The 922,746-nt window shown below is 61.3% G+C and carries 693 protein-coding genes, 19 tRNA genes and 3 rRNA genes (2 of these 715 running past the window's edge); 393 read left to right on the top strand and 322 right to left on the bottom strand.

The genetic code is table 11. From position 1 onward, the window contains the following. A protein-coding gene (gene pheS / locus ACZ5WW_RS09810; RefSeq protein ID WP_377164688.1) for a phenylalanine--tRNA ligase subunit alpha crosses the window boundary here: on the top strand, positions 1-739 show its 3' portion. 287 nt of this gene lie to the left of the window's left edge; only the last 739 of its 1,026 coding nucleotides appear in the window; its start codon lies off the left edge, out of view; its stop codon occupies positions 737-739. A 54-nt stretch (positions 740-793) separates the two neighbouring features. Beyond that, complete coding sequence (gene pheT / locus ACZ5WW_RS09805) at positions 794-3,187, top strand: phenylalanine--tRNA ligase subunit beta (protein ID WP_377164690.1); 2,394 nt, start codon at positions 794-796, stop codon at positions 3,185-3,187. A gap of 74 nt (positions 3,188-3,261) precedes the next feature. Here the strand turns inward: pheT and ACZ5WW_RS09800 are convergent, their stop codons facing one another. From ACZ5WW_RS09800 to ACZ5WW_RS09780, 5 genes are all read right to left on the bottom strand, one after another. Further along, positions 3,262-3,585, bottom strand: coding sequence for a type II toxin-antitoxin system RelE/ParE family toxin (locus tag ACZ5WW_RS09800; RefSeq protein ID WP_377164692.1), 324 nt, complete (start codon positions 3,583-3,585; stop codon positions 3,262-3,264). After that, positions 3,582-3,854, bottom strand: a complete 273-nt coding sequence (locus ACZ5WW_RS09795; protein WP_377164694.1) for a type II toxin-antitoxin system Phd/YefM family antitoxin — start codon at positions 3,852-3,854, stop codon at positions 3,582-3,584. Before ACZ5WW_RS09795 ends, ACZ5WW_RS09800 begins: the two co-directional genes overlap by 4 nt. Positions 3,855-3,910: 56 nt before the next feature. Beyond that, a complete protein-coding gene (locus ACZ5WW_RS09790) occupies positions 3,911-5,080 on the bottom strand; it encodes an aminotransferase class V-fold PLP-dependent enzyme (protein ID WP_377164696.1) in 1,170 nt (389 codons plus the stop codon). 78 nt (positions 5,081-5,158) lie between these two features. Further along, positions 5,159-5,530 (bottom strand): type II toxin-antitoxin system RelE family toxin, encoded by a 372-nt coding sequence (locus ACZ5WW_RS09785; RefSeq protein WP_377164698.1) that lies wholly within the window; start codon positions 5,528-5,530, stop codon positions 5,159-5,161. Further along, positions 5,527-6,537 carry a peptidylprolyl isomerase gene (locus ACZ5WW_RS09780; protein ID WP_377164700.1) on the bottom strand — a complete coding sequence of 337 codons (1,011 nt, stop codon included), beginning with the start codon at positions 6,535-6,537 and terminating at the stop codon, positions 5,527-5,529. The genes ACZ5WW_RS09785 and ACZ5WW_RS09780 overlap by 4 nt, the downstream gene beginning before the upstream one ends. Positions 6,538-6,682: 145 nt before the next feature. On the opposite strand from ACZ5WW_RS09780, the gene acs reads away from it, so the two are divergent. The 8 genes from acs (at position 6,683) to ACZ5WW_RS09740 (ending at position 17,190) form a co-directional block, all read left to right on the top strand. Beyond that, entirely contained in the window at positions 6,683-8,695 is a 2,013-nt protein-coding gene (gene acs, locus ACZ5WW_RS09775) for an acetate--CoA ligase (RefSeq protein ID WP_377164702.1), read from the top strand. A 113-nt stretch (positions 8,696-8,808) separates the two neighbouring features. Then, on the top strand, positions 8,809-10,677 hold the full coding sequence (locus tag ACZ5WW_RS09770; protein WP_377164704.1) for a HEAT repeat domain-containing protein: 1,869 nt from the start codon (positions 8,809-8,811) through the stop codon (positions 10,675-10,677). A gap of 38 nt (positions 10,678-10,715) precedes the next feature. After that, complete coding sequence (locus tag ACZ5WW_RS09765) at positions 10,716-11,957, top strand: PQQ-binding-like beta-propeller repeat protein (protein WP_377164706.1); 1,242 nt, start codon at positions 10,716-10,718, stop codon at positions 11,955-11,957. A 92-nt stretch (positions 11,958-12,049) separates the two neighbouring features. Further along, on the top strand, positions 12,050-13,369 hold the full coding sequence (locus ACZ5WW_RS09760; protein WP_377164708.1) for a bifunctional UDP-3-O-[3-hydroxymyristoyl] N-acetylglucosamine deacetylase/3-hydroxyacyl-ACP dehydratase: 1,320 nt from the start codon (positions 12,050-12,052) through the stop codon (positions 13,367-13,369). 16 nt (positions 13,370-13,385) lie between these two features. Continuing rightward, positions 13,386-14,189: an acyl-ACP--UDP-N-acetylglucosamine O-acyltransferase gene (gene lpxA, locus ACZ5WW_RS09755; protein ID WP_377164710.1), complete on the top strand. Its 804-nt coding sequence runs from the start codon at positions 13,386-13,388 to the stop codon at positions 14,187-14,189. A 74-nt stretch (positions 14,190-14,263) separates the two neighbouring features. After that, the gene (locus tag ACZ5WW_RS09750; RefSeq protein ID WP_377164712.1) at positions 14,264-15,406 is read left to right on the top strand and encodes a glycosyltransferase; all 1,143 of its coding nucleotides are present in this window, start codon (positions 14,264-14,266) and stop codon (positions 15,404-15,406) included. Between the two features lie 39 nt (positions 15,407-15,445). Next, a complete protein-coding gene (locus ACZ5WW_RS09745) occupies positions 15,446-16,156 on the top strand; it encodes a GDSL-type esterase/lipase family protein (protein ID WP_377164714.1) in 711 nt (236 codons plus the stop codon). Then, positions 16,153-17,190: an acyltransferase family protein gene (locus ACZ5WW_RS09740; protein ID WP_377164716.1), complete on the top strand. Its 1,038-nt coding sequence runs from the start codon at positions 16,153-16,155 to the stop codon at positions 17,188-17,190. The genes ACZ5WW_RS09745 and ACZ5WW_RS09740 overlap by 4 nt, the downstream gene beginning before the upstream one ends. 122 nt (positions 17,191-17,312) lie before the next feature. On the opposite strand, the gene asnB is transcribed toward ACZ5WW_RS09740, so the two are convergent. The 5 genes from asnB to glgX form a co-directional block, all read right to left on the bottom strand. After that, a complete protein-coding gene (gene asnB, locus ACZ5WW_RS09735; protein ID WP_377164717.1) occupies positions 17,313-19,265 on the bottom strand; it encodes an asparagine synthase (glutamine-hydrolyzing) in 1,953 nt (650 codons plus the stop codon). A gap of 3 nt (positions 19,266-19,268) precedes the next feature. Then, positions 19,269-21,407, bottom strand: a complete 2,139-nt coding sequence (locus ACZ5WW_RS09730; RefSeq protein ID WP_377164718.1) for a glycosyltransferase — start codon at positions 21,405-21,407, stop codon at positions 19,269-19,271. Then, on the bottom strand, positions 21,404-22,684 hold the full coding sequence (locus ACZ5WW_RS09725) for an O-antigen ligase family protein (protein ID WP_377164720.1): 1,281 nt from the start codon (positions 22,682-22,684) through the stop codon (positions 21,404-21,406). Before ACZ5WW_RS09725 ends, ACZ5WW_RS09730 begins: the two co-directional genes overlap by 4 nt. Next, positions 22,681-24,060: a murein biosynthesis integral membrane protein MurJ gene (murJ, locus tag ACZ5WW_RS09720; RefSeq protein WP_377164722.1), complete on the bottom strand. Its 1,380-nt coding sequence runs from the start codon at positions 24,058-24,060 to the stop codon at positions 22,681-22,683. The genes ACZ5WW_RS09725 and murJ overlap by 4 nt, the downstream gene beginning before the upstream one ends. 295 nt (positions 24,061-24,355) lie before the next feature. Beyond that, positions 24,356-26,578 (bottom strand): glycogen debranching protein GlgX, encoded by a 2,223-nt coding sequence (gene glgX / locus ACZ5WW_RS09715; protein ID WP_377164724.1) that lies wholly within the window; start codon positions 26,576-26,578, stop codon positions 24,356-24,358. A gap of 34 nt (positions 26,579-26,612) precedes the next feature. Here glgX and ACZ5WW_RS09710 point away from each other — a divergent pair, with 34 nt between their 5' ends. Then, positions 26,613-27,836: a GDSL-type esterase/lipase family protein gene (locus ACZ5WW_RS09710; protein WP_377164726.1), complete on the top strand. Its 1,224-nt coding sequence runs from the start codon at positions 26,613-26,615 to the stop codon at positions 27,834-27,836. An 80-nt stretch (positions 27,837-27,916) separates the two neighbouring features. Here ACZ5WW_RS09710 and ACZ5WW_RS09705 read toward each other — a convergent pair whose 3' ends face one another. The 3 genes from ACZ5WW_RS09705 to ACZ5WW_RS09695 are packed head-to-tail and all read right to left on the bottom strand — an operon-like array spanning position 27,917 to position 31,555. After that, positions 27,917-28,561, bottom strand: coding sequence for a response regulator (locus tag ACZ5WW_RS09705; RefSeq protein WP_377164728.1), 645 nt, complete (start codon positions 28,559-28,561; stop codon positions 27,917-27,919). 5 nt (positions 28,562-28,566) lie between these two features. Next, positions 28,567-29,556, bottom strand: a complete 990-nt coding sequence (locus ACZ5WW_RS09700) for a DNA topoisomerase IV subunit B family protein (protein WP_377164730.1) — start codon at positions 29,554-29,556, stop codon at positions 28,567-28,569. 28 nt (positions 29,557-29,584) lie between these two features. Continuing rightward, on the bottom strand, positions 29,585-31,555 hold the full coding sequence (locus ACZ5WW_RS09695) for an ATP-binding protein (protein WP_377164732.1): 1,971 nt from the start codon (positions 31,553-31,555) through the stop codon (positions 29,585-29,587). Positions 31,556-31,675: 120 nt separating this feature from the next. Between ACZ5WW_RS09695 and ACZ5WW_RS09690 the strand changes: the two genes are divergently transcribed. Genes ACZ5WW_RS09690 through ACZ5WW_RS09675 form a run of 4 tightly spaced genes read left to right on the top strand, consistent with a single transcriptional unit; the run spans position 31,676 to position 37,994 of the window. Then, the gene (locus ACZ5WW_RS09690) at positions 31,676-34,072 is read left to right on the top strand and encodes a DUF1592 domain-containing protein (protein WP_377164734.1); all 2,397 of its coding nucleotides are present in this window, start codon (positions 31,676-31,678) and stop codon (positions 34,070-34,072) included. A gap of 12 nt (positions 34,073-34,084) precedes the next feature. Next, positions 34,085-35,482, top strand: a complete 1,398-nt coding sequence (locus tag ACZ5WW_RS09685; RefSeq protein ID WP_377164736.1) for a DUF1552 domain-containing protein — start codon at positions 34,085-34,087, stop codon at positions 35,480-35,482. A gap of 40 nt (positions 35,483-35,522) precedes the next feature. Continuing rightward, positions 35,523-36,524, top strand: a complete 1,002-nt coding sequence (locus ACZ5WW_RS09680; protein ID WP_377164738.1) for a leucine-rich repeat domain-containing protein — start codon at positions 35,523-35,525, stop codon at positions 36,522-36,524. 21 nt (positions 36,525-36,545) lie between these two features. Then, positions 36,546-37,994 carry a hypothetical protein gene (locus ACZ5WW_RS09675; protein ID WP_377164740.1) on the top strand — a complete coding sequence of 483 codons (1,449 nt, stop codon included), beginning with the start codon at positions 36,546-36,548 and terminating at the stop codon, positions 37,992-37,994. A gap of 149 nt (positions 37,995-38,143) precedes the next feature. Here the strand turns inward: ACZ5WW_RS09675 and ACZ5WW_RS09670 are convergent, their stop codons facing one another. From ACZ5WW_RS09670 to rnhC, 5 genes are all read right to left on the bottom strand, one after another. Continuing rightward, positions 38,144-38,908 carry a 3-keto-disaccharide hydrolase gene (locus ACZ5WW_RS09670; protein ID WP_377164742.1) on the bottom strand — a complete coding sequence of 255 codons (765 nt, stop codon included), beginning with the start codon at positions 38,906-38,908 and terminating at the stop codon, positions 38,144-38,146. Positions 38,909-38,916: 8 nt separating this feature from the next. Continuing rightward, positions 38,917-40,857, bottom strand: a complete 1,941-nt coding sequence (locus ACZ5WW_RS09665) for a DUF4261 domain-containing protein (RefSeq protein WP_377164744.1) — start codon at positions 40,855-40,857, stop codon at positions 38,917-38,919. 100 nt (positions 40,858-40,957) lie between these two features. Beyond that, positions 40,958-44,068 carry a c-type cytochrome gene (locus tag ACZ5WW_RS09660; protein WP_377164746.1) on the bottom strand — a complete coding sequence of 1,037 codons (3,111 nt, stop codon included), beginning with the start codon at positions 44,066-44,068 and terminating at the stop codon, positions 40,958-40,960. A 96-nt stretch (positions 44,069-44,164) separates the two neighbouring features. After that, positions 44,165-44,539: an HU family DNA-binding protein gene (locus tag ACZ5WW_RS09655; RefSeq protein WP_377164748.1), complete on the bottom strand. Its 375-nt coding sequence runs from the start codon at positions 44,537-44,539 to the stop codon at positions 44,165-44,167. A 50-nt stretch (positions 44,540-44,589) separates the two neighbouring features. Beyond that, positions 44,590-45,528 (bottom strand): ribonuclease HIII, encoded by a 939-nt coding sequence (gene rnhC, locus ACZ5WW_RS09650; RefSeq protein ID WP_377164750.1) that lies wholly within the window; start codon positions 45,526-45,528, stop codon positions 44,590-44,592. Positions 45,529-45,602: 74 nt separating this feature from the next. On the opposite strand from rnhC, the gene ACZ5WW_RS09645 reads away from it, so the two are divergent. From ACZ5WW_RS09645 to ACZ5WW_RS09625, 5 genes are all read left to right on the top strand, one after another. Then, positions 45,603-46,640 carry an A/G-specific adenine glycosylase gene (locus tag ACZ5WW_RS09645; RefSeq protein WP_377164752.1) on the top strand — a complete coding sequence of 346 codons (1,038 nt, stop codon included), beginning with the start codon at positions 45,603-45,605 and terminating at the stop codon, positions 46,638-46,640. A 52-nt stretch (positions 46,641-46,692) separates the two neighbouring features. Further along, entirely contained in the window at positions 46,693-47,622 is a 930-nt protein-coding gene (locus ACZ5WW_RS09640; RefSeq protein ID WP_377164754.1) for a metal ABC transporter substrate-binding protein, read from the top strand. Between the two features lie 919 nt (positions 47,623-48,541). Further along, positions 48,542-48,616 (top strand) — tRNA-Trp (locus ACZ5WW_RS09635). 390 nt (positions 48,617-49,006) lie between these two features. After that, a tRNA-Asp gene (locus ACZ5WW_RS09630) sits at positions 49,007-49,084 on the top strand. Between the two features lie 10 nt (positions 49,085-49,094). Continuing rightward, positions 49,095-49,169 (top strand) — tRNA-Ala (locus ACZ5WW_RS09625). Between the two features lie 274 nt (positions 49,170-49,443). Here ACZ5WW_RS09625 and ACZ5WW_RS09620 read toward each other — a convergent pair. After that, positions 49,444-50,628, bottom strand: a complete 1,185-nt coding sequence (locus tag ACZ5WW_RS09620; RefSeq protein ID WP_377164756.1) for an MFS transporter — start codon at positions 50,626-50,628, stop codon at positions 49,444-49,446. A 332-nt stretch (positions 50,629-50,960) separates the two neighbouring features. Between ACZ5WW_RS09620 and ACZ5WW_RS09615 the strand changes: the two genes are divergently transcribed. The 12 genes from ACZ5WW_RS09615 to ACZ5WW_RS09560 all read left to right on the top strand — a co-directional run bounded on the left by ACZ5WW_RS09615 (position 50,961) and on the right by ACZ5WW_RS09560 (position 57,905). After that, positions 50,961-51,034 (top strand) — tRNA-Gly (locus ACZ5WW_RS09615). Positions 51,035-51,044: 10 nt separating this feature from the next. Then, positions 51,045-51,120 (top strand) — tRNA-Thr (locus ACZ5WW_RS09610). A gap of 355 nt (positions 51,121-51,475) precedes the next feature. Further along, positions 51,476-51,550 (top strand) — tRNA-Ile (locus tag ACZ5WW_RS09605). A 158-nt stretch (positions 51,551-51,708) separates the two neighbouring features. Then, positions 51,709-51,783 (top strand) — tRNA-Leu (locus ACZ5WW_RS09600). 11 nt (positions 51,784-51,794) lie between these two features. Then, positions 51,795-51,861, top strand: a tRNA-Arg gene (locus ACZ5WW_RS09595). Between the two features lie 73 nt (positions 51,862-51,934). Then, positions 51,935-52,010 (top strand) — tRNA-Arg (locus ACZ5WW_RS09590). Between the two features lie 7 nt (positions 52,011-52,017). After that, positions 52,018-52,090, top strand: a tRNA-Leu gene (locus ACZ5WW_RS09585). Positions 52,091-53,192: 1,102 nt separating this feature from the next. Next, positions 53,193-53,268 (top strand) — tRNA-Leu (locus ACZ5WW_RS09580). Positions 53,269-54,135: 867 nt separating this feature from the next. Next, positions 54,136-55,563, top strand: coding sequence for a TROVE domain-containing protein (locus ACZ5WW_RS09575; protein ID WP_377164758.1), 1,428 nt, complete (start codon positions 54,136-54,138; stop codon positions 55,561-55,563). 83 nt (positions 55,564-55,646) lie between these two features. Then, a complete protein-coding gene (locus ACZ5WW_RS09570; protein WP_377164760.1) occupies positions 55,647-56,423 on the top strand; it encodes a nucleotidyltransferase domain-containing protein in 777 nt (258 codons plus the stop codon). Positions 56,424-56,541: 118 nt separating this feature from the next. Beyond that, a complete protein-coding gene (locus tag ACZ5WW_RS09565; protein ID WP_377164762.1) occupies positions 56,542-57,126 on the top strand; it encodes an HNH endonuclease in 585 nt (194 codons plus the stop codon). Positions 57,127-57,299: 173 nt separating this feature from the next. Beyond that, a complete protein-coding gene (locus tag ACZ5WW_RS09560; RefSeq protein WP_377164764.1) occupies positions 57,300-57,905 on the top strand; it encodes an HNH endonuclease in 606 nt (201 codons plus the stop codon). Positions 57,906-57,911: 6 nt separating this feature from the next. Here the strand turns inward: ACZ5WW_RS09560 and ACZ5WW_RS09555 are convergent, their stop codons facing one another. Together ACZ5WW_RS09555 and ACZ5WW_RS09550 are read right to left on the bottom strand one after the other, a co-directional pair. Then, positions 57,912-58,829, bottom strand: a complete 918-nt coding sequence (locus ACZ5WW_RS09555) for a sugar phosphate isomerase/epimerase family protein (protein WP_377164766.1) — start codon at positions 58,827-58,829, stop codon at positions 57,912-57,914. A gap of 117 nt (positions 58,830-58,946) precedes the next feature. After that, complete coding sequence (locus tag ACZ5WW_RS09550; protein WP_377164768.1) at positions 58,947-59,771, bottom strand: amidohydrolase family protein; 825 nt, start codon at positions 59,769-59,771, stop codon at positions 58,947-58,949. Between the two features lie 91 nt (positions 59,772-59,862). Between ACZ5WW_RS09550 and ACZ5WW_RS09545 the strand changes: the two genes are divergently transcribed. Continuing rightward, the gene (locus ACZ5WW_RS09545) at positions 59,863-60,216 is read left to right on the top strand and encodes a DUF4339 domain-containing protein (RefSeq protein WP_377164771.1); all 354 of its coding nucleotides are present in this window, start codon (positions 59,863-59,865) and stop codon (positions 60,214-60,216) included. A 2-nt stretch (positions 60,217-60,218) separates the two neighbouring features. Here the strand turns inward: ACZ5WW_RS09545 and ACZ5WW_RS09540 are convergent, their stop codons facing one another. Continuing rightward, complete coding sequence (locus ACZ5WW_RS09540) at positions 60,219-61,004, bottom strand: amidohydrolase family protein (RefSeq protein ID WP_377164773.1); 786 nt, start codon at positions 61,002-61,004, stop codon at positions 60,219-60,221. A gap of 160 nt (positions 61,005-61,164) precedes the next feature. Here ACZ5WW_RS09540 and ACZ5WW_RS09535 point away from each other — a divergent pair, with 160 nt between their 5' ends. After that, the gene (locus ACZ5WW_RS09535; protein ID WP_377164775.1) at positions 61,165-62,547 is read left to right on the top strand and encodes an enolase C-terminal domain-like protein; all 1,383 of its coding nucleotides are present in this window, start codon (positions 61,165-61,167) and stop codon (positions 62,545-62,547) included. Between the two features lie 30 nt (positions 62,548-62,577). On the opposite strand, the gene ACZ5WW_RS09530 is transcribed toward ACZ5WW_RS09535, so the two are convergent. From ACZ5WW_RS09530 to metX, 6 genes are all read right to left on the bottom strand, one after another. Beyond that, positions 62,578-63,357, bottom strand: a complete 780-nt coding sequence (locus tag ACZ5WW_RS09530; protein WP_377164778.1) for a cyclic nucleotide-binding domain-containing protein — start codon at positions 63,355-63,357, stop codon at positions 62,578-62,580. A 56-nt stretch (positions 63,358-63,413) separates the two neighbouring features. After that, positions 63,414-63,857 carry a 3-keto-alpha-glucoside-1,2-lyase-like domain-containing protein gene (locus tag ACZ5WW_RS09525; protein WP_377164780.1) on the bottom strand — a complete coding sequence of 148 codons (444 nt, stop codon included), beginning with the start codon at positions 63,855-63,857 and terminating at the stop codon, positions 63,414-63,416. A 203-nt stretch (positions 63,858-64,060) separates the two neighbouring features. Beyond that, positions 64,061-65,476 carry an outer membrane protein assembly factor BamB family protein gene (locus tag ACZ5WW_RS09520; protein ID WP_377164782.1) on the bottom strand — a complete coding sequence of 472 codons (1,416 nt, stop codon included), beginning with the start codon at positions 65,474-65,476 and terminating at the stop codon, positions 64,061-64,063. A gap of 100 nt (positions 65,477-65,576) precedes the next feature. Further along, positions 65,577-67,148, bottom strand: a complete 1,572-nt coding sequence (locus ACZ5WW_RS09515) for a TIGR03790 family protein (protein WP_377164784.1) — start codon at positions 67,146-67,148, stop codon at positions 65,577-65,579. A gap of 80 nt (positions 67,149-67,228) precedes the next feature. Continuing rightward, the gene (locus ACZ5WW_RS09510) at positions 67,229-68,005 is read right to left on the bottom strand and encodes an MBL fold metallo-hydrolase (protein WP_377164786.1); all 777 of its coding nucleotides are present in this window, start codon (positions 68,003-68,005) and stop codon (positions 67,229-67,231) included. An 11-nt stretch (positions 68,006-68,016) separates the two neighbouring features. After that, on the bottom strand, positions 68,017-69,222 hold the full coding sequence (gene metX, locus ACZ5WW_RS09505) for a homoserine O-acetyltransferase MetX (RefSeq protein WP_377164788.1): 1,206 nt from the start codon (positions 69,220-69,222) through the stop codon (positions 68,017-68,019). 160 nt (positions 69,223-69,382) lie between these two features. Here metX and ACZ5WW_RS09500 point away from each other — a divergent pair, with 160 nt between their 5' ends. Both ACZ5WW_RS09500 and ACZ5WW_RS09495 read left to right on the top strand, forming a co-directional pair. After that, positions 69,383-70,321 carry a polymer-forming cytoskeletal protein gene (locus ACZ5WW_RS09500; RefSeq protein WP_377164790.1) on the top strand — a complete coding sequence of 313 codons (939 nt, stop codon included), beginning with the start codon at positions 69,383-69,385 and terminating at the stop codon, positions 70,319-70,321. Positions 70,322-70,377: 56 nt separating this feature from the next. Next, positions 70,378-72,153 carry a hypothetical protein gene (locus ACZ5WW_RS09495; RefSeq protein ID WP_377164792.1) on the top strand — a complete coding sequence of 592 codons (1,776 nt, stop codon included), beginning with the start codon at positions 70,378-70,380 and terminating at the stop codon, positions 72,151-72,153. 3 nt (positions 72,154-72,156) lie between these two features. On the opposite strand, the gene ACZ5WW_RS09490 is transcribed toward ACZ5WW_RS09495, so the two are convergent. The 6 genes from ACZ5WW_RS09490 to ACZ5WW_RS09465 all read right to left on the bottom strand — a co-directional run bounded on the left by ACZ5WW_RS09490 (position 72,157) and on the right by ACZ5WW_RS09465 (position 82,419). Next, entirely contained in the window at positions 72,157-72,942 is a 786-nt protein-coding gene (locus ACZ5WW_RS09490) for an alpha/beta hydrolase (RefSeq protein ID WP_377164794.1), read from the bottom strand. 1 nt (position 72,943) lies between these two features. Beyond that, on the bottom strand, positions 72,944-74,350 hold the full coding sequence (locus tag ACZ5WW_RS09485; RefSeq protein ID WP_377164796.1) for a DUF1501 domain-containing protein: 1,407 nt from the start codon (positions 74,348-74,350) through the stop codon (positions 72,944-72,946). Positions 74,351-74,352: 2 nt separating this feature from the next. Further along, a complete protein-coding gene (locus ACZ5WW_RS09480; RefSeq protein WP_377164798.1) occupies positions 74,353-76,899 on the bottom strand; it encodes a PVC-type heme-binding CxxCH protein in 2,547 nt (848 codons plus the stop codon). Between the two features lie 112 nt (positions 76,900-77,011). Then, the gene (locus tag ACZ5WW_RS09475; protein ID WP_377164800.1) at positions 77,012-77,950 is read right to left on the bottom strand and encodes a DUF6807 family protein; all 939 of its coding nucleotides are present in this window, start codon (positions 77,948-77,950) and stop codon (positions 77,012-77,014) included. Then, positions 77,947-79,365 (bottom strand): DUF1501 domain-containing protein, encoded by a 1,419-nt coding sequence (locus ACZ5WW_RS09470; RefSeq protein ID WP_377164802.1) that lies wholly within the window; start codon positions 79,363-79,365, stop codon positions 77,947-77,949. Before ACZ5WW_RS09470 ends, ACZ5WW_RS09475 begins: the two co-directional genes overlap by 4 nt. Before the next feature lie 3 nt (positions 79,366-79,368). Then, complete coding sequence (locus ACZ5WW_RS09465) at positions 79,369-82,419, bottom strand: PSD1 and planctomycete cytochrome C domain-containing protein (RefSeq protein ID WP_377164804.1); 3,051 nt, start codon at positions 82,417-82,419, stop codon at positions 79,369-79,371. Between the two features lie 117 nt (positions 82,420-82,536). Between ACZ5WW_RS09465 and ACZ5WW_RS09460 the strand changes: the two genes are divergently transcribed. Together ACZ5WW_RS09460 and ACZ5WW_RS09455 are read left to right on the top strand one after the other, a co-directional pair. Beyond that, positions 82,537-83,100 (top strand): sigma-70 family RNA polymerase sigma factor, encoded by a 564-nt coding sequence (locus tag ACZ5WW_RS09460; RefSeq protein ID WP_377164807.1) that lies wholly within the window; start codon positions 82,537-82,539, stop codon positions 83,098-83,100. Then, a complete protein-coding gene (locus tag ACZ5WW_RS09455) occupies positions 83,093-84,682 on the top strand; it encodes a LamG-like jellyroll fold domain-containing protein (RefSeq protein WP_377164809.1) in 1,590 nt (529 codons plus the stop codon). Before ACZ5WW_RS09460 ends, ACZ5WW_RS09455 begins: the two co-directional genes overlap by 8 nt. A gap of 4 nt (positions 84,683-84,686) precedes the next feature. Here ACZ5WW_RS09455 and ACZ5WW_RS09450 read toward each other — a convergent pair whose 3' ends face one another. From ACZ5WW_RS09450 to ACZ5WW_RS09410, 9 genes are all read right to left on the bottom strand, one after another. After that, a complete protein-coding gene (locus ACZ5WW_RS09450; RefSeq protein WP_377164811.1) occupies positions 84,687-85,778 on the bottom strand; it encodes a serine hydrolase domain-containing protein in 1,092 nt (363 codons plus the stop codon). Positions 85,779-85,802: 24 nt separating this feature from the next. Continuing rightward, positions 85,803-86,597 carry a 3-keto-disaccharide hydrolase gene (locus ACZ5WW_RS09445; protein WP_377164813.1) on the bottom strand — a complete coding sequence of 265 codons (795 nt, stop codon included), beginning with the start codon at positions 86,595-86,597 and terminating at the stop codon, positions 85,803-85,805. 130 nt (positions 86,598-86,727) lie between these two features. Beyond that, entirely contained in the window at positions 86,728-87,438 is a 711-nt protein-coding gene (locus ACZ5WW_RS09440) for an SDR family oxidoreductase (protein WP_377164815.1), read from the bottom strand. Further along, positions 87,435-88,145 carry a TrkA C-terminal domain-containing protein gene (locus ACZ5WW_RS09435; protein ID WP_377164817.1) on the bottom strand — a complete coding sequence of 237 codons (711 nt, stop codon included), beginning with the start codon at positions 88,143-88,145 and terminating at the stop codon, positions 87,435-87,437. Before ACZ5WW_RS09435 ends, ACZ5WW_RS09440 begins: the two co-directional genes overlap by 4 nt. A 38-nt stretch (positions 88,146-88,183) precedes the next feature. Then, positions 88,184-88,567, bottom strand: a complete 384-nt coding sequence (locus ACZ5WW_RS09430) for a toxin-antitoxin system YwqK family antitoxin (RefSeq protein WP_377164819.1) — start codon at positions 88,565-88,567, stop codon at positions 88,184-88,186. A 48-nt stretch (positions 88,568-88,615) separates the two neighbouring features. Next, positions 88,616-89,968 (bottom strand): hypothetical protein, encoded by a 1,353-nt coding sequence (locus ACZ5WW_RS09425; RefSeq protein WP_377164821.1) that lies wholly within the window; start codon positions 89,966-89,968, stop codon positions 88,616-88,618. Between the two features lie 19 nt (positions 89,969-89,987). Continuing rightward, positions 89,988-90,428, bottom strand: coding sequence for an Rrf2 family transcriptional regulator (locus ACZ5WW_RS09420; RefSeq protein ID WP_377164823.1), 441 nt, complete (start codon positions 90,426-90,428; stop codon positions 89,988-89,990). 160 nt (positions 90,429-90,588) lie between these two features. Then, complete coding sequence (locus ACZ5WW_RS09415; protein ID WP_377164825.1) at positions 90,589-90,765, bottom strand: hypothetical protein; 177 nt, start codon at positions 90,763-90,765, stop codon at positions 90,589-90,591. Between the two features lie 202 nt (positions 90,766-90,967). After that, positions 90,968-91,222, bottom strand: a complete 255-nt coding sequence (locus ACZ5WW_RS09410; protein WP_377164827.1) for a hypothetical protein — start codon at positions 91,220-91,222, stop codon at positions 90,968-90,970. 152 nt (positions 91,223-91,374) lie between these two features. Between ACZ5WW_RS09410 and ACZ5WW_RS09405 the strand changes: the two genes are divergently transcribed. The 9 genes from ACZ5WW_RS09405 to ACZ5WW_RS09365 all read left to right on the top strand — a co-directional run bounded on the left by ACZ5WW_RS09405 (position 91,375) and on the right by ACZ5WW_RS09365 (position 107,851). After that, positions 91,375-92,115 (top strand): hypothetical protein, encoded by a 741-nt coding sequence (locus ACZ5WW_RS09405; RefSeq protein WP_377164829.1) that lies wholly within the window; start codon positions 91,375-91,377, stop codon positions 92,113-92,115. 43 nt (positions 92,116-92,158) lie between these two features. Next, positions 92,159-93,088 (top strand): nucleotidyltransferase family protein, encoded by a 930-nt coding sequence (locus ACZ5WW_RS09400; RefSeq protein WP_377164831.1) that lies wholly within the window; start codon positions 92,159-92,161, stop codon positions 93,086-93,088. A 61-nt stretch (positions 93,089-93,149) separates the two neighbouring features. Further along, complete coding sequence (locus ACZ5WW_RS09395; protein ID WP_377164833.1) at positions 93,150-94,139, top strand: aminoglycoside phosphotransferase family protein; 990 nt, start codon at positions 93,150-93,152, stop codon at positions 94,137-94,139. 194 nt (positions 94,140-94,333) lie between these two features. Further along, positions 94,334-95,242, top strand: coding sequence for a phosphatidate cytidylyltransferase (locus tag ACZ5WW_RS09390; protein WP_377164835.1), 909 nt, complete (start codon positions 94,334-94,336; stop codon positions 95,240-95,242). Between the two features lie 19 nt (positions 95,243-95,261). Next, complete coding sequence (locus ACZ5WW_RS09385; RefSeq protein ID WP_377164837.1) at positions 95,262-96,404, top strand: 1-deoxy-D-xylulose-5-phosphate reductoisomerase; 1,143 nt, start codon at positions 95,262-95,264, stop codon at positions 96,402-96,404. Between the two features lie 92 nt (positions 96,405-96,496). Then, entirely contained in the window at positions 96,497-102,463 is a 5,967-nt protein-coding gene (locus ACZ5WW_RS09380) for an alpha-2-macroglobulin family protein (RefSeq protein ID WP_377164839.1), read from the top strand. Between the two features lie 114 nt (positions 102,464-102,577). Then, on the top strand, positions 102,578-103,786 hold the full coding sequence (locus ACZ5WW_RS09375) for a hypothetical protein (protein ID WP_464694240.1): 1,209 nt from the start codon (positions 102,578-102,580) through the stop codon (positions 103,784-103,786). Positions 103,787-103,808: 22 nt separating this feature from the next. Next, the gene (locus ACZ5WW_RS09370) at positions 103,809-104,675 is read left to right on the top strand and encodes an alpha/beta hydrolase (protein ID WP_377164843.1); all 867 of its coding nucleotides are present in this window, start codon (positions 103,809-103,811) and stop codon (positions 104,673-104,675) included. A 59-nt stretch (positions 104,676-104,734) separates the two neighbouring features. Beyond that, a complete protein-coding gene (locus tag ACZ5WW_RS09365) occupies positions 104,735-107,851 on the top strand; it encodes a PAS domain S-box protein (RefSeq protein ID WP_377164845.1) in 3,117 nt (1,038 codons plus the stop codon). A gap of 74 nt (positions 107,852-107,925) precedes the next feature. Here the strand turns inward: ACZ5WW_RS09365 and ACZ5WW_RS09360 are convergent, their stop codons facing one another. Continuing rightward, positions 107,926-108,729: an alpha/beta fold hydrolase gene (locus ACZ5WW_RS09360; protein ID WP_377164847.1), complete on the bottom strand. Its 804-nt coding sequence runs from the start codon at positions 108,727-108,729 to the stop codon at positions 107,926-107,928. 138 nt (positions 108,730-108,867) lie between these two features. On the opposite strand from ACZ5WW_RS09360, the gene ACZ5WW_RS09355 reads away from it, so the two are divergent. After that, a complete protein-coding gene (locus ACZ5WW_RS09355) occupies positions 108,868-110,142 on the top strand; it encodes an efflux RND transporter periplasmic adaptor subunit (RefSeq protein ID WP_377164849.1) in 1,275 nt (424 codons plus the stop codon). A 48-nt stretch (positions 110,143-110,190) separates the two neighbouring features. Here ACZ5WW_RS09355 and ACZ5WW_RS09350 read toward each other — a convergent pair whose 3' ends face one another. Beyond that, on the bottom strand, positions 110,191-111,540 hold the full coding sequence (locus tag ACZ5WW_RS09350) for a Gfo/Idh/MocA family oxidoreductase (RefSeq protein ID WP_377164851.1): 1,350 nt from the start codon (positions 111,538-111,540) through the stop codon (positions 110,191-110,193). A 90-nt stretch (positions 111,541-111,630) separates the two neighbouring features. On the opposite strand from ACZ5WW_RS09350, the gene gmk reads away from it, so the two are divergent. Further along, positions 111,631-112,233, top strand: coding sequence for a guanylate kinase (gene gmk / locus ACZ5WW_RS09345; protein WP_377164853.1), 603 nt, complete (start codon positions 111,631-111,633; stop codon positions 112,231-112,233). Here gmk and ACZ5WW_RS09340 read toward each other — a convergent pair whose 3' ends face one another. The 3 genes from ACZ5WW_RS09340 to ACZ5WW_RS09330 all read right to left on the bottom strand — a co-directional run bounded on the left by ACZ5WW_RS09340 (position 112,234) and on the right by ACZ5WW_RS09330 (position 114,595). Further along, on the bottom strand, positions 112,234-113,004 hold the full coding sequence (locus ACZ5WW_RS09340; protein WP_377164855.1) for a carbon-nitrogen family hydrolase: 771 nt from the start codon (positions 113,002-113,004) through the stop codon (positions 112,234-112,236). After that, positions 113,001-114,245, bottom strand: a complete 1,245-nt coding sequence (locus ACZ5WW_RS09335) for a hypothetical protein (protein WP_377164857.1) — start codon at positions 114,243-114,245, stop codon at positions 113,001-113,003. Before ACZ5WW_RS09335 ends, ACZ5WW_RS09340 begins: the two co-directional genes overlap by 4 nt. A gap of 104 nt (positions 114,246-114,349) precedes the next feature. Further along, on the bottom strand, positions 114,350-114,595 hold the full coding sequence (locus tag ACZ5WW_RS09330) for a hypothetical protein (RefSeq protein WP_377164859.1): 246 nt from the start codon (positions 114,593-114,595) through the stop codon (positions 114,350-114,352). A gap of 425 nt (positions 114,596-115,020) precedes the next feature. Between ACZ5WW_RS09330 and ACZ5WW_RS09325 the strand changes: the two genes are divergently transcribed. The 11 genes from ACZ5WW_RS09325 (at position 115,021) to ACZ5WW_RS09275 (ending at position 126,238) form a co-directional block, all read left to right on the top strand. Then, positions 115,021-115,803, top strand: coding sequence for a hypothetical protein (locus tag ACZ5WW_RS09325; protein ID WP_377164861.1), 783 nt, complete (start codon positions 115,021-115,023; stop codon positions 115,801-115,803). Between the two features lie 47 nt (positions 115,804-115,850). Further along, entirely contained in the window at positions 115,851-116,420 is a 570-nt protein-coding gene (locus tag ACZ5WW_RS09320) for a hypothetical protein (RefSeq protein WP_377164863.1), read from the top strand. An 11-nt stretch (positions 116,421-116,431) separates the two neighbouring features. Then, on the top strand, positions 116,432-117,166 hold the full coding sequence (locus ACZ5WW_RS09315; protein ID WP_377164865.1) for a TlyA family RNA methyltransferase: 735 nt from the start codon (positions 116,432-116,434) through the stop codon (positions 117,164-117,166). 261 nt (positions 117,167-117,427) lie between these two features. Further along, positions 117,428-117,739, top strand: a complete 312-nt coding sequence (locus tag ACZ5WW_RS09310; RefSeq protein WP_464694239.1) for a hypothetical protein — start codon at positions 117,428-117,430, stop codon at positions 117,737-117,739. Between the two features lie 122 nt (positions 117,740-117,861). Further along, a complete protein-coding gene (locus tag ACZ5WW_RS09305) occupies positions 117,862-118,269 on the top strand; it encodes a hypothetical protein (protein ID WP_377164869.1) in 408 nt (135 codons plus the stop codon). 39 nt (positions 118,270-118,308) lie between these two features. Continuing rightward, entirely contained in the window at positions 118,309-118,791 is a 483-nt protein-coding gene (locus tag ACZ5WW_RS09300; RefSeq protein ID WP_377164871.1) for a LysM peptidoglycan-binding domain-containing protein, read from the top strand. 5 nt (positions 118,792-118,796) lie between these two features. Continuing rightward, positions 118,797-119,402, top strand: a complete 606-nt coding sequence (locus tag ACZ5WW_RS09295; protein WP_464694238.1) for an N-acetylmuramoyl-L-alanine amidase family protein — start codon at positions 118,797-118,799, stop codon at positions 119,400-119,402. Positions 119,403-119,509: 107 nt separating this feature from the next. Next, on the top strand, positions 119,510-120,520 hold the full coding sequence (locus tag ACZ5WW_RS09290; protein ID WP_377164875.1) for a polyprenyl synthetase family protein: 1,011 nt from the start codon (positions 119,510-119,512) through the stop codon (positions 120,518-120,520). Positions 120,521-120,556: 36 nt separating this feature from the next. Next, positions 120,557-121,252, top strand: coding sequence for a RadC family protein (radC, locus tag ACZ5WW_RS09285; protein ID WP_377164877.1), 696 nt, complete (start codon positions 120,557-120,559; stop codon positions 121,250-121,252). A 131-nt stretch (positions 121,253-121,383) separates the two neighbouring features. Continuing rightward, positions 121,384-122,100, top strand: a complete 717-nt coding sequence (locus ACZ5WW_RS09280; protein ID WP_377164879.1) for an RNA polymerase sigma factor — start codon at positions 121,384-121,386, stop codon at positions 122,098-122,100. A 40-nt stretch (positions 122,101-122,140) separates the two neighbouring features. Further along, a complete protein-coding gene (locus ACZ5WW_RS09275) occupies positions 122,141-126,238 on the top strand; it encodes a protein kinase domain-containing protein (protein ID WP_377164881.1) in 4,098 nt (1,365 codons plus the stop codon). A gap of 9 nt (positions 126,239-126,247) precedes the next feature. On the opposite strand, the gene ACZ5WW_RS09270 is transcribed toward ACZ5WW_RS09275, so the two are convergent. Next, positions 126,248-127,210: a phosphoglycerate dehydrogenase gene (locus tag ACZ5WW_RS09270; RefSeq protein WP_377164883.1), complete on the bottom strand. Its 963-nt coding sequence runs from the start codon at positions 127,208-127,210 to the stop codon at positions 126,248-126,250. 49 nt (positions 127,211-127,259) lie between these two features. On the opposite strand from ACZ5WW_RS09270, the gene ACZ5WW_RS09265 reads away from it, so the two are divergent. The 5 genes from ACZ5WW_RS09265 to ACZ5WW_RS09245 all read left to right on the top strand — a co-directional run bounded on the left by ACZ5WW_RS09265 (position 127,260) and on the right by ACZ5WW_RS09245 (position 130,584). Continuing rightward, complete coding sequence (locus tag ACZ5WW_RS09265) at positions 127,260-127,520, top strand: hypothetical protein (protein WP_377164885.1); 261 nt, start codon at positions 127,260-127,262, stop codon at positions 127,518-127,520. Between the two features lie 87 nt (positions 127,521-127,607). Continuing rightward, a complete protein-coding gene (locus tag ACZ5WW_RS09260; protein WP_377164887.1) occupies positions 127,608-128,024 on the top strand; it encodes a cupin domain-containing protein in 417 nt (138 codons plus the stop codon). Positions 128,025-128,105: 81 nt separating this feature from the next. Next, positions 128,106-128,816, top strand: coding sequence for an SMC-Scp complex subunit ScpB (gene scpB / locus ACZ5WW_RS09255; protein ID WP_377164889.1), 711 nt, complete (start codon positions 128,106-128,108; stop codon positions 128,814-128,816). A gap of 21 nt (positions 128,817-128,837) precedes the next feature. After that, positions 128,838-129,923 carry a chorismate mutase gene (gene pheA, locus ACZ5WW_RS09250; protein WP_377164891.1) on the top strand — a complete coding sequence of 362 codons (1,086 nt, stop codon included), beginning with the start codon at positions 128,838-128,840 and terminating at the stop codon, positions 129,921-129,923. Between the two features lie 58 nt (positions 129,924-129,981). Then, entirely contained in the window at positions 129,982-130,584 is a 603-nt protein-coding gene (locus tag ACZ5WW_RS09245; RefSeq protein ID WP_377164893.1) for a CAP domain-containing protein, read from the top strand. A gap of 13 nt (positions 130,585-130,597) precedes the next feature. Here the strand turns inward: ACZ5WW_RS09245 and ACZ5WW_RS09240 are convergent, their stop codons facing one another. The 3 genes from ACZ5WW_RS09240 to xseB form a co-directional block, all read right to left on the bottom strand. Continuing rightward, entirely contained in the window at positions 130,598-131,395 is a 798-nt protein-coding gene (locus ACZ5WW_RS09240; RefSeq protein ID WP_464694250.1) for a formylglycine-generating enzyme family protein, read from the bottom strand. Positions 131,396-132,169: 774 nt separating this feature from the next. Further along, positions 132,170-134,062, bottom strand: coding sequence for a 1-deoxy-D-xylulose-5-phosphate synthase (gene dxs, locus ACZ5WW_RS09235; protein ID WP_377164897.1), 1,893 nt, complete (start codon positions 134,060-134,062; stop codon positions 132,170-132,172). A 4-nt stretch (positions 134,063-134,066) separates the two neighbouring features. Then, positions 134,067-134,414, bottom strand: coding sequence for an exodeoxyribonuclease VII small subunit (gene xseB, locus ACZ5WW_RS09230; protein ID WP_377164899.1), 348 nt, complete (start codon positions 134,412-134,414; stop codon positions 134,067-134,069). A 271-nt stretch (positions 134,415-134,685) separates the two neighbouring features. Here xseB and ACZ5WW_RS09225 point away from each other — a divergent pair, with 271 nt between their 5' ends. Next, a complete protein-coding gene (locus ACZ5WW_RS09225) occupies positions 134,686-135,807 on the top strand; it encodes a hypothetical protein (protein ID WP_377164901.1) in 1,122 nt (373 codons plus the stop codon). 67 nt (positions 135,808-135,874) lie between these two features. On the opposite strand, the gene ACZ5WW_RS09220 is transcribed toward ACZ5WW_RS09225, so the two are convergent. The 4 genes from ACZ5WW_RS09220 to folD all read right to left on the bottom strand — a co-directional run bounded on the left by ACZ5WW_RS09220 (position 135,875) and on the right by folD (position 142,194). Beyond that, positions 135,875-137,170, bottom strand: coding sequence for a DUF1501 domain-containing protein (locus tag ACZ5WW_RS09220; RefSeq protein WP_377164903.1), 1,296 nt, complete (start codon positions 137,168-137,170; stop codon positions 135,875-135,877). Between the two features lie 45 nt (positions 137,171-137,215). After that, positions 137,216-139,429, bottom strand: a complete 2,214-nt coding sequence (locus ACZ5WW_RS09215; RefSeq protein ID WP_377164905.1) for a DUF1549 domain-containing protein — start codon at positions 139,427-139,429, stop codon at positions 137,216-137,218. Between the two features lie 280 nt (positions 139,430-139,709). Next, the gene (locus ACZ5WW_RS09210) at positions 139,710-141,266 is read right to left on the bottom strand and encodes a S10 family peptidase (protein ID WP_377164907.1); all 1,557 of its coding nucleotides are present in this window, start codon (positions 141,264-141,266) and stop codon (positions 139,710-139,712) included. 49 nt (positions 141,267-141,315) lie between these two features. Next, the gene (gene folD, locus ACZ5WW_RS09205) at positions 141,316-142,194 is read right to left on the bottom strand and encodes a bifunctional methylenetetrahydrofolate dehydrogenase/methenyltetrahydrofolate cyclohydrolase FolD (RefSeq protein WP_377164909.1); all 879 of its coding nucleotides are present in this window, start codon (positions 142,192-142,194) and stop codon (positions 141,316-141,318) included. A 223-nt stretch (positions 142,195-142,417) separates the two neighbouring features. Between folD and ACZ5WW_RS09200 the strand changes: the two genes are divergently transcribed. From ACZ5WW_RS09200 to ACZ5WW_RS09190, 3 genes are read left to right on the top strand one after another with little or no spacing between them, the layout of a single operon-like run. Then, positions 142,418-143,005 (top strand): RNA polymerase sigma factor, encoded by a 588-nt coding sequence (locus ACZ5WW_RS09200; protein WP_377164911.1) that lies wholly within the window; start codon positions 142,418-142,420, stop codon positions 143,003-143,005. Beyond that, a complete protein-coding gene (locus tag ACZ5WW_RS09195) occupies positions 142,986-143,291 on the top strand; it encodes a hypothetical protein (protein ID WP_377164913.1) in 306 nt (101 codons plus the stop codon). The genes ACZ5WW_RS09200 and ACZ5WW_RS09195 overlap by 20 nt, the downstream gene beginning before the upstream one ends. Before the next feature lie 7 nt (positions 143,292-143,298). Further along, positions 143,299-143,730, top strand: a complete 432-nt coding sequence (locus tag ACZ5WW_RS09190) for a hypothetical protein (RefSeq protein ID WP_377164915.1) — start codon at positions 143,299-143,301, stop codon at positions 143,728-143,730. Between the two features lie 51 nt (positions 143,731-143,781). On the opposite strand, the gene ACZ5WW_RS09185 is transcribed toward ACZ5WW_RS09190, so the two are convergent. Next, complete coding sequence (locus ACZ5WW_RS09185) at positions 143,782-143,991, bottom strand: hypothetical protein (RefSeq protein WP_377164917.1); 210 nt, start codon at positions 143,989-143,991, stop codon at positions 143,782-143,784. Positions 143,992-144,081: 90 nt separating this feature from the next. Here ACZ5WW_RS09185 and ACZ5WW_RS09180 point away from each other — a divergent pair, with 90 nt between their 5' ends. Both ACZ5WW_RS09180 and ACZ5WW_RS09175 read left to right on the top strand, forming a co-directional pair. Continuing rightward, positions 144,082-144,246, top strand: a complete 165-nt coding sequence (locus tag ACZ5WW_RS09180; protein ID WP_377164919.1) for a hypothetical protein — start codon at positions 144,082-144,084, stop codon at positions 144,244-144,246. A 175-nt stretch (positions 144,247-144,421) separates the two neighbouring features. Beyond that, a complete protein-coding gene (locus tag ACZ5WW_RS09175) occupies positions 144,422-145,117 on the top strand; it encodes a 3-keto-disaccharide hydrolase (RefSeq protein WP_377164921.1) in 696 nt (231 codons plus the stop codon). Here the strand turns inward: ACZ5WW_RS09175 and ACZ5WW_RS09170 are convergent. Further along, entirely contained in the window at positions 145,072-145,692 is a 621-nt protein-coding gene (locus tag ACZ5WW_RS09170; RefSeq protein ID WP_377164923.1) for a hypothetical protein, read from the bottom strand. The two genes, ACZ5WW_RS09175 and ACZ5WW_RS09170, sit on opposite strands and share 46 nt — an antisense overlap. 11 nt (positions 145,693-145,703) lie before the next feature. Continuing rightward, a complete protein-coding gene (locus ACZ5WW_RS09165; RefSeq protein WP_377164925.1) occupies positions 145,704-146,816 on the bottom strand; it encodes an NHL repeat-containing protein in 1,113 nt (370 codons plus the stop codon). A gap of 119 nt (positions 146,817-146,935) precedes the next feature. Between ACZ5WW_RS09165 and ACZ5WW_RS09160 the strand changes: the two genes are divergently transcribed. Beyond that, the gene (locus ACZ5WW_RS09160) at positions 146,936-149,182 is read left to right on the top strand and encodes a redoxin family protein (protein WP_377164927.1); all 2,247 of its coding nucleotides are present in this window, start codon (positions 146,936-146,938) and stop codon (positions 149,180-149,182) included. 4 nt (positions 149,183-149,186) lie between these two features. Here ACZ5WW_RS09160 and ACZ5WW_RS09155 read toward each other — a convergent pair whose 3' ends face one another. From ACZ5WW_RS09155 to ACZ5WW_RS09130, 6 genes are all read right to left on the bottom strand, one after another. Continuing rightward, complete coding sequence (locus ACZ5WW_RS09155) at positions 149,187-150,122, bottom strand: hypothetical protein (protein ID WP_377164929.1); 936 nt, start codon at positions 150,120-150,122, stop codon at positions 149,187-149,189. 17 nt (positions 150,123-150,139) lie between these two features. Continuing rightward, positions 150,140-150,478 (bottom strand): hypothetical protein, encoded by a 339-nt coding sequence (locus ACZ5WW_RS09150; RefSeq protein WP_377164931.1) that lies wholly within the window; start codon positions 150,476-150,478, stop codon positions 150,140-150,142. Positions 150,479-150,787: 309 nt separating this feature from the next. After that, positions 150,788-152,491 carry a trypsin-like peptidase domain-containing protein gene (locus ACZ5WW_RS09145; protein WP_377164933.1) on the bottom strand — a complete coding sequence of 568 codons (1,704 nt, stop codon included), beginning with the start codon at positions 152,489-152,491 and terminating at the stop codon, positions 150,788-150,790. Between the two features lie 16 nt (positions 152,492-152,507). Beyond that, positions 152,508-152,816, bottom strand: a complete 309-nt coding sequence (locus tag ACZ5WW_RS09140) for a hypothetical protein (RefSeq protein WP_377164935.1) — start codon at positions 152,814-152,816, stop codon at positions 152,508-152,510. A 137-nt stretch (positions 152,817-152,953) separates the two neighbouring features. Next, positions 152,954-153,532 (bottom strand): hypothetical protein, encoded by a 579-nt coding sequence (locus ACZ5WW_RS09135; RefSeq protein WP_377164937.1) that lies wholly within the window; start codon positions 153,530-153,532, stop codon positions 152,954-152,956. A gap of 14 nt (positions 153,533-153,546) precedes the next feature. Then, a complete protein-coding gene (locus ACZ5WW_RS09130) occupies positions 153,547-153,879 on the bottom strand; it encodes a hypothetical protein (RefSeq protein ID WP_377164939.1) in 333 nt (110 codons plus the stop codon). 112 nt (positions 153,880-153,991) lie between these two features. On the opposite strand from ACZ5WW_RS09130, the gene ACZ5WW_RS09125 reads away from it, so the two are divergent. Continuing rightward, the gene (locus tag ACZ5WW_RS09125; RefSeq protein ID WP_377164941.1) at positions 153,992-154,801 is read left to right on the top strand and encodes a ParA family protein; all 810 of its coding nucleotides are present in this window, start codon (positions 153,992-153,994) and stop codon (positions 154,799-154,801) included. Continuing rightward, positions 154,776-155,699 carry a hypothetical protein gene (locus ACZ5WW_RS09120; RefSeq protein WP_464694237.1) on the top strand — a complete coding sequence of 308 codons (924 nt, stop codon included), beginning with the start codon at positions 154,776-154,778 and terminating at the stop codon, positions 155,697-155,699. Before ACZ5WW_RS09125 ends, ACZ5WW_RS09120 begins: the two co-directional genes overlap by 26 nt. A gap of 25 nt (positions 155,700-155,724) precedes the next feature. Here ACZ5WW_RS09120 and ACZ5WW_RS09115 read toward each other — a convergent pair whose 3' ends face one another. Beyond that, complete coding sequence (locus ACZ5WW_RS09115; RefSeq protein WP_377164945.1) at positions 155,725-158,334, bottom strand: protein kinase domain-containing protein; 2,610 nt, start codon at positions 158,332-158,334, stop codon at positions 155,725-155,727. A gap of 191 nt (positions 158,335-158,525) precedes the next feature. Between ACZ5WW_RS09115 and ACZ5WW_RS09110 the strand changes: the two genes are divergently transcribed. The 3 genes from ACZ5WW_RS09110 to ACZ5WW_RS09100 are packed head-to-tail and all read left to right on the top strand — an operon-like array spanning position 158,526 to position 161,187. Next, positions 158,526-159,002 (top strand): low molecular weight protein arginine phosphatase, encoded by a 477-nt coding sequence (locus ACZ5WW_RS09110; RefSeq protein ID WP_377164947.1) that lies wholly within the window; start codon positions 158,526-158,528, stop codon positions 159,000-159,002. A 54-nt stretch (positions 159,003-159,056) separates the two neighbouring features. Continuing rightward, complete coding sequence (gene rpiB, locus ACZ5WW_RS09105) at positions 159,057-160,760, top strand: ribose 5-phosphate isomerase B (RefSeq protein ID WP_377164949.1); 1,704 nt, start codon at positions 159,057-159,059, stop codon at positions 160,758-160,760. Positions 160,761-160,773: 13 nt separating this feature from the next. Then, entirely contained in the window at positions 160,774-161,187 is a 414-nt protein-coding gene (locus ACZ5WW_RS09100; protein ID WP_377164951.1) for a hypothetical protein, read from the top strand. On the opposite strand, the gene ACZ5WW_RS09095 is transcribed toward ACZ5WW_RS09100, so the two are convergent. The 5 genes from ACZ5WW_RS09095 to ACZ5WW_RS09075 all read right to left on the bottom strand — a co-directional run bounded on the left by ACZ5WW_RS09095 (position 161,188) and on the right by ACZ5WW_RS09075 (position 168,052). After that, the gene (locus ACZ5WW_RS09095; protein ID WP_377164953.1) at positions 161,188-162,069 is read right to left on the bottom strand and encodes a CvfB family protein; all 882 of its coding nucleotides are present in this window, start codon (positions 162,067-162,069) and stop codon (positions 161,188-161,190) included. 39 nt (positions 162,070-162,108) lie between these two features. Next, complete coding sequence (locus ACZ5WW_RS09090) at positions 162,109-163,332, bottom strand: PQQ-binding-like beta-propeller repeat protein (RefSeq protein WP_377164955.1); 1,224 nt, start codon at positions 163,330-163,332, stop codon at positions 162,109-162,111. Positions 163,333-163,348: 16 nt separating this feature from the next. Beyond that, positions 163,349-164,359 carry a tRNA (adenosine(37)-N6)-threonylcarbamoyltransferase complex transferase subunit TsaD gene (tsaD, locus tag ACZ5WW_RS09085; RefSeq protein ID WP_377164957.1) on the bottom strand — a complete coding sequence of 337 codons (1,011 nt, stop codon included), beginning with the start codon at positions 164,357-164,359 and terminating at the stop codon, positions 163,349-163,351. A gap of 578 nt (positions 164,360-164,937) precedes the next feature. After that, positions 164,938-165,135 (bottom strand): CPXCG motif-containing cysteine-rich protein, encoded by a 198-nt coding sequence (locus ACZ5WW_RS09080; protein ID WP_377164959.1) that lies wholly within the window; start codon positions 165,133-165,135, stop codon positions 164,938-164,940. A gap of 79 nt (positions 165,136-165,214) precedes the next feature. Continuing rightward, positions 165,215-168,052, bottom strand: a complete 2,838-nt coding sequence (locus tag ACZ5WW_RS09075) for a PQQ-dependent sugar dehydrogenase (RefSeq protein WP_377164961.1) — start codon at positions 168,050-168,052, stop codon at positions 165,215-165,217. A 98-nt stretch (positions 168,053-168,150) separates the two neighbouring features. Between ACZ5WW_RS09075 and ACZ5WW_RS09070 the strand changes: the two genes are divergently transcribed. From ACZ5WW_RS09070 to ACZ5WW_RS09060, 3 genes are all read left to right on the top strand, one after another. Next, a complete protein-coding gene (locus ACZ5WW_RS09070) occupies positions 168,151-169,020 on the top strand; it encodes a hypothetical protein (protein ID WP_377164963.1) in 870 nt (289 codons plus the stop codon). An 85-nt stretch (positions 169,021-169,105) separates the two neighbouring features. Then, entirely contained in the window at positions 169,106-170,107 is a 1,002-nt protein-coding gene (locus ACZ5WW_RS09065) for a sugar phosphate isomerase/epimerase family protein (RefSeq protein ID WP_377164965.1), read from the top strand. A gap of 226 nt (positions 170,108-170,333) precedes the next feature. Continuing rightward, positions 170,334-170,765: a hypothetical protein gene (locus ACZ5WW_RS09060; protein ID WP_377164967.1), complete on the top strand. Its 432-nt coding sequence runs from the start codon at positions 170,334-170,336 to the stop codon at positions 170,763-170,765. Position 170,766: 1 nt separating this feature from the next. On the opposite strand, the gene ACZ5WW_RS09055 is transcribed toward ACZ5WW_RS09060, so the two are convergent. Continuing rightward, a complete protein-coding gene (locus ACZ5WW_RS09055; protein ID WP_377164969.1) occupies positions 170,767-172,119 on the bottom strand; it encodes a neutral/alkaline non-lysosomal ceramidase N-terminal domain-containing protein in 1,353 nt (450 codons plus the stop codon). A 5-nt stretch (positions 172,120-172,124) separates the two neighbouring features. Continuing rightward, complete coding sequence (locus ACZ5WW_RS09050; RefSeq protein ID WP_377164971.1) at positions 172,125-173,348, bottom strand: PQQ-binding-like beta-propeller repeat protein; 1,224 nt, start codon at positions 173,346-173,348, stop codon at positions 172,125-172,127. A gap of 191 nt (positions 173,349-173,539) precedes the next feature. Here ACZ5WW_RS09050 and ACZ5WW_RS09045 point away from each other — a divergent pair, with 191 nt between their 5' ends. From ACZ5WW_RS09045 to ACZ5WW_RS09035, 3 genes are read left to right on the top strand one after another with little or no spacing between them, the layout of a single operon-like run. Beyond that, the gene (locus tag ACZ5WW_RS09045; protein ID WP_377164973.1) at positions 173,540-175,945 is read left to right on the top strand and encodes a Tex family protein; all 2,406 of its coding nucleotides are present in this window, start codon (positions 173,540-173,542) and stop codon (positions 175,943-175,945) included. Positions 175,946-175,992: 47 nt separating this feature from the next. Further along, complete coding sequence (locus tag ACZ5WW_RS09040) at positions 175,993-176,445, top strand: hypothetical protein (RefSeq protein WP_377164975.1); 453 nt, start codon at positions 175,993-175,995, stop codon at positions 176,443-176,445. A 53-nt stretch (positions 176,446-176,498) separates the two neighbouring features. Continuing rightward, positions 176,499-177,086, top strand: coding sequence for a hypothetical protein (locus ACZ5WW_RS09035; RefSeq protein ID WP_377164977.1), 588 nt, complete (start codon positions 176,499-176,501; stop codon positions 177,084-177,086). A gap of 85 nt (positions 177,087-177,171) precedes the next feature. Here ACZ5WW_RS09035 and ACZ5WW_RS09030 read toward each other — a convergent pair whose 3' ends face one another. The 5 genes from ACZ5WW_RS09030 to ACZ5WW_RS09010 form a co-directional block, all read right to left on the bottom strand. After that, a complete protein-coding gene (locus ACZ5WW_RS09030; RefSeq protein WP_377164979.1) occupies positions 177,172-177,423 on the bottom strand; it encodes a hypothetical protein in 252 nt (83 codons plus the stop codon). Positions 177,424-177,568: 145 nt separating this feature from the next. Further along, positions 177,569-178,291 (bottom strand): hypothetical protein, encoded by a 723-nt coding sequence (locus ACZ5WW_RS09025; RefSeq protein WP_377164981.1) that lies wholly within the window; start codon positions 178,289-178,291, stop codon positions 177,569-177,571. 164 nt (positions 178,292-178,455) lie between these two features. Beyond that, the gene (locus ACZ5WW_RS09020) at positions 178,456-179,634 is read right to left on the bottom strand and encodes a radical SAM protein (protein ID WP_377164983.1); all 1,179 of its coding nucleotides are present in this window, start codon (positions 179,632-179,634) and stop codon (positions 178,456-178,458) included. 180 nt (positions 179,635-179,814) lie between these two features. Further along, complete coding sequence (locus ACZ5WW_RS09015) at positions 179,815-180,894, bottom strand: pyridoxal-phosphate-dependent aminotransferase family protein (protein ID WP_377164985.1); 1,080 nt, start codon at positions 180,892-180,894, stop codon at positions 179,815-179,817. Between the two features lie 469 nt (positions 180,895-181,363). Next, on the bottom strand, positions 181,364-182,260 hold the full coding sequence (locus ACZ5WW_RS09010; protein WP_377164987.1) for a sugar phosphate isomerase/epimerase family protein: 897 nt from the start codon (positions 182,258-182,260) through the stop codon (positions 181,364-181,366). A 47-nt stretch (positions 182,261-182,307) separates the two neighbouring features. Between ACZ5WW_RS09010 and ACZ5WW_RS09005 the strand changes: the two genes are divergently transcribed. From ACZ5WW_RS09005 to ACZ5WW_RS08995, 3 genes are read left to right on the top strand one after another with little or no spacing between them, the layout of a single operon-like run. Then, positions 182,308-183,108 (top strand): SDR family NAD(P)-dependent oxidoreductase, encoded by an 801-nt coding sequence (locus ACZ5WW_RS09005; protein ID WP_377164989.1) that lies wholly within the window; start codon positions 182,308-182,310, stop codon positions 183,106-183,108. Between the two features lie 36 nt (positions 183,109-183,144). Continuing rightward, entirely contained in the window at positions 183,145-184,059 is a 915-nt protein-coding gene (locus ACZ5WW_RS09000) for an ROK family protein (RefSeq protein ID WP_377164991.1), read from the top strand. Beyond that, the gene (locus tag ACZ5WW_RS08995; protein ID WP_377164993.1) at positions 184,056-184,835 is read left to right on the top strand and encodes a sugar isomerase domain-containing protein; all 780 of its coding nucleotides are present in this window, start codon (positions 184,056-184,058) and stop codon (positions 184,833-184,835) included. The genes ACZ5WW_RS09000 and ACZ5WW_RS08995 overlap by 4 nt, the downstream gene beginning before the upstream one ends. Here ACZ5WW_RS08995 and ACZ5WW_RS08990 read toward each other — a convergent pair. Next, positions 184,832-185,665 carry a PEP-CTERM sorting domain-containing protein gene (locus ACZ5WW_RS08990; RefSeq protein WP_377164995.1) on the bottom strand — a complete coding sequence of 278 codons (834 nt, stop codon included), beginning with the start codon at positions 185,663-185,665 and terminating at the stop codon, positions 184,832-184,834. The two genes, ACZ5WW_RS08995 and ACZ5WW_RS08990, sit on opposite strands and share 4 nt — an antisense overlap. Before the next feature lie 168 nt (positions 185,666-185,833). Here ACZ5WW_RS08990 and ACZ5WW_RS08985 point away from each other — a divergent pair, with 168 nt between their 5' ends. Both ACZ5WW_RS08985 and ACZ5WW_RS08980 read left to right on the top strand, forming a co-directional pair. After that, on the top strand, positions 185,834-186,871 hold the full coding sequence (locus tag ACZ5WW_RS08985) for a methionine synthase (RefSeq protein ID WP_377164997.1): 1,038 nt from the start codon (positions 185,834-185,836) through the stop codon (positions 186,869-186,871). Between the two features lie 36 nt (positions 186,872-186,907). Then, complete coding sequence (locus tag ACZ5WW_RS08980) at positions 186,908-187,183, top strand: hypothetical protein (RefSeq protein WP_377164999.1); 276 nt, start codon at positions 186,908-186,910, stop codon at positions 187,181-187,183. A 229-nt stretch (positions 187,184-187,412) separates the two neighbouring features. On the opposite strand, the gene ACZ5WW_RS08975 is transcribed toward ACZ5WW_RS08980, so the two are convergent. After that, on the bottom strand, positions 187,413-188,246 hold the full coding sequence (locus ACZ5WW_RS08975; protein ID WP_377165002.1) for a PP2C family protein-serine/threonine phosphatase: 834 nt from the start codon (positions 188,244-188,246) through the stop codon (positions 187,413-187,415). Then, a complete protein-coding gene (locus ACZ5WW_RS08970) occupies positions 188,243-189,346 on the bottom strand; it encodes an aldose epimerase family protein (RefSeq protein ID WP_377165004.1) in 1,104 nt (367 codons plus the stop codon). Before ACZ5WW_RS08970 ends, ACZ5WW_RS08975 begins: the two co-directional genes overlap by 4 nt. A 150-nt stretch (positions 189,347-189,496) precedes the next feature. On the opposite strand from ACZ5WW_RS08970, the gene ACZ5WW_RS08965 reads away from it, so the two are divergent. Both ACZ5WW_RS08965 and ACZ5WW_RS08960 read left to right on the top strand, forming a co-directional pair. Next, a complete protein-coding gene (locus ACZ5WW_RS08965; protein WP_377165006.1) occupies positions 189,497-192,667 on the top strand; it encodes a serine/threonine-protein kinase in 3,171 nt (1,056 codons plus the stop codon). Beyond that, entirely contained in the window at positions 192,664-193,380 is a 717-nt protein-coding gene (locus ACZ5WW_RS08960) for an RNA polymerase sigma factor (RefSeq protein ID WP_377165008.1), read from the top strand. The genes ACZ5WW_RS08965 and ACZ5WW_RS08960 overlap by 4 nt, the downstream gene beginning before the upstream one ends. 56 nt (positions 193,381-193,436) lie before the next feature. On the opposite strand, the gene aspS is transcribed toward ACZ5WW_RS08960, so the two are convergent. Next, positions 193,437-195,275, bottom strand: a complete 1,839-nt coding sequence (gene aspS, locus ACZ5WW_RS08955) for an aspartate--tRNA ligase (RefSeq protein ID WP_377165010.1) — start codon at positions 195,273-195,275, stop codon at positions 193,437-193,439. A 108-nt stretch (positions 195,276-195,383) separates the two neighbouring features. On the opposite strand from aspS, the gene ACZ5WW_RS08950 reads away from it, so the two are divergent. After that, positions 195,384-196,871, top strand: a complete 1,488-nt coding sequence (locus ACZ5WW_RS08950; protein WP_377165012.1) for a sulfatase — start codon at positions 195,384-195,386, stop codon at positions 196,869-196,871. A 309-nt stretch (positions 196,872-197,180) separates the two neighbouring features. Continuing rightward, positions 197,181-197,777: an RNA polymerase sigma factor gene (locus ACZ5WW_RS08945; protein ID WP_377165014.1), complete on the top strand. Its 597-nt coding sequence runs from the start codon at positions 197,181-197,183 to the stop codon at positions 197,775-197,777. Between the two features lie 772 nt (positions 197,778-198,549). Here ACZ5WW_RS08945 and dtd read toward each other — a convergent pair. The 6 genes from dtd to ACZ5WW_RS08915 form a co-directional block, all read right to left on the bottom strand. Continuing rightward, positions 198,550-199,002 (bottom strand): D-aminoacyl-tRNA deacylase, encoded by a 453-nt coding sequence (gene dtd, locus ACZ5WW_RS08940; RefSeq protein ID WP_377165016.1) that lies wholly within the window; start codon positions 199,000-199,002, stop codon positions 198,550-198,552. A gap of 49 nt (positions 199,003-199,051) precedes the next feature. Then, positions 199,052-199,636: a YdcF family protein gene (locus ACZ5WW_RS08935; RefSeq protein WP_377165018.1), complete on the bottom strand. Its 585-nt coding sequence runs from the start codon at positions 199,634-199,636 to the stop codon at positions 199,052-199,054. A gap of 7 nt (positions 199,637-199,643) precedes the next feature. Continuing rightward, positions 199,644-200,567 (bottom strand): amidohydrolase family protein, encoded by a 924-nt coding sequence (locus tag ACZ5WW_RS08930; RefSeq protein ID WP_377165020.1) that lies wholly within the window; start codon positions 200,565-200,567, stop codon positions 199,644-199,646. Positions 200,568-200,645: 78 nt separating this feature from the next. Continuing rightward, positions 200,646-200,993 carry a type II toxin-antitoxin system RelE/ParE family toxin gene (locus ACZ5WW_RS08925; RefSeq protein WP_377165022.1) on the bottom strand — a complete coding sequence of 116 codons (348 nt, stop codon included), beginning with the start codon at positions 200,991-200,993 and terminating at the stop codon, positions 200,646-200,648. After that, positions 200,963-201,169, bottom strand: a complete 207-nt coding sequence (locus tag ACZ5WW_RS08920) for a hypothetical protein (protein WP_377165024.1) — start codon at positions 201,167-201,169, stop codon at positions 200,963-200,965. The genes ACZ5WW_RS08925 and ACZ5WW_RS08920 overlap by 31 nt, the downstream gene beginning before the upstream one ends. 79 nt (positions 201,170-201,248) lie before the next feature. Beyond that, on the bottom strand, positions 201,249-202,481 hold the full coding sequence (locus tag ACZ5WW_RS08915; protein WP_377165026.1) for a thymidine phosphorylase: 1,233 nt from the start codon (positions 202,479-202,481) through the stop codon (positions 201,249-201,251). 75 nt (positions 202,482-202,556) lie between these two features. On the opposite strand from ACZ5WW_RS08915, the gene ACZ5WW_RS08910 reads away from it, so the two are divergent. Continuing rightward, entirely contained in the window at positions 202,557-204,995 is a 2,439-nt protein-coding gene (locus tag ACZ5WW_RS08910) for a PSD1 and planctomycete cytochrome C domain-containing protein (RefSeq protein WP_377165028.1), read from the top strand. Between the two features lie 92 nt (positions 204,996-205,087). On the opposite strand, the gene ACZ5WW_RS08905 is transcribed toward ACZ5WW_RS08910, so the two are convergent. From ACZ5WW_RS08905 to ACZ5WW_RS08870, 8 genes are all read right to left on the bottom strand, one after another. Continuing rightward, positions 205,088-205,663, bottom strand: coding sequence for a hypothetical protein (locus ACZ5WW_RS08905; protein ID WP_377165030.1), 576 nt, complete (start codon positions 205,661-205,663; stop codon positions 205,088-205,090). Positions 205,664-205,893: 230 nt separating this feature from the next. Further along, the gene (locus ACZ5WW_RS08900; RefSeq protein WP_464694236.1) at positions 205,894-206,682 is read right to left on the bottom strand and encodes a hypothetical protein; all 789 of its coding nucleotides are present in this window, start codon (positions 206,680-206,682) and stop codon (positions 205,894-205,896) included. Between the two features lie 49 nt (positions 206,683-206,731). After that, positions 206,732-208,141, bottom strand: coding sequence for a pyruvate kinase (pyk, locus tag ACZ5WW_RS08895; protein ID WP_377165034.1), 1,410 nt, complete (start codon positions 208,139-208,141; stop codon positions 206,732-206,734). A gap of 795 nt (positions 208,142-208,936) precedes the next feature. Then, positions 208,937-209,737, bottom strand: a complete 801-nt coding sequence (locus tag ACZ5WW_RS08890; protein ID WP_377165036.1) for a TatD family hydrolase — start codon at positions 209,735-209,737, stop codon at positions 208,937-208,939. A gap of 114 nt (positions 209,738-209,851) precedes the next feature. After that, a complete protein-coding gene (locus ACZ5WW_RS08885; RefSeq protein WP_377165038.1) occupies positions 209,852-210,199 on the bottom strand; it encodes a hypothetical protein in 348 nt (115 codons plus the stop codon). A gap of 136 nt (positions 210,200-210,335) precedes the next feature. After that, on the bottom strand, positions 210,336-212,060 hold the full coding sequence (locus ACZ5WW_RS08880; RefSeq protein WP_377165040.1) for a Do family serine endopeptidase: 1,725 nt from the start codon (positions 212,058-212,060) through the stop codon (positions 210,336-210,338). A gap of 933 nt (positions 212,061-212,993) precedes the next feature. After that, on the bottom strand, positions 212,994-214,022 hold the full coding sequence (locus ACZ5WW_RS08875; RefSeq protein WP_377165042.1) for a Gfo/Idh/MocA family protein: 1,029 nt from the start codon (positions 214,020-214,022) through the stop codon (positions 212,994-212,996). 108 nt (positions 214,023-214,130) lie between these two features. Continuing rightward, positions 214,131-214,556: an outer membrane protein assembly factor BamB family protein gene (locus ACZ5WW_RS08870; protein WP_377165044.1), complete on the bottom strand. Its 426-nt coding sequence runs from the start codon at positions 214,554-214,556 to the stop codon at positions 214,131-214,133. Positions 214,557-214,711: 155 nt separating this feature from the next. Here ACZ5WW_RS08870 and ACZ5WW_RS08865 point away from each other — a divergent pair, with 155 nt between their 5' ends. The 3 genes from ACZ5WW_RS08865 (at position 214,712) to ACZ5WW_RS08855 (ending at position 217,577) form a co-directional block, all read left to right on the top strand. After that, a complete protein-coding gene (locus tag ACZ5WW_RS08865; protein ID WP_377165046.1) occupies positions 214,712-214,864 on the top strand; it encodes a hypothetical protein in 153 nt (50 codons plus the stop codon). 80 nt (positions 214,865-214,944) lie between these two features. Beyond that, positions 214,945-216,051, top strand: coding sequence for a CHC2 zinc finger domain-containing protein (locus ACZ5WW_RS08860; protein WP_377165048.1), 1,107 nt, complete (start codon positions 214,945-214,947; stop codon positions 216,049-216,051). Between the two features lie 227 nt (positions 216,052-216,278). Then, complete coding sequence (locus tag ACZ5WW_RS08855; protein WP_377165050.1) at positions 216,279-217,577, top strand: AAA family ATPase; 1,299 nt, start codon at positions 216,279-216,281, stop codon at positions 217,575-217,577. A gap of 249 nt (positions 217,578-217,826) precedes the next feature. On the opposite strand, the gene ACZ5WW_RS08850 is transcribed toward ACZ5WW_RS08855, so the two are convergent. After that, positions 217,827-218,486 carry a hypothetical protein gene (locus tag ACZ5WW_RS08850; RefSeq protein ID WP_377165052.1) on the bottom strand — a complete coding sequence of 220 codons (660 nt, stop codon included), beginning with the start codon at positions 218,484-218,486 and terminating at the stop codon, positions 217,827-217,829. A 38-nt stretch (positions 218,487-218,524) separates the two neighbouring features. Here ACZ5WW_RS08850 and ACZ5WW_RS08845 point away from each other — a divergent pair, with 38 nt between their 5' ends. Further along, positions 218,525-219,319, top strand: coding sequence for an HNH endonuclease (locus tag ACZ5WW_RS08845; protein WP_377165054.1), 795 nt, complete (start codon positions 218,525-218,527; stop codon positions 219,317-219,319). A 33-nt stretch (positions 219,320-219,352) separates the two neighbouring features. Continuing rightward, a complete protein-coding gene (locus ACZ5WW_RS08840; RefSeq protein WP_377165056.1) occupies positions 219,353-219,754 on the top strand; it encodes a hypothetical protein in 402 nt (133 codons plus the stop codon). Between the two features lie 1,511 nt (positions 219,755-221,265). Here ACZ5WW_RS08840 and ACZ5WW_RS08835 read toward each other — a convergent pair. Next, positions 221,266-221,811 carry a very short patch repair endonuclease gene (locus ACZ5WW_RS08835; RefSeq protein WP_377165058.1) on the bottom strand — a complete coding sequence of 182 codons (546 nt, stop codon included), beginning with the start codon at positions 221,809-221,811 and terminating at the stop codon, positions 221,266-221,268. A gap of 241 nt (positions 221,812-222,052) precedes the next feature. Here ACZ5WW_RS08835 and ACZ5WW_RS08830 point away from each other — a divergent pair, with 241 nt between their 5' ends. Beyond that, the gene (locus tag ACZ5WW_RS08830) at positions 222,053-222,949 is read left to right on the top strand and encodes a hypothetical protein (RefSeq protein ID WP_377165060.1); all 897 of its coding nucleotides are present in this window, start codon (positions 222,053-222,055) and stop codon (positions 222,947-222,949) included. 104 nt (positions 222,950-223,053) lie between these two features. On the opposite strand, the gene ACZ5WW_RS08825 is transcribed toward ACZ5WW_RS08830, so the two are convergent. Next, the gene (locus tag ACZ5WW_RS08825; RefSeq protein WP_377165062.1) at positions 223,054-224,370 is read right to left on the bottom strand and encodes an outer membrane protein assembly factor BamB family protein; all 1,317 of its coding nucleotides are present in this window, start codon (positions 224,368-224,370) and stop codon (positions 223,054-223,056) included. A gap of 146 nt (positions 224,371-224,516) precedes the next feature. On the opposite strand from ACZ5WW_RS08825, the gene ACZ5WW_RS08820 reads away from it, so the two are divergent. Continuing rightward, the gene (locus ACZ5WW_RS08820; RefSeq protein ID WP_377165064.1) at positions 224,517-225,233 is read left to right on the top strand and encodes a putative polyvalent protein kinase domain-containing protein; all 717 of its coding nucleotides are present in this window, start codon (positions 224,517-224,519) and stop codon (positions 225,231-225,233) included. Between the two features lie 276 nt (positions 225,234-225,509). On the opposite strand, the gene ACZ5WW_RS08815 is transcribed toward ACZ5WW_RS08820, so the two are convergent. Beyond that, positions 225,510-227,012 (bottom strand): cellulose synthase family protein, encoded by a 1,503-nt coding sequence (locus ACZ5WW_RS08815; protein ID WP_377165066.1) that lies wholly within the window; start codon positions 227,010-227,012, stop codon positions 225,510-225,512. 336 nt (positions 227,013-227,348) lie between these two features. Here ACZ5WW_RS08815 and ACZ5WW_RS08810 point away from each other — a divergent pair, with 336 nt between their 5' ends. From ACZ5WW_RS08810 to ACZ5WW_RS08800, 3 genes are all read left to right on the top strand, one after another. Then, positions 227,349-228,149 (top strand): class I SAM-dependent methyltransferase, encoded by an 801-nt coding sequence (locus ACZ5WW_RS08810; RefSeq protein ID WP_377165068.1) that lies wholly within the window; start codon positions 227,349-227,351, stop codon positions 228,147-228,149. Between the two features lie 242 nt (positions 228,150-228,391). After that, complete coding sequence (locus tag ACZ5WW_RS08805; RefSeq protein WP_377165070.1) at positions 228,392-229,372, top strand: GDSL-type esterase/lipase family protein; 981 nt, start codon at positions 228,392-228,394, stop codon at positions 229,370-229,372. Positions 229,373-229,497: 125 nt separating this feature from the next. Next, a complete protein-coding gene (locus ACZ5WW_RS08800) occupies positions 229,498-230,055 on the top strand; it encodes a YaeQ family protein (protein WP_377165072.1) in 558 nt (185 codons plus the stop codon). A 132-nt stretch (positions 230,056-230,187) separates the two neighbouring features. On the opposite strand, the gene ACZ5WW_RS08795 is transcribed toward ACZ5WW_RS08800, so the two are convergent. Further along, a complete protein-coding gene (locus ACZ5WW_RS08795; protein WP_377165074.1) occupies positions 230,188-230,721 on the bottom strand; it encodes a hypothetical protein in 534 nt (177 codons plus the stop codon). A 265-nt stretch (positions 230,722-230,986) separates the two neighbouring features. Between ACZ5WW_RS08795 and ACZ5WW_RS08790 the strand changes: the two genes are divergently transcribed. Beyond that, positions 230,987-231,358 carry a hypothetical protein gene (locus tag ACZ5WW_RS08790; protein WP_377165076.1) on the top strand — a complete coding sequence of 124 codons (372 nt, stop codon included), beginning with the start codon at positions 230,987-230,989 and terminating at the stop codon, positions 231,356-231,358. A 316-nt stretch (positions 231,359-231,674) separates the two neighbouring features. Here ACZ5WW_RS08790 and ACZ5WW_RS08785 read toward each other — a convergent pair whose 3' ends face one another. Next, positions 231,675-232,064 (bottom strand): hypothetical protein, encoded by a 390-nt coding sequence (locus ACZ5WW_RS08785; protein WP_377165078.1) that lies wholly within the window; start codon positions 232,062-232,064, stop codon positions 231,675-231,677. 66 nt (positions 232,065-232,130) lie between these two features. Continuing rightward, positions 232,131-232,904, bottom strand: coding sequence for a hypothetical protein (locus ACZ5WW_RS08780; protein ID WP_377165080.1), 774 nt, complete (start codon positions 232,902-232,904; stop codon positions 232,131-232,133). 184 nt (positions 232,905-233,088) lie between these two features. Here ACZ5WW_RS08780 and ACZ5WW_RS08775 point away from each other — a divergent pair, with 184 nt between their 5' ends. From ACZ5WW_RS08775 to ACZ5WW_RS08730, 10 genes are all read left to right on the top strand, one after another. Further along, complete coding sequence (locus ACZ5WW_RS08775) at positions 233,089-236,505, top strand: PVC-type heme-binding CxxCH protein (RefSeq protein WP_377165082.1); 3,417 nt, start codon at positions 233,089-233,091, stop codon at positions 236,503-236,505. Positions 236,506-236,826: 321 nt separating this feature from the next. Then, on the top strand, positions 236,827-268,839 hold the full coding sequence (locus ACZ5WW_RS08770; protein WP_377165085.1) for a beta strand repeat-containing protein: 32,013 nt from the start codon (positions 236,827-236,829) through the stop codon (positions 268,837-268,839). A gap of 131 nt (positions 268,840-268,970) precedes the next feature. Continuing rightward, a complete protein-coding gene (vccA, locus tag ACZ5WW_RS08765) occupies positions 268,971-274,118 on the top strand; it encodes a Verru_Chthon cassette protein A (protein ID WP_377165087.1) in 5,148 nt (1,715 codons plus the stop codon). 39 nt (positions 274,119-274,157) lie between these two features. Next, complete coding sequence (vccB, locus tag ACZ5WW_RS08760; RefSeq protein ID WP_377165089.1) at positions 274,158-274,628, top strand: Verru_Chthon cassette protein B; 471 nt, start codon at positions 274,158-274,160, stop codon at positions 274,626-274,628. 12 nt (positions 274,629-274,640) lie between these two features. Then, on the top strand, positions 274,641-275,855 hold the full coding sequence (vccC, locus tag ACZ5WW_RS08755; protein WP_377165091.1) for a Verru_Chthon cassette protein C: 1,215 nt from the start codon (positions 274,641-274,643) through the stop codon (positions 275,853-275,855). 51 nt (positions 275,856-275,906) lie between these two features. Then, positions 275,907-276,638, top strand: coding sequence for a Verru_Chthon cassette protein D (vccD, locus tag ACZ5WW_RS08750; protein ID WP_377165093.1), 732 nt, complete (start codon positions 275,907-275,909; stop codon positions 276,636-276,638). Between the two features lie 82 nt (positions 276,639-276,720). Further along, positions 276,721-278,178, top strand: a complete 1,458-nt coding sequence (gene guaB, locus ACZ5WW_RS08745) for an IMP dehydrogenase (RefSeq protein ID WP_377165095.1) — start codon at positions 276,721-276,723, stop codon at positions 278,176-278,178. Positions 278,179-278,224: 46 nt separating this feature from the next. Next, complete coding sequence (gene guaA, locus ACZ5WW_RS08740; protein WP_377165097.1) at positions 278,225-279,745, top strand: glutamine-hydrolyzing GMP synthase; 1,521 nt, start codon at positions 278,225-278,227, stop codon at positions 279,743-279,745. A 4-nt stretch (positions 279,746-279,749) separates the two neighbouring features. Continuing rightward, positions 279,750-280,385 carry a dTMP kinase gene (gene tmk, locus ACZ5WW_RS08735; RefSeq protein WP_377165099.1) on the top strand — a complete coding sequence of 212 codons (636 nt, stop codon included), beginning with the start codon at positions 279,750-279,752 and terminating at the stop codon, positions 280,383-280,385. Next, the gene (locus ACZ5WW_RS08730) at positions 280,375-281,370 is read left to right on the top strand and encodes a hypothetical protein (protein ID WP_377165101.1); all 996 of its coding nucleotides are present in this window, start codon (positions 280,375-280,377) and stop codon (positions 281,368-281,370) included. The genes tmk and ACZ5WW_RS08730 overlap by 11 nt, the downstream gene beginning before the upstream one ends. Positions 281,371-281,379: 9 nt before the next feature. On the opposite strand, the gene ACZ5WW_RS08725 is transcribed toward ACZ5WW_RS08730, so the two are convergent. Beyond that, complete coding sequence (locus ACZ5WW_RS08725) at positions 281,380-282,447, bottom strand: substrate-binding domain-containing protein (RefSeq protein WP_377165103.1); 1,068 nt, start codon at positions 282,445-282,447, stop codon at positions 281,380-281,382. A 92-nt stretch (positions 282,448-282,539) separates the two neighbouring features. Here ACZ5WW_RS08725 and ACZ5WW_RS08720 point away from each other — a divergent pair, with 92 nt between their 5' ends. From ACZ5WW_RS08720 to ACZ5WW_RS08675, 10 genes are all read left to right on the top strand, one after another. After that, positions 282,540-283,283 carry an RraA family protein gene (locus tag ACZ5WW_RS08720; RefSeq protein WP_377165106.1) on the top strand — a complete coding sequence of 248 codons (744 nt, stop codon included), beginning with the start codon at positions 282,540-282,542 and terminating at the stop codon, positions 283,281-283,283. Between the two features lie 281 nt (positions 283,284-283,564). Then, positions 283,565-283,744, top strand: a complete 180-nt coding sequence (locus tag ACZ5WW_RS08715) for a hypothetical protein (protein WP_377165108.1) — start codon at positions 283,565-283,567, stop codon at positions 283,742-283,744. Positions 283,745-283,757: 13 nt separating this feature from the next. Next, the gene (locus tag ACZ5WW_RS08710) at positions 283,758-284,075 is read left to right on the top strand and encodes a hypothetical protein (RefSeq protein ID WP_377165110.1); all 318 of its coding nucleotides are present in this window, start codon (positions 283,758-283,760) and stop codon (positions 284,073-284,075) included. A gap of 38 nt (positions 284,076-284,113) precedes the next feature. Beyond that, the gene (locus ACZ5WW_RS08705) at positions 284,114-284,263 is read left to right on the top strand and encodes a lmo0937 family membrane protein (protein ID WP_377165112.1); all 150 of its coding nucleotides are present in this window, start codon (positions 284,114-284,116) and stop codon (positions 284,261-284,263) included. 41 nt (positions 284,264-284,304) lie between these two features. Further along, entirely contained in the window at positions 284,305-284,499 is a 195-nt protein-coding gene (locus ACZ5WW_RS08700) for an entericidin A/B family lipoprotein (RefSeq protein ID WP_377165114.1), read from the top strand. A gap of 25 nt (positions 284,500-284,524) precedes the next feature. Then, complete coding sequence (locus tag ACZ5WW_RS08695; RefSeq protein ID WP_377165116.1) at positions 284,525-284,656, top strand: DUF3096 domain-containing protein; 132 nt, start codon at positions 284,525-284,527, stop codon at positions 284,654-284,656. Positions 284,657-284,734: 78 nt separating this feature from the next. After that, on the top strand, positions 284,735-285,001 hold the full coding sequence (locus ACZ5WW_RS08690) for a hypothetical protein (RefSeq protein WP_377165118.1): 267 nt from the start codon (positions 284,735-284,737) through the stop codon (positions 284,999-285,001). Positions 285,002-285,150: 149 nt separating this feature from the next. Then, positions 285,151-287,256 (top strand): ATP-binding protein, encoded by a 2,106-nt coding sequence (locus ACZ5WW_RS08685; protein ID WP_377165120.1) that lies wholly within the window; start codon positions 285,151-285,153, stop codon positions 287,254-287,256. An 81-nt stretch (positions 287,257-287,337) separates the two neighbouring features. Next, positions 287,338-288,456, top strand: a complete 1,119-nt coding sequence (locus tag ACZ5WW_RS08680) for a hybrid sensor histidine kinase/response regulator (protein WP_377165122.1) — start codon at positions 287,338-287,340, stop codon at positions 288,454-288,456. Between the two features lie 15 nt (positions 288,457-288,471). Continuing rightward, positions 288,472-289,824, top strand: coding sequence for a sigma-54-dependent transcriptional regulator (locus tag ACZ5WW_RS08675; RefSeq protein ID WP_377165124.1), 1,353 nt, complete (start codon positions 288,472-288,474; stop codon positions 289,822-289,824). Between the two features lie 314 nt (positions 289,825-290,138). On the opposite strand, the gene ACZ5WW_RS08670 is transcribed toward ACZ5WW_RS08675, so the two are convergent. Next, positions 290,139-290,447, bottom strand: coding sequence for a hypothetical protein (locus tag ACZ5WW_RS08670; protein ID WP_377165126.1), 309 nt, complete (start codon positions 290,445-290,447; stop codon positions 290,139-290,141). Between the two features lie 301 nt (positions 290,448-290,748). Here ACZ5WW_RS08670 and ACZ5WW_RS08665 point away from each other — a divergent pair, with 301 nt between their 5' ends. Further along, positions 290,749-291,954: a sialidase family protein gene (locus ACZ5WW_RS08665; RefSeq protein WP_377165128.1), complete on the top strand. Its 1,206-nt coding sequence runs from the start codon at positions 290,749-290,751 to the stop codon at positions 291,952-291,954. 191 nt (positions 291,955-292,145) lie between these two features. On the opposite strand, the gene ACZ5WW_RS08660 is transcribed toward ACZ5WW_RS08665, so the two are convergent. Further along, complete coding sequence (locus ACZ5WW_RS08660; protein ID WP_377165130.1) at positions 292,146-292,427, bottom strand: ArsR/SmtB family transcription factor; 282 nt, start codon at positions 292,425-292,427, stop codon at positions 292,146-292,148. Between the two features lie 128 nt (positions 292,428-292,555). Here ACZ5WW_RS08660 and ACZ5WW_RS08655 point away from each other — a divergent pair, with 128 nt between their 5' ends. The 9 genes from ACZ5WW_RS08655 to ACZ5WW_RS08615 all read left to right on the top strand — a co-directional run bounded on the left by ACZ5WW_RS08655 (position 292,556) and on the right by ACZ5WW_RS08615 (position 304,730). Continuing rightward, complete coding sequence (locus ACZ5WW_RS08655; RefSeq protein WP_377165132.1) at positions 292,556-293,605, top strand: alkene reductase; 1,050 nt, start codon at positions 292,556-292,558, stop codon at positions 293,603-293,605. Continuing rightward, positions 293,602-294,621 carry an LLM class flavin-dependent oxidoreductase gene (locus tag ACZ5WW_RS08650; RefSeq protein WP_377165134.1) on the top strand — a complete coding sequence of 340 codons (1,020 nt, stop codon included), beginning with the start codon at positions 293,602-293,604 and terminating at the stop codon, positions 294,619-294,621. Before ACZ5WW_RS08655 ends, ACZ5WW_RS08650 begins: the two co-directional genes overlap by 4 nt. A 43-nt stretch (positions 294,622-294,664) precedes the next feature. Further along, positions 294,665-295,699: an aldo/keto reductase gene (locus ACZ5WW_RS08645; RefSeq protein ID WP_377165136.1), complete on the top strand. Its 1,035-nt coding sequence runs from the start codon at positions 294,665-294,667 to the stop codon at positions 295,697-295,699. 305 nt (positions 295,700-296,004) lie between these two features. Next, positions 296,005-297,516 carry a sulfatase family protein gene (locus tag ACZ5WW_RS08640; RefSeq protein ID WP_377165138.1) on the top strand — a complete coding sequence of 504 codons (1,512 nt, stop codon included), beginning with the start codon at positions 296,005-296,007 and terminating at the stop codon, positions 297,514-297,516. Continuing rightward, positions 297,513-298,979, top strand: coding sequence for a sulfatase (locus tag ACZ5WW_RS08635; RefSeq protein ID WP_377165140.1), 1,467 nt, complete (start codon positions 297,513-297,515; stop codon positions 298,977-298,979). Before ACZ5WW_RS08640 ends, ACZ5WW_RS08635 begins: the two co-directional genes overlap by 4 nt. Next, positions 298,976-300,601: a glycoside hydrolase family protein gene (locus ACZ5WW_RS08630; RefSeq protein WP_377165142.1), complete on the top strand. Its 1,626-nt coding sequence runs from the start codon at positions 298,976-298,978 to the stop codon at positions 300,599-300,601. The genes ACZ5WW_RS08635 and ACZ5WW_RS08630 overlap by 4 nt, the downstream gene beginning before the upstream one ends. Before the next feature lie 45 nt (positions 300,602-300,646). Next, a complete protein-coding gene (locus tag ACZ5WW_RS08625) occupies positions 300,647-302,347 on the top strand; it encodes an FAD-dependent oxidoreductase (RefSeq protein ID WP_377165144.1) in 1,701 nt (566 codons plus the stop codon). 53 nt (positions 302,348-302,400) lie between these two features. After that, positions 302,401-303,948: a pyridoxal-phosphate dependent enzyme gene (locus ACZ5WW_RS08620; RefSeq protein WP_377165146.1), complete on the top strand. Its 1,548-nt coding sequence runs from the start codon at positions 302,401-302,403 to the stop codon at positions 303,946-303,948. 50 nt (positions 303,949-303,998) lie between these two features. Then, positions 303,999-304,730: an SGNH/GDSL hydrolase family protein gene (locus ACZ5WW_RS08615; RefSeq protein ID WP_377165148.1), complete on the top strand. Its 732-nt coding sequence runs from the start codon at positions 303,999-304,001 to the stop codon at positions 304,728-304,730. Between the two features lie 91 nt (positions 304,731-304,821). Here the strand turns inward: ACZ5WW_RS08615 and ACZ5WW_RS08610 are convergent. Together ACZ5WW_RS08610 and ACZ5WW_RS08605 are read right to left on the bottom strand one after the other, a co-directional pair. After that, positions 304,822-304,895 (bottom strand) — tRNA-Gly (locus ACZ5WW_RS08610). A 62-nt stretch (positions 304,896-304,957) separates the two neighbouring features. Then, positions 304,958-305,413 (bottom strand): hypothetical protein, encoded by a 456-nt coding sequence (locus tag ACZ5WW_RS08605; protein WP_377165150.1) that lies wholly within the window; start codon positions 305,411-305,413, stop codon positions 304,958-304,960. A gap of 227 nt (positions 305,414-305,640) precedes the next feature. Between ACZ5WW_RS08605 and ACZ5WW_RS08600 the strand changes: the two genes are divergently transcribed. The 5 genes from ACZ5WW_RS08600 to ACZ5WW_RS08580 all read left to right on the top strand — a co-directional run bounded on the left by ACZ5WW_RS08600 (position 305,641) and on the right by ACZ5WW_RS08580 (position 312,620). Further along, positions 305,641-306,771 carry a tetratricopeptide repeat protein gene (locus ACZ5WW_RS08600; RefSeq protein ID WP_377165152.1) on the top strand — a complete coding sequence of 377 codons (1,131 nt, stop codon included), beginning with the start codon at positions 305,641-305,643 and terminating at the stop codon, positions 306,769-306,771. Positions 306,772-306,933: 162 nt separating this feature from the next. Then, positions 306,934-308,703 (top strand): polyprenyl synthetase family protein, encoded by a 1,770-nt coding sequence (locus tag ACZ5WW_RS08595; protein WP_377165154.1) that lies wholly within the window; start codon positions 306,934-306,936, stop codon positions 308,701-308,703. Between the two features lie 42 nt (positions 308,704-308,745). Further along, complete coding sequence (locus ACZ5WW_RS08590) at positions 308,746-310,218, top strand: sulfatase (protein WP_377165157.1); 1,473 nt, start codon at positions 308,746-308,748, stop codon at positions 310,216-310,218. Between the two features lie 3 nt (positions 310,219-310,221). Further along, positions 310,222-311,376 (top strand): sensor histidine kinase, encoded by a 1,155-nt coding sequence (locus ACZ5WW_RS08585; RefSeq protein WP_377165159.1) that lies wholly within the window; start codon positions 310,222-310,224, stop codon positions 311,374-311,376. Then, entirely contained in the window at positions 311,373-312,620 is a 1,248-nt protein-coding gene (locus ACZ5WW_RS08580; RefSeq protein WP_377165161.1) for a sigma-54-dependent transcriptional regulator, read from the top strand. The genes ACZ5WW_RS08585 and ACZ5WW_RS08580 overlap by 4 nt, the downstream gene beginning before the upstream one ends. On the opposite strand, the gene ggt is transcribed toward ACZ5WW_RS08580, so the two are convergent. Beyond that, a complete protein-coding gene (gene ggt / locus ACZ5WW_RS08575; protein ID WP_377165163.1) occupies positions 312,621-314,282 on the bottom strand; it encodes a gamma-glutamyltransferase in 1,662 nt (553 codons plus the stop codon). A gap of 75 nt (positions 314,283-314,357) precedes the next feature. Next, positions 314,358-314,873: a PEP-CTERM sorting domain-containing protein gene (locus ACZ5WW_RS08570; protein ID WP_377165165.1), complete on the bottom strand. Its 516-nt coding sequence runs from the start codon at positions 314,871-314,873 to the stop codon at positions 314,358-314,360. On the opposite strand from ACZ5WW_RS08570, the gene ACZ5WW_RS08565 reads away from it, so the two are divergent. After that, on the top strand, positions 314,866-316,119 hold the full coding sequence (locus ACZ5WW_RS08565; protein ID WP_464694235.1) for a homoserine dehydrogenase: 1,254 nt from the start codon (positions 314,866-314,868) through the stop codon (positions 316,117-316,119). The genes ACZ5WW_RS08570 and ACZ5WW_RS08565 overlap by 8 nt on opposite strands. A gap of 74 nt (positions 316,120-316,193) precedes the next feature. Beyond that, positions 316,194-317,231, top strand: a complete 1,038-nt coding sequence (gene lpxD, locus ACZ5WW_RS08560) for a UDP-3-O-(3-hydroxymyristoyl)glucosamine N-acyltransferase (RefSeq protein ID WP_377165170.1) — start codon at positions 316,194-316,196, stop codon at positions 317,229-317,231. On the opposite strand, the gene ACZ5WW_RS08555 is transcribed toward lpxD, so the two are convergent. The 9 genes from ACZ5WW_RS08555 to ACZ5WW_RS08515 all read right to left on the bottom strand — a co-directional run bounded on the left by ACZ5WW_RS08555 (position 317,232) and on the right by ACZ5WW_RS08515 (position 327,880). Next, entirely contained in the window at positions 317,232-317,939 is a 708-nt protein-coding gene (locus tag ACZ5WW_RS08555; protein WP_377165172.1) for a CAAX prenyl protease-related protein, read from the bottom strand. 51 nt (positions 317,940-317,990) lie between these two features. Further along, positions 317,991-319,280: an NAD(P)/FAD-dependent oxidoreductase gene (locus ACZ5WW_RS08550; RefSeq protein ID WP_377165174.1), complete on the bottom strand. Its 1,290-nt coding sequence runs from the start codon at positions 319,278-319,280 to the stop codon at positions 317,991-317,993. Between the two features lie 3 nt (positions 319,281-319,283). After that, on the bottom strand, positions 319,284-320,654 hold the full coding sequence (locus ACZ5WW_RS08545; protein WP_377165177.1) for a class I adenylate-forming enzyme family protein: 1,371 nt from the start codon (positions 320,652-320,654) through the stop codon (positions 319,284-319,286). Next, positions 320,651-321,928: an FAD-dependent oxidoreductase gene (locus tag ACZ5WW_RS08540; RefSeq protein WP_377165179.1), complete on the bottom strand. Its 1,278-nt coding sequence runs from the start codon at positions 321,926-321,928 to the stop codon at positions 320,651-320,653. The genes ACZ5WW_RS08545 and ACZ5WW_RS08540 overlap by 4 nt, the downstream gene beginning before the upstream one ends. 7 nt (positions 321,929-321,935) lie before the next feature. Next, positions 321,936-323,279, bottom strand: coding sequence for a hypothetical protein (locus ACZ5WW_RS08535; protein WP_377165182.1), 1,344 nt, complete (start codon positions 323,277-323,279; stop codon positions 321,936-321,938). Then, positions 323,276-323,536: an acyl carrier protein gene (locus ACZ5WW_RS08530; RefSeq protein ID WP_377165185.1), complete on the bottom strand. Its 261-nt coding sequence runs from the start codon at positions 323,534-323,536 to the stop codon at positions 323,276-323,278. The genes ACZ5WW_RS08535 and ACZ5WW_RS08530 overlap by 4 nt, the downstream gene beginning before the upstream one ends. Positions 323,537-323,578: 42 nt before the next feature. Continuing rightward, the gene (locus tag ACZ5WW_RS08525) at positions 323,579-325,717 is read right to left on the bottom strand and encodes a spermine/spermidine synthase domain-containing protein (protein WP_377165187.1); all 2,139 of its coding nucleotides are present in this window, start codon (positions 325,715-325,717) and stop codon (positions 323,579-323,581) included. 4 nt (positions 325,718-325,721) lie between these two features. Further along, positions 325,722-326,564 (bottom strand): sugar phosphate isomerase/epimerase family protein, encoded by an 843-nt coding sequence (locus ACZ5WW_RS08520; protein ID WP_377165189.1) that lies wholly within the window; start codon positions 326,562-326,564, stop codon positions 325,722-325,724. Positions 326,565-326,638: 74 nt separating this feature from the next. Continuing rightward, a complete protein-coding gene (locus tag ACZ5WW_RS08515; RefSeq protein WP_377165191.1) occupies positions 326,639-327,880 on the bottom strand; it encodes an RsmB/NOP family class I SAM-dependent RNA methyltransferase in 1,242 nt (413 codons plus the stop codon). A 138-nt stretch (positions 327,881-328,018) separates the two neighbouring features. On the opposite strand from ACZ5WW_RS08515, the gene ACZ5WW_RS08510 reads away from it, so the two are divergent. The 3 genes from ACZ5WW_RS08510 (at position 328,019) to ACZ5WW_RS08500 (ending at position 331,282) form a co-directional block, all read left to right on the top strand. Beyond that, on the top strand, positions 328,019-329,185 hold the full coding sequence (locus ACZ5WW_RS08510) for a pyridoxal phosphate-dependent aminotransferase (RefSeq protein WP_377165193.1): 1,167 nt from the start codon (positions 328,019-328,021) through the stop codon (positions 329,183-329,185). Positions 329,186-329,245: 60 nt separating this feature from the next. After that, complete coding sequence (gene cysK, locus ACZ5WW_RS08505) at positions 329,246-330,226, top strand: cysteine synthase A (RefSeq protein ID WP_377165195.1); 981 nt, start codon at positions 329,246-329,248, stop codon at positions 330,224-330,226. Between the two features lie 126 nt (positions 330,227-330,352). Next, positions 330,353-331,282 (top strand): tetratricopeptide repeat protein, encoded by a 930-nt coding sequence (locus tag ACZ5WW_RS08500; protein WP_377165197.1) that lies wholly within the window; start codon positions 330,353-330,355, stop codon positions 331,280-331,282. 96 nt (positions 331,283-331,378) lie between these two features. Here the strand turns inward: ACZ5WW_RS08500 and ACZ5WW_RS08495 are convergent, their stop codons facing one another. The 10 genes from ACZ5WW_RS08495 to ACZ5WW_RS08450 all read right to left on the bottom strand — a co-directional run bounded on the left by ACZ5WW_RS08495 (position 331,379) and on the right by ACZ5WW_RS08450 (position 340,926). Beyond that, positions 331,379-332,566, bottom strand: a complete 1,188-nt coding sequence (locus ACZ5WW_RS08495) for a DegT/DnrJ/EryC1/StrS family aminotransferase (RefSeq protein WP_377165199.1) — start codon at positions 332,564-332,566, stop codon at positions 331,379-331,381. Positions 332,567-332,609: 43 nt separating this feature from the next. Next, positions 332,610-333,848 (bottom strand): hypothetical protein, encoded by a 1,239-nt coding sequence (locus tag ACZ5WW_RS08490; protein WP_377165201.1) that lies wholly within the window; start codon positions 333,846-333,848, stop codon positions 332,610-332,612. A 61-nt stretch (positions 333,849-333,909) separates the two neighbouring features. Beyond that, positions 333,910-335,661 (bottom strand): arginine--tRNA ligase, encoded by a 1,752-nt coding sequence (argS, locus tag ACZ5WW_RS08485; protein WP_377165203.1) that lies wholly within the window; start codon positions 335,659-335,661, stop codon positions 333,910-333,912. Between the two features lie 44 nt (positions 335,662-335,705). Next, positions 335,706-336,476, bottom strand: coding sequence for a biotin--[acetyl-CoA-carboxylase] ligase (locus tag ACZ5WW_RS08480; protein ID WP_377165205.1), 771 nt, complete (start codon positions 336,474-336,476; stop codon positions 335,706-335,708). Then, complete coding sequence (locus tag ACZ5WW_RS08475) at positions 336,473-337,399, bottom strand: cation diffusion facilitator family transporter (RefSeq protein ID WP_377165207.1); 927 nt, start codon at positions 337,397-337,399, stop codon at positions 336,473-336,475. Before ACZ5WW_RS08475 ends, ACZ5WW_RS08480 begins: the two co-directional genes overlap by 4 nt. Positions 337,400-337,405: 6 nt before the next feature. Then, a complete protein-coding gene (locus ACZ5WW_RS08470; protein WP_377165209.1) occupies positions 337,406-338,098 on the bottom strand; it encodes an HAD family hydrolase in 693 nt (230 codons plus the stop codon). 1 nt (position 338,099) lies between these two features. Next, the gene (locus tag ACZ5WW_RS08465) at positions 338,100-338,699 is read right to left on the bottom strand and encodes a hypothetical protein (protein ID WP_464694234.1); all 600 of its coding nucleotides are present in this window, start codon (positions 338,697-338,699) and stop codon (positions 338,100-338,102) included. A 61-nt stretch (positions 338,700-338,760) separates the two neighbouring features. Further along, positions 338,761-339,219 (bottom strand): acyl-CoA thioesterase, encoded by a 459-nt coding sequence (locus ACZ5WW_RS08460; protein ID WP_377165213.1) that lies wholly within the window; start codon positions 339,217-339,219, stop codon positions 338,761-338,763. 55 nt (positions 339,220-339,274) lie between these two features. After that, positions 339,275-339,733, bottom strand: coding sequence for a hypothetical protein (locus ACZ5WW_RS08455; protein WP_377165216.1), 459 nt, complete (start codon positions 339,731-339,733; stop codon positions 339,275-339,277). A 17-nt stretch (positions 339,734-339,750) separates the two neighbouring features. Beyond that, the gene (locus tag ACZ5WW_RS08450; RefSeq protein ID WP_377165219.1) at positions 339,751-340,926 is read right to left on the bottom strand and encodes a cysteine desulfurase family protein; all 1,176 of its coding nucleotides are present in this window, start codon (positions 340,924-340,926) and stop codon (positions 339,751-339,753) included. Positions 340,927-341,013: 87 nt separating this feature from the next. Here ACZ5WW_RS08450 and serS point away from each other — a divergent pair, with 87 nt between their 5' ends. The 6 genes from serS (at position 341,014) to ACZ5WW_RS08420 (ending at position 347,688) form a co-directional block, all read left to right on the top strand. Next, complete coding sequence (serS, locus tag ACZ5WW_RS08445; RefSeq protein WP_377165221.1) at positions 341,014-342,285, top strand: serine--tRNA ligase; 1,272 nt, start codon at positions 341,014-341,016, stop codon at positions 342,283-342,285. 5 nt (positions 342,286-342,290) lie between these two features. After that, a complete protein-coding gene (locus ACZ5WW_RS08440) occupies positions 342,291-343,229 on the top strand; it encodes a S1 family peptidase (RefSeq protein ID WP_377165223.1) in 939 nt (312 codons plus the stop codon). Positions 343,230-343,286: 57 nt separating this feature from the next. Continuing rightward, positions 343,287-343,847 (top strand): MarR family winged helix-turn-helix transcriptional regulator, encoded by a 561-nt coding sequence (locus tag ACZ5WW_RS08435; RefSeq protein ID WP_377165225.1) that lies wholly within the window; start codon positions 343,287-343,289, stop codon positions 343,845-343,847. Next, the gene (locus ACZ5WW_RS08430; protein ID WP_377165227.1) at positions 343,844-345,004 is read left to right on the top strand and encodes an alpha/beta hydrolase fold domain-containing protein; all 1,161 of its coding nucleotides are present in this window, start codon (positions 343,844-343,846) and stop codon (positions 345,002-345,004) included. Before ACZ5WW_RS08435 ends, ACZ5WW_RS08430 begins: the two co-directional genes overlap by 4 nt. Positions 345,005-345,096: 92 nt before the next feature. After that, positions 345,097-346,032: a hypothetical protein gene (locus ACZ5WW_RS08425; RefSeq protein WP_377165229.1), complete on the top strand. Its 936-nt coding sequence runs from the start codon at positions 345,097-345,099 to the stop codon at positions 346,030-346,032. A gap of 54 nt (positions 346,033-346,086) precedes the next feature. Beyond that, a complete protein-coding gene (locus ACZ5WW_RS08420; RefSeq protein WP_377165231.1) occupies positions 346,087-347,688 on the top strand; it encodes an NAD(P)/FAD-dependent oxidoreductase in 1,602 nt (533 codons plus the stop codon). Here the strand turns inward: ACZ5WW_RS08420 and ACZ5WW_RS08415 are convergent. Further along, positions 347,674-348,156, bottom strand: a complete 483-nt coding sequence (locus ACZ5WW_RS08415) for a low molecular weight protein-tyrosine-phosphatase (protein WP_377165233.1) — start codon at positions 348,154-348,156, stop codon at positions 347,674-347,676. The genes ACZ5WW_RS08420 and ACZ5WW_RS08415 overlap by 15 nt on opposite strands. 175 nt (positions 348,157-348,331) lie before the next feature. Between ACZ5WW_RS08415 and ACZ5WW_RS08410 the strand changes: the two genes are divergently transcribed. The 7 genes from ACZ5WW_RS08410 to ACZ5WW_RS08380 all read left to right on the top strand — a co-directional run bounded on the left by ACZ5WW_RS08410 (position 348,332) and on the right by ACZ5WW_RS08380 (position 357,068). Then, positions 348,332-349,453: a citrate synthase gene (locus tag ACZ5WW_RS08410; RefSeq protein ID WP_377165235.1), complete on the top strand. Its 1,122-nt coding sequence runs from the start codon at positions 348,332-348,334 to the stop codon at positions 349,451-349,453. A gap of 89 nt (positions 349,454-349,542) precedes the next feature. After that, the gene (locus ACZ5WW_RS08405; protein WP_377165237.1) at positions 349,543-351,366 is read left to right on the top strand and encodes a hypothetical protein; all 1,824 of its coding nucleotides are present in this window, start codon (positions 349,543-349,545) and stop codon (positions 351,364-351,366) included. A gap of 57 nt (positions 351,367-351,423) precedes the next feature. Continuing rightward, on the top strand, positions 351,424-352,461 hold the full coding sequence (gene obgE / locus ACZ5WW_RS08400; protein ID WP_377165239.1) for a GTPase ObgE: 1,038 nt from the start codon (positions 351,424-351,426) through the stop codon (positions 352,459-352,461). Continuing rightward, entirely contained in the window at positions 352,422-353,351 is a 930-nt protein-coding gene (locus ACZ5WW_RS08395) for an ABC transporter permease (RefSeq protein ID WP_464694233.1), read from the top strand. The genes obgE and ACZ5WW_RS08395 overlap by 40 nt, the downstream gene beginning before the upstream one ends. After that, entirely contained in the window at positions 353,348-353,989 is a 642-nt protein-coding gene (locus ACZ5WW_RS08390) for an ATP-binding cassette domain-containing protein (RefSeq protein ID WP_377165243.1), read from the top strand. The genes ACZ5WW_RS08395 and ACZ5WW_RS08390 overlap by 4 nt, the downstream gene beginning before the upstream one ends. Positions 353,990-354,060: 71 nt before the next feature. After that, positions 354,061-355,524 (top strand): hypothetical protein, encoded by a 1,464-nt coding sequence (locus tag ACZ5WW_RS08385; RefSeq protein ID WP_377165245.1) that lies wholly within the window; start codon positions 354,061-354,063, stop codon positions 355,522-355,524. A gap of 5 nt (positions 355,525-355,529) precedes the next feature. Next, complete coding sequence (locus ACZ5WW_RS08380) at positions 355,530-357,068, top strand: GTPase domain-containing protein (RefSeq protein ID WP_377165247.1); 1,539 nt, start codon at positions 355,530-355,532, stop codon at positions 357,066-357,068. On the opposite strand, the gene ACZ5WW_RS08375 is transcribed toward ACZ5WW_RS08380, so the two are convergent. Genes ACZ5WW_RS08375 through ACZ5WW_RS08360 form a run of 4 tightly spaced genes read right to left on the bottom strand, consistent with a single transcriptional unit; the run spans position 356,990 to position 359,717 of the window. After that, on the bottom strand, positions 356,990-357,796 hold the full coding sequence (locus ACZ5WW_RS08375) for a hypothetical protein (protein ID WP_377165249.1): 807 nt from the start codon (positions 357,794-357,796) through the stop codon (positions 356,990-356,992). The two genes, ACZ5WW_RS08380 and ACZ5WW_RS08375, sit on opposite strands and share 79 nt — an antisense overlap. Before the next feature lie 20 nt (positions 357,797-357,816). Further along, entirely contained in the window at positions 357,817-358,713 is an 897-nt protein-coding gene (gene ispH, locus ACZ5WW_RS08370) for a 4-hydroxy-3-methylbut-2-enyl diphosphate reductase (RefSeq protein ID WP_377165251.1), read from the bottom strand. 48 nt (positions 358,714-358,761) lie between these two features. Further along, positions 358,762-359,064 carry a transcriptional regulator gene (locus ACZ5WW_RS08365; RefSeq protein WP_377165253.1) on the bottom strand — a complete coding sequence of 101 codons (303 nt, stop codon included), beginning with the start codon at positions 359,062-359,064 and terminating at the stop codon, positions 358,762-358,764. Further along, the gene (locus tag ACZ5WW_RS08360) at positions 359,061-359,717 is read right to left on the bottom strand and encodes a hypothetical protein (RefSeq protein WP_377165255.1); all 657 of its coding nucleotides are present in this window, start codon (positions 359,715-359,717) and stop codon (positions 359,061-359,063) included. The genes ACZ5WW_RS08365 and ACZ5WW_RS08360 overlap by 4 nt, the downstream gene beginning before the upstream one ends. A gap of 221 nt (positions 359,718-359,938) precedes the next feature. Here ACZ5WW_RS08360 and ACZ5WW_RS08355 point away from each other — a divergent pair, with 221 nt between their 5' ends. From ACZ5WW_RS08355 to ACZ5WW_RS08295, 13 genes are all read left to right on the top strand, one after another. Then, positions 359,939-360,991 carry a CAP domain-containing protein gene (locus ACZ5WW_RS08355; RefSeq protein WP_377165257.1) on the top strand — a complete coding sequence of 351 codons (1,053 nt, stop codon included), beginning with the start codon at positions 359,939-359,941 and terminating at the stop codon, positions 360,989-360,991. A 6-nt stretch (positions 360,992-360,997) separates the two neighbouring features. Beyond that, the gene (locus ACZ5WW_RS08350) at positions 360,998-362,053 is read left to right on the top strand and encodes a peroxiredoxin family protein (RefSeq protein ID WP_377165259.1); all 1,056 of its coding nucleotides are present in this window, start codon (positions 360,998-361,000) and stop codon (positions 362,051-362,053) included. A 165-nt stretch (positions 362,054-362,218) separates the two neighbouring features. Further along, a complete protein-coding gene (locus tag ACZ5WW_RS08345) occupies positions 362,219-363,988 on the top strand; it encodes a GspE/PulE family protein (protein ID WP_377165261.1) in 1,770 nt (589 codons plus the stop codon). A gap of 2 nt (positions 363,989-363,990) precedes the next feature. Beyond that, positions 363,991-365,244 carry a type II secretion system F family protein gene (locus ACZ5WW_RS08340; protein WP_377165263.1) on the top strand — a complete coding sequence of 418 codons (1,254 nt, stop codon included), beginning with the start codon at positions 363,991-363,993 and terminating at the stop codon, positions 365,242-365,244. A 27-nt stretch (positions 365,245-365,271) separates the two neighbouring features. Further along, positions 365,272-365,709, top strand: a complete 438-nt coding sequence (gene gspG, locus ACZ5WW_RS08335; RefSeq protein ID WP_377165265.1) for a type II secretion system major pseudopilin GspG — start codon at positions 365,272-365,274, stop codon at positions 365,707-365,709. 11 nt (positions 365,710-365,720) lie between these two features. Further along, a complete protein-coding gene (locus ACZ5WW_RS08330; protein WP_464694232.1) occupies positions 365,721-366,221 on the top strand; it encodes a hypothetical protein in 501 nt (166 codons plus the stop codon). Next, a complete protein-coding gene (locus tag ACZ5WW_RS08325) occupies positions 366,218-366,631 on the top strand; it encodes a type IV pilus modification PilV family protein (protein WP_377165269.1) in 414 nt (137 codons plus the stop codon). The genes ACZ5WW_RS08330 and ACZ5WW_RS08325 overlap by 4 nt, the downstream gene beginning before the upstream one ends. Next, entirely contained in the window at positions 366,603-367,271 is a 669-nt protein-coding gene (locus ACZ5WW_RS08320) for a type II secretion system protein (protein ID WP_377165271.1), read from the top strand. Before ACZ5WW_RS08325 ends, ACZ5WW_RS08320 begins: the two co-directional genes overlap by 29 nt. After that, positions 367,268-368,299 carry a type II secretion system minor pseudopilin gene (locus ACZ5WW_RS08315; protein ID WP_377165273.1) on the top strand — a complete coding sequence of 344 codons (1,032 nt, stop codon included), beginning with the start codon at positions 367,268-367,270 and terminating at the stop codon, positions 368,297-368,299. Before ACZ5WW_RS08320 ends, ACZ5WW_RS08315 begins: the two co-directional genes overlap by 4 nt. Beyond that, positions 368,283-369,500 (top strand): hypothetical protein, encoded by a 1,218-nt coding sequence (locus tag ACZ5WW_RS08310; RefSeq protein ID WP_377165275.1) that lies wholly within the window; start codon positions 368,283-368,285, stop codon positions 369,498-369,500. Before ACZ5WW_RS08315 ends, ACZ5WW_RS08310 begins: the two co-directional genes overlap by 17 nt. After that, positions 369,497-370,078: a hypothetical protein gene (locus tag ACZ5WW_RS08305; protein ID WP_377165277.1), complete on the top strand. Its 582-nt coding sequence runs from the start codon at positions 369,497-369,499 to the stop codon at positions 370,076-370,078. Before ACZ5WW_RS08310 ends, ACZ5WW_RS08305 begins: the two co-directional genes overlap by 4 nt. A gap of 2 nt (positions 370,079-370,080) precedes the next feature. Continuing rightward, positions 370,081-370,731: a hypothetical protein gene (locus ACZ5WW_RS08300; RefSeq protein ID WP_377165279.1), complete on the top strand. Its 651-nt coding sequence runs from the start codon at positions 370,081-370,083 to the stop codon at positions 370,729-370,731. 59 nt (positions 370,732-370,790) lie between these two features. After that, positions 370,791-371,252, top strand: coding sequence for a DUF5069 domain-containing protein (locus ACZ5WW_RS08295; RefSeq protein ID WP_377165281.1), 462 nt, complete (start codon positions 370,791-370,793; stop codon positions 371,250-371,252). 13 nt (positions 371,253-371,265) lie between these two features. Here ACZ5WW_RS08295 and ACZ5WW_RS08290 read toward each other — a convergent pair whose 3' ends face one another. The 5 genes from ACZ5WW_RS08290 to ACZ5WW_RS08270 all read right to left on the bottom strand — a co-directional run bounded on the left by ACZ5WW_RS08290 (position 371,266) and on the right by ACZ5WW_RS08270 (position 376,958). After that, a complete protein-coding gene (locus ACZ5WW_RS08290; RefSeq protein ID WP_377165283.1) occupies positions 371,266-373,617 on the bottom strand; it encodes a PSD1 and planctomycete cytochrome C domain-containing protein in 2,352 nt (783 codons plus the stop codon). Between the two features lie 138 nt (positions 373,618-373,755). Beyond that, positions 373,756-374,067: an EF-hand domain-containing protein gene (locus tag ACZ5WW_RS08285; protein ID WP_377165285.1), complete on the bottom strand. Its 312-nt coding sequence runs from the start codon at positions 374,065-374,067 to the stop codon at positions 373,756-373,758. Positions 374,068-374,284: 217 nt separating this feature from the next. Further along, positions 374,285-374,560 carry an EF-hand domain-containing protein gene (locus ACZ5WW_RS08280; protein WP_377165287.1) on the bottom strand — a complete coding sequence of 92 codons (276 nt, stop codon included), beginning with the start codon at positions 374,558-374,560 and terminating at the stop codon, positions 374,285-374,287. A 147-nt stretch (positions 374,561-374,707) separates the two neighbouring features. Beyond that, positions 374,708-376,177, bottom strand: coding sequence for a PhoH family protein (locus tag ACZ5WW_RS08275; protein WP_377165289.1), 1,470 nt, complete (start codon positions 376,175-376,177; stop codon positions 374,708-374,710). Positions 376,178-376,502: 325 nt separating this feature from the next. Continuing rightward, positions 376,503-376,958, bottom strand: a complete 456-nt coding sequence (locus ACZ5WW_RS08270; protein ID WP_377165291.1) for a pyridoxamine 5'-phosphate oxidase family protein — start codon at positions 376,956-376,958, stop codon at positions 376,503-376,505. 100 nt (positions 376,959-377,058) lie between these two features. Here ACZ5WW_RS08270 and ACZ5WW_RS08265 point away from each other — a divergent pair, with 100 nt between their 5' ends. Beyond that, on the top strand, positions 377,059-378,339 hold the full coding sequence (locus ACZ5WW_RS08265; RefSeq protein WP_377165293.1) for an AI-2E family transporter: 1,281 nt from the start codon (positions 377,059-377,061) through the stop codon (positions 378,337-378,339). A gap of 285 nt (positions 378,340-378,624) precedes the next feature. On the opposite strand, the gene ACZ5WW_RS08260 is transcribed toward ACZ5WW_RS08265, so the two are convergent. From ACZ5WW_RS08260 to ACZ5WW_RS08230, 7 genes are all read right to left on the bottom strand, one after another. After that, on the bottom strand, positions 378,625-378,933 hold the full coding sequence (locus ACZ5WW_RS08260; RefSeq protein ID WP_377165295.1) for a KH domain-containing protein: 309 nt from the start codon (positions 378,931-378,933) through the stop codon (positions 378,625-378,627). Between the two features lie 6 nt (positions 378,934-378,939). Further along, positions 378,940-379,185 carry a 30S ribosomal protein S16 gene (gene rpsP, locus ACZ5WW_RS08255; RefSeq protein WP_377165297.1) on the bottom strand — a complete coding sequence of 82 codons (246 nt, stop codon included), beginning with the start codon at positions 379,183-379,185 and terminating at the stop codon, positions 378,940-378,942. A 99-nt stretch (positions 379,186-379,284) separates the two neighbouring features. After that, positions 379,285-380,736 (bottom strand): DUF1501 domain-containing protein, encoded by a 1,452-nt coding sequence (locus ACZ5WW_RS08250; RefSeq protein WP_377165299.1) that lies wholly within the window; start codon positions 380,734-380,736, stop codon positions 379,285-379,287. An 11-nt stretch (positions 380,737-380,747) separates the two neighbouring features. Then, positions 380,748-384,101, bottom strand: coding sequence for a DUF1553 domain-containing protein (locus ACZ5WW_RS08245; protein WP_377165301.1), 3,354 nt, complete (start codon positions 384,099-384,101; stop codon positions 380,748-380,750). A 2-nt stretch (positions 384,102-384,103) separates the two neighbouring features. Next, positions 384,104-384,811 carry a FadR/GntR family transcriptional regulator gene (locus tag ACZ5WW_RS08240; RefSeq protein ID WP_377165303.1) on the bottom strand — a complete coding sequence of 236 codons (708 nt, stop codon included), beginning with the start codon at positions 384,809-384,811 and terminating at the stop codon, positions 384,104-384,106. A 121-nt stretch (positions 384,812-384,932) separates the two neighbouring features. Then, positions 384,933-385,394: a hypothetical protein gene (locus ACZ5WW_RS08235; RefSeq protein ID WP_464694231.1), complete on the bottom strand. Its 462-nt coding sequence runs from the start codon at positions 385,392-385,394 to the stop codon at positions 384,933-384,935. Between the two features lie 24 nt (positions 385,395-385,418). Further along, the gene (locus ACZ5WW_RS08230) at positions 385,419-386,195 is read right to left on the bottom strand and encodes an SDR family oxidoreductase (RefSeq protein ID WP_377165307.1); all 777 of its coding nucleotides are present in this window, start codon (positions 386,193-386,195) and stop codon (positions 385,419-385,421) included. A 122-nt stretch (positions 386,196-386,317) separates the two neighbouring features. On the opposite strand from ACZ5WW_RS08230, the gene ACZ5WW_RS08225 reads away from it, so the two are divergent. The 3 genes from ACZ5WW_RS08225 to ACZ5WW_RS08215 all read left to right on the top strand — a co-directional run bounded on the left by ACZ5WW_RS08225 (position 386,318) and on the right by ACZ5WW_RS08215 (position 387,704). Beyond that, the gene (locus tag ACZ5WW_RS08225; protein WP_377165309.1) at positions 386,318-387,025 is read left to right on the top strand and encodes a hypothetical protein; all 708 of its coding nucleotides are present in this window, start codon (positions 386,318-386,320) and stop codon (positions 387,023-387,025) included. A gap of 68 nt (positions 387,026-387,093) precedes the next feature. Next, a complete protein-coding gene (locus ACZ5WW_RS08220; protein WP_377165311.1) occupies positions 387,094-387,303 on the top strand; it encodes a hypothetical protein in 210 nt (69 codons plus the stop codon). Continuing rightward, complete coding sequence (locus ACZ5WW_RS08215; RefSeq protein ID WP_377165313.1) at positions 387,303-387,704, top strand: type II toxin-antitoxin system VapC family toxin; 402 nt, start codon at positions 387,303-387,305, stop codon at positions 387,702-387,704. The genes ACZ5WW_RS08220 and ACZ5WW_RS08215 overlap by 1 nt, the downstream gene beginning before the upstream one ends. 8 nt (positions 387,705-387,712) lie before the next feature. On the opposite strand, the gene ACZ5WW_RS08210 is transcribed toward ACZ5WW_RS08215, so the two are convergent. Continuing rightward, the gene (locus ACZ5WW_RS08210; protein WP_377165315.1) at positions 387,713-390,922 is read right to left on the bottom strand and encodes a PVC-type heme-binding CxxCH protein; all 3,210 of its coding nucleotides are present in this window, start codon (positions 390,920-390,922) and stop codon (positions 387,713-387,715) included. A 604-nt stretch (positions 390,923-391,526) separates the two neighbouring features. On the opposite strand from ACZ5WW_RS08210, the gene ACZ5WW_RS08205 reads away from it, so the two are divergent. From ACZ5WW_RS08205 to ACZ5WW_RS08195, 3 genes are all read left to right on the top strand, one after another. Then, positions 391,527-391,967, top strand: a complete 441-nt coding sequence (locus ACZ5WW_RS08205) for a DUF5069 domain-containing protein (protein ID WP_377165317.1) — start codon at positions 391,527-391,529, stop codon at positions 391,965-391,967. Positions 391,968-392,431: 464 nt separating this feature from the next. Continuing rightward, complete coding sequence (locus tag ACZ5WW_RS08200; protein WP_377165319.1) at positions 392,432-393,280, top strand: hypothetical protein; 849 nt, start codon at positions 392,432-392,434, stop codon at positions 393,278-393,280. Between the two features lie 550 nt (positions 393,281-393,830). Further along, positions 393,831-394,889: a fatty acid desaturase gene (locus tag ACZ5WW_RS08195; protein WP_464694230.1), complete on the top strand. Its 1,059-nt coding sequence runs from the start codon at positions 393,831-393,833 to the stop codon at positions 394,887-394,889. 165 nt (positions 394,890-395,054) lie between these two features. Here the strand turns inward: ACZ5WW_RS08195 and ACZ5WW_RS08190 are convergent, their stop codons facing one another. Continuing rightward, a complete protein-coding gene (locus ACZ5WW_RS08190) occupies positions 395,055-397,472 on the bottom strand; it encodes a serine/threonine-protein kinase (RefSeq protein ID WP_377165323.1) in 2,418 nt (805 codons plus the stop codon). Between the two features lie 87 nt (positions 397,473-397,559). Here ACZ5WW_RS08190 and ACZ5WW_RS08185 point away from each other — a divergent pair, with 87 nt between their 5' ends. After that, a complete protein-coding gene (locus ACZ5WW_RS08185; RefSeq protein WP_377165325.1) occupies positions 397,560-398,480 on the top strand; it encodes an RluA family pseudouridine synthase in 921 nt (306 codons plus the stop codon). Positions 398,481-398,774: 294 nt separating this feature from the next. Then, complete coding sequence (locus ACZ5WW_RS08180; protein WP_377165327.1) at positions 398,775-399,137, top strand: arsenate reductase family protein; 363 nt, start codon at positions 398,775-398,777, stop codon at positions 399,135-399,137. Positions 399,138-399,410: 273 nt separating this feature from the next. On the opposite strand, the gene ACZ5WW_RS08175 is transcribed toward ACZ5WW_RS08180, so the two are convergent. After that, positions 399,411-400,223: a CE1 family esterase gene (locus tag ACZ5WW_RS08175; protein ID WP_377165329.1), complete on the bottom strand. Its 813-nt coding sequence runs from the start codon at positions 400,221-400,223 to the stop codon at positions 399,411-399,413. A 143-nt stretch (positions 400,224-400,366) separates the two neighbouring features. On the opposite strand from ACZ5WW_RS08175, the gene ACZ5WW_RS08170 reads away from it, so the two are divergent. After that, on the top strand, positions 400,367-400,825 hold the full coding sequence (locus ACZ5WW_RS08170; RefSeq protein ID WP_377165331.1) for a cupin domain-containing protein: 459 nt from the start codon (positions 400,367-400,369) through the stop codon (positions 400,823-400,825). A gap of 9 nt (positions 400,826-400,834) precedes the next feature. On the opposite strand, the gene ACZ5WW_RS08165 is transcribed toward ACZ5WW_RS08170, so the two are convergent. Then, a complete protein-coding gene (locus ACZ5WW_RS08165; protein WP_377165333.1) occupies positions 400,835-401,158 on the bottom strand; it encodes a hypothetical protein in 324 nt (107 codons plus the stop codon). A 93-nt stretch (positions 401,159-401,251) separates the two neighbouring features. Between ACZ5WW_RS08165 and ACZ5WW_RS08160 the strand changes: the two genes are divergently transcribed. The 8 genes from ACZ5WW_RS08160 to ACZ5WW_RS08125 all read left to right on the top strand — a co-directional run bounded on the left by ACZ5WW_RS08160 (position 401,252) and on the right by ACZ5WW_RS08125 (position 413,770). Further along, positions 401,252-401,623: a hypothetical protein gene (locus ACZ5WW_RS08160; protein WP_377165335.1), complete on the top strand. Its 372-nt coding sequence runs from the start codon at positions 401,252-401,254 to the stop codon at positions 401,621-401,623. 236 nt (positions 401,624-401,859) lie between these two features. Beyond that, positions 401,860-402,876, top strand: a complete 1,017-nt coding sequence (locus ACZ5WW_RS08155; protein ID WP_377165337.1) for an AAA family ATPase — start codon at positions 401,860-401,862, stop codon at positions 402,874-402,876. A 64-nt stretch (positions 402,877-402,940) separates the two neighbouring features. Beyond that, complete coding sequence (locus tag ACZ5WW_RS08150; RefSeq protein WP_377165339.1) at positions 402,941-403,309, top strand: four helix bundle protein; 369 nt, start codon at positions 402,941-402,943, stop codon at positions 403,307-403,309. 67 nt (positions 403,310-403,376) lie between these two features. After that, positions 403,377-404,306, top strand: coding sequence for a DUF58 domain-containing protein (locus ACZ5WW_RS08145; protein ID WP_377165341.1), 930 nt, complete (start codon positions 403,377-403,379; stop codon positions 404,304-404,306). Between the two features lie 12 nt (positions 404,307-404,318). Next, a complete protein-coding gene (locus ACZ5WW_RS08140) occupies positions 404,319-406,388 on the top strand; it encodes a BatA domain-containing protein (protein ID WP_377165343.1) in 2,070 nt (689 codons plus the stop codon). Positions 406,389-406,414: 26 nt separating this feature from the next. Beyond that, complete coding sequence (locus ACZ5WW_RS08135) at positions 406,415-407,074, top strand: transposase (protein ID WP_377165345.1); 660 nt, start codon at positions 406,415-406,417, stop codon at positions 407,072-407,074. 168 nt (positions 407,075-407,242) lie between these two features. Next, the gene (locus tag ACZ5WW_RS08130) at positions 407,243-411,313 is read left to right on the top strand and encodes a hypothetical protein (RefSeq protein WP_377165347.1); all 4,071 of its coding nucleotides are present in this window, start codon (positions 407,243-407,245) and stop codon (positions 411,311-411,313) included. 66 nt (positions 411,314-411,379) lie between these two features. Then, on the top strand, positions 411,380-413,770 hold the full coding sequence (locus ACZ5WW_RS08125) for a tetratricopeptide repeat protein (RefSeq protein ID WP_377165349.1): 2,391 nt from the start codon (positions 411,380-411,382) through the stop codon (positions 413,768-413,770). A 258-nt stretch (positions 413,771-414,028) separates the two neighbouring features. Here the strand turns inward: ACZ5WW_RS08125 and ACZ5WW_RS08120 are convergent, their stop codons facing one another. The 5 genes from ACZ5WW_RS08120 to ACZ5WW_RS08100 form a co-directional block, all read right to left on the bottom strand. Then, a complete protein-coding gene (locus ACZ5WW_RS08120; protein ID WP_377165351.1) occupies positions 414,029-416,770 on the bottom strand; it encodes a hypothetical protein in 2,742 nt (913 codons plus the stop codon). 114 nt (positions 416,771-416,884) lie between these two features. Beyond that, entirely contained in the window at positions 416,885-419,977 is a 3,093-nt protein-coding gene (locus ACZ5WW_RS08115; protein ID WP_377165353.1) for a hypothetical protein, read from the bottom strand. 39 nt (positions 419,978-420,016) lie between these two features. Further along, the gene (locus tag ACZ5WW_RS08110) at positions 420,017-423,115 is read right to left on the bottom strand and encodes a hypothetical protein (RefSeq protein WP_377165355.1); all 3,099 of its coding nucleotides are present in this window, start codon (positions 423,113-423,115) and stop codon (positions 420,017-420,019) included. Positions 423,116-423,141: 26 nt separating this feature from the next. Next, positions 423,142-425,847, bottom strand: a complete 2,706-nt coding sequence (locus ACZ5WW_RS08105; RefSeq protein WP_377165357.1) for a hypothetical protein — start codon at positions 425,845-425,847, stop codon at positions 423,142-423,144. Between the two features lie 320 nt (positions 425,848-426,167). Next, a complete protein-coding gene (locus ACZ5WW_RS08100; RefSeq protein ID WP_377165359.1) occupies positions 426,168-427,331 on the bottom strand; it encodes a prenyltransferase/squalene oxidase repeat-containing protein in 1,164 nt (387 codons plus the stop codon). Positions 427,332-427,410: 79 nt separating this feature from the next. On the opposite strand from ACZ5WW_RS08100, the gene ACZ5WW_RS08095 reads away from it, so the two are divergent. Next, positions 427,411-427,569, top strand: a complete 159-nt coding sequence (locus ACZ5WW_RS08095) for a hypothetical protein (RefSeq protein WP_377165361.1) — start codon at positions 427,411-427,413, stop codon at positions 427,567-427,569. Between the two features lie 64 nt (positions 427,570-427,633). Here the strand turns inward: ACZ5WW_RS08095 and ACZ5WW_RS08090 are convergent, their stop codons facing one another. Together ACZ5WW_RS08090 and ACZ5WW_RS08085 are read right to left on the bottom strand one after the other, a co-directional pair. Further along, positions 427,634-428,398 (bottom strand): YdjY domain-containing protein, encoded by a 765-nt coding sequence (locus ACZ5WW_RS08090; RefSeq protein ID WP_377165363.1) that lies wholly within the window; start codon positions 428,396-428,398, stop codon positions 427,634-427,636. A 23-nt stretch (positions 428,399-428,421) separates the two neighbouring features. Then, a complete protein-coding gene (locus tag ACZ5WW_RS08085; protein WP_377165365.1) occupies positions 428,422-429,558 on the bottom strand; it encodes a substrate-binding domain-containing protein in 1,137 nt (378 codons plus the stop codon). Positions 429,559-429,863: 305 nt separating this feature from the next. Here ACZ5WW_RS08085 and ACZ5WW_RS08080 point away from each other — a divergent pair, with 305 nt between their 5' ends. From ACZ5WW_RS08080 to ACZ5WW_RS08045, 8 genes are all read left to right on the top strand, one after another. Beyond that, positions 429,864-430,496, top strand: a complete 633-nt coding sequence (locus tag ACZ5WW_RS08080; protein WP_377165367.1) for an Amuc_1102 family pilus-like protein — start codon at positions 429,864-429,866, stop codon at positions 430,494-430,496. A 54-nt stretch (positions 430,497-430,550) separates the two neighbouring features. After that, positions 430,551-432,320 (top strand): Amuc_1101 family PilM-like pilus complex protein, encoded by a 1,770-nt coding sequence (gene mul2B, locus ACZ5WW_RS08075; protein ID WP_377165369.1) that lies wholly within the window; start codon positions 430,551-430,553, stop codon positions 432,318-432,320. Positions 432,321-432,326: 6 nt separating this feature from the next. Continuing rightward, positions 432,327-433,307: an Amuc_1100 family pilus-like protein gene (locus ACZ5WW_RS08070; RefSeq protein ID WP_377165371.1), complete on the top strand. Its 981-nt coding sequence runs from the start codon at positions 432,327-432,329 to the stop codon at positions 433,305-433,307. A 38-nt stretch (positions 433,308-433,345) separates the two neighbouring features. After that, entirely contained in the window at positions 433,346-434,338 is a 993-nt protein-coding gene (locus ACZ5WW_RS08065; RefSeq protein ID WP_377165372.1) for an Amuc_1099 family pilus-like system protein, read from the top strand. Between the two features lie 102 nt (positions 434,339-434,440). Continuing rightward, entirely contained in the window at positions 434,441-437,101 is a 2,661-nt protein-coding gene (locus tag ACZ5WW_RS08060) for an Amuc_1098 family type IV pilus outer membrane protein (RefSeq protein ID WP_377165373.1), read from the top strand. Positions 437,102-437,218: 117 nt separating this feature from the next. After that, positions 437,219-437,821 carry a dephospho-CoA kinase gene (gene coaE / locus ACZ5WW_RS08055; RefSeq protein ID WP_377165375.1) on the top strand — a complete coding sequence of 201 codons (603 nt, stop codon included), beginning with the start codon at positions 437,219-437,221 and terminating at the stop codon, positions 437,819-437,821. Continuing rightward, complete coding sequence (gene rho, locus ACZ5WW_RS08050) at positions 437,818-439,272, top strand: transcription termination factor Rho (RefSeq protein ID WP_377165377.1); 1,455 nt, start codon at positions 437,818-437,820, stop codon at positions 439,270-439,272. The genes coaE and rho overlap by 4 nt, the downstream gene beginning before the upstream one ends. Further along, positions 439,269-440,408 (top strand): ribonuclease D, encoded by a 1,140-nt coding sequence (locus ACZ5WW_RS08045; RefSeq protein ID WP_377165379.1) that lies wholly within the window; start codon positions 439,269-439,271, stop codon positions 440,406-440,408. Before rho ends, ACZ5WW_RS08045 begins: the two co-directional genes overlap by 4 nt. 211 nt (positions 440,409-440,619) lie before the next feature. Here the strand turns inward: ACZ5WW_RS08045 and modA are convergent, their stop codons facing one another. Genes modA through ACZ5WW_RS08020 form a run of 5 tightly spaced genes read right to left on the bottom strand, consistent with a single transcriptional unit; the run spans position 440,620 to position 448,496 of the window. After that, positions 440,620-442,146 carry a molybdate ABC transporter substrate-binding protein gene (modA, locus tag ACZ5WW_RS08040; protein WP_377165381.1) on the bottom strand — a complete coding sequence of 509 codons (1,527 nt, stop codon included), beginning with the start codon at positions 442,144-442,146 and terminating at the stop codon, positions 440,620-440,622. A 28-nt stretch (positions 442,147-442,174) separates the two neighbouring features. Then, positions 442,175-443,599 carry a DUF1501 domain-containing protein gene (locus ACZ5WW_RS08035; RefSeq protein ID WP_377165382.1) on the bottom strand — a complete coding sequence of 475 codons (1,425 nt, stop codon included), beginning with the start codon at positions 443,597-443,599 and terminating at the stop codon, positions 442,175-442,177. A gap of 3 nt (positions 443,600-443,602) precedes the next feature. After that, complete coding sequence (locus ACZ5WW_RS08030; RefSeq protein WP_377165384.1) at positions 443,603-446,437, bottom strand: PSD1 and planctomycete cytochrome C domain-containing protein; 2,835 nt, start codon at positions 446,435-446,437, stop codon at positions 443,603-443,605. Beyond that, the gene (locus ACZ5WW_RS08025; RefSeq protein ID WP_377165386.1) at positions 446,434-447,969 is read right to left on the bottom strand and encodes a LamG-like jellyroll fold domain-containing protein; all 1,536 of its coding nucleotides are present in this window, start codon (positions 447,967-447,969) and stop codon (positions 446,434-446,436) included. Before ACZ5WW_RS08025 ends, ACZ5WW_RS08030 begins: the two co-directional genes overlap by 4 nt. Then, positions 447,966-448,496: a sigma-70 family RNA polymerase sigma factor gene (locus tag ACZ5WW_RS08020; protein ID WP_377165388.1), complete on the bottom strand. Its 531-nt coding sequence runs from the start codon at positions 448,494-448,496 to the stop codon at positions 447,966-447,968. The genes ACZ5WW_RS08025 and ACZ5WW_RS08020 overlap by 4 nt, the downstream gene beginning before the upstream one ends. A 185-nt stretch (positions 448,497-448,681) precedes the next feature. On the opposite strand from ACZ5WW_RS08020, the gene ACZ5WW_RS08015 reads away from it, so the two are divergent. From ACZ5WW_RS08015 to ACZ5WW_RS07990, 6 genes are read left to right on the top strand one after another with little or no spacing between them, the layout of a single operon-like run. Then, positions 448,682-449,701 (top strand): LacI family DNA-binding transcriptional regulator, encoded by a 1,020-nt coding sequence (locus ACZ5WW_RS08015; RefSeq protein WP_377165390.1) that lies wholly within the window; start codon positions 448,682-448,684, stop codon positions 449,699-449,701. A gap of 53 nt (positions 449,702-449,754) precedes the next feature. Beyond that, positions 449,755-450,690 carry a sugar ABC transporter substrate-binding protein gene (locus tag ACZ5WW_RS08010; protein WP_377165392.1) on the top strand — a complete coding sequence of 312 codons (936 nt, stop codon included), beginning with the start codon at positions 449,755-449,757 and terminating at the stop codon, positions 450,688-450,690. A gap of 16 nt (positions 450,691-450,706) precedes the next feature. After that, positions 450,707-451,630, top strand: coding sequence for an ABC transporter permease (locus ACZ5WW_RS08005; RefSeq protein WP_377165394.1), 924 nt, complete (start codon positions 450,707-450,709; stop codon positions 451,628-451,630). A 5-nt stretch (positions 451,631-451,635) separates the two neighbouring features. Continuing rightward, positions 451,636-452,640 (top strand): nucleoside hydrolase, encoded by a 1,005-nt coding sequence (locus tag ACZ5WW_RS08000; protein WP_377165396.1) that lies wholly within the window; start codon positions 451,636-451,638, stop codon positions 452,638-452,640. Then, complete coding sequence (locus ACZ5WW_RS07995) at positions 452,637-453,638, top strand: nucleoside hydrolase (protein ID WP_377165398.1); 1,002 nt, start codon at positions 452,637-452,639, stop codon at positions 453,636-453,638. Before ACZ5WW_RS08000 ends, ACZ5WW_RS07995 begins: the two co-directional genes overlap by 4 nt. Beyond that, positions 453,638-454,525: a ribokinase gene (locus ACZ5WW_RS07990; RefSeq protein WP_377165400.1), complete on the top strand. Its 888-nt coding sequence runs from the start codon at positions 453,638-453,640 to the stop codon at positions 454,523-454,525. Before ACZ5WW_RS07995 ends, ACZ5WW_RS07990 begins: the two co-directional genes overlap by 1 nt. A 22-nt stretch (positions 454,526-454,547) precedes the next feature. Here the strand turns inward: ACZ5WW_RS07990 and ACZ5WW_RS07985 are convergent, their stop codons facing one another. Next, the gene (locus ACZ5WW_RS07985) at positions 454,548-456,098 is read right to left on the bottom strand and encodes a phospholipase effector Tle1 domain-containing protein (protein ID WP_377165402.1); all 1,551 of its coding nucleotides are present in this window, start codon (positions 456,096-456,098) and stop codon (positions 454,548-454,550) included. 288 nt (positions 456,099-456,386) lie between these two features. On the opposite strand from ACZ5WW_RS07985, the gene ACZ5WW_RS07980 reads away from it, so the two are divergent. The 4 genes from ACZ5WW_RS07980 (at position 456,387) to ACZ5WW_RS07965 (ending at position 461,729) form a co-directional block, all read left to right on the top strand. After that, entirely contained in the window at positions 456,387-457,487 is a 1,101-nt protein-coding gene (locus ACZ5WW_RS07980; RefSeq protein ID WP_377165404.1) for an alpha/beta hydrolase, read from the top strand. Between the two features lie 81 nt (positions 457,488-457,568). Beyond that, on the top strand, positions 457,569-459,398 hold the full coding sequence (locus tag ACZ5WW_RS07975) for a di-heme-cytochrome C peroxidase (protein WP_377165406.1): 1,830 nt from the start codon (positions 457,569-457,571) through the stop codon (positions 459,396-459,398). 292 nt (positions 459,399-459,690) lie between these two features. Continuing rightward, a complete protein-coding gene (locus tag ACZ5WW_RS07970; protein ID WP_377165408.1) occupies positions 459,691-461,112 on the top strand; it encodes a cytochrome P450 in 1,422 nt (473 codons plus the stop codon). 173 nt (positions 461,113-461,285) lie between these two features. Next, entirely contained in the window at positions 461,286-461,729 is a 444-nt protein-coding gene (locus tag ACZ5WW_RS07965) for an ABA4-like family protein (protein WP_377165410.1), read from the top strand. 15 nt (positions 461,730-461,744) lie between these two features. Here ACZ5WW_RS07965 and ACZ5WW_RS07960 read toward each other — a convergent pair whose 3' ends face one another. The 5 genes from ACZ5WW_RS07960 to ACZ5WW_RS07940 are packed head-to-tail and all read right to left on the bottom strand — an operon-like array spanning position 461,745 to position 469,331. Next, positions 461,745-463,220, bottom strand: coding sequence for a DUF1501 domain-containing protein (locus tag ACZ5WW_RS07960; protein WP_377165412.1), 1,476 nt, complete (start codon positions 463,218-463,220; stop codon positions 461,745-461,747). Then, complete coding sequence (locus ACZ5WW_RS07955; protein ID WP_377165414.1) at positions 463,217-466,027, bottom strand: DUF1553 domain-containing protein; 2,811 nt, start codon at positions 466,025-466,027, stop codon at positions 463,217-463,219. The genes ACZ5WW_RS07960 and ACZ5WW_RS07955 overlap by 4 nt, the downstream gene beginning before the upstream one ends. Further along, positions 466,027-467,481 carry a LamG-like jellyroll fold domain-containing protein gene (locus ACZ5WW_RS07950; protein WP_377165416.1) on the bottom strand — a complete coding sequence of 485 codons (1,455 nt, stop codon included), beginning with the start codon at positions 467,479-467,481 and terminating at the stop codon, positions 466,027-466,029. Before ACZ5WW_RS07950 ends, ACZ5WW_RS07955 begins: the two co-directional genes overlap by 1 nt. Continuing rightward, on the bottom strand, positions 467,478-468,011 hold the full coding sequence (locus tag ACZ5WW_RS07945; protein WP_377165419.1) for a sigma-70 family RNA polymerase sigma factor: 534 nt from the start codon (positions 468,009-468,011) through the stop codon (positions 467,478-467,480). Before ACZ5WW_RS07945 ends, ACZ5WW_RS07950 begins: the two co-directional genes overlap by 4 nt. 39 nt (positions 468,012-468,050) lie before the next feature. After that, positions 468,051-469,331 (bottom strand): glycosyltransferase, encoded by a 1,281-nt coding sequence (locus ACZ5WW_RS07940; protein ID WP_377165421.1) that lies wholly within the window; start codon positions 469,329-469,331, stop codon positions 468,051-468,053. Between the two features lie 140 nt (positions 469,332-469,471). On the opposite strand from ACZ5WW_RS07940, the gene ACZ5WW_RS07935 reads away from it, so the two are divergent. Beyond that, on the top strand, positions 469,472-470,419 hold the full coding sequence (locus ACZ5WW_RS07935; RefSeq protein ID WP_377165424.1) for a class I SAM-dependent methyltransferase: 948 nt from the start codon (positions 469,472-469,474) through the stop codon (positions 470,417-470,419). Between the two features lie 72 nt (positions 470,420-470,491). Here ACZ5WW_RS07935 and ACZ5WW_RS07930 read toward each other — a convergent pair whose 3' ends face one another. Continuing rightward, positions 470,492-471,763 (bottom strand): putative Na+/H+ antiporter, encoded by a 1,272-nt coding sequence (locus tag ACZ5WW_RS07930; RefSeq protein WP_377165426.1) that lies wholly within the window; start codon positions 471,761-471,763, stop codon positions 470,492-470,494. Positions 471,764-471,936: 173 nt separating this feature from the next. On the opposite strand from ACZ5WW_RS07930, the gene ACZ5WW_RS07925 reads away from it, so the two are divergent. Beyond that, positions 471,937-473,604 carry a hypothetical protein gene (locus ACZ5WW_RS07925; protein ID WP_377165428.1) on the top strand — a complete coding sequence of 556 codons (1,668 nt, stop codon included), beginning with the start codon at positions 471,937-471,939 and terminating at the stop codon, positions 473,602-473,604. Between the two features lie 34 nt (positions 473,605-473,638). Here the strand turns inward: ACZ5WW_RS07925 and ACZ5WW_RS07920 are convergent, their stop codons facing one another. After that, positions 473,639-474,328, bottom strand: coding sequence for a GNAT family N-acetyltransferase (locus ACZ5WW_RS07920; RefSeq protein ID WP_377165430.1), 690 nt, complete (start codon positions 474,326-474,328; stop codon positions 473,639-473,641). Positions 474,329-474,410: 82 nt separating this feature from the next. Here ACZ5WW_RS07920 and ACZ5WW_RS07915 point away from each other — a divergent pair, with 82 nt between their 5' ends. The 3 genes from ACZ5WW_RS07915 to ACZ5WW_RS07905 all read left to right on the top strand — a co-directional run bounded on the left by ACZ5WW_RS07915 (position 474,411) and on the right by ACZ5WW_RS07905 (position 478,160). Next, positions 474,411-476,135 (top strand): DUF4407 domain-containing protein, encoded by a 1,725-nt coding sequence (locus ACZ5WW_RS07915; RefSeq protein ID WP_377165432.1) that lies wholly within the window; start codon positions 474,411-474,413, stop codon positions 476,133-476,135. 22 nt (positions 476,136-476,157) lie between these two features. Next, the gene (locus tag ACZ5WW_RS07910) at positions 476,158-476,601 is read left to right on the top strand and encodes a PH domain-containing protein (RefSeq protein ID WP_377165434.1); all 444 of its coding nucleotides are present in this window, start codon (positions 476,158-476,160) and stop codon (positions 476,599-476,601) included. A gap of 137 nt (positions 476,602-476,738) precedes the next feature. Then, positions 476,739-478,160: a DUF1501 domain-containing protein gene (locus ACZ5WW_RS07905; RefSeq protein ID WP_377165436.1), complete on the top strand. Its 1,422-nt coding sequence runs from the start codon at positions 476,739-476,741 to the stop codon at positions 478,158-478,160. A gap of 70 nt (positions 478,161-478,230) precedes the next feature. Here the strand turns inward: ACZ5WW_RS07905 and ACZ5WW_RS07900 are convergent, their stop codons facing one another. The 4 genes from ACZ5WW_RS07900 to ACZ5WW_RS07885 all read right to left on the bottom strand — a co-directional run bounded on the left by ACZ5WW_RS07900 (position 478,231) and on the right by ACZ5WW_RS07885 (position 487,812). Beyond that, a complete protein-coding gene (locus ACZ5WW_RS07900; RefSeq protein ID WP_464694229.1) occupies positions 478,231-479,805 on the bottom strand; it encodes a formylglycine-generating enzyme family protein in 1,575 nt (524 codons plus the stop codon). A 55-nt stretch (positions 479,806-479,860) separates the two neighbouring features. Beyond that, complete coding sequence (locus ACZ5WW_RS07895) at positions 479,861-484,465, bottom strand: bifunctional serine/threonine-protein kinase/formylglycine-generating enzyme family protein (protein WP_377165440.1); 4,605 nt, start codon at positions 484,463-484,465, stop codon at positions 479,861-479,863. A gap of 93 nt (positions 484,466-484,558) precedes the next feature. Then, positions 484,559-485,302: a sigma-70 family RNA polymerase sigma factor gene (locus ACZ5WW_RS07890; RefSeq protein ID WP_377165442.1), complete on the bottom strand. Its 744-nt coding sequence runs from the start codon at positions 485,300-485,302 to the stop codon at positions 484,559-484,561. Positions 485,303-485,526: 224 nt separating this feature from the next. Then, a complete protein-coding gene (locus ACZ5WW_RS07885; protein ID WP_377165444.1) occupies positions 485,527-487,812 on the bottom strand; it encodes a DUF1549 domain-containing protein in 2,286 nt (761 codons plus the stop codon). A gap of 145 nt (positions 487,813-487,957) precedes the next feature. On the opposite strand from ACZ5WW_RS07885, the gene ACZ5WW_RS07880 reads away from it, so the two are divergent. The 5 genes from ACZ5WW_RS07880 (at position 487,958) to ACZ5WW_RS07860 (ending at position 492,950) form a co-directional block, all read left to right on the top strand. Next, positions 487,958-488,623 carry a hypothetical protein gene (locus tag ACZ5WW_RS07880; RefSeq protein ID WP_377165446.1) on the top strand — a complete coding sequence of 222 codons (666 nt, stop codon included), beginning with the start codon at positions 487,958-487,960 and terminating at the stop codon, positions 488,621-488,623. Positions 488,624-488,682: 59 nt separating this feature from the next. Further along, positions 488,683-489,378, top strand: coding sequence for an HAD-IA family hydrolase (locus ACZ5WW_RS07875; RefSeq protein WP_377165448.1), 696 nt, complete (start codon positions 488,683-488,685; stop codon positions 489,376-489,378). Positions 489,379-489,417: 39 nt separating this feature from the next. Beyond that, positions 489,418-489,492: transfer RNA gene (locus ACZ5WW_RS07870), tRNA-Lys, on the top strand. A gap of 446 nt (positions 489,493-489,938) precedes the next feature. Beyond that, the gene (locus tag ACZ5WW_RS07865; protein WP_377165450.1) at positions 489,939-490,961 is read left to right on the top strand and encodes a DUF2147 domain-containing protein; all 1,023 of its coding nucleotides are present in this window, start codon (positions 489,939-489,941) and stop codon (positions 490,959-490,961) included. Positions 490,962-491,390: 429 nt separating this feature from the next. Then, complete coding sequence (locus ACZ5WW_RS07860) at positions 491,391-492,950, top strand: PQQ-binding-like beta-propeller repeat protein (protein WP_377165452.1); 1,560 nt, start codon at positions 491,391-491,393, stop codon at positions 492,948-492,950. Between the two features lie 26 nt (positions 492,951-492,976). On the opposite strand, the gene ACZ5WW_RS07855 is transcribed toward ACZ5WW_RS07860, so the two are convergent. From ACZ5WW_RS07855 to ACZ5WW_RS07820, 8 genes are all read right to left on the bottom strand, one after another. After that, positions 492,977-493,897, bottom strand: a complete 921-nt coding sequence (locus tag ACZ5WW_RS07855) for a hypothetical protein (RefSeq protein WP_377165454.1) — start codon at positions 493,895-493,897, stop codon at positions 492,977-492,979. A 6-nt stretch (positions 493,898-493,903) separates the two neighbouring features. Beyond that, positions 493,904-494,746, bottom strand: coding sequence for a hypothetical protein (locus tag ACZ5WW_RS07850; RefSeq protein ID WP_377165456.1), 843 nt, complete (start codon positions 494,744-494,746; stop codon positions 493,904-493,906). A gap of 11 nt (positions 494,747-494,757) precedes the next feature. After that, positions 494,758-495,663: a MotA/TolQ/ExbB proton channel family protein gene (locus ACZ5WW_RS07845; RefSeq protein ID WP_377165458.1), complete on the bottom strand. Its 906-nt coding sequence runs from the start codon at positions 495,661-495,663 to the stop codon at positions 494,758-494,760. 43 nt (positions 495,664-495,706) lie between these two features. Beyond that, positions 495,707-497,362: a hypothetical protein gene (locus ACZ5WW_RS07840; protein ID WP_377165460.1), complete on the bottom strand. Its 1,656-nt coding sequence runs from the start codon at positions 497,360-497,362 to the stop codon at positions 495,707-495,709. 1 nt (position 497,363) lies between these two features. After that, the gene (locus tag ACZ5WW_RS07835; protein WP_377165462.1) at positions 497,364-500,396 is read right to left on the bottom strand and encodes a hypothetical protein; all 3,033 of its coding nucleotides are present in this window, start codon (positions 500,394-500,396) and stop codon (positions 497,364-497,366) included. Beyond that, positions 500,393-503,149 (bottom strand): GAP1-N2 domain-containing protein, encoded by a 2,757-nt coding sequence (locus ACZ5WW_RS07830; protein ID WP_377165464.1) that lies wholly within the window; start codon positions 503,147-503,149, stop codon positions 500,393-500,395. Before ACZ5WW_RS07830 ends, ACZ5WW_RS07835 begins: the two co-directional genes overlap by 4 nt. A gap of 4 nt (positions 503,150-503,153) precedes the next feature. After that, entirely contained in the window at positions 503,154-504,767 is a 1,614-nt protein-coding gene (locus ACZ5WW_RS07825; protein WP_377165466.1) for a hypothetical protein, read from the bottom strand. 366 nt (positions 504,768-505,133) lie between these two features. Continuing rightward, positions 505,134-506,006, bottom strand: coding sequence for an alpha/beta hydrolase fold domain-containing protein (locus tag ACZ5WW_RS07820; RefSeq protein ID WP_377165468.1), 873 nt, complete (start codon positions 506,004-506,006; stop codon positions 505,134-505,136). A gap of 148 nt (positions 506,007-506,154) precedes the next feature. Between ACZ5WW_RS07820 and ACZ5WW_RS07815 the strand changes: the two genes are divergently transcribed. The 5 genes from ACZ5WW_RS07815 (at position 506,155) to ACZ5WW_RS07795 (ending at position 515,202) form a co-directional block, all read left to right on the top strand. After that, a complete protein-coding gene (locus tag ACZ5WW_RS07815; protein WP_377165470.1) occupies positions 506,155-508,677 on the top strand; it encodes a PSD1 and planctomycete cytochrome C domain-containing protein in 2,523 nt (840 codons plus the stop codon). A 25-nt stretch (positions 508,678-508,702) separates the two neighbouring features. Further along, positions 508,703-510,133, top strand: coding sequence for a DUF1501 domain-containing protein (locus ACZ5WW_RS07810; RefSeq protein ID WP_377165472.1), 1,431 nt, complete (start codon positions 508,703-508,705; stop codon positions 510,131-510,133). Positions 510,134-510,234: 101 nt separating this feature from the next. Further along, complete coding sequence (locus tag ACZ5WW_RS07805; RefSeq protein ID WP_377165474.1) at positions 510,235-511,755, top strand: hypothetical protein; 1,521 nt, start codon at positions 510,235-510,237, stop codon at positions 511,753-511,755. A 288-nt stretch (positions 511,756-512,043) separates the two neighbouring features. Continuing rightward, complete coding sequence (locus tag ACZ5WW_RS07800; RefSeq protein WP_377165476.1) at positions 512,044-514,968, top strand: protein kinase family protein; 2,925 nt, start codon at positions 512,044-512,046, stop codon at positions 514,966-514,968. Positions 514,969-514,995: 27 nt separating this feature from the next. After that, entirely contained in the window at positions 514,996-515,202 is a 207-nt protein-coding gene (locus ACZ5WW_RS07795) for a transposase (RefSeq protein WP_377165478.1), read from the top strand. A gap of 90 nt (positions 515,203-515,292) precedes the next feature. Here the strand turns inward: ACZ5WW_RS07795 and ACZ5WW_RS07790 are convergent, their stop codons facing one another. The 3 genes from ACZ5WW_RS07790 to thrH all read right to left on the bottom strand — a co-directional run bounded on the left by ACZ5WW_RS07790 (position 515,293) and on the right by thrH (position 518,980). After that, a complete protein-coding gene (locus tag ACZ5WW_RS07790) occupies positions 515,293-516,402 on the bottom strand; it encodes a glycoside hydrolase family 3 N-terminal domain-containing protein (RefSeq protein WP_377165480.1) in 1,110 nt (369 codons plus the stop codon). A gap of 387 nt (positions 516,403-516,789) precedes the next feature. Beyond that, a complete protein-coding gene (gene trpE, locus ACZ5WW_RS07785) occupies positions 516,790-518,298 on the bottom strand; it encodes an anthranilate synthase component I (RefSeq protein ID WP_377165482.1) in 1,509 nt (502 codons plus the stop codon). 58 nt (positions 518,299-518,356) lie between these two features. Continuing rightward, on the bottom strand, positions 518,357-518,980 hold the full coding sequence (thrH, locus tag ACZ5WW_RS07780) for a bifunctional phosphoserine phosphatase/homoserine phosphotransferase ThrH (protein ID WP_377165484.1): 624 nt from the start codon (positions 518,978-518,980) through the stop codon (positions 518,357-518,359). A gap of 100 nt (positions 518,981-519,080) precedes the next feature. Between thrH and ACZ5WW_RS07775 the strand changes: the two genes are divergently transcribed. Further along, entirely contained in the window at positions 519,081-519,545 is a 465-nt protein-coding gene (locus ACZ5WW_RS07775; RefSeq protein ID WP_377165486.1) for a pyridoxamine 5'-phosphate oxidase family protein, read from the top strand. Positions 519,546-519,550: 5 nt separating this feature from the next. Here ACZ5WW_RS07775 and ACZ5WW_RS07770 read toward each other — a convergent pair whose 3' ends face one another. After that, entirely contained in the window at positions 519,551-519,913 is a 363-nt protein-coding gene (locus tag ACZ5WW_RS07770; RefSeq protein WP_377165488.1) for a YkgJ family cysteine cluster protein, read from the bottom strand. A 90-nt stretch (positions 519,914-520,003) separates the two neighbouring features. On the opposite strand from ACZ5WW_RS07770, the gene ACZ5WW_RS07765 reads away from it, so the two are divergent. Beyond that, positions 520,004-520,666, top strand: a complete 663-nt coding sequence (locus ACZ5WW_RS07765; protein WP_377165490.1) for an urease accessory UreF family protein — start codon at positions 520,004-520,006, stop codon at positions 520,664-520,666. 14 nt (positions 520,667-520,680) lie between these two features. Here ACZ5WW_RS07765 and ACZ5WW_RS07760 read toward each other — a convergent pair whose 3' ends face one another. The 5 genes from ACZ5WW_RS07760 to ACZ5WW_RS07740 form a co-directional block, all read right to left on the bottom strand. Further along, the gene (locus ACZ5WW_RS07760) at positions 520,681-522,774 is read right to left on the bottom strand and encodes a TonB-dependent receptor plug domain-containing protein (RefSeq protein ID WP_377165492.1); all 2,094 of its coding nucleotides are present in this window, start codon (positions 522,772-522,774) and stop codon (positions 520,681-520,683) included. A gap of 235 nt (positions 522,775-523,009) precedes the next feature. Continuing rightward, positions 523,010-523,786, bottom strand: a complete 777-nt coding sequence (locus ACZ5WW_RS07755; RefSeq protein ID WP_377165494.1) for an AsmA family protein — start codon at positions 523,784-523,786, stop codon at positions 523,010-523,012. Between the two features lie 111 nt (positions 523,787-523,897). Next, positions 523,898-524,857: an acetyl-CoA carboxylase carboxyltransferase subunit alpha gene (locus tag ACZ5WW_RS07750; protein WP_377165496.1), complete on the bottom strand. Its 960-nt coding sequence runs from the start codon at positions 524,855-524,857 to the stop codon at positions 523,898-523,900. A 32-nt stretch (positions 524,858-524,889) separates the two neighbouring features. Then, entirely contained in the window at positions 524,890-525,828 is a 939-nt protein-coding gene (locus tag ACZ5WW_RS07745; protein WP_377165498.1) for a LysM peptidoglycan-binding domain-containing protein, read from the bottom strand. A gap of 23 nt (positions 525,829-525,851) precedes the next feature. Then, entirely contained in the window at positions 525,852-526,379 is a 528-nt protein-coding gene (locus ACZ5WW_RS07740; RefSeq protein ID WP_377165500.1) for a hypothetical protein, read from the bottom strand. Between the two features lie 291 nt (positions 526,380-526,670). Between ACZ5WW_RS07740 and ACZ5WW_RS07735 the strand changes: the two genes are divergently transcribed. Next, on the top strand, positions 526,671-531,875 hold the full coding sequence (locus ACZ5WW_RS07735; RefSeq protein ID WP_377165502.1) for a beta strand repeat-containing protein: 5,205 nt from the start codon (positions 526,671-526,673) through the stop codon (positions 531,873-531,875). A gap of 137 nt (positions 531,876-532,012) precedes the next feature. Continuing rightward, the gene (locus ACZ5WW_RS07730) at positions 532,013-533,293 is read left to right on the top strand and encodes an RsmB/NOP family class I SAM-dependent RNA methyltransferase (RefSeq protein ID WP_377165504.1); all 1,281 of its coding nucleotides are present in this window, start codon (positions 532,013-532,015) and stop codon (positions 533,291-533,293) included. 175 nt (positions 533,294-533,468) lie between these two features. Here the strand turns inward: ACZ5WW_RS07730 and ACZ5WW_RS07725 are convergent, their stop codons facing one another. The 4 genes from ACZ5WW_RS07725 to ACZ5WW_RS07710 all read right to left on the bottom strand — a co-directional run bounded on the left by ACZ5WW_RS07725 (position 533,469) and on the right by ACZ5WW_RS07710 (position 538,421). Then, complete coding sequence (locus tag ACZ5WW_RS07725) at positions 533,469-533,696, bottom strand: FmdB family zinc ribbon protein (RefSeq protein ID WP_377165506.1); 228 nt, start codon at positions 533,694-533,696, stop codon at positions 533,469-533,471. Positions 533,697-533,808: 112 nt separating this feature from the next. Further along, positions 533,809-535,398, bottom strand: coding sequence for an MFS transporter (locus ACZ5WW_RS07720; RefSeq protein ID WP_377165508.1), 1,590 nt, complete (start codon positions 535,396-535,398; stop codon positions 533,809-533,811). Positions 535,399-535,518: 120 nt separating this feature from the next. After that, on the bottom strand, positions 535,519-537,015 hold the full coding sequence (locus ACZ5WW_RS07715; RefSeq protein ID WP_377165510.1) for an MFS transporter: 1,497 nt from the start codon (positions 537,013-537,015) through the stop codon (positions 535,519-535,521). 365 nt (positions 537,016-537,380) lie between these two features. Beyond that, on the bottom strand, positions 537,381-538,421 hold the full coding sequence (locus tag ACZ5WW_RS07710) for an aldo/keto reductase (protein ID WP_377165512.1): 1,041 nt from the start codon (positions 538,419-538,421) through the stop codon (positions 537,381-537,383). 441 nt (positions 538,422-538,862) lie between these two features. Here ACZ5WW_RS07710 and ACZ5WW_RS07705 point away from each other — a divergent pair, with 441 nt between their 5' ends. Continuing rightward, positions 538,863-540,266, top strand: coding sequence for a HEAT repeat domain-containing protein (locus ACZ5WW_RS07705; RefSeq protein ID WP_377165514.1), 1,404 nt, complete (start codon positions 538,863-538,865; stop codon positions 540,264-540,266). A gap of 200 nt (positions 540,267-540,466) precedes the next feature. Here the strand turns inward: ACZ5WW_RS07705 and smpB are convergent, their stop codons facing one another. Both smpB and ACZ5WW_RS07695 read right to left on the bottom strand, forming a co-directional pair. Further along, positions 540,467-540,928: an SsrA-binding protein SmpB gene (gene smpB, locus ACZ5WW_RS07700; RefSeq protein WP_377165516.1), complete on the bottom strand. Its 462-nt coding sequence runs from the start codon at positions 540,926-540,928 to the stop codon at positions 540,467-540,469. 69 nt (positions 540,929-540,997) lie between these two features. Further along, on the bottom strand, positions 540,998-541,201 hold the full coding sequence (locus ACZ5WW_RS07695; protein ID WP_377165518.1) for a DNA-directed RNA polymerase subunit omega: 204 nt from the start codon (positions 541,199-541,201) through the stop codon (positions 540,998-541,000). A gap of 131 nt (positions 541,202-541,332) precedes the next feature. Between ACZ5WW_RS07695 and gmd the strand changes: the two genes are divergently transcribed. After that, positions 541,333-542,352, top strand: coding sequence for a GDP-mannose 4,6-dehydratase (gmd, locus tag ACZ5WW_RS07690; RefSeq protein WP_377165520.1), 1,020 nt, complete (start codon positions 541,333-541,335; stop codon positions 542,350-542,352). A 125-nt stretch (positions 542,353-542,477) separates the two neighbouring features. Here gmd and ACZ5WW_RS07685 read toward each other — a convergent pair whose 3' ends face one another. Next, positions 542,478-542,957: a deoxycytidylate deaminase gene (locus ACZ5WW_RS07685; RefSeq protein ID WP_377165522.1), complete on the bottom strand. Its 480-nt coding sequence runs from the start codon at positions 542,955-542,957 to the stop codon at positions 542,478-542,480. Positions 542,958-543,448: 491 nt separating this feature from the next. On the opposite strand from ACZ5WW_RS07685, the gene ACZ5WW_RS07680 reads away from it, so the two are divergent. The 3 genes from ACZ5WW_RS07680 (at position 543,449) to ACZ5WW_RS07670 (ending at position 548,353) form a co-directional block, all read left to right on the top strand. Beyond that, complete coding sequence (locus tag ACZ5WW_RS07680; protein ID WP_377165524.1) at positions 543,449-545,149, top strand: hypothetical protein; 1,701 nt, start codon at positions 543,449-543,451, stop codon at positions 545,147-545,149. A gap of 93 nt (positions 545,150-545,242) precedes the next feature. Further along, a complete protein-coding gene (locus ACZ5WW_RS07675; RefSeq protein WP_377165526.1) occupies positions 545,243-545,962 on the top strand; it encodes a polysaccharide biosynthesis/export family protein in 720 nt (239 codons plus the stop codon). A 189-nt stretch (positions 545,963-546,151) separates the two neighbouring features. Next, positions 546,152-548,353 (top strand): polysaccharide biosynthesis tyrosine autokinase, encoded by a 2,202-nt coding sequence (locus ACZ5WW_RS07670; RefSeq protein WP_377165528.1) that lies wholly within the window; start codon positions 546,152-546,154, stop codon positions 548,351-548,353. 82 nt (positions 548,354-548,435) lie between these two features. Here the strand turns inward: ACZ5WW_RS07670 and ACZ5WW_RS07665 are convergent, their stop codons facing one another. Beyond that, positions 548,436-549,335, bottom strand: coding sequence for a LysR family transcriptional regulator (locus ACZ5WW_RS07665; protein ID WP_377165530.1), 900 nt, complete (start codon positions 549,333-549,335; stop codon positions 548,436-548,438). A 236-nt stretch (positions 549,336-549,571) separates the two neighbouring features. Between ACZ5WW_RS07665 and ACZ5WW_RS07660 the strand changes: the two genes are divergently transcribed. The 7 genes from ACZ5WW_RS07660 (at position 549,572) to ACZ5WW_RS07630 (ending at position 555,154) form a co-directional block, all read left to right on the top strand. Continuing rightward, entirely contained in the window at positions 549,572-550,396 is an 825-nt protein-coding gene (locus ACZ5WW_RS07660; protein WP_377165532.1) for a sugar phosphate isomerase/epimerase family protein, read from the top strand. 57 nt (positions 550,397-550,453) lie between these two features. Then, complete coding sequence (locus ACZ5WW_RS07655) at positions 550,454-551,605, top strand: Gfo/Idh/MocA family protein (RefSeq protein WP_377165534.1); 1,152 nt, start codon at positions 550,454-550,456, stop codon at positions 551,603-551,605. 68 nt (positions 551,606-551,673) lie between these two features. Then, positions 551,674-552,465, top strand: coding sequence for an MlaE family ABC transporter permease (locus ACZ5WW_RS07650; protein WP_464694228.1), 792 nt, complete (start codon positions 551,674-551,676; stop codon positions 552,463-552,465). A 4-nt stretch (positions 552,466-552,469) separates the two neighbouring features. Next, positions 552,470-553,279, top strand: coding sequence for an ABC transporter ATP-binding protein (locus ACZ5WW_RS07645; protein WP_377165538.1), 810 nt, complete (start codon positions 552,470-552,472; stop codon positions 553,277-553,279). Then, positions 553,276-553,755, top strand: a complete 480-nt coding sequence (mlaD, locus tag ACZ5WW_RS07640) for an outer membrane lipid asymmetry maintenance protein MlaD (protein ID WP_377165540.1) — start codon at positions 553,276-553,278, stop codon at positions 553,753-553,755. The genes ACZ5WW_RS07645 and mlaD overlap by 4 nt, the downstream gene beginning before the upstream one ends. Then, on the top strand, positions 553,752-554,330 hold the full coding sequence (locus ACZ5WW_RS07635; protein ID WP_377165542.1) for a Tgt2/MlaC family protein: 579 nt from the start codon (positions 553,752-553,754) through the stop codon (positions 554,328-554,330). The genes mlaD and ACZ5WW_RS07635 overlap by 4 nt, the downstream gene beginning before the upstream one ends. Next, complete coding sequence (locus tag ACZ5WW_RS07630) at positions 554,327-555,154, top strand: MlaA family lipoprotein (protein WP_377165544.1); 828 nt, start codon at positions 554,327-554,329, stop codon at positions 555,152-555,154. Before ACZ5WW_RS07635 ends, ACZ5WW_RS07630 begins: the two co-directional genes overlap by 4 nt. A 202-nt stretch (positions 555,155-555,356) precedes the next feature. On the opposite strand, the gene ACZ5WW_RS07625 is transcribed toward ACZ5WW_RS07630, so the two are convergent. Next, a complete protein-coding gene (locus ACZ5WW_RS07625; RefSeq protein WP_377165546.1) occupies positions 555,357-557,675 on the bottom strand; it encodes a secretin N-terminal domain-containing protein in 2,319 nt (772 codons plus the stop codon). 138 nt (positions 557,676-557,813) lie between these two features. Between ACZ5WW_RS07625 and ACZ5WW_RS07620 the strand changes: the two genes are divergently transcribed. Genes ACZ5WW_RS07620 through ligA form a run of 3 tightly spaced genes read left to right on the top strand, consistent with a single transcriptional unit; the run spans position 557,814 to position 562,291 of the window. Next, positions 557,814-558,584, top strand: coding sequence for an ABC transporter ATP-binding protein (locus tag ACZ5WW_RS07620; protein ID WP_377165548.1), 771 nt, complete (start codon positions 557,814-557,816; stop codon positions 558,582-558,584). After that, positions 558,581-560,236, top strand: coding sequence for a hypothetical protein (locus tag ACZ5WW_RS07615; protein ID WP_377165550.1), 1,656 nt, complete (start codon positions 558,581-558,583; stop codon positions 560,234-560,236). Before ACZ5WW_RS07620 ends, ACZ5WW_RS07615 begins: the two co-directional genes overlap by 4 nt. A 51-nt stretch (positions 560,237-560,287) precedes the next feature. Further along, positions 560,288-562,291, top strand: a complete 2,004-nt coding sequence (gene ligA, locus ACZ5WW_RS07610) for an NAD-dependent DNA ligase LigA (RefSeq protein ID WP_377165552.1) — start codon at positions 560,288-560,290, stop codon at positions 562,289-562,291. Between the two features lie 19 nt (positions 562,292-562,310). Here the strand turns inward: ligA and ACZ5WW_RS07605 are convergent, their stop codons facing one another. Continuing rightward, complete coding sequence (locus tag ACZ5WW_RS07605; protein WP_377165554.1) at positions 562,311-563,753, bottom strand: MFS transporter; 1,443 nt, start codon at positions 563,751-563,753, stop codon at positions 562,311-562,313. Positions 563,754-563,888: 135 nt separating this feature from the next. Between ACZ5WW_RS07605 and ACZ5WW_RS07600 the strand changes: the two genes are divergently transcribed. After that, positions 563,889-564,803 (top strand): LysR family transcriptional regulator, encoded by a 915-nt coding sequence (locus ACZ5WW_RS07600; RefSeq protein WP_377165556.1) that lies wholly within the window; start codon positions 563,889-563,891, stop codon positions 564,801-564,803. Here the strand turns inward: ACZ5WW_RS07600 and rnhA are convergent. From rnhA to ACZ5WW_RS07585, 3 genes are all read right to left on the bottom strand, one after another. After that, complete coding sequence (gene rnhA, locus ACZ5WW_RS07595; protein WP_377165558.1) at positions 564,800-565,297, bottom strand: ribonuclease HI; 498 nt, start codon at positions 565,295-565,297, stop codon at positions 564,800-564,802. The two genes, ACZ5WW_RS07600 and rnhA, sit on opposite strands and share 4 nt — an antisense overlap. After that, entirely contained in the window at positions 565,294-565,608 is a 315-nt protein-coding gene (locus ACZ5WW_RS07590; RefSeq protein WP_377165560.1) for a DUF3817 domain-containing protein, read from the bottom strand. The genes rnhA and ACZ5WW_RS07590 overlap by 4 nt, the downstream gene beginning before the upstream one ends. Before the next feature lie 96 nt (positions 565,609-565,704). Continuing rightward, positions 565,705-566,673, bottom strand: coding sequence for a 3-hydroxy-5-phosphonooxypentane-2,4-dione thiolase (locus ACZ5WW_RS07585; protein ID WP_464694227.1), 969 nt, complete (start codon positions 566,671-566,673; stop codon positions 565,705-565,707). A 112-nt stretch (positions 566,674-566,785) separates the two neighbouring features. Between ACZ5WW_RS07585 and ilvE the strand changes: the two genes are divergently transcribed. Further along, on the top strand, positions 566,786-567,673 hold the full coding sequence (ilvE, locus tag ACZ5WW_RS07580) for a branched-chain-amino-acid transaminase (RefSeq protein WP_377172041.1): 888 nt from the start codon (positions 566,786-566,788) through the stop codon (positions 567,671-567,673). Positions 567,674-567,818: 145 nt separating this feature from the next. Then, complete coding sequence (locus tag ACZ5WW_RS07575; RefSeq protein ID WP_377172043.1) at positions 567,819-568,523, top strand: L,D-transpeptidase family protein; 705 nt, start codon at positions 567,819-567,821, stop codon at positions 568,521-568,523. Positions 568,524-568,568: 45 nt separating this feature from the next. On the opposite strand, the gene ACZ5WW_RS07570 is transcribed toward ACZ5WW_RS07575, so the two are convergent. From ACZ5WW_RS07570 to ACZ5WW_RS07560, 3 genes are all read right to left on the bottom strand, one after another. Next, complete coding sequence (locus ACZ5WW_RS07570) at positions 568,569-569,885, bottom strand: sodium:proton antiporter (protein WP_377172045.1); 1,317 nt, start codon at positions 569,883-569,885, stop codon at positions 568,569-568,571. Positions 569,886-569,968: 83 nt separating this feature from the next. Continuing rightward, positions 569,969-570,448, bottom strand: a complete 480-nt coding sequence (locus tag ACZ5WW_RS07565) for a YpsA SLOG family protein (RefSeq protein ID WP_377172047.1) — start codon at positions 570,446-570,448, stop codon at positions 569,969-569,971. Positions 570,449-570,499: 51 nt separating this feature from the next. Beyond that, positions 570,500-571,531: a hypothetical protein gene (locus ACZ5WW_RS07560; RefSeq protein WP_377172049.1), complete on the bottom strand. Its 1,032-nt coding sequence runs from the start codon at positions 571,529-571,531 to the stop codon at positions 570,500-570,502. Between the two features lie 122 nt (positions 571,532-571,653). On the opposite strand from ACZ5WW_RS07560, the gene ACZ5WW_RS07555 reads away from it, so the two are divergent. Further along, positions 571,654-572,841, top strand: coding sequence for a fatty acid desaturase family protein (locus ACZ5WW_RS07555; protein ID WP_377172051.1), 1,188 nt, complete (start codon positions 571,654-571,656; stop codon positions 572,839-572,841). A 10-nt stretch (positions 572,842-572,851) separates the two neighbouring features. On the opposite strand, the gene ACZ5WW_RS07550 is transcribed toward ACZ5WW_RS07555, so the two are convergent. Next, positions 572,852-581,662, bottom strand: a complete 8,811-nt coding sequence (locus ACZ5WW_RS07550; RefSeq protein ID WP_377172053.1) for a thioester reductase domain-containing protein — start codon at positions 581,660-581,662, stop codon at positions 572,852-572,854. A gap of 150 nt (positions 581,663-581,812) precedes the next feature. Between ACZ5WW_RS07550 and ACZ5WW_RS07545 the strand changes: the two genes are divergently transcribed. The 7 genes from ACZ5WW_RS07545 to ACZ5WW_RS07515 all read left to right on the top strand — a co-directional run bounded on the left by ACZ5WW_RS07545 (position 581,813) and on the right by ACZ5WW_RS07515 (position 593,804). Continuing rightward, the gene (locus tag ACZ5WW_RS07545) at positions 581,813-584,179 is read left to right on the top strand and encodes an ABC transporter permease (RefSeq protein WP_377172055.1); all 2,367 of its coding nucleotides are present in this window, start codon (positions 581,813-581,815) and stop codon (positions 584,177-584,179) included. Positions 584,180-584,196: 17 nt separating this feature from the next. After that, positions 584,197-586,563, top strand: coding sequence for an ABC transporter permease (locus ACZ5WW_RS07540; RefSeq protein WP_377172057.1), 2,367 nt, complete (start codon positions 584,197-584,199; stop codon positions 586,561-586,563). A 142-nt stretch (positions 586,564-586,705) separates the two neighbouring features. Then, on the top strand, positions 586,706-587,665 hold the full coding sequence (locus ACZ5WW_RS07535) for a type II secretion system minor pseudopilin (protein ID WP_377172059.1): 960 nt from the start codon (positions 586,706-586,708) through the stop codon (positions 587,663-587,665). 131 nt (positions 587,666-587,796) lie between these two features. Continuing rightward, on the top strand, positions 587,797-588,879 hold the full coding sequence (locus ACZ5WW_RS07530) for a hypothetical protein (protein ID WP_377172061.1): 1,083 nt from the start codon (positions 587,797-587,799) through the stop codon (positions 588,877-588,879). Then, positions 588,866-589,411: a hypothetical protein gene (locus ACZ5WW_RS07525; RefSeq protein WP_377172063.1), complete on the top strand. Its 546-nt coding sequence runs from the start codon at positions 588,866-588,868 to the stop codon at positions 589,409-589,411. Before ACZ5WW_RS07530 ends, ACZ5WW_RS07525 begins: the two co-directional genes overlap by 14 nt. Before the next feature lie 32 nt (positions 589,412-589,443). Beyond that, entirely contained in the window at positions 589,444-591,837 is a 2,394-nt protein-coding gene (locus tag ACZ5WW_RS07520; RefSeq protein ID WP_377172065.1) for a secretin N-terminal domain-containing protein, read from the top strand. Between the two features lie 104 nt (positions 591,838-591,941). Continuing rightward, on the top strand, positions 591,942-593,804 hold the full coding sequence (locus ACZ5WW_RS07515) for a hypothetical protein (protein ID WP_377172067.1): 1,863 nt from the start codon (positions 591,942-591,944) through the stop codon (positions 593,802-593,804). Positions 593,805-593,834: 30 nt separating this feature from the next. On the opposite strand, the gene ACZ5WW_RS07510 is transcribed toward ACZ5WW_RS07515, so the two are convergent. Continuing rightward, entirely contained in the window at positions 593,835-595,244 is a 1,410-nt protein-coding gene (locus ACZ5WW_RS07510) for a sulfatase family protein (RefSeq protein ID WP_377172069.1), read from the bottom strand. 143 nt (positions 595,245-595,387) lie between these two features. Between ACZ5WW_RS07510 and ACZ5WW_RS07505 the strand changes: the two genes are divergently transcribed. Beyond that, complete coding sequence (locus tag ACZ5WW_RS07505; RefSeq protein WP_377172071.1) at positions 595,388-597,670, top strand: hypothetical protein; 2,283 nt, start codon at positions 595,388-595,390, stop codon at positions 597,668-597,670. 53 nt (positions 597,671-597,723) lie between these two features. Here the strand turns inward: ACZ5WW_RS07505 and ACZ5WW_RS07500 are convergent, their stop codons facing one another. Next, positions 597,724-599,124 carry a hypothetical protein gene (locus ACZ5WW_RS07500; RefSeq protein ID WP_377172073.1) on the bottom strand — a complete coding sequence of 467 codons (1,401 nt, stop codon included), beginning with the start codon at positions 599,122-599,124 and terminating at the stop codon, positions 597,724-597,726. 21 nt (positions 599,125-599,145) lie between these two features. Here ACZ5WW_RS07500 and ACZ5WW_RS07495 point away from each other — a divergent pair, with 21 nt between their 5' ends. The 3 genes from ACZ5WW_RS07495 (at position 599,146) to ACZ5WW_RS07485 (ending at position 603,023) form a co-directional block, all read left to right on the top strand. Beyond that, on the top strand, positions 599,146-601,467 hold the full coding sequence (locus ACZ5WW_RS07495; protein WP_377172075.1) for a hypothetical protein: 2,322 nt from the start codon (positions 599,146-599,148) through the stop codon (positions 601,465-601,467). Then, complete coding sequence (locus ACZ5WW_RS07490) at positions 601,464-602,030, top strand: hypothetical protein (RefSeq protein ID WP_377172077.1); 567 nt, start codon at positions 601,464-601,466, stop codon at positions 602,028-602,030. The genes ACZ5WW_RS07495 and ACZ5WW_RS07490 overlap by 4 nt, the downstream gene beginning before the upstream one ends. A 135-nt stretch (positions 602,031-602,165) precedes the next feature. Beyond that, complete coding sequence (locus ACZ5WW_RS07485) at positions 602,166-603,023, top strand: sugar phosphate isomerase/epimerase family protein (protein ID WP_377172079.1); 858 nt, start codon at positions 602,166-602,168, stop codon at positions 603,021-603,023. Here the strand turns inward: ACZ5WW_RS07485 and ACZ5WW_RS07480 are convergent, their stop codons facing one another. Together ACZ5WW_RS07480 and ACZ5WW_RS07475 are read right to left on the bottom strand one after the other, a co-directional pair. Next, positions 603,024-604,127 carry a Gfo/Idh/MocA family protein gene (locus ACZ5WW_RS07480; protein ID WP_377172081.1) on the bottom strand — a complete coding sequence of 368 codons (1,104 nt, stop codon included), beginning with the start codon at positions 604,125-604,127 and terminating at the stop codon, positions 603,024-603,026. 44 nt (positions 604,128-604,171) lie between these two features. Beyond that, entirely contained in the window at positions 604,172-604,531 is a 360-nt protein-coding gene (locus tag ACZ5WW_RS07475; protein WP_377172083.1) for a DUF3147 family protein, read from the bottom strand. A gap of 99 nt (positions 604,532-604,630) precedes the next feature. Here ACZ5WW_RS07475 and ACZ5WW_RS07470 point away from each other — a divergent pair, with 99 nt between their 5' ends. Then, positions 604,631-605,875: a di-heme oxidoredictase family protein gene (locus ACZ5WW_RS07470; protein ID WP_377172085.1), complete on the top strand. Its 1,245-nt coding sequence runs from the start codon at positions 604,631-604,633 to the stop codon at positions 605,873-605,875. A gap of 86 nt (positions 605,876-605,961) precedes the next feature. Here ACZ5WW_RS07470 and ACZ5WW_RS07465 read toward each other — a convergent pair whose 3' ends face one another. Then, complete coding sequence (locus tag ACZ5WW_RS07465) at positions 605,962-607,209, bottom strand: serine/threonine protein kinase (RefSeq protein WP_377172087.1); 1,248 nt, start codon at positions 607,207-607,209, stop codon at positions 605,962-605,964. An 88-nt stretch (positions 607,210-607,297) separates the two neighbouring features. Here ACZ5WW_RS07465 and ACZ5WW_RS07460 point away from each other — a divergent pair, with 88 nt between their 5' ends. The 5 genes from ACZ5WW_RS07460 to polX all read left to right on the top strand — a co-directional run bounded on the left by ACZ5WW_RS07460 (position 607,298) and on the right by polX (position 612,622). Then, the gene (locus ACZ5WW_RS07460; protein WP_377172089.1) at positions 607,298-608,404 is read left to right on the top strand and encodes an ABC transporter ATP-binding protein; all 1,107 of its coding nucleotides are present in this window, start codon (positions 607,298-607,300) and stop codon (positions 608,402-608,404) included. A 170-nt stretch (positions 608,405-608,574) separates the two neighbouring features. Then, the gene (locus ACZ5WW_RS07455) at positions 608,575-609,261 is read left to right on the top strand and encodes an ABC transporter permease (protein ID WP_464694249.1); all 687 of its coding nucleotides are present in this window, start codon (positions 608,575-608,577) and stop codon (positions 609,259-609,261) included. Continuing rightward, positions 609,258-610,028, top strand: coding sequence for an ABC transporter permease (locus tag ACZ5WW_RS07450; RefSeq protein ID WP_464694226.1), 771 nt, complete (start codon positions 609,258-609,260; stop codon positions 610,026-610,028). The genes ACZ5WW_RS07455 and ACZ5WW_RS07450 overlap by 4 nt, the downstream gene beginning before the upstream one ends. Beyond that, complete coding sequence (locus tag ACZ5WW_RS07445; RefSeq protein WP_377172093.1) at positions 610,025-610,801, top strand: YdcF family protein; 777 nt, start codon at positions 610,025-610,027, stop codon at positions 610,799-610,801. Before ACZ5WW_RS07450 ends, ACZ5WW_RS07445 begins: the two co-directional genes overlap by 4 nt. A 75-nt stretch (positions 610,802-610,876) precedes the next feature. After that, entirely contained in the window at positions 610,877-612,622 is a 1,746-nt protein-coding gene (gene polX, locus ACZ5WW_RS07440; protein WP_377172095.1) for a DNA polymerase/3'-5' exonuclease PolX, read from the top strand. 126 nt (positions 612,623-612,748) lie between these two features. On the opposite strand, the gene ACZ5WW_RS07435 is transcribed toward polX, so the two are convergent. From ACZ5WW_RS07435 to ACZ5WW_RS07425, 3 genes are all read right to left on the bottom strand, one after another. After that, a complete protein-coding gene (locus tag ACZ5WW_RS07435) occupies positions 612,749-613,576 on the bottom strand; it encodes an NlpC/P60 family protein (protein WP_377172097.1) in 828 nt (275 codons plus the stop codon). 26 nt (positions 613,577-613,602) lie between these two features. After that, the gene (locus ACZ5WW_RS07430) at positions 613,603-614,904 is read right to left on the bottom strand and encodes a M20 metallopeptidase family protein (RefSeq protein ID WP_377172099.1); all 1,302 of its coding nucleotides are present in this window, start codon (positions 614,902-614,904) and stop codon (positions 613,603-613,605) included. A gap of 77 nt (positions 614,905-614,981) precedes the next feature. Beyond that, positions 614,982-615,860, bottom strand: a complete 879-nt coding sequence (locus ACZ5WW_RS07425; RefSeq protein WP_377172101.1) for a hypothetical protein — start codon at positions 615,858-615,860, stop codon at positions 614,982-614,984. A 169-nt stretch (positions 615,861-616,029) separates the two neighbouring features. Here ACZ5WW_RS07425 and ACZ5WW_RS07420 point away from each other — a divergent pair, with 169 nt between their 5' ends. Both ACZ5WW_RS07420 and ACZ5WW_RS07415 read left to right on the top strand, forming a co-directional pair. Continuing rightward, positions 616,030-616,776: a lysozyme inhibitor LprI family protein gene (locus tag ACZ5WW_RS07420; RefSeq protein WP_377172103.1), complete on the top strand. Its 747-nt coding sequence runs from the start codon at positions 616,030-616,032 to the stop codon at positions 616,774-616,776. A gap of 19 nt (positions 616,777-616,795) precedes the next feature. Continuing rightward, positions 616,796-617,074: a VF530 family protein gene (locus tag ACZ5WW_RS07415; RefSeq protein ID WP_377172105.1), complete on the top strand. Its 279-nt coding sequence runs from the start codon at positions 616,796-616,798 to the stop codon at positions 617,072-617,074. Between the two features lie 36 nt (positions 617,075-617,110). Here the strand turns inward: ACZ5WW_RS07415 and ACZ5WW_RS07410 are convergent, their stop codons facing one another. Further along, entirely contained in the window at positions 617,111-617,863 is a 753-nt protein-coding gene (locus ACZ5WW_RS07410; protein ID WP_377172107.1) for an ABC transporter ATP-binding protein, read from the bottom strand. A 154-nt stretch (positions 617,864-618,017) separates the two neighbouring features. Here ACZ5WW_RS07410 and ACZ5WW_RS07405 point away from each other — a divergent pair, with 154 nt between their 5' ends. Further along, positions 618,018-619,670, top strand: a complete 1,653-nt coding sequence (locus ACZ5WW_RS07405) for an alkaline phosphatase family protein (RefSeq protein ID WP_377172109.1) — start codon at positions 618,018-618,020, stop codon at positions 619,668-619,670. Between the two features lie 74 nt (positions 619,671-619,744). Here ACZ5WW_RS07405 and uvrA read toward each other — a convergent pair whose 3' ends face one another. Then, positions 619,745-622,636 carry an excinuclease ABC subunit UvrA gene (gene uvrA / locus ACZ5WW_RS07400; RefSeq protein WP_377172111.1) on the bottom strand — a complete coding sequence of 964 codons (2,892 nt, stop codon included), beginning with the start codon at positions 622,634-622,636 and terminating at the stop codon, positions 619,745-619,747. Between the two features lie 122 nt (positions 622,637-622,758). Here uvrA and ACZ5WW_RS07395 point away from each other — a divergent pair, with 122 nt between their 5' ends. From ACZ5WW_RS07395 to ACZ5WW_RS07385, 3 genes are all read left to right on the top strand, one after another. Further along, positions 622,759-623,718 carry a hypothetical protein gene (locus ACZ5WW_RS07395; protein ID WP_377172113.1) on the top strand — a complete coding sequence of 320 codons (960 nt, stop codon included), beginning with the start codon at positions 622,759-622,761 and terminating at the stop codon, positions 623,716-623,718. Between the two features lie 283 nt (positions 623,719-624,001). Beyond that, positions 624,002-625,288 carry a histidinol dehydrogenase gene (gene hisD, locus ACZ5WW_RS07390; protein WP_377172115.1) on the top strand — a complete coding sequence of 429 codons (1,287 nt, stop codon included), beginning with the start codon at positions 624,002-624,004 and terminating at the stop codon, positions 625,286-625,288. Next, positions 625,285-625,725: a hypothetical protein gene (locus ACZ5WW_RS07385; RefSeq protein ID WP_377172117.1), complete on the top strand. Its 441-nt coding sequence runs from the start codon at positions 625,285-625,287 to the stop codon at positions 625,723-625,725. Before hisD ends, ACZ5WW_RS07385 begins: the two co-directional genes overlap by 4 nt. Positions 625,726-625,732: 7 nt before the next feature. Here the strand turns inward: ACZ5WW_RS07385 and ACZ5WW_RS07380 are convergent, their stop codons facing one another. Next, positions 625,733-626,674: a type I phosphomannose isomerase catalytic subunit gene (locus tag ACZ5WW_RS07380; RefSeq protein ID WP_377172119.1), complete on the bottom strand. Its 942-nt coding sequence runs from the start codon at positions 626,672-626,674 to the stop codon at positions 625,733-625,735. 63 nt (positions 626,675-626,737) lie between these two features. Here ACZ5WW_RS07380 and ACZ5WW_RS07375 point away from each other — a divergent pair, with 63 nt between their 5' ends. From ACZ5WW_RS07375 to ACZ5WW_RS07365, 3 genes are read left to right on the top strand one after another with little or no spacing between them, the layout of a single operon-like run. Continuing rightward, positions 626,738-628,123 carry an FAD-binding oxidoreductase gene (locus ACZ5WW_RS07375; protein WP_377172121.1) on the top strand — a complete coding sequence of 462 codons (1,386 nt, stop codon included), beginning with the start codon at positions 626,738-626,740 and terminating at the stop codon, positions 628,121-628,123. Positions 628,124-628,133: 10 nt separating this feature from the next. Next, entirely contained in the window at positions 628,134-629,456 is a 1,323-nt protein-coding gene (locus ACZ5WW_RS07370; protein WP_377172123.1) for a (Fe-S)-binding protein, read from the top strand. 52 nt (positions 629,457-629,508) lie between these two features. Continuing rightward, positions 629,509-630,111: a flavin reductase family protein gene (locus tag ACZ5WW_RS07365; protein WP_377172125.1), complete on the top strand. Its 603-nt coding sequence runs from the start codon at positions 629,509-629,511 to the stop codon at positions 630,109-630,111. Between the two features lie 60 nt (positions 630,112-630,171). Here ACZ5WW_RS07365 and ACZ5WW_RS07360 read toward each other — a convergent pair whose 3' ends face one another. Then, complete coding sequence (locus tag ACZ5WW_RS07360) at positions 630,172-632,253, bottom strand: FAD-dependent oxidoreductase (RefSeq protein ID WP_377172127.1); 2,082 nt, start codon at positions 632,251-632,253, stop codon at positions 630,172-630,174. 133 nt (positions 632,254-632,386) lie between these two features. Here ACZ5WW_RS07360 and ACZ5WW_RS07355 point away from each other — a divergent pair, with 133 nt between their 5' ends. Both ACZ5WW_RS07355 and ACZ5WW_RS07350 read left to right on the top strand, forming a co-directional pair. Further along, on the top strand, positions 632,387-632,857 hold the full coding sequence (locus ACZ5WW_RS07355) for a YMGG-like glycine zipper-containing protein (RefSeq protein ID WP_377172129.1): 471 nt from the start codon (positions 632,387-632,389) through the stop codon (positions 632,855-632,857). A 65-nt stretch (positions 632,858-632,922) separates the two neighbouring features. Continuing rightward, the gene (locus tag ACZ5WW_RS07350; protein WP_377172131.1) at positions 632,923-634,230 is read left to right on the top strand and encodes a YeiH family protein; all 1,308 of its coding nucleotides are present in this window, start codon (positions 632,923-632,925) and stop codon (positions 634,228-634,230) included. Between the two features lie 49 nt (positions 634,231-634,279). Here ACZ5WW_RS07350 and ACZ5WW_RS07345 read toward each other — a convergent pair whose 3' ends face one another. After that, positions 634,280-634,687: an RrF2 family transcriptional regulator gene (locus ACZ5WW_RS07345; RefSeq protein ID WP_377172133.1), complete on the bottom strand. Its 408-nt coding sequence runs from the start codon at positions 634,685-634,687 to the stop codon at positions 634,280-634,282. Between the two features lie 92 nt (positions 634,688-634,779). Here ACZ5WW_RS07345 and ACZ5WW_RS07340 point away from each other — a divergent pair, with 92 nt between their 5' ends. The 3 genes from ACZ5WW_RS07340 (at position 634,780) to ACZ5WW_RS07330 (ending at position 638,333) form a co-directional block, all read left to right on the top strand. Beyond that, complete coding sequence (locus tag ACZ5WW_RS07340; RefSeq protein ID WP_377172135.1) at positions 634,780-636,138, top strand: replication-associated recombination protein A; 1,359 nt, start codon at positions 634,780-634,782, stop codon at positions 636,136-636,138. Positions 636,139-636,300: 162 nt separating this feature from the next. Then, positions 636,301-637,014 carry a 3D domain-containing protein gene (locus ACZ5WW_RS07335; RefSeq protein WP_377172137.1) on the top strand — a complete coding sequence of 238 codons (714 nt, stop codon included), beginning with the start codon at positions 636,301-636,303 and terminating at the stop codon, positions 637,012-637,014. A gap of 338 nt (positions 637,015-637,352) precedes the next feature. Then, a complete protein-coding gene (locus ACZ5WW_RS07330; protein ID WP_377172139.1) occupies positions 637,353-638,333 on the top strand; it encodes an alpha/beta hydrolase in 981 nt (326 codons plus the stop codon). 248 nt (positions 638,334-638,581) lie between these two features. On the opposite strand, the gene ACZ5WW_RS07325 is transcribed toward ACZ5WW_RS07330, so the two are convergent. Further along, complete coding sequence (locus ACZ5WW_RS07325) at positions 638,582-641,029, bottom strand: PVC-type heme-binding CxxCH protein (protein ID WP_377172141.1); 2,448 nt, start codon at positions 641,027-641,029, stop codon at positions 638,582-638,584. A 145-nt stretch (positions 641,030-641,174) separates the two neighbouring features. Here ACZ5WW_RS07325 and ACZ5WW_RS07320 point away from each other — a divergent pair, with 145 nt between their 5' ends. The 4 genes from ACZ5WW_RS07320 to ACZ5WW_RS07305 all read left to right on the top strand — a co-directional run bounded on the left by ACZ5WW_RS07320 (position 641,175) and on the right by ACZ5WW_RS07305 (position 644,820). After that, on the top strand, positions 641,175-641,348 hold the full coding sequence (locus tag ACZ5WW_RS07320; protein WP_377172143.1) for a hypothetical protein: 174 nt from the start codon (positions 641,175-641,177) through the stop codon (positions 641,346-641,348). Between the two features lie 139 nt (positions 641,349-641,487). Then, positions 641,488-642,186 (top strand): two-component system response regulator CreB, encoded by a 699-nt coding sequence (gene creB / locus ACZ5WW_RS07315; RefSeq protein WP_377172145.1) that lies wholly within the window; start codon positions 641,488-641,490, stop codon positions 642,184-642,186. Further along, a complete protein-coding gene (gene creC / locus ACZ5WW_RS07310) occupies positions 642,183-643,610 on the top strand; it encodes a two-component system sensor histidine kinase CreC (protein WP_377172147.1) in 1,428 nt (475 codons plus the stop codon). Before creB ends, creC begins: the two co-directional genes overlap by 4 nt. A 46-nt stretch (positions 643,611-643,656) precedes the next feature. Beyond that, positions 643,657-644,820, top strand: a complete 1,164-nt coding sequence (locus ACZ5WW_RS07305) for a diflavin oxidoreductase (protein WP_377172149.1) — start codon at positions 643,657-643,659, stop codon at positions 644,818-644,820. A gap of 33 nt (positions 644,821-644,853) precedes the next feature. On the opposite strand, the gene ACZ5WW_RS07300 is transcribed toward ACZ5WW_RS07305, so the two are convergent. Then, complete coding sequence (locus tag ACZ5WW_RS07300) at positions 644,854-647,256, bottom strand: ATP-binding protein (protein WP_377172151.1); 2,403 nt, start codon at positions 647,254-647,256, stop codon at positions 644,854-644,856. 89 nt (positions 647,257-647,345) lie between these two features. On the opposite strand from ACZ5WW_RS07300, the gene ACZ5WW_RS07295 reads away from it, so the two are divergent. Both ACZ5WW_RS07295 and ACZ5WW_RS07290 read left to right on the top strand, forming a co-directional pair. Next, positions 647,346-649,442 carry a prolyl oligopeptidase family serine peptidase gene (locus tag ACZ5WW_RS07295; protein ID WP_464694225.1) on the top strand — a complete coding sequence of 699 codons (2,097 nt, stop codon included), beginning with the start codon at positions 647,346-647,348 and terminating at the stop codon, positions 649,440-649,442. Between the two features lie 298 nt (positions 649,443-649,740). Continuing rightward, positions 649,741-650,676: an IS110 family RNA-guided transposase gene (locus tag ACZ5WW_RS07290; RefSeq protein ID WP_377172271.1), complete on the top strand. Its 936-nt coding sequence runs from the start codon at positions 649,741-649,743 to the stop codon at positions 650,674-650,676. Between the two features lie 181 nt (positions 650,677-650,857). Here the strand turns inward: ACZ5WW_RS07290 and ACZ5WW_RS07285 are convergent, their stop codons facing one another. The 11 genes from ACZ5WW_RS07285 to ACZ5WW_RS07235 all read right to left on the bottom strand — a co-directional run bounded on the left by ACZ5WW_RS07285 (position 650,858) and on the right by ACZ5WW_RS07235 (position 664,857). After that, a complete protein-coding gene (locus tag ACZ5WW_RS07285; RefSeq protein WP_377170533.1) occupies positions 650,858-652,042 on the bottom strand; it encodes a 3-keto-disaccharide hydrolase in 1,185 nt (394 codons plus the stop codon). A gap of 72 nt (positions 652,043-652,114) precedes the next feature. Then, entirely contained in the window at positions 652,115-653,380 is a 1,266-nt protein-coding gene (locus ACZ5WW_RS07280; protein WP_377170535.1) for a DUF1501 domain-containing protein, read from the bottom strand. A 97-nt stretch (positions 653,381-653,477) separates the two neighbouring features. Next, positions 653,478-657,086 carry a DUF1553 domain-containing protein gene (locus ACZ5WW_RS07275; protein WP_377170537.1) on the bottom strand — a complete coding sequence of 1,203 codons (3,609 nt, stop codon included), beginning with the start codon at positions 657,084-657,086 and terminating at the stop codon, positions 653,478-653,480. Between the two features lie 92 nt (positions 657,087-657,178). Next, entirely contained in the window at positions 657,179-657,793 is a 615-nt protein-coding gene (locus ACZ5WW_RS07270) for a response regulator (protein ID WP_377170539.1), read from the bottom strand. Positions 657,794-657,817: 24 nt separating this feature from the next. Further along, positions 657,818-659,890: a sensor histidine kinase gene (locus ACZ5WW_RS07265; protein WP_464694224.1), complete on the bottom strand. Its 2,073-nt coding sequence runs from the start codon at positions 659,888-659,890 to the stop codon at positions 657,818-657,820. A gap of 103 nt (positions 659,891-659,993) precedes the next feature. After that, a complete protein-coding gene (locus ACZ5WW_RS07260) occupies positions 659,994-660,797 on the bottom strand; it encodes a PH domain-containing protein (RefSeq protein WP_377170555.1) in 804 nt (267 codons plus the stop codon). A gap of 57 nt (positions 660,798-660,854) precedes the next feature. Next, entirely contained in the window at positions 660,855-661,349 is a 495-nt protein-coding gene (locus ACZ5WW_RS07255; protein ID WP_377170557.1) for a YbjN domain-containing protein, read from the bottom strand. A gap of 36 nt (positions 661,350-661,385) precedes the next feature. Further along, positions 661,386-661,462 (bottom strand) — tRNA-Pro (locus tag ACZ5WW_RS07250). Between the two features lie 178 nt (positions 661,463-661,640). Next, positions 661,641-663,191 (bottom strand): lipase maturation factor family protein, encoded by a 1,551-nt coding sequence (locus tag ACZ5WW_RS07245; RefSeq protein ID WP_377170560.1) that lies wholly within the window; start codon positions 663,189-663,191, stop codon positions 661,641-661,643. A 52-nt stretch (positions 663,192-663,243) separates the two neighbouring features. Next, positions 663,244-663,747, bottom strand: a complete 504-nt coding sequence (locus tag ACZ5WW_RS07240) for a hypothetical protein (protein WP_377170562.1) — start codon at positions 663,745-663,747, stop codon at positions 663,244-663,246. Between the two features lie 201 nt (positions 663,748-663,948). Continuing rightward, entirely contained in the window at positions 663,949-664,857 is a 909-nt protein-coding gene (locus tag ACZ5WW_RS07235; protein ID WP_377170564.1) for an N-acetylglucosamine-6-phosphate deacetylase, read from the bottom strand. A 299-nt stretch (positions 664,858-665,156) separates the two neighbouring features. Here ACZ5WW_RS07235 and ACZ5WW_RS07230 point away from each other — a divergent pair, with 299 nt between their 5' ends. The 6 genes from ACZ5WW_RS07230 (at position 665,157) to ACZ5WW_RS07205 (ending at position 671,313) form a co-directional block, all read left to right on the top strand. Next, complete coding sequence (locus tag ACZ5WW_RS07230; protein WP_377170566.1) at positions 665,157-665,846, top strand: MotA/TolQ/ExbB proton channel family protein; 690 nt, start codon at positions 665,157-665,159, stop codon at positions 665,844-665,846. A gap of 72 nt (positions 665,847-665,918) precedes the next feature. Next, positions 665,919-666,323, top strand: a complete 405-nt coding sequence (locus ACZ5WW_RS07225) for an ExbD/TolR family protein (protein ID WP_377170568.1) — start codon at positions 665,919-665,921, stop codon at positions 666,321-666,323. A 16-nt stretch (positions 666,324-666,339) separates the two neighbouring features. Further along, on the top strand, positions 666,340-667,083 hold the full coding sequence (locus ACZ5WW_RS07220; protein ID WP_377170570.1) for a hypothetical protein: 744 nt from the start codon (positions 666,340-666,342) through the stop codon (positions 667,081-667,083). After that, entirely contained in the window at positions 667,080-667,325 is a 246-nt protein-coding gene (locus ACZ5WW_RS07215; protein WP_377170572.1) for a hypothetical protein, read from the top strand. The genes ACZ5WW_RS07220 and ACZ5WW_RS07215 overlap by 4 nt, the downstream gene beginning before the upstream one ends. A 120-nt stretch (positions 667,326-667,445) precedes the next feature. Continuing rightward, a complete protein-coding gene (locus ACZ5WW_RS07210; RefSeq protein ID WP_377170881.1) occupies positions 667,446-668,375 on the top strand; it encodes an AAA family ATPase in 930 nt (309 codons plus the stop codon). A 4-nt stretch (positions 668,376-668,379) separates the two neighbouring features. Then, positions 668,380-671,313: a transglutaminaseTgpA domain-containing protein gene (locus ACZ5WW_RS07205; RefSeq protein ID WP_377170574.1), complete on the top strand. Its 2,934-nt coding sequence runs from the start codon at positions 668,380-668,382 to the stop codon at positions 671,311-671,313. A gap of 24 nt (positions 671,314-671,337) precedes the next feature. Here the strand turns inward: ACZ5WW_RS07205 and ACZ5WW_RS07200 are convergent, their stop codons facing one another. Next, the gene (locus tag ACZ5WW_RS07200; RefSeq protein WP_377170576.1) at positions 671,338-676,401 is read right to left on the bottom strand and encodes a beta strand repeat-containing protein; all 5,064 of its coding nucleotides are present in this window, start codon (positions 676,399-676,401) and stop codon (positions 671,338-671,340) included. Positions 676,402-676,930: 529 nt separating this feature from the next. Between ACZ5WW_RS07200 and ACZ5WW_RS07195 the strand changes: the two genes are divergently transcribed. Next, complete coding sequence (locus ACZ5WW_RS07195) at positions 676,931-677,272, top strand: hypothetical protein (RefSeq protein ID WP_377170578.1); 342 nt, start codon at positions 676,931-676,933, stop codon at positions 677,270-677,272. 85 nt (positions 677,273-677,357) lie between these two features. On the opposite strand, the gene ACZ5WW_RS07190 is transcribed toward ACZ5WW_RS07195, so the two are convergent. The 3 genes from ACZ5WW_RS07190 to ACZ5WW_RS07180 form a co-directional block, all read right to left on the bottom strand. Beyond that, a tRNA-Val gene (locus ACZ5WW_RS07190) sits at positions 677,358-677,432 on the bottom strand. A gap of 86 nt (positions 677,433-677,518) precedes the next feature. Next, a complete protein-coding gene (locus ACZ5WW_RS07185) occupies positions 677,519-678,295 on the bottom strand; it encodes an AraC family transcriptional regulator (protein ID WP_377170581.1) in 777 nt (258 codons plus the stop codon). Between the two features lie 22 nt (positions 678,296-678,317). Next, positions 678,318-680,216 (bottom strand): TonB-dependent receptor plug domain-containing protein, encoded by a 1,899-nt coding sequence (locus ACZ5WW_RS07180; protein ID WP_377170583.1) that lies wholly within the window; start codon positions 680,214-680,216, stop codon positions 678,318-678,320. Positions 680,217-680,627: 411 nt separating this feature from the next. On the opposite strand from ACZ5WW_RS07180, the gene thiE reads away from it, so the two are divergent. Then, positions 680,628-681,257 (top strand): thiamine phosphate synthase, encoded by a 630-nt coding sequence (gene thiE / locus ACZ5WW_RS07175; RefSeq protein ID WP_377170585.1) that lies wholly within the window; start codon positions 680,628-680,630, stop codon positions 681,255-681,257. A 249-nt stretch (positions 681,258-681,506) separates the two neighbouring features. Here thiE and ACZ5WW_RS07170 read toward each other — a convergent pair whose 3' ends face one another. Then, positions 681,507-684,317 (bottom strand): M16 family metallopeptidase, encoded by a 2,811-nt coding sequence (locus ACZ5WW_RS07170; protein WP_377170587.1) that lies wholly within the window; start codon positions 684,315-684,317, stop codon positions 681,507-681,509. A gap of 155 nt (positions 684,318-684,472) precedes the next feature. Continuing rightward, positions 684,473-685,345 carry an alpha/beta hydrolase gene (locus tag ACZ5WW_RS07165; RefSeq protein WP_377170589.1) on the bottom strand — a complete coding sequence of 291 codons (873 nt, stop codon included), beginning with the start codon at positions 685,343-685,345 and terminating at the stop codon, positions 684,473-684,475. 137 nt (positions 685,346-685,482) lie between these two features. Between ACZ5WW_RS07165 and ACZ5WW_RS07160 the strand changes: the two genes are divergently transcribed. From ACZ5WW_RS07160 to dhaL, 8 genes are all read left to right on the top strand, one after another. Next, a complete protein-coding gene (locus ACZ5WW_RS07160) occupies positions 685,483-686,394 on the top strand; it encodes a hypothetical protein (RefSeq protein ID WP_377170591.1) in 912 nt (303 codons plus the stop codon). A 27-nt stretch (positions 686,395-686,421) separates the two neighbouring features. Continuing rightward, positions 686,422-687,039 (top strand): ribonuclease HII, encoded by a 618-nt coding sequence (locus ACZ5WW_RS07155; RefSeq protein WP_377170594.1) that lies wholly within the window; start codon positions 686,422-686,424, stop codon positions 687,037-687,039. After that, positions 687,036-687,566 carry a YraN family protein gene (locus ACZ5WW_RS07150; RefSeq protein ID WP_377170596.1) on the top strand — a complete coding sequence of 177 codons (531 nt, stop codon included), beginning with the start codon at positions 687,036-687,038 and terminating at the stop codon, positions 687,564-687,566. The genes ACZ5WW_RS07155 and ACZ5WW_RS07150 overlap by 4 nt, the downstream gene beginning before the upstream one ends. A 70-nt stretch (positions 687,567-687,636) precedes the next feature. Continuing rightward, complete coding sequence (locus ACZ5WW_RS07145; RefSeq protein ID WP_377170598.1) at positions 687,637-688,650, top strand: dihydroxyacetone kinase subunit DhaK; 1,014 nt, start codon at positions 687,637-687,639, stop codon at positions 688,648-688,650. Positions 688,651-688,662: 12 nt separating this feature from the next. Further along, a complete protein-coding gene (locus tag ACZ5WW_RS07140) occupies positions 688,663-689,025 on the top strand; it encodes a Crp/Fnr family transcriptional regulator (RefSeq protein WP_377170600.1) in 363 nt (120 codons plus the stop codon). Between the two features lie 742 nt (positions 689,026-689,767). Next, a complete protein-coding gene (locus ACZ5WW_RS07135; protein ID WP_377170602.1) occupies positions 689,768-690,040 on the top strand; it encodes a hypothetical protein in 273 nt (90 codons plus the stop codon). Positions 690,041-690,043: 3 nt separating this feature from the next. Further along, entirely contained in the window at positions 690,044-690,448 is a 405-nt protein-coding gene (locus ACZ5WW_RS07130) for an HNH endonuclease (RefSeq protein WP_377170604.1), read from the top strand. A gap of 83 nt (positions 690,449-690,531) precedes the next feature. Then, the gene (gene dhaL, locus ACZ5WW_RS07125) at positions 690,532-691,167 is read left to right on the top strand and encodes a dihydroxyacetone kinase subunit DhaL (protein ID WP_377170606.1); all 636 of its coding nucleotides are present in this window, start codon (positions 690,532-690,534) and stop codon (positions 691,165-691,167) included. 135 nt (positions 691,168-691,302) lie between these two features. On the opposite strand, the gene ACZ5WW_RS07120 is transcribed toward dhaL, so the two are convergent. Both ACZ5WW_RS07120 and ACZ5WW_RS07115 read right to left on the bottom strand, forming a co-directional pair. Continuing rightward, positions 691,303-692,835, bottom strand: coding sequence for a thiamine pyrophosphate-binding protein (locus ACZ5WW_RS07120; protein ID WP_377170608.1), 1,533 nt, complete (start codon positions 692,833-692,835; stop codon positions 691,303-691,305). Then, positions 692,832-693,851: a chorismate-binding protein gene (locus tag ACZ5WW_RS07115; protein WP_377170610.1), complete on the bottom strand. Its 1,020-nt coding sequence runs from the start codon at positions 693,849-693,851 to the stop codon at positions 692,832-692,834. Before ACZ5WW_RS07115 ends, ACZ5WW_RS07120 begins: the two co-directional genes overlap by 4 nt. 100 nt (positions 693,852-693,951) lie before the next feature. Between ACZ5WW_RS07115 and ACZ5WW_RS07110 the strand changes: the two genes are divergently transcribed. Then, a complete protein-coding gene (locus ACZ5WW_RS07110) occupies positions 693,952-695,481 on the top strand; it encodes an SIS domain-containing protein (protein WP_377170613.1) in 1,530 nt (509 codons plus the stop codon). Positions 695,482-695,496: 15 nt separating this feature from the next. Here ACZ5WW_RS07110 and ACZ5WW_RS07105 read toward each other — a convergent pair whose 3' ends face one another. Further along, positions 695,497-696,081, bottom strand: coding sequence for a hypothetical protein (locus tag ACZ5WW_RS07105; RefSeq protein ID WP_377170616.1), 585 nt, complete (start codon positions 696,079-696,081; stop codon positions 695,497-695,499). Positions 696,082-696,300: 219 nt separating this feature from the next. Here ACZ5WW_RS07105 and ACZ5WW_RS07100 point away from each other — a divergent pair, with 219 nt between their 5' ends. Beyond that, positions 696,301-697,752: a DUF1501 domain-containing protein gene (locus tag ACZ5WW_RS07100; protein ID WP_377170618.1), complete on the top strand. Its 1,452-nt coding sequence runs from the start codon at positions 696,301-696,303 to the stop codon at positions 697,750-697,752. A 20-nt stretch (positions 697,753-697,772) separates the two neighbouring features. Here the strand turns inward: ACZ5WW_RS07100 and ACZ5WW_RS07095 are convergent, their stop codons facing one another. From ACZ5WW_RS07095 to ACZ5WW_RS07065, 7 genes are all read right to left on the bottom strand, one after another. Next, on the bottom strand, positions 697,773-699,278 hold the full coding sequence (locus tag ACZ5WW_RS07095; RefSeq protein WP_377170620.1) for an NAD(P)H-hydrate dehydratase: 1,506 nt from the start codon (positions 699,276-699,278) through the stop codon (positions 697,773-697,775). Then, positions 699,275-700,033, bottom strand: coding sequence for a hypothetical protein (locus ACZ5WW_RS07090; RefSeq protein WP_377170622.1), 759 nt, complete (start codon positions 700,031-700,033; stop codon positions 699,275-699,277). The genes ACZ5WW_RS07095 and ACZ5WW_RS07090 overlap by 4 nt, the downstream gene beginning before the upstream one ends. 119 nt (positions 700,034-700,152) lie before the next feature. After that, positions 700,153-700,617 carry a 2-amino-4-hydroxy-6-hydroxymethyldihydropteridine diphosphokinase gene (gene folK, locus ACZ5WW_RS07085; RefSeq protein WP_377170624.1) on the bottom strand — a complete coding sequence of 155 codons (465 nt, stop codon included), beginning with the start codon at positions 700,615-700,617 and terminating at the stop codon, positions 700,153-700,155. Positions 700,618-700,707: 90 nt separating this feature from the next. Beyond that, entirely contained in the window at positions 700,708-701,502 is a 795-nt protein-coding gene (locus tag ACZ5WW_RS07080) for a putative polyvalent protein kinase domain-containing protein (protein ID WP_377170626.1), read from the bottom strand. Positions 701,503-701,583: 81 nt separating this feature from the next. Then, positions 701,584-702,321 (bottom strand): 4-hydroxy-tetrahydrodipicolinate reductase, encoded by a 738-nt coding sequence (gene dapB, locus ACZ5WW_RS07075; RefSeq protein WP_377170628.1) that lies wholly within the window; start codon positions 702,319-702,321, stop codon positions 701,584-701,586. Positions 702,322-702,350: 29 nt separating this feature from the next. Next, positions 702,351-705,182: a PD-(D/E)XK nuclease family protein gene (locus ACZ5WW_RS07070; protein ID WP_377170630.1), complete on the bottom strand. Its 2,832-nt coding sequence runs from the start codon at positions 705,180-705,182 to the stop codon at positions 702,351-702,353. Next, on the bottom strand, positions 705,179-705,691 hold the full coding sequence (locus ACZ5WW_RS07065) for a gluconokinase (protein ID WP_377170632.1): 513 nt from the start codon (positions 705,689-705,691) through the stop codon (positions 705,179-705,181). The genes ACZ5WW_RS07070 and ACZ5WW_RS07065 overlap by 4 nt, the downstream gene beginning before the upstream one ends. A gap of 66 nt (positions 705,692-705,757) precedes the next feature. On the opposite strand from ACZ5WW_RS07065, the gene ACZ5WW_RS07060 reads away from it, so the two are divergent. The 5 genes from ACZ5WW_RS07060 to ptsP all read left to right on the top strand — a co-directional run bounded on the left by ACZ5WW_RS07060 (position 705,758) and on the right by ptsP (position 712,063). Further along, positions 705,758-706,423, top strand: coding sequence for a 3-keto-disaccharide hydrolase (locus ACZ5WW_RS07060; protein ID WP_377170634.1), 666 nt, complete (start codon positions 705,758-705,760; stop codon positions 706,421-706,423). Next, positions 706,423-708,084 (top strand): esterase/lipase family protein, encoded by a 1,662-nt coding sequence (locus ACZ5WW_RS07055; protein WP_377170636.1) that lies wholly within the window; start codon positions 706,423-706,425, stop codon positions 708,082-708,084. The genes ACZ5WW_RS07060 and ACZ5WW_RS07055 overlap by 1 nt, the downstream gene beginning before the upstream one ends. Before the next feature lie 113 nt (positions 708,085-708,197). Further along, entirely contained in the window at positions 708,198-709,280 is a 1,083-nt protein-coding gene (locus ACZ5WW_RS07050) for a sialidase (RefSeq protein ID WP_377170638.1), read from the top strand. Positions 709,281-709,401: 121 nt separating this feature from the next. Further along, complete coding sequence (locus ACZ5WW_RS07045; RefSeq protein WP_377170640.1) at positions 709,402-710,250, top strand: tetratricopeptide repeat protein; 849 nt, start codon at positions 709,402-709,404, stop codon at positions 710,248-710,250. Between the two features lie 52 nt (positions 710,251-710,302). Beyond that, a complete protein-coding gene (gene ptsP / locus ACZ5WW_RS07040) occupies positions 710,303-712,063 on the top strand; it encodes a phosphoenolpyruvate--protein phosphotransferase (protein WP_377170642.1) in 1,761 nt (586 codons plus the stop codon). Between the two features lie 22 nt (positions 712,064-712,085). Here ptsP and ACZ5WW_RS07035 read toward each other — a convergent pair whose 3' ends face one another. Continuing rightward, positions 712,086-712,829 carry a hypothetical protein gene (locus tag ACZ5WW_RS07035; protein ID WP_377170644.1) on the bottom strand — a complete coding sequence of 248 codons (744 nt, stop codon included), beginning with the start codon at positions 712,827-712,829 and terminating at the stop codon, positions 712,086-712,088. A gap of 337 nt (positions 712,830-713,166) precedes the next feature. Here ACZ5WW_RS07035 and ACZ5WW_RS07030 point away from each other — a divergent pair. Continuing rightward, a tRNA-Gln gene (locus ACZ5WW_RS07030) sits at positions 713,167-713,240 on the top strand. Positions 713,241-713,333: 93 nt separating this feature from the next. Here ACZ5WW_RS07030 and ACZ5WW_RS07025 read toward each other — a convergent pair. Beyond that, complete coding sequence (locus ACZ5WW_RS07025) at positions 713,334-715,088, bottom strand: MbnP family protein (protein ID WP_377170646.1); 1,755 nt, start codon at positions 715,086-715,088, stop codon at positions 713,334-713,336. A 259-nt stretch (positions 715,089-715,347) separates the two neighbouring features. Further along, positions 715,348-716,151 carry a hypothetical protein gene (locus tag ACZ5WW_RS07020; RefSeq protein WP_377170648.1) on the bottom strand — a complete coding sequence of 268 codons (804 nt, stop codon included), beginning with the start codon at positions 716,149-716,151 and terminating at the stop codon, positions 715,348-715,350. 225 nt (positions 716,152-716,376) lie between these two features. Here ACZ5WW_RS07020 and ACZ5WW_RS07015 point away from each other — a divergent pair, with 225 nt between their 5' ends. After that, positions 716,377-717,312, top strand: a complete 936-nt coding sequence (locus tag ACZ5WW_RS07015) for a peptidylprolyl isomerase (protein WP_464694223.1) — start codon at positions 716,377-716,379, stop codon at positions 717,310-717,312. On the opposite strand, the gene ACZ5WW_RS07010 is transcribed toward ACZ5WW_RS07015, so the two are convergent. Beyond that, positions 717,273-719,984, bottom strand: a complete 2,712-nt coding sequence (locus ACZ5WW_RS07010; RefSeq protein ID WP_377170652.1) for a cation-translocating P-type ATPase — start codon at positions 719,982-719,984, stop codon at positions 717,273-717,275. The genes ACZ5WW_RS07015 and ACZ5WW_RS07010 overlap by 40 nt on opposite strands. A 116-nt stretch (positions 719,985-720,100) precedes the next feature. Between ACZ5WW_RS07010 and ACZ5WW_RS07005 the strand changes: the two genes are divergently transcribed. The 3 genes from ACZ5WW_RS07005 to ACZ5WW_RS06995 all read left to right on the top strand — a co-directional run bounded on the left by ACZ5WW_RS07005 (position 720,101) and on the right by ACZ5WW_RS06995 (position 722,352). Further along, the gene (locus tag ACZ5WW_RS07005; RefSeq protein WP_377170654.1) at positions 720,101-720,928 is read left to right on the top strand and encodes an NAD(P)-dependent oxidoreductase; all 828 of its coding nucleotides are present in this window, start codon (positions 720,101-720,103) and stop codon (positions 720,926-720,928) included. An 86-nt stretch (positions 720,929-721,014) separates the two neighbouring features. Beyond that, entirely contained in the window at positions 721,015-721,950 is a 936-nt protein-coding gene (locus ACZ5WW_RS07000; RefSeq protein ID WP_377170656.1) for a sodium:calcium antiporter, read from the top strand. Positions 721,951-722,091: 141 nt separating this feature from the next. Continuing rightward, on the top strand, positions 722,092-722,352 hold the full coding sequence (locus tag ACZ5WW_RS06995) for a hypothetical protein (protein WP_377170658.1): 261 nt from the start codon (positions 722,092-722,094) through the stop codon (positions 722,350-722,352). 21 nt (positions 722,353-722,373) lie between these two features. On the opposite strand, the gene ACZ5WW_RS06990 is transcribed toward ACZ5WW_RS06995, so the two are convergent. The 3 genes from ACZ5WW_RS06990 to ACZ5WW_RS06980 form a co-directional block, all read right to left on the bottom strand. After that, entirely contained in the window at positions 722,374-722,640 is a 267-nt protein-coding gene (locus tag ACZ5WW_RS06990) for a hypothetical protein (protein WP_377170660.1), read from the bottom strand. 95 nt (positions 722,641-722,735) lie between these two features. Continuing rightward, positions 722,736-724,133 (bottom strand): N,N-dimethylformamidase beta subunit family domain-containing protein, encoded by a 1,398-nt coding sequence (locus ACZ5WW_RS06985; protein WP_377170662.1) that lies wholly within the window; start codon positions 724,131-724,133, stop codon positions 722,736-722,738. Between the two features lie 40 nt (positions 724,134-724,173). Beyond that, complete coding sequence (locus ACZ5WW_RS06980) at positions 724,174-724,848, bottom strand: sigma-70 family RNA polymerase sigma factor (protein WP_377170664.1); 675 nt, start codon at positions 724,846-724,848, stop codon at positions 724,174-724,176. Positions 724,849-724,992: 144 nt separating this feature from the next. Between ACZ5WW_RS06980 and ACZ5WW_RS06975 the strand changes: the two genes are divergently transcribed. From ACZ5WW_RS06975 to ACZ5WW_RS06960, 4 genes are all read left to right on the top strand, one after another. Beyond that, on the top strand, positions 724,993-726,678 hold the full coding sequence (locus ACZ5WW_RS06975) for a TolC family protein (protein ID WP_377170666.1): 1,686 nt from the start codon (positions 724,993-724,995) through the stop codon (positions 726,676-726,678). Continuing rightward, positions 726,675-728,483 carry an efflux RND transporter periplasmic adaptor subunit gene (locus ACZ5WW_RS06970; RefSeq protein ID WP_377170668.1) on the top strand — a complete coding sequence of 603 codons (1,809 nt, stop codon included), beginning with the start codon at positions 726,675-726,677 and terminating at the stop codon, positions 728,481-728,483. Before ACZ5WW_RS06975 ends, ACZ5WW_RS06970 begins: the two co-directional genes overlap by 4 nt. Beyond that, on the top strand, positions 728,483-729,232 hold the full coding sequence (locus ACZ5WW_RS06965; RefSeq protein ID WP_377170670.1) for an ABC transporter ATP-binding protein: 750 nt from the start codon (positions 728,483-728,485) through the stop codon (positions 729,230-729,232). Before ACZ5WW_RS06970 ends, ACZ5WW_RS06965 begins: the two co-directional genes overlap by 1 nt. Positions 729,233-729,670: 438 nt before the next feature. Further along, positions 729,671-730,321, top strand: coding sequence for a C40 family peptidase (locus ACZ5WW_RS06960; RefSeq protein WP_377170672.1), 651 nt, complete (start codon positions 729,671-729,673; stop codon positions 730,319-730,321). Positions 730,322-730,328: 7 nt separating this feature from the next. Here ACZ5WW_RS06960 and ACZ5WW_RS06955 read toward each other — a convergent pair whose 3' ends face one another. The 8 genes from ACZ5WW_RS06955 to ACZ5WW_RS06920 form a co-directional block, all read right to left on the bottom strand. Next, positions 730,329-730,736 (bottom strand): hypothetical protein, encoded by a 408-nt coding sequence (locus tag ACZ5WW_RS06955; RefSeq protein ID WP_377170674.1) that lies wholly within the window; start codon positions 730,734-730,736, stop codon positions 730,329-730,331. Between the two features lie 555 nt (positions 730,737-731,291). Further along, positions 731,292-732,434 (bottom strand): hypothetical protein, encoded by a 1,143-nt coding sequence (locus ACZ5WW_RS06950; protein ID WP_377170676.1) that lies wholly within the window; start codon positions 732,432-732,434, stop codon positions 731,292-731,294. A 77-nt stretch (positions 732,435-732,511) separates the two neighbouring features. Further along, positions 732,512-735,241, bottom strand: a complete 2,730-nt coding sequence (locus tag ACZ5WW_RS06945; RefSeq protein WP_377170678.1) for a PVC-type heme-binding CxxCH protein — start codon at positions 735,239-735,241, stop codon at positions 732,512-732,514. A gap of 95 nt (positions 735,242-735,336) precedes the next feature. Then, complete coding sequence (locus ACZ5WW_RS06940; protein ID WP_377170680.1) at positions 735,337-735,819, bottom strand: OmpA family protein; 483 nt, start codon at positions 735,817-735,819, stop codon at positions 735,337-735,339. 30 nt (positions 735,820-735,849) lie between these two features. Further along, positions 735,850-737,070, bottom strand: a complete 1,221-nt coding sequence (locus tag ACZ5WW_RS06935; protein ID WP_377170682.1) for a hypothetical protein — start codon at positions 737,068-737,070, stop codon at positions 735,850-735,852. A gap of 7 nt (positions 737,071-737,077) precedes the next feature. After that, positions 737,078-737,947: a TonB C-terminal domain-containing protein gene (locus ACZ5WW_RS06930; protein ID WP_377170685.1), complete on the bottom strand. Its 870-nt coding sequence runs from the start codon at positions 737,945-737,947 to the stop codon at positions 737,078-737,080. A gap of 6 nt (positions 737,948-737,953) precedes the next feature. Continuing rightward, positions 737,954-738,379 (bottom strand): ExbD/TolR family protein, encoded by a 426-nt coding sequence (locus ACZ5WW_RS06925; protein ID WP_377170687.1) that lies wholly within the window; start codon positions 738,377-738,379, stop codon positions 737,954-737,956. Then, on the bottom strand, positions 738,376-739,218 hold the full coding sequence (locus ACZ5WW_RS06920; protein ID WP_377170689.1) for a MotA/TolQ/ExbB proton channel family protein: 843 nt from the start codon (positions 739,216-739,218) through the stop codon (positions 738,376-738,378). The genes ACZ5WW_RS06925 and ACZ5WW_RS06920 overlap by 4 nt, the downstream gene beginning before the upstream one ends. Before the next feature lie 264 nt (positions 739,219-739,482). Between ACZ5WW_RS06920 and fbaA the strand changes: the two genes are divergently transcribed. Together fbaA and ACZ5WW_RS06910 are read left to right on the top strand one after the other, a co-directional pair. Beyond that, positions 739,483-740,514: a class II fructose-bisphosphate aldolase gene (gene fbaA / locus ACZ5WW_RS06915; RefSeq protein ID WP_377170691.1), complete on the top strand. Its 1,032-nt coding sequence runs from the start codon at positions 739,483-739,485 to the stop codon at positions 740,512-740,514. Between the two features lie 85 nt (positions 740,515-740,599). Then, a complete protein-coding gene (locus tag ACZ5WW_RS06910) occupies positions 740,600-741,250 on the top strand; it encodes a histidine phosphatase family protein (RefSeq protein WP_377170694.1) in 651 nt (216 codons plus the stop codon). Between the two features lie 48 nt (positions 741,251-741,298). Here ACZ5WW_RS06910 and ACZ5WW_RS06905 read toward each other — a convergent pair whose 3' ends face one another. Further along, positions 741,299-742,399 (bottom strand): aminopeptidase, encoded by a 1,101-nt coding sequence (locus tag ACZ5WW_RS06905; protein ID WP_377170696.1) that lies wholly within the window; start codon positions 742,397-742,399, stop codon positions 741,299-741,301. A gap of 78 nt (positions 742,400-742,477) precedes the next feature. Between ACZ5WW_RS06905 and ACZ5WW_RS06900 the strand changes: the two genes are divergently transcribed. Further along, the gene (locus ACZ5WW_RS06900; RefSeq protein ID WP_464694222.1) at positions 742,478-743,329 is read left to right on the top strand and encodes a DUF3108 domain-containing protein; all 852 of its coding nucleotides are present in this window, start codon (positions 742,478-742,480) and stop codon (positions 743,327-743,329) included. On the opposite strand, the gene ACZ5WW_RS06895 is transcribed toward ACZ5WW_RS06900, so the two are convergent. The 7 genes from ACZ5WW_RS06895 to ACZ5WW_RS06865 form a co-directional block, all read right to left on the bottom strand. Next, complete coding sequence (locus ACZ5WW_RS06895) at positions 743,326-743,973, bottom strand: hypothetical protein (protein WP_377170700.1); 648 nt, start codon at positions 743,971-743,973, stop codon at positions 743,326-743,328. The genes ACZ5WW_RS06900 and ACZ5WW_RS06895 overlap by 4 nt on opposite strands. 22 nt (positions 743,974-743,995) lie before the next feature. Beyond that, positions 743,996-744,790: a class I fructose-bisphosphate aldolase gene (locus ACZ5WW_RS06890; RefSeq protein WP_377170702.1), complete on the bottom strand. Its 795-nt coding sequence runs from the start codon at positions 744,788-744,790 to the stop codon at positions 743,996-743,998. Positions 744,791-744,882: 92 nt separating this feature from the next. Continuing rightward, positions 744,883-745,230: a hypothetical protein gene (locus tag ACZ5WW_RS06885; RefSeq protein ID WP_377170704.1), complete on the bottom strand. Its 348-nt coding sequence runs from the start codon at positions 745,228-745,230 to the stop codon at positions 744,883-744,885. Positions 745,231-745,295: 65 nt separating this feature from the next. Beyond that, positions 745,296-746,000, bottom strand: coding sequence for a type II secretion system protein (locus tag ACZ5WW_RS06880; protein ID WP_377170706.1), 705 nt, complete (start codon positions 745,998-746,000; stop codon positions 745,296-745,298). A 47-nt stretch (positions 746,001-746,047) separates the two neighbouring features. Further along, entirely contained in the window at positions 746,048-747,328 is a 1,281-nt protein-coding gene (locus tag ACZ5WW_RS06875) for a type II secretion system F family protein (RefSeq protein WP_377170709.1), read from the bottom strand. Between the two features lie 128 nt (positions 747,329-747,456). Further along, entirely contained in the window at positions 747,457-749,121 is a 1,665-nt protein-coding gene (locus tag ACZ5WW_RS06870; protein WP_377170711.1) for a GspE/PulE family protein, read from the bottom strand. 48 nt (positions 749,122-749,169) lie between these two features. Continuing rightward, positions 749,170-750,828, bottom strand: a complete 1,659-nt coding sequence (locus ACZ5WW_RS06865) for a GspE/PulE family protein (RefSeq protein ID WP_377170713.1) — start codon at positions 750,826-750,828, stop codon at positions 749,170-749,172. Between the two features lie 246 nt (positions 750,829-751,074). Here ACZ5WW_RS06865 and ACZ5WW_RS06860 point away from each other — a divergent pair, with 246 nt between their 5' ends. Next, the gene (locus ACZ5WW_RS06860) at positions 751,075-752,076 is read left to right on the top strand and encodes a DUF3500 domain-containing protein (protein ID WP_377170715.1); all 1,002 of its coding nucleotides are present in this window, start codon (positions 751,075-751,077) and stop codon (positions 752,074-752,076) included. Positions 752,077-752,423: 347 nt separating this feature from the next. After that, positions 752,424-753,857: a chromosomal replication initiator protein DnaA gene (dnaA, locus tag ACZ5WW_RS06855; RefSeq protein ID WP_377170717.1), complete on the top strand. Its 1,434-nt coding sequence runs from the start codon at positions 752,424-752,426 to the stop codon at positions 753,855-753,857. 28 nt (positions 753,858-753,885) lie between these two features. On the opposite strand, the gene ACZ5WW_RS06850 is transcribed toward dnaA, so the two are convergent. Continuing rightward, positions 753,886-754,716: an HNH endonuclease gene (locus ACZ5WW_RS06850; RefSeq protein WP_464694221.1), complete on the bottom strand. Its 831-nt coding sequence runs from the start codon at positions 754,714-754,716 to the stop codon at positions 753,886-753,888. A 28-nt stretch (positions 754,717-754,744) separates the two neighbouring features. Further along, positions 754,745-758,695 carry a PVC-type heme-binding CxxCH protein gene (locus ACZ5WW_RS06845; RefSeq protein WP_377170721.1) on the bottom strand — a complete coding sequence of 1,317 codons (3,951 nt, stop codon included), beginning with the start codon at positions 758,693-758,695 and terminating at the stop codon, positions 754,745-754,747. Positions 758,696-758,837: 142 nt separating this feature from the next. Here ACZ5WW_RS06845 and ACZ5WW_RS06840 point away from each other — a divergent pair, with 142 nt between their 5' ends. Genes ACZ5WW_RS06840 through mutM form a run of 5 tightly spaced genes read left to right on the top strand, consistent with a single transcriptional unit; the run spans position 758,838 to position 761,942 of the window. Beyond that, positions 758,838-759,074, top strand: a complete 237-nt coding sequence (locus tag ACZ5WW_RS06840; RefSeq protein ID WP_377170723.1) for a hypothetical protein — start codon at positions 758,838-758,840, stop codon at positions 759,072-759,074. A 50-nt stretch (positions 759,075-759,124) separates the two neighbouring features. Next, positions 759,125-759,415, top strand: a complete 291-nt coding sequence (locus ACZ5WW_RS06835; RefSeq protein ID WP_377170725.1) for a hypothetical protein — start codon at positions 759,125-759,127, stop codon at positions 759,413-759,415. Between the two features lie 17 nt (positions 759,416-759,432). Beyond that, positions 759,433-760,650: a cysteine desulfurase gene (locus ACZ5WW_RS06830; RefSeq protein WP_377170727.1), complete on the top strand. Its 1,218-nt coding sequence runs from the start codon at positions 759,433-759,435 to the stop codon at positions 760,648-760,650. Positions 760,651-760,684: 34 nt separating this feature from the next. Then, entirely contained in the window at positions 760,685-761,122 is a 438-nt protein-coding gene (gene sufU / locus ACZ5WW_RS06825; protein ID WP_377170729.1) for a Fe-S cluster assembly sulfur transfer protein SufU, read from the top strand. 7 nt (positions 761,123-761,129) lie between these two features. Then, positions 761,130-761,942, top strand: coding sequence for a bifunctional DNA-formamidopyrimidine glycosylase/DNA-(apurinic or apyrimidinic site) lyase (gene mutM, locus ACZ5WW_RS06820; protein ID WP_377170731.1), 813 nt, complete (start codon positions 761,130-761,132; stop codon positions 761,940-761,942). Positions 761,943-761,954: 12 nt separating this feature from the next. Here the strand turns inward: mutM and ACZ5WW_RS06815 are convergent, their stop codons facing one another. Both ACZ5WW_RS06815 and ACZ5WW_RS06810 read right to left on the bottom strand, forming a co-directional pair. Beyond that, positions 761,955-762,995 carry an SAM-dependent methyltransferase gene (locus ACZ5WW_RS06815; RefSeq protein ID WP_377170733.1) on the bottom strand — a complete coding sequence of 347 codons (1,041 nt, stop codon included), beginning with the start codon at positions 762,993-762,995 and terminating at the stop codon, positions 761,955-761,957. A gap of 66 nt (positions 762,996-763,061) precedes the next feature. Beyond that, on the bottom strand, positions 763,062-763,496 hold the full coding sequence (locus tag ACZ5WW_RS06810; RefSeq protein ID WP_377170735.1) for a c-type cytochrome domain-containing protein: 435 nt from the start codon (positions 763,494-763,496) through the stop codon (positions 763,062-763,064). 160 nt (positions 763,497-763,656) lie between these two features. On the opposite strand from ACZ5WW_RS06810, the gene ACZ5WW_RS06805 reads away from it, so the two are divergent. Continuing rightward, positions 763,657-766,302, top strand: a complete 2,646-nt coding sequence (locus tag ACZ5WW_RS06805; RefSeq protein WP_377170737.1) for a DNA translocase FtsK — start codon at positions 763,657-763,659, stop codon at positions 766,300-766,302. A 142-nt stretch (positions 766,303-766,444) separates the two neighbouring features. After that, positions 766,445-767,434, top strand: coding sequence for an AAA family ATPase (locus ACZ5WW_RS06800; RefSeq protein WP_377170739.1), 990 nt, complete (start codon positions 766,445-766,447; stop codon positions 767,432-767,434). Between the two features lie 158 nt (positions 767,435-767,592). Here ACZ5WW_RS06800 and ACZ5WW_RS06795 read toward each other — a convergent pair whose 3' ends face one another. Then, a complete protein-coding gene (locus tag ACZ5WW_RS06795) occupies positions 767,593-769,116 on the bottom strand; it encodes a hypothetical protein (protein ID WP_377170741.1) in 1,524 nt (507 codons plus the stop codon). Positions 769,117-769,971: 855 nt separating this feature from the next. On the opposite strand from ACZ5WW_RS06795, the gene ACZ5WW_RS06790 reads away from it, so the two are divergent. From ACZ5WW_RS06790 to ACZ5WW_RS06755, 8 genes are all read left to right on the top strand, one after another. After that, positions 769,972-770,883, top strand: coding sequence for a DUF58 domain-containing protein (locus ACZ5WW_RS06790; RefSeq protein ID WP_377170743.1), 912 nt, complete (start codon positions 769,972-769,974; stop codon positions 770,881-770,883). 76 nt (positions 770,884-770,959) lie between these two features. After that, entirely contained in the window at positions 770,960-771,304 is a 345-nt protein-coding gene (locus ACZ5WW_RS06785) for a DMT family protein (protein WP_377170745.1), read from the top strand. A gap of 247 nt (positions 771,305-771,551) precedes the next feature. Beyond that, on the top strand, positions 771,552-772,364 hold the full coding sequence (locus tag ACZ5WW_RS06780; RefSeq protein ID WP_377170747.1) for a hypothetical protein: 813 nt from the start codon (positions 771,552-771,554) through the stop codon (positions 772,362-772,364). Positions 772,365-772,627: 263 nt separating this feature from the next. Continuing rightward, a complete protein-coding gene (gene xseA, locus ACZ5WW_RS06775; protein WP_377170750.1) occupies positions 772,628-773,971 on the top strand; it encodes an exodeoxyribonuclease VII large subunit in 1,344 nt (447 codons plus the stop codon). A gap of 36 nt (positions 773,972-774,007) precedes the next feature. Further along, a complete protein-coding gene (locus ACZ5WW_RS06770) occupies positions 774,008-775,441 on the top strand; it encodes a DUF1501 domain-containing protein (protein ID WP_377170752.1) in 1,434 nt (477 codons plus the stop codon). A gap of 381 nt (positions 775,442-775,822) precedes the next feature. Continuing rightward, on the top strand, positions 775,823-777,340 hold the full coding sequence (locus ACZ5WW_RS06765; RefSeq protein ID WP_377170754.1) for a DegQ family serine endoprotease: 1,518 nt from the start codon (positions 775,823-775,825) through the stop codon (positions 777,338-777,340). 203 nt (positions 777,341-777,543) lie between these two features. Then, complete coding sequence (locus tag ACZ5WW_RS06760; protein WP_377170756.1) at positions 777,544-778,218, top strand: response regulator; 675 nt, start codon at positions 777,544-777,546, stop codon at positions 778,216-778,218. Next, positions 778,199-779,608 carry a sensor histidine kinase gene (locus ACZ5WW_RS06755; protein WP_377170757.1) on the top strand — a complete coding sequence of 470 codons (1,410 nt, stop codon included), beginning with the start codon at positions 778,199-778,201 and terminating at the stop codon, positions 779,606-779,608. Before ACZ5WW_RS06760 ends, ACZ5WW_RS06755 begins: the two co-directional genes overlap by 20 nt. Positions 779,609-779,850: 242 nt before the next feature. Here the strand turns inward: ACZ5WW_RS06755 and ACZ5WW_RS06750 are convergent. Both ACZ5WW_RS06750 and ACZ5WW_RS06745 read right to left on the bottom strand, forming a co-directional pair. Further along, positions 779,851-779,925 (bottom strand) — tRNA-Val (locus ACZ5WW_RS06750). Between the two features lie 64 nt (positions 779,926-779,989). Then, the gene (locus tag ACZ5WW_RS06745) at positions 779,990-780,709 is read right to left on the bottom strand and encodes a VC0807 family protein (RefSeq protein ID WP_377170759.1); all 720 of its coding nucleotides are present in this window, start codon (positions 780,707-780,709) and stop codon (positions 779,990-779,992) included. A 222-nt stretch (positions 780,710-780,931) separates the two neighbouring features. Here ACZ5WW_RS06745 and nadA point away from each other — a divergent pair, with 222 nt between their 5' ends. Genes nadA through ACZ5WW_RS06730 form a run of 3 tightly spaced genes read left to right on the top strand, consistent with a single transcriptional unit; the run spans position 780,932 to position 784,893 of the window. After that, positions 780,932-781,873, top strand: a complete 942-nt coding sequence (nadA, locus tag ACZ5WW_RS06740; protein ID WP_377170761.1) for a quinolinate synthase NadA — start codon at positions 780,932-780,934, stop codon at positions 781,871-781,873. 28 nt (positions 781,874-781,901) lie between these two features. Next, positions 781,902-783,584 carry an Hsp70 family protein gene (locus ACZ5WW_RS06735; protein WP_377170763.1) on the top strand — a complete coding sequence of 561 codons (1,683 nt, stop codon included), beginning with the start codon at positions 781,902-781,904 and terminating at the stop codon, positions 783,582-783,584. Then, the gene (locus ACZ5WW_RS06730; RefSeq protein ID WP_377170765.1) at positions 783,574-784,893 is read left to right on the top strand and encodes a J domain-containing protein; all 1,320 of its coding nucleotides are present in this window, start codon (positions 783,574-783,576) and stop codon (positions 784,891-784,893) included. The genes ACZ5WW_RS06735 and ACZ5WW_RS06730 overlap by 11 nt, the downstream gene beginning before the upstream one ends. A gap of 21 nt (positions 784,894-784,914) precedes the next feature. Here the strand turns inward: ACZ5WW_RS06730 and ACZ5WW_RS06725 are convergent, their stop codons facing one another. After that, complete coding sequence (locus tag ACZ5WW_RS06725) at positions 784,915-786,171, bottom strand: hypothetical protein (protein ID WP_377170767.1); 1,257 nt, start codon at positions 786,169-786,171, stop codon at positions 784,915-784,917. An 83-nt stretch (positions 786,172-786,254) separates the two neighbouring features. Between ACZ5WW_RS06725 and ACZ5WW_RS06720 the strand changes: the two genes are divergently transcribed. Continuing rightward, a complete protein-coding gene (locus ACZ5WW_RS06720) occupies positions 786,255-787,946 on the top strand; it encodes a 4-alpha-glucanotransferase (RefSeq protein ID WP_377170769.1) in 1,692 nt (563 codons plus the stop codon). A gap of 47 nt (positions 787,947-787,993) precedes the next feature. Here ACZ5WW_RS06720 and ACZ5WW_RS06715 read toward each other — a convergent pair whose 3' ends face one another. Continuing rightward, positions 787,994-788,770, bottom strand: coding sequence for a L,D-transpeptidase family protein (locus ACZ5WW_RS06715; RefSeq protein ID WP_464694220.1), 777 nt, complete (start codon positions 788,768-788,770; stop codon positions 787,994-787,996). 177 nt (positions 788,771-788,947) lie between these two features. On the opposite strand from ACZ5WW_RS06715, the gene ACZ5WW_RS06710 reads away from it, so the two are divergent. Continuing rightward, on the top strand, positions 788,948-789,580 hold the full coding sequence (locus ACZ5WW_RS06710; protein ID WP_377170773.1) for a hypothetical protein: 633 nt from the start codon (positions 788,948-788,950) through the stop codon (positions 789,578-789,580). A 228-nt stretch (positions 789,581-789,808) separates the two neighbouring features. On the opposite strand, the gene ACZ5WW_RS06705 is transcribed toward ACZ5WW_RS06710, so the two are convergent. The 4 genes from ACZ5WW_RS06705 to ACZ5WW_RS06690 all read right to left on the bottom strand — a co-directional run bounded on the left by ACZ5WW_RS06705 (position 789,809) and on the right by ACZ5WW_RS06690 (position 793,880). Next, the gene (locus tag ACZ5WW_RS06705) at positions 789,809-790,186 is read right to left on the bottom strand and encodes a zinc-ribbon domain containing protein (protein ID WP_377170775.1); all 378 of its coding nucleotides are present in this window, start codon (positions 790,184-790,186) and stop codon (positions 789,809-789,811) included. Positions 790,187-790,198: 12 nt separating this feature from the next. Continuing rightward, the gene (locus tag ACZ5WW_RS06700; protein ID WP_377170777.1) at positions 790,199-791,572 is read right to left on the bottom strand and encodes an alkaline phosphatase family protein; all 1,374 of its coding nucleotides are present in this window, start codon (positions 791,570-791,572) and stop codon (positions 790,199-790,201) included. A 300-nt stretch (positions 791,573-791,872) separates the two neighbouring features. Beyond that, complete coding sequence (locus ACZ5WW_RS06695) at positions 791,873-792,475, bottom strand: hypothetical protein (RefSeq protein WP_464694219.1); 603 nt, start codon at positions 792,473-792,475, stop codon at positions 791,873-791,875. A gap of 37 nt (positions 792,476-792,512) precedes the next feature. Then, the gene (locus ACZ5WW_RS06690; protein ID WP_377170781.1) at positions 792,513-793,880 is read right to left on the bottom strand and encodes an outer membrane protein assembly factor BamB family protein; all 1,368 of its coding nucleotides are present in this window, start codon (positions 793,878-793,880) and stop codon (positions 792,513-792,515) included. Positions 793,881-793,946: 66 nt separating this feature from the next. On the opposite strand from ACZ5WW_RS06690, the gene ACZ5WW_RS06685 reads away from it, so the two are divergent. Beyond that, on the top strand, positions 793,947-795,023 hold the full coding sequence (locus ACZ5WW_RS06685; protein ID WP_377170783.1) for a hypothetical protein: 1,077 nt from the start codon (positions 793,947-793,949) through the stop codon (positions 795,021-795,023). Further along, positions 795,020-795,868 (top strand): phytoene/squalene synthase family protein, encoded by an 849-nt coding sequence (locus ACZ5WW_RS06680; RefSeq protein WP_377170785.1) that lies wholly within the window; start codon positions 795,020-795,022, stop codon positions 795,866-795,868. Before ACZ5WW_RS06685 ends, ACZ5WW_RS06680 begins: the two co-directional genes overlap by 4 nt. A 36-nt stretch (positions 795,869-795,904) precedes the next feature. Here the strand turns inward: ACZ5WW_RS06680 and ACZ5WW_RS06675 are convergent, their stop codons facing one another. Next, positions 795,905-797,143, bottom strand: coding sequence for an aspartyl protease family protein (locus tag ACZ5WW_RS06675; protein WP_377170787.1), 1,239 nt, complete (start codon positions 797,141-797,143; stop codon positions 795,905-795,907). 242 nt (positions 797,144-797,385) lie between these two features. On the opposite strand from ACZ5WW_RS06675, the gene ACZ5WW_RS06670 reads away from it, so the two are divergent. Further along, entirely contained in the window at positions 797,386-802,074 is a 4,689-nt protein-coding gene (locus tag ACZ5WW_RS06670) for a DUF7133 domain-containing protein (protein ID WP_377170789.1), read from the top strand. 149 nt (positions 802,075-802,223) lie between these two features. Here ACZ5WW_RS06670 and ACZ5WW_RS06665 read toward each other — a convergent pair whose 3' ends face one another. The 6 genes from ACZ5WW_RS06665 to ACZ5WW_RS06640 form a co-directional block, all read right to left on the bottom strand. After that, positions 802,224-803,000, bottom strand: coding sequence for a transporter substrate-binding domain-containing protein (locus tag ACZ5WW_RS06665; RefSeq protein ID WP_377170791.1), 777 nt, complete (start codon positions 802,998-803,000; stop codon positions 802,224-802,226). A 7-nt stretch (positions 803,001-803,007) separates the two neighbouring features. Beyond that, positions 803,008-804,960 (bottom strand): NAD(+) synthase, encoded by a 1,953-nt coding sequence (locus tag ACZ5WW_RS06660; RefSeq protein ID WP_377170793.1) that lies wholly within the window; start codon positions 804,958-804,960, stop codon positions 803,008-803,010. A gap of 215 nt (positions 804,961-805,175) precedes the next feature. Then, positions 805,176-805,592, bottom strand: coding sequence for a thiol-disulfide oxidoreductase DCC family protein (locus tag ACZ5WW_RS06655; protein WP_377170795.1), 417 nt, complete (start codon positions 805,590-805,592; stop codon positions 805,176-805,178). A 2-nt stretch (positions 805,593-805,594) separates the two neighbouring features. Continuing rightward, positions 805,595-806,245 (bottom strand): DUF1361 domain-containing protein, encoded by a 651-nt coding sequence (locus ACZ5WW_RS06650; protein WP_377170797.1) that lies wholly within the window; start codon positions 806,243-806,245, stop codon positions 805,595-805,597. Between the two features lie 103 nt (positions 806,246-806,348). After that, positions 806,349-807,422 (bottom strand): dual-specificity RNA methyltransferase RlmN, encoded by a 1,074-nt coding sequence (gene rlmN / locus ACZ5WW_RS06645; RefSeq protein ID WP_377170799.1) that lies wholly within the window; start codon positions 807,420-807,422, stop codon positions 806,349-806,351. Further along, the gene (locus ACZ5WW_RS06640; RefSeq protein WP_377170801.1) at positions 807,422-808,039 is read right to left on the bottom strand and encodes an MBL fold metallo-hydrolase; all 618 of its coding nucleotides are present in this window, start codon (positions 808,037-808,039) and stop codon (positions 807,422-807,424) included. Before ACZ5WW_RS06640 ends, rlmN begins: the two co-directional genes overlap by 1 nt. A 106-nt stretch (positions 808,040-808,145) precedes the next feature. Here ACZ5WW_RS06640 and ACZ5WW_RS06635 point away from each other — a divergent pair, with 106 nt between their 5' ends. From ACZ5WW_RS06635 to ACZ5WW_RS06625, 3 genes are all read left to right on the top strand, one after another. Beyond that, a complete protein-coding gene (locus ACZ5WW_RS06635) occupies positions 808,146-810,521 on the top strand; it encodes a carboxy terminal-processing peptidase (protein WP_377170803.1) in 2,376 nt (791 codons plus the stop codon). Positions 810,522-810,541: 20 nt separating this feature from the next. Then, the gene (locus ACZ5WW_RS06630; protein ID WP_377170805.1) at positions 810,542-811,018 is read left to right on the top strand and encodes a MogA/MoaB family molybdenum cofactor biosynthesis protein; all 477 of its coding nucleotides are present in this window, start codon (positions 810,542-810,544) and stop codon (positions 811,016-811,018) included. A 565-nt stretch (positions 811,019-811,583) separates the two neighbouring features. Next, positions 811,584-812,963 carry a Gfo/Idh/MocA family protein gene (locus ACZ5WW_RS06625; RefSeq protein WP_377170807.1) on the top strand — a complete coding sequence of 460 codons (1,380 nt, stop codon included), beginning with the start codon at positions 811,584-811,586 and terminating at the stop codon, positions 812,961-812,963. Between the two features lie 423 nt (positions 812,964-813,386). Here the strand turns inward: ACZ5WW_RS06625 and ACZ5WW_RS06620 are convergent, their stop codons facing one another. Genes ACZ5WW_RS06620 through ACZ5WW_RS06600 form a run of 5 tightly spaced genes read right to left on the bottom strand, consistent with a single transcriptional unit; the run spans position 813,387 to position 821,177 of the window. Beyond that, a complete protein-coding gene (locus tag ACZ5WW_RS06620) occupies positions 813,387-814,793 on the bottom strand; it encodes a DUF1501 domain-containing protein (RefSeq protein WP_377170809.1) in 1,407 nt (468 codons plus the stop codon). Next, the gene (locus tag ACZ5WW_RS06615) at positions 814,793-816,211 is read right to left on the bottom strand and encodes a DUF1501 domain-containing protein (protein WP_377170811.1); all 1,419 of its coding nucleotides are present in this window, start codon (positions 816,209-816,211) and stop codon (positions 814,793-814,795) included. Before ACZ5WW_RS06615 ends, ACZ5WW_RS06620 begins: the two co-directional genes overlap by 1 nt. 36 nt (positions 816,212-816,247) lie before the next feature. Next, positions 816,248-816,634, bottom strand: coding sequence for a four helix bundle protein (locus ACZ5WW_RS06610; RefSeq protein WP_377170813.1), 387 nt, complete (start codon positions 816,632-816,634; stop codon positions 816,248-816,250). A gap of 53 nt (positions 816,635-816,687) precedes the next feature. Continuing rightward, complete coding sequence (locus ACZ5WW_RS06605; protein WP_377170815.1) at positions 816,688-820,395, bottom strand: DUF1553 domain-containing protein; 3,708 nt, start codon at positions 820,393-820,395, stop codon at positions 816,688-816,690. After that, positions 820,392-821,177 (bottom strand): IclR family transcriptional regulator, encoded by a 786-nt coding sequence (locus ACZ5WW_RS06600; protein WP_377170817.1) that lies wholly within the window; start codon positions 821,175-821,177, stop codon positions 820,392-820,394. The genes ACZ5WW_RS06605 and ACZ5WW_RS06600 overlap by 4 nt, the downstream gene beginning before the upstream one ends. Before the next feature lie 187 nt (positions 821,178-821,364). Between ACZ5WW_RS06600 and queF the strand changes: the two genes are divergently transcribed. Continuing rightward, positions 821,365-821,796 carry a preQ(1) synthase gene (gene queF, locus ACZ5WW_RS06595; protein ID WP_377170819.1) on the top strand — a complete coding sequence of 144 codons (432 nt, stop codon included), beginning with the start codon at positions 821,365-821,367 and terminating at the stop codon, positions 821,794-821,796. Next, entirely contained in the window at positions 821,793-822,455 is a 663-nt protein-coding gene (queC, locus tag ACZ5WW_RS06590) for a 7-cyano-7-deazaguanine synthase QueC (protein ID WP_377170821.1), read from the top strand. Before queF ends, queC begins: the two co-directional genes overlap by 4 nt. Here the strand turns inward: queC and ACZ5WW_RS06585 are convergent. From ACZ5WW_RS06585 to ACZ5WW_RS06575, 3 genes are all read right to left on the bottom strand, one after another. Beyond that, the gene (locus ACZ5WW_RS06585) at positions 822,437-823,912 is read right to left on the bottom strand and encodes a sigma-54-dependent transcriptional regulator (protein ID WP_377170823.1); all 1,476 of its coding nucleotides are present in this window, start codon (positions 823,910-823,912) and stop codon (positions 822,437-822,439) included. The genes queC and ACZ5WW_RS06585 overlap by 19 nt on opposite strands. Positions 823,913-824,002: 90 nt before the next feature. Beyond that, on the bottom strand, positions 824,003-824,389 hold the full coding sequence (locus ACZ5WW_RS06580; protein WP_377170825.1) for a type II toxin-antitoxin system death-on-curing family toxin: 387 nt from the start codon (positions 824,387-824,389) through the stop codon (positions 824,003-824,005). Then, positions 824,386-824,613, bottom strand: coding sequence for an AbrB/MazE/SpoVT family DNA-binding domain-containing protein (locus tag ACZ5WW_RS06575; protein ID WP_377170827.1), 228 nt, complete (start codon positions 824,611-824,613; stop codon positions 824,386-824,388). Before ACZ5WW_RS06575 ends, ACZ5WW_RS06580 begins: the two co-directional genes overlap by 4 nt. Positions 824,614-824,736: 123 nt before the next feature. Between ACZ5WW_RS06575 and ACZ5WW_RS06570 the strand changes: the two genes are divergently transcribed. The 10 genes from ACZ5WW_RS06570 to ACZ5WW_RS06525 all read left to right on the top strand — a co-directional run bounded on the left by ACZ5WW_RS06570 (position 824,737) and on the right by ACZ5WW_RS06525 (position 838,321). Next, on the top strand, positions 824,737-825,333 hold the full coding sequence (locus tag ACZ5WW_RS06570) for a TetR/AcrR family transcriptional regulator (RefSeq protein ID WP_377170829.1): 597 nt from the start codon (positions 824,737-824,739) through the stop codon (positions 825,331-825,333). Between the two features lie 70 nt (positions 825,334-825,403). Then, a complete protein-coding gene (locus ACZ5WW_RS06565; RefSeq protein ID WP_377170831.1) occupies positions 825,404-826,555 on the top strand; it encodes an efflux RND transporter periplasmic adaptor subunit in 1,152 nt (383 codons plus the stop codon). 30 nt (positions 826,556-826,585) lie between these two features. Further along, positions 826,586-829,768: an efflux RND transporter permease subunit gene (locus ACZ5WW_RS06560; RefSeq protein ID WP_377170833.1), complete on the top strand. Its 3,183-nt coding sequence runs from the start codon at positions 826,586-826,588 to the stop codon at positions 829,766-829,768. Positions 829,769-829,776: 8 nt separating this feature from the next. Next, positions 829,777-831,288: an efflux transporter outer membrane subunit gene (locus tag ACZ5WW_RS06555; RefSeq protein WP_377170835.1), complete on the top strand. Its 1,512-nt coding sequence runs from the start codon at positions 829,777-829,779 to the stop codon at positions 831,286-831,288. 50 nt (positions 831,289-831,338) lie between these two features. Beyond that, complete coding sequence (locus tag ACZ5WW_RS06550; RefSeq protein ID WP_377170837.1) at positions 831,339-831,512, top strand: hypothetical protein; 174 nt, start codon at positions 831,339-831,341, stop codon at positions 831,510-831,512. A gap of 150 nt (positions 831,513-831,662) precedes the next feature. Then, positions 831,663-833,006, top strand: a complete 1,344-nt coding sequence (locus ACZ5WW_RS06545; protein ID WP_377170839.1) for an ammonium transporter — start codon at positions 831,663-831,665, stop codon at positions 833,004-833,006. Between the two features lie 227 nt (positions 833,007-833,233). Then, a complete protein-coding gene (locus ACZ5WW_RS06540) occupies positions 833,234-834,199 on the top strand; it encodes an ABC transporter ATP-binding protein (protein ID WP_377170841.1) in 966 nt (321 codons plus the stop codon). Beyond that, positions 834,196-834,954, top strand: coding sequence for an ABC transporter permease (locus ACZ5WW_RS06535; protein ID WP_377170843.1), 759 nt, complete (start codon positions 834,196-834,198; stop codon positions 834,952-834,954). The genes ACZ5WW_RS06540 and ACZ5WW_RS06535 overlap by 4 nt, the downstream gene beginning before the upstream one ends. 18 nt (positions 834,955-834,972) lie before the next feature. Continuing rightward, complete coding sequence (locus tag ACZ5WW_RS06530) at positions 834,973-836,469, top strand: DUF7088 domain-containing protein (protein ID WP_377170845.1); 1,497 nt, start codon at positions 834,973-834,975, stop codon at positions 836,467-836,469. 16 nt (positions 836,470-836,485) lie between these two features. Then, on the top strand, positions 836,486-838,321 hold the full coding sequence (locus ACZ5WW_RS06525) for a DUF4340 domain-containing protein (protein WP_377170847.1): 1,836 nt from the start codon (positions 836,486-836,488) through the stop codon (positions 838,319-838,321). A 1,412-nt stretch (positions 838,322-839,733) separates the two neighbouring features. On the opposite strand, the gene ACZ5WW_RS06520 is transcribed toward ACZ5WW_RS06525, so the two are convergent. Next, positions 839,734-841,161: a sulfatase family protein gene (locus ACZ5WW_RS06520; protein WP_377170849.1), complete on the bottom strand. Its 1,428-nt coding sequence runs from the start codon at positions 841,159-841,161 to the stop codon at positions 839,734-839,736. Positions 841,162-841,373: 212 nt separating this feature from the next. On the opposite strand from ACZ5WW_RS06520, the gene nusA reads away from it, so the two are divergent. The 3 genes from nusA to rbfA all read left to right on the top strand — a co-directional run bounded on the left by nusA (position 841,374) and on the right by rbfA (position 845,465). After that, positions 841,374-842,627, top strand: coding sequence for a transcription termination factor NusA (gene nusA / locus ACZ5WW_RS06515; RefSeq protein WP_377170851.1), 1,254 nt, complete (start codon positions 841,374-841,376; stop codon positions 842,625-842,627). 92 nt (positions 842,628-842,719) lie between these two features. After that, on the top strand, positions 842,720-844,969 hold the full coding sequence (infB, locus tag ACZ5WW_RS06510; protein ID WP_377170853.1) for a translation initiation factor IF-2: 2,250 nt from the start codon (positions 842,720-842,722) through the stop codon (positions 844,967-844,969). Between the two features lie 88 nt (positions 844,970-845,057). Then, a complete protein-coding gene (gene rbfA / locus ACZ5WW_RS06505; protein ID WP_377170855.1) occupies positions 845,058-845,465 on the top strand; it encodes a 30S ribosome-binding factor RbfA in 408 nt (135 codons plus the stop codon). Positions 845,466-845,559: 94 nt separating this feature from the next. On the opposite strand, the gene ACZ5WW_RS06500 is transcribed toward rbfA, so the two are convergent. Then, positions 845,560-846,513 (bottom strand): hypothetical protein, encoded by a 954-nt coding sequence (locus tag ACZ5WW_RS06500; protein WP_377170857.1) that lies wholly within the window; start codon positions 846,511-846,513, stop codon positions 845,560-845,562. Between the two features lie 349 nt (positions 846,514-846,862). Here ACZ5WW_RS06500 and ACZ5WW_RS06495 point away from each other — a divergent pair, with 349 nt between their 5' ends. Further along, positions 846,863-847,915 carry a sialidase family protein gene (locus tag ACZ5WW_RS06495; RefSeq protein WP_377170859.1) on the top strand — a complete coding sequence of 351 codons (1,053 nt, stop codon included), beginning with the start codon at positions 846,863-846,865 and terminating at the stop codon, positions 847,913-847,915. Positions 847,916-848,050: 135 nt separating this feature from the next. Here the strand turns inward: ACZ5WW_RS06495 and ACZ5WW_RS06490 are convergent, their stop codons facing one another. Then, positions 848,051-848,227, bottom strand: coding sequence for a hypothetical protein (locus ACZ5WW_RS06490; protein WP_377170861.1), 177 nt, complete (start codon positions 848,225-848,227; stop codon positions 848,051-848,053). A gap of 180 nt (positions 848,228-848,407) precedes the next feature. Beyond that, positions 848,408-849,049 (bottom strand): hypothetical protein, encoded by a 642-nt coding sequence (locus tag ACZ5WW_RS06485; RefSeq protein ID WP_377170863.1) that lies wholly within the window; start codon positions 849,047-849,049, stop codon positions 848,408-848,410. Positions 849,050-849,290: 241 nt separating this feature from the next. On the opposite strand from ACZ5WW_RS06485, the gene ACZ5WW_RS06480 reads away from it, so the two are divergent. Further along, positions 849,291-850,133, top strand: coding sequence for a hypothetical protein (locus tag ACZ5WW_RS06480; RefSeq protein ID WP_377170865.1), 843 nt, complete (start codon positions 849,291-849,293; stop codon positions 850,131-850,133). Positions 850,134-850,835: 702 nt separating this feature from the next. On the opposite strand, the gene ACZ5WW_RS06475 is transcribed toward ACZ5WW_RS06480, so the two are convergent. From ACZ5WW_RS06475 to ACZ5WW_RS06465, 3 genes are all read right to left on the bottom strand, one after another. Continuing rightward, positions 850,836-852,722, bottom strand: a complete 1,887-nt coding sequence (locus ACZ5WW_RS06475; protein ID WP_377170867.1) for a DUF3987 domain-containing protein — start codon at positions 852,720-852,722, stop codon at positions 850,836-850,838. Positions 852,723-852,826: 104 nt separating this feature from the next. Next, positions 852,827-853,900, bottom strand: a complete 1,074-nt coding sequence (locus ACZ5WW_RS06470; RefSeq protein ID WP_377170869.1) for a hypothetical protein — start codon at positions 853,898-853,900, stop codon at positions 852,827-852,829. A gap of 30 nt (positions 853,901-853,930) precedes the next feature. Continuing rightward, complete coding sequence (locus tag ACZ5WW_RS06465; protein ID WP_377170871.1) at positions 853,931-854,209, bottom strand: helix-turn-helix domain-containing protein; 279 nt, start codon at positions 854,207-854,209, stop codon at positions 853,931-853,933. A gap of 577 nt (positions 854,210-854,786) precedes the next feature. Here ACZ5WW_RS06465 and ACZ5WW_RS06460 point away from each other — a divergent pair. Together ACZ5WW_RS06460 and truB are read left to right on the top strand one after the other, a co-directional pair. After that, complete coding sequence (locus ACZ5WW_RS06460) at positions 854,787-855,773, top strand: DHH family phosphoesterase (RefSeq protein WP_377170873.1); 987 nt, start codon at positions 854,787-854,789, stop codon at positions 855,771-855,773. After that, on the top strand, positions 855,751-856,482 hold the full coding sequence (gene truB, locus ACZ5WW_RS06455; RefSeq protein ID WP_377170875.1) for a tRNA pseudouridine(55) synthase TruB: 732 nt from the start codon (positions 855,751-855,753) through the stop codon (positions 856,480-856,482). Before ACZ5WW_RS06460 ends, truB begins: the two co-directional genes overlap by 23 nt. Before the next feature lie 1,407 nt (positions 856,483-857,889). On the opposite strand, the gene ACZ5WW_RS06450 is transcribed toward truB, so the two are convergent. Then, positions 857,890-858,171 (bottom strand): hypothetical protein, encoded by a 282-nt coding sequence (locus tag ACZ5WW_RS06450; protein ID WP_377170877.1) that lies wholly within the window; start codon positions 858,169-858,171, stop codon positions 857,890-857,892. Between the two features lie 83 nt (positions 858,172-858,254). Here ACZ5WW_RS06450 and ACZ5WW_RS06445 point away from each other — a divergent pair, with 83 nt between their 5' ends. The 9 genes from ACZ5WW_RS06445 (at position 858,255) to ACZ5WW_RS06405 (ending at position 868,423) form a co-directional block, all read left to right on the top strand. Beyond that, positions 858,255-859,280, top strand: coding sequence for a hypothetical protein (locus tag ACZ5WW_RS06445; RefSeq protein WP_377170879.1), 1,026 nt, complete (start codon positions 858,255-858,257; stop codon positions 859,278-859,280). 457 nt (positions 859,281-859,737) lie between these two features. Beyond that, positions 859,738-861,283: ribosomal RNA gene (locus ACZ5WW_RS06440) — 16S ribosomal RNA — on the top strand. Positions 861,284-861,443: 160 nt separating this feature from the next. Further along, positions 861,444-861,519, top strand: a tRNA-Ala gene (locus ACZ5WW_RS06435). 12 nt (positions 861,520-861,531) lie between these two features. Continuing rightward, a tRNA-Ile gene (locus ACZ5WW_RS06430) sits at positions 861,532-861,608 on the top strand. Positions 861,609-861,791: 183 nt separating this feature from the next. Next, positions 861,792-864,636 (top strand): 23S ribosomal RNA (locus ACZ5WW_RS06425). Positions 864,637-864,768: 132 nt separating this feature from the next. Next, positions 864,769-864,884 (top strand): 5S ribosomal RNA (gene rrf / locus ACZ5WW_RS06420). Together the 16S, 23S and 5S rRNA genes with 2 tRNA genes alongside form the textbook arrangement of a ribosomal RNA operon. Positions 864,885-865,425: 541 nt before the next feature. After that, a complete protein-coding gene (locus tag ACZ5WW_RS06415; protein WP_377166585.1) occupies positions 865,426-867,495 on the top strand; it encodes a penicillin-binding transpeptidase domain-containing protein in 2,070 nt (689 codons plus the stop codon). Positions 867,496-867,512: 17 nt separating this feature from the next. Next, on the top strand, positions 867,513-867,938 hold the full coding sequence (locus tag ACZ5WW_RS06410) for a DUF6941 family protein (RefSeq protein WP_377166587.1): 426 nt from the start codon (positions 867,513-867,515) through the stop codon (positions 867,936-867,938). 5 nt (positions 867,939-867,943) lie between these two features. Next, entirely contained in the window at positions 867,944-868,423 is a 480-nt protein-coding gene (locus tag ACZ5WW_RS06405) for a hypothetical protein (protein WP_377166589.1), read from the top strand. A gap of 13 nt (positions 868,424-868,436) precedes the next feature. On the opposite strand, the gene ACZ5WW_RS06400 is transcribed toward ACZ5WW_RS06405, so the two are convergent. Further along, on the bottom strand, positions 868,437-870,245 hold the full coding sequence (locus ACZ5WW_RS06400; RefSeq protein WP_377166591.1) for an exosortase/archaeosortase family protein: 1,809 nt from the start codon (positions 870,243-870,245) through the stop codon (positions 868,437-868,439). A gap of 84 nt (positions 870,246-870,329) precedes the next feature. On the opposite strand from ACZ5WW_RS06400, the gene ACZ5WW_RS06395 reads away from it, so the two are divergent. The 3 genes from ACZ5WW_RS06395 (at position 870,330) to ACZ5WW_RS06385 (ending at position 878,483) form a co-directional block, all read left to right on the top strand. Next, a complete protein-coding gene (locus ACZ5WW_RS06395) occupies positions 870,330-871,406 on the top strand; it encodes a hypothetical protein (protein ID WP_377166593.1) in 1,077 nt (358 codons plus the stop codon). A 56-nt stretch (positions 871,407-871,462) separates the two neighbouring features. Further along, positions 871,463-872,665: a glycogen synthase gene (gene glgA, locus ACZ5WW_RS06390; protein WP_377166595.1), complete on the top strand. Its 1,203-nt coding sequence runs from the start codon at positions 871,463-871,465 to the stop codon at positions 872,663-872,665. A 457-nt stretch (positions 872,666-873,122) separates the two neighbouring features. Next, the gene (locus ACZ5WW_RS06385) at positions 873,123-878,483 is read left to right on the top strand and encodes a PAS domain S-box protein (protein ID WP_377166597.1); all 5,361 of its coding nucleotides are present in this window, start codon (positions 873,123-873,125) and stop codon (positions 878,481-878,483) included. A 101-nt stretch (positions 878,484-878,584) separates the two neighbouring features. Here ACZ5WW_RS06385 and ACZ5WW_RS06380 read toward each other — a convergent pair whose 3' ends face one another. From ACZ5WW_RS06380 to ACZ5WW_RS06370, 3 genes are all read right to left on the bottom strand, one after another. Continuing rightward, a complete protein-coding gene (locus ACZ5WW_RS06380) occupies positions 878,585-880,849 on the bottom strand; it encodes a PVC-type heme-binding CxxCH protein (RefSeq protein ID WP_377166599.1) in 2,265 nt (754 codons plus the stop codon). Positions 880,850-882,023: 1,174 nt separating this feature from the next. Then, entirely contained in the window at positions 882,024-883,658 is a 1,635-nt protein-coding gene (locus tag ACZ5WW_RS06375) for an outer membrane protein assembly factor BamB family protein (protein ID WP_377166601.1), read from the bottom strand. 40 nt (positions 883,659-883,698) lie between these two features. Next, positions 883,699-885,981, bottom strand: coding sequence for an outer membrane protein assembly factor BamB family protein (locus tag ACZ5WW_RS06370; RefSeq protein WP_377166603.1), 2,283 nt, complete (start codon positions 885,979-885,981; stop codon positions 883,699-883,701). A 443-nt stretch (positions 885,982-886,424) separates the two neighbouring features. Between ACZ5WW_RS06370 and ACZ5WW_RS06365 the strand changes: the two genes are divergently transcribed. Genes ACZ5WW_RS06365 through ACZ5WW_RS06355 form a run of 3 tightly spaced genes read left to right on the top strand, consistent with a single transcriptional unit; the run spans position 886,425 to position 891,483 of the window. Further along, entirely contained in the window at positions 886,425-887,606 is a 1,182-nt protein-coding gene (locus tag ACZ5WW_RS06365; RefSeq protein WP_377166605.1) for an HlyD family secretion protein, read from the top strand. Beyond that, on the top strand, positions 887,603-890,356 hold the full coding sequence (gene rbbA / locus ACZ5WW_RS06360; RefSeq protein WP_377166607.1) for a ribosome-associated ATPase/putative transporter RbbA: 2,754 nt from the start codon (positions 887,603-887,605) through the stop codon (positions 890,354-890,356). Before ACZ5WW_RS06365 ends, rbbA begins: the two co-directional genes overlap by 4 nt. A 2-nt stretch (positions 890,357-890,358) precedes the next feature. After that, on the top strand, positions 890,359-891,483 hold the full coding sequence (locus ACZ5WW_RS06355; RefSeq protein WP_377166609.1) for an ABC-2 transporter permease: 1,125 nt from the start codon (positions 890,359-890,361) through the stop codon (positions 891,481-891,483). 24 nt (positions 891,484-891,507) lie between these two features. On the opposite strand, the gene ACZ5WW_RS06350 is transcribed toward ACZ5WW_RS06355, so the two are convergent. Then, positions 891,508-892,260: a glycosyltransferase family 2 protein gene (locus ACZ5WW_RS06350; RefSeq protein WP_377166611.1), complete on the bottom strand. Its 753-nt coding sequence runs from the start codon at positions 892,258-892,260 to the stop codon at positions 891,508-891,510. Between the two features lie 164 nt (positions 892,261-892,424). Here ACZ5WW_RS06350 and ACZ5WW_RS06345 point away from each other — a divergent pair, with 164 nt between their 5' ends. The 3 genes from ACZ5WW_RS06345 (at position 892,425) to ACZ5WW_RS06335 (ending at position 897,507) form a co-directional block, all read left to right on the top strand. Continuing rightward, complete coding sequence (locus ACZ5WW_RS06345) at positions 892,425-893,108, top strand: PIG-L deacetylase family protein (protein ID WP_377166613.1); 684 nt, start codon at positions 892,425-892,427, stop codon at positions 893,106-893,108. Beyond that, positions 893,108-894,775 carry an ArnT family glycosyltransferase gene (locus ACZ5WW_RS06340; RefSeq protein ID WP_377166615.1) on the top strand — a complete coding sequence of 556 codons (1,668 nt, stop codon included), beginning with the start codon at positions 893,108-893,110 and terminating at the stop codon, positions 894,773-894,775. Before ACZ5WW_RS06345 ends, ACZ5WW_RS06340 begins: the two co-directional genes overlap by 1 nt. A gap of 182 nt (positions 894,776-894,957) precedes the next feature. Then, positions 894,958-897,507 carry a protein kinase domain-containing protein gene (locus tag ACZ5WW_RS06335; RefSeq protein WP_377166617.1) on the top strand — a complete coding sequence of 850 codons (2,550 nt, stop codon included), beginning with the start codon at positions 894,958-894,960 and terminating at the stop codon, positions 897,505-897,507. 165 nt (positions 897,508-897,672) lie between these two features. Here the strand turns inward: ACZ5WW_RS06335 and ACZ5WW_RS06330 are convergent, their stop codons facing one another. Further along, a complete protein-coding gene (locus tag ACZ5WW_RS06330; protein ID WP_377166619.1) occupies positions 897,673-898,584 on the bottom strand; it encodes a hypothetical protein in 912 nt (303 codons plus the stop codon). 344 nt (positions 898,585-898,928) lie between these two features. On the opposite strand from ACZ5WW_RS06330, the gene ACZ5WW_RS06325 reads away from it, so the two are divergent. From ACZ5WW_RS06325 to ACZ5WW_RS06285, 9 genes are all read left to right on the top strand, one after another. Beyond that, positions 898,929-900,269 (top strand): coproporphyrinogen-III oxidase family protein, encoded by a 1,341-nt coding sequence (locus ACZ5WW_RS06325; RefSeq protein WP_377166621.1) that lies wholly within the window; start codon positions 898,929-898,931, stop codon positions 900,267-900,269. Continuing rightward, entirely contained in the window at positions 900,253-900,852 is a 600-nt protein-coding gene (locus tag ACZ5WW_RS06320) for a hypothetical protein (RefSeq protein ID WP_377166623.1), read from the top strand. The genes ACZ5WW_RS06325 and ACZ5WW_RS06320 overlap by 17 nt, the downstream gene beginning before the upstream one ends. A 155-nt stretch (positions 900,853-901,007) precedes the next feature. Further along, entirely contained in the window at positions 901,008-902,288 is a 1,281-nt protein-coding gene (locus ACZ5WW_RS06315) for a S1C family serine protease (RefSeq protein WP_377166625.1), read from the top strand. Positions 902,289-902,649: 361 nt separating this feature from the next. Then, a complete protein-coding gene (locus ACZ5WW_RS06310; protein WP_377166627.1) occupies positions 902,650-903,474 on the top strand; it encodes a hypothetical protein in 825 nt (274 codons plus the stop codon). 48 nt (positions 903,475-903,522) lie between these two features. Beyond that, entirely contained in the window at positions 903,523-903,966 is a 444-nt protein-coding gene (locus tag ACZ5WW_RS06305; protein WP_377166629.1) for a hypothetical protein, read from the top strand. Then, positions 903,966-905,003 carry a PhoH family protein gene (locus tag ACZ5WW_RS06300; protein WP_377166631.1) on the top strand — a complete coding sequence of 346 codons (1,038 nt, stop codon included), beginning with the start codon at positions 903,966-903,968 and terminating at the stop codon, positions 905,001-905,003. Before ACZ5WW_RS06305 ends, ACZ5WW_RS06300 begins: the two co-directional genes overlap by 1 nt. 24 nt (positions 905,004-905,027) lie before the next feature. Continuing rightward, a complete protein-coding gene (locus ACZ5WW_RS06295; RefSeq protein ID WP_377166633.1) occupies positions 905,028-906,752 on the top strand; it encodes an HD family phosphohydrolase in 1,725 nt (574 codons plus the stop codon). Further along, positions 906,752-907,192 (top strand): rRNA maturation RNase YbeY, encoded by a 441-nt coding sequence (gene ybeY / locus ACZ5WW_RS06290; protein WP_377166635.1) that lies wholly within the window; start codon positions 906,752-906,754, stop codon positions 907,190-907,192. The genes ACZ5WW_RS06295 and ybeY overlap by 1 nt, the downstream gene beginning before the upstream one ends. Before the next feature lie 115 nt (positions 907,193-907,307). Continuing rightward, positions 907,308-909,128 (top strand): hypothetical protein, encoded by a 1,821-nt coding sequence (locus ACZ5WW_RS06285; protein WP_377166637.1) that lies wholly within the window; start codon positions 907,308-907,310, stop codon positions 909,126-909,128. Between the two features lie 85 nt (positions 909,129-909,213). On the opposite strand, the gene hisH is transcribed toward ACZ5WW_RS06285, so the two are convergent. The 4 genes from hisH to ACZ5WW_RS06265 form a co-directional block, all read right to left on the bottom strand. Beyond that, on the bottom strand, positions 909,214-909,849 hold the full coding sequence (hisH, locus tag ACZ5WW_RS06280) for an imidazole glycerol phosphate synthase subunit HisH (RefSeq protein WP_377166639.1): 636 nt from the start codon (positions 909,847-909,849) through the stop codon (positions 909,214-909,216). Continuing rightward, positions 909,849-910,451: an imidazoleglycerol-phosphate dehydratase HisB gene (gene hisB / locus ACZ5WW_RS06275; RefSeq protein ID WP_377166641.1), complete on the bottom strand. Its 603-nt coding sequence runs from the start codon at positions 910,449-910,451 to the stop codon at positions 909,849-909,851. The genes hisH and hisB overlap by 1 nt, the downstream gene beginning before the upstream one ends. Before the next feature lie 329 nt (positions 910,452-910,780). Next, a complete protein-coding gene (locus ACZ5WW_RS06270) occupies positions 910,781-912,202 on the bottom strand; it encodes a DUF1501 domain-containing protein (protein ID WP_377166643.1) in 1,422 nt (473 codons plus the stop codon). A 13-nt stretch (positions 912,203-912,215) separates the two neighbouring features. Beyond that, positions 912,216-915,299 carry a DUF1553 domain-containing protein gene (locus ACZ5WW_RS06265; RefSeq protein ID WP_377166645.1) on the bottom strand — a complete coding sequence of 1,028 codons (3,084 nt, stop codon included), beginning with the start codon at positions 915,297-915,299 and terminating at the stop codon, positions 912,216-912,218. Positions 915,300-915,436: 137 nt separating this feature from the next. Here ACZ5WW_RS06265 and ACZ5WW_RS06260 point away from each other — a divergent pair, with 137 nt between their 5' ends. Beyond that, on the top strand, positions 915,437-916,282 hold the full coding sequence (locus tag ACZ5WW_RS06260) for an AraC family transcriptional regulator (protein WP_377166647.1): 846 nt from the start codon (positions 915,437-915,439) through the stop codon (positions 916,280-916,282). Between the two features lie 87 nt (positions 916,283-916,369). On the opposite strand, the gene ACZ5WW_RS06255 is transcribed toward ACZ5WW_RS06260, so the two are convergent. The 3 genes from ACZ5WW_RS06255 to ACZ5WW_RS06245 form a co-directional block, all read right to left on the bottom strand. Then, complete coding sequence (locus ACZ5WW_RS06255; protein ID WP_377166649.1) at positions 916,370-917,809, bottom strand: DUF1501 domain-containing protein; 1,440 nt, start codon at positions 917,807-917,809, stop codon at positions 916,370-916,372. A 1-nt stretch (position 917,810) separates the two neighbouring features. Then, positions 917,811-920,918, bottom strand: coding sequence for a PSD1 and planctomycete cytochrome C domain-containing protein (locus ACZ5WW_RS06250; RefSeq protein WP_377166651.1), 3,108 nt, complete (start codon positions 920,916-920,918; stop codon positions 917,811-917,813). Between the two features lie 77 nt (positions 920,919-920,995). Beyond that, entirely contained in the window at positions 920,996-922,411 is a 1,416-nt protein-coding gene (locus ACZ5WW_RS06245; protein ID WP_377166653.1) for a dihydrolipoyl dehydrogenase family protein, read from the bottom strand. Positions 922,412-922,529: 118 nt separating this feature from the next. Here ACZ5WW_RS06245 and ACZ5WW_RS06240 point away from each other — a divergent pair, with 118 nt between their 5' ends. Beyond that, positions 922,530-922,746, top strand: partial view of a Gfo/Idh/MocA family protein gene (locus ACZ5WW_RS06240; protein WP_377166655.1) — the start only. Its footprint extends 1,082 nt past the window's final position; the window shows 217 of its 1,299 coding nt (coding positions 1-217); the start codon lies at positions 922,530-922,532; the stop codon falls past the right edge of the window.

Raw genomic sequence — 922,746 nt, 5'->3', positions numbered from 1 at the left:
GGGGCGTCCGGGCGCTGGTTTGGGCGCATTGCATCCGCTGACACAGATCCGTGACCTGGCGATCCGCACGTTGCGCCGCATGGGCTTTGCGCTGGCAGAGGGGCCTGAGATCGAAACTGAGTGGCACTGCTTTGATGCGCTGAACACTCCTGCCGACCATCCGGCGCGCAATGAGAAGGACACCTTTTACCTGCCTGACGGACGCCTGCTGCGCACGCATACCTCGAGCGTGCAGATCCGCACGATGGAAGCGGCGAAGACGCTGCCTATTCGTATCATCGCGCCAGGCTCGGCCTATCGCCGTGATGAGATCGATGCGACGCACCTGAGCGTGTTCAACCAGCTTGAGGGTTTGTATGTCAGTCAGGACGTGAGCCTGGGGGATTTGAAAGGCACGCTGGAGTATTTCTTCCGCGAAATTTTTGGGGCAGGAACGGCGGTGCGTTTCCGCCCACACTTCTTCCCGTTCACGGAGCCGAGCTTTGAGATCGATGTGAAGCTGGAAGCGAAGGGCAAGGATGCGCGCTGGATTGAAATCGCGGGCTGTGGGATGGTTGACCCGGCGGTGTTTGCCGAGATCAACAAGGCGCGTGGCGACAATCTTTTTGACCCGGAAACGACCACGGGCTTTGCGTTTGGCCTGGGCCTGGACCGACTGGCCATGATCATGCATGGCATCACTGACATTCGTCATCTCATTGAGAATGACGTGCGCTTCCTGCAGCAGTTCGCCGCTTAATTTTGACGCGGTTTTCCTGATTCATTCAACGACCCTTTTGCCCTTACGTCTGTCATGCAAGTTTCCCTCTCCTGGCTCAGCAACCACATTGACCTGAGCTCCTACACTGTCCCTCAGCTTTCGGATCTTCTCACCTTCGCGGGTGTGGAGGTGGAAGGCATCGAAGAGCGTGGTGTGTCCACTGACAAAGTCGTGGTGGCGCAGATCCAGTCCTTTGTGCAGCACCCGAACGCGGACAAGCTGAGCGTGTGCCAGGTGGACGACGGCAGCGGCACGGCGCGGCAGATCGTGTGCGGTGCGAAGAATTTCAAGGAAGGTGACAAGGTGCCGCTGGCGCTGCCGGGTGCGGTGCTGCCAGGTGGATTTGCGATCAAGGAAGGCAAGCTGCGCGGTGTGGACTCCATGGGCATGATGTGCAGCGGCAAGGAGCTGGGCCTGGGTGAAGACCACAGCGGGCTGCTGATCATGAGCGCGGACGCGGTGGTGGGCACTCCCTTCAACAAGATCCATCCTGCGGATGTGCTCTTTGATCTGGAGATCACGCCGAACCGTCCGGACCTGCTGAGCCATCTGGGGCTGGCGCGTGAACTGGCGGCGCTGACCGGACTGCCTCTGAAGGGCGAGCGCCATCATGGGAATGCGAGCACGAAGACGAAGAAGGCGGCTGAGGGGCAGATCTTGATCAAGGCGGCTGAAGCGTGCCCGCTGTACACCGCGCGCCTGATCAAGGGCGTGAAGGTGGGGCCGAGCCCGGAGTGGCTGCGTGTGCGGCTGGAGAGCATCGGGCTGCGGCCGATCAACAGCATCGTGGACATCACGAACTATGTGATGATGGAGATGGGGCAGTCTCTGCACTGCTTTGATCTGGACAAGCTGAGCGGCGGCATCGTGGTGCGCCTGGCGGACGAGGGTGAGAAGATCCTGGCGCTGGACGGGCAGAGCTACACGCTGCAGGCGGATGATCTGGTGATCGCCGACAGCAAGCGGCCTGTGGCCGTGGCGGGTGTGATGGGTGGTGAAGAGACCGGAGTGACGGAAGCCACCGTGAACGTGCTGCTGGAAGCGGCGTATTTCGCGCCCAGCGGCATCCGCCGCACCTCGCGCCGTCTTGGCCTGAGCAGCGACAGCAGCTACCGCTTTGAGCGTGGCATGGACCCGCAGCAGGTGCTGGGTGGATCTGAGCTGGCGACGAAGCTGATTCTCTCCATCGCCGGAGGCACGGCTGAAGATGTGGTGCAGGTGGCTGGTGAAGCACCCGCGCTGGTGGGTGAGGTGACGCTGGATGAAGAGCGCGCCCGCAAGCTGCTGGGAACGCCGGACATGAGCGGCGATGAGATGCATGCGATTCTGGAAAAACTGGGGCTGACGAAGAAGGCTGCGAACAAGCATGAGAGCCGCTGGGGCATCCCGAGCTATCGCCTGGACCTGCTGCGTCCGGTGGATCTGGTGGAGGAGCTGGCACGCGTGATCGGGCTAGATCGTGTGCCTTCACGGCAGGTGGCAGTGGCGTCTCCGGTGGAGGCGGCGGACCGCACGTATGACTTTGCGATGGGGCTGCGCCAGACGCTGGCGAGCCGTGGCTTTTACGAGGCGCAGACGCTGCGTCTGGTCTCTGAAGCGCAGCTGGCTGACTCGCTGGGTGGTGGGCAGGGCGTGGCGGTGAAGAACCCGCTGAGCGAAGACCACACGACACTGCGCCCGAGCATTGTGCCGGGGCTGGTGGCGACTGCGGCGCTGAACATCCGGCAGGGGCTGCATCGCCTGCGGTTCTTTGAGATTGGTCGTGTCTTCCTGGCGCTGCCGAAGGGTGGCAGCCGTGAGGAGGAGCGTCTGGCGGTGCTGATCAGCGGTCCTGTGTCTCCGACGAGCTGGCATGGACGTGAGCCGCAGGCTGCGGATGTGCATGAGCTGGTGGGGCAGATCCAGAACCTGACGCGCACGCCGATCGAGGTGCGCCCTGCAAAGGAGAACAGCGCGAACTATCTGCTGACAAGCGAGCTGCGTGCGGGGAACCGCGTGCTGGGCTGGATCGCGCAACTGCATCCGGCACGTGCGCGTGCGATCGATGCGCGGCATCCGGTGTATGTGGCGGAGCTGCTCTTGAGCGCGCTGCGCCAGGGCAGCACGGGGCCGGCGAAGTTTGAGGAGCTGCCGCGCTTCCCCAGCATGACACGCGACGTGGCGATGGAAGTGCCCGCCGACCTGCCGAATGCGAAGGTGGCGGCGTTCTTTGCGAGCCAGAAGCATCCGCTCTTCGTGGGGGCGGAAGTCTTTGACGTGTTCATGGATCCGTCAGGGGCGAAGATTGCGAAGGACCGCAAGTCGATCGCGTGGACGCTGACGTACCGCTCTGCTGACAAGACGCTGGAGACGGCCGAGGTGGATGCGGCGCATGCGGCGATCCTTTCGGCGCTGGAGAAGACGCTGCCGGCGACTGTGAGGCGGTAGGATGGGAACTGTCGCTGCGGTTGATTGTGGAGCATCCAGCGTGACTTTCCGTCATAGCTGGATGAATCACTGGCTCAAACCGGCAGGTCTCCCTCTTCCAAAGGCTTTCGTGAGTGGTGGCGCACGGAGAGAATGACGACGTGATTCTCAGCGATGGTGAAAAGGATGCGGAACTGGCCGTGACGTTTGCGAAAAAGCAGCTGGCGAATTTCGACTGGAAATCTGCAGCTCTCGGGAGCAAGGCGATGCTGTGATGGGTTGGATGACAGCGACTCTACTTTGGCGATCAAATCATCCCGCCATCGGGCGGCAGTCAGAGGGGCCCGCGCTTTGATCCAAAGATATACATCCACCAGTTCGCCTTGTGCCTGCGGCGTGTACTCGATTTTAAAGCTCATAAGCTCCGCAGCCGCTCATGAACGGTTTTGGCGGATATGGTTTTCCCTGCTGCCATCTGACCGAGGCTTGTTTGAATGGATTTGATCGCAGCGAGTTCCTCCATCGCATCTTGCATCTGCTCGTAAGCTTTGCGGCCGAGCAGCACGGCCTCTGCACGGCCGTTGACCGTCAAAACCTCGGGGCGTCCGGTTTTGTTCACCCGGTTCAGGTGGCTCTTGGCATTGCGCTGAAAATCGCTGAGCGGATGGATGTCTTCTAGCTGGAACATGACAGCAATAAAGCATGAAATTTCATGCGAATCCAGCTTGCTTTTGAAGCGCGTTTTTACGCCGCGTCTGCGATCACCTGGGCGACGCGGTCCATTTCGGCTTCGGTGTTGTAGAAGTGGGGGCTGAAGCGGATGAGGGGCTGGCCGGCGCGGTTGTGGCGGAGGGAGGGGATGATGTTGTGCGCGGCGAGGTGCTTGGAGATGTCCTCCAAGGAGCGTGTGGGGTGCTGCACGGTGGTGATGCAGGAGGCGTTGACGCTGTTGTGCGGGTCTGGGCCGAGGAAGGTGAAGCCGAGGGGCTGCAATCCGTCATGCAGGCGGGCTTTGAGCTTGAGGAGCTGGGCGCTGATGGCGGGGATGCCGAATTCGAGAATGAGGTCGATGCCGGCTTTCATGCCGAGGATGCCGGAGATATTGAGGGCGCCGGGTTCGTAACGGCGGCCGCCGCGCTCGAAGGCGATTTCTTCCTGAGCGATGAAGTTGGGGCTGCGCACGTTCCAGGAGCCGAGGAGGCTGGGGCGCAGCATGTCCTGAAGCTCCTCGCGCACGTAGAAGATGCCGGCGCTCATGGGGCCGAGCATCCATTTGTGGGAGTCGGCGGAGAGGAAGTCGACGTGATCGACAAGGGTCTCAAAGGCGCCGACGGTCTGGATGGCATCGAGGCAGAAGAGGACGCCGCGCTGGCGCAGCATGCGGCCGATGCGGTCGATCTCGATGCGGTAGCCGCTCTGGAAGTGGCAGGAGGCGAGGGCGACGAGTTTGGTTTTGGGGGTGAGTGCGGCCTCGACGAGCTCGGGGGTGATCTCTCCGGGGGCGGAGGGTTTGAGGAGCTTGAGGACGACGCCGTGGCGCTCCAGGTCTGTCCAAGGATAGACGTTGGCGGGGTAGTCGTCGAGATAGCAGACGACTTCGTCTCCTGGCTGCCAGGGCAGGCCATTGGCGACGAGGCTGAGGCCGACGGAGGTGGGGCCGATGAGGGCGATCTCGCTGGCTTTGGCCCCGATGAGGCGGGCGGCGACGACGCGGGTCTCATTCACGGCGCGCCAGGCCTCTGGGTACTCCTGCATGCGCAGGCTGCACTGCTCCAGATAGTCCTGCATGGTGCGGGTGACGCGCCGTGGCAGGATGGTGACGCCGGCGTGGGCCAGGAAGAGGCTGTCTTTGATGACAGGAAACTCCTGCTGGCGCAGGGTTTCATCAGACAAGAGGGCGTCGAGCGTGAGCATGGCTGAAATAACGAACGGTCAGGGCGCGACGCGACGAAAAACCGTCTTCATCATTACGCATTCGTCACCCGGGCTGTCTCACGCGACTTTCAAGGTCTTGGCGCCTTCGTCGATGAGGTGCCAGAAGCTTTTGGACTGGCTGAGGGCCTCGTCTTCCCCGCCGCCGGGCAGATTGCTGCGGAAAAGGAAGTCTGTGAGGGTGTTCTTGTGAAGCACGCGGTGCACGCTGACGTTGCCATCGACGATGGCGAAATAGATGCGGTGGTCGCCCGCGCGGCAGCGGTAGAGCTTTTTGCTGCCGCGTTCGAGGACGCCGTAGCGCTTGGAGAGGATGGTCTCGTCGATGTCAGCGGGCTGAATGTTCAGGGCCTCCAGGAGATGAAACTGCACCTGGGTGGGCAGGTGGGAGAGCTCTGAGGCGCTGATGTCATTGAAAACGATCTGGATCATGGTGCTGAAGGAGTGGGGGGCAGCTGGGCGCGGGAGGTCTGGTAGCGCTTGATGACGTGCTTCTTGCGCACATTTTCCATCCACTTGTCGATGTTCGCCTTGGATTTTTCCTGGTTGATCATTTTTTCGATCTCCGGGCGCAGCTTTTCAATGTCCGGGGCGGCGCCGAGCTTCTTCGCGTCGCAGGAGACGATGATGAAGTTGGATTCGAGGTCGAGAACCGGGCTGACGCCGCCGGTTTTGAGCGACATGGCCGCGTCGGCGATGGCGGGCATCAGGTCGGTCTTGGACATCCAGTCCCAAGCACCGCCGTTTTCGGCATGGCTGTCTTGTGAATTTGCTTTGGCCACTTTGGCAAAGTCGGTGCCCTGAAGGATTCGGGTGCGCAGCTCCTGGGCGAATTTTTGCTGCTTTTCCGGGGTGGAGCCGGGCTCGCCGGTGAACTTGGGGATGGTGATGGTGGAGATCTTGATCTGATCGCCCTCGCGCCATTTATCCACGTTTTTGTCGTAGTAGTCCTGCACTTCGCGGGGGGTGGCGGGAGGGTGATCTCCGGCATTGCGTGCGCGCATGACGTTCATGATGACCATCTTTTCCCGCAGTTCGCGGAACTTTTTCACGGTCATGCCGCTGCGGGTCAGTTCATCCACAAAGGCATCGCGGTTCCCTTTGAAACTTTCTCTGATGATGCCGTTGATGTCGTCATCCACATACTGCGGCTTGATGACGCCGCCGATCTTGCGGAACTCGGCGAGCAGAATTTCACGGTCAATGAGCGTCTCGATGGCGCCCTGGCGCAGGATGGCGATTTCCTTTTTGATGCGATCAGGGTCGTTTCTGTAGGTGAACTGGATCACCTGCTCCTGTGCCTTGATGGTCTCCTCGACTTCAGAAGAGGCGATGGGAACGCCATCGACAACGGCGGCAATGCTGTTGGTGTAGCGCTGGGCGAAAACACTCGAGCAGGTAAAAATGAGGGCAAACAGGCTGATGCGCAGGGGAATCATGACAAATGTGGGATCTACCCTAGGGCTTGGGGCGGCTGTGGCAAGGCGAAGTTCACCTTCAGAATCGCGCGGATGCAGCTTCACCTTGCACGCGGGCGGCTCCGGTTTCTACTCTGCGTCTTCCAATCGCTGACACCAACCCGCCATGAGCAAGAAAGCCGCCGCCAAATCCTCCCCCAAAAAAGCTGCCAAACCCGCCGCCAAGGCCAGCAGCACCTCGAAACCCCTGCTGACTGAAAACCGGGTCTTCAAGCCCAGTGCCGAATTTTCCAAGAAGGCCCGCATCAGCTCGATGGCGCAGTACAAGAAGATGCATGAGGAGTCGATCAAGCAGCCTGAGAAGTTTTTTGGCCGTGAAGCCAAGGAACTGCTCTGGACCAAGCCTTTCACCAAGGTGCTCGACTGGAAGTGCCCGAATGCCAAGTGGTTCACCGGCGGCAAGCTGAACATCAGCGAAAACTGCCTGGACCGCCACCTCGAAGGGCCGCGCAAGACCAAAGCCGCACTGATCTGGGAAGGTGAGCCTGGAGAGAAGCGTGTGCTGACCTACCAGCAGCTGCACCGTGAAGTCTGCCGCTTTGCGAACGTGCTGAAGCGCCACAAGGTGAAGAAAGGCGACCGTGTCATCATTTACATGCCGATGATCCCCGAGGCTGCCGTGGCCATGCTGGCCTGCACACGCATCGGCGCGATGCACAGCGTGATCTTTGGCGGATTCAGCGCGGAGTCGATCAAGGACCGCGTGATGGACTGCGGGGCGAAGATCGTGATCACTGCTGACGGTGGCTACCGCCGCGGTGCGGTGGTGCCCCTGAAGAAGAACGTGGACGATGCGCTCAAGGCCAAAGACACGCCGGTGGAGACCGTGATCGTGTACAAGCGCACCGGCCAGGATATTCACATCGAAGAGGGCCGCGACGTGTGGTGGCACCGTGAGCTGGAATACGTGGACTCCCGCTGCGCCCCGGTGGCGATGGATTCGGAGTCGCCGATGTTCATCCTGTATACCAGCGGCAGCACTGGCAAGCCGAAGGGCATCCTGCACACGACGGGCGGCTACCTGCTGCATGCGCAGATGACCTGCAAATACGTCTTCGACCTGCGTGATGACGATGTGTACTGGTGCACGGCGGACATCGGCTGGGTGACGGGCCACACCTACATGGTGTATGGACCGCTGGCGCTGGGTGCGACCTCGCTGATGTTTGAAGGTGCGCCGAACTGGCCTGAGAACGACCGCTTCTGGAAGATCATCGAAGAGTATGCGGTGACTGTGTTTTACACGGCGCCGACGGCGATCCGCGCTTTCATGAAGTGGGGCGACGAGTGGCTGAAGAAGCATGACCTGAGCAGCCTGCGTCTGCTGGGTACGGTGGGTGAGCCGATCAATCCTGAAGCCTGGATGTGGTACCATACGAAGGTGGGCGGCGGCAAATGCCCGATCGTCGATACCTGGTGGCAGACTGAAACGGGGGGGCACATGATCACGCCGCTGCCTGGCGCGACACCGACGACGCCGGGAACGGCGACGCTGCCGTTCTTTGGCGTGGATGCGGCTATCGTGGATGACCTCGGCAAGGAAGTCGGAGTCAATGAGCAGGGCAAGCTGGTGATCCGCAAGCCGTGGCCGTCCATGCTGCGTGGCATCTGGGGCGACAAGAAGCGCTACCAGGATGCTTACTGGAGCGAGTTTAAGGGCTGGTACTTTGCCGGCGACGGAGCGCGCCGCGACAAGCAGGGCAACTTCTGGATCATCGGCCGTATCGACGACGTGCTCAACGTGGCGGGCCACCGCCTCGGCACCGCCGAAGTGGAGAGCGCGCTGGTTTCCCATGGAGCCGTGGCCGAGGCCGCGGTGGTGGGCCGTCCGGATGAGATGAAGGGCCAGGGCGTCGTGTGCTTTGTGACGGTGAAGGAAGGTGTGAAGTCCAGCCGCGAACTAGCTGAAGAGCTGAAGAAGCACGTGCGCAAGGTGATCGGCCCGGTGGCGACTCCGGACGAGGTACGCTTTGCTGCGGCGCTGCCGAAGACGCGCTCCGGCAAGATCATGCGCCGCCTTCTGAAGCAGATCGCCGCGGGCGAGCTGATCAAGGGCGACACGACGACGCTGGAGGACATCAACGTCATCGCGCAGCTGGCTGCGGGTGGGGAAGACTAATTCAAACTTACATCGGCTGGCTGCGGCATTTTCGGTTTTGAAAATGCCAGCAGCCGGACGTGTGCTGCGGCATTGACAGCCAGCCCGGCAGTCCGGCTATGATGAGGGTAATCATGAAAATGCCCCCCTTGCTGTCGTGGCTTTGTCTTGCCGTGCCTCTGTTTGCCGAGCAGGCACTGCCGCTGGAGGAGCACTGGCCGGCCAAAGAGCCGGTGCCGGCGGGGGTGAAGCTCACGCTGCGCATGCCGGAGACTGTGGTCATAGGACAGGAGATGCCGGCGGCACTGGTGGTGCGCAATGAGGGGGGGAAGCCTTTTGAGATCACCCCGGGCGGGGATTACCGCACCACCGGCTATCCGCAGCGGATGAAGGTGCGAGTGCATGATACCGAAGGGAAGATGCTGCCTGAACTGTCGAGGGAGGCGTATGGCTTTGGTGGCGGGGGCATCTCCGCACCACGCAGCATCGCTCCAGGAGCCAGTGATGAGGTGGAGTTTCCGCTGGACTGCTACGTCAGCTTTAAAATGCCGGGCATTTATACGGTGACGGCGGGGCATGATCTTGGCTGGAAGGTGGATCCGGTGGTGCCGCATCCGGAGGCGAAGAAGAGTGTGCAAGTGGTGCTGCCGAGCGAGAGGGAGGCGGAGGCATATGTGGAGGCTGTCTATGCGCGCCAGCCGCCGCCTGGGGATAACCCGGAGGCGCTACGCAGTCAGTGGGAGCTGGAGAAAACGCTCTCTGTGCTGCGGCACCCTGTGTACCTGCGTGTGCTAGTGAGGCATGCACGTGCGGGCTCCAAGGCGGCGGTGAAGGGCATCGGCCATATTGCGACGCCGGAGGCCACGGAGGCGCTGCTGGAACTGCTGGGGCATGCGTCTGCTGATGTGGTGGAAACGAGCTGTCAGCAGCTTTTGCGGCGGCTGCCGTCTCTTGAAGATGGCGGCAAACCTGTGGAGCGATTTTACTGGGGTTCGCCCTATCAGATCGAGCCGCTGCTGCCTGCTTCCTGGGAGGTGAGGTTTGAGCAGCCGCTGCTGAAGGCTGTGCTGAAGCTGCTGTGGCACAAGTCCGACGCTGTGGTGCAGTGCGCAGGGCTGCTCCTGCAGTCACGGGCGCAGCCTGAAAATGCCACGCAGGTGCTGGAGGTCTTGCAGCAGGTGCTGAGCGTCAGGCATGAACTGTGTGCGGGGCCGAAGGCGAACACGCTGGATCCTCCTATGCCGTTAGGTGTGTTGCTAGGAGTTCTGGATGGCATGCGCAAACGAGGATGGAGACTGGAAAATGGCAATGGACATATGGCGCATCAGGTGGCGTGGCTGAGGCAGCTTGCCGACAAGGAGGTGCCGAAACCAAAGGGTGAGGATTGGAAGGCTGGCATGCTGTCCTGGGTAGAGTACGGTTCGTCGCCTACGCTGAAAGTCTGCGCCTTGCAGGCCATTCCACAGCCGTTGAGCGATGACGCCGCCAAAGCTGTGTACCATGCGCTTGACGATCAGGACTGGAGAGTACAGCGGATTGCGTGCGAGGTCGCCGGTGCTTCAAAACGGGCAGAGTTTTGCCGGCCGCTGGCGCAGATCATCGAGCTTGAGCATGAAGACTTCCTGCAAAATGCGGCCCACAATGCGGCGCTGGCCTGTGGTGGCGGGTTGGAACTGTGGGAAGCCTGGGCCGGCGTGATCCCTGACCAGGACCGGATGTATGAAGCTGTTCGGGCCTTGATGATTGGCACCATCCAGATGGAAGTGGTGGGTAGTGGTGGCGGAAACAGCAATTTCACGCGTGAGCAGCGGTTTGCGATCCGTGATGCATGGCGGGCATTTTTGCGAAAGCATGAGAAGCAACTCGCCGAAGGCGGGAAGGTAGCGCCTCCTGGCGCTGCGACTGCTGCCGCGCTGACGGGCGGCAATTTTAATCCCAGTCAGCCTGTAACACGGTTTACCCTCAAAGATGGCAGCCAGTGGCCGCCGAGTGCCGGGAAATGACATGAAGGGCCCGCAGAACACGTATGAAGTCTCCAGCCATGAAACACACGCTACCGCTGATTTTTGCCCTAGGCTCTTTTGTCTCCCTGCATGCCGAGAACTGGCCGATGTGGCGAGGCGCCAATGGAGACGGCACCTGCGCGGAGGCGGGGCTGCCGGAAAAGTGGAGCCAGACGGAGAATGTGGTGTGGAAGGTGGAGCTGCCGGAGCGGGGGAATTCGACGCCGGTGGTGTGGGGGGACAAAGTTTTCGTGACGCAGGCCATCGAAAAGGAGGGGAAGAGGCTGCTGCTGTGCTTTGACAAAAAGACGGGCAGGCAGATGTGGGAGGCGGGAACGATCTACCGGGAGCCGGAGCTGACGCATGGGACCAATCCATACTGCTCGGCGTCTCCGGCGACGGACGGGGAAAGGGTAGTGGTGTTCTTTGCTTCGGCAGGGGTGTTTTGCTACGACATGAACGGCAAGGAGCTGTGGAAGCGAACAGACCTGGGCAAGCAGCACCACATCTGGGGCAACGGGACGTCCCCGGTGCTTGCGGGGGATCGTGTGTTTTTGAACTTTGGGCCCGGCGAAAACACGGTGCTGCACTGCTTTGACAAGAAAACCGGTAAGACCCTGTGGCAGCACAAGGAGCCGGGCGGGGCCTCGGGCGAAGGGGAGGCGAAGAAGTGGCTGGGCTCCTGGGGAGACCCGCTGCTGCGCAAGGTGGGCGGGCATGAAGAGCTCATGATGGGTTACCCCACGAGGGCGTGCGCCTTTGACCCGCAGTCGGGCAAGGAACTGTGGACCTGCGGCGGGCTGACGAATCTGGTCTATAACTCTCCTCTGTATGCGGATGGGGTGATGATAGCGATGAGCGGCTACAATGGCGCGGCGCTGGCGGTGAAGGCGGGCGGGAGCGGGGATGTGACGGAGAGCCACCGCGTGTGGCATCTGCCGAAGGTGAGCCAGCGGATCGGCAGCGGGGTGGTGCATGACGGCTACCACTACATCCTGAGCGACGGGGGGATCGCCGAATGCCGGGACCTGAAGACGGGGGCGATGGTGTTTCAGGAGAGGCTGAAGGGGAACAACTGGTCGTCCCTGGTGCTGAGCGCGGATGGCAAGTGCTATGCGGCCAATCAGATCGGGGACTGCTTTGTCTTCAAGGCGAGCCCGAAGTTTGAGCTGCTGGCGACGAACTCGCTGGGGGAGAAAATCATTGGCTCCATCGCGGTGAGCGACGGGCGGCTTTTCATCCGTGGATACAAGCACCTGTGGTGCATCGGGAGGAAATAGCGGCTGGACGGGGGGTAAAGGATGGGCGGGAGGGGGGATGCATTTCCCTTTGACCCTGCGGGGGCGCAACGCTAACGAGGGCGCTCCCGCCTATGGCCGCCTCTGACCGTCAGCATACACTCGCCAAGTCCGTCTCGATGACGGGCACCTCGCTGCATACCGGCGAACAAGTCACCCTCACCCTCCAGCCGGCACCTGAGAACTTCGGGTTCAAGTTCCGCCGCATCGACCTGGAGGACAAGCCCTTCATCCCGGCGCTGGTGGAGAAGGTGCAGAAAGTGGAGCGTGCCACGACCATCGCCGAGGGCGGGGTGAACGTGCACACGGTGGAGCATGTGATCTCGGCTCTGGCCGGCATGGGGGTGGACAATGCGATCATCGAGATGGACGCGAATGAGCCGCCGATCGCGGATGGCAGCGCCATGCCGTTTGTGGAGCTGATCAAGTCCGCCGGACTGCAGGAGCAGAATGAGGCGCGGAAGTATTTCGAAGTGCGCGAGCCCATCTACCAGGAGACGCGTGGCGGGACGATCCTGACCATCGTGCCGGACAAGAAGTTCCGCATCTCATGCACGAATGTGGGGCCGGAAGGGCGCTTCACGCAGTATTTCAGCACGGAGATCACCCCGGAGACCTACGAGAAGGAAATCGCGGCGGCACGCACCTTTGTGTACTATGAGGACATCGCGCCCCTGATGGAGAAGGGGCTGATCAAGGGCGGGACGCTGGAGGCAGCGGTGGTGATCCGAGGGGAGACGCTGCTGTCCAAGCAGCCGCTGCGGTTTGCGGATGAGTTTGTGAGGCACAAGATCCTGGACATCGTGGGAGACCTGATGCTGTCCGGGAAGCGCATCCTGGGGCATGTGATCGCCGTGCGTCCGGGGCATGGGCCGAACACGGAGCTGGCCCGTGCCATCGTGGCGCAATACAACCAGATGCGCAGCATGGTGCCTGCGACGGTGAACATCCCGACAGGCGAGGCGGTGCTGGACATCAACGAGGTGATGAACATCCTGCCGCACCGCTACCCCTTCCTGCTGGTGGACCGGATCATCGGCTTTGAGGGCGAATCCAAGTGCACGGGCATGAAGAATGTGACGATCAACGAGCCGTTCTTCCAGGGGCACTTCCCCGGCCACCCGATCATGCCGGGGGTGCTGCAGCTGGAGGCCATGGCGCAGGTGGCGAGCATCGTGCTGCTGCGCATGCCGGGCAACCAAGGCAAGATCGGCTACTTCATGAGCGCCCACAACGTGAAGTGGCGCAGGCCCGTGCTGCCTGGAGACACGCTGATCATTGAGACCGAAATCCTCAAAACGAAGCGCAGCATCGCCAGCGGCATCGGCCGCTGTAGTGTGAACGGCCAGGTGGTTTCCGAGGCCGAGCTGATGTTCAGCGTGGTGGACCGCTAACAGAGACAGACCGAGCATGCCATCCTCGATTCACCCGACCGCCATCATTGACCCGACCGCCACGATCGGTGCGGACGTGCACATCGGCCCCTATTGCATCATCGGAGCGGATGTGGAACTGGGAGACGGCTGCTGGCTGCAGCACCATGTGACGGTGATGGGGCCGTCGAAGATCGGGAAGAACAACAAATTTTACGCCTACGGCTCGATCGGGCAGCAGACGCAGGACCTGAAGTACCAGGCCGAGCCCACGTGGCTGGAGGTGGGGGATAACAACACCTTTCGCGAATTTTGCTCGGTGCACCGTGCGACCTCTGCCGGGGACAAGACGATCATCGGCAGCCACAATAATTTCCTCTCCTACGTGCACATCGCGCATGACTGTGTGGTGGGGAATCATGTGATCTTTTCCAACAACGGGACCCTGGCGGGCCATGTGGTGGTGGAGGATCATGTGATCATCGGCGGGCTGACGGCGGTGCATCAGTTTTGCCGGATCGGCACGCGTGCGATCATCGGCGGCTGTGCGAAGGTGGTGCAGGACATCCCACCCTACTGCACGGCAGACGGCAATCCGGCGCGTGCACGGGGCCTGAACATCGTGGGACTGCAGCGTGCCGGCTTTACCCGCGAGCAGATCCGCGCGCTGCGGAATGCCTTCCGCAAGGTGTACCGCAGCGGGCTGAACAACGCCCAGGCGGTGGAGGAACTGCGAGCCGGGGAGCTGACGCCGGAGGCGGCTATTTTCACGGACTTTGTGGCCTCGACCAAGCGAGGTATCATCTACGGCGGCAAGGCGGTGGAAGAGGATGCTGAGTAAGGTGGTAAAGTGATGGGACGGGTGCATCCGGCCTTTCGTTTCCTGGCGGTATTGTGGTAGGGTATGGTTTCCTGATGAGAATCCTTCTAGTCACCGAGCCCGGAGTGGATGGCGTGTTTCGGCACGTCGAGGCGCTGGCTTCGTATCTGCTGGAGCAGGGGCATGTGGTGCATCTGGCGTATTCGGATGTGCGGGGCTCTGACCGGCTGAACCGGCTGGTGGAGAGGGTGACTGAGGCTGGAGGAAAGACGACCAATCTGGCTGTGAGCAATGCGCCGGGGCCGGGTGATGTGGGCGCTCTTTTGCGGCTGCGGAAGCTGGTGAAGGATGCGAAACCGGAGGTGATCCATGCGCACAGCTCCAAGGCGGGGGCGCTGACGCGTGCGCTGGTGCTGCTGGGAGTGCGGAAGCCGATTTTTTACACGCCGCATGCCTACTACGGACTGTCTGGCAAGGGCGGTATGAAGGCGCGGTTTTTCAACGCCATCGAAACAGTGCTGGGACGTGTGGGCACCTCGATCAATCTTTCTGCGGGTGAGCTGGCCTTTGCGAGGGAGAGGCTGGGGATTCCACAGCGGAGACTGCGGGTGATTGCAAATCCGGTGGACTGCGCGCGCTTTCAACCTGCAACAGAGGCCCGGCGGAGGGAGATCCGTGACAGGCTGGGTGTGCCTGCGGGTGCGGTGCTGCTGGGCTCGGTGGGGAGGCTGGCGTTTCAGAAGGATCCGCTGACGCTGTATCGTGCCTTTGCGAAGGCTTGCCAGAGGCGGGCGGATCTGTGGCTTTATCATCTGGGGGATGGTGAACTGGCGGCGGAGTGTGCGGCGCTGGCGGATGAGCTGGGGATTCGCGGTCGCATTGTTCGGCAGAGTTATCTTTCGGAGCCGCTGTCGTTTTATCAGGCGCTGGATGGGATGATCCTGACCTCGCGGTATGAGGGGCTGTCGTTTGCGGTGCTGGAGGCGCTGGCGTGTGACCTGCCGGTGATCCTGAGCCAGGCACCGGGGAACAATGATTTTCTGGACATGGGGCTGTCGCATTGTTGGTCGGCGGGGAAGGAGGACGCGGATGGCTTTGCGCGGGTGATTGGGGAATGGGTGCAGGATTGTGGGAATAAGCGGCCGTCCAATCATCGGCAGGTGGCGGAGGAGAGGTTTAGCCAGAGGGCGTGCTTTGGGGCGGTGGTGAGGGAATATGAGCAGGCTGTTTCCGCGTGACTTGATCTCGCGAGAGCGGGCGCTTAGCTTTCTGTCTGCATGCTACTGCTCCGCCCCATTTGCGGCCTTTCTTGGCTGGCTGTTTTGATGCTTTCATGGGCTCAGGCGGCGGAGGTGCCGTGGGAGGCTGCGAAGCGGGATGAGACGGCGTACTGGGCCGGGGTGGTGAAGGAGCAAGCGGAGAGGATGAAGGAAGCGCAGGCTAAGATTGTTTTCATCGGGGACTCGCTGACGGAGAGCTGGGACAAGGGGCTGTGGGAGTCGCGAATGGCTCCGGCAAAGGCGGTGAATTTTGGTGTCGGCGGGGAAGGGCCGCAGCATGTGCTGTGGCGGCTGGAGCAGGGGATTCTGAACGGGCCTGCGCCGGAGACGGTGGTGCTCATGATCGGCATCAACAACTACTGGCGGCATTTCAGCGCGGCGGACACGGCGCGTGGCATCGAGACGATTGTGGGGCGGATTCATGCGCTGCAGCCGGGGGCGCGCATCGTGCTGCTGGGGCTGCTGCCGGTGTATGAGGCGGCATCGCCCATCCGAACCTGGATTGGGGAGATCAATGCGAGGATTCAAAAGCTGCACGGCAACCAGAAGGTGGAGTTTCATGATTTCTCGACGGCTTTTCTGGAGGCTGATGGGAACCAACGGCTGCAGCTCTACCAGAAGGATCATCTGCATCTGTCCAAGGCCGGGTATGTGGTGCTGACCCGTGAACTCACTCCTGTGCTGAAGCTGCCATCCGCCCTGCCATGAAGTCGATCAATCCCACTTTAAGAATTGCTGAACTGGACGCTCTGCGCGGCATTGCGGCGATGGCGGTGCTGCTGTTTCATTTTACCAGCGGGATCGCGAAGAACTGGAGCTTTCATCTGTATGATCCGCCGTTTGGATTTCCGTATGGTGGCATGGGGGTGGATCTGTTTTTCATGATCAGCGGTTTTGTGATCTTCATGACGCTGGATCGCGCCAAGTCTGCGGCGAGCTTTGTGGTGGGACGCTTTTCAAGGCTGTATCCCACGTTTTGGGCGTGTGCGCTGATCACGCTGGTGGTGACTTCACGATACGGTCTGCCGGGGATGGAGGTGAGCATGCGGGATGCGCTCTGGAACATTCCGCTGCTGCCGCGGTTTGTGCGGGCGCAGATGATCGATGGGGTGTACTGGTCGCTGGAGTTTGAGCTGCTTTTTTACGCGGCGATGCTCGTGCTGCATCAACTGGGGGCGTTCAAGAAGCTCACGGTGCCGGTGCTGCTGGTGTGGCTGGCTGCGGCTGCGGGGGCGCACTGGGTGCTGACGCATGGGCAGCCGGAGTCGCAGTTGTATCGGCTGACGGGAAAGATCAAGGCGGTGACGAGCCTGGACTGCATCCACCTCTTTGGGGTGGGGATGATTTTGTATGATGCGCACCGGCGGCGTGCGTGGAGCGCGGGACACACACTGGTGCTGCTGGTGTGCGGGGCGCTGGCATGGTGGAAGGCAGCCTTTGCGCTGCATTTCCCGCTGGTGGTGTGCTTTGCGCTGCTGCTGCATCTGGCCACGACGGGATGGCTGCCTTTTTTAAATGCGCGGCCGCTGGTGTTTCTGGGGGCGATCTCGTACCCGCTGTATTTGATTCATCAGAACATCGGGCTGGTGCTGCTGAATTCGCTGGGAGTGGTGACGCAGTCGGCGTGGCTGAGGCTGGGGATGACGACGGTGTCGATGGTGATGCTGGCGTGGGTGATTTCGGTGTGCATCGAGAGGCCGTCGATGAGGTGGGTGCGGGAGAGGTTGAGGAGGTTTACGTGAGGAATGCGCGAACGACGCTTGTCGAACTGCCCATGGGCTTTCACCTGCGCGGCACAGAGACCAGTGTGTTTGCAAGCTTCTAAGTGAGTTAACTTGCGCTGCGGCAAGCGACCTGCTGCGGACTAAAGTCCGCGCTCCTTTTGGGCCTGGAGCCAGGACTGGAACATGAGGATATCCCAGAGGTAGAAGTGCCAGTTGCGGGTGCCGCTGAGGTGTTCCTGCCATTTCTGGCGGATGGGGGCGGGGTGGAAGAAGCCTTCGCGTTGGAGGCGGGATTCGGAGAGGAGGTCTTCGGCCCATTCGCGCAGGGGGCCGCGGAGCCAGATTTCCAGCGGGATGCCGAAGCCCTGCTTGGGGCGGTCGATGAGGGCCTTGGGCACATGGCGGTAGAGGGTTTCGCGCATGAGCCATTTGCCTTTGCCGTCGCGGACTTTCATCGAATACGGAATGCGCCAGGCGAACTCGATGAGGTCGGTGTCGAGGAGGGGGATGCGACCTTCCAGACTGACGCCCATGGCGGCGCGGTCCACTTTGACGAGTATGTCTCCGGGGAGGTAGGTCTCCATGTCGAGGTACATCATGCGATGGGTGAAGTCGCTGACGCGAGGCCATGCCTTGGTGTTGCTGATGGCGGTAACGGGATCTTTGCCGTCGATGACGATGTCCGTGGGCTTTTTCCAGTAAGACATAATCGTGAGATAGAGCGACTCCATGCCTGGAGCTGCGACGACTTCTGCGAGCTTGTGCAGCTTGTCGCCGACGGGGATGTGGCGCTTGCTCTTGGGGAGAATTTTGGAGCCGAGGGTGTTGAGCGGACCGGGTGGGACTGCGGTGAGTGCGGCGGCGGTCAGCTTCTTCAGCGGAGTGGGCATCCAGGCGAATTTGTTCCAGAGGCTGCGGCCCATGGCGTAGCGTTCGTAGCCGCCGAAGAGTTCGTCTCCGGCATCGCCACTGAGGGCGACGGTGACATGCTGGCGGGCCATCTTGCAGACGAGGTGGGTGGGGATCTGCGAGTAGTCGGCGAAGGGTTCGTCGTAGAGCGCGGGGAGCTGGGGGATGACATTGAGCGCATCCTCGCCAGTGACGTACATTTCGGTGTGCTCGGTGCCGAGGTGCTGGGCAACGCTCTTGGCGATTTCGGCTTCGTTGTACTGCTTTTCGTGGAAGCCGATGGTGAAGGTGCGAACGGGGCGTGAGCTTTGCTTCTGCATCATTGCCACAATGAGCGAGGAGTCGATGCCTCCGCTGAGGAAGGCTCCAAGCGGTACATCGGAGACCATGCGCATGCCGACGGCTTTTTTGAGCATGGACTCGAAGGTGTCGATGGCCTCGGCTTCGGTACCTTTGAAGGGATTGTCGAGGCCGCGCTCTACGGCGTGAGGCAGGCTCCAGTAGTAGCCGGGCTGCGGATGCTCGGAGGGCGACTTGAGGATGAGCATCGAGGCAGGGGGGAGCTTTTTAAAGCCCTGGTAGATGCAGAGGGGATCGGGAATGTAATTGAAGCGCAGCAGCGAGGTGAGGGCTTCGCGATCTATGGCGGCATTGAAGCCGGGGAAGCGACGCAGGGCCTTGAGCTCGGAGGCGAAGACGAAGGTCGCGCCGATCCAGCCGTAGTAGAGCGGCTTTTCACCCATGCGGTCGCGGGCGAGGTGGAGGGTGCGCTCCTGCTTGTCCCAGACGGCGTAGGCAAACATGCCGTTGAAGCGCTGGGTGGCTGCGACGACGCCCCACTGGCGGAAGGCGGCGAGCATGATCTCGGTGTCTGAGTGGCCGCGCCAGGTGTGGCCGAGGGGTTCGAGTTCGGCGCGGAGGTCCTGGAAGTTGTAGATCTCGCCATTGAAGACGATGATGAAGCGGCCATCGGCGCTGGTCATGGGCTGATGGCCCAAAGGGGAGAGATCGAGAATGGAAAGGCGGCGATGGCCGAGTGCGATGCCGCTGGAGGAGTCCACCCAGGCGCCGGAGTCGTCGGGACCGCGCAGGATGATGGCATCCGTCATGGCGGTGACGATGGCGTTCATCTCGTGCGATGGGCACGAACCGGAAGGGGAGAAGAAGCCAGCGATGCCGCACATGGGTCAGGAATGGGGAAGGGGAGAGGCGAGAGTGGGCGTGAGACTCGGCTCGAGTGCAGGCAAGACCGCATGAGGTGAGTCGAGCAAGGCGGCGAATTTCTGCAGCACGCTCTCGATGGAGAAATGCTCGGCGATGCGCGCGCGGGAGTCGGGATCGTGAAGAATACCAGATTCAAGCACTTCGATGCAGGCCTGGGCGAGAGCTGCAGGATCGCCCGGCGGGACCATGCGTCCGGTATCGCCCATGACCCAGCGGGTGTCGCCGATGTCGGTGGCTACGACGGGGACGGAGCAGGCCATGGCCTCGCCGACGACATTGGGGAAGCCTTCGCCAAACGCGGAGGAGGAGACGGCGATGTTAAGAGAGGCGGTGAGTTCGGGGAGATCGTGGCGCTCGCCGAGGATCTGGATGCACGCAGGGACCTGAAGCTCCTCGGTGCCAGCGCCGACGATGATAAATTCGGTGCCGGTTTTTTTCTCGGCGACGATTTTAGCAGCGGCGATGAAGGTGGCGTAGTCCTTCATGGGTGCATTGCGTCCAAAGCGGCCGATGCGTCCGGGGGTGGGCGTGCCCGGCAGCCATTTGGCGAGATCGAAGCCATTAGGAATGAGCTGAGTCTTGGAGGCGCGGTAGCCCAGGGACTCGTGCTGGCGTGCGCCGGTCTGCGTGTTGTAAGTGATGCGCGCAGGCAGCCTGGAGAGCGAAGCAAGGGCGCGGATGACGAGTGCGGAGCCGCGCTTCTCGTGCTTGAGGTCGTAGAGACTTTGGCGAACGTTCCAGATGACGGGCACGCTTTTGAAACGCATGAAGCGCGCGAGCACGGCGGCAAAGCAGCCGTGGTACATCCAGCCCATGAGGACGTCGGCTTTGGTTTCGCGAACGATGCGGAAGAGGCGCCAGAGGGAGGCGAGTGTGGGTTTGCCTGCGGGCATGTCGAGGCTGTGGACCTCATAGCCGCCCTCGTGTAAAGCGGTGGCGTGCTTGCCGCCAGCGGTGAGGGAAATGACGCTGTGCTGAAAATGCGGCAGCCCACGGATGAGCTGGGCGAGCATCATCTCAGCACCGCCGCTGCCGAGGCCGGTGGTGAGCCAGAGAACTTTTTTGGCGAGCAGGCGGCTGGTGCGCTCGATGAGTTTGGCGACGCTGAATTCCTCCACGATGCGCGGGCGGGGATCGTGCGGCGTGAAGGAACGCATGCACTGCGCGAGGGCGGCGTGATCGCCCACGGGGAAGATGCGGGATTTGTCGCCGATGATCCAGGCGCTGTCGCCGACGTCGCTGGCGATGCAGGGGACGCCGCAGGCCATGGCCTCGCCGATGACATTAGAGAAGCCTTCACCAAAGGCGCTGGAGTTTACGAGGCAGTCAAACTTCGCATACACGGTAGGCATGTCCTTCTGTGCGGGCATCCAGGTAAGGCGGTCGTCCAGACCAAGGCTGGTGGCGAGGCTGCGCATCTGCTGCTCATAGGCGGCATCTCCAGAGCCGATGATGAGGAACTGCGCGTGAGGAACGAGGGCCGCCGCGCGCAGGAAGGTGGCGATGTCCTTCATCGGGTTCATGCGGCCTACGAGGCCGAAGGTGGAGACTGCTGATGGCGTGTGAGGCCGGGGCTGGAACTTCTCCGTATCGATGCCGTTGGGGACGACGTGCATCTTTTTCGGCGGGTAGCCGCGTGCGGCGTAGTAGTCGCGCCCGGCCTGGGAGTTGCAGATGATGACGTCAGCAAAGCGGGCGAGGAGGCAGTTGAGGCGGAAGCTGAGCCTGCCGAGCACGCCCCAGAGATGAGCGTCGGTCTGGGAGTCGCGCACGCCCCAGACGACGCGGGGAAAACCGCAGAGTGGCTTCAGAAACAGCGCCATCAGATTGGACTCGGCGAGATAGCCATGCAGCACAGCGGGGCGGATGCTGCGTGCTGCTTTTACGAGGCGGATGAAGAAGCCTGCGAGATCCCAGCGGCTGCGTTTGCCGATGCAGACGGTGCGTGCGCCTACGGATTCGAGTTCATCACGGAAAGGGCCGCCGTAGAAGTGAAGCACGCTGACCTCGTGACCCTGCTGCACCAGCCCACCCGCGAGCAGCACGAGCTGGCGCTGAGCGCCGCCGTGGCCGAGATCACGGATGATGAAGGCGATTTTCATGGCTGTGGCAGCGGGGCGTGCGGGGAGGCCTGAGGTTTGGCGGGGGGCTTGAGCACGAGGCGGAAGCGACCTGTGAAAACGAGATTGCTGCAGACGGCGGCGGCAAACCAGTAGTGGGGAGATTCGACGATGATCTGGCTGCAAGGAATGAAGAGCCACAGGGGCACCAGGCAGTAAAAGCCGCGCAGCCTGAGCGTGAAGCAGCGGAAGGTCAGCAGAAGGAGGCCGCTGAGGTAGAGCAGCACGCCGGGAATGCCAATGTCGATCCAGAGAGAGACGACCTGGTTGTGGGGCTTCCAGATGCTGGTGCCGGCGCCGGTGCCGTGGCCCCAGAGCGGCCTCTTGCCCACAGCCTCCCAGCCGTCCTGCAGGTCTTTGCCGCGTTCGGGAGATTTGATGCGCTCAAAGTCCAGCTCATAGATGGCCTGGAGGCGGTCCGTGGTGTCCTTGTTGGTCATGAGGCCGACCTTGGTGGAGGTCTGGGCCAGGATGGCGACGCCGCCGATGGCGAGGGGGATGCTGACAGCAGCGACGAGCAGCATGCCCATGAAGTGCTGGCGCAGGTTGCCCAGCACGTAGCAGAGCAGCAGACAGGAAAAGACCGCCATGCCGCTGCGGCTGAGGGTGAGGGCGATGGCGGGTCCTACAAACGCGATGAGTGCGACATTCCACCAGAAGCGCGGGTTCAGCGTGAAGATGACCGAGAGCATCAGCGTGATGATGATGGGAGGATCATTGGGATCATCCGGAAAGCCGGCCATGCGGCCGGGGATACGGGTAAAGGAGCGGAAGCCCAGCCACTCGTAATACACGCAGCCTGCGGAGAGTACGGCGGTGCAAACGGCGGCCCACATGGCGACGCGACGCCAGGGCTCCGTGGAAAGCAGCAGCACGGTGGTGAAGGTGACGAGGAAGTTCGAGAGCAGGGACATGACCACAACGCTGTGGTCGCCCAGGGCGGTGATGGTGAAGCGCTGAAGAAATGCGGCGTCGAGCACCCGCAGCAGAGGCACGATGAGCATCAAAAAAGCAGGCGGGCAGATGCTGGGCCTGTTGAGCAGCGACATCACTCCGGCGCCCGCCAGCGTGAGCAGGGTGTAGTCGCGCGGCTTGAAGGGGATGACCCCTGCACCGTCCGCCCAGTAGAGGGCCTTGGTCATGGCGGGCACGAGCAGGGCCAGAGCGGCGATGATGAGCAGCCGTGCCAAGCGCTCGCGGCGTCTGGCGGCGGCCAGCATGAAGGCTGGCGATAGAGCGGGCTGCGTGGCGGAGCTCATGCGGCCTCCTTTCGGCGGATGACGAGAAGGCAGGTGGCGCAGGTGGCAAAAGCGCACACGGCATGCACGATGGAGGTGGAAAGCGCGATGCCCGCAGCGCCCAGGCGGCTCATCAAAAGCCAGTTGAGCGAGGCATTGAGAAACAGTGCGCTGAAGGCGACGGTGAGCATGTAGCGCGAGGCCTGCAGCGATATGACGACGCGCGCCGCCACGGTGCCGAGAACGTAAAAGGGGATCTGAAAAGACGCATAGCGCAGCACCTCCGCCACGCGCTGGGTGTCCTGCGGGCCGAAGGCACCGCGCTGAAACAGCAGGCTGACGATCCAGGGGGCAAAGACGCACAGCACCACCGTCATGGGCAGCGCCGCGCTGACGATGATTCCAGCGCTGGTGAAAAGACGCCGGCGCAGCCCATTCCAGTCACGCCGGGCGACGAGTTCGGCGAAGTGCGGGAAGAGCACGTCCGAGGCGGGGCCGGCGGTGACGGCGAGCACAATGGCGCAGACTTTGTCCGAATAACCCAGCACGGCCACGGAGCCTGCGGTGAGCCAGGCGGCCATCGTTTGATCCACCACCACCGCACTGCCAAAGGCAACGCCGCCGATGAGGAAAGGCATGGCATTTTGCAGCACCACGCGCAGCCCCGGCTCCCGATGGCGCAGGGTGCAGCGCCACCAGCTCAGCCTGCGCGGCAGGCGGCGCATGACTGCCACCAGCAGCACCGCGAGATGCGCCACAGCGCCCCAGACCGTGCCGTGCACCAGCGTCCAGGCACTGACCTGTTTTCCAGCGATCAGCAGGGCGGTGACGATACCGAGGGGCACGAGCATGGGGGAGGAGGCTGCCAGCAAAAAGGTCTTCCCTGCACGCAGCCATGCGCCGAGGTGCTGGGCCAGGCCAAAGCAGAGCAGGAAGGGCAGCAGGCTGCGCAACAGGCTGACGGAGAGCGCCTGCTTGGCTGGATCAAAGCCTTTTGTCGCCCATGCAACCACCCACGGAGCGGCCAGAACCAGCAGGCCACCGCAGAGCAGCAATGCAGCGAAATGCGACGCGACGCTCTGAAGCCCGAGGCGGTAGGCGCGGCGCAGGCCACGGTGCTCGCGCAGCTCGGCGTAGGCGGGAACGAAGGATTCAGGGATGCCGCCACCCAGGACAGAGCCGACGAAGGTGTAAAAGCCAAAGACGAGCATGAAGGCGTCCAGTTCACTCGCCGTGCCCAGCTTGTTGGCAATGAGGGCGTCCTTGGCAAAGGCGACGATCTTGCCCACCATCGTGAGCACTGCCACCACCAGGAAGCCCGAGACCATGGCCGACCCGGCCCCGCGTGCGAACAAAGCACGAAGGGAGGCTGGCAGGGCGAGGCGGATTGCAGGCATTCCACTAAATTATAAACACCATAAAACGATTGAGCAAACTTGAGGTCGGGATATTTAGGGGGCGACCGGGGTGTTTCAGTGCCCCCTTGGAGGTTTGGGGTCAGTCTCAAAGACTCCGTTTTGAGCCTGATCCTTGTTCATCGCCGTAAGCTCCGGATCATAGCGCGTGACTGTGGGATGGGGACGGCAGCCCAGATGGAATGGGGCTCTTGGTCCCCGGTTGGCAGGAGTGGTGGGTGAACGCAGAGCGCTAAGGGATCAAGATGATCCCTCTCCTGCGGTGGCTTGGCTGGGCTCAGGGCTTTGGCTCCAGCGTTTCCCGGTCTCCGGCGGCCAACTTCAGGCACACGATTCCCTGGCCTAGCAGCGGGTAATTTTGGGCACCTGCCAGACCGGGGGGGGATTTGGCCGGGAAGGAGGGGCAGAGGGCGGTGTCGAACACGAGTGACCAGAGAGTGTTCCCGTCTCCGGGGAGAATGAAGGGCTGGGGCTCCGCGCTGTTGTTGAAGAGCAGCAGGAGCGTGCTGGATGAATCATTCACCGGGCCCATCAGTGCGCCAAAGCAGCGGCGGGTGTCCTGGTGCCATTCCTCATGGTGCAGCAGGGTGCCGTCGCTTTCGAGCCAGAGGACGTCGCGCAGGCCGGTGGCGGGATTGAGCTTGCCGTCGAAGTAGGTGCTGCGGCGGAAGACCTCGTGGCTGCGGCGGAAGGCGGCCATCTGCCGTGTGAAGGCGAGCATCTCCTCGTCGCACTCGTGCCAGTCGATCCAGCTGATGTCGTTGTCCTGACAGTAGGCGTTGTTGTTGCCCTTCTGGGTGCGGCCGCGTTCGTCGCCAGCGATGAGGAAGGGGACGCCGATGGAACACATCATGGTGGCGACGAGGCCACGGCGGAGGCGGGCGCGGGTCTGCAGCACGGCGGGGTCAGTGGTGGGGCCTTCCACGCCGCAGTTGCAGCTGTGGTTGTTGCTGTCTCCATCGCGGTTGTCCTCCTTGTTGGCTTCGTTGTGCTTGTCCGCATAGCTGACGAGGTCGAGCAGGGTGAATCCATCGTGCGAGGTGAGGAAATTGATGCTGGCGAGAGGGGTGCGCTGATTCCAGCCAAAGACGTCCTGGCTGCCACAGAGGCGCTTGGCGAATTCGGCTGTGGCACCGGCATCTCCCCGCCACCAGCTGCGCACGGTGTCGCGGTATTTGCCATTGAGCTCACGCCAGGGCTCGGGGAAATTCCCCACCTGGTAGCTGTCCATGCGTGAGATGTCCCAGGCCTCAGCGATGAGCTTGACCCGCGAGAGCACGGGGTCCTGTGCCACGGCGCTGAGGAAGGGGGACTGGCGGTTGAAGCCGTCTTTTTCATCGCGTGCCACAGTGACGGCGAGGTCAAAGCGGAAGCCGTCCACGTGCATTTCGGTGACCCAGTAGCGCAGGCTGTCGAGAATGAGGCGGAGGGCAGGCTGGCTGGCAGAGTCCACCGAATTGCCGCAGCCGGTGACGTTGACATAGTCTGCACCGTTTTCGCCGAAGTGATGGCGGTAGTAGCTGTGGTCATCCAGACCACGGAACATGAGGGACGGGCCGTACTCGTTGCCTTCGGCGGTGTGATTGTACACCACGTCCAGGATGACCTCGATGCCTGCGGCGTGCAGGGCTTTGACCATGGCCTTGAACTCGCGCACCTGCTCCTGCGGGTCCTTGGCTGCGGCGTAGGCATTGTGCGGGGCGAAGAAGCCGATGGTGTTGTAGCCCCAGTAATTGGTGAGGCCTCTGCCGAGGAGAAAGCCATCGTCCAGATGCTGGTGCACTGGGAGAAGCTGCACGCTGGTGATGCCGAGCTGGCGCAGGTAGGCGGTGACTGAGGGATGGGCGAGACCTGCGTAGGTGCCGCGCAGGGCAGCGGGGACGTCAGGGTGGGTCTGGGTGAAACCCTTCACATGCAGCTCGCAGATGACGGTGTCCTGCCAGGGGATGCGCGGTCTGGTATCGCCAGACCAGTCGAAGGATTCATCGACGACGACGCATTTCAGGGCGTGGGGGCCGTTGTCGATGCGGCCAAGGCTGTGTCGAGGGTCCGGCAGGGTGCGCATGTGCTCGGCCTCGTCCGGTGTGCCGTGGATGGCGCGGGCATAGGGGTCGAGCATGAGCTTTTTGGAATTGAAGCGCATGGCATTCTGAGGCAGCCAGGGACCATGGGCTCGGTAGCCGTAGAGGGTGCCGGCCCTGACGCCACGGACGGTGGCGTGCCAGAGATCGCACTCGGTGCGCTCCATGCGGATGCGGGCGGTCTCTCGGGTGGCGTCTTTGGGATCATAGAGGCATAGATCCATGGCGATGGCATGCCGGGAGTGGACGACGAAACGCGTGCTGTCTCCCAAAAGGGTGACACCAGGGGAAAGGGGCTCTCCATGGATCTCAAAGGAAACCGGCATGGAGGAGTCGCTCAGGGGCACGCGGCGGGTCTGAGCGGGGGCGGCTGGCTTGCGGGCAAATTTGCGTTTCAGGCTGGTCAGCAAAGGTTGCATGAGTCTCACAACGCACAACGTTTGCCATGCCGCCATGAATTATCGACATTTCGCCCTGCTTTTTCTGCTGCTGAGCTCCACCTGGGCTTTGGCCCTCAAACCGGCGGACCCGGCGCGCTTTGAAAAGGCCATCCAGGCTTTTGAGGCGGAGGACGCCACGAAAGCTCCGCCCAAGGATGTGACGGTGTTTGTGGGCGCATCTAACATCCGGCGCTGGCAGTCGCTGCCGGAGAGGTTCAAGAAAACGCCGCTGCTCAACCGGGGCTTTGGCGGGTCGCAGCTCAGCGACTTGGTGTTTTTTGCCGACCGCTGTGTCATCAAATACCGCCCGAAGCAGATCTACCTTAACGCCGGGGGTAACGACCTCCATGCCGGAAAGACGCCGGAGGAGGTGCTGGGGGCGTTTGATGCCTTTGTGACAAAGGTGCGCACGGCGCTGCCTCAGACAGCGATCTCTTTCATTTCCATTCCTCCCTCACCCGCACGCTGGAGCGAGGTGGAGCTGGTGAAGCAGGCGAATGAGCTCATCGCCGCGTCCTGCGCCAGGCAGGGGGTGGACTTCATCGACACCTTTACGCTGCTGCTCGGTGCTGACGGCATGCCCCGCCCCGAGCTTTATGTGGAGGACAAGCTTCACTTTAGCGAGGCCGGGTATGATGTCGTGACCTCCGCGATCCGCTGGCAGAAGGACATTCTGGCCTTTGCGAAGAAGGATGCGGAAAAGGCGCCGCCGGAGCATCCCATCGTCTTCACCGGCAGCTCCAGCATTGTGAAGTGGAAGACGCTGGCGGAGGATTTTCCCGGGCTGCCGGTGATGAACCGCGGCTTTGGCGGCTCGGAGGTGTTTGACTCCTTCAACTATGCGCACCTGACCGTGATCAAGTACAAGCCGAAGCTCGTCGTGATGTATGCGGGGGGCAATGACATCGCCGCAGGCAAGACACCGCAGCGGGTGTTTGCGGATTTCAAAGCCTTCGTGGCCAAGGTATGGGCGGCGCTGCCGGAGTGCCGCATCTGCTACATCTCCAACGCGCCGAATCCGAAGCGCTGGAGCATGATCGACAAGATGATCGAAGCAAGCCGCCTGGTGGAGGAGTACACGAAGACCGACAAGCGGCTGCAGTTCATCAATGTGTACCCGCACATGCTCGGGACCGATGGCAGGCCAAAGCCGGACATCTTTGTGGAGGACCAGCTGCACATGAATGCAAACGGGTATGTGATTTGGAAGGAAGTGGTGGGGCCGTATTTGAAGTGACGGAGGTGTGCTCAATCGTCAATGACGGGTGGCTTGGGCGTCCTTGAGCCGCAGGACTGACGATTGAAGAAGTTCCGGGCCTACACCAGCCCCTCCTTCACGGCTTTGGCGATGGCGCTGCCGCGGCTGCGGACCTGGAGCTTGACGTAAACGCTGCGGATGTACTCGTCTGCCGTGTAGTAGCCGATGCCGAGCTGGGCGGCGGCGTCCTTGATGGTGCTGCCGTCCACGAGCAGTTTGAGGATGTCCAGCTCACGTGGTGTGAGGCCGTAGTCCTTCTGCGGCACGTTGGCTTTTGAGAACATCTCAAGTACGCGGCGGGCGATGCGGGGATTGATGGGCGAGCCGCCGGAGGCTGCACTGCGGATGGCGGAGGCGATGTCCTCTGTGCCGGCGGTCTTGAGCAGATAGCCGGAGGCTCCGGCACAGATGGCGCGGAAGATTTTGTCGTCGTCCTCAAAGACGGTGAGGATGATGATGGAGGCCTGGGGTGCGAGCTCGCGGAGGCGTGCGATGCCCTCGATGCCACTGACGCCGGGCAGCTCCACATCAAGCAGGAAGACATCGGGCTTTTGCGCAACTGTGGTGAGTGCTGCGAATGCGTCCTCGCATGCGGTGAAGCGCTGGGTGCACTGCATGCCGTCGAGGCGGTTGAGGGCGCGCATGAGGCGCTCGCCGTAGGTTTTATGGTCTTCGATGAGCCAGATGTGGATGGGGGCGGGCATGGACGTCAGGCCGGTCTGTTCTTTGTCAATTGATCGCGTATGGCGTTGCGGACCACCTTTTGCACGTGCTTGGTGGCTAAAGATGATTTGGTGGGGGCGTTGAATGCGGGCTGCTTCATCAAGACGTGAATCATGGCTGCCGCAGGAGTCCAAGCGACAGAGCGGAGGGCATCTTTGAAGCCTGCGACATGAGTGCCATGTTGAGAGGTGGACAGGCCATTGCACCAGGAGAGCCATTGGCATGTTTTGGCGGTGCCATATGCGGCTGCATTGATGTGGATACCATCCATCTCAAAATCGACTTGTAGCGATGGCTGATCCGCTGTGGAGAGCAAGGTGTCGTCTTTGCACGAGAAAAATTTTACGAGATCGAGAAGGCCACCTTGTGCATGGAAAGTTTCCCGCTGGAGTCCCAAGATAACACCGGGGAAGAGATGAGCGGTTTCGAAGAACTTGCGTCGTATCAGGGGCCACGATGGCGTGTTTGCGGACAGCACAGTCTCATCCGGTGCAAAAGTGATGCTTGTCCCGCGATCAGAGGAAACGGTCTTTCGTGGACTGGATACAGCGCAGCCATTTTCGAAACGCTGCTGCCAACGAAATCCGGCACGATGTGAAACAACCTCGACCTTGCTGGATAAAGCAGTCATGACAATCAAGCCGACTCCGCCTGGATTGAGATGGACGTGCGGGCTATGCCCATCTGCTGTCGGTGTGTCATGTAGCTCGGTGAAGAAGGTTTCCGCCAGCGTTTTTTCCTCCGTGCCTGGGACATCGTAAGGCAGCCCTGCACCGTCATCAGAAACACAGATAGATGAACCTCGATGGGTGATGTCGATTCTGCTGGCCTGTCCTGCAAGGTATTGGTCCAGCCCATTGGCCACCAGTTCATTCACTAGATGAGCTATGCCGCGTGGGCCTGTGTCCCCAATGTACATGCCAGGTCGAAGGCGGATGGCAGCGATGGTTGGGGAGGGCTGGAGCGGCGGACTCATGAGGCAAGAGGGGGCAGGCTAATTTAGTTTATCCAATCAGCGGCAAAGTCAGGGTCAGAGTGGTGCCTTGGGGGGAGGAGTGGATTTCGGTGGAGCCGCCGTGTTTGGTGGCGCGGCGCTTCATGTTTGAGAGGCCCATGCCTGCGGTGACGGTGGCGGGGTCGAAGCCCTGGCCGTTGTCCTGGATGGCGAGGACGAGGTTGTTTTGAGTCTGAGTGAGTGAGATGTGAACCTCGGTGGCTCTGGCATGGCGGGTGATGTTGTGCAGGGCCTCCTTGAACATCAGCATGAGATCGCGCTGGCGGTCGATGGGGAGGCGGCGTGTCTCCGCTTGGGCGTCAATGCGGATGGTGTGCCTGTGGCTGCGCAGCATGCGGTCAGCGGTTTCGCGCATCAGAACGGTCAGGTCATCGGTGCCGTAGCGCTCGCTCTGCATGAGGCGGGTGATGTCGCGCATGGCGTCCACGGTTTCGTCGGCGATGTCTTTGATCTCGGCCAGATCTGAGCGTGCGTGGGGAGTGTCCGGGGAGGTGGTGAGAAGGTCCTGGGCGATGAGGGCGATACTACCGAGGCTGCTGCCGATCTCGTCGTGCAGATCCTGGGCGATGCGTATGCGCAGGCGCTCGATTTCCTGACGCCTGGCGAGCCGCTGATGACGAAGCCATAGCAGAAAAGTGATGCCACCGGCCACGATGAGCCCGATGAAGATCACCAGCGCGATGCGCTGCCAGTGCTGATGGATGGCCAGGCTTTTTTGCGCGATCAAGCCGAGCTGATGCTGCAGCTCGCGCCGCTGAGACAGGGCGGTCAGCCAGCCGGGCCAGTCAGCGATGTCTGCGCTGCTGGCATAGCCGTCCACGAGGGCTTTGCGGGACCAGCCGTCACGCTCGGTGGAGTCGGGGGAAGTGACATCGCAGCCAAGGGCAATGTTTTTTCCTGCGGACCAAACCTGCATCTCCGCCATGGCGAGGACGACGGAGCCATTGCTCACATGCGGAGCGAGCACCTGGAGGCGAACGAAGCGTGCGCGGTGGGCACCGACGATGGTGACGACGTTGTCTCCGGGCAGGGCATCGTAACTGCCGGACTGAGGTGCGGGAAGGATGCGAGGCTCGTCATTTTCGTCTTCGCGCAGCTCGATCTGGTAACGGACAGGAAAGCCGTAGCCGTGGCTGTGGGCGAACTGTGGCGGGTGTGCAGGGAAGAAGCAAATCTCGTCGATGGGCTGCACGGTGCCGAGATCCACCTCCACCCAGGGATTTGAGTATGGGCGGCCCTCGCTGGTTGGAATGCTGCGGAAGCCGAGCGTAGGGCTGGAGCGTGTGCCCACGGGCGGGCCGAGGACGGTGTGGCCGTCCACGAGATTGATGCGGCCCCAGTCCGGCCGTGTGCCCTGGCTGCTGCTGGCACGAACGGCGGCCGGGCCGATGGCCTCCAGCCTTGCGCCGAGATTCTGACCATCCTGCAGGAGCATGACCTCACCCAGAGCAAAGAAACAGCGGCTGCCTGTGGTGTAGAGCCGCGTGGCGGTGATGCGCACCTTTTGTGCCATGCGTCCGCCTGCGGGGATGACCACTGGAAGGAGGCCGGGATTGGGGAAATCGGCACCGGTGTGGTCCGCGATGATGGTGCGCTCATTGTCCTCTCCCTCTTCAAGTAGCTCGACGTAGAAGCGCCGAGGAAAGCCGTAGCCTTGGCCCACGGATGCGCCATTGGGCGGAGGGGCGATGAGAACGACGGAGTCGATTTTTTGCGCCTGGCCGAGATTGAGCTCCACCCACTCGGCGGTGTCCGGAGAGGATGAGTAGTCGCTGTGCCAGCCGAGACGCTGGGTGAGCTGGACCTCGGGGGCAGGAGGCATGGAAGCGAGCTTTTCCTGCAAGGTGTGCTGCTCTGTGGCCAGGGCGCGCATGCCGGGAATCCATGCCGGGACATCCGCGCAAGCCAGCCCGCTCCAGAGCAGGAGAAAAGCCAGGCATGGATGGAGATGAGGCCACATGGTGTGCAAGCCTAGCGGGGGCTGCGGGGTGCTGCCAGTTTGTTCTGCCAAAGCCGCGGCCCCCGAAGATTCGGGGAGGGCGCATAAAACGGAAGCGGCTAGCGTTTGAACAAAACATCAATGACCCGCTTTCTGCTCCCTGCACTGACTGCCTCCACCCTGATGGCCGCCCACGCCACCGTGGGTGCTGAATCGCGTGACCTCGCCGGTCTGGTGAGACCTTTTTTTGAGCAGCACTGCAACCGCTGCCATGATGCGAAAAAGCAGAAGGGCGACCTGCGGGTGGACAACCTGATCGTGGATCTACAGTCGCCGAAGATCATGGGGCACTGGGAGGAGATCATGAGCCGCATCAACTCTGGCGACATGCCGCCGGAGGATGAGGCGAGGCCGAAGCCGGAGCAGATTTCTGCTGTGTCCGACTGGATCCTGCAGCAGCTTCGTGAGGCGGAAACAGTGCGCCAGTCGTCGGCGGGTGAGCGTGTGGCCTTTCGCAAGCTGACGCGTGATGAGTATGCCAACACGATCCGCGATCTGCTGGGTGTGAACTTTGATGTGAAAGCGCCGAGTGGACTGCCGGAAGATCCGGACTGGAAGGGATTTGAGCGCATTGGCTCGGTGCTGACGCTCTCGCCGGCGCATGTGGAGAAATATCTGAGCGCAGCGGATGCCATCCTGGACGAGGCGCTCTCCATCCGGCCGGAGCCAAAGCGTGAGGTGATCCGCTGGGAGGCCTTTGACATGCGGTGGAAGGGCTTCAAAGAGGAGTACGAGGCGCGCGGAATTGCGGACAAAGTGCGCATCGAGATCGTGCCGCGTAACTACACGACGGACTCGTGGAATATCGAGATTAAGACCACGGGCGACTACATCCTGCGGCTGAAGCTGAGCGGTCTGCGGCCTGAGGGCGGGCGGGCGCCGCGCCTGAAGGTGTATCTGTCGAGCATCAACACCACACTGATCGAACAGGATGTGGATGCGCCGGAGGACAAGCCCATCACGGTGGAGGCACGAGTGCATCTGGTGGCGGGCAAGTATCCGGTGCGGATCATCAACTCGGTGCCGGGGCCGAATCCGGAGGGGCGGCGCTCGCGCCACAGCGGCACGCCGAATGCTTTTACCACGACGCGCAGCCGTGTGCCGTGGCAGCTCAAGCTGACGGACGATGATTTCAAACCGATCCAGCCGACGCTGATCATTGACAAGGTGGAGTGGGACGGGCCGATCGTGGATTCATGGCCGACAAAGGCGCACCAGAAGATTTTTGTGAGCAAGGATGCGCGCGAGATTTTGACGCAGTTTGCCACACGTGCGTGGAGGCGGCCGGTGCAGGCGAGGGAGATCGAGCGGCTGATGCAGCCGGTGCAGAAGTCGCTGGAGCTGGGAGATCCTTTTGAGGTGGCGGTGAAGAACGGCCTGATCGCCGTGCTGTGTGCGAAGAGCTTTCTGTATCTGGAAGAAGGAGATGCAGCGAAGGCAGCGCCCAAGCTGAGCGACTATGAGATGGCGTCCCGCCTTTCGTATTTTTTGTGGAGTTCAGCGCCGGACCAGCGCCTGCTGGATCTGGCGGCGAAAGGAAGCCTGCGCGATGCGAAGACGCTGCGTGCCGAAGCGAAGCGCATGCTGGCCGATGGCAAGGCGGAGGCGTTTGCGGAAAGCTTTCCACGGCAGTGGCTGCAGCTGCGCAAGGTGGGCATGTTTCCGCCGGACAAGGAGCTGTATCCTGACTACGATGAGAACCTGGAGCAGAGCATGGTGGCCGAGACGCTGGGCTTCTTTGGCGAGGTGCTGAAGCGCAACGGCAGCCTGCGTGATTTTCTGGACTCTGACTGGACGATGATGAACGAGCGCCTAGCCATGCACTACGGCATCGAGGGCGTGCGCGGGGATCAACTGCAGCGCATTGCGCTCAAGCCGGAGCATCACCGTGGCGGGCTTCTGACGCAGGCTTCAGTGCTGAGCCTGACCTCTGACGGTACGAGGCACCGGCCGGTGCATCGCGGAGTGTGGATGCTGGAGTCGATCATCGGCAGGCCGCCGCCACCGCCGCCTGCCAACGTGCCCGCGCTGAGCACGCCGGATGCAAAGGCCAAAAAAACGACCGTGCGCGAGAAGCTGGAGCTGCACCGCTCCGACCCGAACTGCACCGCCTGCCACAACAAGATCGACCCGCTGGGCATCGCCTTTGACAACTACGACGCGATTGGCCGCTGGCGGACGGTGGAGACAATCAAGGACGGAGTGGGGGACAATCCCGCGCTGGACCCGAGCGGGGTGCTGCCCGATGGGCGTACGTTTGCCGACTCGGTGGCCCTGAAACATCTGCTGCTGGATGATCTTGACAAATTTGCCGCCGCCGTGACCGAAAAACTGGCGACCTATGCGCTGCGCCGGGGCATGACCTTCTCAGACCGCGATGAACTGAAGCGCATCGTGGAGGAATTGAAAGCGGGCGATTACAAGCTCGCGTCCCTGATTGAAACACTTGTCTCCAGTCCGCTGTTTTTGAAACGCTAAACCGACACCGCCATGAGCAACATCCAATCCCAACGCTGGCTCCTTAACCGCCGTCATTTCCTGCGCGGCCTCGGCACCACCATGGCGCTGCCTTTGCTGGATGCGATGGTGCCTCTACGCGCCAGCGCAGCGGCGACCGCAAAGCCGCGGCGCAGTGTGTTTGTGTACATCCCGAACGGGGTGAACGGAATGACATGGCAGTGTACGAAGTCAGGGCGCGGCTATGAGCTTTCGCCTTCGCTGAAGCCGCTGGCGAAGCATCAGGAGGACTTCACGGTGTTCAGCGGGCTGCATCATCCGAACGGCCTAGGGCAGGCACATGTGTGTGCCGATACGTGGCTCACGGGGGCGAAGATCGATGCGCAGGGCGGGCGCAAATACGAGAATACGATCTCGTGCGACCAGATGATGGCGGAGGTGGTAGGACAGCAGACGCGATTCAACTCGCTGGAGCTTTCCATTTCCACGGGCACGGGCCAGCCGTTTAACTCGAACACGCTGGCGTTCTCGCGAGATGGCGTGCCGCTGCCGGCGGATGACAATCCGAAGATCATTTTCAACCGCCTGTTTGGCGAGGAGCCCGGAGGCGTCGGTGCGCAGCGCGCACGCCTGACCAAGCGGCGCAGCGTGCTGGATGCGGTGCTGGATGATGCGAAGTCGCTGCGGCTGGCGCTGGGCACGGATGACCGCACCAAGCTGGATGAATACATGCACGCTGTGCGCGATGTGGAGCAGCGCGCCGAGCGGCTGGATGCGTGGCTGGACATTCCAAAGCCGGTGGTGGAGAAGAATCTGGCGGCACCATTTCAGCGCGATGTGCCCAAGGCCCAGGCCGGGGAATACTGGCGGACGATGTTTGACATCATCGTGCTGGTGCTGCGAACGGACATGACTCGCGTGGTGACCTACATGAACGGCAGCGAAGGCAACGGGCTGGCGATTCCTGAAATCCAGATCACTCAGGCGCGGCACAATCTCTCCCATCACAACGGCGACCCAGTGGTGCTGGACCGGCTGGCAAAGAGCGATGCCTTCATCATGCAGCAGTTTGCGCATTTCCTGGATGAGCTGCGTGCTGTGAAGGACGGCGACGAGGCGCTGCTTGACCGCACGATGGTGCTTTTTGGCAGCGGCATGAGCTACGGCCACAGCCACTGCAACAGCAACCTGCCCATTCTGCTGGCAGGCGGCAAGGGACTCGGGCTCAAGCACGGCCAGCACATCGACTACAACCGGCCGCACCTCAAAGAAGACTACACTCTGAGCTACGACGAGTGGCGCAGCCTGTGCGGCAAGCCCAAGGACGGCAAGGCCCGCCTGAGCAACGTGATGCTGACCATGCTGCATAAGATGGAGGTCAACGCGGAGACCTTCGTGGACAGTCTCGGGCCCGTCAGTGAAATCGTGTGATTCTGTGCCGCTGCTTCATTCCTTTCGACCAATCTTTTTTATGAAACCAACCCTGTCATTGATCACTCTCCTCTCGTTTGCCATCGGCACGTCCGCCTTGGCAATGGACCCGCATGCCGAAGCCGTTGCCAAAATTGTGGAAGGGGCGAAAGGCAAGGTCGAAAAGACCGAAGACGGCCAGAGTCTGAAGCTGGTGGATCTGGCGGTGCCAAACACCGGGCCGCATGACCACCGCAAGGAGGACCCGTATGACGCGGCCTTCTTTGAGCATCTGGGGCATATCAGCACCCTGGAGTCGCTGAATATCATTGCCACGAAGTTCAATGATGAGTGGATGCCACACATTGCGAAGCTGACGAATCTCAAGGTGTTGCGCTTTACCAACAATGGCTCGCTGACAGATGCGGGGATGGTGCAGCTCGCGGGGTTGAAGAATCTTGAATCGTTTTCGTTTGTGGGCACCAAAATCACCGGGCGTGCCTATGCGAAGTTTGAGGGCTTTACCAAACTCGTTAAAGTGAGCCACCGTGGCAGCAGCATTGATGACGAGGGGCTGAAGGAGCTGTGCGATCATCTGCCGAATCTGGAAAGCATCAGCCTGGCGCATGCGAAGTTTACGGATGCAGGGGCTCCGAATCTGGCGAAGCTGACGAAGCTCAAGGGGCTTGAGCTGGGCGCGCATGCCACTCCTGCGGCGCTGAAGAACATCACGGCCCTGCCGCTTGATTACCTACAACTGGGCGAAGGGTTCGATAAATCGGAGTCGCTGCCGATCATCAAGGAGATCAAGACGCTGAAGCGGCTGACGCTGACGAATTGCAAGACCACCACTGATGATGATCTCAAGGTGCTGGCGACGATGACACAGCTCGAATCCCTTGAGCTTGGCAGTCCGGCCATGCCTGATGAGCGTCTGCCGCTGCTGCAGGGTTTTGCCTTTCTCAAGGAGCTCAAGATTATCGACCGTCAGAAGGGCTACCCGGAAGAGACGCAGGCCAAGATCAAGGCGCTGCTGCCGAAGGTGGATGTGAAATTTAAGTGACCCTGCTTTAACCGACACCTCATGCGAATCCTCTGCGCCTTTTTTCTTGCCTCCGCCCTGTCTATGGCTGCTGCTGATGTGGCGGGCTTCCCCTCACTCAAGGATGCCAGACGCATTCACGGCGAGCTTGTCAGCCTGGATTTCATCCGTCGCAGCGGGGAGTTTCGCGCCGATGATGGCAAGCTGATGAGCTTCAGCATGCCGCCATATGCGATCATGAAGTATCACGGTGCCGAGGCTGATCTGCGCGAGGTGCCGCTGGGGACTAAGCTGACCTTTGTGATGCTGCCGGATGCGGAAGGAAAGATGACGAGGCTGGTCACTACTGATGACGGCCAGGCTGCGGATGCGGCACAGCTGAAGAAATTTCGCGAGTTTACCGAGAAGCGTGGCGTGGCGGGTTGGATCGACAAGACAGAGGGGAACATCGTCACGGTGACTTTCTTCAGCGGTGATCCGGCTGCTTTTCAGGCCGCCTATGGCGAACTGCTGGCTGTGGGAAAAGGCGGCAAGCTCTGCGTGGCAAATGACGAGTTGCGCACTTGGAATCCGGGTGTGGACGGCGAAGGCTGCTCCATCACGGAAGTGAACAAGGTGCCCACCGAATACTTTGGCAGCAGCGGAGTGCAGGTCACGGTGAAGGTGAGCAACATGCTGGAGGGCTTTCGCCGCGGGCGTGTGGTACGCGTTTTCCTGACGGGATGGAAAGTGCAGGATCAGTTTTATGGCGAGAGCCTGATGGGTTACGGCTTTGGGCACATGCTGAACCAGGAGCTGGTCGAGAACGTGGCAAAGGAGTATCCAGAGCAGTTTCCCTTCCGGACAGAATTCAGCAATGCGCATCTGCCGTGGTATCAGCTCAAGGATGATGTGAAGCCGCCGCCTTTTTCCGAGCACGTGGTGTTTGGCGAACTGGTGCAGGCTGATGCAAAGACCGGCAGCGGTAAATTCATGGCTGAGCTGACGGGCGAGGCGGTGAACTTCACGCTCATCAAGAACCACACTCTCAAATACCTGGGGGCTGATCCACAGTTTGCCCAGCTGCCCACCGGGCAGCGCTACCGCTTCCACCTGTATCAGGATGCGACGGGGGCTTTTAACCGCGTGAGCTTCATCAGCGATGACTTCAGTCATGCCAGTGCGAACGCCATCACCGCGCGCGTCACCGCCATTCACGGCAACCGCATCCACGTCGCTTGGCAGCTTCCGCTGGTGAAGGACTACAACGGCGACATGCAGCGCCCGCAGGACATCGGAAGCCGCATCCTCATGGTGAATGACGCCACCCGCGTGTGGAAGGCGGACCAGCAGGTGAAGCTGGCCGATTTGAAAGAAGGAGACGTCCTGCTCTTCAACCGCACCGCTGAACTGCCTGGCAAGGCTTCAGTTTGCACCGACCTTTGGATCGGCGAGGAAACTCACAAGCTGGCAACGGAGAAGATGCGCAAGCCTGCGGTGGCGAAGAAGTAGGCGGGGGGCTGCAGAGAGTTGATCAGCGCGTCAGCGTTTTGGAGTGCTCCAACCCTCTGGAGCTTTTCGCAGGCTTTGAGACGCTCAAAAGCACCGGAGGACCGGCGCACTCCAGGACGCTGTCGCGCCGATTCATACTCCAGTCTTGGTTACTTCGCGTTCTCATCATAGCGGTGCAGGGGACGCACCCAGATGTTGCGGTAGCGGGTCGGATTGTGGTGATCCTGCAGGGCGAAGACGACCTCCTGCATCTTGGTTTCCAGCGGTGCGGCGTGCTGAACGATGATGCCGTTTTGCAGCACGGTGATGCGGGCGGGCTGGAGCACGGCACCTTTGTCATCGAGTTTTGCGCATTCGCAGATGATGTCATAGCTCTGCCATTCGCCGGGCTTGCGGCAGGCATTCACCAGCGGTGGATACTTATGGTAGATGGCCCCGGCCTGGCCGTCGGGGTAGGTGTCGTTTTCGTATGAGTCGAGCACCTGCACCTCTCCCCAGCCGTGGAGGAGCACGCCGCTATTGCCACGGCCCTGGCTCTTGCCCACGACTTCGGCGGGTGTGGCCCATTCGAGGTGGATCTGGCAGGAGCCGAATTTGTCGCGGATTTCGATGTCACCGCCCTTGGGTTTGATTTCCGCGTAGCCGTTTTCGATTTTCCAATTGGGGACATCGCTCTGATCCGGGTCGCCATTGCGTGGCTTGCGGATGAACTTGGAGAGGTCTGTGCCGTCAAAGAGCACCACGGCGTCGCTGGGTGCGGTGGTCGCTGCGGGCGGTGTGATCACGGTGGGGCGTGGGCGTTGCATGTCGCCTTCGCGGTAGATGCCGCCGGGGGTGAAGGGCTTTTCTTTGGCAGGCTCCGCAGCTGTGATCAGGAAGGGAAACAGGGAGAGAAGGGCGGGGATACGATGCATAGCAGGGCTCACTTGGGACTGGAGTATACGGCTGGCGGCGTCTTCTTTTGTGGTTCAGATGCTTTTTTAGAGCCGGAGAGCTTTTCAAAAATGTTCACTATCAAAGCGGAAAGGATGCTCAGCAGAAACACCGCGAGACAAATGTAATAGATGATCGTCCAGCACTTGCGCAGGAGCCCGCCACAGCCTTGGTTTTTCTTCCGCTCCTCTTCCAGCATTTGATCTGCCATCCGGTCAAATGCGGCAATCTCCGCAAAACGCCCCGGCTCCACCGAACCTGGAAGCGGTGGCGTTCCAGCGGCGATATGCCACGGGATCTGCACCACGGCCCCATGAGGCCCGGGTATCGCGAGGAGGGGAATGAAAGGTACGTCCTCTGGCGGCATCCACGATTTGCGCAAGAGCAGGCAGAGCAGGATGAATTGGCTGCCTTGGGTTTCACTCAGGGGAAAGGCTTCCCGGTAAAACAGGCGGTAGCTGTCGTCAGACATGATGCGCGCCGTACCTGGAAATTTTTTAGCATCACCCTCTCCCGTGTAGAGGTCGTAGGCCACCATGCCAAAGATCCCGGCCCGCAGGATGTCCGAGCTGGTTTGTTCGGTGGCCACAATGACGCCGCAGGGCAGCAGGGCATGACTTTCTGTCTTGAAGGCTGGGTTTGTCATGAGCGGCACGGCAAACCAGACTTGGCCGCGGGTGGCCAGCTGCTGATACTGCTCCCAGAGTTCCGGAGTCTGCTGCCCCAGGTATTGAAGCTTCTCCCATGTTTCCAGGGCCATCTTTCGGGACATCTCCTTTTCCAGCGCCACCTTCATCGCAAAGGGCACATGGGCATCATCATAGTACACGGTGCGAAAAGCCGGAGAAAGCAGCCAGTTCACGGCGCGTGCACGGATGCTTTCCTTCATCGGCTGCCATGCCTCTATCTTGGACAGCGCGGCATTGAACTCCGGCGTTATCTCATTTTCAGATGGGCGGTTGGATGTTTCAGCAGGTGCCTTCGTTGCAAGTACATCGGGCTCTGCTGCCGCTCCTTCCACGGTCCAGTGCAGCACCTTGCGGTCTGGTTCCATGCAGGAGTTTTCGCGTTCCTCCGCACGCCACAGCCTTTCATGCGGTCCGTCCGTGGTATGCCTGTTTTTGAACTCCACGGCATTGTCTGCCTGGTAGTGCAACAGGTCCACCAGGAAGTGGATCTGCTCAGTGCGGGTGTTTGCGGGGTCATCCCATGCAAACTCGTGGTCGCAGAGCCCAAGCTGTGCCATGCCGATGGAATCCACAAACGACCAACTTTCTTCGACCGGGCATCCCCGCAGGCGCACGATGGCCTCCACTGGGCAAGTCTTGTGCTCCAAGGCGTTGCTTACAAGCTCACTCAGCCCTTCCATTGGCAGAAGCAGTTCGCAGTTCGGGTTGAAGTAGGCCACCGCCTCCTGCAGTTCGGAGAGCGCAGCGGCGGCACGCACCAGAAACGCAAGCTCCTGCACGGGTTGAGCATTATCAGGCTGCGCTTGTCGGGGCTCTTCGGCATCAGCCCCTGCAGCGGTGTTGAAAAAGTGGCTCACCCGAAAGCGCACAAAAGCCCGATGCTCATGCGCCATCATGGCTCCGGCTCTGTAGCCGGGGGCCTGGAGCGCGCGTGCAAATGCGCCGGGCTGAACGAATGGGCCAAAGGCGCCCAAAGCGTGGGCAGAAGCCAGCAGTGTCGGCTTTTCACCGGCACCCATGTCATCTGGCCAGGTGAAGTTGCAGATGTCCACCGAAACGGACGCCTTGCTTTCAAGGCCGGCTTTTAGCGTGAAGCCGGCACCTTGCATCTCCGGCCATTCGGTGGCGTCTTCATCCGTCGCAATGCCGAAGCCCTGTAGCTCAAAAAGATGGCGCAGCGAGCCCAGTTCCGGAGCCTGTGAACATAGGACAGCAATGCTTTGCGTGAAAAAGATCTGCATATGCAGGTCCTCCTACCAGCGTTGTTTTGGCTTGAACAGAGGAAAAAAGAAGGCCGGCAAAGCGCCGGCCTTCCGTGGATCCAGTTGCGGCACAATTGGACTACTTCTGAAACGCCTTGTCCTTCGCATTCCCGCCGCTCATGAGGTAGGCGATGAGGTTGAGGAGTTCGTCCTGGTTGAGGGTGTTGATGAGGCCGGGGGGCATCATGCTGACTTTGCGGGTGCCTTTTTTGGCGATGTCGCTTTCATTGATGGCCATGTGGTCGTTGGGGGCGAAGGGGTTGGTCATAATGAAGACTTTGCCGTTTTCTTCGACGACGATGCGGCCGACGATGACGGTGCCGTCCTTCTTGGTGATCTCGTGGCTGTCGTACTGGTCGGAGATGACCTTGCTGGGGTCGACGATGTTTTCCATGAGGTCGCGCATGGTGTAGCGGTTGCCCGCGCCGGTGAGGTCGGGGCCGATGCTGCCGCCGTCTCCATTGAAGCGGTGGCAGGTCGCGCACATGATGCTGCGGTACATGGCCTCGCCGTTGGCGAAGTCGCGCCCTTTGAGGCCGCCTGCGGTGAGGGTGGCGACTTCATCGACGGTCCAGTTTTTGCCGGGGCCTTTGGGGGCCACGTAGTTGGGGATGGAGGTGCTGGCCTCGACCTTGCTGCTGAGGGCTTCGAGAGAGGCGACCTCCTCCTTGGGCACAAAGGTGGCCATGGCGTCCTTGCGGATGTTTTCGATGAAGCCCTTGAAGCTGTTGCCGCCCTTCCAGGTGCGGGCGTGTGGGAACCAGGAGAAGAAGGTCTGGCGGTGCTCGGGTGTCCAGCCTGCGGTGGCGTTGCGCAGCGCGACCATGTAGCTGATCTGCTGGGCATTGGGGCGGCTGCCAGCGGCGGCACGGGCGGCATTGGCGTAGCCGTCATTGCGGCTGAGGACGGCGTCTGTGGTGACCTCCTGGAAGTCGTCCTTGGTGGTGGCCATGATGGCGAGGGTCTTGGAGACGACGGTGGGGGAGTCGATGGCGACGAGGATCTGGCAGAGCTCGCGGTTGATGTAGGGATCCTCCGCCGGATAAAGGGCATCGAGCGCCAGGGCGATCTTGGAGCAGACGTCGGCGTCGGGTTTGCCAAGGCGGATGAGGATGAGCTCCAGGGCGCGCAATGCGGCGAGCTGCTGGTCGAGCGGGAGCTGGGCACCGGCGAGCTTGCCGAGAGAAAGGAGCATGAGGCCTTCGAGCTCGGCGTTTTCAGAGGAGACGTAGCCGATGGGCTCGGAGGAGGTGCCGGTAGGCTTGGCAGCGGGCCTGCCGCCTTCGTTGGAGGTCTTGGCTCCGGTGACACGTGCGAGGGCGATGAGGCCTTCGATCAAGGCGGTGGGGTTTGTTTCAGAGAGGACTTTCTGCTTCCAGAGCTCCACGGGCAGTTTTTCGATGGCGACGCGGGCGGCATAGCGAATGTGGCGGTCGCTGTGGCTGAGGTTTTTCCAGGCGTCCTGCAGCGCGGCTGCGGCATCCACCTTGCCGGTGTGGTAGGCCTCCAGAGAGGCACGAAGTGTGAACTCCGCCCCAAGAGGCTGAGCCTTGGCGGGAGCGGTGGACTCCTCGCCGACATAGGTCACGCGATAGACGCCGGACTGGGACTTGCGGCCGCCGACGGCGAAGTACATGGCTCCGTCCTGCGGGTGGATGACGACGTCTGTGAGAGGCAGGGGTTTGCCGAAGACGAACTCCTCCTTAGTGGCGGCGTAGCTGGCGCCTTTGGGCTGCAGGTGGATGGCCCACATGGTGCCGTAGGTCCAGTCATTGATGAAGATGGCGTGCTGGTACTTGGCGGGGAATTTGGCACCTGTGCCAGCCACGACACCGGTGGGGCTGCCGGGGCCGATGTCGAGCGTGGTGGGGAGGGAGTCGGGATAGTAGTTGGGCCATTTGCCGCTGCCGCTGCGCCAGCCGTAGTCAGCACCGCTGACGCAGTGGTTCACGCGGGTGGGGCGATACCAGGGGGAGCCGATGTCCCACTCCATGTCCGCATCGTAAGTGAAGAGCTGGCCCTGGTCATTGAAGCAGATGTCGAACTCATTGCGGAAGCCGTAGCAGAAGAGCTCGAGGCCGCTGCCGTCGGGATTCATGCTGCAGATGTAGCCGCCGGGGGCGTGGATGCCGCGGGCGTGGCCATTGGCGTCCCAGAAGCGGGGCAGGATGTGGTCTTCTCCCCAGATCTTGGCGGGGCGGCTGTCCTGAAGGCCTTCGGGCAGCTTGGTGTGGTTGCCGCAGTTGAAGAAGATGCGCTTGCCATCGGGGCTGACGGTCATGCTATGCAGGCCGTGCTCGCCGCCGCCAGCCATGGTGTGGAGCTTGGTGATCTTGTCGTACTGGTCGTCGCCGTCGGAGTCCTGCACGCGGTAGAGGCCGTTGTTTTTGCCGTCTTCGTTGACCATGACGTAGAGGCTGTCGAAGGCGGCGAGGAGGCCGTGGGCTTTGCCAAGCTGGACGGAGAGCTTTTCGGGCTTGAGGTTTTCAGTCTTGCCGATGGCGGGGACGCTCATGCGGTAGATGGAGCCATACTGGTCGCAGGCGATGAGGCGGCCTTTGGGGTCCACGGTGAGGGCCACCCAGGAGCCTTCCTGGTCCTTGGGCACATTGTAGAGCTTCTCCACCTTGAAGCCTTTTGGCACAGTGACTTCGGAGGCGGCAATGCTCTCGGCGGGGCCGCTGTTTCCACCTCTGGATTTGCCATCGAGCGCGAGTCCCCAAGGGCCTTTGCCGTAGTCGTTGATCACCAAGGCGGGCTGCCAGGCTTCTGTGCCGGTCTTGGCGGCCTCCCACTTGTCGTTCGTTTCGACGAGCACTTTCTCCTGGTTGTTGGGCAGCTTGATGGTGAGGCGTGCGATGAGGGCGGCGAGGCCACCTTTGTTGCGGGCATTGACGATGATTTCGTTCTGCTCGCCGCGCTTGATGTCCTTGCTGATGTCCGCTTTGGTGGGCTCCTGCCAGTCGGGATTGGTAAGAACTTTTTTACCATTGAGGATGGCGTCTGCGCCGTTGTCGCAGGTCAGCTCCAAGGTGGCGAAGTGCGCGTTGTGCGGCACCTCAAAGCGGTAACGGAAGGTGACCTGGGGATCTTTATCGCCATTCTTGGACAGCCAGATCCACTGAGGCGCGGCGCTGGCGGTGTTGAGCAAAAAGGCAAAGGCGAGCGTGGATAAAATGCGGGGCAACATGGTGGGCGGAAAGTACGCACCAAATTGCCTCACGTTGCACGGTAATCGCAAGCTTTGGCAAATGGACATCCTGCGGATGCCGCGGAAACGGCCAAGCTAGACGTGGTTGCCGTTCAAAGCCTGTGCACCATTGACTTTCTGGACCGACAGAGCTGCGACACGGGACTTGAGCTCCTTGCTGGGCTTGAAACGCACGACGCAGCGGTCGGGAATCATCACCTCAGAGTTTGGCTGTTTGGGATTGCGGCCGATTTTGCCACGTGCCACACGGAGGTCAAAGGTTCCGAAAGTGCGCAGTGTCACCTCGTTTCCTTCAGCCAGATTCTTCGAAACCAGCTCCATGAAGGCTTCCACCATGGCCAGTGTGTCGGCATGCTTGATTCCTGTTGCGTTGCTTAGTTCCGCAACCAAATCTTTTTTGGTGATCGTGGTCATAGTTAGGTGACTAGCGAGACGTTTAACGGGGCGCAACTAAATTCTGTGTCGAATTATCATCCCTACCTACGATTTAGTCAGTGTATTTATTTGGAATAATCTGAGGCTGTCCGCGAAAGAACCTCGTTGAAAGTCCGGAAGTGCGTTTTGCAAAGCGTCGGCAAAACCTCGCTGCCGTGCTGTCCTACGAGCGTGCCCGCAGCTTGTTTCACCCCTTCTGAAACCCCTTTTGGGATTTCCATCGCGTATTTCCGCGCCTGCGACTTCAGCCAGCCAACAAAAGCTTCGCGTGCGAGAATGGATGCAGCGGCTACCGCGGGGTCGCTTTCCGCCTTGGTGCGCTGAATGAGCTCGATCTCTCTGCCGCGGGTCTTCATGGCGCGCTGAAGCACGGCGGGATTGGCAAACTGGTCCGAGATGGCCCGCTGGCAGCCGGGAATGCGTTCTAGCAGATTTTCGATGACCCGTGCGTGCCCCCAGGCCAGCAGCCGGTTTAGATTCCCAAACTGGGCGTAGAGCTCGTTGTAGCGTGCGGGATGGATGGAGATGACCTCCCAGGCAAGGGTGGGTATGGTGCGAATATCCGCGGCAATTTTAAAGATGCGCTCGTCGCTGCTGATGCGCTTGCTGTCCACCGCGCCGATGTCCCGCAGGCGGCGTACCGCATCGCCATCGACATACACGCCTGCGACCACCAGCGGTCCAAAGAAGTCGCCCTTGCCGCTTTCATCCACACCGATGTGGGGCTGAAACATCTCCGGATGGTGAACTTCTTCGTAGCCCAGCTTTGCCTCGCCCAGCACTTCGGGCTCAAGAATATGAGTGATGAAATCCTCGGTCTCCTTTCCCTGCACAACGATCTTGGGGCCTTTTTCATAGACACACACATTCACTTTGGAGCTGGCGGCGGCGTAAAGGCAGTAGGGTTTGGTTTGAAAATCAAACCCGCGCTGATCCAGAAGAGTGCGCAGTTTCTCAGCTTGAGCGGTGGTGATGGCATGAGTGTAGCTGGTCAGTGGCGGCATGGGCGGCGATTTTAATCGCTGGAGTGACGAAAGACTCATGAAAAATACGCCGGATCGTTCATTATTAGGGCACGATGCCAACTCAAACAGCCAGGCCGAACCCCCAAGCCATCGCCGCAGAGCTTGTGAACTGGTTTGGGCAAAACGCACGTGACTATCCCTGGCGCCGCACGCGGGATCCTTACGCGATCCTGGTGGCTGAAGTCATGCTGCAGCAAACACAGATTTCCACGGTGCTGGACCGCGGCTTTTACGCGCGCTGGCTGGAGCGGTTTCCTGATTTCGAGACGCTGGCGTCTGCCCGAGAGGATGAGGTGCTCAAAACCTGGGAGGGCCTGGGCTACTACAGGCGGGCGCGCAATCTCCAGCGGCTGGCCAGGGAAGTGATGGAGCAGCATGGCGGGGTGTTTCCAAGCGATCACGCCTCCATACTTGGGCTGCCCGGTGTCGGTCCCTACACGGCCGGGGCTGTGGCGAGTTTCGCGTTTGGCCTCGCAGAGCCCATCGTGGACGGCAACATCTCCCGTGTGCTGTCGCGCATCTACAATGATGCCACGCCGGTGGATTCCACCGCAGGTGCAAAGCTGCTGTGGGAGCGCTCGGCACTCCTTGTGAAAGCAACGGATGACCCGAGGGCTCTGAACTCGGCGCTCATGGAACTCGGGCAGACACACTGCACCCCAACCAAGCCTGCCTGTGATCTCTGCCCGGTTCGCGCCCACTGCAGGGCGCTCGATCCGGAAACGCTGCCAGTGAAGCAGGCGCGACAGCAAATTTCCGCCGTTACCGAGCATGTCATTTTTCTGCGGACCAGCAGTGGGGTGCTGCTGGAGCTGGAAACCGGCAGGCGCCGAACAGGCCTGTGGAAACTGCCCGAACTGCCGCCTGAGCATGTAAGTGAGCCGCCTCCGGTGCTCCTGCGAATGCACTATGGCATCACGCGTTACAAGGTTACGCTATGGGTGCATGAGCCGCATGCAGAGGAGTATGCGTGGCCGGAAACACACCGACTGGTGCCATTTGCCGAACTTGAATCCACTCCCATGCCGGCGCCGTATCGCAAGGCGCTGCGCGAATTGCTTGGCCGGGGGGAGTTCCGGCTGAGTGCCTGAATTGTCAGTTTGCGATTGACTTCCCATGTCCTACCAGATGCCATCAACCACTATGAAAAAGCGCACTCTTCTACTCACCTGCATCACCATTGTCCTCGCAGGCTGCAAACCCTCGGCGGAAGCCCCGGCGGCAAAGTCGGCAGAGCCCGCCGCGAAGACCGGTAAGCCGCAGGTGCTGGTGGCCAACTACCCGCTGCAGTACTTTGCGCAGCGAATCGCCGGGGATGCCGTTGAGGTGAGGTTCCTGGCGCCCAAGGATGAAGATCCTGCCTTCTGGCAGCCGGACGAGGTTGCCATCGCAGCCTTTCAGAAGGCAGACCTCATACTCATGAACGGAGCGGGCTACTCAAAGTGGGCGGACAAAGTCACTCTGCCAGAGTCGAAGGTGGTCGATACCTCCGCGGCATTTGCCAGCAGCTTTATCGAAGTGCGTGATGCCACCATGCACAGCCATGGTCCCGCCGGCGCGCACAGCCACAGTGGCACGGCTTTCACCACCTGGATTGATTTCAAGCAGGCCGCCATGCAGGCGCAGGCGGTGGGGGATGCGCTGTCCGCACTGGTGCCGGCAGCCAAGGAGGCCATCAGCAAAAACACAGAAGCCCTGAAGGAAGAGCTGGAAGCTCTTGATGGCCGCATGAGCGCCATCAGCCGTCGTCTGGTGCAGTATCCGCTGGTGGCGTCGCATCCAGTGTACCATTACCTCGCACGCCGCTATGGTCTGGATTTGAAGTCGGTTCTTTGGGAGCCAGACACCAAGCTGGATGACGCTGCGCTCAATGACCTCAAGGCCATTCTTGCCGGACACCGTGCCCGCTGGATGATCTGGGAGGGGGAGCCAAGCAAGGACAGCGTGGAGAAACTTGCTGCGATCGGCCTTCAAAGTGTCGTTTTTGCCCCATGCGCCAACGTACCTGAGAGCGGCGACTTCATGACCGTGATGAAAGCAAATGTGGAAGCGATGGAGAAGGCCTTTCAGTGATGTGCAGGAGTTTTAGGGATGAAAACAGCCCTGAAACTTGAGTGCATAAGAAAAATATAGAATTGATGTTGACGGCCCAATAAGGCCGTGCCAATATCCGTTACCTTCAACACAAGCCATGAACACCACCCGGACACATCTTAACTCACCCGCGCTGATTGAGCGTCACGGAGAGTCCGTATGTGCCAGATTGGCCAAAGGCTTTATGCCGGCTTATGCAGCGCAAGATTGGAGTCTCCAGATAAAAGCACACAACGAGCAGGGCGCTTTGACGCCCCATTAGGCCCCGAAGGCCAAGTTTCCGAAGGAAGCCCTGCTCGCCCACTCCAAGGCGGCAGGGCTTTTTCTTTGCCCGCGAAGTGAACCCACCCTCTCTTTTTCATCATTCATTGATTCAACCTGCGGTCGCCTGACCGCTTCCCCCCATCGCATAAAAAAACCCCGGCATCCGCGCTAACGGATACCGGGGCAAGGCCAGCCAAGCTGACTCCGGGAGGAGTCGTTTAGACACGCAGAGCAAGACCTGAGAACAGGTTTGCACCCTCCTAACGAATGTCAACAAAAGCAGTCTTAAAATACGCAATATTCCTACGCCGAGGCGAGGAATGCGGGGATTTCTTGTCCCTTTTTGACATCACGAAACGGCTTCCCCGGGAGGTGTGCCATAAACACCGAAACATCCGCCGTGAAATACCTGCGGGTGCGACGCCAGCGATCGAGTGATCCACACTCCATCCCGTGCGTGGCAGCGGTGTTCGTTCTTTATAGATGGCAGATCACCTCAATACGAGGCTGATCTGCCATTCAAAGGCACGGAGCACGGTAGCAAGTGATGTAACCTTGGGAGAGTGTATACAGTGGCAAGGCCGCCTCCGTGTCTTTGAATGGCAGAACGGAAGATTTTCCAATTCGATACGATACGGCGGTGGCAGACAAGCAATGCACGGGCCTCCAAAACCCGCAGATGTGGGCGCGATACCCACCCGCCGTGCCATTTCATTTCAAATCAAGAACGCGGCGGTAGATCGTTAAAGAGGCGACCTGGACTGTAAATTCAGTGCTCATTGAGCCCTCCACGGAGCATTACCGTGACGCCGCACCACTCATTCATTTATGCTCACGAAACACGGGGCGCACGGCAGCAACTTCATACGCCGTTACAGGCCCACCGTGGCAGTCCCCGTGTTTTTCGTGGGTAGTTTCATTGCTTTTTACAAATGCAGGGAGAGCCAGAGCTCCGTTCGGTCTCATAAGCCGGGTTTGGCGGGTGCAACTCCCGTCCCTGCGTCCAATTTCATGGGCCTGTGGTGTAAAAGACCGCACGGCTGGGTGGCACCCAGCAGGAGACGGAGCGTTACCGTCCTCGTCCACCATCTTTAAAGAAGGTCCGTTAGCTTAGTCAGTTCAGAGCACCCGCCTGTCGAGCGGAAGGTCGCGGGAGCAAAGCCCGCACGGACCGCCAAAATTTCCATGGGACCGTAGTGTAGAAGACAGCACGGCTGGTTTGCACCCAGCAAGAGACGGAGCGTTACCGTCCGGCTCCACCATTTTTAGAATCCCCCGTGAGGTAAAGTAGCCTGTCGGCCTGTTACGCTGATCGTCGTGGTGCGAGTCCACGCCGGGGAGCCAATTATTCAAAGCCCGCAAGGTGTAAGAGACATTGCATACGCCGCTTCTAACGGCCGTGGTTCCAGGTGCAAATCCTGGTGTGGGCACCACTTTAATGGAGCACGTCCGGCACAGACGAGGAAACGGTCTTGAAAACCGCTGCGCCCTTATCAAGGCGTCCAGAGTGCGATTCTCTGGTGCTCCGCCATTTCGTTAACCTCTGCGATCAAACCGCAGCAAGGATTCGTGTATGACCAGAAGTCCGCTCGCCATGGCCACTGTGGCCAACGTTACTGCCTCAAGATCCCGTGATTGCGCCAGCCACCCGCAGAAGCTGGGCAGCAGTGCCGCTCCTACCATGGCTGCGCTGACTTGAAAGCCGATGGCGTGGGCGGCGCGTGCTTTGCCGAGCCGCTGCGGCGTTCGTGTCATTAAACACGGATAAATGGAAGCCAGTCCAAGACCGACGAGTGCCAGCGCTCCTGCTGAGAAAGGCGTGTTTGCGGCAAACAGCGCGGTGCCGAGGACTGCTCCCAGCATGCTCAGGCGCAGCAGCAGGTCGATCCCGAGCCGCTCAATGACAAAGCCAAATCCCACTCGACCGATGGCGATGCTGGCCCAGTAAATCGTCACCCACATGCCGGCAGTCTCTTTGCTCATGCTACGTGCTTCGTTCATCACTGTGAAACTCCACTGGCCCACAGTCACCTCGAGACCGGTGTAGATGAAAAAGAGCACCACATGCCCCCAGACACCGCCATGTTTCAAGGCATCGAGCATGCTCACCGAGGCCTCGGGTTCAGAAGTCGCGTTCGTCGTTTCGCCCGGAGTGTCCCAAAGTTTTCGGGTGTAAAAGAACAGTCCTGTTAGCAGGAGAAGCAGCGCGCCCACGGTCGCATAACCCGCCCGCCATTCTCCCAGTGAGACCAGCATGGAGGTCATGATCAGAGGCCCCAGGGTGGCGCCGATGCCATAGCAGGCATGCAGCCAGTTCATGTGACGTGGCGAGAAATGATTCGCCACATAATGATTCAGCCCTGCATCGATCGCCCCGGAGCCAAGCCCGTGCAGCAGCGCGCAGGTCGCAAACAAAGCCCATGCCGGCGCGACCGCATAGCCCAGGGCGCTCGCGGCCACCAGCAGGCTGCTCCCTGCCAGCAATGCCCCGATGCCCAATGACTTGAGCAGTTTTCCCGTGAGTAAACCTGAAACGAAGTAGCTCGCTCCCGCCCCAAAGAAGATCCATGCGATCTCGCTCTGCTGTCGGCCAAAAAAATCCCGCACTGAGGGCCAGGCCACACCGATGAGCGTGTCTGGCAGCCCCAGACTGATGAAGCCGAGATAGGCGGTCACCAGCAAGAGGCGGCGGGAAAAAGGTGGAGTGTCGTCGGATGGCATTTGTTAGCGGGGTAGTCTGATTGCAGAAGCTTCGTTTGTCGTTGCTGCCTTGAGTCCAGCTTTTGTTTCATACGTTTTTCATTCCTCTGTAGCTCAACAGCAGAGCAGCCGGTCGATAACTGGCAGAACGTGGAGCGTCACCACGCAGAGGGACCATTTTTCAAAGAACGCTGGATGGCTTAGACAGATGAGCGGCGGGTTGAAGTTCCGCACAGGTTGGCGCACTACCAACTCCAGCGACCATTTTCAATGCGGCATTGATGTAACAGCAACATGCGGGTCTTCCAAACCCATCACGTCGGGGCAGCACCGACATGCCGCACCAATTCATTGTGGTCATCGTCCAGCAGCAGGACGCAGCTATGCCAAGGCTGAGACGCCGGTGCGAGTCCGGCTGACCGCACCATTTGTCAAACTCCTCCGTGGCCGACGTAGAAAGGCACCCGTTTCGTAAACAGGACCATGTGGGCGCGAACCCCACCGGAGGATCCATTTCATGCAACACACCCTTCATAGTGTAACAGCAGCATTCCTTGTTGTGAACGAGGCGGTGCCGGGGCAGAACCGGCTGAGGGAACCATTTCTTTATATCGGATACGAGAGAGCCTGCAGCGCTCGCTTGCCTTGGAAGCAAGAGTAGCCCGGGGCAGCACCGGGGTATCCGACCACTTTCATTCGTGCGCAAGACAAAGAGCCGAGTCAGCGGTCCGCAAAACCGCATTACCCAGTGCGAGCCTGGGGTGCACGTCCATCCTTTTCATTCGGATACGAGAGAGCCAGCGAACTCGCTTGGTTTGGGACCAAGACAGGCCCGGGGCAGCACCGGGGTATCCGACCATTTCATTATTGGTCTGTAGCTTAAGAGTAGAGCGTCGGGCTCATAACCCGCAGGGTGCTGGTGCAAGTCCAGCCAGACCGACCATTTCAAGCATGGGGTAGTGAGCATGACAGGCGCGGATTCATTCCGTGCTGCTGTCTCCACGCCCATGCCAACCTAGCCTTGTAGCTCAATCAGCAGAGCATCCGCCTTTGAAGCGGAGAGTTGGTGGTGCGAATCCACCCGATGCCGCCATCCTTTATGCCCATGTAGTCCAATGCAGAGACAACCGCCTCAGAAGCGGTCCAGTGCGGGTGCGAGTCCTGCCATGGGCACCATTTTATGTCTCCGTAGCTCAGCAGACAGAGTGGCTGATTACGAATCAGCAGGCCGCAGGTGCGATTGGCTGCTGTGCAGCCTACGCAACCAGGCTTCGCATTTAATAGTGCGCTGCCGCGCATGGCGTTCCTGCCGGAGACACTTTTCGAGACTCCTGTAGCTCAATCGACAGAGCACCGCGCTTCGAACGCGGAGGTTGCGGGTGCAAGTCCTGCCAGGAGTGCCAGTCACAAGCCCATGTAGTCCAACAGCAGAGACAGCCGTTTCAAAAGCGGCCGAGTGCAGGTGCGAATCCTGCCATGGGCACTCATTCATCATGGAACGCCAACCGGACCAGCGTGCCGGGACTCGGTGCTAACGAGATCGTGCCGCCTTCGTGTGGTATGAGGAGCATGTCCTCGGCGTTCCGCATTTTTCAATGCCCACGAATGCAAAGTCGTCGCGCGACAGGTCCTTCAAATCTGTCTTAGCGGGTGCGAGTCCCGCTGTGGGTGCCAATTTACTTTTATCAACGGGGCGTCGGTGCCGGGAGGAAACTCAGAAACCGATGGGGGCATGGCCCCGACAGCCGGCGTGAGCCGGTCAGAGGCGAAGGTGCCTGAAAACCTTCGCGCCGTGAGGGATCACGGACAGTCCATGCAAGCCCAGGCTTCCCGCGAAAGCGGGCGATCATGGCCCCGAAGGCCGTGGTCGTTTTGGGAAAGCAGTGCGTCGTGGAACGAACGGCGGTTTAGATGCCCGGAAACGGGGAACATCAGCCGCCGGAGAGCAGCGGGTGGTGCCGGCCTCACGACCGACCAGACTGCGATCCATAAAGCCAAGGGTAGTGCCAGAAAACATCCGAGCCTTGTCGGCAAGGGTGATGGCGCAGAGCGAGAGGTGGCGGACGTGTGCAAGCACGGACGTTGTCTTGAGACTCCGTTGAGTAGCCGACAGGTGAAAGGCAGACGATGTGTGGCATTTCGCAGCCCAAAAGGCGGCGACAACCGCAGGACATCCGCATCGTCGCAGGTATGACTCGTAATCAGAAAAACGCAAAGAGGTGTCCGGCGTGACGAGTGAAATAGCTCAATCCTCCAGCCCCACGGGGCAATGGAGGCATCCGAGGGCCGCAAGCCCGGAGATGTCGGTGTGAATCCGCACATAAGGGGTAGCTCCCCTGCACGGCCGAAAGGTCGGTGGTAGGTGCAGCGCCGACAGTCGTCACGCGACAAGTGATAAGCCACACTTTAAAAAAGGCAGCTATGCTGTTCGACCCTGCAAGGCAGGGTGGATACGAGCCGAACCAGGGGCCGCAAACCCTTGGATAATGGCTCCAACGGAGCAGCACGCGAGGTGTAATCTCAGCCCTCGCTTTCTATTTTTTACACTCGCAGTCTGCATGACGGGACTGCACCAAGTTTCAAAAGCTCATGTAGCCCAACAGCAGAGGAACGACGTCGAGAGCGTCGCCAGTGCGGGTGCGAGTCCCGCTGTGAGCACCATTTTCGGTCCAAAGCTTAGACAGCGAAGCAGCCGGCTTTTAACCGGCATAGCAGGGTGCATGTCCCTGTGGACCGACCACCATTTCTACGCCTGCTGGCGAAACAGCATCACTTCTGGCGTACATCCAGAAATCGAGGGGGCAGCACCTTCACGGGCGACCATGCTTTTGCGGCAGTGAGAACGTAGTTCCTTCGTAGCAAGCAGTACAGCACTGGGTACGAGCCCAGACATGCGGGTGCGAATCCCGCCGAGATGCCGGTCCGCCGGTTTAACAACACTTCGTTCGTCTTCCTCCGCAATCATTTTTCCATTCAAGACTCTGAGGCAGTGAGGCCGGGGATACTCCGGAAATCGTGGGTTCAAATCCCATCATCCTCATGCAGGGTGAAGCCCTGGCCAATTTCCTCCTCAGATTCCGTTGATCCAATTTCGCGGCAGTGAAGACAGGATTTCTTCGCTCCAACACCAAACTGAAGTGCGATTGCCCATGAGTTGGGGTTCGGTGAAAGCCGGCCCCGGGTTCGATTCCCGGCCTTCTCAGTTAGAGCCTGTCTGCTTTTCTCCGCGATCCTTTTTTTGGGGCAGTGAGACTGGAGTTACTTCGACTCATAATCGGCTGGTTGCAGGTTCGAGCCTTGCCGGGTGCCCACAGGCATTTGTAGCTCAATGGTAGAGCAGCTGGGTGCCAACGCATCCGTTCTCCGGTCGCCTTTCTCCCCAAATCCTTTTCCGAAAATCAGGCAAATCATGCGGCAGTGATGCCAGGGGTACTTCGGGAGCCGGTCCGCTCGCAAGAGCGCCGGCGGCTTATCACGGGCCGTTTCCCTGGCAAACTTTCTCCGCATTCCACCCAGAAAATCAATATCATGAAATTCAACTTTCTCAAGAAACGCCCGCGTGCCGATACGCTCAACCTCGCGGGTGGCGAGGCATTTACCGAGACGCCCAAGCTGGAACTCGCGTCCCTCATGCTCACCTCCATGCTCAAGGATGAGTTCTACCGCAGCGGCGATGCCACCGCACAGCGCCTGCGAGAGCTCATCTCTGCCCAGAGCGACAAATGCTTCGTGGCCAAGGCTGCTCTGTATGCCCGCAAATCCGCCGGCATGCGCAGCGTGAGCCACCTCGCAGCGGCAGAGCTGGCCAGAAGTGTGAAGGGCCAGTCGTGGACGGCGCGGTTTTATGACCGTGTCGTGCATCGCCCGGATGACGCCATCGAGATCCTTGCCTGCTACCGCGGCTCGCATGGGAAGGTGATTCCAAATTCGCTCAAGAAAGGACTTGGCCGTGCCCTGGCGCGCTTTGACGAGTATCAGCTCGCGAAGTACCGCAAGGACAATGCCGACCTTTCGCTGGTCGATGTCGTGAATCTCGTTCACCCGCCTGCCACGGAGGCGCTGGGCAAGCTCGTCAAAGGTTCTCTGGCCGCAGCCGAAACCTGGGAAACCAAGCTCACGCAGGCCGGTGCTGCTGCGCAGAGTGACGACGATCTCGCCTCGCTGAAACGTGAGGCGTGGTCAGAGCTCATTCGCACGCGGAAACTGGGCTACTTTGCCCTGCTGCGAAACCTGCGCAATGTGCTCGAGTCGGCTCCTGAAGCTGTGAACGAGGCGCTGACGATGCTGCGCGATGAAAAACTCATCCGCAAATCTCTCGTTCTGCCGTTTCGCTTTCAGACTGCGCTCGACGCCGTGCAGGTCAGCCATCTGCCGCGTGCGGCTGATGCCCTGGCCGCTCTCAGCGACGCCGTGGACATCTCGCTCGCCAACGTGCCATCCTTTCCGGGGCGCACGCTTGTCGCACTGGATGGCTCCGGTTCCATGGCGGGCCGCCCGCTGCAGATCGGTTCGATCTTTGCAGCCACGCTGCTCAAGGCGAATGATGCCGACATCATTCTTTTCAGCGACGGCGCCAAATACGTCACGCTGAACAAGCGAGACAGCACGCTCTCGTTGGCCAAATGGCTGCAAGGCCAGGCGCAGTCGGCGGGTACCGACTTCCATTCCATCTTCCAGTGTGCGGACCGGGCGTATGACCGTGTCATCATCCTTTCTGACATGCAGGGATGGGCGGGGTACTACGCTCCCGTGGAGACATTTCGCCGCTGGAAGGAGCGCCACCGCTGCGATCCGAAAGTGTTCAGCTTTGACCTGAACGGTTACGGTTCGCTGCAGTTCCCAGAGCGCCAGGTTTGCTGCCTGGCAGGTTTCAGCGACAAAACGCTGGAGACTCTGAAGCTGCTGGACTCCGATCCAGGCGCACTGATCCGCATGATCGAAGCCGTGGAGCTTTGAGAAGCTGCCCGTCACTCAAGTGCGCCGCTCTTCATGGGCGGCGCACTTTTTTATTTCAATTCATTCCCCCCATCAAAAAAACCATGAAATCCAACAATGTCTCCGAACGCGTTCGAAGCGAGCTCTCCCGTCTCGAAACTGAGCAGGATGTCCGCGTGCTTTATGCCTGTGAAAGCGGCAGCCGTGCCTGGGGCTTTGCGTCCCATGACAGCGACTATGACGTGCGCTTTCTCTACGTGCACCGCCGCGAATGGTATCTCTCCATCGAGAGCCGGCGCGATGTGATCGAAGAGCCGCTCAGCGATGAGCTTGACGTGAGCGGCTGGGAGCTGCGCAAGGCGCTGCGCCTGCTGCGAAAAAGCAACCCGCCGCTTCTTGAGTGGATGAAGTCGCCGGTCGTGTATCATCACGATCCAGACTTTACCCGCGAGTTTGAAGAGCTGGCCGGGATGTTCTATTCGCCCCGGCGCTGTTTTGCGCACTATCTGCACATGGCCTCCGGAAACTGGAAAGCTTATCTGGAGGGCAGGGATCAGGTCAGTCTGAAAAAGTACCTCTACGTTTTCAGGCCGCTGCTGGCCTGCCGCTGGATCGAGCGCTCACTCGGCCAGGTGCCCATGCCCTTTCAGGAGCTGGTGGACGCCGTGCTCGATGAGCGCGAGGTCCGACTGGCGCTGGAGGCTCTCGTTGTCCGCAAACGTGCCGGCGATGAACTCAGCATGTCCGTGCCCGATGCCGTGCTTTCGCACTTTGTTGTCGCGGAACTGCAGAGACTCAAGGCGCTGAACGATCCCGAGGAATCCATGGGAGACCTGGATGAACTCGACCTCTTCTTCCGGCGTTACGCGCTGAGGAACTAGCAGGCGCTTCAAGCCCACCGGCAGCCTGGAAGGATTCCTTGTCTTTCCAGGCTGCCATTCATCCAAGAACGAACACCGCTGCCGGGAGGACCGTGCCCGCATTTTATCCATCCATGCCATGAAAGAACTCCTCACCAAATCCACCGTTCTGGTGCTCAACCGCAACTGGCAGGCCATAGCCGTGAAAACGCCGCAGGAGGCGTTCGGCATGATCGCGACCAGCGCGGCGACAGCGCTCGACATCGAAACGGACGGGAACATTCGCCCAGTGACATGGAAGGAGTGGCTGACACTGCCGGTGCGCGATGGGGACAACTCCATCGGCACCGTGAACGGTCCTGTGCGCGTGCCTTCCGTGCTGGTGCTGGCCCGCTATGACAGAGTGCCTAAAAAACGGCCCAAGTTTGGCGTGCGTGGCATCTGGGAGCGTGACGGCGGCGTGTGCCAGTACACGGGGCGCAAGCTGCGTCCTCACGAGGGGAACATCGACCACGTGGTGCCGCTCTCTCGTGGCGGACCCACCTCTTGGGACAACTGCGTCCTGGCAGACAAGCGAGTGAACAGCCGCAAGGGCAGCAAGCTGCCTGAGGAGGCCGGGCTAAAGCTGCTGCGACGCCCCGCCGTGCCCCGGGAACTGCCTGTGACTCAGCTGATCCGCAACACGCACCAGGTGCCGGATTGGGAGATGTTTCTGGCCAGGTGAAACGTGCTGCCGGGGGGAGGAGCCCTTTTCCGGCGGCATACGTCATTCCAGGAAGGAAACGATCTTGCCACTTGGCAAAAGGCAAACTCTCGCCAGCGTAACGGTCCAACATCAAGGAGCGGTCATACAAACGCCGCTTCTTCGTGCCGAAATTCCCAACTCAGGAGCTGTGCATGAATGAAACGTTGACCAAAACAACCGTACTGGTGCTGAATCGGCACTGGCAGGCCATCGACTCTAAAACGCCCGTGGAGTCCTTCAGCATGATGGCAGCGGGCAACGCAACCGCGCTGGACATCCACGCAGCCGGAGACATGAGACCCGTCACATGGGAGGAGTGGCTGAAACTTGAAGTCAGGGAGGGGGACAACAGCATCGGCACTGTGCACGGTCCCGTGCGTGTGCCCTCGGTGCTGGTGCTGGCCCGCTTTGACAAGGTGCCCAAGCGCCGCCCCAAATTCTGCGCCAAGGCGATCTGGGAACGTGACGGCGGCATGTGCCAGTACACGGGCCGCAAGCTGCGCCCGCATGAGGGCAACATCGATCACATCATCCCCGTCTCCCGCGGCGGCCTGAGCAACTGGGAGAACTGCGTGCTGGCGGACCGCCGCGTCAACAGCCGCAAGGGCAACAAGCTGCCCGAGGAGGCTGGTCTGAAACTGCTGCGCCGCCCGGCGGTGCCACGAGAGGTCCCCGTGACGCATCTTATCAAAAACCACCACCGCGTGCGCGACTGGGAGATGTTTCTCGCAGGCGGCACGGGAGTTTTTGAGGTGTAGTTTTGCTCAGCCCAGCTTGGCGCCCAGCTTTTTCAGCATGGCCTCAAGCATGCGGCCGTACTTGATGTAGCTGTCATACTGCTCCTTGGCCTTCTGCTCAGGGGAGAGCGTGTCTGCAGCACCTGCACCGTGGAAGACCACGGCGACGTGGGGCTCGATGCTGATGTAGCCGTTGTAGCCCGTTTCGACGAGGTCTTTCATGATGCGCTCGGTCTGGCCTTCGCCTTCGCCGGGGAAGGTGTAGACGGCGTCGTTCTTGGTCTTGTCCCAGATGCCATCTTTGACATGGACGTGGGCCATGAAGGGCTTCACGGCCTGGTACATCTCCCAGGAGTCTTGTTTGGAACCGGGCTTGTCGCGGTCGTCGATGAAGACCGGGTTGCCGGTGTCAAAAACCCACTTCATGCCAGGCACGGCCTCGGCCATGCGCTTCACGTAGGTGGGGCTCATGCCGCCCCAGTTCATGCAGTTTTCATGCACGACGGTGAGTCCGGCGTCTGCGAAGCGCTTGTTCACCTCGTTCATGCGCTTGATGCGCTCCGGGGCAAACTGCTCCTCCAAATCTTTGCCGGACTCGTCTTTGCAGACGGCGTAGCTCATCACGCGGATCAGCTTGGCACCGAGGCGCTGCATGCGAGGGATGGCGCGGCCGATTTCGGCCTCGGTGATGCTGAAGTCGTCGGTGATTTTCTTGGCCCAGTTGCCGATGAGGGAGCCGAAGCCGCTGACCTTCATGTTTTTCTCTGCCAGACGAGCGACGACCTTGTCGAAGACGGCATCTGGGATCTCGTGCAGATTTCCTTTCACGCCTTCGAACTCAACGACACGTGACTCAATGCTGTCCCAGCCGAGTTCCTGGTGGGCCTGGATTTGCACATCCAGGGATGCGCCTGCTTCATCTGCGATGCCGGTGAGTTTGATCATGGTCTGGGTGGGGTATTCGGGTGGGTAGGATTGATGGATGCAGAGAGCGGGAGCGCAAGGTCTGGCTTTGACAAAACGCGCTTCAGCCGGGCATCCCTGCGGTGCAGAGTGAAAATCTCAGGCCAGCAGACCGGCTGCGCTCTGCCAGTGCACCGCTGCGGCCTGCGCAGGGCTGAGCGCAGACTCCTGCATTTTGAGGCGTGCGGACTCCCAGTAAAACACAGGTGCGAAAGATCCAAAAACGAGGCGCTCCTGTGGCCAGGTTTTGAGCAGGTTTTCCACGCCGCCCACGCCCTCGATCATTGCGAAGTCGAGCCACACATTGGTGCAGTTTTGCAAATGACGCAGCAGCATGGCGGCATTTGCATTGAGGAGCATGATGCGCATGTCCTTCATCTCCTGCAGCATGGTGGAGAGCGGTGTGAGATCGACAGGGGACACGCGGACCCGCGGGTGCTGTGTGCGCTCATCTTCCATCTGCACCACCAGCTGAATCAGGAGCCGGTGCTTCAGAGCAAGGGGGAGCAGTTCTCGAAAGGCAGGGGCCTGCAAATCATAGCCGTGGTAGTTCGGATGCAGGCGAAGCACACGCATGCCGTGATCTTCCGCGCAGCGCTGCACATCATCCTGCCAGTCTGGCAGGGAGAGGTTTATAGTGCCGCAGGGACGCAGCATGGTACCCTGGCAGGCCTGGGCGAGATCACGGTTCACGACGGCCACGTCACGCCGGAGGAGTCCCTCAAAGGCACCGGCCCAAGCCTCCGTCACTCCGCGGGCGGCCAGGCTTTGAACAAACGAGGCTGTATTTTCGGCACCCAGCTGGCGAAACGGATTTTCCCCAAGGTAAACGTGGCAGTCGGTCAGTTTCAGATCTTCGGCTGAGTGCAGGGATGATGCGGCCAAGGCAGCGCTGGCGCGAAGCATGAAGTTCCGGCGGTTCATGCCGGTAGTTTGGGCTGTTCGGCGGCGGTGAAAAGCATTTCCTCCTGCCTTGCGCAGTTTTTGTGAGTGCGTAGTCTATCTGCATAATCCGATGAACTGGTACTATGACAACGCGGGTGCAGCCGAGGGGCCGATGGATGACCAGGCCATGACCGAACTGGCGCGTGCCAAAAAACTGGCCTCGGATTCACTTGTCTGGCATGCAGGACTGGAGGCCTGGCAGACGGTGGCTGCACTGGCGCCGACGTGGTGGGCTGCGTCGCTCCCGACTCCTGCCGGCATACCTGCTGCTAATGTGGCGGCCAGGAAGCTAGGCAATGATGCTTCAGACGCAGGCGCGCGCCGGCTGGCTGGGCCCAACGCGCCAAACACGACGGCCACCGAGCCCAAGGCGGCAGGAGGCTTCCTGCGGCGTCTCTTCGGCTTCGGCAAAAAGAAAGACTGAGATCAGGCCTGGATGCCTTTGGCCTGCAGGATAGGCCGCATGAGGCTGCGCAAGTTGTCGCAAAAGATCTTCTGTTTGTCGGCGTCGCTGATCTGTGCACCATGGACTTTCGCCAGCTGGCTGGCAAAGCTCCGCCCGCCGCAGTCGCTGCCATATATGACCCGCCCGGCGCCAAGCTCACGCACCGCCATTTCTGTAAAGCCTGCTGTGGGGTCTGAGCCGGCGAGGTCGGCATACAGGTTGGCCTGGGCCCGGATGGCTCGAATGCCCAGCTCCCAGGTGCCGCCCGTGTGGCCGCAGATGATGGGCACATCGGGGAAACGTTTTGCCAGCGCGACGAGGTCATCCGGTGTCGATTCACCGGGATAGTTGGCGGTGGTCTTGAACCAGGTGTGCTGGAAAATGACGGCTTTCAGCTCAGCGGCGCGGCGGATGATCGAGTCGATGGCGGCCACGTTGCATCTTTCTGCCACCCACAGTTTGACTCCCACCATCGGACCATTGGCCACGCAGCGCTCCAGTTCCGCCAGGCTTGCCTCGGGATGCTTGGCGCTGAGGTACACGAAGCCAAAAGCGCGGTCAGGATATTTGGCAATGGCGCGCAGCACTTCGCTGTTTTGCTGAACCAGATCGGCCGGCGTGGGGTCCTGCGACCACTTCAGGCCCATGTAAACGCACAGTCTTTCGATGCCCATGCGGTCGGCGTAGACGAGCAGCGCCTTGAGGCGTTCCTCGGGCGTGAGGCCGGGTACGCCGGACATGTGACAGTGCAGATCCCAGATGCGCATGCGGATGATGGTTGCGGCTCAACGGCGCAAGGCATGGTTTGTGCCGTGGCAGGGGAGGCCGTAAAATAAACGCCGATCTGCAGCCATGCATTGCAGAAGAAATGGGCGCCAGGGCACAGCTTTTCTTTGCGGGTGTGTGGCTGCGCTTCATTCTGCCCGCATGTCCACCACCAAGCCTACCGACGTCCGCGTCACAGCCGCCGAAGTTTATTTCCTGCCCATCACTATGCGTGTGCCGCTGAAGTTTGGCCCCGAAACCGTGACCAATGCGGTGTGCCTGCGGGTGCGTGTGACGGTGGCTGACCGCAGCGGCAAAACTGCGCAGGGCTGGGGCGAGACGCCGCTGAGCGTATCCTGGGTGTGGCCCAGCAGCCTGAGCGTGGCGGTGCGTGCGCAGCGCATGCAGGACTTTTCCACGCTGCTGGCCACAAGGCTGGTTGAGAGCGGATTTGCCGGCCATCCGATGGAGATTGGCGCGGACTTCATGCATGGTCCGCTGGCGGCCACCTTGAAAGAGGCCAATGCGGCGGCAGGCGGTGATGAGATGCCTTACCTGGGCTCTCTGGTGGCGTTCAGCGCTTTCGACATCGCCGTGCATGACGCCTATGGGGTGCTGCACAACCGTGACATCTATTCGACCTACAATGCGGAGTTCATGAGCCGTGATCTTTCCGCCTACATCACGCCGGAGGAGGACAGCGGGATCGATTTTAAAGGACGTTACCCGCAGGACTATCTGGTGATGGACGCGCCGAAACAGCTCCCGGTGTGGCATCTCGTGGGCGGTGTGGATGCGCTGGAGGCGGCAGATCTGACCGGTGCAGAGCCCAAGGACTTACACCCGCTGCTGCTGGCGGACTGGATCAAGCGCGATGGCTTGAAGTGCCTCAAGGTCAAGCTGCGGGGGACGGATGCGGCCTGGGATTATGAGCGCATGCAGCGCATTGGCCGCATCGGTTTTGCCGGCGGCGTGAAATGGCTGAGCGCCGACTTTAACTGCACGGTGAAGGAGCCGGGATATGTGAATGACATTCTCGACAAGCTGCTGCGTGACGAGCCGGAGATCTACGCCCGCACCTTGTATGTGGAGCAGCCGTTTCCGTACGATCTTGAAAAGCATCAGATCGATGTCCGCAGCGTGTCAGCGCGCAAGCCGCTGTTTCTGGACGAAAGCGCGCACGACTGGGAGTTTGTACGTCTGGGTCGCCGGCTAGGCTGGTCCGGTGTGGCGCTGAAGACCTGCAAGACGCAGACCGGCGCGCTGCTGAGCCTCTGCTGGGCCAAGGCGCATGGAATGCCGCTGATGGTGCAGGACCTGACGAATCCGATGCTGGCCATGATCCCGCACGTCCGCCTTGCCGCACATGCGGGCACGATCCAGGGGGTGGAGTGCAATGCCATGCAGTTCTACCCCGATGCCTCGCTGCCCGAGCAGGAGATTCACCCCGGCCTGTTCCAGCGGCGCAATGGCATCGTGGACTTGAGCACGCTCAGCGGCCCGGGATTTGGCTATCGAGCGGATGAAGTGAAGCGCAGCCTGTAAGCAGACTCTGCATCTCCGGTTTTATTCAGCTCACTCCAGCTGCTCGATGGTGATCGTGTAGCGGTGTGGGCTGTCGGCGTTGCCGAAGATGACTTTGTTTTCGCCGGTTCTCAGCAGGCAGGTGATGCAGCCGGCATCGACACTGACGTGTTCGCCGTTCACCCAGGAGCCAAGCTTGCTGCCGCGGTCCCGCAGAACGAAATGGCCGTGCTCGAAATCGACCTCGCAATGATTGCGCGAGAGCTGGTAAGGATGCGGTTCCTCAATGGAAAGATCGTTGCGGGCGAGTGACGATACTGCGGTGTCGAAGTAGGTGCGTCCGATACGGAAGGGCAGCTTGGTGATCGTTTTTTCCACAGCCGGATGATTGAAGCCTGTTTCTTCGTAGTGTGAACGGATCTTCACTCGGAAAACAGGCTCGGCGGCAGGCTTGGGTTTTGCCACCAGCGGCACGGTGGCATTGGTGGTGGTGGTCAGCAGCAGGTCAGTCCTGCGGATGCGCTCGAACAGAGTGGCCAGGTACACATGCAGGCGGTCGGGGCGCTGGATGATCTGCTGCTCAAACTCCGCCTCAGCGATGGTTTCCAAGGTGGTGTTTTCCAGCGCGGTGGCGGTGGCGGATCGCGGGCGGTCCATGATCATACCCATTTCTCCAAAGATTTCCCCCGGGCCGATCTTGGCGAGTGACTGGATGCCGTGGGCGGTGTTGATGGAGATCTCGACCAACCCGCTGACAATGAAGTAAGCCTCCTGGGACTTGTCGTTTTCACGGAAAATGACCTGACCTCGTTGAAAATGCTCGGTTGCCATGAGTTCGGAGGATATGGGGTGGTCCCGGGAGGTCAAGCCCTCACGTCGCGTACTTTTTAGAGGCGGCGTATCAAGACATGGCGGATGCGTGACTGCGTGGCATAACTGGCAAATCCGAAGGGTGCACACTTTTCGATGTCACCTGTGCGGAGGCCGAGCCTGCGGCCTTTGATGCTGGTATTGACGAACAGCTTGCCATTGATCCAGGCCAGCAGGTCCTCATCGCGCACTTCGATGCGGACCTTGTGCCAACGGTTGTTTTCAAAGTAGGCGTTTCCCCGGGTGGTGTTTTCGCTGGCGTCCAAGTCATCGATGCTGGAGATGCCCACAAGAGTGCCACCCCAACCGCCAACGATGAAAGAAGCGTGGGACTCAGCCACTGGAAAAGTCACGGTGCCAAAGAAGTCATTTCCCTCCACTCGCATGGCTTCGTATTCGATGGAGTAGCGGGTGGCCGGCAGTCCGGCGTTCTTCCATGAATGGAAGCATGCGCCAGTCATGGGCTGACCTGCAGATAGCGTGATCTCAGCCTCCCGGATGGTCACGGTGCCTTCCCCGGAAATTCCGGCGGCATTCCAGGCGTGTGAGAATTCGTCAGCGAGCAGCTTCCACTCTGCGCGTGGAGCAGGACCGCAGTGAGTGAGCACAAAAAAGAGGCAGAGCCAGACGGCCCTGCCTCCGAAAGAATGGATAGCCCAGCGCATCAGCCTTTCACGTCGTAGCAGGAGATGAACTCCTGATCTCGCAGGTAGAGCTTGCCGTTGCTGATCACGGGGTGGGTCCAGATTTTACCCTTGGGATTGCGCTGTGATGAGGTGGCCTGAAGCTTGAAACTGCTGACCTGCTGCCAGCCCTTCTTGGATGCCTCGACCAAGGCGACCGTGCCGTCATTTTCAGCGAGGCAGTAGAGCATGCCGTCTGCACTGGTCACTGCGCCTTTGCCGATGCCTTTGTCCTGCCAGACGACTTCGCCGGTTTTGAAATCCTGGCAGGTCCAGCCGCCTTTGTCGGAGTGGCCATAGAGCAGGCCGTCGATGAGGATCACGCCACCATGATGGTTGACCATGTTGGTGTTGGAGTACAATTCCGTGACAGTGCCACCGTCGATCTTCACCGACTTGCAGCCGACGCCATAGCCCGCAGCCACATACACCTGACCCTCGCTGAAAATGGGGGTTGGGATCACGGCGGTCTTGCCCGGGAATTCAGTTTTCCACAGCACTTTGCCCGCTTTGGAGACGCCCAGGATGCTGTTCATGAGAAGCTGCACATACTCGCGTTCGCCCCCTTGGGTGATGGGGATCACGGAAGAATACTGTGCATTTTCAGTCACGTCGCTAGTCTGCCATGCGACTTTGCCTGTCTTGGCTTCCAGCGCGGCGACGGCCCCCTGGGCGCCGCCCGGTGTCACAATGACAAGATCGCCATCCACCAGCGGGGATTCGGTGTATCCCCAGCCCTGAATCTTGCCGCCCAAGTCCTTGGTCAGGCTCTTTTTCCAGACTTCCTTGCCCGTTGCCGCATTCGCGCAGATGATCTCGCCTGTGCCGCTGGTGGCATAGACCATGCCGTTGGCTACAGTGGGGGTGGCGCGAGGGCCGTCTCCCCAGCCGTTTTTCAGGATGGGGCCCACAGGGGTTTCCCAAAGCTTTTTGCCGGTGGCGGTGTCGATGCAGATGAGCTTCTCCTCAGCATCATAGAGGCCCATGGTGTAGAGCTTGCCTCCCACAACGGCGAAGCCCGAATATCCAAGCCCGGCCTCCTCATTGACCCAAAGACGCTTCGGACCTTCTGAGGGCCACTTTTTGAGAAGTCCGGTTTCTTTGGAGATATCATCCCGGCCAGGGCCACGCCACTGCGGCCAGTCTCCAGGTGCGGCACTGCTGCCGCCGGCGGAAGCACCAGCACCAAGAAATGCCTGGTCTGCCTTGCTGAGAGCGGAGACATCCAGAGTGAGCAGTGCGCCATTGTCACGCTTCAGAGTGACTTTGCCTCCAGCCACCCTGACGAGCTCAGCTTTGATTTCATGGACGCCTGAAGCGTCCTTCCAAGTGCGGATTTCAGCGCTGGCCCCGAGGGTCAGGCAAAGAGACAACAAAACAGTGGTGGTGATCTTCATGGATGGGTGGGAATAAGCGGCTATGACCAAACGAGCGACAAGCCCTGGGTTTTAGCACGGACTGCCATTTTCGCCTCATTCTCTGCAAGGTCTGGAAGGTTCATCCTCCCATGTCCTGGAGCAGGGACTCGGCTGCAGTCGCAGCTCCTTGCTCCTTGAAGCGGGCATCTTTCAGTGTCTCGCGCAGCAGCTGGCGTGCAGCGTCTGCCTTTTCTGCCCGGCGGAGCATTTCAGCCCGGTAAAGCCTCAATCGCAGCAGTTCAGCGGCATCCTTGGTGGTGGATTCGGCATGCTCGAGCAAGTCGATGGCCTGCGGAAGCTTGGACTGAAGGGCAGAGAGCAATGCGGTGAGCTCAAGCAGCCGAGGCCTCTGGCGTTTCTCGGCGAACTCGGTGAGTGCGGTCTTGATGTGGCCGTCGGGTTCGCCAGCCAGGCGCAGCGCCATCCCCTGGTAGAGCGCATAGTCGCGGTCGGTGCCCTCGCCAAGTTTGCCCCCGATGCCCTTGCCGTAGGGGCGGTACAAGGGATCGCCCAGAACGACGTTCATCCATGAAAGCGCCGGAGTGGCATTCCATGCGGCCTCGCCGACGGTGAAACCTTCAAGGAGCCGCTTGTTGAAGATGTCAAAATGCAGCGTGAGCGCGAGGTAGGGCTCAAAGACATTGCCAAAGGTGACGGCGGCTCCGCGTGAGAGCAGCGGGCCAGCCCAGGCCTTGTCATGAGAACGGATGGTGCTGGCACTGAAAGAGTGCAGATGACAGGCGATGGCACCCCGCTTGAAGTGGAAGTCGGGGGAGGCCAGCGCTCCGACGATATGATCGGTGTACCAGCCAAAGTAGAGAATCGTGTCAGGCAGAGGCCAGCCAGCGCGCAGCAAGTCAGCGGAGCGGTCAACAAAGACGGGGATGCCGGCGTGGCGGTAAGATTCGGCGCTGTTTTTGAGCCAGTCTTCACCTTCCTGATAGGCCCCGGTTTTCTGCGCGAGATCAATGACGGCACGGCCGAGCAGCCCGGTCTGCTCGGCATAGATGGCATCGTCGATCATGCGTCTAACCGTGGTGTCGTCGGGGCCGTCCAGCCGGCCGACGATCAGAAGGCCAGATGTGTGCTGGGCGCGGGGAAAGCGTGTCTGCTGGTCAAAGTAGGGGTTGCGAAGGCCGCCTTTTACCGGCGGGTTGTTAAGGCCAAGCACCGCCAGTTCGGAATCGACGCTGGCCTCATCCTCTTCCGACTGCCGGGGTTTCTGCGCAGAACGGCGTATTTGGAAAGGCACACCGCGCATGAGAACCAGTACGCGCACCTTGCCGGAAGCTGCGGCGGGAGTGGGGGCGCCGTCTCCGGTGAGCGGTTTGCCAGGCTGTGGCGGCTCGGCATTCCACCAGTGCCCTTTCTCAAAAACCTGCAGCAGCGGGCCACGCAGCTGGGACTCAAACTCGCCACGTGAGATCGAGTCCTCCTGCGAGCAGCGCAGGCCGATGACGTGCTCTTTCGGGATGTGGCGCTTTTCGGCATAGAACATCGCGAGCTCCCTTGAGCCGGGAAAATCAAGGTTGAAAACCACGGCTGTTTCCGCTGCGGCATCCCAGTCGGCTACGAGTTGGGCGCGGGCTGGGAACGCAAGCAGCAGCAGGAGGAAACAATGGCGAATGGCATGAGTGAAGGGCCCGGCCATGCGGCAGGCTCCGCGCCAGCATGGCTGCGCAGGGGGAATGAACTGTGGGTTATTCGTCATTCCTGTGCGCAAGATGCATTTCAAGTCCACTCAAGCTTGAGTCCGTCATAGGCAATGTTTACGCCGGGAGGCAGCCTGGGATCTTCCACAGCATGCATGATCTCGCACTGGATGTGGGTAAACCAGGTCTGTCGGGGGCGGAGTTCGCGCTGCACAGCCAGGCTCTCCTCAAAACTCATGTGGGTGGGGTGCGGCGTGTGGCGCAGGGCATCGATGATGAGGGTGTCCACGCCATGCAGCAGCTCGATGGAGTGGGGCAGCAGCGTCTTGCAGTCCGGGATGTAAGCGCAGAGCTTCTTGCCAGCACGGGTGAAGAGGTAGCCGATGGTGTCCACTTTTCCATGCTGGACAGGCAGGGGGGTGATTGTCGTTTCACCCAGGTGAAACGGGCCGTGAATGGGTTTTGGGAAGGGCTTGAGATAGCCTCGATAGCGGTTTTCACCATTGAAGGCATAAATGAACATGCGTTCCAGCACGGCGAGGCATTCCGGAGTGCCATAGATCGGCAGAAAATGATCCGCCTCGGTGGTGAACCGGCGCAGGTCATCGAAGCCGGTGAGGTGGTCCATGTGCGGATGCGTGAAGATGGCGGCATCCAGGCTGCGGATGTTTTCACGTAGGCACTGCATGCGGAAATCCGGCCCGGTGTCCACCACCCATGCGGCCTCCGGCGTGCGGATGTAAACGGAACTGCGCAGCCGCTTGTCCCTAGGGTCAGGGCTGCGGCATACCGCGCAGTCACAGCCGATCACGGGAATGCCGACAGAGGTGCCGGTGCCGAGGAAGGTGAGCTGCATGGTCATGGAGGCTATTCAACTTCCTGCACCGGGCGGTCCACCGAGCCTTTGTTCCAGCGGCCATCAAGGGTAAATGAGAGATGCGGGGTGTAGAGCTGGGGTTCGAGGAGGAAGGAGTCGTGACCTTTGTCTGAGTGTACGGTGATGTGCATGCTGGAAACCTCGGCTTTTTCGAGGTGGCTCACCAGCTCTGCCTGCTCCTCAGGGTAGAAGCAGAAGTCGCTGTCGATGCTGAAGACGAGGTAGTGCTGGCCGGCGGCGGCGCTGCGGGCGAAGAGCTCGCCGTAGGTCTGCACTCCGGCGTCCCGCAGCGGATCGTAGCGCAGCCACATGTCGGCAATGCGCAGGTAGGTGTTTGCATCGAAGCGTTTCACAAACTTTTTGCCCTGATGCAGCATGTAGCTCTCCACATTGTGCTGCACGCGGTACCAGGAGAGGGTGTCTCCGCCATTTTTCACATCCTGCCGGGCACGGCGCTCGATGGCGTCGAGATGGACAAAGGTCTTGTGGCTGATCATGCGCGCCAGCGCCAGGCCGTATTCGGGAGCTGCACCGTCGTAGAAATTGCCGCCGCGGAAGTGTGGGTCGTTTTCGATGGCCAGGACCTGCTCAAAGAGTGTCAGGCGGGTGAGCACGGTGGTGCGGCAGCCGCTGGCGATGGGAACCACGAGCCTGACGCGCTCCGGGTAGAGGGTGGCGAGGTTGATGGCCAGCAGGCCGCCAACGGAGGCCCCGATGACGGCATGGAGCTGCTGGATGCCCAGCGAGTCCAGCAGCGCCAGCTGGGATCTGACGACGTCGCTGGTGCGCACTTCCGGGAAGGCGCTGCCATAAGGGCTGCCGGTGGCGGGGTTGACGGATGCCGGGCCGCTGCTGCCGTAGCAGCCGCCGAGGTAATTGGCGCAGATGATGAAGTAGCGCTTGGTGTCCAGCGCCTTGTCCGGCCCGATGAAAAGATCCCACCAGCCGTTGTGGCAGTCTTCGGTCCAGCGCTGATCGGTTCCCGGCACCTCGGTGGTGACGCCCGCCGCGTGCTGGCTGCCGGAAAGGGCATGAAAAAGCAGGATGGCGTTGGATTTGGCGGCGTTGAGCTTGCCGTAGGTTTCGTAGGCGACCGTGATTTCTGGCAGCTGGGCGCCGGAGGCAAAGGTGAATGGTGCACTGGCGCTACCGGTGTGGAAAAACTTGGTTTCTGCTGTTTTGACGGCCTTTGACATGAGGCGTGGAAGAAACAGGATTTTGGAGACGCGGCAAGGCTGATTGCTCTTCGCCTGTGGCTGAATGTCAGGATCAGAGGTTGGCCGGTGCCCGCCTTGAATGTGCATGAGTCCCGCTCTTTAGTGCCGGAACTCCGGCTGCCAGCTCCAAACATCATCCATGCTTGATCCGTTTGCCACTCTCGAAGAAGCAGGTTTTTCGCTGCGGAGCTGCGGCGGCGTGGACCGGCTGGCGGGCTGGTCGGCAGAGCTGATCTCATGCCTGGACTGGACGCGGGTTTCAGATCTGGCGCGTGCGATAGCTGCCGAAGCCGGCTGCGAGCTGGCGGGATCACGGATCATGCCGGATGCGGCAGTTCTGTTTGGCATGATTGAGGAGCCCCGCTCTGCCAAGGCACGACGCGCGATGGTGAAGACCGCGCCATGGAACGAATGGGGGGCCACACCCGAGACGGTGCATCGTTTCGCGCAGGAGGTGCGCACCGCGCGCGACACCCGTGGCATTTTGATCGCGCCGGCAGGCTTCAGCCCTGCGGCGCTCAGTGCGGCGCAAGAACTGCGCATCGAAGCAGTGGATGCCGTGGCACTGGATGCCGCAGTGCGGGCGCTGCCCGGTGAGAAAAGTGACTTTCTCTTCGTCGTCACCACGGCGGGAGACTTTGCCACGCCTTCCTGCCCGATCTGCATGAAAAAGCTCAAGCGTGTTGAGCAGGCCGTTCTGGAACTGCCATCCCGCACGATAGATACTGACGGGCTCTATGCTGACAGCATCGTTTGTGACCGACTCGAAGTGACGGCCGGTTGTGAGGTCACTTTTCTGCAGGAGGTGCGTGCCCGGTCGATCAGCGTCTCAGGATACGTTTCGGGTGATTTTGTTTGTGAGGGGCCGGTGATTTTGGAAAAGGGCGGGACTCTGTCGGGGAAGGTGGCTGCCCGCTCGCTGGAGGTGCGTGATGGCGGTGCGCTGCTGGGGCAGTTCCGCATTCTGGAGGGCAAGCTGGGATCTTTTGTAAAGCCCGCGGTGCGCTGGCACTGGCGCTGCACGGGTGCGGATGGCCAGCACCAGTGTGCAAGGGTGGTTTTCGAGCCGCACCAGTAACGCCGGGTGCGAGATCGTTCTTGGCACGCAGGGCACTGCTGTGGCATGTAACGGGCATGTCTTCCACCTCATCCGGCCCCGGCGCTCTGCTTCGACTGGTGTTCTACGCCGCCGCCATCGTCATGGCGCTGCTGCATGTGTTTGTGACCTTTCGCGGTCTGAGCAGCGCCGAAGGCATGAATCAGGCTCAGCTCGCACGGCAGATCGCCCGTACGGGATCGTATCAAACCCACGTGATCGAACCCTATGCCTGGTCGCAGATGGAGGCTGCGCAGAAGCCGCCCTCCCCGCTGGCGATGCCGGAAACCGTTCAACCACCGCTCCAGCCTTTGCTGTGGTCGGTGGCCTTTCGTTTCATGAAGCGCTGGGAAGTTTATGACCCTGCCACCGGCGGGGCGATTTTTCTGCTGGACCGTGTGATCGCGTGCTTTGGAGTGACGTGGTATTTGCTCACGATCTTTTTCACGCATGGCGCAGCTCGGAAGCTGTTTGACGAACAAGTCGCCTCCATCTCGGCGATTGCGCTGCTGGTATGCGAGCCGGCCTGGGAGCTGATGGTCAGTGGTGCGCCGAGGGCTTTGCTGGTGCTGCTGTTTGCACTGGCGTTCCGGCTTTATGCATCAGCAGCCGGGCGTGCGCTGGACAACCGGGGCATGTTTGTGCCGCTCACGCTGCTGGGGATCGTCTGTTCGCTGATGCTGCTCACGCACTGGATGGCCCTGTGGATTGTGGTGGGGATCGTTGTCGGTCTGGCGGTTTTTCTTCCGCGTGGCAGGGCTGGAGCGCTCGTGGTGGCCTTGCCGCCGGTGCTGACACTCGCCGCCTGGGGGTGGTGGAACCTGCAGCTCTGCGGTGATCCGTTGGGGGGTATCAAGGCCTTGTTTCAAGCGCAGTCCTCAGCTGTGGCGCATGATCTGCTGCTGCGAGACTTCTCCCCCAGTGTGCCTCTGCTGCAGGTGGATGACCTGCTGCGGCGCGTCGGTCTCGGCTGGCAGGATCAGCTGGGGCTGATCATGGCACATCTGGGCTATGCGGTGCCTGCACTGCTCTTTTTTCTTGCTCTCATGCACCGCTTTCGCAAGGCGGATGCGGTCTCCGCGCGCTGGACGCTGGCCGTTATTTTTGCCTGCGTAACCATCGGCATGGGACTCCTGGGCCTTGCTGAAAAGGAGAAGGACGACAATGCGCTCTACATTGTGCTCATGCCTGCGATGTGCACCTTTGGTGCGGCGATGCTTGTGGTGCTGTGGTCGCGCTTTCAAATGTCCGGTGACTTCATGTCACGCTGGGGGGCGCCGCTGGTGGCTTTGCTGATCACTGCGCTCCCCATGGCCGTGAATCTGCCCGTTCTGATGAAGTTTGGCCTTACCATGGGCGGCAAGATCCCGCCGCACTGGCCGCCATTTTTGCCGGAGCGCGTTTCCATTTTGCGCCAGATCATGGACAAGCATGAGTTCGCCATTTCTGATGCGCCTGCCTTTATCGCCTGGTACGGAGATGTGCCCTGTGTGGATCTTTGCACCCAGCGCGGGGACTACGAGACCATGAAATCAAAAGCTGAGGCGCAGGGTGCCAAGCTGGCCGGTTTTATCATGACGCCCGTCTCTGCCAAGGTCGAGCGTATCACTGACATCTACACCGGCCCGTATGCCGAATGGCGTGATCTGATTGTGCGTGGGCCCATGCTTGCCTTTGACCGTGATTTTTCCCCAAGCCCCGAGTTTCCTTTCAAAAATCTCATCCCCCTTGTCGGCCAGACAGTGGGTGACAAGGAGCACCTGAGCCTGCCGATGGTGTTCTATACAGACAAGTCGAGGTCTGTGAAGAAGTAGCGGCTAGAGGGAGAGGCAGGCTTTGAAAAAACGCAGTGTGTCTGCCAAATGCTCATGCCAGTAGTCCCAGGTGTGGCCGCCGAAAAACTCCTCGTAAACATGAGGAATGCCGGCCGCCTGCAGGTCGCGGTGCAGGGTGCGATTGTGCTCGATAAGTACGTCTTCTGAGCCGCAGTCGAAGCGCAGGTGCGGCAGACGCGCGGTGAGCTTGGCGCAGTCGATGACCGCCAGGGGATCAGTGCCAGTGAGATCAAATTCGGCCAGGGACTCCTCCACGAAGCCCTGCATCTGCGTGACGTGGGTGATGCTGCTGTGCGCGCTGATGGCGACGAACTTTTTGGGATGCAGCAGGCCCAGACGCAGCGCGCCGTAGCCGCCCATGGAGAGGCCGCTGATGAAGCGGGGTGCGTCCTTGCAGCGGGGATCAATTTCCGCCGCGGCTTCGGGCACCTCATTCACAATCCAGGCGGCGTAGTCGGCATCGCTGTGTGGGGCATAGCCGGAGCCGTCTCCCCAGAGGCCGTCGGAGGGCATGGCCAGCATCATGGGCGGCAGGTTTTCCTCTTGGATGAGCCGGTCCAGCACCTCATGCGCGCGGCCTTTGTACAACCAGGCCCAGTGACTGCCGTAGACGCCGTGCAGGAGGATGACGAGCGGGAGTTTCTCCGACGTGACACCTGATGGCACATAAAAGCTGATGTCTGCGCGGCGGTGAAGGGCGGCGGATTTGACCGTGGCATGATGAATGCCGCCGCCAATGTGGGCTGACTCAAAGGTGCGGAAACTCATTTCACGCGAGGATGTCTTTGATGACCTTGGCTCCCTCCACGCCGCTGAGGCGTGCGTCCAGCCCCTGGAACTTGAAGCTGAAGGCATCGTGCTGAATGCCGAGCTGATGCAGCATGGTGGCGTGGAGATCGTGAACGGTGGTGACTTTGTCGATGGCGGCGTAGCCGAGATCGTCTGTGGAGCCGTGAACGATGCCGCCCTGGATGCCTGCGCCTGCAAGCCAGACGGACATGGCTTTGTTGTGGTGGTCGCGGCCGCTGCCGCCCTGGGACATCGGAGTACGGCCAAACTCGCCGGCCCAGACGATGAGGGTCTCCTCCAGCATGCCGCGCTGCTTGAGATCGGTGATGAGCGCCATGCAGGCGCGGTCGATCTCCTGCGCCTTGAGGGCCACGCCTTCTTTGACACCGCCGTGGTGGTCCCAGTCTTTGTGATAGAGCTGGATGAAGCGGGTGCCGCGCTCTGCCAGACGGCGTGCGAGGAGGCAGTTGGAGGCAAAGGTGCCATCGCCGGGCTGGCAGCCGTAGAGCTCCAGCGTTTTTGCGCCTTCAGCACTGACATCCATGAGGTCAGGCACGCTGGCCTGCATCTGGAAGGCCATTTCGTACTGGGCGATGCGGGTGGCGATTTCGGGATCGTCCACCATGGAGCTGCGCTGCTTGTTGAGCGCATTGATGGCGGCGACATCGCGGCCCTGCTGATCGCGAGAGATGCCGCCGGGATTGGTGAGATACAAAACGGGGTCGCCCTGAGCGCGAAGCTGCACGCCCTGGTATTTGGAGGGAAGGAAGCCGCTACTCCACTGGCGGGCGGCAATGGGCTGATTCTGCCCGCCTTTGCCGAGCGAGGTGAGGACGACGAACCCTGGAAGATCTGAGGCTTCGGTGCCCAGGCCGTAGGTGATCCACGAGCCCATGCTGGGGCGTCCGGCAATCTGTGAGCCGGTATTCATGAACATGTGCGCCGGATCGTGATTGATGGCGTCCGTCGTCATGGAACGGATGAGGCAGATGTCGTCGATCACACTGCCGATCTGCGGGAAGAGAGAGCAGATCTCGATCTGGTTTTTGCCAAATTTGGCAAAGGGATGCTGCGGGCCGAAGCAGTTGAGGGGCTTGCCCTGGAGCTGCGCAAGCTGCTGGCCCTTGGTGAAGGACTCAGGCATGGGCTTGCCGTCCATTTCAGCCAGCTTGGGCTTGGGGTCAAAGGTCTCCAGATGCGAGGGGCCACCCGCCATCGTCAGCCAGATGACGCGCTTGGCCTTCTGTGGCAGGGGCAGGGCACGCAGGACACCCCGTGTGGGAGCGGCCTGGGTATGCTCCAGGAGTGAGGCAAGCGCCACCGCTCCAAGACCCTGGGAGGTTCTGCCGAGGAAGGCGCGACGGTGGAGCGGGGATGGCGTTTGCATGATTACTTTGAACTCGGTTTCTTGCCCAAATTTTTCAATTCTTGTTCCGTCCACATGGCCGTGCGGCCCTTGGTCTGAGTACGGATGGCGGTGACCGCCTTGGTGTCCACCGGAGAAGCGTTGTGCTCCCACTCGCGGCGGATGTAGGTGAGAACACCGGCGACGTCTTCATCAGTAAGCTGGGGCAGGGGAGGCATGGCGAGATTGAAGCTGCGGCCACCGACTTTCACAGGGCCGGCGAGTCCGTGCATGATGATGCGCGCGGGGAGCTCCGGCTTGCCGAGGACCCACTCGCTGTCCACCAGCGGCGGGGCCAGACCATCCAGACCAAAGCCGTGCGGTTGATGGCAGGCGGCGCAGAGGGTGGCGTAGATGGTTTTGCCTTTTTCATAGAGGGCGGTTTGAGCTTCGTTTAGAGGCACGATTTTCGGAGGTGGTGGCGCGCCTGGTTTGCCGGGCCATGCGAGGCGGGCCTCCACGCTGGTGAAGAGCTTTGCAGAGGTCTTGTCCGTCATGGCGGCTTTCAGTGTCTTGAGCGTCGCGGGTTCGGCATCGAGCCAGAGCAGTTTGGGCGGGGTTTTGGACTTTGGATCCGTGCCGCTGGTGGCGAGGCCCTTGATGGCGGCGATTTGAACTGCGCCGCCCTGTGGCTGGGCGGCGGCGAGCTCGAGCATGTCTTCGAAAGGACCGGCCTTGTTGGCGGATGCGAGGAGGGTGCCGAGGGCTTCGATCACGGGAGTAATGCTGGCGCTGTTGGATTTGGAAAGCTGGGCGGCCAGCAGCTTGGCAAAGGCGGCTTCTCTACCGCGCAGGCCGGTCAGGGCACCTTCGCGGACGAGGGTGTTTTTGCCGTGGCTGGCGAGCAGCTTGGCCACGGCGGTGTCGGCATCCGGGAGATTGAAGGAGGTGAGCTTGATGGCGAGATGCGCGAGCACGAGGGCGTCTTTTTCGGAGGTAAGCGCGATCAGGTCAGGGGCGAGATCGCGACCGGAAATGCGCACGGCGGCGGCGCGGACCTGGGCGTCTTTGTCTGTGAGCGCGGTGCGGAGCAGATCTGGTGTGGCGGCGGAGAGGCCGTCGAGCGTCCACAGGGCGTGCAGACGTGTGAGGGGAGAGCCGCTGGCGAGCAGCTCCTTCAGCGCGGGAATGGCGGAGGCATCGCTGGATTCCACGATGAGGCGCTGGGCAGTGTCGCGCACCCAGCCATTGGCGTGCGTGAGCATTTTGGCGTCCTTGTTTACCTTCACGGGCTGCGGGCGGTCCTGGGTGTCCGGCACGATGCGCCAGATGCGGCCCTGATTGAAGGGAGTCTCCAGCTTGCGGTCCTTGATGTTGGCGATGAGGTAGTGTGTGAGGAAGCTCTGGTGCTGGATGATGCCGCGATACATGTCCACGATGTAGAGTGCTCCATCGGGACCGTCGGCGGCGTTTACTGGACGGAAGCGCTCATCCGTGGAGGTGAGGAATTCGGTGGTCTTGGCGGTATTCGTTGCCGTGACGATGCCGTCCTTCTCGCTCATGGTGAAGCGTTTCACCAGATTGGCACAGGGCTCGGGTATGAAGGCATTGCCACGGTAGGCAGCAGGGAAGGCATCGCCACGATAGATCAGAGCGCCGCAGGTGCCGGTGGGCTTGCTCAGTGTGCCGTCTGCGCGGAGGGATTTGGGATCGTAGCCACGGTTTACTCCCGGAGTGGGATGGGAGGGGTAGAGAGTCTGATCCGCGGCCACCTTGGCATTGACGCTGGTGGCGTTGCGCAGGAGCGGATTGCGGGTGAAGGCCTCCGTGGGCAGGAGGTCTGCACGCAGCATGTCGGAGTTGTAGTTGAAGTAGAGCCTGCCGTAGTTGTCCTGGCAGAGGCCCCACTGGCCGCGGCCGAGCCCGCTGTCCTTCTGCCACACGCCGCCGCGCAGCTTGAAGCGGGTGGAGTAGCCGGCGCTCCAGATGGCGTTGTCCATGGCCCAGACCGGAGTGTTGGCCATGTGCTCAGGCTGGCCACCGAGGGTGCCGTAGTCACTGGTCACGACCTCCTTCACATCGGCCTTGCCATCGCCGTCGGTGTCTTTGCAGAAGAAGAGATTGGGCGGCTCGGCAACGAGGACGCCGCCGTTCACGGCCATGACTGCGCGGGGCATGACGAGCTTGTCGAGAAACGGAGTGACCTTGTCCATGCGGCCGTCGCCATCGGTGTCTTCCAGCAGGGAGATGCGGCCGGTGGGCTCGGTTTCGCCAGCGCCGGCGAGGTCGTGCATGTAGCCACGCATTTCCACCACGTAAAGGCGGCCCTGGTCGTCAAAGCTCATCGCTATGGGGGACTCGATCATCGGCTCGCTGGCCACGAGCTCGATGCGGAAGCCTTTTTCGATCTTGAAGGTCTTCATCTCCTCTTCCCAAGAAAGAGGAGCTGGAGGTGGCAGCTTGAACTTCAGCTCGACCTTTTCCGGGCCGGCGTTCTTTTCATTAATGGCCAGAGCCGGAGGTAGAACGGATGCCGCCAGCAGAAGCAGCGACGTGCGTGTGATGAGGGTGGTGAACCTGGGGGAAGGCATGGGGGTGCGTTTTTTTAATGCGAGCGGGGTAAGGGGGAACCAACCAGAATTCCGGTCGAATCCTAGTCGCTCAATAACCAATTTTGATATTTCTGGCGTCGCTGAGGCCGCCTCATTTTTCCTTCTTTGGCTTCGGCTGCTCCGAGACTTTGATCGTCAGCGAGGGGACAGGATCGTTCTTTCCTGCAAAAGCGTTCCAGGCTAGCTGAAATGCGGCAGCATCGCGCACTTCGCCCTCGGCCACGAGCCACTGATAGTGCAGCTTGAAGGGGGCTTCGGCTGTGGCTTTGCCTTTGGGGAACATGCCAAAGCGGCCGTAGTCGCGGTAGGCGGAGGTGGCGGTGTCTTTCGGATTGTCGGGATGATTGAGGATCACGACGGTGAAGGTCTTGCCTTCAACCGTGAAGATCTCGGCGGCCCAAGGCAGGTCTTTGACCTTGTGGGCATCGATGTTTTCGCCGGGGAAGATGTAGGTCGTGGTTTTGGTATCGACTTTTTCCGAAGGGCGGAACTGAGCGCCCGCGTGCTCGGGGTCTCCGCCCATCTCGGCCGCGCCACTGGCGGGCTTGATGGCGCTGGTCATGTCGATGCCGAGATAGAACGGCTTCGCCGGAGTGGAGAAGGTGAAGCGGCGTTCCTCTGTGAGGAAGGCGTCTTTGCTGTCTCCCTGCCAGTCGATGGAGGCGGTGAAGCTGGAAGCTTCGGGAGCGACTTTGGTGACGACCTGATCGCCGCCTTTCATGTGCCAGCGGTCGTAGGATTTGCCGCCGTAGGTGATCTTGCTGAAGCCGAGGAAGATGCCGCGGTGATGGGTGAAGTTGAAGCCGTGTCCCTTGGTCAGACGGATGGAACCGCTGGCGTCGAAGACATGAAGGTAGGGCTTGTAGGTTTCGTGGTGCTTCTCCGGCGTGCTCGGGTCATTCGCCATCATGAGGCGGGCCACGACCTTGCCGTTATCAGCGACATCGACATGGTCTTTGTCTGCGACGGTGATGTCGAAGGCGGAAGCGTTGAGAGCGAGGGCGAGGAAAAGGAATGGGGCGAATTTCATGCGAGGATCTTTTTGATGACCTTGGCACCTTCAACGCCGGAGAGCTTTGCGTCCAGCCCTTGGAATTTGAAGCTGAAGGCGTCGTGCTGGATGCCGAACTGGTGGAGCATGGTGGCGTGGAGGTCGTGCACGGTGGTGACGTTTTCCTGGGCGGCGTAGCCGAGGTCGTCGGTGCTGCCGAAGGTGATGCCGCGCTGGACGCCTGCACCGGCGAGCCACATGGACATGGCCTTGTTGTGGTGGTCGCGGCCAATGGGGCCTTTGTTTCCCTGCGCCATGGGGGTGCGGCCAAACTCGCCGCTGAAGACGATGAGGGTGTCGTCAAACATGCCGCGCTGCTTGAGGTCTTTGATGAGCGCCGCGCAGGCGCGGTCCACTTCTTTGGCGCGCAGAGGCAGTTCCTCGCGCAGCAGGCTGTGGTGGTCCCAGTCGCGGTGATAGAGCTGGATGAAGCGGGTGCCGCGTTCTGCGAGGCGGCGGGCGAGGAGGCAGTTCGAGGCGAAGGAGCCGTCGCCAGGCTGGCAGCCGTAGAGATCGAGTGTTTTGGCGCCTTCGCCTCTGATGTCCATTAGCTCAGGCACGCTGGCCTGCATCTGGAAGGCCATCTCGTACTGGGCGATGCGGGTGGCAATTTCGGGGTCGTCGCAAATGGCGGCGTGCTGTTTGTTGAGCGAGTTGATGGCGGCAAAGTCGCGGCCCTGACGCTCGCGCGTGACGCCATTCGGACTGGTGAGGTAGAGCACAGGATCGCCCAAAGAGCGGAGCTGGACGCCTTGAAATTTGGAGGGCAGGAAGCCGCTGCTCCACTGACGTGCAGCAATGGGCTGAGGATTGCGCCCCTTGCCGGTGGACATCATGACCACAAAGCCAGGGAGGTCGTCGGCCTCGCTGCCGAGACCGTAGGTCACCCATGAGCCCATGCTGGGGCGTCCGGCGATCTGAGAGCCAGTGTTCATGAACATGTGGGCGGGGTCGTGATTGATCGCGTCCGTCGTCATTGAGCGCACGAGGCAGATGTCATCCGCCACGTTGCCGATGTGCGGCAGCAACTCCGAAAGCTCCATCTGGCAGCGGCCATATTTCTGGAAGCTGAACATGGGGCCTTTGCACACGAGCTTCTGGCCCTGAAGCTGGGCAAGCTGCTGGCCCTTGGTGAAGGATTCCGGCATGGGCTTGCCATCCATCTCCGCGAGCTTTGGCTTGTAGTCGAAAAGCTCGAGCTGTGAAGGGCCGCCCGCCATGGTGAGCCAGATGACGCGTTTGGCTTTCTGAGGCAGCGGCAGACGACCCAGCACTCCCTGAGACGCTGCGCGCAAAAGCTGCGGCTGAAGAAGCGAAGCCAGGGCCACGCCGCCGAGGCCTTGGGCGGTGCGGCCGAGGATGGCGCGGCGTGTGAGTGGAGAAAAGGTGCTCATGGTTCAGCTCCGGGTGATCGTTTCGTGCAGATTGAGCAGCACACGAGTGACATGCGTCCAGGCTGCGAGCTCGCTCTTGTTAAGGCTGGCAGGGACTGCGGCTGCTCCGGTTTTCAGCAGGGCTTCGGCAGAGGCTGCATCTTTTTGATAATCGGCGAACTGCTTGTCGTAGAGCGATGACAGCGTCTTCAGTTCCTCGGCAGACGGTTTGCGCTGCAAGGCCTGCTCAAAGGCCCAGGTGATGCGCTGGGCGGTGTCGCCGGTGCACTCAGAGAGGACGCGGGCGGCAAAGGTGCGCGCGGCTTCGACATAGGTGGGGTCATTCAGCAGCACGAGAGCCTGCTGCGGGATGTTGGAGCGGTTGCGCTCGGCCACGCATTCCTCGCGACTTGGTGCGTCAAAGGCGAGCAGCGAAGGATGCGTGAAAGTGCGCTGCCACCAAGTGTAAAGACCGCGGCGATACAGTCCCTCGCCGCTGTCGTTCTGCCATTCGCGGGTGGGGAAGTTCAGGTTCTCCCAGTACTTGGCGGGCTGATAGGGCTTCACACTGGGGCCGCCGATTTTTGGAACGAGCAGGCCGGAGATGGTGAGTGTATTGTCACGTACGAGTTCTGCATCGAGGCGGAAGGGGCTCTGGCGGGCGCATTCGCGATTGTAGGGATCGGCTGCGGTGAGCTCCTTGGTGGAGGTGGAAACCTGCTGATAAGTAGCGCTATCGACAATGATGCGGATCATGTGCTGCATGTCCCAGCCGCTGTCCATGAACTCGCAGGCCAGCCAGTCGAGCAGTGCGGGGTTCACCGGTGGCTCGCCCTGGGCGCCGAGATCGTCGAGCACCTTGCTCAAGCCGATGCCGAAGAACTGCTTCCACAGGCGGTTCATGACGGTGCGTGCGGTGAGAGGATTGTCCTTGGAGACGAGCCACTGCGCCAAATCGAGACGGGTGAGGTCGCGGCCTTCGATCTTGGGCTTGGGCAGGTAGCCGGGCAGGGAGGCCTTCACCACCTCGCCGCTTTCATCCATCCAGTTGCCACGTGGCAGGATGCGCACGGTGCGCTTGTTGGTGTCGCTGACAGAGACGATGCACTTGGGCGCGCTGTTTTCGAAATCCGCCTTCTCTTTTTCCACGGTGGCGATCTTGGAACGGAGATCTCGCAGCTCGGGGGCGATCTGTTTGTAGGCGGAGGCGAGCTGGTTCTTTTGTGCAGCGGTGCGCTTGTCGGGCGCGGTCTTCAGGATGGCGGCAATCTCGGCGGACGGAAGAGCGGTGCCAGGAGCACGGATGGGCTTGGCCGCGCTGGTGGTGCTCAGGCGCAGGTTGGCGATCTCGTGATTGTCTCCCCAGCCAAAGGTGAGGGTGAAAGTGACTAAGGAGTCGGCTTCAGCGAGAGGCTCCGCCAGTTCAAGGTAGAGCGCCTGATCGGTTCCAGTGCCGCCCAGCACACCCCAGCCGTTGTTCTTTTGATCGGCAATGCCGTCGATGGCAGCTGATGCTGGAAAGGTCTTCTGCTCATAGGTGGCGCTGGCATGGGAGACGGCGATCTTGCCTGACTGCTTTTTGCCACCGCTGGTGAGGGCGATCTCGCTCAGCACAAAGTTGCCATTGGAGGCGAGGCCGATGCCGCGCAGCTTTTCCTTCAGAGCCTCGATGCGGATTCCGGTGGCGCCTGCGGGCAGCTTGGCGGTGATCGTGTAGGTGTCAGTGCCGTCGTTCTGCTTCCGTTCATTGCGCTTGGCATCGATGGTGCCGCGGACCACGCCTTCCTTGTCGGCTTTGAGGGCGACGTTCTTCTTGGCTGAGGCTGCAGTGACCTGCTTAAGCGGCTGCCAAAGGCTGCTGGAGTTGACGGCTTCCAGCGCCTGCTTCTCCCAGGCTGCCTGACCTGCGGCGAGCTCCGGGCGTGTTTTGGCAAATTCTGTCTGCAGCGCGGCCAGGCGCTGGGCGATGTCCGCCTGCTGCTTCTGCCCTTCTTCATCCAGCACCATCATGCCGGGTTCGCGGCGGCCAAGGATTGGCTCCTTGATGTCGGCAAAGAATGCGCCCAGGGAATAAAAATCGCGCTGGGTCCAGGGGTCGAACTTGTGATCATGGCACTGGCTGCAGCCCGTGGTCTGACCCAGCCAGGCATTTCCCACAGCACGCACGCGGTCGGTCAGCATGCGCTGCTCGTAGTCCTTGGCCTGGGCGCCGCCCTCCTCAGTCGTCAGCAGCAGGCGGTTGAAGGCGGAGGCCACGCGCGTCTCCTGGCTGGCGTCTGGCAGCAGATCGCCGGCGATTTGCTCGATGGTGAAGCGGTCGAAGCGCTTGTTGTTGTTGAAGGCGTGGATGACGTAGTCGCGGTAAGGCCAGACATTGTGCGGGTTGTCGCTGTGGTAGCCGATGGTGTCGGCAAAGCGCACCACATCCAGCCAGCCAATGGCCATGCGCTCGCCGAAGTGGGGATTTTTGAGCAGGCTGTCGACGGCCATTGCGTAAGCGGCAGGGGAGTGGTCGCGCTCAAAAGCGGCCACCTCCTCCGGCTTGGGCGGCAGCCCGATCAGGTCCAGGTAGAGCCTGCGGATGAGCGTGCGGGGATCGGCCTGCGGCGAGGGCTTGAGTCCGACCTCGGCCAGGCGCTTCTGCACCAGCACATCCACGCCATTTTTGCCTGCGGGAACCGGGGCTTTCACCGGCTTTTCATAAGCCCAGTGCTGCTGGTAGGCCGCGCCCTGGTCGATCCATTTTTTCAGGATCTCCTTCTGCTGCGGCGTGAGCTTTTTGTGGGAGTCCGGCGGCGGCATGAGGTCATCCTCATCGGTGGTGAGGATGCGCGAGACCAGCTCGCTCTCCGCACCCTTGCCGGGGATGAAGGCCTTGGCGCTCAGGGCCTCCTCGCGGATGTCCAGCCGCAGGTCGGCCTCGCGGTGCTTGGGGTCGTTGCCGTGGCAGTAGAAGCAATTGTCTGAGAGAATGGGCCGCACATCGCGATTGAACTCGATCTTTGCCGGCACGGGAGATTCGGCGGCGTGGAGGCCGAGGGCGGAAAGCAGAAGGAGGCTGGTGGGCTTGGTCATGGTGGAAATAACGTGCCAGAAGAACGTGATATTTGATGACTGATTTGCCGCCAGGGCGGGGATCTCACAAAAAATGTTTTTGTGTGAGGTCCGCGAGTCTGCGGCAAACTGTGGCTGATGACAGATCCCTCCCAGATGGATGCCGTGCTGGACGCCGTGGCACGCGGAGACTCCGCCGCCTTTATGCAGGTGGTGCAGGCGCACGGCCTGATGCTGCGCAGCTACATTGGTGCGCAGGTTTTCAACACCGGGGATGTGGATGATCTGGCACAGGAGACCTTCATCGCGGCGTATCGCTCGCTGCACAGCTTTAAGCGAGGCGATGACATGGGCGCGTGGTTGCGGGGCATCGCGCGTAACAAGGTGCTCATGCACTTTCGCAGCAGCCAGCGGAGGTCGAGCGCGCTGGACCGCTTTCGCGCCGAGGTGGCGGAGATCGTGGTGGACGAGCTGGATGTAGCGGCCGCGCATGAAAAGCCTGAACACATTGAGGCCCTGCTGCGCTGCATCACCAAGCTGCCGGACAAGCTGCGGCGTGTGGTGCATGCGGGGCTGGAGGGGATGAAGGTGCAGGCGCTGGCTGAAGCGCTGCAAACCTCTACGGGGGCGATCTATCAACTTCACTATCGTGCCAACCAGCTCCTGCGGGAGTGTGTCGTGAAGGAGGTGCAAAATGTCTGAGGAGCTGCATGAGATCATCGCTGCGTGGTTTGGCGAAGAGATGACAGAGGCTCGGCGTGCGGAGCTGCTGAAGCGGCTGCGTGAAGATGCTGTGCTGAGAAAAGAGCTGGTGACGGAGCTGCGCACCTTGGGAAACCTGCAGGCCGTGCAGGCGCCTGAGCCGCGCTGGCTGGAACTGCAGGATGAACTGGGGCTGGCGGCGGTGAGAGAAAGTTTTGCCGAAGATCAAATCTGGGCGGCGCTGCGCAGGCAGCCTCGCCCGTTTGTGGCCTCCTGGTGGCGGCCGGTAGCGGCGCTGGCCGCCTGTCTGGCGGGGGTGTTTGCAGTGCTGCTCATCCTGCAGTCGCCGCAGCAGGCAGACACGGCCTCCGCAGGTCGTGAAAATCTTGCGCTGGTGGTGCGGATGGATGAGGTGAAATGGTATGCTGATCAGAAGAATGCACCCAAGGCTGGAGGACTGGTGGGCGCGGGAAACCTGCGTTTTGACAGCGGGCGGCTCACGCTCGCTTTCCTGAGCGGGGTCAGTGTCCACATCGAAGGTCCGGCCGACATCACGCTGCAAGACTCTGAACGCATCACGTGCAGGCGTGGCAATGTGCGTGCGCATGTGAATCCAGGAGCGGAGGGCTTCACCATTGAGACGCCGGGTGGTGCGGTGGTGGATCTGGGGACGGAGTTTGGCGTGAACGTGGAAGGCGAGGGCAAGACCCAGGTGGTGGTCTATCAGGGGCAGGCGGAGCTGGCGATGCTCTCCAAGGATGGCAGCCCGCTGCGGACACGGCTGCTCAGTGCGCAGCAGTCTTCGGAGCTGGATCCGCAGGCCAAAACGCTGCGCGGCATTGATGCGCGGGAGATGCTCAGCGCACCTGATCTGCGCATTCCTCCGCTGGCACTGAGAGCGGATTATGCGCAGCGCATTCTCAAGTCCAAACCGCTGCACTACTGGCGTGGTCAGGCGGCTGGAGAGGGTAGCATTGCAGATGCGGGCTCTGGCGGCAAAGCCTTGCGGATTCAAGGCGGCATCGTGCCTCAGGCTGATGGCAGCCTGGCGTTTTCTGCTGAGAATGAACCGCAGTATCTGCGTGCTGATGGCGAGTGGACGCCGCCCGAAGAGTTTGCGGTGGAGCTTTGGTTTGCCAGCGATGCGTTTCATAGCAGCGTGCTGGCCGTGCTGCATCCGCTGGATGATGAGAATGACACTCTCTCCATGCTGCAACTGACGCGGCGTGATGCACGCAATGCCCTGCGGCCCGGCCGGGTGCGCTTTCTCTTCCGGTGGCCGCCCGGCAGCAGGGACGGCATGAATGTCTACAGCGCCCCGCTTTACATGCCCTACCGCTGGCAGCACCTCGTCTGCCAGCGCCGTGGCAGCACGCTGGAAATGTACCTGGACGGCAGGCTGGTGGGTGACACCGCGCTGCTGGGGACGGAAAAGACCACCGCCTGTGCGCTGCGCTTTGGCCGCCTGTTTGAGGCTGCGGGAAACAAGGATGCACGCCAGTTTGTCGGACGCATGGCTGAAATGGCCGTCTATGAACACGCGCTCAGCGAGCAGGAAATCCGCGAGCATGCGGCGCGTTGAAATTTCAGCGCGACCTGGCCACCACGTCTGACACGGGATGGAGTATCGTGTCTGCGGAGATGCGAGACGGCAGGGAGGTGAGGATGACGCAGGTGGTGTCTGTGGCCGGGTCCGCCCAGGCCAGAGTGCCGGTGGATCCCGAGTGGCCAAAGCTCCTGTCTGAGCAGCCTTTGCCAAAGCCCTCGGGACCCAGGGCAAAGCCGATGCCGCGCCGTGCACCGAGGCTCTCGCTGTGGTTTTGCAGCATCAGGCGCACAGTTTCCGGACGCAGCACTTTGCCGGAGAAATGCAGGAAGGAATCAAGGAAGCGAGCGACGTCGCCTGCTGAGCCGTGGGCACCGCCCCAGGGTGCGGCGAGATTGCGCCAGTAGGGGCTGTTCCAATCCCAAGAGGCGGCTTTGGGATCGCCAGCGCCGGATTCGGGGGCAGCGTGTTCGGTCTGGCAGCGGACGATGTCTGCGATTTTGAAGCGGCCCAGTCCGAGGGCGCTGTGCGTCATTTCCAGCGGAGTGAAGACCTCTCTGGCAAGAAAGTCTGGCAGCGGAGTTTTGGTGATGCGCTCCACGATTTCCGCCGCCAGCAGGATGCCCATGCTCTGGTAGTGGTACTTCGTGCCGGGGGCAAACAGCAGCGGTGTGAGGATGGCTCCCTGCACAAACTCTGCCAGCGGTGCATGGCGTGCGCGCAACGCGGCATTGTCTTCCAGCTGATCCGGAAGGCCGGAGGTGTGTGCGAGCAGGTGCTCGATGGTGACTGCCTTCCGCGCACCTTCATTGAACTCGGGAACGAACTTCATCGCGGGATCGGTGATCCGCAACTCGCCGCGTTCAGCGAGCACCATCACCGCCGTGGCGGTCATGGTCTTGGTGATCGAGGCGAGGAGGAAAATGGCATCCGCATTCGCAGCTTTGCCAAAGGCCTGCTGAAAAGTGTCCTGCTTCCGGCGCACATGCAGCACGGCGGATTCGAGGGTGCCGTCTTTGATCTGCTGCTGGATGATCTCAAATGCGTCGTTCATGGGAGAAGCGGTGAGGCCGTGACCGGTGGTGGCTGCAAGTCCGGCGAGAGTGTTCAGAAAGGTGCGGCGATTGGTCATGGACAGAGGGACTTGGCGAGCAGGCTAGTGATCCAGTTCTTTGATGAAGATGCGGCGGAACTCCACGCCATCCTTGTGGTTTTGGAGGGTGATGGGGCCTTCGGCGGGAATCTGTTTCACGCGTGCGTCCTGGATGATGTCCGCTCCGTTGAGCGTCACATCCACGCGGTCCCCGCGCAGGGTGATGCTGAAGCGGTTCCACTCACCGGGGCCTTTGTCGGCACGGACGCTGGGCATGGTCTTCATGCGCTCTTCTTTCGTTGCCTCGGTGTCCTTAAACTTTGTGCCCACTTCTCCGCTGCCGCAGGGCTGGCACCAGATATTGACCTGCGCGGCACGTGCACCACGCACATAGATGCCGCTGTCTCCCCAGGTCAGATTGTCTTTCATGATCACCTTGCCGGCGGCATCGGTGTGAAACTGGCCGTCGTCCATGAGCCACTGATGCGGTTTCACCACAGGTTTGCCAGTGAGACGCCAGTCGATGAGCAGCGCAAAGTCTTTGTCCTTCTTCGCGGTGGAGAGGTTGTAGTCCTTGCCTGCGATGCGCGGCGGCTCGTCGGTGCGCAGGCGAATGACGCCATCGGCGATTTCCCAGACGCCATCGAGATGGGCTTCGTGCTGCCAGTTGGCCCAGGTGTGGCCATCGAAGAGAGGGATGAATCCGGCTGGTGGGGGATCTATTCCCAGGCTGTCTGGGGCCGCAGCCGCCTGGCTGCACAGGAGGGTGTTTGATGAACCCGCCGCAGCCAAAGCACTCCAAGATGCTGCTTTGATAAAGTCACGCCGGGAAGCCTTCGAGAAAGTCAGTTTGCTCATGTTTGAGTGCCCAAGATTCAGAACCTGATGCTGCCTGGAGCCACAACGCCGACTGCGGTGTCAGAAGCTGGAAGGCAGCATTTGCAGTGCAGAATACGTGAATGAAGTGGGAATCGTGCGGCAGGGATGATTATGCAGGCTTCACGGTGAAGTCGCTATCATCCAGAGAGCGCAGCACCAGCTCGCGCGGGACGCAGAAGTCATCCATTTCCAGGCAGCGGACGATGCCGTCGGCGATGTGCTCGGGCTTGAGGAAAAGCTGTTTGGGGGCCTGGCGCTGGGAGGCGTCGTCCCAGAAGGCGGTATCCACGCCGCCGGGCAGGATGGCAGTGACGCGGATGCGATGCGGGGCTGCCTCCTCAGCCAGCCCCTGCGTGAAGCCGCGCACGCCCCACTTGGCGGCGCAGTACACGGTTTCGCTCGGGATGCCGCGCAGGCTGGCGGTGGAGATGACATTAATGATGTGGCCGCGTTGGTGCGGGATCATGGACTTCAAGGCCGCCTGGGAGCCGAGGATCGTGCCCTTGAGATTCACCGCCAGCATGAGGTCAATCTCCGCCTCCGTGTAGTCGGGGATCCAGCGATGGCGTGCGAGTCCGGCGTTGTTGACCCAGACGGAGATGGGGCCGAGTTGCTCGGTGATCTGATCCGCAGCGGACTGCACGGCGGCAGCATTGGAGACATCGCAACGGATGGACAGGGCGTTCGGATGATCGAGTGCCACGTTTTCGAGATCGAGCAATGCCACACGTGCGCCGCGTGCGAGCAGGGCCTGGGCGGTGGCTAGGCCGATGCCCTTGGCACCGCCGGTGATGACGCAGACTTGATGGGAGAGATTCATGATTTGGGCGAGCTGCGGGAAGGCTGGTCAGAGGGTTGTGTCATGGCGAGGAGATTGTTTTCCTTGCCATAGGCGGTGAGAATGTCGCCGGCCTTGATGAGGTCATCCCGGGCTGGAATGCCAGAGTGGGTGTGGCCGTCACGTGTGATGGCGAGAATGACGACCCCCTGGTCCCAGGGGCGCGATTCGCGCAGGGTGCGGCCTGCGAGAAAGGTGCCGGGCAGCACTTCGATCTCAGAAACCACATAGCCGTGCTGGATGCGCAGCAGCAATTCGTAGTCCAGCGCACGCACCATGCCGGTGCGCTCCAGCGTGCGCTGGATGACGTGGTCGAGCACCTTTTGAAACCACGTGAGGCGGGAGATGAGCAGCATCACTGCAAGGCCACCTGCCAGCCAGCCGAGCATCAGCATGGTGTCGCCGCCGGAGCTGCTCTGCAGCAGAGTGACGATGAGGGTGGCGAGCGCGGAGGTGAGACCCACATTTCCGGCCAGGATGAGATCGCGGATGATGCGGCGGCGCACGGGGTGGTTCACCACCAGCTCTGCCTCCTTGGTGGTGAAGCCCACGCCGAAAAATGCCGAGTAGGCCTGAAAGCTGGCGGTGTCCCAGCTGATGCCGGTCATCATCAGTGCCGTGGCACCCACTCGCACCACCAGCAATGAAACCAGTGCGATGATGAGCAGCGCGATGACGGGGGCGGCCACGAACTTGAGTTTAAAGTTTCAGGTTTAAAGTTCCAAGCTCAGAGGTGCTTTTCGCTGATGGACTTGTCGTGGTCGTAGATCTGCTCCTTGGTCTGGCGGCCTTTCATGTCCCAGTAGCGGTTCAGGCCATGACGCTGCCCGTTGTCAAAATTCGTTTCTGCGGATTGCTGGCCGTTTTCCCACCATTCCTTCATCACTCCGTGCATCTTTCCGCCGATGTAGGGGTACTCGCCGGCGGTCTTGCCATTGGAGTGCTTGTTACGCACGAGCCCGGTGTACGGCTGGCCTTTGTACCTGGCCTCCTTGCCTTCGTTGACCTGCTCGATGTCCTTGTCGGAAAAATCCACCACTGGAGGCTGTTTTTCGCCGCAGGAGGTGAGGCATAAAGTGCAGAGAAGGAGAAGGACGTGGAGCTGATTCATGGGCGCAAGGGTGGAGATAACGCGCACATTTTCAACTCGCAGCACGGCTCACTTTGCCGCCACCGCTTTCCTCCATGTCTCGGGGGCGCCGGGGAGCGTCTCGGCCAGAATGCGGCGAATATGGGTGCGTTCCTTTTCGGAAAGATAGGCAAAGTTGCCAGTGGTGTCCTTGCCGTCCAGGATCGTCCAGAGGCGGGTTAGCACGGTCTGCTTCAGCGGCGCGGTGAGGTGCTGAAAGGTGAGGGAATAGACCATGTAGCTGCAGCGGTATTTGAAAAGGCGGTGCAGGAGCTGGAAGTCCTTGAGGCTGCGGCCGTCGCTGCTCTGCGGGGCATTTTTGGTGAAGGCGGTCTGGAAGGCGGGATCTCCCTCGATGCCGCCTTCGGGCAGGGCGGCCTCATCTTTAAAGAGCAGCGCCTCCACCACGTCCTCGGCGCTGTGGTCGATGATGCGGCGTGCACTTCCAGTAGGCTCTGCGGTGACGGTCTCTCCCAGTTCCTTCTGCAGGCTGGTCTGCATGTACATGGCGCGCAGGGATGTGTGGTTGGCCTTGGTCAGGATATTCTGCACGCTGGTCTGATGCTCCAACACCATGAGGGCCACGATGTCGCTCTGCTTGCGCTTGTAGGGGCTTGTGTCGAAAAACTTGCCGAGGTTGGAGATGTTGGCGCCGGATTTGAAATTGATGTCGATGCTCTGGTCGTTCTTCTCGGTGGCGGTGACGTTGCCACGATGAAGAATACTGCCGTGCCTGCCGGTGACATACCAGCCACCCCAGCGGTCGCTGAAAGGGGTGGTGGTGTCCACCACGGTGCTGCCCTGGCTCATGATGGGGTGTCCTTCCGGGCCAGGATACACGGAGCGGACGATGACACCGGGCACACCGGGGGAGAAGGGGCCGCCGTGGCAGCTTAGGCAGCTGTTGTCGCGCTGAAACTGCAGGGGCTTGGCGGGTTCTTCTTCAGGGTCGAGCAGATAAAACACGGGGCCGAGCTTGGGGTCCACGGTGGCCACCTCGATGCTCCCGCCGAGGCAGTAGCCGACGTAGGCGTTGTCGCCGAAGTACACCACGCGCGGCGTCTGCGGGCTGATGCGGTCATTCTGCTTGCTGGTCTTGGAGAAGACCATGACCTGGGATTCCTGAGGGATGTCGAACTGCTTCATCACATCGCGCAGCACGGTCCAGGCGTCGGTGCGGTCGATCTTGACCTTGCCAGCGGCCATCAGGCGTTCGAGGCGCTGGGTCGCGTCATTGGGCTCGGTCTCGGAGTAGCGGATGGGGGCGTTTTCGTACTCGTCTTCGGCGTGGAGCTGCGGGAGGAAAGCGGAAAGCAAAATGGCCAGGCTCGTGCCCAGCAGGCTGGAGCGCTGAGTCGAAGCGGGGGATGGTGCGGTGCTCATGGCTGGGATATGGGGTGAGTCATTCCTGAGGCAGCAGCTGTTTTTTCATGCCAGTGCCGGCGGCACCGGCCACGAGGTCGCGCAGCGTATGGCGGTCGAGGCTTTCGTAGAAGGCATTGACCGCCTGGGCCAGCGCGCCTTTGAGGCGGCAGGAGCCATTGATTGGGCAGGTATTGTGCTGCGCGTCGAAGCACTCGACGATGATCGGCGAGTCCTCTGTGCGGCGCACCACCATGCCGATGTGGATTTCCTCAGGCGGCATGCCCAGGGAAATGCCACCGCCTCTTCCGCGCCGGGTTTCCAAGTAACCGAGCTTGGCCAGGTAGTTCACCACCTTCACGAGGTGATGGCGCGAGATGCTGTAGGCCTCTGCCACCTCGCTGAGAGAAAAGGTCTCCCCCTTCAGCGCCGCAAACATGAGCACGCGCAGGGAGTAGTCTGAGAAAAGGCTGAGTCGCATGACTCGATTTACGATAGCCGTTGGCTAAACTTGCACTTTGCGTGCATCTTTAACCAAGTGGGGCCAAAAGAGGCGTAATGGCGGGCAAGATCGGCATGGTCAGACACAAAAAAAGCCCGGAGGACACTCCTCCGGGCTTTGAGAGCTGGTTTGCCAGAGACTACTTCTTCTTGGCAGGGGTGGCGCAGCAGGCGTGGCCCGTGGTCTTCTTGGCGGCAGGGGCGCTGCAGCAGGAGGAGCAGTTTTCCTTCTTTTTGGCGAAAACGCAGTGGCCGTTCGAGCAGCTGCTCAGCAGCAGGCTGGTGGAGACAAAGGCGAGAGTGAGAAGTGATTTCATAGTGTGTGTGGTATTGATGGCTAGTGGCTGACAATGGCTTTATAGCCGTTGCACAGCATTAAGAGTCCGTATGGAACAATTTATTTCATGCAATCTCAAGAATAATTGCACATTCGTCGGCTGTCCGGTTTGCAGACAGGCATGAAAAAGCCCGGAAGGGTTGCTTCCGGGCTTGAGGGAGAATGAATCACCTCACTGCAAATCAGCCTTCCTTGAGGGTCTCGACCTTCTTGTGGGAGCTGGTGGCGGTAACCTTCTTGCCGACAAGCTTGTCAGCGTCTTTGACGGCAGCGGTCAGGGTAAGCTTAACTTCCTTGCCGTCAGCCTCGATGACGATGGACTTGGAGTCAGCGTCAACGGACTTGAGCTTGCCAGTGGTGGTGTCGATTTTGCCGCAGCCAGCGAAAGCGGACACGGAAAGGCCGAGGACGGCGAGGGTGGTAAGGATGGATTTCATGTTGAGTTTGAGTGTGGTTAGCTTTCCGTCAGGAAGTGACCGAGCGGATTTGCACCTATTCAAAACGAAAGCCGCCACCTCAGACAATCAAAAAATGTGGGGTTTTTGAAAAAAGCTCGTCACACGGCCTCAGCCTGTGCCACGCTGGTCCGATGAAGAATACAGTTTTCACCCTTGGCGTGGCCGTTTTTTGGGCTTTTGCAGCCACCTGTCCGGCGCATCCTTTGCCGGATGTGGCCGTGAGGGCTCATTTTGAACAGAATGGTGACTGGACGCTTCAGGTGGAAATTGACCCGCGCAGTTTCCAGCCAGACCCCAATGTGGCCCCTTACCTGACCAATGCTGACTTGGGCGTCACACCGGCGGAACAGCAGGAGAAACTCAAGACGCAAGCCAGGGAGTATGCACAAAAGGTGGTCGAAGTCGTTCTCGACCCTGCTGTCGAAGTGAAGCCTGAGCTGACCTGGGAGTTTACCGCTGCCGAAAATGCGCCTTTGAAGCTGCCGGAGGATCCGGTCATGCTCACCGGCACCTGGCGTACGAAGCTTCCTGCCGGCAGCAAGGGCTACTCCATCAAGGCCCTGCCAGCCGGAACCTTGAGTGTGCTGTACCATAACACTGCGCTGGGGAAGAAGGTGGAGCGCTACCAAATCCTCTTTCCTGGAGAAACCAGCTATGTGCTGGATTTGCAGACTTTCACGCCGCGCACCAAGGCTCCGCTCCCCATCACGGAGGAGTCCGTGAAGGACCCTGGTGCGGCCTCTGGCAGTCTTGAAGGCATGTGCGAAATGTGCGGAACCTGCTCCACGGGCGGGTACATGCTGCCGACGCTGATTGCTGTGGCGGGGCTGGTGATGGTCGTTGCATGGCTCCGCCGCAAGCCTAAGGCGTGAAGAGCGGGCAACTTCCGTTTGCACCGCTACCGTGCTCGCGTAAATGCCGCGCGTGAAACAGGCATTTGTATTGGGCGCAGGCATTGGCGAGAGACTGAGACCTCTGACGGAGCAGCTTCCTAAGCCGCTCGTGCCAGTGTTCCACCGTCCTCTCATCACCTATGCCTTTGATCACCTGATAGCGGCGGGGGTATCCCGCCTGGTGGTCAATACGCACCATATTCCCGAGGCCTATGCGCGGGCCTTTCCAGAGCAGAGCTACCGAGGTGTGCCGATCCAGTTCCGCAACGAGAGCCCCGTGCGGCTGGAAACCGCAGGCGGTATTGCCAATGTGCGCGATCTGCTCGGCGGCGAGCCCTTCCTGGTCTACAACGGAGACATCCTGACCGACCTGCCCCTGCAGCCCCTCATCCATGAACATCAAACCAAGGGCAATCTCGTCACCCTCGTCTTGCGCAGCCATGGGCCCTCCCTGCACATCGCCTATGACTCGCAGACGGGGCTGGTCACCGACATCCGCAACAAGCTTGGCACTGGCGACGAGGGGAAATACCTCTTCACCGGCATCTATGCCTGTGATCCGGCCATCCATGACTGGATCACTCCCGGCAAAGTAGAGTCCGTCATCCCCATCTTCCTCAACATGATCCGCGCCGGGGCAAAGCTCGGGGCTGTGGTGATCGACGAGGGCAGTTGGTGGGATTTGGGCAGTCGAACGGCCTACCTTTCTGCTCATTCGTCTCTGAACGGCATGTATGCTCCGGCAGTTGACCCGTTGGCGCAGATCGAGGCCGGGGCAGTGCTGCGGGGAATCAATGTCGTGGGGGCCGGGGCTGTGATAGAAGCCGGAGCACAGCTGGAGGACACCATCGTCTGGCCAGGCGGCCGGGTGCAGGGCGGCGCAGATTTGAGGCGCTGCATCGTCCGCAGTGGTGTCACGGCGGCGGGAAATGCGGAAGACGTTGATTTTTAAGCCACTCCCGGCTTTGGATTGGACATCCGGCGTTCCGCATTCGTCATTCTTCACATCTATCATGCTCCCCGAACACGAGGCCTTGCTCTTCTTCACCCGCCAACAGTTCCCTGAACTGAACAGCACGCCATGTGAGGTGGAGGTCATCCTCAAGGGGGCTTCCGACCGCCATTTCTATCGGCTCAACTGGCAGGCTGACCGTGCCCCAATGATTTTGATGGTTTACACCTTGGCGCGTCGCGACAACCCCAAATTCGTTCCCGCCACCTTGAGGCTGAGGAAAATCGGAGCGAACGTGCCGCAGGTTTACGCTTTTGATGAGCAGCGCCTCTGTGTCTGGCTTGAGGATCTGGGGCGCATCGATCTGCAGTCTTTCAATGAGCGCCCATGGGACCTGCGCATGCCGCTCTATCAAGCCACCTTGCGTGAAGCGGCGAAGTTCCATGAAGTGACTGAAAGCACCCTCACGCCAGCGGATATTGACGAACTCGAGCCCGGCTTTGACGAGGCGCTCTATGAATGGGAGCAGGGATACTTCCTCGAGCATTTTGTGGTTGGTTACCTGGGGCGAGAGCATGACACGCCCGAGTTTGAGGCCGCCCACGAGTCGCTCAGGCAGCTCCGCCGCCACCTTTCCCGTCTCCAGCGCTGCCTGGTTCATCGGGATTTCCAGAGTCAGAATGTTCTGATCCGCGCTGGGGAAGCCTGGCTGGTGGACTACCAAGGCCTGCGCCTCGGTCTGGCCGAATACGATCTCGCCTCGCTGCTCTACGATCCGTACGTGAATCTCACGAAGTCGGAGCGCGGCAGCCTTTTGCGCTACTATGCGGAGCATCGCGGCCTCTCGCTCAGTGATGTGAGCCACGTGTTTTATCTCTGCGCCGCCCAGAGGCTTATGCAGGCGCTGGGGGCCTACGCCAATCTCAGCCGCAATCTCGGCAAGCCACATTATGAGCAGCACATCCCCGCTGCCGTATCGAACCTGGCCGAAGTCTGCGCCGAAGGGCAGGGGCTGCAGGAACTGCGCATGTTTTTTGCCGGCGGACTCTGATCCACCGGCCCCACCCCCGATGATGCGTGGATTGTCCCCCGGGAGGGGCGCTCTAGCGTTGATCGGGAGGCGGTTGTTGGGGGCGGCTGGGCCTGATTCGCCGAATTAACGGCACATGAAGCAAGGCCAAATGCGAAATCGCATTGCTCTCGCCTTCGGGATAGGCTCTAAATGGCGCATCCCCACCCTGCCGCATGCCTGAAACCGCCGCCGCCACGCCGACCTCCGCGCCCAGCAAGAGTCGTGTCTTTGCGTCCCGTTTGTTCAGCACCCTGCTGCTTTGGTCTCTGCTCACCGTGGCATTCCTGCAATGGCAGAACACCTGGCTGATCATAGCCATCACGGGTTTTTTCGGTGTGTCGGGTGCTGTGGAGTATTTCCGGCTGCTGCGTAATGACCCGCATGCGCGCTCTTTCAATGCGCTCGGCTTTGTCATCTGCATCGTGTACTGGGGCGTGGTGCTGTGGTACACCACCTCCCGCCACAAGGCGCCGCCCATGGAGTTTGACCTGGCCGCGCTGACCGCCAGTGTGCACGGCTCTTTTATCCTATGCTACCGCCACCAGCTTGAAGGCACGCTGACACTGCAGCGCATCTTCAACACCGTCTTTGGCACCGTTTACACGGTCATCTTCTTTGGTTTCATGGTGCGTCTGATGTATTTCCACGCCGACGGCAAAGGCATCACCGACATCTTTCTGGTGCTTTTCCTCATCATGGTCACGAAATTCAGTGACATGGGGGCTTATGTGGTCGGCGTGTTGTTTGGGAAGCACAAAATGATTCCGCACATCAGCCCGGCAAAGTCCTGGGAGGGATTTGTCGGCGCCTTCATCGGTTCGTTTACCGCTGCTGCGGTGCTGCTGGCAACGATTCCCGAAAAAATCGCCCCCATCACCTGGATGCATGGCATGCTCCTTGCCCCGGTCCTTTGCGCTACTGCGGTCACAGGAGATCTTGCTGAGTCCGTGCTCAAGCGCTGTGTCGCCATCAAGGACAGCGGCCACACGCTGCCCGGCATCGGCGGCATCCTTGATCTCACGGACAGTCTGCTGTTCACCGCCCCGGTGTTTTATTTTTACTTGTCCGCCATCGCACGATAAGCCAAAGCAAGCATTCGTGATGCGCAAAGTTCTCCTCCTCGGCTCCACCGGCTCCATCGGCACCAGCGCCCTCAAAGTCGCATGTGACATCCCTGAGCGCATGCAGATCGTCGGCCTGGCCGCGAACAGCAGCGTCGAGTCGCTTGTGGCGCAGGTGCACGAGACCGGTGTCAGGCAGGTGGCCCTGACCGATGCCGCTGCTGCGGCAAAAGCCCGTGCGCTGCTGCCTGCGGATGTCGTACTGCACACAGGCGCGCAGGGACTGGTCGATCTCGTGAACGAATCCGACGCCGACATGGTGCTCGTCGCCATTGTGGGCACCGCCGGGTTAGCTCCGGCGCTAGCCGCCATCGAGCGCGGCATGCACCTGGCGGTGGCCAGCAAGGAAATCCTCGTCATGGCCGGCGAAGCCGTCACCGAGGCCGCCAAGCGCAAAGGCGTGAACATCCTGCCCGTGGACAGCGAGCACAACGCCATCTTTCAGTGCCTTGAAGGCCACCGGCACAGCAGTGTACAGCGCATTCTTCTCACTGCCAGCGGCGGCCCCTTTCGCACCCTGCCTGCGGATCAGCTTCCTGCTGTCACCGTCGCCCAGGCCCTGAAGCATCCCACCTGGACCATGGGCCGCAAGATCACCATCGACAGCGCCACCCTCTTCAACAAGGGGCTGGAAATGATCGAGGCCAAGTGGCTCTTTGACGTGCCCATGGACAAGATCGAGGTCGTCGTGCATCCCCAGAGCATCGTGCACAGCATGGTCGAATTTGCTGACAACAGCGTCATCGCGCAGCTCAGCCACAGCGACATGTGCTTTCCCATCCAGTATGCCGTGACCTGGCCTGACCGCGTGCCGAACAATCTGAAGCCGCTCGATTTCGCCAAAGTCGGCGCTTTGTCTTTCGAAGCCCCCCGCGTGGACGACTTTCCTGCCATCAATCTGGCCCGCCATGCCGGCACCGTTGGCGGCACCCTCCCGGCCGTCCTCAACGCCGCCAACGAGGTTGCTGTAGATGCCTTTATCAACGGTAAAATCTCATTTCCAGGCATCTGGCAGACAGTCGAGAGCGTCATGACAGCCCATCAGACGGTCGAGCATCCGAATCTTGATGCACTCATTGAGGCAGATGCCTGGGCTCGGAGCAAAGCTGCCGAACTGATCTGAGTCAGCGGGAGTCCCAGGCTTCCAAAAACTTCCCAAAAATATCCTCGCCCCAGCGGGGGGCGTGCTAATCTCCGGCGAACCCACTGTTCGCCATGAAAACTACTTTCAGCCTCGCGCTGCTGCCAGCCATGACGCTGGCATTTGTTTCTGCCATTCAGCTCTGCCATGCGGCTCCGCCAAAAGGCCGTGCAGATACGAAAACGCCGCCTTCTCAGGAACTGCACGCGAGCATCACCATCAATCCGGAGGAGCTGGCTCCTGACTCCACCATCGAAGTCGTGTTTCCCACGGCCATGGTGGCCAAAGACCAAATCGGCAAAAGCGCAGCCACTTCACCGCTGGTTCTGATTCCGGAACTGACCGGCACTTTCGAGTGGACGAGCACTCGCAGCGGGCATTTTCACCTCACGCAAGCTCCGAAATTTGCCGCCAGCTATGAGTTCAAGCTGCGCGCGGGTCTGACAGATCTTGCCGGCAAACCCCTTGCGGCTGAAAAGCTCGACTCTGTGGAAAGCGCACGCTTCCGCATCATCGATCAGCATCCTCGCTGGTTTGATGATGATGCTCAGAATCGCAGCCCGCGTTTTCTCTTCGAGTTCAACGACAGCGTTACGCCTGCAGAGGTGGTCAAGCACATCAAGTTCGTGTCTGAATCCTCACCACAGCCTGTGGGTGCCAAGGTTCGTCATGCCACCGGCAAGGACTTCACCCGTATGGGCGCCGAGCCCCAGGCAACGTGGGCGGAAGAAATATCCAAGGTGAAGCCCTCGGTAGGCGATGATGCGGCGCGCCTGAGCGCTATCATCGTCGAGCCGGAAACACAGCTTTCGGTAGGCAAGTGGAGCCTGGCGATTGCTGAAACGCTCAGCAACACCTCAGGAGTCAACCAAATCGCCACGGGTGACGACATCCAGCTCGGTGAGATCAAACCGTTTGAGGTGCGTGAGGTCGAGGCGCATACACCGTTCGACAGCGACTACTACATTGATGTCGATTTCAACAAGCGCCTCCTGCCGCCGACGAATGATGAAATGACGCCGGAGATGGTGGCGGCCTTTGCGCAAAAGCTCGCCCCCTTTGTCACCATCCGCCGCGCCTCTCTGGGGCAGAAGCTGGCGTCCGTGGTCAACAAGGACGAAGGGCCCGTCACGGGGCTTAAGGCTGAAATTTTGGGGCAAACGCTTCGCTTCACCGGCCCGTTTGAAGTGAACAAAAAGTACACCGTCACTGTGGACATGGCCATGACGTCCGGGGACAACCTTCCCCTGCAGGCCAATTATAAAAACGAGGTCACATTCATCCCCAATCCTCCCTATCTCGCCGCCCCCACTTTCATCAACGCCCAGCTTGCCAAGGGGGATGGAAACTATGAGTTCAGCGCTGCCAACGTGAAGCAGGTGCGCGTGCGAGCCAAGCGCCTCAACGGGCCGGAACTGCTCAAGGCGCTGGATCAATACCGTGCCTACCAGTCCGCCTACTACGGCAACGAAAAACAAAAGGCAGCCTACAGGATGCAGTCCATCGACGCCTACCCTGGCACTCAGGTGTTTGACCGCAGCTTCCCGGTGAACAAGCCGCTAGACCACAGCGAGATCCTAAAGCTGAACTGGCGTGAAGTGCTGGGAGACTTTCCTGCGGCGCCGCTTTTTATCGAGCTTGAGGGGACAGCCGCCGCAGGCATCGAACAAAAGGGTGTCATGACCCAGACCCTTGTGCAGTTTACCGATCTCGGGATCATGCAGAAGAGCAACGGCCGTGAGACGATGGTCTTTGTGACATCGCTGGAAACAGGCAAGCCAGTGTCCGGTGTGCGTCTGACGCTGGTGGACAACGATTTGAAGCTCATCGGCTACGGAGACACAGATGCCAGTGGCATTGCCACCGCGCCGGGGGCGTCTCCTGCGTTTGTGCTGGCGGAAAAAAATGGAGACTGTGCCGTCATTGAGTGCAGCGGCAGCAGCATTCGCATTCCCTACGACATCTCGCAGGCCTATGAGAATGTCTGGCAGCCTCAGCGGCGCACCTTTGTGTTCTCCGACCGCCCGCTCTACAAGCCCGGAGACACCGCACACTTCAAAGCTCATACCCGTCTGCTCATTGGCGATGATCTGAGCCTTGATCAAGCACCGGCCGAAGGGCGGCTGGTAATCCGCGATCCTCGTTACCGCGTCGTAGTTGACAAGCCGGTCACTTTCACCGCCAGCGGTGCCTGGGCAGATGATCTGGTGCTGCCAACGGGGCCTGCCGGATGGTATGACCTTTCAATCAACCTCAAGTCTCCCAATGCCAACAGCCAGAGCAACGACGGTGGCGGCATGAGCTTCCGCATCGACGACTACAAGCCTAACACCTTTGAGGTGAAGCTGGACACGAAGGCCGTCAAATTTCAGCCTGACCGCATTCACCTGCCTCTCACCGCGAACTACTACATGGGCAAGGCGCTCTCCGTCGCCAAGGTGCAATGGAGCGCGAACTCGCAGCGCGACTACGAGGCTCCGGCCGCCTACAGCCGCTATCATTTCGGAGAGGCGCCTTCATGGTCTCATTATGCCCAGGATCGTGACGCCGATGGCGACTACTCAGGGCATGGCGATGATGAGGAGGAAAACGAGTGGTTTGTGAACGGCAATCTCTTCCTGGCTGAAGACGGCACCGCCACACTCGAAATGCCGCAGCCGCCACCAGACCGTGCGGCGCTGCCGCAGCGGGTGCGGGTGAATGCCGAAGTCACCGACATCAACGAGCAGACCATCAGCTCCAGCACTGAGTTTGAAGTGCCTGGCGCGAATTTCCTGCTGGGGCTCAAAGGCCCGGAGTATTTCGGCACCGCAGGCAAACCGCTGCAGCTTGAAGTGGTGGCGATTGATTCCAGAGGAGCTCCCGCCGCAGGTGATGTGCGTGTCGAATTCAAAGTCGAGCGTCAGGAATACCACACGCTCAAGATCGCCACAGCCGGAGGTGGATCGACGACCAAGGACCAGGTCATCCTGCGTGAGGAAATGAAGCAGAGTGTCGATTTGAAAACCCCGACCGCCGGTTCGGCGCCCTCTGCCAGCATCCCATTCACGCCTGCAGTAGGCGGCGTCTATTTCGTCACCGCAGAGGCCGTGGACACCAAGGGCACCAAAGTGCTCTCCCGCATGCCGTTCTACGCCGTCGGTGGCAGCCAGTTTCCATGGGCGATGGAGGATGGAAACCGCATGAACCTCCAGCCGGAAAAAAACACTCTCAAGCCAGGAGAGGACGCTGTTATCGTGGTCAAGACTCCCATCGCTGGCACTGCGCTGGTGACCGTTGAGCGCAACAAGCTGCATCGTCAGTTTGTCACAGAGCTCACGCTCGAAAATCCGATCATCCGCGTGCCGCTGGGTGAGGATGATTTTCCAAATGCTTACGTGTCCGTCACTGTCATCCGTGGTTCTGCGGCCAGCACCAAACAGCACCAGATGCCCGAGTATCGAGTCGGCTACTGTGCGCTGACTGTGGAATCTGATGCAAAGGATCTGAAGCTCACAGTCAAGCCTGATCGGGATGAAGTGCGTCCTGCGGAGGAAGTGAAAATCACCGCAAAGGTCACGGATGCCAAAGGCGCTGCGGTTGCCGGTGCGGATGTGACGCTCTATGCCGTGGACGAAGGCGTGCTCAGCCTCATGAAGCATGAGACGCCTGATCCTTCCGCCTTTTTCCACGCCGAGTTTCCCCTGGCTGTGGACAGCTTCACGTCCTTCGACAGCCTGCTGTCTGAGGAAGCTGCCGCAAGAGACCGGGGCAACAAGGGCTTCGTCGTCGGCGGCGGGGATGGCGAAGGCGCCGGGCCGGATGCGAATATTCGAAAAAATTTCGTCGTTACCCCTCTATGGCTCGCTTCGGGCACCACGGATGCCCAGGGTGGTCTGACCGCCAGCGTCAAAGCGCCGGACAATCTCACTCGCTATCGCATCATGGCCGTGGCCGCTCATGGCGTGGATCGCTTTGGCAGCGCCGAATCAGCCTTCAAGATCAACAAGCCGCTGATGGTCGATCCTGCGGTGCCTCGGTTTGCCCGTCTGGGCGATGAATTTTTGGTGAAAGCCATCGTCCACAACACCACGCCAAATGCCGGTGCCGTGGAAGTGACCCTTGAGCTGGATTCCACTGCGGATTTCATTCAGGAAAAGCGGGATTTCGTTCCTGCTGCGCTGAAGTCCGTCAACGCCGCAAATGCGAAGCAGCAGAAGGTCATTCTGCAGATCAAAGCCGGCGAGACTGCTGCCACCGCCTTCCCGGTGCAGTTCGTGCAGCTTGGCACCGCGACATGGAAGTGGACTGCACGAGGCGTGGACTGGCCCGCTGCTGCGAGCGACAGCACTGTGTCGACATTTGAAGTGAACCATCCTGTGCCTGAGCTGCGCTATGTCAGCTACACACGTCTCAAAGCCGATGAACCCAATGAGAACCTCATCAAGGATGTAAACCCCGCCTTGCTCGAGGGTGACGGCGCACTTTCTCTCGGCATCAGCAACAGCCGGCTGTTTGAGGCACGCGATGCCATCGGCTACGTGCTGCATTATCCTTACGGCTGTGTGGAGCAGACCACTTCGGCCACGATGCCCTGGCTTGCGCTCGGCAAATATGAACCGCTCTTTCCCGATCTCCTAGGCGGTGGCAAGGCAAAACAGGCTGTGCAGGCGGGTGTGGACAAACTGCTGCAAATGACCACAGATGAGGGCGGGCTGGCCTATTGGCCGGGTGGCACCGAGCCAAGCCTCTGGGGCAGCGCTTACGGTGGCATGCTGCTGCTCCGGGCACGGGAGCAAGGTGCGGACGTTCCTGCGGACGCGATCAACAAGCTGGTCGAATTTCTTTCCAAAAAATTGCGCGGGCTGGATGAGGAAAAAGACCTCTACAACATCACAGACTCAGCGCTGGCGCTCTATACCCTTGCCAAGGCAGGCAAACCGGAGCCTGCGTATCAAAACCTGCTTTTTGGCCGGCGTGAGAGTCTGCCTGAAATCGCACGGCTTTACCTGGCTCTCTCCATGTGCCTGAGCAACGCGCCTGAACAGCAGATCAAGGATGCGCTCGGCTGGAAGCCTGCGGCACGTGCTGCTTCCCCTGCGAAGGCAGATGGCAAAAGCAAGGCGGCTAAATCCGAAGCGAAGGCTAAATCAGTGCCGCCAACTCGCCCGGTCACCTGGAGCCACTGGGCTGGCAACGGTGCCAACAAGGCACTGCGCTTGATCTGCTACACGCATCTGGGACTGACCGAAGAGGCGGAGGAGCTTGCGGTGGCGATCCTGCAGGCGCGCAACGGTCGTGGCGAATGGGGCAACACCTTCACCAATGCGTGGACACTCACTGCTCTGGCTGCCTACGAGCGCAGCCTTAAAAAGGCAGGTGAACCGCTTGCTGCAACGGGCCGCTGGGACACCCAGTCTGTGCCGCTGCAACTCAACGCCGGATTCTCCAGCACCCATGTGAACTTTGCTCTTAATCAGGCCCTGAGTGCCAAGCCGCTCAGCGTCGAACTTCCTACTGGACGTGAGATCTACGGACGCGTCGAAGCACACAGCTTCCCGCCTCAGCGCGCCTTCGCCGGTGAAAACAAGGGCTACGCCATCGAGCGCAGCTATGAAGAGCTGAACATGGACGGCTCCACCTCCGGCACCGAGGACCTTCGTGTCGGTGACATGGTCGTGGTCACCCTCAAGATCGAAATCGGCGGTGGAGACCGCTACCTCGCCATCGACGATGCGCTTCCTGCCGTTTTTGAAGCCATCAATCCTGAGTTCGGCACCCAGAGCGAACGTGAAGCTGATCAACTGCCCGACGGCATCCAGGCCTGGTTCTGCGACCATCGCGAAATCCGCACAGACCGCGCCCTGTTCTTCACCGATTTCGCTCCTGCCAAAGGAAAGTTCAGCCTCCAGTATCTCGCCCGCGTCATCGCCGAAGGGGATACTACGGCACCTCCCGCACGCATCGAAGCCATGTATCAGCCCGAAAAATATGGACTCAGTCCGACACAGCGCGTACGCACCCTCCCCTCTGCTGGCGCAAAGGTGGCGGAAGTGAAGTGAGACAGATGCATTTGTCCGTCGTAATCGTTCGCAATGCCTGAATCTGCGTTTGAATCCATCTCCCAAATCCGCGCCTCCTTTCCGAAGCAGGGGTTCTTTGCTGAAAAAGAATGGGTGCTTTCGCCAGAGGCATTCGCTTTAGATGCCAGGACGGTGGCTTTGATTCGCGGTTTGGGGCCTGCGCTGCGTGGTTTTCAGCGCGCATGCAATCGGCTGTATTTTGACGAGTCGTACCCGTGGGTCGCAAAGCTCCTGGATCAGGGCAAACCGCGGCGCGTGCTCGATCTGGGTCGCAATCCACGCTGGCATGAAGACCTGCCCCGCGTTCTGCGCCCAGATCTGGTGCTCACAGAAACCGGTGTGACCATCTCCGAACTGGACTCACTGCCCGGCGGCATCGGTTTGACCGCATGGCTGAATGAAACCTATGCCGCGCTGGGTCAAAACGTGATCGGCGGAGCCATGGGAATGGTCGAAGCGTTTGCTGCCGCGTTTCCGAGCGAGGACATCCTGATCTCGCGTGAGTCCGGCGACTACCTCCCGGAGATGAACTGGCTTGCAGAAAAGCTCGGCCGCCGTGTGCTGCGCCCCTGGGAGGTGCAGCCCTATGAGCTCAACGGCGCGTCCATATACCGCTTCTTTGAACTCTTTGACCTCGCCAATGTCGAGAACGTTGATGTCATGCTGCGCATGGCGGAGCGCGGCGAGCTGAGTTTTACGCCACCCATCAAAGCCTTTCTCGAAGAGAAACTCTGGCTCGCTCTGTTCTGGTCTCCCACGCTGGCGGACTACTGGCGGTCAGCACTCAGTGCTGAGCATCTGGCGCTGCTGCAGCAATGCATCCCGATGGGCTGGGTCGTCGATCCAGTGCCTCTGCCTCCCTTCGCCATCTGGCCAAAGCTCGACATCCAGAGCTGGCACGAAATGAAATCCTTCGGGGGTAAACTGCGGCAGTTGGTGTTGAAAATCAGTGGGTTCTCCGAGCGCGGCTGGGGTTCGCGCGGTGTGTTCATCGGCCACGATTTGTCACAGGAGCAGTGGGCTTCCGCCATTGATGAAGCACTGGCCAGTTTCCCCACCAATCCTTTTGTGCTGCAGGAATTCCACCGCGCCAGAGTGGTTGCCCATCCTGCATGGGACGAGCCAAGCCAATCCACGCGCGCGATGCAAAGCCGGGTGAGGCTGTGCCCCTACTATTTTGCCGTTTCGGAGGAGGATGACGATCCGGCACTCGGCGGGGTACTGGCCACGGTTTGCCCGGCCGACAAAAAAATCCTCCATGGCATGCGTGATGCGATGATGCTGCCTTGCGTTGCGCAGTGATTTCCGCTCCATTAGCGGCACCATGAAGCTTCTTCCAGCCCTTCTGTTTGTCTCGACGTCACTCTGCGCCGCTGACCCCATCGTTGTGAAACTCTGGCCAGGTGGTGCGCCGGAGCAGCCCGGCGTGAAGATTGAGGCTGAGAAAGAGATCCCGAAGAAGTCGGCAGATGATGTGCTGCGCATCACCAACGTGACGGACCCTATGATCACCGTCTTCAAACCGGAAAAACCAAACGGCACCGCCGTCATGGTGTGTCCCGGAGGTGGCTACGGCATTCTCGCCTATGAGCATGAAGGCTCCCAGGTCTGTGAGTTTCTCAATCAGCACGGTGTGACCGGCATCCTGCTCAAATATCGCGTACCAAAGCGCGACCCCAAAGATCCGGGGCGCGAGGCCCTGCAGGACGCGCAGCGTGCCATGGGCATCATTCGGCACCACGCAGCAGAGTGGGGCCTCAAGGCGGACCGCATCGGCGTTCTCGGTTTTTCCGCCGGGGGCCATCTGACGGTGATGACGGCGCTGCATGCAAATGCACGCACCTACACCACCGACCCTGCGCTGGATGTCGAGGACGCGACTCCAAACTTCGCCATTCCGGTTTACCCGGCCTACCTCGTCAGCAAGGAGGACATCTCGCACCTGTTGCCTGGTTTTGAAGTCACCGCCAAATCTCCGCCGATGTGCTTCGTTCACGCAAATGACGATCCTTGGCCGGCCAGCGCGAGCGCGCTGCTCTATCTTGAGTACAAGAAGCTCGGCATCCCTTGTGAACTGCACATTTACGCCAAAGGAGGACACGGTTTTGGCATGCGCAAGAGCGGCGGGCCGGTGAATGACTGGCCCAACCGCGTGGCGGAGTGGATGAAGTCGATGGGATACATTCCGTGACCCCCTCATCTGCGTGGTGGCTTGTGCCTTGAACCTGACTATGGTGAAGCTGCGCCTGCATGAAGACACGCAACGCCCGCACCCAAGCGCCTCCGGCTGCAGTCAATGAACTGCAGGCTCAAGATTCCTACCGCACGGTGGTGGAGGATCTGACGGAAATCATCTGCCGCTTTCTTCCGGATGGAACCATCACCTACGCGAACGAAGTTTACTGCCGTTTTTTTAACAGGAAACGTGAGGAGTTGCTCGGCCAGCGCTGGCAGCCTAACGCGGTGGTCGAGGACTTGCCGCTGATCGAGGAGCGCCTGAGGCTGCTTTCTCCCAAGACTCCGGTCGTCGTCATCGAGAATCGTGTTTATGACGGCAAAGGGCGCGTGCGTTGGATGGAGTTTGTGAACCGCGCTTTCTTCGATGAGCTCGGGCAGCTGAAAGAGATGCAGTCGGTGGGCAGAGACATCACTGTGCGCGTTCTGGCAGAGCAGCGCCTTCAGGAGGGGGAGCAGCGCTGGAAGTTTGCTTTGGAAAGCTCCGGATTTGGGGTCTGGGACTGGGATGTTTCGCGCAATACGATTTTCCGTTCGAGCCAGTTCAAGATCATGCTCGGCTACGGTCCTGACGAATGGATCGAAGGCTCGGAGCTTGGCTGGCAGCCGCTGGTACATCCCGAGGACCTGCCCGGCACGGAGCTGGCAGTGAATGAGCATATGGCAGGACATTCGGACGACTTTGTCCGGGAGTTCCGCATGCGGTGCAAAGACGGCTCTTGGAAGTGGGTCATGGGGCGCGGCAAGGTCATCCGCCGCGATGAGCGGCAGCGCGCCCTGCGCATGACGGGGACGCTGGAGGATATCTCCCTGCGCAAAGCCGCCGAGGAGCGCGCGGCACACAATCTGCAGCTCATCGTTGAGGGGGCTCCCTATGCCGCTGTGCTGGAGGCCGTCGTGCGCAGCGCGGAGGCAGGCCATCCAGGCATGCGCTGCAGTGTCATGCTGGCAGATGAAACGGGTTCCCGGCTGCATTTGCTTGCGGCTCCCAGCCTGCCTGAATATGTCAGAAAGGCGCTGGATGGGACTCCCATCTCTCCTGATGTCGGCATTTGCGGAGTGGCCACCTTCAGCGGCAAGCGCGTGATCTGCCCGGATGTGCTGGCTGACTCACGTCTGGAGTCTTTTCATAAGCTGGCGGAAAAAGCCAGATTGCTGGCATGCTGGTCTGAGCCAGTGGTGAGCGGTGCAGGGCAGGTGCTGGGCGCCTTTGCGTGCTACCGCCGTGAGGTGCATACGCCTGACCCGCAGGAAATTCAGGCCATAACGGCCGCCGCGCGTCTTGCCGCGCTCACCATTGAACGTGAGGAGCGAAAGCAGGCGCTGCTGGTGAGTGAGGAGCGCTATGCACGTGCCATGCGCGCCACCACGGACGGCTTGTGGGAGTGGAACATCGTGACCGGTGAAACCTATCTTTCCCCACGCTGGAAGCAGATGCTTGGATTTACAGAGGCCGATCACCTGGGCAAGGACCAGGAGTCGTTCATGTCCCGGCTGCACCCGGAGGATTGGCCCAGGGTCCAAGCCGCGAGAAAAGCACACTTCGAGCAGCGGGTGCCCTATCAGGTCGAGCTCCGCCTGTGCATGAAAAACGGTGAGTATCGATGGTTTCTCACCCGTGGTGAGGCCGACTGGAACGAGCAGGGGGAGGCCGTGCGCATGACGGGCACCATTTCAGACATCTCAGACCGCAAGCAGGCCGAGCAGGCGCTGCTGGACAGCGAGCAGCGGTTTCGGGCGGTGTTTGAGCAGGCTGCGGTAGGCGTGGCTGTGATGGACACAGTCACCGGACGCTTTCTCAGTGTGAATCAGCGCATTTGCGAGATTAACCGCAGGACGCGTGATGAGATGATGCAGCTGACTTTTCAGGATGTGACCTGCAAGGAAGACCTTGCCAAGTCGATCACCAGCATGAACGACCTGAAGGCCGGCCGCCTGCGCAGCTATAATCTGGAGAAGCGCAATGTTCTGCCTGATGGCTCCCTGTCTTGGGTGAATCTCACAGTTTCTCCTTTGTGGCAGCCCGGAGAGCCCCCCCTGCGGCATGTCACCGTGGTGGAAGACATCAATGAGCGCAAACAGGCGGAACTGAACTACCGCCGCGAGCTGGCGTATAACCAGGCCCTGGTCAGCCACACATCCGCTTTCATCGTCGTGCTCGACCTCGAGGGGCGCTTTGTTCATGCAAACAGCTCCTTTTTCACCACCATGGGCTACAAAGAAGAAATGGTGATGGGAAAGACCCCCTGGGAAATCGGGCTCATGGATGCCGAGGAGACGGCGCGGTCCAAAGAGCGTTTTGCCCGCCTGCTCTGCGGGGAGGACAATCTGCCGGTGGACTCCCGCCTCCGCACAAAGGATGGCGAATGGCGCACGGTCGAGCTGCGCAGCACCTCCACCCGCAAACCTGACGGCAGTCTGGACCGCATCGTGGTCACGGGCACAGACATGACCGAGCGCAACCGTCTTCAGCAGGAAGTGCTGCGTGTTGTGGAGCAGGAGCAGGCTCGTGTCGGCCACGACTTGCATGACGGCGTGGGCCAGACCATGACCGGCATTGTCTCATTGCTGGAGGCATTGGAGGCAGATCTACAGGGGGACGCCAGGCAGCAGGCGCAGCGTATCCATGAGCTGCTGCGTCAGTCCATTTCCGAAGTGCGCCGCATGTCTCACGGCCTCTCTCCCACCAGCGTGAAAAACCGGGGGCTCGTTGGTGCACTCCAGCTGCTGGCCGAGACTGTCCGCACCAATTTCCGCACTCCTTGTACCTGTGAGGTGGACGTCCAGATGGCCATTCGCAACAATGACAAGGAAACGCATCTCTTCCGCATCGCACAGGAGGCGGTGAACAACGCCCTTCGCCACGGCAAGCCCTCCAAGGTCAGCATCGTGCTCCAGCATGTGAGTCCCACCGAATGTGAGCTGCGGATCGAAGATGACGGTGCGGGGTTGAAAAAATCCAAGGCCAAGGAAAGCGGCGGCATCGGGGTCCGAGTGATGGACTACCGCGCTAATCTCATCGGTGCGCGTCTGACGATCAAACCCAAACCCCGGCGCGGAGTGGTCGTGACCTGCCGCTTTCAATGTGATCCGGGCAAAAAGGAAATGGGCAAGAAGGCTCGGAAGAGCTGAAGGAGTAAACAAAACAGGCACGCTGCCTGTTGGCTGCGTGCCTGCCATGTGATGTGCTCAGAGGCGCGGGAGGATCAGTGCTTCAGCAGCCACTCCGTCGTGCGCGGATTGAAATCACTGAGGCATTCCCAGTGGAAGGCATGTCCGGCGTTGTCATAGAGGTGCAGATCGGCGCCGGGGATGGCTGCGGCGACTTCCTTGCCCATCCATTGAGGGGTGAAGGTGTCGTCCTTGCCGCCGATGACGAGCGTGGGGCACTTGACGTTTTTGAGTTCGTTGAGGGTGTTGTGCGTCATGGCGGCGGCGCTTTGCGCCTCAGTGGCGTGCACCGGCTGTGGCGCAGGGTTGACGGCGGCATCCTTGAGCCCCTGCTGCATGTTGTTCCAGCAGTCGTCGTTGTCGAACCAGGGCTTGGTGAAGATGAGCATCTGGATCCACTGCATGAAGTCCTCCGGACGCATGCAGGCCTTGGCTTTGATGAGGTGCTGCCAGGTGTAAAGGCCAAAGCGGTCCTGCCTCGCCCAGGTGCACATGAGGATCATGCTTTTCACCTTCTCAGGATGGCGCAGGGCGAGCTGCTGGGCGATGACGGAGCCCAGGGAGCAGCCCACGACACGGGCCTGCTTGATGCCGAGCTTGTCCATGAGCCCGGCGTAGTCGTCGGCCATCATGGCTGAGGTGTATGGGCCGGCTGGCTTGTCAGTCTCTCCCACGCCACGGTTGTCTCCGAGGATGCAGCGGAAGTGCTTCTCCCAGGCCTGGGCATGCGCATCCCATACACCGCCCGGGGCGGTGACCCCCATGATGCAGACGAGCGGTTCACCGCTGCCGCGTTCTTGGTAAAACATCTTGATTCCGTTGGTTTCGACGTGGGGCATAAGAGAGGAGTTGTCGGTTGGATGGTTCGCTGTTCGCAGTTCAAGCGGCGAACGGCAAACTGTGAACAGAGATCGCTGAAAGCAACAAGCAAAAAACACCTGCCGCCGGGCGATCTTCGCGCATAATGCGCGCACGCCATGCCTGATGCCCCACTCGAAACTCCAAAAACGAACGTTCCACCCTGGGAAGCGAAAGCGCCGATCACGCGCCGCAGTTTGTCGCGCAAGCTGATATTCTGGTCCTTGGCAGGAGCTTTGGTGCTGGCGGTTTTGTATGCTTTGCAGCCGCGCGCGGTGGAAGTCGAGACCGGCACGGTGCACCAGGGAGCCCTGACCGTTTATGTGTCTGAAGAGGGGAAGACGCGCATCCGCAACCGCCACATCGTTGCCGCTCCGGTGGCGGGCAGCATGCAGCGCGTGACCTTGAAACCGGGAGATGCCGTCAAGGCTGGGGAGACTGTGCTCACCCGGATCGAGCCGGCGCTCTCACCGCTGCTGGATGCCCGGGCTCGCACCCAGGCCCAGGCACGTGTGGACGCAGCCATGGCCACCCGGAGCCGGGCAAATGAGGACATCGAAATGTCGCGGACCTCCTTGAAGTATGCGCAGGCAAACTGGGACCGGGTCAAGAACAACACGGACAAAGGGACCATCAGCGATACTGACCGTGACACCTTTGAGCGTGAGGCCGAGATGAAGATACGCGAGGTGCGTTCGGCAGAGTTTGCGCTCAAGGTGGCCGACTTTGAACTGGCTCAGGCGCGCGCCGCCCTGGAGCAGATTGACAAGCCTGGAGCCGGTGGCGCTTTCATCGAAGTCCAGGCTCCCGTCAGCGGTGTCGTTCTGCGGGTGCAGCAGGAAAGCGCCACCATTGTCACGCCTGGCATGCCCATTGTGGAGATTGGCGATCCCACGGATTTGGAGATTGAGGCGGAAATCCTCTCGCGCGATGCGGTGACGATCAAGCCCGGAGCTCTTGTGACAGTGGAGCAATGGGGGGGCGATGAGCCGGCAAAGGCTCGGGTCCGGCGTGTGGAGCCTGCGGCCTTCACCAAAGTCTCCGCCCTGGGGGTGGAGGAGCAGCGTGTGCTGGTGCTCAGCGATTTCACGGAGCAGACTCCTGCTTTGAAAGCACTCGGAGATCGTTACCGTGTGGAAGTGCGCGTGGCCGTATGGCACAGCGATGACACTCTGCTGGTGCCTGCCGGAGCGTTGTTCCGTGAAGGCAGCGAGTGGAAAACGTTTGTCTTTGATGCAGGCCATGCCAGGGCCGTGGTGGTCAAGGCAGGGCGTACGGACGGAAAGCTCACCCAGGTGCTGGGCGGACTCAAGAAGGGGGATGAAGTGCTCATGCACCCGCCAGACACCGTACGTGATGGCACGAGTGTGGTGAAGCGCGCAGAGGTAAAATAAAAAAGGCGGCCCCCTTTTGGAGGCCGCCTCGTGAGAGATCAGGCAGATTTAAACCTCCCAGCCAGCGCGGTACTCGCGGGTCAGCCATTTGGCGTCGCCTCCGCTGGTGTATTCGTGCTTCTCAGGATTCCACTTCATGGAGCCGCCGTGGTAATACGCCTGGCTCATCAGGTGGCAGGAGATCGCCGTGCTTGCGCCGATGGCGACATCGCAGATCGGCTTCTCACGTGTCTTGATGGAGTTGAGCCAGTCTTCGTGATGGTTTTTCGAAGTGTAGAGCTTCACCTTCGCATCTGCCAGGTATTCACGCTCGGTGAGGATCACTTCACGATCCAGGGAGGTTCCCTTGTCCGCTTCCTTGTCCCAGAATTTGTGAATGGTTTTGCCGCCGAGAACCAGCTCAAACTTGCCGCGGTTCACGTGCACCTCGCCGTTTGCACCATAGAAGGAGACTCCCCGGCCTTTGCCGTTGTGAAGCAGAGGGATGCCGCTGGCGTAGATCAGCTTGGCGCCGTCGTTGGCGTCGGCATAGTTTGCCGGAGCGATGATTTCGACCGGGCCATGTTCGTCCTCACCGAGCCCCCACTGGGCGATGTCGATGTGATGCGCGCCCCAGTCGGTGATCATGCCGCCGCCGAATTCGCGGGTCATGCGCCAGGCTGGGAAGTGGTTGTGAACACCGCGCGGGCTGAGAACGCTGCTGTAAGGCACCAGCGGCGCCGGGCCGCACCACATGTCCCAGTCGAGGCCGGGCTCCATGGGTTCTTCAGGATTGGCATTGGGCTTGGCAGGAGCACCAAAGGCGGTTTCAACATGGTCGATCTTGCCAATGATGCCGTTGCGGACCAGCTCGCAGGCCACGCGGAACTCCTTGCTGGAACGCTGCTGGGAGCCTGTCTGGAGAATGCGCTTGTTGCTGCGCACTGCATCGATCAGCGTGAGCGCTTCATGGATGTTGTGAGTGAGCGGCTTTTCGCAATAAACGTCCTTGCCGGCGTTCAGTGCGGCGATGGCGATGAAGGCATGCCAGTGGTCAGGAGTGGCGATGACAACGGCGTCGATGTCCTTGCGCTCCAGAAGCTTGCGGAAATCTGCATAGGCCTCGCAGCCTTTGAAGCCTGCGTCCTTGTCCTTGGCATAGCGCTCTTCGACGGTCTTCTTGGCGTTTTCACGACGGGTGGTGTCCACATCGCACACCGCCACGATCTGGACTTCCTTGCGGCCCAGAAAGCTGCCGAGGTGGCCGCTGTTCATCTTGCCCATGCCGATGAAGCCCAGCGTGAGACGCTCGCTGGGCGCGGTCTCAGCGCTCCAGACGTGTGAAGGGAGGATGAAGGGAGCTGCCACTGAGGCGGCGGCGACTTTGACGAACTGGCGGCGTGAAGATGCGGTTTGCATGGTTGATTTTTAAATGCGTTGCAAGGGTGTAACAAAACAGCCGGTTTGCCAAGTCTCTTGCACTCGGTGTTAGCGTGGGTATTCGGCAGGATGGATTTTTCAAAACAGCGTCTGGGCCAGTTGATCATCGTTTCCGGGCCTTCGGGCACCGGCAAGACGACACTGGCACGGAAGGTATGTGATCGTGGTGAGGCGGTCTTCTCCGTCTCCTGCACCACCCGGGCGCCACGGCCCGGAGAGGTGGACGGGAAAGACTATTTTTTCCTGACTGAGGAAGACTTTCTTGCCCGGGTGGAGCGCGGTGAGCTCTTTGAATATGCTCGCGTCCATGGCCGCCTTTACGGCACGTTGAAAAGCTACGTTTACGTGAATCTCAGACGCGGGGTGGACGTCATCATGGACATCGACGTGCAGGGGGCCATGCAGGTGCGCTCATGCGAGGACGAACTGGTAAAGCGCTGCCTGCTGGAAATTTTCGTGATGCCGCCCAGCCTGGAGGAACTGCGCCATCGGCTCTCTGGTCGTGCGACGGAGGATGCCGCCGCCTTTGAGCTGCGCATGCAAAACGCGGCTGCAGAGATGGAGCACTGGAGGAAGTATGGCTATGTGCTCGTCAGTGGTACGCGTGAGGATGATGCACGTCGTTTTGATGCCATTCTCGAAGCCGGACGGATGCGGACGAGCCTGTGGTAATCATCCCCGGATGCCCGCGTCGCGGAGGGCAGGGAAATGAGCACGCCACTCATGAAGGACTGCGGGGTCGATCCGGGTGTTCAGGGTGCGCTCCTGCTCTGCGGCGTCTGCGATGACGAGGCCATGCGGGTCCACCACGAGGCTGCGGCCAGGGTACGTGAACTCGGGGTCTGAACCACAGCGGTTGACCCCGATGACATAGGCGAGGTTCTCGATGGCCCGGGCCTGCAGCAGCGTGATCCAGTGCTGGACACGTTTGACAGGCCATGCAGCGATGAAGATGAGCACCTCTGCCCCTGCCCGGACGGCGCTGCGGGCGAGTTCTGGAAAGCGCAGGTCGTAGCAGATCAGCGGTGCGATTCGCAGCCCCTGCCATTCAAAATGGGAGACGCCAGTGCCTGCAACGTGCGCTTTGTCCTCGCCCCCCAGGCTGAAGGGGTAGTTTTTCGTGTAGCGTGCGAGCAGAGTCCCGTCTGGAGCGATGGCGAGCGCCTGGTTCATACCGCGGTCATCGCTGGCAGATGTCACCACTCCACCCAAGACGCAGCTTTGATATTCAGCCGCCAATTCGCGCATGAACTGCTCCGTGGGACCATGCTCAGGCTCTGCGGTGATGGCGAGATTCATGCTGAAGCCGGTGGCGAAAGTCTCTGGCAGGATGATGAGCGAGCCGGGCTGAGGGCTGGCGTCGGAGATCAGCTTGCGAGCTCTGGCGTGATTGGCTGCACGATCCTCCCAGACGGGACTGATTTGGACAAGATGTACATTCATAGGCGTTCTTTGCGGGCTCCCGGGCGGAGACGGTCTGTAGATTCAGAATTGCTGCGGGCACGGACCCCGATGAATCCGCTGGCGGAGAGGATGGTGACGCCGCAGACGATGGCGAAGGTGTCGAACGACATGACCTTGATCATGGCAAATGCCAGGGAAGGCGCCACCAGGCCGCGCACACCGGTCAGGAAGGTGTGCACGCTCATGTATTCCGCCACGGCATGTTTGTCTGCGAGTTTGGTGACCCAGAGCGCCCAGGTGACGTTGCCACCCGCATTGGCCATGCCCCACAAGGCCATGCCAAAAGTCCACCAGAAGAGGCTGTGGCCAAGGAAGAAACACAGGATTCCGGCGGCGAAAAAGACATTGAGCACCGCACGCACGGTGAACAGATGAAAGCGGTCATACACCAGCCCCCATGGGTAGGAGAACACCACACGCGCGAGCACGGGAACCACACCGGTGATCCAGGCTACGTTGAATTCGCTCAGGTTGATGCCGTGGCTGGGATTGGCCAGGTATTCGACAAAGAGACATGCCGCAGCCAGATTGCCGATGCCCATCATCATCCAAGAAATGAGCAGCGTGCGGAAATCACGATCTTCGCGCACCCAGCGCATGGAGTTCCAGAGGCTGGTGCTGGAATTTGCAGGTGCCTCCCACGCGATGACCGGCAGCCCGTAGGTCCAGAAGCCTGAGACGATGCCGCTAGCTGCAAAGGCCCACAGCAGCCAGACATAATTTCCGATGTTCCAGCCCAGCAGTTTGCCCCCGGCAAAGCCAAAGCACACGGCCGCCGCCGCCCGCGTAACACCTGTGATGGCATACAGTTTGCCACGCTTTTCAGCAGGGTAGTTGATGCGATAAATCTGCGTCATCAGCGGGATCTGCATGGTGAAGCAGAACAGCCCCAGGCTAAGCCCTCCAATGTAGAGAAGCGGACTGCTCGGAAATGCGGCTGACACCGCCATGCACAGCCCTCCCAGGAGCTGCACCTTTGCCGCAGTGCGTGCGACGGTGCTTTGGGCCCGTAGGAGCAGAGGAACGACGAACAGGCTGGCCACCATGCCGCCGCTGGTGGCGCTCAGAAAGACGGACTTCGCCACATCTCCCATGTGAAACACCCGCACAGCGATGAGCATGCCGAAGGTGGCGGTCAGCGTGTCGATGACGCCCGAAGGGATCGAGCGCCACAATTCGTTGCGCAAGGTCTTGGCGGTGGTGGCAGCTGCTTCGTTCACGCCTGCTAATTCGCATGAACGACGGTGCGCGTCCAGCGCGGAGGCTGGGCGCGCAGCACACTCAAAAGGCACTGAAAAAACGAGGCCGGGAGCCTCCTGCCTTTTCAGGCGGCCTTCTTGGATTTCTTGGGCGCCGCTGTCTTGGCGGCCGGAGCTTTCTTGACCAGCTTGGGCGCAGGCATGGGGACGACGGTCAGCCACTCCTGGTAGTGAACCCAGTTTTCACTGCCTTCGTCACGGAGGTAGTCAGTTTCAGAGAGCAGGCCGCGCTTTTGGAAATCGAGGATTTCCTTTTTGGCAAAAGGGCCAAATTCAACGAAGGCGCGACTGAGATAAACGAGGTCTTTCATGGGTTTTTTGTGGGTGTATGGGTTTCGGGGGATGAGGGCAGTATCATCACATGAGTTGTGGAACAAGCAGCAATCTTGCCACAGTTCCACAATAAGTGAGGCGGGTCAGCAGAGGGGTAATTTTTGCTTTATAAGAGCCATGTCCGCTTGCGGCGTACCTCCGAGGCCTCTAGTTTGTATGACAGTTAATGATTATTTGCCTCGAATCATCAATCCTCGGTGGGTACCTTTCCAATGAAGTGCCCGGCTTGGTTACAGGTGTGTTGCATCTCGCAGGTCAAAATCAGCCCGTACGAGTGGAGTTGGTGGGTAATTTTTTGCGCGACATCGCCGGTTGCAGGGTGGATTTCCATAATCCTCTGCCAAACGCCAACGAAGACCATGTGGAGGCCATCTCGGCCATGCAGCATGGCTACAGTGGGCTGATGACAGCTTCCTCCCGTGTGGTGAAACTTCCGCGCCGGAAATCGCAGTCAGGTGCGGTGTGCACTTTGCCAGAGCCTCCAGGACTGAAAAACCTGCTGTTTTTTGAATGGTTCAACCAGGATCACCAGCGCATCCTGATTCAGTCCTGGCATCTGCAATTGCGGGTTTCTTCCCCACGCTGGCAGCTGACAAATGAGGAAGAAGCTGCGCTGCTTCGGCAGAACCGTGCCCGCAGGAAGCATTTTCTGCTAGGAACCAGTCGCAACGCGAAATCGGCGGATGCCCTGCACAGTCCCGGTTTTGACGATCCTTTTCAGCCTGCCAAGCCGGGGGGGGATCCATTCGGCACCGTCAAACGTGATCCCGCTCCCGAGCCGCCACGCTCCGTGCCAGCCAAAGCACCGGGCAGCTCCGACCTGAACCCTGTGGCGCGCTCTGCGGCCCTGGCCAAGGAACTGCGGCGCTTTCAGAGCCTGTTGGTTTTCAATGAGGAGGTGCGCACCCGGCCCGCAGTACTCCGGCTGCTTTCCACCGTGGCGGATCTGGCGGCGCATCTGATCCATGTGCTGCGTCAGTTCGCCCAGGCAGAGAAGGATCAGTGGCAGTTTTTGGTGGTCGATCTCGAACAGAGCCTGCCCCTGTTTGCAGCGGCCTTGAATGCCACGGACAAGCTCGTGCAGCAGCACCCGCAGGGGGCCGACATGGAATGGCTGGCCGGCGTGCAGGCCAGCCTGCTCAATATCGAACTGCGTATGCGTGAGCTGCTGGGACTGCTGCGCTGAAGTTGAGACGGGGTTGATCCGCGCTGCGCTTGCGTCTAGCATGCGGCATGCGTCTTTCACACTATGCCCTAGCTCTAACGATCATTCTGCTCGCCATCACTGGTTACCTTGCATGGGAGGCACAGGAGGAGGCCAAAGGTGCCCGCAAAGAGCTCGAACTCGTGCGCAAGCAGCAGGCTGCCCATGAGATGGCCATGCCTGCAAAGCCTGAAGTGGTGGCCAATCTGCCGCCGCCGCCGGAGGTCCCCCGGGCCTCTTTGCCGCCTTTGGCTGGCAGTGACCTCATGCCGGGCACGCCTGCCGCCTATCCTTCGTCGGCTCCGGCTGCTGCTCCTTTGACTGACCTGCAAAAGCAACTTTTGGGGGCGGCGACGTACGCCAAGGTCATAGAAGTTCACAACGAGCAGGGCTTTGCTGTGATCAATGCTGGAAAGAACAAACAGCTGACCAGCGGGATGAAATTTGACGTGCGGCGCGGCAACGGCTTGGTCGGTCGTGTGATTGTAGGCGAAACCATTGAAGCGGCGGAAGCCGTGGTGGACATCGACGGCACGGTCACTCTTCCGGGGGTCCGCATCGAAGCCGGAGACGAACTGATACTTCCTATCAAGAAATAACGTTCGTTCTGATGCCTCGCGAACGTCTTGACCTCGCCTTGCTGAAGCTCGGCATCGTGCCTTCCCGTGAGCAGGCCAAACGGCTCATCATGGCGGGAGAGGTCAGTGTGCTCGGCAGGCGCATCACCCAGCCGGGCTGGCTTGTGAGCGATCTGCAGCAGATCGTCGTCCGTGAGCGGCCCAGATTTGTCAGCAGGGGCGGCCTCAAGCTCGAAGGTGCACTGGTCCATTTTGGCATAGATGTGACCGGAATGACCGCGCTGGACGTGGGGGCATCCACCGGTGGATTCACAGATTGCCTCCTGCAACGGGGGGCGGTGAAAATTTTCGCGTTTGATGTTGGTACCAATCAGCTCGCCTGGAAACTGCGCAGTGACCCAAGAGTGATTTCCCGTGAGCAGTTTAACCTCCGCCATATGCGCCAGGAGGATATAGGCCAGGAAGTGGACATTCTGGTGGCCGATCTCTCCTTCATTTCGCTGACACTCGTCCTGCCAGCTGTGCTCCAGGCCCTGCGCTCTGGTGGGCAGGCACTGGTTTTGATCAAGCCTCAGTTTGAGCTTTCACGTGAGGAGGTAGGCAAAGGGGGAATCGTGCGTGAACCGGAACTGCATGCCAAGGCTTGTGCCCGAATTGAAGACTTCGTGCGCTCGCGTCCAGAACTGGAATGGCGGGGGCTGACAGAGTCCTCCATTCAAGGCACGGATGGAAACCGTGAGTTTCTTGCCTGGTTCGGCAAGCGATGAACCGAGAGAAGAAACTGAAAGTGAGTGGTTTTGAACTCTTATTATCAATTTCGAGACTCCAATTTGACCATTTTGCATAAATTTGATAATTTATGGTTGCATCGATGCAATAATTATCACAATTTACCATTGTAAATGCAAACGGCCATGAAAAATCACGTGCATACAGCCACAAAACGCCGAGCCCTTTCTGCGTTCAGCCTTTTTGAGGTCTTGCTGTTTACCGCCATCTTAGGCGTGATGGTTGGGATGGTTATTCCTATGATCGGTCAGAATGATGCTGCCTACGCTGCCCGCGATCGCCGCAATGCGCAGGAGCTTTGCTCGACTTGCATGATGGCGCAGGCTGCCGAGCTGAATTTTGTGCAGGGAGACAGTGTGATCGAAACGGTGCGTGCCATTGTCCGTGGCGGCATGTCTGTGCGCGGAGCGATGCGCGGGCGGATCTTTGTGGTGCCAGGCCTGAGTGACGAAGACATCCAAGGGGCCGCCAAGTTTCTCAAGCTGCAGGACGGGCAGCTGCTGTACACGACCTCGGTCACCACATCCCCACCGGGAGATCAGCGTCTCTAGCAGGCTGCCGCAGCAGGCGCGCGCACCCCGGATTTCCCACGGCACGCTGGGCATGCCGCGACCTTGAATTGCTGTTTCTTTTACCTTGCCTGCGGCCATCCTTTCCACCAGCATGCATCTTCATGAATTCTGCGTTCATCAAAAAGAACTGGTACTTTTTCACACCTGCGGTCATCATCATTATTCCGGCTTTGATGGTGGTGTTTTGCACAGTTAACTACGGATACTCCATTCCTGACTCAATCAACGCTGTCTTCCACGTCGGCTCCACGGGCACCCGCTATTCCATAGGTTTTTCGGAACGGCAGTTTAGAATGGTTCGCCCCGGCATGGATGGCAGAGCGGTTTACAACACGATCAGAAACCCCATGGAAGGGGTTGATCTTGCGGCGGATGAGGCCAGATGGCGTTACAGCCTTCCCACCAGCGGGGCCGGCTATTATCACGAGCGCACCATCGTGATGGCGAAGGACAAAAATGGCGTCCAGCGGGTCAAGCAGCGCATCAGTCGTTTTCATGCGGCGAATTGATTCATGCCCCAACCCGGTGAAACTGAAGCATCTTCCCGAATGAATCATCAGACACCCTTGCTGAGAGCCTGCCTGGCCCTGCCGCTGCTTGTGCTGGCGGCGTGTGAAAATTCCTCCCACATCAAAGGGCTTCCCAAGGACCTGCCGGTCATCAATCTGCATGGCTCGCCAAGCACTCCGCCTCATGCCATGGGGCACGCAGATTATCCTTTTGCTGACAACGGGGATTACAAGACGGACTGGGCGGCGGAAGGCGGCCAGGGGGCAGGCATGGACTATTCCTCGTGGCGTTCCTCCCATGGAGGTTCCTCCTCCCGTAGCTCCTCAAAGAAAAAGACCTCTGCGAAGTCTAAATCAGGCAGCAAAAGCACCTCCCGCAAAGGTGGCTCATACACAATCAAAAGCGGTGACAACCTGGGCTCAATCGCCCGTAGAAACGGCACCACTGTGGCGAAACTCAAAGCGGCCAACGGGCTGTCGTCAGACATGATCCGTGCAGGAAGAACGCTCAAAATCCCCTAGAGTCCGTGCATCTGGTCTCCCCACGCATCCTGGCTTGCTGCCTGGCTCTGATCGTGGGCGGGGCGGGTGCTGTGGAAACAGTTCGCTTCTCCACGGTGGTCATAGACGCCGGGCATGGCGGCAAGGACGGCGGCTCCGCCTGGAATGGATTGGTCGAAAAAAAGCTCTGCCTTGATGTCGCGAAACGAGTCGAAGCAGCTCTGAAAGCCAAGGGGCTGAAAACCATCATGACACGCCGCTCCGACACTTTTGTGGAGCTTGATCAAAGGGCGCGCACTGCCAACTGTGTTCCCGCCTCAATTTTTGTCAGCATCCATTTCAATGGCAGCCGGAAAACCATCATCTCCGGGGGGGAGGTCTACTACCGCAGCTCGCACGGCAGATTGCTTGCATCGGCCATCAGTCGTTCGCTCAAAAGCCGGGTCCCCGGCGGCGCACGCGGCATTTTTCATGGTAATTACAAGGTGCTGCGTGCCACCAGGATGCCTGCAGTCCTCGTAGAATGCGGGTACATAAGCAACAAGCGCGAGGCTTTGCGGTGTGCAGATCCTGCCCACCGTCAGAAACTGGCAGACGCAATTGTCCGCGGACTTTTGGCCGTTAGGAAGTAGGAATGCTTCGCAGCTTTCATTTCTTTTGAAAATTCACATGTGCGAGCCACTTGCGCGGCATTTGACGAATCCCCTGCCGTGGTGGATTGGGTAGGGCAGATCATTCCATGTCAGCCCCAGCCCTCAGCGCCAGCAATCCTGTTTTCCCATTCCATCTCGTGCGGGCGGATTTGGAGCATGTGGAAACAGCCATTCTCGAGCAGGCACGTGCGTTTGATCCCGGGGTTGAAGGCTACGTGAGCTACGTCTGCAAAACATCAGGCAAGCGCATCCGGCCCGCTCTGGCAGTTCTCGCGGGCGGTGCCACCGGTGGCACGCATGCAGGGCATACACGCCTCTCCGTCATTCTCGAACTCGTCCACATCGCCTCACTGGTGCATGATGACATCATGGACGGTGCGGACATCCGCCGCGCCCAGCCAACGGCCGTCGCCAAATGGGGCAGCAGCCTCAGCGTCCTGCTCGGAGACAGCCTCTTTGCCTACGCATTGGAGCTCGCCACGGAGTTTGACGACACCCACGTCTGCCGCACCATCGCCCGTGCCTCCCGGGATGTCTGCACCGGAGAAATCCTTCAGACCCAGCGCCGCTTCGACTTTAATCTGTCCATCGCCGATTATCTCAAGATGATCGAGATGAAGACCGCTGCGCTCTTCGCCGCCGCCAGCGAGCTTGGCGCCCGCCTGAACCAGCAGCCCGACTCCGTCCAGGCAGCGCTGAAAGACTACGGTCTCAAGCTTGGCACCGCCTACCAGATCTATGATGACTGCCTTGACATTGTGGGTGACGAAAAGACCGTCGGCAAAACACTCCGCACTGATCTTGCGCGTGGCAAGCTGACCCTGCCGGTTCTCTATCTGCTCGAAGGCGCTACAGACGCGCAAAAGCAAAAGCTCAATCGCATGCTCCTCAAGGGCGAGCCCATGGACACGACCATCCTCGCGGGCATAGCCGACTACGAAGGCGCCGTCGAGAGAGCGGTCAAATTCGCGCAGAACATGCTCCTCGAAGCGCGTGCTGACCTCGTCTGCCTTGAGGCCTCACCGCACAAGCAGGCGCTCGAAGACATCGTTGGTTATCTGCACAGTTTGCTGGATCAGTGCCGGGCGATCCACTGAGATTTGTCTGCAGTCGTGTGAAGTGAGCACCGATTCATGAGCCGCATCCACGACATTCCGGAAAATGATCGGCCGCGTGAGCGCCTGCTCCGCCTGGGGCCGCAGGCGCTTTCAGACGCGGAGCTGCTCGCTCTTTTCATCAACACCGGAACGAAGGGGGAAAACGCCCTGCAGATCGGACAGCGCATTCTTCGAGATTACAAGTCCCTACGGGAGCTCTCCCGTCTCGAACCTGCCATATTGAGAAAGATCAAAGCCTTGGGGCCTGCGAAAACCGCCCTGCTGGCCGCTGCATTTGAGCTGGGGCGCCGCTCTGCGCAGGAGCCCTCACATGCCGAGGTCATCCTCGACCGGCCGCAGCGCATCTACGACTACATCGGCGCTGAGATGCAGGCCTTGGGCCATGAATCTGTCCGCATCATCCTGCTCAATACGAAATTCGTCCTCATGCGCAGCGAGGAAGTTTTCCGGGGCAGTCTGAACGAATGCATCGCCCATCCGCGGGACCTGTTGCGCAAGGTGCTGATCCACAACGCTCACGTCTTCATCCTTATCCACAATCATCCATCCGGAGACCCCACGCCGAGTGAGGCGGACCGCCGCCTTACGCGCCGCCTGCGTGAAGCTTCTGAGGCGACAGGCCTTCACCTGCAGGATCATGTGATCATCGGCGCCCCCGGGGATTCACGCCCGCTGCCCTATTTCAGTTTCAGGGAGCATGGCCTGCTCTGACCGGCGCTGGTCAGGATCTGTAGCAGCTGGGTAAAGGCGGTTCGCTTTTCATGGCATGTGAACAGGAGCTGTTTCTGATTCAGAGTTGTAACTTCATGTCCCGCATCTCCAAGGTACTCACTTAGCCCCCCATGCAAGACTCTCAACCTGCCGGCAGTTTCATGCCAACTCGCTGGACCTTGGTGCTGCGCGCGAATGCCGCTTCGCCCGAGGGCAGGGCGGCGCTGAGCGACTTGTGTGCGGCCTATTACCAGCCAGTCTTCGTTTTCCTGCGCCGCACAGGATTTGACCCGGACATGGCGCGTGACCACACGCATTCGTTTTTCGCGCATTTGCTGCAGCGCGGATTTGCCGGCCCTGATCCTGAGCGGGGGAGGTTTCGCAGCTATCTGCTCGGTGCGGTGAAATACTTTGTCATCGGGCTGCAGAATCACGCTTGCAGGGGAAAGCGCGGCGGCTGCATGACTCATGAACCACTGGATGCTGGCGGGGAAAGTTCGCCGCATCTTATGATCGGTGATCCCTCGGCTTTTCCGAGGTCGGAAATTTTTGACCGGGAGTGGGCTGTCGCTTTGATGAATCGTGCGGTGGCTGCTCTGGCGGCAGAGCACAGCTGTGGCAGATCAGCCCAGTTCGAAGCACTGCAAACGTGGTTGATGGGGGATGGTGCGGCATGCCATGCCGAGACGGCCAAAAAGCTCGGTATGAGTGAAGGGAGTGTCAAGGTGGCGGCTCATCGGCTGCGCAAACGATTCCGTGAACTCCTGCGGCAGGAAATCGCTCAGACGCTGCATGATGAGGCGGATGTCGAGGATGAACTGCGCTATCTTTGCTCCGTGCATGGTTGATTTGATGTAACGATGCACCGGCAGTCTTCAAGGAACATGCATGACCACGATCTCATCGAGCATCTGTCCGCATTGCGGCTCTCACATACCGGAGGATTCCATGAATGGACTGTGCCCGCGCTGTGTTTATGCCAGCGCCCTGGCTCCGACTGCCGATGGAGTTTGGATGGCCTATGCCCCGCCGAGCCTGGACGCCGTGCGTGCCGCCTTCCCAAACTTGGAAATCACCGCGCTCATTGGCAGTGGTGGCATGGGGGCGGTGTTTAAAGCCCGCCAGCCGCAGCTCGACCGTTTTGTGGCGCTGAAGATTCTGCCGGCCGAACTTGCGGACCTGCCCGGCTTCTCCGAGCGGTTTCAGCGTGAGGCGCAGGCTCTGGCAAGGCTCAGTCACCCGCACATCGTCACCGTGCATGACTTTGGGCGCGCAGGAGGCTTTTACTTCCTGCTGATGGAGTTCATCGATGGAGTGAACCTGCGGCAGCTCCTGCAGACAAAACGACTAACCCCCAGTGAGGCCCTCAGCATTGTGCCTCCAGTCTGTGAGGCGCTGCAGTGCGCGCATGATCACGGCATCGTTCACCGTGACATCAAGCCTGAGAACCTGCTCATTGACAAGGCTGGCACCGTGAAGATCGCCGATTTTGGCATCGCGAAAATCATCGATGGCAGTGACGCTGCTTCTTTTGGCGGGGAGGTTCGTGATTCGACCAACGGCAAGCACGAAGCCCCTAGCATGCCCCTCGGCACCCCAGACTATGCCGCTCCGGAACAGGCAAGCGGCTCCGCCGACCATCGCGCAGACATCTACTCTCTCGGCGTCGTTCTTTATGAGATGCTCACTGGGGAGCGCCCCACCGGCAAACTCGAAGCGCCGTCGAGACGTGTGCAGGTGGACATCCGCATCGACGAGATCGTGCTTCGTGCCCTGGAAAAATCTCCCGAATTACGCTTTGCCACCGCAGCGGAGTTCCGCACCTGCGTCGAGAATGTGCAGGCAACTTCCAGCCAGACGGTTGCTGCGGGCGGGTCCCAGATTGCCAGGGCATGGGTGCTGCCAGCAGCCGTCATCATGCTGCTTTGTGCAGGAGGTCTCATGATGGGACTGGGCGTGCATGCGGCGCAGCAATGGGGTTGGGGTGCTGAAAACGGACTGATGATTGCAGGTGTGCTGCTGCCGATCATTGCTGCCATCCTTTCTGTGTGGCGTCTTTTCCGCGAGCCAGCCCATGGCTCGCTTGGTCCTGTGGCGAGGGCTGTGTTTGCTGCAGTGTCCACCTTTGGACTGCTCGCGGTGCTTCGCATTCCCGGAACCTTGTGGCTGGTCTTCGCCCAGAAAATACTGAGCCCGTCTTCTCTGGTGACAGTGCTGGCGGTGCAGGGGGCCTTCTCACAGGTGGTGCTGGTGCTGCAGGTGGGCCTGGTTTTTGGTCTCTATGCGTGGACCCAACGGCGAATGCTTGGGGTGGGCACAAAGACGGCTGCCCATGTGGCGGCTGGCTGTTTTGTGCTGCTGATCATTCATTCCACGGCTCCCTGGGGAGTGCTGGCCTACGCAAAACTGACGGCGAATCAAAGTGCGCTTGCCTCTCGCGCCAGCAAGCCTGCCCTCTCCCCCGCGCCTCTTCAGTCCAGTGAGCCAGTCGCGGCAGCTGTCAAAAAACAAGACGCCAAAGAGCTTGGCGATGTCATCTTCAAAGGAGACCCCAAGCTGTGCTACGTCGCCTGGATGCCCAGAGAGAGCAACGGCTGGCAGTTGCGTGCACCGAGCGGTGAGGCCGTGGCTGCCCCGGGAGACATTCCCGTGAGTGACTGGGAATGGTGGAGAACGGGCTTGCTGGGAAATGGCACTGTTTCCAAAATCAGCGATACCGCGGGCTGGCTGATGTTTTTCTACTCACATCCGGCCATTGACCAACGCAGCGAAAGCAGGATAAGCCTTTTCACCCAAGAAGGAGTTGAAGTTAAGCAGACACAACGTGTGTCTGCCGCCCATGCACCCAAAGGCCCTCGGGCAGTTGGCTGGCTGGCCACCGGCTGCCGGGTTCCTTATGCAGCCGTCACCGGCCCCTTAAAGGTGCGTCTTGAGCTCACAGCCGGCTCCTGGCAAAGCAGTGCTCTCATTCAGGCGGGCAAGACAAACAACAGCGGGGGAGGTCAGTTCCTGACCAACTCAGGCGAAGACGCAAACCACCAGGCCTTCGTGACCGTGGTTACGGAGGATGAGGACCAATTTCCGCACGACCAATGGGAGGTGATTGGCCGACTGCATGACGGTTCGGATTTGCGCAGCCAGGGAAGCACTGTGGTGGATTTTCAGAGCCAATATGTACATACCATCTCCTTCGGGCAGCCGCTGTCATCCTTGGCCGGATTCATCATGCGCAACCGTGAGAGGCGAAACTTCATCAGCAATGGAGTGCATGTGCCGCCCTTGCTCTTTGTGCCTCCAGAGGTCGCTGCCAAGTCCACGTTCCAGATTTGCCGGGTTCTGGATTCTCCTTCTGCAGATACGGAGCCGATGAAAATCGCCGGGCAGGGGGAAGTGCTCAATGTCGAGAAAACCTCTCAGCTGGACCAGTCTGCCTTGCAGTCAGTCGAAGCCATTCACAGGCCGGTAGGGCCGCAGATTGCCTTGCAATTCAATCAAAGCGGCAAGCAGCGAATCGCACAGGTGACGCACGAAGCCAAAGGCAAAAAGCTCGCGATTCTGATAGATGGCCTGCTCTTTGCGGCGCCGGTTGTCCATTCAGAGATCCGTGGCGGACGCCTCGAAATCAGCGGACACCTGACCCATGAAGAGGCTGATGATCTCGCTGCCAGGCTGCAGCAAGTTCTTAACGGCACGTCAGCCACTGAGCCATCCACGACCCAACAGCCTGCCAATGAAAAAAAGAATCCTCCGTCGGCGCAGACTGAGAGCGAATGGATCTTTGGCTCCGCCAAACAGCACGTGCTTGCCTGCGCCGGGAATGGCATCGTGCCGCATTTCCAATTTGCCGGCGGGAAGACCTTCACCATCCGCGCTGCTTCTGCGCAAAGCCCTGGGGAAATCACGGACGAATGGCCAAAGGTCGATGCAGCGGGTGGGGCGGACTTCAGTCTGAGTCAGGAGGCTGGTGATGTTTTGATTCATCCGCATGGGTGTGCTTTTGGAAAGTGGCTTACGGGAAACCAACCGCTTTTCATGTCTGCCGCCAATGCAGCGGCTTCGGCCGGCGGACTGACTGGCAACGATGATGTCCTCAGGCTCGCCCAGGGGCAGTGGCCTGTTTCGTGTGTGTTTCGCACTTCTCGTGGCGCGGTCGGTTTGATGACCATCACCTCCGTGCAGCAGGCGGAAGGCAGCCCCACGAGCCTGTTCTTTGAATACAAGCTGGTGCAGAAGACCGAGCCTGCAGGCTCTCCACAAACGGTGGATGAAGCTTTGCAAAAAGCCCGCGTGTTATGGGATCAGGGAGATTTCGAAGGAGTGCTTCGCATTTACGATGATGCGATCCGGCATCATCCCGATGAATGGCGGCTTTGGCATAACAGGGCCAATGCCCATGCCGCCCTTTTGCAGCATACGAAGGCGCTGGCTGACTATGGCGAGGCTTTGCGGCTCAATCCTGGCAATGACAACATACGCAGAGCCCGGAGCGTGGCCTATTATCAGATGGGCGACTATGATCGAGCCATCGCCGACCTGGATGCTGCGATCAAACAGTCTCCAGAAGGTGTGAACTTTGACCTGCGCGGCCGCGCCTACCACGCCAAAGGTGATTTTCGGGCCGCGCTCGCAGACTACGAGAAAGGTGTGCAGAAGACGCCGGGCTACAGTCTCACGTTTCTGGATCTCGCCTGGCTGCTGGCCACCTGTCCGGACAGCTCGATCCGTGATGGGCAGAAGGCCGCTCAGTACGCGAGCCTGGCAGCTGGCATGTTATCGGCAAACCAGCCATACGTGTCTGCCGCCCAGGCGGCGGCCAGTGCTGAGCAGGGGGACTACGCAGCAGCCATCGGTCTGGAGCGGGAGTTTTTCAAAAAACTGCCGCCCGGCAGCAACGAGGCCGGAGTTTCAAGCGAGCGCTTGAAACTCTATCAGGCGCATCAGCCTGTGCGCAGTTCCATGCCGATCACGCGCAACATGTGGCGCTGAATCGGGGCATTACCACTTGTTTGCCTGAATCACGTCCTTCTCTCCCTTGAGATAATTCACGAGGTTCAGGGTGGCGCGCATAGCCTGCCGGGGGACGCTCTCGTAAGTGCGTGAGCCGATATGGGGCGTGATGAGGGCCTTGGGGTGCTTGAGCAGCGGGTGGTCAGCAGGCGGGGGCTCGATGTCGAGCACATCGGTGGCATAGCCGCCGACCTTGCCTGCGTCCAGCGCAGCGATCATGTCGGGCATGTGGACGAGCTCGGCACGGGAGGTGTTCACCACCAGCAGCTCTGGCTTCGCAAGCTTCAGACGCTCGGCATTGATGAGGTTGCGGGTGCTTTCGCTCAGGTTCGCGTGCAGGCTTAGCACGTCGATGTGTGGGAGCATCGTCTCAATTTCTTCGTGCTGGGTGATGCCGTGAACGTCCGCAAAGGCCTTGGGCCAGTATTGAGGCAGGTCCATGGCGTGAATGTTCATGCCAAAGGCGGTGGCCCGCTTGGCCACTTCCTGGCCGATGCGGCCCAGGCCTACGATGCCGATGGTTTTGTTCCAGATTTCGTGGCCGGTGACGCGCTTCCACTGGCCGTTGCGCACGGAGTTGGCGGAGTCGACGAGATTGCGTACGAGGGCGAGCAGCAGGCAGAAGGTGTGCTCGGCCACGGTGGTGTGATTCACGCCTGGAGTGAAGAGCACGGGCAGCTTTTTCTCCGTGCAGGCCGCCACATCGATCTTGTCCAAACCGATCCCGTACTTGGAGATCACCCGCAGGCGAGGCAGGGCTTTGTCCAAAACGGCGCGGGTGATTTCATCGTCGCCGCAGAGGAAGGCGTCAAATTCACCAGCGAGTTCCAGCATGCGGCTCTCCGGCAGGGGGCCGCGCTCACGGTGTACGTCGTAGCCTTGGGCGGCGAGCAGCGCGTGGTGTTCGCCGGGGGTGTCCTGATAGCTGGTGGTGGTGAGAAGGATGCGCATGGCTGGAATTCAGATTGCAGATGACGGTTTGCGGAATGAGAAGGTGATCATGGGACAAGACGAAATCGAGCGCAACATGGGCGTGCAGCCTTTGGACGGGATCATGACCGGGCATGAGCTGGGGAATCACGATCTTGTGGCCGCCAGCACGGAGCCCATGACCCACAAAGCCGTGCAGCGCGCCCGCAAAGGCCGCCGCCTGACCAGGCACATGAAGCAGCGCATGGCCGATGCGCTGACTGTGCTCATGCGGCAGAAGGGCATGGAGCTGGAAAAGCCCTGGACGGTGAAGGAATTGTTCACCTACTGAGAGCGTGGAGGACGTGGCAAAACGGATAGCCACAGGTGCATCGCCCGGCTTGCCGGGGGGATTTCACCACGCTAGCATCCGCCCATCATGTCAGACGCCATCGCCAACCGCCGTTTCGTTACTGCTGCCGAAAAAATCGACTATCTTTCTCCTTGGACGCTCGAAGAGTGGATCTGCCGCGGCGACATCGTGAACAACGAGCACCTCATGATGGTGCGGGCCAACATGGAGCCGGGGCGCAGTCATCCCTTTCACTCCCACCCGACCCGTGAGGAGCTGATTTACGTCATTTCCGGCAAGGCCGAGCAGTGGGTCGGTACGCAGAAAAAGATCCTCGGCCCCGGAGACACGGCCTTCATACCGATGGGGGAAGTCCACGGCACCTGGAACGTGGGTGAGGAAATGCTCGTCTTTCTGGCGATCCTCTCTCCCGCCAAGGCGGACGAGCCCGGCCTTGTCGATCATAGCGAAGAGGAGCCGTGGAAGTCCCTGCGCGCTCCCTAGGTGAGGGGGCGCCGGGGTGCGAAGTGCTGTTCCACAGCTTGACTCTCCCCGCTGGCTCGCTTGAGATTGCGTGTCCGCGCCATGGAACTGATCTCGATTGTCGAAGCCCTTCTTTTTGCCTCCCAGGAGCCCCTGGGGGTGCCGCAGATGTGTGCCGCCGTCAAAGACACGGCCAAGGATATTCTGGACGCCGCCAGCGAGTCTGCCGGCGCCGGTGAGGAAAGCCAGATTCAGATCCCGGAGTGGGTCGCCCCGCTGGCACAGACCACCGAGGAGCAGGTGCGTGGTATTTTGGATGAACTCATCGCCCGTTACGAGGCGGAGAAGCACGCTTTCACCCTCGTCGAGCGTGCGAATGGCTGGCGAATTGCCGCCCGTGGTGAATATGCCGAGTGGTGCCGTGCGCTTTATCCTGGCAAGAAGGTGCAGCGGCTAAGCCAGCCCGCGTTGGAGACGCTCGCCATCGTGGCCTACCGCCAGCCCATTACCAAGGCTGGCATCGAGGCGGTGCGTGGCGTTTCGGTGGACGCGATGGTGCAGCAGTTGATTGACCGTGGGCTGATGAAAATCGAAGGCCGCGCCGATCTTCCTGGCCGCCCGCTTCTCTACGGCACCACGGAGGCCTTCCTGGATCACTTTGGTGTGCGCAGTCTGGACGACATGCCCAACGCCTCCGAGCTGCGACGGGTGAAACTGCCCACCGCAGAGGAAGGGGCGCCTGCCGCCGAGCAGCCGCAGGAGCACCAGCTTTCCCTGGCCCCCGTCACATCTGCTGCGGCAGATGATTCCTAACCCCCTCTTTTGACGCGGCCCATGTCCCTTGAAGAAGTTCGCAACAAGATCGACAGCATCGATCAGCAGCTGCTGCGTCTGTTGAACGAGCGTGCCGAGCTGGTGCATGCTGTCGGTGAGATCAAACGCAAGGATGACCTCGACATCTACGTGCCTGGCCGCGAAGACAAGCTGCTGCGCAAGCTGGCGGAGATCAATCGTGCACAGAATGGACGTCTCACCGAGCGTGCGATTCGTGCGATCTACCGCGAGATCATGAGCGCTGCGCTCGCCTTGGAGGACAGCCTCAAAATAGCCTATCTTGGGCCCACGGGCTCCTGGACGCACCAAGCGGCGGTGAACAAGTTTGGCCATTGTGTCGAATACCTTGCTGAAGCCAGCACCGAAGGCGTGTTTGGCCGGGTGGCTGCGCAGATCGCCGACTACGGCGTGCTTCCCATCGAGCACTCGACTGAGGGAGCTGTGCATCACACGCTCGACCACCTGGCCGACAGCGCATTGCAGATCTACGCCGAAATTTTGTGGAAGGCCGATGCCGCCGTCATGGCACAGGGGCCGAACAGCAATATCAGCGAGATTCATGGCCGGGCGCAGATGCTCGCGCATTGCAGGCCCTGGCTCATGCAAAGTTTCCCGGGTGCACAGCTCATCGAGTCCCCCAGCTCCAGCGCGGCGGCCACCCTGGCTGCGCAAAATCCTGCTGTGGCGGCGCTGGGCACTCCCCTGAGCGCGGAACTGCACGATCTCCGTGTCATTGCCACTTCCCCGCGTGAATACGCCACCCAGACGCGGTTCATCATCCTCGGTCGCCGCTCGGGCCCGCCCTCTGGCAATGACAACACCATGCTCATGATCCATGCCAAGGACCGCGTGGGCGCCCTCATGGAGGTGCTGCAGGTGTTTGCCTCGCGGAATGTCAACGTCCGCCAGATCGAGAATCGCCCGACTTCCTGTGGCACCCAGGCACGTTTTTTCCTCGAAATCAGCGGCCATCATACCGATGCCACGCTTCGGCAGGCCATCAGCGCCCTCGAAGTCGAAGGCATCGCCGTTCAGGTGAAGGTGCTCGGCAGCTATCCCGCTCCGGGTTGGGTGGAGGAGCGGTGATTTTCAGGCGCAGAGTGCAATCAGTTGCCATCATCCGGAGCCTGCCTTCTTTCTCCTGATGAGGCTGATTTCGCTCCTGCTTGCTGTCGCGCTGCCTCTGTGGGCAGATGATAAGGCAAAACCGGTGGCTGATGTCCAGCCATGGACGATGGCCGACTATGCGCGGTTTACTCCGGAAACGTTCCGCCAGTACCCTCCTGTGCTGCGGGTGATGCAGCGCGAAAGCATGGATGGCGGGCTGCTGAGCGCAGCGATCTTCTTTGCCACCAATGCTGAGCGTGAGAAGCACAAGCTGCCGCTGTTTCAAACCGCGCGGGCGCTGGCGGCATGTGCCTATGAGCATTCCAGGGACATGGCGTTGGAGAATTTTTTCTCTCATGAGAACCCGCACAATCCTGCCAGACGCACGGCATGGCAGCGCATGGAGGCCTGGGGGCTGAAAAGCGGTGAGCGTGCCGAAAACATTGCCATGCGCACCACGAATGGCCTCACTTACCTCGCTTTCGCTGATGAGATGGTGAAGCTGTGGATGAAATCACCCGGACACAGGGCGAACATCCTCAACGGCAGAGTCCTCTTTCTGGGCTGCGGTGTGCATGCCTGCACGTGTCCGAAATTTCATCTCTATGCCACACAGAACTTTGCTTCGGTGGTGCCGTGAGTGTCTGCAGGATTCAGAGGCCGCGAACGACTCGAAAGCCCACATAGATCGCGCCCAGTTCCCCTGGCAGGCTGAAGCGGCTGGCACAGCGGGCATCGGCGGCTGTGTGCCGCCAGCTTCCTCCTCTGACAACGCAGTTTTTGCCCTTGTCAGGTCCATGGGGGTTCTCCAGCGCAGGCACTGCGTCTCCGTAGTCCGGATCATAAAAGTCCCAGCACCACTCGGCTACGTTGCCAGCCATGTCATGGAGGCCGTATCCATTGCTCTGGTAGCTGCCGGTAGCAGCGGTGTAGGGGGGGCTGCTCATCAGGTGGGCTGCAGTTCCATCATGCCGGCTTTTGTCATAGCTGATGAGGTGTGAGCCATGGTAGTTGGCCTGTTCATGCCTGATTTCGTCCCCCCAGGGAAAGCGGTTGTCTGCGAGGCCGCCTCTGGCGGCGAACTCCCACTCGGCCTCCGTAGGCAGGCGGTAGCCGTTGGCTGCCCAGTTGACATGCTGATTGCCGATGTCCACCATGCCTTTGCGGGCGACGTTTCGCCAGGTCGTTTCGGTGTAGTAACAAGGCGTGAGCCCCTCTTTTTCACTGAGTGCGTTGCACCACTTCACAGCATCCGTCCATGAGATGCCATGCACGGGGTGGTCATGCGCCTTGCCGCTGCCATCTGGAAGATCTGAGTAGCCGTGGCTCCGACCCCACAGCATGACTGTTTCCCAAAGCTCGAGATTGACCTCATGTTTTGCCATCAAAAGCGGTGCCACGCTGACCTGATGAGGCCTCGCATCCTTCAATCCGTCCAAGGAATCCCCCATCGAAAAAGTCCCGCCTTTGAGTGCCACCATCTGTATTTGGCTTCGTGGCACAGGCGCAGAGAGGGTGGCTGCTTTGGGTGAGTCAGTTTGTTTTTCTGAGGCGGCGGGAGCTGCTGGTTGCGGGCTGGACTGCTGAGCCGTGGCGGTAGGCACTGCTGGTTGCGGGCTCGACTGTTGAGCTGTGGCGGTTGGGACTGCTTGCTGCGGGCTGGATTGTTGAGCCGTGGCGGTGGGGATGCCATGACTAAGCCCGAGCAGATAGCCAGCAAAGGCGGCCACTAGAAAGCCCGCATCAGTGACCCACTTGGGCAAAGGCTGGGCACGCCGGTTTCGCCGGGACGGACGGCTGTAGAATGGCCGTTCATTTCCCCAGGCGACTTCATGGGTCTCCTGTTCAGGTTCGGGAGAAGATGGGTTGTCCTGGTGCTGTGTCTCGTGGTACCGCAGCCAGCCAGCCTGCCTTCCGGCATCAATTGCTTTTTGTGGGTAGTCGGAAACGGCGGCGTCGTTTCGATAGGGCATGGAGACTTGAGGGCGGCCTTTGAAAACTTCTGAACAGCTTTTTTCAGTGCATGCAAAACTCATGTCACTTCGTCTCTGAGACTTTTTCAGTACAGCTCAGATCAGGAATAGAATCAGGCAAAGAGCGGAGCATTGCCAGAAGGAAAGCTGCGGGTGATCGCAGTTGAATTAATATTTAGACAGTGCCGTTACAGGCGTCATGAGGTGAGCGGGACAGACTCAGAAAGTCTTTCCCACCCGAGTCCTTGTCTGTCAGGCCTGCCCCAGGGCATTGAGCACTTTTGCGACTGTGTTTTCCACACTCAGACCATGCTTTTTGCGAAGCACTGAAGGGGTGCCGTGCTCGATGAACTGATCAGGCCACCCGATCCGAACGACGGGGGTATGAATGCCCGCATCGCTGAGCTGTTCGATGACACCAGCACCAAAACCATTGCGGAGGACATGGTCCTCGAGGGTGCAGACAACCTTCACCTTCCGGGCAAACGAAGCGATGCAGTCCATATCCAGAGGTTTGATCCAGCGCGGATTGATCAGAGCGACGGAAAGGCCTTTGGCTTCGAGCTCTTTCTTGGCAGCTTCAGCCACGGGGAACATGTCGCCGAGGCCGATGAGGGCGACATCGCTGCCATCGGCAATGACTTCAGCCTTGCCGATCTCGAGCCTGACAGGCTTGTCTTTGGGCGTGACGCCAGGGCCGTTTCCACGCGGGTAGCGGATGGCGATGGGGCCGCTCTCGTAGCATGCCATGGTCCACAGCATGTCCACAAACTCATCTTCATTACGAGGCTGCATGTGGACGATGCCCGGGATGCCACGCAGATAGGCGATGTCGAAAAGGCCATGGTGAGTGGGGCCGTCATCACCGCTGAGGCCTCCACGGTCCATGCAGAGACGCACGGGCAGGTTTTGGATGGCCATGTCATGCACGATCATGTCAAAGGCACGCTGCATGAAGGTGGAGTAAATGGTCAGAAATGGCTTCAGGCCCCGTGTTGCCAGGCCGCAGGCAAAAAGCGCCGCATGCTCCTCGGCGATGCCGACATCGTAGTAGCGCTCTGGAATTTCTTTTTTGAAGACGCTCAAACCCGTGCCCCCGGGCATGGCGCCCGTGATGGCCACGATTTTTTCATCTGCCTTGGCAAAGTCGGTGACACTGCGGGCAAAGACTTGGGAGTAGGTGGGTTTGTCGCTGGTCGGGGTCTCGCCGGTCTCGACGGTGTATTTGCCCAGCCCATGGAACTTGCCTGGATCATTGAGGGCGGGGGTGTAGCCGCGCCCTTTCTCCGTGATGATGTGCAGGATCACCGGCTCATCCTGGGTCTTGAGAAATTCGAAGGTCTGGATGAGCAGCGGGATGTTGTGCCCGTCGATCGGGCCGTAGTAACGGATGCCGAATTCGTCAAAGAGTGAGCTGCGGTTGGAAGGGGTCTGGCTCTGCGGCAGAAGGATGTTCTTGGCGTGGTCTTCGACCTTTTTGGCGATGCGGCGTGCGTCCTCGCCCAGCACGAATTCGAGCAGTTTGCCGGCCTTTTGATGCAGGTTTGCGTAGGCCGGATGGGTGGCGATGGAATTGAAGTACTTGGCGATGGCGCCGACATTGCGGTCAATCGACCACTCATTGTCATTGAGCACGACGATGAGCCGCTTGGTATGTGCGGCGACATTGTTCATCGCTTCAAACACAGGGCCGCAGGTGAAGGCAGCGTCTCCAGCCACGCAGACGACGTGCTCGTCACCTCCGGCGAGATCACGCCCCGTGGCCATGCCAAGGGCGGCTGAGAGGGCAGTGCCGGCATGGCCTGCGCCATAGCAGTCGTGCTCGCTTTCGGTGCGGAGCAGGAAGCCGTTCAGGCCATCGTGCTGGCGGATGGTGTGTATGCGGTCCCAGCGGCCGGTGAGCATTTTGTGGACGTAGCCCTGGTGCGCCACATCGAACACAAAGCGGTCCTTTGGAGTGTCAAAAACCCGGTGCAGGGCGATGCTCAGTTCCACCACTCCGAGGTTTGGCCCCAGGTGGCCCCCGGTCTGACTCAGGGTGTTGATAAGTGTCTGGCGGATTTTTTCCGCGAGGTCAGGCAGTTTCTCCAGCGGCAGGGCTTTGAGATCGGCAGGGGAGTTGATGGCAGGCAGTTGGGTATCCACAGGTCTAAAAAAGTCTAATTTCGCCGCCTTCAGTCTCGGCGGTTTTGCGACGGCGGGCTGGGGAGCGGCTTTTTTCGGTGTCTTCGGCGCTCTCGTCGTTATCGGCGGCATCGTCAAATGATGTGAGCGACGCTTTGCCACCTTCCAAGTCGGCACTGATCAGCTCCACCCGGCGGCGGGCGCCGTCGATGCGCTGACGACACAGCTTGAGGAGACGTACTCCGTCTTCGTAACTTGAAATCATTTCCTCCAGAGAAAGCTGTCCGTCTTCCATGCCCGCGACGATCTCGTCCAGACGCTGCATGGCGTCTTCGAAGGAGGGTTCATCGGACTTGGGAACGGGTTTGCTCATAGGGTGTCTCACCAGCCTGGGCGGCACGGAAGGGCGCCCATTATCCGGGCTTCAAAGAAGCCCGCAAGCAGGAAAAGCCGTGCGTGGAAGGCAATTAACCACCAGATGCGCCTGGCTGAAAACTCAGAATGCCACGCGACTGGCAAATGAGGGGGGATGGCCGCGCCCTCAGCAGCCAATGGCGTGGCAAGAGTCGAGACGTGTCACTCAGAGATGAAAATCGCATTAATTATTAAATTTATATTTATTGCTTTTGAGTATATATTTAGAAGTGAGGATTCATGAAGTCAGACTTTGTCTCTATGCAGGCATCATCGGCGCGATGCTATGGCCGCAGGATGCGCATGCCTATCTGGGCAGTTTTGAAGAGCAAGATGGCTATCGTGTTCCGATGAACGGTCAAATTCTGTCGGGTTACCTGGCTGGAGATGCCCAGTATTATCTCAACAACAACATGGCCAATGGCTACACCGGGGTGGTGCCTGTGGGGGCCTATCCCAATACCTTGGGGGATGGAACGAACGGGCCTGACGTTTCGCGCTACAACGCTGGTCAATACGGCACGAACAGCTACGGCCCGGGAGGTGGGGCGGCGGACATTGCTGACAATTCAGGCCTCTGGAAGGCCCTCTCGGGAGGACGGCTTTATGAAGATGCCACCGCTCCCTACTACTATGGGAGTCAGTATGATAGAAACCAGATTGTCGCCTATCGGAATACCATGCCGCACACGGGCTCGCAAACCCTGAACCTGATGGCGTCTGATCAAAGCCTGAGCTATCTTTACATAATGGACTCCCGTGATTTTGGAGGGATTTCTCCCGCCAGCACCGAGGGATTGCTGGTCAGGATGTCATTCTGGGTCAAACCCTCGGACTGGGATGATCCGGATACAGGCAATATCCTGGGGGTGTCCCTGCTGGATGCAGCCAATCAATTCGTGTTTGAAGTCGGCTACACAGGAGACAATTTCCTGCAGTACCGCCTGAGTGGCGGTGCCTGGCAGACGACGGCCTATCAAATGGGCACCCTGGGCTGGTCTGAAATTACGGTGGCGCTGGATACGCTGAACAATACCGCCAGCCTGGGAATCAGCGCGTACAACGATGCGAATTCGCTGCTGGGCAGCAGTAGCAGTGTCATTAACAGCCTGAGCCTTGGGCTGAGCAGTGGTGCCATCACCGGTCTGCAGTGGGACTTGCGGGGAGGAACGCTGGACAACGGGGCCATCAGTTACATCCAGAGCTTTGATGACTTTAATTTTTCAGTCGCTTCCGTAACGCCCGTGCCGGAGCCCGGCGGGGTGGTGCTGGTGCTTCTTGCGGCGGCGTTGCTGAATGCTCCCCGCAGACGGGGAGGCATGAAAACTCAGGGCCTTGGCTGGGAGGAATAAAGGGGACAAAAAAACACCCGGTCTTGCGACCGGGTGCTTCTCACTGTGCAGATGCTGCTGCGCTTGATTATGCGAAGATATCGAGGACGGGCACCCCCTTGTCGCCGACCGTGAACGGACGGTTCGAAGGAGACATGACCACTTCGTCCACAGGCAGGCCCATGGCGTGGCCGATGGTGGCCTGGAAGTCCTGCGGTGTGCACTGCTTGTCAGCCACACGGCGTCCTTCCTTGTCGGTGGAGCCATAGACGAAGCCACCCTTGACGCCGCCGCCTGCGAAGACGGTGGAGTAGGCGAGCGGGTAGTGGTCACGGCCATCGTTTTCATTGATGTCCGGTGTGCGGCCGAACTCGGAACCCATGACGATCATCGTGGATTCGAACAGGCCGTTGGAGATCAGGTCTTCGATCAAGGCTGCGAAGACGTTGTCCATCGTGGCTGCGGTTGTGCCGAGAGCGGTGTCGATGGTGTTGTGCATGTCCCAGCCACCCGACTGAACTTCGACGAAGCGCACACCAGCCTGAACCAGACGACGGGCAAGGAGGGCTCCCTGGCCGAAGTTGTTTCTGCCGTATTTCTCACGCACTGCCTGAGGCTCCTGGCTGAGATCGAAGGCCTTGAGGTCTTCGCTCTTCATGAGTTTCACCGTTTCGTCATAAAACTCGGAGTAGGACTTCACCTCGTCCGACTGGAATTTTTTGCGGAAGGAGGCGTCGAATTCGTCGGTCAGAGACAGACGCTTCTTGAACTGATCTTCCGAGGTAGTCGGCTTGATGTTCTGCAGGCCGGTCTCTGGATTGGAGATCGGGATGGGGCTCATCGTGGTCGGGAAGAAGCCTGCGCCAGGGAACGCATTGCCGCTGTTGACGACCACGCTGTCCGGCAGGGTTGGCCCCTTGATGCGGCCCAGGAAATGAGAGGCCCAGGCGCCGATGCAAGGATGAACGATCGTGCCACGGGGTTCATAACCGGTCTTCATCACATAAGTGCCCTGATCATGCACCCCGGTTTTGGAGCTCATGGAGCGGATGATGGAGAACTTGTTGGCAATTTTGGCCATCTTTTCCATGGTCCCGCCGAGACGGTCCATATTGCCAGAGCCTGCATTCGCCTTGATGGGGTCGGTCGGGCCTTTGGTTGGTCCGTCCTTGGGATCCCAGGTGTCGATGTGGGTCATGCCGCCACCCATCCAGAGGAAGATGACGTTTTTGGCCTTGCCGAATCCGGGGGTGCCAGCACCTGTGGTGCCTGCCGCAGCCAGATTCAGAGAGGGCATGACGGTCACGCCGAGCGCGGCCTGGGCCGTGCGCATCATGAAGTCACGACGGGCGATGGGGTTAAGCTTGTTGAGTTCTGATTTCATAAAATAAGGATTAGCGCGTTACGTGTTGTGAATGGATCTGCAGATTTATTGGATGAAAATGAACTCACGGGTGTTGATGAGAGCCCAGATCATGTTGGCGTAGCCGTCATCTCCGCCGGAAAGAGCGCGCTTGGCGATGTCTTTCTCAGGAAGGGTCGGGCGGCGGTTGAGAACCGAGACAAACAGAGCCTCCACCTTTTCAGGCGGCGACTTCACTTTTTCCATCGTGCGGAAGACCAGTGAATCCGGGCTGGTCAGCATCTGCTGAGCCTTGCCGTTCATCATCATCAGCACCTGTGGGACCGAACCGGTCTTGACGCTGCCGTCGATCAGGGACCGCGGGGACTGGCCGAAGTCGATCAGGAAGTGACCTGCCGGGGCAGGCTGCTCCAGCGTGGATGCGCGGCGCAGAATCATGCCGTTGTAGGTGAGGGAGGCATTTTCCATCATGTCACCGGCAGGCTTTGCTGCAGCGGGTTTGCCTTTGGCTTTGCCGCCGCTTTCCATCATCATGTCGCCACCGCCCGCTTCGGCAAGACCACCACCCATGAGGGCGCGCTCTTTTTCGGCCATCTTGCGGAAGGCGTCATACTTCACCAGCACGGTCTGAGCATCCAGCTTGGGATTGCTGAGGTCCAGGTCGATGGAGCGGCTGTAGAGATCTTCCAGCGGCTTGGCATACTTGTCAGGGTCACCCAGAACCAGGGTCATGTAGGAATCCCATGCCTGCTCGGCACTCATGCGGCGGAGAAGCGGGCCCTGGAAGTAGTAGGGCTCACCCATGGCGATCTTTTCGGAGGTGGCTTCGGACTGGTAGGCGCGGGTGTTGTAGATGATGCGCATGAAATCCTTGATGTTGAACTTCACCCGTTTCATTTCTTCAGCCAGATGCAGGAGCAGTTCGGGGTTCACGGACTGCTTGGGATCATCGATGTTGGTCACCGGCTCCGAGATGCCCTGACCGAAAGCACGCTTCCACATGCGGTTGGCAATGGCCATTGCAAAGCGAGGGTTGGAAGGATCGGTCACCCATTTCGCGAAGGCTGGGCGAAGTTCTTCCGCAGACTTCATCTTCTGCTTGTACGCAGGAAGGTTTTTGTCATTTTTGCTCCAGGTGATGAACTTGGGCTCCACCGGATCATTCGGCTTGGCGTCCGGGTACTTGTAGTCATGGGGCAGCTTCATGCTGTTGGTGTCCATGTCGCCGACGATGAAACGGTTGGCTCCCATGTAGTTCTGGATGCCATTGCGGATGCGCTTGATGTCCATGCCGCTCTGGGTCACCATTTCTTCGATCTTGGGCATCAGGTCCCGCATGGCATTCGCTGCCATCATGCCAGAGGAGTCTTTGGCTTTGCGGTTGCTGGCCACGCGCATGTTGGTGGTGGTGGCTCCGAAGAAGGAGGCCATTTCATAGAACTGGTGCTGGGTCCAGTCGGAGAATGGGTGGTCATGGCACTGTGCACAGGCCACGTCTGTACCCAGAAACACGGCGAGGGTGTTTGCCAGGTTGTCCAGCGGCATGCCGGCGTCACGCAGAAGGTAGCCTGCGGCGCCATCCTGCCACATCTTGCCTTTGGCGGTCAGCATGTCGAACACCATCTTGTCCCAGGTGACGTTCTTCTCGATCTGGTGCTGCATCCAGTTGATGTAGGGGACGCCGCGCAGGTTGTCCTGCTCGAGGCGGTCTTTCACGCGCAGCATTTCAGCGAAGTAGTTGAACGTGTTGCTGTTGTAGCCAGGGCTGTCGAGCAGCATGTCAATCAGCTTGGCACGCTTGTTCGGGTTGCTGTCCTGGATGAACTGCATGGTTTCCGTGTAGTTCGGAATGCGGCCCACGATGTCGAGATAGACGCGGCGCACGAACTGCTCGTCGTTGGCCATGGGGTTGAATCCGGTGATCGGTTTCTTGCCTCCCTTGGCTCGTTCAGGATTGGCGCGCACAAGGCCATTGGCCACGAGGCGGTCAATCGCGGCAGATGCCTGGGCCACGGTCGCATTGGCCAGCATCACCGGCTGGTCAGAGGGCTTCATGCTTTTTGCCAAAGCCTGATCCTCCGCAGACAGCCTGGTCAGAGCAAACTTGTGAGTGACTCCATCAGCGGTTTTCAGGATGATGTCCTCACCATCGAGACCGATGAATGAGGCGGTGACTTGGCGGCCGGAGGTGTCCGTCCAAGTGCGAACTTCCGCCAAGGCGGAGGACACACAAAGTGCGGAAACAAGCAGGCTGCTGAGCAGTTTCTTGGTTTGTTTCATGGTGATGTGGAATGAGTGAAATTGGCTTCCATAGGTTCGAACGAGCCGGGGGGGCTTCCAATTAGGGGGAATTTGTCGTTTTTTTGAGTTTTTGGCCAGCCGGGAGACCTCAGCAGGCCCGATTGCCCAGTCGGAGCAGGGTTTTGTCCGGTTAGTCGCCTTTCAGCTGGCCGGATTGGGCTACAGCTGGTCCAAGATCGCCATTCGCCAGGATGAGGGGCTGAATTTCCGTGTCTTATTTATCTTTTATGAGAGCTTTCCGCGGCTTTTTGGGGTGAATTTACTTTAATGCCTTGATAATGAATGAAGTAATGTCGTTGTGCATTTTCTCCATGTCCGGACGATTGGTGTACATCATGTGGCCGGACTCGTACTCCGCGAATTCGATGTTGCCGCGCAGTTCATCGGGCAGCCGCATCTGGCGCACGCTCAGGAGCATGTTGTCTGGCGGTGTGACGAGATCCCGCCAGCCGGTAAGTGCCAGCACTCTGAGGTGGGGGTTCTGTTTGATCGCCTCGGCCAGCTGGCCGCTCACACTGGTGTAGCTGTTGCCCTTGCCGTGGTTCCAGTTTGGCTGTGGGGCCAGCACTTCATAGGGGAGATCCTTTTCATAATGCAGTTCCTCGCGCAGGTAGGCGTTCATGGAGGCTGCGGCTACGCTGCCCACGACACGCATGAAGGGCTCGATCTGTGGGTGGATGTCCGACTCATCGCCATCGCGCCCTGTCACACGGGCATCATAGGCACCCAGCACCAGCTTTTCTTTGCGCAGCAGCATTTCACGGAACACACCACTGTCGATCCGCAGTTCCTGCTGCTCGATCAGCTTGGGTTCCAGGCCCGTGAGTCTGGCCAGCTTTTTCACCACGCTCTCACGTTCTGCCTGGGGCAGGTCATTTCCCTTCAGCAGGGCGGAGGCGTATTCGCCGAAGGCAAAGGCGCGTGATTCGGCCACGGCTTTTTTGAAATCGGCCTGCAGGTCTGGGGGCAGCTTTTTGTGATAGTGCGCCGTGGCCGTCATGGCCGGCAGGCCCACGAGGTAGGGTGTTTCGTTCAGGGGGCCGGAGAGCAGCGTGGCGTAGTCCAGCAGGCCGGAGACGATCACAATGCCGTTCAGGTACATGCGGTGCCGCTGCTGCAGATGCTGCGCCAGCCCGCCGCCACGGATGCCGCCGTAGCTTTCGCCGGCGATGAACTTTGGCGAGCTCCAGCGCTCTTCGCGCGTGACCCACAGCCGCATGAACTCGCCCACACTGGCGATGTCCTCCTGCACGCCGAGAAACTCCGGCAGGTTTTTGGGATCCTCCGGACGGCTGAAGCCAGTGTTCACCGGGTCGATGAAAACGAGGTCCGTCACATCCAGCAGCGAGAACTCATTGTTCACCAGGCCACCCGGCGGGCGTGGGGGCGTGAGCCCGTCTGCAGGCAGGTCCACGCGCTTGGGGCCAAAGGCCCCGAGGTGCAGCCACACCGAGCTGCTGCCCGGGCCGCCGTTAAAGCAGAACGTCACCGGACGTGTGCTCTTGTCTTTCACCTCCTTCATCGTGTAGGCCGTGTAAAAGACCTGCGCCGAGGGTTTGCCATCCGGCTTCAGGATGGGCAAGGTGCCTGCCTTGGCCTGATACGCGATCTCCTTGCCGCCGATGGTCACCTTTCCCTCCGTCACGACGGGCTTGTCTGACTCGGACTTTTTGTCGTCCTTCTTCTCCGGCTGCTTGCCTTCCTTTTTTTCGGAGGCGGGGGCGGCGGGCTTGTCTGGTTTGGCTTCGTCGGCGTTGAGACAGACCGGCGTCGCAAGAGCCAGTAAGGTGGTCAGAAAGGTTGGGCGGATGCGCATATCCGCGCAGCATGGCATGCGCGCTCCGCCTTGAGAATCAAAATCCTCGTCAGGCCGCCGCCTGTTTGCAGGCCTTGATGGTGTTGGCCATCAGCATGGCGATGGTCATGGGGCCCACACCGCCCGGCACGGGGGTGATGGCGCGGCATTTGGGGGCGACTTCATCAAAGGCCACGTCGCCCACGAGCTTGTAGCCCTTGTCACTGGTGGCATCGTCCACACGGTTGATGCCTACATCGATGACCACGGCACCTTCCTTGACGTGCTCCGCCTTGATGAAATGCGGGCGGCCAATTGCCGCGATGATGATGTCCGCCGTGCGGGTGATGGCAGCCAGATCCTTGGTGCGGGAATGAGTCACGGTTACGGTGGCGTCTCCGCCCTTGCCCTTGGCCATGAGCAGCAGGGCCATGGGTTTGCCCACGATCATGCTGCGGCCCACCACCACGGCGTGCGCTCCGCTGGTTTCGATGCCGGCCTCAATCAGCAGGCGCTGGCAGCCCAGCGGGGTGCAGGGCACGAAGCCGGTGGGATCTTCCAGGGCTAGCTTGGCCACGTTCACCGGATGGAACCCGTCCACGTCCTTGGCGGGATCAATCGCGCGCACGATCGCAGCTTCGTCGATGTGTTTGGGCGGCGGGCTTTGCACCAGGATGCCGTGGATGGAAGGATCGTTGTTCAGGGCATCCACGTGTGCCAGCAGTTCCTCCTGGGTGGTGGAGGCTGGGAGCTCGAGCTTGACCGAGTGCAGGCCCAGATCGCGGCACTTTTTGTCTTTGGAGCGGACGTAGGCGCGTGAGGCAGGATCATCACCCACGAGCACGACTGCCAGGCCCGGCTTGCGGCCTTGTGCGGCCAGCGTGGCGATGTCACGGCGGCATTCTTCGAGGACTTTTTCAGCGACGGCGGTTCCAGAGATGAGCTGCATGTTTTCAGGTGGTGCAGGCGGGGCAGGGAGTCAACCGCCGAGGCCAAAAACCCCTGGCTTGATTTTTCTGTAACCAGTAGTCGCAGCCCGGCATTCAGGACTTTAGCCGCGGAAGTATGTGGCGGATGCCCTGAACAAGTCTGAAAGCCTCGTTTATGACGTTCGCTCAATGAGCCGCTGCGTTGCCATTTTTTCGTTTTGGAATTACCTCAGTTGCTCTGCCGTGACCGCTCCAGCCCACACCGATATCCAGAGGGACGATGACCTCGTTCTGGTGCAGTCGGCGCAGGCGGGCGACCTCGAGGCCTTTGACCAGATCATCAAACGCCATCAGCCCACCATGACCGCCATGCTTCATCGCTTCTCCAGCAGCCGTGCCGATCTTGAAGACATGGTTCAAGAGTGCTTTGTCCGTGCCTGGCGTGCGCTGCCGCAGTGGCGGCCAGACAAGCCCTTTCTTCACTGGCTCAGGCGCATCGCCGCAAATATCGGCCTCGAATTCTGCCGCAGGCATCAGCGCTCGCCATTCTCTCGCCTGGTGCAGCCCACGGCGGAGGGGCATCCGCTCGACCAAATCGCCTGCGCTGAAGATTCCTCGCCTGGGAATGACCTGGCCAGCGTTCAGTTCATCCTTTCCCATTTGCCGCCGGATGACCGGGCCCTGCTCACGCTGCTGCATCTGGAGCAGCTTCCTCTTCATGAAATCGCCGCGCATTTTGGCTGGAGCAAGGCGAAGGCCAAGGTGAAAGCCTTCCGCGCGCGGCAACGACTCAAAACCATCCTCACACGTCATGGATACACCCTCGACTAATCGGCGATCCTGGAATCGCCTCACCCAAAGCGCCCGCCTGGCCTCCATGCCGCAGGGGGTGGATGTGAGGCTCGCCGTCCGGGCAGAAATCAGCGCGCCGCAGTGCCGACGTCAGACCGCTTCTCTTTGGGATGATGTGCTCGATCTCTTTTGCTCCCGCTGGCTGCAGGCCGGTTTTGCAGCTCTCGCCCTTGCAGCGTTTCTTGCCTGCCATCACAGCCTGGATGTGTTGAATGAAATGGCCTGGATCTGGCAGCTTCAGGGGCCCGTGTTCGCTGGTATTTGATTCTCTTATGCACTCTTCACCCACCATCTCATCACGCTGGAAGGCCGCGCTCCTTCTTCTGCTGGTTTTCATCCTCGGTGCAGGCTGTGGCATCGGCGGCGGACTGCTTGTGCTGCGCCGTTTTGTTCAGCGCGCCATCGCCCATCCTGGTGAGTCCCAAGCGCCGGTGGACCGTCTCATTGACAAGGTCGAATCTGCCATGGTGGCGGAGTTGTCTCTCACAGAGGCCGAGCGCAGCGCCGTGCATGCGGAGTTGCTGCAGACGGCGGCTGAGTTCAAGCTGCTGCGTGCCGAGGTCTGGCAGAAGGCGGGCTCCGGTGTGGCCGGTTGCTTGGACCGCATCTGCAAACACCTGCCTTTGGAAAAGCAGGAAATCCTGCGAAAAAAAGCCGCCGAACGTCTCGGCCCCTGGGGGCTCCTCGGCAGCGAAAACCCATGACATCCACACATCGGGGACCACGTCTCCCGGAAGCGCCTGGGGCCTCAGCTATCAGGCTGCAGCCAGCAGCTTCTGCCTGCCGCCCTCGGCCAGCAGGGCGGCAAGTTCCGGCATGTAGCGGGTGATTTCGTGCGAAAGCATGGACAGCCGGGTTTCGGATTTCCAGCTGCCTTTTTTGCTGCGGTCAGTGTCAGTCAGTTCGACTTCAACAAGGGTGGAGAAGACAGTGGAGTCGGCCTGAGGATCGTGTTGAAGTGTCATGATGATAGGGAAGGTTGATCCGGCGTCAGAAGGACGAGCTGTCCGTCCTTGAGAGTCCATTTGCGTCTGTCCAAAGCTCCCGAGTTCAACATGGCATCTATCCCATTGCTCAACAGCATCCTCGCCGCCTCGGCGGGGCTGCTGCCAAACGTGCCCTTCAAAGTCATGTCTTCGAGGTACTGCTTGATCTGCGGTGTGATCGCGATCGTCAGTGACAATGAGTCGAAGGTGTTTGAAGGGCGGGCCATCCAATAATAACCGGGTAATAACCCCATTTTAATTCCATCCTGACCCTATGGTCAAGGTTGGCTTCGATTTATTTGGGGTTTTTACCCCATTAAAACCCTGGATTTATTTAAGTTTCCTTAAATAACTGGGGCTTATCGATGGAAAATCACTCTGAGCAGCGTTCCCAAACTCCCAATCACCTATGAAACGCTACTTCACCGTTACACTTCCCGCCGCCCTGCTGGGTTTTGCCCTCTTCAACCTGCATGCCGAAACCAAAAGCGAAGAGTGGCAAAACTGGTTTGCCGATGGCTCCCTCCAAGGCGGCCAGATCATCAGCGGCAAGGCTACTTACAAAGTGGAAAACGGCGTGCTGACCGGCACCACCACGGAGGGCAGCCCCAACACCTTTCTCGCCATCGGTCCCTTTAAAGACTTCGAACTCGAATTTGAAGTGAATGTGGACGATGCGCTGAATTCCGGGGTCCAGGTGCGCAGCCACATTGCCAAAGAGGGCGATCCGGTGCCCGAAGGGGCCAAAGGCAAGCTTCCCGCCGGCCGTCTCTACGGACCACAGTGCGAGATCGCGATCAACGGCACTGCCGGCGATTTCTATGATGAAGCCCGTCGTGGCACCTGGTGGAGCATTCTGACGAAAACCGAAGCCGTGCGCACCGACGCCGCCAAGGCAGCCTTTAAAAAAGGTGAGTGGAATCACTACCGCATCGTCGTAAAGGGCGATCACTACCAGAGCTTCGTCAATGGAGTGCCCGCTGCTGACTTTGCCCAGCCGAATGACCCCGAGGGCTACATCGGCTTCCAGGTGCATGGCATCAAGGCGGGCACCGGCCCCTACAGCGTGCGCTGGCGCAATGTGAAGTTCCGCGAGACGAAGTAAGCCCCGACTAGCAAAAAAAGGCCGCCTGCTCCTGCGGCCGCCATCCAGCCCCGCCACCACGGTGTCTGCTGGATGGGAATGGGGCGGGAGCGGTCTCCCGCCAGCAGGAGCATCCAGCGGGGAGGCGTTTCCGGATGCGACAGATCCTGGGTCCAGAGCAGCACATCGTGCAGTTTGCCCTTCTGCATTTCAAAGACGATCTCCGGCTCGCTGCTGCGCCACCTCCATGACGAAGTGATCAAGGCATGCTCCTCGCCTTCCGTGCCAGAGGGTAGATAGGCGGCGGGTGCGTAATCCGCCCAGTTGTGGTGCTCTGAAATGCGAGCTTTGCCCACAGAGTTGAGCGGCGTCAGCACGTCACCTTGCCGCAGGCGCACCGGATCTGCCAGTGCCTCCAGCGCTGCGGCTTCATCCATGATGAGGGGATTGCTGCCGTAGTCCGCGGTGATCTCCAGCAGCACTTCGGCCTCAGGCAGCAGCGTGAGCTTGGCACTGAGAAATTCCGCCCCGTGCCCCAAAGCACACAGGGGGGCCAGAACGGCTCCCCCTGTGGCGAGAATGAGGATGGATCGCACAAGGCGCATCATTACTTCTTCACGTTCCACTTCAGCACACGGCCCCACTTGTTCCACTCGGTCTCGAGGATGTTGCCGTCGTTGTCAAAGGTGATGCCGTGCGGGCTCGTGACGATGCCCTGCTTCCAGTCCTGCGGAGGAATGCCGGGGGTGTTGGTCAGCGCCGGGCTGGTGCCCAGATCGGCGACACGCTTGTTGGCCTTGTCCCACACGCTGACATTGCCGGCGATCTCGGCCACGCACATCAGGTCGCCGTGGAAGCTGGCGGAGCTGGGGTTGCGCATTTCGGTGGCAATCTCGCTGATGAAATTGCCTGCAAGGTCGGTGTGCAGCATCCGCTTGTGACCGCGGTCGCAGATCATCACGCGGGCGGGCTCAAAGCGGGTGTCGATGAAGATCTTGTGGGCGTTGGCCAGAGCAAGCGGCTTGTCAGGGCCGCCAAAGACGCTCTTGAATTTGCCATCTGCACTGAACACGAAGATGAAGCTGCGGCCGTAGCCGTCCACCACGTAGATGTCGCCATTGGGGGCCACATCGCAGTTGGTCAGCTTGAGGCCGCCGGCAGCGCCCACGCCTTTCTCTTTCGCGATTTTTTTCTCCGTGCCGTCAGCGAGTTTCAGGGTGATCTCCGTTTTGGAGTCAGCGATCTTCACGCCGGAGGCGATGGGGGTCTTCTTTTTCGGGTCGGCTTCGTCGCTCTTGGTGACACTGACGAAATCACGCTGCTCGGCCGGGAAGGCGCTGGTGGGGATCTCCATCACCACGGTGCCGTCCAGGTTGCACTTGATGACTTTCTGCTCACCCAGCACGGCGGCGTAGATGTGCTCGCCATCGCCCAGTTTTCGGATCACAAAGCCATGCAGGGAAGGGGGCAGAGGCAGGGTTTTGATGAACTTGCCGTCCTTGCCATAGACCTGCAGGCCAGCCAGGGCGGGGTCTTTGTCCTGCACGCTCACGTAGATCTTGCCGGTGGAGTCCACCGCGATCTCCCCGTGGCCGTCGCCAATGGTTTCCTTGCCGGGAGGCGGAGAGATGAAGTTGGGAACGAATTCATAGGACACCTCGGCGGCAGCGGTGCCGGCCAGGGCCATGACAGACAGGAGGGAGAGAATGCGGTTGCTCATCAGGCCGATTCAAACGAAGCCGGGCGGCAGGGTCAATCGTACAACAGCGATTTTGCTGGATGATCCTGTCATACGGCAGGAAACTTCAGGTCACATAGCTGGTTCCCATGCACTTTCCCATGAAAAAGGTTCTCTCCATCCTCCTTGGCGGCGCGACTCTGGCCGGTTCTGTCTTCGGTCTGCGTGTCCACGCCCAGCAGGCTGAATTCGATGAAAAGTTCAAGGCTTTCGACCTCAACGCAGACGGCATCATCAGTGGAGATGAAATGAATGGCGCCAGATACCTGCCCCAGCTGGACCTGAACAAGGACGGCAAGCTGACGCGCGAGGAGGCGCTGCTGGCCGTGCAAAAGATGCGCAAGCTCGCTGGCAATCCGCAGGCCAGCGGAGTCGGCAACGAATCCACGGCCATTCTGTTCAAGCGACTGGACAAAAACGGCGATGGCAAGCTGACCGCCGAAGAGCTGCCAAACCAGAAGTGGTTCAACGGGCTGGATGCCGATAAAGACGGCTACGTGACGCTGGACGAGGCCGAGAAAGGTGTGGCTGCTCTGCGCAGGCGTGGCGGTGCCGGCACCGCCAGCAGCCAGGTCTCGAGTACTCCGATCAAGCCCGCTTCAGAAGACCCGACCTTCAAGGAAGCTCCCGAGCGGCTCAAGGGGGGCGACCATGGTGTGGGCCGCATGGTTGCAGACACCACCCTCAAGACTCTGGCAGGAGCCGACCTTAAACTCAGCAGCGCCGCCGGCAAAAACGGCCTCGTCATCGCTCTCTTCAGCGCCACCTGCCCGATCAGCGGCAAGCTTGCCCCCGAGACGGCTCGGCTGGAAAAAGAGCTGAAGGAAAAAGGCGTGGGCATGCTGCTGGTGAACGTACCGCCTGGACAGAAGACCGAGGAGGCCGTCAAATTTCTCGCCGATCACAAGCTGGCCTCTCCTGCTGCCAGCGACGCGGAAGGCAAACTTGCTCAGCAGCTTGCTGCAGCCACCACGACCGAGGTCTTTCTTCTCGATGCCGCACGCACGCTGGTTTATCGCGGTGCGCTCAATGACCAGTATGGGCTCGGCTACTCCAAGGATGCTCCTCAACATCATTACCTGCGCGATGCCGTGGCTGCGATGCTGCGCGGCGAACCTGCGGACGTCGTGGCCACCAGCGCCCCCGGCTGCGCGCTGGACCTCCCCCAGGAGAAAGCCGTTGCGGGCACTGTGGCGACGTACCACCGTGACATTTCACGCATCATGCAGGCCAACTGCGTTGAGTGCCACCACAAAGGCGGCGTTGGGCCCTTTGCTCTGGAGACCTATGAAGATGTGATCGAGCACGCAGGGATGATCCGCAAGCAGGTGGAGCGTGGGGCCATGCCGCCGTGGTTTGCCGCGCCGCTGGAGGGCAGGGCACACTCTCCCTGGGCTAATGACCGCGCTCTCTCCGAGCGAGACCGCTCAGACCTTCTCGCCTGGCTGGCGTCTTCCGACCGGGCGAAGGGCGATGTGGCCGATGCACCCAGAGCGCGTGTGTTTCAAGGGGAGTGGACGATTGGAAAGCCGGATGCCATCATCGCCGGGGCACGTCCCGTGTCCGTCAAAGCCGAGGGCACCATGCCCTATCAGCATGTGACGGTAACCACCGACTTTCCCGAAGACCGCTGGGTGCGTGGCTATGAGATCCTGCCGACCGCCCGCGAAGTGGTGCACCATGTGATCGTCAGCGTTTTCGAAAAGGGCAGCCGGGTGAGCCAGGGCGGGGAAGAGGGGGCGCAAGGCTACTGGGCCGCGTATGTTCCTGGGAATTCCAAGCAGGTCTATCCCGAAGGCTTTGCGCGCAAGCTCCCCGCCGGGGCCACCGTGAGCTTCCAGATCCACTACACCCCCAATGGCAAGGCCGTGGAGGACACCATCCGCATGGGGCTGCTGTTTGCCAAAGAGCCGCCGAAGTACGTCATCCACACCACCGGCCTGCCCAATGCCCGTATCAGCATCCCGCCGGGAGAGGCCAATCATGTTGAAACGGCCTCACGCAAGCTGCCAACGGACATCAATGTGATGGCCTGGATGGCGCACATGCATGTGCGTGGGAAAGCCTTCAAATTTGAAGTCACCCTCCCGGACGGCAAGACCGAGACTCTGCTGGACATCCCCAAGTACGACTTTAACTGGCAGCTGCGCTACGATTATGCCACGCCGCACTTCCTGCCGCGTGGCAGCACGGTCAAGATTACCGCTGTGTATGACAACAGCGCATCCAATCCCGCCAACCCCGATCCCGGCAAAACCGTTCGCTGGGGGCAGCAAACATTTGACGAAATGATGATCGGCTACATGGAGCACTACACCCCGCTCAATCCGGAGCTGGCGAGCGAGTAAGCTCTTATTTGCCCATCACTGCAAAGTCGAGCTCGACCGCAAGCTTGGAGCGTTCTTCACGCATGCTGGCCATCTGGCTTTCCAGCGCTGCGGCTTGAGCCAGCACTTTGTTTGCATTTTCGGTGTGGCGGGTGGTCGGGGTGCCCCGATATTTGGCATTCTGCGCCAGCTCCTGATGGCTTGCCGCTGTTTTCCGATACTGCGAGACCAGATTTGTATAGCTGGTGATGGCTGCATCCAGCTCCGCCATCCTCAGCTTGATTCGTTTGATCTTGGCTTCGTCAATCTTGATCGAGGCTTTTGGTGCGGGGGAGCTCGAAACGAAGGGGGGCGGAGCGGCCGGCATGGATGGGCTTATGATGCTCTCTTCACCAGGATTTTGAAAAAGCGCCGCCTGGGCTTTCTCAATCATGGGCACCAGGGCATTAGGTCCCAGATCATATTGTTCCTTTAGGGTTTCAGGGGCTTGGTCTGCCGGAATGGAGCCGACACCGTCATCGTGAATGAACGAAATGCCGGAATCTTCCACTTTCCGTATTTTGACGCCGCGCAGAACCTTTCCACTGGCTAGTTTCACCTCTCCCAGATCGGTGCCGGGTGCATTCTTGCGCGTTCTGTCCACCCATTCTCTCATGGAGTCGAGAGTCTGCTTCAAGTCGCTGTCCGCTTTGTCAAAGCGTTGGTCCAGCGTGTCTCGTAACCCAAGAAGAGTGGCGTTTTTTTCAGTCTCGGCCTTGAGCTTCTGAACAAACTGCTCCTTTTCGGCCCAAAATTTCTTTCTCTTCGTCAGCTGGTCCTGAATGAGTGCCAGCCTCGATTTGCTGTCACTCAGCGCCACATTGGCCGTGTCCACAGAGCTCAGGTACTGGCCTGTGAAACAGAAGACGACGAGAAGGGTGAGCAGGGAAAGGGAGACCCAGATTTTTGATTCTTCGGACATGATAACCTCAGGGGAGTTTAATAAAGGTATTTGGCTTTGTAGGTGGCCATGCGCGGACGGATTTCACCCAGCGCAGCTTCGGCTTCGTCGCACTTTTGCCGGAGATACTCGACCTTCTCCTCCAGCTCCGCGTTTTTTTTCACGGTCTTTTCATGCTGTTGCTCCAAGCTCATGCCGTCCGGTGAAGCGGCGGTCTGAAGCGCTTCGAACTTGGCATCTACGGTGCGCATTTCCTCCTTGGCGCGTTCAAAGTCTGCGTCGACTTTGAGCCGTTGATCGTTCAGCAGGGCTGGTTTGTCGCAGGAGCTTCCCAAAACGACGAACGCAAGGCAGGTTAAAATGAAGATGCGACGCATTTCAGTAAATGTATTATGGTTTTTGCCCGGAGGCGAATTTTATTGATGGATGTACACCTATAGGCAGCCTTTTGCATGTGAAATATTCCATGATGATTCAGTGCCTGCCGGTAGGCAAAATGGCATGCCCGGCCGCACAGCGCTCATTGAACAGTCTGATGCGGGGATTCAGCGTCTGCACGTGACAGAATCGTAGGAATGGACGCCGTGCCCGTGATGCGAGTGGCGTCGAGATGATTTGCGGAGGCAGGCGGTGAGCCTCCGCTGCGGTCCTGAGCGTGCTACCAAGTGAGAGAAGCATGCCCCGCCTCAACGGTAGCGTGTGGCTCCCTCATTGAGAAACTGTGCATGAACCGCTTTTCTGATTTCCAGCAGTTCGGGAATGAACTGCTTCAGATATGGCGCTCTGTCAGCCAGTGAAAGCGAGCTTATCTGCGAGGATGAGGCTTGGGCGACGGAAGCAAAGAATTCGGCAAACACCGGCACCACGTTGGAAATGGATATCGTGGTTTTTGTGCCCCCGAGCTTTTGATTGACCCTGGTAATGCCACTGCTGATGACACCGCCCAGCGTGTACTTGCTCCCGTCCGCGATGACCTGGCGGATGATGTAGTCCCCGCGGGGCTGGCTGGGAACATCAAAGCCCCCGCGGTTGGGTTTGGGATTGAGATAGCAGGCAGCGGCCAAGGTCAGTGTATCTCGGTCAAAGGCTTTCAGTTCGGCCAATGAACTCATCAGGGAGGTGTATTGCATTTTTCTCCACTTGGTCACCTTGTCTGGCCTGACCGCAAATCTCCGCACCTTGTCAAAAACAGTCCCATTGGTCCAAATGTCGCGTTTGGCTGCATTCAGATAGGTCGAGATGCCAAGCACCTGCTTGGTGTCTGTGAGGACGACGGGGCCACCGCTGTTGCCGGGCACGATTTCACAGCTGATTTCGATGCGGTCAGTCCCCAGACCCACCACCATGCCGTTCAATGAAGTCACGGCATCGGCCCCCAGGCTGTTGCCATAAGCGGTTACCCTCTGATTCACGCTGACGGACAGATTGGTGTCTGCAAGCGTGTATGAGGGCTCCCCCTCTTTGAGGGACACCGGAAATCTTGCCACGTCTTCCAGCCCATGGGCTGCCTCGGGATCATAGTTGTTCGAAAGCTCAATCTCATACGGAACTGGAATGTTCTGTCCGGAGGCCGTTTTGATGCTGACAATCTTCGAGGTGAAGCCAGCGGGGGTGCCACAGATGACGTGTGCGTTGGTGTAAACATGGGTTTTGCCCCCCGCTTGTGCGATGAAGCCTGAGCCGCTGCCCCGGTCGGTTTTGATGATGACGAGACACCTGGCGTCAAAGGAGGCCCCCTCTGCCGGTGCCGGTGTGCTTTGTGGGGCGCTGGCGACGGGTGAGGTGGAGGCGTTGTTCGAGGGCTTGATCTCGGGGCTCTGATTTTTGGTGGTGACCACGTCACTGGGGGCTGTGCTTTGAAAGGCCGCCAGCGCCGTCATCATTTTGGGGACCAGGGCATTGGTTCCCAGATCATACTTCTGCTGCAAATTTTCAGGCATCAGCTCCACCGATGCCGTGCCGATGCCGTCTGCGTACGACAATGAGAGGCCTGTTTCGTCCACTTTGCGGATTTTGACGCCACGCAGCAGTCTGCCGTTGGTCATCGTTATGTCGCCCAGTTCCTTGCCGCTGGCGTCGTTGCGTGCTTTTTCCACAGCCGCTTTGAAGGATTTGGCGCTCTCTGCCAGCTCCTCGTTGATCTTTGCCAGCCGCTTGTCGAGAATGTCTCTGGCCTTCAGGAGTGCCTGGTTGTTTTCCATGTCCTCACGTTTCTGCTGAATGAGGGCTTTCTTTTGAGTGATGAGGTTGCGCAGCGAGGTCAGCTTGGCGCTGCTCTCCTGAAGCGAGCTCTCGGCAGATTTGAGCTTTTGGGTGTAATCGTTGTAGCCGCCGTAGCCGACAGCGCAGGCGATCAGAAGCAGCAGCCAGAACTTGGGGGAGGTAAGCATAAGCGGGCGTTTGAAACTATTGGGCGCTTAGGGCCTTGTAGGCTTCGAGCTTGCTCCGAACCTTTTTAAGCAGTTCGTCGCCCTGGGTGCAGGTTTTGCTGAGATCTGCCAGCTTCTGCTGAAGGGCTGTGTTCTTTTTCACCCATTCGGCATGTTGTTGCTCCGGTTGGATTTGGTCTGAAGCATGGGCATCCAAAGCTGCATACTGAGTGTCGAGCCCCTGCAGTTCGATGCTGTTCTGCAGGAACTCTGCCTCCAGCGCCTCCCTGTCTTTAGATAGGGATTCTATTTTATTGCAGGAACTTGCCAGCAGAATGACTGGCATTGCAGCGAAAATGCATAGGTAATTCATGTCGAACCCATTCATCAAACCACGGGGTATCGAAATCGACAAGAAAAATGCTGCATCAAGTTCGCGACGGCGATGGGCGATTGACGCAGCCTCTCAGCCCTATGTGGGCTTTATTTGGTCGCGCCCACTCTGAGCTCGCTGATGAGGCGATTTAAGCCGTTGTGAATGGATTTCGGGCCGAGATCATACTTCAGAACGTAATCCTGTGGCAGTTCATCCGATTTCACCTGCAGGTTGGCAACGCCGTCTTCATGCAGGAAGGAGATTGAATCATCGTTGATTTTGAATATTTTAGCGTTGTGCAGGGCTGGGCGTCCGATCAGCCGGAGTTCGGGGATCACAGTGCCGATGTCGGATGAGCGCACCTTTTCCACGGCCGCGGCCAAGGAATCCGCCATGTATTTGACCTCTCCGGTCAGTTTGCGCTCCCTGGCGTCCAGAAGATCGCGCTGCCGGTTGATCTCTGCCAGGCGTGCGTTCACTTGGGCCAGCTTGTCTTTGGCTGCTTTGAGCTCGGTCCATTCCTGCTTGCGCAGTTCCGCGATTTCCCGTGCCGTGTCGGCTTCGGCTTTGAGGTCGGCAAGGTCTGATTTGAGCTTGTCGAGCGTGTGGAGGTAGTCACAGCCGCCAAGGACGCAGGCAAAAAAGAGCAGGGCTTTGAGAAGGGTGCTGAAACGGAATTCGAACACAGGCGAGAGGGGGATTATTTAAGGTTTGCGGCTTTGTAGGCCTCTGCGGCTGGTTTCAGCATCGCGAACCCGCTTTCAATGGCCGAGAGTTTGCGCTCCCTGGGGGCGTTGACAAATTCCAGAGGGCGCACCTGATCCTCTGTCTCCTGAGCCTGCTGGGAGATGCGTGGCAGCGCCTCCTTGCCGCCGAGCGCGGCGATGTCCTGCTCGTACTGGAGCGTGTCCGCCTTGTCTTTTTTGATGCGGGCGTCCAGTGCGGCTATCTCACGCCTGAGCTCGGTATGACGTTCACAGGACAGGCTCGTCAGGCAGAACGCCATGCAGAATGACAAAAAGGGCCTGTTCATGTGAAGGAGCGAGGGGATGGTCCGCGCCAATGTGGCGCATGCAGCATTTAATCTTAAATGGTCTGCCACGCAACTTCCTTGCCATTCGGCAAACCCATCTTAGCATCGACGCGTGATAGCGATTGCAACAGCGAGTCAGAAAGGCGGCGTGGGTAAAACCACGTTGTGCATCAACCTCGCCTATTCACTGGCGCGGCGAGGCTGGCGTGTGCTCCTGATAGACACTGACCCGCAGGGCGGCGTGGGGCTGTCACTGGCAAAAAGCACCAAGGCACGGGAGGGCTTCCATGAGTTTCTCGTCCGTGGCGGAGACCTGGGAAAAATGGTGGTGGCGACCCGGCTGCCGGAGCTGGAAATCATGCCTGCCGGTCAGTATGACAACTGTGCCAGGCAGGGCTGGGCGGAGAGTGAGGTGCCGACGCGGCTGGCCGACCTGCTGCGCAGCGCCGAACTGCGCGGGGTGGACATTGTGCTGATGGACACGGCCGCCGGAATGAGCAGCACCACGGAGTCTGTGGTGAAGGCTTGTGACTTTGTGGTGCTGCCCCAGCAGGCTGAGCCTCTGGCGATTCGCAGTGTTCCGCATCTGCTGGAGACGCTGGCCCGGTTTCGTGCGGAAGGTGCCGGTGTACGCGTCGCGGGAATTTTGCTCACCATGGTGATGCGGGAAAACGAAATGAGCCTGAAGGTGGCGCGGGAGTTGCGGGACATGCTGCCTGCCAACCTGATGTTTCAGCAAAGCATTCCCCGGCTGGCCTCCTTTCTCGAAGCGAGCGCGCTCGGGGTGCCTGTGGCTTTGACACGGCGCAATCCGCCGCCGGAGGCTCTGATTTTTGACCAGATCGCCGCTGAGCTTGAGCAGCGCGCCGGGTTGAGCCACGAAAGAGAAAGGGAGCATGGCCATGCAAGTCTCATGGATTGATGCTGACCGGATCAAGGCGCTGGTGGCGCAGATAGCTCCCATGGAGACCTCTCCCGTGGAGTCATCTGCTGTCCTGGAGCTGGATACGACCCCCGAAAAACTGCCGGCGAGTGCTGCCGAGGCCTGGGGGTTTGCCATGGACAGACCTGAGCGGCCTGCAAGACCGGCGGCTGCCGCCTTGCTGCCTGAGGCTGTGCCAGATGAGCCCGAGCCTCTCCCAGAATTGAGGAGCGAAGTGCATGAGGAGGGGCCTGTGCTCCCCCCCTCCACTGCAGCTGTTGCGCTGCCCCTGAGCCGGATCCGTGACAAATTGCGCGCGATTCGTCAGCACGCGGCAGATGCCGGCATCCTGACGCGCGTGGGTGATGCAGTACCACAAGAGCCCATCTTGAACGGAAAAAAGACCGTGGTGGCTCCGGGATTGCAGGAAAAATGGGAGTCGAGCACGAGGGGGGATTTACCCGAAGAAGCCGTGACCGATGAGTCGCCGGAGCGCGCTGGCATGGCACTGCAGCGGCCCAGATTTGAAATTCCGCCAGGACCGCGTTCGACGCGGCTGGCTGCATTTGCCGGCTGGGCGCGGCAAGTGCTTCAGGAGGATGGCGGGCAGATGCTTGTCATGAGTGATGATGGTGAAGTCCTCTGGGGTGGGGAGGCGAAAGCCGGTCTGGTGCTTTCCACCATGATGGCCTGGGGGGCTGCGCTACGGGCGAATGCAACGTCCGCGTGTGCTCCTCCTCCGCTGATCCACCAGCCGCTGGCGTCTGGGAATGTGCTTACCGTCATACCGTGTGAAACAACGATCGGCATAGTGCACGCCGCGGTGGCCGCGCCCGCCGGGCTCAGTCATGAGCAGGCCGGAGCCATTCGGGGCGCGCTCTGCACGGCCATGAACTGAAGGGCTGCTTTTCCGTCAGGAGCAGCTACTTTTTGAAAAGCGCCAGTTCGTTGATTCCCCAGACGGTGCCGGACGGGGCGAGCTGAGTGATGCGCACAAACCGGCCTTTCAGAGGTGCTTTGAAAATGATCTCGGTCACAGCGCTCCCATCTCCCTGGGCGGCAGGAGTCCAGGCTGTGCCATCTGTTGATACCTCGACTTTGTATTTGCGAGGGTAGTCCTGAATGCTGGCCATGCTGTCGAGGGCGAGGCCGGCGATATTTTCTTCGTTGGGGAGTTCGACCGTGAACCATTCGCCGCCTTTGGTGGCCGCCCCCGTGGCCCAGCGGGAGCCGGTGTTGCTGTCCACTGCTTTGGAGCAGTCTTCCTTCTTGAGGCTGGCGCTTAGCTTCCAGGCGCTGCGCGGTTCGATCCAGGCCAGTTTGGTCCTGATTCTTGTGTTGAGCGGCGGCGGCGGGGTGAGGAAATAGTAATCACGCACGCGGCCGTCGATGAGCTGCGCCTGGTCGGGTTTCAAGATCACGGAATATACAAAGAGCTCGGCCAGATAGCCGCTGAACTGATCCTGCGGGCTGACGTTGTCTCCAGTGCTGTCTTTGCCCCGGCCGATCAGCAGCCAGTTCAGGGGCTTGGCAGGAGCGGTGGACTTGCCGTCCGAGGAGGCGAAGGCCTTGCCGTCTGCATCGCGTGCGCGGAGTTCCACGACGCCAGACCCGGCGTTCCAGGTGATGAAGGCCAGGGTGGCCAGGGTGCCATTCACATCTTTGGAGGTCAGCGTGGGGCTGCCGCCTGCGTTTTTCACTTCCGCGACGAGGTTTTTGTCTGCATCCACCAGCAGTGACACTGTGGTCCCATCGTCGTTGCCGAGGGTAAACACGCGCATGGGCAGCTTGGTGGCATCGGCCTGGAATGCGACGACGGCCGTCAGCCCTTTTTCGTTGGGTACACCGGTCTCCTTGGTGCCGAAGGGCATGCTTTGCGTTTCGCTGCCGGTGTCATCCAGTTCCAGGATGCAGGGTTTGCCATTACGAGAGTGGAAATCGAGCACGACTTTGCCCGGCTTGGGGCTGCCCCCTTTGGCGACTTCCGGCCAGTTCGCGCGCTTGGGGGCATAATCTGCGCTTTTTTGATAGCTTCGCAGGATGTTGTCGCCACCGCGTTCGGAAATGTCATGCCATTCCACCACCGGCTCGTTTGGGTTGGCCTGGGCGGGTTTGCCATCTTCGCCTTTGCGGTTGGTCAGGTTGCCGGTGTTGCCAACATAGAAGAGGGCGATTCCCCGGTCCACAGGGGGGAATGCACGGTCTTGCGGGAGCTGAAAGCTTGTCTTGGGCGGGTTGTTCGAAATGCCAATGGCCGAAAGCGCCGATTGGTTGGATGAGGACGGGGCGGATTTTTTGCCGAACAAAAAGCAGCCGCCGATGCCCAGCACAATCACGCCGCCGCCGATGATCGCGATCTGTTTGACCAGCTTCGCGTTTGTCTGAAGAAAGGAGGCCGAAGATGATGAGAGAGGTACGGATGGCTGGCGATGCTGCACCGTGGAGCGCCCGGTCACCGGCCGACGTGGTGCTGGGGCCAGCGGCGTCGTGATGGCGGCGAGTTCAACCACCGGCTGGGCTTCGGGTACGATCTCCACCGGTATGGCTTCGGCCACTGGCTCCGCATAGTAGGGCTGCGCCTGAACTTCAGGAGGGGCGTAGTAGCCGGTGAGAGGCACTGTGCCTGTGCCTGGGGGCATGCCTGGCGGCATGTAAACGGGCGGCGGTGCGTACATGCCCATCCAGGGGCCGTAGGGCACCATCGTGGGCATTTTTTCCCAGGCGCGGAATTCTTCGATGGCCTGCTGTGCATTGGCCGGGCGGTCATCAGGCTTCTGGGCCATGAGTCGGGCACACCAGGCTCCCAGCCATTGCGGCACATGCGGGGCGATCTCATGCAGCGGCACCAGGAGGTGATCGATGTGCTTGTCGATCACCTCCGCCATGGAACTGCCGTCGAAGGCCTTTCTGCCGGAAAGCGCTTCGTAGAACACGCAGCCGAGCGAATAGAGGTCGGTGCGCTCGTCCACGGGTTCGCGGGTGAGCTGTTCGGGCGCCATGTAATAGATGGACCCCATCACCGTTCCTTCCTGGTCCTCGGTCTGCTTGCGTGCGCGCAGGCCTGCACGTGCCAGGCCAAAGTCGATGATTTTTGCCTGCATGCGGCCGCCGGGCAGGCGCTCCACCTTGATGTTTTCGGGCTTGATGTCCCTGTGAAGGATGTGGTGCTGATGGGCCGCCAGAAGGCCTTCGAGAGTCTGCGAAGCCAGCTCTTTGAAATCGTCGTAAGGCAGCGGGCCGCGAGCGACGACATCCGCCAGGTCTTCACCCTGCAGCAGTTCCATCACCATGAACAGGCCCTCATCGTCGCTCGCCACATCAAAGATGGTCACGATGTTCGGGTTGCGCAGCGAGGCCAGCGCGTCTGCCTCGCGCCGGAGCTCGGAGGCGACGTTTTTGTCAACGTCGGCCTCATTGGCGGTCAGCAGCCGTTTGACGGCGACCCAGCGCTTCAACTGGCTGTCATAAGCGCGGAAAACGGCTCCAACGCCGCCCATGCCGAGCTTTTCATATATTTTATATCGTTCCGCCATCCGGGGTTAAGCGCTTGAAAAATAGGACGAACGGAAGGAAAGCCCATGACTCGCCCCTTTGGCAAGCGGGATATTCCACGAAAATGCTTATGAGCACTTTCTGCTCCGCCTTTGACAAAACGTGGCTGTGGCGGCACACTGCGTCCCCCTTGTCATTCATGGCTGGGGCGAATCAACCCCTGCTCAGCATCTTGAAAAACGTTCTTTTTGTCTGCACCGGCAACACCTGCCGCAGCCCGATGGCGGAGGCGCTTTTTCGTGACCTGGTCAGAGAGCGCGCCGACTACCAGGTGGCCAGTGCGGGAGTGGCGGCGGCTCCAGGAATGCCAGCCAGCAAGCACACGGCGGCATTGCTGAAAGAGCGCGGGATTGATCTTTCCAGCTTTCAGAGCCGCATGCTGGACCGGCAGACGCTGGCGCAGGCCACGCATGTCTTTGCCATGTCCTCTCACCACATGGCTGCGATTGTGGATGAGTTCCCTGAAGAGGCGGACAAAGTTTACCTTGTCTCCGAATTTGCCGCCGAGGACGCCCTGCGTGGCAGAGATGTTTCCGATCCTTTTGGACAGGGCCGTTCAGCGTATGAAGAGACGCTGCGCAGCCTGGAAAAAATGCTGCCCAGCCTGCTCGCCTACATCGACCAGACCTGGAAGAAAAATGATGGATGACAGCAGCCTTCAGCCCATCATCTTGAGTCCCCCCCTCACCCCCCAACGCAAACAATGACCAGCACCTCCAACGGCATCCTCCCTCATAAACTCGCCATTGCCTCTGACCACGGCGGTGTGGAACTGAAAAATGCCGTCGTTGCTCACCTGAAAACCGCCGGTTATGGCGTGGAGGATCTCGGGGTGCATTCGCACGATTCGGTGGACTATCCCGACTACGCTGAGCTCGTTTCCGAAAAGGTTCTTTCCGGAGCAGCTGACGCAGGCATCCTCGTCTGCACCACGGGCATCGGCATGTGCATCGCCGCCAACCGCCACGTCGGCATCCAGGCCTCTCTGGTGGGCGATGCCCAGACTGCCGCCATCACCCGTGAGCACAACAACTCCAACGTGCTCTGCCTCTCCGGTAAAAACACCCCTGAGGCCACGGCCATGGAGATCGTGGACGCCTGGCTCAAAACCCCCTTTGCCGGTGGCCGTCATGGCCGCCGGGTGGATAAAATGAACGCACAACCTCACCCCCTCGACATCCTGGAGGCCAGCGACTCCGCCGTGGCCGAAATCATCCGCGGCGAGCAGCATCGCCAGCAGGACCACATTGAACTTATCGCGAGTGAGAACTTCACGAGCAAGGCCGTCATGGCCGCCCAGGGCAGCTGCCTCACCAACAAGTATGCTGAAGGCTACCCCGCCAAGCGCTGGTACGGTGGTTGTGAGGAAGTGGACAAGGTGGAGCAGCTGGCCATCGACCGCGCCTGCCAGCTCTTTGGTGCCAAGTATGCCAACGTGCAGCCGCACTCCGGTTCCCAGGCCAATGCCGCTGTCTATTTCAGCGTGCTCCAGCCCGGAGACAAGGTGCTGGGCATGAACCTGGCCCACGGCGGTCACCTCACCCACGGCAATCCGGCCAACTTCTCCGGCCGCTTCTACCAGTTCTGCCAGTACGGCGTCAGCGCCACGGACGATCGCATCAACTACGATGAACTCGCCGAAGTGGCACTGCGTGAGAAGCCCAAGATGATCACGGCCGGTGCCAGCGCCTACCCGCGCATCATTGACTTCAAGAAGATGAGCGAGATCGCCAAGAGCGTGGGTGCCTATCTCTTTGTGGACATGGCCCACATTGCCGGTCTCGTGGCCGGTGGCGCGCATCCTTCCCCCATGGAGTATGCCGACTTCGTCACCACCACCACACACAAGAGCCTTCGTGGTCCGCGTGGCGGCATGATCCTCACCAACAACGAGGAGCTCTTCAAAAAGATCCAGAGCCAGGTCTTCCCAGGCGTGCAGGGCGGCCCCCTCATGCACGTCATCGCCGCCAAGGCCGTCTGCTTCGGTGAGTGCCTCAAGCCTGAGTTCAAGGACTACACCGCCCAGGTCGTCAAAAACGCCCAGGCGCTGGCCGCTGCTCTCATCGAGCTGGGCTACCGCATCACCAGCGGTGGCACGGACAATCACCTCATGCTCGTGGACCTCCGCCCGAAAGGCCTCAACGGCAAGATCGCCAGCGAGACCCTCGACAAGGCCGCCATCACCGTGAACAAGAATGGCATCCCCTTCGACACCGAGAAGATCACCCTCGGCGGCGGCATCCGCGTCGGCACCCCGGCCGTGACCACCCGTGGCATGAAGGAAGCTGACATGAAGCAGATCGCCGCCTGGATCGACCGTGCTCTTTCCAATCGTGAAAACGACGCCGTCCTGGCCGAGATCCGCAAGGAAGTCAGCGAGGCGAACAAGCGTTTCCCTCTGCCCTGATAGGCTGGAAAAGATGACATGGGCAGCAAGCACCGCGGTGCTTGCTGCCTTTTTCTTTTGGGCGAACGTGACCCGAATGAAAACTGAGCTGGTTTCGGACGAAGAGATCCATGCATTCACCGAAACATCTCACACCATCTCCGAAGATGAGTTTGACGTGTTTTACAATGCGGTCAGGGATTATCTCGAGACACAGGGGAGTTTCTGCGAGGGAGGGCTTGAAGAAGCAGATTTTTCTTCAAGCCGCTGGGTGGATCCTGTATCCACACTTACCGTGGTTTCGAGCGTTACGGTCACTCAATCAATGGCCGAAGGGCTCCTTCGAGAGCTGATGAAACTCAAGAAGCCTCATGTCGTTGTTTTTGACGGTGGCATCGAAACTTCATGTGTCACATCCGATGGCCGCTTTTTGAAGTCGCAGCATTGATCAAGGTTTCCCTGAAGGCTTCCAGTCACCTTCTTTCGCTTCGCGAACATCCAGGGTTTCGATGCCCGGGTTCGTGAAGCGGATGCGGCGCTGCTTGTAGAGCGCGCCAAGCGCCTGCTTGAAGGCTTTCTTGCTGGCCTCAAAGTGGCTGCGAATGACTTCCGGCGGGCTGTCATCGTCATAGGGGAGCTTGCCGCCGTTGTTCTTGAGAGCTTCGAGAATCCGGTCCGTCAGTGAAGCCACACGCTGGTAGCCTGAGGCATCCAGGCTGAGGTCGATCTTGCCTCCCGGATGGACGGCGCTGACGAAGCCGTTGATCTTCTGCCCGACCTGCAGCGGGGCACCGATGTTGGTGTGATAGAGCAGACCAAGGTGAGTGCCCGCCACGATCGCGTTGTAGCCCAGCGGTGTGCGGGCGGTGATCAGCAGGGGGACTGGCTGTGCTGGTTTGAATGGCGGGCGCTCGCGGCTCAGATGGCGGTTTAGCCGCGTGGTGGCGATGATGCGGTCTGTTTTTTCGTCGAGCATGATGTAGGCGACGACCTTGTCACCGACGTAAACCTGCTCCGCCTGCTCACGGAAAGGCAGCAGCAGATCCTTGAGCAGGCCCCACTTTAAAAACGCTCCGATGTTGCGGTTCACACTCACGACTTCCAGGGTGGCGAATTCACCCACCATGGCAAAAGGCTGCTCCGTGGTGGCCACGAGCCGGTCTTCGGAATCGCGGTAGATGAACACATCGAGCGAATCGCCAAGGCTGGTGCCCTTGGGGATGTAGCGGTTCGGCAGCAAAATTTCGCCATGCTCGCCCCCGTCCAGGTAAACGCCATGCGGCGTGCTGTGTAGTACGATGAGTGAGTTGCGTCTGCCAATCTGAGCCATGATGCCCAGACTAGACGCGGCTGCGGATCAATCCAGCGACTACTTCACCTTCAGCACAACCAGCTTTTCCGCATCCCGGGCAAACAGCAGGCCGTTGGAGAAAGCATCATGGCTGCGGTGCCCTGCCCGTGTGATCTGGCTGCGCTGCAGGAGGTTGAATTTTTTGGGGTCGGCGGTGAAGATCAGCAGCTCACCGGCTTCGCTGTGCAGCAGGATTTGGTCACCTACCAAGATTAGAGTGCCGCCCTGCAGGTGGTCAGGCGCTTCCCAGGCCACCTTGCCATCGGCCACGGAGATGCAGCGCAATGTCATGCCGGTCTCCTGGCGCCCGTGCAGACCATACACATGCCCGGCGTGGTAAATGGGGGTGGTGTAATGGCAGTCCAGCGCGTCGGCTTTTTTCCACACGCCGGTCAGGACGTGTTCAGACTTGTTCCACTGCCAGAGGCCGGCCCCCACGTCATAGGCGGCGCTGAAAAACAGCCTGCCATTCTCACAGGGCACCGGGGCGGAGGCGTTGACGGAGGCGTCGATGCGGGCGCGGAAAGGTTCATTGGCCAGCACCTTGCCGTCGTTGCTCTGCAGCAGGAGGATGCCGCTGCGGGTGAAAAAGGCGCATACCCCCGGATCTTCAGGGAGCAGCACGGGGGAAGAATAGCTCGCCTCATCTTCGCCGGCCTGCCAGAGCAGTTTGCCCGTCGCCAGATCCAGCGCGATGATGCCTGCACCGCCTTTGGAATTTCTGCCCCCCACATTGAGGAGCACCTTGCCGTTCGTCACAAGCGGGGAGCAGGCACGGCCAAAGTAGCCCTGCGGCGATTCGAGCTCGGCGACGGTGTCATAGCTCCAGAGCTCCCGGCCGGTTTCGAAATCGAGCGCCTGCACCATGCCCTCAGGGCCGTGAGTGATGACTTTGCCTGCGGAAATGCATGGCACAGCCCGTGGGCCGTTGTCGAAGCCAAAGCTGTCGCGGTAGCTGGTGGGGCAGGCATGCTTCCAGAGCGGTTTGCCATCTGCGGCTGCCAGAGCTTCGGTGATCACCTCGCCCCCTACACGATGAGTCACGATCACGCGGTTGTTGCTGACGACGGCTCCGGCATGGCCGCTGCCCAGCATGCGCTTCCAGATGATCTCTGGCTCTGTGCTGCCAGTGACCGGCGCCTCGTCAGTGGCGGTGCAGTTTCGCTGCGGACCCAGGAACTGCGGCCAGTCGCCCGCCTGCAGGGTGGTTAACGCGCAGAAAATGAGCAGGAGCGGGCGCATGGCAAAGAGGGGGGGATTAGCTGACGAGGGAGAGGTTGGGGTCCACATCCGCCTCCAGGGGAGAGGTGTGACCAGTGCTGAAACGCTGCGACGCGGCAAATGCGATCATGCCGGCATTATCTGTGCAAAGATCCGGCCTGGCCAGCAGCAGTTGCAGGCCTGCTTTGGCGCTGCGCGCTGCAAGTGCGGCTCGCAGTCCCCGGTTGCAGCTGACGCCGCCGCTGACCGCCAGGGTTTTCTCGCCGCATTGCTTTGCCGCCAGCAGCAGCTTTTCGACCAGCACCTCAATGATCGCCGCCTGCACGCTGGCGCAGAGATCTGCCAGCACCTGCTCGTTTTTCAGATCCAGGCGCGGCAGCTCATAAAGCACCGCAGTCTTCAGGCCGCTGAAGCTGAACTCCAGGCTGCGACCGTCCAGGAAGCTTCTTGGAAAGGCAAAGGCCTCTGGATTGCCGCGGGCGGCCAGCTTGTCGATCTCCGGGCCGCCGGGGTAGGGGAGGCCGATCATTTTGGCCACTTTGTCAAAGGCCTCGCCGGCGGCATCATCCCGGGTGCGGCCCAGCAGTTCGTAGCGACCAACACCGTGCACGCGCACCAGCATGGTGTGGCCTCCGCTGACGATGAGCGCCACGCAGGGGCGCACAGGACCGTTTTCGCCCATGAAAGGAGAGAGCAGATGGCCCTCCATATGGTTTACGGCAATGAAGGGCTTGTCTTCCGCAATGGCCAGCGCCTTGGCCATCGAGGTGCCGATGAGCAGTGAGCTGACCAGTCCCGGGCCGCTGGTGGCTGCAAAAGCGGCCATGTCACCGAGTGTTTTTCCGGCATCTGCCAGCACCTGCTGCACCAGCGGGCGGGCATGCAGAATGTGATTGCGAGAAGCCACCTCTGGCACGACCCCGCCATACTGGCGGTGGATTTCAATCTGCGAGGAGATGCGGCTCGCGATCAGTTCGCCCCTCAGCGTGCAGATGGCTGCAGCGGTCTCATCGCAGGAGGATTCTAGGGCGAGCAGGCAGTCTGGCATGGTGCTGCATCCATGAAGTGAAAAACGGGGGAAGGCATCAGGAATTCGGTGCCAGGGGAACAAAAAACCGCCGTCCTCCGGTTGGGTGGGGGACGGCGGCTTGGATGAGTGCTTGTGACCGTCTTTGCAGTCGGCCTTCGCTTTGGCGTTGCACTTCGCACATGCCTTCTTAGCTGGGACAGGATGCATGAAGCATCACGGACGCAGCGACAGAACAGTGGCAAGACGGATCATGAAATGATCAGACGCAAGTCGGACAATCAGCCGCTCTAAGCGGCGGAATGCTTACTTGCCGCTGTGCACTGGTGGCGGCGGAGGAGGAGGAGCAGGCTGCTGGCAGGCGGACAGGACGGCGGAAGCCGCGATGAGGGTGAGGATAGCGATTTTCATGTGTGTGGGTGTTAACCAGTTTGTTAAGCATCCCATCCACCAGACTCCTGGCAGCGGGATTTTTCGAAACTAACGACAACTTCTGTTTTTGCAAATATCCAAATGCATTCTCTGCGAAAACTCGCATAAAAGAGTAGTAACACGGAAACTTGGGACTACCAGAATGTCAGTCTTCATGATGGGGGACATTACCCGTAAGGTCCGCTCTCCCCCAGCCCGTAAGCCATGCCCATGACTTCGCCGTCATCTTCTGAAAACAAGATGCGCAGAGGACGGCAGCATATCTCGCAGTCGTAGTCCACATCACATGGCACTTCATCATAGGACGGCGCAGGAACTTCAAATTCCTGGAAGCAGCTCGGGCAGGTGACAGGCGTGGTATGCATCACATGCAGGGTAACGCGCCAGACGGTGCCTGTGTACGCAGCTTTGTCATCGGAGGAATGCGGGGCGCGGGCGGCCTCTTTATTTCAGTCCTGATAGATACGAAACCACATCCGCCGCCTCCTGTTCCGTCATGCTTTGCAGCAGCCCTTCCGGCATCAGCGAGGAGGGCTGTGACTGCTGGCTTTGGATTTGATCCTGGGCAATGGCCTGCGGCTGGCCGCCGGGAAGTTTCATGGTGGTGGAGCCACCGTTGGAGCGGGTGATGAAACCTGTCTGCACACGCCCGTCCTTCAAGGTGACGACCCAAGTCTCGTAGCCTTTGGCGATGACCTTCGATGGCTGCTTCAGGCTTTCGAGGATTTGCTCGCGCGTGAGCCGTGCCCCGACCTTGCTCAGGTCGGGGCCGAAATCATGGCCGCTGCCGTTGATGATGTGACATGCGAAGCACGCGGCCATTTTGCCGGTCATGCTCAGGAGCTCGCCGCCCCGTTTTGCGTTCCCTTGGACGGCGAGAAGTTTCTTCACGTCGAAGTTCATGCCCAAAGTTTTGACCCGCTGATCCGGTGGCAGAAAGCGCTCAAACAGGGAGGTGATGTTCGGGTCACCGCTTGCCATCGCTGCTTTGATGGCGGCTGCCCGCCGCGGCTGCGGGATTTGTTCATTGGACACCGCCATCATCAAATGAGTCGGAGAACTTCGGAACCAGTGCAGGGGATCCGCATGGATTCGATGTTCGTTTTCCGGATGTCTGCCAGAGAGCAGCTCGGCCTCATGCTCTGAGTCTCCTTTCTGCAGCATGTCCTCTTTGCTGACATAGCTTTCTGCGGGGCCTTTCTTGGGGGAAATGCCCGAGATCCATTCCCACAGCAGCTTCAGGCCAGCGGGGTCGGGATCACGTGCGCCGATCATCGGCATGTGGCCGCTGCCAGTCCGCGCCACACGCTGAAAAAGGATGCTGCGGTGAGGGGCCCATGGGTAGATCACGGCGGGATCGCTGATGCCAAAGTCTCCTCGGGTCGGCTTTTCATAGACCGTCATCGTTTCGGCCGTGGGCAGGTCAAAGTTCAGCATCAGCGGCACGCTGCCCCCACCATGGCGGCGGTGGCAGTGCGCGCAGTTGGCATGCAGCCAGGAGCGCGCGCGGGTTTCCAGAGGGGGCTTCGGATCATGGCTGGAGACGAGGTGAGCAGGCTGCCATTCAGTGAAGGGGCCGTCAAAGAGCTCAGATACATCGGCTGGCTCTTTGCCGGCGATGCGGACGAGCTGGTCGGGCTGAAAACCCAGGGTGAAGCCGCTCCAATTGGTGTGGCAGCGTGCGCACTCGCCACGGCTGTGGATACGCCAGGGCTGCTTTTGCACGGTGAATTCCTCGCCATCTGCTTTCACCAGTTCGGCATCCGTGCCTTTCTCATTCCAGCGGTAGGAGTAGCCGTTCCAGGTCTCGCCGTCGAAATGTAAAACCTGCGTCTCGATGCGCTGCTGCGTGGCCGGCCAGGTGATGGTGCGGGCGAGCACGGAGTCGGCGGGCCATTCGACTTTGTAGTTCGGTTTGGCGGGGGGGCCGCCACGGGTCGTCTTGATACGGCTGCTTTGTGGAAGCGCAATGAAGCGCGTGGCGGTGGCGCCGTCCTGCCACATGGGTTCGGCGATCTCAAAGGGCAGCACACCTGCTGCGGGTGTTTGAGAGGCGGTGTCCTTAAACAAGCCTGTCTCGCTGAGCTTGTGTGGGAACTGGCTCGGCTTGGCGACCGAGGGATTCGGTGCCAGACGGTAGATGCGCGTGTCCTTCTCCCAGTTCATCCAGTACAGCTCGCCGTCTTCACTCTGGCCAAAGGTCACAATCTTGTGCGGCGTATCGGCGATCTCCTCGCGTCGCGTCACCTGTTTGCCGTCATGCCAGAGCGCCCAGATTTTGCCCGTCTCGTAGTCGCCGTAGATGTAGGCATCCTTCAGCTCCGGAAAGCGGTTGCCATGGTACACATAGCCGCCGGTGATGCTCGCGGCCTCCGTGTGCGGATGTGCAGCCACAGGCGGGATGACGGGCTCAGGGCGCTGAGTCTCGGGCTTGATCGGCTGGCTCGCCTCGTAGGCGCTCCAGCCGTGGTTCCCGCCGCGCTGCACCAGGTGGATCATTTCCCACAGCTCCCAGCCGACATCGCCACACCAGAGGCGGCCCTTGCCGTCAAAGCTGATCTTCCAGGGATTGCGAAAACCGAAGGCCCATATCTCCGGCATGGCGTTGGGCGTTTTCAAAAACGGATTGTCCGGCGGGATGGCATAGGCTTGGCCGTTTTCTGTGCGGTCCACGTCAATGCGCAGGATGGAGGACAGCAGGTCGCTGATGTCCTGCCCGGTGTTCAGCGGATCGGGTGGCGAGGGCACCTCGGAGTCGCCGGTGGAGATGTAGAGCATGCCATCGGGGCCGAACTGCAAAGACGCTCCGTTGTGCCCGCCGCTGCGCCACGTCAGCAGCACGGTCTCGGATGTGGGATCGAGCACCGGGGGCTCCTGCTGGCTGAGCTTGAAGCGTGAGAGCTTGGTGCCATCCGGCACTTTGTCTCCATACGCATAGCAGAGGAAGACGTGGCCGTTCTCCCGCCACTTCGGGTGGAAGGCGATGCCGTAGGCGTATTGCAGCTGCGGGTGGCCGGGTTTGAGGTCGATGAGGAGATCCTGCTGCCGGGCATCCGGTGCGTCCTTGAAGCTCCATATTTTGCCTCCCTTTTCCACGGCGATGAAACGTCGCGCGCCGGGCATGGGCACCATCTCCAGCGCCTCATGGAGGACGATGCCGGGAAAGGCCTGCTCGGGGATGCAGGGCTTTGCGGCCTCGGGTGAGCCCTGAATGCGCGAGGTTGTCCATTGCGCATGAATCGTGGTGGAAAAGGCCAGGCAGAGCAGCAGCACGCGGGTCATGGCCGCATGATGCAGGGTGGCGGCCCTTTTAGCCAAGCAGGAAATGCGGGGCACTTGCAGCTTGTGCGGCCCTGCGTGGTTTGGATAGTCTCGCCGCCATGTCCTTTTTGCTCCGCCTTCTGCTGCTCTGCCTCGCAGCCGTGTCGCTCAATGCCGCAGACAGCGAATCTCCTGTGGAACTCAGCTCCACAGCCGGTCTCCGCAGCGGCACTCTGCTGAGGGAAAAGCGCGAGGTCCGCGTGCAGGAAGGAAAAGCACGCATGGAGCCGTCGAATCCTGACAGTGGCTTTTCCTGCCGGTTTATGCAGAAGGTCAACCTGGTCCGCCGCCTGCTGGGCAGCGACTCCGAGGAGGTGCAGGTGCGCGAGATGGTCTGCGAACTGGTGAACTACAGCGGTGTGCCGCCGCCCCCCAGCGAGCAGGCCGCCCCTCTGGTGGGTAAAACCCTGCGCATGCGCAAGACCGGCGGCTCGTGGAAGGCCACCTTGACCGAGGGCAAAGCCAGCGCCGAAGAGCAAAAATTCATGGCCGATCTGGCTTTCACCCGGCTGCTGCTGGAAATTCCCGAAGCCTGCCTGCTCAATCAGACACGCAAAGCCGGAGAGGCCTGGAAAGTCGGCATCAACGAATCTGCCGGCAAGGCCTACGGAGCCGTGGTGGCCAGGGACATCGAGTGCACGCTCGTCTCCATGAATGAGCAGCCTGGCGGCCCTCTGGCCACGGTTCACCTTGCGGGCAGTTTCAGCATGCAGCGGCCCATGGGCTACCTGAGCGAGATCGAGGTCACCTTTGACGCCACCCTCGTCCGCCGGCTCTCGGACATGCTGGATCTGGACACCAGGATCTCCGGCCAGCTGAAGCTCGTCGGCATCGTCAAAGACAAGGCGGGAAAACCGGTCCGGCTGATCCAGGAAATGCCCTACACCCTGACCCGCTCAATGGCCCCGGAGCGCAAACAGGCCCCGTAAACCCGGCAAAAAAACGTCATTCATATTCGACATTCGCCAATCTTTCTCCTTCTTCCCCGCCTCAACTCAACCACACCCTACGTTCATGCCACGCCCCGTCACCCTCTTCACCGGCCAGTGGGCCGATCTTTCCTGCGATACCATGATCCAGAAGGCCAAGGCCTTCGGCTATGACGGTGTCGAACTCGCCTGCTGGGGCGACCACTTCGAAGTGGACAAGGCAGACCAGGCCTACTGCGACGCCAAGCGTGCCAAGCTGAAGGCCGCCGGCATGCAGTGCCACGCCATCTCCACCCACCTCGTGGGCCAGGCCGTGTGCGACAACATCGACCCCCGCCACGCGCAGATCCTGCCTCAGCACATCTACGGCGACGGCAATCCTGAAGGTGTGCGCCAGCGCGCCGCTGAGGAGCTCATCAAGACCGCTCACGCCGCCAAGCGCTTTGGCGTCAGCGTGGTGAACGGCTTCACCGGCAGCAGCATCTGGCATCTCGTCTATTCCTTCCCGCCGAATCTCCCAGGGCAGATCGACGCAGGCTACAAGGACTTCGCCAAGCGCTTCACCCCCATCTTCGACGAATACCAGAAGCTCGGCATCCGCTACGCGCTGGAAGTGCACCCCACGGAAATCGCTTTCGACATCGCCAGCGCCGAGCGCGCCCTCCAGGCAGTCGATTACCACCCCGCCTTCGGCTTCAACTTCGACCCCAGCCACTTCGGCTACCAGGGTGTGGACTACATCAAGTTCATCTACAAGTTCAGCGACCGCATTTTCCACGTGCACATGAAGGACGTGGCCTGGGGCATCGGTGACGGCACAGCCGGCGTCTTCGGCGGCCATGTGGACTTCCACAAGCCCAGCCGCTACTGGGACTTCAAGTCCGTGGGCCGTGGCAACATCAACTTTGAGCGCATCATCCGCGCCCTCAACGACATCGACTACGGCGGCCCGCTGAGCGTCGAGTGGGAAGACGGCGCCATGGACCGCGAGTTCGGCGCCGCCGAATCCGCCGCCTTCGTGAAGAAGATCGACTTCCCGCCGAGCAAGATCATCTTCGACGCGCAGTTCGCCGAGAACAGCAAGTAATGCGACCGCGCACTCTGCGCGCACCTGCTGCAACCTTGAACGGCCCGGGAATTATCCCGGGCCGTTCTAGTTTTGTCGGCCCAGACGCTGCAATCGAGTGGCGTTCGCTCCTAAGATGCGATTTCCAGGACTCAAAAGGCTGTAACCTTCCAACACAGACCCCGTTGGTACATGGGCAAACTGTCGGCCAATCAGGCCGCAGTTGCAGATGAATCTGACCACGCCCATGAAGACCCAACTGATCACCGTCGTCGTCGCAGCGCTCTTTCCGTTCACACTCCTTGCCCAGGAGCCGTCCAAGGCTTCCGGGCCGGATGCGAAAATCATCGCGAAACTCACCGAGCTTGTTCAAATCCGGGAGCAGCAGGTCGAAATCGAGCAGGCTTTGTACAAATCGGGCCGGGCTTCTGCGGAGAATGGAGCCGGGGTGGAGGCGGCCCAGGTGGAGCTGGCGGAGGCACGGGTGGATCTTGCTCTCGAACAGGGAGTGAGGGAGGCTCTGATCACCGCGCTGCAGGGGCTGGTGGCGGCGAACGAACAGCGGGTGGAATGGGCCATACGCATGAAGGAGCTCGCACGTGCATCAGACGTCGGAGTCAAGCAGGCGCAGGCAGAGCTGCTGAAGGCGCAGGTGCGCCTGCTGCGGGCGCAGAAGTGATTCACTCCACCGCCTTCCGCAGCTCCATCACCGTGTTGATGATGTGCTCCTCCGTCTTGTCGCTCCAGCGCGTGGGGTGGCTGCCGTAGATCATGGCGCCGCCGCCTTCGTAGCCGCCCTCCTGCCAGATGCGCAGGCTGGGGATGTAGGCCATCACGTCATTGGTGTAGCCGCTGATCCAGACGATGGGATCCTTGAGGTCCTGCTTGAGGCGGAGCGAGTAGTCCACCACCACCTCACCGCCGAGCGTGACCCAGGTGAGGTCATTGCCCAGGCGCAGCACCTGCACTGGATAGGGGTAGGTCGTGGGTAGGGCACCTTCATCGGCCATGCGCTGCAGGATGCGTGTGCCATGCCCGACCAGGTATTTGTTCGTGGACTTCTGCTCTTCGAGCAGCTGCTCGCGTGTGGGCAGCTTGTCATAGGCCAGCGGGATCTCGCGATACGCGGCACGGATGGTGCCCTTGAGTCGCTGCATGTTCGTCTCCAGCGCAGCCTGCACGGAGGTGGCGAGAGATTTGCCGTGCGTTTGCGCCAGCTCCATCGTCTTGCGCGGGTAGGGGTTCTGGTCGCCGCTGCAGCCGTTGGCAAACATGGCGACGGCATCGGGGTGCGCCTTTTCGATCTCCTGCTGCGCATAGCCTGCGTAGTCGCCGCTGAACTTCTGGTGCCCGAGCACGGTGCAGTGGCAGGCGTAGCCAAAAATGATGGCGATGTCCTTGCCCTCTGCCGTGCTGGCTCGCAGCACAGGCACGGTTTGGTCCACCGGTCCTTTTGGATTCGGAAAGTTGTTCCACCCGCCTTTGCCATCCGGTGTGCGGCGGTTCATCGAGACCCCGCAGCGTGCCGTGCTGTAGTCCAGATGCGCGGGCACGGATTTCTCCATAGCCTCGCCGACGAGGCGCACCAGCGTGTCCTCCAGTTGTGCCGTGTATTCTGCGGCCTCTTTCTCGCGCAGCGCCAGATCATCCGCGCCATAGATTTTGCTCGTGCGCAGTTCGGGGCCGCTATGCGTGTGGGAGGCATTGATGGCCAGATTCGCGGGCTCGATGCCGTGCTGTTTCTTCACCCGCTCCGCCACAGCCAGGCGCAGATTTCTCGGCACGCCGATCAGGTCCATCGTGATGAGGGCAAACCGTCCACCCGTTTGATCCGTGAGCACAAAGGCCTTGGCAAACAGGTCCAGTTCCACGCCTTCAGACGGCTTGGTGCGTCCTGCATAGCCTGCCATCCACATGGGCTTCTCGGGTGTGATCTTGGCCGAGGCCGCGCCCGCCTTCCAAACGGGGGCCTCAGGTGCGGGCACAGCGGCGATGACGAAGACGGCGAGAAGGACGGGCAGCCAGAGTTTCATGCCAACTACCAAAGCCTCCAGGCGGACAATTCTTTATCGCTGCGCGCAAATATCCTGTTTCCCGCAAAGGCCGGGTGCGCCCAGGTTTTGCCAATGATCTGCCAGCGGGCCAGTTCCACGTGCTTGTCAGGCTGGAGTATGACATACACGAGTTCGCCGTCGGCATTCAGCAGTGCGGCGAGGCTGGCAGACTCCTGCATCCACACCAGGCTCATCTGCGGATTGCCGCCCTTGGGCGTCAGCGTGTTGCCATCGCTCCACAGAATCTTGCCGGTCTTGAGCTCGAAGGCCTGCAGGCCACGGCTCTTGTCGAGCATGTAAACCACACCGTCTTTAAACAAAGGAGCCGACATGAGGCCGCAGATCTCAGCCTGATTTTCCCACAACAGGTCGGCACTTTTCTCGCCGAGTTGCAGCGCCTTCGCTCCATGCCAGTAGCCCGAGACGAGCAGCATGCCGTCATGATAAAGCGGCTGCGCGATGCTGACTCCGTACGTGATCTTGTAGGGGAAGGTCCAGTTCAGCCGGCCGTTGTCCGGATCAAGGCTCTGCACGTTTTCCGGCCCCCACGCGATGAGCTGACGCGCGCCTGCATGGGTGATGATTTCCGGTGTGCAGTAGCCTGCCGGATCAGGCCCGCCGCGCCAGACTTCCTTGCCCGAGTTTTTATCCAGGGCGATCACCGATCCGGCATCCGCACCCACATGCAGCAGCACGCGGCTGCCATCGATCACCGGAGACGCCGCGAAGCCCCACTTGGGAAGCTTCGCCCCAAACGTTTGCACCGTGTCCACCTGCCAGATCACCCGGCCTGTCTCGGCCTCGAGGCAGGCAGCCACCCCCGTCGCACCCAGCGCATAAGCCTTGCCCTCGCTGATGCTGACCGAGGCACGCGGTCCGGTGCCGTACTCCATGCCGCCATAGCTCACCTCCCAGCTGTGCTGCCAGAGAGTGCTGCCGCTTTCTGCATCAAAGCACAGGACGCGCTCGATCTCTTTGGGCGTCTTGACCCGGTCCATCACATACACTTTTCCCCCGCTTGCAGTGACGCCGCCGAATCCGGCGCCGATCTCTTTTTTCCAAAGTCGTTCAGGTTCTTTTTTGGCAAAGTCAGCAGGGATGCCCTGCGGATTCCAGCGCCCATCGGCATTCGGCCCGCGCCAGCGGGGCCATTCATCAGCGGCGGACGCCACGGCCGAAATCCAAAAAAACGCCAAAATTTTCTTCATGGAGCTTCAATACGGCGCGGTCATGAAAATTTCGCAGCGCGATGTCAAGCCATGCCTCTGACAAAAGTTTTTCACAAGTGACGCTGATTGGTTGCTGCATGGAAACGTCTCGCTAATTCCACCCTCCCCAACGGCTTCATACACTGCAACGGAGTGCATGAGGTCCGCAACCATCCCAACAATTTCCAACCATGTCTGCTGCCAACGAACTCAATATCAATGTCGCCCACGTCGAGCGTGTCTCCAAAGAGCTGGGGCTGAAGGCCATCCAGGTGGGTGCCACGGCCAAGCTGCTGGCTGACGGAGCCACCGTCCCCTTCATTTCCCGCTATCGTAAAGAGGCCACCGGTTCCCTCGACGAAGTGCAGATCCAGAACATCCAGGAGCGCATGGGCCAGCTCGTGGCGCTGGATGACCGCCGCACCGCCATCGTGAAATCTCTCGAAGAGCGCAAGCTCATGACCGACGTGCTGCGTGGCAAAATCGAAAAGGCCGAGACGATGAATGCGCTGGAGGACATCTTCGCGCCGTTCCGTCCGAAGCGCCGCACCCGCGCCACCATCGCCAAGGAAAAGGGCCTCGAGCCGCTGGCCGATTTCATCGAGGCCAATCTCATGACCTCCGGCGTGGATCTCAACACCGAGGTGGCCAAGTATGTGAACCCGGATCACGAAAACGAGGAGCTGCGCGTCAAGGATGCCGCAGACGCCCTCAGCGGTGCGCGCGACATCATCGCCGAGCGCATCAGCGACCACGCCGAAGCACGCGCCGCGTTGCGCAAGCTTTTCGCCGAGCAGTCCACGGTCGTCTCCAAGGTCATGTTTGGAAAAGAGAAGGACGAGGAGGCGCAGAAGTTCCGCGACTACTTCGACTGGACCGAGCCGCTCAAGTCCATCCCCTCCCACCGCATGCTGGCCATCCGGCGTGGTGAAAAAGAAGGCTACCTGCTCATGCGCATCCAGCCGGCGGAAGACACCGCCATCAAGATCATCGAGAACCTTTTCGTCAAAGGCGGCAACGCCTGCACCGACCAGATGAAGCTGGCCTGTGCAGACAGCTACAAGCGCCTGCTCAGCTCCAGCATGGAGACCGAGGCACGCCTTGAGTCCAAGAAGAAGGCGGACACCGAGGCCGTGCGCGTGTTTGCCGACAACCTGCGCGAGCTCCTGCTGGCCGCTCCGCTGGGGCAGAAGCGCGTGCTCGGCATCGACCCCGGCTTCCGCACGGGGTGCAAGATCGTCGTTCTGGATGCCCAGGGCCAGCTGCTCTACAATGACGTGATCTACCTCCTCGGCGAAGGCAGTGGTCTGCTGCACGCGAAGAATTTGGTGCTCAATCTGGTGGACCGTTACAAGATCCAGGCCATCGCCATCGGCAACGGCACCGCCAGCCGTGAAACGGAAATGTTCGTGAAGAAGATCGGCGTGCCGGCCTCCATCCCCGTCATCATGGTGAATGAAAGCGGCGCCTCCATCTACAGCGCCAGCGAGGTCGCGCGTGAGGAGTTCCCGAATCACGATGTCACCGTGCGCGGCTCCGTCTCCATCGCCCGTCGTCTCATGGACCCGCTGGCAGAGCTGGTGAAGCTGGACCCCAAATCCATCGGCGTGGGCCAGTACCAGCACGACGTGGATCAGAACCAGCTCAAGACCAGCCTGGACAACGTCGTCATCAGCGCGGTGAACGGCGTGGGCGTGGAGCTGAACACCGCCAGCAAGCAGCTTCTCAGCTACGTCTCCGGTCTCAACAGCGCGCACGCCGCCAACATCGTGGCCTTCCGCAACGAGAACGGCCCCTTCAAGAGCCGCAAGGATCTCATGAAGGTGCCGAGACTTGGAGACAAGGCCTTCGAGCAGGCCGCAGGCTTCCTGCGCATTCGCGATGCCGCGCATCCGCTGGATGCCAGCGCGGTGCATCCCGAGCGCTACCCGCTGGTGGAAAAAATGGCGGCGGACATCGGCTGCACTGTTTCAGACCTCATGCAGCGCGCCGAGCTGCGCCAGAAGATCGACCTCAAGAAATACGTGAGCGCAGACGTGGGCCTGCCGACGCTGCAGGACATCATGAACGAACTCGCGAAGCCCGGACGCGATCCGCGCAAGCAGTTTGAAGTCTTCACCTTTGCCGAAGGTGTGAACGAGATGAAGGACCTTACCGTGGGAATGAAGCTTCCCGGCATCGTGACGAACGTGACGGCTTTCGGCGCCTTTGTGGACATCGGCGTGCATCAAGATGGCCTCGTACATGTGAGCCAGCTTAGCGACACCTTTGTGCGGGATCCCGCCGAAGTCGTGAAGGTGGCGCAAAAGGTCACGGTGACCGTCACGGAGGTGGACATTCAGCGCAAGCGCATCGCCCTCAGCATGAAGTCGAAGCCCGACTTTGAGAAGAAGCAGGGCAGCGCCGGCCCGCGCCCCGCAGGCGGCGGTGGCGGCCAGGGCGGCGGTCAGCGCAGCTTTTCCAGCAGCGGCGGTGGTCGCAGCTCCGGCGGCGGCATGGGCAACCCCTTTGGCGGCGGTGGCATGGGCAATCCTTTCGGAGGCGGCGGTGGCGGCGGCGACTGGTTCACCGCGGCAACGCAGAAAGGCAAGAAGTAGCAGCTGCGCCTTGTCTTCACGGCTCGTTGACTGTGTATTGACAGTCAATGAGCCAAGGCTCCTCAGCTTCTCCGAAATCCCGGCTCGTCTTTCATCTTCAGCACCTGCTGCCCCTGGCGTTGGTTGTGCTGGTATGCTGGGGGCTGTTTCGGGAGGATCAGTTCAGGCAGGAAGTTTTTCTGCACGGAGTCGATGCAAGGGCGGCTGTCGAGCGCTGCGAAACTTTCAGGCACGGCCCCCAGCTGCTTTTACGGTATTGGGTAGATGCTCGCGCCGTCACCAACTGGGTTAAGGTCAGTGGCAAGTTTGCGGAGAGATTTAAAGAGGGCGTCCCTCCCTCTGCCGAGATTTCAATCAAGCATCCGAAAGGCAGGGACCGGCCGGTTGTCATCCCAACGGACCCATCCTACGGCAATGGCGTGAATTACTTTATCCCGGTCATTTTGGGGCTGCTCATCGTCATCTCCTATGGGGGCAAGCTTGAGCAAAAACGTGAATGAAAACCATCGGTCTGCGGCCTTGCCACACGGCGGGGCGTCTCTTACGCTCTCCCATGAATCTCGCGCGCCTCGCTTCGCTGGCCCTTCCGCTGCTCCTCGCCCACTGTGTGGACCCCTATTACGGACCCAACGGCCCGGACCCCTATGCCAATCCCTACCGCCAGGACATGCGGGATCAGGGGGCGCAGATGAATGCCATGGCCTTTGAGCGCGGCCAGCAGGACGGCCAGTCGGACGCGCAGCAGGGGCTGCCGCCGGACTACACGCGCTACCCCTCGCGGTTTGACCGCAATACCACAATGGCCTACCGCGACGGCTACAACCAGCGCTACAATCAGATGCGTGGCAGCCAGGGGCAGCCCGGCGTGAATCCCGGCTACGGCAACAATCAGCCCGGAGCCCTGCCACCACCTCCTGGCACCGCACAGCAGCAGCGCGATCCCGTCTACAATCAAGGCTACGACTACGGTCTGCGTGACCGCACCAACGGGCGCGTGGCAGACCCCTCAGCTTTTGTGGGGCGCTATGACCCACGCTACCGCTCCAGCTTTGAGCGCGGTTATTACGATGCCTTCAACTCCAGCTCCAATGGCACTGCGCCCGCCTATCCCGGCAGTGGCGGCAATGGCTGGTTCCAGTAAGCACCTCGGTGGCCGGGCAAAAAAACACCGTCATGGCAGGCCATGACGGTGATCTTTAAAAAGGCAGTTTCAGCCGATGGGCCGACTACTCCTGAGCGGCAGCTTCAGGAGCGGCGGTTTCTGTCACTTCCACGGCGGCGGCGGTTTCAGCGGCCTTGGCCTTGGCAGGGGCCTTCTTCACGGCTGCTTTCTTGGCTGGAGCTTTCTTGGCGCCTTTGGCGTCTGCTTTGGCGGCACGTGCCTTGCGGGACACGCCGGCTTTGGCCAGAGCTTTCTTGCGGGCGATGTAAAGCTTACGGCGGCGGCGTTTGATGACTTTGTTCAGTTGTTGACCCATGATGGATGATCGGTTGTCGTTTTACGTTTTTTGAGGGCTGGAAGAGTTCCACTGTTCAAGGTCGAATCAAGACCAAATACAGGCCCCCACCCCGGTTTTCACCGGAGGCGGCTCTAGGGCTGGTTTTGGGCGGCCCGGCGCTTTATCAGGGTTTTTTCTCCTCAGGCTGGGGCTTGTCGCTCGTTTTGGGGGGCTCGACGCTGGGTTCCAGCCGCGGCTCCACGGTGTTTGTGGCCTGCTGAGTCGGCGGCACGCGGAACAATTTTCCGGTGTAGGGGCATTTCACCGTCTGGCCCGCGCTCATGCCGGAGACATCCACCAGCTGGGTTTTGCCGGCGAAGGGGCTGGTGACCATGTTCATGCGGCCGGGCACTGCGCTGCCGTAGGGCAGGGCGTCGGTGGACAGGGCGACTGGCTCATTGTCATCAGCTTTCGGTGTCGGGCTGACGGCCGGGGTCTTGCGCTCAGCGGGAGTGGTGCGGAGATGGGTGGGTTCTTCCACCGGGATCTTCACATCCGGTTTGCTTGCCAGCGAGGGCAGGCTGGACCTCGTGCGTGGCACATACCTGGTGCCGCCAGCGGGGGTGGAAAGTGTGCCCAGGTAGCTGTTTGGCACAAATCCGGAAAGGCCGGACGAGCCGTAGTGTGGGCGCCGGGGCAGGGTGGAGTACCTCTGGGCGTAGGAGCTGCCAGCCCGGAAGGGTGGGGAGGGCTGCCTGGCGGAACTCAGGTAGGGCAGCAGTCCCTGTGTCTGAATGCTGCGCCAGGCCTGCTGCGGAGGCATCGAGCACTGCACCAGAAGGACGCCTGTCGTCAGCACGGCGAGCATTCGTGCTGCAGTGGCAGCGGGGCGGTGCGAGGTACTCATGAGTTTCAGTGAGATGAAAATGTTGAAGCGGATGCAGCAATGCCACACCGCATGACTCCACGCATGCTTGCAGGGACAGAGCCAAAGGGCAAGAAATCAGGCGCGCAAAATCTGCCCGCCACAGCAGACTTCATGGAATTTCCATAGCGACTGAATTTTATGTCTCAAGCTGCCTGCGCGATGCCAATTTCCTGCTCATTGAGATAGCAGGAGGGGTCAGGAGCCCAGAGGTCACCCGTCATCTGCAGGGCACGCACGCGGAAGCCGCCTCCGCACACATCCAGAAAGCTGCACTCGGCGCACTTGCCGGTCAGGTGCTCTTTGCGATTCCGCAGGGCATTGAGCGTGGCGTTGTCGCGGTTGCTCCAGATGTCGCTGAACTTGCGGTCCTTCACATTGCCGAGGGTGAGCTCGTGCCAGAACTGGTCCGGGTGCACATTCCCCTGGGTGTCGATGTTGCTGATGCCGGTGCCGCTGCTGTTGGCGCCACCGCCGTTCCATTTCAGCAGCTCCATGGCACGTTCTGCCCGTTCCGGGTTTTCGCGCTTCAGGCGCATGTAGAGGTAGGGACCGTCCACGGGCTGGTCCACGGTGAGTACTTCGCGGGGCTTTCCGCTGGCGGCCCACTTGGCGGTGCGGTCCAGGATTTTGTCGATGGCGCCGCGCGTCTCCTCATGCGGCACCTCCATCAGCTCCGCGCCGCGGCCGCTGTAAACGAGGTGGTAGAAGCACACGCGCTCGATGTCTTCTTTTTCGATGAAGTCCAGGATGCCCTCGATGTCGGCGATGTTGTGGCGGGAGAGCGTGAGGCGCAGGCCCACCTTCTGACCCACGGCCTTGCAGTTGCGGAAGGCGGCCACCGCCTTGTCAAAGCAGCCCACCTTGCCGCGGAAGTGGTCGTGCGTGGCGCCCATGCCGTCCAGCGAGATGCCCACATACGAGAAGCCGATATTCTTGATGCGCTGCGCCCACTCCGGGGTGATCAGCGTGCCATTGGTGGAAAGCGTGAGGCGCAGGCCCTTGCTCGTGGCGTATTCGGCCAGCTCAAAGAAGTGCGGGTGGATGGTGGGCTCGCCACCGGAGAGCAGCAGCGCGGGTATCTTGTACTCCGCGAGATCATCGATGACGGCCTGGCACTGCTCCCACGTGAGTTCGCCGGGGTAGAACTTGGAATCGGAGTCCTGGTAGCAGTGCACGCACTTCAGATTGCAGCGGCGGGTGATGTTCCAGACGACGATGGGGCGGCGCTCGGCGGCGGAGGTGGGCGAGCCATGACCGCGCCCGTAGCGCAGGTGGTCCATGGGCTGGGCGACATCACAGTAAAGGCGGGTGAGGTTGATCATGACGCCCTTAAAAACGCACACCGCCTCCCGCGATGCCCCGCCGATCTTGCGCAATGCGTGGCAGCGATTGCCCCGGCCTGATTGCCTGCCTGTCTGCCGCCATACAAACAAAGAACGGCCCTGAATCCAGGGCCGTTCGAAGGTCCATCAGCGTTGTCGCTGAGGCGTGGGGCGCAGCGGCTAGAGCTTCGCGAGGCTGTCGTCCAGCGCGGCGATCACCGTGCTGATGCTGGCCTCGGACTCGTCGCCCATGTTGGACACGCGGAAGGTCTTGCCCTTCAGCTTGCCGTAGCCGCCGTCGATGATCATGCTGTGGTTCTTCTTCAGCAGGGCGATGAAGGCCGCCACGTCGATGTTCTTGTTGTTGGCCACGCAGGTCAGGGACTTGGAGCGGAAGCCTTCGGGGGCGAAGAACTCAAAGCCATTCCGGCGCACCCACTCGTGCACCATGCCGTTGAGCTTGGCGTGGCGGGCGTAGCGGTTTTCCACGCCTTCGGCGAAGATCTTCTGCAGCTGGTGGCGCAGGCCGTAGATGAGGCTGATGCACGGCGTGCTCGGCGTCATGCTCTTCTCGCCGTTCGCCTTGAACTCCAGGAAGTCAAAGTAGTAGCCGCGGTCATTGATGGTGGCGGCGCGGGCCATGGCGGCCTCGGACGCGGTGAAGAGCGCCAGGCCCGGAGGCAGCGCAAAGGCCTTCTGGCTGCCAGTCAGCAGCACGTCCAGGCCCAGCTCGTCAAAATTCACCGGTACGGTGGTGAAGCCGGACACGGAGTCCGTGATGAACATCACATCCGGGTACTTCTTCTTTAGCGCGGCGATCTCTGCGATGGGGCTGAGCACGCCCGTGGAGGTCTCATTGTGGATGAAGGTCACGGCGTCGAACTCGCCGGTGGCCAGGCGCTTGTCGATCTCGTCGGCACGCACGGGCTGGCCCCACTCCACCTGGTAGGCCTCGGCTTCCTTGCCGCAGCGCTTGGAAACGTCCAGCCACTTGTCGGAAAAGGCGCCGTTGCAGCAATTGAGAACTTTCTTTTTCACCAGATTGCGGATGGAGCCCTCCATCACCCCCCAGGCGGAGGAGGTGCTCAGAAACACCTGCTGCTTGGTGCCGAAGAGCGTCTGCAGCATCGGCTGGATTTCGGCGTACAGATCCTGGAACCCCTTGCCGCGATGCCCGATCATCGGCTGCGCCATGGCGGCATAGGTGTCAGGGCTGACTTCAACGGGTCCGGGGATGTAGAGTTTGACGTGGTTGCTCATTGCGTTGGGTGAAGGGGGGAGGCGGAGTGTAGGGCGCTCCGGCGGACGCGCAAGGGCTGTGTGCGTGGGCGGGTCAGAGACGGTCCTGGCGCCTTTCCAAAGTTTCCGAGTATTGCGGGCGGAAAGTCGCCAGTGGAAGCAACCGCCAAGATACCTACAACAACGGTTGGCTAGGCGGCATTGGTAGACTCCTGAGTGTAGTATGTCGGCTCTCCATCGTGCTTCCAAAACACAATGAGACGTGAACACTTTTCACAATGAAAGACCTCGCGGCTATGGACAAAAAGTTTGGAAAAGTCGTCCGAGGTTGGCGAATTTCCGAGGTCATCCCATTCATCATCCAGAATGAGGCGGAATACCTTCGATCCCGCGAACAGATTCGTTCCGATGCGGTTGCCGCATGTGCAAAGAATCGTAGATGACATAAGGAATGCGAGACGAGAACAGTGGGAACTCAAAGGTGGTTAACTCACGTCCACCCCAGCCACCCCTTGAGCGTCGCGAAATCGCGCACATGCGCTTCGCGGAAGCCCTTCAGCACCGCAGCGTCCTTGGGGTTCCCCTCCAGATACTCCAGATGCAGCGAGATGGGGCCGGTGTAGTCGGATTTCATGAGCATCTCCCCATATTTCGGATCCACCTGGCCTTCGCCGAGGGGGCAGGTGACGAGCTTGCGGCCGTTCCATTTGAAGTCCTTAAAGTAGGCGGCGCCGATGTGGTCTTTGACGAGGTTGAACTCCAGCGGCCATGACAGGCCGCCTTCGCAGGTGGAGTGCAGGATGTCGTAGGCGAAGCTGAAGTCCGCCGCCGGATACTCGCGCATGATGGAGTAGATGTCCCACACAGGCGCGCCGAAGTAGTCCTTGCCGCTGTGGTTTTGGAACATGGGCTGGATGCCGATCTCCTTGCACAGGGCCACGAGGTCCTTGATCTTGGGGCGCACGGCCTGGAGCTGGTCCCAGATGGGCTGCTTGAGGTCGTACTTGTAGTAGTTCATGCGGAAGCGCTTCACGCCCAGCTTGGCCGCCGTGCGCAGCACCTCCTCGGTGCGCTGCTCCTTGCTTACCTCATTGATGCCGGAGGTCATGATGGTCATCTCCAGCCCCTGCTTTTTCAGTGCCTCGATGTACTTCGGCAGCTCGTCCACCACCTTCTCAGGCTCGATGTGGCCCTTGGGCCGGATCGGCGACTCCACGCCATTGTAGCCGGCCTCCGCCCCCAGGCTGGCGATGTCGTCATAGCTCAGGCCGATCAGGTGCTTGGTGAAGAAGCACACGGTGTTCTTCGTTTTCGGCGTTTCCGCCATCAGCGGAGTTGTAAAAGCCAAAGCAGAGAGGTTGCGCAGGAAAGTACGGCGTGTGTTCATGAGTGAGCTTGAACAACGACATCGCACGTCCGACTCCTTCACTCAACATGCATTCCGTCTCCGGCCAGAACATCATCCTCATGGGCGGCACCACAGGCCTGGGCCTGTCTGCGGCCAAAAAGCTCGTGGCCGCCGGGGCGCGGGTGGTGGTGACGAGCCGCACGCAGGAGAATGTGGACGCCGCGCTGGCAGAGCTTGGCCCGCAGGCGCGTGGCTTTGCTGCCGATGCCGCCACGCCTGAGGCCGCCGAGCGCGCGGTGGAGCTGGCCGTCACCGAATTTGGCCGGCTGGACGCTCTCTACCATGTGGCCGGCGGCAGCGGCCGCAGCCGGGGAGATGGCCCGCTGCATGAGCTGACCGACGAGGGCCTGGAATACACGCTCGCTCTCAACCTCAACTCCGTCATCTACTCCAACCGCGCTGCGGTGAAGCAATTCCTCAAGCAGGGCGGTGGCGGGGTGATCCTCAACATGGCCAGCGTGCTGGGTTACTCGCCCTCCGCGCAGTTCTTTGCCTCGCACGCCTACGCGGCGGCCAAGGCGGGCATCATCGGCTTCAGCAAATCCATCGCCGCCTACTATGCGCCGCAAAACATCCGAGTGAACGTCATCGCCCCCGCGCTGGTCGAGACGCCGATGTCCAAACGCGCTGCGGGAAACAACGAGATCATGAACTTCATCAAAACCAAACAGCCCCTCGACGGCGGCCGCATCGGCCAGCCCGAAGACTGCGATGCCGCGGCGCTGATGCTGCTCTCTGCCGATTCCAAGTTCATCACCGGCCAGGTCCTCGCCGTGGACGGCGGGTGGACAGTGAGTGAGGGGCAGATTCCGGATGCTGGCTGCTAGATGCTTGATCCAAACGCCACGACCCTTGAAGGCCGCATGACTTCCTCCATCCAGCCACTAGCCGTCGGCATCGACCTCGGCGGCACGAACATCAAGGCCGCGCTTGTTGAAACGGCCAGCGCTCGCACCGTGGCCGCGCTTTCGAAGCCCACCCGCGATGGCGAATTCGACGGCGACACCCCGCGCTTTGCCCTGACGGTGCGCGAGATCGTTCAGGAGTTTGAGGCGCAGGCCGGGCAGAAGCTCCGCGTCGGCCTCTCCGCACCCGGTTTGGCAAATCCCGATGGCCATTGCATCGACTGGATGCCGGGCCGCATGCACGGGCTGGAGAAATTCCACTGGTCCGTCTTTCTGGAGCGCGACTGCCGGGTGCTCAATGACGCCCACTCCGCCCTCCTCGGCGAGGTGTGGGCAGGCGCGGCGAAGGACACGCAGGACGCCTTCATGCTCACGCTCGGCACGGGTGTCGGTGGCGCGATCTGGAGCGGCGGACGCCTGCTCAAAGGCAAGATCGGCCGGGCAGGGCATCTGGGTCACATCACCGTCGATGCCAATGCACCGTGCGATGATTTCAACACTCCCGGCAGCCTGGAGGACGCCATCGGCAATCAGACCATCTCCCAGCGCGGCGAGGGCCGCTACGCCACCACGCATGCGCTGATTGACGCCTACGGCGCAGGCGATGCCCACGCCGCCGCCGTGTGGCTCACATCGGTGAAGCATCTCGCTGCCGCCATTGCCTCCCTCATCAACGTGCTCGACCCCGAGGTCGTGATCGTCGGCGGCGGCATCGCCACCGGGGCGGGGGAGCGCTTGTTCGGCCCGCTGCAGCAGGCGCTGGACGGCTTCGAATGGCGTCCCGGCGGAAATGCGGCCCGCATCGTCCCTGCCACCCTCGGCGACAGCGCCGGATGCCTCGGCTCTGTTTTCAATCTTCTTCAACACTCATGACTCCCGCCCTCCAATACCTCGACGCCAGCCAAGGCCTTCTCAACCGCGTCCGCGATCAGCTTCCGCTCATCCAGAAGGCGGCGGACATGTTCGCGCAGACGATCCTCGCCGGGCAGATGGTGCACGTCTTTGGCTCCGGCCACAGCCGCATCCTGGTGGAGGAGATGTGGCCGCGCTACGGCTCCTTCCCCGGCTTCAATCCCATCGTCGAGCTCTCACTGACCTTCCACAATCTCGTCGTCGGCGCGAACGGCCAGCGTCAGGCCATGTTTCTGGAAAACGTCAGCGGCTTGGCCAATCGCATCCTGCGGAATTTTGATCTCAAGCCCGGCGACAGCGCGCTCGTCATCTCCAGCAGCGGCTGCAATGTGGTGCCGGTGGAAATGGCCGAGGAATTTCAGAAGCGAGGCGTCAAAGTCGTGGGCATCATCAGCACGGTGCACAGCCAGGCCAGCACCAGCCGCCATCGTGAGGGCAAGAAGCTCCAGGACTTCTCAGACATCGTCCTCGACACCGGCGCACCCGTTGGCGATGCCATGATCAAGATCGAAAACCTCGACACCCCCGTGGCTCCCGGCAGCACCGTGGGCGGCTGTCTGCTCGTCAATGCCATCAAAGCCGAAGTGGCCGATCGCCTCACCAAAGCTGGCCAGCCTCCAAAAGTACTCACCGCCGGAGCCGTCGTCGGCGCAGCGAAAGCGACCGAGCTGTTTGAGGCCGCCTATGACGAGCACGCACGGCGCATCGCGCCGTATTATGCGGGGCTGGGGGCTTAGCTCAGCCGCCTCCGTCTCAGCAGAGCCGCAACACCTACGGAGCCGATCAGCAAACTGCCTCCGGGCTCCGGTACAGGGGTGGCGCTGATGTTCAGGTTCGAGATGGTGGCAAAGTCTGTCCCCAGGCTCAGCGCGGTGGCTCCGACCTGCGCATCACCGATGAACCGCACGCCTATGGGACCGCTGGGCGCTGTGCCGCCCAGGAGGTAGTCCAGATTCACCGTGCCTGTCGTCACCCCTGAACCCAGCAGTCCTGCGATGTTGATCTGGGTAGTGTTGTTGCTGCTCGTCAGCGTGTTCCCCAGCCCGTCGATGAGCTCAAAGGTGAAACTCGGGTTCAAGCCCAGCACAGAACTGAGCAGGCCGTTGTTGCCATCCACATCAAAGCTGATGCTGTAATGGGTGTTGGGTGTGTAGTTGAGCACATCTCCAGGAGTGTCGAAATAGGCCACCGCCTGCCACGCGTAATGGATGCTGGCTCCAACACCCAGGAGGCCGAGCAGCGAATTGTTGTCGTTGGTGATCTGGAACTGCAGGGCCGAGCCGTTCAAAGCCACCTGCGCGGCGGATTCGGTCAGGCTCGCCAGGATCGTGGCATTGGCCCCGCCCTGAGCGGTGAGGTCCCACAGCCCCCGGGTTGCAGTGGTGGAGCCATTGGAGAGCGTGATCGAGGCCAGTCCTCCACCCGGGACATCGTAGGTGACGGGGGTGGATGAAGGGAAAATATCGTTATAACTGCTCCCGCTGCCTACAATTGAAGTTTGGGAGTAAAGGGATGAAATGGTACAGCAATTGACTAAAGCCAAAATGAAAACATGGTTGTATTTCATAAGGTTAGATGGTTGTATGAGTACTATCACTGACTAGTACTGTCATTGAAAACTAAACTAAGGTTTAGTTTTGGGGGTGGGTGAGCCGAATGAACCTTTCCGCCGCAACGGTTGTGTTTTGCGGCTTGGCTTTGACGCTGAGCATCTTGCGTCGATAAGCTGTTCCACATGCAGACCCAACCCCTCCGCACCTCTGTCATTGGCAGTTATCCCTTTCCCGGGTGGCTCGAGTTTTCCGCCCGGCACCTCGGGGAATTCGGCAGCGCGGATATCGCGGAATTGCAGGATGACGCCGCGCAGGTGGCCATTCAGGACCAGATCGTGGCCGGGCTGGACGTCATCACGGACGGCGAGCAGACGCGCTTTGACTTCAATTTATCCTTCTACGGCTTCATCGAGGGCATTGCGCTGGAGCCCGCCAGCCCGCGCCGCTTTGGGCCTCCGGCACATGATCAGCGCGGCAAGCATGAGATCGTGGGAGAGCTGCGTGCTCCGCGAGGATTGGGAGCCGTGGAGGAGTATGAGAGGCTCAAGCGTCTGGCCTCACATACCGGCAAGCGTCTCAAGGTCTCTGTCCCCGGCCCCTACACCCTCAGCGGGCGGCTGGCGCCCAATGCGCGGTATCAGGACCGCTACGCCATCACCGAGGCGCTGCTGCCCATCGTGAACAAGGAGATCGCCGATCTCGTGGCCGCCGGTGCGGAGGAGATCTGCGTGGATGAGCCGAGCATGAGCTGCTACGGCTACCGCGAGGATACCAAGCGCTTTGTGGACATCTTCAACCGCACCGTGAGCAGCGGCTATGGAAAGACGCGCATCTGCACGCACCTGTGCTTTGGCAATTTCAAAGGCCACCCCGTGGGCTGGCGGAAATACGCCCCGCTCTTTCCTGCCTTCCTCGATCTGCACTGCGACGAGGTGCACGTGGAGATGGCGAATCGTGAATACGCCGAGCTGGAGGTCATCCAACCGATGGCCGAACGCTACGACGTGGCCGTGGGCATCATCGATGTGAAAAGCTACCACATCGAAACACCGGAGCAGATCGCCGACGCCGTGCGCGCCTGCCTGAAACACGCCCCTGCGGACAAGCTGGTGTTTGCGCCAGACTGCGGCCTGTCTCAAACCGCACGCTGGGCTGCGAAGAAGAAGCTGGCCAGCATGGTGGCGGGGGTGGGCATCGTGAAAAGGGAGCTGGGATTGTAAGAGACAGCTTTTCTGCTTCGCGCAGATTCTGCTCTCATGGAGGTTCCCACCAAGGCAACACCGGCAGGCTGTGTCATCGGTCTGGTGGGCATCGCGCTTGTCGGATATGCCATCGCCTCCGGTTGGGTTTGCTACCTCACCATTCAATCCGCCGAAATCGTGAAGAAAGGGAGCCTGCTGCGCTTCTACGGCATCTCATGCGGAGTGTCGCTCGTTGGTGGTCTCTGGCTGCTGAGGCTTGGCTGGCGCTGGGCCTTGGAGGCGGACATGTCCGATCCGGATGATCCGGACAAGCCGGTCATGCGCTTCTGAATATCCGGCTTGTTGCCATTCTGGTCGTAGGTTGGGTGTGTTTGGCGTCGAGTGCGTAGTGATGCTCCATGGCATGCTCCGCCAAACCGCCCGACTGCGAGGACGTTCGCACGCCACAGTGTTTGCCGTACGCTCATGGACGGGCGGGCTTTCGCCACACCCATCCTACGTCCAAGCATGCTGAAGTCCCTGCTCGTTGAACCAGGCTGTTGCTGGGCACGCTTCGCCGCTACCCGATCTTCACCACACCCACCGTCGTGTTGTCCTGGCGGTCGTTGTTGATGCGGCGGATGGCGAAGATGATCGCGTCGGCGATCTTGTCCGCCGTGGTGTGCTTGCCAAAGCTGAGCAGCTCCTCCAGCGCCTTGTGGCTGAGGGTGAAGATGCCGTCGCTGGCAGCGATGATGATGTCGCCTTTCTTCAGGGGCCAGGGCTCGGCGGGAGTGTCGATCATGGCCAGCGGCATGCCCAGCAGCGCGGCCTGCAGCGTGTGGCGGTCGGGGTGGTTTTCGGCCTCCTCGCGGGTGATCTCTCCGCGCTCGGCGCGGGCGTCGATGAGCGGGGAAAGGCTGTGGTCGGCATTGAGGCGGTGCAGCACGCCATCCCGGAAGAGGAAGAGGGGGGAATCGCCCACGCTGATCCATTCCATGGTCTTGGGCGTGATCAGCACTCCCACCATGGTGGTGCCCATGGGCGGAGCCACGCTGGGCATGCGGCTGGTGATGATGCCGAGCGTTTCATTGGCCGTCTCGATGGCGTGCTTGAGCTTCCAGGAGTGCGGACCGTCCTGCTCGTGGTAGGCGCGCACAAAGGCGTTCACCCCGATGTAGCTGGCCACGCTGCCGCCGGCATGCGCACCGAGGCCGTCTCCCACCACGAGGAGCAGGCGCTCCAGGCTGCGCTCCTCGGGCTCTGCCGCATCGGCAAAGGCATAGTAGTCCTCCTGGTTGTCGCGGCGGCCCCGGTACTGCCTCGCGGCAAAATCCTGCTCCTGAATGAAGGCAGGGGGCTGGGTTTCAAACAGGGGGACTCGATCTGTCAGGACGGTGGTGGTGGCGCTCACTCGGCGGAAAACTGGTAAATCGTGGTGCTGTGAAAAGTTTCCCCGGGGCGCAGGATGGTGCCTGGGAAGCTGGGATGGTTCGGGCTGTCGGGATAATGCTGCGTTTCCAGGCAGAAGCCATGACGCTTTGCATAAATATGCCCTCCTTTGCCAGGCACGCCATTGAGGTGGTTGCCGGTGTAGAGCTGCACACCGGGCTCCGTCGTTCGCACGGTCATCACCCGGCCGCTGGCGGGGTCTTTGACGGTGGCAGCCAGCTTCAGGCCGCTGCCGGAGAGGACGTAGTTGTGGTCGTAGCCGATGCCCTGGATGAGCGGCTTGAAGTCCGCGCCGATGCGCTCGCCGATGGCGTGCGGTGCAGTGAAATCCAGCGGCGTGCCCTGGATGCTGGCGATCTCTCCGGTGGGGATGAGGTCGTCGTCCGTGGCGGTGATCTTGTCCGTGGGGATGGTGAGCTCGTGACCCAGGATGTCGCCGCTGCCTTCGCCGGAGAGGTTGAAGTAGGCGTGGTTGGTGAGGTTCAGCACGGTGGGTTTGTCCGTGGTGGCTGAGTAGTCGATCTTCAGGCCGTTGTCCGGCGTGAGCGTGTAGGTCACGGTGCACTTCAGGGTGCCCGGGTAGCCTTCCTCGCCGTCGGGGCTGGTGTAGCTGAGTTCCACCCCGTCTTGAACCGCTTTGGCGGCCCAGAGTTTCTTGTCAAAGCCCGCCTTGCCGCCGTGCAGCTGGTGTTTGCCGGAGTTGGCCGTCACGGGGTATTCCACGCCATCGAGCGTGAACTTTGCCCCGCCGATGCGGTTGGCGTAGCGGCCGGTGATGCAGCCAAAGAAAGGGTTCCTGCCCAGGTAGCCGTCCAGGCTGTCAAAGCCCAGCGTCACATCCGCGAGGGCGCCCTTTTTGTCTGGCACCTTCAGCGCAACGATGTACCCGCCCCAGGTGCAAATGTGAGCCTCCATGCCGCCGGTGTTTTTCAGCGTGAAGAGCTGCACCGCCTCTCCCGCCGGTGTCTGGCCCCAGGTGCGGGATTCCACGCTGGCGGCAGATGACGGACCGGTGATGGACATGAGTAGCAGAAAAAGGCTGGGCAGCGCGTAGCGGCGCATGGCGGGTTCAGGTGGCTGGTTGGTCCGTGAGTGTGACGGTTTCGCCAGCTTTGCGCAAGAAAGGATTCCACCCTCGGGGCCGAAGTTTCTGGCCAGTGGGGCAGGATCGTGTGTAACCTCTGCCGCCACTTTCCCCATGCAGCCGGTGTCATGGACTCCCCCACCCCTCCGAACGATCCCTTTCACGGTCTGAATCCGGCCGACCTGATGGCTGCAGCCGCCATGCCCACAGACGGGGGCGCGGACACGCTGCCGCTCTCCCGTGCGGAGCTGCCCTCCGTGGCGGAGATTGCGGCTGCGTTTCCTGATCTCGAAATCCTCGATCTCATCGGCCACGGTGGCATGAGCGCCGTCTTCAAGGCACGGCAGCCGCGGCTGGACCGCATCGTGGCGCTGAAGGTGCTGCCAAAGTCGCTGGCGGCCACGCCGGGCTTTGCGGAGAGGTTTACACGGGAGGGGCGCGTGCTGGCACGGCTGAGCCACACGGGCATCGTCACCGTGCATGACTTTGGCGAGAGCGGAGGCTTCTGCTACCTCATCATGGAGTATGTGGATGGTGTGAACCTGCGCCAGGCCATGCGCGCCGGGCGCTTCACGCCGGAGCAGGCGCTGGGCATCGTACCCGTGATGTGCGAGGCGCTGCAATACGCCCACAGCCAGGGCGTGCTGCACCGTGACATCAAGCCCGAGAACATCCTGCTGGATGCGCAGGGCCGCGTGAAGATCGTGGACTTTGGCATCGCCAAGATCCTCGATGAAAACGGTGGCGATGAGATGATGCTGACGCAAAGCGGCGCACGGCTGGGCACCGCGCCCTACATGGCGCCGGAGCAGATCGAGAAGCCCGCCACCGTGGACCACCGCGCGGACATCTACAGCCTGGGCGTGGTGTTTTACGAGATGCTCACCGGCGAGCTGCCGCTGGGCCGCTTTGCCGCCCCCTCTGAAAAGGCGGCGGTTAATGGCGGCATGGACGAGATCGTGTTCAGGGCACTGGCCAAGGAGCGCGAGCGCCGCCAGCAGAGCGCGGGAGAGTTTAAGACACAGATCGAGGGCGTGGCCGCCATGCCGCCGCAGATGCGGCGCTCGCTGGCATGGCAGTTTCAGAGCTTTGAGTACAAGACCAGGCGCACGCTCTTTGGCATGCCGCTGCTGCATGTGACCTCTGGCATTGATCCCACGACAGGGCGCAAGCGCACGGCGCGCGGCTTCTTTGCCTTTGGGGACAGGGCGGTGGGCGTGGTGGCCTTTGGGGGCAATGCGCGCGGGTTGTTTGCGTGTGGGGGGCTGGCTGTGGGCGTGGTGGCGGTAGGGGGCATGAGCCTTGGCCTTGTCTCGTGGGGCGGGCTGGCGCTGGCATGGCTGCTGGCCTATGGCGGCATAGGAGTGGGTTTTTTTGCCGCAGGCGGCATGGCGCTGGGCTGGGAGGGGGTGGGCGGGCTCGTGGCCTGCGTCCATGGCTATGGTGGCCAGGTGTACGCATTCGCCATGGGCATGGGGGCGCAGGTGCATGCGCCGTACGTGGCGGACAATCTGGCCCTCATGCCGGGTCCGCTGCAGTGGCTGGTGAAGATGACCCGCGTGACCGGACCTTTTGTGACCTGGATCTGGCTGCCGCTGATGCTGCCATCCGTCTTCATGCCGTGGTGGGCGCGCAGGCAGCTCGAATACGAGGCCTGCGGCGGTGCGCAGCGTGCCACATCATGGTATGAGCGCCCCTCCCGCGTGCTCTGGTTTCTGCCCGCATCTCTCCTGCTGCTGCTGGCGCTCGTATGCCTGACCCGTCAGTGGTTCCATGCGGGCGCTGCCGGCGTGACTGCGCAGATCATCATTGCTACCAGTGTTGAAACTGCGGGCCTCCTCGTCGCAGCGCTGAGTCTGCCGCTCTGGCTGCGCCTGGTCCCGATGAACTCCCTCTACGGTGTGCGGCTGCCCTCCACCTTTGCGTCCGATCAGCGCTGGTACGATGTGAACGCCGTGTGTGGCCGGCATCTCTTTTGCTGGTCGTTCACGATCATCGCCGCAGGCATCGCGGGCTTTTATCAGCTCCCGCGACACCAGGACGCCTATGCCTGGGCGGCCACTGCGCTGACACTGGTCGCGGTGGCTGCCCCCATCGTTTCCACGCTGGTGTGGATGCGCCGTCATCCCGTGGGCCTGCCCGCCATCAAGCCGCACCGGCTGGTGAGGAACATCGAGGTCGCCATCCCCATCATCGTGCTGATGTTTTTCATCCGCGCCTTCATCGGGGCTTCGTATTCGGTTCCGCCCGGGAAGGCGTTTGGCATCGCCAGCCGCAGTTCGTGGCTCGCTTCCAAGCTCAACACGGGCTTTGCTCCCGGAGAGCTTGTCGTTTACGAACACGAAAGCGGCCAGACCTGGCTCGCGCGTGTCGTCGCCGTGGAGCCCAAAGGCCTGCACCTGAAACGCGACGGCAGGCCGGAGGAATTCTCCATGCCGTGGGACAAGATCATCGGGAAGATGCTGTTTCCATACTGGCCCAGGGAGGCGTGGAAGGCGGGCGCGGATGTGTGGCCGGAAGCGCCTGACGCCGCACTTCCGCCTGTGGTGGAAGGCACCGCCCATGCTCTGGATCAAAAGCCCGTGCTGCGGTTTGTGCGGTTGCAGCGGAACCAGCAAAGCTGGGAATGGCCGTTGTATTCTCCGGAGGGAAAGCCGCTGGACGATGAAGAATCCCGGCGTCTCGTCACCGCATCATCGGGAGATTCCATGTGCTCTGCGGGTGCTGAAGACTGCTGGCTGCAGATGTGGTTTGAACATCCGGACTTTGATCCTTACAGCGCGGTCGGGGTGGAAATCAGTGATGCGAGCGGCCTGCCGATAAAAGATCGCGATGGCAGCCTCATGGGGCCGGGCAATGGTCTGGCGGGGCGAAATTATCCATTGATGGGGTATGTGCTCAGCCCCGGGCGCATTGGCAGGCTGCCTTCGGAAGTTCAGATCACTCTGCGGTATGCCATCGGTCCATGGCAGCTTGGCAATGTGATTCCATCCACATGGCAGGGGGCGGGGTGGCTCGGCAAGGACTGCATGCTTGCCGGGCCTGGAGACGACTCCCGGCATCTGGCCTTTGTCTCATGGTCCATGGGTTCCTACGACACTCTCTATGACGCCGTGGCGCGGCTGAAAAACGGCGGCAGCACCGGGTCGCTAGATTTGTCGTGGGCTGGAAACGGAGGAAACATCGTTCAGCGACGGAGCTTCCGGGTTTCGCTCAGCGAAGTGGAGTCTTTTCAGTTTCGCAGCCGCAAGATCCAAAGCGTGACTTTTACTCACGTGAAGATCCCGCCCCTCCCATGACCTCCTCTTTCCACGACACGCGTTGGACGCTGGTCTCCCGCTCGCGCGGTGATGATGCGCAGGCGCGGGCGGCGCTGAGCGAGCTGTGTGCGGCCTACTACGCGCCGGTGGTGGCCTTCCTGCGGCGGGACGGGCGTGCGGAGGATGTGGCGCGGGATCTGGCGCATGACTTCTTTGCCAAGCTGCTTGAGGGCGGGACGATTGACGGTGCTGATCCCCTGCGCGGGAAATTCCGCAGCTACCTGCTCACGGTCTTGAAACGCTTTGCCGCCAACCAGCGGGAGCGTGATCATGCAGCCAAGCGCGGCGGAGGCATCGCCCATGCGGTGCTCGACGGCGGCTCCGAGCAGACCGGCGCGGGACTGCAAATCGCGGACACTAGCATCGAAGCACCGGATGCGGCCTTTGATCGTGAATGGGCCCTGACGCTGCTGGCGCGTGCCCTTGCGCAGTTGGAGCGTGACATGCGCGACGATGGCAAATCCACGCACTTCGATGCGCTGAAACCGTGGCTGACCGCCGAAGGCGATGCCGTCCCGCAAAGCGAGGCCGCTGCGAGACTTGGCATGAGCATCGAGGCCGTGAAGGTGGCCGTGCACCGCCTGCGAAAACGTTTTCGCGAAGCCGTGAAGGCGGAGATCGTGCAGACGGTGGGGCAGGCCGGAGATGTGAAAGAGGAGATGGAAGCGCTGATGCGGGCGCTGAGAAAATAAAAATCCCCTGTCCTTGCGGAACAGGGGATCGTTTGCTGCACAGCAACAAAGCAACTTTACGCCACCGGCGCAGCAGCAACCGCTGCCTCGGGCTTCTTCTCCTTCCAGGTGCTCTGGATGTAGATTTCGCGCAGGGTCTTGAAGTCGATCTGGGTCGGGCTGTCCGTCATCAAATCGCTGCCCTTGTTGTTTTTCGGGAAGGCGATCACTTCGCGGATGCTGTCCTCGCCGCTCACCAGCATGGCGATGCGGTCCAGGCCCAGGGCGAGGCCGCCGTGAGGAGGTGCGCCAAAGCGGAAGGCGTCGAGGATGTGGCCAAACTTGTGCGCCTGCTCCTCTTCGTTCACGCCGAGCACGCTGAAGAGCTTGGCCTGCAGATCCTTCTCGTGGATTCGGATGGAGCCGCCGCCGAGTTCGTAGCCGTTGAGCACCACGTCGTAGGCTTCGGCGCGCACCTTGGCGTATTCGCCGGCTTCCATGAGCGGGATGTCCTCCGTCTTTGGACGGGTGAAGGGATGATGCACGGCCACCCAGCTCTGCGTTTCCGCATCCTGGGCTAGCAGCGGGAAGTCCACCACCCACAGGAAATTCAGCGCGGTGCTGTCCTTGGTGAGCTGCGTCATGTTGGCGATCTCCACGCGCACGCGGCCGAGGATGTCGCAGGCCTCCTGCCAGGTGCCGGCATAGAAGAAGACGATGTCGTTTTCCTCGACCCCGAGCTTGGCGATGAGGGCCTTCTGCTCGTCTTCGCTGAAGAACTTCCACAGCGGGCTCTTGTACTCGAGCACGCCGTTGGCATCGCGCTCCACCTTGATGAAGGCGAGCTGCTTGACCTTCATGCCGGCCTGCGTGGCGATCTCGTTGAGGCGGATCATCTGGCCGGTGGTGATGCCGGCAAAGCCCTTGGCATTGATGGCGCGCACGACGCCGCCGTTTTCAATGGTGGTGCGGAAGATCTTGAAGCCGCTGTTCGCGAATACGTCGGCCATGTCCACGATCTCGTTGCCGTAGCGCGTGTCCGGCTTGTCGGAGCCGTAGCGGTCCATGGCTTCCTGGTAGGTCATGCGCGGGAAGGGCGCGGGGATGTCGCGTCCGGTGCCGGCCTTGAACATGCTCACGAGCAGGCCTTCGACGAGGTTCACGATGTCGTCGCGCTGGATGAAGCTGGCCTCGATGTCGATCTGGGTGAACTCCGGCTGGCGGTCGGCGCGCAGGTCTTCATCGCGGAAGCAGCGGGCGATCTGGAAGTAGCGCTCCAGACCGGCCACCATCATGAGCTGCTTGTACTGCTGCGGGGCCTGCGGCAGCGCGTAGAATTTGCCGGGGTTCAAGCGGGCAGGCACCAGGAAGTCGCGTGCGCCTTCGGGCGTCGGATTGCTGAGGATCGGCGTTTCGACCTCGATGAAGCCAGCTCCGTCGAGGTAGTTGCGTGCTGCGTTGGTGATCTTGTGGCGCGTGCGGATGTTTTTGCTCATGCGCTCGCGGCGCAGGTCCAGGTAGCGGTACTTCATGCGCATGTCCTCGTTGGACAGCTCGCGGTCCAGCTGGAAGGGCAGCACATCGGCCTTGTTGAGGATCTTGCACTCGGTGGCGACGATTTCGACATCGCCGGTGCCCAGCTTGGCGTTTTCGGTGCCCTTGAGACGGGCGGCCACCTTGCCGGTGATCTGCAGCACGTCTTCGTCACGCAGAGTGTGGCTCTGGGCGGCGAGCTCGGCGTTTTCTTCCGGGCGGAAGACCACCTGGGTCAGGCCCTCGCGGTCGCGCAGGTCGATGAAGATGACGCCGCCATGATCTCGGGCCGAATTCACCCAGCCACACAGGGTGACGGTCTGGCCGATGTGCTCAGAGCGGACGGCGTTGCAGTGAAGGGAACGGTAGGCGTTGGGGATCATGGCGGAAAAAAGGGCGCGTAGAGTCGGCGGATTCGGCCCGCGTGCAAGGGGGAAAGGCGGGGGCAGAATGAGGGCAAGGTTCCCGATGGGGCGGCGTTTTTAGGGGTCATGTTTTGGAAATCCCTGCTTCTTCTGGGTGGCTTTGCCGCAGCACTCTCCGCCGCCGAGCGGCCCAATGTGGTCTTCTTTTTGGTGGATGACCTGGGCCAGCGAGACCTCGGCTGCTACGGCAGCACCTTTTACGAGACGCCCAACATCGACCGCCTGGCAAAGGAGGGCGCACGTTTTACCGATGCCTACGCGGCCTGCCCGGTGTGCTCGCCCACGCGTGCGGCCATCCAGACAGGGCGCTGGCCGCAGCGCACGGGCATCACGGACTACATCGGCGCGCCGCTGAAGCCGGAAGGCTGGAAGCGCAACACGCGCCTGCTGCCCGCTCCTTACTCCGACCGCCTGGCGCATGAGGAGGTGACGCTGGGAGAGCTCATGAAAAGCGCAGGCTACGCCACCTTCTTTGGTGGCAAGTGGCACCTGGGCCCCGAGGGCTTCTGGCCGGAGGATCAGGGCTACGATGTGAACATGGGCGGCGTTGACCGTGGCGGCCCCTACGGACGAGGGAAATACTTCGTGCCCTACGACAACCCGCGCCTGCCCGACGGCCCGCCCGGCGAGCACCTGCCAGACCGGCTGGCCACAGAGGCGGGCAAGTTCATCGAGGCGCACAAGGCGCAGCCCTTCTTTGTCTGCTTCTCCTTCTACTCCGTGCACACGCCGCTGCAGTCGCGCCCGGATTTGCAGGCCAAGTACGAGGCCAAGCGCCAGAAGCTGGGCCTGGAGCCCAAGTTTGGCCGCGAGGAGCCGCGCGATGTGCGGCTGGTGCAGGAGCACGCCGTCTATGCCGGCATGGTGGAGGCCATGGACGCCGCCGTGGGCAAGGTTTTGTCTAAGTTGGAACAACTGGGCCTGGACAAAAACACGCTCGTCTTTTTCACCTCTGACAACGGCGGCCTGAGCACGAGCGAGGGCTCCCCCACCTCCAATCTGCCGCTGCGTGGCGGCAAGGGCTGGCTGTATGAGGGCGGCATCCGCGAGCCCCTCATCGTGCGCTGGCCGGGTGTGGTGAAGCCGGGCACCCAGGTGGCCACGCCGGTGTGCAGTCCGGACTACTTTGCCACCCTGGCGGACGTGACCGGGAGCATGCCCGCCGCCAAGACCGACGGCGTGAGCCTGCGCCCTCTGCTGGAGGGCAAAGACCTGCCGGAGCGCCCGCTTTTCTGGCACTACCCCCACTACGGCAACCAGGGCGGAGCCCCCGGGGCGGCCATGCGCCAGGGAGACTGGAAGCTCATCCAGTGGTCCGAGAACGAGCAGCAGCCGGAGCTTTTCAATCTCAAGACCGACCTCGGCGAGACCAAAAACCTCGCCGCCCAGGAGCCCGAGCGGGTCAAGGCCATGCTGGCCGAGCTCCACGCCTGGCAGAAGGACGTGGGTGCCCTGATGCCCACGCCCAACCCGGCCTACGATCCCGCCAAGCCGGATGGCCGCGCCGCCAATGCACCCGCCAGGAAAGCGGGGAAGAAAAAAGGCCCCCAATAGCCAAGCTGCGGCGAGGGTCGCAGGCCTGCCAAACTTAGACAGCCCATGGGGGCAGGGGCCTGCGTGGCCTTGTGTCTGGGTGTCTACAGCACGCGGCGGGCTGCAAATCTTCGACAACAGCGTGCGAAATTCTGGACAAACGGGAATAAAACTCGGCCTGCTGTCTCACACCTGCGTCCATTTTATTTCGACTGCCTTGTGGCGGAAGTTAGACAAAGGTCACTTTTTATTAGACAAAAATAAAACAAATCTTTGACGAAACCCTGTTTTGTCGCAATTGTCGAACTCGTTAGTCAACCACCCCTCATCATGAACGCGACTGAAACGACCCCCGAGTTAGATCCCAGCGTCATCGAAGACATCCGGCTTCTGAAGCGCATCGCCGAACGCGATTCCGCCAGCTTCCAGATCTTCTACAAGAAGTACAGCGGCCTGATTTTCGCCTCGATCTCCAATGTGCTGAACGATCATCACGACACCGAGGACGTGATGCAGGAGGTGCTGGTGCAGGTCTGGAACAAGGCCCACCTCTATGAGCCCCGCAAAGGCAAGCCCCTGACCTGGCTGACCACCCTGGCCCGGAACCGCGCCATCGACCGCATCCGCTCCAAGCAGCGCCGCTCACGCCTCAACGACGACTTTGAGACAGAGAACAAGAAGGACCAGTACGAGTTTGAGCCCTCCGGCCACGAAAACCTGGAGACCAAGGAGCGCGACACCATCCTGCACAGCGCGGTGTCCCGCCTGACGGACGACCAGCGCGAGGCCATCGAGCTGACCTACTTCAGCGGCCTGACCCAGGCCGAGGTGGCCGAGCGTTTGCATGAGCCTCTTGGCACGATCAAAGCTCGCATCCGCCGTGGTGTGAACCGCCTGGAGACGCTGGTGAAGCCACGACTTGCCTGATCATTCCCCCCAAAACCCAAACCCAAAACAGAAGGGCGGACTCCGGTCCGCCCTTTTTCGTTGCAGCCTTGTTGCTGTGCAACAAGGAGACCGCCCGCGCTGGTCATGGCTATCGTGTTATACCACGATGCGATGAAAACGGGTCTGAAGGTGGAGGCACGATCCGACGGAGGGGGATCATCTTGATCCCCCCACCTGCAGCGTGTTCGTGGATCTGCGAGGGCGCAGGGCGATGCGGGAGCGTGTGGGATCGGGACGATCCCACTCCGCCAGAGGCTTCGCCGCAGCGACGGAGGGGGATCATCTTGATCCCCGCACCTGCAGCGTGTTCGTGGATCTGCGAGGGCGCAGGGCGATGCGGGAGCGTGTGGGATCGGGACGATCCCACTCCGCCGGAGGCTTCGCCGCAGCGACGGAGGGGGATCATCTTGATCCCCGCACCTGCAGCGTGTTCGTGGATGTTCGAGGGCGCAGGGCGATGCGGGAGCGTGTGGGATCGGGACGATCCCACTCCGCCGGAGGCTTCGCCGCAGCGACGGAGGGGGATCATCTTGATCCCCCCTCCTGCAGCGTGTTCGTGGATGTTCGAGGGCGCTGGATGATGAGGGAGCCTGTGGGATCGGGACGATCCCACTCCTCCAGAGCGCTGGCTGGCCGCATGGAATGCTGGCTTTCACCCATGAGACCCGTTTTCAGCTGTGCGTGGTATTAGGACAAGCGCATGATTGGCTGTCAGCGGAGTGTTTCCTTGTTCCGCAGGAACAGGGCAACTTTACTCCCGGGCCCGCGAGTCGATGCAGATGGTGACGGGGCCGTCGTTGACCAAAGCCACCTTCATGTCGGCCCCGAAGATGCCGCGTGCCACGGGGCGGCCCATCTCGGCCTCCAGAAGCGCCAGAAACTGCTCGTAGAGGGGGATGGCAGTCTCGGGGCGCGCTGCGCGGATGAAGCTGGGGCGGTTGCCTTTTTTGGTGCTGGCATGCAGCGTGAACTGGCTGACCACCAGCAGATCTCCGCCGATGTCCCTCACGCTGAGGTTCATCTTTCCCTCGGCGTCTGAAAAAACGCGCATCTGCGTGACCTTCTGCACCAGCCATGTGAGGTCTTCGGCTGTGTCCTCGTGCTCGATGCCTGCGAGGATCAGGAACCCGGTACCGATCTGGCCGGTGATGGTGTCTTCGACGGTGACAGAGGCGGAGGAGACGCGTTGCAGGACGAGGCGCATGGGGGGAGGCAGGAATGACGTATGCCGGAAGATGAAATGGAAGTCACAATCATTTCTTGTCGAAGCTCCGCAGCAGGTAGCTGAAATAGCCGAGCAGCTCGCGTGGCGCGGAGTAGAGATCGCGCAGCTCAAAGTAGCCTGGGGATGCGGAGCGTATTTCTTCAATGCCGCTGCGCTTGAGCGCCAGGCGTGAGCGGGGGATATGGAAATACTGGGAGATGACGAAGACGCTTTTGAGCCGTTTTTCCCGCAGGATTTGCAGGGTGTTCTGGGCGCTTTCGAAGGTGGTGTTTCCTTGGCTGTCCAAAAGGATGCGGTCTTGAGGCACGCCGTGAGCTGCGAGGTAGTCACGCATGACGACGGCCTCATCATATCCTTCCTTGCCCAGGCCTCCGCTGGCAATGACCCAGGGGAACCAGCCTGCCATGTACAGCTTCACGGTTTCGTCCAGCCGTGCCTGCAGGCGCGCTGAGGGCTTTCCGGAGGGCTCCACCTTGCTGCCGAGCACGAGGGCCACATCCGTTTTGCCGATGTCATCCCGCAGCCCCGCCAGAGCCAGAAGCAGGGTGGCGAGCACAAAGCTTCCGACGGCTGCGAAAAGGGTGAGCAAAAGACGCTTTTTGAAACGGGTCATCGGAGGTTCAGGTGCGTTCCACCCAGCGATAGGCCGCCTTCGAGTTCTTCCAGAAGTACTTCTCGCAGGCGTCGGCGCCCTTGGCGCGGAAGTACTCGTCCACGACCTTGAAGACGCCGGCATACGTGGCGCCTTTGTCGGAGACGGGCCAGTCGCTGCCGTAGATGAGGCGGTCGGGGCCAAAGCATTCCCACAGGTGGTCGAGCACGGGGAGGTAGTAGGCGGTGTCGGTCGGGGCTTTGCCGTAGTCGCACTTCAGCTGCTCCACCAGGGCGGAGACTTTCATGAAGACGTTGGGCTGTTTGGCCACGGTGCGGATGTTTTCCTTCCACTCGGGGCGCAGGGACTGGGGATCGCCGGAGGCGCCGAGGTGGTTGATGAGCACGCGCAGGTCGGGGACATCGGCGGCGAGTTTGGCGGCATGCGGCAGGTAGGCGGGGCTGCCGTTGAGGTCCAGCTCCAGGCCGTGGCTGGCCAGCGCTTTGGCGCCGGAGAGCACGGCGTCCTGCTTTGCTGCATCCTGCAGATGGGCGCCGCTCCAGCGCACGCCGCGGAAGATGGGATTGGCGGCGAAGCGCTGCAGGTGGCCTGCGAAGTCTGCACCGGGATCGAGATGGCCCACAAAGCCGACGATGCTCTTTTCCCTCTCGGCGAGGTCGAGGATCCACTGGTTGTCCTCCACCAGCGGGCTGGCTTCGACGACGACGGTTTCTTTGACGCCATGCGGTGCGGCCACGGCCAGCCAGTCGGCGGGCAGCACGGTGCGGTAGAGCGGAGAGCCTTTGCCGGGCCACGGCACGCCGCCGGGGCGTGCGGGGTCATAGAAATGCGTGTGCGTGTCGATGATGCGCGTGGCAGGCGGCGCGGCCTGCGAGGGTTCATGCAGCAGCGCGGCGGCGGCGGTGGTCTGGAGAAAGCGGCGGCGGTTCATGCGGAAGAGGTACGGGGGCATCAAGGTTTCTCAAGCATGGAGAATTGCGCTGGGGCCTGCTGCCGTCGAGGGCTCCGCCTAATGGGAGCCCCCGCTGCCTTCGCCCCAATCCGGCTCATGGCGATGGCTGTGCCAGAAGCGCAGGATGTGAACGACGCTCTCGGCCGGGTCAATCCGGTAGATGATCCTGTAGCTGCCCTTAAAGGCCAAAATCTCCCGTGTGCCTGGCAGGACCGACACACGCACCGGGCGGCCACTTTGCGCCCGCAGGGGCGAGGACAGCTCCGTCTCTGCTTTCTCGATGAGGTTGCGGACGTACTGCTCTCCGCGCTCTGGATCACCATGCAGGCACCAGTAGTCGTCGATCTCATGGAGATCGTTCAGTGCCGAATCGGTCAGGCGGACTTGGAGCGACGTTGAGCCCATTTGTGTTCCAGCAGCTTTTTAGCCTCCGCCATGGGGCGTTCACGTCCGTTTCGCACATCTGCCTCGGCCATCGCGATGTCACGCAGCAATCGGGCATCATCATGCAGCTCGCGCCAGGCGGGCGAATCCTCCGGCAGTTCGGCCAGCCAGGACAGGGTTTGCTCTTTGGTGCTCATTTTGGCAAAGCTAACATGGGGCTTTCTGTCCGCAACCGGTGACTAGTGCAGGGAAACGGCGCAGTTCTCGAGCGTCGCCTCACACGATCTCCACGCACTCTGCCAGGACATCGAGCGTGCGAAACAGCGCGCCTTTGGTTCGCGCATGCACGCGCAGCAGCACATCGCCGGCCTGCACGTGGGTGCCGGTTTTGGCGATCTGGTCGCAGCCCACGGCGTAGTCGATGGGGTCGGCGGCTTTGGAGCGGCCGGCACCGAGTTCGAGAACGGCGTGGCCGATGCCGCCTGCGTCCATGCGGGTGAGCATGCCGCTGGCGGGGGCCTTGAGTTCGCCGATGAAGGGCGCGCGATGCACGGTGGTCATCCGCTCCAGGGCGTCCACGTTGCCACCTTGCGCCGCCACCATCTTTTGGAACTTCCGCCAGGCGTCGCCGCGGTGCAGCATGGCGGCGAGGTCGGCGCGGGGGGAGATGGAAACGGCGGAGGCGAGATCGAGCACGATGTCCTCCAGGTCCTGCGGGCCGTGGCCTTGCAGGCAGCGCACGCACTCGGCCACCTCCAGCGCATTCCCGGCGGACTCGCCGGTGGGCTCGTTCATGGCGCTGAGGCGCACGCTGGAGCGCACGCCCATGGCATTGCCAACCGTGACAAGGCTGTCGGCCAGGCGGCGCGCCTCCTCCTGCGTTTTCATGAAGGCGCCGCTGCCCCACTTCACATCCAGCACCAGGCGGTTGAGGCCCTCGGCGAGCTTCTTGCTCATGATGCTGGCGGTGATGAGCGGCACGCTGGGCACGGTGCCGGTGACATCGCGCAGGGCGTAGAGCTTCTTGTCCGCCGGGCAGATGCCGGCGGTCTGGCCCACCATCACGCAGCCGATGCGGTCGATGATGTTGTGGATCTCCACCTCGTTGAGCTGCGTGCGGAAGCCGGGGATGCTCTCCAGCTTGTCCAGGGTGCCGCCCGTGATGCCGAGGCCGCGCCCGGAAATCATGGGCACCCACACGTTGTCGCAGGCCAGCAGAGGCGCGAGAATGAGCGAGGTTTTGTCGCCGATGCCGCCGGTGCTGTGCTTGTCCACGCGCATGGGGTCGTGGTCGTTCCACAGCAGCATGCTGCCGCTGTGCAGCATGGCCTCGGTGAGCGCGGCGGTTTCCTCCGGCGTCATGCCCCGGAAGTAGATGGCCATGGCGAGCGCGCTCATCTGGTACTCCGGCATGTCGCCGCGGGTGAAGGCGCTGATGACGAAGCGGATCTCCTCGGAGGTGAGCACGCCGCCGTCGCGTTTGTGCTCGATGAGGGTCGGGATGTGCATGGGGCATGCTAGGATCTGCCTTGCAGGTTTGGCAATAGTGAAGCTGCGGAGATCGTATGCTCCATCCGTCCCGCCATGCGTGCCTTTTGCGTTTTCCTCAGCCTCTGCTCCGCCCTGCCTGCGGCGTCGATTGATTTTTCGCGGGACATCCAGCCGATCCTTTCGGACAAATGCTACTTCTGCCACGGGCCGGATGCCAGGGAGCGCAAAGGGGACCTGCGGCTGGATGTGGAAAAGGAGGCCAAGGCGGTGAAGGAGGGGGTGGCGGCCATCGCGCCGGGGAAGAGCGCGCAGAGCACCCTGATCGAGCGCATCTTCAGCACGGACCCGGATGAGGTGATGCCCACGCCGAAGAGCAACCGCACGCTGACGGAGGCGCAGAAGAGGCTGCTGAAGCAGTGGATCGACGAAGGGGCAAAGTGGGGCACGCACTGGGCCTTTGAGCGCATTGAGCGGCCCAGGATTCCAGACGTGGGGGCGCAGCATCCCATCGATGCCCTGGTGCGGGCCAAACTGGCGGAGAAGGGGATGAAGCCTGCGCCACGGGCTGCTGCGGCGACGCTGCTGCGGCGTGTTTTTCTGGACCTGACCGGACTGCCGCCGACGCCGGATGAACTGGGGCTGCCGTATGACAAGGCGGTGGCGCGGCTGCTGGATTCGCCGCGCTTTGGCGAGCGCTGGGCCTGGGACTGGCTGGATGCGGCGCGCTATGCGGACACCAACGGCTACCAGGGCGACCCCGAGCGCACCATGTGGCCGTGGCGTGACTGGGTGGTGCAGGCCATCAATGCCAACATGCCCTATGACCAGTTCACCGTCTGGCAGCTCGCGGGCGATCTTCTGCCGGGGGCGACACAGGAGCAGAAGCTGGCCTCCGGCTTCAACCGCAACCACATGATCAACGGCGAGGGCGGCCGCATCGCCGAGGAGACGCGGGTGGAGAATGTGATGGACCGCGTGGAGACGACCAGCACCGTGTGGCTGGGGCTGACGATGGGCTGCTCGAAGTGCCATGACCACAAGTTTGATCCGCTGACGATGCGGGACTACTACGGGCTCTACGATGTCTTCAACCAGACGAGCGAGGATGGCAAAGGGCGCAGCGGGCAGGCGGCCCCGGCCATGGACATGTCCACGGCGGCGGAGCTCGCGCAGGTGAAGGCGGCTTCTGAAAAGGTGAACGCCGTCGCGGCGGAGGTGGAGGCCTTTGAGCTGACGAAATTTCCGCGCCCCGCAGGCAGGCCGCTCACGGAGTCCGAGGCCATGAGGCTGCCGGGAAATCTGCCGAGCTACATCGCCAAGACGGAGCCGAAGAACCGGGGCGTGGACCCGCTGCTGGAGGCGGTGAGCTATTTCAAGGACAAGGACGCCGCCTACACAAACCTGCTGCAGCGGCTGCTCGCCGCGGTGCGTGCGCGTGTCTCTGCCACCAGCGCCGTGACCAAGGTGATGATCATGGACACGCTGCCCGCGCCGCGCGAGACCTTTGTGCTGGAGAAGGGCGCGTATGACAAGCCGACCGCCACGAAGGTGAGCTTCAACGTGCCCGCCAGCCTGCCCGCCATGAAGCCGGATGCGCCGCGCAACCGCCTGGGACTGGCGCAATGGATGGTGAGCCGTGACAATCCGCTGACGGCGCGTGTGACGGTGAACCGCTTCTGGCAGGCGCTCTTTGGCGTGGGGCTGGTGAAGACGGCGGAGGACTTCGGCCTGCAGGGCGAGGTGCCGCCGCAGCGCGAGCTGCTGGACTGGCTGGCGGCGGAGTTCATGGAGAGCGGCTGGGATGTTAAGGCGCTGCTGCGGCTGATCGTGACGAGCGAGACCTACCGGCAGTCGTCCAAGATCACCGATGCGCAGGCCGACCCCGAGAACCGCTGGCTGGCACGCGGGCCGCGCTTTCGCATGCCGTCGTGGATGCTGCGGGACCAGGCCCTGGCTGTCTCCGGCCTGCTGCAGGGCAGGCTGGGCGGCCCTGCGGTGAAGCCCTACCAGCCCGAGGGCATCTGGGAGGAGGCGACGTTTGGCAAAAAGAGCTACGTGCAGGACCACGGCGAGGCGCTCTACCGCCGCACGCTGTATGTCTTCTGGCGGCGCATCGTGGGGCCCACCATGCTGTTTGACAATGCCGCGCGGCAGACCTGCGTGATCAAGGCCACGCGTACCAACACGCCGCTGCATGCCCTGGTGACGCTGAATGACGTGACGTATGTGGAGGCGGCGCGTGCGCTGGCGCAGCGTGTGCTGCTGGCAAATCGTGGCAATGAGGACGCGGCGCTGGCGCAGGCCTTCCGGCTGGTGCTGTGCCGTGAGCCCGCGCGTGCGGAGGCGGCGCTGCTGAAGGCGCAGCTGGGCAAACTGAGGCAGCAGCAGTCGGCAGACCGCGCGGCGGCGCTGAAGCTGCTGGCGGTGGGGGAGTCCAAACGGGATGAGTCGCTGGACGCCGGCGAGCACGCTGCGTGGACGGGCCTGTGCCTGCTGCTGCTAAACACGGATGAGGCGCTGACCAAGGAGTAGGGCGCCGCCTGCTGTGCGGTGAAACCAGGGGCGCTGAGGTGAGGGATTTGGCATCATCCCCTCACGCTCACGCTCCTGGCGCCGATGTGCGGCTAGCGGCGGTTGGAAGACCGGCGCCAGTCCTGCTGATGCTCGTTGTGATGACCGTTTTGGTGGCCGTTGGACGGATGGCTGCCGGAGGGGCGGTAGCTGCCGGAGGGGATGCTGCCGGAGGGGTGGCTGTTTGAGGGGAAGCTGCTGGTGGGGCGGTAGCCGCCGGAGGGGTGGCTGTTCGTCGGGTAGGTGTTTACCGGGCGGTAGGCAGAGGGTGGCGGCACGGTGGGGCGCGGCACGGAGGGGTAGCTCGGCTGCGGGCGGTAGCCGCTGGGGCGGTAGGGCTGTGTGTGGTGGTGATGCTGGCCGCCGTAGTAGTAGTGCCCGTTGTGGTAGTAGCGGCTGGTATAGCGCCGGCCCTGGTAGATGTAGCTGCCGGTCTGGTACTGGCCGCCGGAGTAGTAGCGCCCCTGGTAGTAGTAGGCGCTGCCGGTGAAGTTTGGCGGCAGGGTGCTGTAGGTGTTGTAGCCGCCGTAGCCGTAACCACCGCCGTAGCCGCCGCCGGCAAACATGGGGTCGACACAGGAGGCGAGCGCCAGGGCGGCGAGTGCTGGAAGGAAAAGAGTGAGTTTCATGGGGTGGGGGAGGTCAGGGGTTTGTGGGGGTGGGTGCGGCCACGGGGCCGCGAAAGGGATGGGGCACCGCCTCCGGCACGCATGCTGCGGCGTCCCTGCCGGGGGCAGATGCAGGGCGTGCTGGGATGGAGGCTGGGCGGGAAATAAGAAAGGAGCGGGAAGTGGCGCCTGCATGTACAGGCTGATGGCTTATGACAGCTAGGCGCGCGACTGTGTTCAATGCGGAGGCCTCAGAAGCTGATGTAGCCCAGCGGCAGCTCGGCCCGGGGATTGGGCCGGAACTCGCGGTCCACCATGCAGGGCACTTCGGTGATGGAGAGGATTTCCCGGATGTATCTGGCGCTGGTGTCCGGGTTGGCCTCCACATGCAGGAGGGCTCCGGCGGCGTCGCGGATGATGAGCACGTAGCCGTAGCTTTTCACGCCTGCGATGGGCGCATTCACCCCCACGTTGTAGGTCAGGCGCACGGGCTGGGTGATGTGGACCATTTTTGACTTTGCGGGGATGGAGATGTCGAACTCCTCCTTTTGCAGCACGATGAGGTCGCCGTTGGATTCAGCGGCGTTTTTTCCCAGAATGAGGGCCAGGCCCCGGGCTCCCCGCAGGTCGCGTGTCACCTCCTGATTGCTGAGGCTGAAGCTGTAGGTGCATTCGAAAACACGCTGGTCGGTGTCGCCGGAGCTGCGGTTGTTCCTGGCCGGCAGGATCTGGCAGAAGAGGCGGAATTTTTGCGCTGGCGCTGAGGTGCCCGCTGTGGCGGGTGCGGTGGCGGGGGGCTGCTCCGCGTGCTGCGCTGCCCAGCGGGCGATGTAGGCGCCATCCTCTTTGCAGAGGGTCCTGCGGCTGACGACGAGGGACTGCTGGTCGCTGGCGCGCTTCAGCGTCACGCTGTCTCCGGAGACGGCGGTGATCTCCGCCTCCAGCAGCGTACCCACGAGGCTGACGAAGACGCGGGTGTCTGCCAGCGCTGCGGCTGTGCAGAGCTGGGAAACGAGAAGCAGGAGGAGGAGGCGCATCATCAGGAAATACGGGCGGCTCCGGCTAGATTGGCGGAGCGGCCCGGCGCTTTCAAGCCTCGCGCAGCAGGATGGCGTCCACATTCACGCCGTCGTAGAGGGCGTCGCTGAGGATGACGAGGGGGTCTCCGTGCTTGATGAGCTTTTCCCGGCGCAGCAGGTCCAGCGCGCCGCGGATGCTGTCCTCCGGCTGGCCTTCGATGAAGGGCAGCACGAAGGGGTTCACACCACGGGCGGTGACGAGCGTGCGGCTGACGTGGAGATTGGGCGTGAAGGCAAAGATGGGGGCAAACTCCGGGCGCTGATGCGCGAGCAGGTGCGCCATGACGCCTTTGATGGTGAAGACGAGCAGCTTGCTGCCGGGGATGCTGTTGGCCAGCAGGATGGCGGCCTTCACGGTCTTGTGCTTGTTCGTCTTCAGCGGGGCGTCGCTGGCAAAGCGGCCGGAGGGATATTTCTGCTCGATGCGGCTGATCACGGTGTCCAGCACCTCCACGCATTTCTCGGGGTAGCGGCCCACGCTCGTTTCACCGCTGAGCATGACGCAGTCCACCTGCTCGATGACGGCATTGAAGATGTCGGTGACTTCCGCGCGGGTGGGCACGGGGTTTTCGATCATGCTCTCCAGCATCTGCGTGGCCACGATGACCTTGCGGCCGTGGTAGGAGCAGCGCTCCACGATCTGGCGCTGGATGAGCGGCAGGTCCTCGATGGGGCACTCGCTGCCGAGATCCCCACGGGCGATCATGATGCCGCCGGAGGCCTCCACGAGGGCGTCGATGTTGTCGATGGCCTGCTGGTTTTCGATCTTGGCGATGACGCGCGCCTTGCTCTGCTTTTGCTCCAGCAGGAGCTGCAGGTGCTGCAGGTGGCCGGGCTCGCGGGCAAAGCTGAGGGCAAAGAAATCCACGCCCAGCTCCACGCCGAGGTCGAGGTCTGCGTAGTCCTTTTGCGTGAGCGGTGGCAGGCGCACGGGCACGCCGGGGAGATTGATGTGGCGGCGGGATTTCATCTCGCCTTTGGTCATGACGGTGCCGATGACGCGGAGGGTGGAGACTTCGGTGGCCTTGATCTGGATCATGCCGCCATCGACCATGATGACGTCGTCGGCTTTGAGGTCCTTGCCCAGCTCCGGGTAGTTCACCGTCACGGAGTACGCGGTGGTGGAGGGCACGTCGGGCTTGCAGCGAAACTCCACGGTGTCTCCCACCTGGAGCTGCCAGGGCTGCTCCACGTCTCCGGTGCGGATGCTCGGGCCGGTGAGGTCCATGAGCACGGCGATCTCGCGCTTGGAGGCGGCGGCGGCCTCGCGCACGCGGCCATAGACGGTGCGCACCCAGTCGTGCGAGGCGTGGCTCATGTTCAGGCGGATGACGTCGGCGCCTTTGGCGATCAAATTGGCGAGGACTTCAGGACTCTCCGTGGCAGGTCCGAGAGTGCAGAGGATTTTGGTTTTGCGCATGGATGGCATGGATGAAAGCAGGGGACGGGCCAGCGTGGGCGCTGATGTGCCCGAAAGCAAGGCGCACCTCGCAACGGGGCTGGAACTTGCGGGCCGCGGGAAAGAAACTTCTGCAATCCACAATCGGTTGTTGATCAATCGTCAATCGCGCATGCCCACGGAGCTCAGCCGGTGGATTGACGATGGTCGAGCCATCGAGGCGTTGATTTTGAGGTGCCTGGATCGCGCCAGCAGAGGCTTCGTTGATGCGCCTATGTGTTGCGCCGCCGCCGAAAGAGATTGAGACGGTGAAGGGTGGGGATGCTCCTGAAGCGCAGGCGCTGTGGCCATGCGGCCTGAGGAGGCTCGGGAGACGGCGATGCGCCATGCGGCCTGAAGGGCCGCAGGCGTTTGGTGGGATGAGCACTCGAAGTGCCACTCGATCTCTTGCCACGAGTCCAGCGCCCCTTCTGGCCGGGGCACCAAACAGGGCGCGGTAATTCACGGCGATGACCGCACTCCAGGACGCTCCGCGTTCGCGAAGGCATCACGGCTCCCGCTGGCGCGTCAGCCTTTTGGAGTGCGGTCGCGCAGATGCGAGGCGCAAGCCTGCATCGGAGCCACCGCTTTCGGGTGTCTCGTGGCGCTCGTTGGCTCGATGAGCTGGCGCGCGCCTTGCGTGGTGCTGTGTTCGGCGGGGCTGAGGCTCGCGCCAATCGTCCTGCCTGCGAAAGCGGTAGCTGCGGTCGTGCCTCCCTCCGCGACCGCACTCCATATCAGAGCTGCGCGCGCGCTTCGCATTTCAGGGGCAGGGTTTCAACGGGCGGTGCCAAAGAGCGTGTTGTAATTCACGGCGATGACCGCCTCCAGCTCCGCCACATCCATGCCGCGCACCTGGGCGAGCAGCTCATAGCTCACGCGGAGGTTGGCGGGGTGGTTCAGAGATTTGCCATCGGCTGCATGCAGCGGGTGCGGATTGAGCTCATCCGGCGGCCACATGTCGGGGGCGTCGGTTTCGGCGAGGAGGCGGTGAATGGGCACCTCTTTGAAGACGGCGAGCTGCGCGGCTTTGCGCGGGTGGCCAAAGTAGGGGCTGAGGGAGAAGTAGGCACCGAGCTTCACAAAGCCGGGAATCATCTCGGCGGGGCCGCCGTAGGAGTGCAGGAGGAAGCCTCGGCGCGGGAGCGGGGTGCTGCGAAGGGTTTCCTCCAGCAGGCCAAAGGCGCGCAGGCAGTGCAGGGTGGCGGGGCGGTCCAGCTCCACGGCGAGGGCGAGCTGCGTGCGCAGGCAGCCGAGCTGCGCGTCGATGTCCGGGTTTTCGATCCAGCGGTCGAGGCCGATCTCGCCGACGACGGCGCGGGGGTGGGATACCAGAAAATGACGCAAGGTGGTGGCCCAGTCCGCCGTGCGCTCCTTCACATACCACGGGTGCAGGCCAAAGGCGGGGCGGACCCAGGAGTGCTGCCGCGCGAGGTCTGCCACGGCTTGCCAGTCCTCCTCGCAGGAGCCGGTGACGATCATCTCCGCTAGCCCGGTCTGCGGCGTGCTGGCGAGAATCTGCTCACGCCAGGGGTCAAGGCGCACGTCCTGGAGATGGTTGTGGGCGTCGTAGAGCATGGGGGGAAAGTAGCCTTGTTCCTGCGAGCGGGAAAGCTTGGTTGCATGGCAACGGATCGTAAGCGCTACGCGCTTCCGGGCCTGCCATAGACTGCATGCGGCAGTTTCTGCGTCTCAGCAATAATCCGCTGCCATGCGCATGGCGGAAAATGCAATGTAGGCGGCTGAAAATGGCGGCTTGTCCGCCAGCGGTCCCGCCAGCCAGGCGTCTATCGCGTCGTCGTTTTCACGAATGACAAGTTTGAGATTCGCCGTGATCTCGGGAGTGGCTGCTTCCACCAAGTTCTCCCGGTCCAAATCGTCTGAGAGCCCCCAAAAAGCTGCATAGGGAATCAGTGGCACAAGTTCATCCGGCACATCGGCAGGATCAAACTCCGCCTTTGGACTGAGTTCATGGAAGTTTCCGTAATGCTGCTGCAACTGTGCAGCTGTAAGAACTGTTCCGGCTTTCATATTCATCATGGAGCTGGCTGCAAAGGTGCCTGTTTCTCAGTGCTTGTCAGGAGATCTTTGTTCCGCAGGAACAAAGCAACTTTAGGCCACAAAAAAAGCCCGCGCATGCTTCGCAGCACACGCGGGCGGTTGAATCATTCGCGGCTCAGTTGTTGCCGATCATGAGCAGCATGGTGTCGCCTTTGCGCCAGACGCGCAGGAGCACGGTCTTGTCGTTGCCTTTGGCCAGGGTGGTGGCTTCGGCGGCGTTGGCCACGGGCTTGCGGTTCACGTGGGAGATGACGTCGTTTTCCTCCAGCCCCATGGCGGCGGCGCGGCTGTCTGCCTCCACTTTGGTGACGATGACGCCGCTGACGCTGGCGGGGATGTCGTGGCGCTCGCGCAGCGCGGGGGTGAGGGTCTGCACGGTGACGCCGGAGACGAGCTCGCTGATGTTTTCCTTGCCGGGGCCGCTGCCGCCGGGGCGGGGGATGCCGCGCTGGCCGCCGCCCATCTCAGAGAGGGCCTCCTCGGGCAGGGCCTCGAGCGTGGCGTTCAGCGTCAGGCGCTTGCCGCCGCGCATGACCTCGATGGGGATGACGCTGCCGGGCTTGGTGCCGCTGACGATGAGGCGCAGGCGGCTGCTGCTGTCCACCCGCTGGTTGTTGATGGAGATGATGACGTCTTCGAGCTGGATGCCGGCCTTTTCGGCGGGGGACTCCGAGCCGACCATCATGACGACGGCGCCGCCCTGCTCCTTGATGCCGAGGCGCTCGGCGAGGGAGGCGTCCAGGTCGGTGATCTGCACGCCGAGGAAGCCGCGCTGCACAGAGCCGTCATCCAGCAGGTCTTCCACGATGTGGAGCGCCATGTTGATGGGGATGGCAAAGCCGATGCCGGCATTCATGCCGGTGCGGGAAAGGATGGCGGTGCTGATGCCGACGACGCGGCCCATGCCGTCCACGAGCGGGCCGCCGGAGTTGCCGGGATTGATGGAGGCGTCTGTCTGGATGAAGTCCTCATACCCCTGCACGCGGCCGCCGCGGCCGTTGCCCCGGCCTACGATGCCTTCATTGCTGCGGCCCAGGGCGCTGACGATGCCCTGCGTGACGGAGCGGCTGAGCTCCATGGGCGCGCCGGCGGCGAGCACCACGTCTCCCACGCGGAGCTTGGAGCTGTCTCCCAGGATGGCGGGCTTGAGGCCGGTGGCTTCTATCTTGATGAGGGCCACGTCGGTGAGCGGGTCGGTGCCGATGATGGCGGCCCGGTAGGTCTTGGTGGAGCCGTTCACGTCCACGGCGACTTCGATCTTCTTGGCGTCTGCGACGACGTGGTTGTTGGTGATGATGTAGCCGTCCTGGGTGATGATCATGCCGGAGCCGACGCCGCGCTCCTGGTGGGCGTCATCGTCTTCCGGGGGCTTCGGCTGCGGGCGCTGGGGCTGGCCGCGGCGGCGCGGATTGGGCGCGGGCTCGTCGTCCTCATTCATGCCGCCTCCAAAGGGGTCGGCACCGCCGGGGGCGCCAAAGAAGCGGTAAAAGAAGGGGCGGAGCTGCGGGGGGATCTGGTCCACCTCAGGGGTCTTGATGGGGGTGGAGGAGTAGATGGTGACGACGCTGGGGAGGATCTTGTCCACCACGCTGGCGTAGCTCATCTGCAGCTGGCCGTTGTTGGGCAGGGGGCTGAGGTCCTTGACGATCCGGGAGTTGAACTCTGCCAGGGCGGGATTCACCGCCGCGGGTGCTGCCGCTGCCGCCGGCGGCTGCGGGGCCGCAGGGGTGTCCGCAGCGGGGGGCAGGGGGGCGGGCTGCTGGGCGCGCAGGCCGGGCAGTCCAGACGCCAGCATGCCGGCGCAGGTGAATGCGATGCAGAGACGAGGTTGGGTCTTCATGGAGTGTTTTTTAGGATGGGATTTTTCAGCGGTTCTTGGAGGAGCGCGTGATTCTCTGACGTAGTGCCGGGGGGAATGTTGAACATATTCGGGCGAAAGAAAGGGACTCTTTCACTTCGGCCCCCGCAGTCCAAAGACCCGTCCCGGGGGCGGTTGGAGCCCCCCAGGGTACTACGCGCCTCGCGCCTGGGAGAGCGGGTCTATTCCTGCGGCGGCCTCGCGGGGGCAGAGATTTCCATCGCAAATGGCAAGACCTCTCCGGCCGTAGGTTGGGTGTGTTTGGCGGATGTGACATCTCAACCACTTGCACCTCTCTCCGCCAAACCGCCCGACTGCGAGGGCGTTCGTACGCCATGGTGCCTGCCGTGCGCTGATGGACGGGCGGGCTGTCGCCACACCCATCCTACGACCCTGCAGCCGCCGTGCTCCGGCCGTAGGTTGGGTGTGTTTGGCGGATGTGACATCTCAACCACTTGCACCTCTCTCCGCCAAACCGCCCGACTGCGAGGACGTTCGTACGTCATGGTGCCTGCCGTACGCTGATGGACGGGCGGGCTGTCGCCACACCCATCCTACGACCCTGCAGCCGCCGTGCTCCGGCCGTAGGTTGGGTGTGTTTGGCGGATGTGACATCTCAACCACTTGCACCTCTCTACGCCAAACCGCCCGACTGCGAGGGCGTTCGTACGCCATGGTGCCTGCCGTGCGCTGATGGACGGGCGGGCTGTCGCCACACCCATCCTACGACCCTGCAGCCGCCGTGCTCCGGCCGTAGGTTGGGTGTGTTTGGCGGATGTGACATCTCAACCACTTGCACTTCTCTCCGCCAAACCGCCCGACTGCGAGGGCGTTCGTACGCCATGGTGCCTGCCGTGCGCTGATGGACGGGCGGGCTTTCGCCACACCCATCCTGCCATGAGGGCTACGGGGGGCTTACTTCCGCGCTTCCGCGAGGGCCTTGTCCATCACCTCCTTGAGGGTGACTTCGGCGCCGCCGCGGCGCTTGCTCTCGTCTGCGGCCTCCATGAAGGCGTAGATCTCCAGCGTCTCCTCGGGGCTCACGGGGGCTACGCCGGTGCGGAAGAAGTGCACCACGGAGTAGAGCAGGGGATCGTAGCCGTCGTAGGTGCCGATGTCGGCCTCGCCCTTTTCGCCCACGGCCTTGCCGCCGTAGCCTTTGGACTCGGTGAAGGTGCCGGTGCGGCCGCCGGCCCAGGTGCCGGTGACGGTGATGCGGCTGACCGTCTGCTTCGTCTCCTTCTTGGTGGCCTTGTCCACGGTGGTCACTTCCTCGGTCACGCTGCCGCGCTTCACGCTCTGGCAGCCGGTGCCCATGACGGTAAAGAGGGACTCCACGCCGTGGATGCCGTACCAGAAGAGGTCCGGGTGGTGGGGCTCCAGGCTGGCGGGGCTGGTGGTGAGGGCCTGCTTTACCTGGCCCACGCTGCCGCCGCGCACGGCCTGGGTGCCTTTGCCAAAGCGCAGCGAGGAGGAGGTAAAGAGCGGGATGCCCGCCTTCTTGGAGGCGTCAAAGATCTTGATCGCGTCCACCAGCGTGCCGGCGATGGGTTTGTCGATGAAGACGGGCTTGTGCGCCTCCAGGCAGGGCAGCACCTGCTCCAGGTGCACGCGGCCGTCGTTGGACTCGAGGAAGACCACGTCCACCTTGTCCAGCAGGTCATGGATGCTGGGGACGATCTCCACGCCCAGCTCCTTCACCTTGGCGGTGTACTCCGGCACGCGCTCCGTGCTGGAGGGGATGTCCTTCGACCCCTGCGGGTAGGCGGCCACCAGGTGCACGCCCATGACCTCCGGCTTTTGCGGGCTGGCGTTCAGCGTCTTGGTGAAGGCCAGCACGTGGGAGGTGTCCAGGCCGATGATGCCGGCGCGGATGTGCTGCGCGCTGGCGTGGGGGGAGAGCAGCGCGAGGGCGCCGAGGGAGAGAAGCAGGGAGCGGATCATGGCCAGAGACTACGCAGCCCGCAGCGCCGCCTTTCGCCGCTGCGGGCGTGGCAGGGGCATGCGGCACAAAAGCACGGAAACAGGTGCGAAAATGCGGGGGCTGGCGGCCTACCGCGCGTCTGACTCTGCGGCATAGGCCAGCACGCGGGCGCCGCCGGGGCTGCTGCCGCGCACGGAGGCCAGGCTGGCCACGCCGTAGCCAAAGCCCTTCATCTCATTGGCCCACAGCACGCGGCCCGTGGCGGCATCCAGCGCGTACATGTAGCCGTGCACGCAGACGATGAGGCGGTCCCCGTCCAGCAGCAGGCTGGCGTAGGTCTCGCCGGAGGGCGCCGTCCACTGCCAGACGAGCTCCCCGGTGTCGCGGTGCAGCGCGGCCACGCGTTTGTTGAAGGCGGTGAAGACGAGATCGCAGATGTCCATGCGGCGGAGCGTGGCCGGGGCGGGCCGGGCCGCCAGTGGAAGATGGGGCTCATTTTGGAACGGCGCCGGGGCGGCGGCCCTGCGTACGGCGGCGCGGGTGGTTGCAGGCATACCACGAAATACCACTTTTATAGCAGCGTGCAGCAGGTTGTATGAAAACATCATTCTGCATCGATCTGCGAAAAGGCGGTTGACTTTTAAAATTCGGACCCAAGGAGTTTTGCATGACCACGCAACGTCCTGCAGCCCCGCCGCAGGCCACGCCCATGCCCCCCCGAGCCCCGCACGCCCGCCCGGGCGGTGCCGCCGCCGCCGCGCGCCAGGCCCCTCCTTCCGCCCGCCCTGCGCCGCGTCCCGGCACCCGCGCCCCCGCCCATGCCTCCGAATACCATGAGATGCAACAAAATGCCATGAAGTGACCGGCTTCTCCCGGCCTGCCCAGCCGCCGCCGCCGCCGGGACCGCGCCTGCCCCGCCCTCCTTTCCACCCGCACACCGCCATGAAGACCCACACCGCACACGCCAGGGCCGCAGGCCCGCACCACCACGACATACCAGCGCTGAAGCAGCGACTGCGCATCCCGGAGGTGTGGCGGGCCCTGGGCCTGACGGGGCAGCCCGCGCACGTCTGCCGCTCCCCCTTTCGCCAGGACCGCAGCCCCTCCTTCTCCATCTACCAGGACGGGCGGCGGTGGAAGGACTTCGCCACCGGGGAGGAGGGAGACGTCATCGACTTCATCGCCGCAGCACGGCAGACGGGGAAGGGCGAGGCGCTGCAGCACTTCCTGGAGCTGGCCGGGGTGCCATGCCAGCCCTCCCGCCCCCTGCCGCCGCCTGCGCGGAAGTCACCGCCACCGCAGAAAGCGGAGCCGCAGAAAGAGCAGGCGCAGCCGGATGGCGTGAACGTGGCGCTGCAAAACGGCACGGAGGCAGACCGGCGGCTCGTGGCCGAGACCCGCCGCATCTCCCCGGAGGCCGTGTCGCTCGCGCTGGCGCTGCGCACCCTCACCTTTGCCATCGTGCGGGGCTTCCGCTGCTGGGTGCTCACAGACGCGCAGGGCCGCTGCGCCGAGGCACGGCGGCTGGACGGCCTGCCCTTTCCGGAGTGCGGCACGCTGGGCCGGCGCAAGGCGCACACCCTGCGCGGCTCCCGCAAGAGCTGGCCGCTGGGCGCGGCTGTGCTGCACCGGGTGCCGGGCTTCCGCACCCTCCTGCTGGTGGAGGGCGGGCCGGACTACCTGGCCGCGCTGCACTTTGCCACCGCGCTGGAACGATGGGACGTGCTGCCCGTGGCCATGCTGGGGCGCGGCACCGGCGCACGGATCGACCCCGCAGCGCTGGAGCTCATGCGCGGCCGCCGCGTGCGCATCTACCCGCACAACGACGCCGACGGCGGCGGTGTCAAAAGCGCCCGCCAGTGGGCCCGGCAGCTCCACGCGGCTGGCTGCACGGTGGACATCTACGAATTCAACGGCCTGCAGCGCACGGACGGCACACCCGTCAAGGACCTCAACGACTGCACCAGCGGCCTGGACGCGGCCTCCGCCGCCGAACTGCACCACAGCCTCCTCCCCCCGCCCGACCTGGAAGTGCACCCGCCGTATTGACCGAACCCACGCGGCAAAGCGCCGCCACTCATCCGCCGTTCAGCAATCAACCATCCCTGTTCATCAATCCTCAATCGCGCCCGCCCGCCGCCCACCCCAAGCCGGCAGCCACCAAGAACCGAGAACCGAGAACCGAGAACCGAGAACCGAGAACCGAGAACCGAGAACATCCCCCTTTCAGCCAGACATCACAACAAACCACAACCTAACACAAAAAAACACACACCATGCCCACCATCACCACCTTCGTCCCCACGCCAGAAGAGCTCGCCGAGAGCGCGCGCGAGCACGCCCGCAGCGTGTTTCCCGCAGGCAGCGCCACGCACACCCAGAGCACCGGCGCCACCACGCCCCTGCACGCGGCGCCGCCGCAGGCCCAGGCGCTCCCCGCCCAGCGGCCGCCACGCCCGCCGCTGGACGACTGCCTCATCAGCTCCGCAGAGCTGGCGCAGCTCCACATCCCGCCGCGCCCCGCGCTGCTGGACCGCTGGCTGTGCGAGGGGGACCTCGGCTTCATCTTTGCCCCGCGCGGCGTGGGCAAAACGTGGATGGCCATGGCCCTGCCCGGCGCCATCTCACGCGGCAGCGCGCTCGGCCTCTGGGCCGCCGGAGACGCCACCACCGGCCCGGCGCCCTCCGCTTCAGCCGAGCCCCCTGCCAGCACCGCCCCGGACAGCGGCGGCGACGCGGAGGCCCCGGACAGCGGCGGGTCCACGCCCCTGCCCGTCCTTTACGTCGATGGCGAGATGTCCCTGAAGCTCACCCAGTACCGCAACAACGGCCTGCACCTGGACACCTCCCACGTCACCTACCTGCACCACGAGCGCATGTTTGAGGTCCAGACCCACTGCGTCAACATCGGCGAGGCCGAGGACCGCGAGCGCCTCACCGACGTCATCGTCCGGCGCGGCTACCGCGTCCTCATTCTGGACAACCTCAGCTCCCTGGCCTCCGGCGTGGATGAAAACAAAGGCACGGACTACGAGCCCCTCTCCCACTGGCTGCTCGATCTGCGGCGGCGGAAGGTCACCGTCATCGTCGTGCACCACGCCGGGCGCAACGGCATGATGCGCGGCCACAGCAAGAGGGAGGACGCCTGCTCCTGGATCCTCGAGCTGCGCGACGCCCGGCAGGAGAGCGACTCCGGCGCGAAGTTCGTCAGCCACTTCGCCAAACCCTCCCGCAACACCGGCGACCCCCTCCCCGACCTCCTCTGGCACTTCACCACCGACCCCGCCACCGGCATCACGGACATCCGGTGCGAGCTGGCTGTGGAGAACGATTATGAACAATTCATCCAGCATGTGCTGGAGGGCGTCACCAGCCAGAAGGACATGGCGGAGCTGATGAACCGGCACAAAGGAACGGTGAGCAAATGGGCGCGCAAGGCGCTGGAAGACGGACGCATCAGCGGAAACTCGCACAAGCTCCTGCCGCCCCGGTCCAAAGACAACAAGCCCGTCAAAAGCCACTACCACCCAGACGAGGACAGCGGCGATGAAGACGAGGAGGACGACTCCTTCTAAGAGCCCGCGCCGCCCGCCCAACGCCGAGTTGCCGAGTTTCCACACCTAAGCACGGCAACTCGGCAACTCGCTCTCCCAAGGTCCGGGAGGGCGGTCAATCGGTGGCATGATACAGCATGATGTGGCATGCTTTGGAAATTGGATGCAGTTTTGCGAAGTCATGAAGCAAAACTCATGGCAACTCAGAGAGTGGTCCGAGTTGCCGTGTGGCAACCTGGCAATAGCAGCACCGACAGCCTCCGCTGGGCATCAGCTCCCTTGCGCTTTCACCACCGGCACCTCAGGAAATTCGACTTCCGGCGCAATTTTGCTCACAAAGGCCACGGCATCCGCATAGCGGTCGAAGTCTTTGATGTGCTCAACAAGCCCCTCGGCATTCACTCCATAGAGGGCGAGGATGGAAGGCTCGTATTCGGGATCGAATGGATCATCGCCAAAGATCATGGGCTCAAAGCTGTCGTCGCCGCTCAGGCAGCGAATGGTTTGAATGCGCCAGTGGGTGAAGTGAGATGCAGAGACAGGATTGATTGCCGTCACATCCAGCGGCAGTCGTGGCGCATCTTGATAATGCAAAGGCAGCAGGAGTTTCATGGCCACATCCGGGCAATCTTCTGCGTCGAAACCTCTTAGATCCTCCACACTCATGCGCTGCAGGCAGGCGGCTCCAAACTTGTCCTCCAGCAGGTAGGGCCAGACGTCCTCCGTCTCATCAAAGACCACATGCTGGCATGCCCATTCCTCAAACAAGCCGGCAATGCGCATCGCCTCGCGGTAGAACTGATCCACGCCGCTGAAGGCATCGCTTAGGCTGAGGTTTTGCAACTTGGCGGCCTGATCGCAGGCGTCACGCAAAGAGATGGCGCAGGCAAAGACGGCGGCAGGATCAAGGGAGTCGTTTTTAAAAATCATGACTTCCCAGCAACGCGCCGGGGTTTTAGTTTCCTGGCATGGCTGTGCGAAAAAACTGGACCCGTCCTGAGCTGCTCATTCTCCTGAATGTGTACCACAAGCTGCGGTTTGGGCAGATGCATGAGCGGCAGCCGACGGTGATCACGCTGGCGAAGAGGCTGGAGCGTACGGCGGGCAGTGTGGCGATGAAGCTGTGCAATCTGGCCTCTCTGGACCCCGCGCTGAAGCTGCGCGGCATCAAGGGGTTGGACGGTGCGAGCAGGCTGGATGCGGCGATGTGGCAGGAGTTTCACGACAACCTGGAGGCCAGCGTGCCTGCCAGCGAGGCGGCGCTGCGGGAGCTGATGAAGGCGGGGCCGGACGCTGCGGTGGAGGTGCTGCCAAAGAAGGGCATCCGCATCATCAAGCCGCCGCCTACGGGGCCGACGACGGCCACCAGCACGGTGCAGGTGCGGCTGGGTCAGGACTATTTTCGCAATGCGGTCTTAAACAACTTCGGCGGCCGGTGCGGCGTGACGCAGCTGGGCGTGCGCGAGCTGCTGATCGCCTCGCACATTCTGCCCTGGGGCACGCATGCCGGCCAGCGCCTCAATGTGCGCAACGGCCTCTGCCTCTCGCGCCTGCACGATGCGGCGTTTGACCGCCACCTGATCTCGTTTGACGACAACCTGCGTCTGCTGCTTTCCAAGCGCCTGCGCAGTGAGCTGCCGCAGCGTGCGGTGCAGGAAAACTTCGCCGCGTATGAGGGCCACGCTTTGGAAATGCCGGAGGACTCCGTGCTGCCGGATCTCGCCTTCATGGCGGAGCATCGGGAGGCGTTTTTGAAGATGTAGTGGAGTTCAATGAACGAGATCCAACCCCAACTCATGTCTATCCGTAAATCCCTTTTATGTGCCGTGATTTTCATCGCCGGTTTGGCGTTTGGCCAGTTCATCAGCAGGCCGATGTATGACCGCAATGGCGAGTCCCGTGAAAATCTGGTGAGGCTGAAATGCCTGCACGGTCTGGCGGAGGATTTTCGCCGTGCACATGAGCGCTGGCCGCAGAGCCTGCCGGAGTTGCAGTCCTGGTGCCAGGAGGATGAGCTACGACGAATCATGTTTGATCGGTCATCGAACGTTTCTGCGAAGGGTATGACGTTCGTCTCTTGGAAGCTGCTGAAGGACCCGCAGTCAGGGCTCTTCAGCGGCTTCACCTCCGGCAAACAGGAGACCTTGCGATGCGAGTACCAGATGGATGCCGAGGGGCGGGCAACGTTGATCAAGTGAATGGCTGATCCTCGGGACACGTTTTTGAAGATGTCGCGGAGCGAGCGCTGAGGAGATATTTTCGCACTTCACTCCGCTTGTGCCGGTGCGGGCACAGATGACTCATGCCGTTTCTTTGCTGAAGCGGTGCGCTTCAACTTAGAAATAAGTCTAGGTGCTTTCACGGAAACCGTTATAAACAAGTGCTGATTTTATCCTTGTTACAAATGCTGAATCCTTGCAACAATTCGTTCGTAAACACTTCCAAGAACAACCTGCAAAACACACAATATGGGCGCTAATCCTGACAGGGATCAAGAGGCCGAAATCGGCCATCAAATACGCAATCAGAAGGAATGGAATGACACACATAGGCCGTCCTCAAAAGGTGGTGGTGGATGCCTGGTGCTCCTCTTGGGCGTTCTGATCCTGGGGGCCACCACAGGCTGGGCCGTTTTGGCCTGAACTTCCAAAACACACTTTCTCCGATAATCCAAACCAAGTCAGCCATGCAACGCGCAGCTTTCACTCTTCCATTTGCCGTTATCGTCTCCTTGTTTTTTTCTTCATGCTATGGCCCGCTGCCACCGCAGCAGACCAACTATTTGAACGACTGGGGAGACGGCCCACCCCGCTACAATGGCTATGCACCACGGCCAGCTCCGCCACAGCCCCATTACTCGCATTCAGCACCGTATCAGCGAGTCAATTACAACTCGAGCGGGCAAGCCCTGCGCCCCCGCTCGTTCTGGGAGGACATGCTTCTGGGGGCCCGCAGGTTCGACATTGAGAATGCGAAGAAACGGGCCGCTCTTGGCAGCAAAGAAGATGCAGACTTTGTTCGACGTGAGGAACCGATTCAAAGAGGCTTCGAAAACTACTACGGGCCTCAGGGCACCAATTCCTCGCGATAGCAGGAACTGAAACCGCTGGATCAGGGCACGGTAGCGTTGACTCATGCCGACCACCTTGGACTATGAGTCAAGTCAGGCCATGGTTTGAGCTTTTCGCAGTCCCCCCACTTCAACGCTGCCACTTCCCCACCTCCCAGCGCGAGTTGCCGAGTTGCCGTGCTTAGGTGTGGAAACTCGGCAACTCGGCGAGAGAAGGGGCAAAGACACGGTGCAGCAAATGGCAAGGGGCCGCAGCGGTGTGCAGGCGGCGGCGGTGCGTGGCTGGTGGTGGAAGGGGCGAAGGGGTGCCTGAGTCGAAAACATGGCAACTGGAGGGGGTGTTTGAGTTGCCGGTTTTTTTTGTTCTTGGTTCTTGGTTCTTGGTTTGTGGGGCGGAGGGTTGGGGAGGATGGGTGCGTAGCGGCGTGAAAGTTGCCTTGTTGCTGTGCAACAAGGGAGGGCTGCGCATCGCCCATGCTGTATGGTGGTCCCACATGGCGGGTGTTTGCGGCGCGCTTCCCAGTTGCGGCGCAACTGGGCTACTTTCTAGCGCTTCACGGGTGTTTGCGGCGCGCTTCCCTGTTCCGCAGGAACAGGGCTACTTTGGCGCTGGCGCTTCCCAGTTGCGGCGCAACTGGGCTACTTTCCCAAAGCGCGCTTCACCCGCGCCAGCGTGTGTGCCTGACGCTGGCGGGTGAGGGCGCATTCCCAGAGGCGGAGGACGGTCCAGCCGAGCTGGCGCAGGCGGCGGGTGACGTGGCGGTCCCGGGCGCGGTTGCGGGCGATCTTTTCGTCCCAGAATTTCCGGTTCTGCCGGGGGCGGGTGCCGTGGCGGGGGCAGCCGTGCCAGAAGCAGCCGTCCACAAACACGGCGACGCGCTGCGCCCGGAAGACGAAGTCCGGCCGCACGCGGGGGCGGCGGGCGGACGCTGCGGTGCCGGTTTTCGCTTTGGCTGCTGCTTTGGCTGCTGCTTTGGCCGGGGGCGTGAGGGGCTGGGAGGTCTTCGCGGGCCGGGTGCTGCGTGGGGGGGAGGGCGGCAGGGTGAGGGAGAGGTGCCGCCGCCAGCCGGTGATCTTTTCCGCCCGCAGCAGGCTGGCGAGGCGCAGCTCCGTGGCGGCATTTCCGGTGGAGCGGATGCGGCTCATCACTTCGCTGCGCTTGGCCGGGGTGAAGACGTCTGTCATGACGCGGGGAACAAGAGGGGGGCTGCGCTGAACATTCAACATGGAACGTTGAACATTGAATGCCTGAACCAAGAACAAGGAACGGGAAACTCAAAACGCTGCAAAGGCAGCTGGGCGCGGGAGGGGCGGGCTGGAAAGGGCGCTGCAGGGTGTGGTGCGCGATAGGCTGAGAGCCTGCGGGTTTCAGTTGCGCTTCTTATGGTGTTTTTGCATGGTGGGGCTCTCACTCCCTTTTTGATCCATGAGTCTGTGCTCACCGCTTTATCGGAATGTCAGGTGCCTCCCCACGGCTGCGGCCTTGCTCTTTCTGCTCGTCGTCTCTGCGGGTGCTGCGGGTGAAAAGCGGAACTTCAAAGACCTGCAGGGCCGCGTGCTGCGCGCCAGCCTGGAGAGGATCTCCGGCGATGACATCGTGGTGAAAAAATCGGTGGATGGCTCGCTGGTGACGCTGAAGGCCGGGCAGCTGAGCGATGCGGACATCCTCTACCTGGTGCGGCAGGGCTTTGACCAGAGCTCGCTGCAAAACAGCCCGCGCAATGCCCCGGGCTCCGTGCCAGCCACTGCGGAGGGCCTGCGCGCCTCCCTGGAAAACACCCTGTGGGACTGGTTGAATGCGGATGACAAGGTGCAGGTGGGCGGCACCACGGTGCTGAAGCAGGGGGCGTGGCAGGCGGTGCGCTTCCGCCCGGGCGGCAGGATCAGCGCCTGGCACAAGGACCGGATCGTCTGGGAGGGCAGGTGGGAGATCATCGATGCCCGTACGGTGCGCCTGGCGGTGCGGGATGCCGTGGGCCTGGTGCTGACCTTTAACACAGATGCGAACCACTTCACCGTGGCCAATGAGCGCGACACCCATGGAGAGCGCCGGGGCCGCGCGCCGGTGCCCGAGCCCTTTGTGGGCACGTGGAGGTGGAAGGACGGCTTCGTCGCCAACATCCGCGAGGACGGCACCGCAAACTCTGACGGCACCTGGAAGCGCGTGGTGCGCCACCTCAATGACAGCACCTCCTACGACCTGCGCTGGGGCACCGGCGAGCGCGTGGACCACTTCACCGTGCACCGGGACGGCAAGCAAATGCATGGGCGGAACCACCTCGGCGCGGAGCTGAGCGCGGAGCGGGTGCTGGACGAGCCCTGAGACCTGCGGGGCGGAGATGACGACGGGGAAAGATTCAACGCTGAAACCAGGAACCAAGAACGAGAAACCCAGAACGCTGCACCTGGAACATCGCCCGGCCCGGCTCAGCGGGTGCCGATGCAGTAGAGGGCTTTGTTGCTGCGGAGGAGGAGGAGGTCGCCGCTGATGGCGGGGGTGGCGTTGAAGTGGGTGGTGTCGCTGGCGAATTCGTTGGTGCTCAGCAGCTGGTACTGCGGCCGCGCGGCGAGGATGTAGGTGCCGCTGCGGCGGGAGACGCACACGAGCCTCCCGCCCACGAGCACGGGGGAGGCGTAGATGGGCTTGCCGCCGCCGCGGGCACCCAGCGCCACGCGCTCGCGGTACACGGTCTGGCCCGTGCGGGCGTCGATGCAGAGGGCAAAGCCCTGGTCGTTGATGACGTAGAGGTGGCCGTCCTTGTACACGGGGGTGGGCACGTAGCTGCTGGCGCTGCTCTCCCACAGCACGGCGGCGGGGCCGAGGTCTCCTTTGGCTCCGGGCCTGAGGCTGAGGCCCACGCTGTGCGTGGTGGGAAAGCCGCCGGTGATGAAGACGGTGCCCGCTGCGCCGGGGACGAGGCTGGGGGAGACATTCCCGGCGAGGCCGTGCGTGGCGTACCAGCGGAGCTTGCCGGTCTCGGGGTTCATGCCCCAGAGCTCGCGCGGCAGGGCCAGCACGAGATCGTACCCGCCGTCGCGCCTGAGGAGGCTGGGGGTGCCGTAGGCCATGCCGTAGTCGCCTTCGGCCTTCCACACGATCTGGCCGGTGGCTTTGTCCAGGGCGTAGAGGGCCTGGCTTTCGTCGCTGGCATTGACGATGAGCAGATTTCCATGCAGCACGGGGCTGGCGGCGGAGCCCCAGCGGCGCTGCCCGGAGCCGGTGCCGCAGGAGGTCTGCCAGAGCTTTTTGCCCTGCAGGTCAAAGGCCAGCGCGCCGGATTTGCCAAAGAAGGCGTACACGCGCTCGCCATCGGTCACGGGGGTGTGGGTGGCGTAGCCGTGCTCGGTTATGTAGCCGGTGTACGGGTCCTCCGCCGCAGCGCTGGGCACGCGGGCGTCCCAGAGGATGTGGCCGTCTGCGCGGCTGAGGCAGAGGAGGTGGCGCACGAGCTTGCGCATGCTGTCCGCGCCGGGTTTGTCTCCGTAGCCGGTCCAGCAGGTGATGAAGACCCTGTCTCCGGAGACGATGGGGCTGGAGGAGCCGGGGCCGGGGAGGTCGGTCTTCCAGAGCAGGTTTTCGGTGTCGCTCCACCGCAGGGGGATCCTGGCGTCTGCCACCACGGCGGTGCCGGTGGGCCCGAGAAAGCGCGGCCAGTCATTGCCAGCGGCGCTCAGGTGCGCCGCAGCGCTGAGCGCGAGCATGGAGGCAAAGGCGAAAGCAGAGGCGCAGGAGGGCGGGTGCATGCGGCGCAGGATAACCCGGAACGGGCGGGAAAGTTACGCGGGGAATGCAGTCTGTGGAGCGCGGACTTCAGTCCGCAGCACTCCGCAGAGGCTCCAGCTTGCAATGTGTCCAAGATCATTGACATCTATGATGTCTTCGTCTTTCGATGCCCAATGAGTTCAGAGAATCCAGCGTCCTCTTCGCAGCCATCACGATCCTCCGTGGTGACTCACATGCTGGTGGTACGGCAGTTCAAGGCCAGCGCGAGGCAGCGCCGGAAGCTGGGGCAGGTGGTGCCTACGGAGCCCTACTTCGTTTCGCCGAAGGCCACGGCCTTGTTTCGTCAGAAGAATGGCTCTCACTGCTTTCTGCCCTAGAAGGTGGCAACGAGCATGAGGTGTTTCAGGATCCAAGTGATCCCGGGGTCCTGATCAAGGTGACCGAGCCAGAACTGCGTTTACGCAATGGACGTGACCGCATTCCCAAGGTGACGCCGCTGCATTATCTGGAGCGCTGGCACCTGGCCAATGTGGCGTTTGGTGATTGTGCAGAGCTGGTGGCGGTGATTCCCACAGCGGAGGGCGTTCGCATTGTCATGGAGCAGCGGTTTGTGCCTGCGGCAGATCCCGAGTCGCCCAACCCGGATCAGCGCGAGATCAACCGCTGGTTGCGGGCTGCCGGTTTCGAATACCAATCCGGCGCCTGGGTGCGCCAGGAAGATGGACTGGTCATGGTGGACACACACGAAGGTAATTTCATCCTTTCTCCTGAAGGCCTTCGTCCTGTGGATGTGGAGCTTTACCGTCTCAAAGAATCGACAGGGCCGGTCATTCCATGGGAAGTCACGTTGCAACGGCTTGCTGACAATAGCGCGTATCGCTGACATGTTCGTTCGACGCTGCGCCTGTTGCGCCGCTGCACCGCTCGAATCAGGAAGCGCGTAGCGCTGGCACAATGGTAGCCGTGGGCGCAAGCCCACGGATCAGCGCATCCCCGTCGTTTCCCGATCCGTGGAACCGCGTAGCGGTGGCACATCACGCTGCGTTCCGCTGGCGAGAGACGGGGATGGATCATCCAAGGTCGGGCGGTCCGCGTGCCGAAGACCTTGCACCCCCAGTTGCGGCGCAACTGGGCTGCTTTGCGCTGGCGCGCAGAATCGCTACACCTTCACCGGCACCGGCTGCGGGGCCTGAAACGCGGCCATGGAGAAGCGCTTCATCAGCGAGCCCGCCGCCACGTACCCAAAGCCGAAGAGGAACAGCAGCAGGAAGGGGATGCTGCCCCACTGGCCGCGCTGCGCGGCGAGGGCGATCATCCAGCCAAAGTAGCCGGTGAGCAGCACCTCGATCCACAGGGCGATGGATTTGCCGGCCTTGTACAGCGGGCGCTGCCTGGAGGCCTGTGCCTTGTTTTCGATGCCATACTTCGGCGTGCGGACGAATTCGGACGACTGATTGAGCAGCGCCTCCAGCACGGCCTTGCCGTTGTTGATGCTCATGCCGATGCCCAGCGCCAGCAGCATGGGCACGTACGGCAGCGCCTTGAGCCAGCCCCAGCGGCCCTGCGCGCCCTGCGCCGTCATGTAGAAAATCACGACGCTGAGGGAGGCAAAGAAGAACACCGGCACGTCCACAAACACGGCCTTGTGCCAGGAGCTGCCCATCACGAAATTGGCCGGGTACATGAGCACCAGCGTGCAGAGGGTGAGGAGGTAGGCAAAGTTCGACGTGAGGTGGGAGGTGGCCTCGATCTTGAGGCGCAGGGGGATGTCGCTGCGCCACACGTCGCCCAGGATTTTTTTGCACACCTGGATGGAGCCCTTGGTCCAGCGGTGCTGCTGGCTCTTGAAGCCGTCCATGTCCGGCGGGAGCTCGGCGGGGACGACGACGTCCTTGAGGTAGATGAATTTCCAGCCCTTGAGCTGCGCGCGGTAGGAGAGGTCCAGGTCCTCCGTCAGCGTGTCGTGCTGCCAGCCGCCGCCGTCTTCGATGGCCTTGCGCCGCCAGATGCCGGCGGTGCCGTTGAAGTTGAGGAATTCGCCATGGCGGCTGCGCGCGGTCTGCTCCAGCACGAGGTGGCCGTCCAGAAAGAGCGCCTGCAGCTTGGTGAGGAGGGAGAAATTTTTGTTCAGGTGCCCCCAGCGCGCCTGCACCATGCCCACCTTCTCGTTGGTGAAGTGGTGGATCACCTGCTTGAGGTAGTCGGGCGCAGGCTGGAAGTCGGCGTCGAAAATGCAGATGTACTCGCCCTTGGCGGAGGCCATGCCCTCGTCCAGCGCACCGGCTTTGAAGCCGTGGCGGTTGGTGCGGTGGCGGTACTCGATGTCGTAGCCCTGCGCCTTGAGGTCGGCGGAGAGCTTCTCGGCGTGCGGGGCCGTTTCGTCCGTGGAGTCGTCCAGCACCTGGATCTGCAGGCGGTCGCGCGGGTAGTCCAGGGCGCTGACGGTGCGCAGCAGGTTTTCCACCACATGGAGCTCGTTGAAGATGGGCAGCTGCACGGTGACGACGGGCAGCTCGGCAAACTCATGCGGCGGCACGGGCACATCCTCCCGGTGCTTCCAGAAGTGATATAACACCTTGATCCTGTGTGCGCCAAAGGCGGACAGGGCGGTGAAGACGAGGATGTAGCTGGTAAACCAGAAGAAATTATCCCACACAAACATATTGGAAGGGGCGGCAGGGCACGGGGGCGCAATCAATCTCCACCAGTTCGAAACAATCAAGCAGCATTTCGGGTGCCACCAGAGGAGGGATTTTTAAGCCTCCTGTGGAGGCTGCCGCTACTTTGGGGGATTTTCCCAGTCGCAGGCCGGGTAGGCAGCGGCCCGATTCGGCGGGGGCTTGGAACTTCTTCAATCAAAAATCGAATGCTCGACAATCGTCAATCCTCCGGCTCCAGCGGGTCCTGGGTGCGCGTGATTGACGATTGTCGAACCATCGATTGCTGATTTTTGAAGTGCCTGTCGCGCATCCCGCGCGGCTCGCCATCTTCCCGCCTCATGCCCACCGAACAGCGCGACTGGTACGACACGCCCCTCTACTACGACATCGTCTTTGACGACGGCACCGTACGCGAGGCCGACTTTCTGGAAGAGGCCTACGCCAGATACGCCACGCCCGGCAAGGGCCACCGCCTGCTGGAGCCCGCCTGCGGCAGCGGCCGCCTGGCGCTGGAGCTGGCCAGGCGCGGCTGGGAGGTGTCCGGCTTCGACGGCAACGCGCACATGATCGCCTTTGCGCAGCAGCGGCTGGAAAACGCGGGGCTGCAGGCGAAAGCCCGGCTGTGGGAGGACTGGATGCAGAGCTTCACCCTGCCCAAGGGCGTGAAGGGCGGCTTTGACCTGGCGCACTGCCTCGTCAGCACCTTCAAGTACCTGCTCAAGGAAAAGGACGCCGCCGAGTGCCTGCGCCGCGTGGCCGCCGCCCTGCGCCCCGGCGGTGTGTTCTTCCTGGGCCTGCACCTGACCGACTATGACCGCGCTGGCGACGAGCACGAGCGCTGGGTCGCATCCCGTGGAAAGATCCAGGTCGTGTGCAACACCCACACCTGGCCCGCCGACCGCCGCACCCGGCTGGAAAACCTGCGCACGCGCCTGAAGATCACCGACGCCGGCCGCACTCACCTGCAGGAGACGCGCTGGCAGTTCCGCACCTACAGCGCCGCGCAGCTCAGGGCCCTGCTGCGCAAAGTCCCCGAGCTGGAGTACCTCGAGTGCTACGACTTCACCTACGACCTCACCGCGCCGCGCCGGTTTGACGACAGCTACGCCGATGTGCTCCTGGTGCTGCGGAAGCGGTAGGGCAGGGGAGTTGGCAGTGGCTGGCGGTGGTTTTGCAGAAGAGCTGCGAGAGGCCCTGCGCCGGTCTGGCACCTCTTCAATCAACGCCTCGATGGTTCGACAATCGTCAATCCTCCGGCTCCTGTGCATCGTGGGCACGCGTGATTGACGATTGATGAGCAATCGATGGTTGATTGTCGAAGTTTCCTCCCCCCAACCTCCCGCTGGACAACTCCCACCGCATCCGCTCCAATAGCGCCCGCATGAATTTGAAATCCCTGGCCGGACTCAGTCTCCTCGCGCTCGCTTGCGCCACCCTCGCATCTGCCCAAGCCCCGGCGGAGCCGGACGCCCCTGCCGCGCCGCCGCAGCCCAAGACCTTTGAGTTCAAGGACGGCGACCGCCTCGTGCTCCTGGGCAACACCGTGCTGGAGCGCGAGCACGACTATGGCTCCTTTGAGCCCCGCCTCGCGCTCGCCCTCGGCGAGGCCAAGGTCACCGTGCGCAATCTCGCCTGGAGCGGCGACACCGTCTTTGGCCACGCGCGCTCCTACTTCGGCCCGCCGGAAGAGGGCCTGCAGCGCCTCTCCGTGCACCTGGAGATGCTCAAGCCCACCGTCGTGCTCCTCTGCTACGGCAGCGAGCTCGCCTTTGAGCGCCTCGGCGGCCTGCCGGAGTTCCTCACCGGCTACCGCAGCCTCATCGAGCTCATCCGCTCCAAGTCCCCCGGCGTGCGCATCATCATCGCCAGCCCGCCGCCGCTGGAGACCCTGCCGCCGCCCCTGCCGGACCTCAGCGCCGCCAACAAAAACCTCTCCAGCCTGCGCGATGCCCTGAGAAAATTTGCCCTCATGCAAAACGCCTTCTTTGTGGACTGGTTCGAGCTCATGGGCGGCATGCCCAAGCCCGGCGTCATCCGCAAGCCCCTCACCGAAAACGGCGTGCACTACACCCGCGCCGGGTATGAGGTGCTCAGCGCCCGGCTCATCGAAGGCCTCGGCCTCAAAACACCGGACGCCCCCACCCCCGCGCTCGAAGGCCTGCGCCGCGCCGTCATCGCCAAAGACACCCTCTTCTTCAACCGCTGGCGCCCGCACAACGAGACCTACCTCTTCGGCTTCCGCAAGCACGAGCAGGGGCAGAACGCCAAGGAGATCCCCATGTTTGACCCCCTCATCGCCCAGGGAGACGAAACCATCCAGAAGCTCAAGGAAGAGGCCCTGCAGCAGGCCCGTCGCCCCTGAGAGGCGCCCCCAGCTCCATGCCTCCCTGCCGTGCCGCAGCGCACCCGGCAGGGCGGAGGCCAATCTGACAGCCGCGTGGCACAGCCTTTCTTGCCACCGCCCGCATTTCCGCGTATGGCCAGCACATGGCCCTCAAAGCGATCATCTACAAAGCCAAGGTCTCCCTCTCCGACCTCGACCACAACGTTTACGCCGACCACGAGCTCACGATCGCGCGCCACCCCTCCGAGACGGAGGAGCGCATGATGGTCCGCCTGCTGGCCTTTGTGCTCAACGCGCCTGAAAACAACGACCACGGCCTGCTGGAGTTTGGCAAGGACATGTGGGAGGCCGACGAGCCCGCGCTCAGCCAGCACGACCTCACCGGCCTGCTCATGCACTGGATCGAGCTGGGCCAGCCCGATGAAAAGAAGCTGGTCCGCGTGTGCGGCCGGTCCAAGAAGGTGAGCGTGTACAGCTTTGCGAACACCGCCGCCACCTGGTGGGCCGGGCTCGCGGGAAAATTCACCCGCGTCAACAACTTGAACGTCTGGCAGATCCCCGCCGCCGAGAGCGAGGCCCTGGGCGGGCTCGCGCAGCGCTCCATGGACCTCACGCTCACCGTTCAAGAGGGCGTGCTCTTTGCAGAGGAGGGCGGCCGCACCGTGGAGATCAGAATGGTGAAGCTCTGTGGCGGGGAGTAGGCGAGGGCGCAGCGAGTTCGTCTTCGTCCCCGTCCTTGAACTGGAGCTCAAACGACGCGCGCCGTTTTCAAGCTTTACGTTTGAAATCACCAGCCGCTTCGCTGCAGCCGCGCTTCGGCTGCCTCGCCCGGCCTACTTCTCATCTTCATAGAACAAGTCACCCTCCGACCCTTTCGGCATACGCGTCTCGACGAAGTAAAGCACCTCGCCGCTGCGTGGCAGCGTGGTGGTGATGGAGGGCTGGGTCGAGCGTTCGCGAACATTGATAAACTCATCGATGCGTACACAGCGGTATTTTCCACGGACCAGGCGGGTGAGGCAGCGCGTGTAGAAACCACCACCGCCGCGCCCCCAGATCTCCAGTTGCGGATGGCCTTCAAACGGCGCCAGCCACCGCGTGCCGACGCTTTGCTTGTAGAAGACCTGCTTCCATCCGCTTTTCTCGTTCAGCACGGTGAAGGTCAGCATCGGCCCGCCGGAGCCGCGCATCTTGCGGATCTCCGGATCACCCGGCTCGCTGATGGAAATGCGAACACCGCCCTCCGTCAGCGTGCAGGGAGTTTCATCGGGGAAGTCACGCGCCGCCTCTGGCCACGGCTCCTTGGCAAGATCCGCACGTGCTGTGAGCACCACCGCCAGCAGGCCGAAAAAGAAAGTTCGTCTCAAAGTCCTCATGTGGCATGATCATTCACAAATCCATCCGGTTGTCAGCATCCATCGTGCGCGAGGCCATGGCATGCCAGGAGGCACGTGGCGCTACATGTCCCGCAGGTTTAGGCTCTCTGCCTACGCACGCTCCGTCCGCCTCCCGCTGCCTCCGGGGCTTTCATTTTGAATCGATGCCTCCGGGGCGGCGTCTCAATCCAGTGACGTTTCGATTTTTCGAACGCCGCAATAAATAAAAAGAGAAACCCTCAACCCCCCTCATCCCATGAAAACAGTCACCACTCTGGCCCTGGCCACCCTGCTGGGCACTGCGGCCCTTCCCAGCAATGCCAGCGCGCTCGATTTCTTCCACCCCTTCCGCCCGCGCACCGCTGAAGTGAACGGCAGGATGAACAACGAGCAGCGACGCATCAACAACGGCGTCGCCACCGGCCGTCTCAACCCCTGGCAGGCGAACCGCCTGGAGCGCGGCGAGCAGCGCATCATGCGCCAGGAAAACCGCGACCTCGTCCGCCACAACGGCCACCTCACCTGGCGCGACCGCATGCACCTGAACCACGCGGAAAACGTGCAGTCCCGTCGCATCAACCAGACTGAGCACCACAACATCTTTCACCGCTGGTTCGGACGCCGTTAAGCATCCACGGGCCGGAGTCACGCCCGTTTGATTCTGCGTGCGCTAGCCTTCCCAATCCCCAACGCGGCACCGCGCAGGTGCCGCGTTTTTTTTGGGCCGCTCCCCGGTGTCCATGGCGGTGAACTGGGCACGCCGCACCCACCCTCATTTTGGAGTGCGGCTGCCTAACGAGGAACGAGTGAAGCTGCCGCTTTCGAGCGTCTCGCTGCCTGCGCAGTCTCCCCGGCCTGCCTGCGGAAAGCGGTAGCTGCGCTCATGCTTCGCTGCGCGACCGCAGTCCAAAAAAGAGCCTGCTCGCACGTGGCGCACCGGTGCCTCAGGCGCTGGGTTCGATGGCCCGACCGCAGGCTTCGCAGCGTGTGTCGGAGTGCAGCATGGCGCCGCATTCGCTGCAGGTGTAGGTCACGGTCTCAAGGGCTTCGGAGATCTGGCCGTCGTAGGGCAGGCCCTGGGCCTTCTTTTGCAGGCGCAGGTGCTCGGCCAGGGCGCGAAGGATGACGCGGCAGAGCCATGAGAGCACAAGCAGCCCCAGCGCTGGAAAGATGGCGGCGGCCCTGGCCTTGATCACCAAGACTGCGGCCATCAGCACGCCCAGCGTCATGACGATGTATCCGGTGGTGTCCAGCGTGCTCTCCAGCCCGCCGTGGAAATGGGACTTGCCGCGGATCTTCCGTGTCGTCTTGCTTTCGTTGCTGGACTCGCTCATGGCAGTGAAGGGTGATGGGCGTGGTGGTTTATGGCAGGGAATGGTCGTGTGACAGCGATCCACCCGCTAAATGGAGCGGGGAGAGGTGCTGTGGATGCGGTTGTTGAGCGCTTTGAGGAAGCCCTCCATCTTGAGTAAAAGCGGAGCCCGTGACTCATTCTTTTCGCGCAGTTGCTGGAACCAGTGCAGGGCCGTTTCCATGGCTTCGAGAGACCGGGTGCCGGTGCCTGTCTTTGAAAGGGCTTCTGCTGCACTCAGGATCAGCCACATGTCGTCCAGCTTTTCCCCCAGGGTCAATATCCTGATGAGGAGGTCTTCATTTTCAGGGGTGGCGTGCAGGCTCAGAAGATAACGGATGCCCAGAAGAAGATCATACTCATGAGAGTCCAGCTTTTTGGGGGCTTTATCGAGCAGCATCTTCGCCAGCTGGATGTAGTGCTGGATCACTGACGGCTCGGTGTCCTGCCGCATGGCCATGGCTTCAAACACCCGAGGCAGGTCGCCTGTGCCTGCTTTTTGGATGAAGCTGGTTCCTGCCAGGGCGGTAAGGTAGGGGCCCAGGCCGGGTTCGGTCCTCAGGGCATGCAGACACCTGAGATCTTTCTCTTCCTGGGCTTTTTGCATGGCTCTGCCCTCGGCTGCATCTGCCGGAATGGAATCATCTAATGCAAGACTCACCAGCTCCCGCACATGCCGCATTTTGTAATAGTCCAGCTCCACAAAGGGATCTGAGTTAACCGTCTGTGAGCACAGCAGTGCCGGCAGTGTGAGGCTGGCGGACAGCAGGGCCCACCGTAAAAGCCGGAGGCTGCGCTGGAGGGATGTTGATGGAAGATTCACCGAGGCAGGAGTATGCGGACTCTCGAAGCCGCGGGCGAGGAAAAAAAGAGAACGAGGATCAATGATGCGGACGCTTTCCCTCAAGGTAAGGGCCCGGCGGCTTGCACCACCCCGCCCCCGCATTTCCTCCCAGAGAATGCTTGCCAAACTCCCGCCGCAGCGCCGTACTTCGCCTTCCCATTTTATGACCACCCGCCTTGCCCTGATTCTCCTTGGTTCGCTCGGATTCGCTGCGCATGCCTCGCAGCCCACGTCGCTGGCCGATCTGCCGGACGCGCACCCCGAGGCGGAGCTGAAGGCCTTTGTGGTCCCTGAGGGCTTTGAGGTGAATCTCTTTGCCGCCGAGCCCATGATCCAGAAGCCGGTGCAGATGAACTGGGACGCGCAGGGCCGCCTGTGGGTCGTCACCAGCACCACCTACCCGCACATCAAGCCCGGCGAAGAGGCCAAGGACCAGGTCGTCGTGCTGGAGGACACGGACAATGACGGCAAGGCGGACAAGTCCACCACCTTTGCCGAGGGGCTGCACATCCCCACCGCCCTCGCCCCGGGAGATGGCGGTCTCTATGTGGCAAACTCCACCGAGGTGCTCTTTTTGAAGGACAGCAACAACGATCTCAAGGAGGACGAGCGCAGCGTCATGCTGAGCGGCTTTGGCACCGAGGACACCCACCACCTCCTGCACACCTTCCGCTGGGGCCCGGAGGGCATGCTGTACTTCAACCAGTCCATCTACATCCACACCCACATGGAGACCCCCCACGGCGTGCGCCGTCTCATGGGCGGCGGCATCTGGGAGTTCCGCCCGGAGACACGCCGCGCGGAGATCATCAGCAAAGGGCTCATCAACCCCTGGGGCTTGGAGTTTGACCGCTTCGGCCAGAGCTTTGCCTGCGACGGCGCAGGCGGGGAAGGGGTGAACTTCATCTTCCCCGGCTCCGTCTTTGCCACCTCGCCGGGGGCCAAGCGCATCCTCCACGGCCTCAGCCCCGGCCAGCCCAAGCAGTGCGGACTTGAGATCATCGAAGACCCGCACTTCCCCGCCGAGTTCCAGGGGAACTTCATCCTCAATGACTTCCGCGGCAACCGCGTGAACCGCTTCCAGCTCACCCCCAGCGGCAGCAGCTACATCGCCAAGCAGCTCCCCGACCTCCTCGCCTCCACGCACCGCGCCTTCCGTCCCATCGACGTGAAAATGGGCCCCGACGGCGCTCTCTACATCGCCGACTGGTACAACCCCATCATCCAGCACGGTGAGGTCGATTTCCGCGACCCACGCCGCGACCACCAGCACGGCCGCATCTGGCGCATCACCGCCAAAGGCAGGCCCCTCAGCCCCAAAGTCCAGATCGCCGGTGCCGCCACCGCCGACCTGCTGGAAATGCTCAAGAGCGACCGCAATCACGTGCGCCGTTTTGCCAAGCGCGAGCTCCGCGACCAGGGCGCTGCCAAAGTCACCCTGGCCCTGGACGAGTGGGCCGCCAAGCTGGACCCCGCCAAGGAAGCCGATGCCCACGCCCTGCTGGAGGCCGCCTGGGCCCGTGAAGGCGTGAACTCCTTCTCCCCCTCCATCTGGCACCGCCTCTGGGAAAATGGTGACTACCGCATCCGCGCCGCCGCCCTGCGCATCCTCAGCCACCGCTGGAAGGTCTTCCCCGAAGCCATGAAGGTGCTGGAAAAGGCCGTGGCAGACGAAAACGCCCAGGTGCGCCTCTGGGCCCTGGCCGTGCTGGCAGACATGCGCAAGCCCGCCGCCATCGGACTCGCCCTCAAGGTGCTGGACCACCTCATGGACGACTCCCTCGACTTCCTGCTGGAGCAGACCTGCCGTGAGCAGGCAGACATCTGGATGCCCGCCGTCGTGGCCGGCAAGCTCAAGCTCGACGAGCGGCCCAAGCACCTCGTCTACGCCATGAAGAGCACCGGACGCAGCGATGCCCTGCCGCCGCTCTTTGCCGCCCTGAAAAGCGCCAAGCTCAGCACCGAAGACGCCGCCGCCGTGCTCGACATGGCCGGCAGCGCCGCCGACCCCGCCCAGGCCCGCACCATGGCAGACATGGTCAACGACGCCGCCATGGCCCCCTACTACATGGGCCTGCAGGACGCCCTCATCAAGGCCGCCACCGACCGCAAAGTCATCCCCGAAGGCGCCAAGGACACCGTCCTCGCCTGGTTTGCCCGTCCCGAGCCCCACGTGGTGCACCGCGCCGCCATCCTCGCCGGGCTCTGGAAGATCGAGCCCGCCCGTGAAACACTCGTGGCCCTGCTCACCGACGCCAAAACCATCCCCGCCATCCGCGACGGCGCCACGCGCGGCCTCACCGCCCTCGGCGGCGTGAAGTCCCGGGACCTCTTCGACAAGCTCTTCACCGAATCTCAGGACACCGCCCTCCGCGCCCTCATGATCGACGGCCTCACCAGCGTGGGCCCGCAGCTCGCCGCCAGGCGCGCCGTGGAGTACCTCGCCAAGGCAGATGTGGACGCCGCGAAGCCCATCCTGACCGTTTTCCTCAAAAACAAGCAGCTCCCCGGCGTGCTGGCCAAGGAGCTGGACGGCAAGACCATTCTTGACTCCGTGGCCGTCGAAGGCATCCGCATGGTCACCTCCCGCGGCATCCAGGGCCCGCTGGCAGACGCCCTCAAGAAAGCCGGCGGCGTCAAGCAGATGGACCGTCCCCTTTCCCCGGAAGAAATGAGCGCCCTCGTGGCCAAGGTGAAGACCCAGGGAGACCCCGCCCGCGGCGAGGCCGTGTACCGCCGCCAGCAGATGCTCTGCACCACCTGCCACGCCATCGGCGAGTCCGGCGGCGTCCTCGGGCCCAACCTCGTCAGCATCGGCGCCAGCGCCCCGGTGGACTACCTCATCGAAAGCCTGCTGGAGCCCAGCAAGAAAATCAAAGAGGGCTACCACATGGTCATCATCAGCAAAAAGGACGGCGGAGTCGTCTCCGGCGGCCTCATCAATGACGGTGCCGAGGAGTTGACGATTCGTGACCCTGCCAACCAGATCCTCAAGGTGGCCAAGTCCGCCATCGCCAGCCGCCAGATGAGCCCCGTGAGCATGATGCCCCCCGGGCTCACCGCCAGCCTGCGGGAGGACGAATTTGTCGATCTCGTCCGCTTCCTCTCCGAGCTCGGCCGGGAAGGGGCCTACAAGACCCAGCCCAACCGCTACGTCCGCACCTGGAAGGCCATGGGCAAGATGGAGCAGAAGGACGTGGACCACGTGCGCCACGTGGGCAGCTTTGCCCTGAACGACGACAAATACCCCTACCCGTGGCAGATGGCCCTCAGCCAGGTGAACGGAGACCTGCCGCTGGCAGACCTGCCCGCCGCGCAGAAGATGTACCCATGGTTCCCGAAAATCGTGCAATTTGGCCTGAAACTCGACGGCGCGGGCAAGGTCAAACTCGGCTTCAGCACCGTGAAGGGAATCGTTGTGGCGGTGGACGGGGCAGAGCTAAAGGAATTGCTGCCCCAGCAGGAGCTGGAACTCAGTGCCGGAATCCACCGCGTCAGCGTGCTGGTAACCCGTGACGCTGGGGAAGTGGCCGCATTACGCGTGGAAATCTTAGATGGCGCAGCGGTTGCGGTGCCTTGAGGCTTCTCATAGCCGAAAATTCGTAAAGTCGATGTATTTGCATTGACGTGACGGATTCAAATTAGCTATTCTGAACGCTAGGCTAATTGGGCATGTCATACCCCGGCATATCCATTGGCCTGAACCAATCCTTTGCATCCACATGAGAAACCGCCCCATCGACCTGCGCAAAAACGAAACGCTCGTTTGGTCGAACGACTGTGAGTTTTTAGGGTTTCCAGTGGGTGCCCATGGCAGTGACTGAACGCCATCCGCGCTCTTTTTTGTGCCCCTTTTTTAATTTTCCATTCTCCCGCTCCGCTTCCGCATCCTTTTGTTCTAATGAAAACTCTTCGACGTAATCGCATCCTTCTCGGCTGGTTTATGACCGTGCTGGTGTTCGTCATGCAAGTCGCCACGCCGCTGCAGTCCGCCACCATCTACTGGACCACGGATGGAAAGGTCTCCGGTGAAAATGGCAGCGGCAACTGGGACACCACCACCGCCAACTGGATGACCTCCGTGCCCACCAACGTCGCCGGCTCCCAGGTGACGTGGAACAACGCGGCCAACAACCTCGCCGTCTTCCTCGGCACCGCCGGCGTCACCCTCACCGCCCCCATCACCGTGGGCGGGCTGGAGTTTGACGTCTCGGGCACCACCATCAACTCCTCCTCCAGCACCAACACCCTGACCTTTGCCGGGGCCTCCCCCACCATCACGATCAAAGGCAGCTCCCAGTCGCTCGCAGGAGACACCGAAGCCCGCCTCACCGCGCCGCTCGCCGGTACCAACGGCCTGTCCATCCAGTTCGCTGACTCCTCCAGCGCCAACCCTGGCTCCCACTACGGCGTCCTCTACCTGGGCACGCAGAACAACAACTTTGCCACCTCGCTGACCGGCGGCATCACCGTGGGCAACAGGGCCCAGCTCCGCGTCCTCGCGAACTCCACCGACCTCAACACCGGGAAAAATCCCCTGGGCACCAACCAGGTGACCCTGCAGGCCGGTTCACGGCTGGACATCCGCGGCTTCAACTCCACCTCCAACGGGCTTTCCGGCCGCGTGTTTGCCACCAACGGCACCGGAGACAGCGGTCTGGTGGACTTCACCGCCCCCGCCGCCAGCCTCTCCACCGACTTCTTCGTCACCGGCACCAGTTTCAGCACCACCACGGCTCCCCAGGGCGTGCAGTGGGTCGGCAAGGTGGACATCGGCCAGGCCGGAGCCTACACCTTCTTTGCCAGCGTGGACGACGGCGCCAAGATCTACATCGACGGCAAGCTCGTCCTCAACAACGACGGCGGCAAAGGCGCCACGGACCTCTCCAGCACCGCCATCTTCCTCGCCTCCGGCTCGCATGACATCCGCATCGACTATGTGAACGGCTCCGGCGGCGGCAGCCTCAACCTCGGCTACGCCGGTCCGGACACCGACGACGGCAACGGGCAGATCCGCAAAGTCATCCCCAGCAGCGCCCTGCACCAGGCAGACGTGAACACCCTCAACGGGGCCAGCAGCGCCCTCCAGTTTGGCAATGACGTGCGCCTCACCGGCAACGCGGAGATCTCCCTCTCCAACACCACCGTCTCCTCCGTGCAGATGGGCCGCCTGCTGATCGACAACGGCGTCACCCTCAAGGCCACCGCCTACGACCTCCTCGGGGACACTCCCGTGGTGGGCAACGGCGACGGCTTCGGCAAGACCCTGCGCTTTGGCGGCACCACCTCGGCGCCCACCGTTTTCGGCACCCTGGGCTCGGGCACCGCCGGCACCGTCACGATCAACTCGGACATCAATGTGGCCTTTGACGGCGTCGTCTCCGACCAGGGCCGCGCCATGACCATCCAGAAGACCGGCTCCGGCTGGCTCTACTTCAATCAGAACCAGGTCGCCAACTCCCTGGGCTCCACCTCCAGCATCGAGATGATCGGCACCAAGGTGACCCAGAGCGCCACCTACCTCGCCTCCAGCTACGGCACAGACAGCACCCTCGGCGGCAAGGCCAGCACCCTGACCACCGGCAGCACGGCAGGCCTCTCCGTGGGCATGACCGTCAGCGGCGCCGGCGTCCCCAAGGGCACCGTGATCACCGCCATCATCGACGCCACGCACTTCAAGGTCTCCGGAGACGCCTCCTCGATCGTGAGCTCCACCTCGCTCACCTTCTCCAAGACCCCCACGCTGGTGCTCACCGGCAGCGCCTCCGCCGGAGCCTTTGACCCCATCGGCTCGGCCAAGATCGTGCTCTCGGGCGGCAATCTCGTGCTCGCCTCCACGGGCGGCGGCAACCTCAACGGCGGCGGCCCGGTGTTTAACAACGCCGTGCAGGTCAATACCAGCGGCAGCATCCAGTCCACCGCCAACGCCGCCTCCGTCACGCTCGGCGGTGCGGTCAACATCGCCAGCAACCAGACCCTCGTGCTCGACGCCATCGCCGGTGGTCGTCCTGCCACAGATCCGGGGGCGAACCTGATCATCTCCGGCGGCATCACCGGCGACGCCAGCACCTCCATCATCATCCGCTCCACGCAGATGAACTCCGTGACCACCGTCAGCGCCATCAACGCCCTGGCCACCGGGGTCGTGCAGCAGACCGGCTTTGCCTCTGCCAGCGGTACCGTGACCCTCACCGGAAACAACTCCGGCTTCCTCGGCCAGCTCGTCTTTGAAGCAGGCTCCAACCTGCGCGTCCTGGGCGTGAGCGCCCTCAATGGCAAGACCTTCACCATGGCGGGCGGTACCCTGCAGCTGCTGGACAACGGGGACGGCACCGGCCGCCTGGAAAACCTGGCCTTCAACGAAAACATCACCGTCACCGGTTCGGCCACCATCACCGTCGGCGCCATCTCTCCCGCCGTCACAGGAAACTTCACCCCCGCCGCCAACAAGCGCGCGCAGATTTCCAGCCTCACCATCAGCAACCAGAACCTGACCGTGGCCAACAACAACGCCTACGGCCTGCGGGTGAGCGGCGTCACCTCGCTGACCGGCTCCCCGACCTTCACGGTGAACAACGGCACCTCCTCCAACAACCTGGTCAGCGGCCTTGAGCTTGCCGGTCAGGTGACCGGCCTGGGCAACAGCATCGTCAAAGCCGGCGGCGGCACGATGCTCCTGAGCAACAGCAGCAACAACTTCGGCGGCACCGTCACCTTCAATGCCTTTGGCAACAGCGGCAGCACGGTCCTCACCGTGGAGAGCGCGGCCCAGCTCGCCGCCGGGCAGCTGCTCACCGCCACCGGCGTCAACACCGCCAACGGCGGCACCCGCATCAGCTCCATCTCCACGCAGACGTTTGCCACCAGCGTGGCCAGCGGCGGCAACGTCCTCACCCTGGCCAACAGCCTTACCGGCACCTTTGCGGTGAACATGCTCATCAGCGGGGACGGCATCGCCTCCGGCACCCGGATCACCCAGGTGAACGACAACGTCACCGACACGACCACCAACAGCTTCATCGGCAGCACCAACGTCACGGTGGCCAGCACCACCACCTTCCGTGCGGGCATGGCCGTGTCCGGCAGCGGCATCCCGGCCGGCACGTTTGTGGCGGAAGTCATCGACGGCACCACCCTGCGCCTCAGCCAGCCCATCACCGCCAACAACCCCACGCTCGTCAGGCGGCAGCTCGTGCTCTCCAGCAATGTGAGCACGACGGACACCACCCTCGTGCTGACGCAGCTGAACCTCAGCCAGGCGCTCACCGGATCTTTCACCGGCACCACGCCGGTCACCGGCACCTCCGTGATCAACGTCACCGGCGGCGTGCTGGCCTTCACGAGCAACGAGGCGCTCGGCAATTCGCTGAACCAGGTGTTGGTCAACACCAACTCCACCACCGCCGGGCTCCGTGCGGACGGCACCTTCCACTCTGCCGGCCGCACCTTCATCATGAACCAGGCCAGCAACGCCATCGACGTGACAGGTGGCAACACCTTCTCGATGGACAACACCTTCAGCTTTTCCAGCAACAGCAACAACCTGCAGAAGAATGACATCGGCACGCTGGTGCTCTCCAAGCCGATGACCCAGGGGCTCCCCGGCCTGACCTCGTCCTGGAACGGCATTCTCACCATCGGCCAGGGGGTGGTGCGCGTCACGAACGCAGCGGCCCTCGGCTCCACCGGCAGCTTCACCCTCGCCTCCAGCTCCGGCTCCGCCTACACGCTGGTGGCCAACGTCGCGGCCGCGCTGGAGATCACCGGCGGCATCAACGTTGCCGAGGCCCTGGTCTTCAATCCGGGCAACAACAACACCTCCAACGGCATCAACGGCGCCGGCGCGCTCCGCAGCACCTCCTTCTCCGGCACGGTGCAGGTCCTCAGCAGCTCCACCTCCAGCACCACGGTCACCATCGTGGGGGCGCCTCCGGCCATGCTCGTGGCCGGTGCCAGCTTCATGGGCTCCACCATCACGAATGTGAATGGCAGCACCATCACCCTGGCCTCCAACGCCAACGCCACCATCAACACCGCCACCAGCCAGTCCTACTCCCTCAGCGGCAACAACACCTACAGTGGCAACATCACCTTCTCCGGCCAGACCAACGGTGACGGCAACAACCGCTCCGCCACCATCGGCGTGGACCTGGGCTCCACCCTTCACATCACCGGCAGCATGATCGGCCGCGTGGGCACCGCCGGCTCCAACCGCAGCTCCTGGTTCGGCCTCGTCGGCGCTGGCAACGGCTTCATCGACACCGCCATGGGCGTTGACGGCAACCTTGCCAACGGCACCTACTCGCTCATCATGGCAGGCACCGGCACCTGGACGATCACCGCCGCCAACGCCTTCCCGGGGCAGACGCTCTACGCCAGCAACGGCACGCTGCTGCTCAACGGCTCAGGCACGCTGGGCACGCCCGGGTCCGGTGGCGGTTCCGGCACGGTCTTTGTGACACCGCAGGGCACACTCACGCTCGACAGCACCGGCACCAACGTCAACGACCGCCTCGGCGGCCGTGCGCTCTCCCTTTATGGCGGCGCCATCAACCTCAAGGGCAACGCCTCCGCCGCCACCTCTGAAACCATGGGCGCGCTCACGGTCAACGCGGGCCAGACCATCGTCACGCTCAGCGGCCAGCAGGCCAGCTTCGTCACCGGCTCCGTCACCCGTGCCACCAACAATGGCGGCATCACCGGCACCATGCTCGTCCGCGGGCTGAGCACCGGCTCCTTCCAGTCCTCCACCGGCGGTTTTACCTTCACCGGCCAGCAGGGCGGCGCGGGCACCACCAACAAGGGCATCATTCCATGGGTCATCGTGGACAACAGCTCCACCGGCTCAGGCACCTCTTTCGCCACGGCAGACAGCGTCACCGGCCTGCTGCGTCCGCTGAACACCTCCACGGAAATGGTCACCACGCTGACCAACAACCTCGCCGGAACCGCCACCCCGCTCAACGTGCTGCTTTCCACCAATCAGGGCATCGGCGGCGGCATCGTCACCACCACCTTGCTCAACAGCCTCACCATCAACTCGCTCACCCTCCAGACGGGCGGCGCGGTCACCCTCAATGCCGCCCAGACCCTCACCTTGGACAGCGGCGGCGTCCTCGTGCTGGCAGGCGCCACAGGAGCCAGCATCGGCGGCACCGGCGTCGGCCGCCTGAGCACCAGCAGCAACAACCAGTTCGTCTACTACACGCTCAGCGACCTCTCGGTCAACGCCGCCATGTTCGGCGTCTCGGCAGGTCTCGCAAAGGCCGGCGCATCCACGCTCACACTTTCCACCCAGCAGTTCTACACCGGCGGCACGGCCATCAATGAAGGCGTGATCAAGCTGGCCGGCGGCACCAACACCATCTTCTGGAACAGCGACTTCGTGCTCCAGGGCGGTTCGCTCGACCTCAACGGCAACGTGCAGGTGCTCAACCTCCTGCGCGTCAACACCACCTCGCCCCTGAACGCCAATCTCATTCCCGACATCGGCGGCACCATCATCAACACCTCCGCCAACCAGGCCACGCTGGGCCTCGTCAACTCCGGCGGCAGCTTCTCCGGCTCCATCACCGGCAACATCGCCCTGGTGCGCTCCACCAGCGCCAACTCCTACACGGACTGGAACATCTATTCCGCCAACACCTACACCGGCCCCACGCTCCTCAATGGCGGCCGTCTCCAGCTCCTGGGCACCGCCACCCTGAGCAACACCTCCTCCATCACCCTCAACCAGTCCACCCTGCTGCTGAGCAACAACAACGGCACCAGCATCCTCGACGCGCTGGTTGACAACCGCATCAACGACAATGCCGCCATCACCCTGCGCGGCGGCATGATCCAGTACCGCGCACGCTTCGGCAGCGAAGGCACCGAGGCCTTCGGCTCCCTGACCCTTTCCCAAGGTGCCAGCGTCATCGACGTGGCCGCTCCAGGCACGGGCATCAACAGCTCCACCGCCACCTTTGCCGACCTCTACCGCCCCGCCGCCGACCACGGCACCCTGCGCTTCTTCAACGTGACCGGCAACTACGGCAACGGCACCGCCCGCGTGTTCTTCAACAGCTGGGGCCAGACCCCCACGCCGACGCAGATCAGCAATGGCATCGTCACCTCCCTCACCAACGGCATCATCGGCGGCTGGGCCGTCGTGGAGCGTGACTTCGCCAGCTACAACACCGCCACCGGCGTGGGCGCCCTGAACTCCGCCGGCTACGCAGGCTATTCCAGCAACGACCTCAACTCGGGCTCCGCCACGGACAACATCCGCATGACCTACGCCGCGGTGAGCTCCACCGGCACCGTGGGCAGCAACGAGCTCACCATCGCCAGCACCGCCGGCCTGAAGGTCGGTGACGCCATCCTCGGCAGCGGCATCCCCGTCGGCGCCGTGGTGACCTCCATCATCGACGGCAACAAATTCACCATCGACCAGAACCTCGGCTCCGCCAATCCCACCCTGACCCTGCCGCAGACCTACACGATGGCCGGAGACCGCACCGTCAACAGCCTTGCCATGGTGGTATCCGGCAACAGCACGCTCGACCTCGGCGGCCACACGCTGAACCTCGCGAGCGGCGGCTTGATCGCCTCCCAGGGCTTTGACCTCATCAACACGCAGGTCAACGTGGTCACCAGCTCCACCACCAGCAACACCGTCCTGCTGGCCACCATGCCCAACACCCTCACCATCGGGTCCACGATCCTGGGCAGCACCGTCACCGCCATCAACGGCCTGACCGTCACGCTGGCGGACAACGCCAACGCCAACATCACCGCCCCCACGGCCACGTCCTTCGTCAGCTCCCTGAACATGCCCCTCATCATCAAGGGCGGCAATCTCACCGCCGGCAATGGCGCGGCCGATCTCTACATTCACGCCCTCGGGTACGTGAACGGCAACGGCAACGTCTATGGCCGCAACGTCTTTGTGGACGCCAACATCGTGGACAACAGCGGCGGCGCGGTCACCCTGGTCCTGGACGGCACCGAAGGCCGCGGCGTCACCGCCGGGGTCAGCGGCTACCGCACCAACCAGCTCGTGCTCTCCGGCAACAACACCTACACCGGCGGCACTTACGTCAATGCGGGCTTCGTCGTCGCCAGCTCCGCCACAGGCCGCGCCTTCGGCACCGGCAATGTCACCATCACCGGCGGCGGCAGCACCAACGGCAGCACCTTCCAGGAGCGCACCACCACGGTGATGCTCGGAGCCTCGGAGCAGATCAACAGCACCGCCACACTCTCCATGCTGGGCGGCAGCGTGTTTGAGCTCAACAACTTCAACCAGACGCTCGGCGGCCTGGTCTTCAACAACACCGGCGGCAACAGCCCCTCGGTCTTTCTCGGCAATGGCGTGCTGACCCTGAACGGCAACGTCACCGCGAGCTCTTCCAACCTCGGCTCCGTCGCCACCATCGCTGGCGCTGGCATCGTGGTCACCGGCACCATCGGTTCGAACGTTGTGACCCTCGTCTCCGGCAACATGTCCAACGTGACCGTCGGCACCCCGATGGTGGGCGGCAACTTCGCTGCGGGCACCGTCGTCACCGGCGTCTCCGGAACCAAGATCACGCTTTCTGCCAACGCCATCAACGGCAACGCCGGCGCAGGCTTCACCAACGTCGTCAGCTACGCCACCAACGGCACCGTCGCCCTCAGCACGGGCAGCCACACCTTTGACATCGCGCCGGTGATGGCCAACGGCACCAACCTCGCCCCGCTGCAGCCCACCCTGAACATTGCCAGCGTGATGACCGGCAACGCCAGCATCATCAAGACAGGCGCAGGGCTGCTGCAGCTCAGCGCGGCCAACACCTTCACCGGCGGCGTCAGCCTGCAAAACGGCAGCCTGCTCTTCAGCACCGGCAGCGTCTTCAACAGCGGCGTGACCGGCGGCGTCAGCGCAGGCCCCATCGGCACCGGCACCCTGACCATGTCCGGCAGCAACAACCTGACCCTCCTCAGCAGCACCAGCCTGACCATCGGCAACGCAGTGACCTTTAACTCCGCTTTCAACGGCGAGTTCCGGTTTGACAGCACCGTCTCCACCGGCACAAACCTCACCCTCAGCGGCCTCGTCACCCTGCCCAACGCGGTGACCATCAACGTCATCAACCCCGGCATGACCGCCGCCCTCGGCCAGATCACCCGCGTCACCACGCCGGGCAACATCGTCATCAACAAGACCGGCCTCGGCACGCTCTCCATCGGTGCCCTCGCCGCAGGAAACACCATCACGCTGAACATGAACGGCGGGAATCTCTCCCTGCTCAATGACGGGGACGGCACCGCCTCCCGCCAGGTCATCGACAGCGGCATCACCGTGGTCTCCAGCCAGGCCATGAACCTCACCGTCGGCCGCCTCGGCACCGTGTATGCGCCGCTCTTCACCTCGGCTGCCTACAAAACGATCCAGATCAAAGGCTCCACGGGCACCACCTTCACCAACGGCGTCCTGACCGTGGCCAACAACAACGGCTACGGTCTGGAAATCACCAGCAACGTCACCCTCGGCTCCGGCCAGGTCGTCAATGTGGCCAACGCCTCGGACTCCAGCCTCATCCAGGGCCTGCTCCTCTCCGGAGTCGTCTCCGGCGGCGGCATCACCAAGATCGGTGCCGGCACCCTGGTGCTCACCAACACCAACACCTTCACCGGCACGGTGGACATTCAGGCCGGTGTGGTCGCCGCGTCCTCGGACGCCGCGCTGGGCAACGTGGCCAATGGAGTGATCCTCAACGTGAACTCCGCCACCGCCGTGGGCCTGCGCGCGACCGGCACCTTCTCCACCAACCGCACCATCACCCTCAATCAGGCCAGCAACGCCATCGAAGTGACGACTGGCAACACGCTGACTCTGAACACGGCCTTTGGCCTCGGAGCCGTCTCCAACGCGCTGCGCAAAAATGACAACGGCACGCTGGTGCTCAACAACCTCAACAGCACCTGGAATGGCGTGCTCACCATCGGCGCAGGCGTGGTCAGGGTCACCAATGCAGGCGCCCTCGGCACCGTCACTGGAAACACCGTCGTCACCGGCACAGGCGCCGCCCTTCAGATCAACAGTGTGAACATTGGCACCGAGCAGCTCAGCCTCAATGGCTCGGGCATCAACAACGGCGGTGCTGTGCAGGCCGTCGGCGGCGGCACCAGCACGATCGGGGGCACCATCACCCTCGCCACGGCCTCCGCCATCGGGGCAGACGCCGGCAACACGCTCCTCATCACCGGTTCCATCACCGGCGCGCAGGCCCTCACCCTTGTCGGCGGCGGCAACATCAACATCACCACCAACGGCTTCGGCGCGCTGGGCTCCATCACCAAGATGGGGGCGGGCACCACCACGCTGAGCGTGAACAGCGCCTCCTTTGTCAACGGCCTGGTCATCAATGAAGGCACCTTCAAGATCACCGGCTCCGGCGTCACCCTCGGCGGCACAGGCGGCATCACCGTGCAGGGCCCCTCGGGACTGCTCTGGGTGGACGACACCGTCGGCGCAGCCACCGCCCACTTTGCGGGCGCGCGTGCAGTCACGCTCAATGGCGGCACCCTGCGCTTTGACGGCGGCTCCGGCACCTCCGCGCAGACCCTCGGCGCGCTGACCACCAACCGCGCCGCGACCAACACCATCATCATGAACCAGGGGTCGGGCACCAACACCCTCACCTTCTCCAACTGGAACAACAACGGTGACTCCAGCACAAACTTCGTCGGCACGAACCTCGGCACCGCCGGCAACAAAGTCCTCTTCACCACCGCACCGGGCACCTCCAACGGCCTCATCCTGCGCACGCTGGTCAACGGCGTGGACTTCGCCGGGTATGTGACGGGCACAGGCGTGGGCGCCTTTGGCACCGCAGGCTACACCGCCTACAATGCCAGCAACAACCTCGACACCGCCGCCGCTACGGACACCATGAACATCACGGGAGCGTTGACCTTCCTGGGCAGCACCTCCCGGACCGTCAACGCCATCAAGATCAGCGGCAACGGCCTCAATCTGACCAACTCCGTCGCCACCCAGGGCGCCACGCTGACGCTGAACTCAGGGTCCATCCTCAATGTGGGCGGCAACAACACGATCAGCATCCCCCGCCTCAACTTCCCGAACGTGAACAACGTCAACATGCAGGCCTACGTGGCCGTGGCTGACGGCACACAGCTCACCATCAACAGCCTGATGACGGGTGCCGGTGGCTTTGTGAAAGACTCGGGCGGCACGCTCATCATCAACGCGCCGAACAACATGGCCGGCGTCGCCAACATCAGCGGCCAGATCCTCACCGGCAACTTCGTCATCAACGGCGGCACCGTGAAGCTCAACGGCGGCAACAACACCCTCACGCCCAACCAGTTCCTCATCGTCGCCACAGGCGCGACGCTGGACCTGAACGGCAACTCCCAGTTTGCCCTCGGCACCCGTGGTGACAGCGCGGCCCTGCAGGGCAATGCCGGTACCTTCACCAACACCTCCACCAATGCAGCCGCCCTCATTTTCGGCCTGGACAGCGGCGGCTTCAACTTTGGCGGCATCATCAAGCAGGAAGCCGGCGCCGGAGCCATGAACTTCTTCAAGAGCAGCAACCAGACCTACAACTTCCTCAACGCCAACACCTACAGCGGTGCCACGATCTTTGCAGGCGGCACCAACGGGCTCGTGGACGGCGGCACGCTGGCCAACACCTCCTCCATCGCCATCAACTACGCCGTCCTGCGCCTTGACGACAACGTCAACTTTGCCCTCGCCAACCGTGTGAACCTCTCGGCGGACATCACCCTCAAAGGCGGGTCGCTGGTCTATCAGGGACGCACCCAGGCCAACACCTCGCAGTCCGTCGGCAACGTGATCCTCTCCGAAGGCCTCAACATGATCCAGGCGGCCAACGGCGGCACCGGCATCAACTCCGCCACGCTCAACATCCTCTCCCTCACCCGCAGTGCGGGCTCGACCGCGACCGTGCGCTTCCCGGACAACGGCCTTGGCGCCAACGGCAACGTCGGCCGCATCCTCATCAGCAGCCTGAACGGCGTGCCGACCAGCGGCAACACCGGAGGCTCCAACATCAACAGCGGCGGACTTACCAACGGCCTGATCGGACCTTGGGCCATCGTGGACCGTGAATTCGCCAGCTACATCCCCGACCTGGGCGTAGGCCGCCTCAGCCAGACGGGTTTTGCCGGCTATTCCCTCAACACCCTGACCGGCACACCGCTGGCCACGGACAACATCCGCGCCACCGCCAGCGTCGGCCCGCTGGTGACAGACACCACCGTCAACACCTTCTCCCTGATCAACCCCACCGTGGCCGCCACGACGGTGAACCTGGGCGGCAACACCCTCACGCTGCAGGGCGGGGGACTCCTGCTGGCTCTGGGTGCAGACAACATCAACATCGCCATCAACAACGGCTTCATCACCGGCGGCCTGGCCAACACCGCCAGCGACCTCTACATCCACGTCCTGCCCTATGGTGGCACCAACCGCACCTTCACCATGAATGCGGTCATCAAGGACAACGGCACCGGAGCCCTGCGCATGATCATGTCCGGCAGCGACGGCGCGGCCAACCTCACCCTCAACGCCCTCAACACCTACACGGGTGGCACGGTCATCAATGGTGGTGTCCTCCTCATCGGCAGCACCGGCTCCCTCGGCACAGGTGGCATCACCATCAACGGTGGCGCCACTCCCGGCAGCGCCATCCTCGTCCAGCAGGCAGGCGGCATCATTGATGCCAGCAACTCCGTCACCATCAACGGCAGCGGCATCCTGGTGCTCGGCGGCACCCAGACCCTGAATGGCCTGGTCTTCAACGGCTCCGGCGGCGGCAATCTGGCCCCCACCGTGAACTCGGGTGACGGCCTGCTCACCATCGGCTCCGGCGGCATTGTCTCCAATCCGCTCAATCCGGCCGCCTCGCCGCTGGTCGTCGGCCGCATCGACTTGGGAAGCTCTCTCAACAACATCACCGTCAACACCTTCGACTTTGCCGGGTTCAACAACTTTGCCCCGACCACCCCCGGCCTCGTTCTCGGCGGCGTGGTGGGCTCCCTCGGCGGCTTCAACAAGCTGGGCAACGGCGTGCTTCAGATCAACCAGTCCACCTTCGTCGGCGGCGTCAACGTCATGGGCGGCAACATCCAGTCCGGTGCGGTCAACGCCGGTTCCCGCTTCTCCACCCTCACGCTGAACTCGGGCACCTCCCTCAACCTCAACGGCCAGTCCACCGTCTGGGGTGCGTTGGCAGGCAGCGGCTCGGTCTTCAACAGCGTGGCCAACAACGCCCTGCTCACCGTGGGCTTCAACAACAGCAACACCACCTACTCCGGCCAGCTCAACCGCTTCAATGACGGCACGCCAAACGCCATCTCGCTGACCAAGATCGGCACCGGCAACATGACCATCACCGGTGTGCAAAACGCCACCAGCGGCTCCACCGGTGTGCTGACGGTGGGCCTGGGCACGGTCACCTACGCCGGCGCAGGCACGGCCATTCTGCCAAGCCAGACCATCCTCACAGGCGGTACCCTCACGCTGGACAACAGCGCCAGCAACCTCAACAACCGCCTTGCCACCCCGCTCACCGCCACCCCGGCCAGCCTTCTCACCATCAGCGGTGGTACCTTCAAAATCGTGGGCGGCAGCAGCGCGAACACCGTTGAAAATGTCGGCACCCTCACCATCAGCAGCGGCAGCGGCATCATCTCTCTGAACGCGGACCCTGCCACCCAGGTCACCTTCACGGCCAGCACGCTCACCGCACAGCAGGCCGGAGCCAGCCTCATCCTGCAGGGGAACTTCAGCGCCGCCGGAACCACGGGCAGCGCAGGCTTTGCCAACATGCTGGCCACGACATTCAACGTCATCGGTGGCCAGGGCAACGGGGCCAACGGCACCACCACCCGCACGATCCGCTCGGACATCCTCGCCCAGGACGTCGGCAAGGTCACGGTCAGCGCCAGCTCCGTCGAGTCGAACCAGGTCACCGTCACCAGCGTTCCTCTCAACCTGACGGTGGGAGACACCCTCCTCGGGCAGAAGGTGGTCGGCATCAGCGGCCTGACCATCACGCTCTCCGGAAATGCCAGCCAGGACATCAGCTCCAACACCGACGTCACCTATGAAGGCGTGCCATGGTTCACCACCAAGGACTCCGTCACCGGCTACCTGCGCCCTCTGACGGACGCTGAAATGAGCAAGGCCCTCTCCAACAGCCTCACCACCAACTTCCAGCTCAGCACCAACACCGTCATCACCTTCAGCCAGAACAGCAACAGCCTGACCCTGCTCAGCGGCGGCGGTGTCTCCAATGGCAGCGTGGCGGCCATGGGCATCTTCAACACCAGCGCCTCCCAGCTTTACGAACTGGTCAACACCGGCGGCGTGCTCGCCTTCAGCGGCAATGCCGGCATCAACACCCCGTTCTTTGCCTCCAACAACAACGCGGCGTTCTATTTCTACACCATCGGTGCGGACACCGTGCTGAATGTGAACAGCTTCCTCTTCAACACCGGCGGCGGTCTGGTCAAATCCGGGGAGGGCACCCTGAGCCTCAACCGTCGCGGCTATTACAGCGGCGTCACCACTGTCAACGCCGGCACCCTCATCCTCAATGGTGGCAACAACACCATCTGGGCTCCGCAGACCATCACTCCTCTGGGCGCTCCGACCACCACCATCGCCAGCTTCCAGGGCCTCGCCGTCAACGGCGGCACGCTCGAGCTCAACGGCTACAACGGGGCGTTCAGCTCCTTCGGCAGCAACAACAGCGTCGGCGCCGGCGGCATCGTGACCAACTCATCCGGCACGCTCGCCACCATGACGGTCACAGGCAGCACCACCAGCTTCAATGGCAGCCTCACGGGCAACCTGGCCCTCACTTCCAACGCAGCCCTCACGCTCACCAACGTCAACACCTACACCGGCGCCACCGTGCTGCGTGGCAACAGCCTCACGCTGCGCGATGCGGGCACCCTCTCCGGCACCTCCTCCATCGGCATCAACTTCGCCACCCTGAACTGGGACGACAGCGGCCTCACCACCCTGGACAACCTCAACCCCGTGCGCTTCAACGCCGCGACAACGGTCTCCCTCCAGGGCGGTGCGCTCACCATCACCGGCGGGGGCTCGCTCGACACCAATGTGGTGATCAACAACCTCGTCATTCAGCGCGGTGGCAGCACCATCACCGTCACTCCTGCCGCCAACGCCGGCAGCGCCGTCAGCCTGAGCATCGGCTCGCTCACCCGCACGGACAGCGACCGCAGCATGGTCAACTTCATCGCCGGCAACGGCGTGGGCATGGGCGGCACAGGAAACAACAACAACGCCTCCGTGCAGATCTCCCTGATCAACGGCGTCGGCGTCTCCGCCAGCACGCTCGTCAACAAGCTCATCGGCGGCTGGGCTGTCGTGAACGGCGACAGCTTCGCCACCTACAAGGACGGCGTCGGCATCGGCGCGCTCAGCACCACCGTGGGCGGCAACGTGTATGCCGGCGGCAATGCCTTCCCGACCTACGACGGCTTTGACATCACCTCCGCCAGCACCCTGTCCACCTGGAACGTCAGCGACGGCAACAGCCCCACGCTGCTGACATCCAAGACGGTCAACTCCCTGCGCTACACCGGCGGCCAGCTCACCCTCGGCAACGGCTCCACCGCCGTCACCCTCACCCTGAACGTCGGCCTGCTCACCAACTCCGGCGGTTCCACCATCGCCGCCGGCAACGTGGCCTCTGCCATCACCGCCACCGGCCCTGACTTCTTCGTGTACATCAATCAGGGCACGACCAACTTCAACATCAAGCTCACCGGAGCCTTCAGCCTGGTCAAAGGCGGCGGCGGCGCCCTCACGCTGAATCCCGGCACCGGAGTCTCCAACGACTACACCGGCGCCACCTACGTGGACGGCGGCACGCTCAACCTCAACGGCGCGGCCAGCACCATCGTCATTCCTGGCGACCTGATCGTCAACAATGCCACGGTCAACGTGAGCAATGCCAACAAGTTCAGCGGCACGGTGGGCCAGATCGCCGCTGGCGCAAACCTGACCCTCAACGGCGGTTCGGTGTTCAACATGTTCAGCTACACCAGCGCCACCACGACCACGCTGGCCAGCATCAACTTCAACAACACCGGCGGCACCACCCAGCCACGCTTTGTTTTCAACAATCCCACCGGCGGCGTGAGCACTCTCGTCCTGACCGCCACCAACGCCATCACCGCGGTCAACGACAACTTCGCCACCACCCCGATCATCCAGGCGGCGACCACAGCGGCAAACTCCGCCATCCAGCTGACCGGCAGCAACCCTATCATCAATGTGTCCGGACTTTCCCCGATCGGCCTGGTGATTTCCGCCCCCATCACGAGCTCCAACGGCGTCGTCTCCAAGATCGGCAACAGCTCCCTGGTGCTCAGCGGCAGCAGCACCTTCACCAACGGCTTCAACCTCAATGAAGGCACCCTGATCTTCGGCACCAACTCGGTGGGCAATCCCGGGGCGCTCACCAGCGGCGCAGTCGGCACCGGCACGCTGACCATCGCAGGCGGCACGACCATCCAGGCCGGCAACGTCACGGGCATCAGCACCACCACCACCGCCAGCTCTGCCACCGTCCAGCTCAACACCGCAGGCGCCGCCGCCTCCCTCGCAGTCGGTCAGGCCGTCTTTGGCGGCTCAGGCATCCAGGCCGGCACCTACATCACGGCTGTCGATGTTGCCAACAACCGCATCACCCTTTCCTCCTTCGTCACCACCGCCAGCTCTGCCAACACCCTCAACTTCTCCACCTACACAGGAAATGCTGTGACGGTGAATGGAGACTTCAGCTTTGGCGGCCAGACGACCAATCAGAACTTCACCCTCACCGGTGCGGTCAACCTGGGCTCCTCCACACGGGCCATCAATGTGGACAGCGCCTTCGTGATCGCCACCATCAGCGGTCAGATCAGCGGCACCGGCGGCATCACCAAGACAGGCAACGGCGTCCTGGTGCTGACCAACAACACCAACAGCTACACCGGCGCTACCACCATCAACGGAGGCATCCTCCGCCTCGGCTCCACCAGCGACAACACCTCGGGCACCGGAGCTGGCAACATCCTGCCCAGCGGCACGGCGCTCACCATCGCCACCGGCGCCGGCCTGGATCTCGGCGGCAGAAACCAGACGATCGCCTCGCTCGCCGGGGGCGGTTTCATCACCACTTCCACGGGCACCGGCACCTCGATCATCAGCACGCTGACCGTCGGAGACAGCACCAACACCACCTTCTCAGGCGTCCTGACCGGTGCCTCCACAGGAAATTTCAGGCTTGTCAAAGTCGGCACCGGCGAGCTGACCCTCACCGGCGTCAGCAACTTCAACGCCGCCAACGCCGTCGCCATCAGGGGCGGTACCATCAGCGTCAGCAATCTCGGCAACGGCGGGTCCGGCAGCGGCATCGGCGCAGCCTCAAACACTGCGTCCAATCTGGTCATAGAAGGCGGCACGCTGAAGTATATCGGCGCAATCAACGCCACCACAGACCGTGGCTTCACCATCGGCAGCACCGTTGCCGGCGCGACCGCCACCATCGATGCCTCCGGCACTGGTTCGCTGACCTTCAGCTCCAGCGGTGGCGCGCTGGCCTACGGCACCACCAACCAGACCCGCAACCTCGTCCTCACCGGCACCTCCATCGCCGCCATCACCAACGTCTTCGGCAAGGTCATCGCCAACAACGGCACAGGCCTGACCTCCCTGACCAAGAACGGCAGCAACACCTGGTCCCTCACCGCCGCCAACACCTACACGGGCGCCACCAACATCAACGCCGGGACGCTCGTGCTCGCCGCCGGCTCCCTGGCCAATGCCTCCGCCACCCCCAACGCCACCGTCACCGTGGCCAGCGGCGCCACCCTCTCGGTCGCCGCCACCACCGCTGGCTTCAACTACCAGATCGGCAACGTGGGTACCGTGGCCACCAATGGCGCTCAGGTGATCCTCTCCGCCGGCTCCTCCTTCAGCATGGCGAACAATGACTCGACCGGCACGCTCACCATCAACCGCAATGCCGGATGGGTCTCCGGCGCGGGTCTGACCATCGGCGGCGCCAGCGGCTCCACCGTGCGCATGACCTTTGACCTCGGCAACGGCGCCAACAAGGCTGACACCATTGTCGTCTCCGACGTGACCACCGCCCTGAACAACACCGTCAGCATCGGCGCCAGCGGCGGCACCGTCTTCATCCTGCCGGAAGCTGGAATCGGCGGCCTGACAGCCGGTCTGCACGACCTGATCACCTTCAAAGCCGGCGGCCTCAATCTCAATGGCAAAACCGCCATCAGCCAGTCGCTGACTCTGGGTACCCCGGGTATCCTCGTGGGCGGTCAGGGCTATGCGCTGACCATCGTCATGAGGAATGCCTCAAATGCCGTCGTCACTGATGCCACCCAAGCCGTGGCCATTGCCATCCAGGTGGCCGCTGCGGCCGCACCCAAAGACTACTACTGGGCAGGCAACCTCAACAACCTGTGGTCTGGCGCCAACTGGAACACAACCGCCAGCGGCGGTGTGGCCAGCGGCTCCATCCCCGGCATTTTTGACAACGTTTTCTTCTCCACCACCACCCCGACACCGGGCAATCTCAGCATCGACCTCAATGGCAACCAGGTCGTCGGCGCCCTCAACTTCAGCTCAGGAGGGGCGGTCACCCTCAACAACAACACCCTGATGCTGCTCAATCCTGCGGCCATCAATGTCAACACCGCCGGCAACATCATCAACAGCGGCCTGATCCTGGGCACCAGCCAGACATGGAACGTCGGCTCCGGATTCACCTTCACCGTCAACGGCGTGGTCGATGACAACCAGGTCGGCTACTCCCTCACCAAGTCCGGTGCCGGCACCCTGCTCATGGCCTCCAATGCTCTCAGCAGCAGCTACCTCGGCGGTACCACGATCACCGGGGGTGTGCTCTCGACAGCCAGCCTGGCCAACGGACGCGCGAACAGCGGCATCGGTGCCTCCACCGCAGACGCGGCCAACCTTGTGCTCAATGGCGGCACCCTCAGGTACACCGGCACGGGAGCCACGACCAACAGGCTCTTCTCCGTCGGCAGTTCCGGCGGTAAAATCGAGTCCTCCGGCACGGGCGCGCTGATCTTTAACAGCGCAGGCGCCATGGGCTTCAACAACCAGACCACGGCACGCCTCCTGACCTTGGGCGGCACCAACACCGGCAACAACACCATGTCCGTCGCCATTGGCAACGGCACCGGCTCCACCTCGCTGACCAAGACCGATGCCGGCACCTGGCTGCTCCAGCCGAACAACGGCGTCACCAACGTCACCGGCACGATCAACGGCACCACCACCATTGTTGGGGACGCCACCGGTCTGGTGACCAACCAGCTCATCAGCGGCGAGGGCATCCAGGCCGGTTCACGAGTCGTCTCCATCGCCAGCGACGGCCTGAGCTTCACCATCGACAAAGCCAGTGACGCCATGGCCCCGGCAGAAACGATCAGCCTCGCCCTGCCAGGCAGCACCCTTGCGGTGAATGACAAGGTCGATGCCGACGGCACGATCAATCCAGACGGCTTGTACACCGTCACGGCCAACAACGGAACGACGGTCACCATCTTCAAGCCTGCCGAAACGAGCCGCAGCATCGCCTTCAGCGCTGCCGCAGGCAACGGTTACACCGGCGTCACCACCATCAACGGCGGCACGCTCAGAATCCTTGACGTCCAGAATGGCGGCATCGCCAGCGCCATCGGGGCATCCAGCAATGCTGCGGCAAACCTGGTCATCGACGGCGGCACCCTGCGCTACGAGGGCGCAGGCTCCAGCACGGACCGCCTGTTCACCATCGGCACCACCAACGGGGCCACCCTGGACGCCTCGGGCACCGGAGCACTCACCTTCATCAACCCGGGCTCGCTGGCCTTCAGCGGTTCTGGCAGCGGCCTTCGCTCGCTCACCCTTACAGGCACCAGCGACGCCGCCATCATCAACAGCCTCATCTCTGTCATTGGCAACGGCAGCGGCACCACCGCCCTGATCAAGACCGGAACCAACACCTGGCGTCTTGGCGGCTCCAACACCTACACCGGCAGCACCACCATCAGCGGCGGTGTGCTTCAGGTCAGCGTCATGACCAACGGCTCGGTCGCCAGCAGCATCGGGTCTGCCACCAACGTGGCCTCCAACCTGGTGATCAACGGCGGCACCCTGCGCTACACAGGCAACGCGGCTTCCTCCAACCGTCTGTTCACCATCGGCACCGGCGGTGCGGTGATCGAGGCCTCGGGTGTTGGGGCTCTGACCCTGAGCAATGCGGGCCTCCTCGGCCTCTCCGGCACGGGAGCGCGCGTCCTCACCCTCACCGGTACGAACACCGGCGCCAACACCCTCGCATCCTCCATCAATGACAACGGCGGCTCGACCAGCGTCGTCAAGAACGGCACCGGCAACTGGGTGCTCTCCTCCACCATCAGCGGCTACACCGGCACGACGACGGTGAACAGCGGCACGCTGCAGGTCGGCGTCTCCTCCGCCGGACGCACCGGCTTGGGCGCCACCACCGTCAACAGCGGTGCCACCCTCGCAGGCTCAGGCACCATCAACGGCACCGTGGGAACTCTGGGCAACAACTTCCTGGATGGCACCAGCCATATGATCAACAGCGGCGCGACCCTCTCCCCAGGCGATCTCCTGGGCGCAAGCGTCGGCTCCATGACCTTCAACGGCAACCTGACGCTCCAGACCGGCTCCACGGCCAACTTCCAGATTGCCGGTGCGACCCTGAACGGCGGCTCCGGACTGCTCAGCTCGCTGCTCACCGGCACTTACGACACCCTCGGCGGCTACCGTGATCTGAACCGCGCCACCTGGGACGCGACCGCCATCCCTGCCGGCCGGACCGACTTCATCACCGTCAACGGCATGCTGACCCTGAACCACACCACCCTGGTGGTGCAGGACCTCAACAACTACCTCACGCTGGCCACCAGCGCGGGCAAAGCCCAGAGCGGTGACATCTTCAATCTCGGCAACTGGACCGGCCTGGACTCGCTTTCGAGCTTCAACGTCGGCGAAAACTACCGCACGGGCGGCTCCGGCGGCGGCGACCTCATCCTCCCCACCCTCGGCGGCGGTCTGGTCTATGACGTGAGCCTGTTCAATGCCTACGGCCTCATCCTCGTCATCACCAAGCCCGGCACCATTCCGGTGCTGATGAACAACTTCAATCTCGACCGCTCCACCTCATGGAATGCGGTGGCAAGCTGGCTGCCAACCACCGTGCCAAACTCCATCGGTTCCATCGTGAACTTCACGACCAACATCGGCACGGCGGTCAACCTCAACGCCCAGATCAACCTGGACGGCAACAAGACCGTGGGCGTGATGGTGCTGGGGGATCAGAACAACACCAACCACTTCGAGATCGCCCAGGGCAGCGGCGGCAGCCTGATCTTCAACAACGGCGGCTACGGCAAGGCGCTGCTGAGCAAGGTGCAGTCCAACAGCACCACCGTCGGTGCAGACGTGATCTCCGCACCGGTCCAGCTCGCAAGCAACCTGCGCGTCAATTCCAACGCGGGCGGCGCCACAGCCCGTCTCGACATCAGCGGCTCCATCTCCCAGGTTTCGGGCTCGACTTTCGGCCTCGACATCATGGGCCCGGGCCGTGTCACTCTCACCGGCCAGACCGCCAACTCCTACACCGGCCTGACCACCGTCTTCAGCCGTGGCAACAGCGACGCCGGCAATCCGGAACTGGTGCTGGCCAAGACCACCACCGTCATGAGCACCACGACGAGCAACAGCGTCCAGGTCTCCTCCGCCACCACCTCGAGCGGCAGCAATGTGGTCAACCTCGTTGGCGGCGCCAACACCAACAACTTCTACGTCGGCATGGTGATTTCCGGCAATCCGAACATCCCTGCCGGCGCCACCGTCATTCAGATCAACTCAGCCACCCAGTTTGTGATCTCGACGAACGCCAGTGTGACAAACACGGTCGGAGTCGCCACCACGTTTGACGTGCGCCAGCTGGTCAACGTGACCAACACCGCCGGCTTCTATGCCGGCATGGTGGTCAACGGCAATCCTGGCATCCCCAACGGCACCGTGGTGCTGGCGGTCAAGAACGGCACTCAGCTGGTTCTCTCCAACGCAGCCACGGCTTCCGCCACCACCAACACCACCTACGGCACCTATGTGGCCAACGGTACCATTGTCGGAGACCTCAAGATCGGCAATGTGAGCATGGGCGGCTCTGGAACGGGCGTCGTCCAGCTTGGCGCGAGCGAGCAGATCGCCAACACCTCGCTCATCAAGTTTGACGCAGGCTTCGGCGGAGACTCGACCGGCAACAACGGCAACAACTCCTACTGGAAGCTGATGGGCTTTGACGAAACCGTGCGTGGCATCTCCGATTTCACCGCCAGCGGCGTCATTGAAAACCTCGAAGGTGAAAACCAGTCGGCCAACAGCACCCTGACTCTGAACACCAGCGGCGTGAGCTACTACAACGGCTTCCTCCGTGACCGCGCCAACAACACGGGCACCGGCGTGCTGAACCTCGTCATCGGCGGCAATGGCACCCAGGTCCTGGCCCTGGGCAACATCACTTATTCCGGCTCCACCACCATCAACTCGGGCGCCACTCTCGTGCTCGAAAGCGCGACCAACTTTGGCAACGGCATCAGTGGCGGCACCATCGGCACCCAGACGATCACCAACAACGGCACTCTGGGCTTCCGCATCAACAACAACGCCACCTGGAACTTCTCCCGCGCTGTCTCCGGAACAGGCGCGATGGTGCGCGACGGCGGCAACGGCACTCTGAACTTCAGCTCTTCGGTCGCCACCTTTGGTGCCGGCATCAAAGTGCTTGAAGGCGGCACAACCAACTTCAACAACACCACCACCGTCACAGGCGGCGGCTTCTACGTTTCCGGCATCCAGAACCTCACGCTCGTGAACTGGAACAGCGCGGTCAACGTGCAGTCCGGCGGCCTGAGCGTGGTCGGCAACGGCAACAACGTCACCTCCGGCGGCGTGCTCTCCGTGCTTGCTTCCAGCACGATGAACGGCGCGATCAGCCTGATCGGCGGCGACCTGCGCATTGAAGGCTCAGGCGCCCTTTCCGGCGTGACCAGCATCCTCATCTCCGGCAGCGGAACCCTTGCCGATGGCAACACCTTCCAGGGGCTGAGAATCAGGAACACCAGCGCGACCGCCGTCAACCGCATCAACGACTCGGCCACCATCACCATGAACGCTGGGCAGCTCACCCTCCAGGGCGTGGGCACCGCAGGCACGGAAAACTTCTCTGAAACGCTGGGCACCTTGTCCTTTGCCGGTGGCTCGAACCGCATTGTTTCGGAAAAAGCCACCTCGGCCACCAACCTTCTGACCTTGGCCGGCCTCGGGACCCGTGCAGCGGGATCCACCGCCATCTTCAATTCGATCCGCGGCAGCTCGGACACCGGCGGAGTCATCGCATTTACCACCACGCCCACGGCAGTTCTCGCCAACAGCAACGGCATTCTCGGCGGCTGGGCGGTTCGTGCGACCATCACCGGCGGCCAGGCAGCCTATGAATGGGCCACGGTGTCCTCCCAGACCGTCAACGGCAGCTCCGTCAACGCCATCACGGCCCTGACCTCCTACACTGCGGCCAACAGTGCCACATCCATCCATTCGTGGACTTCGACGCAGAACATCAAGGTCACCGCCTCGCAGACTCCGACCTCCTTTGGCAGCCGCACCATCAACTCGCTCAACATTCAGAGCGGCTCCGGCCTCACGATCAACATCAACCCGATCTCCTCGACCACGCAGAGCACGCTGATCATCAACAGCGGGGGCATTCTGGCCACCCAGGCCACGCACACCATCACGGGCGGCAGGCTCACGGCTGGCACCTACACCGGCTCTCTCAACCCTTATGAGCTGATCTTCCAGCAGCCAACCAACCAGCTCAATGTCTTCAGCGCCATCGTGGACAACGGCGCCAACATCGTCTCCGTGGTCAAGTCCGGTGCAGGCACTCTGGTGCTGAACCCGACCGTCACCGCAAGCGTCGTGAACATGAATCCCAACAGCGCCACGATCACGCTGAACACGAACAACTTTAACACCGACATCGTGGTTGGTTCCACCGTGTCCGGTTCTGGCATCGCTCCGGGGACCACCGTCATCGGCCTGGTGGGCAACAACCAGGTCATCCTCTCCCAGAAGCCCACCGCTGCCATCACCACCACGCTGACCTTCGGAGTGCTCAACACCTACACCGGCAAGACCTACATCAACGACGGCGTGCTGCAGATCACCCGTGAAAGCGACCTCGGATCGAATCCCGGCAGCTACCAGGCCGACCAGCTGACGATCAACGGCGGTGTGCTGCGCGCCAGCACCAACCTGGTGTTCAACGACTCCAACCGTGGCATCACCATCGGGATCGCAGACGGCTACTTCCGCGTCGCCACCAACAGCACCCTGAGCATTGGTGCTGCCAACAGCATCATCGGAAACACCGGCAGCCTGATCTTCTCCCCTGACAGCGCCAGCCTTGGGGTCTTGCTGATCGCGGGCAACAACAACCTCTCGGGCGGCCTGGAAACTGTCGGCGCGCAGGTGATCGACACCGGCACTCTGGCCTCGACCTTCGTCACCGGTGGAAACACCGTGACTGTGGCGACGACCGCCGGTCTCGAAGTGGGAGGCACCGTCACTGGCGACGGCATTCCTGATGGCACCGTCATCACACGCATCGTTGATGGCACCACCATCGAGATCTCGCAGCTGGCAGTGGCAGACGGCACCAATCAAAACCTGGTGTACAACGGCTTCAATGCCGTGAAGCTCACGGGCAACAACACCATCGGCTTCATCCGCATGATCGGCTCCACGATCGCGCTGCTTGGAAACAACACCCTGACGAGCGACATTCAGGTGAATTCCGGCCTGCTGCGCCTGGGCGGCAGCAACCAGTTCAACGGCACGATGACCGTCAACGGCGGCGAAGTCCGCCTTGAGAGCAGCAACGGTCTGGTCAGCAGCAACGGGGGCTACACCGTCTACACGGACGGCACCTTCAACCTCAACGGCTTCAACACCACGGTGGCCAAGATCACCGGTACTGGCACGGTCACCAACAACGGCACCGCCGCCTCCACCCTCGTGGTCAATGCCACCGACAACTTCACCTTCAACGGGGTGATCACCGACGGCCCTATCTCCTACGGCGTCCTGGGACTGACCAAGAACGGAGATGGAGTCATGACTCTGGGCAACGGCAACGCCTACTCCGGCCCCACCGTGATCAACGGCGGCGTGCTCCGTGTGTCGCAGCTCGCCTTTGGCGGCTTCAACAGCAGCATCGGCAATGCCACCAACGACGCGGCCAACCTGGTCTTGAACGGAGGCGCGCTGAGGTACTTCAACAACGCCTCCACCATCACCGACCGCTCCTTCACACTCGGCGTCGGAGACAGCGCGGGTGCCATCATCGCAGACGGCACGCTCGTCGGGGCCACCGTGACCTTCGGTTTCAACGGACTGTCCCCTGCGGTGGCATTCACGGGCTCGGGCTCCCGCACCCTGACCCTGGGCGGTGCCAACCGTGGCGACAACCTCTTCAATCTGGCGCTGGGAGACGGCGCCGGCGGAGCCACCTCGCTGACCAAGATTGGCAACGGCACCTGGGTGCTCGGCACGCAGAGCTCCTACACGGGTGAAACCACGATCCTCGCCGGTGTCCTGGCAGCGACTGTGGACGGCGCCTTGGGGGCTGCGGGTGGTGCAGGCATCATCCTTGCTGGCGGCACCAATGGCAGCAACCTGATCGGCAACCAGAACGCCACGCTGGATCTGCGCGGCGTGACCTACAACACGGTGCAGAACATCTACCTGGCAGGCGGCACCCTGGCCACCACCACCGGAAACAGCTCCTGGGCTGGCTCGGTCTTTGTCAACGCCACCTCCACCATCCTGGTGCAGCAGGGCTCGGTCCTCAATCTCAAGGGCACCCTGGGCGGAAACAGCTCCATCAACCAGATCGGTGGCGGCACGCTGATCCTCAGCGGCCAGGCAGATCCGACCACCCGCAACAGTGTCTCCACGATCAATGTCATCAACCACACCGTTCAGGCCGGCACCCTCCGCCTGGACTACACCACCAACAATTTCAGCAAGCTCGCAGACAATGGCGCCCTGGTGCTCGGTGGCAGCCGTTTTGGCGGCACGCTCGAACTGCTGGGCGGATCTCACGTGGAAATCGTCGCTGGCGTGACCATCAACACCGGTGACAACCGCATCTCGCGCCTCGGCGGCAGCTCGATCCTGCGCATGAACGGCATCAGCCGCGGTGTGGGCGGCAAGGTCAACTTCAGCGGCAACGACATCGCCAGCACCGACACCAACAACACGGTGGGCATCCTGGGTTCCTGGGCCACGGTCGGTGATTCCGACTGGGCAACGAAGAGCTCCTTCAACGAATCGCTGGTCGATACCAAGACCACGACAGCCGGCGATCTCATGATCCGTGCCTACACCGGCTACACCGCCAGCTCGGTGAACAACGACTGGGTCATCTCCTCGACCATCGGCAACATGGACTTCGTCGCGAACACAACGCAGACGAACGACACTGCCAATACGCTGCGCTTCCACAACCCGGTGGGCGGGGGAGGGGTGAGCACCGTCACACTCAACGGATCAAACACGCTGCAGGGCGGAGCCATCCTCGTCACCTCCAACATGGGTGGCAGCACGGCTCTGATCGACGGCACAGGCACGCTTTCCACCGGCCGGGTGGGCACCACCGTCAATGACCTGCTGATCCTTCAGAACAACGTCAATGCCCCGCTGGACATCTCCGCGGTGATCGTCGACAACTCCGCGAGCCGTGCGGACCGCGCCGGCACGATGGTGAGCGGCAACACGCTGGTGAGCAACATCAACGCCGCCGACCTCGCCGTGGGCATGCTCGTCACGGGTTCCGGCATCGCTGCGGGCACCACCATCACCTCGCTCTCCTCGGTGGCCACGGTGACGATCAACCAGACCATCGGCAACAGCGTCATTGTCTCCAGCGTGCCTACCAACCTCTTTGTGGGAGCCACACTGCTGGGCCGCACCGTGACCGGCATCAGCGGCACGACCCTCACGCTTGACGGAGCCCCCAACGAAACGATCTCCAGCGCCTCCACGCGCGAGTTCCAGACCAACACCATCACCCTCAGCGCGGCTCCGACATCCTCGGTCACGCAGACGCTGCAGTTCAACCAGAACCGCACCGGCACGACCAATGCTGGCAGCAATTTGATCAGCGCGATCAGCACCACCAACGGAACCGGCCTCAACGGCACCAATGGGACTACGGGCCTCTATGTGGGGATGAGAGTCTCCGGACTCGGCATCGTGGATGGAACCACCATCACTTCGCTTTCAACTACCGCCACGGTTAACATAACCGCAACTTCCGGCAACACTGTGACGGTTTCCAGTGTGCCTTCCACCCTTTTCGTAGGAGCGACCGTGCTCGGACGCACAGTGATTGCCATCAATGGCACAACCCTCACGCTTGATGGCGCTCCTAATGAAACTATCACCAGCAGCACCGACCGGAGTTTCCAGACCAATACCATCACCCTCAGCAATGCCGCCGTGGCAGGGGCGGGCACCGGCTCGCTCACGTTCTCCCAGGTGACCGGCCTGGACAAGACCGGCCTGGGCAACCTGATCCTCTCCGGCATGAACCTCTACACAGGGGTCACCACCTTGAATGCGGGTGTCACCACGATCTCCTCCCTTGGCGTCGAAGGCTACACCTCCGGCACACAGATGATCACCAACCTCACGTCGCTGGGCCGCACCGCCTCAGTCGAAAATGCCGCCGGCCTGACGATCGGAACCATCGTCACCGGCTCTCAGCTCCCATCGGGTGTCACCATCACGGCCATCAACAGCCCCACCACGGTCACCCTGTCCAACGGCGCGCTGCTCACCACCACCGGTGCCAACCTCAACTACGACAACAGCGGCATCACGGCCAAGAGCGGCACGATTTCTGCCACCACCACGGCCAACAGCGCCACCGTCACCGTCGCCAGCGGCACGGCAGGGCTCACCGTGGGGCAGACCGTTTCCGGCTCCGGGATCATCCCCACCAACGGCGGCACCGTCGTCATCCTCTCCATTGTGAACAGCACCCAGATCACCATCGGCGTGCTGAATCCTAGCGGCAACGCGACGACACTGGCGCTGGTGTCCGGCACCAACAATCTCACCTTTGGCAGCTCCACGCTCTACAACGGCACGCTTGCCACTGACACCCAGAGCGGCACACGCATCACCGTTGGCAGCACCCTGGGCATGACCGTGGGCCAGACCATCTCCGGCAACGGCATCCCGGCCAACTCCACCATCCTGCGAATTCTGGATCAGAACACGATCGAGATTTCCAACCCCGTGACCACCACCGGCCAGAACAATCTCACGTTCGGAGCCAGCACCAGCATCGGAGCCACGCTGATTTCCTCCACCACGAACGGAGACACCAAGGTCACCGTCGCCTCCACGGCGAATCTCAGTGTCGGCCAGCTGGTCTCCGGCCCTGGCATTCCTCTCGGAGCCACCATCACCAAGATCGTTGACGGAACCACGATCTACATCTCCGTGGCGGCGATCACCACCGGCTCCAACACCTTGGTGTTTGCAGGCCCGGCCTCCAGCCTTGGCGCCTCACGCAACACCCTGGCCAACCTGGTCTTCAATGGCGGCACCCTGCAGTTCAACGGCACCAGCGCCAGCTCGGACCGTGGCTTCACCATCAATCAGACCGCTGTCTGGGATGTGGGCAACGCCTACACCGTGCTGACCATGGGCGGCAACTACACCACCCCCGGAAATCAGGATGACTACGGCATCGTCAAGATCGGCGCAGGCACCCTCTACATGCTCGGAACCTCCTTCGGCGGCTACGGCATCAGCTCCTTGGTGGTGGGAGACGGCACCCTGAAGCTCGCGCCTGCATTCAACGACCAGTACATCCGCAACGACATCGGCGCCCTGACCATGGCAGGTGGCACGCTCGACATTCAGAGCATCTCAGGCCGCAACACCACCCAGAACATCATCGGCACCCTGAACATCGCCGAAGGTTCTTCCGTGATTCGTGTGACGGGTGCGAATGGTGCAGCCACCTTCCTCAACCTGCAGGACATCAACAACCCTTCAGGCGTCAACTTCCAGAAGGGCGGCACCGTGCTGTTTGAAGTGAACGGTGGTGCTCTGGTGTCTCAGATCACCCTCGCCGGACGCGCCTTGATCGACGTCGGTGTCATCATGCCACGTGCCCTGTTCACGCTGAACAGCACCAACAATCCGGGCGTGAACAACTTCGCCTTCGTGGACTCTTCCACCAACATCATCACCGGATCGGACATCAAGGGCTCGCACACCTTCCGTTCCAATGTCGCCAACTGGATTGTCACCGACAACATCAGCGACGGCGCCCTGATGGAAGAATCCTTCACCGGCAGCACGGTTTCCGGCGCTTCGGTGAACACCATCCTGCTGACCAACAGCGGCACCTCCTTCGCGGGTGACCTTGGCCAGGACTCCAACCCGCTGCTGGTGAAGCGTGTGCCGGGCGTCGACCGCCTCCAGGTCGGCCAGCTGGTCCGTGGCAACGGCATTGCAGACGGAACCTTCATCACCGCCATTGATGTGGCCAACAACACCATCACCCTGAGCCAGGCGCCGGTCCTCAACGGACCTTCCGTGACCCTGTATGCCTTCAACTCGCCTACTTTCAGCGGCACTCTCAGCGCGGACGGCTACACCATCACCAACATCTTTGATTCCCGTCTCAAGGTGGGCATGGCGATCTCCGGACCTGGCATCCCTGCCAACTCAACGATCTACTCCATCGATGCCGTGAACCACATCGTGCTGATCACCAACCCAAGCGGTCAGCTTTTCACGCAGGTCGGCACCGTGTCTCTCTATTCTGAAAGCCTCACGACGCAGCCTATCGAGCTCAATTCCAGCATCATCACCATCACGGACACGCTGACCATTGCCAGCGGTGCCATCCTGCAGACCACGCACTCCGGCACCCACCAGAATTCCATTGTCGGTGGCGTCCTGACCAGCGGTCTGGCCAACACAGACGGAACCACGGCAGATCTTATCATCTACAACTGGAATCCGCTCACGGCGCTGAGCATCAGCGCCTCCATCGCCAACAACAACTCCGCCGGTCGGCTCGTCAATCTGGTGCTGAGCGGCGACGGCACCACGGCTCTCTCCGGCACCAACACCTACACTGGCACCACCTACCTGCAGGGCGGTGTCATGCGCCTGGACTCCGCCGGTGCTCTGCCAGACGCCAGCCATCTGCGGATCGATGGCGGTGTGGTCGGCCTCAATGCCGGAGACTTCACCCGCAACCTCGGCACAGGCAGCAATCAGGTGGACTGGACCAGCAGCGGTGGCTTTGCCGCTTACACCACCAATCGCACCGTCAACATTGGCGGCAGCGCAGCCACACTGACATGGGGCCTGAACGGCTTCGTTCCGGACAATGATTCCCTCATCCTCGGCGCCCAGGATGCCGACAGCACCGTGATCTTTGCCAACGGCATCGACCTTGGCCGCAAGGCACGCATGGTCGAAGTCGTCAGCGGTCGTGGCCCTGTGTATGATGCTCCGTCTTCCTCCACCCTCGTCCCTGACGCCGTCATCTCCGGGGTGCTTTCCGGCAGCAACGGAACGCTGATCAAAGGTGGCAATGGCGTGCTCAGCCTGGCCGCAAACAACACCTATGCCGGCGGCACCTCGCTGGCTGAGGGGACCCTGATCGCCCAGCAAAACGGCTCTCTGGGCAGCGGAGCCGTCGAAGTCGGCACCACCACAGACACGCGCACCGCTGACAAAGCGCTCACGCTCGTCTTCAATGGAAACACGCTTTCCAATGCGGTGACTTTTGGCAACGTGAACAGCGAAGGCATTTCGGTGCTGCAGACCACCGCTTCCAGCACCACGGTCACCGGAGCCGTGACAGTGAACCGCACGGCCGGAGGCAATGTCTTCCTGTCCAACAACGCGGGCTCCACAGTGACCTACCAGGGCGTCATTTCCGGCCAGGGTGGCATCACGGTGATGGGCGGCGGCACCGTCGTGCTGGCTGGTGCCAACACCTACGGCTCACAGACGGGCGGCTCCGGCGCAGACATGGCAGGAGGCACGGTGCTGCGCTCCGGCACCCTGGTTCTGGCCAATGCATCCGCGCTCGGTCAGACCTCCACCCTCGAGCTGGGTGGCAATGCATTCACTCCGGACTCCTACGGGTTCTCGCTGACGGCTGACTACGCCACCAACGGGGCTTCGCTTCTCGGAGTGGAGCGCAACACTTCCTTCTACGCCAAAGACGTCAGCGGCTACGGCGGTGCTTTCCTGGCCACCGGCGGCGGCCACATCGTGGCCAATGACTCCGATGCAGGCTCCGGTGCCTTCTACTATGTCAGCCGCACCATTGACGGCGTGACCTTCACCAGCGCAGACATCGGCAAGACCATCCTGGTCAAAGATGAAATTGACCACCCAGAGCGCAACGGGCTCTACGCCATCACCCAGATCAATGATGACATGACCATGAACCTGGCCCGTGTGGACGGACTCAACAACACCAACGGCCTGGTCTTCAACTCCTCTGCCAACATGGTCAACGGAGCCCAGGTCTCTGTGAACGGCGGTTCCTCGGCCGGCCTGACCTACTTCATGGCTTCGCCAAGTGTCACCACCGTCAATGGAGCCATCACCGATCCGGTCCACTGGTTGCAGGATCAGAGCAACCCGAACGTCACCCTGCAGATCAACAATGCGGCCATCACCACGATCACGCAGAACATTGACATCAACTACAACGGCGTGGGCACCACCACCATTGCCTCGGCCAACCCGGTGACCTTCACTGGAAATGTGAGCCTGCAGAACCTCATCACCGGCTTCCAGGATTACAAGGAGCTGGTGGTCCAGTCCAGCACGCCAAATTCCGGAACTGGCATCGCCTTCTCCGGAAACATCACCGAAGCCAACGGGGCGGAGGACATGCTCGCCCTGACAAAGACCGGCTCAGGCGTGGTCACGCTCTCCGGCAACAACACCTACCATGGCACCACCACGGTGACCTCAGGCACCCTGCTGGTGAACAACACCGCCGGTTCCGGCACCGGCTATGGCAGTGTGGTGGTCCAGACCGGGGCCACGATTGGTGGCACGGGTTCGATCGCTCCCGGCGTTGGCAATGGCCTCACCGTCCAGACCGGTGCGACACTGGCGGTTGGCAACATTGGCCACACCGCAGCCAGCCAGCTCATTGTGGCCCTCAACTCCACGGGAACCACACCCACATACACAGATCCGTTCCTTGGCGTGGTCCAGGGCGACCAGAGCTTCGCCACTCTGGCCACTGGCTCCACCCTCAAGCTGAACCTGTTCCTCAATCTGAGCGGCACGACCAATACGACCGAAAACGACCGCCTGATCTTCAACAACACCGGATCTGCGTCGTCCCTGATCACCATCGACGGGGCTACCCTGAAAGTGGGCATCGGCTCTGGCAGCTCCCTGGTTTCGACCAGCTTCAACGTGGGAGATTCCTGGAAGCTGATCGACTGGGGTGGCCTGACGCCGACTGGCAAGTTCGCCAACCTCACCGGCAACACCTCCACTGATTTCGTGGACCTGCCCACCCTGACCGGCGGTATGTTCTGGGACATCAGCAATCTCTACAGCACCGGCATCATCGTGGTGGCTGTGCCTGAGCCGGGCAGGCTGCTGCTCTTGCTGCTCGGCTTCCTGGCCCTCGGCTGGCGCCGCCGCCGCAGGATGGCTGTTTGAGCTAGGACCGCCTACGGCCTGCCGGTAAACTGACCGGCAGAGCCGTTGTGTTTACATGATAAATACCTTGTCAGTTTGATGCGATTTTAATATTATCGCCTCATAAATCAGAAATTTATCAGGAGCTAATCATGAATGCCTCAACATTTGTCGCGAAGTGGAACAAGCGCAGAAAGGCCATGGCCTTGGTCATGGTGGTCACCACCGTCGCTTTGATGTCCATGCTGGTCGTCGCCATTTTTTCGGTCACCCGCACTGAATACAAAGCCAGCCAGAGCTACGTGGCGTCCCGCAATGCCAAGCAACTGGCAGATCTGGCCGTTACCTTCACTGAGGTGCAGCTGCAAAATGCCCAGAATACCGCCACGGGCTCATTCAGCCGCACCATCCATGCCACCCAGCCGGGCATGGCACGTGTTTACCAGGCCAACGGTGACTTTGTCCGCGCCCACAAGCTCTATTCGAGTTCGCAGATGGTGATCACCAGCTCCAACGAGGCGGACATTTTCAACAGCAGCAATCAAGTCCCGAGCGACTGGGGCTCATCCCAGAACGCGGCGCGGTATGTGGACCTCAACGAACCCGTCGTTCGTCCCGGGCTCGCCACCGGAACCATGGCCCTTTATTTCCCGATCATTGACCCACGGGCGGCCTACAATGGGACCGACCCGACCAGCGGGCGCACCATGGTGGCCGTGGAAGGCTTCAACTACACCAAAGTGACGCCGGCGATCACCGGCGCGGGTGGCACGGTGACCTACAACGAAGTGGTGACGCCTGCAGATGCCGGCAATGACCCCACCAAACTGCGCCTGCCCATGCCTGTGGAGTGGATCTATGTCCTGCGTGACGGCACCACCGGAGCGCTTGATTCCAGCAACAAGTTTATCAGCGCCGACGGCTCCACCACTCCTTCCGCCGCCAACCCGATCATCGGACGCGTGGCATTCTGGACCGATGACGAGTCCTGCAAAGTCAATGTGAACACGGCATCCGAGCCCACCTTTTTTGCCCCTCCCTACTTCTACCACCAGCGTGACTCCAAGTGGGCCAACTTCCCCGGCACCGCAGGCGAGTTCCAGCGCTATCCCGGGCATCCCGCCACAGTGGCTCTGAGCACGGTCCTGGCACCGGGGGTCGATCTGGATGTTTACGCCCCTCGGGCCAACATCACGAACATTACGCAGACCAAGGATGCCATCTACACCCTGATGCCCAAGATTGCCACCGGGGGCTCCTCCTCCGGAACCAAGCCGTTTGTGCTTGATGCGTTTTCCAGCAGCAACGGCGAAGTCGGCACGGCCAGCAGTGGCGACACCGTCCAGGCAAGAAAAGAGCGCCTCTTTGCCACCGTGGACGAAATGCTCTTTGCAGATGGAGTCAATGATTCCAACTACAACTACAACAGCAACATCGGACGCGTGGCCACCAGCATTCCGCTGCCGGGGCAGGGCTCCCGTTATTTGTTTGACCATGACACATTGGAGCGTTCCCGGTTTTTCCTGACGGCCAACAGCCGCTCCCCGGAGTTCAGCATTCATGGACTGCCCCGCATCTCCATGTGGCCGGTGGCAGACGAAGGGCTCGGGCAGCAGCGCCGCACCAGCTTTGACACCATGATCGCCCTTTGCTCCACGCTGCGTGGCAAGACTGCGGGTGCCGCCGTGGCCAACAGCTACATTTTCCGCCGGGCTCAGCCGCACCATCCCACCCATGACGTGACGGGTTCATCCTCCGACTACGGCGGCTCCACCGGGCTGACGCGCAACAGCACCCTGCTTGACTATCTCTACGCAGAAATGACGACCCTGCAGTTCCCGCAGACGTCCTCGCTGGGCTCCAGCAACAATTTCGGCCAGAAGTACGGCACCGACAACGCCGCCCAGCTGGCCATCCAGTTCTTTGACTACATCCGCTGCACCAACCTGTATGATGGGGTCATGGCTCGTAACAACGACGGCTTGTCGGGCTACAACATGAGCACTAATCCGCCCAGCCCAATTACCGGCACTCCGCTCTATTTGGAGAGGGACAACATCGCCAAATCCCGCTTCACCTACACGGAGCAGCGCATCACCCGCCGTGCTTCGGGCAGCCTCAATGATGGCACCCAGACCCAGATCGGAAGTAACCTCATCACGGCTGATCAGTATGTGTTCCCCGGCCATGGCCAGGTGTCCCCCGCCCGCTGGCAGAAAAATGGCCGCATCGTGCAGGGGATGGGCCGCATGTTCACCATTTCAGAAATCGGCTTCCAGTTCATCTGCACGGCGGACGGAATGAACGACCCTCAGTATGCGGTGAACACCGGTGGTGTGCTGAGCGGCGGTGGCAGTGCTCCCAAGGCGCTCTCGACCCGTGAACCGACCCAGGCTCCCACCAACAACCCTGGCGGCTCTGCAGCCACCTTTCTGACGCCTGCCTTTCCCCCGCGCACTCCGCCGCTGCTGGGCTTTAACCGCTGGTATTCCAATTTCCCGCCGCTCACCGCGCCCTACGGCAATGGCACCTACTATGGCTGCAGTCCCACCGTGGCCAACAGGCACCCCTCGCTTCACCCGGGCTACAATCCGGCCAACTGGAACATGACGCTGGAGCTGAACACTCCGCTGAGCGACGGCTCGGGCGGCAGGCCTGCCGAAAAAAGAGTGCAGGCCATGCTGATGCTGGAATTCTTCTGCCCCATGTCCGGCTGGACCAAGATGTTCCCAGAATGGGCCATCGTGCTGGATGGCAGCTTCATCCGCTCCATCATGCTCCAAGGCGTGAACGGTCCAGTGCCTCTCTTTCCAACGACACAGGACGTGATCATCAAGTCCAACGGCAATGTCTATGAAGCCACGGACTGCTATTCCATGGGCGGGCATGTTGGGCCGACTGCCATCGCTGGAGGTCGTGCGGGGCCCGGCTGGGGTACCACCCTCATGGGCGATGACACCAACCCCTACGTCTCAGGCGGTGCGCGCACCACAGACAGCAGCCGCTACCTCGCCAACCCGGGCCCGAACAACAACGGCCATGATGGGCTGAACAACTGGGGCCTGATCAGCCAGTACGTCACCGTGAACCGCAACCAGCCGATGGTTCTGACGTTTGGCCAGCGCGATCTTGTGATCAAGATTTACGACTCCCACAGCAAAGCTGGCAACAACGGCCAGGAGGCTCAGACCATCAGCATCTCATTTGACGGCGCCACCCTGCCGGTTCCCGCCCTGGTGTATTCGGCCAATGAAAGACGCGTCAACGGCACCCCCTTGTATGAGCCTGCCAACAAGAACGAGATCGACCATTACTTCTACGTGGACTCTTTTGGCCGCGATACCTACCGCCGTTCTCTCCAAGCTCCCCATTGGTGGTGCTTTAACCGCATGGGCTGCCTGAACCGCATGTTCGGCACGGTCAATTCGGCCTACCGCGGAACAGCCAATCCTCCTCTCTACGCTTCGGGACCTTCATTCAACACCACTTTCAACTCGAGTGATGACCAGATCACCACCGGGCGCCTCGACACGGAATCGCGCTTCGCAACATCTGCGGGTGGCACGGCCGTTTTTGACAACGGCACACGCCTGGGAGTGAGCCTCATCCCGCCTGAGGCCACCACCACCAGCGGCGGTGTCACAATCACAGATGTGAACGGCAACCCCTGGTCGGGTTCAGATGTCATTCGCACCTTTGTGCCAGCGGTTGGAGATTACCGCTTGGCTGCCGCACGTTACAATGTACCGAGCACCATGTGGATGCGCCATCCGCTGTGGCAGCAAGTGGACTCCATGCCGGCGCTCACCCAGCCGCGCACCATTCATAGCTTCACCACCCACGTGACCACCACGGAGTCGGGTTGCATCCTTCCTACCGCCGCAACGATGACCAAGTTAACTCCTCTGGGGATTAACATTAACAAGAATCAGCAGCTTGTCGCCGGTGCCCCTTATCGGGACTCATCCATCCCCGACCTGCCGCCGGATACTGGCTGGGCGGCTACGGCCAACGCCTTCGGAGATTTTGACAACGGGATCGCGAACGCACGTGACGGCGCTTATGTGAACAAGCCTGACGAAGGCAACTTCTATGCGGGTAACTACACCCGTAATAACGTTACAAAATTCTACCGCTCGGGTTATTTCTACGAGCCCTGGCACAACAGTGACGACTGGCGCACCGGTGTTTACATGACTCCGAACCGCATTGTGTCCTCTCCGGTCATGTTTGGCTCCCTGCCCACCGGCGTCTGGCCTGGCGGCAATGTCGGCACGAGCGCCCTTTCCGGCGTCTCCTACTCAGAAGGCAAGCCCTGGCAGACCCTGCTGTTCCGCCCGCATGCAAGCTCGAATGCCAACTATGGCAAGGGTGTCACCCCCGGCCACCCTGGCGACAACAATCCGCGTGACCACTACCTGCTGGATCTCTTCTTCATGCCGGTGGTCGAGCCCTATGCCATCAGCGAGCCGCTTTCCATCGCCGGTCGCATCAATCTGAACTACCAGATCGTCCCCTTCACCAACATCACCCGTGCCACGGGCATGCATGCCGTGATGAAAGGGGAGTTCATGACCGCCATCCCGCTGGGAGATGCGGACAACGCCAAAGTGTACTACTCCAGCAGACAAGGTGCCAGCTCGACAGAAGGGCAGGCGGCCTGGTCAGCTTCGGGAGACGTCTTCTGGAATGAAGGCACTCATACCAAGTACTGGCACCGCCCCATTGATGTCACCAAGACCCTGTATCAGTTTGACCAGAAGTTCCAGCATTCAGCCACAGGCTCCAACCATGCTCTGAACCGCTACCGCGGCCTCTTCCGCAGTCCGAGCCAGATCTGTGAAATTCACCTGATCCCGGATGTCAGCCAGGGGGCTTCATCCGGTGGTGAAATCCTCGGCAGTATCGGCAACATCAACGCCAACACCAGCGGCACCAACTTGCAGACTGTCATGGAGCAGTTCTGGCAGAACCACCCCACAACGGGTGACAACACCCGCGAGCGGCCTTACTCCAACATCTACGCCCGTGTCACGACGCGCAGCAACACCTTCCGGGTTCACATGAGGGCGCAGGTGATCACCAAGGCGCGCTCCACCGCTCCGGACACCATGGACCCGACCAAGGACGCCATCTTGGGCGAATACCGTGGCTCTGCCCTGATCGAGCGCTACATCGACCCGACCGATGTGACGAATCCTCTGCCCGACTACGCTGCGACGGCCAATCCTCTGGGAGAAAAGCCCTTGGACACCTTCTACAAGTTCCGCACGCTGGAAAGCAAGCGTTTCAGCCCCTAATCAACCATCAGCCGCCTTTTCAGGTCAGCACTCTTGGCTATGAAACATCCCAACAAATCACGTTCGCAGGCTGGTTTCTCACTGGTCGAAGTCACGCTCGCTGTGGCCATTGCGGCCCTGGCCATCATCACCTTGCTGGGGCTCCTGCCTCAGGGCCTGGAGATGGCGCGCAAGACAGCGCTGATGATCAACGACAGCAACATTCTGGAGCAGGTCACGCATGACATGGAGAATGCCACCTTTGACATGCTGCCGAAGCCAAACCAGAAGGTGAACAAGTACTACAACGACCAGGGGCGCGAGGTCGCGCAGGACGCCACCGATCTCGCCTTCGTGGTGGAGATTGAGCAGCAGTCCGTGGTGGCGCTGCCCAAGGCCGAAAAAACCCAGCCTTACCTGAAGCGCATGGTGATCAAAATCGCCGCGACCAGCTCGCCTAGCTTTGTCTTCGGCACCAACAACACGGGCTCCTATGTGGTCTTCAATCAGTTGATCGCCAAAACCCGCTGATTTTTCCCTGTCATGAATCTTTCCTTCTCCCTTTTTCGCCCGCCCATGGGCCGCCGTCTGCGGCGGGGTGCCGGCCCTGCCTTCACGCTCATTGAGCTGCTCGTGTCTGTGACTTTCCTGGTGATCCTGATGCTCGTCGTCTCACAGGTCATCGGCATCGTGCAGCGCAGCTGGGTGCGTGCCAATTCTCGTGTGTCGCAGTTCCGTGAGGCACGGCAGGCGTTTGACACGCTCACCCGCTCTCTGTCCCAGGCCACGCTGAACAACTACTGGGACAACGAATTCGACACGCTGGGATCGGATGCCGCCGGTCAGACGATCTCTCTGGCCAAGGACTACTTCAGGCAGTCGGAGCTTCAGTTCATCTGCGGTCCTACCAGCAAGGTGGTGCCGGGTGCCGCTGGCAATGCGCAGAACTATCCGGGGCATGCGGTGTTTTTCCAGGCTCCTCTGGGCATCGCAAGCCTGGTGGCCACGCTGTCATCGGGCTCCTCCACCAGCCAGCCCGTCAACACCGAAAACATGGTCAATCTGCTGTGCGGCCGTGGCTACTTTGTGGAATGGGGGACGGATGCGTCCTTCCGCCCGGCCTTCCTGGAGCAGCTGAACAATGCCGTGCCGGTGCGCAGCCGGCTGCGTCTGATGGAATACAGCCCCACCGCTGAGAAGAACCGGATTTATGACACCAGCCTGCGGCCCATCACCGCGCACTCCATGGAATGGTATCAGGATGTGCTCAACAGCGAGGTGCAAAGCTCCCAGGAGACCGCCCAGACGCGTGCCTTCACGCGGCCCATTGCAGAAAACATCATTGCCCTGGTCATCTCTCCGCAGGTCGAGGTCACTGGCAACACGGGTGTGGCCCCTTACATCATCGCTCCGCAGTACATTTATGACTCGACCTTGAAAATCAATCCTGGTGCTTCGCCACTCAATGCGAGCCAGCAGGGGACTCAGCATCTGCTGCCGCCACTGCTCAAGGTCAGCATGATCGCCTTGGACGAACGGTCTGGCGAATTTCTGGCGCGTGAAGAAAACAGCCAGATGAGAGCCCAGCTCCTGACGGCCATCGCAGGCAAGCTGCAAAATGCCGCCAGCCTGAATGAAGAGCTGGACGGCGTTCAGGGAAAGCCCGGCACGCTTGTGCAGCTCCTGCTTGATCAAAAGCTTAACTATCGAGTGTTCAGCACCACCATCGCCCTGAAGCAGGCGCGCTGGAGCTTCTGACGGGATCCTGACTCTCATTTTGCTAATCCATCCGGCTCATATTTCATTCCTATGACATACTTTTCATACACAGAGCGGCAGGCCAGGCGGGCTTTCAGCCTGATTGAGATGCTTGTGGTGATCGCCCTCGTCGCGATGATCCTTGCCTCATCCACGCCCGCCTTGATGCGCACCATGCAGGCCACCCGGCTGGCGTCCACAGGAGACTCCATCATGGGGGCCATCACGGAGGCCAAGCAGCTTTCCTACGCGCAGAATGTCCCGGTTGAGCTGAGGTTCTTCAAATACGCGGACCAGGATTTTCCCGGCTCCACCGTCCAGCTCTTCCGCTCGTATCAGATGTTCAAAATCGTGACGGTTACCCAGGGCGTGGGCTCGAATGCTCAGACGCTGGAGTCCGTGGTGCCTGTCAACACTTTGTCAAAGCTTTCTGACGGGGTCATCATCGCTGCAGGCACGGATCTGTCCCCGCTGCTGAACGGGCAGAACGGTACATCGCTGGATGACGTCAAGCCAAACGCGGCCGGTGGCGTGGGCTATTCCGGGGTGAGCGGTGCCAAGTACAATGCTTTGCGGTTCATGCCGGATGGCTCCTGCCGCAAGGTCAGCGCCCAGCAAAACGGCTTTGCGCAGCTTGAGTACGGAACCCTCCCTAACAGCTTTTTCACCCTGACGTACAACAGCGGCCAGGAGGTGACCACGGGGAACCTGCCCAAAAACTTTTACACCATCCAGGTCGATCCTTTCACCGGCAAGGCCCGCAACTACCGTCCAGGCTTCTAAGTCCCCCTCGGGAATGGGCAGTTCGTTTCAAACTGACCCAATTTTCTGCATGACAGCCGCCTGATCGTCGCTTGAATGGCGTATGGGTGAACTGCCTTCTCTTGCTTTAAGTTTCGACGACGTCCTTGTCCTTCCCGGACTGAGCCAGGTTTTGCCTGGGGATGTCGATGTTTCCACCAAACTGGCCGCCATTGGCCTGAATGTGCCGATTTTATCGTCGGCCATGGACACCGTCACGGAGTCCGAACTCGCCATCGCCCTCGCACGTGAGGGCGGTCTGGGGGTGATCCACCGCAACTGCCCCATCGACCAGCAGGCCGAGCATGTGGCACGGGTGAAGCGCTCCGAAAACACCGTCATCCAGAGCCCGCACACCGTCACGCCAGAGACCAAGCTGGGCGAAGTGCAGCGCCTCATGCATGAAAAAGGCGTCAGCGGCTTCCCCGTGGTGGATGCTCAGGGAAAACTCGCCGGCATGGTCACCAGCCGCGACATGTGGTACATCGAGGACGAAAGCACCCCGGTCTCGGCCATCATGACACCGCGTGAAAAGCTCTCCACCGGCACGCCGCAGACCAGCTTTGAGGATGCGCTGAAGATTCTCTACACGCACCGCATCGAAAAGCTCCCTCTGGTCGATTCCAGCGGCAAGCTCGCCGGCCTGATCACCAAGCAGGACATCGTGAAGCGCCAGATGTTCACCAACGCCGCCAAAGATGCCAACGGACAGCTCCGCGTGGGTGCCGCCGTCGGTGTGGGTGAGGACTGTGTGGACCGTGGCCTCGCCATGCAGGCTGCCGGTGCCGACGCCGTCTTCATTGACGCCGCCACCGGGCACACCAGCCGCGTCATGCAGGTCATCGCACGGCTGCGCGAAAATCTCGGCTCAGGCATCCCCATCGTCGCCGGCAACGTCGTCACTGCCGACGGTGCGCGCGATCTCGTCAAGGCAGGCGCTTCTGCTGTCAAAGTCGGGGTCGGTCCGGGCTCCATCTGCACGACCCGTATCATCTCCGGCGTGGGCATGCCTCAGTTCACCGCCGTGCAGGAGGTCGCCGAAGTCTGCCGTGCGGCTGGCGTCACCGTCATCGCTGACGGTGGCATCCGGTACTCGGGAGACATCGTCAAAGCTCTCGCCGCCGGCGCTGACTTCGTCATGCTGGGCTCCCTGCTGGCAGGCACGGCCGAAAGCCCGGGCAACATGGTCAAATGGCAGGGCCGTACCTTCAAGGAATACCGTGGCATGGGCAGTCTCAGAGCCATGCGCAAAGGCGCAGGTGACCGCTATGGCCAGAACAGCTCCGGCAAGCTCGTTCCTGAAGGCGTGGAGGCCCGGGTGCCCTACAAAGGCCCCCTCGCAGATGTCGTCTTCCAGCTCATCGGCGGCCTTCGCTCCGGCATGGGCTACGTGGGTGCCAACACCCTCGATGAGCTGCGTGCCAAGGCACGCTTTGTACGCATCACCGCCGGCGGTCTCAAGGAAAGCCATCCGCACGATGTCGTCATCACCGAAGAGCCTGTGAACTACGAGCCGCATTGATTCCTCCAGTTTCGGCTCTCCCATCCTGCATACGCCCCCATCTCTCATGACCGCCCAAGAAGTCGCCGTTCTCGATTACGGCTCCCAGTATTCCCAGCTCATCGTTCGCCGCGTCCGCGAGCTGGGTTTTGTCTCGCACCTCTATCCGCCGGCCGAACTGGCGAACCTGCAGTCTCCCGGGGCCATCATTCTTTCGGGCGGCCCTCGCAGCACCTCGGATGCGGATGCTCCGGACGTGGACTATGACAAGCTCATGTCCTTCGGGGTTCCCGTGCTGGGTGTTTGCTACGGCATGCAGCTTCTCAACATCAAGCACGGTGGCACGGTCAAGCCGGGGGTGACCCGCGAGTATGGCCCTGCCAAGCTCGTCGTCACCGACCACGCCGACCTCTTCAGCGGCATCTCGCACGAATCTCAGGTCTGGATGAGCCACAGCGACACCTGTGCAAACCTCGCCAGCACGACCAAGGTCATCGCCACCAATGAAGACGCCGTGCCGGTGGCCCTGAAATGGTCGGACCGCTGCTGGGGCATCCAGTTTCACCCGGAGGTCACGCACTCGCACGAAGGCACCGCCATTCTGAAAAACTTCCTCACCCAAAGCGGCGCGCAGCTTGCCAAGTTCGACATCGAAGCCTTCAAATCGCAGATGCTTGACCGCATCAAAGCCGAGGTCGGCAGCCGTGAAGTCATCTGCGGCGTTTCCGGCGGTGTGGACAGCACCGTGCTCGCTGTTCTTCTTGCCAAGGCTGGCGTCAAAGTGCGCTGCATTTTCATCGATACCGGCATGATGCGCCTGAACGAAGCGGCCGAGGTCAAAGAACTCTTCGACAAAGTCGGTGTGCCCATTGAGCAGATCGATGCCAGCGCCACCTTCCTCGGCGCGCTCAAAGGCGTCACCGACCCCGAGCAGAAGCGCCGCATCATCGGCACTCTCTTTGTTGAGGAATTCTGGAAGGTGGCCGATAACGTGGAACTCCTCGCGCAGGGCACTCTGTACCCTGACGTGATCGAGAGCGCCACCAGCGGCTCCATCGCCAGCAAGATCAAAACCCACCACAACCGTGTGGACCGCATCATGGAGCTCAAGGAGGAGGGCAAGGTGCTCGAACCGCTCGCCGAGCTCTTCAAGGACGAGGTCCGTGCCCTCGGCGCGAGCCTGGGCATCCCGCATCAGGCGCTCTGGCGCCATCCGTTCCCCGGCCCCGGCCTCGCTGTGCGCATTCCAGGAGAGATCACCGCCGAGCGTGTGGCCACCACGCAGCATGCCGACTCCATCTTCATCGCCGAGCTCCGCCGCAGCGGCTGGTATGAGCGCACCTGGCAGGCCTATGCCGCGCTGCTCCCAGTCAAAACGGTGGGCGTCAAAGGCGACGAGCGCAGCTATGAGCAGGCCATCTCTCTCCGCGCTGTCATCAGCGAGGATGCCATGACTGCGGACTGGGTCGAGCTGCCCTACTCCGTGCTGCGCAACGCCTCCAACAAGATCCTCAACAGCGTCAAAGGCGTGAACCGCGTGCTCTACGACATCAGCACCAAGCCGCCTGCCAGCATTGAGTGGGAGTGATGACATGAGCTCCGGCTTCCTGCTCTCATTCGAAGGTTCCGAAGGCTGCGGCAAGTCCACGCAGATAGCGCTGCTCCGTGCCCGGCTCGAGGCTGAGGGGCGCGCCGTGGTGATGCTGCGCGAGCCCGGTGGCACCGAGCTGGGAGAGAGCATTAGGCACCTCCTGCAGCATGCCAAAGAGGGTGCTGCCATGACGCCGGAGACGGAGCTGCTGCTGTTCGCCGCCAGCCGTGCGCAGCTTGTGCGTGAAAAAATCCGCCCGCTGCTGGAGTCCGGCACCTTTGTCATTCTCGACCGCTTTCTCGACTCCACCACCGTCTATCAGGGTATCGCCCGGGGCCTGCCGCTGGAAAGCGTGCGCGCCATCAACCATTTCGCCATCGGCGGCACCCTGCCGCAGCTCACGCTGGTGCTGGACATGGACACTGCCACCGCCCGGCAGCGCATTCATCAGGCAGGCCGTGAGCTGGACCGCATCGAAAGCCAGCCGCAGGCCTTCTTTGAAAAAGTGCGCCAGGGCTACCTCGCCCTCGCAGAGGCGGAGCCCGCACGCGTGAAAATCATCGATGCCTCGGCGGCTCCGGAAGCCGTGCACGAAAGCATCTGGCGCATCATCTCCACTCACTCCCATGCCGTTTAAGAGCGACCATGCCCTTGAACTCATCGCCCGCGCCCGTGACAACGGCCGCCTCGGTCACGCCTACCTGATCACCGGCCCCAAGGAGGCGCAGCATGAAGTCTTCGCCGCCAAAATGCTCGACCTCATCGTTGGCACCAAGATGGGAACGCTCGAAGCCTGGGAAGGGCAGGGGGCTGTGGTTCTGCGCCCGCAGAGCAAATCCCGCCGCATTACCATCGGCGATGACGGCGACGACCCCGGCACCATCCGCTTTCTGGAAAAGATGATCCACCAGACCGCCGCGCCAAACGGCTGGAAGCTCGCGATCATCGTCGATGCCGAGCGCATGAACGTGCAGGCGCAGAACGCCTTTCTCAAAACGCTCGAAGAGCCGCCGCCCAACACGCTGCTGCTGCTGCTCAGCACCCAGCCCGAGCAGCTGCTGCCCACCATCCAGTCCCGAGTGCTCGAGGTCGCGCTCATGCCTCCGGACGGTGCGCGCATCTTCACCGAACACGAGGGCAGGCTGCTCTACGTGCTCAAGCGGATGTCTGGCAAAGACGGCGGCAGCATCTCCGCCGCGCTTTCATTGAAAAAGGATTTCGAAGACATCCTCGAAGCCCTGCACGAATCCATCAAAAAGGAGCAGGAGGCCGACTTCGAGCGCGAGCAGGACCACTACGCCAAAACCACCGACGGAGCCTGGCTCAAGCAGCGTGAGGAGCAGGTGGAGGCCCAGATCGAGGCCGAATACCTCCAGCAGCGCACCTCGCTCATGGAGCTCCTTCTCTCCTGGATGGGAGATGTCGCCCGCCAGCAGGCCGGAGCCGCGCATCTCGACCTGCCCAAGTTTCAGGACGCCACCGCCGCCCTTGCTGCCAAATGGGAGCCAGGAGACGTCGCCAAACGCATCCGTGTCCTCCGCCAGCTCGAAAGCCACCTCCACACCAACGTCAACGAAGGCCTCGCGCTCGAGGTGTGTTTCATTGAGGCTTTTGGTGCGTAACGCCTTCGTTCACACCGTCTCTCCACGCCGCAAATCCGGCATCAAACGCACCGGCTTCATACTCGTGTGCCCCGTTTGAGCCAGCTCCAGCACCAGTCTGGCCAGCCGCTTCGCAAACTTCGCCGCATCCGCCGAATAGCGCGTCACCTTTGGCACCACATGATCTAAAAACGCATCGTCATCCCGTGAGACAACCGCAAAGTCTTGCGGCAGCTTATGCCCGAGCCTCAGCAGATGAGTCACCACCGTCAGGGTGTGGATCGAACGTGCCACCAGAAAAGCCGTCAGTGCAGGTTTCCGCTTCAGCGCTTCGTTCAGGCTGTCGATCACCTGCTCCGCCGTTTCATGATGCTGCACGATGCAAGGCTCGGCATCGCATCTCGCAAAAGCTTCTCGAAAACCTTGGGCGCTGTCTGCATCTCCGCCATGCGCCGAGTCCGGCAGCAGCAGTGCGATGCGCCGATGCCCCTTCTGCATCAGCATCGTCGCCGCATGTCGGCAGGTCGCCCGGTAGTCCAGATCCACCGAAGGCAGCTCCACGCCATCAGCGCACGACCCCGCGATGACGGCCGGCAGCTGCTGCTCCGCAAACCAGCGCTGCATGACTGCGTTCGAGCGAAACATCACCCACACAGCGGCGGGGGCTCGTTGCGTGAGTTTTTTCAGCCCGCCCGCAGGCTTGGCTGCAAAGCAGTGCGCACTTGCATGCACTTCGAGCTGGTAGCCCGCCTCGGCCAGCAGCTCGCGCAGCGCATCCACCCAGAACAGCACAAACGGCGGCATCGCCTGTTGCGGCACAGGGGTCAGCAGGGCGATCACGCGTGATGAAACGCTCTTCGCACGGGTGGCGGGGACCGTAAGAATGTGCCGCCGCTTGTTCACCACCGCGCCGATCAAGCCTTCACGTTCCAGCTGCGCCAGCACCGCCCGCAGCGTGGGGCGGCTGATGCGCAGCCGGGTGCAAAGCGTGCGCTCGGATGGCAGCACCTCCTGCCATTCCCCACGCAGCAAGGCTTCGCGTAAAAAGTCGGCGCTGTGCGTGATGAGCGAGGGGCGGGGTGGTACGGAGTGCATCATAAGCAGGGTGCCGCACCATGCTGTGGTAAGCTGAAATGACCACAGAGAAATCAAGTGCCGCGCCGTTCATGATGCCACACTCTTCGCAACCCATGCTTCCTCATTCCGACCTCCTTCAACTCAAGCGCTGGAACACCCCCACCATCTACAATGGATGGGAGCAGATTACCAAACGTGACCCCGCCGCCGATGGCTTTAACCTTGAGGAAACCCGTGACTTCATGCCGCAGATGGGCCCCATGGTCGGCTATGCCGTCACCGTCGTGGTTGAGCCGAGCAACAAGGCGCATCGCGAAGCCAATGCGAATGCGTGGAACGACTACCGCCGCTACGTCGCAGGCATTCCCGGACCCAAGATCGTCTGCGTGCAGGATCTCGACAAACCCCGCACCATCGGATCTTTCTGGGGCGAGGTGAACAGCAACATGCACCGCGCCCTGGGCTGTGTGGGTACCATCGTCGATGGAGCCATCCGCGATGTGGATGAAATGACCAACGCAGGGTTCAAGGCCCTGGCCCGCCGCTTCTGCGTCGGTCATGCGCATGTGCACCCCGTGCGCTGGAACTGCGAGGTGGAGGTCTTTGGCAGAAAAGTCACCCCCGGCGATCTCATTCACGCAGACAAGCACGGCTTCCTCGTCATCGAGCCCGAGGCACAGCCACAGATACTTGAAGCCTCCCGTTTCATGGACGCCAACGAGTGCCAGACCGTCATCCCTGCCGCCCGTGGCAGCGCCGGCCTGAGCAGTGATGAGGTGCTGGCAAATCTCGCCGCAGCTGGTGCTCAGTTTGGCAAAAACGCCAGGGCGCAATTCCAGCGTGAAGGGGAGTGGTAGTCGCACTCTCCCGCATGTCAGCTCGTCGCAATAGCGGCAAAACGTGATGCCTTTCCAGGGCAGACAAAGGTCGGCGGCATGCGAATTTCTTCCCGTGCCGGCGTTCGTGCATCTTGCATGATCACGCCATGCGCATTGCATGAATTTGGGGGCGGGCTTTCAAATGGCCGAGGTGTGGTGTGTTGTTTAATTCATTGGAAATGAATTGGGTGGGTCATTGGTCGTTGGGCTGGCATCAGCCCTGCGAAAGTAGGTGTCGACAACCGAAGAAAGCCACCCCCATGACTGGTTCTGATCCATCCCCAAACAATTCACTGGTTCGTGTGCTGTCGCTCATACTGGCGACGCTCGCGCTTCTCGTGGCTTTGACCGGGGTGGTGGCTCAGGCCTCAGTCATAGCATGGGCGGTGGCGATCATGGCTTTGATCATCTTCGAAGCCACCTACCACCTGAAACACTAACCCACCCACTCCTATGAACAGCACCCCAAACATTCAGCAGGCATTGAACGACACGGCGCAAGACTTTCGCGCTCTGGGTGAAGCTGCCAAGACAGACTTCAAACAGCTCTCGCATGAAGCCATGGAACTGGCGCAGACCAAGATCATCAGGCCAAGTGCCCAGCTGGCCAGAAACTCGGCCCAGAGATTGGAAGACCAGGCCCGCCGTTCCGCTGAAGTGACCAAGGAAAAGATCGACCACATGCGTGGCTACGTGGTGGAAAACCCCGGGCGTGCGCTGGCCGGCGCGCTGGCAGGCGGATTGGTGCTGGGGCTTCTGTTCCGCCGCTGAGTTTTGCTTTCCTGACTCAATCCTAACCACCTACCTTTATGCTTCAAACTATCGCCATCCTTCTGATCATCCTGTGGCTGCTTGGCGTGGTGTCCAGCTACACACTCAGCGGCTTCGTTCACATCCTCCTGGTTGTGGCGGTGGTGCTGGTGCTCGTTCGCATCATCCAAGGCCGCAGCCCGGTTTAAATCAACACCCTCCCCATTCTTTAAAATTCACTTTTACGCTTATGAAAAACAACGCCTCCTCCATCAATGACGAATCCATCGCCCGCAGCACCGGTTTGTCCATCATCGCCATCTCGCTGCTGCTGCTGGCGCTCTCCTTGCTCAGTTCCTGCAACACGACACGCGGCTTTGGTCGCGACGTGGAAAAAGTGGGCAGCAAAATCGAGCACGCCGCCGCCAGAGCCTCTGGCAACTGAGTTTTCACCCTCACCAAACTCCGTCATGAACAAGCATCTTTCTCCGCTGATGTCGGTCATAGCAGGCATCTGCGTGCTGATGTTTCCAGCGCTTCTGAACTACGTGGTGGGCATCTACCTCATCCTCACAGGTGTGCTGGCCTTTCAAAAGGGTTAGCCACCGCAACTATCTCCCCCCCAAACCTAAAACGCGGAAGTGATTCCGCCCAAAAAAACCCCAAGTATCTCAAATACCATGAACACACTGCATCAGCGCATTCAATGTTTCTTTGCAGCCAGCCTGTTCCTCCTGATCGGGCTTACCCTCCTGCTGGTGGTGAGCTGTGGTGATCAAAAAGCCGCAGCCAAGCCCTCCGTGCGTGAAAAGATCGAAAACAAGATCGATGACGCACTCGACCGCCGCCCGGGCGAGCCTGTCCTGGATGCGATCGAAGACGCTGCCAAGGACGCCGGGAAGGTGAAGACCGCTGTCCAGGAAGCGGTGAAAGATGCGGCCAAGTAGGCTGGCATCTTCTCTGGTCCTGATGGCGAAAGGGTTCGTCATCAGGACCAGATTCGTTTAAAGCATGGGCCTGCTGGCCAGACTTTCAACACCTCCTACTAAGTATGTTTCGCTCATGGCATGGCTTGTTTTTGGTCTTTTCCTCATCGATGACTTTGCTGGTCATGGCGAGCATGGCCTACAGCGGCAGGATTGCGCGAGAGGGAACCCAGATTGTGGAGCATTCCGGGGTGGTCATCGACAATTTACTCGTGCTTCGCTCCAAGATGTCTGAAGTCGAATCGGCGGTGCATTCATTCTACATCCTCGGGGAAATCACCTGGTCTCCATCACTGGGAAAGACTGAGACGGAGACTCGCAGACTGCTGGACACGCTGACAGACCAGACTCATGACAATGAAACCCAGCAGCGGCAGCTCAAGGAGGTGCGGCAGCTTGTGGTGGAACGCCTGGCTGCGCTGGCACAGCTGACGTCGGTCGCCTCGGGAGCGGAGGGGGATGAAGCGAGGCGAAGCATCTTTAACAAGGGCGGCGCCATCATGAAGCAGCTGCTCAAGAGCATTGATGAGTGCGTGCGGCACGAGCGTGAACTCTACCTGCAGCGGGATCAGCAGGCGCAGCAGGAGTTTCGCAAGCAGACCTTCACCAGCATCGGAGGCCTGATTCTCGCCGTCGCGACCGGACTCGCCAGCCTGCTCTTTCTAAAGCGCAGTCATCGTGAAACCCTGCGTGGGATGGAGATGGAGCAGGCGGTGGCCCATGCAAAGCAGGCAGACCTCCAGAAATCGCAGTTCCTGGCCAACATGAGCCACGAAATACGCACGCCGATGAACGCCATCCTGGGGTTTACGGACTTGCTGGGCGGGATCATCAGCGAGCCTCGGGCGCTCAATTACCTGAAGTCTATCCAGAGCAGCGGGCACACTCTGCTGGAGCTGATCAATGAGATCCTGGACATCTCGCGCGTGGAGGCCGGCAAACTCGAACTGCGTCTGGAGCCGACCAATGTGAGCGAGATTGTGGATGGCGTTGCCGTCATGCTCAAGCAGCAGGCTGCCGACAAAGGCATCTACCTGGAGACCAAAATCCGCGGGGCCATACCGCCGTTTTTGGACCTCGATCCGCTGCGCCTGCGCCAAGTGCTGGTGAATCTCGTGACGAATGCGGTGAAGTTCACGCGGCGTGGCGGTGTGAAGGTGCTGCTGGATGCCGCGCAGACGGAGGACGAAAAGTGGGACTTGATGATCAAGGTCACGGACACGGGCGTGGGCATTTCCCCAGAAGATCATGAGAGGATTTTCTCTCCGTTTGAGCAGGTCTCCGCACTCAGCCGCAGCGGAGCTCAGGGGACGGGCCTGGGCCTGAGCATCACCCGGAAATTGGTCGAGCTCATGCAGGGGCAGATCCTGCTGGAGAGCGCCCCGGGCGCCGGGTCAGAATTCACCGTTTTGCTTTCTGGCGTTTCGGTCAGCAAAAAAAAGAATGCGGGCGCCCCCAGCAGCCGGCAGGCAGATTTCAACCGGCTGCGTGCGGCAACGATTCTGGTGGTGGACGACAACCCCACCAACCGTGAGCTGCTCGCAGGTTTTTTTCATGGGTCACATCACGAACTGCTTTTTGCGCAGGATGGCATCGAAGCGCTCGAAGTCGCCCGGCATGCAAAGCCGGATGTGATACTCATGGATATCCGGATGCCGCGGATGGACGGCAAATGGGCGCGTGAGATCCTGCGTGAGGATGAGCGCACGAATGCGATCCCGGTCATTGCTCAGACGGCATCATCAGCCCCGGATGAATCCCTGCGGCTGAAGCAGATGTTCGACGGCTACCTGCGCAAGCCTTTCAGCCCGCTGGATCTCTTCCATGAACTGGAGCCTGTGCTGGGCCACGCCACACTGCGCCATGTGCTGGCCAGCCCAGATGTGGTGGTGAGTGACACGATGCCAGCCGCTGTGCTGGAATCACTCGACGCCCACACTTCGGCCACCTGGCCAGGGCTTGCTGTGAAGCTGAAAAAAATAGCCGGTGACGAGGTGAAGCGATTTTTGGAGACCTATCCCATGAGAGAAATTGCTGCGTTTGGAGGCGATCTTCAGGTGCTGGCTGCACGCTACGACTGCCCGCCGCTCAGCCGCTATGCCAGTGCGCTCGTCGCGGCTGCGGAATGTTTTGAACTTGAGCAGGTGGAAAAGCTCCTGGGCGAGTTTTCCAACGTATCCCACAAGATTACCGGCGAGGCGGAGGCAGCTCGCTGATGACGCAAAGTCCTGCCTGTGATAGGCCTCCACTCCTGAAAACAATCCAGAAAAATGACTGAAGATTCACCCACAGCATCAATGCCTTTTACGGGGGGAGCCGCCGCCCCGGGAGTGGTTCTTGTGGTGGACGACAACCTGAAGAACATCCAGGTCGTGGGAACAATTCTGACGCAGGCGGGTTTTGAGGTCATACCAGCGACCAGCGGACCTCAGGCCCTGCAGCGTATGGAGGCCCGGCCTCCCGACCTTGTGCTGCTGGATGTGCTGATGCCAGACATGGACGGTTTTGAGGTTTGCCGAAGGCTGCGGGACAACCCTGAGACGGCATCTCTGCCTGTGATTTTTGTCTCCGCAGCCAATGACACAGGGGCCATCGTCCGCGGTCTGGAGGCAGGCGGTGTGGACTATATAACGAAGCCATTCAACAAGACTGAGCTGCTGGCCCGCGTGCGCAACCAGGTGGAGCTCAAGCGCACACGCGAAGTCTCAGCCAGGATCCTTCATGAGCGCGAAAAGATCATCAGCATGGTGGCGCACGATTTGAAAAATCCTCTGGGCGCCATTCGCTTCAGTGCCCAGACGCTGGCGGAACTCACGCCGGAGCAGAAGGAAACGGCCGGCGAACTTATCCAGCACATCGTCACGACGTGTGATCAGGTGGTGAGTTTTGTGGACCGCTTTCTGAGCCGCAGAGCCCAGGAGGCCGGGCAAGAAAGGCTGGTGCCTGTGCGGATCTCCACGGATCAGATTCGTGAAATGATTTCGGCCTGGCAGACAACAGCACGGCGCAAACAGATTGCCCTGTCTGTCAGCGCTCCCAAACAGCAGGCGCACATCCGGGGAGATCTTCTCACGCTGGGGCAGATCCTCGACAACCTCATGAGCAACGCTGTGAAATTTTCGCCCCGGGGCGGAAACATCGTGGCAGAGCTCATCCAGCAAGAACGCTCTCTGGTGATTGTCATCACTGACGAAGGCCCCGGCTTTACCGAAAGTGACCACGCCCGGATGTTCCAGGATTACATGAGACTCAGTGCCCGCCCCACAGGTGGCGAGTCCTCCACGGGGCTGGGGCTGGCGATTGCCAAACGTGGCGCAGACAGAATGGGGGCGGGGTTGCGCATTGAAAACCGCGCTGAAGGCAGCGGAGCCGCCGCCCGGCTGGAGCTTTCGTTGTGCGGAGATGAACAACTTTAACAAGATGAAATACGGATGGATATTTTGATCGTCGACGATGAAGCCAGCATTCGCCGGGCCACGAGCATCGCGCTTGAGGCCGCAGGCCACTATGTCGAAACGGCCGAGACCGGAGCCGTGGCGCTGACCAACCTCAAGGAGACCTCCTTTGATCTGGTTCTGCTGGATTTGTACCTGGGCGAAGAGAGCGGCCTTCAGGTGCTGGAAGTGATACGCCGCGAGCATCCAGGGGTGCACGTTGTCATGTTCACCGCCAACGCCACCATCCCCAACGCGGTGGAGGCGACAAGGCTTGGCGCAGTGGACTTTTTGGAGAAGCCCTTCAGTCCCGACCAGCTCCGTCAGTCGCTCAAACGCATTGCCACGTTGCGCTCCCTGGAGCGCAAAGTTGAGGAACTCAAAACGGAGGTGAGCCGTCAGGCCCCGCCTGCGCAGGTGGAGTCAAACAACCCCGCCCTGCAGCGCAGCCTGGAGGTGTTTTTTCGCGCGGCAGACACCCAGGCTTCCATCCTCATCCTGGGGGAGAGCGGCACCGGCAAAACGATGATAGCGCGTGCCATTCATGAGCGCAGTGCCTGCCGCGACAAGCCTTTCGTCACAGTCAGCTGCCCAAGCCTTTCACGTGAACTGCTGGAGAGCGATCTCTTCGGGCACGTCAAGGGGGCCTTCACCGGCGCGCTGCGCGACACCTGGGGCAAGGTGAAGGCGGCTGAAGGCGGAACGCTGTTTCTTGATGAAATCGGAGAGCTGCCGCTGGAGATCCAGCCCAAGCTTCTGCGGCTGCTTCAGGAGCGCGAGTATGAGCGCCTGGGTGAGGCCACGCCGCGCAAGGCCAATGTGCGTGTCATCGCGGCAACCAACCGAAACCTTCAGGAGTGGGTGGCTGAAGGGCGTTTTCGCGAGGATTTGTTTTACCGGCTGAATGTGATTTCGGCCGTGATGCCTCCGCTGCGCGAACGGCCTGAAGATCTCATCCCTTATGCAGAACGTTTTTTCAAATTCTTCACGCGTGAGTTTGGTCGCAAAGTCCGTGGATTCAGCCATGAGGCTCTGCAGGCTCTGCGTGCGCATGACTGGCCTGGAAATGTGCGCGAGCTGCGCAATGCCATCGAGCGTGCGGTGATCCTGGCCGAGGGGGAGCAAATCACTCCATGTGATCTGCCTGAGGCCGCTCATGCCGCGCGCTCAGGAGCTGAGGATTCCAAGCTGACCGTCGGCGGGCGCGTCAGCATCGAGCTCCTGGAATGCGAGCACATTCGCCGTGTCATGGCCAGCACGGCTTCGCTGGATGAAGCTGCCCAGGTGTTAGGCATCGATTCCGCGACACTTTACCGGAAGCGAAAGCGCTATCAGCTGGACGGTCCCTGAGTCAGGGAAACGACGATTGCTTATGCCTTCCGCAGGTGCAAAAAAAGGGCGGATGAAAATGATTCATCCGCCCCGGAGGATGTTGTTTTTTACAGGCCCAGTGAAGCGCCTACATTGGCATTGATGCCAGCTCCAGACTGGCTGCGATGATGACTGTGCCTTGGTGATTGTGCGCGGGCTCGCGCATTGACGTGGGTTTCACAGCTTGGCATCAGGCAGACAATCACTGCGAGGAATGTCAGGGGGAGAATGTTTTTCATGGTGTGTTTCAGGTGTGGATGGTGCGATTGAGGGTCTGCTGCAGTGGCCGTCCGTCAAAAGATGCCGAGACGTGTCGAGCTGTTCACGTTGAGAGGCAGTCTGGTATTGGCATTCACCCGGGCATTGACCCCGCTCTTTTTCCACTGCCCGTAGGGGACTGGTTTGGCCCTGTAATGATCGTGGTGATAACGGTCATGGTCATGCCATGAGTTGGAGTAGTACTTCGGCGGCGGGGGAACTCGGCGATAGGCGGGGTATCCTGGGCGTGCCGCGACGTAGCCGCCTCCATCCACGTAAGTTGAGCAACTGGACAAGCCCATGCTTGCTGCTGCCAGGGACAGGATGAGTATGGTGTGTTTCATAGTATGGGTGTGGTTTCTTCTGGTTGTGCCAGGTTGGACATACACTTGAGCTAGAACTGGACCTTGTGATCGGTTCTGAATTAAACCTGTTGATCCACAATGGTTAATGCGATTGGCGTGAGGTGGTTTAACCTGCCGAATCTTGCATCTTGCATGGATTTCTCATGCCTGGGCCGTGCATGTTGCAAGGCTTCGGGGGCAACGACTGGAAGAGAAGACCACAGGGCAAGCAAGCAAGTGCCATGGTCAAATCTGTTTACCAGCAAAGAGAAGAGCATCGGAGCCGTCTATCACTGCCACCATGAAACACCTAGCATCCCTCCTGCTGTTCTGCGGGACACTCGCAGCTGCCGAACCCTTCATCGAAAAACAGGATCTCTTCATCGTCGGAGACAATCCAGCCTTTAAGCTCTACCACATTCCCGGGGTCGTCGTGACTGCCAAGGGAACCGTGCTGACCTGGTGCGAGGCACGCAAGCGTGCCGCCGGAGTCAGTGACTGGGATGACATCCGCATCCTGCTACGCCGCAGCACCGATGAAGGCAAAACCTGGAGCCCTCCGCAAAGCATCGCCAACGTTGAAGGCCCGAAAGCGAAGAACCCCTTCGCGCTCAAGATGAAAAACGTCGATCCCAACGACGTCACCTACAACAACCCCGTTCTGATTGCCGACAAGGACGGCACCGTGCACATGCTTTTCTGCCTGGAATACGAGCGCTGCTTCTACCAGCGTAGCGCGGATGACGGCCTCACCTGGAGCAAGCCCGCCGAGATAACCTCCGCCTTTGCCGCCTTCAAAAAAGACTACGACTGGAAGGTGCTGGCCACCGGCCCGGATCACAGCATTCAGCTCAAAAATGGCCGTCTCGTCGTGCCCGTCTGGCTCTCTACCGGCGCCGGTGGCAATGCCCACCGCCCCAGCGTCACTGCCACCATCTACAGCGACGACCAGGGCAAAACCTGGAAGGCAGGCGAGATCGCCGTGCCTTGCACGGACGAATGGATCAACCCCAACGAAACTGTCGCCATCGAACTCAATGACGGCAGCGTCATGCTCAATGTGCGCAGCGAGTCGAAAGCCCACCGCCGCCTCGTCACCATCAGCAAGGATGGTGCCACCGGCTGGAGCACCCCGAAGTTTGACGACGCCCTGCTTGAACCCATCTGCATGGGCGGCATCGTGCGCTACAATCACGACGGCCAGAGCCTCATTCTCTTCTCCAATCCGCACAATCTGGAAAAAGAGAAAGGCAAAGCCGAGCCCGGCAAAAACCGCGACCGTAAAAACGTCAGCGTGAAGCTCAGCCGTGATGAGGGCAAAACCTGGCCGGTGAGCAAATCCATCGAGCCCGGCCCCAGCATGTACTCCGACATCGCCGTCACGAAGAGCGGCACCATCCTCTGCTTCTATGGCCGCAGTGGCGACGGTTCAGCGCTGGCCCACTTTGCCGGCGGACGCTTGACGCTCGCTCGTTTCAATCTTGAATGGCTGACGGCTCCGGAGTGAAGATGATGCCCGGTTTCCTCTGATGAGGGTTGTTTGTTCGGCTTTGCATTCGCTGCTCTGCGGACGCCTGACGTCCGCAGAGTCTTTTAAGCCACGGTTCACGCCACCATGCCGTTCAAGGGAGCGTAGATTTCCACAGGGGGCTGCGCAGGGCGGGCACTCACACTGAATCAGGGCTGCTGCGGGGGGGCTCACTCCCCGTGCTCACGCCGCCATGCTTTGAGAATGGCGTCCAGCAGACCCGGGAAACGGCTTTCCAGCTCCTTGCGGCGCACCTTGCTCGTCAGCTCCACGCCACGGCGTTCGCTGTAGATGATGCCTGACTCACGCAGGATGCGGTAATGCTGCGAGCAGGTGGACTTCGGCATCGTGCATTTCAGGCGGCTGGTGGTCTCCACGCAGTTGAGCCCTTCCTCGGCCTTGCGCAGTTCGGCCACGATGCTGAGACGCACCGGATCTGACAGGGCGTGCATGATTCCTGCGACGGTGAAACTTTCGGCTGGAGGATGGTGGAGAGGTCTGATGAACGGATGCTACATTAATTTCGCTTGCAGTTCAATCATTCTATTGTTCGGTATTTGTGAACTAAAGAACAAACCTCATGCCCACTCTCTTTGATCCCCTCCAGCTCGGCCCTCTTCACTTGCCCAATCGCATCTTTCTAGCCCCGCTTACCCGGGCTAGGGCCGGGCAGCAGCGTGTGCCAAACGCTCTCATGGCCGAGTACTACCGCCAGCGTTCCAGCGCCGGCCTCATCCTCACGGAGGCCACTTCGGTGACCCCCATGGGCGTGGGGTATGCGAATACCCCCGGCATCTGGTCTCAGGAGCAGGTGGAAGGCTGGAAGCTCGTCACCCAGGCGGTGCACGAGGCCGGAGGGCGCATCTTCCTGCAGCTCTGGCATGTGGGGCGTATTTCGGATCCGATGTTCCTAGATGGCGCACTGCCCGTGGCTCCCAGCGCCATCGCGGCCGCTGGACATGTGAGTCTCGTCAGGCCTGAAAAGGCCTTCGTCACCCCTCGCCCCCTGGAGCTTTCTGAAATTCCGGGCATCGTCGAGGCCTATCGCAAAGGCGCTGAAAATGCCAAGCTGGCAGGTTTTGACGGTGTGGAAGTGCACGGTGCCAATGGCTACCTGCTGGACCAGTTTCTTCAGTCCAAAACCAATCAGCGCACGGACGAGTACGGCGGCTCCGTGGAAAACCGCGCCCGCCTGATGCTGGAGGTCACGGATGCCGTCATCTCCGTCTGGGGTGCTGACCGCGTGGGCATGCACCTCGCTCCGCGTGGCGATGCGCATGACATGGGAGATGCCAATCCCCTGGAGACCTTCAGCTACGTGGCGCGCGAGTTGGGCCGTCGCAAGATCGCCTTCATCGCCGCACGTGAGCATCAGGCTCCGGACAGCATCGGCCCTGCACTCAAGAAGGCCTTCGGGGGCGTTTATGTGGCCAATGAAAAATTCACGCTTGAGTCTGGCAATGCCATTCTGGCTGCAGGCGATGCAGATGCCGTGGCTTTTGGCGTGCCCTTCCTTGCCAATCCCGACCTCCCCAAACGGCTGGCCCAGCAGGCCCCCCTGAATGCGCCTGATCCCTCCACGTTTTATGGGGATGGCGCCAAGGGGTACACGGATTACCCTGCGTTATGAAGACGTCCCCGGGCCTCCTTTACTCGGTGCTGGACCTTTCTCCGATACTGGAGGGGGAGACTGCCGCGCAGTCCTTCCGCCACTCGCTGAATCTGGCCCAGCATGCAGAGAAGTGGGGCTATCACCGCTACTGGGTGGCTGAGCATCACAACATCCCCGGCGTGGCCAGCGCGGCCACGTCGGTGGTCATTGGGTACATCGCAGGCGGCACCACCACCATTCGTGTGGGCTCGGGCGGCATCATGCTGCCCAATCATGCACCGCTGGTCATTGCGGAGCAGTTTGGTACGCTTGAGTCTCTGTATCCCGGCCGCATTGATCTTGGGCTGGGCCGTGCACCTGGTGGCGACCAGGCCACCGCCCGCGCGCTGCGGCGTGGGCTCAGCAGCAGTGGCGATACCTTTCCCGCAGATGTGCAAGAGCTGCAGCAGTATCTTGGCAGTGCGCTGCCCGGGCAGAGTGTGCGGGCCGTGCCGGGGCAGGGGCTGAATGTGCCGCTCTACCTGCTGGGCAGCAGCACCTTCAGCGCTACGCTGGCGGCTGAGCTGGGGCTGCCTTTTGCCTTTGCCTCCCACTTTGCACCTGAGCTGCTGCATCAGGCGCTGGACATCTATAGGAGCCAGTTTCAGCCCTCTCGTGCGCTGGAGGAGCCGCATGTGATGATCGGAGTGAATGTCTTTGCCGCAGAGACAGATGCAGAGGCTCAGCGGCTCTTCACCTCCCTGCAGCAGGTGTTTCTCAATCTCGTGCGTGGCAGGCCGCGGCAGTTGCTGCCGCCGGTGGAAGGCATGGACCGTCTGTGGACTCCCACGGAGGCCGCATATGTGGACCGCATGACGCGCTGCTCCGCTGTGGGCGGTCCGGAGAGTTTTCGCCAGCAGATCGAAGTGCTGCTGAACGACACCGGGGCGGACGAAATCATCGCCACGGCACACATTTACGACCAGCAGGCCAGGCTGCGTTCGTTTGAAATTGCAGCAGATGTTTTTCAAAGTCTGCGTGGCTCTGCACACTGACTCAGTTCATTTTCATCCCAAACACGAACACACCCCAACGATCATGGAATACAGACAACTCGGCGGCTCCGGCTTCAAAGTGCCGGCTCTTACTCTCGGTACCGGCACCTTCGGTGGAGGCACAGAATTTTTCAAGGAATGGGGCGCGTCCGATGTCGCGGAGGCCTCACGTCTCATCGACATCTGCCTGGAGCATGGACTGAACATGTTTGACTCAGCAGACATTTACTCAAACGGGCTGGCAGAGGAGATTTTGGGGCAGGCCATCAAGGGCCGCCGCGATCAGGTGCTCATTTCCACCAAAGGCACCTTCCGTTTTGGTGAGGGGCCAAACAACGTGGGTTCCTCGCGCTGGCATCTCATCCGCTCCGTGGAGGGCAGCCTCAAGCGCCTCGGCACAGATTACATCGACCTCTACCAGCTTCACGGCTTCGATGCCATGACCCCGGTGGAGGAGGTCGTGGGCACGCTGGACGATCTCGTGCGTGCAGGAAAGATCCGTTACATTGGCGTCTCCAATTTCTCGGGCTGGCATCTCATGAAGTCTCTGGCGCATGCCGACAAGTTTGGCCTGACCAAGTATGTGGCCAATCAGACCTATTATTCACTCGTCGGCCGTGAGTACGAGTGGGAGCTCATGCCGCTGGGGCTGGACCAGAAAGTCGGCGCGGTGGTCTGGAGCCCTCTGGGCTGGGGCCGCCTCACCGGCAAGATCCGTCGCAGCCAGCCAAAGCCGGAAAGCGGCCGCCTCTCGCAGAAGCTCAGCAGGGAAATGGGCCCCCAGGTGGAGGACGAATACCTCTTCAAAGTCGTGGATGCCCTGGATGAAGTGGCCGCCGAAACCGGCAAGACTGTACCTCAGGTGGCGCTGAACTGGCTGCTGCAGCGGCCCACCGTCTCCTCGCTCATCATTGGTGCACGTAATGAAGAGCAGCTCCGCCAGAACCTCGGCGCCGTCGGCTGGAATCTCACCACCGAGCAGGTGGCCAAGCTGGATGCCGCCAGCGAGAAGCCAAAGATCTACCCCTATTGGCATCAGGCGGGCTTTGATGAGCGGAATCCTTTCCCAACCAAGTAAGCCGCCTGCTTCTGCATGGCGCTGATGCCGGGCCCGGATCTGAGCTGGTTTTACCAGAAAAATCAGTCCGGGCTCATTTTCTCGCTCTCTTGGTATGATGGCGGCGGCATCTCATGTTGCTTCAATGAAATCACAGTCAGGAGCCAGGAATAAGCTCGCGTAGAGAGCGCCATCCTCGGAAAGTGCTTCGACATTTGCAGAAACGATCCACTGTGGGCAGGTAGTAACATCCTCCATCTGCAAAGGCGGATATTGCAGCGAAAGGCGGTGCCGAAATTCGTTACAGGGCGTGATTTCACCGCCCTATGAACTGGCTTTCTTTAATCCTGTCGCTGCTCATCACGGTTCCCATCTTGAGCGGCGCCCCCGCAAGCAAACCGGACGTCCTTGTCATCTTGGTGGATCAGTGGAGCCCCCGCTATCTGAGCTGGGAAAATCCGCAGGTGCGCACCCCGCATCTCGACAAAATCGCCGCCGAGGGCATGGTCTTCGACCGCTGCTACACCACCTCTCCGGTCTGCATGCCCGCCCGCGTGTCTTTGCTGACGGGCCTGTATCCGCACAATGGCGGCCACGGAATCTGGGGCAATGCGCTGAACTACCATGGGTCACCTGAAGAGGCCACCATGTTCCGGGACATCAAGGCGGCTGGCTACACCACCGCACAGATCGGCAAGACTCACTGGACCTCCGGCCCCAGCGTGCGCGAGGCGTTTCCGAAGATCGAAGACTATCACCGCGCCCTCGGCCTGGACTATGTCTGTGATGTCTCCGGCCCGGTGGACTCGGTCACGGAAAAGAACTCTTATGCCGAATATCTGCGCAACCTGGGCTTGCTCGAAAAAGTCGCCGAGGAGATGCATGATCGCTATGTGAAGTGGGAGTTTCAGCCCAAGCCAAGCCTTGTGCCGCCAGAACACTACCACGATGTATTTGTGAGCCGTGAAGCGGCGGACTTCGTCGGAAAACAGCCCGCCGCTCAGCCTCTTTGCATCGTGTTGAGTCTTCATTCGCCTCATCCGCCGCTCGATGCCCCTGGCGGATATGCCACCATGTATGACGCCGGGAAGCTCACGCTGTCTCCCAGCGTGCCCGAGACTTTCCGCCGCGAGATGCGCACCATCGGCCATCCTGAAACACGCGAGATGCTGGCAAACTACCTCGGCAAAATATCCCTCGCGGACGACTGCATCGGCCGCGTGGTGGAGGCCTTCCAAAAGCGCGGCACCTGGGGGCGGACACTCGTCTGCTTCACTGCCGACCATGGCGAAATGATGGGCGCTCACGGCATGCTGACCAAAGGTCGCATGTATGAGGAGTCCGCGCGCGTGCCGCTGGTGGTGCGCCTGCCGGGGCAGGTAAAGGCCGGACACACGAAGACACCCGTGCAGATGTTTGATGTCTATCCCACCGTCGTCGAAGCCATCGGCGGCACCCTCTCACCACGCCGCCAGGCCGTCTCGCTGCTGCCGGTGGCGACAGGCAAAACCACCTCGGTTCGCAAGCTCGCCATTAGCGAGATCGGCACCCATTCTCCTCTGAACATGATGGCCTCCGACGGCCGCTGGAAATGGTGGGCAGATGAGAAAGGCGAATTCCTTTTCGACCTCGACGCCGACCCCTACGAGATGACCAATCTCGCCGCTGATCCAACCCATCTGGCAAAGCTCCACGAACTGCGGCAGGACATGCTGACACACCTTCGCTCCACGCAGACCAATCTCTCCGAAGGCTACAAGTCCAAGGTCCAGCGCATGCGCGAAGCCGAAGGGCTGCCCATCAAGGGCAAAAAGAAAGCTGCCGGCAAACTCCCATGAAATTCATCCTCCCTCTCCTCATCCTGTCGCTGAGCACTCTGGCTGCGGCGGACTTCAATGTGCTCTTCATCATGGCGGATGATCTGCGGCCCGAACTCGGCTGCTACGGCGCAAAGCACATCCATTCACCCAATATCGACAAACTCGCCGCTCAGGGGACTTTGTTTGAGCGCGCCTACTGCCAGGTCGCGGTCTGCAATCCATCACGCGCCAGCCTGCTCGGCGGCGTGCGCCCGGACACCACAGGCGTGCTGGACAATCAGCACTTCCTTCGTCCGCAGTTGCCGGACATTGTCACCCTCCCGCAGCATTTCAAAAACAACGGCTGGCACACCCTCTCGCTTGGAAAAATCTTCCACCACAGCGAGCGCGAGCCGGGAGACGATCCCCAGTCCTGGAGCGAGCCTTCATGGTATCACAGCCTGCCAGATCGGAGCTGGTTCAACAAGGAGACCGATGAAAAACTGAAGGCCATCAAAAAACTCCCAGCCGACAAACGGCCCAAACTCGTGCGCGGTCCACCCTATGAAGCCGCCAGCGAACCCGACGAAGTTTACAGCGATGCCAAGATCGCCGCCAAAGTAATCGAAACCCTTCAGCGCCTCAAAGCCATCGACAAGCCCTTCTTCCTCGGTGTCGGTTTTCACAAGCCGCACCTACCGTTCACCTGCCCGCAAAAATACTGGGACATGTATCCGGCGGACACCATCAAGCTTCCAGACAACTACCAGCCCTCTCCCGATGTGCCCGCTCCAGCCCTGCACAACTGGTATGAACTCCGCAGCTATGGCGATGTGCCTGCGGCAGGCGGCATCCCCAATGAGATGGCGCTCAATCTCATTCGCGGCTATCGCGCCTGCACCAGCTTTGTCGATGCCCAGATCGGCCGTGTGCTCGATGAACTGGACCGCCTCGGGCTTCGTGAAAAAACCATCGTCGTCCTGCTTGGCGACCACGGTTATCACCTCGGCGAAAACGGCATCTTCACCAAGATGACCAACTTTGAGCTGGGCACCCACGCCCCCCTGATCGTCAGCGCACCGGGGCAGAAGCCCGGCCAGCGCACGCGCGGCTTCGTCGAGTTTGTGGACATCTACCCCACCCTCGCAGAACTCTGCGGCCTCAGGCTCCCACCACATCTCGAAGGCACCAGCTTTGCTGCCTTGCTCACCAATCCCGAACAGCAGTGGAAGGCCGCCGCCTTCAGCCAGTACCTGCGTCCCGGCAAAGAGAAGTTCATGGGCCGCTCTGTACGCACTGACCGTTGGCGCTACACCGAATGGAGAAACATGAAGCATGAAGTCGTCGGCACCGAGCTTTACGACGAGACCGCCGATCCCCAGGAAAATCATAACCTCGCCAAAGAAACCGCCTGCGCCGAGATATTTGACGCCCTGGCAAAGCAGTTGCACGAGGGGCCAAAGAAAATGACCTCAGCCACAGCGAAGACCCAGTCACCATGATCACCCGTCGGCAGTTCATCCACAGCGCAGGCCTGCTCACCGCCGCCAGGCTCCCTGCGGTGGACCCATCACGCGCCGCACCCCGGATTCTGTACAGCAACGACACCACCAATATCACCTCCTGCATCAGCCCCTTTCACAAGGAGCGGGAGTCCTTTCGCAAGGAGATGCTCGAAGCCACCGTGGATGAGGTCACAGGCCTCGTGGACGCACACCTCCTCCAGCCCGGCCTCGGCATGGTGCCCATGTGGCCCAGCAAGGTCCTCCCACTCTCGGAGCACTACGCCTGGATCAAGCAGCGATATGGCATGAAGCCCGATCCCTTCGGCCAGTTTGTCCTGGATGGCGGTGACATCGTTCAGGTCTTCATCGACCGCTGCCGTCAGCGGCAACAGGCTGCGTTCATCTCCTTCCGCATGAACGATGCGCACCACAAGGAGTTCAGCGATCCCAAGCCCGGTGACAAACCAGGGAGCAGCATCGGCATGAGCGTAACGAAATTTTACGTCGAGCATCCCGAATACCGCATCATACCAGGCTCCCTGCGAGGAGCCGATCTCGTCCAAAACTGGGCCGTTCCAGAAGTGCTCGCGCAAAAGTTCGCCCTCATCCGAGAACTCTGTGAAAACTACGACATCGACGGTCTTGAGCTCGATTTCCTCCGCTTCTACAGCTTCTTCCGCGTGGAAGAAACACCCCTGGATCGGCGACGCGCCATCATGACCGGCTTCATACGCGAAGTGCGCGCACTGCTTGATCAAACCACCCGCAATGGCAAACGCCGCTGGCTCTGCGCCCGCGTGCCCTGCCATCTCCCCGCATTGGATATTCTCGGCCTCGATTTGAAATCCCTCGTCGCCGCTGGTCTCGACATGGTCAACGCCTCCGAGCATTACTTCACCACCCAGCAGCACGATCTGGCCGCGATCCGCGGGCAGACACACGGAGCCAGACTCTACTTCGAACTCTGCCACACCCTCTGGAAAGGAGACAAAGTCGCCAAAGGCTACGATGTCTTTCCCTTCCGCCGTGCTACTCGCGAGCACCTCCACACCTCCGCGCACCTTGCCTATTCGCGCGGTGTGGATGGCATCAGCCTCTTTAATTTCGCCTACTACCGCCAGCATGGCCAGGGCGAAGGCCGCGGCGTCTTCGGCGAGCCACCGCTCGAAGCGATCAAAGACCTGCGCGATCCAAAAGCCCTCGCACGTGAACCTCAGCACTGGTTCATCGCTCAGGGCTGGCGTGCCCCCGGCATGAAGCCGATCCCTGTGCCGCGCAAAATCGAGCCGGGCAAACCCGCCAAGTTCAACTTCGACCTCGCTCCGCCCGCAGGTGGCTGGAAACAAGATGCTCGCATCCGCATTCAATCCGACAAGATCCTCGGCAGCAGTGAATGGACCGCAACCTTCAATGGCGAGCCCCTCGTTTCGAGCAGCGATGTCTCCGAGCCTTTCCCTGTGCCTTACCCATCCCTGCTTGGCAAACCAGAGGAGCTGCGCGCGTGGACCCTTCCTGCCAAACTCCTGCGCGACGGCAAAAACAGTCTCGAAGTCACGCTCAAATCCGGCGAGCCGGTCCCGATAGTCTTTGTCGATCTCGCCATTGGTCAGTCCGGTTGACCAGCAAGGCGGGCGACGTTCTTACGTCTGGTTTCAGACAACCCCATGAAATCACTTCTGCTCGCCCTTGCCTTGTCCTCCTGCTTTGCCACCGCTGCGGTGGTTGAGTCTGATGTGTGTGTCTATGGCGGTACCAGCGGTGGTGTGGCGGCTGCGGTGCAGGCGGCGCGCATGGGGAAAAAGGTTGTCATTGCAGAACCAGGACGCCATCTCGGCGGCATGACCAGCGGCGGCCTCAGTGCCGTGGACATTGGCGATCCCCGCTCTGTCGGCGGCATCGCCCGCGAATACTTCACCAAGCTCGCCGCCACCGCAGGTGTCACACTTGCCTGGGACAAAGCCTTTGAGAGCAAAGCCGGCGGTCCCGCCACCGGCGGCGCTTATGCCATCGAACCCCACAAGGCGGAGCAGGTCTTCAATGACATGGCACGTGTGGCCGGAGTAAAAGTGCATTTCAAAGCACGTCTTTCGTCGGTCAAAAAAGACGGTCCACACATCACCGAATTCGCCACCGAGGACGGCACCGTCTTTCGCGCGAAAGTCTTCATCGAAGCCACCTATGAGGGTGACCTCATGGCAAAGTCCGGCGTGAGCTACACCCTGATGCGCGAGGGCAATGCAAAGTATGGCGAAACGTACAACGGCATCCACTACGCCGAAAAATTCCTGCCCCACGCCACATACTCACAGCCCGGAGAAAATGGCCGTCTCAAAGGCGGGCAGGGCGTGTGGGATCGCGATTTCCCGCTCGATCCTTACCTGGTCAAAGGCGACCCAACGAGCGGCCTGCTGCCCCTGATTCAATCCGGCGAACCCGGCACTCCCGGCGATCCGGCCCCCGGTGTCCAGGCCTACTGCTTCCGCCTCTGCCTCACCACCAATCCGGCCAACATGATCCCCATCACGCCGCCTTCCGACTACGATCCCAAGCGTTACGAGATCGTCGTCCGTTTCATCGAAGCCTGCCTCGCCAATGGCGATGCCATGGACCTCCGCTGGTTCTCAAAGCACGACGCATTACCAAATGACAAATGGGACTTCAACACCGCGACCTTCGGCGGCAATCTCCCCGGCGCCTCACACGCATGGCCGGAGGCCACCTGCGCGCAGCGTGAGAAGATCGCAAAGCAGCACGAGGATTACCATCGCGGCCTGCTGCACTTCCTTGCCACCGATCCCCGCGTCCCCGAGCAGGTGCGCAAAGACATGCAGCGCTTCGGCCTGCCCAAGGACGAATTCACCGACAATGGCGGCTGGCCGCACCAGATCTACGTGCGCGAGGCACGCCGTATGATCAGCGATCTCGTGCTCACCGAGCACCACACCTTCGGCCGCCAAAACGCCCCCAAGCCCATCAGCCTTGGCAGTTATGGCACAGACACGCATGAGATCCGCCGCATCGTGAAGGACGGCTTCGTCACCCGCGAAGGAAAAACCGCTGGTGGTCGCGATGGCGCACCACCCTATGGCATCGGCTACGAAGCCATCGTGCCAAAGCAGACCGAGTGTGACAATCTGCTCGTCACCTTCGCCCTCAGCGCCAGCCACACCGCCTTCAGCAGCATTCGCATGGAGCCCGTGCTCATGTGCACCAGCCAGAGCGCCGCCACCGCCGCCTGCATCGCGATTGATGACAAAACTCCCGTGCAGCAGGTGGACTACACCAAGCTCAAATCACGCCTTGAGCAGGACGGGCAGATCTTGGAATGGAAGCATCCCGTCTCCAGGAAAAAGTCCGCGCATTGAAGTGGCGAAACCTCTTGCTGATGCTCGCGCGGCGGGAATGTATGCCGCCACGAATGGAACGCGAAAATTTGCCTCTGGACCGCCGCTTGCGGCAGGAAATCTTGTTTGCCCGTGAGCGCGTCTACCGCTTTGGCCAGCCCACGCCCATGGAGCGTCTCATCCTGCCCGGCTCAGAGCCCGGCCCTGAAATCTGGGTGAAGCGCGAAGACCTCTCCCCCGTGAAATGCTACAAGTGGCGCGGTGCCTGCAACGCCATGACCGAGCTCACCCCGGAGCAGCGCGCCAAAGGCGTCGTCACCGCTTCCGCTGGCAATCACGCACAGGGCGTGGCCCTTGCTGCCAAAACCCTCGGCATTCACGCCCGCATCTACATGCCGCGCTCCACGCCCAAGGTGAAACAAAACGCCGTGCTGCATCACGGCGGCGCATTCGTCCGCATCATGCTCGCAGGCGACAGCTACGACGAAGCCGTGACCTCCGCACGGGAAGACGAGCGCAGCAGCGGCGCGACCTACGTGCATGCCTATGATGATCTCAAAGTCATGGCAGGGCAGGGGACCCTCGCAGATGAGGTCGTGCTCTCAGGCCACGGCCCTTTCGATGCCGCCTACCTTCAAATCGGCGGCGGTGGCATGGCCTCGGCCGTTTCCTGCTGGCTCAAAACCTACTGGCCCCACATGGAGGCCGTCGGTGTCGAAGGCGTGGGCCAGGCTTCCATGAAAGCCGCGCTCGCCGCAGGCAGCCCCGTCGAACTCCATGACCTCGACATCTTCTGCGATGGCACCGCCGTCCGCAAAGCCGGCACCCACCCCTTCGGCATCTGCCAGCAGTCTCTGGATCGCGTCGCCACCGTCACCAATGCCGAAGTCAGTGCCGCCATCCGCGTGCTCTGGGAGACGCTGCGCTGCATCTCCGAGCCCTCCGGGGCTATGGGCCTTGCCGCAGTCATCAAAGACCGCGCCGCACTTGCAGGGAAAAAAGTCCTCATCGTCATCACGGGTGCCAACATCGACTTTCTCCAGCTCGGCCTCATCGCCCAGTCCGAAGGCTCCAGCAGCACCGCTTCACGCGCCCTGCGTGTCCGCATTCCCGAGCGCCCCGGTGCCATGCTTGCCCTGCTGGATTCCTGCTTCGATGGCCTCAACATCGCCGACTTCCAGTACGGCCTGCACCGCACCGACGAGGCATGGCCCGTCTTCACCGTCACATCGGAAAATGCCGACACCCTGGCCGCGCTCCCGGCACGCCTTGAGTCCGGCGGTTACCTTTGGGAAGACCTCACTGGAGCCGTGGATGTTGCCTTCCGCGCCATCCCGCTGCGCGGTGATCTGCTCACCCATCCCGTTTTCCTGCGTCTCGACTTTTACGAGCGCTCCGGTGCTCTCCACGACTTCCTCTCCCGCCTCATCCGCGACCGCGCCAGCCTCTGCTACTTCAATTACCGCCAGTCCGGCGAGCGTATCGGCCGCGCCCTCATAGGGCTCGATTTCCACAGCGCCGAAGCCCGGGCCGCCTTCCTCGCCGAGCTCCCTGAGCACGGCGAAGGCTACCGCTCCTGCAAGCCGGTGGATGACGCTGTGCTCGCTCGCATGACGGCATAGCACCGGGGTTCCTCGGAAGAATCATGCCTCACCCTCGTATGCAACCGCCCATGTCTGCCAGATCCCATCTTCTCCCCATTGCCACCGGCCTGCTCCTTTTCACAGCCAGTCTTCTCCATTCCCAAACTCCTGCCGCCCCTGTCGAGACAGACCAGCGTCTTCACGCCGATGGCAAAAGCTGGAAGTTCAACAAAGCCGTCATAGTCGACAAATCACGCCCGCGCGTGCTCCTCATCGGAGATTCCATTCTTGGCGGCTACATGAATCCGGTGATCGAGGCCATGAAGGGCAAAGCCTATGTCGATGCCTGGATGCACCCACACGCTCAGTCGGAAAATCTCAACAAACTGCTCGCCGCCGCTTTGCAGGAGCACGGCCCCTACGACATCATCCATTTCAACATGGGCCTGCATGGCTGGCAGCCGGGCCGCATCAAGGAAGGCACCTTCAAGCCGCTCACGCTCGCCTTCATCCAGGTCATCCGCACCCAGCTTCCCAAGGCAAAAATCATCTGGGCCAGCAGCACGCCGGTCACCGTCAAAGGCAGGCCCGGCGAGGCGGATCCCGTCATCAATCCCATTATCATCGAGCACAATCGTCTGGCTGCCGAAGTCATGGCTGAGGCGCATGTGCCCATCGACGACCTCTATGCACTCCTGGCTCCGAAACTGGACCTCGCCCGTGGCGACCAGTTCCACTGGAAACCCGAGGCCTATCAGTTGCTCGCCAAGTCAGTGACCGAATCCCTCCTGCAAAACCTGCCAGCCGCAGCTTCCAAATAGCCACGGTCACACGGTGGTCTGCTGATTTGACCCTGCAAGCCCTCCCGGTCTTGTCGGCCGAGTTTGTGGCTTCAACACTTTGAATCAGTGCTGGAGCGGGTGATGAGAATCGAACTCACGTATCAAGCTTGGGAAGCTCGTGTTCTACCATTGAACTACACCCGCGACTGACTTGAGCCAGTTCACACATTCTGGCTGGCCGCAGGAGCCTTGTCAAATGCGCTGCGTCAGATTGAAGGAGGCATCGGGGGCATGATCAGCGCCCGGTTCATGCCACCCCTGCCGTAGGTGGCCGAGGGTGATGCGAGGAAGGAATTGCGTTTGGTGGAGTATTCTCGGTACAACCGGCTGTAGGTGGCCGCCAGGCGCTGACGCAGCGCCGCATTTTCTGAGGTTTTGGGCAGTTTCCTCACACTGTGGCGCAGGTAAAACATGGCCTGCCCCACGCTGACATAACGGATGTCCGGCCCCTCGGCAGGGGGGGCTGAGTGAGTGGAGCCAAACCGGGCAATCACCTGGGTGTCTTTTCCCTTCGGACCGATCATGTGGCCGGCCATCGACTCTGTGCCGAAGTCATCATATGCAAACGGAGGGCCGGGAATTGCGTTTGCATTGGCACCGCAACTGACGAGAAAAACAATGCAGAAACAGGCTGCCAGAGCAGGGAGCAGGAGTTTTTTCATGTTTCTCCTCATACCACAGATGGCAATGAAAGCGAATCCTGGCTCGTGGAAGAGCATTGGCATAAAGCCTAGATTTTTTAGGGGTTTTAACTTGCCGGACTCTGGCCAAAACGCTTCTTCCCCAAGCTGGGCTTATGGTTCCTGTGAAAGCTTGTCGGGTCTGTCAATTTGAGGCGAGGCCGCATTTTGATGGTTGAGACGGCTCCTGCCAGACGTAATTTTGCTCCATGAAGCGTGCGTCACCTCCATCTCTTTTTGCCACCGTCCTAGCAGCCTTGCTGTTTGCTGCTTCAATTCTGACGGCACAGCAGCCGCAGCGCATCGATGAAAAAGACCTGCGAGACTGGGCTGACCGTGGTGACGCCGACGCTCAGTTTGAGCTCGGCCTGCGTCTGATCACCGGGGAAGGTTTGAAAAAGAACACCGAGGAAGGGGTGAAATTCGTCGAAAAAGCCGCCAAGCAAAAGCACCTGCGTGCGCAGCACGTGCTTGGCAATCTGTTTGAGGACGGCGAAGGGGTCAAAAAAGATCTGGCCAAGGCCGCAGAATGGTATCGCAGTTCGGCAGAGCTCGGCTTTGCTCTGTCCCAGCATCGTCTGGGGGTCATGTACGAGGAAGGCAAAGGTGTGAAGAAGGACACGGCAAAAGCCGCAGAATGGTTCAAGAAGGCCGCTGATCAGGGGGATCCCCCCTCACAAACTGCCTATGCCTCCAAGCTGGAACGCGGAGATGGCATCGCCAAAAGCGCCTCCAAAGCGGCGCTCTGGTACCTCAAGGCTGCACAGCAGGATTTCGTGCCTGCGATGACCCGTCTGGCAAATCTCTACTACACCGGGCAGGGGGTGCCGGTGGACTACCGCCGTGCCGGTGCCTGGTATCGCCGTGCCGCACGTTCTGAAGATCCCTGGGCCTCCAACAACCTGGCTTGGTTCCTGGCCACCTGTCCGGAAGATAACCTGCACAATGGCGAAAGCGCCGTGCTTCTGGCACGCCGAGCCTTGAAGCTTGTCGCCGAAGTCGTGCAAAGCGACGAGCAGCCATACGAAATGATCGACACGATGGCCGCCGCGCTCGCCCGCAACGGAGAATTTAAAGAGGCCGAGCTCTGGCAGAAGCGCTGTATCGCGCTTCTCAGCGAGGACAAAGACCTGCCTGAAGAAGACCGCAAAAAGCTGCAGGAGGAGTTCGATTCCCGCCTCAAACTCTACCAAAAAGCCACCCCTTTTGCAGAGCCTGACCCCAAAGGTGAAGAAGGCGCGGAGCCTCTTCCCCAGGACACGATTCTTCAGGATGAAGGGCTGCCCGAGTCCAAGCCAAGGAAAAACACACCCAAGAGCGGTCGTGGCACGGTGGTTTGACGCGTAGAGAGATCGCTTTCTCCATTTTTTGTAGCCTTTCTCATCCCGTTAAAGCTCAATATTCGCATGCTTTAGCGCAATATCTGCAAGACCAAGCCCCGCATGTGCGGTTAAACCGCACACTCTTTTCATCCGGCACTCCGCCCCTCTTCCCCCTCACTCATGTCTGCTGCTGTCGTCCGTTCTGCTGCCCTTCCGCCTCCCATTCCAGGCCTGAACCGGCGTATCCGCCAGCCGAAGAAAAACATCCCGCAAACCAAACAGGACCGGGACCAGATTCTCGGCTGGGTGCGTGCCTATGCCGAGGAGAACAGGCTTGTGCCCCCGGTGCCAATCGCTGAGCTCCAGGAGCATACGGACAAAATTCTCGCCATCCACGCCATCGACAAAATCCATCGCGACTACGTCGGCGTGCTCCTTGCCAATGAAACCTGGCGTGAGTCTCTCGCCACGGTGCCTTTTGAAAAGCGGCTGCTGCTGATGCCGAAATGCCTCCGGGTTGAAAGCAAATGCCCGGCCCCCTTTGATGAGTTCGGCCTCCTCTGCAAGCAGTGCGGCCTCTGCTCCATCCAGGATTTCCAGAACGAAGCTGAAAAGCTGGGCTATGCCGTCCTCGTCGCCGAAGGCAGCGCCATCGTCATGTCCCTCATTCAGACTGGCAAGATCGAGGCCATCGTTGGCATTTCCTGTCTGCCTGTCCTTGAGCGCACCTTCCCCTACGTCGAGGCCGCCGCCATCCCCGCCGTCGCAGTGCCCCTGCTGCAGGACGACTGCATCGACACCCTCGTCGATATCGACTGGGTCTGGGACTACATCCACCTCACCAGCGACGACAAAACCCGCCGCCTCAATCTCAACGCGCTCCACGACGAGGTGAAAACCTGGTTCACCTTGGATTCCCTCAATGCGCTCATGGGCCCCTCCCGTGGCCACAGCGACGAGATCGCGCGGGAATGGCTCGCACGTGCCGGCAAACGCTGGCGCCCCTTTCTCACCGTTGCCGCCTACCAGGCCCTGCGCGAAGACCCCGAAGGCCCCATCTCAGACACCGTCAAGAAGGCCGCCATCGCCGTCGAAATCTTCCACAAGGCCTCCCTCGTTCACGATGACATCGAGGACGGCGACGCCGAACGTTACGGTGAAACCACCCTCCACACCGAGCACGGTGTCCCCGTGGCCCTGAACATTGGCGACCTGCTCATCGGCGAAGGCTACCGTCTTCTTGCTGACAATGACGCCGCCGCCCATGTCCGCAGCGCCGCCATTCTTGTCGCCGCCGAAGGCCAGCGCGAACTCTGCATCGGTCAAGGCGCGGAACTCCTCTGGACCCGCCATCCCGTGGCTCTGAGCAGCACGCAGGTTCTCGAAATCTTCCGCAGCAAAACCGCCCCCGCCTTTGAAGTCGCTCTCAAGGTTGGTGCCGCGCTGGCCGGCCAGCTCGACGAATGCGCCGATGCATTGCACACCTACAGCGAGAACCTCGGCATCGCCTACCAGATCCGCGATGACCTTGACGATCTCGGCGAAGACTCCGCCGCAGGCAACGAATGGAACATGCGCCCCAGCATTGTCCTCTCCCTCCTGCGGGAGAAGGGCAAAGGCGAGGTCAAAGACCAGATGGAGGCCCTTTGGAACGGCGCCTCCCAGGCCAAGCCTGACAACGCCACCATCCGCCAGTGGGCGCTCGACAGCGGCGCGCACGAGAAAGCCATGACCCTCCTCGAAGGCTACAAAGAAGCCGCCATCCGCTCCCTTCAGGAAGTCGAACTCCCCAATCTCAAAGGCCTCCTCCGCCGTGTCATCGGCAAGATCTTTAACGAGCTTGAGATCAAGGGCTGGTGCCGTGAATTCGAGCAGAAGAACCTCAATCCGGAGCTCCGTGCCGAGGCCGCCAAAGCTGCCGAGCATCTCGTGCCAAACGTGGCTTCTTAAAGCTGCTAGTTCCAGTGGCCGAGCTTCGTTTGAAGCCGGACCATGAAGTTGTCCCTCCTGTTTGCCGCTTTAGCCTGTGTCTCCCTCCACGCCGCCGACTCGCGGCCCAACGTTCTTTTCATCGCCATCGATGACCAGAATGACTGGATCGGCTGCATGGGCGGGCACCCGCAGGTGAAGACGCCCGCCATCGATGCCTTGGCAAAACGCGGCACCCTCTTCGCCAGCGCGCACTGTCAGGCGCCCTTGTGCAATCCTTCGCGCAGTTCCTTGCTCACCGGCCTCCGCCCCTCCAGCACCGGCATCTACGGCCTCGCTCCCGGCATCCGCGAAGTGGAGCAGACCAAGCATCATGTGACCCTTCCGCAGACTTTCACGCAGGCTGGCTATTACACCTTCAACAGTGGCAAAATCTACCACGATGGGTCCATGCGTGGGGGGGATCAAAAAGCCGAGTTCAATGAATGGGGCAATCGCGGCCCCATGCCCAAGCCGAAGACCCCCATCGCCAATCTCCCCGGCCCGGTTCGCCATCCCGCCATGGATTGGGGCGTCTTCCCCGAGAAAGACGAAGACAACGCCGACTGGAAAATCGCCGACTCCGCCATTGATGCATTGAAGCGCGCCCCTGCCGACAAGCCTTTCTTCATCGCCGCCGGCTTCCGCCTCCCTCACGTCCCATGCTTCGCCTCACAGAAGTGGTTTGATCTCTATCCAGATGCCACACTGCAGATGCCCCCGGTCAAAGAAGACGACCGTGCCGACCTTCCCAAATTCGCCGATTTCCTCCACTGGAAGCTGCCCGAGCCACGCCTCTCCACGCTGCGCAAATACAACGAATGGCGACCCCTCGTCCGCGCCTACCTCGCCTGCATCAGCTTCATGGACAGCCAGGTCGGCCGCCTCATGCACGAGCTCGAAGCCACCGGCCGTTTGGACAACACCATCGTCGTCCTCTGGGGCGACCACGGCTGGCATCTCGGCGAAAAACTCATGACGGGAAAAAACACCCTCTGGGAGCGCAGCACGCGTGTTCCGCTCATCTTTGCCGGGCCTGGCATCAAGGCTGGGCAGGTGTGCGAAAGCCCCGTGGAGCTGCTCGACATCTTCCCATCCCTCCTCGCCCTTGCTCAACTGCCCGCACGCAGCGACCTCGAAGGCCACAGCCTCATGCCGCAGTTTCAAGACGCCAGCGCGCCCCGCGAATGGCCAGCCATCACCACGCACAACCAGGGCAACCACACCATCCGCACCAAGGAATGGCGCTACATCCGCTACGCGGACGGCAGCGAGGAACTCTATGACGAACTGAAAGACCCCAACGAATGGACCAATCTCGCCAAAGACCCCCAATATGCCGGCAAAAAGGCCGAGCTGGCGAAGTGGCTGCCCAAAATCGACAAAGGCCCTGTGCCTGGCAGCAAGAGCCGAGTCCTGACCTACGAGCCTTCGACCGGGGAGGCGATCTGGGAAGACAAGCTGATTGATAAAAGCGCTCCGCTGCCTGAACCGTAGCGCGTGTTCGCCCCTTCAGACAAGCTTCGCCTCAACCTCGTCCTAGGCTTTCTCGCCTTCGTCATGTTGGGCTCGCTTCTGCTTCTGGCATGGCTGCAGTACCGCGAAGAACTCGAGTCCCGCCGCCTGTTTGCTGCTTTCGCCAAATCGCAGGCCGACTTTGTCCGCGAGATGCATCTCCCCCGCAGCCCCAAGCTGGCTTCGGATCTCGCTCGGCTCTCCGGAGTGGGCGTTCATTTCCGCCAAGGGAACCGCATCGATGGGGCCATCGTTCAAATCTTGTCGGACGCCCCCGCCGACGGCCAGCTCATCAGCCTGCCCAAAGGCCGCGAGGCCCTCATTCTGCGACTGGACGAAAAGGAGGACATCATTTTTGTCCGCAGACATCCTGGGTCGAGTCTCTCCCTCGACGACCCGGCGACGCGCAATGTCTTTCTCGCCTTCTGGGTCGTGTCAGGTTTTGTCGGCTGGCTCCTCGTCCGCGAACGCCTCAAGCGTGCCCAGTCTGAGCGCCTCGCCATGCTCGGTCGCGTCGCCACCAGCCTTGCCCATGACATCAAGAACCCCCTCGCCTCCATTCAGCTGCACGCACAGCTGATGACGCCGCAGAATGAGGAGGACGCTCAGGCAATCAGGCTCATTGAAAATGAATCCGAAGTCATCGCCGGACTGGTGAACCAGTGGCTTCACCTTGCCAATCCGCTGCCGCCGAGGCTCGTCAAACTGGACCTGGCCGCCTGCATCCGCACCGTGGCCGGAAACCTGGAAGCCCAGGCACGGCATGCCGGAGTGGAGGTCGGGATAGATCTGCCAGATTCGGTCTGGATCATGGGCGACTCCCAGCGTCTGGCCCAGGCGGTGCGAAATCTCATGGTCAATGCCATTCAGGCAATGCCGCGAGGTGGCAGGCTTGGTCTCAGCGGCCGGTTTGCGGACGGCTTTTTTGAGCTTCGCTGCACGGATTCCGGTGCCGGCTTTTCCGAACAGGCGCTTGCACAGGGCACGGAGCTCTTTTTTACGGAGAAGGAAGGCGGCATGGGCGTGGGTTTGAACATTGTCTCCACCATCATTTCAGCGCATGGTGGCAGCATGAATTTGCAAAATGACCCCAAGGGAGGGGCCGTTGTCACCGTCCTGCTACCCTTCATCTCTGCATGACTCCCGCCATCCTCATCATTGAAGACGAATACGCCCTGGCCGCCGCGCTCTCGACCGTCGTGCGTCGTCTTGAAGCAACCCCGGTTGTTGCAGCCAGCGGCCAGGGAGGGATCGACAAACTTGGCACCCAGCCATTTGAGCTCGTGATTCTCGACGTCGGCCTGCCAGACATGAGCGGTCTCAAGGTCCTGGAGAAAATACAGGCGCTGCCACAGCCGCCGCCGGTGATGGTCATCACCGCCCACGGAACCTTGGACACGGCCCTGGAGGCACGAAGGCTCGGGGCAAGGGAGTATTTTCTCAAGCCGCTCAACCTGTCTGACATTCAGCGGGCGATCCGCGAAGTGTTTGCACCGGCGAAAACCGAGCAGCCCGCGCCGGCAACCATGATCGGCTCCAGCGATCCCATGCAGCGCGCGTTTGCCATTATTGCCCAGGCGAGCAGCAGCGATGCCCCTGTGCTGCTGCTCGGCCCGCCGGGGAGCGGCAAGAGCCTCTCCGCCCAGGTAATCCACCGCCACAGTGCGCGGGCTGAAAAACCGATGATCGTGTTCCGCGCCGATGAATGGCCGGAGGAGCGTGCGGAGGCCGCGCTGGATGAGTCCATCTCCAAAGCTGGGGATGGCGTGCTGTTTCTGGATGAAATCAGCGCCTGGTCCAAGCCGCTGCAGGCAGCTCTGCTGCACCGGTTGAGCGCAGGCATGGTGAAGGCCCGCCTTTTCAGCTCAGCAAGCCAGGAGGCGGCGCCCCACCTGCGGGAAGACTTGTTTTACGCCCTGGCTGTCCTTCAGGTGCAGCTGCCCCCGCTGTGTGAACGCACCGCAGACATCCCTGCGCTGGCGTCTGCTTTTCTGGGCGGGCAGGTGCTCTCGGCAGATGCGCTGGCGCTGCTCAAAGCCCACGAGTGGTCGGGCAACGTTCGCGAACTGAAAACAGCCATGGCGCACGCCGCCGCCGTTTGCAGCGGGGGCACCGTTTTGCCGCATCACCTGCCGGCAAGCATTGTGAAGCCGGATGAGTCCAATCATCTCGAGGAGACCATGAAGCGCTCCCTTGCTGCGTGGCTGGACCAAAAAACGACCGGTTCTGATGAAACGATGCCCGCCTACGATGACCTGCTCGAAACGGTGGAGTCCTTCATGCTGGAGACGCTGCTCAGGCGCTTCGACAGCAAGCCCACACGTCTGGCGACTGCGATGAAAATGAACCGGGCCACCCTGCGCCGCAAATTGCGGGAGGAGTGATCACCTGCCATCCGCCTTGCCGGGCACTCGCGGATCATTGGCCGGGAAGAAGAGCTGTTTGCTTCGGTCAAAGTAGATGGCCTGGCAGGCGCCGAAGCTTTCGGATTCCGCCAGCTTATGCCCCAGGGCTCTGACGCTGGTCAGAGTGGCCTGTCCAAACGCCTTCTCGATCTTGAGTTCGTCCGGGTTCCACTGATGGTGAAAGCGCGGTTGCGCCAGGGCTTCAGCCGGGAGCATTCCATCGTCAATGATGTGGGTCAGCAGCAGAAGTGCCTGTGTGATGATGGTGGGCCCGCCTGCAGCCCCGGTCACGATCACAGGTTTGCCATCCTTCAGAACGATGGTGGGGCTCATGCTCGAGAGGGGGCGCTTGCCTGGCGCGATGGCATTTGCTTCCGCACCGACGAGCTTGAAGGCGTTCGGAATGCCAGGCTGCACGGCAAAGTCATCCATCTCATCGTTGAGAAGCACTCCTGTGCCTGGAATGACCACCTTGCTGCCAAAAGCGGTGTTGATCGTTTGGTTAAGCGCCACCCAGTTGCCCTCGGCATCGGCAGTGCACAAAAAAGTGGTGTGCTTGCCAAAAACATCCCCCTCCCAGTGCGGTGGCATGTTGTGTGAGGGGACGGCGGTGGCATGATCCAGGTCGATCTTTTTTGCCAGTTCGGCAGCATAGCCTGGTTCCACCAGTCCTCGCGGCACCGGCGCAAAATCAGGGTCGCCCAGCCAGTGGGCACGGTCTGCGAACGCCAGTTTCATGGCCTCTGTGATCACATGGACGCGGCTGCTCTCACGCAAATGCCGGATCGGGAAATGTTCGAGAATGTTGAGGATCTGCGCGACATGAACTCCGCCTGAGCTCGGCGGCGGCATGGTGACGAGATCGTAGCCCCGGTATTGTGAGCGGATCGCCTCGCGTTCCGGGGCTTGGTATCCGGCCAGATCTTCTGCCGTCATCATGCCGCCGTTGGCTGACATCCACTCAGCGGTTTTTCGGGCGAATTCACCGCCATAGAACCATTCGATCCCGTTTTCCGCCACAGCGCGGTAGGTTTTCGCGAGGTCGCTTTGCACGAGAATCTGTCCCTTTTCGAGGGGCTTCCCGTTCTTCAAAAAAATGGCCGCTGAAGAGGGAAACTTCGCCAGTTTGGTGGCCGTGGCCGCGAGCTTGCGCGCATAGACAGTGTCGATGGCGAACCCTTTTTCTGCGATTTCAGCGGCTGGCAGCAGGACATCGGCCAGTTTGAGTTTGCCGTGTTTCTTTTGCGCGCTGGCACAAGCTTTTAGATAGCCCGGGACACCTGAGGCAAGAGCGCCGGTCTTGCTCGCTTCGTCGTCGAGCTTGCCATCAATCACGTACATGTCGCGCTTGGCGCCGGAGGGGGCCATCTCACGGCCGTCAATGCAGGTGACGGTGCCATCAGCCGCACGAATGACGAAGAAACAGCCTCCGCCGATGCCGGAATTGTGGCCATCGACGACACCCAAAGTCAGACCTGCCGCAATGGCGGCGTCAACGGCATTGCCTCCCTTTTCAAACGCCTTCTGTGCTGCTTCTGTGGCAAGCGGATGAACAGTCGCGATGGCGTGCCGGGAAAAGGCTGCATCAGCCGCGAACAGTGCCGGGTGTGCTAAAAGAATAAGGGCGGCCAGGACTCTCATGCACCCAATGCTAGTCATGGCAGCGGGTGCGTCGAATCAAAACCGCCCATCCGTCCGGGGCTGAGTGCTTCTTTGCTAGGCACTGCGCTTCCAACTCACCCAGGCATGGCGGTAGGTGAATGCCATGGCCATGATGCCTGCAAAGAGCAGAAGTGCACGGCTGGGTTCAGGCACAGTGTGCACGGTGCTGAGGGTAGTCTCGGCCAGGCTGCTTTCCAATACTGAGCCCCTTTCAGGCTCTGTCGCACCCACAGCTATGGCGGCAGCGATGCTGCAAGCGAGCCAGTAGCTAAAGGAACGGAAAGTCATGTATTTAATCACAACTCTACCAGGATCTCCTTTAGGAGAACAAGGTTTTTCTTGTGCCAACATTGCCCCAGAATTCTCATTTTCAGCAGATTGGTTGGTTTCACCTAGGTTTTTTATTGGGTTTATCAACGCTAGCCTTCTTGCTTGCACCCGACACGCGTCTCCGCCATGACTACTGCCCCTCAATTCCGGCAAATCATTCATCATGTCCAACGTCAGCTCCCCTCGTGTCATTAACATAGGTTTAGCCGGTTTAGGCAATGTGGGGGCGGGAGTGTTCAAGAATCTGAAAAAGAACCGTTCTTTGATCACCCAGCGCACTGGGGCGACGCTCCAAGTCTCCAAAGTGGCCGTGCGCGACCTCTCCCGACCAAGGGATGTCTCGGTGCCTGCCGAAATGCTCACCACCGACTGGAGGGACCTGGTTAGCGATCCGGAGATTCCCGTGATCGTCGAACTCATTGGCGGCACCTCCACGGCCTACGACATGGTGGCTGCGGCCCTGAGGGCCAAAAAGATTGTCGTGACCGGCAACAAAGCCCTGCTGGCCGAGCGCGGGAAGGAACTGTTCGCGCTGGCCGAGGAATGCGGTGTGCCGATTTATTTTGAGGCTGCTGTCGCCGGCGGCATCCCGATCATCCAGGTGCTGCAGGAGGGGCTGGTGGGAAATCACATCCGTTCAATCCACGGCATCATCAACGGCACTTGCAATTACATCCTCACCCGGATGTCTCAGGCCGGGCTAAGCTATGCGGATGCCCTGCAGGAGGCCCAGGACAAGGGCTATGCCGAGGCTGACCCCACGCTGGATGTGAGCGGCTGGGATGCAGCGCATAAGGCGATCATTCTGGCCTCATTGAGCTATGGATTCTGGATTCCGCAGGACAAGGTGCACGTGGAAGGCGTGGACCGCGTCAATATCACGGACTTCCGCTTTGCCGCACGGCTGGGCTACACGATCAAGCTTCTCTCGGTCATCCGTGCGGATGAAAACGGCCTCGTTGAGGTTCGGACCCAGCCCTCCCTGGTGCCGCTCTCTCATGTGCTTGCCAGCGTCAGCGGTGCATTCAACGCGGTGCTCGTTAACGGAGATGTCGTGGGCGAGACACTGTTTTACGGGCGCGGCGCCGGCCAGGATCCGACCAGCAGCAGCGTGATCAGCGATCTCTGTGAAGCCGCAGCTGTTTTGATGCATGGCGCCCGTCACAGCGGCTTTGTACCGCATGGTCTTTACGGCAAGTCAAAGCCCGTGGATGACACTGTTTCACATTATTATTTGCGGCTGACCGTTGACGACGTGCCAGGAGTGCTGGCCCAGGTCGCCACCGCGCTTGGTGAGCGTGGCATTGGTATTTCCTCGATGATTCAGCCGGAAGATCTCGAAGACACCAGCGGTGAAACTTCACTGGTGCTGATGATACACGACGCACGTCTCGGAGACATGAAAGCGGCTCTGGCCGCCATAAGTCAGCTCAAGTGCGTGCGCGGAGAGCCTAGCTGGATGCGTGTGGAAACATTGCAGGGCTAGGAATTTGAGAAACAATCGCAGCGCGGTTGAAGATTGGCGTGGAATGAGGCTCTAGAGATGAGATGGTGCCGGACATGAAAATCGCGCTCTCCAACCTAGCAAATCTCGTCGGAGGCACAATTTTGTGCGGTGACCCCACAGATCAGATCACCGGCTTTGCATCCCTGAAAGAAGCCATGGCCGGCGATCTGAGCTTTTTCCACGATTCTCGGTACAACGAAAAACTGGTCAAAACCCAGGCCAGCGCCGTGCTAGTGCCTTTGGGGTGGCGGGACTTTCCGCCGAACACCTCCTGCATCGAGGTCTCTGACCCTTCACGTTCCTTTGAGCAGATCGTCGAGGCCTATGGATTTCAGCCCGAGCCGTTTGCCCCTGGAGTGCATCCCTCAGCAGTGGTGGCTCCCAATGTTAAATTTGACCCGGAGCGTGTTGCCATCGGCGCCAATGCCGTGATCGAGTCAGGGGTGGAGCTGGGGAATGAAGTTGAGATCGGCCCCGGCAGTTTTGTGGGCCGGAATGTGATCATTGGCAAAGGCTCCAAGCTCCATGCAAATGTCACGGTTCATGCCGAATGTCTTTTGGGTGACGGGGTGTTTCTGCATTCCGGTGTCGTCATCGGGGCCGACGGCTTTGGATATGAATTCAGTCAGGGGCGCCACCGCAAGGTCCGCCAGGCCGGCATCGTGCAGATTGACAATGATGTGGAGATCGGGGCGGGCAGCACAGTGGATCGTGCGCGGTTCGGCCGCACCTGGATCGGAGCGGGGACCAAGATCGACAACCTCGTCCAGATAGGTCACAATGTGGTGATCGGAAAGCATTGCATCATTGTCGCCTGCACCGCCATCGCCGGTAGTGCGATCATTGGCGACTACGTGGTGATCGCCGCCCAGGTGGGGATTGCCGGGCATGTGCACGTGGGCTCCCAAAGCACGCTGGCCGCACGTAGCGGCGTGACGCGTGACCTGCCGGCCGGCCAGACTTATCTGGGATTTCCCGCCATACCGGCAGGGGAGGAAAAACGCAGGCTGGCCAGCATCAACCGCCTGCCGCAGCTGGTGGCGAGGGTCAAGGAGCTGGAGGCGCAGCTTGCCGCCCAAAGGGAGGCCTGATCACCAAAATCCCCACTGGTGCGTCTTCAGCACGTAGAGGCCCAGGGCCAGATTGCCAATCGCGTGCATAAACACGCATGCGCCCAGGCTCTTGGTGCGCACCGCCACGAAGTACATCAGGGAGCCCCAGACGAAGGCGCCGAAATAGTCCTCAGTATTGTGAATCAGCATCACGGCGAGCGTGACGATCCAGAACATCTTCCAGCGATGTTTGCCGAAGGGGACACGCTCAAACCGGCCGTCTTCCGTCAGCAGATAGCGCATCAAAAATCCGCGCCAGAACAGCTCTTCGACAAAGGGCACCACCAGCACCATTCGGGCTAGGCGCATGCCCACAGCAAGGCTGAACCAGAGCGGTGAATCCTGCGCAATCATAGGGTCAAAACCCTTTAGACGTTCGGCAAGCCCGAGCCACACCCACCATGCTGCGGGTTCGTGTCCCTGCCGGATCAGTTGCTCTCTCAGCAAAGACGGCGCTACCCAGATGGCGATGCCGGCGACTCCCAGGGCAAAAGCCAGGCCCATGCCGCGCCATGGCCTGAATGCGTAGTGCTGGCGAAAAAACAACAGCACTGCAGCACAGAGCACCGTCTGCAGCGGGTAGGCCCAGTGCTCCGGCGCACGCACATGCCAAGGCAGCTCTGAGTTGGCGACGCGGAACATGCCCGGGACGGCATTCAGCAGTGTGAACAGCAGCAGGGGCAGCACATAGGCTGCTGTGGATGAGGAGCGCAGACGTGCAAACATCAGGCCAGGCGGTTAGGGCAGCGCCAGTTCCTTCGCGCGTTCGCGGTTCAGCAGCCATCTGGAGCAGCCCTTGAGATACATCCGGCTGCATGTCGAGAGGGTGCTGGCTCCCGAAGCCATGAGCGCCAGCGTCCGGGAGCTGATGCTCTCCATCATGTTGCTGAATCTTCCCGGGTAGTCCTTCTTGAGCTGCATGCCGCGCTCATAGAAGGCCACAATGCGGCCATCATAAAAATACTCGATCAACTCGTGCCAGGCCTCATGCCAGGCACGCTGGCGTTTTTCATAGCGGCCCAGCTCCTTGAGCAGCCGTTCTGGCTGATCGAGCAGCTTTTCACCCTGCCGCGCAAACATGGCGCTGAGGGACTCCGCAGCATCCAGCGCCAGAAAAACCCCGGGGGAAAGCATGGGGTCAACAAAGCCAAAAGCGTCTCCTGCAGACACCCAGCCAGGGCCGTGTGCCCGGTCGGATATGAGCTGGTAATTCGTGTAGGTGTAGGTGTCGCTGACACGCTTGCGATTTGAAGTCAGAGCGGACAAGGCGGGGTCAGTGGCTAGCACCCGGTCGAGCCTTTCCTCGGCATTGGCCCCGAATTCCGGCAGCGATTTGGGGTGCATCACGATCCCGAAGCTCAAAGAATCTGGCAGCGGAATGCGCCAGCTCCAGCCCCATGGATGGTAGGTGATCACAATCTGTCCTGCGGGGTAGGGGTGCTCAATGCCGGTGAAATGCGCAAAATGTGCCGTGTCCCTGCGCGGTCCGGTTTCCGCCCCGATGCCAAGCAGCCGTGCGGAGGTCCGTGTGCGGCCGCTGCAGTCGATGATGAGATCCGGCTTGCTGCCATTTTCATACCCGCCGGCGGCGAGCGCCGCTGCATCCAGCGTCAGTTCAGGACTTCCCCCCGGATGGGCCAGCAGACCGGCACGATGTTTCACGAAACGCACCCCCAATGACTGGGCGTGTGTTTTGATCACGTCGTCAAAAGCCGGACGTGGCACGTTGTAGGCGTAGGCCGGCAGGCGGCCCGCCACGGTGCGGAAATCAAAATGCATCTGTGTGCCGCGGTGGTGGATGAAGCTGGCTCCGGGTTTGAACTGGGAGATGGCGGCCACCTTGTCCTCGATGCCCATGCGCTGCAGGATCGCCACGATGCCCGGGATCAGAGACTCTCCCACCAGCATGGCAGGACGCTTCTCATCATCGAAAACAAGCGACTGGATGCCCTGACGGGCAAGCATGGCAGCGAGCGCGCTGCCAGCTGGACCTGCACCTAGGATGGCTATGCGTGGAGTTGAGCTCATGAGTCAATAGCGGCGGAGTTTGCCGCTGGCGGTCAGCGGCAGTTCTGTCACGAAGGTATAGAACAGCGGAACTTTGTAGGCGGAGAGTCGCTCCTGGCAAAGCTTTCTCAATTCAATCACAGGAGGGGGGGACTCGGTGTTATGAGGGATGATTTCCGCCGACGGCATGGCCCCCAGCGCAGGGTGTGCACGGGCGGTAACCCGGGCCGCCTTGACGCCGGGATGTCCGCACAGCACGGCCTCCACCTCTTCAGGGAAGCACTTCAGTCCGCCTACATTGATCACGCTGCGCACACGGCCGCGCAGGTACAAGCAGCCATCCGCATCTGTTTCAGCAATGTCCCCTGTGGCAAACCAGCCGTTGCGCAAAACCGACTCACGCGGCTGCCATGGAGTCAGATATGCATCGAAGACACCCGGGCCGCGCAGCATGAGTTCTCCGTCTTCCAGTTTTACTTCAAACGCTGGCAGCGGCTTGCCGATAGAGGTGGGCCGGTCTTTGGCATGGGCCAGGTTCAGGATGGGCAGCCCGGCTTCGATGATGCCCATTCCCTGGGTGAGGTGCAGCCCCGTTTTGCTGGCAAAAAGCTCCGCCACCTCATCGGTCAGCGCAAACGCGGTGGAAACCGCCAGGCGCAGAGATCCGAGTCTGCCTGCGTCCGGCTGGCCGGAGAGCATGGTATAGTGGTAGGGCGAGCCATACATCACCGTCGCGCCATGCTCCTGCATCATCTGCAGCATCACTTTGGGGTCGCTCGCAGGAGCCAGGATCGTGGTGGCTCCATGGTAGAGATAGAGAACAATCGAGACTGCGAAATGATGCGCCATGGGCAGCACCCAGAGCACTCGGTCCTGGGGTCCGATGCAGAGACCTTCATTTGCCGCGGTGATGCGCGCCAGCAGCGTTTCATGCGAAATGACGATGCCCTTTGATGTGCCTGTGGTGCCGCTGCTGAAGCGGATGAAGGCGGGGTTCAGGGCTGCCAGAGCCGCCTCATCAAATGCAGGCGGTGCATCGTGCGTCATCGTTTCGATGTGCCACTTCTGCGCATTCTCTGCATGCACGATGGCGTCCAGCGCAGTCGCCTTGGCAAGCTGCGCACGCTCGCTGCCCGTCAGCTCGGCGGGAATCGGAACAAAGCAGGCGTTCTGCTGCAGAATGGCCAGCGCCACCACGATGTAATCCGCACCGCTCGGCGCATTGAGGCCGATGCGCGGACGCTGTTTCTTTGGCCAGCTGGCATCTTCACTCAGGCTTTGCGCACAGCCCTGCATGCGCGCTTTCAGTTCACCAAAGGTGAGCTGCAGCTCCGGGCTGATCACGGCGGAGTGAGTGGCGATGCTGCGGTCAAAGATAAGATCGACGATGTTCACTTGGAGTGTTCCAGTTGGCTCAAAACGTCACGCACCTGCAATGCCAGGCTGGCGGTGTCTTGTTCAGTTAAAGTGGCGGCGATGCCGGCGGCCTGTCCGGTGGCCAGGGCTGTGCCCATGACGCGCGTGCTCGCCTGCGCCCGATGCGTGGCTGAAAGGCAGCGCCCTGCGACGAACACATTCTGCAAATCACGCGCACGCAATGCCCCCAGGGGAATGTCGCAGGCTTTCGGCTCCTTGGGGTAGATCAGCCGCGGTCCACGTGCCGTTTCACGCAGTTCGATGGGCCAGGTCGCATTGGCAACGGCTTGCGTGCTGCTCCGGCTTTCAAGGATGTCCTCCTCCGTCAGAACCGCCTCCCCGATCCACCTTTTGCTTTCACGAATACCGGCCCGCACAGGCAGGGTCGTGATGCGTGCTCTGGCAAAGCCTTCGAGCTCCGCTTTCAAATGTGCCACGATGGCGGCCGTCACTTCACGCCCCTGCATTTCGATCCAGGTCAAACTCCGGGCATCCGTCGCATCAAAGACGCATTCCGGTGAGTCTCCATGCAGATCAAGCGTCAGGAAAACTTCGTTCGGGGCGGCGCTGGCGCGAAAGTGCGCTCCCGCAGCGGCCGCAGGCAGCTTTTTCTCACGAATCGCCCTGGCGAGACACCCGGCGATTTTCAAGGGGCCGTCGCCTTGCAGGGACGGCGTGTCCACATCGCCGAGGCCCACAATGTAGGCAGGGCGTTGCAGCTCCTGGGCTGGAGTGCTGTCCCACGGCTGGTTTGTCAGTGAGGCGAGCACGGCATCGCCGCTCGCATCGACGAGAGTTCGCGGGCGCAGCTTCCAGGTCGTGCCACGGCATTGCAAAGTCACCTCGGCAGCTCGCCTCCCTTCCACTGTGCCCGCTGTGACTTCGGTGTGCAGCAGCACCTGCAGGCGGGGTTCTTTTTGGCACCACTGGTCGTAGAACAGGGCTAGAAGCTGCGGCTGGTGCATCAGCACATCCACCCTGCCCATCCTTAGCGGGCCGTGGCCGATGCCCCGCGCCAGAAGCTCCCGTTCCAGCTCCGCCGGGAGGCCCGGATTGGCAACATGTGGCCGAGCATCCGGTGTTGGCGGCAGATCATAGAGACCGCAGAACGAATGCACGAGCGAAGCCGTGCCTGCGCCGCCCAGAAAGCCGTGGCGCTCCACCAGCAGCGTGTCCGCGCCCCGACGGGCCGCCGCCAGGGCTGCCGCCACGCCTGCACTGCCGCCGCCGATGATGAGAACGTCGGGATTCATGGCCGCATCATTCACCGAGAAGATCAGAACGCCAGCGCTCACGCATCAGCTCTGTCTCAGTTTCGCTGAGGCAGGAGTCCAGATAACTCACCGTCACCGTGAGCTGGTCCTGGCATTCGGAGACAAACAGTCCGCTGCCCGGCGGGGCGTTGACCGTGGGCAGGTGGATGGCGTTGATAATGTCCCCCCCGCAGAATGTGGTCATCCCTTCGCCAAAGCTGCCAGTGTAGGCATGGTAGCAGGAGGAGATCTCTCCCCGCTGCGCAAGCCTGACCATGTCCAGCATCGTTTTGCCCGGCATGCCGCGCATCAGCAACTGCAGCGAGTTGAAGGACAGATGCCGTTTGAGTTTGAGGTGCTCCATGTGCTGCTTCATGAGCACCTTGCTCGCCGTGGCCAGATCAGCAAGGTCGGCATCCTTCAGAATGAAGAAGAACATCGACATGTGGTTTTGGAAGATCGCCGTGCGTCCGGCGCTGTCTTTCGGACGCTGCTGCACCGGCATGGTCACCGCGTACGTGAGATCGGAGTGCCCCCGGGCGTGAAACACGGCCTGGTGGCAGCGCGCCGCGAGACCCGCATAGAAAAAGGTGCGCATCATGTCACCGCCGATCCTGCCGAGTGTGAGTCTGATGCGTGCCGTGTCCTCCTTGGAAAAGGTCTCCCAAAAGCAGCAGCGGCGCCCGGAGACGGCTTTGCCACGGCTTGCGGATACGAAAGGCTCGGCACCCAGGTTCATGAGGTGTTTGCTGCAGCTCTCGCTTTCCTGAAACAGCTTCCACCATGGCTTGTCATTGTGCACCACCGGCTGCCGTGGTGACTCAGCCTGCGGGTCCAGCCACAGCTCGTTCATGTGCTTGAAAAGCAGCTCCACTCCCGTGCCGTCCAGCAGCAGGTGCGACCAGTTCATCAAGATCGTCCAGGTGACATTGCTGGTGCGGACCACATCCAAGCGAATGTGCGGCGGGCCGAGGGTGGTGCGCCTATGCCCCTGCATGCGCAATCTTCGAAGGGCGGAGATGGACTCGACCACCGATTTTTCAGCCCCCTCAACGCCGCTGGTCCGATGAAACTCGATGGGGACGGGAGCCGCCTCTCCGGAGCATTCCCAGTAAGGCACGCCAAACAGGCCGTCTTTGCGCAGCGTGGCATGCAGCAGGGGCAGGCGCTTGGGCAGTTCTGCCGCCAGCCAGCGCAGGCGTTCTTCGTCCGGCTGCCCGCTCAGCTGGATCTCACTCAAAGCATCCAGCCCGCGACCATCCGCTGATCGTGCGAGGTGATCGAGCGCCACGACAAAGCCGTCGGTGCCAGAGATCGGGAACTGGGGAATGGACGGGGTGCGTGTGCTCATGCGCCTGACGCTTGTCCTTTTACCAGCGCCACCATGGCAAGGCCGCTGCGAAAATTGGCGCGACTGAGTTCGGCTGGCTCCACCTTTTTGCCAAACCGCTCTTCGAGATACATCACCAGTTGCATCACACCCATGGAATCGAGCCCGGCTTCAAACAGATCGGCCCCCACGCTGAAATCAGCAGGCAGATCTGGCAGGACGGTTTCACGCACGAGTTCAATCATCGTGCCGGGGGTGATTGCGACGGTGTCTGGCATGTGTGTTTATGTGCTGAGTGGAAGGGGAATGCAAATCACAGCTCAAGGATACTCATGGCCCAGATTGTCATCGGTGATGATCTCTGCGCTTCCCCAGGCGGCTTGCATGGCCGGGCGGCGGCACCAATGCCACATGTCGCCGGGGACGGGAAGGGCTTCATTCTTGAGGAAGTCGAGCACGCCTTCGATTTGCTCCGCTGCGACGACCGGCTGGCCGTCGATTTGATAAGCCGCCAGAACTTTCTTCCAGCGCTCACGGCTGGGCTCAAGCGGGGCGTTGCTGGCCAGGCAGTGGTTCATGATCATCATCGTATGCGGAAACACCTCCATGCCCGTGCGTGCCGCACGCGGGGACTCGGTGCAGTTCCAAAAGGCGATGCCCTCAGGCTTCAGGTGGGCTTTCACCTCCGTCAAAAACTCACGCGAGAGCAGGGCTGAGGCAAACTCCCGCCAGTGATGCGTGGTGTTCATCACAATCGCATCAAACTGCGCCTCCGGGTGCTGGCGCAACCAGCGGCGTCCATCATCGATGACGAGTTCGAGTTTGGGATTGCTGAGCAGGCCGGAAACTTCCGGGCGTGCTCGGATGAGATCCAGGTAGCCATGGCTGAGCTCGATGGCGGTTACCTTTTTTACCTGCGGATGGTTGACCAGAATCTGCGTCCAGGATCCGCTGGCCACTCCGATGACAAGCACGTTTTCGATACGGTCCTGCACGGCCGAAAGAAAGTAGGGGCGCACAAGCCAGGATTTTGGCTCCAGCCTGGTGCCGATCATGCCATCGTAGGCGCCGTTGCCGTAAACCGCGCCGCTGGTGTCCACCGTGATGACGCCATGGCGTGACTCGATGGTCTGGGCGAAGTGCATGCCGTGGGCGAATTCGTGCTTGTACTGCAGGCGCTCGTAGAAGCTTTGAAACGGACTGAGGCTGACTGACATCAGGCACAGCGGCAGCCAGCGCTGTTGCTTGGGTAGTGCAAAACGCCCGATGACCTCCGCCCACACCCACGAGAGGCCGAGCAGCAGGACGCTGAGCAGGTGCAGGCTCATCCATTCCATGAAAAGAAAGCCCGTGAGCAGGCTGCCTGCGCCAGAACCGATGATGTTGGCGAGATAGAGCCGTGAAAGCTGGCTGCCGGTGTTTTGTCCGGGAGGAATCGCTGCGTGGCACAGCAGGGGAAAGGTGAGGCCGATCAGCGCTCCTGCGATGACGACACACACATAGCCGCACTCCCAGAACAGCTGCCTGGCAAAGATGGCGGTGAGAGGTGCCACGATGAATCCCATGACGCTCGAAAACATCACCCAGCATGCCAGCCTGGCTCGCAGCTTGCCGGCTTGAGCCAGCACTTGAGGACTCAACAATGACCCCAGCGCGAGACCGAACAGGTAGCTGCCGAGCATGTAGCCAAACACCGGGGCCTTGGAGGCGCTGGCAAAGTTGAAGACCCGTGACCAGATGATCTCCCAGGAGAGCGCCAGAAAGCCGGAGCATGCAGACCAAAGCAAGGCGGTTCGGAAAGGGATCTCGCATCCCGCAATGGCCGCAGGTTCCTTTGCCTGGTCTGCGGACTCTGCGGCAGGCTTTCTCAAAGCGAGCAGTACAATCAGTGCTGCGGCGGCATTCAGGCTGGCGGCGATGCGTGTGGTGCCGCTCATGCCATAGCTGCCAAGGAGCCAGCGCGCGGCAATGAAGGCTCCCAGCGCCGCGCCGAGCGTGTTCACAAAGTAGAGCCGGCTTACGCTCATGCCCACATGGGCGGTATTGCGCACCTGCTGCGCCACCAGCATGGGCAGCGTGGCTCCCATCAGCAGCGTCGGCAGAAACACCAGAAGGAAGACGAGGGTGCCCGTGGTGAGGCCGTGTGCCTGCGCCGAAGTCAATGCGCCCACCGCATCGAACAACTTCAGCGAGATGAGCCCATAGCCGCCCACGCCCAGTTCCGCGAGGCCAAACAGCAGCACCAGCGGTGCGCGCGCGGATTTCGAAACCCAGCCGCCCACGATGCTGCCCATGCCGAGCCCCGCAAGAAACGCCGCCACGACCATCGCCACAGATTCGACGTTGCTGCCGTAGATCGTCAGCAGCGCACGCTGCCAGACGAGCTGGTAGATCAGCGCCGAGATGCCTGAAAGGATGAAGACGCCATGCAGTACCATGGCGTGAAGGCGGCTTGGCATGGGATCACTCGAAGCCGTTGGCGCGCAGGAATTTCAGACTGCCGGGAATCTGCTCCAGCGAAGTGGAGGACTCATCCTCGATGAAGTAGTGCTGCACGCCGTTCTTGCGGGCGGCGGCAAAGATGGAGCCCCAGTCCATCTGGCCGGTGCCGAGGGTGACATCATTTTCCACGTCCGTCTTGCCGGTGAGGAAGCCGGTGGCCACGCCCTTTTTCAGATCCTTGAGGTGCATGAGCTTCCAGCGGCTGCTGTATTTTTCCAGCAGCTTCACCGGATCCTGGCCGGGGAAAATGATCCACAGGATGTCCATCTGCATGGAGACAAACTCGGGTTTCGTTTCGCGCAGGAAGAGATCCAGCAGTGTGCCGTCTCCGTAGGGCTCGAATTCAAAGCCGTGGGCGTGGTAAAACATCGTGATGCCCTCTTTTGCCAGTGCCTCACCTGCTTTGTTGAAGACGGCGATGGCCTCCCGGCACTCCGCTTCATCAAACTTGTCCTTGTGGTCGATCCACGCACAGCCCGCATATTTGAGCCCCAGCGTCTTCGCTTCCTTCACCACATTGTCGAGATCGTTTTTGTAACGCGCATACGGAAAGTGGCTGCTCACAGCCTTGAGGCCGCGCTGTTCCAGCTCTGATTTGAACTGCTCTACAGTCAGGTCATAGGTGCCCGCCAGCTCCACTTCCTTGATGCCAAACTCCTTCACACGGTCCAGCGTCCACGGCACACCACGCAGCTTGAACTGGCTGCGCAGGCTGTAGAGCTGCAGGCCGGCGGCATTCGGCGCATCAGCGGCAAAGAGGGGTGCCGCGAACGTAAGTGCGAGAAGGAGTGATGTGAGTTTCATGGGTCGAGAATGTTCGCAGGCGCTCGGCAGGTATCCAAATGAAATCCCGGTGAAATCACGCAGGGCTCCTGCCTTCAAACCCGCCGGATCGCCGCCGCAAAGGCCCCGTCCATCTGATCCTCGGGCGGAAAGCTGTGGCGTGTGGTGACGAGTTCGTAGCCGGGCGTGGTTTCGAGGACGCTGGCGACGAGCTGCTCGTTTTCCGCAGGTTCAATGCTGCAGGTGCTGTAAACGAGGATGCCGCCGGGCTTGAGGACGCGCAGGCAATTTTTGAGCAGCAGCGTCTGAGTTTCCACCTGGGCGGTGATGTCCTCGGGCGTTAAACGCCAGCGCACATCCACGCGGCGGCGCATGACGCCGGTGTTGGAGCAGGGGACATCGAGCAGGATGCGGTCAAAGCCTGCTGCGGCGAAGGGGGGAGGCTGTGGCTCCGCCCAGTCATGCTGCTCGATCTGGGCATTGGCGACGTGCAGGCGGTACAGGTTTCCCTCCAGCCGCCGCAGGCGACCCGGTGAGACGTCGCAGGCGATGATCTCGCCCTTGTTTTCCATGAGCTGTGCCAGGAGGGCGGTCTTGCCGCCTGGAGCGGCGCAGGCGTCCAGCACGCGCTGGCCGGGCTGCGGAGCGAGCAGACGCGGGGCCAGGGCGGTGCTGGGGTCCTGCATGTAAACTTTTCCTGCGCCCAAATCCTCGCGCGGCAGTTGCTCGCAGACGATGAAGTCGTCGCTGGCAGAGGCATTCTCCGGGTGCAGGTGGTTCACCCGGGCACACATGGGGGCGGGGACTTGGTTCCACTCGCAGAGGGCGGTGGTTTTGGCTTCCCCGAACAGGCCCAGCCAGTGCTCGATGAGCCATTTTGGGTGGGAGGTGCGCGTCTCTAGCGGCAGTGCGGGCACCATGGCCAGCAGTTCCTCCGATTCGCGGCAGGCACGGCGCAGCACGGCATTGATGAGGCTGCGAGCACGGCCGGTGGCTGCCACGGTCTCATTCACGGCTGCATACTCTGAAACCTTGAGAATCAACACCTGACACAGCCCGATGCGCAGGCCCCAGCGACTGCGGTGGTCGAGGTGCTTGCCCTCCGTGATCACGTCGATCCAGTGGTCCAGCAGGGAGAGATTGCGCAGGGTGGTGAGCACGATATCCCGCAAAAAGGCGGCGTCGGGCTGGCTGAGTCCGTTTTCGCGCTGGATGTAATCCAAGAGATCAGCGGCGAAGCGCTCGCCTTTGGCCCATTCGCCCAGCACATCGAGCGCCATGCCTCGGATGGGGACGGCTGGTGGACGGGAGGAGGCTGATGGGGGGCGTAGGCTCATAAGCGGCACGACTAAGGCGGTGTGGCGCAGGACACAAGCCGCCCTTTGCCCCCAGTGGGAGGAATGATTGACAAACTTCCCGCCCCCGCCTTTATAGACAACCCCCCGCCATTTTCACACGCCCAACCACCCTAGACCATGGATTTTATTGCCAAGAACATCGCCGAAGTCGCTCCTTCAATGACCCTTTCCATCACCGCCCAGGCGAAGGCATTGAAGAAGCAGGGTGTGGACGTGCTCAGCTTTGGTGCCGGTGAGCCGGACTTTAACACCCCAGCCCCCATCATCGCTGCCGCCGTCGAAGCCCTGAACTCCGGCAAAACCCGCTACACCGAAAGCGCCGGCATCCTCGAGCTGCGCGAATCCATCGCCGCCAAGCTGATGGTGGACAACAACGTCCAGTACGAGCCTTCCCAGATCAGCGTCAACTGCGGTGCCAAGCACTCCTGCTACAACGCCATTCTCGCATGCGTCAATCCTGGCGATGAAGTCATCATTCCCGCTCCCTACTGGACCAGCTATCCTGAAATGGTGCGCATCGTCGGCGGCATCCCGGTGATCGTCGAGACCAAGCGCGAAAACGGCTGGAAGCTGACTCCGGAAGAGTTCGAAGACGCCATGTCTCCGATGACGAAGATGATCATCCTCAACACCCCCGGCAACCCGACCGGCTCCATCTACTCCCGTGAGGAGCTCACTGCTCTGGCCGAGATCGCTGTGGGTGAAGGCATCATCATCCTCTCTGACGAAATCTACGAAAAGCTGGTCTATGGCGGCAACGAGCACGTCAGCATCGCCTCCCTGAGCAAGGAGATCTACGACCACACCATCACCATCAACGGTTTCTCCAAGGCCTACGCCATGACCGGCTGGCGCCTCGGCTACACGGCTGCTCCCAAGAAGATCGCCGACGCCATCGACACCATCCAGAGCCACACCACCAGCAATCCGACCAGCTTCGCCCAGTATGGAGCCCTGGCCGCCCTGCAGATGGATCAGCAGATCGTCAGCGACATGCGCGATGAGTTCGACGTGCGCCGCCAATACATGCTGGGCCGCCTGAACAACATCAAGAACGTGCGCGTGGTCGAGCCAATGGGTGCCTTCTACTTCCTGGTGGACATCGAACCCACGCAGATCAAGAGCGTCAACTTCTGCGAAAAGCTTCTCAGCAAGCAGAAGGTCGCCATCGTTCCCGGCGTCGCCTTTGGTGCCGAGCATACCGTGCGCTTCAGCTACGCTACCGGCCTGGACGTGATCAACGCCGGCATGGACCGCTTCGAAGAATTCTGCAACCAGCACTAACTCTCTCAGCGGTCACACAAAAGGCCTGCTCCGTCCCTCCACAGCTAACCTCCAAACATCATGGGCATCTACAACAACATCGTCGAAACCGTTGGTAAAACACCGCTGGTGAAGCTCAACAAAGTCACCGCAGGACTGAACGCCACGATCGCTTTGAAGTGTGAGTTCTTCAATCCTCTCGGCAGCGTGAAGGATCGTATCGGCATGGCCATGATTGAGGATGCTGAGAAGCGCGGCATTCTCACCCCTGACACCGTCATTGTGGAGCCCACCAGTGGCAACACCGGCATCGCGCTCGCCTTTGTGGCCGCTGCGAAGGGCTACAAGCTGATCCTCACCATGCCTGAAACGATGTCCCTGGAGCGCCGCACGCTCCTGGCGCTGCTCGGTGCAGAGCTCGTGCTCACTCCTGGTGCTCAGGGGATGAAAGGCGCCATCGCCAAGGCCACCGAAATCGTGGCCAGCACGCCAAATGCCTGGATGCCGCAGCAGTTTGAAAATCCTGCCAATCCGGCCATCCACTCGAAAACCACCGCCGAAGAGCTTTGGGCGGACACGGACGGCAAGATCGACATCCTTGTGGCCGCAGTCGGCACGGGTGGCACCATCACGGGTGTGACGGAGGTCATCAAGCCTCGCAAGCCCACCTTCCAGGCCATCGCGGTTGAGCCAGACGCCTCCCCGGTCATCAATCAGACCCTTGCCGGCCAGCCCGTGCAGCCGGGTCCGCATAAAATTCAGGGAACAGGCGCCGGCTTCGTCCCCGCAAACCTGCACCTCAAAGACAGCGCTGGCAACGCGCAGATCACTGAGTGTGTCAAGGTCAGCAATGACGACGCCTTTGCCATGGCCCGACGTCTGGCCAAGGAAGAAGGCATCCTGGTTGGCATCAGCACCGGTGCCAATGTCTGCGCTGCCATCGAAATCGCCAAGCGTCCGGAAAATGCAGGCAAGCTCATCGTGACTGTCGCCTGCTCCACTGGCGAGCGTTATCTCTCCACCGCGCTTGCAGATGAAGCCCGCGCCAAAGTAGGGGCCTGAGCTCCCTGATGAACAAAGAGCAGCGAATGACGAACGGTCACGTGCCTCCCATTGTGAGATCAGCGGGGCCATCCTTCGTCATTCGTTATTTTTGAGCCCACCTCCCGATTTTCCAACCACCCTGTTATGTCCCAACTCGATTCTACCTCTCAAGTGCTCCCGGCCACCGGCATGGAAAAGTTCTTGGAGGACAACATCCGCAAGATCATCTGGCTTTTCATCCTCGTGCTGGTGGGGCTTGGTGCCTTTGGCCTGATCCATCAGCAGAACAAAATGAAAGCCAAGGAGGCCGCCGAGGCCTTCACTGGGGCTAAGACAGTGGAAGACTGTGATCTCGTCATGTCACGCTACGCCGGCACCAATGCCGCCGCTAATGCGCTCCTGCTCAAGGCCGATCTCCTTTGGGAGCAAAACAAAAAGTCTTCCGCTGTGGAGGCGCTCAAGGAGTTCACCACCAAGGATGCCGGTCACCCCCTCGCGGTTTTTGCTCTCCTCGGTCTTGGTTCCAAGCTGGACGCCATGGGCGAAAGCAAAGAGGCTCAGGCGGTGTTTGAGCGCATCGTCAGTGAATTCGGTTCCACTGAGGCGGCCCCCATGGCCCAGGTGCGTCTCGGTGACCTGCTCTGGGCTCAGGGCAAGGCGGACGAGGCCAAGAAGGCTTACGAAGAACTTTCCGTGAAGTTCCCTGATATGGCTGAATACCAGGCCATCAGCCAGACTCGCCTGGGCTGGATTGCAGCATCGCTTCCAACCAAGGAAGTCGATCCTCCACCAGCGCCAAAAGTGGAGGCGAAGCCCTCTGCGGCACCTGGAATTCCGGGGCTCAAGCTGACAGCGCCAAGCAGCGGTGGCATTGGTGCCACCATCGCGCCTCCAGCAGCGCCTGCCATCCCATCTGCCCCGACCACACCTGCACCAGCGCCCAAGACGGAACCTGCGGTCCCCGCACCTGCGACACCCGCACCTGCGACACCCGCACCGACTCCTCCGTCTGCTGCTGCTGCTGCTCCAGCACCCGCGCCGACGCCTGCAGCCCCGGAAGCTCCAAAACAGTAGCGCACGGGCTCTTGAATGGCCCGCTGCCTGGCTTATTTTTCATCCCAACCCTCCAGCAACGACGGACAGTGATGTCCGTCGTTTCTTTTTTCAGTTTCAGGCCAGCCACTCTCCGATGGCAGCGATCACTTCTTCGCGCTGCGTCTCTGTGAGCTCGCCGTAAATCGGGATGCTTAGCACCTCTCCCGCCACCCGGTGGGAGACTTCGCAGCCTGAGAGCGATGCGGCAGGAAGATCGGCAAAGCACTTCTGCTGATCCAGCGTGACGGGATAGTAGATGTCACAGCCGATCTTTTTGGCCACGAGGTGGTCGCGCAGGGAGTCGCGTTGTCCGCCAAGTACGCGGATGGTGAACTGGTTCCAGATGTGCTCGTTGTGCGCGTAGCTCACGGGCAGCACGATCTTGGCATGCTGTGCGCTCAGCCAGGTGTCTTGCGTGCTCACACACTTGCAGTGCGTAGGATCCGCCTGCACCACGCCGGGCAGTTTTGAAAGCGCCTCGATGTAGTGCGCTGCATTGCGCTGGCGGTCGGCCGTGTATTGCGCATATCGTTTCAGCTTCACGCTCAGCAGGGCGCATTGCAGCGTGTCCATGCGGAAATTTCCACCCACGTAGTGGTGGTAGTACTTCGGCTTGCCGCCGTGCACGCGCAGCACACGGGCGTACTCGGCCAGTGCGTCGTCATTCGTCACCAGCATGCCACCGTCGCCAAAGCCGCCGAGATTCTTGCTGGGGAAGAAGCTGTAGGTGCCAAAGTCTCCCATCGTGCCGCTGCTGGTCCCACGATATTTGGCACCGATGGACTGCGCCGCGTCTTCGATGACCTTCAGTCCATGTTCCTTGGCCAGGGCCAGGATGGGAATCATGTCGGCACACTGGCCAAAGAGATGCACTGGAATGATGGCCCGGGTCTTTTCGGTGATCTTTTTCCGTGCGTCGTTCACATCCAGGTTGAAACAGATGGGGCACACGTCGGTGAAAACCGGCACGGCACCGAGGCGCGATACCGCTCCCGCCGTGGCAAAAAAGGTAAAGGCCGGGCACAACACCTCGTCACCGGCCTTGATGTCCAGCGCCATGAGCGCCAGCAGCAGCGCATCCGTGCCGGAGGAGACGGACAGCGCATGCTTCACCCCCACCATCTCAGCGACCTCCTTTTCAAACGTCTCCATCTCAGGCCCCATGATGAATCTGCCATGATGCAGCACCTGCGTGAAGGCGGCCTGGAGTTCGGATTCTAGGGGCAGGTTCTGGGCGTTGACGTCGAGAAGTGGGACGGGCATGGCGAATCAATGAATGACGAATGCCGAATGTGCCAGCGATTCCTTATTCGTCGAGCTTTGGCCAGCCGCCCACGTCATTTTGAGAGCGTACCACCGGCTGAAATCTTCTCTCCCTCACGCTGATGATCACACGCTGGTCCGCCGCATCTCGGGCGTGCGAGCATCCGGCGCTCTCCAGCACACGGCTTAGCACCTCGTCTGCGCTCTGCTTCGGGATTGGGGCAGGGGAGGTGAAGACGGGTGTCTCCTGCAGCTGCTTCAGGGCGTCCTCCATGAGGTTTTCACGCCCCTTGGTGTCGCTGAGACCCACCTGCTTTCGATCATCCACAAAGGCATGCACACCTGCATGCACCCCATGCTTCATCACCGCCTCGATGGCGGGCCGCTTTGGATCGCCAAGATACACATTGCCGATGAACTGGAAGGCATAACCCTTTGGCGTTGCCTCGTTCTTGTGGTCTTCGATGCCCGTGGTGTAGCGGGAGCCCGACTTCTGGTAGTCAAACATCACATTGTTTACCGCTTCCATCTGCACCGCGTAGTCATCGCCTTTGCGCATGTCGTTGGCCTCAAACTGCGGCCCCCGCATTACGTAGCGCGCAAAGAGGCAATGGTGTACGCTCAGGGTGTCCGCGCTGGAGTTGAAGCAGAAGGCGTGGTTGTCGCCATAGGGATGCAGCTCGGGATTGCTCAGCGGCTCGGCCAGCAGGCACCACTGCACCGTCACATTCTGGCAGTGCACCACGCTGAAAAGTTCATCGCAGCTCCAGGAGGTGGAGACGTGGTCGATGATCGCATCCCGGCAGCGTGTCAGGCCTATGCAGTCCAGCGCATTGGAGTGCTCCGGCCGCTTGAGGTTTCGTTCACGGTTTTTGCGCTTCGTCGTTTCATCCCCCAGTCGCACGCGGATGTTTCTCACGATGATGTCGTGCGTGTCTTTGAACTCCAGCGATCCGCCACGCAGGCACACGCCCATCCCTGGTGCATCGCCGCCATCAATGGTGATGAACGGCTCCCGGATCTCCACGGCATCTTGCAGCATGATCGTGCCCGCCACACGAAACTTCACCATCCGTGGTCCCTTCTGCATCACCGCCCAGCGGAAGGAACCCTCGGCTGGGTTTTTCAAATCGTCGTCCAGCCGGCTGACTTCGATGACTCTGCCGCCTTTGCCCCCCTTGGCGCAGGCTCCGAAACCGGCAGCGCCTTCAAAAGCAAGGTCTTCAACAGCAGGGGCTGTGACGGCCAGGCTGAGGCAAAGGAAAAAAACGAAGAGGCGCATGGCTTGCGGAAACTCCCGCTAAAGACCGCTTCTTCCAAATTTTCACTCTCACGGTACAGCTCTACATCCGCTCCGTCGTCTGGATGCCCAGCAGTCCGAGACCGGTCTTGAGCACACGGCCGGTGGCTTCGCAGAGCGTCAGGCGGGTGTTGCGCACGGTGCCTTCGGAGCGCAGCACATTGCAGGCTTCAAAGAAGGCATGGTAGGCAGATGCCAGCTCGTAGAGATAGTTGGCCAGCAGGTTCGGGCGGTGGTCGTCGAGGATGTCGTGGGAGTTCTCTGCAAACTGCGCCAGCTTCATCGCGAGGGCACGCTCAGCAGGCTCCGTGATGGCGAGATCGTCTGTCAGCGTGACAGCTCCATCCAGCTTGCGGAAGATGCTGCGCGTGCGCACGTAGGCGTTGATGAGGTAGGGGGCGGTGTTGCCTTGCAGGGACAGCATTTTGTCCCAGCTAAACTTGTAATCGGTGAGACGGTTCTGGCTGAGCTCGGCGTATTTGACGGAGCCACCGCCGATGATGCGGGCAATCTCGTCTTTCTCAGCATCGCTCAGCCCCTGCTCCTTTTCATCAGCAGCAGCGCGGGCGCGCTCGATGGCTTCATCAATCACCTCCAGCAGGCCCACGGTCTCGCCGCTGCGTGTCTTGAACATCTTGCCGTCTGGTCCCAGGATGCTGCCAAAGGCGATGTGGATCATCTTGGTGGTCACACCACGGCGCTGCGCGGCGGCGAACACCTGGCGGAAGTGCAACTGCTGCGGGGCGCCGACGACGTACCAGATTTCGTCCGCCTTCCATTCCTTCACGCGGTAGTCGATGGTGGCGAGATCGGTGGTGGCGTAGAGAAAGCCGCCGTCGCCCTTGCGGATGATGCAGGGCGCGGCCTTCCACTCGTCTTTCTCACGGATCAGGAATGGATCGTTTTCCGGCTTCACGCTGCCGTCGCTGAAGACCACCGTAGCGCCATCGCTGATGGTGGCGATGCCCTGGTTCAGCATGTCGGCCACCAGCGGAGCCAGGGCGTCATTGTAGAAGCTCTCACCGAGGTAATAGTCGAACTTGATGTCGAGCGCGCCGTAGACTTTTTCGAGCTGTTCGAGCGTGAGACGCACGCATTCCTTCCAGATGCCGAGGTTTTCGGCGTCGCCCTGCTGGAGCTTCACGAGTTCGCCTTTGCAGATTTCGAGCACGGCTTCATCCGCTTTCGCGGCGGCGTTGACGGCTTTGTAAACGCTGACGAGTTCATGGATCGGGTCCGCCTTGAGCTTCTCCTGATCGAGCTGCGTCTTCCAGCCGTGTATGATCATGCCGAACTGCGTGCCCCAGTCGCCGACGTGGTTGTCGGTGATGACCTTGTGGCCGATAAAGCGCGCCACACGGGCCAGCGAGTCGCCAATGAAGGTGCTGCGGATGTGGCCCACATGCATCGGTTTGGCGATGTTTGGTGCGGAAAAATCCACCACGATGGTCTTTGCCTGCGCCACCGGCGGCACGCCCACATGGTCATCTTTCACGATCACGGAGAGCCTCTCCGCCAGTGCGGCGGCGCTGAGCGTCAGGTTCAGGAAGCCGGGGCCGTCCACCGTCACTTTCTCACACAGGTCCTCCACCTGCAGCGCCGCCTTGATCTGTTCTGCCAGCGCACGTGGGTTTGTCTTGAGCTGCTTGGCCAGAATCATCGCCGCATTGCTTTGGTAGTCGCCAAAACGTGTGTCGGATGCGATGACGACACCTGGGGTGAAACCTTCAGGCAGATCAATGCCGGCGGCCGAGAAAGCTGCCTGGAGACGGGACGTGAGGAGGGCGCGAAACATGGGCGCGCATTTTGAATGCCGAATGGCAAAAGTCGAACGCGGAATTAGATCCGCCTGACCTCGTCGGCGCTTGTCAGCGTGTGGGAGCTTCCATCTGGAAATTCAAGAATGAGGTGCCCCTCCTCGTTCAAATCCAGCACGCGGCCAAAAACCTCACCATGGGGTGCCCGGGCCCGGATCTGGCGGCCGATCAGCCAGCTGCGCTTTCTCACTTCAGAGACGGCAGCGCTGAAACCGTCTTCAATTTCCTGAAACTCAGCATGAAGGCAGGCCAAAAGACGGCTTGCAAGAGAGTTGCGGTCTATCTCGCGGAGCGCAGCCGGCTGCAGTTGCTGCAGCAGTGAGGTGGCGCAGATCTCACTTGGGAAATCCAGCGTGTTAACATTCAAGCCTATGCCCAGCACGATTTTCATCCCCTCACGGGTGGAGACGGTCTCCGCCAGCAAACCGCTGATCTTGCGGTCTTTCAGATAGATGTCATTCGGCCATTTGATGAGCGGCTGCAGCGGCAGCTCGGCCTCGATGGCCTTGCAGATGGCCAGCGCCGCCAGCGTGGTGATGCGTGGCCATTTCTCCATGCCTGCCGCAGGCTTCATGAGCAGGGAAAACATCAGGTCTTTGCCACGTGGGGCGATCCAGCGGTTCTCCCGGCGGCCACGGCCTGCTGTTTGAGACTCCGCGAAGACCACGGTGCCCGCAGGCAGGGTCTCGGCATTCTGTTTGAGCCAGTCACTCGTGGAGCCCACTTCTTGCAGCACGGTGATGTCCCATGGCACCGTTTCGTCCTGCAGCATGCTGCCATCGAGCGGGATCATGCGCGTATCCGATGTGGGTCACTTGCCTCTCCGTGCTGGTGCAGCTCATCATGGTCTCCCTGGCATTCGAGGTGAGTGGTGATCAGCACCGGATTTGCCACACTGGCCTGCACGGCGTTTTCGATCTCGGTTGCGATTCGGTGTGCGTCTCGCAGCATGATGTCATCGTCAAACAGCAGATGAACCTCCACATAGTGCATTTCACCGGCATCCCGGTGGCGTAACGCATGAAAATGGAGGCCGTGTTTCTCCGTCTCGCGGCGCAGTGCCGCATCCAGTGCGGCATTGAGTTCTGGATCGGCCGTATCCATGAGCCCGCCGATGCTCTGGCGCATGAGGCCATACCCGGTCCAGATGATGTTGGCTGCCATGAGGAGCCCGCAGATCGAGTCCCAGCTGTGCCACCCTGTCAGCGCCACGAGCCCCAGGCCGATGATGGCCCCCAGGCTTGTCCAGACGTCCGTCAGCACATGCTTGCCGTTGGATTCAAGGATCAGCGAGCCCTGCTTTTTTCCTGTTCGGATGAGATACGCGCCGAGTGCGGCATTGATCACAATCGTCAGCGCGGTGAGAGTCAGCCCCTGATCCAGGTTTGCAGGAGGCAGATGCAGCAGCAGGCGCCGCACTGACTCATAAATGATGAAAAGGGCTGCCAGGATAATGAGCCCCCCTTCGATACCGGCGGAAAAAAACGCGATCTTGCTGTGGCCGTAGGGATGGTCTGTGTCCGCAGGCTTGTGCAGCAGGCCCAGGCTGAACGTCGCAAACATCACGGCGGCCACGTGGACGACCGACTCCGCCGCATCTCCGAGGATCGCCGCCGAGCCGGTCAGCACATAGGCCCCCATTTTGAGCACAAGCATCAGGAACCCCACGGCGAGCGAAAGCCGCATGGCACGCGTGGCGTCTGAGGTTGTGCTCATGAAAGGTCAGTCTCGGAGCAGCAGCTCGACAGTTGCTGGCACATCGGCAAACGATTCGACGCAGCGCCAGGGATTCAGGGCACTGAGCTCGGCATGAGAATACTGGCCGGTCGCCACCGCGAGGCACTTGGCACCAAAGGCTTCGGCGCAGCGGATGTCCTTCGGGGTGTCTCCAATCACGATGACATCGCTGATGTCATAGGTCGTACCGGTGGCCTCCTGCATGCGTTGCAGCGCCACCGGGCCCAGCTGGTTGCGGTCATGGTGGTCGCTTCCAAAACCGCCTTCGATGAAGTGATCGTAGATCCCATGGCGGGAGAGCTTGATGACCGCGCCGCGTTTCACATTGCCGGTGAGCAGGCCCAGATGGGCCTCGCTTTCACCGCGCAGGGCCAGCAGCAGATCATTCACTCCCGGCAGGGTGTGGCCGCTGAAATCCTCCGCCTGCAGGCGGCGCTGGAGATGTGACAGGTAGCGGTCGAGAAACGCAGTCACCTCCTCGGGCGTGTGGCTGCGGTTCATGTGGCCAAACACATCCATCGCAATCGCAGGATCGGTGGCACCGGCCAGCTGCAGCGGCGGCAGCTGCTCACGCTGAATGCCGAAGTGCTCCTCGGCAGCGTCCAGAATAGCCGCACCACCAGCACCGTTGCTGTCGATCAAAGTGCCGTCGATGTCGAAAAGTAGCAGTCTTGCCATCTCAATGAGGCTTGGAGGCTGCGGCGGGCTTGTGGGCGGCGCCACCGGTGTTGGACGGGGCGTACTTGGCCACCAGGAAGGCTCCGCTGGCAGCCATCAGGCAGCCAAGGATGAAGGGGACCGGCAGTGACTTGAAGCCGCCTTCCGGTGGATGCATGAGCATCGCGGTGATGGTGTTGATCACCGGTGCGCCGGCAAAGACAATAGGCATGACTGCAGCAGCAGCAGCGACACCGAAGCCGCCACCACCTTTGATGATCGGAGTGGCTGCAGCACCCAGGGCGAGGACCAGGGTCAGCGCACCCAGCGCCCCTGCCATGCCGGCCACCAGACTGAGGGGGATGCCATTGCCGGTCTCTCCCGTAAAGCTCCAGTTGGTGCCACGGGCCTTCAGCACGACTGCCGTCACGACGCCAATGATCGCATACGCGATGCAGACAAAGAGGAAGGCCTTCAGGCTGGCATTCGGCGTCTCAGCCCCCATCGGCATTTTGGAGCGCGCCGCGTGAAGAATGACTCCGTAAACGCCCCAGGAGAGCACGGTGAGGAGAGCGTAAATGAGCCAGGTCTGCATGATTTTGGTTTGGGGTTGGGAGTTCACGGAGGTGGGGTGGGGAAAGCAATGACTTGCCTTGAGAAAACGCCTGTCACAACGGCTTTGTTCACTTTTTGTCCCGCCTCTGCAGCAGCTCCGGCGGGGCTGCCTCGATCTTGTCGCGGAAGCGCTGCGGGATCACCACGGCCTTCATCTGGCCGGTGGCTTTGTCCTTGCGCACACAGGCGGCGGTGATGCGGCCTTCGGCGGCCAGGGTGCCGTCCAGCTTCCAGAAACGGATGAAATGACGGATGACCTTGCTGCGCACTTCCTCCACCAGCAGCTCACATTCAAACTCCTCCTCCACACGCAGCGGAGACATGTAGTCGCAGGAGGCGTGTACGCGCGGCCAGCCGACGCGCTCCTCACCTTCCGCCGGTTTGTCCACAATGGAGAAGCCCAGGCTGCGGAAGAAGGCATGCTCCACCCTCTCCATGTAGCGGAAGAAATTCGAGAAATGGACGATGCCGGCCATGTCGGTGTCGGAGAACTGGACGCGCTCGATGCAGGTGAAACGGTGGGCCATGAGGCGGCATGCTTAACCGCTGAACGCACGATTCTCAAACACTCATCCACGGGCCTCAAATCTCCGGCGGCGGCAGGGCAGGGAGCATGAGTCTGCGGTCCATGCCGCCAAAGGGCTGGATAAAGGAGCCGCTGAGCGCATTGTTGTAGCGCCTTTTCTGCAGCGGGTAGAGCCGGGCATAGGTGGCGCGGAGGCGCTGGCGCAGGGGCTCATTGGCAGCTGTAGGCGGCAGCTTGCCCACCTCCTGCCGCAAAAAGTTCAGGCTCTGCAGCACATTCACATAGCGCACGTCCTCCGGCCCCGAAGGGGTTAAGTCCTTAAATCCATAATGCGCGATGATGACGGTGCGGGCGCCACGTGGCCCCAGAAACGGAGCCGCCATGCGTTCAGGACCGAAGTCATCATAGCTCAGTGTGAGGGATTGTCCGGAGAAGGCGCGGCTCAGCCCGCCCGCAGTGCAGCCTGAGAGGAGCACCACTGGCAGCAGCCATAGCAGCAGGGAGCGTGATTTCATGACCATGTCTCTTCGGGTTAGGTTGTGTGGGAGATGACAGCAGGCTCGCACCCCTGGGCCTCCCGCATTTTATGCGCGGACTCGATCACCACATGCGCGGCTTCTTCAGCATCGGCCTTGGTGTTAAATCGGCTGAAGGAAACGCGCAGCGTGCAGGCTGCATCGCGGGCGCTCACCCCCATGGCCTCAAGCACATGCGAGGCATGCAGCGCTCCGGTGTGGCACGCGGAGCCGGCAGAGCAGGCGATGCCCGCCTGATCCAGCAGAATGAGCATCCCGGCCGCATCCAGCCCGGGCAGGCAGAGCGAGCTGGTAGTGTGCAGCCGGTGCGTCAGGCAGCCGTGGATGCGTGTTTCAGGCAGCGCTGCATGGATCAGGTGCTCAAAACGGTCTCGCAGAGTCTTCAGCCGGCCTTTGGTGCCATCCTCCAGGTGCAGGCGTGCCAGCTCGGCCGCCATTCCGAGCGCGACGATGCCTGGCACGTTTTCGGTGCCGCCCCGGCGCTCATTTTCCTGGCCCCCGCCCATCAGCAGCGGTTCAAAGCGTACGCGCTGGCTGGCATACAGGGCGCCGATTCCTTTGGGGGCATGCATCTTGTGCCCGCTCAGGCTCAGGAAATCGACCGGCGTCGTCTGCACATCGAGATGGATTTTGCCCGCCGCCTGCACCGCATCCGTATGCACCAGGGCGCCGGCGGCATGCGCCAGCGAAACAATCTCATTCATCGGGGCGACGACACCGGTTTCATTGTTCGCCCACATGATGGAGACCAGCGCCGTGATCCCTGGCCGCAAGAGCGTGCGCAGCGCATCTAGATCTACCCTGCCATCCGGGTGCACGGGCACGGTTACGACTTTTCCCCCGTCTGCCTGCCAGCGCCGGGTGGACTCGAGCACGGCTGCATGCTCCGTGCCTGAGATCACGATTTCAGGCTTTTCAGGCCACAGTGCGCGCACAGAGGCGTGCACGGTGTTGATGGACTCTGTGGCCCCGCTGGTAAAGATGATCTCGCCCGTGCTGGCGCCCAGCAGCGCTGCCACCTGGGCGCGAGCTCCCTCGAGCGCCCGTCGCACCCTGCGCCCGCCGGCGTAGCTCGCGGAAGGGTTGGCGTAGTGCTCGCGCAGAAACGGCAGCATCGCCTCCAGCACTGCTGGATCGACCGGCGTGGTGGCGTTGGCGTCGAGGTAGATCACAGCCGGAAGGTCGGACTGCGATTCCCGCTGTCAATCCCCCTTCCTGCACTCGACAAGCCGCTTCCTCCCGCTAACCTCCCTCCCCCTATGCTCGACATCCGCCTTATCCGTGACAATCCAGACCAGGTCAAACAGCGCCTCGCCAATCGCAGCGGCGACTTCGCCTCATTGGTGGATGAAGTCATCAGCATCGACACTCAGCGCCGTGCCGCTGAAACCGAGCGCCAGAAACTCCAAAGTGACCGCAACCGCATCAGCAAGGAGATCGGCATCGCCAAGAAGAAAGGTGAGGACACCACCTCTATCGAAGCTGAGGTGCGTGGCATCGGCAGCCGCATCGAGGAAATCGGCCGCGAAGCCGATGCGGCAGACATCCGCCAGCGCGACATCCTTCTCAGCATTCCCAATCTCCCGCATGAAGCCTGTCCCGTGGGCGGCAGCGCGGAGGAAAATCCTGAGGTGCGTGTCTGGGGCACAAAGCCAGCCTTTGATTTTCAGCCGAAGGATCATACGGCTCTCGGAGCGGCTCTCGGCATGCTCGACTTCGAAGCCGGTGCCAAAATCTCCGGCAGCGCTTTTGTGGTTTACCGTGGTGCAGGCGCTCGTCTGGAGCGCGCCCTCATCAGCTTCCTGCTCGACCTTCACACCACACAACACGGCTACGAGGAAATCAGCCCGCCGCTACTTGTGAAATCGGAGTGCCTTGTTGGCACCGGACAGCTCCCAAAATTTGGAGACCAGGTCTATCACAGCGCCACGGATGATCTCTATCTCATCCCTACCGCAGAGGTGCCGGTGACGAATCTCCACCGCGATGAAATCCTGCCGCTCGAAAAACTTCCCGTAAATTACGCAGCCTACACGCCCTGCTTCCGGCGCGAGGCTGGCAGCGCAGGCCTCGGCACCCGCGGGCTCATTCGCATGCACCAGTTCGACAAGGTCGAACTCGTTAAGATCACCACGCCAGAAACCAGCATGGCGGAGCTGGAAAGCCTCACCGCCAATGCTGAAAAAGTGCTTCAGCTTCTCGGCCTGCACTATCGCGTGATCGAGCTCTGCACCGGTGACATCGGCTTTGGTTCAGCCAAAACCTACGACATCGAAGTCTGGGCTCCGGGGCAGGGCACCTACCTCGAAGTCTCCAGCTGCTCAAACTTCGGCGACTATCAGGCCCGTCGCATGAACCTGCGCTACAAGGATGAAAACGGCAAAAACCGCGTCCCCCACACGCTCAATGGCTCCGGCACGGCACTGGCGCGTCTGTTTGTCGCCCTCGTCGAAACCTACCAGCAGGCTGACGGAACTATCCGCATTCCAGAGGCCCTGCGCGGCCACTTTGGCTCCGAAAAAATCGGCTGAGGCCTATGAAACACGCCTGCGCTCTGCTGATTTTGCTGGTCTCCGCCCGCATGGCCTGCGCGCAGGCGCCAGGCGTGCCGGTGTATTCGGAAGGCCGGGGCGCACGGCCGAATGCCGTTCTCACAGACCAGGCGAAAAAGCTGCAGGCTGCTTCGGAGCTGCTGTCGATGACCAAAGCTCTCGAGCAGGCGCAGCGCACCCAGTGTGTCATCGCCCTGCCTGCTGCTGATTCCAAGCCCCTCTCGCCACGCGAGCGCTGGCAGCGGGCGCGCATGGCACACCTTCGTGTGGGGCAGCTCTATTTGTGCTCCAAGTGTGACAAGTGGCATCTCGATCTGTCAGGCGGCTATGCCCTGACGGCAGACGGCACGGTGGCCACTTGCGCTCATGTGATTGCCCCGCCTCCCAGCATGAAGGAAGGCTGGCTTGTTGCTGCTACGGAAGATGATGTGATATTGCCTGTCATCGAGGTTCTTGCATGCAACGCCGCGACTGACTGCGCCATCCTTCGGGTGAAGTCAGACCGGCCGCTCACACCGCTGCCTCTCAGCCTGGACGTGAGTCCGGGGGATGCCGTGTGGTGTTTCAGCGACCCAGGAGGCAAACGCGGCTATTTCAGCGAGGGCATTGTGAGCCGCTTCGTGAAGCGCCCCTTCATGACCAAAAAAGAAGCAGGCAAACTGCCGGAAGGCACAGAGCTTCCCAAGCCGGTCTGGCTGGAGACAACCACCGACTGGGCGCCAGGATCCAGCGGCTCGGCGCTTGTTGACCAGTTTGGCAATGCCGTGGGGCATGTCTCCGAAATCCAGACCGTTCTCGAAGAGTCCCTGCCTGCGCGGAAAAGAAAAAATGAGGCCACAGTCAGCCAGCAGTTGGGCACCCAGATCGTGTTTCATCAGGCCATTGGTGCCGTGGAAATCCTGGCGCTTGTGAAAAAGCCCTGATCATTTTCCGCAACTTCGGCGCGCTGCGTGGGTTCGATGCTTCACCCCTAAAGCATCATGGTCGGCAGCCCACATCACATTCTATCCTCTTTCCGCCCAGTAAAGAGCGCCACTGTCGGCTGTGCCTCTCCACTTGATGACCTGCCGGCGCTGATCACACGGACAAACATCCACTTCCAGGCCCTGGTGGAGCGCATGCTCAGGGAGCTCCGGCTGGACGGGTTGCTGCAGCCTGGCATGGCTCCGGTTCTCTTTGCGCTCTATGAGCAGGATGGCTGCATTATCAAGGAGCTCGCAGCCCGCACCCAGCGTTCGGCATCAGCGCTGAATTCTCTGCTGGGCCGTCTGAAAAAATCAGGTCTGGTCACCATGAGCCCTTGTCCGCAGGATGGTCGTGCAGTGCGGGTGCGCCTCACGGCGCTGGGCCTTGAAATCGAGCCCCGTGTCCGCGAGCTCCATCATCGTGTGCTCGCTGCGGTGGAGCACGGATTGGCGCCTGACGAGGCAGTGCAGGTCTCAGGAATCCTGCTCCGCATCATCACCGCTCTGCAGCAGGATGACGCCCTTCAGCATTCGTTTTTGACGGGCCATCCCAACCACCGCCGCACTCATTCATGAAACACATCGCCTGCATCCTTCTGATGGCGGCCTCCTGCTCCCTCCTCCGGGCACAGCAGCCGCGACTTCCCGCCGGAGTCAGAGAGATCCATGATCTCACCTATGTCGAAGGCGGTCATGAGCGGCACAAGCTGGACCTCTATCTGCCGGAGAAAGCCGAAGGCCCACTGCCTCTTATCATCTGGGTCCATGGAGGCGGCTGGCAGAATGGCAGCAAGGAGGGCTGCCCACCCCTGCGTGCCGGTTATGTCGCGCAGGGTTATGCGGTGGCCAGCATCAACTACCGTCTCAGCGGTCATGCCGTTTTCCCCGCGCAGATCGAGGACTGCAAGGCCGCCATCCGCTGGCTGCGGGCGCATGCCAAGGAGTATTCGCTCAATCCTGAGCGCTTCGGCGTCTGGGGCAGCTCGGCTGGCGGGCATCTGGTGGCGCTGATCGGCACCAGCGGAGATGTGAAGGAGCTCGACGTCGGGGCAAATCTCGACCAGTCAAGCCGCGTGCAGGCGGTGTGCGACTACTACGGGCCGACGGACTTCACCGTCTTCGTCACCACACCGGGATATGAGAGTCATGCCACGGATGCTTCACCCGAGGCGAAACTCATCGGCGGGGCTGTGATGCAAAACAAAGACAAGGCCGCCCGCGTCAATCCGATCACCTATGCCACCAGGGATGATCCTCCTTTCCTCATCGTGCATGGCGACAAGGACCCCACCGTGCCGATCAATCAGAGCCAGCTCTTGTTTGATGCGCTCAAGCAGTCGGAGGTCAGCGTGCATTTTCACACGATCCACGGTGCCGGACACGGCGGACCGGGTTTTGCCGGCAAAAACATCGACGACATGGTCAGTCAGTTCTTCGCCGAGCGTCTGAAAAACAATTCGGCAAAGGTTGAAGCCCTGACCACCGAAAGCACTGCGGATGCGGCGATGATGCAGCGTGATCCGCGCAAAGGCACGCCTCCAACCGGCGGTCGGCGTGGCATTCCCTGGGAGGTCATCACTGGCCGCGACGACAAGGACAGGGACGGCAAGGTCAGCAAAGAGGAGTTCAGCGGTCCGCCTCAGCTCTTTAAGGCGCTTGACCTAAATAACGACGGCCTGCTGGAAAAAACAGAGCATGAGGCCTTTTTGAACCGTCCCGGTCCACGCCCATGAGGGGGCGAAATTTCGCTTCCCAAGCGATTTTTGAACCATTAACATCTCCTGAACTCCAACAGGACATGCACCAGCATCGCATCACTTTCGCCTTGGCTGCTCTTCTAACCCTAGCCTCGGGCATCTCCTCAAAAATCCGTGCGGAAGGAGACTGGAGCATCAAAAGCGCGGAGCGGCCCAAGGTCGCCATCTATGCTGAGGATGTGACGGTGGATGGCACCCGGCGCCCTGATCTGGGCCGGGCGCTGGCAGACAGCCTCAGCACCCACCTGCTGCGCCGCGGTCAGATGCGTGTCTTTAACCTGACCACTCAGGAAACCACCACAGGCACCCAGACGCTGGCATTGCCCAAGGCTGCGCCAGACAAAGGGCCCGCACTCGGAAAGGACATCGACTACCTGCTCAGCTTCAATCTGTTTTCGAATGCCAGCGAGCATCGCTTGACCGTCAAAAAGACACGCGTCTCCGATTCGGAGCTGATCGACTCATACCAGTTTTTCAAGTATGGCCGGGTGAGCGATGTGTTTGCCCTCGTCGGGAAAATCGTTGAGCGGGTGGATCCGTTGCCCGTCCGCCACAGCTTCCCAGTCACACAATCTCCCGCCGCCATTCGGGCTGCACAGCCAGACCCCACTCCCTATCAGCGGCTCTGGACTGGCGACTACGCCAATCCTGCCAGCCTCGCCTACGACCCCTGGCGCGCGCACAATGTGGCCCAGTATGACCTCAAAAATGTGCCGAAAGCGCTCACCTACCAGGAGCTCGGCTCCATTCAGCACATCGACACCACCTGGAGGTTTACCGTCGTCAAGCCCGTGCAGGGCGTGCAGCTGCGCTCCCGCGACCCGCTCCACGTTCTCTACGACGAAGGGGACGTGTATGCCAATCTCCGCGTCGGCACCGTGGAGCGTGAAGGCGTCATCGCCGATTACGGCGGCATGACCCCCGAGCATCACAAACTGTTTAACGGAGACAAGGTTTTTGGCTGGTACGCTCCGCCTCAGGAGAAAGCGGCAAACGCGAAGTAGGGTTGATATGGCTTTGGCGTGGGCTATTGGCTCAGTCGCCAAAATCCCGCCCGCATGCTGCAGCTCTCTCAGGTTCTCCTTCCCGTCGATCACCAGGATGACGATCTGCGTCGTGCCGTGGTGAAACAGCTGGCCGTACGTGACGAAGACGTGATCAGTCTCAAGGTCAAGCAGCGGGCCATCGACGCACGGCGCGGCCATGTCGAGTTCAGCTTCACCCTTCTTGTCGAAGTGAAGGACGAGGCTCGCGTGCTCAGGCGCATCGGCAAAAATCCCCGTATCGGCCCCGCTCCGGAGGAGGTCTATCAGCAAGTCGCACAAAGCGCGGCGCGTCCGGACTCTGCACGTCCGGTGATCGTTGGCACCGGGCCTTGCGGCCTGTTTTGCGGCCTGCTGCTGGCCCGTGCCGGGCTGAAGCCCATTCTTCTGGAGCGTGGCAAGGCGGCCGGAGATCGTGCACGCGATGTGACCGGCTTCTGGCGGCGCGGCTGGGATTTCAATGCGGAATCAAACGTGCAGTTTGGCGAAGGCGGTGCCGGCACTTTCTCGGATGGCAAGCTCTATACTCAGATCCGGGACCGTGAGCACCGCATTCCCTGGCTGCTGCGTGAAATGGTGGCCGCCGGAGCCCCGGAGGATATTTTGATCAAAAGCAGACCCCACATCGGTACGGACCGTCTCATCAAGGTGGTGCGCCATGTGCGTGAAGAAATCATCGCCCTCGGCGGCGAGGTGCGTTTCAGCGCCCGCGTGGCCGATGTGGTGATCGAAAACGGTGTCATGCGGGCGGTGACCCTGGCAGGCGGAGAGACTATCGAAGGCTCATGCTTCATCTTTGGCATCGGCCACAGCTCGCGGGACACCTTTTCCATGCTGCACCGGCATGGCGTGCCGTTTGAGGCCAAGCCCTTTTCCATCGGGGTGCGCATTGAGCACCCGCAAAAATTGATCGACCGCAGCCTCTACGGCAAATGGGCCGGTCATGCACGGCTTGGCTCAGCACCCTACAAGTTCGTCGCCCACTGCGGCACCGGGCGTGCGGCCTACAGCTTCTGCATGTGTCCCGGCGGGCTCGTCGTGGCGGCCACTTCAGAGCCGGGCATGGTGGTGACCAACGGCATGAGCAGCTACGCGCGTGCAGAATCGAATGCCAACAGCGGCTTCATGGTGGATGTGCGGCCCGAGGACATGCCGGCGGGGGATGTTCTGAGCGGCATCGAGTTTCAGCGCAATCTTGAGCGCCGGGCCTTCGTGCTCGGCGGGGGCAACTATCACGCCCCGGCGCAGCTGCTCGGTGATTTCCTCGCAGGTCGTGCCTCGACCGGGCCCGGCAAGGTGCTGCCCTCCTACGAGCCTGGGGTCGTCTGGTCAAATCTGTGCGAAGTGCTGCCCGAATACACGGTCGAGACCCTTCAGGAGGCCATCCCCCGCATCGAAAAAAACCTCCCTGGCTTTGACCTTGAGGATGCGGTGCTCACCGGGGTCGAGACACGCAGCTCCTCGCCAGTGCGCATTCCGCGTGATCCTCAGACCCTGGAGTGCACCGGGGTGAGGCATTTTTATCCTGCCGGAGAAGGGGCGGGCTATGCAGGCGGCATCATTTCCGCTGCTGCTGACGGCATGCGCGTGGCCGAGGCGATTTTACGCCAGGGCTGAGCGAATGTGCTCCAGCACCCCGCGGCACCCGTCCTCCAGAAGATCCAGCACCAGCTCAAATCCCTGCTCTCCGCCGTAGTAGGGGTCCGGCACCTCGCTTTCCTGGTGGTCCGTGCAGAATTCACAAAACAAACGAATCTTTGAATCGAACTGGGAGTCCCGGTCATAAGCCCGGACGTCCTTCAGATTTTGCCGGTCCATGACAAGCACAAGGTCATACTCTCGCAAATCGGCTTCGGTGACCTGCCGGGCGCGGCTGCTGAGATCATAGCCCCGATTTTGTGCTGCAGTGCGCATCCTTTGGTCGGGCAGTTTGCCCGCATGCCAGCCCTGCGTGCCTGCCGAGCGGATCAAAACACGGTCAGCAAATCCTTTAGTTTCGACCAGCGCCCGCATGACACCTTCTGCCGCAGGGGAGCGGCAGATGTTTCCCAGGCAGACGAAAAGCAGGCGAAAGGGGGCGGCCATTGCTGGAGCTAGGCCAGCACCGGCCTTCGCACAAACAAAAAACACCCCCTGTCTGCAAGGGATGCCCGGCATCCCCCCAGGAAGATTTCTTTTCTTGAGAATGACTCTTTGGTTGAGGCGTAGTTTGAGCACGCTATCTGCTATTTATTAAAACCTTAACCCCACGCCCTCATCCATGTCTGTAGTATCCAAAGGTCTCGAAGGAATCGTAGCTGCTGAAACCCGTCTCGGGGAAGTCAAAGGCGCCGAAGGCGTGCTTTTTTACTGCGGCTATGACATCAACGAACTCGTCAAAGTCAGCTACGAGGAAGTCGTCCATCTGCTCTACTACAACAAGCTCCCCAACCGCGCGGAACTGGAAAAGCTGACCACCGCGCTGCGTGCTGAGCGTGAGCTTCCCCAGGGGGTCATTGATTTCCTCAAGTCTGCGCCAAAGACGGCCAAGCCCATCGACATCATGCGCACGGCAGTTTCCATGCTCGGCTGCTACGATTTGAAGCGCCATGACATCGAGGTCAGTGAAAACCTGGCAAACGCCATCCGTCTCACCTCGCAGATCGGTGTCATCGCCGCCTACTTCCACCGTGCACGCCAGGGGCTGGAACTGCCCCCCGTGCGCAAGGACCTCAGCGAAGCTGCCCACTTCCTGTATTTGATGAACGGCGAAGTGCCCAGCAAGGAGGCTGAAAAGACCCTCGACATCGCCTACATCCTGCATGCCGAGCACGGCTTCAATGCCTCCACCTTCACGGCCCGTGTGGTAGCCTCCACCCTCAGCGACATGTTCTCCGCCATCAGCGCCGCTATCGGCGCGCTCAAAGGTCCCCTGCACGGCGGTGCCAATGAAGGCGTCATCCACATGCTGGAAGAGATCGGCAGCCCCGACAAGGTGGACGCCTGGGTCGCAGACGCCCTGGCCCAGAAGAAGAAAATCATGGGCATCGGCCACCGTGTTTACAAGGTCCTCGATCCCCGCGCCCCGCATCTTCGTGAGATGGCCATCCAGCTCACCAGCCAGCTGGGCGAGTCCAAATGGATCCAGATGTCTGAGCGCATCGCCCAGATCATGCGCGAGCAGAAAAACCTCAACGCCAACGTCGATTTCTACAGCGCCACGGTTTACTACAGCCTGGGCATCCCGACCGATCTTTTCACCCCGATCTTCGCCATCGCCCGCATGAGCGGCTGGACCGCCCACGTGCTGGAGCAGTGGAGCGAAAACCGCCTCTTCCGCCCGCTCAGCGAATACGTCGGCAAGCCTTATGGCCAGAAGGTCGTGCCGATCGACGAGCGCTGATTGAGGCCGCCGGTACGGGCTGAAAGGACGAATTTTGCATGCTGCAAAGGTGGCAAATCTCACGGTTTGCCACTATGCTTGGCACTTTTATGCGTCTTCTCCCAACCATCGGGGCCGTCGCTGTGACGCTATGCACGCAGCTGATGGCCCAGCCAGCCACGCGTCTTGTGTGGCAGCCGGTGCAGGAGTATTTCATTCATCGTGATGAGCGGCAGCAAGTCCTCGCCGGAACCAAGCGGCTGAACTCGTTCACCGCTTACACCCACATCGGCACAGACTTCGGCTTCCACGGGCCTGCCGAGCACGAGATCGAATGGCTCACGGACGAAATCGTGGTGCACCTCAGCCAGGAGCCCGATGCCTGGGCCGGCATGTGGCACAGTCTGGCCGGGCAGGCGCGTAATCCGGCCCGGGTGATGGATTTTACACATGCCTACCCCGAGCAGATAACCACCAAGTTCCAGCCCCGGGTCACGGCGGTGATGCTTCGGGCCGCAGGGCAGGGCAAGATCAAGCTGGAGATCAAGTCCCCCACCGATGAAACGCGCTGGACGCAGATGATCGAGCTCAATGAGCCGCAATACCGCATGTTTGTGTATCCGGTGGCTCCTGAGTCCGTGCGCGATGGAAAAACCATCGTGTGGACGGCCGAGCCCGGTGCAGAGGTCAAAGTCTCAGGCCTCTTTCTCGGCGTTGAGCTGCCCCAGATGCCCTGGGACATTTATGCCTTCCTCGCCTCGTATGCGAAGATCGCGCGCTGTTACTCCATTGGCACAGGCTTTGTGCGTGACCGTGCTCACATTGAGGAGGGCGCTTTTGAATCCGTCTCCGCCACCGGCATGTATGTGCTCGCCTCGGCGGCCGCGGCTCAGGAGCCGCTCGGCATCGTGACGCCGGATTACGCGCGCTGGGTGCTCACCCGCACCCATGAGGCCATGAAAAAGCTCAGGACCGGGCGTGGCCTGCTGCCCCATTTTGTCCACCGTCACGGTCATGAAAACGCCTACTCCATCCATCCGGGCACCGAGTTCAGCACCGTGGACACGGCGATCTACGCACAGTCCATGCTGCTTGCAGCCCTCATGCTGGATGTTCCGGCAGTTGCGGAAGACCTGATCCTGCAGATCAAGGAGATCGATTTCGACCTGCTGCATTTGCCCGACGGTCATCTTTCCCATGGCCTTGCCGAAGACGGTGTCTCCCTCCTCCCGCATGGCTGGCAGGACTGGGGCGGGGAAACAACCCTGGTGATGCTCTTGGAAGGCATCGCCAATCCCGCACACCGTCCTCCTCCGATGCGCACTCCGGGCAAGGCATGGCAGGGCACCGGCTTCATCACCGAGCTCCAAAGCTTGTTTTTTCCCGATTTCGACAGCGACATGCCAGACCTCCACGACGGTGTGCGCTGGCTCAGCGTGCGTCGCGCCATGCTCGGCGCCCAGCGTGCCTACATCCCCAAGCGCTGGCCCCAGTCAGACGCCGCACGCCACGGCATCTACGGTCTTTCCGCCGGCGAAAATCAGGCGGGCAACGGCTACTACGTGGGCGGCGTTGACCTCCCGGGCCAGAAGCTCATCCATCCCCACTACATACTGATGTCCGCCACGCTCAATCCGCAGGCCTCGGAGACCTATGCCTTGCTGGAGCGCATGGAAAAGGCCGGTTACTTCCCTCCTTGGGGCATGGTCGAAAATCTCAATGTGGACGGCCGCAGCTACCTGCCCATGGAAGGCTCGCTGAATGCCGGTTTTGAGGCTCTCAGCGCCTATCACCTGTTTGCCAGACATCGCAATGTGACTGACGCCATCTACGCTGCCAGCCAGAAGAGCCCGCAAATTCGCCGTGCCATGCAGCTTTTTTACCCCACCCCGGTCAGGCCTGCGGGCTCTGACAAGGAGGCCGCTTCGCAGTAGCAGTGCTCAAAGCTAGGCCTTGCTCCCATGCCCATCCCCGGTTAACTGCTCCGTCACATGTTTGTAGATCAAATCAAAGTTCACGCACGGGCCGGTAAAGGCGGTGATGGCAGCGCGCATTTCCATCGCGGAAAATTTCGTCCCAAGGGTGGCCCTGACGGCGGAGACGGCGGGAACGGCGGCAGCCTCATCCTGCTGGTGGATCCCAGCACCGACAGCCTGCGCAATTACGTCTTCAACAACCGCCTCATCGCCGAAGACGGTGCCAAGGGCGGTGCCACGCAGTGCACCGGCCGCAGCGGCAAGGACGTGATCTACAAGGTTCCCCCCGGCACGCTCGTCAGCCGTGTCATCCAGGAATACGACAACGAAACCAACGAACTCGTCACCCGCTATGAGCCGGTGGCTGACCTCACAGAGACAAACTCCACCTATGTCCTCTGCAAAGGCGGCAAGGGAGGGAAGGGGAATGTACACTTCAAGACCTCGACCCATCAGGCCCCGCGTGAGTTTACCCCCGGCACTCCCGGCGAAGAGGGGGACTTTCACTTCGAAATGCGCAGCATCGCGGATGCCGGATTCGTCGGAGCCCCGAATGCGGGCAAGTCCACGCTGCTCTCCAAGCTCAGCGCCGCCAAGCCGAAGATCGCCAATTATCCCTTCACCACGCTGCAGCCCATGGTCGGCGTGATCGAGTTCGGCCCCAACCGCCGCGGCAGCCTGGCGGATATTCCCGGTCTGATCGAAGGCGCGCATGAAAACATCGGCCTGGGTCATGATTTCCTGCGCCACATCATGCGCTGCCGTGTGCTCCTTTTTGTGGTCGATACCGCAGGCACCGAGGGCCGCGATCCCGTTTCTGATCTCGAAATCGTGCGCAAGGAAGTCTCCCTCTACTCCAAAGAGCTGGCCAAACGCCCCTGGTGCATCATCGCCAACAAGATCGACCTCCCAGAGAGCCAGGAGAATCTGGCCAACTTCAAGGAGCGCTTCAAACGCATCAAAATCCACCCCGTTTCCGCCGAGACCGGCGAAGGCCTCGACAAGCTCCGCAAGTGGCTCGACGAGAAGATCGGGCAGGATGTCGAGTGGTGATCTCCATGAGTTTGAGCCGCTCCAATCTCTGCTGGCTGGTTCTGGCGTTGATCACAGCGGGTTACCTGTTCTTTTGGGCGCTGTTGCTCGGCGCCACCGCCACGTACAGCACACCGGACTCCTGGCTCCACGTGCTGCGGTCGCCGGAGATACGGCATGCCTCGCTGATGAGTCTTCTCACATGCACGCTCGCGGCCGCTTTTGCACTGCTGCTGGCTGTGCCGGTGGGCTACCTGATGTCACGGCTGGAGTTTCGTGGCAAGGCATGGCTGGACGCTGCGCTGGATATTCCCATCATCCTTCCCCCTCTGGTTGTTGGGCTCTGCTTGCTGATTTTTTTCCAGACGCAAATCGGTAAGATAGTCGAGAACGGTGTCAACAAAGGCGATTGGATTTACATCCTCCGTAGTTTGGACGACCAAGGTAAGGAGTTGTGGGCATGGAAGTTCCGCGCACCGGTTTCTATTCCAGGCATCATGCAGTTTACCTACCAGATTGCTGGCGTAGTGCTCGCTCAGTTCGTCGTGGCCGCAGCCTTCGCCATCCGCACCATGCGCGGCACCTTTCAGCATCTCTCCGCAAGGCCGGAGGAGGTGGCCCTGACCCTTGGCTGCACACGTTTCCAGTCGCTCTGGCATGTCGCACTGCCAGCGGCGCGGCGGGGCATGGTGGCGGCGTTTTGCATCGCCTGGGCGCGCAGCCTGGGGGAGTTCGGGCCCATCCTCGTCTTTGCCGGAGCCACCCGCATGAAGACAGAGGTGCTGCCGACGACAGTCTGGCTGGAGCTCAGCGTGGGAAATCTCGAAGCGGCTGTGGCGGTCAGCTTGTTCATGGTGCTGCTGGCCGTGCTGGTGTTGGTGGCGGTCCGTGCCACGGGGGAAAAAGTATGATCCAGCTCGAAAACATTTCCTGGAGCATTCCCGGCCGCACCATCCTCCGGGAGGTGAATGCGGACATCCCTTCCGGCGCTTATGCCGTGCTCATGGGCGCCACCGGCTGCGGTAAAACCTCGCTCTTGGAAATCATCTGTGGCCTCAGGGCACCGGCTTCGGGCCGCGTGCTGCTCGACGGCGTGGACGTGACCCGTTTGGAACCTCGCGAGCGTGGCATTGGGTATGTTCCGCAGGATCTGGCGTTGTTTCCGGGCCTCTGTGTTCGCGAGCAGATCGGTTTTGCTCCCAAATTGCGTGGTTTGCCTCCGGTCGAAATCAGCCAGCGTGTGTGTCGCCTTGCAGAGCAGTTTGGCATCACCCCTTTGCTGGATCGTCAGCCAGACATGCTTTCCGGTGGGGAGAAGCAGCGTGTGGCCCTGGCGCGTGCACTGGCGGCCCAGCCCAGGCTTCTGCTGCTTGATGAGCCCCTCTCTGCACTGGATGAAGGCATGCGCGCCGAGGCGGCCTCCCTCCTGCAGCACGTGCAGCAGCAGCATTCCCTCACCGTTTTGCACGTCACCCACTCCCGCAGCGAAGCCGCTGCGCTCGGCTCCCTGCACCTGCGCATGGTCGCAGGACGGCTGGAGGTGGAATAGAGGCCCCGAATTGCACTGTGAGATTGGAATCCGGCCAAAGCTGCGTTTAGTGTCCCCAAAATCACCCCTGCATGGATTGGACAGACTGGCAGCGCGTCCTGAAATGGCGCGCACTCGAAGAAAGCGATGCCGATGGCGTTCTCGTCAATGCGGAGCGTCGGCGTGAGGCCACGGCTCATTCTCGTGCAGGCCTGACCTCTGAAGACATCACCGGAGATGTGCTGGAGGAGCGTTCGGAGTCCTTTCTGGACAAACGTGCCGAATGGCTGGAGCGGGAGGCCGTTGGCTGGCGCGGTGAATTGATCCGCGTGCTGGAGCTGCTCTGTGTGCCGCAGGGGCGTTGGTCCTGGGCGCTGGCGGGCTGGGCTCTGGCACTGGTCATCGGTTACTGGTTTGCCGATCTGGGGCAGTCAGGTGAGTTCAATCTGCTGGCGCTGCCACTGGTGGGGCTGCTCGCTTGGAATGCGGTGGTCATTGTTCTGGGCATGCTGTGCGAATTCATGCCGGCCTCCGCTGTGGCGGGCCGTGGCGGCTGGGTGGCGGAATTTCTCGCACATGGCATTTCACGCATGGCCAGGTCCAGCGGTGCGGCTGCCGGCGGTGTGGCTGAGGCTGTGCGCTCCCGGTATGAGGAACTTGCCTGGCCTCTGGCTTGGCGGCGCTTGCAGATGCGGCTGCGCATGTGGCTCCACGTTGCGGCGGCCTTGCTGGCCCTCGGTGGTGCCGCAGCCCTTTATGCCCGCGGCTGGTCTCACGAATACCGTGCAGTCTGGGAAAGCACGCTGCTCGGAGAGCCCGAGGCAGCGGTTTTTTTTGAGTCCCTGTTCACCCCGGCCTCCAAAGTGCTCCGCGTGCCCGTGCCCTCAGAGCAGATACCGGGCATGCATCGGACGTTGGGAAAGGTGGAAAAACCCGCGCCAGCCCTGGCCTGGATCCACCTCTACTCCGGCACGCTGCTGGTGCTCATCGTGCTGCCGCGTCTTCTGCTTGCAGCACTGGGCGCGGCTCGTTGTTCCAGGGTTGTCTCGCAGCCGGCACGTGCCTTGAACTGGGGCGGCTACCTCCGGTCTTTGCTGCGTGCGGTGGAAGGCGGCAGCGAGCGCATTCAGGTGCTGGTGCATGCCATCGAGCCTACAGTTTCGCATCGCGAGGTGTGGGATCGTGGCGTGCGGGAGCGTTTTGGCGGCATGGCCCGTGCAGAGTACGTGCGCATCCCGGCGGGGGAGGAGGATGAATTTGCCGCTGCCTGGCAGCCTGTCAGCGCCAGCCTGGTGATGCTCTTCAGCATGGCCACCACCCCTGAGGCCGAAGTACAGCGTCGTCTCATCTCCGACGTGCGCCAGCGGCTCCTCACGCGGCACGCCGAGCCGGAGCTCATCGTGCTACTGGACGGCACCAGCCTGGCAGGCCGCTGGTCGCCTGAAAAAATAGCCGGACGTGAGCAGTTATGGTCCCAGATGGTCGAAGGACTGGCCTCTGAAGTCATTGTGGCCGTGCGCAAAGAATCCGCACGCGCAAAGTCTCCGGTGTCGTAATGTACATGAAATTTCTGTCTCTCGTGCCCGCTCTTTTTTCCAGAACCAAATCCTCCGGCCCTCCCGACAGGCAGGCCGCGGAAATGAATGTTCGCGATGCCTCGGACATCGTCACGCTGAGCCTCATTTCGCACACCAATGCGGGTAAGACCACGCTGGCGCGCACGCTCCTCCGTCGTGATGTCGGAGAGGTCCGGGATGCACCGCACGTCACCCTCTTCAACGAATCCCACTCCCTGCTCGAATCTGGCGGTTTCATGCTGCGGCTCTGGGACACGCCCGGCTTTGGAGACAGTGCCCGGCTGATGAAGCGTCTCAAGCGCGAGCGCAGCCCCGTCCTATGGTTTCTCTCGCAGACTTGGGACCGCATTACGGACCGGCCCTTGTGGTGCAGCCAGCAGGCGCTGAAAAATGTCCGCGATGAGGCAGACGTCGTTCTCTATCTCATCAATGCCGCCGAACCGCCCGAAGCCGCCGCCTATGTTGCCCCCGAGATGGAGATTCTCGGCTGGGTGGAAAAACCCGTGGTTGTCCTGCTGAATCAAACCGGCCTCTCCGCCAGCTCATCCCTGGAGGCTGCGGAGCTGGAATCCTGGCGGGTGCATCTGCAGCAGTTTGAGATCGTGCGTGAAGTCCTGACTCTGGACGCCTTTGCCCGCTGCTGGGTGCAGGAGGACATCCTCATGGATTCTCTGGCCCCCCTGATGCAGGGCTCCAAGATCCCGACCTTCCTCCAGATCAAGCGTGCCTGGGCTCGGCGAAATGTGGAGGTGTTTCAGACCTCGGTGCGCCTGATTTCAGAGCAGCTCACGGCTGCGCTGTTTGACGGCGTGGAGGTCCGTTCGGAAACCCTTCTGGAGCGCGTGGGCTGGCAGCGGGATGACCTCAACCGTGAATACAATGAGGCGCGTCAAAAACTGGCCACCCAGCTCGCTGACCGCACCGAGCAGACGACCAACAACCTTATTGAAGCCCATGGGCTCAAGGGACAGGCGGGTCATGAAATGAACGCGATTGCCCGCGAAAATTTCCACCTGCCCCAGGCCGTGTCTGAAAACATCTGGGGCGTGCTTGGCAGTTTCGCCGGCGGTGCCATGGGGGGGCTCATTGCCGACCTCAAGCTCGGGGGCATGACTTTCGGAGGCGGCGCTCTGCTCGGTGGTCTGGCCTCTGGCATCGGTGCCTATGCCCTGATCCGCAGCTACAACCTCGTTCGCGGCAGCGATCAGCGCCTGCGCTGGTCACGCGAGCACTTTCGTGAGCAGGTCAAGCTGGCTTTCCTTACCTACCTTGCCATCTGCCATTTTGGCCGGGGCCGCGGAGAATGGAAGGAAAGCGAGCAGCCGCAGCACTGGCGTGAGGTGGTGGATGAAGTGACCGATCTTCACGCGGACGCGCTGGATCATCTGTGGAAAGCGGGGGTGCAAAAAGACACCCAGCCTGCCACCCTGTCACGCCAGTCCCGTCAGATCACCGGCGACTGCATGGTCGCGCTCCTGGAGCGGCTGTATCCGGGCGTCGATTCTGCCGCTTGGCGCGCTTGAGCTCCGTCTTCACTCAAACGTCTCTCCAGCCTGGATTGAAAGCTCTGCCAGCAGCGCACGGCGCGTGCGCGGAAGTCAGCGGCTGATACATTCAGACTTTGCAGGCAGTCGCGATGATCCCAGGAGACGACGCAGGCAGTCGCGAAATGAATAGCCCGGAACTGCCAGCGCCAGAGGCGCTGCATGGCAGGAGTGAGTGTCTTGAGGCGCTCGAACAGGAAGTCACGCTGGAAGGAGAGATGTCCCATCTCATCGCGCAGGAGCTTTTTGGCGACCGTTTGCACGACAGGATCGCTGCAGCGCAGCGAAAGCAGGCCAAAATAAACCTCGGCGATGAGCTCGGCGGTAAGCAGCACCTGAATGTTGAACTCCAGGTTCACCAGATCACGCAGCCAGCGGAAGATGGAGTTCGTCCATTGCTTCTTCAGCAGAGTGCCGCGCAGATGCGTGACCGTGCGCGCCAGCAGTGCGGCGTGGCTTTGCTCCTCGGCCACAAAGAGATCCACGGCACGCTGGTAGCCTTGCAGGCTTTCGAGCGCAGCGATGCTGCGCGTGTAGCGGCGCAAACGCGTGCCGCCGCCGCTCTCGCCCAGTTGAAAGATGGCAAGGGAGCGCGCCAGGGCCGCACGAGTGGGCTCGGGCAGGTCACACGTGCAGTCCGGCAGTTGCAGCTCTTGATTGAGTCGCGTGTTGGTTTCGAAGTGGCTGATCCAATGTTGGGTGTTCATAAGGATTGTGGGTGGTTGGGTTAGGCGGCGTGGAGCATGGAGCGGAGAAATTCATGGACGGGGGAGCTGCGCATTTCGGCGGCGATCTGGCGGAGGCGCTGCATCACGGCATCCACCGTTTCATCCAGCGTGGAGGTGCCGGCCGTGACGCCCACGTTGCGCGCATCACGAAACCACCCGGGATCGAGTTCTTCCGGGCGTTCTATTTGCAGCGTCCGCAGTCCGTGGGCGGAAGATTTCTGCGCCAGCTGTCGCGTGTTGTTGCTGTTCCGCCCGCCGATGACAACGATGTGATCGCATTCGCGCAGCAGATCATCCATGGCCGTCTGTCGCTGCTTGGTGGGATGACAGATGGTGTCAACGAACCGTACCTCGGACCCGCTGTGCCGGCGTTTGATAGCATCCACCAATCGCAGCGCGATTTCGACCGGCTGAGTGGTCTGTGAGACGACCCCGAGCCGCGGATGCGCAGGAATGCGGTCCAGGTCTGCTTCTTCCTGCACGACGACGGCTGCCGGAAAGTCGCCGGTCAGACCTCGCACTTCAGCGTGCTGACTCTGGCCGATGACGACAGGCTGGTAGCCTTCGCTCACCAGCATCGCGAGTGCTTGATGCGCCTTTCTGACGAGTGGGCAGGTGGTGTCGATGACGGTGTGTCCCGCCTTTTGCCAGGACTGGTGGTGTTTGTCCGCAGCTCCATGCGCAGTGATGGCGACCTGTTGCGTGTGCGCACTTTGCAAATCCTCAAGGTCGCCGCGCTGTGCACCGAGGGTGGCGAGATGGCGGTCCACCAGGGGATTGTGGACGAGTTGGCCGAGGATCGTGAGCGGCGCACGCTGGGCGGCCGCATGGGTGCTGCGCAGGGCGTCGCGTACGCCGAAGCACATGCCGTGATGTTGGGCGAGGATGATGTTCATAGTGTTGTTAGCTTTGTGGGGCAAAGTGATTGGGTAAAAAGCAGTGGGTCAGGTTTGCTGTGCCGCTTTGACGATCTCGCCCAGCACCTCGACGTACTCCTTGAAGGCCTTGCGTCCCTCGGGAGTGAGCTCGTAGCTGGTGCGTGGGCGGGGGCCGGATTCGTCGCGGGTTTCCTTGATGTAACCGGCGGTGCCAAGCGTGCGTAGATGGGAGATGAGATTGCCGTCGCTCATGCTGAGTTCTGCCTTGAGATCCTGAAAGGCCCACTCCCCGCGTGTGGAGAGCAGCGTCATGATGGAGAGCCGGCCCTTTTCGTGAATGAGCTTGTCAATCTGATCGAAGTCGATCATTGCGGCTGCACCTCCGCAGGTTGGGCGCTCAAAAACACGGCCATGGCATACACCACGTGCAGCACGCCGAAGGTCAGGCCCATGACGGCAGACGCAGGTCCGAGGTCACTGGAGAGCAGGCGCACATCGCTGCACGCCGCCCAGCCGAAAAAGGCCAGCAAGCCCGCAAGCACAAAGGCCCAGCCGAGGCGCAGCAGCGAGCGGGGCGAAAAGCTGGCCGTGCTCAGCAGTGCCAGACCGTAGCACAGTGCCCAGACAAGTGCTGCCAGAGTGAGATTGTGCAGAAACACGATTAGCCCGATGCCGACGCTTCCCCCCACCAGCATCGGTGGCGCAAAGGCACGCAAGGCCATGCGCATGCCGGGCGAGACAAAAGGCTGGCTGCGGCGCCGGGCTTCCTTGGCTAGCAGAAACACGTTCAAAACTGAGGAGACCGCCAGAATGATGAGCCAGGTCTGTAGAAAGCACAGGTCGCACATCACGGCATCGCCTTGATTTTTCAGGGCGTGCCACACCGGCCACCCGGACGCCACAAGCGCCAGCGTGCCTCCGGTGAGTGCGGCGGGAGCTGACACTGCGCGGTAAATGTGCGCCTTTTCCATCAGGGAACGGATGATTCGAAGGTTCTCCAAGGCGGCTTCGGTCGTGCTCATGCAGATCACTTTGTGCGCCAAAGTGAATCATGCAAGTAAAACTTTGTGCCGCAAAGTCAGCATTCTCGGGCGCGGGGATGAAAACAAGCTTGGCATGCGATTATAATTACTATAAGTTAATGAAAGTGAACCTTTCCCCATCAGCCCTTCGCCAATTTCCCCGCCTTAGCTGGCGTGGCTGGTGCGCGGGCATGCTGTGCGCAGCCACTTTTTGGCCAGGCATGGCTCTGGGGAATGACCCCACAGCGGAGCAGCAGTACATGCTGGAACTGATCAATCGCTTCCGCACCGACCCTCAGGGGGAACTGTCAAACTTGGTCAATTTTTCTTCTCCCGGCGTATGGGCTGGCACCAAATCCGATGATCCCAGCATCGCCTACGCACTGAACTTTTTTGGCACCAGTGCCTCAGACTTGGCTTCGCAGTTTTCCACTCTGGTGGCCGCTCCGCCGCTGGCTTGGAACAGTGCCCTGAATGTGTCCGCCACAAACTATTCGAACCTGATGGTTACCAGCGACCAGCAGTCGCACACGCTGGACGGGTTGAGCCTTGAGCAGCGCATCATGAACGGCGGTTACGGCGCCAACTGGCTGAATGCCGGTGAAAACCTCTTTGCCTCGGCTCACTCGCCTTTTCATGCCCATGCTGCATTCGTGCTCGATTGGGGCGATGGCAATGGGGCGACCGCTGGCTATGGCAATGGCATTCAGAACCCGGCCGGACACCGCGATCTGCTGCTGGATTTGGCCATGAAGGAAATAGGCATCGGTTTTCAAAACATCGCCATTCCAGGGACCAATACCGCAGCCACCGGGCCTTATGTCATTACCGAGCATCTGGCTTCGCAGTTCCGCTATGATGGCACGAATTTCATCTCAGACGCCATACTCACGGGCTCCATCTATCAGGACACGATCCTGGCGGACGCCTTCTACACCCCGGGGGAGGGGCTGGCCGGGGAGTTGATCAATGTTTACAACGATGTCACCGGCATCCTTGTGGCCAGCGGATTCAGCAACAGCGCCGGCGGTTTTAACATCGCGCTGACTGGTCTTGTGAATGGAGTGGTTTATCGCGTGGAGGCACCAGACACCGGTCTTGCCGCCAGGACTTTCACTCTGACCGAGCACACGGACGACTACGGCGTTCCCGTACTGGTTTACGACAACGTCTATGAGTCTTTCGCTGTTGTCCCCGAGCCCGGCAGTCTGCTGCTCTGCCTGATCGCAGGCCTCCCTTGGCTCTGGTCCCGCACACGTCACACTCTTCGCTGATTCATCATGAGACCCATCATCCTCCTCCTGCTGCTGTCCGTCGTCTCCACTATGGCCCAGTTACCTGCCTCATCTCTGGCCACCGAGATCCGCGCCATCATTGATGAATACGAAAACTCCGTCCGCGCCAACACTCAGAAGCTCATCGCCGCCGCCACCGAGGAGGAAAAGAACAAATACCGCGCCAGCATTCCCAGCGCCGGCCCCTATGCCACAAAGATGATGAAGTTGGTGCAGGCAAACCTGGACCAGCCGGACGTGGTGAAAGCTGTGAACTGGCTGGTTACCGGCGCGGCCGGTTTTCCCGAAGGTCAGGAAGCCCTGAAGATGCTCGGCTCCACCTTTGCAGACCGCGCAGGTATTGCCGAGGCGGTGAAGCAGCTCGAATACCACGGCCTGCCCGCTGAGCCTGTGCTCAAGGCCGTGATCGAGAAAAACAAGCATCGCGACGAAAAAGCCGCCGCTCTCTACGCTCTTGGCGCCATCCATTTCAAGAACTTTGACGCCTCTGCCGACCGCGCCTCGGCCGAAGCCTCCAAGGAGAAAGCGGTCGAATGTTTCAAGAAGCTCTACGCCGACTATGAGGATGTCACCATTCAGGGCTTCAAGCTGTCCGATTTCGCCGCAAAAATGTTCTTCGAGATGACGAGCCTGCAGGTCGGCTGCGAAGCACCCGAAATCGAGGGCAAGGACGCCGACGGTGTGAACTTCAAGCTCAGCGACTACCGCGGCAAATACGTTATCGTCATCTTCTGGGGCGGCTGGTGCCATGCCTGCCACGGCACGCTGCCGCTGATGAACCAGGCTGCAGAACAGCTCAAAGACAAAAACGCCGTCGTGATCGGGGTGAACACCGACATCGAGACCGAGGCCAAAAAGGCGCTGGCCGATTACAAGGTGAACTTCCGCAACGTGCTGGACAACACCAGCAGCGGCCCCAACACCACGCTCTACAACCTGCGCAATTTCCCAACGCTTTACCTCATCGACCCCAAAGGCGTGATCGCCATCAAAAACGGCACCTTGGACGCGATGGTGTCGCAGATCACAGCTGGCAAATAAGCGGAAGGCTGGACAGGGGAGTACCCCCCAACGATGCCAAAGGAGGGTTGGGTCACCTCAACTTTTCGGCTCTCTAAATGGTTCAGTTTCATTAAAAACTTGCCATTTCTATGAAAAACCATAATTATACGGCATTATAAGGCCAGATTTAGGTGCTCCGTCCTCATGCTTCCACTCATCGATCAGATCCTCAAAGACTCGGGTTGTGCCGATCTTCCTGCCGTGCGGCAGGCGGTGGAGGATGCCTGTTTCAATCAGACCTCCTTTGTGGATGCCGTGCTGGATTGTGAAGGCGTGCGTGAGCGCGACTTCCTCACCGCCTTGGCCAAAACGCTCAACCTGCCATGGTGGGAACCCAAAGAAGATGACCAGCCAGCAGAGCAGGGCATGCGCCGTCTGCTGCCGGCAGAGATCGCCCTCCGCCATCGCCTTCTTCCCGTTTTCACGGAGGAAACAAAAAGCGAAGACGGCGCGGAGTTGGAGCGCACGCTCCACATCGCCACCTTTGATCCCCTCAGCCTCGTCGCGCATCAGCGTGTGGCCGCCAGCCTGACCATGCCTGTGGTCTGGCACGTGGGGCAGCGCACCCGCATCGTCGAAGGATTGCAAAAACTCTACGGCCTCGGTGCAGACACCTTTGAGAAGATCCTGCGTGGGCGTGCTGACTGGGGCGCGGAAGATCTGAAGGATGAAGTCACCGTGCTCGATGAACCCGAGGACGAAGAAGCCTCCGTCGTGCGCTTCGTGAATCAAATCATCCGCCGTGGTCTGGAACAACGCGCCACGGACATTCACGTGGAGCCGCAGCAGGATCGCCTGCGCATTCGCTACCGCATCGACGGCCGCCTCGAAGAGCTGCCTGTGCCGGAGAACATCAAGTCTCTCCAGGCTTCCGTGATCGCACGCCTCAAGATCATGGCTCGTCTCGACATCGCCGAAAAACGACTGCCGCAGGATGGCCGCATCAATCTCGAACTCGATGGCCTCGCCATCGATGTGCGTGTGGCCACCATTCCATCGGTGGAAGGGGAGAGCGTCAGCCTGCGTCTGCTCGCACAGCAGCAGGTCACCGTGAACCGCCTCGGCCTCACCGACAACATCCGCCCCGTGGTCGATGAACTGCTGAAACTGCCCAACGGCATCATCCTCATCACCGGCCCCACCGGCAGCGGCAAATCGACCACGTTGTACGCCTTCCTCACCGATCTCAATCAGACGCACCGGCGCATCGTCACCATCGAAGATCCGGTGGAGTACAAGATGCCCGGCATCGTGCAGATCGCGGTAAAGCCCGAGATCGGCCTCACCTTCGGCGCTGGGCTGCGCAGCATTCTGCGCGGCGATCCCAATGTCGTGATGATTGGGGAAATGCGCGATCTCGAAACCACTGAGATCGCCGTGCGCGCCGCGCTCACAGGCCACCTTGTTTTCAGCACCCTCCACACCAATGACGCCATCGGCGGCATCACCCGTCTCATCGACATGGGCGTGGAGCCCTTCCTCGTCTCCAGTGCCGTGCGCGCCTTCTTTGCCCAGCGTCTCGTGCGCAAGCTCTGTCCGCAGTGCAAAACCCCCACGCAGGTGGAGGAGGGCTATCTCAAGTCCATCGGCTTTCCCGCGCATCTGCCCGGCAAGATCATGCGCGCCGTGGGTTGCGAGGCCTGCCGCGGCAGCGGCTTCCAGGGCCGTCTCTCCATCTACGAGGTCTGCCTGGTCACTCCTGCTTTGCAGCACCTCATCAACAGCCGCGCACATCCGGCCGAGTTTCACAAGCAGGCCATCAAGGACGGCTACATCCCCATGCGCGGTTACGGCTTTCAGAAAGTGCTCAGCGGCGAGACCACCGTCGAGGAAGTCCTCAGTGTCACCGCCGCTGGCGACCGCAGCCACTCGTCTCAGACAACGGTCCTGCCTCCCACCCGTCTAGCTGCCTGACCATGCCCACCTTTATCTACAGCGCGCAAGGCCCCTCCGGTGTGATCACCGGAGAGCTCGCTGCGTCGGATCGCAGCGAAGCGTTTGCACTGCTGGGGAAAAAGAAAATTCAGCCCATCATGCTCGAAGCCGCAGGGGATGCCAAAGCTTCTGCCAGCACTGCCGCCAAGGCCCGGCAAAATGCTGCGGCAGCAGAAGCGATCCCGGGAGGTCCCATCAGGCTCAAGCTCCCTCAGGTTGTCCTCTTTATCGAAGAGCTCTCCGACCTCGTCGGCGCAGGCATCCAGCTCGAGCCTGCGCTAGCCACCATGGAGCGCCGCCGCGAGCTCTCCGGCATCAAGACACTCGCCACCGTCCTGCGTGGCAAGGTGCGCGATGGCATGGCATTTTCCAAAGCCATCGCGGCCACCAGCCCCAGTTTTGGCAAGCTCTTCTGCGCGCTCGTCTCGGCAGGTGAGGCCAGCGGCTCTCTCGGCATCATCCTGAAGCGTCAGGCCCAGTACATGCGCTCGTTGCAGGCCCTGAAGTCCAAGGTGCTTTCCGCGCTGCTCTACCCGGCCTTCCTCATTGTCGCAGCAGTCTCCGTCACGCTGCTCTTTGTGGTCTATCTCATTCCGAAACTCACGGAGATGCTCGACTCCACCGGGGGCTCCCTGCCGTTGGCCGCGCAGATCATCCTGAAGGTCAGCGACGTCTTCAAGGCCTCCTGGTGGATGATTATCCTTGGCGGAATCGTCAGCTACATTCTTGGCAAGGCTTGGATCTCACGCCCGGAGTCCGCCATTCCGTGGGCCCGCTTCAAACTGCGCATCCCCCTCTTCGGCGCCATCTTCCGCGCCCGCTTTTACGTCCAGTTTCTCGAAACGATGGCAAACCTCCTCGGCAACGGCCTCACCATGGTGCATGCCATGCAGCTTACCCACCAGGCCACGGACAATCCCTACCTGCGCCAGGAGTTCGAAAGCGTCATGCGCAATGTGGGCGAAGGCGTCTCGCTCTCCCGGGCGCTAGATCGCAGCGGACAGTTTCCTCCGCTTCTCATCGACATGGTGAACATTGGCGAGCAGACAGGCGACATGCCCGCAGCACTCGCACGTGCCGCCGAGCGCTTTGACCGCGAACTCACCAAGAAGATCGACACCCTCGCAGCACTCATTCAGCCTCTCATCGTCTGCCTCATGGCGGCCATGGTCGGCCTCATGGCCTACCTCATGATGACCACCATCTTCCAGACCATTTCCAGCATCAATAAATAGAGGCTCTGCTGCTCCCAAAACATCCACATGAAACACACACACACACAACCATGCCACCCGACGTCCGGCTTCACCCTCGTCGAGATGATCCTTGTGCTCGCCATCGTGGCGCTCCTGGTGGGCGCGGCCATCGTCAATTTCGGCGGTGTGCTTGAGGGGGGCAAAAAAACCACCGCCAAAGGCAACATCAGCAGCATCACCTCCGCTCTGCGCGCCTACGAAGTGGACAACATGTTCCTTCCCACCACCGAGCAGGGTCTCTCAGCCCTCGTGGAAAAACCCGCCAGCCGTCCGGTTCCCCAGAGCTGGAGCCCCAAGCTCAAAAAGCTGCCCATCGACCCCTGGGGCAACGCCTACCACTACCGCCGCCCCGGCGTCAAAGACAAGACCGGGTTCGATGTCTATTCCTCCGGTCCTGACGGCATCGCTGACAATGCCGACGACGTCGGCAGCTGGGATCAATAAAGAAGAAAAAAGTGACTCACTGCAAGTCCATCACCAAGACCTTGCAAACCACGCTGAATACTCGGCGTGGTGTTAGTCATTCCTGCGCAACGGGCTTCACCCTGCTGGAGATCATTGTCGCGATGACGCTCACCATGATGATCATCGGCATTGCCACGGTCAGCATCTCCGGTGTGCGTGCTGAGGACAAGCTGCGGCGTGCGGCGGCCATGATCGAAACCACGGCCCGGCAGAACATGCTGCAGGCGCTCAACAGCCAGCAGACGGTGCGCATGGAGCTTTCCGCCGGCGCATTCGGCGCCACTGATGAGTTCAGCGGCATGCTGCAGGTGCGCCGCTATGGCGAGACCGCCTTTCGCAAGCCCAGGCGCGGCGAAGCCTGGGAGTTCACCCCCAGTGGCATCTGCGAGCCCATCGAGGTTCGCATCAGCGGCCCCGCAGGGCAGATCGAGATCGGCTTCGATCCGCTCACCGGCTGCGCGAAACGCAAATCCATTCAGGTCAACGGATGAAACACCTGCGCACATCCTCTTCCTCTCAAGGTTTCGCCCTGCTCGAAATCATCATCGCGCTGGCGTTGTTTTCGCTCGTTGCGGTCAGCATGACGCGCGCCATCGAGGAGATCGCCAAAGCTTCCACCTCGGCACGCCAGGAGGCACAGGTGCTCCGCGTGCTGGAGTCCGTGCTCGCCGAAGTCGCGCACCAGCCCGAGTTCAAGGCCGCCAGCATCTCCTTCAATCCCACCGCCGACCACATCGATGCCAGCGCCACGATTGAGAAGGTCAAACTTATCAACAAGGACAAGGTCGAGCTCGACCACATGTTTCGCATCCGCGCCGAAGCATGGATCAATGACGGGCGCACGCGGCGCATGAAACGCAGCATGGAAACCTATGTGTACTCGCCCCGCAGTCCGATCTAAGGCCGCGTTCACGCTGCTCGAGGTCATCATGGCCATGGCGCTCATCGGTTTCATCCTGAGCGCTGTTTATGGCGTGGCCAATGGTGCGCTCCAGCTCGGCAAATCCATGAGCACCTCACGGGTGGCCGAGACTCGTATCAGCAACTTTGTCACCCAGTGGCGTGATTACCTGGAAACCATGGACCCGGGAATCCAGCTCAGCGCCGGCTTGGAAAAAGTGGCGCGTGGTGCCTCGGGCAGCCTGTTCATCGCAGGTGGTCACATGCCCTTTGCGTGGGAGCGTCATCTGAAGCTCGCCGATGCTGTCGAATTCGGTGTCGTGCGCAATCGTGAGGCCAAAGATTTGAGCCTCGTCGTCCGCCATTTCAAGATCAATCCCAAAGCCCGCACTCCGGGGGAGTACAATCTCATCGCCGAGCTCCCCATCCTCGAAGGGCTCAGGCAGATGCAGTGGCAGTTTTATGAGCCGGAGGAAAAGAAATGGTACACCAGCTGGGACCCCAAGAAGCGTCCGCAGCCTCCTCTTTTCATGAAGCTCAAGTTCGCCTTCACCGCCGACCCACGCGAGCACGAGTACACCTTTTGGATCGCCAACGATCTCGCTCAGACCAGCGTGCCGCAGAGCCCTCCTCCGCAATGACGCATCAACTTCCAGTCATCGAAGATCGGATGATGGGCGGTGCAGCCTGTCAGGAAGTCCGTGCGCGTCGTTCGGGCTTCGTCATTCGTTCGTCATTCCGCACTCGTCATTCGTCATTGGAAAACGGCTCCGCTCTCATCGTGGTTTTCTGGATGATCGCGATCCTCGGCATGGTGGTGTTTTCGGGGGCCAAGGCTCTGCAGGCGGACTCCCAGTTCACACGCATGATGCGAGGGCGCATTTTTGCCAAGCGCTATGCGGAAATGGGCCTGGAGGTGGCGCGCCACCCTGTCATGCGCGAAGACGACCCGCTGCTCCACTTCAGCGCAAACGATGGCGGTGGCTACAACGTCAGGCTCGTGGCCGAGGAGGCCCGGCTGAACGCCAACCATCTCATCCTCTCAGGCGACAAAGTGCTGCTTCGCCGTCTCTTCACCAGCTGGGGCTTCAAGCCCGAGTTCGTTTCTGCCTTGTGCGATGCGCTGAAGGACTGGGTCGATGCAGACGGCCATGCCAGCCTCAATGGCGCCGAAAAACGCGAATACGAAAAGATGGGCTTTGAGGGCATGCCCTACAACCGGCCCTTCAAGGAGGTCGAGGAGATGCTGCTCGTCCGCGGCATGGACATCGTCAACGCCGAGCGGCCGGACTGGCGCGAATGGTTCACCGTCTTTGGCGACGGCCGTGTGGACGTGAATGACGCACGTCCGGAGCTCATCGCACTCCTGGCAGATGTGCCTCTGGAGCGTGTGCAGCCCCTGCTCACGCTGCGCGCGGGTCGTGATGGTGCCCTGCACACGCAGGATGATGTTCGGCTTGGCAGTGTGCCGCAGGTGGCGCAGCTGCTGGGGGTCTATCAGCCTCAGATCCTGGCTCAGCTTACGCAGTGGATTCAATTCGCCGGTCCCATCCGCCGCATCGAGAGCGTCGGCTCTCTCGGTCCCCTGAAACGCAAACTCATCCTCATCACGCAGGACGGCAGAGCCGTCTGGCGCGGTGAAATTCCCTCCCATGGCAAAGACACGTAAACATCCCTGCGAGCTGCTGCTTCCTGGTGCGCAAGTCTGGCAAAGCTGGGCTGGTGCGGAGGGCGCTGCATGCCAGCTGACTGCTGAGCAAAACGCCGAAGGCGCCACCTTTGGCAAGGACGCGCAGCATCGCGTGCTCGCGCTTCCCGCCGTGCATTTCTGGGCGCTGCCAGCCTGGCTCAAAGGTCAGCCTGAGCATCTTCGCAGCATGGGCCTTCTGCACCTTGAGCGCATGGGCATCAAGGCCGGTGACGGCGAAAACGGAGTGCAGGTTCGCAACATGCAGGGAAAGGAGGGCGCGTATCTCACCCGCATTCTCGCGCTCAAAGATCTCGCCACACCGCTCGCAGACACCTCGCGCCTGCCAGATGAGGTTACACTTCATGCGTTGTGCTATCCTCTGGTGCAGAACAGCCTCACGATTTTCCGTGAGCTGGGGCGTCTCGTGGTTGCCATCACCAGCGGGCCTCAGCTGATTTATTGCACCCCTCTGTCCGCGATCAGGCTGGATGGCAATGCACTCGCAGAGCTCAATAACATCTGTCTGCAGCTTGGCTTCCAGGGCGTGCTGGGCCGTCTCGAAAGCATCGTCCTGTGGATAGATGAAGGGGACCTCGCACAGATCCAGCGTGTGACGGGGTTGGCCGCCTACCGCTGCGAGATGCCGGCACCCACCATGCCTGAGCGTGGCTCCAGCCTCATCATGCCGCAGGATGTGATTTCGGAGCGTCAAAATCAGACGCGCCGTGCAAAGACACGCTTCATGGCCCTGGCCGTCGGAACGGTGATCGCAGCGGCTATCGCTCTCGTCGCCACTCTCACCTCCCTGGCTTTGCAGGAGCGCAACATGCTGCGTGAAAAAGTCGCCATGCTCACCCCTCGGGCCTCCAAGGTCATGGATCACAAGAAAGCATGGCAGGAGGCCGCGCCTGCGGCTGATCCCTCAGTCTGGCCGCAGCAGGTGCTGCTCCACCTCATGGAGCCTCCGTCCTCCAAGGAGGTCTCCATCACACACTGGGAATGGACGCCGGAGCGCATGAGCCTCCGGGGGCGCATGCCCAATGCCACGCTGGCCTTTGAATACATCCAGGCGCTCAAGTCGGTCGAGGCACTTGCGCCTTACGGCCTGAATGGTCCGCCACCGGCATTTGCCAGCGACAACAGCGCCAGCTTTGAACTGAAAGGAGGACTCGGAGAATGAAGAGGAGCGAGAAAGTTCTTCTTGGCGTTTTTGCCTTCCTGTTCCTCGTCATCATTGGCGGTGGCGGGCTCATGTACGCCTTTAGAAACTACATGGCCATACGGGAGGAGAACAGCTCCCTTCGCGACCGCCTTGCCGACATGAACCTCGCCATCTCGCAGGGGGCGGAATGGGCGGACAGGTACGGCTGGCTCGAAGAAAACTGCCCAGGCTTCACCAGCCGCCAGGAGGCTTCAGCCAGGCTGCTTGAAGTCATCACTGCAGAGGCGGACAAAATGGGTGTCGCCGTCGGCGGCAAGGAGTTCATCGAGGCCGAGCGCGTTCTTGGGCCAGACGGTCTGCCTCTTGAGGAGACTCTCGGCTACTTTGACAAAGCCACGGTGAAGATCACCCTCGCCGGCGTCAAGGAGCAGGCCTTTTTTGCCTGGCTGCATGCGTTGCAGCAGCCCGCCAGTTTCCTGGGCGTAACCCGCATGCAGATCAATCCCAGCGGCACCAGCAAGACGGTCAATGCCGAGGTCGAGTTCACCCAGTTTTACCGTGAAAAAGCGGCCCCCAAGGTCAGCAAAGTCAACTAGCCATGAATCCCTTCATTCTATCCATGTCGGTTTTTGGACTGGCCATCTTCGCTTTGCATGCTCCGGCTCAGGAAGCAAAGCCTCGTAAGGATGCACCCGTATCCTTTCCCAAGCTCCAGCATTTTGCCGCCTTGTGGGAGCGCTCCATCTTCACCACCAAAGACCTTCCTTCGCCAGATGCGCCAGCCGGTCCAAACTTTGCCGACAATCTCAGCCTCTCCGGCATCTATGAGATCGACGGCGGCGTCGTTGCGGTGCTCGTGGACCGCACTACCTCGCAAGTCATGGAGGCTCGCATTGGGTCTGAAAACGAAATGGGCATCAAGATACGTGCTGTGAAACCCGGCGAGAGTGTGGACAAAACACGCATCCAGTTGCAGAAAGGTGACCAGGCCGGATGGATCAGCTTTGCCGACCCCGCCGCCGCCGCTCCGCCCATCGAAGTCAGGAGCGCCATTCCCTCGCAGCAGGCCTTGGCGCCGGCTCAGCGCCAGGGCCTGCCGCAGCGCCCAAACGCAGTCCCGTCTCCAGGCCAGACGGCTCTGCCGCCAAACCCCATTCTTCCGCCGCCGTCCATGTCAGCGCCGGTTCCGTCGGGTGCCCCTGGCGCCTCGGCACCCAAGATCAATGATGTGCCGCTCCCCCCACCGTGAGGTAGGCGGCCCATGTTCAGGACTTGCCAGCAGACGGTTTGCTGCGGAAGTGTGTCGGCATGCCTCATGTCCCAGGTCTGCGCAGTTGCTACGCCAAAGTCGGCCGCCTCATTTATTTCGGCCGTATGCTCGACAAGGTCCGCCTTCACGCTGCTTCAAAGCTTCCCGCCGACTACACAGCGCAGTTGGGCGACTCTCAGTTTTACACGCTGGATGGACGCTGTTGCCGGTTTCTCGGCGTGCCTTACTCGGCGCTCCAGACTCGCGTTCTCGAAGGCGGTTCCGATGAGGAAATTCTCGCCTGGGTGCACGCTTGCGGCATCACGCGCTCTGACGAGGAGTGCCATATGTGGAATCGCTTTATCGCCAAGCTTGGCTGGCGGGACGAGCGTTCAGCCGTTCTCCCGCAGCGGATTCTCGACAGCGGTCTGGTCGGCAAGCCCATCGAGACCCTCATCGATCACATCGAGTATGATGAGGGCCGCGATCCCGTCGGCGACCGCGCCTGGGAAGGCATTTGAGCCATAGCTATGCTCACTCCCGCGTGATGGTCTCGTCCAGGTTCAGCATCACTCGTGCCACCGCCTGCCAGGCCTCCGGCTCGGCGGTGTTTGCTTGGCGTTCATCTGCGAGCAGCCGCATGAGAGCCTGGCGCTCACGCTCCAGGGGCGCGCGTGCGAGACACAGCAGGTAGGCTCTGTCGATGCGGGCCTCATCCGTTTTGGCCTCCTTGACCAGCCGTGCTGCCAGGGCTTGGGCAAACTCCACATAGGCGCTGTCATTCAGCAGGGTCAGGGCCTGCAGCGGAGTGTTGCTTCGGATGCGGCGTGTGCAGGTGCTGAAGCCGTCCGGCGCATCGAAGACGCTGAGCGCTGGAGGCGGAGTGGCGCGGAAAATAAAGGTGTACAGCCCCCGACGGTAGCGGTCACTGCCTTTGCTCAGAGGCCAGCCCCGTTTCACCTGCCCCAGGGACATGACCCCTTCGGGAATGGGCGGATAGACGGGAGCGCCACCCATCTTGGTCGAAAGCAGGCCGCTTGCCGCCAGGCAGACATCACGCACCACTTCAGCATCCAGCCGCAGCCGGTTCTGCCGCCAGAGCAGGTCGTTGTTCGGGTCGGTTTGTGCCGCTGTGCCACTGATCACAGAGCTTTGCTGGTAAGTGGCACTGGTCACGATCAGCGTGTGCAGGTGCTTGAGGCTCCAGCCATGCTCCATGAAATCGACCGCCAGCCAGTCAAGCAGCTCCGGATGGGTCGGCGGCCGGCCCATCGTCCCGAAATCATTCTCTGTCGCGACGAGGCCGCGTCCGAAATACTGCTGCCAGACCCGGTTCACAATGACGCGCGCCGTGAGCGGATTTTTGGGATCAATCAGCCAGTGTGCCAGGGCAAGCCGGTCAGCCTTGGCGCCTGCGGGCAGGGGAGGCAGCACCGAGGGCACGCCCGGCAGCACTTCGTCGGCTGGGCGTGTGAAATCACCTTTGATGAAGAGTGTCGTTTTGCGCGGCTGCGGCAGTTCCTTCATCACCAGCGTGGTCGTGCCGTTCTTGAAAATGTTTTCCAGCTCAAGGTGCCGGTCATACAGCGGATTAAAAACGCTGTCAGATGTGCCCGTCATCGCCTTGAAGAGAACGCGCTGATCGGCCGCACCGCGTTTCGCGGCGGGTTTTGCCAGGGACTTGAGGGCTTCCGCATCGACCAGCTTTTTGGACTGCTCTCCGAGCGTCTTTTCCCACTCCTGCAGCATGGCGGCACGCTCCTTGATGTGCGCATCGATCTGCTTGAGCACCCGGGCGTGCTCAGCTTTCAGCTTGTCCAGATCCTGCCCTGGGTCTGGGACGGGCAGCGTGGGCTCGTCCTGGTTGTTCAGAAAGGCAAACAGCTGGTAGTACTCACGCTGGCTGATCGGATCAAACTTGTGATCGTGGCACTGCGCACAGCCGATCGTCAGACCCAGCCACACCGTCCCCGTGGTGGCGACCCGGTCAAACACGCTCTCGATGCGAAACTGCTCCTTGTCGATCCCACCCTCCTGATTGATCTGCGTGTTACGGTGGAAGCCGGTGGCGATCAGCTGCTCGCGCGAAGGCTTGGGCAGCATGTCTCCGGCGAGCTGCTCCAGCGTGAACTGGTCAAAGGGCTTGTCTTCGTTCAGCGCATTGACCACATAGTCACGATACGGCCACATGCTGCGTGGAGCGTCGATGCTGTAGCCATTGCTGTCTCCATAGCGCGCCTGGTCAAGCCACCAGCGCCCCCAGCGTTCGCCATAGTGTTTGGAGCTGAGCAGCTTGGTGACCAGCTCCCGGATGCCCGCCGCAGGCTTCGTGAGAAAGTCGGCCACTTCAGCAGGTGTTGGAGGCAGTCCGGTGAGGTCCAGATGAAGACGGCGCATGAGCGTCGCAGGTGCGGCAGGTGGCGAAGGCTCAAGGCCCGCCTTGGCAAGGCTGGCACGTATGAAGGCATCAATGGGATGCCGCGTCTCACCGGCTGGCAGCGCCGCTTTCACAGGCGCGATGAACGCCCAGTGTCGGTCGTCGCTGGGCTTTTCCCCCGCGGGTGCCTGCGCACCTTCTTCCACCCATTGCTTGATCAGTGAGATCTGCGCGGAGTCGAGCGGTCCCCGCTTGTAGGGCATCTGTGGAATTTCGCCATGCTTGCCAGACACCACTTGCACGAGCAGATCCGGCAGTGCTGGGCCGTGCTTGCCGCCTGTGCGCACGGCGTCTGCCGTGTCGAGCTTGAGCTGGGATTTCTGAGTGGTGGCCCCGTGGCACTTCACGCAGTGCTGTTGCAGCAGCGGTTTGATCTGCGTGGCATAGTCCACCGCAGCCTGGCTGGCGGCGGTGAAAGACAGGAGTGTGATGGAGATGCTGCGGAGCATTCGGTTGATGATCAGTCTGAAGATACGTGGGTGACAACGAGGCTCCTTCCGTGTTCTGGCGTATGCGGGCACAAAAAAGCCGCACTCGCGCGGGGCGGGTGCGGCGTCCTGTTTCACAGGCTGGTCAGCCAGACGTTCTCACGCGTCTTTCTTCCTCTTGACTGCGGCGGCCATCTCTTCCTTGCTGATGGAGCCATTGGCATCCTTGTCCAGGCGGCCGAACATTTCTCCGGCCTTGGTCGCGTCCTTCTTGCCCAGCGGACCCGCCATCCACTCGTCCTTGCTCACAGAGCCGTTGGCATCTTTGTCGAGCATCTTGAAGCGCTCTTCCATGCTTGCCTTGGGCTTGCCTTTGTCTCCTTCAGGCTTCTTGGGCGCATCGCCATCAGCGGCGAAGGACGTCACGGCGGAAAGCGTCAGGATGGTGAAAAACGAGGTGATAACTTTCATGTGGATTGAGCTTGGGTTGTTGGGGTATGGGTGCCGGAGCAGGGGATCCCAGCCCGGCATCTGGCGTGTTAAACAATCCGTTTCCCGATCTGTTTCGATAATTTCAAAACAGTTTTTCACCTCCCTGCCGCGCCTGTCTGGCGCAGGCAAAAAAAACGCCGCACTCGCGCGGGGCGGGTGCGGCGTTTTGATTTTTCAGGTCAGATCAGACAGCGGATCAGGCAGCCTTCTTTTTCTTGGGAGCCGCGGTGAACTCTTCCTTCGAAAGGAAGCCGTCCTTGTCCTTGTCTTTGTTGCCAAAGGCAGCCTCGGACTTCGCTGCGTCCTTGGAGCCTTTGAGGAATTCTTCCTTGCTGACCTTGCCGTCTTTGTCGGCATCCTTTTTGGCAAACATTTCTTCCGGGGTCATCTTTGGCTTCTTGGGGGCATCAGCTCCAAAGGAGGTGACTGCGGAAAGAGCCAGGATGGCGAGGAGTGAAGTGATAACTTTCATGTGGATCTGTATAGGTTTGTGGATTTGTCAGCGCGGTATTCTGGTCGGCCCAGTCAGCGCGTGGCGTGTTAAACGAAGAGGCTCCCATTCCATTTCAAAAAATTTGCGAGAATTTTTCTAAGCGCAATTTTCCGTAAACAGCACAGCTTACAGCAGCCGTGCCGCCGCCTCTGCCAGCGCGCTCCGCTCACCTTTCACCAGCGGGACATGTGCCGCGAAACTCTGGCCCCTCATTCGCTGACGGGTGTACACCAGCCCGTTGCTGCGGCTGTCCACATACGGATTGTCGATCTGTGCGGGGTCTCCGACGAGTACCAGTTTGGAGCCACGAGACATCCGCGTCACAATCGTTTTGGCCTCCAGCGGCGTCAGCTGCTGTGCCTCATCGAGCACAAAAAAGCGGTCGGGTATGCTGCGTCCGCGGATGTAGCACAGCGCCTCCACCTCGATGACCCCCTGCTGAATCAGCGGATCATAGGGCGCTGCTGGCGCGGCGATCTGCTGCTGCGGCTCGGGCATGAAACGGTTCTTTTTGCGTGCCGGGCCTTGCTGCGTGCCCTCCACCGGCCTCATCAGGAGATCCAGCGCGTCATACACGGGCTGCAGCCAGGGGCGCATCTTTTCCTGCAGGGATCCCGGCAGGAAGCCGACCGTCTGGCCCATCGCCACTATCGGGCGGCTCACCGTGACTCCGTGGTAGGTGCGGTTAAACACCTGCTGCAGGGCCGCCGCGACGGCCAGCAGTGTCTTGCCCGTGCCTGCCTGCCCGTAGCAGGTGACCAGGCTGATTTCAGGATCCAGCAGCGCGTCCAAAAAGCATGCCTGCCCCAGATTCATCGGCTTGATGGCGCGTCCCTGTCCGACCTTGATCGACTCCGGTGTGTGCACCAGGCGGACAAACTCGCCATTCGTGCTGAGCTTTGCTGGCATGGTGGCCTTGTCCCCGGCTGTGAGCAGGGCGTAATCATTGATGACCATCCCCACGGTGCGGGTTTCGGGCACGGCAAGACGGCCGCTGCTCGCAAAGCGTTGCAGCTCATGCTGGCTCACCTCGACGCGCGCGATGTCAAAATTGGCAACCTCACGCGGCTCCACTTTGTCGTGAAGGTAATCTTCGCATTCGATGCCCACGGCACGCGCTTTCAGCTGCATGTTGAGATCTTTGCTGACGAGGATGACCGGCGGCGACACCTGCTCGCTCAGCCAGAGAGTGCAGGCAAGGATGCGGTGGTCCGCTTTGTCGAGGTCGTGGAATATGCGCTCAAAACTCTGCACGCTGGCATGCCTGCGCGCCTCTTCCGGGTCATACACCGCCACTCGGATGCTGCCACCGCCGTCGGTCGGCACGCCGCTGGTCACCGAGGCTCCCTTGGTGGCAAAAATTTTCATTAGCGCTCGGTGCACTTCCCGGGCGTTGGAGCCGCGCTCCGTCATCTCGTTTTTAAACCGGTCCAGTTCGCTCAGCACATCGACTGGAATGCAGATATGATGTTCTGCAAAGCGGTGGATGCAGGCTGGGTCATGCAGCAGTACGTTGGTGTCGAGGACGAAGGTTTTGGTGGCGGTGGCAGGGCCGGTCCGTCGGCGGCGCGAAGAGGAAGGAGAGGCGGAATTCACAGAAACAGGGCCAGAATCGGAGGCACGGGTGGAGATTGCAGAAGCGGTTACCGATGCTGGGTGGTCGTCACGGTCCATGATGGTTTAGTGGGTGTGTGGGTTGCCTGCGTTGAAAGAGGCGGGGTCAGCTTCTCTTTGGCACCGGGTAGCGCCAAGCTTACCGAACCCGAAATGTGATTTTTTGTATGAATCACGGTAATTGCCGAAGAGTGTCAGAGCGTCGAGTTACTGGCAAGAACTTATTCACAATGACAGAGTTTATTCACAATTGACAGCACAATTGAACACTCAATCCGCACCCCTGCTCACCTTCCGCAGGGCAGCCTCATGATTGTGCCACCAGCGGCACTTCAATGTACTCCAAGGCCCACTCACGCATATATCGTGCCCGATTTGGAACGAAGCGATAAATGATCAGTTCAGGATTGTCGATGCTCCCGAGATACGCCCGCAGCAAAGGGTTCGAATTCCAGATCTCCTCCAGCAGCGCACGCTCGGTCACGATCTCGGCGGTCGCGGTAATGCGCACCTGATTGTCCTGATCATCCTTGTAGCACAGTTCCGCCTTGGGGTTGCTTTCCAGTTCATGCGTCTTGCCGTAGCGGCGCAGGTTCGCCACATAGACGGTGAAGCCGTCCGTGCGCACGGGTGAGACGGGGCGCAGCCGCGGCTGGTCTCCATCCACCGTGGCCAGCATGGGAAATTTTGCGGCTCGCATTGTTGCTTGGGCGAGTTGTGGCAGTTCGGCGGGATCAACGGGCTGGGGTTGCGGGCGTGACATGGTGTGTGATCATAAACAACGTGGTCACACTGTCCAATTTGCGGGCATCTTTGCAGTATCCAAGATGTCTCCGCCTGCTAGTCTGGCTGCCATTCTCTTCATGAAGAATCTCCCCACTGCTTTTCAGCGCAATGTGCTATGGACTGCCATCACGGCGCTTTCGATCACCGTCATTGGCTGGCTGGCTGTCAAATTGATCGATCTTGCCACGCAGGTGATGTCATTTCTGCAGCCCATCCTGGTGCCCTTCGCTGTCGCTGGCGTGCTTGCTTACCTGCTTGAGCCCGGCGTGGAGTGGCTGGAGCGCCGGGGCTTGAGCCGTCATCGCTCCGTCCTGCTGGCCTTTGCGCTTTTCACCGTCGCCATCGGCGGTCTCGGCTGGTGGATCATTGTGAAGCTGGATGATCCCGCCCATCACTTGGCAGACCGTGTTCCAGTCTATTACTCCAAGGTGCAGAAGGCCGTGATCGATTTCTCCACGAGGATCGAAAAGGACTATGACATCAGGCTGCTGCCGCGCACTGAGGCCGTTGCCGCACCTGCGGCTGTCGAGTCCGGGGCGCCCGTGACGGTTGCCGCAGATAAAGCGGCTGCCGTCGCTGACACAGACTTCCAGGCTCTGCTCAGGGGAGACTGGGTGAAAACAAATCTGCCCAAGCTCCCCGGCATCGTTTGGAGTTTCCTCACCAAGAGCGTGGGTGGCTTCCTTGGGGTGTTCGGTTTCATGCTCTCCTTCATCATTGTGCCGCTCTACCTCTATTACTTTCTGATTGAGAGTGCCAAAATCCAGGAGAGCTGGTCGGATTACCTGCCGCTTCGCGCCTCGGCCTTCAAAGATGAAGTGGTGCACTGCCTGAACGAGATCAACAGCTACCTGGTGGCCTTCTTTCGGGGGCAGCTCTTTGTCAGTGTCATCAATGGCATCGCCACCGGCATAGGGCTCGTCATCGTAGGGTTGGACTTCGGCTTGCTCATCGGGCTGGCTCTTTGTCTCGCAGGCATCATCCCTTATCTTGGCATCGCGCTTTGTTGGATTCCCGCCGTCATCATTGCTTCAGTGCAGGGTGGCAGTGCCCTTGTTTCGGCGGATCCGTGGTGGATCATGCCGCTGGTCGTCACGGGCGTTTTTGCCCTGGTGCAGCAGATAGATGCCCTCTTTATCACGCCTCGCATCGTGGGTGAGGCTGTGGGCCTCCATCCCATGACGGTCATTGCTTCGGTGCTTGTCTGGGGGCTTCTGCTGGGCGGTCTGCTGGGGGCCATCCTGGCGGTGCCGCTCACGGCCTCGGTCAAAGTTCTGTTTCAGCGTTACGTGTGGCGGGCTCGCATCGCGCCGCAGACCATCGGCGGCTCTCGGCAGGAAAGGGCGGCGGGTGCCTGAAGCGCCTCCAGGGTCTCTAAGCCACATCCGCTGCTGCGAGATGTAGCCGTTTCCTTTTGCTGCTCTGCCACTCATTCGGCGCAAAGCCCCGGCGCGTCGGCTGTTGGTTGTCACGGCTGGGAAACCACAGGCATGGCGTGATTCTCGCATGCCAGGAGTTTGCTGCTACTCAAGCCTGAGCCTGGCTGGCACGCGTGGCTTGGTGCCGGCTCCGAGGATTCGCTCAAGCTCCATCTGTAGCTTGGCCATTGGTCGCTGGATGGGGCAGCGATTCAAAAAATCAATTCACGCTTCTGCGTGAGTTTCTGCGGCCGACTCCGCGGCCTCTGCATCTTCTTCACGGGCAGATCCCACCTTCAGGGAAATCTTGATCCCATGCTTGGCCGCTGCGGTGTTGAGCAGTGACCGGATCGCGCTGATCGTCATGCCATTCTTGCCGATCACATGACGCACATCTTCTTGGGCAAGCTGTACGCGATAAGCCACGGCACCGTTCACATTGGTGCCAATGGCAATGGTCGCTTGCTGTGGGTGGTCGATCAGATTCGCCACCACATAGGAAAGGAACTCGCGGAGGGCTTCCGGCGCGTCCATGACACGTTACGCCGAGGCGGTGGCGTGCTTGATGAGGCTCTTGACGGTGTCGGAAGGCTTGGCGCCCTGGGAGATCCAGGCATTCACGCGGTCCAGCTTCACGATGGCCTTCTTCACTCCCTGCTGAGGGTCGTAGGTGCCGAGGATTTCGAGGAAACGACCTTCCTTGGGAAAGCGTTGGTCAGCCGCGACAATACGGAAGACGGGACGGCCTTTTTGGCCTTCTTGACGGAGACGGATGACAACTGCCATGGTACGGGTTCGGGTAGGGAATCAGGTTTAGGGGACGGTCAAAGTGGAGACTCTTTGGAGGAAATCAAACGGTTTTTGCCCGGCTTTCAGGGTTCGTCCTCATGCCAGCACCTGCCGGATCACATGGCCGTGCACGTCCGTCAGCCTCCGTTCGATGCCGTTGTTGTAGTAGCTCAGGCGTTCGTGATCAATGCCCAGCAGGTGCAAAATTGTGGCGTGCAGGTCGTAGATGGTGCTCACATTTTCGGCCGCCTTGTAGCCAAATTCGTCTGTTGCCCCGTAGCTGAAGCCCTTTTTCACCCCGGCCCCGGCCAGCCAGACGGTGAAGCCCTTGGGATTGTGGTCGCGGCCGTTCGCCCCCTTCTGGAAGGTGGGCATGCGGCCAAATTCGGTTACAAAGGCCACCAGAGTATCCTGCAGCAGCCCACGCGCTTTCAGGTCCTTCAGCAATCCGGCCACCGGTTGGTCCAGGATGGGGCCGTGCACCGAGTACTGTTTCTCGATCGTCTTATGACCGTCCCAGTTGCCCACTCCTTCGCCCATGGCGTAGGAACCATTGAAGAGTTGAACAAACCTCACGCCGCGCTCGATCAGCCGCCGCGCCAGCAGGCAGTTTTTGGCAAATCCGGCCTTCGTCTCGTTGCTGTCGTTCACGCCGTAGAGGTCCAGCGTGGCCTTGCTTTCCCCGGTCAGGTTTCCCACCTCAGACGCCGCGATCTGCATCCGCGCCGCGAGTTCATAGGAGGAGATTCGTGCCGCCAGATCACTGTCCGCCGGATGCTCCTGCGCCTGCCGCTTGTTCAGCAGATTCACAAAAGTGCGCGTGTCACGGTCGGCGGCCTCGCTCACGCTCGTGGGGCGGATCAAATTCGGGATCGGCTTGCTGGCATTGAAGGCGGTGCCTTGGAACGCCGCGGGCAGAAATGCCGAATTCCAATGCCGCGGCCCGATCTGCGGCACACCGCGTGGATCAGGAATCGCCACAAAGGCCGGCATGTCATCGCACTCTGAGCCCAGCGCATACGTCACCCACGAGCCCATGCCCGGAAAGCCATCCAAAATATAGCCCGTGCTCATCTGGTTTTCCGCCGGGCCATGCGTGTTCGACTTGGCCGTCATCGAGTGGATGAAGCACATGTCATCCGCAAGTTCGGCAATGTTGGGCACCAGATCGCTGATCATCTTGCCGCTCTGCCCGCGTGGCTTGAACTCCCAGATCGGCTTCACCAAGTTTCCCTGAGCCCCTTGAAAAGTGATCAAGTCCGCCGCGCCCGGCAGCGGCATGCCATGACGCTTCACCAGTTCCGGCTTGTAATCAAACGTGTCCACATGGCTCATCGCTCCCGAGCAGAAAATGACGAGCACGTTCTTCGCGCGCGGCTCAAAATGAGGCGGGCGTGGCGCATATGGGTGTGCCGGATCAATGCGCGGGCGGATCGGGTCATTGGCCAGCAGGCCCTTCTGCGCCAGCAGAGATGTCAGCGCGATGCCGCCTAGGCCGCTGACGCTTTGACCCAGAAAGTTCCGACGTGAGAGAAGATGGCTTTTCATAAATCAGGGGATCAATACAGGGTCATGAACTCGCTGGTGTTGAGCAGCGCACGGCAGAACATCGCCAGCCCGTGCTCGGAGACCAGCTCCACGGCGGCCGTCAGTTCCTCCGCCTGCGGCTCGCGCTGGTAAGCCAGCGCAAAAGCGCGCTTTACCTGCGCATCCGCCTCTTTGCCCGCCTCCTTTTCCAGTCGTGCCGCCAGCAGTTCGCTCTGCTGCATGGCAAAGCTGCTGTTCAGGAAATTCAGCGCCTGCAGCGGCGTCGTGCTCGAAGTGCGTCGTGGTGCTATCTGCCCCGCATCCGGCACGTCAAATGCGCCAAAGGTGTCATCCAGCTGCACGCGCGGCTTGCTCTGGTACACCATGCGGCGGAAAGTGTCGGGGCCAAACTCCTGCTTCGACTGGTACACCTTCACGTAGTTGTCATTCGGCACGAAGAGATCAAAGCCCGGTCCGCCCATCGTCAGATCCAGCACACCGCTCACCATGAGAATCGTGTCACGCAGCGGCTCCGCCTCGATGCGCCGTGTGGGAAAGCGCCACAGCAGTCTCGCTGAGGAGTCCGCCTTCAGCCCCGCGTCGTTCGTGGCACTCGACTGCCGGTACGCCGCCGAGTTCATGATGAGCCGGTGCATCTCCTTCAGGCTCCAGCCATGCTGCATGAACTGCACCGCCAGCCAGTCGAGCAACTCCGGATGCGATGGCTTTCCACCGTTGTAACCCAGATCACTCGGCGTATCGACGATTCCTGCACCGAAATGATAATGCCAGATTCGGTTCACCATCACGCGTGCGGTCAGCGGATTCTGCGGATCGCTCAGCCACTTGGCCAAAGCCACGCGCCGCTCGGCTTCCGGTGTGTCCTTGGCCAGATCCAGCTTGGTGCCGAACTGTGTCAGCGCACCCGGCGCCACCTCTTCCTGCGGCGTCATCGGGTCGCCGCGTTGCAGTCGATAGGTAGGCCCAGGCTGCTCAAATTTGCCGAGATACGCCATGGGGAAATTCGTCAGCTCCTTCAGCCTGCGCTGCAAAACGGCCCGCTGCTCGCTGTGCTTTTTCACCGTGGCCGCATCTTCCGCCGAGACACCGCTCAGCGTGGGAATGTCGCGAATGCGGTCCCGATACTCCGCGCCCAGCCTGTCTGCCGAAGATGCCACCGCCTGCCATGTTTGGCCATCCAGGGAGGTCTCGATCACATACTCCGTGGGTAGGTGGTCCTGATACACCTTGCCCTTCTTGCTGTCACCGCGATCCCGGCTCCACACCACGCTGTTGATCCTCTCCTCACGCGGAAACTCGATCTGCAGCCAGCCTTTGCCTGAGTTCTTGGAGATCCAGCTCTTCGCATTGCCATATAGCCCGTCATTTGCATGCGCGATCTGGTGGATGGGATTCGCGCCATCGCTGAAAACATCCGAGGCCGTCACCTTCGCTCCATTGCGTGCCAGCGCCACATTGCGCGGCTTCGGGCTGGTGGAAAAGACTTCCAGTTCATCGATGCAGGGCTGTGCACCTGCCGTCGCACGGATGGTGAAGCGCACAAACTTTGCCTTCACCGCATCAAAACTTTCGTGATTGGCCAGATGCGTTACCGGTGCGCGCAGATGAGGCTGTGAGGCGGGTTGACTGCCATCCGCTTCCTCAAACAGCACCGCATCCGCCACCGTGGGACCGCCGAGCTTGCCACTGCGCAGAATGAGGATGGAGTCCTTCGTCAGCGCATGCGTCCCCGCATACTTGAAGCCGCTCCAGCGCTTCTGTCCGGGGATCGCTCCGCTACCATCGGCGAATTGACTCTGATCCACGCTGGCGATTTCCTTTTGGTCGTTCGTGGTATTCGCATCTCCATCCAGATCCAGAATGTAGCGCGCATTCTTCGCATGCGTGGTCCACGCCGCCCATGAGATCCACACACGCTGCTTTCCGGAAACACGCGGATTCCACGAGAAAAAATCCTGTGCCGCTGCATCCTTCTCTGCCTTCCAGTAGCGGTAGCTTTCGCCCAGATTCGGCAGCCGCGTGGAGTCACCGGGATCGTTCGCCTGGCCAAACTCCGTGCCCGGGGAGTATTCGATCGGCTTGCCGTTCGTCGGCTGCTCAATCTGCACACAGCCGACCGCATCCGGCTTCGTGGGCGGCGGCAGATCATCATCCACCAGCACACGCTGGGTCAGCTGCGCGCGTGGCTGGAAACGCGCCAGCGCCTCATCCAGCGCCGCGATCTCTTTCTTGAGGCCCTCAGCCTGTTTTAGGCGCTGCTCCGCATCTGCCGGCTTCAGCTCCCGCTCCGCATGTTGCACGCCTTCAAAGATGGCGCGCACGCGGTAATAGTCCGTCTGCAGAATAGGATCAAACTTGTGGTCATGGCAGCGGGCGCAGCCGATCGTCATGCCGAGGAAGGTGCTGCCCGTTGTGCTCACCAGATCATGCATTTCATCCGCACGCTGGTTGGCCCGCAGCACCGGGTCCTGCCCCTTCACCTGATCCCATGCGCCCGCCACCAGGAATCCCGTGGCAGCATCTGCGCCCAGCTGATCTCCGGCGATCTGTTCGCGCACAAACTGATCATAGGGCTTGTCGGCATTAAACGCCTGAATGACGTAATCGCGGTAGGGCCACGCATTCGGGCGCGCACGGTTCATTTCAAAGCCGTGGCTTTCCGCAAAGCGCACCACATCCAGCCAGTGCCGCGCCCAGCGCTCGCCATAGCGTGGCGATGCCAGCAGTCGATCAATCAGCCGTTGGGTGGCACCTGCTTGATCCTGCGTGAATTCCTTCTCAAAAGCCGCCGCTTCTTCCGGTGTGGGTGGCAGGCCGATGAGATCAAAGCTTGCGCGTCGGATGAAGGTGCGCGCATCTGCCGCCGGATTCATCGTCAGGTTCTTTTCCTTCAGCTTGGCGTTGATAAAGCCATCAATCGAACCATTCGCCGCAGGCTTCAGCGGCAGCAGCGACCAGTGCGTCACATCTCCCTTTGGCTTCTCCTTGAGCACGATCTCCGTGGGCCACGTCGCGCCCATGTCGATCCAGCGTTTGATCAGGTCCGTTTCAGCCGCTGAGAGCGCGGGTTTCTTCTTCGGCATCTCCGGTTTCTCGCCCGCAGCTTCCGGCACGATCATCGTGTAGAGGGATGATTCTGCCGCCTTGCCTGGCTCCAGGGCAGGACCGTCGTCGCCGCCTTTGAGCACATCCGCCAGCGTGCTCATGTTCAGCCCACCTTTGGTCGTCACGTCGTTGTGACACTCCACGCAGTTTTTTACCAAAACCGGTGCGATCTGCTCATGAAACAGCTTCGCGCTTTCAGATTCCACCGCCTGCGCGCTGCTGCCTGCGATCAACAAAAAGAGATAGGGAAGGGGCTTCATGCTCAGGCGGCTTTCTTGGATTTTTTCGGCAGGGCCAGATCGGCCTCGGCGGTGATCAGGTGTTCGCGCATCGCCTTCGCTGCTGCGGCTGGATCTCGTTTCTCGATGGCGTTGAGCACGGCTGCATGCTGTCGCACAGCATTGTCCGTGGAGGTGCGGCTGTAGCCGTGTGTGAGGCTGGCCTGGATCAGTTCGGAGAGCGAATGCAGCAGCAGCGTGGCGATCTGGTTTCCCGAAGCCGCCGCCAGCTCGCGATGAAACGCCATGTCCGCCTCCACCGCGGTGGAGAAATCCGTGGTCCCTTCCAGTTCTTTCAAAGCTGCACGCAGCTTGCGAATCTGTGCCGCCGTGGCGTTTTCCGCCGCCAGCCGTGCATTTTCCGGCTCCAGCATGAAACGCACCTGCACCAGCTGCCGCAGCCGCTCCGCCTCATCGGGAATCAGCAGTGCCAGCGAGCCGTTTAGCGGCTTGTGCAGCTTGTCCACCACCTTGGTGCCCACGCCATGCTTCACCTCCAGCAGCCCCTGCAGCTCCAGCCGCTTCGTCGCCTCACGCACTACCGGCCTGCTCACACCCAGCTTCAGCGCCAGATCTCGTTCCGGCGGCAGCCAGCCATCGCCAGCCCCTCCTCCGTCTCGGACTTCCGTAGCAATGCGTGCACACACCTCCTCCACGAGGCTGCGCTGAGGTTTGATGGATGAAAAAGTCATGTGGTTAGAGGTCTTACCACTGAATTCAACGATAGCTATTATCAGCTTCTTTCCACGATGCTTGCCTAATGCTTCTACTTGCCTAGGTAACTCCCAAATTCACTCGCCGTGCGCCGGTGTCTCAATTTTCTGGAGCTTGATGAGATTTATGCGAGGCCATGATGAATTGTCTGATGGATTCGCATTCAGCTTCTGAAGAAGCCTCATGAAGGCGTTGCTTATAAACGGCATCGACGATCGAGCGATAGTGTCCAGCGTGGCCATAAGCTGCCCAGCCACAGAACAAGGCGTCGGGGTCTCCTGTTAGATGTCTTCGCAGGAAGATTGTGGGATCGCGGCGGAGAAGATATGCACAGGCCACGGCAAAGGTTTCCGCATGCTCACCGTCAAGCCTGTAGGCATGAGAAGCCAGATCCTTCCAGCCTGCAGGTTCGTTTCTCTCGATGGCTGCGATGTCCGTCTCAAGTTTTCTTGCGAGTTTACCATCTGCAAAATGCCGTGGAGACAAGCCAGGCTTAAAGGCTCCAACGTGACAAGCTGCGAGGATAAGACTGCAGAGGCAAGAGCTTAAGGCACGCTTCATTCACATCCTCGCTATGCTGAGTTGTCAGATCGTCTGCGAGGAATACCCGCCATCCACCACCATTTCATGGCCGGTGATGAAGGAGCTGCCTGCACCTGCGAGGAGCAGGGCGGCGGCCACGAGTTCCTTGGCTTCGCCAAAGCGGTTCATCGGGGTGTGGCCCATGATCTTGGCCACGCGGTCCGGGGTCAGCACTTTCTTGTTCTGCTCGGCGGGGAAGAAGCCGGGGACGAGGGTGTTCACGCGGATGCCCAGCGGGGCCCACTCGCGGGCGAGGTTCTTGCTGAGGTTGTGCACCGCGCCCTTGGACATGGAGTAGGTGAACACACGGCTCAGCGGCAGCAGGCCGGACATGGAGCCGAGATTGATGATGGAGGCGGGGATCTTGTTCTCCACGAAGTATTTGCCGAACACCTGGCAGGCCAGGAAGACGCCCTTGGTGTTGATGTTCATGATCCGGTCATACTCCTCTTCAGGAATGTCGAGGAACGGCGTGGCAGAATTGACACCGGCGCCGTTGATAAGGATCTGGCAGCCGCCGGAGCGCTCCTGCACCTGGTCGAGCAAAATTTGCAAGTCGGCTTTGCGGCTAGCGTCGGCGGAGAGGAAGTAGGCGCGGCCACCTGCAGCCTGGATCGTCTCCAGACGCTTGTCCGCCTTGGACTGATCACGGCCAACGAGCACGACTTCCGCACCGGCGGAAGCGTAGCCTTCGGCGATGGCACCGCAGAGTTCGCCGGTGCCGCCGATCACGACAGCGGTTTTGCCTTGGAGAGAGAAGAGTTCGAAGATGGAAGACATGGTGGAGGGGCGCATCTATGGCGTGTCATCCCGCCGCCGCAAGCGGGCTGTCTCGCCACTTTCGACATCTTGACACCCTGCCCGCAGTGCTCTCCGGTAGGCGCATGCCCTGGGGCCACATCATGACCTTTCTAGCCGGAGCCCTCGTTGGCGCGGCTTCAATCGTGATTTGGAAGCTGCTGCGCTTTGCCGCCGACCTGCGCGCCGCCAAGCACGCCCTGGCCAGTTATGTCTATCCCGAGTGCGGTCTGGCGGACGAAAAGGCGCATGAAGCGGTGGAAGCCTGCAAAAATCGCCTGCGATGGCAGAAAAACCTCAATCCCGAGTGGCTGCCGCCGCTGGTGGACGAGGTGCCCAAGCTGGTGCGCGAGATCGCGGCCATCTACCACCCCGGCAAGCAGGAGGCGCTGCTGGCCCCGGGTCTGAGCCAGTTTTCCCGTGCCGTGCATCTGGCTGCCATGGATGTGGCGGATTTTCTGCAAACGCGCTCCATCGGCCGACTGGTGGATGTGAGTGCCAGCACCGCGCTGAAAACGTGGGAAATGACGCACAAGATCGCCACGCACGAGAAAATGCAGACGGCCAACAAGTGGTACAAGCGCCTGCTGCCCTACTGGCAGGTGCTGCGCTTTAAATCTCCCATCATGTGGGCTGGCATGGCCGTCTCCAATGTCGCCGCCCGTACCCTTCAGCCTGCGGTGATCGACATCATCGCCAAACGGGCGATCGATCTCTACAGCGGGCGGCTGGGCAAGAGCTCAGGCACTCCGATGCCGGCCCAGCTCACGCTGCCCCAGGAGCAGCAGGAAGTGCCACCGGGAGCGATGTGAGAGAGACGGTGTGTCACCTTGACCTTGGCAGGCTCTCATAGAATAATAGGGCGATGTCCGCGAGAACCATGCTGATTGAGGAACTGGCGCGAGCGCCCGAAGGCGTGGCGCGGGCGCTGCTGACGCAACTGCGGCAAATGATGCCATCAAATGGCACCGCAAACCCGCCCGGGCAGGATCATTTTGAATCCTACTGGAGCCAGTTTTATGGTTCTTTTGAAGGAACCGAATGGAACGAGCCGACAGAGCTTCCTTTTGAAAAAAGGGAGGCATGGTGATGCCCTGGCTGCTGGACACCAACCACTGGATATTTCTGCTGAAAGGACGATGCCTTCCGTTGCAGGAAAAACTACGCGGGATCGCTCCTGACGAGGTCTGGCTGTGCTCTGTGGTGAAAGAAGAGCTGTTTTATGGAGCCGAGGGGTATGACGACAAAGCTGCAAGACTGGCCAAGCTGGAGAATCTTTTTGCACGGCATGCCTCGGCTCCGTTTGATGACGAGGCTGCTGCCATTGCAGGACGAATCAGAAAAGAGCTGGAGGGGCAGCGGCAGGTGATCGGACCGCACGATATTCAGATAGCCGCGATCGCGCTTCAGCATGGATGGACGCTTGTGACGAACAATGTCCAAGAATTCAAGCGCGTCGCGGGTCTTGCAGTTGAAGACTGGACCGTCTGATTTCGGCTTCAGTGGGTTGCTGCTGCTTTCTTCTTGCTGCTTTTTGCCTTCAAACTGCTCAGATAGGCCACGACGTCGCGGATCTGGGGTTTGGTGAGGATGCCTAGCATGGGGGGCATGACGGACATGGGCGGGGTGATGGTGGCGATCTGGTCGCGGGAGAAGGGTTGCTTTTTGCCGTCGGGGAGGCGCAGGATGACTTGTTTTGCGTCTTCCTTCTCCAAAACGGCGGAGAGGGATTTGCCGTCCTTGGTGGTGAGGGAGACGAGGCCGTAGCCGGGGGCGATTTTGGCGATGGGATTGAGCAGGGATTCGAGGATGTAGGGGCGGTCCTTCTGGCTGCCGATGGTCTTGAGGTTGGGGCCGACCTGGCTGCCTTCCTTGGCCTCGATGGTGTGGCAGGCGAGGCAGTTGGCGCCGAGGTTGTTGGTGACGATCTCTTTGCCACGGGTGACGTCTCCCCCTTCGAGGAGCTCAGATGCACCGAGCTGCAGGGAGGCGAGTTTGGGCTTGAGGGATTCGCGGGTGGCGGCGGCTTCGAGGATGTCGAGCTGGATGGCGGCGGGGGCTTTGCCTGAGGCGAGACGGTCGAGCCAGCGGGTGATGAGGGTGTCGTCTTTTGAGGTGGAAAGGAGGGCTAATGCCAGCTGCTGCGTGGTGGTATCGCCTTTTTCCAGGACGGCGGCGGCCTCGGCGATGGCGCGGTCGGGCTGGTGGGTGAAGAGCTGGCGGAGGGCCTCGCGGCGGAGCTCGGCGGGGGAGGTGTCCTTGAGGGCGAGGTCGAGGGTGGTGGCAAACTCGGGGGTGGCTGCGTGCTGCGAGGCCATGAGTTTGAGTGCTTCTGAGCGCAGGGTGGCGCGGGCGGTGGTGTCTGAGATGATCTGCTGGAGGACAGGAGCAGCGACTTGCAACTGGAGCTGGGTGAGGAGCTCGACAGCTTTGGCCTTGAGGCCGCCGTCCTGGATGGCGAGAAGTGCATCGAGGTGCGGCTGAACAAGGGCGGCGAAGGCTTTTTCGTCACGTGGTGCGACTTCGTGCGCCATGCCGTCGATGCGGTCGAGGCGTGGGGGATGGGTGAAGGTGAGGAGGACATCCAGTGCGTCTGCCTGCAGCGGGGTGCTCTTCAGTGCCGCCTGGATGACGGGCTCTGCGATGCCGAGACGGAGGCAGGCATTGAGACCGCGAGGGGTGGGGCGGGTGGTGAGCTTGGGCAGGGCGGCGGGGATGCTGGTGTCGTCGTGGATGGCGCGCTCGGCCTCGGCAGCGAGGGTCTTGTGGGTGAGGAATGCTGCAACGAGTGGCGAGTGGTTGCGTGATAATGCAAGGAGGCAGCAGAGGGACTGCTTGTCATGGATGTGCTTGGCGAGGGTGGCTTCGTCGGCGCATCCGGCGAGGCCGGTGACGATCGCGTGGCGCATGTAGGGATCTGCGCTCTCCTGCGCTGCCATGCTGAGAAGTGCTTTGACTGCGGTGGGTTCGGCCAGCTTGCCAAGGGCGATGGCGGCGTGGAAGCGGACGCGCTGGGCGGGGTGGGCGAGGAGGGGGATGAGCGGGGTGCCGGAGGTCTTGATATCGCCGAGCATTTTGACGGCGGAAATGACGATTTCTGTGTCGGATTCCGCAATCAGGGGCAACAAAGTTGCGGCTTCGACTTTGCCGAAGCGCATGCCCTGGCCGAGGCCCCAGATGGCGTGGATGCGGGCGAGGCGGGGAGCCTTTTTGTCGAGTGCGGTTTTTTGCAGCACGGTGTAATCACCTTTTTTGACGAGGCCAAATTGGGCCTGGAGCCGGACGCGCTGGTCGGGGTGGGAGAGGTGGGTGGCGTCGAGGTTTTCGGAATTGAGGAGCTTTTGGGTTTCCTGGCGCTCGGTGCTGTTTTTACCGGTGGGGTCGTCGGCGAACCAGATGGCACCTTTTTCATCGAGGGGGTAGCCGCCGTCCCAGTCGGCGATGATGAGCTGGCCGGTGGGGGCGATGGCGAGGCCGATGCCCATGAGGCCAGAATGGATGAGGCGCTCGTTCTGCATCTTGAACGTGCTGCCGGAGGGGACGATCTGGAAGGCGGTCATCTGACCGGAGGGGAACTGGTCGAGGATGAAGTGGCCGCGGAGGGAAGCACCGAGGGCGGTGCCGGGCTCGTGGATGAAGCCGGCGGGGCCGTTGGAGTAGTTGGCCAGTGGTGGAGTGATGAAGAGGGGCTGGCCGGGATGGGCGGGCTGCCAGATGCCGTCGCGGATCCAGCGGCTGTCGGCTTTCTGATACTGGTGGCTGCAGCGCCAGCCGGAGTCGCTGCGCTCGGTGATGTAAACGAAGCGCTCGCGCTCGCCGGGGAGGTCGGCGTCGTTGTCCACGCCGAACATGTTGCCGAAGTCGTCGAAGGCGATTTCCTGCACGTTGCGCAGGCCGTGGGCGAAGACTTCGAAGTTTGTGCCGTCGGGCTCGCAGCGGAGGACGCAGCCTTCGTGGGGGTAGTAGAAGTGTTTGCCCTCCTTGCTGGTGACATTGACGCCTTTGTCTCCGATGCTCCAGTAGATGCGGCCATCGGGGCCGATGCGGGGGCCGTGCATGTCGTGGCCGGCGTAGGCGATGTGCATGCCGAAGCCGTGGGCGACGACCTCGCGTTCGTCGGCGATGCCGTCGTCATTCGTGTCGCGAAGGCGGACGAGGTCGGGAGCGACGGTGACGTAAACCCAGCCGTCGTGGTAGAGGATGCCTGCGGCAATGCCGGTGACGACGCTGTTGAAGCCTTCGGCGAAGACGGTCATTTTGTCTGCGGTGCCGTCGTTGTCGGTATCGCGGAGCTGGTAGATGCGCTCGGTGTGGACGGTGAGGTCCTTCCAGTCGATGGAGCCGTCTTTGTTGTGGTCGGCGAGACCGCCGCGAGGGAGGCGGGTTTTGCCGGGGGCGAGCTCGCGTTTGAGGAAGGCTTCTTTTTCTTCGACGCTGGTGAGGGCGACGTCGTCGGGGATCCACTGGGTGTGCTCGCGGATGTCGAGGTCGGCGACTTTGCGGCGGGTGGTGGCGGAGACGTAGATGCGGCCCTGGGGATCGACGGTGACAGCGACGGGGTCGGGGACGTTGAGGGTGCCGGACCAGCGATGGAGCTCGAGGGGGGATTTGATGGGCGCGGCTTTCGGGGCCTTGGCGGCTGTTTCGTCAGCGGCGAGGCAGGGGAGGGCGAGGAGAAGTGCCAGGGCGAGGTGGCGGAGGTTTTTCATGAAGCGGGGCTGAGGGGGAGGGCGGGGAGTTTACCGTGGTTTACGATTGCTGACAGATGTTTACGGTGGTTGGCCGGAGTTCCAGAGGAGAGTTTGCGATGGCTGGCGGTTGTTTGCGATGGTTTGCAGTGGGTGGCCAGAGTTCCAGAGGGGATGGCCGCAAAGAGGCACAAGAGGGGCGCAAAAAAGGGAGGCGGGGAAAGAGTGGGACAAGGAGAAAGTCTGGAGTGGGATTTTCAAACGCGAATGTGCGCGAAGAGCCGCGAATTTTTTGGAATGGGTGCGAGGGACTTCGCTAGGCTTGCAGGACTGGCGTGGGTTGCCGCAAAAAGGCGCAAGAGGGGCGCAAAAAAGGGAGGCGGGAAAAAGAGGGAATGAGGCGAAAGGGTGGAGTGGGATTATCAAACGCGAGCAGGGGCGAAGGGCCGCGAATTTTTTGGAATGGGGAGGTGTGAAAAAATTGCGGGGGTTTGAGGGATAATTGCGCTCAAAAAATGGGGATGGAGCGTTTGTTCTTGCTGCTGCTGCGAGGGGCCGTCAAAGTTGGGGGCTCGTTCGCCGCTGCGAATGGTCACTGAATTCAAATCCAACCTACCTCTTATCCATGAGCCAGATTGTTCCTCTTATCAGCTCCGGCATCGCCGGTCCCCTTGGTGTTCTTCATCTTCCGCGTCTGTGGCAGAAGGCCTCGCTGGCTGCTGCGGGGAAGCTGCACTCTGATTATCCGGGCATTGGCTGCGGGTATGACCAGATGACGCTGGATGCGCTGGGCATCAACATCGAGACGTTCAAGGCGTTCATCGCGACGAAGCCGAGCTATCCGCAGCTTGAGGCCTGGGTGAAGGCGCAGCCGGGCGTGAACCTGACGAAGGGCAACATCTACAAGCACAATCAGTCGATCATGGGCTACATCCATGCTGATGACACCCGCAAGGCGATCCTGGCGGCGGATGGCATCGCGGATGACGGCAGCGTGAATCCGGGTGCGGTGGATCTGAACAACCTGGACGACTGGCACATTTTCTGGGCGCAGGAGATCAAGTGATTGAGTGTTCCTGGTTCGTTGTTCCTGGTTCTTGGTTGAACTGACGGAGAGCGACGGATCGGTGACGTGAGTTTTGAGAACCCCGTTTGTCGTGAGGCAGGCGGGGTTTTTTGTGGAGCCGGAGGGGTGGCCGCAAAGGGGCGCAAAAGAGGCGCAAAAATGACTGATTCCGGAGGGCGTTGGAGTGCGGGAGTCCGTGGTGAATGGAACAGTTTTTCACCGCTGATTTGACGCTCATGAGACGCTGATGAAGAGCCCGAATGCGAATGGAAGGCAGGAATTCAGGGGCCTGATTTGAACCACTGACTGACACTGATGGGGCGTGGCTGATTTAGCCGGTGCCTGAGCCGGGACGAGAGGATGGGAAGTGGGGGCGTGTTTGAGGTCTGGCTGCCGGTGGTCTTGGGGCAGCCGTGTGCCAAAAATGGTTCAAGAGTCAACTGTGCTGCTGCGTTTGCCATAGCATGTCACTCCTCAAGGTCATCCGTCGCAGCATGCTGTCAGTGCTCATGATTCATTCGGTCGTACATGCTGAAGAAACAGGATGGGGTGGGGAGCTTTTTCGTGAGTCGTTTGATGATCCTGCTGTTGAGCAACGTGGCTGGTATGATGGCAAAGAGGTCCGCGTCGTTTCTGAAGGCAAACGCGGCTCTTGCATCGAGTATGAGTGGACGTCAGCTGGAGGTGCCGTGACCGGCTCATCGGCCAAACGACATCTCTTTGAGCCCTCGGACGAGATCTTCATCCGGTACTACCTCAAGCTCTCCGAAGGCTGGGGCTGGAGCGGGAGAAACTACCACCCGCATCTCACGCATTTCATGACCACGGAGAACGCAAAATGGGCGGGGCCGGCGGCCAGTCATCTCACGCTCTACATCGAGCCGGTGAATGGCAAGCTGCGTCTTGCGGCCCAGGACATTCAAAACAAAGACGCGCCGCACGGATTGACGCAGGGACCGCTGAAGGGTGGCTACAACGGCCAGATGTTCGACAGCTCTGACGCACTTTTCACCGACGATAAGTGGCACTGCATTGAGGCGCAGTTCAAGCTGAACTCGCTTGATCTTCAAGCGGACAAGCCGAACGCCGACGGGATCGTGCGCGGCTGGTTTGACGGTAAACTTGTCATCGAGCACAAGAATGTGATCCTGCGCTCCACCGATTTTCCGAACATGAAGTTCAACCAGTTCCTCATGGCTCCCTACTTTGGTCCCGGCCTGTTGCCGCATGCGCAAAAGCTGTGGATTGATGAGATGGTGGTGAGCCGAAAACGCATCGGGCTCTTGTCATCGGATAGCAGTCCGCAGAAATGAAGGGAGGCTTGCTGGGGATTGGGGGCGTTGATCGACGGACAGGAGTGTCTGTCGTGCTTCAGATTTCGATCTGGTATGAGTCCAACGCGAATGAGGGGAATGGCTGCGGATTATCGCGAATGGTCTGAGGTGCAGGAAGGGGAGCGATGGGGTGAGCGGGGGATTTGTGGGGTGGGAGGGCGTTGATCGACAGACAGGAGTGTCTGTCGTACTTCAGATTTCGATCTGGTATGAGTCCAACGCGAATGAGGGGAATGGCTGCGGATTATCGCGAATGGTCTGAGGTGCAGGGAGGGGAGCGATGGGGTGAGCGGGGGATTTGTGGGGTGGTGGGTGCTGATCGACAGACAAGAGTTTCTGTCGTACTTCAGAGGCTGGCGGCCATGACTTGGAGGATTGATGGTTCTCGTGCGAATGGCGGGGCATGACCCCTCTTCGCCAATCCATCCTTCGCTAAAGCTACGGAGGACGGGCGGGCTTTGAAGGGCGGGAAAGGCGGGGCTTGATGTGAGGGGTGGGTGGGTTATGTTTGTCACAACCGAAAGGGACTATGATGAATGCGAGTGGAATGAGTGTGACGGGGATGGAGCAGCGTTTTCCGACGGTGGCGGAGTGGAAGGTGATCGTGGCGGAGTTTCAAAAGCCGTCGCTGTGGCGGGCGGTGGTGCAACTGGTGGACACGCTGGTGCCGTATGTGGTGCTGTGGGCGGGGATCTACTGGGCGCTGCAGGTCTCGTGGTGGCTGGTGGTGCCGCTGGCGCTGATGGCCGGGGCGCTGCTGGTGCGGGCGTTCATCATTTTTCATGACTGCGGTCATGGCTCGTTTTTCAAATCAAACCGGGCGAATGCGGTGGTGGGATTTGTGACGGGGATGCTGACGTTCACGCCGTATTACCAGTGGCGGTGGGAGCACTCGCTGCACCATGCGACGACGGGGAATCTGGACAAGCGGGGGATCGGGGATGTGTGGACGATGACGGTGCAGGAGTACCTGGAGGCGTCGCGGTGGAAGCGGTTTGCGTACAAGCTGGCGCGGAATCCGGTGGTGCTGTTTGTGATCGCGCCGTTTGTGCTGTTTGTGATTTTGCAGAGGATCCCGCGGAAGGGGGCGGATGCCCGGGAGCGGAACTCGGTGTGGCACATGAACGCGGCGCTGCTGGGGCTGGCGGCGGTGATGATGTGGATCTATGGGCCGGTGAACTATCTGATCGTGCAGGGGATCGTCACGGGGGTGTCGGGGGCGTGCGGGGTGTGGCTGTTCTACATTCAGCACCAGTTTGAGGATGCGTACTGGGAGGTGCACGAGGAGTGGGACTACACGGCTGCGGCGCTGCAGGGCTCTTCGTATTACAAGCTGCCGCGGGTGCTGCAGTGGCTGTCAGGGAACATTGGATTTCATCACATCCATCATCTGAGCTCGCGGATCCCGAACTATTATCTGGAGCGCTGCCACTATTCGCATCCGGTGTTTCAGCAGGTGAAGCCGATCACGATCCGGATGAGCCTGAAGTCGCTGGCGTTTCGTCTGTGGGACGAGCAGCACAAGAAGCTGGTGGGGTATAAGCGGATGAGGGAGGTGAGGCGGGAGAGGGAGAAGGGGCGGAGCTGAAGCTTGTTTGCGGTGGCTGGCTGCTTCTGGCCGGAGGTGGATGGGGCTCGAATGGGGCGTGCTTTCGGACCGGCTGAAGCTGGTACTGCCCTACTGGAGAGGGGAGGCTCTCCGTGGGACGGTGGCGGTGGGGTGGCTCCAGTTGCGGCGCAACTGGGCAACTTTTTAGATGCCGGCGGCCATGACTTTCATCCAGCGGGTGCGGAAGGAGGTGTTTTCTTCCATGAGCTGGGCGGCGATGGTGGTGGAGAGCTGGAGGAGGCCGTTGAGGCGGGCGAAGGCGGCGGTGTTTTCCTGGCGGCGGTAGTAGTCGGTGGAGTCGGTGACCTGGGTGCCGAGGGACTGGGCGATTTCGACGAGGGTCTCGGGGGTGAGGGAGTCGAGGGGGAGGGAGAGGGTGCCGCGATCGAGGCTGACGCTGATGGTGGTGCCGGCGGTGTTGCAGGTGATTTTGCCGGTGAGCTGGCCGCCTTCGCGACGGGTGATGGTGCCGGTCCAGCTCTGGGCGGCGAGGTCGGTGGTGAGCTGGCGGATGAAGTCGCGGGCCTGGGTGTAGAGGTAGAGGCGACCGTCGAGGGCGGTGCGGACGTCGGTGGTTTCGAGGCGGGTGCTGGTGAGGAGGTCGATGGCGCGGTTGTAGTCGTAGCCCTGGACGAGGGAGGGGACGAGGGCGTTGACTTCGGCGAGGAGCTCGAGGTCGGCCTGGCGGTGCTTTTTGTCTGCCTCCATCTGGCGCTGCTGCTCCTGGAGGGTGAGGAGGGAGACTTCGCGCTGGAGGCCGGATTCGAGGTCTTTGATCCAGGTGAGGAAGGCACCGCTGGTTTTGAGCTTTTTGCGGGTCTGCTGGACGAGGGCGAGGGAGGCGCGGAGCTCGGCGATGGTGCCTGAGTTTTTGGGCTGGAGGGCGTTGCGGACGAGGGGGAAGTCGGGTTTGTAGCGGTCTACGAGGGTGCTGTAGCGGGAGAGCCAGTCGAGGGTGGCGGTGGGGGTGGTGTCGGGGGATTTGCGGATGTCTGCGAGGTGCTCCTGGAAGTATTCGAGCTCTTTGGCGCCGAGGATGGCGTTGCCGAAGTGCCATTCGGCGAGGCCGTGGAGGAGGTAGCCGAGGATTTCTTCGTTGGTGGTTTTGTAGCCGAGGGAGCCGGGGTTGAGGCCGAGGCTGAAGCCGTCTGCCATGCGCTGCTTGATGGTGGCGAAGAAGGGGGCGAGGCCGTTGAGGTCGGGGGTGGTGTCGAGCTGGGCGAACTGGGCGGCGGCGTCTTTTTTCTTGTCGAGCATGATGCTGCAGAGGGCAGCGTTGAAGCGGGCCCAGTTTTCGGTGGGCTGGATGAGGTCCTTGGATTCGAGGAGCTTGGAGAACTTGTGCTCTGCGTTGGCGAACTGGCGGTCTTCGAGCATGGCCTGGCGTGCTTCGGTGAAGCGCTCGGAGACGGTTTTTTTGTTGGCTTTGTCTGCGGTGAGGGTGACGCCGGTGCCGTCGAGGTCGCGCTCGTCGGCGGTGGCGATCTGGAGGGCGCGTGCCTGGCGGCGCTGGCCGCCTTCGCGGAGGAGCCAGCCGATGCCGTAGGCGAGGATGATGGCGGCGGCGATGGAGCCGATGAGGCGTGCGCGGCGTGAGAGGAGGCGGCGGCGGACGCTGCCGCGGTCGAGGAGGCCTTCGGCGAGGCGCAATTCATCGACGACTTCGGCGTAGTTGGCGAAGCGGTCTTCGGGGCTGGTGGAGAGCATGCCGTTGATGACGTGCTCTGTGCGGGGTGAGAAGCGGAGGCCGGATTCGCCGAGGGTGACGCGCTTGGACTTGATGCGGCGGAGGTCTTCGATGGCGGCGGTGTCGGCTTTGTGGGGGGGGCTGCCGGTGAGGGCGTGGTAGAGGGTGGCACCGAGGGAGAAGATGTCGCTGCGGTAGTCTTCGGTGTTGTCGATGACTTTTTCGGGGGCGACGTAGTAGGGGGTGGCCCAGATCTCGCCGGACTGGTCTCCGCCGCGGTCCATGAAGAGTGCGAGGCCGAAGTCCACGACTTTGGCGGTGCCGGTCTCGGTGAAGAGGATGTTGGCGGGTTTGACGTCGCGGTGGATGAGGGTGAGCTGCTGGGCGGCGCGGAGGCCTTCGGCGACTTCGCGGCCGATGCGCAGGGCTTCGTCTTCCTTGAGGTGGCCTTCGCGGCGGATGCGCTGCTCGAGGGAGCCGCCGCCGACGAGCTCCATGGCGATGTAGAAGTAACCCTGGTCATAGCCGACGGAGTAGAGCTTGATGACGTTGGGGTGGGTGACGTTGGCGGTGATGTGGGCTTCGCGGCGGAACTGCTCGAGGCGGACGGAGTCGCGGGAGTACTGGCGGTTGAGGATTTTGAGGGCGACGCGGCGGCCGAGGGTTTCGTCTTCGGCCTCGAAGACGCGGCTCATGCCGCCTTCACCGATCTGGCGGATGATCATGAACTGATCGAAGCGGCGGCGGACGCGGACCATCTGGCCGCAGAAGGGGCATTTGAGCTTTGTGAAGGGCTCGAGGGAGGTGACATCGATCTGCCGCTGGCACACGGGGCAGGTGCTCAGAAAGGTCTGTTCTGGGGGGGCGAGGATCAAGGGGGAGGTGCTTGGATAGTAGTGGGACGCATTCGATATGCCAGAAATTACAGTTTGCCTTATTAATTCGAAACTTGAGTTTGTGGGGTGGACTGGACCATTACTGAAACACTGGATATAGGGGATCGTTTCGACAAGCACCTGACGAGGCGCTTGCCGGAGATGTCGCGCTCACGGCTGCAGGATCTGATCAAGGAGGGGCATGCGAAGCTGAACGGGAAGGCGGTGAAGGCGGGGGTGGCGCTGAGGTGCGGGGATGTGGTGAGTATCACGATTCCTGAAGTAGCGGAGGTGGAGATCAAGGCCCAGGACATTCCTTTGACGATTTTGTATGAGGACAGTGACATCGTGGTGCTGGACAAGGCATCGGGGCTTGTTGTTCATCCGGCGGAGGGAAATCCTGACGGGACGCTGGTGAATGCGCTGCTGCACCACATCGAGGACCTGAGCGGGATCGGGGGGGAGATGAGGCCGGGGATCGTGCACCGTCTGGACAAGGATACGAGCGGGTGCATGGTGGTGGCGAAGAACGACATCGCGCACCGGAGGCTGACGGAGGCGTTTGCGGAGAGGAGGATCGCGAAGATCTACCTGGCGGTGGTGAACGGGGTGCCGAAGGAGGAGGGGGGGAGGATCCAGAACTACATCGGGAGGCATGCGGTGGACCGGAAGCGGATGAGCATTTTGCTGGATGGGGCGGGGAAGGAGGCGATCACGGAATGGAAGCGGCTGGCGGTGGACCAGGGGTGTGCGCTGATCCAGTGCCGGCTGCTGACGGGGAGGACGCACCAGATCCGGGTGCATATGCGGGAGGCGCTGCAGTGCGCGATTTTGGGGGACCCGATCTATGCGCAGCCGAACAAGCAGAAGGTGCGTGTGCCGCGGCTGATGCTGCATGCGTGGAAGCTTTCGTTTAACCACCCGATCCATGACCAGCCGATGGCGTTTGAGGCGAAGGTGCCGGAGGAGTATGGGCCGTGGATGAAGGGGGTGGGGAAAGTGGAATGACGAATGAGTAAATCCGAATGACGAAATAATGTCGAATGTGGGCGGTGCTGGGTGCGCGTGCTGGGTGCGCGTGCTGCGAGACGCTCGGCGGCTGCTTGAGGACAAGCGGTCCTAACTGGTGCAGGATGCGGCGTGATGTGGGATGGGTTTTTTCCGGACCGGCTGAAGCCGGTACTACAATGCGAAGAAGGTGGAGCTTGAAGGGGTGAAGCCAGCCATGGTTTTTGTTTTGCTTTGGTGGAAGCGTTGCTTTGTTTGGCAGCTGATCTGCCAACTCTTTTCCCCTTTTATTTTATGCTCAAAGTTTATGCCTACTCCGGATGCTCGACGTGCAAGAATGCCATCAAGTGGCTGAAGGGGCATGGAGTGGCGTATGAGGAGCTGGCGATCCGGGAGACACCGCCGACGGTGGCGGAGCTGAAGGTGATGCTGAGCGCTTACGAGGGGGATGTGCGGCGGCTTTTCAATGTGTCGGGTATGGACTACCGAAGCCTGGGGCTGAAGGACAAGCTGCCGGGGATGAGCACGGATGAGGCGCTGGAGATGCTGGCGGGGAATGGGAACCTGGTGAAGCGGCCGTTTGTGGTGGATGAGAAGGGGAAGGTGCGTCTGGTGGGGTTTAAGGAGGCGGAGTGGGAGAAGGCGCTGGGGAAGTGAAAAGGGACAAGTGAAAAGTAAAAAGTGAGGGGGGCTGGCGGTGTGGTCGTGGAGGGATCTGGATGATTCCTTTCCTGCAGGATAGAGAGGACACGAGTCAGTGTGATGCGCAGGACAGGCTGGAAGCCTGTCTCCCATGGACAGCCGGGACGGCTATCCTCCAAGCGGTGGAGATGCGTGCTGGAGGAGTGTCTAAGTGCCTGAATGGGGTGGGTGTTTGCGGAGCGCTGACCGACAGGCAGGAGTGCCTGTCGTACTTTGCGGAAAGTGCTTTTACTTTACGGCGGCGGCTTGTTCTTTGAAGAATCTGGCGATGAGGGGCGGGGCTTCTTCGGGGAACTTGTGGGTGCCGCCGGGGAGGATGAAGGTGATGAGCGGGGTGCCGGCTTTTGAGGGGTAGAGGGTGCAATTGGGCGCCCAGGGCTTGCCTTCGGGCTCGCATTGGTTGATCTCTTTGACCCTGGCGATGGCCTGCTGCTGCCACTCGAATTTGACGAGGGGATCTGCGGTGCCGGCGAGGTGCATGCAGGGCTTGGGCTTGAAGGGGGTGTCTCTGAGGCGGATGGAGGCTGCGGCGGAGGGGGCGACGGCGCAGAGGACATCGGGCCGTGTCTGCCAGAGGAGGTAGGTGAAGCCGCCGCCATTGGAGTGGCCGGTGGAGAAGATGCGTCTAGTGTCGACTTTGTAGTGCTCTTTGAGGTAGGCGAGGGCGGCATCGAAGAGCTTGAGGTCGCGGTCGTCCTGGGCGCCTGCGGCGTGCTGCCAGCCGGGCTTTTTGCCTTCGGGGTCGGTGAGCTGGCCGGGGGTGTTGAGGCCCTGGAGATAGACGGAGATGGCCTCGGGCATGTGCCTGTGCATGGCGAAGGAGCGAGCTGCATTGAGCGCGGTGCCGCCGTGGCCGTGCCAGACGAAGATGACGGGTGCGGGTGTTTCCCTGGCGGTGGTGGGGGTGTAGATGAAGCCGGTGCGGGGGACGCCGCCCAAGGTGATGTCGAGCCTGCTGATGCCCTGGGGGAGCTGGAGCTGTGCGTAGCCGGTGGTGATGGTGGCCAGCAGGATGAGCAGGTGGAAGAGATGGCGGAGCATGGCTGGAGAGGTGGGAGGATTGTGGGCTTCAACGTCAGGGGGGACGTGAAGTTGCGGGGCTTCCTGAAAGGTCGGGTGCGGCAGTGCGATTGGGGTTTGCCAATGGCTTGCGAGCTGGATGGGTTGCGCTAGGATCGCGGAATATGAGTACTGTGAATGATGCTGTGCCGGTGATCACCCAGCCTGGACAGGGGCGTGGGATGGCGGTGTTTGGGGATGAGGTGGAGTTTGTGATCACGGGTGCGCAGTCGGGCGGGCGGTTTACGCAGTGGATCGAGACGACGCATCCGGGGGGCGGGCCGCCGCCGCACTACCACACGCGGGAGGATGAGAATTTTTATGTGATCGAGGGCAGCGCGGAGTTTTTCCAGGACGGGCAATGGACGGCGGTGGTGCCGGGCACGGCGGTCTTTATGCCGAAGGGGACGGTGCATGCCTTCCGCAATGCGGGGCAGACGCCGCTGAAGATGCTGATCACGACGGTGCCGTCGGGCTTTGAAAACTTCTTTGACCGGTGTGCGGTGGAGTTTGCGAAAGAGGGCGGGCCTGACATGGGACGCCTGGTGGAGATCGCCGGGGAGCACGGCATCTTTTTTGTGTAATGGCGAATTTTACCGGGGCTGCGTGCGGTTCGGTTTCTGACGTGCCTCGGCCAGGTAATCTGGAGGCAGCTCCGTGACAGGGATCCAGATCACCGCCCAGCCGTGGAAGAGGCCGGGCTCCCAGATTTCCTTGTAGGCTTTGCCGGACTTGCTGAAGAAGGAGAGCGGCCTGCTGGTGCCAATGAAGCGGTCTGAGGCGATGCCTTTGAAGGTGTGAGGGCGCATGAACTCCTGGGCATTGACCCTGCGGCATGGAGGATGGTCGTTTGTGGCACAACTGACGAGCAAGGAGGCGGCGATCAAAGATGCGACAGTCTGAATCAAGATTTTCATGTGTGGAGGACGGTGCCTGCTCATGATAACAAGATAGCAGCCTGCTCTGTCAATCTCTTGCCAGAGCGCATCTCATGGCTATAACGCCTGCGCATGTTTAAAACCGGCCAGCAAGTTGTGTGCATCGATGATCAATTCGACCCGTGGGTCTTTGATTTGTACAAGTCCCTGCCCAAGAAGGATGAGATCTACACGGTGAGGGCGATCCGCGCAGGGCGGTCGAACCCGCAGTTTGTGGTGAACGATGATGCGGAGATCAAGCTGGCGGGAGCGGAGTTTGACATTCTGCTGCTGCTGAAGGAGCTGAACAATCCGGATGATCCGCACTCGAGCGTGAAGCAGGAGCTGGGGTTTAGGTCGGAGAGGTTTGCGCCGCTGCTGGAGGAGACTGAGGAGGTGGAGGAAGAGGAGCTGGTGGGCGTGGGTGCTGGGGAGAAGGAACCGGAGCCGGCGTGGGCGAGGTAGACCTTGGGAAGGCACGGGTGCGTGCGCGAGGATTGTAAACTGAGAACTGAAAACTAAGAATTGTAAAATGGGCGGTGGGTGGCGTGTGAGTGGAACAGCAGGGTGAAAGGTTGAGGGATCAAGATGATCCCTCTCCTTTGGGGACGCTGGCGCTTGGAAGGGGGATCAATTGCAGTTCCTGCGGGGTGGATGAAAACTTGGCATCGCGGGCGCTGTTTGATAGAGCATTCCTTTCCATGAGCGCTCCCTCCGATCTATCGCCGTCGTCCGCCACCCTCACTGAACGCCAGATCGTCGAGCTGCTCTCCACGGCGAGGCAGCGGATTTTTGCGGAGGTGGGGAAGGTGATCGTGGGGCAGCTGCATGTGATTGATGAGATGCTGATCGCGCTGCTGAGCGGGGGGCATTGTTTGATTACCGGGGCGCCGGGGCTGGCGAAGACGCTGCTGATTAAAACCGTGGCGGATGTTTGTCATTTGAGCTTTCAGCGCATTCAGTTCACGCCGGATTTGATGCCATCTGACATCACGGGGACGGAGATTTTGGAGGACAGCCCGGAGGGGCGGAAGCTGGTGTTCAGCAAGGGGCCGGTGTTTGCGAACATGATCCTGGCGGATGAGATCAACCGCACGCCGCCGAAGACGCAGGCGGCGCTGCTGGAGGCGATGCAGGAGCATCAGGTGACGGTGAACGGGAAGACGATGCCGCTGCCGGAGCCGTTCTTTGTGCTGGCGACGCAGAACCCGATCGAGCAGGAGGGGACGTATCCGCTGCCAGAGGCGCAGCTGGACCGGTTCATGCTGAACATTGTGATCGACTACCTGAGCGAGGATGATGAGGTGGCGGTGGTGACGAAGACGACGGCGGGGAAGGGCGAGCCGGTGCAGCGGCTGTTCAGCGGGGAGGAGATGCTGGCGTTTCAGCAGACGGTAAGGAAGGTGCCGATCGCGGAAGATGTGGCGCGGTATGCGGTGCGGATCTCAGCAGCGTCGAGGCCGGGAAGAGATGGCGTGCCGGATTTTGTGAACCAGTGGGTGAGCTGGGGCGCGGGGACGCGTGCGAGTCAGAACCTGGTGCTGGGGGCGAAGACGCGGGTGCTTTTGCACAACCGGACGCATGTGACGGTGGAGGATATTCGGGCGATGGCGCTGCCGGTGCTGAGGCACCGTATTTTGGTGAATTACAAGGCGGAGGCGGAAGGGGTGACGGTGGAGAAGGTGATACAGAGGCTGCTGGAGCATGTGAAAGCCTAGGGAGAAAAAATGACGAATGAGTAAATCCGAATGACTAAATAAATCTGAATGCCGAATGACGAAGATGAGCGCTGGGGGTGACAAGAATTTCGATGTGGAGGAGCGCACTGCGGTGTTTGGCGAAAACGTGATCGATTTTGCCAAGGCGGTGTCACGCAACGAAGTGACCAAGCCGCTTATCTCGCAGATCGTTCGGTCGGGAACCAGCGTCGGTGCCAATTATGGAGAAGCGGATGATGCCATCTCGAACAAAGACTTCCGAAACAAGATCGCCACCTGCAAAAAGGAGTCGCGGGAAACCAAGCATTGGTGCCGCATGATTGTCCGTGCGGAGCCTGAGATGCGCGAAGCGGCCAAGCCGATCTGGCAGGAGGCCAAGGAGCTGCATCTCATTTTCTCGGCTATTCTGCGGAAAGCGCCTCCTCCCAAGTGACGAGGTTTGCCAGCGTTTCGTCATTATTTCGTCATTCGGATTTACTCATTCGTCATTTTTCAACCCGATGCCTGCTCAGACCACCACGTTTCTCGATCCTGCCGCGCTGATGCGGATCAAGTCGCTTGAGCTGCGGGCGAAGGTGGTGGTGGAGGGGCTTTGGAAGGGGATGCACCGGAGTCCTTATCATGGGTTCTCGGTGGAGTTTTCGGAGTATCGGGCGTATGTGCAGGGGGATGATCCTCGGTATATTGACTGGAAGGTGCTGGCGAGGAGTGACCGGACTTATATCAAGAAGTTTGAGGATGAGACGAACCTGCGGTGTCAGCTGGTGATTGATCACAGCAAGTCGATGGGGTTTGGATCGGCTGGCTATAAGAAGGCGGATTATGCGGCGACGCTGGCGGCGACACTGGCTTCGTTTTTGATGAAGCAGGGGGATGCGGCGGGGCTGACTATGTTTGCGGATGGGATTGAGGAGCATCTGCCGGCGCGAAACCGACCGGGGCATCTGCGGCGGATCATCACGGAGCTGGAGAGGCCGGCGAAGGCGGCGGGGACGTCGCTAGCGGTGTCGGTGGGACAGCTGGCGGAGCTGCTGAGGAAGCGGGGGATGATCTGCCTGATCACGGATCTGCTGGCGCCGGTGGAGCTTCTGGAGAAGCAGCTGGCGCTGCTGAGCGCGATGGGTCACGATTTGGTGCTGTTTCACCTGATGGACCGGGCGGAGATTGATTTCACGTTTGAGAAGTCGACGTATTTCCGGGATGCGGAGACGGGGGCGGAGCGGTTCATTGATCCGCTGCTGGTGCGTGAGAATTATCTGAAGCGGCTGCAGGCGCATCGCGAGGCGGTGCTGCAGGCGACGGAGCGGCACAATGTGGAGTATCACTTCTGCCCGACGGACCAGCCGCTGGAGGAGGTGCTCTTTGATTTTCTTTCTGCGCGGCAGAGGAAGAAGGCTTCCAAGTCTGCAGCGGCACGCATAGCCACCTAGCTCGTCATTCCCATGTCCTGGCTTTTTCCCATCTACCTTGCGGGTGCTGCGGCGATCATTGCGCCGATACTTTTGCATCTGAGACGCAAGCCGCCGCAGGACAGGGTGGAGTTTAGCACACTGATGTTTCTGGATGCGAGCACGCCGGTGCCGGTGAGCAAGAGGCGGCTGGAGAACTGGCTGCTGCTGGCGCTGCGCTGCCTGGCGCTGATCCTGCTGGCGCTGATGTTTGCGCGGCCGTTTTTGCAGGGGGAGAACTCGGTGGCGAAGTCTGCGGATCGGGCGACGCTGGTGCTGCTGGACCGCAGTGCGTCGATGCGGCGGGAGGATCTGTGGAAGCGTGGGGTGGAAGAAGCGGTGCGGCTCTTCAAAGAAGCGAAGATCACGGACCGTGTGGCGCTGGCGGTGTTTGATCGCGAACTGACGGGGGTGTGGAGTTTTGAGGAGGATCGGAACACGCCGGGGAATCGTATGGCTGCGTTGCAAAGCCGGCTGGCTGAGATGTCGCCGGGCTGGAGCGCCACGCAGCTGGACCGCTCATTGATTGCGGCGGTGCCATCGTTTGATGCGAGCACGGCGGGGCTGAAGAAGCGGATTCACCTCATCTCGGATCTGCAGGAAGGGACGCGGCTGGATGCGCTGAGGACGATCGCGTGGCCTGCGGAGCTGAGTGTGGAGGTGCATCGGCTGGAGCCTGCGACTAATGACAACTTTTCTATAGCTCTGGCTGCACGTGATGATGAGAGCGGCGCGGATGCGCTGGTGCGCGTGCGGGTGAGCAACACGCGGGATTCGGCGCTGCGGGATTTCACGCTGGCGTGGCAGGGGGCTCCAGCGGCGGGCGGGATTTCATCGCAGATGCCGCCGGGGGCTTCGCGCATTCTGGTGGCTCCGCCGAATGAGGCGAAGGCGACGACGCTGGTGCTCAGCGGTGACAGGCATGATTTTGACAACCGGCTCTTCATCGCGCCGCCGCAGCCGCGAGCAGTGCGCATTCATTTCCTGGGAGAGGAGAGCACGCGGGATGAGGCGGCGGCTCCACTGTACTACCTGGCGCGTGCGCTGCAGCCCACGGCGACGCTGGCTCCGGCGCTGACGGCAAGCCCGGCGCTGCCGAAGCAGAGTCCCGATCTGCTGGTGGTGTCGGGACCGACGCCGCCTGCTGCGATGCATGCGGGGCTGCGCGACTTTGTGAGCGGGGGCGGGTTTCTGGTAGAGGTCGTCACCTCCGCCGCCGATGCTGCTCTGCTACAAACTCTCACGGGCATACCTGGTATCACGGTCAAGGACGGTGGCGGGGAGGGGGACTACCGGATGCTGGCGGAGGTCAAGACGGAGCACCCGCTGCTCAGGCCGTTTGCGGATCCGAAGCTGCGGGACTTTACGAAGCTGCGCTTCTGGAAGCAGCGCGAGATTGAGGTCAAGGACGCAGGCGGCAAGCTGGAAACGCTGGCGAGTTTTGACAACGGGAAACCCGCGATCCTCAGCGCACGGATTGGGCAGGGGACGCTCATTGTGCTGGCGTCGGGATGGCACCCGGGAGACAGCCAGCTGGCGCTCAGCACGAAGTTTGTACCGCTGCTGTACGGCTGGCTGGCGGCGGCGGGATTCAGTCATGATTCGGCGGGTGCGCTGGTGGTGGGGGATGTGCTGCCGCTGGACAGCGGGGCTGCGCATACGGTCACGGAGCCGGATGGGAAGGTGCATGCGCTCAAGACGGGGGAGACTTTTACGGCGGCGCAGGCGGGGCTGCACCAAGTGCAGGGTGGGACGCATATGCGGTCCGTGGCGGTCAACCTGCCGCCGGACGAAGGGCGGGTGCTGCCGATGCCGCCGCAGAAGCTGGCGGAGTATGGGATCAAGCTGGCTGGCAGCGACGACAAGGCCGGGGCTGGAGAAAGTGCGGAGCAGCGGCTCACGGCCACGGATACTGAGCAGAGGCAGCAGTCGTGGTGGTATATTCTTCTGGTGCTGCTGGCTGTTCTTGTGCTGGAAACTTGGGTTGCGGGGCGAAGCGGCAGCTCAAAGTGGTCCGCACAGTCCCCTGTGCGGGACTCCGCAGCATCCCATGGCTCCGCCTAAACGAATGAGTGTTTTTGAATGCTGTGATGCCCGAACGTTTTCAATTTTTCAATCCGGTCGCGGGTGTCACCGTCACCCGGGGCAACCTGCCTCATTGGGATCAGGCTCAGTCCACCTACTTCATCACCTGGCGTACTGCGGATTCCATTCCGCGTGTGGTCTGGCAACGGTGGAGACAGGAAAGAAACAGTTGGCTGCTAGCGCACGACATCAATCCAGCGTCCAGAGACTGGCGGCTCGATTTTGAAATGCTCGACGAGGCCGCGCGGGATGATTTTCGTCAGTTTGCCCGATCTTTGGAAAGCGAGCTTGATGGTTGCCACGGTGAGTGCGCACTGCGTGATCCTCAAATTGCACGACTGGTGGCCGATGCTTTGCATCATTTTGATGGCAGCCGGTATGTGCTGGGCGATTATGTGGTCATGCCCAATCATGTGCATCTCCTGGTCGGCGGACTCGCGCGGGAAGCCATGCTCAAGCAAGTGGAGTCGTGGAAGAGATGGATGGCCATAGGGATCAATCAGACTCTTGGGCGCAGCGGGCGGTTTTGGCAGGACGAGAGTTTTGATCATCTTGTGCGCAACGAAGCTTCGTTTGAGAAGTTTCGTGCTTACATTGCCCGGAATCCTGTGATGGCCGGGCTCAAAACGGACCATTTTTTATTATGGCAGCGACCAGCAGCTTAGAAACCGAACGGGTGGGACCGTGCAAACTTAGGGGAGTGACGAACTCTTTGGACAGGCATTTGCGGGGCGGCTGGGTGTGGCGGAGCGCCGCACAGGGGACTGTGCGGACCACTTTGCTGGCGCCTGGCTCGCACGATTTCTCGTTCTTATACCGTTAATGACACTATCATGATCGCTCGCACCATTCTTGAAGCCCGGATTGCTGAGGTACGGGAGATCCTGCGCCGGGCGCGGCTGATGAGGCATCTGGCGGTGGTGCTGGTGGCGGGTATTGTGGTGCGGGGGGCGTTGCTGCTGGCGACGCTGAATGGGTTTGAGATTTCCAAGAGGGTGGACCGGTGGTCGATGCTGGGGCTGGTGGTGCTGGGACTGGTCGCGTGGATCAAGGGGCGGCGGAATGTGTGGAGTGATCGGGAGATTGCGCGCCTTATTGAGAAGCGGCATGCGAGTCTGGATGCGCTGCTGCTGACGGCGATCGAGCATGAACCGGGTGCGGATGAGCCGGCGGGTTTTTTGCATGAGAGGCTGATCGACCGCGCGCTGGCGCATGCGGCGACGCAGCCGTGGCAGGTGACGGTGGCGCAGAAGCCGTACATGCGGGCGTTGGTGGGGGCGTGCCTGGCGGTGGTGGTGTTTCTGGTCACGGAGATCGCGCTGAGGGTACAGGAGCACCGCAGCCAGATGGTGGCTGTGCAGAAGAAGACGGAGGAGCCGACGAAGCCGACGGAGTTTAAAGCGATGCTGACGCCGGGAGATACCGAGCTGGAACGCGGCATGCAGCTGATCGTGGAGGCGAGGTTCAACGGGCCGGTGCCTGCGGATGCCACGCTGGTGGTGAGCGAGGCTGACGGCCAGGAGCGTGAGCGGCTGCCAATGCGGCTGACGGTGGACGAGCAGGTGTATGGCGGGATGATTCACAAGGTGGCGCGTGATATGAAATACCACGTGGAGTTCAGCGGGCAGAAGTCGGAGGTGCACACGATCTCGGTGTTTGACTATCCGGCGCTGGTGAGCAGCGATGTGACGGTGACGCCGCCGGAGTACACGAAGCTGCCGGTGAAGGAGACGAAGAACACGAAGAAGGTGACGGCGCTCGAGGGAGCGAAAATCGTGTGGCGGATCAAGGTGAACAAGCCGCTGATCGGGAGCGGCGAGGCGGGTGGCGCGGGGCGCAAGGATGTGAGCCCCTTTGCGCCGCATCTGACGGCGGCGGAGCTTTTTGGCGAGGACAAGACGGTGATCCCGCTGACGGCTTCAGCCGGAGATGCCACGGTGCTGGAAGGCGTGATGATGGCGGAGAAGACGCTGAAGTACCGGCTGCATCTGGTGGATGAGGCGGAGAGGGGGAACAAGAATCCGCCGTGGTTTTCGGTGACGGTGCAGTCGAACCAGCTGGCGAAGATCGAGGTGGTCTTCCCGAAGCGGGATCTGCAGGTGTCGAGCCTGCAGGAACTGCCGGTGGAGGCGAAGGTGTCTGACGACCTGGGGGTGGTGAAGTCGGGGGCGGTGTTCAGCATCAACGGGAGCAGCAAGGAGATCGTGTTCAAGCATGCGGTGACCGAGCCGCTGAAGAAGCAGGATGTGCGGGCTGAGCTGGTGCTGGAGAAGGAGCACGCGGAGCCGAGGCAGCTGGTGAGCTACTACCTATGGGCGGAGGACACCGGGCCGAAGGGCGAGGTGCGGCGCAACATGAGCGACATGTTCTTTGCCGATGTGCGGCATTTTGAGGATATTTTCCGCGAGATGGAGGCGCCGCCCAGCGAGCCGGGGCAGCTGAAGGCGCAGAGCGACGAACTGGTGGACCTGGTGAAGCAGCTGGTGAACGCGACGTGGAAGATCATCCGAGACACGAACGCGGGGCGCGTGATCGAGGCGGCGGTGCCTGACATCAACGTGGTGCATCAGTCCACGGGGATCGCCCTGGAAAAGGTGAAGGAGGGGATGGAGAAGGCGGAGGATTCGCAGGTGAAGCAGTACCTGACGGAGGCGTGGAAGAGCCTGAAGGATGCCGAGGGGCCGCTGCAGCAGGCGGCGGAGGAAAAGAAGCGGTCGCCGCTGAACCAGGCGCTGACCTTTGAGCAGACGGCGCTGGAGTGGCTGCACCGTGCGCAGAGCCGCGAGCACCAGGTGGTGCGGCAGGACAAGCCGCAGAAGGGGGCCGGGCAGCAGGCCAACAAAAACCAGATCATGGACCTGGAGCTGAAGCAGAAGGAGCAGCGCTATGAGGAGGAGAAGCAGGCGACGGAGGAGCAGACCGCGGAGCAGCAGGAAAACCTGCAGGTGCTGAACCGCCTGAAGGAGCTGGCGCGGCGGCAGGAGGCGATAGCGGAGAAGATCAAGGAGCTGCAAAACCAGATGGCGAATGCGAAGACGGAGGAGGAGAAGCAGGAGCTGGAGAACCAGCTGAAGCGCCTGCAGACGGAGCAGGAGCAGCTGCTGAGCGACATCGACGACCTGAAGGAGCGCATGGAGAAGCCGGAAAACGCGCAGAACATGGCGGAGGCGAAGGAGAAGCTGGACCAGGCGCGCGAGAAGGCGATGGAGGCGGCCGAGCAGCTGAAGAATGAAAAGCTGACGGATGCCGCGAACTCGACCACCCGGGCGCAGCGTGAGCTGGAAAAGATGGGGGAGGATTTCCGGCAGAAGACCTCGAAGAAATTTGCGGAGGAGATGAAGCAGATACGCCAGCAGGCGCGTGACGCGGCGGAGAACCAGAAGAAGATCAGCGAGGCGCTGGAGAATCAGAAGGAGGCGGGATCAGACATCGAGCGGAACATGCAGAACGCTGCACAGAGCCGGCAGGTGGCGGGGCAGCAGGAGCAGGTGCAGAAGCTGCTGAACAGCATGAAGCAGCTGAGCGAGCAGGCGGAGCAAAGTGAGCCGCTGCTGCACCGCAACCTCTACGACGCCGTGCGCAAGGCGCAGACGAGTGCGCTGGAGGAAAACCTGCAGGAGGCGCAAAATCAGCTGCGGTATGGCACGCAGGCGGAGGCGAAGGATGCCGAGCGCAAGGCGGCGAATGCGGTGGAGGAGCTGAAAAAGGGCGTGGAGAAGGCGGCTGAGAGCGTGCTGGGCAACGAGAGCGAGGCGCTGCGTGTGGCGAAGAACGAGCTGGATAAGCTGATCAAGGAAGCGCAGGAGCAGGAGGCTGCGGGCAGTGAAGGTGAGAAGGGCGACAAAGGCGCCAAGACTGCGAATGCCGCCGATCCTCAAGGGCAGGGAGAGAAGACTGATCCCAAGGCTGCCGAGGGGCAGAAGGGCCAAGGCCAGGAAGGGCAGGGCCAGCAGACTGCTGAGAAGGGGATGAAAGCTGGTGAAGGTCAGAAGCCTAGAGAAGGACAGCAGGGCAAGGATGGCCAGGGCAAGGATGGCGAGGGGCAGCCCCAGATGACGATCCAGCAGGGCAAGCAGCCGGGCATGGGACAGGAGGGCCAGGAAGGCCCGGGCGCAGGCAAGGATGCGCAGACGGCGGAGAGCGGTCAGAAGCCCGGTCAGGGTGGCAAGCCGGGCGAGAAAGGCCAGGAGGGCCAGCAACCCGGAGCTGAGGGGCAAGGCCAGGGCCAGCAGCAGGCCTCTGCGCAGCAACCGAATGGCGAGCAGCCGGGACAAGGAGCTGGGAAGGAAGGCATGCAGCCTGGACAGGAAGGGCAAGGACAGGGACTGGGCGAGCAATCCGGTCAAACGGCGGACCGCAGCGGCAAGCCGGGTGAGGGGCAGCCGCAGCCGGGAGAGGGGGCGCGATCAGGCCGAGGGCAGGCGCAGCAGGCTGCCAACTCTGACATGGGCATCGGCACCACGGGGGACCGTGATTCGGACAATGACCGCAGGCGGCCGCAGATCGCGGGCGGAGCGGTGCCTGAGGCGCTGTTTTTTGAAGACGGCAAGGAGCAGCCTGACACGGGTGTCTTTACCGGCAACGGCTACGAGCAGTGGAGCGACCGGCTGCGCACGGTGGAGGAGCTGCTGGAGAACTCAGAACTGCGCAATGAAGCGGCGAAGGTGCAGGATCGCGCCCGGGCGCTGCGCATTGAGCTCAAGCGAAGCAACGAGGCGCCGCAGGTGTCGCACCTGAACACACGGATCACGCAGCCGCTGATGGAGCTGCGGGATCGGGTGGTGGAGGAGCTGTCGAAGAAGGATGCGGTCAAGAACCTGGCGCCGGTGGACCGTGATCCGGTGCCGGCGGAGTTCCGGGATCTGGTGAAGCGCTACTACCAGGAGCTGGGAGCCGGAAAGTGAGGAGGCAACCGATTGTTTGATGGAAAGCTGACTCGACGCTAAAGGGTTATTTAGCATACTTGGGCGATGGCCCTGACAGTTCTGACATTGCGAACGGGAGACGAAGAGCACCGGATCTCGTGCCCGCTGCATGCAACACTGACGCTGGGATGCGGGCCGGACTGTGAGGTGACTTTTGAGGGCGTGGGCATACAGCCGAGGCACTGTGAGATGTATCGCACCGGAGAGCGGACCTTTCAGATCATCGGGGTGCATGCTGCGGCGCAGTTCTCGGTGAACGGGGTGATCGCGAGCGAGCTGGAGGTGAATGCGCCGTTCAGGCTTGGGATCGGCGGGGAGGTGTTTGATGTGGATCTGGCTGAGGGTGAGGTGATGGCATCGCAGGAGGCGGTGGCGGGAGCGGCGGTGCCGGGGACGCGCCCGAGCCGAAGGGGCTATCTGCTGAGGCCGATCAGCCTGAAACCCAGGGCTGGTGAGCGTGTGGGCGGGGTGATTTTGGAGAGGCCTGCCGTGCCTGTGAGCGAGGTGCCTGCGCCGGTGCCGCCGACGATGCCAGCGACGCAGGCTGTGGCATGTGCGGTGGGTGCCGAGCGGGCTGTGGATGAAGAGAGGTCGCCCGTGCTGCTGCTGGCGGGGGTGATGCTGTGCGGGGCGATGGTCGCGGGGATCTTGTACTGGCCGCATCATCTGGACCATCTTGCTGATGCGAGGCCGGGCACGGTGGAGCGTGCTGAGGCTGCGCCTGAGCCGGAGAAGACAGTGAGGACGTGCGAAGACCTGATCTGGGCGGGAGCGCCCAGTCTGGCGGCGCGGGTGCTGATGCCGCTGGCGGAGCAGGGGAATGTGCATGCGATGCATGTGCTGGCGCTGGCGCTGAGGGCTGCGGGGCAGCGTGGGGAGGAGGTGGTGCAGCTGCTGCAGAGGGCCGCCGAAGGGGGGCGACGGGAAGCGCTGCGTGATTTTGTGAGCGTGATCGATGATGCGGAGAACCCGGGGCGCTGCACGGCGAAGGCTTTCAAGCAGCTGCAGATGGCGGCCAGGATGGGTGAGATGTCTGCGTGGATGCCTCTGGGAGAACGCTACGAGCACGGTGATGGCACCGCAGCGGACGTGAAGCTGGCGCTGGGGGCCTTTGAGAGGGCACGCATGGGCGGAGACAAGCGGGCTGCGGCGAAACTTTCTGCCACACAGGAGGCGCTGGAGCGTGCGGCTGCGTATGTGCGCTCGTGGAACGAGGTGTCTGTGGCGACGCTGCTGGAGCATGTGGCGGCGGGGCAGGGGAAGTTTTTCAAGCTGGACCGTCCGCCGATGGAGGTGCTGCTGCGCCAGGAGGAGGAGCTGCGCGCGAGGTGGCCGATGAGGCGGATCGGCGTGGTGGCGGGAGCTCAGGCGGAGGTGGAGACGTTTGACCGGATCAAAGTCACGCAGCCGTTTCAGTTTGAGGTGCAGCGGGGGGGACGCATCGCGAGAGGGAAAGGTGTGCTGGTGTGCACAGTGCGGCGCGATGCGGAGGGCCGCTGGCGCATTACCGATGCGAGCGATGCCATTGAGGCCGCCGAACTGCTGCCCGGGAAGGAGCAGTTTGTGAGTGCTGCGTCATTGCGCGCGTTGAGGCCTGCCTTTACGAGGGCGGAGCAGATGGAGGAGGCGCGACGGGGGATTTTAGAGCAGATGCGCGGGCTGGAGGCGACGGAGGACTTCAAGCCGGTGCTCCAGGTGCTGATGCAGGCGGTGGCAGAGTTTCCGCAGGAGACTTTCTGGCGGCCGTTTGCGGACAAGGTGTGCGACCGGATGGCGAGGCAGCTTTTCATGAGGAGCCGGTGGCTGGACGCGGCGTGGGCGGAGACGGTGCATCAACTGGCCGAGCATGGCAGTGTTTCGGCGATGCTGCTGGAGGGGCATCTTTATGCGGCGGGGTATGGGTGCGAGCGCGATCTGGCGCGGAGCGTGGCGCTGTATGAAAGGGCGTTTGAGGCGGGGAAGCGGCGGGATGCGCGCTTTTACTATGCGGAGGCGCTGTTTCAGGGACGCGGGGTGGCGCAGGACATTGAAAAGGCGGGGGAGCTGGCGCTGGCGTTCATGAGAAGGTCCAGGCATCCGCTGGAGGCGTATCTGGCGGCGCATCTGCTGTGGCGGAAGGCGGAGCATGACCCGGCGCTGTGGCAGGATGTGTATGACACGCTCTCGCGTGTGGCGGAGACCTTTCCGCCGGCCAAGAACCTGGCGGGCATGGTGCTCTTAAATCACGGGCAGACGACGAAGGAGCGCCGGACGGGTTTTGCGGCGATCAAGGCCGCGGCCGATGAGGGCGTGGTGGAGGCGATGAAGAGCCTTTCGCAGTGCTATCTTGAGGGAGTGGGCTGCGAGAAGGATCTGCATCTGGCCACTTTGTGGAAGCAGAAGGCGCTGGTGACGGAGCCGCCGAGGAGGAGGCACTACACGGAGCTTGAGGAGTGAGGGGAGATGGCATTTATGATTTACGATTTGTGATTTATGATTTCGGAAATGGGGGTGACGTGAAATCTGGAGGACGCGGAGAGACTCAGAAATTGAAATCACGGAATACACCGAATACACGGAATCGGGTAAAGGCTCTTGGTGGTATGGTGTGGTATTTGTTTGCAAAAGACAATGGCGATGGGGGCTGGGATGTGAGTGGTCATCCTGACAATGACTGACCTTTTGACGGCGCAGCCCTGACTGTGCCGGGTGTGGCTACTCGCCTGGGCGGAGGATGTCGCAGGTGATGAAGATGGCCTGGAGGATGTCTTGTTTTTCAAACTCGGGTTTGCCGGTGGGCTTGTAGAGGGAGAGGAGGCGGGCGGAGGTGGAGGGTAGGGTGATGGCGGTGGTGGTCCGGGTGGTGAAGAAGTCGGTGAGGGGAAACTCGAGGCGGTGGCCCTGGGTGTCGGTGAGGTGCTCGCGATGTTCGAGGGGAGGGGCAGTGTGGAATTCGTTGGAGAGGGTGAGTTCGACGGTGGCACCGTCGGAGCCTACGGAGGGTTCGAGCTCCAGGCGCAGGCCAACCTGCCGCATTTCCTGATTGAAGCTGATGCGTTGTTTGTCGTCGAGGCTGACATCAGCGATGAAGATGTGCTCGTTGTTCTGGGTGGATGAGGCGCGGGTGCCGGACCTGGTCTCGACGCGAGCCATGTTGAGATGCTGCACGGTGCCGGCTTTCACGGCGGTGAGGAGTTCATCGAGCTCGGCGCGGTGATTGCTTTTGCTGGAAGCCTGGGCGGCGAGCCGGCGCAGGAGCGGGCCGGGGCCCTGTAACACGTGGGCGGTGCAGGCAGTGGTGTGCCGGATGGAACCACAACCCCAACCCACATAAGCTTCCACCAGGTCGAGGTTTTCATTCGTGTTGGTGACCACCAGCCGTGTCGATGGCGGGCCGTAATAGGCGGCCGTGCCTGGGGGGAAGGTGATGCCTACGGCTTCAAGGATCTCCTTGGCTGTTTTGGGTTTCTTTTTGTCATCCGGGGTGGTGGCATCTCCTCCTGCGGAAAGAAAATCGGGAGGAACGCGATAGGAGCGGGTGTGGATTTCCTTGGCATCGCTCGCAGGCGGAGGAGGGACGAAGGAGTAAGGGGATCTGGCCACCTGTGGTATGACCTCACATTTGACAAAGGTGGCCCAGAGGACGCCGGTGTCTGGATGGCCGGCGGGAGGATTGAGCGCGAGGAGCTTGGTGCCGCCTTTGGTGAGGTTGATGCCCGTCACGATTTTGTGGACATTGAAGTCGGTGAGGGGCTGGTCAAAGGGCTGCTGAGAGGCGGGATCGCGGAGCTGCGCTTGGCGTGTGACCGGCGGCGTGGGATGGAGTTCGTGAAAACAGGTGAGCTCCACCGTGCGGCTGTCTGCGCCGACGGTGGGCTCGACCTCGATGACGGAGCCCACCCGTCGGGTGTCGAAGATGATGCTTGGATATCCCTGGCCGTCGGAGCCCTCGCTTTCGAGGTAGCAGTGCTCGTGCGCTGAATGATGAGCGGCTTTGTTGCCGGACTTGGTTTCGATAAAGGCGGACTGGATGAACCTGGCCTCTCCACGGGCGACTGCGGCTTCTACTGCGGCGAGCATGGCGGAGTCGTCGGTGGAGGCGAGTGTCTCGCGGGTGAGATCGCGCAGCAAAGGGGCGGGTGCCTCGAGGGTGTGGAAGGTGAAAGCGACTGTTTTGGGAAAGACGGCCAGGTCATGCTCCAGCATGGTGCTGATGAGCGCGATGTTGTCCGGGGTGTTCACACAGCGCAGCACGCCCTCGCGGTGTTCAAGGAAGGAGCCTGGGGGAAAGGTGGCGCCGGCTTTGGCAAAATGGGTCTGGAGAGTGGGGGGCTTCGAGAGACGCGGTGGTTCTCCAATCTCATTTTCAAACTTGGGGCGCAGGGCCTCGTCAAATACTCCGTCCGGGGCATGCATGGCGGCGAACTGCATGCCTTTGGGAATGGTTGAGGGTGATGTCACTTTGGGCTGCGGAGCGGGGAGTGCCTCAACGCGGCGGACCGTGGCGGTGAGGAACACGGCGCAGAGAAGGTCTGAGTTTTCGCGTGGTGTGCCGACTGGCCGGGTGATGCCGAGGAGTCTGGTGCCGCCACCCAGGAAGCTGACACTGGTATTGATCTGAGTGCCGGGGAGATCGGTGAGGGGAAACTCCGTGGCGTGGCCGGTGAGGGGATCGCTGATGCTGAGCTGACGCGTGGTCGGAGGTGCTGGGTAGAAATCCAGGGCGAGGGAGGTCTCGATGAAGGCGCCGTCCGTACTGACGGAGGGCTCGATCTCCCAATGCAGGCCGAGGTGGCGAGTTTCTGCGGAGATGGCGGAACGGCTCTTGGCATCGAGGGACACATTGCTGACATAGCGATGCTCGAGGCCTGCATCGAGCGTGGCGCGGGTGCCGGATTTGGTTTCGAGAAAGGCATCGCCTACGACGCGGACCTTGGAGCCGGGTTTTTGGGCGTGATCGAGCAGCAAGGCGAGCGCGGGCGCGGCATCGAGGCTGCGGGAGGCCAGGGCATTGGACTGGCGGATGAGGTCGCCAGGAGCCTCGATGATGGTGAGGGTGAAGCCGACATTGGCAGGCGCCTGCTGAGTGATCGAAGCCACAAACGCCTCGGTGATCTCGATGTTGGGCACCGAGTTTGTGACGGTGAGGAGGCTGGTGAACGGATTGAAGCTGGCACTGGCTCCCTCGGGAAAAGTGACGCCGATGGATTCGAGGATCTGCCGTGGTGTCTTGAGCTTTGGATGAGCCGGTGAATCGAGCGCTGGACTGGTGGCGGGCTCGCGTGTGGCAAAGGGATCTTTGTCTGCCGTTGATTCAGGTGACGGAGCGCTTTCGCAGGAGATGAAGTCGGGCGGGAGTTTGAATATGCGAGTGAGGAGCGCCGGCTTTTCTGCGTGTGTGATCGCGGTGCAGACGAGGGTGATCAGCAGGAAGAAGCAGCGTGCGCGGAACGACATGGCGGTGAGGTTAGTGGAAGCGGGGGAGGGATGTCGAGACGGATGAGGGGCGCTCGCAGACGGGCGGGCTGTCGCCATGCCCATCCCACGTGGAGACATGCGGTGGGAGAGAGGCTACTTGATAACGGCCGGATCTTCGAGACGCAGGATGTCGCAGGTGATGAAGATGGCTTGGAGAATGTCTTCTTTTTCGAACTCGGCTTTGCCGGTGGGCTTGTAGAGGGAGAGGAGTCGGGCGGTGCCGGAGGGGAGGGAGATTTCGGTTCGGAGCCTGGAGGTGAAGTAGTCGGTCAGAGGGAACTCAAGGGGGCGGTTCTGAAGGTCGAAGGTACGTGCGCGATGCTCGAATGGAACGGTGGTGTCGAATTCGGAGGCGATGGTGAGTTCGCTCCATTTTCCGTCTGCTGCGATGGTGGGGGTGAGTTCGATTTTGAAACCAACATTGCGGTGATCGGAGACGATTTCCGGGGCCTCGTCTTTGGTGAGGAATGCCCCTGTCAAAGTTGTGTGCTCCACGCCCTGCTTCAAGGTGGAAAAGGTGCCTGATAAGGCCTCGAAACGAGCGGTGACGAGGTGGGTTGCCTCTCCGTCTTTTACGGTGGCGAGGAGTTGGTCGAGTTCGGCCCGGTGATCTGATTTTCGGGCGGCCTGAGCGGCGAGCTGACGCAGCAGCGAGCCCGGGGCCTGGAAGATGTGTGCGGTGATGACGGCGGAGCCGGGCGTGGGCTTGCCGAATGATATTTTGGCCAGGTTGGCGGGAGTGTTTCGAACGATGAAACCGCGAAATTGCTCCAGCATACGGACGTAGGAGCCTGGGGGAAAGCTGGCACCGTATGATTCGAATGTTTGCTGAAGATTTTTTTCGCGGGATTCGGCGGTGGTTAGCACCAGCGTAATGCCTTCCTTTGAAGGCGAGGGGGGGGAAGAAGGATCGGTGCCATTAGTGTGTGCAGGTGAGCCTAGCGAGGCTGACAGCACATCTTCAAGCGTGAAATATTTCACGATCATTTTCTCAGGCTGTGAAGACGACGCGAGGGACTGAGGTGAAGAAAGCTTGGGCTGCTTGATGAGGATTGGAACCACATCGCATTTCAGAAATGTGGCCCAGAGTTTGCCGGACTGCTCACGACCAGGGGGAGGAGTGAGCGAGATGAGCTTGATGCTGCCACTGGTGAGGGAGCTGGTGGTGGAGGTTTTGTGGAAGTGAAAACCGGCGGCGGGTGTTCCTGATGAATGCTGTGAGGCGGGATGCAATTCGTGCTCGTAGGTCACATGCAGGGTTTTGCTGTCGGCACCGATGTCTGCCGTAATGTCCAACATGGAGCCAACCATGCGTCTGTCGAAGCTGAGATGGCGAGGCTGCTGGGGTTTGGATTCGGTGTTGATGACCGAGCTTTGCTCACGTGCAGACTGGCGGGTGGCGAAGCTGCCGGAACGGATGGGAAGGAAGGCGGAGTCGATGAAACTGGCCTCCCCACGCGCGGCGGCGGCCTCGATGGCGGCGAACATGGCAGAATCGTCCGCCGAGGCGAGGGTGTGGTGAGCGAGATCGCGCAGGAAGGGGGCGGGGGCCTCCAAAGTATGCAAGGTACAGGCGATGTTTTTGGATGGGTGTCTGAGCAACTGGTCGATGAGAGATGAAATGCAGGAGATGTTGTCAGGGGTGTTGACGATCCATAGCTGGTCGCCGCGCTGCTCGATGGACGAGCCCTCAGGGAAGGTGATGCCTTTTTCAGTCAGCCAGTTCTTGAGACTGGTGGGAGGTGTGGCAGGCAAAAACTCATCGAACAAACCGGCTGGTGCATCGAGAGCGGTGAATTTCATGCCGGAGGGCATGGAAGCGTTGGGGGCTGGCTGAGGCTGCGGTGGGGGGAGGGCTTCGACCGTGCGGAGTTTGGCGGTGAGAAACACGGCGCAGAGGGTGTCTGCCTTTTCCTGTGGCATGCCGAGAGGGCTGGTGACGCAGAGCAGGCTTGTGTCGCCGTCTTTGATGACGGCATCGGCGCCAAGATGGATGACCGGAATGTCGGTGAGGGGAACTTCGGGTGTGTGATCTGCACCCGGGGTGGATTCAGAAGCCACTTTCTGGGGAGCGGAAGCGGGGGTGCTCAGGGTCAGGTTGATTGCAGCTTTGATGGTGCTGCGATCTTCGCATGTAGAGGGCTCGATGGAAAGCTGCAGGCCGTTCTTGCGTGGCTTGGGCGGGGCTGAGAGGGCGATGATTCCAGCGCCGAGTGGGGAGACGTGGGCTGGGGTGTGCTCATGCACGGTTGCAACAATGGAGCGGACGCCGGACTGAGCTTCTAGGAAGGCATCGCTGATGACGCGAACGTTTGAGCCGGGCTTTTGCGCCTGTGCGAGCAGATTGCTTAATTCCTTGAAAGCGGTTGTGGATTTTGCAGCAGTGGCGGCCTGGCGGATGAGTTCGCCCGGGCCTTCGATGACGGTGACGGTGAGAGCGATATTGACGGGAGCCTCACGGTGGATGGCATCGATGAAGCCTTCGACGAGATCGAGATTGGGCTGGGTGTTGGTGACAGTGAGATGACCTGTGAGGCAATTGAAGCTGGCACTGGTTCCTTTGGAAAAATGCACGCCCGCCGATTCGAGTGTCTGCCGGGCGGTGATGGGCATGAGGGAGGAATCAGCCTTGAAGTCGGCCGAGGTAAAGGGATCGAAGGGGGCGGCCTTGGAGTTGTAGGAAAGATCGCGGTTGGAGAGGAAATCTGGCGGTACTTTGAAGGTGCGTGTGTGCAGCTCAGTCTCGAATTCTGCCGAGATGGGGACGATGAGAACAGAGTTATGTTCGACTCTGTATTTGGTTTGCGTGAGCTCGGTGACGTAGCGGATGGCTTCGGAGAGCTGCAAATTTTTGACATTCAGATTGATGGGTGAGGTGTCTGGCGTGTCATCGAGGCGAAGGATGATGTTCACGCCCTTGCTGCCTGAGGGGGCGGATGACTTGTCCAGTTCACGGCTTTGCTTGCGGAGAAATTCAATCGCCTGCTCAAGGGTGGTGTTTTCGAAGTGAACTGTGGGGAGGATGATCTCATCCATTTTTTGCATCAGGCGGGCTCGGGCATCCAGGCCAACTGGCGCAGAGACTGGGGCGGGGCTTTGAGGGGATGCTTTGTCTTTGGCTGGCTCTGCACCATGGGCCAGAGTGATGATGGCCCAAAGCAGAAGGATGCTGCGGATGCGGTGCATGCGGATGAGATGACGGGATGAGATAGCTACGGAAAGAGGCTACTTGAGAACGGTCGGATCTTCGAGACGCAGGATGTCGCAGGTGATGAAGATGGCCTGGAGGATGTCTTGTTTTTCAAACTCGGGTTTGCCGGTGGGCTTGTAGAGGGAGAGGAGGCGGGCGGAGGTGGAGGGGAGGGTGATGGCGGTGACGGTTTTGGAGGTGAAGAGGTCGGTGAGAGGAAAATCGAGGCGGCGGCCCTGGGGGGCGATGAGGTGCTCGCGGTGATCGAGGGGAGGGGCTGTGTGGTATTCGGCGGAGATGATCAGATCCACGAAGGGGCTGTCTTTGCTGGTGGTGGGTTCGAGTTCGACATTGAGGCCAATGCAGCGGGGCTCTTTTTTGAAAAGGGGCAGTCCTTTGTCATCCAGGCTGAGTTCGCAGATGTATGGGTGCTCGGAGCCTTGGTTTACGGTGGCGCGGGTGCCGGGCTTGGTTTCGAGACGGGCGGTGTCAAGGTGGAGGACGGTACCTGATTTCACTGCGGCGAGGAGTTCGTCGAGCTCTGCACGGTGGTCGCTTTTGCGGGATGCCTGGGCTGCGAGACGGCGCAGGAGGGGGCCGGGGCCTTGCAGGACGTGGGTGGTGAACGCTACAGAAAAGGGCATGGAGCTGAGAATCTTGTCCACCACTGCTGTGATCAAGGCGTGGTTCGCCAGAGTATTGCGCATGATTAACGTGGAGGTCTTTGGGTTGTATGAAACGCTGGCTCCCTCTGGAAAAGTGACTCCGAGATCTTCTAGCGGGCGGGGCGGGCGCTCTCGTCTTCGCGGAGCTTGAGTGGCTTCGATGGCAAACGGATCTCCAGATGGTGCCGGGGAAGGAGCGCCGAGGGAAATGAGGCGATGCACAAAATCTGCGGGGACACGATAGGCTCTTGTTTCCAGTGCTTCCTTTCCTGCCTGTGGAGGAATTTGGTTTGCCAGGGCCTTTTTGGGTTTGGGAAAGTGAGGCACGGTGCAGCATTGCAGAAAGGTGGCCCAGATGTGGTCTGCATGGCTGCTGCTGATGTCCTGATGCAGGGCGATGAGTCTGATTTCTCCCTCATGCATGGTGGTGTGGCTGTGGGTTTTCAGCACTCGGAAGCTGGTGCTGGGAAGCGGGATGCTTTGGCCCTGAGCAGGATCATGGGGCGGAATTGCATCAGGGACACCAACTGGGACATGCAGCTCGTGGTTGTAGGTCACATCGATGGTCCGGCCATCGGCACCTATGGTGGGTTCTATTTTCAGAAAGGATCCAAGGGGCCGGCCCTTGATGGAAATCGCGGGAGGATTTTTTTCTTTGGGCGGCGTGCGATCAAGGAAATAGCAGTCGCGTGCGGCCACATGGGTGGAGCGAGTGCCGGACTTGGTTTCGAAGAAAGAGGACTCAAGGAACGCGGCCTCGCCGCGTGCGGCGGCTGCTTCGACTTCTTTCCATTCGGCCGACTGGTCGGCGGACGTGAGTGCGGCCTGGGAGAGCTTGGGCAAACTGGATGGGGGCAGGCGGACCGTGTGGAGAGTGACGGCGACAGTTTTGGAGGCCTTCTGAACGGCAGCAGCGATCAGCATGGAGATGGAGTCGATGTTTTCCTGAGTGTTGGTTATGCGAAGGAGGTCGTTTTCCAGCTTGATCACGGAGCCTGAGGGGAAAGTGACACCTTGGTCGATGAACCAATCCCGGAGCGGTTTGGGGGTGGGGTCCATGATGGACTCAAAGAGCCCCTCTGTGATCTGGAAGGTGATGCTGGACAGGCCCTTGGGTGGCGTGGATGTGGAGTGTGTGCCGAGAGCGAGATGGTGTGGAGGATTTTCCACATAACGAACGGAGGTGGTGAGGAACACGGCCCAGAGGATGTCGTCGGTTTTCTGCGGCAGGCCGGGGGGGCGGGCAATGCCTGCCAGTTTGGTGGTGCCGCTGCTAACCAGAAGGGAGGAGGTTAGGTTCACTTTTGGTATTTCTCTCGTGGTCTCCAAGGACGTGTTGTTTGCAGGCGGGGGGCTGAGATTGGGCTCTTCTGTTTTTGCGGATAAAGGCGGGCTCAGTTCTAGGTCGAGACTGAGGTCGATGGTCTGGCCATCTGCTTGAATGGTTGGTTCGAGCTGGATGCGCAGGCCGGTGGGTTGCCTGTCAGGATCTGGCGAGACGCTGTTTGAAAGCCTGGGGGCTGATTCGGCTTCTGTGGTGGCTGAGATGCCGGATTTTGTTTCGATGAAGGTGTGGCCTGCGACTCGAACGGAGGAATCGGGCTTTTGAGCCAGATCACGCAGGGAGGTGAGTTGCTTGCTGGCATTGGCAGTCTTGGAGGCCTCGGCATTGATCTGGCGGATGAGATCGCCCGGAGCTTCGAAGATGGTCAGGCTGAAGGCGATGACTTTGGGCGGATTGTAGCAACATGACTCAGTGTATGCCTCAACCAGATCGAGATTGGGCTGGGTGTTGGTGACTCTGAGGAGGTTCGTCAGTGGATTGAAACTGGCGCTGCTGCCTTCGGGGAAGGTGATGCCTGAAGCTTCGAGGATTTGTTGCGCGGTCTTTCGTGGTATCAAGCCGGCCGAGGGGGGAGGGTTGGGCGCAGATGGTGCGAAGGGATCTGCTGGAGCATCTGAAGCCTCGCCTCCTCCGACCGAAAGAAAGTCTGGTGGTACTTTGAAGGTGCGGGTGTGCCGCTCGTGCCGGTAGGCATGCATGTCAGTGAGAACGACTCCCTGAGCCTCCACGCGGTACACCAAATTGGTGAGTTCGGCTACATAGCGCAGGGCTTCAGACAAAGGCGCTTCTTTCAAATCCAGAGTGATGCGGATCTCCTTTGGCGGAGCGGGTTCGCGAAGGGTGAGACTGACGCCTTTGGTGCCATCTGGAGCAGGTGACTTGTCCAGTTCACGGCTTTTTTTGCGGAGGAAATCCAGCGCTTGCTCAAGCGTGGCGTTTTTGAAATGAACCGAGGGGATGATGATCTCATCCATCTTTTGTATCAGCCGTGCTTTTGCATCCAAGTCCACTAGGGCGGGGGCCGGAGTAGGGCTTTGAGGGGATGCTTTGTCTTTGGCTGGCTCTGCACCATGGGCCAGAGTGATGATGGCCCAAAGCAGAAGGATGCTGCGGATGCGGTGCATGCGGATGAGATAGCTAAGGAAGGAGGTTATTTGAGAACGGCCGGATCTTCGAGACGCAGGATGTCGCAGGTGATGAAGATGGCCTGGAGGATGTCCTCTTTTTCGAACTCGGGTTTGCCGGTGGGCTTGTAGAGGGAGAGGAGGCGGGCGGAGCCGGAGGGGATGGTGATGCCGGTGGTGATCTTGGAGGTGAAGTAGTCGGTGAGGGGGCGTTCCAGTTTGCCGCCCAGGGTGTCGATCACCTCCTCCCGATGCTCGAGCGGCTCTGCGGTGTGGAATTCGATGAGCGGTGCAAGTTCCACCAGGATGCCGTCCGCGCCGACGATGGCTTCGAGTTCGATCTTGAGGCCCACGTTGCGCATCTCCTGCTTGAAGAATGGCTCGCCCTTGTCGTCCACGCTTACGCCGAAGACTGCACTGTGCTCGCGGCCCTGACGGGTGGTGGCGCGCTCTCCGGAGCGGGTCTCGATGCGTGCGGTATTGAGATGCTGCACGCTGCCTGCCTTTACAGCGGCGAGGAGTTCGTCGAGTTCGGCACGGTGGTCGCTCTTGCTCGCGGCTTGGGCAGTGAGGCGGCGCATGAGAGAGCCGGGGCCTTGGAGGATGTGAGTGATGAACACGACGTTCTTCGGAGCGGTTCTTGTGATGGACTCCACATAAGCGTCCACCAGCGCGAGGTTCTCATTGGTGTTCTTTACGAACATGATGGAGACTGCCGGATTGTAGGAAGCGGCGGCTCCTTCAGGAAAGGGAATGCCTATGCCTTCGAGGATGTATCTGGCCGTGATGCGCGGCCGTGGCTCAGGCGTTGCCGGGCCGGATGAGGAGAGAAAATCTGGCGGCACGCGGTACTGCCGGGTGTTCCAGGCTTTGGGATCGAGCTGGGGCTTGGGCTTGCCCACTGAGGCGGGGTCGGGTCGGGCTTTCGCGACTTGCGGCACGAGGTCGCATTTCAGGAAGGTGGCCCACAGCATGCCGGGCTCATTGCAGCCGGTGGGTTTGTTGAGGGCGAGGAGCTTGATGCTTCCCCTGGGCATGATGCTCCCGGTGGTGATTTTGCAGTAATGAAAGTCTTCCAGAGGCATCTCAAAAGCTTGCTTGGAGCCGGGGTTACGGAAGTGACCGCGGCGCGCCATGGGCGCGGAGGAATGCAGCTCATAGCTGTAGCTGATATGAACATCGTGGCCGTCGTTGCCCACTGTGGGCTCGATTTCGAAGACCGAGCCCACAGGGCGCATCTCAAAGGCAATGCTGGGCTGGCCCTTGTCGCTGGTGCCAAGCGCGGAAACATACTCGTGCTCGCAGGTGGCGGCGTGTGTGGCGCGGGTGCCGGGCTTGGTTTCGAGAAAGGCGGAGTCGATGATCTTTGCCTCACCACGGGAGATCGCGGCCTCCACTGCGGCCCACATTTCAGTCTGATCGCCAGAGGCTGCCGCTGCGCGGTGCGTGAGATCGCGCAGGAGGTCGGCAGGAGCCTGCACGGTATGCAGGGTGAAGGCCATGGTCTTGGGAGTGCGGCAGAGGCAGTCCTGGGTCAGAGCGGCGATACGCTCGATGTTGTCAGTGGTATTGATGACCTGCAGCACACCGCCCTCATGTGTGGCAGTGGCTCCCTTCACGGGCACGATGCCTTGGGTCTCAAACCACGGCTGCAGCGGCCCGGGCTTTTCCATCAGGCTTTCGAAAAGGTCTTCCGGGACATTGAAAGCGGCCACCATCAGTCCGGGAGGAACCTGCGCCACCTGTGCGGGAGTGACTGCTTTTGAAAAGGGAACGGGCTCTGCATGGTTTGCGGTCCCGGTGATAAAGGCGGCCCACAGGATGTCTTCTTTCTCCTGGCTGGTCCCGACGGGCTTGGTGATGCCCACGAGCTTGGTGGTGCCGCTGCTGGAGGTAACGATGGTGGTGAAGTGAGCACCGCAGATGTCGCTGGCTGGAAACTCCGCCATCTGGCCAGAGACGGGTTCGGTAAGGCTGATCTGACGCTCGAGCGGCGGCACGGGATGCAGCTCGATGCTGAGGGTGGTTCCAAGGGTGCGGTGATCGCTGCCAAGGGTCGGCTCCAGCACCAATTTTAAGCCGATCAGGCGTGTGTCCTGGGTCACGGAGGCACGGCTTTTGGCGTCCATGTTGAACTCGCTGGCATAGGAGTGTTCGCACACGGCTTCGGAGGAAGCGCAGTAGCCGGACTTGGTTTCAAGAAAGGCATCGCCAACGACGCGGACATTGGAGCCGGCGGTTTTCGCCTGCTCCAGCAGCAGGGCCAGCTCGGCGGCGGCATTGCTGCTGCGCGTGGCAGTGGCATTGGCCTGGCGGATGAGATCCCCCGGGCCTTCGATCACCGTGAGCGTGTAGGTGATCGTGGTGGGCCCCTGGACGCGAATGGAGTCTAGGAAGGCCTCTACAAGCTCAAGATTCTCTGGGGTGTTGGTGATGCTGAGGAGACCCGTGTTGGGATTGAACCTGACCATGGCCCCCTCGGGGAAGGGGATGCCTGCATGCTCAAGAATGTCCCGGGCTCTTTTGCGTGGCAGCACCGCAGCGGGCGCAGGTGGCGGCTTGTCTGAAAACGGATCACCGGGTGGCGTCAGCGTGGGGTCGCCAGGAGTGTATTCGCCACCGTAGTCGTTCGGTGTTTGGAAGACACGCGTGATCATCCCGGCCGGCTCAGCACCCAAAGTGGTGGTGAAGCCAAGGGTGAGAAGCAGGACTAGGCAACGGGCGCGGTGCATGGTGCGAGTTTACCGAAGGGGGCGGCGGGATGTCGAGAAGGATGTTTCGAGGGTGGCGGAAGTGGCTTTCGTGTGATTGGGGCGGACTTTGGTCTGGCGGGCTGGCGATGGAGTGCTGGCTGCCGCATTCGAGGGGGGTGCGCGTGAGTCAGTGAGGCCGTCGAAAGCGGCAGCGGCGCTCCTTCGTCGCTGCGCGACCGCAGTCCACCAAATGGGACGGTGGCCAGGCGGGGGGCTTTGGCGTGGGGGCACAAAAAAACGCCGCGCTTTTGAGGGCGCGGCGTTGAATTATCCAGACCAGTTGCGGCGCAACTGGGCAACTATAAGGTCTGATGGATGCGGCCGAGGGCCATGAGGATGTAGCTGGTGGTGAGGACGGGGTCGGACTCCATCCAGCGGCCTTCGGTGTTGGACCAGGAGCCGTCGCCTTTCTGGAGGCTGAGGAGTTTTTCGGTGATGTCTTTGCGCCAGTCGATGAGCTTGCCGTCCTTGGTCTTGATGTAGTCGATCCCGGCGATGCTGAGGGCCTTGCTCATGGTCTGGTAGTAGTAGTAGAGACCGGCGGCGCCGAGGCCGGGGTTTTCGTCGGGGTTGTAGTGGTTTTGGAGCCACTCGATGACGGCTTTGACGCGGGGGTCGTCTTTGTCCACGCCGGCATAGACGAAGCTGAGAAGGCCGGCGTAGCTGATGCTGCCGTAGCTGCGGAGAGCGATGCTGCCGTCGGGGTTGGTGACTTTGGCACCGCGGGTTTCGGAGGGGTTGTAGATGAAGCCACCGGCGTCGTCGGGGTCTTTGCTGACCCAGGAGGATTTGTTGCTTTCAGGGCGGTTCTGGCAGCGCTGGATGAAGTCGATGGCGGCAGCGACGTTGAGCTGAGGCTCGTTCTTGGCGGCGTCGCCTTTGTCTGCGAGGAGGGCCTGGGAGTAGTAAAGGGCTTCGAGGGCGAAGGTCAGGTTGGACATGTCTGCGTGCATGCCTTTTTCGTCGCCGTAGCCGATGCCGCCATCGAGGGGATTGTCCTGCTTGCCTTTTTCATCGAGATCCACCTGGCAGTGGACGAGGTAGCGGCGGGCCTTGAGCATGACTTCCTCGTTCTCGGGCTTGTTGTTGAGGAGGAGTGCGGTGAGGGCGAGGGCGGTGTTGTAGTTGCCACGGCCTTTGATGAAGATGCCGCCATCCGGGCGTGCCTGGGCGACGAGGAACTTGGTGGCTTTTTCGACTTCAGCGGGGACGGGGTCGCCGGGCTTGCGGTTGGGGTCGAGCATGAAGCCGATGATGGCGAGGGACGTCATGGCGACGGGCTCAGACTCACCCCACTGGCCGGTGGCGGGGTTTTGCTTGGAGCGGAGGAAGTTGAGACCACGCTCGACGCCGAGGCGGAGCTCCTGCTTGAGGGACTCGTTGCGAGAGGCCTGGGTGGCGGCCTGGGGAAATGCGGCGGTCGTTCCTAGCGCCAGGGTGAGAAGGAAGGCTGGGATTTTCATGGTACAGAGCACTGGATGTGGAAAGAGGGCGGCGTCAACGGGCAAGGGGCACCTCTTTCAGGCTGGGCGATTTCTGTCCATGCCTGAGCTGTGGTGGGCGTTTTTTGACCGCGCCGTTATTGAGTTTTTGCTCACCGCAGGGGTGCGTCGGTGGTTTGGAACTTCTAAAATCAAAAATCGATTGCTCGACAATCGTCAATCTTCTGGTTCTGAAGGCGTCGTGGCTATGCGCGATTGACGATTGATGAACAACGATTGTTGATTTTAGAAGTGTCGATCCTCCCCCTCATTCTGCGAGGCACTCACTGTTTCGCGGGGGTGATGATTAGGGTCACCTGGGTCCCTTCGGCAGGGATGTTGACGGGCATGCTGATCCAGAGGTCGTCGCGCTCGTTGCCTTTGGCGGCGGAGTTGATGATGGCGGCGCGGTCCACGTAGGTGGAGATGATGGAGCCGGTCTGCTCGGCGGCGAAGCCGGTTTCGTCGATGAAGGAGCCGTTGAAGATCCAGGTGTCGAGGTCGGGTGGCGTTTTGCGTGTCTCGATGTTCTGGATGAAGTCGGAGAGGGGGACGTTTTTGACTTTGTCGCCGTCCTTCCATTCGACGTGGATGGCGAGGCGGTTGGCGCCGGGGGTCTTGGGTTCGGTGTCCTTGGCCTTGTAGGGGCGCTCGGCTTTGGGATCGAGCTTTTCAAGGATGCCGAGGGTGGCGGGCTCGTAGCGGGCGAGGAGGAGGGCGACCTGGAGCTGGATGGGGCGGACCTTGGTTTCGAGGATGGTTTCGTGCACTTTCTCGCCGTTTTCATGGCAGAGGGCGTACTCGATAGGGAGCTTTTGATGGAGGATGGAGCAGGGGATGCGGAGCTCGCGGGTGGCGGCGGTGATCTGGATGCCGTTGAGGTCGAAGACGCCAGGGGAGACCTGCTTGACGAGCTTTTGTGCGGCTTCGAGCTGGGCTTTGGTGTCGGGCTTTGGCGTTTCGGCTTCCTGGGCGGAAATGCGGATGAGCGAGGCGAGGAGCCCCACGGAGGAGAGGAGTACGAGGCGGAGACGTGGGGCGGAAATCATGGGGAGAAGGGGGTGGAGGGCGGTTACAAAGGGGGGAGCTTGTAGGTGCCGGTGCGGAACATCTGCTCGACATTTTTTGGCATGATCACGACGGGCTGGATTTCGTAGGAGGGCTGGGGTTTGAAGGTTTTGTCTGTGCGCATTTTGGTGATGATGTGGAGGGCGAGGTCCACGAGGGCGGGCTGAACGACGGAGGCGTCGAGCTCTCCGAGGCGTACGAGGTCGAGGCCGCGCTTCTGGCCAGAAAGGCCGTCTGTGCCGACGATGAAGATGCTGTCGCGCTGACCGGCGGCTTCGGCGGCTTTGGCGGCACCGACGGCCATGGCGTCGCTCTGGGCGTAAATAGCGTCGAAATTTTTCTGAAGGCTGAAGGCTTCGGAGGTGCATTTGGCGGCTGTGTCGGTGCTCCAGTCTGCGGGGGCGTCATGGACGAGGATGATGCCGGGCTGGGTGCGGAGGCCTTCGCTGAAGCCTTCGGCGAGCTCACTGGAGGTGTAGCTGTCTGCGGAGCCGCGGAGCTGGACGACGCGGCCGGTGATTTCGGCGCGGTTTTCCTCTGCTGCCTTGCGCTTGAGGGCCTCGACCACGGTGTCTGCGGCCATGCGTCCGACGCGGCGCTGGTCGGTGAAGACGACGCTGGCGCAGCCTTCATTGAGCATGCGCTTGTCGAGGCCGATGACGGTGATGCCGTGGGTCTGGGCCTCGACGATCAGGGCGGCGAGGGCGGGGGGATCGATGGGGCTGAGGATGATGGCGGCGGGTTTGGCGGCGATGGCCTGGCGGAGCTGCTCGATCTGCTGAGTGCTGCTGCCAGCGGCGTCGCTGGTGGTGAGCTTGTAGCCCGCCTTTCTGCCGACAAGCATGGCGAGGCCGTTGCTCTGGAAGGCCTGCATGGCGATGCGGGTGTCTGGCAGGAGGAGGATGATTTCGGCGCGCTCATCTTTGGCACTGAGTCCGGTGGCGGACAGGATGGCCGGGGGAGTGCTGGCGGGTGTGGTCGGCTGGGGGGAGCTTTTTGGCGGTGCGGAATTTTGCAGCTTCTGCTTTTCCAGATCGCTGATGGCTTTTTCCACATCCGGAGCATCGGAGGGGTCGCATGCAGCGAGAGAGAGCAGCATGCCAAAGGAAAGTGCGGCGGAGCGTGGGCTGGGGAACGTCATGGTGCGGAAGTCATTGTAGGCGTCGAAATCGGAGATGCACAAGCCTTAGATGTCCACGAAATCCCTGCCTGTCTTTTGCTTGCACTCTGACGGGATTGTCACAGACTCCGCCCTCGCCGTCCGCGCCCCCTACCGAAATGAGCCATCCACTGAAGAATGCAGCAGTCTGTAGCCGGAGGTGTTGTTTGAGGACGGAAACCACCATGTGGTGACTGATTTTCGCGACTTTCTGCGAATCCCTGCTTGATGCGCAGGGTGTTTTGCTGATAAAACTTTAAAAATACAGGAACAACCACCCCGACAAAATGAAATCCCTCAGCTTGATTTTCGCATCTCTTCTCCTTGCCAATGCCGTTCAGGCGCAAGCGCCGGCGGCGGGTGACAAACTGCCCGGGGTGAAAGTGAAAATCAAAGGGGTGGAGGTGGCGGAACAGCAGACGCCGATGCTCGAGGTGAGCAACATCAAGATGAAGCGCTGGAATCCGAAGAACTGGATCGAGCTGGATGTGGAATTTGACATCAAGCTTCCGGAAGAGGCGGGTGGCAGAAAGGGCACGTATGCCTCGATGCAGCTGAACATTTATGTGGCGCTGAACCACACGACGAAGGAAGGCAAGCGTGAGGTGATCACGGGAACTCTGGATCTGGTGGACATCCCGGCGGACGAGCCCTGCCATGCGCTGGCCTACATCTCCCCCTCCACGCTCAAGTCCATCTTTCAGAAGGACTTTGTGACGGCGGCCTCCGATGTGCAGGGCTGGGGCATTGAGTTTGTGGCGGAAGGCAAGGTGGTGGCGGCGAAGTCGAGCATCGGGAACAAGCCCTGGTGGGAGAACAAGGAAACCTTTGCCATGCTGCAGGGGATGCTGCTGAACAAGCTGCAGACGCCTTTTGCGAATGTCTTTGGCGACTACGATGTGCAGGTCAAAGCCAAGTAAGCGCAGCCGTCCCGTCAGACCCTAGTTGTTCAGCGATTTTTTACCTTATCCAGCATGGCAGACCCAAACAGCATTGCAGTCATCAGTCTTGGCTCCCAGCGCGTCAGCGGAGCATTTTTCGGCAAAACGCCGGGAGGGGATCTCATCCTGAAGCGGTATGAGATCGTTGAACTGGACGGAGATCCTTCGGTGGATGTGAGCCGGCAGCCGCAGCTGAAAACGGCGCTGCAGGAGCTTGTGTCCAAGGCGAGGATCAAAGGGCAAAAGACCTGGTGCTCTGTGCCGGGGCATCCGGTTTTCAGCCGATTTGTGAAGCTGCCGCCTGTGCAGGGGGACAAGCTGTCGCAGATTGTGGAATTTGAAGCGCGGCAGAATGTGCCGTGGCAGCTGGACGAGGTCTCCTGGGACTACGAAGTGGTTTCCAAGTCTGATCTGGGCGAGATCGAAGTGGTGCTGGCGGCGATGAAGTGCGAGCCGCTGAACGAGATGCATGAGGAGGTGTCTGCCAGCGGTGTGAAGGTGGCGGGCATGGATGTGGGGCCGCTGGCGCTCTACAATGCGTTTCGCTACAGCTACCCCGATGTGGACGAGCCAGCCCTGATCGTGGACATGGGTGCACGCTCTACCAATCTGGTGTTTGTGGAGGGGGACCGCTTTTTCACACGCAACCTGCTGGTGGGCGGTGCCGCCGTGACCAACGCGATTGCGAAGGAGTTTGGGATTTCGTTTGCCGAGGCTGAGCAGCAGAAGCGCACGCAGGGCTTTGTGGCCCTGGGCGGAGCTGTGGAGGACCACCCGGACGAGGGAGTGAACGCGATGTCCAAGGTGATGCGCAACTCGATGACGAGGCTGCATGCCGAGATCATGCGCACGATCACCTTTTACCGCAGCCAGCAGGGAGGCAGCGCGCCGAAGCGGGTGTTTCTGGCGGGTGGCGGATCTGCGGCGGGCTACATTGCGGAGTTTTTCGCTGAGAAACTGAAGCTGCCGGTGGAGATCTACAACGGTCTGCGCGGTGTGCAGACCGACCGTGGAGTGAGCGCGGAGGCCGCCCAGATGGACGCGCCAGCGCTCGGAGAGCTGGTGGGGCTGGCCTTGAGAGGCATGGGCGCCTGCCCGTGTGAAATCGAGCTGGTTCCTTCGGCGCTGGCCTCGGCACGTGATGCAGCACGGCGTGCGCCTGCACTGATTCTGGCGGGTGTCTGCCTGCTGGGGGCTCTGGGAGCCTCGATTGTCTGGTTTAACAGCGCCAGGGCGGTGGTGGAAACCCGTGCGGCGACCCTGCAGGCGGAAAGCGCGCAGCTGAGCAGGCTGGCGAATGACATTCAGCGCCTGGATGCGAGACAGGAGGAACTGCGCCTGCGCAGTGCGCAGCTGGAACAGGCTGTGACAGACCGCTCCTGGTGGGCGCATCTGCTGAATGATCTGAACCAGCAGTTTGACAATGACCTGATCTGGCTGCCGGTGATCGAAGTGCTGAAGGATGGCAAGCCGATCACAAAGCCGCTGTGGGGTGGTGATGAAAACGGTGGCGGGTCTTCGTCCTCCACCTCCAGCACCACTGCGAACAACCGCAACGGTGTGCCTGCCGAGCCAGTGTACATGCTGCGCATGCGCGGCCTGTACCGCAAAAACGACAAGGGAGAGCAGAAGGTGGTGTATGACTTTGCCTCCAAGCTGGCCAAGCTGGATGCCTTTAACACGCCGGACTTTGAGACCAAGCGTGACAACTATGTGAAGGTGGACAGCGGCGTGGATGAAGAACGCTACGCCTACCACTTCGAAATCAAAATGCCTCTGCGCAATCCTCTGAAATTTCAATAAAGACTCATGGACTGGATACGTGAAAACAAACCATTGGCCGCCATTCTTGGCGTGATCGCCGTCGGCTCGCTGGCTCTTGGCTACCTGCTGTACGATGCGTGGAGCGTGTATGATGAAACCAAGGAGGGCTATCTCGGCCTGGGGAACCAGGTGGCCGGCCTGAAAGGCGCGCGGCTGGCGCCCACGAACGAAAACCTCGCTGCGAAACAGGCGGCGGTGGATGAGTACGCGAAGCTGGTGGACACCCTGGGCAAGACGGTACTGATCCTTCAGCCAAAGGTTGCTCCGATCAATGACATTGAATTCCAGGACAAGCTCAAGGCGAAGATCTCCGAAATCCGCAAGCTGGCGGGTGAGTCGAAGGTGCAGCTGCCGGCTGAGTTTGCGTTTGGCTTTGAAGACTACACGAGCACGCTGCCCAAATCTGCCGCTGCTGCCACGGAGCTTTCCGGCTATCTCGATGCGATGGAGAAGCTGATGAAGCTTTTCCTGGACTGCGGGGTGAAGGGTGTGGACCTGCTGGAGCGCTCCAAGCTGCCGGTGGAAGCTGCGACTGCGGCGAATGCGCAGGGGAACAACAATGCGGCGATGAGGGGGCAGGCTTCTGCTGAGATTTTGGAAAAACGCCAGATCTCGGCGGTGCTGACTCTGGACCAGGGGCCGCTGCAGCTGCTCGTCAGCCGCCTGACCAGCCCAAGTGACATGCCGTATTTCACGAGCCTGCGTGTGCTGCGCGTGGAGAACCAGATGCAGGATGGTCCGCTGACTTCCGAGGTCAGGCTGCCGACGCAGGAGACCAAGGTGCAGGGAAGCACTCCTGCGGCGGAAGAAGCCCCAACGGATGAGATCAAGCCGCCTGAGCCCGCCTTTCCGGATGCCATCTCCGTCTTTGGCAATGAGCTTCTGAAGGTCAGGCTTGAAATTGATCTGGTCAAATTTTTGGACGCTGCCGCAGGGATTGCGGCCCAGGCCCCTACCGGACGTTGATCTCACTTTATAAAAATCCGCAGCCTTAAAGCACCACCATGCAGAACCGACAGGGCAATTACGAAAAAACCATTTTGATCATTTCCTCCCTCCTCGCCATCGGGGTGGCCGTGTTTTTGATCCTCCAATCGCAAGGGCTCGAGGAGAGCCTGATCCTTCCGCAGGGATTCTCCAAGAACGACCTGAACGCACCCGCCAGCCAGAAGGTGGTGGATGCCACCGAGACCATGAAGAAGAAGTATTCCTGGGTCTCGCCGCTGCGGAATGGCAAGGCGGTGCCTTTGAACAAATCCGTGATGCTGGTGATGAAGGACAGCAAGCTGTTCGATCTCCTGCTGCCGGAGCCGAAGCTGCGTGAGCCGATGACGAACATCTTCCTCACCGGCGACCCGAGCAAGAGCCCGCCTGAGGCGCCGCTGCCGAACATTTTCTCCCCCAATGTGGGCGACCTGGATGCTGACAGCGACGGGTTTTCCAATCTGGAGGAATTCAACGGGAAGACCGATCCACGTGATGCGAGCTCCCTGCCGCCGCATACGAACAAGCTTTTCCTGATCAAGCGGATCAGCCACGACTACATCCTGCAACTGAAGGGCGGCAGCGACGGCACCTTCCAGATCAAGCGCCTGGCCCCCACTGTGAGCAGCGTATTCAAGCCGCTGAACGAAGAGTTTGGCTTCGACAAGGGCACCCTGCGTTTCAAGATCCTCTCCGCCGAGAAGAAAACCATCACCACCAAGTTCGGCCCGAAGGACGCCTTTGCTCTGAAGATGTACGACATGTCCACGAAGAAGGAGTTTACGCTGGAGGAGGGCACGGATGTGAACCTGGCGGAGTATGAGGCCGAGTTCGAATTCCGCTGGAAAAAGCGCCGGGTGATCCCTGGGCTGAAGGAGGGCGGGACATTCCAGCTTCCCGGCCTTGGCAAGAGCTATTACATTCTCAAACTGGAAGAAAACAAGGCTGTCATTTCCCCACTGGGAGCTGATGGCAAACCCACCAAAGAAACCATCGAAATCAAGCAGGGGTGAACGAGGCGTAATTTTCTCCCGCGCGGAAAAAATTAACTCGCCAAAGCTCGCCGTAATCTGTTAGTAATCTCTCTTTACCACTAAATATTGTCAGTTTGCCCTATGACCCATCACTCTCGTCTGGTGTTCAACCTTTCCCTTCTCGCCTTGACCGCGGCATCGCCAGCGGTCATGGCCCAGAGCCCAAGTACCGTCTCTGGAATGGCCAACCGCGAAATCGCGCGTCGCTATGCCCGCATTGAAGATGCCCGCACAGCCATGGACCGTGGCGACAAGCTGTTCAGCGAAGGGGACTACGAAGGTGCGCTCAGTGCCTACAAAAACGCCATTGATTCGCTGCCGAACGCACCTCTGACCAGTGACTGGCTGGATCTGGCCAAGCTCAAGTATGCCGACTGCAGTGTCACGGTGGCGCAGGAGCGCGCCAAGGCAGGCAATTACAAGGAAGCCCGTCAGCTGCTGGAAGGCGCGACGAGCTACGTGCCAGGGCACAAAGGCGCGCTGGTTTTCTCCAAGCAGCTGGAAGATCCTGACCGCTGGCCGCCAGGACTCACGGCTGAGCACGTGACCAATGTGGGCAAAGTGCAGTCGGGCCTTCTGCTGGGCAACAGCTCTGTTGAGCTCGGCAACTATGACGCTGCCATTGCGCAGTATCAGGACGTCCTGCGGACAGACCCCTACAACACAGCCGCCCGCCGCGGGATGGAAAATGCCGAGCGCAAGCGTGAGGCCTATTTCAAGTCTGCCTATGATCATCAGCGTGCCAAAATGCTGGCCCAGGTGACCGAGACATGGGAAGACAAGGTGCCGGTGCAGGGGCAGGCAGTGAGCTTTGAGTATGGCGTGGGCCGCAGCCCTGGCGCCTACCTGACGGAGAAAATGAACACGATCATTTTCCCAACGGTGCAGTTTGAAGGTGCCACCATTCAGGAAGCCATCGAATACCTGCGCATCAAGAGCCGTGACCTGGACACTACCCAGGACAAAAGCGGCGTCAAGGGCGTCAACATCATTCTCCGCACCGGTGACGCTCCGAGCAACGCCTCCATCAGCCTTGACCTGAAGGATGTGCCGATGTCCGAAGCTCTTCGCTATGTGACCGAGCTGGCGCAGATGAAATACAAGGTGGAAGCCCACGCCGTGCTGGTGGTGCCGCTTTCTGAAAATGCCAGTGAGCAATACACCCGCAGCTACCGTGTGCCGCCAGATTTCCTGAGCACCGGCGGTGGTGACCCAGGTGCCGGCCCAGCTCCTGCTGCCAATGCCGACCCGTTTGCAAACAACGGTGGAGCAGCTGCTCCTGGCGCAAGCAATCTGATCGCCCGCAAGACTGCACGTCAGATCCTTGAAGCCTCCGGCATTCTTTTCCCTGAAGGTGCCTCTGCTAGCTACAATCCGGCCAACTCACAGCTGGTCGTCAGAAACACCCAGCCGAACCTTGATCTGGTGGAAGCCTACGTGGAATCCATCACCAAGCTGGCTCCGAAGATGGTGGTCATCACCTCCAAGTTTGTGGAAGTCACCCAGAAGAACACCGAAGAGCTTGGCTTTGACTGGCTTCTCGGCGGAGTGGGCATCGGCAACCTTGTCATGGGCGGTGGCAGCACCGGCAATGGCAACGCATACAACGCAGCCAACTATCCTTTCCAGGCTTCGAACCTTGTCATTCCTGGCTACTACGTCGGCACGGAGCAGGTGTTCCCCAACATCCCGGTGGCTGCAGCCTTTGCGGGCTCGATCCCTCTGGGTGCCGTTCCTGGAAACAGCGTCAGCGGAGCCAATCCTAACGGTACCTCTCCCTTCCCCTACGGTGGTGGGCCGGTCACTGCCGGAAATCGCAGCGGTGGCTTTGCCATCAGCAACAGCAGCATCGACAACCTTCTGACCACAGGCTCAACGACTGCCACGACCAGCGTGGCGCCTGGGATCTTCTCCACGGCAGGCATCTTCTCCGATCCAGCCTTCCAGACCGTCCTTCGCGGCCTGAGCCAGAAGAAGGGTGTGGACCTGATGAGCGCCCCGAGCGTGACCACCAAGAGCGGTACACGTGCCACGATGGAAGTGACTCGCGAATTTATCTATCCGACCGAATTCGATCCTCCCCGTCTTCCCCAGGGTGGTGGCGGTCTGAACGTTGGTGGTGGCGGTGGTGGTGGTCAGCAGATCGCAACTCCCACGACTCCGACGGCGTTCGAAATGCGCCAGACCGGTGTCCGTCTTGAGGCTGAGCCTACCGTGGGTGCAGATGGCAACACGATCGAGCTGACGCTGGCTCCTGAAGTGGTGGAGTTCGATGGCTTCATCAACTACGGTTCTCCGATCATGTCGCCTTCGAGCCAGTCGGTTCTGCCGATTCAGCTTTCGACCGGAACGATTGGTTATGTGCCCCTGCAACAGCCAGAGCGTCTGATCACGCCTAACATCATCAACCAGCCAGTGTTCTCTGTGCGCAAGGTGACAACGGGTGTCTCGATCTGGGATGGCCAGACGGTGGCTCTCGGCGGCCTGATCCGCGAAGACGTGCAGGACGTGCAGGACAAAGTGCCGATCCTTGGCGACCTTCCCTTCGTGGGCCGCCTGTTCAAGAGCGAGTCTGAGCAGCACTACAAGCGTAACCTGATGATCTTTGTGACGGCTAACCTGATCGACCCTTCGGGCCAGCGTATCAAGCCAGCCAACGCAACCCAGGCTGCCGCTGCTGACACTGCTGCCGGCCCAGGCTCCGTCGGAACACTCCTTCCGACCGTGGCCCCAGGAAACTAAGCGTTACCACATAACAACTCCAAACCGACATCAGGCAGGATTGCGTCAAGCATCCTGCCTGATGTGTTTTTAACCACTGGCCGTTGCGCAGCGGAGGCAGAGCGGCCATTTAGAGAGATGAAATCTTGGGTGATCACTGGCGGGGCAGGATGTGGCAAAAGCTCACTGGCCAGATTGCTGCTGCAGCAGCTACCGGAGCCGAGCCGGTTCTTTTCCGCCGACCTGGCTGTGGCAGAGGTCATGAAGGAGGAGGCGACGATGCAGAAGCTCGTGGCCGCGTTTGGCACGCAGGTGCTGGTGAAGCCCGGGGAGGTGAACCGACAGTGGCTGCGTGATGTGGTCCTGCCAGATGAAGGGCTGCGCAGCAGGCTGGAGGGTGTGCTGCACCCCCCCGTTCTCGCTGCGCTGGAGTTGGCCCGAAAAGCGGCCGAGAAGGAGGGGGTGAATCTTTTCCTTGCGGAAATCCCCCTCCACTATGAGATTGGAGGCACAGTTTCAGCAGACTTTGTCATCGTGGTGGCTTCCAGCCGGTCGGTGCAAGTCAGGCGGATGATGGAAACCCGGGGACTCGACGAACAGACCGTTCAGAAGTTTCTGGAGGCCCAATGGCCCATCGAAGCCAAGGTTGAAAGAGCAGATGCCGTCATTTGGAATGATGGTTCTCTGACTTCTCTTGAAGCCCAGGTGCTGACGCTGGCAAGTCCACTCTTGCAAGCATGAACGACCTATCTACCGAATCCCCCGCCACGGTTGCGGCTACCGCCGCTCCACCCGTGCCGGAAACCATCCCTGCAGCCAATACCTCCCCGGTGAGCGCCGAGCCGCAGGCGGAATGTGCCCCAGCCGCCCAGGCTGCCGCCGAACCTGCAGAGCCGCAGAAGCCAGAAGGAGCGCAGCCGCCTTTCCCAGAGGAGGTCTCCATCAACGAACTGCAGAATGCGCCGCTTTCAGAGCTGCTGGAGCTAGCAGAGAAGGTGGGCTTCCGCCTGAATGCGAGCCGCACGAAGCACCAGCTCATCTATGACCTGTGCTCCTGGCTGGCGGAGCACAAAACGCGCCTTAAGGTGGAGGGCGTGCTGGAAATTGGCTCGGACAACTACGGCCTGATCCGATACCCGAAATACAGCTTCACCCCGCTGCCGGAAGATGTGTTTGTGCCGCTGTTTCTGGTGAGGAAATTCAACCTGCGTCCGAGCCAGAGAATTACAGGGATTGCGAAGGCACCGAAGGACCGGGACAAGTACCTGGCGATCGACCGGATCACGGAAGTCGAAGGCATCGCGATCGAAAAATGGGAGACGCCGGTGGAGTTTGACAAGCTTACGGCGACCTTTCCCAACAAGCGCATCATTCTTGAAACCGCGAAGCCCTGTGCGGTCAGCTCACGCATCCTGGACATCGTGGCGCCGCTGGGCAAAGGGCAGCGCGGGCTGATCTGCGCGCCGCCGCGTTCGGGGAAGACGGTGATCCTGAAGGACATCGCCAAATCCATAGCGCAGAACCACAAGGAGGTGACCCTGATCGTGCTGCTGCTGGACGAGCGGCCTGAGGAAGTGACCGACTTTGAGGAGACGGTGCAGGGCTGCGAGATCTACAGCTCGACGTTTGACGAGAGTCCGAAGCGGCACAGCCAGGTGGCGGAGATCGTGCGTGAGCGCGCCTGCCGTCTGGTGGAACTGAAGAAGGATGTGGTGATCCTGCTGGACAGCATCACGCGTCTGGCGCGTGGCTACAACTCCACGCAGGGCGGCAAAGGCGGGGCCTACATGGCAGGGGGCGTGGGAACGAAGGCGCTGCAAAAGCCCAAGAAATTTTTCGGGTCCGCACGCAATGTGGAGGAAGGCGGCAGCCTGACGATCATAGCCACGGCGCTGATCGAGACCGAGAGCCGCATGGACGAAGTGATCTTTGAGGAATTCAAGGGGACGGGCAACATGGAGGCCACGCTGGACCGGGAGATCTCCGAACGGCGGATCTACCCTGCGCTGCATCTGCTGAAGTCTGGCACACGGCGTGACGACCTGCTCTACCATCCTGACGAATTCCGGCGCATCACCCAGGTGCGCAAGCAGCTAGCCGCTGTCCCTGCCGTTGAAGCTCTTGAGATGCTCATCCGCAACATCAACCGCACCAGCAACAATGCGGAAATCCTTCTCATGGGCCTGAAATGAACGAGGAAGGACCAACAACGAAGGACTACGAGTTCATCGACACGCCAGCCCATCTTGAGCAGTGGATCGGCCAGATGCGGGCCTGGCTGGCTGAAAGCCCTGACAAGCGCTGCTGCCTCGACACGGAGGCGGACAGCCTGCACCACTACCATGAGAAGCTGTGCCTGCTGCAGGTGAACTGCGCGGGCAAGTACGCGCTGGTGGACCCGCTGGCGATTTCTGATGTTTCACCCCTGCTGGAGCTGCTGGATGCCCATGAGCTGTGGTTTCACGGAGCGGACTACGACCTGACGATGCTGCGCCGGACCTATGACTGGAGCCCGCGGGTGATCCGGGATACGCAGATCGCAGCGCGCCTGCTCGGGGCGAGGCAGTTTGGCCTAGCAGCGCTGGTGAAAAACGCCTTTGGACTGGAGCTGTGCAAAGCCTCCCAAAAAGCGGACTGGAGCCGCCGCCCGCTGCCGCCAAACATGCTCTCGTATGCGGTGGATGACGTGCGCTACCTGCTGCCGATCGCGGACAAGTTTGTGGCGGAGCTGAAGGAAAAGGGCCGCGAGGAGTGGTTTCACGAAAGCTGCCGCTCGCTGCAGGAAGATGTGGCTGCGAGAGACAAGGTCTCGCGTGAAGACCCCTGGCGTGTGCAGGGCTGCGGCAGGCTGCACCCCAAAGGCCTGGCGGTCCTGAAGGCGATGTGGGAATGGCGCGAGGGCATCGCCCGTGAGCGTGACACGCCCTGCTTCAAGATCATGTCCAACAAGCAGATGGTGGCCTATGCCGAGCAGTTTGAGGCCGGGCAGTCGCTGAATCCGCCGAACGGCTGGCGCCCGCGCTGGAAGAAGGAGTTTTTTGACATCGTTGTGGCGATCATGGCCTCCGCGCCTGCCGACTGGCCGCAGCGTGCCAAGAAGACGAAGGGACGCCTGAGCGACGCGCAGAGAGAGCAGATCGACAAGCTGTGTGCCTACCGTGAAAAGGTGGCGCAGGGGCTGGAGATCGAGGCCTCGCTGCTGGGATCGCGTGCCACGATTGAGGAACTCGTCATCGACGGAGATCCTGCCAGCCATCTGATGAGCTGGCAGCATGACCTGATGGCGCAGGGCCTGGAGCAGGTGCTGAGTGCGACGGAGCAGGCATAGGTAGAGGATTCGGTGGCCTATTTCCGCATCTGCAGAGGGTTTGCGGATCAGCGGTGATGCCGGGCGACGTGGGAGCGTGTGGGATCGGGACGATCCCACTCCCCCAGAGGGCTGGCAGATGGCCAGCAATGCGGGTGTCCGCACATGAGACCTGAGGCCCGTTTCATCTGTGCGTGTTCTGAGGTGCTCTCTTTGTGTTGAAAGTGCAGCGTTACTTCTGCTGCATCCAGGTGGGCAGGACGATGTCCGCGCTTTTGACGGGGGCGGTGTCGCCTTTCCAGGCGAAGCCAGCGCTTTCAAAGCTGGTGCGTTTTTCGCGCAGAAAGGCGAGCAGTCGCTGGCCGATCTGGTAGTTGGGGGAGTCTTTGCGGACGGCGAAAGGCTGCACAGCCTTGGATTTGTCCGCAGGGAGGGGGATGGCTTCGAAGTGGTCCTTGTCGTTGTTGATGTTGATGCCGTACACCACGGCGGCATCGAGAGAGCCGGTGCGCATCTGATTGACGAGGAAGTCGGCGGTGGGGACCTGGGATGAGGCGTTTTTGCTGACGCTTTCCAGGAGGTTCATGGACTTGAGAATGGAGCGGGTGAGGTAGCCGATGGTGGACTGCTCCGCATTGCACAGGCCAACGCGGAGGCCTGGGCGGGCGAGGTCTGCGAGGGTGTGGATGCCTTTGGGGTTGCCCTTGGGCACAGCGATGACGATTTCGGCCTCGGTAAGCAGGATGGCCTCGGGGAACTGCTCGGCCACGGGCGGGACGAAGCAGACATCGCAGGCATAATAGACGTCCGGGTACTTGGGATTGGTGCTGTCTCCCATGGTCTTCATGGCGGCGCAGAGGATGCCGCAGCCATTGAAGACGGTGGTCATGGTGATGCCCTCGTGAGAGGCGAATTCATGGAGGAGTTTTTCGATGGCGGGGCGGTTCACGCCGCCGCTGTAGAGGATGAGGTCGGGACGCATGGCCCATTTGTCTCCGGGTACGGCCTTGAAGCCCTGCTTTTGAAACACGGCCGCGCCTTTCTCAGGAGCGGTGAGGTAGCGGGCAAAGCGCAGCGCCTCCGCCGGATGCTGGCTGAAGGAGAGCACGGCGGCGGTGCCGGATTCGGTGTGCTTGGAAAGCTCCGGCAGCATGACGGCCTCCAGCCCTTTGAACTGCGGCACGACGGAGTCCCACACGATGGCGGCATCGACAGCACCGAGGGAGAGGTCGGCGGCGATTTCGGTGACGGTGGGTTTCATCACGGCGGCTTTGGCGGCGAGGGCATCCCAGTCCGGACCGAGGAGCTTTTTCACCACACGGCCGATGCTGGCGGCTTCGGGATTGGCGAGGGCGACTTTGATTTCGGGAGTCTTCAGTGCGGCGATGCTTTCGATGTGCTTCGGATTCCCTTTGGCCACGGCGACGACGGGCTGCTGCTTGACCAGAATGAACTCCTCACGGGTGACGCCGAGTTTTTTTGCATCGGCCAGCGCGCCGTCATCGGCGGCGATGAAGATGTCGCCCTGCTTGGCGATTTTGAGCTGGCTGAGGAGCGTGCCCGTTCCGCCGAACTGCAGGCGCACCTCGATGCCGGTTTCCTTTTGATACGCAGCGGCGATTTCTTCGACCGGCTTTTTCATGCCTGCGGCGCAGAAGACGGTGATGGGGGCGGAACTCGTCTTGGCGGATTTCAGCGCGACCCAGGCAGCACCTGCGGCAGCACCCAGGCAGATAACGGCGATCAGTTTCTTCAGCATGATGCTGCAACGTGTCAGAAGAGGAAAGCTATGCGATCAATTTCTCGATGACCTGGCCGCCGAACTGGCTGAGCTGCTTGAAGCGTCCGGCGTGGTAGAAGGTGAGCTTGTTGTCGTCCAGGCCGAGGAGGCGGAGGAGGGTGATGTGGAGATTGCGCACATGGTGCACCTCCTCCACGGCCTCCATGCCGCGGTCGTCGGTGCTGCCGATGGTGTGGCCAGCTTTGCAGCCGCCACCGGCGAGCCAGATGGTCATGGCCTTGGGATTGTGGTCGCGGCCATAGGCGGTGCCGCCGCGCACGCCGTTGTCCGGGGTGCGGCCGAATTCGCCGCACCAGACGATGAGGGTGTCGTCGAGCAGGCCGCGCTGCTTGAGGTCCTTGATGAGGGCGGCGATGGGCTGGTCCACCTGATGGATGAGATTGCCGTGGGCGCGCTCGATGTAGTCGTGGCTGTCCCAGGTGCCGGCGTAGAGCTGGACAAAGCGCACGCCTTTTTCCACGAGCTTGCGGGCGAGCAGGCACTTGCGGCCAAAGGCATCCGTGGCGTCGCTGCCAATGCCGTACATGGCCTTGGTCTTTTCGTCCTCTTTGCTGAGGTCGAGCGTCTCCGGAACCTGGGTCTGCATGCGGAAGGCGAGCTCGTAATTGTGCATGCGGGCCTGCAGCTCGTCGTGCCAGGGATGGGCCTCGGCGTGCTTGGTATTGAGCTGGGCGAGGAGGTCGAGATTGGCGCGCTGGTGAGCGGCGGAGATGCCGGGTGGGGGCTGGAGATCGAGAATCGGGGAGCCTTTCGGGCGGAGCGGGGTGCCTTGAAACTGGGCGGGGAGGTAGCCATTGCTCCAATTGGCGCTGCCGCCCTGCGGGTAGCTGATTTCTGGAAGCACGACGAAACCGGGGAGGTCCTGATTCACGGAGCCGAGGCCGTAAGTGACCCAGGAGCCGATGGCGGGATCGCCGCCGAAGCGGTTGCCGCAGTTCATTTGATACATGGCGGTGGGGTGGTTGACGGAATCCACCTGGCAGCCACGGAAGAAGCAGAGGTCATCGGCGACGGTGGAGAGGTGTTTCCAGGGCTCGCTCATCCATGCGCCGCTGTGACCGTGCTGGGCGAACTTGAAGGGAGACTTTACGTAGTAGCGCTTGCCGCTTTCCATGGCGGACTTCTGCTTTCCCTCGCGGACGAATTCCTTGAGGTGGAGTTTTTCGAGAGCGGGCTTGGGATCGAAGGTGTCGATGTGGGAGGGGCCGCCCTCCATCATGAGGAAGATGCAGCGCTTGGCCTTGGCGGGGACCTGCTGGGCCTTGGGGGCGAGAGGGCCTTGTGATTCGGATGCGAGCAGAGAGGTGAGCGCCACGCTGCCGAGCGAGGCACCGAGGCCATACACAAACTCTCGGCGTGTGGGGGCATGCAGTGCGCGTGATCCTGCACAGGGGAAGAAGTGAGGGTTCATGGCTCAGTAGAGGTAGGCAAATTCGTTGGAGTTCAGCAGGGCCAGGCAGACGTCTGCGAGTGCGCGGGTGCGGGCATCGACATCGGCGGGCTGGAGGTCGGGGACGAAGTCGGCGTAGGCGGGGAGCTTTTCCTGGAAGCTGAATTTCTCGCCGGTGTTTTCCTCCACAGCGTCACGCTTCACAGTGAGCGGCGGGGATGATTGGGGGAAGGTGAGGCCGGTTTGTTTCTTTTGCATGGCCTGCCAGTGAGCGGTGCAGGCGGCTTTTTCTTCGGCGGAGGGAGCGCGGCCGTAGGTGAGCTGGAAGATGCGGGTGATGGCATCGGGTGTCTTTTCTTGCAGCACGCGGTGTGCGAGTGCGAGGGCGCGGCTGTAGCTGGCCTGGCCATTGAAGAGGCTGAAGACCTGGGGCGTGACGGTGGAGACCTCGCGGGCTTCGCAGGAGAAGTCGGGCGCGGGCTCGTTGAAGACCTCCATGAAAGGATCGCGCAGGCCACGAATCTTGAGCGCGTAGAGGCTGCGGCGGTGGCGCTGTGCAGGCAGCGCATTCGGCACCCAGGCGGCGGCAAAGGTGCCCATGACCTGACGTGGCTGCATGGCGACCTCGATATTGATCTCGGGGCGGTTGGGTATGCCGCCGAGGGTGGGGTTCAATTCGCCGGTGATGCTGAGCATGGCATCGCGCAGCTCCTCGGCCATGAGGCGGCGGGGCTTGAAGACGGCGTAGGATTTTTCGGCGTCTTCGCGGTTCAACTTACCTTTGAACCCTGAGCTGCGCTGGTAGGCGGCGCTGGTCATGATGAGGCGGTGCATCTCTTTGATGGACCAATTCTTTTCCACCAGGGTGGCTGCGAGCCAGTCGAGCAGGGCGGGATGGGTGGGCTTTTTGCCGGTGCTGCCGAAGTTGTTGGGATTGCCCGCGATGGCCTGGCCGAAGTGCCAGAGCCAGAGGCGATTGACGATGACGCGGGTGGTGAGCGGGTTGTCGCGGCTGGCGATCCAATTTGCCAATGCGGTGCGGCGACCGGTGATGGCGTCTGGGAACTCGATGCTGCTGAGAACTGAGAGCACGCCGGGTTTGACCGGGAGTGTGGGGGAGAAGGGATCGCCCCCACCAAGGATGGCGGTTTTTTCCAGCTCGCCGTTGGCCATGGGATTTTGCGGCATGCGGATGGGCTGGTAAACGCTGACAACCTGCGGGGTGAGGCCGTCATAGACGCTGAAGGCAAAGGGCTCGTAGCGCTCCAGCTCCCACTTGAGGCGTTCGAGGCCTTTACGGGCCACGCGTTCGTTTCCGAAATCCTCGGGGGCAAAGCCGACGAGCTTGGGCGGGTATTGATCTTCGGGCAGGTTTTGCTTTTGAAGAGCGGCGCGGGCGGTTTCAAAGACGCCGGTGAAGCTGCGGCCTTTTTTCATTTTGCCACCGCCAGCGATGAAGGCGCGTGCGGAGGTCACCGCCTTGTCCCAGGCGGCGGGATCGAGCTTCTTTTCAGCATACCACTTTGCAGCATTGGCGAGCATCTTTTCATCAAGGCGGGCGAGCATGGCCAGGTGCTCGTCGCGGCGTGCCTCCAGGTATTTTTTCTCCTCAAAGCCGGTGGTGTTTTCCACGGGCAGGAAGGGAGCGGGGCGCTCCACGAGCTGGGTGGTGCCAAAGCAGGCCTGGATGGCGTAGTAGTCGTGCGTGGGGACGGGGTCGAACTTGTGATCGTGGCAGCGGGCGCACTGCAGCGAGTGGGCGAGGAAGGTCTCGCCGACGCTATTGGTGACGTCATCGAGGAAGCGCTGGCGGGCGATCTTGGCGACCTCCATGCCGGTGAGCTCCCAGGGGCCCATGCGGAGGAAGCCGGTGGCGATGAGGAGTTCGGGGTTCTGAGAGTTGCGGGCAGGAGTGCCTGCACCACTTTCCTGCATTTCATCTCCGGCGATTTGTTCTTTGATGAACTGGTCGTAGGGCTTGTCGGCATTGAAGCTGCGGACGACGTAGTCGCGGTAGCGCCAGGCGTTGCCGCGCTCGTAGTCGTTGGCAAAGCCACTGCTGTCGGCGTAGCGGGTGACATCGAGCCAGTGACGTGCCATGCGCTCGCCGTAGTGGGGGGAGTCGAGCAGGCGGTTGATTAGTTGATGGATGCTGGATGCCGGGTCTTTGCTGTAAGCGGCTGTGAATGCTTCAACTTCCTCGGGAGTGGGAGGGAGGCCGGTGAGGTCGAAGGTGGCGCGGCGGATGAAGGTGCGTGGATCGGCGGCGGGTGCGGGGTCTTTGACAGCGAGGAGGAAGTCGATGGGATGCTGGCCAGCGGGCACGGCAGGCTTTTTTACTGGCTGGTAGGCCCAGAGGCCTTCGGGCTTGTAGCGGCGGCCGGCCCATTCGGGGGAGAGTGCGCCGGAGGTTTTGACCACAATGCCGTCTTCGGCGCTCCATTTTTCGGCGTTGGCCTTGGCGATGGTGCTGCGTTTTGCCTCATCAGGCCAGGGGGCTCCGCCTTCGATCCAGTTTTTGATCCAGCCGAGCTGCTCGGCGTAGAGCTTGTCCGCCTCCTTGGGGGGCATAGGCTCCCAGTCGTCGGCGTGCTGACGAGTGGAGGCGAGGTAGAGCGGGCTGTCCTCGGGCCTGCCAGGGATGATGGATTTCTTTTCGCTCTCGCCGCCCTTCATGGCGCTCTCCTGCGTGCGCATGTCGTAGCCGCCTTTGATCTTCGTTTCGTCATTGCCGTGGCAGGCGAGGCATTTTTCCTGAAACAGCGGCCAGACGCGGCGGACGAAGAGCGCCTCGGCATCCTCGGCATGGAGGGAAGATGCGGCGAGCAGGCTGATGAAAAAGATTTGGCTCGTGGTCATTCGGGTTTGCCGTGGTCGTAGAGGTTACGGACTTCAGAAGCCTTTAATGCGGCGCTGTAGATGGCGAATTCGTCGACGGCACCGTTGAGATTGCGGATGGGGAACTGGTGGCCCTGGGTGGGCAGGCCCCAGTTGCCGATTTCGCAGGGGCCGAAAACGATGTCACGGCCGGGTTGGTGGAGTGTGGAGATTTCGCGGCCAACTTCCTGGCCATCGAAGTACTGGATGACCTCTCCGCGCGCGTTGTCATACGTGACTGCGAGATGGTGCCAGCGGCCGAGGCTGTCGGCGGTGAAGACAGGGCGGCTGAAGTACATCTGGTTTTGCTTGGCGCTCCTGGCTGCATCCGCCGGACGATACATGATGGAGAACATGAGGCTGCCGTCTTCGTAGATCTGCCAGTGGGGCTCGCCGTTGTCGTAGCCGTCGGTGAGGAGGAGGGAATTGTACTTTTTGTCCACGGAGTCGACCTTGACCCAGCAGGCGAGGGTGAGGGCGTCGTAGGTGCCGTCGAGGTTGAGCCGCACGCGGTCGCCGGGGCGCTTGAACTCCAGTGCCTCCTTTTTCTGCCAGCGGCCCTGGGTCCAGCTGGCACCGACCGCGCCACCGGCACGGCTGGGGCGGCGGGGTTCCGCGAAGTTGTTGACGAGGCGGTCCCAGCGGTCGTCCTCCCAGTGCTTGAAGGTGTAGTAGGCGATGAGGCGCGGGTCTTTGCGCGTTTCGAGCGACCACTGCTGCCATTGATCAAAGCGCTGGGTGTCGCGCTTTTGCACGAGGCCGTGAAGCTCATTGATGGAGAGGAAATCCTGCGGCGATGGGCTGGCGGTTTTAGTTGAGGAAAGGGACATGCCTTGCTTCAGACTCGCGGATGTCTGGGCATCGGTGTGGGCGATGACCTCGCCTTCGAAGACATGAACGGCGCTGGTGTTATCCTTCACATTGAGGGCGAACTCGGTGCCGAGGTCTTCGAGCTTCATGCCGGGGGCGTGCATGAGGAAGCCTTTGGCAGCAGGTGGCACATGCACACGCACGCGACCGCTGAGACAGCGCGCCTCCCAAGCGGAGAGGATTTCGATCTCGGCAGCGCCTTCGATCAAAGCGGTGGCTCCGCTATAAAACTCGATCTGCGCTAGGCCCTGGGTGAGCTTGACGGTGCCGGGCTTGAGGGTGTCGCCGCTGCGGAGTGCCGTGGCAAACTGTGCATCCATGGTCTGGCTGAGCATGGCGACGCCGTTGGAAGTGGCCTCGGTTTCCGCTGGGTGGCGGGGCCAGAAGAGGAAGGCGCAGGCGATGGCTGCAGCGGCTGCGGTGAGAGAGGGCCACCAGTGGCGAGGCTGGCGTTTGGGCGTGGTGGATTGCAGGCGGCCGGTATTGACGGCGGGCTGCTGCAGCAGGCGTGCATGCTGATCGACGAGCTCCAGGTAAAGGCGGCGTGCCTGCCAGTCGGAGCGCAGCAGGGCTTCGAGCTGCGCGTGCTGCTCGGGTGTGATCTCGCCATCGATCGCGGCATGGATGAGGGATTCGAGATTCATGTGATGCCCTCGGTTTGAAGCTGGCGCGAGACGCACTCGTGAAGGCGCTGGCGCAGCAGCTCCAGATTGCGGAAGAGGGTGCGGCGGCTGAGGGAGAAGCGGCTCATCATTTCCTCGGCACTCTGGCGCTGGGCGTAGCGGCTGGTGACGAGCTCCTGATCCTGCGGGGTGAGCTTTTGCAGACAGGCATCGAGCAGGCGCAGGCGCTCATCGAGCTGTGGCTCGATGTGGGAGCGCTCGCTGGCGAGGAGGTCCATGACGTCCTCGCTGAAGAGAAGGGGCGAGTGTGCGGATTTTTCGCGATGCTTCTGCACCTGGAGGTAGGCGAAGCGGTAGGCCCAGGGGAGGAAGGGGCGGGCGGGGTCGTACTCGGCGAATTTGCGATACAGAGCCAGGCTCGTCTCCTGCAGGATGTCGCGGGCGTCTGCCTCGCGCGGGACGAGGCTGAAGATGTAGCGAAACAACGGCTCCTGATGCTGCGTGAGCAGGAGGACGAGGGTCTCGGTGCTGGATGGAGAGTCTGGCATGGCCGCTTGGTATTCCCGGCGGGGAGGTGGGGAGTGCCAAAATTGTACCAGAAGGGTGGCCGGGGGAATACACAGAAGACGCGGAAACTGATCCGGAAGTTCTGATTTCCGTGTGTTCCGTCGGCGTGTGAGCAGGTGTTGTTGCGGTGCTGCGGGTTTGTTGCCAGTGTGTCGGAGTCGCCAGCATGAATCTCAAATCTCTCGCCCAGCATCTCGGCATTTCCGCCAGCACGGTCTCGCGTGTGATGGCGGGGCGGGGCGATGAGTTTCGAATCGCGAAGGAGACACAGAAGCACATTCTGGATGAAGCTGCGGCGATGGGCGTGCGCCCGGATGAACTGGCGCGCAGCCTGCGGCTGCAGAGCACGCGCACGCTTGGGCTGGTGATCCCGGACATCTCGAATCCGTTCTTTGCCGCGCTGGCGCGTGCGGTGGAGCGCCGTGCACGGGCGCTGGGCTACACGGTGCTGCTGGCCGACTCGCAGGAATCCGACGAGGTGGAGGCGGAGTGCATTCGCACGTTGATGGACCGTCGCATTGACGGGCTGATTCTCGCGCCGGTGGGCGGGGACAGCGCGCATTTGCAGCCGCTCATTGCCTCCAAGCTGCCGCTGACGCAGGTGGACCGTGTCTTTACGGCGCTGAAAACGGCGGCGGTGGTGGCGGACAATTTTACTGGGGCGCGAGAAGCGGTGAAGCGGCTGGTGAAGCTGGGGCACAAGCGCATCGCCTGCCTGCAGGGGCGGGAGGACAGCTCGGTTATCGTGGAGCGGGTGCGGGGGTATCGTGCGGGATTGAGCGAGGCGGGGCTGCGCTTTGAGGGGAAGTTTCTTGTGGGTGGTGAGCATTCGCAGGCCATCGCGCGTGAGCACACGCTGCGGCTGCTGGAGATGAAGCCGCGCCCGACTGCGGTGCTGGCGCTGAGCAATCAGCTGGCACTGGGCGCGCTGGAGGCGGTGCGTGAGCGGGGGCTCATCATTCCGGAGGATCTCTCGCTCATCGCCTTTGACGAACAGCCGTGGGCCACGCTGCTTTCGCCACCGCTGACGACGCTGGCGCAGCCGGTGGAGGACATGGGCACGGTGTCGGTGGACCGCCTCTGCGAGCTGATCAAGCGAGGCGGAAAGCCATCCCGGAAGGCGCTGACGACGCTGCCGGTGCGGCTGATTGAGCGCGCGTCCATCGGGACCAAGAAGAAAGATTGACCGAAAGTATTCCTTCTGCACAATCGTTTGCGCAAAATTGCCAATTTCCAACCATGAAATGCCTCGTTCCACTTCTCCTCGCCAGTCTCGCGCTGCTTTCCTGCAAGCCGGCGGGCGGACCTGCCAGCTCGACTGCCACTGGAAAACCCAAGGTGGCGCTGGTGATGAAGTCGCTGGCGAATGAGTTTTTTCAAACCATGGCCGAAGGCGCAAAGAAGCACCAGTCGGCGCATGCGGCGGACTACGAGCTGACCGTGAACGGCATCAAGAACGAGACGGATCTCGCTGAGCAGGTGGGGCTGGTGGACCAGATGGTGTCGCAGGGCGTGCAGGCCATTGTCATTGCACCGGCGGACTCCAAGGCACTGGTGACGGTGCTGAAACGTGCGAAGGCGGCGGGCGTGCTCATCATTAACATCGACAACAAGCTGGACGCCGACGCGCTGAAGCAGGCGGGGTTGAACATTCCCTTTGTGGGACCGGACAACCGCGCTGGTGCGAAGGCGGTGGCGGAGGTGCTGGCAAAGAAGCTCAAGGCAGGGGATGAGGTGGCGATCATCGAAGGTGTGACGACGGCCTTTAACGGACAGCAGCGCAAGGCGGGCTTTGAAGATGCGATGAATGCGGCGGGCATGAAGATCGTGGCAACGCAAAGCGGGCAGTGGGAGATGGAGAAGGCGAATGGCGTGGCGGCGGGCATCCTGGCGGCGAATTCGAATGTGAAGGCGCTGCTGTGCGCGAATGACAACATGGCGCTGGGTGCGGCGGCTGCGGTGCAGTCTGCGGGCAAGACGGGGCAGGTGCAGATCGTGGGCTTTGACAACATCGCCGCGCTCAAACCGCTGCTGGCGGATGGCCGTGTGCTGGCCACCTGCGACCAGCATGGGGATCAGCTCGCGGTGTTTGGCATCGAGGCGGCGCTCAAGGTTTTGAAGGACAAAACGGAGCCTGCGGACCAGCAGACACCGGTGGATGTGATCGCGAAGTGAACTCGCGTTTTTGATCATGCGCCGCTTCACCGACTTCTTCATCCTCATGGGCGTGCTGACGGCCATGATCGGGCTGTTTGGCGTGCTGCGGGAGAGTTTCCTTAGCCTGGGTACGCTGGGCACGGTGGCGAATCGCATTCCGGCGCTGGCGCTGGTGGCCACGGGGATGACGCTGGTGATGGTGACAGGCGGCATTGATCTCTCGGTGGGTTCGCTGCTGGGTTTTTGCGGTGCTGTGGCGGGTGTGCTGATGGCGGACATGCACTGGGGGCTGATGATGGCAGTGACGAGCTGCGTGGCTGTGGGAGCTCTGCTCGGTGGCACGACGGGGGCGGTGAGCGTGAAGCTGCGGCTGCCGTCTTTTATCGTCTCGCTGGGCATGCTGGAGATCGCGCGTGGGCTGGCGTTTTTGACGACGAACTCGCAGACGAAGTACATTGGCGCGGACATCGAGGCGCTGGGCGCGCCGTTTGGCGGGCTGGTGATTTCGCCTGCGTTTGTGATCAGCCTGCTGGTGGTGGCGGCGGGGCAGGTGATGCTCTCGCAAATGGCGTTGGGGCGGCACTTGATCGCCATCGGTGCGAACCGTGAGGCGGCGCTGGTTTCGGGGCTGCCGGTGGATCGTCCGCGGATCTTTGCGCATGCACTGCTGGGCGCGCTGACCGGACTGGCGGCGGTGTTTAACTGCTCGCGTCTTGGCTCGGCGGACCCGAATGCGGGCACGGGTTTTGAGCTGGGGGCGATCGCTGCGGTGGTCGTGGGTGGCACGAGCCTGATGGGCGGGCGTGGCTCTGTGGTGAAGAGCTTCATGGGCGTGCTCATCATCGCCACGCTGGAGGCCGGACTGATTCAGGTGGGTGCGACGGAGCCGGTGAAGCGTGTGGTGACCGGGCTGGTCATCGTGGCTGCGGTGCTGGCGGATACCTGGAGGAGAAAATGATCTGCATGAAATCGATTGTTCTTTTATTGCTTCTTGGTGCGTCGGCTTTCGCTGAAAAGCCGCGCATCATCTTTGACACCGACATCACCGGAGATGTGGATGATGTGCTGGCGCTGACGATGTGCCACACGCTGGCGGATCGCGGCGCGTGTGAGTTTCTCGGGGTGACGATCTCGAAGGACAATCCGCTGACGGCGAGTTTTGTGGATGCGCAGAACACGTTTTACGGAAGGCCGGACCTGCCGATTGGGGTGACGCGTGATGCTGCGGCGCAGAAGCGGCCGAGCAGTTATTTGAAGCTGGCGCATTCACCGGACTATCCGCATGATTTGAAAAAGAATGAGGACGCGTGTGAGGCGGTGGACCTGCTGCGCGAGCTGCTGGCGAAACAGCCGGACGGGAGTGTTTCGATCATCAGCGTGGGCATCGCCTCAAACATGGCGAACCTGCTCAAATCGAAGGCGGATGCGCATTCGCCGCTGGATGGACCGGCGCTGATCCGGAAGAAGGTGAAGATGCTTTCAATCATGGCGGGAGCGTTCGCTTTCTGCAATCGGACGAACTACCACCTGGAGGCGAACGTGATCAATGGCATCGGCTTCATGCAGACGGTGGCGAAGGAGTGGCCGGAGGAGGTGACGGTTTACTGGAGCGGGTATGAGATCGGCGAGGCGCTGCCATTTCCACGGGCGAGCATCGCGCAGGATTTTGGCTACATGCCGCACCACATCGTGAAGGAGGCCTACCTGCTGCACAGCGGGCCGGCGCATGACCGGCCGTGCTGGGATGAGAGCAGCGTGCTGCAGGCGGTGTTTCCTGAGCGCGGCTTTTTTGGTCTCTCTGACGCAGGCCGCGTGAGCGTGGGCGCTGACGGCTTCACCAAATTCACGCCGCCTGGCAAGGATGCCAAGGGCGGCAAGCGCGACCGCTTTCTCACGATGACATCGGTGCAGCAGGCGCGTGCGCTGGAGGCCATTGTTCAAACCACCGTCCAACCACCCAAGAAATGATGAAACGACTGCTCACTCTCCTTTTCTGCACGCTGTGCGGCCTGTCCCAAGCGGCGCCGGTGAAGCTCATCTTTGACACCGACATGGGCAATGATGTCGATGACCTCATGGCGCTGGCGATGATCCACAACCTGCAAAAACGCGGTGCGTGCGAACTGCTGGCGGTGACGATCACGAAAGACCATCCGCAGGCGGCGGCGTTTGTGGATGCGGTGAACACGCTCTACGGCTATCCGGACATCCCGATCGGCGTGGTGCGTGATGGAGCGGCGAAGGAGGCTGGGAAGTTCAATCTGCTGGCGGATGAAAAGAACGCCGATGGCAGCCTGAGGTATCCGCATGATCTCAAGAGCGGGGCGGATGCACCGGATGCGGTGGGCCTGATCAAGGACATCCTGTCGAAGCAGCCGGACAGCAGCGTGGTGATCGCGCAGGTGGGCTTCTTTACCAATCTGTCGCGTCTGCTGGATGACCCGGGCGGGAAAGAATTGGTCGCGAAAAAGGTGAAGGTGCTGAGCATCATGGCAGGTGCGTTTCAGACGGTGCAGTGGGACACGCGGCACCTGGAGTACAACGTGAAGCTGGATGTGCCTGCAGCGCAGAAGCTGGCCAAGGAGTGGCCTACCCAGGTGGTGTGGAGCGGGTATGAGATCGGTGTAGCGGCGGCGTTTCCGCATGTGGTGATCGAACAGGATCTCGACTACATCCCGCATCATCCGCTGAAGGAGGCGTATTATTTGTACAATCCGCCGCCGCATGACCGCCCGACTTGGGACCCGACATCGGTGCTGTATGCGGTGCTGCCGGAGCGCGGCTACTTTGATCTCTCGCCGCCGGGGACGGTCATTGTGGAAGATGATTCGGCCACGCTCTTCCGTGCCAACAAAAAGGGCAAAGGCAATCACCGCTTTTTGGTCATGAGCCCGGAGCAGGCGTCACGTGTGCGCGAGGCGATCGTGCAGCTCAGCGTGGAACCACCCCCCGCCGCGAAGAAGTGATGTCAGCACAGCGCCCCAGGATTGTCGTCGTCGGCTCGCTGAATGTGGACCACACGCTGCGTGTGCCGCATATTCCCGCGCCGGGGGAAACGCTGACGTCCAGCAGCATGCTGACATGCTTTGGCGGCAAGGGGGCGAACCAGGCCGTGGCGGCTGCGCGCGCGGGCGGGGCGGTGAGCATGATCGGCTGCGTGGGGCAGGATGACTTTGGGGCGCGGTATGTCGAGACGTTGGAGAGCGAAGGCATTGATACGACGGGCGTTTTGCGTTCGGCGCTGCCCACGGGCTCGGCTTTCATTGCCGTGGATGATCGTGGGGAGAACTCGATCATCGTGAATGCGGGTGCGAACCATGCGATCACGCCGGAGGACATCGACCGCCATGCAGAGCTAATCCGCGCTGCGGATGCGCTGCTGCTGCAACTGGAGTGTCCGCTGGCGGTGGTGCAGAAGGCGGCAGAGATCGCGAGAGAGGCTGGTGTGCGTGTGGTTTTGAATCCATCTCCGTTGAATACTGAGTATCTCGCGGCGCGGTTCGTGGTGGACACGCTGATCGTGAATGAGGGGGAAGCGGAGCAGATCACCACTGGCCAAAGTTTGCATGAAGCGATGTGTCGGCATCTCATCATCACACGTGGCGCGGAGAGCACGCTGAGCATCACGGAGGATGGTGTGGAGGAGTTCGCGCCGCCGCAGGTGACGCCTGTGGATACGGTGGGGGCGGGGGATACGTTTGCGGGGGCGTTTGCCGTGGCGAGCAGCGAGGGCAGAGTAGATGCGATTCCGTTCGCGAATGCGGCGGGTGCGCTGGCGACGCTGAAGCCGGGTGCGCAGCCGGCGATTCCGTTGCGCGGTGAGATTGAGGCATTCGGGCAGCCGCAGATGTGAGGAAAGAGGGGCGCGCTGCCTCCTACTGAGGATACGCTGCATCTCCGGGCGGGGGCCTCCTGTCTGCAGGCTTACCCTTCGACGGGGCATGGAGCGGCTGCGCTGATGGAGCCGTGGTTTTTTCCACGGTTTTCACCTCCACGTTCATCTGGCTCAGTGTCAGCGGTGCGCCCTCGGGGCGGTTTTCAAGGTTCTGCGCCGGGTCGTAGAGGTCCAGGCCCACGCTTTGCAGCATCCTACGGGCTTGGTCAGGCTGGTATTTTGTGGCACCGGCTATTTTCAACGTCCTGAGGCTGCCGTCCGGCTGCTGCACGTGCAGGGTGGGCTCGTAAACGACGCCGACACGAATGCCCTCCTCCGGATGCGGCTCCAGGTTGGCACGCTTGAAGACCGAGAAGTCCACATGCGAACCATACGGCACATGACGCGCCTGCTCGTGAGAGCCGATGCTGCTGAAGGCATTTTTTTCCGGGTGGTGCAAAATACCGTGCACATCCCGGTAGTAGCTGTGCGTGCGCTTGATGAGACCCTCGTTTTTCATGACCTCGTCCATCCAGGCCAGCGAGGTGCCTGCCATGTCGTTTGAGTCCTCATACCCGCCGCCGATGTCTGAATGTGCGCCGGGGAACCACACTTCGTAGACCTTGCATGAGGGATCGATCGGCGGGCCGACGATCAGCGGGTGGAACTGGCTGCGCTTCTCATCGAGGCTCAGCGCGTGCACGGTGAGCCGGATGTTTGGGTAGGGGCGCACCTTGTAGCGCTGCGGCCTGCCGGGGATGACTTCGCCATCGTTGCGCAGCTTGGTAAAGGGAAGCCCGGGCACTGTGTCCCAGATGCCCAGCAGCTGGATCGTGGGATCGTGAAACAGCCAGCCCTGGCAGAAGGGCTCTGCGTGCAGCCTGGCCTGGTTGGCCTTCAGGGTGTCATTCCAAACCTTCAGCGGGATGCTCTTCCCATCCTTGGGAGCGGGGTCGGTGAGGTGCAGGGCGCAGTAGTCATACACGGCGGTGGAGAGCGCCTTGAGCTTCTTCTCACGCAGCTTGTTCTGCGGCACGTCCTGGGTGAAGAGGTGCGAGGCGTCCGGCAGCCCGCAGTGCGCCATCATGCCCGCCAGCATGCGCGCCTCAAAGGCCCCGCGGCTGAAGCCAAAGATGTGGATCTTGTCCTTTGCGCCCGCATTCCAGTAGCGTGCCAGGAAAGCGTACGCATCGATCACGCGGTCCTTGATCCCCCAGCCAAAGGCCTTGCCCGTCAGAGTGCGCACACCCACGCCCTCCACGTAGATGCAGGGTGAGTGCGGGTCCTCCGCCACCGCCTGCTGCTCAAAGCTCCGCCGCACATTCGTGCGCGCCTGCCAGTTGTTGGATGTGCCGTCAAAGAAGACATTGATCTGCTTGGGCTCGTTCTGCTCCTCCGGGGCGTAGCGTCGGGGCGTGGCCGGGTTGGGCGCATACTGCACATTAAAGCGGTAGAGCTGGCAGCCTGTGAGAGACACTGCGACCAGCGCCGCCGCCATGCCTGCCATCAGGTGGGTGCGGCATGCCCTGTCAGAAAGATTTTTGAAAATCATGCGCCGTTTGTCCCGGGGAATGCCGGAGATGTCAACTCATTGCTGGGAGAGCTGATTTTTCAACGGCTCCGTGTCAGCCAGCCCAGACAGGCGAAATCCAAAGCTAAATCATTCGCAGCCGGTTTCCATAGGCTGCCGGGGCTTCTGCCTTTTGTGGATTACCTACGTCTCTGAACATTGACCATAAATTATTATGTAAAAATGATTCCCTGGAATTTTTGCGTTTACTTTCTCGTCTTGCAGAAATAAGACATGGTTAAAACAAGTCTTAACTTAAGACGTAAACTTATGCCTAAATACTGGATGATCAGCAACCGGCTCTTCCGCCAGGGGCAGCCAACTCACGAGATCGGCAAAGTGAGCTACTGGACCACCGACGACGACAAGGCGGACACCATCGACAAATGGACCTCCGTTTCCGCCGCCGCCTTTGAGACACAGCTCAAGCAGGCCGCGCTGGCTTTTCCCCTCGTCTCGCAGGCCACGGCCGCCGCCTTTACCGCGCAGAGCGGCCAGCCGGCGGATGCCATGCCCATGCTCAGCCAGATGGCCGCGCACCAGGAGCAGAAGCACGTGGGCTTCTTCATTCACGGCTACAACAATGGCTTTACCGACGCTGCCCAGCGCTACCAGCAGCTCACGCGGGACATCTACGCCGGACCGGACGGCCTCGGCCTCTGCATCTCCTTTGACTGGCCCTCCCTCGGCAGCATCCTCGGCTATCTGCCGGACCGCGACCATGCCCAGGCCTGCGCCGCCGATTTTACCGACATCCTGAGCCGCCTGCACGACTGGCTGCTGATCAAGCAGAAGGATGCGCAGAACGACCCAGCGGATGCCTGCCGCGCGAAGATCTCCATCATCGCTCACAGCATGGGCAATTTCCTCCTGCACCGTGCCATGGGCGCGTGCTGGAAGCGGCAGAACCAGCCACTGGCTGTCTCCCTGGTGAACCAGATCCTCATGGTGGCCGCCGATGTGGACAACGACCTCTTTGAGCCCGGCTGCCAGGACAGCGCAGATGGGGCCGCTCTCGCCAATCTCACCTACCGTGTCACCGCCCTGTACACCGGACGCGACAGCGTGCTGGGCGCGTCGTCCGGGCTCAAGCACTTTGGCACCCGCCGCCTGGGCCGCAGCGGTCTGGCCGTGCGCCCGCCTACCGACAGCGTCAGCGGCCGTGTGGACAATGTGTGGGACGTGGACTGCTCCACCTTCTTCCCTGCGCAGTATGACAGCATCCCGCTCATCGACGGCATCCCGATCCACGGCGCGTACTTTGTGTATCCGGGCACCGTCACGCTCATGAAGGAGATTCTCAAAGGCATAGACCGCAGCGCCCTCGATGCCCGTGGCCTGCTCAAAGGAAACGCCTGGCCCCAGAAGTAGCTCCTCACACGCCCAGCGTCCACGCCATGCGCGAGGACGGGGAAAAAATCAGATCACCGACCTCACACACACCAAGATACCATGAAAAAGCCACTGCCCATCGCTGTGCTCGTCCTCATTGCAGGCGCGCTCTTTTACTTCCGGTACTCCGCCGGACACATCATCGCCACAGGCACGCCAGTGGAGAACTCCAAGGACAACGCGATCAATCTGGAGCAGGGCTGGTCCGTCCGCACGCAGCAGGCCTACTACTTCACCAATCAGGGCTCGCGCATTCTGCCGTATGAATGGTTTCTCGCGCTCGAAATGCCCGACAGCCAGGCCCTTTTCCGAGGTGATGACAACATGCGCGCCCTGCGCTACCTGCCCACCGGCCCCGACTCCAAATGGAACCCCGACGGGCTCCCCGTCGGCTTTGTGCGCGGGGTCGATGAAAAGAAGCAGGCCTGGCTCGGCATGACCTGCGCGGCGTGCCACACCGGCCAGATCGCCTACAACGGCACGACCATCCGCATCGATGGCGGGCAGACCATCGCCGATGTGGACGCCTTTGACCTCAACCTGGTGGCCGCGATGAAAAAGACCGCCGAGGACGAGGAGAAATTCACCCGGTTTGCCACCGCCGTGCTGGGCCAAAGCGCAACGACCGAGGGCAAGACCGCGCTGCGCGACGCCCTCAAAAAGCGCACCGCCGCACTCAACGACCGCAATGTGGCCAACCACTACCAGAGCCCCAACATGCCCCAGTACGGCTACGGTCGCACAGACGCCATCGGCCAGATCTTCAACAAGGTGCTCGTCCACATGAACAACATGCCGGACAACGCCCTGGCCTCAGACGCCCCGGTTAGCTACCCGTTCCTCTGGGGCACCCACCAGTCTGACGTGGTGCAGTGGACCGGCTTTGCCCCGAATGGCCCGCTGAACATCGGCTCCCTCATCCGCAACGGCGGCGAAGTCCTGGGTGTGTATGGAGAGATGGAGATCCCCGACGACAAACAAGCCCACAAATACAAGTCCTCCATCATCGTCGAAAACATCGGCCTTCTGGAGCAGTGGGTCGCCACTCTGCGCTCTCCGCAGTGGCCGGAGAAAATCCTTCCGCCCATCGACAAGGCTCTCGCTGAAAAAGGCCGCGTCCATTACGACAAGCACTGCGCTTCCTGCCACGCCGTCGTCACCCGCGAAAACGAAGGCATGAACTACAAGTCCGTCCTCGTGGACATCGAGAAAGTCGGCACGGACTCCCGCGAGTACGACAACATGATCAAGCTGCGCAAGGCTGGCAAATTCGCCGGGCGCAAGCAGGCTGGCGTCGTGGGCAATGAAATCCCAGCGGAAACGAACGGCCTCGATCCCCTCATCAACTCCGTCGTCGGCGGCCTGCTGGAACACCCGCTGGAGTCCATCAAGGCCAACATCACCATCGCCAAGGGAGAGATCACGGCGGAGACCATCGACGCTGCGGCCAAGAGCTATGTGCCCGGCGCACCGGGAGAGGACAACACCAGCGTGCTTGACCGCATTTTTGCCGACTTCAACCAGCGCCGGGAAAACCTCCGCACCAATCCCGTGGTCAACACGAGCCTGCCCATGGCGCCCAAGAAGTACAAGGCGCGTCCGCTCACCGGCATCTGGGCCACACCGCCCTACCTGCACAACGGCTCCGTCCCCAACCTCAAGGAAATGCTGCTCCCCGCCGCACAGCGCTCCAAGACCTTCCACCTCGGCACCCGCGAGTATGACCCCGTGAACGCAGGCTACAAGGACATGCCCGAATTTGACGGCAAGCCCTCCTTCACCTTTGACACAGCCCTCCCGGGCAATTCCAACGCCGGCCACGAATATGGCACAGCCGAACTCAACGACGACCAGCGCAAAGAACTGCTCGAATACCTCAAGAGTCTCTGAGGCAGCGGGGCAGGGGCAAAGCTCAAAAATAAAAGCTCAAAGATAAACACCACCGCTCCGCCCATCCATCATGGCGTGGTCCGCACACTGCGTGTGCGGACTCCAGCGCCCTCAACAGCTCAACCATCCAGCGCCCCACCCCAATTTTCAGTTCTCAGTTTTCAATTCGCAGTTTGCAGTCCCGCACGCTCCCGCATTCACCCATCGCCCGCGCATTGATCGAGCAGGAGGACGAGGACGAATCCAGAACGACGAGCCACACCGCCCCCCACTTATACTCTCACGCGCTCCTATGAAACTCAAGCCCGCCACCGCACTCACCCTCGCCGCCGCCGCCTGCGTCGTCTCCTGCTCCATCGTAGCTCCCATTGACCGCCTGCATCCCAAGGGCTCGCAGGCCTTCCTCAAAGACTACGACCGCCAGTGGCTGGAGGTGCTCAAGCTCAAGACTCTCTTCAGCTGGCTGCAGGACAACTCCATCGAGACCTTCAAGGAGATGCGCGCCCATCGGCCCACCATCACCACCGCACCTGTGCCCACCAAGGCCGGGCTCAAGTTCACCTCCACGGTGCTCGTCGCCAACCGCAAGGACGTCGTCGAAGTGCTCGACAACTGGGACACCTTCAGCGTGCGCCTGTATGGCTCCAAGATGGACGACTGCATGGGGGCCTTCATGCTTGGGCGGGATCACACACGCTACAACCTCGTGGAGAAGCCCTACATGCGGCATCTTATGTCGCCTGCCGACTTCCCGCGCATCAGGAGCCAGGTCGTCTCCCTCGCGCACAAGGCCATCGCCGAAGGTACGCAGACCACCACGGACAAGAGCGGCAAGGCCATCGGCCGCATCGAGATCGTGAACAAAGTGGCCCGTCGCGTGCCCATCCTGCTCACCGGCACCTATGGCGGCTTCCCCGGGCCGGACGAGGCATCGATGTTCCGTTGGTCACGCGCCACGCAGGCCGACTTCTTTAAAAACATCAAGGCCGAGCCTCCCATCCACGCCGATGCCATCCGCGCCGGCCACGAGATGACCGCCTACATCGGCGGCCTCATTCAGGAGAAACGCGTGCTCCTCACCAAGAACCCCGGTGCTGAGGACACCATCCTCGCGCGCATGCTCAAAGAAGGCACCAACAAGGTCCAGGGCATCACGGACGACCGCATGATCATCCTCACCGCCGGCCTGCTGATCGGTGCCGGAGAGACCACCCAGGCCGCCGTGTGCAAATGCCTCGCCGAGCTTTTCACCCGCCCCACGGAACTGCAGGGCGCCATCAAGGCCGCACGCGAAAACAACGACGACCTCCTCGGCCGCTATGTCTGGGAGGCCCTGCGCTTCCGCCCGGGCAACTCCGTCCTCCCACGCTACGCCGAGCAGGACTACGTCCTGGCCAAAGGCACCCCGCGCGAAACCAAGATCGCCAAAGGCTCACTCGTGCTGGCTGGGACGCAGTCCGCCATGTTTGACGAGACCTTTGTCAAAAATCCCGAGGAGTTCCGCCTCGACCGTCCGCAGAGCATGTACATGATCCTCGGCTACGGCTGGCACCGCTGCCTGGGAGACCACATCAGCCTCATCCAGGTGCCGCAGATCATCAAAGCCCTGCTGCTCAAGAAAAACCTCCGCCCGGCTCCTGGCAAAGACGGCGAGATCAATCAAAAAGGCGGCCCATTCCCAGAGCAGTACATCCTCGAATACGACCTAGACTAAAGCAGCCCAACTGATGTGCGGCTGGAACCACCTCCCTGAATCATTCCTCCGCACCTCATTGTTTTCCGGCCAACCACCACGGAGCAGCCAGCTTCCGCTTCATGATCTGGGACGAGTTTGAGCGGGTGGACGACACCTGTCCATCCACACACTCTCCACCACCTGCACACCTTATGGACCTTTACGCCTCTGCCTTCAAAATCTGCAATTTCTATGTTGCGCCCTTCTGGCTTAGCATGGTCTTTCTCCCACGCTGGAAAGGCACCGAGAAGCTCATGCGCCCGCTGTGGCCCATCTTTCTCATCTGCCTGCCCTATGCGCTGCTGAACATCCCGTACTACCTCACCAACCTGCCCATTTTCGCGCGCGGAAACTTTGTCGAGATCACCAAGCTCTTCGCCGATCCCCACTGCGTTGCGCTCGCGTGGATTCACTTCCTGGGAGTCGATCTCTTCGTCGGCCGCTGGATCCACTTTGACAGTCTGGAACGTGGCTACAACCGCTGGCTCGTCGCGCCCTGCCTGCTGCTCACCCTGTTGGTCGGTCCCACGGGCACCTGCGCCTACCTGCTTCTGCGTGCACTCAAAGCTCCATCGGCGCCTTCGCAGGCTGTCTGATAACAAGGGGGGCTTTTACGCCAGCATCTGCTTGATCACGTGGCCTTCGACGTTGGTGAGGCGGCGCTGGACGCCGTTGTGTTCGAAGGTGAGGCGCTCGTGATCGAGGCCGAGGAGGTGCAGTATTGTGGCGTTGAAGTCGTAGAGGGGATGGATGTCCTTCACGGCTTTCTGGCCGAGGTCATCGCACTCGCCTGTGCTGACGCCGGGCTTCACGCCTGCGCCGGTCATCCAGCAGGTGAAGCCATCGGGATTGTGGTCGCGTCCTTTGGCGCCTTTTTGGAAGAAGGGCATGCGGCCGAATTCGGTGCACCAGACGACGAGGGTATCGTCGAGCAGACCTCGGGCTTTGAGGTCGCGAATGAGCGCAGCGGCGGGCTGGTCGAGGATGGAGGCGTGAACGTCATACTGCTCCTTGAGGGCGTTGTGGCCGTCCCAGTTGAGCTTGCCGCCGCTGGCGTAGGCTCCGTTGAAAAGCTGCACAAAGCGCACGCCTTTTTCGATGAGGCGGCGGGCGAGGATGCAGTTTTTGGCAAAGGCGGCTTTGTCGGCGTTTTGGGTGTCGTCGGCTCCGTAGAGCTTGAGGATTTGCGCAGGCTCGGTGCTAATGTCGCTGATTTCTGGGACGCTGAGCTGCATGCGCGCAGCGAGCTCGTAGCTGGCGATGCGTGCGGCGAGTTTGCCATCGCCGGGATGGGCGGCGAGGTGGCGGGCATTCATGCGCTGAAGCAGGGAGCGTGCGGCCTGATCTGAAGCGGGAGTGATGCCGGGGGCGGCGAGGTGGCGCACGGGGGCCTTGGAGCTCATCGTGGTGCCTTGAAAGGCGGCGGGGAGAAAGCCGGGACCCCAGTTGTTGGCACCGTTTTGCGGCACGCCGCGAGGATCGGGGATGGCGACGTAGGAGGGCAGATCCTGGTTCTCGCTGCCGAGCGCGTAGGTGGTCCAGGCGCCGAGGGAGGGAAAGCCGTCGAGGTTGAAGCCAGTGGAGAGGAAGTTTTCGGCGGGGCCGTGGGTGTTGGACTTGCTGGTGAGCGAATGGACGAAGGCGATGTCGTCGGTGAGCTCCGCGAGATGCGGGATCATGTCGCTGACCCATTTGCCGGTCTGGCCGCGCTGGCGGAAGGTGTATTGCGGGCGGGCGAGATTGCCAGCGGGCCCTTGGAAGGTGACGGCGGGTCCGCCAGGGAGAGGCTTGTCGTCCCACTTGATGAGCTCGGGCTTGTAGTCCCAGGTTTCGAGCTGGCTGACGGCACCCGCGCAGAAGATGACGACGACGTTTTTGGCCTTCGCAGGGAAATGCGGCTGGCGTGGGGCGTAGGGGCGCGCGGGGTCGATGATGGGGCCGTTTGACTGAGCTGCCAGCAGGCCATCGAGGCCGAGGAGGTTGGTCAATGCGACCGAGCCGAGAGCCGTGGCGCTGCTGGAGAGAAAGCGGCGGCGGTCGAGCAGGTGATGGCCTGCAGGGGAGAGGTGTTCGGCGTGGGGGCTCATGGCACAAAGAGAAACTCGTTGCTGTTGAAGAGGGCGCGGCAGAGGGCGGTGAGGCCGTGTTCGCGGACGAGAGGCGTGGTGTCGGCGAGTTCCTCGGGAGTGGGCACGCGACTGAAGGCGAGGCGGTAGGCGTGGGTGATTTGATTTGCGAGATCGGGACCGGCTTCTTTTTTGGCGCGTTCAGCAAAGGCGGTGCTTTGCACGAGGGTGAAGCGGCTGTTGAAGAGATTGAGGGCCTGGATGGGCGTGGTGCTTTCGATGCGGCGGGCGGTGCTCTGGCCGGCATCCGGGCAGTCAAAGGCGCCGAAGACGGTTTCGGGCTCGCGGCGTACCTTGTGCGCGTAGATCATGCGGCGCTCGTTTTCCGGGGTGAAGGTCTCAATGGGATCAAAGCCGCTGAGGCCGCCGCGCTGGTCGAAGAAGTTGAAGCCACGACCGAACATTTTCAGGTTCAGGCGACCGCTGACGGCGAGCATGGAGTCGCGAATGGATTCGGCTTCGATGCGGCGGGAAGGATAGCGCCAGAGGTAGCGGACGTCGGCGTCGAGAAGGGGGCCTTCATTTATGATTTTTGATTTATGATTTATGATTTTGTCTTGAGGCGCGCTGGCTGATGGAGGCGTTGCCAAGTCGTGAGTCTGACTTGATTGCCCATAGGTCTCTGAGAGCATGATCAGCCGGTGCATGTGCTTCACGCTCCAGCCGCTGCGGATGAATTCGGCGGCGAGCCAGTCGAGGAGTTCGGGGTGGGTGGGCTTCATGCCCATGTGGCCGAAGTCGCTGGCGGTCTGCACGAGGCCGGTGCCGAAGTGGCCCTGCCAGATGCGGTTGACCATGACGCGCGCGGTGAGCGGGTTTTGCGGGCTGGCGATCCAGTCGGCGAGCGCGCGGCGGCGCTGCTGCTCAGCGCTTTCTTTGGGCAGCGTCAATTGGCCGAGGGAGCTGAGCACGGCAGGAGTCACGGATTCCTTGGGCTGCTCGGGATCGCCGCGATTGAGGAGGTGGATGTCGTCGGGGGCGCGGAAGGTGCCGGCGAAGGCTTTCTGGGCGTTTTGTGCCTGAGCGATTTTTTTCTCGGCGGCGGCCTTTTCCTGGATCAGCGGTTTGGCGCGTTTGGTTTCTTCGGCGGTGAGGCCGCTGAGGGTGGGCTTGGTTTTCTTGTTCTGATTTTTGGGGTCAAACTTCTGGCGGTCGCTGGCATCGGCCACGGTGTGCCAGGTGCCGGTGGCATCAGATATTTCAATCTGGTAGTCGGTGGGGAGGCGGTCGGTGAACCTGCCTTCGCGGTCGCGGCCCCAGACGACGCGCTCGATGGTTTGCTCCTGCGGAAACTCCAGCTCCACCCAGCCCTGGCCAGGCTTGTTGGAGAGCCAGCTGCGCGAGTTGCCGTAGCGACCGTCGTTGAGAAAGCGCAGCTCGTGGCGCTCGGCCACGCCGATGTCGCCGGAGGATTTGCGCTGGGTGCCGAGGGTGGCGAGGGCAACGTTTTCTCCGGCGGTGTTGAAGACTTCCAGCTCATCGATGCAGGGCTCCAGATTGGTGGTGGCCTTGATGGTGAAGCGCACACGTTTTGTTTTCACCGGAGGAAAGCGGTCGGCGTTTTCGCGGGCATTGATCATGGGGCGCTCGGTCCCGGATTTGGCAAGAGGCACAAAGCGGGCGAGTTCTTTGTCGATCTCTGCGAGGCGTGCCTTGAGCTTCTTTTCCTCGGCGCGTGCGGCCTCGGCCTCGGGCGTGTGCAGGTCGCGGTCGGCGTATTCGACACCGGCAACAAAGGCCTGCATGGCGTAGTAGTCTTTGGCGGTGATGGGATCGAATTTGTGATCGTGGCAGCGCGCGCAGCCGATGCTGAGGCCGAGGAAGGTCTGGCCGAGATTCACCACGATCTCGTCAATGGAGTCCTGGCGTGCGAGGCGCTTGGAGGCATCGTCTTTGCCGATCTGGCCGGGCAGCAGGACGGAGGCGGTGACGAGGAAGCCGGTGGCGGCGTCCTGGCCCATGGCATCGCCGACGATCTGTTCTTTGATGAAGCGGTCGTAGGGCGTGTCGTAGTTGAAGGAGCGGATGACGTAGTCGCGGTAGGGCCAGGCGTTGGGGCGCTCGGTGTTTACCTCAAAGCCGTGAGTGTCGGCGTAGCGCACCACGTCGAGCCAGTGCTGGGCCCAGCGTTCGCCGTAGCGCTCGCTTTGGAGGAGGCGATCGACGAGATGCTGGATGCTGGATGCTCGATCCTGGATGAACTCTTTTTCGAAGGCGGTGGTTTCTTCGGGTGTTGGGGGCAGGCCGGTGAGATCGAAGGTGATGCGGCGGATGAGTGAGACGGGATCGGCGGGCGGGGAGCGGCGCAGATGCTTTTCGGCGAGCTTGGCGTCGATGAATTTATCGATGCTTTGCGCAGAACTTGAAACTTGGATGGGTTTGAAGGACCAGTGATCGAGGCGGTTTTCGAGTTTGGCGAGGTCGATGCCGTCGGGCCATGGGGCGCCTTCGTTGATCCAGGTGGTGAGAGTTTCGATCTCTTTGGAGGAGATTTTGCCTTTGGGTGGCATGAGCTCGTCTTCATCGTCGGTGATGATGAAGTGGATGAGGGGACTGTCCTTGGCCTTGCCGGAGATGATGTCGGGGGCGTGCTTGTCGCCGCCTTTGAAGGCTTCTGATTTGATGTCGAGCCGCAGGCCGGACTTCTGCTTTTTCTCGCCGTGGCAGCTGTAGCAGTGCTGCTGGAAAATGGGGCGTACATCGCGCACGAAATCGACGGCGGCGGCGAGAGCGGAGGAGGCGAGCAGGAATGAGAGGGCGAGCTTCATCAGCGGTAGGGATTGCCAGCGGCGTGGAGGGCGTGGATTTCGGCGTCGGTCATGGCGCGGCCCAGCAGGAGCAGCTCGTCCACGCGGCCGCTGAGCTTGCGGTCCTGCTGGTTCCAGTTGCCGATCTGCGCGGGGCCCAGACGCGCGGGGGGGGCGGTCTGCAGGCGGGTTTCGCTGTCGAACTGGCCGTTGAGGTAAAAGCGCGCGGTTTTCTGCGCGGAGTCATAGACAGCGGCGAGGTGAACCCAGCGGCCCTGCTCCGGCAGCACGCCCGTGCGGGAGTCGGGGTGGCCCTGGCGCTCGATGGAGCCTGGGGCAAGCACATTGCCGATGAGCGCGAGGCGCATGGTGGTGTCGCGATTGATGATCCAGTGCACCTGGCCGGGGTTGTTCTGGCTCCAGCCATCGGTGTGCAGCAGGGACTGGTAGGGAGCGCCGAGGCGGTCGATGCGGACCCAGGCGGCGAGCGTGAGCTGTGGCCAGTCGCGGCCGCCGCCGACATCGAGCTTCAAATGATCGCCCACATTCACAAACTCCGGCGCGTGAGAGCCCGGCCAGCGGCCCTGCACGCGGCGGTACACACCGGGCAGTTCCTCGGCGGATTCAAAGTCGAGCAGCGCGATGAGCGCGGGATCTTTGCGCAAAGCTGCGAGCGCACCCTCTGCCTGGGCACGCTGACCGGCGGCGAGGCCTGCGGTGAGGCCGGGCATTTCATCGGGCTGGATGAAGGCGGCGGAGCGCAGCTCGCGTGCGGTGCTGGCACCTGCGGCGAAGGTCACGGCATCGCCGCCGCGCAGGCTTTGCCTGTCATGCGCGCCGGAGGCCTTGGTGATGACCTCGCCCTGAAACACATGCACCTCCGCCGCGCCGCTGGTGGGCACGTCCACACCGAAGCGGGTGCCCAGATCCACGGCGTCTCCGGAAGGCGTGATGACGGTGAAGCCTTTCGCTGTGGGTGGCACATCGGCTGCCAAACGACCGCGCTTCATATGCAGACGCTGCGCGGACTCAAAATAGAACTCCGCCGGGGCCTCGATGACGATGCGAGCGCCGCGTGCGGTGACGAGTGAGACGCTGCCTGCGCGGATGTCGTGAGTTTCGCCACGCAGTTCCGCGCCATCGGCCAGCTCCTGCACACCGGCGGCTTTGGACACGGTGGCGTAGGTGCTGTGGGCCTGCTGCCAGAACCAGGCACCGAGCAGCAGGGAGATGCACGCTGCGGCGGCGGTGATCCAGCGGGGGGAAGCGGTGAGCCAGCGCGCAGGCTTTGGCCGCGCCGCCTTGGGTGTGGAGGTCCAATCTGCAGCCAGCGCCGCGAGAGCGGAGTCCACGTTGAGAAGTTCGGCGAATTCGCGGCGGGCTTCCGCGTCTGCCAGCAGCAGGGCATTGAGCTGCTGCATCTGCGGCGGGGTGATGCTGCCGCTGAGGTAGGCGGCCATGAGCTCTGCCTTCATGAGGCCACCTCCTCTGCCAAAACGCGGCGGATGCAGTCCAGCAGCTTCTGCCGCATGCGGTGCAGCCACTGGTAAAAACCGGGCACGCTGCGGCCGCTTCCTTGGGCCACTTCCTGGATACTGGACTCGGGCTGGTAGGCCTGCATGAGGAGGCCGCGCTGCTCTGCGGGCACCTTTTGCATGCAGTGCTCCAGGGCCTCGCGCTGGCGCTCCAGCACGGGCTCCAGGGCGGTGGTCTCCTCCGCGATCTTGGAGACGACTTCTTCATCCAGCACCAGGCGGTCGCGCCCGCGATCTCTCAGCCAGGCCAAGACCTCGTAGCGTGCCACGCCAAAGGCCCAGGGCTTGAAGTCTGCGCCTTCGGCCAGGGTGTCGAATTTCTCCCACAGCACGACGCTGATCTCCTGCATGATGTCGTCCGCGTCCGCGCGTGCGGGGACCAGCCGGCGCACATGGGCGCGTAGGGCGGGCTCGTGCGCGGTGAAGCTGCGCAGAAAGCGGCGGTGGCGTTCGTGTTCGGTGGGAGACATGCGGTGGGCATGGTTCTATCTCCACCAGACGCGAGCTTTTTACGCTCGAACGTGTTTTTTTTGCAGAACGGTGTGGCAGAACTGCAGGAGCTTGTCGCCGCTGTGCTCCCAGAGGAAGTCGCGATTGATGCGGGCGAAGGCGTTTTCGGCGATGGTTTTGCGCAGGGCGGGATCGTCCAGCAGGCGGAGAATGGCGGCGCTGAGAGCGGGGGCGTCATCGGCGAGGAGGAGCTCGCGCTCGTCTTCGAGATACAGTCCCTCCGCCCCGATGGTGGTGCTGACCACGGGCACGCCTGCTCCCATGGATTCGAGAATTTTGTGCCTGACGCCGCTCCCGGCCCGCAGCGGCACCACCTGCACGGTGCACTCGCGCAGGAGGGGCAGCACGGCAGGGACGGTGCCGGTGATTTCGATGCCCGTATGCGAGGCGGCGAGCTGGTAGAAGGAGGGCGGCGGCTTGTGCCCGATGACGCGGAAACGCACGTCAGGGCGTGTCTTGCGGACGAGGGGCAGCACCTCCTGCATGAACCAGATGGCGGCGTCGGTGTTGGGCGGCCAGTTCATGGCGCCCACAAAAGCGATCCAAGGGGCGGGCTGCTGCTGGAGGACGGCAGGCGGGGGCTCGCTCTGGCTGGGAGGGGTGCCGGGGAGTACACTGCCCAGCACATGCGGGAGGCGGAAGACCTCGCGGTAGCAGTCGGCGTCGTAGGTGGAGTTGGTCAGCACGGCGTCAAAGAGCTGGCAGAGCCGCGGCTCCTGCCGCCGCATGCGGCGGGTCATCTCCTGGTAGAAGAGCCACATGAAGGGATTGCGCTGGAGCTGCGTCATGCGCTTCCAGATGCTGGCCTCCACATTGTGCTGGAGCAGGATGGAGGGCACGCGGCGTTCTGCTTTCCAGCCTTCAAAAGCAGGCGCCACGACCAGCTCATCTGCAATAACGAGGTCAAACTGGCCGCTCAGCACGCGCTCCCGCACGCGCTGCTTGAACTCCGCGTTTTCAAAGAAGGCGTGGATGAAGGGCCTGCGCGAGGCGAAGAGATTGCGCAGCACCGGCCCGATGTAATGCAAGAAGCGGCGCGGCGACCAGTCGCCCAGAAGCCGGGCATGGACGCACTCCAGCTTGTGCGCATAGGGCACGGAGTCCGGCGTCTCTTGCTCCTCGCGGCGGAGCTCCAGGGCATGCACATGGCAGTGCTTTACCAGATGCATGAGCAGGTGGTAGGAGTAGATGACCCCGCCGGAGGTCAGTGGCAGGCAGCCCCCGGCGCGAATCCATAAAATGCGGAGACGAGCGGGGCCTGGCGAGGAGAGCGGGGGCATGGGAGTCCCTATCAAGACACACGATCAGGTAAAGCGGGCTTCCAAAGGGGAGAGACAAAATTTTTACTTCCCGAAGTATAAAGAAAGGTTTATTATCAAGGAATTACGCCTTTGAGGTGTTCATCTGTCACGCCCAGCGCATGCCGCCTTTTGTCATTCAAGAACGTTATTCAGGTCGCAGAAACGACCTCTCGCCGCTGATGGAGTGCGATGAACTGCTGCGGGGAATGATCGCCAGCGGAGGGCCGGTGCCCAATGACTATGCGCATGTGAACCGCGCCCTGCGGCATCTGGGAGATGCGGTGCGCGCCGGGCTTGTGTCCCGAGAAGATGTGCTCAGCTACGCGCACGACATCACCAGCCGCCACCTGGAGGGCACCATGCAGGCCCGGGCGCTGGGGAAGAAATACGGCTACAGCGGCGACTTTGAGATCATCGAGGCCATCTACACGCTGCAGATCGCGCAGGAGCCGCATCTGAGGCGGTGGGACCTGTATTTCCACTCCCAGGCGGCCCCGAATGCGGTGCGCAACCGCAAGGCCTACTTTCATCAGCTGCTGCATTCGCACTCCGCCGGGCGCACCAAGGTGCCGCTGAATGTGCTGAACGTGGCCAGCGGTCCGGCCCGGGACGTGCGTGAGTGGGTGCTGGACAATCCCGAGTGCGAGGTGTTTTTCGACTGCGTGGACGCCGAGATCCACGCCATCGAGCGGGCGAAGAAGCTGTGCGCGCCCTTTGGCAAGCGGGTGGAGTTTTACCACCGCAATGTGCTGCGCTTTCTGCCTGCCAGGGGGTATGAGCTGGTGTGGTCTGCCGGGCTGTTTGACTACCTCACGGACCGCACGTTTGTGTTTCTGCTCAAGGCGCTGATGGCCGTGACGAAACGCGGCGGTGAGGTGGTGGTGGGGAATTTCTCCGACTACAACCCCAGCCGCGACTACATGGAGCTGCTGGGAGACTGGGTGCTGCACCACCGCACGCGGGACCACCTGCGTGCCCTGGCGCTGGAGGCGGGGGCGGCTGCGGACTCCATCGAGGTGATGTGGGAGCCGGAAGGCGTGAACCTGTTTTTGCATATCCGGCGGTAAAGGGGGGGCTGACCGAAGCTGCTGCGGCAGGAAACAATGTCATCAAATCGGGCTGGGCACCGTCTGCCGGAATCAGACCAACCAGAAGAACGCGATGGCGATGCCGGTCGGCAGCAGGGCGCCGAGGAAGAGCCGCAGGGGGCTGATGCCTTCGTTGCTGAAGGCTTTGGAGCTTTGCAGGATGCCGATGCCGGCGGGATTGGGCGCATTGGCGATGACGGTGAGGCCGCCGCCTGTGACGGCTCCGGCAACGAGGGCATACTGGAGCTTTGGCGAGATGCCTTCGACGAGGGAGCCGAGATAAGTCAGGGCGGCATTGTCGGTGAGGGCGGTGAGACCGGTGGCACCGAAGTACATGCTGGCACCATCGAGCCCGGCAATGAGGGGCTGAAGCCACCAGGACTGCAGCGAGCCGAGCGTGACCAGTCCGGCGAGGAAGTAGCCGACGAGGAGGCCTTCACGCAGGCGCAACTGGTCCTGGTATTCCTGCGTGGCGCTGACGATGCCGAGGAAAAGCATGAACACGCCAAAAAAGACGTCCGGATGATGTGCAAATAGGACGACGAGGGCCAGGAAGACGACATGCAGGGCTGTGAGCCATGCGGGCAGGGGGCGCACGGGCTGCTCCAGCACTGCCACACGTCCCAGCTCGGCACGGTAGATAAAGGTGACAAGCGCGGTGGCGACGATGCAACTGGCGATGGCGCGCCAGCCAAAGTGGGAGAGCATGAACCAGGTGTCCCACTGCCACTTGGAAGCGACCATGAGCACAGGTGGCGCGGCAAAGTGCGTGAGGGTGCCGCCGATGGAGATGTTGACGAACAGCAGGCCGAGCGTGGCATAGGCGAGGCCCGGGCCGATGCCGCAGTCGAAGTAACGGCGCTTGAGGAGGATGGCGATCAGCGTCATGGCCGCAGGCTCGGTGATGAAGGAACCAAGCAAGGTGCCGAAGGACAGGGCGGCGAAGTAGTAGGCCACGCTGGTCTTTAATGGCAGCAGGCGTGCGAGGCCAGTGATGCAAGCCTCCGCCAGCTGCACCACAGGGCGTGTGGCCGCCACGACCATGACGACGAAGACAAACTTGGGCTCCGTGAAATTCAGCCCGTCGATGTATGCCACGGCGTCATGAAGGGAGTGCTTCATGGCGATGATTCCGGCGAAGAGCGCCGCTCCCCAAAGGCCGAAGACCACCTCGGTCTCGGCCAGGAAATGGAGGATATTCTCCATGATGGAGCCTTCCGGATACCGCGCGGCCCAGTGGGCGAAGCGCTTGACTGCAAAAGTATGCAGAACAGCGAGGGCAAAGAGTGAGGTGGCGAGGATTTCGACGTGGGTAGCGGTCATGCTGTGGGTCTTTCAGGCTTTGGCAGATGAGGGCAAACAAGCAGTAACTGGCGCAACCGGTTTTGTCGTACATTACTGCGCAATGGGCGGCAGACGGGACGGCTGGACTGCCGGGAGCTTTATGATTTGTGAACGTGCCGCCAACCGCATAAGCTGGACAGGTGACCATGTGGATGACTTTTCCAAAAACAGCGCCGGTCAGGTGGATGGCGGCCTTTCTTTGCCTAGCGATGGCCAATGCCAAGGCGCAGCCGACGGCGGCAGCAACCGGGGGAAATGGGCGCTCTGAGGTCGCGCTGAGCGCACTGGCCGAATCGTTTCGGCAGGTGGACGAGGAGATGAAGGCTGTGCGTGCGCTGCTGAAGGCGAAGCTGCCCGAGGATGAAGAGACCAGACTGCAAGAGCGGGCGCTGGGGCTTAGCGCCAAGCGGGAAGCCCTGATGAAGGATCTGGAGCGGGTGGCGACGGGAGTCGAGCCGCAAACATTTGCCGCGCCTGAGGGGCTGGAACTGAACCTGCAGCAGGAGACGCGTGAGCTGCTGCTGCCCATCATCCAGGAGCTCAGGCAGCTCACCGCTTCGCCACGGGAGGTGGAAGGTTTGCGCCGGCAACTGGCGGCCTTGCAGCAGCGTCAGCAACTGGCCAGCACGGCGCAGAAAAATCTGGAGGGGCAGATGAAGCTGGCGACGGACCCGACTCTCAAACCGCTGCTGGGTGAGCTGCTGATACAGTGGAAGAAACGGCAGAATGACGTGGAGACGGAGCTGGCCGTGGCCGAGTTTAAGCTGGAGGAGCTGGAGGTGAAACGCGGCGGCACGCTCGGGACACTGAGGGATGTGGCTGCGGGCTTTGTCCGGCAACGCGGAAGAAACCTGATGCTGGCCTGCTTGATCAGCCTGCTGATTTTTGGAGGCATGCGCCTGCTCTGGAGGCGCCTGAGCAGGCTGCCCGCACTGAAGCGCAAGAACCGCTCATTCAGTGTACGCGTCGCGGCGGTGGGCTATCATGGCCTGAGCCTGCTGCTCTCGGTGTTTGCGGTGCTGCTGGTTTTTTACCTGGCGGGCGACTGGGTGCTGCTGGGGCTGGCGGTGATGTTCCTCATCGGCATAGCTTGGACGGGAAAGCAGACGCTGCCGGTGGTCTATGAGCAGGTGAAACTGCTGCTGAATCTGGGCTCTGTGCGAGAGGGAGAGCGGGTGGTTTACAACGGGCTGCCATGGGAGGTGCGGAGCGTGGGTGTCTTTTCAGAGCTGCGCAACCCGGCGCTGGACGGCGGGCACATCCGGCTGCCGCTGCGTGAGCTGACGACGCTGGTCTCCCGGCCTGACGAGGATGAGTCCTGGTTTCCGTGTGCGACCGATGAATGGGTGTGCCTGAGCGATGGCACGCACGGCAAAGTGGTGACGCAAACTCCGGACTGGGTGCAACTGGTGCTGCTGGGGGGCAGCCGCCGCACGTACCCGACCCAGATGTTTCTGAAGCTGTGCCCGGAAAATCTCACGAAGAGCTTCCGTGTCCGCACCATCTTCGGCATTGATTACCGCCATCAGGGCATCAGCACCACCGAGGTGCCGCAGAAGCTCAGGGCGCACCTTGAGCGCGAACTGCGCAGCCTCATCGGCGTGGAGCATCTCAAAAACGTGAGCGTGGAGCTGTCTGAGGCGGGAAAATCTTCGCTGAACTACACGGTTCTTGCAGATTTTTCAGGCGAGGTGGCGCAGCGGTACTCCTCGCTGAAACGTGCGATCCAGAGACTGTGTGTGGACGCCTGCAATCTGAACAGCTGGAATCTGCCGTACAACCAGCTCACGCTGCACAAGGGAGAGCCTGCCTTGGCATGAAAAAGCTGCTCCCACCCGCTGGGCGCTCGTGCGGCTATGGCTCGCCTCTGGCCGGATTTTCCAGCGCCGGGGCCAGAGGCAGCCAGGCGGCGGCGACCCAGTCGAGATACTGGGTGCCACGAAACTGCTTCTTGTAATCATACACGCTGGGCTCGCGGGTGGCGTAGCCGGGGTAGAGCCAGCGGAGCCCCGCCTCCCGGCAGTGCCGGATCTCCAGCAGCAGGGTGTAGATGCCGAGGCTGCGTTTGGAGCATTCGGGCTCAAAGATGCCGTAGATGCTGGAGGCGGCCTGCTGGCCGACGTCGAAAAAACTGGCGGCGATGAGCCGGTGGCCGTCAAACACGCGGAGCATGCGGCACTCGCAGGGGCCGTGGGCGGGGTCTGGGCCGAGAAAGGTTTCGAGGGTTTCCGGGATGTTGTGGGTGAAGCGCTGCTTGTGCCGCTGGAAGAGGGCGCGCAGCTCCGGGTCGAGGGCGGCGGGGGAGATCTCGGTGCGGAGGCCGGTGTTCTTGCTGAGCACACGGCGCTGGCTTTTGCTGAAGGAGCAGGACTCCAGATGGATGCGCAGGGGCGTGATGGTCTGCAGCCCGCCAGCGGGGGCCAGTTGGGTGCTGTAGCGAAAGAAGTAACGGCCAAAATGCCGCCAGCCTGCCGCCCACACCTGGTCCATGACTTCCGCAGGAACGGAATCGCAGATGAATGCATCGTCGAGTGCTGGCGTCATAGGAGGTCTCAATAATCCATTCGCGCAGATTGACAATCCCACGCGCGCCCGCACACTCCAAATCTGGCAGCCCCACACGCCCATGAACCTCCTCCAGCGCATCGAACGCGTTTTCTTCTGGCTCTCCTCAGCCTCCTCCGACAACCTCGATGACTGCCCGGCATGGGAGCGGCGGAAGTATGTGGCCTTTGGCGCGACGGTGCTGGTGCCCTCCACCTTTGCCATCATCGCCTGCGCGTATGCGCTGAGCACGCTCACGGACAACTGGATGATCATCGCGCCGGTGTCGCTGGTGTGGTCCTTCATCATCCTGACGGTGGACCGCGCGCTGCTGGCCACGTACCGCGCCTACCAGTCCATCTTCCGCAAGGCGGCGCAGTTTTCCCTGCGCATGGTGGTGGCGGCGCTGATGGGCATCACGATTTCCCACCCCCTGACGCTGCTGCTGTTTAAAGACACGATCACCTCCGTGGTGGAAAAGCACCGGCAGGGCGAGATCGAGGCCGCACGTGAAACCGCCAAGCAGCAGAAGGCCGCCGTGGAGGCACGGCTGGTGACGCTGGAGACAGACATCGCCAAACAGCGCGAGAACTGGAATGCGACCTTCAATGCGAAGTTTCTGGATGAGAACGGCAAGCCGGTGGAGAAGCCTCTGACGGAGGACGAGAAGGCGGCGAAGGCGGAACGTGAAGGCAAGATCGCCGAGGCGGTGGCGCCGGGCAAGGAACGCCTGACCAAGCTGGATGCCGAGATGGCCAAGCTGAGCCAGGACTACCAGAAGATCGCTGAAGAGCTGAACCACTGGCAGACGGAGTTTGAGCGCGAGGTGAACGGGCAGCGCAGCGGCATCATCGGCCTTGGGCCGCGTGCGAAGAGCATCCAGGAAGACCAGCTGACATGGCGGCGTGCGGAGAGCGCCCGCCTGAGCGGTGTGCTGGACACGATGACGAAAAACCGCGTGGTGCTGGTGGCGGAGATCAAGGCCGCTGAAGACGGCGTCAATGCCGCACTGGACGCCAAAGCACTGGAGGAAGCCGCACGCAACAAGGCGGAGCAGGACCGCATCACCGCGCTGAAGCAGAAGGTGCAGACGGAGCAGGCGGACCAGTTTGTGTCCCAGCAGAACGCCATCCGCGAGACGCTCAAGACGCAGATTGACGCGCTGCTGCTGCAGCAGAAGAACCTGCATGCGGAGATCGGCCAGCTGATCAAGGACGAGGACACGCGCATCTCCGGTATCCGCGCGGAGCCGAGGCGGGACATCCTGACGCAGACGCTGGCGCTGCACGAGCTCTTTGAGCAGGGGGCCGAGGGCGGCAGGTTTGCGCTGGTGGCGTATCTGGTGCTGACGCTGCTCTTCATGCTGGTGGACACTATCCCGCTGATCGTGAAGTTCTTCTCCAAGCCCGGCCCCTACGACACGCTGCTGGACCGTGAGGAGCGCCTCTACGATGGCGAGCGCAAGGCCTACCTGGAGGGCTTCAGCCGCCAGATGAAGGAGCTGAGCGAGAGCAAGGTGCTGAACCTCACGAGGAACAAGCCGCTGGAGCGCGCGCTCGTCACCGGTGTGGACGGTGCACGCTCCGCCAAGGAGTTCCTCGTTTATCTCATGGATCTGGAGCGTGAGTTTGAGGAGAAAAACCGCGTGGCGCGCGAGCTGGCTGCCAAGAGCGGAGTCTCCCACACGGCGGAGGTGCTGGAGGAGATGTCCCGCAATTTCTACGCCGACCTGCGCGAGCGCATGCAGACCTACTTCAGCGACGAAGACCGCCGCCGCAGGACTACCCCGGCCTCGGGCCGTGCGTGAGGTGGATTCACCTGCTGTGCCGATGAAGAGCTACCGACACTCGCCTATCGTGCATTTGATCGGTCCTGGTTTTCCGATTTTCATGGGCTGGATGATTTACCGGGTGAGTGCCGAGCCGGTGTTTCGCGGCGGCACGGAAGGGCGCGTTGCCTTCGCCGTGGTCTGTACTGTGCTGGCACTGTTTGTCGGATGGCTTTATTGGAGGACGGGGCTCAATCGCTATCAGGTGACAGATGAGGGGCTCGTGGTCTCACGCCTGCGGTCAAGCCGGCTGATCCCGTGGGGGGATATTGATGAGATGGTCTGGAACCGTCTCGCGCATTGTGTTTTCATCAAGGGGAAGGGCCGGACGCTGGTGTTTACCTCCAGCGACCAGTTTGATGATCTGCCCGAACTTATGGATGAAATATCGTGCCGTTCCCAATGCAAACTCAGCCCGAACCTTCAAGGCGTGCTGAAGTCATGAGGCCGACGGCGTGACAGAAGACTGCATGCCGTGGAGGAGCGGGCGGGACATAGGCTCGGACGCGGACTGGCAGAGGTGAGTGCCTGTGCACTTGGCCAGCAAGAGCTGGCGTGGTTTGTGCGTAGGTATGTGCAGTGATGAAAACCCCGTCTCCATTGCCGTATTTCAGCCGTCGTGAGATGCTGCGCAGCTCCTGCGCGGGCTTTGGCTATCTGGCGTTGCAAGGTGTTCTGGGACTGGAAGCTGCCAAAGCGGCAGTGGTGGACCCGCTGGCACCGAAGCAGCCGCATTTTCCGGCCCGGGCCAAGCGCGTGATCTTTCTGCTGATGAAGGGCGGTCCCTCGCAGGTGGACACCTTTGACCCGAAGCCGCTGCTGGACCGTGACAACGGCAAGCCGCCGCCTTTTGCGCTGCCTCGCGTGAAATTTGCGGAGACGGGCAATCTGCTGCGCTCTCCATGGAAGTTCCGCCAGTATGGCCAGAGCGGCCTGCCTGTGAGCGATCTTTTTCCCCATGTGGCGAAGCATGTGGACGACCTCTGCGTCATCCGCTCCATGCACGGCACGAATCCGGCGCACGGCGGCGCTCTGCTTAAGCTGCACACCGGCAGCGACACCTTTGTGCGGCCGAGCCTTGGCTCCTGGGTGAGCTACGGTCTGGGCACGGAAAATACCGACCTGCCGGCCTTCATCACCATCTGCCCGACGCTGGCACACGGTGGTGTGAACAACTGGGGCTCCGCCTTCCTGCCTGCGCACTGCCAGGGGACACCGCTGGGAAATGCCAGCATCCCTGCCGAGCAGGCGGTGGTGCGACATATTCACAACAAGATGGTCTCCCCGGAGATGCAGCGCGCGCAGCTGGATCTCGTGTCTCAGATGAACCACTCGCACCTGGAGCAGGCAGGGGCGAATGCGGCGCTGGAGGCACGCATCAACTCCTTTGAGCTGGCCTACCGCATGCAGTCCACCATGCCTGAGCTGCAGGACATTTCGGGCGAGACGGAGGCCACGCGCAAGATGTACGGCCTCGATGACCCGGTGACGGCGAATTTTGGCCGCCAGTGCCTGATGGCGCGGCGCTTTGCCGAGCGCGGCGTGCGCTTTGTGCAAGTGACGCACAGCGACAGCTTTGTGCAGTGGGACCAGCACAGCGATCTGCTCAAGGGGCACACGAAAAACGCGGCGGAAGTGGACAAACCCATCGCGGGCCTGCTGGCTGATCTGAAGTCCCGCGGGCTGCTGGATGACACGCTGGTGGTGTGGGGCGGCGAATTTGGCCGCACGCCGGTGGCGCAGGGCAGCGATGGCCGCGACCACAATCCGCACGGCTTTACCATGTGGCTGGCCGGTGGCGGCAGCAAACCGGGCACGGCCTATGGCGCCACGGACGACTACGGCTATTACGCCGCTGTGGATAAGGTACATATTCACGACCTGCATGCGACGATCCTGCACCTGCTGGGGCTGGATCATTTGAAACTTACCTACCGTTACGCCGGGCGTGATTTCCGGCTCACGGATGTGGCGGGGGAAGTGGTGAAGGGTGTGATGGCGTGAGAGGTTTCTGCTTCTCGCAGGCTTCCTTTCACGCCTCAATTGGGGCCGCTGCACTGAGCACATCGAGGGGTCACGGCTGTTCCAGCACCACCCGGAAGCCGATGCCGCTCAAGTCTTCTGGGCGGCGGCCCTGGCGGGCGCCGGCCCTCAGCATGTAGCGTGCGTTGAAGTAATAGTTTCCGCCGCGGGTCACGCGCACATCGCGCTTGGAGTTGTACCAGTCTTCACACCATTCGGCCACGTTGCCGCCCATGTCGTAGAGGCCAAGTTTGTTGGGCTTGTAGCTCATGACGGGCGCGGTGTCGGCGAAGCCGTCGTCGTAGTTTTCCTGGTCAGGCTGATGCCAGATGAGATGGTGCTTGAGGTAGCTGAGGTCGGCGTAGTTGCCCGCCCCGGCTGGAAGCGGCCAGTCGGTGCCCCAGGGGTAGATCTCCGCCACCGCTCTGTTGAGTTCCTCCGGGTTGCTGTCCTTGCCACGCTTTTCCTTGGCACCCATGCCGACGGCCTGGCTCCATTCCTCGTCTGTGGGCAGGCGGTACTTTTTGCCCTCCTTTTGGCTTAGCCAGACGCAGAAGGCGCTGGCTTCGTCCCAGTTGGTCATCACGGGATGGTCTTCCCAGCCCCACAGGGCGCGGACGTCATACCGGAGCCGTTTGGGGTGTGCCGGAGGAGTGGCTGCGATGTAGGGGGCAAAATCCTGGAAGCGGGTTTCATGCACGCACATGTGGATCTTGGTGCCGGGCACGGGGAGAAAGACCATGCCGAGGCTGTTCACTTTGGTGCCGGGCAGGTTGGTGGGGGCGGTGGTCTTCATGGTGGTGGGCAGCCGCGCCGGGACCTCGCGCCCGAGAGCGGCCAGCTTGCAGCCGAGGTCATAGGCTTCCTCCTGCTTCGTGGGCTTGCGGGGCGGGCCCAGGTCTCCGGGCTGGATCGTCAGCACCTGGCCGGGCTTGAGCTCGAGTTTTTTTCCTGCGCTCACTTCCTCCACGGTGAGGCTACCCTCAAAGACGCCCACGGTGCAGGCTCCCACGCTGGGTTCTCCTTCTTTGAGCTGGAGACCCTGGCTGTCCGTCATGAAAAAACGCCCGCCCAGGGTGGTGCACACCACGTTGGCTGTGGGCACGCCTTCTCCTGAGTTTGACTTGAACTTGTTTTTGAAGCGGAACACTGCGCCGCCTTTCTTGGCCATTTCTGCCGCATTGATGCTGAGGAAGAGCGTGGGCGTGCCGCTGATGTGGCGGTCGAAGGTGATCGTCATGCCATTCTCACCGGCCACAGGGAGGCGCAGGGAGGCACCGGAGCTGAGCACGCAGCCGCCTACTCCGGGCAGTGATACCACAGCATGGCTGGCGCTGGTATAGCCCACATCCAGCCGCGTGCCGGGGCTGAGGTGGGCTGGCTGAAACGGCTGCCCGGCAGCCGGCTCTGGCAACACGGTGGAGGTGCCACTGGTGTCCGTCTTGCCGGTGGTGATGCGGCCGCGAAATGAGGTGATGATGATCTCCGGCAGGGAGAGCACGGTCTGTGCTCCGGCGGATACCGGGAGGATGAGGCTGGCCAGGGCGAGTGACCGGAAGAGAGTGGGGAGTGTGGGTGGGGTGGGCATGGTGAGGTTCTTGGATCTTGGTTTTTGGTTCTTGGGCATGCGTGGCACAGGGTTACGGGGGGCAGGTGTTGGCTCCCCTGCCTTGCGCGTGGGTTTACTTTTCCAGGACGATGCGGAAGCCGCGGTCGGCTTCGCCGCTGTAGATGTTTTCCAGCCGTCGGGAGCTCAGCAGGAAGTCCTGGTCATTGTGCAGGAAGGATGCGCCGCGCAGGGCGAAGTTTTCCCGCGGTCCGCCTTGAGCGTCCACGGTGGCTGGAAGGGAGACCCATTCCCACACATTGCCGCCGAGATCGTACAGGCCGACGGCATTGGCGGTGTAGCTTTGTACGGGGGCGGTGGTGGGGTAGCCATCCTCGTAGCGTGGGAGGTAGGGGTCTTTCGGGCGCAGGCGGTGGTAGCTTTCGTCGCTGTAGTTGCCTGCGCCGCGCGGGGGAGGCCACTCGCTGCCCCAGGGGAAGCGGGGGGCGGGCTTCTTGGCATCCGGCCCGGTGGCGGGGCGTGCGGTGACTGCGGCGGTCCATTCCGCATCCGTGGGCAGGCGGTAGGTGCGGCCTTCCTTCAGGCTCAGCCAGGTGCAGAAGGACTGCGCGTTTTCGGGAGTGACGTGGACCACCGGGTGGTCTGGCGCGGGCCCGCCGAGGGAGTGCCCGCCGTAGGTCTGATTGGTCCAAGGAGCGGAGGAGCTGAGACGCCGTGTGTTGGCGTACGTCATGAAATCACGGAAGCGTGTCTCATGGGTGCAGAACTGCACCTTCGTGCCGGGGACGTCTACAAAGGTCATGCCGAGGCTGTTGACGAAGACGACGGGGCCGACCTTCCGGCTTGGAGGAGGTGGGGCTGTGGCAGGGGCAGAAGCGGTAGCCGGGGATGCGGGGGGCGGAGTTGCGGTTACGACAGGGGCTGACCTGGCCTGGGCTGCGCCGAGCATGCGTGCCTGGTTCTGGCTTTCGTCTGAAAGCGTGTGCAGCATCACGATGGTTTCCTTGCCTGAGATGCTGAACACGACTCTGTCCTGCTCCAGCCGCACAAATGCCGCCCGCATTTTGCTGCCTGCGCGGTCTGTCCATAGCTGGGGCGTGGTCGGGGAGGTGGCAGCGGATGGAGCGGCTGGGGCTGGCAGCGACCGCCACTCAAGATCCTTAAATTCAAAGGAGGTGGCGGGGTACAGGGCCACCACATGCCCCGGCAGCGTGATGCCGCGTGACTCCTTCATGAGCCTGCCACCCACCCATAGCTCCAGGCGGTCTGCCCAAGAGCGCAGCTCCAGCTCAAAGTCCTGCCCGGCAGGTACCTCGAGCACAGGCGGGGGGCCGTCGGTCTTGGGCTGGTCGCCTCTGGGCTGGAGCAGGCCGTTGATGACAGACACATTTTCGATCCACCGGGCGAAAATGCGTGTCGTGTTGGTATGCGTAGCATCCAACCCAAGGGTGAAGAGGTGGCCGTAGATGCCCTGCTCTGCAGTCTGGCCCCAGTGGGAGACGAGCTGCATCTCACGGGTACGAGCACGCATCCGCAGCGCCACATTTGGGCCTTCGATGACGGGCATGAAACCGTTCTGCATCACCTTCCAACCCGGTGTGGTGGAGTCGGTGATTTTCAGGTGCTGGATGATCTCCGGCTTGTCTGCGAGAAGAGAGCGCCACAGTCCGCCGGTGTCCATCTTGACGGGAGCGGTTGGCGGGGGCGTGGTGGACGCCGGCTGCCAGACGCGCAGACGCCGGAACCAGACCTCAAGGCCGGGCCCGGGGGTGCCCATGAAGAGGTTCAGCCCATGCGGGCTGGGGAGGCCGGTGGTGTCTGCATCTGCCACATGGAGCCCGTTGACAAACACACGCAGGCGACTGCCCACAGCCTCCATCCGCAGGGTGTCCCAGGCGTCTGCACCGGCGGGGTGGGCCGTGGTGACGGTGGGGGGCACGATGAATTTTTCGTCGTAGCGGAACACGTCCACCCGACCTTGGGAAGTCATGCCGACGCCGATCCACGGCATCTTCTGTGGGACGTGCAGCCCGATGCCCCATTTGCCATTCGCGGAGCGTGGCATGCGGAACTCTGCCTCGCAGACGAAGTCGGTCATTCTCAACTGGCTGAGCAGGGGCAGGCCGGGCCACCAGATGGCTTTGTCCATGGCCGTCATGCGGTAGCTTTGATCCTGCCACTTCATTTCGAGATGGGGGGACTTGGCATCGCGGAAGTGGGGCAGCGGCTGGGCGAAGTCGGCCTCCACCACGAGTTCCATGCCCGTGGTGGATGCAGGCAGTGGCGCAGATCCGGCCGGAGCAGCACCAGCAGGTGTGGCAGAAACCGCACCCGCAGGTGTGAGCTGCCGCCATTCAAGATCCTTGAACTCAAAAGGGAGAGCGGGATACAGCGCCAGCACCTTCCCCGGCAGGCTGATGTCACGCACCGCCTTGACCAGTTTGCCATCCACTAAAAGCTCCAGGCGGTCGTCCCAGGAGCGCAGCTCCAACTCATAGTCCTTTCCAATCACCACATCGAAGGCGGACGGCGGGCCGTCTGGCTGGGCGCGAATGTTGGGGGTGGGCTGCACCACTCCGTTTACAGAGGAGACTCTGTCGATCCAGCCCCCGAGCAGGCGGGTCATGGTTTCCGATGGCCGCTCCGGCGCCAGGCTGAGAAGGTGGCCATGGATGCCCTTTTCTGGAGTCTCGCTCCAGTGGGATACGAATTGGATGTAACGGCCCCGCGCGCGCAGCCGCAGCGCCACATTGCTGCCTTCGATGACGGGCATGAAGCCTTGCTGCATCATCTTCCACCCTGGAGTGGCGGGGGAGTCTCTGATGTCCAGACGCTCGATGATCTGCGGTTTTTCCTGCAGCAGCGGACGCCATGGGCCGGCGCCCGCTATCTCGCGGGAGGTTGCCGCGAGGGCAGGCACAGCAAGCACTTTGGGTTCAGGCAGCGGGGGCTGCACATCCGAGAGATGCCCCTCGCCCACATCCAGATATTCCAGCTTTTCCACAGTCATCCCGCCGAACAGCCGCACGCCCACGTGACCGCTCTCATACATGTCATCAAAGCCATGTGCTGCCAACACACCGTCTTTGAGAAGAGTGTATTCATGGCCGTCCACACGCAGCTCGATCTCAAACGGTGGCGGGTGGGCTGCCGCCACTCCTTGCGCGAAGGTGATGCTGCCCCCGTTGGCAATGGAGAGGACAGCCACCCCTCGAAACGCAGAGCCCTTCACGTGATGCAAATGATCCCGGTGGCGGACCATCATGTAGGGACAGTTTTCTCCGGTGCCGGAGATGCGTGCGCGCAACACGCCGTTTTTGTGCATGGTCTTGGTGTAGATCTCCACGCCGCTTTGCACTTTGTAGCGGGGGTTCTGATCGCCAGGGTTGGGCGGCATCAAGACCAAGCCGCTTGGTCGATCTGCCGACGCATCGAACTCCATGAGCTTGGTGGGATCGTCTCCGAGCAGATTGATCCACTGGGGCTGTGGCTTGGGCGCTGCCGCGGTCTTGCTGGCAGGGGCAGTTTCCCAAGGACGCTTCCCTACCAGCCATGCGCCCGTGGCGAGCAGGGCGACCAGCATGACCCAGAGCAGAGGGGAGCTCTTTTTTTCCTTTTCCCGATGCAGGGGGATGGTGGGACCTGCTGGCACCTGGGGCCGCTGAGGGCGGTAGGGCTGGCCGCTGGGGCGCTGGGGGCGTGCCTGGGTATCCAGCGCTGGGGGTGGTTTTACGTCATTCTCCTGCGCCTTCGTCACCGGTTGGGTGAGTAGGGCATCGAGATCATGCCGCATGTCCTGCGTGTTGGCGTAGCGCAGTTCGCGGTCTTCCCGCAGGGCCTTGGCGACGATGCCGTCATAGCGTGGGTCCAGGCCGGGGATCTGCATGGAAGGCAGCTCAAACATGCCCTGCGGCAGCTTGCCGGTGAGCATCTGGTAGAGCATGACGCCCACGGCATAGATGTCCGCCCGGTGGTCCACGCCTGCGCCGAGCATGAGCGCCTCCGGTGCCATGTAGTAGAGAGTGCCCATGGCCATGCCGCTCTGCGTGAGACCGGCCTTGTCCTCCTGCACCATCTTGGCGAGGCCGAAGTCTGCCACCTTTACCACACCGTTGTAGCCGATCATGATGTTGGCCGGCTTGATGTCGCGATGGACGATGCCGCGCTCATGCGCGTAGGAGAGTGCATCGCACACATGCGCGGTGATGGCCATGGCTTCGTTCGAGTGCAGGCGGCCGTTCGCGGCCATCATGCGGGCCACATCCGTGCCTTCGATGAACTCCATCACAATGTAGAGCAGTCCGTCTGAGGTCTCCCCGGAATCATACACGGCCACGATGCCCGGGTGGCTGAGGCGGGCCATGGCGCGCGCCTCGTTCTTGAAGCGCTCGGCGAAGCTGGCATCTGCCGAATCGAGATCGTGAGAGAGGATTTTGATGGCAACCGCGCGGTCCAGAGACTTCTGCCTGCCCTGATACACCGCGCCCATGCCGCCCCGGCCCAGCATGCGGGTGATCTCATACTGTGGGAGCAGCTTTGACAAATCGTCTGCCTGGGGCGGCTCCCAGCGTTTCTTTGGCTCGGTGGGAGTCTTTGCCTCCGTGGGCTTCATGGCCTCCTGCAGCAGGCACGCCGGGCACAGGCCGTTGGTGCCGTCTTCGGGCACCTCGGCCTGGCATTGCGGGCAGGTTCTGTGGGAGGGGGCAAAATGATCGCTCATGCCTGGAACTGACGATTTGGCCAAAAACAGTTGCCTCAAAACACGAAAATTTTTTTTGCGCAAATCGCGTGCCGCATTTTCATGCGTCTCATCTCATCCCGGACGCAGTGTGGCCAGCAGCACGGCCATCTCCTCCTCCACCGAGCCGCCCTCATTCAAAGTCGCCGCGATCTGAAGCTTGAGCAGTGTGCGGAAGCGGGAACGCAGCCGGCGGATCTGCGACTTCAATGAATTGAGGTTCATCCCGAGTTCCACGGCCAGCGCGCCCTGGTCTCCATGATCCGCGTCGCCGGTGAGCCAGGGCTGCAGTTTGTCAAATTCCAGCGCCCGGCCTTCAGCCGCGCATTCCTGCCGCAACCCTTCCAGAGTGAGACCCAGCAGCGTCAGCGCCCACTGGCGGTCAAACGCGGCGTCTGGGGAAGGCTGCGTGGCATCCGCCACGGCCCGTGTTTCATCATTTTCCAATGCTGACCACGTCAGGCCGCCGCCGCGCTTGATGCTCTGCCCCAAAGCGCGGTGATTTGAAAGGAAGTGTTTCACCGCCCCCAGAAGGTAGGAGCGGAACCTGCCGCGCTGGCGATCTGCCGCCAGCGGTGTTTCGCTGCCCAGCAGGTAGGCGAAGAACGCATGGCTTGCCTCACGCGCGGCGTCGGCATCGCGCAGCTCGCACCGCAGCCATGACACCACCGGCTCATAGTAAGCATCGCAGAGGTCCGCCAATGCGCGTTTGCCATCTTCAGAATCCGCCTGCGCCCGGCACACGTGAGACCACCGCGTGGTATGAAAACAGAACGACGTCTGAGGCGGGCTGTGCGGACGTGACAAAGGAAGGCTCATCAACGCCGATGATGGCAGACAGTTTTATCGAAACAACCTCAACCCGCCGTTGAAAAGTCGCAGGAGACTCTTTGACCAGATCTCGAAAAGCCTGGCTTCTCAAACGGGCCTGTTCTGCGCATCTGATGCGCCGTTCCTGCGTTGGTCCGTGTTCCTGGCTCCACGGGTGCCCTGCATGTGGCGGTGACACCGGATGCAGCACACGGGACAGGTGCGGTCCATTACTACTGAATGAAGAAGAACTGCCTCGTGTTCAGCACGGTCCAGAGGACGTCGCCGCGGTCGGTGGAGTCGGCGTTGTCGGCGATGGGCTTGAGGAGGGCTTTTTCCTCGGGGGTGGCTTTGCGGCTGAGAAGGCTGAGGTAAACGGTGTCAATAACCGACTCGGGGCCTTCGGCTTTGGCCTTGTCCATGGCACGAGCGATGACGGTGTAACGGTTCATCAGGTTGCTGAAGACCTTGCCGTTGAGCAGCATGAGGGCCTGGCCCACGCTGGCGTCATCATTGGCATTTTCCACGAGTTCGCGGTCGCTTTGGCCGAATTCGCGCAGGAAGTGGCCGTTGGGTGCAGGGCTGCGCAGGTCGGCGGCGCGGAGCATGTAGGTGTCGCGGAAGTTTTCCCAGGCCACGAGGGAGGTCTTTTCATTCTTGTCGTCCACGTCGAAGCGCTGGGCATCGGCGGCATAGCGGGCTTTGGCCTGCTCGTTGAGCTTGGCGCGGCGCTGCTTGGACAGGATGGCGAGCGCCTCGTCCATGCCGAGGTCTTCACCGTCCTTTTTCAGCTTGAGCACGGCGGCCACTTCCTTGGCAAAGTCTTCGTCCTTGGTGAATTCATCCAGCTTGCCTTCGCGGGCCAGCTCGGCAAAGCGCTTGAAGCCGGCGTCATAGACCACGGCGTCCACGGCTTCGTCGATGTGCTTGCGCTGGTTTTTGATGAGATCCCGGGCCTTGCGGATGGCGGCCTCGTCCTTGGACTTGGTGGCGGCCTCCATGCTTTCCTGGGCGGCACGGACTTCGGCTGCCAGTTCCTTTTGCTTCTGGGCCACTTTGATGGTGCATTCCTGCAGTTGCTGAGGGGAGAGGCTGTTGAGGGCGCGGTCCAGCCACTCGATGCGGCGCAGAGCTACCTCGGCCTCCACCTTGGTGGCGATGCTGGGCTGGTCGGCGTTGGGTTTGTAGAGGGCCACCATGCTGTCCCAGATCTGCTCGGCGCTCATGCGGCGGAGGAGGGGGCCGGGGAAGTTGTAGATCTCGCCGAGTTCGACGTCCTTGGTGTAGGCCTCGCGCTGGTAGGCCTGGGAGTTCAGGATGGCACGGATGACCGCCTTCATGTCGTAGTTGGCCGCCTTCATCGTGTCTTCCAGGAAGGTCATGAGCGCGGGATTGCTCGGCACGGTGCTGTCGGTGATTTCATCGACGGGCTCGATGATGCCCTGGCCCATGAGCTTTTTCCACAGGCGGTTGGCAATAACTGTGGTGAAGCGCGGGTTGTCCCTGCTGGTCATCCAGCTGGCGTAGGAGTCCACGGGCTTGACGCCGTCCTTCACGATCTTGCCGTCCTTGCTGAAGGAGGCGGGGATGACGGGGGCGACTTTCTGCTTGGGCTTGGCGTCGGTGTACTGGTAGTCGTGCGGCAGCGTCAGGGGCTTTTTGTCCGTCTGATCGAGGACGGCATTGTAACGCAGCGGGCGTAAGATTTCGGTCATGGCGCGGCCCACATCCTTGCGCTCGATGCCCGCGGGCAGGGGGAATTTGGAGACGGCGCCGCCGTAGCGGTTGGCCTTGTTTTTAGCGGCACCGCCGCCGTAGATGGCCTGGGCCAGCAGCGGGTTGGTGAGGCCGTTAGTGCTGGTCATCCCGTAGGTGTGGGAGGCCATCTGGTAGTAGTCCATCTGGGTCCACTTGTCGAAGGGGTGGTTGTGGCACTGGGCGCAGACCATGCTGGTGCCGAGGAAGATCTGGGTGGTCACGGCCATGTTATCCAGCGGCATGTTGTAGTCGCGGATGTAGAAGCCGATGGCGCCGTTCTCATAGGACTTGCCGTCGGCGGTCACGACCTCGCGCACCATCTGGTCGTAGGGCTTGTTGTCGCGCAGGCTGTCCTTCAGCCACCTGGAGTAGCCGTAGAAGGCGGGCAGGCTCTGGCCACCGCCGACCATCTGGCTCTTCATGCGGAGGATGTCGGCCCAGTAGTTGTAGAAATTCTGCACGTAGCCGTCGCTGGCGAGGAGCTTCTCGATGAGCTTGGCGCGCTTGTCGGCGTCGCTGCTTTTAAGAAACTCGATGGTTTCATGCAGGGTGGGGATGCGGCCGACCACATCCAGATAAACACGGCGCACAAAGACCTCGTCGCTGGCGGGCTTGTTGGGCTGGATTTTTTCCTTGGCCAGCTTGGCGTTGACGAGTTCGTCGATTTTGGCTGCGGTGGCCTGGAGGTCGGGGGCGGCCTGGGCCATGAGGGCGGAGGCGGCGAGCGATGCGAGGATGGCGCAGAGGGGATTCAGCTTCATGTGAATGGACAGTGGGGGATGGCGCGATAACGAGCTGCTTGCGGGGGTCTTTCAGCTTCTGCGCTATTCCTGAGTGCATTTCGCAGAGATTGACGGATTTTAGCTTTGACAATCCATGGTCCTTTCCGACAGAATCAGATATTCTATGAAATTGCTCCTGCCCCTTGTTCTACTCTCGACTCTTGCTTCCTGCACAGCCACGAAGAATCTGGTGAACGATCCGCGTCCCTCTTCTGTGCTGCCCTGCCGTGATGCACGTTATGTGAACCGGGGCCTTGGCTACGTCGGACAGGGAGTGGGTCAGGCTGAAACCAGCACGATGGACATCGTCGATGACGGCAGCAATTTCGTTGGCAAGGTGAGCGATCGCCAGGCCAGAGACTACACCAACATCGGCATGGATGCGGCATACCGCACGGACGATGTGGCTTTCCGCGAAACCAACCGCTATGCAGACTACGGCATGGACACTGTGGATGACGGAGCCAACTTTGGTGCCCGCGCGATCCGCCGCTGGCCCGGAGTGGTCACCGGAGTCATGCAGCGTGGCATGATTTCCACCAAGAAAGTCTATCAGAGTGCCATGTACTCCTACGGTGAAACCGTCAGCCGTGGTCTTTTCGGTGCTGTGGACATCATCACCCCACCGGAGCCAAAGCCCTACATGGTGGGCAGCCTGAATGATTTGAGCCCCGGTTATGCTCTTCCAGGATCCAGCTGGCATTGCCGCCTGCCTCAGCTCCCAGTGGAGCCCGAGCAGGAGCAGACTGCAGGCAAGAACCCCAAGAATCCGGTCACGGCTTCCAAGTAAAAGCACTGATTTCCCTGCGGGAGCGACTGCGAAGTCGCTCCCGTTTTTTTTTTAACCCCATGCCGTTGAAGACTTTGTTTTTTGACGCAGCCGGCACACTGATCCGGCCTGCGGAGCCCGTGGGACAAACGTACGCGCAGCATGCACGGAAGCATGGGCTGATGGCGGAAGAGGGGGCCATCATGCAGGCCTTTCGCGCGGTTTGGAAGGAGACTGCGCCGCCGCTGCACCCAGAGGGGCTGCCGCCGGAGGATGATGACCGCTGCTGGTGGCGCACGCTGGTGGGGAATGTGTTTGGCCGTGTGCTGGGCAAGCCGCCGGGGGAGGATGTGCTGGACAGGCTTTTTGACGAGCTTTACCGGCACTATGCCCAGCCTGAAGCCTGGAGTGTGTTTGATGATGCGGTTCCCGCCCTGGAAAAGCTCGCGCAAGACCACCGCATGCTGGTGCTGTCGAATTTCGACCGCCGGCTGCGCAACATCCTGGCAGGGCATGACCTGCAGCGCTTTTTTGGACAGATCATCATCTCAAGCGAGGTCGGGGCAGCCAAGCCGCATGCGCGTATGTTCCAGGCTGCGCTGACCGCCGCTGGCTGCCTGCCCCATGAAGCGTTGCACATCGGGGATGACGTCCAATGTGATTTAGGAGGGGCGCAAAGCTGCGAAATCCGGGCATATCATGTGAAACGGCCTGAGATGGGGCTCGACGGGCTGGTGCAAAAAGTCCGCTCCGGGGCATATTCAGGCTTGCGCTAAGCCCACATATGAATACATACCGGCCCCCGATTTGGGAATGCGCAGGTAGCTCAGCGGTAGAGCAGTTGGCTTTTAACCAATTGGTCGAGGGTTCGATCCCCTCCCTGCGCACCACTTCAACAAGAAGTGGTTATTACAGCTCCCAGGTAAATGGGGCTCGCTGGGAAACACAATGGAAGCCGGTGAGGCAGGGCACAGCCACCGTTTCTGCAAATGCGATTTATGGACACTTGTGGACATGCTGGCTGAGATGCAGTCGATGGATTTGCGCATCGTGAGAACTCCAGAGCCGAAGAGCCAAGCGAAGTGAAACGGCCCGGGAACACGGGAGCATTTCATTGAGTCCTTCCCATGGATTTCACGGCGGACGACCTTACTGCGTAAGCAGGCGAACGATGGAGGTGGAGGGGGGGGCGTACGCCTCGGCTTTTTTAATCATTTGAAGGGCGGCTTATTTCAGTAATAATCTTTCCCATATTACCTTATTGGCAGTTCATAAATTCACTGCTAAGTCGGCTGCTGGCCACGCATGAGCATTTCCGCATCGCAGCCTGCTTCCCATGATGTTTTTCTACCTACGGTGTGGAGCATGGTTCGACTCGCCGTGTTGCCGAACTTTAGGAACTCATGACAGCCAGCGCCTGATTTTGTTCCACCCAATTGCATCCGCCCGTCACCCATTGCGAAGCAGTTCCATGCAACCCTCAAATCTTCATCCCATGAGCCCCCGTTCCTCCCAAAGTCCCACCGTCAGAGTGTGTCCTGCTGTCCATTCTCTGGCTCTCGTCATTCATGCCATGATTCTGCTTGGTTCCGCCGCCATGGCAGCAACACCAGACATCGTAGGCACCTGGCGGAAATCCGACCGGTCAATTGTCGAATTCAAACCTGACGGCAGCGTCATGACAGGCACGGCTCCCGTCGGCAGGTGGGAGCGCCTGCGCGATTCCCCCAAATACGTGCTGCGTTTCAATGGTGCCAGCACCCGGGAGTTCTACTACGTGACAACGGGACGGCACAAGCGCCAGCTGACGCTTGAGCTGCCAAGCATAGGAACACGCACCAACCTGGACCGGGTGGACAACGGCCCCACCATCAATCCAGATGCTCCAGATGAAAGGGAGGCCATGGAGTTGGAGTACACCGAAGCCTTGGCTTCGATTGCACGGACCAGCGAAGCCCTCGGCAGGGCACAGGCGGAGGCCGCTGAAGCTTGGCAAAAACATTATTACGCCCGATCCATTGGCAGGATCAGTGGGTGGATCCCCATCGCACAACGGAAAGAAGCCGAAGCCAAAGGGTTGGAGAGCAGTCTCCACCAACAGCGCGAAAGCCTCAAAAAAATGGCGGTAAATCTGGGCAAACCCATCCCGCCGGAGGCATCCGCAAGCAACTCTCCAGCGCCAGCCGGCCAGTTTCAACCTGGCCAGCCAACTCAGGGGCGCATGCCCGTGCCTTCGAATCAGCGTCGGCCGGGCCAGCCGTCACAGAACCAGATGCCATACAATGTGATACCGCCTCAGCCTGGCCAGCCACAAATCCCGATGGTTCCAGTGGTGCGTCCTCCATTCATTACGAATTAGATTGGGAAAGTTCGTTTTCTCCGATGCCGGACAAAACCTTTCCTCCCTCTCATCTGGAGATTTCCCTGCTGGCCGCCGCCGAGACCGTAGGGCATTACTACCTTGAGCGGCCGGGGGTAGCAAGGGAGCGGGGTACCGTGGGCGGCAGGTGAGTCTGGGAAAGCGCCCGGCTACCATTTGAGATCTAGTGGCTGACTGTCGGCCATGTCCAGTGAGGAAAAGTTCTGCACGAATGGTTCGAAGTTTTCAGAGCATTTGATTCCGCCCCATGAACCCACATGACTGACGAAGACTTTTCTGCCTAAGCCGCCGATCCTTTGTCTGGCAACAATGTCAGCGACGCCATACAGAGCCAGCTCTGACTGGCGCTGCAAACAAGAATGATGACCGGTGAAACTTGAGGAGGTGCGATGCCGTTTACGGCTGCTCATGAAAAACGCTTTTGCTGCTGCCCACGTTTTACTGTTTGCCTCTGCTGCTTGGGCAGGTGACTGGAACCAGTGGCGTGGGCCGGATCGCAATGGGGTTTCACAGGACACGAGTCCGATTGCGGATGCTTTTCCAACTGAAGGGCTGAAAAAAGTCTGGGAGAGCGAGTTCATCCCCAGCAACGAGTATGGAGGCCATGGCAGCCCGGTGGTGAGCGGGGAGAAGGTGTTCATCAGTGTGGTGTGGCATGAGCGAGTGCCCTCTGAAACGCGTGAGATCGACACCGAGGTGATGCAGTCGCTGAACTACCGCGGCACTTCGCCCGAACTGGAAAAGAAGCTGGAGGAGGCGCGCCTCAACCTGCCCAAGCTGCGCGGGGAGAAATTTGATGAATGGGTGAACCAGTGGCGCAAGGACAACCTGAGCGAGAAGGAGGAGATCAACATTGGCTCCTGGGTGGCAAGCCGCTTCAAAGCGGGTAAAAACGCGATTGCCCTGGAGTGGCTGGGCAAGATGAACAGCCGCCAGGGCAAGCCGTTTGCCAGTGCGGCGGCGTTTGGCAAGTGGCTGGATGACGAGGGCTTTCCGGCGGACGTGAAGGAGAAAATGATCGCCCTGGTGCCGAACACCGTGAAGGTGGCGCAGGATGTGATCCTCTGCTTGGATCTCGCGACCGGGAAGCAGGTCTGGAAATACGCCCAGCCGGGGAAGCCGAGCGGACGCCAGTCCTCCAGCACGTGTGCGGTGGTGGATGGCAAGGTGTATGCCGCATGCAGCTCTGAGCTGCTCTGTGTGAATGAGGCTGATGGCAGGCTGGCATGGTCGGCTCCGCTGTCTGTGAAGGGGCCGGCCGCGTCGCCACTGGTGATGGGAGACCGTGTGTACATGGCCGCCGGTGGGACCTGCGCCTTTTCGAAAGCGGATGGCAAGCTGCTGTGGGAGCAGAAGGAGGCCAAAGGTTTGATCGCGAGTCCCACGTGGTGGGCACCGACGAGCGGTACACCTGTGCTGGTGATCAATGGCAACAATGCGCTCTATGGTCTTGACCCCGAGACTGGTGGCGTGAAATGGAAGGCGGAAGGCGGCAGCCAGAGCACGCCGGTGGCGAGCGGCGACTGGCTGGTGCTCTACAGCGGCACGGAGGGAGTGGGGCTGCGCGCCTACAAAATGCAGCCGGACGGCACGCCAAAAACTGCATGGTCCCATTTCTGGGTGACGCGCCGCTATACTGGCAGCCCGATCATTTACGAGGGCAGCGTGTACCACTGCTGTGGTGAGAAGCATCAGTGCATCGACCTCGAAACCGGAGCGGTGAAGTGGGTGGCAAACGAGATCAACAGCACCATTACCTCTCCGCTGCTGGCTGACGGCAAGCTGCTGGTCTATGAAAACAACGGCACCCATGTGCGGATGGTGAAGGCCACCAACACCGCCTACGAGCAGCTGGGCCGTGCCAAAACAGACGCCTTGGGCTGCTCCTCGCCTGCCATCGCCAACGGCAGGCTGATCGTGAGGCAGAAGGACAAACTCGTGTGCTTTGACCTGAGGCCGGTGAAATAAGCGGGCCGGGGCCTGAGCGGCCAATTTTAAAGCGGTGCGGGCGATGTGCCTTTGGGGCTGAAGATGATGATGTAGTTGTCCGGATAGACGTCGAAGCCGTACTCCAGACCCGCCTCAATGATCAGCAGCTTGAGGGCACGGAAGGTTTCGAACGAATCTGGATAGACGCTGAGACTGACGTAGCCCCCCCAGTGCTTGTAGCTGGCGAGGAGCTTGCGCACCGTCGCTGTGTCTGACACGGGAATGCCTTCGGATTTTTTGGGGATGGCTTCGAATTCCTCGTCTTTTTTTATGATGCGCGTGAGGCCGGGAAATTTCTCTCCCGCCGAATCTATCAGCGGGTACAGAGCGCCGTATTTGAGCAGGATGTTCATGGCCGACTTGGTGATCGCCCGCTCTTTGGGGAAGCGGACATGCTCGGTGTGCTTTTCATCCTCGGCGGCCATCCTGCTGCGGAGGTTCTGCATCTGAGCGGCGAGGTCGCGGGCTTTTTTTTCCGCAGCCTCCTTTCTGGCTTTGGCATCTTGGTGGCGTTCGTCCAGGGACCTGACCTCTGCGCGCAGTTTCGAGAGGTCACCAGCGGGATCTTTGGAGGTGCCTGAGGCGGCCTGCATCTGAGCAGACTTGTCATTGCGCAGCCTGTCCAGAGCGGCCTGGAGTTCGTTGCGCTCCTGCACGAGGGTCTGCAACTTGTCCTTGCCAGAGTCCTTCATTTTCAGGTTGAGCTTCTGGAGGCCTGCGAGTTCGCTTTTCGCAGCTTCGAGCCGTTCGGCCAGGAGCCGGCCCTGGGCTCCTGACATCTCCGCTGGGATGGCTGGGCTGGGTGGATGCTGATGGGTCAGGAGCGCGAGAAGGCAGGAGATGAGAATGATGCTGCCAAACACATTGCACAGAGTGTCGAGAAGCAGGTCGAGGCTTTGGTCCGAATGAGGGCGCAGTTTTCTCATGGGCTGTTACTCCTTGGCTTCAGCGGCCTCCAACTGGATGTTTTCCGGGATGAGATCGTAGCCGATTTCATAGCCCGCCCCACGGACCTTCCGGGTGACGTCCTCAAACTGCAGGGCCCCCGAGGGTTTGAAATAGAGGACGATGTAATGCTGCGCGGGGGCAAAGGCGGCCAAGGCCTGCATCAGGACCGTGAGCGTGTCCGCGTTTTTTGGCTTCGAGCCGTCAAAGAGCTGGATGAGGAAACCCGCCTTGTCGGTGACGACGAGGACAGGCTCTTTGTTGGTGGTGCTCTTCTCCGGAATGAGGCGGAGCACATTATGCCGGTCGTAGCTCTGCTGCAGGCGGCTCTGCATTTTTTTGATTTCGCTCTCCACCGCGGCCAGTTTTGACTCTGCCTCGGCGGCGGCCTTGGTGCTGTCCGGGAGCTGCTTTTTGAGCGAGTCGATGGCGGTCAGCAGCTTTTGCTTTTCGATACGGATCTCTCTTTCCAAGGGGGACTCGCCGGCGTTTTTTTGGGAGGGATCCGGCTGCGAGGATGGAGCGAGCCGCTCGATGGAGCGTTTCAGCTCATCAATCATGCGCATGACAGTTTCCTCCGTTTCGTTGGGGCTGAGCACGACGGCGGCGGCCTGCTGCTTGAGCTTCACGATTTCAGCGAGCGTGCTCTTCAGGGTGACTGAGAGCTCCGCATGGGGGTCTGCATCGCTGCTGACGCCGATGACGGTGTCGAGATTCAGCGCCAGAAAAATGGTGATGATGATGAGAAAGCCGGTGGTGCCCGTGATCACGTCCTGAAACGCGAAGAAACTCACGGCGCTGCCACTGGATTTGCTGAAACGGCCTCTCATACGGATGGGACTCAGGTGGTCTGGAGACGGAGTTTACCGGCGACCTGCCTGCTGCAGACGTCATTGCAGTTGTCCAGGAACTGGGATTCAAGGGACTGCATGAAACTGACGATGAGCTGCAGGATGAAAGCGCAGACCAAGGCGACCAGCGTGGTCTCGAACGCAGTCGCAAGCCCGGTGGTGACTGTTTTCAGGGAGGCGCGGATGGCGACGAGGTCACCGCCTGCCTGCAGGGTGTCGGTGAAGGCACCGATGGCCTGGCTGAGGCCGAGAACGGTGCCGATGAAACCCAGGACGGGAATGCCCCACATGAAACCCTGGATGATGCCGTAGCTGGAGGCGATCTGGGCTTCGTCATTTTCCGCCTGCACCTTGAGGATGGCGGCCACGTCAGCGGTGTGGCCGATGTTGTGGAGGTTGGCGAGCGCGAGGTCGATGCGGTTGAAGAGGACGAAGTTGTGAGGGTTGTCCACGAGCATGCACATGTGGTCGCGGACCTCACGTGCGGTGGCGGAGGTCAGCACAAACCCGGGCTCCTGCGGCATGACGGAGAGGCCAAAGGCCTTCTGCTGGAAGACGAGCTTGCGCCACTTGATGAAGAGCATGGACAGCGCCCAGAAGAAGAGAAGCATGGTGGGGTAGGGGCAGGGGCCGCGCTCAAGAAACATGGCGGCAAACCACTGCGTCTGCGGCCACTTCTGCTGCATCAGGATGATCAGGGTGTAGAAGGCGGCGGTCAGCAGCAGGGCGAGGATCAATGACAGCACATTGCCCGGACTGGTGAAGCGCCCGCCGTGAAAGCCAAGCCTGCGCTCAATGTCCGAGCGCGACCAGTCGAGAGATTTTCGTGGGTCCTGAAAGGGATTGCCGGACGGAATGGCCGTGGAACTTGATGGCGGGACCTGGGGCGTGCTCATGGGGGTGGATTGGGTTGAGGGCTGGTCGCTGAAGTTGATACGGTCATTTGTCCATCGTGAAAGAAATCGGCTTGATGCCGAAATTGCGTTCTTCCTCTATTGAAACAAGCCTGAACCGGACGTCTGACTGGCTTTGCAGCGTGCGGGCGTTTGCCTGAATGGTTGAAATGCCTACGTCCACGGCCTTGCCAAAAGTTTTGTAGGAGGCGTCATACTCCTTAAACTTGTCCTGGTTTGGCAGATAACCCAAATTTTTGACTTCTGTGATCTCATTATCTCCGAGCATGGTGGTCTCCAGACCGACTGGCAGGGCGGCACTGTCCGGTGTCAGGTCGAAAGCGAGGAAGCAGTGCCCGGGGATGATCACGAGATAAGAATTGATCCCGATCTTCTGAAGTACTGAGGCCATGAGTACCGAGCCGTCCACGCAGTTGGCCTGATGGTCGTTGATCGACTGGTCCAAAAAACGGACACTCTGACTGATCACTGTGTCGCCCGGGGTTGTGGCAGCAACATTGCTGTATTTGATCCCGCGGCGCTGCAGTGCGTTCCAAATGGCCCAAACCTGAAGAAAGACCTGTTTGGGATTCTCAGAGAGATAACCGTCGAACTGGTCCACAATGTGGCACTCGAGAGCCTCTTTGAGTATTTCCTGAACCTGCGGGTGGTTCTCATTGACGTAGGCTGCAAACAGGAAAGAGAGGCTGGTCATGTTCTTGCCCGATTTGTCTCTCGTGACGTAGAGCGGGCAGTCATTGATGGATCTCAGCGTGTAGATTTCGGTGGCCTCCGGAAGGGGAGTGCCATCCACGGAGACTGAGAAGATGACATTGATCGGACGCTGCTGGAGGGCTTTTCTCAGAGCTTCGTAGTCCCAGATAACCTTGGGTCTGATCATTGCACGGCCATGCTGGCCCAATGTGGTTACAGTGCCCTGCCATTTGCCTGACTTCATCAGGCCGTCTGATGTGATCTCGACACTGACCTGGGCCCCCTTGTTCAACCCAGAGATTTCTACGCCCAGCCAGCTGTTCTCATCGCCATAGATGGGGATCTCGCTTTTCCGTATTTGTGCGTCATCCTCGGTTTTCTTGTCTTCTGCGGACTGCTCGTCACCGTTCCAGTCCACACCAGCGGTGGACAAGAGTGCGCTTGGGAAAATTTCTTTTCCTGTGAAGGAGAACGGCTTGAACTTCTTTTCTGCGGGCTTTTCCTCGGGCTGGGTTTCGGCGGTGTGCGTGCTGCCCGAGGAACTGCCCGAACGTGTGGGCGCTGTGACTGACATGTAAATGAACACAACGCCCAGCAGCAGGCAGACGGTGGAGGAGAGGATGACGGCGGGCCAAAACCAGACGGGCTTTGGCGCTTTGCCTCCTGTGGCAAAGGCGGGGAGTGTGGGGACGGCCTTGCCCATGGGCGGCGGTGGCGGCACGGCTGAATGCAGCTCCGGCCGGGGCAGCGAATTTGAGCCTGGATGCTCAAAAGCCGGCTGCGGCGGAGCGGACTGTGACACAGGTGTGCGGGCGAGCAGGGGGCGCTGCTGTTCCAGAAAATCCCGGAGCACGAGCCGTCTGCCGTTGACCTGGATCTTGTACAAGGTGTGCAGATCACCTGAGACGAGCCCGGCCTCGATGTCGTCATACGAGAGGCCGGACTTCACGGTACCGCGCCACTCCAGCGAATAAGTTGCTTCGTTCATATCAGGGATGCGTTAGGAAGAGGGATTTGCCAGGAAGCGGTTTGAGATCGAGTCCATGGGCGGAGAGAGCATCTTGGTATTGCTTGAGCAGTGCGCGCCGGTCGGTGGTGACGAAGAACACCGGGCTTAAGGGCATGGAGTCGGGAGCTTGGATGGCTTTGGGGTTGTCTGCCGCGGCTTTGCCGGCGTCAGGATTGGCGACAAGGAGCGGTTTGCTGCCTTCCCGGCCGAGCACCCAAAGCTCGCCTGCGGAGCGTCCCTGAGGGTTGAGGACCAGGGACAGGTCCGTCTCGACGTAGCCAGCGAACTTCAGTCCGGCGGAAGTGGCTGCGCGAAGGTAGTTCCGATGAGCAAGCGCCTCCCGCAGATAGGAGCGCTCCTTCAATGTTTTGAAAAAGGTGGCCAAGGTGGCCTGCCATTTCTCCCGCATGGCAGGAACGAGCCAGTCCTCGCTGCGCAGAGAGGTGGTGCCGAGGATCTGGTGCAGGGAATGAAAATCCTGCTGCAAGGACGGGCAGCAGTGCAAACCCCACGCATGCGGGCGCAGACGCAGCAGGTCTTCAAACTTGAGCATGACGTATGCTTTGGCAATGGGGCTGCCGAGGGTGTCTTGGGCAAGCTTGTCACAGACCTCCAGGAGAGGCTTGAGCACGCGATCCCCTTTTTCATCGCTGATGCGGCCTACGTCCAAAGCGTTCATAAACTCGCTCGTCTGGCTGAGCCGGCTGGTGATCAAGGCGTCTCCCTGGTACTCGCCTGCTTCTCCTGCACGGGTGAAACTTTGCTGCACGAAGAGCACTGCGGTCTGCTCCAGGTCTGGTGCGTAGAATTTGGCGCTCCAACGTTTGGAGCCTCCAATGACAGTCTCCTCGGGCTTTCCCATGGACCACAGTGTGGAGCCCGTTTTTTTGCTGGAGTAATGGGTGACGTTGCTCTCGAAAATGTTGTTTAAATTTTCGTTGTGCAAAAGTGACATGATCACTTTCAACTCGGCTTCGAGCAGTGTGTCCGGCGCCATGTAGGAGCCGGATTTGTCATCGAGGACGGCCTGAAGCACCTCAAGGTCGCCGCCCGTGAAGAGCGCCGCCTGGAAGATCTTTTCTGTCGGCAGAGTGTCCAGCATTTTGAGCGAAGGGGTGGCTTCTGCAAATTTGACGGTCTGCCATTTGGCGACGGCTTTGCGGTAGTCGTCCAGCGAGGCTGCGGCGGCTGTCTCCCTGCGAATGGTGGCAAAGCTGCGAAGGTCTTCCTGGTAGGTGCTGAGCCGTTGGCGCAGAGTGCGAATTCGTGTCTCAAGATCTGCCGGGAAAGCGAGTGCAGGCACCTCGGGTTTGAGGAGGGCTTCGAGTGGCAGCAGCTCCTTGTCGATGGTGGTGCAACTGGCGCTGACACTGGACGCCAGTTTTTCGTGTGAAAGCTCCGCAGAGCCGCGCTTTTCGAGCTTTGCCAGGGTGGCTGAAGAGCTGGTGGTGAGCTTTTTCAGCACGGCTGCAAGGTGAAGATCAACCTTGGTCTTGAGTGCCGCGAAGCGGTTTTTCGGCTCGGTGGCCACGTCTCCTCCGAGTTGTTTGACCAGCGCGTCCGCATCGTTGAGCTGCCTGACGAGCTGGGTGGCGGTCAGTTTGGTCTGTTCCCCTTGGAATGAATTTTCCAGCGCGAGCAGAGCTTCGGCGGCCTGTTTGCCAGTGATGCGGGTTTTGGCGGCCCAAGAGCTGACATCTTCGATTTTGGCCAGCAGGTAGGGCCAGCGGAGCAGGAGCGCTTCTTCAGTGCGGAGTTTTTTGATCAGGTTTTCTGCCGCGCTGTAGTTTTCCCTGGCCTGGTATGAGGCGAGCTCCTGGGTGAGCGACCATGCTTTCCAGGCGTGCAGAGTGACGGCGGAAATGCAGCCCAGAAGGACCAGTGCCGCAGCGGCCAGGGAGATGCTGCCCAGGCGCTTGGTGCGTTGCATTTGCTCCAGCCGGGTCCGCAGCTCCTGGCCTGCTGCGCGCAGGCGCTGCAGGGATTCGGTGGCGACGGGGAGCTGATAGGCTTCCAGCTCCTTCCAGCGCTTGACGAAACTTTCGTCCTTGCCGGCTATCTCCTCAAAAGTGACACCCGAGCCGGTGAGCAGGCGGGTTTCCACATCGTCCACAAAGGCGAGGAAACTTTTGAGCGAGAGGTCAAAGCTGCGCTGCTTTTGATTGGCGGCCTTTTCCTTCTGATGGAAGCCGGTGAGTTCATCCAGGACGGCCTTCTGTGCTGCATCTGAGGGGGAGAGCTGGTGCTCTTTGAACATGGCGTCCAAGACGCCGAGCATCTGCCCCAGCTGGCGCCATTGGCCATCGGCCTTGAGCTTCTGCATGCTGAGCAGCATGTCCGGCACCCGGGTCTCAGCCTGCCTGCGGCGGAGAGACTGGCGGATGTTGTCTCCCTGCTCGAAGACATCGAGACGCTCCAGCTTGGAGGCAGGGGCCACAGCCTTAATGTCTTCGGTGAGCGTGGCGATGCGTTCTTCGTCATCTGTTTTGAGCGCCTCACGCAGCAGGTCGATTTTTTCTTGCAGCGCCTTGTTCTCCAGCCGCTGAAGTTCCTTGCGGGCGTTGTCGTCCTGCGGGTTGAGCTTGAGGATGGTTTTGACGATGCGCAGTGACTTTGAGTCATCGCGTGAGAGCACCGCCGCGCGAAAGTCTTTGTAGAGGGGGTGATTCGCAGAGATGCCGCGGGTGTAGAGGGCCTCCAGCTCCTGAATGATGCGGAGGTCCACGCGTGGCGCCACCTTCAGCCCGTGAGTGTCGCAGTAGATCTGCCAGTTTTTTTCTTCACCGAAGCTCACGGATGCCGCGAGATCGAGCAGAGGAGGGTCTTCTTCCGCCACCTGGAGGGCCTGGTAGTCGCTGCCTTTTTTAAGCATGGCCGAGACGAGGTCCAGACGCCGCTCCACGTCCGAGCAGAGCTGAGCGTAAATGAGGGCTGCCTCCTCCACGGCGGATGGCGGGACCTCCTCTTTGAGGGCGGAGCGTATGGCCTCGATGGCTTGAGAGAGAGATTTCACGGATTTGTAAGCTTCAGTGGAGAAGGGCTGGCTGGCGGGACCACATTCAGACGGCAAAGCTCAATCTGGTTCGGCTGTTCCAGAGCCAGGATGAAATTTCCTGGCAGGAGATCAAAATGCGGGGGGGCGTTCCCTTCGAGGCTTTGCAACTGTGTCTGCAATGCCTGCAGTTGGTTTTCCTTTTCAGCTTTGCTCTTCTCGTAGCGGTCTCTTTTTTCGGTTTTTATTTTCAGAGATTCCTTGCTGCTCTCATTTTCCGCCAAGTATTCAATGTCCTTTGCAATTCCAGCCTCAAGCACTTTGATCTTGTTCTCGATCTCCTTCCTGCTCACCACGGAACCGTTTTGGATTACCGGGGGGATGACTTGGAATGAAGAATCTCCCGTAGATTTCAGAGTGAAAAACTTCTTCTGGTTTGCGGGGCCGTCATGCCTCAGGGCATAGCGCAGTTCCTGCTGCCCCACAAAGTGCAAACGGCTGAGGAAACCTGGGGGGAGTTTTAGCGTTACGGCGGCGGCATTGATGACCGTGCTTTCAATTGCCTGTGTCAGCATGGGACGGGAAGAGGCGCTGCTGATTGGGATCAGTCGCAGATCAAACAGCACTTTTACTCCGTCCTTGCTGCGCGCCACAATCCTGACTCCATCGGGAGACTTGCGAAGTTCTTCAGGGAAGGCGGTCAGCATGCCGTCCTTTGAGAAGGCGATCATCTGAGTCAGTTGCGCAAGCAAGGTTGGGGAGAACTTGAGCTTCTCGCTGTCATCTGAGCTGACGCCCATCCACTTCTTCAATTCACCCTCTTTGGGCTGGGGTTTTCCATCAGGGGGCGGATGTCTTTCCCATGCGGTGCCGACGAACAGTTGCATGTCCGGCGACACTTGAAGTCCGTCGATTTTACCCGCCGGTTCTTCACTGGGCTGCAGCAGATAAAGATAGATGCCGTTTGTGGCAGAGACCGCGTCGGCATCTTCGATCACGATGGCTGGTTCCGGCGCTTTTTGAGCGGGCTTGTCGTCTGTTTTGACCGCCATCCTGGGCGCGTTTTTGCTGGTATGCGGCTGCTTTTTCTCGGCGACCCAGGCGCGCAGCCATTCCGGCAAGGAGGCGTCGGAGGCGGCTGTTTGCGCAGCGGCGTCGGAGCTGGCGACGGGATTCTCCAGTTCACCCCAAAGCTTCAGCCATTGCAGAGCTTCGAGAGCCGAGCTGTTCTGCGGGGCACCGGGAAGCGCAAATACCTTGGCCCAGCTCGGGCGGGAATCATGTGCGGGCTTGGCGCTGCGCAGCGCATCCCTGGCGGCGGTCATCAGTGACTGCAGCACATCCTCGCCAGGCGGGGGGAGGTCTTTAAGGCTGAGGAATGTGGACAGCCGGTTCCATGTGGAGGTGCGTGACTGCTGCCATTTGTGGTAGGCCTCGAGAATGCCCTGCGCCGTGACGGTGGCCTGGCCGGATTGCAAATCTGCCCAGGGGTTGACATGCAATGCAGTCCATTCAGCCAGCCGTTTTTTGAGATCTTCGAGATCATCCTGCGTTTGCGCAGGCAAGGGGAGCTCGGTTGGAGAGCCCGGCTGTTGCAGCGCCTGCTGCATGCCGCGGAAGAAATTTTCGTGGGACTTCAGCAGTGCCTCTCCTTCACCCAGGTCTGTCTGCTCTTCGAGCAGGCGGCGTGTTTCGCTAAGGATGAGCTGGTGATTTTGCCAGGTGCTGTCGATCTTTTGCTCATACTCCGCGCGAGCCTGAACCTTCAGGTTTCTCTGCCGCAGCAATGCGCCCAGAACGACAACGATCATGATGGAGGCAATGATGAGCGAGATGCCGATGAAGCTCCTGTTTGATTTCGCGGCTTTGCGACGTGGCTCCGGCGACCAACTGCCCATGGAGCTGATGGGGGCGGGCGCTGCAGGAGACGAAGGCAACGGCGCAGGGACCGAAGCCACCATGGGGTGAGCGGGTGCAGGCGTTCCGTGATTCACGGTCTCGATGAGAGGCGGCGGCGCCTGTTTTTTCGGCGGCTCTGGCAGCGTGGCGGGAGCGGTGAGATCAAGCACGAGACGGCTGGTGGTCTCCACCTGCGTGCGCATGGGGGAAGCGGATGTGAGCGCCACCCAGCGGAAGTCGGCGACATCGTCATTGGGTTCCAGGCATGTGGTGAAGCGGGTCTGCCAGGCCTGTGATGGCTCCACCAGCAGCGACTCGCGGAACAGCTCCAGAGTATTAATGCCAGGAGGTGTGATGAGATAGCAGCCCTTCAGCGCCTCACGGGACCACAGGATGCCTGCGGATGCGGGATTGCCGGTGACGGAGGCCCATGCATTGGAGGCCGAGGGGGTGAAGGACGCGAGGTTGATTTCTTCAGAGGGATCGAGGTAGCGAGGCCCTTCGCTCCATGAGGAGCGCCATGGCATGGCGAGCAGCACATCCGCCGGTGTCAGTCCTGCGGACGCCAGAGCGCGAATTTCGCGAGGTTCAGCGATGAGATGGTGGGCGATGTGATTGGTGCGGCCGGTGTAGTCCGAGCCGGCGTCCTGCAGGCAGCTGAGCACATGGTAGGTGGAGGAACCCAGAATCAGGATGCGGTGGGTGTGGACGATGCGCCGGGGATCGTGACCCGGAAGCCGTGCAAACTGGCTGAAGCGCTCCACCGAGGCGGCGAGCATGCCGCTGACGGCGCGATGTCTGGCCACGGTGCCGAAGCCTGTACGGCCAGCTTCGAGAAGGCGTGGGGCGCTGGTGTAGATGAGCTGCCAGGCCATGGGGTCAGTTTGCGGGGGTGGAGGGGATCATTTCAGGCGTGGCCTGCGCGAGCACCCAGAGCGTGGGTGCCTCCACATGGCGGGGATTGAGCTGCTTGGGGTCCGGGCCGATACGGGGAGTGCCGTCCCTGTCCAAAAACTCCACGGGTGAGGAGCCCAGAGGGCTGACGGCGAAATAGCAGACATTGGATGAAATGGCCTCCGCATTGGCCACGATGGAAGGGCAGATGCGCACCATGAGTGTGCGCACGCGGGTGGAGTTTGCCCTGATGTTGTCGAGTCTTACGGTGCCATCCTGAATGACCGGGAGCAGCGGTTCATCCCCCAGCAGGGACGACCAGGTGTCATATTTGCCCACCATGACTGCCAAAGGGGTGGAGACACGCTGGCGGGAGTCGAGGCCGAGCAGGCTTTTGATGCGGACTTCGGTTTCAGCGAGGATGACATCCTGCTGGTCGATGCGGTGGGTCTTGATCTGAGGATCTGTGACACCCTTCATCATGGCCCGGAACTCGGTGTTGTGCAGAGGATCAAAGAGGAAGAAAATGCCGGAGGCTACCGCGATGTGCTGGGCGCCTGGTGAATCGGCGCTGTTGCGAGTGGGCTCGAAATGCTCGCCCGCATTGTCGTAAAAGACCATGGAGAAGCCATTGTCCGGTGTCGAAGGGTGGGAGAGCTTGAAGATGAAGGGCTTTGGCAGGCGCACTTTGCGCCCCTGGCGGGGCAGGGTCTCGTAGAGCGCACCTTCAAGATCGGTCTTGGCCAGGAAGGCATCTTCTGGAGACGAGGATGAAAACAGCTGGGTCTTCATCTGAGTGAGGATGACGTTCTCCGAGGGGTCGGCATCGCGGAAGGTGATGCCAAAATTTTGAAACAGGGTGCTTTGCAGGATTTTGATCAGCACGCTGAGGTAGTAGGACTTGCCTGAGGAGGGGGCACCCACAATGGAGAAGATGTGATGGGGCAGGTCGAGGAAGCCCGGGGGGAGCTTGCGGCGGCAGTGGGGGCAGGCGAGGTCCGAGGTGGCGAGGCCCATGGCATCGAGGGCCTGGCCGCGGTCGTTGAAGCGCGTGGCGTGAAAGCGCTGCATGGCTTCGTCGCCGAGCATGGGGTCGCCACGCAGGCTGCTGTGGATGGCGATGTTCATGGCATCTCCACGGTCGAATTTGAACCAGCAGATCGGGCAGGTGAACTCGCCATATTCGCTGTTTACCTCTGCTGCTTCAGCGGCAGGTGCAGAAGAGCGTGACTGGACTGGCGCAGGTTCGGCAAGAGAATCAGGGGCAGAGCTGTAGCGGTCATACCACGCAGATTTTTCAGCCGGCGGTGTCATGGGAGGCGGTATTTTGAGGATCTCCATGGCGTCGTGCACATAGAAGCCCATCTGCTCCATGCCGTTTGGAATGAGGACGAGCCGCTTGCGGGCATTGGCGGAAAACTGGGCCAGCCAGGTCTTCAGAAACTCCGGGCCGAAGGGGCCGTTCCAGTCATGCTGCTCGCTGTTGTAAACGAACCATGAGTTGTCATTTCCCAGGGACATCCAGGTGCCCGGCTGAGGACTGTACTTGAAAGCCAGGAGCTGCCCGCCGCCCTTTACGGTGTGCTCTTCTCCAGGCATGGACCTGAAAAACGTCGTTTCAGTACCGTTCACGAGTGCCGGGCAGCTGAATTGGAAATCTATGCAGTCGCCGGTTTTTGTGACCTTGCACAGCACCTGAGGACATTGCGGCGAGCTGACTTTGAGGTCTGAGTGAGGTCCGGCACCGATCACAAAAGTGTCTCCATCAAATCTGGAACGATCTCCGGTGATACAGTTCAGTATGCAAAGAGAGCTGTGGTTGCCGTTCATGCTTGCCTGTTGCGTCATTGGTGGGGAATAATTAAAAAAATGAACCCGTGAAATTAAATGTTACTTTGGATTTTTGCTTAGAAAAGTCTGAGTTTTCAGGCGGGTCGGATTCATTTCGAATTTAACTGCCAGCGGTCACCGGGTGGCCGGGGCTTTGAGATGGCGGTCAAAAAAGGCCAGCATGAGCTGTTCGGTTTTTTCAGGGGGAACGCCTTTGAGGCCGTGGCCAGCACCCTCAAAGCCTATGAGCTCGGCTTCGACAGCGGCAGATTTGAGTTTGTCCACGATCCAGGTGGCCTGCTCATAGGCGACGTATTCATCCGCCGTACCGTGCAGGCAGAGGGTGGGGGCGGCGGCCGGGGTGACCCAATAAAGAGGGCTGGCGATGATGTGCTCGCGGCGCTTGGTGCTCAGGTCACCGCCCAAAAAGAGGGGCAGAACCTCCTTGGCGTCGACGCTTTTGTCGTAGCTTTTGGTGAAGTCGCTGGGGCCATAAAAATTGACGACGCAGCTGACGGCGCTGCTTTGATCCAGATTCCCGGCGCCTTCAAACTGAGGGAGACCTGCGGTGACGCCAAGAAACTGGGCCAGATGACCACCCGCCGAGCCGCCCATGGCACCGATGCGGGCGGGGTCCACGTGATATTTGGTGGCATTTGCACGCAGCCAGCGCACGGCTGCTTTGCAGTCATGGACTGCTGCCGGGAACGGGTAGGCTGGAGCCAGCCGGTAGGTGACGGTGATGGCGACGTAGCCGTGCTGGGCGAGGGTCAGCAGGAGCTTGTCGTAAGCCTCACGTTTGCCGGCGCGGAAGCCGCCACCGTGGATGCAGATGATGGCGGGGAATGGGCCCTGGCCTTCTTTGGGCTGAGAAAGGTTTATCTGGAGGTGCTGATCGTCAGGATTGGAAAACTCGATGCCCCGGGTGAAGGTGACGTTGTCCGGGATGGCGAGGTCGGCGCCCGGGAGTGAGACGGTGAGCAGCAGAGTGAGTAGGATGTGGCGCATGAGTTGGATAGGATCAGGGGGGAATGTGGGTGGAGCTAACGCCTCTTGCATGCGGGGAGTTTCAAGAGTGGCGGCAGGCGGGTGCGGCTGTGAAGAAACCTTTTTAAGGCCCGGGTGTTACAAGAGGTGATTGGTGCATCACCCCCTCATGAAGATCCTGACCTTCCCACTTCTGTTGCTTGTGCCTACGGGCCTGCGTGCCGCCGACGGCGCCGAGGCTGCGCATGCGGGCATCACCCCGGAGCAGATGCAGTTTTTTGAGAAGAACATCCGGCCAGTGCTGGTGCAGTCCTGCTACAAATGCCATTCGGCGGAGTCGGCGAAGGTCAAAGGAGGGCTCACGCTCGACACCAAGCAGGCGACCCTGCTGGGAGGCGAGTCCGGACACCCGGGGGTGACTCCGGGGGACGCCACGCAGAGCAGCGTGTATGAGGCGATGACTTGGAAAAACGAGGACATGCAGATGCCGCCGAAGCAGAAGCTGCCGGATGAGGTGATCGCAAACTTCAGGAAGTGGATTGAGATGGGGGCACCAGATCCGCGTGAGAGCAAGGTCGTGAATGCAAGCGGTGGCAAGCGTGTGATCGACATGGATGAAGGCCGCAAGCACTGGGCATTTCAAAAGCCGGTCAAGCATGGGCCGCCGGCGGTGAAGACGGAAGACTGGGCAAAAACGGAGATCGACCAGTTTGTGCTGGCAGGGATGGAAGCCAAGGGGCTGCACCCGGTGCGAGATGCGGACCGGCCGACGCTGATCCGCCGCATTGCGTTTGATCTGACGGGGCTGCCGCCGACGCCGGATGAGGTGAAGGCTTTTGTGGCTGATCCATCACCGGAGGCGGTGAAGCGAGTCATCGACATGTATCTGGACTCCGAGCGCTATGGCGAACGCTGGGCGCGGCACTGGCTGGATGTGGCGCGGTATGCAGAGAGCAGCGGCAAGGAGGTGAACGTGCTCTACCCGCATGCATGGCGCTACCGCGACTATGTGATCGAGTCGTTCAAAAAGGACAAGCCCTACGACCAGTTTCTGAAGGAGCAGATTGCGGGTGACCTGCTGAAGTTTGACGGCAAGCGCGATCAGGCAAACAAGATCGTGGCGACGGGATTTCTGGCGATCGGCCCCAAAGGGCACAACAACCGCGACCGGCGCCAGTTCGCGATGGATGTGGTGGATGAGCAGATCGACGCGATGTCGCAGTCAATGCTGGGCCTGACGCTGGCCTGCGCACGCTGCCACGACCACAAGTTTGATCCAGTGACGCAGCGCGACTACTACGCGCTGGCGGGCATCTTTCTGAGCAGCGAGACCTTGTTTGGCACCTATGAGCAGCTGCAGAACAACAACACGGCGGGGCTGATCGAGCTGGATCGCAACTCCGGGCAGACGGCGGCGCTGGCGAAAATTTCGACGGCAGAGGTGGCCGAGCTGAAAGGCAGCTACCAGAAAGCGAAAACCGCCGCTGAGGAGGCCCAGCGTGAAATATTTGCCATGCGGCAGCAGGACCGTGAGAAAGCGGGGGCAGCAAGCTTTTTGCGCATTCGCGGGGCGCGTGACCGGGCGGAGGAGGTGAAGGCGGATGTGGACCTTTTTTATGAGGATGGCACACCCCGCACGCTGGCGATGGGAGTGCTGGACCGCAAGACTCCCTATGACAGCCCGGTGCTGATCCGCGGTGACATCAAGCAGCCGGGAGATGTGGTGCCACGCGGACTGGTGGAGGTGCTCTGCGCCAAGGGGGAGCCTCTGAACATCAGCCCGCAAAGCGGCAGCGGCAGGCTGGACCTGGCGTTCTGGATTGCCTCGAAGGAAAATCCGCTGACGGCCCGAGTGATGGCCAACCGCGTGTGGTTGAAACTGATGGGAAGCGGCATTGTGCCCACGCCGGACAACTTTGGCGTGATGGGACAGAAGCCGTCGCATCCGGAACTGCTGGACTATCTGGCAGTCACCTTCATGGACAACGGCTGGTCGGTGAAGAAGCTGATCCGTGAGATCATGATGAGCCGGGCTTACCAGATGGGATCCGGCTATGATGCGGCGAACTATGCCGCCGATCCTGACAACAAGTACCACTGGCGCATGAACCAGCGCAGGCTGGAGGCTGAGGCGATCCGAGATGCGATGCTCGCCGTGGGGGGCACGCTCAACCTCTATCCGGTGGATGGTTCTCCTGTGGCACGCGCAGGTGAAGGCAGGCAGGGACTGATCTCCATCTTCCGTGGCGAGCTGACGAGCAAGGCGTACAACTTCCGCTCGATCTACATCCCGATCATCCGGGACCAGATTCCTGAAATGCTTTCGGTGTTTGACTACCCGGATGCGAGCCTGGTCAATGGCGACCGGGACACGACCAACGTGCCTTCGCAAAGTTTGTACCTGATGAACAATCCGCAGGTGCAGAACGCGGCGGATGCGTTTGCCGCGCGTCTCGTCAAGCACCCTGGCACGTCTGCCGAGCGGCTGAGCTACGCTTATGAGCTGGCATTTGGCCGGCAGCCCACGGCGCAGGAAAAGACGGCGATCAGCAATTTCTGGATGCGCTTTCCACAGCAGATTGCCAAGGGGGGCGGCAACAGCCGGGAGGCGAAGGAGCAGGCGGAGTTTGCCGCGCTTTCCGCCTTCTGCCAGAGCCTGATCGCCAGTGCCGAGTTTCGCTATCTTAACTAAAAACCACCTCAGCTATTTCCAAGGCATGAACACGAATCCTTTCTCCAGGCGCGAGTTTTTGAAGACCGGCTCCAACGGCTTTGGCTACCTGGCCTTTGCTGCGCTGGCGCAGCAGCAGGCTCTGCGTGCGAACCCGCAGTCAGCGGCCGGGCCGCTGGCACCGAAGGCGCCCCATTTCGCGCAGCGTGCGAAGCATGTGATCTTTCTCTGCATGCAGGGGGCTCCTTCGCATGTGGACACATTTGACTACAAGCCGAAGCTGACAGCGGACAACGGCAAGGGAGCGCCCTCTGCGGCGGGACGTTATGGCACGGCGAAGCTGATGGGATCGCCGTGGAAGTTCAACCGGCAGGGGAAGAGCGGCCTGTATATTTCGGAGCTTTTTTCCCATTTGGGCAAGCATGCGGATGAGATGTGCATTTTGAATTCGATGGCCACGGATCTGCCGGCGCATCCGCAGGCGTTCTCGCAGCTGCACACCGGCACGACGCAGTTTGTGCGCCCTTCGCTGGGATCATGGGCCTTGTACGGGCTCGGCACGATGAATGAGAACCTGCCGGGATTCATCACCGTGAATCCCCCGGGAAATGCGACGCGCACCTACGGCAGCGCGTTTCTGCCCGCGATCTATCAGGGTACGAAGATCGGTGGCAACGGTTTTCCGGGCGGGGGCGCTGCGGCACGTCGGTTTGGCGGCATGGACCAGCAGGCGTCTGTGGCGAACATCAAGAACAGCCGCTTCAGCACGGAAGAGCAGCGCACGCAGCTGGACCTGGTGCAGGCGCTCAACAAATCCCGCCTGCAGATGGACGGTGGAGTGAGCCCGGAAGTGGAGGGGGTCATTGAGTCATATGAGCTGGCCTTCCGCATGCAGGCGGAGGTGCCGAGGGTGATGGACCTCAGCAAGGAGACGGCGGCGACGAAGGCGCTTTATGGCATCGATGAGCAGGAGACGGACACGTTTGGAAAGCAGTGCCTCATGGCGCGCAAATTTGTGGAGGCTGGCGTGCGGTTCATTGAACTCACGAATGGCAACTGGGACCAGCACTTCAATCTGAAGGCGTCGCTGGAGCGCAACACGGGGGCGATTGACAAGCCGATCGCCGGATTGCTGACGGATCTGAAGCAGCGAGGGCTGCTGAAGGACACGCTGGTGATCTGGGGCGGGGAATTTGGGCGTACTCCGCACAGCCAGGGGGAGGACGGCCGTGACCATAACAACAAGGGCTTTTCCATGTGGATGGCCGGCGGCGGGGTCAAAGGAGGCATGAATTACGGCATGACTGACGACTACGGCTATGAGGCAGTGCTCAACAAGATGCACATTCACGACTGGCATGCCACGGTGCTGGCGCTGCTGGGCCTTGATCACGAGCGGCTTACCTACCGGTATGCGGGCCGTGACTTCCGCCTGACAGACGTTTACGGCACGGTGGCGAAGGAGATCATGGCATGAGCGAATTGGCCTCCAGTGTGACGCATGCGTTGCATCTGGCGTGATCCGTCTTATCAATGGCGCTGAGAATGGGAAATAGCGCCTCAGCATCTGCCTCGAAGGTGTCCTCCAGCCAAGTGCTGGAAGCGTCCTCCTGCGGAGCGATCGATGCAGAAACGATGCAACGCCTTGAGGCGATGATCGAGTCGAATCTGCCGGAAGAGCTGCGCGGGAGCGCCGTGGGGCTGCTGCGTGCAGTGGCCGGCAAGGTCGCCGTACCGGGGCATTTTGATGCGTTCTGCTGCCAGGCGTTTTCCAAGCCGGAGTGGGCGGCGGCGGGGAGTGTGCTGATCGCGGAGCTGTTTGAGCAGGACGAGGACCAGCTCGCAGAACTCGCGCGCATCCCCGATCTGGTGATCGAGATGGGAAGCGGTGAGGTCAATGTGACATGCATGGTGGCGTCCCGGTGGGCTGCACGTGGGGAGACGCACCGCCTATCCAGGCTCGCCGATGCGATCGTGGCCTCGCATGCCTCCAGAAATGCCTGTGCTGTGGATGTGATGCTGGCGCTGGCGGCCACACTGGCGGTGACGCGGTTCTCACGGGCAGAGCAGCTTTATAACGCCGCCCAGCCGCTGGCAGGGGAGGAGCACAAGGAAGCCCTGGCGGACGCCAAGCGCTGGCTGGCCGCCGGGCGCGTGGTGTGCAGCGTGGCGCAGGATGAGCGTGATTTCTGGGATGTGCGGCTGCGCAAACCCAAGACCGTGTGGACGTGGAAGACGAAGGCCGAGCTGGAGGCGCTGGAGCATCTGTCTGAATGCCTGACGCCGGACACAGAGGGGGCTGATCTGTTCAAGTCGGTGCTGCCCGAGTGCTGGTGGGTGCTGGCGCTGAAGTATGCCCAGCAGCATGAAAAGCTCGCGCATGTGAGCCAGAAGCTGACGGCTTCGAAACCGGACCATGGTGTGGCTCCGAAGGCTGTGCCTGAGCCATTGCCGGCTGCCGGGAGGCCCACCAAGGAATTCCTTCCGCATCCGCAGGCGGGACTGCTGGCCCGTTTCATTGTGCCATGGTTCTGCGGGTGTCTGGCCATGCTGCTCACGGTGCTGGTGCCGGTGCTGGTGCTGCCCAGAGAATTTGCGATTGGCATTCTGGACACTCTCAAGCCAGCGGCACAGCCACTCTCGACACCCGCCGAGCTGGAGGCATGGAGGAAGCAGGAGCTTCAAAAAAAAGCCGCTGAGATGAAGCCCTTTGAAGCCCAGCATGCACTGGCGAAAAAGGGGGGGTGGAGCGAAAACGAAAAGGTCCTTTCAGGAAAGAGCGAGGAACTGCCGTTCGATAGCCAGCAGTACATGAACCTTCTGGTGTGGCTGCATCTGGACCCGCCAGAGAACGAGGACGTGCGCCTGCGAGTGTGCAAGCTGCTTCTTGAACGGGTGAAGGGCGATGCCATTGCTCTCTGGGAGCTGCTGGCGTATCCCGGCTCCGCCAACGCCAAAGAGATCAAAGTGACGGCACGGAATGCATTGGCCGAGAAAGGCCTTAGCTGGAGCGAGGAGGAGAAAAAACGGCTCGGAGTCATTGCCGGAAACGGTCCTGAGGCTGAAAAGGCCGTGCCTGCTGCTGGCGGCAAAAAGTAAGTTTGGACGGTTTGTGACCGACTCAGATATGAGTTTTGGAGGCGCTAAGCATTCTCTTTTGTGTGCTCAGTTGGTATCCTTTGAGCTTCTGGAGAATGGCTGGGGAGAGCCATGATTTTGATGACCCCGTGGTTGAAAAGTGGGTCGCTTGTTAATAAAATCACTATATTTTTCACAATAGACTTTGCATTTTTGAGCCGCAACCCTTATAAATTAGAGTGTGCATATGAGGCTTTGTCCTGCTATTTCGAGTGGGCATGACTTCATACTGTAGTTCATTAACTTGTTATGATTGAAGAGCTTCAGCAATTTGGCAGCCTTTCTGTGGCACACCGCACCGGTGGTGCGCCGGTTGAGTTGGTGCGTTCCAAAGATGAGGTGGTTTTTCTGGCTTTCGACAATCGGATTCATCGACTGGTGGAACTTCATGTGCTGCGCGGCGGAAGCAGCCTGGATGCGGCGATGAAAAAGTCGGCCTTTGAACGTGCCCGGCAGGCTTCTGAGATCCGCGGGCATGCTTTCATGCGCATTCTGGAAGTGGGGGAGGACCAGGGGCTGGTCTATTACACGAGCAATCTGAATGATGGTGAGTTCGTCGAGCACTACACCCAGAGACGTGGCGCGGTGACGCCTGCGACTGCGCTGGCGTTGGTGTATCAGCTGCTGGATGACCTGCTGCAGTTGCAGGGATTTGAGCGCTTGGTTTCGCGCATGCACCTGGACCGCGTGCTTGTCACGACTCTGGAGGACACATTTTTGCAGCTCCGTGTGTTTGATTACGGGCTTTCGCAGATGGACGCGGGCACCGAGGTCCAGAGCGGCGGGCGGCTGGTGGTGGAGGCCAGCCGGCTGATTTTCCTGCTGCTCACGGGGCAGCCCTATGCCGGTGAAAATCCGGACCGGTTTCCTGCATTGACGCAGCTGCCGATGGGGCTGCGCACGGCCGTGAGGGGGGCTCTTACCGACCCGGTCAATGCGCCGACCTCGATCGAAAAGCTGCGTGATGATGTGCGCGAGGCCTTCAGCGCACTTTCGAGCAACATCAAGGCACGCAATTTCCGCAAGCACCTGGTGGTGAGCTCTTCGCTGCTGCCGCAGTCACAGCTTCAGGAACTGCTGCTGGAGGATGTGCCGGTCGAAACCATTCTGGGGACGCGCTTTCGTGTCGAGGATGTGGAGCATGCAAGACGCTACCCGTTTTCGATACCTGCGATCAACACAAAGCTCGGGCAGGAAGTCACGGTGCATCTGCTGCCGCCTTCGAGAATCGTGGACAAGTCCCGTTACGAAGCGGTGCCTTTGCAAATGTGGCGTTTCAATCCTGAACGGCACCCCAACATCCTGCGCTCCCTGAGCCTGTGGGAAAGCCCTGACTGGACTTTCCTGACAGAGGAACGCGAGCCCGGCTTTGCGCTCAGCCGGCTCATGGCGGAGCGCATTACGCTGAATCCTGCGGAGGTGACGGTGCTGATGAGGCAGATCCGCGCAGGGCTGGACCAGGCGGTGGAGTGCGGTGTGCAACGTGTGGACCTGCACCCCTCCAACATCCTGCTGCGAGTGGGCAAAAATGGCCCGCTGCTTTCACGTGAACTGGAAAGGCTGATGCAGAAACGTCTGGATGCGTGGCCTTCGTTTGTGGTGAAGCTGCGCCCGCACATGACCATGCGCAGCCTGTATGAACCGCTGCTGGTGGACATGGACCTTGCCGAAGGCCAGCTGGAGGAAGAACACCTGCAGAACCGTGACTTCCGCCACCGCTCCTTTGTGGCGCTTGCGGGCTACTTGCTGACTGGGGAGCGTCTGGGCGCAGGCGTGCCGATGTTTCCTGAAGCCATCCCTGAAGCCGCGGCCGCCTATGTGCGTGAGTGTCTGGAACTGACCCGTCGTGCGGGCAAGACTCCCAGCCCGGGGGATTTCATAGACAAGTTCGAAGGGCTGCTGTCTGCGCCAACGGTGGATCTTGCGACACGACTGCGTGGCGGCCGCACAGTGGCGCTGGAGGAAATGGAGAGCGTGGGATCCGTCTCTGACTTCGAAGATGACTGGAATACGAATGAGGCTGGAGGCCAGGCCTCGGCGCCGGAAGTCATCTCCCCCATCAGGCGCGGGATCAAAACGCATGACTTCAATACGCTGCTGCAGCCAAAGCGCAGCCTGCCCTGGGGAGCCATGGCTGCTGCCGCGGTCGTGGTGCTGGGCTTCGGCGCATGGATTTTCACGGGGAGCAAGAATGAGCCAGGTGTTGTTGCGCAGTCAGCGATGCCCGCCTCCGCCAAAGTCGAAGGATCTGCAGCAGATAAAGGCGACAGTGTGCCGCCGGTCGTGGCGAAGGTGAAGGCCATTGAGAGCCAACCTGCTGCTGTCCAAACTCAGGCCGTCAGGCCAGAAACTGCTCCTGTCTCAGCCAAGCCGGTGAAGGCTGTTGCAGTCATGAAACAGGCTGTGCCGAATCCTGCGCTGAAGCCTGCGCCAGCCGTAGCGGATGCGGCCCCCAGCCAGCCGGTGAAACCTGCGCTGGCTGAGGTGAAGGCTGAGCCGAATCCTTTGATGAAGCCTGCGCCTGCTGTCGCAGATACGGCGCCTAGCCAGCCGGTGAAACCTGTGCTGGCGGAGGTGAAAGCTGAGCCGAATCCTTTGATGAAGCCTGCGCCTGCTGTCGCAGATGCGGCACCTGGCCAGCCGGTGAAACCTGTGCTGGCGGAGGTGAAAGCTGAAACGAATCCTGTGGTGAAGCCTGCGCCTGCTGTCGCAGATGCGGCACCTAGCCAGCCGGTGAAACCTGCGCTGGCTGAGGTGAAAGCTGAAACGAATCCTGTGGTGAAGCCTGCGCCTGCTGTCGCAGATGCGGCCCCCAGCCTTCCGGTGAAACCTGTTTCGGCAGAGGTTAAGGCTGCGCCGAATTTAACAGTCAAGCCATCGTCGGCTGTTGTTGCCACTGCTTCAGAGGTTCCTGCGCCGTCTCCGAAGGCCCCTGCGGTAGGGGATAAAGTAAAGGCGATGGAAAAAGCAGTGGCCGAGAAGCCTGCAAGCACAGCCGTGAAAACGGTGGCTGCGACTGCAGAGACGCAGCTTGTGAATGCTCCCATCACCATTCGGCGTGCGATTCTTCCCTCCAAGGAAGAGATTGACCGCATGAAGCAAGGGCAGGTGGGAAACAGAACAGGGGAGCTTCCTTCGATTTACACAGCTTCACCGCTGAAGCCGAAACGCTAAGGACCGCTGTGAACTCAGCTTTCTGTTTTGCTGTCAAAGCGCTGGGCGGTGGAGCGCAGTTTTGGCTGGCCGGAACGCTCTAAACGTCTCTCAAGGGACTGCGAACGCCTGGCCTCGACTCTGACTGGCATGCACTGGCTGGCCTTCGCCGCTCTCTGCGCTCTTCTCTATTTGGCAAAAATGAACGACAGCCAAGGCGTTCTGCCACGCTGCTGTTCGACAAAAATTTTGTGATGGCGGCCTGATGTGAGGGCTCTCCCTCGTGAAGCACGGATGATCACAAGGGGAGCTTTGCATTTTGCAATGCGGTCAGACGCCAGTTCTTCAGTAAAGCTCCACTGGTGAGCGTTTGCCATCCTCGACGCTGAGATTCTTGGCTGCTTCCTCGCCGAGAGTGTCGACACGGAGCTGCCAGATGTCCCGGTTGATGGCTGCGAAGCGGTCGAGATCAAACTTATCAGGCTTTACGAGGCGCTTTTTGGTTTTCTCGATCCGTGTCAAGGCATCGTGAAGCGCTGGTGCTTCGACGCCTTCCAGATGCTGGCGGGCGAGTTCGACCATTTCGACGCGGTGGCAGATCATGACGAGGTCATTGCCGGCGCGAACGGCTTCCTGGATGGCCTGCTCAAAGGTGACTTCATTCAAAATGGCTCCCATGTCGAGGTCGTCGGTCATGGCCAGACCGTCGAAAGCGTATTGATGGCGGAGGAGCTTGGTCACGATGTTGTAGCTCAGGCTGGCCGGCCAGCGACCACGATCAGGATCGTAGGCGGTGTAGTTGCTATGGCAGGTCATCACGGAGTCGAGCTCGGGCAGCAGTGCGGAGTAGGGGAGGAGTTCGCTGCGCTCCATTTCTTCACGGCTTTTGGTGATGACAGGGAGGAACTCATGCGGATCACACTCGGCCGGGCCGTAGCCGGGGAAGTGCTTGCCGCAGCTGAGGATGCCTTCTGCGCGCATGGCGCGGTTGAAGATTCCGGCATTGTCGATGACCTGCTGCGGGTCGCGACCGTAGGTGCGGCCTTTGAGTGAGTTGTCTGCCGCGTCGTCGTACGAGATGTCGAGGACCGGGCAGAGATCGAGATTGAAACCGAAGAGGCGGAGGATCTGGCCGGTGAGCTTGCCGTGGCGCTTGATGAGGGCGGGGTCTCCTTTGTCACGCAGAGACTGGGCGTTTGGAGGTTCCTCTCCAATGAGGCGGAGGCGGGAGACTCGGCCTCCTTCCTGGTCGATGGTGATGAAAGGTTCGACGGTGGAGATGTCGCGCAGGTCATCGATGAGTTTGCGAAGCTGCGTGGGGGACTGGATGTTACGCCCGAACAAAATGAAGCCACCGGGCTGGAGTTTTTTAAGCCGAGCGGCGGTTTCCGGGGTGAGTTCGGCACCGGGAACACCCATGAGGAGAAGCTGGCCAAGGTCTTGTGAGGTAGGCATGGTGGAGATGTTCAGTTGATTAGTGGAAGGGCGAAAGTGACAGATGGGGTGTCAAGACTCGTTTTGCTAAAATTTTGAGAACAATTGTGGATTTTAGGCTCTCACAATTGCGACTCAGCGGTTTCTTTTTGCAAAAGAAGGGTGGGCAGGTTGACGGGAGGGACAAAACTTTTTAACATGGGCGTGTCTGTGAGGCAACTCGCAGGCCACGTTTGCAAGCTTCCTCAGCTAACGCATTTCGTGCCAATCGGTCCTCCATCGTTGTTGGTTGCTGGATCGCCAATGGAACCCCCCGGCTCCGCATGCCGGGGGGTTCTCTGTTTCTGAGTGATGCCGTCCGCGCATTGTGAGCAACTCTGTGATTAGCGTGTGAGCAACTCAATGAGCTCACGGATGGCTCAGCTGACGGGCCCATTGAATGGCCCGCAGCATGCCGGTGGCTTTGTTGATCGTTTCCTGGTACTCCGCAGCAGGGACAGAGTCTGCGACGACGCCAGCTCCCGCCTGTACATAAGCTTTGCCATCTTTGACGACGCAGGTGCGCAGGGCGATGCAGGAGTCGAGGTTGCCATCGAAGCCGAAGTAACCCACCGCGCCGGCATAAGCGCAGCGCTTGCTCTTCTCACACTCGTTGATGATCTCCATGGCGCGCACTTTGGGAGAGCCGCTGACAGTGCCGGCGGGAAAGGTGGCACGCATGACGTCGTAGGCGGTCTTGTCGTCGCGCAGGTGGCCGTCCACATTGGAGACGATGTGCATGACGTGAGAATAGCGTTCGATGATCATCAGGTCGCTGACACGGACGGTGCCATAGTCGGCGACACGTCCGACGTCATTGCGTGCGAGATCGACGAGCATGATGTGTTCGGCGCGTTCCTTGGGATCGTTGAGAAGCTCTTCGGCCAGCGCATTGTCCTCTGCGGTGGTCTTGCCCCTCCAGCGGGTGCCTGCGATGGGCCGGATGTCGATGCGGCCGTTCATGCACTTCACATGCACCTCAGGCGAGCTGCCGACGAGCGCAAAGCCCTGGGGGAAGTCGAGGCAGAACATGTAGGGGCTGGGGTTCACATGCCGCAGGGCGCGGAAGAGGTCCAGTGTGGAGCCGGTGTACTCCGTTTCGAAACGCTGGGAGGGCACGCCTTGGAAGATGTCCCCGGCGCCGATGTACTCCTTCATCTTGAGCACCATCGACTCGTATTCTTCCTGCGTGGTGTTGCTCACGGGCGGTGGCAGCTGCCCCACAGGTGCAAAAGTTTGCAGAGGCCTTGCGGCCAGCGGCTTCTCCAGCTTGGCGATGACCTCCGCAATCTGCTGGCGAGCCCAGTCATAGGCTTCTTCCAGCGTGGCATGCTCATCGGTGTGGACATTGGCCACGATGGAGAGGCGGCGGGTGCGGTGGTCAAACACCAGCACGGTGTCCGTGACCATGAAGACCATGTCTGGCAGGCCCAGCTCATCCTTGGGAGGGGGCGGCAGTGTCGGCTCGAAGAAGCGGACCATGTCATAGGCCAGGTAGCCGACGGCGCCGCCGTGGAAGACAGGCAGAGGCTGTGCTTCGAGCGGTGTGAAGGGCTTCATCAGCTCCTGCAGTTCTGTCAGAGGATCGCCCGCAGTGGTGTAGCTGCGCTTTTTGCCACGCTCCTCGATTTCGATTTCACGACCACGTGCGGTGAAGATGATGCGGGGGGAGCTGCCAAGCAGCGAGTAGCGGCCGGAGTGCTGGGTGAGCTCCGCAGACTCCAGCAGGAAAGCGCAGCGGCCGTCATGGATCTTTTGGAAAGCGGAGAGCGGGGTTTCGTAGTCGGCGGCGAGTTCCGCCATCACCGGTACGAGATTGCCCTGCTGCGCGAGCGTCTGGAAGGTGGCGAAGTCGGGCTGAAGATGGAGCTGTGGCATGCGGGGCGTGAAACGAGCGCGCATTCTGGACGCGGATTCGCATTGTGGCAATGGCGCTTCAAAGCACGGCGCGCATGGCGGCCAGGAGCTCGCCGTAGTCGTCGAAGGGCTTGAACTGCGGGAACTGCGTCTGGATGCTGGCCGGAGCGTGGAAGAAGAAGCCGACGTCTGCCTCGCCGAGCATGGTGGTGTCGTTGAAGGAGTCGCCGGCGGCGATCACGCGGTAGTTCAGCGCCTTGAAGGCGGCCACGGATTTCTGCTTTTGATTGGGCTGGCGCAGCTTGTAGTCCAGGATGCGGCCGTCTGGCGCGACGTCCAGCTGATGGCAGAAGATCGTGGGCCAGTCGAGCTGGCGCATGAGCGGCTGGGCAAACTCCGCGAAGGTGTCGCTGAGGATGATGACCTGGGTGGTGGAGCGCAGCTCATCCAGGAAGGCCTTGGCACCTTCCAGGGGAGAGAGGGTGCTGATCACCTGCTGGATGTCAGGAAGCTTGAGGCCGTGCTCATCGAGGATCTTGAGGCGGCTTTTCATGAGGACGTCGTAGTCGGGCTCGTCCCGGGTGGTGCGGCGGAGTTCGGGGATGCCGGTTTTCTCTGCAAAGGCGATCCAGATTTCGGGGACGAGAACGCCTTCGAGGTCGAGGGTGACGATGGTCTGCTGCTTCATGCGGAGGGATGTCATGCACGGGGCGCCGGTGCAGTAAAGCGGTGATCTGCAAAAAAGGCATGCTGAGAGGCAAGCGATGAGGAGAAGCAAAGAGGCATCTGGCGTTTGTTTAACCATGAAAATCGAAAATGAAGTCACTCGAGATGCCGCGCAGCTGGTGGCGAAGTGCCGCAGCGCCGTGCTGGCCACATCCGATGCCGAGGGGCATCCGCACTCTGCCTGGATGACCACGCAGGTGACCACGGACCTGGAAGAAATCATCTCGATCACGGCTCCGAATTCGCAGAAGGCCGCGATCCTGCGCGCGAATCCGCAGGCAGAGTGGATGTTTGCCTCCCCCTCCATGGAGACGATCGTGTATCTCTCCGGACACACGCGGCTGATCGAGGGCGACGCGGCGAAGCGCTACTGGGACCAGATGCCCGGAAAATCCAAGGCCTACTACCGCAAGTACTGCGAGACGGAGGACTATCACAAATTTGCCGTCATCCGCACGGATGTGAGCAAAGTCGTGCTGTGCAAGCCTTATGCTTACACCAAGTCCGTGCTGTGGGACAAGTCGGCGACGGCGGCCGCGTAGCAGGCTCAGCCAGCGGCCGGGCGGGGGGTCTCCACTGCTTCGCACTTCTCACGCCAGCCGGGGAAATTCCACGAATTGGGAAATCCTTCGCACTGAGCGGGCTTGACGGGCTGGATGCGGCATACGTTCACACCTTCCAGGAAAAGGCATTCGCCATTGGGCTTGTCGATGATGCTGAGGCCGGTGCGGTTGGCGTTCAGCCGTGTGCATTGTTCGACGAACTCGGCACGGGGCATTTCGAGGTATGCGGCGATGCTGGTGATCTCATCCTCTGTGACGCGTACATCTCCCGGCCAGCGGCAGCAGTTGCCGCAGCGCTGGCAGGCATACCAGGGGGCGGAGGTGTCAAGCGTGGAGGCGGTGTTCATGAAAAGTATTCTGTTCGCGCATTGCTGCGCGGGAGGCATATTTCGTGCGATGAACTGGTTCATGCAACGAAGGTTTGAACAACGCCGCCCATGGCAGCGGAGGGAGTGGCTGTCGAGATGAAGCTGCATCTGCTGCCGAGCATTACCCTGCTGCCCCCACCGCATGAGAAGGCGGATGACACGCAGATCATCGAAGACTGGGCCCGCGGTCTGGACTGGGTCAAATGGCTGCTGGGCAGCGTGCGCGCCCGTGTGGAGGTGCTGATGGTGGAGGAGCCTGCGGAGTGGGACCACTTTGCGCAACATCTGCTGCGCGAGGCTGTGGGGCCTGCGCTCAAAGCCGCCTGGCTGTGTGCGCGTGCGAACGATCTTGAAGGGCTTGCCGGCGCGGCGGAGCAGCTTTCAGCCCAGCTCCCAGCCGGGGCGTGCCAGCGCAGCCTGCAGGCCGGGGCTGTGCTGCTGAAATCGACCAAGCATGCCCGCTATCAGGGGGTGCTTGGCCGTTTGCGAGAGGCTGTGGACCAAGGCCGGTGCTGCAGCCATATTGCCGTCGTCTGGGCCACCGTAGGTCACTTTTTTCAGCTCAGTCTCACCAATGTGATCGCCGAGTATCTGCGGCTGGAGTGGGACATGGCCGCGCGAGACACCACCGCCCAGCTGCCGTATGCAGGAAAGTCCGGTATAGCCGGACTCACCAGCCAGGTGATGCGAGACACCACCACACAGGGGGAGCTGCGGGTGGTGGATGCATGAGAGCAGATGGCGGGTCAGAACTTCACGGTCACGCCCAGGTTTGCGCCGAAGCCTGGTTCGTTGGAGCCTGAACCATGGTAGCGGTAGGTTTGGTCCAGCAGGTTGTCGAGGGAGGCTGTCAGGATGAGGTTTTGGGTGACGGAGTAGCCGCCGCGCAGGGTGAGGACGCAGAATGAAGAGGTCCCATTTGGCGGGATTCTCTGGGTGTCGAGCTGGTCTGAGGTGTTCATGCGTCCCGCTTCGCCATAGGTCAGGCAGACAAATTCTGACCAGAAACGGCTGTCGGTGGTCTGCCAGCGCACGCCGGCATAGCCGACGAGAGGGGAGATTTTGCCCAGGGGCTCGCGGCGTTTCTGGGTCGTCGTGCCGATGAACTGATCCGCCTCACCTTCCACCCAGGCCACATGGCCAAAGACGCTCCAGTGCCTGTCGATCTGCCAGCGGGTGGAAAATTCAATGCCCTGCATGTAGCCGTCGCCGCCGTTGGCCTTGGTGTCCTGGAGCGGTACGGCGGTGGAGCGCCGGATGATCAGGTTGTCCAGCTTGGTGTAAAAGTAGCCAAAGGTGGCGGAGAGCGTTTCTGTGTGTGCCTTGAGGCCGATCTCGTAGGTCAGGTATTTTTCCGGGGAGAGGTCGGTGGCGGGTGTTTCTTTGCGTCCGGCGAGAGCGATGTCGAAGCGGGAAAGGTCGGAGAGATTGGGGGCACGGAAAGCCTGTGAAACACCGCCGTAGAGCGAGTAGCGGTCCTGCTCGTCGAGATCGACGACGAAGCGCAGGCTGCCTGAGAAGTTGTTCCAGCTGTTCTGATAGGACTGCTGTGCCAGCGTGATTGGATTTTGGAAGCTGCCGAGCCTGGCGGTGGCATGGGTGAAGCGTTCTCCGACGAAGATGTGCAGGCGGTCTCCGATCTCGATGGTGTCCTGGATGTGGACGCCGAGCAGACTGTAGGTGGAGTTGTCCGCCACGGCTCCCTGGTAAGGATTGTCCGTGGCGTGTGACTGCACAAAGTCCTCATAGAAGTCGACCCCATAAACAAGGGTGCCGATAGGGGAGTCGCTGGTGAACTGGAGGTCGGCCCCCAGGGTGCTGAGGTCCACTTTGTTGTAGGAGCGTGTGCCACCTCCGGTGACCCGGTATTGATTCTCTCCAGCCGTCTGCAGCGAAATGGTGAGGCTGGCGTCGTCGATCAAGCTGTTTAGGTCCTTGCCTGCCAGACGCACGTAGGAAAGGCTGCGCTCCTGGTCAAAGAGGCGCACGCGGTCAGTGCCCACGGCGGTGCCTTCAAAGGAGACCCCGGAGGTGGTGGAGTGTGTGCGCCACACATCATTCTGGCGCACCTGCTGATGGACGGCGGTGAAAGTCCACTGGTCATCCAGTGCCACATCCAGCCGCACATCAAAGGCCCATTGATCGTAACCAGTGTGTGGCTGCCGGCGTCCGCTGCCGTCCGTGACGTTGCCAAACTGGCTCAGGGTGACGCCTGCATGCAGGCCCCATTTCTGCCCCTCGCCAATGCTGGTTTCCAGATGCTCCACATTGCTGTGCTCTGCCGTGGAATAGCGGTAGTCTGCGCGGCCATGGGAGAAGAAGCCGCCTTCGGCTTCACTCAGATAGCCGGAGCCCTTGGTGAAGGCATTCACGGTGCCGCCGATGGCGTCGCTGCCATACTGCACGGATCCCTGGGAGGGCAGGACCTCCACCTTGTCGAGCCCGTATTGGTCGATGGTGTTCCAGTACTGGTTCGGCCCGTCGCGAAAGGTGGAGTTGTTGAAGCGGATGCCGTCCACCATCATCAGATTGCGGAAACCGGTGAAACCGCGGATGTAGGGGGAGCCCTGGCCGTTTGAAGTCTTCTGAATGGCCACGCCGGCGGTTTCTCTCAGGGCTTCGGGGAAGGTGCGAGTGAGGCGCTCCTCCATCTGCTTTTTGTCGAGGGTTTTTATCGCCGCAGGCACCTGGGAAAGCGGGGTGGCGCTACGTGTGGCGGTGATCACCACCTCGGGTATGTCGGTGGTCTTCTGGGGCTTTTGCTTCTTATTTACCTCATTTTCAGCGGCAAAGCTGGTGGTGGTGAGGGCGAGCAGAAAGGCGGGAAAGAAACGATGCATGGCGGTTGATAGGCGGAATGCCAATCAAGCATCGGTTGCTTCCTTGTCTCGGGATAGCGAGCGTGAATCGCTGAATGGTTAAGAATGGTGCGTTTGGGTGATGGGGTGGTCGAAAAATGTCCATCAATCCAAGCTGGGAGTTCCTCGCCGATGCGGCATCAGATGATGCGGACTGCTGAGCCTGCTTTTGATGTCACCGGCTGACCCACGGGCTACGGGGAGGCCTCTTGCCGCCTTATTTTCCGAACAGACCTTTCACACCTTCTTTCAGGCCGCCCGTGTTGAGCTTGGCAGCGCCGCCTTGCAGCATGTTTTTGAGTGCACCGCTGGCGCTGGCTTTCGCGGCCTCGGTATTCAGTTCGCGGAGGACGAGCGCTGTTAACTCTGCAGGAGTGATGCCTTCAGACCCGGAGCCGAGATTGGTGAGGCGGATCTCTGGCAGCGTGATTTTTGCGTCTGCGCCAGGGACGATCCCCGCTGCGCTGGCGCTGAGTCGGGCCCCCGTGATGAGCAGTTCGTTGATCTGCAGCTTGATGGTCTTTTTGTCCTTGCTGCCGGCTGGCGGAGCGGCGGCTGCCGGGGATGTGCCAGCGCCCGCCGGAGCGGTCTGCTGAGCGACAAAGCTTTTGGCATTGTCCGCTATGTGCTTGAGGTTTGTCCCGCCCAGACCGGCTTCGAGATTGATCTCCGGGTCGGTGATGCGGATGTGCTGGATCACGACTTTCTCCCTGCTGACGCTGTTGGTGTCCAGCGCGACCTCGGTGCGGCCAATGCGCATGGCATACGGGCCGGTGAAGCCTTTGGGATTGCCAATTTCGAAGCCTTCGATGATACCGCTGCCGGAGAAGGGGGAGAGTTTGACACTCTGCACAGACACGCTGGTCTGCACGACCGGGGGCGTCCCCTTTTCAATGCCGAAACGGACCAAGTTCCCGAGCTGGGACCAGCCAAACCACAGACCGGCACCAATGAGAAGCACGAGAACGATGACGATGCGGATGATCCATTTCATATGGTTGCCAGCATTCACAGGAGCTGCCGCCCTGTAAAGCATCAAAACACGTCAGTTAACCGGTGCGACCCAGCAAGCTGCTGCAAAGAAAACAGGATGGTGATATGGAGATCAGCCTTCGGTGAACTGACCGAGAGCGCGGAATTTCTGATAGCGCTGCTCCAGCAGCTGGGTGGTGGGAACGGCATTGAGCTCCTTGAGGGTGGCGAGCACGGCCTCTTTGAGCGCGCTTGCAGCAGCGAAATGGTCGTTGTGCGCACCTCCCAGGGGTTCGGGGATGATGCCGTCGATGATGCCGAGCTTGGAGAGATCCTGGGCGCTGAGCTTGAGTGCCGAAGCCGCTTCAGGAGCGTGTTCACGGTGTTTCCAAAGGATGGCGGCACAGCCTTCAGGACTGATGACGGAATAGTAGGCGTTTTCCATCATGAGCACCTTGTCTGCGATGCCGATGCCCAGAGCTCCTCCGCTGCCGCCTTCACCGATGACGATGGCGATGACAGGAGTGCGAAGGGTCATCATTTCGCGCAGGTTGAAGGCGATGGCCTCGGCGATGTTACGCTCTTCCGCACCGATACCCGGGAAAGCTCCCGGGGTGTCGATCAGGGTGACGATGGGCAGGCTGAACTTTTCTGCCATGCGCATGAGGCGGAGGGCTTTGCGATAGCCTTCGGGGTGGGCGCTGCCGAAGTTGCGCAGCAGGTTTTCCTTGGTGTCCCGGCCTTTCTGGTGGCCGAGGATGGCGACACGCTGGCCGCCGATGGTGGCAAAGCCTGCGGGCATGGCATTGTCATCGCCGATGTGGCGGTCTCCGTGAAGCTCGACGAACTCATCGCAGATGTGCTTCACGTAATCGAGCATGAAGGGACGGCCGATGTGGCGGGAAATCTGCACTCGCTGCCAGGGGGAGAGATTGGCGTGGATATCGCGCTGCAGGTTTTCGGCCTTGGCTTCAAGGTCGGCGATCTGCTGGGCCAGCTTGTCGCTGGGCTTGGCGGCGTGCTTTTTTCTGGCATCCTCGATCTCTTCGCGGATTTTGACGATGGGCTTTTCGAATTCCAAAACTTGTTTCATGGCGGTCTGTAGGGAGAAGGGGATGAGAGGGATTATCTCACGAGGCTCAACTTTGACCCTTTGCGAACGAGCGCAAAGAGTTCTTCGATGTCTTCGCGGGCGAGGAAAATGCCGGTCTCCGCAGCAGGGGAGGGGGCAGGGGGAGGCATGGCGGAGGGGGAAGCGGCTTTTTTTGAGTTTGGAGCTTTGGGCTCCTCCACGGGCTGTGCGCGTGCGACGGGGGGCGTGCGAATGATGATGCCGGTTTTTGTGGTGGCGAACCATTTCTCTGCGTCCACGTAGTTGGGGTCTGTGGAGAGCACGGGCTTGCCGTCAAAGATGGAGTTTTTTCCCGCGACGGTCATTTCCACCGGCAGCCGCATGCCAGGCGGGAGCCGAATGTCTTTTGCGTTATAGACTTTGAAGAGGTACTCTTTGTCTCCGACTTTGCGCAGCAGCATGAGCTGTTTTTTCGCGAAGCTGACGCCGAGGTGGAAATCCATCGGGATGATGGTGAGGTGATCGCCGGGGTGAAGATTGAAGCTCATCAAGCCGCTGGAGCGGATGATGGAGTCCACGGTGGTGTCGAACTTGGTGGCGATGAAATTCAGGGAATTGCCCGGCTGGACGATGTAGTCCTTTTTCCCCGCCGTGGAGTTGGCGGAGTAGAGCTGGTCCATGTTGATCTCCCCGATGATGCGCATGGCCTCAGGGCAGGTCTTGGAGTCCGGGAACTGCTGGCAGAGCTTGTAGAGAGCGTCGCGGCCTTCGTCGATTTTGCCCTGCTGGATGAGCTCGATCGCAGCTTCGAACCGACGGATGCCGGGGTCGATGCGAGGGCGGTCTGTGGCTTTCATGGAGGCGATGTCATGCTCCACCTGGCTCTCCTTGAGCAGGATGTTCATGTAAACCCAGTACCCCATCGCCAGCGTGCCCGCCACCAAGCCGACGGTGATGAGGAAAATCAGCAGTTTGATCTGGGTTTTTGCCATTGCGTGAGCCTACAAACGACCGCTCAACCCAGCAGGCCGCGGCGTTTGAAATCGAAGAGGTTGATGTTCTGGGACTTTTCGATCATCTCGACGGTGAATTTCAGAAGGCAGATCTCCCAGGTGTCGTCCACGCCCTGAATGACGGCCCGCATGGGATTGCCGGAGGTGCGGATGTTGTCCAGCAGCTTGCCGGTAACATGCTCCATGGGCTCATGGATGATCTGCTCGCTGATGTCTCCTTTGCGGAATTTGAAGCCGTATTTGAGGATGGCCAGCTTGTGGAGGTTTTCCCGCAGGAATTCGCCAAAACCGGCGGCTTCGGGGCCAAAGCCTTCGAAGTCAAACTGGCCGGGCATTTCCGGACGCAGGATGAGGGGCTTCTCGGCCTCGATGCGGCCTTCGCGCACGCGCACGGCGCCGACGGTGTCCATGAGTTCAGTGACGATCTGAAACTCGAAATGGGTGCTGCCGAAGGTGTCGATGCGGCGGTCCGGCTCATGGAGCACCTGGGTGTTTTCCAGGGCGTATTGAATGTCGAACTCGGTAGGCATGTCTTGGGGGTGGCGCAGACTAAGCTGCTTCCACGCTGGGGCCAGTGATTTCTTGGGGTCTGGACGAAGACGAAAACGGGCCGGATTCCGCCGGGCATGAAGGCTGCCGGGACAGCGGAACAGGCCAACGGCGGCCTCAGTTGGTGAGGGATAATCAAAAACATGCTTAGCAGAGGATGTGTGGGTCTTTGTCCCGTCCTTGATGAAACGACGCAAAAGTGAGCATTTGGACGAAAGGCCATGCAGGTTGACAGGCCATGAGCGGGCACTATCTAAACGAAAACCAACCTCATGATTCGTGACTTAGCGCCATCCCCCGGCGTTCGTCGGCGTGATCTCCGTAGCATATCGCTTTCTTTGTTTGCCGCACTGCTGGCATTTCCACTGAGTGCTGCGGATTTCAGCTGGACGGGCGCGACCAGTTCTGACTTTGCTGTTGGCACCAACTGGTCGGGGGGGGCTGCGCCTTCGCCGACGGGTGGTGACACGGCTTCTCCGGTGCCCTGGCGGCTGAATGTGCAGGGAGCGCAGACGCTGGTCTATGCGGCTGCGCAGGGGCACACGGTGCTTAGCGGCGGCTCTCTGGGCCGTTCGTTGTTCATTGCGAACGGTGCCAACGGAGCGATGTCGATCACAGGTGGCATCTTTGAAAGCACGAGTTCGGCTCCTGACGGAATGGTCAACGGGACGAATGCGGTGGGGGTGCTCAGCATCGACGGCGGCATCTACCGCAAGATCACAGGCACGGGAAGCGCATCCACCTTTGCGGTGTTTTACGGCGGCTTGGGCAACACCCAGGCAACCCTGGACATCAACAGCGGTTCGTTTGAAGTGACGACGTTGGATCTGCAAAACAATACCGGCAGTTCCACCCAGGCGGCTGGTGTCTATGAGTCGGTGGTCAATCTCGACGGCGGCACTCTGTCGGTGGGCTCCATTGTGCGAAGTGTAACCTCTGTGGGCATTGATGCGGCGCTGAATTTCAACGGCGGCACGCTGCAGGCGCGGCAGGACAACACCTTGTTTCTGGCGAATCTCGGCCAGTTCACCGCGAATGTGCAGGCAGGCGGGGCGATCATCGACACGCAGAGTTTCAATGTCGTCATCGCGGCGCCGCTGGTGCATGACGTGGCGCTGGGGAGCACGCTGGATGGTGGACTGACGAAGGTGGGCAGCGGCACGCTCACGCTTGCTGGTGCCAGCACCTACACTGGCGGCACGTTCATCAAAAATGGAAAGCTGATCCTGAGCTCTGGAAATGACCGCCTGCCTACCGGGACGGTGGTGACGCTGGGCGATGGCTCCACCAATGACAGTGGCGTGCTGAAGCTCGACTCGAACAGTCAGACGCTCGCCGGACTGCTGACAGCGGGGACGGGGACCGGCAACAGCGTGATCAACGGCAACGCCATTGCTGCCACGCTGACGCTCAATGTCAGCGGCACGAACACTTTTGGCGGCGTGCTGGGCGGGGCTGGTCTGAATGAAAACAATTTTGGCCTGACGAAGACCGGGGCGGGGGTGCTGACGCTCTCGGGCACCAACACCTACACCGGGGCGACGAACATCCTGGCGGGTACCCTGCGGGCTGGTGCGGCGGGCGCTGGCACGGTGTTTGGCGTCAGCTCTGCTGTGACTCTGGCCAATGTGGCGGGTGCCGTGCTGGATCTGAACGGCTTTAACCAGGCGGTGGGTTCGCTGGCAGGCGGCGGAATCACGGGCGGCGAGGTGACTCTGGGCAGTGCCACGCTGACCCTCGGGGGAAGCAATGCCAGCACGGTTTTTGCCGGAGTCATCAGCGGTGCGGGCGGTGCTTTGATCAAGACCGGCACTGGCACGCTGACGCTTTCCGGCACGAACACTTACACCGGGCTCACCACCGTGAGTGCCGGGGTGCTCACGGTGGGCAGCAACACGGCGCTGGGGGGCACCTCAGCCGGGACGAGCGTGGCCACGGGCGCGACGCTCTCGCTGGCGAACGGCATCAAGGTGACGGGAGAGACGGTGGGAATCTCTGGCAGCGGGGGCAACAGCATGGGGGTGCTGCAGGCAGTGACAGGTGGCGCGGCGGAATGGGCAGGCGTGGTGACGCTGGAGTCTGCCGGCGCGCGATTGGGCGCACAGGCAGGCGGTGTGCTGACTGTCAGCGGGGGCATTCAGAATGGTGCCGCAAGCGCTCTGGCCATTTCCGGAGAGGCCGGCACGGGCACGGTGATCATCAGCGGGACGGGAAACACCTACACCGGGATTACCCAGATCATCCGCGGCATGCTGAAACTCGGCAGTGCCAATGCGCTGCCGACGACGACGGTGCTGGATGTGGACTCCGTAGCGGCTGCAGGAGTGAATGACGACGCCACCTTTAATCTGAACGGCTTCAACCAAACTGTCGCCGGGTTGCAGCGGAGCGGTGCAAGCTTTGGCACGGGAGGCAGCTACATCACCAACAGCGGCAGCGCGGCGGCCACGCTCACAGTTTCAGGGACCAGTGTGACCACATACAGCGGCGTCATTCAAAATGGTGCTGGCGTAGTGAATCTGACTCTGGGCGGTGGCGGAAGCCTGACTCTTTCGGGAGCCAACACCTACACAGGGCTTACGACTTTGTCGGGCTCGAACACGGAACTCGTGGTGGCCAGCAACACCGCGCTGGGCGGGACTGCAGGCGGCACGACGGTCGGGGCTCTGTCCCGCGTGGTGCTGGCCAACGGCGTCGTGGTGACGGGGGAGACGATCACCATCACCAGCACCGGGGGTAACAATAATGGAGCGCTGCAAACTGCGGTAAACGCCACAGCCGAGTGGGCCGGGAATGTCATAGTCACGGGGACTGACGCGCGCATTGGGAGCGGTGTCGGTGGCACGCTGACGGTGTCTGGCGTCATCAGCGGCACCGCCCCGATCCTTTTCGGCCGTGCTGACACCTCGACGACGATCCTGAAGGCGGTGAACACCTACACGGGTGACACCCAGCTTTTCAGCAATGGGGGGGCAGGCTCGTCCCTCATCATCGCGGTGGACAATGCGATCAATGCCGCGAGCCGCCTGACCGTGATCAGCAGCACTCAGGCGACCAAGTCGATAACGCTGGATCTCAGCGGCCATGTGCTGACACTGCGTGCGCTGGACACCTCCGCCTTCCATGCCTCCGGCGCAGTTTTGTCCGTGGCCAACAACGCCACCGGCACCGCGTCCACGCTGACGATTTCGGACCCGGCCGCGAACACCACTTATTTTGCCGGCATCTTGAAGGATGGCAGCAGTGGTGCGGGCGGGCTTTCGCTGGTGAAGGGCGGTGCGAGCACGCAGGTGCTCATCGCTGCCAACACCTACACCGGCACCACGACTGTCAATGGCGGCACCCTTCAGGTGGGCGCTGCGGTCTCGACCTACGGTGCCAGCGGTTCGCTGGCCTCGACCAGTTTTTTCCTCAATGGCGGCATCTTCATGATCGACAACACGGGTGCCAGCAACAGCAACAACAACCGGCTGGCAGACACGGCTGACTTTGCCTTCAAAGGCGGCTCCTTTGTTTACAAAGGTTCGGATCAGGCGGGCACAAACTCGAGCGAGAGCCTGCGCAACCTCACGCTGAACTCCGGGCTGAAAACGCTCAGCGTGATCTATGGCGGAACCAACACGGCCACGCTGAATGCCAATCAGATCAGCCGGCTGGCGCAGGGCGGGCTGCTGCTGGTGAATGGTGTGAATCTGGGCATGAATGCGACCAGCACGTCCAGCGTGGCTCGGGTCTTTTTCACTGTCGTGCCGGATCTGGTGGGTGGCACAGACGCGCTTTCGACGGGCATCAATTCGGGGGCGCAGAACACACGCATCGTGCCCTATCTGCTGGGAGAGGCGTCGTTGCTCACCGGCGGTCTGGGCACGGCGACGGGAACGCCGAACACCTTTATGACGTACAGTGCCACGACGGGGCTGCGTCCGCTGAATCCCATCGATGAATTTACGCTGAATGCGATCGTGGCCGGGAACAACACGCGAGTCACCGCCGCCACGTCTGTCAACGCATCGGCTGCGATCAATTCGCTGATTCTCGACGGCGGCAGTATCACTGTGGCCTCCGGGCAGACACTGAAAGTGAGCAGCGGTGCCATTCTTTTCACTTCGGGCAACGGCGTGGGCATCAATGGCGGGACCCTCGACTTTGGCACCCGAGAGGGACTCATCACGATCAATTCCGTGGGCAACACGTTCATCAGCTCTGTGGTCACGGGCAGCGCCGGAGTCACCTATTCCGGCAGCGGCACCCTGGTCCTGGCGACGCAGATGAACACCTACACAGGCAATACGATGCTGCAGGTCGCACTGGTGATTCCGCAGTCCAGCTCAACCGGCCCGGCGGCTGCGCCGACGGGCGGTCCGTTCGGGCAGGGGACGGTGATTTTCAACGGCTCCTCCATCCGCGCCACAACGTCGTATGCCATCACGATCGGCAATAACATTCAGCTGAGCGCGGACACCACGGTGATAACCAGCGGGACGGCCAGCCAGGACAAGGTGCTCACGTTTACCGGAAATGTGACGCTGGCGGGTGGCTCACGCACGCTGACGCAAAACTCGGGTGCGAACACGGTCTTCACCGGCAGCATTGGTGATGGCGGAAACAATCTGGGACTGACCATCGCGGGCAGCGGCACCAGCGCGGTGGTGCTGTCTGGCACGAGCACTTACACGGGTGCTACCCAGGTCAATGGCAGCACGCTGCAGGTGGGCAGCAATGGCACAGGCACCTCGGGCACAGGGGCTGTGACGGTGGCCAGCGGTGCGACGCTGGCAGGCTCCGGCGTGGTGCAGGGAGCGACGGTGCTGAGGGCGGGGTCGGTGCTGCAGCCCGGTGATGTGACGACGGGGGGCACTGCGAGCACGACTGTGACCAGCAACAACACGCTGACCTTTACGGCGGCCAACACGGCGCTTACGGTGAATGACGGTGCGCAAATCCGCCTGGGTATCTCCAGCCCGACGGTGGCTGGGAATGTGATTTCCTACTCGGGCGGCCTTTTCCACTACAACGGGCACGACTACAGCAACGCGCAGGCTCTCTTCAGCAGTGAGGCGGGGGCGCTTGCGGCGTGGAATGTGGCGCCGGGCAGCGTGGGCAATCACGACTTCATCAATCTGACCGGGACGAATGCGACGCTGAGCATCGGGGACCGTGCCGGTGTCTCATGGGGGCAGGGCTCGGTGGTGGTGAACGCCAGCCTGGGCTCGGTGGCCGTCGGGCAGGTGTTCAATCTGGTCGACTGGGGCGGCGCGGCGATCAGCGGAAACTTTGACGTGGGTGGCCTGACCTTTGTGGATGCGAGCGGCAATGCCATCGCCGGAGATCTGGATCTTTCGGCGCTGGGGGCGGGGTTCGGCTGGGATGTGAGCGCCTTTCAGACCTACGGCATCATCGTCGTGGTGCCGGAGCCCGGGCGGGCGTGTTTGCTGCTGCTCGGTCTCCTAGGTCTTGTGGCGCGCAGGCGGCGCTGAGGAAAAAAGCGCACCTGCCTGGAAGAGCGCCATCCTCATCCCCACAGCAGGGGCAGGGACGTGTCCCGATAAGGAACCTTCTGCCGGACCCCTGTTGTCAGCTTGCATCGTGACGATGGGCGGACTATCGACGCAGGATGAAGCTCCCGCCCCATCTGCTCGACGAAATCATCCTCTCACTCGGAGAGGTGTTTGTGGGCAAAAGATATGCTGACAAGGTCATCGAATACACCTTTAAGCGGCATCGCAAGTGGGGCAGCCGGGACAGGCGCATCTTTGCGGAGTCCATTTATGAATGCGTGCGCTGGTGGCGGTGGTTCTGGCACCTGGCCGGACTGCCGGATGAGGAACACACGCAGCCGGAGAACATCACGCCAGAGCGTCTTTGGCGTGTGTGGGCGGCCTACTGGATCACCAACGGGCGTGATCTGCCCAAGGATGAAAACGCGCCTGAGGTGAAGCCGGGCGATGTTTTGAAGCGTGCGAAGGAGGGGGCGTCTCCGGCGATACGTGCGGCCATCCCTGACTGGCTGGACGCGCGTGGCAGCCGTGAGCTAGGGGATGCATGGCCCGCGCTGCGCGAAGCGCTGAACCAGCCTGCCGATGTCTTCATGCGTGTGAACACACTGAAAAACGACCGCCGTGCGCTGCGTGAGAAACTGGGACAGGAAGGCTATGAAACGGAGGCGGTGGAGCAGGTGCCCAGCGCGCTGCGCCTGAAGCAGCGGGCGAATTTGTTTGGCACTGCGGCTTACAAAGCGGGTTTGTTTGAGGTGCAGGATGCGGCCTCCCAACTCATCGCGCCTTTCTTGCAGCCGGAGCCGGGGATGCGGGTGATCGATGCCTGTGCCGGTGGCGGTGGCAAGGCGCTGCACCTTGCGGCACTCATGCGCAACAAGGGCCGCCTGCTGGCGATGGATGTGCATTCGTGGAAGCTGGCGGAACTGCGCAAGCGGGCTTCCCGTGCCGGTGTGGACATCATTGAGGCGAGGGAGATCGAAGGCTCCAAGACGGTGAAGCGGCTCGCTCAAAAAGCGGATCGTGTGCTGCTGGATGTGCCGTGCTCCGGCATGGGCGTGCTGCGCCGCAACCCGGACGCCAAATGGAAGCTGAGCGATGCGGAGATCGACCGCCTCATCGCCCTGCAGGCGGAGATTTTGGAGAGCTACAGCCGCATGGTCGCGCCCGGTGGCAAGCTGGTGTATGCGACGTGCAGCATCCTGCCGAGCGAGAATGAGAGGCAGGTGCAGGCCTTTCTCTCCAAGCACGGCGCGGAATGGACGCTGGAGGAAGAGCTGCACCGCACGCCGGAGACGGGCGCTTTTGACGGCTTTTATGCGGCGAGGCTGCTGCGCAATAAAGGCGAGACAAGTCCTGAGCAATCACAGCCTGCGGAAGACACCGAACCCAAGGAATAGCCAGCGGCCAGGGCTTTCGCGTCTGTTCATGCCCCGACTTCACCCAGAGGCTCTCCGGAGTGTGAATGCAGAACCGCGCGCACAAGTTTCTGCGGAGTCTGAGGTGACTTTGTTCAGCAGGGGGATTGCGTGCCGCTCAGAGGACTGAGCGGTCCACTATCCTGAGCAGGCCTTCTTAGTGGCACCCGCAGCCGCTGCCGCAGGAGCCGCCGCCGGAGGGCATGCTGCCACCACTGCTGCTGCCACCCATGATGCCGGTGCCGCCGATGGGCACGCGGCGGATGGGCTGGCCGCTGTCCGGATGCTGGGTGAGGGCGGCGTCCTTCATGCTCTGGCGGACTTCGAAGCGCTTGGTGGGCTCTCCTTCAAACTGGGGGATGGTTTCGTAAACGTAGGTGGGCATGGGGTGTTTGAGTTTCAGGTTTAAGGTTCAAAGTTTCAAGGTCCTTGCAAGGCGGGAAATAAAAACGGCGTCCCGGTGAGGGGACGCCGCGCGGGGAAAAGTGAGCGAAGGATCAGGCCTTGGCAGCTTCTTCTTCGGCGATGGTCAGGGGCTTGTAGCCGCCGATGGACTTGAAGTAGAAGAGCAGCAGGAGGTAGATCACAGCCATGCCGATGGGGAGCATGGCGTCTGTGCGCAGGAGCTTGCGGCAGCCGGCGATCTCAGCTTCGGCCATGGCCTTCTGTTCAGGGGTGCGCTTGTCTGCGGCGACGCTCTTGGCTTCTTCGAGCTTCTTGCCATCGAGTGCGGAGACGGCTTCGAACTCCAGCCACTGGCTGGGCTTCTCGGCCTTGTTGGCTTCGAGGATGGCGGTCTGGCCGTTGGCCTTCATATGCTCCGCAGTGAAGCGGTCTTTGCCATAGCCAAGGCCGGGGCCGCCGAGCTGACCGACAGAGAGCATGGCGATGCCGCCCATCATGCTGATGGCCACGGCACCGGTGCTGGGGAATCGGTCGGACACCACGGCGAGCATGGTGGGCCAGAAGAAGGTCTTGCCGATGCTGTAGATGAGCATGGCACCGAAGGCCATGCCGATGGCGGTCACGCCTGAGGCGGCATACAGGCCGGCGATGGCGAAGAGGGAGCAGACAAAGAGAATGGTGATGGGGGAGAACTTCAGCTTGTCCTCAATCCAGTGGGCGCAGAAGCGCAGGCCGAACATCATGGCCGAAGCAAAGATGAAGAGGATTTTGCCTTCAGAAGGGCTGAGGATGGTGCCGTTGATGGCTTCGATCCAGGAGTCGGTGCCGAGCTCCAGCGAGCCGATGATGGAATGGGCAAGGAAGAGCACGAAGAGCAGCCAGTGACCGATGGCAAACTTGGTGATGACCGCCACCCAGAGGAGGAAGCCTGCGCCTGCAGCCATGGAGATGTAGTTCCAGTTAGCGCTGACGAAGAAGTCAGAGCCTGTGAGGCCGCGGAGGATGTTGCCGCCCAGGGCATCGCGGGTGAAAAGATAGAGGAAGAAGCCGGCGACTGCGCCGCCGAGGATGCCGACGTCCTTCATCATCTCACCCAGGGAGAGGCCCTTGGCGGAGGCTTCGGAGCGTGGGAAGGACTGGCCGAAGAACATGAAACCGTAGATCACGGTGGGGACGAGGTAGAGGGCGAGCTGCGCCTTCCAGCTCCAGGAGGAGCCGACGGCGAGGGTGATGAGCGCGCCGAGGATCATGCCTGCAGGCCAGGAGGCGTGGAGGATGTTGAGGTAGTGTGTGCGGTTTTCAGGGAAGAGGGTGGCGACCAGGGGATTGGCCACGGCTTCCAGCGTGCCGTTTGCCAGAGAGAAGGTGAAGGTGCCGATGAAGAGGGCCAGGAAGGCGCTCTGCTGAGCCATGCCCGCAGAGGGGATGAGCGTGATGGCTGCGGAGAGGAGATGCAGCAAGAAGGCGGTGACGACGAGCTTGCCGTAGCCGATCCTGTCCACGATGACGCCGCCGATGATGATGCCGAAGCAGAAGCCGCTGAAGCCCGCCCCGCCAATGAGACCCACCTGCAGGCCGGTGAAACCGAAGAGGCTGGCCCACTGGCCTCCAATGCCGTTGCGGATGCTGAAGCCGACGCCGGCGGCAAGAATGGCCATGAAGCCGGCCCAGAGTAGTCTCATTCGATTTTTGTCGCTCATAGAGGAGTGTGTGATGTGCTGATGCGGGTGTGTTGTGTGGGTGAAAAAAACAGGGCGGCCGACCGCGAGGAAAGCCGCCCCGAAAAGAACGGTGGAGTGGTGCTAGTGGGAGGCGTTGATGTCCACTGCTTTGTAGCCTCCGCGGGACTTGAAGTAGAAGAACATGGCCAGATAGCAGGCGAGCATGAAGGTCGGGAACAGGGCCATTTTGCCCAAGGCGCTGAACTGGCCGTGCTTGGTGGCTTCGACGATGGTGGCCTTGTCGGCATCACTGGTCACGCCTGCAGCCTTGGCGGGATCGACGGCTTTGTAAGGGCCAAGCACGTAGCTCTGGTCCGTGGTGATCTGCTGCACCAGCGCCGGGTTCTTTGCGGCGATGAGCTTGGTGGTGGTGTCTTCCTGCAGGCCGCCGATGAAGGGGAAGCCAAGGATGCCGACTGCCAGCATGCCGATGCCGGACATGGCATTGAGTGTGAGAGCGCCGCCTTTGGGGCTCTGCTCTGCGGTGATGCCGAGCATGGTGGGCCAGAAGAAGGTCTTGCCGAAGGCATAGAGAGTGGCTGCCGCAAAGATGGCGAACAGACCGGAATTGCCGGTGTAGGAGAGGGCGGTGAGCCCGGCGATGGCGAGGATGGCACTGATGACGAGCAGGCCAATGGCGGAGAACTTGTGAACGATGGGGCCGGCGAAGAATCGGAGGACCATCATGATGGCGGACGTGTAGATCAGCACCCAGCCTGGATTTTTACCGGCGGCTTCCATGGGCTTTTCCATCAGACCACTGATCCAGCCGTCCGTGCCGATTTCCGTGGTGGCGAGCGGCATCATGATGACGATCATGAAAGCAAGCAGGGGGCGGCCAAAGCTCCTGGTTATGACGCCGAAGACGATGGCGACGATGGCGGTGTAGATCCACTTGGCGTTGGCATTGAAGAAGACGGCCTTCAATTCGGGCACCTGGTCAAGTTGGGCAAAGATGAGGGCAAAGGCGACGAAGGCACCAAACACGCCCAGCTCTTTCAGCATGTCCACGTAACCGACCCCTGCAGCTTCGCGCTCGTTCTTGGGGAACTTGGCGCCGATGAGCATGAAAAGGTAGACGACGGCGGGTGCGAGGACGAGGCCCAGCACGATGCGCCAGTCTCCCGTCTTGGCCACATCAGCCAGAGAAATGGTGCAAAGGCCGCCAACAACCAGACCGCCAGGCCAGCCTGCATGAAGGATGTTCAGCCATTTGGTCTTGTCTTTGCTGAACATGGTGGCCACGACCGGATTGATGAACGCTTCCACGGTGCCATTGCCAAGCCCGAGAATCACGCTGCCCCAGTAGAGAAGGTTGAAGGCGTTTTTCTGACCAGCCACCAAAGCCTCACCGGTCACTCCATGAATGGCACTGTAGGCCATGAATGCCATAGCGGCATAAATGAGGTAGCTCAGGAAAGAAAACAGCATCGCGATTTTGTAGCCGATACGGTCAATGATGAGGCTCCACAGAATGATGGAGATGGCGAAGGGCCAGATGCCCGCACCCTTGAGTGCCCCGATGGTGCCCTTGTCGATGTTGAGGTCGAGCCCCAGACGCACATCACAGAGATACATGCGTGAAAAGAACGCATATGAGGTGGTGATCAGGGCTATAAAACAGCCCCAGAACAGGGCCATTGAGGGTTTGCCGTCGTTGCTCATGTTTATGATTGCGTGTGGGTTGGGTGTCGGGAACGGGCGTGTTTTAGGTGGCTCGCCTGCGAGCGACAAGAAAAAAGTATTCTCAAGACTGAGAAGTTGCCAGGAGGCACAGCGGGAAGGTCCGCAAATGGCGTCCGGACAAACCTTTGCTGTGAGCTCTTTTGGGAGGCGCGCTGTAATCGCTGCGCCGTTACATGATCTTGCAACGAATCCACTCGTTCCACTCGAAGCTGCGAACGCAGGGGGATCAAATGAGGGAATCAAAAATGGAATCGCCCTTACAACCTCCTCAGCCCGTCCTCGGTCATGGGGCAGGGGATGGCGGCGTCGATTTCGTCGATGCGGGCGAGGGTTTCAGCGCTGAGGACGAGGTCGGCGGCGGCGAGGCTTTCATTGAGCTGGGCCACGGTGGTGGCGCCGACGATCGTGGAGGCCACAAAGTCGTGCTGCTTGCTCCAAGCCAGGGCCAGGGCGGTGACGCTGACGCCGAGATCGGCGGCGATGAGCTGCAGGCGGGCGGTGGTCTCAAGGCTGCGCGCATTCACAAAACGCGCGGCCATGCGCTGCTGGCGCGGGCCGCCGTTCTGGATGTAGTCGGTGAAGCGTGCGCCTTTGGGCAGGGCGCCACCGTTGTATTTGCCGCAGAGCACACCGCCGCCGAGCGGGGAGTAGGGCAGGAGGCTGACTCCTTCCTTGCGGCAGACCTGCGCCAGCTCGCTTTCGCAGCGGCGGTTGATGAGGGAGAAATTGTTCTGCACCGTGGCCATGCGGGCGAGACCGTGCTTTTCGGCCTCCCAGAGGTTTTTCATGACGCCCCAGCAGGTTTCATTGCTGCCGCCCCAGGCGCGGATTTTGCCCTGGTCGATGAGGTCGGTCAGTGCGCCGAGTGTCTCCTCCTGCTGCATGCCGTGGTCGGGCCAGTGGGTCTGGTAGAGGTCGATGTAGTCCGTCTGCAGGCGGCGCAAGCTGTCCTCGCAGGCCTGGAAAATCTGGCGGCGGTCCAGCGCGGTGAAGCCGCCGCGCACCGGTGGGCGGAACCATCCATGGCCTGGTCCGGTGACCTTGGAGGCGATGATGATCTCGCCACGTTTCTGCCCCTTGAGCCATTTGCCCACGATCTGCTCCGTCACGCCGAAAAGCTCGGCACTTGGTGGCACGGGGTAGAGCTCCGCGGTATCAAAGAAATCGATGCCGGCCTCCAGCGCGCGGTCCATGATGGCAAAAGAGGTCTTCTCATCGGCCTGCAGGCCAAAGGTCATGGTTCCCATGCAGATGTCTGTGACAACGATACCGGTGCGGCCGAGGCGTTTGCGATTCATAGAAGGCGGATGCTAGAGGGGGAGGTGCGATGGGCAAATGCGAAAGAATCGACAAAGAGCATGTGGTGGAAATCATGGCAGAGACACATGGCATTCGTGCTCGCGGCACCTTAAATTTAGTCAACTGAGTCGATTTGCAGAAAGGTTGGGTCGGTGGGTTTTTAACAGTCCGAAGAGGCTGGTTGCCGGTTGCCCACCCTAAGCACGGCAACCGGCAACCAGAGTGCCTCCGTCAGCGCTGGCTCGGTGCACTTGATGGCATTGAGGAGCATGGAGTTGCAGCGAAAGGCAGTTTGGCCCCCATTGGCCGTGGCATGCGTGGCAACCATGGCGTTCGTGCTGGTTGCCGCGTGAATATAAGATAAGAGCTGGGAGCACAGGCCGGCCGGGTGTTCATGGCGGTGGACAAGAGGGCTGACACACCCTTAGGATGACGCATTCATGAGTGTGGCGGTGAGTTACGACGATCAGATCCAGCGCATCCGGGCAAAGCTCAAGGCGGCGAAGAAAGCCGACGGCGGGCTGAAGGTCTTTGGGGCAGGCTCGCACCGGTATCAGCTGGACCCGCCTGCCAGCGAAGAAGAAGTGCGTGCCTTTGAGGCGGAGTACTCAGTGAGGCTGCCGGCGTGTTACCGCGCCTTTGTGACGCAGATCGGCAACGGCGGGCCATCGTCTCAGGGGAGTGGGGCGGGGCCATTTTATGGCATCTATCCGTTGGGCGAGTATGTGGATGAGATCGTGGATCATCCGTCTGTGGTTCTGAGCCAGCTGGCTATGCTCAAGCCTGGCATGACGGAGGAAGAGTGGGCGGCTCTGACCCAGGGGCTGGAGGAAGCAGGCAAAAGGTCGGATGAAGAATATGAAGCTGAGCTGGGCCGAATCTATGCCGGGGTGATGCCGTTAGGCTCCCAGGGCTGCTCCTACATTCATGCCTTGGTGCTGAATGGCGCACATGCGGGGCGGGTGCTGAACATGGACCTCGGTCAGAGGGTTTCATTTGCGTATGAGAACACGTTTCTCGACTGGTATGAGCGGTGGCTGGATGAGGTGATCTCTGGTGTGCTGAGGCAGGATGGGCCATCCTGGTTTGGCTACACCCTGGGCGGGGATGATGAACACCTCATGCGAGTGTATGCAGGTGCAAACAGCCGCACCCAAAAGCTGGAGGCTCTCAAGGGGCTGGCAAAACTGCTGACGGCGTCAAAAGCAACTTGCCAGAAGCTGCTGGAGCTCTGTGAAGATGATGACGCTGAAGTCCGCAGGTGCGCGCTGCGAATGCTGGCCAAGTTTGCCTGCCCGATGGCACAGGCTCCTCTCCATGCGCACCTCATGGCCGAGGATGAGGATTGTCTGGCGGCTTTGCAGAGCCTTCACTGGTATGCGAAGGGCCGGGTGGCAGAATGGGTAAAGCCGCTCAGAGGGCGCATGCCTTCCATCGACTCACTGGAAACGTTTCGATTTGCCTGCTACCTGCTGCAGGACGCAGGGGTGGATTTTGGCGAGGAACTCAGGCCATTCTGCAAACATGCCAATGAGGAAATCCGTTCGACCGCCATTTGGTCGCTGGGGAAACTGAAACGAAAGAACGAGAACGTGGATGTCTTCATTGCAGGGCTGGATGACCCTTCCCCGAATGTTGTGCGCACCACGCTTCAGGCTCTCGAAGGGGTGCGAGATCCCAGCCTGCCAGCGGCCTATGCCCGTGTCGCCGAACGATTCACGACGGAGGAGCACCATGTTCTGACCAATCTAAGGCTCCGATTGAAGGAGATGGGGCCGATGCCAGGGATTTGGGATAAGTTGAGAGATCTTAAGTCCTGGTTCGCTCCGGGCGCCAGACATTAGGGGGATTCTGGGCAGCCTCTCATGCGTGAGCATCTGATGAATGGTGTCCCGTGCCGCCACTCTCACTTTACTAAGCCGCTCACGGCCGGTTTTCCTCTTTGGTTGCCGGTTGCCGAGCTTAGGGTGGGCAACCAGCCCACCTGTTGAAGTTGCCACGTTTTTTCTGAGCTGGCGGCACGACGGATGTGTCTGCAGAGGGGCTACCTGCGGTGCTTGTCGTTGAAATTGGCCACGGTCCGGGCGGCTTCGCGCTTCTCGGCCTTGTCCTTGAGGTCCTGGCGCTGATCGCCGTGAGTTTTGCCCTTGCCGACACCGAGCTCGATCTTGATGCGCGGGCCTTTCCAGTAGGCACGCAGGACGGGGAGGGCTAGGCCCTTCTGCTGGGTCTGCGCCAGCAGCTTCATGATTTCGTTTTTATGAAGCAGTAGCCGGCGGGCGCGGCGTGGCTCATGGGTGGTGTGGCTGGCCTTGTCGTAGGTCTGGATGTCGCAGTTGTAGAGCCAGACCTGGCCGCGGTCCACACGGGCAAAGGCGTCGGAGATGTTCAGCTTGCCAAGGCGGATGGATTTCACCTCGGTGCCACGGAGCTCCAGACCGGCCTCGTATTTTTCGAGGATGTGGTAGTCTCGTGCAGCTTTGCGGTTCGTGGCGATCTCTGACATGGTGTCGCGCGGAAGGAACCGCTGAATTGTGGATGAAAACGGGCGGTTCTGCCGGGTTGGGGCAGGGCCTTAGTTCTTGTCCACGGATTCGATGGTGATCTTGCCTTGAATGATTTCCAGAAGAGCCAGATCTGCTTCGCGGAGGCCTGGGCGGCGTTCCACCAGGACAGCATGGCCTGCGACGATCTGACGGACTCGCTTGGAGACCATGTTGATCAGAACGGGGTGATCTTTAACGATTAGCGCGGCTTGTTCGACGAGGTCAGCTCTCATGATGTGATATTTGGGCTGGGATAGGGGGCACGGAGGATATAGGGCGTCTGGTGGGGTGCAACTGTTATGTTCCTGCTTTTCCCCTTGCGGAACGAGGGGTGGTATTGTCTTATCGGCGCTCGATTTGACTCATGAAAAAAGCGCTCATCACCGGCATCACAGGACAGGACGGCTCATATCTTACGGAACTGCTGCTCGAAAAGGGCTATGAGGTGCATGGGATCATTCGCCGGGCGTCGAGCTTCAACACAGGGCGTCTGGAGCACCTTTTTCAGCCAGATTCGCACCTGCCTTCGAAAAACCTGCACCTGCACTACGGAGATCTCATGGACTCTGTGGCGCTTGTGAAGCTGCTGTATGAACTGAAGCCGGATGAGGTGTACAACCTTGGCGCTCAGAGCCATGTGCGGGTGTCGTTTGATGTGCCAGAAAGCACGGGTGACATTGTGGGACTGGGGACTCAGCGCATCCTGGAGGCGATCCGTGACACGGGTCTTGTGGGCAAGGTGCGCTTTTACCAGGCGTCCTCTTCGGAGATGTTTGGCAAGGTGCAGGAGGTGCCCCAAGTGGAGACGACGCCGTTCTGGCCGCGCTCTCCCTACGCCTGTGCGAAGGTCTATGGTCACTGGCTCACGGTAAACTATCGCGAAAGCTACGGACTGCATGCCAGCAGCGGCATCCTTTTCAACCATGAGTCGCCACGCCGCGGGGAGACCTTTGTGACGCGCAAAATCACGCGCGCAGCCACACGCATCAAAATGGGGCTGCAAGACAGCCTGTCCCTCGGAAACATGGACTCAAAGCGCGATTGGGGCTACGCCAAAGATTACGTGGAGATGATGTGGATGATGCTCCAGCAGGATGAGCCGGATGATTACGTGATCGCAACGAACGAGACTCACAGTGTGAAGGAGTTTGTGCAGGAGACCTTCAGCGCTCTCGATCTCGACTGGGAAAAGTATGTCAAATACGACGCACGCTACGAGCGTCCGGCCGAGGTGGATCTGCTCATCGGCGACCCGGCCAAGGCCCGCAAAAAGCTGGGCTGGGAGCCGAAGGTGAAGTTCAAGGAGCTCGTCCAGATCATGGTGGATGCCGACCTGAAGCTGGCGAAGCATGAGCTGGCTGTGAAAAACGCAACCGCATCCTGATTGGGGTGGCGGGTATTCAGCCTGCCGGCCACGCAAAAAATCCATTGAACCCAGATGCCGCGGCAATGACCTTGCTGCGGGGAAATCTGCCCATGGCTGAGAAGAGGCCGCTCCCAAGGGCGGTGTCAGGGCAGGACTGTTTTGTCTGCTGACGCGATGATTTGCGGGTAGTCGGAAAGCTGGATGAGTGGGATGCCGTAACGGCCTGCGATCGCATCGGCCTCAGATTCGGGGTAATCGTCACGGAAATAAACCTCTTTGACGCCATAGGCGCATAGCATCTGCATGCAGCTGGTGCAGGGTTTTGTGGTGCAGGCCACCAGCCTGACATTTCCCCGGGTGAAGAGGCTGCAGAGATTCACCTCGGCATGGAGCATGTATTTGCGCCTGGCATCACGATCAGCCCAAAAATCAGGGTCGGCGTTGTAGCCCGGGGCCAGTCCGTTGTAGGCGGTTCCGATCACCCGGTTGTCAAAATCGATGGCTACCGCACCGACTTTTCGAAATGGATCTTCCGAGCGTAGGCTGGCGACGTGGGCCAGCGCCATGGCGTATTCGGGGATGGTTAACCTCGCGGCTGGGGTCGGGTGGGCTTCGATGGACATGGCCGCAGATGAACTTTTAAGGCTCCGGCGTCAATTGGAGACGAGGATTTTAAAAGCCGTGAACAAATCATTTGAACATGTTATAATGAACAGTATATGGGGTCGCAAGCAAACCTGATGATCTGAACCTGCCTATGAATACATTCAATTCGACCCGGCTGCCGATTGGAAAACTGTTTGGAAAACTGCGCAGTTTGATTGCGGTAGCCCCTGATGCGAACAGTCCCCGCCGGTCTTGGGACAAAGCATCATCGAGAGAAATCCAGCTCGAATTCGATTTTGAACTCAGGCGGCGTGCGCGGGATCCGCGGTGCACGGCTCCAGTTGCAACTTACAAGGGGTGAAGGAAAGAAGGTTGCTTAAGATGGAGGGAAGCCAAAATGCTGAATATCAAGGGGGAGAATGTGGCGAAAACGAGAGAAATTTGGTATGGACAAAAGCATTTAAAATTGCTTGTATCAGTGTTTAATTCCCGACCCAACTCTCCCGTCATGCTGATTAACCACTCTCGACACATCTCCATCAATGCAATTTTGATGGTGATTACCCTCACGACAGGCTGTTTGTTGCCGCTTCGCTCGAGCGCACAGTTCGGAGTCTCCCCATCTCAGACCAGCAACTTTTTTAATGACCTCCGTTCTCGCACAGGTCAGTTGAAAAAGACGAGTCAGGCGGCCGCGCGCAGCGGGGATGTTGTTTATGATTACGAAAAAGGGGCTTATGTCAGTCAGGAAGATCAGGAGGGGTATCAGAGTCTCCAGCAGCTGCTGCGTTCTGACCGTCAGATCTCGCAGCCTTCGGTGAGAAGCGGCAGTTCTGCATTCGCGGCCCGTTCCGTGGGTGACTACACCACCTACTCTGGCCAGTATTCCCAGGCGTTGAGCTACTTTGCCCCGACCTACACCTCGGATCCGTTTCTGACGGGCAAACGCAACCTGAAGCTTGGCCCTGTGAATATCGGTCTCGGGCTGTACCAAGGGATTGAATACAACAGCAACATCCGACGCACCGCCGTCCCAGTGTCTGACATCATCAGCAGCACACTGCTCAATGTCAGCGCCAACTACCGGATTTCACAAAACAACGTGCTGAGCTTCACCGGGGGTATTGGTGTTGACCACTACTTCAACCATCCGGAACTCGCGGCGTATGGCAATGGTAATTACCTGATCAACGTTCTGCCCGGTACGACGCTCGCTTTTGATATCAAGGCTGGCCCGGTCAACATCACCATCTATGACCGTATGTCCATGCGGCCTGCTCTGAACAACGCTTTCGTCGGGGCGTCAAACAACTCGAGCTTCGGCGTGTTCCAGAACGATTTTGGCGTGGCAGCCAACTGGCAGATCAACTCGGCGTGGGCTCTTGCAGTTAACTACACGAACACCATCTCCGAGGCACTGGGCAGCCAGAACAAGCAGTTCAGCCGTAGCATGAACACCGTGCATGCTTCCCTGACCTATAGCCCTACGGCCACATGGATTTTGGGAACGGAAGGTGGCGTGACTTTCCTCAACTACGTCAACCCGACGCTCAACGACGGCGTGCTGTTCAACTGGGGCGGGTTTGTCAGTGTTCCCCTCGGCAAATCCACCGTGGTCAAGCTTTCGGGTGGCTTGCAGTCGTTTAATTTCGACTCGCCGACCGTGTTTGCCCCCGCAGGACCTGGAGACAGCTCGGACCTGAACGGCTACTACTACAACTTCAGCATCACCAACCAGCTCAATGCTCGTTTCAGCCACACCTTGACCATCGGGCATGAATCTTCGATTAACCTGGCCTCAAACTTCATTACGGCTGACTTCATCAACTACGGTGTTTCCATGGTGGCTTGGAAGGGCGGGCGTTTCTCGATCTCCGGCTACTACGAAAACTCCAAGCCATCTCTCATCAACCCTGCTTTTGCAGGCACCGGCTACAAGCTGACTCAGTTTGGTTTGGACTTCTACTACACCCACCAGCTGACCTCCAAGCTCCGGGCTGGAACCGGCTACCACTTTGGCCGTGCTGATTACTACGGTGTGGTTGGAAGGGATGCGGACCAGAACGGTTTCTCCTTTGACCTGAACTACTCCCTGACTGCCAAGGCGGGTCTGAACCTGGGTTACCGTTACTTCGTTACCAATTACAAGCAGTCGAATGCGGACTCCACGCAGACTCGTGTGATTTTGGGATTCAATTACAATTTCTAACGAAACAGAACGTCCTTGGTCTATGAGTTTTGATCTTCGTCAGGCTTGAACAGCTCTGGCTCCGGAAGAAATCAAAATTCGTTCAAAATCGTTATGAAAAAGCTATCACTGTCGTTGCTCCTGGCTGCCATTGCTCTTCCAGCTCTGAACGCCCAAGATCCTGGATTTCGGATCCCTGAGTCATCCCGGTCAACTCGCCAGGCGGCTGCTGCCACAACCGGCGCCGTCAATGCCGGTGCGGCTGTGCTGTCCTCCATGGATGTGCTCGACAACAACCAGACAATCGCTGCAGGGGATACGATCAGCATCCGAATCCTTGAAGACCGCCGTGATGCCTTGCAGCAAGTTGTGGCAGTGACCGGTGAAGTGCAGGCTCCCTACGTAGGCTTGGTTAGCGCCAAGGGCAAAACCTGCCGAGATCTGGCCTTTACGATCAAAAAAGAGCTCGAGAAAAACTTCTTCCAGCATGCGACTGTGGTGATCGCGATCGATAAGATCAATGTCGATGATGCCATGCGGATGCGCGAGGTGGACCTGGAGTTCTACGTCATGTTTGGCATTGTCGCCAGGCAGGGCAAATATGACTTGCCGGCCAATGAGGACATCTCCATCAGCCAGGCTATCCTGCGTGCGGGCGGCTTTGCGCAGTTTGCCAACAAGGAGAAGGTGAAGATTATCCGCAAGACGCCGCAAGGAAACAAAACGATTTTGGTCAACGTTGACGGCATCATGCGCCAGGGCGACTTGGAGCGTGACGTGTTCATTCGCAAAGATGATGTCATCATCGTTGAGGAAAAGACCGTTAATTTTTAAAGCTTAGGCGGTTTTTCATAGTTGCCATGGCACCGTCGGGGAAACCTTTTTGTTAAAATCGAACGGTGCCACCGCTAAATAAATCCAATGGCTTAAGTTGTTTTTTTGAGCGATTCTGTCGGCCCAAAAAACGACAGTGATCGTCGGTGCTCCTGACAGGCCCAGAACAAGTTTGGATTTTTTGAAATCATGGAACAAAACCTCACCCTCCCAGGCACAGCGCAGTCCAGCACGCTGAGCCGCATTCACGAGGCATCAGCCAAATTTCAACGTTACAAAATCCTGCTGCGCCGCCGCTGGTGGTTCCTTCTGCTGACGGCGAGCATCGGTGTTTGTGTGCAGGCTCTGCGCATCACGGGCCGTCCGCAGGAGTTTCGTTCTCTGGCAAAGCTCGTGGCTGGCGGTCAGCTGGCCTTCAATGACAACCTGACCTGGCGTGAACAGCAGGCGGACTTTTACGGCACCATCATCGAAACGATTGAGAGTGCCGAAATGAAGCGTCGTGCCTTGGAACGCGTGCGAGCATTAAACCCTGACGTCAAGGATTCGGACGTCGAAATACGGGTGGCCCAGACCAAGGGCTCCGCGATCTTTAACATTCTGGCGACTGGCTCTGAGCCCAAGTACACGAAAATTTTCCTGGACGCCCTGCTTGATGAGTTCATCTCGTTCCGGCAGAGCATCCGTGAGCAGGCGCAGGGCAAGGTGCTGCAGCAGTTCCTTTCCGAGGTGGTGAACAAGCAGAAAATCATGGATGAGTGCCTCGACCGCCTCACCAAGTTCAAAGCTGCCAACAACATTCTGACCATCACCAACGGCAACAACCTTGCGGCACAGTATCTTGGCAATCTGGAGGCCCAGCGGGTGGCTCAGCGCACTGCGCTGGAGGATTTGAAGCTGGCGATTGCAAATGTGAACGCTGCCATGGAGGCGCGTGAACGCATGCTGAATGCGGCGGGTGCAGCGCCATCTGCGGCCGGTGGCAAGGGAGGCGAAAGCATGCAGCCATCGGGTACCATCAAGGAGGCTGAAACTTCTCCTGGACGCAACGGCATGACCATGGCTGAGCAGGATTATCTGCGGACCAAGTCAAAGATCACAGAACTGAAGACGAAACTGGATTCGCTGCTGATTCAGTTCAAGCAGCAGCACCCGATGGTGCAGGATGTGTCCGAAGAACTCGCGGCGCAGAAGGCGCTGCTGACCTCCTACGCAGAGCAGATCCAGCAGGAAATGCACACCCAGATGGCAGACATCCAGAGACGTGTGCAGGTTTTGGATGCGCAGATTCTCGAAAAACAGAAAGAGGCTCTCGATCTGGGCGGTAAAATTGCCGAGCACGAGAAACTGGAGAAGGCTGCGGAGTCGGCCAAAATGACTTACGACAAGCTGTTTGAAAAAGTCGAGGCCATCCAGAGCGTCTTCAACACCCAGGCCGATTTTGTCGCCATCCAGGAGCGCGCCATTCCGGCCTATGAAAATGTGGAAGACTGGGTGATGCCGATCGTGGTCGGTCTCGTCGGCGGCATGGGGCTTGGCATCGTCATCCTGCTGCTGTTTGACCGGTTGGATGACCGCATGAACTCCTTCAGCGAGTTCCAGACTCTGTTCCCAGGAGAAGCCGTCCTCGGGCAGGTGCCGGAGCAAAGGAATCGTGGTGACGTGGCTCTCCTCCGCCCGAATGATGACCGCCACCTCTATGCGGAGGCCTTTCGAAACATCCGTTCGTCCATTCTCTTCAAAAACTGGCAGGGCAAGCCTCCAAAGACGATTCTCATCACCAGTGCGGTCCCGAATGAAGGAAAAACAACGGTCACTTCCAATCTGGCTGTCACCATGGCGCTGGCGGGAGCGCGAGTTCTGCTGGCCGACTGTGACTTGCGCCGTGGCGGCGTCAGCGAGCTGTTCAAGCTGCCATCCACTCCCGGCCTGAGCGAAGCTCTTCGAGGCAAGCTGCACTGGCGTGATGCGGTGCAGGAGACCAGCACGCGAAACCTGGACCTGCTGGCCCGTGGTGATGTGTTTGACCAGACCTCGGAAATGCTGCTGTCCAAAACGGCTGAAGAGATGCTGCGTGAGATGGGTGAAGAATACGATTACGTGATCTTCGACAGCGCCCCGGTGCTGGTGGCTGATGATACGGCCAGCTTCGCGCCGAAACTCGACTCGGTGCTCTTTGTGGTGCGTATGTCCTCCACCATGGCCCGTCTCTCAGGCAAGGCGCTGGATCTGCTCTACGAGCGCCAGGTGAACATCGGTGGTGTCATTCTCAACCGCTCCAGCTCGAACCTGAAGGAGTACACTTACTACAACTACGCCAGCTACTACTATGCGCCGTCCAAGGCCGGCAACTCTCAGCAGACTGCTGAACCTGCTGCCGCAAAGTCCTGACCAGGAAGCTCCCGTCACTGCAAAAGCCTGCATGCCGATGCAGTGACAGGTGAAGCTGTGAATGGCATGGCGCGTGGCAAGGCTAAACAGTGCCGCGCGTTTTTTGGCGCTGGAATAGCTGGCTGGTCGTCAGCTGCAAGAAGGAGGCTGCCGCAGGTGACAAGGCACAGCCTTTCTGCCAAACAGCGGCGATCTGGCGCTGCATTTTTGGGGTGGTAAGGTTCACACTCACGATGTCCGGGGGCAGGTCTCCGGCTGCAAGGCGGGGGACGATGGCAAGACCGAGGCCGGCGGCGACTAGGGCGCGCACTGTTCCGAGTTCACCGCTCTCGCAGACGATACGGGGCTCAAAGCCTGCCTTGCGGCAGGACTCCATGGCGGTGTCGCGGGCTCGGCCTTTGTAGAAAACAAATGATTCGGAGCTCAGCTGCTCCAGCTGTACGGCTTTCTTGCTGGCTAGCATGTGCGATTTGCAGGCAAGGAGGACAAATGGCTCCGTGATGAGGGCGTGTGATCTGAAGGCAGACTTGCTCGCTGGCAACTGGAGGAATCCTATGTCTGCAAGGCCGGATTCGACGCAGTCGGCAACGCGCTCGGAGCTGTCCTCAATCAATTGCAGAGACACCTGTGAGTGCTGCCTGCTGAAAAGGTGGATCACTGCCGGCAGCAGGCACGCGCTCACGCTGGGAATGGCCGCGATGGTCAGTTTCCCGCCGCGAAGCTGTGCCACGTCTGAGACTGCTGCCTTGGCGGCATCGGCCTGGAGAAGGATGGCCTCCGCGCGCGGGTGGAAGGCTTTTCCGGCTGCGGTGAGCTGGATTTCTTTGCGGCCTCGGTTGAACAGCGGCGTGCCCAGTTCCTTCTCGAGGTTTTTCATTTGCTGGCTCAGCGCCGGCTGGGCCATGTGCAGCCGTGCGGCCGCCCGGGTGAAACTGCGCTGGCGGGCAATTTCCAGGAAATAGCCAAGTTGGTAGAGTTCCATGATGCGCGTCGAGTTTGGTCCATCTTGCATCGTTTCCAAGGGGGAACCCTGCCGGAACTGCATGAAAATCGGGGGCGCCATTTCCTCGTCGGGCCCGGCTTTGCTCCGCATCTTCGAAATCCGGATCGAGCTCCTTTGCAGCTCCGCCCACCCGAAGCCCGGGCATCATGATTTCCGATGGTGGTGATTGAAAAGAAATCTTTTCCTTATCGTCGGAGAAGTCTCAGTATCGGATCATGCAACGATTTTGCGTCCACACGATCACCACCAAACTCCTGAGCTTGGAAGAATGTCTGGTGGAGTTCCCGCGCCGAGGTGTCAGCGGTATCACCATCTGGCGACAGGCACTGGATGGGCGTGATCTGGGGGCTGTGGCGCGTCAGACGCGGGATGCGGGGCTGGAGGTGGTAAGCCTTTGCCGGGGAGGTTTTTTTCCTGCGGTGAGCGCAGCCGGCAGACAGGCGGCTATCGATGACAACCTGAAAGCTGTCGAGCAGGCGCATGCGGTTGGCGCTCCGCTGATCGTGCTGGTCTGTGGTGCCGTGCCGGGGCGGCCGCTGGCGGAGTCAAGAAAGCAGATAGCCGATGGAATTGCGGCTGTGCTGCCAGCGGCGCAGAAGGCGGGAGTGAAGCTCGCGATCGAGCCGCTACACCCCATGTATGCAGATGATCGCAGTGCGGTGAACACGATGAGGCAGGCGCATGAGATCTGTGATGTGCTGGGCTCTCCGGATGGGGTCGGGATCGCGGTGGATGTTTACCACGTCTGGTGGGATCCAGAGCTCAAGGCGCAGATTGACCTCGCGGGGCAAAAAGGCCGGCTGCAGGCATTTCACATCTGTGACTGGATGTCTCCGACGACAGATCTGCTGAATGACCGTGGCCTCATGGGCGAAGGCTGCATCAACATCCGGGAAATCAGCGACTGGGTGGATGCGACGGGATACACAGGGCATCGCGAGGTGGAGATTTTTTCCAATCGCTGGTGGGGCGGAGATCAGCGAGAGTTTCTGGACAAAATCAGCGCCAGTTACGCCGACCTTTACCCGGAAGACAAATGACCCACGGGACGTGGCACCTCAGAAACTTCAAACCTCAAAACAGCAACTCGGCAAAAAATGGAAACGAAACGCATCGGCATCATCATGAACGGCGTCACGGGACGCATGGGTACGAACCAGCACCTGATCCGCTCGATCAAGGCCATCCGTGATCAAGGCGGGTTGAAAGTGAGTGATGACCTCACCTTGATGCCCGACCCGATTTTGACGGGGCGGAGTCATGACAAGCTGAAAGCGCTGGCTGAGCGCACCGGGGTGACGCGCTATACCACTGACGTGGATGCTGCGCTGGCGAACAAAGAGGACGCCATCTTCTTCGATGCGTCCGGCACCTTGCAGCGCGCGGGGTTTGTGGAAAAGGCGGTGAGGGCAGGGAAGGCGATCTACTGCGAAAAGCCGACTGCTGTGGAGACGAGCGAGGCTTTGCGCCTGGCGAAGCTGTGTGAAGATGCCGGTGTGAAAAACGGGGTGGTTCAGGACAAGCTCTGGCTGAGTGGCATTCGCAAGTTTCGCACGTTGCGAGACCAGGGGTTCTTCGGCCGCATCCTCAGCGTGCGCGGTGAATTTGGGTACTGGGTGTTTACGGGTGAGGATGCTGACCAGCCGGTGCAGCGCCCTTCATGGAACTACCGCAAGGAGGACGGCGGTGGCATCATCGTGGATATGCTGTGCCACTGGCGCTACGTGGTGGACAATCTCTTTGGCAAGGTCAAGGCCGTGAGCTGCCTGGGAGCCACTCACATGCCCCGGCGAATCGACGAACGTGGCAAGCCATATGACTGCACCAGTGACGACGCCTGCTACGCGACATTTGAGTGTGAGGACGGGGTGATCTGCCAGTTTAACAGCTCCTGGACCGTGCGCGTGCGGCGCGATGACCTGCTGACCATGCAGGTGGACGGCACGCATGGCAGCGCCATCGTGGGACTGCGCAAATGCTGGGTGCAGAGCCTCGGTACGACCCCCCGTCCGGTATGGAACCCGGACATCGACCAGCCCATCAATTTCTTCAGCGGCTGGCAGGAGGTGCCGGATACGACCCCGTATGACAATGCGTTTAAGATTCAGTGGGAAGAGTTTCTCAAACACGTGGTGCTGGACACGCCGTTTCCCTGGACACTGAGGGAAGGTGCCAAAGGCGTGCAGCTGGCCGAGCTTGGCCTGCAGAGCTGGGAGCAGCGCAAATGGCTCCCTGTGGGGGACCTCTGAGTACAGCCTGCGAAGAATTATTGCCCTAGGGCGCGCTGCGACGTTGCGAAACTCCTGCACGTGGGTGAATGTCCACGCACCGAATGTTGCGCACCTTAGGTCGTTATTCACTCTCCATAGTCCATGAACTGGGCGATTTTGCTCTTTTTACAGGGCAGGCATTCAGCTCAGCGCTGGGAGCGAGGCGGCTCGGGAGGCGGATTGTCCGCGCCGGCTTTGAGCAGGGTGTGCGCTGCCTGCCGGTGATTTTGATTGTGGGCATGTTCACGGGGCTCGTGCTAGGCCTGCAGGGGTATTACGTCCTGAACCGGTTTGGGTCTGAGAGCCTGCTGGGAACGCTGGTTTCGCTCAGCCTAGTCCGCGAACTGGGGCCTGCCCTGGCGGCCCTCATGCTGGTGGGGCAGGCGGGGTCAGCTCTGGCTGCGGAGCTGGGCATTCAGCGCAACACGGAACAGATCGCCGCGCTGGAGACGATGGGGGTGAGCAGCCATGCATACCTGGTGACACCGCGCCTGCTCGCCGCGTTGGTGGTGTATCCGATGCAGACGGCTTTGTTCGTCACGGTGGGATTGTGGGGGGGGAGCCTCTCGGGATCGCTGCTGCTAGGCTTGGAGCCCGGCGTTTACTGGTCCTCTGCCGAGAATGCGGTCAAGTCCCAGGATGTGCGGGAGTGCCTGATCAAGGCGGCGACATTTGGGCTGCTGACGATAGCTCTGTGCGCCTATCATGGTTTTAACGCGCATCGTTGCAGCTCAGCCACAGGAGCACGCGCTGTCAGCGCTTCGACCACCCGTGCAGTGGTGCAGTCAAGCATCATTGTGCTGGCTGCCGACTATGTCATCACCTCCTTCCTTGTCTGATCACATGGGTGCTGACTCCAACCAACTGCTGCTAAACATCGAGAGCCTGCGCAAGAGTTTTGACGGGAACATGGTGCTGGACGGGGCGAGCCTGGCGGTGACGCGTGGTTCGCTGGTGACAGTGCTGGGGCGAAGCGGCGCCGGAAAATCAGTGTTTTTGAAATGCCTGGCGGATGTCATCCGGCCAGATGCTGGGTGCATCTACTTTGATGGCAAGCCGCTCGGCAGGGGAAATGACGGCGCACGGGCAGACTTCCGCCGGAGATGCAGTTTTCTGTTTCAAAGCAACGCGCTGTTCGATTCCCTGACCGCGCTGGAAAATGTAGCGCTGCCGCTGGAGCAGACGACGGACCTGGCAGACAAAGAAATTCGTGAGCGCAGCCTCGATGCGCTTCGGCAGATCGAGCTGGAGACCCACCAGGATCGCTATCCCAGCCAGCTTTCAGGCGGGATGCAGAAGCGCCTGGCTCTGGCGCGGGCCATTGTCACCCGGCCCGAACTGGTGCTGTTTGACGAGCCTACTGCGGGGCTGGATCCCCTGCGCCGGAACGCTGTCTTTTCCATGATCGCCAAATACCAGAGGCAGTTTGGCTTTACGGCGCTGGTGGTGACGCATGACCTGACGGAAGCGCTCATCGCGAGCGACCGCGTGGCGCTGCTTGACAAAGGACGCATGTGCTTTGAAGGCACGCCTGCTGAGTTTTCGGCCTCCGCCGACCCTGTGGTGGGTGATTTTCGCGACAGCGCGGAAGCACTTGGCCGTACACTTGCTGCTATTAGACGCGGCGAAGCCCTGCAATCTGAAGACACATGAAGCAATCCAAGCTGGAAATTTTTGTTGGCCTTTTCGTCCTTCTGGGGATCGCCGCCCTTGTTTACCTGACCGTGAAGCTCGGGGCCGGCTCCATGGTTGGCGGGGACACCTACATGCTGGAGGCGCGCTTTACCAACGCTGGAGGGCTCAATTCTGGCAGCAGTGTGCTGCTGGCGGGGGTGCCGGTGGGCCGGGTGGAGGGCGTCCGTGTGGATGACAAGGACTACAGCGCCATGGTGACACTGCGAGTTCAGGCGGGGTTGAAACTGCCCACGGACACGATGGCGTCCATCAAAACGACGGGTCTCATCGGTGACAAATACGTGGCACTTGCGCCCGGTGCTGATGATACCTACCTTTCCGCCGGTTCACTGATCACGATGACTGAGTCTTCGGTCGATCTTGAGTCGTTAATTGGCAAGATGGCTTTTGGCAGTGTTGAAAAAGGTAAAGACGCCCCCCCTCCCGCACCATGACCCTACGTATTCTGCTTCCTCTCATTCTTGCCGCTGCACCGCTGGCGGCCTCCGCCCAGCTCTCGGAGGCCCAGACCCGTCTCAAAACAGCAGTGACCGAGGTGCTTTCAGTTGCTGATCGCACAGGAAACCGCAACGCCCTCCCTGAAAGCCTGCGGCCAGTGCTGCAGAAGTACGTGAGCTTTGAAACGATGACCAAGCGTGCCGTCGGGCCAGGCTGGAGACAGTTCACCCCAGCGCAGCAGCAGCAGGCCACCCAGCTTTTTGCAACGCTGATCATCCGCAGCTACAGCAGCAAGTTCACCCCGGGAGAGCATCCGGAGATCTCCTACCAGGCAGCGACTTCACCAGCGGCTGAGAGAGTCGATGTGCCGACCAACATGGTGTACAAAGGCAGTCACTACAACGTCATCTACCGCATGGAGCAGATGCAGGGCTGGCGTATCACTGATGTGGTGATCGAGGGGGTGAGCCTGATCGCCAACTACCGCAGTCAATTGGACGCACAATTTAAAAAAGGTGGCGCAAACGCCGTCATAAGCTCTCTTACGCAGTCTGTCTCCCGCCCTCAATGAAATACCACGCACTCACACTCCGTCTGTTACTGCTTGCAGCCTCACCGCTGTTGGTTGAATGCAGCTCCCCCGCAAACAAGGCTGCTGTGAAAGCCTCGGCAGAGAATGCGGCCAAGCCAGCCTCAAAAAATGCTGCTGCTGACAAAGTGGGGCCGCCCAAGGGCGAAGAGGATGACGAGTATGCAACAGTGCCAGACATTGCCGACCCTTTGGAGCCCCTGAACCGCGGCACTTTCTGGGTGAACGACAAGCTCTACACGCTGATTTTCCGACCGATCGCCAAGGGGTATGAACTGGTTCTGCCCAAGCCTGTGCGCAAGGGGATCGACAACGCTTTTGAAAATGCCAAATACCCTGTGCGCGTGGTAAACTGCACGCTCCAGGGCAAGTTCAAACGTGCAGGGCAGGAGACTGGCAAATTCGTCGTCAACACCCTGGGCGGGGTGGTTGGCATCTTCCAGCCTGCGGAAAAAATTCCAGCTCTTGCCAACCTGCCGGAAGAAGACACGGCACAAACCTTTGCCAAGTGGGGCATTCCAAATGGTCCCTATCTGGTGCTCCCACTCCTGGGACCCAGCAGCGTGAGGGATACGGTGGGGCTGGCTGGAGACTATGCCCTCAATCCAGTCAACTGGCCTTACCTGTACTGGTTTGGCAGCCGTTCCAAGCATGACTGGATCATCGTCCCGCCTTTGTCCAACACGCTGCGCTCCATTCCGACTCAGATCGACAAGTATGACACGGTCACTAAAGATGCCGTTGACCCTTATCTTTCCGCACGCAGTTCCTACAGTCAGAACCGTGCTGAAGTCATCAAGAAGTAGAAAGCTTCGAGATGTTTCGGACCTGAGCTGACAGGACAAAAGATTCTGTCAGCTGAGGCTGCGAATGATGCAGCCTCGCGTGAAAACGTGAGCTTCGGCACTGGCATGCTGATCTCGTGTCTGAGCGTCCAGGGAAGCTTGTTTTTCGAGACAACTTGAGCCAACGTGACAGGCTCTTTGCGGAGCGGTGCCGCCGCGGGACTTATCGCGCAGGGAGAGCACGCGGGATGTTTTCAAGGCCTGGGGAGCCGAACCGCATGGACTCGTCGTAGATCTCGCTGCGGCCGCTCTCGATATTGTTCGAGGTGTCGAGCTGGTCGTTGGAGCGCACGATGCGCGGCTGGATGAAAATGAGAAGCTCTTCGCGAGTGGTCTGGTTTTGAGTGGTGCCGAAGAGATTGCCCAGGATCGGGATGCGCCTGAGCCCGATGACGCCGTTTTTGCCCTTGGTGACTTTCTCCGTGATGAGTCCGCCGAGGACGACCGTGGCGCCATTTTTCACGGCTACTTCCGTGAGCAGCTCCTGGGTGCCGATGGTGGGTACGGTGTTGCCGCCGATGGTCTGTGAACCGACGACGTTGTCATTGATCTGGGCGATGCGGAGTGTGACCTCATCATCGGAGTTGATGAGGGGGATGACCTCCAGTTTGAGCACGACATCTCGATAGGTGACGCTCACGCTGGTGTTGGCGATGCCGGCGGAAAATCCGCCATTGGTCAGGATATTGGCCGGAACGGCGATGCGCTGGCCGGAGGAGATGACGGATTTGGCGGCGTTCTTGGCATAGATGCTCGGGGTGGCCAGCACCTTGAAGTTGTTGTTGTTGTCGATGACTTTGATGTAATTGCTCAGCGAGCCGATCTGGCCGTAGAAGTTCAGCTGACCGAATTTCGCCGGGAACTGGACGATATTGGCGGCAGTCGATGCGGCTGAGGAGCCGCCCGAGGAAGAGCCGGAGCTGGTAACGCCGTTGCGGTTGACGCTGAAGTCCGAGAGGAGCTGGAGAAAATCGACGCCGTAATTGAAGTTTTTACCCAAGCTCAGCTGGCCGATGATCGCAGAAATGTAGATCTGCTGGGGGCGTATATCCATCTCTTCGAGCAACTGGTCAATGCGTGCGATGTGTTCTGGTGAACCCGAGACGATGAGGCTGTTGGACTGAGGGTCTCCGATGAGCAGGGTCTTGCCAACGACCATGGACTCAGGTGCGCCGACATCTTCGGGATTGTCGAGCAGGCTACGGTTTGCATTGGAGCCGCCCTGGGAGCCGGATGTGCCGCCAAAGCTGCCCCCAAGGCCCGCATTTGTGCCATAAGCGGAGTTGTTGCTGCCGGAGCTGTCTCGGTTGTTTGCGTCTGTGGAGGGTGTGTTTGAGCTGGCGCCGGATTTGCGGCGAAGCCCCCCGCCACTGGGAGGGCCTGAGACGGCACCGTCGTTGTTGCCCTGGATGTCGGTGTCTTTGGCCAGCGCATTGTAGGCCACTGAGAGGAAGTCCAGCACGTCGAGGTACTTCAGGCGGCGTTTGAGGAAGTTGGAGCCATCGCTCTGCTTGTCGAGTTTTTCGACGAGGCCCTTGATGTAGGTGATGTCCACAGGGCGGCCAATGACGAGGAGTTCATTGGTCCGGCGGTAAGGGAAGACCTTGACTCGTGCGGCTGCGGGGTTGGTCGCTGTGGTGCCCGAGCTGGCTGCAGGGCTGGCGGGCACGGCGGGAACTCCTGGCCGGGCGGCCGCATTTGGCGCTGCAGCGGCAGGAGCAGCTGCGGAGCTCTTGGCTTTTTCCTCCTGCTCGAAGATTTCATTGATGATCTCGGACACCAGCTCCACATCGGAGCGCTCAAGCTTGATCATTTCATTGGAGGTTTCCGTGGGCGGGACGTCGATGATCTGGGCGATCTCGCAGATGCTGCGGATGGTGGTGCTGTTTTCCGTGATGATGAGAGCTGTGTCATTGGAGACACCTGTCATGGCCCCGTAGCCATGCAGCTTGATGACTTGCTGGAAAGCTTTGGAGGCTTCATCGGCAGAGACGAACTGCAGCGGCAGCACGAAGTGGCAAATCTCCTCGTTCTGAGGCAGATCGCGCAGGGAATTGTACACCTTCAAGCCGTCGGCGGTCGGGCTTTTGCCTCCGGCCTGATTGATCAGCTTTGCGGTGGTCGCGTCAACATTGATGATAGCGTAGCCATTGAGCAGAAGGGTGGCTTCGATGAAGGCGATGGCATCCTTCTTCGTGAGCATCTGCGGGGAGATGATACGAAGCATTTCACCCTGAAGGGCGGAGTCGAGGATGAGTTTTTTGCCCGTGAGCTGGGTGTAAAAGGGAATGATGGCCTGGATGGGGGCGCTGGGGAAGTTGACCTTGATGGAGGCGCTTTCACCCACAGGCACATAAGTGCCAGCCGACGGCAATGGAGCGGGAGACTGGGCCTTGGAGGCCTGACGCATGCCGAGAATCAAAATCACCAATACCACGGCGAAGCGCAAGCGTGTGGGCAGGTGGGAAGGGAAATGCGACATATTATTGAAATTACACTCATTATATTGAATTTAGTCTTAGCGGCAAGGTTTTTAGTTAATATCTATTAAAATTCACGTTTGGTGCAGGGGCTTGATTGCTGTCTTGCAAGCGCAGGCAAGCCATGAATGATCGGGGGCATGATCTCCATTCAGGGCCTCACCAAGCGTTTCGGTACACAGACAGCCGTCGATCACCTGAACTGGGAGGTGCCTCCGGGCAAGATCGTGGGGCTGCTGGGACCGAACGGGGCGGGGAAGACGACCACACTCAAGATGGTGACAGGCATGCTGCAGGCTGACGAGGGAACGGCTCTGATCTGTGGGGTGAACGTGGCCACCCACCCCATGGAGGCCAAGCGGCTGCTCGGTTTTGTGCCGGACTCGGGAGCGGTGTATGAATCCCTGACGGGGCTGGAGTTTCTCCTGATGATCGGGGCCCTGTATGGCATTGACGAAGATGAAGCCCGGCCGCGCATCCGGCAGTTTCTCGATTTTTTTGAGCTGGATGAGCAGACACTGACCTCCAAGCTTCTGGGCGCCTACTCGAAGGGAATGCGCCGAAAGGTCGTCATAACCGCCGCACTGCTGCACAATCCCAAAGTGGTGCTGCTGGACGAGCCGCTGGACGGGCTGGACGCCAATGCGGCCGTCGGTTTCAAGGCGCTGCTGGAAACCCTGGCCCGCGAGGGCAAGACCATCGTGTACAGCTCCCATGTGCTGGATGTGGTTGAGCGCGTGTGTGACAGCGTGGCCATCATGGCGCAGGGCAGGCTGCTGGTGGAGGGCTCACCGAAAGAACTCCAGCAGCAGCATGGGACTGTTACCCTGGAGCAGCTTTTTACCCGGCTCACAGGACTGAGCGGCCTGGAAGCACGCGCGGAATCCTTTGCCAGAAACATGCTGTCATGAGCACCACTGCCGAAAGTCTGCAGGGCACCCCCCGTCACAAGGAGGCTGCGCCTGCGAAAGTGCTCCGCAGCCTGTTTTGGAAGCTGCTGTTCCGGGGGCGTGCTGCACAGCAGGCGGGTGTGCAGAAAACGCGGCGGCAGATGGGCCTGGGGCTGACCCTTGTCATCTACTCGCTGGTGGGGCTCATGCCTGCGCTGGTTTCCCGATACACGGACATCTTTGTGTTTGCCTGCACGCTGCATGGGTTCACGCTGATGTTTGCCTCCCTCACACTGGCATCCAGCGCAGGCACGATGCTTTTCATGAAGGAGGAGGCGGAAATTCTTTTGCACCGGCCGGTGACGCCGCAGCAGATGCTGCGTGCCAAGTGTGCTGTGCTTGCAGGGTTTGCCTTCGTGCTGGCTCTGGCTCTGAATCTGGCCGGACTTGTGACGGGGCTGTGGAGCCGAGGTGGTACATGGCGGTTTATTCCCGCTCATTTGTTTTCCACTGCGCTGCTGATGCTGTTCTCTGCCGCAGTGATTGTGCTGGTCTACAATGCCTGCCTCAAATGGTTCGGGCGTGAGCGACTGGACAATCTGCTGACCACATTGCAGTCGCTGCTCACCGTGGTGATGATTTTTGGCGGTCAGATCATGCCACGGCTGCTGCAGTTGGAAGCATTCAAAAAATTTGATCACATTGAAGGCTGGATGCTGGCCCTGCCGCCGGTCTGGTTCGGGGCTCTGGATGCGCTGATCTGCGGCACCTCGTCCAAGCCCACCATGCTGGTGCTGCCTGCGGTGCTTGCCCTGGTGGCCACGGCGGGCACGAGCTGGCTGGCGCTGGAAAAGCTCGGCGGAGCCTACGGCCAGGGGCTGATGAACCTGAACGAGTCCACCGGCTCCGCCAAGGAGAGCACCAAGCCGCGCGGCGTGTGGCTGGCGGCCATCGTCAAACTGCCGCCGCTCCGCTGGTGGCTGCGGGATCCGGTGGAGCGCGAGTCCTTCAAGCTCACCACCGCCTACCTCTTCCGAGACCGGGAAATCAAGCTGCGCCTCTATCCTGGCATTGCCCCCATGCTTATCATGCCGCTGGTGATGCTCTTTTCGGGTGGACGCGGTGGCGATGGCGGGACGATGATGGTGCAGGGCTTTGCCACCTGCTTCCTGGGAATGATCTCGCTGCAGGCCATGCTGTTTCTAGGATGCTCCGAGCACTGGCGTGCCTCCGCCTTCTTTTACCTGACGCCGCTGCCGCACTGGACGCCGCTCTTTCATGGCGCACGCAAGGCCGTGCTCTGCTGGCTCAGCTTTCCCGTGCTGATTTTGCAGACCATTCTGCTGGCCGGGCTGCAGCATTCATGGAAACCGCTGGCGCTCAGCCTGCCTGCGGTGCTGTTTCTGCCTGCTTTCTCGCTGATCACCGGGCTCATGGGGCAGTGGCTGCCGCTTTCCAAGCCCTCCGAGGAGGTGAAAAACTCCGCTGCCGGCTGCCTGATGATGGTCGTCTCCATGGGGGCGGCAGGCATCATCGGCGGGCTGGCCAGCTGGATGTGGCACATCGGGCACTTTGGGATCTACCTCGCCGTGGAGGCCGCGCTGATGCTAGGCCTTACCTTCCTCATGAAGTATCTCATGCGTGACATGCCGTGGGTGCCGCAGAACGAGTGACGGATTTTCCCGTTTCCTTGCGCCGCTTTGCAGCTATTCAAAGCGGCAACCATGACCCACGCCGAAGCCGCCAGCCGCGCCGCCTTTCTCAGCGCCGAACTCCACCGCCACAACCGCCTCTACTACGTGGAGGCTCGCCCGGAGATCAGTGACCAGCAGTTCGACGTGCTGCTCAAGGAGCTGCAGGACATTGAGGCGAAATTCCCCGAGTTGCGGACGCCGGACTCTCCCACGCTGCGTGTCGGTGGTGCGCCGCTGGAGGGCTTTACGCAGATCACGCACACAGTGCGCATGATGAGCCTGGACAACACCTACTCCGAGGAGGAGCTGAGCGCGTTCTTTGCGCGCGTGCAGAAGGGCCTGGGCCGCGAGAAGGTGGACTGTGTCATCGAGCCCAAGGTGGACGGCGTGGCCATCACCGTGCGCTATGAGAACGGTGTGCTCAAATACGGTGCCACACGTGGAGACGGCCAGACGGGCGATGATGTGACGAACAATCTCAAAACCATCAAGCGCCTCCCACTGCGCCTGCCGAAAGATGGGCCGCAGACCTTTGAGGTGCGTGGCGAGGTCTTCATGTCCAAGGCCGGCTTTGCCAAACTCAACCAGGAGCGCGAGGAGGCAGGTGAGGCCACCTTTGCCAATCCGCGCAATTCCACCGCTGGCACGCTCAAGCTGCTCGACCCCAAGATCGTGGCCAAGCGTCCGCTCGACATCGTCTTCTACGGCCTGGCCGAAGCCAGCGACGTGGAGTCTCAGAAGGAAGTCTATGCCCTGCTGGATGCCGCCGGGCTGCGCAAGGCGGACCTCATCTGGCATGCCGACAGCGCGGAAGGGCTGCTGCAGGCCATTCGTGAGCTGGATGAAAAACGCAAATCCCTGCCCTATGAAACCGATGGCGCGGTGATCAAGGTGAACAGCTTTGTCGATCAGCGAGAACTCGGCGTCACCAGCAAGGCTCCGCGTTGGGCCATCGCTTACAAATACCAGCCCGAGCAGGCGGAGACCAAGCTGCTGGCCATCGACATCCAGGTGGGCCGCACCGGCGCTCTCACGCCGGTGGCGCGGCTGGTGCCCGTGCTCGTCAGCGGCAGCACCGTCAGCAATGCCACGCTGCATAACTACGAGGAGATCGAGCGCAAGGACATCCGCGTGGGTGATGTCGTCATCATTGAAAAAGCCGGCGAAATTATTCCTGCCGTCGTCTCCGTGAAGAAGGAGCTGCGTAGCGGCGATGAAACCTCCGTCACCGCCCCCACCCACTGTCCCGTGTGCGGCACCGCCGTGCACAAGGACGAGGAGCAGGTCGTCATCCGCTGTCCCAATCCGCACTGCCCAGAAGTGGTCAAGCGCCGCATCGAGCACTTCGTCAGCCGTGGTGCCATGGACATCAGCGGGCTGGGAGAGGCGGTGATCGCGCAACTGGTGGATTTTAAGAAAGCCGATGGTTCGCGGCTGGTGGCCGATGTGGCTGATCTTTATGATCTCGATGAGCTGTCCTTGGCGCGTCTGGATCGCGTCGGCACCAAGAGCATTGACAACTACCTCAAAGCCATCGCCGCCAGCAAGCAGCAGGACCCGTGGCGCCTCGTCTTCGGCCTCGGCATTCTGCACGTGGGTGCAGGCGGTGCGCGCAAGCTCATCGAGCACTTTGGCGGCATCGATGCCATCGCCAAAGCCAGTCTGGAGGAGCTCGTTCAGTGCCCTGACATTGGCGAGATCGTGGCCGTCAGCATTCATGCCTGGTTCCGCGAAGATCATAACATCAAGCTGCTGGACCGCCTGCGTGCAGCGGGGCTCAACTTCACGCAGAAAGCCGTCGAAGCGGCGTCAGACAAACTCAACGGCACCACCTGGGTGATCACTGGTACGTTGAGCGAAGACCGCGAAACCATCGCCGACACCATCCGCGCCAACGGCGGCAAAGTCAGCAGCAGTGTCAGTGGCAAAACCACCTACCTCCTCGCTGGGGAAGAAGCCGGCAGCAAGCTCGATAAAGCCACCAAGCTCGGCGTCAAGATTCTCTCCGAGGCGGAGTTTCGCGCGATGATTTAAGAACGAGCCAGTCTTGTCGTCAATTTTCGTGGCTCTTCTTCAGTGAGCTGCTTGCCAGTGCGATGGCGAGAGAGACAATGCTCAATCCTGCCGCAATGCCAAAGGTGAATCGCATGCCAGCAGCGATGTCGGCAGCAGCAGCCGGGGCCATGAGATTTGTTCCTGCTGCGTGGCTGAACACGGCACCCATGACAGACGCGCCGGTGATGAGGCCCAGATTGCGTGACAGGTTGAGCATGCCGGAGGTGACACCCCGGTGCTCCGGGGCGGTCAAAGTCATGACGGCGGTGTTGTTGGAGGTTTGAAACAAGGCATAGCCAGACGTGATGATGACGAGGCCGGCGATGTAGCCGCCCACGCCTGTCGTTATTGGCAGCATGGATAAAATGAAGCCGCCACCCGCCATGCCGACCAGACCCGCAAGGGTCATGCGCTTTGTGCCCATTGTGTCCACAAAACGGCCAGCGGGCACCCCCGTCAGCGCTGCGACGAGCGGTCCGACGGACATCGTCATGCCTACCAGCGGGGCATCGAGTCCGAGTGCGCGTGAGAGATAAAACGGTCCGACCACCAGCGTCGTCATGATGACGGTCGAAACAAGTCCGCTCATGGCGAGGTTGGCGCTCATCCGGTGATCGCGAAACAGGGACAGCTGGACCAGCGGGAAAGCGGCTTTCATCTCAACGCGCAGAAACAGACCTACACCTGCGGCAGAAGCGAGCAGCAGCGAGACATTGAGCGGTCCAAATCGATCGCGCCCCAGTGTCATGGCTAGTGCATAAGCCGAGAGTGTCAAAGTCAGCAGTGCTGTGCCCGCATGGTCCAGCCGCGGACGGTTATCCCCGGCATTTTTGCGGTCAGCAGGCAGGTGATGCCGTGAGAGAAAAAAAGCCAGCACACCGAGCGGGAGATTGATGAGGAAGATCGCACGCCAGCCAAAGCCAGCGATCAAAAGCCCCCCGAGCGATGGGCCCAGAGCAGTGCCCACTGCGGACATGGTGCCTAGCAGCCCCATGGCATTTCCAGTTTTTTCCTTTGGCACGATGCTGCCGACAAAAGCCATCGTCAGAGCCATCATGATGGCTGCACCAACCCCCTGCATCGCTCGTGACACGATCAAAACCCCAAGGATAGTGGAGACTCCGCAGGCGATGGATGCCAGCGTATGGATGGCTATGCCTGCTTGCAGCAGCAGTCGTCGGCCGACGACGTCTCCCATTCGACCAACACCGACGATCAACGCAGTGATGACGAGCAGATAGGCAAGAACCACCCACTGCACCTCTTGAAATGAGGCTGCAAAAGCTCGGGTCAATGATGGTAGCGCGACATTGGCGATGCTGATGCCGAGAGAGGACAGCAGCATCGAAAGCGAGAGTCCGGTGAGCGCCCAGCGTGTGCTGGGCTGCTCCTGCGAAACTTCGGTGGTCTGCAGGTTTTGAGCATCGATCAAGGTCTTCATAAAGATGTGGGTGGCATGCTCCTGGGTGGAGGTGCTTGAGCGATAGTCCCCGAATAAAAATGCGTAAAACGCATGATTTGCACTTTGTTCGTGCGTTTGACGCCCTGTCTCAGGCGGGCAATACTGAGTGCATTCATGGCCAATCCCGATCTTAACCTGCTGTTCACGCTTGATGCCCTGCTTGCCGAGGGCAGCGTGGCACGGGCGGCACATCGCCTGCGACTCAGCCCCTCAGCGATGAGCCGTGCTCTGGGGCGCCTGCGTGATGCGACCGGGGATCCTCTGCTCGTCAGGGCCGGGCGCGGGCTGGTTCCCACACCTCGGGCGATTGAGCTTCGCCAGCGGGCCAGGCAGCTGGTGCAGGAGGCCGCTGCGGTATTGCGTCCTGCCGAGAAGCTGGATCTCAAGCGTCTGGTGCGTACTTTCACGTTGCGCACCAGCGAAGGCTGGGTGGAAAACTTCGGGCCTCAGCTCATCTCACGCATCACTGCCGAGGCTCCTGGGGTGAAGCTGCGCTTTGTGCCAAAGCCCATCAAAGACAGCCGCCCGCTCAGGGAAGGAGAGGTGGATCTGGAGACTGGTGTGGTGGACGAAACGACGGGGCCGGAAGTGCGCACGCAGGCCTTGTTCAGAGATCGTCTCGTCGGTGTCGTGCGGCAGGGGCATCCGCTGTGCCAGGGCCGCATGAGCGCCGCCCGTTTTGCGACTGGTCGGCACATTTTGGTTTCGCGGGATGGGCGGGACTCCGGGCCTGTTGATGATGCTCTGAAGCAGCTTGGGCTGGAGCGTGAGATCGTCTCGATCGTCGGCGGCTTTGCCACTGCGGTGGCCTTGGCACGAGCCAGCGATTTCATCGCGAGCGTTCCGGAGCGGCATACTGCCAGCTTGTGCACCGGCATGTATGTGTTTGCGCTGCCAATGTCGCTGCCTGATTTCACAGTTTCGCTACTCTGGCACCCACGGTTGGATGCCGATGCGGCACATCGCTGGCTGCGCGGTCATGTGCGGGCCGTTTGCGCAGAGGCCCGAGGGATGGCCAAGGCCCGCTAAGCTTCCATTTCCGCCTTAAACTGCTCCAGCAGCACATGCAGTTGGTGGGGGGCATGGGCGGCTTTGACGGCGGCTATCGCTTCGTTGGCCAGGGTGTCGCAGCGTTCGTTGTCGGCATGTCCTGCATGGCCTTTGACCCAGTGCCAGCGGATGGTATGCCGGGCGGTGGCGGTGTCGAGAGCGCGCCAGAGATCGGCGTTTTTCACCGGCTGCTTGGTGCTGGTGCGCCAGCCGTTGCGCTTCCAGCCCGCGATCCACTGGCTGATGCCCTGGCGCACGTACTGGGAGTCGGTGTGGAAGTCGATCTCGCACGGTTCCTTGAGAATGCGCAGGGCCTCGATGGCGGCCTGAAGCTCCATGCGGTTGTTCGTGGTGGCGGGCACGCCGCCTTTGAGTTCGCGAACATGCTTGCCATACACCAGCACCGCGGCCCAGCCTCCCGGGCCGGGATTGCCATGGCAGCCGCCGTCGGAGTGAATGACGACCTTTTTCACGCTTGCGTCTGGTTGGAGTCCTCCGCCGCCCACTCACGCATGCGGCGGTCGATGAAGAAAGGCACAAATGGCAGCAGCGAGACGATGAAAACAAATAGCGCGCGCTTGAAAGGCCAGCCCGTCTGCATCAGCACGCGGTAGAGGGCAAAGCAGAACACCACAAACAGGCCGCCGTGCACCGCGCCCGCGATCCTGACCGCCATCGGCATGCCCATGGCGTACTTCAGCGGCATGGCTATGAAGAGCAGGATCAAATAGGAAACGGCTTCCAGCAGGGCGACCGTGCGCAGGAATGAAACGGGGTTTTTCATGGGCCGTGGCTGTAGCACGTTTTTCCTGGTTCTGGAAAACAAAAACTCCGACTGCTTGGAAGGCAGTCGGAGTTTGGCATCTGAAATGTAGACGACTTACTTCTTCTTCAGCTCCTTTTTCTTGAGGTCGTTGTAGAGTTCGAAGGCCTTGTTGGCGTTCAGACCGCCGTGCACCACGCCGTGCACGGCCTGCATCATGGAGACGGGGGCGTCGCTCTGGAAGATGTTGCGGCCCATGTCCACACCGCTCGCTCCCTGCTTGATGGCGTTGGCGCACATCTTCAGCGCGTCGAGCTCTGGCAGCTTCTTGCCACCGGCGATCACGATCGGCACCGGGCAGCAGCTCGTCACCGTGTCGAATTCCTTCTCGGTGTAGTAGCACTTCACGATGTTCGCGCCGAGCTCCGCCATGATGCGGGTGGCCAGGCGGAAGTACTGCGGCGTGCGGGCCATCGCACGGCCCACGGCGGTCACGCCCATGACGGCGATGCCGTAGCGGCTGGCGGCATCCACCAGGTCGGTGAGGTTCTTGAGGGACTGGCGCTCATACGCGCTGCCGATGAAGACCTGCACGGCCAGCACGGAGGCATTGAGGCGGATGGCTTCCTCGATGTTGAGCGCGGTGCTTTCGTTGGAAAGCGGCTCAAAGCCGGGGCGGCCAAACTTGATCTTCTTGCCGTCGAGCTCGCCTTCCCACTCTTCCATGGGGCTGATCATCGAGGTGCCGCCGGAGGCGCGCAGGGCGATGGCCTTGGTGGTGGAGGCGGGGATGACGGAGCGCTGGATGCCACGGGTGAGCATGAGGCAGTCAGCGTAGGGGGCGAGAGGGAGGATGGTCTGGTCCACGCGCTCCAGGCCGGTGGTGGGGCCCTGGAAGTAGCCGTGGTCAAAGGCGAGCATGACGGTGCGGCCGTCCTTGGGGTTGAAGACCTTGGAGAGGCGGTTCTTGAGACCCCAGTCATACTGGTGGCAGCCCTTGAGGAAGAAGCCTGGGGCCTCCTGGGGGACGTCGGTGAAGAATTCCTTTTCCTTCTTGTCTGCAGCGCTGGTTTGGATGTCGGCCATGGTATTTTAGGGTGCGGTTTGAACGGGCGCGCAGGATGGGCGTGAATCGGTCCTGCGCAAGCACATTGCCTGCGCTTGCAAAACCCTTCAGCCTGTGGATTCTACATATCCCATGTCCGCTAATCTCCTTATATACCTTGATGGCAAGCTCGTTCCTGAATCCGAGGCGAAGATCTCCGTCTTCGACCACGGTCTGCTTTATGGAGATGGCGTATTTGAAGGCATTCGCATTTACAATGGCCGTGTTTTTCGGCTGACTGAGCATCTGCACCGCCTCTACGACTGTGCCAAGGCCATCTGCCTGACGGTGCCGCTTTCCTTTGAAGAGATGGAAAAAGCCACGCTCGACACGGTGGCCGCCAACAACCTGCGCGATGGCTACATCCGTCTGGTGATCACACGTGGTGTCGGCTCCCTGGGGCTGAACCCTTACCAGTGCCCGAAGGCCAGCGTGTTCATCATCGCCAGCAGCATCACGTTGTACCCGGCGGAGCGTTATGAGAAGGGGCTGGAGCTGATCACCTGCGGCACCCGCCGCCCGAACTCCTCCGCGCTGAGCCCGCAGGTCAAGAGCCTGAACTATCTCAACAACATCATGGCCAAGATCGAGTGTCTGCAGGCCGGGTGCGACGAGGGCATCATGCTCAACGACCAGGGCTTTGTGTCCGAGTGCACAGGGGACAACGTCTTCATCGTGAAGAACGGCAAGGTTTTCACGCCGCCGGTCTCTTCCGGTGCGCTTGACGGCATCACCCGCCGTGCAGTGATGGAGCTGCTCGCTGAAATGGGCAGCCCCTGCACTGAAGCGGTGATGACCCGTTTTGACATCTACACCGCCGACGAGTGCTTCCTGACCGGCACCGCCGCTGAGGTGATCCCGGCCGTGAAGTATGACCGCCGCCCAATCGGCGACGGTACGCCTGGCAAGCTCACGCAAGAACTGACCAAGCGCTTCAAGGTGCTGGCCAACAGCACCGGCACACCTGTGACGTATGCATGAGGGGGGCAGATTCTGATTGGAAAATGGTGCCCACAATGCAAGTTTTCCTAGAATGAATTCGAAAAATCCATTCATCTTTTGGGGCAGAGGGCTGCTGCTGCTGGGGTGGTCCATGGCCGGTCTTGGCTGTTCAAATTCTGAGCCCGTGGCAGAAAACCCACTCAGCAGCCGCGCGTGGTGGAAGGGGGATGGGGTCGTTGGAAAACCCAGGATAGTGATCAACCTCAGCACGCAGCGTGTGCAGTATTACAAGGGAAAGGAGCTTGTCGGTGTATCGCCGATCTCCTCCGGACGTGAGAGTCATGGCACGGTGACGGGCTCTTACAGGATTTTGGACAAGGACATCGACCACCGCTCCTCGCTCTTTGGATCCTACGTGGATAAAGAGGGCAATTTAGTGCAGGGAGATGTGGACACCCGCACGGATCCTGCACCTCCGGGAACGAAGTATTTGGGGGCGAATATGCGCTACTTCATGCGCATCGTGGGGGGCATTGGCATGCATGAGGGGTATCTGCCCGGGTATCCTGCCTCTCATGGCTGCATCCGCCTGCCCACCAAGATGGCTGCCATTTTTTTCAAGGAGACGCCAACGGGGACGCCGGTCGAAATCATGGGTGAAAGCGCTCTGGCAGCGACGGAGTCAGAAATCCCAATCGGTGTGGACAAGATCACGGATGTGGCAAGCCCGGAGACCAAGCGTGACGTCAAAAAAAAGTCTAAAGAGCCTTTGAAAGGCCAGCCTAAAACAACTGTGCGCCGTGCTGTCGTAGATGCGTCAAAGCCTTCATGGTTCAAGTGGACCCGGAGGCCACCGCGTGGGGCGACCATTTATTTGAGCGAGGAGTGATGTTAAACATCACGCTCAGAGAGCGGGCTGGCTGGGAGACCAGGCTTACTTTACCATGACCCAGCCCACGACGGTGAGAATGGGGAGCAGAATAGGAATGGAGAAGCGGAACATGTAGGCCAGGAAGGATGGGGAATGGACCTTGGATTTGTCGGCGATGGACTTCACCATGAAGTTGGGACCGTTGCCGATGTAACTGCCCGCCCCGAAAAAGACGGCCCCCAGAGAGATGGCGATGAGGTGCGGAGCGTGGCTGGCGGCGAATTTTACGACATCTGCATGGGAATCGACAGAAAGATGCTCCTGGCCCATGGCTGCGGCAAGGAAGGAGAGGTAGGTGGGGGCGTTGTCCAGAAAGGCGGAGAGCGCACCCGTGGAGAAGTAATACTCCATGGGGCTGCTGATATCCACAGCCTGCCCGCTTTGCAGAATTTGCAGGGCTGGGATCATGGTCAGAAAGATGCCAATGAACAGAAACCCGACTTCTTTGACCGGTCCGAAATTGAAATCGTTTGCCTCGTGGACTTCGGGCTTGGTGGTGAAGTATGACGCCACGGCTGCCGCAAACATGAGCAGGGCGGGGATGGAGAAAACGCCGAGCAGGGTGGTTTCCTGAACACTTTTGGGCAGGAAGACGGCAGCCAGCACCACTCCAAGCCACAGGATGTTCAGCAGTCCACGGAAGAACCAGTCCTCCTGCGCTGTTTCCATGTCACGAACATCCTTGGGAATGCGGCTGAAGTTTCGCGTGTCGAAAATGAAAAAGACAACAAGAAGCAGGGTGACGGCCAGCGCCCAAGCCTGCCAGCAGTGCTGGAGCACCCAGAAGAAGGAAACGCCACGCAGGAAGCCGAGAAAGAGCGGCGGGTCTCCGATGGGGGTGAGGCAACCGCCGACGTTGCTGACAATGAAGATGAAGAAAACAATGTGAAAATGGGTGATGCGGAATTTGTTCATCTTGATCCACGGACGGATCAGAAGCATCGAGGCCCCAGTGGTGCCGATGAAATTGGCCAAAACGGCTCCGATGAGGAGGTAGAGAGTGTTGACCATGGGGGTGGCTTCACCCTTGACGCGAATGTTAATGCCTCCGGAGATGACAAACAGTGATCCCACCAAGGCCATAAAACTGACATATTCATGAGCTGCATGGTGCAGAGGATGCCAGTCGTGCTGGACGAAGGCGTAGTAAGCTGCGGTGACCAGTCCAAGTCCAACGGCGACCTTGGGGTAGTGATGCTCCCAAAAATGCGCTGCGAACAGAGGCATCAGGGCGATGCAGAGAAGAAGAATGGCAAAAGGTGCGAGCAGCCCCGCTGGGGGCAGGACGACATGAGCCGTGGAAGTGGCAAGAGTCAGCATGAACTGCGGAATAGGAGATCTGAACAGACGTTAAGGTGTATTTGGGGCTACCGAAAGCTGTGAGAGCAGTCGTCAGAGTGAGTCTATTCCGGGCGGCGTTCCAAAATGGCCTTGGCTTTTTCGAGCTCTCCGGTGGCCCAGTCGCTCACACCTGGCTCATCGGCGTCTGTAGAGCCGGTGATGTGCATGCGGCGGATATAGTGCTTGTCCATGAAAGCGACGATTTTTTCTGAAACACCGAGGATGCCGCGGTGCACGTGGAGGACAGGTTTTTTCTGTTTTTTGGCAGAGCTGACGGCCTTCTGTGCGGTGCCTGCAGCTTTGGGATTCAGGGTGAAGACAAGTGTGGCTTCCGCGTCTCGTACATTTGAAGTAACAGCCTCCAGCACGTTTTCTGTCTCGCCTTCCTTGAGCTTGTAGCGGGGGTCCAGCGGTTCTTCAGAACCGAAAAGGCCTTTGGGGCACCAGCCGCCGTGGGGGCATTCGTGTTTCAACGCCCACTCCAGTGCAGCGCGTTCGACGCCTGTCTGGGCGCCTGTGATGATGACAAGTTTGAAAGCCATGGAACGGTCAGAAGAAATCAGGACAGCGCCCACGGCAAGCACGATCTCGCTTTATTCCAAGTGACGGCCCAGCATAAGGTCCAGATTTCGCTCCACGATTTCTCCCATGGACTTGCAGGTGTCGAAGGCATGAGAGCTGTGGTACTGGCCGAGCTCGGAGCGTAACTGGACGACTTTTTCAAAGGGCTCGACTGCGTTGTTTTTCATGCAGTGCAGCAGGGAGGTGATGCGTTGGTGCTCAGAGAGGTAGCGGCGGGAGATGAGGCTGCGCTCCTCCTCCTGGTACTGCTTCATGGTGGGGAAGTTCAAGCAGGATGAGCAAAGCTGGACGACAGGGTTGTTCTCCTTGAAAAACTGCGGGAGGTAAAGGCTTTTGCGGCCTTCATAGCTCTGCTGGTCAAAGTCAATAGCGCGGACCCGATACTGGACCTCTTCGAAATCCGGGGTCATGTCCACGACGTAGTTGTAGCTGCGCATGTCTCCGAGAAGGCGGATGAAGCAGCGCTCGCTGAATTTGACAAATTCCTTGGCCAGACGGACGCCATTGAAGTCAGGCCGGCCGAGATAGTCGCGAATGAAGGCGTCTCCGGGAACGCCGGCTATATGCTCCTCAACGAGGGTGCCTCCGCGATGCATCAGATAGTTGATGCGGTTCGGGGAGAGCAAGTGCTCAAGTTCCAGCCCATAGACGCGGGACGCGTCAGCTGTTTTTACATAAAAATGGTCGTAGTTGTCATTGTACTGATTGACCACGCGGACCCTGAAGGGGCGGGAGTTGCCAAATTCACAGTAGTCCACGCGTTCAACGTAGAGATGCGGGACGGCGTGAAAGTCCCCAGTGCGGAGCAGGGAGTAGATGCTGGTCAGCTTCGGGTAGAGCTCCTGCTGAAGTTCGCGCGGGTAGAGAACGCTGCTCCAATATGTGGCATTGCCCTCTTTGTCGAAAAGCGGGTAGCTTTCGGAGAAATTGCGCAGTTCATCATAGTGAGTGGGAAGCGAGTAGCAGCGGCCGAACTGGTCGAGATAAGAAATCAGCTCGTCCGTGACGGTGATGAAATTTTTGCGCTTGGTGATCTCGTTCATGCCGGGGTGTGTGTCGCATTTCGCATTCCAAGTATCAAGAATGGAAAAAAGAAGACAATCGTGGTGGGATGATTCCTTGATTGAGGCTTGATTCTGCACTTTCTTTCTGAACCTTCACCTATGTGAAACTTTTAAATCACCAGCGACTTCGAGAATGGTCTAAACTGCGGTCCTGGCGAAATTTTGGCTGGCTGCTGGCAGACTATGGCTGCCTGCTGCTGGGATGTGGATGCGCAGTGTGGTTTTATACTTCACGCAGCGACCTGGGAGTGCACTGGGCCTGGGATGTGCCTGCGGTGATGCTGGTGGTTTTTTTTGTGGGTGTTTTGCAGCACCGTATTGCCCTGATGGGGCATGAGGCTTCCCATGGATTGCTGCTGTCCAGCCGGAAATGGAATGATCTGCTGGCAAACCTGCTGATTTTTTATCCGCTGTTTTCTGACATCAGGCTCTACCGCCAGAGGCATCTGGGGCACCATCTGCACCCGAATGATCATGAACAGGATCCGAATCTGTTCGGGGGCAAGATGAAGTGGGTCTATGGCAGGTTCCCTATGGGCAAGAAAAAATTTGCATGGTGTTTCTACCTCATGTTTTTCTGGCCTCCTTTTGTGCTGAGAAATCTGAAGGATTTGTTTCTGACATTGACTGCAGGAACACGAAGCAAGGCCGACGGCGTGGATTCAAGGAGGTGCCGGATTCCTTTCCTCGGGCGGCTGTGGTTCATCCTTTCATCTCTGGTGCTAGTGTCTTTCGCCTGGGCCGGAATCCCCAGCTTGCCTTTGATTGGCTTTATGTTTCTGGTGGCGGTGCTGGTGTGGGCCTGGATTCCAGCAGCGGCATTCTGCGGCGAGACAAAGGGGGATGGAGGGGCGATGAAGCGGGGCGCACTGCTCAAGCTCGTCTTCAATGCGTTTGGCCTGCTGGTCCTGAGCGGGCTGAGCCAGCGGTTCGGCGGTCAGGTGGTCGCTGGTTTTGTGGTGCTCTGGATTTGTCCGTTGATCTATGTTTTTCCGTACCTGATGCTGCTGAGAGAGGTCTATCAGCATGCCAATGCCGGGACGGGAGACCTGGACAACACACGCATCATGCATGTGGACATCTTCACACGCTGGGCGCTGCTGGGCTATGGCAATGACTACCACGCGGTCCACCACCTTTACCCGAACATCCCACATGACCGTCTGGCTGAGGTGCATGCTGCCCTGGCCAAAGAGTCTGCCGAATACGCCTCCTGCGTGGCAGAGAGTCACGGCGTGGTTCTTGCACCCCAAGGCAGGCGCAGCATTTTGGACATGCTTGCAGAGTAAGCTGTGTTCGTCAGGCTTTTGGAGCGGGCAGAAAATGGATTTGAGCGAGGTAACGAAGGTACACCTGCATGCGTGTCTGAGTTATTGGCGGGCAGGTGATGCCTGTGCCTGTGAGGTCCTGCAGCATGTTGCTGCAGAACTGCGCCGATTGTTCCTGAACAAGATTGGAAAGCACCTGGCGAGGAATGAACAGCTGATAGACGGCAACGGGATTGTACTGAATCTCGAGACTGCTCTGGGCGAGTTCGCCCTCCCATTGTTTTTCGGGTACCTCGCGTATGGGGTAGCCGCAGGCTCGTGAGTGGTGCAGCAGCTCGCGGAAGCCTGGTGCGGAAGGATTGATAAGGTGGTAAGTACGCCCGGAACCTGCAAGACCGAGCGACAGCTTCGTGATAGCGGCCGCCACAAAATCGACAGGGGTGAGGAGGCTGCTGTAGCTGGAGTCTGGGCCCGTGCCGCTGGCGATGCAGGTTTTGAGGAAAAGCCAGATGATGTTATCAGTAGGGCATATGCCGGTCTGATCATCTCCCACGAGGAGGCCGGGACGAAAAACGTGGACCGGCAGACCTTTGGCGCGTGCTTGTACAAAAAGCTGTTCCGAGACCCAGCGGCTCTGACTGTAACCTACGAGGAGTTTGTCATAATGCGGCAGCGGTGAGTCTTCGCGCAGAGGCCGCTCTGCAGCTGCTTCACCAGCAGCGAGGACGCTGGCACTGGAGAGGTAGTGCACGGGTTTGAGCCTGCCCTGGGTGGCCAGGCGGATGATTTCCACAGAGCCCATGACATTGACCTTCCGCAGCTGTCCATAGGCTGCGATGTGGTTGATGTGCGCCTCAGTGTGATGGATGGCATCCAGGGTGAGTGCGAGCTGATCAAAGAGTGCTGGGTCGAGCCCGAGCAAAGGCAGCGCCAAGTCTCCCAGCACAGGAATGATGCGCTGGCTGAAGGACTCCTGCCAGCAGCCATGCTTCCTCAAGTGTGCCTCGATCTGCCGTGAGGCCTCCGTCGTATCTGCAACGCTAATGAGGCAGTGCACTTTGGCAGGGGTCTGCAGCAGCAGATCACGCAGCAGGTAGGCACCGAGGAATTCCAGGGCACCTGTGAGGAAGAGGTGCTGCGGCCGCTGAATCTGTGCCTCCGAGACGGAGTTTGGGGCAAAAGCAATGTTCCAGTGCGCAAGGTCGGCATCCTGTACCAGTTCGCTTTCAGCGGTGGCAGCAGGCTGAGATTCTTGTGCTGGTGCGGTGGATTCTGTTTTGCCGCCAGTCAGTGTGTGGAGCAGGATCTCCGCAAGTTTCAGTGCGGTTGGCGCTCCTCCCATGAGCTGTCCGGTGGGGATGGCGATGCCTGTCTGGCTTTCGATCTGATGAATGAGCTCGACTGCCATGAGGGAGTCGATGCCAATCTCATTGAGAGGGCGTTTGGAGTCGATCTTGGCCGGGGAGGTGCGCAGGATCTTGGCCACCTGCTCACGCAGGAAGGTCTCCAAAATGCCGATTTGGTCTGCTGGTGCGGCACTTAGAACGGCATTACGCAGCCAGTTGGCGTCGTCAGACTGATGGTTCTTGAGCGCATCTTCGGTGGTAAGCAGCGCATAACGTGAAGTCGTGATGATGGCGGGTGTGACTGAAGCCCACTTGGACCAGTCAATGCGTGAGACCATCATCTGGCTGATACCCGGCTGCTGCATGAGGCGACCGAGAATGGGCAGAGACTCTGCCGGGGTGATTCCTGACCAGCCAATGCGTGCAAAGTGCTCCTCCAGCTTTTTATGGCGTGCGACGTAGCCGACGCCGGCCATGACACCCCAGTTGATGGTGAGTGCGGGGAGGCCCTGCATGCGGCGGTGATTTGCCAGGGCGTCAAGGAAGGCGTTTGCTGCCGCGTAGTTTGCCTGGCCGGGGCTTCCAATGATGGAGGCCACCGACGAGAACATGACGAAATGATCAAGCGCAAGATGCTGAGTCTGCACGTGCAGATTCCAAGCACCGTTGATTTTTGGCGTGGTGACCTTTTGAAAACGCTCCGCATTGAGCTGGGAGATCAGGCCGTCATCCAGGACCATTGCCACATGAAAGACACCGCGCAAAGGAGGATGTGAATGCGCGATTTCCTGGAGAAGCGATGCCACGCTGGAAGGGTCGCTGACATCGGACTGGATCACGGTGATTTTTGCGCCTGCAGCCTGCATCGCTGAAACGCCCGCCCGAGATTCCTCCGTGGAGGCACCGCTGCGGCTTGAAAGCACAAGATTGCGAGCACCTCTTTCCACCAGCCACTGTGACATGGCGAGGCCAAAGCCGCCCAGTCCTCCGGCAACGAGGTAGGTGGCCTCAGGATTTAATCGAAGCGCAGAGTCCGGTGCTTCGGCACTCAGCGAGACTTTGGAGCCGGACATGGTGAGCACCACTTTGCCGATCTGCCTTGCCTGCGTGATGTAACGGAAGGCGTGAGCTGCATCCGCTGTGGCAAAGGTGCGGTATGGGAGCGCTGGAAGCTTGTGTGAGTTGAACAGCTTTTTCAGGCTGGTCATGAGGGACTTCGAATTGCGCGGATCGAGCGCATGTCCGAGGTCAATCGCGTGATACGAAAGGTTTTTGCGGAAGGGGAAAAGGCCGACCTTGGTGTTGCCATAGATGTCCCGCTTGCCGATTTCGAGGAAGCGCCCGTACTGGCGCAGCAGGGAAAGGCTCTGGTGGATGGCTTCACCTGCAAGCGAATTGAGCACGAGGTCAATGCCTTCGTCCTGGGTGATGCGCCTGATCTCTCCTGCAAAGGCAAGGGTGCGTGAATCCAGCACATGCTCGACGCCGATCTTTTTGAGGAATGCACGCTTTTCCTCACTGCCTGCAGTGGCGAAAATCTCAGCGCCGACAGCCCTGGCGATGCGGACCGCCGCCTGGCCGACGCCGCCGGTGGCGGCGTGGATGAGCACGCGCTCTCCCCGGGTCATACGGCCCTGATGCGAGAGCGCGTATGAGGCGGTCAGGTAAGTGACCATCAGGGTGGCAGCCTCTTCCATGGTGAGGTGTGCGGGCTTAAGCAGCACGGCGTGCTCCACCGTGGTGACGTGAGTGCCGAAGCACCCTGCCGCCAGGGCCATGACTTCATCACCGGGCTTGAACTGTGTCACGCCTTCACCCACACGGACGATGCGGCCGGCACATTCGTCGCCGAGCAGCATGGCATCTGCCGCTTCGGCTGGGTAGATGCCAAGAGCTTTCATCACATCCCGGAAATTCAGCGCAGCAGCGCAAATCTCGATTTCGACTTCCTTGGGGCCAGGTGCATGTCGAGTTTTTGCACGGAAGACCAGCTTGTCCAGCGAGCCGGGCTTGGCGGACTCCAGACGGAAGCATTGCTCTGCGGTGAGGGTGGAAGTGTCAGATTGAGCCAACTGGTCCAGAGAGCCATGCACCAGACGGTGGGCATAACGAGCTTCACCGCGCCAGGAGACCTCCGCTTCCTCATCCGTATGAAGCAGTTCTTTGACAAGTATGGTGCTGTCCTGGGCACTGGGAATGGCATCGAGATCAACCGTGCGGCAGTGCAGGTCGGGGTGCTCGCTCATGATGACGCGTGCCATGCCATGCAACGGCGACTGCGTGAGCGAGAGTGAGGACATCTGGCCGCCGGCAGGCTGTGCACCACGAGTGACCAGCCAAAAGCCGGGCAGCGAGGCTTGGCCAGATGCAATCAGGGCCTGTGTGAGATACAGCGGGCTGTGGCAGACGAGTGTCTGAGATTGCGCGAGTGCCGTCGTGTTGAGGTCCGAGGCCGAGGGGGCGTCGAGACTCCAAAGATGGACGGCACCGCGCAGGATGGTGGCCGGTGGAAGTTCAGAAAGCAGGCGGGCATGGTCCTCCGCTGCGGATGCTCTCAGCGAAACCTCATCGGCTGAGATACGTGCGAATTCATCTGCCGGGATGACTACCTGGCAGGTGTCGCCACGCTGGCGCAGAGACGCGGCCAGTTTATGCCCCAGCCCCTGCTGGTCGGCAAAGATCAGCCAGAATCCGGGTTCTGCAGATGGTTCAGCGGGGGGGGCGGAAGCCTGCTGCAGTTCGGGGCCGCGTGCCAGGAGGACAACTTGCGAGGCGCTGCTGTGATTGGTAGCATCCGCAACGGTTTCGACGCTGGTAAACCCTGCTGAGACGAGGAGCTGCTGCCAGTCTGCAGAAGGCAGCAGGGGATGCTGCGAGCGCAGGGCCGTGTCCTGGAAATGCCACCAGCGTGAATCTGTGCCGCATACCACATCATGCCACGGTGTGGGGCGCTCGATTTCCAGCGTCAGCAGCAGGCCGCCTGAGGAGAGCAAATGACGCACATGCTGAAGCGAACGCTGCACATTCTGCGTCAGCGACAGCGAGTTGGACAGGATGATGATGTCGAAACGTTCATCGGCAAAACCTTGCTCCGCCGGCGGCAGATCCAGATCAAGCACGCGATACTGGACGGAGGCATAATCGCTGAATTTTTTCCCTGCCTGGTCGAAGCCGCGATCCGAGACATCCGTGAAGCAGTACTGGACGAGAGCGTGTGGCAGGCGTGGCAGGACGCTGGAGGCGACGCCACCCGTGCCTGCGCCGATCTCCAAAATGCGGATGCTACGTCCTTCCGGGGCATGGGCCAGCGCTGCAGAGACCGCCTCGCCAAGGATGTGATTGTAAACACGGGTGAAGACGGAGGCTGACTGGTAATGCTCAAGCATGTTGGCAGAGAGCACTGCCGAAGAGTCGCATTTTCCGCGCAGAAGATTGGCCAGGCCCGCCGTGCAGCGGTCCAGCAGGATGAGTTCCGGATGAAAGGCCGGGAAGTAGAAGACCAAGTCCTGCCATGCCTTGTCGCGATTCAGCGTGGTGGGCTTGCCCACGACCTTCCAAGTTGGGGCAGCGGCGGATGTGTCTGGCTGCAGCCACCCTTCCGTTTCCAGCAAGGTGAGCAGGCGGTGGATGAAGCGTTCATGGGCGGGATCCACCTTGGCACGTTTCAGGAATGCGGGCAGTGAGATGGATTCGCCGGGTTTGGGGCGCCAACCAAGCTGTTTGAACACTGCCACAATGGAGCTGCGGCAAAGCTGGAGGAAACGCGGCTCCCACTCCTGATAGCGGGCGTTCATGCCCAGCTCTGCGCTGAAGCGAGAGGCGTGAGCGCGGAGGGTGGCTGCCAGGGGGGCGTTATCCGGCAGATAATCAGCGGAGGTGTGCGCCACCGGCAGGCTGGCGAGCGGTTTGAGCTGCCACTCGGACTGGTAGAGCCAGTCGGCCTGGGCACCTGAACCTGGTGCGCTGCTCATGGCGGTGTGCTTGCAAAGGAAGCCAGTGATCTCCAGCTGCACATTGCCGGCATCATCGAGAATGTAGAGGTCGATGACGATGATCTTTCTGGCAATGGCCTGCGTCCTGCGGACGTAGGCCCAAACTTTGGCGCCAGGCTTGGAGTAACAGCGGATGCGCTCCATGCGCGCAGGCAGGTAGAGACCGTCTGCAGGAATGGCGATGGTGGGGTGGATGCAGGCGTCGAGCAGCGCTGGGTGCACCATGTAGCGGTCCATTTCTGCCACGACGGCTGCGGGGAGTGCGATCTGGCCGAGGGCTTCGTCCTGGCCTGCCCACACATGTGACAGCCCCTGAAACTGCGGGCCATAGTGCAGCTCGGCTGCGGCGGCTGCTTGATAGAAGGCTTTGCCGTCCAGCTCCAAAAGGCAACGTTGTTTGATCGCTGTGAGATCAAATGCCGCGGGCTGTCTGCGTTCGGGCTCGGCGCGCAGCCGGCCAGTCACGTGCTGCATCCAGCTGGGGGGGGCCTCTGTAAGCGTGCTCTGAATGACAAAAGTGTTTTCCTCCGGGAGGCAGGAAATCTGAAGCAGCGGCACATCATCACCTGCGGGCAGGATGCAGCCGCGATGAATTTCGAGCTCCTCGATCAGCACCGGCTTGTCCGGATGCAATTCACGACCGGCGGCCAGTGCCATGTCCACATAGCCTGCTCCAGGGAAGATGAGGTGCTGGCCCACACGGTGGTCTTTGAGCCAGGTCAGCACACTTTTGTTCAACGCAGTTTCCCAGGTGGGATGAAGTCCGGGAAGTGCAAGGGAGATGAGCGGATTCAACCCTGGGCGGGTGCGCAGCTGGAGCGAAAAAGCGGGTTCGTGCCAGAAGCGCTCTTTCTGCCATGGGTATTCGGGGAGTCGCAATGCAGAGCTGGCCTGAGGGTAGAGAGAGGACCAGTCCACCTCGTGGCCGTTCACATGCAAATTTCCAAGGGTGCTGAGCAGCGTCGTGCGCTCCGGCTTCTGGCGGCGCAGGGAAGGCAGCACGAGACCTCCGACCTCAGCTTCAGCAAGGCATTCGGACATCGAATTGGACAGCACGGGGTGCGGACTGATCTCCAGGAAGTGCGTCTGTCCTGCTGCGATCACAGCATCAATGGCGGGTGCGAAGAGCACGCTCTGCCGCACATTGTGCCACCAGTAGCCAGCGTCGTAGTCGGTGCCTTCGGCCAGCTTGCCGGTGACGGTGGAGTAAATTTTAACCTTGCCGGGCTGAGGCTGGAGACCAGCCAGAGACTCGGCAAGCTCCTGCCGCACAGGGTCCATGTGGGCGCTGTGGAAGGCGTAGTTCACAGGCACGTAGCGTGCGAAAAGCTGGCGCTGCTCGACTGCGTGAAAGATTTCATCCACGGCATCACTGTCTCCGGAGATGGAGACCATCCTCGGGCCATTGACTGCAGCGAGAGATGCCCTGCTGCCATAAGGGGTGATCAGCGCTTCTGCCTCTTCGCGGGTCAGCGCTGCGGCGATCATTTTGCCGCGCAGCGGGGTCTTTTCCATGCAGCGTCCGCGATGGTGGATAACGCGCACAGCCTCGGGCAAGGAAAGGGCTCCGCATATGTGCGCGGCTGCGACTTCCCCCATGCTGTGACCGACGACCGCGTAAGGCTGCACCCCCCATGACTGCCAGAGTGCCGCCAGTGCCACCTGCAGGGCGAAGAGGGCGGTTTGCGCGATCTGAGTTTCGTTGAGACGTGTGGTCTTTTCGTCACGCAGCAGTTCATCCAGAAGTGAGCAGCCCCCTAGTTTCAGCAGCTCATCATGGCAGGTCTGGATGGTTTGACGAAACACGGGCTCCTGCTCGAGAAGCTCACGGCCCATGGCCCACCACTGGGGGCCCTGGCCGCTGAAGACAAAGACGAGGCGGGCGTTTTTGACGGGCTGCCCCACACTGAGTCCTGGGGTTTGCTCTCCGTTCAAAAAGGCTGAAAGCGCGGCACTCATCTCTATGCGGTTGCTGGCAACTGCTGCGAGACGAAACTCATGATGAGTGCGCCGGCGGCTGGCAGCAGCGCAGATTTCTCTGATCGAGACAGAGTCATCCGCCGACTCCAGAAAGGTGAGGAACGACTGTGCGACAGCCTGCAGAGCTGCATCGCTGCCACGCGCCGATAGAGGGAGAATCAGCTCAGGCGGTGCATCGGCATGAGCCAGGGCTGGCAAACAGGGCGCCGATGGCGGTGGTGCCTCCAGAATGGCATGAGCATTGGTGCCGCCAAATCCGAAGGAATTGATGCATGCCAGCAGGCGGTGCTGCGCATCCTGCCTCAGGGGTGTGGCCGAGACGGGGACCTTCAGGCGCAAGCGCTCAAAATTGAGCGAAGGATTGGGGTTTTTGAAATGGAGATTGGGCGGCACCATGCCGTGCTTGAGGCAGAGGGCCACCTTGATGAGACCGGCAATGCCGGAGCCGGCCTCCAAGTGGCCGATGTTGGTCTTTACCGAGCCCAGGAGGCAGTCCTCCCCTGGCTGGCGACCAACGCCGAGGATGGTGCCAAGGGCGCTGCCTTCGATGAGATCCCCAATGGTGGTGCCTGTGCCATGGGCTTCGGCATACTGAATCTCATGCGGAGCCACACCTGCGAGTCTGCATGCGGTGGCAATGAGCTCCTGCTGGGAGCCACGGCTGGGCACTGTCATGCCCGAGGTGCGGCCATCCTGGTTGACGGCGGTGCTGCGGATGACGGCATAGATGGGGTCTCCATCCGCCAGAGCGGCGGAGAGGGGCTTGAGGCATACTGCACCGACGCCTTCCCCGCGGACGAAGCCGTTGGCGCTGGCATCGAAGGCTTTGCAGCGGCCATCCGGAGACAGCATGCCCATGCTGGAGAATGCGACGAAAGGATAGGGGGTGATGATGCAGTTCACCCCAGCGGCGATGGCGCGGTGGCATTCCTTGTTCCAGAGGGCCTGGCAGGCCATGTGCACCGCCACCATGGATGATGAGCAGGCGGTGTCTACGGCGACACTGGGCCCCTGGAAATTCAGCGCATAGGAAATGCGGTTGGCGGCGATGCTGGCTGCGACTCCCGTGGCGGAATGCGGATAAGCCACGCCACGACCTAGGGAATTTTGCTGAATATCTCCGTAGTCGTGTGTGGAAATGCCTACAAAGACACCGGTGTCCTCGCCTCTGGCGATGTCCACCTGCTGGCCGGCATCCATCAGAGCCTCCCAGGTAGCCTCCAAAAGAAGCCGCTGCTGAGGATCAATGAAGGGAGCCTCACGCTGGGTGATGCCGAAGAAGCCGGCGTCAAAGTGGTCGATTTCGTCGATCAGTCCTGCCCACTTGGAGTAAGTCTTGCCGGGTTTGCCCTGCTCGGGGTCATAGTAAAAACGATGATCCCAGCGGTCTGGGCTTACTTCGCTGATAGCGTCCACCCCACTCATGAGCATCTGCCAGAAGGAGCGCGCGTCGGTGGCTCCTCCAGGCAGGCGGCACCCGATTCCAATGATTGCGATAGGGTCGGCGACGGTTGGTTCTGGCATGGGTTTTACTTGCTTACTTGCACACGGTGCGGCTTGTCAAGAAACCGGCTTAGAAATAGCATGATCTCCGTTGTTGCATACTCGACCCGGAAGGGCTTGAGCAGAGCATGTGACGCCCTTGCCTGTGCAGCCGTTGCAATTTTTTACTGAATGATCACCACACTTGACCGTAAACTCCTGCGCGACATCGGCGGCATGAAGGGACAGGTGCTGATGGTGAGCCTGGTCATGGCCTGCGGAGTGGCCATGATGATCGTGTCTCAGAGCGTGATCATGAGCCTGGAGGCTACACGGGACAGCTACTATCAGCGCTACCAGATGCCGGATGTCTTCGGGCAGGTGAAGAGCGCCCCGCTCTCCATGAAAGAACGCATGAGCCGCATCCCCGGCGTGGCCACGGTGGATCTGCGTGTGGTCAAAGGCGCGCTGCTGGACATGCAGGGCATGCAGGAGCCGGTCAGGGCCCGGCTGGTCTCCCTGCCGGATGACGGAAAGCTCAATCTCAACCAGATTTTTTTGAGGCGCGGTAGGCTGCCTGCAGCAGGTGGGCAGCGTGAGGCGGTGGTGAGCGAGGCCTTTGCCCAGGCGCATGGGCTGCAGATAGGTGACCGCATTTCAGCCATATTGAACGGTCACCGTGACCATCTGGACATTTGCGGCATCGGGCTTTCTCCGGAGTTTGTCTTTGAAGCGCCGCCTGGGCAGACTCTGCCGGACAACCGGCACTATGGCGTCTTTTGGCTGCGCTATCAGTCCCTGGCTGCCGCTTTCGACCTGGATGGGGCGTTCAATGACTTTTGCATGGATCTTTCTCCGGGAACTCAGCCGAAGAAGGTCATCGAGGAGGTGGACCAGCTGCTGGTGACCTACGGATCTCCCGGCGCGTATGCTCTGAGTGACCACTCCAGCTCCAAGCGTCTCGGGGACGAACTGAGAATCGTGCGTGCGCTCGCCCTGGCCTATCCGGTGGTGTTTCTTTGTGTGGCTGCCTTTATGGTGAATTCGGTCACTTCGCGGCTTGTGCGGCTGCAACGCGAGCAGATAGCCCAGCTCAAGGCGCTGGGGTACACTTCCTGGCAGGTAGGCGGGCACTATCTTAACTACGCTCTGGTGATCGTGGTGGCCGGCACGGCGGTGGGGATCTTTGCGGGCTGGCGGCTGGGGCATGTCATGCTTGGTGTGTACACGCTGTTGTTCCATTTTCCTGATCTCCAGTTTCAACTTGATCAGGGCGCTTTGGTCATGGCCCTGGTCATCAGCATTCTGGCGGCGGTGCTGGGGGTGGCAGGGGCGGTGTGGCTGGCAGTGAGGCTCTCCCCGGCAGAGGCGATGCGTCCAGAGCCTCCGGCGAATTTCAAGCCTTCGCTGCTGGAGCGGCTTGGTTTCACACGAGGCACAGGGCTGGTGTTTCGCATGGCTTTGAGAAACATCGAGCGCCGGCCTGTGCAGTCCGGATTCACGGTGGCAGGTCTGGCGCTGGCCACGGGCCTTCTGGTGCTGCCTGGTGCGTTGGCTGACAGTGTGGACCAGTTGCTAACCTATCAGTGGAATGATCAGTTTCGGCAAAATGTCGTCATCCACATGCAGGATCCTGTTTCACGCAACACCTTGCATGATCTGGAGCATCTGCCGGGAACCATACTGGCTGAGCCGGTGCGTGGATTCATCGCCAGACTGAGCAACGCACACCATGAGCGCAGGCTGTTCATCCTGGGCTGTGCACAAAATCACAAGCTGATTCATCCGCGCGACTCGCAGGGGCGGCCGATCAAGCTGCCGCGAGAGGGGGTGGTCGTTTCTCAGAAGCTGGGGCAGGTGCTGGGGGTGAAGATCGGGGACCAGCTGCAGGTTCAGGTGCTGGAAGGGCGCTGCGAACACCAGGTGGTGACCGTCAGCGGTTTCATGGCGGATTTCTATGGCATGACGGCCTACATGGACATTGATGCGGTGCGTCGTCTGCTGCGGGAAGGGGAGACAATGACGGGAGCGTTTCTCACCGTGGATGAAAAACGCTGGGATGAGTTCATGCGCGAAGTCAAAGACCAGCCCAAAATCGAGTTTGCCAGCGTGAAGAAGAATGAGCTTGCGGCGTTTCGCGCATCCACGGGGCAGAGCATCGGCACGCTACGCCAGCTGTTTCTATGGATGGCTGTCATTGTGGCCTTTGGGGTTGTTTACAACAGCGCGCGGATTGCGCTCTCGGAGCGCGGGCGTGATCTGGCTACGCTGCGGGTTGTGGGGCTGACGAAGCGCGAAGTGTCCGGGGTGCTGCTGGGGGAGCTCACGCTGCTGGTGCTGGCGGCACTGCCGCTGGGGCTGGTGTTTGGCAGCGTTCTGGCCTCTTATGTGATCAGTGCCGTGAGCAACGAAACCGTGCGCCTGCCGCAGTACATCAGCTCCATTACCTATGCAAAATCCGTGCTGGTGGTGCTGGCGGCAGCGGGTGCCTCGTTTGGCATGGTCGGCTTTATGCTCAACAAGCTGGATCTGGTCAGTGTGCTCAAGGCACGTGACTGAACGTATAGACCTATGGCATGTTCACTCCGCTTGATTTAAAACTCTTCCGCGATTTGGGTCGCATGAAGGGGCAGATGGTGGCTGTGAGCCTCGTGATGGCCTGCGGGCTGGCGATGATGATCATGACACGCAGCATCGTGCTGACTCTTGAAAGCACGAGGGATGCCTATTACCAGCGCCAGCGTCTGGCGGATGTGTTTGCCACGCTGAAACGGGCACCTTTGTCGTTGGCGGATCGAGTGGCGGAAATCCCGGGAGTAGCGGCAGTGGAGGCCCGTGTTGTGGTCGATGCCACGCTTGATCTTGAGGGGATGACCGAGCCAGCGTCGGCACATTTGGTGTCGTTGCCTGAAGGGAGGTCTCAGACGCTCAACCAAGTCTTCATCCGGCAAGGGCGCCTGCCGCAGCCTGATGAACGGAGACAGGCGGTAGTAAGTGAATCCTTCGCGCTTGCCAACAAGTTGCAGATAGGCGACAGCCTGGTGGCCATTATCAACGGTCACCGCGATACTATCATTGTCTGCGGCATCGGTCTTTCACCTGAGTTTGTGTTTGAAGCGCGGCCCGGTCAGACATTGCCTGATAACAAGCGGTACGGGGTTTTCTGGATGAACTACAAGGCCATTGCCGTGCCCTACAATCTCGACGGTGCCTTCAATGACATTTGCGTGGATCTTTCTCCCGGAGTGCAGGCTGGTGCGGTGATGTCTGAAATGGACCGTCTGCTGATTGATTACGGTGCCTTGGGCGCCTACACCCGCCAGGAACACAACAGTGCCAGACGTTTGGATGACGAACTGCGTGTGGTGAGGGCGCTGTCCGTGGCATATCCGGTGGTGTTTCTGAGTGTGGCTGCCTTCATGGTGAATGCAGTGCTGGCACGGCTGGTGCGGCTGCAGCGGGAACAGATCGCGCAGCTCAAGGCGCTGGGCTACTCCTCATGGCAGGTCGGGCGGCATTATCTGAGCTATGCGCTCGTCATTGTGCTGCTGGGCACTTTGACCGGCGGTTTGGTTGGCCGCTGGATGGGGGGCGGCCTGGTCGGCGTCTACGAACTGTTTTTCCGATTTCCGGTGCTGAGCTTCCGCATGGATTACAGTGCTTTGGTGATCGCCCTGGCCGTCAGCAGTGTCGCGTCATTTTTGGGTGTTGTCAGTGTTGTCTGGATGGCGGTGAGGCTGCCACCTGCGGAGGCCATGAGGCCAGAGCCTCCGGCAGACTTCGAGCCTTCGGCTCTTGAGCGCATGGGGCTGACCCGCGGCAGCAGTCCGGCGTTTCGAATGGCCCTGAGAAACATCGAGCGCAGGCCTGTGCAGGCGCTGTTCACCGTATTCGGCCTCGCTCTCGCGACCGGGCTGATGGTGCTGCCCGGTTCCATGGCAGATAGCATCGACTACATGCTGACTTACCAATGGAATGATGTGCAGCGGCAGGATGTGGTGGCGTTTTTTGCCGAGCCTGGGTCTGGTGATTCGCTGCACAATCTGGAGCAGCTGCCAGGTGTGCAACTCGCCGAGCCCGTGCGCAGTGTCCAGGCACGCATTCACTACGGGCACCATTCACGAAAGCTCGCGGTCACGGGACTGCCGCGGGATGCTGACCTGAACCGGCTCATGGACGCAGAACGCCGCCCCATCGTGCTGCCGGAGGAGGGAATCGTGATGTCCGCGCAATTGGGCAAGATCTTTGGTGCGCGCATCGGCGACGTGGTTCAGGTGGAGAGCCTTGAAGGCCGGCGTGAATCCATTGGCGTGCCCATCCGGGGCTTTCTGGAGGATTTTGCCGGCATCTCCGCTTTCATGGACATCAATGCCCTGCACCGCCTCATGCATGAGGGGGACACAGTGAGCGGCGCCTACATGACAGTGGACGCAGCCCGCTGGACTGACTTCATGCGTGCGGTGAAGGACACGCCGCGCATCGCCATCACGCTAGTCAAACAAGACCAGCTGGAATCCTTCCGCAGCACGACAGGGCAGAGCATTGGCATCCTGCGCAGGCTTTATCTCGTGCTGGCCGTCGTGGTGGCTTTCGGTGTGGTGTACAACAGCGCCCGCATCGCTCTCTCAGAGCGCAGCCGGGATCTGGCGACGCTGCGTGTCATAGGCTTCACTCAGAGGGAAGTGGCTGGAGTCCTGCTCGGGGAGCTGCTGCTGCTCATCCTCACAGCGCTCCCTGCGGGGCTTTTTTTTGGCAAAGGTCTGGCCACCTTCATCATTGCCAGCGTGAGCACTGAAACGATCCGGATGCCGCTGGTCATCAGCGTGCATACTTACACGATGGCCGTTCTGGTGGTGGGGGCGGCATCCTGCGCTTCTTTCATGGTGGTGGGGCGCATGCTGCGAAAGCTGGACATGGTGGGAGTATTGAAGGCGCGAGACTGAGCGGGGTGGAAATGTGACAGAACTGTTGCCGACACCCGGGCGATTGAAGGCCGCTGCCCGGCTGTTCGGAAGCTGGGCCATCGTTTGAATGTGAAGATTCCGTAACTTGAGCATGCCGCCTGATGCATGCCCATTCGTGATCGTGACATATGTCTGCCAATTTCACAAACAGCCTGCTGCTGCCGGTTCGGTGCTGCTGGCCGTGCTGTGCCTGACTGCGGTGCTTTCGTTTCTGGTCATCACCACTGCCGTCATGTCCAGAGAGCATGGTGAAATGCAGTATGCACGCACAAGCCGCACTCGCGCACGGCAGCTCGCAGAAAAAGGGATTGCTGTGGCCGCGCATCCGCTGATAAAAGCCGGAGATCCGCTGCTGCGGAGCAGCGTGGCAGGAGTCGAAGGGTATGAAGCCAGACTGAGCACCGAGGAGCGCAAGCTGAACCTCAACGCATTGCTGACGCCAGACAAACTGCCGCTGCTGGAGCGTGTTTTTATGTCCTGGGGGCTGACACTTGCCGATGCTCAGGACATCGCCGCCAGCTTCATGGACTGGACGGATGCCGACGACTTGAAACGCCGCCCCGGCAGTGCTGAAAAGGTGGACTATGACCTCCAGGGCCGTTCGGGACTGCCGCTGAACCGTCCTTTCAGCAACTTCTCCGAAGTGGGGCTTGTGGCAAGAGCGGATGAACTGGATGCGGTAAAGCCTGGCTGGCGTGACTGGTTTACTCTCCGAGGCAACGGCCTGCTGGACGTCAATACGGCATCTGCGGAAGTTCTCTCAGCCGTCTCTGGAACAACATTGGAAACGGCTGAGCAGGTGGTGAGTGCTCGCAATGGTCCGGACAGGCTGCCTCATACGGCTGATGATGTTCCATTCCGGAGTCTTGAATCAGTCATGTCTCTTTTAGGAGGGGCAGCAGGAGCCCGGGCAGATCTTCTGCCGCAGCTGACTCTGCAGGGAACGACAAGGCATGTCGAAAGCATTGGCATGGCAGGAGATGCCCTTTGTGGCATTGCAGTAGTCCTGGACACTAAAGAGGGCGCTCCGCGCATGATTGAGTGGAGCGAATTTCCCGTGAAAGGAGAAAGGGGGCCGTGAAGAAGGCTTTGGTGCAGCCGGCAGGACATTCCCTCTGCTTTCCAGGAGAAGAGGCCCGCGAAATCTGGGCTTGCGAGGACGGCGTCTGGCAGCGCTCAGGACGAACCGGCGGAGCGTTGATGGGAGTCGAGATGCTGGCCTTTGACAGCGCTCCTTTCTGGTGTCTGAGCCAGGACAGCGTAGATCAAGAAGCCGTGGCTTTGCGCTGGGAGGCGCTGGGGGTGTTAGGAAGTGGAGACGCTTCCTTGTGCATGCACTGGACTGTTTTGCGCAAGGGGCCTAGGTCTCTGGTGGCCACTTTGGCTCTGACAGAAGAAACCTTGTTTTCAGAGGGCTGGAGCAGCACTGCGGAAAGATTTGAACCCACTGTCCGCATGCTGCCTCTACCAGAGAATGGTGCTGCTTTATGGATGGAAATGGGGCGCTATGTCGCAGCCTTTACCCGGGATGGCATGCTGCTTCATGCTTCTGTTCTGGCTTCACGTGTTCTGGATGTGGATGCGGCTTTTGAGCTGCGTGATCTTTGTGCTGCTCTTCAGGCTCATGACTTCATGGAGGAGCCTGCGGTCATTCATGTTTGGACAGCATGCGAGAGCGATTTCGTGCCACAACTAGCCTGCCTCTTTGTGGAGGCATCCGTGATCAAGGAGCCTCGCCCCAACCCACGTCCGCCTGCAGCCGCGAGTGGCCTGGTGCCGCTGCAAGTGGCGGTGCTACGGAGACAAAAGCAAACTCGGCATGCCAGACTGCTGTTGTTTGCTGCTGCGGCCATCATGTATCTGTGTTTTTTTGGGGCGTGGTGGCTGCGCTTGCAGGGGCGGGACGGCGGCCTGCAACAGGCCGAAAGAGAGCTCGCCATGCGGCAGCCTGAAATCGATCGGGTGGCCCAGGCCCAGGCTCAGTGGCTGGCGATGGAGGGAGCCATCAATCCTGACATGTATCCTGTGGAGATTTTTCATCAGATCGTGGCGCTTCTCCCGGACGAAGGCATTCGGCTGAAGGAGTTCGGGTTTGAAGACGGCAAAATCATGGTGAGCGGAGAGGCTACAACTGTGAACCATGCCCTTGAGTTCAAAGGAAAGCTGACGGCATGCTCTGCGTTGCAACACTACGTGTGGAATTTTCCTGTGCCTGCGATCCGCGAAGACAATCGTGCGGATTTTCGCGCGGAAGGGACTCTTGATTCGGGAGGTGTCAGCCATGAAGGCCAGTGAAAAGCGGCTGATCATGATTCTGGGCGTGCTGGTTGCGGTATGCACAGGCGCTTTGCTGTCTCGTCAGCTGCTGCGACTTCAGCATGGCATTGATCGTCGCGAGCAGGCGCTTGAACTCCGGCAAATGGAGGCCTCGGCTCTGCTGGCCGAGGCGGGGCTCTGGCAGCAGCGCCTGGAATGGTTGCGGGCTTCGCAGCCACCGATGACCAGTGAAAGCGTGGCCAGCCAGGAACTGCTCGAAGACCTGCTGGCATCGGCTGCGGCACAGGGGCTTGTGGTGCAGAAAAAAAAGCTGCATGAGCTGGTCAGGACGGAGTTTCAAAATGAGGTGGCTGTGACACTCACAGTGCGCGGAGGGCTGCCTGCGTTGTTCCGCTGGATTCACCAGCTTCTTTCTCCTGAGGCTTTCTGCTTGGTGACGGAGCTCAAGGTGACGCCCGATGCCGCCGATCCTGCCAGTGTGGTGGCTCTGATCAGCTTCAGCCGCCTGCATGCGCCGGTCGTTGCTGGCGCGCAAGCCCCCTCACGATGATGCCGCTACCAGATGACCGCCGCCCCTCTTTTATGAACTCCTCAGCACTGTCACTTTTTATCATCGCGTTGTTTTCCCTCGCCGGAGTGCAGGCGCAGATTCCAGCACGGCCTGCGGTGCCCGGTCCTCTCCCGCCTGCAGGCCTGAACCCTCCCCCTGTGCAGTCAGCGACCAGCGGCTCTGGGGGCAATCTGATCAGTTTCACGGCTACGCCGGTTGCTGAAGTGCTGGCTGAATACTTTCGTGTCACCGGTCGCAAAGTCTTACGTGACCGCGGGTTGGAAAATGCCGTTGTCACCATTGATGTGCCTGGTGAATTCAGCGACGAGGAATATCGGGCTATCATCGAAAAGGGGCTGCTCATGCACGGCTATGCGTTGGTGCCCAGCGGGGGCAATCTCTTCAAGCTGATCGCCACGGAGGGAGGCAGCCTTCCGTCTGCGCAAAACGTGCCGATGATTCTGAGGGCGGAAGATCTGCCTGATTCGGATCAGGTTGTGACGCATGTGCTTCAGCTTAGCCATCTGGGGGCGGAAGAAGCCAGCACGGCATTTCAAACCATCATTCCACTGCACCCTTATGGCCGGATTTTGGCCGTGCCAAACTCGCAGTCGCTGGTCATTACCGAAGCCTCGCAGACCATTCGCGCCTATCTTGAACTTTCGCGTCAGGTAGATCAGCCACCGGTGGAAACCGTGCAGAAAAGCATCCGTATTGAGCGTGCTGAGGCCCAGGAGGTTGTCGAGCAGCTTGAGGTGCTGCTTGGACTCGACAAATCTTCTGCCGGACGGTCTGCTGAAGGCGCGAGTGATCCTGGCGCGGCATCAACGGCTGCAGCAGCCGTGCAAGTTTCAGGCATGGCACAGCATACGGCCAGGCCTCTCATGCAGGCAGTTGCCAGAACCAATACGATTGTCGTTGTGGCCCGCCCGCTCGACCTGCAAAAAATCGAGGCGTTGGTGCGGGAGTTGGATGCAGAAGCTTCGGCCAGCCGTTACTTCTCACGCAAGCTCAACTACCTCGATCTCTCCGTATTCCTGAGCATCGCCGAGAAGGCGTTGATGAGAAACGACCCCCGGCAGCAGGACAACAGTCTGGAATCGCAGCAGAAATCGCAGTCATCTGCGCCAGCGCAGCCTGCCAATATTCCCCAATCTTTCGGTGCGGGAGCTGCACTGGGCACAGGTGGGGGCACGAACGTGGGCGCTGGCATTCAGGGTGGTGGCGCATTGTCTGGTGGAGGAGCTGCGGGGCAGGGGTTTGGCACAGGCAGCATCGCTACAGATCTGCAGATCACCAGAAAGCCCATAAGCATACTCATCGCCAACACGCTGGTCATAGCGGATCCGGCCAGTTCAAAATTTTTTGCCAGCGGGCCGCCAGATCAGATCAAAGCCTTGCAGGATCTCGCGGAAGAACTCGATGTGCGCCCACGGCAGATTCTGCTTTCCGCGATCATCGGCGAGTTTACGCTAAGCGACAATTTTAACTTTGGCCTCGACTGGATTCAAACCCTCAAGCAGGTGGGTGACGACGGGCTTGTCGGCGGAGTTCTCAACACTCAGGGAACGGCTTTTGCCGATCCATCCAATTTGAAAAACATGGCCGGTTTTCTGGCTGCGGGAGGTCCGGCCACTCTGGGAGGGCTGACTGCCTACGGTCAGATCAACAAGAACCTGAATGTCTTTCTCCAGACCTTGGAAAGCACCAAGCGATTTCATGTGCTGCAAAAGCCCACGCTTACCACTCTCAACCATCAGCCTGCGCGCATTTACATCGGTCAGCAGGTGGCCATCGCCGGCCAGAGCTATACCAGCGGTGTGGTTGGCGGTGGCTTCACATCCACCACACAGTACATTCCCGTGCGCCTGCAGCTCGACATCACACCGCACATTTTCAACGACGCGGAAGTCATGCTGGAGTTCAAGCAGCAAAACAACGACATCTCGAACTACACCACCATCAGCGGCAACCAGGTGCCCAACATTTCGGAACAGGGCATGGCCAACAGCCTCATCGTGGCTGATCGTGCCACGGCCATGCTTGGCGGGCTCATCACTGAACGTGACACCAATAACAAAAGCGGCCTGCCTTTTTTGGTCCGCATCCCGATTGTCAAAAACCTTTTCGGCAGCACCAGCAAGGCCAAGGAAAGGCGGGAGATGATGATCTTTGTGCAGCCACGCATCCTGCCTGACAGCGCCTCCCACTACCTCGAGCAGGCGCGGTTCGGTGACTACAGCGCCAGCTTTGACGAAGCTGCCCAGTTTGCAGGAATGCCTGAAACCATTGTTCCCAGGGCCATCCCGGCTGCCGCTGGCAAGCCCAACGCTCTGCTGCCCCCGCCTGATGCGGTGGAGAGTGAGCCGAAAAAAGGGCTTCTGGGCAAGATGAAGGGCTGGTTTCAAAAAACGAAAACAGAGTGAGCGGCGGGCCATGCGGCTCCGGTGTTCCTTTGTCCGCCAAGGAATTCAGGCCGGGGGCTTCAAAATGCTTGGCCCCACCTGCGTTTTAGGGTGTAATGCCAGGCATGAGTCAGACTGCATCCTCCGCCCAGGCCTTTGCCTCAGTGGCCCAGCGTGTACAGGTCTGGGTGACGCTCAGGCGATGGCTTGCAGTGCTGCGCATGACGCTCATTCCCGCCTCTCTGGGGCTTGTTTTGCTCATGCTCGCTGCGCTACGCGGGTCAGGTGCAGTTTTCTCCCCATGGGCGGGGCTTTTAGTGTGGCTGACCGGCTGCCTTGGCTACGCATGGTGGCAGAGGCCTGGTGAATTCAGCGCGCTGGCCTTGTGGGATCAGGCGGCGGGGCGGCGAGAGGCCTTCGCTTCTGCCTGGTGGTTCGAGAAAAACGCCGAAGAAGGCGAGGAGGCGCGCGCACACATCGAAGTCCAGCGTGAGGTTCTGGTGCGGGCATGGCCGGCCTCTTTGAGACAAGACCTTCCGCTGAGGCCTGACCGCTGGCTGGCGCTGCCACTGCTGGTTGCCATGCTAAGCACTTTCCTCAGCGCCGTCACCTCACCGCCTTCGGAGGCGTTGATGATGGACGGGGAAATGTCGCGCACAGCCGCAGAAGAAGCGAAGAGGCTCACGCAGGCAGACTGGGAAAAGAAAAAGCTTGCGGGGCTGAGGGATGATGAGGCCAAAAAGCTGGATGAGCTCAATGACAAGCTGCAAAAGACTGCTGCAGATCTTTCCAATGCAGCAGGCAAGGATGCGCGTGATGTGCTGGCCGAACTGGAACGGCGCGCACGCGAGGCGGAGAAGCTTGCGGATGAGCTTGGCGATGGCAAGGAACCCTGGGCTTCGGAAAAACTCATCGAGTCACTTCGACAGCACGCCGACACGGCAGATCTTGGGGATGCCGTGGCTGCGAAGAATGCTCAGACGGCAGCGCAGGCGGCTGAGGCGCTGGGCAGCAAGCTCAAATCCCCCCAGCTCAATGCCGAAGCGAGAGACCGCATGAGCGAGACGCTCAAGGACGCGCAGATGCATTCGGACCAGGAAGACCGCCAGCGTGCCGTCGGCCAGAATGTTCTTGCGGCTGGAGATCAAATGCAGCAGGGCAAAGCCGCAGGCGCTGGCGCAGAATTCCAAAAACTTGCCGACAAGCTGCGTGATCTCGCTTTGCGTGAACAGGCGCGCAAGGAGCTGCAGCAGCTTGCCCAGCAGTTGCGTGATTCGGGCAGCAAGATCGCAGGACAGCAGGACGGCAGCAATGGGGCGATGCAACAGATGAGCCAGGCGGGGCAGGATGCCTCACCCCAGCAGCAAGGGCAGCAGAGCCCCCAGCAGAACGGCCAGGCTCAGAACCTTCAGCAGCCACTCAATCCCCCCGGTATGGGCCAATCGGGGCAGCAAAATCAAATGCAACAGCCCCAGGATGGACAAGGCCAGGGGCAGCAGCAGCCCATGATGAGCATGGGGCAGGGCCAGCAAGGGCAGGCTGGCAAGCAAGGCCAGCCTGGAGAGGGACAGCCGATGCTGCTGGCACCCATTCCTGGTGGAGCCAAGCCTGATGAAAAAGCCCCCATCGTTATCATAGAAGGTGATGGGGTTCCGCCTGACCCAAATGCTCCCATGCTGACCATGCCTGGCTCCGGCCTGCCTCCAGGCCAAGGCAAAGCCGACCTCAAGAGTGCTCCTACAAGCGCGCAGAAAACTGACAAACAAAGTGTGGTGCGCGCCCAGCAGAACAGTGAGGGGCAGAGCACCGTGCGCAGTGTGGAGGGTGGTGCCCGTAGCGAAAAGTCCGCCCGCGGCTCAGCACAGACCGCTCTCGAAGCGATTCAGGCTGAGGAAGCCGCGCTGGACGAAGCCTCCCTGCCGCCTGCTCGCCGTGAGCAGGTGAGGCGCTACTTTAACGAGCTGCGAAAGAGGTTTGAGGGCAAATAAGGCTGCGATTTTTTCAGCGCCTCGAGGTCCTTATGGTGCATGCCTCTTCGCTTTTGATCCGCCGCCTTTCCAGATGTCATATTTTGGGGCGGCGTAGCGGCTGAAGAAAGAATCCAGCTGCTTGGAAAGCTCCGACTTGAGCTCTTCAGTACCGGGCTGGCCGTACTGATTGAAGCGTTCATGCGGGTCCGTCTGCATGTCATAAAGCTCGTAGGGGCCGGAAGGAAAACGAGCCACGTATTTCCAACGCGCAGTACGGATGGCCCGGGTGGACTCCATTTCGTAGAAGACGGTGTTGTCCCAATCCGCCAGGGGCTTGCCGCGCAGGGCAGGGGAAAAATCACGGCCTGGGGATGGCGGCTGCTTTGGCATCCTGTCACCAAGCCCGAGCTGGCTGAGCACACTCGGCATGAAGTCGTAGTTGCTTATCAGCGCATCACAGGTCTGAGCCGCAGGGATGGTTCCTGGCTGGCGGAAGATAAGTGGGATCTGCATCATCAGTTCATGCGCGCCAATGGGGCGAAAGTGGTCCCCCATGCCCCACATGCCGTTCTGGCCGCCCATCCAGCCCTGATCGCTGGTGTAAACAACCAGCGTGTTATCGTCCAGGCCATTGGCTGCCAGCGCTGCCATGATCTCACCCACGCCATCATCCACACCGCTCACCTCACTGGCCATGCGGCGGCGCGCGGCGTCGGTGTTGTGAAAAGACTTGTTGTCATGTTGCCAGGGGTGCATCGCATCGCGGGGAAATGAGTGCAGCGGTTTGTCCGCGTAGTAGTCCGCATGACGGTTTTGAGCCTTGTTGAGCATCAGCCGGCCTAGGGAGTAGGGGCCGTTGTAGGCGAGGTAAAGGAAGAAGGGCCGGTCTTTGTTTGCTGCTATGAACTCCACGCCCTTGCGTGTCCAGAAGTCCGTGGTGTAGCCGTGTTCCACCCGGAGTTGGCCGTTTTCGATGACCTTCTGGTCATAAAATTCCTGCGTGCTGCCGTCTGGCTTCGTCGTCCAGGTGGTGAAGCCTTCGCTTGGTGTCATGTTCGCTCCCAGGTGCCATTTGCCGCTCAGTCCGCAGGTGTAGCCCGCCTTTTGTAAAACTTCGCCCAGAGATGTGAACTCTTGCAGCGTATTGTAGGCTTCCGGGCCCATCATGAACTTGGGATCCAGAAAAGAATGCACACCATGCTGGGATGGGAGCAGTCCTGTGAGAAATGTGGCCCTTGTGGGCGAGCATACCGGATTGCTGCTCAGCGCGTGTGTGAAGCGGATGCCTTCAGCCGCGAGCCTGTCGATGTTAGGTGTGCGGATCTCCGGGTTTCCGTAGCAGCCCAGCGTCCAAGCTCCCTGATTGTCAGTCAGTATGAAGACAAGATTTGGAGGGCGTGAAGCTGCGGCGGCGGTAAGCGCGACAATTCCCAAGGCCAGAATACAGAGCCGCTTCATTGCAGAGGAACGACTCAAGGTGGCTAAACCTGTCTTCAGAATGCACCTAAAACCCCTCTAAACGTCAACAATTAACTAGAATTACCATATTTAAAGGGGTTAATTATGAGGAGGGATGCCGCTTTCAGTTATCCCAGATTTTCATGCCCGCCCCCACAGTCACTCTACAACGGCCCGAACAGCCGGTGCGCATCGCACCGTGGCGTGGGCCCTTGCATTTTGGGCTGCTGCTGTTTTCCGCCACCTGCGCATTGGCTCTTCAGCTTTGTTACCTGCTGCTGGTGGGAGGGCTGCTGGCATGGATAGGCTGGCAGTTCTGGCTGATCGTCAGCCACAGGACTTGGGCCGAATGGGGGCTCTGGCGCATGCTTTCGGAGCTTTTGAAGTTCGTCTTCATGGGCATAACCTGGGGGTTCATGCTTCGGCCTTTGCTGCCACGGTCAAAGCCTGCAAAGGTGGCGGTGCAGGTCAGTCCTGCCACACAGCCGCAGCTTTTTGAGCTCATCCATCTGCTCTGCTGGCATTTGCGTGCTCAGCCCCCCGTGCAGGTCTGGCTGGACACCACAGTCACAGTCCGCAGCTCCATGCTGGGCGGCTTGTCAGGCCTCCTCAGCGGGCAGACGGTGCTGCACCTCGGCCTGCCGGTGGTGTCAGTGATCACCGCCCGCGAGCTTGGCGGTCTGCTGGTGCAGGAGCTTAGCCACAATGCGGGCGGCCTTTGCACCCCTCTGGTGCACGCTGTTCGGGAAATTAACGCCTGGTTTTTCCGCGCTGCACTCGAGCGCAATCCATGGGAGGTTTACGTTTATCTGACTCCGCAGCGTGAACCCGAATGGCACCATCTGTGGCGCAGGCTCATGCGGAGCTGGATGTGGGTGGCTAAAATCCCTTTCATGGTCTTTGCCCTGGCCGCCCGGCTTGTCAGTGCCGCCACGATTTGGAGCATGCAGCGTCTGGCGGTGCGTTGTTGCTCCAATGTCATCGGCGAGGCCATGAACCTGCGCATGCAGCAAAAGCTTTCCCTGCTTCGCAGATCATGGGAGGTGGCGCAGCAGGAAATAAGCAGCGGCATCAGCCAGCATCACCTTCCGGAGAATCTTTCTCTGCTCATGGCACGCCATGTGGCTGCCCAGGCAAAGGAGCGTGCTTTGGCCCGTGCTGATGCGGGAGAGGTGCTTGCCGTGAAGCAGGCAGATGAGCCTGCTGCGAAGGGCGAGGCGATCGTTGCCCATTTGTCCCATGCACAGCCTGCTGCATCGGCTTTGCGTCAATTTGTGGATCTCTCCCGGCAGGTGACCTGCTTCTATTACCAGCATGGGCTGGGCTTGAACCTGCATGAGCACCGCATGGTGAGAGATGATGAGGCGATTCATCAAAACCGGAACGAGGAGGAGGCGCTGCTGGTCATCCGCCGTTATTTCGGCGGGCTGGCCCACCCGGAGCGCACGATGTGCGGTCTGGGCAGCACTCCCACAAGCGCCACGACGCTTTCTGAACTCAAGCGCGAGATTCTGCAGGTGCGCGAGGAAGTCAGTGTCTGGGGACCTCAGTTCAAAGTGGCCTTGCAGGAATGGAACCAGGCCTGGCAGCGCCGTCGTGATCTCGAGGCTGCCGCCACGCTCAGCCTCGCGGGATTCAGCGTTTCAAGAATGCAGTTCGGCACGCGGGATGCCAGTTCGAGCACCCTCTATGAGGAAGCCAGCTGCCAGCGCATGGTCATGGAGCATATGGAGGGCCCGCTGCAGGAGCGTGAGCGGGTGCTTGAACGCCGGTTTGCCGCAGCGCTTGGCATGCTCTGGTGGAGCGATCCCGCAGAGCTCAGTGAATGGCTGCGTGTGCGGCGTCGTGACCTGACCGCCTGGGTCACCATCTATGAGGCCATGAGCGGTGCGCTGCGGTCATTCCGTGAGCTGCTGATCTCGTTTTTTGCTTTTCAGACTCTCACGACCAAGTTTGCAAACGTGGATGACCCCAGTGCTTTTCTCACTGCGCTGCAGTCGGTGGTGCCGAAAATGTTCAACCTCCTGCGCCAGATCACAGCCACCATGGACGGCGCGCCGTTTCCTTTCACGGATGACGGCAAGACTGTGAGCCTGAACCAGCATCTCATGCCCATGCCTATGCCGGAGATGCCGGGGGTTTCGATGACCCTGGCAGATGCTGCCAGCATGCGCGGCATCGGCATGCAGATGGCATCACGCACTTCCGAGTGCATCGCCCCCTATGTGGAAACCTTTCTGAGCCACTACCACCGTGCTTTTGCCTGGCTGGCGGAGTCAGCAGAACGCACTGAAACGCACTTTCTAGGCTCTCTTGGCTTTAACACAGCAACCGAGATTCTGCTGCCCGATGAGTTCACCACCCAGCGTCTCGGTATGAAATCCCGCTCTCCCGATGCCATAGCAGCATGGAAGCCGACAGCATAAAAATGACGTGTGTCACGTCCGCTGCGCAGAGGGCAGCGGCTGCGACTTTGTTGCTATTTCCTTTTTTCGGGTGTGCTTTTTTGGGCATCCAGGATCATTTTGAGACTGGATTGAAATTCATCAACCGTCTCAGGTGCCAGCTTTCGCGCCTGCATGACGCTGATGGTCATTTTCATGGCTGCTGCGTCATCTTCAATCATGGCATTGTCTGCAAATTCCACCAGCCCGTCTTCAGCAGGGGTGATTTTCTCCAGCAAGGGTTTTATCCTGCCCTCACGCTGAGCTTCGGGCAGGGCCTGCCAAAAATTCCAGAGCGCCGTTGGCGAGTTGGGGTAGTCCGCTACCCAGCCCTCACTGGCAGCGAGGTATTCTTTGTCTTCTTTAAGCTCACGATAAGAGTCCGCAAGCATGGACCATGTGTCCTCGTCATGGCCCACGCTGGCGCCAATTTTTTTCGCCCAAAGGATGGTGTTCTTATAGTCTGACGCATCGTAGCTGGTCGCGGTGCGCATCAAAAAAAGAACGGGATTGGTAGGCGCTATTTTTTCCAGATCGCGCAAAGCGGTCTCGAGTTCGTCCTTTTTGCCATCCATCTGGGAAAGCACGCCTAGCTTGGCAGCCAGAAATACCTCTGTGAGCACCGCAGGCAGTTTGGAGGCGTCGAGTTCTTTGACGAGCGTGTAGGCTTTGTCGATTTCACCATCCTGCATCGCTATGCCCATTTGTATAAATTTTGAGGCCTGTTCCTTGCTGAGTCCCTCTGGTGATGATGCCGCCTGGAACCCCATCAGCAAAAGCGCTGAAAAACGGGTGCTGACGGTGATGTTTTCATAATCTGTCATCTGCCAGTGGCTGCCATGGCGCTGCAGCCACCAGCGCAGCTTGAATTCGGAGCCGCCCTCATCGTGGGTTCTTGCGATGATCACCGCCTTGTCGCCATCAACATCAATGCGACGTATCTCGGCGTCCAGAAACAGAAAAAACGGGCGCATGACCGGAAACATGCGCTCGCTGGTCAGGATCATGGCTTTTTTGAGCAAAAGCTTTTTGGAAAGGTCTGGCTGGACGGCAGAACCGGCGTAGGTGGCCTCAATGAGGGCGTCCCAGTCAACCATTTGCAAATAATCACGGATTTTCATCCGGTAGATGGTTCTTTGAAATTGAGTCAGCCAATCCGTCAGCACAGCCTGCGTGGCAGCGTCCACATCCGGCGTGCCGGGCAGCAGTGACACGCGGATTTTAGAGGGTGAATCATCCTCTGGCGGTGTCTGGGCAAAAACCGCCAGTGGAAAAATGAGCAGGAGGCTTGCCAGGAGGGAGGTGACGGGGCGGTGCATTTGCTCAAAATGTGCCCGAAACAAAAGGAACGGGCAAGTTTTGGCACGCCATTTGTTATTCACCTTACGAGGAAACGCTGGCTTGAACATCCGTCGCATGGAAGGATAGTCGGCCATTCCTCCTCAAAACAGCCCCCCATGTCGGAGCCGAGTCTATTCAGACATTATCAAATCGTTCAAGACGTCGACGGCAACAACGTCGAGCTGGTCCGCAACTCCGAGCAGGTGGCGGTGCTGGCCTTTGATATCCAGCGGATGGAGTACGTCCACTGCCATGTGCTGCTGGAGCCCCTGCAAAGCCGAGCTGCGTTTGAGGAAGGCTGCAAAACACTGCAAAAACGAGGCCACCCCGGGCTCGCCCGCATGATCGAATTTGGTGAAGACGAAGGAAACCCCTTTTATATCACCGGCAATGTGGATGGAGAGGCTCTGAGGACCTATCTCGCCCGGCTTCAGGACATTCCAGGCTGGCTTGCCATCATGATCGCCACCCGGGCGCTGGAGACTGCCATAGCACTGTGTGAGAGAGGCGAGTTCCTTGCCGAATCCCCTCTCGATAACCTGAGAATTGTGCAAACCGCATCGCAGGCTGTCCAGGTGCTGGCGGCTGACTTCAATGTGCTCAGCAACAGCGATGGCAAAAAGCGTGCCCTGAAGGCCGGTTTTGAAAAGCAGGGCAAAGCTCTTCGCACCTTCCTTGTGGAACAGGGCGGCATGCTGCCGGACCACAGCCTTGCAGTGGCAGATTTTGCCGAACTTCTCAGCGCCTGCCTTTCCTGTGCAGGTGGCGGTGTCATCGCGGCCATGCGTGAGTTGCGCGCCAGTTTGCACAAACTTGCGCCCCAGCAGCTTTCCGGGGAAATACCCACGGCGCACAAACCTCGTGCTCTGCTCGCTCCGCTGCTGGCTGGCTATCAGGATGTCGCACGTGGCATGGTCAATCTGGTTCGCATTCAGAGCCAGCGCCTCGACATGGCCAACCCCTACAGCATGCGCGGCACGCTTACCAAGACAGGCCGTTCCGTTCTAATTGAGCAGGTTCCGCCTGCCCGAATTTCCCATGCAAGTGTGAAACAGGCGGATGAGTCCGCCTTCAAGATCACCAAGCAGCGTGACAATTCGTGTCTCATAACTCTGGCGCTCGTGAATGAGGCCGAGGAAATCACCTGTCTCGCGGAAGAAGTCGCCGAGGGGATCAGCCTCGCTGAGCTCTTGCGGGAGCGGCAGTGCCTGGAAGTGCAGGAGGCCTACCTTGTGCTTGCCGGGCTCGACACTGCGCTGACTCAGCTCGAACGCTCCACTCTTCCCTCCAGCAAGCTGCGGCTGGAAGACATCTTCCTGCTCACCGGATTCGCGCGTGAGGACTCACGCAGCACGAAGCTGCTTGTTTCCAAGCTCAACGAGTGGCCGGCCTTCAATGTCATTGTACGCGCGCATCCTACGCTTGCATCCATGTCTGGCAGGGGCTGCGACCCCGCCGTGCTGCTGCCTCCTGCGCGAGGCACGACGCCCACGCCATGGCATGGCGGCTGGCTTGCTGCCATGTGCAAATTCCTTCTGGGCTTTGTGTCTCCTCTTGGTGTTCACGCCGAACCGCGCCCAGATACGCGTGAGCGCGAAACTGTTGCGCGACTGCTTGATGACGAAGTCGCCAAGATGGCAGAGGCAAAGCCCTCCCAGCGCAGCGACTTTCTCGCCCGTTACGCTCGCATCATTCAGCATCGTGACCCCGCACCCAAAGCCAGCGAGCCTGTGCGCACAGGCGTTGCAGAACCTGTGGCAAAGACTCGCGCTCAGACTGTGCCCGTCGCCAAACCGCCTGTGAAGCCTGAGGTCTCGGTGCCGCTGGTCGCTGAATCATCCCGTGCAGCTCCGGGAGCCCTCACATCTGGAGGCGCAGCCAGGGGCGGAGACGAGCCAACCATCGGCTTTGCCGAGCTGCTTTTCCGCAACGGCGGAAGCGAGCCTTCGCCACCAGATGCGCCTGACTGGGCGCTTGCTGCCGCGAATGTCCCCCCCACGCTGCCCGCTCATCTCATTCCGCGAGAGGATGTGCCCCTGTGGCTGAAGGCCGCCGTGTTTCTGAGCGGTTCCATGGTCATCGGGGCCATGTGCGCCCATCTCTCTGGCTCCGCCCTTTGGCAAAAAAAGCATGTGCCTGCACCTTTGGAGGCGGCTGGAAATCCGTCTGTCATTGTACCCGTGCCCGCCAAACAAGTGCTGGCGCCCCAACAGGCCAAGGCTCCTCCTTCGAGTGTGCCTGGGGTCAAAGTCGCTCCTGGAGAGTCTGCTGTGCCCAAAGCCATTCCGGTACCGAAACCGCCGTCTGACATCGCCGCGCCTCCGGAAAGCAGTGATGCGCGCAGCAGCGGCATTTCTCTTTCTCTGCCGCCTGGAGCCACCAGCCAACTGCGTGACCAGCTCCCGTCAACCCCGCCCCCCACTCCGCCACGGCCATGACTCTCATGCTGCGCGTTCTGACCGCCGTTTTGCTTGCCTGCCTCCTCACTTCCTGTCCCGAAACGACCGTGGATGAAGACTTTGGCCTCAGGCCGGTCGCTCTTGATGTCGCTGACTGGAATGGTGCCTGGACTACAGTGAATGAAAAAGAGGAGGACGCCGTGCAATTTGCCGTAACTGACTCTGTGCAGGGCAGGATTCTCATGACAGAGCCCGGCAACAAAGAGGACAAGCCCGTCGAGTTGGCCATTCGCCGTGCCTCGGCCGACTCCAAGGTCAAGCTCTGCTTCGCAGTCGCCAAGGAACGCGATGTCAAAAAGGCCGGACCAGTCTCTCTCTTCTTGATGCGTGTCGCCGAAGGCGGTGTGCTCTACACTTGGAGCATCGACCACGAGGCTGTTGCCGCTGCCATCAAGGCAGGTCATCTCAAAGGTGTCGTAAAGGCTGACAAGAATGGTGCCCATAGCCACTTGGATTCCGCTCCGCAAAATTATGCGAAGCTTCTGGAGCCGCAGTTTTGGAACTGGTCTGAGCCGACTTGCCTCACGCGGACTCAAAAGTGATGCTGATGCCTGCTAGGCGGAAGTGCATGGGGCCAGTCATTTTCCGACTCGACAGCAAGCCCGGTTTGTGATGGCATCGTGCTTTCACTGCCCCTTGGTAAAGGGGGCTGATTTAATCGCCGATCTGTGCATGACATGAAACGCCGCTGCTTCATTCATCAAACTTCCGTGCTGTGCAGCCATGTCATGCTTGCACCTTCTGCGGTGCTTCTCGCTGGAAGCTTCACTGGAAAGATCCGCAAGTCGCTCAAGTGGGGCATGGCGCAAAAAGCCGCGCAGGGGATGCCTCTGGCGGAGGCTTTCAAAAAGCTTCGGGCCTGCGGCTATGAGGGTGTGGAGCCCAGCCTGCTAGGGCATGTAACCGAGCAGAACGCGAACGAATGGATCGCCGCCAGCAAGGAGAGCGGACTGATCATCGACGGCACCGTGGGCGGACGAAGCGAAGGACTTGAGTCAGGCATTGATCTGACGAAAAAGCTGGGTGGAGATTCCATGCTCGTGGTGCTGGACTATCCGCAGGACCAGCCGCTGCAGCAGACATGGGATGCATCAGTGGCGCGCATGAAGCGGGCCTCTGTGCATGCAGAAAAGCAAGGCGTTCGCATTCTCATCGAAAACGTCTGGAACACCTTTCTCATCAGCGCTTTCGACATGGCGCGGTTCATCGATGACGTTGGCAGCCCTTGGGTGCAGGTGCATTTCGACATCGGCAACATGATGCGCTGGGGCGTGGCGGAGCACTGGGCGCAAGTGCTGGGAAAACGCAGCCTGAAGCTGGACGTGAAGGAATACGACCTCGAGCGCGCCATGAAGGAAGGCATGCGCAAAGGCTTTGACGCACCGCTCGGAGAGGGCAGTGTCAACTGGCCAGCCGTCCGCGCAGAGCTGGCCAAAATCAACTACACCGGCTGGGCCGCCGCCGAGGTGAAGGCCGGAGACTGGGACTATCTGGCAGATGTGGCCCGCCGTATGGACAAGGTGCTGGATCTTTGACTAAAAATCCAGCTTCACTGTTCTGCCGCCGTCCTGCGCAGACGCCAGACAGGCATCCAGCACGCGCTGCGTCAGCAGGCTGATGCGCGGCCAGTGAGCATCCAGTTTTTCGGAGAGCACGAGTTCAGAAAAAGTGCGGAACAGGTTGGACTCCTGCGAGCCCGGGGCGTTGCTGCTTGGCTCGTCGATCACTTCGACTTTGCGGCCTTCGTGCATGCTGGCCTGGCAGCGGTCCAGCATAAAATCGGAGCGCGTCAGGCTGTACTTCGTCTCGCTGCCATGAAAGGGCAGCACAAAGTCGGACACCTGCAGCAGCCCCTTGCCGCCGCTCACGATGGCCCACTGCGCATTCGTGGTGGTGAAGGAACAGTAAAAGGACGCGCTGGCGCCATCCGCAAAGGTCAGCGCGCCGGAAAACTCGAGCGGCACAGGAGGCGTGTCGTCCGTCTGCTGCGTCTCCGAATGGATGCGGCCTGTCACCTGCAATGGGGTGGCGTAGTTCATGGCCCAAAGCGTGAAGCGCAGACAGTACCAGCCCAGATCTCCGAGGCAGCCCAGTGGCTCCAGCTTGCCGTGCGCACGGATGTTGCTGCGCTGAAACTCATCGTCGCTCATGAAGCTGAACTGGGTGGCAATGTGGCGCACTGGCCCCACATCGAGGTCCACTGCATCGCGCAGCTTCTGCAGGCGGCGGCCGTGCATGAACATCACGCCGTCCATAAACTGCACGCGATGCTTTTCACACGCGGCGATCATCTCCGCCACATCGGCCGCATGCACACCCACGGGCTTTTCCGCCAGCACATGCTTGCCGGCCTCTGCGGCGCGGATGACCCATTCCTTGCGCAGGCCGGTGGGCAACGGGATGTACACGGCGTCGATGTCCCTGCGTGCCAGCAGCGCGTTGTAGTCATCCATGGCCTCCGGCACGACCGCATGCGGAGCGCTGCTCTGGCATTCATCAATGAAGGTCTGCGCACGCAGGAGGTCACGGCTGGCCACCGCCACCAGTGTGGCGTTTCCGGCATCACGGATGGCCTGCCAGTTTTTGCGGGCGATGAAGGCGGCACCCAGGATGCCCCAGCGACAGTGGTTGGTGTTCATGCCGGATCAAGCACGCGGCTGCGACACCCGTCAAGCCCGCAGCCTTACAGCATCAGGCCAAATCGTGCGCTGACGGCGCGCAGCAGCGCAAAGAGCAGCAGCGTCAGCACTGCGCTGCCGCCCAGGGCACCATAAAAACCCCACCAGCGCTGAAACGCGGGAAAGAGCAGAAACATCGGCAGCGTGGGTAGCACATACCAGAAGATGTAATACATGTGGTCTGCCGTCTTTTGTGCCCGCACTTCCGGACCGCTCTCATGGTGCACCCAGAAGAGCGTGATGATGCTCACAAACGGCAGCGCTGCCAGCAGCGCACCCAGCTTGTCGCTCCGCTTCACCATCTCGCTTACGAGTGTGATGATGCCGGCGCTGAGCAGGTACTTGATGATGATTTTCAGGGTCATGGTGTGTGTTGGAAAAAGTGAGTAACGAATTTTGAGGCAGGGGATTTCCAAGATCAACGATATCACGCATGGGCGTGATTGCAGCCAACCCATCCTGCCATGAAAGCGACACGTCTCACCTCTTATCTTGCGCTCCTGACGGCATGCTCTCTTGAGACGCATGCCGTGGCTCAAATGCCGCCCCGTCACCCCGCGCACCGGGCTCAGCATCCGCCGCACACTACGCCACCGCCGACAAATGCCGCAAAGCCACAGTTTGGTGATCCGCTGCCGGGGCTCACGAGGGCTCAGCTGGCCGCCTTTCTGGATGGAAAGGATGACTTTGAAGACACGGAAACAGAGACTGGCGGTCTCGGGCCCATCTTTAATCGCAGCTCCTGCGTCACCTGCCACAACGCGCCTGCCACAGGCGGTGCAGGCCCCATCAATGTGACACGCTTTGGCCGCACCGACGGCGGGGGCTTTAATCCGCTCACGTCTCTGGGCGGCTCTCTGCAGCAGGAAATGGAGATCAGCCCCGCTCTGCATGAAGTGGTGCCGCAGGAGGCCAACGTGGTGGCGCATCGAAACTCCACCCCGCTCTTCGGCCTGGGCTTGGTCGAAGCCATCCCGGACGATCAAATTCTGCAAAATGTCAGGCGTACCCCCATGGATGGTGTGCTGGGAAAAGTGGCCAGGGTGGCGGACCCGGCCACAGGCAAGATGCTGATCGGCCGCTTTGGCTGGAAGGCGCAGCAAGCCACGGTGCTGAGCTTTGCCGGAGATGCCTATCTCAATGAAATGGGCATCACCAACCGTCTCTTTCCGGTTGAAAACGCACCCAATGGCAATGCGCAGCTCCTCGCACAATATGACACCGTGGTGGATCCCGAGGATGTCGTCGATCCCACGACAGGCAGGGGAGACATTGACCGTGTGGCTGACTTCATGCGTTTCCTTGGTGCGCCGCCGCGACTGCCTTTGTCGAACTCTGCTGCGGTTGGACGGAGTGTGTTTCAAAACACCGGATGCGCCGTCTGCCACGTGCCGCTGATGATCACAGGCCCCCATAAAATAGCCGCGCTCGACCGCCAGGAGGTCTGGCTTTTCTCAGACCTGCTCCTGCATGACATGGGGGCTCTGGGAGATGGCATCGCCCAGTCCGCCGCTGATGTGAGAGACATGAAAACTGCGCCTCTGTGGGGGCTGCGCGCGAGTGCGCCCTACCTGCATGACGGTCGCGCACAGACTGTCGATGAAGCGATCAAGGCTCACGATGGCGAGGCGAAGGCCTCCAAGGAACGCTACCTCAGGCTGAACAAGCAGCAGGTCCAGCAGCTCCTCGACTTCCTCATGTCGATCTAAATTGGAGTAGATAACTGGGCCGAGCGTGAAGCAGGTGGAAACGCCTGCTTCACATTTGTCATCCGAATGGCCGCTGATAAAACAGTTCAGCGCTTCACCTGGCCTGCTTTCGTTTTTACCGCTTCAGGCTTCCCACCACAGCGCGAAACCACAAACAGGCACAGCAGCACCAGCACCACTGCCGCAGCGATTGCGACGGGCTTTTGCTGCTTGAGTTTGCCCATGAGCAAGGGGGCGGTTGCCGGTGCTGGTCTGATACCCGAAGGACGTGGTCCCGGAGCGGGGGTAGGGGCCCTTCTTGGTGCGGGGACGACGGGATTGGTGGCTTCAGGTTTTGGACGGTTGGCAGCCACGTGCGGACCAGCGGCTATGGGGATGGTGCTGGAGGTCGCATTGTGAGTGCCAGGCTGCGTTCTGGGCAGCATGACGGGTGCGGAGCGCAGATTCTGCGGTGGCGGCATTGCCACACCTGGAGGTGGCGCAGCGGTGGCGGCTGCTTGCTGTACAGGCAGAGGACGCGGTGTCTGCTCCACAGCCTGCGGGGCCTCTTGTTTTTCAAACTGCGTGCGTGCAGCACCAGCCTTGCGCGGACGTTGCTCCGGATCGAGTGACATCAGGTGCATCACCCATGAGGTCATCCAGGCTGGCACATGGGAGGCGAGCTTGGTCAGGGGTGGGATGTCGTGGCTGAGGTGCTTCAGGCGGAGTTCCTTCATCACCCTTGCATCAAAGGGGGCGCGCGCGGTCAGCGCCTCATAGAGGATGCAGCCCAGCGCATACACATCTGTGCGACGGCGCGTGGAGCCATCCTGCCACTGCTCCGGGGCGGCGCAGCGGTAGGCACGTATCTGCTCCTCGGGGCTGTCGTCTTTCGAGGCAAATCCCTGCCCAAAGCCATGCAGTGTCACCTGCCAGTCAGCGGCGGACTTTCCGCTGATGCGCACGTATTCCGGTCGCAGGCTGCCGTGCACGATGGCGCTTTCGTGCAGAGCTGAAAGCGCTTCCAGCAGTTGCACGGTCAGCGAGGTGAATTCCTTTTCCGTAAGCGGGCCGCGCTCCAGGATCTCGGGCAGTGTTTCTCCCGGCAGGGGGCCGGCTACGATGGTGTAAAAGCCGTCTTTGTCCGCTCCGTAGTCGATCAGCCGGTCCAGGTGACGGTTCTCCAGCCCGGCCAGCTGACGGAAAAGCTCCCTCAGCCCCTCGATCTCCTCCGGCTTCTGGGTCTTGAATCGACGCAGCCGCAGTTCGTTTTCGCGCTTGTTGTCGCGCACGAGCAGCAGCTTGCTGGCGGTGTCTTCTTCAAGAGGGCGCAGGATTTCAAAACGGTTGGACATTCGGTAAAGTTCGCCTGTTCCTTTCAATCCCGCAAGCTTCTTGCCACCGCCATTGTTTTCAGGCTAAAGTATACCCTTATTCCTTTTAATGGACGAATTTCTCGTCATTGACCATGTTTCCAAATCCTTCGGCACGCAGCTTGCCGTGGGGGATGCATCCTTGGCAGTGGCAAGGGGGGAGTCGTTTTCACTTTTAGGACCGAGTGGCTGTGGAAAAACCACGCTGCTGCGGATGATTGCAGGCTTTGAACGCCCTGACTGCGGCAGGATTATGGTCGCGGGCAGGGACATCACCGCGCTTCCGCCTGAGCAGCGGCCAGTAAACACCGTCTTTCAAAATTACGCCCTCTTTCCTCACATGAGTGTATGGGAAAATGTGGCCTTCGGCCTGCGCATGAGCCGCCGCCCGCGTGAGGAGATACGCAGCAGCGTGGACCACATGCTGGACCTGGTGCGTCTCAATGAGCACGTGCGCAAGCGCCCCTCACAGCTGAGCGGTGGGCAGCGGCAGCGTGTGGCCATTGCTCGAGCTTTGGTGAACAATCCGCAGGTTCTGCTGCTGGACGAGCCGCTGGCTGCGCTGGATCTCAAGCTGCGCCAGCACATGCTCATGGAGCTGAAAACCATTCATGAACAGGTTGGCACCACGTTCATCTACGTGACACACGACCAAGGCGAGGCCATGAGCCTGAGCGATCGAGTTGCAGTCATGAATGAGGGCAGGGTAGAGCAGGTGGACTCACCGGGGCATCTTTATGAAAATCCCCGCACCCGCTTTGTGGCCTCCTTCATCGGCGATGCAAATTTTTTCACAGGCGTGGTGGTGGAGATACAGCACGAAGGATATGTGCGCGTGCTGGTGGATGGACTGGGCAGTCCGCTCGTTCTGGGTAGCGGCGACATCGCTTCCGGTCACCCCTTGCGTCTGATGGTAAGGCCGGAAAAAATCAGTCTCACGCTGACGCGGCCGTCCAGAGTAGAACGGGTTAACGCCTTCCCCGGAGTGGTGGAGGACGTGGCCTATTTCGGTTCGCACACGCGCTATCGTATCCGCGCCGGGCAGCACAGCATTCTGGCGCAGCTCCAGCGCAGCCGCTTTAGCGGAGGGGAGATCGATCCGGTGCGTGGAGCGGAGGTGTGGATGAGCTTTCATCCGGATGAAGGCCGGGTCGTGCACATGGAGGATGCCTCATGAGAGCCGGATCCGGCTCTGCCAGACAGTGGATTGTCACCCTGCCGTCACTTGCTTGGCTGGCTGTCTTTTTTGTGATTCCTGCAGGTTTGGTCATCAGCACGGCATTTCGCCCTGCCGATTTGCAGGGTGGTGTCGGGCCGGGCTGGACGCTGGACACCCTGCGGGAAGTGATGGACTCCGCCTATGGTCCGATTCTCTGGCGCACGCTATGGCTCAGCGGTGTGACGACTTTGATCTGTCTGGCTCTGGCGCTTCCGGTGTCTTTTCATATGGCGCGTGCAAAGCGGCGCATGCGGCAGATTCTGCTGCTGCTGGTTGTCATCCCCTTTCTGTCGAATTTCCTGATCCGTATTTTTGCATGGAAGTCTCTGCTGCACCCCGAAGGTCCGCTGACCAGGCTTCTCATCGGGATGCATCTTTTGCCGGAAAATGTCACGCTGTTGAATCATTCAGGGACGGTGCTGCTCGTGCTTGTTTACACGCAGCTGCCCTTTGCCATCCTGCCGCTCTACGCAGCTGCCGAGAAATTTGACTTCGGCTTGCTGGATGCAGCCCGGGACCTCGGGGCCGGCCCATGGCGCGCTTTTTCGAACGTGTTCGTTCCTGGTGTCAGTCGCGGGCTGATTTCTGCATCCGTCATGGTTTTTGTCTGCTGTCTTGGTCAGTACGTTATTCCGCAGATGGTGGGCGGCGCTTCGGATGAAATGCTCGGAAGCAAAATCGCCCAGCGCGTTTTTTCAGACCGCAACCTGCCGCACGCCAGTGCGCTTGCTGGCGGGCTCATGCTGGCTGTGCTGCTTCCGATGCTGCTCGTTGTGCTGAGGCAGAAGTTTGGCAGGGGAAAGGAGGCTGAATGAAGCACTCAAGGCTGCCGGCTTTCATCACCTTGGGGGTGATGGTCTTTCTGTTTGCTCCGCTGGTGGTTCTGGTTGTTAACTCCTTCAATGCCTCGCGTTTTGGCGGTGAGTGGGAGGGCTTCACCTGGAACTGGTATGAAAAACTCTGGGCTGCGGGAGAGGTGTGGGAGTCACTCTGGATCACGCTCAAAATTGCCGTTTCGGCCTCCCTGGTTTCCATGATGCTGGGCACTCTGGCCGCATATGCGCTGCATCGGTTTCGCTCTGGGCTGCAGGATGTGCACCACATGCTGGTCACTCTGCCATTGGTCATGCCGGACGTGCTCATGGGCATGTCACTGCTGGCCCTTTTTGTTCTCACAGGGTTTGAAACCGGCATGCTCACCATCTGGATCGCGCATGTCACCTTCTGTTTGAGCTTCGTGACAATGGTGGTTCTCGGCAGGCTTCAGGACTATGATTTTACCCTGCTTGATGCTGCTCGTGATCTGGGTGCCACTCAGGCCATGGCTGTGAGAAAAGTGCTTTTGCCGCTCATTATGCCCGGTGTGCTTGCAGGCGGTCTTCTGGCCTTCACTCTTTCAATTGATGACTATGTCATCACCTTCTTTGTCTCGGGTCCTGGCACCACGACTCTGCCTCTCCGCGTCGCCAGCATGATGAAAACCAGCCGCAGCCTGCCGGTGATCAATGCACTGAGCACTCTCCTCATAGCCAGCACCTTTATCTTTGCCGCATGCAGCTTCCGTCTCCAACGCAAAACATGACCTCGTTTCTCAGATCTCTGGCAGACTTTATTGAGCCGACCGGGCTTGTCTGGCTCCTCCTTTCTGCACTTGTAGTGATCAAGCTGAAGCACCGGAAATGGAGGGCTTTGATCTTGCCAGCCACCGCCTGGCTGCTGCTGACACTCACCGCAGCCACTGCTCTGCCGCACGCTTTGGTGGCATCACTGGAGGCTCGTTGGAAGCCCGTGGAAATCAGCACACTGCCAGAGTGCGACGCCATCATAGTGCTGGGTGGCGGCATGGAGCCCTCGATCAGCGAGCCAGCAGGAATCCATATGAAAGGTGCTGCAGACCGGCTGTTTACGGGGCTGATGCTCGCAAAAAAAGGCCGGGGCAGGCTGTTGGTATTGGGTGGTGGCATGTGCAAGATGCGGTCCGGCATCGAGTCCGAGGCGGATGCTGCAATGCGCTGGGTGGAGGAGTGGCAGCTCTCCCCTGTTCCAGTGCAAAGTCTGGGCAACTGCACCGACACCCACGATGAAGCCGTAAAAGTCTCCGCCCTGGCCGCCAGGCATGGCTGGAAAAAGGTGGCGCTGGTGACATCAGCCTATCACATGACCCGCGCCAAGGCGGTGTTTGAAAATGCGGGCACGGCTGTTGTTGCTGTTCCGTGCAATTACGTCAGCATGACGTTGCGTGAGCAGAAGGCAAAATGGATCGAGGTGCCAAACGCAGGCAATCTGGCCCATCTTGAGGCATGGATGCACGAAATGATAGGATGGTGGGCCTATCGTTTTTGCGGCTGGATTTGATGATTGCTGTGGAGAATCAGATCCGTAGGGCGAATTCCCGCTTCACCTCGCGCCATCTCACGCCATCATGCACACATGACCCGTGAAGACGCCGCAACCATCTTTGAACGCATTGCCCTGCTCCTGGAGCTGAAGGGGGAAAACACCTTCAAGGTGCGCGCCTACCGCACCGGCGCGGAGATCGTCGAGAGCTTCAGTGGCGACATCATGAAACTGGCCGCGGAAAACCAGCTCGCAGGCATCAAGGGGCTCGGTGAGGCCCTGCGCGACAAGCTTCATGAAATGGCCACCACCGGAAAGCTGGAGTTTTACGAAAAGCTCAAGGCGGAGTTTCCAGACACACTCTTTGAGCTCTTCGACGTCCCCGGCCTCGGTCCCAAAAAGGTGGCTGCTTTGCACTCAGAGCTGGGTGTGTCCTCCATCGCCGATCTCAAGCGCGCATGCGAAAGCGGCGAGGCCGCCAAACTCTCCGGATTCGGCGGCAAGACAGTGGAAAAAATCCTCGACGGCATCGCCTTTCGCGAGCAGCACGCGTCTGAGTTTCGCCAGGATCAGGTTCATGCCCTCGCGCAGGAGATTCTGGAGGCGCTGCGTCAGCATCCGCAGGTCTCGAATGCCGAAGTCTGCGGCAGCTTCCGCCGTGGCAAGGAAACCGTGCACGATCTCGACTTCCTCGTCTCCACCAAGCAGCCCGAGGAGGTCATCGAATACTTCGTACAGCTCCCCATCGTCGTGGACGTCATCGCGAAGGGGCCTACCAAAGCCAGCGTGCACGCCACGCACGGCGTTCAGTGCGATCTCCGCGCCGTCTCCCGTAAGGAGTACCCCTTCGCCCTGGTGTACTTCACCGGCAGCAAGGAGCACAACGTCGTCATCCGCCAGCGTGCCCTGGCGCGCGGCTGGTCGCTCAATGAGTATGCCTTCACCCCGGTGCCGGATCACGCCGATGCGCCCGTCATCCCACCCGTGCACGATGAAGCCGAGCTCTACCGCGCGCTGGATCTCGACTTCATCGATCCCGAACTGCGCGAGAACAAAGGCGAGATCGAGGCCGCCGAGCACGGTGGTCTGCCGCACCTCATCCAGCTCGAAAACCTGCGCGGAGTCTTCCACAATCACACCACCGCCAGCGACGGCGGTGCGACCCTCCGCGAGATGGCCCATGCAGCCCACGAGCTGGGCCTGCAGTACCTCGGCATCGCCGACCACAGCAAGTCCTCTTTCCAGGCCAACGGCCTCGATGAAAAGCGCCTGCTCGCACAGATCGAGGAGATCCAGGCGCTCAATGAAGAGATGAAGGAGGAAGGCTTCCGCATCTTCACCGGCAGCGAGGTGGACATCCTTAAAGACGGTAGTCTCGATTTCAGCGACGAAATCATGGTACAGCTCGACTACGTCGTCGCCTCCGTGCACAACGTCTTCAATCTGCCCGAGGCCGAGATGACCAAGCGCATCATCCGCGCCATCGAGAATCCGCACGTCACCATGCTAGGCCACCTCACCGGCCGCCTGCTGCTGCAGCGCCCGGCTTACAATGTCAACATCGCCGCCGTGATCGATGCCGCCGCCGAGACCGGCACCATCATCGAGCTTAATGCCAGCGCCTGGCGTCTCGACATGGACTGGCGCTGGTGGAAGCTCGCCAAGGAAAAAGGCGTCAAATGCAGCATCAATCCCGACGCCCACAGCGTGCACGGCCTGCAGGCCGTCATCTACGGCATCAAGGCCGCCCGCAAAGGCTGGCTCACCCGCAAAGACGTCATCAATTGCCTCCCCCTCGGCCAGATCGAAGACGCGTTGCGTGCCAAGCGCGCAATGTAACTCCTGCAAGGAGCCAGGCGATCAGTCCATAGTGGTCCGCACAGTCCTCTGTGCGGCACGCGCGGACCTGCATGGTTCGAGAAGTTCCACAACTTCGATCGTGCTTGTGTCCTCCCAAAGCCCCTCTCACTTCTCCGGAATAATCCTCAGCGCGTGGCTCGCCTTGCTGGCATACCACCAGCCTTTTTTAAAGGGCCGCAGGTGCACGCCGTTTGGGATCTCCACCCCGTTGCTGTCCTTCGTTCGTGTCCCCGTGCTGTCCAGAATCAGCGGCGCACCCTCCGGGCTGTGGCCTATCTTGCCCACCCACAGCACCACGTGGGAGACCTCGCCTTTGTTGCTCTTCACAAACAGCAGATCCCCCGTGAGCAGCGTCTTTTCAAAGTCCTCGTAGCGCTCGGGCAGCTCGATCCGCTTCACCGCGATGCTTCGCCCTGCACCCGGCCCGGGGGTCTCCGTCAGCATGGCCTGATCCTGCACATCTCCGGTGGGCTTGATCCCCAGCGCCATGTTGTACACAAAGGCGGTGAAGTTGCTGCAGTCCACCCCCTTCGTCACAGGCGTGGTCTGCCTCTCATCCTTCGGCCAGCCCGCTGGTGGCTCCCAGTCCGGCACGTGATGATGCTGGTACGTGTAGCCTACAAAGCGCATGGCGGTGGCGATCACTCGCTGGCGCGACCACTCCGGGCTTTTTGAGCCCATGCCCTCAGGCGGGCTGAAGTGCTTCGCCGCAGGTCCCCAGTATTTCCAGCGCGGTTGGTTGGCGTCATCATACCATTCGCGGTAGGGCACGTTGGCCTCCTCCTTCCAGTTGCCACGCGGTCCTTTCAGGAGGTCGCCTATCAGCTCCTCATCGCTGAAGGTGAAGGCCACCTTGTAGGGTGACTTGTAATCAGCAGCGTGCAGGGCGCTGCAGCAAAGCAGGAGGGAAAGCAGAAGCCGGCGGATCTTCATGGTGCCCCCCTTAAACGCCGCCACCGTCAGCGGCTTGCATCCAGAAAATCACAAACAGCGGCTGCCATCACGGCCACGCCGGTTTTGATGCTCTGCTCATCACAGTCATACATCGGCGTGTGGCCGCCATAGGTCATGCCTTTCTCCTCGTTCGCCACGCCCAGGCGGAAGTAGAAGCCCGGAACCACCTGCGCGAAAAAGCTGAAGTCCTCCCCACCCATGCCCGGGATGAGCTCGATCACGTTCTTTTCTCCCACGACCCGGCGAAAGACCGGCAGCGTGACATCCACCAGCTTTTGATCATTGTGAATGCTCGGGTACGTCTTCCGGTACTCCATCTCATAGGTGGCCCCATGCGCTGACGTGATGCCCTTTAGGATGCGCTCCATCTGCTCGATGATTCCGTCTCGGAAAGCTGCGTCATAAGTGCGCACCGTGCCGCCCAGCTCCACTTTCTCCGCGATGATGTTCTCGCGGTCGCCACCGCTGATCATGCCGATGCTGATCACCAGCGGCTGCCGCGTGTTCGTCTGGCGGCTCTTGATCATCTGCAGCGCCATGATGGCCTCCGCCGCCACCGCGATGGCGTCCACCCCTTTGTGCGGCGTGGAGCCGTGCGCCATCTTGCCATGGATGGTGATGTGAAAGCGGTCGCTGTTTGCATTGTCATAGCCTGGCGTGTAGCCGATCTGCCCCGCCTTGAGGTAATGGACACCGTCATCTGTGATCCCCGCCGGCTGCACCACCGCCGTGGTATGCAGGCCAAAGACAGCCGCAGGCTTGGGGTTCTCCATCACGCCCTCCGCCACCATCAGCTTAGCACCCCAGTCGCCTTTGTAGGTGGCGGGCATGGCCTCCTCCGCTGGTTGGAAAAGAAACTTCACACTGCCTTTCACCTTGTCCCGGTGCCTCATGAGCAGCTCCGCCACGCCCAGCGCACAGGTCGTGTGCACGTCATGTCCGCAGGCATGCATCACCCCCGGGTTCTGCGAGCGGTACGGGGTGCTGCGCAGCTCCTTGATCGGCAGCGCATCCATGTCTGCGCGTACCGCCACGCAGGGGCCATCCTGCGTGCCTTTCAGCACCGCCACCACGCCATGCTTCGCCACACCGGTCTTGATGTCCGTAAAGCCAAGTTCCTTGAGCCGGTCCGCCACCAGCTTCGAGGTGCGCACCTCCTCATTTGGCAGCTCTGGGTGCATGTGGATGTCCCGCCTGATCTCCACCAATCGTGGAAACATCTGCTCAATGCTCTTTTGAAACGCCGCGTCACGGGTTTCTGCAGCGTTGAGTGGGATGGATAGCAGCAGCAGGAAAAGATGTTTCATTACAGCCAGACGTTGGAGTCACGCCGATTTGTTCAAGCTTTGCTCCATTCTGTCTGTTTGTCTTTCCTGGGGCCTCCTTACGCACCTGGAGGTGTATTCAGGTCTAGCCCCAGTTTCTTCAGCTCCCATTCCTTGGAAGGCCAGTCGATCTCCGTCGGCATGCCCACGGGTTTCTCGTTGGTAAAGATGCCTGCAGACATCGCACGCACGCGGCGGTGGGTGGCGTGCTTGTCCACCAGCGGCATCCCCTGCGTTTTTGGGTTCGGATTCTGCGTGGCTTTTTCCTCCTCCTGCCACACGGTGGCTAGCTGATGCAGCGCCACGATACGGTACCAGTGCCAAGGCTGTTCGCACACCACGTTGTCGCGGCACCAGCGCCAGTTCGCAAAGCGCTCCAGTTCGGCGGGGCGCACCAGGAAGCAGCGCACGCATTTGCGTCGCACCACCTGGCGGTCTTCGCAGGTCATGGCAAACATCCATGTTTCGCGGGGGAATGGAGTGATGGCCAGATGTCCGGCGATGTGATTGAAAGCGTCGTTGAGCACTTCAAAACCCAGTGTGCCCTCTGTTCGCAGCACAGGCTTCCGCAGCGTGGTGATGTCTGCCATTTCTCGCACAATTTTCCGCGCGGCAGGATTGTCATAGAGATCATTGACCGTGGTGCTGGGCATCAGGTTGCGGAAGAGCAGCATGTATTTGTCGGATCCCGCAATCGGAGCAAGAAAGTGTGCCTGAAATAAGACGTCATCCGAGTCTCCGCGGCGCAGCCGGTCCAGCGCCCTCAGGTGCCGGCGAAACAGCAGAAACCAACTCGCGCCAAATCCAAGGAGAAAGCCGATGAACTTGCCCGAAATTTCTGGCACCACGCGATTCCACTCCAGCTGTCTCAGCCAGTCCGCCACCTGCTGTGCATTCAGGCTGCCGGCCCATTGGATGAATTGATCGTAGAGATGCATGAAAATAGGAATAAAAAAGGGGCTGAGTCGGCGGAGGCTAGAGACAAAACATTGTTTATCAAGGCGTGAAGATGTATTCAAAATCAGCCGCTTCCTGATGATCAGGAAACCAAAAGAAACCCGAGGCAAAACGTGGACACTCCCAAGCCCTCAGCTAATCTGATGCCACATGCGCCATGCGATTTCAGCTCTCTCCCTGCTGCTGCTCATCACGGCTGGCACAGGCTCCGCTCGCGCTGAAGAAAAACCCCTCACCCGTGATGCTGCAAAGGTGCTTTTCGACAAAGCAGACCGCGCCCTGAATGAAGCCTGGGCGGCGGTGAAGCGGAAGCTGCCGGAAAAGGATTTCAACAAGCTTAAGGAAGACCAGCGCTCCTGGGTGGAATATCGAGACTGCCTCGCGCGCTCACCGCTGTTTACCGGGGCCGGCGGCCAGGATGATCTGCCGCTGGATGCGCCGGAGTATCTGGAGGCCGCCGCCGGTCTGGAGGATGAGCGCTCCGAGTGGCTGAAGGGCTTGATCCATGAATGGAAGGATGAAACACTCAGCGGTGTCTATTCCGACAGCAGGGGCGGGCGTGTGGAAGTGGCGGAGGAAGGCGGGCATCTCTATTTCTCCATTTCGGTGGTGCGCGGGCCTACTTCGCATGGTGGGGATATCTCGGGTGTCGCCGTTTGGAACGCCCCCATAGGATGGTACAGTGACAAAGGGATCGACAAGGATAAGTCTGATGAGACCAACCTCAGTTTTGTGCTGCGTGAGCGAAAGCTCGAAATCACAGGGGCAAACACAGGCTATTATCTTGGCGCTCGCGCCTATTTCGACGGCAGTTATGTCAAAGTGAAAACTTTGGATGTGAAAGCGCACTCAGAGATGGTCAAAGCCGCGAAGAAAGGCCAATTGCCGGAAAAATAAAACCAGGTAAACATTCACCATGCACGCCGCAGGCCCCAAAAACCCCCTTCATGGCATCACCCTCCAGATGATGGTCACGCAGCTCGTTGAGCATTACGGCTGGGAAATGCTTGGGCGCATGATCCCGATCAACTGCTTCAACTGGCAGCCCAGTATCAAATCCAGCCTCACCTTTCTCCGCCGTACCCCCTGGGCGCGTGATAAAGTCGAGGCCCTCTATCTTGATTCGCTTCCAGACTTCAAGCAGTCGCAGAAGGAAGGCGAAGAAGGCAGCCCGGTCGTGCCGCAATCGGAGTGAGGGAAAGCCAGTTGCGGCCCAACTGGTCAACTTTTCTCACAGCCTCTCCACATGCTTCAGATGCTCCGGCGGCGGATTGTTGGCATCCACATCATGGATCTCCACCACACGTCCGTCGTCCATGTTCGCGATCCGGTTCGCATGGTGAAAAATACGGTTGTCATGGGTCACGATCAGCACCGCGCGGTCATTCCCGCGCGCGACATGCTCAAAGAGCTCCATCACCACATGCCCGTTCTTCGCGTCCAGCGCGGCGGTGGGCTCGTCGCAGATGATCAGCTCCGGCTCATGCACCAGCGCTCGGGCGATCGCGACTCGCTGCTGCTGCCCGCCTGAGAGCTGCGAGGGGCGGTGCTTTGTGCGCTCTCCCAGCCCCACTTGCGCCAGCACCTCCTTGGCACGCTTTTCCGCCTTCGACGCGGACATTCCCTGAATGAGAAGCGGCACGCTCACATTTTCCACACACGTCAGTGTCGGGATCAGATTGAAGGACTGGAAGATGAAGCCGATGTGCTGCGCCCGGAATCGCGTGATCTGCGCAGTGGACATCTTTCGCAGATCCTGCCCCAGCACCTGCAGCTCGCCGTCATCCGCCTTCAGTGTGCCTGCGATGATGCTGATCAGCGTCGTCTTGCCGCAGCCAGAAGGCCCTACCAGCATGGTGATGTCTCCTCGCCGCACGTCCAGATCGATTTCCTTGAGCACCTGCAGCCGTGCCCCCCCGTCTCCAAAGCTCTTGGAGATGCCCTTCACATGTGCCGCCAGACGGCTGGGTTCAGCTTTGCTCATTCGTTTGGACTTCCTACGCGGTCCTGATGCCTGCGGTTGCCTGTGAGTTCAAGCAGGGACTGTGCTTCTGGTTCGCCGTGCACGTGCTCCTGCTTGCTTAAAGTCATTGAAACACTGACCTCGCTGCCTGTGTTTACTGCTCTCCATTTCCACCATGAAGCACAAGACACTGCTCCCCCTCCTGGCCCTCGTGGCTGGCCTCGCCACCGCCAAGGCCGCACCACCCAAGGCTCCCAAGCTCGTGGTCGCCATCCTCGTGGATCAGCTGCGCTACGACTACCTTGACCGCTTCCACTCCCAGTTCGTCGAGGGCGGCCTCCGCGAGCTCACAGACAAAGGGGCCTTCATGACCTTTGCGCAGTACAATTACTACCCCACCATCACCGCGCCGGGACACGCCAGCTTCTTCAGCGGCAGCTCCCCCATGATGCATGGAGTGATTGGGAATGACTGGTTCGACAAGCGCAGCGGGGGGATGATGTACTGCGTGGAGGACGCAGACGTCACCGGCGTGGGCACCAAGCCCGACGCCAAGGCCGGCAAGATGTCCCCGCGCAATTTTACCGGAGCCACCGTGGCGGACCAGATGCGCCTGCACTGGGGCTCCAAGGTGGTCAGCATGTCCGTCAAAGATCGCGGCGCCATCCTGCCTGCCGGCAAAAAGCCCACGGGTGCCTACTGGTTCGAGTCCGCTTCGGGCAATTTCATCACCAGCAGCTACTATGAAAACGAGCTGCCTGCCTGGGTGAAGGCCTTCAATGACAGCAAGCGCCCGGACGCTTTCGTGGGTCAGACCTGGGAGCGCCTTCTCGAAGAGAAGCAGTATTCCGAGTCTGACGAGTCCGCCGGAGAGAGCCACCTCGCTGGCGAAAAAGGCAGCACCTTCCCGCACAAGGTCATCAAGGAAGAGAAGGAAGGCTACGAGCCCATCCTCTCCACTCCCTATGGCAACCAGCTCCTCATGGAGTTTGCCAAGGCTGCCATCGAAGGAGAGAAGTTGGGGCAGGGGAGCAACCCCGACCTGCTCTGCGTCTCGTTCTCATCCATCGACTACTGCGGCCACAAGTTCGGCCCCTACTCCCAGGAAGTTCATGACATGACTCTGCGCCTGGACCGTCAGCTGAAGGAACTCTTTGCCTACCTCGACAAAAAAGTCGGTTTGGCCAATGTGGTCATGGTGCTTACCGCCGACCACGGCGTGGCTCCCAATCCAGAAAACGCCAAGGAGCAGGGGCTCGATGGCGGACGTCCGTCAGTCACAGACATGCTTGTGGAGTTGCAGGCCAAAGTCGCCGAACGCTTTGGCGAAGGCCGCTACTTCCTCTCTCCCAAAGGCAGCCTCAAGCCCCGCCTCGTGGAAGGTAACCTCTACTTCGACCACGCCGTCCTGGCCGAGAAAAAACTGCAGCCCGAAGTGCTCACCGACTTCATCCGTGAGTGGGCGCTTTCCACCGGCGTGGTACATGCCGTTTACGGCCGCCAGCAGCTTCTCGAAGGCCGCGCCCCCGGCGTCATCGGCCAGCGCATCGCCAACGGCTTCAATGGCGAGCGCAGCGGCGATGCCGTGATCATCCTCAAGCCCTGGCTCATTGCCGGCACTGGCAAGCCCGCCACCGGCACCACCCACGGCTCCCCCTTCTCCTACGACACCCACATCCCCATTATCTTCTACGGCGCCCCCTTCAAAACTGGCCGCTACGCCGACGAGTTCAGCATCACCGACCTCGCCCCCACCCTGAGCGCAGCGCTGGGTATCCAGGAGCCCCCGATGTGCATGGGCAAGCCACTGGTGCGGGCTCTGAAGTGAGTGATGCGGGCACTCCTGCCCGCAGTTTGGAGATATGAGGTGTTCGATGCAGGCCAGCGTGCCTGCATCATTCCTCACGCCCTCAAAAAACTCCCCGTCACACTCTTCTCATTCGCCGCCACCTGCTTTGGCGTTCCTGTGGCCAGCACATATCCGCCTTCGCTGCCTCCACCCGGACCGAGGTCGATGATCCAGTCCGCGCTGCGGATCATGTCCAGATGATGCTCGATGACGATCAGCGTATTCCCCGCATCCCGCAGGCGCAGCAGCACGCCCAGCAGTGTCTGGATGTCCGCGCTGTGCAGGCCGGTGGTGGGCTCGTCCAGCACATACAGCGTACGGCCGGTGCTGCGTTTGGCCAGCTCGGCGCTGAGCTTGATGCGCTGTGCCTCGCCGCCAGAGAGCGTCGCACCGCTCTGCCCCAGCTTGATGTAGCCCAGCCCCGTCTCCTCCAGCGTGCGCAGCTTGGGCGAGATGGTGGTGCTGCGATCAAAAAAACGCAGCGCCTCGCTCACCGTCATGTCCAGTACCTCGGCGATGTTCTTGCCCTTGAAGGTCACCTCCAGCGTCTCCGCGCCATAGCGCTTTCCTTTGCACGACTCGCACGTCACATACACGTCCGCCAGGAAGTGCATGTCGATCTTGATCACGCCATCCCCTTCGCATTTCTCACAGCGGCCACCGGGTGTGTTAAAGCTGAAGCGCCCCGCATCATAGCCGCGCATGCGCGCCAGAGGAAGTTGCGCAAACAGCTCGCGGATCGGCCCAAATGCTCCGGTGTAGGTCGCAGGATTTGAGCGCGGACTGCGGCCGATCGGCGATTGATCAATCACCACCACCTTGTCGAGCTGCTCCAGCCCCGTGATCTTCTCATGCGCACCGGGAATCTCCTTGGCGTCGTAAAAATGGCGGCGCAGCGCACGCATCAAAATGTCGTCCACCAGCGTTGATTTGCCGCTGCCAGACGGGCCAGTGACACAGGTGAAAGCCCCCAGTGGAAACGCGGCGGTCACATTCCGTAGATTGTGCGCCGTGGCATTGTGGATCGTCAGCGCGTGCCCTCGGGTCGGCTCACGGCTCTCGGCGATCAGCGTCTCAGGCAGTGCCTTGGCCTCGATCCGTTTCCGGCCGCTGAGAAAGCCCCCGGTGATTGATGCCTCGTTGGCCGCGATCTCCGCAGGCGTTCCCTGTGCGGTGATCTTCCCGCCATGTGTGCCCGCTCCTGGCCCCAGCTCGATGATGTAGTCCGCCGCGCGCATGGTGGCCTCGTCATGCTCCACCACCAGCACGGTGTTTCCCAGGTCGCGCAGCCGCAGCAGCGTGCGGATCAGCCGCTCATTGTCGCGCGGATGCAGGCCGATGCTCGGTTCGTCCAGCACATACAGCACCCCTGCCAGTCCGGCCCCGATCTGCGAAGCCAGCCGGATGCGCTGCATCTCGCCACCCGAGAGCGTGCCGCTCTCACGGTTCAGCGCCAGATACCCCAGCCCCACCTGCTCCAGAAACTCGATCCGCTTCACCACCTCCCGCTGCAGCTCGCCCACATACTGCTTCTGCTGCTCCGTCACCTCCAGCTCCCGCATCCACTCCAGCGCATCGCGCACCTGCAGCCCGGTAAACTCATGGATGTTCAAGCCCTCGGCGGCCTCCAGCTTGGAACCTGTAACCTTGAACTTGGAACTCAACCTCACCGCCAGCGACTCCGGCCTCAATCTCATGCCTGCACACGTCGCGCAGGGCTGCGGATTCATCAGGCGCGAGAGGGAGGCACGTAGCACATCGCTCTCGGCACTTGCATACATGCGCGCGATCTCCGGCAGCAGCCCCTCAAAAGGCTTGGCCACGCTGCGCTTGTTGTCTGCCTTTTTCCACCCGGTGTTGATCGCCTCGCTGCCCGTGCCGTGAAACAGCGCCTGCTTAAACTCTGCCGGCAGCTCCCGAAACGGCACATCCGTCGCCGCGCCATAGTGCCGCGCTAGCGCCTCGACACTCTGGTTGAAAATCTGCTTCACCGTCGGGTGCCGTGCCCACCAGGCCTTGATTGCCCCTTTGGCCAGAGACACGCTCTCATCCGGCACCAGCAGCGTCGGGTCCGGCGTGGGTGTGGTCCCGGTGCCCTCGCAGGCCGGGCATGCGCCCAGGTGCGTGTTAAAAGAGAAATGCTGTGGCGTCAGCCTCTCCAGCGTGTAGCCCGTGCGCGGATTGGCAAAAGCCGTCGTGTAGCTCAGCACCTCCTCGCTGCCGTCCAGGTTCACCAGAAACTGCACCTCGCGGTCGTTCCAGTGCAGCGCGCTCTCGATCGCCTCCATCAGCCGCTGGCGCGAGTCCCCGCGCACCACCAGGCGGTCGATCACCACCTGCACCTGCTGCATCTGGTCGTCATCCAGTGCAGGCGCCTCCTCCAGCTCCACCACGGTGCCGTTCAGCCGCACCCGCACAAAGCCCTGGCGTTTCAGTTTCTCAAAAAGCGTCCGCGTGTCCGCCGCACTCGCGGGCGCCTGGGGGGACAGCACCACCAGCCGCGTGCCCTCGCCCAGCGCCAGCACCTTGTCGGCGATCTCTGGCGGCGTGCTGCGGTGCAGCCGCTCCCCTGTCTGCGGGTCGTGCGGCTGCCCGGCCACCGCGTACAGCACGCGCAGGTAGTCGTAGATCTCTGTGACCGTGGCGATCGTGCTGCGCGGATTTGGATTCGAGTGCACCTGCTCGATCGCCACCGCCGGGGACAGCCCCTCGATGAAATCCACGTCCGGCTTTTCCATCTGTCCCAGAAACTGCCGGGCGTAGGCCGACAGGCTCTGCACATAGCGCCGCTGCCCCTCCGCAAAAAGGGTGTCAAAGGCCAGGGACGACTTCCCGCTGCCACTCACCCCCGTCAGCACCACAAGCCGGTGCCGTGGGATGTCCACATCGATGTTTTGGAGGTTGTGCTGCCGTGCGCCTCGCACGCTGATCACGTCTTCAGGCATGCCCGTACAAGCCGCGTGAGAAGGGGAGATCAAGCCCAAGAAATTCCCGGCTGGGGCGTTTTCAGAATGCTGCATGTGGGTGGTTGATTATCTCCGGCCACTCTCCTAGAATCCCTACTGCCATGAAACCCCTCCTTGTCATCGCCCTGGCCATCGCCGTTGGTTACGTCTCCTACGAGTATGTGTATCCGCCTTTCGCTGATGCCATGAAATTCACGAAGCACGTTCCCAAAAAGGAGGAGCCCAAGCAGGAAGTGGCCGTCGTTCCAGCGCCAAAACCGCCCAAAAAGGAGAAGGTGGTCGTGGTCGAGACCAAGCCGGAACCGAAGCCTGAGATGAAGCCCGAGGAGCCAAAACCCGAAATGACCAAGGCTCCTGAGCCGCCGCCGGTGGATCCGAACGCGTTCGTCGCTCCCGTCTTCCCGCCCGTGGACGAGCTCACCCAGAACTGGGCTGTGGTGCCAAAAGGCTTCTTTAACACGCCCAAGCAGGTCACCATGAAGAAAGACCTGGAACTGAAGATGCAGATGGGCAAGGCCACTGCGGCCACCACCTTCAAGGCGGGCACTAAAATCTTCGTTATGGGCCAGGAAGGCCCCAATCTTGTGGTGGGTGCCTCCGCAGGCTCGCCCATGCGGGGGCTGGTCGCCATGGATGACACCGACTTCAAGGAAGTCTTCACCGCCGCTTATGAGCAGGTCAAGGTCGTGCAGACGGAAAATGCACGCAAGTCGCACGAATACCGTTTGGCTGCTGCGGAGCGTGCCAAAAACGCCCCAGCCGCAGCCTCTACTGGCGGCAGCAGCAGCAACGACAAGCCCGTCAAGGATGCCGACGGCACCTATCCGCTGCTTCTTGCCAGCATGAAATCCGGCGAAGTCACCGAAATCAAACCCGACAACATCAAGTCCTGGGGGGATGTGGCGCAGGAAAAAATCGATGGCACTGAATATTGGACGGTCATCGTGAAGTACGAAACTCAGACCATGTTCGGCAAATTCGAGACTGAAGCCCAGGCCCGCATCAAAAACGGCCGCGTCGAGAAGTGGGTCTATACAGGCTCCGGCGAAGTGGTGCCGTAAACCTTTCTGAGGCTGGCCGATAATGCTGCTGCTGGTCATCCTAGGCCTGATGGCAGGCATTGCCCTTGCTTCTTATCTTCATGGGAGACGCCGCAGGGCTTTACGTGCGCGCCGCTCTGTCGATGCCGCTTCTGAGCCGGATACCTGTGGCGCGCACGAAGATTTCGGCGATGACTTTGATGCAGGCGGAGACGCAGATTGAGTTGGTGGGCGCCTTGAGTCTATTTACAGGACCACTTGACCTCTTGACTCCAATCCCGCCCCCGCCACGTAAACACCCCCGATGAAAATCATCCGCCATACCGACCCAGGCTACCCCGCCGCCGCCTCTGCTCTCAACCGCCGTGCCGAAGCCAGCGACTCCGTGCGTGAGGTCGTCTCAGGGGTCATCAAGGCCGTGCGCGAGCGTGGGGATGCCGCCGTGCTGGAGCTTGTGGAAAAGTTTGACGGTGCCAAGCTGACCGCCGCCCAGATGCGCGTGTCCCAATCCGAGCTCGACGCCGCCTGGGATGCCGCAGACGCCACCCTCAAGGCCGCGCTGGAGTCCTCCCAGCGCAACGTCGCCGCCTTTGCCAAGCGCAGCTTGCGCCAGGAGTGGAGCTTCAAAAACGAACAGGGAGCCACCGTCGGGGAGATCTATCACCCCTTCGAGCGCGTGGGCTGCTATGTCCCTGGAGGCACCGCCCCGCTTGTCTCCACCTCCATCATGACCGTCGCCATCGCCGCAGCCGCAGGCGTGCCGGAGATCGTCGTCTGCACCCCCTGTGGCCGGGACGGAACCGTCAATCTCGGTCTACTCGCCGCGCTCAAGCTCGCAGGAGCCACCGAGGTCTATAAAATTGGCGGATCCCAGGCCATCGCTGCGCTCGCCTTTGGCACCGAGACCATCCGTCCCGTCACCAAAATCTTCGGTCCCGGCAACAGCTACGTCGTCGAGGCCAAGCGTCAGGCCTTCGGCGTCGTCTCCATCGATCTCCTCCCCGGGCCCAGCGAGGTCCTGATCCTTGCCGACAAGTCGGGCAATCCCGCCTTCATCGCCGCAGACATCCTCGCCCAGGCCGAGCACGGCAAGGACAGCATGGCCGGATTCCTCACCGACGACGCTGCCCTTCTCGATGCTGTCGTCGCGCAGGTGGCCGAGCAGTCCGCCACGCTCAGCCGTCAGGCCCAGCTTGCCCCCGTGCTGGAAAAAGGAGTCTTTCTCATGCTCGTACCCAGCTTGGAAGAGGGAGCACGTCTGGCCAATGATTTTGCGCCAGAGCACCTCACGCTCATCACCACGCGGGAGCAGGACATACTGCCCCTCATCCGCACCGCTGGTGCTATCTTCCTTGGCAATTACTCCCCCGTGGCCGTGGGCGACTTCCTTGCGGGCCCCAGCCACACGCTGCCCACAGGCGGCTCCGGCAAATCCTTCCCCGGCATCACCGCAGACATGTTCCAGCGCCGCACCAGCATCATCCGTCTGGACCGCGAGAGCTGTGCCAAGTCGGAGCCCGTCGTCCGAGCCATCAGCGCCGTCGAGGGGCTTGATGCCCACGCCCGGTCGGTGTCTATTCGCAGCGTATGAAGCCTTGCATCTGCCTGCTTGCTCTGATCCTCGTCTCCTGCGGCAAGGAGGAGGCCCAGCCTGAGCTGAAAAAGGGGGGGGCTCCCCCCTCTGCCAGCACCTCTTACAAGCCGGCGGTGCCAGAGAAAAAGCTGCCTCCCGTGCCTCAGGGCAAGCTTCCGAAAATGGATCCCGAAAAGGCCAAATTCATCGCTGTGCCCAGCACTCCCAAGGACCCTGCGTACAAAACTGCTGACAAGTCCATGGCAGACGCCAAAAAAACGGCTTCACCTGCGGCGGAGGTCAAGCCTGCACAGGCCCCCGTGCTGGAAGTCAAAAAAGCCACCCCTCCAGCGACAACGGCAAAGCCAAATGAAACAGCTGCCCCTGAAGTCCAAAAGGAGGCGCCAGCCGTCGAGGTGAAAAAGCCTGCTCCGCCAGCTTCAGGCAGTCAGTAGCCGTTCATCAGGGGACACGGATCTCCAGCCATTGGCTGCCAGCGCTGATGGGACTGACTTTGCGTGCTTCGGCACTCAGGCACGCGGGCACCAGCGCAAAATCACCCGCCTTCAGCATCGTGCCGCCCACGTCGATCTCGCCGCTCACCACAGCCAGCGTCAGGCTTTCACCCTCAGCACCCGCTTCGCCAGCCTCGCTGCGCAGTTTCACGTCAAAGTGCTCGCATCTCACCAGCGTGCCGTCTGCCTCCAGATTTTGCACTCCGGGCTCAAAGTCGTTGAAGTCGATGCTCTGCAGGCTCTCCTCCACATGCAGCGCGCGGGGCTTGCCATCCAGGCCCACGCGGTTCCAGTCAAACACCCGGTAGGTCGTGTCGCTGTTTTGCTGGATCTCATAGATCAGCAGGCCCGCCCCGATCGCGTGTACCCGCCCGCTGGGAATGAAAAGGCAGTCGCCCGTGCGCGCCTCGATCACATGTACAACATCCGCCAGGGTGCCGTTCGCCAGTGCTGTTTCAAAATCTGCCCGGGTCACTCCCGGCTTCAGCCCGGCGTAGATCTTCGCACCCGGGTCGGCATGCGCGATGAACCACATCTCTGTCTTCGGCTCGCCCTTCAGCGCCTCCGCCATGCTTGCCGGCGGGTGCACTTGGATCGAGAGATCATCGCATGCATCCAGCACCTTCATTAGCAGGGGGAAAGTCGGGCTCGTCGATGAGACAAGCGCCTTGCCAAACACCTCTTCGCGGTGGTTGGTCCACAGCTCATTGAGGGATCTGCCGTCCACCGTCACACTTGGCGCCTCAGGCCGGTCGCATACCGTCCACGCCTCGCCAAACGGAGTCGTCTCATCGGGCAGCGTCGCGCCCAGCAGTGTCTCCATGCGGCGGCCACCCCAGACGCGGCTTTGATAAATGGGGGCGAAACGAATGAGCTGATTGAATTTCATGTGATCATAATCAACCACAGCGCGCGTTGACGCTCTAGCACGAACTCTCCAGAATGCTCCGCCGTGAACAAAATTGAAGCCCGCTTTATTCAGTCCTTGAAGGAAATCTTACCGCCCGACCGGGTGCTGACCTCTGACGAAGACCTCGTCCCCTACAGCTTTGACGGCACAGCCGCTCTCAAGCAGCGCCCTGGCGCCGTTGTTTTTCCCCTCACTGCCGAGGAGGTTTCCGAGTGCGTCCAGCTCGCCCGGCGCAACAATGTCCCCGTCGTCACTCGCGGCTCCGGCACCGGCCTCAGTGGCGGCAGCGTCCCGCTGGAGGGCTGTCTCGTCATCTGTCTTGTGAAGATGGACAAGCTCATCGAGGTCGATGAAAAAAACCTCACGCTTCGTGCACAAAGCGGTGTCATCACCAAGGAGATCGACGATGCCTGCGCCAAGGTCGGTCTCTTCTATCCGCCGGATCCCGGCTCCATGAAGATCTCCACCATCGGGGGCAATGTGGCCGAAAACTCCGGCGGTCTTCGCGGCCTGAAGTACGGCGTCACGCGCGATTACGTCATGGGCTTTGAGGTCGTGCTGCCTGACGGCACGCTCACCTTTCTCGGAAACAAATGCGTTAAAGACGTGGCTGGCTATTCCATGAAGGACATCTTCATCGGCAGCGAGGGCACGCTCGGCATCATCACCGAGGTCATTCTCAAAGTGCTACCCCGTCCCAAGGCGCGTAAAACCATGCTCGCCCTTTACGACTCCATGGAGGACGCCGCCAAAACCATCTCCGCCATCATCGCCGCCAAGATCATTCCCTGCACGCTGGAGTTCCTTGATCGCGTCACCGTGCAGTGCGTGGAGGATTATGCCAAGATCGGCCTGCCCACCGATGTGGAGGCCCTCGTGCTCATGGAGACAGACGGCCACCCCGTTGTTGTCGAAGAGGAGGCCGCACAGATGATGGCCCTCGCCAAAGCCAATGGCGCGCGCGATGTCCGCGCCGCCGCCGATGAAGCTGAGGGAGCCAGGCTCGCCGCTGCTCGCCGCAATGCCTTCTCCGCACTCGCCCGCGTGCGCCCCACCACCATTCTGGAAGACGTTACCGTCCCGCGCAGCGAACTCGCCGCCATGGTCGCCTTCATCGACGCCGTGGCCAAAAAGCACAAGCTGCAGATCGGCACCTTCGGCCATCTTGGCGATGGCAACCTGCACCCCACCTTCCTCACCAACGAGCGCGACCATGAAGAGATGCATCGCATCGAAGCCGCGCTGGAGGAGATCGTCGAGGAGACCATCCGCGTCGGCGGCACTGTTACTGGTGAGCACGGTGTAGGCCTCGCCAAAAAGAACTTTCTCAAGCGCCAGCTCGGAGAGGGCAGCTATGAACTCATGCGCAGCATCAAAAAAGCCCTCGACCCCCAGGGCCTGCTGAACCCCGGAAAGATTTTTGATTGAGGAAAGAAACATGGCTTCTGCAAACCTCCTCCAATCCATCGACTACTCCGTGCTCCAGCAGTGCATGCACTGCGGCATGTGCTTGCCCACCTGTCCCACCTACGTGGAGACCAAGATGGAGCGCAACAGCCCCCGTGGCCGCATCTCCCTCATGCGTGCTGTGGCCGATGGCGACCTCCAGGTCACCAAGGCGCTCTCAGACGAGATGTACTACTGCCTCGGTTGCCTCGCCTGCCAGACCGCATGCCCTGCGGGGGTGAATTACGCCGAACTCTTTGAAACCGCCCGCGCCGAGGTCGAGCAGGCTCAGGTGGACGACGGCATGCAGCGCGGCTTCTGGCGCTGGCTATCGCTCAATGTAATCTTCATGCGCCCCTGGCTGCTGCGCCTCATCGGCCGTGTGCTGCATGTGTATCAGAGCACCGGGCTCGACCGCCTCATGCGCAGGCTACGCTTCTTCGGCCTCATGCCCCGTTCACTGGCTGCCCTGGAGCCTCAGACTCCCAGGATCGTCGAGCATTTCTCAGACGATCTCATCTGGCCTGAGGAAAAGCCTCAGGAAAGCAAAGGCTATCGCGTCGGCCTGCTCACCGGATGCATTCAGGACCTCGCTTTTTCAAACATCAACCGAGACACCGCCGATGTCCTGCTCGCCAACGGCTGCGAGGTCATCACCCCGCGCTCGCAGAGCTGCTGCGGCTCACTGCATGCGCACAATGGCGAGCTCGAGCTCGCCCGCGAACTCGCACGTCGCCAGATCGACAGCTTCGATCTCGATTCTCTCGATGCCATCATCACCAACGCCGGCGGCTGCGGCTCCCATTTGAAAACCTACGGCCATCTGCTGCACGACGATCCTTTCTACGCAGAAAAGGCGGAGCAGTGGGATAAAAAGCTGAAGGACATCCACGAATGGCTCGTGCAGATCCGCTTCCGCAAGCCCACAGCTGGCGCAGGCGTCTCTGAGGTCACTTACCACGAAAGCTGCCACCTCTGCCACGGTCAGAAAGTCGTCTCGCAGCCGCGCCAGATCCTTGCCAGCATTCCAGGCCTCACCTTCAAAGAACTGCCCGAGTCCAACTGGTGCTGCGGCAGCGCAGGCATCTACAACATCACCCAGCCCGAGCAGAGCCAGAAGCTGCTCACTCGGAAAGTTGAAAACCTCCGCCAGGCCGGAGCCCCCGTCGTCGCCACCAGCAATCCCGGCTGCCATCTGCAAATCGCCAGCGGCCTGCGCTCCTGTAGCAGCCATCCCTGCCACGAAGTCACCCAGCCAGTCACGCTCCTCGCACAGGCCTATCGCGCGGAGTCCGCCGCAGAGTCTGCATCGTAACAAGGTGGGGGAGGCTCCTGACTCCCGATGCCTTGCTGCAACCAATACTCCCATGGAACTCGACCTCACCGGCCCTCTCCGCGAAGACGCCTACATGATCCTCGCTGGACTCGTCACCCCGCGCCCCATCGCCCTCACCACCACCGTCGATCCTGAAGGCCGTGTCAACGCCGCCCCCTTCAGCTTCTTCAATGTCCTCGGAGACTCACCACCCATCGTGGCCATCTGCCCCGGCGACCGATCCGCTGGTGTCCCCAAGGACACCGCCCGCAACATCCGCCTCACTCACGAGTTCGTCGTGAACCTCGTCGACGAGGCTCTCGCCGAAAAAATGAACCTCTGTGCTGCCACGCTTCCTCCGGGCGAAAATGAGCTTCTCCACGCCGGCCTTACCGCATTGCCAAGCAGTGCCGTCAAACCACCGCGCATTGCCGAAGCCCCCGCCAGTCTGGAGTGCAAAAGCCACAGCATCATCGAGATCGGCGACAACCGCCTCATCATCGGCGAGGTCCTCCGCGTCCACGTCCGCGATGGCATCTTTGACCCTGCCACCTGGCTTATCAAGCCCGCCAACTACCACCCCATCGGCCGCATGCAGAGCCCCAACTGGTACTGCCATACCAAGGACATGTTTGAGCTGAAGCGGCCGAAGTGAATGGGCGTGTTGAGGAAAGCAGGACATCATCAGACACCTGCTTTCCTCATTTAAACCAAATCACTTCTCCAGCACCCACTGCGCCGCATCAATGATCACATGGCCCTTGGTGCCTTCATTCCGCACCTCCACCCAGCCGCCTTTTCCTTTCTCAAAGGAGAACGTCCCCAGCGGCAGCAGCACATCCTTCTCCGGGGCTTTTTTCTTCTGGTCCACAACGATCGTCTTCTCGCCGCCTGCGTAGTGAATCACCACAGGCACCTTGTCCGCACGGTTGGCCAGCGCGGTGTAGGTGATGGCCACGCGGTAGTTCCCCGCTGAGGGCAGATCCGGAATGAAGCGCGCCTTCTGCTCGCCCTTAGCAGTGTCGCCATCATGGCGGTAGCCCTGGCCCACAAAGCCCGGCGTGGTGTGGCCTTCGCTGCTGAAGCCGGTCAGCTCCGCCTCGCTGTCATCCACCACGATCCCGCCCAACTTTTCCTTGCTGATGGAGACATGCTCTGGCACCGGCGGAGATTCAAAGTCCAGCACCTGCCCGTCGGCCAGCATCTTCTCCTTGAGCTTGGCGTAGTCGATCTGCTGCAGGTCCTTGCCGGAGTCGATGGCAATCACCGCTGCCGTCGCGGAGCTCTGGCCCATCACCATGAATACCGGCTCCATGCGGATGCTGCCATACGCAATATGCGTGGCGCTCAGGCACACAGGCACCAGCAGGTTGGTGCACTCCTCCGCTTTCGGCGTGATGCTGCGGTAGCTGATCGGATAGGGGCGCGTGCCGATCTGGATGTCCCCTTCATTGCGCACAAAGCCCTCTTTGGTGATGTAGCGTTGCACGTTGTGGGAGTCCATGTTGTAGGCCCCCATGCCCACGCTGTCCTCCACGATCTCACGGCGCTTGCAGTTCTTCTCGCTCATCACATAGCCGCCGATCATGCGACGCGCCTCGCGCACGTAGAGCTGGCGCGGCCAGTTGTCGTTGTCCTTAAACTCATCCTTCGCCAGCCCCAGCTTCTGGAAGGCCGCGCGGATCTTTTCCGGCACACGCGGGTGGTGCGCATACGTCCACATCAGCCCCTTCTGCCAGTCCTCATGCGCCTTCCAGATTTTCGCGCGCGTCTCATAGTCGGCGTCCGGATACTCAAAGTTCTGCCCGATGAAGTCCGTGCTGACGGCAAAGTTGTTGTTCGTGTCCGTCTTGCGGTTTGGCATCCACGTGGGGGCCCAGGAGATGCGCTCGTCACCGGCCTCCACATTGCGCAGCGCCAGCTCAAACCACTTCTCGTCATAATTGGCAGGCTTCTCCCAGTCGCGGCGATTCTCCGGCACGTCGGTGGTGCACATGCGGAAGTTGTAGGCCTGCAGCTTGCGGTCGCCGCTCTCATCTTCGCCGATGTCGCCGGGATCAATGCCTGGCAGCACACCGCTCTTCGGATCGCCGGGTTTCACATACGGATCCACATTTTTGACGAACTGATGATGGATGGTTTTGACTTTCTGCACGCCGTTGATCGTCTCGCCAAACTGCGCATTTGCCTCGCGGCCTACAGCGTAGCTCACGCCCGCCTTGGCCATCAGGTCGCCCTCATACGTGGCGTCGATGAACATCTTCCCTTCAAAGGCGCGTCCGCTTTCCATGATGATCTTCGTGATCCGTGTGCCCTCCTTCACCACGCCCTTTTTGAGATCCAGCCGCTCGCTGAAGACCACCGTCACCTTGTCCTTCACCGTGGCCAGCATCGCGTCATAAATCTCCGTGGCCGCATGCGGCTCAAAGGTCCACATCGTATCCTCCGTGCCGGTGTTGCCGTGCTGCTTCTTGGCAAAGTATTCCTCGCGCGTCTGGTGCTGCCACTTCGCGGGCTCGTTGTAGTACTGGAAGACCTTGGCGTAAAACTCCCGCGACATGCCGCCGATCGCCTTCTTGTTGCCGATGTCCGTCGCGCCCAGTCCGCCCGTGGTCAGCCCGCCGAGAAACTTGGTCGGCTCGATCAACACCGCCGTCTTACCCATCCGCGCCGCCTGGATCGCCGCCGTGATGCCCCCCGAGGAGCCGCCATAGACGACGATGTCATACGAATCTGCCGCCCCGAGCGGGGCAAAGGCAGCCAGAGTGGAAATCAGGAGGACTGGGAGGAGCTTCATGGTGGCACCCATCCAGCCGCAGACGCCGCTTTTTGCAACTGTGGCGATACTTTAGACCGGGCTGCGCAAAAAAATTCGAATAGTCCGCGTCGGCGGGCGTCAGAGTGCAGGACAAGATTCACCTCACCACCCTATGAAGACTTCGTTTGTTCGTTCGCTCACCTTTGGAGCTCTCCTCCTGAGCCTCGGCCTCACCTCCTGCGCAGATCCCTATGGCTACGGCTACGGGGGCGGCGGTTACGGTTATAATGGCGGCTACGGCGGTGGCTACGGGCGCTCTCCCGCCGGCAGCACCGTCGCCGGGGCGCTGATCGGAGCCGGGGCAGGTGGCATCATCGGCAATCAACGTCACCGTGGCCTGGAAGGTGCCGCCATCGGCGGTGTGCTGGGGGCTTTGGCTGGCAGCATGATCGGGAACAGTCAGCGCGGCTATCCGCCGCAGCAGGGCTACTACTCACAGCCCGGCTACAGCCAGCCTAACTGCGCTCCCAGCTACAATCGGAACCCCGGTTACGGCTACACCCAGCCAAGCAGCTACTATCCCGGGAACGGCTACGGCCCACAGCCCGGCAACAACCCCTATGCCTTTGGCAACTGGCAGTAAAATAGGCCTTCCGGCATGCGTTTGAATCGCGGCGGTTTTCCCGCCGCGATTTTTTTTACACACACATGTCAGCCAACTCCGCCGCCTCAGACTCCGCCTATCCCACTCCTGGAACCGCTCCCGCCCACTGGTGGCAAAATGAAGACTGGCTGGCCGTCTTGGCCGCACTTCCGGTTCTGATCGCTGTAGGCAGCGGCTGGAGCCCCAAGCTTCCCGCCTGGGGCTGGAGCGGAATGGGGGATATGTCGAAGGCTTTCACCCCCGACAATTTCGCTGTCAGCGCCGTTCTGCTGGCCGTCTTTCTCGGCATCTCGGGTCTCGCTCTCGCGGCCTCTCTGGGCAGAAAAATCGGCGCATTCCTAACCGGTGCCGTCGTGGTGTTCATCCTCGGCTGGTTCGCCCAGTGGATCGCCGCCCACGCAGGCATCAAGGCCTGGGGGCTTGAATACGTGGTTTTTGCCCTCGGCCTGGGCCTGCTCTGGAGCCACCTGCTGCCAGTGCCTGAGTGGCTGCGCGAAGCTGTGCGCACCGAGTTCTTCATCAAAGTCGGCATCGTGCTCCTCGGTGCCACCATCCTCCTCCCGGAGATGATGAAGGCCGGCTTCCCAGGCCTCATCCAGGCCGCGCTCGTCATTCCGGTGGTCTGGTATGTCTGCTACTTCATCGCTCGCAAATTGAACGTTGATGACGAGTTCGGCGTCATGCTCGCCACGGCCGTTTCCATCTGCGGTGTCTCCGCCGCCATCGCCGCTTGTGGTGCCATTCAGGGCGACCGCAAAAAGCTCTCCTACGTCACCTCCATCGTGCTGCTCTGCGCCGTGCCCATGATGGTGGTCATGCCCTGGGCCATCAAGTCCATGGGCCTCTCGGAAGCCGTCGGCGGCGCCTGGATCGGCGGCACGCTGGACACCAGCGGCTCCGTCGCCGCCGCGACAGAGCAGGTGGGCAAAAACGCCACCAAGGTAGGCGTCATCGTCAAGCTCTCCCAAAACGTCCTCATCGGCGTCGCCGCCTTCATCCTCTCCATCTGGTGGACCATGCGGGGCGGCAAAGGCGGGGCAGGGCAGGGGAAAAGGCCCTCCATCGGCCTGATCTGGGAGCGCTTCCCCAAATTTGTGATCGGCTTCGTCATCGCCTCCGTCGTCTTCTCCTACTTCGTGCCGCCTGCGGTCGCCGAGGCCGCCGCAAAGCCGCTCAAAGGCCTGCGCGAGGTCTGGTTCGCCGCTGCCTTCGTCTGCATCGGCCTCGAAACCCGCATCGGCGATCTCTTCAAGCTCGGCGGCGGCAGGCCCGCTCTCGCCTTCCTTGGTGGCCAGACCTTCAACATCCTCTGGACGCTCCTGCTCGCCATGTGGCTCTTCAGCGGCAAATAATTTCACATCCCATGAGCCGGCGTCTATGCCGTCGGCTCATCTGCCTGGCTCAAATATCAAACGAAACCGCCCCGCGCGGCTGCTCCTGCGCAATGATGTGTGCGATGGTGTTCTCCGCAAACCACTGCGTCACCTGGTCTCGCAGCCCGCCAAACACCTGGCCCAGCGCATCGTGCTCCGCTCCCGGCACCGGATCAAACGGCCCGTCAAACAGCGTCACCACCTCTCCCAGCGTGATCCGCGCCGGATGCGTCACCAGCTGGTACCCGCCGCCAACGCCGCGTTTGCTGCGCAGCAGCCCGCCATTCTTCAGCGCTAGCAGGATCTGCTCCAGAAACTTCAGCGGGATGTGTTCCTGACTGGCCAGGTCCTGAATCGAAAAATTCGTCCCCTCGCGCTCACGCCCCATCGCCACCAGGGCGCGGAGGGCGTATTCGGCTTTTTTGGAGAGCTTCATCTTGGAGCCTTATCGAGCATGAAACCCGCCCCGGTGCAAACTGCGATTTGCCGCCGGAGCGTTTCCGCGTCATTCATGCAGCTGCCCTCCGCATGAGCGACGACTTCTTTGCCCCCCCGCCACCCGAGCCGCCCCGTGCGGCCGCCGTGGTGCATCATGCAGGCGCCCCGCTGGCCTCGCGCATGCGGCCACGCACTCTGGCAGAATATGTCGGCCAGCAGCACATCCTCGCCGAGGGAAAGCTCCTCCGCCGCGCCGTGCAGGCAGACCGCTTTTCCTCCATCATCCTCTACGGGCCGCCCGGCGTCGGCAAGACCACCCTCGCCAACATCATCTCCCAGGAGACCAAGTCACGCTTCGTCACTCTCAGCGGCGTGGAGAGCAGCGTGGCAGACATCCGCAAGGAGGCCGAAAACGCCGGCCACCACCTCCGCCTCTACAACAAGACCACCGTCCTCTTCGTGGACGAGATCCACCGCTTCAACAAGGCGCAGCAGGACGTGCTCCTCCCGCACCTGGAGCGCGGTACCCTTCGTTTCATCGGTGCCACCACGCACAATCCTTTCTTCTACGTCAACAGCCCCCTTGTCAGCCGCTCGCAGGTCTTCACCCTGGAGCCGCTCGGCATTCCTGATCTCGAAGCTCTCATCGACCGCGCACTCGCAGACGCCGATCGCGGTCTCGGCAGCATGCACGCCCGCATCGAGCCAGACGCACGCCTCCATCTCGCCACCGTGGCCGATGGCGACGCCCGCCGCTGCCTCAATGCCCTGGAACTCGCTGTCCTCTCCACTCAACCGGATGCAGCAGGCGAGATCGTCATTACCCTTGCCGCCGCTGAGGAGTCCGTGCAGCAAAAGACCGTTGTTTACGATGGCGATGGCGACGCCCACTACGACACCATCAGCGCCTTCATCAAGAGCATGCGCGCCTCAGACCCCGATGCCGCGCTATACTGGCTGGCCAAGATGCTCTACGCTGGTGAAGACATCCGCTTTATCGCACGCCGCATTGTCATCGCCGCCAGTGAGGACATCGGCATGGCCGACAGCAATGCCCTCCGCGTCGCCGTCGCCGCGCAGCAGGCCGTCGAGTTCATCGGCATGCCGGAGGCCCGCATCATTCTGGCCCACGCCACCGTTTACAATGCCACCGCCCCCAAGAGCAATCGCGCCTACATGGCCATCGATGCCGCTCTGGACGACGTGAAAAACGGCCGCACCCTCCCCGTGCCCAAGAACCTCCGCGACGCCCACCACAAAAAGGCCGCCAAGGAATTTGGCCACGGCGAAGGCTACCTCTATCCTCACAACTACGAGGGCGGCTTCGTCCCTCAGCGCTGCCTGGAAGGCGGCCGCCAGTACTACGACCCCACCGCCAACGGCCTGGAAGCCCGTATCAAAGAGCGCCTCGACCACTGGCGCAAGCTGTGGGAAGGCCAGGCTGAGTAGTGCGGGTTTTCTCTGATTAGGGGACCGGATGGAAGGTCATAAGCAGTTGTTTAATTATGGAAATTAAGACCTGTTAAGCTTTAAGGGTCTAAAAAATATTCTTTTTATATTGAGGATATATGAAAATTACAGTAAATTTTTCTCTATAAACAAAAATAAGCCATGTACAACTCACGTTTGATCACCTCTGGCCTCTGTGGTGTCATTTTGGCATCGTTTAATGCCTGTGCACTGCCCAAACAATCGTTGATTTCTGCGTGGAAGGAGATGCGCCACAAGACATCAGCACCCCTTCAGACTGGGGTTAAGTACGAGGTGCGTAAAGCACTGGCAAACAATGCTCCATTTCGTCCTGGTGCAATCAAGCGTTACACCTTCGTGATCGATGATCCGAAACCGCCGCTGATGCTTTCCTCAAATTTGTATCGCAATTCTCAGATGCGCGTGCGCACCACTGCTTACACGCACAACGAGAGCGACCATCTTATTTATGGGGTTAAGAATGCGATTGGCACGAATTTGCGGTTTGGCAATGTGCGCAGCGCTGCTGCAGATTGGTCGCGCTTTCCTGTTGGCACACTTTTCCGTATCGCTGGCCAGCCCGGCATCACCTACGTGGTGGACGACTATGGCAGCGCTCTTGTCGGCACGGGAACCATTGATTTGTACAAACCCAGCCGCAGCATGATGGACAACTGGGGGGTGCGTCATGTGGACATCGAGGTCATCCAGTGGGGATCGTATGAAAAGAGCATGGAACTCATGCGTGACCGCACGAAATGGCGCCACGTCCGCGCCATGATGGAAGGCATTGAAGCTCGTCTGCGCACGGCTGCACTGCCTCAAGCCAGAACACCGTTCACGGCATCGCTGTAAAACAAAAAGGGGAATTTCCTCCCTCAATGGATCACTCAGGCGGCATCGCGGCAATTCAGCGATATTCCGCCGCGCCAGATGTCGTTAGGAATACACTCATGCGTGTTGTCTTCCTCTCGTTGTTCCTCTGTGCAAGTGGCCTCTGTGCCGCTCAAAACAAACCGGGTGCGCCTGTCACCATTACGCCTCGGCAAATTTTGGCATCCCTGGGCAAATCATTGGCTCCTGAATCGCAAAAGACTCTGCATGATCAGGTCATACGTCTCTTTGGACGGCAGAATCTGATGCAGGGCAGGGCCGCGGCTAAGATCGAGGCCACTACGGTCGCCTGGGCCATCATGGATCCCAAGCCTGCCCGTGTCGTACAGCAGAATGGTACTTTGATCGGGGAGATGGTCATGCTGGGAGATGAAGGCCTCCAGGTGCTGGTCACTGATATGCCCAACTTCACCGAAACCGGCTACCGCGTGGAGTCCGAGGGAATGCCCCGCCTTGCTGGCACCGTGCATGTCGAGCACTTTGAATACACTGCCGACAGCCTGCCGCAGAAAAATGTGCCGCAGGGCAGGCTGGAAAAGTTTGTGTGGCAGACGAGCGAGGTCTTTCCAGACACAGTGCGCGACGTGACGGTTTACCTGCCCGCTGGGTTCACTCCCGGAGAGGAAACCTGTCTCATGGTCTGGCAGGATGGCTCACGCCATGTGGATCCCAATGGCTCCATGCGGGCCTCGGTGGTTTTTGACAACCTCATCCACAAAAAAGAGATGCCGCGCACTGTCGGTGTCTTCATTGACCCAGGACGCTTCAAGAAGCAGCCGCCGGGTGCCAAGGCTGCCAACCGTGGCTTTGAGTACGATTCGCTCGGGCCGGCTTATGCCAGCTTCTTGATCGATGAAATCCTCCCCGAGGTCGTCAAACGTTACCAGACCAAGTTTCGACCGCAGCCGGAAGCCTGGGCCATCGCAGGTGGCTCCTCCGGCGGCATCTGCTCTTTCACCGTCGCCTGGGAGCGGACTGACAAATTCCGCAAAGTCCTCTCCTGGGTCGGCTCCTTCGTCGATCTGAGAGGCGGGGACGTCTATCCCTCGCTGATCCGCGCTGGCGACCGCAAGCCCATCCGCCTCTACCTCCTTGATGGCGAGAATGACCTCGACAACAAGTTTGGCAACTGGCCCATCGCCAACAAGCAGATGGCCGCCGCTCTCAAATACAAAAGCTATGACTTCCGCATCGACTGGACCAAGTGCTTTCACGGCAGCAAAGGCATGGCTCCCATGCTGCCCGAAGCCCTGCGCTGGCTGTGGCGTGATGTGAAGTAGCCTTAGAACATTTCGCGGTGGCTGCGCGGTTTTATGCAAACAGCCAGTTGTTCAGTCTCATCAGTTTCACGCGGCCTCCAGCACACGCCAGTCGTTGTCTGGTTGCAGTGTGACTGGGACGGATGTTTGGAGCCTTCGATTCAACGCAGAGGCTGCTTGCATATGAGCTCAGAACAGCAGAGCACACAGCTGCAGCTTTCGCTTCATTTTTACGTGCCGCCCAAGATCGATGCCAGCAGCCTCTCGGCTTACTGCCTGCTGCCGATGTAAGCCAGCACATCGACGACCTCCTGCGCGGTGAGCACGCTTTCCAGGCCCTCTGGCATGATCGAAGTCGTCAGCGTTTTCATGGCCTGAATCTCCGTGCGCAGCACGACGATGTCTGCGCCGCCCGGCAGCCGGATCGTGACATTCCCCGGTGTTTCAGCAGCCAGCTGGCCCACGATCATCGTCTGGTCCTTCTTAGTCACCTGCGTAGCCGCGTTACGCTGCTCCACTGCGCGGTTCGGATCAAAGATGGCTTCAATAAGCTGCTCCCGAGGCTTGGTGGCCACCGTTGTCAGGTCAGGTCCCACCTCCACGCCCAGATCCCGCACTTTGTGGCACACCATGCACACCTTCTGAAACACCGCTGCACCACGCTTTGCATCACCACGAAGGGACGTCGCATCTGCCACATATCTGGCCACCACTTTCTGCCGGTCCTGGTTCTGGTTTGTGATCACCGGCATCACTGCTTTCATGGGCGTTTTCTGCGGTGCCTGATTGAGCAGCGCTTTTTCAAAATCACTCAGTACGGCATCTGATTTCGTGCCAGTGGCCGTCAGGGCGCCTGCGCGTACCAGCGGCTTCAGCGGCTGGATCTGGGCAAACACTTCATCAGCGCTCATGCCTCCAAGTTCCATCAGGGTGAACGCCGCCTGCACCCGCACCGCCGGCGCGCTGCCCAGCAGCGGCTTCAGGGCTGCCACCGCAGACGTTTCATTTCGCTCAATCAGCAGCCGCTGCGCCGTGTCACGCACCCACCCATTTCCTGATGCCATCGCGGCTGCAGGATCGCTCACCGTAGTCTTGCCTTTGGGGGCTCCGGTTTTTGCGATCCGATAAATCCTTCCACGATCCTCCCCGGCACGTAGTTCCAGACCGCGCGCGATCTCCGCCGGGATCCACTCCGGGTGCTCCAGCACCAGCCGGTACATGTCCGCCACATACAGCGCGCCATCTGGTCCCGTGCGTGCCATGCTGGGTCGGAACCAGTTGTCTTCGCTGGCCAGGAACTCGCTCTCCACATCCCCCGGATGGCGTTTGCTGGTGATGGTGCCGCCGTCGTAGCTCAGCACCTCGCGGTGCACCAGGTTGTTTGCAGGCTCGCAGATGAAGATCACCTGGGTGCCGTCGGTGCCAAAAGTGCTGTCACGAAACGGCATCGGCGAACATCCGGAGGTCAGCGTGTTCACTGCGCTACCTTGATTGAAGCGTCTAACTGGCGGGCTTGCGGGATAGAGTCTCTTCTCACCGTTCATGTCGCTGCGCACGGCTTTGGCCACCACTTCGGGATGGCGTTCCAGATAGCGAAACGGCAGCCAGTAGTGCCAGCCGATGGTGCTGTTGTTGTTGCCAAACCAGTTGCCAAAATCGTCACGCCACTTGCCATACTGGCTGCGGCCGCCCTCCAGGGCAAAGTCGCCGGTGCGCGGATCAAAGCGAAAATCATTCGTGCCCAGCGCGACCTTTTTCCCCGTCTTTACGCAGGTGATGTCACCGCCGCTGTCACCATTCGCACCGTAAAACCAGCCATCCAGCCCCCAGCAGAAGCCGTTCACCAGATGCTGCGGATTTCCTGCGGTGAATCCGGTGAACCACGTCTCGCGCTTGTCGCATTTTCCGTCGCCGTCCGTGTCCTCCGCGTAGAAAACGTCCGGGATGTTGGCGATGAAGACGCCGTTCTTCCATGGTGCGAGGCCTGTGGGATGCTTCAGCCCGTCCAGAAACAGGGTGGACTTGTCGTAAACTCCGTCGCCATTCGTATCCTCCAGGATTTTCACGCGGCCCTCCTGCAGCTTGGATACCTTGTCCTGACCCACGCTGCCGTCCTTCGTCTTTTCACCGGGGGCAAAGGGGTAGTCTCCCATTTCCACCACCCACATGCGGCCTTGCGCATCCCAGTCCATGAACACCGGGTCCTGCACCAGCGGCTCGGCCGCTACCAGCATCGCCTCAAAGCCCGGCTTCACATGCATGGCCTTGAGCGACTCCTCGGGAGACTTCGGCGCAGGCCCGGGCACTTTGAGCAGCTCGGCAAACGGCACCAGTTTCTTCTCTCCCCTCCACATGGCAGCATCGTGAAAGGTCACACCGCTGTCGCTGCCGTCAGCGTCCACGATCAGGGGCAGGCTGTTAGCGTCACCGGCCTTGCCCTCTCGCATCACCTGGGACCAGCCTTCATCCCATTGCAGGCCCTTCTTGGCACGCTCCTTCGGAACAAAAAGAAACACGCCATACTCACGCGCATTGGAAAGCACGATGTCCTCATGGCCGTCGCCGTTTAGATCCACAAAGCGGACACCGTTGTCGTGTCCCTGGGCATCCTGCAGCCTGGCTGCATCAGGCAGGGGGTGTTCACGCAGGGCAGGCGGCACATCGACGGCATTCAGCAGGCTGCTGCAAACAAGAAGGGGCAGGATGAATCGTGGCATGGCGTGGTCGGGAGATAACTGGAAACCAACGTCCATCCCCAGTCAGTTTCTTTGCGGCAGGCATGGAATTATGAAATACGATTTTTCACCTTCATTTCATCTCCGTTTCATCAGGGTTTCATAGCGCTCCTGCAGTGAGCAGCCGATGAAAGCATTCCGCCTCTTCCTGCTGCTGGCCGCCTGCCTTGTCATAGCGTGGGTTGTTCTGAGCACTCGTTGCATCCGGCTTGATGAGAAGGGGGATCCGCTGCTCATCAATGACGAGGAGGTGTTGTGTGCTGAGTCTCAGTTTGGTGCTCTTCCGCTGCGCCCGGCATGAACTGATTTTAAAATAAGGAATTCAGGAAGCAGACTGCGTCTGCCATTCTTGTTCATCCCGCAAATACCCCGCCACTGAGATTCTAAATAACCGTCTTGTCAGCACTGCCTCAGCAGTTCAACAATCCACCTCAGCCGAAATGCCCGCCAAAATCCTCATTGTCGAAGACGAGCCGTCTATCTGCGAAAACGTCGTTTATGCGCTCGAAGCCGACGGCTTTGCCGTGAGCACCGCCGCCACGGGCCAGTCGGCTCTGGAGCAGGTGAAGGCCCAGGACTTCAGCCTCATCATCCTCGATGTGGGCCTGCCTGACATGACCGGCTTTGAGGTGTGCAAGGCGGTGCGCCGCTCGCATTCGCTGCCGGTGCTCTTTCTCACCGCACGCTCCAGCGAGGTGGATCGCGTGGTGGGCCTGGAGATCGGCGGCGATGACTATGTGGTCAAGCCCTTCAGCCCACGCGAGCTGGTGGCCCGTGTGCGCGCCATCTTGCGCCGTGTATCCGCCGTGCCGCTGCCAGCACTGCGGCCGGATACGGCGGTGCCGTTGGTGATCGATGACGTGCGCTGCCAGGCCATCTACTACGGCACAGCGCTGAATCTCTCGCGCTATGAGTTCCGCATGCTCAGGGCCTTTGCCGCACATCCGGGGCGTGTCTTCAGTCGCGAGCAGCTCATGGACCACGCCTCCGAAGAGCCGGACGCCTCCATGGAGCGCACGGTGGACACCCATGTGAAGACGCTGCGCGCCCGCATGCGCGGCGTGCGCACGGGGCTGGACCCCATCGTGACCCATCGTGGCATGGGCTACTCCCTGCTGGAAACCTGGCCTGACGCATGAGCCTCACCGCACGCTTCTTGCTGGGCTTTGCCGTGGTGTCCGTTGTGGGCCTGTTTGTGCTTTTTTCCCAGCTCATCCGTCGCGTCGAACGGCAGTATTTTGAAGCCATCGAGGAGCCGATGGTCGACGTGGCAAACATCCTCGCAGAAGTCATCGGTGCAGAGGCTGAAGGCGGCGTCCTCAAAACGCAGGCGGTTGAGCGTGCGGTGCGTGCCGCCCAGCAGCGTCAGCTCAAGGCTCAGATCTACAATCTCAGCAAGACTCGCGTGGATATGCAGGTCTACGTCACCGATGCGCAGGGGCGGGTGCTCTTTGACTCTGCTGGCATCGAAAAACCGGGCACGACCGCCAATCACCGCGATGTGAACCTCACCCTCATGGGGCAGTACGGTGCGCGTTCCTCCCGCACCAGCGAATACGACCCGCTTTCCATCGTAATGTATGTCGGTGCTCCCATACGCTACCAGGGCAGGACTGTCGGCATGCTCAGTGTTGCCAAGCCTCAGCGTGGAGTTTTGGCTTTTGTCTGGGAGACGGAGCGCTGGCTCAAGTGGTCAATCATCACTACGGTGCTGCTCATGCTGCTCGGCATCTACCTCGCGGCACGCTGGGCCACACGGCCGCTGGAGGTCCTCACCCAGCACGCACTTGCCGTGAGCCGTGGCGAGCGCTCCACACCGCCACGCATGCCCGGACATCAGATGAAGACGCTGGCCCGTGCTCTGGAGGACATGCGCGATGCCCTGGAGGGGCGCGAGTACGTGGAGCACTACGTGCAAAGCCTCACGCATGAGCTGAAAAGCCCCGTCGCCGCCATCCTCGGCGCAGGGGAGATTTTACAAGGGGATGTGCCGGAGCCCAAGCGCGCGCGCTTTCTGCAAAACATCCGCACCGAGGCCGCCCGCCTGCGTGACCTGCTGGAGCGCCTGCTGCATCTGGCCGCACTCGAAAAACAGAAGAAGCTGGAGACAACTGAGGCTGTGAATCTGGCCACGGTCTTTGACCGCACCTGGGATCATCTGGCGCTCATTGCGCAGGGCAGGGACGTGTGTCTGCAGCGCGACATGGCTGAGGGCCTCATCATTCAGGGAGACCCCTGGCTGCTGGAGATGGCCGTGGGCAATCTGCTGCAAAATGCCATCGACTTCGCGCCTAGGAGCAGCTCGATCATCGCACGTGGATATCACTCTGACTCCAAGATCGTGCTTGAGATCGAGGACTGCGGGCCGGGCATTCCTGACTATGCACGCGAACGCGTGTTTGAGCGCTTTTATTCACTGCCGCGTCCGGACAGCGGCAAGAAGAGCACCGGCCTGGGGCTATGCTTTGTGAAGGAGGTGGCTCAGCTCCACCGTGGCAGCGTGGAGCTGACAAACCGGGAGGGAACCTGTGGAGCAAAAGCCATGCTGATACTTCCGGTGTGAGGAGGGCCGGTTTGACAATGGCTCGTCGCCTTTCTAGGCTCTGCGCATGAGCACAACCGAAGCCGGAAAGCCCGTTTACAACGTCAAGAACCCCTGCATCGCCAAGGTGAAGCGCATGTTCAACCTCTCCGGACCGGATGCGCCCAAGCACACCGCGCACTATGAGATCGACCTCGCCGGCTCGGGGCTCGAGTACACACCTGGTGACTCGCTAGCCGTGCAGCCTACGAATGACCCGGCGCTTGTGGACGACACACTCGCCGCGCTCGGTTTCTCGGGCACGGAAATCGTGAAGCATCCCAAAACCGCCACCGAAGTCCCGATCCGTCAGGCATTGATCGAAGGCGCGCTGATCACCGAGATCGATAACAAGCTCATCAAGGCCATCGTGGAAAAGACTGGCGGCAACACCCCTCTGGCCGAGCTGAGTCTGCCTGAGAAAAAAGAAGAGCTCAAAAACTATCTCTGGGGCCGCTTTGTCATCGATCTGCTCCTCGAGAATCCCACCGCGAAATTTACGCCCGAGGAGTTCATGCTCACTCAGAAGAAGCTGAACATCCGCCTCTACTCCATCAGCAGCAGCCAGAAGGCGCATCCTGATGAAGTGCACCTCACCGTGGCTACCGTGCGCTACACCAGCTACAATCGCGCACGCGGCGGTGTATGCTCCACTTTCCTTGCTGAACGCGTGACGCCAAAAGAGACGCTCATCCCCTGCTTTGTGAATCACGGCAAAGGCTTCCGTCTCCCTGAGCCGCAGGAGCAGACGCCCATCATCATGTGCGGCCCCGGCACCGGCATCGCCCCCTTCCGCGCCTTCCTCGAAGAACGCAAGGCCACCAGCGCTCAGGGCAAAGCCTGGCTCTTCTTTGGCGAAGTCAGCTCCAAGTCCTGCTTCTTCTACAAGGAGGAGTTTGAGGCTTATCTCGCCGATGGCACGCTGACCAAGCTTAGCACCGCCTGGAGCCGCGATCAGGCAGAGAAGGTCTACGTGCAGCACAAGATGCTGGAAAACAGCGCCGAATTCTGGTCCTGGCTGGAACAAGGCGCCATCTTCTACGTCTGCGGAGACGCCTCACGCATGGCCCTCGATGTGGACAAGGCTCTGCACACCATCATCGAAAAGGAAGGCGGCAAATCACCCGAGGAAGCCATCGCATACGTGCAGGCCATGAAGGATGCGAAGCGGTATCGGAGAGATGTTTATTGATACGTGAGACTGGCTGCCAGCCCGTTTCACGTCCTACTTCGCCAGCCACAAAATCCCCGTCGCCGTCACCTGGATGTTTTTCTTCACCGGGGTGAGCTTGAAGATCTCAAACGCAAGTGTGGCGGGATCATACTGATCGCGGATCTTCTGCGTGTCATCGGCGATCTGTTTTTCCAGCGCGGCCATGTCGGCCTTGATGGACTCCAGCTCACGCTCGGCGGCTTTCACGTCCTGACCTTCTTTCCAGGCACGTGAGGCGCTGCTGACGGTGCTGGCTTTGACCATGCTGGTCTTGCGGCCGAAGATCGCTCCGAGGATGCTTCCGCCGATCTGCACCGCCGTGCTCAGCTTCGCGCTGCTGGCCTGCGCCTGTTGCACATCCACCTTGCTGGCTGCTTTCTCGGCCTTGTCCTGCAGCGACTTCATTGTCTTCGCCGTTTTCGTGCGCAGTTCTTCGATGGCGGCGTCACGCTGTTCGCGGGTCGTCTGTGTGATGCGTACCTTGAACTCATCCTGCTTCTCTCCGGGATTGGAGTACACCTCCAGCAGCGGTGAAAAGAAAACCTCCAGGCTGTGATTCGCAAACACCCAGTCGGCGAAGTCTTTCTTGATGCTGGTGTAGGTTGTCGTTTTCAGCGCAGGTCCCGGCAGATCTGCATAGGCGGCGTTTTCTTTTGGCTCCGTGTCGTACTTGGAAAGGTCGTCGTCCTTCGGCACATCCACAAACTTGTCCCACAGCACCTTCTGCTTCTCAGTGTCGATCTCGTTGACGAGCGTGATGACGCTGCGCCCGCTGATCTTCCGCTTCGCATCGTCAAACACCACCGTCGCACTGCGCACGATAGCCGGCACATAGGTGAGGCGCTCGCCTTCTTCGTCGCATGGCTGGAAGAGTTCGGTTGCACCGTCCGGCAGCTTTGGGCGCAGCGTGTTGCGGTTGGCGGCAGCGGAGCTGCTCGCTCCTGGCGGCGCAAAGCCGTCATCCTCGGCGGCGGGAGCGGCTCCGGCTTTCGGGCGGATGGGCTCCATGAGAGCCTTGATCTGCGGACGTGAAAGCGGGCCGCTCAGGTAGCTCATCAGCCAGCGCACCGTGAACACCACGGGATGATCCTCGTGCACGTTGTTCATGAGGAAGACACGGTTGCCCAGACCTGCGAGTGTCTGCTCCATTTCCTGACGGTCAAACTTGCCGCCTGCGGTGTTGGCGGCGCCTTCCAGGCCTTCGAGCACGCGCATTTTGTCGCGTTCGGTTTGCAGCCTTCCCAGCCACCAGGTGCCGATGTTCGCCAGCGCCTTGTAGTCGAGATCGGCTGGGTTTTGCGTGGCCAGCAGGATGCCGAGGCCAAAGGCGCGTGCCTGCTTCAGCAGAATCATCAGCGGCTTTTTTGAGGGAGGCATCGCCGTGGGCGGCAGGTAGCCGTAGATCTCGTCCATGTAGAATATGGACCGCAGTGAGGTGGTGCCCTGCTGAGCACGCATCCAGCCCAGGAGCTGGTTCATCAGCAGCGAGACAAAGAACATGCGCTCCGTGTCGCTCAGATGGGCGATGCAGAAGATGGTGATGCGTGGCTTGCCCTCGGGCGTGTAGTACATGCGCTGGATGTCGAGGGGCTCGCCCTCCAGCCAGGTGCTGAATCCGGGGGAGGCCAGCAGATTGTTCAGCTTCATGGCCAGGGCGGTGCGCTTGGCCTCGGGGAAAAAGCTCTCGAGATCGACCACACCGATCTTCCGCAGCGGCGGCTGCTGGATCTGGCGCACCAGATTTTCCAGTGAGAGATTCTGTCCTTTCTTCCAGCAGGTGGAGACTATGTTGCTCAGCAGGATATGCTCAGGCGACTGTACCGGATCAGCCTCCACTCCGATGAGGCCTAGCAGAGAGGACACAGTGCTCTCGATGCGGTCGCCCAGCGCCTCGCCATCATCCATCACTTCGGCAGGTGGGCAGTTCAGGGAGCTGAGGATGGAGACGGGCAGCCCGGCATTGCTGCCAGGGGTGTAGATGGCCATGTCCACCGTGGCTCGCAGTTTCTGTATGCGCTCGGCGCTCTGGCCCCACTCACCCAGGCCCTTCTGCCACAGTGCGGACTGAGCAGCGGCGTATTCGTCCGGAGACTGGCCTTTGCGTCGTGCCTCGTCCTCATTGATCCACGGGCGAAACTCCTGTGGCGTGAGATTGGGGAAGGTGAGCAGCGCATTGCCGATGTCCCCCTTCGGATCGATCGCGATGACCGGCACGCCATCCATCGCCGCCTCTTCCAGCAGCGCGAGGCACAGCCCCGTCTTGCCGCTGCCCGTCATTCCGAGGACGACGCCGTGCGTCACGAGGTCTTTGGAGTCATAGAGCACGAGGTTGTCCTGAACTTTCTTCGCCTTGAGATCGTATTCACGGCCGAGGTAAAAGGTGCCGAGCTTTTCGTATTGGTCTGGAGTGATCATGAGACGCGGAGGGTGAAATTCGGTGTATGAAACGAGCGTGGCGGAGGCTGCATGGATTGCAAAGTGGAAAATGGCAGGCACGGTGAGACATGCGCGCCGCATTTCTGTTCATGATGACCACCGCCTCTCTCGCCGCTGAAGCTCCGACCTACCCCCAGACACGCAAGCAGGACGTCAAAGACACGTTGCATGGCGTGACGATTTCCGATCCCTACCGCTGGCTGGAGGATGACAACTCGGAGGAGACCAAGGCGTGGGTGAAGGCGCAGAATGCGGTGACCTTTGCGTATCTGGAAAAGCTGCCACGCCGTGAGGAGATCAAGACGCGGCTGCAAAAGCTGTGGAATTACGAACGCGTGGGCCGGCCCTTTGAGCAAGGCGGGCGCTGGTTCTACACCTACAATTCCGGCCTGCAAAATCAGGCGGTGCTCATGACGGCGGAGTCTCTGGGAGGAGAGGCAAAGGTGCTGCTGGACCCCAATGCCATGTCAAAAGATGGCACCACCTCGCTCTCCGACTACTCACCCAGCGAGGACGGCAAATGGATGGCCTATGGCGTGTCCGAAGCCGGAAGCGACTGGAACACCATCCGTGTGCGCGACATCGCCACCGGGCAGGATCTCGAAGATGTGGTGCGCTGGGTCAAGTTCAGCGGCGTGTCCTGGCGCAAAGACGGCAGCGGCTTCTACTACTCCCGCTACGACGAGCCCAAGCCCGGCGCGGCACTGACGGCCAAAAACGAATATCACAAGCTCTGCTTCCACCCACTGGGAAAACCGCAGAGCGAAGACGTGCTCATCTATGAGCGCAAAGACCAGCCAAAGTGGGGCTTTGGTGGCGGCGTGACAGAAGACGGTGAGTATCTCGTCATCCAGGTGTGGCTGGGTACGGAGCCCAAGAACCGCGTCTTTTACCAGAAGATCGCAGGCGGCCCGGTGGTGGAGCTGCTCAATGACAACGACGCACGCTATGAGTTCATCGACAACGACGGACCTGTCTTCTATTTCCGCACAGATCTGAATGCGCCGTGCTATCAGGTGATCGCCGTCGATGTGCGCAAGCCGCAGCGTGACAACTGGCGCATCGTGGTGCCTGAGGTGCCAAAGGTGCTGCTGGAAGGCGTCAGCACCGCTGGCGGTTACATGTTCTGCGAATACCTGCGCGATGCGAAAACCGAAGTGAAATGCTTCGATCTCGACGGCAAGCTCGTCCGTGAGGTCAAGCTGCCCGGCATCGGCAGTGCAGGTGGCTTCGGCGGCCATCGGCACGATACCGAGACCTTCTACACCTTCACCGGATTCACCGAGCCCGGGGCCATCTACCGCATGGACCTGAAAACCGGTGAAAGCTCTCTCTGGCGCAAGCCCAAGGTGGACTTTGACGGCGCCGCCTACGAGACGCAGCAGGTCTTTTACCACAGCAAGGACGGCACGCGCGTGCCCATGTTCATCGTGCACAAAAAAGGGCTGAAGCTCGACGGCACCAACCCCACGCTGCTCTATGGCTACGGCGGCTTTAACATCAATCTGACGCCCGGCTTCTCCGTTTCGCGGGCGGTCTGGCTGGAGATGGGCGGCGTCTTTGCCATGCCCAACCTGCGCGGCGGTGGCGAGTATGGGCGCGCATGGCATCAGGCGGGTGTCAAACTGGGCAAGCAGAACGTGTTTGATGACTTCATCGCTGCAGCGGAATGGCTCATCACGCACAAATACACCAGCAGCTCAAAGCTCGCCATTCAGGGCGGCAGCAATGGCGGCCTGCTCGTCGGCGCCTGCATGACGCAGCGTCCCGATCTCTACGCCGCGGCCCTGCCTGCCGTGGGCGTGCTCGACATGCTGCGCTTTGAGAAATTCACCATCGGCTGGGCCTGGAAGAGCGACTACGGCAGCGTGGAAAACAAGGCGGAGTTCAATGCCCTGCTCAAATACTCGCCTTATCACAATCTGAAATCCGGTGCCCGTTACCCCGCCACGCTCGTGCTCACCAGCGACCACGATGACCGTGTCGTCCCCGCACACAGCTTCAAATTCGGCTCTCGCCTGCAGGAATGCCAGGCCAAGGACGGTCCTCCAGTCCTCATCCGCATCGAAACCAGCGCGGGGCATGGAGCAGGCACGGCGCTGAGCAAGACCATCGAGAGGACTGCGGACGAGTGGGCGTTTTTGGTGAAGATGCTGGGGATGTGAAAAAGTACGATGGGCACTCCTTGTATGATGGGGTTGTTCTGCAATCGTGATTGCGGCTAAGCTGGCCGCAGTCTGGATGCTGCGGCAGGCTGGCCCTTTACACCAACCTGCCGCAGAGCGTTCCGGGGAGCCTGCGGGCACTCAAGGCCCTTGGAGGCCGTCGGACAGCAAAGCACCCGGGACGCCAGAACAGACGGTAACTCGAACAGTTGAAAGAGCCTCCGCTTGACCTTGGTCCCGTGGAGAAGCTCGCATTGGCAAGGAAGAGTCCTCATAACCATCCATCCCATCCATCGTCATGAATGATGTCCATCCCCCGTCCGTTGTCTACGTCGGCGTTGATGTCAGCGCCAAGCATCTCGATCTCGCCGGACTATCCCGGCTCAAGCAGGTGCCTAACACTCCAGCAGGCCACCAGCGGCTGCTGCACAGCCTCCCTGCCAACGCCCACGTCATCGTAGAGGCCAGCGGTGCCTGCGAGCATGCGCTGTGGATCACTCTGCTCAAAGCCGCCGTGAAAGTCAGCCGTGTCAATCCCGCCAAGGTGCGCCACTACGCACGGGCCAATGGTCGCCTGGCCAAGACTGACGCATTGGATGCGCAGCTGCTGGTTCTCTTTGGCCAGGGGCTCTCACCGCAGCCTGACGTGCTGCCTTCGGAACAGATGCTGGAGCTGCAAAGCCTTGTCAGCCGCCGCGAACAGCTTGTCGCCGTGCATGCCACCCAGCAGGTCCAGCACCAGCAGCTGCAAAATGATGCGCTCAAAACTCAGGCCAGGCAGCTCATGGACTTCATGGAGCAGCAGATCAAGGCACTGGAAAAGAACATGGCCGTCCTGGTGAACTCAGCGGAACTGCGGGAGCGGTCTCAGCGCATGCAGCAGCTGCCCGGGGTCGGCACGGTCACCAGCGCCACCTTGCTGGCCTTGATGCCGGAACTCGGCCTGCACAGCGACGCTCGCATCTGCGCTCTGGCAGGCCTTGCACCGCATCCCTATGACAGCGGTCCGATGAAGGGCCAGCGCCACATCCAGGGTGGTCGCTGGAGAGTCAGGCGCGTGCTCTACATGACGGCCATCTGCTCCCTGAGCCACAACCCCATCCTCAAAGAACACTACAAACGTCTACGTCAACGCGGCAAACCTGCGAAGGTCGCCATCACAGCTCTCATGCGCAAAATCCTCTGCGTGCTCAACAAACTCCTCACCCAACCCAACTTCACACTTGCGTCGTAACACAGTTGCTGCCCGTCGATCAGCGCTCCCTCAAACACCCCCCAGCCTCAGAGATTCATCACCGCATCGCATGTGCGTAGCGTCAAAGCTCCGCTGCGCGCAGCCGCTGCCAGTACGCTCATTCCTCAGTCGCTGTCATCTCTCGCCGTTCGATGGATAAAAGTGTCCGTCACACTTCGGTTTACTCCCGCACAAAGAAATTCGCGAAGGTCACGGCGCTACCAAAATCCGCCACTCCCACCGGCCCTTTCGCAGCGCCTTCCAGCGTGCCTTCCACCACCTGTGGATTGGCATCCTGAGGTTCGGTCAGTGTGGCGCTGGCCTTGTTGCCGCTGAGCGTCAGTCGCACGCGGTACCATTTGCCTGGCTTCACTTTGTCTGCGCCGAAGACGATGGGGGCTGTGCCGCTGCCGATGAGCACAGCGGGCGCTGCCTGACCACGCACGCAGAAACCGGTGCAGGCACGTGAGAGATCGGCGTCTTTTGGGAGCTGGAAGTCGGCGATGTATTCGCCGTCGGTGATCTGGCTTTCGCTCCAGAGCGTAGAGGCTGTCTGCCCGTTTGCGGCGCTGAGCTTGAGATTCCAGTTTGCTGCCTTCCAGCGTGCCTCAGCACCGGCTGGCACTTTCCAGCCACGCAGGTCCAGGCCGTTGTAGAGATGCTTCCATCCCTGGTCCATTGGCGCGGAGTCTGCGGCGGTGGCTCCAGTGCTGGGCAGCTCCTTGATGCGCACATTGCGAAATTCCACCGGCGCGCCTTCAGATTCCAGAGCCAGGTAGCCTTTGCGCCAGAAGCACTTGTCACCGCCGCTCACCACCTTGCCGTTCACGGCGAGGGTGAGGGTGCCGTTGTTGCCGGTGATGCGGTAGTGGTTCCATTCGGGCGAGGGCTTGCTGCGCTCCTCGCTGGGAAAGCTGCGCTGCCCGCTGTGGTCGCCATGCGGCTCCATGGTGGCTCCATGGATGGGGAAGACATCGCCATGCGTGGTGAACCAGCGCGGTTTCTTTGGGTCCGCATGCTTCATGTAGCCGTGGTCCAGCACCTGCACCTCGATGCCACGCAGGAAGGGCACGCCCGGCGCGGAGATGGGGCTGCCCCAGATGAAGACCCCGGAGTTTCCTCCGCTGCTGAGGTGCCGCCACTCGCATTCCAGAATGAAATTCTCATACTGCTTCTCCGTGCGCATGGCCCCGGTAGGTGTGCCAGTGCAGCTCACCACACCGTCCTTGATGCTCCACGTCTCAGGGGCGCAGTTGGCATTGACCCAGCCGCTGAGGTCTTTGCCATTGAACATGGGGACAAAGCCGTCCTCCTCGGCGAGAGCGCTGCTGAGTACGAGGAGGCAGAGAAACAGTGTGGATTTCATGTGCGAAGAGTACGCACAGTTTGGCCAAGTCTTTTATCTCTGCCTGTCGAAGGCAATGTCTTCTGGCAATCCTCAGCCAAACAGCGCCGCCACTGGCTTCCCGCCATCTGTGATCGGCACAGGGCGCGTGCCGTCCATCAGTTCCTTGCTGGGATCGATGCCCATCGCGGCATGGATGGTGGCGTGGAAATCGACGAGCGGCACGGGGTTCTCGACGGGCTTCTTGGAGAGCTCGTCGGTCACGCCATAAGCTCCGCAATGGTTCAGGCCGCCACCGGCCAGCACCATGGAGAAAGTGGTGCCCTGATGGCCGCGTCCGCCGCGTCCGTCAAACTCAGGCGGGCGGCCAAATTCCGTGCCGACGACGATGAGCGTCTTGTCGAGCAGCTTGTGGTTCTTCAGGTCGCGGATGAGCGCGGCGAGGGCGGTGTCCAGCTCCTGGATGAGGAGATGCTGGTTTTTGTAGCCCTCGTTGTGAATGTCCCAGCCGGTGCCGTTCATGAAGTTGAGATTGTGGGACACCTCGATGAAACGCACGCCCGCCTGCACCAGGCGGCGGGAGAGCAGGCAGCGCTGGCCGAACTCGCCGCCATATTCATTTCGCAGGGAGGCGGGCTCCTCCTTGAGATTGAAGTGGCGCATGAACTTCGGGCCGGAAAGGCCGAGCGCCTGCTCCTGCGCGGCCTTGTAGTCGGAGATGCTCGACTCTTTGGGCGCGCGTGACATCAGCGGGGCCAGGAGTTGCTCACGGGTGAGAGCACGCTTTTCATCGACAAAGTCCGGGCGCGTGAAGCCTGCGGGGCCGGTGTTGGTGTCAGTCAGATAAACGTAGCCTGCCTTGGCGCCGAGGAAGCCGGGGCCACGGCTCACATTCGGGTAGCCGATCAGGATGTAGGGCGGCATGCCCTCACCAGCGGCGCCACGCTCATGCGCGATGATGGAGCCCACGCTGGGATAGACCACATTGCCGGAGATCATGCGCCCGGTGTGGACGATGTTGGTGGCAAAGGCGTGCTCGTCGATCACGTGGTGGTTCACCGTGCGCATCACCGTCACGTGCTCCATGACCTTGGCGGTCTTGCTCAGATGCTCCGTGAGCTGCACCCCGGGGACGGAGGTGTCGATGGCCTTGTAGAGAGAGCCTGCGATCTTGGTCTTGTCCGTGTTGTTGCCGAGCTTCTTGGGGTCAAACGTATCGATCTGCGCCATGCCGCCGCCCAGCCAGATGAAGATGCAGTGCTCCGCCTTGCCCTTGGGTGTGTGCACCGGGGTGTTGTTGGCAAACAACGGGGCTGCGCCCATGGCAGCGGCGGAGGTGAGGAAGGAGCGGCGTTTCATGATCTTGAGCTATAAACGTTGAACGGAGGTTGTTTTCACTTTTAGCAGCACCTCACTTTCGTGGGGTGCTTGGCGTGAGCAGTCTTGGTGATGATGCTCAAGGGCTAAACTCCCACTCGGGCGCGTTCAGCAGGGCCCACAGCACGTCTTCCATGCGGCCGCGCCATTCGGCGTTCAGCTTGTTGGTGGGAGGATCTCCGGCGCGGGCGGCGGCTTCCTGGGCCATGCGGACGGTGGTGGCTTCGCCGTCGAGGTGGTTGGACCAGCTCACGTATTTTTCGCGGGTGCGGTTGGAGGCGGGAGCCTTGCTGGCAGTGGCTGGATTTTGAATGCGTGACTCGTAGCCTGCGGAGAGGTGCTTGGTGTAGAGCTCACGTTCTTCGGCGGTGGGGTGGCGGGTGAGCAGCCTGAGGAAGAGCTGGTCGATGAACTGGTCGAGCGGCTGCTGCTGCAGGGCCAGGGCGGTGATGCCGTGGTCATCGCTCAGCCGGGTGAGCCACACGCCCACGGTGCCGTTGCTGAGGATGGCGGGCTGCAGCACGTTGGGGTCGGCATCGCGCTTGCTCACAGGGTCCTGGCGGGAGCCACGCCAGCCGAAGGCGCTGAGCACATCCGTCACCGCCTGGATGCGGGGCAGGGCGAGACTTGGGCGATCGCGCTCGTTGCTGGTGCTGGTGAGCATCCAGCTATGGTGCGGCTTGCCCATGTGGATGGCGTTCTTGAGATCGCGGGTGTTGTCGATGTCGAGGCAGACTTCCTCGGTGTGGAAGGGCTTGCCGGTGGCGGCAAAGAGGGAGTCCACGATCTGCTCTGCCTGCAGCCTGCGCGGTGCTGGGCTGGTGAAGAGCGGGCTGGTCTGCTTGAGCGTGGGATCGGTGGCGCGTTGGTAGGCCTCGCTGTTGAGGATGAGGCGGGCGAGGTGCTTCACGTCATAGCCACCGCTGACAAGCTGGCGGCCCAGCCACTTCAGCAGCTCAGGATGCGAGGGCTTGCCCTTCTCCCAGTCTTCGATGGGCTCCACGATGCCACGGCCCATGAAGCGGGCCCACACGCGGTTGGCGATGACCTGCGCAAAGCGTTCGTTCTGCGGCGCGGTGATCATGGCGGCGAGCACATCGCGGCTGTCCTTGGGATCTTCCGCGAGCTTGGCCGCAGCCTCGTCGCAGAACTCGGCAAAAGGCCACTTAGGTTGCACTTTGGTGCCGGGCACCAACGTCACTTGGATGAGCGGCTTGCGGCCGCCGGCGTGGATCTTGTCCATCGGCACGCTGCTGGTCTTGGGTACTTCGATTTCCTTCGTCCCCAGCATCGCTGCGAGTTCAAAGAGATCCTGCTGCAAGGATTTGCCGGTGGGCGAGTCGTGGCAGCGTGCGCACTTCATCTCCACGCCGAGGAAGGCGGTGCTGACGATGGTGCCCTTCGCCGCCATGGGCACGTCATTCTGCGAGGCGGTGCCAAATCCGGCGGGGCCACCAAGGCGCTCGCTGCCGCGCATGCGCAGCAGCTCGGTGACGAAGAAGTCCATGGGCTTGTTGTCCTGAAGGGACTCATAGAGCCACCAGCGGAAGGGGCCGGTGTTGTTCAGCGTGGGGTTGAGGATGTTCGGATTTTCCGCCAGCACATCCTGCCAGTAGCCCATCCAGTTATCCGCCCAGCGCGGGTCTTTCAGCAGCTGGTCGATCAAGGCCTTGCGGTCCGGGTTCTTCTGGAAAGCAGCGATTTCCTGCAGCGAAGGAGGCACGCCGATGGTGTCGATGTACACGCGGCGCAGGAAGCTGAGATCGTCTGTGAGCGGCGTGAGCGTGAGGTGGTCGGCACGGATCTCCGGCCAGTGCGCGCCTTCCTTGATCCAGGTGGTGAGCAGGGCGATCTCGTCCTTGGTCAAAGGCTTGCCCTTGGGCGGCATGATCTCGTCTTCATCCGTGGAGGTGATGCGGGCGATGATGGAGCTGTGGTCGGGCTTGCCGGGATCGACAGCCGCGCCGTCGGATTTGCCGCCTTTGATGGCGTCTGCCAGCGAGTCAAGATGCAGGCCGCCTTTGGCCTTGGCGCCGCGATGGCACTCGGTGCACTTGGCTTCGAGGATGGGCTGGATGTCCTTGAAGTAGTCGATGCTGCCTTTGTGGGAGTCCTGGGACTTCACGGTGGCGATCTTGGCGGCAATGAATTCATCGATGCTGCCTTTGCCCACCGGGTTTTTCGCCAGCCATTCTTCTGCGGCCTTGCGGCGTGTGGCCCAGTAGGGGGCGGAGAGCGCACGCAGCTCGGCGCGCTTCTTGGCATTCACCTCGGCGTAGTGCGCGTTGCGCTCCTGCTCGTAGGCAGTCCAGCCGGCATCGGTGTAGGGCACAGTGCGCTTGCCGGGCGTGACGAGCTTCCAGCTCTGGCTTCCCTGCGGGCTCCAGGCCACCACAGTTTCGCCCAGCTCCGGGCGGCGGATGCTTTTGCCCACGTAGCTGCCCACCAGCGTCTCCAGCACGATGAACTGGGGCTTGCCGGTACCTTCAAATTCGCACCACGATTCGCGGTTGCCGGGAGGCGCAAAGCGGAAGTCGGGGCCGAGGTCGAGATATTCCTGCTGGTCGGCTACCAGATGATGGCCGTCGCTGTCATTTGGCGGGAAGGGGGTGTTCAGGACGATCTTGTTATCGACATAGAGGTTCGTGGCGCCACGGGCGCGCAGCAGCAGGCGGTGCTTGCCTTTGGGAAAGGTGATGCTGGCAGCGGCGCGCAGCAAAAAGGGCACGTGGCGCTCTCCGCGCACACCCGTGTCCACGTACTTCTGCGGTACATCGAGGAAGCCAAACACATCCTCCGTGTAGGTTTCTCCCACCTTGGGAGCCTCGGCGGGCCAGGCATTGGCATCGGGCATGCCTTCTTCTGCCAGTTGCACCAGCACACGGCCTGCCGGCACTTCCTTTTTTGCCACGGGTGGTGGCGGCGGCACAAACTGATACTTCGCCTTCAGCGCGGTGACATCGATGGGCCCGCGATAGATGGCCACGTCATCGAGCCAGCCATTGAGCGTGTGCGAGGACGCGAGTGTCGAGCCGCTGCCGATCACGAGGGCATCGCCATCGGTCACCGGGGCGCGGTCCGTGGCACCACCCATGTCCCAGACCCCGTCGGTCTCGCGGCCGTCGATGTAGCCTTTGATGCTCTTGGGCTTGCCGTAGGTGTAGGTGACGGCGATGTGGTGCCAGCCGGAGGAGGGCAGGGTGTCCTTGGACCACCAGCGGTGCCAGTCGCCTTTTTTGTCGGGCACATTGGCGCTGCGGAAGAGGAAGCCGATCTGCGCGCCGCCCTTGGTGTTCTGCAGGCGCAGGGCGTAGTTTTGATTCTCGCTGCCAAACTCCTTGGTGCCGAGGCGGCCTTTGCCGATGATGTATGGCGTGCCGTTCTGTCCGGCGGACTTGACCCAGGCTTCGAGGGTGATCGTTTCATTGAGGCCAAAGCGCAGGGCCTCGGTATCCTTGATCGTGATGGCGGTTTTCTTGCCGTCGCCATCAAAACGCTGGGCGGTATTGTCCTTGGAAAAGCCGGGGTAGCTCGGGGAGCGCGGGCCGGGCTCCTTGGAGTTGTCAAAACGCCACTGCATGACGGGCGTGGCGAGCGGTTTGTCCGTAGTGTCGTTGCCGCCGCTGTCATTCTGGGCGGAGGCGGCGAGGGCGGAGAGCAGGAATAGGGCAGGAACGTAGCGCGTCATGGCTCTACCAACGCCGGATCACCGCTGCTTTCAGCATTTCGGGCACCCCACTTTCGTGAGGGTGGGGGCGGCGAGGCGGGCCTTGGGGGAGTTCACACCCGCACCAGCCCGCGCCGGATCGCCTCCGCTGTGGCCTGCGCGCGGTCGTTCACCTTCAGCTTCATCAAGATGCGGCTGACGTGCTGCTTCACCGTGTCTTCGCCGATGCCGAGGATGGCGGCGATTTCCTTGTTCGCGCGGCCCTGGGTGACGAGGGCGAGGATCTCGCGCTCGCGGGGGGTGATCTCGGGTTCGGCGAGGCGGTCTTTGAGACGCTGGGCGATGTCCGGCGGCAGGCTGCGCTCTCCTCTGGCCACGGTGCGGATGGCGGAGAGCAGGGCCTCGCGGGAGGAGGATTTTTGCAGGTAGCCCAGCGCGCCGGCCTTCAGAGCAGCCTGGATTTCATCGTCGCGGGCAAAGGTGGAAAAGACCAGGACGCGCGCGTGGGCGTGGTCCCGCAGCAGCGCGGCTGTGGCCTCGATGCCGCCGATGCCGGGGAGCTGCAAATCCATGAGCACGACGTCCGGCCGCTTCTTGGCAAAGAGCGCGGAGGCCTCCTCGCCACGGTCTGTCTCTCCCACCACTTTGAGATCGTCCTCAAGCTCCAGCGAGGCCACGAGGCCGCTGCGGACAACGAAGTGGTCGTCGATGAGGAGGAGGGAGATCATGGGGGGAGCGGGCAGATGACGAATTCAGAATGACGAATGAAGCAGCGGAAGGGACACCGTGACCACCGTTCCTTTTCCTTCTTCGCTTTTCCAGGCCACTTCGGCACCGATTTTTCGCGCACGCTCGCGGATGCCCATGCAGCCAAAGTGGCCGGGCTGGCCGGTCGTGGCGGTGTCTGAGGCGAGGCCGCGGCCGTTGTCGGAGATTCGGAGCGTGAGCAGATCGGCGGAAGCCGAGAGGTGCAGCGTGATCTCGGTGGCCTGCGCGTGCTTGAGCACATTGGTGATGGCCTCCTGCGCCATCATGCGCAGGTGGTGGGAGACAGCGCCCGGGATGGCGGGAAGGGGATGGAGATCGAGCCGCAATGCGGGAGCATTCGGCGGCATGCGGCTCTGGATTTCGCGCAGCGCAGCGGGTAGGTCGTGCAGCTGCTCGGTATCGCGCAGATCAGCAACGAGATTGCGCGCTTCGCTTTGAATTCGGGAGACGAGGCTCCGGCTGGTCTCGATGAGGGTTCGCGCCTTGTCCTCCAGCGGGCGCGTGGTTGCGGCGTCCAGCCGCAGGGACAGGCCCGCGAGCTCCTGCTCCAGGGTGTCGTGGAATTCACGCGCGATGCGCTGGCGCTCATCCTGCGTGGCCTGCTGCACGATGCGGCTGCTCAGTGCGCTGATCTGACGGCGCAGGGCCGCGATCCAGACGATGGCCAGGAGGACGACACCAGCGAGAATGCTGATGGCGATGACGAGACGGCCGGTGGTCCAGAAGGGAGCGGTGCTGATGATAGCGATGTCTTCCGCCGAGCGCAGCAGCAGCGAGGCACGCTCGGCCTGCGAGCGAAAGCCCCGATCTTTGGACGACTCTACCAGGCAGACGCCCGTGAGCCCCACCACAGTGTCGATCTCCAGCTCCGGCGCCGCGGACTGCAGCAGAAAGGCGCGCAGCGGCGTGCCGCCGGAGGTGAGGCGCAGTTCGTAGCCATCTACCGTGCGGAAGAAGTCATTGAGCACGGCAGGCGCAGTGAGGCGAATGAGGTCGGCATCGTGGCTGCCATCCAGAAACTCTTTCAGAGAAACGGCCGCTGCAGCCGCGGGCAGGTCGCTCGTTTCACCGCTGCTGATCACCTGCGCATCTGCCAGGGAGGCGCTGAATCCGGCCATGATGGGGAAGCCGATAATCTCGGCTTTTTGCCCTACGCTGAGACTGGCTGGCGTGGTGAGGCGGATGGCGATGGAGGGAGACTGCTGCGGCAGAGGAGCTGCGTCCTTGGGCTGCTCGCGGGGCGGTGGCGGCGGCGTGGCATCGCGCAAAAAGACGCGGCCATCGGGGAAGGCGGCCAGCACGGTGCCGAGCACACGCGCGCGGTGGTGGGGCTCGTCCGCAGCACCAAACTGCAGCAGGGTGACGACTGAGGTGACAGGCAGCTCCGCGAGCGGCGGCGCGGGCTGGGTGATCGCCACATCATTCCAGTCGGTGACACGGATGTAGGGAAACACAAGCTGGCGGCGGTCATTGATGCCGCCTGCGGCCAGGGCGGTGATGCGCAGGCGCGCGTCGATGAGAGCTGGCGCGGTCTCCAGCGGCGCATCGATGCGCACCTCCAGCACACGGCTGCCGATGGCCAGGCGTAGCAGGGAACGGTTTTCATCCAGCGGAGTCAGGGTGCGGCCCAGGCCCTCCACGATCACTCGCTGGTAGTGGTAGCGGCCGGTGGCCAGGTCGTCGTAGCTGGCGGGGGCGGCGGCAGGCGGAGCCCCATGTCCCAGGATTTCCAGGCTCGTCACATCCACGCCGGGAAAGTACAGCCCGGCAGTGGTGAGGCCTCGGATGCGCACGCGATCACCCACCTTCAGGTCATTGCGCGCGGGCTTGAAGTGCAGGTGCGTACCTGCGGTGTCGTCCTGCACAAAGGCGGTGCCGCCGCTTTCCACAAAGCCGATCGTGGCGGTGAGATCGACGGGCAGCTTTTCCAGGCTGCGCTCGTAGGGCAGCGTGCGGATGTCGATGGCGCGGGTCAGTGCGCCTGCGGCGAATGACGACTGAAGAAATCCGAATGACGAAAGAATGACAAAGATCGAATGCAGAATGCTGCCCCTCATGCGGCATGCAGTGCCGCGAGGTTTGGCATTCGGGCTATGGGCTTCATTCGTCATTCGGATTTACTCATTCGTCATTTCTGCCTCATGCCCCACCGCTTTGTTATCAGTCATTCGTTGGGTCCACGCCACGCTGGAGCTTGCGCACCAGGTCCTTCACCTCGTGGGCGCGGCGCAGGTCCTTGAACTGCACTTCGATGCCTGCATTCGCGGCCGTGGAAAAGTCGATCGTGCCGAGTCCCAGGAGGCCCTTCACACCAGATTCATAGACGTCGATGCTGCGGATGTCGCAGATGCGTGCCTCTTTGGAACTGCGCCCGATGATCCCCCAGATGAGTTCCACCCGTTCCCGGGTGACGATGTAGTCATGCGAATAACGTGCGATCCCGACGGCGATGAGTGTGGATGATGCACACAGCAGGGCGACGACAGCATATTCAGCCTGGATCACAAACAGCAGGCATGCGGCGATCACCAGCAGCAGGCAGAGGATCAACGCCTTGGTGTAGCCCAGCCATGAGGGGTGCGCATGGTGCAGGATGGCTTCGCCACTGGTAGAGTAGTCAAATTGATCATCCATGGCCTCCTCTGACGCTGCTGTTTCCAGCGTCTCCTCCCCCTCCTCCTCATCTTCTTCAGGCTCAGGCTCAGGCTCAGGCTCTTCAGGCAGTTCCGTGTCCGGGCCGATCTCACGATACATCGGGCGCGCGATCCGGGCCTGACCACGGCTGGCAGTGGGGGGGCGCATGCCGCTTACCAGCTCACCCACGGTGTGCATCTGGCCGGTGTCCTCATCGAGGCACATCTCTCCACGGGCCAGCGAGCCACGGGCCACGAGTGTGTACAGGTCCTCCTTGGACAGCGGTGCGCTGAAAGCCGGATGCTGCTGGAGTGTATAGCGGGCGGACATTGGGTGGGCTTCTTGCAGGCCACCAAAGCACAGGCGGGCAGCCCGTGTCACGTCCAATCAGCTGGCGTCAGGCACCGGCGGGAGCAAATCTTCACGTTTCATCAGATCTGCCACCTTCAGCAGCAGCAGTTCTCCCTTGGGGGTATGAATGATCTCTCCGAGAAACGGAGTGAGGCGGTCCATCTCTGCCACGGCTGAATGCACCAGGCTGGCAATGATGCGCGCATCGTGACGGTTCGGCGGAAAGACATTGGTGGTTCGAAACATCACCTGGCCGCTCTCCCACTCGAGTTCGAAATTGCCGAGATTCAGATCCTTGTTCGTACGCATCAGCAGCTCGCACACAGGCAGGCGGTGGGAAGCCGGCACCTGCAGCGTGGCGCTGGAAACCACGGAGATGATATGCGTGTCGCCGAAGACCTGCACATGCAGCGGGATTTTGGCGTGGTGAGCTTCAAAATCGGCCTCGATGACAGAATGCTCGGGTATTTCGCGGTAGAGCCACCCCATTTCCTTGAAAGTATTCAGGGTGGTGGCGTAGAGGGCGGACATGCTGCGGAGTGGAAATCTGAGATTTGAAATTTCAGATGGTCGGGGCGGCGAGATTCGAACTCACGACTTCTTGCTCCCAAAGCAAGCGCTCTACCAGGCTGAGCTACGCCCCGAAGGTTGTTTCCCTGATTCGAAATCGAACGAGGGGTCGCGATAGTGCCGCAGTCTGGAGCAGACGCAAGAAGAATGTAGAATCATGCGCACAGAATGCCGGGGGGCAGGGACCTGAAGCCATGCCGAGGAGCATTTTCCTGTTCTCTGAACCTGCTTGGGCTGGCTCTAAATGGATTTTCACCGCTCCCTTGCCTTCAAGGACATCGTGCCGCTGAAGCTGCCCACCTGCTCGCGCTCCCACCAGTCGCCGGAGGCTCTGCGCACCTCGGGCTGGGTGAAGTGGTAGCGGTACAGCCGGGCGCGGATGTGGGTGATCTTTTCCACCGGGAAGGGGGGCGGCTCCAGCAGATCCCACACGGGCTGCTTGTGCTGGAGCAGCGCGGTGCAGAACTGGCCAAACCAGTGCATGGGGGAGCCGGGACTTGCATCGCGCTGCGGATCGTAGCCCGGATACAGGGCGGCAAACCACATCTGCCAGTCCAGCCGCGGCTGGTGCGGGGCGATGAAGGGCGGGCGGTGTGCGGGATCGCCGGGTTTGTATTTAAACTCCAGCGGCAGAAACAGGGCGCCGTCATCGCTCACTTCTAAAATAATCTCCGGGCGCTCCTCGGTCATGTCTTGGAAAAGACCGTAGGCATTGAAGGAGCGCGTGCGTGCGGCGGGAGCATCGAGCTTTTCGTGCAGCATGGCGGGCAGCAGGGGCTTGTAGTCGCGGATGCGGCCTGCCATGAACGAATCCGCCGCCAGCAGCGTGACCAGCACCACGGGCAGCACAGCAGCGAGCGCTGGCCACTGGTTCCTGTGCTTGAAGGCTGGACGCTGGGCTTCGGCATTGATCCGCAGCCAGGCACGCATGCGCTTCGGCCACCAGCGGTCATCCAGCAGTGTCAGCGCCAGTGCTGCGGTGAGCAGGTTGAAGAAATTGTAGTTCCCCGTGGCAAAGATCACCACCATGAGGCCGGTGAAGCCCAGCGCCGCCACCAGACGGCCCCAGCGGCCAAGGAAAATGGCGAAGGGCAGGCCGAGCTCGATGCCATACATGATCCAGCAGCCCGCCACGTGAAACCAGCGCGGAGCATGATGAATGAACCACGAGAGGCCGTTCGGCAGCGGCTGCGTCTCGTAGTGGTAGAGCATTGCGGTCATGTCCCGCCACGGCAGGTCACCGCCGCCGATCTTGACGAGACCCGAGAGAAACATGAGGCGGAAGAGCAGCCAGTGCAGCAGGAAGACGGAACCCCGGGGAGGCTCCGCCGTGCTGCGCCACACCCACAATCGCCACGGCGCGAGAAACAGCGCAAGAAATCCGGCCTCCAGCAGCAAAGAGTCCCACTGATAGCCCATGAAGATGTCTCCCGTGGTGGCAAAGGACAGGTAGCCAAACCACAGCAGCGCCAGCAGCGGCCCCTGCGCCACGCCCGCCATCACCAGCACGCACAAGACGCAGCAGCTGGTCAGAATGCCGTGCGCGAAGGCATCGTTGTAATGCCAGTGAAACACCGAGGGCATCTGCCAGAACAGCGTCTGATGCTCACGCGCCTCATACGCATGCACGTTTTCCATCAGCCTCTTCGCCGGCAGGATGCCGCTCTCTCCGACGAGCCCGTCATACTGCACGCCCCAGGAGATGAAGGCGATGAGGTAGATGGCGGCAAGCAGGCGCGGAAAAAACCAGCGGACGACGGTGTAGCGTCCGCGCTGGGATTCTAGCCGGAGGAAGAGATTCATGTCATTCGAAGGGCATGTTCTCCTCACATGTGTCACCAAACAGGCATCCGTATCAACCTTGATTTCTTTGCCTGCGATAGTAGGCAAGTTCGTCGGGAGTCATAAGCTTGTCGAGAATGGGATGTTTTAATTCCCAGTATTTGAAGCATTGGATCGGCCCCATGGAAGCATACCCCGTTTCATAGCGAATTCGTGCGGCAAGCCCCTTTGATGAATGAAATGTGGCGATCAAACTATGAATGGGTCCCGTGGTGACATTTATCAGCTCTGACGGTCCCTTAGGCATTCCGAACTCTGCGCTGACAATCGATTCACAGTCGGCTTCATAGTGCTGTTGATCACAAACCGACAAAAGTCTTCGCGTCGTCCATGCATACCAGTCACCTCCCGGAAAAGATGCGCTCACCAGCGGGAGCTCGTCTTTATCGAGTTTCAGCGGAACGGCTGGATGAGGAGGCAGGGAACCGATCGTGGTGGCACGCCAAAGGTCACGCTCCATCGATGACTGGCAGATGAGATGAGTGGCAATTGAGGCGATTTTTTGATCACGGGTCATTGCTTTTATGAGCTGAGATGAAACATCAGTCGCTTGTCTCAGATTCGCGTCAATCGCACATGCTGTGACATGATTCCTCATACTGCAGGTTGAGGACGAAGAAAACGCAGCACCCCGCGAAAGCTGTGTCGGCGATGCAGGCTTGCACCGTGCATCTCTGCCACCGCAGTCCAAGACGCGGGCGCGTGGCTTGAGAGGAGGCTAGGCGCGAATCGCCTTCCTCGGATTCACATCCAGCACACGCGTCAGATCACGCTCGGTCATGCCGAGCTGTTCATACGCATTCGCTTTGATGCGCGGCACTGTGACCGTGCTGCCCACAAAGTGGGTGCCGTCGGGGGAGCGGGCCACAAGGTCTTCGCCGATGAGGATGTCCCATCCGGCGAGGGTGTAGCGGCCGGGGCCGAGCCGGGCTGCGGAGATGGCGTCGGTGACAAAGATGGTGCGCTCCAGACCGGCGCAGGCCAGCCAGTTCTTCAGCACAAAGAAGGGGATGTGCACACCGTCCGGGATGAAGCAAAGCCACAGGCGCTCGTGCAGGCTCAGAGCACGCTGGATGATGTTGTCGTGCCGGTGCATCTGGATGGGGCAGCCATTCCCCACATGGGTAAACATGCTCAGCCCGGCATCGCAGGCGGCATTGAGCTGATCCAGCGAGGGATCGCAGTGCCCGGCGGAGACGGTGACGCCATGGGAGGCCAGGAAGGCGGTCGTTTTGCTGCCCTCGTCGTGCTCTGGGGCCAGGGTCACCAGCCGGGCCAGGCCACCGCAGGCGTCCATCAGGCGCTTGGCATCATCCACATTGGCTGGCTTCACAGCGGCGGGCGGGTGGGCGCCCACGTAGCCTTTGATGGGGTTGATAAACGGCCCCTCGACATGGATGCCGGAGATCATGCGGCGGGCCAGTTCGTCCTTTTCCCGCAGCGCCACCAGGGCGCTGATGCGGCGCTCCAGGGTGGGGATGTGGTCGGTGATAAAGGTGGCCAGGATGGAGTCGCAGCCGTCCTCCTCCAGCGCTGCGCAGGCGTGGTGGAGGGATTCGGCGGTGAGATTGTCGCCGTTGAAGTCGGTGCCGGCGTAGCCATTGACCTGGAGATCGAAAGGTTTCATGCCGCCATTGGAGCGGGGCCGGGCGGTGGAATCAAGGCTGGGAGGTGATGGGAAGTGGTATGAATGTTACACCATGCAGGGGATGGGGCAGGGGGCTAAACCGGGCGGCTAAAATGCTGCCCTCGCCCCTCCCTAGGCATTTCTTCTCTTCTCCCCACTTGACCGGCCTTTCTTCATCCCGTTTATTTCCAATGTTTACAAGACATCAGTCTCGGCATAAAACATGCTCTGTACTACACGTTCTCTCCCGAACTGGCGTGCAGCGCCAGCTTGACACTTTACTCTCTGATTCCCGGCTCATGATAGATCTTATCTCCAAAGGCGGACCGCTCGTATGGCTCCTCATCGGGTGCCTGTGCTTCGCCGGAGCTATTTTTATCGAGCGTCTGGCCTATTTTCACCGGGCGAGCATGAATGTCGGCGAATTCCTGGCTGGACTGGCCAGTCTCATCCGCCGCAAAAATTACGCCGAAGCCCTTCAGGAATGTGTCGCCACACGCGTCCCCGCCGGGAGGGTCATCCACGCCGCCCTGCTCCGCCACCACGCTCCGCGCGAGCAGCTCAAAGAAATCGTGCAGGAGGCAGGGCAGCTCGAGGTGCCGAGACTGGAGCGTTTCCTGGGCATTCTCAATGCCATCGCTCATGCAGCTCCCCTGATCGGCCTGCTCGGCACTGTGATCGGCCTGCTGGACAGCTTTACCAATCTCTCTTCGGCCAATGGCATAGCGACTCATGCAGATGTGGCCCGTGGGGTGTATCAGAGCCTCATCACCTCGGCTCTCGGTCTCGTGGTGGCCATCCCCGCCTACCTCTCCTTCGCCTTTCTCAGTGCCCGGGCCCGTTCCCTCATGCATGATCTTGAGCGTGCGGGGATCGAAATCGTCAATCTCATCGAAGACGCCAACAGCACGGACAACATCGTGGAATTCCGTCCGGCGGAGTCTTCCCCTCAGGTGGCAAAGTCGCGCGGGCGCGGCATGAAAGGATAAGCGCCCTCAGCGCATTTTCGGCTGGCCCAACCATTCCTTGCCTCCGATACTGCGCCCATCGCCGTATCAACCATGAAGCTCGAGAGTCATCTGCCCAAGCAAAGCCCCTGGCTGTACACGGTGCCGCTGCTGAATACGATTTTGCTTCTGCTGGTGTATTTCCTCCTCACCAGCAACTTTGTGGTGCAGTCCGGCATCCAGGTCGAGCCTCCGCAGTCAAACTCGCGGCTCACGGGCTTTGACCGCGCGCACATCATCACGGTGCCTGCCGGGTTGGAGAACGCGCTCTATTTTGACGGGGTCCGCATCTCCACGGAGGACCTGCGCGAAAAGCTCAGGGCGCACCGCGAGGGAGAGCGCCGGGCCATCATCCATGCTGCCAGGCAGGCGCAGCATGGCCGGGTGATCGAGATCGGGAACATCGCCCTCGAGCTCGGCTACGAGGTCGCCTATTCTACCGTGCCGCCCAAAGCGTAAATCACTCCGGAAGACGATGTCCACCAAACCGCCTCCACCCGCGTCTGGGCTCATCTTCGCCTGGGGCGTGCGTGACTATTCCATGTGGCGTCTGGTGGGCGCTTTGGTGCTGCTGATGGCGGCCATGGCAGGTTTCTTTTTCATCTTTCGCATCGTCCATCCGGTGGCACATCGGCTGCCGGTCACGCCCCAGCATGTCATCTCTCTTGATCCCAACAACCCGGCCGAGCTCGCCCTCATCCACCGGGCGCAGGACCGCAGCTTTGCACTTTTGAGCGATGCCGAACCCGTGGTGCCAGTTCTGGCAAATCCGCAGATGGCCTTTCATCCTTCTTTTGCCGGGCATCAGATCAGGCTGCGTGAGCTGGACCCTCCCTCTCCCGCCATCAGGCAGCCGCGTCTCTTCACGGCGTCTGCCGATGTGCTGCCACCGGTGCCGCATCGTGCCGTGGATTCCGTGGCCGCACCACCTGAAGCCAGGCTGCATGCCATCATGAGTCCTGCGCTGGCAAAGCGCGGCCCGGCCAGTGTGGTGCTCAGCCCTATCAAGCTCACCCAGCCCACCCGCGTCCAGTTTCGGGTCGCCATCGGGGCTGCCGGCCAGATTGTCACCGCGCTGCCCCTCAGCAGAGTCGATGATGCCGAAGTCATGCAGCAGTTGCACGACGCGGTGCGTGCGCTGCGCTTTGCCCCCTCCGAGGTGAAGCGTGTCGAGTGGGGGGAGATTTCGTTTCGCTGGGAGGTGGCCGCCACGCCATGATTCCCATTCCGCTTGGTGGTTTGATCATTCTCTTTATGGCGGTGGGGGTCACCACGGTCTGTGTGCTGTGGTTTCACAGTTTCTGGCGGGACCGCAAGCGCGAGGTCTACCGGCGGCGCATTGCCATCCAGTGCCGCATCTGCGGCACTGCCTATGCCTGCGAGGCAAAACGCAAAATCGACGTCACCATCTGCCCTGTCTGCCGTACGCCCAATGAGCGTAACAAGCTGCAGCAGATCTAGGCCTCATTTTGTTGCCTCTGGCGAATGCAGGCTTGCTTTCTTGCAGGCAGATCGGCGACATTTGCAGACATAATTCCTCCACTCGTGTCCTCACGCTCATCCCAGCTCTCCACAGACGCCATGCTGCCTGCCTCCACCGCACTGCAAGCGTCCCAGCAAATCGAATCCATCATCGCGAGCGTGTCTCAGATCATTCTTGGCAAAGAGAATGTCGTACGCCTCGCGGTGACTTGCCTGCTGGCACGCGGGCACCTGCTGTTTGAAGACCAGCCAGGCGTCGGCAAGACCATGCTGTCCCAGGCGCTCGCCCAGGCTCTGGGGCTGGGCTTCCGCCGCGTTCAGTTCACCAGCGATCTCCTGCCTGCCGACATTCTTGGCGCTTCAGTGTATGACCGCGATACGGCGGCGTTTCATTTTCATCGCGGCCCGGTCTTCACGCAGGTGCTCCTGGCAGACGAGATCAACCGCGCCACTCCCAAGACCCAGTCCGCACTCCTGGAGGCCATGGAGGAGGGAAAGGTCACCGCCGATGGTGCCACCCATCCTCTCCCGGAGCCTTTCTTTGTCATCGCCACTCAGAACCCCTCGTCTCAGATCGGCACCTTCATGCTGCCGGAGTCTCAGATGGACCGCTTTTTGATGCGGCTCGCCCTCGGGGTTCCTGATCGCGTGGCGGAGCGTGCTCTGCTGGAGGGGCAGGAGCGCCGCGAGATGCTCCGGTCCATGCAGCCGGCCATGTCTTTCCTTGAGCTTCAGCAGCTGCAGAGCTGGACGCGTGCCGTGCATGCGTCACCTGCGTTGCTTGACTACCTGCAGGATCTCCTGGCCGCCAGCCGGGTGCAGGGGCACGGGCTCTCTCCACGCGCCGGGCTTTCTTTGCTTTCTGCCGCCCGCGCATGGGCCTTGCTCAACGGGCGTGCCATGGTGCTGCCGGAGGACATTCAAGCCGTCGCGGTCGTCATCATGGGGCACCGTCTCGAACATGCCGCAGATGGCATGACGGGGGTGGAGCTGGCGAGGCAGCTGATAGCCGAAACCCCGGTGCCCTGATGCCATGAAAGTGCGCGTGCGCTGGAACCGACACACACTGGCGCTGCTGGCCATCGTCGCAGGCATGTGGTACGCGGCCGAGGCGCAGTCCAATGGCGCGGCGCATCTGATCGCATTGCTCACAGCCACCATGGGGCTGCTGTCCTGGCTGCATGCACGCGCCAATCTGCGGGGGCTGAAAATCCGGCTGGTGGGGGCACGCCCGGCGTCTCAGGAGGCTGAAAAATCCATACCGGTAGAGCTCCGTGCCACGGGGGCCATTTCTCCCTGTGGGCTTGAAGTTTACGTCATCGGCGCTGCCGCTCCCATTTTTGTTGAGCGTGTCCCGGCGGGCGGGGCTGTCGTCGTCGATCTGCCTCCTCCTCTCACTCATTCCAGCGGCACACTGCAGCTCGTCGTGCGCAGTGTTTATCCTCTGGGCCTGTTCTCGGCGGAGTGCGTGAGCGAGACCTCATGGGTTCGGCGTGTCCATCCCCAGCCTGCGGGAGATCTCCCGCTTCCGCCTGCTGAATCTTCCCGCCAAGGAGATGCCATCGCTGTTTCCACCTCCCGTGCACAGACCGGAGGTGGCGATGACTTTGCCGGCCTTCGAGAGTGGCGCGCCGGAGATTCACCCCGGCACATCGACTGGCGCTCGGTGGCCCGTGGTGGCCCGCTGATGGTCAAAGCATGGAGCAGCGGCGCTCAGGGCGTTGTGGTCATGGACTGGAATGCGCTCAGCCTCGATGAGCACGCTCGCGCGTCGCAGATCGCCCGCTGGATGGAGGTCTGTGAAGACGAGGGCAGGCCCTATGAGCTCCGCATGCCCGGCCGCACCATTGGCGCGGGGCATGGGCCCGCCCATTTGCGGCGCTGCCTTGATGCCCTTTCCATGCAGTCAGGTACGGAGGCCGGAGCCTCCCGCTCGGAAGAATTGAAGGCCGCGAGGGCGGCAACCGTGCTGAGTCTGGAGCAGTCCACCTTTCTGCCGAAACGCCCGCTGTTCTTCCTGAGCCTCGCCCTGCTGCTCGCCATCCTGCCGCTGCGTGGCTACGTCTCCACCGCTGGCTTGGTGGTGTGTGCTTTGTGTCTGCTCTGGCGTGGGGTCTTGCGCATGCCTGTGCCTCATGTGCTGGTGCGCCTGGGCGTCATCATCTCGGGCGCTGCGGCTGTGTATTTCAATTATGGGGAGCTGGCAGGCATGGAGCCGGGCATCGCACTGTTGCTGGTGCTCGCCGGGGCCAAGATGCTGGAAAGCCGCACTCCGCGCGAGTTTCAGGTGCTGGCTCTCATCGGCTGGTTTCTGGCCTTCTGCTCGGTTCTCCTGGAAAACCATCTCTCCCGCTCCGTGTGGACTGTGGTGGTGGTTCTTTTCATCACGGCCTGCATGGTGCGCTTCCGGCGCAGCCTGCCCGGTGCGCGTGAGCCTCTCCGCATCACTGGCACGCTCTTTGCCCAGGCTTTGCCTTTGACGGTGCTGCTCTTCTTTGTTTTCCCGCGCGGACTTCTGGACCTGGGCTCCGCTCTTGGTCGCAGCCGATTTGGCGAAACGGGCATCGACAACGTTCTCGATCCTGGCCACATCACCCAGGTGGCCCGGAGTTCGGATGTGGCCTTCCGTGTCCGCTTCCCTGACGGCGCTCTGCCTTCGAACGAAGTTCGCTACTGGCGCTGCCTCACGCTTTGGAATTGTGAAGGCATGCGGTGGACGCGCGGCGAACGTCTGAGTTTTGAGCCACAGCTTCCGCGCCCGAAAAGTGGCATGCGCTTCAGGCAGGTCATCGACCTTGAGGCTCACGGCAAACGCTGGCTCCCCGCTCTGGACCATCCGCTCAAGGCGCGGCTCCGCGGCGAGGATCTGTATCCAGAGTTCGATCAGTCGCTCGTTTCCCCCATGAGCGTGCAGAATTCCGAGCGCTTTGAGACCCTGTCCTATTGCGAACAGCCCACAGGGCAGGAGCCGGTGCGTGAACTGTCCGAAAGCCACCGGGAGGCTGCGCTCCAGCTGCCGGCAGTCATCTCGCCCAAGCTCAGAAAGCTCACAGACTACTGGGAGTCCGTCACTCAAAATGACGAGCAGCTCGTGCAGATCGCACTCTCCTACGTCAAAACACAGGGCTTCAGCTACACCCTGGAGCCCGGGGAGTACAAGGGGCCTCAGGCCCTGGAGGATTTCTTTTTGCGCCGTCGCGTCGGCTTCTGTGAGCACTTCGCCGCCAGCTTTGCCACGCTCATGCGCATGGCGGATGTGCCTTCGCGCATCGTGGTGGGCTATCTCGGCGGCGAGTATTCCGACCGCAATGGCGGCTATCTCATCGTCAAGCAAAGCGATGTCCACGCCTGGGTGGAGGTGTGGCTGGAAAGATTTGGCTGGCTTCGTATCGACCCCACAGCGGCTCTCGCCCCTGACCGCGTCAATATTGATCTGGGCGCTTTTCTTGCCGGCGGTGCGGAGGAGGCGGAGCGTCAGCGCCGCACCTTGTGGGGTCGCACCATGCAGCATCTGCGGCTGTGGTGGGACAGCGTCAACTACGACTGGCAAAACCAGGTCATCGACTACAATCAGGAATCACAGCGCGGTCTGCTTGAAAGCGTGGGGTTGCGCCACAGCAAACTGGTGTTGCTCATCCCCAGCGGGGCTTTTGTGCTCGTGGGCGCCTTGCTGGTCACTCTGTGGCTGCGGCGTCCGGCCCGTCATTCCGACCCGTGGGTGCGTCTTTGGCAGCGGGCCTGCAAACGCGCCGGCAGGGCAGGTGTGCAGAGCTGGATGCCCCATGAAGGGCCCCTGACCTTTGCTAGGCGTGTCGCCCTTGCTCGCCCAGATCTCTCCGCGCAGTTTGACTCCCTTGCCGCCATGTACGTCTCCGGCCGCTACGGTTCCTCGCATGAGGTGCTGGACCAGTTCAAAGCCGCCGTGCTCCGGTTCAAGCCCGCGCGGCTGAATCGCAAACCGCAGTGAGCTCCGGTATCAGCTTTCTCGTTCTCACTGCAAAGCCTGCCACCTTCTCCGCCGCAGGCCAAGGGCCAGCAGGCCGCTGAGCAGCAGCAGAGCACGGCTGGGTTCGGGTACAATGGCGATCACTCCAGTGCTGCCAAACAGACTCATATCCCAAAACCAGCTGCTGTTGTAAACAGTCAGATCTGGAAGGTCGAGCGCAAAGCCCGCGTTGTCGGCGCTGCCTCCCACGCGCATGCCGCTGCCCGAGTCATAATAAGACAGGGCGATGTTTGAGCCGGTCCAGTCCACCAGGTCAAACACGGCCTGGTAGGTGGGCACAAATCCTGCGCCCAGAGTCACGCTGAGGGTGGAGGCTCCATCGAGCGATAGCGTGCCATTCACGATGATTCGGTCGTTGCCGCCATCCGTCGCGGTGCCGCTCACGCTGGTCAGGCGGTTGGTGATGGCATCAAAGGTCGCGTTGAGGCCGGAGTCGCTGTTCTTCAGTTGCAGAGCCAGCGTGGCAGAGGCGCCGACGGTGAGATTCCCGCCGATCAAAACGGTGCCGATCTCCGTGCTCAGCCCAGCGGTGCCTGCGGCGACGGTGGCGGCATTGCCCCCCGGTGCCAGAGTTGCGTTTGCAGCGAGATTGACGGAACCGGCGATTCTTCCTGTGCCCCCGAGAGTCGCGTTTGCATTCACCTGCACCGTGTTGGTGCCTGTGGCGGAATCCGTACCGGCATACGCATTGTTCACCAGCAGGCTGCCCGCACTGACTGTGGTCTGTCCGGTGTAGGTGCTGGCACCTTTTAGCACGGTGGTGCCTGTTCCCGTCTGATTCACCACACCCGAGCCGCTCACATTGTTGGTTACTGTCAGCAGATCACTGCGGTTGAAGGCCAGGGTGGCGTTGTTGACCACATTCCCGGAGCCGAGCGTGCCTGAGGTGCCGCCATTGCCCGCCTGCAAGGTGCCTGCGCTGATCGTGGTGGCTCCGGTGTAAGTGTTGGTGCCGAGGAGCGTGAGCGTGCCCGTGGTGCTCTTGGTCACGGCGCCACCGCCGTTGATTTCCTGCACGTCTTTGAGCGTGCCGGAGGCGAGTGTGAGCGTGTCGATGACGTTGACGGCATCGCCAATGCTGTGACCGGTCATGTCCAGCGTGCCGCCGTTGAGGGTGATGGTGCTGCTAGTGTTGCTGGTGGTGGAGCCTGCACTGCCGCCTTCGGTGATGTTGACGTTGGAAATGAGAGTGCCGCCGGTGATGTTGAGAATGCCCGTGGCTTTGCCGAAGGTGTTGGTGTTGGCGTAGGTGGCGAGGACGAAGCTGCCGCCTGCATTGACGGTGAAGGTGCCGCCGCCAATGTTGAGTGTGCCTTTGGCCTCGGGGGCATTGACGACGGTGCCGCCATTTCCACCCATGCTTCCGAGTTCGACGCTGTTGGCGGTGAAGGTTCCGGTGTCGAATGAAACTGTGCCGAGGGCGCCGCCTGCTCCTGGACTGCTGCGCTTGCCAATGACAAGCGAGCCTGCCGCGACGGTGGCGGTGTGGCCGCGAAGATCAAGCGTGCCGGTGGGGAAAGCCCCGGTGTTCGTGGACAAAGAACTGCCGACGACGATGTTGGTGGTGGCGCCAGTCTTTCCGCCAATGACGACGGTGCCTGCACTGCCAGGGGCTGTGGATGCGAACTGGACGAATCCAACGCCCTTGGAGACGCCGATATTGAGCGTGTTGGTGGAGATGACGTTGGTGCCTGCACCGAGCTGCAGCGTGCCCTGGCCGGCATTGAAGTCCGCGCTGTTGGAGATCTGCACGGAGTTTGCGGTGATGCTGTTGCTGGTGTCTGAGAGCTTGAGCGTGCTGATGTTGTTGATACCCTGGGCCACGCGGAATTCGTTCACATTGGCGGTGAAGGAGCCGAGGCCGGTGAAATCGGTGGTCGTGTTGTTGGCATTGGCTGCCATGTCAAACTGCGGGCCTGTGGCATTGGGCAGAAGATTGGCGGCAGTCTGCGAGGTGACTGTCTGAAGGCCCGCCTCGAAGTTGGCGCTGGCATTGTTCACCACCAAGGCGCCTGGGCCAGTGACGGCGGCAAAGGTGTTGACTTTGACATTGCCAGCAACGCCGACGTAGAAGCTGCCATTGACCGTGAGTGTCTGCCCAGCTCCGATGATGACGGTGCTGTAGGCGCTGGCACTATTGGATGCGATCTGCAGGCTGGCGACGCTCTGACTGGCGGTGCTGAGATCCAGAGTGGCGGTGAAGGATCCTGAGCCAACGGTAACAGCGGTGTTCGTGGGCAGGGTGTTATTGGCACCGATTTTCAGCGTGCCTGATGTGACAAGGGTGCTGCCCAAGTAGGTGTTGGTACCGGAGGCTGCGGTGAATATCAGTGTGCCGTCTCCGGTTTTGTTGATGCCACCAGTGCCCGTGACAGGGGCTGCTACCGTGGCAGTCGCGCCAGTATCCACGCGCACCTCCGTAGCCGCATTGGAGATTTGAATCTGCCCACCCGAGCTGGCCAGCGTGTAGCTCCGGGCAAACTGCAGCCCGTTCACCACCACGGCATCCTGCACTTGTACGGTGCCGCCTGTGGCCCCCGCAAACACGGCGATCTTTTCCGCCGAGGCCGACCAGTTGGTGTTGTTGCTGCCGTCTGCCAGCGTCCAGTTGGTGCCGGCATTGGTCCAGACGCCGTCTCCGCCGTCCACGAGGCTGTCTGCCACGGTGTCCGTGCCGTCCCAATACTGCGCGCTGATGGCGGTGGCCACGAGGTTGACGGCTTTGTTCACGGTATCGACGACGATGCTCGTGTTGTATCCGGCGAGCATCTGGGCCACGAGCCCGTTGTCGGTCAGGGTGCCGGTGTAGCCGATGAGCTTGTAGGTGCCTGCGGTGAAACCAGCGCCGGTCGTGACGCGCACAACGCCATCGAGAGTGATGAGGGTTCCATTGGCCTGGATGAGATCACTGCTGGTGCCCAGATCAAAGAGGAGGAGCGTGCTGTCATTGAGCACCAGATTCCCTCCAACGGTCAGCGTGCCCGTGCTGCCAGCTGTCAATGCATCGCCAACGATGATCGTGGTGTTGTTCGCGGCGGTGAGGCTGCCGCCAAGCGCACCTGCATACGCGAAAGCTGCGCCACTGGCCACAGTCACCGCTGTATTGCCAAGCGTTCCCTTCACATTCAGCGTGCCCGCATTCACCGCTGTGGCGCCGGTGTAGCTGTTGGTTCCGCTCAGCGTCCAGATCCCGGTGCCGTTCTTGGTCAGGCTGGCGACGCTGGTATCTATGGCTGCGGCCAGGCTGCCACTGCCCGCGCCCGTGAGGGTCAGGCTGCGGGTGCCGCCGACGATGGCGGTGGTGCTGGTAAGGGCGAGGCTGCCGCTGTCTGAGGAGATGGCGACATTCGCAGTGCCAAAGGTCAGTGCGCCGCCGTAGCTGTTGGTGCCGCTGACGTTGACAAGCGCGCCATTCTGCCCGGTGGCACCCGTGCCACTGAGCGTGAGAGCCTCGGCACCCACGCTGATGTTGTTCTGCAGCTGAAGGGTGGCGCCACTGGCGACGACGGTGCCCGCGTTGGCGGCCGAGGGGACGGTTTCACTGGTCAGCACCGCACCGAGGGCGCTGCTGTTGCGGATGTTCAAAATGCCCGCGCTGATCGTGGTCTGCAGCGTGTAGGTATTGGCACCGGAGAGCGTCCAGGTGCCGGTGCCGGTTTTGATGACCTGCATGTTCACTACGGTGGCGGCGTTGCTGGTGGTGCCACCGATCTGCCCCTGGATCTCCCCGTTGCCACTGCCGGTCAGAGTGAGGTCGGAATAGTTGGCGTTGGAACTGACGGTGTTGCCGTTGGCCAAACGGACGCCGTTGGTGAAGGTGATCGTCTGACCGGCTGTCATGGCATTGATGACGCCGCGTCCGGTGTTGCCCGTGGCGGCGTTGTTCATCACAATGAGGCGGTCTGTGGAGGTGGTGTTTCCTGCGTATTCAAAGGTGCCGATGGTGGCGCTCGCCTGGCCGAGAGAAATAGTGCTGCCCTTCCCGGCAGAAGAATTGACGCCGGTGTTGAAGATCGTCAGCACCTGAAATGCACCGTCGGAGATGGAGATGTTGCCGCTGAAGGAGTTGTTGTTGTTGTTGAGAAACACCCTGCCGGAATCCGTGCGTGAGAGCCCGGAGGCTCCGGAGACCAGGCCGTTGACGATGAAGTTCTGCGATCCGCGAAACGTCAGCCCGGCCGCCAGGGTGCCATTCAGGGTCAGCGCGCCCGTGCCGTTGTTGTAAAAGGAGCCGCTGCCGGTGATGGCGCGGTCGGTGGAGGCCGCGCCGCCCACGTATTTCACATGCGTGTTGCTGCCCAGATTCAGGATGCTGCCCGCGCCGATGGCGCTGTTCACCCCGGCATTCGCGATGCTGGTGAAGATAAGGGTTCCGTTGTTCACGGTCGTGCTGCCGGTGTAGCTGTTGTTATTGTTGTTGAAGCGCCACACGCCCAGCTGGCCGCCGCTGCCGGTGACATTCACGCTGACGCCGCCGGATGCCCCGTCTGAGATGAGGCCGTTCATGATGTTGGCGGAGGCGTCGTTGCTGCGGTTGCCTGTGGTGGCGGCGAAATTCAGCGTGATGGTGCCCGTGGTCGCTCCTCCGCTGATGCTGCCATTGATGGTCATCGGGTAGGGGTTCGCGTCCGTGGTGGGCGTGGAGGTGGAGTTGTTGGCAAAGGTGTAGGAGCCATTGCCAGCGTTGCTGACCGGCTCGATCACCATCGGCGCATTCAGCGTGACGGTGGAGGTGTTGCCAGAGTTCATCGTCACAGAGCCACCGCTGCTCAGCAGCAGGGCTTCTCCCGCATTGGCCCCGGCGCTGCCGATCGTAAAAGAGCCGCCTGCTGTGTTGGTAAACAGCAGATTGCGCAGATTGCGTCCGGTGTCGATGGTGATGGTCGTCGCACCCGCCGCCGTGTTAAAAGTCGCGGTGTCCGCATTCGTGGTGCCTGTGGTGTCGCCCGGTGCAGAAGAGGTGCTCCAGTTCGTTCCGGTGGACCAAAGCAGTGTGCCTGTGCCGCCAGTCCAGTTTGCATCTGCGGCAAAGCCGGGAGCGTGCTGCATTAGCAGGGCGGACAGCAACAAGGCATGAAGAATGAGACAAAAGGTACAGCGACGAAGCTGCCTTTTGAGTAGCGGAGCACTCATGGTTTTTTTGGGGGGCGCTCTTCTTGGTTGGAAAAGCAAAAGGGGGCGTTCTGTTATCCCAGAATCCCACAAGTTCAAAAGCAGACTGCCCTGAGGTCGATAAGTGGCGCAAAGCGCCACAAGATCATGAACATCTTTTGAATTCAGATCATGGTTTCAGGACGGATCGCAAGAAGGGGAATGAATGTATGCTTCGAAGCAGCAATGAATGGCATCTTACTCTTCGGACACTTTCAGGGTAGGGGATCTGGAGGTGCAAAATAAGAAGATCGCCTTCAAATGGAGGCGGGTGGCACGATGCGGCGCTGGCTGTCCACCCAAACATGAAGTCACAAGCCCGCAGACACCTCGCTCCAGATGTCATGCTTCACGTGGTTGGTGCCCAAGCTTTTCCGGGCATCATTTCGCTGGTTCACACACGAAAAAGCTGCCAAGCATGCCACGCATGAGCGAAATCCGAACCTACGATGGCTATTTCACATTCAAGATCCTCTCCCGCGAAAAGGCAGACCAGTTGGACGACTTGTTTGCTGAAAACGACATCGAGGTAGATCTGGCTCTGCAGTCCCTGGAGTTCTCCTGGATGGGCCGTGAGCGTGATCACGTGATCCTGAAGCTTTTTAAAGAAGTCGCAAAAACCCTTGGTGAAGCCGAGGGCGAGCTGCGTTGCGAAATCGATGACGACGCCGTCGATCCCCATTTCGAATTCTTCACCATCAAGCAGGGGCAGCTCTTTCTGCAGCGTGGGAAACTGGTGCGCGAGGGTGAACTCATCCCGCAAGTTTGAAGAGCGTCAGCATAATGAGCTTCTCCGGCTTATTTGAACCTGCTTCGTGTGAACAGGTCACGGCTGATCAAAGCCTGACAACAAATGGTGCGCGATGCAGGGTTCGAACCTGCGACCCTTGCCGTGTGAAGGCAATGCTCTACCACTGAGCTAATCGCGCGAAAATCGTGGGGCGGAGTCTGTAACAGGGCTTCGGCCTCGGAGCAAATGGAAATTGCAGCTCTTCTGCTTTGAAATGTTGCCCGTCTAGACCCGCCTGAGCCGGAATTGCTGCAGGTATTTGAGCGGTGTCATGCCCATGTGCCGGTGAAAGTGGTGTGTCAGGGCGCTCTGATCACAGAAACCCAGATCTCGGGCCACGTCCGAGATATTGGCTCCTTCTCTCTGCAGGGACTCACAGGCAGCCTGGATGCGCAGCTTCATGATGAAGGCCTGCGGGCTCGCGCCAAAAGTCTCGACAAATTTGCGGTGCAGTTGCCGTGGCGAAAGGTGCACAATCTGCGCGAGTTCGGTGATGGAAACCCCGGTCCGGAAATGCTCGCGGATGTAGGCCAGCGCGCGGTCGATTTGGAGGTAGGGCTGCAGCAGCTGCTTCTTGCCCTCAAAACTCTGCACCGTGCCCATGATGCCGATGACTCGGCCCTTGGCGTCGGTCAGCGGCAGTTTGTTGGTCACAAACCAGTCCGGCAGGCCCTGGTCGGTGAAGAACAGCTCCACGATGTTGAGCTGCGCCTTGCCGGTGCGCATCACTTCCTCGTCATCGCGCCGGAAGTTTTCCGCGAGGCGGGCAGGGAAGAGGTCGAAGTCGTTTTTGCCCACGATGCCGGCCTCTTCCGTGATGCCAAAGCGGTCCATGAACCGGCGGCTCGCGCACATGAACCGGAAGTCGCTGTCCTTGGCAAAGAAGGCCAGGTCCGGCAGGTGGTCGAACAGCCGGTAAAAGGGGCTGTCCGCACTGACACGACGGATGAAACGTTCGCGCAGTGCGGCAGGGGATTCGGGGCGTGGCGGAGGGCTGCTCACGCCCCATTGTTAGCCATGCAGATCAAAAGCGCAAACGCAGCCCGGCATAGGCTCCGGTGCTCATGACGGGGTATCCTGGGATCTCGGCGTACTTTTCCCCGAGCAGGTTTTCCACCCGCGCAAAGAGATCCAGGTGCTCGCTTACACGCCAGTTCGCGGATAGCCGCACGTTGAGATAATCCTCCAGGTCTCGCTGCGCGAAGGTGACGGGGTCATAGTCCTCGCGGTCGATCACATAGATGGCGCTGAGATTGAACGTCACATCCTTCACCGGCTGAAAGCGGATCCCGCCGGAGATGGAGTGGCGCGGACGCCGCACCAGGCGGGCCATGTTGGTATTGTCATACGCGTCCAGGTAGGTGTAGCTGAGGTTCAGGCCAAACATGGCGCAGGGGTTCCAGTCGAGACCGCTTTCGAGGCCCTGAGTGGTGGCGGAACCGACGGCCACGGGGATGAAAAACGGTGGCAGGTACTGGTAGGTGTTGCGCAGGTCATTGCGGAAGAAAGTGGCGCGCAATGTGAGCTTGTTTTCAAACAGCGGCTGGGAGATGCCCGCCTCGTAGCCGCGGCTGCGCTCGGGGGTGATGAGGGCAGGATTGCCGCCGAAGACGGGCGTCAGATCCTGCGGCGTGGGCGGGGTGTAGGCGGTGCCGTAGTTCGCATGCAGCACGGTGTTGATCTTCGGCACCATGTAGCTGATGCCGCTGCGCCAGGTGAAGGCATTGCTGAAGTCCGAATACTTGTCATAGCGGACGCCGTTGATGAGATTGAAGCCCTTGAAGAGCTCCGCCTGCGATTGCACGAACAATGCATAGTTCGTCTGCGCCTGGGAGATGTCCAGCATCCCGGCGGTGTCATTGACTCGGCTGATCTTCTGATCCTGAAACCACGCTCCGGCGGTGAGCGTCCACTTGTCCGTCACCTTCACGATGCTTTTGTATTCCAAAAAATCCGTGCGTGAGCTGGTGCGGTTGTCCGGATTGAAAAACGGCGGGTCGTTGTACCCGGTGGAGACCTGCCGGAACTGGCTGTGCGAAAACGTGAGCGACTGCGTCCAGCGGTCATTGGTGTCCCACACCAGCCGTGGCGAGATGCTCCAAAACTCCGTCAGCACACGGTTGTCCGGATCATTCGCATTCGTGCCGACGTTCGCACGGGGATCGCCCACCTCCGCGGTGTAGTGCCGCATGTCGAGGTCAAAGCGCAGGCTGTCCGCAAACTGGTAGCCGACCTTGCCGGCCAGGTTCGTTTGTTTGAACTGGCTGTTCTCGCGCTGCCCCTGCATGTCTGTGCGGCTCGCTTCAATGCCCCAGTCCAGCTTGCCGATGGCCCCGATGGAGCTCAAACCTTCGCGGAAAGTGCCGTAGCTGCCGGTTTCAAAGAAGGCCGTGCTCTTTGGCTTCTCCAGGCCCTTGCCGCTGCGGGTGATGATGTTGATCACGCCGCCCATGGTGCGCCCGCCATACAGGCTGGCGGCGGGGCCGCGCAGCACTTCGATGCGCTCCACATTGTCCAGCGCCATGGTCTCCAGGTTGAAGGAACCTGCCAGGTTGGCAGGCAGGGGCCTGCCGTCGATCATCAGCGCGGTATCCTTGGTGGTGGTGCCGCGTGTCATCACCGTGGCCACATTGCCGGGAATGCCGGGCGTGGCGATGGTCACGCCGGGGACGTTACGCAGGGCGTCGACCGCAAAGCGGTACTGCTGCTCCTCGATCTTCTTGCGGTCGATGACCGTGACGCTGCTGGCGGTGCGCCAGGACTCCGTCTCGGACATCGTCGCCGTGATGACGACTTCGGGGATGTCTTGCGTCTTCTTTGGCTTCTTAGCGGGTGTCTGGGCCGCACTGATCTGGATGACGGCTAAAAGTGCCGCGGTGATCGCTGCGCAGGGGCGGCGACCAGAGTGTTTCTGGAGGTACATGTCGTTGGGGTGTTCATTGGTTCGATGAAATCATCCGCTCACCGCCACATGGCGGGTCGGATGATGTATTTGCAGCGAGATGTTCGGACTCCGGGTTTCTGCGGTGGAATGATCCACCGCGCCTCGCCTCCGCCTTCACCAAGGATTGCTCCCGATTGGCTTTGCTCCATGTCCGAAGACATGGATGGAGGGTTGTTACCCGATACCGCAGCGCCACTGTGGCCGGTTCTCACGGCCTTCCCTGCATCTGCAAACGGCTGCACGGCGCTTGCGCGCCCTGCAGATAAAGAAAACGGGGGACATCACGAGGAGGTCCGCCGCCATTCCGGTTCCATAGGCTTCTCGTTCATCTCAGGCAACTGGAAACTCGGCTTGCACTCCTCCGCATCCCCGCTCATGCAGGACTCACCCATGAAAAGCATTCAAGAAGCACGGCTCTACGGCATCGTTGACCTCGGTTATGTCACGGCGGAAAACGTCGCGACCATGACCGATCAGCTCTGCCTCGGCGGCGTTGATGTCCTGCAGCTGCGTGCCAAGAAGCAGACGGCGCAGGAGATCGAGCGCCTCGCCCGCGTCATGCTTCCAATCACCCGTTCCCATGGCGTTCCGCTCGTGATCAACGACCATCTTCAGGTGGCCGCAGCCGTGGGCAGCGAGGGCGTGCACGTCGGGCAGGATGACGACGCCGTGGCCAGGGCGCGCGCGGTGGTGGGGCCGGAGTGCTTTGTGGGCAAATCCACCCACAGCCTCGCCCAGGCCGTCGCCGCGCAGGAGGAAGGCGCGGACTACATTGGCTTTGGCCCGCTGTATGCCACCGGCACCAAGCCCGACTACGTACCCATCGGATTAAATGACATCACCGAAGTCCATCGCCGTGTCACCCTCCCGATCTTCTGCATCGGCGGGGTGAATGCAGGACGGCTGGACGAGGTCATCGCCGCCGGGGCGCGTCGCGTGGTCGTCGTGTCCGCGTTTCTGCAGGCGGCGGATGTCAGCTGCGAGGTGCGGGCGCTGAAGCAGCGGCTGGTGGTGGCGTGAGCGGGGATCATCCGGCCCTCACATCCATCCTCGCCATGTGCAGGTGCCCCAGGCCTGTAGGGGACTTCAACAAATTCAACGGAGGGGTTTATGCATGCAGCAGCGCGTGTGGGGCGGCTGATCTCCCAGCCGCCGCCGCCCGCGCTGACGTGTGCGTGTATCCTCTCCCGCAGAAACGGGGGAAGTCTAGCCGGGCGGGCTGCTGCTTTGAGTTTACACCCGGTGTCCGGAGACCCTGGCGCCTTGGGGTTACTTCTTCTCGATCGGAATGATGTCCGCACTCACCGCGCGCTTGGCTCCGAGGTATTCTTTGGCCAGGGCTTCGATCTCCTCTTTCTTGATGCCGGAAAAGTCGGTGATGAAGCTGCGGGCCCAGTCGAGGCGCTCAGGGTGCTCCTGGGCGCAGCGCAGCACGTTCATGGACCAGTAGCGGTTGTCGCGGCGCATCTGCTCCAGTTGGGCCACCATGGGCTTCATGGCGCGGTCAAACTCGTCGTCGCTTACAGGGCCTGCCGCCAGCTTGTCGCCGATCTCGATGACGAGCTTGGTCAGGGAGTCGGCCAGCTCGGGCTTGCACTCGATCATCGTCGTCATGTAGCCGTAGCCGGTGAAGGTGTCGTTGGCCACGTGGTAGCACGCGGGGCTGTAGGTGTCTCCCAGCTCTTCGCGCACCTTGATGCGCAGGCGGTCGTCCAGGATGGCACCGAGGAGGGTCAGGCGGCGTGCACGCTTGATGTTGGTCATGTCCGTGGTGGGCCAGTACACGGTGGCGATGGCCTTGGGGATTTCGGTGTCAAAGGGGAAGGTCTTGCTGGCCTCAGGCTTGGGGAAGGCCACGGCGCGCTCCTTGGCATAGTCGGGCTTCTTTTCAGCACGCTTGGGCAGGGCTCCCAGGGTCTTGGCCACGGCCTTGATCGCAGCATCTTCGTCCACGTCTCCGAGCACGGTCACTTCCAGGTAGTCCTGGGTCAGGGCAGGGGTGAGCCAGGCCTTGAGCTCGGCGAGGGTGCGCTGGCGCAGCACTTCGATCTTCGGGAAGCCCCAGCGTGCGTCGCCGGAGTGGATGAAGGAGACGACCTCGCCATTCATCACGCCTTCGGCGGTGTGCTGCAGCTGGGTGTACATGGGCTCGAGATTTTTTTCAAACTGGCGCGCTGCCTCCTCGCGGTAGCCGGGGGCCACGAGGTAGGCGGTGAGCAGCTGCATCTGCGCCTCCAGGTCTGCCGGAGTGGTGCGGCCGCTGAGCACAAAGGCCTCGTCGCCGATGGAGAAATCGCTGCCTACCGTGCGGCTGGCAAAGATGCGGCGGATGTCGTCCACGCCGTGCTTTTCCAGGCCGCCGAGCTGGAAGGTGCTCTGCGCAAAGGGGATGATGCCCGGCTTGTCTGCTGGAGTGCTGAGCTTGCCACCGCCAAAGTTGATCAGCACGCGGATGGTGCCTTTTTCGAATTCAGTGTGCTTGAAGTTGAAGCGCACGTTGTTTTCAAACACGGCCTGGATGATCTCCAGATCCTTGGCCTCGGAGCGGCTGGCCACCTTGCCGGCAGGGCCAAACTCGGTGTAGGCAAAGGCGGCGGTTTCTTCCTTGGCAGGAGCGGCCACGGGCTTGGCACGGCTGGCCTTGAAGGTGTCGATGATCTGCTTGTTCGCATCGCCTTCCAGCTTCAGATTGCCACCGAGGAAGAGCTGCACGTCATCGCCTTTCCAGTCTTCCACGAGCGCGGCGTGGCTGTCTTCCTTCTTCAGGCTGGCCAGCACGGTGGACACACGGGCGAGGTCATCCGCAGGATGGGTGAAGACCTTCTTGCCAGCGATGATGCTGACGATGCCGCTGGCCAGATCGCGGGACTTGCGGCTTTCAGCCTGGTCGGCGCGGAGTTTCGCACCTTTGAGCACGGTGGCCTTGGCTTCTTCAAATTCGGCATCGGTAAAGCCGTGCTCGATGGCGCGGCGCAGCTCTGTTTCCAGCAGGGTCAGCGTGGCCTTCCAGTTCTTGGGGTCGCACTGGGCCTGGATGCCGTTCACGCTCACAAACTCGAGATACTCGTAGCTGTAGCTCTCTGCGCCCATGAAGGGGGCGCCTTCGGCCTTGGCCAGCTTGGAGAGGCGCTGGTTGATCATCATGTCCGCCAGATCGCGGATGGTTTTCTCGCGGCGGGTGGCGGCGCTGTCGGGCTTGTTCTTGGCAGGGCGGGGGATCTCCACGGAGATGGTCAGGGCCTCGGCTTGCATCTCGGTGTGCAGCTTGGCGATGGTGCCGTAGCCGGAGGTCACCTTGCCGAGATTGGGGTCTTCGGCGTCGCCGTGCTTCGGCTTGGCATCGGCAAACTGCTTCTCGATCTCCGCCTTCACAGCGGCGGTGTCTTTGAAATCGCCCACGGCCACGATGACGGCGCGCTTGGGGGTGTAGTACTTCTCGTAGAAGTCCACAAAGCGTTGACGCTTCATGGTCTTGATCATTTCCTCCGTGCCGATGGGCATGCGGTCCGGCAGGATGGACTCGGGCATGGCAAACTTGTAGCCTGCCATCATGGTGCGGTACTCGATGGAGTCGCGGCTGAGCTTCTCACTGAGGATGATGCCGCGCTCCTTGTCGATCTCGGCCTCGTTGAGCAGCATGCCGTCGAGGTCATCACGGAAGAGCTGCAGGCCTTCGGCGATGTATTTGGGTTCCACCTTGGGCAGTTCCAGCATGTACACGGTTTCCTTGAAGGAGGTGTGCGCGTTCGTGTCAGCCCCGAAGCCCATCCCCAGACGCTGGAAGTACTCCACCATCTCACCGCCTTTGAAGTGGCGGGAGCCATTGAAGGCCATGTGCTCCAGATAGTGCGCCATGCCCTGCTGGTCGTCCTGCTCCATCAGGGAGCCCACATCCATGTAGAGTCGGATGCTGGCGCGGCCGGGGGGCTCATCGTGCGGCAGGATGACGTAGCGCAGGCCGTTTTCCAGCTGGCCAAACTGCGCCTTGGGGTCGGCCTTGAGATCGCTGGTGTCCTGAGGCCAGGTGGCGGCATGCGCGGTGGAGGCGACGACGGCTGCGAGGAAGAGGGAGCGTAGCATGGTTTGCGGCTGGCTGTGGGTTGAGAAAGAGAGTGCGAACGAGCGTGGAAATTCAGTGCGGCGGATGAATACGCGTAGAACCGCATGACGAAACGGCGGCAAAGCTGAAATTCGTCATTTGGGTTTCGGAATTCGTCATTCCCGCCTCAGGCGGTCTATTCCACCTTGCCCAGTCCCGCTTCGGGGTCGGGTTCGAGGAAGCCGAGCTCGACGAAGAGCTCGTCCATCGCCATCAGCGTGGCCTCGTACATCTCAAAGGAGAGGTTGAAATTGAAAAAGCCATGGCCCTGTCCTTCAAATTCAATCAGGCGGCAGAGGTTCTTCTTCTTGCTCGACTTGCGGGCAAACTGATAGGAGCCGTCAAAGGGCACCACGCGGTCTCCGGTGCCGTGCATGATGAGCATCGGCGGCAGGCCTGGGCGGATGGCGCGGATGAGGTCGGCAGCCTTGCAGGTCGCCTGGTCTGGCCAGCGGTCACGCCCAAAGGCATACTTGGAATAGGTGTCCATCACCGGATTGAACAGCACGATGGCGTTAGGCGCCGGGCTGCAGTCCAACGCATCGGACGGGTCATCAAATCCGCTCAGAATGGCCGAAGAGGCGATGGCATGCCCGCCTCCGGAACCGCCCACACCCACGATCTTGCCAGGATTGATGCCGAGCTCGACCGCGTTCATGCGGATCCAGCGAATGGCAGAGCGCGCATCGGCCATGGCTTCCACAGGTCCGGTGCCGTGGCGGGTGGCGACGCGGTAGTCAAAGCAGATCGTCGTCATGCCACGTGAGGCGAAATACACGCAATGCGGGGCAAACTGCGCCACCTGGCCATTGTCCCAGCCGCTGCTGAAAAAGAATGCCGCCACAGACTTGGGGTATGATGGGGCCTTGTCCACTTCAGGTTCCCAAATGTAAGCCGAGAGGTTAACGCCACCTACGGTCTTGTAGATTTCTTCTCGGGCGGTCTTCAGCAGCTCCCGATTGCGATCAATCGGGGGCGTGCGGGGGTGACCTTCGCTGTGGGACTCCATGTTTGAGGGGTAAAGACGTTGACGTTTACCAGAATCACCAAATCGGCAAATGGTTTTACTCTGGATTAAAACTATCACAGCAAATTTCCCGGGATGCTAATTATAAAAGGTGATGAGCGGTTGTTTTTGTATGAAACATGCCCTTGTTCCCAGCCTCCACCGCACCCGCCATGCGCCAGTACCTCTCCCTAATCCTTGGATTAAGCCTGTTTCAACTCTCGACGCCTTTGGCGCGCACCCAGGAGACTGCGGCCGGATTGCAGGCGGTGCTGGAAAAGGCCTATTATAAATGGCGTGATGCCATGCAGCGCAAAGATGCCCCCGCCTGGGCGGCCAGCATCACCCGCTACCGTCAGACGGTCATCCGCAACATGGTGGTCAGCGAGCGCCAGACTTTTCCAGACGCCGTGTTCGCCTCAGAAGTGCAGCCTCCCGACCTGGCCGGTTTGCGCCTTTTGGAGGCCCAGGCCGTGGGAGACACCGCCCACCTCGTTTATTTTGGCCGGATCGACATGGGCCAGGACAAGGAGCTCATCCGGGAAAATCTCCTCAAGCTCAAATTCGGCCGTGAGAATGGCGTGTGGAAGTATGACAGCAATCGCATCTCCCGGCTCGACGGCGCTCCGGATATGGTCAAGGAGCTGCAGGCAGGCAAGCGCCCCGACTTTCTCGACACCCCCGAGTACACGCCCCCTGGCAGCATGCCGCCTGTGCCTCCTCTGTGCCGTGTCCCGGACTACAAGGCGGGCAGCAAGCTGCAGAGCTTCGGTTATGAGACGGTCATGAGCATGAACGGCACCGACTATGAGCCCGTGCGGGATGGGCTTGACCAGCAGATCCTCATAGGTGGCCTCGTCAAAGGGCACAACGAAATCACCTTGCGCATCAAACCCGTGCCCCGGCCGGAAGGTGAAAAGCCGGTGCTGCAGATCCGTGTTTACCTGCTGTCCAAAGATCCTGGCAAGCCCGGCACCGAAGTGCTGCGCTGGCAGGCGCCTGAAAGCGGCGCTCCTGCCCAGGTGACCCTCCCCATTGAGGTCAAGTCCTAGTCTCTTTGGGCCGCCACTGCTTTCCTTATGCCAACGAACGAGCACGAAAACGCGCTGCGCACGGCTGGGTATCGCATCGTCGCAGGCATTGATGAGGCAGGTCGTGGCCCCCTCGCCGGCCCCGTCTGCGTGGCGGCGGTGGTGCTGCCAGATGATTTTACGCACGCCGTCCTCAACGACTCCAAGCAGCTCAGCGAAGCCAGGCGTGAGCGCTTGTACGAGGAGATCACCGCAGATGCACGCATTCGCTGGCACTGTGTCAGCATTCAGCCCGAAGAAATTGACCGCATCAATATCCTCCAGGCCACATGGGAGGGCATGCGGCGTGCCGCACTGGGCTTGCAGCCGCAGCCGGACGCGGCGCTCATTGACGGCAAGCCGGTGAAGCATTTTCCCATGCATCAGGTCGCTTTGGTCAAAGGGGACAGCCTCAGCTATTCCATCGCCGCGGCCAGCATCATCGCCAAGGTCACCAGGGATCGTTTGATGGTCAGTCTGGCGGCGCAGCACCCCGAGTACGGTTTTGAAATCCACAAGGGCTATCCCACTCCCGCGCATCTGGCGGCTTTGAAAAAGCATGGCCCCTCTCCGCACCACCGGCGCAGCTTCCGGCCCGTCGCCCAGCTCGAACTCGACCTCGCATGAAAAGCGGTGCCTTCCGTTGCCGAGGTCTGTGGCGCTTGCTGCGGCGGCGGCTTACGGGGGCTCCCAGGCTGCGCACAGCCGCCCTCTGGCTGCGCGCCCGCCCGCTGACCCGGTTTCAGCGCCAGCTCGCGGGGCGGAGGATGGACAGCCGTGAAGTGGGAGCCATGGGCGAGCTCATCGCCGCACGCTGGCTCGCCACCCATGGCCGCAAGGTGCTCTATCGCAACTACCGCGGGGGCAGCCGTGGAGAGGTGGACATCGTCGCCCGGCATCGGGACGTCCTCACTTTCATCGAGGTCAAATCCCGCACCGGCACCGCCTTTGGGCGCCCAGCCGACGCCGTCGGGCCTGACAAGCAGCGGCTCATCCGGCGCGGTGCCTGCGAGTGGCTGCGCCTCCTGGGAAATCCGCGCATCAAATTCCGCTTCGACATCGCCGAAGTCATCCTCATCGAGGGCGAGCTGCCCCGCGTCCACATCATCGAAAACGCTTTCCAGATGCCTGACCCTTCGATGGCTGGCCGGTGAATCGTGCTTTGACAGCCCCGGCCCACGCCGTAACACTGGCGGCTCTTTTTCCAACCCAGACGATCCCCCCATGAGCCAAGCCAATCCTGCCAAAAAGATCATCAACAACCCGCTGAAGTGCGCCGACGAACTCTTTGAAGGCCTCGTGCTCGCTTACGACGGCAAGGCACGCCGCGTCGGCACGCGCTCCATTGTCATGAATGATCTCCGTCCGGACGCCCCCGCCTTGCTCGTCGGCGGCGGTGCCGGGCACGAGCCCATCTATCATGGCCTCGTTGGCAAAGGCATGGCAGACGGCGCTGCCGTAGGCGAAATCTTCGCCGCCCCTCCGCCTGACATCGTGCTCGAGGCCGCCCAGGCTGTGAACCGTGGCAAAGGCGTCCTCTTTCTCTACGGCAACTACGCTGGCGACGTGATGAATTTCGACATTGGCGCGGAACTCGCTGCTGACGAAGGCATCACTGTGAAAACCGTCATCATCGCCGACGACGTCTGCTCCGCCCCGCCTGCGGAAAAGCACAAGCGTCGTGGTGTGGCCGGTCTCGTCCCCATCACCAAGCTCGCCGGTGCCGCCGCGCAGACCGTTGACTCCCTCGACGAGCTTGCCCGCATCGCCCAGAAGGCCTGCGACAACACCCGCACCGTCGGCGTCTCCACCAAGCCCGGCAGCATTCCCGCCACCGGCAAGCCCACCTTCGAGCTGGCAGACGATGTGATCGGCCTCGGCATGGGCATCCATGGCGAAAAAGGCGTGGGTCTCATCCCCATGTGCACCGCCGATGAGCTCGCCGCCAAGATGCTCGACCTCCTCTTCGCCGATGATCTGGCCCTGGGCGCCGGAGATGAAATCGTCTTCTTCGTCAACAGCCTCGGCTCCACCCATATGATGGAGCTCCTCATCCTCCTGCGCGGCGCCAAGCCCATCCTCGACGCGCGCGGCATCAAGATTCACCAGACCATCGTCGACAACATCGTCACCTGCCAGGAGATGGCCGGTGTCAGCTTCAGCATCACCAAGCTGGATGCGGAGCTGAAAAAACTCTGGGATCTGCCCTGCGAAAGCGTGGGCTACACCAAACTGTAAACCTGCCATGCCATGAAACTCCCCGAAATCTTCGCCAGCCCCGCCAATGTGAGGTCCGTTCTCCAGGGAACCGCCATCTTCAATGCCGGCGACGAATCTGGGGAGATGTATGTGGTGCAGAGCGGGGAGGTGGACATCATCATCAACGGTGTCACCGTGGAAACCGTGGGGCCCGAAGGGTTCTTCGGCGAGATATCCCTCATCGAAGATTCTGTCCGTGCGGCTGACGCCATCGCCCGCACGGACTGCAGGCTCCTTCCCGTGAACCGCCATCACTTCCTGTTCATGGTCGATGAGATGCCCCAGTTTGCTCTCCACGTCATGAAAGGCATGGCCGACCGCCTGCGCAAGGCGGACAAACGCGCGGCGGTTTAAGACGTCTCCCGGACCTCTTTTCTCCCTGGTTGCCGGTTGCCGCACCTAAGCACGGCAACCGGCAACCATGTTTCCTTCCCCCCCTTGAAAGCTGGGCAACGGATGGCAATTCGCGGCAATCTGTGGTGGGGAATGGTATGCAATGGCATATGATTGCAGGCATCCCGTGAAAACGACGGCAACCACGAGGGGGTGTCTGGTTGCCCTGTGGAAACCGGCCTTGTGGGGGCGGCAAAACCTGCGGATTCGTGCCAGTAAACGGCGCTCGGTTAAGGGGGAAGGGGCATTCTTGCCGCGCGAGGGGAAGGCTGGTGGCAGACCTTCAACGAATATTATTATGATGATGATACATCCTTCCATGGCTTCATTCATCCCGCCCCCCGGTGCGCCAAGGGAACCGCTGTCTGGCATGCGCGGCGCCTTCCTCCCCAGTGAGCCCCCATGTGCAGCCACAAGGCCTTTCCTCCTCCTCGGGCCCCGGCTGGTTGCCGGTTGCCGTGCTTAGGTGTGGCAACCGGCAACCACGCAGTTCACATGGCTTCCAAAGACGGTGAAACCAGAGGCAGCCCAGAGCATGCGGCTGCGCTGCGTGGCATGGCTGTGCAAATCAAGGAAGCTGCTCGGGCTGATAAACGCCAAAAAAGCGGCAACTTGAAGGGGGGCTTGAGTTGCCATGGGATTGCAAGTGCTGAAGAGCGGGGTAGGAGTTGAAATGGGCGGAATGAGGCATACTTTCTCTCCCATGAACTCAGTGACCACCACGGAAGCCGGTATTTTAAGCCGTCTCATTCAGCCGGGATCTGGCGGATGGGACAAGGCGGCAGCCACTGCCATTCTGAGTTTTTCATTCTCTGCGGATGATCGGGAACGCATGCTGGTGCTCTTGGAAAAGGCCAAGGTCGCAGAATTGGATGAAACGGAGCAAAACGAGCTCACAAGCTTCCAAAAAGCCGGACGCACTTTGGAGCTGATGAAGGCCCGGGCGCGCATCTCTCTGCAACAGACTGCTGCCTGAGTTATGCCGAGACCGTCCCGTAAGCTGGAGCGGCAGGTGATCGAGCAGGCTGCGGGGCGCTGTGAGTACTGTCGGCTGCCTGAGCATGTCTCTGATCTGCCTTTTCACACAGATCACATCATCGCGGAGAAGCATCGTGGTCCCACTGTTCTGGAGAATCTGGCTTGGGCGTGTTTTTCCTGCAACATGCACAAAGGAGCCAATGTGGCTGGAATTGATCCGGTGACAGGGGGAGTGGTAAGGCTGTTTCGACCACGTCAGGATGTATGGGAGGATCATTTCAAATGGCAGGGAGCGTGGCTGCACGGGCAGACGCCTATCGGGCGCACGACGGTGATGGTTCTGGAAATGAATGATCCGGACTCAGTCCTCCTGCGTGAATTGCTGCTGCTGGAGGGCACTTTTTAGCGGGCTGCCGTCCTTCTCCGGGGGCAGGCGCTCGCAGGCTTCGCATTTGACTTCCCCGCCAGCGCGCCAACAATCGCGGTTCCATGCCCAAAGCCAACCTTTCCAAAGACGAAGTCAAAGCCATGCTCCTGCTCGCCTGCGAGCGCATCATCGCGGCCGAGCCGATGCTGTCCCAGGCCGACCGTGATCTCGGAGACGGGGACCACGGCATGGGCATGGAGCGCGGCATGCGCGCAGCCATGGAAAAGCTCAATGCAGCCGAGCCCGAGAGCATTGAAAAAGCCTTCTCCACCGTCGGCATGGCCATGATGAGCAGCATGGGCGGCGCCAGCGGTGCCATCTTCGGCACCTTCTTCCGCAATGGCGGCAAAGCCCTCAACGGCAAAGAAGCCTTCGACGCAGCCGGACTCGCAGCTTTCCTCCAGGCCGGAGTGGATGGCGTCAAGCAGCGCGGTGGTGCCGCCGTCGGCGACAAGACCTGCGTGGACGCCATGGAACCCGCAGCCGTCAAAGCCGCCGAAGTCTCCGCTCAATCCCTGCCAGAGGCCATCACCGCTGTAGCCGCCGCCGCCGAAGCCGGCAAGGACGCCAGCAAAGCCATGGTCGCCAAGTTTGGCCGTGCCAAGACCCTCGGCGAGGCCTGCATCGGCTTCCCCGACGCCGGTGCCTGCTCCGTGGTCGTCATCATCACCGCCTTCCGCGACTTCATCGTCGCTTGATCATCGTACGTTGGGTGTTTTTGGCGTCGGGTGCTTGTCGTGCTCCGCAGCGCGCTCCGCCAGACCACCAGGACGTTCGCACGCCATGGTGCCTGCCGTACGCTCATGGACAGGCGGGCTGTCGCCACAGCAGGCTCACCGCGGCCTGATCACCGGCCGCTGCCAGTCCTTCCAGAACGCCTCCGTTTGCAGCGGCTCGGGCCGGATTTCGATCACCATCGGCACGGGCAGCAGGTCTTCGAGATCGTTCGCATCATTCGTCTGGAGGTATTCCAGCCCCCACATCTGCGCCCACGGTTCGAAGCCCAGCGCGTGACGGTTTTCGATCACGCTGCGCGCTGCATCGGGCAGGGCGCGCATGCTGGCCACCCGGGAGAAAATTTTGCCGCCGCCGTTGTTGATCACCACGATGCGCAGCCTCGGATGATCCATCTGCGAGATTGCCCACGGCGCTGCGAGATCATACAGCGCGCTCAGATCTCCCAGCAGCAGCCAGCATTCGCCCTCGTGAATCGCGCTGGCTCCGAGAAAGGTCGAAACCAGGCCGTCGATGCCATTCGCACCGCGGTTCGCAAAAAACTCCACACCCGGCCTGGCAGTCTGAATGGCCAGGTTCAGTTCACGGATGGGCAGGCTGTTCCCGATGAATACTCGTGAACCCGCCGGTATCGCATTCGCGATTTTGCTGATCCAGGCGGGTTCGGACTCGGGAAACTTCCCGTACTCGGGTTCAAAGCGCAGAATGCCACAGGGCGGATCGACACGGGAAAACTCCGCGCTGCGTATGCTCTCCCAGCCCAGCGTTTCCACATTCTCCGTCCGCGCGAGCCCGCTGAAGCCGGTTCGGGTGATGTTGGTGACCTTGACCTTCGGATGGCTCTCCAGATCCCGCCACCAGCGCCAGGAAGGAACGGCGCCGATGCGCAGCACGTGTGCCGGGCGTGAGGATTGCAGCGCCCTTTCGCCACCGGGTATCAGCAGGGGCTTCAGCTCCGTGAAAGCATGCAGGTTCGAGGTGGCTTCGGCCACGATGGGTGCCCCCAGCCGGGCCAGCAGCGCGGCGGCCTCCGCAGCATCCTTGGGGTGCATGCCCGCCGCCAGCACGAGGTCGCACCTCAGCGGGCTGGGTGGCCCCTCCTCAGACGCTGGCAGCGACTGGGCGGCGGAAAAATCAACACCGGCCACGTTCGTCTCCAGCGGTTCATCCAGGCACACATTGAGGTGCATCGGCCCGTCCGAGCAGTGGCCCTCATGGGACTCATCCGTCACATCCCAGTCGCCCACGATGGTCGCATAAACCCCAAACAGCGCGGCCTGCTCAATGGCCTGCGGTGCTCCGCTGCCACGGTATCTCTTGGGCCGGTCGGCCGTCACCAGCACCAGCGGCAGGTTTTGATAATGCGCTTCGATCGTGGCTGCCAGGAGTTCCGCCGCCGCCGTGCCTGACGTCGTCACCACAGCCACCGGCTTGCGGTCGGCCATGATCCGGCCCAGGGCAAAGAAGGCTGCGCTGCGCTCTTCGAAAAAATTCCAGATCTTCACGCCGCTGCAGGCGAGCAGGGCGGAAACCAGCGGCGCATTGCGCGCTCCCGCCGCCACACACACCTCGCGCACTCCCAGGTAGGCCAGCGTGTGCAGGGTTTGATGGATGAGCTCAGTCTGAGTCATGATTGAAGAGACAGCAGGCGCAGCACCGCCTCGCGTTTCAGCCGCAGTTCCCGCCATTCATGATCAAAGGCGCTCCCTCCCACGATGCCGCAGCCTGAGGGCAGGCTGATCTGATTCCCCTCCCAGCAGATCCCGCGGATCGCCACGACGATGTGCGTCGTGCCATCGGCTTCGGCAAAGCCAAACGGCGCGCCAAAGAAGCCCGGCACCTTCAGTTGCTGGCGGTATTCCCGCAGTTTCTCCATCGCCTCGTCATCTCGGGGCAGGCAGCCGACTGCGGGCGTGGGGTGCAGCAAGGGCACCAGCTGCGCAGGGTCGGCTTTCGCCTCCAGCTGCACACTGAGTTTGGACTGAAAATGCACCAGCCCCGAGGTCTGGCACAAGGTGCGAGGCTCCCGGGCCATGGCCCCAAGCGCCTGCAGCCGCTGCGTGAGGTAGCGCACCACGATCTCGTGCTCTTCGATCTCCTTCACGTCCGTCAGGAAGCCCTCCTGATTCCCCGGCTTGGCCGTGCCGGCCAGGGCCATCGTTTCGAGTTGCCTCTCCTGCAGCTTGAACAGCATTTCAGGCGTCGAACCCAGAAAACCACCGTCCTCTTTCACATGCGCATAGCTCCACATGTTCCCAGGCGCCTGCATGATCGCCTCAAGCAGCCGCCGTGGATTGCCTGCGGTCAAAGTCCCCGACTCGGTGAGCACGGGCACCATCTTTTCCAGACGCTTGGCCTGCACCTCACGGCGGATGCGTCGGAAGGCCATCTTAAACCACTCGGTGGCGGGCTTGGCCCATTGAATCTGAGGCTTTTGTGAGCCGTTGAGGTGGGTCTTTTCGGCAAGGTCTCCGGCAGTGACCTCATGCAGACGCGCAGGCACTTTCCAGGGCTTGGGGTCATGCAGGTCAAAGTCATTGATATAGAAGGCCCCACCCGCCGCCGGCACGGTGGCCAGCGCGGTGAATGGGCCTTCTCCCAGCCATGCCCGCCCGTCGGGCAGCCTGAACAATGCGAATTCCATCATGCGATATTGCATGCATAGTGAAACGCACCGCGCTGCGTGCAAGATGGGAAACAGTCACATGTGAACATCCTTCACGCCTCGCCAGTCGAATCCTTGTTGCATGAATGCCGCCGACGAATTCCTCAAAGTGGCCACCGACTACCAGCTCGGCGCCCTGGACACGGAATCGCAGCACCCTTTCACCACTTCCTTGTCCCAGATGGCCCGCTCGGACGTGGGGGAGGCGGTCAGGCTCATGCATCAGGTCGATGTCCTCGCGCTGCGTCAGTTTGCCGCGAAATCCGCCCCTCTGGCCGACCTCGCACGCGCCATCGCCGCGACCCTGGGCGCTGGGCACCGCGTGTTCCTCTGCGGCTGCGGCGCCACCGGGCGGCTGTCTCTCAGCATCGAGGTGTTCTGCCGCATGGGCGTTCTGCCCGTCAAAGACCCGGAGCGCATCGTCGCCTTCATGGCCGGCGGAGACCTCGCCCTGATCAAGGCCATCGAAACCTTCGAGGACCATCCCGAATACGGCGCACGGCAGCTCGAAGAGCTCGGTTTCACCCATGGCGATCTCCTCATCGCCTCCACCGAAGGCGGAGAGACCCCCTTTGTCATCGGCGCTGCAGAGCGTGCCGCAGAGCTCTCCGCCAATCCCCCCTGGTTCCTCTACTGCAATCCGGACGAGCAGCTCGTCAAAGCCGCCGCGCGTTCCAGGCGCGTGATCGAAAATCCGGCCATCCATAAGCTCAATCTCTCCGTGGGTGCCATGGCCGTCTCCGGCAGCACCCGCCTGCAGGCCAGCACCGTGCTCATGGCCGCCATCGGCTTTGCGTTCATTCACCAGCAGGACCCTGAGCACGCACCGGCGGAGGTGCTGCAGCTTCTCCGCCACGTCGCACATTGCGACGGTCAGTTCCTCGTGCCCTTCATCGAGCACGAGGCGGCGGTGTATGCGCGGGGGGACTATGTGTTTTACAGCAGCGCACGCTTTGGCATCACCGTCGTCACAGACACCACCGAGCGCGCCCCCACCTTCAGCCTCGTGCCTTTTGAAAAGCAGGACGATCCCGCCGCCCCAGCCTCATGGTCTCATTTCCTCATGCCGGAGCAGCCCGGCGCTCATGCCGCCTGGCATGCCCTGCTGCACCGCGAGCCCCGCACCCTGGAGTGGCCGGACGTGCGCCACGTCGCCGGTGCCGAGGTGCTGGCCTCCTATGACTTCTCCGCACAGCTCGCGGCCCGGCGCCGCATCCGCACGCATGATGCCGAGCATCTGCTCTTTCACATCGAGGGCGGGGCAGGGGAGATGGTCTGGGAGTTCGACGGCCTCAGGCATCAGATTGACCTCACCGGCATCCACGAATTCCACGCGCACCTCCTTCTCAAGCTCCTCATCAACATCCACTCCACCCTCGTCATGGGCCGTCTCGGTCGTTACCTCGACAACCTCATGACCTACGTGAAGCCCAGCAACAACAAGCTCATCGACCGCGCCGTCCGCTACGTCCGCCTCCTCGCCCAGCGCCGCACCGGCAAGCTCCCCGGTTATGAAAAAGTCACACGCCTCCTGTTTGAAGAACGTGAAAAACTCCAGCCCGGCGAGCCCATCGTGCTGAAGACATTGGCGGCCTTGGGGGTGAAGGTGTGACCAGCGTGATCCTTTTCACCCGTTTTTGCGAGGCTTGATCGGTAGTCTGCTCCGTCTGGGTTTGGGATCATTCAGCCAGTTCAGGATTTTGGCGAGCAACTCTGACGCACAATCATTGGTTAAGTCTGAACGCCGGACATATTCCGGCAAGGACAAGCCCCAATGGCTGCCGTAGAAGTCAGAGCATACGATGGTCAGATACTCGTCAGGAAAGAGCTTTCCCGAATTCATGGCAGCCGTCAGGATTTCGTCAGCCAAGGAAAAGCATTTCTTTATTTCTACCACGTTTTCCTCGTGGTTCATGTATGCGCCACCCAACGAAAGGCCCAAAAACAAACGTAACGGGCCGAAGACCAGATAGTACGCTAGGAAGTAGGAGTTGAATCCATATCCGACATGGGCCAGCACGGCGTAGGGTGGTGGTGAATGATAACTCTCATCCACATACTTTTCGATGTTGTATGGCGACATCTTTACCTCACGCGTGGAAAAGAGCCATCGGCCCTGTTCCTCCAGTTTGCAGGCAAGCTCTTCGGGAATCTGCGGAAACGCCAGATCTGCATTCAGGAGAGTGGAACGTGCTTTTTCCAGGCCGGTCATGGGTGCGCCATTTGTCAGGCTTGTCGGCTCGTCTCGGGTTTGAGGGCCCGACGATTTAAACGCTTCAGAAGAAGCAGCCGACTCATGCATGGAAATATTGTGGATGGAAAAAGGGGGGCGACAAGCGATTCGTGGAGAAATCCGATTGGGGTTGCCGGCTGACGGCTTCCCGGGCCGCTTGTTGAAACATCAGTGCTGCCGCCTTCGTAAGCTCGCCTGATGATTTCCCCTCACGACAGCCAGCTCCGCGACCAGACCCGCCGCCACTTCTTCAGCCAGTGCGGCATGGGCATCGGCTCCGTGGCCTTGGCCTCCCTGATGGCGGAGCGCGGCCTGCATGCCGCCAGCGCCGCCGCGGCCCCCGGCCCGGGCGTCATGAAAAAAGGAGACGTCATCCCCCGCGCCAAGAACGTCATCTATCTCTTCATGGCCGGCGGTCCTTCGCAGCTGGAGCTCTTCGACTACAAGCCCAGGCTCGTCGAACTCAACGGCCAGCCCATCCCGCAGAGCTACATCGAGGGCAAGCGCTTTGCCTTCATGGGCACCAGCAACGGCTTCAAGCTCCTCGGCACCCGCCGCAGCTTTCAGCAGCATGGCCAGAGCGGCGCCTGGGTCAGCGACATGCTGCCCTACATGCAGGGCGTTGTGGATGACATCAGCATCGTCACCACCTGCAAAACCGAGCTCTTCAATCACGCCCCGGCCAAGCTTTTCATGAACACCGGCAGCGGCCAGTTCGGGCGCCCCTCCATGGGCTCCTGGGTCACCTACGGCATCGGCAGCGAATCCAGCGATCTCCCCGGCTTTGTCGTTCTCCAAAGCGGCCCCCGCGGTCCCCGTGGCGGCTCCGTGCTCTGGGGCAGCGGTTTCCTCCCCACCACCTACCAGGGTGTGCCACTTCGTGGTACCGGCGAGCCCATCCTGAACCTCTCCACGCCCGCCGCCTACAGCCCCGCCAGCCAGCGCCGTGTCATCGACACCGCACGCGAGCTGAACCTCTCCCGCCTCGTCGAAACCGGCGACGACGAAATCCAGACCCGCATCAACGCCTACGAGATGGCCTGGCGCATGCAGAGCAGCGCCCCGGAGCTGATCGACCTCAAGGGCGAATCCAAGGCCACCCTCGATCTCTACGGCGTCGATCCCACCCAGCCCTCCTTCGCGCGCAACTGCCTCCTCGCCCGCCGCCTCGTCGAGCGCGGCACCCGCTTCGTGCAGCTCTACCACACCAGCTGGGACAACCACGGCGGCAAAGGCGAGACGCTGGAAGACGATTTCCCCAAGGTCGTCAAAGACGTCGATCAGGCCTGCGCAGCCCTCATCCGCGATCTCAAATCACGCGGCCTGCTCGAAGAGACCCTCGTCATCTGGGGCGGCGAATTTGGCCGCACCCCCATGGGCGAAAACCGCGACAAGACCGGCCGCAACCACCACATCGACGCCTTCACCATGTGGTTCGCCGGCGGCGGCGTAAAAGCCGGCCAGACCCTCGGCAAGACCGACGAGCTCGGCTTCGGCGTCGCTGAAGATCCCGCCCATGTGCACGATCTGCACGCCACCATCCTGCATCTCCTCGGCCTCGAGCACGAAAAGCTCACCTTCAAATTCCAAGGCCGCGACTTCCGCCTCACCGACGTCCACGGCAAAGTCCTGCACAAGCTGCTGGCATAAAATGGCGGGCACAAAGCCCTCTAAAAACAGCCTTCCTTCAAATCCCGCAGCGCACCCCCCAGATGCGCCGTGACATCGCTCGCACCCACCGACTCCATGGCCGCGAGCTCCTGGCTCACAAACCTCTCCGCAGCCCGACCGCACAGCCATGCTCCCAGCCCCGCCGCCAGGTGCAGACTCAAACGCTGTGCGGCAAAAGCGGCGCACACACCCGTCAAAACATCCCCCATGCCACCGCTCGCCATCCCAGGATGCCCAGTGGTGTTAAACATCGTCGCCTGCCCCTGCGTGGCGATCACCGTCCTCGTCCCCTTGAGCAGCAGCGTACGCCCCGGCGCTGATTCTGTGAGCGATTCCACGAGCCTGCGCCGGCTCATGCCATGCCAACCGGGGAAATTCCGCAGCAGCCGGTCCATTTCGCCCGGGTGCGGAGTCATCAGCCGCGGCAGCTTGCCCGTGGCATCCATCACCTCCGGGTGCTGTGCCAGCATCGTCAGCGCATCCGCATCCACGACGGTGGGCGCCTTCGCTTTCTTCAGCACCTCGACGATTTCCTTCTCATGCTCAAAGCCCAGCCCGGGACCAATGGCCAGCGCATCAAAGCGCATGTCCAGGACATCCCGATAGTCGTCGATCATTTTCACCATCACCTCCGCCGGCATGCGCGGCGCGAGCAGCGGATACACCTTCTCAGGCACCAGCAGCGTGACCAGCCCCGCCCCTGCGCGGATGGCGCCACGGCACGCCAGCTCTGCCGCTCCTAAAAATCCAGGAGATCCCGCCAGGATGCCAATGCGTCCCGCATCCCCCTTGTGCATGTCATTGGCACGTCGCGGCAGCCGGGAGCGCAGCAGTTGCGGCGTCAGCACTTCGGCCTGCGCATCGCCATCCGTCTGTGCCAGATCAGGCAGCGGCACCAGCGCGATGCGTCCCACGTAATGATCAGCGCCATCCTCCACCAGGCCCGCTTTCATTTGCGCCACCACGGCGGTCACATCCGCCTCCACCGCATCCTCGCAGGCATCGCCATGGTCGCCATCGAGCCCCGAGGGAATGTCCATCGCAATCGTCACCGCATGCCGCTGCGTCCGCAGCAGGTTCATCTCGCGTGCCAGCACCTGCAGCTCCGGCTTCATCGGCCCCTGGGCACCGATGCCGAGCAGCCCATCCAGGCTCACGATGGGCCCCGCTGGGAAGTCATGCGCGCAGGCATCCTTCAAAAGGTGTACGAGACTGCCCAGCGTCGCCAGGTGCTGGCGCGGCAGGGCCTTCATTGCGGCGGGTTCACCGCTCAGCCTTGCATACAGCCGCCACCCATCAGCCACCAGTTCACGCGCAGCGACCAGCGCATCCCCTGCATTGTTGCCTTTGCCTAGAAACAGCACCAGCGATCCCGCACGCGGCGCAAACTGGCGCACCACCTTCGCGATGCCGCGCCCGGCCTCCTCCATCAGTGCCGCCGCACTCACGCCGCGTGCAAACGCGGCCTCCTCGCATTGCTGCATCTGGCGGCAGGTCACGGTCATGGGATTTCCGCCGCGTCCAGCAGCATGAGTTTGAGTTGATGGGCAGACTGCACGGTGTCCTGGGGCGTTTTCGTCGCAGGCAGAGACAGCACACGCGTGCCTTTCGCCGTCGTGTCCAGGGCTTTGGAGACGGCCTCGATGCCCGCGACTTCGGGCCCCCCGAGCACCATCAGGTGCATCAGGCGTTCGCCGTCTTTCTGCAGCACTTCCCTCAGTTCCTTCAGCGCCGCCGGAGTGTCTGGAATGAAGGCAAAGCGCAGGGTGCGCACCACCTTTTCTCCGGTGATTTCATGCGCCACTGACAAGGCCTCGGCGATGGCCTGCGTGGTGCTTTCCATCTGGGCCGGCTGGCCGCCGTACAGCGTCAGCACCATCACCACTTCCAGCGGGCGCTTGGTGCCCGTCAGTTCCGCGTCGACGATCGACTGCTCGTTGCCAAACCTTTTGCGTCGCACCGAGTAGCCCATGTTCTCAGCTCCCATGGTGGATTCAAGATACCCGGGAATGCTCAGGTCACGGTCTGTCTTGGCCAGAGCCGTGCGCACGATGTCCGCATGCCGCTCGATCCCCTCCGGGCTGATCTGCCGCCGCAGCGCCAGCGCATACTTGAAGGAGCGGTCCGCCGCCTGGTCCTTCTTCCACTGCCAGATGCCAAAGGAGGCGATCCCCAGCAGAATCGTGCCGACGGGCAGCATCACGAGCGCGAAACGAATCCAGCGTCCAGAATCAGCGGGTGTGGGTTGGGCTTCAGTCATGGTCCGTCATTCCATAGCAAGATTCCGCTTCATGCCACGCAGAATCCGCGAAGTGATGCAGGCACTCCTGCCTGCAATTCTGGCCTCCTGCGTCTCCGCATGGGGGCAGGCGCCCCGCCTCACTCCAAATTTGCCAGCAGTTCGGCCACCGTCACCTTTTGCCCCGGCAGCACCAGCTCAGGCCGGATGTCCGCCAGCGGCTCCAGCACAAAGCGCCGCAGGTGCATGCGCGGGTGCGGCAGCGTCAGCACCGGGTCATCGCTCACCACATCATCCGCATACAGCAGATCCAGATCCAGCGTGCGCGGCGAGTTCCGCTCCCGCTGCTCCGGCCTTCCCAGCGCCTGCTCGATGGCCTTGAGGTGCTCATGCAGTTCCTCCGGCGTGCATTCCGCCGCCACTTCAATGACGGTATTCAAAAACGCCTGCGTCCCCGGCGCACAATCCACCGGCTCCGTTTCATACACCCGCGCACTCGCATTGAGTCTGATGCCCGGCACACGTGCCATCAGCAGCTCAACACCACGCTGCATGTTCTCAGCGCGATCACCCAGATTGGAGCCAAGAGCGATGCCGAATTTCATTGGAAAATGTATTTTGGGGTGGTTGTCAGCCGCACAGGATCTGTTCGGAACCGCTTGATCATAGTGAAAAGGGAAAAGGTCGCAGGAGCATTATTCGACAGAGCGTGGCGAAGTGGATACGGTGCGCACGGCGATGACAGTGTGACCGGAGGCAAGGGTGTCGGCGATGAACTTTAAAAAGCCGCCGGCGGGCCGACAGGGTATGACATCGAAGGGGATGAGATTGTTTTCGAAACGGACGAGGTTCTTTGCGTGCGCATCGAAGACACCGAGGTTGTCTTCTGCTCGGTAATAGCCGCAGGCGGTGACTTTTTCAAAACCCTGCGCTGTGAACCAGTCATCGATCTCCGCGAGGGTGACGGGCACGATGTCGAACCGCGGCTGGGAGGTGACGATGGCGAGGTCGTCCCCCTGATCGAGAACCCCCTCCAGGCGGTTGAGCCCTGCGACGAGTTCGTTTTGCAAATGCAGCCGCTCCAGATACTCGACAGGCGAGGCTTCCCAGAGATGAAATCGTCGCGCCTCCATGTCGGAGGAGACCAATGCGAGGTCGATGCCCGGGGACAAACCGAAGATGCCGTCACGGGTGACTTTGAAATAACGATCCGTGTCGAAGTCGTGATAAAGGTCGTGCTCCATGCCGCCGCGCACGACTTGCGCAGGCAGGTCACTGGAACTCAGCAGCAGACCCAGACTTCCCGCCCATTCACGAAGGTCTTCCTTCTGCCGGGCGAGCGAGGGCGGCCCATGTGAGCCTCCATCTGCCGATAGGCTTCCTCGGAGGTGAGTGAGCGCCGCGACGATAAGATCCTCGCCATCTGCTCTTGAGTGAGCAGCGGCTTCACAGGCGGCTGGCTGGCTTGAATCTGGGACATCGTCAGGCATGCGGAAAGTAAGCGAAGACGTCACCGGGCGAAAGGGAAGAGTTGAGGGGCGTTTGCAGCGACCGCCTACCACCGCAAACTCTTACTTCAGTCCCAGCACATCCTGCATGTCATACAGCCCCGCAGGTTTCCCCGCCAGCCATTGGGCGGCACGGACAGAGCCCGTGGCAAAGGTGTCACGGCTGCTGGCTTTGTGAGTGAGTTCCACGCGCTCGCCCACATTGGCAAAGATTACCGTGTGATCGCCCACGACATCGCCGCCGCGGATCGCATGCACACCGATCTCCTTCGGCGTGCGCGCTCCCACATCGCCAAAGCGGCCATGCTTGCAGTCCTTGTCATACTCCAGGCCACGCACATCCGCCAGGATCTCCACCAGCGTGCGTGCCGTGCCGCTCGGGGAATCCTTCTTCATGCGGTGATGCATCTCCACGACTTCGAGATCGAAGTCCGGGCCGAGCAGTTCCGTGGCTTTGCGCGTCAGCCAGAACAGGGTGTTCACGCCGACGCTGTAATTCGAGGCGAACACGATCGGCAGGGCCTTGGACGCTTCGCGAATGTGGGCCAGTTCCTCGTTGGTGTGTCCGGTGGTGCCGATCACGAGGCTCTTCCCCTGCTTGAGGCATTCGCCCAGCAGTTCATCGCAGAAAGTGTGGGAAGAAAAATCGATCACGATGTCCGCTTTCGCGAGCGCCGGGGACAAGGCGTCGCCCACGTCAACGGTGGATGCGACAGTGACGTTTTGAGCCTCGGCGGCACGGATGATGGCCTGGCCCATGCGGCCTTTGCTGCCGGTGATGAGGAGTTTGATGTCAGACATGATGAGCCGGGTTGATAAACGGGGCACCGTCATTTTGCAAGAGGCGGCTGAACGCTGTGCAGCGGGTCGTTCAGCAGGATTTCGTCAAAGCTGGCGTTGGGAGAGCGGTCTGCTGGCGGCCAGAACTGGCCGCTGCGGATGCGCCGCACCGCCTCGGCGGCACACTGATTCGCAGCCTCGATCATTTCTGCGTCAAACCCCTCCCACGGCAGAATGGCCGTGTCCTGAATGCTCTTGGGCAGGGCAAAGTAGGCCACGCTGCTGATGGGCTGTCCTCGCTGCTGCATCGCGGCCGCGTACAGCGGCAGTTGCAGATCCAGCCACATCCCACGTCTCCCCTCAGGCAGGTCAAAGCACTTCCACTCCTCCGCCTCGGTCAGCTTCGTGCGGGCCGTGATCACCTTGACATGTGCCTCCTGCGGCGTGCGCGGTTTGTCGGAGCTTTTGAAATCGACAATGCGCAGCCTGCCGTCCACATGGCGCTCGATCCGGTCAATCCGGCCCCTCAGGCGGGCCTCCGCAATCACAAAGGGAGATTCCTCCGCCTCGTCTCCGATCTGCAGCTCCGCCTCCACGCACTGCCAGCCTTCCTGCCGGTTCCTGGCCTCGATCTCCGCCGCCTTCTTCAGGCGTTGCAAAATGCTTTCCATCTGCAGGGTGATCAGCGGTGCAGGCCTTTGTCCGTAAATCTTCCGCACCTCGTCGCGCGCGGCTGTTTCCAGGCAGTCGGCTATTTGCGCGGGATGGGTGCAGTCACGCATCCCTGCTTCCGTGCTGAGGCGGTGAAACGCGTGATGAATCAGGTTGCCAAACTCGGCGGCATCCAGCTCCCGTTTGTTGGTCTCAACCGCTCTCATGCCTTTCGTGCAGCTCAGGTAGTAGCGGAACGGACAGCTCAGGTACTCGCGCAGGCGGGAGGGGGAGATGGTCTCCAGCGGCTTCGCGCTCCAGTCCGGCTGCAGCTTCCAGGCCAGCGTGCGTGGTGGCTCGGCTGCGGCCTCCTGATCTTCATCCTTGGGGAAGAGATGGGCCACACGCTCCGGCAGCGCCCGGTCTTCGCACAGAAACAGCAGCCGCGACGGGCGCAGGGCGTCGCCGTTTTCGCTCCACTGGCCGCAGAGCAGCTGCAGGCACCCTCGGTTGCCCCGGCGCTGTTGCACCAGCGCAGTCAGGATGAACGCATCACGCGCAAAGCGGGTTTCCTGACAAGGGAGCCCAAGCATCCTGCGCAGGCTGTCCGGCAGGAACGGATGACTGATGAAGATGCCCGGCACATGTTCTTCATTCAGACCGGTCACGATCAGGTTCGGCGCTCTCTCCCAGAGCAGCTCCAGCCAGCCCTGCAGCACCAGGTCAATGTCTCCGCGGGGCTCGGACAGGCGGCTTTGGGCCAGGCATTCCAGCGAAAGCCCAAACATGTCCTCAGCCTCCGGCTTCAGGCCAAATCGCCGCGCCTCTTGTTCGAGTTCTTCCGTGATGCGCAGCCACTCCGTGGCCAGCTCCGTCCGTTCTCGGTCACCTGGCGCTTCGGGATTGAATGGGAGATCTCCCAGCAGTTTTAAGATCAGGCCTCGTGCCGCCTTGGCCGGGGACACACCTCGCAGGGAATCAAGCAGTGCCAGCGTGTTTTGGATGGCTGGCTTCAGGGCGGGCCGGTTTTCGAGCGGCAGTTCCATCGCATGCGCCAGAGTCACGGGCAGGTGCTCGCTGGCAAAGTCATCAGCCTCTCGCAGCAGCTGGTTCGTGTTCGCGTTGTCGGGGATCACCGCCTTGCGAAATTCTTCAACGCGCAGCAGTGAGGCAAAGGCTCGCCACGCACCCGTGCCCAGCAGCACGCGGAAGCAGTCAAGCACGTGCCACATGCCCTCTCGCTGCACCGGAATGCCGCCGGGCTCAAAGCTGCGCGCACCTTCCAGCGTGAGTTTTTCCAGCAGCAGGCTGCCCACTTCCGCATCGCAGACCCCCAGCGCGGTCCGGCCCGTGGGCACCAGCTCGCGCATGAGGTTCAGCGTCTGCGCCGCCTGCACGGCCGGATCTCGCGCCACATGGATCTGGTTGTCAATCACGGGCAGAATGCAGCCGGCCTCTTCACCCCAATGCTCCGGCAGCGGCCGCCCGCAGGCATCAAAACTGTGCGCCATCGCCTCCGGCGCCTGAATGGCGATGATGGCCTGAACGCCCCGCTTGGCGCAGCCGGCGATCCACGCATCCAGCAATGGCGGCAGGTCCGGCGAGGCCAGCACAACAACACGCCTCACCCCCTCCGGCACTACGGGGTCATGGGCATGGCGGCGCTTGAGCATCTGCGCATCCGCCACCCCCGCCTGCGCCAGCTCTTCAAAGTACACCTGCTCGATCTTTGCCAGATCCTGCCAGCGCGCGGCGTCTCTCTGCGCCGCAGGATGCTCAGCCGTGGCGGCAAAGGTCAGGCCCCCCGTGCCCAGCAGCATTTTGAGCTCTGCCATCATGCGTGCAGTCTCCGCCTGCCAGCCCCATCCTGAAGACGTCGGTGCCTTGGGAAAAAGTGCCGTGAGTGAATCAGCCGGGACTCGCTCAAGCGCGCGCTGCCACGCCATCTGCGACTGCACCGCTGTCGCTGCTTCAAATCGGCGCGTTTGTGGCAGCAGCGCCTGCTCCGGCAGCCACAGATGCGGCACCACGGCCGCTGTCCCTGCCTGGTTCGCTGCTTGTGCCAGCGCCTCCCGCAGCCGGCGTCCGGCTTCACCGTTCGGCACCAGCAGCAGCGTGCTGCTGAGATCCAGCGCACGCGCCTTGTCCCAGTCGCGGCACAGCAGTGCCACGGCCTGATCCAGCACCGGGGCCTCCCAGCCCCAGAACAGCCGCCGGACCTCCGCACTCATGAGTGTTCCAGCTTCTTGAGGATTTCGTTCACAATCTCCTCGGGCGTCTGATCGATCGAAACACGGATGATGTCAGGCGTCGGGTCCAGCGTGGCCAGCTGGCTGTCCAGCAGCGTGGGCGGCATGAAATGCCCTTTGCGACCCGCCAGCCGGGTGGCGATCAGTTCCTTCGTGCCGTCCAGCAGCACAAAGCGCAGCGTCTCCGGGTGGTCATGCGCGCGCAGCTTGTCTCGATACACAGGCTTCAGCGCCGAGCAGGCCTGCACGTAAACCGGCGTCAGGTGGCGCATGTCCTCGATGCGTTGCCTCAGCGTCGCATACCAGGGCCAGCGGTCCTCGTCATTGAGCGGCGTGCCCGCAGACATCTTCGCCTTGTTGGCGGCCGGGTGAAAGTCGTCGCCATCCTCAAAGACGCCTTCGAGCCTGGCTGCCAGCAGGCTGCCGACGACGGACTTGCCGCTGCCGGAGACGCCCATGATGATGATGGTTTTTAGATCGGGGGGAAGCATGATGGAAGGTGTTTTTTGTGACGCTTGACCGTGGCGCATGCCACGCTGAGGGTGCGGGCCGAACCCATGAAATATCTGACCCTGACTGCTCTTCTGGTGCTCGGCACCGCATTTGCCTCCGCTGAGGACAAGCCTGCCGCACCGAAGCCGCAGGCTGCCAAAGAGTTCGTTCTCTTCAACGGCAAATCCCTCGACGACTGGGAAGCAGTCGACGTCGGTGGCAGCGGTGAGGTGGAACTGGAGGGCGGCCTCATGATTATCAATCAGGGGGAAAACGTGAGCGGTGCCATTTACAAGAAAGCCGCGGCTCTGCCAACGACCAACTACGAGATCACACTCGAGGCCAAGCGCATGCAGGGCGTCGATTTTTTCGTCGGTCTCACTTTCCCCGTCGGGGATCTCAAGCACTGCGCCACCCTCATCTGCGGCGGCTGGGGCGGCAGTGTCACCGGCATCTCCTGTATCGACGGCATGGACGCCTCCGACAACAACACCTCCACCTACCAGCGCTACAAGGATGACGAGTGGTATGCCATCAAGCTGCGCGTCACCCCGAAAAACCTCAGCGTCTGGCTCGGCGACAAGCAGATCATCGACGAAGACATCGAAGGCAAAAAAATCAGCATTCGTCCCGGCCCCATCGAAAGCTACCTCCCGCTCTCGCTGACGACCTTCAACACCATGGCCGCAATCCGCAACGTCAGGCTCACACCCATCGCTGAGAAAAAGTGATGGCGTCCGGCAGTGTTCTCCGCTCTCTCGCGCTCGCCACCTGCGGCTTGCTGGCTTCCTGCCACTCGCAGCTCCGTGTGGAAACGCCGCGCACGGAAACCGCCCTGTCCGCGCGTGAAAAACGCCGCCTGGCCTCATCGCTGGATCGTTTGGTCGCCGGCTGGGATGGCATGCATCACGGGTCTTCCTCCAAGCGCCGCCAGGCACAGGACCAGTATGATCAGGCCCTCGCCAGTTTTTTGCGTGAGTGGGACGGTCATCAGAGCCCGCGCTACTGGCAGAGCGGCACCGTTTTCACCTCCGCAGCCCAGTCCTTCCAGGTCGACTTTGACCCCAGGGCCAATGCTCGCCGCGAAGTCCCGCCCGCGCACATGGATCAGATCATCCTTGCTTCACGGAAGAAAACCCATGCTGACGACACCCTCGCCGAGCGCGCTGGCGTAGGGGTGCCGGTTGTCGGCCACGTGCTCCGCACCCTCGATGCCCGCAAGGAGCATCCCTTCATGCCGCCAAACGGCGGGAACCTCACCCTCACCGCCGTCATGGAGGTGGAGGATGACGATGCCGACCCCGTCACTCCTCGCCGCTGCCGGCTGCATTTGCACAATGCCCTCAATGTCGAGACCGTGAAAATCCGCCAGGATGAGCGCCTGCTGGCTGCAAACTTCACCGCCGCCAAAGACCGTGCGCTCTCCAAGAAAACCATGCGCCTGTTTTCATGGCTCGGCCTGCTCTATCCCGAGCGCACCCTCGGGGACTGCCAGCTTTACCGCATGGACTCGTATGATCCGCAGCGCATCCCTGTGGTCTTCGTGCATGGCCTCATGTCAGACCCCCACATCTGGCTGAACACCGTCAACGCCATCAGTTCAGATCCCGAGCTGCGGAAGAAATATCAGCCCTGGTACTTCCTCTACCCCACCGGCATGAGCGTGCCGCAGACCTCCGAGCGCCTCCGCGCCTCACTGCGGCAGGCCTGCGAATACTACGACCCAGATCACAATGATCCGGGCATGAACCGCATGATCCTCGTCGGCCACAGCATGGGCGGGCTCCTCAGCCGCATGCAGGCCATCGATCCCAAGGACAGGCTCTGGAACTCCATCTTCACCAAGCCCCCGGAAAAGCTCAATGTCTCCGCCTCGGACCGCGAGCGCCTCGTCAGCAATCTCAAGTTCAAGCCTCAGCCGGAGGTGAAGCGCCTGGTGTTTATCACCACGCCGCAGCGCGGCAGCAACATCGCTGGCATGGGCATCGTGCGCCGCCTCGCCTCGTTCATCCGCCTCCCCGTGGACACCCTGCTTTTGTCCCAGCAATTGATGAACGGCAACACGGACGCTCTCTCGCCTCAGATTCGTGACTGGGGCTTCTTTGCCTTTCTCAGCATCGGCACGCTCTACAATGAGCACCCTTTCTATGACGGGCTCAATTCCGTGCCCATTCCGGTGCCTTATCATTCCATCATAGGACGCATCGGGCACAAACCTCTGGCCGAAAGCACCGATGGCGCGGTCCCTTACTGGAGTTCTCACCTCGAAGGCGCAAAGTCGGAAAAAATCGTCCCCTGCTGGCATGGCTGCGTGGAGCGCCCTGAGGTCGTGAAGGAAGTCACCCGAATTTTGCACGAGCATCTGCAAGAAAGCGGGCTCAGCAGGCCCTGAGGCCCCGGCCGCCAGCGGGATGGGCCTCGCACATTTTTTGGGCCGGTCATCACATTCCAGTCGGCATGCCCGCATGGAACCACCTCCGAATCACGTTCATGTCATTCCAACCCATGAAATTTTTGCTCCTTTCCGGCCTTCTGGCCGCTGCCACTCTGGCCCATGCCAATGAGCTGCCGTTCACCCAGGTTCCCTCTGAGTTCTCAGGCCGCCTCCATCCGGGAAAATCCCCCCTCGTTTTCAAAGATGGCAGCCAGGTAAAACAGGCGGCAGACTGGCCCCGGCGGCGTGCCGAGATCCTCGCAGACTGGCATGCCATCATGGGCGCATGGCCTGCAGTCATCGAGCATCCAAAGATCGAAGTCCTCGAGACCGCCCAGAGGGAAGGGGGCGTCACCCAGAGAAAAGTGCGCGTCGAAATCGCGCCCGGCCAGACCGGCGATGGCTACCTGCTGCTCCCCGCCAGGGCAGGAAAGCAGCCGGCCGTCTTCGTGCCCTACTACGATCCCGAAACCAGCGCCGGCCTCAGCACCAAGCCGCTCCGCGACTTCGCCTGGCAGCTGGCACGCCGTGGCTTCGTCACCCTCTCGATCGGCTCCCCCGGCGGCGACGCACGCAAGCCCGTGCTCAGTGAGGCTGCCAAGTGCCAGCCGCTTTCCTACCTCGGTTACATCAGCGCCAACATGTATCAGGCACTCGCCTCACTGCCGGAGGTCGATGCCGCCCGCATCGGCATCGTCGGCCACTCCTACGGCGGCAAGTGGTCCCTTTTCGGCTCCTGCCTCTGGGAAAAATATGCCTGCGCCGTCTGGAGCGACCCCGGCATCGTCTTCGATGAAACACGCCAGAGCATCAATTATCAGGAGCCCTGGTACCTCGGCCTGGACCCCGCCGTCACCCGCAAGCCCGGTCTGGTCAGCGCCGAAAGCCCCCGCACCGGCGCCTACAAAACCCTCATCGAGAAAGGGCACGACCTCCAGGAGCTGCATGCCTTGATGGCTCCGCGTCCCTTCCTTGTCTCCGGGGGGGCTGAAGACCCGCCCAAGCGCTGGCTCGCGCTCAATCACGCCATTGCGGTCAATCAGCTCCTCGGCGCCACCAGCCGTGTGGCCATGACCAACCGTGAAAAGCACGACCCCAATGAGGAGTCCAACGAGCAAATCTACCGCTTTTTCGAATACTGGCTCAAACCCTGAGCCATCATGTCCCAGGCTGATCCCCAGAGTTTTGTGATTTGGGGCAAACGCGGCACTTGACGGGGGGGCGCTGTGTCCACGAAGGTACACACTCTCCACCTGGACCATTTTTGTCGCGATCATGCCCGAAAACTCTTTTTCAGCTGCCACTGCCGATTCTGTCATCCAAGCCGCTTACGAGGCGGTGGAGGTTCAGCGTGAAGCAGTGAAAGAATTCCCCGGCAAGGCCCCCGGCCTGGTCCGTGCACTCCAGGCCTTGGGAGATGCCCAGCGCGACGCCGGGGACAACGCCGCCGCAGAGTCCTCCTACCGTGAGGCCCTGGAGGCCGGGAAAGATCTGGAACTGCCCGCAGATGTGATGGCCAATGTGCGCACCAGCCTCGCCACACTCCTCGATTTCACCGGCCGCGAGGCCGAATCCCTCTCCTACTATGAAGAGGCCATCAGCAATCACGAAGCCCTCGGCGGGGACAACCTCGAAGTCGCGGCCCAGCTTCGCAACAATCTGGCCATGACCTACAAGTGCATGGACAAATTTGCCCTCGCAGAGCAGCACTACCTCCGGGCGCTGGAGACTTTGGAAAACAAGCGCGGCCGCTCCTCGGAGTCCGTGGCCTGTGTGTTCAACAACCTGGGCAGCCTCTACTATGCCGCCGGCTTTCCAGACCAGGCAAAGGAAATGTTCGAGGACGGGCTTCAGATCCGCATCGAGGTCCTCGGGGAAAACCACCGGGACGTGGCCCAGTCTCTCTGCAATCTCGCCACCGCCTGCCATGAACTGAGGGACAATTCAGCCGCTCAGCAGCATTTTGAAAAAAGCCTGGGCATTTTGGAGCAGCAGCTGCCTTACGAGGCACGCAGCTACGAGACGATCGGCACTGACTACATCGCCATGCTAGAGATCATAGGCGAAGATGCCAAGGCAGATGCCTTGAAGCGGCGCATGGAAAAGCTCCTGTCCGCAGTTTGATGCACCGTGGCGTTTGCCAAACGCATAGTCCGCATGAAAGATGGGGCTAGAAATGATTTCGCCCGCACCTCTGCAAGAAAAGACCTGGACCGGCACCGCTGTGTCCGATGGGGTGGCTCATGCAGTGGTCCATGTGCTTAAGGATCACTTCGATGAGCCGGACGAAGACAGCATCGAGCCCGGCACCGAGGCCCAGCAAATGGAGCGCCTCCACGCCGCCCTCGCCGTCACTTCCAAGGAGATCGAGGAACTCCAGCGCGTCATGGCCGGAGAGCACGGCAGCGCCGAGAGCGAAATCTTCGAGACCCATCTGCTCATCCTCCAGGATTCCACGATTCTAAAGCAGACCGAAAAAATCGTGCGCGAGCAGCAGGTCTGCGTGGACTGGGCCTACTACAAGCTCATGTGCAAGCACATGGACGCCCTCCGCGGGCTTTCAGACACCTACCTCCGGGAGCGCTTTCTCGACGTGAAAGACGTCACTCAGCGTGTCATGCGCCACCTCCGCGGAGAGCTGCTTGACCACCCCATGTTTGACGAGCCCGTGATCGTCGTCGCGCATGACCTCACCCCCTCGGACACCGTCCAGCTGGACCGCAGCAAAGTGCTCGGCTTCGCCTTGGAGACCGGCAGCGCCGTCTCCCACGCCGCCATCATCGCCCGCTCGCTGGCGCTGCCGGCGGTGGTGCGGCTCCATGGCATCTGCGACGATCTTCACAGCGGCGACACCGTCCTGCTCGATGGTGAAGGCGGCTTGCTCATTCAAAACCCGAACGCTGAAACCCTCGCCCGCTATCGCCTGCGGGAGGAGCAGGCTGAACGGCGGGAGGATGTCTTCCAAGTCGAGCGCCACAAGCCGTCCCTCACACGCTGCGGCACCGCCATCTGCGTCGGCGCCAATGCCGAGTTCATTGAGGAAATGAAGATCGTGGAGGACAGCGGGGCCGAGGAGGTCGGGCTTTTCCGCACGGAATTCCTCCACCTGGAAAATCCAGACGCCACTGAAGACCAGCTCGCCGCCGCTTACAGCAAGGTGGTGAAGTCCCAGGCTCCCAAGCGTGTGGTCTTCCGCACCTTGGATCTCGGCGGGGACAAGGTCGATGAGCGTCTTGCGGTCGAGCCCGAGCCCAACCCCTTTCTGGGCTGGCGCGGCATCCGCCTTTCACTCGGCAGGCAGGATCTCTTCAAACGTCAGTTGCGCGCCCTCCTGCGTGCGGCCGTGCATGGCCGCGTCGGCATCATGTTCCCCATGGTCTCCGGAGTTCAGGAAGTCCTGGAGGCCAAGGCCGTGCTCAACGACTGCGCCGATGAACTCACCGCTGAAGGCGTGGACGTGCCGGATGAGATCGAGATCGGCGCCATGATCGAGATTCCCAGCGCCGCCCTCTCCGCCGACTTGATCGCCGCAGAAGTGGACTTCCTCAGCCTGGGCACCAATGACCTCATTCAGTACACCATTGCCGTGGACCGGCTCAATGACCGTGTCGCCAAGCTCTACCAGCCCACCCATCCGGCTGTGCTGCGGCTCATTGCCATGTCGGTCAAGGCGGCCCGCACCGCGGGGATCCGTGTTGGCATGTGCGGTGAAATGGCGTCCGATTTGACCCTCACTCCCTTGATGATCGGTCTCGGGCTCAATGAGCTCAGCGTGGCCACCACTCAGATCGCGCGCCTGAAACACGCCGTCCGTCGTCTCAACGTGCAGGAATGCGAAGCCCTGGCTAACGCTGTCCTCACATGCACCAGCCCGGCCGAGATACGATCTCTCAGCCGGGCTGTCGCGGATCGGAACTACCCCGAGTTGTTCGAGTAGCCCTTGGTTCGGTAAGGGAGGTTCAGGCTGCCATCTTGGCCTTGCCCTTGCGCACCGGCTTGGCCGTTTTCGGGGCCATCGTCGGGCGGAAAGCGTCTCCAAAGAGGTACTGGCGCGCACTGTCCACCTGGCCCACGACCCGGCGGTGCCATTTGGTGTATTCCTTGCCCAGGCGTTCCTCGGCATCTTCCAGCTGAAGCGCGCTGTCCAGGCTCAGGTGCTCGTTGCTCAGTTCTGCCTGGAAGGTGATTTCCGGAATGTGCAGTTCCACGGCTTCAAACATGTCCATCACCCGCGCTGCATAGCTCGTGTCCCAGACCTTGTCGTCCTCGTCATAGCAGCTCGTCACCAGGTGGGCTATCAGGTATTCCGCATTGTCAGAGAAGACCTCGGCCGCATCAATGACCGAGTCAAAGCTCTCGCGGTCCACCGTCACTGGCAGCACCACAGACAGGGCCACACCCGCGGCCTGGAGGATCTGATCCATTTCGCAGCCTTGATAAAATTTGTTGAAGAACTCACCCAGGCCGGTACTCACATCCAGAATCGTCAGCGGCGAGGCATCCACATGCGCCAGGAACGACCGTGGCGTCAGTGAGCTGGCATCGAGTGCCGTCACATCTGCCGCACACACCGCTTCATCTTCGGTCAGAGTGAGCAGCTGATGAGACACTCCATACTGCTGAAGGTAGCGGTGAAAGCAGAGCGCCAAAGTGCTCTTACCAGTGCCAGGATAGTCGTTTTGGATGAGGATGAGCTTCTTCATAATGGTTTGTTAAATTACATGATAATTATGCAATTTATAAAATATATTGCAAGGATAAATATTTCATATGGCCATAATTTTAATAAAATAGGGCTATCATTAGATCTTGGAATTGAGCCCCACAAGGAGGCGGAAAGGCTTTGCCGCACGTTTGAAACCCGCCTCTCTGACCCAGCCTTTTTCCTGCGGCATGCCCCATCAGGCCGGTTTTTGCAGGCGCGGTCACCGCTTCGCCTCGGTGCGATTGGGCAAAAGGGATGAAAACCGGTCCAATTCAGCTCCAAGCCGCCCTTGCGTAGCGGAAAGGAGGCTCTAATATCATCGCCGCAACACCTCCTACCCCGTGGTGTAATGGTAACACAGGAGATTTTGATTCTCTCGTTCAAGGTTCGAGTCCTTGCGGGGTAACCACTTTGGGCGGCACAGCCCCAAACCGCATCAGTGCTCTACGCCTTCGGCGTCATCCACACGGTTCACCGGCGTCCCCGCGCGCTGTATGGCATTTCACCTGGCAGCGGTCTTGGCTGCGCCGTTGGCAAAGGTCTCATCCGTCAGCGTTTTGAGAAATGCCACCAGGTCGGCCTTCTCCTGCGTCGTCAGCTGGAGGCCGTTCTCCGGGTGTTTCGCGAGGTTCGGGTCCAGCGTTGCGGTGAGCTTCACACCGCTGCTGTAGTGTTCCACCACCTCCTCCAGCGTGGCAAACCGGCCGTCATGCATGTACGGCGCTGTGCGGGCCACATTGCGCAGGCTGGGTGTTTTGAATTTGCCCCGGTCGGCGGCCTGCTTCGTCACACCCATCCGGCCGTGGTCATCCTCCGCCAGTTCCAGGCCGTTGTTGGCAAACGGCTGGCTGGCAAACAGCGTCCCCCCATGACAGTGAAAACAGTCGGCCCCGCGTAGCCCGCGGCTAGGATCAAACTCCGTCACAAAGAGCCTCAGCCCCCGCTTCTCGCTCTCCGTCAGTTCCGCCACCTTGCGCACCGCACGGTCAAAGCGCGACTCCTGCGAGACCAGCGTCAGTAGAAACTGCTCCAGCGCTTTCGCCAGGCGCTCGCTCGTGATGTCCGCGCTGCCAAACGCTCCGGCAAAGGCCTGCCTGTACCCGGCGTCCGCCTGCAGCTTGCCGATCACGCTTGGCAGCGTCTCGTTCATTTCATGCGCATCCTGGATCGGCATCAGCACCTGTTCTCGCAGGGTGGCGGCGCGGCCGTCCCAGAAAAAAGCCGGCTGCCAGGCCAGGTTAAACAGCGGCATCGCATTGCGCGTGCCTTGCTGCTGCTGCGCCCCGGGGCTGAAGCGTCGTGCATCCGCAAACGCATGCCCCTGCTCATGGCATGACGCGCACGATTGGGTGCCGTTGACCGACAGCCTCGTTTCATGAAACAGCCGCCGGCCCAGTGCCACGCCTTCCTCCGTCAGCGGGTTGTCTGCAGGCAGCTGTACCTGGGGAAAGCGCTGCGTCATCGCCGGTGTCAGGGCGTGCGTGCCAGAGGGCAGGGGGGCGGGCTGCGTCGCAAATGCCGGGGTCTGGTAAACGTCATAGTCCAGGCTCCGCACTCGGAATGCCTGCTCGACGTTGGCTTTCAGCTTCATCGCCAGCGCATCGCCCGGGCGTGAGTGGGTCGACGAGCCGTCTTTGGCAAAATCGACGCCCGCCAGCATCTTTGCCGCATCGAGCTCCAGCTTCAGGGTCAGCGGACGCCCGCCGTGAAACACCACCGGCAGTTCCACCTTCATCAGCTGCGGGGCATTGGCGAGGTGATATGAAAAACCGCTCTCCTTGCCCTCCTTCAAAAAACGCCCTTCGAGAGCCATGAAAATGTAGCCTCCTTGCCAGCCCCAGTGCAGCCCGTTGACCTGGGGATTCAGCGCATGATCCGCCGCATATCGATTCGGATCAGACTGGTTGGTCGCCTCATCCAGCCCGATGCGGAAGCTTATCGCCTTGTACTCCCCCGCCGGCAGACCCTTGATCTTCGCCTTGAGTCGCCCACCGGCCACACTGAGGTAGGAAAACCAGTCCTTGGACTCCAGCCAGGTGCCGTCCTTTTTTTGCAGAGCCACCCCTGAGAGCAGGCAGTCCAGTCTCGTGATCCGGGCCGCATCCATCTCTCTCAGGGGTTCATCCAGCCGCAGCGCCCGACTTTGGGCCACAGGCTCAATCTCTAGCTGCAGGTCCTGCCCTGAGGCCGGTGGCAGGCCCGTCCAGGCAAGCAAACACACCGCCAGCCATGCCCAAGACCCTCGCGGCTTTTCCATAGCCTGGACGCTTGATGAAATGCGGCACATAAATGACAAACCTTGGGTCCCTCTGGGTACAGATCCCGCGCTGGCACTGGATTCACAAGTCAGGTGTTTGTAAATGGGCGCGCACCATGGAGGCATGGCTGAGCCTCGCACGACAAGCCGGCCTGTGTGTGTCTTGAGGCCGGCGACATTCCGTCTCCTTCAGCCCAGAGGCGCCACCAGTTCTCCCAGGCCTCAGGCAGGCATGGAGCAGGACCTCAATACACCACCCTTAGCCGATCCGGCGCCTGCGCAGCGTCCACGCGATGCCGCAGCTCGCGATCAGCAAGGCTCCGCCAGGTTCGGGAACAGGTGTGAAACCACCGATCACAAGTCCGTCCTGCCAGTTGTTCACATCGGCTTCAGGATAGAGGGTGTTGACCGTAAAATAGTAGTGCTGTGCGGTATAGGTGTCGAAGAAACCCAGCGAATCTTTGGAGGACACGTCACTCAGAATGCTTTGGAAAATGGACGAGCGTGCGTCCCCCACTGGAGTGCCCAGGCCGGCGTAGTAATCCAGGTAATCTGCCATGCTCGTGAAGTCGTACTTTGTCGGCTTGCCTTCGGTCTGGCCCAGGAAATCCAGCACGGCATACATCGCGTTGTAAAAGGTGTCGTTGTTGCCGAAATTGTTGTAGTCACCGCTTTGCTCAAGGAAGCGTCCCGAGGCACCGGCAAGCGTGTTCCACGGCAGGAAGGTGTCGAGCACATACTCCATCACCGCGACCTGCTTCGTCACGATGGGGGCATAGAAAAACGGGTCGGACTGGTAGATGCTGTTCCGCTCGGTGTTTTGCACCGTCCAGCCATCATGCAGCGAGTAAGTCTCCGCCGTGATCGTCTGGTTGCTCAGGGCAGGGGTGCCGGGCTCAATGCACAACCACCAGTAGAGCTGGCCACCGATGTCATATTGGCCAATCGAGTCGCCGTTGTTGTTCAGTCCGGTCACGCTGATAGTGGCAGCCCCGGCAGTGACGGTGCAGGCCGCAAAGATCAGTGTTACAAAGATCAGTGTTACTAGGCGTCGAAACATCATGGCTGTCTAAAATTTATAACAATGCCCCGGTAAATCTAGGTTTAATTTGTGAATTTTATAAAATACAAAAACTTCTGATGCTGTCAATCAGGCGCACACCATCGTCTTGCCATCAATCCGGACTGTTCTAGCCTCTGAATGATCATGTCAGGTTCACATCCGGGCTTTCCTTGGAGGCTGGTCGTCGCGCTTCTCTCAGCCTGTGGCCTTCTGCTTCTGCTCCCCATGCCTGAGCAGGGTGGGGGAGTGGCTGCTGAAGTGCTGGGCCAGTCGATCACGCGCCATGAACTGGAGGAGGCGCTGCGCGAACATCTGTGGAGACACAACGCAGTCTGGAGCTCGCTCAGTGCCGAGGAGCGGCACCAGACTCGCAGGCGGGTGTTGGAGAATTTGATCGACTCCCGCATCGTCGGTGCCTCTCGCGGCAGCAGCGGCGGGACTGTGGCTGTGGGCGCAGCGTCGAAGCTTGAGTCGGAAAGACTCCGGCGTCAGTTCGCTGATCCGGCAGAATTTCCAGCGCGCCTGGCTGCGCAACACCTCACACCCAAGGCCATGGACGCGCAGATTTTCGTTGCGCACTTGGATGAGGCGTGGATAGCCGGGCAAAGTCAGCGCTACATCAAACCGGTCACTTCGGAGGAGGTGCGTGCCTGGTATGATGAGTTCAGCCACACCCTGCTCATTCCGCAGGCCTGCCACGCCGCGCACATTTTCCTCAGCCGGCATGAAAAGACGAAGCCGGATCGTGGCGCAGAAATGCAGGACATTCGGCGCCAGCTCCTGGCAAAAAAGAAGACCTTCGCTCAGCTTGCCCGGGAATATTCGGAGGACGAGCGCAGCAAGCTCCTGGGTGGGGATCTCGGCTGGTTCACTCAGGAGCGCATGCCGGCGGACTTCATGGCCGCGTTGCAAAAGCTGCCTCTGGGCCAGGTCAGCGAGCCGGTGCAGACGAAGCTGGGCTGGCATCTCATCATCCTGATGGACCGCCACCCTCCTCGCCTGCCAGCCTTGGCCGAAGTGCAGGGGGAAATCGCCGCCTTCCTCACCAGCAGACGCCGTGCAGAGGCGGTTAATCGTCTCATTGCCGAACTGCGGCGCCACCTGCCACAGCCCGTGTCTTATCACGCCGAAGTCATTGATCGTGCTGAACCGGCGCCTTGAATGCGGCGGCGCACCAGCCATTTCCTGATTTCTTCGATCCACAGCACACTGCTGCCGATGACGCCCAGGATGGCCACATCCGCCAGCGGGATCGGCACCGTGTGGAAAATCCGGTTCATCGGGGCGGTGTAGATGACCAGCAGATGCAGCGCATTGCCAAGGATCAGACCTCCCGCGAGCCATCGGTTCCGCAGCACATCTAGGCTCAGGGCGGATTGTGTCGCACTTCGGCAGTTCAAAACATTGAACCACTGGGTCACGGCGATCAGGGTGAACGTCTCTGTCTGCACCAGCGCAAACGGAGCACCGCTGGCCTGCCGCCACAGGAAGAAACCGAAGACTGCCGCCACCGAGGTGCTCACCATGAGCAGCAGCCTCTCCAGCATGGGCCGGGTGAAGAGCGGCTCGTTCACCGGCGTGGGGCGCCGGCGCATTTCATCCCCCTCCAGCCCTTCTAGGATCAGGTTCACCGTCACCATCCCTTCGGTCACGATGTTGATCCAAAGGATCTGCACGGCCGCCAGAGGCAGCGGGTAGCCGCACAGCAGCGCCAGCAGCAGCACGCTCACTTCGTCGATGGAGGTCGCAAACAGGAACAGCACCACCTTCTTGAGGTTCTGATACACCAGCCTTCCCTCCTCGATCGCCTTCACGATCGTGGCGAAGTTGTCATCCGTGATCACGATCTTGGCGGCCCCTTTGGCCACTTCCGTGCCGGTGATGCCCATCGCCACTCCGACGTCGGCGGCGGCCAGTGCCGGTGCATCATTGACTCCATCTCCCGTCATGGCGACGACCTGGCCCTTTGCCTGGAAGGCTTTGACGATCCGCAGTTTCTGCTCCGGCTGCACCCTCGCAAACACAGAGATGCGCTCCAGGCTCGCGCTCAGCTCCTCTTCGGGCATCGCCTTGAGTTCCGCGCTGTCCACCGCGATGTCGCCCGGCTTGGCGATGCCCAGTTCGGTCGCAATCGCGAGCCCCGTGGCCTTGTGATCACCGGTCACCATCACCGGCCGGATGCCCGCCGCCACGCACTCCGCCACGGCCGTCTTGACCTCCTCGCGCGGTGGATCCATCTGTCCCAGCAGTCCTAGAAAGCGCAGCCTGCCGCGCCACGGCTCAAAACCTGCCTCCTCATCCAGCGGCGCGTCATTCACTTCGGCCACGGCCAGCACACGCAGAGCCCGTGCTGCCAGCTTTTCAGACGTCTCATGCACCCCGGCAGCATCCAGCGTCGCACCATCGCATAGGGCGAGCAGCTTCTCGGGAGCCCCCTTGAACAGCACGCGGCACTTCCCTCCATGGCCATGCTGGGTGGCCATCATCTTCAGGCTGGAGTCGAAAGGGATCTCCGCCCGGCGCGGCCACTCGCGGCGCAGTGTCTCAGGCTCCACGCAGCCTTTCAGCGCCACCGTGAGCAGTGCCGCCTCGGTGGGGTCTCCCAGCGGGCGCCAGTGGGCCTCTTCGGCCTCCGGCGGCACGAGATTCGCGTCGTTGCAAAGCACGATGGCCTCCAGCAATGCCCTCAGCGAGGCATCATCCTGGGCGGTGAGCTCCCGCCCCTCGGCCAGCAGTTTGCCCTCGGGGGAGTAGCCCGCGCCTGTGACCTCCACCTGCAGCCCGCTGGGCAGCAGCAGCCTTGTCACAGTCATTTCATTCTTGGTGAGCGTGCCCGTCTTGTCGCTGCAGATGATGCTGGTGGCCCCAAGCGTCTCCACCGCGGCAAGACGCCGCACGATGGCTCCCCGCCTCGCCATCCGCTGCATGCCCACCGCGAGCGCGATGGTCATCGCCACCGGCAGCCCCTCCGGCACCACTGAAACCATCTGGCTGATGGCCACCATGAAAATGCTCACAAAGGGAATCTCACGCAGCAGTCCAAATCCGATGATCAGCACAAAAAGCGCCATCGAAGCTCCCACCAGCCAGTTCCCAAAGTGTCTCAGCCTTGTCTCCAGCGGTGTCTTGGGCTCCTCCGCCGTTGCCGTCAGGCTCGCTATTTTGCCCACCTCGGTCTGCAGTCCGGTCGCCACCACCACCGCCCGCCCGCGGCCTGCGGTGAGGTGCGTGCCTGAGTAGATCATGTTTCTTCGGTCGCCCAGCCCCGCCTCCGCATCCACCGCTTCGATGTTCTTCAGCACCGGCAGCGACTCCCCCGTGAGCGCAGCCTCGGTGGCCTCCAGGGCCGCGGCTTCCAGCAGCCTCGCATCCGCCCCCACCTGGTCTCCTGCGCTGAGCAGCAGGATGTCTCCCGCCACCAGTTCGCGCGCTTCGATGATCGCCTCCCTGCCATCCCTGACGACGCGTACCTTCACCGCCGAAAGCCTGCGCAGCGCCGTCATCGAGTGTTCCGCACGGCCTTCCTGCACTGCGCCGATGAGCGCATTGATCAGCACCACCACCAGGATCACCGCCGCGTCGCTGGCATGCCCCATCGCCAGCGAGATCATCGCCGCCACAAACAGCAGGTAGATCAGCGGGCTCGCGAACTGTGCGGCAAACACCCGCCACAGCGCCTTCGGCTTTTCTTCAGGAAGTTCATTCGGGCCGCTCTGCCTCAGGCGCTCGGCCGCCGCCTCGCTGCTCAGTCCGGCCACGGCGTCGCTCTTCAGCTCCGCCAGAATCATTCCTGGTTCTGTCGCGTGCCAGACGGGCGATGGAAATGCCTGCATGCCTCACCATAATTCAGGATCACCTCCGCTGCCATGTGCAATGCTCCCCCCTTGTTGCCATGGCCTGCGGCAGACCTCGGCGTTGCACGCCTTCAAATGCACGCTAAGGGCGTGGCATGAAACCCAACGTTGGCATTCTCGGTCTCGGCATCATCGGCAGTCGTGTGGCGGAAAACCTCCGCAAAGCCGGGCACGAGGTCTTTGTCTGGAGCCGCAGCGCCCGTCCCGTGCCCAACTTCCTCGCATCCCCTCGCGAAGTCGCCGGTGCCGCCTCCATCATCCAGATCTTCGTTCGGGACAGCGCCGCCCTGCTCGACGCCCTTGAAGACATGAAGCCCGCCCTCAAGGCCGGCCACCTTGTCATGAATCACGCCACCGTCAGCAAAAAGGCCACGCTCCAGGCTGCGCAGATCGTCGAAGACACCGGCGCTGCCTTTCTGGATGCTCCCTTCACAGGCAGCAAAATGGCGGCTCAGAACGGCAAGCTTTGCTACTACATCGGCGGCAGCGATCTTCTGCTTGAGCGTGCCCGCCCTGTGCTTGAGGCCAGCGCCGCCAAAATCCTGCCCCTCGGCGGCGTCGGTGAGGCCATGGTGCTCAAAATCGTGACCAATCTTGTCTCCGCAGTCATCGTCGAGGCCGTGGCCGAGGCGGCGGACATCACCAAGGCCAATGGCATCCCCCTCGAGCGCCTGCACCAGGCCCTGGAGTCAAACGCCAACTATTCCACGCTCATCGGCATGAAGCTGCCCGCCATCATCAAAGGCGACTTCGAGCCTCACTTCGCACTTCGCAACATGCTCAAGGACGCCGACTTCGCCCGCGAGCTCGCCGCTCAGGCCGGACTCACGACCCCCGCGCTCGAATGCACCGCTGCGGCGATGCGCGCCGGCGTGGATGCCGGAAAGGGAGATCTCGACTTCAGCGTCATCGGGCAGCGCTGAGATTGTCCATTCCAAAATCATGCGGCGATCGCACTTGCCGTCGCACACGTCTTTGACGAGGAGTGAGCCACTGTCCCCCGTCTCATATGACTGAATCCGTATGCTATCTCATCGCAGGTGTCGTGCTCGCATGGTTTGGAGGTGAGCTCTTTGTCAGAGGCGGGGTCGGGCTGGCTGCCTGGGCTCGCTGGCCTGCTGCTGTCATAGGCGTCACGGTGGCGGCCTTTGGCACATCCTCGCCGGAGCTGATGGTGGCGGTTCACTCCGCTATGGATGGCGTGCCGCAGATCTCCCTGGGAGATGTGCTTGGCAGCAATGTGGTCAATGTCTCCCTCGTGCTCGCCCTAGTGCTGGCATTCTCCGGCATGAAGGCGGAGGACGGCGGCGTCTGGCGGGACTGGTTCGTCGCATTGCTGGCCCCCGGCCTGGTCTATGCACTGCTCATGGATGGCTGGTTCTCGAGGCAGGATGCCGTCATCATGATGGCCTGCTTCTTCACCTGGCTGTTCGTGGTCATCCGTCATGCCCGTGCTCATGCGGCCGCCAGCGCGGCGCCGGTGGAAAAAGTCTCGGTTTCAAAGATGCTCGGCTTCAGCCTGGTTGGGCTGCTCGTGCTCATTGGGGCGGCGCAGTTTGTGGTTCATGGGGGCAAAGGCGTGGCCGCCGCCCTCGGCTGGAGCCCCTTCGTCGTTGGTGCCGTCGTTGTGGCCGTGGCCACCAGCACGCCAGAGCTCGCCACCACACTCATTGCGCGCATGCGCGGCCATCATGACGTCGGTCTCGGGAACATCCTCGGCAGCAACATCTTCAATGTCCTCTTCATCGCCTCTGTCGCGGCATTGATCCATCCTTACGCAGTCAGGCTGCCCGAGATCATGCCCTGCCTGCTCTTTGGCGCTGTGACCACGCTCCTCATCATCCCCGGCCTTGATGGCAGCATCCCCCGCTGGCGCGGTATCGTCCTCCTCGCTCTTTATGCCGCCTACATGGTGCTCACCCTGAATCAGGGCGCCGCTCACTGAGCCAAAAAAACGCGCGTGCCGCCTCACACGGCCCCTCTTGCCGCACCGCATCGTAATGGATTCCATTAGCAGCGGCTTCGGGAGACTCCGCATAGACGCCCGTCTCTCTTGCGTCCTTGGTGCTGTTTCACAGCTCCGGCCATGAACAAGCACGCCACCAACTTGGAATGCTCACTCGAGTGCCCCTGGAGAGATGGCTGCAGGTGCCTGCGGTTGATGGTCAAGCAGAGCGTGGTGCTGGGTGGCCACCTGGGTGCGGCTCAGATGTCAGGAGTCCGCGCCATCTACTATCCTCAGGAGCCGCCTCCCTGTGTCCATCTGGATGGCAGTCTGCACTGGGACACTCTGGCAGACGATCCCGAGCCTCTGCTGCTCTGGGGAGATGATGGCCCGGTGCTCTGAAAAAAGAGAACCTCAAAAGCCTCAGCGCTTCCTGGCAGTCTCCTTGTCACAGCATATTTCAAAGGCCTTGAGCACACCCAGCCCGAGCAGCACCGGCGGCAGCAGGCGCGTCACGAGGTTGCCGGCCACGCTCGCCAGCAGGCGCGGCGGCAGCAGGTTGAGCACCAGCCCCGTGCCCAGCGCAGCGGCGGCTGCTTTCGTGGGCTCACGTCTCACATACTCCTCCACCCGCCTCAGCGTTTGATGAAGCGAAAGCTCGGCTGCGTGCGGTGTCGTCTCTGAGTTCATGGCTTTTCAGATGTTAATCCATCTCATGGCATCAGCTTCACGCATCTTGCGCGATGCTGGGCACAGGATACGCTTTCACCATCGCGCCCGCCATCTTATTTTGACAGCCGCTCCAGCACATTCTGCGTGATGCGCGTCACCGCCGCATCTCCGCCTTGCAGCCCATGGGCCCAGTCGGTCGTCGCAGCGGTAAAGACCGTGCCGCCACGTGTGTACACACCCAGGCAGGCCGCCCCCGTGCGCCCTTTTTCCCACTGCTCATACCACTCCGCGTCATCCGGGTGCCAGCGCACCGGGCACGTCGCCAGGACTTCAAAAGTCTTCGGCGTGCCATCCTTGCACGTCGGGAAGGGGAGGCCGTCCTTCCAGTTCAGCTCGCAGCCATCGCACTCATACCCCACGATGGTGTCCTTGCCGCCAAACTTGTCTCCCTTCTTCAGGCCCGTGCCTGCCAGCGCCCAGTGCTCCGGCCTGTGCACCTCATACTCTGCTGGCTCGGTCATGAACTGCCCATGGCTCTTCCGATACCCGCCCCACAGAAAACCCACCCCCGTCAGCTCATTCTCCGGCCGCTTCAGCAGGTGGTGGCTCCATGCCGTGCTCAGCGTTTTAAAGTCACGCGTCGCAAAGACAGGGTCCAGGTGGTAGTTCTGCTTGCAGCAGGTAAAGGCGCGCCCTTCGTCCTCGGCGCGGATCTGCCAGCAGCACGTGTTCCCGCTGAAAAAGGCCACATTCCCTCCTTTGCCGATCCACGCCTCCAGATGGTCACGCATCGGCGTGCTCCAGTACTCGTCATGCCCCACGCTCAGCACCAGCTTGTAGCTTGCCAGCATCTCCGGGCGAAACTCCAGGTCGTCATTCGCCGCAAACTCCAGCTCATGGCCGTTCTTCTCCGCCCACTGCACAAAGGGCAGCTCCCACCGGCTGAACTGCGAAGGGCCGGGCCGCTCAAAGCTCACCCGGTGTCCCTGGTTGTTCGAGAGGCTGCTGTACGCATACACCGAAAAGCCGCCCCAGTTGTTGTACGCGTTGTACGTGTTCGTGCAGAGCTGCATCAGGATTTTCGAGGTCGCCCCCGGCTTCGCCTGCCGCACGATGAACCACGCGCTGCTCTCCGCCGTGCGCTTCCCCCGCTGCGTCCATTTCCCTCCCGCATCCACGGCACGGAATACCACCTCATAATAGCCGCTCTTCCACGCCCCCGTGCTCGGCACGCGCACACTCTCCGGCCAGCGGCAGCCGTTCGCGGAGGCATCTTCCGGCACCGGATACGCCGCTCCCGGCACATCCGACTTCTTCCACACCACCTCCCGCTTGGCCCCCAGTCGCGCCACCTCGATCTCATACTTCGCCGCCGTCGTGCTCACATGGATGCCGATCTCCTCGCCCTGCGCGATGCTGCGCGCTCCCGCGTAGCCTTCAATGTACAGTGAGACCGGCTCAGCGGCTTGCAGGGACGTGACAGCTAGAAATAGGGCGATGATGCGGCGCATGAGACCGCTACGGCAGCCACCCCCGCAGGCTTTCAGACGCTCACTCCTCCGCCTCAGCCAGCTTCGCCGCCTCACGCTTCAAAATGCGTCCCACGCGATGCTTCGCCAGGTACACCTGCGCCGCGTTCACTCCCAGCTCCTTCTTCACACGCTCAGGGCTCCAGCCCTTCAGCACGTAACACGAAAAAATCTGGAACTGACGCGGAGACACCAGCGCACGCACCCGGCGCAGCGCGATGTCCATCACCTTGTCCTGCCATTCCTTCTCCCACAGTTTTTCCAGCGCCACCCCGTTCGGGTCCGCACAGCGGTCGATCGGTGCCGTGCGCCGCTCGTCCGTTTCATCCGCGTACAGGTTCGCCTCGCGGCTCTGCTGCTTCTTCCGGCGGCGGAACTGGTCCAGAATGCGCCACCGTGCCTGGTTGAGCAGGAAAGATTTGAAGGAGCCCAGGCTCGTGTCGAATTTCTTCTTCTGCAGGTTCTTCGCCACGCCGATGAAAGTCTCCTGCACCACATCACTCGCCTCGTCATCACTCAGGCCGGTTTTGCGGGCCACGTGAAAGACAAAACCCGAATAGGTCCGGTAAAATTCGTCCCAGCTCGCCCAGTCATCCCAGTTGTCCAGTTTCTCAATCAGCGTCTTCCGCGTCGGGGGAGAGCCAGACGTCTCCTTGAGGAGTTCTTCAGTTTCAGCGACTTTCGGGAGGTCGGACATGCGGGTGTCCACAGTAACGGTGCCTTGGGTGGTGGCAACGACGTTTTGTCATCCCGGCGATAGATCGACCTTTAGAGGCCCGTATTGATGTCCCCCCCAACCACCCTCCCCGGCCCAACCACCCCATAGCCGGACAGATTTCCTATGCCTAAATACCATTCTTCCCAGCCTGCCGTCGCGTTCCTCACGCTTGTGGCGCTGGGTTTGAGTGCCTGCAGCACGGGGTTTTACAAGAAGTGGGCGGACAAGGAAACGTACGCCATCCTGCGCAAAAAAGCCAGCAAGGTGCCCAACTCGGGACAGGCCTTCTTGAATATCACCCCGCCTCCGCCGGTGAAGATGGAGGAACTCCGCAAAAACATGAAAAAGGAGGAGTTCCTGGGGGACAGGGCCTACCTGGAGGAGAATGCACGCGTGGTCAGCCTCGCTGAAGCCCTGGACTTCGCCGTCCATCGCAACCGCGCTTACCTCGTTCAGAAGGAAACCGTCTATCTCGCCGCACTGAATCTCACCTTGGTCCGGCAGCAGTATGGCCCCATCATGTCCGGCGGAGGCTCCACCGCTCAGGCCAGCACGGATGCGGTCACCGGCATCAACAATCTCGTCCGCACCTCCACCCTCACCACCACCGGCAATCTCGGCTTCTCCGCCCTCACCCGCACAGGAGCGCTGCTGGCCACCAATCTCACCACCAATTTCGTCCGCTTCTTCACCGGCGGCAAGGACAGCGGCATCTCCCAGCTCGGCTTCTCCCTCACCCAGCCGCTGCTCAGCGGGGCCGGCTATCTCTCCGCCTCCGAAGTCCTCACTCAGAGTGAGCGCAGCGTGCTCTACGCCATCCGCACTTTCGCCCAGTATCGCAAATCCTTTGCTGTGGACATCGCCACCCAGTACTTCGGCGTCATCCAGTCCCGTGAAACTGCACGCAACGCCTACCTCGCCTTCAAGGCCTTTGACTTCGTGGTCGCTCGTGAAACGGCCATGCAGAAGGAAAATGCCGCCAACAGCACCAAATCCTCCGTTTACCGTCTCGTGCAGTCCCGCATCGTCTTCGAGCGTTCCTGGATCAGCGCCATCCGCGACTATGAGCAGGCCTTGGATGATCTGAAGGTCAATCTCGGACTGCCCGTCACTGAGCGCCTCGTCCTCGACTACAAGGACAAGGACAGTTTGAAGATCATCGATTCCCCCGGAACCCTCGAAGAAGCCATCACCATCGCGATGAACAACCGCCTCGATCTCTGGAATTTGCGAGATCAGGTCGAGGACACAAGCCGGAAAGTGCTCATCGCCAAACAGCAGGTCCTGCCCTCCGTCAATGCCTTGGTCAACTACAACATGCTCGACAATCCTGACCACAACGATTTCAGGCTCGTCCCTCGCAACCGCAGCTATGGCATGGGCGTCAATGCAGACCTCAACCTCAATCAGAAGCCTGAACGAAACCTGCTCCGCTCCTCCATCGTGGCAGAGCAGCAGGCCAGACGTGCCCTCGACCTCGCCGAGGAAAACATCCGCAGCGACGTCCGCACCGGCTGGCGCGATCTCCAGCTTGCGCGCAAGCAGTACGAACTCGCCAAGATCGGTATGGAAATCAGCACCTCCCGTCTCGAAGTGGAGGAGGCCTTCAACGCCGAAGGCATGGGCACCGCCATCAACCTCGTCGACGCCCAGCGCGACATGAACACCACCCGAAACCTCATGGTTTCCACCTCCATCAACCACACTCTCGTGCGCCTCAGGCTCTGGCGGGACATGGGAGTTCTCTTCATTGAGAAAGACGGCGGGTGGGTGGACGTATTGAACAAGGAGAAGCCAAAAGGAGAATGAAGAAGGGAAAATCCAACAAAGGAATCATCATCGCAGGCCTCGGCCTTCTGGCTGTTGTCGGCTGGTGGAGTCTGGCTGGAGGTGGTGCTGCGGCTGAAAAAGTCCCTACCCGCATCGTCCAGCGTGGGCCTCTGGAGATCAGCGTCCTTCAGGGCGGGGAGATCCGCGCTCTGCACAACAATGAGGTGAAGAGCGAAATCGAAATCCCCACCAAAATCCTCAGCCTCATCCCCGAGGGCTACCTCATCACGGAAGAGGACGTCAAAGACGGCAAGGTCCTCATCGAGCTCGACAGCACCGACCTCAAGACCAAGATCGAGACCCACGAAATCGACTTCCAGACCACGGTTTCGAACTACATCGATGCCGACGAAAACCGCGAAATCCAGAGAAGCGAAAACCAGACCCTGGTGCGCGACACCAAGCAGGTCGCCATTTTTGCCCTCATGGACTTTGAAAAATACCTGGGCCGCGAGGTCACCGGTGCCATCCTCACCGCCGCCAAACTGCCCCCCGATGTGGAGGCCTTTGAAAAATACGCCGACGTCCTTGAGACCCAGGCCAACACCACCGTCAACACGGAGGCCGCCATCGCCAAGCGCAACTCATCTGCCAAGGACGGCACCCCAAAAAAGGCCGCTCTTCCCGCCCCGGTGAGCGAAATGATCGACTTCTCCCCCTTCCTGGAGCAAAAGGCCCAGAGCGATGGTGAGGCTCAGCAGAAGCTCCGTCAGCTGGAGGACGACCTCCTCCTCCACCGCTCAGAGCTCGCGCTCGCCAAGCAGAAGGTGGAATCCTCTAAGCGTCTCGCGGAAAAAAAATTCGTCACCGCCGCCCAGATGGAAAACGACCTCGTCAGCTATGACAAGGTGCAGCTCTCCGTCAAGACCTCCGAAACCGCCCTCGCCCTCTTCAAAAAATACGAGTTCAGCAAGCAGTGCGCCACCCTTCTCGCCGCCTATCGCGAAGCCTTGAACAAGCTTCAGCGCACCATCCGCGCCAATCGCTCCCGCATGGCCCAGGCCGAGACCCGCTTCAGCACCGCCAAACGCCGCTACGAAATGGAGCTCGCCCAGCGTGAAAACCTCGAGCTTCAGCTCAAGGCCTGCGTCATCAAGGCCCCTCAGGCAGGCCTCGTCGCCTACGGCGACCTCAACGCCAGCTCATCCTACAACTACAACAACAGCATCGAGGAAGGCGCCACCGTGCGCCTGCGCCAGACCTTGCTCACCATCCCCGACATGAGCCAGATGGGCGTTCGTGTGAATGTGCATGAATCCCAGATCAAAAAGGTTCGCATCGGCCAGCCCGTCAAAGTCCGGGTCGATGCCGAGCCGGGCAAGGAGCTTGACGGACGCGTCGCAGAGCTCGCCGTCCTCCCGGACTCCAGCAGCAGCCGCTACACGCCCAACCTCAAGGTCTATCCCTGCACCATCCACATCAACGGTTACCACCCCTGGATGAAGCCCGGCATGAACGCCAAGGTTGAGATCATCGTCGACCAGCTCGCAGACGTTCTCTACGTCCCCGTCCAGTCCATCGAGGTCGAGCAGGATCACCACTTCTGCTACGTCAGCAACAACGGTTCCCTTGAACGCCGGGAGATCAGCACCGGGCTCTTCAATGACGAGTTCATCGAAGTGCGTGATGGGCTCAAGGGCGGCGAAGCCGTCGCCCTCGCCCTGCCGAAAAAAGCCGAGGCCGACATGGGCACCACTGGCAAGCCCGAGTCCGAGACCGGCGCCCCCCAAAAATCCCAACCCTCCAAGCCCAAGGAAAAAGCCGTGGCGCTGGCCAAACCGTGATGCCCGCGACTGAGCCCATCATCAAGCTGGTGGACATCTGCAAGAGCTACCAGATGGGGGACACTCTCCAGCATGTGCTGCAGGGCGTCTCGCTCTCCATCTATCCCGGTGAGTACGTCTGCATCATGGGCCCCTCCGGCTGCGGCAAGTCCACCCTCCTCAATGTCCTCGGCTGCCTCGACCAGCCCACCACGGGGGACTATTACCTCGGTGGCCTCAACGTGGCTCACCTTGAGGACGATGACCTCTCCGCCGCACGGAACAAAAATCTCGGTTTCATCTTCCAAAGCTACAACCTCATTCAGCAGCTCAGCGTCATCGAAAACATCGCCGTGCCCATGTACTACGGCGGCGCGAAGGAGTCTGAAATGCTCGAAACCGGCACACGTCTCGCCACCCAGGTCGGTCTGGAGCATCGCCTCCATCACAAGCCCACCGAGCTCTCCGGCGGTCAGCAGCAGCGTGTCGCCATCGCCCGTGCCCTGTCAAACAGCCCCCTCGTCATCCTTGCAGACGAAGCCACCGGGAATCTTGACTCCAAGTCCGGCAAGGAAATCCTCGATCTCTTCGACGACCTCAATCAGCAGGGCAAGACCCTCGTCTTCGTCACCCATGACGAGCGCATGGTCCAGCGCTGCACCCGCATCATCCGCCTCAAAGACGGCGTCATCGAGCACGACCAGGCCGGCGCCAAAGCCGACCGCCTCCGCGGCAAGGTCATCGGCCAGCACTACGGGCTGGCTGCCTGAAAATGACAGTCAGGCGCACACCTCCACCATGGGGGCCGTTCCATCGCCGCCCAAGTAGCACGGGCAATCCTGCCCGTTTCTCCCAGCGCCTGCTCTGCACCCAGCACCACCGCATGTCGCAGACCTGCTAAAGCCCCGCTGCGTCGGGACCGAAGCTTCGGGTCTGCCGCGTCGCAGGCGCTGAAAAAGGTGCGCCGTCCTTGGAACGTCGAAAAGAGGGTGGCTGCCCTCGGTGGATTTCAGGCGTATGACACCACAGCGCACCCTGAGTCCTAGGCTTCTCTTCAGCTTTAATCCGATGCCTCCGCCAGCAGCCTTGACTCTTTCACCACCGGCATGGCATGACTGGCTTTTGAGGACCACCATAAAATATCAAGATCTCCTGATTTTTTAAACATCAGTGGTTTTTTTTGCAAACGGGCTCATCATTCCGTGCATATGGCCCAATACACCGTTCAGCCAGGGGATAATCCCACCAAGATTGCCACCTCTTTTGGCATGTCGCTGGATCAGTTCCAGCAGCTCAATCCAAGTCTGGTTCAATGGGGCAGCTGGAAGGTTCTTTTTCCCGGCCAGATCGTCAATGTCAGCGGCCAGGGCTCTTTCGCTCCTGACAGTTCATCGGCACCCGCCACAGCCCCCACCAGCTTTGCCGCACCTCCGCCATGGATGCAGATCGCCATCATGGAAGTCGGCGTGCGCGAGTGGGCGGGCGCGGCGGACAATCCCCGCATTCTTGAATACCTTCAGAGCTGCGGCATCAGCGGCAGTCTCCTCCATGATGAAACCGCTTGGTGTGCCGCCTTTGTAAACTGGTGTGTGTGGCAGTCCGGTTATCAGCCACGGGGCAGCGCCAAGGTCTCGGACTGGTGGTCCTGGGGGCGTCCCGTCGTCCCCACCTACGGCGCCATCTGCATCCTCCAGCCCCTCACGGTGGATCAGGCCAGCAGCGGCCACATTGGCTTCCTCCATGCCCAGGACGCCACCAACGTCTGGCTCCTCAGCGGCAACTCCCAGAACCAGGTGCGCATCTCCGCCTATCCAAAGTCCAAGCTCATCCCCAACGCCCCCTTCCGCTGGGCGTTTTGAGGCAGGCTCAAGGCTTCATGTTTTTGACATGCATCCGACCATCAATCCAGAAAGCTTTCTTGCCTGAATCATTGAGTCCGGGCGTGATCTGCATCTGGATGCAAAAGATCTCTGGGCCGGTTTCAGTCATGGTCACCAGTCCTTGTTTGAAGGTTATTTTCTGATGGATGATTCGATTGATGATGGTGCCATCAGCCATCCAGTTCGTCGGCATTGATGCGTCCCGATTGGGACGGAAGCGGATGGTCAGGTGTGAATCAAAATCACTGTCACTGGCATTGAAGTCATAGGTTCCGCTCCAATCCATGGGGGTCGGCTTCGAGTCCGCCTCGACCTGGCGTGAAGTAAAGCTGCTGCATTGAGAAAGCTCAAAACAGAGGGCGGTCGATAGCAGAAATCTGGTCAGCAGTCTCATTGGAACGGCAGGATGACTGGTGGGCTTTGGAGATTGGTTATGCAAGACCACGCGACAGCGTTTTGGAACCGGAGCGAAGCGGGTCGAAGACCGCCGAAGGCAAATAGACAGCCGTAGGCTGCCCGAAGGGTGCGCCGAGCGAATCAACGTGGTCGCGCAGATGCAAGGCGCAAGCATGCATCGTAGCCACCGCTTTCGCGGGGTATGGAGCAGTTCTCGAAAGGAGGGTCATATTGAATCGGCGAGCGCAGCGGCCTCAATGGCAAGGCGGGAGCGCTGCCTGCTATTTGAAGATAACAGGCAAGCGGCTAACGCAGCCAATGGAGCCGCTTCGCCGTCCGGGCAATGGGACAAGACTTTTGAGAGTTGGTCTGGAATGCGCTTCCTACTGAAACTGCCCTCCAGCCCGCGTAAACCTAGTCACGACCACTCTCCCAGATGCTGTCGCGTTGACGCAGGCATAACGACGGGTGTCAGCCCCAGGAAAAACGACATCCCGCCTTAACCGAGCCTCATTCCTGCCTGTCATCCGCCTTCACACAAATGCAGGCGCATCTACCGCTCCGTGGGCTCCCTCATGAGATTCAGCAGGCGTGTGCGGTCCACCGCTGGTGCTGGCGCCGCTTTGGCCGGTGCAGCCGGGCTCGGCTTCGGCTTGGATGAGGCGGCGACCTTGGCCTTGGCCTTCGGCTTGGATGCAGCAGAAACCTTCTTCTCGGCGGTGGATGCAATCTTGGGCTTGGCCGGTGCCTCGCTGGCCATTTCAGTCTTGGCTTTGGCTTCCGCCTTGGCCTTCTCCGCTTTGGCGTAAGCCGCAGCTTTCATGTCGGCGTCCGCCTGGGCTTTGGCGTTCTCCGCAGCAGCCTGTGCCGCAGCTTCTTCCCGGGCCTTCGCCTTGTCGGCCAGAGCTTTGGCCGCAGCAGCCTCTCTGGCCTCTGCCTTGGCCATGGCTTCGGCTTTTTCCTTCGCTCTGGCCTCAGCTCTGGCTGCCGCCTTGGCCTCAGCTTCGGCCTCCTTCTTGGCTTTGGCTTCGGCATCTGCCAGGGCTTTCTCTGCTTTGGCTTTCGCCTTGGCTTCTGCCTTCACTTTCGCGTCCTCTTCTTCCTTGGCCTTGGCTTCAGCATCCGCCACAGCCTTGGCCTCTGCATCGGCTTTAGCCCTGGCTGCGGCTTCGTCAGCCTCCTTTTTAGCTTGGACCTCGGCTAGGGCCTTGGCTTCTTCCTTGGCCCTGGCTTTGGCTTCCGCCCTGGCCTTGGCTTCTGCGGCGGCGGCACCATCCGCAATTTTACTGACCGTCACAGCGCCTTCAGGAACGATGGCGCCGCCGTCGATGCGGATCTTCGCGGAGTCGTTCTGTCCAATGTAGAGACGGTCGTTCTTCTTGACCGTCGCTTTGCCGAGAGCCTCGGAGAACTCTGGAGTGATTGAAATGCCGGGAGCCAGCGCCCAGATGGGGGACGAGGTGTCCTTGACCATCACGGCACCACCGCTGGCCACATGGGTTTCACGGCCCCAGGCGTCCTTGGTGGTGTCAATCTTCTGCGCATAGAGCCGCACAGCGCCAGTTTTGCGCATGGCGGGATACTTGCTGCCAAGGGCCTCGGCCGAAAGTTTGAACTCAGGAGGCTCAGGCGCGGTGGAATTGCAACTGCTGAGACTGATGGCGGCGGCAAGGAGACCAAGGCGGAAAAATGTCATGATGCTATGAAAGGGGGCTAGGGGGCGGGCTGGCATTCGGAGAATACGACAGCATCGGGAGCTTCGATGTTCGTCGATTATTTCCCGGTACGCAAATACGCGACGATGTCCGCCACATCCTGGGCGTTCAGCCCCAGCTGTGTGGCGTTGAGCATCATGCTCTGGTCCAGTTTGCGGCGGCGCTTGATCCGTGACTTCGCCACATATTGATTCTGCCCGCCCATGCTGCGGATGATCATGATGTCACCTTCAGTGAGGATCATGCCATGAATGGTCACGTCATCCTTGGTGACAATCTCCTGGCCGTCGTAGCCATGGGCGATGTCCTTGCTCGGCTCAATCAGCGCCTGGGCAATGATCTCGCTCGGCTGGCTCCGGCCCCAGCCTTCCAGATTGGGGCCAAACTCCACCCCCTGGCCCTTGATCTGATGGCACATCACACAGCGCGTGACGAGCTGCGCTCCGTTTTTGGCATTGCCATTCAGCTTGAGAACATCTTCAAGCTTTACCGTGCAGGGGATCGCGGGAGGAGTCGCAATGGTCACCAGCTTCGCATTCTCAGGATCAAAGACCCCCTCCTTTTTCAAGGCTTCCGCGACACCAAAGGCGGACCATTCGTCCGTGCTCCGCTTGATCAGCCACCACATGGCATCCGCATGAAGAGGGGACTCCTTGTCCTTGGCCAGTTCCAGCACCGCCTTGGCCGCGCTCGCCTCCGGGATGAACGCCAGGGTGTCGAGGGCAAGCTTGCGTTGCTCGGCTGAAAGCTTGCCATCAGCGGCTCTTTTTGCCAAATCCGACACAGCCTTCGCCGGATGTATCCGCCAGGTGATGTGCGCAAAAGCATCGTCCCAGGAGCCTTCAGGCTTCAGGGCTGACCACACAGCCTCCTCTTTGCCCGTGCAGCCAATGCCCCAGGCTTCGAGCAGGGAGCGGTCGCTCCCGTCTATGTGGTGCGAAAGCTTGCTCAGCAGCGCCACACTTTGCGCAGCCGGCACATCCCGCAGCGCCACAGCAACCTCGCTGCGCACCATCGGCGAAAGATCAGTCGTCAGGTTGCTGAGAATCTCAATGCAGTCATTCGTCGCAGCCCGGATCGCACGCAACGCCACAAGACGCTTTGTCGCATCCTCAGATTCCAGCCACACCCTCGCACTGATCAGCCCCGGCTCTCCGAGCTGCGCGAGCAGCCACTCTGCGCGCGCGGCGATGTAAGGGTTGGCATGTTCGCGCAGCTTTTGGACGGCGGGCATGTTGATGTCTCCGGCTGCTTTCAGACGTGCAAAGGCCACATGGCGTACGTTCGTGGCGGGCGATTGCAGAGCGGCGATCTGCCCTTTGACGGTGCTCAGATCCAGGGCCGGAACCTTGGGCTTGAAGCCTTTGGGGGCGATGCGGTAGATCGTGCCGCTACAGGTCTCATCTGTGTCCTGGTGGCCGCCGGTGCGTTTGTCAAACCAGTCGCTGATGTAGATTGCTCCATCCGCTCCCACGCAGACGTCCGAAGGGCGGAAGAGCGTGTGGCGTTCATCCGAGAGGTTTTTGGCACCGCCTACAAAGTCGCTGCCCTTGAACACCCCGGTGGTATTGGTGGTGCAGAAGTCGAAGCGCTCCAGCTTGAAACCTGCCCCATCCGGTTTTGGCAGGTAGCCAAAGACCACGTTGCGTCCAGTTTCACAGCTTAGCAGCAGGCCGCTCCATTTTTCACCGAGCGCACCGTTCTCATAGAAGCACATGCCGGTGGGGGCGCCGCCGCCATACACGTCACCGGCAGGGATGCTGCCTGGATCTTCCTGCCGCCATTCGGCGGTGGGGATGCTCTGCCCCGGGCGTTTGTCTGCGCGCCACTGGCGCTTGCCGTCCCGGGAGAAAAAACCGAAGCTGCCGCCTTCGATGAGATGGCTCACACGGCAGGCGGGCGGGTCATCATTGTCGTTGAGAAACATGTCGCCGAAGGAGGTGCGAACGCCTTCAAAGCTGTTGCGGTAGTTGTAACCGAGGATGCGTGCGTCATGCCCGTTTTCGTCAACGCTGGCGGTGAAGCCGCCGACATAGACGTGGCCGTCGTCGCTTTTGGCGCCGGCATAGGGATTGTTAAGGTAGGCGCCGCCGATGCGGAAGGTGCGGCCGCTTTTGTCACTGAACTCCGCGCCGCAGTTTCCGTTGCTGAAGTACAAACGGCCGTCAGGGCCGGCATAGACACTGTGCAGGCTGTGGTCGTGCTGGGGTTGCTCAAAGCCGCTGAGGAAGATCTCGCGCTTGTCCACGGCAGGGTCGAACTTCAAGTCGCGGTTAACATCCGTGTACTTGATGATGTTTGGTGCGTTGGAGACGAAGATGACGTTGTCAAAAACAGCGACACCGAGCGGGCATTCGAGTTCCTTTTCGCGCACAAAGACGTGGCTGCTGTCACATTTGCCGTCGCCGTCGGTGTCTTGCAGCACACGCACGCAGTCGCCCTCCCGACTGCGGCCGGAGTGGCGGCGGTAGTTCACGCCTTCCGTGACCCAGATGCGGCCTGCATGATCCACGTCCATGTTTGCCGGATTGAACAGCTGAGGGGAGGTGGCCCACACGGTGATTTCGAAGCCTTCGGGCACCTTGAACGCGCCGGGTTCAAGATGATCCGGCTTTACCGACGAGGCCTCGAAGGCAGGGATTTCCGGGTCGGGGGTGAATGCGGGTTTTCCGGCGACGAAGGGGGCTTTTTCTTTTTTGGCCTTGGCGGGTTTGTCCGGGTTTGCAGACATGAGAGCAAACGGCGCGACCAAGGCGAGGGCGACGAGAAGGTTTTGACGATTGGGCATGATTGGGGGGGCTGAGGGAACGAGCGCAAAACGTCGATCTTGCGACGAGTCCCAACAGCTGATTTTACCAGCCCATGCCGGCTCCCATGCGAGGTTTAGCCCTGGGTGTAAATGACCACCACATTCGAGGCCGGACCGCTGGGGGAGAAGTCGTTTCCAAAACCCACGGTTTGTATGCTTGCAGCCTCGAGGCCGAGTTCGATCAAACGCTGCCGCACAGCAAGGGCCCGGCGTTCAGAGAGGGAGCGGGCATGGTCAGGCGGCAGATTCGGCGGTGTGTACCCCGCAACCAGCAGGCGGGCTTTTTTGTTCTTTGCCATTTCCTGCGCCAGGCGGCTCAGGGCCTGCTGATGCGCAGAAGTGAGCTGAAAGTCAGGATGCTCAAAAACCAGGGCGGGGCAGGCGGGCTTCAGGCTGTCACTCAACGGGGAGGTGTAGCCATCCCTGGGCCCCAGGGCATAGACGACGGCTTCGGACGAGGGGTCGTGCAAAAACGACGGCATCGGGATGCTGCTGCAAGAGGCCAGCAGGAGGCAGAGTGCCAGGGGGCTCAAAAAATTGGCGGCTAGGCGGGGCATCGTTGGCGGTGCGGCATTCATCGTCATGGCTCAGCGCATCCAGCGCGGTTCGGTAATGCGGCCGTAACCGCGCAGAATGGAACGACGGTTGCCGCTGCGGAGATCATGGACAAAGAGCTCGCCATGCTGAACGTAGGTGATGAAATGTCCGTTGGGGCTCCATGAGGGGTGCTCTGCGCCACCTGCCTGCACGACATGGACCCGGCCATTTGGGTAGGGTTTGACGGCCACGGCCCATTCACCGCTGGTGCGTGTCGTGAAGGCGATGTGACGGCCGTCGGGCGACCATTCGGGATCTGTGCAGAAGTGGTAGCCGGTGCGCCAGCGGAACAGACGCGAAGAAGCGCCTTCTTTCTGCGGCACTTCGACAATGTACAGCTTTGGGCCGTCGCCGTCGTCGCTGGAAAAGACCAGCTCCCGACCATCTGGATGCCAGGAGGGGCTGGAGGGGGCGCCGACGGAATCACTCACACAGGCAGCGGTGTTCGTGTTGAGGTCGCTGACGAAAATTTCGGGATTGCCGATGAAGCTCATCACTGCGGCAAGGTGGGTGCCATCAGGGGAAAAGGCCGAGCCAAAGCTGCTGCCGGGGGTGTCTGTCACGCCGCGTTCCCAGCCCACATTCACATCCAGCAGACGGATGATGGGAAATCCACTGCGATAGCTGGTGAAGGCGATCATCGAGGAATCGGGCGAAAGGGAGGGGGATACCGCCGCATGTTTGTCATGTGTGACCTGGTGCACTTCGCCGCCTTCGGCGTCGCAAATGTAGATCTGGCGCTTGCCGCTCACATCGCTCACAAAGACGATGCGGCTGGTGGCCAGTCCAGGGCGGCCGGTGATGGTGTAGATGATGTCGTCGGTGAGGGCCTTGAGATTTTCGTCCAGTCCTGGTGCTGCGTAGCTGCGCTGAAAAAGATCTTTGCCTTTGGCATCACGCAGCTTGCCAGTGACGCGTCCGCCGACGGAAGTGCCTTCGACGGTAAAATCGGCCTTTTCGTCATCGCCTGCGACAAAAAACTCACGTGAGTCGAGCAACTCCTTATGCAGAGTCTGCCGGGCGCTGGAGCCGGTGCCGCCGGAAAATGAGCCGACACGGATGCGAGGCATGACTTTCCTGGCCTCTTCGGTTTTGCCCTTGCCTGAGCCCAGGCCGAGGAGGCCGCGAAGCTTGTCCATGACGCCTGCGTCCGCCCGCGTGCCGTGGCATACGACGAGGGTGAGTGTGAGGAGCAGCGCGCGGGCGTTCATGCGGGGGTCAGGGCAGCAGAAGAAAATTCAGTTCCAGATCGTAGCTGTCTTTGGAGTAATTAGAAGGCAGGGTTGTGGAAATTTTTTTCACTTTTGCGGCTGCCTCGAGGATGGACTGGTCCAGCACGTGAGAGCCTGAAAACTTGCTCATCTGCGCTTTCAGGACGGTGCCGTCTTTTCCGATGGAGATGTTCAGGCGCCCTTCACGCTGGCCCTCAGGCACGTTTTCGATGGGGGGGGCGGTCCAGCTGGAGAGGAAGGCGGCATTGACCGCTTCATCGATGACGTCGAGGTCCGGCTCCACCGTGGCTGACGGCTGGGTGTTGGGCGCGGGCAGCGCCGAGGGACGCAGGGCATTGAGCCGGGCGATGTCCATCAGCGTGGGACTGGTCATTGGTGGAACAGGTGCACCGAACATGGTGGGGGTGGCGCGCTTTTCCTGGGCCCTGCGCAGCGTGATGCTGCGGTTGGCAGAGGGCTTGTTTGCGGGGGCGGCTCCGCCGGCAAACAGGGGGGCGCTGGCGGGGTTGGGCACCGGCTCCATCTGGTGCTGCTGAGGTGGGGCGGCGATGAGAGTGGCTTTTTGCACCGGAGCCTCCGTGGCTGGCTTGGGAGGTGTGGCCGGGGGCTCCTGGCTTGCTTTGGGTGGAGCTGCGGCTGCTGATTTGGGCTGGGGCTTTGAGGAAGGGGGCGGCACCTGCGACTTAAAATCTGCGGGGTGCATCCATGCAAGCTGCGGGGCTTTGGCATCCCGCTGGAGGCTGCCGACATTCTGCCACCACCACCAGATGCCAAACACTGCCCCCAGATGCAGCGAAACGATGACAAACACCGCTGCTGAGATCGGCTCCAGCGTCGTGGGACGTTTACGGTTCATCTTCTGTCAGGGGGCGTCAGCATGGGTCGTGACGGCAGTTTTTTGAATGCCCGCAGCCTCGAGCAGCTGCATCGTTTCCACCAGCTGCTGGACTGGGAGGTCGCGGTGCATGCGCACTTCAATGCCGATGCCGGGTTTGCTCTGGGCGAGCTGTTTGAGGGAAACGGGCAGGTCTGCGCGAGCCAGCATCGCGCCGTTGAGTGTGACGGACTGATCGCTGTTCACCAGCAGGGTCATCATCTCGCCAGGGGGCGGGGTGCCGGCTGGTGCGGGTGGAGGAGGCGCTACGGCGTCGAGCATGGCCTTGTCAGCCTTGAGCAAGGGGGCTGCCAGCAGAAACACAAACAGCAGCACCAGCACCAGATCCATCAAAGGGGTGATGCTGATCTCGGTGATGAGGCGGAGCTGATGCCTGTTGGAGTGGCGGTTCATGCGCGGGCGTGGACGGCGTGCTTTGGCGAGGGCAGGGGAGAGGAGCTGGTGCCTGCAAAGGCGGGCATGGAAGGGCTGCCGAGTGCGCTCATGCTGGGGAGGGCTTCGTTGCTGAAGCGATGATCGACAAAGGTGCGGTCAAAGCCGGCGTTGAGCTCACTGGCGAAGTTGTCGAGCCGCACCACCATGCCGCGGATGCGGTTTACCAGGGCATTGTAGCAGACCATGCTGGGGATGGCGACGAGGAGGCCCAGCACGGTGGTGACGAGCGCCGTGGTGATGCCGGGCGCCAGGGTGGCGAGAGTGGCCGTGCTGCCTGCGGATGTCAGGGTGCTGAAGGTGTCGAGGATGCCCCAGACGGTGCCCAGGAGGCCGAGAAAGGGGGCACTGCTCAGGGTGGTGGCCACCCAGCCCATGCGGGCTTCGAGCCGCAGAGCCGCCTCCGCCACGCTGCGCTCCATCGCCACCTGCACGGCGCTCATCTGGGAGGGGGTGATGCGGCCTGCGCCTTGCAGCCGGGCGGCGAACGTCGTGCCGGGTTCATCCTCGCCCAGCAGGTACCATGACATCTCACGGCATGCCGCATGGTAGATGTGATAAAAGGAGGAGAACTCATGGGGCTCGCGCTGCTGGTAGAGCTCCAAGGCGTGGTTGCTCTCACGATATTCGCGCAGAAAGGACAGGTTTGCCTTGTGCACCCGGGAGAGCAGGAAGTGCTTGCTCAAGATCACCGCCCAGCTGGTGACTGAGAAAAGCGCGAGGATGCCGCAGATGATCCAGCAGGTCAGGGTGCTGTGTTCGAGGCCATACTGCAGGCCGGGAGAAATGAAGGATTCCATGGGCGGCATTGCGAGGGAAAAGAATGCTGCTAGTTAAAAGACCTTAATAGTCTGGCGTCAACAGACGAGTGCGGGCAGAATGATGCGGTGCGGAGCCAGCGCCTGCGGTTTGGGGTGTCATGGAGACACTCGGCGAATCTCAGCCTCAAGGGGCCATAGGTGCAATGAGAGGTTTGTTCATGCCTGCTGAATACGAAGCGCTTCTTGCACCCGGCCCGTTTCTTGCTTCCCTCGGGGACTCAACACCCAAACACACCCCCTAAGATGCCCGTAGCCACACCCGCCCAGTACCGTGCCATGATTGATGCCGCCCAGAAGGGTGGATATGCCTATCCCGCCATCAACGTCACCTCCCTGCCCACGATCAACGGCGCGCTGAAGGCTTTTGCGGAGTCCAAGTCTGACGGCATTATCCAGGTCTCCACGGGGGGCGGCGAGTTCGCCTCTGGCACTTCCGTGAAGGACATGGCCCTCGGTGCCATCGTTCTGGCCGAGGCTGTGCACATCCTGGCCGCCCGCTATGACATCCTGGTGGCCCTGCACACGGACCACTGCCATCCGAAGAATGTGGAGAAGTTCCTGAAGCCTCTCCTGGCCGCCACCAAGGCACGCCGCGAGGCTGGCAAGGGCAACCTCTTCAACTCCCACATGTTTGACGGCTCCGAGCTGCCGCTGGAAGAAAACATGCGTGTGTCCAAGGAACTGCTGCAGCAGTGTGCCGAGCTGGACATCATCCTCGAAATCGAAGCCGGCGTGGTCGGCGGCGAGGAAGACGGCCATGACACCTCCGGTGTGGCCAATGACAAGCTGTACACCACCCCTGAAGACATGCTGACGGTGTATGAGACGCTCAACGGCATCGGCCGCTTCATGTTTGCCGCGACCTTTGGCAACGTGCACGGCGCCTACAAGCCCGGCGCGGTGAAGCTGAAGCCCACCATCCTGCGCGACGGCCAGGCCGCAGTGACCGCCAAGTACGGCGCGGCAGCCGAGATGGACCTGGTCTTCCACGGCGGCTCCGGTACTCCGCTGGAAGAAATCCGCGAGACGCTGGGCTACGGCGTCATCAAGATGAACATCGACACCGACACCCAGTATGCCTTCACGCGCCCGATCGTGGGCCACATGATGAAGAACTACGACGGCGTGCTCAAGATCGACGGCGAAGTGGGCGACAAGAAAGCCTATGACCCCCGCAGCTACCTCAAGAAGGGCGAGCAGGGCCTCTGCGACCGCATGAAGGAAGCCTGTGACGACCTGCTGAGCACGGGCAAGACGATCTTTGGCACGGTCTAAGCCTCAGCGTCTTCATCAACTCCATCGGAAGGCAGCGTGAAGGCGCTGCCTTCTGTCTTTTCACTCCACTCACTTTATTCCAGCCGTGAAATCTCATCTCCCCGGTCATCCCATGCAGATCTACCTCATCCGCCACGGAGAGGTGGAGGAGAAGTACCACAAGGTGTTTGGTGGATCGCGAATCGACATGGCGCTGTCTCCGCGCGGCCTGAAGATGGGGGAGGCGGCGGCGGAGTGGCTGAAGGACACGAAGCTGGACGCGCTGTATGCCAGCCCGATGCTGCGCGTGCAGCAGACGCTGGCGCCGCTGGCCGCACAGCGCGGGCTGGAGCCGCAGATCCTGACTGGGCTGCGAGAGATGGACTTTGGCGACTGGACGGGAAACCGCTGGGACGAGGTGCAGACGAAGTTTGGGATGAGCGCCTTTGACTGGCTGGAGATCATCGAGAGCAACGGCCTGCCGAATGGCGAGAACATCGAAAGCCTGAAGGCGCGCGTGCGCGAGAGCATGCTGCAGATCATTCATGCGCATCCGCACGGGAAGGTGGCGGTGTACTGCCACGGCGGGATCATCCGCGTGATCCTGGCGCTGCTGCTGGAGGTGCCGCTGGCGCACCTGGCGCACTTTAACATCGAGTACGGCAGCATCAGCCTGGTGGAGCTGCTGCCGGACAGGAAGCATGCGGTGGAGATCGAGCTGCTGAACTTTCAGCCGCCGATCATGCAGGCCAGTTGAGCTGCTACTGGAGTGTCTTCAGACCAGTTGCGGCGCAACTGGGCAACTTTAGTAGTTCAGCGGCTTGAGCTCAGGCACGACGAATTTGCCGTCCTTGCGGATGAGCTTGCCGTCGAAGCGGATTTCGCCGCCACCGTATTCGGGGCGCTGGATGTTGACGAGATCCCAGTGCACCTGGCTGCGGTTGCCGTTGTCGGCGACGCCTTCGTAGGCCTGGCCGGGGGTGAAGTGGAAGCTGCCGGCGATCTTTTCGTCGAAGAGGATGTCGCGCATGGGCTCTTTGATCTCACGATTGAAGCCGATGGCGAATTCGCCGATGTAGCGGGCGCCTTCGTCGCTGTCGAGGATCTTGTTGATGGCGGCGGTGTTGTTGGCGGTGGCGTTGACGATTTTGCCTTTGCTGAACTCGAGCTTCACGCTGTCAAAGGCGATGCCCTGGTAGATGGTGGGAGCATTGTAGCTGATGACGCCTTCGACGCTGTCTTTCACCGGGGCGGAGAAGACTTCGCCGTCGGGGATGTTGTGGCCGCCGCCGCAGACGATGCCTTTGAGACCCTTGAGGCTGAAGCGGAGGTCGGTGCCCGGGCCGGTGATGTGGACGTCCCTGGCCTTGTCCATGAGCTTTTTCAAAGCGTTCATGGCAGGGATCAGGGCGGCGTAGTCGAGCAGGCAGACGCGGAAGAAGAAGTCTTCAAAGGCCTGGGTGCTCATGCCAGCCTGCTGGGCCATGGAGGCGGTGGGCCAGCGGAGGACGACCCAGCGGCTGTTGTTCACACGCTCGTTCTGCACGGGGCGGAGCTTGGCCATGACCATCTTCATCTGCTCGGCAGGGACGTCTGCGGCCTCGGTGATGTTGTGGCTGCCGCGCACGGCGATGTAGCAGTCCGTCTGCTTCATCAGCGCGAGGTTGTTTTCGGCGATGATGTCGTACTGCTTTGCGCTGGCGTGGATCATCTGCTCGCGGGTGATGACGGCGTCATTGATACGGACCATGGGCATGCCGCCTGCGGCGACGACTTCGCGGATGAGGCTCTGGCCCACGGTGTTGGGCACGTCGAAGAGGTCGATCCAGACGAGGTCGCCTTTTTTGACCTTGGTGGAGTAGCGGACGAGCTGGCGGGAGAGGGCGTCAATACGGGGATCGTGCATATGAGGGGGACTGTGGCGGAAAAGACACAGGCTGGCAAAAGGGAAAATCGGGGGAATAATGGGGGCATGCGCCACCTGATGCTCTTTCTTTTCGGTGTATTGAGCCATTCCGCGACCTGCGGCCAGACACCTGAGTGGGTCAAGGAACTCACGCCCGGCACTGCCGGAACACAGCGCAAGGTGCCGCCCTGCAAGCTGACCTTTGATGTGGGCTGGAGCCATGTGATGACGGCGGGCCAGGCCACGCTGACCGTGCGTGAGGCTGGAAATTTCTGGCGCGCTGATGCGGGGGCGGCGAGCACCGGGCTGGCGCGTGCGCTGTGGAAGTATGACTGTGAGATGACCTCCATCATGCACCGGGGAGATCTGCGGGCGCACTACCTGCAGCACCAGGAGACAGACAGCGCAGAGACGTGCCGCTACCGGGTGTCGTTTGAGCGGCAGAGGGTCATCACAGAGACCGAGGTGCGGCCGGTGAAGGGGACGCCGGGCACGTCAACGGCGGTGTGTCCCTTTGGTCCGATGGATGACATCCTCTCGGTGATCCTGTATGTGCGCAGCCAGGAGCTGAAGGACGGGCAGAAGATCACCCGGGTGGTGCAGCCGTGGGACACGCCCTATCTGACGACGTTTGAGGTGCAGGGGCGTGAGAGCATCACGTACGGCGGGCAGAAGAGGCCCTGCATCAAGCTGGGGCTGAAGATCCGGAAAATAGACCGCACCACGCTGGCCCTGAGCGCCTACAAAAAAATGAAAACGGCGACCATCTGGGTGTCTGACGACGAGCTGCGCATCCCCATCGAGATGAATGCGAGCGTTTTTGTCGGGTTCATGTTTGCGAAGCTGACCCGGTTTGAAACGCTGAGCGGCAAGGAGGCCACGGCAGCCCTGCCTGCGAGCATCACGGTGAAGCCTCCGCCTGCGCCTTAAGGAGCGGCGGTGGCTGCTTCGACGCTGATTTTGATGTCGTCAAAGAACACGGGCTCGCCTGAAAAGGGAGTGGCCCAGATGGCGCATTTGCCCTGGCCTTTGAGGTTCTTTTCAGGGTGCTTTATGAGTGGCTCTGCGGGTTCGGCGGCATCGGCAGGCCAGGCTTTGCCTGTGATGGTCCAGGCATCTCCTTCTGCTTTTTTGGCTTCGAGTTTGATCCTGACCCAGGCTTCGCTGGTCCAGGCAAATGGGACGGAGGCCAGTGTCTCGGTGCCTTTGACCAGGTCGAGGGATTTTTTGGCTGGATTGACCATGAGCCGGTGGCCGCTCATGCCATGCACGCTGACACCGAAGCGTGGGGTGCTGCGGCCGCGCTTGATGGCCAGAACGCGGGCCTCGATGCTGGCATTGCCACTGGCGGAGATGGCGAGCTGGGCGCTGGCATCGGTGACCGGGTTGGGGTCCACCACGATGGCCTTGTTGCCATCGCGTGCGGCGATCTTGATGGTGCCATCAACGACGAAAACGTCCTTGGGCGGCTCGCCTTCAGCCCAGTCGTCGGCCTTGATGTCAAAAGATTGAAGCTGCTGTGCGTGGAGAGAAGAGGCGGCGAGCAGGCTGGCGGCAAGAAGCAGTCGTTTCATGGCGGGGGGAGACGAAACTGCCTCAGCGCACTGGTTCTTTCAGCAGGGCCAGGGCTTCGAGCGCGGAGGCGTCTTCGTGCACGATGGCGGCAAGGCTGCGGGCGATGGCGGCGGGGTTTTTGTGCTGCCAGACGTTGCGGCCGATGGCGATGCCTGCGGCTCCGGCGTCCATGGCATCTTCCACCATCTTGAGGAGGCCGGCGTCGTCTCCCATGGCGGCGCCGCCGAGGATGATGACGGGCACAAAGCTCTGCCCCACGATGCGGCGGAAGTCTTCGACAGTGCCGTTGGTGGGGTAGGGGGTCTTGACGACGTCAGAGCCGAGCTCTGCGGCAAGGCGGACGGCGAAGCTGACATTTTCCACCGTGTATTTTTCAGGGGCACCGAGGGCGTAAGGCAGGGACTCAAGAATGACTGGGATGTCTGTGTCCAGGCTGAGACGGATGAGGTCTGCGCATTCCTGGAAGTTGGCCTTTTCGTAGGCGGAACCAGGGTAGAGCATGTTCATGACGGCGTTGGCGCCAACCATTTCCGCTTCTTCGACGCCAAAGACGCCGATGCTGCCAGCGCCTTCGCCCGTGGTGCGGGTATTGTAAATGTCTGTGCGCAGGATGATGCCCTTGCCTGCAAGGCTGTCGGCGGCACGGAGAGCCACACCGAGGTTCATGACGTAGCCGTCGACGAACTCATTGACGTCATCGATGAGCTGGAAGGGGTTTTCCAGACCGGGCACGGGAATGGCGCAACCGTGGTCAATGGGGAGAATGACGGTCTTGCCGTTGCGAAAGAGGGCTTCGAGGTTTTCCTGGCGGTTCATGGAGTCGGGGTTGGAGGGGTATGAGGGTTCATCGCTGCGATGAGGGCCGCGTGCAAACCAAAATCCAGCCCCGCCTGAGGCTGCCCAGCCGCTCAGCGGGTGATTCTCTGGGGCTGGCTTTTCACCTTTTCGATCTCGCGGTTGGAGCTTTCCTCGTCGCGTTCGAAGCGGGTTTTGTCACGCTTGTGGTCTCGCACGATGTCAACCGTCCAGAAGGCACCACTGAGCCCGGTGGCGAGCAGGAGAAGGAAGAGGATGAAGCAGATGAAGGACATCTGCCGCTCCTGGCTGCGCCGCTGCTCGCGGTTGGAGTCCACATCAAGCACGCCCAGCAGGTCCATCCACCAAAGCCGCCAGACACTTGGGTCGCGTGCGATGTTCAAAGCCCAGAAGCTGATGAACAGTGCAAGAATGGAGGCTATGGCAAGACCTATGGGCATACTCCGTCAAACTTTGCCCGATGACATGCAGCCAATGTCGTGTTCAGAGGATGCTGGAGCAGCCCTTACCAATTTTTGATCCACTTGACGGACACCGTGGGGTCCGTGAGGGTGCTGATGCTCTGCTTGGTGGTGTTCTGCTCGTCTTCAGAATATGACCAGAGGTCATAGGTGGAATTGATGGTGGTCGGGGTGGTGGTGTTATTGTTGCTGGTATTGCTGGCACCAGTGGCGACGGTTGGCGCTGCGGCTTTCAGGTACTGGAAGGGGTGGCCGAATCCGTCGATGAGGATGTAGGTGGCGCCTTTCCGGGTGAAGATGGTCTGGGGAATTTCGACGAACATCTTGTTTTTGATTTCGGCTGCGCCTTCCACTTTTCCATCGGACGAGCCGCCCGCGCTGCCACCGGCAGCGCTGGAGGAGGCTCCTGTGACGCCTTTGATCTGGTCATATCCGTCACCTGTGAGGGCCTGGTAGAGGCATGCGGCTCCGGAGGTGTCGTAAGTGGCCACGCCAGGAGGGAATGCCACCATCTGATTGCTGCCCGCAGGCTGCGGATACTCGCCGAATTCCGTGTTGTAACGTTCAAGGGCAAGCTTGATGGCCTCAAACGTGCCCGTGGTGACGCGCCGTTTTGAAGAGCGCATGGCATAGGTGTAGCCACCCAGGGTCAAGGCTGCGAGCAATGAGATGATGGTGACAACGATGAGCATCTCCACCAGGGTGAAGGCGCGTGTACGTGAATGCGAGGCGAAGCGAGTTGTTTTCATGGCTTCAAGAGTGGTTGGGGTTGTCGGGGGCGGGGGCAGGCCTGGCCTTAGCCGCCAGCGCCGCCGCTGAGGTTTTTGATCACGTCGATGAGCGGGAGGAAGAGGGCCATGACGATGACGCCGACGACGAGGGCGAGCACAACGATCATGAGCGGCTCAAGCATGGAGGTGAGCGCGGAGACGGAGTTGTCCACTTCGTCTTCATAAACGTCTGCGATCTTGAGGAGCATCTCCGGGAGCTGGCCGGTTTCTTCGCCCACGTCCACCATGGAGATCACCATGGGGGGGAACACGCCGCTGGACTCCAGGGGGGCGACCATGGACTCACCTTCCTTCACAGCGTCATGCACCTTGGTGATGGCGTCTGAAACGATGGTGTTGCCTGCGGTGTCGCGGGTGATGTTGAGGGCCTGCAGAATCGGGACGCCGGAGGTCACCAGGGTGCCGAGGGTGCGGGTGAAACGGGAGATGGCGGTCTTGCGCTGCACATCGCCGAAGAGAGGCAGCTTGAGCTTGGTGCGGTCGATCCAGCGACGGCCGCCTTTGGTGGAGGCGAGCACGCGCCAGCCTGCGACGGTGCCGACAATACCGCCAAGGAGGATCCACTTGTATTCGAACATGTTGCGGCTGAAGCCGATGACCCACTTGGTGAGCTCCGGCAGCTTGTCCTTGCTGCCGAGCATGTCTTCAAAGATGACTTCGAAGCGGGGGACGATGACCATCATGAGGAAGACCATGATGGCTGCGGCGATGCACATCACGATGATGGGGTAAACCATCGCGGCGACGATCTTGTTTTTGAGCTTCTGGGCCTTTTCCTGGTATTCAGCAAGGCGGTTGAGCACGAGCTCGAGCACACCACCGAGCTCGCCAGCCTTCACCATGTTGATGTAGAGCTTGTTGAAAATGCGAGGGTACTGCTGAAGGCTTTCAGAGAAGGTGCTGCCGGTCTGCACGTTGTCCGCCAAAGTGTTGATGGTCGCCTTCATGATCGGATTGGGCTCCTGACGGCCCAACACGGTGAGGCCGCGCAGGAGGGGCAGGCCGGAGTCGATGAGGGTGGCGAGCTGACGGGTGAAAATCATCAGGCTCTTGCTCTTCACCTTGGCATTCGCGCCGATTTTGACGGACTTTGTCTTGCCTTTGGAGGTCGATTTGACGCGTTTCTTGATGGCTGCCGCCTGACCCTGACCTTCCGCCGCGACGCTGGTCGGATAAAGGCCGGACTGGCGCAGTTGATTGATGGCATCTGCCTCGGAGGCAGCGTCAAGATCTCCGGCGGTTTCCTGTCCGTTCTGATCCAGGGCGATGTAATGAAACGTGGGCATAGGGGCTTGTCGTGGCGGCGTTGGCGTTAGTTCAGAGTAATTTTAGAATACCGGGACGGCGGGTGTTCTGTCCATCAAATAATGTACAGTGGGGCACAGGACTGCCGCGCCGGCCTGAGGGGCGTGCATCAGGTGTATTTCAGGACTTCTTCGATGGTGGTGGCGCCATCGTAGATGCTGCGCAGCCCGTCTTCACGGAGGGTGACCATGCCGAGCTCAATGGCCTTCTGCTTCAGCACGATGGAGGGGGCGCGGCCAGTGATGAGTTCACGGATGGGGTCGGTGACATCGAGCAGCTCGTAGAGGCCCTTTCGGCCTTTGTAGCCGCTGTTGCCACAGACTGAGCAGCCGGAGCCGGTGTAGAAGTGTTTTCCGCCGAGGTCCGACGGTGTGAGGCCGAGCTGATTGAGGATGTGGAGGCTGGGCTCGTAAGGCGCACGGCAGCTCTTGCAGATGGTGCGCAGAAGGCGCTGGGCGAGGACGCCTTCGAGGGTGGCGGAGACGAGGAAGGGCTCCACGCCCATGTCCACCAAGCGTGTGACGGCTCCGGCAGAGTCGTTGGTGTGCAGGGTGCTGAGCACCAAGTGTCCGGTGAGGGAGGCCTGGATGGCGATCTGGGCGGTTTCAAGGTCGCGCATTTCTCCCACCATGATGCGGTCCGGATCCTGACGGAGGAAGGAACGCAGGGCCTTGGCGAAGGTGAGGCCGACAGACTCGTTGATCGGCACCTGCATGACGCCGTCGAGCTCATACTCCACCGGATCTTCGGCGGTGAGCAGCTTGCAGTCGATGGTGTTGATGCGGCGCAGGCAGGCGTAGAGCGTGGTGGTCTTGCCGGCTCCGGTGGGGCCGGTGACGATGAAGATGCCGTTGGGCTTGTGGATGGTCTCGACGATGTAGTCCTGGAGGAAGGGCTGCATGCCCAGGGCTTCGAGTTCAATGTTGATCGAGGAGCGGTCAAGAACGCGCAGCACCACGGACTCGCCGTGCTGAGTAGGCAGGGAGTTGACACGCATGTCCACCGGCTTGCCGCCGACGTTGGTCATGATGCGTCCGTCCTGCGGGATGCGGCGCTCGGCGATGTTCATGTTCGCCATGACCTTGATACGAGAGATGATCGAGGTGGCCAGATGAATGGGCGGCGGCGCCATTTCATAGAGCGCACCGTCCACGCGGTAGCGGATTTTGAACTCGCGCTCGAAGGGCTCGAAGTGAATGTCGCTGGCCCGTTCCTTGATGGCCTGCTGCATCACCAGGTCGACGAATTTGACGATGGGGGCGGAGTTTGCCTCGGCCTCGGCCGTGACGCCCTCTTTGCCTGCCTTGCCCATCTGGCCGAAGATTTCCTCGATGCTGGGAGCGCCCGCACCGTAGTATTTCTCGATCAAAGTCAGCACCTGGCTGCGGCGTGCGACCACGGGCACGATGGTTTTTTCGAGCCCGAAGCGCAGATCTTCCACCAGCTGAGGGTTGAGCGGGTCGGTAAATGCCACATGGAGTCCCTGGGCGTCGAGGGTGATGGGGAAGGCGCCGTAGAGACGCGCCATGCCGGCCGGGATCAAGGCCACCACGGAGGGGGGCGGCTCAAAATTGTCGAGATCGAAGTGATCGGCTCCGAGTTCATCCGCCACCTGAGCCCAGAATTCATCTTCGTTGGTGTAAATGCCGTAGGAGAGCAGCACCTGGACAATGTCTTTGCCGTTTTGCACGGAATCCTGCTCGATGTCGTAGGCGAGACCTTTGTCGATCACGCCCCGGCCTTTGAGCATCTCTACCACATTATGGGGAGTCATAGTCGTCTGTAAGAAATGAAGTTCGTTTGGTAAGTCGGGGAGTGAAGATCAGTCTGCGTCTGCCATGGTGGCCTCGATCACTTCCTCGGCGGTTGTGAGGCCGGAGAGCACCTTGCGGATGCCGTCTTCGCGCAGGGTGCGCATGCCCAGTTCGCGAGCACGTTTGCGAAGCTGGGGAGTGGTGAGCTGCTGGTTGATCATGCCGCGCACCTCGTCATCGATCTTGAAGATCTCGACGATGGACATACGGCCGCGGAAGCCGCGCTGGCGGCATTTGGAGCAGCCGACGGAGCTCATGATGGTGGACTCCGCCATCTGGGCGGCTTCGAGGCCGAGGGAGCGCAGCTCGTGGGAGGAGAGCTTGCCGGGCTGCTTGCAGTCCGGGCAGAGCTTGCGGACGAGGCGCTGCGCCTCGATGGCACGCACTGCGGAGGCGGTGAGGAAGGGCTTCACGCCGATGTCTGTGAGACGGGCGACGGCGCTGGGGGCGTCGTTGGTGTGGAGCGTACTGAAAACAAGGTGACCTGTGAGCGATGCCTGGATGGCGATGGAGGCGGTCTCAAGGTCACGAATTTCCCCCAGCATGATGATGTTGGGCGCCTGACGCAGCATGGCGCGGAGTGCGGCGGCGAAAGTCATGCCCACGTCCTCCTTCACCATCACCTGGTTGATGCCGGCGAGTTCGTATTCGACCGGGTCCTCAACGGTGATGATCTTGCGGTCCGGTCGGTTGATGTAGTTGAGGCAGGCGTAGAGGGTGGTCGTTTTGCCGGAACCGGTGGGGCCGGTGACGAGAATGATGCCGTCCGGCAGTGTGATGAGCTGCTCGAAGGCGGCCTGGTCATCGCTGAGGAAGCCCAGGTCCACGAGGCCAAGCTTGAGGCTGCTCTTGTCGAGAACACGCATGACGACGCTTTCACCGTTGTTGGTGGGGATGATCGAGACACGCATGTCGATCTCCTTGTCGTTGAAATGCATCTGGATACGGCCGTCCTGCGGGATGCGCTTTTCATCCAGCTGCATGGAGCCCGTCATGATCTTGAGGCGCCCGATGATCGCCGAGTGCAGGCGCTTGGGATGATGCTCCACGTCCACGAGGACACCATCCATGCGGTAGCGGATGCGGATGTCCTTTTCCAGCGGCTCCACATGAATGTCTGAAGCCTTCTGCTTGAAGGCCTCCATCAGGAGGTTCTGCACCAGCTTGATGACCGGGGCGTCTGCGTCAGAAGAGGTGGAGGGATCTCCGCCCTTGGTGGTGATGCCGAGGATGGCGTCATTGCCATAGATGTTGGACTGCACCGTCTTGATCAAAGCCGGGGTGGAGCAGTAGTACTCAATGTCCGGCTGCAGCACGTGCGGCAGGGCATCGAGTGTCTCGAAGTCGAAAGGATCTGCCACCGCGACCTGGAGGGTGCTCCCGTTCATTCCCAGAGGCGCGATTTTGTATTTCTGCGCCACGTCCAGCGGAACAAGGGACTTCAGGCTGGGATGGGCTTCGAAGCCGTTCAAATCAACGTACTCCATGCCGGAGCTGACGGCTACGGTGCGTGCGATCTGCTCATCCGAGACTGCGCCCGATTTGACCAAAACTGCGACGACGCTCTCTCCAGGTTTCAGACCTGTCTTTGCCTGCTGGATGTCACGCTCGGACAACTGGCCGGTTTCCAGGAGCTGTTCGAGGAGGTATGCTTCATTGGAGTACATGAATTCGGATCGGCTTGGCGGGTGGTGCGTGAAATAGGTATTTTGCGATAATTCTCAGACTACAACCTCACGCAGGAAAGTGTCAATGTCTCGGCGTTCACAACATGAAAATTGATGACAATGAATGACAAACCACCGCAGGAATGAGCGTTCGACTTGCCCTGCCATCCAATATCGACGACTCACACCACCCTTATGCACCTCGCCCAGCGTTTATCCGTCCCGTTTCTCGGCATCTGTCTTGCCATGTCAGGTTTCACTCCGCGCACGGCTGGAGCGCATGATGCGGGAACGCAGATGTCCGCCATCGCCAAGGTGTTTCTGGCGGCGCTGAATCCAGAGCAAAAGGCGAAGGCCTGCTTTGAGTTTGCAGCTGAGGAGCGTGAAAACTGGCACTTTATTCCGCGTGAACGCAAAGGACTACCGCTCAAGGAAATGACGCCGCAGCAGAGACTGCTGGCCCATGCGCTGCTGAGCACCGGACTGAGTTTCAGAGGGACTGCCAAGGCGGTGACGATCATGAGCCTCGAAGAGGTGCTCTACCAGATGGAGGGGGCGGATGAATCATCCAAGCGTGCGGCGGTCCGTGAGAAGCGTGATCCTGAAAAGTACTTTGTGTCCATCTTTGGCGAACCCGCCGACAAGGGTGCATGGGGCTGGCGTGTCGAAGGGCATCACCTTTCGTTGAATTTCACCATCAAAGACGGTCAGATGCTGCGTGCCACGCCTTCTTTCATGGGAACCAATCCGGGTGAAATCCGCCAGGGACCGCTTACCGGGCTGCGCGTGCTCGGCGTCGAGGAAGAGCTGGGCCGCGAGCTGGTCAAGTCGCTGACTCCCGAGCAGTTCAAGACCGCCTTTGTCGCCACGGAAGCCCCGAAGGAGATGATCACCGCCGCCGAGCACAAAGTAAGCCCGCTGGCTCCGGCAGGGCTGCCAGATTCTGAACTCAACGAAGCCCAGAAGGGCATGCTGACGCGCCTGATCTCAGAGTATATCGAGAGGCTGCGTCCTGAAATCGCCGAAGCTGCGCGTGCTGAGTTCAAAAACAGCGGCCCGATCTACTTTGCCTGGGCTGGTGGCAAGGAGCGTGGTGAGCCGCATTACTACCGCGTGCAGGGCAAGACCTTCCTGCTGGAGTATGACAACACCCAGAACGACGCCAATCATGTGCACAGTGTGTGGCGCAGCTTTGACGGCGACTTTGGCCGCGACCTGCTGGGTGAGCATGTGAAGCGGGATCACTGATGCCGGTGCCGACGGACCGGGGAAAATTTTTCCCCGGATGAGGTGATATGCGCAATTAGCGTGCCGGTTTTGGTTGCACACATCTATTCGCAGGCTGTTCACAGCTTGTTCACTCCACTTGGAGGGGATCTTCACAATTCGATGCAAATAAATTTTGAATGTTTTGTTTATCGGAATGAAAACTTCAAAAAATATATCGAAGAAGAGCTTGTTTCGTGTGTCGGTTTCGTCATACAAAGCATCGTCATTTTAAAAGAACTTCAATGGCCTCCTGATTCCTCCCATTGAAACTTCTACAGACATCTCCTCCCAACCTAATCCGACCTCATTTCCCAAGAAAAATCATCATGGCGCGTAACGATGAAAACTCGAATCACACTTCCCTCAACGGCTCGGCTTCCCATGCAACCACGGAACTGTTCACACCTGTGCCCACAGTCTGGGATCATGTGTGCGAAGTTCTGGTGAAACGCCTTGGGGGTGACAATTTTCAGCGTTGCTTCAGCGGCACCTCCGGCCGCCTTGCGGATGATGGCAGGTTCATCATCACTGTGCCCAACCCGATCCATCAGCTCTGGATCGAGAGCAATCACACGGTGGCGGTGGCCGACGCGGTGGCCGAGGTCACTGGGAAAGCTGCGGTCATCGAATTCCATGTGGCCACGGAACCGGCGCCTGTTTCATATGCGCCCATGCCGGAACTCAAGGCGGCGCGCGTCAATGCAGCCGACCAGGCTCCGATCCGTTTCTTCAGCGAAGCGGGTCTGAACGCCAAGTTCAACTTCGACAGCTACGTCATCGGCCCCAACAGCAGCTACTCCGTGGCTGTTGCCAAGGCGGTGGCTGAAAAGCCGGGCCGCATTTACAATCCTCTGTTTTTCCACGGCGCCACCGGCCTTGGCAAGACTCATCTCCTGCAGGCCATCGGCCAGGAAGTGCTGGCTCGCAAACCACGTGCCAATGTGCGCTACGTCACCTCCGAGCAGTTCACCAACGAGTTCGTGGACGCCATCAAGCGCCAGACCTTCAGCCAGTTCCGCCAGAAATACCGCAAGGTGGATGTGCTGCTCATCGACGATGTGCAATTCTTCGAAGGCAAGGACAGCACGCAGGAGGAGTTCTTCCACACCTTCAACGAACTTTTCAACAACGCGAAGCAGATCGTCCTCGCCAGCGACCGCCCGCCGAGCGAGATCAAAAATCTCGAAAGCCGTCTGGTCTCGCGCTTTGAATGGGGCCTTGCCACGCAGATCCAGGTGCCGGACTTTGAAACCCGCATCGCGATCCTGCGCCGCAAGCAGAGCGACTTCAATGTCTCTCTCGACCCATGGATCCTCGACTTCATGGCGCAGCGCATCCGTGTGAACGTGCGCAAGCTGGAAGGCGCGCTCATGCGTGTGGCAGCCCACGTCTCCCTCGAAGGCACCGTCCCCACGGAGTCCGCGCTGGCGACCATGCTTCATGATGTGATCGATGAAGATCCGTCAAAGACCGTGACCGTGGACCGCATCCAGCGGATCATCGCCACGCATTACGATCTGCGGGTGAGCGACCTCACCGGCCCTCGACGTCCGAAAAACATCGCCGAAGCCCGCCAGGTGGCCATGTATCTGACGCGCACCCTGACCAAGCTTCCGCTGGTGCAGATCGGTGATGAATTCGGTGGCCGCGACCACGGCACCGTCATCCATGCGTGCAAGGTCGTCTCGAACCTCGTCAACGGGTCCAACGACTTCAAACGCACGCTGGATACGCTGGCCGGGAAGATCCGCGAGAGCTGAGGTCAACGGGCAGATGCCGGATCGGAGTTCAGATTCTCGCAGTCCGTGATTTGCTGCGAGGATCGCTCTCCCGGAAATCGAGCTGCGTTTTGACAGCTTTCAGCACGGCCGGGGTGATCGCCTTGTTTCTGGCAATCCTGGCCGCCAGGGCTCTCATGTCACGGATGGTTTCCGCCTCCCAGAATGAGTCCATGGCTCTGGCATTCTCAATGTAGATGGATTTAAGGCGGCTTAATTTTTTGCCGAACGAGCCCAGTGTCTGGACTTCGATCATTGACAGAAGCAGCTCGACGTCTTCGCACTCGGGGTGGAGAACCAGATTGCGGTTTTCCAGGGATTTCCTGCTGCCGCCCTGGCTTCGGAATTCCTCGAGTTTTTTGAGGGCGGAGTCGCGGTAGTAGCCAGGCTTTCGTTTGTGACCGGGCCTGGTGTATGACTTGTCGCAGGCAGTCATGAGATGGCTGACGGCCCTGTTGAAGTACCAGTCGGCCGGTTCGATTTTGGAAAGCCTGATCAACTGATCCTTCAACTCCGAACTGATGCTGCCAAAGTAGTAATAGAAGGTTTGAGATGGGGCGCCCTCCCTGTTCAGGTCGAGCATATGGAACTTGTCGGCCCCATTGGCGCGTTTTTTGACATTGAAGGTGTATGAGGAGCAGATTCCGTTTTCGACTTCGGATTTGCCCCCGCGCGAGACGGGTTTGATGTGGTCCACCCAATCCCATTCAACCAACGGACAGGCGCCATAGTCGAGGGACCAGAGCGATTTGCCGGACAGAACACATGTGGCCCTGTCCCGCCTGTAGATCTGGGCTTTTTGCGCGGAGGTGAACTCTTTTCGCTGTTTTCTTCCTGACATGGGCGTCATTTCAACAGGCGATCAATGATCACTTCCCCACGCTCAGCGTGCCCCACATGAGGACGGCGTGGCCGGGGAAGGTGCAGACGAATTCGTACTCGCCGGGCTGTGACGGGGCTTTGAGCTTGAGGGTTTCCTTCTGGCCGGGCTCGAGCAGCTTGGTGGCAGCGAGGATCTCTTTTTCAAAGGCGGCGGGCATGTAGGCGCGGCCCTGCTTGTCCAGCTTGTCAGGCGTCATGGTCATGGCGGCGGTGCCGATCTCCATGTGCTTGCCGGGCGGGACGATGACAAAATTGTGCGGCATGACGTCGTCGTTTTCAAAGATGACTTCAAACTGCTTGCCGGCGGTGACTTCGAGCCTGGTGGTGTCAAAGCGCAGCTGCTCGTGCACGGTGTGTACCACGAAGACATCCACGCTGATGGTCTTCAGCTCTGCCAGGATGCCCTTGGAGGCATCTCCCTGCAGCGCGGCCATCTCCTTGGCGGCGGCAATGATCTCGACGTACTCAGGCTTGCTGCGGTCGGCGGGCTTCACGCTTTTGCCATAGGCCAGCACGGCATCGGTGATGGGGGTGGCTTTGGCTGCGTCCCAGTTGGCCTTGGGGAATTTGAGCAGGGCTTTGGCGGCGGCGTTGCGTTCCGCGCCATCGATGAGGTGCTGGGCGGCAATTTGGAAGTTGGCGGCGGCATTGGCGGGGCCCATGAGCGGCAGGGCGGAGAGCACGGCACGCCGGCCGGCGGCGCTGAGTGAGGCGTCTCCGAGCATGGCGGTGAGGTGCGGCTGGAACTTGGCACGCAGAGCGGCCTCGTTGGCCGGGATGAGGGCGATGGACTCGATGATGGTGTTGCGCTCTCCGGCGTCGGCGACGCTCTTCCACAGGTTGTCCGGCGTTTTGTCGCCGACGATGTAGGCGGCGTAGCAGGCGCGCCTGACCGAGGTCAGTTTCGCCTCCTTGGCCAGCGTCTTGAGGAGCGTGCCGTGGCGGGCCAGCATGCCGGGAGACTGGGCCAGCAGGAGCTTGCCAAGATCATCGGCGGTGGAGTTGAGCCTGCCATCGGCGGCTTCGATGCGCTTGAGCATGTTCACCAGCACCACAGGCGTGTCGTCACCGGAGTTTTTGGCCAGCTCTGTCAGCGCAGCGGCGCGCACATCTGCGCCAAGTTTGGGACGGGTGAGTTTTTCGATGAGCACGGGCTCCAGATCGGGCAGTCCTTTGAGATCGGCGTCAGTGGTCTTGGCGATGAACTCGGCCAGCGCGGCGGGGTCCTTGGGCAGCACCTTGGTCTTGAGCACGGACTGCAGGCCCTTGCGGCATTCGCCGAAGACGTGGTCGATGTAGTAGTCGGTGGGCTGCTTGAGCACATCATAGGAAATCTCCAGCGCCTTCTCGGCATCCGGGGTGGGCTGGTAGAAGCTGAGGGCGCGGACGGCGTGCATGCGCACGGGCATGGCGGGGTCGTTGACAGCGACCTTGAGAAGATCCAGTGCGCCGGGCACGCGGTCCTTCCAGTAGCAGAGCACGCGGGTGGCCGCAGCACGGGCGCGCGGCTCGGGGGAGGAGAGCACCTGTTTGAGCAGATCCACATCCACGACGTCCACCCACTGGTGAGTCCACAGGGCTTCGAGGCGATGATGCTCATATTCGGCGTCATTCTTGTCCAGCTTGGCGGCCCAGGCTTTGGCGGCGGTGGCAACCTTCTGCGCGTCGTGCTTGGCCAGCTCGATCTTGGTGCGCATGCGCACATTGTCCTCCCAGGCTTTCAGGTTTTCGAGGAGGTTCTCGATGCTCTCGCCGTAGATTTTGGCGGGCTTGAGCAGCGGGCGGCCTTCATAGGTCAGCTTGTAGATGCGGCCATGCTTGTGGTCGCGGTTGGGGTCGCGCAGGTGGTGCTGCATGTGGCCGATGATGGCATTGGACCAGTCGCAGAAATACAGTGCGCCATCCGGGCCCACGCTCACGGCGCTGGGGCGGAAGGTAGGATAGACGGCGGGGTCTGCTTTGACGAGCTCATTGCTCACCTCGCCCTTCATTGCGGCGCCATCTGGCATGAGCGGCACGCGCCAGATGCCCTGATAGCTGATGACGTTGGTGTTAAGGAAATTGTTCTGCCAGTCGTCCGGGAAGTGGCGGCTGGAGATGATGTTGTTGCCAGGGCTGGGGCGTGCGGGGCGCTTCCAGAACTCCTGCAGCTTGGCGCTGCCGCCGCCTTCGCGGGGGAGATAGCATGAGGAGGCCTCGGCAAAGGTGTTCACATTGCCGGTGGCGTCGGTGAAGTAGGCATTGCCCCAGCGGTCCCAGACCTTGCCGTGGGGGTTCACCGTCGCGTCCGTGGTGAAGCGCTCCAGCGTGCGGCGGTTCAGGTCAAAGCGGTAGATGCAGCCGTTGGTATTGCGCACGGGGCCGTAGAGGGTCTCCACCTGGGTACGGTGGAAGACGCCATCGCTGGGATAGAGCGCGCCACCGCAGTCGTAGCTCAGCGCATTGGTTTCATGGTGGGAGTCGGCGGCGCAGAGGCCCATGAGCAGGATGGTGCGCTTGTCGCTTTTGCCATCGCCGTCGGTGTCTTCGAGATAAACGAGATTGGGCGACTGCATGACGATGACGCCGTCCTTGTAGAAATTGAATCCGGTGGGGCAGTTCAGGTTGTCGGCAAATTCGGTCATCTTGTCCGCCGTGCCGTCGCCGTTGGTGTCTTCAAAGACGAGCAGGCTGTCCCCCTTGGTGCTGGTGGGGGTGCGCTCGGGGTAGTTCAGCCAGGCGCTGACCCACAGGCGGCCGCGGGTGTCCCAGGCCATCTGCACGGGGTTCACCAGCTCGGGGTACATCTTTTCATCAGCAAAGAGGGTGATCTTCAGCCCCGCCTCGGGCTGGATGTTCTTCATCGCCTCCTTGGCATCGGGGAAGTCCACCAGGCCCTCGGGGGTGAAGGTCATGCCGGTCATGGGGACTTTGTTGAATTCCTTGCCCTCCTTGGGGTTGGGCATGTTGGTGGGCACCTTTTCCACGGGTGGCAGGTTGTCGTCCTTCACCACGAGGTCGCCGCCCTTGGCGATGGCGTGCACGCGCTGGTCGCGGTTGGCGGTTTTGACATCGCGCTGGGCCATTTCCTCCATCATGACCTGGTAGTTGGAGATGTAGGGCTTCTCGGGGGTGCGCTCGTTCTGCTTGAAGCCGCCCACGCCTGCGGCGTAGGCCAGGCCGGAGCGGCCGCCATAGACGTTGTAGCCGTCCACGGTGCGGTAGCGCTGGTGCCACTCCCAGTTTTTGTCGATGATGGCCTGGCGCAGCTTTTCATTCACCTGGGGCGCGTCTTTGCCTGTGAGGGATTTGAAGGCGGAGGCAGCGATGGCCTTTTCACCGCTGTCGGTGATGTAGAGACCGTCCAGGGTGGAGCCTTCCGGCAGGCCTTTGGCACTGGGCTGGAAGAGATCCACAAACGTCACGCCCTTCGCGGCGGCCACTTCGTTCATGGCGGCGGCGTAGTTCTGGATGTTGGTGTTCTTTTCCTCCACCGGCGGGAGGCTGGGGCTGGCCACCTTTTGCAGGGCGATGGGGGAGAAGAGAACGATGCGGGGGGCGCCTTTGCCGCTGAAGTTCTGCGACTTGATGTCGTCGATGAACTTGGCGAGGTTCTTCTTATATTCCTCGATGCCCTCGTAGCCTTTGAAGGACTCGTTGTAGCCGTAGAAGGCGAAGATGACGTCCGCTTTCACCTTGGCCAGCCATTCGTCGCGGGTGCCGAAGTTGTCGATGCGGTGCCAGGTTTGCACCTCGTCGCCTGAGAAGGCCAGATTGCGAAAGGTGAGGTCCTTGTCTGCATGGGCCTGGGTAAGCATGGTCTCCAGCCAGCCGGAGTACTGGGAGCGGTCTGGCAGCGCATTGCCGAGGATGGCGATGCTGTCGCCTCGTTTGAATTCGAGCTGTGCCTGAAGCGGGAGGGTGAGGGCGAGGAGCAGGGGAAGCAGTATCTTCTTCATGGCGGTTGGAGACGGTAGGGCAATGCAATACGGCTGGGCCGGAGCAATGCTTGCCGCGGAAAGAGCAAGTTTCGTTCTTGGCCGATCGGGATCAAAAATGTTTACTCGCAAAGCCAGATGTGATAATTTTTAACTAATGCTCTTGAAATCCCGCCTGATCCTTGCCTGCGCCGCCATGCTCTCACTGAGCAGCTGTGGGCTAATCGGTACTGCGATCAGACTGGCGCCATACGCCCTTCTTTTTGCCGAAGAGGAGGGCCGCAGTCCGGTGGACGGTAAGACCGTGGAAATGCGCGCGAGGGAAGTGCAAAACAAGAAGGGGAACGAAATCCTGCCCGCAGAAGGCAGCATCGGCTCCAGGCTGGCCTTCAGACGCTAGACATCTTGTTGTTTACATAAACAACCCGGCATGATAAAAACTCGATTTTCATGAAATTCGCCCGCGCCAGCTTTCTCGTTTTGATCTCTGTATGCTTCACCAATTGCAGCAACAGCCGGACATGGAATTCATTCAAAAATTCCTCCCTGCTTTATCCGGTGAAGTTTTTGGATCAGACCGGTTCTGCCATGCTTGACTGGCTGGGGGAGAATGAACTGCCCACAGACGGCAAGCCTGCCAGCATGCAGGAGCGTGCGCGTGAGATCGAAAGCCGCGGCCACTACGCCGGCCGTCAGCCTGCGGCCGTGGGTGCCGCTGGACAGCGCATGGCGGCTCGCTAAGTGTGCCGCCAGCACACATGGACTGGCACCGCATACGATCTGATTTTCCCATTCTCGACCAGCAGGTAAACGGACACCCGCTGGTGTATCTGGACAGCGCCGCCAGCAGCCAAAAGCCGCGCGCTGTCATTCAGACGCTCACGCACTACTATGAGCGTGACAATGCCAACGTACACCGTGCCCTGCACGAGCTGAGCAACCGCGCCACCGAGGCCTATGAGGCCACACGCGGCAAGGTGGCCCGCCTGATCGGCGCGGCGTCTGAGGACGAGATCATTTTCACGCGTGGCACCACCGAGGGCATTAATCTCGTGGCCAACACCTGGGGCACTCAAAATCTTCGCGCTGGAGATGTGATCCTCGTCACGGGCATGGAGCACCACAGCAATCTGGTGCCCTGGCATCTGCTGGCCCAGCGCACCGGAGCCACGCTGAAACACATCCCCGTGCTGGACGACGGCACGCTCGACCCTGAGGCCATCGATTCGTTGCTGAATGAGCAGGTGAAGCTCTTCGCCTTTGTGCATGTTTCCAACTCGCTAGGCACCATCAATCCTGCCAAGGAGCTTATCGCCAAGGCGAAGGCTGTGGGTGCGGTGACGCTGCTGGACGGTGCGCAGAGCGTGGGCCACATGCCCATCGATGTGCAGGATCTCGGCTGCGATTTCCTGGCCTTTTCGGGACACAAAATGTGCGGCCCCACGGGCATCGGCGCGCTTTATGGCCGAATGGCCCTGCTGGAAAGCATGCCGCCCTGGCATGGCGGGGGCGAGATGATCCTGAGCGTGACGATGGAAGGCAGCACCTACAAGGGGCCGCCCCACCGGTTTGAGGCGGGCACGCCGGACATCTCCGGTGTGATCGGCCTCGGTGCGGCGATCGACTACCTGCAGGCCATCGGGCTGGAGAGCATCCAGCGCCATGACCACAATCTGGCCAATTACGCTGTGCAGCGCATGAGCGAGGTCCCTGGCATCCGCATTCTGGGGCCGCAGAACGGCCACCGGGGCGCGCTGGTGGCCTTCCACCTGGACTTTGCCCACCCGCATGATCTCGTGGAGTTTGCCAACAGTCACGGCGTGGCCATGCGCGGCGGGCACCACTGCACGCAGCCGCTGATGAAGCGGTTCAAGGTGCCTGGCACCACCCGCGCCAGCTTCTACTTCTACAACACGCTTGAAGAGATCAATCGTCTCGTCGAAGTACTGCTCCTCGCGCGTAAGTTCTTCGCGTGAGACGGGCCCTCCGGCCTGACCCGCCCCTACGACCATGCTTTCCGACGACCTTCGCGATCTCTACCAGCAGGTGATCCTGGATCACTCCCGCAACCCGCGCAATCGCGGTGAAATCCCGCCGCCCTGTCTTCACGCCCATGGGGACAATCCCTCCTGCGGCGACGAGATCGACGTTTGGGTGAAAGTGAAGGACGACGGCAGCATCGAAGATCTCAAGTTCACCGGCCAGGGGTGCGCCATCAGTCAGGCGAGCGCGTCGATGATGACGCAGAAGATCAAGGGCAAGTCCAAGGACGAAGCCGCGGCCGTGCGTGAGGATTTTCGCCGCGTGGTGATGGGCGACGGTGCTCCCGCGAATGAGGATGCCCTCGGTGAGCTCATCCTCCTCGAAGGCGTGCAGAAATTTCCCCAGCGCGTGAAGTGCGCCATGCTGGCCTGGCGCGCGCTGGAGCAGGCGCTGGAGGGGAAGTAGGCTTTTTATGCCCGAACTCCCCGAAGTCGAAACCACGCTGCGCGGTGTGCTGCCGCATGTGATTGGCAAGAAGGTGCGGGAGGTGATGGTGCGGGACAAACGCATGCGATGGCCGGTCCCGGATGAGATTCATGAGCTTGAGGGCTGCCGCATAGAGTCCGGGGAGCGGCGGGCGAAGTACATGCTGTTTGGCACGGCCAAGGGCACGCTGCTGCTGCATCTGGGCATGTCGGGGAATCTGCGGGTGCTGCCAGCGGACACGCCTTTCAAGAAGCACGACCATCTGGCGATCACGATGGAGGATGGCCGGCAGCTGCGGCTGCATGATCCGCGCCGGTTTGGCGCGGCGCTGTGGATCGAGGGAGATCCGGCGGAGCATCCGCTGCTGCGGGACCTGGGGCCGGAGCCGCTGGGGGATGAATTTACGGTGGAGACGCTGCACGCAGCGTGTGCCGGAAAGACAGCGGCGATCAAGCAGGTGATCATGGACGCGCATGTGGTCGTGGGCGTGGGCAACATCTACGCGAGCGAGGCGCTCTTTATGGCGGGCATTGATCCGCGCCAGCCTGCGGGCAAGGTTTCCAAACCGCGTCTGGCCAAGCTGGTGCAGGCGATCCGCAAGGTGCTGGCGGCCTCGATCCAGATGGGCGGGACGACTCTGCGGGATTTTTTAAACGAGAGCGGCGAGCCGGGTTACTTCAAGCAGACGCTGCGGGTGTATGACCGCGAGGGCGAGCCCTGCCGTGTGTGCGAGACGCCGGTGAAGCGCATCGTGCAGGGGCAGCGGGCGACGTATTATTGCCCGAAGTGCCAGAAGTGAACGTCGTCGGGCTCAGCCGGCGGTGGCGCAGATTTCGCGGCGGTTGCCTGCGAGCTGGGTGGCGAAGACGGGGGCTGGGGCGAAGTCGCGGATGGTGTCGATGAACTCATGCGCCCGGTCTTCGAGGGCAGGGGTGTTCAGCTTGATGGTGAGAATGAGCCGGCGTGCCTGCACTGCATCCTGGATGCGGCAGAGGGTGGGAATGATTTCAGGTGGCGCCAGATTGATGTCGCAGAGCAGCAGTGCGGGCTCCTGCGGGAGTGCCGTGAGGTTGAGCCGGCCTGCGGCGGTGCGCCAGTGCTCGAACCGCACGCCTTTGGCCTTGGCAAGCTCCAGCACGCGAGGGTCCATTTCCCCGGTATCCACGCCGAGGACACTCATGCCACGCTGAATCAGCGCGTAAGTGGCGCCGCCGGGAGCGCAGCCGAGATCGAGCGCCGTCTGGCCACGCAGGTCGAGCTGATCCCAGCCGCGCCAGGCGAGTGCCTGCTCCAGCTTGAGCCAGGCGCGTGAGGGCACCTCTGAGGGCAGGGCAATGCGTGGCAGGCCGCCCGGCTGGCTGTGCATGCCGGGCTGGTGCTCATGGCAGCCTAGAAAAAAGGGCTCCTCCTGAGTTTCGCCAACGACGACGTCGAGAATCAAATCGCCATGACTGAGGGGTAGCCGGGTTTCGAGCGGAATGCCGGCTTGTGCGAGTGCGGCAGAGATCTCTGCGGCGAGGGCGTCGATGCGCTGCCAGGTGTCGGCTTTCACCCCATCCTCATCGGTGACGCGCGGGAAGACATGGAGGCGCACAGGTCTGGGGCCAAGTTTGCGGGCATGTTCGACGGCTTCAGCCATGGTTTTGCAGAGGCCAAGGGAGATGCCGCTGACTCGCGCGAAGTGGCTCAGATTTTTGGGCGGGCTGAAGCCGGGGCTGCGTACCTTCCAGGTGATGAACTGCGGCTTCATGAAGGCCGGGGTTAGCTCACCGGCGAAATGGCTGGCGATGTCGCGCTTGAGCGTTGCTTCAGATCCTGCGCGGCAGGTGGTGAAACGGAAAGGGGTATTCATGAAGGGGGAAAAAGAAAGGCGGAGCCCAAGGCTCCGCCCTCCGTGGTGAGATGTTGTGCTGAGAAATTATTCCACGCCCTTCCAAGCACCGAAGCTGGCGCCTTCGGTGATCCACTTCTTGATGAGGTCGATGTTGGCGGCGGAGACGCGGTCGCCCTTGCCTTCAGGAGGCATGGCCATGTCATCAGAGTCCGGCAGGGTCATGGTCTTCACCAGCCAGCTGGCGTCGGGCTTGCCGGCGACGACGTTTTCCTCAGGGTACTCCTTGCCGCCCTTCATGATGGCTGCAGCGCTGTCGAGACGCAGACCGCCTTTGGGCTTCTTGATCTTGCCATTGTCTTCGTGCTCCTTCTCGTGGCACTTGAAGCAGCTTTCCTTGAGGACGGGGAGGACCTGCTTTTCAAAATCCACTTTGCCGGCGTCCTGGGCGCTGGTGGTGGAAGTGACGGAGGCACCGAGGGCGAGCACGGCTGCGAGGGTGAGGGCGAGGGTGTTTTTCATGAGGATGGTATGACGTAGCGACGGACAAAGATGTTCGCGGGAATTTTGCGGTCAAGCAGCATCCCTGGCACGAATCGAAGCCGATTCACAAAAGTGAGGCAAGGTAAATATTTTGGTGGCCTTAAATTATTTCGTCTGCCACAATTACCAGATTGTTGTCATGAGCCGTGCCGCCTCTGCCGCCCGCCCCCCTCGCGCCCGATCTACGGACGAGAAAGAAAGCCCATGGAATGACGCCTTTGGCATCGGCTTCCTGATGATGGCGGTGATGCTGCTGCTGGCGCTGGTGTCCTATGACCCTCAGGACATGCCATCGTGGTCTTTTTTGGCTCTTTCCGAGTCCACCGGGGAGGTGACGCACAATTTTGTGGGGCGCGTCGGGGCGCTGGTGGCGGGCCACATGCTGTGGCTGATGGGCTATGCGGCCTACCTGCTGCCTTGCAGCATGATGTGGTTCGGCGTGTGCAAGCTGCACTCGAAAATCAAGGTCACCCGGGCAGCCTGGCTGGGGGTGGCCATCATGATCATCAGCGGTGCCGCTCTGCTGGAGGTGCAAAACCTGCTGAGTGAGCGGGATCATTTCACCCCCCTGGGCGGCTCCGGCGGTCTGGGCTTTGTGATTGGCGGTAGTCTGCTGAAGAACCTCCTGGGCAAGGTCGGAGCCACTCTGCTTCTCGGCACGGTGTACATGGGCGGGCTCTTTCTGGTGACCGGTCAGCACCCGCTGACGGTGATGCACAACATCCGTCTGGAGATCACGCGCTGGAAGGCGGAGCGCGAGGCGCAGCGCCTGATCGAGGAAAAGCTGGCGGAAGAAGCCGCCAACACCGTCCCTGGCACGGTGACGCCTGTGCCGGAAGGCCTCAGGCGGAAGAAGAAGGACAAGGGCGGTGAACTGCGCGGCGATACGCCTGCTGTCACCGCGACCAACATGGAGCTGCCGCTGAAGTTTGACCCGCCGCCGCCGAAGATCATCGACTCCTCGATTTCACGCGCGCATGATGACCGCAGCGACAAGCCGAAGCTGGCCGAGGTCTGGGAGCAGAAGCGCGCACAGAAGATCGAGCAGGCCCCGCATGGCTCGCTGGGAAATCTGACCAAGCTCTTCAAGGATTACAAGCTGCCCTCCATGGAGCTGCTCAAATGGCCAGAGGACACCAAGCGCGCGCCCACGGACAAGAACGAGCTGCTTGGCATCCAAGCCACCATCGTCAAGGCGCTGGCCAGCTTTGGAATCAGCGTGGAGCCGGGGGACATCACCCGCGGTCCGGCCATCACCCGCTACGAGGTGCGTCCCGTAGACGGCCTGCGCGTGAGCCGCATCGCGAATCTGGACGCGGACATCGCCCGTGCCACACGTGCCGAGCGCATCAACATCCTGGCGCCGATCCCGGGCAAGGACACGGTGGGCATCGAGCTGGCAAATTCGGAAAAGACCATCGTGCCGCTGCGCGAGCTGCTGGAGGACGAAGTCTTCGTGAACGGCAAGTCCAAGCTGCCAGTGGCCCTGGGCAAGGACGTGTATGGCAAGACGATCATCGGCGATCTCGCGGCCATGCCGCATCTGCTCGTCGCAGGCGCCACGGGAAGCGGCAAGAGCGTTTGCATCAACAGCATCGTGACCAGTCTGATCTGCCGCTTTGCGCCGGATGAGCTGCGGTTCATCATGATCGACCCCAAGGTCGTGGAAATGCAGAACTACGAGGAGCTGCCGCACCTGGCGCTGCCGGTGGTCACCGATCCGAAGAAGGCGCTGCTGGCGCTGCGCTGGGTGGTGAAGGAGATGGAGAACCGCTACCAGATCTTCGCCCAGGAGGGGTGCCGGAATTTCGAAGCCTTCAACAACCGCAACATCAAGCGCAAGGCCGAGGCAGACGCCGCACGTGCTGCGCGCAATGCGGCTGCCGCCACGGTTGCCCCTGCAGCCGCCGCAACCAAAACGAAGATGAAGGCTGGCGTGGATGACGCCCGTGTCTCCGCTGAGTTTGCCAAGGAAGCCGCCGAGGAAAACACAGAGCCCAAGACCGCCGAGGTCGGCACGGTGGATGGAGAGACGGAAAACAACGAGCTTCGCGACGCCAGCGGCACCTGGCTGGGGGATTCCCAGGCACCGCCGCCACGCCGGCAGGAAGTCGTCATTCCGGACACGATGCCCTACATCGTGGTCATCGTGGACGAGCTGGCAGACCTGATGCAGACCGCCCCGGCGGACATCGAAGTGGCCATCGCCCGCATCACCCAGATGGCGCGTGCGGCGGGCATCCACCTTATCGTGGCCACGCAGACGCCGCGTGCGGACGTGATCACCGGCGTGATCAAGGCGAACATCCCGACGCGCATTGCGTTCCAGGTTTCTTCTGCGCTGGACAGCCGCGTCATCCTGGACCGTAAAGGTGCGGAAAATCTGGTGGGCAAGGGGGACATGCTCTACGTGCCTCCCGGTGGTGCGCAGCCGGTTCGCAGCCAGGGCGCACTGGTGACGGATGATGAAATCCACGCGCTGGTGGAGCACTGCGTGGCGCAGGGCAAGCCGGTCTTTGATGTCAAAGTCGACGACGAAAGCGGCGAGTTCGGTGATGAAGACGGCGAAGACGAAGACGGCGTGAGTTCTGAAGAGCAGGAGTGCCTGGAGAAGTGCCTGGAGGTGATCCGCCAGGAGAAGAAGGCCAGCACCAGCCTGCTGCAGCGCCGCCTGCGCCTGGGCTACGGCAAGGCCGCCCGCATGATCGACATCCTCGAAGACCGTGGCATCATCGGCCCCGGAGAAGGTGCCAAGCCGCGTGAGATTTTGGTGCAGATGGACTGAGGCCGGACAAAGTAGTCCAGAGGTTTGCTTCGCGGCTGCGCAGCAGCTCGTTCAGGGCCTGCGGAGCTTTCCCGGAACGAGCTAAAGCTCCAAACTACTTTCATGCCTTGCGCAATCGGAGCCGCTGGCGAGAGTCGCCCGTATGTCCGACCACGCAGACTTCCGCACCCTGTTCACCAGCCTCAAGGCCGAGATGCAAAAAGCCATCGTCGGGTACGATGAACTGCTCAGCGATGTGCTGGTGGCCATCTTCTCCGGCGGGCATGTGCTGCTGGAGGGTGTGCCGGGCCTGGGCAAGACCTACCTCGTGCGCACGCTCTCGCAGGTGGTGGGGCTGGAGCCGGGCCGTGTGCAGTGCACGCCCGACCTGATGCCGGCGGACATTCTGGGAACGCACATCGTGGGCGAGGATGAAAAAGGCCGCCGCACGCTGCGCTATGAAAAGGGGCCGGTGTTTAAAAACCTGCTGCTGGTGGATGAGATCAACCGCGCCACGCCCAAAACCCAGGCCGCGCTGCTGGAGGTGATGCAGGAGCGCTGCGTGACGACCGGTGGCGAGCGCCACACGGTGCCCGAGCCCTTCCTCGTGCTGGCCACGCAGAACCCCATGGAAATGGAAGGCACCTATCCGCTGCCCGAGGCGCAGCTGGACCGCTTCATGTTCAAGATCAAGGTGCCGTTTCCAGATCTGGATGCGCTGGTGGAGATCTCACGCCGCACCACCGGCTTCACCGAGCCGAAGCTGGCCACGCTGACCGATGGGCCAAAGCTCATCGCTTTGCAGCAGCAGCTTTCCAAGATCCCTGTGGCCGATCCCGTGGCGCACTACGCCTCCCGTCTGGTGCTCAGCAGCCACCCCGAGCAGCCGGATGCGCTGCCGGAGGTGAAGCGCTACGTCAGCTACGGCGCAAGCCCGCGCGGCCTGCAGTCGCTCATCCGTGGTGCCCGCGTGTGGGCTGCCATCCAGGGGGCGACGGCTGTTTCCACGGATGACATCCGTGCCATCGCCCACGTGGCGCTGCGTCACCGCATCATCCTCAATTTTGAAGGCGAGGCCGGTCAGGTGAAGGTGGACGACATCATCACCAAACTGCTCGATCAGGTGAAGACACCCGCGCAGCAGGCGGCGTGAGGATCCCAATGTGCGCGGCGGAGCGCCCTTAGCTTTTACCAACAAAACGCGCACACGGCATGGAGAAATCCTCACCTGCAACCTCGCATTGGAGGCTTGTGATAAGGAGAGCTGACGTCTCGATTTATCATCCGGTCCCCAAATGATTTCCCAATGTCCTAGGCAGGGGCGGCTTGCCAGATGGTCATCGTCGGGTCATTCAACCGGGCGGTAAAAACGTCTTCCATTCGAAGTTCAAAATGGGGGTGTTCGTCGTCGCGCTCGGGGAGTGAACTGTGGACATAATCCGCTTTGTTTAACCAATAGTGCCACGCATCCCGAAGTTTCCAATTGATGCCGAGACCCAGTGCTTGGATCATACGCCCGATGAGCCAAGAGACATAATGTTGAAGATGGTCTGCAAGTTGGGGGAGACATGCGGCGGCAATCCCGTCATGGACTAGGAGGTTTCTTGCACGATAGATACGATAGAGGTGCCAGCGGAGCCGCGTCTCACTCTGTTCCATCCGGCGCCTCACGGATTTCGGCGAGGAGAACTGTTTCCATGCTTTGAACATGCGGAACACCAGTAGAGGGTGTCCCCCTGTAAATGACGTTAACTGCTTCAATGCCGGGGAATCATCAGGCAGAGTGAGTACTTTTAAAAGCTGTTCTGGCGGAACCTTTTGATTGTAACCAAGACGGAAGGGCAGATCTGCCGTGTTCAAATCAGGATTGGACTTGATCCAAAGATGAAGGCTAATCGAGAGGTATCGGATGTATTTGTCAATGTTTCGCCACGCAAGTAGAGGAGGCGCGGCACGGAGCACGCGGTTGATGATGGTATCGCCTTCTAGCACTGCCGTTAGGCACTCCAGGGCAGACCAGAGGTTGACCAAACGAAAGCGGTGGTCCGATGTGCTCAACGCGGCATTGTGTAGGTCTAGCGCAGCAAATATGGCTGGCTCTGAAACTCCGGAAAGACTCTTCACTGCGAGGTCTGATAACTTCAGAGCCTGGGCGCGGGCGTGGTGGTTTTTCAATGTCTCGTCGCGGGAAGATACTGCTATTGCATTTCCATTCTGGATGATCCAACCTCCTGGATGCAATGAACTCGCTGGGCACTGGTAAAAAAGCGCCATCACATTCAATGCGTTTCGCGTCCTCTCGCGGAGTTGTTCCACTGCCTCAGTCGCGTTCCCTGCAGTAACTTTGCAGCATAGCCACCCCGAACGCTGATGCTCAGCAAGCGCCGCCTGTGGCGGTAGACCTTGAATGTGTGTTCCCGCTTTATAGACACGGTCTGATTGAGCGGGCTTGCCGTGATCCAATACTTTTCTTAGTTCCGTTAGCTGGAGGTCAGTGACGCCTTGAACGCCAACGATGCATTCGAACTCGCCACTCACGAAATGCTCTTTGAGATCGAATAGCTTCTGAACGCGTGGTGCCCCTTCTTTCAACGCTTGCTGCAGTGCAGTCTCGCCAACTGAAACGCCCCCTCTCCGATATGCCACCGTAGCCGCGTGACTCAATATTATGTCACAATCAGTTTTCTTCTTCTCACATCCCGCCAGATCAATCTGTGCAGCTTTTTCCGCTATGAACGACTCGATTTGATCGTCAATTCCTTCTAGCAATAGCAGTCGAGTGATATTTGTTGCCTCCGAATGCTCCGTTTGCGCACTTCCAATACGGAATAGCATTTTTCGGTGTCTCGGGCTTAAGCAGTTAGATTCCAAGCTGGAGGACCTTTCTGCGATTTCCTCCCGGACCAGTTGCATGTGTTTCTGCCAAGCCGCGTGCCGTGAAATCTGTTCGCCTATAAATTGAGCCTCCTTCAGCAGTCCCGGAAGATTGAATAGGGAGGGATGAAAAATATCAGGTGTATGACTGCTGAACAACTCATGCCACCGCAATGCGGCGAACGATGTTCCGATATCGCAAACGGCAATTGATTCTCGCGAGGGGCACCACATAAAAAAAGAGAAGGGCGTCTTTGCAGACGCCCTTCTCTGGTTAAGTTTTGAAAAAGGAGGGCGTAGGATGAAGCGGAGCGAACCCCAATCCTCACCGGCAGCCCTAAGCAACAATAGACTAACTGTCGCAATAAATGATTGCAAGCTGTTTTTGTCTCTATCGATGGAGGGGCGTTGCGATATGGAATAATCTCGGAGCAGCACAGATGATCTGTAATTTAGGTAAGTTTTGATCGGGCCAATGAGGCATGCCCGTACTACACTGCCCGCCGTGCGGAGCAGGGTGGGCAGGCGGATACGAGTGGCCGTGGACCATGCTCTCCATGGTGGTGGCTGGTGGGGCATCTTTTGATGATCCAGACAACTGCATAGGCGGCAAGGACGTGACGGCGGAATTGCTGGCCTCTATAATGAGGCCGCAGCGTGCTGCATCCATCATGGCGCAGTTGTTCAAGTTTCAGGCCGACATTCTTTTTTGTGGGCGTTGCGCATTTTTGTCCTGCACATTCGGTTGAGTGTCTTTGCATCAATCGCGAGCGTGTAGCATATATCTCATTAAGATTTTTCAATCTGTACTACCCGATGCCCGACACCCTCGAACGCGAAGATCTCTTTGACGCCTCCTTTCTGGACCGGCTGCGTGTGCTGGCGCTGCGTCTGCGCAAACGGCGGCAGCTCATGCGGCGGGGTTCGCAGTCGACTTCAGCCACGGGCTTTACGCGGGAGTTCAAGGACTACCGCCATTACACGCCACGGGAGGACTACCGTGCGATCGACTGGCGGCTTTATGCGCGGCTGGACAAGCTCTTTGTGCGTCTGTACGAGGAGACGCAGGAGCTGAACCTGCACATCATGCTGGACACCAGCACCTCCATGGCGGAGCCGTTTCCGGAGAAGCGGCGGCAGGCGCTGCGCTTTGCGGTGGCGCTGGCCTACCTGGCGCTGAGCGCGCAGCAGCGGGTGAGCCTGTACTCCATGAGCAGCGGTGTGCACCAGGAGCTGCCGCCTCTGCGAGGGCAGGGGAACATTGAAAAAGTGATCCAGGCGGTGATGAAGCTGAAATTTGAAGGCCTCACGGACATGAAGCGCTGCTTTGAGGAATTCCGCCCCAGCAAGCAGCGCTACGGCATCATCTTCATCATCAGCGACTTCTTTGGGCGGGAGATTGGCAGCGCGGCCGAGGCCGTGGCGCGTGTGGCGGCGTGGCCAGGAGAGAACCATTTTTTGCAGATCGTGCATCCTGATGAGAGACAGCCGGAGATCGAGGGGGAGCTGGAACTGACCGAGGTGGAGACCGGCGAGCGCCGCCGGTTCTGGCTGACCAAGCGCGATGTGCAGCGTTACGTGGAGACTTTTGACGCCTTCGTGGGCAATCTGGCCAGCGAGTGCGCCAGCCATAGCGTGGACTTCATGCAGGTGACGAGTGATGAGGCCTTTGAAGAGCGCTTCCTGGACCTGCTGGTGCGTGGCTCTGCGCTGGCGGGCGGGGCGTGAGGGCAGGGATGGAGCATAAGCTGGAGGCCTATCCTCCTGTGCTTGGCATCCGGCTTTCCTATGCTCTCATGCAAGCATGAACTGGCCTGTGATCAAAGCGGTGGGACTCCTGGTGGGGTCGAATATTTTCATGACGTTTGCGTGGTATGCGCACCTCAAGGACTTGAAGAGCAAGCCGTGGTTCATCGCCGCCCTGATCAGCTGGGGCATCGCTTTCTTTGAATACATGCTGCAGGTGCCGGCCAATCGCATCGGCAGCACGGCGCTGAGCCTGCCGCAGCTCAAAATCATCCAGGAGGTGATCACGCTGACGGTCTTCATTCCCTTCGTGGTTTTTTACATGAAGGAGTCCTTCAAGTGGGACTACGTGTGGGCGGCGCTCTGCATGTGCGGGGCAGTGTACTTCATTTTCCGCAAGTGAACCGTTTCACTGAAAGCTTTCTGGGGGAGCGCCTGGGCGACCTCGGTGCGTGGTCGGCCCGGCTATTGACTCTCGGGTGGTGCAGGCCGGAACGAGAGTCCTGGGTGGCAGTGACTATTGGCTTTGTGGTGCTGACCGTTTTGTTAATTACCTGTGAGAAGTTGTGAGAATTACACACATTATTATTCACATATTCACATTTAAATTGTGAAGATGTTTAAGAAAGGTTAAACAACTCATCATTCCCATGTCCACCGCGAACGTTCGCAGACATCTTCATGAGACCCGCAACCGCCCTGCTGGCATCAAGAACCGACACGATGCGCATCGTGATCGCTGGCTGCTGATGACCAAGCGCTGGATTGGTGGTGCGGTGCTGGCCCCGGCATGTCTGGTGACGGCCATCACGCTGATCATGATGCTGTGGCGTGCGGTGGCGCGCATGGACTTCCTGAAGTCAGAGGAATTCATCTTTTTCACCTTTGGCGGCGTGGTCTGGGCCGTGGCCTACCTGGCCGGGGTGCGGCCGGTGACGGCGTATGTGTTTGGCCATGAGTTCAGCCACCTCCTGACGGCGCGGCTTTTTGGGGGGCGCATCTTTGACTGGAAGGTCAGCGCCGAGGGCGGCTATGTGGAGACGGACAAGTCGAACACCTGGATCACCCTGGCTCCGTATCTGATCCCGTTTTACACCCTGGTGATCATGCTGGTGTTTGGCATCGTGGGGCTGGCGCTGGACATGCAGCAGTCGCATGCCGTGCACGTGTGGAAGTGGACGGTGCACCTGAAGCCGCTGCGCTTTCTATACGCGCTGGTGGGGCTGACCTGGTGCTTTCATGCCACCTACACGGTGAAGACGGTGATCGCGGAGCAGGGGGACCTGAAGCGCAACGGGGAGTTTTTCTCGATGATGCTGATCTTTCTGATCAATGCCTTTCTGCTGATCGCGCTCTTTCTTGCCTCGTCGCCTGCGCCGGGGCTGGGCTTCATGGAGGTGGCGCGCTGCTGGTGGTCGGTGGCGTCGGGGATGGTCGGCTGGCTGTGGCACCTGGTTTTCTAAGACAGAGGGCAGGGGGTGTCAGGGCTGGATGGGAAGAGTCGTGCAATGCCGAATGAGTAAATCCGAATGACGAAACAAGGCCGAATGCCGAAGCTCGAAAGTTAAGGCAAAGGCGCTGGCCGCCTGTTTCAGCCTTTGGCTCTCTTCATGGCTGGATTCGTGATTCGGGCTTTGTCATTCTTTAGTCATTCGGATTTACTCATTCGTCATTTCCACCCGCATGGCTGGACTTTCCTTTCATCCCAGCCGATGACATCGCAACCATGCCCGAAGACCCTGATGTCCTTTCTGTGACCCAGCTCACGCGCGAAATCCGCGACGTGCTGCAAAGCCGCATCGGCACCGTGTGGGTGGAGGGGGAGATCAGCAATCACCGCCTGCAGTCCTCCGGGCACCAGTACTTCACGCTGAAGGACGCGGGTGCGCAGCTGAGCTGCGTGATGTTTCGCGGAGCAGCGGCGCGCAGCAGCGTGCGCATCCAGGACGGGGCGCTGATGCAGGTGCATGGCGAGATCAGCGTGTATGAGCCGCGCGGTCAGTACCAGATGGTGGTGAAGCAGGTGCAGGCGAAGGGCAAAGGCTCGCTGCAGGAGCGCTTTGAGGCGCTGAAGCGCAGGCTGCATGCGGAGGGGCTGTTTGATGGGGACAGGAAGCGCGCCATCCCGCGCTTTCCACGCGTGGTGGCGCTGGTGACCTCGCCCACAGGTGCGGCCATTCAAGACATGCTCAACATCCTGACGCGGCGTGCGCCGTGGGTGCGGGTGCTCGTCTTTCCCGTGCGTGTGCAGGGGCAGGGGGCGGAGCTGGAGATCGTGCGTGCGCTGCGGGTGCTGGGAGATGCGGAGGACTTCGGCCTGCCGGTGCCGGACACCCTTGTGGTGGGGCGCGGCGGTGGCAGCCTGGAGGACCTGTGGTGCTTCAATGAGGAGGTGCTGGCGCGGGCCATCGCCGCCTGTCCCATCCCGGTCATCTCCGCCGTGGGGCATGAGATTGATTTCACCATCGCGGATTTTGTGGCCGACCTGCGCGCGCCCACGCCCAGCGCGGCGGCGGAGCTGCTGGCACCGGACAGCGCGGAGCTGCAGCGGCATTTTGACAGCATCGCCCGCACGCTGAAGGCGCGGGTGGGCACGCTGCTGGAGCACCACCAGCACGTGATCGAGCTGACGGCCAAAGGCCCGCTGCTGCATGCACCGGACCGTTTGCTGCAGCAGGCGGAGCAGGGCGTGGACGAGCAAGAGCAGCGCCTGCGTGAAAGTCTGCGCGAAAGGCTGCAGGCGTGGGCGGATGACCTCACGCAGAAGCAGCATGTCCTGGCCGCGCATCACCCCCGCGTACAACTCACCGAAGCCGTGCACCGTGCGGAAACGAGTGGGCGCCGCTTGCAGCAGGGCTTGCAGCATCGGCTGGACCGCCTGGCGGACAGGCTGCAGTCGCGCGCGGAATTGCTCAAACACATCGGCCCGCAGGCTGTGCTGGCGCGGGGCTTTTCTTTCGCCACGAATGCGGAGGGGAAGGTGCTCAAGGACGCTGCTGAGGTGAAGCCGGGGGAGGAAATCGTGACGCGGCTGGCGCAGGGAGAGATCCGGAGCGTGGTGAAGGGATAGCAGGAAGAATCGCCCCACTCGCTGCGTAGGTAGGTCATGCTCTCACGCCGCTCCATGTTGAACCGCTCCGCCTACGGGATTGGCGGCATCGCCCTGGCCACGCTGCTGAAGGAGCAGAACCTCCTCGCCAGCCCGGAGCAGATCGGGCCCAAGCATTTCGATCTCAAGCCTAAGATGCCGCACGGCTTTGGGCAGGCGAAGGCGATGATCTCCATGTTCATGCAGGGCGGGCCGAGCCACATGGACCTGTTTGATCCCAAGCCCGAACTCACCAAGTACGACGGCAAGGATTTCCCCGGTGAGGTGAAATACGACGATGCTGCCGGCGCCAGCCGCGAGTGCCTGGGCAGCCCGTGGAAATTCAAGAAATATGGCCAGTCCGGCATGGATGTCAGCGAGCTGCTGCCACACTTTTCCAACATCGTCGATGATGTGACGCTCATCCGCTCCATGCACACCGGGGTGAACAACCACGGGCAGTCCATCTATGCGCTGCTCAACGGCCAGGTGACCGGCGGCCGCCCCACGCTGGGGAGCTGGCTCACCTATGGGCTGGGCACGGAAAATCAGGACCTGCCCGCGTATGTGGCGCTCACCGACCCGCGCGGCCTGCCCGTGCTCGGTGTGGACAACTGGAGCAACGGCTGGCTGCCCTCGCTGTATCAGGGCACCGTCATCCGGCCCAAGGAGCCGCGCATTCCCAATCTCGACGCGCCGCTCAGCCTCAAGGGCGATGCGCAGTCGCGGTACCTCAATTTTGTGCAGCGGCTGAACCGGGAGCACCTTGAATCGCGCCCTGGTGAGGCGGATCTTGAGGCGCGCATTCAGAGCTTTGAACTCGCCGCGCGCATGCAGACGGCGGCCAAGGAGGCGCTCGACATCGATCAGGAAAGCGCCGCCACCAAGAAGCTCTACGGCCTGGACAATCCCGCCGCTGCGGAGTTCGGCACCCGCTGCCTCATCGCCCGCCGTCTGGTGGAGCGCGGTGTGCGCTGCGTCTCCCTCTTCACCGGAAACCAGACCTGGGACAATCATCAAAACATCCGCACCGCGCTGCCTGCCGCCTGCCAGTATGTGGACCAAGGGGCTGCCGCCCTCGTCATCGATTTGAAACAACGTGGACTGCTGGACACCACCATCGTGCACTGGGGCGGCGAGATGGGCCGACTGCCCGTCATTCAGAATCGCTCCGGCTCCAAGGACCGCAGCACCGTGGGCCGCGACCACAACACCTACGGTTTCAGCATGTGGGTGGCCGGTGGCGGCTTCAAGGCCGGCCACATCCACGGCGCCACCGACGACTTCGGCCACCACGCCGTGAAGGACGTCGTCAATCACTACGACTACCACGCCACCCTGCTGCACCTCTTCGGCCTCGACGCCAAGCACCTCAGCTACCGCCGCAACGGGACTGAACAGGTGCTGGTGGAGAATCCGCAGGCGCGGGTGGTGAGTGAGATTCTGGCGTGAGCCAGTACGATGGACACTTTTGTCCGTCGATCAGCGGCACCGCAGACACTCCACGCTCACGCTGCTCCTTTACGGCAGGACAGCCCGTCCGCAGACACCCACACCTGCCACAGCGGTGCATCCTGCCTGCTCCCCCTGTGTTTCGGCGAAGCAGTGGGACTGGTGGATAGGACTTTGCGCCAGTTCGATGACAAGGCGGCCTGAGTGAGCGCTGATCGACGGACAGGAGAGCCGAGGCTTGGCGAGACTGGCGAAGCCGATCCATCGTACCACTGAGCAAACCTTACACGCTTGTAATGCTCCGGTAACGCAAAGGCCACGGGGCGGGTGTTTTTGTTGGGCGGAAATCAATCCACCCCAATCCATAACCCAACAACATCCATGAAAACCTCATCCTCCAATCAGACACTCTGGAAGCGCACGGTCGTGCTCGGCTCTGTGTGCGTCCTGAGCGCTTCGCTGATGGCCTTTACGTCTGCGAAAGACGGGGCTGCCGGCAAATCAGACCCTCTCAGCATCCAGGTCAGCGATGCCCCTCTGTCCGCCGCAGGGCGGGCTTACCCGAGCTTTGCACCCATCGTCAAAGCTGTGGCTCCCAGCGTGGTGAAGATCGCGGTCTCCAGCGAGGCCAAGGTCAGCCGCATGGAGCTGCCCGGCGGCATGGACCTGCGCCGCTTCTTTGGCCCGGGATTCCAGTTCCCGGATGAAATGCAGCAGCCGCAGCAGCGCCGCCACATGCCCAAGGAGCAGGGCGTTGGCTCCGGCATCATCGTGAGCAAGGACGGCTACATCCTCACCAACAACCACGTGGTGGAAAACGCCAGCACGATCAAGGTCTCCATGACCGATGGGCGCGAGTTCAGCGGCAAGGTGGTCGGGCGTGACCCGAAGACGGACGTGGCCGTGGTCAAGATCGAGGCCAAGGACCTGCCTGCCATCACCTTTGCGGACAGCGACAAGATCGAGGTGGGAGAGACGGTGCTGGCCGTGGGGCATCCCTTTGGCATCGGGCAGACGGTGACGACCGGCATCATCAGTGCCAAAGGCCGCGCCACTCTGGGGCTGGACTATGAGGACTTCATCCAGACGGACGCTGCCATCAATCCGGGCAACTCCGGCGGTGCGCTGGTGGATGTGGACGGACGCCTGATCGGAATGAACACTGCCATCCTGAGCCGCAGCGGAGGCAATCAGGGCATCGGTTTTGCCGTGCCCACCAACCTGGCCCGCTGGGTGATGGAGAGCCTGGTGAACACGGGCCGTGTGGACCGCGGATTCCTGGGGGTGAACATCCAGGACCTGACCCCGCAGCTGGCGCAGCAGTTCAAGATGGACGGAGCCAAGGGCGCCCTCGTCTCGGCCGTCAATCCTGGCAGCCCTGCTGACAAGGCGGGTGTGAAGAGCGGTGATGTGATCACTGAATTCAATGGCAAGACGGTGAAGGACAGCCGGCACCTGAAGCTGCAGGTGGGCTCCACCACGCCAGGCGCGGCCGTGCCGATGAATGTGCTGCGCGATGGCAAGACGGTGAACCTGACCGTGACCGTCAAGGAGCTGCCCGGAGACAAGGTGGCGGACGCCACCCCTGCCGCTGGCAACAAAGATGACGCCCTGCACGGCGTGGGTGTGGCAGACCTGGACCAGGCGACGCGTGAGCAGCTCAAGGTGCCCTCCCATATCAAGGGGGCCGTGGTCGCCTCTGTGGACGAGGACTCCGTGGCCTATGAGGCGGGACTGCGTGAGGGTGATGTGATCCTGGAGATCAACCGCCATCCCGTCAAAGACGCCGAGCAGGCCACCGCCCTGTGTGCCAAGCCGGAGAACATGGTCACGCTGGTGAAGGTGTGGAGCCAGGGCGGCACCCGCTTCATCGTCGTGGATGAAAGCAAGGCGGGCTAATGTGTGAGCGAGCGATCGTGTGTGAACGCGGCCCGCCCTGGTGCGAAAGTGCCGGGGCGGGTTTTTTTCCAGAAGGTAGCGCGGGCAATCCTGCCCGCAGCGAGGGCGCTCTTCTTCGGGCAGGATTGCCCGAACTACTTCCGCCTCCATTGGACAATCCTTCTCATCACCGCTAATCAGTCATGAGAACTTCCCAGCCATCCATGCGCATTTTAGTGATCGAAGATGACAGCAAGATCGCCTCGTTCATCGTCAACGGGCTGAAGCAAAATGGCTTCGGTGTGGATGCCGCCACCGATGGCGAGCGCGGGCTGGACCTGGCCTGCACGGTGACGTACGACTGCATCGTGCTGGACCTGATGCTGCCGAAGCTGGACGGCCTTTCGCTGCTGCGGCAGCTGCGCCGGGAGAAGGTGAACACGCCCGTGCTGATCCTCAGCGCCAAGGCCAGCGTGGATGACCGCGTGAAGGGGCTGCAGGCTGGCGGGGATGACTACCTGACGAAGCCCTTCGCGTTTTCAGAACTGCTCGCGCGGGTGCAGGCGCTCATCCGCCGCGCCACGCATACGGTGGAGCCCACCACGCTCACCGCTGCGGGGGTCACCCTTGATTTGCTGTCGCGTGAGGTGAGGCGGGAGGGGCGGAGCATCGAGCTGCAAAGCCGTGAGTTTGCCCTGCTGGAGCTGCTGATGCGCACGCCGGGCCGCGTCGTCACCAAGACGATGATCCTGGAGCATGTGTGGGACTACAGCTTTGATCCGCAGACGAATGTGGTGGACGTGCTGGTGCACCGCCTGCGCGCCAAGCTGGACAAGGACTTCGAGGTGAAGCTCATTCAAACCATCCGCGGAGTCGGCTATGTCTTCAAACCTGCCTAAGTCCTGGGGCCGCAGCTTTGCCGTGCGGCTGACGCTCGGCTATGCGCTGATCTTCACGCTCAGCGCGGTCGTGCTGTTTGGGCTGCTGTACGTGCTGCTGGCCTCCGCGCTGGAGAGGAAGGACCGCGAAGTCATCGAGGCACGGCTGAAGGAATGCGCCGCCGTGTATGCGAGCGGGGGGCTGCCGGCGCTGCGGAATCTGGTGCAGCTCAACGGCAGAGACGAAGGCAAGTCGAAGTCCTTCTTTGTGCGCGTCACCGGCAGTCTCGGCAGTGTGGTCTTTGTCAACGTGCCCAATGACTGGCTGCCGGCGGACGCCAGCGCGTTTCAGTCTCAGGCAGACGCCTCCAACCTCGACTGGCTGCGCATCCCGAAAGACGAGGAGCGGGACCTCACGGTGGCGACTGCGCGTCTGTATGACGGCTCCGTCCTGCAGGTGGGGCGCAGCACGAACAGCCGTGAGACCGTGCTGCAGCCTTTCCGGCGGAATTTCCTGCTGGTGATGACGCCCACGCTGCTGCTGGCCGTGCTGGGCGGTGCGTTCTTTGCGCACCGTGCCACCAAGCCCGTGCGTGATGTGGTGGACACCGCGCGTACGATTTCAGACACCGGGGACTTTTCCGCCCGCGTCACCGCCCATGTGAGCCAAGCAGAGCTGGAGGAGCTGGCCACCGAGTTCAACCGCCTGCTGGACAAGAACCAGTCGCTCATCCAGGGCATGCGCCATGCGCTGGACAATGTGGCGCACGACTTGCGCACGCCGCTGACCCGCCTGCGCGCCACCGCCGAGGCGGCCGTGCAGACCACGCCCGATCCCGTCGCGCGCGAGGCGCTGGCGGACTGCGTGGAGGAATCCGATCGCGTGCTCACCATGCTCAAGGCGCTGATGGACATCAGCGAAGCCGAGGCGGGCATGATGAAGCTGCACCGCGAGCTGACGTCCATCCCAGCGCTGCTTCAGCAGGTGATCGAGCTGTACGATCTCATCAGCGAGGAGAAGCACATCACCATCACCACCGACTTCGCGCCCGACTGCCAGGCCTCCGTGGACCCCACGCGCCTGAGCCAGGCCTTTGCCAATCTGCTCGACAATGCGCTCAAGTACACGCCCGAGGGCGGCACGGTGCATCTGGCCTGCGCCTGCGCTGACAACGCCGTGACTGTGCGGATACGTGACAGCGGCATGGGCATTCCCACGAGCGACCAGCCGCACATCTGGGACCGGCTTTACCGTGGCGACAAAAGCCGCACGCAGCGCGGTCTTGGCCTGGGGCTGAGTTTGGTAAAGGCCATCGTTGAAGCTCATCAAGGGACCGTGGCGGTGGCGAGTGAGGCGGGGAAGGGGACGGAGTTCACCATCACCGTGCCGCAGATTCCGCTGGTGGGGTAGGGAGTGGATTTGGAGTGCGGCTGCGCAACGAGGCACGAGTGTAGCTGCCGCTTTCGAGCGTCTCGTGGCGCACGTGTGGTGACTGGTCTGCGCGAATTGATCAACGTCTGCTTTGGAATGCTTTCTGGCATTCGTATGTCAGCAGGCCTGCGGAAAGCGGTAGCTGCGCTCGTTCCTCGCTCCGCGACCGCACTCCAAATTTGCTGGTTCATGGGAGGTGGACTGAAATCTTCAATCGAAGATGGTGCGCGATACAGGGTTCGAACCTGTGACCCCTACCATGTCAAGGTAATGCTCTACCACTGAGCTAATCGCGCGAGTCCGGGGGCGAAGTCTATAAACGGCCTCGGAGGTTTGAGCAAACGTTTTTTAAGAAGGAAATCAGCCGTTGTTCACCTGCTTGCGCACGGTGGTGCCCTGATTCAGCAGATCGTCGCGCTCCAGACCGGTGAGGGCGGTGATGGAGCGCAGCAGCCAGAGCAGCAGGGCCAGCGTGACGCCCATGAGCGGGATGCCGATGACGAGGAAGCCGCTCCAGTTCAGGCGGCCGATGGCCTGGGTGTATTCCTCGCTGCCGGGGGCCTTGTCTCCCAGCAGGTAGAGGGCGAGGGCGAAGTTCATGGCCGAGGACAGCAGCATGGTACCCGCCATGCCCCAGGAGGCTTTTTTGAGAAGCTGCGCGAACTGGTGGTGCTTCTCCGGGGTGTTCAGCGCCTGATGCAGGGCAGGCTGGTTGATGACCTGCGGGTTGAGCAGCATCTCGTTGATGAGCGGCTTGCCCCAGCGGTGGCTCAGCGGGAAGGCGATGCCGAGGAAGATGGGGAACATGGCCTCCTTGGCGGCAAACCAGGTGGCGTTCAGATTCCACAGGCCGAGCACGCCGGTGATGATGACGGCGACGAGGCCGAGCACGGAGAAGAAGTTCAGCCCGCGCTTCTGCATGAAGCACCAGATGCCAAAGCCCAGCGGCAGGAGCAGCGCCACGATCAGCGCCCACAGCGGCCCGAGCCGCTCCGGGGCGCTGAGTTTTTCCAGCGCGATGGAGGGTAGGATGACGGTGAGCGCGAGGTCGAGGAGCGGGTGGGGCTGTTTTTGGGTCACGCGGGAACTTTGGAATGATGAAGGGGGAATGTCGAATGCGGAATGACAAATGGGCACGCTCACCTGGCCATTTTCGGCTTCTCGATCCCGCAGCACTCAGCGGGCGTATCATGATCGAGGACGAGTAGGAGCACGAGAACGAGGACGAACTCCCATTGACCACCCCGACTCCCCTCTTGCTTACTTTCCGCTCCGTTTTACGCTCTTCTTCATCTCATTTCCATGGTCGCCACCACCGCCCCCAGCCTTACCGAAGAAATTCTCCGCCTCAAAAAAGAACGCAATGCCGTGATCCTGGCGCACAACTACCAGGACAAGGCCATCCAGGAGATCGCCGACTTTGTGGGGGACTCTCTCGGCCTGGCCTACAAGGCCAAGGAGACGGAGGCGGACGTCATCGTCTTCTGCGGCGTGCACTTCATGGCGGAGACGGCCAAGATCGTGAACCCGGGCAAGATCGTGGTGCTGCCGGATGCGAATGCGGGCTGCTCGCTGGAGCAGAGCTGCCCCGGCCCGCAGCTGGAGGCTTTCCTCAAGGCGAACGCGGCCAAGAACTACTACGTGATCGCCTACATCAACTGCAGCGGCCACGTGAAGGCGCTGAGCGACTGCATCTGCACCAGCGGCAACGCGGACAAGATCGTGGAGGCTGCGCCGAAGGATCGCCCGATCCTCTTTGTGCCTGACCAGAACCTGGGCTCATGGGTCATGGAGCGCACGGGCCGCAAGATGGACCTGTGGAAGGGCGCCTGCTACGTGCATGTGGAGTTCACGCGGGACAGCATCCAGCAGATCAAGGACGAATACCCGGACGCCAAAGTGGTGGCGCACCCTGAGTGCACCTACGCCGTGCGCATTCTGGCGGATGAGGTGTGCAGCACGGAGAAGATGGTCGGCTATTGCCGCAATAGTCCCGCGAGCACGTTCATCATCGTCACGGAAAGCGGCATGCTGCACCGCCTGGAGCGCGAGGTGCCGGGCAAGAAATTCATCCCCGGCCCCACGGGCCACTGCGCCTGCGCCGACTGCCGCTACATGAAGCTGAACACGCTGCAAAAGCTGCACGACTGCCTGCGCGACCTGACGCCGCGTGTGGAGATGGATGAAGAGCTGCGCAAGCGTGCGGAGAAGCCCATCCTGCGCATGCTGGAGCTGAGCCGGTAGGCCACAAATCACAACCTCCTCTTCTGCTATGATCGGGATCGACCTTGGCACCACCAACAGCTTGGTGGCCATCCTCCGTGACGGACAGCCGGTGACATTGAAAAATGAACTGGGGGAGGATTTGATCCCTTCTGTCGTGGCCGCAGCGGAGGACGGCACGCTGCTGGTGGGCCGTGCCGCAAAGGACCGGCTGGTGACTGCGCCGGACTCCGGGCAGGCATGCTTCAAGCGGGACATGGGCACCGACACGACGTATGAGTTTGGCGGGCGGAAGTGGTCGCCTGTGGAGTGCTCCGCGCTGGTGCTGCGGGAGCTGAAGCGCATCGCGGAGGCGCAGCTGCAGGCCCCGGTGGACGCGGCAGTGATCACCGTGCCCGCCTATTTCCATGATCTGCAGAGGCAGGCCACGGTGGATGCGGCGGCGATCGCCGGGCTGAAAGTGCTGCGCCTGCTCAATGAGCCCACCGCTGCTGCGCTGGCCTACGGCTACCGTGCCAATGACGAGCTGAACACGCTGCTGGTCTTTGACCTGGGCGGCGGTACGTTTGATGTGACGCTGCTGGAGTCGTTTGAAGGGGTGGTGGAGGTGAAGGCCTCCTCTGGTGAGAGCCGGCTGGGCGGGGAGGATTACACGGATGCCCTGGCGCGGTGGATCGAGCGTGAGTTCAAGTGGAGCCCTCCCGCCGGAGATGCGCGGCGCTGGCGCGAGCGGGTGGAGCTGCTGAAGCGCGAGCTGACCCGGCAGGCCAGCACCACGATCACCCTGCATGGCAAGGAGGCGCCGATCACGCGGGATGACCTGCTCACTGCGACGGCAGACATCACGGCGCGGCTGCGGCCCGTGGTGCGCCGGGCCATGCGCGATGCGGGGCTCACTCCCAAACAGATCGATGCCGTGCTGCTGGTCGGCGGGGCCAGCCGCATGCCGGTGGTGTATGAAGATCTCAAGGACCTGCTGGGCATGGAGCCCTCCCGCACGCTGGACCCGGACCGCGTCGTGGCGCTCGGGGCTGCGGTGCAGCAGGCGCTGGTGGCGGGGGATTCCGCCGTCAAAGACCTGGTGCTCACGGACGTGTGCCCTCACACGCTGGGGATTGAAACGACCAAGGAGCTGGTGCGCGGGCACCGGGAGAATGGCTTCTTTGCCCCGATCATCGAGCGCAACACCATGGTGCCCTGCAGCCGCAGCGAGTGCTTTAGCACGCTCACTCCAGAGCAGGATGAGCTGGCCGTGCAGGTGTACCAGGGGGAAAGCCGCTTGGTGAAGGACAACCGCAACATCGGCAAGCTGCTCATCCAGGGGCTGCGCGCACGCCCGGGCCAGAAGCATCCAGGCCAGGTGGATGTGCGCTTCAGCTATGACATGAACGGCATCCTCGAGGTGGAGGTGACCATCAAGGAAACCGGGAAAAAGGTGACGAAAGTCTTTGAGCAGCGCCCGGGCATCCTGAGCGCGGAGCAGATCGCCGCAGCGCTGCGCAAGCTGCAGCCGCTGAAGACAAACCCTGCGGATCTGCCGGAAAACCGTGCGCGCATCGAGCGTGCGAACCGCCTGTATGCCGATCTCTCCGGGGAGATGCGGCGCTCGCTGGAGGGCTTTCTCGAAGCCTTTGAGGCGGCCCTCATCACCCAGGAGCGTGAGCAAATCGCCGCTGCGGCGCAGGATCTTGACACTTTCATGGCCCCTTTCTTCCGCGACAATGATGGCTGATCCTTGGAGCATCCTTGGCCTGAGTGCTGACACTGCGGATGAAAAGCAGGTGCGCAGCGCGTATGCCAGACTGCTCAAGGTTCACCGCCCGGATGCGGACCCGGAGGGCTTTCAGCGGCTCCGCACGGCCTATGAGCAGGCCCTGCAGTGGCTGCAAAGGCGTGCTGCCTCAGCAGATGAAGACGAGGACTGGGGGGCGGATGATTTGGAAGCGCTGCCGGAAGAGGAGGAGGCTGCGCCTGCGGCGGCGGAGGCACCCGGCGTGCCGCCCCCGCTTTCTCCCTCCTGGGGAGAGGGCAGGGCCCCGGAGCTGCCGTACCACCTGCAGCCGCCTGCGCCCAAGCCCCCGGTGCAGAGGCGGCCTGAGCGTGACTGGCCGCGGGAGTGGTCCTACTCCATCGAGTCGCTGGACCGGGCTCTGCTGGACGGGCAGCGCACGTCCGATGACGTGGCCATGGCGCTGAAGGCGCTCGCCGCAGATGTGGTGGAGTGCGGCATCCCGCCGCAGGCCCTGGACTGCATTCTCAAGGATGCCTTTCAGGGAGAGGCCGGGCTGTTTGGCTCACACACGCCCGCCTGCCTGCTGCAGTGGCTGCTGCTGGCCGGGTGCACCGATCTGCCGCTGGAGGCGCTTGCAGAGCTGGAGCGCGCCGGCCATCCCACCCGCATCGTGCTCCTGGTGCAAAAGCTGGATGAATGCCTGGCGGAGGTGCTCTCTCCACACACGGCGGATGTATTCTTCCAGGCGGCGGGGCTGGTGGCCCTGCACCAGCCTTTTGTGGCCCAGTCCATGCTGCGCAAGCTGGAGGGCGCGCTGGCCACCCCGGGGTATGCGGCCAAGTGCGAAAGGCTGCAGGCGGGCATCGCCCGCGGCCTGGCGCTTCGCGAACTGGCGCCGGAGTGCCGCACGTTTTGGCTGCGGCGGCTGGAGCATCCGGAAGAGGCCTGCGACTGGAAGGCCGAGGCTGCGGTGCAGGCGCTCATGAATGTGGTCGTGCTCGGCCCCGGGTGGGTGGGCCGCCCGCTGGTGCAGGGCGTGGTGCCTGCGGATGTCTGGCAGAAGGCCTGGCAGTACCGCTGGGTGCAGACGACAGTGTTTCAGCTGGTGAGGCTGTGCAGTCCGCACAATCTGAGGGTCGCGGGGTTTGCCGTGCTGGGCGGAGGGTTCCTGATCTTCGGCGCGCACCTCGCCACCAAAGTCACCCCCGATGGAAAGCGCCATGTGCCCTCCGGGCGCAGCAAGGTGCCGACTGAGCTGCAGAGCAGGGATGAGAAGAAGCCGGAGCCGCCTCAGCCGGGCGGCCGCTGAGTGCTGGCGGCGGGCACGCCGCTAGCGCCACCACACGGGGAGGTCTGTCAGGGTGTCCTTGAGAATGCTGCGGATGGCGGCGCGCTCTGCGGGCGGGATGTGGGCGTGCTGGGCGTCGGGCTGCTCGCGCAGATAGAGGGCCATGTGGTAATAGACGCGCTCCTTGAGCTCCTTGGGGGCGTGCTTCCAGGTGTCCGTGTAGAGCATGTAGCTGCAGCGGTGCTTGAACATGCGGGTCTTGAGGTCGAGATCCTTGAGGGACAGGCCTGCCTTTGAGACTTTGCGGTCGCGCAGGAAATCCTGCACATAGGCGGGGTCTCCCACCATGCCTTTGGCGGGGAATTTGGCCTCGTCTGCAAAGGTGATGTAGCGTGCGAGCTCCTGTGCACGCTCCTCGATCTCCTCCTTGGCTGCTGCGCCCAGCATGCCTTTGCCCTCGCTCTTGAGCTGGCGCACGGTGTAGATGGCATAGACGAGGCGGTTTTCGAAGCCCATCTGGTGCTCGTTCGTCAGGTTGGGCAGGATGTCGCTGGTGGGCAGCAGGTGCAGGCTGAGGTCGGAGAACTGCCCGGGATTCACGGGGGTGATCTCGTTTTTGCCGGCATTGGGGATGCCCATGACGTTCGCCTTGTGGTTGGCGATGTTGTGCTGGCCGGTGAGGTGCCAGCCGCCAAAGCGGTCCTCCAGCGGGATCTGGTGCCCCTGCACATCCCGGCGGTAGGTCTCCAGGCTGGAGCCTGCGCGGGAGACCAGCAGGGACTCGGCGATGAGGCCGGGCAGCCGCCGCGTGGCATTGCCGGCGTGGCAGTTCATGCACTTGGTGGAGCGCGTCACCCTGGGCACCGGCCCGCCGGGGCGCAGGCGGTCAAAGACGTAGAACATGGGGCCCATTTCCGGGTCTGCGGCGATGATCTCCACCAGTCCGCCGGGCACCCAGCCGAGGTAGGTGTCTTCGTTGAAGTAGAGCGCGCGCGGATTGCGCGGATTGATGATCTCGCTTTGCAGGGAGCTGGCGGAAAACACCATGATCTGCGAGCTGACGGGGATGTCGAGCGCCTGCAGCAGGCTGGTGAGGAAGGCCTTGTCATTTGAGGTGTCCAGCTTCACCTCGCCCTTCTGCGCCTTTTCCTGCAGCTCGGCAAAGCGGTCCTTGGGCTTCCATTCCAGGTAGTTGTGCGGCGGCCCTCGGAAATCGATGACCCGTGGCTCTTTCGTCTCCGCGGCCGAAAGGGCGGAGATGGAGAAAAACAGCAGCAACGTGAGGGATTGGGAACGCATCGTGCTCTTATACGCTTGCGAAGTTACCCAAATCGCAGCAGACAGCCACCAAACATTGTCATTCTGGTCATCCTCAGCCGCCCATGCCATCCATTCAGCCACGCCGCGCCGGTATTCTGATCCCCGTTTTTGCCCTGCGTACCCTTGAGGATCTCGGCATCGGCGACGTCGGCGGCGTGCGGCAGCTCATTGACTGGGCGGCAGAGACGGGCCTCGGCTTTGTGCAGTTTCTGCCCATCAACGCCACTGGCAGCGACAGCAGCCCCTACAATGCCATAAGCTCCGTGGCGCTGGACTACCTGACGCTGGATCTCTCCCCGGCAGCGGTGCCGGAGCTGGATGAGAAATATTACAGCACCGTCACCGGCATCCTGCGCGTGGACCTGCTGCGCCAGGGCTCGGTGAACTACCCCAAGGTGCGGCGGCTGAAAAACAACCTGCTGCGCCGCGGCTTCAGCCAGATCGAAAGCCAGGCGGAGCGCATGGCGGAGTTTGAAGCCTTCTGCGCGCGGGAGGCGGCCTGGCTGGATGACTTCTGCCTTTTCAAGGTGCTGATGGAGGAGCACGGGCACGAGGACTGGACGAACTGGCGCGATGAGCTGAACACCGCCGCCAAGGCCCGCGCCTGGCGCGAGGCGCAGGGGGATGCGATCGACGACCGCATCCTCTTCCACGCCTACGTGCAGTGGCTGTGCTTCAGCCAGTGGGGGGAGCTGCGCGCCTACGCCAATGGCAGGGGCGTCAAGCTCATGGGAGACATCCCCTTTGGCATCTCCTGGTGCAGCGCGGATGTGTTTTTCAAGACCGACCAGTTTGACCTGGAATGGTGCGGCGGAGCCCCGCCGGAGACCTATTTCAAGGACGACTACTTTGTGCAGCACTGGGGGCAGAACTGGGGCATCCCGCATTACCGCTGGGACGTCATGGGGCAGGGCGGCTTCCAGTGGTGGCGGCAGCGCACCCAGAAGCTGACGGAGATCTTCGACATCTTCCGCATCGACCACGTGCTGGGCTTTTACCGCATCTACAGCTTTCCGTGGCGGCCCACGCGAAATGCGGAGTTCTGCTATCTCACCGATGACGAGGCCATGGCCCTCACCGGCGGCCGCCTGCCGCACTACATCGAAAACGCCGACGACACCCCCGAGCACAAGGCCGCGAATCTGGCCAACGGGGACAAGTACCTGCGCATGATCCTGGACGCCGCAGCCGGCAAGGCCGAGGTGGTGGCCGAAGACCTGGGCACCGTGCCCGACTATGTGCGCCCGCACCTGCTCAGCCTGGACATCCCCGGCTTCAAGGTCAGCCAGTGGGAGCACAACGACCAGGGCCGCGTCGTCATGGGCAGCACGTATGACAACTGCGCCTTTGCCACCTACGCCACGCACGATCATGAACCGATGAAAACGCTCTGGGAGCACCGCCGCCGCGATGCCATGAGCGGCGATGAAGCCGAGCAGGCCGTGGGCAACAAGGAGCTGGGAGATCTCGCCGAATTCGCCGGACTGCGCTTTTCCTCCGAAGGCTGGCCGGAATACGACGCCCACATCCGCCACGCGCTGCTGGAGGCGCTGCTGACGAGCAACGCCCGCTTTGCCGCCTTCATGCTCACGGACCTCTACGGCCTGGAAGACCGCTTCAACGTCCCCGGCATCGCCGCCGACAGCAACTGGAGCGCCCGTCTGCCCATGACCGTGGCGGAACTGCGGAATGCCTCGCCATGGAAAGAAGAAGGCGAGTGGCTCAAGAAGGCGATCAAGAGCACGGGGCGGTAAAGTAGACCAGTTGCGCCGCAACTGGTCTAATTTGCTTTGCGAACAACCTACGGCAGTCCCCAAGCCCCACGCAGGGCGGCGTAGTCGGCCTTGGGCAGCAGGACATAATGCGGAGAGGCGGAGGGATCGAGCCAGCGGAGGAGGCGGGTAAGGTCTCCTTCCGCCATGGTGGTGCAGCCGGCGCTGGGCTTGTCCGGGCCGCGTCGCACATGGAAAAAGATGGCGCTGCCGTAGCCGGGGGCGGAGGGATTTTGATTGTGGCGGATCTCCAGCATCCACTTGTAGGCGGCGTCTCCCAGGCGCATTTTCTGCTTCTCAAACCACGGCGGAATGCCCTGGCGGGGATCGATACGGATGTGGCGGTTGTAATACTGGGGCAGGGTTGAGTCGTCCACGTAGGCGTCCCAGGGGCCGACCTGGATGTAGGGCCAGCGGGCGCCGCCGGGCGGGGTGGGGGCGTAGCCAAAGAGGGAGCCGAGCTGGAAGACGCCGGCGGGGGCGCGCCAGTCTTTTTCCACCTTGGGGGGGATGCCGTTCTGGGGGGGATTGAAGACGCCACGCCCCCAGGCGAGGCCCTTTCTGCCCAGCAAAACCGGCACCGGTTTCTCAAACACGGCCTGCCATGGAGCCCCGGCGGAGGCGCGCTGGTAGCACTGCATGCTGGCAGTGTTGGAGGTCCAGGTGGCGGCCTGGGAGACGATGACCTGGCGCACGGCGCGGCCCAGTTGTGCGTGAGTCACCGAAGGCAGCAGGGCTAAAATGCCGATACCCAGCAGGGGGATAAGGCACGTCTTTTTTCGATGGAAAACTTTTTGGTATTGCATGGCGAAGCTGTTTCCGAATATATTCAATAAATCAACCCTGCCGGGTTAATTGGATTCAGGTTTTGGGGGTTTTTTTCCTGAGCTCCGAGTTCCGGCAGGGTTGTTTTTTTCCCCTCGCTGAGATTCCAGGTGAATCTACCACATTGATTCGCGTCCAAGGGCGTTCTAATGATAACCATGATGAACTTCCGGTGCTTTTCAGCCATTCTCCTCGGAGCCGCAGCCAGCCTCAGCTTCTCTTCCTGTTCCAATTCATCGGTCGTCAGCCTCGACTATGTGCCGCAGCCGGGCCTGATGGTGCGGGGAAACCCCGACTTCGCCGTGGGGGAGTTCAAGGACAAGCGCGGTGAGAAGGCCCAGGTGCTGGGCCATGTGCGGCTGCCCATCGGCCCTTCGGTGGACACCATCCAGACACGCCTGCCTGTGAGGGATGTGGTGCGCAACGCCTTTGCCTACGCCTTGGAGGAGCGCGGCATGCTGGCCACTGAGGTGAAGGGCCGCTTTATCCTCACCGGGGAGATTCAGGATCTGCGCTCGCAGCTTCTGGTGCATCCCTATGGCTATGCGCGCATCCGTGTGAATGTGGTGGATGCCGCCTCCGGGCGGGTCGTTTTCACCAAGGTCTATGAAGGCGAGCGCCAGAGCAATGCCTACCGCCCTGGCAGTGGCTCGCCCGTGCCCCTGCTGCGGGACCTGACCTCCCGCGCGCTGCAGGATTGCGTGGACCGCGCCCTGGATGACACCCGCATGCGCCAGCAGATCGGCACCAGCGTGGACAGCCGCCCGCGCTACACGCCGGGAATGTTGTAGGAAACGGAGGGGGATCATCTTGATCCCCTGGTGCAGCGCCGATGGATGTGGCCTCACCGAAGAAGAAAGCCGCGTCTTTCCGGCGCGGAACTGAGTGCGAGCACGGAGTGTGTTGGGATCAGGATGATCCCACTCCTGCCGGAGGCTCTGGGTGGATTGGAGGAGAGGGACCATCTTGGTCCCTCATCACTCCGCCCTGCGCATCAACCTTAACCACAAAGTGTCTGATCAAGAGGGCGTGTACCCGGAGTCGGCTCTTGCCTGAAGCCTTTTTGCCAGCTTCTTCTGCCGGCAATCGTAGCAGCGCTTGGGTTGCTGGTAGGGGGAGGCTTTGGAAATCTCGAAATAATGCTGCTGTGAACCGGCAGACCAAAAGTCAGGCCTGCCGCAGTCGCTGCAGACAAACTCGATGTCCTGATAGCAAACAGCCGGGATGCAAAGGGTGGCCTTCGTCGAAAGCTCAGGATCGATCGGAATGGCATCGGCAGGAATCTCCGACGCATTTTTGATCAATCCCCGTTCCAGCAGCATTTGAATCCGTCGTGGCCGGTCATCCAACACCTTGCGCAGGCGTTGTTTTGACTGAGCCCGGCGGTCCTTGTCCATGAGCCAAGGCGCTTACTTCACCAGTGCCTCGTCCAGCACGCGGCCATCCGCGCCGGGGAAGGGGATGCCGAGGAGTTTGGCCATGGTGGGGGTGACGTCGATGTTCTTGATCTCATCGACCACCGCGCCCTGCTTCACACCGGCGCCGGAGATGACAAAGCCGCCGTAGAGATTGGGGTCGAGCTGGAAGTGGCCGTGCGCGCCTTTGGGCGGATCATTGGGGATGATGACGTCGTTGTCAGCCAGGGAGTCGGTGAAGGTGTAGCCGTCACCTGCCAGCAGCACGAGGTCGGGTTCGCGGCCATCTTTGGCGGCGGTGATGTGGTGCAGCTTGGCATCGAAATCCTTCGCCTCGACGACGCCTTCCACACCTTCCAGTTTGCCGAGCGTTGGGGTGATCTGTTTCAGGATGCTGTCACGATTGGCAGCATCCAGCACATAGACGAAGCAGGCGCCGCCTTCGGCCATGGCAAAGACCTGGGAGTCGGGCGCGAGGCTCTTGCCCAGCACGCTTTTGACAAAGCCGTCCTTTTTCAGCGCGGCGTTGGCGTTGATGGATTTGGTGAAGGTGACGAAGCCGTGGTCAGTGGTGATGACGAAGACCGTCTTGTCACGTATGCCGGCCTCTTCCGTGGCGCGCACGATGTCGGCCACGCGGTTGTCGGAATCATTGGCGGCCCAGTAGGCCTCCGAGACCTGACGGCCATGCGCATGCTCAAAGGAGTCGAGGCTGACGAGATGCAGCGCGAGGAAGTTCGGCTTGTGCTTTTTGATGATGTGCTGCGCGAGCTGCGAGTACATGTAGTCGCGGTGCGCCTTGCCCGGATTTCCCAGCTTGCACCACTCGTTCTGCTTTTCGATGGGGATGCCAGCGGCGCGTGCTTCCTCCAGCAGGGAAGGGGTGCCGTATTTCTCGAAGAGCTCCTGCTCAAACACATCCGGCACCGTCCAGTCCAGAGTCTTCGCTCCGCGTGAGGCGGGCCAGATCACTCCGGCGGTGGTCAGGCCGGCGGCCTTGGCCGCGTCGTAGATGGTGGGGGTTTTGACGATCTCGTCCTTGTTGAAGATCGGGTCGGGAATGAGGGGCACCTTCTTGCGGGTGGTGCGGTCGAAGTACTCGTTGGCCAGCACTCCATGCTTCCCCGGATGCACACCGGTGACGAGCGTGGTGTGGTTCGTCCAGGTCACGGTGGGGAAGGAGCACTCCATACGCTTCGCCCGCACGCCCTTGGCCGCCAGTGCCTTCACCGTGGGCATGTGGCACTTGGGATCATCAAAGTACTGATGCGCCCAGCCATCGATGCTGATGAGGATGACGTGTTCAGCAGGGGCTGCGTGGGCCAAGGAGGCGGCGGTGACGAGAAGGGCGAGGGCGCGGTAAAGCATAAAAGGGAGTATGATCTACGGGGTGTTGGCGTCAATCCTGTCTGCCAAGAGGAAGTATGAAGCTCATGAGCCTCATTTGAGCCTGGAGCGTCGCTTACGGTGAAGGAGGAGGCGCAATCTGGGCAACCAAGCTCACCTGCGAACTCCTGCGCGCATCCATGGCAGACAGTGGAAATGCTTTTCCCCCCCCTGGGGGACTTGTTTCCTTCCTAGGCTCAGGATCATGATCCTGATTTGATTCCAGTTTGATCCTGATCCTGGAGCGATGCCACTCTTGTCAGGATGCAGGAGGTGACTGAGCTAGCCCCATGAGACATAAACAACCGTGCAGTTGTCTTCAAGTCCGACACTGCATTCGACATAGGTGCCGCTAGGCAGATACTGCACACGATCAATGCGGGACTCCAGACGGCCACGCCGCCACCACGTCGTGGCCGAGCCAAGCTCATAATGTGGACTGCGTTCAAGCCCCGCCGAAAAAATGGAGTTCTGCATGAATGCGTCACGGCAGGAATCCGGCAGCTCGAACTTGGAGGCCACGTTTGCCGACAAAGAAGAGGCGTCTTGCAGGCACAGGCCCACCAGTTTTGCGGCAGGTGGAAAAACCACGCCGGTGTGCTGAGTAACAAGCAGGATATGATCTGACGTCAGCTGATCTCCCAGCAACTCGTTGGCTGGAGGGCGCATGCGAAACAACAAGAGCAGACCACCGATGAGCAGCAGTCCGAGTCCTGAGAGCAGTAGTATTCCCTCTGCCACGCCTTCAAGCGGGGCTCCAGGCCCGGAGCCGCGAGTTGGGAGCGTAAGAGATATGAGACAAAGAACGCAGCCAGCCAAAAAAATAATAACGTTCAATAACAGCCGGCAACGGTAGAGGAGTGACCTCCTTGCGGGCTCAGTCATGGGACGAAGTCTGGTTCGGCGGGATGGCTCCTCGTACTCAAGGAGCCGCCTGCACTTTCTTGCCGATGCAGTACAGCTTGTCCTGCGAGCGGATGAAGAGGCAGCCGTCGCTGATGGCGACGCTGGCGCGCACGCTGGAGGCGTTGCCGTTGGGCTTGGTGCCGTTGCCCATTTCGTTCATGCCGAGCAGCTCAAACTGGTCGGTGTTGGCCTTGGCGACATAGACTTCGCCCCAGAAGTTGATGCAGTAGACTTTGTCGTCCACCACGGTGGGGCTGCTTTCAAACTTGGTCTTGCCGCCGAGTTCGCCGGTCCACACGACTTTGCCGGTCTTGGGCTCCAGGCAGCTCAGGGTCTTTCTGCCGCCGTCGAGGACGTAGAATTTTCCTTTGTAGAAGGCGGGGGTGGGCACGTCGCTGGTCACGCCCTTGGGCTCGGTCTGCCAGACGGGTTTGGTCTCGCCTTTGGCATCCAGCGGCATGGCAAAGATGGGGGAGTTTTTGGGTGCGCAGACGATGGCCATGCCTTCGCCCACGACGGGGGAGGGGACGAGGCGGAAGAACTTGTTGTAGCCTTCACCGGGCGGGTTCCAGGTGGCGATGCGGGAGAACTCCTTGCCGGTGGCGGCGTCGTGGATCGTGAGGGTGTCACCGCCGGAGATGAGCATGAGGCGCTGGCCTTTGTAGGTGGTGAAGATGGGGCTGCTGAAGGCCTCCAGAGACTCGGTGCTGGCCTTGCTGGGGCGGATGTGCTTCCAGAGGTCCTTCCCCGTGGCGGGGTCCACGGCGAGGATGTAGCTGCTCATGTCCTTGCCGGCGGTGCCTTTTTCAAACTTGTCCTGGAATTTGAAGGCCTCGTTGCGCTGCAGCACCTGGATGTAGAGCTTGCCGCCGTCCAGCGCGGGGCTGCTGCCGTAGGTCCACTGTGTGGCGAAGGCGCCGTGCGTTTCCTTGAAGTCGCGCTTCCAGACGATCTTGCCCTCGAAGTCGCACGCGGCGGCGATGGCGTTGGCAAAGAGGAAGAAAACGCGGTCGCCATCCGTCACGGCGGAGGGGCTGGCGAGGTTGCTCTTGTCATCCCACTGGATCTCCGAGCCTTCGCTGATGGTGGTGCGCCATTTTTCGCGGCCGGTCTGCTTGTCATAGCACAGGCCCACGAGTTTTTTCTCCGCATCGATGGGGGCGGTGATGAAGACATTGTCCCCCCAGATGACGGGGACGGAGGCGGAGAGTCCCGGCACGTCGGCGGCCCAGCGCACGCCCTCGGTGGGGCTGAATTTCGCAGGCAGGCCGGTCTCGCCGCTGGAGCCGTCCTGGTTGGGCCCGCGCCAGCTCGGCCAGTTTTCAGCGAGAGCGGCGGAGGAGAAGGACAGGCAGGCGAGCAGGAATGCGGCGGGTGATTTCATGGCGGAAGGGAGAGAAGCGAATACGCGCTGGCATGTCGAGATGTTTTCGCGAATTGATCAGCCGCTTTGAATTCGACCCACTGGCAATCGACCACGCTCGCCCTCCTCGGCTTTGGCACGGGGCTGGTGCTGCACCTGCGCTGGCACCCGCTGCGCAGGCATCTGTCAGACGCCTGGGACTGCCTGCGGCTGCGCCCGGCCCTGCTCCTGCTGACGGCCGGGGCCATGCTGCTGGCCACGGCTTTTGCCGAGACGCGGCATGTGCCGTATTCGCTCTCCCAGCTGATGGACTGGCGGGGGATCCTCCTGCCGCTGGTGCGCGATGCGCTGGCCCACATGGCGGTGCTGCCGCATGCGCTGCTGCCGCCATGGCCGCAGGCCTGCGGGGTGCCGCTGCTGCTGGTGTTTCTGACCATCCGCATCTGGCGCTGGCCCTACCGCTACGGTGAGCGCAGGCCGGGGCCGGAGCAGAAGTTTGGCCTGCTGGCCGTTACATTGGCGGGGTTTGTCTGGCTGGGGCTGGAGGGGGCCAGCGCCCGGCACGCGCTGGCTGAAGGTGTGGAAACGGCGAAACTTGGGTGTCGTTACATTTTCGCCGCCCTGGCTGCGGCGTGGGCGCAGGTGTGGCTGGTGCGCTTTGTCATCGCCTGGGAGAGGCCCAAGAAGCCGGAGCCCGGTGGCGATGCCGCCGCTGCGCTGGAGCATGCCTTTGCGCGCTGGCAGGGCGTGGGCTGCCTCGCGGGCTTTAACCTCCTGTGGATGAGCTGGCGCTGGTGGCAGATGAACACCCCGCAGAGCATCGGCGCCTGGTGGTGGGTGGAGCTGCTGCTGCTCTTTGCCGCGCTGCCTGTGGCGGTGGCGGCGGTGCCGGGGTCCTTCTGGCAGCAGGGGGCGGCAGCGCTGCGCATCCTGGGGCGTGCCGTCTTGCCTCTGCTGATGCTCGCCATCACCTCCCTTTTCATTTTTGTTCTCGCGCTTTACGCAGTGGAAATGGGGCGCGCAGGCTGCGCCGGGTCGCCCGTCTGGCGCATGGTCGAGCAGCCCCTGAGCGCTTTGGTGCTTGCCATGCTCGATTGCTGGCTATTGCTAACGGCCCTACTTCTCATGCTGCGCTTTGGCTTTTCACGTTCCCCCTCCGCATGACCAGCGGCACGCTCTCACCAGAACAGATCGTGCGGCGGGCGAAGTCGAACCTCGCTTTCGCGCTCGCCTGCCTGCCCAAGGAACGCCGCAGGGACATGATCGCGTTTTACGCCTTCTGCCGCGTGGTGGACGACATCGCGGACGACCCCAATGCCAGCGAGGCGGACAAGGAGAAAGAGCTCACTCACTGGAAGCGCTGCGTGGAAGAAGGCAATCCGCCGGGGCATTCCGTGCTGGATGAAATGATCCTGCTGCCGGAGAAGTACGGCTTCCCCCGTGCCTGGCTGTGCGAGATCATCGACGGCGTCGCCAGCGACATCACGAAGACCCGCTACGAGACCTTTGAGGAACTGCTGGCCTACTGCTACAAGGTCGCCAGCGTGGTCGGGCTGGTGAGCATCGAGATCTTCGGGTATCAAAATCCGGCCACCAAGGACTACGCGATCAATCTGGGCTACGCGCTGCAGTTCACCAACATCATCCGCGACGTGGGGCAGGACGCCAAGGACACCGGCCGCATCTACCTGCCGCAGGCCGAGCTGCGGAAGTTTGGCGTGCTGGAAAGCGAGATCCTCGACGCCCGCCCGAGCGAGCGCTTCATCAAGATGATGGACTTTCAGTATGCCCGTGCGCGCAGCTACTACGACGCCGCCGAGAAGTGCCTGCCCCCGGAAGACCGCAAAAACATGGTCGCCTCAGAGATCATGGGGGCCATCTACTCGCGCATCCTGGAAAAGCTCAAGCGCGAGCGCTACCCCGTCTTTGCCAAACGCTGCCGACTGAGCAAGCTGCACAAGGTGTGGATCCTCGCCAGTCATCTGCTCAAGGCGCGGTTTGGGAAGTAAAGTAGCCCAGTTGCGCCGCAACTGGATGGGAAGGTCTCATTCTTTCACCAGTATCAGGTGGGTTTCCACGGGACTGAGCCCGCCACGGCGGTACCGCACCTTGACAGGAGTGCCGGGGGGGAGGCGTTTGAAAGTGGTAAACTCCTCCCGCGTCATGGTTTTGAGGGGATGGTCCTCGATCTCCTGCATTTCATCTCCGGCACGCAGTCCGGCTTTGTCCGCCGGCCCGTCTGGCACGACGCTGATGATCCTGAAGTCAGGATTCATGTAGATGCCTGCCGTAGAGGAGCGCGTGATCTCCTGCACGGTGCCGAGGGGCTTGAGACGAAGTTCACCTGCGGAGAAACGAAAAGTCAATACGTAGTGACGGAGCAGGTTCAGGCCGACGATTCCCTTGTCCTCATCCGCCGAACCGGGAGGAGGGCTGATGACATTCGTGCTCAAACCGTGCAGAGTATCAGGACCAAACGTCAGTTCCGGAAGTTTGGCATCCCGGCTCAGCGTTTTGCCGGAAATAGAAAAACCGGTGACCAATCCGGGCAGCGCGTTCTTCAGTGCTTCGGGGGCCACTTTTTCCATGAGCACGCTCGGAAGTTGGAAAGTGGTGCCATGACCGGTGTCAGGGGTGGCCATGAGTTCGTGATGGCCCACCCGCACCGGCACGGCGAGGTTCATCTTATGATATCCCTGCCGGTTGGATATGCCCGCCTGCGGATGGACCATCTTGCAGGAAAGCGGCAGGACCGTTTCGCCCTCCAGCGGCGGTGCTTTGCCAGCGGGGAAGAGGGTGAGTTTTTTGTTTGCAGGATCGATTCGCACATCCCAGTCCGCCAAGGTGCTCACGCCCAGCAGTCCATTCATGCCCGGCGGCATGTCGTAAATGAACACGGGCTCATTTTCAGTCCATGCATCTCCAATGCTGATGCGCTTGGTCAGCACACGCTGGCCAGCCACGCGCTCGCCAGAGGCGCTCGTAGCTGATTCACTTCTTCCTACGGCCGGGAGCCCCAGTTTCTGCGCTGTTCCCGGCGAAAAAGCAGTGACGCAGGAGCCCGAATCCAGCACAAGCCGCATCGGCTTTCCGTCGATAAGGACCTCCACGGTGAACGATCCAGAGATGTTGTACTCAAACGGAACGGTCACACTGTCCGCCCCTGCTGGCAGGCCTGAGGTGCGCAAGGCGCCGGCCAGCGCTGCAGAGATGGGCTGCGGGTCTTCTCCTTGCAGAGGGAGGACGGCGCAAGAAAGCAGCAGAGCAAGACATCGCGGGAGCATGGTGTCAGAGATTAAAGGGGAGTGAGGCAGGACTTTCAGGTCCCCGCCCAATAACGCCTCAGACGTTCCCGTGTTGCAGCCGCTTCGCCATTGGACTATGGCGCGCAGCAAGTAGCCCAGTTGCGCCGCAACGGGTCCGGGGAAAAACCCCCAGTTGCGGCGCAACTGGTCAACTTTGTTTCCAATACTTTTCTGATGGAAACCCCGCCTTTTGTGCGGCTATTGCTTTCCCTCTCTTCTCCATGCGTCCCCTAGCTCTCCTGCTCCTCCTCTCGACGGCCATTCTTGGCCATGCTGAAACCAAGCCTCTCAAGGCCCTGCTCGTGGCCGGTGGCTGCTGCCATGACTATGCGAAGCAGCATGTGATCCTGAGCCAGGGCATCCAGGCGCGGGCGAATGTGCAGGTGGATGTGGTGTGGACAGATGACAAATCGGTGACGCCGCCGCTGCCGCTGTATGACAATCCGGACTGGGCCAAGGGCTACGACATAATCATCCACGACGAATGCGCCGCCGGCGTGAAGGACATGGCGCTGGTGAAGCGCATCCTGGATGTGCACCAGACCATCCCCGCCGTGCATCTGCACTGCGCCATGCACAGCTTTCGCACCGGCACGGACGTGTGGTTCAAGCACCTCGGCATCCAGTCCGCCTCGCACGGCCCGCAGGAGCCCATCGCCATCACCTTTGTGGACAAGGAGCACCCGATCACCAAGCCGCTGGCGGACTGGACCACGATCAAAGAGGAGCTCTACAACAACGTGAACATCTTCGACGGCCACCCGCTCGCCATGGGCAAGCAGGTCGTCAAAGGCAAGGACGTGGACTACGTGGTGGCCTGGACGAATGAAAAAGTGGGCGCACGCAGCTTCAGCACCACCATCGGCCACAACAACGACACCGTGGCGGATGCACGCTACCTGGACCTCGTGACCCGTGGCCTGCTCTGGGCCATGGACAAGCTGACGCCGGATTACCTCACGCCGTTCAAGGGACAGAACAAGATCACCTTTGTGCCTGCCAAGCCCGTGGAAGCTCCCAAGCCGCCCGTGCTGCCGAAAGACGGCCTGCCGGTGAAAGCCAGCGCCAGCAGCGAAGAATCCGGCAAGGGCAACTACGCATGGAAAGCCGTGGATGGCGATGAGAGCACCCGCTGGTGCGCCAGCAACGCCAGCTACCCGCAGTGGCTCCAGCTTGAGCTCGAAAAGCCGCAGACGCTCACCGGCATCCAGACCGTGTGGGAAAACGGCGGTGTGTATCAGTTCAAAGTCGAAGGCAGCACCGATGGCAAGGCCTGGACCACGCTGGTGGATGGCAGCAGCAACACGAAGAACGCGCCTTACTCCAACGAGTTCGCCAAGGTGGAAGGCATCCGCTTTGTGAAGATCCACGCGCTGGGCAAGACCAGCGGCGGCTGGGCCAGCATCCGCGAGGTGCGCCTGCAGGGCCCTGGCATCAAGGCCGTGGCACCGAAGCTCAGCGAGGCGCAGAAGAAGGAATACGACAAGGCCAGCGATCCGCTGAAGGACGCAGGCAACGTGGCCCCCAAGATCGTGAAACTCACGCCCGAGCAGGAGGCCGCCATCTTGAAGGATGTGAAGGTGGCCGAGGGCTTCGAGGTCTCGCTGTTTGCACCGCCGCAGTCGGCGAACTATCCCGTCTTCATCGCCGCCGCACCCGACGGCACGCTCTATGTCAGCAGCGATGGCAACGGCTCCCTCGGCCGCAATGCGCACCGTGGCCGCATCCTGCGCCTCAAGGATCTGGATGGCGATGGCCGCGCCGATGAGGTGAAGGAATTCGTCAAAGACGTGGACGCTCCACGCGGCCTCGTCTGGGACAAGGACCGTCTCTACCTCGTGCATCCGCCGCACCTAAGCGCCTACATCGACAAAGACGGCGACGGCGTGGCCGATGAGGAGAAGGTGCTCGTCAAAAACATCGCCTTTGGTTACAAAGACCGCCCCGCCGACCACACCACCAACGGCCTCAGCCTCGGCATCGACGGCTGGCTCTACATCGCAGGGGGCGACTTCGGTTTCATGGACGCCGAAGGCACGGATGGCAGGCACCTGCAGCATCGCGGTGGCGGCGTCATCCGCGTGCGCCCTGACGGCACCGGTTTGGAAATCTACAGCACCGGCACGCGCAACATCCTCGAAGTCGCCATCAGCCCCACCATGGACATCTTCGCCCGCGACAACACCAACGACGGCGGCGGCTGGAACGTGCGCTTCCACCACTTCACCGGCCTCGACGACCACGGCTACCCACGCCTTTACAAGAACTTCAACGACGAGTGCATCCAGCCCCTCGCCGAATACGGTGGCGGCAGCGGCTGCGGTGCCGTTTACATCGACGAACCCGGCTTCGGCAAATGGAACAACGCCCCCTTCACCTGCGATTGGGGCACCGGCGCCCTCTGGCACCATCAGGTGAAACCCAAAGGCGCGACCTTTGAAGAAACCCGCCCGCCCGAACCCTTCATTAAAATGACCCGCCCCACCGACGCCGACGTGGACGGCAACAGCCGCGTCTACTGCGCCAGTTGGAAAGGCGCCACCTTCAACTGGGAAGGCCCAGACGTGGGCTACATCGTGCAGGTGCGCCCGAAAGGATTTAAGCCTGAGCCGCTGCCGGATTTCGCGAAGGCGAGTGATGCGGAGCTGGTGAAGCAGTTGGAGTCGCCCAGCAACCGGCGGAGGATGGATGCGCAGAGGGAATTGATGAGAAGAAACCTTGCTGAATCATTGCCCAATAAAGTGATCCAGAAAGTTGCCGCAGATGTTTTCAATGACTCTAGCAAATCCATCACAGCACGGATCGCTGCCTTGGGTGCTGCTCGAAGCGAGGGAGATGATGTGGGGCGCGTGGCTCCCCCTGTGGCCTTGAATGCAGGAAGTGAATTAGCGCCTTGGATGGCTCAACGAATGTATCCCACTCCCGTGTTTCCCGCGGGGACCAAATTTGAGCAATGGGTTCGAGTCAGGTATGGAATGCGCGAAGATCTGTCTAAATACAAACCCCTCGAACAGTGGACCATCTCCAAAATTGAGCAGCGCTTTTTGGAATCGTGCATCAAGAGCAAAAACCCAAGATCCCAGGTCGCGGCACTTAGAACAGCTTCAACACTGACACTTTTAGAGCCAATCACAGACTCTCTTTGGAATGCTGTTATTGACGCAATGCTCAGTAGCGATCCTGTTGTCGCTCACACGGCGGCAAACGCGGCAGCCGATCTATTGAATGAGCTGTCAAAGTTTCGAGAGCTTGGCCAGCGATTGACCAAAGAGAGCTTGGATGAACCTCAGAGTGAACCAAGCGAGGGTTTCGTTAAGCTGATGTCTCAAATCAAAACCAATGATGAATTCTCTTTGAGCACCGAGCATGAACAGTTTCGCAAGAACGCGGTTAACAACCGAAATGCCTTCACTGCCAAAACGCAGAAGACTTACGAGCTGGCAGTTCAGAGAGCATTTGAATCACTGGAGAGTCGCTCTCAAATGCTGATTGCTTTGAGGAAAGTGCACACCCCCGAAGTCGTCACCGGCCTCATCGAACGCCTCGCCAAAGCCACCGATCCCGCACTTCGCCAAGGCATCCTCTCTGCTCTCTGCCGCCTGCATTTCCATGAAGGCGAATGGAAGGGCGATTCCTGGGGCACGCGCCCGGACACTCGTGGGCCGTATTACCAGCCGGAGGCATGGAGCGAGACGCCGAAGATCGCGGCGGCGCTGAAAGACGCGCTGGCGAAGGCTTCGCCGGAAGAGGCAGCGTTTTTGGTGAAGGAGATGAACCGCAATCGCATCCAGTCGAACGATGCCCTCGAGCGCATCCTCGTCCTCGCCAAGCAGGATGCGAAGGTGATCCCGGATGCCGTTGCGCAACTCGCCACGGCGGAGACGATTCCTGCGGATGGCATTCCGCTGCTGATTGCTGCGGCGAACAGCAAGGAACTCGATCCGCAGAGCGCGGCAACGACTCTGGCCAATACGCTGACAGCCATCGCCAAGACTGATAGCGCGGAGGCCTGGACGGCGGCGCTGAATGCTTTGGTGGCGCTCGATGCGCAGCAGGGTGCAGGCAAGGAGCAGGAGGCGGGCAGGACGGCCTTCCTCACGGCACCGAAGCTGGAGAACGTGCATCAGGCCTTTGAGGCCGAAGCCGCCAAGGCCGGCACTCCCACCAGCGCGTGGGCGGATGCCGCGCTGCTGAGCCTGGCCGCACGCAAGACCGGCAGCCCCGAAGCGCGTGAGATGTCGCAGAAGTCTCTGGATGCCGGATGGGCCGATGCGAAGCGCCGTTTGCAGATCATCAATGCCGCCGTGAAGACCAAGAGCCATGCGGTGGACGAAAAAATCCTGGCCGCCGTTTCCGCCGCCGACGCCCCCACAGCCAAGGCCGCGCAGAATGCCGTGAAGAGCCTCAAGCTGGTGGCCAAGGGCGAGGACAAGTCGCCGAAGGTCGGCGCGCTGAAGCCCGAGGACGCCATTGCCGCAGTGCTCAAGATGAAGGGCGACGTGGCCATCGGCGAGCAGGTCTTTACCAAGGCCACCTGCGTAGCCTGCCACACCACCAAGGAATCCGAAGCGCAGAAGGGGCCGTATCTTGGCAACATCGCGCAGACCTACAAGCGCCCTGAGCTGGCCCAAAACATCCTCGATCCGAACAAGACCATCGCGCAGGGCTTTGCCAGCGAGGTGATCACCCTGAATGACGGCACGCAGCAGATGGGCTTCATCACGCTGGAGTCCGCCGACAATGTGAAACTGCGCAATGTGGCCTCCCAGGAGTTCACCTTTGCTGTGAAGGACATCAAGAGCCGCCAGCGCCTGCCCATCTCCATCATGCCACCCGGTTTGATGACGAACTTCAGCGTGCATGAGTTCGCCAGCCTGCTCGACTACCTGGAGTCGCTGGCGAAGAAGTAAAACGAGCTTCCCAGTTCGTTGGTCGGGGGCGGAGGATCAGGGCTGAACGAATCTGGAGATTGGTGCTCCAGATTCCCGGGGGGCGGTGTCTCCGTCAACGCCCCGCCTTGAGTGGGCTGCCCCAGGCTGTAGCCCGGGCGTGCGCCGTATCACTTCAGCTCAAAGACAAACGGCAGGCCCTGCGCGTTCATCATGGCTTTTTCCGTCCGCATGAAGCGCTCGGCCAGCCGGGTGAAGCTGCCGTCGCTCTGCATGCGGGAGACGACTTCGTTGACCTTGGCTTTGAGCTCTTCATTACCCTGCTTCAGGCCAACGGCCCAGACTTCCTCGCGCAGCGGGGCGAGAAGAGCGCGAGTCTTGTCAGAGTATTTCTTCTGATAGTTCATGATGGAGAGCTGATCGTAGATCCATGCGTCGACACTCGCGTTCACCACCTCCAGCACGCAGGAGACATCGGCGTCCAGGGCGATGATCTTGGCCTCCTTGAGATTTTCACGCGCCCAGCTTTCTCCTGTGGTTCCCAGGCGGACGACGATCTTGCGGCCCGGAGTCTTCAGGTCGGCGGCGCTTTGTACCGTGGAGTTTTTGGAGGCGAGAATCGCGAGGCCCGTTTTCACGTAGGGCTCGGAAAAGTCGATGGATTTGCGCCGCTCCGGCGTGGCGGTCATGGACGAAAGCACGAGGTCGACGGAGCCGGTGCGCAGCGCGGTGATGAGGCCGTCGAAGTTGATGTTGCGGAACTCCACCTCCTTGCCCAGGGCCTTGCCGATCTCCCGCCCCACCTCGATGTCCACTCCGCTGATCTGGCCTTGGGCATCCACGAACTCAAAGGGCGGGTAGGTGGCGTCGGTGCCGATGATGAGCTTGTCGCTGCGGGAGCAGGCGCAGAGCGTGAGGAGCAGGGAAAGGGCAAGATGGCGAAGCATGGGGCAGTCAGGAGTTTAAATCACCGGCGTAATCGCTGGGCATGCGCCAGTCGCCGCGCGGGGAGAGGGCCACGGAGCCGACCTTGGGGCCGTCCGGCACGCTGGAGCGCTTGAACTGGTTTTGGGCAAAGCGTTTGAAGAAAACCGCGAGCCACTTGGAGATTGTGGCGTCGTCGTATTTGCCGGGGAAGGCCTGCGCGGCCAGCCAGCGGATTTTTTCGGCGCTGCTGCCGTGACGCACAAAGTGAAAGAGGAAGAAGTCATGCAGCTCATACGGACCGACGGTGTCCTCGGTCTTCTGCTGCAGGGATTCATCGGCCGCCAGGGGCAGCAGTTCGGGGGAGATGGGCGTGTCGGCGATGTCCTGCAGGATGGCGCCCGCCTTCTCTGCAAAGGGGCCTGCCGCACACCACTCGATGAGGTAGCGCACCAGCGTCTTCGGCACACCGGAGTTCACGTGGTACATGGACATGTGGTCGCCATTGAAGGTGCACCAGCCCAGCGCCGCCTCGGAGAGATCTCCGGTGCCGACGACGATGCCGCCGGTCTTGTTGGCCAGGTCCATGAGGATCTGCGTGCGCTCGCGGGCTTGTGAGTTTTCGTAGGTCGCGTCGTGCTGGGTCTCCGAATGGCCGATGTCTGCGAAGTGCTGACGCACGGCGTCATTGATGGAAATGGTGCGCATCTCGACATTGAGCGCCTCGGCGAGCTTTTCGGCATTGCCCTTGGTGCGTGTGGAGGTGCCGAAGCCGGGCATGGTCACCGTCAGGGCCGCGCTCAGGGGCATGCCGGCGCGCTTGAGGGCCTCCAGCATGACAAGCAGGGCAAGGGTGGAGTCAAGCCCGCCCGAGAGGCCAAGCACGGCGGTCTTGGCGCGTGCCTGCTTCAGGCGGCGTGCGAGGCCGGTGGCCTGAATGGCGAAGATCTCCTCGCACACGGCTGCGCGATCGACTTTGGCGGAGGGTACAAAGGGATGCGCTGTGACGGGGCGCCGCAGCGTGTCTGCCTCGCCCATAGCGGCGCCCAGGCTGAAGGTCACGCGCCGGCAGCCGCTGCTGACGGCAGCGTCACGGAAGGCGGAACTTTTCAGCCGGTCATGCGCCAGGTGCTGGAGATCGACGTCGGTGACGATGGCGCGAGTTTCAAAGGCAAAGCGTTCGGTTTCGCCGAGGATGACGCCGTTTTCCGCCACGATGCCATGGCCGGAATAGACCACGTCGGTGGTGGACTCACCGGCACCTGCGCCGGCATAGACGTAGGCGGCCAGGCAGCGCGCCGCCTGCTGTGCCACGAGATGGCGGCGGTAAGGGGCCTTTCCCAGCACCTCGGTGCTGGCGGAGGGATTGGCCAGCAGCGTGGCACCGGCCAGCGCGAGGTGGCTGGAGGGCGGGATGACCGTCCACAGATCCTCGCAGATCTCCACGCCGAGCACGAAGCCGGGCACATCGAGCACCTCAAACAGCAGATCTGCACCGATGGCGACGTCCACGTCATTCAGGCGCAGAGTCGCGACATCCAGCGTGTGGGCGGGCGAGAACCAGCGGCGCTCGTAGAACTCGGCGGAGTTGGGCAGGAAGGTCTTGGGCACCATGCCGAGCAGGCGGCCCTTGGCCACCACGGCGGCCATGTTGTACAGGCGGTCGCGCACGCGCAGGGGCAGGCCGACGACGAGCACGCAGGGCAGGTCCTGGGTCTGCTGCACCAGCTCATGCAGCCCTCTCACCGCCGCGTCCAGCAGCGCGCTGGTATGAAACAGATCCGCGCAGGAGTAGCCGGTGAGGCTGAGCTCCGGGAAAACGGCCAGGCGGCAGCCGCGCTGTGCCACCGCGCGCGCCTCACGCGCCAGGATGGCCACGTTCTTTGCCACGTCTCCCAGCACCAGCTCTGGAGACACGGCTGCGACACGCACAAAGCCGAGTCGTTCGCGCGTGGAGGTCGGGGTGGGGGCGGGCTGTGGCATCGGGGAAAGTAGCACGTGGGGTTTGGGGTGCGCGAGGAGTAAGTACGATGGGCGCTCTTGTCTGTCGGTGACCATCGCTTCGCTGAAATCCACCAGTTGCAAGCTGTCCTGCCGTGCAGCCCCAGAAGGCTAACGCTTGCGTCGATAGATTTTAATTGGGTGCAGGCTTGGGGGATTGCGAGAGCGCTGACCGACAGGCATGAGTGCCTATCGTACTATTCCAGCATCCGCGCTTTCAGCTCCGGCGTGGGCATCATGCAGGACTCGTCTTTGCCAAACCAGCGGTAGCGATTGCGGGAGATGAAGCCGTAAGCGGCGTCGCGCAGGGCTCTTGGCAGGAGTTTGAAAATGAGTGCGAGTTTCCACGGGCCGCCGAGCGTGCGGGCGATCTCGAGAGCGGCGTCGCTGGCCTTGAAGGCGCCGCGGGGAGTGATGAAAAGCATGGTGTCGGGCGCGGCGGGATCGAGGCCATGCTGCGCATAGAGCTGGCTGCCCAGCGGGCTCTGGATGGGGGCGAATTTGATTTTCGCCTGAAGATCACGCTTCACGATGAAGCGCACGCTGGCATCGCAGAGATGGCAGATGCCATCAAAGAGAAGCAGGTGGTCGCGGCTGGGATCGTAGTGGGGCAAGGCTAGTCGAGCTTACGATTGTCCTGAGCGGTTGGCACGGACGAAAACCAGAAGAGGTAGGCGAAGATGAGCAGGGTGCCGAAGCCAAGCGTGAAGCTCCAGGTGCGTGTGTGGGCCATGGGATGAAGAATGTAGGTGGCGATGCGGCTGAGCAGGGAGGCGGGCCGGTGCAGGAGGTCCCAGCTGTTCCAGCGGTCAAAGCGGCCGAGGTAAATGCCAAAGCCGCTCAGGCCCAGGGCGCCAATGCTCACACACCAGGCGGTGGCATGGGAATACTGCCGCGCAAACCAGTGCTGCACGATGTGCAGAGACTGAAAGCCGAGCCCGAGCGAGACGAGGGCAAAGGAAAGCAGCATGAGGAGATCGAGCCACTTGGGGACGCCGCCGGGGTGCTCGCTCAGGTGCATGAGGTCCGTGAGGACGTAGGGCGCGTTTGGGAAAAAGAGCAGCCACGCGGCCAGCAGCGGCAGTGCCAGGATGGGGCGCCTGACCCGGCGCAGACCCAGGCTGAGGCCCAGCGGGATGGCGGCCAGAAAGAGATTCCACAGCATGAAGGCGTAGTAGTGATGCCCGGCCATCTGCATGCGCAGATTCAGCACGATGCAGCACCACAGACAGGCGAGGAGATACAGCAGAAAGACGCGGGGAGACATGGCGGCGTCATGATACGCCGATGAGGAAGGCAACGGCAAGCGGCGCCGGATTTGTGAAGACGAATTCACGCAGCCTTCATGCGGAGTTCATCGGGCGACGGCCTCAGGCGGTGGTCTTGCGCCGCTCCCGCTTCGCCGCCTTGAGCTGGCCGCAGCCCGCCGCCACGTCGATGCCACGCCTTTGCCGGATGGTGCAGGGAAATCCGGCGTCTTGCAGGATGCGGTGAAAGGCGTCTGCGGCGCTGTCGCTGCTCTCGGTGCCGGTGTAGCCGTCGGTGCGGTTCAGCGGGATGAGATTGATGTGTGCATCCAGTCCCTGCAGCAGCTCCGCGATGCGGCGCGCGTGCTCCGGGGTGTCGTTGACGCCCTCGATCAAGGTCCAGGCAAAGAAGATGCGGCGGCCGGTCTGAGCATTGTAGCTGCGGCAGGCGGCCATGAGCTCGGTGAGCGGCCAGCGCTGGTTGGCGGGGATGAGCTTGGCTCTCTCCTCCTCCGTGGCGGCATGCAGGCTGACGGCCAGGTTGTAGGGCCGGTTTTCCGCCGCCATGCGCAGGATGCCTGGGACGACGCCCACGGTGGAGACGCTGATCTTGCTGGGGCCGATGTTGAGCCCGCGCGTGTCGCAGATGATGTCCAGGGCGGTCATCACGGAGTCGTAGTTGTGCAGGGGCTCGCCCATGCCCATGAAGACAAGGTTGCGCAGGCCTTTTTCCCCCTTGGCGCGCACGCTGCGCTGCGCATGCAGCACCTGGGCCACGATCTCCCCGGGGCGGAGGTGGCGCACAAAACCCATCTGGCCGGTGGCGCAAAAGACGCAGCCCATGGCGCAGCCGGCCTGGGTGCTGATGCACGCCGTGTGGCGGCCGGTGTAGCCCATGATGACGGTCTCGATCTCCTGCGCGTCCGCCATGCGGAGCAGGAATTTGTGCGTCAGGCCGTCGCTGCTGGGGGTGTCCAGAGAGACCGGCGGCGCATCGAGCATCCATGAGCCGTCTCCCAGCACCTGGGTCAGCCATCTGCGCAGCGGCGGGGGGAGATCTTCACGGGCCAGGGGATCCTGCATGGCGCGGAAGTGCAGGGTGTTCCAGAGCGTGCCCGCATGCGCCGGACGCAGACCCGCGGCCACGATGTGCTCGCGGAGCTGGTCAAAGGTCAGGTCATGGAAAGACTGCGGCATCAGGTGAGGTAGGGGTTTTCGCGCTTCTCGCGGCCGATGGTGGTGTCATCGCCATGGCCGGGGAAGACGCGGGTGGCATCTGGCAGGACGAAGAGCTTCTTGATGATGCCGCTGAGCAGCAGCGATCCGGATCCATTGGGAAAATCGGTGCGTCCGACGCTGTCCAGAAAGAGCACGTCTCCGCCAAAGAGCAGGTTTTGTGCAGGCAGGTGAAAACACATGCTGTCAGGGGAGTGGCCGGGCACGTGATACAGCTTCCATGTTTCGCCGAGGACTTCGATCTGGCTCTGGCCTTCGATCACTTCATCCACCTCAAATGGGGGGACGGAGAAGGGACTGCCTGTCACCGCGCCGTAGAGGATCTCCAGTGTCAGCTCGCGGGAATACGGGGCAAAGGAGTAAACCCGGCAGCCGTGCTCGGCCCTGATGGCGGCGGCATCCAGCACGTGGTCGAAGTGCTGGTGGGTGAGGAAGAGGGCATCGACTTTGATTTTTTGCTGCTTAAGCCATGAGCCTATGCCATCTGGGGCGTCCACCAGCAGAGTGCCGCCGGGCAGGGTGAGGACGTGGCCGTTGGTTGCGGCGATGCCGCCGGTGTAGGTGGAGATTTCAGGCATGGGATGGCGAAAGACGGGAAAGAGTTGGACATTTCAACCCAGAAAAGGCAAAATCTGAACGCAAAACGCACCGCGAGGTTCGTTATAGATTTGGACGACCCCCACCATGACTCGCTACCTACTCACCCCCGTCGCGGCTGCGGCAACCGCCCTCGCGCTTCTAATTCCTGCAGCGAAAGCGGAGACTAACTTTGGCCAGGTGGCCATGCATGTGGCCTACATGCTGCAAAACCACCATTACTCGAAGCAGGACTTCGACGACAAGGTGTCCGGGGTGATGCTGCACAACTACCTCAACATGCTGGACTTCAAGCACATCTTCTTCACCGAGCAGGATGTGGCCAGCTTCAAGGACAAGTATGAGACCACCCTCGACGACCATGTGCTGATGCGGAACATCAGCCCGGCCATCGAGATCTATGACATCTACAAGGAGCGCGTGAAGGAGCGCGTGGACTTCCTCAAGAAGGCTCTGGAGAGCAACAAATTCACCTTTGACTCCAAGCGCACCATCGAGATCAAGCGTGACAAGGCTCCGTGGCCGAAGGACAAGGCGGAGCAGGACAAGCTCTGGCTCGACATCATCGAAGACAACCTGCTCGCGGAGCGCATCGCCGACGAGACGCGCGAGCGCGATGAAAAGAAAAAGGCGGAAAAGGCCGCCGCCAAGAAGGCCGACACCGCCGCCGAGGTGAAGCCCGAGGCTGCGCCTGAAGCCGGCAAAGTCCCCGCACCGCAGAAGCCTGCTGCAGAAGCCCCCAAGATCGCTGCCAAGAAGGAGAAGGATGAAAAAGACCTGACTCCCAAGGAGCGCGTGCTCAAGGACTACACACGTCTGCTCGAAAGCATCGACGAAAACGACACCAAGGACGTGGTGAACTTCTTCCTCTCCAGCCTGGCCACCGCCTACGACCCGCACACCGAGTACATGAGCACGGACGAGAGCGACAACTTCAAGATCCACATGCAGCACAAGCTGGTGGGCATTGGTGCGCTGCTCGGTCAGAAGGACGACGGCGCTGAGATCCAGGGCATCGTGGTGGGTGGTCCGGCAGACAAACAGGGCCAGCTCAAGCTCAACGACCGCATCATCGCCGTGGCCCAGGGAGATGACGAATTTGTGGACGTGAAGTACCTCAAGCTGCAGAAGATCGTGGACATGATCCGCGGCGAAAAGAACACCACCGTGCGCATCAAGATTGTCCCTGCGGACGATCCCTCCGGCACCCGCATCATCGCCATTGTGCGTGATGAAGTGCCGCTCAAGGAGAAGCTCGCCAATGCCGAGCTCCTCGTCACGCCTCCGGATCTGGGCAAGACACTCAAGGTGGGCTGGATCAACCTGTCCAACTTCTATGCCGACATGGAAAACAACACCGTCAGCACCAGCGTGGACGTGGAGCGCCTGCTGCGCCGGCTGATGAAGGAAAAGATCGACGGCCTCGTGCTGGACCTGCGTGACAACGGCGGCGGCTCCCTGGATGAAGCCATCAAGCTCACCGGCCTCTTCATTCCTGCCGGCCCGGTGGTGCAGGCGAAGGACTGGCGCGGCAGCATCACCTGGCGCGACTGCGAAAACGAAAAGCCCGTGTATGACGGCCCGATGATCGTCCTTATCAACAAGGCCAGCGCCTCGGCCTCTGAAATTCTGGCCGCTGCGTTGCAGGACTACCGCCGTGCGCTCATCGTGGGTGACAAGGCCTCCTTTGGCAAAGGTACGGTGCAGACCATCCTGCCAGTGGAGCGCTACATGCCCTTCTTCAGCGACAAAAAGGGTGCCGGTGACCTCAAGGTGACGATCCAGAAGTTCTACCGCATCGCAGGTGGTTCCACCCAGCTCAAAGGGGTGGAGTCTGACGTCCCGCTGCCGTCGATCCGCGACGTGCTGGACATCGGCGAATCCTCCGCAGAAAATGCGCTGCCCTATGACACCATTCCTCCGCGCAAGTACCCCCTCTTCCGCAAGGATGCGTTCCCGGTCGAGGAGATCAACGCACGTGTGAAGAGCCGCATCGCTGCCAATCCTGAATTTCAGAACGTGGTCGAAGAGTCCCGGCGCCTGAAGGAAAAGATCGACCGCAACACCGTCTCCCTGAACCTGCAGGATCGTGAGAAGGAGCGCCTCGACACCGAAGCGCGCCGTGACAAGCAGACGGAAGAGCGCGCCAAGCGCGTCAAGGAAGTGGCGGAGCGCATCAAGGAGAACGGCTTCAAGACCTACCACCTCACGCTGGACAATGTGGACAAGCCCGACCTGGTGCCTGAGTCCGCCTTCAGCAAGGAGATGAACTCCGGCATGCGCACGGCCTCCAAGGATGACGACAGCGGCAGCGACGAGTCCAAATTCCCCTACGGCGTGGAGCCTGTGAAACTGGAAACCATCCACATCCTGCGCGACCTGCTGGAGCTTGACCACAAGCCCACCACCGCCGCCAAGACTGAGGACAAGGCTGCAGCTGCTGCCAAGCCCCAGGCTCAGTAACCGCCCTCTTTCCATCGAGAATGCAGGTTGGCATCATCACCGTGTCTGATCGCGCCAGCGAGGGCGTGTACGAGGATCTGGGCGGTCCGGCGCTGAAAAAAGCGGCGGAAGGTTATGGCTGGACGGTCGCCGCAGAGGCGATCGTCCCCGATGATCTTCAGCGCATTCAGGGAGCTGTCCGCTCCTTTTCCGCCCAAGGCTGCGCGCTCATCCTCACCACCGGCGGCACGGGCATCGCCGAGCGGGATGTCACCCCCGAGGCTATCCGTGGCATCATGCGGGTGGAGATTCCCGGCTTTGGCGAGCTCATGCGCATGAAGTCGCTCGAACTGACGCCGAATGCCATCCTCTCCCGCAGCCTTGCAGCGGTGGTGGAGCGCAGTCTGGTCATCGCCCTGCCGGGCAAACCTCAGGGTGCCGTGGACTGCCTCGGCTTTGTGCTCGGGGCCATCCCGCACACGGTCAAGCTGGCCCAGCGGGTGCCGACAAGCTGCTAAGTTGGTATTTGCAAGCGCGTGCGCATTGCGTTTTGCCGTACGCCGGTCCTCCGGCGCTTTTGAACGTTGTATGGCCTGCGAAAAGCTCCAGAGGACTGGGGCACTCCAGGACGCTCTCGCGATTGATACCACGATGCGATGAAAACGGGTCTGAAGGTGGAGGCACGAGCCGACGGAGGGGGATCATCTTGATCCCCCCCACCTGCAGCGTGTTCGTGGATGTTCGAGGGCGCAGGGCGATGCGGGAGCGTGTGGGATCGGGACGATCCCACTCCGCCGGAGGCTTCGCCGCAGCGACGGAGGGGGATCATCTTGATCCCCCCACCTGCAGCGTGTTCGTGGATGTTCGAGGGCGCAGGGCGATGCGGGAGCGTGTGGGATCGGGACGATCCCACTCCTCCGGTGCGCTGGCTGGCCGCATGGAATGCTGGCTTTCACCCCTGAGACCCGTTTTCAGCTGTGCGTGGTATGAGCAGGCTGCTTCATTCACCGAGCCTGCATTTTGCGGCTCGACTTGTCCTCGGACTCTCGTTTTAATCCTCCAGTAATCAGCCCCACCACCGCCATGAAACGCATCCCTGTTTCCTCCCGCCGCCAGTTCCTTGCCAAGTCCGCCGCCGCCATCGGCTTTCCCACCATCATCCCGGCCAGCGTGCTGGGGCAGAACGCCCCCTCCAGCAAGATCACCATGGCCGTCTTTGGCTGGGGCATGATGGGGCCGAGCAACACCGCTAAATTTCTCCAGGAGCAGGACTGCCAGATCGTGGCTGCGTGCGACATCGACAAACGCAATCTGCAGAAGGCGCTCGACACCATCAACGGCGCGTACAAGAACCAGGACTGCAAGCCCTACCACGACTACCGCGAGGTGATGGCGCGCAAGGACATCGACACGGTGATGCTGGCGCTGCCGGACAACTGGCACGCCCTCACCGCCATCGAAGCCGCAAAAAACGGCAAGGACATCTACGGCGAGAAGCCCCTGGCGCGCACGATCGCCGAGCAGCAGGCCATTGTGAAGGCAGTGCAGAAGCACGGCCGCATCTGGCAGACGGGCTCCTGGCAGCGCAGCGAGGACAACTTCCGCATCGGTGCGGAGATCGTGCGCAACGGCCTCATCGGAAAGCTCAAGGAAGTGCACGTGGGCCTGCCTGCCGGACACAATGACTTTGCCAAGACGGGGGACAAGCGCAGCGTGACACCGCCGCCTGCTGAGCTGGACTACGAGATGTGGATCGGGCCTGCGACGATGCAGGACTATATCGAGTGCCGTGTGCACAAAAACTGGCGCTGGGACTACAACATCGGCGGCGGCCAGCTTCTCGACTGGATCGGCCACCACTGCGACATCGCCCACTGGGGCATGGGCATGGACAGCAGCGGTCCGGAAGAGGTGAACCCCATCCAGGTGGACATGCCGCCGCGCACGGACATCTGGAACACCGCCACCAAATACCGCGCCGAGGCCAAGTATGCCGGCGGCATCACCATGACCATTGCAGGAGGCCATGACGACATCAAGATGGGCACCAAGTGGATCGGCACGGACGGCTGGGTGTATGTGAACCGCGGCGGCGCGTATGACTGCTCCAACCCGGCCTTCAGGCAGACGGTCAAGAAGCGCAAGGACGACAAGGACCCGAAGAGCGAGATCATCGAAGTGGCCAAGGCACCGAAGCTGGGAGACGACGTCATCAAGACCCGCCTCTACGAAACCAAGGGTCATCACCGCAACTTCCTCGACTGTGTGAAGAGCCGCCAGCCCACCGTGACCCCCGTGGAAACCGCGCACCACAGCGCGACCCCGGGCCACCTGGCGCTCATCTCTTTCCTCGTGAACCGCTCCATCAAGTGGGACCCCGCGAAAGAGGAGATCCTCGGCGATGCCGATGCCGCCAAGCTGCTGGGCCGCGAGTATCGCGGTCCGTGGAAGCTGGAGGTGTAGGACGTGTCTGCCCGTAGGTTGGGTGTGTTTGGCGCGCTGCATTTTGCAGCATCCATAGGTTGCTTCGCCAAACCGCCCGACTGCGAGGGTGCTCTTGCTCCATGGCGGTTGCGGTACGCTGAAGGACGGGCGGGCTGTCGCCACACCCATCCTGCCTCTTATACCCTGATGCGTTGAAAACGGGTCTGAAGGTGGAGGCACGATCCGACGGAGGGGGATCATCTTGATCCCCCTACCTGCAGCATATTCGCGGATGTGCGATGGCGCTGGATGATGAGGGAGGCTCGGCTTTGTGGCGGCACGAGAATGCAGGGCGATGCGGGCGCGTGAGGGATCGGGACGATCCCTCTCCTCCAGAGCGCTGGCTGGCCGCATGGGATGCTGGCTTCCACCCATGAGACCCGTTTTCAGCTGTGCGTGGTATTACGCGATCACATCGCGCAGCACGTTGCCGTGCACATCCGTGAGGCGCAGATCTCTTCCGCTGAAACGGTAGGTGAGCTGCTCGTGGTCGATGCCCATGAGGTGCAGCACCGTGGCCCACATGTCATAGACGGTGCAGGCGTTTTCGATCGCGTGGTAGCCGAAGTCGTCCGTGGCGCCGTAGATGTGGCCGGGCTTGATGCCGCCCCCGGCCATCCAGATGGTGAAGCCGTAGGGATTGTGATCGCGGCCGTCGGTGCCCTGCGCAAAGGGCGTGCGGCCAAACTCGCCGGCCCAGATGACGAGCGTGCTGTCCAGCAGGCCGCGTGATTTGAGATCTTTGACGAGGGCAGCGATGGGCTGGTCCACCTGATAGGCCATGTTGGCGTGGCCTTTTTTGATCTGGCCGTGCTGATCCCAGGGATTCGCTGCCTGAGTGCCGCTGCCGAGTTTTTGGGGCAGGCAGCTCAGCTCCACAAAGCGCACACCGCGCTCCACCAGACGCCGCGCCAGCAGGCACTGGCGCGCGTAGGCGGTGCGCGTGTCATCAGGGCCGCCCATGCCGTAGAGTTTTTTCGTCGCCTCGGTCTCTCCGGAGATGTCGCAGAGCTCGGGCACGGCGGACTGCATGCGCCAGGCCATTTCGTAGTTCGCGATGGCGGCGTCCACATGCACATCATGCTGAGCTGCGCTGGCAAAACGGTGGTCCATCGTGCTGATGAAATCGAGCTGGCGGCGCTGCCTTTCGCGTGGCTGTGCAGAGCGGATGTTTTTCACGGCTTCCTCGGCATCGGCCTTGATGATGCTGGCCTGATGCTGCGCGGGCAGGAAGCCGTTGCTGAAGACACCCACACCGCCGTGCGGCACCGTGGCGTCGCCGCTTTGCAGCACGATGTAGCCGGGAAGGTCACGCGACTCCGTGCCAAGACCATAGCTGGCCCAGGCACCAGCGCTCGGATAACCGAGAAAGGGGAAGCCGGAGTGCATGAAGAAATTTCCCTGCGCGTGCTCGCTGAACTTGGCCGTCATGCTGCGGATGACGCAGATCTCATCCGCCAGCGTGGCCATGTGCGGGAAGAGCTCGCTCACCGGCATGCCGCTCTGGCCGTGGCGATGAAAAGCCCAGTGTGCGGGCTGGACGGTGCCGTTGTTGTTGAACTGCGTCTTCTTCACCTCCACCGGCATGGGCTGCCCGGCGTATTTTTCCAGCAGCGGCTTGGGATCAAAGGAGTCCAGGTGGGAAACACCGCCGCTCATGTAGCAGAAGATCACGCTGCGGGCCTTCGGGGCAAAGCGTTTGGCGCGATGCACGGGAGACTCTGCCTGCATCAATCCCGCAAGCGCCGCCATGCCAAAGCCGGTTGAGGCATTGGCGAGCATCTGGCGGCGTGAGAGGAGGGAATTCATCAGGCGATGATGTCTTTGAGCACGTTGCCATGCACATCCGTCAGGCGCAGATCGCGACCGCTGAAGCGGTAGGTGAGCTGCTCGTGGTCGATGCCCATGAGGTGCAGCACGGTGGCCCACATGTCATAGACGGTGGAGATGTTTTCGACGGCGTTGTAACCGAAGTCATCGGTGGCACCGTGCACGTGGCCGCCTTTGACGCCACCACCGGCCATCCAGACGGTGAAGCCGTAGGGATTGTGGTCGCGGCCATTGGTGCCCTGGGCAAAGGGCGTGCGGCCAAACTCACCGGCCCAGACGAGAAGCGTGCTGTCCAGCAGCCCGCGCGAGCGCAGGTCTTTGATAAGCGCGGCGATGGGCTGGTCGATCTGGTTCGCCATCTTGCCGTGGCCTTCCTTGATCGCGCCGTGGTGGTCCCATGGGTTGGCACCGTTGCCACCGCCCACGTTGTAGGCCAGCGTGCTCAGTTCGATGAAGCGCACGCCGCGCTCCACCAGCCTGCGTGCCAGCAGGCACTGGCGGGCGTAGGCTGCTTTTTTGGGCTCGGGGTCGTCGAGACCGTAAAGCTTCCTGGTGGCTTCGGTTTCGCCGGAGATGTCGCAAAGATCCGGCACGGCGGACTGCATGCGCCAGGCCATCTCGTAGTTGGAGATGGCGGCCTCCACATGCCTGTCATGCTGCGTGGTGCTGACGAAGCGGCGGTCCATCGCGCCGATGAAATCGAGCTGCTTGCGCTGCATGTCCTGCGACTGGCGTGGGCGGATGTTGACGACGGCTTCGGCTTCATCTGCCTTCACAATGCTGGCCTGATGCTGCGCAGGCAGGAAGCCGTTGCTGAACAAACCCACGCCGCCATGCGGAGTGGAGGCACCACCGCTCTGCAGCACGATGTAGCCGGGAAGATCGCGCGACTCGGTGCCGAGCCCGTAGCTTGTCCATGCTCCTGCGCTGGGATAGCCGAGGAAGGGGAAGCCGGTGTGCATGAAGAAATTTCCCTGCGCATGCTCGCTGAATTTGGCCGTCATGCCACGGAGCTGGCAGAGCTCGTCCACCACACCGCCGATCTGCGGAAAGAGATCGCTGACCTCCAGGCCGGACTGTCCGTAGCGTTTGAAATCCCAGTGCGAGGGCTGCACCGTGCCGTTGTTGTTGAACTGTGTCTTCTTCACCGCGCCGGGCATCGGCTGGCCCGCATACTTTTGAAGCAGCGGCTTGTGATCGAAGGAGTCCACATGCGAGACACCGCCGCTCATGTAGAGGAAGATGACACTGCGTGCTTTGGGCGCGAAGCGTTTGGCGCGATTGACCAAAGGCGTGTTTGCCTTGGCTTCCTCTTGCATGAGACCTGCAAGCGCGGCCATGCCGAAGCCGGTGGAGGCGCGGGAGAGGAGCTGGCGGCGGGAAAGGGGGGAGTTCATTGTTCTCTGTTCTCTGTTCTCGGTTCTCGATTGAGTTCAGTTGGTGGCCGTGCGGCGTTCGAGGTGTTTCGAGAGATAGTTTATGAATGCACCGATCTTGTTGCGAGTGAGTGCTGTTTGGTTGTAGATCGTCTCGAATTGATCTTGTGAGCAGTAGCTTTGATCCAGACAGCGGTAGAGCTGGCTTTGCAGTTCGGAGCAGGAGCGCTTTGAATATTGAAGAAAGCGGATGAATTCTCGATTGGTTCCGCCATCGAACCCCTCGGCGATGTTGTCCATAATGGAGCCGGAGGATCTGACCATTTGATCCTTGAGCGAGAAATCCCTGCCAAGCGGGCTGTTCTTTGCCAACTCATAAACAGAACGACAAAGTTCGCGTGCAAGCTGCCAGCCTTCAATGTCTTCAAAACGTTCGATTTTCATGTGAAGCTTTAATGATTGGACAACTGAGAACCGCGAACAGAGGACTATTAAGCTTATTGAAGATAGATGAACTCTTTGAGGTTGATGAGTGACTGCGCGAGGCTGCTCCAGCTTTGGACGGCGGCATCATCGCCAGAGGTTGAGGTGCGGAGGGATTCGAGTTGTTTTGACTGCTCGTCGCGCTGGGTTTGGAGCTGGGCGAGCTGTTTGCGCTGTGCGTCGGTGAGAGCGGCGAGGATGTCGGCCTCGGTGATGGAGCTGGATTCGATGCGGGCGGTTTGTGAGATCTCTTCGGGAGTCAATGCGCGGTCATAAAGGCGGGCGCGGAAGATGCGGCCGGTCAGGCCTTTGTTGCCGGCAGGGGCACCGTGGCGGCAGCCGAGGAGGATCTGGGAGGCATCGGCGGCGAAGGTGGCAGCGGGGGCTTTGCGGTAGGTGCGGCCGTAGGGCTTGCCATCGCGGTAGCCGGAGATGGTGCCATCGGGCTGATACACCACGGCCACGTGCACGGGGCGGGTGGTGGCCTCGGTTTCGGCGCTGCCTTCAAAGAGCTCGCTGCGGTCAAAGAAGTTGCTGCCAGCCACCCAGTGCTGCGGGGTTTTCTCGGCAAAGACGATGGAGTCAAACTGGCCGCCGTCCTTGTGCTGCACGGTGACTACACCGCCTCCGCGCTGCGTGAGATTGTCCAGCATGACCCAGGCTTCGAGGGTTTTGGTGGTGAGCGTCTTCGGCAGGGAGCCGGATTTGGCCATGGACTTGCCATCCAGGATGAGAGCGCCGTTTTCCACACGGGCGTTGCCGACGAGTTCGAGGTTCATGCGGCCTTCGGTGTCGCGGGCGTCTTTGTCAAAGGTCCACTCGGCCAGCGGGGCAGGGGTGTTGAGCGGCACGGCGGGCAGCTTGCGCTCGGCCTGCAGTCGAGTGCGTGCGGGCTCCAGCAGGGCGGAGATTTGCTGCGTGACTGCCGCGAGCTTTTGTTCCTTGGAGTTCAGCTCCTGCACGAGTTCGTTGTTTTCCTGCTGCAAGATGCCGAGGTAGGCCAGGCTTTGTTTGATCTCATCGGGCGTGGCTTCGCGCGCGAAGGCCTCGCGGAACATCTGCTGCACACGGGCTTTGTCGTCGAGCTTGCTGGAGCGCAGCGCCCATTCGCGTGACCAGCGGATGACGTTGTTGTCATTGAGCAGGGTGAGGGACTGTGCGGGGACGTTGGTGGTGTCGCGCTTGCCACGGGTGGCAAAGGGGACGGGGGAGTCGAAGGTGGTGAGGAAGGGATCGAGTGAATTGCGGATGACCTTGACGTAGATGCTGCGGCGTGTGTTGCCGCTGCCGATGGGTTCACCATAGAGCCCGGGGTCCAGCTTGCCGGTGAGGGTGAGGATGGAGTCGCGGATGGCCTCGGCCTCCAGGCGGTGGATGGTCCAGTGGCTGAGCAGCTTGTTCTCGGGGTCCTTCTGCATCGCGATCTCCGAGGCCTGGGCGCTGCGCTGGAAGGCCCGCGAGCTGACGATGAGCTTGAGCATGGCCTTGATGTCGCCGCCGCTGTCGATGAAGCGCTGGGCGAGGAAGTCGAGAAGCTCGGGATGCGTGGGCTGGTCACCGAGCTTGCCGAAGTTGTCCACGGTGGCGACGATGCCGCGGCCAAAGACATGGTGCCAGAGACGGTTCACCATGACGCGTGCGGTGAGCGGGTTGTTCCGCATGTCCGCCATGCGTTCGGCCAGTTGCAGGCGACCGCTGCCGGGGGTGTTGAAGGGCTTGGGATCGAGCGCATCCAAGAAGCGGCGGGGAACGATTTCCGATGGCTGCTTGTGGTCGCCACGGACAAAGAGCGGCGCGTCTTTGGCATCGGCCTCGATGACGCCGGGCACACGTGTGGGCATGGGCAGGCGGGCTTCGATCTCGCGGTAGCGTGCCACCAGCTTGGCGGCCTCGGGAAGATCGGCGAGTTTGTTGGGAAGCCTGCCGGTCTGCACAAGGCGGTTGAGCACTTCGGCCTGTGTGTCTGTCAGCGTGTCTTTCTGCCAGGACTGAATGAGATCGCTCGCGGCGAACTGGGCGCGTGCTTCGACAGATGGAGGTGTTTTGTCCTGGGTGATGAACACGTCGGTGAGGCCAAACCACGAGCGGGCATCCTTGTTGAACTCAGCGGGCAGGTCGGCGGCGGTGGTGATCTGGATGAAGATTTCATCGCCCTTCCAGAATTCGAGATCGAGGGAGCGCCAGCCGAGCTTTTCATCCTTGGCATCGCTGAGGACGACTGCCTTGTGGATGGTGCCGGTGCGTGGGTAGTTTTGCACCACATACTTGGCCTTCACGCCGCCATTGCCTGCCACGCGGAACCACAGCGTGCCGCCTTCGCATTTGAAGCGGTTGGAGAAAAGCACGGCGCGCTCCTTGGTGCTGAGCAGGTCGCTGAAATAGCCGCCAGGGTGGATCTGCGACACTGCGTTTCCGCCTTCGAGTGCGATGGAAAATTCTCCTGCCTTGGTGAGGCTGACGCCATTGGCAAACCACTGCAGTTTGCCCAGGCCGGGGTGCGTGGATTCGGTGTTCTCATTGGCGGTGATTTTGGCGGCTGACTTGAGCCAGTGCGCAGCCACGGCGTCTTTGATCTGCGTCTTGAGCTTTGCCAGTTCCTCGTGCTCGGCCTTGCCCGTGCCGGGGGCGTTCACATCAATGACAGCGGGGTGGGTGCTGGTGAAGATGCCGTAGAGGGAGTAGAAATCGGTCTGCGAGATGGCGTCAAACTTGTGATTGTGGCAGCGGGCGCAGCTCACCGTGAGGGACTGGAAGGCCTTGGTGACGGTGTCGATCTGGTTGTCGGTGAAGGTGACCATTTCATCCAGCGAATCGACGGGGGAGAAGCCATGCAGCACCATGCGGAGCTGGGCGATGCCGATGGCGCTTTCGTTGATGCCGTTCTTGATGCGGGGCTTGGCGAGGAGATCGCCAGCGATGGCTTCCTTGACGAGCTGCGGATAGGGCACGTTGTCATTGAAGGCACGGATGAGGTAGTCGCGGTACTGGTGGGCGTAGGGGATGGCGGGGTCGCCCTCGGAGCCGTAGGTCTCAGCGTAGCGCACCCAGTCCATGAAGTGGCGGGCCCACTTCTCGCCAAAGTGCGGGGAGGCCAGCAGGTCGTCGATGCTTTGCCCGCCTGAGGGCGGCAGACCGGTGAGCACGTAGCTCAGGCGGCGGCGCAGTGTTTGTGCATCGGCAGGTGCTGCGGCGGGGATGCCTTGCTTGGCCAGCTCTGCGTCGATGTAGTCATCGATGGTTTTGTTCGCAGGCTGCTTGGAGACGGGCTGGAAGGACCACCACTGCTTGCGGCGGTCGAGGATGCTCTTCCAGTCGGTTTCCTTGGCGATCTCGGCTTTGGAGGGAGCGGTGTCGCGCGGGTCGGCGGCACCGTCGCGGATCCATTGCTCAAAGTCGGCGATGACCTTGTCATCGAGCTTGGCTCCGGCCTTGGGCATCTTGATGTCGTCGTGCTCGTGCTTGATGGTTTGCAGCAGCAGCGACTCGGCGGGGTTGCCCGGTTTGATGACATCGCCGGATTCGCCGCCCGACTGCCAGCCGGGGCGGGAGTCGAGCACAAGGCCGCCTTTCTTCTTGGTGGCCGTGCTGTGGCATTCGTAGCACTCCTGCGCGAGGATGGGGCGGATCTTGGACTCGAAGAATTCGATCTGCGCAGGCGTGGGCGCGGCGTGCAGGCTGCCACTGAAAAGCGCGGCGGCGGAGATGAGGAAATGCTTGTTCATGCCAGGAGCCTCTGGGTGATGTTTGCGGCGGCCTCGATGCAAAGTCTGCCGGCTTTTTCAAACTGGTCGCGCTTCAGTCGGAAGGAAGGTGACATGACGGTGATGGCGGCGACGGGGTAGCGATACTCATCCAGGATGGCCGCAGCCACGCAATGGATGCCCTCCAGCCCTTCGGCGATGTCGGTGGAGTAGCCACGTTTGCGTGTTTTGGTGAGGTCTGCTTCCAGAAGCTCACGTGTGGCCAGGGTGGTGGGTGTGTACTGCTTGAGCTGCACGGCGGCAAAGAACTGGTCCAGTTCCGCAGGCGGCAGATGCGCCAGAACCGCTTTGCCCGGGGCGCAGGAGTACATGGGCACCTGCAGGCCGACGGTGCTGCTGACCTTGATGGGCTGGGAGGAGATGCACTGCTCCAGCACGGTCATCTTGTGATTCACGCTGGCGAGGATCTGCGTGGTCTCGCCGGTTTCATCACGGAGCCATTTGAGGGATTCCAGAGCGCAGACGACGAGGCTCTTTTCGCGCACCTGCGGGCGGGAGAGGTCGAAGAGCTTGTTGGTGAGGACGAAGCGCTTGTCATCCTCCCTGCGCTGGAGGTAGCCGCGATTGTGCAGCGTGCCGGTGATGCGGAAGACGGAGTTGACCGGCAGGTCGAGCTCCCGTGCAATCTCGGTGAGGCTGAGCCCGGCGCGGTGGCGGCCGAGGAGTTCGAGGATGGCAAGCGTGCGCTCCGTGCCGGGCGCGAGCGTGTCGTCAGTGAGGGGGATGGCGGCTTCTTTGAGCATTCTGGATTTAGAAACGTTTCCACATTTGGAAAAATATCAACCGAATGTCGTTGGGCCCGGTTGGGCTGCCCGGCACGGCCCCAGCCAAGGAGGGACTGAGGCCGGCACCCTGCGAAAAGCTGTGCATTTTTTGCATTTCGATCCTGCCCGTTGCATTCAAGGCGTGGTCGGGCATTCTGGAGGGAACATGTCTTCCTCCTCTGATCTCACCCTGCTCGGACGCTCTGAAAACCGCCTGCCCGCCTCGCCGGACGTGGCGGTGCTGGAGACCTTTCCGAACCGCACACCGGGCCGCAACTACCGCATCCACCTCAGCGCGCCTGAATTCAGCTCCATCTGCCCGGTGACCGGGCAGCCGGACTCCGCGCATCTGGAGATCTATTACATCCCGGATGAGAAGTGCGTGGAGACAAAGTCGCTCAAGTTCTACCTGGCCTCCTACCGCAACCACGCCTCCTTCAATGAGGCGATCGTGAACCGCGTGCTGGACGACATCGTGAAAGCCTGCGCTCCCAAGCAGGTGGTGGTGCGTGGGAAATTCGGCGCACGCGGGGGCATCCAGCTCACCTGCGAGGCCCGCTTTCCCGATGTGGAGGAAACCCTGCGCCTGCCGGAATGAAAACGCTCGTGCTGCTCTCCGGCGGGATGGATTCCGTGACGGCTCTTTACTGGGCGCGGCATGAGGATGAGATCGTGGGCGCGGTGAGCTTTGACTACGGCGCCAAGCACAACCACCGGGAGATTCCGCTGGCGGCGTGGCATTGCGCCCACCTCGGGGTGAAGCATGACATCATCGACCTGGGGTTCATGAACCAGCACTTTGCCTCCGATCTTCTCAAATCCGGCGGCACCATCCCCGAGGGGCACTACGCGGATGAAAACATGAAGAAGACCGTGGTGCCGTTTCGCAACGGCATCATGCTCTCCATCGCCTGTGGTCTGGCAGAGAGCTGCGGCGCGGATGCGCTCGTCATCGCCGCGCATGCGGGAGATCACATGATTTATCCCGACTGCCGCGAGCCCTTCATGCAGGCCATGGCCTCCGCCATGCGGGAAGGGACCTATGCGCACGTGGAGCTGATGCGCCCTTTCATCCATCTGGACAAAGCAGGCATCGCCAAGACAGGCGCGGAGCTGGGAGTGGACTACGGAAAGACGTGGTCCTGCTACAAAGGCGGCGACCTGCACTGCGGCAAATGCGGCACCTGCGTGGAGCGCATCGAGGCCTTTGTGCTGGCCGGCATCCATGATCCGACGGTTTACGAAACGGAAGCCTGAGGATCTGCCGGCGGGGCTGTGACCCGCCTGCGGTGGGTGCGCACCATGTTCAGCTCCTTGAGCTTGCGCTGCAGGGTGCGGCGGCTCATGCCCAGCATCTCGGCGGCGACGGTGCGGTTGTTGCCGCTGCGCTGGAGGGCGGTGAGGATGAGCTGGTGCTCGGCCTCGGTGATGTCCAGATCACTCTTGGGTTTGAGGGCGGGGTCGGCACCGACGGGTGCGGTGGTAGCTTCCTTGGCTGCGATCAATGAGGGCGCGCGCAGGCCGAAGCCCAGGCTGTGCGGATTGAGCAGGTAGGAGGGCAGGTGCTTGAGCATGACGCGGTTGCTGTTGCTCATGACCACGCCGTGCTCGATGGCGGCGCGCAGCTCGCGGATGTTGCCGGGCCAGTCGTAGTTCATCATGGCGGGCAGGGCGTCCTCGCCGAGCGGCTTGTAGGTCTTGCCGTTGGCCTTGGCCAGCTCCTTGAGGAAGTGGTCCGCCAGCACGGGGATGTCACTTTTGCGGGCACGCAGCGGCGGGAGCTGGATGGTGACCACGCGCAGGCGCCAGTAGAGATCCTCACGGAATTTGCCCTCCTCCACCATCTTGGCGAGGTTGCGATTGGTGGCGGCGATGACGCGGACGTTGATCTGGATGGGCTTGCTGCTGCCCACGCGCTCGATGGTCTGCTCCCCGAGGGCGCGGAGGAGCTTGACCTGCGTGCTGGAGTCGATCTCGCCGATCTCATCCAGGAAGAGCGTACCGCCGTTGGCCTGCTCAAAGCGGCCGATGCGGCGCTCCTGCGCGCCGGTGAAGGCGCCTTTCTCATGCCCGAAGAGCTCGCTTTCGAGGATCTGCGGCGAGAGTGCGGCGCAGTGCACGGCCACGATGTTGGCCTTGGGCCTGCCGCTGAGATTGTGAATGGCGCGGGCGACGAGCTCCTTGCCGGTGCCGCTTTCGCCCTCGATCAAAACGGTGGCGCGGGAAGGGGCCACCTGCTGGATGGTGTCGAGGATGGGCTTCATCACCTCGGCCTGGCCGAGGATGCCCTCGATGGAAAACTTGCGCTCCACCTGCTGCTTCAGCGCCACGTTTTCGTGCTCCAGCGAGCGGCTGCGGAGGGCGCGTTTGATGAGCAACTCTACCTCGTCGAGGTTCAGCGGCTTGGTGACAAAGTGGTAGGCCCCCCGGCGCATGGCCTCCACGGCGGTGTCCACGCTGCCGTAGGCGGTCATCATGATGCACACGGGCGGCTTGGGCAGGGCCAGGGCGGCCTCCAGCAGCTTCATGCCGTCGTCCTCGCCCAGGCGCAGGTCGGTGAGCATGACGTCGATGTGGTCATTCTGCAGGTACTCCATGGCCTCGGCAGCGTTGGAGGCCACGTAGCAGTCAAAATCATCCTCAAGCGAGAGGCGCAGGCCGTCGCGGGTATGCTTTTCGTCATCGACGATCAGGACTGTGGCTTGGTCGTGCATGAGTGAAAGAATGGCACAAAAAAGGGGGAATGACGAATGTCGAATGCAGAATGAGGAATTCTGTGCCAGCAGCTTCGCGGAACGCGGTCTCTAAGGACGTTTCGAGTTTGCTTCCAGCCATCCGGCATATTCGGCTTCCGTCATCGCTCCGGCGGCCAGGGCCAGGGTGCTTACCACGGCATCGGCCTCAGTGGCGTGGAATTCGTGTCCATTTCGTTCGAGAAAGCCTGCACCGAGCATGAAGCCTGTGCGTTTGTTGCCATCGAGAAAAGGGTAGTTTTTCACGATGCCTGCGGCATAGGCGGCGGCCATCTCCGCCATGGAGGGCTTTCCATAGTGGAAGAGCTGCCGGGGGCCCGCCAGGGCGGACTCCAGCAGATGCTCGTCAGGCAGTCCGGTGATGCCCCCGTAAAACGAAAGCATCATGTCATGCAGTGCCAGGCATTCGTCCCGCGTCAGCCAGTAGGGCTCTTTCATTTCGCCAGTTCGCGCAGGGTGTTGCGATAGCGGCGGTTCAGGCTTTCAAACACCGCCATGGTTTTGGCAAACTCCGGATTGCTGGCGGTCAGCCGCATTCCATCCTGGGATTCGGTGAGCGTCACGGTGTCTCCTTCTTCCACCTTCAAATGCGCCAGCGCCTCCTTCGGCAGTACCAGACCGACTGAGTTGCCAATTTTGCGGAGCTTGAGTTCAAGAGTCATGTGCTTAATGTAGTTACGAATGTTATTACGTCAAACGGTGGGGGTAAGCTCATGCCGGCTTAAAAATAGTTGACTGACCGTCTAGTCTGTTGCAAAACTCCGCCACCTTAACGAAAGACACCCATGGGCCGCACCTCCACCGCCAAAGACCGCCTGATTGACGCCATGATCGAACTGATCTGGATAGGCAGCTACGGCAGCACTTCGGTGGACCAGATTTGCGAGAGGGCAGGGGTGAAGAAGGGCAGCTTCTACCACTTCTTTGAGTCCAAGACGGAACTGGCCCTGACAGCGATCGAGCATGGCTGGGTCGAGCACCGCAAGGAGCTGGACCAGCTTTTCTCCCCGGTGGTGCCGCCGGTGGAGCGCATCCTGAACTGCTTCCGCAATTTCCGCCAGGAGCAGGAGGAGCTCTTCCAGAAGCATGGCCGTGTGCTGGGCTGCCCCATCCACTCCCTGGGTGCGGAGGTCAGCACGGTGGACGAGCGCCTGCGGGACAAGCTGCAGGAGATTTTGAGCCAGTTCATCCGCTACTACGAGAGCGCCATCCGCGATGCGCAGGCGCAGGGCAGCATTGTCACGCATGATGCGGTGGCCCTGGCACGGATCGTGTTTGCCTACAGCGAAGGCCTGCTGCTGCACGCCCGCATGTGGAACGACCTGGGCCGCCTGGACGAGTTCGAGTCCGGAGCCAAGATCATCCTCGGCGTCAAAGACTGACGCGTGCTCATTTTTTGCTTTCAAATTAACCAACTGGTCAACTTTCCCCACCCCAAAACCTACGCGCCCCGTGAAACTCCCAAACCTCCTCCCCTTCGTCCTGCTTCTGGCTGCCTGTGGCAAACCGCCTGCCGGTGGCCATGGCGGCGGCATGCCTCCGGCTCCCGTGACCATCGCCCAGGTCGAGCAAAAAGAGCTGGTGGAATGGGAGGAGTTCACGGGGCGCGTTGAACCGGTGGAAACGGTGGAGCTGAAGCCGCGCGTGTCCGGCTACATCACGGAGGTGCATTTCCAGGCCGGAGCCTTGGTCAAGAAGGGGGATATTCTCTTCACCATCGACCAGCGGCCTTTCCAGACGCGGCTGCGCTCCACGGGGGCCGAGGTGGCGCGGGCAGAGGCCAATGCCATGGCCATGAAACGTGAGTTTGACCGTGTGCAGACCCTGCTGGCGGCCAAGGCCATCGCCCCGGAGCAGGCGGAGGCGCGCGAGTCCATGCACCTGCAGGCGGTGGCCAGCCTGGAGGCGGCCAAGGCGGCGCAGCACAGTGCGGAGATCGAGTTTGAGCACAGCACGGTCAAGGCACCCATCAGCGGCCGCATCAGCCGGGCCATCACCACCACGGGGAACTTTGTCACCGCTGGCACCACGCTGCTGACCACCATCGTGACCGTGGACCCGGTCTATGTGTATGCGGACATCGACGAAAACAGCCTGCTGAACCTGCAGGCCATGCAGCGGGACAAGAAGACCTTCACCAATGGCGACGGCCGCGTGCCGGTGGAGCTTCAGCTCTCCAATGAAAAAAGCTTCCCGCACAAAGGGCACATCGAATCCTTCGACAACCGCCTGGATGCCAGCACCGGCAGCATGGTGCTGCGCGCCGAGTTTCCCAATGGCGACAACATCCTCACTCCGGGGCTGTTTGCGCGCATCCGCATCCCCATGACGGGCAAATACAAGGCGCTGCTGGTGGACGAGAAGAGCATCCTCACGGATCAGGCGAACAAGTTTGTGCTGGGGGTGGATCTTTCCAAAACGCCAGCGCTGTCGGTTTACAAACCCATCGTGATCGGGCCGAGCATCGACGGCAAGCGCATCATCCGCAGCGGTCTGGCGGCCGGAGACAAAATCATCGTGAACGGGCAGGCGCGTCTGCCGCAGCCTGGCATGCCTGTGCAGCCGGTGGATGCACCGCCTGCCAAGGAGACGGCGGCCAAGTAAGCGCACAGCGAAACATCCCCCCAAGCTTGCATGAACATTTCCCGATTCTTCATCACCCGCCCCATCTTTGCGGGCGTGCTGTCACTGCTGATCTTCATCCTCGGCGCCATCTCCCTGTTTCAGCTGCCGATCTCCGAGTATCCGGAGGTCGTGCCGCCGACGGTCATTGTGACGGCGACCTATCCCGGTGCGAATCCGAAGACCATTGCCGAAACGGTGGCCTCGCCGCTGGAGCAGACGATCAACGGCATCGAAAACATGCTCTACATGTCGTCGATGAGCACGGCCAATGGCGTGATGACGCTCACCGTCACGTTCAAGATCGGCACGGAGCTCGACCTCGCGCAGATGCAGGTGCAGAACCGCGTGGCGCAGGTGCTGCCCAAGCTGCCGGAGGAGGTGCGCCGCTTCGGGGTCACCACGGTGAAGTCATCGCCCAACATGACGCTGGTGGTGCATCTGCTCTCCCCCAACGAGCGCTATGACGAGATCTACCTGCGCAACTACGCCACCCTCAATGTGAAGGACGAGCTGTCGCGACTCTCCGGTGTGGGGCAGGTGAACATCTTCGGCGGCGGCGACTACGCCATGCGCATCTGGATCGATCCCGACAAGGCCGCCGCGCGTGGCCTGACCTCCGGCGACATCGTGAACGCCATCCGCGAGCAGAACATCCAGGTGGCTGCGGGCACCATCGGCCAGCAGCCCACCAAGGACTCCGCCTTTGAGCTGACGGTGAATGCCAAGGGCCGCCTCATCAGCGAGGAGGAGTTTGAGCAGATCATCGTCAAGACCGGCCCGCATGGGGAAAAGCTCCGCCTGCGGGATGTCGCACGCGCCGAGATGGGCTCGGGCGACTACTCGCTGCGCGCGCTGCTCAACAACAAGCGTGCCGTGGGCATGGGCGTGTTCCAGCTTCCCGGCGCGAATGCGCTCGCCGTCTCCGAGGCGGTGCGTCATTGCATGGCTGAGCTGAAGAAGAAAATGCCCGAGGGCGTGGACTACGCCATCGCCTATGACCCCACGGTGTTCGTGGAGAAGTCCATCGATGCGGTCATCCACACGCTGCTGGAGGCTCTGGTGCTCGTGGTGCTGGTCGTCGTTATCTTCCTGCAGACCTGGCGGGCCTCCATCATCCCGCTGGCGGCGGTGCCGGTGTCTCTCGTCGGCACCTTTGCGGTGATGCATGCGCTCGGGTTCTCGATCAACAACCTCTCCCTCTTCGGCCTCGTGCTTGCCATCGGCATCGTGGTGGATGACGCCATCGTGGTCGTCGAAAACGTGGAGCGAAACATTCAGAACGGTCTCAAGCCGCTGGCGGCCACGCAGCAGGCCATGACGGAGGTGACAGGGCCCATCGTGGCCACGGCGCTGGTGCTGTGCGCGGTGTTCATTCCCACGGCATTCATCAGCGGGCTCAGCGGCCAGTTCTACAAGCAGTTTGCCGTCACCATCGCCATCTCCACGGTCATTTCGGCCATCAACTCGCTCACGCTTTCTCCGGCGCTCTCCGCGCTGCTGCTGAAGGGCCACGGTGACAAGCGTGACATCCTCACCAGGCTCATCGACGGTCTGTTTGGCTGGTTCTTCCGGCCGTTCAACCGCTTCTTTGAGTGGTCGTCCAACGTGTATGTGGGCCTGGTGAAGCGCATCATCCGTTTCAGCTTCATCGCCGTCATCATCTACGGCGGTCTCGTCTGGGCCACATGGAAAGGTTTTGAAACTGTGCCCGAGGGCTTTGTGCCCAGCCAGGACAAGCAGTACCTCGTCGGCTTTGCGCAGCTGCCAGATGGCGCTTCTCTTGACCGCACCGACGACGTCATGCGCCGGATGTCCCAGATCGCCATGGACGAGCCGGGCGTGAAGGACGCCATCGCTTTCCCGGGCCTGTCCATCCAGGGTTTCACCATCAGCCCCAATGCGGGCATCGTGTTCGTCGGCCTCGACAACTTCGAGGACCGCAAGTCGCCGGAGCTCAGCGGCGCGGCCATCGCCAATTCGCTCAACGGCAAGTTCATGGCCATCCAGGACGCCATGGTGATGATGTTCCCGCCACCGCCCGTCAACGGCATCGGCACCACGGGCGGGTTCAAGCTCATGGTGGAAGACCGTGGCAACCAGGGCTACGCGGCGCTTTATCAGGCCACGCAGAAGCTTGTCGGCGCAGCCTATGGCACCCAGAAGCTCACGCAGGTTTACTCCGGCTACACCGTCAATGTGCCGCAGCTTGAGGCGGACGTGGATCGTGAGAAAGCGAAGGTGCAGGGCGTGCCGCTGGCGAATCTCTTCGAGACATTGCAGGTCAACCTCGGCAGCCTTTACGTGAACGACTTCAACCGCTTTGGCCGCACCTACCAGGTCGTGGCGCAGGCGGAGCAGCAGTTCCGTGACGACGCCAGCGACATCACGCGGCTGAAAACGCGCAACGCTGCGGGTGAGATGGTGCCCGTCGGATCGCTGGTGAAGGTGAAGGAGGGCTTTGGCCCGGACCGTGTCACGCATTACAACGGCTACCTCGCCGCCGACCTGAACGGAGCCCCCATGCCGCCGCTGAGCTCCGGCCAGGCGGAGGAGCTCATCTCCAAGCTGGCCAAAGAAGGCCTGCCGGGCGGGTTTGAGTTTGAATGGACCGACCTCACCTACCAGAAGATCATCGCCGGAAACACCGCCATCTACATCTACCCGCTGTGCATCCTGCTGGTGTTCATGGTGCTGGCCGCCCAGTATGAGAGCCTGCGCCTGCCGCTGGCCATCATCCTCATCGTGCCGCTGTGCCTGCTGTTTGCGCTGGCGGGGGTGATGATCACGGGTGGTGACAACAACATCTTCACGCAGATCGGCTTCATCGTGCTGATCGGGCTGGCCTGCAAAAACGCCATTTTGATCGTGGAGTTTGCGAAGGAGAAGTTTGACCATGGACTGAGCCCGCTGGAGGCGGCCATCGAGTCCTGCCGCCTGCGCCTGCGCCCGATTTTGATGACGTCCATCGCCTTCATCGCCGGTGTGTATCCGCTGGTGGTCTCCACCGGTGCGGGTGCTGAAATGCGCCGCGCCATGGGCACCGCCGTGTTTGCCGGCATGATCGGCGTGACCTTCCTGGGCCTGTTCTTCACGCCGGTGTTTTATGTGCTGGTGATGCTGGGGCAGAAGAAAAAGAAAGCCGCCGCAGACACCACCGAGATTCCTTCCGCCGCTCTTCCTGTCCCTCACTGATTTCCGACATGCGCTATTTCATTCCACTTCTCTTGGCAACGAATGTCATCGCCCAGATCGGGCCGAACTACGAACGGCCGGAAACGGTGACGCCGCCGGGCTACAAAGGCGCGGTAAACTGGCGCGAGGCGCGCCCGCTGGACACGCTGCCCAAAGGCGCGTGGTGGCGTGTGTTTGGCGACGCCAGGCTGAACGAGCTCATGGAGCGCGCCACGGCGCACAACCAGACGCTCAAGGCGGCGATCGCACGCTTTGACCAGGCGCGTGCAGGCACGGGCATCGCCCGCGCGGCCTTCTTTCCCACGGCGGACATCAATTCGGCCTTCACCACGCAGCGCACCTCCCCCAACATGCCCAGCGCCTTTCCGCTGAACGGCCTGCACTACGTGGGGCCGAGCTACAATGTGCCTCTGGACTTCAGCTGGGAGCTGGATCTGTGGGGCAAGATCCGCCGTCAGAATGAAAGCGCGCGGGCAGATGCGGCGGCGGCTGCCAACCTGATGCAGAATGTGCTGCTGGGCATGCACGCAGATGTGGCCACCAACTACTTCCGCATCCGTGCGCTGGATGGCGAGCTGCAGACCGTGCGTGCGGCCGTGGGCTGGCGCAGGCAGGCGCTGGACATCGCCCGTGCACGTGTGAAAGCCGGCGCCGGCAGCGAGCTGGAGCAGGCCCAGGCGGAGACGGAAGTGGCCACCGCCGAGGCGGAGGTGAGCGCGCTGCAGAACCAGCGTGACCAGCTTGAAAATGCCATCGCCCTCCTCACAGGGACGAACCCCAGCGCCTTCAAGCTCGGCGGCAACGCGGGCCTGCTGCCCTCGCCTCCGGGAGTCCCTGCCGGTGTGCCCACGGACCTGCTGGAGCGCCGCCCGGACGTGGCTGCGGCCGAGCGCACGCTGGCCTCCACCACGGCGCAGATCGGCGTCACCAAGGCCAACTTCTTCCCCAGCATCCGGCTCATGGGGCATGGCGGGTATCTCAGCGGGGATGTGGCCAAGCTCTTTGAGGGCAACAGCCTCAACTGGAACATCGGCCCCAGCATCGCCGTGCCGATGTTTGCCGGTGGCAAAAACCGGGCCTACATGGAAAAGGCGCGCGCTGCGCATGACGAGGCGCTGGCAAACTACCGCCAGGCCATCCTGGTGTCCTTCAACGATGTGGAAAACGCGCTGGCGGCGCTGCGCAATCTCAGCACGCAGACCGAGGCGCAGCACCGTGCGCGTGCCAGTGCGCAGGAGGCCGCGAAGATCGCGCATGCACGCTATGAGGCGGGCACGAGCCCGTATCTGGACGTCATCGAGGCGAACCGTTCGCTGCTCATCACGGAGCGTGCCTGTGCCACCCTGGCGGGGCAGCGGCTGATCGCCAGCGTGAGCCTGATCAAGGCGCTGGGCGGCGGCTGGGACCAAAACCTGCCCGTGACCGTCCCCACCACGACGCCAGATCCTGCCGCCCGGGGCTCCACGGCGGAGAAGAAAGGCTTCCTCACCAAGGTGAAGGGCTGGTTCAAGCGGGACTAGGCGGCTGGGGTGGCGGAGGCCCTGCCAGCGCCCTTGCAGCGCTGGCGCACATGAAAGTCTTCCAAGCGGGAGAGGCGGAGATGCCTCTCCCGTTTTTTTTGCGTGCATGGAAGCCGGGGCAGGGGAGGAAACGGCCGGGTGCGCCAGAGGGTGCGGGGCCGCTGGAAACCCCCGGAGGCACCCTGCGTCAGCACCGGGGCACGACCAAAGCCGCCAGCGGCTGAAAAACCGGGCGGTGAGCAGAAATGAAGCAGTTTTCGTGCCTATTTTGCAAAAAAGGTTGTCACCTCCGGCGCGGTGACTAGCATCCGCGCAGCTCCAACCAAGCTGCGGTCCCAACCAGGCCGCCAACTCAACCAGCCGCCCAACCAACCATGACCCATCCCCTGCTGAAAAGCACCGGGAGCGGGACCGCACGGAATGCATCCGCGCCGGTCGCGCTCGTTCTCGCCCTCCTCGCAGTCGCCACTCCCGCCCATGCCGCCGATGGCGCGGCCACGATCAGCAGCGGGGACACCGCCTGGCTGCTCGTTTCGACGGCGCTGGTGCTCTTCATGATGATCCCGGGCCTGGCGCTGTTTTACGCCGGGCTGGTGCGCTCCAAGAACGTGCTCTCCATCCTGATGCAGTGCTTTGCGCTGACCGCTGTCATGAGCCTCGTCTGGCTGGCCTGCGGCTACTCGCTGTGCTTTGCCGACGGCGGCGCGCTCATCGGCGGCTTTGGCAAGGCCTTCCTCAGCGGGGTCACGCCCGGCACGGTGCGCAGCGACTGCCCGACGATCCCCGAGCTGCTGCACTTCGCCTACCAGATGATGTTTTTCCTCATCACCCCGGGGCTGTTCATCGGCGCGTTTGCAGAGCGCATGAAGTTCAAGGCCATCCTCGTTTTCAGCGTCATCTGGAGCCTCGTGGTCTATGCCCCCTGCTGCTACGGTGTGTGGCACAAGGCGGGCGCTTTCTTTGGTCTTACGGGAGTGATCGATCTCGCGGGCGGCATCGTGGTGCACATCACCGCCGGAGTGGCCGCGCTGGTGGCCTGCGTGATGGTGGGGCCGCGCAAGGAGTTTCCCAGCGCGCAGTTCATGCCGCACAACCTGCCGCTGACCATCGTGGGGGCGGGCATGCTGTGGGTGGGGTGGTTTGGCTTCAATGCGGGCAGCCACCTCGCAGCCAACGGCGCTGCGGCGATGACCCTCGTCGTCACCCACCTCTCCGCCTGCGCCGCCTCGGTGGTGTGGATGCTCATTGAGTGGATCCGCAACGGCAAGCCGAGCGCTCTGGGCATCGCCACGGGCTCCATCGCCGGGCTGGCGGCCATCACCCCTGCGGCAGGCAAGGTGGGGCCGGTGGGGGCGCTCTGCATTGGCAGCATCTCGGCGCTGCTGTGCTGGCTGGCCTGCTCCAAGCTGAAGCACAAGTTCCGCTACGATGACTCGCTGGACGTCTTTGGCGTCCACGGCATGGGCGGCTTCGTCGGCACCATCCTCGTCGCAGTCTTTGGTTCCACCAGCTTTGCAGGCGGCCTTGGGGAGTTCAGCATCGGCAGCCAGCTCCTGACGCAAAGCCTGGCCTCTCTGTGGACGATCCTCCTCTCCGGCGTGGGCAGCTTTGTGATCCTCAAGGGCATCGACCTCACGATCGGCCTGCGCGTCACCCACGAGGATGAGTACCAAGGGCTGGACCTCGCCGAGCATGGCGAGACTGCCTACAACGACTAGGCGGGCTGGCGGAAAGAGGACCTTTGTGATCCGGCGTGCGCAGCTCCCCATGGCGGGAGGTCTGCGCCGTCGGCTCTTGGGAGGCTGCGGGCAGGTGCGTGGCGCAGCCGCCGGGTTGAGGAGCATCATTTTTGCGAATGCCTGATTGCGAATTGTCTTTCAGGGGCGCATAAGCTTAAATTTAACTTTTCCCCCCGACACTTCCTCCCCCCCATTCCCTCCCAGTCATGATCGATGTTCAGGAACTCACCAAGCAGTATGCCGGACGCACTGCGGTGAACAGCATCTCCTTCCAGGTGGAGCCGGGGGAGATCGTGGGTTTTCTCGGCCCAAACGGAGCCGGAAAGTCCACGACCATGCGCATTCTCAGCGGGTACATGCCCGCCACTTCAGGACGCGCGCTGGTGGCGGGTTTTGACGTCTTCCACCAGTCCATCCAGGTGCGCCAGTCGGTGGGCTACATGCCGGAAAACGCCCCGCTGTACACCGACATGCGGGTGAAGGAGTACCTGTACTTCCGCGCCGAGCTCAAGGGGCTCTCCGGCACGGCCATGCGCCGCCGCATCGGCGAGGTGATGGAGCTCACCGGCGTCACGGACATGCGCAAGCGCCTCATCGGCAACCTCTCCAAAGGCTACCGCCAGCGCGTGGCCCTGGCGGATGCCCTGGTGCACAAGCCCAAGCTCCTCATTCTCGACGAGCCGACGAACGGGCTCGACCCCGTGCAGATCCGGCATGTGCGCGATCTCCTGCGCAGCCTCAAGTCCAAGCACACCGTGCTGCTCTCCACCCATATCCTGCATGAGGTGGAGCAGACCTGCGACCGGGTGGTGATGATCCACCAGGGGCGCATCCGCGCCAACGACACCCCGGCCAATCTCACGCGCCAGCTGCGCTCCACCACGCTGCTGCACCTGGAGATCGACGGCACCGGCAATCTCGCGGAAAAGCTCTCCGCCATCCCCGCCGTGCGCAAGGCCACGGAGGAGGAGCTGCAAATCCACCCCTGGCGGCGCTTCACCCTCCGGGTCGAGCCAGATCACGATGTGCGGGATGAAGTGCTGGACCTCGCGCTGAAGCAAAAGTGGCGCATCCGCGAGATGCACCTGCAGCTGCCAACTCTGGAGGATGTCTTTGTGGAGCTTTCCATGAACGCAGGCACCCCCACCGACATCCCCACCCACGTCCTATGAGGATATTCTGGATTCTGCTCAAAAAAGAACTGCACGCCTTCTTTGTCTCCCCCGTGGCCTACGTGGTGCTGGCGCTGGTCATGGTGCTCAACGGCTTCGCTTTCCGCGCTGCGCTCTCCGTGCTGGAAAACGCCCCCAGCGAAGGCTCCATCGTGAGCTGGACCTTCCATGCCATGTGGTTCTGGCTCTCCTACTTCTTCATCTTCCCGCTGCTGACCATGCGCCTCTTTGCCGAGGAGAAAAAGATGGGCACGCTGGAGACCCTCTTCACCGCGCCGGTGCGCGCCTGGCAGGTGGTGGGCTCCAAGTACCTCGCCTCCGTCATCGTGTACTGCGTGCTCTGGCTGCCCAGCCTGTTCAATTTCAAGTTTGCCCACTGGATCTCCGCCGGGCAGGTGGAGATACCCTCCGGGGCCATGCGCGGCGCCTACCTCATCCTCGTCGTCATGGGCATGTTCAATCTGGCCGTCGGCTGCTTTGCCTCCTCCCTCACGTCCAACCAGATCGTCGCCGCCATCATCTCCTTCACGGTGAGCCTCATGCACTTCCTGATGGGCATCTTCATCATGGTCGTGGGCCGCAAGATCTCCGACACCATCGTGGACATCGTCAACTACTTCGCCGCCACCGAGCACATCCGCATCTTCACCGCGGGCCTCATCGACAGCAGGCCGATCATTTACTACCTCAGCATGTCGCTGCTCTTCCTCTCCTTCACACACCACGTCGTCGAGTTCCGCCGCTGGCGCCCGTGAGCCGACTGATCCACCACCATGACGGATTCTGAACAGAACAACCCGCCGGCAGGTGCCGAAGTCAGACCGATGCCGAAGCGCTATGGCATCGGCCTGAACGTCACCGTGCAGATCATCCTGGCGCTGGCGCTCTTTGCCGGCGTCAACCGCCTCAACTACTACCACTTCTGGCGCTGGGATCTCAGCCCCAGCCAGGACTACACCCTCAGCCCGGCCACGCTCAAGTACCTCGACAGCCTTTCCCGCGATGTGCAGATCAACATCGTCTTCAGCCGGGATTCCAAGGTGTATGGCGAAGTCCAGTCCCTGCTGGAGGAGTACCACCTGCACGGCAGGCAGCGCATCAAGGTGCGCTCCATCGACCCCGTGCGCGACATCGAGCGCGCCGAGCAGCTCAAGGCGGACACCGGCCTCTCCCTTTCCCAAAACGGCGTGCTCATCCGCTGCGGGGTGAACAAGCGCTTCATCACCGAGGAGGAGCTCGTCGTCCGTGAAAAGGGCACCAGCACGAACAAGCAGATCGTTGAATTCCGTGGCGAGGACGCCATCTCCTCCGCCCTCATCTCCGTCGTGGAAGGCCGTGTGCGCCGCTTCTTCTACGTCGTGGGAAAGGGCAGCCGCTCCGCCCTGGGACTCAGCGAGGCCTACAATGCCGCGATCGACCTCGGCAAGCAGCAGAACTTCGAGGTCGTCCAGGTCAACCTCTCCGACATCAACCAGATCCCCCCGGACACCGACGGCCTGCTCATCATGGGCGCGCGTTATGACTTCTCCGAGCGCGAGATCGTCATGCTCAACAACTACTGGCAGTCCAAGCGTGCCGGCATGTTCATCATGCTCGACCCCGGTGGCGAAACCGCCCGGCTCAACGCCTTTCTCACCGCCAACGGCGTGCATCCGCGTGGCGACCGCGTGCTCATGGCGGAGAGCACCAGCACCGGCCCCCGCAAGGAATTCTCCGTGATGGGTGAGTTCAACAAGGAGGTGCCCTTCATCCACCACCTGAGCTCCTCCGCCATCACCTTTGCCGGGCAGACGGAATCTCTGGAGCTGGTCAAGGAGAACTCCAGCCTCAAGGAGCAGTCCATCAGCATCAGGCCGCTCATCCAGGCCGCCCCGCGCTACTGGGGTGAGCGCCAGTTTCTGGAGGAGCTGCCCATCGTCGATGAGGAGGACACGCTGCCGCCGATCTACGTGGCCGCCAGCATCGAGCGCGGCGCCCTGGGAGACGAAACCAAGCGCGCAGACAGCTCCCGCATGGTCGTGGTCTCCAACCCCACGCTGCTCGACAAGCAGACCATGCTCGCCGTCAGCCGCGACTTTGCCGCCGCCAGCCTGAACTGGCTCATGAACCGCGAAAACTTCATCGGCATTCCCGCCAAGTCCAAGCACTCCTACCGCATCCAGCTCACCAGCAAGCAGCATGAGCTGATCTTCTGGATCACCTCCATCACCCTGCCGGGCATCGTTCTGGCCTTTGGCATCATGGTCTGGGCCAGCCGCCGGGCCGCATGAGCACCGACTTAGACGCATGAGCGCACGCACCACCCTCCTTCTGTTCCTGCTCGTCGCCGCCATGGGCGCGATCATCCTCGGCATTGAGCGTTACTTCCCCTCTGCCATCGACACGCGTGAAGTCAGGCGCGGCCCCAGCCGTTTCGAGAATGACAAGGTCACCCGCATCGAAATCCTCACCGCTGAAAACGTGCCGCTCACCCTGGTGCGCGACGGCGGCGCCTGGAGGATCGAGGCCCCCTATGAGGACCTGGCAGACCCCCAGAAAGTCGCCGCGCTCATCCTCACCCTCAACGGGGTCGAGTGGATTCAGCGCGTCCACCGGCAGGAATACGATGAGGCCGAGTGGCAGAAAACCGGCCTGGACAAACCCCGCTTCAAAGTGCGCCTGCTCGCCGGAGACGCCCCGGTCTATGAGTGCTGGTTCGGCTCTCCTGCTCCTGTCGAAAACAGCCTCTTCATCGGCATTCCTGACCCCGGCAGCGGCGAGCCCGCGTGGTACGTCGCCAAAAGCGAAGCGCCGATGGTCCTGCAGATTCCCGCCGCCGCCTGGCGCGACCCCAAGCTTCTGCGCCTGCCTGCGGAAGTCATCACCAGCATCACCCTGAGCCAGCCCTCCGGCCAGATCGTCCTCACCCGCGAAAACGAGCATGCGCCCTGGCTGGTCGAAAAACCGCTCAAGACACGCGGTGGCAAGGAGCGCATCACCGAGCTGCTTTCCGCCATCCTCAACATTGAAATCACCGAGGCCAAGGACGTGACCACCGCCGCCAAGGAGGAGGCGCAGGCCACCCGGGCGGATGAGATCAAGGTCACCATCGAGTCCAAGGCACGCGGCAAGTCCTACGAGTTCACCCTCAAGAAACCGGCGGACGAAAAGCAGGCCGTCACCACCGCCACCACCGCCTACCGCAAACCCGCCTTCACCGTCGTCGCCAAAAATCTGCTCAGCCTCTGGGTCAGCCCCAATGCGCTGCGCGACCACCTGCTGGCGCAGATCGACGGCGAGCGCCTCGACTTCCTCACCATCACCAGCAAGACCCACCCGGAGATCCATCTGCGCAACGAAGGCGGCTCCTGGTACCTGCAGCGTCATGGCAACTGGGAGCCTGCGAACGGCGAGCGCGTCGCCCGCTGCCTCGGCGCCCTCAACACCTACGAAATCCTGCAGTTTGCCGCAGACTCCGCCGCCGACCTCAAGCCCTTTGGCCTGGATGATCCCTTCCAGACCGTCACCTGGACCCCGCAGCGGGAGAAGCCGGTGAAGCTCATGTTTGGCCACAATGCGGAAAGCACCCAGTTCTTTGCCAAATACGAAAGCGAGCCCTTCGTTTACCGCATCGACGCCTCTCTGCTGCCCTCTCTGCCGACTGACGGCATCAAGTGGAAGGGGCTCGGCGCGCTGCGTTTCACCACCTTTGCGCTGCGCCGCATCACCATGTCCCAGGGGGCGTACTCGCCCATCATCCTCGACTACAACCCCGTCACCGCCGAATGGAAGGCCACGCGTGGCGGGCGGGATGCCACGGCAGAGCTCGACCGCGTGAAGGCGGACCAGCTTGCCGCGAACCTCGCGCGCTTCACCGTGCAGGACTGGGCCGCAGACCGCACGGATGCGCTGCAGGCCCTCAAAACGCCCTTCCTGACCATCCAGATCGTCCTCGGCGAGCCCGGCCGCACCGACGGCCCCGTGCGCGAGATCGAGATCCTCTTTTCCCCCACCCAGCCCAACGCCAGCACCGCGTTCTACTTTGGGCAGATCAAGAACGACCCCGACATCTTTTACATCACCAACAGCGCCCTGCTGCAGATTGCAGGGATCAACGTCTTCAAGCCCAAGCAGGCGAAGTAATACCACGCACAGCTGAAAGCGGGTCTCAGGGGTGAAAGCCAGCATTCCATGCGGCCAGCCAGTGCTCCGGCGGAGTGGGATCGTCCCGATCCCTCACGTTCCCGCAGCGCACAGCGTCTTCGCAGATCCACGAACACGCTGCAGGTGGGGGGATCAAGATGATCCCCCTCCGTCGGCTCGTGCCTCCACCTTCAGACCCGTTTTCATCGCATCGTGGTATAAGGGCGCCCTCGCAGTCGGGCGGTTTGGCGGAGAGCGCGGTGGAGCATCGGAAAGCATTGCGCGCCAAACACACCCAACCTACGGCCGGAGCGCCGCGCAGCGCTCGTAGGATGGGTGTGGCGCAAGCCCGCCCGTCCATCAGCGTGTGGCAAACGCAAAGGTTTGCGAACGTCCGCACAGCGCATGGTCAAGACGCCAGGACGCCAGGGCGTACCGCAGCCAGTGGAGCGTAATACCACGCACAGCTGAAAGCGGGCCTCAGGGGTGAAAGCCAGCATTCCATGCGGCCAGCCAGTGCTCCGGCGGAGTGGGATCGTCCCGATCCCACACGCTCCCGCATCGCCCTGCGCCCTCGCAGATCCACGAACACGCCGCTGGTGCGGGGATCAAGATGATCCCCCTCCGTCGCTGCGGCGAAGCCTCCGGCGGAGTGGGATCGTCCCGATCCCACACGCTCCCGCATCGCCCAGTGCCCTCGCAGATCCACGAACACGCTGCAGGTGGGGGGATCAAGATGATCCCCCTCCGTCGCTGCGGCGAAGCCTCCGGCGGAGTGGGATCGTCCCGATCCCACACGTTCCCTCATCGCCCAGCGCCCTCGCAGATCCACGAACACGCTGCAGGTGCGGGGATCAAGATGATCCCCCTCCGTCGCTGCGGCGAAGCCTCCGGCGGAGTGGGATCGTCCCGATCCCACACGCTCCCGCAGCGCCCTGTGCCCTCGCAGATCCACGAACACGCTGCAGGTGGGGGGGATCAAGATGATCCCCCTCCGTCGCTGCGGCGAAGCCTCAGGCGGAGTGGGATCGTCCCGATCCCACACGTTCCCACATCGCACAGCGTCTTCGCAGATCCACGAACACGCTGCAGGTGGGGGGATCAAGATAATCCCCCTCCGTCGCTGCGGCGAAGCCTCCGGCGGAGTGGGATCGTCCCGATCCCACACGTTCCCGCATCGCCCTGCGCCCTCGCAGATCCACGAACACGCTGCAGGTGGGGGGATCAAGATGATCCCCCTCCGTCGGCTCGTGCCTCCACCTTCAGACCCGTTTTCATCGCATCGTGGTATGAGCGGGGCGGGGGAGGCCCCCCATGCGCTGCAGCGCGGAGTCCGCACGCGCCGCCCGCCGCCCGCAGGCCGGTTCTGGCTGTGTCGTGGTAGGATGGGGTATGAAATAATCCAAGGCGGCCTACTGCCCGGCCTCCCGTGTGCCTGAGCCTTTGGGCTGCTTCATGAGGCTGTCTCCCAGCTCGGCGCGGATGGCTTCGGCATGCTTTTGCAGGCGTGCGACTTCCCCGGGGTTTTGGGCGGCGAGGTTTTTGGACTCGCTGATGTCCGTGTAGAGGTCGTAGAGCTCGGGCTCGGTGATCTTGACCTGCTTGTAATTCACGGGCTTGCCGCCGGTGGCCTTGGGCTGGTCGGCGGGCAGGCTGCGGTAGGTGTGGGGGAGCTGGAGCTTCCAGCGGCCGTCTCCGCTGCTGATGGCCTGGAGCTGGTTCTGCTCGTAGTAGAAGGCGTAGAAGTCGTGCGGGTTTTGGGCGTCCGGCACGCCGGAGACGATGGGCCAGCAGTTCAGGCCGTCGATCTTGTGCTCCGGCAGTTTGGCATCAATCACATGCGCCACGGTGGGCAGGAGGTCGATGGTCATCATCATGGTGTCCGTGGTGGTGCCGGCGGGGATTTTCCCGGGCCATTTCATGATGCCGGTGACGCGGGTGCCGCCCTCCCAGCAGGTGCCTTTGCCCTCCCGCAGCGGGCCTGCGCTGCCGGCGTGGTCGCCGTAGCTGAGCCAGGGGCCGTTGTCGGAGGTGAAGATGACCCAGGTGTTGTCCTCCAGGCCGTTCTTTTTGAGGGTGTCCAGGATCTGGCCCACGGACCAGTCCACCTCCAGCATGACGTCGGCAAAGAGGCCCTTGCCGGACTTGCCCTGGTATTTCTCACTCACAAACAGGGGCACGTGGACCATGCTGTGGGCCAGGTAGAGGAGGAAGGGCTTGTCCTTGTTTTTCTCAATGAACTGCACGCCGCGGGCGGTGTAGTCGGTGGTGAGGCGGGTCTGCTCCTCGGGGGTGACCTCGGGGTCCACCACGTGGTCGTCCTCGTACATGGGGAGGCTGGGGAAGGCTCCCTTTTTGGCCTGCGGGTGATAGGGCCACATGTCGTTGGAGTAGGGGAGGCCGTAGTACTGGTCAAAGCCGTGCCGGGTGGGCAGGAACTGGGGCTGGGAGCCGAGGTGCCACTTGCCCACGGCGGCGGTGGCGTAGCCTTTTTGCTTCACCAGTTCTGCGAGGGTCGTTTCACCGGCGCTGATGCCGTGCTTCGCATTGGGCCCGAGCGCGCCGTGGATGCCCACGCGGTTCGGGTAGCAGCCGGTGAGCAGGGCGGTGCGGGAGGCACTGCACACGGGCTGGGCCACGTGGAAGTTGGTGAATTTGCGGCCCTCGGCGGCGAGTTTGTCGATGTTTGGGGTCTGGTACCCCTGGGCTCCGAAGCAGCTCACATCGGCATATCCCATGTCGTCCATAAAAATGATGACGATGTTGGGTGGGGAGGAGGCTGAGGTGGCCGCCGGGGGGAGGAGAAGCAGGGCTAGGATGGCTGACAATAGGGGGCGCATGGCGGGGCAGGAGGGCGGAAGTGAATGAGGTGGAAGGGCTTAGCCCTCATGAAAACGCCTGAGAAAACCCCGGAATTTCCAGGCAATTTTTCTGCTTGCTGATTCCTAGCCCTCCTTTATGGTCTGCGTCCTTCCCGGACAGAATTAGCGTTTTCACGGCGAGAGTGGGGCCTTCCCCGCTCTTTTTTGTCTGGTGAAATCACGAATTTTTTATGATCAGCGAACTCAAAGCCCTTTTCGACTATTACGAGAAAGAGAAAGGAATCGACCGTCTTAAGATGGTCGAGGCCCTGTCACAGGCATTGCTCGCCGCTTCCAAGAAAAGCATCGGGCCTGCCCGCGAACTCCGCATCGACATCGATCCTGACAAGGGGACGATCAAGGCCTTTGCCAAGCTGATCGCTGTGGAGAATGTGACCAACCGCTGGGAGGAGCTGCCGCTCGCCCTGGCCAAGCGTTTCAAGAAAAACGCCGAGATCGGCGACGAGATCGAGGTGGAAGTCACCCCGAACAACATGGGCCGCATCGCCGCGCAGACGGCCAAGCAGACCATGCTGCAGCGCCTGCGCATGGCGGAGAAGGAGAATCTCTACGAAGAATTCAAGGACCGCACGGGCGACGTCGTCAGCGGTGTGGTGCGCCGTTTTGAAAAGTCGGACGTGGTCGTGGACCTCGGCAAATTTGAAGGCGTGATGACCTCGAAGGAGCGCGTCTCCACCGAGGACTACACCCCCGGAGACCGCATGCGCTTCTACGTGAAGGCGGTGGAAAAGGACAGCGGCCGCGGCCCGGAGATCATCCTCTCCCGTGCGCACCCGAACTTTGTGCGCCGCCTGTTTGAGTTTGAAGTCAGCGAGATCGGTGACCGCACCGTGGAGATCGCCAGCATCGCCCGTGAGGCCGGCTACCGCACCAAGGTGGCGGTGCACAGCGCGGACGAAAAGGTGGACCCCGTGGGCGCCTGCGTGGGCCTGCGTGGCGCACGCGTGAAGAACATCGTGCGCGAGCTCAACAACGAGAAGGTGGACATCATCCGCTGGAAGGCGGACCCTGCCGAGTTCGTGCGCGAGGCGCTCAAGCCCATCAAGGTCATCTCCATCCAGGTGAACCCCGACAAGAAGGAAGCCCGCCTGACCGTGAGCGACGAGGACCTCTCCAAGGCCATCGGCCGCCGTGGCCAGAACGCCCGCCTGACCTCCCGCCTCGTGGGCATGGACCTGATCATCGAGAAGGATGAGCACGCCGCCGAAGTCTTTGAAGGACAAATGGGCAGCGCTGTGCATCATCTGGTGGACGTGCTCGGCATCACCGAGAGCGTCGCCCGCCAGCTGACCCAGGGCGGCATGGGAGACCTCAAAACCCTCGCCACCGGCGTCGATGTCTCGGACATCGCCGAGGTGCTGGGCGGAGACGAGGCCCTGGCCCAGCAGATTTTCGACAAAGCACATGCTTCCTCCCTGGAGTAGCCCCTGTGCCGCCATGACAACGCTTTCAAACCAACCCCCAACTCACGACAAGCCAGCCTCCCCCGCCGCCGCTCGCCCGATCTCATTCTCTCATGTCCAGCAAACCCTCCTCAGCCAAAAAGAGCAAGTCCCCCTCCGACGAAGTCGTTGAGGAGGCCGTACCTGCCGACAGCGCCAAGCCGAAAAAAGATACCAAGGCGAAGGTGTTGTCATTGATTGAGGAAAAGAAGCCAAGGACACGAAGCGCGGCCAAGGAGGGCTCAGTCCTGCCGCCGCTGGGAGCCAGAAAGCCCGCCGCACCGGAGCCCGCACCCGCAGCACCTGCCGCCCCCGCCAAGCCGACGGTGGACGAGCAAAAGGCCGCCGCGCTGAATCTCTTTGAGGATGACAAGCCCAAGGTGCGCCGTCGCCCGGCCGTCGAAAACGCCGCGCAGAGCGCGCTGCCGCCCATCTCCCTGCTGAAGGAGGAGCCCGCGCCGCCAAAGCCCATCGTGCCCATCGTGCACGCACCGCCTCCAGAGGCGCCTGCGCCGGAGTTTGAGCTCAGCGAGACGGGGGAAAAGATCATCCACCTCAAGCCCCCGGTCCTGGTGAAGGACCTGGCGGAAAAGATGGGCATCAAGACCTTCCGGATCATTTCGGACCTCATCCCCTTCAAGATTTTCGGCAACGCAGACAAGGCCATCGACATCGAGGTGGCCGAAAAGATCTGTGAAAAGCACGGCTTCAAGCTGGAGCGCGACAAGCGTGAAAAAGGCGGCGGCGTCCACAAGGTGGAGGAAGTCATCGTCGAGCCCGTGGCGCAGGTCGTTGAGGAGGTGGAGGAGGACAAGCTGGAACTCCGCGCCCCCATCATCACCTTCATGGGCCACGTGGACCACGGCAAGACCTCCCTGCTCGATGCCCTGCGCAAGACGCAGGTCACCGCCGGTGAGGCGGGCGGCATCACGCAGCACATCGGCGCCTACTGCATTTTCCACAACGGCAAGCCCATCACCTTCATCGACACCCCCGGCCATGCGGCTTTCTCCGCCATGCGCGCCCGTGGTGCGAATGTGACGGACATCGTCGTGCTCGTCATCGCTGCGGACGACGGCATCATGCCGCAGACCAAGGAGGCGCTCAGCCATGCCAAGGCCGCCGGCGTGCAGCTCATGGTGGCGCTGAACAAGTGCGACCTGCCCACCGCCAACGTCATGCGCGTGAAGAGCCAGCTGCAGGACATCGGCCTCGCGCCGGTGGACTGGGGTGGCGAGATCGAAGTCATGGAAGTCTCCGCCAAGACGGGCCTCGGGCTGGACAACCTGCTCGAAACCATGTCCCTCCAGGCCGAAGTGCTGGAGCTCAAGGCAGACCCCAAGGCCTCCCCGCGTGCCACCGTCATCGAATCCTCCATGGTGGCCGGCAAAGGCCCCGTGGCCACCGTCATCATCGGCCAGGGCACCCTCAAAGTGGGCCAGCCCTTCATCTGCGGCCCTCTCTGGGGCAAGGTGAAGGCCATCATCAACGACCGCGGCGAGTCCATCAAATCCGTCCTCCCCGGCATGCCCTGCGAGGTCATCGGCTTCAGCGACATGCCCCATGTGGGCGATGAAGTGGTGGTGATGAACAGCGAGCGCGACGTGAAGAAGCTCAGCGAGGAGCGCCTGGAGGAGATCCGCCAGAAGAAGCTCAGCGTCCCGCGCCGCTCCACCCTGGAGCACCTCTTTGCCAGCATCGAGGACAGCAACAAGAAGGCCCTCAAGATCGTGCTCAAGTGCGACGTGCAGGGCTCCGTGGAGGCCGTCTCCAAGTGCCTCACCGACATCCAGAGCGACAAGTGCAACCTCGACATCCTGCACAAGGAAGTCGGCGCCATCAACGAGTCCGACGTCCTCCTGGCCAGCGCCTCGGACGCCATCATCATCGGCTTCAACGTCAAGGTGGAAAACAAGGCCCTCACCGTGGCCAAGCGCGAGACGGTGCAGATCAAGCTCTACTCCATCATCTACGAACTCATCGACCAGGTGAAGGAGGCCATGGCGGGCCTGCTCGACCCGATCACCCGCGAGAAGGTCCTCGGCCACGCCCGCGTGAAGCAGGTCTTCAAGGTGCACAAGGGCTTTGTCGGCGGCTCCGTGGTCACGGACGGCATCATGAACCGCAAGCAGCGCGCCCGCGTGCTGCGTGACGGCCAGGCCGTGTACGACGGCGGCTTTGAGACGCTGCGCCGCTTCCAGGACGAAGTCAACGAAGTGCGCAACGGCCTCGAGTGCGGCATCAAGCTCTCCGGCTTCAGCGACTACGAGGAAAACGACGTCATCGAGTGCTACGAGCTCGAAAAAATCGCCCAAACTCTCTGATCACGTTTGTCGTATCAGGTTTCTGGTCCGCAGCGTGCCACCCACGCTGCCGGCCGGAGCCTGAACCCCGCCCCTTTTACACTGCCCTATGTCCCTCCGAGTCGACAAAGTACGCGAGCTCATCCGCCGTGAGCTGAGCACCATCCTCGAGAAGGATTTCCGCAGTGAGAACTGCCTCGTGACCATCCATGACGTGAGCCCCACGCCGGACATGCGGCAGTGCTTTGTGTATGTGGGCGTCATCGGCAAGCCCCACCAGCAGGACGCCGCCATCGAGCGCCTCACCAAGGCGCGCGGCTTCATCCAGCGGGATCTCTACAAGCGCGTGAAGCTGCGCAGCAGCCCGCAGCTCTTCTTCCGCCTGGACAAGTCCGTGGAGCGCGGCGTGCCCCTGCTCAACATCATCGACAACCTCCCCCCACCCATGGCCGACCTGCCTGCGGAAGGGGAGGAGGGGAAGGATGATGAAGGGAAGGGCAAGGCTGGGAAGCAGTAGGCGAAGAGGCCTGCATGGCCGGAGCCTGCAGATGGAGGCACCGGGCTTCAGCAGGCCGGGCCTGTTTTCGAAATGCCCTGCACACGCTGCGACATCAGCGCGCATGGCGTTTCTTGTGCCGACTCTGAATCTCGGCGAGTTGCTGCTGACGGTCCGGGTCTTTGAGATGAGGCAGGCCGGCAAAGATCTTTTCCGCCAGGGGATTGTCTGAACTGGCGAGCGCCGAGAGCGCGGAGGTGGCGTTGATGCTGGCGGCGGTGCCGGGCTGCCTGAGGTACTGCGTCAGCAGGGCTGACTGGGCGGCTGTCCATTCCGGCAGATTGAAGAGCCAGGGGTAACGCAGGCAGGTGCCTCTGAGGCTGTCGGTCTGCGCTCGGGCCAGGACGGCCCAGATTTCCAGAGCGAGCCTGGGATCGAACTGCACACGGTCCAGCATCTGCCTGAGGGTGGCATTGAGCTTTGTTTCATCCTTCTCCTGCAGCGACTGGAGAAACGCGGCGCGGTCCAGCAGCAGCCCCTGCGCGAATTTGGCGGCCTCTGTGCGTGTGCGTTCTGACTTCGCCGTGCGCAGTTTTTCCAGGAGGGGGATCAGGCGTGTCCTGACTTCGGGGGTGACCACGCCTTTCACGGCCACCAGACGGCGCGTGCTGGCGGTGTCCTCGCCTGGCTGCGGGCCGTTGTGGGACTGGTGTTCGAGCTTTCGCAGCGCCCAGTAAGCGGCTTCGTCAGAGCCGCTCTGCATCGCCGCCTCGATGAAGTCGATGGAGTACCAGGCGTGCAGGGCTTGCAGGGCTGCTTCACGGGTCGGGTCCGTGTCGTGGTAGCTGGAGCTCGTGCCCATGCATTCCAGCACCTCCGGCGGAAAGCTGGCGATGAGCCGCTCCAGCGCCGCCAGACCTTGGCCGGTCGTCGTCAAAGTGCGGGTCGCCTCCTCCATCAGGCGGCGCGGCTCGCCTTCGAGGGCATTGCCGGAAACAATATGAATGCCGGAAGCACCCGCCTGGGCGGCCACGAGCCAGGGGAGGCACAGGAGCGTGAGCAGTTTCATGAGGCGCATCATGTCAGGCGGGCGTTTAAGCAGGAGGGAAAGGTGAGGCATGCATGCCGGCATCTTGTGATACGGCGGCGGAAAGGAAAGCCTTGGGGCGGCTCCATGGCTGGGCGTGTTTTTCTGCACCCGCTGCAACCTTCTTCATGGGGGGCGCGCGAAATCATCGACCACCTGCTCCCGCCCATGGCCGACGCGCCTGCGCAAGGGAAAGGGCAGGGGGCTGAAGCGAAAGAGGGAGGCAGGAGCAGCCCTGCGCAAAGAAGCACCGGGCGGAGAAGATGCCGGGGAAATGCACACATTCATCCCGCGCGCCGTTTAGTACCCTTTTCCCCAGCCATCCCACCCCATGCGCCTCATCCTCACCACACTCGCCCTCCTGCTGCTGGCCTCTGCCCACGCTGCCGAGGCACCGCCGCAGGTCACCGTCAGCCACATCCGCCGCATCTTTCACAACGGGGAGCACAATGCCTTCACGGACCTCGTGCGCTTTCGCGGCCAGCTCTACCTCTGCTTCCGCAGCTGCCCGGACGGCCACATGGTTTTCAACACCGCCACGGCCATCGTCATGCGCAGCGCGGATGACGGTGCCACGTGGACGCAGGTGCACCGCTTTGCCGTGAAGGACCGCGACACGCGTGATCCCCACTTCCTCGTCTTCAAAGACCGGCTCTTCGTTTACACCGGCACCTGGTGGAGCGGCCCCGGCAGCATCCAGCCCAAGGACTACGACATGAACAAGATGCTCGGCTTCGCCACCTGGAGCGACGATGGCACGCAGTGGAGCGAGCCCGAGCTGCTGGAGGGCACCTTCGGCCTCTACATCTGGCGCGCCGCCGCCTCCGGTGGCAAAGCCTACCTCTGCGGCCGGCGCAAGCCGGGGTATGACATCGGCCCCAAAGGCGAGGGCGACAAAGTGCAGTCCCTCCTGCTGGAAAGCGACGACGGCCTCATCTGGAAGAAGCGCGCCTACTTCGCCGAGACCGCCGGAGACGAAACCGCGTTTCTCTTTGAGCAAGACGGCAGCCTGCTCGCCATCGGTCGCCATGGCGGCGGCAAGAACGCCCTCGTCATCCGTTCCCAGCCACCCTTCACGGAGTGGAGCCGCCAAAGCCTCGACCGTCCCGTGGGCGGCCCGCTCGTCGTGAAATGGGGAGCGCACACCCTCGTCGGCGGACGCAAGACCACCAAAGAGCAGGGCGCCAAGACCTCGCTCTGCTGGCTCGTCGGCGATGCCCTGCAGGAGTTCGCCGAACTCCCCAGCGGCGGCGACAATTCCTACCCCGGCTTTGTCCAGCTCTCAGACAAACGCGCCCTCGTCTCCTACTACTCCAGCCACGAAAAAGACGCCGCAGGCAAGACCATCACCGCGATCTATCTCGCGGAGCTGACGCTGGAGTGATGGGGGGATTTGTGTGCCCGGTGATGTCCGCCCAGCGCAAGCCGGCAGTAGCACGGGCAATCCTGCCCGTGTCGGGCGCTCTCTTCGCGGGCAGGATTGCCCGCACTACTTCCCGCTAAGCACACGCCCCAGCCCTCATTCCGTCGGCAGTGTCTTCTTGATGCGTTCCCAGGACGCCTGCACCACCGCATGCGTGGGCGTGGGGCAGGAAAGCTCGTCTGAATAAGCCTGCAATTTCGGAGCCGCCGCCAGGCTGTGGCGCAGCTCCGCCACGAGCGCCGCCAGATCCTCCCGGGTGAAATACTGGTTCATGCTTTCGATGACGCACACGTAGCCCTCCGGCGTCGGAAGCGAGGTGCCAGGAATTGTGAAACAAAGGCGGGGGCGAAGGATTGCGCTGCAGCGCCGCATGCATCGTCTGGCAGTTCTGTTGTTGCTCAAAAATGCAGTGCGATTCTCATCACAGGGCGTTGGAAATGTTTCAGCAGACCGCTAGGGGATTGTGTGCTTGTGCGCATATCCGATGCGAATCAAATGGAAGATAAAACCTGCAGTCAAGCAGCCTCTCACCAGGTGCTGCCCGAACTGCTGAAGCGGAACCCGACGATGCCATAGCAGGACTGAGAAAACGATCACAAAACTGCCAACTGCCCACCACAGATGACGTAAAGGAAGGCTCTGCAGTGCTGCTGCGTCAGCTCTCAAAACACCTTTGGCTGCGTAGTTGACATAAGCAGCGGCTGAAAACAGGAGGAAGCTGGCGACAGCCCAAAGCCATGCCTCAAAAGAGGATGTCCTTACGATAGGAATCGCTTCTGAGGAGCTTCGCGCCGCAATGGTCGTAACCATCGCAAATTCAGACAAACCAAGCAAAAATGGGATGAGGGAGTCCAGGATGTCTATCCGCCATGTGAAGGCGATGCAGCTTATGGCATACTCCTGCCATACAGCAACGATGGATATCAGAACGACCATCGAGTCAAGGATGGTGGATGTACTCACTCGTCCTGTTTTAAAGTACTCCTGAGTTAGCGTCTGAAAAAGGTATCCGGCCGCCAAGGACTGGATGATGCTGGCAAGCGTTAGATAGACGCTGCTAAAGCCGTCTCGGAATAATTGGTCGAATACTGACATGGCCTAAGCGGAGAGAGCAGGGTGGGTTAGACAATTACAATCTATTTTGAGCTTTATCCTTAGCGTAAAATTGCGCGGCAAACACCATGCCGGGCATTATGGGCCATGCAGTGTTTGGCGGTCCCTTTCAATCATGCCCAGCCGCACGCCCGAAGGCGGGTTTGGAAGGAGGCTGAGATTTTTTCAGGATCCGTTTATCACGGCGCATGCATCTCTTTAGAATGCTGGCATGTCTCCCCTCATGAAACGCTTCTTCCTCCACCTGGTTGTCCTTCTGCTTGCCGCCTGTTCGGAATCCAAGAAGGATGCGCAAGCCGCAAGCGGACAGCCGGCGGTGAGCACGACCGATCTGCCGGTGGTGGTGCTCGGTGGCCCGACCTGTGCTGAGTTTGTGAAGGGGCTGACGTTGGCCGGGGTCTCCAAGGCACAGGATCTGAGCCGGGAAAGCCTGGCCGGGAAAGCCGCCGCGCTGCATGCCGCCTCGGTGGCGGTCATCCTGGTGGATGCGACGGAGGGGCCGCTGCCGGTCACTCGCGAAGACGTTCTGCTCACGCGGCAATTTTGCCGGGGCACGGTGGTGATCGGGTTTTCCAAATCAGCGTTGGTCGAGGATGCGGAACTGCTCGATCTGGAGGAAATGGAGGTGCGTGACCTGCTGAACAAGTACGATCATCCAGGTGACACCGCCGCAGTTGGTTTTGATTCAGAGTCTGCCCGGACAAAACAACCCAAAGGTTTTGCAGCGCTGGCGGTCTTGCTGTCGAAAATGCGGCCCGCTGACCCTCCGCGCGCAGCCAGGCCCGCACAGCAGGCGGCCGGGGCGGAACTCTACGTGCTGGCTGATTTGGAGGCGTTCAAGCGAGGCCTGATCCAGCCTGTAAGCAGCGGAGGCTGTCAGTTGATCTTCGGAGACAAGGTCGTGCCCTGCACGCTTCAGACTCCGCAGGCTGTTCAGCCGGGTTCTGCTGGGAAGGTCACGCTGGCCTTTCCCGAGCCCGTGAGCTTTCGTGTTGGCGACCGCTTTGTCATCGGGGTGGAGGATCATCTGACCGCAGCGGGCCGCATCGGAGATGTCACGCGCTGAAGGAAGCCGGGGCGCGTCTTGGGAGACGTGGCGTCCACGGGAGCCAAAGCAAATTTGGAGTGCGGCTGCCTAGCGAGGAACGAGCGGAGCTGCCGCTTTCGAGCGTCTTGTGGCTTTCATGGGACGTCCAGCGTGCGGGAGCCTCATGGCATGCGGGGGCTGCTGCCTTCGAATATTTCGTGGTATCCGCCTGCTGTCCGGCCTGCGGAAAGCGGTAGCTGCGTTCGTTCCTCACTTCGCGACCGCGTTGATTCGCTGCGCTCACCCTGCGGGCGCCTTGCAGTCGTCTATCTCCACTTCGTTACGGTTCCAAATGGGGCTGCCGCCCCCGCGCCGGGGCCAGACTTCAACGAATTCAACCATTTCAACGGGGGTGTGTGTCACTCCCTGCGTCTGCCGGGGCCAGACTTCAATGAATTCAACCATTTCAACGGGGGTGTGTGTCACTCCCGCGTCTGCCGGGGGAGTGACTTCAACGAATTCAACCATTTCAACGGGGGTGTGTGTCACTCCCTGCGTCTGCCGGGGCCAGACTTCAATGAATTCAACCATTTCAACGGGGGTGTGTGTCACTCCCGCGTCTGCCGGGGGAGTGACTTCAACGAATTCAACAAATTCAACGGGGGTGTGTGTCACTCCCGCGTCTGCCGGGGGAGTGACTTCAACGATTTCAACAAATTCAACGGGGGCTGGAGTGTTCGTTCATTCCCAGGTGAAGGTGTAGAGGGTGTGTTTGCCAGATTTGGTCATCACACACTGCTGGCGGGAGATGAGGTGGGGGATGATCTCGCCGTAGAGCTTGGAGGGGGTGAGCGCGCCGATGCGTCCGGGATTGGAGGCGAAGCGGCGGGTGAGCTCGCTGCGGGTGTAAACGGCGCGGTGCTGGCCGGGTTTGACACTGTGATCTCCAATGATCTGGGCCAGCAGCCATTCGGCGGTGTCGTCCACCTGGATGCGGCGGCTCATGCCTTCGAGCTGGATGAGCGCGTCAAGGCAGCCGTCTTGATGCGCCTCCGCCAGCTCCAGGATGTCCGGGGTGATGGTGAAGGGATCGCTGGTGCTGCCCCGGGCCCAGCGGCAGGCCTGGAAGATGATGGCCAGCTTCAGGCAGCGGGCGGGGGACTCATTGAGGCTGGAGAGCAGGCTCTCATCTCCGATGGTGTATCCTGGTATGGATTCGCAGCGGGCGCGGTTGCGCTGCTGCAGGCCCACCCAGTAGTGCTTGGCGGCCTTGGTGAAGCTGTCCCTGCCCACGGTGCCTTTGAGCGTGGTCAGATGGCGGAAGAGGTCGGTCAGGTTTTGCAGGTCGTCTCCTTCCAGGCTTTCCGGCCACCAGATGTTACGCGTCTGCCGGGTGGCCACGTAGAAGCCGAAGCGGCGGCGCAGACCGCAGCCGGCGGCTATTTGATCCAGCCGGGCCACGCCAAAAGTGCTGCCAATGCAGAGGCTCAGCGTGGCCTGCTCGATGTGGCGCTGGGATTCGCCATCACCGTGGCTTTTGCCTTCGCGCAGGAAGTTCTGGTGCCAGGGTGAACCATCGTAGAGGCCCAGGTAGCGTGCGGAGACCTCGCGCCCGAAGGACTGCGTCTCCCAGCTGCGCAGGATGGTGTTTCCTTCATCCTCAAACTGCAGGCGGTGGGGCTGCTGCTCAAAGGTGTCAAACAGGGCCGAGTCGCTGGCGTTTCCACCGATGAAGTCCTCCGGCGTGAGGAGGTTCCGGGCGATCTTGATCGCGGGTGCAAAGGTGGTGCCTTTGCGCAGGCCGGCAGGACAGGCCAGGAAGTTGTAGATCGTCAGCGGCTTCTGGCTGCCGAAGTTCAGGGTGACATGGGGTGTGAGGAGCTTGCCACACAGGGCCAGGATGGGTGCCACGATGAGGCCGTCCGGCAGCTCTGAGACATTGCGTGTGAAGTCGCGGTAATCCTTGAGGATGGAATCCTCCGGGATGGGGTGCTCGCGAGTTTTCTCACCTCCCTCCGTTGAATTTGTTGAAATGGTTGAAGTGTCCTTCTTGGGGATGGCTGGAGACACACACTCCCCCGTTGAATTTGTTGAATTCGTTGAAGTGTCCTCCTTGGGGATGGCTGGAGACACACACTCCCCCGTTGAATTTGTTGAATTCGTTGAAGTGTCCTCCTTGGGGATGGCTGGAGACACACACTCCCCCGTTGAATTTGTTGAAATCGTTGAAGTCTGCGCGCATGCCGGGGCCGGTTTGACACCACCCTCCATTGAAACGGTGGAAACGATGGAAGTCTGCGCGCCTGTGGTGGCTCGGGGTGTGTGCGTGAATCCTCCCGCAGGTGTCGCTGACGTTACCGCTGTTTCTCGCGCAGCAGGCTCTGTGCGTGTGCCTCCCTCCGGTGAATGGGGGGAAGGTGGGGGCGTTTCTGCGCTGCCGGGCGGCTCGGGTGTGGCCCAGCCGGGCGCGGGGGCGTCCACGGGGCGCAGGTGCTGCGTCCAGTCGGCGGAGGGGCGGAAGGCGGGGCGTGCCATCAGCACGGCGGCGGCGTCTGTGAGGCCCGGGAGGGCGGGGGCGGGGTCGGGCGTGTGCTGGGCGGCGGAGTCAGGATGGGATTTCGTGTTCATGGCAAGGCAGGATTTGAAAAGGGTGGGGGGTGTAAGGGGGCTTCGGCAGCCGGGTTCGGGTGTGTTAAGGTGTGGTATAAAGGTGCAGAATGTGGTATCCGGGGTCATGATAGTCGGGAGAAGAGGCTTTCCAGGATGGGCTGGCGGTCCGCCTCCGGGAGCTGGAGGACTTCGCCGAGGTCTTTGCAGGGCGCGGGCAGCAGGTGCACGGCGGCCTGCACGCCGGCGGCGCGGAGGTCTGCCAGCCAGGTGGCCCCGGCGTCCAGGCCTGCCTCGTCCGTGTCCGGGAGGAGGTGCACCTCCCGGCCGCGCAGCCGCTCCAGCAGCCCGGAGTCCCGCGCAAAGCGGGCGCTGGCGCCGGTGGCGGCCAGGATGCTCCACGCGTGCGGGGTGTCCACCAGCAGCATGGCCGCGAGGCCTTCGAGCAGGCCCACGGCGTCCTCCACCAGCAGCACGTGGGTGGTTTCGCCCAGCCAGCCCTGCCCGATGAAGGCGCCCTGGGAGCCGGAGAGGTTGCGCGTCTGGATGCGCGAGCCGTCGGCCTTTTCCAGCGGCTTGCCGTCCAGCCGCCGCACCTGCGCAAAGGTGCCCTCCGTGATGACGAGGCAGCGGTGCCCCTGCACCTGCGCCACACGGAGAAAGCCGTGCCGGTGCGCGAGGTCCACCGCGTCTGGCAAGAGGCCGCGCTGCTCCGCCACGGCGCGGATGTCTTCCCGCGTGAGCGGGTGAAACTCCGGCCACATCTCGCGCAGCCAGCCGATGTCCTCGGCGGGGGCAGGGGCTGTGGCGCCAGCCTCCGGCAGGGCGGGTGCTGCGGGTGCAGGGGCTGCTGCGGGGCTCTGGGAGGAGGCATGGGTCTTATGGGGTCTATCCGGCCTGTCGGGCCTATTTCCGGCCTCCGCCCCCTGGGGCCGCTGGGCCTCCAGCAGGTACCCCGCAGGCCGCTCCGTGCTGGCGGCGGCGGTGCGCAGCAGGTGGCGCAGCTCCTTTTCCTGCCAGGGCGGCTGGCAGGCTGCATTCCAGCGGGTGAGCAGGGGCAGGGCCTCCGGCTCGGAGAGGCCAAAGCCGCGCACCAGCGCCAGGGCGGCCCTGGCGGCGGCGGCCTGCGCCCGCGGCCCGGAGATGGAGGCGGGCACCCTCGCCAGATAGGCGCTGGCACGCTCGGTGATGGTTTTCATCGTGGGAAGGGATGGGCGGTTGGGGGGGGGCTAGGCGTTGCGGGTTCCCGGATTTGCTGCCCACACCTCGTGCTGCAGCAGCGCGGCATAGACCTTGGCGCTGTCAAAGCGGCAGTAGCCGCGCACCTTGACCATGGGCACCGTGCCTTCGCGCACCCAGCTGTGCAGCGTGCGGCGGCTGATGCCCAGCCGCTGCGCCATCTGCACCTGCGTCAGCAGCTCCGGCGGCGTGCCGGGTGCCTGCGCAGCGTGTGCGGTGGCGGCGGCTGCGATGTTTGTCTTCGTTTTCTTTTTTGTGTTCGTTTTCATGATGCGGTCGTTGTTTTTGATGATTTTGAATGATGGATCGTGGTAGCTATGCGGTATCTTGTGGCATCAAACGGCCGCGCCTGGGCATGGGCATGCCGGGAGGGTGCGGGGGCCGCGTGAGGCCTGGGGTGGCGGTTTGGCGGCCGTTCAGGGCCGTCAGGTCGGGCGCCGGGTGCGAGTGTCAGAGTTCTTCACTGCTTCATCGCTGTCATCACCGCCGCAGGCCGCGTTCTGCACGCCGGACTGCAACAGGAATAAGAATGTCTTGGGTCCGAATTTGGAAATGCAAGGAGATATTTTGGAAAAAGCTGGAGGCAGGCCGCACCGCTGTGCGAGAGAGGTCTCCATGTGGCCCGGTTTGGCCCCGCATGGCAGCGTGTGGCAGGCCCCCACCCGCGCAGGGCGGAGCCTTTCCCCAGGCGGTCTCCGCAGCGGCCGTGGCAGCCTCGCGTTTCCCCTCTCAGCGCCCCGCTCCAGGGCCCCAGGGCACCGGCACATGCCCCCTGCAAACTTCCCCCCGCTGCTGCATCTTCACCTTGCAGCCTTGCGGCGGTGGTGCTTTGTGAATGCCCCCCGGATGCCAGCCAACTCCACCACCGCCGAAATCGTCGCCGCCATGCGCTCCGCGCAGCGCATCGCCGTGGTGGCGCATGTGAGGCCGGACGGCGATGCCGTGGGCTCCGTGCTCGGCCTCGCGCTCAGCCTGCGCGCGCTGGGAAAGGACGTCATCGCCATGCTGGAGGACGGCGTCCCGGCCAATCTCGCCTTTCTCCCCGGCACAGACACCGTCATCCAGCCCGGCACCGAGCCGCTGGGGATCGACCTCGCCATCGCGCTGGACACCGCCACGCATGAGCGCGTGGGGGAGAAAACCAAGGCCCTGCTGGATGCCGCGCCGCTGCTCATCGACATCGACCACCACCCCGCCAATCCCGGCTACGGCGCGCTCAATCTCATCGTCCCCACCGAGCCCGCCACCGGGCAGATCATTTACGATCTCCTCAGCGGGCACGGCCTGCCCATCGACGACGCCGTGCGGCAGAATCTCTTCATCGCCATCTCCACGGACACCGGCTCCTTTCAGTACTCCAGCACAAATGCGCGCACGCACCGCATCGTGGCGGAAATGATGGACGCCGGGCTGGACACCGCGCGGCTCGCGCAGCTCATCTACCAGAGCTACCCCGTGCGCCGCCTGGAGCTCATGCGCGACATGCTCAACCACATGGAATTCCGCGCGGAGGGCCGCATCGTGAGCTGGCAGCTCAAACAGGCCGTCATGGACGCCGCAGGCATGCAGCCCGGAGACACCGAGGGGCTCATCGACACCCTGCGCATGATCGACAGCGTGGTCGCCTGCGTCATCTTTGAAGACATCCCCGGCGGCAAGGTGCGCGTCAGCTCGCGCTCCAAGGACAGCCGGCTCGATGTCTCCGCCGTGTGCGCCCAGTTTGGCGGCGGCGGCCACCGCATGGCCTCAGGCGCACGCATGAGGGGCCCCATTGAAGCAGCAGCAGACAAATTTTTGCAAGCACTCGAACATGAAGTCAGACGAATTGATTAGCGGCGTCCTCCTGGTGGACAAAGACCAGGACATGACCTCCCACGATGTGGTGGCCGTCGCTCGGCGCTGCCTGAACATGAAGAAGATCGGCCACTGCGGCACGCTCGACCCCATGGCCACCGGCATGCTCATCCTCGTATTAGGAAATGGCACACGCCTCTCTGACCTCCTCATGTCTGAGGACAAGGAATACGTCGGCACCCTGAAGCTGGGCCAGACCACCAACAGCCAGGACGCCGAGGGCGAAGTGGTGGAGGAAAAGCCCGTGCCCGCAGACCTCACGCTGGAGCAGGTGAAGGCCGCCTTTGACAGCATGCGCGGAGATTTCTACCAGATGCCGCCCATGGTCTCCGCCATCAAGGTCGGCGGCGTGCCGCTCTACAAGCTGGCCCGCAAAGGCCAGGAGGTGGAGCGCGAGCCCCGCTTTGTGCGTGTGTACGACTACGAGATCACCCGCTTTGAGCCGCCGTATGTGGACTTTCGCGTCGTGTGCAGCAAAGGCTTCTACGTCCGCACGTATGCGCACGATGTGGGGCAAAAGCTCGGCTGCGGCGCGCACCTCAGCGCCCTGCGCCGCACCCGCTCCGGCCACTTCAAGCTCCAGCCCGGCAAGTACGTCACCTTTGACCAGCTCAAGCAGGGCAAGAAAGACGAAGTCCTCGCCGCCATGCTCACGCTCTACGATGTGAGCAAGCTGCGCGGCGCGTGAGTGGCGCGTGAGAAGTGAAAAGGGTTCAGTGAAAAGGGGTAAGTGAAAAAGGCCGGGCCGCGCTTCCTATGAGCCGCCGCTCCGGCCGTAGGTTGGGTGCGGTGGGAGCGTGAGGGATCGGGACGATCCCTCTCCGCCGGAGGGGGATCATCTTGATCCCCGCACAGGGCGCGTGTTTGCGCGATGAGCGTGCGTGTTGGGGAGGTGTGGAGTGCGGGGAGGTTGGGTGTGGCGGGGACGCGAGGGATCGGGACGATCCCTCTCCGCCGGAGGGGGATCATCTTGATCCCCGCACAGGGCGCGTGTTTGCGCGATGAGCGTGCGTGCTGGGGTGGTGTGGAGTGCGGGGAGGTTGGGTGTGGCGGGGACGTGAGGGATCGGGACGATCCCTCTCCGCCGGAGGGGGATCATCTTGATCCCCGCACAGGGCGCGTGTTTGCGCGATGAGCGTGCGTGCTGGGGTGGTGTGGAGTGCGGGGAGGTTGGGTGTGTTTGGCGTCGAGCGCCCGCCTTCGCTCGTAAGCTTCCTCCGCCAAACCGCCCGACTGCGAGGACGCTCGCAGGCCGGGGCGCATGCAGCCCGCACACAGACGGCCGGGCTGACGCCACAGCCGTCCTACGGCCCTGCAGCCCTGCGAGCCTTGGCAGTCCACCCTGGAGCCGCCACTCCGGCCGTAGGTTGGGTGTGTTTGGCGTCGAAGACTTTCGCCTCCATCCACAGCATCCTCCGCCAAACCGCCCGACTGCGAGGACGCTCGCAGGCCGGGGCGCATGCAGCCCGCACACAGACGGCCGGGCTGACGCCACAGCCGTCCTACGGCCCTGCAGCCCTGCGAGCCTTGGCAGTCCACCCTGGAGCCGCCGCTCCGGCCGTAGGTTGGGTGTGTTTGGCGTCGAACACTTTCGCCTCCATCCACAGCATCCTCCGCCAAACCGCCCGACTGCCAGGACGCTCGCAGGCCATGGAGCCAGCCGTACGCTGATGGACGGCCGGGCTGACGCCACAGCCGTCCTACGGCCCTGCAGCCCTGCGAGCCTTGGCAGTCCACCCTGGAGCCGCCACTCCGGCCGTAGGTTGGGTGTGTTTGGCGTCGAGCGCCCGCCTTCGCTCGTAAGCTTCCTCCGCCAAACCGCCCGACTGCGAGGACGCTCGCAGGCCATGGGGCCAGCCGTACGCTGATGGACGGTCGGGCTGACGCCACAGCCGTCCTACGGCCCTGCAGCCCTGCGAGCCTTGGCAGTCCACCCTGGAGCCGCCGCTCCGGCCGTAGGTTGGGTGTGTTTGGCGTCGAAGACTTTCGCCTCCATCCACAGCATCCTCCGCCAAACCGCCCGACTGCGAGGACGCTCGCAGGCCATGGAGCCAGCCGTACGCTGATGGACGGCCGGGCTGACGCCACAGCCGTCCTACGATGCCCAGAGCCCGCCTGCGTGAAGTCCCCGCACCGAGGTCCGGCAAAGGCCGGTGAAGAGCAGGGGAGCCATGGAAGTCATGCCCAGACCCCGCGTGCACCCGCATTCCGGCCCATTTTCCATCCCCAGCTCCTCCATCCCCAGCTCCTCCATCCCCAGCTCCTCCATCCCCAGCTCCTCCATTCCCAGCTCCTCCATTCCCAGCTCCTCCATCCCCAGCTCCTCCATCCCCAGCTCCTCCATGGCCTTGCCCCGGCCTGCGCCTTCCTTGCGCATCTCCGCCGCTTTCTTGCCCCCGTGAAAACTTCAGGCAGGCCGCACTGTTTTAGATGGCACAGCCCTATCCGGCTGTTCCCACCATGAAACACCGCATCCTCCGCCACGGCGCGGCTCTGTTCCTCCTCGGGCACTCCAGCACGGCTGGCTTGGCACAGGCCCCCGCCGCACCTGCGGTTCCCACCACCCCGGCGGCGGCCACGCCAGCCCCCGCCGCCGCTCCTTCCCCGGCCACTGCCGCCGCCAAGACCCCGCCCACGCCCGCGCAGGCCATCCTTAAAGTACGCCTCGCCGGGCAGACGCAGCGCGCCGCCCTTCTGGCAGCGGAAATCCGCAGCGCCGATCAGCGCATCGAGTCCCGGTTTGACGACCTCCTCACCACCCTCCGCGCCGTCAGCGACTCCAAAGACTCCCACACCAAGGTCACCCGCATGAAGGAGGAGACCATCGCCAGCCTCCAGCAGGCCATCACCTACTACCAGCAAAAGCGCGCCTGGCTGCAAGAGCAGATGGTCCGCCCCACCTATAATCTGACCCAGACCCAGAAGCAGCTCATCGGCAACGAATTCGAAGAGCGCATCGAAAAGCGCGTGCACCAGATCGTCGAGCTCTACAAGACCTTCCCCAAGCACGAGGACTTTGAGCGCTACAAAGCCGTCGGCCACTACCGCTTTGGCGGCGTCCGCTACGTGGACAGCGAGGACTACCGCCAGAACCTCCGCCTCTCCAGCCAGACAGACACCATGCGCCAGAAGCTCATCAAGGACATCCAGGCCAACATTGATCACCTCGAGCAGGAAAACCGCACCCTCACAGACATGGCCGCCGCCGCCGCCAGCACCGAGCTAGGCGAAGTCTATGGCGAAGAGCAGCGCAAAAACGAGCAGCTCCGCGAGCACCTCAGGCAGGACCTCGCCACCGTCATCAGCAGCCCCGGCGTCCCCGGCCGCCCCATCAGCGGCCAGGAAGCCCAGGCGCTCGACAAGATGCTGCACCACTCCATCGACGCCCTGCAGGCGGAGTTCACACGCCTCTTTTCACGCTATGCCGAATGGCTCGCCGCAGCCTCCGCTGTGAACACCCTGCGGGCGGCCGCAGACAGGCCCTGAAGCCACGCAGCACAAGGCCCGCGCCCATGCACCGCGCGCATCACATCCGGCATGCATGGTATTCCATGGTATAAAATACCCGTACAGGCCTCTCCCGAGGGTAAAACGCCCCGTTTGGGCCCCAAAACCCGCCTCCAAATCCTCGGAGGCTCATTTTTTTTGCATTTTATTGCACAATGATGTTGCACGGGTCTGAAGGTGAGTTACTATCCCGACCCGCAGCGAAAAACGCGGGCTGAGAAAAAGAAGATTGAGAAGCGAAAAGCGGCTCATGAAACTTGGAATCAGAAACGATCTTTTAGAAAACACAGAAGCAGCGGAACGAGGGTCAAACCGAGTTTCAGCTGTTCGAAAACAGAAAGCTAAATTGTGCGCTGCGCGAATAAGTGCGCAGGCATCTGTGGTTTAAACAGATGCAGTCAATTTGGCTGGCTTATAAATTAAGTCAGCACCAAAATTTTTGGAGAGTTTGATTCTGGCTCAGAACGAACGCTGGCGGCGTGGATAAGACATGCAAGTCGAACGGGATCATCGGAGTAGCAATACAACGGTGGTCTAGTGGCGAACGGGTGCGTAACACGTGGATACATTCCGGAAAGCGGGGGATAGCCCAGGGAAACTTGGATTAATACCGCATGTGGTTGAAAAACTAAAGGCAGGGACCGCAAGGCCTGCCACTTTCCGATTGGTCCGCGGCCTATCAGCTAGTTGGCGGGGTAAAAGCCCACCAAGGCTACGACGGGTAGCTGGTCTTAGAGGACGACCAGCCACACTGGAACTGAGACACGGTCCAGACACCTACGGGTGGCAGCAGTCGAGAATCTTTCACAATGGGGGCAACCCTGATGGAGCGACGCCGCGTGGAGGATAAGGTCTTCGGATTGTAAACTCCTGTCATGTGTGAACAAGGTTGCGAGGTTAATAGTCTTGCAAATTGATGGTAACACAAGAGGAAGAGACGGCTAACTCTGTGCCAGCAGCCGCGGTAATACAGAGGTCTCAAGCGTTGTTCGGAATCACTGGGCGTAAAGGGTGCGTAGGTGGCGTGGTAAGTCAGATGTGAAAGCCCGGGGCTCAACCTCGGAACAGCATCCGATACTACCATGCTAGAGTACTGAAGAGGTGACTAGAATTCTCGGTGTAGCAGTGAAATGCGTAGATATCGAGAGGAATACCAACGGCGAAGGCAGGTCACTGGGCAGTTACTGACACTGAGGCACGAAGGCCAGGGGAGCAAACGGGATTAGATACCCCGGTAGTCCTGGCAGTAAACGGTGCACGTTTGGTGTGGGCGCAATCGACCGCGTCCGCGCCGGAGCTAACGCGTTAAACGTGCCGCCTGGGAAGTACGGTCGCAAGATTAAAACTCAAAGAAATTGACGGGGACCCGCACAAGCGGTGGAGTATGTGGCTTAATTCGATGCAACGCGAAGAACCTTACCTGGTCTTGACATGCATTGTGTCTACGGTGAAAGCCGTATAGGGTAGCAATACCCGCTTTGCACAGGTGCTGCATGGCTGTCGTCAGCTCGTGTCGTGAGATGTTGGGTTAAGTCCCGCAACGAGCGCAACCCCTGTGATTTGTTGCCACCGGCGTATGCCGAGCACTCGAATCAGACTGCCTCGATCAACGAGGAGGAAGGTGGGGATGACGTCAAGTCCGTATGGCCCTTACGACCAGGGCTGCACACGTACTACAATGCCCAGTACAATGTGAACCGAGACCGCGAGGTGGAGGAAATCAATAAAACTGGGCTCAGTTCAGATTGGAGTCTGCAACTCGACTCCATGAAGCTGGAATCGCTAGTAATGGTACATCAGCTACGGTACCGTGAATACGTTCCCGGGTCTTGTACACACCGCCCGTCACATCATGGAAGCTGGTTTCGCCCGAAGTGCGTGCGCCAACCGCAAGGAGGCAGCGCCCTAAGGCAAGACTGGTGACTGGGATGAAGTCGTAACAAGGTAGCCGTAGGGGAACCTGCGGCTGGATCACCTCCTTTCTATGGAGAATTGTCCAGGCTCACGCCACAATGGACAAGGTCGACACTGACTGCTGGAAACGGCAAAGTGTGCGAATGATGAAAATCACCGCAAAACCTTTTACTGCGCGCCACTAGCCGCAGCGTACAATTTAGTTTTTCTGTTTTCTGTGCCTTGAGCGGGGGTTTAGCTCAGTTGGTAGAGCGCTAGCTTTGCAAGCTTGATGTCAGGAGTTCGAGTCTCCTAACCTCCACCATCAATGATCAGCGGGCATGTAGCTCAGTTGGTTAGAGCACCGCCTTGATAAGGCGGGGGTCACTGGTTCGAGTCCAGTCCTGCCCACCATTCATTGTGCACATCTGTTTTTTTGGGATTCTGTTCTTTGACAACTGTATATAGGGTAGAAAAAACAAATTCAATTGAGCCATCTTGAGAACCAACAGGTTTCGAAAAGATAAGTAAAATTAAGAATCAGGCGAAACCATTTCGGCGGGTGTCAAAGCCCGTCACATGAAATGGATTTTAACAATGCAAGATTTATAGGGTATGTAGTGAATGCCTTGGCACTAGCAGGCGATGAAGGACGTGGTAAGCTGCGATAAGCTCCGGACAGCCGCAAGCAGGCTTTGACCCGGAGATCTCCGAATGGGATAACCTGTGATGATTCATCTCATCACGTGACGCTCTGAATACATAGGAGCGTCGACGCAACACCGCCCGAAGTGAAACATCTCAGTAAGGCGAGGAAAAGAAAGCGAATGCGATTCCGTCAGTAGTGGCGAACGAAAGCGGACCAGCCTAAACCGGAGGTTTACCTCCGGGGTTCGGGGCCCGATGTGGTAGTTGAACAGTTAGGTGAAGCGAATGGAAAATCGCTCCAAAGAGGGTGAGAGGCCCGTAACCGAAAACTCGACAACGCCTAGGGATTCCCAGAGTAACACGATCCACGTGGCATTTCGTGTGAATATGTGCCGACCACGGCATAAGGCTAAATACTAGCTAGTGACCGACAGTGAACAAGTACCGCGAGGGAAAGGTGAAAAGAACCGCCGTGAGCGGAGTGAAATAGTACCTGAAACCACATACCTACAAGGTGTCAGAGCCGGCTTGTCCGGTGATGGCGTGCCTTTTGCAAAATGAGTCTGCGAGTCAGTCTGTGTGGCAAGCCTAAGTCCTTCTGGGACGGAGGCGGAGCGAAAGCGAGTCCGAACAGGGCGACAAGTCGCACGGGCTGAACCCGAAGCGGAGGCGATCTACCCATGGCCAGGTTGAAGCGTTGGTAATACGACGTGGAGGACCGAACTGGTGAACCTTGAGACGTTCTCGGATGAGCTGTGGGTAGGAGTGAAAGGCTAATCAAGCCCCGTAATAGCTGGTTCTCCCCGAAATGTATTTAGGTGCAGCGTCATGCGCTGATCGAGGGGGGTAGAGCACTGAATGAGCTAGGGGACATACCCGTCTACCAAACTCAATCAAACTCCGAATACCCTCGAATGTAGCATGGCAGTAAGACAGTGGGGGATAAGCTTCATTGTCGAAAGGGAAACAGCCCAGCCCTGCAGCTAAGGTGCCCAAATGCCGCTAAGTGGAAAGGAGGTGAGATTTCTTTGACAGTGAGGATGTTGGCTTAGAAGCAGCCACCATTTAAACAGTGCGTAATAGCTGACTCATCGAGAGATCTCGCGCCGAAAATGATTGGCGATCAAGCGGCATACCGAAGCTCTGGATTGAACGGTCTACGGATCGTTCAGTGGTAGGGGAGCGTTCTGTGAGCGTCGAAGCGTGAAGGCGACTGACCGTGGAGTTCACAGAAGTGAGGATGCAGACATAAGTAACGTTAAGGGCGGTGAAATCCCGCCCCGCCGTAAACCCAAGGTTTCCTGGGCAACGATATTCGTCCCAGGGTTAGTCGGGAGCTAAGTCAAGGCCGTATGGCGTCGGCGATGCACATTGGGTTAATATTCCCAAACCGGCTATGGTTAAACCACACGTGCGTGGAAATTGAGAAAGCATGCCGGCTGAAAGTGGCAGAAGGAGGCGGGGCAACCCAAATCCGGTCTTTTGATCCGACCACCGAGAAAAGCGTTGTGGCCCTTTCCATGGCCGCCCGTACCGCAAACCGACACAGGTGGGTGGGTAGAATATACCAAGGCGAAAGAGTGAAACCTCGTTAAGGAACTCTGCAATCTAGTCCCGTAACTTCGGAAGAAGGGATGCCCAAGCTTGCTTGGGTCGCAGTGAAAGGGGACAACCGACTGTTTATCAAAAACACAGCATTGTGCCAAGACGAAAGTCCAAGTATACGATGTGACACGTGACCAATGCGGAAAGATTAAGGCAAGGGGTTAGCCGCAAGGCGAAGCTCTGAACCCAAGTCCCCGTGAATGTCGGCCGTAACTATAACGGTCCTAAGGTAGCGAAATTCCTTGTCGGGTAAGTTCCGACCTGCACGAATCGTGTAACGAGTTGTCCGCTGTCTCAACGAGGGGCTCAGTGAAATTGTATTAGCAGTGAAGATGCTGCTTACCCGCAGAAGGACGGAAAGACCCTATGCACCTTAACTGTAAGCTGTCACTGGTCGTTTGGTTTCCATGCTTAGCGTAAGTGGGAGACTTTGAAGCATGACTTTCGGGTCATGCTGAGTCGTCAATGAAACACCACCCTTGGGTATTGAACGATCTAACCGCAGTCCATGAATCTGGATGTGGGACCATGTCAGCCGGTCAGTTTTACTGGGGCGGTATCCTCCCAAAGAGTAACGGAGGAGCGCGAAGGTTGGCTCAGCGTGGTTGGTAATCACGTGTTGAGTGCATTGGCATAAGCCAGCCTAACTGTGAGACCTACAAGTCGAACAGATGCGAAAGCAGGCCAAAGTGATCCGGTGGTTTAATGTGGAATTGCCATCGCTTAACGGACAAAAGGTACGCTAGGGATAACAGGCTGATTTCATCCAAGAGTTCATATCGACGATGAAGTTTGGCACCTCGATGTCGGCTCGTCGCATCCTGGGGCTGGAGAAGGTCCCAAGGGTCCGGCTGTTCGCCGGTTAAAGCGGCACGCGAGCTGGGTTCAGAACGTCGCGAGACAGTTCGGTCCTCTATCCTCTGTGGGCGCAGGAAAGTTGAGGGGTTCAATTCCTAGTACGAGAGGACCGGAATTGACGCACCTCTGGTGTTCCAGTTGTTCTGTCAAGAGCATCGCTGGGCAGCTATGTGCGGAAGGGATAAGCGCTGAAAGCATCTAAGTGCCAAGCCCATCCCAAGATAAGCTTTCCCTGAAGGATCGTGGAAGACTACCACGTTGATAGGCCACGGGTGCAAGCACAGTAATGTGTTCAGCTTAGTGGTACTAATCATCCGTTTGTCTTGCATTGTTCCATTTCAAACTGAAGCCTGGTTCCAGGCTCAATCGAATTTTGATTCTCCCTGTATGCAGTTGTCAGAGAACACTCCCTGAGTGTCTCCAGACACTCGGTTCATATGCCTCACCGCATCATGGGCCGCAGTCTGGTGACCATGGCACAGTGGTACCACCCGTTCCCATTCCGAACACGGAAGTGAAACGCTGTTGCGCCGATGATAGTATGGCGAAAGGCTATGCGAAAGTAGGACGTTGCCAGATTAAACATCACCCCGCATCCCCTCAAAAGGATGCGGGGTTTTTTGTGCCCTCATCCCAGCCGCGCCACGCCTGCCGCAAACCACGGACAAAACGCGGCCCGCCGGCATCAGCCCGGCCGCTCAAACGCCTGAAACCTCTGTGCGTTGGCGGCGTCTTACCAAAATCATTGCCGAAACGCCAGCCTCGCATCACCCCGCGCAGGCTTGAGGGGACACACCTCCCGCCTCACGCGCCTGCCCAGCGCAGGCAGGACTGGCTCTCCCCAGCCAGCAGCCGCCGGAACCCACGCCTCTCGCGGCAGAGACTGCCTGCCCAGCGGAAAGGTGTTTTGCGCGCAGTCATGCCGGCGGATGCGAAGCCCCCAGCGCCACAGCGTGTCGCGTCCTGTGACCGGGGCAATGGTCGCCGGCAGAGCGCCTTTCCCGCAGCCAGCCGAAATCGCCTGCGCCTGACCTCCGGCTTGACGCCGTGCGTGCGTAGCCGCATGTTCAGCACTGCACCGGCACGTCGCACGCGCTGCTGCTGTCTGTCTTTTATCCCCATGCTTTTTTCGTATGCTCTGACCTCGTCGTCCCTGACCAGCCGGCTTCTGGCAGTGGGTTTTGGGACGCTCGCCTTGCTTGGTCCGCAGGTGCAAGCCCAGGTGGTGCTCAAGGCGCAGCCTGTCGAGTCCGCCGAAGACGAGGCGAAAAAGCAGAAGGCGGCCGTGCCTGAAAAGCAGGACCTCACCGCCTCCTGGGCCACCCAGAAGGAAGCCCGCGCCCTGACCCTGAGCGTGCCTGCGCCGCGCGGGCAGATCGTGGACCGCCACGGCATCCCCTTTGCGCAGAACCGCGCTGCCAACTACCTCGCACTCGTCATGCCCTACATGGACAAGGCCAGCGACGCGCAGATCACCGCCTTTGCACGCTCCACCGTGGACAAGGTCAATGCAGCGCTTGGCAAAGCGTGGTCGCTTTCAGACGACAGGGTGCTGCTGCACTACAAGCACCGCCGCTGGCTGCCGCTGGTCTTTTCCGTGGAGGAGGGGCTGAATGTGGAGATCACGCCAGACATGGAGGAAAAGCTCAAGCCCCTGCTCGGCAGCAGCCTCGTCATCCAGCCGGCCTATCTGCGGCATTACCCGCAGGGGGCCACCGCCTGCCACATCATCGGCTACACCGGCAAGACCCGCCCGCTGCCCACAGGCCCCATCGTGGACGGCGACCCCGTGTTTGAAGAGATGGAAGGCCGCGAAGGCATCGAAACCGCCTTTGACAGCGACCTCAAAGGCCAGCCGGGCATCGTGAACGTCCTCTTCAGCCCGGATGGCAAGCGCCTCTCCGAAGACGTGCGCCGTGCGCCCAGCCCGGGGAACAACGTGGTGCTCTCCATCGACTACAACTTCCAAAAGTACGCCGAAAACGCGCTCAAAAAGCACACCACCGGCGGCGCCATGGTCATCATGGACGTCACCAATGGCGACATCCTCGCCATGGCGTCCAATCCCGGCTTTGACCTCAATGAATTTGTGCCCGGCATCCGCCAGAAGCGCTACGACGAGCTGACGAAGGACCCGCACCTGCCGCTCTACCCGCGCTCCTTCCGCGGCGAATACCCCCCGGCCTCCACCTTCAAGATCGTCACCGCCCTGGGCGCGCTGGACAGCGGCAAAGTGGACGCGAAAACGATGTACGACTGCCCCAACGCGCTGGAGATCGGCGACCGCGTGTTCAAGAACTGGAACAAGGAAGGGGAGGGCTCCATGAACGTGGTCAGCGCCATCAAGCGCTCCTGCAACACCTGGTTCTACCGTGCCGCGCTGGAGTCCGGCGCCGACTACATCACGAACATGGCGCTGCGCCTCGGCTTTGGCGAGCGCACCGGCATCCCCCTCAAGGCGGAAGGGGAGGGCTTTGTGCCCACCAACAGCTACCTCCTCCAGCACCGCGGCCACAAGATGCTGCCGGGAGATCTGGCCAACATCGCCATCGGCCAGGGCATGGTGCTGGCCACGCCGCTCCAGGTGTGCCAGTGCATGGCCGGGCTCGGAGACGGCACCCGCATCCCCCAGCCGCGCCTCGTGCTGCAGGTGCAGGACCTCGGAGACCGTGTGGTGCAGGCCTACGAGCCCAAGGACCGCAAAAAGATCGATCTCAATCCTGAGCAGCGCCAGACGGTGATCAGCGGCATGGTGGCCGTGGTCAATGGCGGCGGCGGCACCGGGCATGCGGCGGCCATCAAGCAGGCCGAGATCGCCGGCAAGACGGGCACCGCCCAGTGGCGCATCAGCAAAGATCAGAACCTCGCCTGGTTCACCGGCTTCCTGCCTGCGGGCAAGCCCATGTTTGCCTTTGCCGTGGTGTATGAGGGGGAGCCCGGGGAGGACATCAGCGGTGGCAAAAAAGCCGCGCCCATCGTGAACGAGGTCTTCACCAACATCTTTGAAAAAGCCCCGGCAGACGACCCCATGCTGCTGGCCATGAAGGAAGTGCCCAAGGCCACGCTGGTGGAAGAGTCCACCGGTGGAAAAACCGAGGAGGTGCCGACCGCGCGCCCGGCGCAGGCTCCGCCACCGCCCCCGCCGCAAAAAGGCATCGGCGGCTTCTTCAAGAGGCTCTTTGGCCGCTAACCCCCGCCATCTTCACGATGAACATCCAACTCGCCGCCGTCTGTGATTTTGCCGCCGACTACCAGGGCAAGCTCAGCATGCAGGGGGCTTTCGACACCCTCTGTGCCCAGACTTTCCCCGTCATCCATCCGCAGTGCTCCATCGCCGTCCGTGTGGTGTTTCAGGGAGATGATGCCGGGCAGCATGAATTTGTGATCCGCTGCATCGACCCCGACGGCAAGGAGTGCCTGCCGCCCATGCCCGTGCAGCTGGAGGTGATCTTTCCCTCGTCCTTCATCCCGTTTGTCTCACGCAACATCGTGTGCAACCTCCAGCGCCTCAAGTTTGACCGCCAGGGCGTCTACCGCTGGCTGGTGCAGCACCAGGATGAAACCCTGGCCAGCATCCCGCTGCGGGTGACGTTGTTTGACGAGACCCGCTCCGCCACAGGCCCCGCAGGCTAGCGCCCATGATCACCTCCAAACCCCAGACCCAGTCCGCGACCGGCACGCCCGCAGGCACGCCGGTGAGGCAGCTCTCCGTGTTTCTGCACAACCGCGTCGGCGCGCTCATGGCCCTGGTCAAGCTGCTCACCGAGCACCGCATCGAGGTGCTCGGCCTCTCCCTGCAGGACAGCACCGAGCTCGCCCTCGTGCGCCTCATCCCCAGCGACCCCGAGACCACCGAGCTGCTCTTCATCGAGAAAGGCATCCCGCACGTGGTCTTTCCCGTCACCGTGGTGGAGCTGAAGCAGACCGACCACTCCCTCGTGCACGCCCTTTCCGCCCTGCTCAGCGCGGAGATCAACATCGACTTCTCCTACCCGCTCTTTGTGCGCCCTGCGGGCAATCCTTTGTTCGTCCTCCATCTCGACTCCCCGGAGGTGGGCGGCGAGGTGCTCTCCAGCGCCGGATTCAAGGTGCTGACCCAGGAGGACCTGAGCCGTTAGGCGCTGAGGGGCCTCAAGGCGCAGCTTTGGGGGTCTGGGCGTTTTTGAGCCACTCCTCCTTTGTCAGCATGAAAGCCGGCGCCAGCTGGGCCAGAAACTCGCGCGTATCCTCCACGGCATTGAGCTCCTGCATGGGGTCCTCCTGGCCGATGCGCTGCTCCGGCAGCGGCACGTAGATGGAGGCCATGGCCCAGCGGTGCTGGATGTTGCGAAACACCGAGTCGTAGTAGGAGAGGAAGACGTGCTCGTAATGGTCTGCGCAGGAGGTGCCGTCTGAGCCGATGTACCAGTAAAAATTGACCGCCCGGGTGCGCACCCGCACGCCCGGCTGGGGTTCCGCATCCCGGAAGATGCGCATCATCATGATGGTGATCTCCCGCCCGTCCTTCATGCGCAGGGGGATCTGCGTGCGGTCAGTCACCGTCCAGCCCTGGTTGGGCAGGCAGACCTCCGGGCGGTGCAGGCTGCGTTTTTCAAAGCCGCTCAGGATCACCGTGGCCATGATCTGCCTGCCTGCGGCGGAGGCGTACACATTGCGCGCCAGGCGCACGCCCTCATCCAGCAGGTTTTTTTCATCCGTCGTCATGTCGTACTCGCGCCCCTGGTAGTCGCCCAGAGAGAGGGGGAGGTAGGGCAGGTGGGAGTCATCCGCCCGCAGCTTCACCCCCGGTGCCGCCACATGAAAGCTGATGTCCGTGCCCAGGCAGATGCCCAGCAGCAGCAGCGGCAGCCCCAGGGCCGCCAGCAGCTGGGCCAGCATGCGGCGCGGCACGGCGATGCCCGAGGCAGCCTCTTTGTTCCGCGGCTGGCCATGGCGCTGCAGGTTGGCCTTCATCTCCCGGCCCTCCAGCAGCCAGCAGAGGGCAAACATCCCCCCCAGCGCGATGCCAAAGACGGCAAAGCCCGCAAAGGTGTGGTAGAGCGACATCTCCTGGTGGTCGCCGATGTGCCTGCCCACGGCAAAATCCGCGCCAAACTGCTTTGTCCCCGCCACCAGCAGCAGCAGCCGCCCCACATTGCCCGCCACCGCCAGCGGCACCGCGCATGCAAAGAGAATGAAGCGCGAAAGCGGCCGCCGCAGCGCCAGGTAGCCCAGCAGCGCCGAGATCATCATCAGCGCAAAGAGCGAATTGATCCCGCTGCACTTCGCATCCACATCCAGGCTGAAGACTTCGCCGATCTGAAGGCCTTTGTCCGGCTCCGCAGCGGACTGCAGGGCCGAGCCCTCGTTCACCGCAGGCACCTGCACCGCGTTCAGCACCGCTGCCGCCATCGCCGCCGTGCGCGGGCGCAGCGGAGAGGCCAGGGAATCCTCCAGCGGCTGCATCGGCCAGGTGAAAAACAAAAACAGCCACGCAAAGAACAGCGTGCGCATCCACGCCACGCCCGCCACCAGCAGGATGAACCCGGCGAGCACAAACTGCACTGCGAGAAAGCCCGGGTAGCCCGTGTTTGCCTTGTAGCCGATCCAGTAAAAGAACAGTCCCATCCCCAGCGGCAGCAGCCCCCGCCAGGTGCCCTGCAAGGGCAGGCGGCGCAGCTCATCACGCCGCAGCCACACCAGCCAGCCCACCAGCGGCGGCACCAGCAGGCAGAACTGCCAGTCCGCACGCTTGCTCACCCAGCGGGCCCAGCCGATCAGGATGCTCTCACGGCTCGCGTAGTCCCACTGCTGGTAGGGCCAGAGCAGAAACAGCAGCCCCAGCGCCGCAGGCAGCCCCCACAGCGCCAGGCGCCGCAGCATTTCAGGCTGCTGGTCAAGAGGGGCCGCGGGGAGCGGGAGGGTGGAAACGCTGGGCGTCTGGGTGGAATCTGTTGCCATGACACGGGTTGACGCACAAAGGCTGGCCTTGTTTGTTGCTTCTGGCAACCTCCATCGAGTAACGTCACCGACGCACAATTTTGCATGTCTGATCCTCTCCCTCCCCAATCACCTCCTGACACTGAAGACGAAGACGGCCAGAAGGAGGCGCTGCTCTTCGCCCGCTGCAGTCCTGCGCTGGCGAATGACAAGGACGGCGGCGCTGCTGCCGCTGAGAAATCCGCCACCACCTCCGGCCTCCTGGGCTCGCCCCTGACGGCCTGGCACGTGGGCATCTCCCTCGGGTGCTCCATCCTCGTCAGCCTCGGGGTGTTGCTGGCAGGCCGGTGGCTCGGGCCTGAGAAGGCCGATCCCCCGCAGGCCTCCGCCGCACCAGCCCCCACGGCAGTGTCTGCGCCCGCCGCGCCAGATGCCGCCCTGAAGGCCCAGCTCGCCAAAGCTGCCGAGCAGATCGCCGCACTTGAAAAGCAGCTGGACGTCATGCGCCGCGAGCAGCTGCTCATGCAGCAAAACACCCGGCAATCCCTCGAAAGCATCTCCGCCACGCTGAAGATTCCCGAGGTGGCCGCCACCTCCGGGACTGCGGCCTCCGGCCAGCCGGGCACCCCGCGCATGCCCGACATGAAGCCGCAGGTCTCCCCCACGCAGGAGGAGTTCATCCGGCTCAAGGAGCGCAACCGCCTCACCATGTATGCAGACGAGGCCATCGCCACCGGCGAGCGCCGCCCCATCGAGCTGCTCGTCGAGTACATGCGCGACCCGCAGCAGGAGCATCTGCATGACGCCGCGCAGGCCGAGTACCTGCGCGCCATCCGTGCCATCCAGCTCCTCCAGCGTGAAGACCCCGGCTACCGCCTGCCCGTGGCCGAGCTCTTCAAAGACAGCAGCATCCGCGACGAGGCGGATGTGCCGCCCGCCGCCCTGCTGAAGCTCCTGGCCGACTATAAGCAGCCCTGGGAGGTGCGCGTGCGCGTCTGCTTCCTGCTTCTGGGCAGCCCGCTGCCGGAGACCAACGCGCAGCTCATCAAGGCCATCAAGGAAGACCCCTCCCTGGAGGTGGCCAAGCACGCCCAGCTCGCGCTCGAGCAGCGCATCAAAAAACGCTTCCGCATCTTCGACATTCCCGCTATCGAGGAATGGTTCAAATCCCAGGGGAAATGACCCCGCACACGCCCTCATCCCAGCCGCTGCGCCACGGCACAGCCACGCCCGCACCCATGAAAGCACTCTTCCTCACCAACGAATTTCCCCCCCACATTTACGGCGGCGCCGGTGTCCACGTCGAATACCTCACCAAGGAGCTCGCCAAGCTCATGGAGGTGGACGTGCGCTGCTTTGGCGACCAGGACAGCCATGAGGGCAATCTCAAGGTGAAGGGCTTCGGCCTCGACACCACCGGCTGGGACAGCCCGCTCAATCTGAAGTCCGTCTTCGGCGCCCTGCAGCGCTGCCTGGACTTCAACACCAGCGGCATCGACGCCAGCCTCGTGCACCTGCACACGTGGTACGCGCATTTTGGCGGCATCCTCGCCAAGCTGAACTACGGCGTGCCCATGGTGCTGACCGTTCACTCCCTGGAGCCCCTGCGCCCCTGGAAGCGCGAGCAGCTCGGCCACGGCTACGACTTCACCGTCTGGCTGGAAAGCACCGCGCTGAAAATGGCGGACGCCATCATCGCCGTCTCCGAAGGCACCAAGGCGGACATCCTGCAGCATTTCGACGTCGATCCCCACAAGGTCCACGTCATCTACAACGGCATCGACCTCGCCGAATACCGCCGCACCGAGGCCCCCGACGTGCTGCGCAAGCACGGAGTCGATCCCGACAAGCCCTACGTCCTCTTCGTCGGCCGCATCGCCCGGCAGAAGGGCATCGTGCACCTGGTGCGTGCCATCCAGCATCTCGATCCCGGCTTCCAGGTCGTTCTCTGCGCCGGAGCGCCGGACACCCCCGAGATCAAGGCCGAGATGGAGGCCGCCGTGGCCGAGGCCAGCAAGACCCGCCCCGGCGTCATCTGGGTGCAGAGCATGCTGCCCGTGCAGGAAAAGATCGTCATGTACTCGCATGCCGAGGTCTTCTGCTGCCCGTCCATTTACGAGCCCTTTGGCATCATCAATCTGGAGGCCATGGCCTGCGAGACGGCCGTGGTGGCCAGCGCCGTGGGCGGCATCAAGGAAGTCGTCGTCGATGGCGAGACCGGCATCCTCGTGCCGCTGGAGCAGCAGACCGAGAGCCCCTTTGAGGCGCTGCATCCGGAGAAATTTGCGAAGGATCTCGCCGCCGGCATCAACAAGCTCATGGCCGACCCCACGCTGCGCAACCGCATGGCCCAGGCCGGCCGCCAGCGTGCCGAAGACCACTTCAGCTGGAAGAGCATCGCCCGGAAGACCATGGCGCTGTACAAGACGTTGGCGGGGTAGGGGCGCACCATCCTGAACGGTGGGGGCGTCTTTAGGGAACCTCGGCATCAATCAACACATCGCTGCGCTTCGATTCAGAAGATCCAGCGTTGCGGCTCTCCTCGCGTCGCAGAGCTCACTTCATCGTTCATGTAAACAGAAGAAGGTGGGCGGTGGGTGTGACAGACGGAAATGCTACCAATGGCGGCTGAATCAAGGGCGTTTTTCCCGGCATGGACGGGCAAAGCGCCACCCCATGACTGCGAGGAGAAAACCCGTGGGTGATGGGCCTTTGGCCCTGCATAAAAGAGCTTTCTTGGATATTATTTTGATATGGAATGATATAAGTTATCATTTATTTGCTTAAGGGTATGAGTTGCGACTGAGTTCTAAAGGTTTGGCTAGTAAAGCTGGCCCGGTGATGTGCCGACGATGGTGAGTTGCCCCCCTATAGATTTTATAAAATGAGGAGCCCTAGATGAACCATAAGCGCAACACCACTCTCCTGATCCGGCTGGCAAGTATCGCCATTCTGGGGCTGCTAATCGCGCTCGCGGCGATGGCTTACTACAGCGGGAGGCAGGTGGAAACGGACAGTGACCTGATCGCCCAGGACGCAGTGCCTGGCACCATCAACGCGCATTACATGCGCATGGCCATGTCCCGCAGCATCGGCTGGCTGCTGGTGGCGGCCTCCGCGCAGTCGGTGCAGTCCCGGGACGCCGCCCTGAAGATCGTGCATGAGGCGGACGTGACCTATGCCGATGCGCTCGAGCGCTATGAGACGACCATCCGCATGAACCCGGGGAAGGACCGCGCGCTGCTGGACCAGCTGAAGAGCAGCCAGGCCGCTTTTAACAAGAAGCGCACGGCCTATGAGGCCCTGGTGCTGACCGGGGACCGGGATGCCTGCGCCGCCTACCTGGAGCGCGAGATGGTGCCGGCCTTTCAGCCCGCCATCCTGGCCGCCGAGGATCTCATCAAATACAATCACAGCAACAGCATCGTGCTTTCGAGCTCCATCCGCAGCAGCGTCCACTACCTGTACTGGGTGGTCGCGGTGGTGCTGGTGCTGGCCCTCGCCTGCGCGGCTGTGCTGCTGTTCAATCTGACCATCCGCCGCCGGGAGGTGAAGCAGCTGCGGGAGAATGAGGAGAAATTCTCCAAGGCCTTCCAGGCCAACCCCAGCGGCATCGCCATCACCGAGATCGAAACCGGGCGCTACATCGAGGTGAACGAAAGCTTCTGCCGGATTCTGGGCTATCCGCCGGAGGAGGTCATCGGCTACACGACGCTGGACAAGGGCATCTGGCCCAGCGAGGCAGCGTGCAGCCAGTTCATCCAGCCCCTGCTCGACGGCGGCTCGCTGCGCCATCAGGAGCTCCCCGTGCGGACGCGTGGCGGCATCCGCAAGACCATCTCTCTCAATGCCGAGCTCATCGAACTCGCCGGCAAAAAATGCGTGGTGACCCTGATTGAGGACATCACGGAGCGCAAGCAGTCGGAGGCGGCGTTGCAGGCCGGAGAGGAGAGGCTGCGCCATCTCATCAAACACACTCCTGCGGCGGTGGCCATGTTTGACACCGAACTGCGCTATCTTCAGGTCAGCGACCGCTGGATCACCGACTACCACCTCGAAGGAAAGGAGATCATCGGGCGGCATCACTACGAGGTCTTTCCAGACATTCCCGAGCGCTGGAAGGAAATCCACCGCCAGGCCCTGGGCGGCAAACCCCAGAGCTGCAGCGAGGACATGTTCACGCGTGCGGATGGCGGCGTTGAGTGGCTGCAGTGGGAGATCCAGCCATGGCATGCCGCGGGGAAGGTGCTCGGCGGCGTGATCTTCTTCACGCAGGTGATCACGGAGCGCAAACTCAACGAGATCAGGCTGCGCAAGAGCGAGGAGCTGTTCCGCGCCTCCTTTGAAAGCGCCACCGACGGCGTGTGCCTTGTGTCGGCCAGCGGCCGGTTCATCAATGCCAACCGCACCCTGTGCGCCATGCTGGGCTACACCAAGGAGGAGATGCTGCAGCTGACCTTCAATGACGTTACGCACAAGGATGATCTGGACATCGGGCTCAGCTTCATCAGCAAGTCGCAGGCGGGCGGGCCCAAGACCATGCGGACGGAAAAGCGCTACCTGCACAAGGACGGGCACGTCATCTGGGCCCTGCTCTCCACCGCCGTCATTGACGACGCGCACGAGCACGGCGCCTACCTCATCTCCCACATCCAGGACATCACCAAGCGCAAACGGCTGGAGCAGAAGCAGACCGAGCTGGCCTCCATCGTCGAGTCCTCCGACGACGCCATCATCGGCAAGACGCTGGAGGGCGTCGTCACCAGCTGGAACCGCGGCGCGGAGAAGATCTTTGGCTACACGGCGGAGGAGGCCATCGGCCAGCCGCTGCTGATGCTGCTCCCGCCTGAGCGCCACCACGAAGAGGCCGAGATCCTGGCCCGCATCTCCCGCGGTGAGACCGTGAAACATTTCGACACGGTGCGCCTCTGCAAGGACGGGCGGAAAATTTTCATCTCCGCCACCATCTCGCCGCTCAAGGACGCCAGTGGCAAAGTGATCGGCGCCTCCAAGATCGCGCGGGACATCACCGAGCAGAAACGCACCGAAGAGGCGCTGGCCAGAAGCGAGGAGCTGCTGCGCCACCTCATCAAACACACGCCCGCAGCCGTGGCGATGTTTGACACCGAGATGCGCTACCTGCAGGCCAGCGATCGCTGGATCACCGACTATCATCTGGGAGGAAAAGAAATCCTCGGACGCTCGCACTACGAGCTGTTTCCAGACATTCCCGAACGCTGGAAGGAAATTCACCGCCGGGCGTTGCTCGGGCAGCCCGCGAGCTGTGACGAGGACATGTTCCAGCAGGCCGATGGCACCGTGGATTGGCTGCAGTGGGAGGTCCGCCCGTGGCATGCTTCGGAGAACGTGATCGGCGGCCTGATCATTTTCGCGCAGGTGATCACGGAGCGAAAGCGTACCGAGTCGAAACTGCGGGAAAGCGAGGAGCTTTTCCGCTCGTCCTTTGAGAGCGCCACCGTCGGTGTGTGTCTGGTGGCGGCGGATGGAAGGTTTATCAATGTCAACCCCACCTTGTGCAGCATGCTGGGCTACTCCAAGGACGAACTGATCCGGCTGACCTTCAAGGATATCACCCATGCGGATGACAAGGACATCGGACGCGACTTTCTCAGCAACGCGCTGAACGGCGGGCCCAAAGCCATGCACGCTGAAAAGCGGTACCTCCACAAAAATGGAGAAGTCGTCTGGGCCTACCTGTCCACGGCCCTCATTGACCAGTCACGCGAGCACGGCAGCTATCTGATCTCCTACGTTCAGGACATCACCGAGCGTAAACGGGCGGAGGAATCGCTGGCCAGCACCACGGAGCTCCTGGAGCGCACCAGCGCCATGGCGAAGGTCGGCGGCTGGGAGCTGGATCTGGCTTCCCAGCGGGTCACGTGGTCGGAGGAGACGGCTCGCATCCATGAAGTCGAGTTCCCTTACGAGCAGCCCCTGCTCGAAAAGGCAACGGACTTCTACGGTCCCGACGCGTGGCCGGCGATCGAGGCCGCCGTGCAAGCCGCCATCGTCCACGGCACGTCTTATGATCTGGAGTCGCCATTCATCACGGCAAAAGGGAATCACATCTGGGTGCGGGTCCAGGGTTTCGCGGTCATTGAGAACGGCAAGACCACCAAGCTGCGCGGCACATTCCAGGACATCACCGCGAAAAAGCAGGCGGAGCTGCGCATCCGCCACCTGAACCGCGTGTACGAGGTGCTCAGCAACATCAACCAGACCATCGTGCATGAGAAGGACCCGCAGGTGATCCTGACGCGGGCCTGCGAGATCGCGGTGTCGAAGGGCGGCTTCCGCATGGCCTGGGTGGGCATGCATGACGCAGCCACGCAGAAACTGCAGCCGGTGGCCTCCGCCGGCGTGGTGGAAGGCTACCTGGACAACGTGAACATCGACCTGAGTGACCAGACGCGGAGCTGCGGCCCCACGGGCAGCTGCTTCCTCAGCGGCCAGCACGTCACCTGCAGCGACATGGAGAACGACCCGCGCATGCTGGCCTGGCGTGACGAGGCGCTGAAGCGCGGCTACCGCTCCTCCGCCAGCTTTCCCATCACCGTCGGCGGCAGGGTCAGCGGCACCCTCACGCTCTACTCAGGGGAAACCGGCTTCTTTGACGAGGTGGAGCTGCGCCTGCTCGATGAGCTGGCGCTGGACATCGGTTTTGCCCTGGAGGTGAGCGAAGGCGAGGCCGGACGCCGGCAGGCAGAGCAGGAGCTGCGCTGGCGCACCGCCTTCTTTGAGGCGCAGGTGCACTCCGCGATTGATGGCATCCTCGTGGTGGACAGCGATGGGAAAAAACTGCTGCAGAACCGGCGCATGAACGAGCTGTGGAAAATCCCGCCGCATATCGCAGACGACCCCGACGACTCCCGACAGGTGCAGTTCGTCCTCGGCCAGGTGAAAGATCCGGAGGTTTTTCTCCAAAAAATCACTCACCTCAACGCGCATCCGGACGAATCGAGCACGGACGTCATCGAGCAGGTGGACGGCACCACCCTGGAGCGCCACTCCGCGCCCGTGCGCGGTACGGATGGCACCTACTACGGCCGTGTGTGGACATTTCATGACATCACCGAACGCAAGAAGCTCGAGGCGCAGTTCCTCCGGGCGCAGCGCATGGAGAGCATCGGCACGCTGGCCAGCGGCGTGGCGCATGACCTGAACAACATCCTCACCCCCATCATGATGTCCGTGGCCGTGCTGCGCATGAAGTTGTCTGAGGAAAAGCGCAGCAGCCTGTGCGACACCATTGAGATGAGCGCGGCGCGTGGGGCGCAGATCGTCAGGCAAGTGCTGGCCTTTGGCCGTGGCCTGGAAGGCGAAAGGCATCCTTTGCAGATCGAGATGCTGCTCACTGAGATGGAGCAGATGATACGAAGCACCTTCCCAAAGGACATCACCGTCGAGTGCGTGAATGCGCCGAACCTGCGGCTGGTGCTGGGAGATGCGACGCAGCTGCACCAGGTGCTGCTCAACCTCTGCGTGAACGCGCGTGATGCCATGCCCGAAGGGGGCAGGCTGCGGCTGAGCGCCGCCAATCTCGACATCGACACCAGCTACGCGAGCATGCTGCCCGAGATCACACCCGGCCCGCATGTGCTGGTGGAAGTGAGCGACACGGGCAGCGGCATCCCGCCGGAAATCCTGGAACGCATCTTTGATCCCTTCTTCACCACCAAGGAAATTGGCAAGGGCACAGGACTCGGCCTCTCCACGGTGCATGGCATCGTCAAGAGCCATGGCGGCCTGCTCAAGGTGGTGACCGCACCGGGTGCAGGGGCGACTTTTCAGATTTATCTGCCAGCCGCTCCGGATCAGGAGGCGATTGCGGACATCTCTGCCTCTGCAGCTGCTCCGACCGGCCATGGGGAATGCGTGCTCGTGGTGGACGACGAGGTGGCGATCGCCAACGCGGCGCGCACCGTGCTGGAGGCAAACGGCTACCGTGTCCTGCTGGCCAATAATGCGACGGAAGCCCTTGTCTTGCACACCGAGCACTCGCAGGAGGTTGCCCTCATTTTGACGGACATCATGATGCCGGTCTTGAATGGAGTGCTGTTTCTGCGCACGCTGCGGAAAATAAACCCCGACGTCCCGGTGATTGCCTCCACGGGGCTGTGCAATCAGGCCCAGCTCGACACCATGAAATCGCTGGGGGTGGAAACAGTCCTGTACAAGCCGTACAATTCAAACATGCTTCTGCGCACGATCGACGGAGTGCTGCATCCGAAAGCGTGAGATGAAACAAACCGCCGGGAACACGGGACCGGGGGCATCATTGCCCCGGCATCCTGTTTCTTCTAATCCCACTTCATCATCTCATTCCAGAATTCCTGCTCTCACGGCGCCGAACGCAGGAAGGCGATGATGCTGGCCACCTGCTCCGGCTTCAGCGCATCGCCGAGGCCTGCGGGCATGAGAGAAACATTGCGCAGTGTGCGGATCTCCGCGCGCTTGCGCAGCACGGTGCGCTCTGTGCCGCCGGGGAGTTTCAAAGTCACGCTAGTGGGCGAGTCTGAGGCGGCGATGCCGAGGAGCGTCTCGCCGCGCTGTGTTTTCACGCGCAGCGTCTCGTAGCCCGGGCGCGCGGCTTCGCTGGGGAAAAGCACGTCACGCAGGATGACCTCAGGGGCACGCTGAAACTCCGCATCCAGATCCGGCCCCACGCTGACGCCGATGCCGTGGGATTTGTGGCAGGCACCGCAGATGCTCTGAAACAGCACGCGGCCTTCTTCGAGATCGGGCTTCTCCTTCAGCGCCGCCAGCACGGCGGGCACGCGCTTTTCCCATGCGGCATTCTGTTCGGCGCTGGGCGCGGTGGGCGCAGGCAGCTCGGCCTGCTGGGGCAGGGGCTTGGTTTCTTCCAGGCCCAGGCGCAGGATTTCGCCAGCCTTGCCAGTGGTAACGGCTGCGAGACAGGCGGAGATCTCCTGCGCATCCCCACGGCTGGCGATGATGCCGGCGAGGTTGTTCATCACCGGTTCGCTCTTTCCCGGATCAGCAGCAAGCGCCAACAGCAGGTCTTTTTCCAAATGATGCGCGGAGCTCGCGATGGCCGCATCCATCCACTTGAGCTGCCCGTGGTTTCGCGCCAGCGCGAGCAGCGCTTCCTTTTCTGCGCCGACGCTGAGCGCCAGTTGCAGGGCGAGGTGGGGCTCCAGGTCCTTGCTGAAGCAAAGCGCGCGTGTGGGGGCATCGAGCGGTTTGTCATCCGCATGGCGCAGCTTCAGCACCAGAGCCTCGGCGGCGCTGAGTTTCGGTGTCTCGTAGGGCTGCTTGGCCTCCAGGATCCAGATGCGGCCGCGATCGTGTCCGTGGATCACGCCATACTGCTGCTGCAGGTGGCGCGGGATGGCGGAGTAGTCCTCGATGATTTCGCGGTAGAAGTCGCAGATGGCCATGTGGCCCTCAGGCGTGCGCGCGAGGCTCATGGGATGAAACCAGGAATCGCGGGAGGCGAGGAACTCGCTCTGCTCCTCGCCCTTCACGCGCTGCAGCCGCAGGCGGGTGCCGTCCCGCACGATGTCGGCGCGGTGCACCAGATTCTGCGCAGGCTCGCAGACGAAATACTGGCCGCGCCAGACCAGCGGGCCGCAGGCGGAGGTGAAGTAGCCGGAGGCGGCGGCATCGCTGAGGCTGATCTTGCGGTAGAAGGCAAAGTACTCCGCATGCTGCTCGCGCTTGGTGCGCCAGGGGTGCGGTTTGGAGATGGGATAGACCCGCGTGTCATCGCTGGCAGGGGCATCCAGCAGCGGCGCGGCGGCGTCCGGATTGCGCATGAGGTAGCGCCACGGGATGGGGGTGACGTACAGGCCGGGATGCGTCGTGGTGCAGACAAAGCGCTCGCCACTGGGCGTGAAAGCCATGCCCATCGTTTTGGTGCTGCCGCTCACGGGCTCGATGGCGCTGCCATCGGCGTGGATGCGGAAGTCCGTGGCGGGCAGTTTCACCGGCTGTGCCAGATGCGGCCCGGTGATCTCGCCCCCGGCCCAGCCGCGCCCAAAGTAATACCAGCCGTCCGGCCCGAGTGTGGGGGCATTGATGCCGCGCTCCAGATTGCCGGTGCCAAAGCCGCTGAAGAGCTTCTCGTTCACGTCCGCCTTGTCGTCGCCATCGCTGTCTTTCAGAAAGACAATGTGCGGTGCGCAGGCCACCAGGAGGCCGCCATTCGCGGCAGCGATACCATAACATGGTGGCAGGTGGTCCGCCCACACGGTGGCCTGGTCCATCACGCCGTCGCCATCGGTGTCGCGCAGCAGCTTCACGGTGCCGTAGGTTTCCGCCTCGGCCTTCTTCTTCGCCGCCTCGCTGGCCTGGATGCGGCGCACTTCGAGATCGAGCTGGCCCGACTTGTTGAGCTCATCGATGTCGTACTGCCCTTCCACATTGTAGCCGTGCAGCTCGCAGACAAAGCATCGCCCCTTGTCATCCCAGCAGATGCCGGAGGGCTCACGGATCAGCGGCTCGCTCGCGAGAAGGCGGATCTGATAACCGGCGGGCACCTGGAACAGCTTGGCGCTTTCCGCCGGAGACAGCGGCTGCGGTGCATCGTCCGGTTTGGGAATGTCTGCATGCGCTGCGGAGAAAACGAGCGCCAGGGACACTGCGCGGAGATACGGTAACGGCAGGCAAAGAAGGCTGGGCTGCATCCAGAAACTACGCGTTTTGGATCATCATTCTTCAATACCAGCCCTGCCTGTAACCACGATGCGATGAAAACGGGTCTCAAGGCCGAGGCACGAGCCGAAGGAGGGGAATCATCTTGATCCCCACACCAGCGGTGTGTTCGCGGATGTGCGAGGGCACTGGGCGATGCGGGAGCCTGTGGGATCGGGACGATCCCACTCCGCCGGAGGCTTCGCCCCAGCGACGGAGGGGGATCATCTTGATCCCCGCACCTGCAGCGTGTTCGCGGATGTGCGAGGGCGCTGGGCGATGCGGGAGCCTGTGGGACACTCCGCCGGAGGCTTCGCCGCAGCGACGGAGGGGGATCATCTTGATCCCCGCACCTGCGGCGTGTTCGCGGATGTGCTAGGGCGCTGGACGATGCGGGAGCCTGTGGGATCGGGACGATCCCACTCCGCCGGAGGCTTCGCCGCAGCGACGGAGGGGAATCATCTTGATCCCCGCACCTGCGGCGTGTTCGCGGATGTGCGAGGGCGTTGGGCGATGCGGGAGCCTGTGGGATCGGGACGATCCCACTCCGCCAGAGGCTTCGCCGCAGCGACGGAGGGGGATCATCTTGATCCCCGCACCTGCGGCGTGTTTATGGAGTAAAACAGCGCGCTCGCTGGGTGTTGCGGGTTTGGTGTCATGCGAGATCGCCGAACGGAGTGATACCACAATCCATTGAAAACGGGGGGATTTCGCAGCCAATGAAAGTTCGGCTCTGAAGAAAAGACTTTGTGTTCAGGTGGAGACTTCAAGGCAAGTCAGTCAGCCAGTGCTTGCGTGCCCGCCATACGTAGGATGGGTGTGGCGACAGCCCGCCCGTCCACCAGCGTGCGGCAAGCACCACGTCGTAGGAATGCGCTGATGGTCGGGCGGTTTGGCGGAGGGGCGGTCGAGCAGGCGTGTGCTCTCGACGCCAAACACCCCCAACCTACGACCGGAGTGCCAAGCACCCGTGCACAGTGCACAAGCCCGTACAGGCCCGTTTTCAGCAGATGGTGGTATGACAGCGTGAGGGATCGCGACGATCCCTCTCCTCCAAAGCATGAAAAAAGGCGGACCGTTTCCGGCCCGCCTTTTGGGGATGAACTTTCTCCGACCTTCCGCTTACTTCGCCTCAGGCGTCTTGGCGCCTTCCTTGAAGCAGTAGAGGTGGGTGTGGGTGGTCACGTAGAGGGCGCCATTGGCGGCCACGACGGAGCTGAGGAGCGGGGAGGGGAATTCGATGGTGCCGAGTTCCTTGAGCTCCTTGCCTTCAGCGAGGATGAAGAGTTCGCCTTCTTCGTTGCCGATCCACACTTTGCCATCAGCGACCAGCGGGCTGGCCCAGATGTGGCCTTTGGTGTCGAATTTCCAGTATTCCTTGCCGGTCTTGGCGTCGAGGCAGAACACGCGGCCGGTGTAGTCGGCGGCATAGACGAGGCCGTCTTTCACCGCTGGGGTGGAGATGGTGCGCTCGATGCCTTTGAAGGTCCAGAGGGCCTTGCCGGTGAGATCGCCTTTGCCCTTGGGGTCGATGCAGCTCAGGCAGCCGACGCCTTCGCCGTGCTCGGGGTCCTGGCCGATGTTCACATACACCAGGCCATCAGCGATGGTGGGGGTGGCGATGATTTCGCTGGGGCCGTCGTATTCGACGTACTTGATGGGCTCGCCAGCGGAGTTCTTGCGATACTCGGGCGGGTTGGCGTCATAGCGCCAGTTTTCGTTCAGGATGTCCAGCCCTTCAGCGTCCTTGTGGGTTTCGGGGGCCATGGAGTACACCCAGCCGTCACCGGCGGCGAAGACGATCTGCTTCTTGCCTTCCACGTCCACGGAGTTGGGGGAGGACCAGGAGCAGTGCAGCACGCGTTCGGAGGCCACGTGATCCATTTCACCGAGGAGGGCGCCGGTTTCGGCGTCCAGCATGATGAAGCTGGGGGAGTTCGGGGCGGGGATGTTGGTGTGGGTCCAGTCCACGCCGTTGCAGGTGGGGACGAAGACCTTGCCGTCGATCACCAGCGGGTAGCCGGCGGTGGCGTTGTGCTGGAAGACGCCGAGTTCTTTGTACATGTCGTACACCCAGAGGATGTCGGCATCGGTATCGCCCGGGGTGAGGGGGGCGGTGGGCTTGCCATCCTTGTCCAGAGGGGCCATGAAGGCGCCTTCGTCCTGCATGCCCTGGTTGCCATTGGACATGCCTTTGACGTCGAGGCAGACGATCTGGCAGCGGTTGCTGGGCACGTAGGCCTTGTCGCCGACGATGGTGGGGCTGGCGCAGATGCCGAGGTATTCCCAGTCATTCACCTTGCCGCTGCCCATCTTGGGGGAGACCATCTGCCACTTGAACTGGCCGGTGTATTCATCAAACACCATCATGATGCCGCGGTCGCCCACGCTCTTGGGGTCACGGGGGGACTCATTGTTGGTGCCCACATAGACCTGGCCGTTGGCGATCATCGGCGTGCCGTAGGTCTGGGAGCCGAGCTTGGCCACCCAGAGGCAGTTCTTGGTGGTGCTCATGTCGATGTCCTCGGCACCAGGGGCCTTGTTGGCGTCCTGGGCGTTGGGGCGGAGGCGTCCGGCTACCTTGGGCGCGGCCTTGGGGCCGTATTTCTTGCCGGGGTTGAAGTCGGTGGGCAGACCTTTTTCGTCAGACACCATGTTGCGGGTGTTGCCGCCACCCCACTGGGTGTAGTCGGCGGCGTTCAGGGCTGCTGTGGCAGCCAGAGCCGCAGCGAGGATGGGGGTGAGTTTCGTTCTCATGTATGACGTTGAAAGCAGTTGGGTTTAAAAGGGTGGCTGATCAGTTCGGGGTGACGCTCAGGTTGTCGAGATAGACGCGCTTCTGGTTCATCGGTGTCAGGGCGAAAATGCCAGGGGAGCCGTTTTTGTGGGCGCGGGGCACTTTCACTTCGATGGTCCAGGCGGCAGGCTCGGGCTGGGCCTTGTCCCAGATCTTGGCCATGACCACGCCGCTGCCGTCCTTGGCCACGTCCACCTTGGTCTTCAGGGTGTACCAGGTGTTGGCCACGACCTTGAAGGGCACTTCCTGCTTGAGGCGCTCGGGGTTGGAGCTGATCTCCAGCTTGCCGGCATTGCCACGGACGCAGATGAGGTAGCGCTGGTTGATGAGGCCGATGTCGGACTTGGAGCGTGCGCTGCCGTCCGTCATCACGTCTGCCTGCATGGTGTAGTTGGAGAGGTTGGAGGGAGCCACGAAGACGGTGGCGCGCTGGAAGAGCAGGCGGTCGAAGGTCTTGGCGAAGACCTTGTTGCCAGGAGCGCCGACGACTTCACGCACGTCGAACTTGAAGCGCGCACCGATCCAGGGGAGCGGCGGGTAGGAGAACATGATCTTCTCCGTGGGCTGCTCGTCCTTGAGCTCGTAGCCGTCAAAGTTTTCCACCAGCGGCAGGTTGCGCAGGGCGCGGCCGCGGATGGTGCCGAAGGTGCCGTCCGGAGCGGTGGCCTTGAAGGCACCGGCGCTGGACTTGGCGTCGGCGGCCACCACGAGCTCGCCTGCGTCGTTGAACTTGCCGTCCATCGTGGCTTTCACCTTGGCGGTCGGGGGGATGAAGGTTTCCCACTTCACGCCTTTGACGTCGGGGTTCACCAGGAAGCCGTTGGCGTCCACGCTGCGCACGCGGAAGGCCTGCTTGTGGCCGGTCATGACGACGGTCTCAGCCGGGATGATCTGCAGCGCCACGGCCTTGCCGGCCTTGGGCATTTCCACCACGGGGGCGGCGTCCGTCTTGATGCCCTTGTTCGGGATCGGGAAGGCGTGGAAGGCTTCGGTGGTCGTCACGTAGAGGGTGCCGTCGCACACGGTGGGTGCGCCGAGGCAGTTGCCTTCCAGCTTGATCTCCTGCACCACTTCGCCGGATGTCTTGCCGGGCTTCACGACGACGAGCTTGCCGTCGAGCATGGGGCAGTAGAGCAGGCCGTCCACGTAGAGGGGGGAGGAGTGGAGGTTGGCGTTGCTGAGCTTGAGCTTCCAGAGGTCGGTGCCGGTGTTGGCGTCGATGGCGTAGAGCTCGGCACCGTCGGTGAGCTGGTAGATCACATCTCCCACGAGGACAGGTGAGCTGCTGGTGGCGCCGATGGGGTTGCGCCAGACTTCGGCGCTGGGCTCCAGCGTGGTGGCTTCGGTGGCCGGAGGCACGGGGGCGGTGAGCTTCTCCGGGAGCTTGATGCAGACCATGCGGCCCTTCTCGGAGTTGTCCACGTTCTCATCTCCGTGGATGGCGATGAGGTTGTCCTTGTGCAGGACCACGGAGGGGTTCACGCCGTTTTTGCAGATTTGCATCTTCCAGTAGGGCTTGCCGTTGTGCGTGTTGACGCAGACGACGTGGCCGCAGCCGGTGGTGAAGTAGGCCACGCGCTTGCCGTCGCGGGTTTCCACCACGGGGGTGGAGAAGGAGCTGTCCACGGGCGGGCTCACGCCGGGGAGGGTCCACCAGGCCAGCTCGCCGGTCTTTTTGTCAAAGCCGTAAACGCGGTCGGCGGCAGGGCCGTCGGCGCCCCAGTTGGAGAAGATGAAGTGGATGATGACGAACTCGCCCTCGATCACCGGGCTGCCCACGCGGGAGTTCGGGAAGGTCATGCGGCCAAACTCTTCCATCAGCGGGATCTCAAACACCTTGGTGCCGTCCAGCTCAAAGCAGAGGAAATTGCCCGCGTTGCTGGTGAGGTAGATGCGCTTGGTCTCCGGGTCCACGGTGGGGGCACCGATGGCGTAGCGGTTGTAGATGGAGTCGCTGAGGTAGTCGGGGATCTCGTGCTGCCAGAGGACCTTGCCACTCTTGGCGTCCAGGCAGGTGAGCAGCTCGATGAGGTCGGAGGTTTCACCTTTGTAGCCCCAGAGGATGACCTTGCCATCCACCACCACAGGTGTGCCACGGCTGCGGATGGGGGCGCTCCAGGCGGGCTTGTCAGCAAGCTTTCCAGCCTTGGTGTAGTGCTCCAGGCTCACGCCGTTTTGGAGCGGGCCGCGCCAGTTGGTCCAGTCATTCGCCTGGGAGATTCCGGTCAGGGCCAGAGTGGCGGCCAGCAGGCGGCCATAGGAGGGGCGGGGTCGGTGGTGCATGGAGTGTTGGAAGGGGATGGGAAAACAAATCATCGTGAGCACTCGCCGGGCTTCAATGCGATTTTCGTACCTTTCGCATGGGAGGCGGCGAAGCCTGTTGAGGGGATGAGGCGAACGCCACAACCTCGGAACATCTTGCAGGCTTACGGCTGGGCGTGCGGCATCGTGCGCAGAATCATATTTGCCAATGTGAACAAATGAACCGCTTTTGCACCCGGTGCCTGAGGGCTGGCACGATGCCAGATGTCCGTGGCGCATGACGCCCGATCGGGCAGATTCTCTAGGCGCGGGGACATGGGAAAATCGGCAGATGTCCGGCCTCCTGGAACACATGTGCCCCCAGCAGACCAGCCATGCGTCTGCTGCAAAAACGGCGCATGAATGAACAGTCCAGATGCTTTGAATGAGGTGGATTTTGCGAGCATTCAAAACTATCGACACCCATGACTCCGCCCGGTACACCCGCTGGCCCCGCCAGTGCCTCTGTCGTTCCACCAGTCTCACCCGCTGTTACAGAGGCCGCGTCGGCGGTGTCGCCTCCTGCCAAGGCTGGTTCGTCCTTCTTGAAGAAAAACTGGTGGCTGGCCGTCGTTGCAGGTGCCGTGGTCCTGCTGGTGATCGTGTTTGGGTTTGAATTCAAACATGCCGGACCTGGCCCAGGGTTTGTCAGCGGAAACGGGCGCGTGGAAGCCACGGAGATCGACATCGCCACCAAGCTGGCCGGACGTGTGCAGAACATTCTGGTGGACGAGGGCGACTTTGTGCAGGCGGGGCAGCTGCTGGCGCAGATGCAGGTGGACGTGCTCAATGCGCAGCACGATGCGGCCAAGGCCCAGCTGCAGCAGGCCATCACCGCCGTGGCCAGTGCCGAGGCTCAGGTGGCTGCACGGCGGAGCGACGAGGCAGCCGCGCAGGCTGCGACCGTCCAGCGCCAGGCAGAACTCGAAGCCGCGAAGAGCCGGTACACCCGCACCAAGGCGCTGTCTGCCAGCGGGGCCATCTCCATGCAGGACCACGACGATGACCTCGCCAGACTGCATGGGGCGGAGGCTGCGGTGACGGCAGCGCAAGCCCAGGTGGCCGCCGCCAAGGCTGCCATCAAGGCTGCGGAAGCCCAGGTCATCGGAGCCAACTCCGCAGTCAACGCGAGCAAGGCGACCGCGGCCAGCATCGAGGCCGACATTGTGGACTGCCAGCTCAAGTCACCGCGTGACGGCCGCGTGCAATACCGCGTGGCACAGCCCGGCGAAGTGCTGGCCCCCGGCGGCAAGGTTCTGAACCTGGTGGATCTCAGCGATGTCTACCTGACCTTTTTCCTGCCCGAGGCGGCGGTGGGAAAGGTGGCGCTGGGCAGCGAAGTGCGCGTGATCCTCGACGCCGCGCCGCATTATGTGATCCCGGCGCAGATATCCTATGTGGCCAGCGTCGCCCAGTTCACCCCCAAGACAGTGGAGACGGCGAACGAACGGCAGAAGCTGATGTTTCGCGTGAAGGCGCAGTTTGGCCGCCCGCTGCTGCAGAAGAACCTGAAGCTGGTCAAGACGGGGCTGCCCGGGGTGGCCTGGCTCAAGCTCGATGCAAAAGCTGAGTGGCCGGAGAGCCTGGCGATCAAGCTGCCGCAATGAACCCGGTGCAAGCCAGTTCCAAGTCCGTTGCCCGCTTGACGGATGTCAGCCTGAGCTACGGCAAAAACCTCGCCCTGGCCGGCGTCACGCTGGAGATTCCTGCGGGCCGGATGGCGGGGCTGATCGGCCCGGATGGCGTGGGCAAATCCAGCCTGCTGGCGCTGGTGGCCGGTGCGCGCAAAGTGCAGCAAGGGAGCGTCGAAGTCCTCGGCGGAGACATGACGGACGTGAGTCATCGCAGGCTGGTCTGCCCGCACATCGCCTACATGCCGCAGGGGCTTGGCAAAAACCTTTATCCGACGCTGTCGGTGGAGGAGAATCTGCAGTTCTTTGGGCGGCTCTTCGGCCATGATGCCGCCGAGCGCCGCCGCCGCATAGACGAGCTGACGCGCAGCACCGGGCTGTTTCCGTTTCTCTCGCGTCCGGCGGGAAAGCTTTCCGGCGGCATGAAGCAAAAGCTGGGGCTGTGCTGTGCGCTGATCCATGACCCCGATCTGCTGATCCTCGATGAGCCGACCACCGGCGTGGACCCGCTGGCCAGGTCGCAGTTTTGGGACCTGATCCAACGCATCCGCGACAGCCGCCCCAGCATGAGCGTCATCGTCGCCACGGCATACATGGAGGAGGCGCAGCGCTTTGACTGGCTGGTGGCGATGAATGCCGGCCAGGTGCTGGCCACGGGGTCACCCGCAGAGCTGCTGGCCCGCTCCCGCAGTGAGTCGCTCGACGCGGCTTTCATCGCCCTGCTGCCAGAGGAGCAGCAGCGTGGCCACCGTGCGGTTTCGATTCCGCCGCTCGCCGCCGAAGCCAATGCCGGGATTGCCATCGAAGCCACAGATCTGACGCGGCGGTTCGGGGCTTTCACGGCGGTTGACCACGTCAGCTTTCGCATTCGGCGGGGGGAAATCTTTGGGTTCATCGGGTCAAATGGCTGCGGCAAGTCCACCACGATGAAGATGCTGACCGGCCTGCTGCCGGCGAGCGAGGGGCGCGCGATGCTGCTGGGGCATGAAGTCGATCCGAAGGACATCACCACGCGTCGCCGCGTCGGGTACATGTCGCAGGGATTTTCGCTGTACTCGGAGCTCTCGGTGCAGCAAAACCTCGTGCTGCATGCACGGCTGTTTTCAGTGCCCGAGGCCGAGATTGACGGGCGCGTCGCGGAGATGGCCCAGCGCTTTGGCCTGGCCTCGCTGCTCGACGCGATGCCGGACAGCCTGCCGCTGGGCATGCGCCAGCGCCTGTCGCTTGCGGTGGCGATGGTGCACAAGCCGGAGCTGCTGATCTTGGACGAGCCCACGTCGGGGGTGGACCCCATCGCCCGGGACATCCTGTGGCAGCTGATGATTGATCTCTCGCGCCATGACGGGGTCACGATTTTCATCTCCACCCACTTCATGAACGAGGCCGGGCGCTGCGACCGCATCTCGCTGATGAATGCGGGCAAAGTGCTGGTGACCGACGCACCTGCCGCACTCGTCCGCAAGCGTGGTGCGGCTTCGCTGGAAGAAGCGTTCATCGGCTACCTGAAGGAGAGCGCCCCGCCGGAAAGCCTGCCGCCCGCTGTGGCAGCGGAGGCTGCCGCGCCTCAGACGCCGCCGGTGGCAGGCGCGGTCAGGAAAGCCTTCAGCTGGCGGCGTGCCTGGAGCTACACCCTGCGGGAAGCCCTGGAACTCAGGCGTGATCCGGTGCGCGCCACCATGGCCTTGCTCGGCTCGGTCATCCTGATGTTTGTCTTTGGCTATGGCATGAGCCTGGACGTGGAAAATCTGACGTATGCCGTGCTGGATCGTGACCAGACCGGCCTGAGCCAGAACTACGCGCTGAACTTGTCCGGATCGCGCTACTTTGTCGAACGTCCGGCCATCACCGACTACGCGGATCTGGATCAGCGGATGCGTTCTGGGGAGCTCGCGCTGGCCATTGAGATCCCGCCCAACTTTGCCAGGAACCTGGGGCGTGGAACTCCCGTGCAAATCGCCGCCTGGGTGGACGGCTCCATGCCCGCCCGCGCCGAGACGGTGCAGGCCTATGTGCATGGCATGCACCAGAACTGGCTGCTGGATGTCTCACAGCGAAGGCTGGGCCAGAATGCCGGAAGCGGCCCCGCCGTCATCGAGACGCGCTACCGTTACAACCCCGATGTGGCCAGCCTGCCCTCCATGGTGCCGGCGGTGATCCCGATGCTCCTGCTCATGATTCCCGCCATGCTCGCCGCGCTGTCGGTCGTGCGTGAAAAGGAGCTGGGATCCATCATCAATCTCTACGTCACCCCGGTCACGCGCAGCGAGTTTCTGCTCGGCAAGCAGCTGCCCTACGTGCTGCTGGCCATGCTGAACTTCGGGCTGCTCACGCTGCTGGCCGTCACGGTTTTTGGCGTGCCGCTCAAGGGGAGCTTTCCGGCCTACGCCCTGGCCGCGCTCTTGTTTGTGATGTTTTCGACCGGCCTGGGCATGTTCTGCTCCACCTTTACCCGCAGCCAGATTGCGGCCATTTTCGTGACCCTCGTGGGCACGATCATCCCGGTGGTGCAGTTTGCCGGGCTGCTGAATCCGGTTTCCTCACTGGAGGGGACGGGCCTGTTCATCGGCCGCATCCAGCCGGCCACCTATTTTCTCAACATCAGCCGCGGCGTGTTCAACAAGGCTCTGGGCTTCTCCGGCCAGTACCATTTCTTCTGGCCCATGCTGCTGGGGGTGCTGTTCATCATAGGCCTGTCCATTGCGCTGCAGAAAAAGCAGGATTCATGACCATGTCGTTTGCCACCAACATCTACCGGCTGGGGATCAAGGAGCTCTGGAGCCTGGCGCGTGATCCGGTCATGCTCGTGCTGATCGCCTACACCTTCACGGTTTCGATCTACGTGGCCGCCACGGCCATGCCGGACACGCTGCACAAGGCGCCCATCGCCATTGTGGACGAGGATGGCTCGCCGCTTTCGGCGCGCATCGCCTCGGCTTTTTCCATGCCGCGCTTCAGCCCGCCGGTCATGATTTCGCTGCCGGAGATGGATGCGGGCATGGACAATGGCGACTACACCTTTGTGATCGACATCCCCCCGGATTTTCAGCGCGACGTGCTGGCGGGCAAGTCGCCGCGTCTCCAGCTCAATGTGGACGCCACCCGCATGACGCAGGCCTTCACCGGCAGCAGCTATGTGCAGCAGATGATCTCCGACGAGGTCAGCGAATTCGTGGCGCACTACCGCAGCAGCGCCACGCCGAGGGTGGATCTGGTCCTGCGGGAGCGCTTCAATCCCAATCTGGAGCAGTCCTGGTTTGGCGCCCTGATGGAGGTCATCAACAACGTGACCATGCTCTCCATCATCCTGACGGGTGCGGCGCTGATTCGGGAGCGCGAGCATGGCACCATCGAGCACCTGCTGGTGATGCCCGTCACGCCGTTTGAGATCATGGTCGCCAAAATCTGGTCCATGGGGCTGGTGGTGCTGGCGGCGGCGACGATCGCCCTGCTGGTGGTGGTGCAGGGGGCTCTGCGCGTGCCGGTGGAGGGCTCCGTGGTGCTCTTTCTGCTGGGTACGGCGTTGCATCTTTTCGCCACCACCTCCCTGGGGATTTTCATGGCCACGCTGGCGCGCTCCATGCCGCAGTTTGGGCTGCTGGCGGTGCTGTTCCTGCTGCCGATGGAGCTGCTTTCCGGCGGCTTCACCCCGCGCGAAAGCATGCCGGCCATCGTGCAGCATCTGATGCTCTTTGCGCCGACGACGCATTTCGTGTCGCTTGGCAAGGCGGTGCTGTTTCGTGGCGCCGGCCTGAGTGTGGTGTGGCCGCAGTTTCTGGTGCTGGTCGCCATCGGCGCGGCATTCTTCTTCATCGCCCTGGGGCGCTTTCGCAAGACCATCAACGAAATGGCCTGAGGCCTTTCCGCCGCCGGAGCGGTCCTACTTCTCCGCAGCGGCCTCGCGCAGACTGGCGCCCGGGGCGGCAGGGAAGGTGCCGGCCTGTTTCTGCCAGCGGCGCATCAGCTTGATGAACTTGATGGTGTCCTGCACGGGGCGGATCTTGGTCTTCTCGCTGCCGTAGATGGTGCTGACGGGCACACTCTGGATGGTGAATCCGGCGCGGCTGGCCAGGAGGAGCATTTCCGTTTCAAAGTCAAAGTGGTCACTGCTGCCCATGATGTACGTCACCAGAGAGGAGCGCACCAGGCGGAAGCCGCACTGCGTGTCCGGGATGCGGACGCCGCAGGCATTGCTGATGATGCTGGACATCAGGCTGTTCACAAAACGGCGCACGATGGGCATGCCCTTGACGTTTTCGAAGCGGTTTCCCAGCACCACATGGGCGGCTCCGGCGCGGGCCACGGCGGTGAAGCGGGCGATCTCCTCGGGCGCGTGCTGGCCGTCGCCGTCAAGGAGCATGATGTAGTCGTAGCCGCGCTCGGCCAGGATCTTCATGCCGGTCTTCATGGCGGAGCCTTTGCCCTGGTTCACCGTATGAACGATGACCTCGGCCCCTGCCTGGCGCGCCAGCTCGGCGGTGTTGTCCGGAGAGCCGTCGTCCACGACGAGGACCAGATCGACCTGCGGGATTGTCCGGCTGACTACGTCGGCAATGGCCTGGGCTTCACGGTAGGCCGGGATGAGCGCGGCGATCTTGCACGTACTGGGAGTGGTCTGGCTGGAGGCCTGCATGAGAGAAGGGTGGGCAATCTTCCACGGTTTCCTCCGCGCTGTCCAACCAGAATATGCCGCCGTAAAGAATTCATCTGGCACGGTGAAAGAAGCCGGGTATGGGAGTGCCCCGCCCGGCCCCTCCGACCCACGGGCCCGCCCACTCTCCCCCTGACCCACCCCCGATGCCCACCTCTTTCACGCTTTCACCGCAGGATCGTGTGATGGTGTTTGCCCCACATCCGGATGACGAGGCGCTGGGCTGTGGAGGGCTGATCCAGCAGGCGGTCGCACTCGGGGCGCAGGTGCGGGTCGTTTTCCAGACTGACGGTGACAACAACCCCTGGCCGCAGCGGTATGTGGAGCAGCGGTGGAAGATCGACGCCGCCTGCCGCCAGCGCTGGGGTGCCCGGCGGCGGGTTGAGGCGGCGCGCTCCTTGCAGACTCTCGGCCTGCCGGCGGATGCGGCGGCCTTTTTCGGCCTGCCTGACCAGGGGCTGACCCGCCTCTCCCAGCAGAAAGACGCACGCACCCTGGAGCTGCATGTGTCCGAGCTGCAGACCTTCCGCCCCACGCTGCTCGTGGTGCCTTCCCAGGATGACAACCACCCGGACCACGTAGGCTCCTACGACCTCATCCAAGAGGCCATGCGCCGTGCCGGGATGGACCTGCCGCAGTGGGCCTACCTGATCCACCGCCGCTGGTTCTGCCCTGAGGCGGCGGGGCTGACGCTGCACCTCTCCCTGCACCAGAAGGCGCGCAAGCTCGCGGCCATCGAGTGCCACGAAACCCAACTTTTCCTTAGCAGCAGCCGCTTTTGTGCGTATGCACGCGACTCGGAAGTCTTCATTCCCTCCAACCCAACCTGATGTCCACGCGCTCCCAATTCATCACTCTCCTTGCCATTTGCACCGTCATGTTCTGGTGGCGTCTCGGGCATCTGCCGCTCATTGACCCGGACGAGCCCTTCTACGCCGAGACCACCAAGGAAATGGTGCAGGGGAACGAATGGCTGACCCCCACGATCTTTGGCGAGCGCCAGTTTGAAAAGCCGATCTTCTTCTACTGGCAGTCCATGATCGCCATGAAGATCTTTGGGGACAACCCCTTTGCCTGCCGTGCGCCCTCCGCCGCTGCGGCCACGCTGCTGGTCTTTCTCACCTGGTGGTTTGGCCGGCGCATGTTCTCGCCACGAGCCGGTTTCTGCGCCGCCGTGGTGCTGGCCACGGGGGTGGAGTATGTGCTCATGTCGCGGCTGATGCTGACGGACATCTGCCTGGCGCTGTGCATCAGCGCCTCCGTGTTCTGCTTCTGGCTGGCCACGGAGGAGGAGGACAAACGTGACCGCTGGATGATCCTGCACTTTGTCGCCTCGGCGTTTGCCATGCTGACCAAGGGGCCGATCGGCCTGCTGGTGCCCACGATTGGCTCCATCGGCTACATCTGGCTCACGGGCAAGCGCTCCCCCTGGCGCGGCAAAGGCCTGTGGATCGGCATTCTGGCCTGGCTGGCGATCGCCGGACCGTGGTATGCGGTCATGTTTCAGAAGTATGGCATGGAATACTGGCACCGCTTCTTTGTGCATGAAAACTGGGAGCGCCTCACCAGCGCGGAGCACAAGCACAGCAACCACTGGTACTACTACCTCATGATCCTCACGGCGGGTTCACTGCCGTGGATTCCTCTGCTCATCGCCGCCGTGGTGCGCGCGGTGAAAGGGCTCAAAACAGACAATCGCATGCTCTTCATGGCCTGCTGGTTTGTGCCGAACCTGATCTTCTTCACCATCTGCAACAGCAAGCTGCCCACCTACACGTTCTTCTTTTTTGTGACCATCGCACTGCTGATGGGCCACACGATGGACCAATGGATCAGCAACGGCTTCCGCAGCAAAGGGGAGCGCGTTCTGGCCTCCTCCCTGGCGGTGCTGCAGACGGTGCTGGTGCTGGGCGCGGCTGCCGTGGTGTCCCTGATCCTGCCGCCCAAGGAGAGCAATGTCTTCATCAAAGACCTCGTGCCGGTCATTTACACGCTGGCCGCTTTCATCAGCGTGCCGATGGTGCTGCTGCTGATGCGCCGCACGGTCGCCTGGGCTGGCGCCACCGTCCTGGTGACTGCCGTGATCGTGATCGTGATGCAGTACGGTGTGGATGACAAGATCCCGATCTACACCTCCACCCGGGACATCGCCGCCGAGGCGGTCAAAGTGCGCCAGCCCGGCGAGCCTCTCGTGACTTCGAGCTTCATCGCCCGTGCGGTGACTTACTACACCGGCAAGATGCCCGAAGGCGTCCTCTTCTTCCCGTCAGGCCCGGAGCATCTGCAGCCCTACTTCACCCCGCATCCTCCGCTCAAGATGGTGCGCGGTGCCGACGCTCTGAGCGAGCTGGCCAGCAAGCAGCACAGTGTGCTTTGCATCCTCCTGTCCCATGATCTGGCCCATCTGGAGGTTCCTGCCTCCCCGCTTCATGGCCGGATTGAAAAGCTGCACACGCAGGGCTCGCGGAATTTGGTGCGGATCAAGGGCGGGATCTGATGGGGCGGCCAGGAGGCCGGGGCTGAAAGGCCGTCTTCAGGCCGGGCGTCGGGGGCGCAGGATGTCTCTAGGCGCTTGTCCCATGGACTGTGGCTGCCAGTGCCACAGCCCCGCATTTCCCCACTTCACAACTCGACAAGCAGGCGCGGTTGCGGTGTAATTCACGCAGCCCAACCTTCTGCATGCAGTCCAAGTCACGCACAGCGCCAGACATCCGCGATCACGAGACTCTTCGAATCATCGGCCAGGGGGCGTTTGGGGAGGTCTGGCTGGCGCGCAGCGTCACCGGCGTGCTGCGTGCGGTGAAGGTGGTGTGGCGGGAGGACTACGACCGGCCGGACTCCTTTGAGCGGGAGTTTGAGGCGATCAAGCGCTTCGAGCCCATCTCCCGCCGCCATGAGGCGCTGGTGCCCATCCTCCAGGTGGGGCGCAACGACCAGGAAGGCTTTTACTATTACGTGATGGAGCTGGCGGACGATCTGGAGCGCGGGCGCGACATCCAGGCGGAGAGCTACACGCCGCACACCCTGGGCCTGCAGATGAAGCGGGAGAAGTGCATCCCCGCAGGGCAGTGCATCAAGCTGGGCACCACCATCGCGGAAGGGCTGGACTACCTGCACCGCAACCAGCTCATCCACCGGGACGTCAAGCCTTCGAACCTCATCTTCATCGACGGCATCTGCCGCCTGGCGGACATCGGGCTGGTGGCGCTGCTGGGGCAGCGCAGCTTTGTGGGCACGGAGGGCTTTGTGGCCCCCGAGGGGCCGGGGACGGCGGCGTCAGACATTTTCTCCCTGGGCATGGTGCTGTATGAGGCCAGCACGGGGAAGGACCGCCTGGACTTCCCGGACCTGCCCTCCTGCACGGAGACGGGCGCCAGCCTGGAGGACTGGCGCAGGCTGCAGGATGTGGTGTGCACCGCCTGCGCGCCCAAGGCGAAGGGGCGCTTCATCAATGCACGCGAGATGGCGCTGGCGCTGCGTGGCGAGCCGCTGCCCTCCTCCCGCCGGCTGATGTGGACGTGGATCGCGGCCGGCTCTGTGGCGCTGCTGCTGGCGGTGGGCTTTGGCATGTGGCTGGCGCAAAGCCGCCGCGCCCAGACGCTGGTGGCCATGAACAACACGGTGCCGCGCCTCAAGATCGTGACCAGCCCGCCCGGGGCGGTGGTGTTTGCGGGGGAGGACCAGCTCGGGGAGACCCCGCTGGAGCTCAACCCCGCCGAAGGCGTGCCGGTGATCTACCAGCTGCGGCTGCCTGGGTACAAGCAGGTGGAGATCGACCACATCGCGCTGGATGAAAAACCGGCGGTCTTTGAGCTGAAGCTGGAGCCCTCCAAGCTGCCGCAAAAAGGCGAGCGCTGGGTGAACAGCCTGGGCATGGTGTTCAAGCCCGGACCCGGCGGCCACATCAGCGCCGAGCCCGTGGAGATGAAATTCTTCCGCCGCTTTCTGGAGGCCACGGGCAGGTCCTTTGAGGGCAAGGTGGTGCGCTTTCAGCGCGGCAAGGACCAGGAGAGCGCCTACCTCGTCGTCGTTCCGGATGGCGATGCCGAGGCCTTCCGCTACTGGCTCACGGACCGCGACCGCAGCGTGGCCTACCTGAGCCAGGAGCACCGCTATGAGGTGGAGCCCTTCTACTTTGTGGAAAGCGGCCAGTCCGCCACCGATGACATGCCCGACGGCCGGGACACGGACAAAGGCGAGCAGAGCGATGACAAAAACTGGCGCGCCTTTCACCTGCGTGTGGAGCGGCAGACCTACGGCAGCGTCATCGTGCACAGCCAGCCGGAAAAGGTGCGCGTGTTTCAGCACGAGCAGTTTCTGGGGGAGACGCCCCTGGAGCTGCCGCGCGTGCGCACCGGGCCGGTGGAGTTTGAGCTGCGGGAGGAAGGCTTTGCCGACGTGGTGCTGGAGGGGGAGGTGAGGGAAGGGGAGCAGGCGGAGCTCTTTGCAGACATGCAGACGCGCAAGGCCGTGACCTTTGGCCGCCAGTGGAAGGCCAACAGCCTGGGCATGAACCTGGTGCCCCTGGGGGACGTCATGTTTTCCGCGTGGGAGACGCGCCACCGCGACTTCATGGAATTTTGCAAGGCCACGCAGGCACGCCGCCCGGGGCGGGTGGACGGCACCAACAAAGGCGGCGGCACCCAGCCGGTGGTGGGCGTGGACCGCGAGGAGGCCCGCGCCTTCTGCGCCTGGCTGACGGAGCGCGAGCGCAACGCCGGGCTCATCGGCGCCAAGGACCTCTACCGCCTGCCCACGGATGAAGAATGGAGCCGTGCGGTGGGGCTGCCGCTGGAGCGCGGCACCACCCCTGAGGAGCGCAACGGCCGCATCCGCGGCATCTACCCCTGGGGCTTTGAGTGGCCGCCGCCGGCGGATGTGGACAACCTCGCAGACATCAACGGCGCGCGCAAAGCCAGCCTCGACAACGCGATTCCCGGCTACGAGGACAAGTTCCCGTTCCTCGCCCCGGTGACGGCCCTGCCGCCCAACGACCGCGGCATCACCGGGCTGGGGGGGAATGTCTCCGAATGGGTGGAGACCGACTACACCACAGCGCCTCCTGCCAAACCAGACGCGCCGGTGCCGCACACGCTGGGCACCACCCGCGGCGGCAACTGGCGCTCCTCCTCCCAGGATGAGCTGCTGGCCTCCGCCCGCACCCCCGTGCCGCCGGAGACACGGCGCAACACCATCGGCTTCCGCGTGGTGCTGGCGCATGGTAAGTGAGGCCCGCCGGCATGGGTGAAAGGGTGGCCAAGGAATGTCCTCTGCCAGACACAGCAGCGCCCGGCAGTGAGGTGCTGCCAGGCGCTGCCAATGCTCCCCAGTGACTCTATGTGAGGGGGGGATGAGTACGGCGGCGGCAGGCAAAGGCTCTGCCGCCGCGTGGACTCAGGGCGGGGTCGTCCCGCCGGGAACAAAAAAGATGCTGCCAGGAATGACAAGTGGGCCACCAGGGGCAAAAATGGCACCGCCTGGATAGCCGCCCGGATAAAGACTGCTGCCGCCCCCGCTTAGCGTGATGCTGCCACCCCCCACGCCTCCGCTGCCGCCAGAGCCACCACTGCCTCCAGAGCCGCCGGAGCCTCCCGAATCACCGGATGCAGGAGAGTCTGTGACCGGCTGCGATGCTCCGGCAATGCTGGTGCCTACGAAGCTGCTGTTGATATTGTCCGGGTCGTCCTTGCGATGGCGTTCCTTGAGGGGCTTGCTGCCGCCGAAATAGAGGCGCACGCCGGCCATGAGCTGGGTGAAGTTGTTTTCACCCAGCCCGCCGTTCACATACACGGCCACGCCGCTCATCGGCGTCTGCCACTCGACGTGGGCCACGAAGAAGTTGCGGTTGAAGCGGCTCTGGTGCTCCAGCCGGATCATGAGGTCGTCCATGGGATAGATGGCGGCATAGACGCGGGTGGCTGCGTAGCTGCGCTCATTGGCCAGCACCGGGAGGCCGGAGGGGACGCGGAGGTCGTAGTTGTCATACCCCGCCACAGCACCCAGGGTGACGGACTTGAAGTAATACTCCCCTTCGAGACCGATGAAAAGATCGGTGAACTTCTGGCTGGTCATGCCGCTGAACGCCAGGCCGATGAGGCCTTTGCCGGGATCGCGAGCAAAGAAGTGGCCGCCGGTGCCAAAGATGTTGGTGCCCAGACCGTGCTGGTAGAGCCCGTCCATCTGCAGGCCCAGCCGCTGGCCCACCGGGATGGAGACCGTGCCGGAGAGGCCACGCATGGAGGCGCGGTTCACCGCCCCATAGCTGGTGTCGAGCTTGCCATTGAGGCTGGAGACGGCGCGTTCCACGACGGCTTCGGACGCAGCGGCAGAAATCCCTTTGACTGCCTCGGCAGCGCCCAGCGGGGCCAAAAAAGCAGCGGTTAAGATGGCGAATAAGGTAAACGTGTAAGGCACTCTCATGGTTGGGGCGGCGATGCATGGGGAGAAAAATTTGGGGTTCAAGTCATTTAATTTACTAAACCTAAAATAGGCTTTAAGCCTATTCTCGTGTGTGGACATTCTTTTTGGAGTCGTGCTGCGCGCCTCATCGGAATCGTAAAACAGGGAAATAATTCCCATTTGCGGCGCATGCTGATAAGTTTGACCGTAGAAACAAAATTCGGCAGCCGTTACCTAATCACCCCCCACTCATGCAAACCGCGCTCGATACTCCCGCCCCGGAGAAAAAGGTCGAAAAGACCGAGGCTGGAAACTACTTCGTCTCCAACTACCCGCCGTTCTCCTTCTGGAAGCCTGACCAGGTGCCAGCCGTGGAGGCGGTGCTGCAGCAGCCTGCGCCCGCCAACATCCCGCTGGGCGTGTATTTCCACATCCCCTTCTGCCGCAAGCGCTGCCACTTCTGCTACTTCAAGGTCTATACCGACAAGAACGCCGCCGAGGTGAAGGCCTACATCGACGCCGGCATGCGCGAGATGGAGCGCTTTGCCAGCCAGCCCTACCTGAAGGGGCGCAAGGCGCACTTCGTTTACTTCGGCGGCGGCACGCCCAGCTACCTCTCCGTGCCCCAGCTCAAGGACCTGACCAACCGCATGAAGGACATGATCCCCTGGGACGAGGCGGAGGAGGTGGCCTTTGAGGCCGAGCCCGGCACGCTCAATGAGGTGAAGCTCACCGGCATCCGCGACATCGGCGTCACGCGCCTGAGCCTCGGGGTGGAAAACTTCGACGACCACATCCTCGAAACGAACGGCCGCGCCCACCGCAGCGGCGAGATCGAAAAAGCCTACCGCTTTGCCCGCACGCTCGGCTTTGAGCACATCAACATCGACCTCATCGCCGGGATGATGAACGAGACCTGGGAAAACTGGAAGGTCGCCGTGGCCAAGGCCATCGCCCTGCAGCCCGATGCCGTGACCATCTACCAGATGGAGGTGCCCTACAACACCACCATGTACCAGCAGATGAAGGCGGAGGGGAAGGTGACCGCCCCCGTGGCCGACTGGCAGACCAAGCGCGACTGGGTGAGCTACGCCTTCGACGAATTCCAAAAAGACGGCTACACCGTGACCAGCGCCTACACCGTGGTGAAGGATCCCCAGCGCATCAAGTTCGTCTATCGCGACTCCCTCTGGGAAGGGGCCGATCTGCTGAGCTGCGGCGTGGCCTCCTTTGGCCACCTGGGTGGCGTGCATTACCAAAATCAGGCCGATGTGGGCCCCTATATGCAGGCGGTGGATGCCGGTCAGCTGCCCATCTTCCGCGCCTACCAGACCACACCAGAAGATCGCTTTGTGCGCGAGTTCATCCTCAAGTTGAAGCTGGGCCGCAGCGAGTTTGACTACTACGTCAAAAAATTCGGCGAAGACCCGCGCCAGCACTTCGGGCCGCAGCTCGATTACCTGGCCAAGGAAGGCTTTGCCACGCTGGATGAGAAAGGCGTGACGCTCAGCCGCGACGGCCTGCTGCAGGTGGACCGCCTGCTGCACGATTTCTTCCTCCCCCAGCACCGCCAGTATGCCCGCTACACTTGAAGCAGCCCGCGCCAGCGCCACCTCCACGGCGGTGAACGAGAGCCCACGGCAGGACGAGGACATCCTCGCGCCGCTGATCTTTTTCTACGGCATCGGCAGCGCGCGCCCGCGAGTGACCTTTGTGCAGCCGCAGGATCTGGCGGACCAGGAGCGCTTTCTCCTGGTGCATGACAAGGACATGACACCGCACCTGCGGGAATTTCACGCCAGCGAGATCGACCTCGACGTGGCCGCCCGCGCCCGCATCGGCAACTACCTCGTGCGCGCCTCCGTGCTGCACCGCCGCAATGACGGCATGCCGGTGGAGTTTGGCGCCATCGGCATCCATCTGGACATCCTGCCCGAAGAGGCGCAGCAGCTCGTGCTGGAGGGCCTGGTGCCCTTTGGGGCCATTTTGGAGCGCTATCAGGTGCCCCACTCCAGCCACCCGCGCGGCTACTTCCGCATCTCCGTGGACCAGCGCCTCGCCGATCTCCTCGGCGCGACGAGTGGTCAGATCCTCTTTGGGCGCTGCAATGAGCTCCGCCACGGCAGTGGCAGAGTGCTGGCGGATGTGGTCGAGGTGCTGCCGAGGATGGGTTAATAAAAATGCCATTGCGTTCAAAAGAGTGATTTGCTTAGATCGTTGCAATAGCAATGATTCTCCAAATCAACTGCCCCATATGTCATAACCTCCTTTCGGTGGAACAGCGGTTTGTGGGAGGACAGATGCAGTGTCCTTTTTGCCAGCAGATCTTCATGGTGGCTCCGCCTCAGGCCATGCCTGTGGCCCAGGTACGCCAGACTGCGCCGCCAGCGCAGCGAAGCGCGCCGAATCCTGCCCGGCCGCAGCCGCAGGCACCACGGCCACCGGCCAAAGCCGCGACCAAGGCGGGCGATGAGAGCGGGGGAATGGCCGTGGCCATGATCGCAGGGGTGATCGTGCTCGGGGTCGCATTGCTTGCGGGGGGCTTTTACTTTGCCTATGGCGTGCTGAAGAAGCGCCAGATGGCCGAAAAAGGACTGGGCAGTGAAATCCAAAGCCAGCTCGAGGCCAAGCGTGAGGCCCAGGCAAAGGCGAAGCGGCAGGAGGCGGATGAAAAAGCCGCTGTGATGGCGGCTTTGCGCAAAATGCTGGCAGACCAGATCAGCGGTGGAAATGAAAAGGTGTCCGGCGAAATCCTCCGCGAGGTGGAGTCGATCATGGCGGATGCGGACAAGCTGTATGCCGATGCCGACGTGGACAATGACCCGGAGGACATCAGGGTGTTTCTCGCCGAGCACATGGAGTCGCGTCTGAGGGCAAACCCCGTTCTTTTCAACTGGCTCGGGGGCAGAGTGACCCCCAAGGCTTTTTGTGCGATGCTCTTTGGCCTGGAGCAGGAGTCCAGGCAGGAGCGTGGCAAGGTGGCGGACTTTCTCGTGGCGGGCAACTACTCCGCCACCGGCACCGGCTTTTTCATCTCCAGCCAGGGGTGGCTGCTGACGAATGAGCACGTCGTGCATGAGGCCACCGAGGTCGATGTGCGGGGTGCGGATGGCGTCATCCTCCACGCGCAGGTGGTGAAGGCGGACGCCGATGGAGACGTGGCTGTTCTCAAGACCAAGGAGCCCGCAGCCCACTGGCTGCCGGTGGCGGCTCAGGAGGGGAGCATGGGCGCGGCGGTTTTCACCATCGGATTTCCCGATGCTGGCCTGCAGGGTGTGGAGCCCAAATTCACCGATGGCCGCATCAGCAGCCTGAGCGGCCTCCGGGATGATCCTGACCACTACCAGATCACCGTTCCCGCGCAGCCGGGCAACTCAGGCGGGCCGCTCGTCGATGTGAAAACAGGGGCCGTGACCGGCATCGTGGCCGCCATCCTCAGAGGGCGCGAAAATGTGACCTACGCCATCAAATCCCGGGTGGCGCTGAACCTTCTCAAAGGCCTGCCTGCCTACTCGTCGGCCACGCCGGTTCAAGTGCCCGCCGGAGCCGACATGGAAACGCTGGCTTCACAGGTGCGGGCGGCCACGGTGTTTGTGATGGTGAGGAAATGATGGGGGCATCTGCCCAGTGGCGCTCTCGCAAGAACGCGCTGATATTTGAAGTGTGGTCGCGGAGCGAGGGACGAGCGCAGCCACCGCTTTCGCAGGCCGGACGGGGGCGGTGAATCCTGAGGCTGCTCCAAAGAAGCCCCCCATGGCGGGCGCATGCCGGACAAAGCGGAGAGGCCGGACCACACGCGCTGCCCCGCGAAAGTGGTAGCACTGATGCCGGCCTGCACCGTGCATCTGCGCAACCGCATCTCCAAATGACCGGCTGTCGTGTGCTTGCTGGTCAAACCAGTTGCGATTTGGGGGTTATGCGGTTGAGTTGCCCCAGCACGATCTGCGCACCTACCCACGGCACTTTTTTGACATGAAACGCTCCCTGTTCCTCTGCCCCACCCTGGCCGCCGCCCTGCTCATGGCTGGCAGCCTCTCTCTCACCGCCGCCCCCCAGGGCACCAAGGGGGTGGAGAATTTCGACCCGCTCGCCTTCCCCGGCAAGGTGGTGGACGACGTGATCGTGCCGGTGCCGAGCGAGGTCTTCTCCGTGCTCGACAAGCTGGGCGAGCCCAACTGGCAGGCCGAGCTGCGCAAGCAGGACATCCCCACCACCAGCGACCGCACCAAGCTTTCCCTCCTCTTTGGCTACACCGTGGCCGAGGGCTTTGTGGCCGTGCAGGCTCAGGACAAGGAGGCGGTCAAGGACATCGGCCATGACGTCATCTCCCTGGCCAAGAGCCTCGGGCTGAGCAAGTCCGTGCTGCCCCATGCCCAGGCCATCCTGGACGCGGCGGACAAGGGGAACTGGAGCGCCATCCGCAAGGAGTTTGACCAGACCCAGAAGACCGTGCGCGACACCATGGAGCAGATGAAGGACAACGACCTCTCCCAGTGCGTGAGCCTGGGCGGCTGGCTGCGTGGCACGGCCTCCGTGACCTCCGTGGTGAAAAAGAGCTTTTCCGCCGACCGCGCTGAGCTGCTGAACCAGCCCATGCTGGTGGAGCACTTTGTCAGCAGCATCGCCAAGATGCCCGGCAGCACCCGCGACCACGATGTGGTGAAGTCCATCCAAAAGGGGCTCGCCTCCGTGCTGCAGCAGATGGAGGGCGCGGTGGACGGCTTCTCCAAGGATGCCGTCACGGACATCGGCAAGACCTGCGACGGGCTCCTGACGGAAATCCTGGCGAAAAAATAACCGGCGCACCCCACCCGCATGATCTCACCCATGGAAGGAATGAAAAAAATGAATCGCCCCTGGTCCCGGTTGCTGGCTCTCGTAGGCGCCTTTGTGATGATGCTCGGCGCCACGGTTGTCTTTGCGACGGTGGACGAGGCGCATGATTTTGCGATGGAGGCGGCCACTCCCTTTGTGGATCAGGGCTTCATCGTGCGTGAAGACTACTGGAATGGCGAGGTGAAAAGCGGGCAGAAGCTTCAGATCACCCACCAGCTCTTCAAGGGCAATGAGTATGCTTTCTGGCTCGGCACCAGCCAGGAAGGCGTGGCGCTGGACATGAAAGTGTATGACGAGAAGAACCAGCCCGTGCAGATCAATGCCAAGGTGGACAAGTTCTTCATGAGCGTGCGTGTGAACCCGCCCAAGACCGGCACTTACAGGATCGTCTTTGAGCTGAAGTCGAAGGCAGACCCCAGCGTGCTCTGGGCGCTGGCCTATGGTTACCGCTGATGCCTGTCGAAACGCTCACTTACGAGACGCCGCAGTTTCTCCAAAAGCTGATTGGCAACGACCTCGGCAGCCTGCGGCTGATCGGAGAGTCCTTTGGCATCACCGTGACCAGCCGTGAAGGCTGGGTGCGGCTGGAGGGAGAGGCGGACAAAATCGCTGCTGCCCGCGAAGTGTTTGCCCAGCTCGAAAGGGTGCGCCGCAGCGGCGGGGAAGTCTCCGCCGGGATGGTGCGCCTGGTGGTGGAGAGCGTGCAGCGCGAGACGGGCGAGGCCCCGGCGGAGGCCATCATGCAGCTCAAGCTGCTTGGCTCTGGCAAGCGCTCCCCTGTGCTGGCCAAGACGCGTGGGCAGATCGCCTACGTGCAGGCCATGCGGGAGTGTGAAGTCGTCTTTGGCATCGGCCCCGCAGGCACGGGCAAGACCTACCTGGCCATGGCGCAGGGGCTGCATTACCTCAAAGAAAAGCTGGTGCAGCGTCTGGTGCTCACCCGCCCGGCCGTCGAGGCCGGCGAGGCGCTGGGCTTTCTGCCCGGAGACCTCAAGGAAAAGATCTTCCCCTACCTGCGCCCGCTGTATGATGCCCTCTACGACATGCTGGAGCCAGAGGAGGCGGAGCGCCTCATCGAGCGCGGCAGCATCGAGATCGCCCCGCTGGCCTACATGCGCGGGCGCACGCTGAAGAATGCCTTCATCATCCTCGACGAAGCGCAGAACACCACCACGGAGCAGATGCTGATGTTTCTGACCCGCCTGGGCGAAGGCGCGCGCTGCGTGGTCACGGGAGATCCCTCACAGATCGACCTCCGCCGCCACGTGAAGTCGGGGCTGAAGGAGGCCGTCGAGCTGCTGCAGGACGTGGAAGGGGTGAAATTTGTGGCGTTTGCGCCTAAGGACATCGTCCGTCTGCCTGTCGTGCAGCGCATCATTGAGGCCTATCAGGCTGGTCGCAGCCGTCAGGGTGAGACAAAGTGGCACAAAAAGGATGAGGCAGAGGGGAAAGATTCTTGTCCGAGCCCCGATGTAGTGATAGGGTCATAGCCACTCCCCCCTCCCCAACACATCATGTTTGAGTCCATTCGTCGTGCCCGCTTGCAACGCGAAGGGCTTTCCTGCGGTAAAACCCGCCGAAAGCACCAGGAGGGAGATCTGCTGGATGAGATGCGCACCCATCCCGCCGGGGCGGTCGGTGCCTACGTGCTGTTTTTCGTCGGCATCGGCATCCTGATGCGCCTGGGCACCCAGGTGGAGGCCGGGCTGCCCGCCGTCACCTGGCTGCACATGCTGTATGCTGCCGCCATTGGCTTTGCCATGGTGGTGCATGAGCGCGTGGTGCTGCGGCAGGAGATCTGTGACAACGGCGTGCTGCTGCTGGTGCTGGGCACCATCTTCACCCACCTGGCGCTCGTGCTGATGATGCTGGATGTGTCCTTTGCCCAGAGCTGGGGCAAGACGCTCAAGGCCATCGTGCTGCCGCATGCCTTTGGCCCGGTGGTCCTCTCCGTCATCCTGGGGCGGCGCATCGGGCTGTTTGGGGCGATTTACGGCACGCTCTTCGGTGTGATGGTGTGCATTTCCATCTCCGCGCCCACCTACATGGCCACCTCCACCCTGATCGGCTTCACCGGGGTGCTGCTGACCAAGCGGGTGAGCAAGCGCAACCGCCTTTTCATGGCGGGGCTCTACGTCGGGCTGGTGGCCATGGCCTACTCGCTGCTGCTGCATGAGGCGGCAGGGGTGATCATGGAGGAAAAGGTGGGCCGCATGATGGGGCTGCCGCTGCTCATCGGCATCGTCACCGGCATGGCCGTGGGCGGCCTGCTGCCGGTGCTGGAGAGCGTCTTTGGCGTCACCACGGATGTGACGTGGCTGGAGCTCGGAGACCTGAACCACCCGCTCATGCGCCGCCTCAGCATCGAGGCCCCCGGCACCTATCACCACAGCCTTGTCGTCGCCAATCTCTCCGAGGCCGCGGCGGAAAAGATCGGCGCCAGCGCCAGCATGTGCCGTGTGTGCGCCTACTTCCATGACATCGGCAAGCTCAGCAAGCCGGAGTACTTCATTGAGAACATGGACCCCTCGGACAATCCGCACGAGGACCTCACCCCGCGCATGAGCGCGCTGGTCATCATCGCCCATGTCAAAGACGGCGTGGACCTGGCCATCAAGCACAACCTCAACTCCCGCATCATCGACGTCATCGAGCAGCACCATGGCAACTCCCTCGCCTGGTTCTTCTACCGCCAGGCGCTGGATCAGAAGGCCGAGGTGGAGCGCCAGGTGAAGAGCGGCAAGGCCAAGGACGACGACGTGCCCCAGGTGAGCGAGGAAACCTTCCGCTACCCCGGCCCGCGCCCGCAGTTCAAGGAGTCCGCCATCATCTCCCTGGCAGATGCCGTGGAGAGCGCCTCCCGCACGCTGGAAAAGCCCAACGCCTCCCGCATTGAAACGATGATCGACGACATCGTGCAGGCACGCATGATGGACGGCCAGCTCGATGAGTGTGATCTCACCATCGCCGAGCTCGCCCGCATCAAGGCCAGCTTTGCCAAGACGCTGCTGAGCATGATGCACGGCCGCATCAAGTACCAGAAGGCCATCGAGTCCAAGCCTGCGCAGCAGCCGCCAGTGCGGGATGAGTCCAAGCCTGTGCTGGTCGGGGATGATGAGCCGGAGGCTGCGGTCTCGGAAAAGATCGTCGAGGCCTCCTTTGCCGCCCCCGCCTCAGAACTGGCCGCGCCGGTCCGGAAACCCCGCAGCCGTAAATCCCCTCCTGCCTCCGCCGCCTGATGCCGCTGCCCAAGCTCCGCATTTACAACCGGCAGAAAGCGCACGCCATCCCGCTGCCCTGGCTGCGGCGCATCGGCAAAGCCGCGCTGCCGGGCTGCCTCAAAGAGCTGAAGTCTCCCGAGGCCCCGCTCGCCACGCTGGAAGAGATCGAGATCACCATCGTCGATGACGCGGACATCGCCCGCGTGCATGCTGACTTCCTTGACGATCCCACGCCCACAGACGTCATCACCTTCCACCATGGGGAGATCCTCATCAGTGCGGACACCGCTCTGCGCCAGGGCACCGAGCACAGCCAGCCGCTGGACCGCGAGGTGGCGCTCTACCTCGTGCACGGCCTCATGCACCTCGCCGGCTGGGACGACCATGAGCCTGAGGAGGCGCAGGAAATGGCGCAGCGCCAGGAGGCGGTGCTGCAAGGCGCGATCCAGGCCTGCTGACAGGTGTTCAGTGCCGGGCAGAGCTGAGACCGACTAGAGATCTGGCTTAGGTGGGTGATATTTTTTTCTTCAAAAAAATCTTCCCATGGGTGCCAGCGGGTGGTAAGCGCGCTGCATGCTCATCTGGAAAGGTCACGGAATTTTGATCCCCATCTTCGCCTTCTTGGGCGCAACGGTGCTGGGAATGGCGTTTGCAGCCGGTTATGCGGCCACCCACTGGGAGTGGGTGCTGCGCATGGTGAAGCCAGCCTCAGGTTGGGGCGCGGTGCTGGCCATCTGGCTCTATGGCAGGACGATCGGCAAGACGGTGATCAAGACCTACCTGGACCCGGCCACGCATCAGCAGGTGGCCATCAAGAAGTCGCACTCGTTCTTTTTCATCGGCCCTATGATCTGGGCCGGGCTGGCGGGCGTGATGGCCTGCTTTGCCACGGTGGAGTCGTTCAAGAAGTCTTCGGCTGAGCTCCTGAGCGAATACACGCCAAAGGCCAGCTCGCCTGCGGCCACCGCCTTCCATGAGGCGAACAACCTCATCGACATGGACAAGGGAAAGACGGCGTATGGAAACACGCCAGCTGCGGAAAAGCTGGCGGAGGCTTTTTCCCAGATGGTGATGATGGGGCGCGAGATGGGGGTGGAGAAGACCAAGAAGAAGTCCCGGATCAGCCTCTCCCATGGCAAATTTTTGAGCTACTGCCGGATCAACCCGGACTCCTGCGCCTTCATGGTGCATGTGCCAGACCTGCGGAAATTCACCGAGGATGCCAAGCGCTACATGGTGGAGATGGCCTGGTCCGTGGCCAGCCTGCATGCGGCGGAGCTGAAACCACGGCCCAAGCGAGTGGCGGTGGGAGTGCGCGGAGCCTTCCTCTATGACGAGGTGGTGGAGGGCCCGGTGCCGGATGCCAAGACCCTGGCTGCCAGTGAGACAGACGAAGACTGGGCGGCAGGCATCGAGCACCGCTACTCTGGCAGTGACGCGACAAAGCATCTGGAGGCCTATTTTGAGCCGCACGCGCCCGGCGCGGTGCTGCCAACGCTGGAAGGCGGGGCAATGGCGGGCGGGAATGAGCCCGCTGAAAAACAACCTGCCAAAGCGGGCATGGATGCCGCCTCCACGGCCCAGGCTCAGGAGGAGTTTGACCGGCTGATCAAACAGTTTGAAAAGATGGAGCCCGGTCAGGCTGAGGGGAATGTGCAGCCGGCCAAGGAACTCGCGGCTGCCTATGCCCAGGCTGTGTGGGATGGCTTTCCTTTCGCTCCTGCCCTTCGCGATCAAATGCCGCATTTCTCCGCCCATGTGCATCTGCGCAACGACACCGCCGCCATTCTTCTGGGCCTGCCTGGAGAAGGCGTGATGCCGCCCGGCGGCTTTGCGCGCTGCGAGCCCGTGGCCTGGAAAATGGCGGCGCTGGCGTCTGAACAAATGATGCCCAAGCCCTCGCGCATGATCCTGATCCTGTTCATGGACGGGCAGATCATCAAATCTTTCATCAACGCACGCAGCACCACGGAGTGGCGGAGCGAGGAGGAAATCGAGGGCACGAGCCATCCCGAGAAGCTGCTGCCCTTTTTCAGTCCAATGACCGACCGTGTGATGATCGCCGTGAACACGCCGGTCAAGTTTGTCACGGCTGAAAACAAGAAGGCCGGCAGCAGGTCCAAAAAGACAACGCAGACTCCTGCAAGCCCTGCTGCCGAGACTGCCAAACCTGCAGCCAGCCCCATGACCGCACCCTCTCCGCTGCCCACGGTGGTGCGTGACTGGAAGGACAGCACCGGCCGCGTGATGCAGGCCTCCCTGGAAAGCTTCACCACGCCCGCGAAGGATGCCGGCCGCTTCAAGCGCGCAGACGGACAGGTCTTTGAGGTGCCCTTCGCACGGCTCTCCGCCGAGGATCAGCAGTTCATCCGGGATCTTGCCGCGCAGCCGTAGTGCGGCGCATGACAGGCCGCATAGAGACGCAAAAAGCGCAAAAAAAACAGACCGGATTTTTGCGCCTCCTTGTGTCTTCTTGCGGCTACTCGATCTGGGCCTGCGTCTTCAGCACTTGCAGTGAATTTCGCAGCAGCGTCAGGCCTGCCTCCTGGCTCTTTTCCGGGTGGAACTGCACCGCGACAAGGTTCTTTTTGGCAATGCCGCTGATGAAGCTGACGCCGTAGTCGGTGCGGCAGAGGGCCAGGGACTCGTCCTGCACATCCGGATAGTAGGAGTGAACGAAGTAAATGTGCGTCGGATTCGGCAATCCGGACCAGATGGCGGCCTGCGTGGGCTCCCACTGGGCCACATTCCAGCCCATGTGCGGGATCTTGAGGCCGCTGGTGGGATCGAACTTTTTGACCTGGCCTTTGGCCACGCAGAGACCCTCTACACCGGGGGATTCCTCGCTGCTTTCAAACAGGAGCTGGTAGCCCAGGCAGATGCCGAGGTAGGGCTTTTCCGCCTTGAGCCAGGCCTGCAGGGGCTCCCAGAGGCCGGTTTCCTTGAGGATGCGGATGGAGTCGCCAAACGCGCCCTGGCCGGGGAAGATGAGCACGTCGATGGACGCAAAGTCTTCCGGCTTTGTGACGAGGTCTGCGTGGGCACCGATCGCATCAAAGGCGTTCAGCACGCTGCGGAGGTTTCCGCCGCCGTAATCAAGCACTCCGAGTTTCATCACAGGACGTCTTTCGTGCTAGGGATGCCAGTGACGCGGGGATCGAGCTTCGTGGCGGCATCCAGTGCGCGGGCCAGGCCTTTGAAAATGGCCTCGGCCATGTGGTGGGCATCGCGGCCACGGCGGATCTCGACATGGAGGGTGGCCAGCAGGCTGGAGGAGAAGGCGCGGAGAAACTCCTCCACAAGCTGGTAGCTGAAGCGGTTCACACCTCCGATGGCCTCGACGCGTTCGGGTGCGTGGTAGCTCAGGAAGGCGCGGCCGCTGAGGTCCATCGCCACCTCGGCCAGGGTTTCGTCCATGGGCAGGAGGAAGAAGCCGTAGCGCGTGATGCCGGCCTTGTTGCCAAGAGCTTCGCGGAAGCAGTTGCCGAGCACGATGCCGGTGTCCTCGACGGTGTGGTGATAGTCCACCTCGATGTCTCCCACGACCTTCACATTCAGGTCAAAGAGGCCGTGCTTGCTGAACAGCGTGAGCATGTGGTCAAAGAACGGCACTCCGGTGTCGATCTTCGATTTGCCGGAACCATCGACATTGAGCTCGATCTCAATGTCCGTCTCGGCGGTTTTGCGGTGCTGTTTGGCGGTGCGGGCTTGGCTCATGAAAGGGGACGAGCAATGAACACGCGTTCTGTCCCCAGCGCAACCGTCTCGGTGGCTGTTCTGGCGTGGCGTTGCCCGGAGGTACGAAAGGCACTCCTGCCTGTCGGTCGACGTTTGGCAAACACTGAAGGCATGTGTGCGTCCTGTGAGCTGGCGAGATGCTTCGCTGAGGTGTGTGCTGTGAAACAACTCGCACCCCAAAGCTGTCTGCGTGAGCGCTGACCGACAGACAGGAGTGTCTGTCGTACTGGCTCGGAAGTACGATGGGCGTTGCTGAGCGGTGATTGGTTTGGTGGGCCTGATGAGAGGCGAGCGAGTGACTTAAACTCTCAGGCCAGCAGCCCTTTCTGCACCTTTCCGTGGATGTCCGTCAGCCGATAGCGGCGGCCCTGGAACTTGTAGGTGAGGCGCTCGTGGTCGATGCCGAGGAGGTGCATGAGCGTGGCGTGGAAGTCGTGGATGTGGAGGCCGTCCTTCACCGTGTTGTAGCCGAAGTCGTCGGTCTCGCCATAGACGGAGCCTGCCTTGATGCCGCCACCGGCAAACCAGGCGCTGAAGCAGCGGGGGTGGTGGTCGCGGCCAAAGTTGGTGCTGATCTTGCCCTGGCAGTAGGCGGTGCGGCCGAATTCGCCGCCCCAGACGACGAGGGTGTCGTCCAGCAGTCCCCGCTGCTTGAGGTCTTTGATGAGCGCAGCGGCGGGCTGGTCGGTTTCTTTGCAGAGTTTTGGCAGGGCACCGGGCAGGCCGCCGTGGTGGTCCCAGTCCTGATGGTAGAGCTGGATGAAGCGCACGCCTTTCTCGGCAAGGCGACGCGCCTGCAGGCAGTTCGCGGCAAAGGTGCCGGGCGTTTTCACATCCGGGCCGTAGCTGTCGAGGATGTGCTGCGGCTCGTCGCTGAGGTCGGTCACTTCGGGAATGCTGGTCTGCATGCGGAAGGCCATCTCGTAGTGGTCGATGCGGTTCTGGATTTCGGCATCGGGTGTGCCGGCGTACTGGTGCTCGTGCAGTTCCTTGAGGCGGTCCAGCATGAGGCGGCGGCTGTCGGCGCTGACGCCTGCTGGATTGCCAAGATACAGCACGGGATCCTTCGCCGCGCGGAAGAGCACGCCCTGGTGCTTGGTCGGCAGGAAGCCGCTGCCCCAGAGGTGGGAGCCGAGCGGCTGGCCACCTTTGCCTTTGGTGATAAGGACGGTGAAGGAGGGCAGATTGGCGTTTTCTGCGCCGAGGCCGTAGCTGAGCCAGGAGCCGAAGCTGGGACGTCCGGGGATCTGGGTGCCGGTCTGGAAGAAGGTGACGCCGGGGCCGTGATTGATGGACTCCGTGAACATGGAGCGTGCGACGCAGATGTCGTCCGCAATGCTGGCGGTGTGCGGCAGCAGCTCGCTGAACCACCCGCCCGCCTGACCATGCTGCGAGAACTTGAACGGAGAACCCACCATGGGGATGGAGGACTGATTTCCGGACATGCCCGTGAGGCGCTGGGTGCCGCGCACGGAGTCGGGAAGCTGCTCTCCGTGGCGTTTGTTGAGGAGCGGCTTGTAGTCAAACAAGTCCAGATGCGACGGCCCGCCGGACATGAAGAGGTAGATGATGCGCTTCGCCTTCGGCGCGAAATGCGTGCCGCCGAGAACGCCGTGATCTGCGGGTTCCGAGCCCTGCGCAAGAAGCTCATTCAAAGCGATGCCGCCGAGGCCCATGCCAAAGCGATTGAGGAGGGTGCGGCGGTCAAACATGAGGGATGAATCATTCATCGAATTGAATTGGTTAACGTTTAACAACACAGGCGTCGTGATTTAACAAAGCCTGCGCCAGCACGGCAGCCGCGGCGGCTTCGGGTAGGGGAATGGAGGCGTCACGTTTGGCATTGCCGGTTTTCATCAGTTCTTCGGCTTCTTTGGGCGCTGCTTTGAAATGGGTGAGCTGCTCCTGATAAAGCTGCGTGCAAATTTGAGCCTCCTTTGCATCGGGCTTGCGGCTGAGGCAGCGGAGGAAGCCGAGGTCGATCATTTTGGGAAGGTCGCCTTTCGTTTCGAGGTGGAGTTTCTCACCGAGGACGCGGGCGGCCTCCACGTACTGCACGCCGTTGAGGAGGATGAGGGCCTGCAGCGGGGAGTCGGTGCGTTCGCGTTTGGAGATGCAGACGGCGCGGCGTGGGGCATCGAAGGCGACCATGGCGGGCGGGGGGCTGGTCCGGCGCCAGTTGGTGTAGAGGCTGCGGCGATAGACGGCATCGCCTGCGCTGGGGCCCATGGGTTTGAAGGCCTCGGTCATTTCATAAGGATAGACTGGTGCGCCGCCCATGGTGAGCTTGAGCAGGCCAGAGGCTGCGAGAGCGTTGTCGCGGATCATTTCGGCAGGCAGGCGGAAGTGTGGACCGCGGGCGAGCCACTGGTTGTCGGGATCGTCGGCCATCGTCTTCGCATCCGCGATGCTCTGCTGCAGATACACTTTGCTGGTGACGATCTCCTGAATCAGAGCCTTCACATCCCAGCCGCTTTGGATGAACTTCAGCGCGAGGTGGTCGAGTAACTCGGGATACAATGGGCGCTCGCCCTGGCTGCCGAAGTCTTCGGTGGTTTTCACCAAGCCGCGTCCGAAGAGGCTGAGCCAGATGCGATTGACGGTGACACGTGCGGTCAGCGGATGATTCGGCGCTGTGAGCCACTGCGCGTAGCCGAGGCGGTTCTTCGGCGCATTGGCAGGCATCGGCGGCAGGAAGGCAGGCGTGGCAGGGCCGACTTCTTCGGCGCGCTTGTCATACTCGCCGCGCGTGAGGATGTAGGCCTTCTTGGACTGCGGGAGCTCCTGCATGACCATGATCTCCTTTTGTGCATCAGCAAAGGAGGTGACTTCGGCGCGTGCGGCTTTCAGTTCGGCGAGCAACGGCTGCAGTTTCGCATCAAAGGGCAGGGAGAGGTCGCGGTCGAAGATGCGCAGGTCGTCCACGAGGCCGTCTTTGAATCCACGGTCGCGCATGCGCTCGCCGAGGCTGATGTTGTCATGCCCGCCACCAGTGATGTTTTTGGTGAGGTGGTCTTTGATCACGTCCACCTGCGCCAGTTTGCCGTTAATAAAAACCTTCAGGCCGGAGGCGCGGCTGCTGCCGTCGTTGGTGACGATGACGTGGGTCCATTCCTTGAGCGGCACCTTGGCCTGGGTGCGGATGGAGATGGCATTGCCAGGCCAGAAGTGAATGAGCGACCACTTGATGCGGCCCTCTTCAATGAGCAGCTCGTAGCCGCGGCTGGCGGCGTCTGTCCAGGCCTGAGAGCGGTGAAGGACGACGGCGCGTTGTTTCTCATCCGGTGTCTGAAGCCAGAGGGAGATGCTGAAAGGATCGTGTCGATTGAAATTGCCGAGCGGTGTGTCCACGGCGTCGTCGCCAGTGAACTGGATGGCATTGCCGATCTTGCCGGGGACGAGTTTGTTTTCGCCTTTGAGGATGGCCTCGGGACCGGGAGGCGGGGCCTTGGCGTCTTTCTTTTTCTGCGCCGGAGTTTTGTCCTTCGCATCAGCCACAGGCTTTGGCTGCGAAGGTGCAGGCGGTGGGGCTGGATGCAGCGCGTCGGCGAGCTTGTTGCCCTTAACCTCATCAAACGTGAAGTGCGCGATCTGGCCTTCCAGTGATGCGGGCACTCCTGGCCGCAGTTCCAGCGCATTGCGTTCAATAGTGCCCGCATCACTAAGCTTCTTCTCAAGCTGCTTCACCTTGGCATTCAGCGCGGCCAGCTTCTCCTTGGCGGGCGCGTCCATCATCATCATGGCCGGTGTGGGCGGGGACGGTGTGAAGTAGGAATACAGCCCCGCTTCGTCGATGTTTTGCAGCATGGAGAAGAGGCCGTAGTAGTCCTTCTGCGTGACGGGGTCATACTTGTGGTCATGGCAGCGTGAGCACTCAAAGGTGAGGCCGAGGAAGGTGGTGGCCACGGTCTGCACGCGGTCGGCCACGTATTCCACGCGGTACTCTTCTTCGACGCTGCCGCCTTCGCTTTCCTGCTGGTGCAGGCGGTTGTAGGCGGTGGCCATGATCTGCTCATCGGTGGGATTGGGGAGCAGATCGCCCGCAAGCTGCCAGGTGATGAATTTGTCGAAGGGCAGGTTCTGGTTGTAGGCCTTCACCACCCAGTCACGCCAGGGCCAGACCTCGCGCTCGCGGTCCACCTGAAAGCCGTAGCTGTCGGCGTAGCGTGCCACATCCAGCCAGTCCACAGCCATGCGCTCGCCATAGTGCGGGGAGGCGAGGAGGCGTGTGACGAGATGCTGGATGCTGCCTTTGGAATCAAACTGATGCTCGGCCACGAAGGCGCTGATTTCTTCGGGCGATGGGGGCAGGCCGGTGAGGTCGAAGGAGAGGCGGCGGATGAGCGTTTCAGGGGCGGCTTCGGGTTGCAGCTTGAGGCCGCGCTCGGCGATTTCGGCGCTGACGATGTCGTCGATGCTGCGTTGATTCGCGGCATCTGGCTTGAGCGGAATGAAGGACCAGTGCGCCTCATACTCCGCGCCTTCATTGATCCACTGCTTGAGGATAGCCGTCTCCTCGGCGGTGAGATCGCCCAGCTTGGACTTGGCGGGCGGCATGTGGTCGTCCTCATCCGTGGTGAGGATGCGCTGGATGATCTCGCTCATGTCAGCCTTGCCGGGCACGAAAGCCTTGGCCTCCACGGCGGCTTCGCGCTCGTCCAGGCGGAGGTCGGCCTCGCGCTTCTTGGGATCGGGGCCGTGGCAGAAGAAGCATTTGTCCGAGAGGATGGGCCGCACATCGCGGTTGAACTTCACCTTCTTGGCTGGCGCGGCTGCGGAGAGCAGGGCGGGAAAGGCGAGGACGAGGATGGTAAGCCGGTGCTGCATGGTGGTAAGGAGGCTGCATGAAACAACGCTCGCCGTCTGTGCCTCTTTTTGGATGATTTATGTCTTATCCTGCGGTTCTGGAGCTGAAAGCTGGTGAAAATTCAGAGCAATGGCGTATCTGATTTCCAATCCTTTCCATGCCAGCACGCCGCAAATACCTGAACTACACCACGCCGTGGGGTGTGGATCTGGCTCGTGTGGCGCAGTCCGGATGGACGCCGTTTTTGATCCATGAGAGCGGCTACCAGCCTGCGCTGGAGGACTGGAACCATCAGGGGGTGGACTCGCCTTTCTGGCGCTTTTACCACAATCCGAAGCCGGGATGTCATCTGCTCTTTCAGCGGCGCAAGATCCCGCTGGGGCCGCAGTGCGCGGTGCTCATTCCGGCGGACACGGTGTTTGACTGCTGCGGGCCGGTGAGGGCCAGCCACTTCTGGCTGCACTTCACCACCGCAAGGCCTGGCGTGAAGATGGTGCCGGAGCCGATCGTCATCGCGGTGGATGACGCGCTACGGCCGATGCTCAGGCAACTCGTGGCTACGCATCGGCAGCCGCAGACGGAGCTAAGGGATCACCGCCTGCATCATCTCAGTGCGGCGCTGCTGCACACCGTCTTTGCCACGCTGGAGACCGACGCACCACTGGCATTGCCGGAGAGGATCGCGGCGGTGCTGGCCTTCATCGCACGTGCACCGCACAGCCGGCTGACGAATCCGTTTTTAGCGGAGCGTGCGGGCATGAGCGTGGAGCGCTTCATCCGCGCCTTTCGCGAGCACCTGGGACAGACGCCCGCGGCTTATGTGCTGAGCACGCGCCTGAGGCTGGCAGGAGAGGCGCTGGCGCTGACGGACAAGACGATTGATCAAATCGCCGTGGAGTTTGGCTTTCCAAACCGGCACTACTTCAGCCGGATGTTTGCACGGCAGGTCGGGTGCGGGCCGGGGGAGTTTCGGGCAAGGCAGAGGGAGCGGAAGGATGGGTAGCGCGGGCAATCCTGCCCGCAAAGAACGCGCTCGCCACGGGCAGGATTGCCCGTGCTACTGCAGCCTGCGGCAGATGATTCGGGATGGCTATGCCAGCACGCCCTTCACCACATTTCCCGCGATGCCGGTGAGGCGCATGTCGAGGCCTTGGAACTTGTAGTTGAGGCGCTCGTGATTGATGCCGAGGAGGTGCATGAGGGTGGCATTGAGGTCGTGCACGTGTACGGGGTCCCGGACGATGTTGTAGCTGTAGTCATCCGTTTCGCCGTAGGTGGTGCCTTTTTTGACGCCGGCTCCTGCCATGAAAAGGGAGTAGCAGCGGGGGTGGTGATCACGGCCGTAGTTGGTGGCGGTGAGGGTTCCTTGTGAGTAGATGGTGCGGCCGAATTCGCCGCCCCAGACGATGAGGGTGTCATCCAGCAGGCCGCGCTGTTTCAGGTCTTTGATGAGTGCAGCGGTGGGCTGGTCGGTGTCGCGGCACTGACCGCGGATGGCATTGGGCAGACCGCCGTGGTGGTCCCAGCCCATGTGGAAGAGCTGGATGCAGCGCACATCGCGCTCGGCCAGGCGGCGTGCGAGGAGGCAATTGGCAGCGTAGGTGCCGGGCTTCTTCACATCGGGTCCGTAGCTGTCGAGCACGTGCTGGGGTTCCTTGGAGGTGTCCACCAGATCCGGCACGCTCATCTGCATACGAAATGCCATTTCATACTGAGAGATGCGCGCGGCGGTTTCGGGATCGCCAAAGGATTCGAAGTCGCGCTGATTCAGAGCGGCCAACTCATCCAGCATCTGGCGGCGCATGGGGCGGTCCACGCCGGCGGGATTGGAAAGATAGAGAACGGGGTCGCCCGAATTGCGGAAGCGCACGCCCTGGTGCTGCGTGGGCAGGAAGCCGCTGCCCCAGAGGCGGTCGTAGAGCGGCTGGTCATCGCGACGGCCGGTGCCGAAGGAAGTCATGACGACATACGCAGGCAGGTCGTGATTGGCGCTGCCAAGGCCGTAGCTGAGCCATGCGCCGATGCTGGGGCGGCCTGCGAGCTGTGAGCCAGTCTGGCAGAAGGTGATGGCGGGATCGTGATTGATCGCCTCCGTGAACATGGAGCGGATGACGCACATCTCATCGGCCACGGTGGAGAGATGCGGCCATAGTTCGCTGAGCCAGACACCGCCCTGGCCGTGCTGGGCGAATTTGAAGATGGATGGAGCGACGGGGAAGGCCTTCTGACCCGAGGTCATGGTGGTAAGGCGCTGCCCCTGGCGAATGCTGGCAGGCAGATCCTCGGCACGGTGCTTTTCCATCTGCGGCTTGGGATCAAAGAGATCCATCTGTGACGGCGCGCCTGACTGGAAAAGGTAGATGATGCGTTTGGCCTTGGGCGCAAAGTTGGGGAAGAAGCGCGTGGGGGCGGCGGCGCGGGCTTCATCCTGCAGCAGAGAACCGAGAGCCGCTGCACCGATGGCGGCGGAGGAGTTCTTGAGGAAGATGCGGCGGTTGAGCCGGTCCTGAAGTTGAAGGGAGGGATTCATATCAGTCGCGGGTGATGACGCGGTCGAGGTTGAGAAGGACGGAGGCGGTCGTGGTATAAGCTGCCAGCTCTGAAGGATTGAGCGAGGCATCCGCCTTGGTGGTACCCTGGGCGATGAGCGCGGTGGCCTCGGCGGGCTTGGCCTGGAATTCGGAGATGCGCTTCTGCACGCCTGCGGCGAGCTGCTTGAGCGCTGCGGGCTCGATGCTGCGACCGGTGGCGCGCTGGTAGCCGTAGGCGATGCGCTGCTCCGGGGTGGTGCCGCCGTGCTGCATCATCTGCTGGGCAAGGGAGCGCGCGGCTTCCACAAAGGTGATCTCATTGAGCAGCGAGAGCGCCTGCAGCGGGGTATTCGTGCGGCTGCGTTTGACGGTGCAGATCTCGCGCGTGGGGGCATCAAAGAGCAGCATGGTGGGCGGTGCGGCGGTGCGCTTCCAGATGGTGTAGAAGCTGCGGCGGTAGAGACCTTCGCCGGTGTCCGCCTTGTAGCCGCGCAGGTCGCCGTATTTGCTTGTTTCATCCCACACGCCTTCGGGCATGTAGGGCTTCACGCTGGGGCCGCCGATTTTTGGCACGAGCAGTCCGGCGATGGCCAGCGCCTGATCGCGCACGACTTCGCCGGGAAGGCGGAAGCGCGGGCCGCGTGCGAGGAGGCGGTTCTCAGGATCTTTTTCCAGCAATGCGGGCGTGAGCTTGGACGACTGACGATACGTGGCACTCATGACGATGAGCTTTTGCATGGCCTTCATGTCCCAGCCGAGGCGGATGAACTCGGTGGCCAGCCAGTCGAGCAGCTCTGGATGCACCGGATACTCTGACTGCGTGCCGAGGTTCTCCGAAGATTTGCACAAACCGTAGCCGAAGAATTTTTCCCAGGCGCGGTTCACCCACACGCGGGAGGTCAGTGGATTTTCAGGTGACACAATCCACTGCGCCAGGCCGAGGCGGTTTGGCGGCGCGTTCTTGGGCATGGGTGGCAGCACGGCGGGCGTGGTCATGCTGACCTTGTCGCCGGGCTTGTCATACTCGCCGCGTTTCAGCACGAAGGCATCGCGCACGGGGCCTTCTTTCATCACCATCACGGAGGGGACGGTGCGTTCGAATTTCTCCATCTCGGCCTTGGCGGCGGCGAGGGCGTAGTCGGCATCGCGCAGGGGGCTGTCCACACTGGCGCGGTAGTATTTCTCCAGCTCGCTGCGCTGCTGCGGCGTGCGGTTTTCGGTGGGGGTTTTCATGATGGCCAGCACGGCGGCAGGCGGGCCGCCAGTGCCGTCGAGGCTGGCCAGAGCGGGCTCGGCATTGGTGCTTGAGAGGCGGAAGCGGCCGACATTGTGACCGGCAAACTTGGACTGCTGGAGCAGGCGCACGGTGAGGGTGGCCCCGGCAGGCACGCGCACGGCTTTGTCCACGATGAACATGGCATTGCGCTCCACGCGCTTCTGCGGGTCGTTGCCATCGATGGCCCATCCGTTCTTGGGATCTTTGTCGAGCAGCAGCTTCACATCGTAGCCTTTTTGCGCGTAGTCGGCCTCGGCGCGGGTGAAGGTGATTTTCATAGGCTGTTTCAAGCTGGGAGCGCTGAGCGTGGCCTCGATGCCGGTGAGGACGAAATTGCCATTGGTCGCGCGGCCCAGGCTTTGATTTGGCAGTGTGGGGTCTGGCAGGGCTTCCAGCAGCAGGCCGGTGAAGCTGCCCTCTGCCAGCGGGGCGGTGAGGGTGTAGATGTCGGAGTCTGGATTGCGCCCACCGGCGATCCATGAGGCATCGGGCAGCTTGCGCAGAGAGGCTTTGCCCTGGGATTTGGCTTCAGTGATGGGAAGCACTTCCCACATGGGCTTTTTCGCGGCTTCAGGATTTTCCATATCAGCCTCCCAGCTTGCCACTAGATTGGGTAGCTGGAGCTGCGTCTCGGTCACCTTCGCCTGCGCGGCGTCGATCTTTTTGCGCAGCAGCGCGAGCTGCTTTTCCTCCTCGGCATCCGGCACGGAGATTGCAGGCTCGGAGTTGCCGCCGCTGCGATTGGAGCTGCCCTGAATGGTGCCGCTTTCGGTGATGTTGTTGAAGAAGGCGAAGAGGGAGTAAAAGTCCTTCTGCGTGAAGGGATCGTATTTGTGGTCGTGGCAGCGGCAGCAGTTCAGCGTGAGGCCCAGCCAGGTGAAGCTGGTGGTCTCCACGCGGTCGATGATGTTTTCGATGCGCCACTCTTCGGCGATGATGCCGCCTTCGCCATTGAGGCGGTGATTGCGATTGAAGCCGGTGGCCACGACTTGCTCGCGGGTGGCATTGGGCAGCAGGTCGCCGCCGATCTGTTCGAGTGTGAACTGATCGAAAGGCTTGTTGTCGTTGAAGGCCTTGATGACCCAGTCACGCCAGGGCCACATGGCGCGGCTGCTGTCGGTCTGAAAGCCGTGGCTGTCGGCGAAGCGGGCGAAGTCCAGCCACTGCATGGCCATGCGCTCGCCGTAGTGCTCGGATTTTAAGAGGCGGTCCACCACCTTTTCGTAGGCCTGCGGAGATGTGTCTTTTTCAAAGGCGGCGATTTCTTCCAGCGTGGGCGGCAGGCCGGTGAGATCGAGCGTCACACGGCGCAGCAGCGTGGCGCGGTCGGCCTCGGGGGATGGGGTGAGTTTTTCCTCCTGCAGGCGCTCGGCGATGAAGGCGTCGATGGGATTGCGGATGGTGAATTGGGGATCCTTGATCTCCGGCACGGGAGCGCGCTCGGGCTTGATGAAGGCCCAGTGGCCCTGGTACTCCGCGCCTTCCGTGATCCACTGGCGCAGGATGGCCTTTTCCTCGGCGGTGAGCGGTTTGCCGTCCTTGTCCGGCGGCATGACGTCATCGTCACCGTGGGACAGCTCCACGCGGGCGATGAGCTGGCTCTTGTCCGGCTGGCCGGGGACGAGGGCGGTTTCTCCAGACTTGGCGGGCTTCAGCGCGTCCTCGCGTAGATCGAGACGGAGGTCTCCTTTGCGATGCGCGGCATCCGGGCCGTGGCAGTGGAAGCACTTCTCATTGAGAATGGGCCGCACATCGCGGTTGTATTTGAGTTTGGCAGACTCTGCCCGCAGGAGGGCAGGGAAGGCCAGCAGGAGACAGAGGGCTCGGCGCATGGTTGGAATGAGGCTCCTCATTCAACGGGCGAACCCTGTGCCTCATTATGCCAGAGTTATGTCTTATCCTGCGGGGATCATTCCGCCATCTGGTCCGCGATCTCCTCCGCCGGATACGTCCAGATCTCGCTCAGCGTGGGGTGATAATGAGGGATGGCCATGAACTGCTGCACGGTGGAGCGGAAATTCATGGCGATGACGATTTCATGGATCAACTCCGTCGCTTCAGGACCGACGACGCAGGCACCGAGGATCTCGCCGGTTTCTTTGTTCGCGAGCATCTTCACAAATCCTGCCATCTCTCCCATGACCATGGATTTGCCGTGGTCATTGAAGGGATAGCTGGCCTCGAGGAATGGGATGCCCTGTGCACGCAGTTTTTCCGTGGTGGCACCGACGACGGCGACTTGCGGGTGCGAGAAGACGCCGAAAAGCGTGAGGCGGTAGTCGATGGTTTCATCGGCGGTTTCGTCTCGAATGAGTCTTGCTGCATTGCGCGCGGCGATCTCTCCCTGCTGAATGGCAATGTGGACGACATCCAGCGGGCTGCACACGTCTCCGGCGGCGAAGATGTGCGGCTGGGAGGTCTGCATGCGGTCATTGACGACGACTTTGGTTTTGTGCTGGGAGACCCTGGCGGCTGTGAGATCCAGGCCATGTGTGGCAGGCTGGCGGCCCATGGCGAGCAGCACCTGATCCACCTGCACTGCTTGCGTGTGGCCAGAGACAGTGAACTCGATGAGCTTCTTGTCCTTGATGGCGACAATGCTGTTCAGATGGGTGCCAAGATGCACCTTCATGCCGCGCTCAGAGTAGGCTTTGGCAATGACATCGCTGCATTCGCGGTCGAGGCCGGTGAGCAGCTGGGCATTGCGCTGGATGAGGGTGACGGCGCAGCCCATAGCCTCCAGATAATGGGCCATTTCCAGGCCGATGGCACCACCGCCGAGCACGGCGATGGATTTGGGCAGGCTGTCAGTGTCCAGCACGTCATCGCTGGTCCAGAAGCCGGTTTCGGCGAGGCCGGGCACGTCTGGCACAAAGACCTCCGACCCGGTGGCGATGCAGAAGCTCTTGGCGGTGAGCTGGTATGTGGGTGAGCCATCGCGCGGAGAAACTTCCAGCGTGTGGGCATCGATGAAGCGCGCGTGACCGCGATGCAGGGCAAAGCGGCCGTCTTCGAGCTGGCCCTGGCGATAGCCGGCAAAGTCGGCGATGAGGGTGCGCTTGCGGTCGCGGATGGCGCGGATGTCCACACCGTGGGAGGTGGCCTTGAGGCCAAACTCCGCTGCATGGCGGATGTGGAGCTGGCGGTTTGCGGACTCAATGAGCGTCTTGCTGGGCATGCAGCCGCGCAGGATGCATAGGCCGCCGAGTTCGGATGCGCCATCGATCACGGCCACACGCAGTCCGGCGCTGTGGGCGGTGCGGGCTGCTGCGTAGCCACCGCTGCCGCCGCCGATGACGATGAAATCGAAAGAGTTTTCTGACATGCTGAGATGTGCAGGTGGGAACGAGTGGGCGCAAGTTTCGGATGTCGGCGTCTGATTCCACCCAAAGTTTGTCCTTCAAAACATAGGGGCGGGTTTCGTAGCATTGAAGAATTCAGCCATGAAGACACGCCGCTCCTTTCTCTCCCAGATCATCGCCACAGGTGTCGCTCCGGTGTTTGTGCCAGCGCATGTGCTGCGCTCGCAGACAGCACCGTCCAACAAGATCACGCTCGGTGTCATCGGCGTGGGCGCTCAGGGCACGCATGACATGCGGGCCTTCCTGAATCACGACGATGTGCGCGTGACGGCGGTGTGCGATGTGAACAAGAAGTGCA

This window comes from Prosthecobacter fluviatilis (genome assembly GCF_055388355.1).
This window is presented reverse-complemented; position numbering and strand designations above follow the sequence as displayed.

What these genes read in the sequence shown, in the direction of transcription:
- pheT (WP_377164690.1), top strand. Translation starts at nt 794, where the DNA reads ATGCAAGTTTCCCTCTCCTGGCTCAGCAACCACATTGACCTGAGCTCC.
- ACZ5WW_RS09800 (WP_377164692.1), bottom strand. Translation starts at nt 3,585, where the DNA reads ATGAGCTTTAAAATCGAGTACACGCCGCAGGCACAAGGCGAACTGGTG.
- ACZ5WW_RS09795 (WP_377164694.1), bottom strand. Translation starts at nt 3,854, where the DNA reads ATGTTCCAGCTAGAAGACATCCATCCGCTCAGCGATTTTCAGCGCAAT.
- ACZ5WW_RS09790 (WP_377164696.1), bottom strand. Translation starts at nt 5,080, where the DNA reads ATGCTCACGCTCGACGCCCTCTTGTCTGATGAAACCCTGCGCCAGCAG.
- ACZ5WW_RS09785 (WP_377164698.1), bottom strand. Translation starts at nt 5,530, where the DNA reads ATGATCCAGATCGTTTTCAATGACATCAGCGCCTCAGAGCTCTCCCAC.
- ACZ5WW_RS09780 (WP_377164700.1), bottom strand. Translation starts at nt 6,537, where the DNA reads ATGATTCCCCTGCGCATCAGCCTGTTTGCCCTCATTTTTACCTGCTCG.
- acs (WP_377164702.1), top strand. Translation starts at nt 6,683, where the DNA reads ATGAGCAAGAAAGCCGCCGCCAAATCCTCCCCCAAAAAAGCTGCCAAA.
- ACZ5WW_RS09770 (WP_377164704.1), top strand. Translation starts at nt 8,809, where the DNA reads ATGAAAATGCCCCCCTTGCTGTCGTGGCTTTGTCTTGCCGTGCCTCTG.
- ACZ5WW_RS09765 (WP_377164706.1), top strand. Translation starts at nt 10,716, where the DNA reads ATGAAACACACGCTACCGCTGATTTTTGCCCTAGGCTCTTTTGTCTCC.
- ACZ5WW_RS09760 (WP_377164708.1), top strand. Translation starts at nt 12,050, where the DNA reads ATGGCCGCCTCTGACCGTCAGCATACACTCGCCAAGTCCGTCTCGATG.
- lpxA (WP_377164710.1), top strand. Translation starts at nt 13,386, where the DNA reads ATGCCATCCTCGATTCACCCGACCGCCATCATTGACCCGACCGCCACG.
- ACZ5WW_RS09750 (WP_377164712.1), top strand. Translation starts at nt 14,264, where the DNA reads ATGAGAATCCTTCTAGTCACCGAGCCCGGAGTGGATGGCGTGTTTCGG.
- ACZ5WW_RS09745 (WP_377164714.1), top strand. Translation starts at nt 15,446, where the DNA reads ATGCTACTGCTCCGCCCCATTTGCGGCCTTTCTTGGCTGGCTGTTTTG.
- ACZ5WW_RS09740 (WP_377164716.1), top strand. Translation starts at nt 16,153, where the DNA reads ATGAAGTCGATCAATCCCACTTTAAGAATTGCTGAACTGGACGCTCTG.
- asnB (WP_377164717.1), bottom strand. Translation starts at nt 19,265, where the DNA reads ATGTGCGGCATCGCTGGCTTCTTCTCCCCTTCCGGTTCGTGCCCATCG.
- ACZ5WW_RS09730 (WP_377164718.1), bottom strand. Translation starts at nt 21,407, where the DNA reads ATGAAAATCGCCTTCATCATCCGTGATCTCGGCCACGGCGGCGCTCAG.
- ACZ5WW_RS09725 (WP_377164720.1), bottom strand. Translation starts at nt 22,684, where the DNA reads ATGAGCTCCGCCACGCAGCCCGCTCTATCGCCAGCCTTCATGCTGGCC.
- murJ (WP_377164722.1), bottom strand. Translation starts at nt 24,060, where the DNA reads ATGCCTGCAATCCGCCTCGCCCTGCCAGCCTCCCTTCGTGCTTTGTTC.
- glgX (WP_377164724.1), bottom strand. Translation starts at nt 26,578, where the DNA reads ATGCAACCTTTGCTGACCAGCCTGAAACGCAAATTTGCCCGCAAGCCA.
- ACZ5WW_RS09710 (WP_377164726.1), top strand. Translation starts at nt 26,613, where the DNA reads ATGAATTATCGACATTTCGCCCTGCTTTTTCTGCTGCTGAGCTCCACC.
- ACZ5WW_RS09705 (WP_377164728.1), bottom strand. Translation starts at nt 28,561, where the DNA reads ATGCCCGCCCCCATCCACATCTGGCTCATCGAAGACCATAAAACCTAC.
- ACZ5WW_RS09700 (WP_377164730.1), bottom strand. Translation starts at nt 29,556, where the DNA reads ATGAGTCCGCCGCTCCAGCCCTCCCCAACCATCGCTGCCATCCGCCTT.
- ACZ5WW_RS09695 (WP_377164732.1), bottom strand. Translation starts at nt 31,555, where the DNA reads ATGTGGCCTCATCTCCATCCATGCCTGGCTTTTCTCCTGCTCTGGAGC.
- ACZ5WW_RS09690 (WP_377164734.1), top strand. Translation starts at nt 31,676, where the DNA reads ATGACCCGCTTTCTGCTCCCTGCACTGACTGCCTCCACCCTGATGGCC.
- ACZ5WW_RS09685 (WP_377164736.1), top strand. Translation starts at nt 34,085, where the DNA reads ATGAGCAACATCCAATCCCAACGCTGGCTCCTTAACCGCCGTCATTTC.
- ACZ5WW_RS09680 (WP_377164738.1), top strand. Translation starts at nt 35,523, where the DNA reads ATGAAACCAACCCTGTCATTGATCACTCTCCTCTCGTTTGCCATCGGC.
- ACZ5WW_RS09675 (WP_377164740.1), top strand. Translation starts at nt 36,546, where the DNA reads ATGCGAATCCTCTGCGCCTTTTTTCTTGCCTCCGCCCTGTCTATGGCT.
- ACZ5WW_RS09670 (WP_377164742.1), bottom strand. Translation starts at nt 38,908, where the DNA reads ATGCATCGTATCCCCGCCCTTCTCTCCCTGTTTCCCTTCCTGATCACA.
- ACZ5WW_RS09665 (WP_377164744.1), bottom strand. Translation starts at nt 40,857, where the DNA reads ATGCAGATCTTTTTCACGCAAAGCATTGCTGTCCTATGTTCACAGGCT.
- ACZ5WW_RS09660 (WP_377164746.1), bottom strand. Translation starts at nt 44,068, where the DNA reads ATGTTGCCCCGCATTTTATCCACGCTCGCCTTTGCCTTTTTGCTCAAC.
- rnhC (WP_377164750.1), bottom strand. Translation starts at nt 45,528, where the DNA reads ATGCCGCCACTGACCAGCTACACTCATGCCATCACCACCGCTCAAGCT.
- ACZ5WW_RS09645 (WP_377164752.1), top strand. Translation starts at nt 45,603, where the DNA reads ATGCCAACTCAAACAGCCAGGCCGAACCCCCAAGCCATCGCCGCAGAG.
- ACZ5WW_RS09640 (WP_377164754.1), top strand. Translation starts at nt 46,693, where the DNA reads ATGAAAAAGCGCACTCTTCTACTCACCTGCATCACCATTGTCCTCGCA.
- ACZ5WW_RS09620 (WP_377164756.1), bottom strand. Translation starts at nt 50,628, where the DNA reads ATGCCATCCGACGACACTCCACCTTTTTCCCGCCGCCTCTTGCTGGTG.
- ACZ5WW_RS09575 (WP_377164758.1), top strand. Translation starts at nt 54,136, where the DNA reads ATGAAATTCAACTTTCTCAAGAAACGCCCGCGTGCCGATACGCTCAAC.
- ACZ5WW_RS09570 (WP_377164760.1), top strand. Translation starts at nt 55,647, where the DNA reads ATGAAATCCAACAATGTCTCCGAACGCGTTCGAAGCGAGCTCTCCCGT.
- ACZ5WW_RS09565 (WP_377164762.1), top strand. Translation starts at nt 56,542, where the DNA reads ATGAAAGAACTCCTCACCAAATCCACCGTTCTGGTGCTCAACCGCAAC.
- ACZ5WW_RS09560 (WP_377164764.1), top strand. Translation starts at nt 57,300, where the DNA reads ATGAATGAAACGTTGACCAAAACAACCGTACTGGTGCTGAATCGGCAC.
- ACZ5WW_RS09555 (WP_377164766.1), bottom strand. Translation starts at nt 58,829, where the DNA reads ATGATCAAACTCACCGGCATCGCAGATGAAGCAGGCGCATCCCTGGAT.
- ACZ5WW_RS09550 (WP_377164768.1), bottom strand. Translation starts at nt 59,771, where the DNA reads ATGAACCGCCGGAACTTCATGCTTCGCGCCAGCGCTGCCTTGGCCGCA.
- ACZ5WW_RS09545 (WP_377164771.1), top strand. Translation starts at nt 59,863, where the DNA reads ATGAACTGGTACTATGACAACGCGGGTGCAGCCGAGGGGCCGATGGAT.
- ACZ5WW_RS09540 (WP_377164773.1), bottom strand. Translation starts at nt 61,004, where the DNA reads ATGCGCATCTGGGATCTGCACTGTCACATGTCCGGCGTACCCGGCCTC.
- ACZ5WW_RS09535 (WP_377164775.1), top strand. Translation starts at nt 61,165, where the DNA reads ATGTCCACCACCAAGCCTACCGACGTCCGCGTCACAGCCGCCGAAGTT.
- ACZ5WW_RS09530 (WP_377164778.1), bottom strand. Translation starts at nt 63,357, where the DNA reads ATGGCAACCGAGCATTTTCAACGAGGTCAGGTCATTTTCCGTGAAAAC.
- ACZ5WW_RS09525 (WP_377164780.1), bottom strand. Translation starts at nt 63,857, where the DNA reads ATGACTGGCGCATGCTTCCATTCATGGAAGAACGCCGGACTGCCGGCC.
- ACZ5WW_RS09520 (WP_377164782.1), bottom strand. Translation starts at nt 65,476, where the DNA reads ATGAAGATCACCACCACTGTTTTGTTGTCTCTTTGCCTGACCCTCGGG.
- ACZ5WW_RS09515 (WP_377164784.1), bottom strand. Translation starts at nt 67,148, where the DNA reads ATGGCCGGGCCCTTCACTCATGCCATTCGCCATTGTTTCCTCCTGCTG.
- ACZ5WW_RS09510 (WP_377164786.1), bottom strand. Translation starts at nt 68,005, where the DNA reads ATGCAGCTCACCTTCCTCGGCACCGGCACCTCTGTCGGCATTCCCGTG.
- metX (WP_377164788.1), bottom strand. Translation starts at nt 69,222, where the DNA reads ATGTCAAAGGCCGTCAAAACAGCAGAAACCAAGTTTTTCCACACCGGT.
- ACZ5WW_RS09500 (WP_377164790.1), top strand. Translation starts at nt 69,383, where the DNA reads ATGCTTGATCCGTTTGCCACTCTCGAAGAAGCAGGTTTTTCGCTGCGG.
- ACZ5WW_RS09495 (WP_377164792.1), top strand. Translation starts at nt 70,378, where the DNA reads ATGTCTTCCACCTCATCCGGCCCCGGCGCTCTGCTTCGACTGGTGTTC.
- ACZ5WW_RS09490 (WP_377164794.1), bottom strand. Translation starts at nt 72,942, where the DNA reads ATGAGTTTCCGCACCTTTGAGTCAGCCCACATTGGCGGCGGCATTCAT.
- ACZ5WW_RS09485 (WP_377164796.1), bottom strand. Translation starts at nt 74,350, where the DNA reads ATGCAAACGCCATCCCCGCTCCACCGTCGCGCCTTCCTCGGCAGAACC.
- ACZ5WW_RS09480 (WP_377164798.1), bottom strand. Translation starts at nt 76,899, where the DNA reads ATGCCTTCCCCCAGGTTCACCACCCTCATCACACGCACGTCGCTGCTT.
- ACZ5WW_RS09475 (WP_377164800.1), bottom strand. Translation starts at nt 77,950, where the DNA reads ATGAAATTCGCCCCATTCCTTTTCCTCGCCCTCGCTCTCAACGCTTCC.
- ACZ5WW_RS09470 (WP_377164802.1), bottom strand. Translation starts at nt 79,365, where the DNA reads ATGAGCACCTTTTCTCCACTCACACGCCGCGCCATCCTCGGCCGCACC.
- ACZ5WW_RS09465 (WP_377164804.1), bottom strand. Translation starts at nt 82,419, where the DNA reads ATGACCAAGCCCACCAGCCTCCTTCTGCTTTCCGCCCTCGGCCTCCAC.
- ACZ5WW_RS09460 (WP_377164807.1), top strand. Translation starts at nt 82,537, where the DNA reads ATGACAGATCCCTCCCAGATGGATGCCGTGCTGGACGCCGTGGCACGC.
- ACZ5WW_RS09455 (WP_377164809.1), top strand. Translation starts at nt 83,093, where the DNA reads ATGTCTGAGGAGCTGCATGAGATCATCGCTGCGTGGTTTGGCGAAGAG.
- ACZ5WW_RS09450 (WP_377164811.1), bottom strand. Translation starts at nt 85,778, where the DNA reads ATGACCAATCGCCGCACCTTTCTGAACACTCTCGCCGGACTTGCAGCC.
- ACZ5WW_RS09445 (WP_377164813.1), bottom strand. Translation starts at nt 86,597, where the DNA reads ATGAGCAAACTGACTTTCTCGAAGGCTTCCCGGCGTGACTTTATCAAA.
- ACZ5WW_RS09440 (WP_377164815.1), bottom strand. Translation starts at nt 87,438, where the DNA reads ATGAATCTCTCCCATCAAGTCTGCGTCATCACCGGCGGTGCCAAGGGC.
- ACZ5WW_RS09430 (WP_377164819.1), bottom strand. Translation starts at nt 88,567, where the DNA reads ATGAATCAGCTCCACGTCCTTCTCCTTCTCTGCACTTTATGCCTCACC.
- ACZ5WW_RS09425 (WP_377164821.1), bottom strand. Translation starts at nt 89,968, where the DNA reads ATGAGCACCGCACCATCCCCCGCTTCGACTCAGCGCTCCAGCCTGCTG.
- ACZ5WW_RS09420 (WP_377164823.1), bottom strand. Translation starts at nt 90,428, where the DNA reads ATGCGACTCAGCCTTTTCTCAGACTACTCCCTGCGCGTGCTCATGTTT.
- ACZ5WW_RS09415 (WP_377164825.1), bottom strand. Translation starts at nt 90,765, where the DNA reads ATGAAATCACTTCTCACTCTCGCCTTTGTCTCCACCAGCCTGCTGCTG.
- ACZ5WW_RS09410 (WP_377164827.1), bottom strand. Translation starts at nt 91,222, where the DNA reads ATGAAATCCATCCTTACCACCCTCGCCGTCCTCGGCCTTTCCGTGTCC.
- ACZ5WW_RS09405 (WP_377164829.1), top strand. Translation starts at nt 91,375, where the DNA reads ATGAAGAATACAGTTTTCACCCTTGGCGTGGCCGTTTTTTGGGCTTTT.
- ACZ5WW_RS09400 (WP_377164831.1), top strand. Translation starts at nt 92,159, where the DNA reads ATGCCGCGCGTGAAACAGGCATTTGTATTGGGCGCAGGCATTGGCGAG.
- ACZ5WW_RS09395 (WP_377164833.1), top strand. Translation starts at nt 93,150, where the DNA reads ATGCTCCCCGAACACGAGGCCTTGCTCTTCTTCACCCGCCAACAGTTC.
- ACZ5WW_RS09390 (WP_377164835.1), top strand. Translation starts at nt 94,334, where the DNA reads ATGCCTGAAACCGCCGCCGCCACGCCGACCTCCGCGCCCAGCAAGAGT.
- ACZ5WW_RS09385 (WP_377164837.1), top strand. Translation starts at nt 95,262, where the DNA reads ATGCGCAAAGTTCTCCTCCTCGGCTCCACCGGCTCCATCGGCACCAGC.
- ACZ5WW_RS09380 (WP_377164839.1), top strand. Translation starts at nt 96,497, where the DNA reads ATGAAAACTACTTTCAGCCTCGCGCTGCTGCCAGCCATGACGCTGGCA.
- ACZ5WW_RS09370 (WP_377164843.1), top strand. Translation starts at nt 103,809, where the DNA reads ATGAAGCTTCTTCCAGCCCTTCTGTTTGTCTCGACGTCACTCTGCGCC.
- ACZ5WW_RS09365 (WP_377164845.1), top strand. Translation starts at nt 104,735, where the DNA reads ATGAAGACACGCAACGCCCGCACCCAAGCGCCTCCGGCTGCAGTCAAT.
- ACZ5WW_RS09360 (WP_377164847.1), bottom strand. Translation starts at nt 108,729, where the DNA reads ATGCCCCACGTCGAAACCAACGGAATCAAGATGTTTTACCAAGAACGC.
- ACZ5WW_RS09355 (WP_377164849.1), top strand. Translation starts at nt 108,868, where the DNA reads ATGCCTGATGCCCCACTCGAAACTCCAAAAACGAACGTTCCACCCTGG.
- ACZ5WW_RS09350 (WP_377164851.1), bottom strand. Translation starts at nt 111,540, where the DNA reads ATGCAAACCGCATCTTCACGCCGCCAGTTCGTCAAAGTCGCCGCCGCC.
- gmk (WP_377164853.1), top strand. Translation starts at nt 111,631, where the DNA reads ATGGATTTTTCAAAACAGCGTCTGGGCCAGTTGATCATCGTTTCCGGG.
- ACZ5WW_RS09340 (WP_377164855.1), bottom strand. Translation starts at nt 113,004, where the DNA reads ATGAATGTACATCTTGTCCAAATCAGTCCCGTCTGGGAGGATCGTGCA.
- ACZ5WW_RS09330 (WP_377164859.1), bottom strand. Translation starts at nt 114,595, where the DNA reads ATGAAAGACCTCGTTTATCTCAGTCGCGCCTTCGTTGAATTTGGCCCT.
- ACZ5WW_RS09325 (WP_377164861.1), top strand. Translation starts at nt 115,021, where the DNA reads ATGACAGCTTCCTCCCGTGTGGTGAAACTTCCGCGCCGGAAATCGCAG.
- ACZ5WW_RS09320 (WP_377164863.1), top strand. Translation starts at nt 115,851, where the DNA reads ATGCGTCTTTCACACTATGCCCTAGCTCTAACGATCATTCTGCTCGCC.
- ACZ5WW_RS09315 (WP_377164865.1), top strand. Translation starts at nt 116,432, where the DNA reads ATGCCTCGCGAACGTCTTGACCTCGCCTTGCTGAAGCTCGGCATCGTG.
- ACZ5WW_RS09310 (WP_464694239.1), top strand. Translation starts at nt 117,428, where the DNA reads ATGATCGGTCAGAATGATGCTGCCTACGCTGCCCGCGATCGCCGCAAT.
- ACZ5WW_RS09305 (WP_377164869.1), top strand. Translation starts at nt 117,862, where the DNA reads ATGAATTCTGCGTTCATCAAAAAGAACTGGTACTTTTTCACACCTGCG.
- ACZ5WW_RS09300 (WP_377164871.1), top strand. Translation starts at nt 118,309, where the DNA reads ATGAATCATCAGACACCCTTGCTGAGAGCCTGCCTGGCCCTGCCGCTG.
- ACZ5WW_RS09290 (WP_377164875.1), top strand. Translation starts at nt 119,510, where the DNA reads ATGTCAGCCCCAGCCCTCAGCGCCAGCAATCCTGTTTTCCCATTCCAT.
- radC (WP_377164877.1), top strand. Translation starts at nt 120,557, where the DNA reads ATGAGCCGCATCCACGACATTCCGGAAAATGATCGGCCGCGTGAGCGC.
- ACZ5WW_RS09280 (WP_377164879.1), top strand. Translation starts at nt 121,384, where the DNA reads ATGCAAGACTCTCAACCTGCCGGCAGTTTCATGCCAACTCGCTGGACC.
- ACZ5WW_RS09275 (WP_377164881.1), top strand. Translation starts at nt 122,141, where the DNA reads ATGACCACGATCTCATCGAGCATCTGTCCGCATTGCGGCTCTCACATA.
- ACZ5WW_RS09270 (WP_377164883.1), bottom strand. Translation starts at nt 127,210, where the DNA reads ATGCGCATCCTTCTCACCACCACCAGCTATCAGGACACCCCCGGCGAA.
- ACZ5WW_RS09265 (WP_377164885.1), top strand. Translation starts at nt 127,260, where the DNA reads ATGGGACAAGACGAAATCGAGCGCAACATGGGCGTGCAGCCTTTGGAC.
- ACZ5WW_RS09260 (WP_377164887.1), top strand. Translation starts at nt 127,608, where the DNA reads ATGTCAGACGCCATCGCCAACCGCCGTTTCGTTACTGCTGCCGAAAAA.
- scpB (WP_377164889.1), top strand. Translation starts at nt 128,106, where the DNA reads ATGGAACTGATCTCGATTGTCGAAGCCCTTCTTTTTGCCTCCCAGGAG.
- pheA (WP_377164891.1), top strand. Translation starts at nt 128,838, where the DNA reads ATGTCCCTTGAAGAAGTTCGCAACAAGATCGACAGCATCGATCAGCAG.
- ACZ5WW_RS09245 (WP_377164893.1), top strand. Translation starts at nt 129,982, where the DNA reads ATGAGGCTGATTTCGCTCCTGCTTGCTGTCGCGCTGCCTCTGTGGGCA.
- ACZ5WW_RS09240 (WP_464694250.1), bottom strand. Translation starts at nt 131,395, where the DNA reads ATGGGGGATTCCTTGGACGGATTGAAGGATGCGAGGCCTCATCAGGTC.
- xseB (WP_377164899.1), bottom strand. Translation starts at nt 134,414, where the DNA reads ATGAGCAAACCCGTTCCCAAGTCCGATGAACCCTCCTTCGAAGACGCC.
- ACZ5WW_RS09220 (WP_377164903.1), bottom strand. Translation starts at nt 137,170, where the DNA reads ATGAAATCAGAACTCAACAAGCTTAACCCCATCGCCCGTCGTGACTTC.
- ACZ5WW_RS09215 (WP_377164905.1), bottom strand. Translation starts at nt 139,429, where the DNA reads ATGAAACAAACCAAGAAACTGCTCAGCAGCCTGCTTGTTTCCGCACTT.
- ACZ5WW_RS09210 (WP_377164907.1), bottom strand. Translation starts at nt 141,266, where the DNA reads ATGCGCATCCGCCCAACCTTTCTGACCACCTTACTGGCTCTTGCGACG.
- folD (WP_377164909.1), bottom strand. Translation starts at nt 142,194, where the DNA reads ATGCAGCTCATCTCTGGAACCGCCGTCGCTGAAAAAGTCCTCGAAGAA.
- ACZ5WW_RS09195 (WP_377164913.1), top strand. Translation starts at nt 142,986, where the DNA reads ATGGATACACCCTCGACTAATCGGCGATCCTGGAATCGCCTCACCCAA.
- ACZ5WW_RS09190 (WP_377164915.1), top strand. Translation starts at nt 143,299, where the DNA reads ATGCACTCTTCACCCACCATCTCATCACGCTGGAAGGCCGCGCTCCTT.
- ACZ5WW_RS09185 (WP_377164917.1), bottom strand. Translation starts at nt 143,991, where the DNA reads ATGACACTTCAACACGATCCTCAGGCCGACTCCACTGTCTTCTCCACC.
- ACZ5WW_RS09180 (WP_377164919.1), top strand. Translation starts at nt 144,082, where the DNA reads ATGGCATCTATCCCATTGCTCAACAGCATCCTCGCCGCCTCGGCGGGG.
- ACZ5WW_RS09175 (WP_377164921.1), top strand. Translation starts at nt 144,422, where the DNA reads ATGAAACGCTACTTCACCGTTACACTTCCCGCCGCCCTGCTGGGTTTT.
- ACZ5WW_RS09165 (WP_377164925.1), bottom strand. Translation starts at nt 146,816, where the DNA reads ATGAGCAACCGCATTCTCTCCCTCCTGTCTGTCATGGCCCTGGCCGGC.
- ACZ5WW_RS09160 (WP_377164927.1), top strand. Translation starts at nt 146,936, where the DNA reads ATGAAAAAGGTTCTCTCCATCCTCCTTGGCGGCGCGACTCTGGCCGGT.
- ACZ5WW_RS09155 (WP_377164929.1), bottom strand. Translation starts at nt 150,122, where the DNA reads ATGTCCGAAGAATCAAAAATCTGGGTCTCCCTTTCCCTGCTCACCCTT.
- ACZ5WW_RS09150 (WP_377164931.1), bottom strand. Translation starts at nt 150,478, where the DNA reads ATGCGTCGCATCTTCATTTTAACCTGCCTTGCGTTCGTCGTTTTGGGA.
- ACZ5WW_RS09145 (WP_377164933.1), bottom strand. Translation starts at nt 152,491, where the DNA reads ATGCTTACCTCCCCCAAGTTCTGGCTGCTGCTTCTGATCGCCTGCGCT.
- ACZ5WW_RS09140 (WP_377164935.1), bottom strand. Translation starts at nt 152,816, where the DNA reads ATGCCAGTCATTCTGCTGGCAAGTTCCTGCAATAAAATAGAATCCCTA.
- ACZ5WW_RS09130 (WP_377164939.1), bottom strand. Translation starts at nt 153,879, where the DNA reads ATGAACAGGCCCTTTTTGTCATTCTGCATGGCGTTCTGCCTGACGAGC.
- ACZ5WW_RS09120 (WP_464694237.1), top strand. Translation starts at nt 154,776, where the DNA reads ATGGCCATGCAAGTCTCATGGATTGATGCTGACCGGATCAAGGCGCTG.
- ACZ5WW_RS09115 (WP_377164945.1), bottom strand. Translation starts at nt 158,334, where the DNA reads ATGGCGGAACGATATAAAATATATGAAAAGCTCGGCATGGGCGGCGTT.
- rpiB (WP_377164949.1), top strand. Translation starts at nt 159,057, where the DNA reads ATGACCAGCACCTCCAACGGCATCCTCCCTCATAAACTCGCCATTGCC.
- ACZ5WW_RS09100 (WP_377164951.1), top strand. Translation starts at nt 160,774, where the DNA reads ATGACATGGGCAGCAAGCACCGCGGTGCTTGCTGCCTTTTTCTTTTGG.
- ACZ5WW_RS09095 (WP_377164953.1), bottom strand. Translation starts at nt 162,069, where the DNA reads ATGGCTCAGATTGGCAGACGCAACTCACTCATCGTACTACACAGCACG.
- ACZ5WW_RS09090 (WP_377164955.1), bottom strand. Translation starts at nt 163,332, where the DNA reads ATGCGCCCGCTCCTGCTCATTTTCTGCGCGTTAACCACCCTGCAGGCG.
- tsaD (WP_377164957.1), bottom strand. Translation starts at nt 164,359, where the DNA reads ATGCCAGACTGCCTGCTCGCCCTAGAATCCTCCTGCGATGAGACCGCT.
- ACZ5WW_RS09080 (WP_377164959.1), bottom strand. Translation starts at nt 165,135, where the DNA reads ATGCATACCACGCCTGTCACCTGCCCGAGCTGCTTCCAGGAATTTGAA.
- ACZ5WW_RS09075 (WP_377164961.1), bottom strand. Translation starts at nt 168,052, where the DNA reads ATGACCCGCGTGCTGCTGCTCTGCCTGGCCTTTTCCACCACGATTCAT.
- ACZ5WW_RS09070 (WP_377164963.1), top strand. Translation starts at nt 168,151, where the DNA reads ATGTCCTTTTTGCTCCGCCTTCTGCTGCTCTGCCTCGCAGCCGTGTCG.
- ACZ5WW_RS09065 (WP_377164965.1), top strand. Translation starts at nt 169,106, where the DNA reads ATGCCACGCCCCGTCACCCTCTTCACCGGCCAGTGGGCCGATCTTTCC.
- ACZ5WW_RS09060 (WP_377164967.1), top strand. Translation starts at nt 170,334, where the DNA reads ATGAAGACCCAACTGATCACCGTCGTCGTCGCAGCGCTCTTTCCGTTC.
- ACZ5WW_RS09055 (WP_377164969.1), bottom strand. Translation starts at nt 172,119, where the DNA reads ATGAAACTCTGGCTGCCCGTCCTTCTCGCCGTCTTCGTCATCGCCGCT.
- ACZ5WW_RS09050 (WP_377164971.1), bottom strand. Translation starts at nt 173,348, where the DNA reads ATGAAGAAAATTTTGGCGTTTTTTTGGATTTCGGCCGTGGCGTCCGCC.
- ACZ5WW_RS09045 (WP_377164973.1), top strand. Translation starts at nt 173,540, where the DNA reads ATGTCTGCTGCCAACGAACTCAATATCAATGTCGCCCACGTCGAGCGT.
- ACZ5WW_RS09040 (WP_377164975.1), top strand. Translation starts at nt 175,993, where the DNA reads ATGAGCCAAGGCTCCTCAGCTTCTCCGAAATCCCGGCTCGTCTTTCAT.
- ACZ5WW_RS09035 (WP_377164977.1), top strand. Translation starts at nt 176,499, where the DNA reads ATGAATCTCGCGCGCCTCGCTTCGCTGGCCCTTCCGCTGCTCCTCGCC.
- ACZ5WW_RS09030 (WP_377164979.1), bottom strand. Translation starts at nt 177,423, where the DNA reads ATGGGTCAACAACTGAACAAAGTCATCAAACGCCGCCGCCGTAAGCTT.
- ACZ5WW_RS09025 (WP_377164981.1), bottom strand. Translation starts at nt 178,291, where the DNA reads ATGAGTACCTCGCACCGCCCCGCTGCCACTGCAGCACGAATGCTCGCC.
- ACZ5WW_RS09020 (WP_377164983.1), bottom strand. Translation starts at nt 179,634, where the DNA reads ATGATCAACCTCACCCGCCTTTACTGTGATGTCGCCCAGCCCATGGAC.
- ACZ5WW_RS09015 (WP_377164985.1), bottom strand. Translation starts at nt 180,894, where the DNA reads ATGAGCAACCACGTCAAACTCTACATCCCCGGACCCGTTGAAGTCAGC.
- ACZ5WW_RS09010 (WP_377164987.1), bottom strand. Translation starts at nt 182,260, where the DNA reads ATGAACACACGCCGTACTTTCCTGCGCAACCTCTCTGCTTTGGCTTTT.
- ACZ5WW_RS09005 (WP_377164989.1), top strand. Translation starts at nt 182,308, where the DNA reads ATGCATTCCGTCTCCGGCCAGAACATCATCCTCATGGGCGGCACCACA.
- ACZ5WW_RS09000 (WP_377164991.1), top strand. Translation starts at nt 183,145, where the DNA reads ATGACTTCCTCCATCCAGCCACTAGCCGTCGGCATCGACCTCGGCGGC.
- ACZ5WW_RS08995 (WP_377164993.1), top strand. Translation starts at nt 184,056, where the DNA reads ATGACTCCCGCCCTCCAATACCTCGACGCCAGCCAAGGCCTTCTCAAC.
- ACZ5WW_RS08990 (WP_377164995.1), bottom strand. Translation starts at nt 185,665, where the DNA reads ATGAAATACAACCATGTTTTCATTTTGGCTTTAGTCAATTGCTGTACC.
- ACZ5WW_RS08985 (WP_377164997.1), top strand. Translation starts at nt 185,834, where the DNA reads ATGCAGACCCAACCCCTCCGCACCTCTGTCATTGGCAGTTATCCCTTT.
- ACZ5WW_RS08980 (WP_377164999.1), top strand. Translation starts at nt 186,908, where the DNA reads ATGGAGGTTCCCACCAAGGCAACACCGGCAGGCTGTGTCATCGGTCTG.
- ACZ5WW_RS08970 (WP_377165004.1), bottom strand. Translation starts at nt 189,346, where the DNA reads ATGCGCCGCTACGCGCTGCCCAGCCTTTTTCTGCTACTCATGTCCATC.
- ACZ5WW_RS08965 (WP_377165006.1), top strand. Translation starts at nt 189,497, where the DNA reads ATGGACTCCCCCACCCCTCCGAACGATCCCTTTCACGGTCTGAATCCG.
- ACZ5WW_RS08960 (WP_377165008.1), top strand. Translation starts at nt 192,664, where the DNA reads ATGACCTCCTCTTTCCACGACACGCGTTGGACGCTGGTCTCCCGCTCG.
- aspS (WP_377165010.1), bottom strand. Translation starts at nt 195,275, where the DNA reads ATGATCCCCAACGCCTACCGTTCCCTTCACTGCAACGCCGTCCGCTCT.
- ACZ5WW_RS08950 (WP_377165012.1), top strand. Translation starts at nt 195,384, where the DNA reads ATGTTTTGGAAATCCCTGCTTCTTCTGGGTGGCTTTGCCGCAGCACTC.
- ACZ5WW_RS08945 (WP_377165014.1), top strand. Translation starts at nt 197,181, where the DNA reads ATGAACGCGACTGAAACGACCCCCGAGTTAGATCCCAGCGTCATCGAA.
- dtd (WP_377165016.1), bottom strand. Translation starts at nt 199,002, where the DNA reads ATGCGCCTCGTCCTGCAACGCGTCTCCTCCGCCTCTGTCACCGTCGAA.
- ACZ5WW_RS08935 (WP_377165018.1), bottom strand. Translation starts at nt 199,636, where the DNA reads ATGACCCGTTTCAAAAAGCGTCTTTTGCTCACCCTTTTCGCAGCCGTC.
- ACZ5WW_RS08930 (WP_377165020.1), bottom strand. Translation starts at nt 200,567, where the DNA reads ATGAACCGCCGCCGCTTTCTCCAGACCACCGCCGCCGCCGCGCTGCTG.
- ACZ5WW_RS08925 (WP_377165022.1), bottom strand. Translation starts at nt 200,993, where the DNA reads ATGGGCTCAACGTCGCTCCAAGTCCGCCTGACCGATTCGGCACTGAAC.
- ACZ5WW_RS08920 (WP_377165024.1), bottom strand. Translation starts at nt 201,169, where the DNA reads ATGAGCACCAAAGAGCAAACCCTGTCCTGGCTGGCCGAACTGCCGGAG.
- ACZ5WW_RS08915 (WP_377165026.1), bottom strand. Translation starts at nt 202,481, where the DNA reads ATGCACATCCCGACCCTCATCGAGCACAAACGCGACGGCGGCGTGCTC.
- ACZ5WW_RS08910 (WP_377165028.1), top strand. Translation starts at nt 202,557, where the DNA reads ATGCGTGCCTTTTGCGTTTTCCTCAGCCTCTGCTCCGCCCTGCCTGCG.
- ACZ5WW_RS08905 (WP_377165030.1), bottom strand. Translation starts at nt 205,663, where the DNA reads ATGAAACTCACTCTTTTCCTTCCAGCACTCGCCGCCCTGGCGCTCGCC.
- ACZ5WW_RS08900 (WP_464694236.1), bottom strand. Translation starts at nt 206,682, where the DNA reads ATGATGCGCCTCCTCCTCCTGCTTCTCGTTTCCCAGCTCTGCACAGCC.
- pyk (WP_377165034.1), bottom strand. Translation starts at nt 208,141, where the DNA reads ATGCGCAAAACCAAAATCCTCTGCACTCTCGGACCTGCCACGGAGAGT.
- ACZ5WW_RS08890 (WP_377165036.1), bottom strand. Translation starts at nt 209,737, where the DNA reads ATGCTCTACGACGCCCACAACCATCTCCAGGACGTGCGCCTTGACCCC.
- ACZ5WW_RS08885 (WP_377165038.1), bottom strand. Translation starts at nt 210,199, where the DNA reads ATGATGAATATGAAAGCCGGAACAGTTCTTACAGCTGCACAGTTGCAG.
- ACZ5WW_RS08880 (WP_377165040.1), bottom strand. Translation starts at nt 212,060, where the DNA reads ATGAAGACCCAACCTCGTCTCTGCATCGCATTCACCTGCGCCGGCATG.
- ACZ5WW_RS08875 (WP_377165042.1), bottom strand. Translation starts at nt 214,022, where the DNA reads ATGATCCGCTCCCTGCTTCTCTCCCTCGGCGCCCTCGCGCTGCTCTCC.
- ACZ5WW_RS08870 (WP_377165044.1), bottom strand. Translation starts at nt 214,556, where the DNA reads ATGCCTGCAACCACCCGCGCCGCCGTACGCAGGGCCGCCGCCCCGGCG.
- ACZ5WW_RS08865 (WP_377165046.1), top strand. Translation starts at nt 214,712, where the DNA reads ATGCCCCCCCGAGCCCCGCACGCCCGCCCGGGCGGTGCCGCCGCCGCC.
- ACZ5WW_RS08860 (WP_377165048.1), top strand. Translation starts at nt 214,945, where the DNA reads ATGAAGACCCACACCGCACACGCCAGGGCCGCAGGCCCGCACCACCAC.
- ACZ5WW_RS08855 (WP_377165050.1), top strand. Translation starts at nt 216,279, where the DNA reads ATGCCCACCATCACCACCTTCGTCCCCACGCCAGAAGAGCTCGCCGAG.
- ACZ5WW_RS08850 (WP_377165052.1), bottom strand. Translation starts at nt 218,486, where the DNA reads ATGATTTTTAAAAACGACTCCCTTGATCCTGCCGCCGTCTTTGCCTGC.
- ACZ5WW_RS08845 (WP_377165054.1), top strand. Translation starts at nt 218,525, where the DNA reads ATGGCTGTGCGAAAAAACTGGACCCGTCCTGAGCTGCTCATTCTCCTG.
- ACZ5WW_RS08840 (WP_377165056.1), top strand. Translation starts at nt 219,353, where the DNA reads ATGTCTATCCGTAAATCCCTTTTATGTGCCGTGATTTTCATCGCCGGT.
- ACZ5WW_RS08835 (WP_377165058.1), bottom strand. Translation starts at nt 221,811, where the DNA reads ATGACAGACGTCTTCACCCCGGCCAAGCGCAGCGAAGTGATGAGCCGC.
- ACZ5WW_RS08830 (WP_377165060.1), top strand. Translation starts at nt 222,053, where the DNA reads ATGAGTCTGTGCTCACCGCTTTATCGGAATGTCAGGTGCCTCCCCACG.
- ACZ5WW_RS08825 (WP_377165062.1), bottom strand. Translation starts at nt 224,370, where the DNA reads ATGCACCCGCCCTCCTGCGCCTCTGCTTTCGCCTTTGCCTCCATGCTC.
- ACZ5WW_RS08820 (WP_377165064.1), top strand. Translation starts at nt 224,517, where the DNA reads ATGCCCAATGAGTTCAGAGAATCCAGCGTCCTCTTCGCAGCCATCACG.
- ACZ5WW_RS08815 (WP_377165066.1), bottom strand. Translation starts at nt 227,012, where the DNA reads ATGTTTGTGTGGGATAATTTCTTCTGGTTTACCAGCTACATCCTCGTC.
- ACZ5WW_RS08810 (WP_377165068.1), top strand. Translation starts at nt 227,349, where the DNA reads ATGCCCACCGAACAGCGCGACTGGTACGACACGCCCCTCTACTACGAC.
- ACZ5WW_RS08805 (WP_377165070.1), top strand. Translation starts at nt 228,392, where the DNA reads ATGAATTTGAAATCCCTGGCCGGACTCAGTCTCCTCGCGCTCGCTTGC.
- ACZ5WW_RS08800 (WP_377165072.1), top strand. Translation starts at nt 229,498, where the DNA reads ATGGCCCTCAAAGCGATCATCTACAAAGCCAAGGTCTCCCTCTCCGAC.
- ACZ5WW_RS08790 (WP_377165076.1), top strand. Translation starts at nt 230,987, where the DNA reads ATGAAAACAGTCACCACTCTGGCCCTGGCCACCCTGCTGGGCACTGCG.
- ACZ5WW_RS08785 (WP_377165078.1), bottom strand. Translation starts at nt 232,064, where the DNA reads ATGAGCGAGTCCAGCAACGAAAGCAAGACGACACGGAAGATCCGCGGC.
- ACZ5WW_RS08775 (WP_377165082.1), top strand. Translation starts at nt 233,089, where the DNA reads ATGACCACCCGCCTTGCCCTGATTCTCCTTGGTTCGCTCGGATTCGCT.
- ACZ5WW_RS08770 (WP_377165085.1), top strand. Translation starts at nt 236,827, where the DNA reads ATGAAAACTCTTCGACGTAATCGCATCCTTCTCGGCTGGTTTATGACC.
- vccA (WP_377165087.1), top strand. Translation starts at nt 268,971, where the DNA reads ATGAATGCCTCAACATTTGTCGCGAAGTGGAACAAGCGCAGAAAGGCC.
- vccB (WP_377165089.1), top strand. Translation starts at nt 274,158, where the DNA reads ATGAAACATCCCAACAAATCACGTTCGCAGGCTGGTTTCTCACTGGTC.
- vccC (WP_377165091.1), top strand. Translation starts at nt 274,641, where the DNA reads ATGAATCTTTCCTTCTCCCTTTTTCGCCCGCCCATGGGCCGCCGTCTG.
- vccD (WP_377165093.1), top strand. Translation starts at nt 275,907, where the DNA reads ATGACATACTTTTCATACACAGAGCGGCAGGCCAGGCGGGCTTTCAGC.
- guaB (WP_377165095.1), top strand. Translation starts at nt 276,721, where the DNA reads ATGGGTGAACTGCCTTCTCTTGCTTTAAGTTTCGACGACGTCCTTGTC.
- guaA (WP_377165097.1), top strand. Translation starts at nt 278,225, where the DNA reads ATGACCGCCCAAGAAGTCGCCGTTCTCGATTACGGCTCCCAGTATTCC.
- tmk (WP_377165099.1), top strand. Translation starts at nt 279,750, where the DNA reads ATGAGCTCCGGCTTCCTGCTCTCATTCGAAGGTTCCGAAGGCTGCGGC.
- ACZ5WW_RS08730 (WP_377165101.1), top strand. Translation starts at nt 280,375, where the DNA reads ATGCCGTTTAAGAGCGACCATGCCCTTGAACTCATCGCCCGCGCCCGT.
- ACZ5WW_RS08725 (WP_377165103.1), bottom strand. Translation starts at nt 282,447, where the DNA reads ATGATGCACTCCGTACCACCCCGCCCCTCGCTCATCACGCACAGCGCC.
- ACZ5WW_RS08720 (WP_377165106.1), top strand. Translation starts at nt 282,540, where the DNA reads ATGCTTCCTCATTCCGACCTCCTTCAACTCAAGCGCTGGAACACCCCC.
- ACZ5WW_RS08715 (WP_377165108.1), top strand. Translation starts at nt 283,565, where the DNA reads ATGACTGGTTCTGATCCATCCCCAAACAATTCACTGGTTCGTGTGCTG.
- ACZ5WW_RS08710 (WP_377165110.1), top strand. Translation starts at nt 283,758, where the DNA reads ATGAACAGCACCCCAAACATTCAGCAGGCATTGAACGACACGGCGCAA.
- ACZ5WW_RS08705 (WP_377165112.1), top strand. Translation starts at nt 284,114, where the DNA reads ATGCTTCAAACTATCGCCATCCTTCTGATCATCCTGTGGCTGCTTGGC.
- ACZ5WW_RS08700 (WP_377165114.1), top strand. Translation starts at nt 284,305, where the DNA reads ATGAAAAACAACGCCTCCTCCATCAATGACGAATCCATCGCCCGCAGC.
- ACZ5WW_RS08695 (WP_377165116.1), top strand. Translation starts at nt 284,525, where the DNA reads ATGAACAAGCATCTTTCTCCGCTGATGTCGGTCATAGCAGGCATCTGC.
- ACZ5WW_RS08690 (WP_377165118.1), top strand. Translation starts at nt 284,735, where the DNA reads ATGAACACACTGCATCAGCGCATTCAATGTTTCTTTGCAGCCAGCCTG.
- ACZ5WW_RS08685 (WP_377165120.1), top strand. Translation starts at nt 285,151, where the DNA reads ATGACTTTGCTGGTCATGGCGAGCATGGCCTACAGCGGCAGGATTGCG.
- ACZ5WW_RS08680 (WP_377165122.1), top strand. Translation starts at nt 287,338, where the DNA reads ATGCCTTTTACGGGGGGAGCCGCCGCCCCGGGAGTGGTTCTTGTGGTG.
- ACZ5WW_RS08675 (WP_377165124.1), top strand. Translation starts at nt 288,472, where the DNA reads ATGGATATTTTGATCGTCGACGATGAAGCCAGCATTCGCCGGGCCACG.
- ACZ5WW_RS08670 (WP_377165126.1), bottom strand. Translation starts at nt 290,447, where the DNA reads ATGAAACACACCATACTCATCCTGTCCCTGGCAGCAGCAAGCATGGGC.
- ACZ5WW_RS08665 (WP_377165128.1), top strand. Translation starts at nt 290,749, where the DNA reads ATGAAACACCTAGCATCCCTCCTGCTGTTCTGCGGGACACTCGCAGCT.
- ACZ5WW_RS08660 (WP_377165130.1), bottom strand. Translation starts at nt 292,427, where the DNA reads ATGCACGCCCTGTCAGATCCGGTGCGTCTCAGCATCGTGGCCGAACTG.
- ACZ5WW_RS08655 (WP_377165132.1), top strand. Translation starts at nt 292,556, where the DNA reads ATGCCCACTCTCTTTGATCCCCTCCAGCTCGGCCCTCTTCACTTGCCC.
- ACZ5WW_RS08650 (WP_377165134.1), top strand. Translation starts at nt 293,602, where the DNA reads ATGAAGACGTCCCCGGGCCTCCTTTACTCGGTGCTGGACCTTTCTCCG.
- ACZ5WW_RS08645 (WP_377165136.1), top strand. Translation starts at nt 294,665, where the DNA reads ATGGAATACAGACAACTCGGCGGCTCCGGCTTCAAAGTGCCGGCTCTT.
- ACZ5WW_RS08640 (WP_377165138.1), top strand. Translation starts at nt 296,005, where the DNA reads ATGAACTGGCTTTCTTTAATCCTGTCGCTGCTCATCACGGTTCCCATC.
- ACZ5WW_RS08635 (WP_377165140.1), top strand. Translation starts at nt 297,513, where the DNA reads ATGAAATTCATCCTCCCTCTCCTCATCCTGTCGCTGAGCACTCTGGCT.
- ACZ5WW_RS08630 (WP_377165142.1), top strand. Translation starts at nt 298,976, where the DNA reads ATGATCACCCGTCGGCAGTTCATCCACAGCGCAGGCCTGCTCACCGCC.
- ACZ5WW_RS08625 (WP_377165144.1), top strand. Translation starts at nt 300,647, where the DNA reads ATGAAATCACTTCTGCTCGCCCTTGCCTTGTCCTCCTGCTTTGCCACC.
- ACZ5WW_RS08620 (WP_377165146.1), top strand. Translation starts at nt 302,401, where the DNA reads ATGGAACGCGAAAATTTGCCTCTGGACCGCCGCTTGCGGCAGGAAATC.
- ACZ5WW_RS08615 (WP_377165148.1), top strand. Translation starts at nt 303,999, where the DNA reads ATGTCTGCCAGATCCCATCTTCTCCCCATTGCCACCGGCCTGCTCCTT.
- ACZ5WW_RS08605 (WP_377165150.1), bottom strand. Translation starts at nt 305,413, where the DNA reads ATGAAAAAACTCCTGCTCCCTGCTCTGGCAGCCTGTTTCTGCATTGTT.
- ACZ5WW_RS08600 (WP_377165152.1), top strand. Translation starts at nt 305,641, where the DNA reads ATGAAGCGTGCGTCACCTCCATCTCTTTTTGCCACCGTCCTAGCAGCC.
- ACZ5WW_RS08595 (WP_377165154.1), top strand. Translation starts at nt 306,934, where the DNA reads ATGTCTGCTGCTGTCGTCCGTTCTGCTGCCCTTCCGCCTCCCATTCCA.
- ACZ5WW_RS08590 (WP_377165157.1), top strand. Translation starts at nt 308,746, where the DNA reads ATGAAGTTGTCCCTCCTGTTTGCCGCTTTAGCCTGTGTCTCCCTCCAC.
- ACZ5WW_RS08580 (WP_377165161.1), top strand. Translation starts at nt 311,373, where the DNA reads ATGACTCCCGCCATCCTCATCATTGAAGACGAATACGCCCTGGCCGCC.
- ggt (WP_377165163.1), bottom strand. Translation starts at nt 314,282, where the DNA reads ATGAGAGTCCTGGCCGCCCTTATTCTTTTAGCACACCCGGCACTGTTC.
- lpxD (WP_377165170.1), top strand. Translation starts at nt 316,194, where the DNA reads ATGAAAATCGCGCTCTCCAACCTAGCAAATCTCGTCGGAGGCACAATT.
- ACZ5WW_RS08550 (WP_377165174.1), bottom strand. Translation starts at nt 319,280, where the DNA reads ATGAGCTCAACTCCACGCATAGCCATCCTAGGTGCAGGTCCAGCTGGC.
- ACZ5WW_RS08540 (WP_377165179.1), bottom strand. Translation starts at nt 321,928, where the DNA reads ATGAATCCCGACGTTCTCATCATCGGCGGCGGCAGTGCAGGCGTGGCG.
- ACZ5WW_RS08535 (WP_377165182.1), bottom strand. Translation starts at nt 323,279, where the DNA reads ATGAGCACACGCACCCCGTCCATTCCCCAGTTCCCGATCTCTGGCACC.
- ACZ5WW_RS08530 (WP_377165185.1), bottom strand. Translation starts at nt 323,536, where the DNA reads ATGCCAGACACCGTCGCAATCACCCCCGGCACGATGATTGAACTCGTG.
- ACZ5WW_RS08525 (WP_377165187.1), bottom strand. Translation starts at nt 325,717, where the DNA reads ATGCCAAGCCGCCTTCACGCCATGGTACTGCATGGCGTCTTCATCCTT.
- ACZ5WW_RS08520 (WP_377165189.1), bottom strand. Translation starts at nt 326,564, where the DNA reads ATGAAACTCACATCACTCCTTCTCGCACTTACGTTCGCGGCACCCCTC.
- ACZ5WW_RS08515 (WP_377165191.1), bottom strand. Translation starts at nt 327,880, where the DNA reads ATGAGCCTACGCCCCCCATCAGCCTCCTCCCGTCCACCAGCCGTCCCC.
- ACZ5WW_RS08510 (WP_377165193.1), top strand. Translation starts at nt 328,019, where the DNA reads ATGGATTTTATTGCCAAGAACATCGCCGAAGTCGCTCCTTCAATGACC.
- cysK (WP_377165195.1), top strand. Translation starts at nt 329,246, where the DNA reads ATGGGCATCTACAACAACATCGTCGAAACCGTTGGTAAAACACCGCTG.
- ACZ5WW_RS08500 (WP_377165197.1), top strand. Translation starts at nt 330,353, where the DNA reads ATGTCCCAACTCGATTCTACCTCTCAAGTGCTCCCGGCCACCGGCATG.
- ACZ5WW_RS08495 (WP_377165199.1), bottom strand. Translation starts at nt 332,566, where the DNA reads ATGCCCGTCCCACTTCTCGACGTCAACGCCCAGAACCTGCCCCTAGAA.
- ACZ5WW_RS08490 (WP_377165201.1), bottom strand. Translation starts at nt 333,848, where the DNA reads ATGCGCCTCTTCGTTTTTTTCCTTTGCCTCAGCCTGGCCGTCACAGCC.
- argS (WP_377165203.1), bottom strand. Translation starts at nt 335,661, where the DNA reads ATGTTTCGCGCCCTCCTCACGTCCCGTCTCCAGGCAGCTTTCTCGGCC.
- ACZ5WW_RS08480 (WP_377165205.1), bottom strand. Translation starts at nt 336,476, where the DNA reads ATGATCCCGCTCGATGGCAGCATGCTGCAGGACGAAACGGTGCCATGG.
- ACZ5WW_RS08475 (WP_377165207.1), bottom strand. Translation starts at nt 337,399, where the DNA reads ATGAGCACAACCTCAGACGCCACGCGTGCCATGCGGCTTTCGCTCGCC.
- ACZ5WW_RS08470 (WP_377165209.1), bottom strand. Translation starts at nt 338,098, where the DNA reads ATGGCAAGACTGCTACTTTTCGACATCGACGGCACTTTGATCGACAGC.
- ACZ5WW_RS08460 (WP_377165213.1), bottom strand. Translation starts at nt 339,219, where the DNA reads ATGGCCCACCGTTTCACCTGCATCGAGCGCGTCCAGTTCTCCGACACC.
- ACZ5WW_RS08455 (WP_377165216.1), bottom strand. Translation starts at nt 339,733, where the DNA reads ATGAAATCACGCTCCCTGCTGCTATGGCTGCTGCCAGTGGTGCTCCTC.
- serS (WP_377165221.1), top strand. Translation starts at nt 341,014, where the DNA reads ATGCTCGACATCCGCCTTATCCGTGACAATCCAGACCAGGTCAAACAG.
- ACZ5WW_RS08440 (WP_377165223.1), top strand. Translation starts at nt 342,291, where the DNA reads ATGAAACACGCCTGCGCTCTGCTGATTTTGCTGGTCTCCGCCCGCATG.
- ACZ5WW_RS08435 (WP_377165225.1), top strand. Translation starts at nt 343,287, where the DNA reads ATGGTCGGCAGCCCACATCACATTCTATCCTCTTTCCGCCCAGTAAAG.
- ACZ5WW_RS08430 (WP_377165227.1), top strand. Translation starts at nt 343,844, where the DNA reads ATGAAACACATCGCCTGCATCCTTCTGATGGCGGCCTCCTGCTCCCTC.
- ACZ5WW_RS08420 (WP_377165231.1), top strand. Translation starts at nt 346,087, where the DNA reads ATGCTGCAGCTCTCTCAGGTTCTCCTTCCCGTCGATCACCAGGATGAC.
- ACZ5WW_RS08415 (WP_377165233.1), bottom strand. Translation starts at nt 348,156, where the DNA reads ATGGCCGCCCCCTTTCGCCTGCTTTTCGTCTGCCTGGGAAACATCTGC.
- ACZ5WW_RS08410 (WP_377165235.1), top strand. Translation starts at nt 348,332, where the DNA reads ATGTCTGTAGTATCCAAAGGTCTCGAAGGAATCGTAGCTGCTGAAACC.
- ACZ5WW_RS08405 (WP_377165237.1), top strand. Translation starts at nt 349,543, where the DNA reads ATGCGTCTTCTCCCAACCATCGGGGCCGTCGCTGTGACGCTATGCACG.
- obgE (WP_377165239.1), top strand. Translation starts at nt 351,424, where the DNA reads ATGTTTGTAGATCAAATCAAAGTTCACGCACGGGCCGGTAAAGGCGGT.
- ACZ5WW_RS08390 (WP_377165243.1), top strand. Translation starts at nt 353,348, where the DNA reads ATGATCCAGCTCGAAAACATTTCCTGGAGCATTCCCGGCCGCACCATC.
- ACZ5WW_RS08385 (WP_377165245.1), top strand. Translation starts at nt 354,061, where the DNA reads ATGGATTGGACAGACTGGCAGCGCGTCCTGAAATGGCGCGCACTCGAA.
- ACZ5WW_RS08380 (WP_377165247.1), top strand. Translation starts at nt 355,530, where the DNA reads ATGAAATTTCTGTCTCTCGTGCCCGCTCTTTTTTCCAGAACCAAATCC.
- ACZ5WW_RS08375 (WP_377165249.1), bottom strand. Translation starts at nt 357,796, where the DNA reads ATGAACACCCAACATTGGATCAGCCACTTCGAAACCAACACGCGACTC.
- ispH (WP_377165251.1), bottom strand. Translation starts at nt 358,713, where the DNA reads ATGAACATCATCCTCGCCCAACATCACGGCATGTGCTTCGGCGTACGC.
- ACZ5WW_RS08365 (WP_377165253.1), bottom strand. Translation starts at nt 359,064, where the DNA reads ATGATCGACTTCGATCAGATTGACAAGCTCATTCACGAAAAGGGCCGG.
- ACZ5WW_RS08360 (WP_377165255.1), bottom strand. Translation starts at nt 359,717, where the DNA reads ATGAGCACGACCGAAGCCGCCTTGGAGAACCTTCGAATCATCCGTTCC.
- ACZ5WW_RS08355 (WP_377165257.1), top strand. Translation starts at nt 359,939, where the DNA reads ATGGCTCTGGGGAATGACCCCACAGCGGAGCAGCAGTACATGCTGGAA.
- ACZ5WW_RS08350 (WP_377165259.1), top strand. Translation starts at nt 360,998, where the DNA reads ATGAGACCCATCATCCTCCTCCTGCTGCTGTCCGTCGTCTCCACTATG.
- ACZ5WW_RS08345 (WP_377165261.1), top strand. Translation starts at nt 362,219, where the DNA reads ATGCTTCCACTCATCGATCAGATCCTCAAAGACTCGGGTTGTGCCGAT.
- ACZ5WW_RS08340 (WP_377165263.1), top strand. Translation starts at nt 363,991, where the DNA reads ATGCCCACCTTTATCTACAGCGCGCAAGGCCCCTCCGGTGTGATCACC.
- gspG (WP_377165265.1), top strand. Translation starts at nt 365,272, where the DNA reads ATGAAACACACACACACACAACCATGCCACCCGACGTCCGGCTTCACC.
- ACZ5WW_RS08325 (WP_377165269.1), top strand. Translation starts at nt 366,218, where the DNA reads ATGAAACACCTGCGCACATCCTCTTCCTCTCAAGGTTTCGCCCTGCTC.
- ACZ5WW_RS08320 (WP_377165271.1), top strand. Translation starts at nt 366,603, where the DNA reads ATGTGTACTCGCCCCGCAGTCCGATCTAAGGCCGCGTTCACGCTGCTC.
- ACZ5WW_RS08315 (WP_377165273.1), top strand. Translation starts at nt 367,268, where the DNA reads ATGACGCATCAACTTCCAGTCATCGAAGATCGGATGATGGGCGGTGCA.
- ACZ5WW_RS08310 (WP_377165275.1), top strand. Translation starts at nt 368,283, where the DNA reads ATGGCAAAGACACGTAAACATCCCTGCGAGCTGCTGCTTCCTGGTGCG.
- ACZ5WW_RS08305 (WP_377165277.1), top strand. Translation starts at nt 369,497, where the DNA reads ATGAAGAGGAGCGAGAAAGTTCTTCTTGGCGTTTTTGCCTTCCTGTTC.
- ACZ5WW_RS08300 (WP_377165279.1), top strand. Translation starts at nt 370,081, where the DNA reads ATGAATCCCTTCATTCTATCCATGTCGGTTTTTGGACTGGCCATCTTC.
- ACZ5WW_RS08295 (WP_377165281.1), top strand. Translation starts at nt 370,791, where the DNA reads ATGCCTCATGTCCCAGGTCTGCGCAGTTGCTACGCCAAAGTCGGCCGC.
- ACZ5WW_RS08290 (WP_377165283.1), bottom strand. Translation starts at nt 373,617, where the DNA reads ATGCTCCGCAGCATCTCCATCACACTCCTGTCTTTCACCGCCGCCAGC.
- ACZ5WW_RS08285 (WP_377165285.1), bottom strand. Translation starts at nt 374,067, where the DNA reads ATGAAAGTTATCACCTCGTTTTTCACCATCCTGACGCTTTCCGCCGTG.
- ACZ5WW_RS08280 (WP_377165287.1), bottom strand. Translation starts at nt 374,560, where the DNA reads ATGAAAGTTATCACTTCACTCCTCGCCATCCTGGCTCTTTCCGCAGTC.
- ACZ5WW_RS08270 (WP_377165291.1), bottom strand. Translation starts at nt 376,958, where the DNA reads ATGTCACGCCCGCAACCCCAGCCCGTTGATCCCGCCGAACTGCCACAA.
- ACZ5WW_RS08265 (WP_377165293.1), top strand. Translation starts at nt 377,059, where the DNA reads ATGAAGAATCTCCCCACTGCTTTTCAGCGCAATGTGCTATGGACTGCC.
- ACZ5WW_RS08260 (WP_377165295.1), bottom strand. Translation starts at nt 378,933, where the DNA reads ATGGACGCGCCGGAAGCCCTCCGCGAGTTCCTTTCCTATGTGGTGGCG.
- rpsP (WP_377165297.1), bottom strand. Translation starts at nt 379,185, where the DNA reads ATGGCAGTTGTCATCCGTCTCCGTCAAGAAGGCCAAAAAGGCCGTCCC.
- ACZ5WW_RS08250 (WP_377165299.1), bottom strand. Translation starts at nt 380,736, where the DNA reads ATGAAAAGCCATCTTCTCTCACGTCGGAACTTTCTGGGTCAAAGCGTC.
- ACZ5WW_RS08245 (WP_377165301.1), bottom strand. Translation starts at nt 384,101, where the DNA reads ATGAAGCCCCTTCCCTATCTCTTTTTGTTGATCGCAGGCAGCAGCGCG.
- ACZ5WW_RS08240 (WP_377165303.1), bottom strand. Translation starts at nt 384,811, where the DNA reads ATGACTTTTTCATCCATCAAACCTCAGCGCAGCCTCGTGGAGGAGGTG.
- ACZ5WW_RS08235 (WP_464694231.1), bottom strand. Translation starts at nt 385,394, where the DNA reads ATGAAGCGTGCCTTAAGCTCTTGCCTCTGCAGTCTTATCCTCGCAGCT.
- ACZ5WW_RS08230 (WP_377165307.1), bottom strand. Translation starts at nt 386,195, where the DNA reads ATGTCTTCCATCTTCGAACTCTTCTCTCTCCAAGGCAAAACCGCTGTC.
- ACZ5WW_RS08225 (WP_377165309.1), top strand. Translation starts at nt 386,318, where the DNA reads ATGACCTTTCTAGCCGGAGCCCTCGTTGGCGCGGCTTCAATCGTGATT.
- ACZ5WW_RS08220 (WP_377165311.1), top strand. Translation starts at nt 387,094, where the DNA reads ATGCTGATTGAGGAACTGGCGCGAGCGCCCGAAGGCGTGGCGCGGGCG.
- ACZ5WW_RS08215 (WP_377165313.1), top strand. Translation starts at nt 387,303, where the DNA reads ATGCCCTGGCTGCTGGACACCAACCACTGGATATTTCTGCTGAAAGGA.
- ACZ5WW_RS08210 (WP_377165315.1), bottom strand. Translation starts at nt 390,922, where the DNA reads ATGAAAAACCTCCGCCACCTCGCCCTGGCACTTCTCCTCGCCCTCCCC.
- ACZ5WW_RS08205 (WP_377165317.1), top strand. Translation starts at nt 391,527, where the DNA reads ATGAGCCAGATTGTTCCTCTTATCAGCTCCGGCATCGCCGGTCCCCTT.
- ACZ5WW_RS08200 (WP_377165319.1), top strand. Translation starts at nt 392,432, where the DNA reads ATGTCACTCCTCAAGGTCATCCGTCGCAGCATGCTGTCAGTGCTCATG.
- ACZ5WW_RS08195 (WP_464694230.1), top strand. Translation starts at nt 393,831, where the DNA reads ATGATGAATGCGAGTGGAATGAGTGTGACGGGGATGGAGCAGCGTTTT.
- ACZ5WW_RS08180 (WP_377165327.1), top strand. Translation starts at nt 398,775, where the DNA reads ATGCTCAAAGTTTATGCCTACTCCGGATGCTCGACGTGCAAGAATGCC.
- ACZ5WW_RS08175 (WP_377165329.1), bottom strand. Translation starts at nt 400,223, where the DNA reads ATGCTCCGCCATCTCTTCCACCTGCTCATCCTGCTGGCCACCATCACC.
- ACZ5WW_RS08170 (WP_377165331.1), top strand. Translation starts at nt 400,367, where the DNA reads ATGAGTACTGTGAATGATGCTGTGCCGGTGATCACCCAGCCTGGACAG.
- ACZ5WW_RS08165 (WP_377165333.1), bottom strand. Translation starts at nt 401,158, where the DNA reads ATGAAAATCTTGATTCAGACTGTCGCATCTTTGATCGCCGCCTCCTTG.
- ACZ5WW_RS08160 (WP_377165335.1), top strand. Translation starts at nt 401,252, where the DNA reads ATGTTTAAAACCGGCCAGCAAGTTGTGTGCATCGATGATCAATTCGAC.
- ACZ5WW_RS08155 (WP_377165337.1), top strand. Translation starts at nt 401,860, where the DNA reads ATGAGCGCTCCCTCCGATCTATCGCCGTCGTCCGCCACCCTCACTGAA.
- ACZ5WW_RS08150 (WP_377165339.1), top strand. Translation starts at nt 402,941, where the DNA reads ATGAGCGCTGGGGGTGACAAGAATTTCGATGTGGAGGAGCGCACTGCG.
- ACZ5WW_RS08145 (WP_377165341.1), top strand. Translation starts at nt 403,377, where the DNA reads ATGCCTGCTCAGACCACCACGTTTCTCGATCCTGCCGCGCTGATGCGG.
- ACZ5WW_RS08140 (WP_377165343.1), top strand. Translation starts at nt 404,319, where the DNA reads ATGTCCTGGCTTTTTCCCATCTACCTTGCGGGTGCTGCGGCGATCATT.
- ACZ5WW_RS08135 (WP_377165345.1), top strand. Translation starts at nt 406,415, where the DNA reads ATGCCCGAACGTTTTCAATTTTTCAATCCGGTCGCGGGTGTCACCGTC.
- ACZ5WW_RS08130 (WP_377165347.1), top strand. Translation starts at nt 407,243, where the DNA reads ATGATCGCTCGCACCATTCTTGAAGCCCGGATTGCTGAGGTACGGGAG.
- ACZ5WW_RS08125 (WP_377165349.1), top strand. Translation starts at nt 411,380, where the DNA reads ATGGCCCTGACAGTTCTGACATTGCGAACGGGAGACGAAGAGCACCGG.
- ACZ5WW_RS08120 (WP_377165351.1), bottom strand. Translation starts at nt 416,770, where the DNA reads ATGTCGTTCCGCGCACGCTGCTTCTTCCTGCTGATCACCCTCGTCTGC.
- ACZ5WW_RS08115 (WP_377165353.1), bottom strand. Translation starts at nt 419,977, where the DNA reads ATGCACCGCATCCGCAGCATCCTTCTGCTTTGGGCCATCATCACTCTG.
- ACZ5WW_RS08110 (WP_377165355.1), bottom strand. Translation starts at nt 423,115, where the DNA reads ATGCACCGCATCCGCAGCATCCTTCTGCTTTGGGCCATCATCACTCTG.
- ACZ5WW_RS08105 (WP_377165357.1), bottom strand. Translation starts at nt 425,847, where the DNA reads ATGCACCGCGCCCGTTGCCTAGTCCTGCTTCTCACCCTTGGCTTCACC.
- ACZ5WW_RS08100 (WP_377165359.1), bottom strand. Translation starts at nt 427,331, where the DNA reads ATGAAAATCCCAGCCTTCCTTCTCACCCTGGCGCTAGGAACGACCGCC.
- ACZ5WW_RS08095 (WP_377165361.1), top strand. Translation starts at nt 427,411, where the DNA reads ATGCCTGAGCTGTGGTGGGCGTTTTTTGACCGCGCCGTTATTGAGTTT.
- ACZ5WW_RS08090 (WP_377165363.1), bottom strand. Translation starts at nt 428,398, where the DNA reads ATGATTTCCGCCCCACGTCTCCGCCTCGTACTCCTCTCCTCCGTGGGG.
- ACZ5WW_RS08085 (WP_377165365.1), bottom strand. Translation starts at nt 429,558, where the DNA reads ATGACGTTCCCCAGCCCACGCTCCGCCGCACTTTCCTTTGGCATGCTG.
- ACZ5WW_RS08080 (WP_377165367.1), top strand. Translation starts at nt 429,864, where the DNA reads ATGAAATCCCTCAGCTTGATTTTCGCATCTCTTCTCCTTGCCAATGCC.
- mul2B (WP_377165369.1), top strand. Translation starts at nt 430,551, where the DNA reads ATGGCAGACCCAAACAGCATTGCAGTCATCAGTCTTGGCTCCCAGCGC.
- ACZ5WW_RS08070 (WP_377165371.1), top strand. Translation starts at nt 432,327, where the DNA reads ATGGACTGGATACGTGAAAACAAACCATTGGCCGCCATTCTTGGCGTG.
- ACZ5WW_RS08065 (WP_377165372.1), top strand. Translation starts at nt 433,346, where the DNA reads ATGCAGAACCGACAGGGCAATTACGAAAAAACCATTTTGATCATTTCC.
- ACZ5WW_RS08060 (WP_377165373.1), top strand. Translation starts at nt 434,441, where the DNA reads ATGACCCATCACTCTCGTCTGGTGTTCAACCTTTCCCTTCTCGCCTTG.
- coaE (WP_377165375.1), top strand. Translation starts at nt 437,219, where the DNA reads ATGAAATCTTGGGTGATCACTGGCGGGGCAGGATGTGGCAAAAGCTCA.
- rho (WP_377165377.1), top strand. Translation starts at nt 437,818, where the DNA reads ATGAACGACCTATCTACCGAATCCCCCGCCACGGTTGCGGCTACCGCC.
- ACZ5WW_RS08045 (WP_377165379.1), top strand. Translation starts at nt 439,269, where the DNA reads ATGAACGAGGAAGGACCAACAACGAAGGACTACGAGTTCATCGACACG.
- modA (WP_377165381.1), bottom strand. Translation starts at nt 442,146, where the DNA reads ATGCTGAAGAAACTGATCGCCGTTATCTGCCTGGGTGCTGCCGCAGGT.
- ACZ5WW_RS08035 (WP_377165382.1), bottom strand. Translation starts at nt 443,599, where the DNA reads ATGAACCCTCACTTCTTCCCCTGTGCAGGATCACGCGCACTGCATGCC.
- ACZ5WW_RS08030 (WP_377165384.1), bottom strand. Translation starts at nt 446,437, where the DNA reads ATGACCACGAGCCAAATCTTTTTCATCAGCCTGCTCGCCGCATCTTCC.
- ACZ5WW_RS08025 (WP_377165386.1), bottom strand. Translation starts at nt 447,969, where the DNA reads ATGAATCTCGAATCCCTCATCCATGCCGCGATCGATGGCGAGATCACA.
- ACZ5WW_RS08020 (WP_377165388.1), bottom strand. Translation starts at nt 448,496, where the DNA reads ATGCCAGACTCTCCATCCAGCACCGAGACCCTCGTCCTCCTGCTCACG.
- ACZ5WW_RS08015 (WP_377165390.1), top strand. Translation starts at nt 448,682, where the DNA reads ATGAATCTCAAATCTCTCGCCCAGCATCTCGGCATTTCCGCCAGCACG.
- ACZ5WW_RS08010 (WP_377165392.1), top strand. Translation starts at nt 449,755, where the DNA reads ATGAAATGCCTCGTTCCACTTCTCCTCGCCAGTCTCGCGCTGCTTTCC.
- ACZ5WW_RS08005 (WP_377165394.1), top strand. Translation starts at nt 450,707, where the DNA reads ATGCGCCGCTTCACCGACTTCTTCATCCTCATGGGCGTGCTGACGGCC.
- ACZ5WW_RS08000 (WP_377165396.1), top strand. Translation starts at nt 451,636, where the DNA reads ATGAAATCGATTGTTCTTTTATTGCTTCTTGGTGCGTCGGCTTTCGCT.
- ACZ5WW_RS07995 (WP_377165398.1), top strand. Translation starts at nt 452,637, where the DNA reads ATGATGAAACGACTGCTCACTCTCCTTTTCTGCACGCTGTGCGGCCTG.
- ACZ5WW_RS07990 (WP_377165400.1), top strand. Translation starts at nt 453,638, where the DNA reads ATGTCAGCACAGCGCCCCAGGATTGTCGTCGTCGGCTCGCTGAATGTG.
- ACZ5WW_RS07985 (WP_377165402.1), bottom strand. Translation starts at nt 456,098, where the DNA reads ATGATTTTCAAAAATCTTTCTGACAGGGCATGCCGCACCCACCTGATG.
- ACZ5WW_RS07980 (WP_377165404.1), top strand. Translation starts at nt 456,387, where the DNA reads ATGCCTAAATACTGGATGATCAGCAACCGGCTCTTCCGCCAGGGGCAG.
- ACZ5WW_RS07975 (WP_377165406.1), top strand. Translation starts at nt 457,569, where the DNA reads ATGAAAAAGCCACTGCCCATCGCTGTGCTCGTCCTCATTGCAGGCGCG.
- ACZ5WW_RS07970 (WP_377165408.1), top strand. Translation starts at nt 459,691, where the DNA reads ATGAAACTCAAGCCCGCCACCGCACTCACCCTCGCCGCCGCCGCCTGC.
- ACZ5WW_RS07965 (WP_377165410.1), top strand. Translation starts at nt 461,286, where the DNA reads ATGGACCTTTACGCCTCTGCCTTCAAAATCTGCAATTTCTATGTTGCG.
- ACZ5WW_RS07960 (WP_377165412.1), bottom strand. Translation starts at nt 463,220, where the DNA reads ATGAGCCCCCACGCCGAACACCTCTCCCCTGCAGGCCATCACCTGCTC.
- ACZ5WW_RS07955 (WP_377165414.1), bottom strand. Translation starts at nt 466,027, where the DNA reads ATGAAGCTCGCCCTCTCATTCCTGCTCGCCTCCTCCGCTCTCGCCGCC.
- ACZ5WW_RS07950 (WP_377165416.1), bottom strand. Translation starts at nt 467,481, where the DNA reads ATGAAGGCAGAGCTCATGGCCGCCTACCTCAGCGGCAGCATCACCCCG.
- ACZ5WW_RS07945 (WP_377165419.1), bottom strand. Translation starts at nt 468,011, where the DNA reads ATGTCTCCCACCGAACACGAACGCCACCGCCGCTTTCTGCGCAGCTTC.
- ACZ5WW_RS07940 (WP_377165421.1), bottom strand. Translation starts at nt 469,331, where the DNA reads ATGCCCCCGCTCTCCTCGCCAGGCCCCGCTCGTCTCCGCATTTTATGG.
- ACZ5WW_RS07935 (WP_377165424.1), top strand. Translation starts at nt 469,472, where the DNA reads ATGCCGCCTTTTGTCATTCAAGAACGTTATTCAGGTCGCAGAAACGAC.
- ACZ5WW_RS07930 (WP_377165426.1), bottom strand. Translation starts at nt 471,763, where the DNA reads ATGACCGCTACCCACGTCGAAATCCTCGCCACCTCACTCTTTGCCCTC.
- ACZ5WW_RS07925 (WP_377165428.1), top strand. Translation starts at nt 471,937, where the DNA reads ATGACTTTTCCAAAAACAGCGCCGGTCAGGTGGATGGCGGCCTTTCTT.
- ACZ5WW_RS07920 (WP_377165430.1), bottom strand. Translation starts at nt 474,328, where the DNA reads ATGACGCCAGCACTCGACGATGCATTCATCTGCGATTCCGTTCCTGCG.
- ACZ5WW_RS07915 (WP_377165432.1), top strand. Translation starts at nt 474,411, where the DNA reads ATGAACCTCCTCCAGCGCATCGAACGCGTTTTCTTCTGGCTCTCCTCA.
- ACZ5WW_RS07910 (WP_377165434.1), top strand. Translation starts at nt 476,158, where the DNA reads ATGAAGAGCTACCGACACTCGCCTATCGTGCATTTGATCGGTCCTGGT.
- ACZ5WW_RS07905 (WP_377165436.1), top strand. Translation starts at nt 476,739, where the DNA reads ATGAAAACCCCGTCTCCATTGCCGTATTTCAGCCGTCGTGAGATGCTG.
- ACZ5WW_RS07900 (WP_464694229.1), bottom strand. Translation starts at nt 479,805, where the DNA reads ATGCCCAAGAACCAAAAACCAAGATCCAAGAACCTCACCATGCCCACC.
- ACZ5WW_RS07895 (WP_377165440.1), bottom strand. Translation starts at nt 484,465, where the DNA reads ATGAGCGATCATTTTGCCCCCTCCCACAGAACCTGCCCGCAATGCCAG.
- ACZ5WW_RS07890 (WP_377165442.1), bottom strand. Translation starts at nt 485,302, where the DNA reads ATGAGCCTTCCTTTGTCACGTCCGCACAGCCCGCCTCAGACGTCGTTC.
- ACZ5WW_RS07885 (WP_377165444.1), bottom strand. Translation starts at nt 487,812, where the DNA reads ATGAAGCTGAATCCCCTCTGCGCCATCCTCGCATCGCTCGCCGCCTCC.
- ACZ5WW_RS07880 (WP_377165446.1), top strand. Translation starts at nt 487,958, where the DNA reads ATGAAATTGCTCCTGCCCCTTGTTCTACTCTCGACTCTTGCTTCCTGC.
- ACZ5WW_RS07875 (WP_377165448.1), top strand. Translation starts at nt 488,683, where the DNA reads ATGCCGTTGAAGACTTTGTTTTTTGACGCAGCCGGCACACTGATCCGG.
- ACZ5WW_RS07865 (WP_377165450.1), top strand. Translation starts at nt 489,939, where the DNA reads ATGATGTTTTTCTACCTACGGTGTGGAGCATGGTTCGACTCGCCGTGT.
- ACZ5WW_RS07860 (WP_377165452.1), top strand. Translation starts at nt 491,391, where the DNA reads ATGAAAAACGCTTTTGCTGCTGCCCACGTTTTACTGTTTGCCTCTGCT.
- ACZ5WW_RS07855 (WP_377165454.1), bottom strand. Translation starts at nt 493,897, where the DNA reads ATGAGAAAACTGCGCCCTCATTCGGACCAAAGCCTCGACCTGCTTCTC.
- ACZ5WW_RS07850 (WP_377165456.1), bottom strand. Translation starts at nt 494,746, where the DNA reads ATGAGAGGCCGTTTCAGCAAATCCAGTGGCAGCGCCGTGAGTTTCTTC.
- ACZ5WW_RS07845 (WP_377165458.1), bottom strand. Translation starts at nt 495,663, where the DNA reads ATGAGCACGCCCCAGGTCCCGCCATCAAGTTCCACGGCCATTCCGTCC.
- ACZ5WW_RS07840 (WP_377165460.1), bottom strand. Translation starts at nt 497,362, where the DNA reads ATGAACGAAGCAACTTATTCGCTGGAGTGGCGCGGTACCGTGAAGTCC.
- ACZ5WW_RS07830 (WP_377165464.1), bottom strand. Translation starts at nt 503,149, where the DNA reads ATGGCCTGGCAGCTCATCTACACCAGCGCCCCACGCCTTCTCGAAGCT.
- ACZ5WW_RS07825 (WP_377165466.1), bottom strand. Translation starts at nt 504,767, where the DNA reads ATGCCTGGAGAAGAGCACACCGTAAAGGGCGGCGGGCAGCTCCTGGCT.
- ACZ5WW_RS07820 (WP_377165468.1), bottom strand. Translation starts at nt 506,006, where the DNA reads ATGCGCCACATCCTACTCACTCTGCTGCTCACCGTCTCACTCCCGGGC.
- ACZ5WW_RS07815 (WP_377165470.1), top strand. Translation starts at nt 506,155, where the DNA reads ATGAAGATCCTGACCTTCCCACTTCTGTTGCTTGTGCCTACGGGCCTG.
- ACZ5WW_RS07810 (WP_377165472.1), top strand. Translation starts at nt 508,703, where the DNA reads ATGAACACGAATCCTTTCTCCAGGCGCGAGTTTTTGAAGACCGGCTCC.
- ACZ5WW_RS07800 (WP_377165476.1), top strand. Translation starts at nt 512,044, where the DNA reads ATGATTGAAGAGCTTCAGCAATTTGGCAGCCTTTCTGTGGCACACCGC.
- ACZ5WW_RS07790 (WP_377165480.1), bottom strand. Translation starts at nt 516,402, where the DNA reads ATGCCTACCTCACAAGACCTTGGCCAGCTTCTCCTCATGGGTGTTCCC.
- trpE (WP_377165482.1), bottom strand. Translation starts at nt 518,298, where the DNA reads ATGCCACAGCTCCATCTTCAGCCCGACTTCGCCACCTTCCAGACGCTC.
- thrH (WP_377165484.1), bottom strand. Translation starts at nt 518,980, where the DNA reads ATGACATCCCTCCGCATGAAGCAGCAGACCATCGTCACCCTCGACCTC.
- ACZ5WW_RS07775 (WP_377165486.1), top strand. Translation starts at nt 519,081, where the DNA reads ATGAAAATCGAAAATGAAGTCACTCGAGATGCCGCGCAGCTGGTGGCG.
- ACZ5WW_RS07770 (WP_377165488.1), bottom strand. Translation starts at nt 519,913, where the DNA reads ATGAACACCGCCTCCACGCTTGACACCTCCGCCCCCTGGTATGCCTGC.
- ACZ5WW_RS07765 (WP_377165490.1), top strand. Translation starts at nt 520,004, where the DNA reads ATGGCAGCGGAGGGAGTGGCTGTCGAGATGAAGCTGCATCTGCTGCCG.
- ACZ5WW_RS07760 (WP_377165492.1), bottom strand. Translation starts at nt 522,774, where the DNA reads ATGCATCGTTTCTTTCCCGCCTTTCTGCTCGCCCTCACCACCACCAGC.
- ACZ5WW_RS07755 (WP_377165494.1), bottom strand. Translation starts at nt 523,786, where the DNA reads ATGAAATGGATCATCCGCATCGTCATCGTTCTCGTGCTTCTCATTGGT.
- ACZ5WW_RS07750 (WP_377165496.1), bottom strand. Translation starts at nt 524,857, where the DNA reads ATGAAACAAGTTTTGGAATTCGAAAAGCCCATCGTCAAAATCCGCGAA.
- ACZ5WW_RS07745 (WP_377165498.1), bottom strand. Translation starts at nt 525,828, where the DNA reads ATGGCAAAAACCCAGATCAAACTGCTGATTTTCCTCATCACCGTCGGC.
- ACZ5WW_RS07740 (WP_377165500.1), bottom strand. Translation starts at nt 526,379, where the DNA reads ATGCCTACCGAGTTCGACATTCAATACGCCCTGGAAAACACCCAGGTG.
- ACZ5WW_RS07735 (WP_377165502.1), top strand. Translation starts at nt 526,671, where the DNA reads ATGATTCGTGACTTAGCGCCATCCCCCGGCGTTCGTCGGCGTGATCTC.
- ACZ5WW_RS07730 (WP_377165504.1), top strand. Translation starts at nt 532,013, where the DNA reads ATGAAGCTCCCGCCCCATCTGCTCGACGAAATCATCCTCTCACTCGGA.
- ACZ5WW_RS07725 (WP_377165506.1), bottom strand. Translation starts at nt 533,696, where the DNA reads ATGCCCACCTACGTTTACGAAACCATCCCCCAGTTTGAAGGAGAGCCC.
- ACZ5WW_RS07720 (WP_377165508.1), bottom strand. Translation starts at nt 535,398, where the DNA reads ATGAGACTACTCTGGGCCGGCTTCATGGCCATTCTTGCCGCCGGCGTC.
- ACZ5WW_RS07715 (WP_377165510.1), bottom strand. Translation starts at nt 537,015, where the DNA reads ATGTATCTCTGTGATGTGCGTCTGGGGCTCGACCTCAACATCGACAAG.
- ACZ5WW_RS07710 (WP_377165512.1), bottom strand. Translation starts at nt 538,421, where the DNA reads ATGAATCGCAAACGCCTCGGCCGCACCGGTATCGTTGTCACAGACATC.
- ACZ5WW_RS07705 (WP_377165514.1), top strand. Translation starts at nt 538,863, where the DNA reads ATGAGTGTGGCGGTGAGTTACGACGATCAGATCCAGCGCATCCGGGCA.
- smpB (WP_377165516.1), bottom strand. Translation starts at nt 540,928, where the DNA reads ATGTCAGAGATCGCCACGAACCGCAAAGCTGCACGAGACTACCACATC.
- ACZ5WW_RS07695 (WP_377165518.1), bottom strand. Translation starts at nt 541,201, where the DNA reads ATGAGAGCTGACCTCGTCGAACAAGCCGCGCTAATCGTTAAAGATCAC.
- gmd (WP_377165520.1), top strand. Translation starts at nt 541,333, where the DNA reads ATGAAAAAAGCGCTCATCACCGGCATCACAGGACAGGACGGCTCATAT.
- ACZ5WW_RS07685 (WP_377165522.1), bottom strand. Translation starts at nt 542,957, where the DNA reads ATGTCCATCGAAGCCCACCCGACCCCAGCCGCGAGGTTAACCATCCCC.
- ACZ5WW_RS07680 (WP_377165524.1), top strand. Translation starts at nt 543,449, where the DNA reads ATGCTGATTAACCACTCTCGACACATCTCCATCAATGCAATTTTGATG.
- ACZ5WW_RS07675 (WP_377165526.1), top strand. Translation starts at nt 545,243, where the DNA reads ATGAAAAAGCTATCACTGTCGTTGCTCCTGGCTGCCATTGCTCTTCCA.
- ACZ5WW_RS07670 (WP_377165528.1), top strand. Translation starts at nt 546,152, where the DNA reads ATGGAACAAAACCTCACCCTCCCAGGCACAGCGCAGTCCAGCACGCTG.
- ACZ5WW_RS07665 (WP_377165530.1), bottom strand. Translation starts at nt 549,335, where the DNA reads ATGGAACTCTACCAACTTGGCTATTTCCTGGAAATTGCCCGCCAGCGC.
- ACZ5WW_RS07660 (WP_377165532.1), top strand. Translation starts at nt 549,572, where the DNA reads ATGCAACGATTTTGCGTCCACACGATCACCACCAAACTCCTGAGCTTG.
- ACZ5WW_RS07655 (WP_377165534.1), top strand. Translation starts at nt 550,454, where the DNA reads ATGGAAACGAAACGCATCGGCATCATCATGAACGGCGTCACGGGACGC.
- ACZ5WW_RS07650 (WP_464694228.1), top strand. Translation starts at nt 551,674, where the DNA reads ATGTCCACGCACCGAATGTTGCGCACCTTAGGTCGTTATTCACTCTCC.
- ACZ5WW_RS07645 (WP_377165538.1), top strand. Translation starts at nt 552,470, where the DNA reads ATGGGTGCTGACTCCAACCAACTGCTGCTAAACATCGAGAGCCTGCGC.
- mlaD (WP_377165540.1), top strand. Translation starts at nt 553,276, where the DNA reads ATGAAGCAATCCAAGCTGGAAATTTTTGTTGGCCTTTTCGTCCTTCTG.
- ACZ5WW_RS07635 (WP_377165542.1), top strand. Translation starts at nt 553,752, where the DNA reads ATGACCCTACGTATTCTGCTTCCTCTCATTCTTGCCGCTGCACCGCTG.
- ACZ5WW_RS07630 (WP_377165544.1), top strand. Translation starts at nt 554,327, where the DNA reads ATGAAATACCACGCACTCACACTCCGTCTGTTACTGCTTGCAGCCTCA.
- ACZ5WW_RS07625 (WP_377165546.1), bottom strand. Translation starts at nt 557,675, where the DNA reads ATGTCGCATTTCCCTTCCCACCTGCCCACACGCTTGCGCTTCGCCGTG.
- ACZ5WW_RS07620 (WP_377165548.1), top strand. Translation starts at nt 557,814, where the DNA reads ATGATCTCCATTCAGGGCCTCACCAAGCGTTTCGGTACACAGACAGCC.
- ACZ5WW_RS07615 (WP_377165550.1), top strand. Translation starts at nt 558,581, where the DNA reads ATGAGCACCACTGCCGAAAGTCTGCAGGGCACCCCCCGTCACAAGGAG.
- ligA (WP_377165552.1), top strand. Translation starts at nt 560,288, where the DNA reads ATGACCCACGCCGAAGCCGCCAGCCGCGCCGCCTTTCTCAGCGCCGAA.
- ACZ5WW_RS07605 (WP_377165554.1), bottom strand. Translation starts at nt 563,753, where the DNA reads ATGAAGACCTTGATCGATGCTCAAAACCTGCAGACCACCGAAGTTTCG.
- ACZ5WW_RS07600 (WP_377165556.1), top strand. Translation starts at nt 563,889, where the DNA reads ATGGCCAATCCCGATCTTAACCTGCTGTTCACGCTTGATGCCCTGCTT.
- ACZ5WW_RS07590 (WP_377165560.1), bottom strand. Translation starts at nt 565,608, where the DNA reads ATGAAAAACCCCGTTTCATTCCTGCGCACGGTCGCCCTGCTGGAAGCC.
- ACZ5WW_RS07585 (WP_464694227.1), bottom strand. Translation starts at nt 566,673, where the DNA reads ATGGCCGACATCCAAACCAGCGCTGCAGACAAGAAGGAAAAGGAATTC.
- ilvE (WP_377172041.1), top strand. Translation starts at nt 566,786, where the DNA reads ATGTCCGCTAATCTCCTTATATACCTTGATGGCAAGCTCGTTCCTGAA.
- ACZ5WW_RS07570 (WP_377172045.1), bottom strand. Translation starts at nt 569,885, where the DNA reads ATGCTGACTCTTGCCACTTCCACGGCTCATGTCGTCCTGCCCCCAGCG.
- ACZ5WW_RS07565 (WP_377172047.1), bottom strand. Translation starts at nt 570,448, where the DNA reads ATGGCTTTCAAACTTGTCATCATCACAGGCGCCCAGACAGGCGTCGAA.
- ACZ5WW_RS07560 (WP_377172049.1), bottom strand. Translation starts at nt 571,531, where the DNA reads ATGAACGAGATCACCAAGCGCAAAAATTTCATCACCGTCACGGACGAG.
- ACZ5WW_RS07550 (WP_377172053.1), bottom strand. Translation starts at nt 581,662, where the DNA reads ATGCCAGAACCAACCGTCGCCGACCCTATCGCAATCATTGGAATCGGG.
- ACZ5WW_RS07545 (WP_377172055.1), top strand. Translation starts at nt 581,813, where the DNA reads ATGATCACCACACTTGACCGTAAACTCCTGCGCGACATCGGCGGCATG.
- ACZ5WW_RS07540 (WP_377172057.1), top strand. Translation starts at nt 584,197, where the DNA reads ATGTTCACTCCGCTTGATTTAAAACTCTTCCGCGATTTGGGTCGCATG.
- ACZ5WW_RS07530 (WP_377172061.1), top strand. Translation starts at nt 587,797, where the DNA reads ATGCTGGCCTTTGACAGCGCTCCTTTCTGGTGTCTGAGCCAGGACAGC.
- ACZ5WW_RS07525 (WP_377172063.1), top strand. Translation starts at nt 588,866, where the DNA reads ATGAAGGCCAGTGAAAAGCGGCTGATCATGATTCTGGGCGTGCTGGTT.
- ACZ5WW_RS07520 (WP_377172065.1), top strand. Translation starts at nt 589,444, where the DNA reads ATGAACTCCTCAGCACTGTCACTTTTTATCATCGCGTTGTTTTCCCTC.
- ACZ5WW_RS07515 (WP_377172067.1), top strand. Translation starts at nt 591,942, where the DNA reads ATGAGTCAGACTGCATCCTCCGCCCAGGCCTTTGCCTCAGTGGCCCAG.
- ACZ5WW_RS07510 (WP_377172069.1), bottom strand. Translation starts at nt 595,244, where the DNA reads ATGAAGCGGCTCTGTATTCTGGCCTTGGGAATTGTCGCGCTTACCGCC.
- ACZ5WW_RS07505 (WP_377172071.1), top strand. Translation starts at nt 595,388, where the DNA reads ATGCCCGCCCCCACAGTCACTCTACAACGGCCCGAACAGCCGGTGCGC.
- ACZ5WW_RS07500 (WP_377172073.1), bottom strand. Translation starts at nt 599,124, where the DNA reads ATGGCCGACTATCCTTCCATGCGACGGATGTTCAAGCCAGCGTTTCCT.
- ACZ5WW_RS07495 (WP_377172075.1), top strand. Translation starts at nt 599,146, where the DNA reads ATGTCGGAGCCGAGTCTATTCAGACATTATCAAATCGTTCAAGACGTC.
- ACZ5WW_RS07490 (WP_377172077.1), top strand. Translation starts at nt 601,464, where the DNA reads ATGACTCTCATGCTGCGCGTTCTGACCGCCGTTTTGCTTGCCTGCCTC.
- ACZ5WW_RS07485 (WP_377172079.1), top strand. Translation starts at nt 602,166, where the DNA reads ATGAAACGCCGCTGCTTCATTCATCAAACTTCCGTGCTGTGCAGCCAT.
- ACZ5WW_RS07480 (WP_377172081.1), bottom strand. Translation starts at nt 604,127, where the DNA reads ATGAACACCAACCACTGTCGCTGGGGCATCCTGGGTGCCGCCTTCATC.
- ACZ5WW_RS07475 (WP_377172083.1), bottom strand. Translation starts at nt 604,531, where the DNA reads ATGACCCTGAAAATCATCATCAAGTACCTGCTCAGCGCCGGCATCATC.
- ACZ5WW_RS07470 (WP_377172085.1), top strand. Translation starts at nt 604,631, where the DNA reads ATGAAAGCGACACGTCTCACCTCTTATCTTGCGCTCCTGACGGCATGC.
- ACZ5WW_RS07465 (WP_377172087.1), bottom strand. Translation starts at nt 607,209, where the DNA reads ATGTCCAACCGTTTTGAAATCCTGCGCCCTCTTGAAGAAGACACCGCC.
- ACZ5WW_RS07460 (WP_377172089.1), top strand. Translation starts at nt 607,298, where the DNA reads ATGGACGAATTTCTCGTCATTGACCATGTTTCCAAATCCTTCGGCACG.
- ACZ5WW_RS07455 (WP_464694249.1), top strand. Translation starts at nt 608,575, where the DNA reads ATGGACTCCGCCTATGGTCCGATTCTCTGGCGCACGCTATGGCTCAGC.
- ACZ5WW_RS07450 (WP_464694226.1), top strand. Translation starts at nt 609,258, where the DNA reads ATGAAGCACTCAAGGCTGCCGGCTTTCATCACCTTGGGGGTGATGGTC.
- ACZ5WW_RS07445 (WP_377172093.1), top strand. Translation starts at nt 610,025, where the DNA reads ATGACCTCGTTTCTCAGATCTCTGGCAGACTTTATTGAGCCGACCGGG.
- polX (WP_377172095.1), top strand. Translation starts at nt 610,877, where the DNA reads ATGACCCGTGAAGACGCCGCAACCATCTTTGAACGCATTGCCCTGCTC.
- ACZ5WW_RS07435 (WP_377172097.1), bottom strand. Translation starts at nt 613,576, where the DNA reads ATGAAGATCCGCCGGCTTCTGCTTTCCCTCCTGCTTTGCTGCAGCGCC.
- ACZ5WW_RS07430 (WP_377172099.1), bottom strand. Translation starts at nt 614,904, where the DNA reads ATGAAACATCTTTTCCTGCTGCTGCTATCCATCCCACTCAACGCTGCA.
- ACZ5WW_RS07425 (WP_377172101.1), bottom strand. Translation starts at nt 615,860, where the DNA reads ATGCATCTCTACGATCAATTCATCCAATGGGCCGGCAGCCTGAATGCA.
- ACZ5WW_RS07420 (WP_377172103.1), top strand. Translation starts at nt 616,030, where the DNA reads ATGCGCCATGCGATTTCAGCTCTCTCCCTGCTGCTGCTCATCACGGCT.
- ACZ5WW_RS07415 (WP_377172105.1), top strand. Translation starts at nt 616,796, where the DNA reads ATGCACGCCGCAGGCCCCAAAAACCCCCTTCATGGCATCACCCTCCAG.
- ACZ5WW_RS07410 (WP_377172107.1), bottom strand. Translation starts at nt 617,863, where the DNA reads ATGAGCAAAGCTGAACCCAGCCGTCTGGCGGCACATGTGAAGGGCATC.
- ACZ5WW_RS07405 (WP_377172109.1), top strand. Translation starts at nt 618,018, where the DNA reads ATGAAGCACAAGACACTGCTCCCCCTCCTGGCCCTCGTGGCTGGCCTC.
- uvrA (WP_377172111.1), bottom strand. Translation starts at nt 622,636, where the DNA reads ATGCCTGAAGACGTGATCAGCGTGCGAGGCGCACGGCAGCACAACCTC.
- ACZ5WW_RS07395 (WP_377172113.1), top strand. Translation starts at nt 622,759, where the DNA reads ATGAAACCCCTCCTTGTCATCGCCCTGGCCATCGCCGTTGGTTACGTC.
- hisD (WP_377172115.1), top strand. Translation starts at nt 624,002, where the DNA reads ATGAAAATCATCCGCCATACCGACCCAGGCTACCCCGCCGCCGCCTCT.
- ACZ5WW_RS07385 (WP_377172117.1), top strand. Translation starts at nt 625,285, where the DNA reads ATGAAGCCTTGCATCTGCCTGCTTGCTCTGATCCTCGTCTCCTGCGGC.
- ACZ5WW_RS07380 (WP_377172119.1), bottom strand. Translation starts at nt 626,674, where the DNA reads ATGAAATTCAATCAGCTCATTCGTTTCGCCCCCATTTATCAAAGCCGC.
- ACZ5WW_RS07370 (WP_377172123.1), top strand. Translation starts at nt 628,134, where the DNA reads ATGGCTTCTGCAAACCTCCTCCAATCCATCGACTACTCCGTGCTCCAG.
- ACZ5WW_RS07365 (WP_377172125.1), top strand. Translation starts at nt 629,509, where the DNA reads ATGGAACTCGACCTCACCGGCCCTCTCCGCGAAGACGCCTACATGATC.
- ACZ5WW_RS07360 (WP_377172127.1), bottom strand. Translation starts at nt 632,253, where the DNA reads ATGAAGCTCCTCCCAGTCCTCCTGATTTCCACTCTGGCTGCCTTTGCC.
- ACZ5WW_RS07355 (WP_377172129.1), top strand. Translation starts at nt 632,387, where the DNA reads ATGAAGACTTCGTTTGTTCGTTCGCTCACCTTTGGAGCTCTCCTCCTG.
- ACZ5WW_RS07350 (WP_377172131.1), top strand. Translation starts at nt 632,923, where the DNA reads ATGTCAGCCAACTCCGCCGCCTCAGACTCCGCCTATCCCACTCCTGGA.
- ACZ5WW_RS07345 (WP_377172133.1), bottom strand. Translation starts at nt 634,687, where the DNA reads ATGAAGCTCTCCAAAAAAGCCGAATACGCCCTCCGCGCCCTGGTGGCG.
- ACZ5WW_RS07340 (WP_377172135.1), top strand. Translation starts at nt 634,780, where the DNA reads ATGAGCGACGACTTCTTTGCCCCCCCGCCACCCGAGCCGCCCCGTGCG.
- ACZ5WW_RS07335 (WP_377172137.1), top strand. Translation starts at nt 636,301, where the DNA reads ATGTACAACTCACGTTTGATCACCTCTGGCCTCTGTGGTGTCATTTTG.
- ACZ5WW_RS07330 (WP_377172139.1), top strand. Translation starts at nt 637,353, where the DNA reads ATGGATCCCAAGCCTGCCCGTGTCGTACAGCAGAATGGTACTTTGATC.
- ACZ5WW_RS07325 (WP_377172141.1), bottom strand. Translation starts at nt 641,029, where the DNA reads ATGCCACGATTCATCCTGCCCCTTCTTGTTTGCAGCAGCCTGCTGAAT.
- ACZ5WW_RS07320 (WP_377172143.1), top strand. Translation starts at nt 641,175, where the DNA reads ATGAAAGCATTCCGCCTCTTCCTGCTGCTGGCCGCCTGCCTTGTCATA.
- creB (WP_377172145.1), top strand. Translation starts at nt 641,488, where the DNA reads ATGCCCGCCAAAATCCTCATTGTCGAAGACGAGCCGTCTATCTGCGAA.
- creC (WP_377172147.1), top strand. Translation starts at nt 642,183, where the DNA reads ATGAGCCTCACCGCACGCTTCTTGCTGGGCTTTGCCGTGGTGTCCGTT.
- ACZ5WW_RS07305 (WP_377172149.1), top strand. Translation starts at nt 643,657, where the DNA reads ATGAGCACAACCGAAGCCGGAAAGCCCGTTTACAACGTCAAGAACCCC.
- ACZ5WW_RS07300 (WP_377172151.1), bottom strand. Translation starts at nt 647,256, where the DNA reads ATGATCACTCCAGACCAATACGAAAAGCTCGGCACCTTTTACCTCGGC.
- ACZ5WW_RS07295 (WP_464694225.1), top strand. Translation starts at nt 647,346, where the DNA reads ATGCGCGCCGCATTTCTGTTCATGATGACCACCGCCTCTCTCGCCGCT.
- ACZ5WW_RS07290 (WP_377172271.1), top strand. Translation starts at nt 649,741, where the DNA reads ATGAATGATGTCCATCCCCCGTCCGTTGTCTACGTCGGCGTTGATGTC.
- ACZ5WW_RS07285 (WP_377170533.1), bottom strand. Translation starts at nt 652,042, where the DNA reads ATGAAATCCACACTGTTTCTCTGCCTCCTCGTACTCAGCAGCGCTCTC.
- ACZ5WW_RS07280 (WP_377170535.1), bottom strand. Translation starts at nt 653,380, where the DNA reads ATGAAACGCCGCTCCTTCCTCACCTCCGCCGCTGCCATGGGCGCAGCC.
- ACZ5WW_RS07275 (WP_377170537.1), bottom strand. Translation starts at nt 657,086, where the DNA reads ATGACGCGCTACGTTCCTGCCCTATTCCTGCTCTCCGCCCTCGCCGCC.
- ACZ5WW_RS07270 (WP_377170539.1), bottom strand. Translation starts at nt 657,793, where the DNA reads ATGATCTCCCTCCTCCTCATCGACGACCACTTCGTTGTCCGCAGCGGC.
- ACZ5WW_RS07265 (WP_464694224.1), bottom strand. Translation starts at nt 659,890, where the DNA reads ATGAGGGGCAGCATTCTGCATTCGATCTTTGTCATTCTTTCGTCATTC.
- ACZ5WW_RS07260 (WP_377170555.1), bottom strand. Translation starts at nt 660,797, where the DNA reads ATGTCCGCCCGCTATACACTCCAGCAGCATCCGGCTTTCAGCGCACCG.
- ACZ5WW_RS07255 (WP_377170557.1), bottom strand. Translation starts at nt 661,349, where the DNA reads ATGTCCGCCCTCTACGCCACCACCCTGAATACTTTCAAGGAAATGGGG.
- ACZ5WW_RS07245 (WP_377170560.1), bottom strand. Translation starts at nt 663,191, where the DNA reads ATGAATCTCTTCCTCCGGCTAGAATCCCAGCGCGGACGCTACACCGTC.
- ACZ5WW_RS07240 (WP_377170562.1), bottom strand. Translation starts at nt 663,747, where the DNA reads ATGACCCGTGATCAAAAAATCGCCTCAATTGCCACTCATCTCATCTGC.
- ACZ5WW_RS07235 (WP_377170564.1), bottom strand. Translation starts at nt 664,857, where the DNA reads ATGAAACCTTTCGATCTCCAGGTCAATGGCTACGCCGGCACCGACTTC.
- ACZ5WW_RS07230 (WP_377170566.1), top strand. Translation starts at nt 665,157, where the DNA reads ATGATAGATCTTATCTCCAAAGGCGGACCGCTCGTATGGCTCCTCATC.
- ACZ5WW_RS07225 (WP_377170568.1), top strand. Translation starts at nt 665,919, where the DNA reads ATGAAGCTCGAGAGTCATCTGCCCAAGCAAAGCCCCTGGCTGTACACG.
- ACZ5WW_RS07220 (WP_377170570.1), top strand. Translation starts at nt 666,340, where the DNA reads ATGTCCACCAAACCGCCTCCACCCGCGTCTGGGCTCATCTTCGCCTGG.
- ACZ5WW_RS07215 (WP_377170572.1), top strand. Translation starts at nt 667,080, where the DNA reads ATGATTCCCATTCCGCTTGGTGGTTTGATCATTCTCTTTATGGCGGTG.
- ACZ5WW_RS07210 (WP_377170881.1), top strand. Translation starts at nt 667,446, where the DNA reads ATGCTGCCTGCCTCCACCGCACTGCAAGCGTCCCAGCAAATCGAATCC.
- ACZ5WW_RS07205 (WP_377170574.1), top strand. Translation starts at nt 668,380, where the DNA reads ATGAAAGTGCGCGTGCGCTGGAACCGACACACACTGGCGCTGCTGGCC.
- ACZ5WW_RS07200 (WP_377170576.1), bottom strand. Translation starts at nt 676,401, where the DNA reads ATGCAGCACGCTCCCGGCTTTGCCGCAGATGCAAACTGGACTGGCGGC.
- ACZ5WW_RS07195 (WP_377170578.1), top strand. Translation starts at nt 676,931, where the DNA reads ATGAGCGAAATCCGAACCTACGATGGCTATTTCACATTCAAGATCCTC.
- ACZ5WW_RS07180 (WP_377170583.1), bottom strand. Translation starts at nt 680,216, where the DNA reads ATGTACCTCCAGAAACACTCTGGTCGCCGCCCCTGCGCAGCGATCACC.
- thiE (WP_377170585.1), top strand. Translation starts at nt 680,628, where the DNA reads ATGAAAAGCATTCAAGAAGCACGGCTCTACGGCATCGTTGACCTCGGT.
- ACZ5WW_RS07170 (WP_377170587.1), bottom strand. Translation starts at nt 684,317, where the DNA reads ATGCTACGCTCCCTCTTCCTCGCAGCCGTCGTCGCCTCCACCGCGCAT.
- ACZ5WW_RS07165 (WP_377170589.1), bottom strand. Translation starts at nt 685,345, where the DNA reads ATGGAGTCCCACAGCGAAGGTCACCCCCGCACGCCCCCGATTGATCGC.
- ACZ5WW_RS07160 (WP_377170591.1), top strand. Translation starts at nt 685,483, where the DNA reads ATGCCCTTGTTCCCAGCCTCCACCGCACCCGCCATGCGCCAGTACCTC.
- ACZ5WW_RS07155 (WP_377170594.1), top strand. Translation starts at nt 686,422, where the DNA reads ATGCCAACGAACGAGCACGAAAACGCGCTGCGCACGGCTGGGTATCGC.
- ACZ5WW_RS07150 (WP_377170596.1), top strand. Translation starts at nt 687,036, where the DNA reads ATGAAAAGCGGTGCCTTCCGTTGCCGAGGTCTGTGGCGCTTGCTGCGG.
- ACZ5WW_RS07145 (WP_377170598.1), top strand. Translation starts at nt 687,637, where the DNA reads ATGAGCCAAGCCAATCCTGCCAAAAAGATCATCAACAACCCGCTGAAG.
- ACZ5WW_RS07140 (WP_377170600.1), top strand. Translation starts at nt 688,663, where the DNA reads ATGAAACTCCCCGAAATCTTCGCCAGCCCCGCCAATGTGAGGTCCGTT.
- ACZ5WW_RS07135 (WP_377170602.1), top strand. Translation starts at nt 689,768, where the DNA reads ATGAACTCAGTGACCACCACGGAAGCCGGTATTTTAAGCCGTCTCATT.
- ACZ5WW_RS07130 (WP_377170604.1), top strand. Translation starts at nt 690,044, where the DNA reads ATGCCGAGACCGTCCCGTAAGCTGGAGCGGCAGGTGATCGAGCAGGCT.
- dhaL (WP_377170606.1), top strand. Translation starts at nt 690,532, where the DNA reads ATGCCCAAAGCCAACCTTTCCAAAGACGAAGTCAAAGCCATGCTCCTG.
- ACZ5WW_RS07120 (WP_377170608.1), bottom strand. Translation starts at nt 692,835, where the DNA reads ATGACTCAGACTGAGCTCATCCATCAAACCCTGCACACGCTGGCCTAC.
- ACZ5WW_RS07115 (WP_377170610.1), bottom strand. Translation starts at nt 693,851, where the DNA reads ATGATGGAATTCGCATTGTTCAGGCTGCCCGACGGGCGGGCATGGCTG.
- ACZ5WW_RS07110 (WP_377170613.1), top strand. Translation starts at nt 693,952, where the DNA reads ATGAATGCCGCCGACGAATTCCTCAAAGTGGCCACCGACTACCAGCTC.
- ACZ5WW_RS07105 (WP_377170616.1), bottom strand. Translation starts at nt 696,081, where the DNA reads ATGACCGGCCTGGAAAAAGCACGTTCCACTCTCCTGAATGCAGATCTG.
- ACZ5WW_RS07100 (WP_377170618.1), top strand. Translation starts at nt 696,301, where the DNA reads ATGATTTCCCCTCACGACAGCCAGCTCCGCGACCAGACCCGCCGCCAC.
- ACZ5WW_RS07095 (WP_377170620.1), bottom strand. Translation starts at nt 699,278, where the DNA reads ATGACCGTGACCTGCCGCCAGATGCAGCAATGCGAGGAGGCCGCGTTT.
- ACZ5WW_RS07090 (WP_377170622.1), bottom strand. Translation starts at nt 700,033, where the DNA reads ATGACTGAAGCCCAACCCACACCCGCTGATTCTGGACGCTGGATTCGT.
- folK (WP_377170624.1), bottom strand. Translation starts at nt 700,617, where the DNA reads ATGAAATTCGGCATCGCTCTTGGCTCCAATCTGGGTGATCGCGCTGAG.
- ACZ5WW_RS07080 (WP_377170626.1), bottom strand. Translation starts at nt 701,502, where the DNA reads ATGCCTGACGATGTCCCAGATTCAAGCCAGCCAGCCGCCTGTGAAGCC.
- dapB (WP_377170628.1), bottom strand. Translation starts at nt 702,321, where the DNA reads ATGTCTGACATCAAACTCCTCATCACCGGCAGCAAAGGCCGCATGGGC.
- ACZ5WW_RS07070 (WP_377170630.1), bottom strand. Translation starts at nt 705,182, where the DNA reads ATGAGTGCGGAGGTCCGGCGGCTGTTCTGGGGCTGGGAGGCCCCGGTG.
- ACZ5WW_RS07065 (WP_377170632.1), bottom strand. Translation starts at nt 705,691, where the DNA reads ATGCTTCCCCCCGATCTAAAAACCATCATCATCATGGGCGTCTCCGGC.
- ACZ5WW_RS07060 (WP_377170634.1), top strand. Translation starts at nt 705,758, where the DNA reads ATGAAATATCTGACCCTGACTGCTCTTCTGGTGCTCGGCACCGCATTT.
- ACZ5WW_RS07055 (WP_377170636.1), top strand. Translation starts at nt 706,423, where the DNA reads ATGGCGTCCGGCAGTGTTCTCCGCTCTCTCGCGCTCGCCACCTGCGGC.
- ACZ5WW_RS07050 (WP_377170638.1), top strand. Translation starts at nt 708,198, where the DNA reads ATGAAATTTTTGCTCCTTTCCGGCCTTCTGGCCGCTGCCACTCTGGCC.
- ACZ5WW_RS07045 (WP_377170640.1), top strand. Translation starts at nt 709,402, where the DNA reads ATGCCCGAAAACTCTTTTTCAGCTGCCACTGCCGATTCTGTCATCCAA.
- ptsP (WP_377170642.1), top strand. Translation starts at nt 710,303, where the DNA reads ATGATTTCGCCCGCACCTCTGCAAGAAAAGACCTGGACCGGCACCGCT.
- ACZ5WW_RS07035 (WP_377170644.1), bottom strand. Translation starts at nt 712,829, where the DNA reads ATGAAGAAGCTCATCCTCATCCAAAACGACTATCCTGGCACTGGTAAG.
- ACZ5WW_RS07025 (WP_377170646.1), bottom strand. Translation starts at nt 715,088, where the DNA reads ATGGAAAAGCCGCGAGGGTCTTGGGCATGGCTGGCGGTGTGTTTGCTT.
- ACZ5WW_RS07020 (WP_377170648.1), bottom strand. Translation starts at nt 716,151, where the DNA reads ATGATGTTTCGACGCCTAGTAACACTGATCTTTGTAACACTGATCTTT.
- ACZ5WW_RS07015 (WP_464694223.1), top strand. Translation starts at nt 716,377, where the DNA reads ATGCCTGAGCAGGGTGGGGGAGTGGCTGCTGAAGTGCTGGGCCAGTCG.
- ACZ5WW_RS07010 (WP_377170652.1), bottom strand. Translation starts at nt 719,984, where the DNA reads ATGCAGGCATTTCCATCGCCCGTCTGGCACGCGACAGAACCAGGAATG.
- ACZ5WW_RS07005 (WP_377170654.1), top strand. Translation starts at nt 720,101, where the DNA reads ATGAAACCCAACGTTGGCATTCTCGGTCTCGGCATCATCGGCAGTCGT.
- ACZ5WW_RS07000 (WP_377170656.1), top strand. Translation starts at nt 721,015, where the DNA reads ATGACTGAATCCGTATGCTATCTCATCGCAGGTGTCGTGCTCGCATGG.
- ACZ5WW_RS06995 (WP_377170658.1), top strand. Translation starts at nt 722,092, where the DNA reads ATGAACAAGCACGCCACCAACTTGGAATGCTCACTCGAGTGCCCCTGG.
- ACZ5WW_RS06990 (WP_377170660.1), bottom strand. Translation starts at nt 722,640, where the DNA reads ATGAACTCAGAGACGACACCGCACGCAGCCGAGCTTTCGCTTCATCAA.
- ACZ5WW_RS06985 (WP_377170662.1), bottom strand. Translation starts at nt 724,133, where the DNA reads ATGCGCCGCATCATCGCCCTATTTCTAGCTGTCACGTCCCTGCAAGCC.
- ACZ5WW_RS06980 (WP_377170664.1), bottom strand. Translation starts at nt 724,848, where the DNA reads ATGTCCGACCTCCCGAAAGTCGCTGAAACTGAAGAACTCCTCAAGGAG.
- ACZ5WW_RS06975 (WP_377170666.1), top strand. Translation starts at nt 724,993, where the DNA reads ATGCCTAAATACCATTCTTCCCAGCCTGCCGTCGCGTTCCTCACGCTT.
- ACZ5WW_RS06970 (WP_377170668.1), top strand. Translation starts at nt 726,675, where the DNA reads ATGAAGAAGGGAAAATCCAACAAAGGAATCATCATCGCAGGCCTCGGC.
- ACZ5WW_RS06965 (WP_377170670.1), top strand. Translation starts at nt 728,483, where the DNA reads ATGCCCGCGACTGAGCCCATCATCAAGCTGGTGGACATCTGCAAGAGC.
- ACZ5WW_RS06960 (WP_377170672.1), top strand. Translation starts at nt 729,671, where the DNA reads ATGGCCCAATACACCGTTCAGCCAGGGGATAATCCCACCAAGATTGCC.
- ACZ5WW_RS06955 (WP_377170674.1), bottom strand. Translation starts at nt 730,736, where the DNA reads ATGAGACTGCTGACCAGATTTCTGCTATCGACCGCCCTCTGTTTTGAG.
- ACZ5WW_RS06950 (WP_377170676.1), bottom strand. Translation starts at nt 732,434, where the DNA reads ATGACATTTTTCCGCCTTGGTCTCCTTGCCGCCGCCATCAGTCTCAGC.
- ACZ5WW_RS06945 (WP_377170678.1), bottom strand. Translation starts at nt 735,241, where the DNA reads ATGCCCAATCGTCAAAACCTTCTCGTCGCCCTCGCCTTGGTCGCGCCG.
- ACZ5WW_RS06940 (WP_377170680.1), bottom strand. Translation starts at nt 735,819, where the DNA reads ATGCCCCGCCTAGCCGCCAATTTTTTGAGCCCCCTGGCACTCTGCCTC.
- ACZ5WW_RS06935 (WP_377170682.1), bottom strand. Translation starts at nt 737,070, where the DNA reads ATGAACGCCCGCGCGCTGCTCCTCACACTCACCCTCGTCGTATGCCAC.
- ACZ5WW_RS06930 (WP_377170685.1), bottom strand. Translation starts at nt 737,947, where the DNA reads ATGAACCGTAAACGTCCCACGACGCTGGAGCCGATCTCAGCAGCGGTG.
- ACZ5WW_RS06925 (WP_377170687.1), bottom strand. Translation starts at nt 738,379, where the DNA reads ATGAACCGCCACTCCAACAGGCATCAGCTCCGCCTCATCACCGAGATC.
- ACZ5WW_RS06920 (WP_377170689.1), bottom strand. Translation starts at nt 739,218, where the DNA reads ATGGAATCCTTCATTTCTCCCGGCCTGCAGTATGGCCTCGAACACAGC.
- fbaA (WP_377170691.1), top strand. Translation starts at nt 739,483, where the DNA reads ATGCCCGTAGCCACACCCGCCCAGTACCGTGCCATGATTGATGCCGCC.
- ACZ5WW_RS06905 (WP_377170696.1), bottom strand. Translation starts at nt 742,399, where the DNA reads ATGCACGATCCCCGTATTGACGCCCTCTCCCGCCAGCTCGTCCGCTAC.
- ACZ5WW_RS06900 (WP_464694222.1), top strand. Translation starts at nt 742,478, where the DNA reads ATGCTCTTTCTTTTCGGTGTATTGAGCCATTCCGCGACCTGCGGCCAG.
- ACZ5WW_RS06895 (WP_377170700.1), bottom strand. Translation starts at nt 743,973, where the DNA reads ATGAAACGACTGCTTCTTGCCGCCAGCCTGCTCGCCGCCTCTTCTCTC.
- ACZ5WW_RS06890 (WP_377170702.1), bottom strand. Translation starts at nt 744,790, where the DNA reads ATGAACCGCCAGGAAAACCTCGAAGCCCTCTTTCGCAACGGCAAGACC.
- ACZ5WW_RS06885 (WP_377170704.1), bottom strand. Translation starts at nt 745,230, where the DNA reads ATGCCCATAGGTCTTGCCATAGCCTCCATTCTTGCACTGTTCATCAGC.
- ACZ5WW_RS06880 (WP_377170706.1), bottom strand. Translation starts at nt 746,000, where the DNA reads ATGAAAACAACTCGCTTCGCCTCGCATTCACGTACACGCGCCTTCACC.
- ACZ5WW_RS06875 (WP_377170709.1), bottom strand. Translation starts at nt 747,328, where the DNA reads ATGCCCACGTTTCATTACATCGCCCTGGATCAGAACGGACAGGAAACC.
- ACZ5WW_RS06870 (WP_377170711.1), bottom strand. Translation starts at nt 749,121, where the DNA reads ATGACTCCCCATAATGTGGTAGAGATGCTCAAAGGCCGGGGCGTGATC.
- ACZ5WW_RS06865 (WP_377170713.1), bottom strand. Translation starts at nt 750,828, where the DNA reads ATGTACTCCAATGAAGCATACCTCCTCGAACAGCTCCTGGAAACCGGC.
- ACZ5WW_RS06860 (WP_377170715.1), top strand. Translation starts at nt 751,075, where the DNA reads ATGTCAGGTTTCACTCCGCGCACGGCTGGAGCGCATGATGCGGGAACG.
- dnaA (WP_377170717.1), top strand. Translation starts at nt 752,424, where the DNA reads ATGGCGCGTAACGATGAAAACTCGAATCACACTTCCCTCAACGGCTCG.
- ACZ5WW_RS06850 (WP_464694221.1), bottom strand. Translation starts at nt 754,716, where the DNA reads ATGTCAGGAAGAAAACAGCGAAAAGAGTTCACCTCCGCGCAAAAAGCC.
- ACZ5WW_RS06845 (WP_377170721.1), bottom strand. Translation starts at nt 758,695, where the DNA reads ATGAAGAAGATACTGCTTCCCCTGCTCCTCGCCCTCACCCTCCCGCTT.
- ACZ5WW_RS06835 (WP_377170725.1), top strand. Translation starts at nt 759,125, where the DNA reads ATGAAATTCGCCCGCGCCAGCTTTCTCGTTTTGATCTCTGTATGCTTC.
- ACZ5WW_RS06830 (WP_377170727.1), top strand. Translation starts at nt 759,433, where the DNA reads ATGGACTGGCACCGCATACGATCTGATTTTCCCATTCTCGACCAGCAG.
- sufU (WP_377170729.1), top strand. Translation starts at nt 760,685, where the DNA reads ATGCTTTCCGACGACCTTCGCGATCTCTACCAGCAGGTGATCCTGGAT.
- mutM (WP_377170731.1), top strand. Translation starts at nt 761,130, where the DNA reads ATGCCCGAACTCCCCGAAGTCGAAACCACGCTGCGCGGTGTGCTGCCG.
- ACZ5WW_RS06815 (WP_377170733.1), bottom strand. Translation starts at nt 762,995, where the DNA reads ATGAATACCCCTTTCCGTTTCACCACCTGCCGCGCAGGATCTGAAGCA.
- ACZ5WW_RS06810 (WP_377170735.1), bottom strand. Translation starts at nt 763,496, where the DNA reads ATGAAAAACACCCTCGCCCTCACCCTCGCAGCCGTGCTCGCCCTCGGT.
- ACZ5WW_RS06805 (WP_377170737.1), top strand. Translation starts at nt 763,657, where the DNA reads ATGAGCCGTGCCGCCTCTGCCGCCCGCCCCCCTCGCGCCCGATCTACG.
- ACZ5WW_RS06800 (WP_377170739.1), top strand. Translation starts at nt 766,445, where the DNA reads ATGTCCGACCACGCAGACTTCCGCACCCTGTTCACCAGCCTCAAGGCC.
- ACZ5WW_RS06795 (WP_377170741.1), bottom strand. Translation starts at nt 769,116, where the DNA reads ATGCTATTCCGTATTGGAAGTGCGCAAACGGAGCATTCGGAGGCAACA.
- ACZ5WW_RS06790 (WP_377170743.1), top strand. Translation starts at nt 769,972, where the DNA reads ATGCCCGACACCCTCGAACGCGAAGATCTCTTTGACGCCTCCTTTCTG.
- ACZ5WW_RS06785 (WP_377170745.1), top strand. Translation starts at nt 770,960, where the DNA reads ATGAACTGGCCTGTGATCAAAGCGGTGGGACTCCTGGTGGGGTCGAAT.
- ACZ5WW_RS06780 (WP_377170747.1), top strand. Translation starts at nt 771,552, where the DNA reads ATGTCCACCGCGAACGTTCGCAGACATCTTCATGAGACCCGCAACCGC.
- xseA (WP_377170750.1), top strand. Translation starts at nt 772,628, where the DNA reads ATGCCCGAAGACCCTGATGTCCTTTCTGTGACCCAGCTCACGCGCGAA.
- ACZ5WW_RS06770 (WP_377170752.1), top strand. Translation starts at nt 774,008, where the DNA reads ATGCTCTCACGCCGCTCCATGTTGAACCGCTCCGCCTACGGGATTGGC.
- ACZ5WW_RS06765 (WP_377170754.1), top strand. Translation starts at nt 775,823, where the DNA reads ATGAAAACCTCATCCTCCAATCAGACACTCTGGAAGCGCACGGTCGTG.
- ACZ5WW_RS06760 (WP_377170756.1), top strand. Translation starts at nt 777,544, where the DNA reads ATGCGCATTTTAGTGATCGAAGATGACAGCAAGATCGCCTCGTTCATC.
- ACZ5WW_RS06755 (WP_377170757.1), top strand. Translation starts at nt 778,199, where the DNA reads ATGTCTTCAAACCTGCCTAAGTCCTGGGGCCGCAGCTTTGCCGTGCGG.
- nadA (WP_377170761.1), top strand. Translation starts at nt 780,932, where the DNA reads ATGGTCGCCACCACCGCCCCCAGCCTTACCGAAGAAATTCTCCGCCTC.
- ACZ5WW_RS06735 (WP_377170763.1), top strand. Translation starts at nt 781,902, where the DNA reads ATGATCGGGATCGACCTTGGCACCACCAACAGCTTGGTGGCCATCCTC.
- ACZ5WW_RS06730 (WP_377170765.1), top strand. Translation starts at nt 783,574, where the DNA reads ATGATGGCTGATCCTTGGAGCATCCTTGGCCTGAGTGCTGACACTGCG.
- ACZ5WW_RS06725 (WP_377170767.1), bottom strand. Translation starts at nt 786,171, where the DNA reads ATGCGTTCCCAATCCCTCACGTTGCTGCTGTTTTTCTCCATCTCCGCC.
- ACZ5WW_RS06720 (WP_377170769.1), top strand. Translation starts at nt 786,255, where the DNA reads ATGCCATCCATTCAGCCACGCCGCGCCGGTATTCTGATCCCCGTTTTT.
- ACZ5WW_RS06715 (WP_464694220.1), bottom strand. Translation starts at nt 788,770, where the DNA reads ATGCAATACCAAAAAGTTTTCCATCGAAAAAAGACGTGCCTTATCCCC.
- ACZ5WW_RS06710 (WP_377170773.1), top strand. Translation starts at nt 788,948, where the DNA reads ATGATGAACTTCCGGTGCTTTTCAGCCATTCTCCTCGGAGCCGCAGCC.
- ACZ5WW_RS06705 (WP_377170775.1), bottom strand. Translation starts at nt 790,186, where the DNA reads ATGGACAAGGACCGCCGGGCTCAGTCAAAACAACGCCTGCGCAAGGTG.
- ACZ5WW_RS06700 (WP_377170777.1), bottom strand. Translation starts at nt 791,572, where the DNA reads ATGCTTTACCGCGCCCTCGCCCTTCTCGTCACCGCCGCCTCCTTGGCC.
- ACZ5WW_RS06695 (WP_464694219.1), bottom strand. Translation starts at nt 792,475, where the DNA reads ATGACTGAGCCCGCAAGGAGGTCACTCCTCTACCGTTGCCGGCTGTTA.
- ACZ5WW_RS06690 (WP_377170781.1), bottom strand. Translation starts at nt 793,880, where the DNA reads ATGAAATCACCCGCCGCATTCCTGCTCGCCTGCCTGTCCTTCTCCTCC.
- ACZ5WW_RS06680 (WP_377170785.1), top strand. Translation starts at nt 795,020, where the DNA reads ATGACCAGCGGCACGCTCTCACCAGAACAGATCGTGCGGCGGGCGAAG.
- ACZ5WW_RS06675 (WP_377170787.1), bottom strand. Translation starts at nt 797,143, where the DNA reads ATGCTCCCGCGATGTCTTGCTCTGCTGCTTTCTTGCGCCGTCCTCCCT.
- ACZ5WW_RS06670 (WP_377170789.1), top strand. Translation starts at nt 797,386, where the DNA reads ATGCGTCCCCTAGCTCTCCTGCTCCTCCTCTCGACGGCCATTCTTGGC.
- ACZ5WW_RS06665 (WP_377170791.1), bottom strand. Translation starts at nt 803,000, where the DNA reads ATGCTTCGCCATCTTGCCCTTTCCCTGCTCCTCACGCTCTGCGCCTGC.
- ACZ5WW_RS06660 (WP_377170793.1), bottom strand. Translation starts at nt 804,960, where the DNA reads ATGCCACAGCCCGCCCCCACCCCGACCTCCACGCGCGAACGACTCGGC.
- ACZ5WW_RS06650 (WP_377170797.1), bottom strand. Translation starts at nt 806,245, where the DNA reads ATGTCTCCCCGCGTCTTTCTGCTGTATCTCCTCGCCTGTCTGTGGTGC.
- rlmN (WP_377170799.1), bottom strand. Translation starts at nt 807,422, where the DNA reads ATGCCGCAGTCTTTCCATGACCTGACCTTTGACCAGCTCCGCGAGCAC.
- ACZ5WW_RS06640 (WP_377170801.1), bottom strand. Translation starts at nt 808,039, where the DNA reads ATGCCTGAAATCTCCACCTACACCGGCGGCATCGCCGCAACCAACGGC.
- ACZ5WW_RS06635 (WP_377170803.1), top strand. Translation starts at nt 808,146, where the DNA reads ATGACTCGCTACCTACTCACCCCCGTCGCGGCTGCGGCAACCGCCCTC.
- ACZ5WW_RS06630 (WP_377170805.1), top strand. Translation starts at nt 810,542, where the DNA reads ATGCAGGTTGGCATCATCACCGTGTCTGATCGCGCCAGCGAGGGCGTG.
- ACZ5WW_RS06625 (WP_377170807.1), top strand. Translation starts at nt 811,584, where the DNA reads ATGAAACGCATCCCTGTTTCCTCCCGCCGCCAGTTCCTTGCCAAGTCC.
- ACZ5WW_RS06620 (WP_377170809.1), bottom strand. Translation starts at nt 814,793, where the DNA reads ATGAATTCCCTCCTCTCACGCCGCCAGATGCTCGCCAATGCCTCAACC.
- ACZ5WW_RS06615 (WP_377170811.1), bottom strand. Translation starts at nt 816,211, where the DNA reads ATGAACTCCCCCCTTTCCCGCCGCCAGCTCCTCTCCCGCGCCTCCACC.
- ACZ5WW_RS06610 (WP_377170813.1), bottom strand. Translation starts at nt 816,634, where the DNA reads ATGAAAATCGAACGTTTTGAAGACATTGAAGGCTGGCAGCTTGCACGC.
- ACZ5WW_RS06605 (WP_377170815.1), bottom strand. Translation starts at nt 820,395, where the DNA reads ATGAACAAGCATTTCCTCATCTCCGCCGCCGCGCTTTTCAGTGGCAGC.
- ACZ5WW_RS06600 (WP_377170817.1), bottom strand. Translation starts at nt 821,177, where the DNA reads ATGCTCAAAGAAGCCGCCATCCCCCTCACTGACGACACGCTCGCGCCC.
- queF (WP_377170819.1), top strand. Translation starts at nt 821,365, where the DNA reads ATGTCTTCCTCCTCTGATCTCACCCTGCTCGGACGCTCTGAAAACCGC.
- queC (WP_377170821.1), top strand. Translation starts at nt 821,793, where the DNA reads ATGAAAACGCTCGTGCTGCTCTCCGGCGGGATGGATTCCGTGACGGCT.
- ACZ5WW_RS06585 (WP_377170823.1), bottom strand. Translation starts at nt 823,912, where the DNA reads ATGCACGACCAAGCCACAGTCCTGATCGTCGATGACGAAAAGCATACC.
- ACZ5WW_RS06580 (WP_377170825.1), bottom strand. Translation starts at nt 824,389, where the DNA reads ATGAAAGAGCCCTACTGGCTGACGCGGGACGAATGCCTGGCACTGCAT.
- ACZ5WW_RS06575 (WP_377170827.1), bottom strand. Translation starts at nt 824,613, where the DNA reads ATGACTCTTGAACTCAAGCTCCGCAAAATTGGCAACTCAGTCGGTCTG.
- ACZ5WW_RS06570 (WP_377170829.1), top strand. Translation starts at nt 824,737, where the DNA reads ATGGGCCGCACCTCCACCGCCAAAGACCGCCTGATTGACGCCATGATC.
- ACZ5WW_RS06560 (WP_377170833.1), top strand. Translation starts at nt 826,586, where the DNA reads ATGAACATTTCCCGATTCTTCATCACCCGCCCCATCTTTGCGGGCGTG.
- ACZ5WW_RS06555 (WP_377170835.1), top strand. Translation starts at nt 829,777, where the DNA reads ATGCGCTATTTCATTCCACTTCTCTTGGCAACGAATGTCATCGCCCAG.
- ACZ5WW_RS06550 (WP_377170837.1), top strand. Translation starts at nt 831,339, where the DNA reads ATGAAAGTCTTCCAAGCGGGAGAGGCGGAGATGCCTCTCCCGTTTTTT.
- ACZ5WW_RS06545 (WP_377170839.1), top strand. Translation starts at nt 831,663, where the DNA reads ATGACCCATCCCCTGCTGAAAAGCACCGGGAGCGGGACCGCACGGAAT.
- ACZ5WW_RS06540 (WP_377170841.1), top strand. Translation starts at nt 833,234, where the DNA reads ATGATCGATGTTCAGGAACTCACCAAGCAGTATGCCGGACGCACTGCG.
- ACZ5WW_RS06535 (WP_377170843.1), top strand. Translation starts at nt 834,196, where the DNA reads ATGAGGATATTCTGGATTCTGCTCAAAAAAGAACTGCACGCCTTCTTT.
- ACZ5WW_RS06530 (WP_377170845.1), top strand. Translation starts at nt 834,973, where the DNA reads ATGACGGATTCTGAACAGAACAACCCGCCGGCAGGTGCCGAAGTCAGA.
- ACZ5WW_RS06525 (WP_377170847.1), top strand. Translation starts at nt 836,486, where the DNA reads ATGAGCGCACGCACCACCCTCCTTCTGTTCCTGCTCGTCGCCGCCATG.
- ACZ5WW_RS06520 (WP_377170849.1), bottom strand. Translation starts at nt 841,161, where the DNA reads ATGCGCCCCCTATTGTCAGCCATCCTAGCCCTGCTTCTCCTCCCCCCG.
- nusA (WP_377170851.1), top strand. Translation starts at nt 841,374, where the DNA reads ATGATCAGCGAACTCAAAGCCCTTTTCGACTATTACGAGAAAGAGAAA.
- infB (WP_377170853.1), top strand. Translation starts at nt 842,720, where the DNA reads ATGTCCAGCAAACCCTCCTCAGCCAAAAAGAGCAAGTCCCCCTCCGAC.
- rbfA (WP_377170855.1), top strand. Translation starts at nt 845,058, where the DNA reads ATGTCCCTCCGAGTCGACAAAGTACGCGAGCTCATCCGCCGTGAGCTG.
- ACZ5WW_RS06500 (WP_377170857.1), bottom strand. Translation starts at nt 846,513, where the DNA reads ATGAAACTGCTCACGCTCCTGTGCCTCCCCTGGCTCGTGGCCGCCCAG.
- ACZ5WW_RS06495 (WP_377170859.1), top strand. Translation starts at nt 846,863, where the DNA reads ATGCGCCTCATCCTCACCACACTCGCCCTCCTGCTGCTGGCCTCTGCC.
- ACZ5WW_RS06490 (WP_377170861.1), bottom strand. Translation starts at nt 848,227, where the DNA reads ATGAACCAGTATTTCACCCGGGAGGATCTGGCGGCGCTCGTGGCGGAG.
- ACZ5WW_RS06485 (WP_377170863.1), bottom strand. Translation starts at nt 849,049, where the DNA reads ATGTCAGTATTCGACCAATTATTCCGAGACGGCTTTAGCAGCGTCTAT.
- ACZ5WW_RS06480 (WP_377170865.1), top strand. Translation starts at nt 849,291, where the DNA reads ATGAAACGCTTCTTCCTCCACCTGGTTGTCCTTCTGCTTGCCGCCTGT.
- ACZ5WW_RS06475 (WP_377170867.1), bottom strand. Translation starts at nt 852,722, where the DNA reads ATGAACACGAAATCCCATCCTGACTCCGCCGCCCAGCACACGCCCGAC.
- ACZ5WW_RS06470 (WP_377170869.1), bottom strand. Translation starts at nt 853,900, where the DNA reads ATGAAAACCATCACCGAGCGTGCCAGCGCCTATCTGGCGAGGGTGCCC.
- ACZ5WW_RS06465 (WP_377170871.1), bottom strand. Translation starts at nt 854,209, where the DNA reads ATGAAAACGAACACAAAAAAGAAAACGAAGACAAACATCGCAGCCGCC.
- ACZ5WW_RS06460 (WP_377170873.1), top strand. Translation starts at nt 854,787, where the DNA reads ATGCCAGCCAACTCCACCACCGCCGAAATCGTCGCCGCCATGCGCTCC.
- truB (WP_377170875.1), top strand. Translation starts at nt 855,751, where the DNA reads ATGAAGTCAGACGAATTGATTAGCGGCGTCCTCCTGGTGGACAAAGAC.
- ACZ5WW_RS06450 (WP_377170877.1), bottom strand. Translation starts at nt 858,171, where the DNA reads ATGCGCAAGGAAGGCGCAGGCCGGGGCAAGGCCATGGAGGAGCTGGGG.
- ACZ5WW_RS06445 (WP_377170879.1), top strand. Translation starts at nt 858,255, where the DNA reads ATGAAACACCGCATCCTCCGCCACGGCGCGGCTCTGTTCCTCCTCGGG.
- ACZ5WW_RS06415 (WP_377166585.1), top strand. Translation starts at nt 865,426, where the DNA reads ATGCTTTTTTCGTATGCTCTGACCTCGTCGTCCCTGACCAGCCGGCTT.
- ACZ5WW_RS06410 (WP_377166587.1), top strand. Translation starts at nt 867,513, where the DNA reads ATGAACATCCAACTCGCCGCCGTCTGTGATTTTGCCGCCGACTACCAG.
- ACZ5WW_RS06405 (WP_377166589.1), top strand. Translation starts at nt 867,944, where the DNA reads ATGATCACCTCCAAACCCCAGACCCAGTCCGCGACCGGCACGCCCGCA.
- ACZ5WW_RS06400 (WP_377166591.1), bottom strand. Translation starts at nt 870,245, where the DNA reads ATGGCAACAGATTCCACCCAGACGCCCAGCGTTTCCACCCTCCCGCTC.
- ACZ5WW_RS06395 (WP_377166593.1), top strand. Translation starts at nt 870,330, where the DNA reads ATGTCTGATCCTCTCCCTCCCCAATCACCTCCTGACACTGAAGACGAA.
- glgA (WP_377166595.1), top strand. Translation starts at nt 871,463, where the DNA reads ATGAAAGCACTCTTCCTCACCAACGAATTTCCCCCCCACATTTACGGC.
- ACZ5WW_RS06385 (WP_377166597.1), top strand. Translation starts at nt 873,123, where the DNA reads ATGAACCATAAGCGCAACACCACTCTCCTGATCCGGCTGGCAAGTATC.
- ACZ5WW_RS06375 (WP_377166601.1), bottom strand. Translation starts at nt 883,658, where the DNA reads ATGAGAACGAAACTCACCCCCATCCTCGCTGCGGCTCTGGCTGCCACA.
- ACZ5WW_RS06370 (WP_377166603.1), bottom strand. Translation starts at nt 885,981, where the DNA reads ATGCACCACCGACCCCGCCCCTCCTATGGCCGCCTGCTGGCCGCCACT.
- ACZ5WW_RS06365 (WP_377166605.1), top strand. Translation starts at nt 886,425, where the DNA reads ATGACTCCGCCCGGTACACCCGCTGGCCCCGCCAGTGCCTCTGTCGTT.
- rbbA (WP_377166607.1), top strand. Translation starts at nt 887,603, where the DNA reads ATGAACCCGGTGCAAGCCAGTTCCAAGTCCGTTGCCCGCTTGACGGAT.
- ACZ5WW_RS06355 (WP_377166609.1), top strand. Translation starts at nt 890,359, where the DNA reads ATGTCGTTTGCCACCAACATCTACCGGCTGGGGATCAAGGAGCTCTGG.
- ACZ5WW_RS06350 (WP_377166611.1), bottom strand. Translation starts at nt 892,260, where the DNA reads ATGCAGGCCTCCAGCCAGACCACTCCCAGTACGTGCAAGATCGCCGCG.
- ACZ5WW_RS06345 (WP_377166613.1), top strand. Translation starts at nt 892,425, where the DNA reads ATGCCCACCTCTTTCACGCTTTCACCGCAGGATCGTGTGATGGTGTTT.
- ACZ5WW_RS06340 (WP_377166615.1), top strand. Translation starts at nt 893,108, where the DNA reads ATGTCCACGCGCTCCCAATTCATCACTCTCCTTGCCATTTGCACCGTC.
- ACZ5WW_RS06335 (WP_377166617.1), top strand. Translation starts at nt 894,958, where the DNA reads ATGCAGTCCAAGTCACGCACAGCGCCAGACATCCGCGATCACGAGACT.
- ACZ5WW_RS06325 (WP_377166621.1), top strand. Translation starts at nt 898,929, where the DNA reads ATGCAAACCGCGCTCGATACTCCCGCCCCGGAGAAAAAGGTCGAAAAG.
- ACZ5WW_RS06320 (WP_377166623.1), top strand. Translation starts at nt 900,253, where the DNA reads ATGCCCGCTACACTTGAAGCAGCCCGCGCCAGCGCCACCTCCACGGCG.
- ACZ5WW_RS06315 (WP_377166625.1), top strand. Translation starts at nt 901,008, where the DNA reads ATGGTGGCTCCGCCTCAGGCCATGCCTGTGGCCCAGGTACGCCAGACT.
- ACZ5WW_RS06310 (WP_377166627.1), top strand. Translation starts at nt 902,650, where the DNA reads ATGAAACGCTCCCTGTTCCTCTGCCCCACCCTGGCCGCCGCCCTGCTC.
- ACZ5WW_RS06305 (WP_377166629.1), top strand. Translation starts at nt 903,523, where the DNA reads ATGAATCGCCCCTGGTCCCGGTTGCTGGCTCTCGTAGGCGCCTTTGTG.
- ACZ5WW_RS06300 (WP_377166631.1), top strand. Translation starts at nt 903,966, where the DNA reads ATGCCTGTCGAAACGCTCACTTACGAGACGCCGCAGTTTCTCCAAAAG.
- ACZ5WW_RS06295 (WP_377166633.1), top strand. Translation starts at nt 905,028, where the DNA reads ATGTTTGAGTCCATTCGTCGTGCCCGCTTGCAACGCGAAGGGCTTTCC.
- ybeY (WP_377166635.1), top strand. Translation starts at nt 906,752, where the DNA reads ATGCCGCTGCCCAAGCTCCGCATTTACAACCGGCAGAAAGCGCACGCC.
- ACZ5WW_RS06285 (WP_377166637.1), top strand. Translation starts at nt 907,308, where the DNA reads ATGCTCATCTGGAAAGGTCACGGAATTTTGATCCCCATCTTCGCCTTC.
- hisH (WP_377166639.1), bottom strand. Translation starts at nt 909,849, where the DNA reads ATGAAACTCGGAGTGCTTGATTACGGCGGCGGAAACCTCCGCAGCGTG.
- hisB (WP_377166641.1), bottom strand. Translation starts at nt 910,451, where the DNA reads ATGAGCCAAGCCCGCACCGCCAAACAGCACCGCAAAACCGCCGAGACG.
- ACZ5WW_RS06270 (WP_377166643.1), bottom strand. Translation starts at nt 912,202, where the DNA reads ATGAATGATTCATCCCTCATGTTTGACCGCCGCACCCTCCTCAATCGC.
- ACZ5WW_RS06265 (WP_377166645.1), bottom strand. Translation starts at nt 915,299, where the DNA reads ATGCAGCACCGGCTTACCATCCTCGTCCTCGCCTTTCCCGCCCTGCTC.
- ACZ5WW_RS06260 (WP_377166647.1), top strand. Translation starts at nt 915,437, where the DNA reads ATGCCAGCACGCCGCAAATACCTGAACTACACCACGCCGTGGGGTGTG.
- ACZ5WW_RS06255 (WP_377166649.1), bottom strand. Translation starts at nt 917,809, where the DNA reads ATGAATCCCTCCCTTCAACTTCAGGACCGGCTCAACCGCCGCATCTTC.
- ACZ5WW_RS06250 (WP_377166651.1), bottom strand. Translation starts at nt 920,918, where the DNA reads ATGCGCCGAGCCCTCTGTCTCCTGCTGGCCTTCCCTGCCCTCCTGCGG.
- ACZ5WW_RS06245 (WP_377166653.1), bottom strand. Translation starts at nt 922,411, where the DNA reads ATGTCAGAAAACTCTTTCGATTTCATCGTCATCGGCGGCGGCAGCGGT.